At 65.4% G+C, this 922,746-nt stretch carries 774 protein-coding genes, 6 tRNA genes, 3 rRNA genes, 37 pseudogenes and 1 riboswitch (1 of these 821 only partly in view); of the genes and pseudogenes, 406 read left to right on the forward strand and 414 right to left on the reverse strand.

All coding sequences use genetic code 11. The features are described 5' to 3' along the window. The 5 genes from AC10V3_RS07560 to AC10V3_RS07580 all read left to right on the forward strand — a co-directional run. Positions 1-226: the final stretch of a tRNA dihydrouridine synthase gene (locus AC10V3_RS07560; protein ID WP_490923439.1), read on the forward strand. Its footprint begins 743 nt before the window's first position; only the last 226 of its 969 coding nucleotides appear in the window; the start codon falls outside the window, past its left edge; the stop codon is at positions 224-226. 135 nt (positions 227-361) lie between these two features. After that, on the forward strand, positions 362-1,741 hold the full coding sequence (rimO, locus tag AC10V3_RS07565) for a 30S ribosomal protein S12 methylthiotransferase RimO (protein ID WP_022534505.1): 1,380 nt from the start codon (positions 362-364) through the stop codon (positions 1,739-1,741). A 95-nt stretch (positions 1,742-1,836) separates the two neighbouring features. Then, positions 1,837-3,021, forward strand: a complete 1,185-nt coding sequence (gene bktB / locus AC10V3_RS07570; RefSeq protein WP_022534506.1) for a beta-ketothiolase BktB — start codon at positions 1,837-1,839, stop codon at positions 3,019-3,021. 8 nt (positions 3,022-3,029) lie between these two features. Next, entirely contained in the window at positions 3,030-3,647 is a 618-nt protein-coding gene (locus AC10V3_RS07575; RefSeq protein WP_022534507.1) for a hypothetical protein, read from the forward strand. A gap of 151 nt (positions 3,648-3,798) precedes the next feature. Continuing rightward, complete coding sequence (locus AC10V3_RS07580; protein WP_041681334.1) at positions 3,799-5,022, forward strand: cystathionine beta-lyase; 1,224 nt, start codon at positions 3,799-3,801, stop codon at positions 5,020-5,022. On the opposite strand, the gene AC10V3_RS07585 is transcribed toward AC10V3_RS07580, so the two are convergent. From AC10V3_RS07585 to AC10V3_RS07625, 9 genes are all read right to left on the reverse strand, one after another. Then, the gene (locus tag AC10V3_RS07585) at positions 5,019-5,258 is read right to left on the reverse strand and encodes a DUF2789 domain-containing protein (protein WP_022534509.1); all 240 of its coding nucleotides are present in this window, start codon (positions 5,256-5,258) and stop codon (positions 5,019-5,021) included. The two genes, AC10V3_RS07580 and AC10V3_RS07585, sit on opposite strands and share 4 nt — an antisense overlap. Positions 5,259-5,376: 118 nt before the next feature. Next, positions 5,377-7,020, reverse strand: a complete 1,644-nt coding sequence (locus tag AC10V3_RS07590; RefSeq protein WP_490923441.1) for a PepSY-associated TM helix domain-containing protein — start codon at positions 7,018-7,020, stop codon at positions 5,377-5,379. A 10-nt stretch (positions 7,021-7,030) separates the two neighbouring features. After that, positions 7,031-7,351, reverse strand: coding sequence for a hypothetical protein (locus AC10V3_RS07595; RefSeq protein WP_022534511.1), 321 nt, complete (start codon positions 7,349-7,351; stop codon positions 7,031-7,033). Continuing rightward, complete coding sequence (locus AC10V3_RS07600; protein ID WP_022534512.1) at positions 7,348-7,635, reverse strand: hypothetical protein; 288 nt, start codon at positions 7,633-7,635, stop codon at positions 7,348-7,350. The genes AC10V3_RS07595 and AC10V3_RS07600 overlap by 4 nt, the downstream gene beginning before the upstream one ends. A gap of 195 nt (positions 7,636-7,830) precedes the next feature. Continuing rightward, positions 7,831-8,685 carry a phosphoserine phosphatase SerB gene (gene serB / locus AC10V3_RS07605; RefSeq protein ID WP_022534513.1) on the reverse strand — a complete coding sequence of 285 codons (855 nt, stop codon included), beginning with the start codon at positions 8,683-8,685 and terminating at the stop codon, positions 7,831-7,833. 107 nt (positions 8,686-8,792) lie between these two features. Beyond that, complete coding sequence (locus AC10V3_RS07610; protein WP_022534514.1) at positions 8,793-10,172, reverse strand: amidohydrolase; 1,380 nt, start codon at positions 10,170-10,172, stop codon at positions 8,793-8,795. Between the two features lie 131 nt (positions 10,173-10,303). Next, positions 10,304-11,518 (reverse strand): acetylornithine deacetylase, encoded by a 1,215-nt coding sequence (gene argE, locus AC10V3_RS07615; protein ID WP_022534515.1) that lies wholly within the window; start codon positions 11,516-11,518, stop codon positions 10,304-10,306. Between the two features lie 78 nt (positions 11,519-11,596). Continuing rightward, positions 11,597-15,046, reverse strand: a complete 3,450-nt coding sequence (gene mfd / locus AC10V3_RS07620; protein ID WP_022534516.1) for a transcription-repair coupling factor — start codon at positions 15,044-15,046, stop codon at positions 11,597-11,599. Positions 15,047-15,061: 15 nt separating this feature from the next. After that, complete coding sequence (locus AC10V3_RS07625) at positions 15,062-15,262, reverse strand: hypothetical protein (RefSeq protein WP_490923443.1); 201 nt, start codon at positions 15,260-15,262, stop codon at positions 15,062-15,064. Between AC10V3_RS07625 and ispD the strand changes: the two genes are divergently transcribed. Both ispD and ispF read left to right on the forward strand, forming a co-directional pair. Beyond that, positions 15,205-16,050, forward strand: coding sequence for a 2-C-methyl-D-erythritol 4-phosphate cytidylyltransferase (ispD, locus tag AC10V3_RS07630; RefSeq protein WP_454751798.1), 846 nt, complete (start codon positions 15,205-15,207; stop codon positions 16,048-16,050). The genes AC10V3_RS07625 and ispD overlap by 58 nt on opposite strands. 4 nt (positions 16,051-16,054) lie before the next feature. Then, on the forward strand, positions 16,055-16,564 hold the full coding sequence (ispF, locus tag AC10V3_RS07635; protein ID WP_022534518.1) for a 2-C-methyl-D-erythritol 2,4-cyclodiphosphate synthase: 510 nt from the start codon (positions 16,055-16,057) through the stop codon (positions 16,562-16,564). 7 nt (positions 16,565-16,571) lie between these two features. Here ispF and AC10V3_RS07640 read toward each other — a convergent pair whose 3' ends face one another. The 5 genes from AC10V3_RS07640 to ompR all read right to left on the reverse strand — a co-directional run bounded on the left by AC10V3_RS07640 (position 16,572) and on the right by ompR (position 20,971). Continuing rightward, on the reverse strand, positions 16,572-17,147 hold the full coding sequence (locus tag AC10V3_RS07640) for a GNAT family N-acetyltransferase (protein WP_022534519.1): 576 nt from the start codon (positions 17,145-17,147) through the stop codon (positions 16,572-16,574). Between the two features lie 194 nt (positions 17,148-17,341). Then, positions 17,342-17,863: a carboxymuconolactone decarboxylase family protein gene (locus AC10V3_RS07645; RefSeq protein ID WP_454751799.1), complete on the reverse strand. Its 522-nt coding sequence runs from the start codon at positions 17,861-17,863 to the stop codon at positions 17,342-17,344. Positions 17,864-17,969: 106 nt separating this feature from the next. Next, positions 17,970-18,518: a peroxiredoxin gene (locus AC10V3_RS07650; protein ID WP_022534521.1), complete on the reverse strand. Its 549-nt coding sequence runs from the start codon at positions 18,516-18,518 to the stop codon at positions 17,970-17,972. A 356-nt stretch (positions 18,519-18,874) separates the two neighbouring features. Then, a complete protein-coding gene (locus tag AC10V3_RS07655; RefSeq protein WP_022534522.1) occupies positions 18,875-20,224 on the reverse strand; it encodes an ATP-binding protein in 1,350 nt (449 codons plus the stop codon). Positions 20,225-20,248: 24 nt separating this feature from the next. After that, on the reverse strand, positions 20,249-20,971 hold the full coding sequence (gene ompR, locus AC10V3_RS07660; protein ID WP_010810107.1) for an osmolarity response regulator transcription factor OmpR: 723 nt from the start codon (positions 20,969-20,971) through the stop codon (positions 20,249-20,251). A gap of 312 nt (positions 20,972-21,283) precedes the next feature. Here ompR and AC10V3_RS07665 point away from each other — a divergent pair, with 312 nt between their 5' ends. Further along, complete coding sequence (locus AC10V3_RS07665; protein ID WP_022534523.1) at positions 21,284-21,625, forward strand: hypothetical protein; 342 nt, start codon at positions 21,284-21,286, stop codon at positions 21,623-21,625. A gap of 15 nt (positions 21,626-21,640) precedes the next feature. Here the strand turns inward: AC10V3_RS07665 and AC10V3_RS07670 are convergent, their stop codons facing one another. Together AC10V3_RS07670 and hpnD are read right to left on the reverse strand one after the other, a co-directional pair. After that, a complete protein-coding gene (locus AC10V3_RS07670; protein WP_022534524.1) occupies positions 21,641-22,903 on the reverse strand; it encodes a Zn-dependent hydrolase in 1,263 nt (420 codons plus the stop codon). 97 nt (positions 22,904-23,000) lie between these two features. Beyond that, on the reverse strand, positions 23,001-23,837 hold the full coding sequence (hpnD, locus tag AC10V3_RS07675) for a presqualene diphosphate synthase HpnD (RefSeq protein WP_041681336.1): 837 nt from the start codon (positions 23,835-23,837) through the stop codon (positions 23,001-23,003). Positions 23,838-24,153: 316 nt separating this feature from the next. Here hpnD and AC10V3_RS07680 point away from each other — a divergent pair, with 316 nt between their 5' ends. Together AC10V3_RS07680 and AC10V3_RS07685 are read left to right on the forward strand one after the other, a co-directional pair. Continuing rightward, complete coding sequence (locus AC10V3_RS07680) at positions 24,154-25,350, forward strand: efflux RND transporter periplasmic adaptor subunit (protein WP_022534526.1); 1,197 nt, start codon at positions 24,154-24,156, stop codon at positions 25,348-25,350. Between the two features lie 6 nt (positions 25,351-25,356). Next, entirely contained in the window at positions 25,357-28,470 is a 3,114-nt protein-coding gene (locus AC10V3_RS07685) for an efflux RND transporter permease subunit (RefSeq protein WP_022534527.1), read from the forward strand. Positions 28,471-28,473: 3 nt separating this feature from the next. Here AC10V3_RS07685 and AC10V3_RS07690 read toward each other — a convergent pair whose 3' ends face one another. The 17 genes from AC10V3_RS07690 to AC10V3_RS07770 all read right to left on the reverse strand — a co-directional run bounded on the left by AC10V3_RS07690 (position 28,474) and on the right by AC10V3_RS07770 (position 48,901). Then, on the reverse strand, positions 28,474-29,481 hold the full coding sequence (locus tag AC10V3_RS07690) for an NAD(P)H-dependent flavin oxidoreductase (protein ID WP_022534528.1): 1,008 nt from the start codon (positions 29,479-29,481) through the stop codon (positions 28,474-28,476). A gap of 11 nt (positions 29,482-29,492) precedes the next feature. Then, positions 29,493-30,287, reverse strand: a complete 795-nt coding sequence (locus tag AC10V3_RS07695) for a crotonase/enoyl-CoA hydratase family protein (protein WP_022534529.1) — start codon at positions 30,285-30,287, stop codon at positions 29,493-29,495. A 33-nt stretch (positions 30,288-30,320) separates the two neighbouring features. Then, complete coding sequence (locus AC10V3_RS07700; protein WP_022534530.1) at positions 30,321-31,313, reverse strand: acyl-CoA dehydrogenase family protein; 993 nt, start codon at positions 31,311-31,313, stop codon at positions 30,321-30,323. A gap of 27 nt (positions 31,314-31,340) precedes the next feature. Further along, positions 31,341-32,498 (reverse strand): acyl-CoA dehydrogenase family protein, encoded by a 1,158-nt coding sequence (locus AC10V3_RS07705; RefSeq protein WP_349604641.1) that lies wholly within the window; start codon positions 32,496-32,498, stop codon positions 31,341-31,343. Positions 32,499-32,577: 79 nt separating this feature from the next. Further along, complete coding sequence (locus tag AC10V3_RS07710) at positions 32,578-34,131, reverse strand: acyl-CoA synthetase (protein WP_349604638.1); 1,554 nt, start codon at positions 34,129-34,131, stop codon at positions 32,578-32,580. A 23-nt stretch (positions 34,132-34,154) separates the two neighbouring features. Beyond that, entirely contained in the window at positions 34,155-35,084 is a 930-nt protein-coding gene (locus AC10V3_RS07715; protein ID WP_349604635.1) for an SDR family oxidoreductase, read from the reverse strand. Positions 35,085-35,125: 41 nt separating this feature from the next. Then, positions 35,126-36,106: a Bug family tripartite tricarboxylate transporter substrate binding protein gene (locus AC10V3_RS07720; RefSeq protein WP_022534534.1), complete on the reverse strand. Its 981-nt coding sequence runs from the start codon at positions 36,104-36,106 to the stop codon at positions 35,126-35,128. Positions 36,107-36,174: 68 nt separating this feature from the next. Beyond that, positions 36,175-37,362 (reverse strand): lipid-transfer protein, encoded by a 1,188-nt coding sequence (locus tag AC10V3_RS07725; RefSeq protein ID WP_022534535.1) that lies wholly within the window; start codon positions 37,360-37,362, stop codon positions 36,175-36,177. Positions 37,363-37,396: 34 nt separating this feature from the next. Next, the gene (locus AC10V3_RS07730) at positions 37,397-38,536 is read right to left on the reverse strand and encodes an acyl-CoA dehydrogenase family protein (protein ID WP_022534536.1); all 1,140 of its coding nucleotides are present in this window, start codon (positions 38,534-38,536) and stop codon (positions 37,397-37,399) included. A gap of 110 nt (positions 38,537-38,646) precedes the next feature. Then, entirely contained in the window at positions 38,647-41,427 is a 2,781-nt protein-coding gene (locus tag AC10V3_RS07735; RefSeq protein ID WP_490923451.1) for a winged helix-turn-helix domain-containing protein, read from the reverse strand. Between the two features lie 158 nt (positions 41,428-41,585). Next, positions 41,586-41,996, reverse strand: coding sequence for a DUF3830 family protein (locus AC10V3_RS07740; protein WP_022534538.1), 411 nt, complete (start codon positions 41,994-41,996; stop codon positions 41,586-41,588). Positions 41,997-42,014: 18 nt separating this feature from the next. Next, the gene (locus tag AC10V3_RS07745; RefSeq protein WP_022534539.1) at positions 42,015-43,205 is read right to left on the reverse strand and encodes an amidase; all 1,191 of its coding nucleotides are present in this window, start codon (positions 43,203-43,205) and stop codon (positions 42,015-42,017) included. 34 nt (positions 43,206-43,239) lie between these two features. Next, a complete protein-coding gene (locus AC10V3_RS07750; protein ID WP_454751803.1) occupies positions 43,240-44,256 on the reverse strand; it encodes an ABC transporter ATP-binding protein in 1,017 nt (338 codons plus the stop codon). A 9-nt stretch (positions 44,257-44,265) separates the two neighbouring features. After that, the gene (locus tag AC10V3_RS07755; RefSeq protein ID WP_349604627.1) at positions 44,266-45,297 is read right to left on the reverse strand and encodes an ABC transporter ATP-binding protein; all 1,032 of its coding nucleotides are present in this window, start codon (positions 45,295-45,297) and stop codon (positions 44,266-44,268) included. 3 nt (positions 45,298-45,300) lie between these two features. Beyond that, on the reverse strand, positions 45,301-46,188 hold the full coding sequence (locus AC10V3_RS07760) for an ABC transporter permease (protein ID WP_022534542.1): 888 nt from the start codon (positions 46,186-46,188) through the stop codon (positions 45,301-45,303). A gap of 15 nt (positions 46,189-46,203) precedes the next feature. Beyond that, complete coding sequence (locus AC10V3_RS07765; protein WP_022534543.1) at positions 46,204-47,154, reverse strand: ABC transporter permease; 951 nt, start codon at positions 47,152-47,154, stop codon at positions 46,204-46,206. A gap of 124 nt (positions 47,155-47,278) precedes the next feature. Then, positions 47,279-48,901 (reverse strand): ABC transporter substrate-binding protein, encoded by a 1,623-nt coding sequence (locus tag AC10V3_RS07770; RefSeq protein ID WP_349604719.1) that lies wholly within the window; start codon positions 48,899-48,901, stop codon positions 47,279-47,281. 236 nt (positions 48,902-49,137) lie between these two features. Here AC10V3_RS07770 and AC10V3_RS07775 point away from each other — a divergent pair, with 236 nt between their 5' ends. Then, a complete protein-coding gene (locus AC10V3_RS07775; RefSeq protein ID WP_490923453.1) occupies positions 49,138-50,385 on the forward strand; it encodes a Zn-dependent hydrolase in 1,248 nt (415 codons plus the stop codon). 47 nt (positions 50,386-50,432) lie between these two features. Here AC10V3_RS07775 and AC10V3_RS07780 read toward each other — a convergent pair whose 3' ends face one another. The 3 genes from AC10V3_RS07780 to AC10V3_RS07790 form a co-directional block, all read right to left on the reverse strand. Continuing rightward, a complete protein-coding gene (locus AC10V3_RS07780; protein WP_022534546.1) occupies positions 50,433-50,780 on the reverse strand; it encodes a hypothetical protein in 348 nt (115 codons plus the stop codon). Positions 50,781-50,942: 162 nt separating this feature from the next. Continuing rightward, positions 50,943-51,749, reverse strand: a complete 807-nt coding sequence (locus AC10V3_RS07785) for an IclR family transcriptional regulator (RefSeq protein ID WP_349604621.1) — start codon at positions 51,747-51,749, stop codon at positions 50,943-50,945. 264 nt (positions 51,750-52,013) lie between these two features. Further along, positions 52,014-52,100, reverse strand: a tRNA-Leu gene (locus AC10V3_RS07790). Positions 52,101-52,364: 264 nt separating this feature from the next. On the opposite strand from AC10V3_RS07790, the gene AC10V3_RS07795 reads away from it, so the two are divergent. Next, complete coding sequence (locus AC10V3_RS07795; protein WP_490923455.1) at positions 52,365-52,745, forward strand: VanZ family protein; 381 nt, start codon at positions 52,365-52,367, stop codon at positions 52,743-52,745. Positions 52,746-52,757: 12 nt separating this feature from the next. On the opposite strand, the gene AC10V3_RS07800 is transcribed toward AC10V3_RS07795, so the two are convergent. Further along, positions 52,758-53,615, reverse strand: a complete 858-nt coding sequence (locus AC10V3_RS07800) for a 23S rRNA (adenine(2030)-N(6))-methyltransferase RlmJ (RefSeq protein ID WP_490923457.1) — start codon at positions 53,613-53,615, stop codon at positions 52,758-52,760. 151 nt (positions 53,616-53,766) lie between these two features. On the opposite strand from AC10V3_RS07800, the gene mnmC reads away from it, so the two are divergent. From mnmC to AC10V3_RS07840, 8 genes are all read left to right on the forward strand, one after another. Then, entirely contained in the window at positions 53,767-55,740 is a 1,974-nt protein-coding gene (mnmC, locus tag AC10V3_RS07805; protein ID WP_349604618.1) for a bifunctional tRNA (5-methylaminomethyl-2-thiouridine)(34)-methyltransferase MnmC2/FAD-dependent 5-carboxymethylaminomethyl-2-thiouridine(34) oxidoreductase MnmC1, read from the forward strand. A 220-nt stretch (positions 55,741-55,960) separates the two neighbouring features. Further along, complete coding sequence (gene tig, locus AC10V3_RS07810; RefSeq protein ID WP_490923459.1) at positions 55,961-57,316, forward strand: trigger factor; 1,356 nt, start codon at positions 55,961-55,963, stop codon at positions 57,314-57,316. 103 nt (positions 57,317-57,419) lie between these two features. Continuing rightward, positions 57,420-58,070: an ATP-dependent Clp endopeptidase proteolytic subunit ClpP gene (gene clpP / locus AC10V3_RS07815; RefSeq protein ID WP_022534552.1), complete on the forward strand. Its 651-nt coding sequence runs from the start codon at positions 57,420-57,422 to the stop codon at positions 58,068-58,070. Between the two features lie 267 nt (positions 58,071-58,337). Beyond that, positions 58,338-59,615, forward strand: coding sequence for an ATP-dependent Clp protease ATP-binding subunit ClpX (gene clpX / locus AC10V3_RS07820; RefSeq protein ID WP_022534553.1), 1,278 nt, complete (start codon positions 58,338-58,340; stop codon positions 59,613-59,615). A gap of 254 nt (positions 59,616-59,869) precedes the next feature. After that, positions 59,870-62,281 (forward strand): endopeptidase La, encoded by a 2,412-nt coding sequence (lon, locus tag AC10V3_RS07825; RefSeq protein WP_022534555.1) that lies wholly within the window; start codon positions 59,870-59,872, stop codon positions 62,279-62,281. A 196-nt stretch (positions 62,282-62,477) separates the two neighbouring features. Continuing rightward, a tRNA-Val gene (locus AC10V3_RS07830) sits at positions 62,478-62,553 on the forward strand. Between the two features lie 50 nt (positions 62,554-62,603). Further along, positions 62,604-62,680 (forward strand) — tRNA-Asp (locus AC10V3_RS07835). Positions 62,681-62,819: 139 nt separating this feature from the next. Further along, complete coding sequence (locus tag AC10V3_RS07840; protein WP_349604614.1) at positions 62,820-64,754, forward strand: SurA N-terminal domain-containing protein; 1,935 nt, start codon at positions 62,820-62,822, stop codon at positions 64,752-64,754. 79 nt (positions 64,755-64,833) lie between these two features. On the opposite strand, the gene AC10V3_RS07845 is transcribed toward AC10V3_RS07840, so the two are convergent. Further along, positions 64,834-65,484, reverse strand: a complete 651-nt coding sequence (locus AC10V3_RS07845; RefSeq protein WP_022534557.1) for an arylesterase — start codon at positions 65,482-65,484, stop codon at positions 64,834-64,836. On the opposite strand from AC10V3_RS07845, the gene AC10V3_RS07850 reads away from it, so the two are divergent. Further along, positions 65,483-66,181 (forward strand): ABC transporter ATP-binding protein, encoded by a 699-nt coding sequence (locus AC10V3_RS07850; RefSeq protein WP_022534558.1) that lies wholly within the window; start codon positions 65,483-65,485, stop codon positions 66,179-66,181. The two genes, AC10V3_RS07845 and AC10V3_RS07850, sit on opposite strands and share 2 nt — an antisense overlap. A gap of 15 nt (positions 66,182-66,196) precedes the next feature. Here AC10V3_RS07850 and pgi read toward each other — a convergent pair whose 3' ends face one another. The 8 genes from pgi to AC10V3_RS07890 all read right to left on the reverse strand — a co-directional run bounded on the left by pgi (position 66,197) and on the right by AC10V3_RS07890 (position 76,370). Next, entirely contained in the window at positions 66,197-67,840 is a 1,644-nt protein-coding gene (pgi, locus tag AC10V3_RS07855) for a glucose-6-phosphate isomerase (RefSeq protein WP_022534559.1), read from the reverse strand. A gap of 135 nt (positions 67,841-67,975) precedes the next feature. Continuing rightward, a complete protein-coding gene (locus tag AC10V3_RS07860; protein WP_022534560.1) occupies positions 67,976-68,941 on the reverse strand; it encodes a DMT family transporter in 966 nt (321 codons plus the stop codon). After that, positions 68,938-70,539 carry a bifunctional ADP-dependent NAD(P)H-hydrate dehydratase/NAD(P)H-hydrate epimerase gene (locus tag AC10V3_RS07865; protein WP_022534561.1) on the reverse strand — a complete coding sequence of 534 codons (1,602 nt, stop codon included), beginning with the start codon at positions 70,537-70,539 and terminating at the stop codon, positions 68,938-68,940. Before AC10V3_RS07865 ends, AC10V3_RS07860 begins: the two co-directional genes overlap by 4 nt. Positions 70,540-70,544: 5 nt before the next feature. Next, positions 70,545-71,843, reverse strand: coding sequence for a D-amino acid dehydrogenase (locus tag AC10V3_RS07870; RefSeq protein ID WP_022534562.1), 1,299 nt, complete (start codon positions 71,841-71,843; stop codon positions 70,545-70,547). A gap of 72 nt (positions 71,844-71,915) precedes the next feature. Then, positions 71,916-73,226 carry a TRAP transporter large permease gene (locus AC10V3_RS07875; RefSeq protein WP_022534563.1) on the reverse strand — a complete coding sequence of 437 codons (1,311 nt, stop codon included), beginning with the start codon at positions 73,224-73,226 and terminating at the stop codon, positions 71,916-71,918. Continuing rightward, complete coding sequence (locus tag AC10V3_RS07880; RefSeq protein ID WP_022534564.1) at positions 73,226-73,777, reverse strand: TRAP transporter small permease subunit; 552 nt, start codon at positions 73,775-73,777, stop codon at positions 73,226-73,228. Before AC10V3_RS07880 ends, AC10V3_RS07875 begins: the two co-directional genes overlap by 1 nt. 132 nt (positions 73,778-73,909) lie before the next feature. Further along, entirely contained in the window at positions 73,910-74,875 is a 966-nt protein-coding gene (locus tag AC10V3_RS07885; RefSeq protein WP_022534565.1) for a TRAP transporter substrate-binding protein, read from the reverse strand. Positions 74,876-75,005: 130 nt separating this feature from the next. Continuing rightward, on the reverse strand, positions 75,006-76,370 hold the full coding sequence (locus AC10V3_RS07890; RefSeq protein ID WP_041681002.1) for an amidase: 1,365 nt from the start codon (positions 76,368-76,370) through the stop codon (positions 75,006-75,008). Between the two features lie 267 nt (positions 76,371-76,637). On the opposite strand from AC10V3_RS07890, the gene AC10V3_RS07895 reads away from it, so the two are divergent. Together AC10V3_RS07895 and purL are read left to right on the forward strand one after the other, a co-directional pair. Next, the gene (locus tag AC10V3_RS07895) at positions 76,638-77,252 is read left to right on the forward strand and encodes a winged helix DNA-binding protein (protein ID WP_022534567.1); all 615 of its coding nucleotides are present in this window, start codon (positions 76,638-76,640) and stop codon (positions 77,250-77,252) included. A 189-nt stretch (positions 77,253-77,441) separates the two neighbouring features. Continuing rightward, positions 77,442-81,488: a phosphoribosylformylglycinamidine synthase gene (gene purL / locus AC10V3_RS07900; protein ID WP_022534568.1), complete on the forward strand. Its 4,047-nt coding sequence runs from the start codon at positions 77,442-77,444 to the stop codon at positions 81,486-81,488. A gap of 225 nt (positions 81,489-81,713) precedes the next feature. On the opposite strand, the gene AC10V3_RS07905 is transcribed toward purL, so the two are convergent. The 6 genes from AC10V3_RS07905 to AC10V3_RS07930 all read right to left on the reverse strand — a co-directional run bounded on the left by AC10V3_RS07905 (position 81,714) and on the right by AC10V3_RS07930 (position 85,874). Next, positions 81,714-82,013: a hypothetical protein gene (locus AC10V3_RS07905; RefSeq protein ID WP_041681003.1), complete on the reverse strand. Its 300-nt coding sequence runs from the start codon at positions 82,011-82,013 to the stop codon at positions 81,714-81,716. 43 nt (positions 82,014-82,056) lie between these two features. Next, positions 82,057-82,851, reverse strand: a complete 795-nt coding sequence (locus AC10V3_RS07910) for a peptidylprolyl isomerase (protein ID WP_022534570.1) — start codon at positions 82,849-82,851, stop codon at positions 82,057-82,059. A gap of 4 nt (positions 82,852-82,855) precedes the next feature. Next, positions 82,856-83,170: a BolA family protein gene (locus AC10V3_RS07915; RefSeq protein WP_022534571.1), complete on the reverse strand. Its 315-nt coding sequence runs from the start codon at positions 83,168-83,170 to the stop codon at positions 82,856-82,858. Positions 83,171-83,207: 37 nt separating this feature from the next. Next, positions 83,208-83,747 (reverse strand): septation protein A, encoded by a 540-nt coding sequence (locus AC10V3_RS07920; RefSeq protein ID WP_022534572.1) that lies wholly within the window; start codon positions 83,745-83,747, stop codon positions 83,208-83,210. A gap of 15 nt (positions 83,748-83,762) precedes the next feature. After that, positions 83,763-84,227, reverse strand: coding sequence for a peptide-methionine (R)-S-oxide reductase MsrB (gene msrB / locus AC10V3_RS07925; protein WP_022534573.1), 465 nt, complete (start codon positions 84,225-84,227; stop codon positions 83,763-83,765). 75 nt (positions 84,228-84,302) lie between these two features. Further along, complete coding sequence (locus AC10V3_RS07930; RefSeq protein WP_022534574.1) at positions 84,303-85,874, reverse strand: protein adenylyltransferase SelO; 1,572 nt, start codon at positions 85,872-85,874, stop codon at positions 84,303-84,305. A gap of 406 nt (positions 85,875-86,280) precedes the next feature. On the opposite strand from AC10V3_RS07930, the gene AC10V3_RS07935 reads away from it, so the two are divergent. The 6 genes from AC10V3_RS07935 (at position 86,281) to AC10V3_RS07960 (ending at position 93,230) form a co-directional block, all read left to right on the forward strand. Further along, positions 86,281-87,906, forward strand: a complete 1,626-nt coding sequence (locus AC10V3_RS07935; RefSeq protein WP_022534575.1) for a 3-(methylthio)propionyl-CoA ligase — start codon at positions 86,281-86,283, stop codon at positions 87,904-87,906. 141 nt (positions 87,907-88,047) lie between these two features. Further along, positions 88,048-89,298 carry a branched-chain amino acid ABC transporter substrate-binding protein gene (locus AC10V3_RS07940; protein WP_022534576.1) on the forward strand — a complete coding sequence of 417 codons (1,251 nt, stop codon included), beginning with the start codon at positions 88,048-88,050 and terminating at the stop codon, positions 89,296-89,298. A gap of 183 nt (positions 89,299-89,481) precedes the next feature. Further along, complete coding sequence (locus AC10V3_RS07945; RefSeq protein WP_041681004.1) at positions 89,482-90,429, forward strand: branched-chain amino acid ABC transporter permease; 948 nt, start codon at positions 89,482-89,484, stop codon at positions 90,427-90,429. Positions 90,430-90,433: 4 nt separating this feature from the next. Further along, positions 90,434-91,747, forward strand: a complete 1,314-nt coding sequence (locus AC10V3_RS07950) for a branched-chain amino acid ABC transporter permease (RefSeq protein ID WP_022534578.1) — start codon at positions 90,434-90,436, stop codon at positions 91,745-91,747. Further along, positions 91,744-92,517 (forward strand): ABC transporter ATP-binding protein, encoded by a 774-nt coding sequence (locus AC10V3_RS07955; RefSeq protein ID WP_022534579.1) that lies wholly within the window; start codon positions 91,744-91,746, stop codon positions 92,515-92,517. Before AC10V3_RS07950 ends, AC10V3_RS07955 begins: the two co-directional genes overlap by 4 nt. Further along, positions 92,517-93,230 carry an ABC transporter ATP-binding protein gene (locus tag AC10V3_RS07960; RefSeq protein WP_349604602.1) on the forward strand — a complete coding sequence of 238 codons (714 nt, stop codon included), beginning with the start codon at positions 92,517-92,519 and terminating at the stop codon, positions 93,228-93,230. The genes AC10V3_RS07955 and AC10V3_RS07960 overlap by 1 nt, the downstream gene beginning before the upstream one ends. Positions 93,231-93,298: 68 nt before the next feature. Here the strand turns inward: AC10V3_RS07960 and AC10V3_RS07965 are convergent, their stop codons facing one another. After that, the gene (locus tag AC10V3_RS07965; RefSeq protein ID WP_490923464.1) at positions 93,299-94,828 is read right to left on the reverse strand and encodes an amino acid permease; all 1,530 of its coding nucleotides are present in this window, start codon (positions 94,826-94,828) and stop codon (positions 93,299-93,301) included. Between the two features lie 501 nt (positions 94,829-95,329). Between AC10V3_RS07965 and AC10V3_RS07970 the strand changes: the two genes are divergently transcribed. From AC10V3_RS07970 to AC10V3_RS08020, 11 genes are all read left to right on the forward strand, one after another. Beyond that, positions 95,330-97,411, forward strand: coding sequence for a 3-hydroxyacyl-CoA dehydrogenase NAD-binding domain-containing protein (locus tag AC10V3_RS07970; protein WP_022534582.1), 2,082 nt, complete (start codon positions 95,330-95,332; stop codon positions 97,409-97,411). Between the two features lie 31 nt (positions 97,412-97,442). After that, the gene (gene pncA / locus AC10V3_RS07975; RefSeq protein ID WP_349604600.1) at positions 97,443-98,087 is read left to right on the forward strand and encodes a bifunctional nicotinamidase/pyrazinamidase; all 645 of its coding nucleotides are present in this window, start codon (positions 97,443-97,445) and stop codon (positions 98,085-98,087) included. A 47-nt stretch (positions 98,088-98,134) separates the two neighbouring features. After that, positions 98,135-99,313, forward strand: coding sequence for an acetyl-CoA C-acyltransferase (locus AC10V3_RS07980; RefSeq protein ID WP_022534584.1), 1,179 nt, complete (start codon positions 98,135-98,137; stop codon positions 99,311-99,313). A gap of 247 nt (positions 99,314-99,560) precedes the next feature. After that, on the forward strand, positions 99,561-101,423 hold the full coding sequence (locus tag AC10V3_RS07985) for an acyl-CoA dehydrogenase (RefSeq protein ID WP_349604598.1): 1,863 nt from the start codon (positions 99,561-99,563) through the stop codon (positions 101,421-101,423). Between the two features lie 47 nt (positions 101,424-101,470). Beyond that, positions 101,471-102,253 carry an SDR family oxidoreductase gene (locus tag AC10V3_RS07990; protein ID WP_022534586.1) on the forward strand — a complete coding sequence of 261 codons (783 nt, stop codon included), beginning with the start codon at positions 101,471-101,473 and terminating at the stop codon, positions 102,251-102,253. A gap of 110 nt (positions 102,254-102,363) precedes the next feature. Next, complete coding sequence (locus AC10V3_RS07995; protein WP_022534587.1) at positions 102,364-102,801, forward strand: PaaI family thioesterase; 438 nt, start codon at positions 102,364-102,366, stop codon at positions 102,799-102,801. A gap of 106 nt (positions 102,802-102,907) precedes the next feature. Beyond that, complete coding sequence (locus tag AC10V3_RS08000) at positions 102,908-103,918, forward strand: NADP-dependent oxidoreductase (RefSeq protein ID WP_022534588.1); 1,011 nt, start codon at positions 102,908-102,910, stop codon at positions 103,916-103,918. 91 nt (positions 103,919-104,009) lie between these two features. After that, positions 104,010-104,852, forward strand: a complete 843-nt coding sequence (locus AC10V3_RS08005) for a class II aldolase/adducin family protein (RefSeq protein WP_349604592.1) — start codon at positions 104,010-104,012, stop codon at positions 104,850-104,852. 94 nt (positions 104,853-104,946) lie between these two features. Beyond that, positions 104,947-105,882: a glutathione S-transferase family protein gene (locus AC10V3_RS08010; RefSeq protein ID WP_022534590.1), complete on the forward strand. Its 936-nt coding sequence runs from the start codon at positions 104,947-104,949 to the stop codon at positions 105,880-105,882. Positions 105,883-105,940: 58 nt separating this feature from the next. After that, positions 105,941-106,843, forward strand: a complete 903-nt coding sequence (locus tag AC10V3_RS08015) for an SDR family oxidoreductase (RefSeq protein WP_022534591.1) — start codon at positions 105,941-105,943, stop codon at positions 106,841-106,843. A 30-nt stretch (positions 106,844-106,873) separates the two neighbouring features. Next, a complete protein-coding gene (locus AC10V3_RS08020) occupies positions 106,874-107,815 on the forward strand; it encodes an alpha/beta fold hydrolase (protein WP_490923469.1) in 942 nt (313 codons plus the stop codon). Positions 107,816-108,018: 203 nt separating this feature from the next. Here AC10V3_RS08020 and AC10V3_RS08025 read toward each other — a convergent pair whose 3' ends face one another. Further along, positions 108,019-108,240, reverse strand: coding sequence for a hypothetical protein (locus AC10V3_RS08025; protein ID WP_490923470.1), 222 nt, complete (start codon positions 108,238-108,240; stop codon positions 108,019-108,021). A 71-nt stretch (positions 108,241-108,311) separates the two neighbouring features. Between AC10V3_RS08025 and AC10V3_RS08030 the strand changes: the two are divergent. Next, a pseudogene (locus AC10V3_RS08030) lies at positions 108,312-109,076 on the forward strand (porin); the annotation flags it as partial. A 41-nt stretch (positions 109,077-109,117) separates the two neighbouring features. Here AC10V3_RS08030 and AC10V3_RS08035 read toward each other — a convergent pair. Both AC10V3_RS08035 and AC10V3_RS08040 read right to left on the reverse strand, forming a co-directional pair. Beyond that, on the reverse strand, positions 109,118-109,639 hold the full coding sequence (locus AC10V3_RS08035; RefSeq protein ID WP_022534597.1) for an O-acetyl-ADP-ribose deacetylase: 522 nt from the start codon (positions 109,637-109,639) through the stop codon (positions 109,118-109,120). Between the two features lie 82 nt (positions 109,640-109,721). Continuing rightward, a complete protein-coding gene (locus AC10V3_RS08040; RefSeq protein ID WP_490923472.1) occupies positions 109,722-110,870 on the reverse strand; it encodes an iron-containing alcohol dehydrogenase in 1,149 nt (382 codons plus the stop codon). Positions 110,871-111,214: 344 nt separating this feature from the next. Between AC10V3_RS08040 and AC10V3_RS08045 the strand changes: the two genes are divergently transcribed. From AC10V3_RS08045 to AC10V3_RS08060, 4 genes are all read left to right on the forward strand, one after another. Next, the gene (locus AC10V3_RS08045) at positions 111,215-112,222 is read left to right on the forward strand and encodes an alpha/beta hydrolase (RefSeq protein ID WP_022534600.1); all 1,008 of its coding nucleotides are present in this window, start codon (positions 111,215-111,217) and stop codon (positions 112,220-112,222) included. 50 nt (positions 112,223-112,272) lie between these two features. Then, positions 112,273-113,256 (forward strand): tripartite tricarboxylate transporter substrate binding protein, encoded by a 984-nt coding sequence (locus AC10V3_RS08050; protein WP_022534601.1) that lies wholly within the window; start codon positions 112,273-112,275, stop codon positions 113,254-113,256. Between the two features lie 111 nt (positions 113,257-113,367). Next, entirely contained in the window at positions 113,368-113,805 is a 438-nt protein-coding gene (locus tag AC10V3_RS08055; RefSeq protein ID WP_022534602.1) for a YbgC/FadM family acyl-CoA thioesterase, read from the forward strand. 142 nt (positions 113,806-113,947) lie between these two features. After that, positions 113,948-114,316, forward strand: a complete 369-nt coding sequence (locus AC10V3_RS08060; protein WP_041681007.1) for an EF-hand domain-containing protein — start codon at positions 113,948-113,950, stop codon at positions 114,314-114,316. A gap of 101 nt (positions 114,317-114,417) precedes the next feature. On the opposite strand, the gene denD is transcribed toward AC10V3_RS08060, so the two are convergent. The 8 genes from denD to AC10V3_RS08100 all read right to left on the reverse strand — a co-directional run bounded on the left by denD (position 114,418) and on the right by AC10V3_RS08100 (position 121,668). Further along, on the reverse strand, positions 114,418-115,392 hold the full coding sequence (gene denD, locus AC10V3_RS08065; RefSeq protein ID WP_022534604.1) for a D-erythronate dehydrogenase: 975 nt from the start codon (positions 115,390-115,392) through the stop codon (positions 114,418-114,420). A 37-nt stretch (positions 115,393-115,429) separates the two neighbouring features. Further along, positions 115,430-116,212, reverse strand: a complete 783-nt coding sequence (gene otnI, locus AC10V3_RS08070; protein ID WP_022534605.1) for a 2-oxo-tetronate isomerase — start codon at positions 116,210-116,212, stop codon at positions 115,430-115,432. A 67-nt stretch (positions 116,213-116,279) separates the two neighbouring features. Next, positions 116,280-117,653 carry an MFS transporter gene (locus AC10V3_RS08075; RefSeq protein ID WP_022534606.1) on the reverse strand — a complete coding sequence of 458 codons (1,374 nt, stop codon included), beginning with the start codon at positions 117,651-117,653 and terminating at the stop codon, positions 116,280-116,282. Between the two features lie 136 nt (positions 117,654-117,789). After that, entirely contained in the window at positions 117,790-118,443 is a 654-nt protein-coding gene (otnC, locus tag AC10V3_RS08080; RefSeq protein ID WP_349604717.1) for a 3-oxo-tetronate 4-phosphate decarboxylase, read from the reverse strand. Positions 118,444-118,451: 8 nt separating this feature from the next. After that, positions 118,452-119,753: a 3-oxo-tetronate kinase gene (otnK, locus tag AC10V3_RS08085; protein WP_490923473.1), complete on the reverse strand. Its 1,302-nt coding sequence runs from the start codon at positions 119,751-119,753 to the stop codon at positions 118,452-118,454. Between the two features lie 14 nt (positions 119,754-119,767). Continuing rightward, a complete protein-coding gene (gene ltnD / locus AC10V3_RS08090; protein WP_349604583.1) occupies positions 119,768-120,661 on the reverse strand; it encodes an L-threonate dehydrogenase in 894 nt (297 codons plus the stop codon). A 52-nt stretch (positions 120,662-120,713) separates the two neighbouring features. Beyond that, entirely contained in the window at positions 120,714-121,466 is a 753-nt protein-coding gene (locus AC10V3_RS08095; RefSeq protein WP_041681008.1) for a FadR/GntR family transcriptional regulator, read from the reverse strand. Positions 121,467-121,479: 13 nt separating this feature from the next. Next, a complete protein-coding gene (locus AC10V3_RS08100; protein ID WP_490923474.1) occupies positions 121,480-121,668 on the reverse strand; it encodes a hypothetical protein in 189 nt (62 codons plus the stop codon). Here AC10V3_RS08100 and AC10V3_RS08105 point away from each other — a divergent pair. Continuing rightward, complete coding sequence (locus AC10V3_RS08105; protein ID WP_022534611.1) at positions 121,667-122,095, forward strand: GNAT family N-acetyltransferase; 429 nt, start codon at positions 121,667-121,669, stop codon at positions 122,093-122,095. The two genes, AC10V3_RS08100 and AC10V3_RS08105, sit on opposite strands and share 2 nt — an antisense overlap. Positions 122,096-122,109: 14 nt before the next feature. Here AC10V3_RS08105 and AC10V3_RS08110 read toward each other — a convergent pair whose 3' ends face one another. The 3 genes from AC10V3_RS08110 to ygfZ all read right to left on the reverse strand — a co-directional run bounded on the left by AC10V3_RS08110 (position 122,110) and on the right by ygfZ (position 124,349). Continuing rightward, the gene (locus AC10V3_RS08110) at positions 122,110-122,937 is read right to left on the reverse strand and encodes an NRDE family protein (RefSeq protein WP_349604580.1); all 828 of its coding nucleotides are present in this window, start codon (positions 122,935-122,937) and stop codon (positions 122,110-122,112) included. A gap of 76 nt (positions 122,938-123,013) precedes the next feature. Further along, entirely contained in the window at positions 123,014-123,304 is a 291-nt protein-coding gene (locus AC10V3_RS08115; protein WP_022534613.1) for a DUF4936 family protein, read from the reverse strand. Positions 123,305-123,320: 16 nt separating this feature from the next. Further along, complete coding sequence (gene ygfZ / locus AC10V3_RS08120) at positions 123,321-124,349, reverse strand: CAF17-like 4Fe-4S cluster assembly/insertion protein YgfZ (RefSeq protein WP_022534614.1); 1,029 nt, start codon at positions 124,347-124,349, stop codon at positions 123,321-123,323. A gap of 222 nt (positions 124,350-124,571) precedes the next feature. Between ygfZ and mltG the strand changes: the two genes are divergently transcribed. From mltG to AC10V3_RS08160, 8 genes are all read left to right on the forward strand, one after another. Then, complete coding sequence (mltG, locus tag AC10V3_RS08125; RefSeq protein ID WP_022534615.1) at positions 124,572-125,567, forward strand: endolytic transglycosylase MltG; 996 nt, start codon at positions 124,572-124,574, stop codon at positions 125,565-125,567. Between the two features lie 7 nt (positions 125,568-125,574). After that, complete coding sequence (tmk, locus tag AC10V3_RS08130; RefSeq protein ID WP_022534616.1) at positions 125,575-126,186, forward strand: dTMP kinase; 612 nt, start codon at positions 125,575-125,577, stop codon at positions 126,184-126,186. Positions 126,187-126,303: 117 nt separating this feature from the next. Further along, entirely contained in the window at positions 126,304-127,341 is a 1,038-nt protein-coding gene (locus AC10V3_RS08135; protein WP_022534617.1) for a DNA polymerase III subunit delta', read from the forward strand. Positions 127,342-127,407: 66 nt separating this feature from the next. Then, positions 127,408-127,800 (forward strand): PilZ domain-containing protein, encoded by a 393-nt coding sequence (locus AC10V3_RS08140; RefSeq protein WP_022534618.1) that lies wholly within the window; start codon positions 127,408-127,410, stop codon positions 127,798-127,800. 37 nt (positions 127,801-127,837) lie between these two features. Then, the gene (locus AC10V3_RS08145; protein WP_022534619.1) at positions 127,838-128,362 is read left to right on the forward strand and encodes a GNAT family N-acetyltransferase; all 525 of its coding nucleotides are present in this window, start codon (positions 127,838-127,840) and stop codon (positions 128,360-128,362) included. Positions 128,363-128,397: 35 nt separating this feature from the next. Then, positions 128,398-129,192, forward strand: coding sequence for a TatD family hydrolase (locus AC10V3_RS08150; protein ID WP_022534620.1), 795 nt, complete (start codon positions 128,398-128,400; stop codon positions 129,190-129,192). Beyond that, positions 129,185-129,952: an ankyrin repeat domain-containing protein gene (locus AC10V3_RS08155; protein ID WP_022534621.1), complete on the forward strand. Its 768-nt coding sequence runs from the start codon at positions 129,185-129,187 to the stop codon at positions 129,950-129,952. The genes AC10V3_RS08150 and AC10V3_RS08155 overlap by 8 nt, the downstream gene beginning before the upstream one ends. A 15-nt stretch (positions 129,953-129,967) precedes the next feature. Beyond that, entirely contained in the window at positions 129,968-130,357 is a 390-nt protein-coding gene (locus AC10V3_RS08160) for a YkvA family protein (RefSeq protein WP_022534622.1), read from the forward strand. Here the strand turns inward: AC10V3_RS08160 and egtB are convergent. Further along, positions 130,354-131,643 carry an ergothioneine biosynthesis protein EgtB gene (gene egtB / locus AC10V3_RS08165; RefSeq protein ID WP_022534623.1) on the reverse strand — a complete coding sequence of 430 codons (1,290 nt, stop codon included), beginning with the start codon at positions 131,641-131,643 and terminating at the stop codon, positions 130,354-130,356. The genes AC10V3_RS08160 and egtB overlap by 4 nt on opposite strands. A gap of 184 nt (positions 131,644-131,827) precedes the next feature. Then, positions 131,828-132,448, reverse strand: a complete 621-nt coding sequence (locus AC10V3_RS08170; protein ID WP_022534624.1) for an FMN-dependent NADH-azoreductase — start codon at positions 132,446-132,448, stop codon at positions 131,828-131,830. A 171-nt stretch (positions 132,449-132,619) separates the two neighbouring features. Here AC10V3_RS08170 and AC10V3_RS08175 point away from each other — a divergent pair, with 171 nt between their 5' ends. The 3 genes from AC10V3_RS08175 to AC10V3_RS08185 all read left to right on the forward strand — a co-directional run bounded on the left by AC10V3_RS08175 (position 132,620) and on the right by AC10V3_RS08185 (position 134,904). Then, positions 132,620-133,567: a LysR family transcriptional regulator gene (locus tag AC10V3_RS08175; protein WP_022534625.1), complete on the forward strand. Its 948-nt coding sequence runs from the start codon at positions 132,620-132,622 to the stop codon at positions 133,565-133,567. A gap of 223 nt (positions 133,568-133,790) precedes the next feature. Further along, positions 133,791-134,210, forward strand: a complete 420-nt coding sequence (locus AC10V3_RS08180; RefSeq protein ID WP_022534626.1) for a DoxX family protein — start codon at positions 133,791-133,793, stop codon at positions 134,208-134,210. A gap of 124 nt (positions 134,211-134,334) precedes the next feature. Further along, the gene (locus tag AC10V3_RS08185; RefSeq protein WP_022534627.1) at positions 134,335-134,904 is read left to right on the forward strand and encodes a DUF4136 domain-containing protein; all 570 of its coding nucleotides are present in this window, start codon (positions 134,335-134,337) and stop codon (positions 134,902-134,904) included. Positions 134,905-134,922: 18 nt separating this feature from the next. Here AC10V3_RS08185 and AC10V3_RS08190 read toward each other — a convergent pair. Next, positions 134,923-135,216: pseudogene (locus AC10V3_RS08190) on the reverse strand (EAL domain-containing protein); the annotation flags it as partial. Between the two features lie 190 nt (positions 135,217-135,406). Here AC10V3_RS08190 and AC10V3_RS08195 point away from each other — a divergent pair. Continuing rightward, a complete protein-coding gene (locus AC10V3_RS08195) occupies positions 135,407-138,967 on the forward strand; it encodes an FtsK/SpoIIIE family DNA translocase (protein ID WP_490923671.1) in 3,561 nt (1,186 codons plus the stop codon). 32 nt (positions 138,968-138,999) lie between these two features. After that, on the forward strand, positions 139,000-139,341 hold the full coding sequence (locus AC10V3_RS08200) for a cupin domain-containing protein (RefSeq protein WP_022534630.1): 342 nt from the start codon (positions 139,000-139,002) through the stop codon (positions 139,339-139,341). 12 nt (positions 139,342-139,353) lie between these two features. Here the strand turns inward: AC10V3_RS08200 and AC10V3_RS08205 are convergent, their stop codons facing one another. The 6 genes from AC10V3_RS08205 to AC10V3_RS08230 all read right to left on the reverse strand — a co-directional run bounded on the left by AC10V3_RS08205 (position 139,354) and on the right by AC10V3_RS08230 (position 146,484). Then, entirely contained in the window at positions 139,354-139,665 is a 312-nt protein-coding gene (locus AC10V3_RS08205) for a Zn-ribbon domain-containing OB-fold protein (RefSeq protein WP_022534631.1), read from the reverse strand. Further along, a complete protein-coding gene (locus AC10V3_RS08210) occupies positions 139,662-140,831 on the reverse strand; it encodes a thiolase family protein (RefSeq protein WP_022534632.1) in 1,170 nt (389 codons plus the stop codon). Before AC10V3_RS08210 ends, AC10V3_RS08205 begins: the two co-directional genes overlap by 4 nt. Positions 140,832-140,910: 79 nt before the next feature. After that, complete coding sequence (locus AC10V3_RS08215) at positions 140,911-142,533, reverse strand: ATP-dependent acyl-CoA ligase (protein ID WP_051369708.1); 1,623 nt, start codon at positions 142,531-142,533, stop codon at positions 140,911-140,913. Positions 142,534-142,592: 59 nt separating this feature from the next. Then, positions 142,593-143,711, reverse strand: coding sequence for a porin (locus AC10V3_RS08220; RefSeq protein WP_051369710.1), 1,119 nt, complete (start codon positions 143,709-143,711; stop codon positions 142,593-142,595). A gap of 337 nt (positions 143,712-144,048) precedes the next feature. Continuing rightward, a complete protein-coding gene (locus tag AC10V3_RS08225) occupies positions 144,049-145,008 on the reverse strand; it encodes a Bug family tripartite tricarboxylate transporter substrate binding protein (protein ID WP_022534635.1) in 960 nt (319 codons plus the stop codon). A 51-nt stretch (positions 145,009-145,059) separates the two neighbouring features. Beyond that, a complete protein-coding gene (locus tag AC10V3_RS08230; RefSeq protein WP_022534636.1) occupies positions 145,060-146,484 on the reverse strand; it encodes an amidohydrolase in 1,425 nt (474 codons plus the stop codon). 120 nt (positions 146,485-146,604) lie between these two features. On the opposite strand from AC10V3_RS08230, the gene AC10V3_RS08235 reads away from it, so the two are divergent. Next, the gene (locus AC10V3_RS08235) at positions 146,605-147,627 is read left to right on the forward strand and encodes a LysR family transcriptional regulator (RefSeq protein ID WP_349604563.1); all 1,023 of its coding nucleotides are present in this window, start codon (positions 146,605-146,607) and stop codon (positions 147,625-147,627) included. A gap of 84 nt (positions 147,628-147,711) precedes the next feature. Here AC10V3_RS08235 and AC10V3_RS08240 read toward each other — a convergent pair whose 3' ends face one another. The 5 genes from AC10V3_RS08240 to AC10V3_RS08260 form a co-directional block, all read right to left on the reverse strand. Then, entirely contained in the window at positions 147,712-149,106 is a 1,395-nt protein-coding gene (locus AC10V3_RS08240) for a hypothetical protein (protein ID WP_022534638.1), read from the reverse strand. A gap of 356 nt (positions 149,107-149,462) precedes the next feature. Further along, a complete protein-coding gene (locus AC10V3_RS08245; protein WP_022534639.1) occupies positions 149,463-150,059 on the reverse strand; it encodes a peroxidase-related enzyme in 597 nt (198 codons plus the stop codon). Beyond that, positions 150,056-150,592: a CMD domain protein gene (locus tag AC10V3_RS08250; RefSeq protein WP_041681348.1), complete on the reverse strand. Its 537-nt coding sequence runs from the start codon at positions 150,590-150,592 to the stop codon at positions 150,056-150,058. Before AC10V3_RS08250 ends, AC10V3_RS08245 begins: the two co-directional genes overlap by 4 nt. A 32-nt stretch (positions 150,593-150,624) precedes the next feature. After that, on the reverse strand, positions 150,625-152,094 hold the full coding sequence (locus AC10V3_RS08255; RefSeq protein ID WP_490923480.1) for an FAD-dependent oxidoreductase: 1,470 nt from the start codon (positions 152,092-152,094) through the stop codon (positions 150,625-150,627). Next, positions 152,087-153,097 carry a LysR family transcriptional regulator gene (locus AC10V3_RS08260; RefSeq protein ID WP_490923482.1) on the reverse strand — a complete coding sequence of 337 codons (1,011 nt, stop codon included), beginning with the start codon at positions 153,095-153,097 and terminating at the stop codon, positions 152,087-152,089. The genes AC10V3_RS08255 and AC10V3_RS08260 overlap by 8 nt, the downstream gene beginning before the upstream one ends. Positions 153,098-153,306: 209 nt before the next feature. Between AC10V3_RS08260 and AC10V3_RS08265 the strand changes: the two genes are divergently transcribed. After that, the gene (locus tag AC10V3_RS08265; RefSeq protein ID WP_041681009.1) at positions 153,307-154,791 is read left to right on the forward strand and encodes a glycine betaine ABC transporter substrate-binding protein; all 1,485 of its coding nucleotides are present in this window, start codon (positions 153,307-153,309) and stop codon (positions 154,789-154,791) included. On the opposite strand, the gene AC10V3_RS08270 is transcribed toward AC10V3_RS08265, so the two are convergent. Next, positions 154,788-156,206 (reverse strand): aminotransferase-like domain-containing protein, encoded by a 1,419-nt coding sequence (locus AC10V3_RS08270; RefSeq protein WP_022534644.1) that lies wholly within the window; start codon positions 156,204-156,206, stop codon positions 154,788-154,790. The two genes, AC10V3_RS08265 and AC10V3_RS08270, sit on opposite strands and share 4 nt — an antisense overlap. Positions 156,207-156,355: 149 nt before the next feature. On the opposite strand from AC10V3_RS08270, the gene AC10V3_RS08275 reads away from it, so the two are divergent. From AC10V3_RS08275 to AC10V3_RS08285, 3 genes are all read left to right on the forward strand, one after another. Beyond that, entirely contained in the window at positions 156,356-156,595 is a 240-nt protein-coding gene (locus tag AC10V3_RS08275; protein WP_490923483.1) for a DUF2970 domain-containing protein, read from the forward strand. A 141-nt stretch (positions 156,596-156,736) separates the two neighbouring features. After that, a complete protein-coding gene (locus tag AC10V3_RS08280; protein WP_490923672.1) occupies positions 156,737-157,987 on the forward strand; it encodes a cytochrome c in 1,251 nt (416 codons plus the stop codon). A 25-nt stretch (positions 157,988-158,012) separates the two neighbouring features. Beyond that, positions 158,013-159,857, forward strand: a complete 1,845-nt coding sequence (locus tag AC10V3_RS08285) for an NAD(P)/FAD-dependent oxidoreductase (RefSeq protein WP_022534647.1) — start codon at positions 158,013-158,015, stop codon at positions 159,855-159,857. 47 nt (positions 159,858-159,904) lie between these two features. On the opposite strand, the gene yihG is transcribed toward AC10V3_RS08285, so the two are convergent. Continuing rightward, the gene (gene yihG / locus AC10V3_RS08290; RefSeq protein ID WP_041681351.1) at positions 159,905-160,807 is read right to left on the reverse strand and encodes a 1-acylglycerol-3-phosphate O-acyltransferase, YihG family; all 903 of its coding nucleotides are present in this window, start codon (positions 160,805-160,807) and stop codon (positions 159,905-159,907) included. 1,235 nt (positions 160,808-162,042) lie between these two features. On the opposite strand from yihG, the gene oxlT reads away from it, so the two are divergent. The 4 genes from oxlT to AC10V3_RS08310 all read left to right on the forward strand — a co-directional run bounded on the left by oxlT (position 162,043) and on the right by AC10V3_RS08310 (position 166,023). After that, positions 162,043-163,362 (forward strand): oxalate/formate MFS antiporter, encoded by a 1,320-nt coding sequence (oxlT, locus tag AC10V3_RS08295; protein ID WP_022534650.1) that lies wholly within the window; start codon positions 162,043-162,045, stop codon positions 163,360-163,362. Between the two features lie 170 nt (positions 163,363-163,532). After that, entirely contained in the window at positions 163,533-163,805 is a 273-nt protein-coding gene (locus tag AC10V3_RS08300; RefSeq protein WP_022534651.1) for a hypothetical protein, read from the forward strand. A gap of 201 nt (positions 163,806-164,006) precedes the next feature. After that, complete coding sequence (locus AC10V3_RS08305) at positions 164,007-165,335, forward strand: TrkH family potassium uptake protein (protein ID WP_041681010.1); 1,329 nt, start codon at positions 164,007-164,009, stop codon at positions 165,333-165,335. Then, positions 165,325-166,023, forward strand: coding sequence for a potassium channel family protein (locus tag AC10V3_RS08310; protein ID WP_022534653.1), 699 nt, complete (start codon positions 165,325-165,327; stop codon positions 166,021-166,023). The genes AC10V3_RS08305 and AC10V3_RS08310 overlap by 11 nt, the downstream gene beginning before the upstream one ends. A 59-nt stretch (positions 166,024-166,082) precedes the next feature. On the opposite strand, the gene AC10V3_RS08315 is transcribed toward AC10V3_RS08310, so the two are convergent. From AC10V3_RS08315 to AC10V3_RS08330, 4 genes are read right to left on the reverse strand one after another with little or no spacing between them, the layout of a single operon-like run. Further along, positions 166,083-167,396 carry an NAD(P)/FAD-dependent oxidoreductase gene (locus tag AC10V3_RS08315; protein ID WP_490923486.1) on the reverse strand — a complete coding sequence of 438 codons (1,314 nt, stop codon included), beginning with the start codon at positions 167,394-167,396 and terminating at the stop codon, positions 166,083-166,085. Further along, complete coding sequence (locus AC10V3_RS08320; RefSeq protein WP_022534655.1) at positions 167,393-168,151, reverse strand: amino acid ABC transporter ATP-binding protein; 759 nt, start codon at positions 168,149-168,151, stop codon at positions 167,393-167,395. Before AC10V3_RS08320 ends, AC10V3_RS08315 begins: the two co-directional genes overlap by 4 nt. After that, the gene (locus AC10V3_RS08325) at positions 168,148-168,819 is read right to left on the reverse strand and encodes an amino acid ABC transporter permease (RefSeq protein ID WP_022534656.1); all 672 of its coding nucleotides are present in this window, start codon (positions 168,817-168,819) and stop codon (positions 168,148-168,150) included. The genes AC10V3_RS08320 and AC10V3_RS08325 overlap by 4 nt, the downstream gene beginning before the upstream one ends. Positions 168,820-168,824: 5 nt before the next feature. Further along, on the reverse strand, positions 168,825-169,598 hold the full coding sequence (locus tag AC10V3_RS08330) for an ABC transporter substrate-binding protein (RefSeq protein WP_349604553.1): 774 nt from the start codon (positions 169,596-169,598) through the stop codon (positions 168,825-168,827). Between the two features lie 177 nt (positions 169,599-169,775). Between AC10V3_RS08330 and AC10V3_RS08335 the strand changes: the two genes are divergently transcribed. Then, positions 169,776-170,576, forward strand: coding sequence for an IclR family transcriptional regulator (locus AC10V3_RS08335; RefSeq protein ID WP_490923488.1), 801 nt, complete (start codon positions 169,776-169,778; stop codon positions 170,574-170,576). Positions 170,577-170,853: 277 nt separating this feature from the next. Here the strand turns inward: AC10V3_RS08335 and AC10V3_RS08340 are convergent, their stop codons facing one another. Both AC10V3_RS08340 and AC10V3_RS08345 read right to left on the reverse strand, forming a co-directional pair. Beyond that, positions 170,854-171,585, reverse strand: a complete 732-nt coding sequence (locus AC10V3_RS08340; protein ID WP_490923490.1) for an enoyl-CoA hydratase/isomerase family protein — start codon at positions 171,583-171,585, stop codon at positions 170,854-170,856. Then, positions 171,582-172,805, reverse strand: coding sequence for a CaiB/BaiF CoA transferase family protein (locus tag AC10V3_RS08345; RefSeq protein ID WP_490923491.1), 1,224 nt, complete (start codon positions 172,803-172,805; stop codon positions 171,582-171,584). Before AC10V3_RS08345 ends, AC10V3_RS08340 begins: the two co-directional genes overlap by 4 nt. 82 nt (positions 172,806-172,887) lie before the next feature. On the opposite strand from AC10V3_RS08345, the gene betC reads away from it, so the two are divergent. The 5 genes from betC (at position 172,888) to AC10V3_RS08370 (ending at position 178,616) form a co-directional block, all read left to right on the forward strand. After that, entirely contained in the window at positions 172,888-174,411 is a 1,524-nt protein-coding gene (gene betC / locus AC10V3_RS08350; RefSeq protein ID WP_490923493.1) for a choline-sulfatase, read from the forward strand. Between the two features lie 13 nt (positions 174,412-174,424). Then, complete coding sequence (locus tag AC10V3_RS08355; RefSeq protein ID WP_490923495.1) at positions 174,425-175,924, forward strand: aldehyde dehydrogenase family protein; 1,500 nt, start codon at positions 174,425-174,427, stop codon at positions 175,922-175,924. Positions 175,925-175,948: 24 nt separating this feature from the next. Continuing rightward, positions 175,949-176,824, forward strand: coding sequence for a 3-hydroxyisobutyrate dehydrogenase (gene mmsB, locus AC10V3_RS08360; protein ID WP_022534664.1), 876 nt, complete (start codon positions 175,949-175,951; stop codon positions 176,822-176,824). A 38-nt stretch (positions 176,825-176,862) separates the two neighbouring features. Next, positions 176,863-177,834 (forward strand): Bug family tripartite tricarboxylate transporter substrate binding protein, encoded by a 972-nt coding sequence (locus tag AC10V3_RS08365; protein ID WP_022534665.1) that lies wholly within the window; start codon positions 176,863-176,865, stop codon positions 177,832-177,834. Between the two features lie 95 nt (positions 177,835-177,929). Next, on the forward strand, positions 177,930-178,616 hold the full coding sequence (locus tag AC10V3_RS08370) for a GntR family transcriptional regulator (protein WP_022534666.1): 687 nt from the start codon (positions 177,930-177,932) through the stop codon (positions 178,614-178,616). 29 nt (positions 178,617-178,645) lie between these two features. On the opposite strand, the gene AC10V3_RS08375 is transcribed toward AC10V3_RS08370, so the two are convergent. The 3 genes from AC10V3_RS08375 to AC10V3_RS08385 are packed head-to-tail and all read right to left on the reverse strand — an operon-like array spanning position 178,646 to position 181,902. Further along, on the reverse strand, positions 178,646-179,443 hold the full coding sequence (locus AC10V3_RS08375) for a class II aldolase/adducin family protein (protein ID WP_022534667.1): 798 nt from the start codon (positions 179,441-179,443) through the stop codon (positions 178,646-178,648). 15 nt (positions 179,444-179,458) lie between these two features. Beyond that, positions 179,459-180,469, reverse strand: coding sequence for a tripartite tricarboxylate transporter substrate-binding protein (locus tag AC10V3_RS08380; protein ID WP_490923498.1), 1,011 nt, complete (start codon positions 180,467-180,469; stop codon positions 179,459-179,461). Further along, a complete protein-coding gene (locus tag AC10V3_RS08385; protein ID WP_022534669.1) occupies positions 180,466-181,902 on the reverse strand; it encodes an amidase in 1,437 nt (478 codons plus the stop codon). The genes AC10V3_RS08380 and AC10V3_RS08385 overlap by 4 nt, the downstream gene beginning before the upstream one ends. Positions 181,903-182,020: 118 nt before the next feature. Between AC10V3_RS08385 and AC10V3_RS08390 the strand changes: the two genes are divergently transcribed. Then, the gene (locus tag AC10V3_RS08390; RefSeq protein ID WP_022534670.1) at positions 182,021-182,902 is read left to right on the forward strand and encodes a LysR family transcriptional regulator; all 882 of its coding nucleotides are present in this window, start codon (positions 182,021-182,023) and stop codon (positions 182,900-182,902) included. Positions 182,903-182,920: 18 nt separating this feature from the next. Here the strand turns inward: AC10V3_RS08390 and AC10V3_RS08395 are convergent, their stop codons facing one another. Together AC10V3_RS08395 and AC10V3_RS08400 are read right to left on the reverse strand one after the other, a co-directional pair. Continuing rightward, the gene (locus AC10V3_RS08395; RefSeq protein ID WP_022534671.1) at positions 182,921-183,559 is read right to left on the reverse strand and encodes a c-type cytochrome; all 639 of its coding nucleotides are present in this window, start codon (positions 183,557-183,559) and stop codon (positions 182,921-182,923) included. Between the two features lie 22 nt (positions 183,560-183,581). Continuing rightward, positions 183,582-185,312 carry a pyrroloquinoline quinone-dependent dehydrogenase gene (locus AC10V3_RS08400; protein ID WP_490923501.1) on the reverse strand — a complete coding sequence of 577 codons (1,731 nt, stop codon included), beginning with the start codon at positions 185,310-185,312 and terminating at the stop codon, positions 183,582-183,584. A gap of 351 nt (positions 185,313-185,663) precedes the next feature. On the opposite strand from AC10V3_RS08400, the gene AC10V3_RS08405 reads away from it, so the two are divergent. After that, positions 185,664-186,344, forward strand: a complete 681-nt coding sequence (locus tag AC10V3_RS08405) for an ankyrin repeat domain-containing protein (RefSeq protein ID WP_022534674.1) — start codon at positions 185,664-185,666, stop codon at positions 186,342-186,344. Between the two features lie 11 nt (positions 186,345-186,355). On the opposite strand, the gene AC10V3_RS08410 is transcribed toward AC10V3_RS08405, so the two are convergent. Both AC10V3_RS08410 and AC10V3_RS08415 read right to left on the reverse strand, forming a co-directional pair. Beyond that, positions 186,356-187,420: a YVTN family beta-propeller repeat protein gene (locus AC10V3_RS08410; protein ID WP_022534675.1), complete on the reverse strand. Its 1,065-nt coding sequence runs from the start codon at positions 187,418-187,420 to the stop codon at positions 186,356-186,358. A 36-nt stretch (positions 187,421-187,456) separates the two neighbouring features. Further along, a complete protein-coding gene (locus AC10V3_RS08415) occupies positions 187,457-189,778 on the reverse strand; it encodes a TonB-dependent receptor (protein ID WP_022534676.1) in 2,322 nt (773 codons plus the stop codon). Between the two features lie 215 nt (positions 189,779-189,993). Here AC10V3_RS08415 and AC10V3_RS08420 point away from each other — a divergent pair, with 215 nt between their 5' ends. Then, the gene (locus AC10V3_RS08420) at positions 189,994-190,755 is read left to right on the forward strand and encodes an NADPH-dependent F420 reductase (protein ID WP_454752574.1); all 762 of its coding nucleotides are present in this window, start codon (positions 189,994-189,996) and stop codon (positions 190,753-190,755) included. A 49-nt stretch (positions 190,756-190,804) separates the two neighbouring features. On the opposite strand, the gene AC10V3_RS08425 is transcribed toward AC10V3_RS08420, so the two are convergent. Both AC10V3_RS08425 and AC10V3_RS08430 read right to left on the reverse strand, forming a co-directional pair. Next, positions 190,805-191,758 carry a Bug family tripartite tricarboxylate transporter substrate binding protein gene (locus AC10V3_RS08425; RefSeq protein WP_041681014.1) on the reverse strand — a complete coding sequence of 318 codons (954 nt, stop codon included), beginning with the start codon at positions 191,756-191,758 and terminating at the stop codon, positions 190,805-190,807. Positions 191,759-191,838: 80 nt separating this feature from the next. Then, positions 191,839-193,266: an amidase gene (locus AC10V3_RS08430; protein ID WP_022534679.1), complete on the reverse strand. Its 1,428-nt coding sequence runs from the start codon at positions 193,264-193,266 to the stop codon at positions 191,839-191,841. Positions 193,267-193,515: 249 nt separating this feature from the next. On the opposite strand from AC10V3_RS08430, the gene poxR reads away from it, so the two are divergent. The 15 genes from poxR to dmpG all read left to right on the forward strand — a co-directional run bounded on the left by poxR (position 193,516) and on the right by dmpG (position 207,101). Next, a complete protein-coding gene (gene poxR / locus AC10V3_RS08435) occupies positions 193,516-195,237 on the forward strand; it encodes a phenol degradation transcriptional regulator PoxR (RefSeq protein ID WP_454751821.1) in 1,722 nt (573 codons plus the stop codon). A 500-nt stretch (positions 195,238-195,737) separates the two neighbouring features. Beyond that, on the forward strand, positions 195,738-195,962 hold the full coding sequence (locus tag AC10V3_RS08440) for a phenol hydroxylase subunit (RefSeq protein ID WP_490923503.1): 225 nt from the start codon (positions 195,738-195,740) through the stop codon (positions 195,960-195,962). Between the two features lie 69 nt (positions 195,963-196,031). Continuing rightward, positions 196,032-197,027 (forward strand): aromatic/alkene monooxygenase hydroxylase subunit beta, encoded by a 996-nt coding sequence (locus AC10V3_RS08445; protein ID WP_022534682.1) that lies wholly within the window; start codon positions 196,032-196,034, stop codon positions 197,025-197,027. Between the two features lie 25 nt (positions 197,028-197,052). Next, on the forward strand, positions 197,053-197,325 hold the full coding sequence (locus AC10V3_RS08450) for an MmoB/DmpM family protein (protein ID WP_022534683.1): 273 nt from the start codon (positions 197,053-197,055) through the stop codon (positions 197,323-197,325). Between the two features lie 33 nt (positions 197,326-197,358). Continuing rightward, the gene (locus AC10V3_RS08455) at positions 197,359-198,870 is read left to right on the forward strand and encodes an aromatic/alkene/methane monooxygenase hydroxylase/oxygenase subunit alpha (protein ID WP_454751822.1); all 1,512 of its coding nucleotides are present in this window, start codon (positions 197,359-197,361) and stop codon (positions 198,868-198,870) included. Between the two features lie 33 nt (positions 198,871-198,903). Then, positions 198,904-199,263 (forward strand): phenol hydroxylase subunit P4, encoded by a 360-nt coding sequence (locus AC10V3_RS08460; RefSeq protein WP_022534685.1) that lies wholly within the window; start codon positions 198,904-198,906, stop codon positions 199,261-199,263. A 36-nt stretch (positions 199,264-199,299) separates the two neighbouring features. Next, positions 199,300-200,367 (forward strand): NADH:ubiquinone reductase (Na(+)-transporting) subunit F, encoded by a 1,068-nt coding sequence (locus tag AC10V3_RS08465; protein ID WP_022534686.1) that lies wholly within the window; start codon positions 199,300-199,302, stop codon positions 200,365-200,367. A gap of 15 nt (positions 200,368-200,382) precedes the next feature. Beyond that, entirely contained in the window at positions 200,383-200,706 is a 324-nt protein-coding gene (locus AC10V3_RS08470; protein ID WP_454751823.1) for a 2Fe-2S iron-sulfur cluster binding domain-containing protein, read from the forward strand. Between the two features lie 43 nt (positions 200,707-200,749). Continuing rightward, entirely contained in the window at positions 200,750-201,685 is a 936-nt protein-coding gene (locus AC10V3_RS08475) for a catechol 2,3-dioxygenase (protein WP_022534688.1), read from the forward strand. A 70-nt stretch (positions 201,686-201,755) separates the two neighbouring features. Beyond that, positions 201,756-203,210, forward strand: coding sequence for a 2-hydroxymuconic semialdehyde dehydrogenase (locus tag AC10V3_RS08480; RefSeq protein WP_022534689.1), 1,455 nt, complete (start codon positions 201,756-201,758; stop codon positions 203,208-203,210). Between the two features lie 8 nt (positions 203,211-203,218). Further along, positions 203,219-204,001, forward strand: a complete 783-nt coding sequence (gene dmpE, locus AC10V3_RS08485) for a 2-oxopent-4-enoate hydratase (protein WP_041681356.1) — start codon at positions 203,219-203,221, stop codon at positions 203,999-204,001. A 34-nt stretch (positions 204,002-204,035) separates the two neighbouring features. Next, a complete protein-coding gene (dmpH, locus tag AC10V3_RS08490) occupies positions 204,036-204,824 on the forward strand; it encodes a 2-oxo-3-hexenedioate decarboxylase (protein WP_349604535.1) in 789 nt (262 codons plus the stop codon). Positions 204,825-204,844: 20 nt separating this feature from the next. Beyond that, positions 204,845-205,036, forward strand: a complete 192-nt coding sequence (gene thmT / locus AC10V3_RS08495; RefSeq protein ID WP_454751826.1) for a 2-hydroxymuconate tautomerase — start codon at positions 204,845-204,847, stop codon at positions 205,034-205,036. 32 nt (positions 205,037-205,068) lie between these two features. Beyond that, positions 205,069-206,013, forward strand: a complete 945-nt coding sequence (locus AC10V3_RS08500; protein ID WP_454751827.1) for an acetaldehyde dehydrogenase (acetylating) — start codon at positions 205,069-205,071, stop codon at positions 206,011-206,013. A 35-nt stretch (positions 206,014-206,048) separates the two neighbouring features. After that, complete coding sequence (dmpG, locus tag AC10V3_RS08505; RefSeq protein ID WP_454751828.1) at positions 206,049-207,101, forward strand: 4-hydroxy-2-oxovalerate aldolase; 1,053 nt, start codon at positions 206,049-206,051, stop codon at positions 207,099-207,101. Positions 207,102-207,259: 158 nt separating this feature from the next. Here dmpG and AC10V3_RS08510 read toward each other — a convergent pair whose 3' ends face one another. Further along, a complete protein-coding gene (locus AC10V3_RS08510) occupies positions 207,260-207,430 on the reverse strand; it encodes a hypothetical protein (protein WP_454751829.1) in 171 nt (56 codons plus the stop codon). Continuing rightward, positions 207,382-207,651: pseudogene (locus AC10V3_RS08515) on the reverse strand (acetoacetate--CoA ligase); the annotation flags it as partial. The pseudogene AC10V3_RS08515 and the gene AC10V3_RS08510, both read right to left, overlap by 49 nt. Here AC10V3_RS08515 and AC10V3_RS08520 point away from each other — a divergent pair. Continuing rightward, positions 207,625-208,407 (forward strand): annotated as a pseudogene (locus AC10V3_RS08520) (integrase core domain-containing protein); the annotation flags it as partial. The pseudogenes AC10V3_RS08515 and AC10V3_RS08520 sit on opposite strands and share 27 nt — an antisense overlap. Before the next feature lie 187 nt (positions 208,408-208,594). Continuing rightward, positions 208,595-209,044 carry a GDP-mannose mannosyl hydrolase gene (locus tag AC10V3_RS08525; protein ID WP_454752575.1) on the forward strand — a complete coding sequence of 150 codons (450 nt, stop codon included), beginning with the start codon at positions 208,595-208,597 and terminating at the stop codon, positions 209,042-209,044. Between the two features lie 82 nt (positions 209,045-209,126). Here AC10V3_RS08525 and galU read toward each other — a convergent pair whose 3' ends face one another. Beyond that, on the reverse strand, positions 209,127-210,122 hold the full coding sequence (galU, locus tag AC10V3_RS08530; protein ID WP_022534698.1) for a UTP--glucose-1-phosphate uridylyltransferase GalU: 996 nt from the start codon (positions 210,120-210,122) through the stop codon (positions 209,127-209,129). Positions 210,123-210,635: 513 nt separating this feature from the next. On the opposite strand from galU, the gene AC10V3_RS08535 reads away from it, so the two are divergent. Then, positions 210,636-213,050 (forward strand): hypothetical protein, encoded by a 2,415-nt coding sequence (locus tag AC10V3_RS08535; RefSeq protein WP_490923508.1) that lies wholly within the window; start codon positions 210,636-210,638, stop codon positions 213,048-213,050. 76 nt (positions 213,051-213,126) lie between these two features. Here the strand turns inward: AC10V3_RS08535 and AC10V3_RS08540 are convergent, their stop codons facing one another. The 4 genes from AC10V3_RS08540 to AC10V3_RS08555 form a co-directional block, all read right to left on the reverse strand. Continuing rightward, positions 213,127-214,299: an acyltransferase family protein gene (locus AC10V3_RS08540; protein WP_490923510.1), complete on the reverse strand. Its 1,173-nt coding sequence runs from the start codon at positions 214,297-214,299 to the stop codon at positions 213,127-213,129. A 10-nt stretch (positions 214,300-214,309) separates the two neighbouring features. Then, positions 214,310-214,963 carry an LbetaH domain-containing protein gene (locus AC10V3_RS08545; RefSeq protein WP_022534701.1) on the reverse strand — a complete coding sequence of 218 codons (654 nt, stop codon included), beginning with the start codon at positions 214,961-214,963 and terminating at the stop codon, positions 214,310-214,312. Between the two features lie 197 nt (positions 214,964-215,160). Further along, positions 215,161-216,309: an acyltransferase family protein gene (locus AC10V3_RS08550; RefSeq protein ID WP_022534702.1), complete on the reverse strand. Its 1,149-nt coding sequence runs from the start codon at positions 216,307-216,309 to the stop codon at positions 215,161-215,163. Between the two features lie 44 nt (positions 216,310-216,353). Then, positions 216,354-217,532 carry a glycosyltransferase family protein gene (locus AC10V3_RS08555; protein WP_022534703.1) on the reverse strand — a complete coding sequence of 393 codons (1,179 nt, stop codon included), beginning with the start codon at positions 217,530-217,532 and terminating at the stop codon, positions 216,354-216,356. 268 nt (positions 217,533-217,800) lie between these two features. On the opposite strand from AC10V3_RS08555, the gene AC10V3_RS08560 reads away from it, so the two are divergent. The 18 genes from AC10V3_RS08560 to AC10V3_RS08645 all read left to right on the forward strand — a co-directional run bounded on the left by AC10V3_RS08560 (position 217,801) and on the right by AC10V3_RS08645 (position 242,478). After that, complete coding sequence (locus tag AC10V3_RS08560) at positions 217,801-219,051, forward strand: oligosaccharide flippase family protein (RefSeq protein ID WP_022534704.1); 1,251 nt, start codon at positions 217,801-217,803, stop codon at positions 219,049-219,051. Next, positions 219,051-220,112: a glycosyltransferase family 4 protein gene (locus tag AC10V3_RS08565; protein ID WP_490923511.1), complete on the forward strand. Its 1,062-nt coding sequence runs from the start codon at positions 219,051-219,053 to the stop codon at positions 220,110-220,112. The genes AC10V3_RS08560 and AC10V3_RS08565 overlap by 1 nt, the downstream gene beginning before the upstream one ends. A 451-nt stretch (positions 220,113-220,563) precedes the next feature. Continuing rightward, the gene (locus AC10V3_RS08570; RefSeq protein WP_022534706.1) at positions 220,564-221,568 is read left to right on the forward strand and encodes a GlxA family transcriptional regulator; all 1,005 of its coding nucleotides are present in this window, start codon (positions 220,564-220,566) and stop codon (positions 221,566-221,568) included. A 126-nt stretch (positions 221,569-221,694) separates the two neighbouring features. Next, a complete protein-coding gene (locus tag AC10V3_RS08575; RefSeq protein ID WP_022534707.1) occupies positions 221,695-223,233 on the forward strand; it encodes a mannose-1-phosphate guanylyltransferase/mannose-6-phosphate isomerase in 1,539 nt (512 codons plus the stop codon). 84 nt (positions 223,234-223,317) lie between these two features. Beyond that, positions 223,318-224,697: an undecaprenyl-phosphate glucose phosphotransferase gene (locus AC10V3_RS08580; protein ID WP_490923512.1), complete on the forward strand. Its 1,380-nt coding sequence runs from the start codon at positions 223,318-223,320 to the stop codon at positions 224,695-224,697. A gap of 52 nt (positions 224,698-224,749) precedes the next feature. Beyond that, entirely contained in the window at positions 224,750-226,981 is a 2,232-nt protein-coding gene (locus tag AC10V3_RS08585) for a polysaccharide biosynthesis tyrosine autokinase (RefSeq protein ID WP_490923513.1), read from the forward strand. An 85-nt stretch (positions 226,982-227,066) separates the two neighbouring features. Further along, a complete protein-coding gene (gene gmd / locus AC10V3_RS08590; protein WP_022534710.1) occupies positions 227,067-228,185 on the forward strand; it encodes a GDP-mannose 4,6-dehydratase in 1,119 nt (372 codons plus the stop codon). A gap of 16 nt (positions 228,186-228,201) precedes the next feature. Continuing rightward, the gene (locus AC10V3_RS08595; RefSeq protein ID WP_454751834.1) at positions 228,202-229,146 is read left to right on the forward strand and encodes a GDP-L-fucose synthase family protein; all 945 of its coding nucleotides are present in this window, start codon (positions 228,202-228,204) and stop codon (positions 229,144-229,146) included. Between the two features lie 117 nt (positions 229,147-229,263). Next, positions 229,264-230,499, forward strand: a complete 1,236-nt coding sequence (locus tag AC10V3_RS08600) for a glycosyltransferase (protein WP_454751835.1) — start codon at positions 229,264-229,266, stop codon at positions 230,497-230,499. Beyond that, a complete protein-coding gene (locus AC10V3_RS08605) occupies positions 230,496-231,794 on the forward strand; it encodes a glycosyltransferase WbuB (RefSeq protein WP_022534713.1) in 1,299 nt (432 codons plus the stop codon). The genes AC10V3_RS08600 and AC10V3_RS08605 overlap by 4 nt, the downstream gene beginning before the upstream one ends. A gap of 155 nt (positions 231,795-231,949) precedes the next feature. Further along, entirely contained in the window at positions 231,950-233,182 is a 1,233-nt protein-coding gene (locus AC10V3_RS08610; protein ID WP_022534714.1) for an acyltransferase family protein, read from the forward strand. A 9-nt stretch (positions 233,183-233,191) separates the two neighbouring features. After that, positions 233,192-234,610, forward strand: a complete 1,419-nt coding sequence (locus AC10V3_RS08615) for a hypothetical protein (RefSeq protein ID WP_022534715.1) — start codon at positions 233,192-233,194, stop codon at positions 234,608-234,610. Then, the gene (locus AC10V3_RS08620; RefSeq protein ID WP_022534716.1) at positions 234,607-235,860 is read left to right on the forward strand and encodes a glycosyltransferase; all 1,254 of its coding nucleotides are present in this window, start codon (positions 234,607-234,609) and stop codon (positions 235,858-235,860) included. Before AC10V3_RS08615 ends, AC10V3_RS08620 begins: the two co-directional genes overlap by 4 nt. Before the next feature lie 95 nt (positions 235,861-235,955). Then, positions 235,956-237,665, forward strand: coding sequence for an FAD-dependent oxidoreductase (locus AC10V3_RS08625; protein ID WP_349604527.1), 1,710 nt, complete (start codon positions 235,956-235,958; stop codon positions 237,663-237,665). After that, positions 237,662-238,819 (forward strand): polysaccharide biosynthesis/export family protein, encoded by a 1,158-nt coding sequence (locus AC10V3_RS08630; RefSeq protein ID WP_022534718.1) that lies wholly within the window; start codon positions 237,662-237,664, stop codon positions 238,817-238,819. Before AC10V3_RS08625 ends, AC10V3_RS08630 begins: the two co-directional genes overlap by 4 nt. 112 nt (positions 238,820-238,931) lie before the next feature. Further along, positions 238,932-239,729, forward strand: coding sequence for a Crp/Fnr family transcriptional regulator (locus tag AC10V3_RS08635; protein WP_022534719.1), 798 nt, complete (start codon positions 238,932-238,934; stop codon positions 239,727-239,729). Next, positions 239,726-242,089, forward strand: a complete 2,364-nt coding sequence (locus AC10V3_RS08640; RefSeq protein ID WP_490923516.1) for a polysaccharide biosynthesis tyrosine autokinase — start codon at positions 239,726-239,728, stop codon at positions 242,087-242,089. Before AC10V3_RS08635 ends, AC10V3_RS08640 begins: the two co-directional genes overlap by 4 nt. Continuing rightward, complete coding sequence (locus tag AC10V3_RS08645; RefSeq protein WP_022534721.1) at positions 242,086-242,478, forward strand: VanZ family protein; 393 nt, start codon at positions 242,086-242,088, stop codon at positions 242,476-242,478. Before AC10V3_RS08640 ends, AC10V3_RS08645 begins: the two co-directional genes overlap by 4 nt. 72 nt (positions 242,479-242,550) lie before the next feature. Here the strand turns inward: AC10V3_RS08645 and AC10V3_RS08650 are convergent. After that, positions 242,551-243,408, reverse strand: a pseudogene (locus AC10V3_RS08650) (tyrosine-type recombinase/integrase); the annotation flags it as partial. A 153-nt stretch (positions 243,409-243,561) separates the two neighbouring features. On the opposite strand from AC10V3_RS08650, the pseudogene AC10V3_RS08655 reads away from it, so the two are divergent. Next, positions 243,562-244,498 (forward strand): annotated as a pseudogene (locus AC10V3_RS08655) (ISKra4-like element ISBte2 family transposase); the annotation flags it as partial. 405 nt (positions 244,499-244,903) lie between these two features. On the opposite strand, the pseudogene AC10V3_RS08660 reads toward AC10V3_RS08655, so the two are convergent. Continuing rightward, positions 244,904-245,321: pseudogene (locus AC10V3_RS08660) on the reverse strand (tyrosine-type recombinase/integrase); the annotation flags it as partial. Beyond that, positions 245,321-245,607: pseudogene (locus AC10V3_RS08665) on the reverse strand (ISKra4-like element ISBusp5 family transposase); the annotation flags it as partial. The pseudogenes AC10V3_RS08660 and AC10V3_RS08665, both read right to left, overlap by 1 nt. A 506-nt stretch (positions 245,608-246,113) precedes the next feature. Here AC10V3_RS08665 and AC10V3_RS08670 point away from each other — a divergent pair. Together AC10V3_RS08670 and AC10V3_RS08675 are read left to right on the forward strand one after the other, a co-directional pair. Next, positions 246,114-248,072 (forward strand): cytochrome-c peroxidase, encoded by a 1,959-nt coding sequence (locus tag AC10V3_RS08670; protein WP_022534724.1) that lies wholly within the window; start codon positions 246,114-246,116, stop codon positions 248,070-248,072. A 280-nt stretch (positions 248,073-248,352) separates the two neighbouring features. Continuing rightward, on the forward strand, positions 248,353-249,090 hold the full coding sequence (locus tag AC10V3_RS08675; RefSeq protein WP_490923518.1) for an amino acid ABC transporter ATP-binding protein: 738 nt from the start codon (positions 248,353-248,355) through the stop codon (positions 249,088-249,090). 183 nt (positions 249,091-249,273) lie between these two features. Here AC10V3_RS08675 and AC10V3_RS08680 read toward each other — a convergent pair whose 3' ends face one another. After that, positions 249,274-250,797, reverse strand: a complete 1,524-nt coding sequence (locus tag AC10V3_RS08680) for a flavin-containing monooxygenase (RefSeq protein ID WP_022534727.1) — start codon at positions 250,795-250,797, stop codon at positions 249,274-249,276. 185 nt (positions 250,798-250,982) lie between these two features. On the opposite strand from AC10V3_RS08680, the gene AC10V3_RS08685 reads away from it, so the two are divergent. Next, positions 250,983-251,420: a hypothetical protein gene (locus AC10V3_RS08685; RefSeq protein ID WP_349605087.1), complete on the forward strand. Its 438-nt coding sequence runs from the start codon at positions 250,983-250,985 to the stop codon at positions 251,418-251,420. Next, entirely contained in the window at positions 251,417-252,748 is a 1,332-nt protein-coding gene (locus AC10V3_RS08690; protein WP_022534729.1) for a GAF domain-containing protein, read from the forward strand. The genes AC10V3_RS08685 and AC10V3_RS08690 overlap by 4 nt, the downstream gene beginning before the upstream one ends. An 810-nt stretch (positions 252,749-253,558) precedes the next feature. Here the strand turns inward: AC10V3_RS08690 and AC10V3_RS08695 are convergent. Continuing rightward, positions 253,559-253,993 carry a hypothetical protein gene (locus AC10V3_RS08695; protein WP_454752718.1) on the reverse strand — a complete coding sequence of 145 codons (435 nt, stop codon included), beginning with the start codon at positions 253,991-253,993 and terminating at the stop codon, positions 253,559-253,561. On the opposite strand from AC10V3_RS08695, the gene AC10V3_RS08700 reads away from it, so the two are divergent. Both AC10V3_RS08700 and AC10V3_RS08705 read left to right on the forward strand, forming a co-directional pair. Next, positions 253,992-255,239, forward strand: coding sequence for an ISL3 family transposase (locus tag AC10V3_RS08700; protein ID WP_490923520.1), 1,248 nt, complete (start codon positions 253,992-253,994; stop codon positions 255,237-255,239). The two genes, AC10V3_RS08695 and AC10V3_RS08700, sit on opposite strands and share 2 nt — an antisense overlap. A 457-nt stretch (positions 255,240-255,696) precedes the next feature. Next, complete coding sequence (locus AC10V3_RS08705) at positions 255,697-256,059, forward strand: DUF3307 domain-containing protein (RefSeq protein WP_022534732.1); 363 nt, start codon at positions 255,697-255,699, stop codon at positions 256,057-256,059. A gap of 496 nt (positions 256,060-256,555) precedes the next feature. Here AC10V3_RS08705 and AC10V3_RS08710 read toward each other — a convergent pair. Together AC10V3_RS08710 and acs are read right to left on the reverse strand one after the other, a co-directional pair. After that, a pseudogene (locus AC10V3_RS08710) lies at positions 256,556-256,657 on the reverse strand (IS6 family transposase); the annotation flags it as partial. A 67-nt stretch (positions 256,658-256,724) separates the two neighbouring features. Continuing rightward, complete coding sequence (acs, locus tag AC10V3_RS08715) at positions 256,725-258,782, reverse strand: acetate--CoA ligase (RefSeq protein WP_022534733.1); 2,058 nt, start codon at positions 258,780-258,782, stop codon at positions 256,725-256,727. A gap of 205 nt (positions 258,783-258,987) precedes the next feature. On the opposite strand from acs, the gene AC10V3_RS08720 reads away from it, so the two are divergent. Further along, positions 258,988-259,416, forward strand: a complete 429-nt coding sequence (locus tag AC10V3_RS08720) for an ACT domain-containing protein (RefSeq protein WP_022534734.1) — start codon at positions 258,988-258,990, stop codon at positions 259,414-259,416. An 84-nt stretch (positions 259,417-259,500) separates the two neighbouring features. Here the strand turns inward: AC10V3_RS08720 and AC10V3_RS08725 are convergent, their stop codons facing one another. Then, positions 259,501-259,791, reverse strand: a complete 291-nt coding sequence (locus AC10V3_RS08725) for a hypothetical protein (RefSeq protein ID WP_454751839.1) — start codon at positions 259,789-259,791, stop codon at positions 259,501-259,503. A 154-nt stretch (positions 259,792-259,945) separates the two neighbouring features. On the opposite strand from AC10V3_RS08725, the gene AC10V3_RS08730 reads away from it, so the two are divergent. The 5 genes and pseudogenes from AC10V3_RS08730 to AC10V3_RS08750 all read left to right on the forward strand — a co-directional run bounded on the left by AC10V3_RS08730 (position 259,946) and on the right by AC10V3_RS08750 (position 263,065). Then, complete coding sequence (locus tag AC10V3_RS08730) at positions 259,946-260,263, forward strand: high-potential iron-sulfur protein (protein WP_022534735.1); 318 nt, start codon at positions 259,946-259,948, stop codon at positions 260,261-260,263. A 542-nt stretch (positions 260,264-260,805) separates the two neighbouring features. After that, positions 260,806-261,239, forward strand: a pseudogene (locus AC10V3_RS08735) (SPL family radical SAM protein); the annotation flags it as partial. Between the two features lie 440 nt (positions 261,240-261,679). After that, complete coding sequence (locus AC10V3_RS08740) at positions 261,680-261,922, forward strand: hypothetical protein (RefSeq protein WP_349605084.1); 243 nt, start codon at positions 261,680-261,682, stop codon at positions 261,920-261,922. A gap of 128 nt (positions 261,923-262,050) precedes the next feature. After that, positions 262,051-262,488: a universal stress protein gene (locus AC10V3_RS08745; RefSeq protein ID WP_490923522.1), complete on the forward strand. Its 438-nt coding sequence runs from the start codon at positions 262,051-262,053 to the stop codon at positions 262,486-262,488. Positions 262,489-262,639: 151 nt separating this feature from the next. Beyond that, the gene (locus tag AC10V3_RS08750) at positions 262,640-263,065 is read left to right on the forward strand and encodes an ACT domain-containing protein (RefSeq protein ID WP_022534738.1); all 426 of its coding nucleotides are present in this window, start codon (positions 262,640-262,642) and stop codon (positions 263,063-263,065) included. Between the two features lie 288 nt (positions 263,066-263,353). On the opposite strand, the gene AC10V3_RS08755 is transcribed toward AC10V3_RS08750, so the two are convergent. The 6 genes from AC10V3_RS08755 to AC10V3_RS08780 form a co-directional block, all read right to left on the reverse strand. Further along, positions 263,354-263,701, reverse strand: a complete 348-nt coding sequence (locus AC10V3_RS08755) for a YkgJ family cysteine cluster protein (protein WP_349605083.1) — start codon at positions 263,699-263,701, stop codon at positions 263,354-263,356. Positions 263,702-263,770: 69 nt separating this feature from the next. After that, positions 263,771-263,935: a hypothetical protein gene (locus AC10V3_RS08760; RefSeq protein ID WP_022534739.1), complete on the reverse strand. Its 165-nt coding sequence runs from the start codon at positions 263,933-263,935 to the stop codon at positions 263,771-263,773. Continuing rightward, positions 263,932-265,806, reverse strand: coding sequence for an RNA polymerase sigma factor RpoD (gene rpoD, locus AC10V3_RS08765; protein ID WP_349605082.1), 1,875 nt, complete (start codon positions 265,804-265,806; stop codon positions 263,932-263,934). Before rpoD (AC10V3_RS08765) ends, AC10V3_RS08760 begins: the two co-directional genes overlap by 4 nt. Positions 265,807-265,931: 125 nt before the next feature. Continuing rightward, entirely contained in the window at positions 265,932-267,098 is a 1,167-nt protein-coding gene (locus tag AC10V3_RS08770) for a DUF1275 domain-containing transporter (RefSeq protein ID WP_022534741.1), read from the reverse strand. A gap of 39 nt (positions 267,099-267,137) precedes the next feature. Next, positions 267,138-267,968, reverse strand: a complete 831-nt coding sequence (locus AC10V3_RS08775) for a fused MFS/spermidine synthase (RefSeq protein ID WP_022534742.1) — start codon at positions 267,966-267,968, stop codon at positions 267,138-267,140. Positions 267,969-267,981: 13 nt separating this feature from the next. Further along, the gene (locus AC10V3_RS08780) at positions 267,982-268,254 is read right to left on the reverse strand and encodes an HPr family phosphocarrier protein (RefSeq protein WP_022534743.1); all 273 of its coding nucleotides are present in this window, start codon (positions 268,252-268,254) and stop codon (positions 267,982-267,984) included. A gap of 184 nt (positions 268,255-268,438) precedes the next feature. On the opposite strand from AC10V3_RS08780, the gene AC10V3_RS08785 reads away from it, so the two are divergent. Beyond that, a complete protein-coding gene (locus AC10V3_RS08785) occupies positions 268,439-268,642 on the forward strand; it encodes a ribbon-helix-helix protein, CopG family (RefSeq protein WP_013959508.1) in 204 nt (67 codons plus the stop codon). 258 nt (positions 268,643-268,900) lie between these two features. On the opposite strand, the gene AC10V3_RS08790 is transcribed toward AC10V3_RS08785, so the two are convergent. Genes AC10V3_RS08790 through AC10V3_RS08820 form a run of 7 tightly spaced genes read right to left on the reverse strand, consistent with a single transcriptional unit; the run spans position 268,901 to position 276,373 of the window. Next, positions 268,901-269,434: an NADH-quinone oxidoreductase subunit B family protein gene (locus AC10V3_RS08790; protein ID WP_022534745.1), complete on the reverse strand. Its 534-nt coding sequence runs from the start codon at positions 269,432-269,434 to the stop codon at positions 268,901-268,903. Beyond that, positions 269,434-270,984 (reverse strand): hydrogenase large subunit, encoded by a 1,551-nt coding sequence (locus AC10V3_RS08795; RefSeq protein ID WP_022534746.1) that lies wholly within the window; start codon positions 270,982-270,984, stop codon positions 269,434-269,436. Before AC10V3_RS08795 ends, AC10V3_RS08790 begins: the two co-directional genes overlap by 1 nt. Before the next feature lie 4 nt (positions 270,985-270,988). Further along, positions 270,989-272,443: a hydrogenase 4 subunit F gene (locus AC10V3_RS08800; RefSeq protein WP_022534747.1), complete on the reverse strand. Its 1,455-nt coding sequence runs from the start codon at positions 272,441-272,443 to the stop codon at positions 270,989-270,991. A 1-nt stretch (position 272,444) separates the two neighbouring features. Further along, positions 272,445-273,104 carry a formate hydrogenlyase gene (locus AC10V3_RS08805; RefSeq protein ID WP_022534748.1) on the reverse strand — a complete coding sequence of 220 codons (660 nt, stop codon included), beginning with the start codon at positions 273,102-273,104 and terminating at the stop codon, positions 272,445-272,447. Positions 273,105-273,114: 10 nt separating this feature from the next. Then, a complete protein-coding gene (locus AC10V3_RS08810) occupies positions 273,115-274,062 on the reverse strand; it encodes a respiratory chain complex I subunit 1 family protein (protein WP_022534749.1) in 948 nt (315 codons plus the stop codon). A gap of 7 nt (positions 274,063-274,069) precedes the next feature. Continuing rightward, positions 274,070-276,094 (reverse strand): hydrogenase 4 subunit B, encoded by a 2,025-nt coding sequence (hyfB, locus tag AC10V3_RS08815; RefSeq protein WP_022534750.1) that lies wholly within the window; start codon positions 276,092-276,094, stop codon positions 274,070-274,072. A 3-nt stretch (positions 276,095-276,097) separates the two neighbouring features. Further along, on the reverse strand, positions 276,098-276,373 hold the full coding sequence (locus AC10V3_RS08820; protein WP_022534751.1) for a ribbon-helix-helix protein, CopG family: 276 nt from the start codon (positions 276,371-276,373) through the stop codon (positions 276,098-276,100). Positions 276,374-276,473: 100 nt separating this feature from the next. Here AC10V3_RS08820 and AC10V3_RS08825 point away from each other — a divergent pair. Then, a pseudogene (locus AC10V3_RS08825) lies at positions 276,474-276,704 on the forward strand (ATP-binding protein); the annotation flags it as partial. Positions 276,705-277,553: 849 nt separating this feature from the next. On the opposite strand, the gene AC10V3_RS08830 reads toward AC10V3_RS08825, so the two are convergent. Both AC10V3_RS08830 and AC10V3_RS08835 read right to left on the reverse strand, forming a co-directional pair. Continuing rightward, a complete protein-coding gene (locus AC10V3_RS08830) occupies positions 277,554-278,108 on the reverse strand; it encodes a hypothetical protein (protein ID WP_490923526.1) in 555 nt (184 codons plus the stop codon). A gap of 599 nt (positions 278,109-278,707) precedes the next feature. Beyond that, a protein-coding gene (locus tag AC10V3_RS08835) for an IS5 family transposase (RefSeq protein WP_374063797.1) occupies positions 278,708-279,458 on the reverse strand; the annotation gives its coding sequence in 2 pieces (ribosomal slippage) (positions 278,708-279,131 and positions 279,130-279,458; 753 coding nt in all). Between the two features lie 140 nt (positions 279,459-279,598). Between AC10V3_RS08835 and AC10V3_RS08840 the strand changes: the two genes are divergently transcribed. Together AC10V3_RS08840 and AC10V3_RS08845 are read left to right on the forward strand one after the other, a co-directional pair. Next, positions 279,599-279,772, forward strand: coding sequence for a hypothetical protein (locus AC10V3_RS08840; protein ID WP_349606056.1), 174 nt, complete (start codon positions 279,599-279,601; stop codon positions 279,770-279,772). Continuing rightward, entirely contained in the window at positions 279,769-281,418 is a 1,650-nt protein-coding gene (locus AC10V3_RS08845; RefSeq protein ID WP_454751897.1) for an MFS transporter, read from the forward strand. The genes AC10V3_RS08840 and AC10V3_RS08845 overlap by 4 nt, the downstream gene beginning before the upstream one ends. 467 nt (positions 281,419-281,885) lie before the next feature. On the opposite strand, the gene AC10V3_RS08850 is transcribed toward AC10V3_RS08845, so the two are convergent. From AC10V3_RS08850 to AC10V3_RS08865, 4 genes and pseudogenes are all read right to left on the reverse strand, one after another. Beyond that, the gene (locus AC10V3_RS08850) at positions 281,886-282,983 is read right to left on the reverse strand and encodes a branched-chain amino acid aminotransferase (protein WP_454751898.1); all 1,098 of its coding nucleotides are present in this window, start codon (positions 282,981-282,983) and stop codon (positions 281,886-281,888) included. Positions 282,984-283,460: 477 nt separating this feature from the next. Beyond that, positions 283,461-284,081 (reverse strand): hemerythrin domain-containing protein, encoded by a 621-nt coding sequence (locus AC10V3_RS08855; RefSeq protein WP_454751912.1) that lies wholly within the window; start codon positions 284,079-284,081, stop codon positions 283,461-283,463. Positions 284,082-284,223: 142 nt separating this feature from the next. Next, positions 284,224-284,431: pseudogene (locus AC10V3_RS08860) on the reverse strand (tyrosine-type recombinase/integrase); the annotation flags it as partial. Positions 284,432-284,748: 317 nt separating this feature from the next. Beyond that, positions 284,749-285,525, reverse strand: a complete 777-nt coding sequence (locus AC10V3_RS08865; RefSeq protein WP_022534856.1) for a GntR family transcriptional regulator — start codon at positions 285,523-285,525, stop codon at positions 284,749-284,751. A 383-nt stretch (positions 285,526-285,908) separates the two neighbouring features. Between AC10V3_RS08865 and AC10V3_RS08870 the strand changes: the two genes are divergently transcribed. The 12 genes and pseudogenes from AC10V3_RS08870 to AC10V3_RS08925 all read left to right on the forward strand — a co-directional run bounded on the left by AC10V3_RS08870 (position 285,909) and on the right by AC10V3_RS08925 (position 297,364). Continuing rightward, a complete protein-coding gene (locus AC10V3_RS08870) occupies positions 285,909-287,051 on the forward strand; it encodes an acyl-CoA dehydrogenase family protein (protein ID WP_490923528.1) in 1,143 nt (380 codons plus the stop codon). Further along, positions 287,048-288,535, forward strand: a complete 1,488-nt coding sequence (locus tag AC10V3_RS08875; RefSeq protein ID WP_022534858.1) for a class I adenylate-forming enzyme family protein — start codon at positions 287,048-287,050, stop codon at positions 288,533-288,535. Before AC10V3_RS08870 ends, AC10V3_RS08875 begins: the two co-directional genes overlap by 4 nt. A gap of 56 nt (positions 288,536-288,591) precedes the next feature. Next, complete coding sequence (locus tag AC10V3_RS08880) at positions 288,592-289,599, forward strand: 2-hydroxyacid dehydrogenase (RefSeq protein ID WP_454751903.1); 1,008 nt, start codon at positions 288,592-288,594, stop codon at positions 289,597-289,599. A gap of 31 nt (positions 289,600-289,630) precedes the next feature. After that, entirely contained in the window at positions 289,631-290,506 is an 876-nt protein-coding gene (locus tag AC10V3_RS08885) for an amidohydrolase family protein (RefSeq protein ID WP_454751904.1), read from the forward strand. Between the two features lie 10 nt (positions 290,507-290,516). Then, positions 290,517-291,181, forward strand: a pseudogene (locus AC10V3_RS08890) (RraA family protein). A gap of 47 nt (positions 291,182-291,228) precedes the next feature. Beyond that, positions 291,229-292,434 (forward strand): aminotransferase class I/II-fold pyridoxal phosphate-dependent enzyme, encoded by a 1,206-nt coding sequence (locus AC10V3_RS08895; RefSeq protein WP_490923531.1) that lies wholly within the window; start codon positions 291,229-291,231, stop codon positions 292,432-292,434. A gap of 28 nt (positions 292,435-292,462) precedes the next feature. Continuing rightward, positions 292,463-293,281, forward strand: a complete 819-nt coding sequence (locus AC10V3_RS08900) for an ABC transporter substrate-binding protein (RefSeq protein WP_454751906.1) — start codon at positions 292,463-292,465, stop codon at positions 293,279-293,281. Between the two features lie 27 nt (positions 293,282-293,308). Next, positions 293,309-294,007 carry an amino acid ABC transporter permease gene (locus AC10V3_RS08905; RefSeq protein WP_490923532.1) on the forward strand — a complete coding sequence of 233 codons (699 nt, stop codon included), beginning with the start codon at positions 293,309-293,311 and terminating at the stop codon, positions 294,005-294,007. A gap of 5 nt (positions 294,008-294,012) precedes the next feature. Then, complete coding sequence (locus AC10V3_RS08910) at positions 294,013-294,768, forward strand: amino acid ABC transporter permease (protein ID WP_022534865.1); 756 nt, start codon at positions 294,013-294,015, stop codon at positions 294,766-294,768. Positions 294,769-294,770: 2 nt separating this feature from the next. Beyond that, complete coding sequence (locus tag AC10V3_RS08915; protein WP_041681025.1) at positions 294,771-295,520, forward strand: amino acid ABC transporter ATP-binding protein; 750 nt, start codon at positions 294,771-294,773, stop codon at positions 295,518-295,520. 160 nt (positions 295,521-295,680) lie between these two features. Beyond that, positions 295,681-296,297, forward strand: a pseudogene (locus AC10V3_RS08920) (acyl-CoA dehydrogenase family protein). Between the two features lie 62 nt (positions 296,298-296,359). After that, positions 296,360-297,364, forward strand: a complete 1,005-nt coding sequence (locus AC10V3_RS08925; RefSeq protein ID WP_022534870.1) for a Bug family tripartite tricarboxylate transporter substrate binding protein — start codon at positions 296,360-296,362, stop codon at positions 297,362-297,364. Positions 297,365-298,519: 1,155 nt separating this feature from the next. Here the strand turns inward: AC10V3_RS08925 and AC10V3_RS08930 are convergent. After that, positions 298,520-300,094, reverse strand: a complete 1,575-nt coding sequence (locus AC10V3_RS08930) for a Fic family protein (protein WP_041681026.1) — start codon at positions 300,092-300,094, stop codon at positions 298,520-298,522. A 912-nt stretch (positions 300,095-301,006) separates the two neighbouring features. Here AC10V3_RS08930 and AC10V3_RS08935 point away from each other — a divergent pair. After that, on the forward strand, positions 301,007-301,936 hold the full coding sequence (locus tag AC10V3_RS08935) for a LysR substrate-binding domain-containing protein (RefSeq protein WP_022534874.1): 930 nt from the start codon (positions 301,007-301,009) through the stop codon (positions 301,934-301,936). An 81-nt stretch (positions 301,937-302,017) separates the two neighbouring features. On the opposite strand, the gene AC10V3_RS08940 is transcribed toward AC10V3_RS08935, so the two are convergent. Both AC10V3_RS08940 and AC10V3_RS08945 read right to left on the reverse strand, forming a co-directional pair. Next, positions 302,018-302,236, reverse strand: a complete 219-nt coding sequence (locus AC10V3_RS08940) for a hypothetical protein (RefSeq protein WP_349606048.1) — start codon at positions 302,234-302,236, stop codon at positions 302,018-302,020. Beyond that, positions 302,226-303,191, reverse strand: coding sequence for a LysR substrate-binding domain-containing protein (locus AC10V3_RS08945; RefSeq protein WP_022534875.1), 966 nt, complete (start codon positions 303,189-303,191; stop codon positions 302,226-302,228). Before AC10V3_RS08945 ends, AC10V3_RS08940 begins: the two co-directional genes overlap by 11 nt. Before the next feature lie 296 nt (positions 303,192-303,487). On the opposite strand from AC10V3_RS08945, the gene AC10V3_RS08950 reads away from it, so the two are divergent. The 4 genes from AC10V3_RS08950 (at position 303,488) to AC10V3_RS08965 (ending at position 308,028) form a co-directional block, all read left to right on the forward strand. Then, a complete protein-coding gene (locus tag AC10V3_RS08950) occupies positions 303,488-304,450 on the forward strand; it encodes a tripartite tricarboxylate transporter substrate binding protein (RefSeq protein WP_022534876.1) in 963 nt (320 codons plus the stop codon). A gap of 19 nt (positions 304,451-304,469) precedes the next feature. Further along, on the forward strand, positions 304,470-305,246 hold the full coding sequence (locus AC10V3_RS08955) for a hypothetical protein (protein WP_022534877.1): 777 nt from the start codon (positions 304,470-304,472) through the stop codon (positions 305,244-305,246). Between the two features lie 33 nt (positions 305,247-305,279). Then, positions 305,280-306,260 (forward strand): Bug family tripartite tricarboxylate transporter substrate binding protein, encoded by a 981-nt coding sequence (locus AC10V3_RS08960; protein WP_022534878.1) that lies wholly within the window; start codon positions 305,280-305,282, stop codon positions 306,258-306,260. Positions 306,261-306,333: 73 nt separating this feature from the next. Further along, entirely contained in the window at positions 306,334-308,028 is a 1,695-nt protein-coding gene (locus tag AC10V3_RS08965; protein WP_490923535.1) for a sigma-54 interaction domain-containing protein, read from the forward strand. A 43-nt stretch (positions 308,029-308,071) separates the two neighbouring features. Here the strand turns inward: AC10V3_RS08965 and AC10V3_RS08970 are convergent, their stop codons facing one another. Continuing rightward, the gene (locus AC10V3_RS08970; RefSeq protein ID WP_022534880.1) at positions 308,072-309,430 is read right to left on the reverse strand and encodes an MmgE/PrpD family protein; all 1,359 of its coding nucleotides are present in this window, start codon (positions 309,428-309,430) and stop codon (positions 308,072-308,074) included. Positions 309,431-309,665: 235 nt separating this feature from the next. Between AC10V3_RS08970 and AC10V3_RS08975 the strand changes: the two genes are divergently transcribed. The 8 genes from AC10V3_RS08975 to AC10V3_RS09010 all read left to right on the forward strand — a co-directional run bounded on the left by AC10V3_RS08975 (position 309,666) and on the right by AC10V3_RS09010 (position 317,639). Continuing rightward, positions 309,666-311,048, forward strand: coding sequence for an MmgE/PrpD family protein (locus tag AC10V3_RS08975; protein ID WP_022534881.1), 1,383 nt, complete (start codon positions 309,666-309,668; stop codon positions 311,046-311,048). Positions 311,049-311,050: 2 nt separating this feature from the next. Next, positions 311,051-312,409, forward strand: a complete 1,359-nt coding sequence (locus AC10V3_RS08980) for an MmgE/PrpD family protein (RefSeq protein ID WP_022534882.1) — start codon at positions 311,051-311,053, stop codon at positions 312,407-312,409. Positions 312,410-312,807: 398 nt separating this feature from the next. Then, the gene (locus AC10V3_RS08985) at positions 312,808-313,998 is read left to right on the forward strand and encodes an acyl-CoA dehydrogenase family protein (RefSeq protein WP_022534883.1); all 1,191 of its coding nucleotides are present in this window, start codon (positions 312,808-312,810) and stop codon (positions 313,996-313,998) included. 14 nt (positions 313,999-314,012) lie between these two features. After that, positions 314,013-314,489 carry a MaoC family dehydratase gene (locus AC10V3_RS08990; RefSeq protein ID WP_022534884.1) on the forward strand — a complete coding sequence of 159 codons (477 nt, stop codon included), beginning with the start codon at positions 314,013-314,015 and terminating at the stop codon, positions 314,487-314,489. A gap of 25 nt (positions 314,490-314,514) precedes the next feature. Beyond that, the gene (locus tag AC10V3_RS08995; RefSeq protein ID WP_041681028.1) at positions 314,515-314,928 is read left to right on the forward strand and encodes a Zn-ribbon domain-containing OB-fold protein; all 414 of its coding nucleotides are present in this window, start codon (positions 314,515-314,517) and stop codon (positions 314,926-314,928) included. Continuing rightward, complete coding sequence (locus AC10V3_RS09000; protein WP_022534886.1) at positions 314,925-316,103, forward strand: thiolase C-terminal domain-containing protein; 1,179 nt, start codon at positions 314,925-314,927, stop codon at positions 316,101-316,103. Before AC10V3_RS08995 ends, AC10V3_RS09000 begins: the two co-directional genes overlap by 4 nt. Positions 316,104-316,137: 34 nt before the next feature. Continuing rightward, the gene (locus tag AC10V3_RS09005) at positions 316,138-316,608 is read left to right on the forward strand and encodes a MaoC/PaaZ C-terminal domain-containing protein (RefSeq protein WP_022534887.1); all 471 of its coding nucleotides are present in this window, start codon (positions 316,138-316,140) and stop codon (positions 316,606-316,608) included. A gap of 146 nt (positions 316,609-316,754) precedes the next feature. Further along, a complete protein-coding gene (locus AC10V3_RS09010; protein ID WP_022534888.1) occupies positions 316,755-317,639 on the forward strand; it encodes an alpha/beta fold hydrolase in 885 nt (294 codons plus the stop codon). 139 nt (positions 317,640-317,778) lie between these two features. Here the strand turns inward: AC10V3_RS09010 and AC10V3_RS09015 are convergent, their stop codons facing one another. From AC10V3_RS09015 to AC10V3_RS09025, 3 genes are all read right to left on the reverse strand, one after another. Then, positions 317,779-318,612, reverse strand: a complete 834-nt coding sequence (locus AC10V3_RS09015) for an SDR family NAD(P)-dependent oxidoreductase (protein ID WP_349606042.1) — start codon at positions 318,610-318,612, stop codon at positions 317,779-317,781. Then, positions 318,609-319,871: a CaiB/BaiF CoA transferase family protein gene (locus AC10V3_RS09020; protein WP_349606041.1), complete on the reverse strand. Its 1,263-nt coding sequence runs from the start codon at positions 319,869-319,871 to the stop codon at positions 318,609-318,611. Before AC10V3_RS09020 ends, AC10V3_RS09015 begins: the two co-directional genes overlap by 4 nt. 169 nt (positions 319,872-320,040) lie before the next feature. Next, positions 320,041-321,135, reverse strand: a complete 1,095-nt coding sequence (locus tag AC10V3_RS09025) for a porin (protein WP_490923673.1) — start codon at positions 321,133-321,135, stop codon at positions 320,041-320,043. 214 nt (positions 321,136-321,349) lie between these two features. Between AC10V3_RS09025 and AC10V3_RS09030 the strand changes: the two genes are divergently transcribed. The 3 genes from AC10V3_RS09030 to AC10V3_RS09040 all read left to right on the forward strand — a co-directional run bounded on the left by AC10V3_RS09030 (position 321,350) and on the right by AC10V3_RS09040 (position 323,122). Next, positions 321,350-321,580 (forward strand): hypothetical protein, encoded by a 231-nt coding sequence (locus tag AC10V3_RS09030; RefSeq protein ID WP_349606038.1) that lies wholly within the window; start codon positions 321,350-321,352, stop codon positions 321,578-321,580. Positions 321,581-321,793: 213 nt separating this feature from the next. Continuing rightward, positions 321,794-322,759: a Bug family tripartite tricarboxylate transporter substrate binding protein gene (locus AC10V3_RS09035; RefSeq protein ID WP_022534892.1), complete on the forward strand. Its 966-nt coding sequence runs from the start codon at positions 321,794-321,796 to the stop codon at positions 322,757-322,759. A 144-nt stretch (positions 322,760-322,903) separates the two neighbouring features. Continuing rightward, on the forward strand, positions 322,904-323,122 hold the full coding sequence (locus AC10V3_RS09040; protein WP_022534893.1) for a type 2 periplasmic-binding domain-containing protein: 219 nt from the start codon (positions 322,904-322,906) through the stop codon (positions 323,120-323,122). 94 nt (positions 323,123-323,216) lie between these two features. Here AC10V3_RS09040 and AC10V3_RS09045 read toward each other — a convergent pair whose 3' ends face one another. The 12 genes and pseudogenes from AC10V3_RS09045 to AC10V3_RS09100 form a co-directional block, all read right to left on the reverse strand. Further along, the gene (locus tag AC10V3_RS09045) at positions 323,217-323,837 is read right to left on the reverse strand and encodes a hemerythrin domain-containing protein (RefSeq protein ID WP_490923540.1); all 621 of its coding nucleotides are present in this window, start codon (positions 323,835-323,837) and stop codon (positions 323,217-323,219) included. 142 nt (positions 323,838-323,979) lie between these two features. Continuing rightward, a pseudogene (locus AC10V3_RS09050) lies at positions 323,980-324,360 on the reverse strand (hypothetical protein); the annotation flags it as partial. A 144-nt stretch (positions 324,361-324,504) separates the two neighbouring features. After that, complete coding sequence (locus AC10V3_RS09055) at positions 324,505-324,885, reverse strand: VOC family protein (protein WP_022534896.1); 381 nt, start codon at positions 324,883-324,885, stop codon at positions 324,505-324,507. A 159-nt stretch (positions 324,886-325,044) separates the two neighbouring features. Further along, positions 325,045-325,884: pseudogene (gene fghA / locus AC10V3_RS09060) on the reverse strand (S-formylglutathione hydrolase); the annotation flags it as partial. Positions 325,885-325,894: 10 nt separating this feature from the next. After that, positions 325,895-327,001, reverse strand: coding sequence for an S-(hydroxymethyl)glutathione dehydrogenase/class III alcohol dehydrogenase (locus AC10V3_RS09065; RefSeq protein WP_454751915.1), 1,107 nt, complete (start codon positions 326,999-327,001; stop codon positions 325,895-325,897). A 35-nt stretch (positions 327,002-327,036) separates the two neighbouring features. Further along, positions 327,037-327,759 (reverse strand): enoyl-CoA hydratase/isomerase family protein, encoded by a 723-nt coding sequence (locus tag AC10V3_RS09070; protein WP_454751916.1) that lies wholly within the window; start codon positions 327,757-327,759, stop codon positions 327,037-327,039. Next, entirely contained in the window at positions 327,756-328,937 is a 1,182-nt protein-coding gene (locus AC10V3_RS09075; RefSeq protein ID WP_454752581.1) for a CaiB/BaiF CoA transferase family protein, read from the reverse strand. The genes AC10V3_RS09070 and AC10V3_RS09075 overlap by 4 nt, the downstream gene beginning before the upstream one ends. A gap of 71 nt (positions 328,938-329,008) precedes the next feature. Next, positions 329,009-330,412, reverse strand: coding sequence for a short-chain fatty acid transporter (locus AC10V3_RS09080; protein ID WP_454751917.1), 1,404 nt, complete (start codon positions 330,410-330,412; stop codon positions 329,009-329,011). A 65-nt stretch (positions 330,413-330,477) separates the two neighbouring features. After that, on the reverse strand, positions 330,478-331,587 hold the full coding sequence (locus tag AC10V3_RS09085; RefSeq protein WP_022534902.1) for a Rieske 2Fe-2S domain-containing protein: 1,110 nt from the start codon (positions 331,585-331,587) through the stop codon (positions 330,478-330,480). A gap of 51 nt (positions 331,588-331,638) precedes the next feature. Next, positions 331,639-332,649, reverse strand: coding sequence for a PDR/VanB family oxidoreductase (locus AC10V3_RS09090; protein ID WP_022534903.1), 1,011 nt, complete (start codon positions 332,647-332,649; stop codon positions 331,639-331,641). A gap of 200 nt (positions 332,650-332,849) precedes the next feature. Further along, complete coding sequence (locus AC10V3_RS09095; protein WP_022534904.1) at positions 332,850-333,731, reverse strand: LysR family transcriptional regulator; 882 nt, start codon at positions 333,729-333,731, stop codon at positions 332,850-332,852. A 145-nt stretch (positions 333,732-333,876) separates the two neighbouring features. After that, positions 333,877-334,387 (reverse strand): annotated as a pseudogene (locus AC10V3_RS09100) (tyrosine-type recombinase/integrase); the annotation flags it as partial. Positions 334,388-334,407: 20 nt separating this feature from the next. On the opposite strand from AC10V3_RS09100, the pseudogene AC10V3_RS09105 reads away from it, so the two are divergent. Next, positions 334,408-334,803, forward strand: a pseudogene (locus tag AC10V3_RS09105) (PDDEXK nuclease domain-containing protein); the annotation flags it as partial. On the opposite strand, the gene AC10V3_RS09110 reads toward AC10V3_RS09105, so the two are convergent. From AC10V3_RS09110 to AC10V3_RS09120, 3 genes are all read right to left on the reverse strand, one after another. Beyond that, positions 334,800-335,795 carry an SDR family NAD(P)-dependent oxidoreductase gene (locus tag AC10V3_RS09110; RefSeq protein ID WP_022534906.1) on the reverse strand — a complete coding sequence of 332 codons (996 nt, stop codon included), beginning with the start codon at positions 335,793-335,795 and terminating at the stop codon, positions 334,800-334,802. The pseudogene AC10V3_RS09105 and the gene AC10V3_RS09110 sit on opposite strands and share 4 nt — an antisense overlap. A 55-nt stretch (positions 335,796-335,850) precedes the next feature. Further along, complete coding sequence (locus AC10V3_RS09115; protein WP_013958850.1) at positions 335,851-336,261, reverse strand: SgcJ/EcaC family oxidoreductase; 411 nt, start codon at positions 336,259-336,261, stop codon at positions 335,851-335,853. Between the two features lie 210 nt (positions 336,262-336,471). After that, positions 336,472-337,146, reverse strand: a complete 675-nt coding sequence (locus AC10V3_RS09120) for an alpha/beta fold hydrolase (protein WP_041681400.1) — start codon at positions 337,144-337,146, stop codon at positions 336,472-336,474. A 209-nt stretch (positions 337,147-337,355) separates the two neighbouring features. Here AC10V3_RS09120 and AC10V3_RS09125 point away from each other — a divergent pair, with 209 nt between their 5' ends. After that, a complete protein-coding gene (locus tag AC10V3_RS09125; RefSeq protein ID WP_022534908.1) occupies positions 337,356-338,132 on the forward strand; it encodes an IclR family transcriptional regulator in 777 nt (258 codons plus the stop codon). Positions 338,133-338,174: 42 nt separating this feature from the next. Here the strand turns inward: AC10V3_RS09125 and AC10V3_RS09130 are convergent, their stop codons facing one another. Further along, the gene (locus AC10V3_RS09130) at positions 338,175-338,963 is read right to left on the reverse strand and encodes an IclR family transcriptional regulator (RefSeq protein ID WP_490923543.1); all 789 of its coding nucleotides are present in this window, start codon (positions 338,961-338,963) and stop codon (positions 338,175-338,177) included. Positions 338,964-339,085: 122 nt separating this feature from the next. On the opposite strand from AC10V3_RS09130, the gene AC10V3_RS09135 reads away from it, so the two are divergent. From AC10V3_RS09135 to AC10V3_RS09160, 6 genes are read left to right on the forward strand one after another with little or no spacing between them, the layout of a single operon-like run. Next, on the forward strand, positions 339,086-340,525 hold the full coding sequence (locus AC10V3_RS09135) for a carotenoid oxygenase family protein (RefSeq protein WP_022534910.1): 1,440 nt from the start codon (positions 339,086-339,088) through the stop codon (positions 340,523-340,525). Between the two features lie 3 nt (positions 340,526-340,528). Beyond that, positions 340,529-342,277, forward strand: a complete 1,749-nt coding sequence (locus tag AC10V3_RS09140) for a class I adenylate-forming enzyme family protein (RefSeq protein WP_022534911.1) — start codon at positions 340,529-340,531, stop codon at positions 342,275-342,277. Positions 342,278-342,322: 45 nt separating this feature from the next. Next, positions 342,323-343,798: a carotenoid oxygenase family protein gene (locus AC10V3_RS09145; protein WP_022534912.1), complete on the forward strand. Its 1,476-nt coding sequence runs from the start codon at positions 342,323-342,325 to the stop codon at positions 343,796-343,798. Positions 343,799-343,819: 21 nt separating this feature from the next. Continuing rightward, complete coding sequence (locus AC10V3_RS09150) at positions 343,820-345,061, forward strand: acetyl-CoA acetyltransferase (RefSeq protein ID WP_022534913.1); 1,242 nt, start codon at positions 343,820-343,822, stop codon at positions 345,059-345,061. Further along, positions 345,058-345,861, forward strand: coding sequence for an enoyl-CoA hydratase/isomerase family protein (locus tag AC10V3_RS09155; RefSeq protein WP_349606033.1), 804 nt, complete (start codon positions 345,058-345,060; stop codon positions 345,859-345,861). Before AC10V3_RS09150 ends, AC10V3_RS09155 begins: the two co-directional genes overlap by 4 nt. Before the next feature lie 56 nt (positions 345,862-345,917). Beyond that, entirely contained in the window at positions 345,918-346,721 is an 804-nt protein-coding gene (locus tag AC10V3_RS09160; RefSeq protein WP_022534917.1) for an SDR family NAD(P)-dependent oxidoreductase, read from the forward strand. Between the two features lie 36 nt (positions 346,722-346,757). Here AC10V3_RS09160 and AC10V3_RS09165 read toward each other — a convergent pair whose 3' ends face one another. Next, positions 346,758-346,988 carry a hypothetical protein gene (locus AC10V3_RS09165; protein ID WP_349606031.1) on the reverse strand — a complete coding sequence of 77 codons (231 nt, stop codon included), beginning with the start codon at positions 346,986-346,988 and terminating at the stop codon, positions 346,758-346,760. Here AC10V3_RS09165 and AC10V3_RS09170 point away from each other — a divergent pair. The 6 genes from AC10V3_RS09170 to AC10V3_RS09195 all read left to right on the forward strand — a co-directional run bounded on the left by AC10V3_RS09170 (position 346,981) and on the right by AC10V3_RS09195 (position 354,718). Beyond that, positions 346,981-347,961 (forward strand): Bug family tripartite tricarboxylate transporter substrate binding protein, encoded by a 981-nt coding sequence (locus tag AC10V3_RS09170; protein WP_022534918.1) that lies wholly within the window; start codon positions 346,981-346,983, stop codon positions 347,959-347,961. The genes AC10V3_RS09165 and AC10V3_RS09170 overlap by 8 nt on opposite strands. Positions 347,962-348,075: 114 nt before the next feature. After that, positions 348,076-349,053, forward strand: a complete 978-nt coding sequence (locus AC10V3_RS09175; protein ID WP_022534919.1) for a Bug family tripartite tricarboxylate transporter substrate binding protein — start codon at positions 348,076-348,078, stop codon at positions 349,051-349,053. A gap of 232 nt (positions 349,054-349,285) precedes the next feature. Then, a complete protein-coding gene (locus tag AC10V3_RS09180) occupies positions 349,286-350,359 on the forward strand; it encodes a porin (protein ID WP_051369727.1) in 1,074 nt (357 codons plus the stop codon). A gap of 356 nt (positions 350,360-350,715) precedes the next feature. Beyond that, on the forward strand, positions 350,716-352,194 hold the full coding sequence (gene ltrA / locus AC10V3_RS09185) for a group II intron reverse transcriptase/maturase (protein ID WP_022535554.1): 1,479 nt from the start codon (positions 350,716-350,718) through the stop codon (positions 352,192-352,194). 236 nt (positions 352,195-352,430) lie between these two features. Beyond that, the gene (locus AC10V3_RS09190) at positions 352,431-353,492 is read left to right on the forward strand and encodes a phosphotransferase family protein (protein WP_022534922.1); all 1,062 of its coding nucleotides are present in this window, start codon (positions 352,431-352,433) and stop codon (positions 353,490-353,492) included. A gap of 791 nt (positions 353,493-354,283) precedes the next feature. Next, positions 354,284-354,718 (forward strand): LysR substrate-binding domain-containing protein, encoded by a 435-nt coding sequence (locus AC10V3_RS09195; protein ID WP_349606930.1) that lies wholly within the window; start codon positions 354,284-354,286, stop codon positions 354,716-354,718. Between the two features lie 43 nt (positions 354,719-354,761). On the opposite strand, the gene AC10V3_RS09200 is transcribed toward AC10V3_RS09195, so the two are convergent. Beyond that, positions 354,762-356,195 carry an ISKra4 family transposase gene (locus AC10V3_RS09200; protein WP_022534924.1) on the reverse strand — a complete coding sequence of 478 codons (1,434 nt, stop codon included), beginning with the start codon at positions 356,193-356,195 and terminating at the stop codon, positions 354,762-354,764. A 585-nt stretch (positions 356,196-356,780) separates the two neighbouring features. On the opposite strand from AC10V3_RS09200, the gene AC10V3_RS09205 reads away from it, so the two are divergent. Then, positions 356,781-356,954 carry a DUF3861 family protein gene (locus AC10V3_RS09205; protein ID WP_349606932.1) on the forward strand — a complete coding sequence of 58 codons (174 nt, stop codon included), beginning with the start codon at positions 356,781-356,783 and terminating at the stop codon, positions 356,952-356,954. An 82-nt stretch (positions 356,955-357,036) separates the two neighbouring features. Further along, positions 357,037-358,023 carry a cyclase family protein gene (locus AC10V3_RS09210; protein WP_349606934.1) on the forward strand — a complete coding sequence of 329 codons (987 nt, stop codon included), beginning with the start codon at positions 357,037-357,039 and terminating at the stop codon, positions 358,021-358,023. A gap of 250 nt (positions 358,024-358,273) precedes the next feature. Here the strand turns inward: AC10V3_RS09210 and AC10V3_RS09215 are convergent, their stop codons facing one another. Beyond that, positions 358,274-359,170 carry a LysR family transcriptional regulator gene (locus AC10V3_RS09215; RefSeq protein ID WP_022534926.1) on the reverse strand — a complete coding sequence of 299 codons (897 nt, stop codon included), beginning with the start codon at positions 359,168-359,170 and terminating at the stop codon, positions 358,274-358,276. A 104-nt stretch (positions 359,171-359,274) separates the two neighbouring features. Here AC10V3_RS09215 and AC10V3_RS09220 point away from each other — a divergent pair, with 104 nt between their 5' ends. From AC10V3_RS09220 to AC10V3_RS09245, 6 genes are all read left to right on the forward strand, one after another. Further along, positions 359,275-360,276 (forward strand): Bug family tripartite tricarboxylate transporter substrate binding protein, encoded by a 1,002-nt coding sequence (locus AC10V3_RS09220; protein ID WP_454751920.1) that lies wholly within the window; start codon positions 359,275-359,277, stop codon positions 360,274-360,276. A 16-nt stretch (positions 360,277-360,292) separates the two neighbouring features. Further along, positions 360,293-361,339 (forward strand): alpha/beta hydrolase, encoded by a 1,047-nt coding sequence (locus tag AC10V3_RS09225; protein ID WP_041681032.1) that lies wholly within the window; start codon positions 360,293-360,295, stop codon positions 361,337-361,339. A 13-nt stretch (positions 361,340-361,352) separates the two neighbouring features. Beyond that, positions 361,353-362,078 (forward strand): RraA family protein, encoded by a 726-nt coding sequence (locus AC10V3_RS09230; protein WP_022534929.1) that lies wholly within the window; start codon positions 361,353-361,355, stop codon positions 362,076-362,078. A 10-nt stretch (positions 362,079-362,088) separates the two neighbouring features. Next, the gene (locus AC10V3_RS09235; protein ID WP_454751921.1) at positions 362,089-363,084 is read left to right on the forward strand and encodes a D-2-hydroxyacid dehydrogenase family protein; all 996 of its coding nucleotides are present in this window, start codon (positions 362,089-362,091) and stop codon (positions 363,082-363,084) included. Beyond that, positions 362,978-363,340 (forward strand): NIPSNAP family protein, encoded by a 363-nt coding sequence (locus tag AC10V3_RS09240; protein WP_454751922.1) that lies wholly within the window; start codon positions 362,978-362,980, stop codon positions 363,338-363,340. The genes AC10V3_RS09235 and AC10V3_RS09240 overlap by 107 nt, the downstream gene beginning before the upstream one ends. A 546-nt stretch (positions 363,341-363,886) precedes the next feature. Next, on the forward strand, positions 363,887-364,096 hold the full coding sequence (locus AC10V3_RS09245) for a tautomerase family protein (RefSeq protein ID WP_022534934.1): 210 nt from the start codon (positions 363,887-363,889) through the stop codon (positions 364,094-364,096). Positions 364,097-364,560: 464 nt separating this feature from the next. Here AC10V3_RS09245 and AC10V3_RS09250 read toward each other — a convergent pair whose 3' ends face one another. Further along, a complete protein-coding gene (locus AC10V3_RS09250) occupies positions 364,561-365,154 on the reverse strand; it encodes a hypothetical protein (RefSeq protein WP_041681034.1) in 594 nt (197 codons plus the stop codon). A 261-nt stretch (positions 365,155-365,415) separates the two neighbouring features. Here AC10V3_RS09250 and AC10V3_RS09255 point away from each other — a divergent pair, with 261 nt between their 5' ends. The 4 genes from AC10V3_RS09255 (at position 365,416) to AC10V3_RS09270 (ending at position 370,123) form a co-directional block, all read left to right on the forward strand. Further along, positions 365,416-366,489: a porin gene (locus tag AC10V3_RS09255; protein ID WP_022534937.1), complete on the forward strand. Its 1,074-nt coding sequence runs from the start codon at positions 365,416-365,418 to the stop codon at positions 366,487-366,489. 161 nt (positions 366,490-366,650) lie between these two features. Continuing rightward, positions 366,651-367,511 (forward strand): HTD2 family dehydratase, encoded by an 861-nt coding sequence (locus AC10V3_RS09260; protein ID WP_454751924.1) that lies wholly within the window; start codon positions 366,651-366,653, stop codon positions 367,509-367,511. Between the two features lie 21 nt (positions 367,512-367,532). Continuing rightward, a complete protein-coding gene (locus tag AC10V3_RS09265; protein ID WP_022534939.1) occupies positions 367,533-368,723 on the forward strand; it encodes a CaiB/BaiF CoA transferase family protein in 1,191 nt (396 codons plus the stop codon). Between the two features lie 53 nt (positions 368,724-368,776). Beyond that, a complete protein-coding gene (locus AC10V3_RS09270) occupies positions 368,777-370,123 on the forward strand; it encodes a class-II fumarase/aspartase family protein (protein ID WP_022534940.1) in 1,347 nt (448 codons plus the stop codon). Positions 370,124-370,418: 295 nt separating this feature from the next. On the opposite strand, the gene AC10V3_RS09275 is transcribed toward AC10V3_RS09270, so the two are convergent. Continuing rightward, positions 370,419-371,348, reverse strand: a complete 930-nt coding sequence (locus AC10V3_RS09275; protein ID WP_022534942.1) for a LysR family transcriptional regulator — start codon at positions 371,346-371,348, stop codon at positions 370,419-370,421. 145 nt (positions 371,349-371,493) lie between these two features. Here AC10V3_RS09275 and AC10V3_RS09280 point away from each other — a divergent pair, with 145 nt between their 5' ends. From AC10V3_RS09280 to AC10V3_RS09300, 5 genes are all read left to right on the forward strand, one after another. Beyond that, the gene (locus tag AC10V3_RS09280) at positions 371,494-372,465 is read left to right on the forward strand and encodes a Bug family tripartite tricarboxylate transporter substrate binding protein (RefSeq protein WP_022534943.1); all 972 of its coding nucleotides are present in this window, start codon (positions 371,494-371,496) and stop codon (positions 372,463-372,465) included. Between the two features lies 1 nt (position 372,466). Next, the gene (locus AC10V3_RS09285; RefSeq protein WP_022534944.1) at positions 372,467-374,497 is read left to right on the forward strand and encodes a 4-oxalomesaconate tautomerase; all 2,031 of its coding nucleotides are present in this window, start codon (positions 372,467-372,469) and stop codon (positions 374,495-374,497) included. A gap of 442 nt (positions 374,498-374,939) precedes the next feature. Next, positions 374,940-376,370 carry an FAD-dependent tricarballylate dehydrogenase TcuA gene (tcuA, locus tag AC10V3_RS09290; protein ID WP_349606944.1) on the forward strand — a complete coding sequence of 477 codons (1,431 nt, stop codon included), beginning with the start codon at positions 374,940-374,942 and terminating at the stop codon, positions 376,368-376,370. Further along, positions 376,354-377,565, forward strand: a complete 1,212-nt coding sequence (tcuB, locus tag AC10V3_RS09295; RefSeq protein ID WP_022534947.1) for a tricarballylate utilization 4Fe-4S protein TcuB — start codon at positions 376,354-376,356, stop codon at positions 377,563-377,565. The genes tcuA and tcuB overlap by 17 nt, the downstream gene beginning before the upstream one ends. Positions 377,566-377,629: 64 nt before the next feature. Further along, positions 377,630-378,610: a Bug family tripartite tricarboxylate transporter substrate binding protein gene (locus AC10V3_RS09300; RefSeq protein WP_022534948.1), complete on the forward strand. Its 981-nt coding sequence runs from the start codon at positions 377,630-377,632 to the stop codon at positions 378,608-378,610. Between the two features lie 97 nt (positions 378,611-378,707). Here the strand turns inward: AC10V3_RS09300 and AC10V3_RS09305 are convergent. After that, positions 378,708-378,974 (reverse strand): annotated as a pseudogene (locus AC10V3_RS09305) (LysR family transcriptional regulator); the annotation flags it as partial. Between AC10V3_RS09305 and AC10V3_RS09310 the strand changes: the two are divergent. Beyond that, positions 378,922-379,314: pseudogene (locus AC10V3_RS09310) on the forward strand (tripartite tricarboxylate transporter substrate-binding protein); the annotation flags it as partial. The pseudogenes AC10V3_RS09305 and AC10V3_RS09310 sit on opposite strands and share 53 nt — an antisense overlap. A 142-nt stretch (positions 379,315-379,456) precedes the next feature. Here the strand turns inward: AC10V3_RS09310 and AC10V3_RS09315 are convergent. Together AC10V3_RS09315 and AC10V3_RS09320 are read right to left on the reverse strand one after the other, a co-directional pair. Next, positions 379,457-380,629, reverse strand: coding sequence for a M20 aminoacylase family protein (locus tag AC10V3_RS09315; protein ID WP_490923548.1), 1,173 nt, complete (start codon positions 380,627-380,629; stop codon positions 379,457-379,459). A 56-nt stretch (positions 380,630-380,685) separates the two neighbouring features. Continuing rightward, a complete protein-coding gene (locus tag AC10V3_RS09320; protein WP_490923549.1) occupies positions 380,686-381,687 on the reverse strand; it encodes a tripartite tricarboxylate transporter substrate binding protein in 1,002 nt (333 codons plus the stop codon). Between the two features lie 145 nt (positions 381,688-381,832). Here AC10V3_RS09320 and AC10V3_RS09325 point away from each other — a divergent pair, with 145 nt between their 5' ends. The 7 genes and pseudogenes from AC10V3_RS09325 to AC10V3_RS09355 form a co-directional block, all read left to right on the forward strand. Further along, positions 381,833-382,732: a LysR family transcriptional regulator gene (locus AC10V3_RS09325; RefSeq protein ID WP_022534953.1), complete on the forward strand. Its 900-nt coding sequence runs from the start codon at positions 381,833-381,835 to the stop codon at positions 382,730-382,732. A 202-nt stretch (positions 382,733-382,934) separates the two neighbouring features. Next, a pseudogene (locus AC10V3_RS09330) lies at positions 382,935-383,093 on the forward strand (acyl-CoA synthetase); the annotation flags it as partial. An 11-nt stretch (positions 383,094-383,104) separates the two neighbouring features. Further along, positions 383,105-383,239 (forward strand): SDR family oxidoreductase, encoded by a 135-nt coding sequence (locus AC10V3_RS09335; protein WP_374063658.1) that lies wholly within the window; start codon positions 383,105-383,107, stop codon positions 383,237-383,239. Between the two features lie 23 nt (positions 383,240-383,262). Beyond that, on the forward strand, positions 383,263-383,880 hold the full coding sequence (locus AC10V3_RS09340) for a hypothetical protein (RefSeq protein ID WP_349606948.1): 618 nt from the start codon (positions 383,263-383,265) through the stop codon (positions 383,878-383,880). Between the two features lie 391 nt (positions 383,881-384,271). Continuing rightward, positions 384,272-385,339 (forward strand): porin, encoded by a 1,068-nt coding sequence (locus AC10V3_RS09345; RefSeq protein WP_022534956.1) that lies wholly within the window; start codon positions 384,272-384,274, stop codon positions 385,337-385,339. A gap of 374 nt (positions 385,340-385,713) precedes the next feature. Next, the gene (locus AC10V3_RS09350; RefSeq protein ID WP_022534957.1) at positions 385,714-386,184 is read left to right on the forward strand and encodes a plasmid fertility inhibition factor family protein; all 471 of its coding nucleotides are present in this window, start codon (positions 385,714-385,716) and stop codon (positions 386,182-386,184) included. 338 nt (positions 386,185-386,522) lie between these two features. Next, positions 386,523-386,929 (forward strand): annotated as a pseudogene (locus AC10V3_RS09355) (transposase); the annotation flags it as partial. A 243-nt stretch (positions 386,930-387,172) separates the two neighbouring features. On the opposite strand, the gene AC10V3_RS09360 reads toward AC10V3_RS09355, so the two are convergent. The 6 genes from AC10V3_RS09360 to AC10V3_RS09385 all read right to left on the reverse strand — a co-directional run bounded on the left by AC10V3_RS09360 (position 387,173) and on the right by AC10V3_RS09385 (position 393,841). Continuing rightward, positions 387,173-388,150 (reverse strand): NAD(P)H-dependent flavin oxidoreductase, encoded by a 978-nt coding sequence (locus AC10V3_RS09360; protein WP_022534959.1) that lies wholly within the window; start codon positions 388,148-388,150, stop codon positions 387,173-387,175. Between the two features lie 33 nt (positions 388,151-388,183). Then, positions 388,184-389,161: a Bug family tripartite tricarboxylate transporter substrate binding protein gene (locus AC10V3_RS09365; protein ID WP_022534960.1), complete on the reverse strand. Its 978-nt coding sequence runs from the start codon at positions 389,159-389,161 to the stop codon at positions 388,184-388,186. Between the two features lie 130 nt (positions 389,162-389,291). Beyond that, entirely contained in the window at positions 389,292-389,753 is a 462-nt protein-coding gene (locus AC10V3_RS09370; protein ID WP_011154309.1) for a MaoC family dehydratase, read from the reverse strand. A gap of 20 nt (positions 389,754-389,773) precedes the next feature. Then, on the reverse strand, positions 389,774-391,432 hold the full coding sequence (locus AC10V3_RS09375) for an AMP-binding protein (protein ID WP_454751925.1): 1,659 nt from the start codon (positions 391,430-391,432) through the stop codon (positions 389,774-389,776). A gap of 18 nt (positions 391,433-391,450) precedes the next feature. After that, positions 391,451-392,986 carry an acyl-CoA synthetase gene (locus AC10V3_RS09380; RefSeq protein ID WP_022534962.1) on the reverse strand — a complete coding sequence of 512 codons (1,536 nt, stop codon included), beginning with the start codon at positions 392,984-392,986 and terminating at the stop codon, positions 391,451-391,453. 27 nt (positions 392,987-393,013) lie between these two features. Continuing rightward, positions 393,014-393,841: a Bug family tripartite tricarboxylate transporter substrate binding protein gene (locus AC10V3_RS09385; RefSeq protein WP_349606953.1), complete on the reverse strand. Its 828-nt coding sequence runs from the start codon at positions 393,839-393,841 to the stop codon at positions 393,014-393,016. Positions 393,842-394,092: 251 nt separating this feature from the next. Here AC10V3_RS09385 and AC10V3_RS09390 point away from each other — a divergent pair, with 251 nt between their 5' ends. After that, entirely contained in the window at positions 394,093-395,019 is a 927-nt protein-coding gene (locus AC10V3_RS09390; protein WP_022534964.1) for a LysR family transcriptional regulator, read from the forward strand. A 383-nt stretch (positions 395,020-395,402) separates the two neighbouring features. On the opposite strand, the pseudogene AC10V3_RS09395 reads toward AC10V3_RS09390, so the two are convergent. From AC10V3_RS09395 to AC10V3_RS09405, 3 genes and pseudogenes are all read right to left on the reverse strand, one after another. Continuing rightward, positions 395,403-396,083: pseudogene (locus tag AC10V3_RS09395) on the reverse strand (tripartite tricarboxylate transporter substrate-binding protein); the annotation flags it as partial. Positions 396,084-396,217: 134 nt separating this feature from the next. Beyond that, the gene (locus AC10V3_RS09400; protein ID WP_349605742.1) at positions 396,218-397,228 is read right to left on the reverse strand and encodes an IS5 family transposase; all 1,011 of its coding nucleotides are present in this window, start codon (positions 397,226-397,228) and stop codon (positions 396,218-396,220) included. A gap of 120 nt (positions 397,229-397,348) precedes the next feature. Further along, positions 397,349-397,660 (reverse strand): annotated as a pseudogene (locus AC10V3_RS09405) (Bug family tripartite tricarboxylate transporter substrate binding protein); the annotation flags it as partial. Between the two features lie 746 nt (positions 397,661-398,406). Between AC10V3_RS09405 and AC10V3_RS09410 the strand changes: the two are divergent. Then, entirely contained in the window at positions 398,407-398,556 is a 150-nt protein-coding gene (locus AC10V3_RS09410; RefSeq protein WP_349606955.1) for a hypothetical protein, read from the forward strand. A gap of 29 nt (positions 398,557-398,585) precedes the next feature. On the opposite strand, the gene AC10V3_RS09415 is transcribed toward AC10V3_RS09410, so the two are convergent. The 4 genes from AC10V3_RS09415 to AC10V3_RS09430 form a co-directional block, all read right to left on the reverse strand. Beyond that, entirely contained in the window at positions 398,586-399,167 is a 582-nt protein-coding gene (locus AC10V3_RS09415) for a YceI family protein (RefSeq protein ID WP_022534966.1), read from the reverse strand. Between the two features lie 239 nt (positions 399,168-399,406). Continuing rightward, positions 399,407-399,823, reverse strand: coding sequence for a rubredoxin (locus tag AC10V3_RS09420; RefSeq protein WP_022534967.1), 417 nt, complete (start codon positions 399,821-399,823; stop codon positions 399,407-399,409). Between the two features lie 203 nt (positions 399,824-400,026). After that, the gene (locus AC10V3_RS09425; protein ID WP_022534968.1) at positions 400,027-400,728 is read right to left on the reverse strand and encodes an alpha/beta hydrolase; all 702 of its coding nucleotides are present in this window, start codon (positions 400,726-400,728) and stop codon (positions 400,027-400,029) included. A 40-nt stretch (positions 400,729-400,768) separates the two neighbouring features. Beyond that, positions 400,769-401,599 carry a dioxygenase family protein gene (locus AC10V3_RS09430; RefSeq protein WP_022534969.1) on the reverse strand — a complete coding sequence of 277 codons (831 nt, stop codon included), beginning with the start codon at positions 401,597-401,599 and terminating at the stop codon, positions 400,769-400,771. 87 nt (positions 401,600-401,686) lie between these two features. On the opposite strand from AC10V3_RS09430, the gene AC10V3_RS09435 reads away from it, so the two are divergent. The 6 genes from AC10V3_RS09435 to AC10V3_RS09460 all read left to right on the forward strand — a co-directional run bounded on the left by AC10V3_RS09435 (position 401,687) and on the right by AC10V3_RS09460 (position 410,772). Then, the gene (locus AC10V3_RS09435; RefSeq protein ID WP_022534970.1) at positions 401,687-402,601 is read left to right on the forward strand and encodes a LysR family transcriptional regulator; all 915 of its coding nucleotides are present in this window, start codon (positions 401,687-401,689) and stop codon (positions 402,599-402,601) included. Positions 402,602-403,245: 644 nt separating this feature from the next. After that, positions 403,246-404,607 carry an MFS transporter gene (locus AC10V3_RS09440; RefSeq protein WP_022534971.1) on the forward strand — a complete coding sequence of 454 codons (1,362 nt, stop codon included), beginning with the start codon at positions 403,246-403,248 and terminating at the stop codon, positions 404,605-404,607. A gap of 50 nt (positions 404,608-404,657) precedes the next feature. Then, entirely contained in the window at positions 404,658-406,136 is a 1,479-nt protein-coding gene (locus tag AC10V3_RS09445) for an aldehyde dehydrogenase (protein WP_022534972.1), read from the forward strand. A gap of 213 nt (positions 406,137-406,349) precedes the next feature. Then, positions 406,350-407,249: a LysR family transcriptional regulator gene (locus AC10V3_RS09450; RefSeq protein ID WP_022534973.1), complete on the forward strand. Its 900-nt coding sequence runs from the start codon at positions 406,350-406,352 to the stop codon at positions 407,247-407,249. Positions 407,250-407,429: 180 nt separating this feature from the next. Then, entirely contained in the window at positions 407,430-409,073 is a 1,644-nt protein-coding gene (locus AC10V3_RS09455) for an AMP-binding protein (protein ID WP_349607000.1), read from the forward strand. 85 nt (positions 409,074-409,158) lie between these two features. Further along, the gene (locus tag AC10V3_RS09460) at positions 409,159-410,772 is read left to right on the forward strand and encodes a GMC family oxidoreductase (protein WP_022534975.1); all 1,614 of its coding nucleotides are present in this window, start codon (positions 409,159-409,161) and stop codon (positions 410,770-410,772) included. Positions 410,773-411,027: 255 nt separating this feature from the next. Here the strand turns inward: AC10V3_RS09460 and AC10V3_RS09465 are convergent, their stop codons facing one another. Genes AC10V3_RS09465 through AC10V3_RS09510 form a run of 10 tightly spaced genes read right to left on the reverse strand, consistent with a single transcriptional unit; the run spans position 411,028 to position 421,125 of the window. Further along, complete coding sequence (locus AC10V3_RS09465) at positions 411,028-412,017, reverse strand: NADPH:quinone oxidoreductase family protein (protein WP_022534976.1); 990 nt, start codon at positions 412,015-412,017, stop codon at positions 411,028-411,030. Positions 412,018-412,029: 12 nt separating this feature from the next. Then, positions 412,030-413,142 (reverse strand): CaiB/BaiF CoA transferase family protein, encoded by a 1,113-nt coding sequence (locus AC10V3_RS09470; RefSeq protein ID WP_022534977.1) that lies wholly within the window; start codon positions 413,140-413,142, stop codon positions 412,030-412,032. Next, positions 413,139-413,804, reverse strand: coding sequence for a 3-hydroxyacyl-CoA dehydrogenase family protein (locus tag AC10V3_RS09475; RefSeq protein ID WP_022534978.1), 666 nt, complete (start codon positions 413,802-413,804; stop codon positions 413,139-413,141). Before AC10V3_RS09475 ends, AC10V3_RS09470 begins: the two co-directional genes overlap by 4 nt. A gap of 1 nt (position 413,805) precedes the next feature. Beyond that, complete coding sequence (locus AC10V3_RS09480; RefSeq protein ID WP_022534979.1) at positions 413,806-414,681, reverse strand: 3-hydroxyacyl-CoA dehydrogenase family protein; 876 nt, start codon at positions 414,679-414,681, stop codon at positions 413,806-413,808. Between the two features lie 9 nt (positions 414,682-414,690). After that, positions 414,691-415,857, reverse strand: coding sequence for an acyl-CoA dehydrogenase family protein (locus AC10V3_RS09485; protein ID WP_454751926.1), 1,167 nt, complete (start codon positions 415,855-415,857; stop codon positions 414,691-414,693). 24 nt (positions 415,858-415,881) lie between these two features. Next, complete coding sequence (locus AC10V3_RS09490; RefSeq protein WP_454751927.1) at positions 415,882-416,637, reverse strand: SDR family NAD(P)-dependent oxidoreductase; 756 nt, start codon at positions 416,635-416,637, stop codon at positions 415,882-415,884. Beyond that, on the reverse strand, positions 416,630-417,400 hold the full coding sequence (locus AC10V3_RS09495) for an enoyl-CoA hydratase/isomerase family protein (protein ID WP_454751928.1): 771 nt from the start codon (positions 417,398-417,400) through the stop codon (positions 416,630-416,632). The genes AC10V3_RS09490 and AC10V3_RS09495 overlap by 8 nt, the downstream gene beginning before the upstream one ends. 2 nt (positions 417,401-417,402) lie before the next feature. Beyond that, on the reverse strand, positions 417,403-419,085 hold the full coding sequence (locus AC10V3_RS09500; protein ID WP_490923558.1) for a class I adenylate-forming enzyme family protein: 1,683 nt from the start codon (positions 419,083-419,085) through the stop codon (positions 417,403-417,405). A 17-nt stretch (positions 419,086-419,102) separates the two neighbouring features. After that, a complete protein-coding gene (locus AC10V3_RS09505) occupies positions 419,103-419,882 on the reverse strand; it encodes an enoyl-CoA hydratase-related protein (protein WP_454751931.1) in 780 nt (259 codons plus the stop codon). A 13-nt stretch (positions 419,883-419,895) separates the two neighbouring features. Next, positions 419,896-421,125, reverse strand: a complete 1,230-nt coding sequence (locus AC10V3_RS09510; RefSeq protein ID WP_022534985.1) for a CaiB/BaiF CoA transferase family protein — start codon at positions 421,123-421,125, stop codon at positions 419,896-419,898. 473 nt (positions 421,126-421,598) lie between these two features. Between AC10V3_RS09510 and AC10V3_RS09515 the strand changes: the two genes are divergently transcribed. The 7 genes from AC10V3_RS09515 to AC10V3_RS09545 all read left to right on the forward strand — a co-directional run bounded on the left by AC10V3_RS09515 (position 421,599) and on the right by AC10V3_RS09545 (position 429,045). Further along, the gene (locus tag AC10V3_RS09515) at positions 421,599-422,567 is read left to right on the forward strand and encodes a Bug family tripartite tricarboxylate transporter substrate binding protein (RefSeq protein WP_022534986.1); all 969 of its coding nucleotides are present in this window, start codon (positions 421,599-421,601) and stop codon (positions 422,565-422,567) included. Between the two features lie 13 nt (positions 422,568-422,580). Beyond that, complete coding sequence (locus AC10V3_RS09520; RefSeq protein WP_454751933.1) at positions 422,581-423,903, forward strand: hypothetical protein; 1,323 nt, start codon at positions 422,581-422,583, stop codon at positions 423,901-423,903. Between the two features lie 2 nt (positions 423,904-423,905). Beyond that, positions 423,906-425,426: an FAD-dependent oxidoreductase gene (locus AC10V3_RS09525; protein WP_022534989.1), complete on the forward strand. Its 1,521-nt coding sequence runs from the start codon at positions 423,906-423,908 to the stop codon at positions 425,424-425,426. Between the two features lies 1 nt (position 425,427). After that, complete coding sequence (locus tag AC10V3_RS09530; RefSeq protein WP_022534990.1) at positions 425,428-426,129, forward strand: maleate cis-trans isomerase family protein; 702 nt, start codon at positions 425,428-425,430, stop codon at positions 426,127-426,129. Positions 426,130-426,266: 137 nt separating this feature from the next. Further along, positions 426,267-427,805: a 3-hydroxyacyl-CoA dehydrogenase gene (locus tag AC10V3_RS09535; protein WP_490923560.1), complete on the forward strand. Its 1,539-nt coding sequence runs from the start codon at positions 426,267-426,269 to the stop codon at positions 427,803-427,805. A gap of 9 nt (positions 427,806-427,814) precedes the next feature. Beyond that, entirely contained in the window at positions 427,815-428,441 is a 627-nt protein-coding gene (locus AC10V3_RS09540; RefSeq protein ID WP_454751935.1) for a hypothetical protein, read from the forward strand. Between the two features lie 379 nt (positions 428,442-428,820). Further along, on the forward strand, positions 428,821-429,045 hold the full coding sequence (locus AC10V3_RS09545) for a helix-turn-helix domain-containing protein (protein ID WP_022534993.1): 225 nt from the start codon (positions 428,821-428,823) through the stop codon (positions 429,043-429,045). A 257-nt stretch (positions 429,046-429,302) separates the two neighbouring features. Here the strand turns inward: AC10V3_RS09545 and bluB are convergent, their stop codons facing one another. Both bluB and AC10V3_RS09555 read right to left on the reverse strand, forming a co-directional pair. Further along, positions 429,303-429,977 (reverse strand): 5,6-dimethylbenzimidazole synthase, encoded by a 675-nt coding sequence (bluB, locus tag AC10V3_RS09550; protein ID WP_041681037.1) that lies wholly within the window; start codon positions 429,975-429,977, stop codon positions 429,303-429,305. 109 nt (positions 429,978-430,086) lie between these two features. Then, complete coding sequence (locus AC10V3_RS09555) at positions 430,087-431,358, reverse strand: tyrosine-type recombinase/integrase (protein WP_454751936.1); 1,272 nt, start codon at positions 431,356-431,358, stop codon at positions 430,087-430,089. 106 nt (positions 431,359-431,464) lie between these two features. Here AC10V3_RS09555 and AC10V3_RS09560 point away from each other — a divergent pair, with 106 nt between their 5' ends. From AC10V3_RS09560 to ybgF, 4 genes and pseudogenes are all read left to right on the forward strand, one after another. Continuing rightward, the gene (locus AC10V3_RS09560) at positions 431,465-432,640 is read left to right on the forward strand and encodes a DNA-binding protein (RefSeq protein ID WP_490923562.1); all 1,176 of its coding nucleotides are present in this window, start codon (positions 431,465-431,467) and stop codon (positions 432,638-432,640) included. Between the two features lie 163 nt (positions 432,641-432,803). After that, positions 432,804-433,994 (forward strand): annotated as a pseudogene (locus tag AC10V3_RS09565) (H-NS histone family protein). Between the two features lie 175 nt (positions 433,995-434,169). Beyond that, complete coding sequence (locus tag AC10V3_RS09570; protein WP_490923564.1) at positions 434,170-434,433, forward strand: H-NS histone family protein; 264 nt, start codon at positions 434,170-434,172, stop codon at positions 434,431-434,433. 77 nt (positions 434,434-434,510) lie between these two features. Further along, positions 434,511-435,269 carry a tol-pal system protein YbgF gene (ybgF, locus tag AC10V3_RS09575; protein ID WP_490923565.1) on the forward strand — a complete coding sequence of 253 codons (759 nt, stop codon included), beginning with the start codon at positions 434,511-434,513 and terminating at the stop codon, positions 435,267-435,269. 158 nt (positions 435,270-435,427) lie between these two features. Here ybgF and AC10V3_RS09580 read toward each other — a convergent pair whose 3' ends face one another. Further along, positions 435,428-435,658 (reverse strand): hypothetical protein, encoded by a 231-nt coding sequence (locus tag AC10V3_RS09580; RefSeq protein WP_490923567.1) that lies wholly within the window; start codon positions 435,656-435,658, stop codon positions 435,428-435,430. 544 nt (positions 435,659-436,202) lie between these two features. Here AC10V3_RS09580 and AC10V3_RS09585 point away from each other — a divergent pair. Further along, positions 436,203-436,994 (forward strand): tripartite tricarboxylate transporter substrate-binding protein, encoded by a 792-nt coding sequence (locus AC10V3_RS09585; protein ID WP_490923569.1) that lies wholly within the window; start codon positions 436,203-436,205, stop codon positions 436,992-436,994. Positions 436,995-437,176: 182 nt separating this feature from the next. Here AC10V3_RS09585 and AC10V3_RS09590 read toward each other — a convergent pair whose 3' ends face one another. Next, complete coding sequence (locus AC10V3_RS09590; protein ID WP_022538141.1) at positions 437,177-437,404, reverse strand: hypothetical protein; 228 nt, start codon at positions 437,402-437,404, stop codon at positions 437,177-437,179. Positions 437,405-437,493: 89 nt separating this feature from the next. On the opposite strand from AC10V3_RS09590, the pseudogene AC10V3_RS09595 reads away from it, so the two are divergent. The 3 genes and pseudogenes from AC10V3_RS09595 to AC10V3_RS09605 all read left to right on the forward strand — a co-directional run. After that, positions 437,494-437,619 (forward strand): annotated as a pseudogene (locus AC10V3_RS09595) (H-NS histone family protein); the annotation flags it as partial. Between the two features lie 173 nt (positions 437,620-437,792). Continuing rightward, positions 437,793-438,119, forward strand: coding sequence for a hypothetical protein (locus tag AC10V3_RS09600; protein ID WP_022538142.1), 327 nt, complete (start codon positions 437,793-437,795; stop codon positions 438,117-438,119). 390 nt (positions 438,120-438,509) lie between these two features. Further along, a complete protein-coding gene (locus tag AC10V3_RS09605; RefSeq protein ID WP_490923571.1) occupies positions 438,510-438,644 on the forward strand; it encodes a hypothetical protein in 135 nt (44 codons plus the stop codon). Between the two features lie 59 nt (positions 438,645-438,703). On the opposite strand, the gene AC10V3_RS09610 is transcribed toward AC10V3_RS09605, so the two are convergent. Genes AC10V3_RS09610 through AC10V3_RS09620 form a run of 3 tightly spaced genes read right to left on the reverse strand, consistent with a single transcriptional unit; the run spans position 438,704 to position 442,079 of the window. After that, positions 438,704-439,726 carry a porin gene (locus AC10V3_RS09610; protein WP_022538143.1) on the reverse strand — a complete coding sequence of 341 codons (1,023 nt, stop codon included), beginning with the start codon at positions 439,724-439,726 and terminating at the stop codon, positions 438,704-438,706. Between the two features lie 15 nt (positions 439,727-439,741). Then, complete coding sequence (locus AC10V3_RS09615) at positions 439,742-440,716, reverse strand: LysR family transcriptional regulator (protein WP_051369953.1); 975 nt, start codon at positions 440,714-440,716, stop codon at positions 439,742-439,744. A 25-nt stretch (positions 440,717-440,741) separates the two neighbouring features. Then, complete coding sequence (locus tag AC10V3_RS09620; protein WP_041681728.1) at positions 440,742-442,079, reverse strand: nucleobase:cation symporter-2 family protein; 1,338 nt, start codon at positions 442,077-442,079, stop codon at positions 440,742-440,744. Positions 442,080-442,514: 435 nt separating this feature from the next. Between AC10V3_RS09620 and AC10V3_RS09625 the strand changes: the two genes are divergently transcribed. The 6 genes from AC10V3_RS09625 (at position 442,515) to AC10V3_RS09650 (ending at position 448,135) form a co-directional block, all read left to right on the forward strand. Beyond that, positions 442,515-443,480: a PDR/VanB family oxidoreductase gene (locus AC10V3_RS09625; RefSeq protein WP_022538146.1), complete on the forward strand. Its 966-nt coding sequence runs from the start codon at positions 442,515-442,517 to the stop codon at positions 443,478-443,480. 33 nt (positions 443,481-443,513) lie between these two features. Continuing rightward, positions 443,514-444,593: an aromatic ring-hydroxylating dioxygenase subunit alpha gene (locus AC10V3_RS09630; protein ID WP_022538147.1), complete on the forward strand. Its 1,080-nt coding sequence runs from the start codon at positions 443,514-443,516 to the stop codon at positions 444,591-444,593. Next, entirely contained in the window at positions 444,578-445,573 is a 996-nt protein-coding gene (locus tag AC10V3_RS09635) for a hypothetical protein (RefSeq protein ID WP_022538148.1), read from the forward strand. Before AC10V3_RS09630 ends, AC10V3_RS09635 begins: the two co-directional genes overlap by 16 nt. Before the next feature lie 117 nt (positions 445,574-445,690). After that, on the forward strand, positions 445,691-446,797 hold the full coding sequence (locus AC10V3_RS09640) for an S-(hydroxymethyl)glutathione dehydrogenase/class III alcohol dehydrogenase (RefSeq protein ID WP_022538149.1): 1,107 nt from the start codon (positions 445,691-445,693) through the stop codon (positions 446,795-446,797). Between the two features lie 67 nt (positions 446,798-446,864). Next, a complete protein-coding gene (gene fghA / locus AC10V3_RS09645; protein ID WP_022538150.1) occupies positions 446,865-447,710 on the forward strand; it encodes an S-formylglutathione hydrolase in 846 nt (281 codons plus the stop codon). Between the two features lie 209 nt (positions 447,711-447,919). Continuing rightward, complete coding sequence (locus AC10V3_RS09650; protein WP_022538151.1) at positions 447,920-448,135, forward strand: hypothetical protein; 216 nt, start codon at positions 447,920-447,922, stop codon at positions 448,133-448,135. A 310-nt stretch (positions 448,136-448,445) separates the two neighbouring features. On the opposite strand, the gene AC10V3_RS09655 is transcribed toward AC10V3_RS09650, so the two are convergent. Continuing rightward, positions 448,446-449,348, reverse strand: coding sequence for a LysR family transcriptional regulator (locus AC10V3_RS09655; protein WP_022538152.1), 903 nt, complete (start codon positions 449,346-449,348; stop codon positions 448,446-448,448). Positions 449,349-449,473: 125 nt separating this feature from the next. On the opposite strand from AC10V3_RS09655, the gene speB reads away from it, so the two are divergent. The 4 genes from speB to AC10V3_RS09675 all read left to right on the forward strand — a co-directional run bounded on the left by speB (position 449,474) and on the right by AC10V3_RS09675 (position 454,897). After that, positions 449,474-450,451 carry an agmatinase gene (gene speB, locus AC10V3_RS09660; protein WP_022538153.1) on the forward strand — a complete coding sequence of 326 codons (978 nt, stop codon included), beginning with the start codon at positions 449,474-449,476 and terminating at the stop codon, positions 450,449-450,451. Between the two features lie 176 nt (positions 450,452-450,627). Continuing rightward, the gene (locus AC10V3_RS09665) at positions 450,628-451,704 is read left to right on the forward strand and encodes a branched-chain amino acid ABC transporter substrate-binding protein (protein ID WP_490923674.1); all 1,077 of its coding nucleotides are present in this window, start codon (positions 450,628-450,630) and stop codon (positions 451,702-451,704) included. Positions 451,705-451,958: 254 nt separating this feature from the next. Continuing rightward, positions 451,959-453,329 carry an MFS transporter gene (locus AC10V3_RS09670; RefSeq protein WP_022538155.1) on the forward strand — a complete coding sequence of 457 codons (1,371 nt, stop codon included), beginning with the start codon at positions 451,959-451,961 and terminating at the stop codon, positions 453,327-453,329. A 65-nt stretch (positions 453,330-453,394) separates the two neighbouring features. Continuing rightward, positions 453,395-453,494: riboswitch (glycine riboswitch) on the forward strand. A 149-nt stretch (positions 453,495-453,643) separates the two neighbouring features. After that, entirely contained in the window at positions 453,644-454,897 is a 1,254-nt protein-coding gene (locus AC10V3_RS09675; protein WP_022538156.1) for a D-amino acid dehydrogenase, read from the forward strand. 792 nt (positions 454,898-455,689) lie between these two features. On the opposite strand, the gene AC10V3_RS09680 is transcribed toward AC10V3_RS09675, so the two are convergent. Both AC10V3_RS09680 and AC10V3_RS09685 read right to left on the reverse strand, forming a co-directional pair. Beyond that, positions 455,690-455,986, reverse strand: coding sequence for a hypothetical protein (locus AC10V3_RS09680; RefSeq protein ID WP_490923575.1), 297 nt, complete (start codon positions 455,984-455,986; stop codon positions 455,690-455,692). Continuing rightward, on the reverse strand, positions 455,986-457,305 hold the full coding sequence (locus AC10V3_RS09685; protein WP_490923577.1) for a GNAT family N-acetyltransferase: 1,320 nt from the start codon (positions 457,303-457,305) through the stop codon (positions 455,986-455,988). Before AC10V3_RS09685 ends, AC10V3_RS09680 begins: the two co-directional genes overlap by 1 nt. A gap of 725 nt (positions 457,306-458,030) precedes the next feature. Here AC10V3_RS09685 and AC10V3_RS09690 point away from each other — a divergent pair. After that, the gene (locus AC10V3_RS09690) at positions 458,031-459,041 is read left to right on the forward strand and encodes an IS5 family transposase (RefSeq protein WP_349605742.1); all 1,011 of its coding nucleotides are present in this window, start codon (positions 458,031-458,033) and stop codon (positions 459,039-459,041) included. A 285-nt stretch (positions 459,042-459,326) separates the two neighbouring features. Here AC10V3_RS09690 and AC10V3_RS09695 read toward each other — a convergent pair. The 4 genes and pseudogenes from AC10V3_RS09695 to AC10V3_RS09710 all read right to left on the reverse strand — a co-directional run. Then, a pseudogene (locus AC10V3_RS09695) lies at positions 459,327-459,518 on the reverse strand (FAD-dependent oxidoreductase); the annotation flags it as partial. A gap of 105 nt (positions 459,519-459,623) precedes the next feature. Next, complete coding sequence (locus AC10V3_RS09700) at positions 459,624-460,715, reverse strand: porin (RefSeq protein WP_022538160.1); 1,092 nt, start codon at positions 460,713-460,715, stop codon at positions 459,624-459,626. A 110-nt stretch (positions 460,716-460,825) separates the two neighbouring features. Then, positions 460,826-461,812 carry a tripartite tricarboxylate transporter substrate binding protein gene (locus AC10V3_RS09705; protein ID WP_041681730.1) on the reverse strand — a complete coding sequence of 329 codons (987 nt, stop codon included), beginning with the start codon at positions 461,810-461,812 and terminating at the stop codon, positions 460,826-460,828. Between the two features lie 44 nt (positions 461,813-461,856). After that, positions 461,857-462,780, reverse strand: coding sequence for an alpha/beta fold hydrolase (locus AC10V3_RS09710; protein WP_022538162.1), 924 nt, complete (start codon positions 462,778-462,780; stop codon positions 461,857-461,859). Positions 462,781-463,005: 225 nt separating this feature from the next. Here AC10V3_RS09710 and AC10V3_RS09715 point away from each other — a divergent pair, with 225 nt between their 5' ends. Continuing rightward, positions 463,006-465,813 (forward strand): AAA family ATPase, encoded by a 2,808-nt coding sequence (locus tag AC10V3_RS09715; RefSeq protein WP_041681731.1) that lies wholly within the window; start codon positions 463,006-463,008, stop codon positions 465,811-465,813. Between the two features lie 41 nt (positions 465,814-465,854). Here the strand turns inward: AC10V3_RS09715 and AC10V3_RS09720 are convergent, their stop codons facing one another. Then, positions 465,855-467,210, reverse strand: coding sequence for an amidohydrolase family protein (locus AC10V3_RS09720; RefSeq protein WP_022538164.1), 1,356 nt, complete (start codon positions 467,208-467,210; stop codon positions 465,855-465,857). Between the two features lie 1,573 nt (positions 467,211-468,783). Here AC10V3_RS09720 and AC10V3_RS09725 point away from each other — a divergent pair. The 3 genes and pseudogenes from AC10V3_RS09725 to AC10V3_RS09735 form a co-directional block, all read left to right on the forward strand. Next, positions 468,784-469,026 carry an antitoxin gene (locus AC10V3_RS09725; protein ID WP_041681733.1) on the forward strand — a complete coding sequence of 81 codons (243 nt, stop codon included), beginning with the start codon at positions 468,784-468,786 and terminating at the stop codon, positions 469,024-469,026. Continuing rightward, positions 469,023-469,421, forward strand: coding sequence for a type II toxin-antitoxin system VapC family toxin (locus tag AC10V3_RS09730; RefSeq protein ID WP_022538166.1), 399 nt, complete (start codon positions 469,023-469,025; stop codon positions 469,419-469,421). Before AC10V3_RS09725 ends, AC10V3_RS09730 begins: the two co-directional genes overlap by 4 nt. A 103-nt stretch (positions 469,422-469,524) precedes the next feature. Next, a pseudogene (locus AC10V3_RS09735) lies at positions 469,525-469,602 on the forward strand (alkyl sulfatase dimerization domain-containing protein); the annotation flags it as partial. A 58-nt stretch (positions 469,603-469,660) separates the two neighbouring features. Here the strand turns inward: AC10V3_RS09735 and AC10V3_RS09740 are convergent. From AC10V3_RS09740 to AC10V3_RS09750, 3 genes and pseudogenes are all read right to left on the reverse strand, one after another. Continuing rightward, positions 469,661-469,771: pseudogene (locus AC10V3_RS09740) on the reverse strand (type II toxin-antitoxin system RelE/ParE family toxin); the annotation flags it as partial. A gap of 3 nt (positions 469,772-469,774) precedes the next feature. Next, complete coding sequence (locus tag AC10V3_RS09745; RefSeq protein ID WP_022538167.1) at positions 469,775-470,038, reverse strand: alkyl sulfatase C-terminal domain-containing protein; 264 nt, start codon at positions 470,036-470,038, stop codon at positions 469,775-469,777. Positions 470,039-470,122: 84 nt separating this feature from the next. Next, positions 470,123-470,386: a hypothetical protein gene (locus AC10V3_RS09750; RefSeq protein ID WP_490923581.1), complete on the reverse strand. Its 264-nt coding sequence runs from the start codon at positions 470,384-470,386 to the stop codon at positions 470,123-470,125. Between the two features lie 136 nt (positions 470,387-470,522). On the opposite strand from AC10V3_RS09750, the gene AC10V3_RS09755 reads away from it, so the two are divergent. Next, a complete protein-coding gene (locus AC10V3_RS09755) occupies positions 470,523-470,777 on the forward strand; it encodes a hypothetical protein (protein WP_022538169.1) in 255 nt (84 codons plus the stop codon). A 47-nt stretch (positions 470,778-470,824) separates the two neighbouring features. Here AC10V3_RS09755 and AC10V3_RS09760 read toward each other — a convergent pair whose 3' ends face one another. The 6 genes from AC10V3_RS09760 to AC10V3_RS09785 form a co-directional block, all read right to left on the reverse strand. After that, positions 470,825-471,763, reverse strand: a complete 939-nt coding sequence (locus AC10V3_RS09760; RefSeq protein ID WP_490923583.1) for a GSU2403 family nucleotidyltransferase fold protein — start codon at positions 471,761-471,763, stop codon at positions 470,825-470,827. Positions 471,764-472,673: 910 nt separating this feature from the next. After that, the gene (locus AC10V3_RS09765; protein ID WP_022535042.1) at positions 472,674-473,210 is read right to left on the reverse strand and encodes a lecithin retinol acyltransferase family protein; all 537 of its coding nucleotides are present in this window, start codon (positions 473,208-473,210) and stop codon (positions 472,674-472,676) included. A gap of 189 nt (positions 473,211-473,399) precedes the next feature. Continuing rightward, positions 473,400-473,855 carry a carboxymuconolactone decarboxylase family protein gene (locus tag AC10V3_RS09770; RefSeq protein ID WP_022535043.1) on the reverse strand — a complete coding sequence of 152 codons (456 nt, stop codon included), beginning with the start codon at positions 473,853-473,855 and terminating at the stop codon, positions 473,400-473,402. 81 nt (positions 473,856-473,936) lie between these two features. Beyond that, complete coding sequence (locus AC10V3_RS09775) at positions 473,937-474,239, reverse strand: hypothetical protein (RefSeq protein ID WP_490923585.1); 303 nt, start codon at positions 474,237-474,239, stop codon at positions 473,937-473,939. 444 nt (positions 474,240-474,683) lie between these two features. After that, entirely contained in the window at positions 474,684-475,478 is a 795-nt protein-coding gene (locus AC10V3_RS09780) for a type IV pili methyl-accepting chemotaxis transducer N-terminal domain-containing protein (RefSeq protein ID WP_022535044.1), read from the reverse strand. 13 nt (positions 475,479-475,491) lie between these two features. Continuing rightward, complete coding sequence (locus tag AC10V3_RS09785) at positions 475,492-476,172, reverse strand: type IV pili methyl-accepting chemotaxis transducer N-terminal domain-containing protein (protein WP_490923587.1); 681 nt, start codon at positions 476,170-476,172, stop codon at positions 475,492-475,494. A 457-nt stretch (positions 476,173-476,629) separates the two neighbouring features. Here AC10V3_RS09785 and AC10V3_RS09790 point away from each other — a divergent pair, with 457 nt between their 5' ends. After that, the gene (locus AC10V3_RS09790) at positions 476,630-476,881 is read left to right on the forward strand and encodes a hypothetical protein (protein ID WP_022535046.1); all 252 of its coding nucleotides are present in this window, start codon (positions 476,630-476,632) and stop codon (positions 476,879-476,881) included. Between the two features lie 138 nt (positions 476,882-477,019). Here AC10V3_RS09790 and AC10V3_RS09795 read toward each other — a convergent pair whose 3' ends face one another. Further along, complete coding sequence (locus tag AC10V3_RS09795) at positions 477,020-477,331, reverse strand: NAD(P)/FAD-dependent oxidoreductase (RefSeq protein ID WP_022535047.1); 312 nt, start codon at positions 477,329-477,331, stop codon at positions 477,020-477,022. A 16-nt stretch (positions 477,332-477,347) separates the two neighbouring features. On the opposite strand from AC10V3_RS09795, the gene AC10V3_RS09800 reads away from it, so the two are divergent. The 9 genes from AC10V3_RS09800 to AC10V3_RS09840 all read left to right on the forward strand — a co-directional run bounded on the left by AC10V3_RS09800 (position 477,348) and on the right by AC10V3_RS09840 (position 492,300). Then, positions 477,348-477,644: a sigma factor-like helix-turn-helix DNA-binding protein gene (locus AC10V3_RS09800; RefSeq protein ID WP_349607261.1), complete on the forward strand. Its 297-nt coding sequence runs from the start codon at positions 477,348-477,350 to the stop codon at positions 477,642-477,644. Between the two features lie 409 nt (positions 477,645-478,053). Further along, positions 478,054-478,866, forward strand: a complete 813-nt coding sequence (locus AC10V3_RS09805; RefSeq protein WP_022535049.1) for a phytanoyl-CoA dioxygenase family protein — start codon at positions 478,054-478,056, stop codon at positions 478,864-478,866. Between the two features lie 72 nt (positions 478,867-478,938). Next, a complete protein-coding gene (locus AC10V3_RS09810; RefSeq protein WP_022535050.1) occupies positions 478,939-479,430 on the forward strand; it encodes a hypothetical protein in 492 nt (163 codons plus the stop codon). Positions 479,431-479,457: 27 nt separating this feature from the next. Beyond that, entirely contained in the window at positions 479,458-480,168 is a 711-nt protein-coding gene (locus AC10V3_RS09815) for a hypothetical protein (protein WP_022535051.1), read from the forward strand. A gap of 8 nt (positions 480,169-480,176) precedes the next feature. Continuing rightward, a complete protein-coding gene (locus AC10V3_RS09820) occupies positions 480,177-481,232 on the forward strand; it encodes a hypothetical protein (protein ID WP_022535052.1) in 1,056 nt (351 codons plus the stop codon). A gap of 7 nt (positions 481,233-481,239) precedes the next feature. Continuing rightward, positions 481,240-489,321 (forward strand): RHS repeat domain-containing protein, encoded by an 8,082-nt coding sequence (locus AC10V3_RS09825; protein WP_490923591.1) that lies wholly within the window; start codon positions 481,240-481,242, stop codon positions 489,319-489,321. Then, positions 489,318-490,253 carry a hypothetical protein gene (locus AC10V3_RS09830; protein ID WP_022535054.1) on the forward strand — a complete coding sequence of 312 codons (936 nt, stop codon included), beginning with the start codon at positions 489,318-489,320 and terminating at the stop codon, positions 490,251-490,253. Before AC10V3_RS09825 ends, AC10V3_RS09830 begins: the two co-directional genes overlap by 4 nt. Positions 490,254-490,315: 62 nt before the next feature. Next, a complete protein-coding gene (locus AC10V3_RS09835) occupies positions 490,316-491,131 on the forward strand; it encodes an acyltransferase domain-containing protein (protein WP_041681049.1) in 816 nt (271 codons plus the stop codon). Continuing rightward, on the forward strand, positions 491,128-492,300 hold the full coding sequence (locus tag AC10V3_RS09840; RefSeq protein WP_490923593.1) for a cytochrome P450: 1,173 nt from the start codon (positions 491,128-491,130) through the stop codon (positions 492,298-492,300). Before AC10V3_RS09835 ends, AC10V3_RS09840 begins: the two co-directional genes overlap by 4 nt. Positions 492,301-492,327: 27 nt before the next feature. On the opposite strand, the gene AC10V3_RS09845 is transcribed toward AC10V3_RS09840, so the two are convergent. The 21 genes from AC10V3_RS09845 to AC10V3_RS09945 all read right to left on the reverse strand — a co-directional run bounded on the left by AC10V3_RS09845 (position 492,328) and on the right by AC10V3_RS09945 (position 522,051). After that, complete coding sequence (locus AC10V3_RS09845) at positions 492,328-493,104, reverse strand: FecR domain-containing protein (RefSeq protein WP_022535057.1); 777 nt, start codon at positions 493,102-493,104, stop codon at positions 492,328-492,330. Beyond that, positions 493,091-494,788 carry a CHASE2 domain-containing protein gene (locus tag AC10V3_RS09850; RefSeq protein ID WP_490923595.1) on the reverse strand — a complete coding sequence of 566 codons (1,698 nt, stop codon included), beginning with the start codon at positions 494,786-494,788 and terminating at the stop codon, positions 493,091-493,093. The genes AC10V3_RS09845 and AC10V3_RS09850 overlap by 14 nt, the downstream gene beginning before the upstream one ends. Positions 494,789-494,889: 101 nt before the next feature. Beyond that, positions 494,890-498,531, reverse strand: a complete 3,642-nt coding sequence (locus tag AC10V3_RS09855; RefSeq protein ID WP_454751941.1) for an eCIS core domain-containing protein — start codon at positions 498,529-498,531, stop codon at positions 494,890-494,892. 51 nt (positions 498,532-498,582) lie between these two features. Further along, on the reverse strand, positions 498,583-499,632 hold the full coding sequence (locus tag AC10V3_RS09860; RefSeq protein WP_022535060.1) for a helix-hairpin-helix domain-containing protein: 1,050 nt from the start codon (positions 499,630-499,632) through the stop codon (positions 498,583-498,585). Then, on the reverse strand, positions 499,625-503,194 hold the full coding sequence (locus AC10V3_RS09865) for a hypothetical protein (protein WP_490923597.1): 3,570 nt from the start codon (positions 503,192-503,194) through the stop codon (positions 499,625-499,627). The genes AC10V3_RS09860 and AC10V3_RS09865 overlap by 8 nt, the downstream gene beginning before the upstream one ends. 30 nt (positions 503,195-503,224) lie before the next feature. Continuing rightward, entirely contained in the window at positions 503,225-505,549 is a 2,325-nt protein-coding gene (locus tag AC10V3_RS09870) for a phage tail protein (RefSeq protein WP_490923599.1), read from the reverse strand. Next, positions 505,546-508,227, reverse strand: coding sequence for a hypothetical protein (locus tag AC10V3_RS09875; RefSeq protein WP_454751944.1), 2,682 nt, complete (start codon positions 508,225-508,227; stop codon positions 505,546-505,548). The genes AC10V3_RS09870 and AC10V3_RS09875 overlap by 4 nt, the downstream gene beginning before the upstream one ends. Positions 508,228-508,247: 20 nt before the next feature. Beyond that, positions 508,248-510,785: a putative baseplate assembly protein gene (locus AC10V3_RS09880; protein ID WP_490923600.1), complete on the reverse strand. Its 2,538-nt coding sequence runs from the start codon at positions 510,783-510,785 to the stop codon at positions 508,248-508,250. After that, positions 510,782-511,213, reverse strand: coding sequence for a GPW/gp25 family protein (locus AC10V3_RS09885; RefSeq protein WP_490923601.1), 432 nt, complete (start codon positions 511,211-511,213; stop codon positions 510,782-510,784). The genes AC10V3_RS09880 and AC10V3_RS09885 overlap by 4 nt, the downstream gene beginning before the upstream one ends. Before the next feature lie 2 nt (positions 511,214-511,215). Next, positions 511,216-511,545: a hypothetical protein gene (locus AC10V3_RS09890; RefSeq protein ID WP_022535066.1), complete on the reverse strand. Its 330-nt coding sequence runs from the start codon at positions 511,543-511,545 to the stop codon at positions 511,216-511,218. After that, on the reverse strand, positions 511,542-512,123 hold the full coding sequence (locus AC10V3_RS09895; RefSeq protein WP_022535067.1) for a phage baseplate assembly protein V: 582 nt from the start codon (positions 512,121-512,123) through the stop codon (positions 511,542-511,544). The genes AC10V3_RS09890 and AC10V3_RS09895 overlap by 4 nt, the downstream gene beginning before the upstream one ends. Beyond that, positions 512,123-513,268, reverse strand: a complete 1,146-nt coding sequence (locus AC10V3_RS09900) for a hypothetical protein (protein WP_349607245.1) — start codon at positions 513,266-513,268, stop codon at positions 512,123-512,125. Before AC10V3_RS09900 ends, AC10V3_RS09895 begins: the two co-directional genes overlap by 1 nt. A gap of 13 nt (positions 513,269-513,281) precedes the next feature. Then, positions 513,282-513,554 carry a hypothetical protein gene (locus AC10V3_RS09905; protein ID WP_022535069.1) on the reverse strand — a complete coding sequence of 91 codons (273 nt, stop codon included), beginning with the start codon at positions 513,552-513,554 and terminating at the stop codon, positions 513,282-513,284. A 25-nt stretch (positions 513,555-513,579) separates the two neighbouring features. Beyond that, entirely contained in the window at positions 513,580-514,245 is a 666-nt protein-coding gene (locus AC10V3_RS09910; RefSeq protein ID WP_022535070.1) for a hypothetical protein, read from the reverse strand. 2 nt (positions 514,246-514,247) lie between these two features. Beyond that, the gene (locus AC10V3_RS09915) at positions 514,248-514,541 is read right to left on the reverse strand and encodes a hypothetical protein (protein WP_022535071.1); all 294 of its coding nucleotides are present in this window, start codon (positions 514,539-514,541) and stop codon (positions 514,248-514,250) included. Continuing rightward, positions 514,538-516,730, reverse strand: a complete 2,193-nt coding sequence (locus AC10V3_RS09920) for an ATP-binding protein (protein ID WP_490923603.1) — start codon at positions 516,728-516,730, stop codon at positions 514,538-514,540. Before AC10V3_RS09920 ends, AC10V3_RS09915 begins: the two co-directional genes overlap by 4 nt. A 2-nt stretch (positions 516,731-516,732) precedes the next feature. Then, positions 516,733-517,914 (reverse strand): Pvc16 family protein, encoded by a 1,182-nt coding sequence (locus AC10V3_RS09925; protein WP_490923605.1) that lies wholly within the window; start codon positions 517,912-517,914, stop codon positions 516,733-516,735. A 3-nt stretch (positions 517,915-517,917) separates the two neighbouring features. Next, on the reverse strand, positions 517,918-518,712 hold the full coding sequence (locus AC10V3_RS09930; RefSeq protein WP_490923606.1) for a hypothetical protein: 795 nt from the start codon (positions 518,710-518,712) through the stop codon (positions 517,918-517,920). After that, positions 518,709-519,482 (reverse strand): hypothetical protein, encoded by a 774-nt coding sequence (locus AC10V3_RS09935; RefSeq protein ID WP_022535075.1) that lies wholly within the window; start codon positions 519,480-519,482, stop codon positions 518,709-518,711. The genes AC10V3_RS09930 and AC10V3_RS09935 overlap by 4 nt, the downstream gene beginning before the upstream one ends. Before the next feature lie 4 nt (positions 519,483-519,486). Then, positions 519,487-520,005: a phage tail protein gene (locus AC10V3_RS09940; protein ID WP_022535076.1), complete on the reverse strand. Its 519-nt coding sequence runs from the start codon at positions 520,003-520,005 to the stop codon at positions 519,487-519,489. 12 nt (positions 520,006-520,017) lie between these two features. Then, positions 520,018-522,051 carry a phage tail sheath C-terminal domain-containing protein gene (locus AC10V3_RS09945; protein ID WP_022535077.1) on the reverse strand — a complete coding sequence of 678 codons (2,034 nt, stop codon included), beginning with the start codon at positions 522,049-522,051 and terminating at the stop codon, positions 520,018-520,020. A gap of 286 nt (positions 522,052-522,337) precedes the next feature. Here AC10V3_RS09945 and AC10V3_RS09950 point away from each other — a divergent pair, with 286 nt between their 5' ends. The 5 genes from AC10V3_RS09950 (at position 522,338) to AC10V3_RS09970 (ending at position 531,952) form a co-directional block, all read left to right on the forward strand. Then, positions 522,338-523,855: a TIR domain-containing protein gene (locus tag AC10V3_RS09950; RefSeq protein ID WP_022535078.1), complete on the forward strand. Its 1,518-nt coding sequence runs from the start codon at positions 522,338-522,340 to the stop codon at positions 523,853-523,855. Between the two features lie 461 nt (positions 523,856-524,316). Next, entirely contained in the window at positions 524,317-525,075 is a 759-nt protein-coding gene (locus AC10V3_RS09955) for a DUF8812 domain-containing protein (RefSeq protein ID WP_022535079.1), read from the forward strand. Between the two features lie 90 nt (positions 525,076-525,165). Next, a complete protein-coding gene (locus AC10V3_RS09960; protein WP_022535080.1) occupies positions 525,166-528,348 on the forward strand; it encodes a CHAT domain-containing protein in 3,183 nt (1,060 codons plus the stop codon). 8 nt (positions 528,349-528,356) lie between these two features. Beyond that, on the forward strand, positions 528,357-531,377 hold the full coding sequence (locus tag AC10V3_RS09965) for a CHAT domain-containing protein (protein WP_490923609.1): 3,021 nt from the start codon (positions 528,357-528,359) through the stop codon (positions 531,375-531,377). Continuing rightward, positions 531,377-531,952, forward strand: coding sequence for a hypothetical protein (locus AC10V3_RS09970; RefSeq protein ID WP_041681052.1), 576 nt, complete (start codon positions 531,377-531,379; stop codon positions 531,950-531,952). Before AC10V3_RS09965 ends, AC10V3_RS09970 begins: the two co-directional genes overlap by 1 nt. 24 nt (positions 531,953-531,976) lie before the next feature. Here the strand turns inward: AC10V3_RS09970 and AC10V3_RS09975 are convergent, their stop codons facing one another. Beyond that, positions 531,977-532,771, reverse strand: coding sequence for a hypothetical protein (locus AC10V3_RS09975; protein ID WP_490923611.1), 795 nt, complete (start codon positions 532,769-532,771; stop codon positions 531,977-531,979). Between the two features lie 89 nt (positions 532,772-532,860). Here AC10V3_RS09975 and AC10V3_RS09980 point away from each other — a divergent pair, with 89 nt between their 5' ends. Next, positions 532,861-537,327, forward strand: a complete 4,467-nt coding sequence (locus AC10V3_RS09980; RefSeq protein WP_490923613.1) for an nSTAND1 domain-containing NTPase — start codon at positions 532,861-532,863, stop codon at positions 537,325-537,327. A gap of 21 nt (positions 537,328-537,348) precedes the next feature. Here the strand turns inward: AC10V3_RS09980 and AC10V3_RS09985 are convergent, their stop codons facing one another. Further along, complete coding sequence (locus AC10V3_RS09985) at positions 537,349-538,347, reverse strand: Bug family tripartite tricarboxylate transporter substrate binding protein (protein WP_490923614.1); 999 nt, start codon at positions 538,345-538,347, stop codon at positions 537,349-537,351. A 218-nt stretch (positions 538,348-538,565) separates the two neighbouring features. Between AC10V3_RS09985 and AC10V3_RS09990 the strand changes: the two genes are divergently transcribed. The 8 genes from AC10V3_RS09990 to AC10V3_RS10025 all read left to right on the forward strand — a co-directional run bounded on the left by AC10V3_RS09990 (position 538,566) and on the right by AC10V3_RS10025 (position 549,240). Next, on the forward strand, positions 538,566-539,372 hold the full coding sequence (locus tag AC10V3_RS09990; protein ID WP_022535086.1) for an IclR family transcriptional regulator: 807 nt from the start codon (positions 538,566-538,568) through the stop codon (positions 539,370-539,372). Positions 539,373-539,418: 46 nt separating this feature from the next. Then, positions 539,419-541,593 (forward strand): acetate--CoA ligase family protein, encoded by a 2,175-nt coding sequence (locus tag AC10V3_RS09995; RefSeq protein WP_022535087.1) that lies wholly within the window; start codon positions 539,419-539,421, stop codon positions 541,591-541,593. A gap of 93 nt (positions 541,594-541,686) precedes the next feature. Further along, complete coding sequence (locus AC10V3_RS10000; RefSeq protein WP_490923616.1) at positions 541,687-542,688, forward strand: Bug family tripartite tricarboxylate transporter substrate binding protein; 1,002 nt, start codon at positions 541,687-541,689, stop codon at positions 542,686-542,688. Between the two features lie 58 nt (positions 542,689-542,746). Then, the gene (locus tag AC10V3_RS10005) at positions 542,747-544,057 is read left to right on the forward strand and encodes a DUF1254 domain-containing protein (protein WP_349607234.1); all 1,311 of its coding nucleotides are present in this window, start codon (positions 542,747-542,749) and stop codon (positions 544,055-544,057) included. A gap of 11 nt (positions 544,058-544,068) precedes the next feature. Further along, complete coding sequence (locus tag AC10V3_RS10010) at positions 544,069-545,406, forward strand: DUF1254 domain-containing protein (protein WP_490923618.1); 1,338 nt, start codon at positions 544,069-544,071, stop codon at positions 545,404-545,406. 17 nt (positions 545,407-545,423) lie between these two features. Next, positions 545,424-546,410: a Bug family tripartite tricarboxylate transporter substrate binding protein gene (locus AC10V3_RS10015; protein ID WP_041681444.1), complete on the forward strand. Its 987-nt coding sequence runs from the start codon at positions 545,424-545,426 to the stop codon at positions 546,408-546,410. Positions 546,411-546,892: 482 nt separating this feature from the next. Further along, positions 546,893-548,140, forward strand: a complete 1,248-nt coding sequence (locus AC10V3_RS10020; protein WP_022535092.1) for a CaiB/BaiF CoA transferase family protein — start codon at positions 546,893-546,895, stop codon at positions 548,138-548,140. 122 nt (positions 548,141-548,262) lie between these two features. Continuing rightward, on the forward strand, positions 548,263-549,240 hold the full coding sequence (locus AC10V3_RS10025) for a Bug family tripartite tricarboxylate transporter substrate binding protein (RefSeq protein ID WP_022535093.1): 978 nt from the start codon (positions 548,263-548,265) through the stop codon (positions 549,238-549,240). A gap of 151 nt (positions 549,241-549,391) precedes the next feature. On the opposite strand, the gene fdhE is transcribed toward AC10V3_RS10025, so the two are convergent. From fdhE to fdnG, 4 genes are read right to left on the reverse strand one after another with little or no spacing between them, the layout of a single operon-like run. Further along, entirely contained in the window at positions 549,392-550,255 is an 864-nt protein-coding gene (gene fdhE / locus AC10V3_RS10030; protein ID WP_349607232.1) for a formate dehydrogenase accessory protein FdhE, read from the reverse strand. After that, entirely contained in the window at positions 550,252-550,926 is a 675-nt protein-coding gene (locus AC10V3_RS10035) for a formate dehydrogenase subunit gamma (RefSeq protein WP_022535095.1), read from the reverse strand. Before AC10V3_RS10035 ends, fdhE begins: the two co-directional genes overlap by 4 nt. A gap of 13 nt (positions 550,927-550,939) precedes the next feature. Further along, positions 550,940-551,839 carry a formate dehydrogenase subunit beta gene (fdxH, locus tag AC10V3_RS10040; RefSeq protein WP_022535096.1) on the reverse strand — a complete coding sequence of 300 codons (900 nt, stop codon included), beginning with the start codon at positions 551,837-551,839 and terminating at the stop codon, positions 550,940-550,942. Continuing rightward, the gene (gene fdnG, locus AC10V3_RS10045; protein ID WP_022535097.1) at positions 551,836-554,925 is read right to left on the reverse strand and encodes a formate dehydrogenase-N subunit alpha; all 3,090 of its coding nucleotides are present in this window, start codon (positions 554,923-554,925) and stop codon (positions 551,836-551,838) included. Before fdnG ends, fdxH begins: the two co-directional genes overlap by 4 nt. Positions 554,926-555,291: 366 nt before the next feature. Here fdnG and AC10V3_RS10050 point away from each other — a divergent pair, with 366 nt between their 5' ends. From AC10V3_RS10050 to AC10V3_RS10060, 3 genes are all read left to right on the forward strand, one after another. Next, positions 555,292-555,564, forward strand: a complete 273-nt coding sequence (locus tag AC10V3_RS10050) for a hypothetical protein (protein ID WP_349607230.1) — start codon at positions 555,292-555,294, stop codon at positions 555,562-555,564. Positions 555,565-555,784: 220 nt separating this feature from the next. Next, positions 555,785-558,151 carry a DNA polymerase II gene (locus AC10V3_RS10055; protein WP_454751956.1) on the forward strand — a complete coding sequence of 789 codons (2,367 nt, stop codon included), beginning with the start codon at positions 555,785-555,787 and terminating at the stop codon, positions 558,149-558,151. A gap of 123 nt (positions 558,152-558,274) precedes the next feature. Next, positions 558,275-559,435 (forward strand): hypothetical protein, encoded by a 1,161-nt coding sequence (locus tag AC10V3_RS10060; RefSeq protein WP_022535100.1) that lies wholly within the window; start codon positions 558,275-558,277, stop codon positions 559,433-559,435. 78 nt (positions 559,436-559,513) lie between these two features. On the opposite strand, the gene AC10V3_RS10065 is transcribed toward AC10V3_RS10060, so the two are convergent. Next, on the reverse strand, positions 559,514-561,529 hold the full coding sequence (locus AC10V3_RS10065) for an acyl CoA:acetate/3-ketoacid CoA transferase (protein ID WP_490923621.1): 2,016 nt from the start codon (positions 561,527-561,529) through the stop codon (positions 559,514-559,516). Positions 561,530-562,162: 633 nt separating this feature from the next. Between AC10V3_RS10065 and AC10V3_RS10070 the strand changes: the two genes are divergently transcribed. Then, entirely contained in the window at positions 562,163-565,537 is a 3,375-nt protein-coding gene (locus AC10V3_RS10070) for a bifunctional diguanylate cyclase/phosphodiesterase (protein WP_454751958.1), read from the forward strand. 67 nt (positions 565,538-565,604) lie between these two features. Further along, complete coding sequence (locus AC10V3_RS10075) at positions 565,605-566,171, forward strand: glycine-rich domain-containing protein (protein ID WP_490923622.1); 567 nt, start codon at positions 565,605-565,607, stop codon at positions 566,169-566,171. Here the strand turns inward: AC10V3_RS10075 and phaZ are convergent. Further along, positions 566,168-567,403 carry a polyhydroxyalkanoate depolymerase gene (gene phaZ / locus AC10V3_RS10080; protein ID WP_022535104.1) on the reverse strand — a complete coding sequence of 412 codons (1,236 nt, stop codon included), beginning with the start codon at positions 567,401-567,403 and terminating at the stop codon, positions 566,168-566,170. The two genes, AC10V3_RS10075 and phaZ, sit on opposite strands and share 4 nt — an antisense overlap. A gap of 334 nt (positions 567,404-567,737) precedes the next feature. Between phaZ and AC10V3_RS10085 the strand changes: the two genes are divergently transcribed. Then, positions 567,738-567,863, forward strand: a complete 126-nt coding sequence (locus AC10V3_RS10085; RefSeq protein WP_349607225.1) for a hypothetical protein — start codon at positions 567,738-567,740, stop codon at positions 567,861-567,863. 97 nt (positions 567,864-567,960) lie between these two features. Then, positions 567,961-568,539, forward strand: coding sequence for an elongation factor P (locus AC10V3_RS10090; protein WP_490923624.1), 579 nt, complete (start codon positions 567,961-567,963; stop codon positions 568,537-568,539). 31 nt (positions 568,540-568,570) lie between these two features. Here the strand turns inward: AC10V3_RS10090 and AC10V3_RS10095 are convergent, their stop codons facing one another. The 4 genes from AC10V3_RS10095 to AC10V3_RS10110 all read right to left on the reverse strand — a co-directional run bounded on the left by AC10V3_RS10095 (position 568,571) and on the right by AC10V3_RS10110 (position 573,357). After that, positions 568,571-569,554 (reverse strand): Bug family tripartite tricarboxylate transporter substrate binding protein, encoded by a 984-nt coding sequence (locus AC10V3_RS10095; protein WP_022535107.1) that lies wholly within the window; start codon positions 569,552-569,554, stop codon positions 568,571-568,573. A 116-nt stretch (positions 569,555-569,670) separates the two neighbouring features. Further along, positions 569,671-570,660, reverse strand: a complete 990-nt coding sequence (locus tag AC10V3_RS10100) for an FAD binding domain-containing protein (RefSeq protein ID WP_022535108.1) — start codon at positions 570,658-570,660, stop codon at positions 569,671-569,673. A gap of 1 nt (position 570,661) precedes the next feature. Further along, positions 570,662-571,147, reverse strand: coding sequence for a (2Fe-2S)-binding protein (locus AC10V3_RS10105; protein ID WP_022535109.1), 486 nt, complete (start codon positions 571,145-571,147; stop codon positions 570,662-570,664). A gap of 11 nt (positions 571,148-571,158) precedes the next feature. After that, entirely contained in the window at positions 571,159-573,357 is a 2,199-nt protein-coding gene (locus tag AC10V3_RS10110; RefSeq protein ID WP_490923626.1) for a xanthine dehydrogenase family protein molybdopterin-binding subunit, read from the reverse strand. Between the two features lie 134 nt (positions 573,358-573,491). Here AC10V3_RS10110 and AC10V3_RS10115 point away from each other — a divergent pair, with 134 nt between their 5' ends. Beyond that, entirely contained in the window at positions 573,492-574,679 is a 1,188-nt protein-coding gene (locus AC10V3_RS10115; protein WP_490923628.1) for a hypothetical protein, read from the forward strand. Between the two features lie 17 nt (positions 574,680-574,696). Here the strand turns inward: AC10V3_RS10115 and AC10V3_RS10120 are convergent, their stop codons facing one another. After that, entirely contained in the window at positions 574,697-576,727 is a 2,031-nt protein-coding gene (locus tag AC10V3_RS10120; protein WP_022535112.1) for a S8 family serine peptidase, read from the reverse strand. A gap of 305 nt (positions 576,728-577,032) precedes the next feature. Between AC10V3_RS10120 and AC10V3_RS10125 the strand changes: the two genes are divergently transcribed. Further along, positions 577,033-579,243 carry a penicillin-binding protein 1A gene (locus AC10V3_RS10125; RefSeq protein WP_022535113.1) on the forward strand — a complete coding sequence of 737 codons (2,211 nt, stop codon included), beginning with the start codon at positions 577,033-577,035 and terminating at the stop codon, positions 579,241-579,243. A 207-nt stretch (positions 579,244-579,450) separates the two neighbouring features. Here the strand turns inward: AC10V3_RS10125 and AC10V3_RS10130 are convergent, their stop codons facing one another. Further along, a complete protein-coding gene (locus AC10V3_RS10130; protein WP_022535115.1) occupies positions 579,451-579,891 on the reverse strand; it encodes a hypothetical protein in 441 nt (146 codons plus the stop codon). A gap of 157 nt (positions 579,892-580,048) precedes the next feature. Between AC10V3_RS10130 and AC10V3_RS10135 the strand changes: the two genes are divergently transcribed. Next, entirely contained in the window at positions 580,049-581,266 is a 1,218-nt protein-coding gene (locus AC10V3_RS10135; RefSeq protein WP_022535116.1) for a M48 family metalloprotease, read from the forward strand. Further along, entirely contained in the window at positions 581,263-586,809 is a 5,547-nt protein-coding gene (locus AC10V3_RS10140) for an AAA domain-containing protein (protein ID WP_490923629.1), read from the forward strand. The genes AC10V3_RS10135 and AC10V3_RS10140 overlap by 4 nt, the downstream gene beginning before the upstream one ends. A gap of 125 nt (positions 586,810-586,934) precedes the next feature. On the opposite strand, the gene yghX is transcribed toward AC10V3_RS10140, so the two are convergent. Next, positions 586,935-587,822: a YghX family hydrolase gene (gene yghX / locus AC10V3_RS10145; protein ID WP_022535118.1), complete on the reverse strand. Its 888-nt coding sequence runs from the start codon at positions 587,820-587,822 to the stop codon at positions 586,935-586,937. Between the two features lie 281 nt (positions 587,823-588,103). On the opposite strand from yghX, the gene AC10V3_RS10150 reads away from it, so the two are divergent. From AC10V3_RS10150 to AC10V3_RS10160, 3 genes are read left to right on the forward strand one after another with little or no spacing between them, the layout of a single operon-like run. Continuing rightward, positions 588,104-589,255: an efflux RND transporter periplasmic adaptor subunit gene (locus tag AC10V3_RS10150; RefSeq protein ID WP_022535120.1), complete on the forward strand. Its 1,152-nt coding sequence runs from the start codon at positions 588,104-588,106 to the stop codon at positions 589,253-589,255. Between the two features lie 27 nt (positions 589,256-589,282). Continuing rightward, positions 589,283-592,435, forward strand: a complete 3,153-nt coding sequence (locus tag AC10V3_RS10155; RefSeq protein WP_022535121.1) for an efflux RND transporter permease subunit — start codon at positions 589,283-589,285, stop codon at positions 592,433-592,435. Further along, complete coding sequence (locus AC10V3_RS10160; protein WP_022535122.1) at positions 592,432-593,895, forward strand: AdeC/AdeK/OprM family multidrug efflux complex outer membrane factor; 1,464 nt, start codon at positions 592,432-592,434, stop codon at positions 593,893-593,895. The genes AC10V3_RS10155 and AC10V3_RS10160 overlap by 4 nt, the downstream gene beginning before the upstream one ends. A gap of 197 nt (positions 593,896-594,092) precedes the next feature. On the opposite strand, the gene AC10V3_RS10165 is transcribed toward AC10V3_RS10160, so the two are convergent. Next, positions 594,093-594,728, reverse strand: coding sequence for a TetR/AcrR family transcriptional regulator (locus tag AC10V3_RS10165; RefSeq protein ID WP_022535123.1), 636 nt, complete (start codon positions 594,726-594,728; stop codon positions 594,093-594,095). 85 nt (positions 594,729-594,813) lie between these two features. Between AC10V3_RS10165 and AC10V3_RS10170 the strand changes: the two genes are divergently transcribed. From AC10V3_RS10170 to AC10V3_RS10185, 4 genes are all read left to right on the forward strand, one after another. Then, positions 594,814-596,385 (forward strand): flavin-containing monooxygenase, encoded by a 1,572-nt coding sequence (locus AC10V3_RS10170; RefSeq protein ID WP_022535124.1) that lies wholly within the window; start codon positions 594,814-594,816, stop codon positions 596,383-596,385. Further along, a complete protein-coding gene (locus tag AC10V3_RS10175) occupies positions 596,382-596,534 on the forward strand; it encodes a hypothetical protein (protein ID WP_022535125.1) in 153 nt (50 codons plus the stop codon). The genes AC10V3_RS10170 and AC10V3_RS10175 overlap by 4 nt, the downstream gene beginning before the upstream one ends. Then, on the forward strand, positions 596,512-597,237 hold the full coding sequence (locus tag AC10V3_RS10180) for a Coq4 family protein (RefSeq protein WP_022535126.1): 726 nt from the start codon (positions 596,512-596,514) through the stop codon (positions 597,235-597,237). Before AC10V3_RS10175 ends, AC10V3_RS10180 begins: the two co-directional genes overlap by 23 nt. Positions 597,238-597,519: 282 nt before the next feature. Beyond that, the gene (locus tag AC10V3_RS10185; protein ID WP_349607262.1) at positions 597,520-598,470 is read left to right on the forward strand and encodes a Bug family tripartite tricarboxylate transporter substrate binding protein; all 951 of its coding nucleotides are present in this window, start codon (positions 597,520-597,522) and stop codon (positions 598,468-598,470) included. A 94-nt stretch (positions 598,471-598,564) separates the two neighbouring features. Here the strand turns inward: AC10V3_RS10185 and AC10V3_RS10190 are convergent, their stop codons facing one another. The 3 genes from AC10V3_RS10190 to AC10V3_RS10200 all read right to left on the reverse strand — a co-directional run bounded on the left by AC10V3_RS10190 (position 598,565) and on the right by AC10V3_RS10200 (position 601,332). After that, positions 598,565-599,539, reverse strand: a complete 975-nt coding sequence (locus tag AC10V3_RS10190; protein WP_022535128.1) for a tripartite tricarboxylate transporter substrate binding protein — start codon at positions 599,537-599,539, stop codon at positions 598,565-598,567. An 83-nt stretch (positions 599,540-599,622) separates the two neighbouring features. Beyond that, on the reverse strand, positions 599,623-600,495 hold the full coding sequence (locus AC10V3_RS10195; protein ID WP_022535129.1) for an amidohydrolase family protein: 873 nt from the start codon (positions 600,493-600,495) through the stop codon (positions 599,623-599,625). 42 nt (positions 600,496-600,537) lie between these two features. Continuing rightward, a complete protein-coding gene (locus AC10V3_RS10200) occupies positions 600,538-601,332 on the reverse strand; it encodes a class II aldolase/adducin family protein (protein WP_051369744.1) in 795 nt (264 codons plus the stop codon). A gap of 205 nt (positions 601,333-601,537) precedes the next feature. On the opposite strand from AC10V3_RS10200, the gene gcvA reads away from it, so the two are divergent. Continuing rightward, positions 601,538-602,443 (forward strand): transcriptional regulator GcvA, encoded by a 906-nt coding sequence (gene gcvA, locus AC10V3_RS10205; RefSeq protein WP_022535131.1) that lies wholly within the window; start codon positions 601,538-601,540, stop codon positions 602,441-602,443. Here gcvA and AC10V3_RS10210 read toward each other — a convergent pair. From AC10V3_RS10210 to AC10V3_RS10235, 6 genes and pseudogenes are all read right to left on the reverse strand, one after another. Then, on the reverse strand, positions 602,415-603,404 hold the full coding sequence (locus AC10V3_RS10210; RefSeq protein ID WP_454751964.1) for a Bug family tripartite tricarboxylate transporter substrate binding protein: 990 nt from the start codon (positions 603,402-603,404) through the stop codon (positions 602,415-602,417). The genes gcvA and AC10V3_RS10210 overlap by 29 nt on opposite strands. Further along, a complete protein-coding gene (locus AC10V3_RS10215) occupies positions 603,401-603,697 on the reverse strand; it encodes a DUF3303 domain-containing protein (protein ID WP_022535133.1) in 297 nt (98 codons plus the stop codon). The genes AC10V3_RS10210 and AC10V3_RS10215 overlap by 4 nt, the downstream gene beginning before the upstream one ends. A gap of 242 nt (positions 603,698-603,939) precedes the next feature. After that, positions 603,940-605,421, reverse strand: a complete 1,482-nt coding sequence (locus AC10V3_RS10220; RefSeq protein ID WP_022535134.1) for an alpha-amylase family glycosyl hydrolase — start codon at positions 605,419-605,421, stop codon at positions 603,940-603,942. Between the two features lie 12 nt (positions 605,422-605,433). Beyond that, positions 605,434-608,235 carry an MGH1-like glycoside hydrolase domain-containing protein gene (locus tag AC10V3_RS10225; RefSeq protein ID WP_490923631.1) on the reverse strand — a complete coding sequence of 934 codons (2,802 nt, stop codon included), beginning with the start codon at positions 608,233-608,235 and terminating at the stop codon, positions 605,434-605,436. A gap of 326 nt (positions 608,236-608,561) precedes the next feature. Next, positions 608,562-608,867: pseudogene (locus tag AC10V3_RS10230) on the reverse strand (Crp/Fnr family transcriptional regulator); the annotation flags it as partial. A gap of 127 nt (positions 608,868-608,994) precedes the next feature. Then, positions 608,995-609,246 (reverse strand): DUF1488 family protein, encoded by a 252-nt coding sequence (locus AC10V3_RS10235; protein WP_022535137.1) that lies wholly within the window; start codon positions 609,244-609,246, stop codon positions 608,995-608,997. A 622-nt stretch (positions 609,247-609,868) separates the two neighbouring features. Between AC10V3_RS10235 and AC10V3_RS10240 the strand changes: the two genes are divergently transcribed. Both AC10V3_RS10240 and AC10V3_RS10245 read left to right on the forward strand, forming a co-directional pair. Continuing rightward, a complete protein-coding gene (locus AC10V3_RS10240; RefSeq protein ID WP_022535138.1) occupies positions 609,869-610,336 on the forward strand; it encodes a hypothetical protein in 468 nt (155 codons plus the stop codon). Positions 610,337-610,551: 215 nt separating this feature from the next. Continuing rightward, positions 610,552-610,860: an H-NS histone family protein gene (locus AC10V3_RS10245; protein ID WP_022535139.1), complete on the forward strand. Its 309-nt coding sequence runs from the start codon at positions 610,552-610,554 to the stop codon at positions 610,858-610,860. A gap of 513 nt (positions 610,861-611,373) precedes the next feature. Here the strand turns inward: AC10V3_RS10245 and AC10V3_RS10250 are convergent. From AC10V3_RS10250 to AC10V3_RS10270, 5 genes are all read right to left on the reverse strand, one after another. Next, positions 611,374-611,661 carry a GYD domain-containing protein gene (locus tag AC10V3_RS10250; RefSeq protein WP_022535141.1) on the reverse strand — a complete coding sequence of 96 codons (288 nt, stop codon included), beginning with the start codon at positions 611,659-611,661 and terminating at the stop codon, positions 611,374-611,376. A gap of 257 nt (positions 611,662-611,918) precedes the next feature. Continuing rightward, positions 611,919-612,938, reverse strand: coding sequence for a TGS domain-containing protein (locus AC10V3_RS10255; protein WP_490923634.1), 1,020 nt, complete (start codon positions 612,936-612,938; stop codon positions 611,919-611,921). A gap of 15 nt (positions 612,939-612,953) precedes the next feature. After that, positions 612,954-614,048, reverse strand: a complete 1,095-nt coding sequence (gene amrS, locus AC10V3_RS10260; protein ID WP_041681054.1) for an AmmeMemoRadiSam system radical SAM enzyme — start codon at positions 614,046-614,048, stop codon at positions 612,954-612,956. 126 nt (positions 614,049-614,174) lie between these two features. Further along, positions 614,175-615,572: an MFS transporter gene (locus tag AC10V3_RS10265; protein WP_490923636.1), complete on the reverse strand. Its 1,398-nt coding sequence runs from the start codon at positions 615,570-615,572 to the stop codon at positions 614,175-614,177. Then, positions 615,569-616,363, reverse strand: a complete 795-nt coding sequence (locus tag AC10V3_RS10270) for a hypothetical protein (RefSeq protein ID WP_022535145.1) — start codon at positions 616,361-616,363, stop codon at positions 615,569-615,571. Before AC10V3_RS10270 ends, AC10V3_RS10265 begins: the two co-directional genes overlap by 4 nt. A gap of 176 nt (positions 616,364-616,539) precedes the next feature. On the opposite strand from AC10V3_RS10270, the pseudogene AC10V3_RS10275 reads away from it, so the two are divergent. Further along, positions 616,540-617,298 (forward strand): annotated as a pseudogene (locus tag AC10V3_RS10275) (ISNCY family transposase); the annotation flags it as partial. A 41-nt stretch (positions 617,299-617,339) separates the two neighbouring features. On the opposite strand, the gene AC10V3_RS10280 reads toward AC10V3_RS10275, so the two are convergent. The 3 genes from AC10V3_RS10280 to AC10V3_RS10290 all read right to left on the reverse strand — a co-directional run bounded on the left by AC10V3_RS10280 (position 617,340) and on the right by AC10V3_RS10290 (position 620,627). Continuing rightward, the gene (locus AC10V3_RS10280) at positions 617,340-619,397 is read right to left on the reverse strand and encodes a recombinase family protein (RefSeq protein ID WP_022538600.1); all 2,058 of its coding nucleotides are present in this window, start codon (positions 619,395-619,397) and stop codon (positions 617,340-617,342) included. A gap of 286 nt (positions 619,398-619,683) precedes the next feature. Continuing rightward, positions 619,684-620,151: a helix-turn-helix domain-containing protein gene (locus AC10V3_RS10285; RefSeq protein ID WP_022538598.1), complete on the reverse strand. Its 468-nt coding sequence runs from the start codon at positions 620,149-620,151 to the stop codon at positions 619,684-619,686. A 170-nt stretch (positions 620,152-620,321) separates the two neighbouring features. Beyond that, positions 620,322-620,627, reverse strand: coding sequence for a DUF5372 family protein (locus AC10V3_RS10290; RefSeq protein WP_490923638.1), 306 nt, complete (start codon positions 620,625-620,627; stop codon positions 620,322-620,324). 38 nt (positions 620,628-620,665) lie between these two features. Here AC10V3_RS10290 and AC10V3_RS10295 point away from each other — a divergent pair. Together AC10V3_RS10295 and AC10V3_RS10300 are read left to right on the forward strand one after the other, a co-directional pair. Beyond that, positions 620,666-621,439 (forward strand): annotated as a pseudogene (locus tag AC10V3_RS10295) (transposase family protein); the annotation flags it as partial. Between the two features lie 164 nt (positions 621,440-621,603). Then, positions 621,604-621,945 (forward strand): helix-turn-helix domain-containing protein, encoded by a 342-nt coding sequence (locus AC10V3_RS10300; RefSeq protein WP_022535146.1) that lies wholly within the window; start codon positions 621,604-621,606, stop codon positions 621,943-621,945. Here the strand turns inward: AC10V3_RS10300 and AC10V3_RS10305 are convergent. From AC10V3_RS10305 to AC10V3_RS10335, 7 genes are all read right to left on the reverse strand, one after another. After that, positions 621,882-624,092 carry a xanthine dehydrogenase family protein molybdopterin-binding subunit gene (locus tag AC10V3_RS10305; RefSeq protein ID WP_022535147.1) on the reverse strand — a complete coding sequence of 737 codons (2,211 nt, stop codon included), beginning with the start codon at positions 624,090-624,092 and terminating at the stop codon, positions 621,882-621,884. The two genes, AC10V3_RS10300 and AC10V3_RS10305, sit on opposite strands and share 64 nt — an antisense overlap. A gap of 13 nt (positions 624,093-624,105) precedes the next feature. Then, positions 624,106-625,089, reverse strand: a complete 984-nt coding sequence (locus tag AC10V3_RS10310) for an FAD binding domain-containing protein (RefSeq protein WP_022535148.1) — start codon at positions 625,087-625,089, stop codon at positions 624,106-624,108. Beyond that, positions 625,089-625,757, reverse strand: a complete 669-nt coding sequence (locus AC10V3_RS10315; RefSeq protein WP_022535149.1) for a (2Fe-2S)-binding protein — start codon at positions 625,755-625,757, stop codon at positions 625,089-625,091. Before AC10V3_RS10315 ends, AC10V3_RS10310 begins: the two co-directional genes overlap by 1 nt. 541 nt (positions 625,758-626,298) lie before the next feature. Further along, positions 626,299-626,799 carry a nuclear transport factor 2 family protein gene (locus AC10V3_RS10320; protein ID WP_022535150.1) on the reverse strand — a complete coding sequence of 167 codons (501 nt, stop codon included), beginning with the start codon at positions 626,797-626,799 and terminating at the stop codon, positions 626,299-626,301. A gap of 110 nt (positions 626,800-626,909) precedes the next feature. Then, complete coding sequence (locus AC10V3_RS10325) at positions 626,910-627,224, reverse strand: hypothetical protein (RefSeq protein WP_022535151.1); 315 nt, start codon at positions 627,222-627,224, stop codon at positions 626,910-626,912. A gap of 214 nt (positions 627,225-627,438) precedes the next feature. Further along, a complete protein-coding gene (locus AC10V3_RS10330) occupies positions 627,439-628,464 on the reverse strand; it encodes an FUSC family protein (protein ID WP_490923640.1) in 1,026 nt (341 codons plus the stop codon). Positions 628,465-628,608: 144 nt separating this feature from the next. Then, positions 628,609-628,911, reverse strand: a complete 303-nt coding sequence (locus AC10V3_RS10335) for a hypothetical protein (protein ID WP_022535153.1) — start codon at positions 628,909-628,911, stop codon at positions 628,609-628,611. Positions 628,912-629,261: 350 nt separating this feature from the next. On the opposite strand from AC10V3_RS10335, the gene AC10V3_RS10340 reads away from it, so the two are divergent. Together AC10V3_RS10340 and AC10V3_RS10345 are read left to right on the forward strand one after the other, a co-directional pair. Continuing rightward, the gene (locus AC10V3_RS10340) at positions 629,262-629,555 is read left to right on the forward strand and encodes a hypothetical protein (protein WP_022535154.1); all 294 of its coding nucleotides are present in this window, start codon (positions 629,262-629,264) and stop codon (positions 629,553-629,555) included. Positions 629,556-629,637: 82 nt separating this feature from the next. Then, a complete protein-coding gene (locus tag AC10V3_RS10345; RefSeq protein WP_022535155.1) occupies positions 629,638-631,626 on the forward strand; it encodes a thioredoxin domain-containing protein in 1,989 nt (662 codons plus the stop codon). Positions 631,627-631,636: 10 nt separating this feature from the next. Here AC10V3_RS10345 and AC10V3_RS10350 read toward each other — a convergent pair whose 3' ends face one another. Then, positions 631,637-632,089, reverse strand: a complete 453-nt coding sequence (locus tag AC10V3_RS10350; protein ID WP_022535156.1) for a PA2169 family four-helix-bundle protein — start codon at positions 632,087-632,089, stop codon at positions 631,637-631,639. A gap of 213 nt (positions 632,090-632,302) precedes the next feature. After that, on the reverse strand, positions 632,303-636,193 hold the full coding sequence (locus AC10V3_RS10355; RefSeq protein ID WP_022535157.1) for an ATP-binding protein: 3,891 nt from the start codon (positions 636,191-636,193) through the stop codon (positions 632,303-632,305). A 258-nt stretch (positions 636,194-636,451) separates the two neighbouring features. On the opposite strand from AC10V3_RS10355, the gene AC10V3_RS10360 reads away from it, so the two are divergent. Further along, positions 636,452-637,825 carry a tetratricopeptide repeat protein gene (locus tag AC10V3_RS10360; RefSeq protein WP_022535158.1) on the forward strand — a complete coding sequence of 458 codons (1,374 nt, stop codon included), beginning with the start codon at positions 636,452-636,454 and terminating at the stop codon, positions 637,823-637,825. Between the two features lie 433 nt (positions 637,826-638,258). Here AC10V3_RS10360 and AC10V3_RS10365 read toward each other — a convergent pair whose 3' ends face one another. Next, positions 638,259-639,425, reverse strand: a complete 1,167-nt coding sequence (locus AC10V3_RS10365; RefSeq protein WP_454751971.1) for an MFS transporter — start codon at positions 639,423-639,425, stop codon at positions 638,259-638,261. Between the two features lie 109 nt (positions 639,426-639,534). On the opposite strand from AC10V3_RS10365, the gene AC10V3_RS10370 reads away from it, so the two are divergent. After that, positions 639,535-640,035 carry a winged helix-turn-helix transcriptional regulator gene (locus AC10V3_RS10370; RefSeq protein WP_022535162.1) on the forward strand — a complete coding sequence of 167 codons (501 nt, stop codon included), beginning with the start codon at positions 639,535-639,537 and terminating at the stop codon, positions 640,033-640,035. Positions 640,036-640,161: 126 nt separating this feature from the next. Here AC10V3_RS10370 and AC10V3_RS10375 read toward each other — a convergent pair whose 3' ends face one another. Further along, positions 640,162-640,623 (reverse strand): DUF6130 family protein, encoded by a 462-nt coding sequence (locus AC10V3_RS10375; protein ID WP_022535163.1) that lies wholly within the window; start codon positions 640,621-640,623, stop codon positions 640,162-640,164. 182 nt (positions 640,624-640,805) lie between these two features. Here AC10V3_RS10375 and pdxR point away from each other — a divergent pair, with 182 nt between their 5' ends. From pdxR to AC10V3_RS10390, 3 genes are all read left to right on the forward strand, one after another. Further along, the gene (gene pdxR / locus AC10V3_RS10380; RefSeq protein WP_349607205.1) at positions 640,806-642,227 is read left to right on the forward strand and encodes a MocR-like pyridoxine biosynthesis transcription factor PdxR; all 1,422 of its coding nucleotides are present in this window, start codon (positions 640,806-640,808) and stop codon (positions 642,225-642,227) included. A 111-nt stretch (positions 642,228-642,338) separates the two neighbouring features. After that, positions 642,339-642,791, forward strand: a complete 453-nt coding sequence (locus AC10V3_RS10385) for a carboxymuconolactone decarboxylase family protein (RefSeq protein ID WP_022535165.1) — start codon at positions 642,339-642,341, stop codon at positions 642,789-642,791. 70 nt (positions 642,792-642,861) lie between these two features. Then, the gene (locus AC10V3_RS10390; protein ID WP_022535166.1) at positions 642,862-643,182 is read left to right on the forward strand and encodes a DMT family transporter; all 321 of its coding nucleotides are present in this window, start codon (positions 642,862-642,864) and stop codon (positions 643,180-643,182) included. On the opposite strand, the gene AC10V3_RS10395 is transcribed toward AC10V3_RS10390, so the two are convergent. Together AC10V3_RS10395 and AC10V3_RS10400 are read right to left on the reverse strand one after the other, a co-directional pair. Next, positions 643,160-644,080: an ATP adenylyltransferase family protein gene (locus tag AC10V3_RS10395; RefSeq protein ID WP_022535167.1), complete on the reverse strand. Its 921-nt coding sequence runs from the start codon at positions 644,078-644,080 to the stop codon at positions 643,160-643,162. The two genes, AC10V3_RS10390 and AC10V3_RS10395, sit on opposite strands and share 23 nt — an antisense overlap. A 63-nt stretch (positions 644,081-644,143) precedes the next feature. After that, entirely contained in the window at positions 644,144-645,358 is a 1,215-nt protein-coding gene (locus AC10V3_RS10400) for an MFS transporter (RefSeq protein ID WP_490922185.1), read from the reverse strand. Positions 645,359-645,436: 78 nt separating this feature from the next. On the opposite strand from AC10V3_RS10400, the gene AC10V3_RS10405 reads away from it, so the two are divergent. The 4 genes and pseudogenes from AC10V3_RS10405 to AC10V3_RS10420 all read left to right on the forward strand — a co-directional run bounded on the left by AC10V3_RS10405 (position 645,437) and on the right by AC10V3_RS10420 (position 647,954). After that, positions 645,437-645,808, forward strand: a complete 372-nt coding sequence (locus AC10V3_RS10405; protein WP_022535169.1) for an ArsR/SmtB family transcription factor — start codon at positions 645,437-645,439, stop codon at positions 645,806-645,808. A 137-nt stretch (positions 645,809-645,945) separates the two neighbouring features. Beyond that, a complete protein-coding gene (locus AC10V3_RS10410; protein WP_022535170.1) occupies positions 645,946-646,314 on the forward strand; it encodes a VOC family protein in 369 nt (122 codons plus the stop codon). A 73-nt stretch (positions 646,315-646,387) separates the two neighbouring features. Next, positions 646,388-647,239 (forward strand): annotated as a pseudogene (locus tag AC10V3_RS10415) (MipA/OmpV family protein). Between the two features lie 211 nt (positions 647,240-647,450). Further along, positions 647,451-647,954, forward strand: coding sequence for a hypothetical protein (locus tag AC10V3_RS10420; RefSeq protein WP_022535172.1), 504 nt, complete (start codon positions 647,451-647,453; stop codon positions 647,952-647,954). Positions 647,955-648,030: 76 nt separating this feature from the next. On the opposite strand, the gene AC10V3_RS10425 is transcribed toward AC10V3_RS10420, so the two are convergent. Then, a complete protein-coding gene (locus AC10V3_RS10425; RefSeq protein WP_022535173.1) occupies positions 648,031-649,224 on the reverse strand; it encodes a patatin-like phospholipase family protein in 1,194 nt (397 codons plus the stop codon). 299 nt (positions 649,225-649,523) lie between these two features. Here AC10V3_RS10425 and AC10V3_RS10430 point away from each other — a divergent pair, with 299 nt between their 5' ends. After that, complete coding sequence (locus AC10V3_RS10430) at positions 649,524-650,156, forward strand: malonic semialdehyde reductase (protein ID WP_022535174.1); 633 nt, start codon at positions 649,524-649,526, stop codon at positions 650,154-650,156. A gap of 12 nt (positions 650,157-650,168) precedes the next feature. Here AC10V3_RS10430 and AC10V3_RS10435 read toward each other — a convergent pair whose 3' ends face one another. The 9 genes and pseudogenes from AC10V3_RS10435 to araD all read right to left on the reverse strand — a co-directional run bounded on the left by AC10V3_RS10435 (position 650,169) and on the right by araD (position 663,087). Next, positions 650,169-651,548, reverse strand: coding sequence for an FAD-containing oxidoreductase (locus tag AC10V3_RS10435; RefSeq protein WP_022535175.1), 1,380 nt, complete (start codon positions 651,546-651,548; stop codon positions 650,169-650,171). 153 nt (positions 651,549-651,701) lie between these two features. Next, positions 651,702-654,398, reverse strand: a complete 2,697-nt coding sequence (gene aceE / locus AC10V3_RS10440; protein ID WP_022535176.1) for a pyruvate dehydrogenase (acetyl-transferring), homodimeric type — start codon at positions 654,396-654,398, stop codon at positions 651,702-651,704. A 182-nt stretch (positions 654,399-654,580) separates the two neighbouring features. After that, a complete protein-coding gene (locus tag AC10V3_RS10445) occupies positions 654,581-655,792 on the reverse strand; it encodes an NAD(P)/FAD-dependent oxidoreductase (RefSeq protein ID WP_022535177.1) in 1,212 nt (403 codons plus the stop codon). 556 nt (positions 655,793-656,348) lie between these two features. After that, complete coding sequence (locus AC10V3_RS10450; protein ID WP_022535179.1) at positions 656,349-657,287, reverse strand: 2-hydroxyacid dehydrogenase; 939 nt, start codon at positions 657,285-657,287, stop codon at positions 656,349-656,351. A gap of 33 nt (positions 657,288-657,320) precedes the next feature. Further along, positions 657,321-658,322 (reverse strand): Bug family tripartite tricarboxylate transporter substrate binding protein, encoded by a 1,002-nt coding sequence (locus tag AC10V3_RS10455; RefSeq protein ID WP_022535180.1) that lies wholly within the window; start codon positions 658,320-658,322, stop codon positions 657,321-657,323. A 20-nt stretch (positions 658,323-658,342) separates the two neighbouring features. Beyond that, positions 658,343-659,347, reverse strand: coding sequence for a tripartite tricarboxylate transporter substrate binding protein (locus AC10V3_RS10460; protein WP_022535181.1), 1,005 nt, complete (start codon positions 659,345-659,347; stop codon positions 658,343-658,345). 170 nt (positions 659,348-659,517) lie between these two features. Next, positions 659,518-660,518: pseudogene (locus tag AC10V3_RS10465) on the reverse strand (Bug family tripartite tricarboxylate transporter substrate binding protein). Positions 660,519-660,594: 76 nt separating this feature from the next. Then, entirely contained in the window at positions 660,595-661,314 is a 720-nt protein-coding gene (locus AC10V3_RS10470; protein WP_022535183.1) for a ribonuclease activity regulator RraA, read from the reverse strand. A 33-nt stretch (positions 661,315-661,347) separates the two neighbouring features. Further along, positions 661,348-663,087 (reverse strand): L-arabinonate dehydratase, encoded by a 1,740-nt coding sequence (gene araD, locus AC10V3_RS10475; protein ID WP_022535184.1) that lies wholly within the window; start codon positions 663,085-663,087, stop codon positions 661,348-661,350. Positions 663,088-663,263: 176 nt separating this feature from the next. Here araD and AC10V3_RS10480 point away from each other — a divergent pair, with 176 nt between their 5' ends. Then, the gene (locus AC10V3_RS10480) at positions 663,264-663,965 is read left to right on the forward strand and encodes a GntR family transcriptional regulator (protein ID WP_349607194.1); all 702 of its coding nucleotides are present in this window, start codon (positions 663,264-663,266) and stop codon (positions 663,963-663,965) included. Positions 663,966-663,988: 23 nt separating this feature from the next. On the opposite strand, the gene AC10V3_RS10485 is transcribed toward AC10V3_RS10480, so the two are convergent. Then, positions 663,989-665,689, reverse strand: coding sequence for a thiamine pyrophosphate-binding protein (locus AC10V3_RS10485; protein ID WP_022535186.1), 1,701 nt, complete (start codon positions 665,687-665,689; stop codon positions 663,989-663,991). A gap of 181 nt (positions 665,690-665,870) precedes the next feature. Between AC10V3_RS10485 and AC10V3_RS10490 the strand changes: the two genes are divergently transcribed. From AC10V3_RS10490 to garL, 3 genes are read left to right on the forward strand one after another with little or no spacing between them, the layout of a single operon-like run. Then, complete coding sequence (locus AC10V3_RS10490) at positions 665,871-666,908, forward strand: Bug family tripartite tricarboxylate transporter substrate binding protein (protein WP_022535187.1); 1,038 nt, start codon at positions 665,871-665,873, stop codon at positions 666,906-666,908. Between the two features lie 37 nt (positions 666,909-666,945). Continuing rightward, the gene (locus tag AC10V3_RS10495; RefSeq protein ID WP_349607191.1) at positions 666,946-668,049 is read left to right on the forward strand and encodes a malate/lactate/ureidoglycolate dehydrogenase; all 1,104 of its coding nucleotides are present in this window, start codon (positions 666,946-666,948) and stop codon (positions 668,047-668,049) included. Positions 668,050-668,103: 54 nt separating this feature from the next. Further along, on the forward strand, positions 668,104-668,898 hold the full coding sequence (garL, locus tag AC10V3_RS10500) for a 2-dehydro-3-deoxyglucarate aldolase (protein WP_022535189.1): 795 nt from the start codon (positions 668,104-668,106) through the stop codon (positions 668,896-668,898). 16 nt (positions 668,899-668,914) lie between these two features. Here garL and AC10V3_RS10505 read toward each other — a convergent pair whose 3' ends face one another. Further along, positions 668,915-669,865 (reverse strand): LysR family transcriptional regulator, encoded by a 951-nt coding sequence (locus AC10V3_RS10505; RefSeq protein WP_041681056.1) that lies wholly within the window; start codon positions 669,863-669,865, stop codon positions 668,915-668,917. Positions 669,866-670,092: 227 nt separating this feature from the next. Here AC10V3_RS10505 and AC10V3_RS10510 point away from each other — a divergent pair, with 227 nt between their 5' ends. The 10 genes from AC10V3_RS10510 (at position 670,093) to AC10V3_RS10555 (ending at position 680,772) form a co-directional block, all read left to right on the forward strand. After that, entirely contained in the window at positions 670,093-670,476 is a 384-nt protein-coding gene (locus tag AC10V3_RS10510) for a nuclear transport factor 2 family protein (RefSeq protein WP_022535191.1), read from the forward strand. Positions 670,477-670,798: 322 nt separating this feature from the next. Beyond that, entirely contained in the window at positions 670,799-671,839 is a 1,041-nt protein-coding gene (locus AC10V3_RS10515; RefSeq protein ID WP_022535192.1) for an isocitrate/isopropylmalate dehydrogenase family protein, read from the forward strand. A 233-nt stretch (positions 671,840-672,072) separates the two neighbouring features. After that, the gene (locus AC10V3_RS10520) at positions 672,073-673,404 is read left to right on the forward strand and encodes a CitMHS family transporter (protein ID WP_022535193.1); all 1,332 of its coding nucleotides are present in this window, start codon (positions 672,073-672,075) and stop codon (positions 673,402-673,404) included. A gap of 235 nt (positions 673,405-673,639) precedes the next feature. Further along, entirely contained in the window at positions 673,640-674,521 is an 882-nt protein-coding gene (locus tag AC10V3_RS10525) for a GNAT family N-acetyltransferase (protein ID WP_022535194.1), read from the forward strand. Further along, positions 674,518-675,414, forward strand: coding sequence for an allantoinase PuuE (gene puuE / locus AC10V3_RS10530; RefSeq protein ID WP_022535195.1), 897 nt, complete (start codon positions 674,518-674,520; stop codon positions 675,412-675,414). The genes AC10V3_RS10525 and puuE overlap by 4 nt, the downstream gene beginning before the upstream one ends. A gap of 292 nt (positions 675,415-675,706) precedes the next feature. Beyond that, a complete protein-coding gene (locus AC10V3_RS10535; protein ID WP_490922189.1) occupies positions 675,707-676,141 on the forward strand; it encodes a YciI family protein in 435 nt (144 codons plus the stop codon). 205 nt (positions 676,142-676,346) lie between these two features. Beyond that, positions 676,347-677,414, forward strand: coding sequence for an extracellular catalytic domain type 2 short-chain-length polyhydroxyalkanoate depolymerase (locus AC10V3_RS10540; RefSeq protein WP_022535197.1), 1,068 nt, complete (start codon positions 676,347-676,349; stop codon positions 677,412-677,414). Between the two features lie 21 nt (positions 677,415-677,435). After that, on the forward strand, positions 677,436-677,930 hold the full coding sequence (locus AC10V3_RS10545) for a hypothetical protein (RefSeq protein ID WP_490922191.1): 495 nt from the start codon (positions 677,436-677,438) through the stop codon (positions 677,928-677,930). Positions 677,931-678,097: 167 nt separating this feature from the next. Further along, positions 678,098-679,957 carry a vWA domain-containing protein gene (locus tag AC10V3_RS10550; protein ID WP_022535199.1) on the forward strand — a complete coding sequence of 620 codons (1,860 nt, stop codon included), beginning with the start codon at positions 678,098-678,100 and terminating at the stop codon, positions 679,955-679,957. Further along, positions 679,954-680,772: a DUF5995 family protein gene (locus AC10V3_RS10555; protein ID WP_022535200.1), complete on the forward strand. Its 819-nt coding sequence runs from the start codon at positions 679,954-679,956 to the stop codon at positions 680,770-680,772. Before AC10V3_RS10550 ends, AC10V3_RS10555 begins: the two co-directional genes overlap by 4 nt. A 30-nt stretch (positions 680,773-680,802) precedes the next feature. Here AC10V3_RS10555 and AC10V3_RS10560 read toward each other — a convergent pair whose 3' ends face one another. Then, complete coding sequence (locus tag AC10V3_RS10560) at positions 680,803-681,276, reverse strand: group I truncated hemoglobin (RefSeq protein WP_041681057.1); 474 nt, start codon at positions 681,274-681,276, stop codon at positions 680,803-680,805. 537 nt (positions 681,277-681,813) lie between these two features. Here AC10V3_RS10560 and rpoD (AC10V3_RS10565) point away from each other — a divergent pair. From rpoD (AC10V3_RS10565) to AC10V3_RS10580, 4 genes are all read left to right on the forward strand, one after another. After that, positions 681,814-683,781: an RNA polymerase sigma factor RpoD gene (gene rpoD / locus AC10V3_RS10565; protein ID WP_022535202.1), complete on the forward strand. Its 1,968-nt coding sequence runs from the start codon at positions 681,814-681,816 to the stop codon at positions 683,779-683,781. Positions 683,782-684,032: 251 nt separating this feature from the next. Continuing rightward, entirely contained in the window at positions 684,033-684,614 is a 582-nt protein-coding gene (locus tag AC10V3_RS10570; RefSeq protein ID WP_022535203.1) for a DUF2760 domain-containing protein, read from the forward strand. Continuing rightward, positions 684,611-686,458: an Hsp70 family protein gene (locus AC10V3_RS10575; RefSeq protein WP_022535204.1), complete on the forward strand. Its 1,848-nt coding sequence runs from the start codon at positions 684,611-684,613 to the stop codon at positions 686,456-686,458. The genes AC10V3_RS10570 and AC10V3_RS10575 overlap by 4 nt, the downstream gene beginning before the upstream one ends. Further along, on the forward strand, positions 686,433-689,261 hold the full coding sequence (locus tag AC10V3_RS10580) for an Hsp70 family protein (protein ID WP_349607190.1): 2,829 nt from the start codon (positions 686,433-686,435) through the stop codon (positions 689,259-689,261). Before AC10V3_RS10575 ends, AC10V3_RS10580 begins: the two co-directional genes overlap by 26 nt. 121 nt (positions 689,262-689,382) lie before the next feature. On the opposite strand, the gene rrf is transcribed toward AC10V3_RS10580, so the two are convergent. From rrf to AC10V3_RS10595, 3 genes are all read right to left on the reverse strand, one after another. Then, a 5S ribosomal RNA gene (gene rrf, locus AC10V3_RS10585) occupies positions 689,383-689,496 on the reverse strand. 128 nt (positions 689,497-689,624) lie between these two features. After that, positions 689,625-692,503 (reverse strand): 23S ribosomal RNA (locus tag AC10V3_RS10590). 331 nt (positions 692,504-692,834) lie between these two features. Further along, positions 692,835-694,366, reverse strand: a 16S ribosomal RNA gene (locus AC10V3_RS10595). Together the 16S, 23S and 5S rRNA genes form the textbook arrangement of a ribosomal RNA operon. A 539-nt stretch (positions 694,367-694,905) precedes the next feature. On the opposite strand from AC10V3_RS10595, the gene AC10V3_RS10600 reads away from it, so the two are divergent. Both AC10V3_RS10600 and AC10V3_RS10605 read left to right on the forward strand, forming a co-directional pair. Continuing rightward, the gene (locus AC10V3_RS10600; RefSeq protein WP_022535206.1) at positions 694,906-695,679 is read left to right on the forward strand and encodes a protein-L-isoaspartate(D-aspartate) O-methyltransferase; all 774 of its coding nucleotides are present in this window, start codon (positions 694,906-694,908) and stop codon (positions 695,677-695,679) included. Between the two features lie 35 nt (positions 695,680-695,714). Then, a complete protein-coding gene (locus AC10V3_RS10605; protein ID WP_022535207.1) occupies positions 695,715-698,165 on the forward strand; it encodes a spermine/spermidine synthase domain-containing protein in 2,451 nt (816 codons plus the stop codon). Between the two features lie 35 nt (positions 698,166-698,200). Here the strand turns inward: AC10V3_RS10605 and AC10V3_RS10610 are convergent, their stop codons facing one another. Next, positions 698,201-698,671 carry an aldehyde dehydrogenase family protein gene (locus AC10V3_RS10610; RefSeq protein ID WP_022535208.1) on the reverse strand — a complete coding sequence of 157 codons (471 nt, stop codon included), beginning with the start codon at positions 698,669-698,671 and terminating at the stop codon, positions 698,201-698,203. A gap of 91 nt (positions 698,672-698,762) precedes the next feature. On the opposite strand from AC10V3_RS10610, the gene AC10V3_RS10615 reads away from it, so the two are divergent. Continuing rightward, on the forward strand, positions 698,763-698,918 hold the full coding sequence (locus tag AC10V3_RS10615; RefSeq protein WP_454751978.1) for a hypothetical protein: 156 nt from the start codon (positions 698,763-698,765) through the stop codon (positions 698,916-698,918). A 103-nt stretch (positions 698,919-699,021) separates the two neighbouring features. On the opposite strand, the gene AC10V3_RS10620 is transcribed toward AC10V3_RS10615, so the two are convergent. Then, entirely contained in the window at positions 699,022-699,609 is a 588-nt protein-coding gene (locus AC10V3_RS10620) for a helix-turn-helix transcriptional regulator (protein ID WP_022535210.1), read from the reverse strand. 647 nt (positions 699,610-700,256) lie between these two features. On the opposite strand from AC10V3_RS10620, the gene AC10V3_RS10625 reads away from it, so the two are divergent. Next, positions 700,257-701,480: a polysaccharide pyruvyl transferase family protein gene (locus AC10V3_RS10625; protein WP_454751979.1), complete on the forward strand. Its 1,224-nt coding sequence runs from the start codon at positions 700,257-700,259 to the stop codon at positions 701,478-701,480. On the opposite strand, the gene AC10V3_RS10630 is transcribed toward AC10V3_RS10625, so the two are convergent. Continuing rightward, positions 701,477-702,652 (reverse strand): M20 aminoacylase family protein, encoded by a 1,176-nt coding sequence (locus AC10V3_RS10630; RefSeq protein WP_490922194.1) that lies wholly within the window; start codon positions 702,650-702,652, stop codon positions 701,477-701,479. The genes AC10V3_RS10625 and AC10V3_RS10630 overlap by 4 nt on opposite strands. An 8-nt stretch (positions 702,653-702,660) precedes the next feature. After that, a complete protein-coding gene (locus AC10V3_RS10635; protein ID WP_490922196.1) occupies positions 702,661-703,548 on the reverse strand; it encodes a tripartite tricarboxylate transporter substrate binding protein in 888 nt (295 codons plus the stop codon). Between the two features lie 225 nt (positions 703,549-703,773). On the opposite strand from AC10V3_RS10635, the gene AC10V3_RS10640 reads away from it, so the two are divergent. Then, on the forward strand, positions 703,774-704,685 hold the full coding sequence (locus AC10V3_RS10640) for a LysR family transcriptional regulator (protein ID WP_022535214.1): 912 nt from the start codon (positions 703,774-703,776) through the stop codon (positions 704,683-704,685). Between the two features lie 82 nt (positions 704,686-704,767). Here the strand turns inward: AC10V3_RS10640 and AC10V3_RS10645 are convergent, their stop codons facing one another. The 4 genes from AC10V3_RS10645 to AC10V3_RS10660 form a co-directional block, all read right to left on the reverse strand. Beyond that, positions 704,768-706,054 carry a M20/M25/M40 family metallo-hydrolase gene (locus tag AC10V3_RS10645; protein ID WP_022535215.1) on the reverse strand — a complete coding sequence of 429 codons (1,287 nt, stop codon included), beginning with the start codon at positions 706,052-706,054 and terminating at the stop codon, positions 704,768-704,770. 176 nt (positions 706,055-706,230) lie between these two features. Beyond that, the gene (locus tag AC10V3_RS10650) at positions 706,231-706,554 is read right to left on the reverse strand and encodes a hypothetical protein (RefSeq protein ID WP_022535216.1); all 324 of its coding nucleotides are present in this window, start codon (positions 706,552-706,554) and stop codon (positions 706,231-706,233) included. 241 nt (positions 706,555-706,795) lie between these two features. After that, a complete protein-coding gene (locus tag AC10V3_RS10655) occupies positions 706,796-708,037 on the reverse strand; it encodes an NAD(P)/FAD-dependent oxidoreductase (protein WP_022535217.1) in 1,242 nt (413 codons plus the stop codon). A 221-nt stretch (positions 708,038-708,258) separates the two neighbouring features. Continuing rightward, on the reverse strand, positions 708,259-709,179 hold the full coding sequence (locus tag AC10V3_RS10660) for a LysR family transcriptional regulator (protein WP_041681058.1): 921 nt from the start codon (positions 709,177-709,179) through the stop codon (positions 708,259-708,261). Positions 709,180-709,345: 166 nt separating this feature from the next. Here AC10V3_RS10660 and AC10V3_RS10665 point away from each other — a divergent pair, with 166 nt between their 5' ends. The 6 genes from AC10V3_RS10665 to AC10V3_RS10690 all read left to right on the forward strand — a co-directional run bounded on the left by AC10V3_RS10665 (position 709,346) and on the right by AC10V3_RS10690 (position 718,594). Beyond that, positions 709,346-710,341 carry a Bug family tripartite tricarboxylate transporter substrate binding protein gene (locus AC10V3_RS10665; RefSeq protein ID WP_022535219.1) on the forward strand — a complete coding sequence of 332 codons (996 nt, stop codon included), beginning with the start codon at positions 709,346-709,348 and terminating at the stop codon, positions 710,339-710,341. A gap of 56 nt (positions 710,342-710,397) precedes the next feature. Next, complete coding sequence (locus AC10V3_RS10670) at positions 710,398-711,921, forward strand: amidase (RefSeq protein ID WP_022535220.1); 1,524 nt, start codon at positions 710,398-710,400, stop codon at positions 711,919-711,921. A gap of 152 nt (positions 711,922-712,073) precedes the next feature. Then, positions 712,074-713,261, forward strand: coding sequence for an iron-containing alcohol dehydrogenase (locus AC10V3_RS10675; RefSeq protein ID WP_022535221.1), 1,188 nt, complete (start codon positions 712,074-712,076; stop codon positions 713,259-713,261). Between the two features lie 108 nt (positions 713,262-713,369). Next, complete coding sequence (locus AC10V3_RS10680) at positions 713,370-714,293, forward strand: LysR family transcriptional regulator (protein ID WP_022535222.1); 924 nt, start codon at positions 713,370-713,372, stop codon at positions 714,291-714,293. 165 nt (positions 714,294-714,458) lie between these two features. Then, positions 714,459-717,929 carry an adenylate/guanylate cyclase domain-containing protein gene (locus AC10V3_RS10685; RefSeq protein WP_022535223.1) on the forward strand — a complete coding sequence of 1,157 codons (3,471 nt, stop codon included), beginning with the start codon at positions 714,459-714,461 and terminating at the stop codon, positions 717,927-717,929. Continuing rightward, a complete protein-coding gene (locus AC10V3_RS10690) occupies positions 717,926-718,594 on the forward strand; it encodes an HD domain-containing protein (RefSeq protein WP_022535224.1) in 669 nt (222 codons plus the stop codon). The genes AC10V3_RS10685 and AC10V3_RS10690 overlap by 4 nt, the downstream gene beginning before the upstream one ends. On the opposite strand, the gene AC10V3_RS10695 is transcribed toward AC10V3_RS10690, so the two are convergent. From AC10V3_RS10695 to AC10V3_RS10750, 12 genes are all read right to left on the reverse strand, one after another. Further along, the gene (locus AC10V3_RS10695) at positions 718,575-719,606 is read right to left on the reverse strand and encodes a patatin-like phospholipase family protein (RefSeq protein WP_022535225.1); all 1,032 of its coding nucleotides are present in this window, start codon (positions 719,604-719,606) and stop codon (positions 718,575-718,577) included. The two genes, AC10V3_RS10690 and AC10V3_RS10695, sit on opposite strands and share 20 nt — an antisense overlap. 182 nt (positions 719,607-719,788) lie before the next feature. Next, the gene (locus AC10V3_RS10700; RefSeq protein WP_022535226.1) at positions 719,789-720,616 is read right to left on the reverse strand and encodes a class I SAM-dependent methyltransferase; all 828 of its coding nucleotides are present in this window, start codon (positions 720,614-720,616) and stop codon (positions 719,789-719,791) included. A 95-nt stretch (positions 720,617-720,711) separates the two neighbouring features. Continuing rightward, positions 720,712-720,954 (reverse strand): hypothetical protein, encoded by a 243-nt coding sequence (locus AC10V3_RS10705; protein WP_022535227.1) that lies wholly within the window; start codon positions 720,952-720,954, stop codon positions 720,712-720,714. A 140-nt stretch (positions 720,955-721,094) separates the two neighbouring features. Further along, on the reverse strand, positions 721,095-721,439 hold the full coding sequence (locus AC10V3_RS10710) for a Na+/H+ antiporter subunit G (RefSeq protein ID WP_022535228.1): 345 nt from the start codon (positions 721,437-721,439) through the stop codon (positions 721,095-721,097). Between the two features lie 12 nt (positions 721,440-721,451). Next, positions 721,452-721,724 carry a K+/H+ antiporter subunit F gene (locus AC10V3_RS10715; protein ID WP_022535229.1) on the reverse strand — a complete coding sequence of 91 codons (273 nt, stop codon included), beginning with the start codon at positions 721,722-721,724 and terminating at the stop codon, positions 721,452-721,454. Beyond that, positions 721,709-722,212, reverse strand: a complete 504-nt coding sequence (locus tag AC10V3_RS10720; protein ID WP_022535230.1) for a Na+/H+ antiporter subunit E — start codon at positions 722,210-722,212, stop codon at positions 721,709-721,711. The genes AC10V3_RS10715 and AC10V3_RS10720 overlap by 16 nt, the downstream gene beginning before the upstream one ends. A 3-nt stretch (positions 722,213-722,215) precedes the next feature. Beyond that, positions 722,216-723,757 (reverse strand): monovalent cation/H+ antiporter subunit D, encoded by a 1,542-nt coding sequence (locus tag AC10V3_RS10725; protein WP_022535231.1) that lies wholly within the window; start codon positions 723,755-723,757, stop codon positions 722,216-722,218. Further along, a complete protein-coding gene (locus AC10V3_RS10730) occupies positions 723,754-724,122 on the reverse strand; it encodes a Na+/H+ antiporter subunit C (RefSeq protein WP_022535232.1) in 369 nt (122 codons plus the stop codon). Before AC10V3_RS10730 ends, AC10V3_RS10725 begins: the two co-directional genes overlap by 4 nt. Continuing rightward, positions 724,122-726,926, reverse strand: a complete 2,805-nt coding sequence (locus tag AC10V3_RS10735; protein WP_022535233.1) for a monovalent cation/H+ antiporter subunit A — start codon at positions 726,924-726,926, stop codon at positions 724,122-724,124. Before AC10V3_RS10735 ends, AC10V3_RS10730 begins: the two co-directional genes overlap by 1 nt. Positions 726,927-727,375: 449 nt before the next feature. After that, positions 727,376-728,854: an acyl-CoA-binding protein gene (locus tag AC10V3_RS10740; RefSeq protein WP_022535235.1), complete on the reverse strand. Its 1,479-nt coding sequence runs from the start codon at positions 728,852-728,854 to the stop codon at positions 727,376-727,378. After that, entirely contained in the window at positions 728,847-730,121 is a 1,275-nt protein-coding gene (locus AC10V3_RS10745; protein WP_022535236.1) for an MASE1 domain-containing protein, read from the reverse strand. Before AC10V3_RS10745 ends, AC10V3_RS10740 begins: the two co-directional genes overlap by 8 nt. 106 nt (positions 730,122-730,227) lie before the next feature. Next, complete coding sequence (locus tag AC10V3_RS10750; protein ID WP_022535237.1) at positions 730,228-731,043, reverse strand: IclR family transcriptional regulator; 816 nt, start codon at positions 731,041-731,043, stop codon at positions 730,228-730,230. 216 nt (positions 731,044-731,259) lie between these two features. On the opposite strand from AC10V3_RS10750, the gene AC10V3_RS10755 reads away from it, so the two are divergent. From AC10V3_RS10755 to AC10V3_RS10775, 5 genes are all read left to right on the forward strand, one after another. Continuing rightward, positions 731,260-732,438 (forward strand): thiolase family protein, encoded by a 1,179-nt coding sequence (locus tag AC10V3_RS10755; protein ID WP_022535238.1) that lies wholly within the window; start codon positions 731,260-731,262, stop codon positions 732,436-732,438. A gap of 88 nt (positions 732,439-732,526) precedes the next feature. Next, positions 732,527-733,291 (forward strand): SDR family NAD(P)-dependent oxidoreductase, encoded by a 765-nt coding sequence (locus tag AC10V3_RS10760; protein ID WP_022535239.1) that lies wholly within the window; start codon positions 732,527-732,529, stop codon positions 733,289-733,291. Between the two features lie 45 nt (positions 733,292-733,336). After that, the gene (locus AC10V3_RS10765; RefSeq protein ID WP_022535240.1) at positions 733,337-734,101 is read left to right on the forward strand and encodes a crotonase/enoyl-CoA hydratase family protein; all 765 of its coding nucleotides are present in this window, start codon (positions 733,337-733,339) and stop codon (positions 734,099-734,101) included. A gap of 394 nt (positions 734,102-734,495) precedes the next feature. Further along, on the forward strand, positions 734,496-735,665 hold the full coding sequence (locus AC10V3_RS10770) for an MFS transporter (protein WP_022535242.1): 1,170 nt from the start codon (positions 734,496-734,498) through the stop codon (positions 735,663-735,665). A 70-nt stretch (positions 735,666-735,735) separates the two neighbouring features. After that, positions 735,736-736,068, forward strand: a complete 333-nt coding sequence (locus AC10V3_RS10775) for a YnfA family protein (protein WP_022535243.1) — start codon at positions 735,736-735,738, stop codon at positions 736,066-736,068. Positions 736,069-736,395: 327 nt separating this feature from the next. On the opposite strand, the gene AC10V3_RS10780 is transcribed toward AC10V3_RS10775, so the two are convergent. Then, positions 736,396-737,376, reverse strand: a complete 981-nt coding sequence (locus tag AC10V3_RS10780) for an SDR family oxidoreductase (RefSeq protein WP_022535244.1) — start codon at positions 737,374-737,376, stop codon at positions 736,396-736,398. A 203-nt stretch (positions 737,377-737,579) separates the two neighbouring features. Between AC10V3_RS10780 and AC10V3_RS10785 the strand changes: the two genes are divergently transcribed. Then, positions 737,580-738,068 carry a hypothetical protein gene (locus tag AC10V3_RS10785; protein ID WP_022535245.1) on the forward strand — a complete coding sequence of 163 codons (489 nt, stop codon included), beginning with the start codon at positions 737,580-737,582 and terminating at the stop codon, positions 738,066-738,068. An 84-nt stretch (positions 738,069-738,152) separates the two neighbouring features. Beyond that, entirely contained in the window at positions 738,153-739,358 is a 1,206-nt protein-coding gene (gene purT / locus AC10V3_RS10790) for a formate-dependent phosphoribosylglycinamide formyltransferase (protein WP_022535246.1), read from the forward strand. Positions 739,359-739,361: 3 nt separating this feature from the next. Here the strand turns inward: purT and AC10V3_RS10795 are convergent, their stop codons facing one another. Further along, positions 739,362-740,690 carry a mechanosensitive ion channel family protein gene (locus AC10V3_RS10795; protein ID WP_022535247.1) on the reverse strand — a complete coding sequence of 443 codons (1,329 nt, stop codon included), beginning with the start codon at positions 740,688-740,690 and terminating at the stop codon, positions 739,362-739,364. A 124-nt stretch (positions 740,691-740,814) separates the two neighbouring features. Further along, positions 740,815-741,132, reverse strand: a complete 318-nt coding sequence (locus tag AC10V3_RS10800; RefSeq protein ID WP_022535248.1) for a DMT family transporter — start codon at positions 741,130-741,132, stop codon at positions 740,815-740,817. 120 nt (positions 741,133-741,252) lie between these two features. Between AC10V3_RS10800 and AC10V3_RS10805 the strand changes: the two genes are divergently transcribed. Continuing rightward, positions 741,253-742,161 carry a LysR family transcriptional regulator gene (locus AC10V3_RS10805; protein WP_022535249.1) on the forward strand — a complete coding sequence of 303 codons (909 nt, stop codon included), beginning with the start codon at positions 741,253-741,255 and terminating at the stop codon, positions 742,159-742,161. A gap of 12 nt (positions 742,162-742,173) precedes the next feature. On the opposite strand, the gene AC10V3_RS10810 is transcribed toward AC10V3_RS10805, so the two are convergent. After that, positions 742,174-743,391: an HD-GYP domain-containing protein gene (locus AC10V3_RS10810; protein WP_022535250.1), complete on the reverse strand. Its 1,218-nt coding sequence runs from the start codon at positions 743,389-743,391 to the stop codon at positions 742,174-742,176. 231 nt (positions 743,392-743,622) lie between these two features. On the opposite strand from AC10V3_RS10810, the gene AC10V3_RS10815 reads away from it, so the two are divergent. Beyond that, positions 743,623-743,916: a putative quinol monooxygenase gene (locus tag AC10V3_RS10815; RefSeq protein ID WP_022535251.1), complete on the forward strand. Its 294-nt coding sequence runs from the start codon at positions 743,623-743,625 to the stop codon at positions 743,914-743,916. Positions 743,917-744,064: 148 nt separating this feature from the next. Next, the gene (locus AC10V3_RS10820) at positions 744,065-745,066 is read left to right on the forward strand and encodes a cysteine synthase A (protein ID WP_022535252.1); all 1,002 of its coding nucleotides are present in this window, start codon (positions 744,065-744,067) and stop codon (positions 745,064-745,066) included. Positions 745,067-745,071: 5 nt separating this feature from the next. On the opposite strand, the gene prpR is transcribed toward AC10V3_RS10820, so the two are convergent. Next, positions 745,072-747,048 carry a propionate catabolism operon regulatory protein PrpR gene (gene prpR / locus AC10V3_RS10825; protein WP_022535253.1) on the reverse strand — a complete coding sequence of 659 codons (1,977 nt, stop codon included), beginning with the start codon at positions 747,046-747,048 and terminating at the stop codon, positions 745,072-745,074. Positions 747,049-747,331: 283 nt separating this feature from the next. On the opposite strand from prpR, the gene prpB reads away from it, so the two are divergent. The 6 genes from prpB to AC10V3_RS10855 all read left to right on the forward strand — a co-directional run bounded on the left by prpB (position 747,332) and on the right by AC10V3_RS10855 (position 756,395). Further along, complete coding sequence (gene prpB, locus AC10V3_RS10830; RefSeq protein WP_022535254.1) at positions 747,332-748,240, forward strand: methylisocitrate lyase; 909 nt, start codon at positions 747,332-747,334, stop codon at positions 748,238-748,240. A 90-nt stretch (positions 748,241-748,330) separates the two neighbouring features. Then, on the forward strand, positions 748,331-749,488 hold the full coding sequence (prpC, locus tag AC10V3_RS10835) for a bifunctional 2-methylcitrate synthase/citrate synthase (RefSeq protein ID WP_022535255.1): 1,158 nt from the start codon (positions 748,331-748,333) through the stop codon (positions 749,486-749,488). Between the two features lie 121 nt (positions 749,489-749,609). Further along, positions 749,610-752,237 (forward strand): Fe/S-dependent 2-methylisocitrate dehydratase AcnD, encoded by a 2,628-nt coding sequence (gene acnD, locus AC10V3_RS10840; RefSeq protein WP_022535256.1) that lies wholly within the window; start codon positions 749,610-749,612, stop codon positions 752,235-752,237. A 133-nt stretch (positions 752,238-752,370) separates the two neighbouring features. Beyond that, complete coding sequence (gene prpF, locus AC10V3_RS10845) at positions 752,371-753,561, forward strand: 2-methylaconitate cis-trans isomerase PrpF (RefSeq protein ID WP_454751985.1); 1,191 nt, start codon at positions 752,371-752,373, stop codon at positions 753,559-753,561. Between the two features lie 25 nt (positions 753,562-753,586). Next, positions 753,587-755,044, forward strand: a complete 1,458-nt coding sequence (locus AC10V3_RS10850; protein WP_454751986.1) for a bifunctional 2-methylcitrate dehydratase/aconitate hydratase — start codon at positions 753,587-753,589, stop codon at positions 755,042-755,044. A gap of 226 nt (positions 755,045-755,270) precedes the next feature. Further along, positions 755,271-756,395 carry an asparaginase gene (locus AC10V3_RS10855; RefSeq protein ID WP_022535259.1) on the forward strand — a complete coding sequence of 375 codons (1,125 nt, stop codon included), beginning with the start codon at positions 755,271-755,273 and terminating at the stop codon, positions 756,393-756,395. Between the two features lie 28 nt (positions 756,396-756,423). On the opposite strand, the gene AC10V3_RS10860 is transcribed toward AC10V3_RS10855, so the two are convergent. Continuing rightward, positions 756,424-757,389, reverse strand: a complete 966-nt coding sequence (locus tag AC10V3_RS10860; protein WP_490922204.1) for an AraC family transcriptional regulator — start codon at positions 757,387-757,389, stop codon at positions 756,424-756,426. Positions 757,390-757,532: 143 nt separating this feature from the next. Between AC10V3_RS10860 and AC10V3_RS10865 the strand changes: the two genes are divergently transcribed. Continuing rightward, a complete protein-coding gene (locus AC10V3_RS10865; protein ID WP_022535261.1) occupies positions 757,533-758,078 on the forward strand; it encodes a carboxymuconolactone decarboxylase family protein in 546 nt (181 codons plus the stop codon). 139 nt (positions 758,079-758,217) lie between these two features. Here AC10V3_RS10865 and AC10V3_RS10870 read toward each other — a convergent pair whose 3' ends face one another. Continuing rightward, the gene (locus AC10V3_RS10870; protein ID WP_490922205.1) at positions 758,218-758,688 is read right to left on the reverse strand and encodes a PaaI family thioesterase; all 471 of its coding nucleotides are present in this window, start codon (positions 758,686-758,688) and stop codon (positions 758,218-758,220) included. A 339-nt stretch (positions 758,689-759,027) separates the two neighbouring features. On the opposite strand from AC10V3_RS10870, the gene AC10V3_RS10875 reads away from it, so the two are divergent. Continuing rightward, positions 759,028-759,954 carry a transcriptional regulator GcvA gene (locus tag AC10V3_RS10875; protein WP_022535263.1) on the forward strand — a complete coding sequence of 309 codons (927 nt, stop codon included), beginning with the start codon at positions 759,028-759,030 and terminating at the stop codon, positions 759,952-759,954. A 66-nt stretch (positions 759,955-760,020) separates the two neighbouring features. On the opposite strand, the gene AC10V3_RS10880 is transcribed toward AC10V3_RS10875, so the two are convergent. From AC10V3_RS10880 to AC10V3_RS10900, 5 genes are all read right to left on the reverse strand, one after another. Further along, positions 760,021-760,431 (reverse strand): thioesterase family protein, encoded by a 411-nt coding sequence (locus AC10V3_RS10880; protein WP_022535264.1) that lies wholly within the window; start codon positions 760,429-760,431, stop codon positions 760,021-760,023. An 85-nt stretch (positions 760,432-760,516) separates the two neighbouring features. Next, positions 760,517-761,434 (reverse strand): amidohydrolase family protein, encoded by a 918-nt coding sequence (locus AC10V3_RS10885; RefSeq protein ID WP_490922206.1) that lies wholly within the window; start codon positions 761,432-761,434, stop codon positions 760,517-760,519. Between the two features lie 4 nt (positions 761,435-761,438). Continuing rightward, positions 761,439-762,419, reverse strand: a complete 981-nt coding sequence (locus AC10V3_RS10890; RefSeq protein WP_022535266.1) for a Bug family tripartite tricarboxylate transporter substrate binding protein — start codon at positions 762,417-762,419, stop codon at positions 761,439-761,441. A gap of 45 nt (positions 762,420-762,464) precedes the next feature. After that, positions 762,465-763,697 (reverse strand): CaiB/BaiF CoA transferase family protein, encoded by a 1,233-nt coding sequence (locus AC10V3_RS10895; protein ID WP_041681061.1) that lies wholly within the window; start codon positions 763,695-763,697, stop codon positions 762,465-762,467. 76 nt (positions 763,698-763,773) lie between these two features. Continuing rightward, positions 763,774-764,553 carry an enoyl-CoA hydratase-related protein gene (locus AC10V3_RS10900; protein ID WP_022535268.1) on the reverse strand — a complete coding sequence of 260 codons (780 nt, stop codon included), beginning with the start codon at positions 764,551-764,553 and terminating at the stop codon, positions 763,774-763,776. A 294-nt stretch (positions 764,554-764,847) separates the two neighbouring features. On the opposite strand from AC10V3_RS10900, the gene AC10V3_RS10905 reads away from it, so the two are divergent. The 10 genes from AC10V3_RS10905 (at position 764,848) to AC10V3_RS10950 (ending at position 774,219) form a co-directional block, all read left to right on the forward strand. Continuing rightward, positions 764,848-765,987, forward strand: a complete 1,140-nt coding sequence (locus tag AC10V3_RS10905; protein WP_490922207.1) for an iron-containing alcohol dehydrogenase — start codon at positions 764,848-764,850, stop codon at positions 765,985-765,987. A 44-nt stretch (positions 765,988-766,031) separates the two neighbouring features. Next, positions 766,032-766,997, forward strand: a complete 966-nt coding sequence (locus tag AC10V3_RS10910) for a Bug family tripartite tricarboxylate transporter substrate binding protein (protein ID WP_022535270.1) — start codon at positions 766,032-766,034, stop codon at positions 766,995-766,997. Position 766,998: 1 nt separating this feature from the next. Continuing rightward, entirely contained in the window at positions 766,999-768,189 is a 1,191-nt protein-coding gene (locus tag AC10V3_RS10915) for a fumarylacetoacetate hydrolase family protein (RefSeq protein ID WP_490922208.1), read from the forward strand. Positions 768,190-768,264: 75 nt separating this feature from the next. Beyond that, complete coding sequence (locus AC10V3_RS10920) at positions 768,265-769,245, forward strand: DctP family TRAP transporter solute-binding subunit (protein ID WP_022535272.1); 981 nt, start codon at positions 768,265-768,267, stop codon at positions 769,243-769,245. Positions 769,246-769,257: 12 nt separating this feature from the next. Beyond that, complete coding sequence (locus AC10V3_RS10925; protein WP_454751989.1) at positions 769,258-770,190, forward strand: amidohydrolase family protein; 933 nt, start codon at positions 769,258-769,260, stop codon at positions 770,188-770,190. A gap of 29 nt (positions 770,191-770,219) precedes the next feature. After that, entirely contained in the window at positions 770,220-770,720 is a 501-nt protein-coding gene (locus tag AC10V3_RS10930; protein WP_022535274.1) for a TRAP transporter small permease, read from the forward strand. 16 nt (positions 770,721-770,736) lie between these two features. Beyond that, positions 770,737-772,014 carry a TRAP transporter large permease gene (locus tag AC10V3_RS10935; RefSeq protein ID WP_490922210.1) on the forward strand — a complete coding sequence of 426 codons (1,278 nt, stop codon included), beginning with the start codon at positions 770,737-770,739 and terminating at the stop codon, positions 772,012-772,014. Between the two features lie 34 nt (positions 772,015-772,048). Further along, on the forward strand, positions 772,049-773,206 hold the full coding sequence (locus tag AC10V3_RS10940) for an alpha-hydroxy acid oxidase (RefSeq protein ID WP_022535276.1): 1,158 nt from the start codon (positions 772,049-772,051) through the stop codon (positions 773,204-773,206). 64 nt (positions 773,207-773,270) lie between these two features. Continuing rightward, positions 773,271-773,879 (forward strand): PPC domain-containing DNA-binding protein, encoded by a 609-nt coding sequence (locus AC10V3_RS10945; protein ID WP_022535277.1) that lies wholly within the window; start codon positions 773,271-773,273, stop codon positions 773,877-773,879. 88 nt (positions 773,880-773,967) lie between these two features. After that, positions 773,968-774,219 carry a DUF1289 domain-containing protein gene (locus AC10V3_RS10950; RefSeq protein ID WP_022535278.1) on the forward strand — a complete coding sequence of 84 codons (252 nt, stop codon included), beginning with the start codon at positions 773,968-773,970 and terminating at the stop codon, positions 774,217-774,219. Positions 774,220-774,234: 15 nt separating this feature from the next. Here AC10V3_RS10950 and AC10V3_RS10955 read toward each other — a convergent pair whose 3' ends face one another. From AC10V3_RS10955 to AC10V3_RS10970, 4 genes are all read right to left on the reverse strand, one after another. Further along, positions 774,235-774,954: an MOSC domain-containing protein gene (locus tag AC10V3_RS10955; RefSeq protein WP_022535279.1), complete on the reverse strand. Its 720-nt coding sequence runs from the start codon at positions 774,952-774,954 to the stop codon at positions 774,235-774,237. After that, positions 774,951-775,658 (reverse strand): glutamine amidotransferase, encoded by a 708-nt coding sequence (locus tag AC10V3_RS10960; RefSeq protein WP_022535280.1) that lies wholly within the window; start codon positions 775,656-775,658, stop codon positions 774,951-774,953. Before AC10V3_RS10960 ends, AC10V3_RS10955 begins: the two co-directional genes overlap by 4 nt. Positions 775,659-775,779: 121 nt before the next feature. Then, positions 775,780-778,242: a penicillin acylase family protein gene (locus AC10V3_RS10965; protein ID WP_022535281.1), complete on the reverse strand. Its 2,463-nt coding sequence runs from the start codon at positions 778,240-778,242 to the stop codon at positions 775,780-775,782. Between the two features lie 123 nt (positions 778,243-778,365). Next, complete coding sequence (locus AC10V3_RS10970; RefSeq protein ID WP_349607366.1) at positions 778,366-779,799, reverse strand: aldehyde dehydrogenase family protein; 1,434 nt, start codon at positions 779,797-779,799, stop codon at positions 778,366-778,368. Positions 779,800-780,003: 204 nt separating this feature from the next. Here AC10V3_RS10970 and AC10V3_RS10975 point away from each other — a divergent pair, with 204 nt between their 5' ends. From AC10V3_RS10975 to AC10V3_RS10985, 3 genes are all read left to right on the forward strand, one after another. Continuing rightward, positions 780,004-780,612 (forward strand): hypothetical protein, encoded by a 609-nt coding sequence (locus AC10V3_RS10975; RefSeq protein ID WP_349607364.1) that lies wholly within the window; start codon positions 780,004-780,006, stop codon positions 780,610-780,612. 64 nt (positions 780,613-780,676) lie between these two features. Then, complete coding sequence (locus AC10V3_RS10980) at positions 780,677-780,961, forward strand: hypothetical protein (protein ID WP_490922213.1); 285 nt, start codon at positions 780,677-780,679, stop codon at positions 780,959-780,961. 18 nt (positions 780,962-780,979) lie between these two features. Further along, positions 780,980-781,615 carry a 3'-5' exonuclease gene (locus AC10V3_RS10985; RefSeq protein WP_349607360.1) on the forward strand — a complete coding sequence of 212 codons (636 nt, stop codon included), beginning with the start codon at positions 780,980-780,982 and terminating at the stop codon, positions 781,613-781,615. Between the two features lie 351 nt (positions 781,616-781,966). On the opposite strand, the gene AC10V3_RS10990 is transcribed toward AC10V3_RS10985, so the two are convergent. The 7 genes from AC10V3_RS10990 to AC10V3_RS11020 form a co-directional block, all read right to left on the reverse strand. After that, positions 781,967-782,590 (reverse strand): PIN domain-containing protein, encoded by a 624-nt coding sequence (locus AC10V3_RS10990; RefSeq protein ID WP_349607358.1) that lies wholly within the window; start codon positions 782,588-782,590, stop codon positions 781,967-781,969. A gap of 320 nt (positions 782,591-782,910) precedes the next feature. Then, entirely contained in the window at positions 782,911-784,533 is a 1,623-nt protein-coding gene (locus AC10V3_RS10995) for an ABC-F family ATPase (protein ID WP_022535284.1), read from the reverse strand. A gap of 283 nt (positions 784,534-784,816) precedes the next feature. Then, the gene (ldcA, locus tag AC10V3_RS11000; protein WP_022535285.1) at positions 784,817-785,776 is read right to left on the reverse strand and encodes a muramoyltetrapeptide carboxypeptidase; all 960 of its coding nucleotides are present in this window, start codon (positions 785,774-785,776) and stop codon (positions 784,817-784,819) included. Beyond that, positions 785,773-786,375 (reverse strand): tRNA adenosine(34) deaminase TadA, encoded by a 603-nt coding sequence (tadA, locus tag AC10V3_RS11005; protein WP_022535286.1) that lies wholly within the window; start codon positions 786,373-786,375, stop codon positions 785,773-785,775. The genes ldcA and tadA overlap by 4 nt, the downstream gene beginning before the upstream one ends. Positions 786,376-786,384: 9 nt before the next feature. Then, a complete protein-coding gene (locus AC10V3_RS11010; protein ID WP_010809539.1) occupies positions 786,385-786,861 on the reverse strand; it encodes a 6-pyruvoyl trahydropterin synthase family protein in 477 nt (158 codons plus the stop codon). Between the two features lie 128 nt (positions 786,862-786,989). Continuing rightward, positions 786,990-787,625: a 7-carboxy-7-deazaguanine synthase gene (queE, locus tag AC10V3_RS11015; RefSeq protein ID WP_022535287.1), complete on the reverse strand. Its 636-nt coding sequence runs from the start codon at positions 787,623-787,625 to the stop codon at positions 786,990-786,992. Positions 787,626-787,911: 286 nt separating this feature from the next. Further along, entirely contained in the window at positions 787,912-788,838 is a 927-nt protein-coding gene (locus tag AC10V3_RS11020; RefSeq protein WP_022535288.1) for a LysR family transcriptional regulator, read from the reverse strand. Between the two features lie 105 nt (positions 788,839-788,943). On the opposite strand from AC10V3_RS11020, the gene AC10V3_RS11025 reads away from it, so the two are divergent. Then, positions 788,944-790,152, forward strand: a complete 1,209-nt coding sequence (locus AC10V3_RS11025; RefSeq protein ID WP_022535289.1) for an MFS transporter — start codon at positions 788,944-788,946, stop codon at positions 790,150-790,152. Positions 790,153-790,207: 55 nt separating this feature from the next. After that, entirely contained in the window at positions 790,208-791,008 is an 801-nt protein-coding gene (dkgB, locus tag AC10V3_RS11030; protein WP_490922215.1) for a 2,5-didehydrogluconate reductase DkgB, read from the forward strand. Between the two features lie 61 nt (positions 791,009-791,069). Here dkgB and AC10V3_RS11035 read toward each other — a convergent pair whose 3' ends face one another. Both AC10V3_RS11035 and AC10V3_RS11040 read right to left on the reverse strand, forming a co-directional pair. Beyond that, positions 791,070-791,576 carry a DUF1993 domain-containing protein gene (locus tag AC10V3_RS11035; RefSeq protein WP_022535291.1) on the reverse strand — a complete coding sequence of 169 codons (507 nt, stop codon included), beginning with the start codon at positions 791,574-791,576 and terminating at the stop codon, positions 791,070-791,072. A 103-nt stretch (positions 791,577-791,679) separates the two neighbouring features. Continuing rightward, positions 791,680-792,675 (reverse strand): LysR substrate-binding domain-containing protein, encoded by a 996-nt coding sequence (locus tag AC10V3_RS11040; protein ID WP_490922216.1) that lies wholly within the window; start codon positions 792,673-792,675, stop codon positions 791,680-791,682. 125 nt (positions 792,676-792,800) lie between these two features. On the opposite strand from AC10V3_RS11040, the gene AC10V3_RS11045 reads away from it, so the two are divergent. The 3 genes and pseudogenes from AC10V3_RS11045 (at position 792,801) to AC10V3_RS11055 (ending at position 795,752) form a co-directional block, all read left to right on the forward strand. Further along, positions 792,801-793,781: a Bug family tripartite tricarboxylate transporter substrate binding protein gene (locus AC10V3_RS11045; RefSeq protein WP_022535293.1), complete on the forward strand. Its 981-nt coding sequence runs from the start codon at positions 792,801-792,803 to the stop codon at positions 793,779-793,781. Between the two features lie 5 nt (positions 793,782-793,786). Next, positions 793,787-795,249, forward strand: a pseudogene (locus AC10V3_RS11050) (N-acyl-D-amino-acid deacylase family protein). A 101-nt stretch (positions 795,250-795,350) separates the two neighbouring features. Further along, positions 795,351-795,752, forward strand: coding sequence for a hypothetical protein (locus AC10V3_RS11055; RefSeq protein WP_022535294.1), 402 nt, complete (start codon positions 795,351-795,353; stop codon positions 795,750-795,752). 113 nt (positions 795,753-795,865) lie between these two features. Here AC10V3_RS11055 and AC10V3_RS11060 read toward each other — a convergent pair whose 3' ends face one another. Together AC10V3_RS11060 and AC10V3_RS11065 are read right to left on the reverse strand one after the other, a co-directional pair. Beyond that, positions 795,866-797,080, reverse strand: coding sequence for an L-dopachrome tautomerase-related protein (locus AC10V3_RS11060; protein ID WP_022535295.1), 1,215 nt, complete (start codon positions 797,078-797,080; stop codon positions 795,866-795,868). Positions 797,081-797,154: 74 nt separating this feature from the next. Then, a complete protein-coding gene (locus AC10V3_RS11065) occupies positions 797,155-797,949 on the reverse strand; it encodes an SDR family NAD(P)-dependent oxidoreductase (RefSeq protein WP_022535296.1) in 795 nt (264 codons plus the stop codon). A 189-nt stretch (positions 797,950-798,138) separates the two neighbouring features. Here AC10V3_RS11065 and AC10V3_RS11070 point away from each other — a divergent pair, with 189 nt between their 5' ends. After that, positions 798,139-799,035, forward strand: coding sequence for a LysR family transcriptional regulator (locus AC10V3_RS11070; RefSeq protein WP_022535297.1), 897 nt, complete (start codon positions 798,139-798,141; stop codon positions 799,033-799,035). 11 nt (positions 799,036-799,046) lie between these two features. Here the strand turns inward: AC10V3_RS11070 and AC10V3_RS11075 are convergent, their stop codons facing one another. From AC10V3_RS11075 to AC10V3_RS11120, 10 genes and pseudogenes are all read right to left on the reverse strand, one after another. Next, positions 799,047-799,745 (reverse strand): SDR family NAD(P)-dependent oxidoreductase, encoded by a 699-nt coding sequence (locus tag AC10V3_RS11075; RefSeq protein WP_022535298.1) that lies wholly within the window; start codon positions 799,743-799,745, stop codon positions 799,047-799,049. Positions 799,746-799,779: 34 nt separating this feature from the next. Further along, positions 799,780-800,496, reverse strand: a complete 717-nt coding sequence (locus AC10V3_RS11080; RefSeq protein WP_022535299.1) for an ABC transporter ATP-binding protein — start codon at positions 800,494-800,496, stop codon at positions 799,780-799,782. Then, complete coding sequence (locus tag AC10V3_RS11085; protein WP_022535300.1) at positions 800,477-801,211, reverse strand: ABC transporter ATP-binding protein; 735 nt, start codon at positions 801,209-801,211, stop codon at positions 800,477-800,479. The genes AC10V3_RS11080 and AC10V3_RS11085 overlap by 20 nt, the downstream gene beginning before the upstream one ends. 10 nt (positions 801,212-801,221) lie before the next feature. Next, on the reverse strand, positions 801,222-802,244 hold the full coding sequence (locus AC10V3_RS11090; protein WP_022535301.1) for a branched-chain amino acid ABC transporter permease: 1,023 nt from the start codon (positions 802,242-802,244) through the stop codon (positions 801,222-801,224). 15 nt (positions 802,245-802,259) lie between these two features. Beyond that, positions 802,260-803,144: a branched-chain amino acid ABC transporter permease gene (locus AC10V3_RS11095; protein WP_490922217.1), complete on the reverse strand. Its 885-nt coding sequence runs from the start codon at positions 803,142-803,144 to the stop codon at positions 802,260-802,262. An 84-nt stretch (positions 803,145-803,228) separates the two neighbouring features. Continuing rightward, complete coding sequence (locus AC10V3_RS11100) at positions 803,229-804,494, reverse strand: ABC transporter substrate-binding protein (RefSeq protein ID WP_022535303.1); 1,266 nt, start codon at positions 804,492-804,494, stop codon at positions 803,229-803,231. 94 nt (positions 804,495-804,588) lie between these two features. After that, positions 804,589-805,569 (reverse strand): transketolase family protein, encoded by a 981-nt coding sequence (locus tag AC10V3_RS11105; RefSeq protein ID WP_022535304.1) that lies wholly within the window; start codon positions 805,567-805,569, stop codon positions 804,589-804,591. 5 nt (positions 805,570-805,574) lie between these two features. Then, the gene (locus AC10V3_RS11110; RefSeq protein ID WP_349607397.1) at positions 805,575-806,387 is read right to left on the reverse strand and encodes a transketolase; all 813 of its coding nucleotides are present in this window, start codon (positions 806,385-806,387) and stop codon (positions 805,575-805,577) included. A 154-nt stretch (positions 806,388-806,541) separates the two neighbouring features. After that, positions 806,542-806,667: pseudogene (locus tag AC10V3_RS11115) on the reverse strand (aldehyde dehydrogenase family protein); the annotation flags it as partial. Between the two features lie 32 nt (positions 806,668-806,699). After that, positions 806,700-807,809, reverse strand: a complete 1,110-nt coding sequence (locus AC10V3_RS11120; RefSeq protein ID WP_349607337.1) for a glycerol dehydrogenase — start codon at positions 807,807-807,809, stop codon at positions 806,700-806,702. A gap of 135 nt (positions 807,810-807,944) precedes the next feature. Here AC10V3_RS11120 and AC10V3_RS11125 point away from each other — a divergent pair, with 135 nt between their 5' ends. Then, on the forward strand, positions 807,945-808,775 hold the full coding sequence (locus AC10V3_RS11125) for a shikimate dehydrogenase family protein (RefSeq protein ID WP_022535308.1): 831 nt from the start codon (positions 807,945-807,947) through the stop codon (positions 808,773-808,775). A gap of 81 nt (positions 808,776-808,856) precedes the next feature. Continuing rightward, positions 808,857-809,540, forward strand: a complete 684-nt coding sequence (locus AC10V3_RS11130; RefSeq protein WP_022535309.1) for a GntR family transcriptional regulator — start codon at positions 808,857-808,859, stop codon at positions 809,538-809,540. A 153-nt stretch (positions 809,541-809,693) separates the two neighbouring features. Here the strand turns inward: AC10V3_RS11130 and guaA are convergent, their stop codons facing one another. The 3 genes from guaA to guaB form a co-directional block, all read right to left on the reverse strand. Then, positions 809,694-811,313: a glutamine-hydrolyzing GMP synthase gene (gene guaA, locus AC10V3_RS11135; protein ID WP_022535310.1), complete on the reverse strand. Its 1,620-nt coding sequence runs from the start codon at positions 811,311-811,313 to the stop codon at positions 809,694-809,696. Further along, positions 811,288-811,899 carry a hypothetical protein gene (locus tag AC10V3_RS11140; protein WP_022535311.1) on the reverse strand — a complete coding sequence of 204 codons (612 nt, stop codon included), beginning with the start codon at positions 811,897-811,899 and terminating at the stop codon, positions 811,288-811,290. Before AC10V3_RS11140 ends, guaA begins: the two co-directional genes overlap by 26 nt. A 182-nt stretch (positions 811,900-812,081) precedes the next feature. Beyond that, positions 812,082-813,545 (reverse strand): IMP dehydrogenase, encoded by a 1,464-nt coding sequence (gene guaB / locus AC10V3_RS11145; protein WP_022535312.1) that lies wholly within the window; start codon positions 813,543-813,545, stop codon positions 812,082-812,084. A 138-nt stretch (positions 813,546-813,683) separates the two neighbouring features. Between guaB and AC10V3_RS11150 the strand changes: the two genes are divergently transcribed. Both AC10V3_RS11150 and AC10V3_RS11155 read left to right on the forward strand, forming a co-directional pair. Further along, the gene (locus AC10V3_RS11150; RefSeq protein ID WP_022535313.1) at positions 813,684-814,643 is read left to right on the forward strand and encodes a DMT family transporter; all 960 of its coding nucleotides are present in this window, start codon (positions 813,684-813,686) and stop codon (positions 814,641-814,643) included. A gap of 209 nt (positions 814,644-814,852) precedes the next feature. Then, a complete protein-coding gene (locus tag AC10V3_RS11155) occupies positions 814,853-815,380 on the forward strand; it encodes a DUF4124 domain-containing protein (RefSeq protein ID WP_022535314.1) in 528 nt (175 codons plus the stop codon). A gap of 64 nt (positions 815,381-815,444) precedes the next feature. On the opposite strand, the gene AC10V3_RS11160 is transcribed toward AC10V3_RS11155, so the two are convergent. Both AC10V3_RS11160 and AC10V3_RS11165 read right to left on the reverse strand, forming a co-directional pair. Next, on the reverse strand, positions 815,445-815,792 hold the full coding sequence (locus tag AC10V3_RS11160) for an RnfH family protein (protein ID WP_022535315.1): 348 nt from the start codon (positions 815,790-815,792) through the stop codon (positions 815,445-815,447). Further along, positions 815,779-816,216, reverse strand: a complete 438-nt coding sequence (locus AC10V3_RS11165; RefSeq protein ID WP_041681466.1) for a type II toxin-antitoxin system RatA family toxin — start codon at positions 816,214-816,216, stop codon at positions 815,779-815,781. The genes AC10V3_RS11160 and AC10V3_RS11165 overlap by 14 nt, the downstream gene beginning before the upstream one ends. Positions 816,217-816,393: 177 nt before the next feature. On the opposite strand from AC10V3_RS11165, the gene smpB reads away from it, so the two are divergent. Next, complete coding sequence (gene smpB, locus AC10V3_RS11170; RefSeq protein WP_022535317.1) at positions 816,394-816,846, forward strand: SsrA-binding protein SmpB; 453 nt, start codon at positions 816,394-816,396, stop codon at positions 816,844-816,846. Between the two features lie 50 nt (positions 816,847-816,896). Here the strand turns inward: smpB and AC10V3_RS11175 are convergent, their stop codons facing one another. The 3 genes from AC10V3_RS11175 to ppsA all read right to left on the reverse strand — a co-directional run bounded on the left by AC10V3_RS11175 (position 816,897) and on the right by ppsA (position 820,887). Then, positions 816,897-817,826 (reverse strand): SPFH domain-containing protein, encoded by a 930-nt coding sequence (locus AC10V3_RS11175; protein WP_022535318.1) that lies wholly within the window; start codon positions 817,824-817,826, stop codon positions 816,897-816,899. A 103-nt stretch (positions 817,827-817,929) separates the two neighbouring features. After that, on the reverse strand, positions 817,930-818,352 hold the full coding sequence (locus AC10V3_RS11180) for an NfeD family protein (RefSeq protein WP_022535319.1): 423 nt from the start codon (positions 818,350-818,352) through the stop codon (positions 817,930-817,932). Positions 818,353-818,502: 150 nt separating this feature from the next. Beyond that, positions 818,503-820,887 carry a phosphoenolpyruvate synthase gene (gene ppsA / locus AC10V3_RS11185; protein WP_022535320.1) on the reverse strand — a complete coding sequence of 795 codons (2,385 nt, stop codon included), beginning with the start codon at positions 820,885-820,887 and terminating at the stop codon, positions 818,503-818,505. Between the two features lie 449 nt (positions 820,888-821,336). Between ppsA and ppsR the strand changes: the two genes are divergently transcribed. Further along, positions 821,337-822,140 (forward strand): posphoenolpyruvate synthetase regulatory kinase/phosphorylase PpsR, encoded by an 804-nt coding sequence (ppsR, locus tag AC10V3_RS11190; RefSeq protein WP_010809585.1) that lies wholly within the window; start codon positions 821,337-821,339, stop codon positions 822,138-822,140. A 45-nt stretch (positions 822,141-822,185) separates the two neighbouring features. On the opposite strand, the gene AC10V3_RS11195 is transcribed toward ppsR, so the two are convergent. From AC10V3_RS11195 to rpsB, 16 genes are all read right to left on the reverse strand, one after another. Then, a complete protein-coding gene (locus tag AC10V3_RS11195) occupies positions 822,186-822,962 on the reverse strand; it encodes a TrmH family RNA methyltransferase (protein WP_041681063.1) in 777 nt (258 codons plus the stop codon). A gap of 25 nt (positions 822,963-822,987) precedes the next feature. Then, the gene (gene rnhB / locus AC10V3_RS11200) at positions 822,988-823,704 is read right to left on the reverse strand and encodes a ribonuclease HII (protein ID WP_022535322.1); all 717 of its coding nucleotides are present in this window, start codon (positions 823,702-823,704) and stop codon (positions 822,988-822,990) included. Further along, positions 823,704-824,912: a lipid-A-disaccharide synthase gene (gene lpxB / locus AC10V3_RS11205; protein WP_490922218.1), complete on the reverse strand. Its 1,209-nt coding sequence runs from the start codon at positions 824,910-824,912 to the stop codon at positions 823,704-823,706. The genes rnhB and lpxB overlap by 1 nt, the downstream gene beginning before the upstream one ends. A gap of 13 nt (positions 824,913-824,925) precedes the next feature. Continuing rightward, positions 824,926-825,729, reverse strand: a complete 804-nt coding sequence (gene lpxA, locus AC10V3_RS11210) for an acyl-ACP--UDP-N-acetylglucosamine O-acyltransferase (RefSeq protein WP_022535324.1) — start codon at positions 825,727-825,729, stop codon at positions 824,926-824,928. Between the two features lie 133 nt (positions 825,730-825,862). Then, positions 825,863-826,312, reverse strand: a complete 450-nt coding sequence (fabZ, locus tag AC10V3_RS11215) for a 3-hydroxyacyl-ACP dehydratase FabZ (RefSeq protein ID WP_022535325.1) — start codon at positions 826,310-826,312, stop codon at positions 825,863-825,865. A gap of 11 nt (positions 826,313-826,323) precedes the next feature. Further along, complete coding sequence (gene lpxD, locus AC10V3_RS11220; RefSeq protein ID WP_022535326.1) at positions 826,324-827,415, reverse strand: UDP-3-O-(3-hydroxymyristoyl)glucosamine N-acyltransferase; 1,092 nt, start codon at positions 827,413-827,415, stop codon at positions 826,324-826,326. A 55-nt stretch (positions 827,416-827,470) separates the two neighbouring features. Continuing rightward, on the reverse strand, positions 827,471-827,998 hold the full coding sequence (locus tag AC10V3_RS11225) for an OmpH/Skp family outer membrane protein (RefSeq protein ID WP_022535327.1): 528 nt from the start codon (positions 827,996-827,998) through the stop codon (positions 827,471-827,473). Positions 827,999-828,019: 21 nt separating this feature from the next. Beyond that, a complete protein-coding gene (gene bamA / locus AC10V3_RS11230) occupies positions 828,020-830,353 on the reverse strand; it encodes an outer membrane protein assembly factor BamA (protein ID WP_022535328.1) in 2,334 nt (777 codons plus the stop codon). A 100-nt stretch (positions 830,354-830,453) separates the two neighbouring features. Then, entirely contained in the window at positions 830,454-831,869 is a 1,416-nt protein-coding gene (gene rseP / locus AC10V3_RS11235; RefSeq protein WP_022535329.1) for an RIP metalloprotease RseP, read from the reverse strand. A 107-nt stretch (positions 831,870-831,976) separates the two neighbouring features. Then, entirely contained in the window at positions 831,977-833,158 is a 1,182-nt protein-coding gene (gene ispC, locus AC10V3_RS11240) for a 1-deoxy-D-xylulose-5-phosphate reductoisomerase (protein ID WP_490922219.1), read from the reverse strand. Between the two features lie 23 nt (positions 833,159-833,181). Continuing rightward, positions 833,182-834,003: a phosphatidate cytidylyltransferase gene (locus tag AC10V3_RS11245; protein WP_022535331.1), complete on the reverse strand. Its 822-nt coding sequence runs from the start codon at positions 834,001-834,003 to the stop codon at positions 833,182-833,184. A gap of 33 nt (positions 834,004-834,036) precedes the next feature. After that, positions 834,037-834,807, reverse strand: a complete 771-nt coding sequence (gene uppS / locus AC10V3_RS11250) for an undecaprenyl pyrophosphate synthase (protein WP_022535332.1) — start codon at positions 834,805-834,807, stop codon at positions 834,037-834,039. 46 nt (positions 834,808-834,853) lie between these two features. Continuing rightward, on the reverse strand, positions 834,854-835,414 hold the full coding sequence (gene frr / locus AC10V3_RS11255) for a ribosome recycling factor (RefSeq protein WP_022535333.1): 561 nt from the start codon (positions 835,412-835,414) through the stop codon (positions 834,854-834,856). Positions 835,415-835,524: 110 nt separating this feature from the next. Then, the gene (gene pyrH / locus AC10V3_RS11260; protein ID WP_010809599.1) at positions 835,525-836,235 is read right to left on the reverse strand and encodes a UMP kinase; all 711 of its coding nucleotides are present in this window, start codon (positions 836,233-836,235) and stop codon (positions 835,525-835,527) included. A 291-nt stretch (positions 836,236-836,526) separates the two neighbouring features. After that, the gene (tsf, locus tag AC10V3_RS11265) at positions 836,527-837,405 is read right to left on the reverse strand and encodes a translation elongation factor Ts (RefSeq protein ID WP_349607334.1); all 879 of its coding nucleotides are present in this window, start codon (positions 837,403-837,405) and stop codon (positions 836,527-836,529) included. A gap of 284 nt (positions 837,406-837,689) precedes the next feature. Continuing rightward, the gene (gene rpsB, locus AC10V3_RS11270; RefSeq protein WP_022535335.1) at positions 837,690-838,433 is read right to left on the reverse strand and encodes a 30S ribosomal protein S2; all 744 of its coding nucleotides are present in this window, start codon (positions 838,431-838,433) and stop codon (positions 837,690-837,692) included. Positions 838,434-838,780: 347 nt separating this feature from the next. Between rpsB and map the strand changes: the two genes are divergently transcribed. The 3 genes from map (at position 838,781) to AC10V3_RS11285 (ending at position 844,251) form a co-directional block, all read left to right on the forward strand. Then, complete coding sequence (gene map / locus AC10V3_RS11275; RefSeq protein WP_022535336.1) at positions 838,781-839,599, forward strand: type I methionyl aminopeptidase; 819 nt, start codon at positions 838,781-838,783, stop codon at positions 839,597-839,599. Between the two features lie 75 nt (positions 839,600-839,674). Continuing rightward, a complete protein-coding gene (locus tag AC10V3_RS11280) occupies positions 839,675-842,257 on the forward strand; it encodes a [protein-PII] uridylyltransferase (protein WP_349607333.1) in 2,583 nt (860 codons plus the stop codon). Positions 842,258-842,280: 23 nt separating this feature from the next. Next, on the forward strand, positions 842,281-844,251 hold the full coding sequence (locus AC10V3_RS11285) for a pseudouridine synthase (RefSeq protein WP_022535338.1): 1,971 nt from the start codon (positions 842,281-842,283) through the stop codon (positions 844,249-844,251). 129 nt (positions 844,252-844,380) lie between these two features. Here AC10V3_RS11285 and def read toward each other — a convergent pair whose 3' ends face one another. From def to smc, 4 genes are read right to left on the reverse strand one after another with little or no spacing between them, the layout of a single operon-like run. Then, positions 844,381-844,914, reverse strand: a complete 534-nt coding sequence (def, locus tag AC10V3_RS11290; protein ID WP_022535339.1) for a peptide deformylase — start codon at positions 844,912-844,914, stop codon at positions 844,381-844,383. A 15-nt stretch (positions 844,915-844,929) separates the two neighbouring features. Further along, a complete protein-coding gene (ligA, locus tag AC10V3_RS11295; RefSeq protein WP_022535340.1) occupies positions 844,930-847,059 on the reverse strand; it encodes an NAD-dependent DNA ligase LigA in 2,130 nt (709 codons plus the stop codon). 12 nt (positions 847,060-847,071) lie between these two features. After that, positions 847,072-848,406 (reverse strand): cell division protein ZipA C-terminal FtsZ-binding domain-containing protein, encoded by a 1,335-nt coding sequence (locus AC10V3_RS11300; protein ID WP_022535341.1) that lies wholly within the window; start codon positions 848,404-848,406, stop codon positions 847,072-847,074. Beyond that, the gene (gene smc / locus AC10V3_RS11305; RefSeq protein ID WP_022535342.1) at positions 848,403-851,918 is read right to left on the reverse strand and encodes a chromosome segregation protein SMC; all 3,516 of its coding nucleotides are present in this window, start codon (positions 851,916-851,918) and stop codon (positions 848,403-848,405) included. The genes AC10V3_RS11300 and smc overlap by 4 nt, the downstream gene beginning before the upstream one ends. Before the next feature lie 460 nt (positions 851,919-852,378). Between smc and AC10V3_RS11310 the strand changes: the two genes are divergently transcribed. Then, positions 852,379-853,206, forward strand: a complete 828-nt coding sequence (locus AC10V3_RS11310; protein WP_022535343.1) for a ferritin family protein — start codon at positions 852,379-852,381, stop codon at positions 853,204-853,206. Between the two features lie 15 nt (positions 853,207-853,221). Here AC10V3_RS11310 and panE read toward each other — a convergent pair whose 3' ends face one another. After that, the gene (panE, locus tag AC10V3_RS11315; RefSeq protein ID WP_022535344.1) at positions 853,222-854,151 is read right to left on the reverse strand and encodes a 2-dehydropantoate 2-reductase; all 930 of its coding nucleotides are present in this window, start codon (positions 854,149-854,151) and stop codon (positions 853,222-853,224) included. 332 nt (positions 854,152-854,483) lie between these two features. Between panE and AC10V3_RS11320 the strand changes: the two genes are divergently transcribed. The 11 genes from AC10V3_RS11320 (at position 854,484) to AC10V3_RS11370 (ending at position 866,151) form a co-directional block, all read left to right on the forward strand. Beyond that, positions 854,484-855,203 (forward strand): carboxypeptidase regulatory-like domain-containing protein, encoded by a 720-nt coding sequence (locus tag AC10V3_RS11320; RefSeq protein ID WP_022535345.1) that lies wholly within the window; start codon positions 854,484-854,486, stop codon positions 855,201-855,203. Between the two features lie 56 nt (positions 855,204-855,259). After that, positions 855,260-856,387 carry a metallophosphoesterase family protein gene (locus AC10V3_RS11325; RefSeq protein WP_022535346.1) on the forward strand — a complete coding sequence of 376 codons (1,128 nt, stop codon included), beginning with the start codon at positions 855,260-855,262 and terminating at the stop codon, positions 856,385-856,387. Positions 856,388-856,431: 44 nt separating this feature from the next. Continuing rightward, on the forward strand, positions 856,432-856,893 hold the full coding sequence (locus tag AC10V3_RS11330; RefSeq protein WP_490922225.1) for a hypothetical protein: 462 nt from the start codon (positions 856,432-856,434) through the stop codon (positions 856,891-856,893). A 40-nt stretch (positions 856,894-856,933) separates the two neighbouring features. Next, positions 856,934-858,364: a cbb3-type cytochrome c oxidase subunit I gene (locus AC10V3_RS11335; protein ID WP_022535348.1), complete on the forward strand. Its 1,431-nt coding sequence runs from the start codon at positions 856,934-856,936 to the stop codon at positions 858,362-858,364. Next, positions 858,361-860,076: a cbb3-type cytochrome c oxidase subunit II gene (locus AC10V3_RS11340; protein ID WP_022535349.1), complete on the forward strand. Its 1,716-nt coding sequence runs from the start codon at positions 858,361-858,363 to the stop codon at positions 860,074-860,076. The genes AC10V3_RS11335 and AC10V3_RS11340 overlap by 4 nt, the downstream gene beginning before the upstream one ends. 17 nt (positions 860,077-860,093) lie before the next feature. Next, on the forward strand, positions 860,094-860,270 hold the full coding sequence (gene ccoS, locus AC10V3_RS11345) for a cbb3-type cytochrome oxidase assembly protein CcoS (protein ID WP_022535350.1): 177 nt from the start codon (positions 860,094-860,096) through the stop codon (positions 860,268-860,270). Then, positions 860,263-860,472 (forward strand): hypothetical protein, encoded by a 210-nt coding sequence (locus tag AC10V3_RS11350; RefSeq protein WP_022535351.1) that lies wholly within the window; start codon positions 860,263-860,265, stop codon positions 860,470-860,472. The genes ccoS and AC10V3_RS11350 overlap by 8 nt, the downstream gene beginning before the upstream one ends. Positions 860,473-860,716: 244 nt before the next feature. Next, complete coding sequence (locus AC10V3_RS11355; protein ID WP_022535354.1) at positions 860,717-861,472, forward strand: sulfite exporter TauE/SafE family protein; 756 nt, start codon at positions 860,717-860,719, stop codon at positions 861,470-861,472. 11 nt (positions 861,473-861,483) lie between these two features. Then, complete coding sequence (locus tag AC10V3_RS11360) at positions 861,484-863,652, forward strand: heavy metal translocating P-type ATPase (RefSeq protein ID WP_022535355.1); 2,169 nt, start codon at positions 861,484-861,486, stop codon at positions 863,650-863,652. Continuing rightward, positions 863,649-864,236 (forward strand): SCO family protein, encoded by a 588-nt coding sequence (locus AC10V3_RS11365; protein WP_022535356.1) that lies wholly within the window; start codon positions 863,649-863,651, stop codon positions 864,234-864,236. The genes AC10V3_RS11360 and AC10V3_RS11365 overlap by 4 nt, the downstream gene beginning before the upstream one ends. A 175-nt stretch (positions 864,237-864,411) precedes the next feature. After that, entirely contained in the window at positions 864,412-866,151 is a 1,740-nt protein-coding gene (locus AC10V3_RS11370; RefSeq protein ID WP_490922228.1) for an IS1634 family transposase, read from the forward strand. A 70-nt stretch (positions 866,152-866,221) separates the two neighbouring features. Here the strand turns inward: AC10V3_RS11370 and AC10V3_RS11375 are convergent. Continuing rightward, a pseudogene (locus AC10V3_RS11375) lies at positions 866,222-867,189 on the reverse strand (DMT family transporter). 192 nt (positions 867,190-867,381) lie between these two features. On the opposite strand from AC10V3_RS11375, the gene dapC reads away from it, so the two are divergent. The 7 genes from dapC (at position 867,382) to AC10V3_RS11410 (ending at position 873,963) form a co-directional block, all read left to right on the forward strand. Further along, the gene (gene dapC, locus AC10V3_RS11380; protein WP_022535358.1) at positions 867,382-868,581 is read left to right on the forward strand and encodes a succinyldiaminopimelate transaminase; all 1,200 of its coding nucleotides are present in this window, start codon (positions 867,382-867,384) and stop codon (positions 868,579-868,581) included. Positions 868,582-868,647: 66 nt separating this feature from the next. Then, positions 868,648-869,475: a 2,3,4,5-tetrahydropyridine-2,6-dicarboxylate N-succinyltransferase gene (gene dapD, locus AC10V3_RS11385; protein ID WP_022535359.1), complete on the forward strand. Its 828-nt coding sequence runs from the start codon at positions 868,648-868,650 to the stop codon at positions 869,473-869,475. A gap of 99 nt (positions 869,476-869,574) precedes the next feature. After that, positions 869,575-869,958, forward strand: coding sequence for a hypothetical protein (locus AC10V3_RS11390; RefSeq protein ID WP_022535360.1), 384 nt, complete (start codon positions 869,575-869,577; stop codon positions 869,956-869,958). 43 nt (positions 869,959-870,001) lie between these two features. Beyond that, positions 870,002-870,349, forward strand: coding sequence for an ArsC family reductase (locus AC10V3_RS11395; protein ID WP_022535361.1), 348 nt, complete (start codon positions 870,002-870,004; stop codon positions 870,347-870,349). Between the two features lie 21 nt (positions 870,350-870,370). Continuing rightward, complete coding sequence (gene dapE, locus AC10V3_RS11400; protein WP_022535362.1) at positions 870,371-871,522, forward strand: succinyl-diaminopimelate desuccinylase; 1,152 nt, start codon at positions 870,371-870,373, stop codon at positions 871,520-871,522. A gap of 24 nt (positions 871,523-871,546) precedes the next feature. Next, entirely contained in the window at positions 871,547-872,440 is an 894-nt protein-coding gene (gene prmB, locus AC10V3_RS11405) for a 50S ribosomal protein L3 N(5)-glutamine methyltransferase (RefSeq protein ID WP_022535363.1), read from the forward strand. A gap of 263 nt (positions 872,441-872,703) precedes the next feature. After that, on the forward strand, positions 872,704-873,963 hold the full coding sequence (locus tag AC10V3_RS11410) for an MFS transporter (RefSeq protein ID WP_022535365.1): 1,260 nt from the start codon (positions 872,704-872,706) through the stop codon (positions 873,961-873,963). Between the two features lie 9 nt (positions 873,964-873,972). Here the strand turns inward: AC10V3_RS11410 and AC10V3_RS11415 are convergent, their stop codons facing one another. After that, on the reverse strand, positions 873,973-875,295 hold the full coding sequence (locus AC10V3_RS11415; RefSeq protein ID WP_022535366.1) for a HipA domain-containing protein: 1,323 nt from the start codon (positions 875,293-875,295) through the stop codon (positions 873,973-873,975). Beyond that, the gene (locus AC10V3_RS11420; RefSeq protein WP_022535367.1) at positions 875,288-875,608 is read right to left on the reverse strand and encodes a helix-turn-helix domain-containing protein; all 321 of its coding nucleotides are present in this window, start codon (positions 875,606-875,608) and stop codon (positions 875,288-875,290) included. The genes AC10V3_RS11415 and AC10V3_RS11420 overlap by 8 nt, the downstream gene beginning before the upstream one ends. Positions 875,609-875,952: 344 nt before the next feature. Between AC10V3_RS11420 and AC10V3_RS11425 the strand changes: the two genes are divergently transcribed. The 3 genes from AC10V3_RS11425 (at position 875,953) to AC10V3_RS11435 (ending at position 878,751) form a co-directional block, all read left to right on the forward strand. Continuing rightward, positions 875,953-876,951, forward strand: coding sequence for a tripartite tricarboxylate transporter substrate binding protein (locus AC10V3_RS11425; protein ID WP_022535368.1), 999 nt, complete (start codon positions 875,953-875,955; stop codon positions 876,949-876,951). Between the two features lie 64 nt (positions 876,952-877,015). Continuing rightward, positions 877,016-878,566 carry a class I adenylate-forming enzyme family protein gene (locus AC10V3_RS11430; RefSeq protein ID WP_022535369.1) on the forward strand — a complete coding sequence of 517 codons (1,551 nt, stop codon included), beginning with the start codon at positions 877,016-877,018 and terminating at the stop codon, positions 878,564-878,566. 108 nt (positions 878,567-878,674) lie between these two features. Continuing rightward, positions 878,675-878,751: transfer RNA gene (locus tag AC10V3_RS11435), tRNA-Val, on the forward strand. A 63-nt stretch (positions 878,752-878,814) separates the two neighbouring features. On the opposite strand, the gene AC10V3_RS11440 is transcribed toward AC10V3_RS11435, so the two are convergent. From AC10V3_RS11440 to AC10V3_RS11450, 3 genes are read right to left on the reverse strand one after another with little or no spacing between them, the layout of a single operon-like run. Next, positions 878,815-879,972: a CaiB/BaiF CoA transferase family protein gene (locus tag AC10V3_RS11440; RefSeq protein WP_022535370.1), complete on the reverse strand. Its 1,158-nt coding sequence runs from the start codon at positions 879,970-879,972 to the stop codon at positions 878,815-878,817. A gap of 15 nt (positions 879,973-879,987) precedes the next feature. Beyond that, positions 879,988-881,001, reverse strand: coding sequence for an NADPH:quinone oxidoreductase family protein (locus AC10V3_RS11445; RefSeq protein ID WP_022535371.1), 1,014 nt, complete (start codon positions 880,999-881,001; stop codon positions 879,988-879,990). 11 nt (positions 881,002-881,012) lie between these two features. Then, positions 881,013-882,023 (reverse strand): tripartite tricarboxylate transporter substrate binding protein, encoded by a 1,011-nt coding sequence (locus tag AC10V3_RS11450; RefSeq protein WP_022535372.1) that lies wholly within the window; start codon positions 882,021-882,023, stop codon positions 881,013-881,015. Positions 882,024-882,244: 221 nt separating this feature from the next. Between AC10V3_RS11450 and AC10V3_RS11455 the strand changes: the two genes are divergently transcribed. After that, a complete protein-coding gene (locus tag AC10V3_RS11455) occupies positions 882,245-883,144 on the forward strand; it encodes a LysR family transcriptional regulator (protein WP_022535373.1) in 900 nt (299 codons plus the stop codon). A 13-nt stretch (positions 883,145-883,157) separates the two neighbouring features. Here AC10V3_RS11455 and AC10V3_RS11460 read toward each other — a convergent pair whose 3' ends face one another. The 16 genes from AC10V3_RS11460 to AC10V3_RS11535 form a co-directional block, all read right to left on the reverse strand. After that, a complete protein-coding gene (locus AC10V3_RS11460; RefSeq protein ID WP_022535374.1) occupies positions 883,158-884,120 on the reverse strand; it encodes a phosphatidate cytidylyltransferase in 963 nt (320 codons plus the stop codon). Further along, a complete protein-coding gene (locus AC10V3_RS11465) occupies positions 884,117-884,743 on the reverse strand; it encodes a lysophospholipid acyltransferase family protein (RefSeq protein ID WP_022535375.1) in 627 nt (208 codons plus the stop codon). Before AC10V3_RS11465 ends, AC10V3_RS11460 begins: the two co-directional genes overlap by 4 nt. 4 nt (positions 884,744-884,747) lie before the next feature. Further along, positions 884,748-885,200 carry a hypothetical protein gene (locus tag AC10V3_RS11470; RefSeq protein ID WP_022535376.1) on the reverse strand — a complete coding sequence of 151 codons (453 nt, stop codon included), beginning with the start codon at positions 885,198-885,200 and terminating at the stop codon, positions 884,748-884,750. Continuing rightward, positions 885,190-886,569, reverse strand: coding sequence for a phosphatase PAP2/dual specificity phosphatase family protein (locus tag AC10V3_RS11475; RefSeq protein WP_022535377.1), 1,380 nt, complete (start codon positions 886,567-886,569; stop codon positions 885,190-885,192). Before AC10V3_RS11475 ends, AC10V3_RS11470 begins: the two co-directional genes overlap by 11 nt. Further along, entirely contained in the window at positions 886,566-888,335 is a 1,770-nt protein-coding gene (locus AC10V3_RS11480) for a bifunctional alpha/beta hydrolase/class I SAM-dependent methyltransferase (protein ID WP_022535378.1), read from the reverse strand. The genes AC10V3_RS11475 and AC10V3_RS11480 overlap by 4 nt, the downstream gene beginning before the upstream one ends. A gap of 4 nt (positions 888,336-888,339) precedes the next feature. Continuing rightward, positions 888,340-888,966, reverse strand: a complete 627-nt coding sequence (locus AC10V3_RS11485; protein ID WP_022535379.1) for a CDP-alcohol phosphatidyltransferase family protein — start codon at positions 888,964-888,966, stop codon at positions 888,340-888,342. 281 nt (positions 888,967-889,247) lie between these two features. Continuing rightward, positions 889,248-890,318, reverse strand: a complete 1,071-nt coding sequence (locus AC10V3_RS11490; RefSeq protein ID WP_022535380.1) for a M14 family metallopeptidase — start codon at positions 890,316-890,318, stop codon at positions 889,248-889,250. 73 nt (positions 890,319-890,391) lie between these two features. Next, complete coding sequence (locus tag AC10V3_RS11495) at positions 890,392-891,189, reverse strand: hypothetical protein (RefSeq protein ID WP_022535381.1); 798 nt, start codon at positions 891,187-891,189, stop codon at positions 890,392-890,394. Between the two features lie 85 nt (positions 891,190-891,274). Then, positions 891,275-892,105 carry a M55 family metallopeptidase gene (locus tag AC10V3_RS11500; RefSeq protein WP_022535382.1) on the reverse strand — a complete coding sequence of 277 codons (831 nt, stop codon included), beginning with the start codon at positions 892,103-892,105 and terminating at the stop codon, positions 891,275-891,277. Continuing rightward, positions 892,105-893,142 (reverse strand): DmpA family aminopeptidase, encoded by a 1,038-nt coding sequence (locus AC10V3_RS11505; RefSeq protein WP_349607317.1) that lies wholly within the window; start codon positions 893,140-893,142, stop codon positions 892,105-892,107. The genes AC10V3_RS11500 and AC10V3_RS11505 overlap by 1 nt, the downstream gene beginning before the upstream one ends. Before the next feature lie 4 nt (positions 893,143-893,146). Further along, entirely contained in the window at positions 893,147-894,061 is a 915-nt protein-coding gene (gsiD, locus tag AC10V3_RS11510; RefSeq protein WP_022535384.1) for a glutathione ABC transporter permease GsiD, read from the reverse strand. Positions 894,062-894,068: 7 nt separating this feature from the next. Beyond that, positions 894,069-894,989, reverse strand: coding sequence for a glutathione ABC transporter permease GsiC (gene gsiC / locus AC10V3_RS11515; RefSeq protein ID WP_022535385.1), 921 nt, complete (start codon positions 894,987-894,989; stop codon positions 894,069-894,071). A gap of 157 nt (positions 894,990-895,146) precedes the next feature. Next, entirely contained in the window at positions 895,147-896,703 is a 1,557-nt protein-coding gene (gsiB, locus tag AC10V3_RS11520; protein WP_349607316.1) for a glutathione ABC transporter substrate-binding protein GsiB, read from the reverse strand. Positions 896,704-896,731: 28 nt separating this feature from the next. After that, a complete protein-coding gene (locus AC10V3_RS11525) occupies positions 896,732-898,639 on the reverse strand; it encodes a dipeptide ABC transporter ATP-binding protein (RefSeq protein WP_022535387.1) in 1,908 nt (635 codons plus the stop codon). Between the two features lie 52 nt (positions 898,640-898,691). Next, positions 898,692-899,666, reverse strand: coding sequence for an isoaspartyl peptidase/L-asparaginase family protein (locus AC10V3_RS11530; protein WP_022535388.1), 975 nt, complete (start codon positions 899,664-899,666; stop codon positions 898,692-898,694). Between the two features lie 10 nt (positions 899,667-899,676). After that, complete coding sequence (locus AC10V3_RS11535; protein ID WP_349607315.1) at positions 899,677-900,666, reverse strand: MurR/RpiR family transcriptional regulator; 990 nt, start codon at positions 900,664-900,666, stop codon at positions 899,677-899,679. Between the two features lie 291 nt (positions 900,667-900,957). Between AC10V3_RS11535 and AC10V3_RS11540 the strand changes: the two genes are divergently transcribed. Then, positions 900,958-902,892, forward strand: a complete 1,935-nt coding sequence (locus AC10V3_RS11540) for an ATP-binding cassette domain-containing protein (protein ID WP_022535390.1) — start codon at positions 900,958-900,960, stop codon at positions 902,890-902,892. 150 nt (positions 902,893-903,042) lie between these two features. Here the strand turns inward: AC10V3_RS11540 and AC10V3_RS11545 are convergent, their stop codons facing one another. The 4 genes from AC10V3_RS11545 to alr form a co-directional block, all read right to left on the reverse strand. Next, complete coding sequence (locus AC10V3_RS11545; protein ID WP_022535391.1) at positions 903,043-903,528, reverse strand: disulfide bond formation protein B; 486 nt, start codon at positions 903,526-903,528, stop codon at positions 903,043-903,045. A gap of 144 nt (positions 903,529-903,672) precedes the next feature. After that, positions 903,673-904,239: a GNAT family N-acetyltransferase gene (locus tag AC10V3_RS11550; RefSeq protein WP_022535392.1), complete on the reverse strand. Its 567-nt coding sequence runs from the start codon at positions 904,237-904,239 to the stop codon at positions 903,673-903,675. Positions 904,240-904,241: 2 nt separating this feature from the next. Continuing rightward, positions 904,242-905,603: a DNA repair protein RadA gene (gene radA, locus AC10V3_RS11555; RefSeq protein ID WP_022535393.1), complete on the reverse strand. Its 1,362-nt coding sequence runs from the start codon at positions 905,601-905,603 to the stop codon at positions 904,242-904,244. A gap of 109 nt (positions 905,604-905,712) precedes the next feature. After that, positions 905,713-906,834: an alanine racemase gene (alr, locus tag AC10V3_RS11560; RefSeq protein WP_022535394.1), complete on the reverse strand. Its 1,122-nt coding sequence runs from the start codon at positions 906,832-906,834 to the stop codon at positions 905,713-905,715. Between the two features lie 579 nt (positions 906,835-907,413). Here alr and lplT point away from each other — a divergent pair. Further along, entirely contained in the window at positions 907,414-908,733 is a 1,320-nt protein-coding gene (gene lplT / locus AC10V3_RS11565) for a lysophospholipid transporter LplT (RefSeq protein WP_041681475.1), read from the forward strand. Between the two features lie 50 nt (positions 908,734-908,783). Here lplT and AC10V3_RS11570 read toward each other — a convergent pair whose 3' ends face one another. Genes AC10V3_RS11570 through tsaB form a run of 4 tightly spaced genes read right to left on the reverse strand, consistent with a single transcriptional unit; the run spans position 908,784 to position 912,115 of the window. After that, positions 908,784-909,917, reverse strand: a complete 1,134-nt coding sequence (locus AC10V3_RS11570; protein WP_349607314.1) for a DUF1853 family protein — start codon at positions 909,915-909,917, stop codon at positions 908,784-908,786. Further along, positions 909,892-910,809, reverse strand: coding sequence for a uracil-DNA glycosylase (locus tag AC10V3_RS11575; RefSeq protein ID WP_490922235.1), 918 nt, complete (start codon positions 910,807-910,809; stop codon positions 909,892-909,894). The genes AC10V3_RS11570 and AC10V3_RS11575 overlap by 26 nt, the downstream gene beginning before the upstream one ends. Further along, positions 910,806-911,366: a ribosomal protein S18-alanine N-acetyltransferase gene (gene rimI / locus AC10V3_RS11580; protein WP_490922236.1), complete on the reverse strand. Its 561-nt coding sequence runs from the start codon at positions 911,364-911,366 to the stop codon at positions 910,806-910,808. The genes AC10V3_RS11575 and rimI overlap by 4 nt, the downstream gene beginning before the upstream one ends. Continuing rightward, on the reverse strand, positions 911,363-912,115 hold the full coding sequence (gene tsaB, locus AC10V3_RS11585; RefSeq protein WP_349607311.1) for a tRNA (adenosine(37)-N6)-threonylcarbamoyltransferase complex dimerization subunit type 1 TsaB: 753 nt from the start codon (positions 912,113-912,115) through the stop codon (positions 911,363-911,365). The genes rimI and tsaB overlap by 4 nt, the downstream gene beginning before the upstream one ends. Before the next feature lie 128 nt (positions 912,116-912,243). On the opposite strand from tsaB, the gene AC10V3_RS11590 reads away from it, so the two are divergent. After that, positions 912,244-912,513 (forward strand): acyl-CoA-binding protein, encoded by a 270-nt coding sequence (locus tag AC10V3_RS11590; RefSeq protein ID WP_349607310.1) that lies wholly within the window; start codon positions 912,244-912,246, stop codon positions 912,511-912,513. Positions 912,514-912,594: 81 nt separating this feature from the next. Here the strand turns inward: AC10V3_RS11590 and AC10V3_RS11595 are convergent, their stop codons facing one another. Next, positions 912,595-914,076, reverse strand: a complete 1,482-nt coding sequence (locus tag AC10V3_RS11595) for a DHA2 family efflux MFS transporter permease subunit (RefSeq protein ID WP_349607309.1) — start codon at positions 914,074-914,076, stop codon at positions 912,595-912,597. Beyond that, positions 914,073-914,543 (reverse strand): SRPBCC family protein, encoded by a 471-nt coding sequence (locus tag AC10V3_RS11600; protein WP_022535402.1) that lies wholly within the window; start codon positions 914,541-914,543, stop codon positions 914,073-914,075. The genes AC10V3_RS11595 and AC10V3_RS11600 overlap by 4 nt, the downstream gene beginning before the upstream one ends. Positions 914,544-914,709: 166 nt before the next feature. On the opposite strand from AC10V3_RS11600, the gene AC10V3_RS11605 reads away from it, so the two are divergent. The 5 genes from AC10V3_RS11605 to AC10V3_RS11625 all read left to right on the forward strand — a co-directional run bounded on the left by AC10V3_RS11605 (position 914,710) and on the right by AC10V3_RS11625 (position 917,327). After that, the gene (locus AC10V3_RS11605; RefSeq protein ID WP_022535403.1) at positions 914,710-915,384 is read left to right on the forward strand and encodes an SGNH/GDSL hydrolase family protein; all 675 of its coding nucleotides are present in this window, start codon (positions 914,710-914,712) and stop codon (positions 915,382-915,384) included. A 119-nt stretch (positions 915,385-915,503) separates the two neighbouring features. Beyond that, positions 915,504-915,911 (forward strand): VOC family protein, encoded by a 408-nt coding sequence (locus AC10V3_RS11610; RefSeq protein WP_022535404.1) that lies wholly within the window; start codon positions 915,504-915,506, stop codon positions 915,909-915,911. A 69-nt stretch (positions 915,912-915,980) separates the two neighbouring features. After that, positions 915,981-916,106 carry a type II toxin-antitoxin system PemK/MazF family toxin gene (locus AC10V3_RS11615; RefSeq protein ID WP_490923676.1) on the forward strand — a complete coding sequence of 42 codons (126 nt, stop codon included), beginning with the start codon at positions 915,981-915,983 and terminating at the stop codon, positions 916,104-916,106. A 206-nt stretch (positions 916,107-916,312) separates the two neighbouring features. After that, the gene (locus AC10V3_RS11620) at positions 916,313-917,125 is read left to right on the forward strand and encodes a MetQ/NlpA family ABC transporter substrate-binding protein (protein WP_022535406.1); all 813 of its coding nucleotides are present in this window, start codon (positions 916,313-916,315) and stop codon (positions 917,123-917,125) included. Between the two features lie 115 nt (positions 917,126-917,240). Next, positions 917,241-917,327 (forward strand) — tRNA-Leu (locus AC10V3_RS11625). A gap of 64 nt (positions 917,328-917,391) precedes the next feature. Here the strand turns inward: AC10V3_RS11625 and AC10V3_RS11630 are convergent. Next, a complete protein-coding gene (locus AC10V3_RS11630) occupies positions 917,392-918,216 on the reverse strand; it encodes a substrate-binding domain-containing protein (protein ID WP_022535407.1) in 825 nt (274 codons plus the stop codon). A 120-nt stretch (positions 918,217-918,336) separates the two neighbouring features. Between AC10V3_RS11630 and AC10V3_RS11635 the strand changes: the two genes are divergently transcribed. Further along, positions 918,337-919,236 carry a LysR family transcriptional regulator gene (locus AC10V3_RS11635; RefSeq protein ID WP_041681477.1) on the forward strand — a complete coding sequence of 300 codons (900 nt, stop codon included), beginning with the start codon at positions 918,337-918,339 and terminating at the stop codon, positions 919,234-919,236. A gap of 62 nt (positions 919,237-919,298) precedes the next feature. Further along, positions 919,299-919,385: transfer RNA gene (locus AC10V3_RS11640), tRNA-Leu, on the forward strand. Positions 919,386-919,447: 62 nt separating this feature from the next. On the opposite strand, the gene AC10V3_RS11645 is transcribed toward AC10V3_RS11640, so the two are convergent. Beyond that, complete coding sequence (locus tag AC10V3_RS11645) at positions 919,448-919,666, reverse strand: DUF1484 family protein (RefSeq protein ID WP_022535409.1); 219 nt, start codon at positions 919,664-919,666, stop codon at positions 919,448-919,450. 354 nt (positions 919,667-920,020) lie between these two features. Between AC10V3_RS11645 and AC10V3_RS11650 the strand changes: the two genes are divergently transcribed. Together AC10V3_RS11650 and AC10V3_RS11655 are read left to right on the forward strand one after the other, a co-directional pair. Beyond that, on the forward strand, positions 920,021-921,571 hold the full coding sequence (locus AC10V3_RS11650; RefSeq protein ID WP_490922239.1) for a serine hydrolase: 1,551 nt from the start codon (positions 920,021-920,023) through the stop codon (positions 921,569-921,571). Between the two features lie 143 nt (positions 921,572-921,714). Then, the gene (locus tag AC10V3_RS11655; RefSeq protein ID WP_490922241.1) at positions 921,715-922,590 is read left to right on the forward strand and encodes a metal-dependent hydrolase; all 876 of its coding nucleotides are present in this window, start codon (positions 921,715-921,717) and stop codon (positions 922,588-922,590) included. The last annotated feature ends 156 nt before the right edge of the window (positions 922,591-922,746 follow it).

The following is a 922,746-nucleotide window of genomic DNA, read 5'->3' on the forward strand; positions in this document are numbered from 1 at the left end:
GGAATGGCCGCTCGTGCTGCGCCAGATCACTGCCTACCTGAAGAAGCTCCATGCCCGTATCGCCTCTTGCCACGAGCACGGGCGCGTCAAATTGTGGCTCAGCTATCTCAAACGCACATGGCCGCAGGCCGCCGAGCTACATGCCGCGATCCGGCGCATGCATGACTCCCTCGAGCTCCAGGGTGTGCTGGAAAGCCTGCCAGGGGCCGCTTCCGCGCGGGAATGATGCGGCGTTGCCGCCTTCTGCTTCCCCATGTGTGGAGTCAGGCGCCGAGAAATCATGGCGAACGGTTAAAATGTTTGATTGGCTTAAATCCTGGCGGCCATGTCCCGCCCGCTTGCCCCACATTCGGATTGCACTGTGAAAAACCCTTCAGAATCAACGACCCAGAAAGACCATAGTCCGCGTGTGGGATTCGTTTCGCTTGGCTGCCCCAAGGCCCTGGTCGACTCCGAGCAGATCATCACCCAGCTGCGCGCCGAGGGCTACGCCATCAGCGGCACCTATGACGGCGCCGACCTTGTCGTGGTCAACACCTGCGGCTTTATCGACGAGGCCGTGCAGGAGAGCCTGGATGCCATCGGCGAGGCACTGACCGAGAACGGCAAGGTCATCGTGACCGGCTGCCTGGGGGCCAAGAAGGATGCCGCGGGTCACGACATCGTGTCTTCGGTGCACCCGAAGGTGCTGGCCGTGACCGGCCCGCACGCGCTGGGCGAGGTAATGCAGGCGGTGCACACGCACCTGCCCAAGCCGCACGACCCGTTTACCGACCTGGTCCCCGCGGCCGGCATCAAGCTCACGCCCAAGCACTACGCCTACCTGAAGATCTCCGAGGGCTGCAACCACCGCTGCTCGTTCTGCATCATCCCGTCGATGCGCGGCGACCTGGTGTCGCGCCCGGTGGCGGAGGTCATGCTTGAGGCCGAGAACCTGTTCAAGGCCGGCGTCAAGGAACTGCTGGTGATCTCGCAGGACACCAGCGCCTACGGCGTAGACGTGAAGTACCGCACCGGCTTCTGGAACGGCCGCCCGCTCAAGACCCGCATGACTGAACTGGTGGCAGCTTTGGGCGAACTGGCGGCGCAGTACGGCGCCTGGGTGCGGCTGCACTATGTGTACCCGTACCCGCACGTCGACGAGATCATCCCGCTGATGTCGCAGGGCCACGTGCTGCCGTACCTGGATGTGCCGCTGCAGCATGCGCATCCGGACGTGCTCAAGCGCATGAAGCGCCCGGCCAATGCCGAGAAGACCATGGACCGCATCCGCGCCTGGCGCGAGATCTGCCCGGAGCTGACTATCCGCAGTACCTTTATCGCAGGCTTTCCCGGCGAGACCGAGGCCGAGTTCCAGACGCTGCTCGACTTTATCGCCGAGGCCGAGCTGGATCGCGTCGGCTGCTTTGCCTACTCTCCGGTTGAGGGCGCCACGGCCAACGACCTGCCGGGCGCGCTGCCCGACGAGGTGCGTGAGGAACGTCGTGCGCGCTTCATGGAAGTGGCCGAGGAAGTGTCGGCACGCCGCCTGCAGCGCAAGGTCGGCCAGACCCTGCGCGTGCTGGTGGACGAGCTCAACCAGGATGGCGGCATCGGCCGCTCCTCCGCCGATGCACCCGAGATCGACGGCCTGGTCTATATCGCGCCGCCGGAACGCACCTCGCAGCGCTATCGCGCCGGCGAATTCGTCGACGTGAAGATCACCGGTGCCGACGGGCACGACCTGTGGGGCGAAGTCTGAACCGAGCAGTCGAATAGGTAAAAGTACGGTCGTTCGATTCCTCCGGCGTCCCGCTATACTGTGCGGTGCAACATAACCCCCCCTGGAGACAAGTCATGACGCGTGAAGTCGTAGTGGTGAGCGGTGTTCGTACCGCGATCGGGACCTTTGGCGGCGGCCTGAAGGACGTGGCGCCGTCCGAACTGGGCGCGCTGGTGGTGCGCGAGGCGCTGGCCCGCGCCCAGGTGTCGGGCGACGACGTCGGCCATGTGGTGTTCGGCAACGTGATCCAGACCGAACCCCGCGACATGTACCTGGGCCGCGTCGCGGCCGTCAACGGCGGCGTGTCGACCAACGCACCCGCCCTGACCGTCAACCGCCTGTGCGGCTCGGGCCTGCAGGCCATCATCAGTGCCGCGCAGACCATCCTGCTGGGCGATACCGACGTGGCCATCGGCGGCGGTGCCGAGAGCATGAGCCGCGCGCCGTACCTGGCGCCGGCGGCCCGCTGGGGCGCCCGCATGGGCGATGCCGGCCTGGTCGACATGATGCTGGGCGCGCTGCACGATCCTTTCCACCGCATCCACATGGGCGTGACCGCCGAGAACGTCGCCAAGGAATACGACATCTCGCGCGCGCAGCAGGACGAGGCCGCGCTGGAGTCGCACCGCCGCGCCTCGGCCGCGATCAAGGCCGGCTATTTCAAGGACCAGATCGTCCCGGTGGTGACCAAGGGCCGCAAGGGCGATGTCACCTTCGACACTGACGAGCACGTGCGCCATGACGCCACCATGGACGACATGACCAAGCTGCGTCCGGTCTTCGTCAAGGAGAACGGCACGGTTACGGCCGGCAATGCCTCGGGCCTGAACGACGCCGCCGCCGCGGTGGTGATGATGGAGCGCGCCGAAGCCGAGCGCCGCGGCCTGAAGCCGCTGGCGCGCCTGGTGTCGTACGGCCATGCCGGCGTCGACCCCAAGACCATGGGCATCGGCCCGGTGCCGGCGACCAAGATCGCGCTGGAGCGTGCCGGCCTGCAGGTGTCGGACCTGGACGTGATCGAAGCCAATGAGGCCTTTGCCGCGCAGGCCTGCGCGGTGACCAAGGCGCTCGGCCTGGATCCGGCCAAGGTCAACCCGAACGGCTCGGGCATCTCGCTGGGCCACCCGATCGGCGCCACCGGTGCGCTGATTACGGTGAAGGCGCTGCACGAGCTGCAACGCGTGCAGGGCCGCTACGCGCTGGTGACGATGTGCATCGGCGGCGGGCAGGGCATTGCCGCCATCTTCGAACGGATCTGAGGTACGCCTTGCGCCTGGCTTTGCTGACAAAGACCATTCCGGCCCTGGCTGCCGTGTTCGCCCTGGCGGGTGCGGCGCAGGCGGCGCCTGACACCGAGTTGTCGACCGGTCCTGTGGGAACGGCGTCAGGCGGCGGGGAAGGCCTGGGCATCAACCAGGCCATCCGCGATGGCGAAGCCCGGCGCGGCGCTTCATTGTCCACCGGGGCGCCCAAACCGTTGGCGCCCCGTTCGGAATATTCATCGTTGCCGGTCTACGTTGGCAAGGTCGGCGACCAGCCGGTGCGGCTGCGCCTGGGCCCCAAGCCCGACGAGCGTGACAGCGTGCGCGGCGAATACACCGGCCGCGGCGCAGGTGTCCGGCTGCTGGCCGGCGAGTGGGAAAACGGTGCCTTCCTGATGGAAGAATCCGACGACGGCAAGCGCGTGTCGGGCAACTGGGAGGGCAATATCGACGCCAGCGGCGCCGTGCGCGGCACCTGGACCGACGCCTTTAACCCGGCCATCGTGCTGCCGTTCTTTATCCGGCCGCTGGGCGTGCTGGTGATTCCCCCGTTCGACATGACGCCCAACAGCGGCGTCACCTACGCGCCGCCGCCGCCGAAGTCCTCGATTTCCGGTTGGTAACCCTGCTTGCGGTGCGGGTCGCCACGATTGCCGGTGGCGCGGCCGGCATTTGCTGGTAAGCTCGAAGGCTCATCCCGTCTCATTGCTGACCGGCCCGCGCGAAGCCCTGGCGGTATTGCGCCGTCCGGACGGCACCAGCAAGGAATCCGCCGTGTCCGATTCGCCATCCGACAAGCCCGCGTCCCGCCCCCATTACCTGCAGACCGTCGCAGTCCAGCCCGAGCTGGAGATCGCGCCCGGCTTTGCCTCATTTTCTCCCGCCACGCACCGCGGCTCGACCGTAGTGTTCCGCAACCTGGCTGAACTGCGCGCGCAGGGCGATGGCGCCACCACGTACTGGCGCTACGGCCTGCACGCTACCCCGACCAGCGAGGCGCTGTGCCAACACCTGGCGCTGATCGAAGGCGCGCGCCACACGCTGCTGCAGCCGTCCGGGCTGGCGGCGATCTCGCTGGTGTACTTCGCGCTGCTCAAGAGCGGCGACGACGTGCTGGTGCCGCACAACGTCTATGGCCCGAATCGGGACCACGGCGAATGGCTGGCGCGCGACTTCGGCATAAGCGTGCGCTACTACGACCCGATGGACGGCGCCGGCTTCGCCGCGTTGATCCGCCCCAACACGCGCCTGATCTGGCTGGAGTCGCCGGGTTCGGTGACGATGGAAGTGCCCGATATCGTTGCCATGGTGGCCGCGGCCAAGGCGCGCGGCGTGCTGACCGCGATCGACAATACCTGGTCGGGCGGCGTCTATTTCCGTCCGTTCGACAAGGGCATCGATATCTCGGTGCAGGCGCTGACCAAATACCAGTCCGGCGGCAGCGACGTGCTGATGGGCTCGGTGCTGACGCGCGACGATGCACTGCACGACCGCCTCAGGCGCACCCGCATGCTGATGGGGTGGGGCGTGTCCGCCGACGACTGCCACCTGGTGCTGCGCGGGCTGCCGAGCATGCCGGTGCGTCTCGCCGCCCATGACCGCGCCGCGCGCGAGGTGGCCGAGTGGCTGTGCCAGCGGCCGGAGGTGGCGCGCGTGCTGCATCCCGCGCTGCCAGACTGCCCCGGGCATGCCAACTGGCGGCGCGATTTCACGGGCGCGAGCGGGCTGTTCGCGATCATCCTGCGCGCGCGCTACTCGCGCAAGCAGGTGGATGCCTTTGTCGAGGCGCTGCAGCTGTTCGCGATCGGCTGGTCCTGGGGCGGCGCCCACAGCCTGGCGGTGCCGTACCACGTGCCGACCATGCGCCCGGCGGGCACGTGGCCACCGGCCGGCTGGCAGGACACCGGCGAACTGGTGCGGCTTTATATCGGCCTGGAAGACACGCGCGACCTGATCGCCGACCTGCGCCAGGCGATGGAGACGCAGCTTGCCAGCTAGGTCGGTTGCCGCAGCGCCAGGTTGAGCTGGTCGACCACTTCGGCCCAGTCGGCGTCGTCGAGCAGCTCGTCGCTCAGGAGCGCGGACTGCGCGGGCGTCCAGAAGGGCGCTTCGGCCAGCTCGACATCATCGGGCAGCGGCGCGTGCGTGCCGATAAAGCTGCGGATGCTGGCCTCATCGGACGGCAGGCCGAGTTGGGCGAATAGTTCGGAAAACTGGTGGAAGGTCGATTCCATGGCAGTCGGGCTCTCTGTGGTGGGGCTCAGGTAGTGTAGGGCAGCGACCGGCTTGCCGCCGACCCAAAGACAAAACGGACGCCGCGGCGTCCGTTTTGCATTGCGGTGCTGGTGCGGCTCAGGGCGTGTCAGCCCTCGGCATCGCCTTGGCGGCGGCCTGGGTGGCCCGGGTGGCCTGTGCCGCGCGCGGCAGCGCCCATACCGACTCCGCGGGGCCGCTGCGCGCCCGGCGTTGCGTGGCACGCGCCAGCGCGACATAGCCCACCGCCAGCGCGATCGCGCCGATGTCGAAGCCGGCGATGATCCAGTGCCCGCTCAGGATCGCGTGCAGCAGGTGGTCGCCGGTCAGGATCGCATTCGACAGCGGCACGGTCAGTGAGGCCAGCGCGGCCACGCAAAGCAGTTCGACCGCGGCGCGCACCGGCGGGCGCAGCAGCGCCCGCGCACAGGCAAGGGCGAACACCGTGAAGTACGTGTAGCTGACCGCGCGCCCGGGCCACAGCAGCGCCGCCGGGAAGCACAGCGCCACGCCGATGCAGCAGCCGATGCAGACGCCCACCGTGGCCTGCGCCAGCAGGCGGTGCACGCGCGGCTGCTCGGCCTGGCGCAGCCTGCGGCGGGACTCGATCCACAACAGGTTGCCCGAATAGAACAGGAAGGCGCCCGCCAGCCCGGCCAGCAGGTAGACCAGGCGCACCGGCAGTTCGCCGAAGGTGCCGAAATGCAGTGCATAGAGTGCGCTGTGCAGCCCGTGGTTGCCGTCGCGTGCGCCCGCGGTCTGGTTGGCTGTCAGCTGGCCGGCGTTGGGCTCGCCGCTGGCGGCATGGATGCCGACCGAGCCCAGATTGCCCAGCGCCTGCGTGCTGGTGCCGCGCACTTCGACCACGGCGTTGGCGTCGCCGTAGCGCTGGAAACGGAACGACTCGGGGGTGAAGCGCTCGCCGCCGTGCTCGCGGGCGATCTTTACCAGCGCCTCGGTCGGCATAGTCGGCACTGCGCGGCCGGCCGCCGTGACTTCCGGCACCGCGGTGGTGTTGCGCGGCACCACCTCGAACAGGCGGCACTCGAAGGTCAGCGTGTTGAACACCATCATCAGCACCAGCGACAGGCAGAACAGCGCGCCGGTGATGGCAAAGATGAGGTGAAAGGGCAGGCTGAACAAGCCCAGCACATTGTGCGTGTCCATCCAGAAGCGCTTCAGGTTGCGTCCCGGGCGCACCGCGAACAGGTCCTTCTTCAGGCGCGGCAGGTGCAGCAGCACGCCCGATACCAGCGCCAGTCCGTACAGCACCGAGATCGCGCCCATGAAGTAGATGCCGCCCACCGGGATGCCGAGCGAGTAGTGCAGGCTGTTCAGGAAGGCCGACAGTTCGCCGATCACCTGGTCACGCGAGGTATCGCGCTGCATCGCGGCGTCGCCGGCCAGGCGCGCGTCGGTGGTCATCTGCCACTCGCCGGCCTTGTCCTGCCAGTAGGCCGAGATATTGGGCTCGCCCTCGGACGGCATGATCACGTAGGCGCTGGCGGCGGCCTCCGGATGGATCGTCACCAGCTTTTGCATAACGCGGTCGACCGCGGCCGGCTCGGCCTTGGCCTCGACCGGCACATTGCCCTTGAGCCGCGACGGCGACTGCCACACGTGCAGTTCGTGGTGGAAGACGGTGACAGCGCCGGCAAAGAAGGCGATAAACAGGGCCCAGCCGGCCATCAGGCCGACCCAGGTATGGAGTGTCTGGTACAGGCGCAGGGTTGCGGTTTTCATGACGGCGATCTCAGGTGGTGGGCAGGCCCTGCATGGCCTTCAGCGCCGCCGGTGCCATGCCGGCCAGCCGCAGCGCCCACAGCGTGCCGAAGCAGAGCAGGTTGGCGCCGCCCAGCCACAGCCATGCGGAGGCGCTGGAGCGGAACAGCAGGCTGCAGCTGATGATGGCGACCCACACCGGCAGGCAGGCCGCCACGGCAGCCACCAAGCCGGTTTCCCAGCCTCCCGGCAGCCACAGGATTGCAAGCGTGCACAGCGCCACCGCCAGCGGCAGCCCCAGCAGCGTGCCGGCCAGCCATTTGGTGCCGATTGTGGTCGGGACCGCGCTCATGCCCGTTGCCTCCGCGCCGCCTGGCGCCTGCGGTCGACATAGATGCCGACGAATGGCCATGCCGACAGGGCGCACGGCACTGTCGCCAGCGTGGCGGCAATGGCGACGGCCCAGCTGTCAGTGGTGCTCCACAGCCAGGTGCTCAGGATCACCAGCAGCAGGCCGAGCCAGCCCAATACGCGCGGTTGAGCGACCGCGCCGGTCGGCAGCAGGACCTGGTTGGGCGAGGCCAGGTACAGGCACGCCGCCGCTGCCAGCCCGAGGAGGGCGGCCAGAACTTGCATGGGGAAATGTCAGCGAATCAAAACATTAATGATAATGATTCGCATTTTGGCGCGCAAGCGGATTGTGGCGGGGCCTGGCGGAAACAGGGGTATTCGTCACATCGGGAGGGCAGCCGAGGTTGCGAATGGCTGACCGTGCCGCTTGCGCTCGGCGGCGTGGCGGCTCGCCCCGCGGGGCGAACCTTGCCCGATGGATCAGTGCGGGAACAGCGCCAGCAGGCCGTCCAGTCCAACGTGGTTGAAGGCGACGCTGGCCTGCGCGCGCACCACCGGCTTGGCACGGAAGGCCACCGACAGCCCGGCCACCGCCATCATCTTCAGGTCGTTGGAGCCGTCGCCCATGACGATGGCCTGGTCCGGCGTGGCGCCGATCTGCGCGCAGACTTCCTGCACGGTGCGGGCCTTGACGTCGGCATTGACGATCTCGCCGACCACGTTGCCGGTCAGCTTGCCGTCGACGATTTCCAGCGTATTGGCGCGGGTGAAGTCCAGCTTCAGCCGCGCCTTGAGCTGCTCGGTGAAATGCACGAAGCCGCCGGACACCAGCAGCGTGCGCAGGCCCAGCGCCTGCACGGTCTGCAGCATGCGCTCGGCGCCCGGGGACAGGCGCAGGCGTTCTTCATAAACGCGGTCCAGCACGCTGGCGTCCAGGCCCTTGAGCAGCGCCACGCGGCGGCGCAGGCTTTCGTTGAAGTCGGTGATCTCGCCGCGCATGGCGGCTTCGGTGATGGCCGAGACCTCGGCCTTGAGCCCGCAGAAGTCGGCGATCTCGTCGATGCACTCGATCGTGATCAGCGTCGAGTCCATGTCCATCGCCACCAGGCGGAAGTCCGACAGGCGGCGCCCGGCCGGCACCACTGCCCAGTCGATCGCGCGCGGGCCGCAGAAGTCATCCAGCGCATCGCGCAGCGCCGGCGTCAGCGGCGCGCAGTCCTCGGCGGCAGCCACGGTGTCGCTGCGCGGCACCAGTTCGGAGGCGCGGGCCAGCGTGCGGACGGTGTCGAGGTCGGCGGCGGAAAGCGGGGCGGTGCTCTGGAGGATCAGGGGCATGACAGAAGAGGATCGGGCGCTCGCCGCATGGCGGCGTGGCGGCAACGCGGGGCTGCAAGCGGAAAAATCGCTATTGTAGCCCCGCCGGCCCGCACCGGGCGAACCGCTCAGCGCTGCGCCATCACCATATAGTCCACTGTCAGGCTGGACAGCGCGCGCACGCCGTTGATCAGCGCCGGCTCGTCCACATAGAACTCGGGCGAGTGGTTGGACGGCGCCTTGTTCACATCCTGCCCCTTGGGCGTCACGCCGAGGTTGAAGAACAGCCCCGGCACCTTCTCCTGGTAGAACGAGAAGTCCTCGGAGGCGGTGGCCTTGGGTGTGATCATCCAGTTGCCGTCGCCGGCAACGCGCATCAGCGTTGGCGCCATCTTGTCGGTCAGCGCAGGCTGGTTGATGGTCGCGTTGTACAGCTCGACCACGCGGAAGTTGGCCTCGGCGCCGGCGCTGCTGGCAATGGCCTCGGTGGTGCGCTTCATGCGGGCATGGATGTCCTTCTTCATGCCTTCGTCATAGGTGCGCACCGTGCCCATCATCTCGACCTTTTCCGGCACGATGTTCATGCGGTTGCCGCCGTGGATGGTGCCCACGGTGATCACCGACGGCTCCAGCATGGCGTTGACCTGCCGGCTCTGGATGGTCTGCAGGCCCATCACGATCTGCGACGCGACCACGATCGGGTCGATCCCGCCCCACGGCCGCGCGCCGTGCGTCTGGCGGCCCTTGACGTCGATCCAGAACTGGTCCGCCGCGGCCATCGAGGCGCCGCTGCGCCAGCCCAACTTGCCGGATTCGATGCCGCTGGTGACGTGCAGCCCGAAGATGGCGTCGACCTTCGGGTTGTCCAGCACGCCCTCGGACACCATCTGCTTGGCGCCCCACGTGTTGGAGCCGTTGGGCTCGAAGTCCGCCGGGCTTTCCTCGGCGGGCTGGAAGATGAATTTCACCGTGCCCGGCAACTGGTCCCTCATGCCGGCCAGCACTTCTGCGGTCGCCATCAGGATTGCCACGTGCGTGTCATGGCCGCAGGCGTGCATCACGTCCACTTCCTTGCCCAGGTACTGGCCCTTGGCCTTGGACGCGAACGGTACGTCCACGCGTTCCTTGACCGGCAGCGCATCCATGTCGGCGCGCAGCGCCACCACCGGGCCCGGCTTGCCGCCCTTGAGCACGCCCACCACGCCGGTCTTGGCCACGCCCGTCTTCACTTCCATGCCGAGCTTGCGCAGGTGGTCGGCCACGAGCTTCGCGGTGCGGGTCTCGTAGTTGCCCAGTTCCGGGTGCTGGTGGATATCGCGGCGCCAGGCGATCAGCTGGGCTTCGACGGCTTTGGCGCGGGATTCGATCTGGGCGTGCAGGGTTTCGGCGCCGGCGGGCGTGGCTTGCGCCTGGGCCTGCGCGGTGTTGCAGAGCAGGCCGGTGGCGAGGGCCAGGCCAGCGAGGGCAAAGCGGGCGGTGGAACGGGATGCGGTGTGACGGACAGCCATGCAGGATCTCCTTCGTTGTTGTTGGTTTGATGCTGGCAGTGCAACGGCACGCCAGACTGCAGCGTGCCGGCAAAAGCTGTCGGTTTTTCCCCTCGCCCGCGGGAGAGGGGCGCAAGGCGGGGTCGATGAAGTCAGTCAGTCACGCGCAGGCTGTCGACCACCTTGTGCAGGAAGGCCTCGCACGCGGCCAGCTGGTCGAGCGCGACGAACTCGTCAGGCTTGTGCGCCTGCTGGATATCGCCGGGGCCGCACACCACGGCCGGAATGCCGGCGCGCTGGAACAGCCCGGCTTCGGTGCCGTAGGCCACCTTGTTGGTGTCACGGTCCGCAGTCAGCGCCCGCACCAGTTGCGTGATCGCTGCCTGCTCGGCCACGTCCAGCGACGGCGCGGCGGCGATCTTGCTCAGCGTCAGGTCGGCATCGGCATGCTCGGCCCGCATTTTCGGCAGCAGCACGTCATTGGCATACGCATGGACGCGCGCGTAGATCGCTTCCGGATCTACCCCAGGCAGGTTGCGGAACTCGAACACGAACTCGCACAGCGCCGGGATGGTGTTCAGCGCGATGCCGCCCTGGATGGTGCCGGTCTGCGCGGTGGTATAGGGCACGTCGAAGGCCTGGTCGTACGGACCGTTGGCCTTGAATTCATCCGCGATATCACGGATGAAGCAGATCAGGCGCGCGGCATATTCGATCGCATTGACGCCACGCGGCGTCAGCGACGAGTGCGCGGCCTGGCCCTTGACGCAGCAGCGATAGGCGTTGATGCCCTTGTGCGCGACGATCACGCGCATGCTGGTCGGTTCGCCGACGATGCAGCCACCGGGCGTCACGCCGCGGTTGCGCAGCTCGGCCAGCAAATAGGGCGCGCCCATGCACCCGATCTCTTCGTCGAAGGAAAGCGCGTAGTGCACCGGCTCGCGCAGCTTCGCGTCGAGGATGGCGGGCAGCAGCGACAGGCTGGTACCGATAAAACCTTTCATGTCGCAGGTGCCGCGGCCATACAGCTTGCCGTCGCGGATCACCGCCTTGAACGGGTCGGTGGTCCAGTCCTGCCCGTCCACCGGCACCACGTCGGTGTGGCCGGACAGCACGATGCCACCGTTGGTAGCGCCGTTGGCCGCAGGCACGGTGACGAACAGGTTGGCCTTGTCCTGCTGCGGGTTGTAGCTCAGATGTGGCTTCAGCCCCTTTGCCAGGAAATGATCGCGCACCGACTCGATCAGCCCCAGGTTGGAATGCCGGCTGGTGGTGTCGTACGCGACCAGCCGCTGGGTCCATTCGAGCGCGCTGCCGCGCTTGGCTTCGGAGGCGGTCTGGCGGGCGGGGGCGGCTTGAGCGTGCATGGGGGCGCTATCACTAACCTGTTAAGGATTTGATGCTACACCCGGGCGCTCGCAGAGTCCATGCGCCCGCCGCCATCCTTACGCGAGTTGCCGCAACGTATGCTTGATCGTCTGCGCGCGCACCGCCACGTCCGGCATCTTGGCCTCGATGCGCAGCTTGTCCTGCCCCGCCAGCTTGATATGGCGGTTCTTCTGCACCAGGTCGATGATGCGCATCGCATCCACCGGCGGATTCGGCACGAACTGCACGCTGATGGTGGCCTCGCCCGCATCGATCTTGCGCACGCCCAGCGGCGCGGCGGCGATGCGCAAGCGGTGCGTTTCCACCAGCGCCTGCGCCTGTGCCGGCAGGCGGCCGAAGCGGTCGATCAGCTCTTCCTGGATATCGTCCACGCGCTCGGCGGTCTCGCAGTTGGCCAGCCGCTTGTACAGCGACAGCCGCTCGTGCACGTCGGCGCAGTAGTCGTTGGGCAGCAGCGCCGGCGTGCCGAGGTTGATCTCGGTGGTGGCGGCCAGCGGCGCCATCAGGTCGGGCTCCTTGCCAGCCTTCAGCGCCTTGACCGCGGCGTTGAGCATGTCGGTGTAGAGCTGGAAGCCGATCTCGTGGATCTCGCCGGACTGCTTGTCGCCCAGCACTTCGCCGGCGCCACGGATCTCCAGGTCATGCATGGCCAGGTAGAAGCCGGAGCCCAGTTCTTCCATCTGCTGGATCGCTTCCAGCCGGCGCTGCGCCTGCTTGGTCAGGCCATCGACGTCATGCACCAGCAGGTAGGCATAGGCCTGGTGGTGCGAGCGCCCGACCCGCCCGCGCAGCTGGTGCAGCTGCGCCAGACCGAACTTGTCGGAGCGGTGGATCAGGATGGTGTTGGCGGTCGGCACGTCGATGCCGGTCTCGATGATGGTGGTGCACAGCAGGATGTTGTCGCGGCGCGAGACGAAGTCGCGCATCACGCGCTCCAGCTCGCGCTCGTGCATCTGGCCGTGCGCGACGGCAATGCGCGCCTCGGGCACCAGCTCGGTCAGCTTGGCGCGCTTGTTCTCGATGGTCTCGACCTCGTTGTGCAGGAAGTAGACCTGGCCACCGCGCTTGAGCTCGCGCAGGATGGCCTCGCGGATCACGCCGTCTTCCTCGCGCCGCACGAAGGTCTTGATCGCGAGCCGCTTCTGCGGCGCGGTCGCGATCACCGAGAAATCGCGCAGGCCTTCCAGCGCCATGCCCAGCGTGCGCGGGATCGGCGTGGCGGTCAGCGTCAGCACGTCGACCTCGGCGCGCAGCGACTTGAGCGCTTCCTTCTGGCGCACGCCGAAGCGATGTTCTTCGTCGATGATGACCAGCCCCAGGCGCTGGAACTTGACCTGGTCGGACAATATCTTGTGAGTGCCGATGACGATGTCGACGGTGCCTTCGTTGATCTGCTTGATGGCCGCGTCGATTTCCTTCTTGGTTTTGAAGCGCGACAGCTCGACGATGCGCACCGGCCATTCGGCAAAGCGGTCCGACAGCGTCTGGAAATGCTGCTCGGCCAGCAGCGTGGTCGGCGCCAGCATCGCCACCTGCTTGCCGCCGAGCACCGCGACAAAGGCGGCGCGCAGCGCCACCTCGGTCTTGCCGAAGCCGACGTCGCCGCACACCAGCCGGTCCATCGGCTTGCCCGAGGTCATGTCGGCGATCACCGCGGCGATCGCGGCGGCCTGGTCGGGAGTTTCCTCGAAGCCGAAGCTCTCGGCAAAGGTCTCATAGTCCTTGGGCGAGAGCGGGAAGGCAAAGCCCTCGCGCAAGGCGCGGCGCGCGTACAGGTTCAACAGCTCGGCCGCCGTGTCGCGGATCTGCTGCGCGGCCTTGCGCTTGGCCTTGTCCCACTGGCCCGAGCCCAGGTGGTGCAGCGGCGCGGTATCCGGGTCGGCGCCGGAGTAGCGCGAGATCACGTGCAGTTGATGCACCGGCACGTACAGCTTGCTGCCCTTGTCGTAATCCAGGTGCAGGAATTCTTCGTCGCCCTGGCCCATGTCCAGCGTGACCAGGCCCTGATAGCGGCCGATGCCGTGCTCGCTGTGCACCACCGGATCGCCTATCTTCAGCTCGGCCAGGTCGCGCACCATCGAGTCGACGGCGGTAGCTTGTTCCTGCTTGCGGCGACCGGCGCGGCGCGCGGTGCCGGCGTACAGCTCGGCCTCGGTGACAAATGCGAGTTGCGCTTGCGGCAGCGCGAAGCCGCTTTGCAGCGGCGCCACCGCAATCGAGAAATGCGCTTCGCCTGCGAGGAACGCGGCAAAGTCGTCCACCGGCTGCGGGCGCAGGCCGCTTTCGGCAAAGAGTTGTAGCAGGGTTTCGCGCCGGCCGGCGGAATCCGCGCACATCAGCACGCGCGTCTGCTTGTCGAGCAGCAGGGCTTCGAGGTTGACCAGCGGGTCGTCGGCGCGCCGGTTGACCGAGACATCGGGCAGCAGGGCGGAGAAGACCGGCTGGTCCGCCGAGGGCTCTGGCTGCAGCACCAGCCGCGCCATCGGCTTGGCGGCGACGAAGAACTGCTCCTCGGACAGGAACAGGTCCGCCGGCGGCAGCAGCGGGCGCTCGCGGTCGTGCCGCATGAAGTTGTAGCGCTGCGTGGTGTCGGCCCAGAAGCGGCGGACGGCTTCATCGACATTGCCGGCAAAGGCCAGTTGCGTGTCGGCGGGCAGGTAGTCGAATACCGTCGCGCTGTGCTCGAAGAACAGCGGCAGGTAGTACTCGATGCCGGCCGACGGGACGCCGTTGCCGATGTCCTTGTAGATCGTCGACTTGGTCGGGTCGCCCTCGAACACCTCGCGCCAGCGGCCGCGGAAGGCGGTGCGCGCGGCTTCGTCGAGCGGGAACTCGCGGCCCGGCAGCAGGCGCACTTCCTTGACCGGGTAGAGGCTGCGCTGCGTGTCGGGATCGAAGGCGCGGATGGTCTCGACCTCGTCGCCGAACAGGTCGATCCGGTACGGCAGCGCCGAGCCCATCGGGTACAGGTCGATCAGGCCGCCGCGCACGCTGTATTCGCCGGGACGCATCACCGCGCTGACGTGCTCGTAGCCGGCCAGCGTGAACTGGGCCTTGAGCGCCGCTTCGTCCAGCCGCTCGCCCTGCTTGAAGAAGAAGGTGTAGGCCGCCAGGAACGCGGGCGGGGCGAGCCGGTACAGCGCGGTGGTGGCCGGCACCAGCATCACGTCGCATTGCCCGGTCTGGATGTCGTGCAGCGTGGCCAGGCGCTCGGACACCAGGTCCTGGTGCGGCGAGAAGCTGTCGTACGGCAGGGTTTCCCAGTCGGGTAGCAGGCGCACGCGCAGTTCCGGCGCAAACCAGGGGATTTCCTCGGCCAGGCGCTGGGCGTCGACGGCGTGGGAGCACACCACCGCCAGCATTGGCACGCGCTCGCGGTGCTGCCGCGCGTAGGCGGCCAGCGCCAGTGCATCGGCCGAGCCGCGCAGGCCGGCGACGCTGTGGCGCAGGCCTGGCTTGACCAGCGGCAGGTTGACGAAGGGTAGGGTGGGCGTGGCGTCAGGCATGTCGGCAGCGTGCGTTCAAAACGACGACACCCCGCCGGCATTGCGGGCGGGGGTCGTGACAGGGTACGGCAAGGGTACAGCAGGCGCGGGGGCGCCACCCGTTGCACCTGCCGCGCAAGCTGGCGCGGCATGGCGACGGGCAAGGGCCGTATTATAGAATGCGCACCGGTTGCCCCGCTGGCCGCATTGGCCAGCAGGCGCCCGCGCCTCTTTCACTCCATGCCGATGCCGTGTCCGCTCGCCGCTTTGCCCTGATTCCCTGTGCCGGTACCGGCAGCCGCGCCGGCGGCGCCGTCCCCAAGCAATACCAGACCGTGGCCGGCCGGCCGATGATCTGGTACGCCCTGGCGGCATTCTCGGCGTGCGACGCCATCAGTGCCACCGCGCTGGTGCTGGCGCCCGACGACATGCCGCTGGAATCGCGCTTCGGTGCTGCCGCCTTTGCCGGGCTGCGCTTCGATACCGCCTTTGTCGGTGGCGATACGCGCCATGCCTCGGTGCTGGCGGGCCTGCATCACCTGGCCCAGCTCGGCGCGACCGACTCCGACTGGGTGCTGGTACACGACGCGGCGCGCCCGGGCCTGACCCCGGCGATGATCCACGCGCTGGTGCGCGCGGTGGAAAGCGACGGCGACGACGACCCGGATGCGGCCATCGGCGGCATCCTGGCGGTGCCGGTGCCCGATACGCTGAAACGCGCGCAGGGCGACGCCCGCATCGGCTCCACCGTGTCGCGTGAAGGGCTGTGGCAGGCGCAGACTCCGCAGATGTTCCGCCTGGGCGTGCTGCGACAGGCGCTGCAGGACGCGCTGGCGGCCGGTGCGGTGGTGACCGACGAAGCCAGCGCGATCGAGCGCCTGGGGCTGCATCCGCGGCTGGTCAACGGCTCGCTGCGCAATTTCAAGGTGACTTACCCGGAGGACTTCGCACTGGCCGAAGTGCTGCTGGGCGATGATGGCAAGGGCGCCGCGCCCTTGCCGCATACAATGCGTAAGGGAGCGTAATCGCATGATGCCTTTCGATATCCGGGTGGGACAGGGTTATGACGTCCACGCGCTGGTGCCCGGCCGCAAGCTGATCCTCGGCGGCGTGGAAATCCCGCACGACCGCGGCCTGCTGGGCCATTCCGATGCCGATGCACTGCTGCACGCGGTCACCGACGCGCTCTTCGGCGCGGCCGCGCTGGGCGATATCGGCCGCCATTTTCCCGACACCGACGCGCAGTTCGCCGGTGCCGACAGCCGCGTGTTGCTGCGCGAGGCGGCGCGCCGCGTGCGCGCGGCGGGCTATGAAATCGGCAACGTGGATGCCACCGTGATCGCACAGGCGCCCAAGCTGGCGCCGCATATCGGCGCGATGGTGGCCAACCTGGCTGAAGACCTCGGTCTGGCGCCGGGGCGCTGCAACGTCAAGGCCAAGACCAACGAGAAGCTTGGCTTCGAAGGGCGCCAGGAAGGCATCGTGGCGCAGGCCGCGGTACTGGTCTGGCGCGCTTCCGTGACCGGGGTGCAGGACTGAACTGCAGCTACGGACGCCCTGCGTCTGGCGCCGGGGCGTCTTCCGGCGTGATGGCGTAGGTGTAGTCGATCAGGCGCGCCATGGCGCCGGTGCGCGCGCCGGCCTCGGTGCGCTTGGTGAACCCCATCTGCTGGCACAGCCGGTTGGCCGAGGCCATTTCCGGCATGGTGCGCACCAGCAGCGTGGGCGAGCCGATATCGCGCGCGCGCTGAATGCAGATCTGCATCAGCGTGCGCCCCAGCCCCATGCCGCGCGCCTGCGGGCTGACCGACAGCAGCCGCGCTTCCGGCTGGGTCAGCGTGATGGTGCTGCCGTCCAGCGCCGGCAGCGTGGCGCCCGGGTGGCAGAACAGCACCGCGCCCATGATGCCGTGCTCGGTCTCGGCCACCCACCATTCCATGTCCGGGTTGCTGGTCGCCAGCACCGCCTGCATGCCACGCTGGAACGAGGCGCGGCAGTCTTCCATGATGTCCAGCTCATATTGCCCATAGGCTTGCTGCGTGACTGCGGCGATATCGCCCCAGTCGTGCACCGCCGCCAGGCGGTAATGGAAGCGGGGAGAAGTCGGTGAAGGCAAGGTCATGGCAGGTGTGCAGTGCGTGTCCTGCCTTGGATTGTAGGCCGATCGCCGCGCAAGTGCAGCGCTGGCGCCGCCACGGTTGCGGGATGGGAACAGCTGGCAATTCCCCACTGGGAAGCTGCCGGCTGCTGTGCTACGGGGCCGCGCAAGAGTATCGCAACGGCCCCGGGAGGGCGCGGGGGCGCTCTATAGACGGCTTACTGGGCTGCGATCACGTTGGCAGCCGCCACGATCACCGCGGCGATGCGGCCGACGTCGCGCAGCTGCTGCGCGGTCATGCCCTGTTCGTTCTTCAGCAGCTGGTAGTGCGATTTCACGCAGAAATGGCACTTGCCCACGATCGACGCGGCCAGCGCGTACATCTCGAACCGGCGCTTGTCCACGCCGCCATGCGTGGCATATGCGTTCATGCGCAGGCCGGCGGGCTGGGTGGCCAGGTCCGGATCGTCGGCCATTTCGACGTACGGGTACCAGGTGTTGTTCATGCCCATCAGCGCGGCCGCGGTCAGCGCACCGTTGGTTTCCTCGGGCGAGAGCACGCCGGCATTGCGGATGGCATCCACCAGCACCTTGCTCTGCGCCGCGAATGCCGCCGCCAGCGCCACGCCCACCGCATCGTTGCCTTCCAGCGAAGAGCGCGCGATGGTGCCGTCCACGTTCAGGCGGATGTCCTTGGCGTAATCGGGGATACAATTCTTAATCGTGCTAAGGAATTCCATTTATTTCTCCTATCGATCGGGGCTCAAAAAACCCGCGCAAGCGGGTTTTGGAGCGGAGAGCAGGGCCCTCCGCGGATCGCCACGGCGTCTGGCGACGGACAGCAGATTACAGCGTGGCGCCACCAACGGCACGGTTGCACGGGCACAGCTCGTCCGTTTGCAGGCCGTCCAGGATACGCAGGACTTCATCCGGGTTGCGGCCGACGTTCAGGTTGTTCACCGAAACGTGCTGGATCACGTTGTCCGGGTCGACGACGAAGGTCGCGCGCAGGGCAACGCCGGCAGCGTGGTCACGCACGCCCAGCTGGTCGATCAGCGAACCGGTCACGTCGGCGAATTGCCACTGGTTCAGCTTGTTCAGGTCCTTGTGTTCGCGGCGCCATGCCAGCTTGACGAATTCGTTGTCGGTCGAGCCGCCCAGCACGATCGCGTCGCGGTCGGCGAAGTCGCCGTTCAGCTTGGCGAAGGCAACGATTTCGGTCGGGCAGACGAAGGTGAAGTCCTTCGGGTAGAAGTAGATGATCTTCCACTTGCCTTCAAACGACTTTTCGGTGATGTCTTCGAAAGCCGACTGGCCGTTCTCTTCGTGATTGTTGAAACCCGGCTTGACACCGACGACGTGGAAGGCTTCGAGCTTGTCACCAACGGTCTTCATAGACTTCTCCTGATACGGTTGCGATGAGAGCGGTGCTGCGGTAGTGCCGGCGTGGGCACCGGCACTACATTTGCTGCAGTGCACCGCGACAAAACGTGATTATGCGTCATCATCCGGCACCGGGCTAATTGATATTCTCAAACAGCCCGATAGGCAAAGCATGTGACGCATAGAGCGAAGCCCGGCATGAGCAGCCGCGCGGCATCGGACGACTGGCGTCCGTGCGGAAGCGCAAGTATGCCATGTGCGATGGGCCCGCAAATGGCAACTTGGTGACGATTGCCGAGACTTCAACCCGACGCATTCACGCCGATGCTGGCAATGCGCCGCCGTATCCACCGCGGCGGCGCCGCAGGTCAGGCGCGCCGGAAGCAGGCGCTGACCACCAAGCCTGTCGCCGGCGCGGGCCGGTTGGCCAGCACCAGCCGCCCGCCGTTGCGCTGCATGATGCGGTTGACGATGGACATGCCCAGCCCCGCGCCCTTGGCCTCGCTGCGCGAACTGTCGAGGCGATAGAACGGCCGCGTCAGCAGCGACAGCTGGCCGTCGGGCACGCCATTGCCTTGGTCGGCCACGGTCAGCACGGCTTCCTTGTCGTCGACGCGGGTGGAGATCTCGACCACGGCCATGCCGCTTTGCTCGTCCTTGGCGTAGCGGCGCGCGTTCTCGACCAGGTTGTCGAGGATGCGCTGCACCTCCATGCGGTTTGCCACAGCCATTACCGGCTCGTTGGCGCGCACGTGCACGCGCACGTCGTCGTGCGCGGCATAGACGCCGACGGCATCGTGCACCAGCGCCGACAGGTCGACCGGCTCGACGGTTTCCAGCGGCGGCCGCGCGTAGTTGAGGAACTGGCCGATGATCGCGTCCATCTGCTCGATGTCGGCAATCATGGCGTCGCGCGTGGGGGTGTCCATCGGCGACATCTCGGTTTCCAGGCGCAGGCGCGTCAGCGGCGTGCGCAGGTCGTGCGAGATCCCGGCCAGCATCACCACGCGGTCGTCGTCGAGCTGGCGCAGGTCGCGCACCATCTGGTTGAAGCTGTGGTTGGCGAGCGCCACTTCGCTGGCGCCGCGCTCGGGCAGCGGCGGCGGGTCGCCACCGGCGCCGATGGCGCGCGCGGCGTTGGCCAGGCGCTTGAGCGGGTAGTTGACGCGCGCGGTGATAAAGGCCGCACCGATGATCGACAGCAGCAGCGCGGCAATACTCCACCACAGCCACTGGATGCCGGGCACGCGCTCGAAGCGCTCGGGGCTGATCGCCACCCAGTAGTCGTCGCCCTCGATCTCGAAGCTGACCCACACGCCGGGGATGTCGTTGACGGTGGTGGCCAGCACGGTGTCCTCGCCCAGCCGGCTGCGGATCTCCTGCTGTACCAGCGTGGTCAGGAAGGGGTTGGCGGTGGGCGCGGCGAAGTCGTCGTCCTTCTCGCGCGGATAGACCTTGATGCCTTCGTTCTGCACCAGGTCGAGCAGCAGGAAGCGGCGCCGCGCGGGGTCGGAATAGAGCAGCGCGGCCCGCGTGAGCTTGACCACGCTGACCACCTGCATGGCGATCTGCTGCGCGCGCGGGGCGCGTTCGAACAGCCGGTAGCTCTGGAACCAGATGCCCAGTGAAATCGCCAGCAACAGGGCGATAAGCATGAAGGTTCGCCAGAACAGCGAACCAAAGAACCGCGTTGCGGTTCTACCGATAACGGTCGCCACGATAGGAACAGCGGCCGTAATCGGTTATTTCACGCCATCGGGGATGAAGACGTAGCCAAGGCCCCAGACCGTCTGGATAAAACGCGGGTTGCTCGGGTCCGGCTCGATCAGCTTGCGCAGGCGCGAGATCTGCACGTCCAGGCTGCGGTCGAACACTTCATATTCACGGCCGCGCGCCATTTCCATCAGCTTCTCGCGCGACAGCGGCTGGCGCGGATGACGGGCGAACACCTTGAGCACCGAGAATTCGCCCGTGGTCAGCGTGATTTCTTCGTCGTTCTTGGTCAGCGTGCGCGTGGCCAGGTTCAGCACGAAGTCGCCGAAGGCGAAGGTCTCGGGCGTTTCCGACGGGGCGCCAGGCACTTCGGCCGGGCCCTTGCGGCGCAGTACGGCGTGGATGCGCGCAATCAGCTCGCGCGGGTTGAAGGGCTTGGGCAGGTAGTCGTCGGCGCCCATCTCCAGGCCGACGATACGGTCCACGTCCTCGCCCTTGGCGGTGAGCATGATGATCGGGGTCTGGTCATTGGCCCCGCGCAGCCGGCGGCAGATCGACAGGCCGTCTTCGCCCGGCATCATCAGGTCCAGCACCAGCAGGTCGAAACGCTCGCGCAGCCAGAGCTTGTTCATCGCGGTGGCGTTTTCCGCCACCAGCACGGTAAAACCCTGTTCGCCCAGATAGCGGCGCAGCAAATCGCGCAGACGCGGGTCATCGTCGACGACAAGAATCTTGTGGCTGGTATTTTCCATGGCGGTATCTTAGCGACTATCGCTTTCGCTCAAAATGGCTTAACAAAACGTTACATACTTTACCCCGCAGTATGCCAGTGTGCATCAATCGTGCGATTACACTGCGCAATCCGTCTTTTTGCGCACCATGCGCGCTGGATTTCCGCGCATTTGCACCGCATGATCCACTGCAATGACAAGGCTGCCACGCCTGCGCTGGCGCGATGCTTGCAGAGGGTCTAGCGCCAGACGGGTAAGGATCGGGGTACTGAATCCCCGGCTTCAGGCAGTCCATGACGACTGCGTTTCCCGAAGCCAAGACCGCCATTATCGATGAAAGTGAACCGAACCCGGCACGGGCATCCGCAGCATGGTATCGCCGGCGCATGCCTTGCGCTGGCGGCGGCCGCGCTGGCGCTCGTGGCCGCAGGGGCGGTGCATGCCCAATCGGCCGGCATGGCCAACCTCCTCAAGCGCCATCCCTCGGCCCAGGCCAGCGACCCCGGCAACAACCACCGCGAAGCGCGGGCCCGCGCCGAGCGCCATCGCGCCGAGCAGCGCGAGGCCGAGCGCCGCCGGGAAGAACGAGGCGGCTCGCGGCTGTCGCCGGACGAACGCCGCAAGCTGCGCAAGAACCTCTACGACTTCGGGCGCGACATCTACCAGGGCGGCTGAGCGCCGCCCGGGCTTTCAGCCGCGCGGCTGGAAGTGCCGCAGGAAATCGACGAACACCTCCGCCGCCAGTTGCGCATCCTCGGCCGTGATCGTCTCCAGCGGATTGTGGCTGATGCCGCCGTTGCCGCAGCGCACGAACAGCATGGCGATGTCCGTGATGCGCTGCATCATCATCGCGTCATGGCCCGCGCCGGAGGGCAGCTCGAAGGCCTGCAGCCCGCGCTTTTTTAGCACGGCGCCGAACTGGTCCATCAGCCAGCGCGCGCACGGGGCGTTGTTGACCGGCGGCACGCGTTCCACCTGCGCGGTCAGGCCGCGCCGCTGCGCGATCTGGTTGATGCCGGCCACGATATCGGCAATCGCTGCTTCGCGGATGCCGTCCTCGCCCGCGCGGATATCCATCGAGAAGGTGCAGGCCGCCGGGATCACGTTGCTTGAGCCGTCGGGCACCTGGAGCTGGCCGACCGTGCCCACCAGCGTGGGGGCCGCCGAGCAGCGCTGTTCGACCAGCAGGATCATTTCCGCCGCGCCCGCGGCAGCATCCTTGCGCATGCCCATCGGCGTGGTGCCGGCATGGCTGGCCAGTCCTTCCACCTTGACCTGGAAGCGGCTGCTGCCGGCGATCTGCGTGACCACGCCCAGCGGCAGGCCGTGGTGCAGCAGCACCGGGCCTTGTTCGATATGCACTTCCACAAAACCCAGCAGCGTGGCGGGATCGACCGCCGCCGCACGCAGGGCCGCCAGATCGCCCGCGCCGGGCAGCCCGGACGCTGCCAGCGCCTCGCGCAGCGTGATGCCCTCCGCGTCCTGGCGCTCCAGCAGCGCCGGATCGAAGCGGCCCGCCAGCACGCTGCTGGCGAGGAAGCTGGTCTTGAAGCGCAGCCCTTCCTCCTCGGCGAAGCCAACCACCTCGAAGTGGTAGGGCAGGCGGATGCCGGCTTGATTGAGCGCGCCGACCACCGCGACCGGCAGCAAAATGCCCAGGCGCCCGTCATAGCGCCCGCCATTGCGCACGGTATCGAAATGCGAGCCGGTCATCAGCACGCGTGCGTCCTGCACAGCCGGGTCAGCGGCATAGCGGCCGATCACGTTGCCGGTGGCGTCGATGCGCACCTGCATGCCGGCCGCTTCCATCCACTGTGCCAGCCGGGACTGCGCGGCACGGTGGGCCGGGGTCAGGTAGGCGCAGGTCAGGCCGCCTTCCATGTCGGAGAAGCGGGCGAGCTGGTCGGCACGGTCGAGGATGGACTGGCCGAGGGAAGCAGGGGGCTGGGTCATGGCGGTACGGCTTGGGACGGCCGGTTGAATCGGTTGAATCGGGAAGAGGGAACAACGGAGGCGCCAGCGCCCCCTGTCGCCCCCGGGGGCAGCCGCGTCAGCTGTTGCGGATCCACGTCTTCCACGCGATCCATAACTTGCGCATCGGCGTCAGCGCGATGCGCTGGTTCAGCACCTGGAACTGGCTGGCCTCGAGTTCGTCGAGCAGCGCGTGGTAGATCGCGCCCATCAGCAGGCCGGCGCGCTGGGCGCGGCGATCCTGCTTCGGCAGCAGCGCCAGGGCCTCGCGGTACAGCGCGCGGGCGCGGCCGGCGTGGTATTGCATCAGCGCGACGAAGCGCTCGGAATGCTGGCCCTTGAGGATATCGGAGGCCGGCACCTGGAACTGCTGCAGCGTATTGACCGGCAGGTAGATACGGCCGCGGCGGGCGTCTTCGCCCACGTCGCGCAGGATATTGACCAGTTGCAGCGACTGCCCGAGCTTCTCGGCAAAGACCAGCGTCTTCGGGTCGGTATAGCCGAATAGCCTCGCGCTGAGCGTGCCGACCACGCCAGCCACGCAATGGCAGTAGCGGTTCAGGCCGGCCTCGTCCAGGTAGCGGGTCTGGGTCAGGTCCATTTCCATGCCGTCCAGCACCTCGGACATCTCGGCATGGGGCAGGCCGGCACTGTGCACGTGCGGTTGCAGCGCCTTGGTCGCCGGGTGGGTGGGCTCGCCCTCGAACAGGCGGCGCACCTCGCCGCGCCACCAGTCCAGCTGCTGGTGGGCCAGGCCCGGGTCGTGGCTGTCGTCGACCACGTCATCGACCTCGCGGCACCAGGCGTACAGCGCGGTGATGGCGCGGCGGCGTTCGGCCGGCAGGAACAGGAAGCTGTAATAGAAACTCGAGCCGCTCTGGGCGACTTTCTCTTGGCAATACTGATCGGGCGTCACGCCGTTCTCGGTCTGAAGATATGGGGGGATGTTGGCAAAAGCGGGGCGCGCCAACGGCGCGCCGGATTGTAGCATCGCGGCATTTAACCACAGCTCGTCGGCCCCCAACGGCACCTGAAGCTTCATTCCAGCCATTTCGTCGCCTGCCGTTTGACGCACCCCTGCCGTCATCGCTATATTACTGACCGGCCAGTTATTTATTGTCCGCGCCGGCCCCCGCGGCCCTCCAGACTTCCTGGCATGTCCCGGCGCACGGATTCGTTGATACTGGGCTGTATTGTCTCGCCAGCTGTTCCATCCGACTTGTTGCTTACCGATGCCAGTGCTTTGCCAAGTGCCGGAAGTTGCGGCCGCAGATACTCCTGCCGTTCCAAGAACCCTGAGCCGGGCCGGCCGGCTGCTTGCCCTGCTTGCGGCCGCATCCGCGCTGGCGCTGGCCGGCTGCGGCAAGAAGACCGAGCCCGCGCCGGAAGTCCGCCCGGTGCGCCTGATGCAGCTCAGCCAGCACGGCGGCAAGACCGCCTTCGAGTTCTCCGGCGACGTGCGCCCGCGCGTGGAGTCCCGGCTGGGCTTCCGCGTCGGCGGCAAGATCGCGGCGCGGCTGGTCGACGTGGGTGCGACGGTGCGCAAGGGACAGCCGCTGGCGCGCCTGGACCCGACCGACCTGTCGCTGGCCGAGGCCGGTTCGCGCGCCCAGTATGAAGCGGCCCGGACCGACCGCGACCTGGCCGCCGCCGACCTGAAGCGCTACAACGACCTGTTCGCCAAGGGCTTTATCAGCGCCGCCGAGCAGCACCGGCGCAAAGCGACCTATGAGGCCACCGAGTCGCGCCTGCGGCAGGCCGAAGCCGGCCTGCGCAGCCAGTCCAACCAGACCGCCTATGCGGTGCTCCATGCCGACGCGGATGGCGTGGTCACGGCGATCGATGCCGAGGTCGGCCAGGTGGTCACCCCCGGCCAGCCGGTAGTGCGCGTGGCGCAGACCGCGGAGAAGGAAGTTGCCATCGGCCTGCCCGAAGACCAGGTCGACCAGCTGCGCGGCATCACCGACGTGACCATCCATACCTGGGCCGAGCCGCAGCGCACGCTGCCGGGCCGCGTGCGCGAGATCGCTGCCGCCGCGGACCCCGTTACCCGCACTTACGCCACCCGCGTGACCATTCCCAACCCGCCCGCCGACCTGAAGCTCGGCATGACGGCGGTGGTGACCTTCGTGCGCAATGGGGCCACCCCGGCCATCCGCGTGCCGCTGACCGCGCTGCTGCAGGAGCAGGGCCGCAACCAGGTGTGGGTCTTTGACGCCGCCGCCGGCACGGTCAAACCGGTGCCGGTGACGTTGGGCGAGGCCATCGGCAACGAGGTCGAGGTGCGCCAGGGGCTGGCACCCGGCCAGACCATCGTCACGGCCGGGGTCCACCTGCTGCGCCCGGGCCAGAAGGTGCGGCCGCTGCAGACCGTGACGCCGGCGTCCGCGCCCGCATCCGCGCTGGCCGCCAACCCGACGCAGGGTTGAGGCCGCATGGATCATTCGCGCTTCAATTTGTCGCGCTGGGCGCTCGAGCACCAGCCGCTGACCCGTTACCTGCTGGTGGTGCTGCTGCTTGGCGGCTTGCTGGCGTTCTTCCAGCTCGGGCAGGACGAGGACCCGCCCTTTACCTTCCGCGTGATGGTGGTGCAGGCCTTCTGGCCCGGCGCCACCGCCGAGCAGATCGCCGTCCAGGTCACCGACAAGATCGAGCGCCAACTGCAGGAAGTGCCCTACGCGGACAAGATCCGCAGCTTCTCCAAGCCGGGCGAGACCACCGTGATCTTCCAGCTCAAGGACACCTCGCCGGCCAAGGAGACCGCGCAGGTCTGGTACACCGTGCGCAAGAAGATCGGCGATATCCAGCAGACGCTGCCCGCCGGCGTGCGCGGGCCGTTCTTCAATGACGAGTTCGGCGATGTGTACGGCACCATCTACGCGCTCTCGGCCGACGGCTTCAACTACAAGGAACTGCGCGAGTACGCCGACCTGGTGCGCCAGGAACTGCTGCGCGTGCCGGCGGTGGCCAAGGTATCGCTGATCGGCCTGCAGGACGAGAAGGTCTATATCGAGTTCAACCAGGCGCGCTTCGCCCAGCTCGGGCTCGATATCAACGCCATCGCCGAGCAGATCTCGCAGCAGAACAACCTGACCGGCAGCGGCGTGCTGGTCACGCCGACCGACAACCTGCAGGTGCGCGTGTCCGGCCAGTTCGCCAGCGTGCAGGACCTGGAGAACCTGGTGCTGCGCGGGCCCAACGGCATCGCCAATATCCGCCTGGGCGACATCGCGCACGTCTACCGCGGCTATGTCGATCCAACCCAGACGCGCATGCGCTTCAACGGCAAGGACGTGATCGGGCTGGGCATCTCGATGCAGAAGGGCGGCGACATCATCCAGCTCGGCAAGGACCTGCGCGCCGCCTTCGACCGGATGCGCGGCCAGCTGCCGGTGGGCATCGAGATGGGCCAGGTGCAGGACCAGCCGGAAGCCGTCAAACGTTCGGTGGGCGAGTTCGTGCACGTGCTGATCGAGGCGGTGGTGATCGTGCTGGCGGTCAGCTTCGTCTCGCTGGGCCTGCACACCAAACCGCTGCGGCTGGACGTGCGCCCTGGCCTGGTGGTGGCGCTGACCATCCCGCTGGTGCTGGCGGTGACCTTCCTGTTCATGAATATCTTCGGCATCGGGCTGCACAAGATATCGCTCGGGGCGCTGATCGTGGCGCTGGGGCTGCTGGTGGACGACGCCATCATCGCAGTCGAAATGATGGTGCGCAAGCTTGAAGAGGGCTTCTCCAAGATGGAGGCGGCAACCTTCGCCTACACCTCGACCGCGATGCCGATGCTGACCGGCACGCTGATCACCGCGGCCGGCTTCCTGCCGGTAGGGCTGGCGCGCTCGACCGTGGGCGAGTACACCTTCGCGATCTTTGCCGTGACCGCGCTGGCGCTGGTGCTGTCGTGGCTGGCGGCGGTGTATTTCACGCCTTACCTCGGCTACCTGCTGCTCAAGACCCGCGCCCCGGGCGCGGGCGAGCACCATGAGGTCTTCGACACGCCGTTCTACGCGCGCTTCCGCCGGCTGGTGGACTGGTGCGTAACGTGGCGCAAGCTGGTGATCGCGATCACGCTGGTGGCCTTCGCGCTAGGCATCTATGCCTTCAAGTTCGTCGAGAAGCAGTTCTTCCCGGATTCCAGCCGGCCCGAGCTGATGGTGGAGATGTGGATGCCCGAAGGCACCAGCTTCGCCCAGATGGAGGCCGAGGCCAAGCGCTTCGAGCAGCTGATGCGCAAGGATCGCGAGGTCGAGAGCCTGACCACCTTCGTCGGCACCGGCGCGCCGCGCTTCTACCTGCCGCTGGACCAGATCTTCCCGCAGAGCAACGTGGCGCAGGTGATCGTGATGCCGGTCAGCACCGAGGTGCGCGACGCCTTGCGCCGCCGCATCATCACGCTGTTCGACACCGAATTCCCGTACCTGCGCGGCCGCGTCAAGCTGCTGCCCAACGGGCCGCCGGTGGCCTATCCGGTGCAGTTCCGCGTGATCGGGCCGGAGGCCGCCGCGGTGCGCCAGCTGGCCGACCAGGTCAAGGCGGTGATGCGCGCCAATCCCAATACCGTCGGCGTCAACGACAACTGGAACGAGAACGTCAAGATGCTGCGCCTGGAGATCGACCAGGACAAGGCGCGCGCGCTCGGCGTCACCACCAACGCGATCGCGCGCGTCACGCAGACCGTGCTGACCGGCGTGCCGGTGGGCCAGTACCGCGACGGCGACAAGCTGATCGACATCATGATGCGCACCCCGCGCAACGAGCGCGACGCGATCTCGGACCTGAACAATATGCTGGTGCCGACCAATAACGGCCGCATGGTGCCGCTGACACAGGTCGCGCGCGTGGCGCTGCGCTCCGAGCCCGGCGTGGTCTGGCGCGAGAACCGCGACTTCGGCGTCACCGTGCAGGCGGACGTGGTCGACGGCATCCAGGGTCCGACCGTGACCGCGCAGATCAACCCGCAGCTCGACAAGCTGCGCGCCCAGCTGCCGGCCGGCTACCGCATCACCGTGGCCGGTGCGGAAGAAGAAAGCGGCAAGGCGGGCGCGTCGATCGCGGTGCAGCTGCCGCTATGCATCTTCATTATCTTCACGCTGCTGATGCTGCAGCTGCACAGCTTCTCGCGCGCGACCATGGTGTTCCTGACCGGCCCGCTGGGGCTGATCGGCGCCGCCGCCACGCTGTTGCTGCTGCGCGCGCCGATGGGGTTTGTGGCGCAGCTGGGCATCACCGCGCTGCTGGGCATGATCATCCGCAACTCGGTGATCCTGGTCGACCAGATCGAGCAGGACATCAGCGCCGGCGTGCCGCCGTGGACCGCCATCGTGGAGGCTGCGGTGCGCCGCTTTCGCCCGATCATCCTGACCGCCGCCGCGGCGGTGCTGGCGATGATCCCGCTGTCGCGCTCGCTGTTCTGGGGGCCGATGGCGGTGGCAATCATGGGCGGGCTGATCATTGCCACCGTGCTGACGCTGCTGTTCCTGCCGGCGCTGTATGCGGCGTGGTTCCGGGTGAAGCGGCCGGAAGGCGGTGTATCGGCGCTGGCCGGCTAGATCTCAGTCCGTGCAACGGCGGCCGGAGAACGTCGCAGTGAAGGCCGCGGCCGCCTGCGACGCCTCCCGCATCAGCCCGGCCACGATCTGAGCGGCCGGCGCGATCGCGTCGCAGAAGCCGCCGGCCGGGCCCAGCGAGACGATGCCGGCGTCGACCTCGCCGTCGGCATAGACGCGCTGCCGCGTGCGCGACGACAGGATCAGGTCGCCAAATTCCGCATGGCTGCGCGCGCCGGCGGCTTCCAGGCGCTGCACTTCGCGCGCCGTGTCGTTGGCCAGCACGCGCCAGGTGTCGCCCAGCGTGCCGAGGATGGCGGTGGAGCAGTGCTGGTCGGATTCGACGATGCGCTGCTTCAGCGCCGCATGCGCGCGGATCTCGGCGGCAACCATGAAGCGGCTGCCCATCACCACGCCATCGGCGCCCATCGCCAGCGCGGCCGCGATCTGGCGGCCGTTGCCGATGCCGCCGCCCAGCAGCAGCGGCACGCGCAGCTTTGCCAGCGCAAAGGCGCCGTTGACAAAGGTCGGCAGCTGGTTGGCGCCCGGATGCCCGCCTTCCTCCATGCCGACCAGCGTGACCGCGTCCACGCCAAGCCGTTCGGCGCTCAGCGCATGCCGCACGCTCGGACACTTGTGGATCACGATGCCGCCGCGCTGGTGGATCGGCTCGACCAGCCCTTCCGGCGAGCCCCCCGCGGTCTCGAAGCAGCGCACGCCTTCGTCCAGCGCCACGTCGATCCACGCTTGCACATTGCGGTTGTGCTCCGGCCGGCGCGCCAGCGTGAGGTTGACGCCGAACGGTTTCCCGCCGGTCAGGTCGCGGCAGCGGCGCAGGTCATCGCGCAGCGCGCCCGGCGATTCGAACGAGCGCGCCGTGATAAAGCCCATCGCGCCGGCGTTGACCATGGCCGCGACGATGCGCGACTCGCCCAGGTGGTGCATGCCGCCCAGCAGGATCGGGTGGCGGATCGACAGCAGCTCGGTGATGCGGGTACGGAAAGCGGCTTGCATGCGGGTTGCCTTCAGCCCTTGAACACCGGCGGCCGCCTGGCGACGAAGGCATCCACCGCCTCGCGGTGGTCCGCGGTCTGGTGCGACAGCACCTGCAACGCGGCCGACAGCTCCAGCAAGGTGTCGAGCCGGCTGTGCATGCCTTCGCGCATCAGCCGCTTGGCCATGCGTACGGCGTGGGGTGGATTGGCGGCGATGGCATCGGCCAGGCCGCGCGCCGTGGCCAGCAGTTCGGCGGCCGGTACCACGCGCGAGACCAGGTTCCATTCCAGCGCCTGGCGCGCGTCGATGGCCTGGCCGGTAAAGGTCAGCTCGGCCGCGCGGGACAGGCCGATGACCCGCGGCAGCAGCCACGCGCCGCCGTCGCCGGGGATGATGCCGAGCTTGACAAAGCTCTCGGCGAACTTTGCTTGCTCGGAGGCGATGCGGATATCGCACATGCAGGCCAGGTCCAGGCCGGCGCCGATGGCCGGGCCGTTGACGGCGGCGATGACCGGCACTTCCAGGTTGAACAGCGCCAGCGGCAGCCGCTGGATGCCGCGCCGGTAGTCCTGGCGGATCTCGGTGCCCGGCACTTCGCCGCTGGCGTGCCGGGCCATGCCGGCCACATTGCCGCCGGAGCAGAAGGCGGTGCCGGCGCCGGTCAGGATCACGGCGCGCACGCTCGCATCGCCGTCGATGCGGTCGATCGCCGCGACGAATTCTTCGACGGCGGTGTTGCCGGTCAGCGGATTGCGCCGCTCCGGGTCGTTCATGGTCAGCGTGACGACGTGGCCGTCCTGCTCGTAGTTGAGGAAGGTGCTCATGATGGGTTCCAGGCGTTGGGTGGCGTGAGGGTGTCAGGCGCAGAGCGTCTCGCGCACGAAGTCGGTGACGGTGCTCCCTGGCTGTGCCAGCAGCGACTGGCCAAGGATCCGGTTCCAGTACGCCTCTGAGCCGTCCGCCATGCGCCATTCATGCAGGCGCCGGGTATAGAGCTGCAGGTCATATTCCTCGGTCACGCCGATGGCGCCGTGCAGCGCATGCGCGGTGGCGGCCACCAGCGGCACCGCCATGCTGGTGCGGGCCTTGGCGATGGCCGCCGGCATGCGGGCGGGGAGGGTGCGGTCGCCGGCGAAGGCCAATTCCGCCGCGATGCCCGCCGCCGCCACGTGCTGCGCCATCACGCTGAGCTGGTGCTGCACCGCCTGGAACTTGCCGATCGACTTGCCGAACTGGGCGCGGTCGTTGCAGTACTGCAGCGTCATGTCGAATACGCGCCCCATCGCGCCGGCGATGGCGGCCGCGTGGATGGCGGCGCTGAAGTCGCGCACGCGCTCGCCGTGGTCGCCCACCGGGCCGGGCAGGTCCTGCGCGGCCCAGCTCAGCGTGGCAACCAGGCTGCCGCGCACGCCGGTCGGCTGGCGTCGTGCCAGCCTGGCGTCGAGCAACAGCATGCCGCCCTCCACATTGGCCAGCACCCAGTCCGCCAGCGAGCCGAAGGGCAGCAGCGGCGCGGTGATGGTGCCGTCGGTGCCGCGCACGCACTGGCCGGCCAGCGTGATCATGCCGGCTGGCGATTGCGTGCCCGTGGGCGCCAGCAGCGCCCGTGCGGCGATGGTCTGCGCCGCCGGTACCGGCAGCGCATGCCGGCCGAAGGCCGTGAAGATGGGGCCGATGGCCGGCAGCGACAGGCCCGCGCCGCCCGCGGATTCCGGTGCCATCAGCTCCAGGAAGCCGGCGTCGGCCAGCGCCGGCCACAGCGTGCCGGGTGCCGCGCCGCCTTCGATGGTGCGCAGCGTGGCCGGCGTGGCGTGGTCGCGCAGGATGTCTTCGATTGCTTCGGTGAACATGATGTCCCTCTCACAGATTGGGTTCGGTCAGCGCAGGCCCAGACCGCGCGCGATCATGCCGCGCAAGACCTCGCGCGTGCCGCCGCGCAGCGAGAACGTGGGCGAGATCTGGCTCAGGAAAGCCACCGTGCGGTACAGCTCGGGATCCGGCGCCGTGCCGGGATCGGCGCTGATCACGGCTTCCAGCAGGGCAGGGATCGACTGCTCGAATTCCGTGCCCAGGTCCTTGACCAGTGCCGCTTCCACCACCGGGCTTTCTCCCTGTACCAGCCGCGCGGTTACCGCCAGCGACAGGCTGCGCAGCGCGGCCAGTTGCGCGACGAAGCTGCCCAGCAGCGCGGTATCAGTGTGGCCAGGCTGGCCGGCGCGCAGCGCCTGCACCCAGCGGTCCACCAGCACGATGCTGGAATAGAGCCGCTCCGGGCCGCTGCGCTCGAAGGCGAGTTCGGCGGTGACCTGCTCCCAGCCGCTGCCTTCCGCGCCGATCAACGCACCGTCCGGCAGGAAGACCTCGTCGAAGGTGACTTCCGAGAAATGCGCGTCGCCGGTCAGGTCCACGATCGGCCGCACCGTGACGCCGGGCGCGGACAGGTCGATGATGAACTGCGACAGTCCCTTCTGCCGCTCTTCCGGCACCCCGGAGGAGCGCACCAGCGCGATCATGTAGTGGCAGTGATGCGCGTTGGTGGTCCAGATCTTGCGCCCGCTCAGGCGCCAGCCGTCTTCGCAGCGCGTGGCGCGGGTGCGCACGCTGGCCAGGTCCGAGCCCGAATTGGGTTCGCTCATGCCGATGCAGAAGAAGGCGCTGCCGCTGCAGATGCGCGGCAGGTAGAAGTCCTTCTGCGCCGGCGTGCCGTACTTCAGGATCAGCGGGCCGCTCTGGCGGTCGGCAACCCAGTGCGCCGCCACCGGTGCGCCGGCGGCCAGCAGTTCTTCCACCAGCACGAAGCGGTGCCAGGCATCCATGCCGGCGCCGCCGTAGCCGGCCGGCAGCGTCACGCCGACCCAGCCGCGTTCGGCCAGCCGCCGGCTGAATGCCGCATCGAAGCCCAGCCAGGAACGCGCGCGGATATCGGCCGTCGCGGCGGGCAGGTTCTCGTCCAGAAAGCGCTTCACGTCAGCGCGAAAGGCTTCCGCGGCCGGCGGCAGCGCGGTCAGCCGGAAGGCGTCCAGCAGGTTGCTCACTTCTTGCTCCTTGTCGGCGGCAGGCAGGGGCGCATGCGCCGCGATTGGGTCCCTTCGGTGCGCGGTATCGGCCGCGCGCTCACTGCTGCTTCCAGTAGCGGTCGCGCAGCGACTGCTTGTAAAGCTTGCCGGTCGGCAGGCGCGGCATGGTGTCGATGAAGTCGATCGAGCGCGGCACCATGTAGCGGGCCACCTTGCCGCGCAGGTATTCGAGCAGGGTCTCGGCCAGTTCGGCGCAAGGCGCGATGCCGGCGGCCGGCTCGACAATCGCCTTGACCTCTTCACCCATCTCCGCATTGGGCACGCCGATCACCGCGGCGTCGCCGACGCTGGGGTGCACGACCAGCGCGTCCTCGATCGCCTGCGGGTAGATGTTGACCCCGCCGGAGATGATCATGAAGGCCTTGCGGTCCGTGAGGTACAGGTAGCCGTCTTCATCCAGCCGGCCGATATCGCCCACGGACGTCCAGGTTGGGTGGCGCGGGTGCTGGGCGGCGCGGGTCTTGTCCGCGTCCTTGTGGTAATGGAAGGGCAGCACCTCGCGCTCGAAGTACACCAGGCCGCTCTCGCCGCAGGGCAGCTCGTTGCCGTCGTCGTCGCAGATATGCAGCACGCCCACCAGCGCCTTGCCGACCGAACCCGGGTGCGCCAGCCATTCCTCGGTGTTGAGCGTGGCCACGCCGTTGCCTTCGGTGGCGGCGTAGTACTCGTGCACGATCGGCCCCCACCAGTCGATCATCTGCCGCTTGATGTCCTGCGGGCAGGGCGCGGCGGCGTGGATCGCCACGCGGTGGCTGGACAGGTCGAAGGCGGCGCGCTGCGCCGGCTCCAGCTTGAGCATGCGGATGAACATGGTCGGAACCCACTGGCTGTGGGTGACGCGGTAGCGTTCGATCAGGCGCAGCGCCTCGACCGGATCGAACTTCTCCATGAAGACCACCGTGCCGCCGCCGAACTGGGTCTCCAGCCCGTAGCCGAGCGGTGCGGTGTGGTACAGCGGCGCTGGCGACAGGTAGATGGTGTCGGCATCGAAACCATAGCGGACGAACTGCGCCCGGCGCGGCGAACCCGAGCCTTCGGTCACATAGCCCTGCGGCTGTGCGCGCACGATGCCCTTGGGCCGGCCGGTGGTGCCGGAGCTGTAGATCATGGTCGCGCCCATCCATTCCTCGGCCAGGCGCTCGGCCGGGTGCGCGGCGATGGCCTGCTCGTAGCTGTCCCAGCCGGGAATGGTGCCGTCCAGCATCAGCCGGCGGCGGCAGGTCGGCATCAGGTCCGTCAGCTGGGCAGCCAGCTCGCGCATCGCGTATGAGGTCACCACCACCTGCGCCTCGCTGTCCTCGATCAGGTAGGCGGCCTCGGGCGCGGTCAGGAAGCGGTTGACGGGCGTGATCAGCAGCCCGGAACGCAACGCAGCCCAGCACAGCTCGAAGCAGCGCATATTGTTCTCGAGCACCATCGCGATATGGTCGCCGCGGCGCAGGCCGAGCGCGTAAAGGTGCTGGGCAAAGCGGTTCGAGCGCTGGTCCAGCTCGCGGTAGCTCAGGGTCTCGCCAGTGGTGCCGTTGATGGCGGCGGGCTTGTCGGGGGTCAGGGCGGCATGGTCGCCCAGGTACTTGGGGGTCGGGTTCATGGCTCGGCTCGGTAGGTGCGGTCTCAGGCGGACGGGATTTCGCCCGAGGTGTCGGCGTTGGCCGCCGCCTGCCGGACCAGCGCCGGGATATGCCGGCCCAGCTCGGCGGCGTCCCAGCGTCCGGACTGCTCGATGCGCGGGCCGGCATGCCAGCCTTCGGCGACCGTGATGCGGCCGCCGCGCACGCCGAACACGCGCCCGGTCACCTCGCCGGATTCGACGCTGCCCAGCCACGCCACCAGCGGCGCCACGTTGCCGGCATCGAGCGGATCGAAGCCGGGCGCGGCACCGGCGCTGAACTCGGTGCGGCGCGTGGCGAAGATGTCCTCGGTCAGCCGGCTCATGGCGGTCGGGTAGATCGCGTTGACGGTGACGCCGTAACGGTCCAGTTCGCGCGCGGCGATCACCGACATCGCGGCGATGCCGGCCTTGGCCGCGCCGTAGTTGGACTGGCCGGGGTTGCAGTACAGGCCCGACGACGAACTGGTGTTGATCAGGCGCGCGGCGCGCTGGCGCCCGGCCTTGGATTCCTCGCGCCAGTAGGCGGCCGCGTGCCGCGACGGCGCGAAGGTGCCGCGCATGTGCACGCGGATGACGGCGTCCCAGTCTTCCTCGGTCATGTTGACCAGCGTGCGGTCGCGCAGGATGCCGGCATTGTTGACCAGCACGTCGAGGCCGCCGAAGGTATCGATGGCGGCGCGGATCATGCGCCCGGCGCCGGCCCAGTCGGCCACGTCGTCAAAGTTGGCGATGGCCTCGCCGCCGGCAGCGCGGATCTCGGCGACCACTTCCTGGGCCGGGCCGCTGGCGGCACCGCCGCCGTCGCCGCGCCCGCCCAGGTCGTTGACCACTACCTTGGCGCCCTGGCGGGCGAATTCCAGCGCGTACTCGCGCCCGATGCCGCGGCCGGCGCCGGTGATGAGGACGACGCGGTCCTTGCAAAGCTGTGACATGGTGAATCCTGTTCGGTTGGTAGTGCAGGGCAGCGCGGCGCTCAGCGCGTGCTGACGTCGTAGGTCTTGACCAGCTCGCCGTAGCGCACCCGTTCCGAGGCGATCATCGCGCTCATGCGCTTGCCCGGCTCGGCCAGCACTTCGGCATAGCCCGCGCGCGCGGCGAAACTGCGGAATTCCTGCGTGCGGAGCGCCTTCAGCAGCGCCGCCTCGAGCTTCTGCGCGACCGGCTCGGGCGTCTTGCTGCTGACACCGAACCCGATCCAGACCGACAGCTCGTAGTTAGGCACACCGCTCTCGTGCAGCGTCGGCACGTCGGGCAGGTCGGGGTGGCGCGTCCTGGTGGTCACGGCCAGCGGGCGCAGCTTGCCGGCGCGCAGCAGCGGCAGCGCGCCGCCGACGTCCAGCAAGGCCACGTCGAGCGCACCGCCCATCACGTCGGTCTGCACCTGCGCGGCGCCCTTGTACGGGATATGGTTCAGGTCGATGCCGGCCATCTGCTGCAGCTGCAGCGCGCCCAGGCGGTAGTGGTAGCTGTAGTTGGCGATGCTGAGCGCGTGAGGCTTCTTGCGCGCGGCGCTGACCACATCGGCAAAGCTCTTGTAGGGCGATTGGCTGCCGGTCACCAGCACGGCCGAGGCGCGGATCGCTGAGGCCAGCGGGCGGATCTCGCGCGGATCGTAGGGCAGCTTGTCATTGACCAGCGGGTTGATGACCATCGCGCTGGGCGAGATCATCAGGATGCTGTAGCCGTCGGCGGGCGCGTTGAGCAGGCTCTGCACGGCGATCACGGTGTCGCCGCCGGGACGGTTCTCGACCACGGCAGGCTGGCCCAGGTCCTTGCCGACCAGCTCGGCGACGACGCGGGTCACGGTGTCCGAGCCGCTGCCCTGCGTCAGCGGGACAATGAAGCGCAGCGGGCGCGAAGGGAAATTGTCGGCGGCGCCCACCGGCAGCGCCGGCAGCAGCAGCGAGCACGCCAGGCCGAGGCCCAGCACGCGGGAAAGGATGGAACGTTTCATAGCTGTCTCCTTGCGGGGCGCTGCCGCGTGCCGGGGTGCACGCGGCGTGCCTCGTCGTTTTTTTCTGGTCAGTTCTTGCCGTACAGCGTCACCACGCAGGCGCCGCCCAGGCCGAGGTTGTGCTGCAGGGCCAGCTTCACGTCCGGCACCTGGCGCTGCTCGGCGGTGCCGCGCAGCTGATGGGTGAGCTCGTAGCACTGCGCCAGTCCGGTAGCGCCCAGCGGATGGCCCTTGGAGAGCAGGCCGCCCGACGGGTTGACCACTACCTTGCCACCGTAGGTGTTGTCGCCGTCCCTCACGAACTTCTCGGCGCCGCCTTCGGGGCAGAAGCCGAGGGCCTCGTAGGAGATCACTTCGTTGTGGGCGAAGCAGTCGTGCAGTTCGCACACGTCGATATCCTCGGGGCCGATGCCGGCCTGCTCGTAGACCTTGTTGGCGGCGGCGCGCGTCATGTGCGTGCCGACATAGTTCAGCATCGAGGGCGGGTCGAACGAGGCGGGCGGATCGGTGGTGAGCGCCTGCGCCACGATCTGCACGTCGGTGCGCAGCCCGTGCTTGCTGGCGAAGCGCTCGGACACCAGGATCGCCGCGGCACCGCCGCAGGTCGGCGGGCAGGCCATCAGGCGCGTCATCACGCCCGGCAGCAGCTCGACGTCGTTCATTACGTCTTCGGTGCTGACGACCTTGCGGAACAGCGCCAGCGGGTTGTTGGCGGCGTGGCGGCTGGCCTTGGCGCGCACCGCGGCAAAGGTCTCCATGCTGGTGCCGTAGCGCTGCATGTGCTCGCGGCCGGCGCCGCCGAAGGTGCGCAGCGCCTGCGGCAGGTGTGCCATGTCGGCGGTCAGGCCGTGCATGATCGGTTGGAAGCGGGCGCGCGTGACGGGACGGTCATCCCAGTGCGACTTCAGCGCGCCGGCCTGCATCTGCTCGAAGCCCAGCGCCAGCACGCAGTCGGCATCGCCGCACTCGATCGCCTTGCGCGCCAGGTAGAGCGCGGTCGAGCCGGTCGAGCAGTTGTTGTTGACGTTGATGATGGGGATGCCGGTCATGCCGACTTCATACAGCGCGGTCTGCCCGCAGGTCGAATCGCCGTAGACGTAGCCGGCAAACGCCTGCTGCACGTGCTCGTAACCGATGCCGGCGTCGGCCAGCGCGCGGCGTGTGGCTTCGGCGCCCATTTCGGTGTAGCTCAGGCTCGCGCCGGGCTTGGCGAAAGGGATCATGCCGACGCCGGCAACCAGGACTTTCTCGCTCATGATGGTTCCTGAAGGAGGGGTAAGGAGGGTGGGTTCAGAGCTTGCGCGCGATCAGGTCGCGCAGCACTTCGCTGGTGCCGCCGAAGATGCGGGTCACGCGCATGTCGACAAAGGCGCGCGCGATCGGGTATTCGAGCATGTAGCCGTAGCCGCCGTGCAGCTGCACCATGTCGTCGATGCACTTCCACATGGTCTCAGTGGCGAACAGCTTGGCGATGGCAGCCTCCTGCAACGACAGCTTGCAGGTCATGTGCTTGCCGATGTAGTAGTCGACCATGGTGCGCACCGCCACCGCCTGCGCCTTGACGTCGGCCAGCTTGAACTTGGTGTTCTGGAAGTCCCACACGGTCTGGTTGAAGGCGCGGCGGTCCTTCACGTACTGCAGCGTCAGCTCGAGCTGGCGCTCCAGCTTGGCGGCGCAGTAGACGGCGATGATCAGGCGCTCCTGCGGCAGTTCTTCCATCAGATGGATGAAGCCGCCGTTCTCGTTGCCGATCAGGTTGCCGACCGGCACGCGCACGTTGTCGAAGAAGAGCTCGGCGGTATCGGCGGCGTGCTGGCCCACTTTCTCCAGCTTGCGTCCGCGGCGGAAGCCCGCGCGGTCGGCTTCCACCATGATCAGGCTCACGCCCTTGGCGCCCGCGGACGGATCGGTCTTGCAGACCACCACGACCATGTCGGCATTCAGGCCGTTGGAGATAAAGGTCTTGCTGCCGTTGATGACGAATTCGTCGCCGTCGCGCACGGCGGTGGTACGGATCGACTTCAGGTCGGAGCCGCTGCCGGGCTCGGTCATGGCGATGGCCAGGATCTTCTCGCCACGGCAGATCTCGGGCAGCCACTTGCGCTTCTGTTCCTCGGTGCCCAGGCGCACGATGTAGGGCGCGGTGATATCCGAGTGCACCGAGAAGCTCGGCCCGGAAATGCCGGAGCGGTGGTATTCCTCGGCCAGCACGGCGGAGTGGCCGAAATCGCCGCCTCCGCCGCCGTACTCCTCCGGCACGGTGACGCACAGCAGACCCTCGCGGCCGGCCTTGCGCCAGGTCTCGCGGTCGACCACGCCGGCCTGGTCCCAGGCCGCCTGGCGCGGCAGGCATTCACGCTCGAAGAAGCGGCGCGCCGTTTCCCTGAACATCTCGTGGTCTTCGCGGTAGACGGTGCGAATGATTTCCATCGATGGCTCCCGAATTGACTGGTGGACGGCAGCGGTGTCGCTGCCTCGATGGAACCAGTTTGGCGCGGGGCGCGCGGGAAGTCCCTACACCGGTGGTGTAGGGTGGGCAGTCATGGCGCGGGCGCGGGCTGGCGCGTTGCCCCGGCATCGCGCAGCCGGGCAACCGCTTCGTCCCGGCCGGCGACTTCGAGCTTGGCGTAGACGTTGCGCAGGTGCCACTTCACCGTGTCGAGCGACACATTGAGAATACGCGCGATCTTCTTGTTGGGCATGGCCTGGGCGAGCAGCCCCAGCACCTCCTGCTCGCGCTCGCTGAGGCTGGCGAGGCGGGCCGCTACTTCTGGCTGGGCCTCGGCGATAACGCGTGCGGCCGGCCCGGCGGCGTCGACCAGCCGCTGCGCGTAGAACGCCAGCACCGGGTCGAGGGTGTCGTCGCCGGCAAGTGCGGCCAGCATCGCCGGCACCTGGGGCGAGGCGTCGAGCAGGCTGCGTACCAGGCCGTGGCGGTGGCCGATGCGCAGCGCGTCGACCAGTTGGCGGCGGGCCGCGGCGGCGTCGCGGCGGCCGTGGTGCGCGAGCGCCATCAGCACGCGCACGCTGGCCACGCGCGACCAGCGCCCGCCGGCCTCGGACAGCGCCGCCAGCGGTTCCAGCCGCGACAGCGCCCCGTCGAAGTCGTTGTGGTGCAGGCACATGCCGATGCGTGCCAGGTCGGCGTGGACGCGCACTTCCCAGGCGGTGCTGCGCACCGCGCCGGCATGCCGGGCGGCCAGCGCTTCGAGCCGCAGCAGGGCGCCGTCGGCCCCATCGATATTGCCGTCTTCCAGCAGGCGGCGCGAGCGCTGGTACAGCGCGGCTGCGACCAGCCGGTCAGCACGGCGGCGCTGTCCGCAGCGCTCCAGACAATCCAGCAGGGCCAGCGCGCCGGCGCGGTCGCCCGCGAGCCAGCGGCTGCCGGACAGTGCCAGCAGCGCCCGCAGCACGGTGTCGGGGATGGAGATGCGCCCCAGCACGTCCATGCGCGCCTCCAGCAGGCTGGCCGCGGTGCCGACATCGTCAAGCTCATACAGGGTCTCGCCGAGCAACGCCGCCGCCATGCAGGCGACGCCGGCATACGCGGGTCCGCGCTGGTCGGCCTCGGTCAGCACTTCCTGGAACACGCGCTCGGCCACCAGCACCTTGCCTTCGACGGCGTGGGTCATGCCGCCCATGCAACGCCCGAGCAGCGTGCCGCGCGGGGCGCCGTCGCAGGGGGCGCCGTCTTCGATCACGCGCCGGGCCAGCTCGTATTCGCCGCGGAAGATGTGCATCCACGACAGGATGTTGCCGCGCCCGGTCAGGGTAAAGTCGTCGGCGCCGGCGGGTATGCGCTGCAGTTCGGGCAGCAGCATGGCCACGCCGTCGGAATCGTCGCGCTGCAGAGCGATGCTGCCGCGCAGCAGCGCCATGGCGTAGCGCTCGCGCGGACCCAGGCGCTCGGGCTGGGCCTGCATCCGCTGCAGGCTGTCATGCATGCCGTCGACGTCGCCCGCGTACATCTGCAGGTGGGCCTGCACCAGGAGCAGGCCGAAGCGGGCCCGAACCTGCTCGGCGGGAAGTTGCCGCATCAGCGCCGCAAGCTGGCTCAGTTCGCCGCGCGCCAGCAGGCTGTGCGCGCAGCCGTGCACCAGTTCCGCGGCCGCGTTGGCGTCACCTGCGAGCACGGCGTGCCGCACGGCTTCGTCGATATCGCCATGTGCACGGAACCACTGCCAGGCCGCCGCATGTATTGTCGCCAGTTCATCGTGCGGCAGCTTGTCCAGGCGGCCGAGCAGCACTTCGCGCAGCAGCGGGTGAAGCCGGTACCAGGTTTCGCCGTGGCGGGCATTGCCGACCTGCGCGATAAAGAGGTCATCGCTCGCCAGGTGCGTCAGCCGGGCGTTGATCTCCGCGGCCGCGTCGGGCCGGCCCAGCAGCGTCGCGCACAGCGCGCCACAGAAGCGGTGGCAGACCGCCATGCGGGTCAGCAGGTGCAGGTCGCCCACGTCCAGCCGAACCAGCACTTCGCGCTCGAAGTAGTGCGCAAAGGCCTGCGCGTCGCGCACCTCGACCGGGCGGTAGGCGCCGCCGCGCTTGCCCTTCAGGTCGATGGCAAAGAGCTGCAGCCCCGCAGCCCAGCCGTCGGTCAGTTCATGCAGGCGGCCGGCGTCATGCGCCTCGATGCGGCCAAGCTGGTCCTGCAGGAAGCGCGCCGACTCCTGCGCCGAGAAACGCAGGTCGGCCAGCCCGAAAGTGGACAGCAGCCCTTGCGAGCGCAGCCGCGCCAGCGACAGCGGCGGCGCGGTGTGCGATGCCAGCACCACATGGAGCTGCGGCGGCGCATAGTCGATCAGCCAGCGCAGCGCCAGCAGCGCGCCGGGATCGTCCAGGTGGTGGACGTCGTCCAGCATCAGCACCAATTCGCGCTTACGGGCGGCAATGGCGCGTACCAGTGTGATTACCCAGTGCTCCGCCGCGGACTGGTTGCCATCGCGCCCCATCAGCAGCCAGGCATCGCGCACGATGGCCGCGTCCACGGTCGCGAGGCTGGCCACCAGTCCGTTGAAGAACGCTGCCAGGTTGTTGTCCTCCGCCTCCAGCGACAGCCATGCCACGTCGAAATCGAGCTTCAGCAATGCCTGCCGCCACGCCACCAGCGTGCTTGTCTTGGCGCAGCCGGCGGGACCCTGGATCACCACGCAGCGCTGGCGGCGCGCTTCGGTCAGGCGCGCCAGCAGCGCCTCGCGCGGCATCAGCGGGCGGGCGCCGCGCGGTGGCACGAGCCGGGTCGGGGCGACGGTAGAAACGACGCTGTCGGAATGGGCGGGAGGTGCGGGGGATGTCGCTGCGGGGCGCGCTCCGGCGTGGGGCATGCTGGGTTCCTCAAGGGCAGCCGGCGCGGCGGGGCCGCGCCGATGCGTTGAGGGCATTGTAGGAGCGCCGCACGGGCTGGCGGCACGGGCCAGCGGCGGCCCCCCTGACGCGGGTGGGCCTGGCTCAGCGGCTTATCCGCCGCTGCGAGACGTCAGCGTCACGCGAGCGCGAATTCGATATCCTGCGCGCCTTCCCACAGCACCTTCGTTCCCAGCGCCCGCAGGTTTTCCTTGCCCTCGACCACGGTCAGGAAATGGTTGCCGGCCAGTTGTCCCATCTTGCTGGCAAAGCAGCAGCTGCCGTAGGCCAGGATGATCTCGGTCTCGCTGTAGCCGCCCGGGTAGAACAAGATGTCGCCGACGGACGGATGGCTGGTGTGGTTCTCGAAATCCACGCCGAGCCGGAACTCACCCAACGGGATCCAGCAGGCTTCTCCGCTCCAGCGCACGTGGATCAGCTTTTCGCGGTAGGGCAGGAGTTTGAGGAAGGCTTCGACGGTCTTTGGGGCGTCGGGGTTGGTCTCGGCGACAAAGTTGTAGCCGCCAGCGGTGATGCGGATGCGGGCCATATTCCGTCCTTGTTTGACTCACGCCTGTTTCGCCATGATAGCCTCGGCCAGCGCGACCAGGCTGCGGTCGCTGCCGGCGGGCCCGAGTAGCGAGATGCCGAGCGGGGCGCCGTCGCGGCCCGCCAGCGGCAGGCTCAGTTGCGGGAAGCCGGTCAGCGGCGTCAGGCACAGCGTGTGGGCGGCGAGGTTGCGGTAGGTCTCCAGCGACTCGATCGGCTCGGCGCGCAGCGGGGCGATATCAGGCATGGTCGGCAGCACCAGCACGCCGTCCTGGCCCAGCAGCCGGCCCAGGTACGCAGTGAAGTCGCGGCGCACGGCGCTGGCTTCTTCCAGTTGCGTGCGCGTGACGGCCTTGGAGAAGGCGAAGCGCGCCGCGACGTCGGCGCCAAGCTCCAGTCCATATTGCTCGATCAGTGCGCCGTCGCTCTGCCACGCCTCCCATCCCTGCACGTAGCGGAATGCCCACCACAGTTCGGACAGCGGCCGGTCGGCTGCCGTCACCGGCGACGCCTTGCCGAGCGCGGCCTCGATCCTTGCGATGGCCGGCTCCAGCGCCTCGCGCGCCTCGGGCGTCGGCTGGGTGAAGAGGTCGGTCGCAATCAGCAAGCGCGGCGTGGTTGGCAGCGGTGCCGGGTCGGCGCCGAACATCACGTTGGCCACGCGCGCGAAGGTGCCGATGTCGCCCGCGAAGAAGCCGCAGGTATCCAGGCTTTCGGACAGCGGCAGGCAGCGCTCCAGCGAAATGCGCCCGTGCGTGGGCCGGATGCCGAACAGGCCGCAGTGGCTGGCCGGTGCGCGCACCGAGCCGCCGGTGTCGGAGCCTAGCGCAAAGTCGCACAGCCCGTTGGACACGGCCGCGGCCGAGCCCGACGACGAGCCGCCGGTGATGCGATCCGGCGCTGCGCCGTTGACCGGGCGGCCGTAGTGGGCGTTCTGGCCGTTCATCGAGAAGGCCAGCTCGTCGGTGTGGGTCTTGCCGACGAAGGCGGCGCCGGCGTCCAGCAGCCGCCGCACGGCCGGCGCCGTGGTGGTCTTGATGCCTGAGCGCGCCAGCACGTGCGGGTTGCCGCCGCCGGTCGGGTAACCGGCCACGTCGAACAGGTCCTTGACGGCGAAGGTCAGGCCCTGCAACGGGCCGCTGGCGGCGTGCGGGACGGCGGCGCCGGGGTAGGGCATGAAGGCGCGGGCGGGATGGGTGGCAAGCGTCATGGATGAATCCTGGAAACGTTGGTGTTCAGCAGGCTTATGCCGCCGTGGCGACCGCCGGCTCAGTGGCCAGCACGCAGCTCACGCGATGGCCGTAGCCGACTATGACCGGTTGCGGCACCTCGGCCAGGCATGCCGGCCGCGCATGCGCGCAGCGCGGCGCGAAGGTGCAGCCGGGCGGCAGCGAGGCAAGGTCGGGCGGGGCGCCGCCGATGGTCTGCAACCGCTGGCCGCGCTCCATGCCATGCTGGCGGCTTTGCAGCAGCGCGATGGTGTACGGGTGGCGTGCCTCGCGCATGATGGTGCGGATCGGACCTTCCTCGACGATGCGCCCGCCGTACATCACGGCGACACGGTCGGCGATCTCCACCGCGGCGCCGATATCGTGGGTGACGAAGACGATGGACAGGCCCAGCTCGCGCTGCAGTTCGCGCAGGAGGATCAGCACCTGGATCTGCACGGTGGCGTCGAGCGCGGTGGTGGGCTCGTCGGCCAGCAGGATCTTGGGGCGCGCCGACAGCGCCAGCGCGATCATCGCGCGCTGGCGCATGCCGCCCGACATCTCGTGCGGATAGGTGACCAGGCGCCGTTCCGGGCTGGGGATGCGCACGGACTCGAGCGCCTTCAGTGCGCGCTCGCGCGCCTCGGCGGCTGAGACCTTGTCGTGGGTGCGGATGCACTCGACGATCTGCTGGCCGACGGTGTAGACGGGGTCCAGCGCCAGCAGCGGCTCCTGGAACACCATCGCCATGGTGCCTCCGCGCAGGCGCGACAGCGCGTGCTTGTCCAGCGACGTGACGTCGGCGCCGTCGACACGGACCTGGCCTTCCACGCGCGTGCGGCGCGGCGGGTGCAGGCGCATCAGCGCGCGCAGCGTGACGCTCTTGCCCGAGCCGGATTCGCCGATCAGGGCCACCGCCTCGCCGGCGCCGACGTCGAGCGAGACGCCGTTGACGGCACGGATGGTCTTGCCGCCGCCGGAGAAGGTGACGCGCAGGTCGCGGACCGAGATCATCGGCGCGCCGGGCGGGTTGTTTTGCGGGGTTGCGGACATGAGGGCTCCTCAGGGCGCGGTGGCCAGCAGGCAGGACACCGTATGTCCGGCGACCACGTCGGTCAGCTGCGGCTCGCGCCGCGCGCAGACGTCCTGCGCCATGGCGCAGCGCGGGTGGAAGCTGCAGCCGGACGGCGGGTTGATCGGGTTGGGCGGGTCGCCCGCCAGCGGCGCCACCTCGGTGCGGCGATCCGGGTCCATCGACGGCATGGAAGCCAGCAACGCGCGCGTGTACGGATGCGCCGGGCGGCGGTAGATGGTCTCGGTATCGCCGATCTCCACCACCTTGCCCAGGTACATCACCATCACCCGGTCGCACAGGTAGCGGATCACATTGAGGTCGTGGCTGATAAAGACATAGGTCAGGTCGAACTCCGCCTTCAGGTCGAGCAGCAGGTTCAGCACCTGCGCTTCCACCGACTTGTCGAGCGCCGACACCGCCTCATCCAGGATCACCAGCCGCGGGCGCAGCGCCAGCGCGCGGGCGATATTGACGCGCTGGCGCTGCCCGCCCGACAGCTCGTGCGGATAGCGCCCGGCAAAGCGCGCCGGCTCCAGCCCGACGCGCTGCAGCAGGTAGCGCGCGCGCTCGGTGGCCTCGCGCGCCGGCACGCCATGCACGCGCGGGGTGAAGGCAATCGATTCCTCGATGGTCAGGCGCGGGTTCAGCGACGAATAGCTGTCCTGGAACACCATCTGCACCTGGCTGCGGAACTGCTTCAGCGGCAACTGCGCCGAGCCCACGCCCTGCGCGTCGAAGATCAGTTCGCCGCTGTCCTGCCCGGTGAGCTGCATCAGCAAGCGCGCGGTGGTGGACTTGCCGCAGCCGGACTCGCCGACCACGCCAAGGGTCTCGCCCTTGAGCACGTCGAAGCTGACGCCGTCGACGGCGCGTACCGACGCGGCGCGCTTGCGCAGCCCCGGCACGCCGGACTTGATCGGGAAGTGCTTGACCAGCTGGTGGGCGATCACCAGTGGCTGGGCCGGGCCGCCGACGTCGCGGCCGGCCGGGGGAGGAGGGGCCTGCATCAGTGCTGGCATGGTTCAGTCCTTGATTTCCATGGCCGAGCGGATGCCGTCGGCCAGCAGGTTGAACGAGACCGAGGTCAGGAAGATCATTGCGCCGGGCAGGGCGGCGACCCAGGGCTGGGTGTAGATCGCCGTGCGCAGCGTATTGAGCATCAGGCCCCACTCCGGCTCGGGCGGCTTGACGCCGAGGCCGAGGAAGGACAGGCCCGAGGCCAGGATCATCGCCACCGAGATCAGGCTGGTGGCGTAGACAAAGATCGGCCCGAGCACGTTGTTGAGCACATGCGCGCGCACGATGGTCAGCGACGAGGCGCCCGAGGCGCGCGCGGCATCGACGAACTCGCGGTTGCGCACCTGGGTTGTGACGCTTTCCGCCACGCGCACGATCTGCGGGATAAAGACGATGGTCAGCGACAGCAGCGCGTTGCCCACGCCGGCGCCCAGCGTGCCCGACAGCGCGATCGCCAGCAGCACCGACGGGAACGCGTACAGGATGTCGGTGAGCCGCATGATCACGGTATTGGTCCATCCGCCGGCATAGCCGGCAACGATGCCCAGCGCGCTGCCGATGACAAAGGCCAGCAGCACCGGCGTAATGCCCATGAACAGCGACAGGCGCGCGCCCAGCATCAGCCGCGACAGCATGTCGCGCCCCAGCTCGTCGGTGCCCAGCGGAAAGTGCTCGGTGCCGATCGGCTTCAGTCGCTTGAGGATGGACGAGGCATAGGGGTCGGCCGGCATCAGCACCGGCGCGAACAGCGCCATCAGCACCAGCGCCAGGAGCACCAGCGCGGCCAGCATGGCGAGCTTGTTGCGCAGCAGGCGCCGGCCCACCGTGGCCCAGTAACCGGGCGAGCGCTGCACCGCGGCCGCGGCGGTCGAGTTGTCGAGCGTCATTTCCATGGCGGCTCCTTTGCGCTAGCTGCGCTGGATACGCGGGTCGAACAGCGTCTGGAGCGCGTCGACCAGCAGGTTGAGCAGCACGAAGAACACCGCCAGCACGAGGATGGTGCCCTGCAGCAGCGGGAAATCGCGCTGGAAGATGGCGGCGTTGAGCAGGAAGCCGGTGCCGGGCCAGGAGAACACGGTCTCGATCAGGATCGAGCCGCCCAGCAGGTAGCCGAGTTGCAGGCCCATCACCGACAGCGCGGTCGGCGCCACGTTCTTCACCACGTGGCGGAATACGGCCAGATCAGACAGGCCGCGCGCACGCAGGCCGACGATGAACTCGTTGGCGAGGATTTCCGCCACCAGCGCACGCACCGTGCGCGCGACGATGCCCATCGGGATCACCGACATGGTCACCGCCGGCAGCAGCATGTACTGCATATGCTCCCAGTCCCACGCCCAGTCGCCCGAGCCGCCCGGACCGGCGCCGGTCGCCGGCAGCCAGCCCAGCAACACCGAGAACGCGATCACCAGCACCATGCCGAGCCAGTAGTGCGGGATGCTGACGCCCAGCACCGACAGCAGCGACGCGGTGCGGTCTGCCACCGAATCGCGCAGGTAGCCGGCGACAAAGCCGAACAGGCAGCCGAAGCTGAAGCCGATCAGCGTGGCGACGGTCGCGAGCCGCAGCGAATTGACCACGGCGGCGCCAACCTCTGTCATGACCGGCCGGCTGGTGGCGATGGAAGTGCCCAGGTCTCCCTGCAGCGCACGGCTGAGCCAGTGTACGAATTGCTCAAGGAAGGGCTTGTCGAAGCCGTAGAGCGCGGAGAGCTGGCGGCGCAGTTCTTCCGAGGCATCGGGCGGCAGCACCGACACCAGCGGATCGCCCGGCGCGATATGGACCAGCGAGAAGCACAGCAGCGCCACCCCGAGCAGGATCGGGAGGGCATACAGGATGCGGCGGAACAGGTATTGCATGGGAGAGTCCGGCAAGTTGAGGCGTGCGCGCGCAACGCGCGGTCACGCCGGATCAGACATGGCGGGATTGCCGGGCCGCGCGGCGGCACAGGGCAGCCGCGCGGCGTCCGGGGAAATTGCGCGCTCAGTCCATCGACATCGTCGCGATATCGATAAACCAGCTTTGCGGCTGCACCACGCCCTTGACCTTCTTCGAGATCGCGCGCGGGCCGACGTCATGCGCGATCAGCACGAACGGCGACTCCTCAACGATGCGGGCATGCAGCCTGGCCAGCGCCGCGTCGCGCGATTTCTCGTCAAAGGACGTGCGCGCGTTCTCGATCAGCTTGTCGAACTCGGCATTGCCGAAATAGCCCCAGTTGTTGGAGACCGGCGGCTGCGTCTTGGTGCTGACGAAGCGCACCATGGCAAAGAACGGATCCATCGCCGCGAAGCTGACGTTGATGGCATTGGCGCCGTGCGCGCTGGCGTCCTTGGCGCCGACGCGCCAGTTGGTGAAGAGCGTGTTCCACTCGACCACGTCGAAGTCGACGTCGATAAAGCACTCCTTCAGGTTCTGCTGCACGTACTCGTTCATCGGCAGCGGCTGCATCTGGCCGGAGCCCGACGCCGACACCTGTACCTTGACCTTGACCGGCTTGCCGGCTGAGTAGCCCGCCTCCTGCATCAGCTTGCGCGCGGCGGCCGGGTCGTACTTGATGTCGAACTTGGGATTGCCCCACCACGGGTTGCCGGACTCGACGATGCCCTTGGCCTCGGCCATGTAGCCGCCCAGCAGCGTCTTCAGCCCGCTGCGGTTGACGCAGAGGTTGGCGGCCTGGCGCACGCGCTTGTCCAGCCACGGCGAGCCGGGCGTGAACGACAGCTGCCACGGCCACATATGCGGCTGCGCATTGGCGTAGACCTGGAAGCCGCGGCTCTTGATCTGGGCGATCGCATCAGGCGCCGGTGCCTCGATCCAGTCGACCTGGCCCGACAGCAGCGCGGCGGTGCGGGCGTTGGCCTCGGGCATCGGCACCATCACGACCTTGTCGATCTTCGGCACGCGCTTCGCGTCCCAGTATTGCGCATTGCGCACCACTTCCAGGCGCTCGCGCGGCACGAATCGGCTCATCCTGAACGGACCCGTGCCGGCGGCGTCGGCGGCAAAGGCCACCCACGCCTGCTTGGAGCGCTCGACCGGATCGGTGACCGAGGCCGGCACCGCGGCGAATTTCTTCTCCCACTGCGTGGGCGAAGCCATGAACAGGTTGGTCAGGTTGTAGGGCAGGAAGGAATCCGGCTCGGAGGTGACCAGCTCGACCGTGAGGTCGTCGATCTTCTTCGCGGTGCGCAGCGTCGGCATGCGCGAGGCGGTCACGCCGACCTGGCTGGGATCGAACTGTCTGGCGCTCTTGTCCAGCACCTTGCCGACGTTCCACACCACGGCATCGGCGTTGAACGGCGTGCCGTCGTGGAACTTGACGCCGGGGCGCAGCTTGAACACCCACTTGGTCTTGTCGGCGGCGTCGACCTTCCACTCGGTGGCCAGCCCGGGGATCAGCAGGCTGGGCCCATTGCCCCTGGACAGGTCCCACTGCGTGAGGCCGTCGTACATCGGGATGCCGGAGAAGCGGTTGCCCTCGAAGCCCTGGTCAGGCTGGCCGAGCGTGCGCGGGATGTCGGCCGCGGTCATGCCGATGCGCAGCACCTTGTCGGCGTGCGCGGCGCCGGGCAGCGCCAGCAGAGACAGCGCAGCGGCACTCATGACGGCGGCGGACTTGAGGCCGGACTTGTGACCGGACTTGAGGCCATTCGCGAGAGGGGACTGATCGTGGTGCACAGGCTTGCTCCTGGGTTGGCTTGAAGGGACGGATGTCTGCAAAGCAAGTCATGTGCCACTGCGATGACATCGGACGTGTGGATCGAAGCGGGAACCGGTGGTCTGCTTCTTGCTGAACGAGGTCCCATCTCCAACCGAGCAACCGACCCAACCGAGCCGACATGGACCTGCTACACCTTCCCCGCATCAATGGCGCCCGCCTGTGGCAATCGCTGATGGATCTCGCCGCCATCGGCGCCACGCCCAAGGGCGGCGTGTGCCGCATCGCGCTGACCGACGCCGACCGCAAGGGGCGCGACCTGGTCGTGCAGTGGTGCCGCGAGGCGGGGCTCGAGGTCCGCGTCGACGAGATTGGCAATGTGTTCGCGCGCCGCGCCGGCACCGACCCGCACGCGCGCGCGGTCGCCACCGGCAGCCATATCGACACGCAGCCCTCGGGCGGCAAGTTCGACGGCAACTTCGGCGTGCTCGCAGGCCTGGAGGTCATGCGCACGCTCAACGACCTGGGCATCGCCACGCGCGCGCCGCTGGAGGTTGCGTTCTGGACCAACGAGGAGGGCACGCGCTTCACGCCGGTGATGATGGGTTCGGGCGTGTTTGCGGGCGAGTTCGATGCAGAGTTCGCGCGTGCGCAGACTGATCTCGATGGCGTGAGCGTGGGCAGCGCGCTGGAAGCGATCAGCTATCGCGGCGCGCAGCCGGCGGGCGAGGTGCCGGGCGGCATGTTCGCGGCCTACTTCGAGGCCCATATCGAGCAGGGGCCGGTGCTGGAAGCCGCCGGCCTGCCGATCGGCGTGGTCTCAGGCGCGCTGGGGCAGCAATGGTACGACGTGATTGTGACTGGCATGGACGCGCACGCTGGCCCGACGCCGCTGGCGCTGCGCCACGACGCGATGCTGGCCGCGGCGCGCATGGTCGACGCCGTAAATCGGATCGCGCACGACGAGGCGCCGCACGGGCGCGGCACCGTGGGCTACCTGCAGGTCGCGCCAAACTCGCGCAACGTGATTCCGGGTCGGGTCGAGTTCTCGGTCGATTTCCGCAACCTGTTGCAGGCAGGACTGGATCGCATGCACGTGGCCATGCATGCCGCGTTCGAAGGCATCGCCGCGGCCGGCGGCGTGGAGGTCGGGATCCGCCAGGTGGTCAAGTTCGAGCCGTGTGCATTCGCGCCGGAATGCGTGGACAGCGTGCGGCGGGCGGCGGCGGCGCTCGGCCTGCCGCATATGGAAGTGGTCAGTGGCGCCGGGCACGACGCGGTCTACGTCGCCCGGCGCGCGCCGACCGGCATGATCTTCGTGCCATGCACGGACGGCATCAGCCACAACGAGCTGGAGGACGCGCTGCCCGAGCATATCGAGGCCGGCGCCAACGTGCTGCTGCAGGCGATGCTCGCGCACGCGCGCTAGCACGCCGGCCGCACGCGGCGGCGGCCGGCGTGGCCAGCCCACTGCGCCTAGTTGCAGATCGTGCCTGGCACCGGCTTGCCTGAATTCGTCATGCCCTGGCAGTTGTCGCCGATCACCAGGCTGGTGTCCGAAGCCGCGGCCGGCGAGAGCTTCAGCTTTCCTGCCACGGTGCAGCATCCGCGCGGCGGCGGAGGCGCCGGCGTTCGCTTGGTCGTCGGCAACGGGGATGGCCCGCCGGCTTCCGCTGTCTCTTCGGCGTCGGGAAAAACGCACTGCCCTTGCTGGCAGATCCGCTCCCCTTTGCACTGCATGTCGTACTGGCACCCGGCAGCTTGTGCGAACGACGACCAGCCAGCGGTCATCGTGGCTGCCAACAGCAAAGCAGGAAATTTCATATGCCCTCCGATCGGGGCTGAGGTCAGGACTGGCGCAGCATGCGCAAGCTCGCAGTGCCGCCCCATCTTCAGAATAGATCGCAGGAGCGGTCCGCGAAAGCCGCTGACACTAGGGTGTTCTACCACTCCTCCCGGCGCAGGCTGCCGGCGCGTCGGCTTGTCTCAGTGGGCAATGGAACGCGAGATCGCCCACGCGCATTCGACCACCAGCGGCGCCAGCTTTTTCTGTGCCTCGGCCATGGTCCAGCGGCTCGCCGGCGGCGACACGTGCACCGCGCCGACGGCCACGCCCTGGCTGTTGACGATGGGCGCGGCCAGACCCATGTCGCCGATAAAAAGTTCCTCCTCGTTGCAGGCATAGCCCAGCTGGCGGCAGGCCGCGACCCGCTCGAAAATCGCGTCTACGTCGGTCAACGTCGCGGGGGTGCGCGCCACGCGCGCCGACTGTTCCAGCATCGCCATGACCTGGCCGTCCGGCAGCGTACTCAGCCAGGCCCGGCCCGAGCTGGTGCAATACATCGGGATGCGCATGCCCACCGGCGTCAGCACCGGCATGTGCTTGGCGGTCATCAGCTGCGCCACGTAGACCATGTCCAGCCCTACCGGCTCGGTCAGGTTGGCGGTTTCGCCGCTGGCCGCGGCGAGCTGGGAGAGGTAGGGACTCGCCACCGGGATCAGCGCGTCGGCCGCCAGGTAGTTGTAGCCGATCTCCATCACCCGAGGCGTCAGCCGGAAGCGGCGCGTCTGCGGATGCTTGTCGACATAGCCCAGCGCCTCCAGCGTATGGACCGTGCGCTGCGCCGAACTCTTGTTCATGCCGGTAAGCGCGGCCAGTTCCGCCAGCGTCAGCGTGCGATGGACGCCGTTGAAGGCGCGCAGGACTTCGAGGCCTTTTTCCAGCGACTGGTTGAACAACGGGTTGTCGCGGTCGGGGGCGGGCGAGGGCAGTTGGCCAGGCTTGGATGGCATGGTTCGGCGGGAAACCGACCGCAGTCGGGGGTGAGGTCATGGCCAGGTGTGGCACCAACGCCGGGACGGCTGCACCACGATGGCTGGATATTGCACCAATATACGAACGTATCGAATATCGATATGTGCGACTGAATGATAGCGCGGGCGAAAACGGCGAGAAAGGATTGGGATGCTTCGGCTGGGATGGCCGGCATCTGCGCCCCGTGAGGCAGAGGTCGATGGCGATACGGGATGTGGTCAGTCCGCCACAGAAAGGGCGGGTGGTGCGAGGGAGGGGACTCGAACCCCTACACCATTTCTGGCGTCAGGACCTAAACCTGGTGCGTCTACCAATTTCGCCACCCTCGCGGTCCTTGCGGCGCAGCCCGGGCGGGCGGCCGCGATGCTCGTTGGCGCGCGCCGGACAGGAAAGCAAAAAAGGCGGCTGGAACTGCCCGCCTTTCATCTGTCCGCCGCTGCCGGCGCCCGGTGTCGAGTCGACCCATGCCTGCAGCGCAACGAGGCTGCGGATTGTAGCGCAAGGCGCCCCGGGAATCCAGCCCTGCCGGGAAGGCACGCGGGCGATATATATTGATGGGTCACCAATGGCGGCGCCGCGCCCACCCCATGCCCATGCCTTCGCTCCTTGTCCCGAACCTGACGGCTTTCCGCTGGCGCCTGCTCTTCTGGGCGTGCGCGGCGGCCGTGCTGGTGCTCTCGCTGATGCCGCCAACGCAGCCCCTGCCGACCACGGGCTGGGACAAGACCAACCATATGCTGGCGTTCGTGGTGCTGGCGGTGTTGGGACGGCGCGCCTATGCCGGCCATGATGGCCTGGCTGTGCTGCTGGCACTGGTGGCGTACGGCGGGTTGATCGAGGTGCTGCAGGGGCTGACCGCCTACCGCGAGGCGGACTGGCTGGACCTGCTGGCCGACAGTGTCGGCGCGGCTGCCGGGTGCGCGCTCGACTGGCTGGCGCGCAGCCGGGCGCGGCGCGGCCCCCTGGCGCGGTAGGCAAGGATCGCCTCAGCTCTCCTCGGCTTCCAGCGTGAACTTCGCGCCGCGGTCCTGGCCGAGCAGATCGACCAGCACCGGCATGGCCTGCTGCAGCGATTCCTTCAGGTGCCACGGCGGGTTGACGATAAACATGCCGCTGCCGTGCAGGCCGAGGCCGCCCTCGACCGGATGCCTGACGGTCAGCGCTACATGCAGCCAGCTCTTGAGCGGCAGGCTCTTCAGCTGCACCGGCAGCTGCAGCGATTCGCGCCGCTGCACCTGCGGGTACCAGACCGCGTAGACGCCGGTGGCAAAGCGCTCCAGCCCGTCGCGCACGGTCTGGACCGTGCGGGCGTAGTCCTGCTTGTCTTCGTAGGAAGGATCGACCAGCACCAGCGCGCGCCGCGGCGGCGGCGGCAGGATTGCCTTGATGCCGCCGAAGCCGTCGCCGTCATACAGCATCACGCGGCGGCCGGCACCGCGGAAGTTGTCGCGCAGCACCTGGATTTCGGTGCTGTGCAGCTCGAACAGCCGCAGGCGGTCCTGCTCGCGCAGCATCTGCCAGGCCAGCCAGGGCGAGCCGGGGTAGTGGCGCAGGTTGCCGTCCTGGTTCAGCGCGCGGACTTGCGCGAGGTATTCCTCCAGCATCGGCGGCAGCACGGTGCCGCTGGCCTCGGCCTGCCACAGGCGTGAGATGCCGGTTTCGAACTCGGCCTTCTTCTGCGCATAGGCATGGTCCAGCGCGTAGAGTCCGGCGCCGGCGTGCGTGTCGATGTACCAGAACGCCTTGTCCTTCTGCGTCAGGTGCTCCAGCAGCTGCACCACGACGGCGTGTTTGAGGACATCGGCATGGTTGCCGGCATGGAAGGCGTGACGGTAGCTGAGCATGGTGGAGCGGGGGCGCCATTACAGCGCAAAATCAGGGCGCAGGGCGGTGAGGTCTGCGGGAAGGCCGCTATGCTACCATCCGCCGCCAGGTAGTTGTCCGGCCCCTCCCACGCCCTGGCGAATCCGCTCGGGCATCTTGCTTCCGTATCCCATGCCGCGCGCACTCGAGCCCGCCGAGCCCATCCTGTCTGCCGAAGGCACCCCGTATTCCCCCCGCTACGACGACGTCTACCACAGTACCGAAGGCGGGCTGGCGCAGGCCGCCCATGTCTTCCTCGGCGGCAATGCGCTGCCGCAGGGGTGGGCAGGCAAGCACCAGTTCGTCATCGTCGAGACCGGCTTCGGCCAGGGGCTGAATTTCCTGGCGACCTGGCAGGCCTGGCGCGACGATGCGCAGCGCTGCGGCACGCTGCATTTCATCTCGATCGAAAAACACCCCTTTACCCGCGAGGGGCTGGCGCAGCTGCACGCCGGTCTCGACGGGCTGCAGCCGCTGGCGCAGGCGCTGCAGGCGCAATGGCCGTTGGCGCTGCCGGGGCTGCACCGGCTGGCCTTCGACGGCGGGCGGGTGGTGCTGACGCTGGCGCTGGGCGACGTGGAGCAGATGCTGCCGCGGCTGGTGGCAGGAGCCGATGCCTTCTACCTGGACGGCTTCTCGCCCGCGCGCAATGCCGACATGTGGTCGCCGGCAGTGTTTCGCGGCCTGGCACGGCTGGCGCGGCCCGGCGCATCGCTGGCCACGTACACGGCGGCCGGCTTCGTGCGGCGCGGGCTCAGGGAAGTGGGTTTCGAGGTCAGCAAGGCACCGGGCTTCGGCGGCAAGCGCGACATGACGGTGGCGCGGTTCCGTCCGCAATGGAAAGCGCGCCGCCACGCGCCGCCGCTGGCGGGCCAATGGCCGCAGCGGCATGCCATCGTGATCGGTGCGGGGCTTGCCGGCTGTGGCGTGACCGAGCGGCTGGCCGCACGCGGCTGGCACGTGACCTTGTTCGATGCCCACGGCGGGCCGGCGCGCCTGACCTCGGCGCATCGCGCCGCGGCCATGCATGCGCACCTGTCCGCGGACGACACCCTGCTGTCGCGGCTCTCCCGCGCCGGCAACCAATACGCGCTGCGCGCCTGGGCGGCGCTGGCCGAGGCCGGGCACCCGGTCGGCTGGCATGGCTGCGGCGTGCTGCAGATTGGCGAGGATGAAGCCGCCAGCGAGGCGCAGCGCGCCGCGCTGGCGGCGATGGGCCTGCCGGAGTCGTTCGTGCGCTGGATGGGAGCCGAAGAGGCCGCCGCGTCGCACCGGGCGGGCGTGCCGCGCGGTGGGTTGTGGTTCCCGGACGGCGGTTGGGTGGCGCCGCCCGACATCTGCGCCGCGCAGCTGGCACGCGCGGGCAATGCGGTAACAGCGCGCTTCGGCTGCCGCGTCGCCGCGATCGCGCGGGACGGCGAGCAGTGGCAGGCGAGGGCGGAAGACGGCAGCGTGCTGGCGTCGGCACCCGTGCTCGTGCTGGCCAGTGCGCACGAGGCGCAGCAACTGCTGCCCCGGCAGCACTGGACCATTCGCCGCGTGCGCGGCCAGTTGACCACGCTAGCGCCGGCACAGGTCGATGCGATCGGCGGCTGGCCGGACTGCGTGGTGACCGGAGCCGGCTACCTGCTGCCGCGTGCCGCCGACGGCACCGGCCGCGTCGGCTCCAGCTACGATGCCGACGAAGGCCCGCTGGTGGAGCGCCCGGAAGTCCACGCCGCCAACCTGGCGCGCCTGGCCGGGCTGCTGCCGCGGCAGGCGGACGCGGTGGCCGGCATCGATCCCGCAACGCTTGCCGGCTACGTGGGCGTGCGTACGGTATCGCACAACCGGCTGCCGCTGATCGGCCAGGTGCCCGACGAGGCAGCCGCGGTTGCACACGCCGCGTCGCTGCGCGGCGCGCACCTGCGCGACCTGCCGCGCATGCCGGGACTGTACGCGGCCCTTGCCTATGCGTCGCGCGGCCTCACCTGGTCCGCGCTGGGCGGCGAACTGCTGGCCAGCCAGATCGAGGGCGAGCCGCTGCCGCTGGAGTCCGACCTGGCCGATGCCGTGGATCCGGCACGCCTGCTGCTGCGTGCGCTGCGGCACGGGCAGGCGGGATAGTGGCAAGCCCTCCGGCAGTGCGGTTCCATGCCCGTTCCGGGTAAAAACTGCCGGAAGCGAATGAAAACCGTGCGATAATCCCCGTTTTCCGTTTGCGCGGAGCTTTCCGTGCGCCGGTGCCATGGCCTGGCCGAATCGCCAGTGCCGCAACACAGGCCGGTACGCGCGCAAGCAGTAGCACCTACGAACACAACTACATTTCTGGATTGGATCTACGACCATGTCGAACGTGATTGAGAACCTCGGCAAGCTGGACCGCAAGGTGACCCTGGCCATCCCCAAGGCCGAAGTGGAAAAGGAAAAGCAGGAGCGCCTGGTTCGCCTGTCGAAGACCGTGAAGATGTCGGGCTTCCGTCCGGGCAAGGTGCCGATGAAGATGGTCGAGAAGCAGTACGGCCAGCAGGTCGAATTCGAAGTGCGCTTCGACAAGGCCGCGCGCAAGTTCTTCGACCTCACCAAGGAGCAGGACGTCAAGGTTGCCGGCCAGCCCAAGTTCGAGGTCAAGACCGAAGGCGTGGGCGAGGACGAAGTCGCATTCGACGCCATGTTCGAGGTGTACCCGGAAGTGACCATCGGCGACCTGGCGGCTGCCAAGGTGACCCGCACCACCACTGAAATCACCGATGCCGAAGTCGACAAGACCATCGACATCCTGCGCAAGCAGCGCGTGCACTACCACACCCGCGGTGAAGCCGGCGAGCATGGCGACGGCGGTGCCGACGTCGCCGCCCAGAACGGCGACCGCGTTACGCTGGACTTCGTCGGCAAGATCGAAGGTGAAGAGTTCGCCGGCGGCAAGGCCGAAGACTTCCCGTTCGTGCTGGGTGAAGGCCGCATGCTGCCCGAGTTCGAGCAGGCCGCGCTGGGCCTGAAGGTCGGCGAAAGCAAGACCTTCCCGCTGGCCTTCCCGGAGGACTACCACGGCAAGGAAGTGGCCGGCAAGACCGCCGAGTTCACGGTGACCCTGAAGAAGATCGAGTGGGCCCACCTGCCGGAAGTCAACGAAGCCTTCGCCAAGTCGCTGGGCATCGCCGACGGCAGCGTCGAGAAGATGCGCGCCGACATCCGCGAAAACCTCGAGCGCGAAGTGAAGCGCCGCACGCATTCCATGCTGAAGGACCAGGTCATGGAAGCGCTGCTGAAGGCCAGCGAGCTGGACGTGCCCAAGGCCCTGATCGAGCAGGACCAGGAGCGCCTGGTCGAGATGGCCCGCCGCGACCTGGAACAGCGTGGCATGCCCAACGCCAAGGACATGCCGATCCCCGCTGAAATGTTCGCGCAGCAGGCCGAGCGCCGGGTCAAGCTGGGCCTGATCCTGGCCGAGATCGTCAAGGCCAACGGCCTGGAAGCCAAGGCTGACCAGATCAAGGCTGAGATCGAGGACTTCGCCAAGAGCTACGAAGACCCGAAGGAAGTCATGCGCTGGTACTACGGCGACCAGCAGCGTCTGGCCGAAATGGAAGCCTACGTGCTCGAAAACAACGTGGTAAATTTCGTGTGCGACAAGGCGAAGGTCACCGACAAGAAGGTGTCCTTCGAGGAACTCACCGCCGACGGCAACCAGCAACAAGCCTGAGGCCGGGGATGACCCGCCGTCCCGCGCTGCGGCGCGGGGGCGGGCCGGTTCCACCGAGTTTTACAATCGGGCCTGTCATTCGACGAATCCATGGAGAACCTGCATGACCCGCAATGATTTGCTTGACCGTCTCGCCACCACGCAGGCTTCGGCACTGGATACCCAGGGTCTCGGGCTGGTGCCGATGGTCGTCGAGCAGTCCGGCCGGGGCGAGCGCGCCTATGACATCTATTCGCGCCTGCTGAAGGAGCGCGTGGTGTTCATGGTGGGCGAGGTCAACGACCAGACCGCCAACCTGGTGGTGGCCCAGCTGCTGTTCCTCGAGAGCGAGAACCCCGACAAGGACGTGTCGCTTTACATCAACTCGCCGGGCGGTTCCGTATCGGCGGGGCTGGCGATCTACGACACCATGCAGTTCATCAAGCCCGACGTGTCCACGCTGTGCATGGGCATGGCGGCGAGCATGGGCGCCTTCCTGCTGGCGGCCGGTGCCAAGGGCAAGCGTTTCGCGCTGCCCAACTCGCGCATCATGATCCACCAGCCGCTGGGCGGCGCGCGCGGCCAGGCCTCGGATATCGAGATCCAGGCGCGCGAGATCCTGTACCTGCGCGAGCGGCTCAACACCATCCTGTCGGAAGTGACGGGCCAGCCGGTCGAGAAGATTGCCCGCGACACTGATCGCGACAACTTCATGAGCGGCGACCAGGCGGTGGACTACGGCCTGGTGGACAAGGTCATCGCCCGCCGCGGCTGATGCCGATGGCCGCCGGGACGCAAGCCGCGGCGGTCGCCACGGTATACCGGGCCAGCCGTTTCAAGCGGCCGGCCGGGCGCCGCAGCATTGCCCAAAATGGCGAAGGCTACACCGGAACGAGGCCTCGTGCCTCGTTTTTTGCTTTTGCCCCACAGCCGGGGGGAACCGCCGGTGGTGCCAATTGTTTTGGCGTATGATCCGTTTGAAGCGTATCGCCGAGGAGCCTGTCGCCCCGCGGTGTGCGCACTGCAAAAGTGACTGATTCCTATGGCGGACAAAAAAGGTTCATCCAGCGAAAAGCTTCTCTACTGCTCCTTCTGCGGCAAGAGCCAGCATGAGGTGAAGAAGCTGATCGCAGGCCCGTCGGTGTTCATATGCGACGAATGCATCGACCTGTGCAATGAGATCATTCGCGACGAGGCCACTGCATCCGAGAAAGACGGCGCCGCGGCCGCGCGCTCCGACCTCCCCACGCCCCATGAGATCCGGGAAAGCCTGGACCAGTATGTGATTGGCCAGGAACAGGCCAAGAAGATCCTGGCCGTCGCGGTCTACAACCACTACAAGCGCCTCAAGCACCTCGGCAAGAAGGACGATGTCGAGCTATCCAAGAGCAACATCCTGCTGATCGGGCCGACCGGCTCGGGCAAGACGCTGCTCGCGCAGACGCTGGCGCGCCTGCTCAACGTGCCGTTCGTGATCGCCGACGCGACCACGCTGACCGAAGCCGGCTACGTGGGCGAGGACGTCGAGAACATCATCCAGAAGCTGCTTCAGAACTGCAACTACGAGGTTGAGAAGGCGCAGCGCGGCATCGTGTACATCGATGAGATCGACAAGATCTCGCGCAAGTCCGACAACCCGTCGATCACCCGTGACGTGTCGGGCGAGGGCGTGCAGCAGGCGCTGCTCAAGCTGATCGAAGGCACGATGGCGTCGGTCCCGCCGCAAGGTGGCCGCAAGCACCCGAACCAGGACTTCCTGCAGGTCGACACGACCAACATCCTGTTTATCTGCGGCGGCGCGTTCGATGGCCTGGAAAAGGTCATCATGCAGCGTTCGGACAAGACCGGCATCGGCTTTGCCGCGCAGGTCAAGAGCAAGGAAGAGCGCGACGCCAGCGAAGTGCTGCCGCAGACCGAACCGGAAGACCTGATCAAGTTCGGCCTGATTCCCGAGCTGATCGGCCGCCTGCCGGTGGTCGCCACGCTCGCCAAGCTGGACGAGACCGCGCTGATGCAGATCCTGGTCGAGCCCAAGAATGCGCTGGTCAAGCAGTACCAGAAGCTGCTGGCGATGGAAGGGGTCGAGCTGGAAATCCGTCCCGGCGCGCTGTCGGCCATCGCCCGCAAGGCGATCCGCCGCAAGACCGGCGCCCGCGGCCTGCGTTCGATTCTCGAACAGTCGCTGATGGACGTCATGTACGACCTGCCTAATTACAAGGGCGTGCAGAAGGTGGTGATCGATGAAAATACGATCAACGGGGATGCACCACCGCTGCTGATGTACGAGGAGCAGCAGCCCAAAGTGGCAGGGTCCAACTGACGCGAGGCTGCCAGCGTGGTGAAGTGGTCAGGACCACACCGGCAGCAAGGCGGAAAGGCCGTTCGCGTAGAAGCGAGCGGCTTTTTTTTCTTTATTCGGCCGACGAGAAGGAGGAAACGCGGGTATGCTGTTTCAGAGGGGCCTGCAAGTGCAGGGAGCGGCATCTGCCTGCCTTGGCGAATCGATTGGCACGTATCTTGTAATCGATTCGGGCGGCCCAATTTACGCCTTAATAGACTGACTTGGGGAAAATGATGTCCGGAACACAACTCCTCCCGGCCGAGCCGATTCGCCTGCCACTGTTGCCGCTGCGCGACGTGGTGGTGTTTCCGCACATGGTGATCCCGCTGTTCGTGGGACGCCCGAAGTCCATCAAGGCGCTTGAGACTGCGATGGAGGCGGGCAAGAGCATCATGCTCGTGGCCCAGAAGACGGCGGCCAAAGATGAGCCGACCGCCGACGACCTGTATGAGGTCGGCTGCATCGCCAATATCCTGCAAATGCTGAAGCTGCCCGACGGTACCGTGAAGGTGCTGGTCGAGGGTACGCAGCGCGCGAACATCCGCGAGGTGAGCGAGGACGATTCGCACTTCATGTGCGAAGCCGTGCCCGTGCCGCCCGCACCTGGCGAAAGCGCCGAGACCGAGGCCCTGCGCCGCGCGATCGTGTCGCAGTTCGACCAGTACGTGAAGCTCAACAAGAAGATCCCGCCGGAGATCCTGACCTCGCTGTCGGGCATCGACGAGGCAGGCCGCCTGGCGGATACCATCGCCGCACACCTGCCGATCAAGCTCGAGCAGAAGCAGAAGATCCTGGAGATGGTCAATGTGACCGAACGCCTGGAAAGCCTGCTGTCGCAGCTCGAGGGCGAGATCGACATCCTTCAGGTCGAAAAGCGCATCCGTGGCCGCGTCAAGCGCCAGATGGAGAAGAGCCAGCGCGAGTACTACCTGAACGAGCAGGTCAAGGCCATCCAGAAGGAACTGGGCGAGGGCGAAGAAGGCGCCGACCTGGAAGAACTCGACAAGCGCATCAAGGCTGCGCGCATGCCGAAGGAAGCCAAGAAGAAGGCCGACGCCGAATTCAAGAAGCTCAAGCTGATGTCGCCGATGTCGGCCGAAGCCACCGTCGTGCGCAACTACATCGACACGCTGGTGAACTTGCCGTGGCGCAAGAAGAGCAAGGTCAACAACGACCTCGCCAACGCCGAGCGCGTGCTGGATGAAGACCACTACGGCCTGGAGAAGGTCAAGGAACGCATTCTCGAGTACCTCGCGGTGCAACAGCGCGTGGACAAGGTGAAGGCGCCGATCCTGTGCCTGGTCGGGCCTCCCGGCGTGGGCAAGACCTCGCTCGGCCAGTCGGTGGCACGCGCGACGAACCGCAAGTTCGTGCGCATGGCACTGGGTGGCGTGCGTGACGAGGCCGAGATCCGCGGCCACCGCCGTACCTATATCGGTTCGATGCCGGGCAAGATCCTGCAGAGCCTGTCCAAGGTCGGCGTGCGCAATCCGCTCTTCCTGCTCGACGAGATCGACAAGATGGGCATGGATTTCCGCGGCGATCCGTCGTCGGCGCTGCTCGAGGTGCTGGACCCGGAACAGAACCACACGTTCCAGGACCACTACATCGAAGTGGACTTCGACCTGTCCGACGTGATGTTCGTGGCGACGTCGAACTCGCTCAACATCCCGCCGCCGCTGCTCGACCGTATGGAAGTGATCCGCCTGTCGGGTTACACCGAGGACGAGAAGGTCAATATCGCGCAGCGCTACCTGCTGCCCAAGCAGATCAAGAACAACGGTCTGAAGGCAGGCGAGATCGAGGTTGCCGAAAGTGCGATCCGCGACATCATCCGCTACTACACGCGTGAAGCGGGGGTGCGTTCGCTGGAACGCGAGGTGTCCAAGATCGCGCGCAAGGTGGTCAAGCTGCTGCTGCTGAAGAAGGAGTCGGGCACGATCAAGGTCGATTCCGAGAACCTGGACAAATTCCTGGGCGTGCGCAAGTACGACTTCGGCCTGGCCGGCAAGGAAAACCAGGTGGGCCAGGTGACCGGGCTGGCGTGGACCGAGGTGGGCGGCGACCTGCTGACCATCGAAGCCGCGATCATGCCGGGCAAGGGCAACATCACGCGCACCGGTTCGCTGGGCGATGTGATGAAGGAGTCGGTCGAGGCCGCACGTTCGGTGGTGCGTTCGCGGGCACGTCGCCTGGGTATCACGGATGAGATGTTCGAGAAGCGCGACATCCACATCCACGTGCCCGAAGGCGCTACGCCCAAGGACGGGCCGTCGGCTGGCGGTGCCATGACCACGGCGCTGGTGTCGGTGCTGACCGGTATCCCGGTGCGTGCGGATGTCGCCATGACCGGCGAGATCACGCTGCGCGGCGAGGTGCTGCCGATCGGCGGGCTGAAGGAGAAGCTGCTGGCAGCCCACCGGGGCGGCATCAAGCTGGTGCTGATCCCGGAGGAAAACGTCAAGGATCTGGCCGAGATCCCCGACAACGTGAAGAACGCCATCGAGATCGTGCCGGTCCGCTGGATCGACAAGGTGCTGGAACTGGCGCTCGAGCGCAAGCCCGAGCCGTTGTCGGAAGAGGATGCCAAGCCCGCCGAAGTGGCGGACAAGGCCGCGGCCAAGGTCGAGCGACTGCATCATTGACGTAGTTCGCGGGTTTAGCCGCGTGAAATGAACGCCGCAGGGCAGCAATGCCCGGCGGCGTTTTTTTATGCGCACGGCCTTGGCAAACTGAAATCTCTTGTATTACACTTGCGCCCTCGCAACGCAAACCACGGCATCTGCCGCGAGGTGCGGAGCGACAAGCAACCTGCAGGCAGCCAGCCTGCGATGGTCGAGCGGGTGCTTAGCTCAGTTGGTAGAGCGGCGCCCTTACAAGGCGTAGGTCGGGGGTTCGAGCCCCTCAGCACCCACCACCGCTCCCCATCGCAAGCGCGGTACCACGCTGGCAGGAAGCACCGACAAAGGAGTGGTAGTTCAGTCGGTTAGAATACCGGCCTGTCACGCCGGGGGTCGCGGGTTCGAGTCCCGTCCACTCCGCCAAGTTTTTCGAAGCGCCCGCGTCAGCGGGCGTTTTCCATTGCACGCCATGTTTCCCGCCCTGCACAAAGGGCGCGCGCCCACCGGCTCCTGCTAGAATCGCGGAGTTTGTCCTTCGTGCCAATCCACTACCCGAATCCGCATGCTTGATTTCGTACGCAACAACCGGCGCCTGATGCTCTTGCTGCTGCTGGTGCTTGTTTTCCCGTCGTTCGTGTTCTTCGGCGTGGAGAGCTACTCGCGCTTCATGGACAGCTCGCACGACGCCGCCAAGGTCGATGGCCGCGCCATCAGCGTGCAGGAAATCGACAACGTGGTACGCGACCAGAGCGAGCGCGCGCGCCAGATCCTGGGTGCCAGCTATGACCCGCGCCAGTTCGAAGGCCCGGAGGCGCGCAAGGCGGTGCTGGAGCAGTTGATCCTGCAGCGCGTGATGGCCAGTGCAGTGGCGCGCGAGCACCTGACCGTGTCCGACGCCAAGCTGCTCGAAGAGATCAACAGCCTGCCGGCGATCGCGCAGCTGCCGCGCAAGGCGGATGGCAAGGTCGACGACAAGGCTTACCTGCAGCTGCTGCAGTCGCAAGGCATGTCGCCCGAGCAGTTCGATGCCCGCATGCGCTTCGAACTGGCCACGCAGCAACTGGGCGCGTCGATCGCCGCCACTGCCTTCGTGCCCAAGTCGCTGCTTGACCGCCTGATCGCTGTGCGCGACCAGCAGCGCGACGTGCAGATGCTGCTGTTCAAGCCGGCCAGCTACACCGCCAAGGTGCAGCCCGACGCGGCCGCGCTGAAAGCCTACTACGACAGCCACAAGGCGGAGTTCTCGGTGCCGGAGCAGGCCAAGGTGGAATACCTGGTGCTGTCGGGCGAGGCGCTGGCCGCAGCGCAGACGGTCACGCCGGAAGAGCTCAAGTCGTACTACGAAAGCAATATCGCGCGCTTCCGCACCGATGAGCAGCGCCGCGCCAGCCATATCCTGATCGTCGCGCCCAAGGATGCGCCTGCCGCCGAGCGCCAGGCTGCCAAGGACAAGGCAACCAAGCTGCTGGAAGAGTTGCGCAAGCATCCCGAGACCTTTGCCGACGTGGCCAGGAAGCAGTCGCAGGATCCGGGCTCGGCCGAGAAGGGCGGCGACCTGGGCTTCATGGGACACGGCGCGCTGGTCAAGCCGTTCGAGGACGCCATGTACGCGCTCAAGGACGGCCAGATCAGCGACGTCGTGGAAACCGACTACGGCTTCCACATCATCAAGCTGACCGGCATCAAGCCGTCGGAAACCAAGCCGCTGGATGCGGTGCGCCCGGAACTTGAAGCGGAGCTGCGCAAGCAGTTCGCCGACAAGAAGTTCGCCGAGCAGGCCGACGCCTTCGGCAACACCGTCTACGAACAGGCCGACAGCCTGAAGGCGGCCGCCGACAAGTTCAAGCTGTCCATCCAGACCGCCGACAACGTGACGCGCCAGCCCAACCCGGCACTGGGCGCGCAGAATCCGCTCAACAACGAGAAGGTGCTCAAGGCGCTGTTCGGCGACGACGCCATCAAGAACAAGCGCAACACCGAGGCCATCCAGGTCGCGCCCAATACGCTGGTGGCCGCGCGCATCGTCGAATACCGTCCGGCGACCGTGCGCAAATTCGAGGAAGTCGAAGCCAAGGTGCGTGAGGGCTATATCGCCCAGCAGGCTGCCGAGGCGGCACGCAAGGAAGGCGAAGCGCGGCTCGAGGCGCTGAAGAAGGCCGACAACGCCACCGGCTTCGGCGCGGTGCAGACCGTGGCGCGCGCCAAGGCCGAAGGCGTCCCGCCCAAGGCCGTGGAAGCGGTGATGCGTGCCGATGTGACCAAGCTGCCGGCGGTGGTGGGGGTCGACCTGGGTGCCGAGGGCTATGCGATCTACCGCATCACCAAGGTCAACCAGCCGGCGCAGGCCAACCCGGGGCAACGTCAGGCCGAAGCGCAGCAGCTGTCGCAGCTCGCCGGCCAGACCGACCTGCAGGCGTTCTATGAAAGCCTGAAGGCGCGCTCGAAGGTGGAGCTGCTGACGCCGGCTGGTAGTTCGCAGGCGCAGGGCGGCGAGTAAGCGCCGGCGCAACGCTGCAAGTAAAAACCCCTGCCGAAGCGGCAGGGGTTTTTACTTTTACAGGCACCGTCAGGGCCCCTTATTTCGTGCCGCTGCGCTTGAGCATCGGCTTGAGCTGCGGCCACACCGTCTCAAGCAGCGCCGGCTGCGCCGCGGCGGTCGGGTGGATGCGGTCGGGCTGGAACCAGTCCTGCCGGGTGATGACCTTGTCGAGGAAGAAAGGCACCAGCCGCACCTTGTATTCGCTGGCCAGCTTCGGGTACAGCGAGACGAACTTCTCCGTGTAATCCTGGCCATAGTTGGGCGGGATACGCATGCCAATCAGCAGCACGCCGGCGCCGGCCTTCTGCGCGGTGGTAACGATATTGCGCAGATTGGCTTCGGTGGTTTGCAGCGGCAGCCCGCGCAATGCGTCGTTGGCGCCGAGCTCTACCACCACGATCGCCGGGCGATGCCGCGACAGCAGCTCCGGCAGCCGCGTCTTGCCGCCGATGGTGGTCTCGCCGCTGATGCTGGCATTGACGACGTTATAATCGAAGCGCTCCTGCCGCAGCCGGTCCTGCAGGAGCGTGACCCAGCCCGTGCCGCGCGTGATGCCGTATTCGGCGGACAGGCTGTCGCCCAGCACCAGCAGCGCCGGTGCAGCGGCCTGGGCCGCCCCCGACATCGTCAGTGCCATGCAGCCTGCCAGCAGCAGCCTGCGCCATTTGCCTCGGATCCTTATATCCATGTCCTCTTCCATTCTCGCCGTCGAGTCTCTCGGAAAGACCGTTGCCGACACGACAGGTTCGCTGACGATTTTGCACGACGTGTCCTTTTCCGTCACGCCGGGCGAAACGCTCGCCATCGTGGGGGCATCCGGATCGGGCAAGTCGACGCTGCTCGGGCTGCTCGCGGGGCTGGACCTGCCCAGCGCCGGCACCGTGCACCTGCAGGGCCAGGACCTGTATGCGCTCGACGAGGACCAACGCGCGGCGCTGCGCGGCCGCCATGTCGGCTTCGTGTTCCAGTCGTTCCAGCTGGTCGCTCACCTGACCGCGCTGGAAAACGTAATGCTGCCGCTGGAGCTGCGCGGCGAAACCTCGCAGGTGCGCGAACGCGCGGTGGACATGCTGCAGCGCGTGGGCCTGGGCGCGCGGCTCGGGCACTACCCGCGCACGCTGTCGGGCGGCGAGCAGCAGCGCGTGGCGCTGGCGCGCGCGTTCGTGGCGCGCCCGGATATCCTGTTTGCCGACGAGCCGACCGGCAGCCTCGATACCGCCACCGGCGAAGCAGTGATCGCGCTGATGTTCGAGCTCAACCGCGATGCCGGCTCTACGCTGGTGCTGGTCACGCACGACCGCTCGGTGGCGGCGCGCTGCGCCCGTATCCTGACCATCGACGCGGGCCGCGTGGCCAGCGACGAATGGATGGGCGCGGAAGTCTAGCGGCCTGGCAGCGGTCTAGCTCGCCGCGCCGGCCTTCAGCACCGCGCGGGCGCGGTCGATCAGCGCCGAGGTCGATGCATCGTGCTGGCCCGTGCTGTCGCCGGTCAGCTCGGCCTCGATCGGGCGCGCCAGGATCTTGCCCAGCTCCACGCCCCACTGGTCGAACGAATTGATGTTCCAGACTACGCCCTGCACGAAGGTGCGGTGCTCGTACAGCGCAATCAGCGCGCCCAGCACATGCGGCGTCAGGTCTTCCATCAGCAGCATATTGCTGGGCCGGTTGCCGTCGAACACCATATGCGCGATGCGCACCTCATCGGTCAGGCCGGCGGCGCGCAACTCATCGGCGCTGCGCCCGCGCATCAGCGCCTCTGCCTGCGCGAAGCAGTTGGCCAGCAGCTTGGCATGATGGCCCGGCAGCCGGCGCGGCGGTACCAGCGGCGCGACGAAGTCCACCGGCACCACCTGCGAGCCCTGGTGGATCTGCTGGAAGTAGGCATGCTGGCCGTTGGTGCCGGCCGTGCCCCACACCACTGGCGAGGTATGGGTGCGCACGCGCTGCCCGTCGAGCTGCACCGATTTGCCGTTGCTCTCCATCTCCAGCTGCTGCAGGAACGCGGGAAACAGTTCCAGCGAGGTGGAGTAGGGCGCCATGCAACTGGTCGGCAGGTGCCAGAAATTGCGGTACCAGATGCCCAGCATGCCGAGGATCACCGGCATGTTGCGCTCCAGCGGCGCGGTGCGGAAGTGCTCGTCCATCGCGCGCCCGCCTGCCAGCAGGTCGGCAAAGGCATTGAAGCCCACCGCCAGCGTGATCGACAGGCCGACCGACGACCACAGCGAGAAGCGCCCGCCGATCCAGTCCCAGAACTCGAACATATTGGCCGGGTCGATGCCGAACTCGCGCACCGCGTCGGTATTGGTCGAGACCGCGACGAAGTGCTTCGCCAGATCGCCCTCGGCCACGCCGTTGGCAACGAACCAGGCGCGCGCGCTGCGCGCATTGGCCATGGTTTCCAGCGTAGTAAAGGTCTTGGAGCAGACGATCACCAGGGTGTGTTGCGCATCGAGCCGCACCAGCGTCTCGGCCAGGTCGGTGCCGTCCACATTGGAGACGAAGTGCATGCGCGGGCCGGCCTGGCCGTCGGCGTCGGACAGGTGGGACAGCGCGCGGCACACCATGCGCGGCCCCAGGTCGGAGCCGCCGATGCCGACATTGATGACGTCGGTGATGCGCTCGCCGGTGGCGCCTTTCCAGGCGCCGCTGCGCACGCGCTCGGAAAAGTCGCGCATGCGCACCAGCACCTTCTGGATCGCCGGCATGACCTGCTCGCCGTCGACCTTGTAGCCGGCGCCGGCGGTGGCGCGCAGTGCGACGTGCAGCGCTGCGCGATCCTCGGTGGTGTTGATGTGTTCGCCGGCGAACATCGCGTCACGACGCTTTGGCACGCCGGCTTCGGCGGCGAGCTGCACCAGCAGCCGCATGGTCTCAGGCGTGATGCGGTTCTTCGAGTAGTCGAGATAGAGCCCGGCGGCTTCCATCGAGAATTGCGCGACGCGTTGCGCGCCTTCTCCGTCGAACCAGTCGCGCATCTGTGCGTCGCGAAGGGTGTCGTGGTGCCGCAGCAGGGCATTCCAGGCGTGAAGGTCAGTGGGCATGCAGGGCGAGGAAGTTGCAGGAGCGCGAGTGCGCCCGGCGGCGCACCATTGAAAGTATATCGCTTACGCCGGCGCACTTTGGCTGACGGCGCACGCAAGTCGTTACCACATGCAACATAGCAGGCGGCATGCCAGCTAAGTATCGGACATTGTCTGACGGCGTGCGGCCCCGAGGCGACTGGCCACCGCACGCAGCACCGGCTCGCCGCCCGCGACGCACAGGCCACCCACGCAGATGATGGCGATACCGCCCGCGGTGGTCCAGTCTGGCAGTTGGCCGAAGGCCAGGTAGCCGATCACCGTGGCCGACACGATCTGCAGGTACAGGAAGGGGCTGAGGAACGACGCATCGGCGTACTGGAAGGCGCGGATGACGAAGTAGTGGCCCAGGGACCCGGTAATCCCCGCGGATAGCAGCAGCGCACATTGCAGCGGCGTGGGCCAGGCGCTGAACCAGAAGAACGGCACGATCAGCGTGGTCAGGCAGGCGCCGGTTACGCCGCTCTGGATCAGCGTGGTTATCGGCGCATCGTGCGCGGCGATGCGACGCGTCAGCATCTGCATTAGCGCGAACACCAGCGCCGATACCAGGCCCAGGCCCACGCCGAGCGGACTCAACTGGCCGCCCGGGCGCACGACCACCAGCATGCCGGCAAAGCCGACCACCACGCCGGTCCAGCGCATCCAGCGCGCATGGCGTCCGGGGCGTTCGCCCAGCAGCCACGGGGACAGCGCCACCACAAACAGCGGCGCGCAGAAGTTCAGCGCCGTGGCCTGCGCCAGCGGCATCAGCATCAGCACGCTGAAGAACACCAGCGTCGACACCAGCATCAGCCCGCCGCGCAGCCATTGCAGCCCGGGCTTCGCGGGGCGCCATTGGCGGCGCCAGCCGGCCGGGCCGAGCAGCAGGAAGATCGCGACCACATGGCCGACATAGCGCACCCATGCCACCGCCACCAGCGGCAGTCCTTGCTGTGTCAGGGTCTTGCTGGTGGCGTCGAGCAGGCTCAGGATCCATTGCCCGACCACCAGCAGCGCGATGCCGGTGAGCAGGTGACGCCGGTCGGCCGGATCGCGCAGCAGTGCCGCGCGCGCCGTCATGCGCCGGCTCCGGACAGCAACTGGTTGAATACGGATCGCGCCGGCATATACAGTTCGCTCGCGGTGACGCCGGCGGGGCCCGTGCCTTGCGCGACGAGCACATCGGCGGCGCGGCCGTGGATCCACACCGCCGCCTGCGCCGCGGCGAGCGGCGGCATGCCTTGTGCCAGCAGTGCGCCCAGCATGCCGGCCAGCACATCGCCGGTGCCGGCGCTGGCGAGCGCCGCGTTGCCGGTCGGGTTCAGCGTGCAAGGGCTGCCGTCAGGCGCGGCGATCACGGTGCCCGATCCTTTCAGCACCACCACGGCTTGCCACTGCGTCGCCAGCGCCGCGGCAGCAGCGGGCCGGTCGCGCTGTATCTCGGCAACGGGGGCGCCCATCAGTCGCGCGGCCTCCAGCGGGTGCGGCGTCATCACGCACGGTGCGCCGCCGGCGGCGAGCGCGCCCGCCAGCGCCGGATCGGCGGCCAGCAGGTTCAGCGCATCGGCATCGAGCACCAGCGGCACCGGAGCGCCTTGCAGCAGGCGCGCGAACTGCCGGTGCGCGTTGGCGTCCGTGCCCATGCCCGGGCCGATCACCAGCGCTGATATCGAGGACAGTGGCAATCCGTCCAGCGGATGCAGCATCAGCTCGGGATGCTGCGGATCGACCAGCGGCGCCGACTGCGCCAGAAAGCCGATATGCACCTTGCCCGCACCCAGGTACTGCGCCGCGCGCGCGCCCAGCAGCGGCGCCCCGGTCATGCCGAGATTGCCCCCAACGATCGCCAGCGAGCCATGTGTGCCTTTGTTGCTGGCATGGTGGCGCCGCGGCAGCGCGGCATCAAACAGGGCGGGGCCGTTGACCATGGCATCGGGCGCCTCGGCCAGCGGGGCGTTGTGCCCAATCCCGAGCCCGATCGGTGCGATATCCACCGCGCCCGCGCAGTCGCGCCCGTCCAGTGTCAGCAGGCCCGGCTTGGCGGCGATAAAGGTCAGCGTGCGCTGCGCGCGGATGGCGGGCGCACCGGCGCCGGTGTCGGCGAACAGCCCGCTGGGGATATCGAGCGCGAATACCGGCAAGGCACTGCGGTTGACCTGTTCGATCCACCACGCCATGGCGCCGCCAGCCGGCCGGTTCAGGCCGATGCCGAGCAGGCCGTCGACGAGTGCGGCGGTGTCCGCGGGCCAGTCAATGTCATGCGAGGTGTCCATGGTCGCCACCACGCGCACCGGCACGCCTGCTGCGCGCGCCTGCTGCCAGGCGATGGCGGCATCGGCCGGCAGGCGGTCGGGGTCGGCGGCCAGCCACAGCTGCACCGCGCGGCCGTCGCCGTGCAGCTGTGTGGCGGCCACCAGCGCATCGCCGCCGTTGTTGCCGGGGCCGGCCAGGAACAGCAGCGGTCCTGCCGGTGCGTGTTGCGCCAGCCATTGCGCCGCGGCAGTGCCGGCGCGGGACATCAGCGTGAAGGCGGGCAACTGCCCCAGCGCGGCGCTCTCGATGCGGCGGATGGCGGCCACATCGTAGAGGGCAATGGGGGAGGGTGAGGCCGCGTCAAGCGCGAACCAGCCGTCGCCATTGTCTTGCGGCGAGGCGGTGGAGGAGTCAGAGAGGCTCATGTTGGCTATCTGGCCGGCCCGAGCCCGTAGCGGTCCGGCAGCAGGCCTTCCATGTCGATGTCGGGGCCGCCGGAGGCAGCGGCACTGGCGGCGATCTGGTCAGCCACAATCTTGCCCGATCCGCAGCTCATCGCCCAGCCCGTCGAGCCATGGCCCAGGTTGAGGAACAGGCCGGGCACCGAGGTGGGCCCGATCAGCGGCGGCCCGTCCGGCAGCATCGGCCGCGCGCCGGCCCATTGGGTGGCTTCCTGGTAGTTGCCGGCCACCGGGAACCAGTCGCGCGCGACCTTGATCAGCGTGCGCAGCGCCGCGGGCCGCAGGTCCAGCCTGCGCGAGCCCAGTTCCGCCGTGCCCGCCACGCGCAGCCGGTTGCCCATGCGCGTGATCGCGATCTTGTACGACTCGTCCATCAGCGCGCCCAGCGGCGCCTGCAGCTCGTCGCGGACCATCACCGTCACCGAATAGCCCTTGACCGGATATAGCGGCACGCGCAGGCCCAGCGGATGCAGCAGCGCGGTGCTGTCGGCGCCGGCGGCGACCAGTATGCGGTCGCCGCTCAGCACGGGGGCGGCGCCATTCTTGCCGTCTGGCGACAGCTCGACCTGCAGCTTGCCGGCCTTGTCGGGCCGGATGCGCATCACCTGCGTGTCAAAACGGAAGGACACCCCCGCCGCCTCGGCATGCCGGTGCAGCGCGCGCACGAACATCGGGCAATTGCCCGACTCGTCTTCGGGCAGGTGCAGGCCGCCGGCCAGCGGCGTGTCGGCGGCGAGGCCCGGCTCGATGCGGCGGCATTCCTGCGCGCTCACCAGCCGGTGTGGGACGTTGTTCTCGCGCAGCAGCGCCACGGCGGGCGCGGCCAGGTCCAGGTCGCGCGCGCTGCGGAACAGTTGCAGGTAGCCCTGCGACTGCTCGTAGTCGATCTCCAGCTCGGTGCGCAGCCGGTGCAGGCAATCGCGGCTGTAGAAGGCCAGGCGCTGCATGCGCAGCTTGTTGGCGCGGTAGCGTTCCAGCTTGCATTCGCCCAGCCAGCGCGCGATCCAGCGCCACATGGCGGGATCCGCGGAAGGGCGGAACACCACCGGCGCCTCGCGGGCAAAGAGCGTGCGCAGGACCTTGCCGGGCATGCCCGGGGCGGCCCACGGCGTGACATAACCGGGCGCAATGACGCCGGCATTGCCAAAGCTGGTCTCCTGCGCAGGCGCGCCGCGGCGCTCCAGCACGGTCACGTCGAAACCGGCCTGCCGCAGGTACCAGGCGGAACAGACGCCGATCGCGCCGGCGCCGATGACGATCACATGCATCTGGCGGGTTGCCTCCACGTTGCCGCCGCGCCGGCAGTCGGTCGGACAGCGGTCCGGGCGGCCCGGCCTATGCTATTTGACTTCCTTCTGCATGACAATGTCCGGCAGCCAGGTGACCACGTTGGGCCAGATCGTGATGATGGCGATGGCCACCACCATCATCATGAAGAAGGGCAGCGATACCCGGGCGATGTAGTTGCTGTCCTTGCCCGTCATGCTCTGCAATACGAACAGGTTGAAGCCCACTGGCGGCGTCACCTCCGCGATCTCCACCAGCAGCACGATAAAGATGCCGAACCAGACGAGGTCAAAGCCGGCCGCCTGCACCATCGGCAGCACCGTCGCCGTGGTCAGCGCGATCATCGAGATGCCGTCCAGCGCGGTGCCCAGCACGATGTAGATCACCGTCAGCACCGCGATCAGTGCCCACGGCGACAGGTGCAGCGCCGCCACCCACTCGGCCAGCGCGCGCGGGATGCCGGTAAAGCTCATGGTCACCGACAGGAACGAGGTTGCGCCCAGCACGAACATGATCATCGCCGTCAGCCGCGTGGCCGACATCAGGCTGTCCCAGAACGCCGCGCGTGTCAGCGAGCCGCCCGCCCAGGCCAGCGCCAGCGACGCCACCACGCCGTAGGCGGCGGCCTCGGTGGCGGTGGAGTAGCCGCTGATCATGATCCAGGCGATAAAGGCGATCAGCACGATGCACGGCAGCAGCTGCCGGATCGACGCCAGCCGCGTGCGCCAGCCGAAGTGCTCCGAAGCCGGGGTCTTGTCCGGGTTGGCCAGCGCCCAGACCACGATATAGCCCGAGAACAGCACCATCAGCAGCAGACCCGGCAAGAAGCCGGCCAGGAACACGCGGATGATCGACACGTCCGCCGAGACCGCGTACACCACCATCGTGATGGACGGCGGGATCAGGATGCCCAGTGTGCCCGCGCAGGACAGCGAACCGAGCGTGATGCGCTCGTCGTAGCCGCGCCGCGTCAGTTCCGGCAGCGCCGACTTGGCAATCGTCGCGCAGGTGGCTGCCGACGACCCCGACACCGAGCCGAAGATGCCGCAGCCCAGGATGTTGACGTGCATCAGCCGCCCGGGCAGCCAGTTCAGCCACGGCGAGAGGCCGCTGAACATCTGCTCGCTCAGCTTGGTGCGGAACAGGATCTCGCCCATCCAGACAAAGAGCGGCAGCGAGGCCAGCGTGTAGGACGCGCTCGACGACCACCACGCATTGGCCAGGCTCACCAGCGCCTCGCGGTCGGAAAACACCACCAGGCCGACCCAGGAGGTGACCGCGATGGCCACCGGGATCCATGTGCCGATCGCGAGGAAGACGATCAGCACCACCAGCAGGACCAGCGCAACCAATACCGTGCTCATCAGACTGTCTCCCCGAAATCGCCGGCGGCGAGCTTGGCTTCCTGCGCCAGCTGGTAGCGCGGCTTGTGCCGGCGCACCACGCGCAGCCATTCATCGGCAACCGCCAGCAGGAAGCCGATGCAGCCCAGCACCGCGAAACTCTGCGGAATCCACAGCGGGATCACGATCTGGCCTTGCGAGACGTCTCCGATCTCCCAGCTCTGCCAGGCGAAGGTGCCCAGCGCCCAGGCCGCGTAGGCGGCGAACGCCACGCAGATGGAGAGCGACAGCACCTCCAGCGCCCAGCGCCGGCGCGGGCCGACCGCCTCCAGCAGCATCTCCACGCGCACGATGCCGCCGTGCTGGAAGGTCTGTCCGAGAATCAGGAAGGCCGAGGCGGCGCACAACCAGGCCACGAAATCGTCGCCGCCCTTGAACGTCACCGCGGTTTCGCGCGAGAGCGACATCAGCACCATGATCACGCAGACCGTGAGGATGCACAGCGCGGCGAGCGTGGCGAAGAGGTCGAGCAGGCGGTCAAGCCAGCGCTTGGGAAGAGGGGGAGTTGGCATGATGGGCAGCGGTTGGGAAAACAACAACGCGCAACGGCATCGGCCCCGCGCATAGGGCATGTGAGCGGGATCCCGGCGGCGCTTACAGACGCCGGGATCCCCCCTGCGCGGGCATGACGAGCCGCGGCGGCTTTACTTGCGATACGCGTCGAGAATGGCCTTGCCATCCTCGCCCGCACCCTTGGCCCAGTCATCCACCATGACCTTGCCCACCTTCTGCATGTCGGCCTTGAGCTGCGGCGAAGGCGGCTGCACCGTCATGCCGTTGCGCGACAGCGTCGCCAGGTATTCCTTGGTCTTCTGCTCCGAGACCTGCCAGCCGCGCTTCTCGGCATCGGCCACGGCCTTGAGCAGCGCGTCCTGGCTCGGCTTGTCCAGCGCGGCAAAGGCCTTCTTGCTGACCACCAGCATGTTCTTGGGCAGCCAGGCGTCAACGGTGTAGAAGTACTTCACGCTTTCCCAGACCTTGGTGTCGACCCCCGTCGCGCCCGACGACATGAAGGAGTTGACCGTGCCCGTGGCCAGCGCCTGCGCCAGGTCGGCGGCCTGGATGGTCACCGGCTGCGCGCTCACCAGCTCGGCGATGCGCGAGGTGGCAGGGTTGTACGCGCGCCACTTCAGGCCCTTCATGTCCGCGGCTGAATTGATCGGCTTGCTGGCATAGATGCCCTGCGGCGGCCAAGCCACCGCATACAGCAGCTTCAGGCCCTGCTTGTCGAGCACCTTCTCGGTGACCGGGCGCGACGCCTGCCACAGCTTGTAGGCATCGGTGTAGCTTGTGGCGAGGAACGGCACCGCATCGACGCCGAACACCGGGTTCTCGTTGGCCAGCAGGGACATCAGGATCTCGCCCATCTGGACCTGGCCGGTCTGCACGCCGCGCTTGATCTCATTGGCCTTGAGCAGCGACCCGTTGGGATGCAGCACGATCTTGAGCTTGCCGCCGGTGGCCTTGTCCACGTCGCTGGCCATCTGCTGCAGGTTCTCGGTGTGCAGGTTGCTGACCGGGTAACCGGTCGGCAGGTCCCACTTGGTATCCGCCTGTACCGTCATGGCGGCCAGCGCCAGGCCGGCCGCAACGATTGCCTTGACTCGCATCTCGATCTCTCCTGGTGTGCGCGCGGGGGCGCGGTTGTACAGCTTGTTGCGTACTACCTGGTGCCGCCTGCATGTCGGACTGCAGGCAGCGCAAGATCAACGGCGCGGATTCCTGAGCGACAGGCTCGGCTCAGTCGTCGCGCTGTGACGGTTGCACGATGCGTTCCAACGCAAGGGCCGTGCCCAGCACGTCGGCATCGCGCATCGGGCCGTGCGACAGCATCAGTCCCACCGGCAGCTCGTCCGGCGCGTGGCAGGGCAGCGAGATCGAGCAGCCGTCGAAGAAATTGAATGCCGAGGTGTTGCGCAACAGCAGGGCATTGACGCGGAAGAACTGCGCATCATCGGTGCGCAGCGGGGCGATCTCGGGCGCCACCATCGGCACGGTCGGGCAGGCCACGGCGTCGAAGCGGGCCAGGCGCGCCTCCATGCGGGCGATCCAGTCGAGGCGGGCACGGCCCAGGTCGATATAGTCGGCGGCGCTGATATTGGCGCCGCGGTCGATGCGCGAGGCTACGCGTGGGTCGTACAGCTCGCGGCGGGTGGCCAGCACATGGCGGTGGATGGCGTAGGCCTCGGCTGAGCTGAAGCCGCCTTGCGCGTTCAGGCCGGCCAGTTCGCCGAGTTCCGGCAGGTCGATGTGCTCCAGTTGCACGCCGGCTGCCGACAGGCGGCCCAGCGCGCGGTCGAAGGCGCGTGCGACCACCGGGTCGAGGTCGTCCAGCAGGTACTGGCGCGGGATCGCCAGCCGCATGGCGGTGGGGCTGGTGACGCGCGGGATCACGGCGCTGTCGGCGATCACGCTGTCGACGGCGACGCAGTCGCCGACCGTGCGCGCCATCGCGCAGGCGGTGTCGAGCGTGTACGACAGCGGAAACGCGCCGGTCAGCGGCACGCGCCGCGCGGTGGGCTTGAACCCGGTGATGCCGCACAGCGCCGCCGGGATGCGGATCGAGCCGCCGGTGTCGCTGCCGAGCGCGGCGACGGCCAGTCCCAGCGCCACCGATACCGCGGCACCGGACGACGAGCCCCCGGGAATGCGCGCCACCCCGTCAGTGCCGGCCGGGTTGACCGGCGTGCCGTAATGGGGGTTGATGCCTACGCCCGAGAACGCGAACTCCGTCATATTGGTGCGCCCGACGATGGCCGCCCCCGCCTGGCGCAGCCGCGCGACCACGGTGGCGTCGGCCGCGGCGGGCTGGGCATCCTGGCGCACCACCGATGCCGCGCGCGTGACCTCGCCGGCGATGTCGTACAAATCCTTCACCGAGACCGGCAGGCCCGCCAGCGCGTGCAGCGGCTTGCCGGCGCGGCTGGCGGCATCGGCGGCGCGCGCGACCTGCGCCGCGGCCTCGAAGGTGCTGTGCAGGAACACGGCTTCCGCGGCCGGGCCCACCGCCGCCGCGGCCGCCTGCTCGATGATCTGCGCACGGCTGGTGGCGCCCTCGCGCAGGCGGGTGTTCAGGGTGTCGAGGTCAGGCAGCATCGATGGCATGGGCGCAAGAACTGGTGAGAGGGCGGGGCGGCGGCAGCGTCGTTGCCGACGGTGCCTGCCGGCACGGGGGGCACGGGGAGGGCGGGGATGCGCATGCGCCGGGCGGGCCGTGCCCGACGTTCCTCCTCATGCTTTACCTGTATTTATTAGGTGTTCATGCTCATAATTCGCCAATAAACTGTCAAGCTAAAATTGCCGGGGCGCGCTCGGGGCTTATACCTAGCATCCGCTAGGGCCCGCGCCATCCCATCGAAAGGAGTCTTCCGCATGGCACGCAAGCCAGTCGAGACCGGCCACGCCGCCGCCGTGGCGGATCCTGTGGCCGATTCAGTGCCCGACCAGCCGGCGGCAAGGCCGGCGCCCGCGCTGTCGCGCGCGGCCGGCACCAATATCGTGTCGTCGTCCCACCTGGTATCGGTGCGCAGCCCCGAGTTGTCCGAGTTCGAGTTCGGGCTGAATACCGCCTACAACGCCTACAGCCGCTGGGTGGTGCGCTGCATGGGCGCCGCCGGGGTGCGCGACCTGACCTTCCTGGACGTGCTGGTGCTGCACCACGTCAACCACCGCGGCCGGCCCAAGCGGCTGGCCGATATCTGTTTCGTGCTGAACGTGGAGGACACCCACCTGGTGACCTATGCGCTCAAGAAGCTGCAGGGGCTGGGGCTGGTGGCCGGGGAGCGGGTTGGCAAGGAAGCGACTTACTCGACCACGCCGGCCGGCGCCGAGGCGTGCTCGCGCTACCGCGAGATCCGCGAGCAATGCCTGACCAGCAATTTCTCCGAGGGCAGCGACGAGAACGCCGAGATCGGCGAACTGGCCCGCCTGCTGCGGGTGCTGACCGGGCTGTACGAGCAGGCCGCACGCTCGGCCACGTCACTCTGAGCCATAAATGGCCGTATGTGACGCATAGGCGTTATCACGAATTGCCGTAACACGGCGCTGCGTTGTTGTCGCAGTGCAAAATCCGGGGCCCGGCAAGGTACAATAGCGGTTTCCCGCCAGCCGGCACCCCATGCAGCGGTGCCGGCCAAGCTGCAGCCCCTACCTCTTCGCCTCCCGACCGCTACGATCATGGCGCATTTCTCGTGCTTCCCCGGCGCTTTGGCGCTTTCCGCCTTCCGTCAGCAACGCCTGCTCACCGCTCTCCGGCAAATCGACGCCGATATCGAGTCGGTGCACGGCCAGTTCCTGCATTTTGTTGACGCGCAGACGCCGCTGTCGGCCGACGACCAGTCGCGCGTGGCGGCGCTGCTGACCTACGGCGCACCGTTCGCCGAGCAGCCCGAGGGCGATCGTTTTGTCGTGATTCCGCGCTTCGGCACGATCTCGCCGTGGGCCAGCAAGGCCACCGACATCGCCCATAACTGCGGCCTCACGCATATCCACCGCATCGAGCGCGGCATCGAGATCACGGTCATCTGCAAGAAGGGCCTGCTGCGCGGCCGCAAGACGCTGGACGCGGACACCCGCGCTGCCGTCGCCGCGCACCTGTTCGACCGCATGACCGAGACCGTGGTCGCCTCGCGCGAGGACGCCGCCGGCCTGTTCCAGGAACTGCCGGCCAAGCCGCTGCGCTTTATCGACATCTCGGCCGGGCGCAGCGCGCTGGCCGCGGCCAACGTCGAGATGGGCCTGGCGCTGTCCGAGGACGAGATCGACTACCTGGTCGACGCCTACGCCAAGCTGGAGCGCAACCCGACCGACGTCGAGCTGATGATGTTCGCGCAGGCCAACAGCGAGCACTGCCGCCACAAGATCTTCAACGCCACCTGGACCATCGACGGCGTGCAGCAGGACAAGTCGCTGTTCGCGATGATCCGCAATACGCACCAGCTCAATCCGCAGGGTTCGATCGTTGCCTATTCGGACAACTCGGCGGTGATGGAAGGCGACGTGGCCGAGCGCTGGTTCCCGCGCGGCGACGACCACAAGTACGGCCGCCACGAGGCGCTGACCCACACGCTGATGAAGGTGGAAACGCACAACCACCCGACCGCGATCTCGCCGTTCCCGGGCGCCTCCACCGGCGCCGGCGGTGAAATCCGCGACGAAGGCGCGACCGGCCGCGGTGCCAAGCCCAAGGCCGGCCTGACCGGCTTTACGGTGTCCAACCTGATGCTGCCCGAGGCCGTCGAGTCCTGGGAAAACGACCGCGACGCCGCCCAGCCGGTGGCGCACCGCAACCCCGACCACAAGCCCGGCGTGACCGGCAAGCCGGACCGCATTGCCTCGCCGCTGCAGATCATGATCGACGGCCCGCTCGGCGGCGCCGCCTTCAACAATGAATTCGGCCGCGCCAACCTGGGTGGCTACTTCCGCGTCTACGAGCAGAACGTCGGCGGCACCGTGCGCGGCTACCACAAGCCGATCATGATCGCGGGCGGCATCGGCAATATCGACGCCTCGCACACGCACAAGAACCCGCTGCCGGCCGGCACGCTGCTGATCCAGCTCGGCGGCCCGGGCATGCGCATCGGCATGGGCGGCGGCGCCGCCAGCTCGATGGCGACCGGCACCAACACCGCCGACCTGGACTTCGATTCGGTCCAGCGTGGCAACCCCGAGATGGAGCGCCGCGCGCAGGAAGTGATCAACGCCTGCTGGCAGCTCGGCGACGCCAACCCGATCCTGTCGATCCACGACGTCGGCGCCGGCGGCATCTCCAATGCCTTCCCGGAACTGGTGGACGGCGCCGACCGCGGCGCGCGCTTCGACCTGCGCCAGGTGCACCTGGAAGAGTCCGGCCTGTCGCCGGCTGAGATCTGGTGCAACGAGTCGCAGGAGCGCTACGTCCTGGCGATCGCGCCGGACAGCTTCCCGCAGTTCCAGGCCATGTGCCAGCGCGAGCGCTCGCCGTTCGCCGTGGTCGGCATCGCCACGGAAGAAAAGCAGCTGCAACTGGTCGACGCCAGTGTCGACGCCGCGCTCAAGGAGCACTACGCCGTCAACATGCCGATGGACGTGCTGCTGGGCAAGCCGCCGCGCATGCACCGCGACGTCAAGCGCGTGGAACAGGCGCTGCCGGCCGTGGATGTGACCGGCATCAGCCTGGAGCAGGCCGTGCGCGACGTGCTGCGTCACCCGACCGTGGCCAACAAGTCGTTCCTGATCAGCATCGGCGATCGCACCGTGGGCGGCATGAACGCGCGCGACCAGATGGTCGGCCCATGGCAGGTGCCTGTGGCCGACGTGTCGGTGACCACGCTCGATTACAAGGGCAACGCCGGCGAAGCCATGACCATGGGCGAGCGCACCCCGCTGGCCGTGATCGACGCCCCGGCCTCCGGCCGCATGGCGATCGGCGAAGCGCTGACCAACCTGGCGGCTGCACCGGTCAAGGACCTGGGCAAGGTCAAGCTGTCGGCCAACTGGATGGCAGCCTGTGGCGTGGAGGGTGAAGACGCCAAGCTGTATGACACCGTGCACGCCGTAGGCATGGAGCTGTGCCCGGCGCTGGGCATCAGCATCCCTGTCGGCAAGGATTCGCTGTCGATGCGCACCAAGTGGCAGGACGACGGCGTCAACAAGGAAGTGGTGGCGCCGGTGTCGCTGATCATCTCGGCCTTCGCCGCGGTGGACGATGTAAACCGCACACTGACGCCGCAACTGCGTACCGATGCGGGCGACACCGTGCTGATCGCTGTCGACCTTGGCCGCGGCAAGAACCGCATGGCCGGCAGCATCCTGGCGCAGGTCATGCAGCAGGTCGGCGACAGCGCCCCCGACGTCGACAATGCCGAGGACCTGAAGAACTTCTTCAACGTGATCCAGCGCCTGAACCGCGAAGGCAAGGTGCTGGCCTACCACGACCGTTCCGACGGCGGCTTCCTGGCCACGCTGGCCGAGATGGCCTTTGCCGGCCACTGCGGCGTTTCGCTCAATGTCGACATGCTGGCACTGGATCCGCAGCAGGAGCAGGACTTCGGCGACGCCAAGAACTGGGCACAGCAGATCGCCGAGCGCCGCAACGACCAGACCCTGCGCGCGCTGTTCTCGGAAGAGCTGGGCGCGGTGGTGCAGGTGCGCATGCAGGACCGCGACGCGGTCTTCGCGGTGCTGCGCGAGGCCGGCCTGTCGGCGTGCAGCCACGTGGTCGGCAAGCCCAATGCGACCGATCAGGTCGAGATCTATCGCGACGCCAAGAAGGTGTTCGGCGCCTCGCGCACCGACCTGCAGCGCAACTGGAGCGAGGTCAGCTGGCGCATCGCACGCCTGCGCGACAACCCGGCCTGCGCCGACAGCGAATACGACCGCCTGCTCGACGCCGCCGACCCCGGCATCAGCCCGGTGCTGACGTTCGATCCGGCCGAGGATATCGCCGCGCCGTTCATCGCCACCGGCGCCCGTCCGCGCGTGGCGATCCTGCGCGAGCAGGGCGTCAACTCGCAGATCGAGATGGCGTACAGCATGGATCGTGCGGGCTTCGATACGCACGACGTGCATATGAGCGACCTGATCGCCGGCCGTGCCAACCTGGCCGACTTCAGCGGCTTTGTTGCCTGCGGCGGCTTCAGTTACGGCGATGTGCTGGGTGCGGGCGAGGGCTGGGCCAAGACCATTCTGTTCAACGCGCAGATGGCCGAGCAGTTCGCGGCGTTCTTCAACCGCCAGGACACCTTTGCGCTGGGCGTTTGCAACGGCTGCCAGATGATGAGTAACCTTGCCCCGATCATCCCGGGCGCGGGTGCGTGGCCGAAGTTCACCCGGAACCAGTCGGAGCAATACGAAGCGCGCTACGTCACGGTGGAAGTGCAGTCGTCGCCGTCGATCTTCTTTGCCGGCATGGAAGGCAGCCGTATTCCGATCGTGGTTGCGCACGGCGAAGGGTTTGCGGACTTCTCGCAGCAGGGCAATATCGGCGAGGCCAACGTTGCGCTGCGCTTTGTCGACAACTACGGCGCGGTCACGCAGGCCTATCCGCTCAACCCGAACGGTTCGCCGGAGGGGATCACCTCGGTGACGACCTTCGACGGGCGCTTCACTGTGCTGATGCCGCACCCGGAGCGCGTGTTCCGTGCCGCGACCATGAGCTGGGCGCCGGATGCGTGGAAGCAGGTTGCCGATGGCGGCAGCCCGTGGATGCGGATGTTCCGGAATGCGCGGAAGTGGGTGGGGTAAGGGCGCCCCGGGCGGTTGGACGGGATGAGCTGAAGGCCTGTCCCACGCTTAGCGCAGCTTAGTCAGGAGGCCACCGGCAGTGCTGGTGGCTTTCTGTTTGTCGTGGATGCGGGGTGTCTGCGGTTTGCCCCTGGTATCTGCTCGACGGCGCGCGCGGCTGGTTACAGCAGCGACCCGCTGTGGAACCATCTACCCGCTCCAAGCCGCAGCAGGGGCGCCACCCATTCATCCCAAAATCGGCGCCATCAACCGCGAACTCCACGACGCATACGCATAAGTCAGCATCCGCCCCGCATCAAAACCGGGAGACGGCCTGATCTCGCCGCGAACCTCCTTGTACGCCACGACGGCGTGCAGGATCTTCTCGGGAGCGTAGCGGTCACGCAGCGGGAGGTGGGGATGGAGCCGGCGCCAGCCAGGGGCGGCGCCGTCCAGGGACGCCCAGGCCAGTGCGCAATAGCACATGCCCCGGGACGAGAGATGCCACAGTTGCCAGTATCCGGCGGTCGTCTCCACGCGCTGCATCCTTCAACAGTGCAGACCGGCGGGGGGGCCGACCGGTCCGTGCTTACTGAATCTTGGCCTTGTCCTTCAGCGACTTCATCATGGCCTGGAACTGCTCACGCTGCCAGTTCTGGTCGCCCATCAGCATCTGGGTCAGTTGCGGCTTGACCTCTTCGAACGACGGGATCTTGGCTTCGCGCACGTCCACCAGCTCGATGATGTGCCAGCCGAACTGGGTCTTGACCGGGGTCTCGGTCATCTGGCCCTTCTTCAGGCCGGTCATGGCCGCCGAGAACTCCGGCACGTAGCTGCTGCTGTTGGCCCAGTCCAGGTCGCCGCCGTTGGCCGCCGAGCCCGGGTCCTTGGAAGCGGCCTTGGCCTGGTCCTCGAACTTTGCGCCGCCCTTGATCTTGGCGATGATGGCCTTGGCGTCGGCTTCCTTCTCCACCAGGATATGGCGGGCGTGGTATTCCTTGCCGTTGCCGAACTGCGACTTGATCTTTTCGTACTGCTTGCGCAGCTCGGCGTCGCTGGCGCCGTGGGTCTTCACGTAGTCTTCGAACACCGCGCCGGCCAGCACGTTCAGGCGGGCCTGTTCCAGTTGTTCCTGCACATCGTCGCGCTGGGTCAGGCCGCGCTTGTTGGCTTCCTGCACAAGCAGTTCGCGGTCGATCAGCATGTTGCGGGCCCGCGAGCGCAGCTCCGCATTGTCGGGCTGGCCGGTGCCGGCGATCAACTTGTCCAGCTTAGCCGACGGAATGGCTTTGCCATTCACGACGGCGGCATTCTGGGCGATGGCCGGCAGGCTGCCGGCAGCAAGCACAGCCGCCAGGCTGAACGAGAGGACGGTGGTCTTCATGGAATCAGGTCTGAGAGTTGCTGGAAGATGCGCGTGATTGAGCGCGCGTTTGGTACTCTTGGTCGGTGAACGCAGTCACGGCCAGTGCGTGGATCTGCGCGGGGAACAGACCGCGCAGCGCATCATACACCATGCGGTGTCGCGCAACCCGGTTGTGACCTGCAAAGCGCTCGCTGACGATTGTCACGTCGTAGTGTCCGCCGCCAGAGGCGGCGCCGGCGTGTCCGGCGTGCAAGGCGCTGTCATCGCGCACGGCCAGGTGGCTGGGGGCGAGCGCATCGCGCAGCATCGCCTCGATAGTGGCGGGATCGGCTGCCATCAATGGATTCCTTCTGATTCTGGGGTGGACAGGGACGTCAGTCCTTGCTGTTCTCGGGCATATGGCGCGACAGCCAGACGCTTTGCGCGACGATAAACACCAGCATCAGCCCCATGCTGCCGAACAGCTTGAAATTGACCCAGACGTCAGTCGAGAACTGGTACGCCACGTACAGGTTGAGCACGCCCATGGCGGCGAAGAAGCCCGCCCAGGCGGCATTCAGCCGCGCCCACACCGAATCGGGCAGGCTCACCTGCTTTTCCATCATGGCGCGGATCAGGTTCTTGCGCCAGCCGATCACCGAGCCCATCAGCGCCGCGGCGAACATCCAGTACAGCACGGTCGGCTTCCACTTGATAAAGGTCTCGTTGTGCAGCACCAGCGTGGCGCCGCCGAAGACCGCGATGATCAGCAGGCTGACCCACTGCATCGGCTCCACCTTGCGGTGGCGGAACCAGACCCAGCCGATCTGCACCACCGTCGCGGCGATGGCCACGGCGGTGGCGGTGTAGATGTCTGCCAGCTTGAAGGCAACAAAAAACAGGATGACCGGGAACAGGTCGAACAGGAATTTCATGCGGTACCAGGTTATTCAGCGCTGCGGATCGCGCTGGGGATCGTTACCGCTGCCGGCCCCGTGGGCATCATCCGCCTCACGTTGCGCCGGGTCGCGATCGTCGAATTTTAGCGCAGCCGAGTTGATGCAATAGCGCAGGCCGGTCGGCGCCGGGCCATCTTCGAACACGTGGCCCAGGTGGCTGCCGCATTCCTTGCACCTTACCTCGATCCGGACCATGCCGTGGGTGTGGTCGGTATGTTCGGCAATGACCTCGCCGTTGATCGGCCGAAAATAGCTGGGCCAGCCGCAGCCGGCATCGAACTTGGTGGCGGACTCGAACAGCGGCGTGCCGCAGCCGACGCACTTGTAGATGCCGCGGTCCCAATGGTCCCAGTAGCGGCCGGTGAAGGGGCGCTCGGTGGCCGCCTCGCGCGTGACGCGGTACTCGATGTCGGAGAGTTGTTCACGCCACTCGGCGTCGGTCTTGGTGGTGGTCATGGTCGGGTCTTCCTCGGTTTTTACGTGCTTTGCGCGAACCTTACACCGGCTGGCGCCAAAGTGCAGGCGCGGGGCTCACGACGAGCAGCTGACTTCCAGCCCCGACGCCCAGTCCGGCGGCAGCGCCGCGTAGTGTTCCGCTTCCGGCTGTTCGTCGAACGGGCGCGACAGTACGGCCAGCAGGCGGTCCACTTCACTGAAGTCCTTCTCGCGTGCGTGCCGGATCGCGGTTTCGGCCAGGTGGTTGCGCAGCACGTATTTGGGGTTGACTGCCAGCATTTCCAGTTCGCGCGCGGCATCGTGCGACTGGTCGGCGCGCAGGCGCACGCGGTAGTCGGCCACCCAGGTGTCAAAGGCGGCGCGATCCAGGAACAGGTCGCGCACCGGCGCGTCGCGCGAGGCATCGGTCGACGAGATACCGCACAGCTTGCGCCAGAACAGCGTGTAGTCCACGCGCTGGCCGTGCAGCAGCTGGAACAGGCTGGTCAGCAGCGGCTCGTCGGTTTTGTCATCGCCGCCGGCGGGCGGGCGCAGGCCCAGCTTGGCGCGGTAGTGGCGGAAGAAGGCGGCGGCGTAGCGGTCGCGGAACGGGTCAAGCGCGGCGCGCGCGGCTTCCACGGCGGCGTCGCGCGCGCTTTCCTTGTCGGACTCTTCCTGCGAGAGCCACAGCGGCATCAGCGCCTGCGCCAGGCAATGCAGGTTCCAGAACGCAATCTGTGGCTGCTGGCTGTAGGCGTAGCGGCCCTGCGTGTCGGAGTGGTTGCAGATATGGTTGGCGTCGAACGCGTCGAGGAAGCCGAACGGGCCGTAGTCGATGGTCAGGCCCAGTATCGACATGTTGTCGGTGTTCATTACGCCGTGGCAGAAGCCCACTGCCTGCCAGTGCGCGATCAGGTCGGCGGTGCGCAGAGACACCTCGCGCAGCAGTGCCTGGTAGGGCTGGGCATCGTCGCGGCAGGCCGGCATGAAGTTGTCGATGACAAAGTCCGCGAGCTGGCGCAGCGCAGCTACGTCGCCGTGCGCGGCGAAATGCTCGAAGTGCCCGAAGCGGATAAAGGTCGGCGACAGCCGCGTCACCACCGCGGAGGTTTCGATGGTTTCACGGCGCACCGGCGCGTCCGAGCCGACGATGGAGAGCGCGCGCGTGGTCGGCACGCCGAGCGCGGCCATGGCCTCCGAGCACAGGTACTCACGGATCGAAGAGCGCAGCACCGCGCGGCCGTCGGCCATGCGCGAATAGGGCGTCAGCCCGGCGCCCTTGACCTGGATCTCCCAGGGGCCGGTATCGGTCTCGGCCTGCGCCAGCCGGATCGCGCGGCCATCGCCGAGCTGGCCGGCCCAAACGCCGAACTGGTGGCCGGAATAGACCGTGGCGATGGGGTCGGCCCACTCCGGCAGCTGGTTGCCGACAAAGGTCTCGATAAAGGCCTGCTCAATGCCGATGTCGGCATCCCAGCCCAGCAACGCGGCCGCGGCCGGCGCCACGCTCACCAGGTAAGGCGAGGGCAGCGGCGAGGGAGGCAGGCGCGTGAAGAACTTTTCGCCAAGTGCAGCAAAGCCAGGCGAGGTGCGGAAGGGAACGGACAGCGGAACGGACGCCGTGGCGCGCGAGGGTTGTGGAGCGAAGGACTGGGGCGTGTCTGGCATCGCGTAGTGGCGCGGGGGCGCTAGGGGCGGTGTGCATCGCGTGGCCCGGAAGCGGTGCTGCAGGCCGCTTGCAGGGCAGTGCAGCGCCGCATGCCGAGGTCACGGAAATGCGATTGTGGCTAGGGAAAACGACATGTTGAGGTGCAACATGCCACGCAGTATTGTACGTCCTCAATGGTTCTCGACTGACGAGACCGCCACGCACCGCACGGTTATTCCCCCTCCTTTAGTGCGCACATAAATCCGGTGCATGGACATTCGCAGAATTGCGGCCCCGATGACCACGACAGTACGGCAGTGCACAACAGAATCACGTTGACGCTGATTCGATGCACGGGAACAATCGCCAAAAAATAGTACGGTTGTTCGTTTTCAGGCGAAAACCAGACTTTCAGGAGACAGGTACATGGCATTGATGGGTCAAATGATGAGCGCTCCGCTGCTCATTTCCTCCATGATCAAGCACGCCGCCCGTTACTACGGGAGCACCGAGATCGTTTCGCGGCGCACGGAGGGCGACCTACATCGCTACACGTACCGTGACTGCGAACTGCGCGCGCGCAAGCTGGCGCAGGCGCTCGGCGCACTGGGCGTGAAGCAGGGCGAGCGGGTCGGCACGATGGCCTGGAACGGCTATCGCCACCTCGAGATCTACTATGGCGTGTCCGGCATGGGCGCCGTCTGCCATACCGTCAACCCGCGCCTGTTCCCCGAGCAGATCGCCTATATCGTCAACCACGCGGAAGACAGCTACATCTTCTTCGACCTGACCTTCCTGCCGCTGGTGGAAGGCGTGGCGCCGCATTGCCCCAACGTCAAGGGCTGGGTGGCGATGACCGACCGCGCGCATATGCCGGCGGAATCGAAGGTGCCGCTGCTGTGCTATGAGGAGTTGATCGACGCCCAGGACGGCAACTACGAATGGCCACAGTTCGACGAGAACATGGCGTCGAGCCTGTGCTACACCTCCGGTACCACTGGCAACCCCAAGGGCGCGCTGTACTCGCACCGCTCGACGGTACTGCACTCCTATGCGTCGGCCATGCCCGACGCGCTGGGCTGCTCCGCCAGCGACGTGATCCTGCCCGTGGTGCCGATGTTCCACGTCAATGCCTGGGGCCTGCCGTACTCGGTGCCGCTGGTCGGCGCCAAGCTGGTGCTGCCGGGTGCCAAGCTGGATGGCGCTTCACTCTATGAACTGTTCGAGCAGGAGAAGGTGACCTTCTCCGCCGGCGTGCCGACCGTCTGGCTCGGCCTGCTGCAATACGTGCAGTCGAACAAGCTGAAGTTCTCCACCTTCCGCCGCACCGTAATCGGCGGCTCGGCCGCGCCGCCGGCGATGATCCGCGCGCTCGAGGCGCTGGACGTCGAGGTGATCCACGCCTGGGGCATGACCGAGATGTCGCCGCTGGGCACGTCGTGCAAGCTGCTGGCCAAACATGCGGAGCTGTCCGACGCCGACCGCCACAAGATCCAGGAGAAGCAGGGCCGCGTGATCTTCGGCGTCGACATGAAGATCGTCGACGGAGAGGGCAAGGAACTGCCGTGGGACGGCAAGGCCTTCGGCGACCTGATGGTGCGCGGGCCCTGGATCATCGAGCGCTACTTCCGCAACGACGCCAACCCGCTGGTCGACGGCTGGTTCCCGACCGGCGACGTCGCCACCATCGACCCCGATGGCTTCATGCAGATCACCGACCGCAGCAAGGACGTGATCAAGTCCGGCGGCGAGTGGATTTCGTCGATCGATATCGAGAACGTCGCCGCCGCGCACCCCGCGGTGCATATGGCGGCGTGCATCTCGGCCTACCACCCCAAGTGGGACGAGCGTCCGCTGCTGGTGGTGGTGAAGAAGCCCGGCGCCGAGGTCAGCCGCGAGGAACTGCTGCAGTTCTTCGAAGGCAAGGTCGCCAAGTGGTGGATCCCGGACGACGTGGCCTTTGTCACCGAGATCCCGCTGACCGCCACCGGCAAGATGCAGAAGCTCAAGCTGCGCGAACAGTTCAAGGACTACAAGCTGCCGTCCGCCTGAGGCCGGCACGCCAGGCCAACCGGTGCGCCGTGCCAGCTTGCGGCACGGCGTGTTCGGGGCGGACCGGGCGCGCGACGGGAGGAGTGCGCCCGGCCTGCCGCAATCAACGACAAGCCAACGACAAGAGTGAAGGAGACAGGTATGACCAAGATGCGTCCGCTGGTGGCTGGTGTGGCCGTGTTCGCCGCAATGGGTTCTGCGCTGGTTTCGGGGTCTGCACTCGCGGATACGGTGAAGATCGCCTTCATCGATCCGCTTTCGGGGCTGATGGCCCCCGTTGGCCAGAACCAGCTCAAGAGCTGGCAGTACGTGGCCGACGTAGCCAACCAGAAGGGTTGGGCCGGCACGCACAAGTTCGAGGTGGTGGGCTTCGACAACAAGCTGTCGCCGCAGGAAAGCCTGACCATCCTGAAGCAGGCGGTCGACCAGGGCATCCGCTATGTCGTGCAGGGCAACGGCTCGTCGGTCGGGCTGGCGCTGCAGGATGCGGTGGCCAAGCACAACGAGCGCAACCCGGGCAAGGAAATCGTCTACCTGAACTACGCCGCAGTGGACCCGGACATGACCAATGCCAAGTGCAACTACTGGCATTTCCGGCTCGACGCCAACTCCGACATGAAGATGGAGGCGCTGACCACCTTCCTGGCCAAGGATCCCAACGTCAAGAAGGTCTACCTGATCAACCAGAACTACTCGTTCGGGCACCAGGTGGCCAAGGCCGCCAAGGACTACCTGAAGCGCAAGCGCCCGGATATCCAGATCGTGGGTGAAGACCTGCACCCGCTGGCACAGGTGAAGGACTTTGCGCCGTACGCGGCCAAGATCAAGGCCTCGGGCGCCGATACCGTGATCACCGGCAACTGGGGCAGCGACCTGGCGCTGCTGATCAAGGCGGGCAAGGACGCCGGCCTGACCACCAACTATTACACGTACTACGCCGGCACCACCGGCGTGCCCACGGCGATGGGCGCGGCCGGCGCCGAGCACGTCAAGTACGTTGGCTACTTCAACGCCAACAACAAGGGCTTCAAGGGCTCGGACGTCATCGAAGGCTTCAAGAAGAAGTACAACGATGACTTTTACGTGGTCGCTTCCTATACCGGCATCGCCATGCTGTCCAAAGCGATCAAGGACAGCGGCTCGACCGATCCGGTCAAGGTCGCCAAGGCGCTGGAAGGCATCAAGGTCGACAGCATGAATGGCACGGTCGAGATGCGCAACACCGACCACCAGGCCCAGCAGCCGCTGGTGGTTGCCACCTGGTCCAAGGTCGATGGCAAGGAAGTCAAGTACGACCAGGAGAACACCGGCTACGGCTGGAAGACCAACGCGCTGATGGACCAGTACGTGTCCGCCCAGCCCACGTCCTGCCAGATGAAGCGGCCGGGCTGATCCTGTCCCGTGGCGGGCCGGCCACGCTGACAAAGTGGCCGCCCGATCCAGCATACTTTCGGTCTGAAATCGGGGAGCGTCCGGGGCGTCATGCGCCCCCGGAGGGGGACGCTTACCCTTAATCCAACCGGACGGATGCCGGCGCGCCCCCACGCACGCCGGCGCCAGCTTGAAGGACACGCTGTGGAATTCTTCGTCATCTCACTGCTGAACGGCATCAGCTACGGGCTGCTGCTGTTCATGCTGTCGTCGGGCCTCACCCTGATCTTCAGCATGATGGGCGTGCTCAATTTCGCCCACGCCAGCTTCTACATGCTGGGCGCCTACTTTGCCTACACCATCGCCAGCAAGATCGGCTTCTGGCCGGCGCTGATCTTCGCGCCGCTGCTGGTCGCCGGCGCGGGCGCGCTGGTGGAGCGCTTCGGCCTGCGCACGGTGCACAAGTACGGTCACGTGGCCGAGTTGCTGTTCACCTTCGGCCTGGCCTACTTGATCGAGGAGGGCGTCAAGCTGGTGTGGGGCCTGGCCGCGGTGCCGTACCGCATCCCGGCGGAGCTGGACGGGCCGCTGTTCACGGTGTTCACCTCGTCCTTCCCCAAGTACCGCGCCTTCATGATGCTGGTATCGCTGAGCATGCTGGTGGCGATTTACCTGGTGCTGACGCGCACCCGCATCGGGCTGGTGATCCAGGCCGCGCTGACGCACCCGGAAATGGTCGAGGCGCTCGGCCACAACGTGCCGCGCGTCTTCATGATGGTGTTCGGCGGTGGCGCCGCGCTGGCCGGGCTGGCGGGGGTGATCGGCGGCAATGCCTTCGTCACCGAGCCGTCGATGGCCGCGGCGGTGGGCTCGATCGTGTTCGTGGTGGCGGTGGTGGGCGGCATGGGCTCACTGGTGGGGGCGTTCATCGCATCGATCCTGATCGGTGTGCTGCAGACCTTTGCCGTCACCATCGACGCGTCGCTCGCGGGGCTGCTGACCAGTCTGGGGCTGGCGGTCAGCGACGCCACGCCGTTCTATTCCTTGTGGAAGCTCACGGTGGCCCAGGTGGCGCCGGTGCTGCCGTACCTGCTGCTGGTGGTGATGCTGATCTTCCGCCCGCGTGGACTGATGGGAACCCGGGAGAGCTGACACCATGGAGCAAGCGATGCAACAACGCCGCGAGCCGGTGGTCACCGGCCGCACCATGCGCTACCGCCCGCTGAACCTGGCGCGCTGGATGATCTGGAGCCTGACCGTGCTGGTCATGCTGGTGCTGCCGCTGGTCTTTACCGGGGGCTTCGCCATCACGCTGATGTCGCAGATGGGCATCATGATCATTTTCGCGCTGTCGTACAACATGCTGCTCGGGCAGACCGGCATGCTGTCGTTCGGCCATGCGGTGTATTCCGGCCTGGGTGCCTTTATCGCCGTGCACGTGCTGAACATGGTCGGCGCCGGCAAGGTATGGCTGCCGGTGTCGATGCTGCCGCTGGTCGGGGGGCTGGCCGGCGCGTTCTTCGGCGTGATCTTTGGCTATGTCACCACCAAGAAGGCCGGCACCACCTTCGCCATGATCACCATGGGCATCGGCGAGATGGTGTTCGCGAGCTCGCTGATGTTCCCCGAGTTCTTCGGCGGCGAGGGCGGCATCTCCACCAACCGGGTGGTCGGCGACCCCTTCCTGGGCCTCACCTTCGGGCCGGGCCGCCAGGTCTACTACCTGATCGCGGTGTGGTGCGTGGCATCGATGGTGGCGATGTACGCGTGGACGCAGACGCCGCTGGGCCGCATCGCCAACGCCGTGCGCGACAACCCCGAGCGGGTCGAGTTCATCGGCTACAACACCCAGCGCGTGCGCTACCTGGTGCTGATCCTGTCGGCATTCTTCGCCGGCATCTCCGGCGCGCTGGCGGCGATCAACTTCGAGATCGTCTCGGCCGAGAACGTCAGCGCGGTGCGTTCCGGCGGCGTGCTGCTGGCGGTGTTTATCGGCGGCGCGGGCGTGTTCTTCGGGCCCATCATCGGCGCGGTGGTGTTCGTGCTGTTCGCGGTGGCGCTGTCGGACCTGACCAAGGCCTGGCTGCTCTACCTGGGGCTGTTCTTTGTGCTGATGGTGATGTTCGTGCCGGGCGGGCTGGCCAGCCTGCTGTTGATGCAGCTGCCGCTGCTGGGCAAGGGCAAGCTCAAGCGCATGCTGCCGTCGTACGCCCGTGCCGGCGCCGCCGGTGTGGTGCTGCTGCTGGCCATGATTCTCACGGTCGAGCTGGTCTACAAGGTTCAGGTCGACAGCGCCAATGGCACCGCCATGAAGCTGTTCGGCATCGGTTTCGATGCCGCGATGTGGATGCCATGGGCGGTGGCGGCGGTGCTGTGGGCCGCCGGGCTGGCCGCATGGCGGCTGGCGGTGCGCGGCGCGCGGGCTGAGTGGGACAAGGTGCAGGCAGAAATCGCGGGAGGCAGGGCATGACGGCGGCGCTGGAACTGACCGATGTACGCAAGAAGTTCGGCCAGACGGAGATCATCCGCGGCGTGAACCTGAACATTGCCAAGGGCGAGCGCCACGCGCTGATCGGGCCGAACGGGGCGGGCAAGTCCACCACCTTCAACCTGATCTCCGGCCGCTTTGCGCCGACCAGCGGCACGGTGCGGCTGAACGGCGAGGAGATCGGCGGGCTGCAGCCCTTCGTGATCAACCGCATGGGGCTGTCGCGCAGCTTCCAGATCACCAATATCTTCCACCGGCTGTCGGTGTTCGAGAACCTGCGCTGCGCGGTGCTGTGGTCGCTCGGCTACAAGTACTCGTTCTGGCACAGGCTGACGGGCCTGCGCGATGCGCGCGAGCGCGCCGAGGAAGTGCTGGAGCTGATCGGCATGCAGCACCGCCGCGATTCGCAGGCCGGCTTGCTGACCTACGCCGAGCAGCGCGCGCTGGAGATCGGCATCACCATCGCCGGCGGCGCCGAGGTGATCCTGCTGGACGAGCCCACCGCGGGCATGAGCCGCTCCGAGTCCGACCATGCGGTCGAGCTGATCCGCAAGGTCACCGTGGGCAAGACGCTGGTGATGGTGGAGCACGACATGAGCGTGGTGTTCGGCCTGGCCGACCGGATCTCGGTGCTGGTCTACGGCGAGGTGATCGCCACCGACACGCCGCAGGCGATCCGTAACAACCGCAAGGTCAAGGAAGCCTACCTGGGCACCACGCTGGACGAAGACACCACCGAAGGAGCGCACTGATGGGCAAGCGCATGCTGGACGTCACGGGCCTGCACGCCTACTACGGCAAGAGCCATATCCTGCACGGGGTGGATGCCCATATCGACGAAGGCGAGATCGTCGCGCTGCTGGGCCGCAACGGGGTGGGGCGCTCGACCATGGCCAAGGCCATCCTGGGGATGGTCAAGGCCGAGGGCTCGGTGAAGTTTCGCGACGAGGAGATCCTGGGGCGGCGCACCTTCGAGATCGCGCACCTGGGGATCGGCTATGTGCCGGAGAACCGGGATATCTTCCCGACGCTGACGGTGCGGCAGAACCTGTTGCTGGGCGAGAAGCGCAACCCGCGGCAGGCCAAGCCGCGCTGGTCGGTGGAGGACATGTTCAATATGTTCCCGCGGTTGAAAGAGCGGGAAAACACCTCGGCCGGCGTGCTGTCAGGCGGCGAGCAGCAGATGCTGACGCTGTGCCGCACGCTGATGGGCGACCCCGACCTGATCCTGATCGACGAGCCGACCGAAGGGCTCGCGCCGATGATCGTGACGCTGGTGGGCGATTACCTGAAGACGCTGAAGGAGCGTGGGGTGTCGGTGTTGCTGATCGAGCAGAAGCTGGCGATTGCGCTGGATATCTCGCAGCGGGTCTATGTGATGGGACACGGGCATATCGTGTTCGAGGGGACGCCCGCGGAGTTGAAGGCGAATTCGCAGGTGCGGAAGGAGTGGCTGGAGGTTTGAGCCGACCAGACCCAATGCAAACGGCCCGCGCATTTGCGCGGGCCGTTTGGCTTAAGGCGGGAAACGGCTCAGGCCGCCAGCTTTTCCCGGGCCTCGACCTGAGGCTTCGGCAACTCGAACGGCATATCCTCGTAATCGATCATCCGAGTCTTCTTCACGACCCGATATCCCCACCACAGCGCCAGGAACGCCGGCACGCCGATATAGGTCGCAACGATCTCCGGCCAGCGGTTCGGGATATCCGCGAACGCCTGGTAGTTCTGCCCGGCCACGATCACCACGCACAGCACCCCGGCAAAGATCGGCCCGAACGGATACAGCGGCGACCGGTACGCCAGCATGCTGACGTCATACCCCTGATGCACCAGCCCGCGGCGGAAGCGGTAGTGGCTGACGGCAATTCCGAGCCACGCAAAGAAGCCCGTCATGGCCGAGGTATTGAGCAGCCACAGGTACACCGCCTTGTCCCCGAACAGCGAACTGAAGAAACACAGCGCGCCCACGCCAGTGGTGAGCAGCAGCGCATTGAACGGCACGCCATTCACCGTCAGCTTGCCAAAGGCCCGCGGCGCGCGGCCGCTGACCGCCAGGCCATAGAGGATCCGGGTGGACACATACATGCTCGAGGTACCGGCCGACAGCAGCGCGGTCAGCACCACGGCATTCATCAGGCCCGCCGCAAAGGCCAGCCCGGCGTGGCGGAACACTAGCGCGAACGGGCTCACGCCGACGTCGGTGACGTCATTGCGCAGCAGGCTGGGATCGGTATAGGGAATCAGCACCCCGATGATCAGGATGGCAATCACATAGAACAGCAGGATGCGCCAGAAGGTCTGCCGGATCGCGCGCGGGATGGTCTTGGCCGGGTTTTCCGCCTCCCCGGCGGCCACGCCAACGGTTTCCGTGCCCTGGAACGAGAACCCCGCAATCATCGCCACCCCGAACATGGCCGGGATGCCGCCGACAAAGGGCGCGTCGCCGAGCGTGAAGTTGTGCCAGCCCGATTGCGGCCCGCCCTTCATGATGCCGAAGATCATCAGCAGGCCCACGCCCAGGAACACCACCACGGTTACCACCTTGATCAGCGCGAACCAGTACTCGGCCTCGCCGAAGCCGCGCACCGAGAAGGCATTGAGCACGAACATCAGCAGCAGGAAGGCCGCGCTCCAGACCACCCCTGGCACATGAGGGAACCAGTACTGCATCACCAGTTGCGCCGCGGTCAGCTCCACGGCGATGGTCACCGCCAGGCTGAACCAGTAGTTCCAGCCCAGCGCGAAGCCGAAGCCCTCATCGACATAGAGCGCGCTGTAGGTGACGAAGGAGCCAGCCACCGGCATATGGACGGCGAGCTCGCCCAGGCTGGTCATCAGGCAGTAAACCATCAGGCCGAGCAGCACATACATCAGCAGCGCGCCGCCGGGCCCGGCCTGTGCGATCGAGGCGCCCGAGGCGACGAACAGCCCCGTGCCCACGGCGCCGCCGATGGCGATCATGGTCAGGTGGCGGGCCTTGAGCTTGCGCTTGAGGTCGTCATGCTCTACCACCGGGTGCTGGTGCTGGTGCTCGTGCGGGTGTGAATGTGAATGGGAAGACATCAGGGTCGCTGGAACTTCCGCCGGCCCGGCGTCTTGTGGAGGCCTGGGCGGCAAAAAACGAAAAGCCGCGAGTCTACCGCGTCTTTTTCAGCGAGTCGTCCGACCGGGCCAAATAAAAGTCCGATACTGAGTTTAGAACCGGCCCTCGGTTGGTCTCGCATGTGCTGTAATCGGCATTCATTCGGACGCGGCAGCGCGAATTTTCCGGCTAATGGGGCGCCCGTCATGCATCCCGGTAAGGGCCACAATTCACGCCGTTCATGCAATAGGAAAACCGCCAAAATTAAAATTGAACGACCGTGCTATTTTGTGTATGCTTGTTTCGCCCAACAGCCTGAAGGCGTTGATGGGCGCGGGAATGCGGCAAGTCGGGCGGAGGGTTTACCCTCCCGCGGTGCCAGCCACCCGGGCAGCAAACGGCCATTACAGGCCGTGCAGGAGCGGTAAAAAATGAATTCGAGAATTCGAATCCCGAGACAACTTCTGAACAAAGGAACCAGCATGACAGCGCAGTATCAGGTTCAGGACGGCGTAGCCGTCATCACGCTCGACAATCCCCCTGTCAACGGCCTGGGTCACAGCACCCGGCTTGGCATCGTCGAAGGCATGACCCGCGCGCTGGACGATGCCGCCGTCAAGGCGATCGTCATCACCGGCGCTGGCAAGGCATTCTCGGGCGGCGCCGACATCCGTGAATTCAATACGCCCAAGGCCATGCAGGAGCCGACGCTGCACTCGGTGATCCGCGTGCTGGAAGCATCGTCCAAGCCGGTGGTGGCTGCGGTGCACTCGGTCGCCATGGGTGGCGGCCTGGAGCTGGCGCTGGGCTGTAACTACCGCGTGGCGTCCAAGGGCGCGCAGATCGCGCTGCCGGAAGTGAAGCTGGGCCTGCTGCCCGGCGCCGGCGGCACGCAGCGCCTGCCGCGCGTGATCGGCCTGGAGGCCGCGGCCAACATGATCGTGTCGGGCACCCCGGTGCTGTCCGAGAAGTTCGCCGGCACCAAGCTGTTCGACGAGATCGTCGACGGTGATGTGCTGCCAGCAGCGGTCAAGTTTGCGCAGAACGTTGGCGCCGCCACCGGCCCGCACCCGAAGGTGCGCGACCTGAAGGTGCGCCACGAGAACCCCGAAGGCTACCTGGGCTTTGCCCGCAACACCGTTGCCGCGATGGCCAAGAACTTCCCGGCGCCGCTGAAGTGCCTGGAAGCGGTGGCCGGCTCGCTCAAGCCGTTCGAGCAAGGCCTGAAGGAAGAGCGCGAGGGCTTCCTGTTCCTGGTCACCACGCCGGAATCGCGCGCGCTGCGCCACGCCTTCTTCGGCGAGCGTGCCGCCAGCAAGATCCCCGACGTGCCTGAAGGCACCGCGACCCGCAAGATCGAGAAGATCGCCGTGATCGGCGCCGGCACCATGGGTGGCGGCATCAGCATGAACTTCCTGAACGCCGGCATCCCGGTCACCATGCTGGAAACCAAGCAGGAAGCGCTGGACCGCGGCGTGGCCACGATCCGCAAGAACTACGAGAACAGCGCCAAGAAGGGCAAGCTCACGCAAGAGAAGGTCGAGCAGCGCATGGGCCTGCTGAGCACCACGCTGTCCTATGACGACCTCAAGGACGCCGACCTCATCATCGAGGCCGTGTTCGAGGAAATGGGCGTCAAGGAGACCGTGTTCAAGAAGCTGGATGAAGTCGCCAAGCAAGGCGCGATCCTGGCCTCGAATACCTCCACGCTCGACGTCAACAAGATCGCTTCGTTTACCAAGCGTCCGCAGGACGTGGTCGGCATGCACTTCTTCAGCCCGGCCAACGTGATGAAGCTGCTGGAAGTGGTGCGCGGCGAGAAGACCGGCAAGGATGTGCTGGCCACGGTCATGCAGATCGGCAAGAAGATCAAGAAGACCGCGGTGGTGTCGGGCGTGTGCGACGGCTTTATCGGCAACCGCATGATCGAGCAGTACAGCCGCCAGGCCGGCTACCTGCTGGACGAAGGCGCGCTGCCCGAGCAGGTCGACAAGGCCATCGAGAAGTTCGGCTTTGCCATGGGCCCGTTCCGCATGGGCGACCTGGCTGGCAACGACATCGGCTGGGCCATCCGCAAGCGCCGCGCGGTGGACAAGCCGGACATCCAGTATTCCAAGACCGCCGACCTGCTGTGCGAAATGGGCCGCTTCGGCCAGAAGACCGGCGCGGGCTGGTACGACTACAAGGCGGGCGACCGCAAGCCGTACCCGAACCAGCAGGTCAACGACATGATCGTGCAGCACTCGAAGGACCTGGGTATCACGCGCCGCAAGATCTCTGACGAAGAGATCGTCGAGCGCCTGGTGTTCGCACTGGTCAACGAAGGCGCCAAGATCCTGGAGGAAGGCATTGCTTCCAAGGCTTCGGATATCGACATGGTGTACCTGACCGGCTACGGCTTCCCGCTGTTCCGCGGCGGCCCGATGCTGTACGCGGACCAGGTCGGCCTGTACAACGTGGCGCTGGCAATGAAGCGCTACGCCAAGGGCTACCACGGTGAAGCCTGGCAGGTCGCGCCGCTGCTGCAGAAGCTGGCGGACGAAGGCAAGGGTTTCAACGGCTAATACGGCCACGAGGGTTCAGCCAGGAGCGGCCATGAACACGACCATCGGACCGGACGATTGCCTGCTGGTGATCGACGTGCAGAACGACTTCATGCCGGGCGGCGCGCTTGCCGTGCTCAATGGCGATGAGGTGGTGCCCGTCATCAACCGGCTGGCGCGCGCGTTCGGGCACGTGGTGCTGACGCAGGACTGGCATCCGGCCGCGCACGTCTCGTTCGCGGCCAATCATGCCGGCACGCAGCCGTTCCAGTCGCTCACGCTGCCGTACGGGCCGCAGGTGCTGTGGCCGGTGCATTGCGTGCAGGACACGCCGGGCGCCGCGCTGCATGCGGGCCTTCACGTGCCGCACGCGCGGTTGCTGATCCGCAAGGGCCACCATGCCGACGTGGACAGCTACTCCGCCTTCCTGGAGGCGGACCGCACCACGCGCACCGGGCTGGCCGGCTACCTGCGCGAGCATGGCGTCAGGCGCGTGTTCTGCGCCGGGCTGGCGACGGACTACTGCGTGGCATGGAGCGCGCTCGATGCGCGCGCCGCGGGCTTCGAGGCCGCGGTGATCGAGGATGCCTGCCGCGCCATCGACCTGGAAGGGTCGCTGGCGCAGGCGTGGCAGGACCTCGGCGCCGCCGGCGTCGCCCGTGTCATGTCCGCGGATGTGCTCAAGGGCCAGGGCTGAACCGAACCACCGAACTGAAAGACACAAGAGATTCCGAGGAGCAAGACATGAACGAAGCAGTCATCGTATCCACCGCACGGACCGCACTGGCCAAGAGCTGGAAGGGTGCCTTCAACATGACCCACGGCGCCACGCTGGGTGGTCACGCCGTTCAGCACGCCATCGCCCGCGCCAAAATCGACGCCGCCGAAGTGGAAGACGTGCTGATGGGCTGTGCCAACCCGGAAGGCGCCACCGGCGCCAATATCGCGCGCCAGATCGCACTGCGCGCCGGCTGCCCGGTCACCGTGCCTGGCGCCACCGTCAACCGCTTCTGCTCGTCCGGCCTGCAGACCATCGCCATGGCCGCGCAGCGCGTGATCGCCGATGAGGGCGATATCTTCGTCGCCGGCGGCGTGGAGAGCATCTCCTGCGTGCAGCAGGAGATGAACCGCCACATGATCCAGGAAAGCTGGCTGGTCAAGAACAAGCCGGAAATCTACTGGAACATGCTCCAGACCGCCGAGACCGTGGCCAAGCGCTACAACATCGCGAAGGAGCGCCAGGACGAATACGGCGTGCGCAGCCAGCAACGCGCCGCCGCCGCCCAGGAAGCCGGCAAGTTCAAGGACGAGATCGTGCCGATGACGGTGCTCGCCGGTGTGGCCGACAAGTCCACCGGCCAGCTGGTGACGAAGGAAGTCACCATCTCCGCCGACGAAGGCATCCGCGCCGACACCACGCTGGAAGGCGTGGCCAAGATCCGCAGCGCGGTGCCGGGTGGCGTGATCACCGCCGGCAATGCCTCGCAGTTCTCCGACGGCGCTTCGGCAGCCGTGGTGATGAACGCGCGCGTGGCCGAGGCCAGGGGCCTGCAGCCGCTGGGTGTGTTCCGCGGCTTTGCCGTGGCGGGCTGCGAGCCGGATGAGATGGGCATCGGTCCCGTCTTCGCGGTGCCAAAGCTGCTGAAGAAGGCCGGCCTGAAGGTCGAGGACATCGGCCTGTGGGAGCTGAACGAAGCCTTCGCCGTGCAGGTGCTGTACTGCGCCGACAAGCTGGGCATCCCGATGGATCGCCTCAACGTCAACGGCGGCGCCATCGCAGTGGGCCACCCGTACGGCGTGTCGGGTGCTCGCCTGGTCGGCCATGCGCTGATCGAAGGCAAGCGCCGCGGCGTCAAGTATGTGGTCGTGACCATGTGCATCGGCGGCGGCCAGGGCGCGGCTGGATTGTTCGAAGTCCTGTAACTGCCGACAAAGCCGGCACGCTGCCGGTTTGCTCCCCCGCCCGCTTGCGGGAGAGGGGCAGGGGGTGAGGGCAGGCGGTGGCATACCGCCGGCCTGTACTTCGTAGTACCGTCCGGCCCTCACCCCAACCCTCTCCCGCATGCGGGAGAGGGAGCACCCATGCGGTGCGATTCAAAGCCCTGGCGGTTCGCACAAGAAGGCAACAAGAATTCACGGCGCACCACGCAGTGCGCCGCATGGAGACACCATGTCGATGATCCTTTCCCGCCGCGACCTGAACTTCGTGCTGTACGAATGGCTCAAGGTCGACGAGCTGACCCGCATCCCGCGCTATGCCGACCACTCGCGCGAGACCTTCGATGCAGCGCTGGACACCTGCGAGAAGATCGCCACCGACCTGTTCGCGCCGCACAACAAGAAGAACGACCAGCAAGAACCGCATTTCGACGGCGAGACCGTCAGCATCATCCCCGAAGTCAGCACCGCACTGAAGGCCTTCTGCGATGCCGGGCTGATGGCCGCGGGCCAGGACTATGAGCTGGGCGGCATGCAGCTGCCGGTGGTGGTGGAGAAGGCCGGCTTCGCTTATTTCAAGGGCGCCAACGTCGGCACCAGTTCCTACCCCTTCCTGACCATCGGCAACGCCAACCTGTTGCTGACGCACGGCACGCCGGCGCAGGTCGAGACCTTCGTCAAGCCGGAGATGGAAGGGCGCTTCTTCGGCACCATGTGCCTGTCGGAGCCGCAGGCCGGGTCGTCGCTGTCCGACATCACCACGCGCGCCGAGTACGAGGGCGATTCGCCGCTGGGCCAGCAATATCGCCTGCGCGGCAACAAGATGTGGATTTCCGCCGGCGAGCACGAGCTGTCGGACAACATCGTCCACCTGGTGCTGGCCAAGATCCCCGGCCCGGACGGCAAGCTGATCCCGGGCGTGAAGGGTATCTCGCTGTTCATCGTGCCCAAGTACCTGGTCAACGAGGACGGCTCGCTCGGCGAGCACAACGACGTGGTGCTGGCCGGCCTCAACCACAAGATGGGCTACCGCGGCACCACCAACTGCCTGCTCAACTTCGGCGAAGGCATGAAGTACAAGCCGGGCGGCAAGGCCGGCGCGATCGGCTACCTGGTGGGCGAGCCGCACAAGGGCCTGGCCTGCATGTTCCACATGATGAACGAGGCGCGCATCGGCGTCGGCCTGGGCGCGGTGATGCTGGGCTATACCGGCTACCTGCATGCGCTCGACTACGCGCGCAACCGCCCGCAGGGCCGCCCGGTCGGCCCCGGCGGCAAGGACGCGGCCAGCCCGCAGGTCAGGCTGGTCGAGCACGCCGATATCCGGCGCATGCTGCTGGCGCAGAAGAGCTACGTCGAAGGCGGCCTGGCGCTGAACCTGTACTGCGCGCAGCTGGTCGACGAGGAAGAAGCGGCCGCCGCCGCCGGTGACGAGACCACGCACGCGCGCCTCGCGCTGCTGCTCGACATCCTGACGCCGATCGCCAAGAGCTGGCCGTCGCAATGGTGCCTGGAGGCCAACAACCTGGCGATCCAGGTGCACGGCGGCTATGGCTATACGCGCGAGTACAACGTCGAGCAGTTCTACCGCGACAACCGCCTGAACCCGATCCACGAAGGCACCCACGGCATCCAGGGCCTGGACCTGCTGGGCCGCAAGGTGGTGATGAAGGATGGCGCGGCGTTCAAGCTGCTGGGCGACCGTGTGCAGGACACGATCAAGCGAGCGCTGTCCGCCGACGATGCCGAACTGGCGCAGCAGGCGCGCGCGCTCGGCGCCGCCACCACGCGCCTGGCCGAGGTCACGCAGACGCTGTGGAGCGCGGGTGACCCGAACGTGACGCTGGCCAATGCATCCATCTACCTGGAGGCCTTCGGGCACGTGGTGGTGGCGTGGATCTGGCTGGAGCAGGCGCTGGTGGCACAGGCCGGGCTGAAGCAGGCGGGCGGCAAGGAAGACGAGGATTTCTATCGCGGCAAGCTGGCCGCCGCGGCCTACTTCTTCCGCTGGGAACTGCCCAAGGTCGGACCGCAGCTGGACCTGCTCGAAACGCTCGACCGTACCACGCTGGATATGCAGGACGCGTGGTTTTGAACGGCCCTCGCCCCATCCCCAAAGACAAGAGAACGAAGGAAGACAACATGCGCACCATCCAGCAACTGTTTGACCTGAAGGGCAAGACCGCACTGATCACCGGCGGTTCGCGCGGGCTCGGCCTGCAGATCGCCGAGGCACTGGGGGAGCAGGGCGCCCGCGTGGTGCTGTCGGCGCGCAAGGCCGACGAACTGCAGGCGGCCCAGGCGCACCTGAAGTCGCTCGGCATCGAGGCCGACTGGATCGCCGCCGACGGCTCGCAGGAGTCGGAGATTGCGCGGCTGGCTGACGAAGCTATCGCCAAGCTGGGCCACGTCGACATCCTGGTCAACAACGCCGGCGCCACCTGGGGCGCCCCCGCCGAAGACCATCCGGTCGAGGCCTGGGACAAGGTGATGAACCTGAACATCCGCGGCCTGTTCCTGCTGAGCCAGCGCATCGGCAAGCTGTCGATGATCCCGCGCCGCTACGGCCGCATCATCAACGTGGCGTCGATCGCCGGGCTGGCCGGCAACCCGCCGGGCACGATGGAAACCATCGCCTACAACACCTCCAAGGGCGCGGTGGTCAACTTCACGCGCACGCTGGCGGCCGAGTGGGGCGAGCACAACATCACCGTCAACGCGCTGGCGCCGGGCTTCTTTCCGTCCAAGATGACCAAGGGCTCGCTCGAGCGCCTGGGCGTCGAGGCCATGTGCGCCGGCGTGCCGCTGCATCGCCTGGGTGACGATGAAGACCTGAAGGGCGCCGCGCTGCTGTTCGCCAGCGATGCCGGCAAGCACATTACCGGGCAGATCCTGGCGGTCGACGGCGGCGTCAGCGCGGTCTGAGCGGGGCAATCCGGCGCCGCGGCTTGGCGGAACGCCGGATTGCGCTCAAACTTGGGGCCGGCGCGAGGCGGCTGCCTCGCAGGTACTCATTTTCCGGACTTGCATTAGCCATGAACCAGTTCAAAGGGCCCCTGACCCATATCCCCTTCCTCGCCGACCTCGGCGTGACCTGCAGCCTGGCTGAAGGCGGGTGCAGCGAGATCGCGCTGCCGATCCTCAAGCGTCACGAGAACAGCTGGGACATGGCGCACGGCGGCGTGATCATGACGCTGCTCGACGTGGCCATGGCCGTGGCCGGCCGCAGTGCCGACGCGGACGGGCGCGGCGTGGTCACCATCGAGATGAAGACCAGCTTTATGGCGCCCGGGCGCGGCACGCTGACCGCGCGCGGCACCACCGTGCATCGCACCACCACCATGGTGTTCTGCGAAGGCGAGATCGTCGACGCCGACGGCAAGACCGTGGCGCGCGCGTCGGGCACCTTCAAGTACATCCGGCGCATGCCGCCGCAGCGTCCGGGCGAGACCGATACCGGCGCCGACGGCTGAGCGCCGGCAAGACGAAAGTACGCGGGGCGGCGCTGCCGCCCCCCCGCCTTGCAGTATCCAGGCAGTTTCCATGCTGTTTCCACATTCCTAATGGAAGGAACCGATCATGTCCAATACGTTCAAGCGCATCGTCCTGGCCTCGCGTCCCGAGGGCGCGGTAACGCCGGCCAATTTCCGGCTGGAAGAAGTGCCCGTGCCGCAGATCGCCGACGGCCAGGTGCTGGTGCGCAACCACTACCTGTCGCTGGATCCGTATATGCGCGGCCGCATGAACGACAGCAAGTCCTACGCCGCGCCGCAGCCGCTCAATGAAGTGATGATCGGCGGCACCGTGGGCGAGGTGGTGGAAAGCAAGAACAGCAAGTTCAAGCCGGGCGACAAGGTGGTCGGCATGTTCGGCTGGCAGGAAATGGGCGTCAGCGACGGCACCGGCCTGCAGCAGGTCGATACCACGCATATCCCGCTGTCGGCCTACCTGGGTTCGGTCGGCATGCCGGGTGTGACCGCCTGGTACGGGCTGAACAAGATCATCATGCCCAAGCCGGGCAAGACCATCGCCGTGAGCGCCGCATCGGGCGCGGTTGGCAGCGTGGTCGGGCAGCTCGCCAAGCTGGCCGGCTGCCGCGCGGTCGGTTTTGCAGGCGGCAAGGACAAATGCGATTACGTAGTCAACGAGCTGGGCTTCGATGCCTGCATCGACTACAAGGCGGCGAAGGATCCCAAGGAGCTCTACACGATGCTCAAGGAGGCCACGCCCGACGGCATTGACGGCTATTTCGAGAACGTCGGCGGCGATATCCTGGATGCCGTGTTGATGCGCATGAACGCCTTCGGCCGCATCGCCATGTGCGGCATGATCGCGGGCTATGACGGCCAGCCGGTGCCGCTGAAGAACCCGCAGTTGATCCTGGTGTCGCGCCTGACCATCGAGGGCTTTATCGTGTCGGAGCACATGGAGGTCTGGCCGCAGGCGCTGAAGGAACTGGGCACCGCCGTCGCGCAGGGCAAGCTCAAGTTCCGCGAGAGCATTGCCGAAGGGCTGGCCAGCGCGCCGGAGGCCTTTATCGGCTTGCTCAAGGGCAAGAACTTCGGCAAGCAACTGGTCAAGCTGGCCTGAGCGGTTTGAGTGAAGGGCCGGCGGCGCGCCTGCGGGCGTGCTGCCGGCCACGCAGTTCATGACAACGCAGGCAGAACAAGAGGAGACACCCATGAACGCCCCGCAAGTCACTGAGCGCGCCGACGAGATCGGCGCCGGCCTGTCCGAAGAGGTCAAGGCCCGCTACCGCAACCTGCCGCGCCCGCCGCAATTCGCCACCGCCGCCGAGGAGCGCCTGCACCGCAAGCAGCGCCTGGCCGCGGCCTTCCGCTTGTTCTCGAAGTTCGGTTTCGACGAGGGCGTTGCCGGCCATATCACCGCGCGCGACCCGGAATTCACCGACACCTTCTGGGTCAATCCCTTCGGCGTGCATTTCAGCCAGGTCAAGGTGTCGAACCTGATCCGCTGCGATCACCACGGCGACGTGGTGGAGGGCGATTACCCGGTCAACGCCGCGGCCTTCGCCATTCATTCGCGCGTGCACCAGACCCGCCCCGACGCGGTGGCTGCGGCGCACTCGCACAGCACCTATGGCCGCGCCTGGTCCACGCTGGGCCGCCCGCTCGATCCGCTGACGCAGGACGTGTGCGCGTTCTACAACGACCATGCGCTCTATGACGACTTCGGCGGCGTGGTGGTGGAGCTGGACGAAGGCCAGCGCATCGCCAACGCGCTTGGCCAGAACAAGGCCGCGATCCTGCAGAACCACGGCCTGCTGACGGTCGGCAAGACCGTGGACGAGGCGGCGTGGTGGTTTATCACGATGGAGCGTTCGTGCCAGGTGCAGCTGCTGGCCGAAGCCGCCGCCGCGCCTACGCAGGCACCGCTGAAGATGATCTCCGACGCGGCCGCGCGCCAGTCTTATTCGATCGTCGGCACGGCGCAGGCGGGCTGGTTCCAGTTCCAGCCGCTGTACGCCCGCATCGTCAAGGAACAGCCCGACCTGCTGGACTGAGCTGACATCGCCCGGGCCAGAAGGAGTTGCCGCAACACGGCCGCCGACGCGCGGCCCTCCACGCAATTGTTCCACACACAGGGAGCTGGATCGCATGGCCGACATCATTCTTCACCAGTACGCGACCTCGCCGTTCTCGGAAAAAATCCGCCTGCTGCTGGGCGCCAAGGCGCTGGCGTGGCAGGCCGTGGAAATCCCCGCCATCCTGCCCAAACCCGACCTGTTGGCGCTGACCGGCGGCTACCGCCGCACGCCGGTGATGCAGATTGGCGCTGACATCTATTGCGACACCGCGCTGATCTGCGAGGTGCTGGACGCGCTGGCGCCCACGCCGGCGCTGTTTCCGCCGGAACAGGCCGCCGCGGCGCGGCTGGCGGCCGCGTGGTTCGATACCGCGTTGTTCACCGCGTCGGTGACCTATGTGTTCCAGCCGGCCGGCGTCGCCAGCATGCTGGGGCACCTGTCACCGGCACAGATCCAGGCTTTCACCGCCGACCGCAAGGCCATGCGCGGCGATACCAATGCGCTGCGCATGCCGCTGGCCGAGGCGAGCGCGCTGCTGCACGAGACCTTCAGCCTCCTGGAAACGCAGTTCGCGGCCGGCATCGCGCATGTGGCCGGGCCGGCGCTGTCGGTGGCGGACTTCTCGCTGTACCACAACCTCTGGTTTATCCGCCGCGCGGGCGCGCTGGCGCAGTTGCTCGAGGCGTATCCGCGGCTGCAGGCCTGGTATGCGCGCATGAACACCTTCGGCCACGGCCGCCCGCACGTGATCGACAGCGAGGACGCCATTGCCGCGGCCCGCAGCGCCGACCCGGTGGCGCTGGAGCAAGGCGTGGTTGCCGATGGCGGGCTGGAGGCGGGCGACCCCGTCACTGTCACGCCCACCGACTACGCGCGCGACCCGGTAGCCGGCGTGCTGCTGTCCCTGACGGCGATCCGCGTCACGCTGCGCCGCCAGGACACGCGCGCGGGCGCGCTCAACGTGCATTTCCCGCGGCAGGGCTACCAGGTGCGGCGTGCCGCCTGAGCGCGCGCCGCGCACCGCCCGCCGTTCCCACCACGATTCACGCGACAGGAAAGACGACATGAAGGATTTCTCCAACAAGGTGGCCGTGATCACCGGCGGCGCCTCGGGCTTTGGCAAGGAGTTCGCACGCATCGGCGCCGACCTCGGCATGAAGCTGGTGCTGGCCGACGTACAGGAAGACGCGCTGGACACCACCGTGGCCGAGTTCAAGGCGCGCAACGTGCCGGTGATCGGCCTGCGCACCGACGTGTCCCGCGCCGACCAGGTGCAGGCGCTGGCCGATGCCGCGATCGAGGCCTTCGGCGAGGTCAACCTGCTGTTCAACAACGCCGGCGTGGGTGCGGGCGGCTTGATCTGGGAGAACTCCGAGAAGGACTGGGAGTGGGTGATGGGCGTCAACCTCTACGGCGTGGTGCACGGCGTGCGCATCTTCACGCCGCTGATGCTGGCCGCCGCGGATAAAGATCCGTCGTATCAGGGCCATATCGTCAACACGGCATCCATGGCGGGCTTGCTCAATCCGCCGGCGATGGGCGTGTACAACGTGTCCAAGCACGCGGTGGTGTCGCTGTCGGAAACGCTGTACCAGGACCTCGGGCTGGTCACGGAGCAGGTGCGCTGCTCGGTGCTGTGCCCGTACTTCGTGCCCACCGGCATCAACCAGTCGCAACGCAACCGGCCCGCCGACCTGGCCAACCAGGCGCCGCCGACGCGCTCGCAGCTGGTGTCGCAGGCGCTGTCGGACAAGGCCGTCGGCTCCGGCAAGGTCACCGCGGCCGAGGTCGCGCAGAAGACCTTCGATGCCATCCGCGAAGAAAGCTTCTATATTTATTCCCACCCCCAGGCGCTGGCACCCGTGCGCCAGCGCTTCGAGGACATCGTCGGGCAGCGCAATCCCGGCGATCCGTTTGCCGACAAGCCCGAGGTCCGCGCGGGCCTGGTGGCCGCGTTGCGCGGCTGAATGCAACGCGACCAACGAGGAGGACCGCATATGGAGAACGCCATGGCCGCACCCGCCGCCGTGATCCGCCACCTGCAATACGCCAGCCTGCCCAACGGCAGCCGACTGCACTATGCCAGCGCGGGCGAGCGGGGCAAGCCATTGATGCTGTTCGTGCATGGCTTCCCTGAGTTCTGGTTTGAATGGGAAGCGCAGCTGGCCGAATTCGGGCGCACGCATTTTGCCGTGGCACCCGACCTGCGCGGCTATAACCTGTCGAGCAAGCCTGCCGCGGTCGAGGCCTACAAGCCGCGCCATATCGTCGAAGACCTGGTGCAGTTCGTCAGTGCCCTGGGCTATGACCAGGCCGTGGTGGTGGCGCATGACTGGGGCGGCGCGATCTGCTGGAACCTGGCGATCCAGTTCCCGCAACTGGTGCGGCAGCTTGTCATCGTCAATTCGCCGCATCCCTACCTGTTCGCCAAGGCGCTGGCCACGGATCCGGAGCAGCAGGCCGCTTCCGCCTACATGAACTGGCTGCGCAAGCCGGGCGCGGAAAAGGCACTGGCGGCCAACGACTTCGCGCTGCTGGACCGGATGCTGGCCGATGCCGACGGCAAACCTGCCGCATGGTTCACCGACGAGACGCGGGCGAGGTACCACGCCGCCTGGTCCCAGCCCGGTGAGGACGGCGTCCATCCGCTTGCCGGCGGCGTCAATTTCTACCGCGCCTCGCCGATGCATCCGCCAGGCGAGGGCGAGCCGCCGCCCGACATTTCGCGCCTGGACCCGGCCGCCTTCGTCATCAAGGTGCCCACGCTGGTGATCTGGGGCGAGCGCGACCGCGCGCTGCCCAAGTCGCTGCTGGACGGGCTGGGCGAGTTTGTGCCCGACTTGCGCGTGGAACGCATTCCAGAGGGCAGCCATTGGGTGATCCACGAACAGCCGGAGCGGGTCAACCTGTTAATCCGGAGCGCGCTGCCGGCTACGTAAGACCTCCGCCAACCGCTACAGCCCCGCCTTGATGGCGGGGCTTTTTGTTGCCTGCCGCAGGGCGGACAGGTGCGATTTGCGTCCCATGCATACCCCATACGCACGCGATGCGCAGGTGGCGTAACGTCAACCCAAGGGCGCGCACATCTGCCCAAAGACGTCTGAAGCATTTACTGAATAATCAGTACGAGACCGGTTCTTTATTAAGGGGCTGGCTTCCGTCTAAGCATCCGGTAGATGCCGACGCGGTTGCCGTAGTCGCGCAGCGTGAAATGGCGCAGGTCCGGATACGGCATGGTCATGTTGCCCGGCGCCACCACCGGCCTGCCCGTCGGGTTCAGCGGGAAGAACTGCAGGCTCACGTTCACCCACAGCGCCAGCTTCCTGCCGCCCGGCCATCGGACCGGCGCGCGGCTTGCCAGCATCGGCTGCGTGCCTTCGACCGCTATGGCGTGCGCCCGACCTTTGCCGTCAATACGCGGCTGGCGCAGCGGTATCCAACCCCGGCGACATGGATAACCTGAACAACTCCAACCGCGTCAACAACGCGATCAAGTACCGCAGCCAGAACTACGGTGGCTTCAGCTTTGGCGGGGTCTACAGCCTGGGCGGCGTGGCCGGGTAGCCGGCGCGTAACCAGATATGGTCGCTGGGTGCCGGCTACGGCAGTGGCCCGCTGCAGCTTGGCATCGGTTACCTGAACGTAAAGAACCCCAACACGTCGTTCTACGGCACCGGCGTCACCGCCAATACCACCGGCTCGGCACCGCTGAACACGCTGACCAATATCGGCTCGCCGGTGCTGTCGGGCTATGCGTCGGCGCGGTCGGAGGAAGTGTTTGCCGCGGGCGCGGCCTACAGCTTCGGCGCTGCCACGGTGGGCACCACATACTCGAACACACGCTTCAAGGATGTGGGCGATTTGTCGTCCGGCCCGAATCCCTTTGGCAACCGCGGCACCGCCACCTTCAACAACGTGGATTTGAGCTTCAAGTACCAGCGGACGCCGGCCCTGCTGACGGGCGTGGCGGCCGATTACGCGAAGGGCAGCGGCATCCATGACGCGAGCTACCGTCAGTTCGTGTTGGGTGCGGACTACAACCTGTCAAAGCGCACCGACGCCTACCTGATGGCGATCTACCAGAAGGCATCGGGGACCGATTCCACCGGCCGCAGCGCGGTGGCCGCGATCAACGGCGTGCGCGCGTCGGCCGGTGACAGCCAGACGGTGTTCCGGGTGGGCCTGCGCCACAAGTTCTGACGCAGCAGGGAGTGGCCGCGGGGCAGACCCCGCGGACCGCTTCAGGTCAGACGCTCGCGGTATAGCCGGTAGTTCTCGTCGTCGAAGCAGACGAAGGTCACCTGCTCGATCTCGGGCGTCACGGCCAGCGCCTCGCGTACGGCCGCGATGGCGACATCCGCCGCGCGCTCGCGCGGGAAGCCATAGATGCCGGTGCTGATATTGGGGAAGGCCAGCCTGCGCAGGTGATGCTGCGCCGCCAGCCGGATGCTGTTGCGGTAGGCGTTGGCGAGCTGTTCGTCCTCGCCCTGGCCACCGCCGTGCCAGACCGGCCCGACCGCGTGGATCACGTACGGTGCGGGCAGGCGCCCGCCGGTGGTGATCACCGCCTCGCCGGTGGGGCAGCCGCCTTGCGCGTCGCGGATCGCGCGGCAGGCCTCCATGATGGCGGGGCCGCCGGCCCCGTGGATGGCGCCGTCGACCCCGCCGCCGCCCAGCAGCCCGCTGTTGGCCGCGTTGACGATGGCATCGACTTCCATCCGGGTGATGTCGCCATGGACTACCTGCAAGTGCTCGCCGGTCATGTTGTCTCCTGCTCAGTGGAGGGAGGGCCGCCGGCCGGTCCGGCTCAATTGACCGGCCGGCGGGTATGCGCTGCGTAGGGCACTACATGGATTGCTCAAGCATACGCCGATAATCCTCGGCGCTGGCCTCTTTCGGATTGGTCTTGTGGCAGTGGTCGACCAGCGCGCCCGCAATCACCTTGTCGAACATGTCTTCGGTGACGCCCATCTGGCGCAGCCCGGTCGGCAGACCCAGGCGCGCGGTCATGTCGTGCACGGCCTGCGCGAGATCGGCATCCTCGGCCAGGTGCATGGCGCGGCGCAGGCGCGCATAGCGGTGGTCGCGCACCACAGTGAGCGCGTCGGCGTTGAAGCGCAGCACCGCGGGCATCACCACCGCATTGAGCGTGCCGTGATGCAGGCCGGTGCGGCCGTCGATCTTCAGCCCACCGAGCGGGTGCGACAGCGAATGCACGCAGCCCAGCCCCTTCTGGAACGCCATCGCGCCCTGCATCGACGCGCTCATCATGTTCAGCCGCGCCTCGCGGTCCTGGCCGTCGCGGGTGGCGCGCTCGATATGGGCCCAGGCGCGCTCCAGGCCATCCAGCGCGATACCGTCGGCGGGCGGGTTGAAGGCGGGCGCGAGGAAGGTCTCGACGCAATGCGCGATCGCGTCCATGCCGGTGGCGGCGGTCAGGCCCGCGGGCAGCCCCAGCGTCAGTTCGGGGTCGCAGACGGCGGACTTGGGCAGCAGGTGCCAGGAATGGAAGCCCAGCTTGCGGCCGTCGTCGAGGATGATGATGGCGCCGCGCGCCACTTCGCTGCCGGTGCCGGAGGTGGTGGGCACGGCGATCAGTGGCGCGGCCTGGTCGGTGATCTTGGCGCTGCCGCCTTCGATGGTGGCGTAGGTGGTCAGCTCGCCCGGATGCGTGGCCAGGATGGCGATGCCCTTGGCCAGGTCGATCGACGATCCGCCGCCCACCGCCACCAGCCCGTCGCAGCCGGATTCCCGATACTGCGCCGCGGCCTTGCGCACCATGGCCTCGGTCGGGTTCGACGGGGTTTCGTCGAACACAGCGACGTCAAGGCCCTGCATCGCATCGATGGCGCGCTGGGCCACGCCGGCGGCGACCACGCCCTTGTCGGTCACCAGCAGCGGGCGGCAGATGCCGATGCGCTCGCATTCGGACTTGAGCAGGTTTACCGCGCCGAAATCCAGGTGGATGTGGGTCAGATAGTAGATAAACGCCATGTCTGCTTGTCTCCTGTTGTTATCTGTCGCGAATCTGCCAGCAAAGCTGCCCGGATGGGAAGCTGGCCAGGCGCGCTGCCTTGCGTTTCAATGGAGTTTCGAGTGAGTTTCAGTAGCCCTCCGGCGCGCATCAGCCGATCATCGCGCAAAAACTCGCCGCGTGGCAGACTGGCTCGGGGTTTTCGGGGTTATCTCGTACTGCCGGGACCCTGGAACATCTGGCATCATACTAAAATCGAACGACCGTTCACAATTCGAACTTCTCCCGATGCGGGCGGCGCGCAACGCACCTTTTAAGCACCTTTGCCCGCCGCCGGTCCCGGGTCTCGAAACCACTGATCTTCATGTCCGCCGTCCCGTCCTCCGTCCCTGCCACGCCCGGCATGCCATCCAGCCCGCTCGACCCGCAGATCGCGGCGCTGCTGGAGCTGATCGCGCGCGCCAGGCGGCCGCCGATCCATGCGATGGACCCGGAAGACGCCAAGATCGCTTACGAGAAGAGCGCGCCGATCCTCGACATCAACCCGCCGGCGGTGCACGCGGTGGAAGACCTGCACGTGTGCGCGCGCGACGGCCATGGCATCCCGGTACGGCTGTACGCGCCGCGTGAGGCGAGCTGGGCCGAGCCGCTGCCGCTGCTCGTGTATTTCCACGGCGGCGGCTTCACGGTGGGCAGCGTCAATTCGCACGATGCGCTGTGCCGGCTGCTGTGCGGCCAGGCCGATTGCATGGTGCTGTCGGTGGACTACCGGCTCGGGCCGCAATGGCGCTTCCCGACCGCGGCCAACGATGCCTTCGACGTGCTGCACTGGGTCTTCGAGGAAGCCGCACGGCTGGGCGCCGACCCGGCACGCATCGCGCTTGGCGGCGACAGCGCCGGCGGCACGCTGGCCGCGGCCTGCGCGGTCGAGGCACGCAATACCGGCCTGGCGCCGGTGCTGCAGCTGTTGATCTATCCCGGTACCTGCGCGCGCCAGGACACGCCGTCGCACCGCGCACTGGCCGAGGGCTACCTGCTGACGGCGGAGATGATCCGCTGGTTCTTTGCCCAATACCTGGACCAGGACGCCAGCCGCGACGACTGGCGCTTCGCGCCGCTGGACGGCGGTGGCAGCGGCGCGGACGTGGGCGGCGTGTGCCCGGCCTGGATCGCCGTGGCCGGCTACGACCCGCTGCATGACGAGGGCGTCGCCTACGCCGACAAGCTGCTCGGAGCGGGCGTGGCCGCCACGCTGGCGGATTACCCCGGCATGATCCACGATTTCTTCAAACTGGGCCGGTTCGTGCCGGCGGTGGCGCAGGCGCATGCCGACGCCGTCGCCGCGCTGCGCGCCGCGTTCGGCCACCCTTAAAAACCAATAAATTTTCAGCAGTAACTCGCAGCACAAGGAGACATAGTCAAATGCAACGCCGCCACTTCCTCGCCCGCGCGGGCCTCGTCGCCGCTACCGCGGCCATGGGCCTTGCCGCCATGCCTGCCCAGGCCCAGGCCGACAAGTTCCCGCAGCGCCCGATCCGCCTCCTGATCGGCTACACCGCCGGCGGCTCCACCGATATCCCGTTCCGCGTGCTGGCCGACAACGCCTCCAAGATCCTCGGCCAGCCGGTGATCGTCGAGAACAAGCCGGGCGCGGGCGGCGTGCTGCCCGCGCAGATGATGCAGTCGACCGCACCGGACGGCTACACGCTGGCGCAGGTCGCGATGCCGGTCTACCGCCTGCCGTACACCACCAAGATCAACTGGGACCCGGTCAAGGACCTGAGCTACATCATCAACCTGGCCGGCTACTCGTTCGGCCTGGTGGTGCCGGCCGATTCGCCGATCAAGACCATGCAGGAGTACATCGCCTACGCCAAGGCCAACCCGGGCAAGCTCACCTACGGCTCGCCGGGCTCGATGACGACGCTGCACCTGACCATGGAAGAGCTGGCGCTGAAGCAGGGCGTGCAGTTCTCGCACATCCCCTACAAGGGCAACGCGGAGTCGATGCAGGCGTTGCTGGGCGGCCACGTGATGTCGGTGGCCGACACGCCGGCATGGGCGCCGTACGTGGAGCAGGGCAAGCTGCGCCTGCTGTCGACCTGGGGCGAGAAGCGCTCGGCGCGCTTCCCCAACGTGCCGACGCTGAAGGAGCTGGGCATCGGCATCGTGCAGACCTCGCCGTTCGGCCTGGTGGCGCCCAAGGGCACCGATCCCAAGATCGTGCAGAAGCTGCATGACGCCTTCAAGAAGGCGATGGAAATGCCCAACTACCGCGAATCGCTGGCCAAGTTCGACATGGAGCCGTACTACATGAACAGCCAGCAGTATGCGCAGTTCGCTGCCGAGACCGTCAAGAAGGAAAAGGCGATCATCGAGAAGCTGGGGCTGGCCAAGCCACAGTAAGCCTGACGCCGTTTCCGTTCACCCAGGCCGCTGCGCCTGCCGGCCCCGCCGGCGGGCCGGCGGCCTGATTGCTTTGCCAAGCCAGGAACAACAAACAAGGAGACCACGCCAATGGCCAAAGAGGAATTCCGCCACAGCATGCCGCTGCGCGTGCGCTGGGCCGAAGTCGATCCGCAGTCGATCGTCTTCAACGCGCACTACCTGACCTATTGCGATATCTGCGTGACCGAGTACTGGCGCGCGCTGGGGATCCGCTATCCCGAAGACGTGCTGCACGCACATGGCGTGGATATCTTCGTGGTCAAGTCCACGCTGGAATACCACGCTTCGGCGCGCTTTGACGATGTGCTGGATATCCGCGGGCGCATGGCTCGGCTGGGGCGGTCCAGCATGTTGTTCCGGGTGGAGATGTATCGCGGTAACGAGCACCTGATTACCGGGGAGATCGTCTATGTGTGTGCGGATCCGGCTACACAGAAGTCGGCCGCGATCCCGGGGCAGGTAAGGGAGATTATTGAAGGGTATGAGGTGGTGAGGCCGGCGGTGTGACGCGACCTGTGACACAAAGATGTTGGTAAGTACTGAGCGCTTGCCTAGAATCGGTGTGAGCCAGTGCTCACAGAGGATCTTCGCTGCCGAAGCATTCTTTGCAAGAAGGCAATGTCGAATCACAAATCATGAGGAGACGGCAATGACCGTGCGTAAGCTGCATGCAGTCGGCTTGACAGTGATGATGGCGCTCGCTTTTACAGGGGCGAGCGCCCAGCAGAAACCGGAATCAACAGCCCAACCCGGCGCAGAATCCACCCAGATTCCGCCAGCGCCATCGACTACCGCCGAAGTCAAGGCCAGAATCGCCGAGCGTTTCAAGACTGCCGATACCAACCACGACGGGAAGCTAAGCCGCGAAGAAGCCCAGGCAGGCGCGCCGGTAGTTTACAAGCACTTTGACAAGATCGATGTCAAGAAGTCGGGTTACGTCACCGAACGTCAAGTCGGTGCGTACTGGACATCGAAGTCCAAGGCACAGCAACAGAAAGAGGATCCCATCTGGAACTGACGTCTGCTCCTCTGCTTGGTCCGATCCCCTTTCCCGCGCGCGGAAAAGGGGGCCGGCCTGCGGGAGATGCCGGCGTGTCGCAATAAGGACGCCGGCCTGGCTTACTTGCTCAGCCCGGCATCCTCCATATAGGCCCGAATCACCTCATCGAAGCTCGCATCGCTCTGGAACCCCAGCGACTGCGCACGCTCCGCATTCCACGCCGCCGGCCACGTGCCGACGATCTTCTCGACACGTTCCTCACGCTCCCACGTGACGCGATCCGCCACCGCATCGCCTGCCACGCGGCGCAGCGCATCGACCATGCCAGCCGCCGTGACCGACAACCCCGGCAGGTTGACCACGCGGCGATTACCCAGCCGCTCGCCAGCCAGCTCGATGCCATTGACCAGCGCCGCCACTGCCGCACGCGGCGACAGCAGCCACAGCGGCGTTTCCGGTGCCACCGGGCAGTTGGCAGCGACGCCTGACAGCGGCTCACGGATGATGCCGCTGGCGAACGACGAGGCTGCCGCATTGGGCTTACCCGGACGCACGCTGATGGTCGGCAGGCGCAGCACGCGCCCGTCGACAAAGCCGCGGCGGCTGTAGTCCGACAGCAGCAACTCGCCGATGGCCTTCTGCACGCCGTACGACGATTGCGGGTTCAGCGCGGTGTCGTCCTGCACCACCGGCGGCAATTCGCCGCCGTAAACCGCGACCGAGCTGGTGAACAGCACGCGTGGCTGGTGGCCCAGTTCGCGGCAGGTTTCGAGCAGCGCGCGCGAGGCGTCCAGGTTGACGCGCATGCCCAGGTCGAAGTCGGCCTCGGCCTGGCCGCTGACCACGGCCGCCAGGTGAAACACGGCGCCGGTGTCCTTGTCGATGGCCTGGCGCAGCACGGCCGGGTCGGACAGGTCGCCCGTCACCACGCGCACGCGCGCATCGTCCAGACCTTGCGGCGCCACCACGTCGAGCAGCGTCAGTTGGTCGATGGCGACGGGCTGGCCGTCCAGGTTCAGGGTGCCGCGTTGCAGCAGCAGCCGGGCGAGTTGCAGGCCAAGGAAGCCGGCGCCGCCGGTAATCAGTACGTTCATGGCAGGAGAGATTCGTTCTTTGGGTTTGCGCGAAGGATCAGCGGCCGAGGTAAGGCTTGAGCCAGCCCAGGCCCTCGGAAGTGCCGGCGCGGGGGCGATATTCGCAGCCGATCCAGCCGTCATAGCCGAGCCCGTCGATGACCTCGAACAGGTAGGGGTAGTTCAGCTCGCCCAGGTCCGGTTCATGGCGGTCGGGCACGCCGGCGATCTGGATATGGCCGATGCCGGGCATGTCGCGCTTCAGTTTCATCGCGATATCGCCCTCGACGATCTGGCAGTGGTAGCAGTCGAACTGCACCTTCAGGTTGGCCGCGCCGATCTCCTTGCAGATCGCCTGCGCGTCGTCCTGGCGGTTCAGGAAGTAGCCCGGCATGTCGCGCGTGTTGATCGGTTCGAGCACGATGGTGACGCCCTGCGCCGCGGCGGCCTTGGCGGCAAAGGCGACGTTCTCGAGGTAGGCGGCGCGGTGGCGGGCGCGGTCGGCAGCGGCCGGCACCAGTCCCGCCATCACATGCACGCGGTCATTGCCGATCACGCCGGCGTATTCCAGCGCGCGGCCGACGGCGTCGCGGAACTCCGCCTCGCGACCCGGCAGCGCGGCCAGGCCGCGCTCACCGGCTGCCCAGTCGCCCGGCGGGGCGTTGAACAGCGCCTGCGTGAGACCGTTCGCGTCCAGGCGCGCGCGCAGCTCGGTGGCGGCGTGCTCGTACGGGAACAGGTACTCCACCGCCCGGAAGCCGTCCGCCGCGGCTGCGGCGAAGCGGTCCAGGAAAGCGTGCTCGTTGTACATCATCGAGAGGTTTGCGGCGAAGCGCGGCATGGGAACTCCAAAGCGGTAGTACGGAACCGGCCCGATCGAGGCCAGCTCGAAAGCGGGCCGGCCAGGATCAACGGTTGACCAGTTTAGCGGGCGTCAGCCACACCAGCACGGCGCCGACGACCAGGATCGCGGACAGCACGTACATGGGCAGCTGCGTACTGTGTGTCATGTCCTTCAGCGCGCCGACCATGTACGGCGACACGAAACCGGCCAGGTTGCCGACCGAATTCACCACGGCAATACCAGAAGCGGCGGCAATGCCCGACAGGAACGAGGTCGGCAGCGACCAAAACAGAGGCGCGCAGGTCAGCACTCCGGCAGCGGCCAGCGACAGTGCGGCGATGGCCACCGTTGTATTGTTGGTGAACGAGGCAGCAATGGCAAAGCCCAAGGCACCCATCAGCGCCGGCACGATCAGGTGCCAGCGGCGCTCGCGGCGTGCGTCGGCGCTGTGGCCCAGGATGTTCATCACGACCACGGCGCAGATAAACGGGATCGCCGACAGCAGGCCGATGTTCAGGTTTCCGGTCACGCCGCTGGCCTTCACCAGCGTCGGCATCCAGAAGGTCAGCGCGTACTGGCCGGTGACGAAGCAGAAGTAGATCAGGCACATCCACCACACGCGGCGGTCGGAGAACACCGCGCCCAGCGAGTGGCCATGGGCCTTGCCGGCGGCGGTGGCGGCGTTATGGGCGTTGCGCTGGTCTTCCTCGATATTGCGCTTGAGCACGCGCTTTTCATCGGCGTCGAGCCACGGCGCCTTGTCGATGCCGTCGCGCAGCACGAAGATCGTCACCACGCCGATCACAAACGCGGGCAGCGCCTCGATCAGGAACATCCATTGCCAGCCGCGCATATCGTGCACGCCGTTGAAGGCATCCATGATCCAGCCCGACAGCGGGTTGCCGAACATGCCCGCGATGGGGATGCCCGACATGAACAGCGCGATCATCTTGCCGCGGCGGTTGGCCGGGAACCAGTAGGTCAGGTACAGGATCACGCCAGGGTAGAAGCCCGCTTCGGCCAGGCCGAGCAGGAAGCGCATCACGTAGAACTGGGTCGGCGTCTTCACGAACAGGAACAGCGCCGAGATGATGCCCCACGTAATCATGATGCGCGCGATCCAGATGCGCGCGCCGATGCGGTGCATCAGCAGATTGCTGGGCACCTCGAACAGGAAGTAGCCGATAAAGAACAGGCCGGCGCCGAGGCCGAACACGGTTTCGGAGAAGGCCAGGTCCTGCCCCATCTGCAGCTTGGCGAAGCCGACGTTGACGCGGTCGAGGTAGGCGACCACGTAGCACAGCATCAGGAACGGCATGACGCGCCAGAACACCTTGCTGTAGGCGCGCTTTTCGATCTGGGCTTCGGTGTCCAGCCGGGCGTTGCCGCCCAGGCTGTCATAGGCAGGCACGCTGGCCGCCGGTTGGTTTGGATTCACGGTGGTCTCCGGGTATGTGGTGGGTCTGGTCTAGTAATGCGGCGGCGCGCGGAATGCAGGCATGCGCGTCCCCCGCGCGGTGGCCGCAAGGCAACCGCGCCGGGTGAAGCCGTCGTTTATCGGGGAAAAGCGGTTGTTACCAGCGCGCCTGGAAGGCGTCGCGCAACTCAGCCAGTGCGCCGTCGGGCAGCGCCGCGCGGGCGGCGAAGCCCGGCGCGTCTTTCATCATCATCCATAGCTTGGCGGTCTCCTCCAGTTCTTCCAGCGCGAACGCGGCGCGCGAGACGCTGGACTCCCACACCACCGGGCCGAGCCGCTCCAGCAGCACGCCGCGCACCTGCGCGGCCAGCGTGGCCACGCGCGCGGCCACCGCCGGGTCGCCGGGTCGATGGTAGGGAATCAGCGGGATATGGCCGACCTTCATCACGTAGTACGGCGTGAGCGGCGGCAGTACGTCGTCCGGTTGCCAGACACCGGCCAGCGTCAGGGCCACGAGGTGCGTCGAGTGCGTATGCACCACGGCGTGCGCCCCGGGGTTGTTGTCATAGATCGCGCGATGCAGCGTGAGCGTCTTGGAGGGCTTGTCGCCCGACACCCAGCTGCCGTCGGTGGCCACCTTGGCGACCGCGGCCGGGTCCAGCATGCCCAGGCACGCGTCGGTGGGCGTGATCAGCCAGCCGTCATCGAGCCGTGCGCTGATATTGCCGGCCGAGCCGACGGTATAGCCGCGCTGGTAGAGGCTGGCGCCGATGCGGCAGATCTCTTCGCGCAGCTTGCTTTCCGTGCTCACTACTGTGTTCATTGAGCGCCTCCGAGCTGACGCAGCGCTTCGTCAAAGAAGTCCGGGCCGCCGAAGTTGCCCGACTTGAGCGCCAGCGCCAGCGGCGTCGCGCCCAGCGTGACCGTGGCCGGCACGCCCGGCGCGATCTGCGCGCCGATGCGCAGCGCGCGCACGCCCAGCGCCTGCACCACCGCGCCCGAGGTCTCGCCACCGGCGACGACGAAGCGGCGCGTGCCACGTGCCAGCAGCCCGGCGGCAACCGTGGCCAGGCACTGCTCGACCAGGTGGCCGGCGCGCTCGACGCCCAGCTCGGCCTGCACGGCCTTGACCTCATCAGGGCTGGAGGTCGCGTAGACCAGCACAGGTTCGTCATGACTTTCGGCAAAGTCCAGCGCCACGTCGGCAACGGCCTCGCCGCGCGCCAGCGCGAGCGGGTCGATGCGCAGCGCGGGGCGGCCTTGCTCCAGCCAGCGAGCTACCTGCCCGTTGGTCGCGCGCGAGGCGCTACCGGCTAGCACCACGCCCGGGCCGTCGATGGCCGGGACTGCGTCGGCGTCGCCGCGCTGCGGCAGCAGGCCGGCGCGGCGGAAGTTCTCGGGCAGGCCCAGCGCGATGCCGGAGCCGCCGGTAATCAGCGGCAGGTTGGCGCAGGCCTCGCCCAGCGTGAACAGGTCCGCGTCGGACACCGCATCGGCAATCGCCATGCGCACGCCGTCTGCGCGCAGCGCGGCGATGCGCTCTGCGCTCGCCTGCGCGCCACGCGCCACGGCGTCGTAGCGCAGCAGGCCGACCTTGTTCTTGCTCTGGCGCTGCAGCACGCGCACCAGGTTGGCGTCGGTCATCGGCGTCAGCGGATGGTGCTCCATGCCCGATTCATTCAGCAGCACATCGCCCACGAACAGGTGACCACGGAAGATGGTGCGGCCGTTCTCGGGAAAGGCTGGGCAGGCGATCGTGAAATCGCTGTCCAGCGCGGCCAGCAGCGCGTCGGTCACCGGGCCGATATTGCCGACGTCGGTCGAATCGAAGGTCGAGCAGTACTTGAACACGAACTGGCGGCAGCCCTGCGCGCGCAGCCACTGCAGCGCGGCCAGCGACTGCGCCACGGCCTCCACGGCGGGGATGGTGCGGGATTTGAGCGCCACCACCAGCGCATCGGCTTCGCCGATATCCTGCACCGCGCCCACGTCGGGCAGGCCGATGGTCTGCACGGTGCGCATGCCGTTGCGCACCAGCGTGTTGGCGAGGTCGGTGGCGCCGGTGAAATCGTCGGCGATGCAGCCCAGCAGCGGGCGATGGGCGAGGGTGCCTGCGGTCATCTTCGTTTCCCCTCTTACCCGGCCTTGCCCGGCAGTTCGATGCCCGGGAAGATCTTGATCACGGCCGAATCGTCCTCGCCGCCGTGGCCGGCGGTGGAAGCCATCATGAACATCTGGTGCGCGGCCGCCGACAGCGGCAGCGGAAATTTGCTGTTGCGCGCGGTGTCGAGCACCATGCCCAGGTCCTTGACGAAGATGTCGACCGCGGACAGCGGCGTGTAGTCGCCCTTCAGGATATGGGGCACGCGGTTCTCGAACATCCACGAGTTGCCTGCGCTGTGCGTGATCACGTCATAGAGCGCATCCGGGTCCACGCCTTCGCGCAGGCCCAGCGCCATGGCCTCGGCGGCCGCGGCGATATGCACGCCGGCCAGCAGCTGGTTGATGATCTTGACCTTGGAGCCCGCGCCATGCGCGGCGCCCAGACGGTACACCTTGCCGGCGATGGCGGCCAGCACGTCCTCGGCCAGCGAGTAGGCCTCGGCCGGGCCGGAGGTCATCATGGTCATTTCGCCGCTGGCGGCGCGGGCGGCGCCGCCGGAGACCGGCGCGTCCAGCATCAGCAGGCCTTGTTCGGCGAGGCGGCGGCCCAGCGTCTCGGCAAAGCCCGGCGGCACCGTGGCGCTGGCTATCACCAACGTGCCAGGCTTCATCGCGGCGGCGGCACCGTTGGCGCCGAACAGCACGGCCTCGGTCTGCTGCGCGTTGACCACCAGCGTCAGCACCACCTCGCAGCGGCTGCCCAGTTCGGCGGGCGAGGCGCACGGCACGCCGCCCGCATCGGCGAAGCGCTGCAGCACTTCGGGCCGCAGGTCGCAGGCATGCACGTTAAAGCCGGCACGCAGCAACGACTGCGCGACACCGTAGCCCATGGCACCAAGGCCGATGACGCCGATATTCCTGGACATAGGGGGACTCCTGAATCAGATACGGGAAATGCGTTGGATGGTGTTGGCCGCGTCAGTTGGACGCGCCGCGGGCGCCGGCTTCATCGCCGGCCTCGCCGTTTTCATCGGCGCCCAGCTGGGCCAGCCGGCGCGCGGCGTTGAACATATGGTTCTGCGCGGCATTGCGCGCGGCCAGCGGATCGCCGGCGCGGATCGCCGCGACGATGGCCTGGTGTTCTTCGCGCACCTGGCGCGAGAAGTCGGCGCGGCGCGCCTCGTTGGTGCGGGTCACGCGCGTGGCGGCTTCCAGGTACTGGCTGAGGAATTCCAGCGTTTTCAGGAAGTAGGGGTTGCCGGTGGCCCCCGCGATGGCGCGGTGGAAGGCCACGTCAGCGGCCACGCCGTCGCCGCCTTGCTCGACTTCCTCGTCGAGGCGCGCCAGCGCGGCGTCGATGGCCGCCATCGACGCATCGGTGCGGCGCATGGCGGCCTGCGCGGCCACCTCGGCCTCGATCGCGCGGCGCAGCTCGACGATCTGCAGCACCGATTCCAGCGTGCCGGTATCGGTATAGTCGATGCGCAGCGGCCGGATGCCGGCCTGCAGCGTGACGAATACGCCGCTGCCCTGGCGCGACTCGACCACGCCTTCATACTTGAGCCGGGAGATCGCCTCGCGCACCACGGTGCGGCTGACCCCGAATTCCTCCGACAGCACCGCCTCGGTCGGCAGCTTGTCGCCGCGGGCAAAGGCGCCGCCCTGGATCTTGTCCAGCAATTGTTCGGCGACGTTGTCGGTCAGGGCGCGGGCAGGGACTTTCTGGAACACGGAAGTCTCCGGGTCATTGGGTAATAAGGTCATCATACAAATTTGCTAAGAGGATGCCTCCCCGGGCAAACCCTAGTCTGGTGCGCGAAATGCCGTCTTTGATCCACTTTGGTGCGATATGCGCGACCCGCAGCACTGGCGTATCATTGGCGCCCGCCCGGATTCGGGCGCTGCCATTCAACCAGCCTGATTGCACCGCCATGCCAGTCACCGTCCTGATCTGCCCCTGGTCCGAAGCCCGCGAACGCGCGCGCGCCATCCGCTACACCGTTTTCGTCGAGGAGCAGGGCGTGCCGGTGGAGCTGGAATGGGATGAATGGGACGAGCCGAGCTGGCATGCGCTGGCGCTGGCCGAGGACGGCACGCCGGTCGCCACCGGGCGGCTGCTGCCCGACGGCCATATCGGCCGCATGGCCGTGCTGGCAAGCGCGCGCGGCACCGGCGTCGGTGCGCTGGTCTTGAAAGCGCTGATGGAGCAGGCGGAGCAGCTCGGCTATCCGGAACTGGTGCTCAACGCCCAGACCCACGCCGCGCCGTTCTATGCGCGCGTGGGCTTTGCGCAGGTCGGGGAGGAATTCGAAGAGGCCGGCATCCCGCATATCGAGATGCGCAAGCGGCTGGCGGACTGAGGTCCGCCAGGCAATCAGCGCGGCGCCTGCACGATGCCGGTGTCGCGCGACAGGTTCAGCGTGCCGTGGTAAGTGACGTCGCCCGCGCGCCCGCCGGCGTCGAAGCTGCGCTCGCTCAGGTCGAAGCGGCCGTCGTGGCGCACGCGCAGCACCGTGCTGGCACGCGTGCCATACATCGGCGAGCGGATAAACGCGGACGACAGCAGCTTTTCCCATTCCGGCGCAACGCCCGTCGACGGCAGCTCGAAATCCGCCGCCTGCCGTTCGTCGGCCAGCATCTTCAGATAAGGCTCGGCGCTGGCATTGGCCTGGCCGCTGTCGGCCGCCAGTACCTCGGCCAGCGCGCCCACGCGGCTGCGCACCTTGGGCCAGGGCGTGTCGAGCAAGGCATTGGACAGGCCGTACAGGCCCGGGCGCAGCCGTTGCGGTTGGCGCGAGGCCGAGCGATTGCTGTACCACCAGAGTTCGCGCAGGTCGCTGGCCAGCAGGTTGAAGCCGTTATAGCAGCCGTCTTCGCCGGCCAGCCCGTCGAGGTAGTCGAACGGGGCCTCATGGCCGCGCAGGAAGCCGGCCACCAGCTCGCCGCGCGAACGGGCATCGGTGCGTTTCTCGGACGGGGCGCGGTAGTTGGTCAGCGCGGCAAAGCGGCCGTCGGCATTGACGCCCATCCAGGTGCCGGGCTCGCCGATGACTTCCGCCAGGTCGCGCCCGGCCAGCACGTGCGGCGCTTCCTGCCACCAGTGCGCGGCCGCCGCGGGGCGGGCATAGAATTCATCGCGGTTGCCGGCGACGACCAGGGCATAGTCCGGGTGGGATTGCCAGGCAACCAGGATCAGACACATCGCTTTGCTTCCTTTACCGCCGGGGCGCTGCTGCGCAATATCCCGGCGTACTTCGCATCATCGGCAGCCCGGACGCCTACAGCACGTCCAGGTCGATAAAGTGTTCGGCCCGCCGCTCGCCGTCCACCCACTGGTCCAGCCCGCTCTGGCGCCACAGGCCTTCCAGCGTGGCATCGAAGGCGGGCGGCACGTCGGCGTAGCACTCCATCCAGGTCTGCACGCCGGCGCGGGTTTCGGGCCTGCGCATCAGCGTACCACCAATTCCGGTAGCCTCGGCAACCGTCTCCATCCAGCGGTGCCAGTGCGGCAACGCCTCGGTGGCGACGGCCTCGGGCACGTGAAAATAGACGTACAGATGGTCACTCATGGCAGGTCCTGTCGGTTCAGCCGGCGGCCTGGGCGGCTTCGCCGAGCGGTACTTCGTAAGGCAAGACGGCGGTCGCCAGCGCGGCGCCTTCGGCACTGCCCAGGCGCAGCGCCGACGTTGCGGCACCGACGGCCGCGTCGATCTTCAGCTCGGCCAGTCCGGCCCAGCCGCCTTGCGGCGCGGGCGCGGCGTTGACGATCATGCCGCACGGCTGGCCCGGGTCTTCCGGCCTGAAAATCTCGGCCGCGGGTGCCGGCACCTCGCCTTCGCCCTGCACCAGCCACATGCGGCGCTTGAGCGTGCCGCGGTACTGGCTGCGTGCCACCACCTCCTGGCCGGGATAGCAGCCCTTGCGGAAATTGACGCCGCCCACCAGCTCGTAGTTGATCATTTGCGGCACGAACTGCTCCTGCGTGGCCGCGACGATGCGGGGCAGGCCGGACTGCACTTCGAGCCAGTCCCAGAACGACGACGGGGCGCTTTGCAGCGTGGCCGTCAGCGCGGCGCGCACGGCCTCGGCCTTGTCGGCCGGCAGCACGATTTGCCAGCGCGGCTGGCCGGCGGCATCGGGCAGGCGGATCACGGACGTACCGTCGGCGCTAACTGCAGAGAAGGCCGCATCCGGCACAGGCAGGCCAGCGGCTTCCAGCGCCTTGGCGGCGCCGGTCCCGGCAACCCCGAGGATCGCGCTGGCCGGGGTGATATCGCTAAGCTTGGCCTTGGAGCGCAGCACGAACATCGACAGGCGCTTCTGCACCGCCGGCTGGATATCGGCCGACAGCTGCAGCACGATGCCTTCGGCATCACGCCACATCAGGAATGTGGCGAGCAGGCGACCCTTGGGCGAGCAGTAGCCGGCCAGGCGTGCGGCGCCCGGCTTCAGGTCTTCGACCGCATTGGTCAGCTGGGTATGCAGGAAGCTGGCGGCATCGTCGCCGGCTACGCGGATCAACCCGAGCCCGGCGGGGGCGCAGACGATTCCGCCTGCCTGCAGGGCATCATGGCTGGCGGCGAGTTCCGGGGCTTGGGCATTCATCACTGGCATTGCGTGGCAATCGTCGAGGCAAAACGGGAGAGGGAAGGCACCGGTCGTGCAGGCTTCACGGCGTATTCGGCGCGGCGCCGGAGCCGCTGCACAGGGTCGGTGCGAGGCTGCCGGTTATTATATGGGGCTATGAGATTTTCGGCCGGCGCCAGCAGTACGTGACGTTAAGCGGCGGTGCGCAAGCCCACCGATGCCCGGTCAGCCGCCCCCAACTCCTGATACATGAAACGTTTCTTCCTTCGCCTGGGATTTGCCGTGCTGGTGTTTGCGCTGGCAGCCGTCGGCGCGTTCGCGTGGTGGGCCAATCAGCCGCTAACCCTTAAAAACTCGCCGGTGGAAGTGGTGATCAAGCCCAATTCCAGTGTCGCCAGCGTCGGCCGGCAGATCCAGCGCGGCGGCGTCGGCATGGACCCGCGGCTGTTCATGCTGCTGGTGCGCCTGACCGGGCACGGCCCGGACCTGAAGGCCGGCGGCTATGAATTCGAGACCGGCGCCACGCCGCTGTCGATCATCGGCAAGCTGGCGCGCGGCGAGGTCACGCACTATGTGGTCACCGTGATCGAGGGGTGGGAATTCCGCAAGATGCGGGCTGCCGTTGACGCCAACCCGGCACTGCGGCACGACACCCAGGGCATGTCCGAGGCGGAGCTGATGAAGGCGATCGGTGCGGCCGAGGCCTCGCCCGAGGGACTGTTCTTCCCAGACACCTACCTGTTCGCGCGCGGCAGCAGCGATATCGAACTGTACAAGCACGCCTACCGCGCCATGCAGCGCCGCCTGAACGAAGCCTGGAACGCGCGCGCGCCCGACCTGCCCTACAAGACCCCGTATGAGGCGCTGGTGATGGCATCGATCGTCGAGAAGGAAACCGGCCAGGCCGCCGAGCGCCCGATGATCGCCGCCGTATTTCTCAACCGGCTGCGCAAGAACATGATGCTGCAGACCGACCCGACCGTGATCTACGGCCTGGGCGAGCGCTTCGACGGCGACCTGCGCAAGCGCGACCTGCAGACCGACACCCCGTACAATACATACACCCGCACCGGCCTGCCGCCCACGCCGATCGCACTGCCGGGGCTGGCCTCGCTGGCGGCGGCCACCGCGCCGGCGCCGTCCGACGCGCTGTACTTCGTCGCCCGCGGCGACGGCAGCAGCCATTTCTCCAACTCGCTTCCCGAACACAACCGCGCGGTCGACAAGTACCAGCGCGGCAAATAGGCATTCCATGCGCGGAAAATTCATCACTTTCGAAGGCATCGACGGCGCCGGCAAGAGCACCCATATCGACTGGGTCGCCGGCCGCCTGCGCGCGCGCAGCGGCGTCCCCGGCGTGGTCACCACCCGCGAGCCGGGCGGCACGCCGCTGGGCGAGGACCTGCGCCAGATCCTGCTGCACCGCAAGATGCACCTGGAAACCGAGGCGCTGCTGATGTTCGCCGCCCGGCGCGAGCACATCGCCGAGGTCATCGCGCCCGCGCTGGAGCGGGGCGACTGGGTGATCTCCGACCGCTTCACCGACGCCACCTTCGCGTACCAGGGCGGGGGCAGGGGCTTGTCGACGCAGCGGCTCGAAGTGCTGGAGGACTGGGTGCAGGACGGCCTGCAGCCGGACCTGACGCTGCTGTTCGACGTGCCGCTGGAAACCGCCAGCGAACGGCTTGCCGGTGCGCGCTCGCCGGACAAGTTCGAGGCCGAATCCCGCGCTTTCTTCCAGCGCACCCGCGACGAGTACCTGCGCCGGGCCGCGCAGTCGCCGCAGCGCTTCCGCGTGATAGACGCCACCCGCAGCATTGAAGAGATTCGCGAAGAACTCGAAGCTATCATTGCAACGCTTTGATTTTGTGCCGATATACGTGGGCCGTGATATCTCCGCGATCCGCACTGATGCGAAATCCGCAACACGGCTCGTATCTCAGGTAAAGCCTTAAATTTTGCTTCTAACCCACTGATTCGCATGCTCTATCCCTGGCAGAAGGAAGACTGGCAACGGCTCGGCGCGCTGCGCGAACGGTTGCCGCATGCCTTGCTGATCCATGGCCAGCAAGGCATCGGCAAGCGCGACCTGGCGCTGCATTTCGCGCAGGGTCTGCTGTGCGAGGCGCCGCTGCCCGATGGCCAGCCCTGCGCCCAGTGCGCCGCCTGCCACTGGTTCAGCCAGGGCAACCACCCGGATTTCACCGTGGTGCGGCCCGAGGCGCTGGACGCGTCGGCCGAGCCCGAGACCGACGAGGGCGGCAAGAAGAAGGCGCCCAGCAAGATCATCCGCATGGAGCAGGTGCGCGCGCTGATCGAGGCCGTGGGCGTGGGCACGCACCGCGCCGGGCTGCGCGTGGTGGTGGTGTACCCGCTCGATGCGCTGCAGGCCGAGGGCGCCAACGCGCTGCTCAAGACGCTGGAAGAGCCGCCGTCGTCTACTGTGTTCCTGCTGGTGACCGACCGGCTCGACCGCATCCTGCCGACCATCCTGTCGCGCTGCCGCCAGTTCTCGGCCCAGCGCCCGACGCCGGAGGCCGCGCTGGCCTGGCTGCGCGGGCAGGGCGTGGCGGATGCCGAAGCCCAACTGGCCCAGGCCGGCGGCTCGCCGCTGACCGCGCTGCACGCGGCCGAGGCCGAGGAGCAGCCGCTGCAGCGCTGGCTGGTCGGCCAGCTGGGCGCGGGCGCGGCCTTTGACGCCTCCGCTGCGGCCGAGCAACTGCAGAAGCTGCCGGTGCCCGCCGTGCTTGGCATCCTGCAGCGCTGGACGTACGATCTGCTGAAGCTGCGCCTGGATGGCGGCGAGGGCACCGCGCCGCCGTCTTTGCCACATTCCTTGCCGCGTTATTTCCCCAAGGAGCGTGCCGCGCTGGCGCGCTGCGCCGGGGCCACCGACGCGCACCGACTTCAGGCCTATGCGACGCGGCTGACCGCGCATCGACGCAGCGAAAACCATCCGCTGGCGGCACGCCTGGTGATGGAGGCGGTATTCCTGGAGTACCGCCAGCTGTTCCGGTAGCGCAGCAAGGTTTCAGAACAAAGCCATAACAATAAGCAGCACCGATAGTCATTCAGGGGGTCAACCATGAACACAGCAGTTGCCGGCGCATCGCCGGAAGCGCCTACCGGCAGCGGGGCGGCCTCGCGCCCCAATGTCCTGTCCCTATCGATCAAGGACCAGGCCGGGCTGTATGCGGCCTACATGCCGTTCCTGGCGCGCGGCGGCATCTTCGTCCCGTCAAACCGGCCGTTCCGGCTGGGCGAGCAGGTGTTCCTGGTACTGTCGCTGCTGGACCGGCCGCAGAAATACCAGATCGCGGGCCATGTGGCCTGGATCACCCCGGCGGGCACGCCGATGAAGACCCCCGGCGTCGGCGTGCATTTCCCCGACGACGACAACGGGCGCAACCTGCGCCGCGCGGTGGAGGAGATTCTGGGCAAGACGCTGGAGTCCGGGCGCCCCACGCAAACCTTATGAACGTTGCGAAGTTGTTGTCGCAACCTATTGATTTTCAATGAATTCATCGGAATTTTCCCTGCGTATTGCCGAGCCCCGCGACCTGCCGGGCATCGTCGCCATCTATAACAGCACCGTGCCGTCGCGCATGGTCACCGCCGATACCGAGCCGGTCACCGTGGCCTCGCGCCAGGCCTGGTTCGACGCGCACCAGCCCGGGCGCCGGCCGCTATGGGTTTGCGAGGACGCCGACGGCCAGATGGCCGGCTGGATGAGCTTCTCTGACTTCTACGGCCGCCCGGCCTATGGCGGCACCGCCGAGGTGTCGATCTACCTGGACACGCAGCGCCGCGGGCAGGGGCTGGGCCGCTACCTGCTGCAGCAGGCCATCGACCATGCGCCCCAGGTCGGCGTGAACACGCTGCTCGGCTTTATCTTCGGCCACAATGCGCCCAGCCTCGGGCTGTTTGAGGCGATGGGCTTCACGCGCTGGGGCGACCTGCCGCGCGTGGCCGTGCTCGACGGCGTCGAGCGCGACCTGATCATCCTCGGTCGTCGCGTGGCCGGCGCCCGGCAGGCCTGAACCGGGCCTGCGCGCCCCCGCATAAGAGATTTCCCATGTTTGTTGATTCCCACTGCCATATCGATTTCCCCGAGCTGGCTGCGCGGCTGCCGGAGCTGCTGGAGAACATGCGCGCCAACCAGGTCACGCATGCGCTGTGCATTTCCGTCACGCTGGAAGACTTCCCGCGCGTGCTGGCGCTGGCCGAGCAGCATCCCAACCTGTACGCGTCGGTCGGTGTCCACCCGGACTACGAGGAAGGCGAGGACCCGACGCTCGAGCGCCTGGTAGAACTGTCCGCCCACCCGCGCGTGGTCGGCACCGGCGAAACCGGGCTGGACTACTACCGCCTGAACGGGCGCAGCATCGCCGAAATGGAATGGCAGCGAGAGCGCTTCCGCACCCATATCCGCGCGGCGAAGCAGACCGGCAAGCCGCTGATCATCCATACCCGCTCATCGGCCGACGACACGCTGCGCCTGATGCGCGAAGAGAACGCGCGCGAAGCCGGTGGCGTGATGCACTGCTTTACCGAGACCTGGGACGTCGCCCGCCAGGCGCTGGACGAGGGCTTTCATATCTCGTTCTCCGGCATCGTCACCTTCAAGAGCGCGGCCGACCTGCAGGAAACCGCGCGCAAGGTGCCGCTGGAGCGCATGCTGATCGAGACCGATTCGCCCTACCTGGCGCCGGTGCCGTACCGCGGCAAGACCAACGAACCGGCCTGGGTGCGCCATGTGGGCGAGTTTATCGCTCAGCTGCGCGGGGTGCCGGTGGAGCAGGTAGCCGAGCAGACTACCGAAAACTTTTTCAATCTATTCAGGCATATCGACAGGAATTCTCATGTTTGACATGAAATTTGTCCGCCGTGCCGCCGGCGCCGTGGTGCTGGCCGCGGCCACGCTGGCGCAGGCCGCGCCCGCCGACGACATGCGCAAGGCCGTCGAGTTCGACGACGCCAACACCGTAAAGAAGCTGCTCGCCAAAGGCGTCGATCCCAACCTGGTGGACAGCCGCGGCAACCCGGCGCTGGTGCTGGCGCTGCGCGAGAAATCGCTGAAGGTGGCCACGGTGCTGATCCGCGCCAAGGACATCGACTTCGACAAGGCCAACCCGGCCGGCGAGACGCCGCTGATGATGGCGGCGCTGCAGGGCCAGCTTGACATGGTCAAGCTGATGGTCGACGAGATGGAGGCCGAGATCAACAAGACCGGCTGGACGCCACTGCACTACGCGGCCACCAACGGCCACAACAACGTGGTCAAGTACCTGGTCGAACATGCCGCCTATATCGATGCCGAAAGCCCCAACGGCACCACGCCGCTGATGATGGCTGCGCGCGCCGGCCATATCGAGACCGTCAAGCTGCTGCTGGACGAGGGCGCCGACATGCGCCTGAAGAACCAGCAGGGCATGACCGTGATCGACTTTGCCGAGCGCTACAACCAGGCCGAGATCGCCAAGGGTCTGAAGGACCGCTGGCAGAAGCTGTATCCGCAGACGCCGATCGTGGCGGCGCCGCCGCTGAAGGCGCCCACCGGCGAGCCGGGCGGGCAGCGGCCCGCGGCCCAGCAACCCGCGGCGCAGCAGCCCAAGACCAAGGGCTGGTAAGCGCGGAGCGCGGCGATGGCCGTCGGCGCACGCCTGCGCCAGTGGGCGCGCCGGCTCAAGGCGAACCTGCTGACGCTGTGGTTCTGCAGCCGCCACCCCGGCACGCCGTGGGGCGCGCGACTGCTGGCCGCGCTGGTTGCGGCCTATGCCTTCAGCCCGATCGACCTGATCCCGGACTTCATCCCGGTGCTGGGCTATGTCGATGACGTGCTGCTGGTGCCGCTGGGCATCTGGCTGACGCTGCGGATGATTCCGCCTGCGGTGAAGGATGAATGCCGTGGCCGGGCCGAGGCGTGGCAGGCCACGCAGGCAAAACGGCCGCGCAATCGCGCGGCCGCCGTGCTCATCGTGCTGGTGTGGGTAGTGCTGGCGTGGCTGGCGTGGCGCTGGCTGGCGCGGGCCTAGACATCGTCCGCCAGCCGCACCCCGGTGAACTGCCAGCGCTGGTGCGGATAGAAGAAGTTGCGGTACGTCGCCCGGATATGCGATTCCGGCGTGACGCACGACCCGCCTCGCAGCACCATCTGGCCGCTCATGAACTTGCCGTTGTACTCGCCCACCGCGCCGGCCCTCGGGCGGAAGCCCGGATATGGCAGGAACGCGCTGCCGGTCCATTCCCACACATCGCCGAACATCTGGCGCAGCACGCCCGAGGTGTTCTGCCGGTCCGGCAGCGGCCGCAGCGCGCGCCCCTCGACGAAATTCCCCGTCGCCGGCAGGCTGCGCGCCGCGTGCTCCCATTCCGCCTCGGTCGGCAGCCGGCGTTCGGCCCAGCGCGCAAAAGCCTCTGCCTCGTAGAAGCTGACATGCGTCACCGGGCTGTCCGGGTCGACCGGATGCATGCCGCGCAGCGTCATCTGCCACCACGTGCCCTCGCGCGCCTCCCAGTAGAGCGGGGCCTGAATGCCTTGCTCGCATACCCAGCGCCAGCCGTCCGACAGCCACAGGCCCGCGGTCTGGTAGCCGCCGTCCTCGATAAACTCGAACCATTGCCGGTTGCTGACCGGATGCGAACACAGCAGGAACGGCTGCAGGTAGACCTTGTGGCGCGGCCCTTCGCAGTCAAAGGCAAAGTCCTCGCCGCCATGGCCGATCTCGACCACGCCGCCGTCAAAGCCGATCCAGTCGGGCGCGGGCCGCGGGTCGGCGATCACCGGCGCGGTCAGCTCCGGCGCGAGGGCGGGGCGCAGCGGATTCTGCGCGAACAGGTGCAGGATGTCGGTCAGCAGCAGCTCCTGGTGCTGCTGTTCGTGCTGGAGGCCGAGCGTGATCAGCGCGGCTTCGTCGTCGGTCTGGGCCTTGCCCAGCAGCGACATCATCGATTCGTCCACACCCTCGCGGTAGGCCAGCACCTCGTCCAGCGAGGGGCGGCTGAGCAGCCCGCGCTGCGGGCGCGGGTGGCGCTGGCCGACGGCCTCGTAGTAGGAGTTGAACAGGTAGCGGTAGTCCGGGTCCACCGGCTCGTAATCGGGGATGCGCGCGGCCAGCACGAATTCCTCGAAGAACCAGGTGGTGTGCGCGAGATGCCATTTTGCCGGGCTGGCGTCGTCCATCGACTGCACGGTGGCATCGGCATCGGACAGGTCGGCCACCATGGCTTCGGTGGCGGCGCGTACATGGCGATACTGCGAAAGCAGGGCGGGTTCGTGCGGGGGATGGACGGCGGCGGCGGGCAACAGGGCTGAAGTCATGCGGGCTCCCGGAGATGGATCGGTCGATGACTGCAGGCGGCCTGCCAGCCCGGGCTTGCGCCCTGCGCCAGCGCGCCGCCCATGGCACGCGGGGCGCCGTAGCGCCCCGATCCATCATAGACCTGATCTGTCCCCGGGGCGAGCCGGCGCCGTCCTACAGCGCCTGGCTCCCACCGTCGGCGCCTCAGGCAGCCAGGCGGCTGGCGTCGTTCAGCGCCGCGATCTCGGTGCGGGCGCTGGCCAGGCCGGCTTCGCGGAACTGCGGACCCATGGCCAGGCCGTGGGCGCGCACGTAGGTGATGTCGGTGATGCCGAGGAAGCGGAACACCACGTCGACGGTCTTCTCGTGCAGGTCCAGTTCATTGGCATCCTGGCGCACGCCGCCACGCGACGACACCACGATCACGCGCTTGCCGCCGGCCAGGCCCACCGGGCCGTTCTCGGTGTACGTGAAGGTGCGGCCGGCCTGCGCAATGCGGTCGATCCAGGCCTTGAGCTGGCTCGGGATGCTGAAGTTGTACTGCGGCACGCCCACCACCAGCACGTCGGCGGCCAGGAACTCGGCCAGCCATTGCTCGGTGCGCTGCAGCTCGGCTTCCTGCACGGCGTTCAGGCCGTCCTTGGGGCCGCCCAGCACGGGCAGCAGGTTGCCCGACAGGTGGGCCGGCGCGTCCGTGTCCAGGTCGCGCACGGTCACGGTGGCGCCCGGGTTGGCGGCGACCAGGTCGGCCACCACGCTGGCGGTCAGGGTGCGCGAAACGGAGTTGTCGCCGAGGACGCTGGAATCGATCTGCAGGATGTTCATGTCTTTCTCCACAAGGTGCGGTTGCGATGGAAGAAAGATACTGGCTGCCCATTGGTATCGGTAGTGAGGCAAAATGCAAAGGATTGTTCTACCGATGCAACGCCAATCTGGCGGCTATTCCGGCCATTCTCCTGCCAGATAAGCCCTGCGCGGTGATCCTGGAGCCTTTCCATGCAAGACCTCAACGACCTGTCCCTGTTCGCCCAGGTGGTCGAACACGGCAGCTTTTCCGCCGCCAGCCGCGCCACCGGCGTGCCCAAGTCGCGGCTGAGCCGGCGCATTGCCCAGCTCGAGCGCGACCTGGGTGTGCAGTTGTTGCGCCGGACCACACGCCAGGTGCGCGTAACGCCGCTCGGCGAGTCCTTCTACGAACGCTGCCGCGCCATGCTCAAGGAGGCCGAGGCCGCCCGCGAAGTCATCGAGCAGGCGCGCGAGCAGCCCGGCGGCGACCTGCGGGTGAGCTGCCCGGTTGGCGTCGCCCAGAACCTGCTGGCGCCGGCCATCGGCCTGTTCATGCGCGCCAACCCGGCGGTGCGGATCGAACTGGAAGCCACCAACCGGCGCGTGGACGTGATCGGCGAGGGCTTCGACCTGGCGCTGCGTGTGCGCGACGTGATGGAAGACTCCAGCCTGGTGGTGCGCACCTTCGGCGAAAGCCAGGTGATGCTGGTGGCGAGCCCCGCGCTGCTCGACAGCATCGGCCGGCCGCGCACCGCCCAGGCGCTGGATGGCATGCCGGGCGTGGGTCAGAAGCCGCACGACGGCAAGCATGTCTGGACGCTGCGCAGCAAGACCGGCGAATCGGTCCAGATCGCCTACGACCCGCGCCTGATTACCGATGAATTTGCGCTGCTGCGCGAGGCGGCCATCGCCGGCGTCGGCGTCGCGATGCTGCCGCGCATGTATTGCCGCGAGGCGCTGGAGAACGGCGAGCTGGAGCTGGTGCTGCCGCAGTACGAGATGCCGGTCGGCACGCTGCACGCGGTGTTCCCGTCGCGCAAGGGCGTGACGCCGGCCACCCGGCGCTTCCTCGATTTTCTCGGCGAGGTCCTGCCCGAGTGTGTGCAAAAGGTCGGCATGCATGAGCCACGGCAGCCGGCGATGCACCGGGTGGTGTAGCGCGGCGCACAGCGTGGCTGGCAACGTTGAGGCTGGCAAGTGGTGGGTCCGCCGCATCCTGGTGAAGCCATCGTTCATCCTTGCGGCTTTACCTTCACGCCGGCTCGCACTAAGGTACATGGGGCGGACCCTGCGCGTGAGGGTAAAGGCGCATGGCTGTGGCCGGCACCGGCCCGGCTTGTCCGCCCTGGATTTCGGCATTTAACTCGGCAAGGAGAATGGCATGGGTGGCTCTCAGGGTTCCCAGGACTTGGGCAAGGCGCTGCTGCGCATCGTGCTTGGCGTGCTGATCCTGTTGCACGGGATCGCCAAGCTGACTGGCGCCTCCGGCATCGGCTTCGTGGCGAAGGTGGTCGCGAACGCCGGGCTGCCGGAGTGGGTCGCCTATGGTGTCTATATTGGGGAAGTGGTGGCGCCGATCCTGCTGATCATCGGGTTGTGGAGCCGGCTGGCGGCGGTGATCGTCGCCCTCAACATGCTGTTCGCGCTGGGGCTGGTGCACAGCAAGCAGTTCGGCATGCTGTCCGATACCGGCGGCTGGGCGCTGGAACTGCAGGGCATGTACCTGGGCGCGGCGCTGGCGGTGGCCCTGCTGGGTGCCGGCCGCCTCAGCGTGGGTGGTCTCAACGGCAAGCTGAACTAGTCCGGCGGCTTGCCGGAGTCCACGGTGCCGCGGCGCGTCCCGGCGCCGCTGGCGATGGCGGACTGAAGAAGACGGACTGCAAGGGCTGCGCCCACGCGCGGGTGCGGCCTCACGGAGGTGTATCGTGAAATCCTTCCGGCTGTTGTGCCCTGCGGTGGCCGTGGCGGCACTGACCCTGGCAGGCTGTGCCAGCGTGCCCGACATCAAGACCGACTACAGCCGCACCACCAACTTCAGCGCGTACCGCAGCTTCGGCTTTGTCGACAATCCCGGCACCGACCGGCAGGGCTACGAAAGCCTGACCACCCAGTACCTGAAGTCCGCCGTGCGTCGTGAGATGGACGCGCGCGGCTACCGCTACGCACCGCAGTCGCCCGACCTGCTGGTCAACTTCAACACGCAACTGCAGGAGAAGGTGCAGGTCAGCCCGTCACCGGCGCCGATGATGGGGTACTACGGCTACCGCGGCGGTCTGTACGCGCCCTGGCCGGGCTACGGCTTCTACAACGACGTCTACACCTACACCGAAGGCACGCTCAATATCGACCTGGTCGACCGCAGGGAAAAGAAGCTGGTGTGGGAAGGCGTGGCAGTGGGCAGCGTCGATGCGCGCGACCAGGCCAACGCGCAGCAGCGTATCGACAAGGTGGTGGCGCAGATCTTCGCCAAGTACCCGTTCCGCGCCGGGCAGTAGCGACGGGCTTGCTACCGGCTAGGCCGGCGGCACCGCGCGGTCGATGGCATCGGCGACGAAGGCATCCACCGGCTTGGGCGCCGACCACAGGTAGCCCTGGCCAAGGGCGCAGCGCAGCGCCACCAGCGCGCTGCGCTGCGCGTCGGTCTCGACGCCTTCGGCCACGCATTCGAGCCCCAGGTCCAGGGCCATGCCGATCATGCTGCGGCAGATGGCGGCGCGCGGCCCGGGGCGGTCGATTTCGGCGGCGAAGGAGCGGTCCAGTTTCAGTTGTGTGAAGGGCAGGTCCGCCAGCAGCTTGAGCGTCGGGATGCGGGATTTGCCGCATGGTAGCGCCGCACGGCGGAGAGAACCATCAACTGGCGCAGAGTTTGCCATGCTGCCCCGTGGAAAACGCGCAGCAGATGCACGGCGTTACGAATATTTGCGCTTTCCGACCCAATGGCGCCCTGCCATAACCGCTACAATCGCTGCCCGTAGTTTTGAACATGGCATGTCGATAATGGGTTTTGGCTGGTTCGGATTCTCGACCTTCTGGGTAGTGCCGCTGATCTGGCGGCTGGTCTCGCGTTTGCTTGCCGGCGAGCGCCGGCTCGCGGGGCCGGGCTCGCTGCGCGTGTGGCTTGGCACGCTGGCGGTGCTGTGCGCCAGCGCCAGCCTGGAAGCGCTCACCGGCGGCGCCGAACCGGAATCGAGCGCCGGGGGCTCGGCCGGCCGCGCGCTGGCCGGCCTGATGGGCAACCTGTTCGGCTGGACCGGTGCGCTGCTGCTGATGCTGGGCGTGCTGGCGCTGGCCGCGCCGATGGTGTTCGGCGAGACCTGGCGCAATCTGTTCTCGCGCAAGCCGCGCCGCGCGCCGGCTGCCGATGCCGCGCCGGACGAAGCGCCGGCCGTGTTCGCCGCCACGCAACCGCTGCGCGAGACCGAGCGCCGGGATGCCACCGTAGTCGGCAATGCCGGCTGGGCTGCTCCGACCCCGCGCCACCGCAGCTTCGAAGCCGTGTCCGCACGCCGCCAGCCTGCCTGGCAGCCGCCGCGCCGCACGCGCGAATCCCCGCCGCAGCCGGGCGAGATCTGGCTGCACCATGCCGATTCTCCCGGGGCGGTGAAGCCGGCGCGCGCGTCGTCGCCGGTGCCGCCTGTGCAGCCCGCGCCGGCACCGGCACCGCGCCCCGCGCCGCCGGCGGCGCGCAAGCCTGTCAATACCGCCACGCCGGCACCCGCGGCGGCGTCGCGGCCGGCGCAAGCGCTGCGCGCGACTGTCGTCAGCAGCCCGTTCCGCCAGCCGCGGCCGCTGGATCGTGCGGCGATCACGACGCTGCCGGAGGCTGCCGGCAAGACGGCTACGGCGACCGTTGCAGCGGCTGCCGTAGCGGCACCGGCTGCGGGGGCATCCGCCGCGCCTGCGCCGGTTGCGGCCACCGTGGCTGCGACCGAGCCGGTGGCCGCCCCGGCACCGTCTGTTGCTATTAATGAAGCCGAGGCGCCGATGGCGGCCGAGGCGAGTGCCATCGCAGCGCCGGCCCAGCCCGGTTCCGCAGTGGGCGCGGTGGACGCTGCGGCTGAAGCGGACGATGCGCCGGACGCCATCGCCGACGAGGCCGATGAAGTCACGCTGGCCGCCATCCGCCAGGAAGCGCTGGACCTGCTGGCCGAACTGCAGGCCTTGTCGCGCAAGTCGGCAGTGCTCCAGCCTGTTCCGATGCCGGAAGCTGCGATCGAGCCGGAGACAATCGCCGCCACCACGGAGACGGCTGCCGATATTCCCGCCGATCCGGAACTTGCCGCGCCCGACAGCATCGCTCCGCAAGCGCAAGCGCAAGCGCAAGCGCAAGCGCAAGCGCAAGCGCAAGCGGAAGCGGAAGCGGAAGCGGAAGCGGAAGCGGAAGCGGAAGCGGAAGCCGAAGCCGAAGCCGAAGCCGAAGCCGAAGCCGAAGCCGAAGCCGAAGCCGAAGCCGAAGCCGAAGCGGAAGCCGAAGCCGACGCGGAAGCCGAAGCCGAAGCGGAAGCTGACGTCCAGCTGGAGGCGGTCCAGGCCGACTCAGCCACCATTGCGGACGACCTCGCCGAAGCCCTCGAGGCCGAGCTTGAAATCACCGGTGCCGAGGCCGTTGCGCAAGCGGTGGCCACCACGGCGATGGCGGAGGAGGGGAGTGCGCCGGAGCCCTTCGAGGAGCCGGCAGCGTCCGACAGCGACACCGAAGCGCTGATGGATGCCAACGGACTGGTCGAAGAGGACGCCGATATCGTCGCGGAAACCACGGCGCCTGTCGAAGCTGCTGAATCCGTCGAAGCCGTCGAAACAGTGGAAGCTGCCGAAGTAACCTCGGAAGCCGTGGAAGCCGTGGAAGCCGTGGAAGCCGTGGAAGCCGTGGAAGCCGTGGAAACGGTCGAAACGGTCGAAACGGTCGAAGACACCGAACCCCCGGCCAACCTCCCGCCGCCGGTTCCGGCAGCCAAGCCCCGTATCGTGCTGCCCGCCGTGGTCGGCCGCACCGTGCCGCTGGCCACCGCCCAGCCCACCGCAGTTCCCGCGTCGGCCCCGGTTCCACCGGTACCGCCAGCACCGCGCCCGGTCGTCGACTACCGCCTACCGCCCTTCGACCTGCTCGAAAGCGAGGTCGACAGCGCCGAGCAGGTCTCGGAAGAACGCCTGCGCGAAACCGGCGAACTGATCGCCCAGCGGCTGGCCGAGTTCAAGGTGCCCGTCGCCGTGGTCGGCGCCGGCGCCGGCCCGGTCATCACGCGCTTCGAGGTCGAACCCGCCATGGGCGTGCGCGGCGCGCAGGTGGTCGGGCTGATGAAGGACCTGGCACGCGCGCTGGGCGTGACCTCGATCCGCGTGGTCGAGACCATTCCCGGCAAGACCTGCATGGGGTTGGAGCTGCCTAATGCGCGCCGGCAGATGATCCGCCTGTCCGAGATCGTCAACGCCGCCTCGTTCCAGGCGCACCATTCGCGGCTGGTGCTGGCGATGGGCAAGGACATCACTGGCAACCCGGTCGTCACTGACCTGGCGCGCGCACCGCACCTGCTGGTTGCCGGCACCACCGGTTCGGGCAAGTCGGTGGCGGTCAATGCCATGATCCTGTCGATGCTGTACAAGGCCACGCCGGAAGACGTGCGCATGATCATGATCGACCCCAAGATGCTCGAGCTGTCGGTCTACGAAGGCATTCCCCACCTGCTGGCGCCGGTGGTCACCGACATGAAGCAGGCCGCGCACGCGCTCAACTGGTGCGTCGGCGAGATGGAGAAGCGCTACAAGCTGATGTCCGCGCTGGGCGTGCGCAACCTCGCCGGCTACAACCAGAAGATCCGCGCCGCCGAGGCCGCGGAGCAGAAGGTGCCCAACCCGTTCTCGCTGACCCCGGACGCACCCGAGCCGCTGTCGCGTCTGCCGATGATCGTGGTGGTGATCGACGAGCTGGCCGACCTGATGATGGTCGCCGGCAAGAAAATCGAAGAACTGATCGCGCGCCTGGCACAGAAGGCGCGCGCCGCCGGCATCCACCTGATCCTGGCCACGCAGCGCCCGTCGGTGGACGTGATCACCGGCCTGATCAAGGCCAATATCCCGACGCGGGTGGCGTTCCAGGTTTCGTCCAAGATCGATTCGCGCACCATCCTCGACCAGATGGGCGCGGAGAGTTTGCTCGGCCAGGGCGACATGCTGTTCCTGCCGCCGGGCACCGGCTACCCGCAGCGCGTGCATGGCGCCTTTGTCGCCGACGACGAAGTGCACCGCGTGGTCGAGCACTGGAAGCAGTTCGGCGAGCCGGATTACGATGAAGCCATCCTCGCCGGCGACCCGGCCGAGGCCAGCGGCGCCGACCTGTTCGGCGACGGCGGCGGCGATGGCGAGGCCGACCCGCTCTACGACGAGGCCGCCAGCTTTGTGCTGACCAGCCGCCGCGCCTCGATCTCGGCGGTGCAGCGCCAGCTGCGCATCGGCTACAACCGTGCGGCGCGGCTGATCGAACAGATGGAAGTCGCGGGGCTGGTGTCGCCGATGGGCCGCAACGGCGCGCGCGATGTGCTGGCGCCGGGGCCGGGCGACTGAGGTCCCCGCGCCACGACCTTCGGGAGGCACGGATGAAGCCTGAGCATGGAAACCTGCTGGCAGATGTGCCGGCGAATGCGGCAGAGGAGATTTTCCAGCCGCTGCTGGCGCGCCCCGGCCTGAAGATCGAGCGCATCGTCTCCAACGGCCAGAGCAGCCCTGAGGGGTTTTGGTACGACAGTGCGGACGATGAGTGGGTGCTGCTGGTCAGCGGCAGCGCCGCGCTGGAACTGGAAGGCCAGCCAGGGCTGCATATGATGCAGCCTGGCGACTGGCTGCACTTGCCCGCGCATTGCCGGCATCGCGTGGCGTGGACCGATGCGACGGGGCCGACGGTTTGGCTGGCGGTGCATCACGGGGGCGTCGACAGCTAGCCATGCTGTGCGTCAATGCGCTGATCCGGCATGTCCGAGAACGCGCATCGCGTCGTCCAATTCCAGCCGGACCATGGCGCCCGCACGCATGGCTTCATCGAGACGGGCAATCACCACCGGCCCGGCCGTCGACCTGACCGTGGCCAAGTGCACGTCTTCACCGCACTGCGCGCCGACGCGATGGCGCACAACCGTTGTTTCCTCGATCGTGCCCCCTTCCGCGACCTGCTCTTCCCAGTCCGACGCGCCGCAGTGCGGGCAGAAATAGCGCGCGGGAAATAGCACCGCGTCGCATTGCCGGCAATGAAAAACGATAAGGTTCATCTCGATTCCTGGTCCACCCGCTCGAGTACCACGGCGTTCGCGCACATGCCGTAGCGATATTCGACCATGCCATAGCCGCTCACGGCCGCAAGGCGCGCGCCAGCCACCTGCCGTGCGCCGGCTTGCGCGTGCAACTGGGTAAGCGCTTCGACCAATCCATGCATGCCCCCGGCGGCGCCCGCCTGGCCGGCGGACAACTGGCCACCAGACGTATTCACCGGCAAATCATGCGAGGCGATGCGTGCAATCAGGCCACGCAGATCCCCGTCTGGCGCAAAGCCGAGATCGGCCAATTGCACCAGCGCCATGACCGGGTAATCGTCATACACCGACACCAGATCCATGTCCTGCGGACCGGCGCCGGCCTGCCGCCACAGATCGTCCGCCAGCGCGACCAGCCCGGTCTGTAGCCCGTCACCGGTCTGATGATCGAGGTTATAGCGGCATTGCAGCGCCCGCACGCGTACGGCAATGCCCGCGCGGCGCGCCAGATCGGCTCGGGCCACGACCACCGCATTCGCGCCGCAGACCACGGGCACGCAATCGAAACGGCCCAGCGGATCCGCAATCATGGGTGCGGAAAGGTATTCGTCGAGCGTCAGCGGCGTGCGATATACCGCGCCTGGATTTCGCGCCGCCCAGGCGCGCTGCGCCACGCACAAGGTGCCGTAGTCGTGCCTCGTCAATCCGTGACGACGCGCATGCCGTTGGGTCAGCATGGCGAACACGCTATTCGGCCCCCCGTGTTCGAGAGGCCTCAGATACGTCCTAGTCGTCAGGTTGTAGTGCTCGATCAGTTGCTTGAAGTCGGCCGGCGTAAAGCGATCGCCACTCAGCAGTACGATCACGGATGCGTCGCCGCACTGTATCGCTCGCACGGCGTGCTGCAACAGATTGATGGCGCTGGCGCCACCATGGCAGTCGTCCATGGACCAGCGGGGACTGAGGCCAAGCCGCCAGGCCATATCGATCGCATGATCGGGAGCCAGTGTGAATGAGGCCACGCCGAGCCCGTCAACCTCGCTCGAGGTGAATCCTGACTGGACGAGCGCGGCACTGAACGCCTGCGCCAGCAGGTCTGCGGTGCTCTCCTCCGCTGCTTGGCGGCGGTATGGCACCTCCACGCCGGCGGCCAGCACCACGTTGTCATAATCGCTAATCGTCATTCGATGAGTTTGTTGCGTCGCTGACTGGTCCGGGCGTCCATAGCGCTCATAAGATTCGAGCGCACACCACCCACTGAATTCATGAGCGCTTGAGCCGGTATCCTGAAGCATCCAGGTCCCAGGTCTGTTCGGTTACGCCGCGCTCACGCAATTTGTACTTCTGAATCTTGCCGTTTTCGGTTTTTGGCAGGTCAGGCGTGAATTCCAGATACCTCGGCACCGCAAAATAGGGTAACCGCGGTTCACAGAACTGGATCAACGCCATCGGATCGATCTGCGCATCACGGCGCAGTACGACCATCGCCATCACCTCATCTTCCGCCAGCGCGGAGCGCACCGCGAATACCGCGGCAGTCTCGACCGCGGGATGGCTGAGAATGACCTGCTCCACCTCGTACGACGAAATGTTCTCGCCGCGGCGACGAATGGCGTCTTTTTGCCGGTCCACGAATCGGAAGTAGCCATCCGCTTCGCGCACCACGCGGTCGCCCGTGTGAAACCAAAGGTTGCGCCACGCGTCTACCGTCTTTTCCGGCATGCCGAAATATCCGGTGGCGAACGCGAACGGTTGCTCGGCGCGCAGAATCAGTTCGCCCGGCTCGCCGTGCGGTACCTGCTGGTCATTGTCATTCACCACGCGCGCCTCGAACCCGGCGACAACCTGGCCCATATAGCCCGCGCGTTGCTGCTGAATGCCGCCGCCAATCGCGAAATTGGTTTCGGTAGATCCATAGCCATCGAGTAGACGAATGCCGGAGCGTGCCGTGAAGTCTTCCTGAAATTTCCCTGGCACGCCGGGCGCCAGCGCAATGCGTACGGTATGGGCGCGCTCGGCCGCCGCAATCGGGCGCCCCAGCAGAATCGGAACCATGGCGCCGAGCACGAAAGTCACCGTTGCCCGCGTTTCTACCAGGCTATCGAAGAAACGGCTGGCGGAAAACCGACGGTCCGCCACCAGCGTGGCGTCATGGATCAATGCCTGATAGAAGCTGTTCAGCGCATTGGTATGGAACAGCGGCAGGCAGGTGTAAAGGACATCCCCTGCCGTCACACCGAGATGATGCCCCGTATAGTGGGCCCACCAATAGAACTGGGCGTGCGGGCAAATCACGCCCTTCGACAGCCCGGAAGTGCCCGAGGTGTACAGGATGGCCAGTGGGTCGCCATCCGTCAACGCAGCAGGAGGGACCGCGGTGCCGAGCGGCGGCATTGGTATGGGTTCCCACTGCGACGGCAGCGGAGCGTCGGCCGACACCTCGCCAATCAACCAGATCCGTTCGAGCGCGAGACCAGGGGCGTCCAGCGCCGTGACTGCGCCGACCAGATGGGATTCCGCTACCAGCAGGCGCGCACCGGAATTCCGCAGAATGTGTTCGAGTTGCAGACCCCGTGAGGCGGTGTTGACAGGCACCACGACCGCGCCCAGCCAGGCACAGCCGAGCACGACCTCCATGAATTCGACGCGGTTGGAACATAACAAAGCCACGCGGTCGCCGCGCGTGATTCCCTGGTCGGCAAGACTGCCCGCCCGCCGCGCTGCAATCGTACAGGCGTCGTTGCCCGTCCACTGCGTCGTGCGATCCGAGAAGAGGGGCGCGTCGCCGTTACGCGCCGCCCGTGCGGCCAGCAGGGCAGGCAACGTGTACCCGGTCGCACCATCAGGTATGGAATCGAGTGAAACATCTGTAGATTGAATCTGCATTCTCATCTGCGCGAACTCTATCGATTTTTGATAACTTTGATTGGAAACCTGGCGCAGCATCAGAAGCGCATGCGGATCCCCGTGGCAACGATGCTGACATCGTCACCGGGCTGACTCAAGGCAACCCCGGCGAGCGAGCCGATTGCGTTCTTCTGGTTCAGCACATAGCCAAGGCGGGCATACAAGGCCGTGGTCTTCGACATGTTGTAGTCGTAGCCCAGCCCAATCGCGAGCGAGTCGCCACTGGCCTTGCCTGCCACGTTGCGATAGACCGCGGAGAACTTGATGACACCGGGCCCCGTTGGAACGCTGAGACCGACCATATGACTGGTCGCAATGAAGTATCCGGCGCGGTCAGGGTTCGTCATGTTGAACTCGTAAGTGGCGTTGGTACCGCCAGGGAAGGAATACATCCCGCCGGCACCCAACCACCTGTTCCTCACCGAGGACACGGTCGCGGTGGGATCCGTATTGATGATGTTATAAAACACCCCGAGGTAGAGCGGGCCACTTGCGTACTCAAGTTGAGCCCCGTGGAAGCTGGATTCGGGATAGCCTGGCGTGGTGACGCCGCGCGGCGCATGCAGATATTCGAACTGGAAGCCGCCGAGGATCGGGGTGGTGTAGGAAATGGCGTCGCTGATGCGGGAATCGCCGATGGTGGCACCCCTTCCCAGATCGGAACTCAAGCTGACCAGCGATGCAAGGGGGGAGAAAGCTCCCACGCCCAGGAACGGATCAATCGCGATCGACAGCTGGGTTGGATACTGGCGTCCCAGCTTGATTCTTCCCCACTGCCTGGAAATCAGTGAAATGTTGGCTTCGCGATTGAAAAGACTGGATTCACCCTCTGCGGTGGTAGCGCCTGCGCTCCCATTTTTCAACTTGAGCCCGCTCTCCAGGTTGAAAGCCACGGACAGTCCGTTACCCAGATGTTCAACACCAAGCAGCCCGAAGCGCGAGGTCGCGCCTGCGCCGCTCTCTGACTGCAGCAGGCGATTGCTCCCCGCACGCGAATACTGGATGCCGGCATCGGCGACACCATAGAGGCTGAGTCCGCCTGATCCCGGCATCGGATCGGGTTTCAGGATTTGGAAAGATTCTGCCGCGGATACGGCAGTTGCTAAGCAAACTGGAAATGCAGCCAGATATCTGGGTATCTGCTTGATCAAAGACACGTCTTCCTCCGGTTTTTATTATCTGAATCTTGAGCAGGCCGCGACCACATCGCGCCCGGCGTGCAGCTGTTAATCTACGAATGCCTGAGTTAGAAGTCCCACGCGGCCGGTGGCGGTGGAATGCCTCGGAGAGTCGGGAATTTGTGAAGGTGCGAGTTCGCTTCGACGACTGTCCGCAGCAATGCATTGCTGCGGATCACAGCCGGCAACAGAGTCGCATTCGTCCCGGAAACCCGGGAGCGAATGAATCTTGGCCCGCAACTGCGGAATAGGGCCTCGCTTCCGCTATTCGGGTAACCTGGATCGCATCAATATTCGAGACAGCTGATCGGTGGCCTCAGTTGCTGACAATAGACTTGTACCGCTGCGTCTCCATCTTGATCAGCTCGAGGGCGTCTTCGTCGTCACGCGCAGGAACGCCGATCGCATCGTCAAGGTGTCGACGGAACTGCGGGCTGTGTAGCGCGCTTTGCAGCGTCGACTTCAGCTTCCCGACCACGGGAGCGGGGAGGTTCTTCGGGCCGGCGAGAACAAACCAGCCCGTCACATCGTAGCCCTTCAGCAAGGGGTGCTCGGCTACCGTAGGAACGTTCGGGAATTTGGCGGACCTCTCCTTTGTGGTCACTGCGATGGGTACGACCTTACCCGCATCAATCAGAGCCTTCGCCGATGCGATTCCCATCACGCCAACCTCGAGGTTGTTTCCCGCGAGATCAGTACCCAACGGCGCGACGCCACGATATGGAACGTGGGTCATACGGGTATTGGTTCTTTGCATCAGGGACTCCATCGCATAGTGCAGCATCGAGCCGATCCCCGACGTGCCATAACTCAGCGCGCCAGGCGCGCTCCTCATGCGCTTGATGAGGTCGTCGGTCGTCCGGATACCACTTTTCGGGGAGGCCAGGATCATCGCACCCTGATGCTCCACTACGCCGATATAGGTGAAGTCCTTTGACCCGTCATACGCCTGCTGCGGATTGAACAACCTGGTCGCGACCAGCTCGTTGGTGGAACCAAGCAGCAGCGTGTAGCCGTCCGGCGCGGCGCGTGCCACCTTTTGCGCGGCAATCGCTCCGGTGGCGCCACCGATATTCTCGACAACAACAGTTGCCCCAAGCGAGGTGGAAAGGGCTTGCGCCAGCGCTCTGGCGGCAACATCGGAAGAGCCACCCGGGGGATACCCCACGACGAGCGAGATGGGCTTGGCCGGATATGCACTTTGTGCTTGCACAATGCCACAAAATGAACAAATTCCCAGCATTGCGATGGTGTTAAGAATCGTCTTGAGCTTCATCGGCTTCTCGTGAAATGATCAGAAAGTCTCGGCTTGCGTTCACTGGCTGGACTAGCCGCGTGCGGGGGGAGGCATGACCTCGGGCGGGATCGGGCACTCATAGGGACGCTGGCCTCTCTTGCGTTCTAGTTCCTGCCTGGCTTCGCGCAAGGTGTCAGGCGTTCCGGCAAGATCGATGGCCGTTGCGGCCAACGTTTTCGCTGCCAGCAGCATCCCCTTGTGAGCAAGGGATAGCTTGCCCTGGGCCACCATTTGCCATGAATGAAAGCCGGTTCCCCACGCATAGCAGGCGGTCAGGCATTGTGTTGTCGGAACGACCCAGCTGACATCGCCGACATCCGTCGACCCGGTGACGGGGCGTTTGATGTCGGGGTGATAGGGAAGGACTTCGGTAATGATGGGTCTGGGATCGCGCAAGGCAGCGGCAAAATGACGCGAGCTGTTGGCCAGGTCATCCGCATTCACCGTGTTCTGTATTTTGGCTGCAAAGTCGGTTTCGCTTGCATTGACTTCCAGTCCGCCAAGCGCCCGCATGTTGCGATCCAGGATCGCATCGAACGTGTCATTGTGGAGGATGTTCGAGCAGGCCTTATCGAAGATGATTTCCAGGCGCGTGCCCGTCATCAATGCGGCACCTGCGGCAATATCCTTGACGCGTTTGAAGAGATCGATCGCTTCTTCGCTGCGCGGGGCACGGATCGTGTAAAGAACCTCGGCAAGGACTGGGATGACATTAGTGGATACTCCCCCCGAGTTGATGTAGGCAAAATGCACGCGCGCCTCGTCAGGCATGTGCTCGCGGAGATAGTTGACTCCGATGTTCATCAGTTCCGCCGCGTCAAGCGCGCTTCGCCCCAGGTGCGGAGCCAATGCCGCATGTGACGACTTTCCGTGGAAACGGAAATAGGCCTGCACATTGGCGAGGGTGGCATTCATGAACACGGAGTTGGCGACGGACGGGTGCCAGCTCAGGGCCACGTCCAGGTCATCGAACAGGCCGTCGCGGGCCATGAAGGTCTTGCCGGCGGCTGCCTCCTCGGCCGGGCACCCGTAGAAGCGGACCGTGGCGTCGATGTTGTTTGCTGCAAAGTAGTCCCTCGCGACCACCGCAGCCAGGTGGGCCGCAGACCCAAGGAGATGGTGACCGCAGCCATGACCGTTACTCGTGGCCGCGCCCGCGGCGGGCATGCAGGTGAGCGCGCCGCTTTCCTGACTCAGCCCGGCAAGTGCATCGTACTCCCCGAGAAAGCCGATCACGGGCCCTCCCGAGCCGGCTTCGGCGACGAAGGCCGTTGGCATGTGTGCCACGCCTCGATTGACCTTGAAGCCCGCCTCCTCGATCAGCGAGGCGTGCAACTCGGCTGAGCGAAACTCCGCATAGCGCATTTCGGCCAGCGACCATATTTCGTTGGCCAGGGAGATGTATCGGTCCTGCTTCGCTTCGACGAGGTCCACGACACTTGCTATATGCTTCATATACGTTCCAGGTGATCTACGCGGCGCGTGCCACGGCTCGAAGGGGATGCATCCTTGGGCGATGCAATATCACCGGGCAAAGCATATTTGGTCGGGCGGGGGTTCGGTAGGCAGCTATTTGTGTCGCCGTTCACCATTGGTTGCCCTGGCTCTCAACCCAATTTTTTGCTCGAAATGAAGCTTCATCAACTCCGCGCACTTGTGGCGATCGCCGACAGCGGAAGCATCCGGAATGCGGCCAGGGCCACCTCCCACTCACCGGCCGCCATCACCAAAGCGGTCCGTGAACTGGAAGACGAAGTCGGGGTGACCTTGATCATTCGCGAGACGACGGGCATCACCTTGACCCAGGCCGGGCACGTCCTGCTGGAACATGCGCGTCTCACTGTGGGTGTGCTGGCGCGCGCCCGGCAGGAAATGGACGTCTTTGCCGGAAAGCGGAAAGGGACCCTGGCGGTTGGTATCCCGGCCTGGCTGGGCATGACCTTGCTTGGCGAAATCGCCGGCCGCTTCCAGCTGCAGATGCCGGACACCCGGCTCGAGTTCTTCGAGAGCCTGCTTACGGTAACGGTGCCAAAGCTTCGCGATGGCACGCTTGACCTCTCGATAGGGCGAATGTACTTGTCCCAGTCGGAGGAGTTCGCCCAACTGCCGCTCTTCTCGACCGGATACGCCGTGGTGGCGCGAGCTGGCCATCCACTGGCCGAGTGCCGGACGCTACAGGACCTTAAAGGAGCCACCTGGATTCTGAATCGTGATTTCGCGGGGGAATCCGATGGCGTGGTCGAGAGCGCATTCAGCGACTATTGCGCCCGTTACTCTCCCCGCATCCATATCTCGCACTCAAGCGTGATAGCCACGAACCTGATCGCCAGCACGGACTTTCTCAGCCTCATGCCCTGGCCATTGGCGGAATTATTGTTGGCAAAAGACGGGCTTTGCGTGTTGCCGATCAGGGATGCGCTGCCAGATGCCAGGATCAGCATCACGCATCGGCGTGCAGTGCCATTGGGCGCGGCGGCCAAGTGTTTTATCGACGCAACCATGGCTGTGATACGGGAGTCAGCCAACTCGACAGATCCCGCCAAACGACGCTTCTTTCGCGCGATTGAGTGTCTGCTCGATGATGGCAAGTCGAAATGACATGAAGGGCCACGCACGGAGCAGGCAGTCGCCCGGGCGGACAGGCGGCTTGCTTAAGGGTTCGCTTCGCCTTTGGCCCGTTGCTCAGTAAATGTTCTCCACGCGGTCTTGTTGCCCGCGGATTTCCTCGGGACTGAGCACGATATAGCCCAGGGATTTCAGCAGCTGCACGGCCTCCAGTTCCGCATCCAGGTACACCGGCCGCTCGGGGCGGCGCGCGCTCGGCGCGGTCGGCGGCAAGGCGGTGCGGGCGTGTGGAGCGGGTGCTGCCTTGCCATCCGGCCACCTGGCAGTCAGGATGCGGCAATGCTCCAGGTTGGGCTTCCAGGATACGTCGACGGCGGCATTGAACCTCGCGGTGCAAAGCCGCAGCCGCTTCAGCGCCTTCAGCCAGTTGACGAAGGTGTCGCGCTGTGAGGACTGGTAACCCTTCAGGAGGGTATTGAGATGGTCCTGCGCAGTGCCCCCGTCGGTGGCGTGATCCTCTTCGAGTAACGAAATCTCAAGCGCCACGCGCTGGCGTCCGTCCTGATCGTAGATCGCACATTCGCCGTCGAGCACGCCTTCGTGCAGCAATTCGCACAGCAGTGCCCAGGTTCTTGGATTCTTGTCGAGCCGGCCTTCGAGGGTTGGGTCCAGCTGGCCGAGAATGTCAGGAATGGGGCGATTCTTGTCCGACTGGACGGCCAATGCGAAAGCCAGCGCGTTGTCCGATGGCCGCTCGCCGCGTGCCAGCATCTGCAGGGACGCTTCCGTAAGTTCGCGGATTTCCGCGGCGGTATCCACCGCATGCATCCATGCATAGTCATCCAGACTTGCGCACAACTTGCGCGCGGGCCGGGCCAGCTGGCCAGCCAGCCTCTGGACAAAACTTGTGCAGACAGCGCAGCGACATTCCAGGCGGCCAGCATGCAGGAACCCGGCGTACAAGCGCTCCTGATGCCCGCAGTGCGCGCATTCGACTGAAAAACCGCCTTGCCGCGCCGGCCGCTGCGTCGCGAGCAGCCCATCGACCTGGAAGTGCGCCGGTCCGTCGCAGCATGGACAGATCCATTGCAGCTTGTGCGCGCCGTCGCGAGGTGCCACCGTCCGGTCAAACTGGCGCTCGATGGCGCTGCTCGGAATGCCCTGCGACCGCCCTAGTACATCTGCCGAGTAGCGCCAATAGCAATAGGAGTGGGCGGCCGCGGCCGCCTCCGGGGCCAGGCGCTGCAACGCTGGCAGAAGTTGGGTATTGCGCCGGATCTCGTTCTGCATCGAATCGACCAGCGCCACGCCGCCGGGCATCGCTGCCTCGAGTGCGGCGCGGCTCTGTTCGACGAAATCCGGCACATGGGCCTGGCGGATGAAGTCCTCGTTCTCCAGCCAGAACAAATGCCCGGGGAGCGCTTCCAGTGACTCGATGCCATCCCGGACTTCCGACATGCCCGGGCAGGCGAGAAACGTGAAGGGTCTGCTAAACAGGAAAGCATTTGTCATGTTTTGTCAGCGGGGTATCCCCGCCCACGAGCCTGCAAACGCCCCGCGTGCGATAGTCTCACCCCGTGACTGTGGCAAAGCCGATCGCGCGGAGCGCGCATGCCTGATGGCGCGGTCCGCTTTTGGGGACTTCCCCCTTCTTTTTTTGAAGCTGGCAGATTTGTACCTGCCGCATGGGACAGCATAGGCGACACTGCCGCTTCCTGACAAAGGAATCGAGAACCACTCTCACAATGAGAAATCTCCCCCGATGCCTGCAAACTTCGCGCCGGAAGGGAAATCCTCATGGACGCAACAGCACAGCAGGCAGGCAGCCTTGATGGGCTGCCTGCTCCCGCTGTAGCCGTGTCACATGCTTATGCGCCTGTCTCCTGCGGAAACACCGGCTCCCCCAGATTCAGCATCAACCGGTTCGCCCACGCAAAAATGGCAACCGAGTGGATCAGATCCAGGATCTCCCCATCCGTCACGCCCGCCTCGCGCAGCGGCTTGAGCTGTTCGGCAGTGACCTCGGCCGGCCGCTCCGTCAGTTCGATCGAGAACCGGGCGATCGCCTGCTCGCGTGCCGTGGTGCCGGCGGTGCGCGGGTTTTCGAACACCTCCCGGATTACGTCATTGCGCTTGGCCAGCTGCTCGAAGCGCTGCGCATGGACCGACGCGCAATACACGCAGCCGTTGATGCGCGACACCACCGTGGTCGCCAGCTCGCGCTCGGCGCGTGGCATGCCGCCGGGGGCATACATGATGGCGTTGAAAGCGGTGGAGCGCTGGCGCAGGATCTCGGGCTGGTGGACCAGGAAGCGGTAGTAGTCCTGGACCTTGGCCTTGGGGTGGCTTTCTTCGAGCACGGCGATCTGCTCGGGCGTGGCCTGGTCGAGTTCGACCACGTCGAGCCAGGCTTTCCAGTCCAGCACTTCGTTGGTGAAACCGTGGGATTTGATGATCTCGCTCATGCCTGGGCTCCGGCGGCGGTGTCGTTCAGGGATTTCAGCGCATCCAGGCCGGCCACCAGCCGGACCTGGTACGACAGGAAGGCGATCAGCTGCGCCAGCGTGACCACGGCCGGCGTACTCAGGCCTGCGGCGGGCAGCGCCTGCAGCGCGGCCTGGTCGCCTTCGACGGGCTTTTCGATCAGCGTGCGGGTGAAGGCCAGCATGGCGCGCAGGCGCGCATCGGCGATATCTTCGGCCTGGCCTTCGGCTGCGATGCGGATGTGGCCGGCATCGGCTGCGCTCTGTTCGAGCCGCGCGCGGTAGTGCGCCGCCAGCGCCGGCGAAGGCGTCAGGCGCGCCGCATACAGCGCGACCAGCAGGCGCTCGGCCAGCGACAGGCCGGGCAGGGCAGGGTCGAACAGCGCGTCATAGCTGCCTTGCGTGGCGGCCACGACCTTGTCGCGCTGGTGGCGCAGCGCGTGCGTGGCGCCGCCCGGCGCAAGGCCGGTGAGCTGGTCGATCAGGTCGACCGCGGAGGCGGGGGGCTGGGTCATCGGAATCTCTTCGTTCAGGTCGGGTGTCAGGTTCAAACCTTGGCGGCGGTGCGCTGCGCCGGCGGCCGGGCCGGCGTCCATTCGTCGCCAAAGACTTCGGGCTCGGCAAAGTCCTGCAGCGCGGTGTAGTGCAGTTCGACGTCTTCCTGGTACAGCAGCGCGGCAATGCCCTGGCCGAGCCGGCGCGCGCCGTCGCTGATGGCGGGGATGTCGCCCGACACGGTGCCGTGCGACAGCGCTGCCGGATAGCAGAAGCAGTGGATGCGCGTGAGGCCCGGGCAGGCGCCTGGGGTCTTCTCCCGGAATTCAAAGGCTTCGCCGAGGTCGGGCGAGTCGGACAGCTCGCGGTCCTCCTGTCCATGCGGCGGCGTGTAGCGGTCGCGCCAGTAGCGGATATGCGGGGCGAAGGCAGCAAACTCCGCCCGCGTTTCCAGCGCGATGCGGAAGCCCGTCGAGAAGATCAGGAAATCGAGTTCGAAGGTGCCCTGCGGCGTCTGTACATACAGCACGTCGCCTTGCGCGTCGATCGATTCCAGCCCGGCACCGAAGTTGAAGTACGCATTGGCATGGCGCGACACGCGCAGCGTGCTGCCGCGTGGCGGCGGCACCTGCTGCGTGTTGATGTAATTGCGCAGCCGCCATTTCCATGCGTCGGGCAGCCCGGAATGGCCGTGCGTCAGGCCCGGGTTGCCGGCGCCCTTGCTCTTGTTGACGCGCGGGATGTCCTGGCGACGCACCAGCATTTCGACGCTGGCGGCACCGGCTTCCAGCGCAGTCGCGGCGCTGTCCATGGCCGAGGCACCGGCACCCACCACGCCCACGCGCTTGCCGCGCAGCGTGGCGTAATCCATCTCGTCGGACGAGTGCGCCCACAGGTGGCGCGGCAGCTGGTCGGCCACCGGCGGCACGTAGGCGCCGCCCAGGCCGTCGCGGCCGGTGGCCAGCACCACGCGGCGCGCCAGCACGGTCTGCGGGCCGTCCGGGGTCTGCATCGACAGCGCCACCAGCCCGTCGGCGCGCGGCACGATCTGCTCGACTTGGTGGTCGTTGCGGATATCCAGCGCCAGGACCTGCCGGTACCAGCGCAGGTAGTCCATCCACTGCAGCCGCGGGATCTTGTCCAGCGCCTGCCACGCGGCCTCGCCGAACTGCGCTTCGAACCAGGCGCGGAAGGTCAGCGCCGGCAGCCCCAGCGCGGGGCCGGTGAGCTGCTTGGGCGAGCGCAGCGTGTCCATGCGCGCGGTGGTGGCCCACGGGCCTTCGAAGCCTTGCGGGGCGCGGTCGAAGGCGCGCACGCGGATGCCCAGCTGCGTCAGCGTGGCGCAGGCCGCGAGCCCCGCCATGCCGCCGCCGATGATGGCGACGTCGAGCACGTCGTGTCCGTCGTGGGTGCGCGGCATGGTCCAGGCCTTGGCCGGCAGTTCCAGCCAGGACAGGTCCTGGCGCAGGCGCGCTTCGAGCGCGGCCAGGCCAGCAAGGGTGGGAGCGGGTTGGTCAGTCATGGCTTGAGGGTCCGGCATCTTGTGAGAGCGTTTCGGCGTCGGCGCTGGCGTCGCCATAGAGCGATTGCAGCAGCGCACCGTGTTCGGCTGGCGCGCGCCGCACCAGGTCGGGCAGCAGTGCGGCAGCGGCGTCGGCCACCGCCTGCACCAGTCCCAGCACCGCGGTGCTGGCGGGGCGCGCCTGCGGCGTGATCACGCCGAAGTAAAAGGGAATATCGGCATCGATCGGCCGCACGGCGATATCGGCCAGCGGCAGGCCGCGCGCGGTCACCGGCTCCAGCACCGCGATACCTAGCCCGGCGCGCACCAGCGTCAGCGCGCTGATCGAGGTGTTGGTGTCGATCACGCCAGCCGCTGGCACGCCTGCGCCGGCCAGCGCGCGGTCCACGCGCCGGCGCAGGCGGTAAGGGTTCTGCATGGTGACGATGCGGCGCGCGCCGCAGTCGTGCAGGGCGATGGACGCCTGCGCGGCGAGGGGATCGTCGGCGCGGACAGCCGCCACGCAGGCAGACTGGCCGATCCAGTGCACGATCACGCCGCGGTGCTCCAGCGGCAGGCTGTTCAGGCCGATCTCGGCGGCGCCGGTCAGCACCGCGTGCACCACCTGTTCCGGCGACACGCTCTGCACCTCGACGCGTTCGGGCGTGCACAGCCCGCGTTCGAAGGCGAGCGCCAGCGCGGGCGGCAACAGCCCGGCGGCAAGCGCCGGCGTGGCGGCTATCCGCAAAGGGCGGCCTTCACCGCGCGCCAGTGCCGCGGCCCGCGTGCGGATCTGCTGCATGCCGGCCAGCGTCTGCTCGACCTCGTCATAGAGCAGGAAGCCCTGTTCGGTCGGGCTTACGCGGGGGCCGCTGCGAGTGAACAGCGCAAAGCCCAGCTCGGCCTCCAGCTCCTGGATCAACCGCGTGATCGCCGGTTGCGAACGGCCGAGCAGGCGCCCGGCGGCGGTGACGCTGCCGGTGGTCACGACTGCGGCGAAGGCTTCCAGTTGCCGGATTTCCATGGCGGAGGTTGATGTATGCGTAATTCGGATTCTGATGCCTTAATCATGCAGTTGGCAAATACTATTTAGGGATAAGACCATGCGGCAGCTATGATGTAGCGATGCCGGGCGCACACCGGCTCACCATCGGGACAGACGATTTGGCTTGGATCCGTGGCAGTCGGCGTATCGGAAAGGCAGGGCGAACGCTGTGGCAGCTTGGGGCGTGGGTGCTGGCTGGAGCACTCGCAGCCGCCACGCCTGCGCAGGCGGCGGATGCTTTGCGCGTCGGCTCCAAGCGCTTTACCGAGTCCTACATCCTTGGCGAACTGCTGACGCAGGCGGCAGGCCCGCCCGGCATCGCCCAGCACCTGCCGGGCCTGGGCAACACCGCGATCGTGTTCGAAGCGCTGAAGGCCGGCAGCATCGACCTGTATCCCGACTACACCGGCACGCTCGCCGCGGAAATCCTGAAGCTGCCGCACGGCGCCGGGCTCGACGCCATCCAGAAGGCACTGGCGCCAATGGGATTGGGCGCGGCGATCCGGCTAGGCTTCGAGAACACCTACGCGCTTGCCGTCTCCGACAGCCGCGCGCCCGGCAGCCTGCACCGGCTCAGCGACCTGGCCGCGCAGCCGCAGCTCAGGCTCGGCCTGTCGCACGAGTTCCTCGGCCGCGCCGACGGCTGGCCGGGGCTGGCCAGCCGCTACGGCCTGCCGCAGCGCCCGGTCGGGCTGGACCACGGCGTCGCCTATGAAGCGCTGGCAGCGGGGCAGGTCGATGCGATCGACATCTATTCCACCGACGCCAAGATCCGCAAGTACCAGCTGCGCGTGCTGGAGGACGACCGGCACTACTTCCCGCGCTATGACGCCGTGGTGGTGTACCGGCTGGACGTGCCACAGCGCTTCCCGCAGGCGTGGCAGGCGCTGCAGCGGCTGGCTGGCCGCGTCGGCGCCGACGACATGATCGCCATGAATGCGGCTGCCGAGATCGACGCCCAGCCGTTCGATGCGATTGCGCGCGCGTTTCTCGCCGGCACACAAGCGCAGCAAGCAGGGCATGGCAATGACGCGCCGCGCAGCCGGCTGTGGTCGGCGCTGTTCGGCCCGGACACCACGCGCCTCGCCCGGCGCCATGTCGGCCTGGTGGCGGGCGCGGTCGGTGCGGCGACGCTGGTCGGCGTGCCGCTGGGCATCGTTGCGGCGAGACGGCGCCGCACCGGGCAAGTGGTGCTGGGCGCGGTCAGCGTGCTGCAGACCGTGCCGTCGCTGGCGCTGCTGGCCATGCTGATCCCGCTGCTGGGCCGCATCGGCGTGTGGCCGGCCATGGTCGCGCTGTTCCTCTATGCCTTGCTGCCGATCGTGCGCAATACCAGCACCGGGCTGGAACAGGTACCGCAGGGCATGCGCGATGCGGCGCGCGCGCTAGGCCTGCGCGGCGGCCAGGTGCTGCGCTACGTGGAACTGCCGCTGGCGCTGCCGGTGCTGCTGGCCGGCGTCAAGACCGCGGCCATCATCAGCGTGGGCACGGCGACGATCGCGGCCTTTGTCGGCGCGGGCGGCTTTGGCGAGCGCATCGCCACCGGCCTGGCGCTCAACGACGCCACGCTGCTGCTGGCCGGCGCGATCCCGGCCGCGGTGCTGGCGCTGGTGGTGCAGGCAGGATTCGAGACGCTCGAATGGGCGCTGCGCCGCCGGCGCGACGCGCGCTAGCCTTGCCCTTGCTGCGCGATCAGCCGCCCGAGCGTGGCGACGGCGGCCTCCGCCTCCTCGTCCCACAAGTGCCCATAGTTGAGCCGGATGCAGTTGCGATACCCCTGCCGCGCCGAGAAGATCGGCCCCGGCGCAATGCCGATGCCGGCCTCCAGCGCGGCATGGTGCAATGCCAGCGCATCGAATCCCGCCGCGAACTCGACCCACAGGAAGTAGCCGCCCTCCGGCCGCGACACGCGCACGTCTTCCGGGAAATGCTGGCCGATGGCATCGATCATGCGCCCCTGCTGCATCTCCAGCACGTGGCGCAGCTTGCGCAGGTGCTTGTCGTAGCCGCCATGCTGCAGGTACTCGGCCAGTGCCACCTGCGTGGGCACGCCGGCCGACAGCGTGGTCATCAGCTTGAGCCGCTGGATCGCCTCGCCGAAGCGGCCCGGCGCCACCCAGCCGATGCGGAAGCCCGGCGCCAGCGTCTTCGAGAACGAGCTGCAATGCATCACCAGCCCCTGTGTATCGAAGGCCTTGGCCGGCAACGGACAGCGGTTGCCAAAGTAGAGTTCGCCATAAACATCGTCTTCGATCAGCGGTACCTGGTGCCGCGCCAGCAGCGCCACCAGCGCCTTCTTCTTGTCTTCCGACATGCTGGCGCCCAGCGGATTCTGGAACTGCGTCATAAACCAGCACGCCTTGACCGGATGCCGCGCCAGCGCCGCGTCCAGCGCGCCCAGGTCGATGCCCTCGGCCGGGTCGACCGGGATCTCCACGGCCTTGAGGCGCAGCCGCTCCAGCGCCTGCAGCGAGGCATAGAAGCCGGGCGATTCGATCGCGACCACGTCACCTGGCTGGGTCACGGCCATCAGGCACAGGTTCAGCGCCTCGAGCGCGCCGTTGGTGACGACCAGGTCCTCGGCCGGCTGCGGTGCGCCCGCGCCGAGGTAGCGCAGCGCAATCTGCCGGCGCAGCGCGGTATTGCCCGGCGGCAGGTCGTTGACCGAATGCCACGGGTCGAGCGCGCGGCCCGCACGCGCCAGCGACTTGCCCAGCCGCTCCCACGGAAACAGCTCGGGCGAGGGGAAGGCCGAGCCGAACTGCACCAGCTTGCGGTCGCGCGCGGCTTCCAGCACCGAGAACACCAGCTTGGAGATATCCACCTGCGTCGATACCTGGCGCGAGGGCCGTACCTGCGGCTGCGGCAGCTCGCGCCGTGCCGGCCCCGCCACGTAGTAGCCGGAGCGTTCGCGCGCCCGCACCAGCCCGCGTTCTTCCAGCCGGTAGTAGGCCTGGAACGCGGTGGAGGGGCTGACGCCGTACTGCGCCACGGTCTTGCGGATCGACGGCAGGCGCGTGCCCGGCGGCAGGCTGCCGTTGCGGATATCGGCGGCCAGGGTTTCGGCGAGGGCTTCGTACCGTTTCATCGGGGGCAGGCAGGGGAGCAGGGTGGTGTCATTATCGCCGGCTCCCGGCAAACTGATATGTAAATTTTTCAGGTATCTGATGCTGTTATGACTGACGCAGGCGGCTCATAATCCGCTCTTGTATCCACAGGCTTTATCCAGGAGATGCCATGAGTCAGTTAAGGCTGTTGCGAACCGTGCTGTGGGGTTTTTTCGGCCTGCGCAAGGGGCAGGAGCACCAGCGCGACCTGGAGAACCTGCGCCCGGTGCCGCTGATCCTGACCGGCGCAGCCGTGGCCGCCGTGCTGGTGGCATGCCTGGTGCTGCTGGCCAACTGGGCCGTGTCCAGCGCAACAGCGCAGGTGCCTGCCCATACTTTCGCCATTACACCCGCGATTGCACTGGCCTGATTGGCCGGGTTTGTGCCAGCATGGATAAACAACCCACCCGATAATAAGCTGACCGTCCCCATGTTTCGCCCCACCGGGCGGCATCGCGCCGCCGCATCGTTGCCGGCGCGCCTGCTGCCCTGGCTGTGGCTGGCGCTGGCTATGCTGGTGCCGCTGCTGTCCGCGCCGCGCCTGGCGCTGGCCGCCGCCGGCGCCGACGCGCAGCAGATCGAGCGCGGCCGCTACCTGGCCCGCATCGCCAACTGTGCCGCCTGCCATACGCGCGAAGGCGGCAAGCCGTTCGCCGGCGGGCTGCCGATCCGCACCGCGGTCGGCACCATCCACTCGACCAACATCACGCCGGATGCGGCCAGCGGCATCGGCGCCTACACGCTGCCCGAATTCGACCGTGCGCTGCGCAAGGGCGTGGCGCGGGACGGCAAGCGGCTGTACCCGGCCATGCCGTACCCGTCGTATGCACGCATGCGCGCCGAAGACGTGGCGGCGCTCTACGCCTACCTGCGCGCCGAGGTGGCGCCGGTCGCGCAGCGCAACCCGGCGCCTGAAATGCGCTGGCCGTTCGGCGTGCGCGGGCTGCTGTCCGTGTGGAACGTGCTGTTCCTCGACGACGACCCGGTCCGCACCGACCCGGCACGCGGCGAGGCCTGGAACCGCGGCGCCTACCTGGTGCAGGCGGTGGCCCACTGCGGCGCCTGCCACACGCCGCGCGGCCCGCTCTTTGCCGAGAAGGGCCTGGACGAGCGCAGCCGCCACTTCCTGGCCGGTGCCAGTGTGGAAGGCTGGTCCGCCACCAACCTGACCGGCGACCAGCTCACCGGCCTGGGCGCATGGTCGCGCGCCGATATCGCCGAGTTCCTGCGCACCGGGCGCAATGGGCACGCGACCTCGTTCGGGCCGATGTCGACGGTGATCTCCACCGCCACGCAGTACATGAGCCCGGCCGACCTCGAAGCCGTGGCCGCCTACCTCAAGTCGATCCCCGGCGCACGCGGCGAGGACAAGCCGTTCCGGCCCGATCCCGCCACCGCGCAGCAGCTGCACCAGGGCCGCTTCGACCAGCTCGGCGCGCGCCAGTATGCGGTGTTCTGCATGCCGTGCCACGGCGCCGACGGCAAGGGCTTTGCGCGCGTGTTCCCGCCGCTGGCCGGCAACCCGACCGTGGCCGATCCGGACCCCGCCTCGCTGGTGAACCTGCTGCTCGACGGCGCCGTGACTGCACGCGTGGGCACCGCACCGGCGGACTACCACATGCCCGGCTACGGCTGGACCCTGGACGACCAGGAGCTGGCCAACGTGCTGACCTTTATCCGCGCCGGCTGGGGCAACCGCGCCGCGCCGGTGCGGGAAGCCGAGGTGGCGGCGCGGCGCAAGGCGCTCGCCGGGCACCGCTGAGCCGAAGCCTTTCGATGAGCACCCGATGACGATCACGCGCAGAGACTTCCTCAACGGCACCGCCCTGACCATCGCCGCGGGGCTCGCCCCCGTGCAACTGCTGCACGCGCAGCAGGCCGGGGGCGGGGCGGTGTATCCGCCGGCGCTGACCGGGCTGCGCGGCAACCACGCGGGCACCTTTACGCTGGCCCACAGCCTGGCGCGCGAAGGCGCGAAATATCCCGTGGTACTGGCGCGCGAAGCCTACGACCTGGTAGTGGTCGGCGGCGGCCTCAGCGGGCTGGCCGCGGCGTGGTTCTACCGGCGCCGCTTCGGCGCCAACCGCCGCATCCTGATCCTGGACAACCACGACGACTTCGGTGGCCATGCCAAGCGCAATGAGTTCACGGTGCGCGGCAAGCGGCTGGTGACCTATGGCGGCAGCGCGGAGATGCCGCCCAGTGCCGCCACCGACGCCGCGGTGCGCGAACTGCTGGCGGGGGTGGGGCTCGACGCCGCGCGCCTGCCCGGCCCACCGCCCGCGGACCCGTATGCCGCGCTCGGCATGGGCCGCGCCGTGTTCTTCGATGCCGAGCATTTTGGCCGCGACCAGTGGGTGCCGGGCGATCCCTTCGGCGAGCTGATCGATACGCGCAGCGGACAACGGCCGGGCAGTCCCGAGGCCGCGGCGCTGATGCGCTTTCTCGACAACACGCCGCTCCCCGCCGCGGACCGTGCCGCGCTGGCGCGGCTGGCAGCCGGCACCACCGACTACCTGCCGGGCGTTTCCGCGACCGAGCGCGCCACCGCACTGCGCACGCTGCGCTACAGCGCCTTCCTGCGCGACAAGGCCGGCATCGGCCTGGCCGGCCAGCGCTTCCTGCGCAGCCGCAGCAACGATGCCTATGCGCTCGATGCCGATGGCATTTCCGTCACCGATGCGATCGCAATCGGGCTGCCGGCCGGCGCCAACATGCCCGCGCCGGCGGGCAATGCGCGGCTCGGCAAGTCGCCGGCATCGCGCCTGTGGTTCCCGGACGGCAACGCTTCGCTGGCGCGGCTGCTGGTGCAGAAACTGATCCCGGGCGTGGCGTCGCTCGCCAGGCCGGCCGATGTGGCCACGGCCGCGTTCGACTACAGCCGGCTGGACCGCGACGGCGCGCCGGTGCGCCTGCGCCTGAACAGCACCGCGATCGCGGTCGAGCCCGACGGCAATATCACGCGGGTGACCTACGGCTTCAGCGGCAACCTGCATCGCGTCGAGGCGCGCCATGTGGTGCTGGCCGGCTACAACATGATGATCCCGTACCTGCTGCCGTCGCTGCCGGCGGCGCAGAAGGCCGTGCTGCACGACGAAGCCAAGGCGCCGCTGGTCTACACCAAGGTGGCGCTGGACCACTGGCAGTCCTTCGCCACGCTGCGCACGCGCCGCATCCACGCACCGGCCATGGCCTATACCGACCTGTGGCTGGAACCGCCGGCGGGCGACCAGCCATCCGACCCGGCGGTGCTGCACATGCTCTACGTGCCTACCGTACCCGACAGCGGCATGCGCGCGCGCGACCGCTTCCGCGCCGGCCGCGCCTTCCTGCTCGGCACGCCGTTCGACGCGCTCGAGCGCGAGATCCGCGCGCAGCTCGACCGCATGCTCGGGCATGCCGGCTTTGCGTCGAAGGACGTGATCCGCGGCATCACCGTCAACCGCTGGGCGCACGGCTACAGCTACATGCCGGACAGCCTGGCGGGCGAGAACGTCGCGCCCGATGCGGTGTGGCCCGGCCTGGCCGGCGTGGGCAATATCAGCATCGCCAACAGCGACAATGCCGGCAGCCCGTCGGTGACGGCAGCGGTCGCGCAGGGGAAACGGGCAGTGGCCCGGTTGCCCGGGTAGGCAACGGCTGCCCGCGCAGGGCGTTCGCGCTGCGCCGGCGGGAGCGGTCAGTCAGCGCGCGGGGCGACCAGCGCCTCGATCTCGGCGTCCTTGGCGTCCCACTGCTGTGCCAGCCAGTGATGGAATTCGGTCCGGAAGGCCTTGTCGCTGCCGTAATCGGCTTCGCAGAATGACGGCGGCACTGGCAATTGCCGCATGCGCACCAGCACCGGGCCGGCGCGCCCGCAGGCGAGGTCCCAGAAGCTCGGCGCGCCTTCCGGGTAGGCGATGGTGACGTCGATCATCGAGCGGAACCTGTTCCCCATCGCATTCAGCGCCACCGCCAGCCCGCCGGCCTTGGGCTTGAGCAGGTGGCGATACGGCGACGCCTGCGCCTCGCGCTTGGCCTCGGTAAAGCGGGTCCCTTCGGCAAACACCATCACGCTGGTCGGCACCAATGAAAACTTCGCGCACGCGCGCCGCGCGGTTTCCTGGTCCTGCCGCCGCAGCGCCGGATTGCGCCGCAGCTGCGCCTTGCCATGGCGCTTCATGAACGGGAAATCCAGCGCCCACCACGCCAGGCCGATCACCGGCACATAGATCAGCTGGTGCTTCAGGAAAAACTTCAGCAGCGGAATGCGCCGGTTCAGCGACCGCTGCAGCACGAAGATATCGGCCCATGACTGGTGGTTGCAGTTCACCAGGTACCAGTCGGCATAGCGCAGTCCGTCATTGCCCTGAACATCCCAGGGCTCGCGCTGGATCCACGCAAACCAGCCGGCATTGCAGGAAATCCATGCGGTGGCGATCCCGTTCAGCAGCGGATCGATGCGGCGCCGGACCGCCGCGAACGGCAGCGCCAGCTTCAGCAACGCCAGAGCGAACAGCAGCAGGCACCAGAACAAGGTGCTGGCGATCAGCAGCGTCCAGCTCACGACGCCGGTGATCCAGGCCAGGCGGCCGTGCGGCATGAAGGCCCGGCGGCGCCGGCGCAAGGCCACCGTCGGTTCGTCGATCTTCGGTTCAGGGGTACCGGGGGCGCGGGAGGGCGAGGAAGGAATGGTGGTCATGGGTGCCAGTTTGCGGGCCGCGATTGGATCAGGGCTTGCGCATGGTCAAGGCGGGCGGTGTTGGGTGGGGTCTGTGGAAACCCCGACTCCCTTCAGCAGCCCGATCGTCATCAGAAGGAATCTCGCAAGAAAATCGGTCAACAGGCGGACTCGCGTGGGTAACCGGTCCCGGCTGGGGAAAACAGCCGGGAGCGGGGGCGCAATGCACTGTCCACTATGGCAACGATTGTACGAGATCGCAGCGCCAACAATCATCGGGCACATCCTGGCCGGCCAGAGACCGACGCCGGCGCCGCAACGGATGCCTTCGTGCGCGGCATTCCGGCAATTACATCATGCCGTGACATAACGAAGCCACGCAGTGAAACGAAGTGTGCCGTAAATGCCTGTCCATTACAAAAACGTAATGAGGGAATCCGCTTTCCCTCATTGCAAAAATGTAATGAATGGGCCGTCTGCCCTCATTACGAAAATGTAATGAGGGAACCCGCACGCTGAGGGCTTGTTTCTATTTATTAACATTGAAAACTCGCCTATAACATGCAGTACATGTTGCGGCCGATGTCCCGCATCATGACTCAGCCCGTGGAGCGACTCCGCGGGCTTTTTTTTGGCCGCAATAATGATGCGATACCCATGTGAGCGCATATTTGCTTCGCTCATGAATCGAGTCGGGGAAAACCCTGCGATTCAGCTCCAGTTGAAGCCACCGCCTTTTCCCGTCGATTCAGCAGGAATGCTCATTTATTAACGAGATATATGCGGGAAGCGGGGGAAAGCCTGGAATTTTCGCCCGCCAACCCATGCTGGTAGCGGCTTTGGCGTGGGGAATGATACGCAGCCAATGTGAATCTCCGGTTCCCATCTGGCGCGGTAATAAATCTGGTGAAAACCCTGCCATTCCTTTCGCTTGAACTTACTTGATATATCACATACTGTGTATCCAATCGCCACTCTTGATTTTTAGAGGCAGGTGAGGGCGGAGACGCCAGTCCGGCGTCGCATTAAAAGGCAACAAATGCCAATGACCAGGAGACATAAAATGCCAGCAGCCATATCCAAGCTGGGGCGCAGCGCGTCCGCATACCCGTCCGCACTCTCGGATCAGCCAAATCAGACGATTCAAGGAGCGCGCCATGAGTAATCCGTCGGCAGCATTTCGCCCCAATCCCCAGGTCCCCGAAGCCGCCCGGTGGACCCAGCTGCTCGTTGGCGTCGTTTGCATGATCGCCACCGCCAATATCCAGTACGCCTGGACCTTATTCGTCCCGGAAATCCAGGATACCTATGGCTGGTCGCGCGCAAGCATCCAGATCGCCTTCACGGTGTTCGTGCTGGTCCAGACCTGGCTCGCGCCGATCGAGGGCTACTTCATCGACAAGTTCGGCCCGCGGCTGATGGTCGCCTTCGGTGCGCTGTTCATTGGCGCAGCGTGGTGCATCAATTCGCAGGCCACCACCCTGATGGGCTTCTATGTCGGCGCGGCAGTCGGCGGTCTCGGCGTGGGCTCGATTTATGCGACCTGCATCAACAACGCGCTCAAGTGGTTCCCGGACCGGCGCGGCCTCGCGGTTGGCCTGACCGCCGGCGGTTACGGCGCGGGCTCCGCGGCGACGATCCTGCCCATCGCGGCCATGATCGAGTCGCAGGGCTTCCAGCACACCTTCCTGTTCTTCGGGCTGCTGCAAGGCTCCCTCGCGTTTATCGCCGCGTGGTTCCTGCGCTCGCCCAAGGCGCATGAGGTGAAGGCGTCGCAGAAGCTGGTCCAGGCCACGCGTGACTACACGCTCAAGGAAGCGATGTGCACCAAGCTGTTCTGGCTGATGCTGGTGATGTTCATCCTGGTGGTCACCGGCGGCATGATGGCCGTTGCCCAGCTCGGTGTCATCGCCAAGGACCTCGGCGTCAAGGAATTCAAGGTCGACCTGCACTTCTTCGTGATGGCCGCCTTGCCGCTGGCGCTGATGCTCGACCGCATCATGAACGGCATCTCGCGTCCGCTGTTCGGCTGGATCTCGGACAATATCGGGCGCGAGAAGACCATGGTCATCGCCTTTACGCTGGAAGGGATCGGCATCATTGCGCTCGGCTACTTTGGCAGCAACCCGTATGCGTTCCTGATCCTGTCAGGGGTGGTGTTCCTGGCCTGGGGCGAAGTCTACTCGCTGTTCTCGGCCCTGGCCGGCGACGCCTTCGGTACCAAGCACATCGGCAAGATCTACGGCGTGCTCTACACCGCCAAGGGTATCGGCGCACTGTTCGTTCCGATCGGCAACCTGATGATGGAGGCGACCGGTACCTGGTCGACGGTCCTCTACACGGTGGCGTGCATGGACCTGACCGCAGCCTTCCTGGCGATCATGGTGCTGCGGCCAGTGCTGGCGAATCACGTCGCAACGTCCAGGAGCCTCTTCTCGAAGGAAAAGGCGGCGGCTAGCACGCAGGTACCTGCCTGACGCGCTTTACGCAAGCCTTCGGAAACAAGCCGGGCGGGCTCCTTCGGGAGCCCTTTTTTGCGTGCGTGCGGGAGTAGTATCGGGACGTACGGCGTACAGTCTGACCGGTTGACGACGTGCGCCGGATTCGAGGAATCCAGGTTCTCCGAAACGACTGTCAGGAGCAGGCTATGGACGACGACCTCAATGCGATGAGCCGGGATCAGCTCGCCGAGGAAGTGCGCAAACTGCGCGCCGGCATACGCCGGCACCGGGATGCTTCCGGCCATGATTTGTGCTGGCATCACCCCGATCTGTGGGCGTTGCTGCCGGACACGAGCAGCCAGGTTCCGGTCGTTCCCGACTGGCCGCAGTTCATGCGCGGCTGCGTGAAGTATCGGGAGTCGCTGGACGCGCAATGCCCGCAGGCACCGCGCAGTCGGCGGGAGTTTGGGGAAGGCTAGCGATGCCGCATCGGCGCGGGGCAAGCCGGCAGAAGCGGCGGGACGTTGAGACGCATGCTCTACATGAGCCTCCGGCACCGCGCCCCTTGAACCTGCCTCGGCCATCGACGGCCTGGCCGGCGGGGAGTGGGGCTTCAGCGGACGCCGAACGGCTCGTCTGGAAACATGGATTTGTGCCAGACTTCGGGACACAATTCCGGCATGAGAGCAGCTCTGCATCCAGCCCGCGCCGTCGCCATGGGGTTCCTGCTGGCCATCGTGGCGGGCAGTGCACTGCTGATGTTGCCATGGGCCCGGATCGGCGATGGGAGCGTGCCGTGGCTGACCGCCTTCTTCACCTCGGTCTCGGCGGTCTGCGTGACCGGCCTGGTAGTCGTGGATACCGGAACGTACTGGTCCGGCTTCGGCCAGGTAGTCATCATGGTGCTGTTCCAGCTTGGCGGCTTTGGCATGATGACCGCGTCCACGCTGCTTGGCCTGATGGTCAATCGTTCGCTGCGATTGCGGACCAAGCTGCTCACCCAGGTCGAGACCCACGCGATCGGTCTGGGCGATGTGGTCGGCGTAGCCAAGCTGGTACTGGTGGTGACGTTCGCTGTCGAACTGGCCCTCACGGCATGGCTGACGTCGAGGCTGCATTTCACCTATGGCATTCCGTGGCGCGAGGCCGCATGGGACGGCGTGTTTCACGCGATCTCCGCCTACAACAATGCCGGCTTCTCGACGCACCCGGACAACCTCATGCGTTATGCGGCCGACCAGTGGATCCTGGCGCCGGTGATGGTGGCGGCCGTCGTCGGTGGCATCGGATTTCCCGTGCTGCACGACTTGCGCAACAAGACCTTTAGTCCACGCCGATGGTCCCTGCATAGCAAGCTCACCCTGGCGACCACGGCGGTGCTGTTCGTGGTGGGCTTTATTGGCCTGCTATTGTTCGAATGGAGCAATGCACTCACCATCGGCGCGATGCCGTCGGGCCAGAAGCTCTGGTCCGCGGCGTTTGCCTCGGTCTCGGCCCGCACCGTCGGCTTCAACTCGTTCGACATCAGCGCACTGACCCATGAAAGCATGGCGCTGCATTACTTCCTGATGTTCGTCGGCGGCGGCAGTGCGAGTACCGCTGGCGGCGTCAAAGTCGGCACGATCGCCATCCTGGCATTGCTGGTGATTGCCGAGATCCGCGGGCGCGGCGACAGCGAGGCGTTCGGGCGGCGGGTCAGCAGTTCGGCGCAGCGACAGGCGATCACGGTATTGGTGCTGGGAAGCGCTTTGACTACGCTAGGGACATTGGCCATCCTGTTCGTCACCGAGTTCCCGACCGATCAAGTCATCTTCGAGGTCATTGCGGCCTTCGGCTCGGCTGGCTTGTCGACCGGCATCACGGCGGACCTGCCGGCTTCCGGCCAGCTTATTCTGGCCGGGCTCATGTATGCCGGCCGGGTCGGCACCATCACGCTCGCGGTTTCCCTGGCAATGGGCGAACATCGCACGCCATACCGCTATCCCGAGGAGCACCCAATTGTTGGCTAGATTATTTACCGAACAGTTCGCCTTCTCCGCAGGCGACAGCATCGTCGTGATCGGGCTTGGGCGTTTTGGCAGTTCCGTGGCGCAATCGCTCATGCGCCTGGGACACGATGTCATGGGCATCGACAGGGATGCCGAACTGGTGCAGCGCTGGTCGAATGTATTGACCTGCGCGGTTCAGGCCGACTCGACCGATGTGAACGTGATGCGCCAGCTCGGCGTGGCCGATTTCTCTCACGCCATTGTCGGCATTGGCACGGATATGTCGTCCAGCCTGATGACCTTGATGACGCTGACCGAACTCGAGATCAAGGATATCTGGGTCAAGGCCTTTACCGCCGAGCATGGGCAGATCGCGCAACGCATCGGTGCGCACCACGTCGTCTTCCCGGAAGCAGACATGGGAGCGCGGGTTGCACACCTGATTACAGGCAAGATGATCGATTTCATCGAATTCGAAGATGGCTTTGCCATCGCCAGGATCCATGCGCCGGCATCCACCCACAACAAGACGCTGTTGGAGTCCAGGGTACGTGAGCATTTCGGCGTCACGGTGGTTGGCATCAAGCGTGCCAACGAAGAATTCGAGCACGCGACAGCCACCACCATGGTCCAGCCGAAAGACCTGTTGGTCGTCTCCGGGCCGACCCGCAAGATCGAGCGCTTCGCGGGCAGTTCAGATAAGGGGTAGCTGCGCTACGGTCTTTCAGCGTGCATGGGGGCGACAAAAGCTCTGGGTGGACAGTGCGATCAGCCAAACTTGTCGAGCAAACTGTACCAGGCGACCCCGGCGGCGATATAGAAGCGCTGCAGGCCATGCAGCGGAATCGGCGCCAGCGGCGAAACCGGGTAGGGGAATGGCGCGCCATTCGCCGTCAGCCTGGCCGCCAGATGCTTGCCGAAGCTCGTGCACAGCGCGATGCCCCGTCCGTTGCACCCCACCGCCATCGTCACGCCGGGGGCCGGTTCGTGGATATGCGGCATGAAGTCGCGGGTGACGGCGATGCGGCCCGCCCAGCGGTACTCATATTCCAGTGGCCCCAACTGCGGGAACAGCAGCGCCAGAGAACGCTCCAGATGCGCAAAATCCTGCGGCTGGCGTGGATCGGCAAAGAAGCCGCGCCCCCCCATCAGCAGCCGCCCGGCGCGGTCCTTGCGGAAGTAAAGCAGCAGGCGTTGCGAGGTCGACGCCGTCTCGCCGCGCGCAAGGATGGCCCGGGCATTCTCGCCTTCGAGCGGGCGCGTGGCCACGATAAAGCTGTTGGCGCTGAGCAGCGTCTGCTGCAGGCCGGGCCAGAGCGGACCGGTATAGCCGTTGGTGGCAATCACCACGCGGTCGGCAGTGACGGTCGCGCCCGTCGCAATGTTCGCCACCCACTTCGCACCTTGCCGCACCAGCGCCGTGACGCCGCTGCCGCCATGGATGGCGGCTCCCGCGTGCTGTGCCGCCCGGACCAGTCCGCGCACGTAGGCCAGCGGCTGGATGGCACCTGCGCGGCCATCGAGCCAACCGCCTGCGAACGCCTGCGTCCCGACGCGCCGCGCCACTTCCGCCTGGTCGAGCATTTCGACAGGCGCGCCACGACGTTGCCACTGACGCGCTCGTGCGTGCATGGCCGGCACGGCCTTGGGCGAATAGGAGAGCTGCAGCCAGCCGCTGCGCACCGGCTGGCAGTCAATGCCGTGGCGGGCGATCAGGTCGAAGACCAGGTCGGCGGAGCGCGAAACGGCGTCGATCAGGGGTTCGGCGCGCGCGCCGCCAAGCATCCGGACCAGCTCGTCCGGATCGTGCTTCAGCGTGGGATTGACTTGCCCGCCGTTGCGCCCCGATGCACCCCAGCCAGGCTCATTGGCTTCGACCACGCACACCTGGGCCCCGGCTTCGGCGAGGTGCAACGCCGTCGACAGGCCGGTGTAGCCGCCGCCGATCACAAGCACATCGACCGTCCTCGAATCCCGCAACGGGGGTGTGGCGGGGGCCGGCGGGGCGGTGGCGGCCCACAGCGACGGCGGCAGCGGGGCGGCGCAGCCTGGCTGCCCCGGCGCGAACTGAGTGAGGGTCATAACGCGAGGTCTCCCGTTGCCTCGGCCGGCTTGTGCAGCACGCGGCGCAGAAAGTCCTGGGTGCGCGGCTGGCGGGGCGCGCCCAGTACCTGCGCGGAGGGGCCTTCTTCGACGATGGTGCCGCTGTGCAGGAAGCAGACGCGGTCGGCGACCTCCCGCGCAAAGCCCATTTCATGCGTGACCACGATCATGGTCATGCCTTCGCGCGCGAGGTCGCGCATGACCTCGAGTACGTCGCCGACCAGTTCAGGGTCGAGGGCCGAGGTCGGCTCATCGAACAACATGGCCTCGGGCTTCATTGCCAGCGCGCGGGCGATCGCCACGCGCTGCTGCTGGCCGCCGGAGAGTTGTGCCGGGTGCGCCTGTGCCTTTGCCGCCAGCCCGACCTTGTCGAGCAGGCTCATCGCATCGGCGCGGGCTTTGTCGCGGCTCTCGCCTCTCACGTAGACCGGGCCTTCCATCACGTTTTCAAGCACAGTGCGATGCGGGAACAGGTTGAAGCGCTGGAACACCATGCCCATGCGGCTGCGCAGCCGATGGATGTCCTTGCTGTCCCGGTCCACGCGCTCCCCGAACGCGCGGATCTCGCCGCCGTCATAGGATTCCAGCCCGTTGATGCAGCGCAGGACGGTGGATTTGCCGGAGCCGGACGGGCCGATCAGGCAGACCACCTCGCCTTTGCTGACATGCAGGCTGACGCCGCGCAGCACGTGGTGATTGCCGAAGTGCTTCTGCAGGTTCTGGATGTCGATCATGCCTTCTTCCTCCCGGCACCGAAGCGCTGCTCCAGGCGGCGCAGGCCATAGACCAGCGGCAGGCTCATCAGCAGGTAGAGCAGGGCCACCAGCGTGTAGACCGTCATGTTCTGGAACGTCGACGACGCGATCAGCTGGCCCGCGCGCGTCATCTCCGCCACGGTGATGGTGGAAACGAGCGACGAGTCCTTGAGCATCATCACCAGCGTATTGCCATAGGGCGGCAGCGCGATGCGGAAGGCCTGCGGCAGGATCACGCGGCGCATGATGAGCGGTCCGCGCATGCCCATCGCCTGGGCCGCCTCGCGTTGGCCGGGATCGACGGCCTCGATGCCCGCGCGGAAGTTCTCGGCCTGGTAGGCGGAGTAGGCAATGCCAAGCCCGATCACACCCGCCTGGAAGGCGGTGAGTTGGATACCCGCCTCCGGCAGCACGAAGTAGATATAGAAAAGCTGGACGATGATCGGCAGGCCGCGGATCACATTGATCGCCGCCGCCGCCCCGTTGGAGAGCACGCTGACGGGAGACAGCTTCATCAGCGCCAGCCCCAGCCCGATGACACTGCTGAGCAGGAACGACAGCACGGTCACCTGTACCGTGACCACCGCGCCCTGAAGCAGGATCGGCAGGAACTCGCGCGCGTGGTTGAGGAACGTTGCGCCGTCCATGGCTGTTACAGCCCCCATTTCTGGACGATCTTCGCCAGCGTGCCGTCGGCCTTGATCTGCGCGATGGCCTTGTTGACCTTTGCCAGCGTTTCGGCGTCACCCTTGCGAACCACCAGGCAGACGTCGCCCACATTCACCGGCTTGTAGCTCGTGACGAGCTTGACGCCCGGAAACGCGTGCTGGCGCAACTGGTAGGCGATCAGCGGCTGGTCGCCCAGGCCTGCCTTGATGCGGCCAAGCGACAGGTCGCGCGTCATGTCCGCGATCGAGTCGTAGCTGCGCACTTCCTTGAAGATGCCCTTCTTGTTGAGCATGTCGAGGAACACCGTGCCGACCTGCGCGCCGACGGTCTCGCCCTTGAGCTCATCCAGCGTGGTGTAGGCCTTGTTGTCCTCGCTCTTGACGATCAGCCCCTCGCCGTAGGAGTAGACCGGCTCGCTGAAATCCACCACTTGCTGCCGCGCGGGCGTCTTGAGCATCGCCGCCGAGATGATGTCGATCTTGCTGGAGGTCAGCGAAGGAATCAGTGCCGCGAACGCGGTTTGCTGCACATTGACGTTGAAGCCGCCAGCCTTGCCCACGGCGGTTACCGTGTCGACCATCATGCCCTGGATGCTGTTGGTCTTCACATCGAGGAATGTAAACGGCACGCCTGTGGCCGTCGCGCCCACGTTGTAGGTTGGTGCACCTCCCTGGGCCCAGGCGAACGAAGCGGTCGAAAGGGTGCCGGCCACGCACAGAACCAGTGCGGCGCGGCGGGAAATGGTGGCGATAGACATGGGAACACTCCTAGCTTGGGGGTCAGGGGGCGCGCCAAGGTGCGCGTTTCGCGGTTTACGCAACCTGCATGCCAATATTCGATCTGCATCGATCAATAAGTAATAGATAAAAACCACTAGTTGCTTCATATGAATCGATATGCGATTCTTATGACGCCAACCCTGAGGTCTACAGTGATGCAAGACTCACATCCCCCGGTCGAAGAAGCGGCCAGCCTGCTGTTCAACCAGTCGCTGGAAAAAGGGCTGGCCGTGCTGGCCGCCTTCAGCGCCGTGCGGCGCACCATGAGCATCGGCGAGGTTGCCGAGGCGGCTGGCATCAACAAGAGTTCCGCACAGCGCATGGTTTTCACCCTGGAGCACCTGGGCTACCTGCGCAAACATCCCAAGACACGGCGCTACCAGTTGACGCCGCGGGTGATGAGGATCGGATTCAATTACCTGGCCGCCGATCCGCTGATCGACGTGGCCAATCCATTCCTGTCGGAACTGACCAAGCTGACGACGGAAACCACCTGCCTGACGGAGCCAGACCAGGCGGACATGGTGTACGTCGCACGCTTTGTCAGCGCCCAGTTCGTGCCGGTGCACATGCCGATTGGCAGCCGCATCCCCATGTATTGCACCGGCTCCGGCCGCGCCTACCTGAGCGCTTTGCCGGAAGGCGAGGCGCTGACGCTGATCGAGCGCTCGGAACGCGTCGCGCACACGCCGTATACACGCACGGATATCGCGGAAATCGTGGCGACGCTGCGTGAAGCGCGCCAGCGGGGCTATGCGGTAAATAGCGAGGAACTGTTTCTCGGAGACATGACGATTGCCGCGCCGGTGATCGGCGGCAACGGACGGCCGGTGGGTGCCATCCATGTGGTGGCGCCCACCGGCCGCTGGTCGTTGGAAGAGGCGCAGGTCAGGCTGGCGCCGCCGTTGCTGCAATGTGCGCGTGCCATCAGCAGTTCCGTGCGTGCGCTGGGCTGAGCCTGGTGCGGGTGGGCGCAGGGGGGTGCTGTCAGCGTCTCGATGAGGAAGGGATTGAGCAGGGATAGTCCGTATAGCCGCGCGTGTCGCCGCCATAGAAGGTCTTCGGCAGCGAACTCCTCGTGGACGGCGGTATGTGCTCCGTGTGAGTTTCGAAGATATCCCGGGCGACAGGACGGGGGCGTCTTGTCGCCACCGGGGTAACCCCAGGCACCTGCTGCGGGACCAATTGAAACACCCATCATGCGACAACTGGCAGCGCATGCTGCGTGGCCGTCTACCTGGCCGCGAGCTCGGCAAGGCGTCGCGCAGTCTCTTCTGAGCGCAGGGAGGCTTCATAGGCCGACCTGCCGATGGTTTCGTTCCATTCACCGCCGGCAATCGCATCGATGTGCCGCTTCATGGAACGAACAGCGGCCGGGTCGCAACGCCCAATGCATTCGGCATACATGTCGATGGCAGCGGGGAGGTCCTCGCGGCGGACAAGGTCAGTGAGAAAGCCGACCCGGAGCAATTCCTCGCTTTCGAGCGTCATGGACGTCAGGAAGATCTTCTTGGCTGCCGGAGAGCCCAGGCGCGAGACGAAGCGCCGCAGACCCCCTGGGTAGTAGTGCAGCCCAAACTTCGCGGCGGGCATGAACAGCTTGCAACCGTGAACGCCGATCCGGAAATCGCAGGCCAACGCGAGGTCGGTGCCACCACCGTAGACGCTGCCGTTCATCGCGCATAAAGTCGGGAGCTCGAGGGCTTCCAGGGCGTCGATCATGTCTTCGAGCGAGCGGTCCAGGCGGGTGCCGATCTGGCTCAGGGTATAGCCCGAACAGAAGGTCTTCTCGCCTTCGCCCGTCAGCACGAGCAGCCGCAAGGTCGGGTCGCGCCTCACTTGTTCCACGAGCCGCAGCAGGACCCCGATATCGTCGGGGTCAAGCCGATTGTGCTCGGAAGGGCGCCGAAGTGTGATCGTCGCCGTCCCGCCGGCGATTTCAAGGTTAGGGTTTGCGGATTTCATGGCTTGGGGTCGTGGCCGTGTTGCAGGATGATGCCTTCGCGCGCCAGTGCTTCCAGGTCGGACGTGGGGAATCCATGTTCCCGAAGGACGTCAAACGTGTGCTCGCCGAGCATGGGCGGCGCGCGGCGAATGGATTCCCCATGGCGGCCGTCGAAGGCGATCGGGCTGCCGACTTGCCGGATGCAACCCAGCTCTGCGTGCTGGACTTGCTCCACAAGCCGGGAGTGAATGACCTGCTCGTCAGCGAAGACGTCCGCGACGTTGTAGATCGGGCCAGCTGGAATATCTGCCGCCAGCAGCCGTTGCGTCCACTCCTTGCGGCTGTGCGCATTCAGCCTGGCCTCGATCACCTCCTTGAGCTCGGCGCGCCGCTCGATCCGCGCTGCATTCGTCGCGTAGCGCGGATCATCGATCAGCTCTTGCAATCCAAGCACCTCGCAGAGGCGCTTCCACATCTCGGCTGTCGCCGGTGCGATGTTCAATGGCCCATCCGCGGTCTGGAATACCCCATACGGCGCAATCACAGGGTGCGTATTCCCGGCAAGACCGGGAATCTCCCCCAGGCTCAGGTAACGCTGGGCCTGTACGCTCATGAGTCCGACGAGTCCCGCCAACAGTGAGGTTTCCACCCGCCGACCGCGCCCGGTTGCATGGCGCTGCACTACGGCAGCCAGGATGCCGATGGCACACCACATCCCGGCAGTCTGGTCGCCGATTGCCACACCCACCCTGACCGGTCCCGATTCCGGCATGCCCGTCACGCTCATGAGTCCGGAGTACCCCTGGGCAATCTGGTCGAACCCGGGACGTTGACTCGCTGGTCCCGTACGGCCGAAACCGGTGACGCTCGCATAGATGAGCCGAGGGTTCGCTTCGGCAAGCGCCTCGTACCCAAGACCCATGGATTCCATGGCGCCGGCGCGAAAGTTCTCCACGATCACGTCGTACTGGCCGGCGAGATCGCGCAGCAGGTCAAGCGCGCGAGGATCGCGGAAGTTGACGGCGATCCCGCGCTTGTTGCGGTTGCCGCTCAGGTAGTAAGCGCTGGTGCCGCGGTCGAAAGGCCCCCAGTGGCGGATCATGTCCCCGCCCGCGGGCTCGACCTTGATCACGTCGGCGCCCAGGTCGCCCAGGACCATCGTGCAGAAGGGGCCCGCAAGCGCCCTGGTGAGGTCCAGGACACGTATCCCCGAAAGTGGCAAGGATGTTGGGTCGGTCACGCGTTCTCCTCTTGTCAGATCGTATTTCCTACTCTATGTTGTATACAACGGAAATGCAACCGTTGTGCAAAAAAGGAGACTCATGCGCAAGCCCAACATTCTTTTCATCATGGCCGACCAACTCTCGGCACCGGTTTTGCCCTTCCACGGCAACACCGTCGTGAAGGCGCCTCACCTCCAGGCGCTCGCCGAACGGTCCGCAGTCTTTGACAACGCCTACTGCAACTTTCCCTTGTGCGCACCTGCCAGGTTCTCGCTGCTTGCAGGCCAGTTCGCCACGCGCATCGGCGCGTTCGACAACGCGTGCGAGTTCCAGGCTGCCACGCCCACGCTGCCTTATTACCTTGCGCAGCAGGGCTACAAGACCATCCTCGGCGGGAAGATGCACTTCGTCGGCCCTGACCAGAAGCACGGCTTCGAGGAGCGCCTTACCACCGACATCTACCCGGCGGACTTCGGCTGGGCAGCGGACTGGGCGGAGGGCGAGTTCAGCTTCTACTCACCTGGGCACAACCTGAGTACCGTGGATGAAAGCGGCTCTTGCTTCCGCAGCCTGCAACTCGATTACGACGAGGAGGTCGAGGCGAAGGCGATCCAGCGTCTGTACGACCTCGCGAGGGAAGACGAGCAGCCGTTCTTCATGTGCGTTTCCTATACGCACCCCCATCCGCCGTATCACATCCTGCCCGAGTACCTGGATCGTTACTCGCCTGAGGAGATCAACCTGCCTGTCGTCGGCGACATGCCGATGCAGGAGCGCGACAAGCTCAGCCAGTGGGTGCAGTATTCCCACGGGCTGGACAAGCAAGGGGCGACCGACGAACAGGTGCGGCGTGCGCGCCACGCCTACTATGCGATGGTGAGCTACGTCGACGACAAAGTGGGCCGTCTTCTGGAGACGCTCAAGCGCGCGGGCTTCGCGGACAACACCATCGTCGTGTTCACTTCCGATCATGGCGACATGCTGGGCGAGCGCGGCATGTGGTTCAAGCGGGTGTTCTTCGACTGGTCGGCCAAGGTTCCGCTGCTCGTCTACGACCCGCGCAAGCGCGAACCCCGGCGAATCGCGGAGCCGGTTTCCCACGTGGACCTGCTCCCCACATTGCTGGATCTTGCGATGGATGGCCAAACGCCGGCCTGGGTCGAGCCGATCGACGGACGCAGCCTCGTGCCGCTGGTCGCAACGGACGATGACGACGGCGAGGCGGAAGCGTTCGTCGAGTACACCGCCGAGGGCGTCACGGGTCCATGCTGCATGCTGCGCCGTGGCCGATACAAGTACGTGTACACCCATGGCCATCCAGACCTGCTTTTCGACATGGAGGCCGACCCGAACGAGCTGGTGAACATCGCGCAAGAGCAGCCGCAGGTGCTTGCCGAGTTCAAGGCACGCGTGCTCTCCCGATGGGATCCCGCTGCAATCACGCAGCAGGTGCTTGCCAGCCAGGCACGCCGCAAATTTATCAACTCGCTGCCCGAGGGCATTCAGCCCGCCTGGGACTACCAGGCGGCCACGGACGACACACGCCGGTTTGTGCGCCGGGGCAGCGCTCGCGTGATAAAGGTAAAGAAGCGCTGGCCGGCAGTGGCGCCCGTCGCCAAGTGAAAGGAGGCCGATAATGACGCACAACAAGCTCACGGCGGACATCGATCCGCACCGTCTGGCTCGCGCGATAAGCGGCTACAACCTGATCGGCGGCGGCCTGGTGGGGGCGCGCTCGGGAAACACTTTCCCGGTAGCCAACCCTGCAACCGGACGCGAGATCGGGCACGCGGCTGAAAGCGACGCAAGCGACGTCGACCGCGCAGTGCGTGCGGCGGCCCAGGCGCAGCCCGCGTGGGCCGCGATGCCGGCTCGCAAGCGTGGCGCGCTGCTGGCCGACTGCGCGCGCCTGATTGGCGAGCACGTGGAGGAACTGGGCCGGCTGGTGGCGCTCGAAACCGGCAAGGCCCTGCGCACCGAGAGCCGGGTCGAAGCCTCCGTCGTTGCCGACGCTTTGCAGTTCTACGGCGGCCTGGCTTCGGAACTCAAGGGCGAAACCGTGCCGTTCAGCCCGGACATGCTGACACTCACGCAGCGCGAACCGATCGGGGTGGTGGGCGTCATCATTCCCTGGAATGCCCCCATGATGCTGATGGCGCTGAAGATCGCCCCGGCGCTGGTGGCCGGCAACACGGTCGTCGTGAAATCGGCCGAAGAGGCGCCGCTGGCGGTCCTGAGGCTCTGCCAGATCATGAACCAGGCGCTGCCCGCCGGGGTGCTGAACATCGTCTCGGGCTTCGGCCCCGAATGCGGGGCGCCCCTCGTCGCGCACCCCGCGGTCGGCAAGGTGACGTTCACCGGCTCCGTCGAAACCGGAAGAATCGTGGCGCGCACGGCCGGAGAGAAGCTCATCCCCGTCACGCTGGAACTCGGCGGTAAGAGCCCGATGATCGTGATGGACGACGCCGACATCGCGAAGGCCGTCGCCGGCGCGGTGAGCGGCATGCGCTTCACCCGCCAGGGACAGAGCTGCACGGCCGCCAGCCGCATTTTCGTGCACGAGAAGGTGCACGAAGAATTCGTCGCCTTGCTCAAGGAGCGAGTTGACGCGCTGAAGATGGGTGACCCGCTGGATGAAGCGACGGACATCGGCACGGTCATCTCGCGCACCCAGCTCGACAAGATTCTCGGCTACATCAAAAGCGGTCGGGCCGAGCCTCATTCCCGGGCGCTCGAATGCTCCCAGTTGCCTGCGGATGAGTCGCTTCGGGAAGGCCTGTTCGTCAGGCCGGTCATCTTTACCGGCCTGGACAACACATCCCGGCTGGCGCGCGAAGAAATCTTCGGACCCGTGACGTGCGTGATCCGCTTCTCAAGTTACGAAGAAGCCGTGGCACAGGCCAACGACAGCGACTACGGACTGGCTGCAACCATCTGGACGCAGAACCTGAAGACCGCGCTGGATGCCACCCGACGCCTGCAGGCAGGCTTCGTGCAGGTGAACCAGAACATCGTGGTCCAGCCTGGATTGTCCTACGGGGGCGTGAAGCAATCCGGCCTTGGCCGCGAGGCGTCGTTGGAGGCAATGCTGGACCACTTCACGCACAAGAAGACCGTGATCTTCAACATGAACTAAGACGCTCGTTACGAGGAGACAAGAATGGCTGCGATCGGTTTCATCGGGTTGGGCAATATGGGATTTCCTATGGCGTGCCGACTGAAGGAGGCAGGGCATGAGGTTCGCTGCTTCGATCTCAACGCGAGCTCGATGGAGCGCGCATTGCATGCGGGCCTCGGGCCGCGGGCTTCGGTTGAGGAAACGGTATCCGGGGCGGAGGTTGTCATCACCATGCTGCCCAGCGGTCGGCATGTGCTGGACGTGCTCACGGCAGACACGCTGCCGCTCGCGCCTGGAGCGCTTGTGATCGATTGCTCGACGATCGATGTCGCGTCCTGCGCTGTCTTCCACGAAACGCTGCGCAAGAAGGGGTTGGTCACGCTTGACGCTCCCGTTTCCGGCGGCGTAAGCGGCGCGGCGGCGGGGTCGCTCACGTTCATGGTCGGAGGCACTGAATCAGCCTTCGCGCGTGCCCTCGAACTGCTGCGCGCGATGGGCAAGAACATCTTCCATGCAGGCGCGGCGGGCGCCGGCCAGGCGGCAAAGATCTGCAACAACATGCTGGCAGGCATTTCCATGGTGGCCGTCTCCGAGGCCCTGCATCTGGCCAAGCGACTGGGGCTGGATCCACGGAGGTTCTACGAGATTGCGTCGACGTCTTCCGGCCAATGCTGGGCGCTCACGAGCTATGCGCCTGAGCCCGGCCTGGTGGCGTCCGCGCCGGCCAATCGTGGGTACGAAGGCGGCTTCGCTTCCGAGCTGATGTTGAAGGACTTGCGGCTGGCGGAGCAGGCTGCGGTTGCGAGCCAGTCGCCGGCCTTGCTGGGCGCGGCGGCCGCCTCCGTCTACGCGATGCATTGCGCCGCCGGGCGTGGCCGGCTCGACTTTTCCTCCATCATCAAGATGCTCGGCGCATAAGCTGCCCGCAGCAAAATCAAGCAGCAAGGAGACCAACCATGGCAATCGTCCGACGCGTATTCCAGGTGGCTGTTGTCGCTGTTCTGTTCGTCAGCGGCGCAGCCTTCGCGCAGAAGGAAACGGGTAAATTGATTGTGGGTTACCCCTCGGGCCAGTCTGTCGACGTGGTCGCCCGGATCCTGGCCAACCGCCTCGGTCCGGCGATCGGGCGGTTGCTGATCGTGGAGAACATGCCGGGGCAGTCCGGCAGCCTGGCGCTGGCAGCGGTTGCGCGCATGCCCGCAGACGGCAGCGTGATGACGCTGTCGGCCTCGGCGGCCCTGGCTGGCAATCCTTCCCTGTATCGGAACCTGCGTTACGACACGGCTCGAGATTTCGAGCCGATCGGCCTGGTCTACGATGCGCCGCTGCTGCTGATGGTTAATAGCGCGCTTCCCATTCACTCGCTGAAGGAGCTGATTGCCTACGCGAAGGCGAACGCGGGAAAGGTCAACTATTCGTCCCCCGGCAACGGTTCGGTGTCCCATCTTGCGATGTCGGAGCTCCTGCGGCGAACCGGCATGGAAATGACGCATGTCCCCTATGCCGGTTCCGCCAAGTCGCTGACCGACCTTGCGGCAGGTGAGGTGCAGGTAGCCTTCGATGCCTTTGCGGGCGCGCAGCCCTACCTCGCCAGCGGCAAGGTGCGTGCCATTGCGGTGAGTTCCCGGGAGCGCCTGACCGCACTGCCGTCCGTACCGACAGTCGCCGAGAGCGGCCTGGGCATGGAAGACTTCGACGTGGTCCCGTGGGTGGGTCTGCTCGCGCCCGCCGGCACCCCGAAACCTGTCGTGGACAGGGTGAGCGCCGAGCTCGCCAGGATCGTCCAGTCTCCCGAACTGTCCCAACGGATCGCCGCCTTGGGCGGCCGCCCGCGCAGCAGCACTGCGGCGGAATTCAGGACCTTCCTGCGCGGCGAAATGGGACGGTGGGCGGACGTCGTCAAGGCGTCCGGCGCTCGCCTGGAGTGATGGCCCTTCACCTCCTCGTGCTGCGGGTCCCGGTCATGGCTGGCCGGTACCTGCCTGTCCGTTGAAGCGCGTCACATCTTCTGTATACTGTCTGAATGAGCACAGCAAAATCGAGCGCATTGCGAAAACGGGATCCACAGCCGCTGTCCGTGGAGCAGGTCAGCGAGCGGATTCGCTCCGCCATCCTGCGCGGAGACTTGCGGCCAGGCGCAAAACTGACAGAGCAGGATCTTGCGGCGGAATTCGAAGTGAGCCGCACGCCCATCCGGGAGGCTATCCGCCAACTCGAGACCGAGCGGCTCGTCACCCGGACGCCGTTCGTCGGTGTCACGGTGAGGCAGCTGACGCCAGAAGATGTGCTTGAGCTGCTGGACATCCGCGAGGTGCTCGAGGGTCTGGTGGCACGTCTGGCGACGCGGCATATGGATGCCGCGCACCTGCAGAAGCTGAATAAGTTGTTCCAGCAACTGACTGCCTGCGCAAAGAAGGGGGATGTCCCCGGCTATCTTGACCACGCGCTGGCGTTTCGCCGTGTGCTCGTCGAATGCTGCCGCAGCGACACGCTGGCTGAGTACGTCCTCGACATCGAGAACCAGTTGCGCCTGATGGGCAATCGAACCGCCATGCTGCCGGGCCGCATGGAAGCCGCGATCGAGGAACACGAGAAGTTGCTGGATGCCATCGCTCGCGGCGATGGCGCTGCGGCGGAGCAGTTGAACCGGGAGCGCATCCAGCATATCCGCGACGCGGTTGCGAAGTCGATTACCTTCTCGATCTTCTAGACCGCAGCTGCAGCCGCCAAGGCAGACTCTCAAGTGCGGTACGAGGTACCGCGCTCCCGCTCGAGCTTGCGCAAGAGGCCAGGCCATTCGACCTTGCCAACCTCCAGGAAGCCGCCAGGACCGAGCATCTTGCGCCCCTGAGCGCGGGTATGCTGGATGGTGGCCTCGGACAATGCCTGAAGGGGCACGCCAGCGGCCTGGCCATCAATCTGGTACTGACATGCCGTCTCCAGGCGCAGCATCCAGCAGAACGCCTCACCCACACTGCGGCCAACCGTGAGCGCACCGTGGTTGCGCAGGATCAGAACGCGGCCTTCCGGGCCGAGGTCGCGCACCAGTCGCTGCCGTTCGTCCTCATCGAGCGCCGCGCCCTCGTAGTCGTGGTAGCCGAGAAAGTCCAGCATGACGCAGGCCTTCTGGCTGAGAGGCCGCAGCCCCATGGCCTGCATCGCGACAGCGTTGTTGGCGCGCGTGTGGCTGTGCATGACGCATAGCAGATCAGACTGCGACATGTGAATGGCGCTGTGGATGATGAAGCCGGCGGGGTTGAGCAGCGACGGATCGCCCTCCACGACGCGGCCGGCCAGGTCCACCTTGAGCAGAGCCGAAGCCGTCATCTCGTCGAAAAGCGTGCCCAGCGGGTTGACCAGGAAATGGTGTTCGGGCCCGGGCAGCAGGACCGAGATGTGCGTCGACGCGAGGTCGGACATTCCATAGAGGTCGGTGAGCTGATAGCACGCTGCGAGGTCGCAGCGCAGCCGCCACTCGGCCGGATCCATGCCGTCGGGCATCGCGGGGAAAGCTAGCTGGGCGGTATCGCTTCTCATGTCTTTGTCTCCTTACTATGGCTTTGGTGGTCTGCGTGACGTCCAGGCATCGGGATTCCGCAACGCGAGCGGACGCCAGAACTCGCGCTCGGCGTGCAGCGTGCGGGCCACGGTCGCGCCAGGCAGACCCGTTGCTTCCAGACCGACACGCGACAACAAGACTTTCATCTGCGGTTTGTGCATGGCGGCGACGAACGTCCGCTCCAACCGTTGCACTACATCCGGGGGCGTTCCCGCAGGCACAAAGGCGCTGTACGACGCATTCGCGTGATCGAATGCGCCGATGCCAGCCTCGCGCACGGTCGGCACATCGGGAAGGCCCGCGTTTCGATGGGTGCCAGAGACGGCCAGGATGCGAATCTTTCCTGCGCGATAAAGCTCCAGCTGGCTGGCCAGGGCGTCTGTGGCTAGCGGAACGTGCCCGCCCACGAGGTCCGTCACAAGCGGCGCGCCTCCTTTGTAGGCCACCGGCCTGAGAGGGACGCCTACCGTTTGCCCCATGCCGAGGATGGCGAAATGCAGTGTCCCGCCCAGCGAGGTGAGGCCGATATTGCCCTGCGCAGGGTTCGCACGGACCCAGCTCACGTACTCCTGCAGCGTCTTGTAGGGGCGATCCGCGCCCGCCGATATCACCGTGGGGACTTCTGCAAGCTGAGCCACGGCAATGAAGTCGCGATCGACGTCATAATCAAGCCGTCGGTAGGTCATCGGGAAGATGACCAGCGGCGCATTCGATGAAAGCAGCACAGTCCGGCCGTCCGGCTGCGACCGTTTCACGGCGTCGATGGAGATGCGTGTCGATGCGCCCGGCCTGTTTTCCACGATCACCGTGCCCATGCCTGCCAAGCGCAGCTGGTCTGCCAGCGCGCGCGCGAGGGTGTCCAGCGCCCCCCCGGGCGGGAAGCCGACAACAAGCCGCAAGGGCGTTGCGTTCGTCGCAGAGGCTTGCGCGCAGGCCGGGTTCGCTGCCAGGGCGGCCAGGGCGGCCACCGAGCCAACCGCAAGCAAACGGCGTATCGATTTCATCTTGCCACCTCCACATCTGGCCAGCGGGACAAGAGATCCTGGGAAGCCTCGAACAGCGCAGCCGCGCCGAGAAGGTCGGACTCCCCGCGCAGACGACCCACCAACTGCAACCCGATGGGCAGTCCGTCACGGCCAAAGCCGCAAGGCAGGGTGATGGCGGGGTGGCCGGTCAGGTTGAACGGCATGGTCCAGGGGAACCAGTTGGATCGCACCTCGTCGTACAGCCGGCCATCGATCTCTATCTGCCCGAACAGATCCTGGTCAATCGGCAGCGCAGTGCGCGCAATGGTGGGAACGGCGATGAAGTCGTGGTCACGCAGCAGCGCCTGCACGTGCCGGAACAGCCGGGTGCGTTCGAAGTTGGCCCGTTGGTAGTCGACCGCACTGTAGTCATTGGCAAGGGCCAGCTGCTGCAACAGCGAAGGGCTGAGCCGGTCAGGCTGCTCCCGGGCCATCTGACCGAAGCGCGCTCGCCATACGGTGTGGTTGATGGTTCGCCAGAGCGGCTCGATGTTGAAGCCCGAGCCAGGCATTTCTGCGAGCTCCGCACCCAGGTCCTGCAACCGCTCCAGGGCAGAGGCGAAACACGCGGCCACATCTGCCGCGAGCGGTCGGCCTGGCGGCGCGCTTGCGAACAGGATCCGCTTATGCCGCAGGTCAGTGACAGACCGCATTTCACCGAGGTAATCGGTGGCCTGTACGCCGGCAGACCACGGGTCCGACGCGTCTTCGCCGGCCATTGCCTGGAGCATCAAGGCAGTGTCGGCCACCGTGCGCGAGATAGGGGTGACGTAGGTGAGGTTGCCGAAGGCATCCTCCACTTGAGAATGCGGCACCAACCCGATGCTTTGCTTCAGGCCAACGACACCATTGCAGGCCGCCGGAATGCGGGTGGAACCGCCCCCGTCTGTGGCGATGCCTATCGGGGCGAGGCCGGTCGCTACTGCCACCGCCGCGCCGCCGCTGGAGCCACCGCTGGTGCGGTCAGGGTGCCAGGCATTGCCAGTGCGTCCAAACAGAGGGGCATCGGTCAGGCACTTCGCGCCGAATTCCGATGTGGTCGTTTTCCCGATGAGGATGGCTCCCTGGCGGCGTAGCCGGGCGGTGGCTACCGCGTCCTCGGTCGGAACGTTGTCCGCGAACAGCAGCGAGCCGAAGGTCGTACGCACTCCCTGCGTGTTCACCAGGTCCTTGCATGCGTAAGGAATGCCATGCAGCAATCCTGCAGGCTCCCCGCGCATGAGCGCTTGCTCTGCGGCCCGTGCCTCGCGCATGGCCTCGTCCGGGCACAGCGTGATGAAGCAGTTGAGGTTCGATTGAAGCCGGGTGGCACGGTCCAGCACGGCACGCGTCACTTCGACCGGGGAAATCTCGCGGGCGGTTATCGCTTCGCGAAGCCGCACCGCAGGCAAAAAGCAAAGTTCCTCATTCATCCGAAACACCCTGGGAGATTCCGGCTCAAGTGACCGGCGACGAATCAAAGTTGACACGCACCTCCCCACCCGGTCCAATACTCGTTCACAATCAGGCCATATGGGAATCGTATGACTTATGGACCTTAAGAGCCTGCGTTATTTCGTTGCCGTAGCCGAGGCCCGCAGCGTGGGCAAGGCCGCCGAGCGCCTGCATATGGCGCAACCGCCGCTGTCCGTCCAGATTCGCAACCTCGAGGCACAACTCGGCACGGCGCTCTTTGTGCGCGAATCCACCGGAATGCGACTGACAGACGCGGGAAGCGCGCTCTTCGCCCGCGCGCGCGAAGCGCTGGCGTTGGCTCACGAGGGGTTCGAGGCTGCACGCGCCGTAGGGTCGGGGCGGCGCGGGCGGCTGTCTGTCGGCTACATGTTTTCGCTCGGCTACGCTGTACTGCCGAAGCTCGTGCCGCAGTTGCGCCGCACACTCCCGGACGTCGAACTGCAGTTCGTCGAGATGAGCACCGCGACGTATGAAGCGCAAATCGTTGACCACAAGGTAACACTTGGTTTGTGCATGCCACCGATTCAGCGGCCGGACCTGTCCACGACGATCGTGGGCATGCAACCGCTACGGCTGGCCTTGCCTGCACGTGCGCAGCTCGCACGGCTTTCGTCGGTACCGGTGGCACGGCTGCAGGGGCAGAGGCTGATTGCGCTGCCCACACTGAAAGAGGGCGCAGACACTTCGATGGTTGCGGCTTTGCTGCGGCGCCACCAGGTCACCATGCAAATCGTCGAACGGGTGGAAACGGTTCACGCAGCACTGGCTCTGGTGCTTGCAGGCGAGGGGTATGCGATCGTGCCCGCGTGCGCGGAAATCGGCCGGCCTCCGGGTGTAGTGTTCCGAAAGCTCAGGGAGGTCACAGAGGGGTTCGAGGTGGCCGTCTGCCGGCGCCGCGATCTGGAAAGCCCTTTCATCGAGCCGTTCATCGCGGCGGCGCGGCACGCGCTTCGATGACCGCTATGCATCGGCGGATCAATTCAGGCTGGTTATGTAGTTGGCGAGATTCCTGATATCGTCATCACTCAGGTTGCGCGACACGCTCGTCATATTCCCCGCGTCATTCGTACGCCGGCTGGCCCGGAAATCCTCCAGCTGCTTGACGATATACGCGTACTGCTGCCCGGCTACCCGCGGTATTTCGTTCTGCCCGGCGAATCCGCCCAGGTGGCACATCGTGCAAAGCACTTCCTCCGATTTGCTGCGTCCGGCCGCGACACGCGCTGCATCGACCTTGTAGGTCGAAGCCATCGGCTTCTGCGCGGCAAAGTAATCGGACAGGTCCAGCATGTCTTCTTTTGACAACGGCGTGGCCATGGGCGACATGGCAGGGTCGTTGCGCCGTCCTTCCTTGAAGTCACGTAACTGCAGGTAGAGGTAGCGCGCAGTCTGTCCCGCCAGTTGCGGATAGGCAGGATCGGTGGAATTGCCCTGCGGGCCGTGGCAGGCAACGCATACCTGTGCCTTGGCCTGCCCGGCGGCCGCATCGGCGCGGGCATTGCCGCTTGCGGCCGACAGTGCCAGCAGGGCACACACAACGGCGAGCACCGTGGCGGGCACCACGGCGCGCCGCGCCGCGGAATGGCGGCGCGGACGGATCGGGGTGTCCGGCATGCTCGGCTCCCTTGCCACGAGCCTATGGCAACGCAAAGACAAAGATGCTGTTGCCGCGCTTGAAGTCCAGCTGGGTGTTGCCGCCGGCCGCGACGGCAATGTACTGCTTGCCGCCGACGGTATAGGACACTGGCGGTGAATTGACGCCGGCTCCGCACTGGAACTGCCACAGCATCTTGCCGTTGGCCGCATCAAACGCCTTGAACAGGCCGTTGCCTTCGCCAGTGAAGACCAGCCCGCCGGCCGTAGCCAGCACGCCGCCGATCAGCGGCTGCTCGGTCTTGTAGTCCCATGCCACCTTGCCGCTATCGATATTGACCGCCGAGAGCTTGCCCCACTGCTGCTCGCCCGGGATGACTTTGAAGGCGCCGCCCAGCCAAAGCTTGCCGCCCGGGTAGGGCACGTCTTCCACCTGGTAGGTCATCGGCTGATGCAGGTTGGCGGCATAGGCAAGCCGCATCCTGGGGTTGAACGCCATCGGCGACCATTCCACGCCGCCGTTTGCGCCCGGCAGCATGCGCGCGCCTTGTGGGGTGGGCAGGGCCCACATGTTCTCCTGCGGGATCATCGCCTGCGAATAGCGGATCAGGCGGCCGTCGCGGCGGTCGTGCACATAGACGTGCCCGGTCTTGCCGCCGTGGATGACGCCCGGGATCATCTGGCCTTTTTCATCGCGCACGTCGACCAGGATCGCCGGGCTGGCTGCATCCAGGTCCCACACGTCATGGGCGATATATTGCGAGTGCCACTTGTAGGCGCCGGTGTTCAGGTCGACCGCGACCAGCGAATCGGTGTACAGGTTGTCTCCGGGACGGATCGCGCCGTACAGGTCCGGGGACGGATTACCCACCAGGAAGATCGCCAGCTTGTTGGCACGGTCGACGGCCGGGGCCATCCACACACCGCCACCAAGTGTCTTGTAGAAGTCGCCGCCCTTGTCGGCCAGCATCTTCTTCTCTGCGGCGATGTCGCGCTTCATGTCGCGCCCGGTGGCGTCCTTGGTGGCCCATACGCCTTCATGGCCCTTCTCGGGGATGGTGTGGAAGGTCCACAGCAGCTTGCCGTCGGTGGCGCTGTACGCCTTGACGAAGCCGCGGATGCCGTACTCGCCGCCATTGGTGCCGATCAGGATCTTGTCGTCGACGACCACCGGCGCCATGGTCTCGGAGTAGCCGAGTTCGGGGTCCGCGATCTGCGTTTCCCACAGCAACTTGCCGGTCCTGGCGTCAAGCGCGACCAGCTTGGCGTCGAGCGTGCCCATGTAGAGACGATCGCCACTGATTGCGACGCCACGGTTGTTGGGCCCACAGCAGAACGTGGTGACCGGTCCCATCTTGTGCTTGTAGTGCCAGAACTCCTTGCCCGTCACTGCGTCGATGGCATAGACGTGGTTGTAGGAAGTCGTCAGGAACATGACCCCGTTGACGACGATCGGCGCGGTCTCCATGGACTCCATCACTGCCGTCTGGAAGACGAAGGCGGGCCGCAGCCTGGCGACGTTCTTTGTGTTGATCTGCGCCGCCGGGTAGAAGCGCGTCTGCACGTACGACCCGTTGGAGTGCAGCCAGTCGTTGTCATTGGTGCCCGCGGCATCGAGCTGCGCCTGCGTGACCGGCCGCAGTGCACTGGACATCGGCGCACCGGGCGTAGTCGCACCGCCCTGGATTTCCTCGGCGCCGAGCGCGGCGGAAGCAGTGAAGGCAAGGACCAGCAGGGGGAGGGCGTGCCTGGAGAGGCGAGGGACTGAGAGCATGGGGCGCTCCTTATTCGAGTCTTGTCGACCTGGCCGCTTGGGTGAGCGAAACGCACAAGTCGATGCGCATCGTTGCGACGCAAAGCAGGTCCTGCCGCGCGTCGAAGTGGCCCGAGGTGAAGTGCAGTATAGGCAAGAACCCAAGCAAAACAACCAGCACACCAGGCGCGGTTTGCAGGCTGCGGGGGCACCGTTGAAGCGGTGCGTTGCAGCATGAAAAGGCGGCTTGAATTTGTGCTTCGCGCGCACCAAACTTAGCGGGCGGGCCAGCAGAGGCGGCCGGGAACGGCCTTGCAGTGCGGTACCCGTCTTGCGCAACGCGACGCGCCGGTTGTCATCGGAGGGGCCGAAATGAATCGTCATCTGCGGAGGATTTCAGTAGCGTGCCTGTGCGCGCTCGGCCTGCTCGCAGGCAAGGCAGCTGCAGAAGGCGACATCAGCGTGAACGCGCGGCTGCTTGCTTCGGCGCGCGCCGGGGATGAGGCCGGCGTGCGCAGTGCGCTGGCACAGGGCGCTGCGGTGGACTCGCGCAACCGTATCGGCGACACGCCGTTGCTGACTGCCTCCAAGCGCGGCCTGAGCGGCATGGCGCGCGCGCTGGTCGAACACGGCGCCAATGTCAGCCAGCCGAACCTGCAAGGCGTGACGCCGCTGATGGCGGCTGCTTTTGGTGGCTACCAGGAGATCACCGCGATGCTGCTGGCGCGTCATGCCGAGCTGAACGCCACCGACCGCGTCAGCAAGACCGCCATGATCTACGCAGCGGGAGAGGGTCGCACGGTGGTGGTGAAGCAGTTGCTCGATGCCGGCATCGATATCAACGCGCGCTATGCACATGGCCTGACGGCGCTGATGTGGGCGGCCGGCTACGACAAGAATGATGTCGTGCAACTGCTGCTCGCGCGTGGCGCCGATGCCTCGCTGCGGGATGATCGCGGGCTGACTGCGCGCGAGATTGCCGAGCAGGCAGGCGCGAAGAACGTGATAGCTACCCTGGCGCGCAGCCAGACCGCGGCGGCGCCGGTGAAGTAGCGCCGCTCCGCTCACGGCGAATCGATCGAACCCACGCTCTTCGGATAGGTCACGATGCCCCAGCTTAGCGGCAGTCCGTCGAATTGCCGCACCGGCTGGTAGGTGCTTGCGTCGAAGACAAACACCGCATTGGAGCGCCCGCACGCCACCAGCAGCCGCGCATCGTCCGGCGTGAAGCTGAAATGCCAGCAGCGCTTGCCTACCGCGATGTCGGCCAACGACGCGAAGGTCTGCGCATCGAACACCTGCAGGGTATCGGCGCGCGCTGCGGCGACGAACAGCCGCGCGCCGGCGCGATCGAACGCCACCCCGTAGGGACCGGTGCGCGTCGGCACGGTGCGCTGCACGCGGAAGTCCGTGGCGTCGAGCACGACGAAGGCATTGGCCAGTTCCAGCGTCACCACGTAGCGCTTGCCGTCCGGGCTCGCTTTTATCCCGCGCGGGCGCGAGCCAGCCGGCATCGGCAGCAGCTTCACTTGCCTGCCGCTGGCCTTCTCATAGACCGTGACGGTGTCGTCGCCTTCGTTGGTGACCAGCATCAGCTTGCCATCGCGCGAGAACTCGATGCCTTCGGTTTCCAGGCCGCTGCGGATCGTCCGGCTCACGCGCCAGTCCTTTAGGTCGATCACGGCGATCTCCGCCGGCAGGGGCTTGTCGTCATTGCCTTTGGTCTTTGCGGATGGTGGCGGCGCGGCTCCGGGCGGGCCGGAGCGCTCGCCCGGTTCGTAAGTGACGAAGGCCTGGTTGCCGGCCACGCGCACGAACTCCGGGTTCTGTCCGATCGGCACGCGTCGAAGCACCTGGCCCGTGGCAATGTCGATCACCGACAGGTCGCCCGTGTCCTTGTTGGCCGCCAGCAGGTATTTGCCATCGGCGGTCACGCCCAGTCCGCGCGGCCCCTTGCCCCCGACCGGGAGGGTGGCCACGGCTTCGAGCCGGTCCAGGTCGATGACGGTAATGCCACCGCCTTCGGTCGATACGTAGGCCTGCGCTGCGTTGGCTGCAGCGGGACACGCCAGCGCCAGTAAGGCAGCGGCCAGCCGGTGCCGCGTACGGCAGGGAAGTTGCGAAGGCATGGCGTCTCCTCGTTGCTTGGATGGTTGGCGGCCCGCTCAGCGTCCGTCCCATTCATAGCGCACGCCGACCAGGAACAGCCGGGGCGCGCCGGGTGCGACAAAGCGCTCGATGGGTACGGCCGCGCCCGGTTGCAGCAGCGTGCCGCCCGGGAACAGGTTGTAGCCCACCTGTCCGTAGGTCTCGTAGCGGCGGTCGAACAGGTTGTCGATGCGCCCATAGAGCTGCCAGCGCGGTGAGAACTGCCAGCTGGCGCGCAGGTTCAGCAGCAGGTAGCCAGCGGTGCGGGCGAGACCGGGGTCCTGCGCGCTGAGCGCGCCATCCTCGTTGCCCGCGACCGGACGCGAGGACGACACGATCACGTCGCCTCCCACGTTGACGCTGGCGGTCGCGCGCCAGTCGGCCCCGAGCTTGAAGCTGTGCAGCGGAATGCCTGCCATGCGCGTGCCCGGATGCACCGCCACCGGTGCGGCGAACGGTGTTTGCAGCTGGCCGTCCGCCTGGTAGGTTGCCTGCGTGTAGCTGTAACCCGCGCGCAGCGTCAACCGGTTCAGCCGCTGGCGCAAGCCGAACTCCAGGCCCTGGTTGCGCGTCTTCGGAAAGTTCGAGAAATACCCCAGCGGACTGAACGGCGAGCGCTGGAAGATGATGTCGTCGGTGTTGTCGCTGCGGTACAGCGCCAGGGTCAGCTCCGCGGCATCGGTCGGCTGCCAGCGTCCGCCCAGCTCCACGGTGCGCGTGACCACCTGGCGCAGGAACGGATCGGCCTGCAGGCCGGTCGGCAGCTGGCAGGCATTGGCCGGGTCCGCGCAACCCAGCTCGATCGCCGTGGGCATGCGCGTGCCTTGCGAGGCGGAGCCGAAGATCGTCAGGCTGTCGAACAGCAGGTGCGATGCCCCCACCGACGGGTTGAGCCGCGAGAACGTGAAGCGTTCGTCCGATTGCGTGGGCGCGCCCAGCACAGTATGCCGGCGGCCGTCGTTCCAGCGGGCGGCCAGCGTCAGGAAGGTGTGGGGAAGCAGGCGGATGGTGTCAGTGGCGTACAGCCCTACGGTGCTGTCGTGGCCGTCCAGCGCGGCGTTGGTGACCACCGGCGCGCCGGGATCGCCCAGCGCAGTGCGCGCAGCATCGAAGCTGGCCAGCTGCGTAGTCTGCGTGTAGCGCGACTGGTTCAGGTCCAGCGCGGCACCCAGTGCGAAGCGGTGCGTCTCGCCATCGTGCGACCACTGCGCCGACACGCCATAGGTGGTCTCGCGCACGGTGGAAGCATTGAGTACGGCATTGGCGGGCGCGTCATCCCGCTCGCAGTCATCAGTGCCGGCGGCACCCTGGCAATCAAGCAGGGTGTCGAGGTAATCATCGTGGATATCGCCGCCGTTGGCACGCGAGCGGGTGTGCCGCACATAAGCGGTCAGCTGCAGCTGGTCTTGCGCATTGAACTGGTGTGCGCCATTGAGCGTCAGCTGCAGCGACTTGACGCGCGTGACGTCCGGTGCGGTGTAGATAGCGCGCCGGTCGGGGCCGTAGATGCTGTCCGGCGTCAGGCCGTTGCCCGACAGCCGGCTGTTGCTGCCGAGCAGGCTGAGGCTCCATTGCGTGGCGCTGGTCGAGCGGCCCAGCTTGAAGAAGAGGTTGCCGAGATCGCTGTCGGAGCGGTCGCGCCAGCCGTCCTCGCGCCAGCCGGTGCCGGCAAAGTAAGCGTGCCAGCCGTCGCCCAGCGAGTTGCCCGCGCTGGCATCGAGCCGCGCGCGGCCGTAGCTGCCGATGCTGAGGTCGGCCTCCACGCCCTGGTGCGTTTCGCCGGACTTGGTGACCAGCGCGAGCGCGCCGCCCAGCGTGTTGAGCCCGTAGAGCGGGTTGCTGCCGGGCACCAGCGTCACCGTGCTGATGGCGGCTTCCGGAATGCCGGCCCAGTTGATGACATCGCCCAGTGCCGCGTTCTGGCGCACGCCGTCGAGGTACAGCGACAGCCCTTGTGCGGAACCCAGCGTGGGCGAGAGCCGGTAGCCGCGATAGAGGATGTCCTGCGCGAACGGATTGCCCTGCGCGTCATTGACCACGATCCCGTTCATGTTCTCCGCCAGGAAGGACGAGAGATTGGCGGATTTTGCACGTTCCAGGTCGCCATCGGTGGCAGTCTGGACGTTGGCGGGAAAAGCCTGTCGCTCGATGGTGAAGCCGGGCAACGGCGTCGGGGCCACGACGGTGACCTCTTGCAGGTTGTGGACCTGGTCCGCCTGGCCGCCCGCGTCAGTCTGGCTGGCTTGCTGCGCTGCGACAGGCGTAGCCGCCGCCAGCGCAATGACGACCATGCCCGGCGCATGCCGGGACGGGCGGGTGCGGCGTCGGGCGTGGGCCATGGGGTTCCCCTCTCGCGCCGCATCGCGCGGGCGGCTGTGATGGAGATTTCTTGGCGTGGCGCAAATGCTACCTAATCTAGTCCAGCGTGCAGGCGGTGCCAAGGGCGATTGCCCGGTTCGCCATTTTTTCGCCTAGAGTTTCTTGGGCGGCCACTGTGCAGCAGGAGATCTTGCGTACCGGCCGCAGGGCCAGGCAGTCATCCCAGGAGCGCGCGATGCAAGAGCCGGTAGTTGTCATCGATCCCGAACGCCGCCGGATGCTGCGGGCGGGGGCACTGGCCATCCTGACGCTGAGCCTTCCGCCGTCGACCGGCTGCGCTCAGCGAACCGCCGCTGCCGGGAACGCGGGGCCGGCGCGCATCGGAGTGATCGGCTCCGGGCGCATCGGCGGGACCGTCGGCGGGCTCTGGGTCAAGGCGGGGCACCCGGTCCTGTTCTCGTCGCGGCATCCTGAATCGCTCAAGCCGCTGGTCGACGGCCTTGGCCCGCTGGCGCGGGCGGGCACGGTCGCTGAGGCAATCGCCTTTGCCGATGTGCTGTTCCTCGCCACCCCTTATGGCGCTTTGCCGCAACTCAGCCAGGAGAATGCCGGGGCGTGGTCAGGCAAGATCGTGCTGGATGCCACCAATGCCATTGCCCAGCGCGACGGCGCCATTGCCGATGAAGCCCAGCGCAACGGCATTGGCATCACCACGGCAAAATACCTGCGCGGCGCGCGCGTGGTGCGGGCATTCAATTTCATGGGGGCGACCAACTTCGCCAATGAACATCACCGGCCCGGCGGCCTGATTGCCGTGCCGATCGCCGGCGACGACCAGACGGCGCTGCAGGTGGCGGCGCAACTGGTGCGCGACGCGGGGTTTGAACCGGTGGTGGTGGGCCCGCTCGCCAGCGCAGACAAATTCGCGCCGGGCGGGCCCTTGTTCCGTCAGATTGGCACTGCCGAAGAATTTCGCAGGAAGATGAGCGGGCAATAGCCGCCGGGAGGGTTGCTTGCCGGGTCAGGGCCGGCGGTGGCCTGCGGACTCAGTCTTCCGCTACGAAGCCTGTCGCCTCGACGATCGGCTTCCACGCGGCCCGCTCTACCTGGATGCGTCGCCGTGCATCCTGGCCGGATCGTGCCACTACCTCGAGGCCGAGGGCTTCCAGCTTTGCCGCAGTTGCGGCGTTGCCGGAGGCGGCGATGAACATCTTCTCGACCTTGGCCAGCACGTCGGGCTGGGTGCCCGCGGGTACAAACACACCGTACCAGCTGGTGGCATAGTCATACTGGTTGAACCCCTGTTCCTTCATGGTCGGCACGTCCGGCAGAGCCTTGGCGCGCCGCGTGCCGCTCACGCCGAGAAACTGCAGCTTGCCGCCCTTGTAGAGCGGCATCATGCTGGCGACCGCGTCCCAGCCGATCGACACGTTGCCGCTGATCACATCCACCAGCATCGGCGCCGCACCACGGTAAGCAGCCGGCGTGATCGAAATGCCTGCGGACTTGCCCAGCGCCACCGTGCCAAGGTGGCCCGCACTGCCAATCGTCGCCAGGCCCAGGCTGGCTCCACCGGGGTTGCGCTTCGCCCAGTCGACGTACTCCTTCATGTTGCGGTAGGGCTGCTGCGGGCCTGCTGCGACGGCGGTTGGAACGTCAGTCAGCACCGCGGCAGGTATCAGATCCTTGTCGGCATCGTAGCCCAGCTTCTTGTAGGTCAGCGGGAAGATCGTGAACAGTGGCGACGGGCCGATGAATACCGTCCTGCCGTCCGGCTTTGCCCGCTTCACATAGTCAAGCGCCAGCCGCGCCGACGCGCCAGGCCGGTTTTCTACGACCACGGTGCCGTGGCCATCCTGGCGCAGTTGCTCGGCGTATAGCCGGGCCAGGCTGTCGGCAGCGCCGCCTGGCGCGTAGCCGACGATGATGTGCATCGGCTCGGCATCGGCTGCCCGGGCAGGGGTGGACATGGCGACGGCGGCTGCGGCAATCGTGGTCACGGCAAGCAGGCCTCGCGCAAGGCGGAGAGTGGGGATCATGTCAGCGAAAGCAGGAATGAGAGGAGAAAAAAAGCGCGTACTCAGGGCAAGGCTGGCCATTGCGCGCGGAAATCATGCACGGACTCGAATAGCGCCGCTGCGCGCAGCAATGCCGCGTCCTGGCGGAACTGTCCTACCAGTTGCAGGCCGATGGGCAGGCCGTCCTGGCCAAAACCGCACGGCAGGCTGATGGCCGGGTGTCCGGTCATGTTGAATGGCATGGTCCATGGAAACCAATGGGCCCGCACATCTTCATAGGACTGTCCGTCGATCTCGATCCGGCCGAACAGGTCCTGGTCCAGCGGCAGTGCTGTGCGCGTCAGCGTCGGCATGGCGAGCAGGTCGGCACGCGCCAACAGCGCCTGCACCCGCAGGAATAGCTGTGAGCGCTCGAACATGGCCTGCTGGTACTCCACGCCGCTAATATGGGCGGCGGATTCCACCTGTCTCACGAAGGTGGGGCTCAGCAGATCGGCATGCTTCTCGACGATGGGTGCGAAGCGGGTGCGCCAGACCGTATGGTTGATGGCGCGCCAGATCGGCTCCACGTCGAAACCCTCGCCGGAGAATGGCTCCAGCTGCGCCCCCAAGGCGCGCAAGCGTTCCAGGCTGGCCTCGAATGCCGTCGCCACATCCGCCGATACCGGCCGCCCTGGTGGTGCCAGGCAATACAGAACGCGCCGCCCGCGCAAATCGCCCTGCGGCTGCGCAGCGGCGATGTAGTCCGGCACTGGCACGCCGATCGACCACGGATCGCAAGCATGCTCGCCTGCCATTGCCTGCATCATCAAGCCGGTATCGGCCACTGTCCGCGTGGTCGGCGTGACATAGGTCTGGTTGCCGAAGAGATCTTGCGCCTGGCTATGCGGGATCACGCCCTGGCTTTGCTTGATGCCCACCACCCCGTTGCACGCGGCCGGTATGCGAGTCGAGCCGCCGCCGTCCGTCGCCACGGCTAGCGGCGCGATGCCGCTGGCCACCGCCACCGCCGCGCCCCCACTCGACCCGCCGCTGGTTCGGTCCGGATGCCATGCATTGCGAGTGCGGCCGAATAGCGGAGAATCCGTCAGGCATTTCGACCCGAACTCCGGCGTGGTGGTCTTGCCGATCAGGATTGCGCCCTGGGCTAACAGGCGCGCGACCGACACGGCATCTTCTGCCGGCACGTTCTCGCGCATCGGCTGTGCGCCGAAGCTTGTCCGTATGCCGCGTGTATTGACGATGTCCTTGACGGTGAATGGGATACCGTGCAGCAGGCCCAATGATCGTCCCGCCATGACATCCTGCTCAGCCGTGCGAGCTGCCGCCATGGCCTCGTCGGTGCACAGCGTGATAAAGCAGTTCAATGTCGGCTGCAAGCGTTCTGCGCGAGCCAGCACCGCTTCAGTCAGCGCCACCGGCGAGACTTCCTTGCGGCGGATGCGAAGCTGCAATTCTGCAGCGGAAAGAAAACAAAGCGCTTCGCTCATGAGGCGCGTCTCCTTGCGCGCGGTCCGGTACATGGCCGGCCATTGTGAGGTAATTTCAGATATTAACGCGGCGGGCGAAGGGGCGGGGAGAATTAGCCGCACGGCCTTCGCCGGGGCGCATACGGGGGGCGCTGCCGGACGACAGCAGGGGAGTCCCACTAGAGGGTTGTCCTCCCCATGGCACATAATGTGCATACCATGCGGCCAAAAGACAAACGAGCGGAACACCCGCCGCCACAAGGGGAGACAATGAGCAGTACAACCGACAAGTTCTCGGCCACCATGCGCGATGGCCTGGCCGATCTCGCCCGCCGCCTGCGCTTTGCAATGGAGGAAGGCGCGATCTGGCTGGACGAGCAGCGCATGATCCTGATCCACACCGCCACCCTCGGCGCGCTGCGCAAGGAGCTGGTGGACACCATGGGCATGGAGCGTGCTCGCGGCCTGTTCATGCGCATGGGCTTCCATTCCGGCATGCGCGATGCCGAGATCGCCAGGAAGCTGCGCGGCGGCCACAGCGATTTCGGCCAGCTGGAGATCGGGCCTTGCCTGCACACCATCGAAGGGGTGGTACGGGTCACGCCGGTCAAGGTCGACATCGATATCGCCCGCGGCATCTACGATGGCGAATTCCTGTGGGAAGACTCGTTCGAGGGCGACGTCCACCGCCAGCTGTTCGGCATCGTCGACGAACCGGCCTGCTGGATGCAGATCGGCTATGCCACCGGCTATACCTCGGCGCTGATGGGCCGCACCATCCTCTATCGCGAGGTCGAGTGCATTGCCTGCGGGCACGCCCACTGCCGCATCGTCGGCAAGCCGGTGGAGGCGTGGGAAGACGGCCAGCAGGTCCTGGCGCAATACCAGCCCGATCCGGTGATCGAGACCATCCTGGCATTGCAGAGCGAAGTCGAGCACCTGCGCGCACTGCAGGGCAGCCCCGCCACGCCGGCCGACCTGGTCGGCAACTCGCCCGGCTTCCGCGCCGCGTGGGGGCTGCTGCAACGCGCCGCGGCCAGCAACGTGACCGTGCTGCTGCTGGGCGAGACCGGCGTGGGCAAGGAGCGCTTCGCGCAGGCGCTGCACAGCGTCAGCGGGCGCGCCGACAAGCCCTTTGTCGCGGTCAACTGTGCCGCGATCCCGGACGAGCTGATCGAGTCCGAACTGTTCGGCGTGGAGAAGGGCGCCTTCACCGGCGCGAACCAGTCGCGCCCCGGCCGCTTCGAGCGCGCCCACGGCGGCACCCTGTTCCTGGACGAACTGGGCGAGCTCTCGGCCTCGGCGCAGTCCAAGCTGCTGCGCGTGCTGCAGGAAGGCGAGGTCGAGCGCGTGGGCGGCACCGGCTCGCGCAAGGTCGATGTGCGGCTGGTGGCTGCCACCAACGTCGACTTGGCCGAAGCCGTCAAGGCCGGCACCTTCCGCAAGGACCTTTACTACCGGCTCAACGTCTACCCCGTCACCATCCCGCCGCTGCGCGAGCGGCTCGACGATATCCGCGCGCTGGCCGAGCGCTTCGTGGCCCGCTACAGCGCGCGCCACGGCAAGCGCATCGTCGGCATCACCGACCGCGCGCTGGCCGAGCTGCGCCACTATGACTGGCCCGGCAACGTGCGCGAACTGGAGAACGTGATCGAGCGCGGCGTGATCCTGGCCAGCCAGGGCGGGCAGATTTGCGCCGAGCACCTGTTCCTGCCCGGCACCGCGACACCGCCGGTGGACACCGCGCCGCGGCTCGGCGCCGGCGGCACGCTGCCTGAGCTGCGCGAGGCGGCGGTGCATGCCTTGCTCGACCAGATGTCCGAGCAGCAGCTGGCCCTGGGCGATGTGGAGACCGTGCTGATGGAGGCGGCGATGCAGCGTGCCAACGGGAACATGAGCCAGGCGGCGCGGCTGCTGGGGATCACGCGGCCGCAGCTGGCGTACCGGTGGAAGATACGCAGTACGCGGGGCGGAAACGGCCACGGCAACTGAGGCCGCTGAGCAGCGTCGCTCATAGTTGGTTTGCGCCCTCTCACCGCTTGCGGGAGAGGGCGCTTGCATCTGACTGTTCGCGTTCCGTCGCGCTTCCCGGCCGCCATGATGGCCTGTTCCCCTGGCTTCACCATTTGATGCACTGCTAATCACCCAGGCATCCACGCGCCGCAGCGCAATGCTGCAACGCGCCAGCCAGTTTCCCTTGCCAGATCAAGCCCCTGCATCCTCGCCGGCACGCCTTGCTGTTGCGTCGCGGGACACTCGCGCAGCGCCGCCCCGGCTACCCGCAAACGCCCGCCCGGCGCGGCTTTTGATCATTTGATCAAGCCCCGCGCGCAGCTTCATCAAATCATCGACGCCGCCGGCCCGCCGCCTTCCGGGTTAACGCCGACACCGAGCCCCGCCGCTTCCCCGCAACCCTTGTCCCATCGCGCTTTGCGCCCGCTGGCACGCTCTTCGCAATAAGGGCTGCAACCAGCCAGGCAAAGGAGCGCGCCATGAACACCCCGTCGTCGGTACCCCTGTTCGAAGCCACGCCCCGCTACGTGCGGGTGGAGGGCCGCACGCCCGAGGGGTTCGTGCAGTTCGCCTTCAGCGTGGCCGACCCCGAGCTCAACGTCGAACTGATCATGCCCCAGCCGATGTTTGAAGCCTTCTGCTGCGTCAACCGCGTGCGCTTCCTGCCGCCGCTGGCAGACGCGTCCCAGGAATCCGGGTGCTGAGCCCGCCCAACGCAAGCCGCCGCATCAAAAGCCACCGCATCACAAGAGAAGGACACAGGAGACCAAGCGATGCAAGTCGATATCAAGACCCAGCAGATCCAGCCGCTGCGCCAGACCTACGGCCACGTTGCGCGCCGTTTCGGCGACAAGCCGGCGTCGCGCTACCAGGAGGCGACCTATGACGTGCAGTCGGAGGTGAATTTCCACTACCGCCCGACCTGGGACCCCGGCTTCGAGCTGTACGACAAGCGCCGCACCGCGGTCGTCATGCAGGATTGGTACGCGCTGAAGGACCCGCGCCAGTACTACTACGGCGCTTACGTGACCACGCGCGGGCGCCAGCAGGATGCTGCCGAGAAGAACTTTGCCTTTGTCGAGAAGCGCGGCCTGCTGCAGGCGCTGCCGGCTGAATGGCAGGAGCGCCTGGCCGCGGGGCTGCTGCCGCTGCGCCATGTGGAGTGGGGCGCCAACATGAACAACTTCTACTGCGCCGACTACGGCTGGGGCACGGCGATCACGCAGGCCTGTACCTACTGCGCGATGGACCGCCTTGGCATTGCACAGTACCTGTCGCGCATCGGCATGCTGCTTGACGGCAATACCGGCGTGGCGCTGGAGCGCGCCAAGGTGGCCTGGCTGGAGGGCGCTGCCTGGCAGCCGCTTCGCCGCTTTGTCGAGCACAGCTTCGTGATCGATGACTGGTTCGAGACCTTCGTCGCCCAGAACCTGGTGCTCGACGGGCTGCTCTACCCGCTCATCTACCAGCACGCCGATGCGGCGATCGTGCGCGCCTGTGGCACCGGCCTGGCCGTGCTGACCGAGTTCATGAACGACTGGCGCGACGAGCACGCGCGCTGGGTCGATGCGGTGATCCAGGCGGCCGCCGCCGAGTCCGAGGCTAACCGCGTGCTGCTGTCCGGCTGGGCGCGTGCCGCCACGGCGGAAGTGGCCGAGGCGCTGGTGCCCGTTGCCAGCGTGCTGACCAGCGAAGACGGCGCGCAGATGGTCGCGCTGTGCCGCGAACAGTTTGAAGTCCGGCTGCGCAAGCTCGGCCTTGCCGCCTGACCAGCCCGCCATCCGGAGACACGCCATGCAAGCCAACGTCTACATCGCCCTGCAGAACAACGACGACACCCGCCCGATCATCGACGCCATCACTGAAGCCAACCCGCACGCGGTGGTCTCGCAGTTCCCGGCCATGGTCAAGATCGACGCCCCCGGCCACCTGACCATCGTGCGCGAGCGCGTCGCCGACAAGCTCGGCCGCGACTGGGACCTGCAAGAGATCCACCTGAACCTGATCTCGCTGTGCGGGAACATCGACGAGGACGAAGACGCCTTCACCCTGCGCTGGAACGCCTGATCCGGCGGCGCCACAGAACACTACGGAGACATCATGGACGCACGCAAGAAGCTCAACCTGCGCGAGAAGTACGCCTCGATGACGCGGGACCTGTCCTGGGAAACCACCTATGAGCCGATGGACAAGGTCTTTCCCTTCGACAAGTACGAAGGCATCCGCATCCACGACTGGGACAAATGGGAAGACCCGTTCCGCATGACCATGGATGCGTACTGGAAATACCAGTCGGAGAAGGAGCGCAAGCTGTACGCGATCATCGACTCGTTCGTGCAGAACAACGGCCACCTGAACGTGTCCGACCCGCGCTACCTGAACGCGCTGCGGCTGTTCCTGACCGGCGTGACGCCGCTGGAATATGCCGCGCACCGCGGCTACGCGCACCTGGGCCGGCACTTCCGCGGCGCCGGCGCGCGCGTGGCGGCGCAGATGCAGTCGATCGACGAGCTGCGCCACGCCCAGACCCAGCTGCATACGCTGTCGGTCTATAACAAGTATTTCCACGGCTTTGGCGAATGGCGCCATATGCATGACCGGGTCTGGTACCTGTCCGTGCCCAAGTCGTACTTCGAAGACGCAATGAGCGCCGGGCCGTTCGAGTTCATCACGGCGATCTCGTTCTCGTTCGAATACGTGCTGACCAACCTGCTGTTCATGCCGTTCATGTCCGGTGCGGCCTACAACGGCGACATGGCGACCGTGACTTTCGGCTTCTCCGCGCAATCGGATGAGTCGCGCCACATGACGCTCGGGCTGGAAGTGGTCAAGTTCCTGTGCGAGCAGGACCCCGGCAATATCCCCATCCTGCAGAAGTGGCTGGACAAGTGGTTCTGGCGCGGCTTCCGCCTGCTGACGCTGGTCGGGATGATGATGGACTACATGCTGCCCAAGCGCGTGATGTCGTGGGGCGAGGCGTGGGAGATGTATTTTGAGCAGGCCGGCGGTGCGCTGTTCAAGGACCTGGAGCGTTACGGCCTGCGCATGCCCAAGTACCACGACGTGGCCACCAAGACCAAGGACCGCATTACGCACGAAGCCTGGGGCACCTTCTACAACTACGCCGCCGCGGCCGGCTTCCATACCTGGGTGCCGAAGGAAGACGAGATGGCGTGGCTGGCCGAGAAGTACCCGCAGACCTTCGATCGCTACTACAAGCCGCGGCTGGACCACTGGCAGGAGCGCCAGCAGGCCGGCGAGCGCTTCTACAACGCCACGCTGCCGATGCTGTGCCAGACCTGCCAGATCCCGATGGTGTTCTCCGAGCCGGACGACCCCACCCAGACCTGCTATCGCGAAAGCAGCTACCACGGCATGAAGTTCCATTTCTGCTCGGACGGCTGCAAGGACATCTTCGACGTCGAGCCCGCCAAGTACGCGCAGGCGTGGCTGCCGGTGCACCAGATCTACCAGGGCAACTGCGGCGGCGCCTCGCTGGACGACGTGCTCAAGTGGTACCGCCTGAATCCCGGCGCGGACAACCTCGACTTCGAGGGTTCGCAGGACCAGCGCAACTGGAACGCCTGGAAGGGCATCACCCCTGCCGCCTGACGCGCAGGCCATCAGAGAGACAAGGAGACAACCATGCCAGTCGTATCCATCGGCGACTATGCATTCGAGGCGGCCGACCGCGAATCCGTGTTCCACGGCAACCGCCTGCTCTACATCGGCTGGGACGGCCACCTGCTGTTCTGCGCGCCGCACTGCTTCCCGTTCCCGCCGTCGATGCCGCTGCGCGCGGTGGTGGAGGACGTGCTCCCCGGCGTCTACGGCTATCACCCGGACTTTGCCCGCATCGACTGGCAAAAGGTGGAGTGGCTGCGCGGCGGCCAGCCCTGGCAGCCCGACCTGGACCGCTCGCTGGAAGAGAACGGCCTGGGCCACAAGACCGTGATCCGCTTCCGCACGCCGGGCCTTGACGGCATCGGCGGAAGCCGCAGCTGAGCGCAGCGCAGCGCGCAACACCGGAAGGAGACCGAGATGTATTCGCTGACGATTGAACCGATCGGCCAGACCATCCCCATCGCGCCGGGGCAGACCGTGCTGGACGCCTGCCTGCGCAACGGCGTGTGGCTGCCGCACGCCTGCTGCCACGGCCTGTGCGCTACCTGCAAGGTGCAGGTGGTGGACGGCGAGGTCGACCAGGGCGAGGCCTCCAGCTTCGCGCTGATGGACTTCGAGCGCGACAACGGCCAGTGCCTGGCCTGCTGCGCCACCGCGCAGTCAGACCTGGTGATCGAAGCCGATATCGAGGAAGACGCCGACGCCGAGGGCCTGCCGCTGGACGACTATTGCGCGGAGGTGGTGGAGACGCGTGCGCTCACGCCGACCATCCTCGGCATCTGGCTCAAGCCCAGGGACGGCAAGCGCGCCGCGTTCCAGGCCGGGCAGTACCTGAACCTGATGGTGCCCGGCTGCGACCAGCCGCGCGCGTTCTCGCTGGCCAACCGGCCGGGCGAAGAGCTGGTGGAACTGCACGTGCGTCGCGTGGAAGGCGGCCCAGCCACCGCCTGGCTGCACGAACAGCTGGCGGTGGGCAACAAGCTGCGCTTCTCCGCCCCGTACGGGCGCTTCTTCGTGCGCAAGTCGGCGCAGGTGCCGATGCTGTTCCTGGCGGGCGGCTCGGGCCTGTCCAGCCCGCGCGCGATGATCCTGGACCTGCTGGCCGCCGGTGAAACGCTGCCGATCACGCTGGTCCAGGGCGCGCGCAACCGCGGCGAGCTGTATTACGACGACGAGTTCCACGCGCTGGCGCAGGCCCATCCCAACTTCCGCTACGTGCCGGCGCTGTCGGACGAACCCGCCGACAGCGGCTGGAACGGCGCGCGCGGCTACGTGCACGACGTGCTGCACCAGCTCTACGCGCAGGACGGCAGCGCCGACTTCCGCGGCCACAAGGCCTACCTGTGCGGCCCGCCGCCGATGATCGAGGCCTGCATCCGCACGCTGATGCAGGGGCGCCTGTTCGAGGCGGACATCCATACCGAGAAGTTCCTGTCGGCCGGTGACGCGCAGAACAGTGCGCGCAGTCCGCTGTTCAAGATCTGAGCAAGGAGGCCATGCATGCATACCGTCGAGATCGCCGGCAGCGGGCAGCGCTACGCCTGCGCGCCGGAGCAGAACCTGTTGCGGGCCATGGAAGTGCTGGGCCAGCGTGGCATTCCCGCCGGCTGCCGCGGTGGCGGCTGCGGCGTGTGCAAGGTACGCATTGAGGCCGGGCACTACCACGTGGGGAAGATGAGCCGGGCCTGCCTGTCCGAAGCGGAACAGCGCGACGGGCTGGTGCTGGCGTGCAAGACCTATCCCGACAGCGATATCCGGCTGCGCCCGGTGGCGCTGCTGCAGCGCTGCCTGGAGCGGTACGCGGCCAGGCGCGTGCAAGCATGAACCCGCATGACCACGCAGTAAAGACACACACAAGGAGACAGACATGGCATTGACAGGCGTATTGCGCCCGGGGCACGTGGCCCTGCGCGTGCTGGAGCTGGAGCCGGCGGTGAAGCACTACACCGAGGTACTCGGCCTGATCGAGACCGCCCGCGACGAACAGGGCCGGGTGTTCCTGAAGGCGTGGGACGAGCACGACCACCACAGCGTGGTGCTGCGCGAGGCCGACAGCCCGGGCATGGACTACATGGGCTTCCGCGTCGACAGCGGCCGCACGCTGGAGCGTCTGGCGCAGGAGGTCGAGCAATCCGGGCTGGCAACGGCCTACCAGTGGATCGCCGCGGGCGAGCATCCGCACACCGGCGTGCGTTTCCGCTTCACCATCCCCACCGGCCACGCCATCGAGCTGTTCGCCGAGAAGGACAAGCCCGGCTGCAAGACCGGCGACCTGAACCCGGACCCCTGGCCGGACGACCTGCGCGGCATGGCACCCAGCCGCTTTGACCACTGCCTGCTGTATGGCGACGATGTCGACGGCACGGTCAAGCTGTTCCGCGAGGTGCTGGGCTTCTCGATGGCCGAGCAGGTGGTGGCTGGCCCGGATGGCGAGATGCTGATCGGCGCCTTCCTGACGTGCTCGAACAAGGCGCACGACATCGCCTTTATCCGCCATCCGGAGAAGAACCGCTTCCACCATGCGTCGTTCCTGCTCGACAACTGGAGCGAGGTGCTGAAGGCGGCTGACATCATCTCCAAGAAGGATGTGTCGCTCGATATCGGGCCGACCCGTCACGGCATTACGCGCGGGGCGACGATTTATTTCTTCGATCCTTCAGGGAACCGCAACGAGGTGTTCTCCGGTGGCTATATCCACTATCCGGACAAGCCGACGATAACGTGGACGGACAACGAGTTGGGCAGGGCGATCTTCTATCACGACCGCAAGCTGAACGAGGCGTTCCTGAATGTGCTGACCTGAACGGAGCCCTTGGTTTGCTCCCCTCTCCCCGCAAGCGGGAGAGGGGACACTTCCACACAAGAGAACCAACATGAAAGACTTCAAGAACTTCATCAATGGCGAGTGGGTCGGCACCGCACGCACCTTCGAGAACCGCAACCCCGCCGACAACACCCTGATCGGCCACGTGCACGAAGCCGGCCAGGCCGAAGTCGATGCCGCCGTGCAGGCCGCGCGCAACGCCTTGCATGGCCCGTGGGGCCGCATGACGGTGGCGCAGCGCGTGGAGCTGCTGCACGCCGTCGCCGACGGCATCAACCGCCGCTTCGACGAGTTCGTGCAGGCCGAGATCGCCGACACCGGCAAGCCCTACGTCCTCGCCAGCCATATCGACATCCCGCGCGGCGCGGCCAATTTCAAGGTCTTTGCCGACCTGATCCGGAACGTGCCGACCGAGAGCTTCGCCATGGACACGCCGGACGGCGGCAAGGCCATCAACTACGCGGTGCGCAGCCCGCGCGGCGTGATCGGCGTGGTGTGCCCGTGGAACCTGCCGCTGCTGCTGATGACATGGAAGGTCGGGCCGGCGCTGGCATGCGGCAATACCGTGGTAGTCAAGCCGTCAGAGGAAACGCCCGCCACCGCCACGCTGCTGGGCGAGGTGATGAACGAGGCCGGCGTGCCGCCGGGCGTCTACAACGTCGTACACGGCTTCGGGCCGGACTCTGCCGGCGCCTTCCTGACCGGCCACCCGCAAGTCAACGGCATCACCTTCACGGGCGAGACCCGCACCGGCGAGGCCATCATGAAGGCAGCCGCCAATGGCGTGCGGCCGGTGTCGTTCGAACTGGGCGGCAAGAACGCCGGCATCGTGTTTGCCGATGCGGATTTCGACAAGGCCGTGGCCGGCATCACGCGCTCGGCATTCGAGAACAGCGGACAGGTCTGCCTTGGGACGGAGCGTGTCTACGTGCAGCGCCCGATCTTCGAGCGCTTTGTCGCCGCGCTGAAGGCGAAGGCCGAAGGCCTGAAGCTCGGGCGGCCGACCGACGATGGCGTCAACATGGGCCCGCTGGTCTCGCACGAGCATCGCGACAAGGTGCTGTCCTACTATCGCAAGGCCGCCGAAGCCGGCGCCACGGTCGTGACCGGCGGCGGCGTGCCGCAGATGCCGGGCGTGCTCGCCGAAGGCGCCTGGGTGCAGCCGACCATCTGGACCGGCCTGCCGGAGAGCGCGGCAGTGATCCGCGAAGAAATCTTCGGGCCGTGCTGCCATATCGCCCCGTTCGACACTGAAGAAGAAGTCATTGAACTGGCCAACGATACCCCATACGGCCTGGCGGCCACCGTCTGGACCAGCGACCTTGGCACCGCGCACCGCATGGGCAGCGCGCTGGAGGTCGGCATCTGCTGGATCAATGCCTGGTTCCTGCGCGACCTGCGCACGGCCTTCGGCGGCGCCAGGCAGTCCGGCATCGGCCGCGAAGGCGGCGTCCATTCGCTGGAGTTCTACACCGAACTGCGCAACGTCTGCGTCAAACTGTGAGTCCCATCATGCATAGCGAACTGATCCGCGAAATCGGCGCCAGCCTGCACCAGGCGCTTGCCACCCGGCACCCGCTGGCGCCGCTGACCGACTCCTGGCCCGACCTGACCATCGACGACGCCTACCGTATCCAGCTGGCCATGGTGCAGCACCGGCTCGACGCCGGCGAGCGCGTGGTCGGCAAGAAGATCGGCGTCACCAGCCGGGTGGTGATGGACATGCTCAACGTGCGCCAGCCTGACTTTGGCCACCTGCTGTCCGGCATGGTCTACCCGGACGGTGCCGCCATCGCCGCCGACACGCTGATCGCACCCAAGGCCGAGGGCGAGATCGCCTTCGTGCTGAAGGACGACCTCGAAGGCCCGGGGGTGACCAATGCCGACGTGCTGCGCGCGACCGCCTATGTGCTGCCGTGCTTCGAGATCGTCGACTCGCGCATCCGCGACTGGAAGATCCGCATCCAGGACACGGTGGCTGACAACGCGTCCTCCGGCGTCTTCGTGCTGGGCGACGCCGCGGTCGATGCGCGCAGCGTGGACCTGGGGACCGTCGGCATGACGCTGGAGAAAAACGGCGAGATCGTCGCCACCGGTGCCGGCGCCGCCGCACTGGGGCATCCCGTCAACGCGGTCGCATGGCTGGCCAACACGCTGGGAAGGCTGGGCATCGGCCTGAAGCGCGGCGAAGTGATCCTGTCCGGCTCGCTGGCCGCGATGGTGCCGGTGGCCGCCGGCGACCAGCTGCGCATCAGCCTGGGCGACATCGGCTCGGCCGGCGTGCGCTTCGTCTGATCACCTTTTATCGATTATCCGTGCAGGACAAGCCATGAACCTGACCCAAGAGACCATCGCCAGCCTTGCCGAGTTGCTGGAGAACGCCGAGCTGCAGCGCGAGGCGGTACCCAAGATCACCGATGACCACCCCGACATGGACTGGGACGACGCCTATGCGATCCAGGACGCCATCCGCGCGCGCAAGGAAGGACGCGGCACCCGCATCGCCGGCCTCAAGATGGGCCTGACCTCGTTCGCCAAGATGCGCCAGATGGGCGTGAGCGAACCGGTGTACGGCTTCCTGACCGACTACGGCGCGTGCATGGATGGCGCCGCCATCGATACCGGCACGCTGATCCATCCCAAGATCGAGGCCGAGATCGCCTTTGTGCTGAAGGCGCCGCTGAAGGGGCCGGGCTGCCATATCGGCGATGTGCTGGCCGCGACCGACTTCGTCGTGCCGGCGGTAGAGGTGATCGACTCGCGCTACGAGAACTTCCGCTTCGACCTGAAGAGCGTGATTGCCGACAACACCTCGTCGGCCCGCTTTGTCGTCGGCGGCAGCCATCGCAGCGCGCAAGGACTCGACCTGAAGAACCTCGGCGTGGTGCTGGAGAAGAACGGCGAGGTGGTTGCCACCGCCGCGGGCGCGGCAGTGCTGGGCCATCCGGCCAACAGCGTTGCGATGCTGGCCAACATGCTTGGCGCACGCGGGCGCGAGCTGCCGGCCGGCACTTTCATCATGACCGGCGGCGTGACCGAGGCGATTGCGGTAGCGGCCGGCGACAACATCACCGTCAGGTACCAGCACCTCGGCACCGTGTCGATGCGCTTCCTCTGAGCGGACCCGGGAGACACACCATGCCAATCATGCAGGTTTTCCTGATCGAAGGCCGTACCGAAGAACAGAAGGCGCGCCTGATCCGCGCGCTGACCGATGCCGCGGTGGAAGCGGTCGGCGCGCCGGTGGAAACCGTGCGCGTGCTGATCACCGAAGTGCCGAAGACGCAGTTCGGCATCGGCGGCAGGACGGCCAGGGAACTGGGCCGCTGACGCGGCAAGACAACCACGACAAGGACAGCGACATGGACATGAAAGCAAGCGCCCGGCACAAGGTGGCCATCATCGGCTCCGGCAATATCGGCACCGACCTGATGATCAAGGTGATGCGGCACGGACGGAACCTGCAGATGGGGGCCATGGTCGGCATCGATCCGGCTTCAGACGGTCTGGCCCGCGCGGCGCGCCTGGGGGTGCCGACCACGGCAGGGGGCATTGAAGGGCTGGTCGGCATGCCGGGCTTTGGCGACATCCGCATCGCCTTCGACGCCACCTCCGCCGGCGCCCACGCGCACCACAACCGCGTGCTGCAGCAGCATGGGGTGCGGGTGATCGATCTCACGCCGGCCTCGATCGGTCCGCATGTGGTGCCGGTGGTCAACCTCGACCAGCACCTGGCTGCGCCCAATATCAACATGGTGACGTGCGGCGGCCAGGCCACCATCCCGATGGTGGCGGCGGTGTCGCGCGTGGCGAAGGTGCACTACGCCGAGATCGTGGCATCGATTTCCAGCAAGTCGGCGGGGCCGGGGACGCGTGCCAATATCGACGAGTTCACCGAAACCACCAGCCAGGCGCTGTGCTCGGTCGGCGGCGCCGCGCGCGGCAAGGCCATCATCGTGCTCAACCCGGCCGAGCCGCCGCTGATGATGCGCGATACCGTCTTCACGCTGTCCGAGGATGCCGATCCCGCCGAGATCGAAGCCAGCGTCGAAGCGATGGTGCAGGCCGTACAGGCCTATGTGCCCGGCTACCGGCTCAAGCAGCGCGTGCAGTTCGAGCGAATCGACTTGTCCGCGCCGCTGAACATCCCCGGCCTGGGGCCGATGAGCGGTCTCAAGACCTCGATCTTCCTCGAGGTGGAGGGCGCCGCCCACTACCTGCCGGCCTATGCCGGTAACCTCGACATCATGACCAGCGCGGCGCTGGCCTGCGCCGAGCGCCTCGCCGAAACCCGGCTGGCCGCATGAAGACCGCACCACGCACCGAACGCAGGGAGCCTGATATGACCGCAAACTCCGCAAAGAAGCTCTATATCTCCGATGTGACGCTGCGCGACGGCAGCCACGCCATCCGCCACCAGTACAGCCTGGACCAGGTACGCCGCATCGCCGCGGCGCTCGATGCCGCCCGCGTGGATTCCATTGAAGTGGCGCATGGCGACGGCTTGTCCGGCTCCAGCTTCAACTATGGCTTCGGCGCCCACACCGACCTGGAATGGATCGCCGCCGTCGCCGAGACCGTGCGCCATGCGCGCGTCGCCACGCTGCTCCTGCCTGGCGTCGGCACCGTGCACGACCTGCGGGCCGCCTACGATGCGGGCGCTCGCGTGGTGCGCGTGGCCACCCACTGCACCGAGGCCGACGTTTCGCGCCAGCATATCGAATTCGCGCGCGAACTCGGCATGGATACCGTCGGCTTCCTGATGATGAGCCACATGACCCCGCCCGCGGCGCTGGCGCAGCAGGCCAAGCTGATGGAGAGCTACGGCGCGCAGTGCGTGTATGTGGTCGACTCGGGCGGCGCGCTCAGCATGCAGGACGTGCGCGACCGCTTCCGCGCGTTCAAGGACGTGCTCAGGCCCGAGACGGCCACCGGCATGCACGCCCACCACAACCTCAGCCTGGGCGTGGCCAATTCCATCGTCGCGGTGGAGGAGGGCTGCGATCGCGTGGACGCCAGCCTTGCCGGGATGGGCGCCGGTGCCGGCAACGCGCCGCTGGAAGTGTTCATCGCTGCGGCCGAGCGGCTGGGCTGGAACCATGCCTGCGATCTCTATACGCTGATGGATGCGGCGGACGATATCGTCCGTCCGCTGCAGGACCGCCCGGTACGCGTGGATCGCGAAACGCTGGCGCTGGGCTACGCCGGGGTGTATTCCAGCTTCCTGCGGCATGCGGAGACCGCTGCGGCGCGGTATGGGCTGGGGACGGTCGATATCCTGGTCGAATTGGGCAAGCGCGGGATGGTGGGAGGACAGGAGGACATGATCGTGGATGTGGCGCTGGATTTGCTGGCGCGGCGGGCGCAACCGGCAGGCTCGACTGCCGTGGCGTAGAAGCGATTCCTGGATCAGGCGAGGGGTCCGGGTTTCGCTTCTTGCGCTGCGCACAGCGCCGGTGCGGGATTTGCAGGACCGCACCGGCCAGTTCAACACGGCCGGTAGCGATCTTCGCCGAGCCGGGAACGGGCGCGACAGGGACTCACCATTGAAAGCTATCTTGTGCCGCCACCATGGTCGGTGATAAACGAAGCGTTTTCGAGCGTCTTCGCGTACTCGATAAAGAAGTCCAGGCTGCGCGGATTTCGCATGGTGTCCGGGTTGGCGACCTTGCCTAGCTCGGCGCCCAGCAGCATGAACCGCCGTAGGAAGTGAAACGTATCCAATCGCCTTGACGCCACACACCTGGGTACATGTCGAAGTAACTATCGCGGTAACGGCTTCCGTCCGGGTCGTTCCAGAAATAAAGCGGCATGGACGGCATTGGCTGGGTGATCACCAGTTCGCCCACCTCATCGACAACAGCTTGTCCCGCCTCATTGAATGCAAAGGCCGCGACGCCCAGTTCAGGGCACTGGATTTCGTTGGCTGTTGTGCAGACGCAGGGCCGAAGTACAGTCCCGATGATCGACCCTACATCGAACGCTTCTTCGGGACCATTGCGAGCAGACTGTCTTCCAGATTGCCTGGCTATACGGGTTCGCATCCCCGTGATTTGCGGCGCGCGCTGGCTGATCCGAAGGGAAAGCTACGCTTGTTTGTGTCGTTTGACGAGTTGGAGGAGTTGGTCGAATACGCTATCGCGAGCTACAACGGTACGCCGCATGCCAGCCTGAACAATGTCACGCCACTTGAGGCGATGGAGTATTTTATTCGGGGCAAGGAACAGTTGGTGACATGGCTGCCCGAACATCGGCGCCGCACGCTGTGCCTGATGCAATCGGCCAGGCGTTGCACAGTGCGCGCATACCTCGACCGGGGCGTTCGACCGCACATCAATTTGTATGGCGTGCGCTACACAAGCAGCGTCCTCGCCTGCAGCACGGATCTGATCGGCAAGAGCCTGCCTATCTATCTGAATGCCGATGATCTTCGCTGTGTCCGTGCGTTTCAACCTGACGGCGTTGAGTTGGGGCTCTTGGAGGCGCAAGGGGGCTGGGGCGTGATACGGCACAACCTGAAACTACGCCAGCAAATCAATCAGGAGAAGGAAGACAAGAAGCGGTCGCGTGGGCGAGTCGAGGCGGATCCCATCGCAGACTACGTCGACGGAAAGCTGGCGCAGGCAAAGAAGACACGGAAGGCTGCATCCGATTTGGCGGAGGCAAAGCGGATCTTGTCGTCCGCGCCGACGGCGCGAACTCGTAGAACGAACTTTCCTTTGTTCTACGACTGGTGAACGAGGCGCATTACATAGCAATGTCCATGCGGTGCTCGCGTGGCGCGAATTCAGGCGGCCGTGGGAAGGGTTTCGGCGTCTCGCGCCGGGTAGATGCCCGCAGGCAGTGCCGTACACTGTGGCGATGACCAGACCCGCTGACACCTCTGCCATGCTGAGCCAGGACGACTTCCTTTACGTGATACACGCCGCGCCGCTGGTGGCCATCGACCTGGTGGTCTCCGAACCGGGCGGGCGCATCCTGTTGGGCCGGCGCAAGAACCGGCCGGCACAGGGCACGTGGTTCGTGCCGGGAGGCCGTATCCGCAAGGACGAGCATCTGGACGACGCCTTCCAGCGCATCGCGGCCGACGAGCTGGGTCTCGACCTGCGGCGGCGAGCGGCGCGTATGCTGGGCGCCTTCGAGCATTTTTATCCGGACAACTTTGCCGGCGCGCCGGGCATCGGCACGCACTATGTGGTGCTGGCGTATGAGGTGCAGGTGCCCAGCATGGCGCTCGCCGCGCCGCAGGAGCAGCACAACGCGTACCGCTGGATGACGCCTGTCGAGATCCTCCGCAACGACGACCTGCACGAGAACACGCGGGCCTACTTCCGCTAACCAAGAAAAAGCCCGCGCAAAAGGCGCGGGCCAAATGCCTTGCACGCCGCGGCAGCCGGCGGGGGCCCGGCTGCCAGGCACACTAGGCATCCGCGGCAGCCAGCGCATCATTGGCCATCGACGCTTTGGCGCGCGCTGATTCGGGCTCAGGTTGCGCAGCGGCGGCGCCGTCAGACGCCGGCAGCGTGGCCAGGAGTGCCGGCAGCGCCAGCGCGTGCTCGGTGCGCAGATATTGCTGGAAGGGCTCGCCCACCTCGGAGTGGCGAAGCGCGAACTCCACCGTCGCCATCAGGTAGCCCAGCTTGCTCCCGCAGTCGAAGCGGCGGCCGTGATAGCGGTAGGCCAGCACCTGTTCCTCGGCAAGCAGCACCTGGATCGCATCGGTCAGCTGCAGTTCGCCGCCGGCGCCAGGGGTGAGGGTCTGCAGGTAGTCGAGGATGCGCGGTGTGAACACATAGCGGCCGACCACGCCGAGCCGCGAGGGTGCGTTCTCCGGCGCCGGCTTCTCGACGATGCCGGACATCTTCATCAGGCGCTCGTCCCAAGGCTTGCCGGCGACCACGCCATAGGCGCGCGAGTCTTCCGGCGCGATCTCTTCCACGCCCACCACCGAGCTGTGGTAGTGGTCGAACACGCGGATCATCTGGCTCAGCACCGGCGTGGGTGCATCGAGCAGGTCGTCGGCCAGGATCACCGCGAACGGTTCGCCGCCGACCAGCTTGCTGGCGCAGCGCACGGCATGGCCCAGCCCCAGCGGCTCGGCCTGGCGCACGTAGAAGCAGTCGACATGCGACGGCTTGATGTTGCGCACCACGTCGAGCAGTTGCTGCTTGCCGCGCGCCATCAGTTCGGCCTCGATCTCGCACGATTTGTCGAAATGATCTTCGATGGCGCGCTTGCTGCGCCCGGTGACAAAGATCAGCTCGGTGATGCCGGCCGCGACTGCTTCTTCCACGGCGTACTGGATCAGCGGCTTGTCCACCACCGTCAGCATCTCTTTCGGGCTGGCCTTGGTGGCCGGTAGGAATCGCGTGCCGAGACCGGCCACCGGGAACACGGCTTTCTTGACCTTGAGCATGACGTTGTCCTGTCTTTGGTTGGAACGCTGGGGTCCGGCGGTGCCGCTATGGGGCGTGCAGCGCAACCGGTACTTGCAGCGTATGGCGCGCGGCGGGTGGCGTTTTGCCAACAGTTCGCCAATTTCGGCCACCGCCGCCATTGGCGCCGCGGCGCTTTGCGGTCCGGGCCGCATTGGTGGGCGCGCTGCGCTCATCGGCTTCGGCGCGTTAGTCGCACTCGTCGGCTGGAGGTAGGGTTTTGGCCGATTGATCCGGCAGGCCCTGCCTAAGCTTCCGAAACCGGCCGGACAGTGCCGGAGCGGCGGTCGTGCACGCCGCCGACCCGCGCCCGCGCCACCACTCCCTGTCCGGTGGACCCCGGCACACCTCGCCGGTGCCAAGGCGGCATCCCGGACCATGCCGGCATCCATCGCCGCCAGCCCGCGGCGGTGCTGCTGCCGCACGCACCCGCCACGCACCGACTCAGGGACCAACCTCAGGGACCAACCTCAGGGACCAACGATGGAGAAGCCATGACGATCTGTTCCAGCCCCAAGGCAAGCGCGGCGGCCGTACCGTGCCTGCGCACCGTTTTCGCCAGCCTGTGCCTGTGGTGTTCCCTGCTGTTTGCGCTGTCCGGCTGCGGCAGCGGCGGTGGCGACGGGGGCGGCGGCGCGCGCCTGGCCGTCGAGGCCTCGGACGCCTGGACCCTGTGCGCGACCGAGAACAAGACCTGCGTATTCAGCGGCACCCACCAGGTCAAGTACGGCACCGAGACCCAGTATGTGATCAAGTCCTTTACCGGCGGCACGCCCTGTGACAACGGCGTCTTCGGCGACCCTGCGCCGGGCGCGGCCAAGAGTTGCTGGTACGACGCCGGCGCGACGTCTGCGGCGGACAACAGCTGGGTCGCGTGCGGCAACGAGAACAGCTTCTGCAGCTTTAACGGCACGCGCGTGGTCAAGTACGGCACCACGACCCAGTACGTTACTAAGACCTTCTCCGACGGCGTGGGCTGCAACAACGGCGTGTTCGGCGATCCTGCCCCCGGCGCCGCCAAGGGCTGCTGGTATGCAAACACCGCCGCCGAGCCGGCAGCGCCCACGCCCAGTGCCGGCAGTCCCACGCGCGCGGTGCTCAGCTGCAACAAGCCTGGCACCAGCGTGGCAGCCGGCGGTGCGGGCGATGCCATCGAGGCCGACTTTGCTGGCGGCGACGGTACCCGCATGGCGGCGGCGGGCGCGGCCTTCCAGCTTCGCATCACCACCCGCACTGGTGCCGACGTCGTCGTGAACTGGCAGATCGCGGACACCTGGGGCACGGTGCGCGCGCAGGGCAGCTTCCCGGCCGCGGCCGGGGCGCGTACCACCACGCTGGACTGCATGTCGGCGCTGGCCGGCTATTTCGCCATCTCGGCCAGCCTGGGCTCGGCGCCGTCAGGGCTGCGCGCGCGTGGCACGCGCCCGGACGGCATCGCGACCTTTGGCGTACTGCCTGACATGTCACCGGTACTGCCGGCGGCCACCTTTGCACGCCAGGACCTGCGCCGTTTCGGCGGGCAGGGCGCGGCCTACCTGCTGCCGGGCCAGGCCTGCTGCACCGGCGACGGCTACCGACCGCTCTACACCACGCTGGGGCTGAGCTGGGTCAATGACAACCGCAACTGGTACAAGATGGAGCCGAACGGCCCGAATACCTTCTCGGCGGAGGCGGACCAGCTCGCGCCGTTCTTCAAGCCCGGCGACCTGATGCGCCTGATCCAGCTCGACGGCATCCCGGCGTGGGCCAGCCCCACCGGTGCGGCCACCCACAGCTATGCGCCCAAGTCGCTGGCCGACTACCAGAACTACATGGGGCGCGTCGGCCAGGAGTCGGACCGGATCCGCAAGCAGTACTTCCCGGCGCAGGCGGCCAACTATTACCAGGTGACCTGGGAGCCCGACTATGCCGGCGGCCTGCCCTGGCTGGATACGGATGCCAACCTGGTGGCGATGTACCGGGCGACGTGGCAGGGCATCCACGGCACCGATCCGTCAGCGGTGGTAATGGGCATCACCAATGCGATGGTGCGCGAGAACAGCAAATGGCTGAACCGGCTGGTACCGCAGGGACTGGCGCCTTACCTGGACGGCGTCAGCGTGCATGGCTACTACGACATCGGCACCTCGCCGTCGCATCCGCCGGAACGGCTGGTGGGCGACAGCGACGCCGCGGCGGCCGCCAACGCGCTGCCGGCCTCGATGCGTGAGCTGCGCCACGCGGTCGCCAGCCAGCTCAAGCGCGGTGCCCGGCTGTTTGTCACCGAGACCGGCATCAGCTACGACATCGGCACCAGCTATGGTCCGGCCTATCCCACGCCCAACGCGCTGTACGGGCATGGCGCGGTGGTGGCGCGCACGCACCTGATCCTGCTGGGTGAGGGCGCCGACGTGACCTTTGTGTTCTATGCCAGCGACACGCCCGAGGCCGGGGGCCAGGCCGGCTACGGCCTGTTCTTCGACCTGGAGAACGCGCATGGCGGCTACGGGCCGGCGCAGATCAGCCCCAAGCCGGCGGCCATGGCGGTGGCGGCGATGACGCGCCTGATCGATGGCACCAATACCCTGGGGCCCCTGACGGACCTGCCCGCCGGCGCCTATGGCTATGCGTTCCAACGGCTGGGCGGCGGCAAGGTCGTGACCGCACTGTGGGCGCACAGCAATGCGAGCTGGAACGCGGCGGCGGGCTTCAGCACCACCTTCGGCATTCCGTACAGCCTGCAGGTCGATGCGCCGGGCACCAGCGGCCAGGTCTCTGTGCTCGACATGATGGGCAACCCCATCTCGGTGCCTTACACCAACGGCGCGGTCAACCTGCAACTGACCGGAACGCCGATCTACGTGGTGTCCGTCAATGCGGCCGTGATCCAGTCGCGCACGACCGCTCCTGAAGGCTACGTACCGCAGTAGCCGACCCCAGCGCCGGCCGGCACGCAACGATGTCGGGCCCGGCGCCATCTCTGCCCCAGTCGATACCGTCATGCGCTCAGGCAGCCGGCCGCTTGCCAGGCAGCGCTGCAGCGCCTTCCACCGCGCCGGCATCGGCATCCGTCACGCGGCGCTGCCGCGACGGGAACAGCGCGTCGCGCAGCCGCAGGCAGGGAAACTCGATCGCGCGCGTGGTCAGGAAGCCGATCCCGGCCGCCAGCCCGAACTGCAGCACCAGCGCCGCGACCCACACCAGCGGCACCGGCACGCCAAAGGCCAGGGCCTTGCGGATAAAGAAGTCACCCGGCGCCAGCGCCAGCGAGTGCCACAGGTAGATGCCGTACGAGTAGACGCCGGTCCATGCCACCGCACGATAAAGGCGCGCATTGCTCAGTGCGGCGGAGTACTCCAGCACCAGCACGATCAGCGCGACGAAGCCGATGGCCTGGATCGTGTAGCCCACGCTTTCCTCGGCGCCCAGCGCCTTCTGCAACCAGCCCAGCCACGCCACCAGGCCCAATACCAGCGCCAGCAGCAGCGGCATGTTGCGCGCCAGGCGCCGGTACACATCGGGCAGCATCCAGTAGACCGTGGCCAGCATCACGCCGATCAGCAGGCTGTCGATGCGGTACTGGGTGTAGAACGCGGCCGCGTGCAGGTCGCCCGCCGCCACCACCGCGCAGCGTGCCGCCAGCACCGCGGCGCATAGCGCGCCTAGCGTCCACAGGATGGCGCGCGCGCTGGCGCGCCAGCGGCCCAGGAACAGCAGCAGCGCGGGCAGCAGCAGGTAGAAGTGTTCTTCCACCGCCAGGCTCCAGGTCTGCGCGATCGACGAGCCCAGGTAGTTCTGCAGGTGCGTCAGGTTCTGGTACAGGAAGGTGCCGGGCGGGTGGCGGCCCACCAGCACGTGGAACAGGATCAGCGCGTAGTACGCCGGCCAGATCTTGAAGATGCGCCGGATGATGAAGCGGCCCGCATCGACCTGCCCGCCCTGCGCGTACTGCCGCAGCAGCAGGCCGCCGACGAGGAAGCCGCTGAGCGTGAAGAACAGGTTCACGCCTTCGCGGCCGTATTGCTTGAACGGGTATTCGATCACGGCCAGCAGCGGGTAGCCAGTGGTGACGGTGTGGAAATGCATCCCCATCACCATGATGATCGCCACGCCGCGCACGAAGTCGAGTTCGATCGAACGGCCGCGTTCGGCGCTGATCGTCTGTGCCAGATCGCGCATGACAGTCTCCTTAGGGCGCGTTGCCTGCGTTGGGTGCGTTGTGTCCGGGGCTGGTGCCGTCGAACCGGTTGCGGATAAAGCGGCAAGGATTGCCACCGTAGATGCCTCCGGGTGCGAGCGAGCGGTGCACCACCGACATCGGCGTGACCACCGCGGAGCGCCCGATGGTGACGCCCTTCTGCACGATGCAGCGCGAGGTGACCCACGCGCCGTCTTCGATCACGATCGGCGCGACCTGCAGGTCCATGTTGCTGTCGACCGCGTGCGACCCGGTGGTGAGGAAGCTGCCCTGCGATATGCAGACGTGCGAGCCGATACGGATGCGGTCCTGGTTGTACAGCCAGACATCGACGCCGAACCAGCAGGCATCGCCGACTTCCAGGTTCCAGGGGTATTTGACGCGGATCGGATGCATCAGCCGGCAGCCGCGGCCGATGTGCGCGCCGAACATCCGCAGCAGCCCTACACGCAGCGCGGAAAACGGCACCAGCTTGTTGTTGATGAGCGCGGCCTCCAGCACGAACCACAGCGCTTCGACCAGCCGGCCGCGCCGGCGCGCGTAATTGCCCTTGCCGGCCTGGTCCAGCGCGATCACGCGGCCGTCGTCGCCTGGGCGCCTCAGGCCAGCGCCTTCCGGCCGGTGCGCCAATGCATCGCCTTCCATGTTCGACCTCCCGTTCTTGTGCCGCCGGATCGAGTTGTCCGGCGTGCGGCTGTCTCGCTGCCTGATCTTGTGTTCCCGTTAGGAAAATTATTGATCGTCAATCGGCGCGCAACGCGCCTTGCGGCGCGTTTGGCAAGCACGGCGTAGCTTTTGGCGGACGCGTACTAGTGCACTGCGCGCGAGCCTTGCACCGACCGCTATGGCAGCGGGTGTTGCATGCCGCGCGCCGGTGTTGCCGCGACGCTGGCGCGGTGGTCCGGGAAGACCGCGTCGCGCAGCCGCAGGAACGGGAATTCCACCGCGCGCGTGGTCAGGTAGCCGGCGCAGATGGCAATGGCGAACTGGAGCACCACTGCCATTGCCCAGGTCGTCACCGGCGGCACGCCGTATGCGAGCGCGGTGTTGATGAAGATCTTGCCGGGCTCGCGCGCGATGGTATGCCACAGGTAGATGCCATAGGAGTACAGGCCCACCCACGCCACCCAGCGGTACGGGAGCGTATCGCGCAGCCGGCCCGAGTGCTCCAGCACCAGCACGATCAGCGCGCTGAAGCCGATCGACTGGATGGTGAAACCGATGCTTTCCTCGACCATGATCTCGTCCTGCAGGAATACCAGCCATACTAGCAGCGCGGCCACGGCCAGCATCAGCCAGGCCCGCCGCGTCGCCAGCTTGCGGTAGTGGCCGGGCAGCAGCCAGTACAGGATCGCCAGCATCACGCCGAACAGCAGGCTGTCGACGCGGTAGTGCGTGTAGACGTAGGCCGCCTGGATCTCGCCGGCGCTCACCGCCGCGCTGCGCGCGGCCAGCACCAGCAGGCAGGCGGCGCAGAGCAGGCACAGCAGCGTGCGCGGCCCCAGGCGCAAGCGCGCGGCCAGCAGCAGCGCCGGTGGCAGCAGCAGGTAGAAGTGCTCTTCCACCGCCAGGCTCCACGTCTGCGCGATGCTCGAACCCAGGTAGTTCTGCAGGTGCACCACGTTCTGCAGCAGGAAGCTGTCGCGCGGATGCCGGCCGACGATGGCATGGAACAGGATCAGCGCGTAATAGGCGGGCCAGATCTTGAACATGCGGCGGATGATGAAGCGACGCGCGTCGATGGTGCCGCGCTCGGCCAGCTCGCGCATCAGCACCCCGCCGACCAGGAAGCCGCTCAGCGTGAAGAACAGGGTCACGCCTTCGCGACCGAAGGTCTTCAGCGGGTATTCCAGCAACCAGACCAGGGTGCTGCCGGTATTGACGGTATGGAAGTGGATCCCCATCACGGCAATGATGGCCATGCCGCGAATGAAGTCAAGTTCGCGCAGGCGCGCAGACGCGGGCGCTCCCGCCGCGTGTGGAAGTGGCATCGTCAGCTCCTCGGATCAGGGCGGCCCGCGCGGGGGCGCCGCGGCTATGCCGCCGCACGGCGCAGCGTCAGTTTGAATTCGGCGACGGTGTGGCGCGCCAGCAGGTGCGCATGCGAGCCGGTGCCCCCGGCGCGGGGCAAGGGCGGCTGCACGAGCTGGTCCAGTGCGCCGTGGATGGCCCCGACCGACAGGTCGTCCATGACCGGGCCCAGGTCGCGGCCGCAGCAGAACCAGCCGATCAGGCCGTCGGCCGTGGCCAGCACCGGCTTGCCGAAGCGGTAGGCCTGCACCAGCACCCCGCTCATGCCGTAGTGGCCCTGGTAGCCGAGCCACACCGCGTCGCAGGCGGAGAACAGGTCGGCTTCCTGCGCCTCGGGGATAAAGCGGTCCAGCACCAGCGGCGGCGGCGACAGGCTGGCGGTCGCTGCCGGCAACCACGCGCGGACTTCCTCGTCCTGTACGCCGGCCACCACCAGCCGCGGCGCGCCGGTACGCGTGGCGAGGGCGTAGACCAGTTCGCGGATGCCCTTGCGCGCGGTGATGGCGCCGTAGACCAGCAGCACCGGGCCGCTATCCGGCCCCAGCCCCAGGCGCGCGCGCGCCGCCGACTGCGTGGCCGGCGTCATGTCGGGGCCGGGATCGGCAAGATACGCCAGTGCCGCGCCGCTGCGGTTGCCATGCCATGCGGGCAGGGTGGGGTCGATCGAGAGCAGCGTCTTCAGCCCCGGCGTGCGCAGTGCGCGGCGGAACAGCAGCGTCTTGAGCGCATTGACCAGTGGCTGGCGCGGCGCGCGCACGCCCACGCGATGGTGGTGGAAGCCGGCGCGCATGGTGATGCCGAGCCACGGCGTGGCGCCAAACGGCGAGCGCAGCAGCGGCAGCGCCCACAGGAAGTAGTCCGCGTAGGGCACTAGCACCAGCCCGGCACGGTGCGCGGCGCAGGCCTGCCGGTACAGGTGCCGGAAGATACGCCAGTAGCGCACGTAGGCGACGCGCCCCGCGCCCCTTCCCGCATCGGCCGGCAGCGGCAGCGCCATCACCGCGCAGCCGGGATGGCGGCCGGCCTGCAGCGCGTGTGCCAGCGGATGGCCGAGGTTGGCTTCGTCGGTCACCACCACGCAATGACGCCCGGCTTCGGCAAAGGCCTGCAGCGCCCATTCCACGTAGCGCCAGCGGTGGCCGGAGAAGTCGGGTTCGATGATGAAGAGGCTGGCGTCGGGCATTCTCATTCCCTGGTTGACGGCTGCGGGCGGCTGCGTTTGCCGTGTGCCGGTGTGCGCGTGTCGACGACGATATGGCAACACTAGCAGCGCGCTGCCGTCGGCAACCGCCATTCTGCAGAGCGCCCGCTGGCGGAAGAAGGCGTTCGGCGCGCGCCTGTCCGATAGGCGCTAGACGATGGCGGAACGCCGCGGCGGCGCCGGGTTCTAGTGGAGTCCGGTGCATGCCGTTGCCGCCCGCGCGATCGGCTCGGCACAAGGACGAGGCTCCATGATCAAGACCCTGAAATTCGTGGCGGCGCTGCCCCGCCGGCGGCCCGCCGCCAGTTCTGCCGTGTGGGTGCTGGCCCAGCAGGCGCTGGTGCGCGGCATGGTCGCGGTCAAGTTCCTGGTGGTGGGGCGCCTGCTGGGTCCTGAGGCGCTCGGGGTCGTCGGCGTGGCGCTGCTGGCGGTGGCAATCGCCGAGGCGCTCAGCGACACCGGCCTGCCGCAGGCGGTGATCCAGGGCCAGCGCGCGCCGGCGCCCGCCGAACTGGGCGCGGTGTGGTCGGCGCTGGCCTGCCGCGGTGCGCTGGTTGCCTTGCTGCTGCTGGGACTGGCGCCGCTGCTCGAAGCGCAGTTCCACCTGGCCGGCGCGCTGCCGCTGTTGCAGCTCGCGGCCGCGTTGCCGTTGCTGCGCGGGGTGGCCTCGCCCGCCTACTATGTGGTCACGCGCGAGCGCGACTTCCGGCGGGTGGCCGTATTGGAGAGCGTCGTTGCCGTGGCCGACTGTGCCATCAGCGTCGGGTGCGCACTGGGCGGCGCCGGCGCCTACAGCGTAGTGATCGGCCTGCTTGCCGCCGAGACGCTGAAAAGCGCGCTGACCTGGGCCACCATGCGCCCGCGCCCGCCGCTGCAGCTGCGCTGGACCGGCATCGGCCATTTCCTCGGCTTCAGCCGCTGGATCTGGGCCGCCAGCGTGGTCAACCTGCTGCTCAACCAGTTCGACAAGGTGATGGTCGGCAAGCTGCTGGGACCGGCGCAGCTGGGTGCCTACCAGATGTCGTCCAAGCTGGCGCAGATGCTGCTGGCCGACGCCGGCATCGCCATGTCGCAATACCTGTTCCCCACCTTCGCCGCGCACCACCGGCAACAGGACGGCGCCGCCGCGCGCCTGCTGCGCCGGCTGCTGGGGCTGGGCGCGGCGGCGCTGGTGCTGGCGGTGGCCGCGCTGAACCTGGCGGCGGCGCCGCTGTTCCTGCTGCTGCTCGGCCCCGGCTGGCTGGAGGCGGTGCCGCTGTTTCGGGTGTTCACGCTGAACATGGCCATCGGCGCGCTGATCGCGCTGCTGGTGGCCTACCTGCGTGCCATCGGCAAACCGCGCGTAGCCACGCATGCCTCGGTGGTGCAGGTGGGCGTGCTGCTGGTTTGCGTGCCGCCGGCCACGCACTGGTGGGGCGCCACCGGCATTGCCTGGTCCATGACCGTGGGACTGGCCAGCGCCATGGCATGGATGCTGACCAAAGCTTTGAGGAGCAAGTGATGCGCATTCTTCATCTGGTGCTGTCGCCGCGCATGTCGGGCGCGGAGATCCTGGTGCGTGACCTCGCGCTGTACCAGCAGCACGGCGGCGAGGCCGTGGCGGTGGCGGCGCTGATGCCCGCCCACGATGACTTCGCGCCGCTGCGGGCGCAACTGGCCGCGGCGGGGGTGGCCTGCAGCTTTCCGAAGCGCGCGCTGCGCCCGTTGGCGCGGCTGTGGTATCTGCACGGCGTGATGCGCCGCTGGCGGCCAGACATCGTCTTCGCGCACGCCACCATCCCGGCCTTCTATGCGCGCGCGCTGCCAACGCGCGTGCCGGTGGTGTACGTGATGCACTCCGCGGTCAACGACTTCCAGCGCGACCTGTTCCGCTGGACCGAACGCCTGCTGTCGCGGCGCGCCCGTGCGGTGGTGGGCGTGGCGCAAAGCAACGTGCGCGACTACCTTGCCGAGGTCGGCACGCATCCGCGCCTGACGGTGATCCCCAATGGTGTTGATACCAGCCGCTTCGGGCTGCCGGCCACCGCGCCGTCGGGCGCCGCACCCTTGCTGCTGCAGATCGGTCGCTACGACGCGGTCAAGAACCAGCTCCGCACCGTGCGCGCGTTCCAGGCCACGCTGCAGCAGGTGCCGCAGGCCCGGCTGGCGTTGTACGGCGTGATCGAGGACGCGGTGTACTACTGCAAGGTGCGCGCCCTCGTTGCAGCGCTGGGGCTGACCGACAAGGTCAGCATCAACGGCCCGTGCGACGATGTGCCCGCGCTGCTGGCGCAGGCCTCGGTGTTCGCGATGCCCTCCGCGTCGGAGGCGCACAGCATCGCTTTCCTGGAAGCCCTGGCCAGCGGCATCCCGGTGGTGGCGAGCGCGATCCCGGCGTTTGCATTCGCCGAAGGGCACGATGCGGTTCAACTGGTCGACTGCGCGGATTCCGCGGCCTATGCGCAGGCGCTGGTCCGTGCCCTGGCGCAGCCACGGGCGCGGCGGCCGCTGGAGGGGCTGACGCTGCACGACACGGCGCGGCGCTACCAGGCGATTGCGCACGAAGTGCTAGGCGTGGCGTGAAGGGAATACAAGTGACCCGGCCGGCACGGATGCACCAGATTCTCAAAGCGTTTCGTTGATTTGGGGCACAGCCGGGCAAGCGTTGCTTTTGTGCAAAACACAAGCGCGTTTGCCCTCACTTGGCGAATTAAGAATGCACCAGATCACGTCTTAGTGTTATTTATATCACGTTCGAATTGGTGCGTTTATGTTGCGATGCAACGTAACGACTATATTGGTTTTGAAGGCGCGGCAACGCGGATTATGCGAACCAGGGAGTCGCGTGTTGCATAAATAAAAACCGTTATACAACAGTGGCTTGCAGCAGGTAAGCGAAGGCGCTCAATACCCTTCCGCCAAGACATCGCAAGAATCGGACAGGCTGGAAATAACCGAAATTGTTATGTCTATGGTGCGATGCAATGCAAACGGTTTCGCGCCAGAAGAAAACCAACGAGGTATTGGGGGAATCATGCCGTACGCCCACATCGAGCCACCCGCATCCAGTGTTTATTCCACGACACTCACCACCGACCCATCACGCGCCAGCGCGCGTCGCATTGGCATCCTGCTTTATGAGGGATTTTCCTTATTCGGGGCCGGCCTGGTTGCCGAGCTGTTTCAGACCGCCAACGAGATCGCCGCACCCGCTGGCGGCAGCCGCCGCATTACCTATGACGTGCGCTTCCTGTCGGTCGAAGGCGGCAGCGTGACCTGCTCGGCGGCGGTGCGGGTCTGGACCGACAGCCTCGAGCCGCGCCGACCTGCCGGACTCGACATGCTCTTCATTGCCGGCGGCGAAGGCGCCCGTGCCGCGGCCAGCGACACGCGCCTGCTGTGCTGGCTGCGCGCCGCCTGCTCCACCACCGACAGCGTGCGCCCGATCGCCGAAGGCCGCGCCGTGCTGGCGGCCGCCGGCGTGATCCAGCCCTCCGAACCGCCGCGCCGCTCGCACCTGCCGCTGATGGCATCGAACGACGACACCGAACTGCGCCTGGAATCGATGAAAGGCGCGCTGGCAGTGATCCGGCGCGACCTGGGCGTGGACGTGGCACGCGCGGTAGTCGAACGCGTGCTGCCGGCCTGGACCGACCAGCTGCTGCCGCGCCTGGCCGATGCCGGCCTGACCAGTGCAGCCGACAAGATCCGCGCGGCCGCGCGCTGGCTGCAGCAGAACTGCGAACACGACGTCTCGATTGCCGACGCCGCCGAGGTGGCGACTATGAGCGAGCGCAACTTCCTGCGCCGCTTCAAGCTGGAGATGGGCGCCACCCCTTCCGACTTTCTGCTGCAGGCGCGGCTTGAGACTGCCTGCGGCCTGCTGGCCGAGACCGAGTTGCCGGTCGACAAGGTGGCGCGCCGCTCCGGCATGGGCAACGGCGATCGCCTGGCCAAGATCTTCCGCAAGCGGCTGTCGCTGTCACCGACCGAATTCCGCCAGCGTCACAAGGCATACAAGGCCGCCACCGACAGCTGAGGCCGCGCGCCGCCACGGAGCACCACGTAACCCGATTGCAGTGAAACGTTCCGCGAGGCATCGCGGCGGGCGCAGCTCGCCCGCGCCAGGCCGCGCGCCAGGTTGTCGAGATTGGAGGGCTTGACCATGTTGAAGACGACGCAGGTGGAGACGGGCACGGTGGCGGCCGCGCAGGCCGGCGGCCAGGAAGAGAATGACGGCACCCGTCCGCGGCCGCAGCGGCTGCGGCTGGCGCCGGTGGTGCTGGCCGGCGGCGCCGGCACGCGCCTGTGGCCGCTGTCGCGCGAGCACTATCCCAAGCAGCTGATCGATCTGGTCGGCACCGACTCGCTGCTGCAGGCGACATTGCGCCGCCTGTCCGGCTTCAACGCCCAGCGCGAGGTGGTGCCCGAAGCCATCATCACCTGCGGCGAGGAACACCGCTTCAGCACTGCCGAGCAACTGGCCAAGGCCGGTGTCGAGGCGCGCCTGGTGGTCGAGCCCGCGCGGCGCAATACCGCGCCCGCGCTGACCGTGGCCGCATGGCTGGCGCAGGGCAAGGGAGAAGACGTAATCCTGGTGGTGATGCCGGCCGACCACGCCATCCTGGACGGCGCCGCTTTCCATCACGCGATCGCGCTTGCGGCGGAGCACGCCGAGCGCGGCGCGATAGTAACCCTGGGCGTGCCGCCGACCCGGCCCGAGACCGGCTACGGCTACATCCGGCTGGGCGAGGCGCTGGGCGATGGCGCCCACGGTATCGCGCGCTTTGTCGAGAAGCCGGCGCTGGAACTGGCGGCGCAGTATGTGCAGAGCGGCCAGTACTGGTGGAACAGCGGCATCTTCGTGGTCCGCGCCACGGTCTGGCTGCAGGCGCTGCAGGCGCTGCAGCCTGCGATCTACGAGGCCTGCATGGCCGCCGTGATCGGCGGCAAGCTGCAGCCGCCTTACTTCCGCCCGGACGGCAAGTCGTTCCTGCAGTGCCCCTCGGATTCGATCGACTACGCGGTGATGGAGCGCCTCGACCAGCCTGACGCGCCCTGTCACGGGGTAGTGGTGCCGCTGACCGCCGGCTGGTCGGACCTGGGTTCGTGGGAGGCGGTATGGGATGCCACCGAGAAAGACGTCGACGGCAACGCGGCCCGCGGGCGCGTGATGTTTGAAGGCGCCAGCGCCAGCTATGCCTACTCTGACGGGCGCCTGGTGGCCTGCGTTGGCACCAGCAACATTGTCGTGGTCGAGACCGCCGACGCGGTGCTGGTGGCCGAGCGCTCGCACGTGCAGGACGTCAAGAGCCTGGTCGAGCGGATCAAGGCGCAACGCGCGCCGGAGGCAGAGGACCACCGCAAGGTGCGCCGCCCGTGGGGCTTTTATGACTCGATCGACCACGGCGAGCGCTTCCAGGTCAAGCGCATCGTGGTGGCGCCCGGCGCGCGGCTATCGCTGCAGCTTCACCACCACCGCGCCGAGCACTGGGTCGTGGTCAGCGGCACCGCGCGCGTCACGCGCGGCGACGAGAGCTTCCTGCTGGCCGAGAACCAGTCCGCCTATATCCCGCTGGGTGTGGCGCACCGGCTGGAGAACCCCGGCAAGCTGCCGCTGGAAATCATCGAGATCCAGTCCGGCGGCTACCTGGGCGAAGACGACATCGTGCGCATGGACGACAACTACGGGCGCTGCGGATAGGCGCAGAAACGCGGCGGCGGCCAGAAAGGAGCGGGCACGCCGCGCAGTGGGCAGGTTTGGGCAGACGGGGCAGGAGGACGGGAAATGGTCAAGCTTGAAGGATTGCTGGCGCGCATGCTTGATGTGGCGCTGGTGCTGGCCGGTGCGCTGCTGGCGGCACAGTTTCGCTTTGACGCGATCGGGCAGGGCGCCCTGTTCGAGCTTTTCATCGCCCTATCGGCGGCGTCCACGCTGGCGCTGTTCCCGGCCTTCGGCATCTATGAGTCATGGCGCGGGCGCTCCAAGCTGGGGCTGGCCGGGCAGGTGGCGCTTGCCTGGCTGCTGGTTCAGCTCTTTGGCGTGATGGTGATGTTCTCAGTGCACCGGCTCGACCTGGTGTCGCGGCTGTGGTTTGCCTACTGGACCGCCAGTACCGGCGCGCTGATGATCGTGTCGCGGTTGCTCGCCCATATGGTGCTGGGCCATATGCGCAGCGCCGGCATGAACCTGCACCAGGTGGCGGTGGTCGGCAGCGGCGCGCATTGCAATGCTGTGATCCGGCGCGTGGCCGCGTCGCCGGCCTCGGGCTTCCGCGTGGCGGCGGCGTTCAACGTGATGCCGGGTGCCGGCGGCTTGAATGCGCGCGTGCCGATCTTTGAGGACCGCGCGGCCTTTGCCCACTACGTGCGCACGCAGAAGATCCATGAGCTGTGGCTGGCGCTGCCGCTGTCGCAGGAACGCGAGATCCTGGAGTTCGTCGCGGCCTTCCGTGATGAGCTGATCAATATCCGCTTCGTGCCGGACCTGCGCACGGTGGCGCTGTTCGATGGCGGGATGATCGACCTGATCGGCATGCATGCGATCAACCTGGCAGCGTCGCCGCTGTCGCCCACCGCGCTGGCGCAGAAGGAGATCTTCGACCGGTTCTTCGCCGCGGCGGCGCTGCTCGGGCTGGCACCGCTGCTGGCGGCGATCGCGATCGCGGTCAAGCTGTCGTCGCGCGGACCGGTCCTGTTCACGCAGTTGCGCAAGGGCGCGGACGGGCGCGTATTCCGCATCTACAAGTTCCGCTCGATGTGCGTGCACACCGAGCACGCCGGGAAACTGACGCAGGTCACGCGCGGCGATCCGCGCGTCACCCGCGTCGGCGCCTTCCTGCGCCGCACCAGCCTGGACGAGCTGCCGCAGTTCTTCAACGTGCTGCGCGGCGACATGTCTGTCGTCGGCCCGCGCCCGCACGCACTGGAGCACGACGACCACTACGGCAAGCTGGTATCCGGCTATATCCAGCGCTACCGCATCAAGCCCGGCATTACCGGCTGGGCGCAGGTGAACGGCTACCGCGGCGAGACCGATCGCATCGAGAAGATGGAGGGCCGCATCGCCTACGACCTGTACTACCTCGTCAACTGGTCCTTCTGGCTGGACATGCGGATCATCGCGGCCACTGTCTTCAAGGGCCTGTTCCACAGCAACGCGTATTGAACCGAGGGCATTCGCCAGCGCCGCGCGCGGGCGGAAAGGGATGCGTGACACCATGCCAAACCTGCTAGAGACCCAGTATGTCGAGGCGCCGGCGGCGCCCGAGCTGCGGCTGTCCGACTACCTGGTCACGGTGCTGGAGAACTGGCGCATGATCGGCGCGATCACGCTGCTGGCGCTGGCCGGCGGTTCGATCTACGCGATGATCGCCAAGCCGGTGTATCGCGCCGACGCGCTGATCCAGGTGGAAGACAGCAAGGGCGACGCCAACGCTAACAACCAGAACTCGCTGCAGTCGCTGTCGTCGATCTTCGATTCCAAGTCTTCCACGGCCGCCGAGATCGAGCTGATCCGCTCGCGCCTGGTGGTGGAAGACGCGGTGCGCACGCTGCACCTGGATATCGGGGCGCGACCGCGCTACCTGCCCGTGATCGGCGGCTGGCTGGCAGGCCGTTACACCGGCAAGACCCCCGCGCCGCCGCGCTTCGGGCTGCCGCAGTACGCGTGGGGCGGCGAGTCGATCAAGATGTCGCTGTTCGAAACCCCGGCCAAGTACTACAAGAAGCCGTTCGTGCTGACCGTCGAGGACGAGCGCACCTACAGCCTGCGCGATCCCGATGGCGCGCTCGTGCTCAACGGCCGCGTCGGCGAAGAGACCGGCGGGGCCAGCACGCTGGGCCCGGTACGCGTGCGCATCGACCACCTGGTCGGGCGGCCGGGCACGCAGTTCGAGCTGACGCGCGCGTCCACCCTGGCTACGGTGGAGTCGGTGCAGCGCGCGCTGGCGGTGGGCGAGACCACGCTGCAGTCTGGCATCATCCGCGCCAGCCTGGAAGGCCCCGACAGCAAGCTGACCGCCGAGATCGTCAACACCGTCGCGCGCCAGTTCGTGCAGCAGGACATCGGGCGGCGTTCGGCCGAGGCCGAGCACACGCTGGCTTTCCTTGAGCAGCAGCTGCCGGTGCTGCGCAAGGAACTGGACCAGGCCGAGGAGCGCTACAACTCGTTCCGCAACAAGCTGGGCACCGTCAACCTGGGCGAGGAAAGCCGCCTGCTGCTGCAGCAGATCGTCGACAACAAGAACCGGCTGCTGACCATGGAGGCGCAGCTTGCCGAATACAACACGCGCTACACGGAGAACAATCCGGCGGTGGTGTCGCTCAAGGCGCAGATCGCCACGCTGACCGCGCAGCAGAACGCCCTGCGGCGCAGCGTCTCGCTGCTGCCCGATACCGAGCAGACCGCGCTGCGGCTGATGCGCGACGTGCGCGTCGATACCGAGCTCTACACCAGCCTGCTCAACAACGCGCAGCAGCTGCGCGTGGTCAAGGCGGGCCAGGTCGGCAGCGTGCGCGTGGTCGACTTTGCCGCGCCCGCCGACGAGCCGGTGCGCCCGCAGCGGGCCATGCTGGTGTTGATCAGCGCGGGGCTGGGGATGCTCGCGGCGATCTTGCTGGCGCTGCTGAAGAAGGCGCTGTACGGCGGCATGGAGCACCCCGAGGACATCGAGCGCCTGACCGGCGTGCCGGTGTGCGCGGTGGTGCCGCGCAGCCGCATGCAACTGCGCCTGCAGCGCGAGTTGAGCCACGGCCGCGTCGGCCGCGGCCCTCGCCTGCTGGCGGCGCGCGCGCCGGACGACGTCGCTGTGGAGGGCGTGCGCGGCCTGCGCACCACGCTGCAGTACGCGCTGCGCGACGCCAGCAACAACGTGGTGATGCTGACCGGTTCGCGCCAGGACGCGGGCAAGTCCTTCCTGTCGGTCAACCTGGCCGCGCTGGTGGCGGCGGGGCAGCGGCGCGTGCTGATGATCGACGCCGACATGCGCCGCGGCGCGGTCCATGCGCACTTCGGCCTGCGCCACCAGCCCGGCCTGGCCGATGCGCTGATGGGCGAGAATTTCGATGCCGTGGTGACGCGCGACGTGCTGCCGGGGCTAGACGTGATGCCACGCGGCACGGTGCCGCCGGACCCGGCCGAGCTGCTGATGAGCGAGCGCTTCCGCATGTTGCTCGACCATTTTTCGCACCGCTACGACATGGTGATCATCGACACCCCGCCGGTGCTCGAGGTCACCGACGCCACGCTGCTGGGACGCTACGCCGGCATCACGCTGCTGGTGGTGCGCCACGGCCGCCACCCCCCCGGCGAGATCGGCGAGACCGTGCGGCGGCTCGCCAGCGGCGGCGTGGCGCTGCGCGGTGTGCTGCTGACCGATGTGCCCAAGCCGCCGCTGCGGCTGGGCACCGGCTACTCCGGCTACTACACCAGCGTCGAGGGCATCAAATGAGACGGCGACCGCCGCCGCGCATAGCGCCCATCAGGCATCAGGCATCAGTCATAAAAGGCAATCCACCACGGCAGGGAGAACGGGAATGAAACGCAAGGTCGCACTGATCACTGGCATCACCGGGCAGGATGGCTCCTACCTGGCTGAATCGCTGCTTGACAAGGGGTACGAGGTGCACGGCATCAAGCGCCGCACGTCGCTGTTCAACACGGACCGCATCGACCACCTCTACCGCGAGCGGCATGAGCAGGACCTGCGCTTCTTCCTGCACTACGGCGATCTCACCGACGCCACCAGCGTGCTGCGTGTGATCCAGCGCGTGGAGCCGGACGAGATCTACAACCTGGCCGCGCAGAGCCACGTGGCGGTGTCGTTCGAAGAGCCGGAGTACACCGCCAACGCCGACGGCCTGGGCGCGCTGCGCATCCTGGAGGCGATCCGCATCCTCGGCATGGAACGCAAGACGCGCTTCTACCAGGCTTCTACCTCCGAGCTGTACGGGCTGGTGCAGGAGGTGCCGCAGAAAGAGACCACGCCGTTCTACCCGCGCAGCCCGTACGCGGTGGCCAAGCTCTACGCCTACTGGATCACCGTCAACTACCGCGAGGCCTACGGCATCTACGCCTGCAACGGCATCCTCTTCAACCATGAATCGCCGGTGCGCGGCGAGACCTTCGTCACGCGCAAGATCACCCGCGCCATCGCCCGCATCGCGGTCGGGCTGCAGGACGAGCTTTACCTGGGCAACCTGTCGTCGCTGCGCGACTGGGGCCACGCGCGCGATTACGTGGAGATGCAGTGGCTGATGCTGCAGCAGGAGCAGCCCGAGGACTTCGTCATTGCCACCGGCGAGCAGTACAGCGTGCGCGAGTTCGTGCAGTACGCCGCCGCCGAGCTGGGCGTGACCATCCGCTTCGAGGGCGAGGGCGTCGACGAGGTCGGCATTGTCGAACGGGTGCATGGCAAGGAAACCAGGCTGACGCCGGGCAAGGTGATCGTGCGCGTCGATCCGACGTATTTCCGCCCGACGGAAGTCGAGACGCTGCTGGGCGATCCCACCCGCGCGCGCGAAAGGCTGGGCTGGAAGCCGACCACGCCGTTCTCGTCGCTGGTCAAGGAGATGGTGCGCGCCGACTTCCAGATCGCGCGGCGCGACGCGCTGGTCACGCTGGCTGGCTTCAAGACGCTGGAACACCACGAGTGAAGGAGCGGCGCTCACCATGGACAAGCAGACAAGGATTTACGTCGCGGGCCATCGCGGCATGGTGGGTTCGGCACTGGTGCGCCAGCTGCGCGCGGCGGGCTACGAGCGCCTGCTGACGCCGGCGCGCGACCAGCTGGACCTGACCGACCAGGCCGCGGTGCGCCGCTTCTTCGCGCGGCAGCAGGTGGACGTGGTGCTGCTGGCGGCGGCGCGCGTGGGTGGCATCGTCGCCAACGCGATGCGCCCGGCTTCCTTCCTCTACGAGAACCTGGCGATCGAGACCAACGTGATCCAGGCCGCGTTCGAGGGCGGCGTGCAGCGGCTGGTGTTCTTCGGCTCGTCCTGCATCTATCCGCGCGACTGCGCCCAGCCGATCCGCGAGGACTACCTGCTGGGCGGGCCGCTGGAGCCGACCAACGAGGCCTACGCCATCGCCAAGATTGCTGGGATGAAGCTGTGCGAGGCCTGCAACCGGCAATACGGCACGCGCTACCTGTCGGTGATGCCGACCAACCTGTACGGGCCCAACGACAACTACGACCTGACCAGCAGCCACGTGCTGCCGGCGCTGATCCGCAAGGCGCATACCGCCGTCAGCGAGCGCGCCGGCACGATGACGGTGTGGGGCACCGGCACGCCGCGGCGCGAATTCCTGCACGTCGACGACCTGGCCGCGGCCACGCTGTTCCTGCTGCAACAGGACGTGGATGGCGGCGTGTTCAACGTCGGCACCGGCACGGACATCCCGATCGGCGAGCTGGCCGCCATGGTGTGCCGCGTCGCGGGATTTGACGGCGAACTGGTGTTCGACACCAGCAAGCCCGACGGCACGCCGCGCAAGCTGCTCGACGTATCGCGGCTGGCCGGCATGGGCTGGCAGGCGTCGATCGGGCTGGAAGCGGGCCTGGCGCGTACCTGGCGCGAGTTCGCGGCGGCACAGCAGGCAAGCGCGATGGCGTGACCGGCGCGATCAGGCAACAGGGAACAGGCAACAGGGAACAGGCAACAGGGAACAGGCAACCGGCAACAGAAAAAAGGCAAGACACAACAGGCAGTACGAAACCAGGGGGTAGTCGTCATGTCAGGCTCAGTCACCATCTTCCACAACGTTGTCTGGTCGCGCCACAAGGGCCAGGTCTTCTCGGCGCTGCACCAGCTGCACGGGCAGGGGCCGATCCGCTATACCGTCGTGCAGATCGCCGAGACCGAGCACATGCGGCTCGGGTTTTCCGAGGTCGACTACAGCGCGCACCAATACCCGATGCGCCAGCTCTTCAAGGGCTGCTACGAGGACGTGCCGCGCTGGAAGATGACGTTGCGGCTGGTGGGCGAGGTGCTGCGCTCGGACAGCCGGGTGGTGGTGCTGCCGGGCTACCACCTGCCGGAATTCTGGGCGATGCTGTTCGCCTGCATCGTCACCGGCAAGCGGCGCGCGGTGTTCTGCGATTCCACTGGCCGCGACCGCCCGCGGCGCTTGCTGACCTCGCTGCCCAAGCGGCTGTTCTTCGCGCTGTGCCAGGGCTACTTCGGCTTTGGTGAGCGCAGCCGCGAATACCTGGAGTCGCTCGGCGCGCGGCGCGAGCGCATCTTCATCCCCTGCCAGGCGGCAGCGCTGCCGGCCGGCTACACGCCCGAGCAGGCGCTGGCACGGCGGATGCTGGCGCGTGCGCCGAAGGCGACTACGCCAGACGCCCCGGCGCCAGAGCCGCAGACGCCGGTGTTCCTCTATGTGGGGCGGCTGTCGGAAGGGAAGGGGCTGGACACCCTGCTCGAAGCCTTTGCCGGCCTGCTGCCGGCCATGCCGGCCGCCACGCTGCGGCTGGCGGGCAGCGGCCCGATGGCCGAGCGCCTGCCCGAGCGCATCGACGCGCTCGGGCTCGACGGCGCCGTGATGCTGCTGGGCAGCGTCAACGGCGCGGCGCTCGAGGCCGAATACGACCGCGCCACCTGCCTGGTGCTGCCGAGCTACAGCGAGCCCTGGGGCTTGGTGGTCAACGAAGCGCTGGCGCACGGCTGCCCGGCGGTGGTCAGCGATAACTGCGGCTGCGTGCCGGAGCTGGTGCGCGAGGGCGAGACCGGCCTGGCGGTGCCGGCGCGTGACGCGGCAGCGCTGCAGGCCGCGCTGGGCAAGGCCGTGCAGCTGTTCGCCGATACCCGCGCCACCGCGCAGCGCTGCATCGACCTGATCGGCCGCTTCGATCCCGCGGCGGCCGCCACCCATATCGACCGCGGCTGCGCCAGCCTGCTGCGCGGCAAGGCGCGTACCGCGCCGCATCCCGTCGCCGAAGCCGAAGTCCACCGGAGCAGTCGATGAAAATCCTTATCTGCGGGCAGAACTACGCGCCCGAACTGACCGGCACCGGCAAGTACACCGCCGAGATGGCCGAGGCCCTGGCTGCCGCCGGGCACGAGGTACGGGTGGTGTGCGGCCCCCCGTACTACCCGGCGTGGCGGGTGGAGGACGGCTACTCGGCCTGGCGCTACCGCCGCGAGCAGCGCGCCGGCGTACGCGTGCAGCGCGTGCCGCTGTGGGTGCCGCGGCGCCCGGGCGGGCTCAATCGCCTGCTGCACCTGGGCAGTTTTGCGCTGGCGGCGCTGCCCGCGCTGCTGGGGCAGTGCTGGTGGCGACCGGACGTGGTGATGGTGATCGCGCCGGGGCTGATGAGCGCGCCCGGTGGCTGGCTGCTGGCGCGGCTGACCGGCGCGGCAGCCTGGCTGCACCTGCAGGACTACGAGGTCGATGCCGCCTTCGAACTCGGCCTGCTGCGCGGCGCCCGCGCGCGCCGTGCGGCGCTGGGGGTGGAGCGCGCGCTGCTGCGCAGCTTCGATGTGGTCTCGACCATCTCCGAGAAGATGACGCAGGCCGCCGTGCGCAAGGGCGTGGCGCCGGCGCGCGTGGTGCTGCTACCGAACTGGGTCGATGCCGACGCGATCCACCCGCTCGACCGGCCCAGCGCGTATCGCGAAGCGCTCGGCATCGCGCCGCACCAGAAGGTGGTGCTGTACGCCGGCAACATGGGTGCCAAGCAAGGCCTGGACGTGTTGATGTGCGCGGCGGCGGCGCTGGCCGGCCAGCCCGACATCGTGTTCGTGTTCTGCGGCAATGGCCCGGCCCGCGCCGAGCTGGAGCTGCACTGCGCCGGCCTGGAAAACTGCCGCTTCCTGCCGCTGCAGCCGACCGAACGCCTCAATGAACTGCTGAACCTGGCGGACATCCACGTGCTGCCGCAGCGCGGCGGTGCCGCCGACCTGGTGATGCCGTCCAAGCTGACCGGCATGCTGGCCAGCGGGCGCGCCATCGTGGCCATGGCCGAGGGCGGGACCGAGCTGTTCGCCGCGCTCGGCGGCCGCGGCCTGGCCGTGCCGCCGGAGGACGCCGAGGCGCTGGCGCACGCCATCCGCCGGCTCGCGGGCGATGCCGCGCAACGCGCCGAACTCGGCGCCGCCGCGCGCGCTTACGCAGTCAGCACGCTGGCCGCGCCGGTGGTGCTGGGGCGGCTCGAAGCGCGGCTGCGCGCGCTTGTCGCAGGCGGAACGGCTGCCGAGGCGGAACCCGTGCCCCGCGCCGAACTGCCGCCCGCCGCGCTGCGGGCCGAGGAGGCGGAGTAAGCCATGGCCAAGTCCAAGTCCAAGTCCAAGCTACGCCCGCGCGCCGAACGCCGCCGCCACCGCTGTCCGGGGGGATGCGAGCCCTATAAGCCATGGCCCCGCTGCCTGCGCCGTGCGCCGGCCGGTTGCCTGTTTTCCACCGGAGGAGAGCACTCATGCCAGCCATCGAGCCGGCCGCGCCGCGTGCGCCCCGCCTGACGCCGGCCGCCGGACGCGCCCCGCGCGCCGTGCCGGCCGGCACGGCGCACGGCGGCAACCTGCCGGCGCTGACCAGCATCCGCTTCCTGGCCGCGCTGACGGTGGTGCTGTGCCACTTCAGCCAGATCGGGCTGCTGGCGGTGCCGGCGTGGTTCGTCGCCGCGGCCGACGGCGGGCGCCCGGCGGTGTCGCTGTTCTTTGTGCTGTCGGGCTTTGTGCTCGCCTACAACTATCGCGACAAGCTTGGCGGCAACGGCGTGCGCGCCTTCTATGCGGCCCGCGTCGCGCGCATCTGGCCGGTGCTGCTGCTGTCGCTGCTGCCGGCGCTGGCGGTGACGGCATGGCTGCTGCACGCAGGCGATGCCACGCTGCTGCGCGAGTGGTACGGGCTGGCGCGGCCGGACCTGCCGATGCTGGCGGCAAGCCTGCTGTGCCAGGTGCTGGCGCTGACCGCGTGGCTGCCGTTCGCCGGGCTGAACCAGCCCTGGAACGGGCCGGCGTGGAGCATCTCCTGCGAGGCCTTCTTCTATGCCTTGTTCCCGGCGCTGCTGGCCTGGGCCGCCGCGCGCGGGAGCCTGGCGCTGCTGCGCTGGTGCGCGCTGCTGTGGCTGCTGCAGGGCGCATGGATCGCGCTGGTCGATGCCGCCACGCCGCCGTCGCGCTCGGGTTTCCTGATCGCGCAGTTCCCGCTGACGCACCTGTTCGAGTTCGTGCTGGGCGTGTGCGCGGCGCAATGGCATGCGCGCATGCCGCTCGCCGCCGCCGCGCGCCACCGCTTTGGCATCGTGCTGACGGGTGTCTCAGTGGCGATTCTCGCCGCGCTGGCGTTCTCGTCGCCGGGGCGCTGGCCGGCCTTCTATCTGCAGGCGCCGGCGTTCGGCGCGCTGATCCTCGGGCTTGCGCTGCTGCAGCGGCCCGTGCTCGGCCTGCTGCACCGGCGCTGGCTGGTGGTGCTAGGCGAGGCCAGCTTCTCGCTGTACCTGCTGCATGTGCCGCTGGGCCGCCTGGCGTGGCTGGCCGGCTGGCCGCGCGCGTACGGGTGGCTGGCGCTGGCTGCCGCGGTGGCGCTGAGCGTGCTGGTCTTCCGCGCTTATGAAGATCCGATGCGCAGCTGGCTGCGGCGGCGCCTGGCACCGGCCGTGCCGGCGCCGGCGGGCGCGGCGCTGCCGGCCAGCGCGGTACGGGGCTAGGAGGCGACCATGCGCAACCGCTTCACCACCATCTGGATCTGGCTGGCGCTGTGCCCGCTGGCGGTCGATTTCAAGAGCGTCGACGAGAACGGCAGCCGCATCACGCAGATCCTGCTGACGCTGCCGGCCATCGCCGCCACCGTCGTGCTGGCCATGATCGCGCCGCGCTTTGCCGGCGGCAGCCAGCTGCGCACGGCGATCACCATCGCGCTGATGCTGACGGTGCCCGGCAGCCTGGTGCCGCAGCTGCTGCAGGGCAATGACTTCGGCAATTACCTGCGCGTGCTGCTGCCGTTCATGCTGACGCTGTTCGGCTTCCTGGCTGCCTGCCGCCCATGGCAGCAGGACCGGCTCGTGCAGATCGAAAAAGCCATGTTCACCGGCATGGTGATTTCGCTGCTGTTCAGCTTTGCCTACGGTATGGCCATCGGCGGCGGGCTGGAGACGGTGCGCTTCCGCATTGTCTCGGTGGTGTTCCTGGCGCTGCAGGGGCTGCTGCTGCACGAGTTCGTGATCGCGCGGCGCTTTTCGAAGCTGACCGTGCTGCTGTTCCTGCTGTCGGTGGCGATCGAGCTGCTGAGCGTGACGCGCAGCCTGCTGGTCGGCACCGCCATGCTGTTCTGCCTGGCGACGTGGCTGGGCGCGCCGTCGCTGCGCCAGCTGCTCAAGTCGGTGGCGCGCGCGCTGGTGATTACGGTGGCGCTGATCGGCGGCACCGTGGTGATCGGCTCGGCGCTGTTCCCCAGCGTGGCCGCGCACTGGGAGCAACGCATCTCGGCCGCCAAGGCAACGGCATCGGGCATCGATCCCACCACCGCGACGCGGCTGGCGGAAATCAAGGACCAGCTCGACCAGGTCACCGCCAGCACGGTCTCGTTGCTGCTGGGCAAGGGCTTCGGCCACAACTACCGCTACTCGCCCGACTACCTTACGGCGCTGTCGGGACAGATGAGCGAGAAGGAGTTCTACGCCATCAACGAATGGGCCGCGGGCCACAACTTCTGGGTCTACCAGCTCTTTGCCGGCGGGCTGATGTTCGGCCTGGCGCTGCCGTTCGCGGTGTTGTTCGCGCTGTGGCGCGGCGCATTGATCTACCGGCGCTGGCGCCGCGATGCGCCGGCCGCGCCTTACCTGCCGGTGCTGGGGCGCGCGCTGATGGTGCTGGCGGCGCTGCCGGCCACGTCGATCGGCGGCAACCCGCTGGGCCCGCGCTATGCCGGGCTGCTGTACGGCGTGGCGCTGGGGCTGCTGGTGGGTTCGTGCATGCGCCTGCAGCGCCTGACGATCCGCCGGGTGTTGCCGGCTGCTACGCGTCCGCCGGTCACTCGGCCGGGCGCACCGCAGCCGCCACGGCTGCCGGTCTTGTCTCCTGCCCGCGCGTCCGCCCCGGCGGCGCCGCGGCTCACCCTGCAAGGATCCCGCGCATGAAGATCCTGCAACTGCTGCCATCGCTCGATCCCCGCCAGGGCGGGCCCGCCGAGTGCGTGCGCCAGAGCGCCGTCGCGCTGGCCGCGCAGGGCCATCGGGTCGAGGTGCTGACGCTCGATGCACCCGATGCGCCGTGGCTGCGCGACGCCGGCCTGCCGGTGCATGCGCTCGGGCCCGCGCGCGGCGGCTACCGCTACTGCCCGGCGCTGCTGCCGTGGCTGCGCGAACACGCGCAGGGCTTTGACGCGGTCATCGTCAACGGGCTGTGGCAGCACCACGGTTTTGCTGCCTGGCAGGCGCTGCGCGACAGCGGCGTGCCGTATTTCGTGTTCCCGCACGGCATGCTCGACCCGTGGTTCCGTCGCGCTTACCCGCTCAAGCACCTGAAGAAGTGGCTGTACTGGCCCTGGGCGGAATACCGCGTGCTGCGCGACGCGCGCGCGGTGCTGTTCACCGCGGAAGAAGAACGCCGGCGCGCACGCGAATCCTTCTGGCTGTATCGCGCCAACGAACGCGTGGTCAGCTTCGGCACCAGCGCGCCGCCGCCGGCGCATGCGGCCGACGGCGGCAGCCTGGCCGAGCGCTTCCTGGCCGCCCATCCCGCGCTCCGCGGCAAGCGCCTGGTGCTGTTCCTCGGTCGCATCCACCCGAAAAAAGGCTGCGACCTGCTGATCGAGGCCTTCGCGCGGGAAGCCGCGCAGGTGCCCGCCGCGCACCTCGTGATCGCCGGGCCTGACAGCGCCGGCTGGGGCAGCGCGCTGCGCGAACTGGCCGCCGCGCGCGGAATCGCGGACCGCATCAGCTGGCCCGGCATGTTGCGCGACGAGATGAAGTGGGGCGCGTTCCGCGCCAGCGAAGTGTTCGCGCTGTCGTCGCACCAGGAAAACTTTGGCATCGCTGTCGCCGAGGCGCTGGGCTGCGGGCTGCCGGGCCTGCTGTCGACGGAGGTGAACATCTGGCGCGAAGTGGTGCAGGGCGGCGCGGGCATGGGCGCGGCGGACACCGTCGACGGCACGGCCGGGATGCTGCGCGGCTGGTTCGCGCTGACGCCGGCCGAGCGTGCGCGTATGCGCGCGCGTGCGCAGGCGGTATTTGCGCGGCACTTCACCGTGGAAGCGATGGCGGCGGATCTGCTGCGCGTGGTGCAGGAGGGCGCCGCGCACGCGGCAGGCGCCCAGGGCAGCGGCATGCCGCGTCCGGCCGGACTGGCGACAAGCCTGCTGGCGCAAGGGGTCGAAGAAAAACGGTAAGGGGGCTGGCGCAGGAACCTGATGGACTGGACGGGGGCTCGCGCACGCCCGCTTTTGGGGGTGCAGGACGGCAAGGGCAAATGGGGAGCGACGCTATGTTTGTCGATGCAAGGCAAGTCGAACAAAACACGACAATACGCACCACGGTGTGCATCGTGGGCGCGGGGGTGGCGGGCATCACGCTGGCGCTGCAGATGCAGCGCATGGGCATCGATGCCTGCGTGCTGGAAAGCGGCGGCTACAAGCCGGACGAAGACACGCGGGACCTGTACCGGGGCGAAAACGCAGGGCTGCCCTATACCTTCGCCGACGGCTGCCGCAGCCGCTACCTGGGCGGCAGCAGCAACTGCTGGGGCGGCTGGTGCCGGCCGCTGGACCCCTGGGACCTGGAGCGCCGCGACTGGGTGCCGCACAGCGGCTGGCCGTTCGGGCTGGACGAGCTCAGGCCTTACTACGCGCGCACCCATGAGCTGCTGCGGCTGGGGCCGGACAACTTCGAGCCGGCGTGGTGGGAGCAGGCCATCGGCCGCGCCGACGTGAAGCGCCTGCCGCTCAGTGGCCACAGCATCCGCGACACCATCTCGCAATTCAGCCCGCCGGCTCGCTTCGGCAAGCTGTACCGCGAGATGCTTGCCGCCGCCTCGCGGGTCAAGGTGTTCCTCTACGCCAACGTGACCGCCATCGAGACCGATGCCGGCGCCGGCGCGGTCACTCACTTGTCGGTGGCGACGCTCAGCGGCAAGCGCTTCCGCGTGGTGGCGCAGCGCTTCGTGCTGGCCGCCGGCGGCATCGAGAACGCACGGCTGATGCTGGCCTCGAACCGCACCAGCCAGGCGGGGCTGGGCAATGCCCACGACCTGGTCGGGCGCTACTTCATGGACCATCCGCGGCTGATTTCGGGTTGGGTGCATTTCAGCAAGGCGTGGTCGCGCAACAAGCTCTACGACATCAAGTACCACTACCAGAACCCCGCGGTCAGCGCGCATGGCACGCGCATCTCTTCGCAGTTCGCGCTGCGCCCGGAAGTGCTGGCGCGCGAGCGGCTGCTCAATGCGCGGGTCTGGTTCTTCTCGATGTTCTACGGCGAGGGCAGCGCCGGCGCCGAGGCGCTGATCCGCGCCAAGCAGGCGATGCTGCGCAAGGACCAGCCGGGCTACCGGCTCGGCCGCGACCTGCTGACCATGGCCACGCACCCGGTCGATACCGTCGGCTTCGGCCTGACGCGGCTGCTGCAGCCGCGCGCGCTGATCGCGGGCGTGCGCATGCAGGCTATCGTCGAGGCCGCGCCCGATCCCGACAGCCGCGTGACACTGTCGGCGCAGCGCGACCGGCTCGGCATGCCGCGCGTGCGCGTCGACTGGCGGGTCGGCAGCCTGGTGCAGCGCACGTTCGACCGCACCTTTGCGCTGCTGGCTGAAGAACTGGAGCGCACCGGCGTGGCCCGCGTCACGCTCGACCCGCCCACCGAAGGGCAGCCGTGGCCGACTTCGCTGGAAGGGACCTGGCACCACATGGGCACCACGCGCATGCATGACTCGCCCAGGCAGGGCGTGGTCGACCGCAACTGCCGCGTGCACGGCATCGGCAACCTGTATGTGGCCGGCAGCTCGGTGTTCCCGACCGTGGGCGCCAACTTTCCGACCATCACCATTGCCGCGCTGGCGCTGCGGCTGAGCGAGCACCTGGCGCGCACGCTGGACGACACCGCGCGCGCGGCCGGCGTGGCGCCGGCAGCGAACGCGCAGGCGCACGCCGAAGCGCAGGCGGTGGCGGCGCCGGATGCATTCGAAGGAGAACCCTCATGAGCTATCGGATCGTGATCGCAGGCTTGCTCGCGGGCGCGCTGTCGGCGTGCTCGTGGGCGCCGGGTCCGGCGCTGGACGGTAGCCGGCTGGACGACAACCTGCGGGCCAAGACCGGCACGCAGACTTACCCGGTGCGGCTCGTCACCGCCGAGGTGATCCGCGCCCAGATCGATGCCGTGCTGGCATCGAACAGCCAGGTATCGCCGGCGCGCGGCGCGGACCTGCGCACCAGCATCGAACGCTACGAGTACCTGGTGGGCCCGCAGGACGTGCTGGGCGTGACGGTGCTGTTCAATCCGCAGCTCAGTTCGACCGCGCCGGCCGCGCCCGCCGCCGCCCAGATGCTGCCGACCGAGGCGGCGCAGCCGCAGGTGCCGCTGGACCAGAACGGTTTTCGCGTCTCGCGCAACGGTGAGCTGTACTATCCGCCGGTGGGCGTGCTCAAGGTCGGCGGGCGCAGCATCGAGGACGTGCGCAGGATGATCTCGCGCGGGCTGGAGCGCGACCTGCGCGATCCCCGCGTGGACGTGCGCGTGATCGCCTACCGGCACGGGCGCGTCGACGTGACCGGGATGGTGCGCAACCCCGGCTCGATCCCGGTCACAGATGTGCCGCTGACCATGATCAACGCGGTCGCGCGCACCGGCGGCACCATGCCCGAGGCCGATGTGCAGAAGGTGCGGCTGACACGCGGCAACGATGTCTATGAACTGGACCTCGAAGCCCTGATCGACCGCCGCAACGGCTACAGCGACTTCCTGCTGCAGGCGGGCGACATCGTCAACGTGCCCGACCGGCTCGGCAGCCGCATCTTCATCCTGGGCGAAGTGGTCAAGCCAACCTCGCTGCTGATGAACCGCGGCCGCCTGACGCTGGCCGATGCGCTGGCCGGCGTCAATAGCATCGACGTGCGCTATGCCGACCCGCGCCAGGTCTTCATCATCCGCGGCATGCGCGACAGCCCGACCACGCCTGAGGTGTTCCGCCTCGACATGAGCCAGGTCGATGCGCTGCTGCTGTCGACGCAGTTCCGGCTCGAGCCGCTCGACGTGGTCTATGTCGGCACCTCGGATGCGGTGCGCTTCAACCGCGTGCTGGAGCAGATCACGCCGACCATCCAGACGCTGTTCTTCACCAAGGAGCTGTCGCGCTGACTGACTGGCAGGACCGGAACAACAAAACCGCGGGCGCGCGCAGGAAGCATGCAGAACGCGCGCAGCGCCGCGGATCGAGGAAATCATCGTCGCAGCAGAACGGGGAGCCGACATGGAGAGCCAATTTTCGCGGCCGGAGTTCAACTACGTGCTGGCCGCGCTGTTGCAGGAAGACTGCTATCCGCTGGCGCAGCAGCTTGAGCTGGTCAGGCTGCGCGCCGGCCAGATGCTGAGCGAAATGGGCCAGCGCATCCACCACGTGCATTTCCCGACGACGGCGGTGGTGTCGATGCTGGCCGTGTCCGAGTCCGGCGCGGCCATCGAGGTGGCGGTGGCGGGCAAGGAGGGGCTGATCGGCATGCCGGTCCTGACCGGCGGCGATTCCATGCCTTATCGGGTGGAAGTGCGTTGCACCGGGCTGGCCTACCGCATCCCGGCCACGGCGATGCGCGATGCGTTCATGCAATCCGCCGCGATACGCAGTGCCAGCCTGCTTTATGTTCAGGCGCTGCTGACGCAGGTGGCGCAGGTCGCGGTCTGCAACCGGCATCACTCGCTGCACGATCAGGTGTGCCGCTGGCTGCTGCTGACGCTGGAGCGCATGCATTCGCGCGAGTTGCTGATCACGCAGCAAGGCATCGCCGACCGGCTTGGCGTGCGGCGCGAGGGCGTGGCCGCGGCCATCGGCCGCATGCAGGACCTCGGGCTGCTCCTGACCAGCCGCGGCCGCATCGCGTTGCTCGACCGTCCCAGGCTGGAAGCGATGGGCTGCGAATGCTACCGCGTGATCAAGCGCGAATACGCCCGCTTGCTGCCGCCCCCGGCTGGGCATGCCGCTGCCTTCGCGGCAGCGGCCGGTCCGCGGCCATGCCATGCCGATCACGGCGTCCCGCTGAGGAGTTGCGTATGAACGCCCATGTCCATGACGCGCACGCCGGCATGCCGTCAACACGCGGCCAGGCGCCGCTGCGCGAGCATGCCGGCTGGATCGCGCTTGCCACGGTGGCGGCCGCGCTGGCCGGTGCGCTCTACGCGTGGTCGCTGCCGCCGCGCTACCAGGCCGACGTGCTGATCGGCGCGCCACGCGGCGAGCCGATGCCGTGGCAGGCACAGCGGCCGGGCGGGCCGGGCGGGCAGAATGCAACGGTGCTCGATACCGGCGTGCTTGCCAGCCGGACGGTGCTGGCGCCGGTAGTGCATGAGCACGGGCTCGATCTCGAAGCGGCGCCGCGGCATGTGCCGCTGCTCGCCACGCTGTGGTCTTGGCTCGTGCAGCCAGGCGGCGACGGGCTGCTGCCGGCGCCGCTGCCGATATTGGCGGCATACGGCTGGGGCGGCGAGCGCGTGGCCGTCGACACGCTGGCGGTGCCCCAGGCGCTGGTCGACCACCCGCTGCGCCTGGTGGCGCTGGGCGGCCAGCGTTTCCGGCTGGAGACGCCCGGCGGGCAAGCGCTGCTGGAGGGCGAGGCGGGTACGCCGGCGCACGGCCGCGAGGTCTCGCTGCGGCTGTCCGCGCTGGTGGCGCGCCCCGGCACTCAGTTCACGCTGGTGCGGCGCGACAGCGCCGCGGCGGTGGCTGCGCTCGCCGGTGCCCTGCGCATCGAGCCGGCGCGCCCGGCCACGTGGCAGCCCGGCGAACCATTCGGCGACGCGATCCGCATCGGCTGGCGCGACACCGATCCGCAACGCGCCAGTGCCGTGGTCAACGCAATCGCCGCTTCGTACGCCCACACGCTGGCGCAGCAACGCCAGGAGCAGGCCGGGCGCACGCTTGACTTCATCACTGGCGAGCTGCCGCGCGTGCGGGCCGAGCTGGAGCTGGCCGAAAGCGCGCTGGCCCGCCACCGTGCGCGCGCGGGCTCATTGCTGCCCAGCCAGGATGCGCAGTCCTACCTGCACGGCAGCATCGAATACCAGCGGCAGATCTCTTCACTGCGGCTCGACCGCGCGCGGCTGTTGCGGCACTACACGCCGGAGAACCAAGAGGTGCGCGCGATCGACGACCAGATCGAGCAGCTGCGCAACGACCGCCGCAGCCTCGACGGCCGGCTGCAGGGGCTGTCCGAGGCCGAGCGCGACCAGGTCTCGCTGACGCGCGACGTCAAGGTGGCCGAAGACGCCTACATGTCGCTGCGCGGCCAGGCGCAGCGGCTGGCGCTGGCGCGCGCCGACGCCGGCGGCGAGGCACTGCTGCTCGACGCGGCCACGCCGTCGGTGGTCCCCGCGGGGCCGCCGCGCGCGCTGCTTACCGCGGCGGCGGGCGCGGCGGGACTGCTGCTGGCACTCGCCGGGGCCATGCTGCGGGAGCGCCGCGCCGCGCAACTGGCCTCGGCCGGCACCGTCGAAGCCGGGCTGGCGCTGCCGGTGATCTGCGAGGTGATGTTCAGTAGCGAGCAGCGCCAGCTCGGGCAGCGCGCGCGCGCGCCGGGCAGCACGGTGGAGCTGGCTGCCGGCGAGGGCGCGGTCGTGGCGAGGGTGCAGGGCGGTATCAGTGACGCCGGCTGCGCCGGCCATGACCAGTACCTGCTGGCCCGCCAGCATCCGGACGCGCTGGCGGTGGAAGGGCTGCGCATACTGCGCGCCGCCTTGCAGCTCGGCCTGGCGCCGCGCGGCCGGCGCATTGTCGCGCTGACCAGTGCCCGCGCGGGCGAGGGCAAGACCTTTACCGCGGCTAACCTGGCGGTAGTGGCCGCCGATGCCGGCCTGCGCGTGCTGCTGGTCGACGCCGACCTGCGGCGCGGCGCGCTGGTCGGCCACTTCGGCATCGACGGCGGCCCCGGCCTTGCCGATGTGCTGGCCGGCAACGTGAGCCTGCGCGATGCAGCGCGGCGCACCGCGGTGTCCGACCTGTGGCTGTTGGGCGCCGGCACGCTGCCCTCCAACCCCTCCGAGCTGCTCAGCCAGCCGCGCCTGCGCGAGATGCTGGCCGAGGCCGAGTCGCGCTTCGACCTGGTGCTGGTCGACACGCCCCCGGTGCTGGCCGTGGCTGACGCCATGCTGGTCTGCCACCTGGCCGGCGCGACGCTGCTGCTGATGCGCGCGCTGGAAACGCCGCAGGCACTGGCGGCGCAGGCGCTGAGCCAGCTCGGGCGTGGCGGGGCGGTGGTGGTCGGCGGCGTCATCAACGGCGTGTCGCCGCGCCATGACAAGGCGCGACTGGCCGATACGCGCGCGCTGCTGCGCGGCAGCGCCGGCCGCCCGCATGTGCCGGCGCTGCCTGTCTGGCAGAACAGCGGTCGCGTCGTGGAGTTGGAGGGAAAGCGTCGATGAGACATCGCCTGGCGTGGTGCGCCACTGGCTTGCTGGTGCTGGTGCTGCTAGTCGGCACGCAAATCCCCGGACGCATGCGAGACCTGCTCGAGCGCGGCCTGCACGCGCCGTTTCCGCTGTCGTCGCTGGCGCATTTCCTGCTGTTTATCGGCATGGCTTGGCTGTTGGCCTCGCGACCGATCGCCTGGCCGGTGCGGCATAGCGGCGCCGCGCTGCTTTGCCTGGCGCTGCTGACCGAGGGGCTGCAGGTCTTTGCCGTCAACCGCCATCCGCGCTGGCTCGATGTCGGCATCGACATGGCGGGCTTCCTGGTTGGCTCGCTGATCGTGGTGTGGATGGGGGGGCGGCGTGTGTTGCCTTCCGGCGCCGGCTCGGAGCCCGCGGGCTGAAGCGGTGTGTGCCGCGCACGTCGGATGCAATGGCTCCGCCACTTTGTCAGAGTGGTCGGCGTACGTTCCGAATCAGGGGGTTTCCTTGATGGAGGCGCTCCAGCCGATTCGATGCCGATCCTGCGTGGCCTCGTGCCGGGCATCCTCTTCGCTGTGCAGGTAGGCACTGGTGGTAGCAATCGAGGCATGGCCAAAGTTGTCCCGCACAAAACGCAGGTCGACCTGCTGGTCGGTCATGTGTGAGCCGGCGGTGTGGCGCAGCCAGTGGGCCGAGGCGCTGGCCAGCACTGCGGCCTGACCCTCCCACTCGGACCCGCGCGCCCGCAGGCGCCTGGCCGCCATGCCGAATACTTCCTTCAAAATCAGGTGCAGCGCCCCGCGCGACAGGGGCTTGTCGCGCCCCGTCTCACGGCCGATGATGGGTAGCACCAGGGGGCGCGTCTCCCCAGGCTGCGGGGTAGGCGCCAGGCCGTGGGCGCGGCGGTAGCGCGCCAGTTCGGCGATCAGCTCGTCGGAGGCCGGCACCAGCCGACTCTTGTTGCCCTTGCCGGTGACCTCCATCCACCAGCGCTCCACACCCGAGCCGTCGCGCCGACAGAAGAACGCCCCCATGGGGGTGCCCGTCACCTCGGCGGCCCGCAGCCCGCCCAGGTAGAGCACCGTCAGCACCCAGCGGCAGCGCGCGGCATGCAGACGCTCGCGCTCGGTGTCCACCCGCATCGCCTCGACGGTTTCCTTGACGGTCGCCCACAGCTCGTGACTCAGGTAGCGCGTGATCCGTGGCCGGCTGGGGGCGCGTCGGCGCCGGGCCAGCGCGAGCGGGTTGCCGGCCAGGTAGCCGGCTTCGGTCAGCCAGGCGAAGAGCGCGTTCAGGATCACCATCGCGTGGCGCACGCTGGCGGGCGACAGCGGCCCCGCAAACGGGCGCCAGTCGTAGAACAAAGCCATTCTGTCACTCCGGAATCTGGCTGGAACCCGCGCCGTATATAGAAGTCCAGCCGGTGAGTGGGACGTTAAAAACCTTGGGGTTCGAAGGGCAGGGCACCTAGGATTCCGGCAAATCGCGTCCGCCGGAGACCCAAAATGAAAATCACCATCCGCGCTGAGGTCACCACGGATTATGGCGAAATCGCCACATTTGAGGTCTGCAAGATTGACCGCCCTTATCGCGAACTTGAACCGGCGAAAGTCGGCCTGTCGCTGGCTGAAGGGAAAGACGTACTGCACGAGCTGCAGAAGATAATGGTGGCAATGCAGGCTGAAGAAGTCTGCATGCTGCGACGATTTTGCACTCGCTGTCACAGTTTCCTCGACCTCAAAGATCGACGGATTCGCAAGGTAGACACAGTTTTTGGTACCGTGCCGTTTCGCAGTGCTCGGATTATTTGCTGTCCGTGCGGAACACCCCTCCCATTGGAGTTCCCGTATAGCCCAATGACGGAGTACGTCCCGGAGCGGGCGACCAGTGAGTTGCTCGCGCTTGAAGCCAAGCTGTCGGCCCAGATGCCTTATCGGCAGGTCGAAACGGAAAAAGCTGCTCGACGTGTGTTGATTTCACGCATCGACAAACTTCGCTGGTGCTTCTGGCATGCCCAGCTTGAGAAGGCCAAAAATCGGATGCAGGGCATCCTGACGATCTGTCGGGTGATCGTGCCTGAAACGCCTGGCGTTGCCGACAGCCTCGCGCAGCTGGACTACCGGGCCCGAGAGCTTGTTGCATATGTCGATGCGAATGGTGGGGCGACGATCAATTACGGAGCACGACATCGTCAAGACAAGCCCATCTCAACTGCGCGGGCCGAATCTGCGGTCAATCAGGTGCTGAACCAACGCATGTGCAAGCGTCAACAAATGCGCTGGTCGCCGAACGGTGTCCATTTGCTTGCCCAGGTCCGTTGTGCCGTGATCAACGGTGACCTCGTCGAGAGACTCGCTAGGTATGAGCCACCAACAGAACCGAGGTCAAGGGAAGTCGTTGAGTTCTTGGAGCAACTCGGGCTCTCGCAGTTTAAACCCCAAGGTTTTTAACGCTCCCGCCGAAAGCCGACTAGGGCACTGAGAAGGCTTTGCCTAGGGCGGACCGGTGGACGGTGTTCCGGGGGGGCTTCGAAATTTTCGTTACCGGCATGTCTGCGAAGTCACGTGGCTAGGCAATTTCGCAGGCGGTGTCTGCGGAATGTGGTCGACGGACCAAGAGGCGCCGCGCCGGAACCTCCTCGAAAGATCAGTGATCGTCGCTTGAGCAAGGCTTGCCCATGCCGTGCGGTTCTGGCCTGCCTTGCTCAAACTCGACAATGCGGCGACCGATTTCCCTGTCGTGGCAGTCATCAGCGCGTCCGGTGGCTTCCAGCGGGGCGACGATGTCGCCGTGGATGCTGCCATAGCCGGCACTGCCCGGAATAGCGCGAACGAGATCTGCGTTGAATCACGGTTCTTCCTTCTTCGGGGGGCCCCAACCGATTCGATGCCGCTCCTGCGTGGCTTCATGGCGGGCATCCTCTTCGCTATGCAGGTAGCCGCTAGTCGTTGACAGCGAGCTATGCCCGAAGTTGTCGCGCACAAAGCGCAGGTCGACCTGCCGATCCGTCATGTGGGAGCCAGCGGTGTGGCGCAGCCAGTGCGCCGAGGCGCTGGCCAGCACCGCTGGCCTGACCCTCCCACTTGGACGCGCGCGCGCAGGCGCGCCGCGGCCATGTCAAATACCTCCTTCAGCACCAGAGCAGCGCCCCGGGTGACAGGGCCTGATCGCGACCCGGCTCACGGCCGATCACCGGCAGCACCAGCGGGCGCGTTTCCTCAGACTGCGGGCTAGGCGGCAGTCCGGGGGCGCGGTAGCGCACCAGTAATAGACCTGACCGAGTGTGGTCTTCAGCTCGGCGCAATGACCATCGTGCAGGCGACGGTGTACGCCGCATGCCTTGCATGCTCTCTGCGACGGGCAAGAGCGATCGAGTTGCTCGACAATAAATTCCCCCGGGATGCAATTGATCAGTGACTTTACTTCGGCCAAGGACAATCCGACGTCCCCGAGGCGTGACTTCCGGCGAGGCGGTGAAACCGCATTACCTTGATCCGCTTGACCGCGATTCCTTCGCCGTCGTCGAACTCGAGAACGATCGTGTCTCGCAGGGCGGCTCCCCGTCTCATTGTTGCGAAGACGATACACCACGGCAGGACCCTTTTTGGTCAGGCAACTGACCTGCTCGACGCTCTGGTGCCTTGGCGTGACCGGCAATGTCTGTGCGGTAGCGCACATAGACGGCTCACGTTGGACCCTGTCGCAGCCAAATATGGTCGGAAGTGGTATCTGCAGGTCCTCCTGCAAGGCAGCAGCCAACGCGTGAGGGGGCCGAGAGCAGTTCTGGCGCGGGGCGATGCCTTGGCGACGGGAACCACGACAACCCCGCTCAAACTCATGTGGTGCAGCGCCTACGGTCCAGGTGGAAGATATGCCCAACAACCCCCACGCTCTTGATACCAACCCCGATCCGACGCAGCCGCGCTCCCGCGCTCATGCGCCCGGGCCCGGTGATTGCCTGCCGTCACGCATCGACGGCGCCCGCTCCTCGTCCCCGGGCGCGGGAAAATTGCGCCGCCAAAGGCAACGCGGTCAGGCACCGCTTAAGGCGATGCTCATGGTCGCCATCCTGATGGCGACACCAGTTCTGATGTGGCGCTTACTGCAGGCGCAAGTGGTAGATCCACTGGCGGGGCTGAAGTCGCTCAAGACCGCTGTGGTTCCCGGTCCGCCTGCCGAAGTTCTCGATCAGTTCGTCAAGGACAAGGCGGCCGCCATCCAGCTCGGCAAGGCGCTGTTCTGGGACATGAAAGTGGGCAGCGACAACAAGACCGCCTGCGCAAGTTGCCACTTCCATGCCGGTGTCGACAACCGCATCACGAACCAGCTCTCTCCAGGCCTGCTGGGCGGCGATAAGACCTTCCAGCTGGGCCGGCCTAACTACACCCTGAAGCCGGAAGACTTTGCGTTCACCAAGCACGTGGACGTGAACCAGGCGCAGCCGCAACTCTCGAACGTCAATGAGGTTTCTGGCTCGCAGGGGGTATTCACCCGCAACTTCGTTGAATTCGGCACGGGCAAGACAGGCGATGTCTGCGCCACGGTTTCCGACGACATCTTCCACGGCGGTACAGGCTTCAACATCAACGGCGTCAACACGCGGCAAGTGACCGGACGCAATACGCCGTCCGTGATCAATGCGGTATTCAATTTCCGCAACTTCTGGGATGGGCGCGCCAACAACATGTACAACGGCGGCGATCCGTTTGGCATGAGGAATCCCAATGCCCTTGTGTGGAAGCACGAGGGTGGCGTGCTCAGGCAAATCCAGGTGGCCATTCCAGGCGCCTCCCTGGCGTCGCAGAGTGACGGGCCGCCCCTGAGCGCGGTCGAGATGAGTTGCGCGGGCCGGTCATTCATGAAGCTCGGCAAGAAGCTGCTTGGCCAGCGGCCGTTGGCCGGCCAGACCATCGCTGCGGACGACAGCGTACTTGGCCCCTTGGAGTTACTGCGCAACAACGATCAGCTACCGACTTACTCTGAGCTGGTCAAGAAGGCATTCCGCCCCGAGTATTGGAACTCACCGACACTGATGCGCATGTCGGCTGCGGATGAGGCGAAAACCGGCTCGATGGATTTGCTGCCCGCCCGCCCGTTCAAGCGCAGCAACGAGAAGTTCGAGGTAAGCCAGATGGAGGCCAACTTCGCGCTCTTCTTCGGCCTCGCGGTTCAGCTTTACGAGTCTACCTTGATTGCCAACGATACGCCGGTCGACCGTTACCTCGACGGCCAGACCGGAGCCTTGAATGAGCAGCAGTTACGCGGCGCCAGGATCTTCACCGGGGCCGGGCGTTGCAGCCGCTGTCACTCGGGTGCTGAACTCACTGCCGCCTCATTCTCCAGCGTGACCGCGCAGCGGCTCAGGCGGATGCCAATGGGAGATGGGCTGGAAGCTGTTTATGACAACGGCTTCTACAACATCGGCGTGCAACCGACCGCAGAGGATCTCGGCGTCGGCGGCATCGATCCGTTCGGCAATCCGTTCTCCGAAACGCGGATGGCGCAGCAGGGCAAGACCCAGTTGCTGGGCAACGGCTTCGATACCACCAAGGAGACGGCAGTCGGCGAGACCCAGCGTGTGGCGGTTGACGGTGCCTTCAAGACACCAAGTCTGCGCAATCTGGAGTTTACCGGCCCGTATTTCCATAACGGCGGAAAATCTACCCTGATGCAGGTGGTGGACTTCTATAACCGTGGCGGGGATTTTGCGGACGTCAACAGGGCGAATCTGGATCGGGGCATTGCGCCGCTCGGCCTGACGGAGTCGGACAAGCAAGACCTGGTGGCTTTCATGCTTGCCCTGAGTGATGACCGCGTGCGCTATCGCAAAGCGCCGTTCGATCACCCCTCGCTCTGCTTCCCCCAGGGGCATAAGGTCAGCTCTTCCGGAGCCTTGCTGCAGGACGGAAGCACCGGGAACGGCGTGGACAACACGGAATGCATTAGCGCGGTGGGAGCGGGGGGCGCGAGCACCGGCCTTAAGCCGTTCCTCAACCTCGATCCGTTCCAGCGTTAGTGGATGAGTCAGCGGCGATTCGCGCAGCGCGGGTCCCGCTGACTCCTTACTGCCCTGGTGCGGTGGCCAACTGGTTGGTCTCGGCCGCCATGATGAAGTCGTTCTCGTTCAGAGCCTTGATCGTCTTGATTTGTCAGGAAATCGTGGCCCGCGCCAACCAAAACTAATATGGGAGTGGCCAAAAGCAGGGGGAAAATCCGTCAGGAAAGGAGTCATTGTCTTGAGACTACCGGAGATCCCCCATGCACATCTCGATCCAATCATGCATTGAAGGGGAGGGGTGTACAATCTCGTCGATGTCGAGGGCCTGCATAAGCAGTATGGCGACAACGAAGTCCTGAAGGGCATCGACTTGCAGATCGGCCGGCGTGAGGTCGTCTGCATCATCGGCCGCAGCGGCTCCGGCAAGAGCACGCTGCTGCGCTGCCTGAACGGGCTCGAGGCTTTCCAGCAAGGCAAGCTGTCGATCGACGGCCAGGTGCTGCGTCACGGCGACGCGAAGGCGATGCGCGATCTGCGACAAAGCGTCGGCATGATTTTCCAGAATTTCAACCTGTTCCCACACCTGACCGCAGGCCAGAACGTGATGCTCGCGCCCACGCTGTTCAAGGACGTGCCGAAGGTGGATGCGCGCCGGCGCGCGCAGGCACTGCTGCAGCGCGTCGGCCTCGGTGAGAAGTTCGACAGCTACCCCGACCAGCTCAGTGGCGGACAGCAGCAGCGCGTGGCGATCGCCCGCGCGCTGGCGATGGACCCGGCCGTGCTGCTCTGCGACGAAGTCACTTCCGCGCTGGACCCGGAGCTGGTGGGAGAGGTGCTGAGTGTGGTCGAGTCTATCGCCGCCGAAGGCATGACGCTGATCATGGTCACGCACGAGATGAACTTTGCGCGCAAGGTCAGCGACCGCATCGTCTTCATGCACCAGGGCAAGGTGCACGAGACCGGCACCCCTGGTCAGGTGTTCGGCGACCCACGGACGCCAGAACTGCGGCAGTTCCTGTCGGCCATGCACGGCTGATTCGCGGCGCAGCTGCCGGAACTGCTAAACACCGGTGTGATCGAAGGCTTTCGTCGTCGAAGTCGAGGCCCGCCGTCTCCGGAGCGCTACGATGAACCAGGTGGCGATCGCCGCGTCGGGCCCCTCGCGGCCCGGACGCGCAGCGTGCGTGGGCGACTGGAATGGCTGGCGACGCGAGGCGGTTCAGGCGACGACGGCTTCCCGGCTGCCGATCAAGCTGCGCAACCGCAGCTCCTCCGGCGTAAACTCCGGGCCGCGTATTGCCCCGAATGCCTGAGCGGCTGCCAGCGCCCGGGTCGGCGCGTCGTTCAGGCGGTCTGGGCCTTGCAAGCGGAACGAGACCGGCGACAGGGGGCCGAACAACAGCGCGCGTTCGAGCTCGGACCAGCGCGCCAGATCGGGCTCCACGCCGATCTGGCGCGCCAGCGAAACCGCAAGATCATGTAGCACTGGCTGCTGCCCGCGCTGCCGCATCGCCCGGGACGCTGCCAGCCCCTGCGCCATCTGGGTCGGCGACGGCATGGGTGTCAGGCCGGCCAGCGTGTAGGCAATCCAACGGGCCTGCAGTTCGAGCACCGGCAGATAGGGGCCGACCAGGTTGTAGAGGCCGACGAAGGCCAGTCCCCGGAGGTCCGGATGAAAGGTATGGGCGTGCAAGTCTAGCCCCCTGCCGTCGTAGTTCAGCGTCCGTGCAATGTCTGGCGCCAGCCACGGCACCGACAGTCCATAGCCGGTCCCGAAGAGAATCGCATCGGGCGTCGCGACAGTGCCGTCGGTAAAGCGCACGGTGCCTCCTTCGATGCGGTCGATCCAGGGGCGCACGGTAACCCGGCCTTCGGCCACAGCCGGCAGGAAACCCTGTGACTGGGAGATGCCCGCCGCGAATACATTGGCATCGGGCACCGGCGCCCCAAACTGGTCGGGCGCGCCGCCGGCCCGAAGCGCGGCCGCCTTCAGACCCTCCGCTAGCGCCTCGGCCGGAAGCACCTCGCCTGCCAGCGCTGCAGCGCGGTGGAACAGCACATGTTCGGCCGGCACGCCTGCAATCAGCTTAGGGACAATATAACGCTGGCGGCGGTAGGCTGCTGTGACGTTTGCTCCGCCAAAAGCGAGATCAGAGGCGATTTCCAGGGCGCTGATCGAACAGCCGGCCACCAGCACAGAACGGCCTCGGTAAGGCTCAGCACCCTTGTAACGCGCGGTATGTGCGATGCCGAGCGCGCCGGTAAAGTTCGCCATGCTAGGAATGTCAGGCAGAAGCGGCACGGCTTGCGCGCCCGTGGCCACGATCACTTGGCTGAAGCTCTCTTCGTGCATTCTGCCCGCACTGCGCGAACGTAGCCGCCAGCAGCTGCCCTCCGCGGCCTCGAGGTGCTCGACACGCGTGCCGAAGCGGATGCAGCGCAGTAAATCGAAGCGGGCTGCATAGCGCTCCAGGTAGGCAAGCATCTGGTCCTGGCGCGGATACGTCGCGACATCTTCGCCATGCTCCAGGTCGGAGAAGGCCGACATGACTCGGCTGGTGTTTGTGCGCATCCCGGGCCAGGTCGCGCTGGCCGCGCTGCACGAGTTCCATTGACCGCCGAGCCGGTCGCCGGCCTCGAGCAGGATCGGCTCGAAGCCGTGCTGCAGCAGCCAGCGAGCCGAGACCAAGCCGCCCGGGCCGGCGCCGATGATGGCAACCTGCCTGCCTTTCGGATGTTGCATGGTGGGACTATCCTTTTGTGGATGGTCCCAACGTTATAATCTGCCACACAAAATAGCGTCGCTAAAAGGTTGCTAAGTGGCTGGCCGTACTTCCTAAGTTGTTCCTAACCGTTTACGAAGCGAAGACAATCCGGGCCAATATGCGGCTATCAGACGAGATCCTGGACTTTATCGCGAGCCCTGTGATGATCATCGTCGGCACGCGAGACCAGGCCAACCGGCCCTCGATCGCTCGCGCGGTCGGTGCTCGCGCCATCAACGAGGAAATCGTCGAGGTCATCGTGTCCGCCTGGCAATGGCCGGAAGCGATGGACAACGTAGCCGCCAACGGGCAGGCCGCCGTCACCTTTGCGCGCCCCGCGGACTATGTCTCCTATCAATTGAAAGGCTCCGCCCAACTCCGCGCAGTCGATTCCTCAGACCTGGAGCTTTCCCGGCGCTACCGGGCCGACATCTATGCTTTGTTCGGCGGCCTCGGACTGCGGCCCGAACTGGTCTCACCGTGGCTCGCGGATCGGGAGCTGACGGTCGCACGGCTGCACGTGCGAGAGGCCTACATCCAGACCCCCGGGCCAAAGGCAGGCACCGCTGCGGGCTCGCCCACCGAAAGGGGTGCGCGATGATGCTACTGCGCGACCTCGACGACTGCTTCGAAGGCGTGATCCCCTCGATCATCGCCACAACTGCGGCCGACGGCACGCCCAATATCTCCTACCTGTCGCATGTGGTGATGGTGGACGACGCGCATATCGCCATCTCCAACCAGTTCTTCGCCAAGACCGCCGCCAATATCCGCGCCAATCCGCATGCCTCCCTGCTGCTGGTCAGCGCCCGCCACGGCGGTCAGTACAAGCTGGATATCACCTGGGTTTCATCCCGCGACGAAGGGCCGCTGTTCAAGCGCGTGGCAGACCAATTGCGGGCCAGCAGCGCCCAAGTCGGCATGGCTGGCATCATGCGCCTCAAGGCCATCGACGTGTTCCGCGTCGATGGCATCGAACCTGTGGTTTCCCCCGCGGGGACGGATCATGCAGGCGACGCATCGCCGGCGCCCGATCTTGCCGTCCTCGGCCAGGTAATGAAAACCATCAGCGCACAAAGCGATACGGAAGCCGTAATGGGTGCAGTGCTCGATGGCTGCGCACAATTGGGATTCCCGCATGCCATCGTGCTGCAGAGCGACCCTATCCGACGCCTGCTTACCACCGTGGTCAGCCGCGGCTACGGTCGCTCCGGCGCCGGTTCCGAAGTGGCATTCGACGAGGGACTAATTGGCATCGCCGCCGTCACCCGGCGCCCGGTGAAAGTCAATGACCTGAGCCGGATTCGGCGGCTGGGCGACGCGATCGAAGCCACCAGCCCCGCCGACGAAAACCGCACCCGCATCATCGTGCTGCCCAGCCTGCCCGACGCCATGAGTCAGATGGCCGTCCCCATGCTGGCCCAAGACACGTTGCGCGGCGTGTTGTTTGTGGAAAGCCCGGAGCGGATCGCCTTTCGCACGGCACATGAAACGACACTTGAAATGATCGCCAGCCAGTGCGCACTGGCTCTGGCGCTCTGCGAAGCGCTGGTCCCGGACGCCCGCCCGTCAGCGCTCCGGATGGTGCCCGGACAGCCAGGTGATCGCGTCATCCACGTGACGCACCACCCTGTTGACGATAGTGTCTTCATCGACAACGCCTACGTCATCAAAGGCGTCGCGGGACGCCTGCTGGCCTATATGCTGGGCGTCTACATCAACGAAGGCCGGAACGCCTTCAGCAACCGCGAGATCCGACTGGCGGAGGCGCTGCGGCTACCAGAGATCAAGGACAACCTCGAAACGCGGATGCTGCTGCTTCGGCGGCGGTTGGGGGAGAAGAATCTTCCCGTGCAGTTAATTCATGCGGGGCGGGGGCAGGTCCGGTTGGTTGTGGATGGGGTGCCAGTGCTTATGAGGGCTGGGTGAGTGGCGAAAGACTGATACGGTTCTTGCACCGTCCATGAAATAGACCCGATGCGAGTTTTCGGCTGCATCGGGCAAGAAGGCCGGCGAGGACCAGCTCGCCGGGTGGTAGTCAAAAAATGTAATTGATGCCGACATTGAATGCTGAATTGCCGGCGCCTGGGTTGCCGACATCGTTCGCATTCCACACGCGGTAGAAGCCGCTGGTAGCCGTATTCCCGATGCACATATCCGATGGTAGCCTGCTGGATATCGTTGTTAGCTGCCGTACGATCGTTCTTGTGGATGTACGACAGGATCACGCGTCCTGCCCCGACCGGTGCCATTTCGCCGACCAACACATCTTCCGATTTGTAGTTGGGTGTACCGGGCACGATAGCGCCGCGGTTGATGATGTAGTTGACGTAGCTGGTCGCCATCCCGAAGTTGTACTTGGCGCCGATGAAATACTCCCGGGCATTCTTCCCGGGCCGTACGCATCCTTGGCATCGGCGTAGGCAACCCGCCCCATGAAATCGCCCCCGGTGTATCCCAGAGAAGCGCCGATCTGGAGGAGTCGCGTGGCGCTGTGATCAGCACAGGCGTAACGCCCGGATGCTTGTGTGTGATGCAAAACCGGGTTTGACGGCGGAGGCCGGCGAAGTTGTCACCTGAGAAGTGCATTCCCGCTGGTGCCGTGGCCCTGAAATAGATCGTTGCGCCCTTCGCCGGGCCTGCTGCCTATACCCTGAGCTTAGGGGCATCGACCAGGATCAGCTGGGCTTCAACGAATTTTGGCTCGTCAGCGGAATCTGTGGGTGAATCGAGGCGCGGTCAGGCGTTCGGCGACCGATTCAGATAGTGGTAGAGCTTTCGGCAGGTTGCATCAAACGAATTTTGCTCGGACTCGGAGATACGTGGCCAGATGAGGGGGCCGCCGTCCTCCTCGATGAGGTTGTGCAAGAGGGTCACCACGGGCATGGCAAGCGCGTCGGGATCCTCGTAGCGTCGCCGGATCATTTCGCCGCCGAGCATCCAGAGGTGATCGCGGTGGCGAAGAAGTGTCTTGCGTGCGTATCCCAGGGTCAGCAGATGCTCGAGGAAAGGCGTGAATATGGCCACGATTGCTTGTCCGGGCGGGATATCCCTGTCTTCGACGCGCCACGATGCAGGCCATTCCTGCAGGTCGGGCACATATCGCACCAGTGTGTCTGGATCCTGCGCGACAATAGCCGGTTTGCCCTTGCCGCTCGCGGCCTTGCTAGCCATGTTGCTGACCCGCCTGCTCAATGCCTGCCATCATGTTCCCGGTTTTGTTTATGAAGGTGCGCGGCTGTGCGAGCTCACCCAGTCCATCGAAATCGACGTACGTCCGCGCAAGGGCTCAAAGGCGATCTGCTCATGCTGTAGTCGGCCCGCCCGGGGCTACGACACGCTCGCACAGCGCAGGTTCGAGTTTATCCCGGTGTGGGGCTTTGCGGTGTTTCTGCTCTATGCCATGCGCCGCGTCGACTGCCGCGATTGCGGCGTGAAGGTTGAAGAGGTGCCGTGGGCCAGCGGCAAGCACACGTTGACGAAGGCATACATGCTGTTCCTGGCGCAATGGGCTCGCAAGCTGTCCTGGAAAGAAACGGCACGAAGCTTCCGGACCAGCTGGGAGAAGGTCTTCAATGCAGTGGAATGGGTGGTGCAGTGGGGACTGGCCCATCGTGAGCTGGGCACGATCCGCGCCTTTGGGGTCGACGAGATCCAGTATGGCCGTGGACACCAGTACCTCACGCTGGTCTACCAGATCGAGGCCGGCTGCACGCGGCTGCTCTGGGTCGGGCAGGAGCGCACGAAGGAAAGCTTCGCACGATTCTTCGCCATGATCGGCGAACGGCTATGCGAAAGCGTCGAGTTTGTCTGCTCCGACATGTGGCAGCCCTACCTCGACATGGTTGCAAAGCACTGCCCCAACGCACTGAACATCCTCGACCGTTTCCACATCGTGGCGAAGATGAACAAGGCGATCGACGAGGTCCGTGCTGACGAAGCCCGCCGCATGACCCGCGACGGCTATGAACCGGTGCTCAAGAAGACCCGCTGGTGCCTGCTCAAGCGGCAGGAAAACCTCACCGGCAAACAGCGGCTGCGCCTGCGTGAGCTGTTGCAGTACAACCTGCGTACCGTGCGCGCCTGGCTGCTCAAGGAGGAATTCCAGCAGCTCTGGGAATACGTCTCGCCGGTCTGGGCCGAAAGATTCCTTGATCAGTGGTGCACCCGGGTCATGCGCTCACGCATCGAGCCGATGAAGAAGTTCGCCCGTACCGTGCGCGTGCACCGGCAACTGATCCTCAACTACTTCCGCGCACGCGGGCAGTTCTCCAGCGGCATCGTTGAGGGCTTGAACAACAAGGCCAAAGTCACCATGCGAAAAGCCTATGGTTTCAAGACCTTCAAAGCGACGGAAATCGCGCTATATCATGCACTTGGCAAACTCCCTGAGCCGCCGACAACCCACACTTTTTACTGACGAACCCGAATTTTGGAGGCTTTGATCGTGTTCTTGCCGCACGACTGGCTTGCAGATGCTGCGCCCGTTTCGCATCGGCCCGGGCGCGGTTGTTACCGCGACCGGACAGCGCCGGAGGCAGGCGCAGGCGCTCCGGCGGCATGGGCAGCGGGGCGACGGGGGCGGGAGCAGGCGGTTGAGTGGGATGCGGGTCCGCTATTTTAACGTTGAGGGGCAGACCTGGGACAGGTAGGGGGAGAGGCCGGCGTGGTTGCAACGCGCGGTCAATGCCGGGCAGAATGTGGAGTTTTTTCCGGGTCGAAAGGCCGGCGTAGCGCGACGCATATTGCTGCCGGAAACGATTTCTGTGGCAGCTCTGGTGGCCTTATTCTTTACTGTTCATTGATAATGAAAAGCCAGAGCGCGGTGCCATCGCTGATGGGCGCGGTCTGGCGTGACTTTGGGTGGAGAGCTGGCCATGGCGTTGCTGCTGCTATTCGCACTGTTCACCAAGCATCTCGTGTGCGACTTCCTGTGGCAGCCGAGCTGGATGCTGGCCGGCAAGGGCGACTTCCGGAGCCCAGGTGGCTATGCCCACGCGGGGCTACATGGCCTGTGTACCGCTGTGCTGCTCGGCGGCTTCGGTGTGGCCCATTGGCTCTGGCTGGGGATCTTCGACGCCGTCGTCCACTACATGGTTGACCGCTGGAAGGTGCGCCTTGGCCGACGCGCCAAATTGACGCCGAACTTGCCGCAGTTCTGGTGGGCATTTGGCGTGGACCAGTACGCGCATGTGCTGACCTACCTCGCCGTGGTCTGGCTCGCTGGGAGGCTGAGCTGATTCGTCGGCTTCCTGTCCGCCGGTAGCTGCATGAGGGTGGCGACGTACGTGTCAGCCGCTGCCCAGCCGCGGCCAAGGGTTAGAGGTAAGCGGCAGTCGGGAAGGGATGTTGGCGTTGACTGCAGAATGATTGGGCGTGCAAGGACCTACCGTGTGCGTACCAATTTCTGCGAAGCAGCCGAGGTACGGTGACCGTCAAGGACGGCCTTGGGTGGCAGTCAGCGCGCGCGGTGTTAGCGTGCAGTTCGGCGACCGGCTCGCCGGCGGCCGGCAAATACTATTCGAACACACATGGAATCCAAGACTGCGCGACTCACCGTGTTGATCGATCCAGTAAGAAGAATGCCTTCGAGACGCTGTCGTGCTCGCTGTTTGGCACCAGTGAGGCTTCTCGAAACTGGGCGGCACCATGATGGGGTGGGGGCAGTTGGGCGGCTACGATTCGAAGCTAACCCTGAGAGGAAGCCGCCGTGGCCATCACGCAGAGCGACGGTCAATCGCGCAGGCTCAGATTGAACCGGAAGTACCAGCGCACCGCGCTGCTTATGACCGCGGCGGGAAAGCGATGGCCGTGATAAAGCGAGCTTGTCTTCTTCAGAGCTCCATCCTACGCGACCGAGCCGGCCACCTGACACTGCCGTCGGACATTGACCGCCGCAGCCGTCCTATGTCGCCAGCTCCCTGATCCTCTCGACGACCTCCGGATTGGCAAGCGTGGACACGTCGCCAGGCTCCTGCTGGTTGGAGATCGCCGCCAGCACGCGGCGCATGATCTTGCCCGAGCGTGTCTTGGGCATGTCGGGAACAATCACGACCCGATGCGGACGCGCAATCGCGCCGATCTGGGATACCACCGAGGCCGAGATCTTGTTCGCGATCTTCGCGGATGGCGACAGTCCCGGCTTGAGCGACACATAGAGATCAGGCACCTTGCCCTTGACCTCGTCGGCCACCGGCACCACCGCCGCCTCGGCAACCTCGGGGACCAGCAGTGCGGCCGATTCGATCTCCTTGGTGCCGAGGCGATGGCCGGAAACGTTGATCACGTCATCGATGCGGCCAAGGATGCGAAAGTAGCCGTCCGCCGCCAGCATTGCGCCATCGCCCGCCATATACGGCCAGTCGCGCCAGTCCTTGCTGTCGGGATTCTTGCAATAGCGCGCATAGTACTGGCGCACGTAGCGGTCCGGATCCTTCCAGACGGTCTGGAATATGCCCGGCCAGGGATTGCGGATGCAGATATTGCCCGCCTTGCCCGAGCCGGCCGGGACCTCCTTGCCTTCCTCGTCAAAGATCACCGGATGAATGCCCGGGATCCCCGGACCCGTGCTGCCGGGCTTCATCGGGTGGATGCCCGGCAGCGTGCTGCAGAGGAAGCCGCCATTCTCGGTTTGCCACCAGGTGTCCACGATGACCGCCTCGCCCTTGCCGACTTCACGGTGGTACCACTTCCAGACTTCGGGCTCGATCGGCTCGCCCACCGTGGTCATGTGCTTGAAATGGTAGTTGTACTTCGCCGGCTCGTCGGGCCCGTTGCGCCGCAGCGCGCGGATGGCGGTGGGCGAGGTGTGGAAGATATTGACGCCAAGGCTTTCCGCAATACGCCAGGGCCGGCCGGCGTCGGGCCAGGCCGGCACGCCCTCGTAGACGACAGACGAGGCGGCGAGCGCGAGCGGGCCATAGACGATGTAGGAATGCCCGGTGATCCAGCCAATATCGGCCATGCACCAGTAGACGTCCTCGGGGTGGATATCCTGGATGTACTTCGAGGTCCACGCCACGTAGGACAGATAGCCGCCGGTGGAATGCTGGCAGCCCTTGGGCCGGCCTGTGGTGCCGCTCGTGTACATCAGGAACAGCGGTGCCTCCGCCGGCATCGGCTCGGGCTCGACACGCCTGCCGCGGAACCCGGCGAGCACGTCATTGAGAATGACATCGCGGCCCTTCACCAGTATGGCAGCACTGGAATACTTGCCCGGGTAGCGCTGCCAGATCAGGACCTTCTCGACCTGCTGACCGGCGCTGGCGGCCTCTGCCACGGCGATGTCGGCCTTTTCCTTGTGATCGAGCAATTCACCGCCGCGGTGATAGGCGTCCATGGTGATCAGCAGCCGGCTCTCGGAGTCCGCGATGCGCTCGGCGCAGGCCTTGCCGCTGAAGCCGCTGAATACCTGTGAATGAATCACGCCGATGCGCGCGCATGCGAGCATGGTGATGGGCAGTTCGGCCACCATGGGCATATGCAGCGTGACGCGGTCGCCGGCCTTCAGGCCGCAGAACTCGCGCAGCAGGGCGGCCAGTTCATTGACGCGAACAAAGAGCTCCTGGTAGGTGAGGTGATGCACCGCCTCATGCTCCGGCTCGGGCACGAAATGAATCGCGGTCTTGTTCCTGTATGCAGCGAGGTGGCGATCCACGCAGTTGTGGCAGGCGTTGAGCCTGCCGCCGACGAACCAGCGCCAGAAAGGCGGGTCGCTAGTATCCACGGTCGTTTCCCAGTATTTGTACCAATCCAGCAGGTCTGCGAATTCCTTGAAGCACTCGGGGAAACGATCCAGGGAGAAGCGTTCGAAAATGCGCGGGTCGGTCAGATTGGCCTGCGCAATAAACTGGCCGGCCGGCGGGACATAGTTCTCCTCGGGCCAATGAACCGCGATTTCGGCCTCGGACACATCGGCCGATTCCTGCTGTGCAGCGTGGCGTGGCGATTTGCCTTCAGACATGACGATTCCCCTTCACTTTCCCTGGCATCCATCCAGGTAGTGTCGGTACCACTATCCTGCGATAGCTGCCTAAAACGACGAGTCCATATTAAGTCCGGGCACGGGGAGTTGCCAGGAAATCGGCCTGCCGCTGCCCGCGGAGCCCAGAGCTTGCCTGCCGGCCGCCATGCGCTAGATTCCTAGTAGGGGCACTGGAGAATGAGTAATGGCCAACGAACTTCTTGTGGAACGCGTGGACGTGTGGGCGGCAACCATACCGGACCGGCCCGGCGGCCTCGCGGAGGTACTGGAGACCTTGCGCGATGCCGGCGCGGACCTGCAATTCGCGATTGCGCGCCGCACGCCGGAGGACCCGGGCAAGGGTATCGTGTTCGTGACACCGCTGCAAAATGACAGGGAAATCCGTGCAGCTGCCCAGGTCGGCTTCAATGTCACGCACAGCCTGCATTCGGTGCGTATCATGGGCGGGGACCGGCCCGGAATGGCGGCGGAGTTGACCCGCAAGCTTGCGGAAGGCGGAATCAACCTGCGCGGATTCTCTGCCTCCGTCATCGGGGTACAGTTTGTCGCGTACGTGTCGGTGGACTCGCTCGACGATGCGAACAAGGCAATGGCGATCCTAGGCAAGGGCTGAAGCTTGTCGCGGGGCGAAACACAGGCGATCACAAGCCATCACAAGGAGAGTGACATGCAGGTCAGCGGTGAGCGCGCGCTGCGCCTAGTCGAGCGTGCGGCAGCGCCTGGATAGCGACGACAGGTCGAGAATGTAGTACTTGAGAATCCACGAAGGCACAATCAGCAGCGGTTCGCGCCACCCTGCCGGGGTCTGGGGGCATACTGGATCGGTCCTCCCCTGCGACGAAATTGGCGCCGCCCGTCCTGGCCGCAGCGTGCAGTGCTTCGGGATTTCGACCCATTGCCGGGCAGCAAAATTGACGATGGCCTCATGAAGGACCCACCAGAAGTTGCTTGGCGACAGTGACACTATATCGTTCTGGCACGAGGCCACCGCGGGCCTGCCCAGTGTCTCGCCGCATCTAGATCCGGCGCCGCTGTCGCCATCCAGAGATAGTTGAAAACTGCACTACCTTCAATAGACCATTCCGCAGCGGCGCATTCATCACTCAAGTTGCAATGGTTTCTATTGACAGGGAGGTCCGGCAATGAACACTCGACGAACATTCCTGAAAGGCGTATCGGGGGTTGTGGTGGCCGCAGTGGCTAGCATCGGCACCCCGACGCAGGCGCAAGCCGGGAAGCTGGATGAGAACGACCCGCAAGCGTTTTCGCTTGGATATAAGCACGACACTACCACCAAGGTCGACAAAGCCAAGTTTCCAAAACACGAGGCAAGCCAGAAGTGCAGCAACTGCCAATTGTTTCAAGGAAAAGCCAGCGACGCGTGGGGACCATGCCCCATCTTCGGCGGCAAGCAGGTTGCGGCAAATGGTTGGTGCAACTCTTATGTGAAAAAGGCCTGAGAAATCTACGATGCGTGACCTTCAGGCCCGCCCCCGAGCGCGGGCTGTGGTGCGTGAGCCCATGCTTCTCCACCAGGGACTGCGCAAGCTTGCGGCGAAGCGGTGGGCAAGGCCCGCCGCTTCGCCGTCCGCGCGGGAAGCGGTCTGATTGCGTCGACGGGAGCAACCTGGGTCGTCGCGCTGATCCGCCTAGCCCCAGAACTGCCGCACAGGCGCGGCATCTCTGCTCTTGAGCAATGCGACGGGCCGCATACAGTGCGATCTGACATGGCTGGCCTGCAGGAGGATAGCCCCTCGACTTCGCGACCATCATGATGCATCTGGACACCAAGCCGTAGGGCCCATCACCCGTTGGAGTTGGCTGCCCTTGGTGCATGGGTACAAGGCGACCCTGATTGCGCTCTTGGCTATCTGCCCGGCAGACCCAATCTTGGCGCCATCTGCAAGACGGCGGCAGGCCGAGGCATGAGAGGTGGTCCGCCTAAAGCCAAGGAGATGCCCGACATGCTGCAAACGAGGGCGAACCCGGACGGTGCAACCCGACAGAGACCACGGCGGGGATACCGGTAGAGGTGAGCGTTGCGCCGGTCATTCCGTTCGTCAAGGAGCCGGATCTGGAGCGGCTACTGGCGGCCGCCCGCGAAGCCGGCGCTTCTACGCGAACTACATCGGTCTGCGATTGCCCTGGGAAGTGCGCACGCTGTTTGAAGAATGGCTGCGGGCCCATTTCCCGGATCGGGCCGAGCGCGTGATGAACCGTGTACGCGAGATGCGCGGCGGCAAGGACTACGATGCCAGCTTCGCGACGCGCATGCGGGGTACAGGGGTCTGGGCGGACCTGATGCGCCAGCGCTTCTACAAGGCTGCCGACCGGCTCGGCTTTCGCTACAACCGGTTTGAACTGGATACTTCCCGATTCCGGGCGCCGCCGAGAGGGCCGCGGTCCACGGACGATACACAAGGCTCCTTGTTCTGAACAGGCGCCGCTGTCAATTGGTCGCCGATCATCCTGCTTGCCTGATCCAGTGCGGCTTTCGCGTTCGCAGGGGGAAGTCCTGACGACAGCGCCAGCCTGACTGCAATGGCCGCCAGGCGTCCTTCTTCATAGGTAGGCATGCCGATCTGTGCTCCTTCGCGTCGCCGGGGTCATGGCCTGGCCGCGCACGCGGCCGCCGCGGGTCGGGCGACCCTCTCACAGTATGGGCGATTTCCGCGCAGGCAGAGCCACTGATTGCAGCAGCCTTGTGTAAGCGCAAGTGCCATGGGGATAAGAATTTCCAGAGACGGTCGGCGTCTCGTCGGGACGGGCGCCGCAAAGAAATCGACGAAGGCGCGGGTCTTTGCCTGTACCAAGGTGAGCGAATCACTTCGCCATTGTCCGCGCGGAGGGTCGCAGTGGCCGCTTGGCAACCGGCCGTGGCGGCCACCAGCAGCCTGTTCGAGACGATGCAGCAAGTAGCGAAGCCAAGCCATCGAGGTCGGAGAAAACAATCTGAATATCGTGGCCACCGCAGCATCGAACACGGCGCAGCAAGCGACCGCGCAGGCCGCACGCAACCACCAAGCGATAGCGCGCACGTCAGCGGCGATGTCGTCTTGGCGATTGCTGATCGCGTCGGGCTTGTGACCGATTATGTGACGCCTTCGCAATTGACGTGAGGCTTTCCCACCTATACTCCATTAGGTGACGGGTATTTTGTACCCATCGATGATGCCTTCGCTCGGCCAGGGCGCGCCTTGTGCTCCCACTTGCAGACGCAGGGCTGCAACCAAGCAAGGAGGGCAATATGTTCAAGCATCTTCTGCTGGCGGTCGATGGCTCTTCATTGGCCGAAGCGGCCTTCCACAACGCGCTCGTATTGGCGCGCGAAATGAACGCCCGTGCCACGGCGGTGCGAGTCTGCCCGAATTTCCACGTGCTGACCTATCAGGCGGAAATGCTGACCGACACCCGCGAGGAGTACATCAAGGCGGCGTTGGAGGAGGCGACGCGATACCTGCATGGCATTGCACAGGAGGCTGGTGCGGCCGGTGTACCTTGTGAAACGAGCTATGTGGTCAATGACCACCCCTACGAGGCCATCATAAAAACGGCCGAGGACAGAGGCTGCGACCTGATCGTGATGGCCTCGCATGGACGGCGCGGTGTACAAGGCTTGCTGCTCGGCAGCGAGACGTTGAAGGTGCTGACCCATAGCAAGATCCCCGTGCTGGTCTACCGCTAAAGCGATGGCATCGAGACACGTTCGCCGTTCCCTGCAAGAGGACGGCTGCTCGCTGAGCATCCATCCAATGGATGGTGTGCCACGGCTGGATGACGAGCCGATACGGAGAGCGGCCTCTTGCACCGAACGAGTAGGGCTAGGAGAAACGACGATGGAACTGCTCGTGGAACAAGTTGAAGTCTGGGTGGCGAGCATCCCGGACAAGCCGGGCGGCCTGGCCGCGATCTTGACGACCCTGCGCGATGTGGGGGCCGACCTGCAATTCATCATTGCACGGCGCAGTCCAGACAGGCCTGGCGAAGGCGTCGTGTTTGTCACACCGCTGCAGGGGGATCGGGAAATGGTGGCGGCGGCCGTGGCAGGATTCGATATCGCGCAGAAGCAGCACTGTGTTCGCATCCTGGGCAGCAATCGGCCGGGGCTTGCCGTTGCAATGACCGAGGACCTAGCCGAAGCGGGGATCAACCTCCGTGGCTTTTCAGCGGCGGTGATCGGTACGCAATTTGTCGCGTACGTGGCCGTTGACTCGCAGGCAGAGGCGGACCGGGCAGCGGACGTCCTCAAAGCCGTTGTTTGAAGGAGCGCGTTCACACATGATGCGCTCGCGATAGATATCGAAAGGCGTCGCGTGCCCGGTTTGCTCGACGTGCACAACGCCTCGGATTCGATTGGCGAATGCACCCGCGCGATAGACCATACTCTCGCCCGATCTCATCCAGCGCCTAATTGGTCTGGAGCCCGAGGCCCAGATACCACCGGCATTGCCGGCCGCCAGCATTGGCTCTGCTGCGCAAGGCGGGCGGCCTTACGATAGCGCATCGCCTGCGCCCCGTTGTTGCCTACCGCCTGTGGCCTCTTACCTCAGTCAGACCAGCACGTGACGTGTCTCTAGAAAGAAGCGCTGAATCTCTTGTTCAATGTCCGGATCGATCATTTTGTCCGGCCGGTTTCCGTTCGGGCAGGCAAGCCTTGGGGTCGTTCCAAACAAGCGACAAATCAACGGGCGCTCCGAATACACGCTGCATCCCTTGGTATCAAGATGAGGGCAACTTAGGTTTGCCAGCGCAGTTTCGTGCTCGGCATCGCTCTTGACCGGAAGCCTCGACATTTCCTCCGTTGAGGTTGTCACAGGACCACAACAGTCATGACATCCGGGGGTGCACGCGAATGTGGGAATTCGTGAGCGAAGAAATCTGATCTTTTGACAATTCATTGGTGTAGAAATCAGACAGTCGGTCAGGAGCGAGCCGAGGTCGCGAAAGGTTGCGCGCTACGAGTTCAACTACCGTTCCCCCGGTGATAGTCCGAGGAATTCCGACGCCTCTTGCATGGCGCTCTCGGCCAGTTCACGGGCTTCCTTGCCTCCGCCGGGCGTCACCAGGCCGACCAGTGCTGCGTACAGCAAGTGGATCAGGTCCACGGCACGGTGATACTGTTCGTCACTCATGTTTTTCTCTCTACGAAGCCATCGAGCCGAGCCGTCATCTCAGGTTTGCGCAACTTTCGCAATGCCTGGGATTCCAGCTGGCGGATGCGCTCGCGCGTCAGGCCGAACTGCGCGCCAATTTCATCCAGCGTGTAGTCGGTCTGCAGCCCTACGCCAAAGCGCATGCGCAAGATCTTCGCCTCGCGCGGGGTCAGCCTTGCCAGGGCGGCTTCCATTTCCTGCTGGAGTGCCACTTGGGCCGCCGCGTCGACTGGGGATATCGCGCCCTCGTCAGCCAAGGTATCCCCCAGTAGGGCATCCCCGCTTTCCCCCAATGGGGTCTCCAGCGAGATCGGCTGCTTGACGACATTCAGGATGGATTTGATCTGTTTCTCGCTCATCGCCAAACGCGCAGCCAACATCGACGGCGTTGGCATGGCGCCGGTGTCCCTGAAAATCTCGCGTGAATGGCGATTGATCTTGCCAATGGCCTCCACAAGATGCATCGGTATACGAATGGAGGGCGCCTTGTCGGCGATGGCACGTATGACCGCCTGCCGAACCCACCAGGTGGCGTAGGTTGAGAACTTGTAGCCGCGCCGGTAATCGAATTTGTCTACGGCGCGCATGAGTCCAATATTTCCCTCTTGGATGAGATCCGGCAACGGCAAGCCCCGATTCTGGTATTTCTTGGCGATGGAGACCACCAGTCGGAGGTTGGCCCCGATCATCTCGGACCGGGCTTGCAGGGCTTTCGTCTTCGCCTTCGCGACTCGTTTGGCGGTTTCCCGCAGATCTCCCAACGGCATCGCGGCGCGGGCCTCCAGGGCACGCAACTGTTGCTGAAGCGCTCGCACTTCAGGCGTCCATCTGATCAGGTGAGCGCGGATGGCGGGGTGCTCGGCCGCGAGCGCTTTCATCCAGTCTAGATTTGCGGCCTGATCTCTGAATCCTTCTAGAAACACTTCGCGCGTGATGCCACATTGGTCGATCAGGATCTCGGCGACGTGGTGCTCCGTTTGACGAACCTCCCCGATCAACGCTTCAAGGATCTGCGTGAGCTCCGCAATGGCGGGCGGGCTAAAGCGGAATGCCGCAAGCTCAGATTGGAGGGTGGCCAGCCCCCTGACATATTGGATGGGGTCGAGTTTTGGGCAGCGAGCGACACTGGCAAACGCATCGGCCTGGCGCCGGATCGCTGCAAACCTTTCAAAGGCAATGCCCCGCCAGCGCAGTGATTCACTTTCAGAAGACGTCGTCGGCACCGGATCGCCATCGTCGAGCCCTGCGTCGTCATTCTCCAGCTCCGCATCGGTCTGCACCTGCGCTTCTGGTAGCAGGCTACCGCCTGCCTCGGCTTGCGGCTCCACAATGTGGTCGACCAGATCATCAAATGCCATCTCATTGCAGGCGACCCGGTCGGCCATCGCCAGGAGTTCGGAAACCACGACTGGGCAAGCCACCATCGCCGCCATCATTTCCGCCAATGCGTCTTTGATCCGCCGGGCGATGGCCACCTCCTCCTCGCGCGTCAGAAGAGGGATCGCACCGATCTCGCGCAGGTACATCTGCGTGGGATCCGTCGTGCGAGTCAAGCGACCGTCGCTCTGCGTGATGGCCGCGGCGGCTTCCTCTGCGACATCCTCTTCATTTGCGGATGGTGCGGCATCCTGGGTCAGCCATGCTGGAGCTTCCGCTGGCGCTCGGTCGACGACCTCGATGCCGAGATCGGCCAGCATCGCCAGCGTCCGGTCGATGGCACCTGATGTTTCGTCGCAATCGGGTAGCTGATCGCTCAGCTCACCACGCGTCAGAAAACCGCGTTCTTTGCCAAGGGCGATTAGCGCAAGCAGGTTCGTACGTAGGTTCTCGCTCATTTCATGCGCGCTCACGCGCGATCCAGTGCCTCGCTCCCGCCTGAGGCGTTCGCAACGCGCATCATTTCTGCTCCCGGCGTCAGCCAGCCCGCGACTTGCTGTGGAACTGGCCGATGGCTGTGCCTGATCGGGCCGTCCTATCATTTGCCTCCCCGCCCGGGCAGATGTTGCACGAGCCAGATCAATGCCGACACCGCGGCAATGGCCCAGAGCGTCACGATCACCAGCGCCGCGACGTGGCTGACGGGGCGGCTGGCGGATGCCGCGGCCGCAGCCGCAGCGCGATGTTCGCGCATCACCTCAACCGGAATCCATCGTATTGCTAGCAACAAGCCGAGAGGCACCACCACCACGTCATCCAGATAGCCGAGCACTGGAATGAAATCCGGAATCAGGTCAATGGGCGACAAGGCATAGGCGGCGACCAGCAAGGCTAGCGCTTTCGCATACCATGGCGTGCGGGGATCTTGCGCGGCTAGCCACACCGCGTGCGCATCTTCTTTGACTGCGCGAGCCCAACGCCGGGAGCGTGCGGCCAAATGAGGCAGAAGGTCCCATCGCCACAAGTGCAGACGCACATCGTCGAGCACAGGGACTGCCGCGAGGGCGAGCAGCAGGGTTGCCAGCACAAGCGTGGCGCTGAACCCGACGTGCTTGAACCCCAAGGCGCCAATGACGCCGCCGACGAAGAACAATGCGACGAGCGTGATGAGTACCCGCAGTTTGTGCCGATTGGCGAGCACAGGTGGCTTGCTCGAGTCGGCTCTGGACAAGTTCCAATAAAACAGCTTGCCCAGTTCTATGCCGATGTCCGTGACCATGCCGGTCACGTGCGTGGTGCGGATCTCGGCGTTCGACAGCTTGGTGACCATGGCATTTTGTAAGCCCATGATGAAACAGAGCACCATGACCGTTGCCGGCACGAACAGCCATTCATGGTGCTCGAGATTGCTTCCAAGCAGGCCAAAACACACCAACAGCGCGGCTTCCAGCATGAGCGGCAATGCGTATTCGCTATGCAGGTGCTCGCGCCGACCCCAGTTAATCAGCACCGCTGAGCACGCGGCGCCCGCCAGAAATGACAGCAGCGCCCCCAGCCCGTCCAGCATCAGCCAGAAACTGCCAAGCGCCAGGTTGTCAGCCATGGCGGACACGATCCCCGACATGTGCGAGGTGTACTGCTGCACGGCGAGGAAGCCGCCTGCGTTGGTCGCTCCGGCAACAAAGGCCAGGTAGCAGGCCAGTTGCCGATTGCTGTCGGGACTGCGCTCCTTCCCGGTCAGCTTACGCAAGTACAGGATTGGCATGGTTGCGTTGGTCAGGAGACTTGCGCGGAAGGGGGCTTGTCAATACCGGACCTGCTGCCTTGCCAGCTTGGGCCAGGCGGCACGATCCGATGCAAGACGCTCGCCGCGTTTCAGACGGTGAGCGGCTGCAGTCAGGTTCAGCGAATGCGCCGTTTCCAGGATGCGCGCCCGCGCCATCAGTGCTTCCAGAGCGGGCAGCTTGTGTGCCCCTTTCCAGGCGAACAGTGTGTAGTTAGCACTGTCTTCGGAAAGAGAAATCGACATTGATTTGCCGAACACGGCGCTGACTTCCTCCAGATAGAACGGGATATCGGGATCGCTTTCGAGAAAATTCGCGACCAGCACACCGGTATCGGCCAGGCGTGCATGACAGGCGGCATAAAAGTCCGCGGTGCCTAGCTGTACCGGCATCCCGTCGGCCAGGAAGCCGTCCACCAGGATGACGTCTGGACGCGCATTCTGTGTCGCGACATATTCGGCGCCATCCGCGCAAACCACCTCGAGTCGTTCGTCGTCCGGCGGGATCTGGAACTGCTCGCGCAAGGCGATGACCGCCGGATTGATTTCAATTGCCACAACCTTGGTGTTGGGTAGATGCCGGTAGCAGTATTTGGCAAGTGAACCGCCACCCAAGCCGATCATCGAGATTCTGGTTGGAGTCGGGTGCAACAGCAGGAAGCCCATCATCGTTCTGGTGTAACCCAGCACGAGCTTGTCGGGATCCTTGCGAGACATGAAGCTTTGGGTGGCCAGTGCGTCGAAATGCAGCGACAGCGCGTGCTGGGTTTCCAACACCTGGGGCGTACCGTCGCTGCTCGCCTCGGCCAGGAATTTCAGATAGGCCTCGAACGAGGAGCGGTCCGCGTGCATCTGTTCGTTTCCATTAGAGAGACTTGGGGAGCGCATCCCCCCTCAACAAGGCCGCGATGGTAACGACAGCGGCGGCCTCGTCCACGCCGTCCGCCTGGATGCGTATATGCGTCCCCGCCGGAGCGGACAGCCGCATGACCTCCATCACGTTCTTGGCGTTTGCGACCCAGGGGCCGCTGGTGAGCAGGATCTCGCACTCAAACTGATTGGCCGTGAACGCCAGTCGCGCGGAATTCCGTGCCTGAAGCCCATCCTTTGCGGCCACCTCTATGGTCACTTCTACCACTGTGCCCTCAACGAAAAAAGTGAACCAAAAGGCTCATCCATATTTGGTGCCGCGTGTGCGTGCTTGGCATGCAGTTTTGCTTACGCTCCGGCATCACGACAGTTCATGTCGGCGGGATACGTGGTAAGCCTTGCAATTGTATATAATGATAATGTTATTATCATACCATGACACTCGAGAACGCATGGAATCCAAGACCGCTCGCCTGACCGTATTGATCGACCCGGAGAAGAAGAAGGCGTTTGAGGCGCTCTGTGCCGCCCAGGACCAGACGCCATCTCAGATTGTTCGCCAGATGATCCGCGACTATCTGCAGCAGTACGAGGTGGACTACGCCACCAAACCGAAGATCGGCGCGCCTGGTTTGGCGGCGAAGGAACGTGGGTGATACGTAGTAGGAAAGGGCTAGTTGCCCTGGCGTTCGCACGCGGTCCGCTTCACATGGCGCGACGCGCGTTAGGCAGTCGTGCTATTAGATGGCCCCAGTTCTCAAGGACATAGTCGAGGTGCCGCTGTGGCAGTGCAGGCGATGCTTTGCGGCGGGGCATTCTGCTCAGGTTGCCAAGCGGTGTCGACGATTGTGGGCTGGGTCAAACTTGGCGAATTGCAGGGCATCGCTTACAAGGCTCCCTGGCGAGCAACATCCCTAGCGCCGTGCAGGATTGGTCTGCCGCTGCCGCTGCCGCACGGCGCTCAGAATCCCGCGGATGATCTCTAATGGCGGCGGTGGACAGCCTGGCACGGTTACGTCCACCGGGATCACGTTGGCGACACGACCGCAGCTTGCATAGCTCTCCCCAAAGATACCGCCGGTGCAGCCACAGTCGCCTACCGCCACCACCAGTTTCGGCTCCGGGGTTGCCGCATAGGTACGCCGCAGGGCCTCTTCCATATGACGCGAGACGGGTCCGGTCACCAGCAGCATGTCGGCATGGCGCGGGCTGGCGACGAACTTGATGCCCAGGCCTTCGATGTTGTAGTAAGGATTGCCGAGTGCGTGGATCTCCAACTCGCAGCCATTGCACGAGCCTGCGTCGACCTGCCGGATCGTCAGCGCCTGGCCGAGAATGTCGAGCAGTTCCCGGTGAATGCGCTGGGTGGCCGCCTCGTCCGCTGCGCTGGGCGGAGCAGGCTCAGTCACGATGCCGGTACGGGCGATCTGCCTGAGGATTTGCCACATCAGAGGTCGTGCCCCGAATAGCTGAGGTTGAAGGATTTGTTGATCAGCGGGAAGTCCGGCACGATGTTGCCGATGATGGCGTGTTCGAGCACCGGCCAGTTCTGCCACGACGGGTCGTGGCAGTGGCAGCGGAGGATGCTGCCGTCATCGGCAAGTTCGAGCGCGACGAGGACTTCGCCACGCCAGCCCTCCACCCATCCTGCCCCGATGGCGGCACCGCTGGGCGCTTGCGGCACGATTCGCGCGGCGCCGTCAGGCAGGCCTGCACAGATGGCACGGATCAGTCGCAGCGACTCCAACACCTCATCGAATCGCACCGCCACGCGGGCGGCGACATCGCCGCCGCGGTGCGTGGCCATTTTCACGGCGAGGCAATCGTAGGGCAGCCAGGCATGGTCGCAGCGCAGGTCCGCCGCGTGACCGCTGGCACGTCCGGCCAGTCCGGTAAGCCCAAGCTGTGCGGCAAGCCGTGGCGTGACGCGGCCCGCCCCAAGAAAGCGGTCCTGCAGGCCCGCATGCTCGTCGTACACCGCACGCAGCACGCGTACTTCCCGCTCGATGTGGTCGCACTGCTGACGCAGGCGCTCAAGCATGGCTGGCGTCAGGTCGCGCGCAACGCCGCCCGGCACCACGGCGTCCATCATCAGCCGGTGTCCGAAAGCCTCTCCGGACAGCCGCTGCCAGTCTTCGCGCAAGCGCGAGAATTGCGCCAGGCCGAAGGCCAGTCCGGCGTCATTGCCCAGCGCCCCTAAGTCACCCAGATGATTGGCTACGCGCTCGCGCTCGAGCATCAGGGCGCGAAGCCAGTTTGCCCGGGGCGGAGGCGCGCAGCCCCAGGCTGACTCCAGGGCCATGCAATAGGCCCAGGCAAAAGCCACGGTGGAATCGCCCGAGACCCGGCCGGCCAGCCGGTAGCCCTCGAGCGGCGGCAGTTCGGTGAAACGCCGCTCGATGCCCTTGTGCGTGTAGCCCAGGTGTTCTTCCAGCCGCAGCACCTTCTCGCCGACCACGGAAAAGCGGAAGTGGCCGGGTTCGATGATGCCGGCATGCACCGGGCCGACGGCGATCTCGTGCACCCCGTCGCCCTCCACACGCACGAAAGGATAGTCGGCAGGTAGTTTGCCGGCCGTGGCCGCACCCGCCTGCGCGCCGCTTTGCAGCGGCCGCGCCCCTGGCGGCCAGCGGCCGTGGTCCAGCCAGGGCCGGGCATCGCGGTTGCCCTGCACGGCGATACCCACCAGGTCGGTCATGGCACGCTGCATCCGGCCCGCGCATGGGAATATGCCGGCCAGATCCGGCACCGCGGGTGCGATACCATCAAGCCGCAGTTCGAGCCATATCAGTCCCCGCGGCGTGGCGTACGTCACGCATGCCGTCAACGTACCGCCGACGGCACCCCGGTCGATGCCCCACAGCGCAACGAGGCGCCCGCCCGCGTCCGCCACCGCACGGGCCGTGGCGGACCAGCCGTCTGGCCCAACCTGGCCGTGCCAGACTGGCAGCGGCGCGGACAGCCGCTCCAGGTCGAGGCCGGGATCGGACAGTGTCATCGGTTCAGCTCCCCAGCATTGCGGCTGCCTGCCGGTACCAAGTGTCGAGATAGGGCGGAATATAGAGGCCCAGCATCAGCCCCAACGCGAGGTGCGTGAACACCGGGACCAGCGCTGGCGGATGCGCTAGGGGCTTGAGCGTGGTGTCGCCGAAGACCATCGGTTGCACCCGGCTGAACACCGCGGCGAACGCCAACCCGAGTGCGAGCAGCAGGAAGGGCGTGGCCCACGGCTGCTCGCGCATGGCGGTCGTGACGATCAGGAACTCGCTGGCAAAGACCCCGAACGGCGGCATGCCCAGGATGGCGAGCGCCCCCAACATCAGACCCCAGCCGACCGTGGGACTGACACGGATCAGCCCGCGGATGTCGTCCATGACTTGCGTGCCCGCCTTCTGCGCGGCGTGGCCGACGGCGAAGAAGATTGCCGACTTGACCAGCGAATGCACCGTCATGTGCAGCAGGCCGGCATAGCTGGCGATCGGCCCGCCCATGCCGAAGGCGAAGGTCATCATGCCCATGTGCTCGATCGACGAATACGCGAACATGCGCTTGATGTCGCGCTGCCGGATCAGGAAGAAGACAGCCGCGACCACCGATAGCAGGCCGAACCCCATCATCAGGCGGCCGGTGAGCTGATTGCCCAGCGCCGCATCGGTCAGCACCTTGCAGCGCAGCACGGCATATAGCGCCACGTTGAGCAGCAGGCCGGAGAGCACGGCGGACACCGGGGTCGGCCCCTCGGCGTGGGCATCGGGCAGCCAGTTATGCAGCGGGACCAGGCCGACCTTAGTGCCATAGCCGATAAACAGGAAGGCGAACGCCAGCGTGATGATGTTGGGATCGAGCTGGCGCTTGACCGCGTCCAGGTTGGTCCACAGCAGCGCGCCACCCTCCGGGCCGATGACCTGTTCGGCGGCCATGTACAGCAGCACCGTGCCGAACAGCGCCTGGGCAATCCCCACCCCGCACAGGATGAAGTACTTCCATGCCGCTTCGAGGCTAGCGGCGGTGCGGTAGACGCTGACCAGCAGCACCGTGGTCAGCGTGGCGGCCTCCATCGCAACCCACACGATACCCATATTGTTGGTCGTCAGCGCCAGCAGCATGGTGAAGGTGAAGAGCTGGTACATGCTGTGGTACAGGCGCAGCCGCGGCGGCGTCATCTTGCCATGATCGTGCTCCACCTGCATGTACGGCCGCGAGAAAATCGAGGTGGTCAGGCCCACGAACGCGGTCAGCGCAACCAGAAAGACGTTCAGGGCATCGATGTAGAACTCCCGGTCCCACGCCAGCATCGGACCATCGGCGACGATTTGCGCCGTCAGCACGCAGGCCGCGAGGAATGTGCCCAGGCTGAAGGCGACGTTGATGTCGCGTGCGCGCTCGCGATGTCCCGTCAGCGCCAGCACCAGCCCACCGGCGAGCGGAAATCCGAGCAGAAAGGCCAGCGCGGTCAACTCAATCCTCCTTCAGCTTCTCAAGGTGACGGATGTCCAGGCTGTCGAACTGCTCGCGGATCTGGAACATAAACACACCCAGGATCAGCACGCCGATCAGCACATCCAGCGCTATGCCTAACTCGACCACCATCGGCATGCCATAGGTCGCTGCGGTGGCGGCGAAGAAGAGGCCATTCTCCATCGCCAGGAAGCCGATGACCTGTGGCACCGCCTTGGAGCGCGTGATCATCATCAGGAAGGACAACAGCACGCAGGCCAGCGCGATGCCCAGCGTGCCGCTGGCGAGCTTCAGCGACAGCCGCGAGATCGGCATGGTGAGGTTGAACGCGAAGATCACCACCAGGATGCCGATCAGCATGGTGGTGGGGATGTTGATCAGCGTCTCAACGTCCCAGCGAATCTGGAGACGATCGATAACGCGGTGCAGCAGATAGGGGATGAGCAACACCTTGAGTATCAGGGTCAGGCCGGCCGACAGGTAAAGGTGCGGCTGGCCCGTCACGTAGCCGACGACGGCGGTGGCCAACGCCAGGGTCGCCCCCTGCAGCGTGAACAGGTGGATCAGCGACAGGATTCGTCGCTGCGAGATCATGGCGAAGGCGAGGATCAGTAGCACCGCGCCAAGTAGGTTGACAAACTGGGTCAGGAGCGCAGTCATTGCCGTGTTCTCAGTGAGCCAGCAGCAAGTGGACCAGCATCCCGATCACAGCCAGCAGAAAGGCGGTGGCCAGGAACTCCGGCACACGGAAGATGCGCATCTTGGCGCTTGCCGTCTCCAGCGCCGCCAGCAGGACCCCACCCACGATGAGCTTGAGCAGCAGCGCGGGCAGCGCCAGCAGCATGGCCAGGGGAGCGTGCGCTTCGGCAACGCCCCAGGGAAAGAACAGCGCCAGGCCGATGCAGGAATAGGCGAACAGCTTGAGGCTCGCCGCCCATTCAAGGAGTGCCAGATGCCGGCCCGAGTATTCGAGAATCAGCGCCTCGTGGATCATCGTCAGCTCGAGGTGAGTGGCGGGATTGTCGACCGGTATTCGGGCATTCTCGGCCAGAGATACCATGGTGAACGCAACGCCGGCAAACGCCAGGCCCGGGTAGATGGCCAGGTCCCGGTGGGCGATCGTCTCGACAATGGTGGTGAGCGAGGTCGACTTGGAGATCAGCGAGGCGGAGAACAGCACCATCAGCAGCGCTGGTTCCGCCAGGAAGCCGATCAGCATCTCGCGCCGCGCGCCCAGCGTTCCAAAGGCGGTGCCAACGTCCATCGCTGCCAGCGAGATGAAGACCCGCGCCAGCGCGAACAGGCCGACCAGGGCGATCGCGTCGGCGGCCGGTGCCAGTGGCAGGTCCGTGGAAACGGTAGGGATGATAGAGCAAGCGAGCGCCATGCAGCCGAACACCACATAGGGCGTGGCGCGGAACAGCGGCGACGCATTATCTGCGACCACCGATTCCTTGTTGAATAGTTTGTGCAGCATTCGATACGGTTGCCAGAGGCTGGGCGCCGACTTGTTCTGCAGCCAGGCCCGCCACTGGTTGACCCAGCCGATCAGTAGTGGCGCCAACGCGATCGAGATCACAATCTCGAGTAGCTGTGACAGGATTCCGGTCAGGTTCATGCAACCCTCATCGCATCACGGCCAGTAGCGTGGCGGCCAGGGTCACGAAGCTGTACAGCAGGTATGCCGAGATGCGTCCCTGTTGCATCAGGCCGATCAGCCGGGCCAGATACGACGCCAGATCGATCACGGGGACATACATCCAGCGCCAGAAATGATCCGCCACTGTGACCTGGTAGTGCGGCTGCTCATCGAATGGCGATGGCAGGTCGCGGCGCATCAGGAAAAACGGTTCAAAGATCTGGCGGATCGGCTGACCGAAACCCTCGGCGGTGTCCTGCATGCGCGCGGTGCCCCATGGGAAGCCGCAAGCCCAGGGCGGGCTGCGGCGAAGCCGACCGTGGTAGAAGCGGCGCACCAGCAGGTAGGCGAGGGCAACGCTGGCCAGAATGCCGAGCAGGAAAATGACCGGCCCATAGCTGGCCTGGGCCAGGCCATTGGGCGCCAGCAGCCAGCCGCTGGCGGCGGTCCGGGCGCCGAGTCCGCTTGCCACCAGTTGCTGCGTCACCGGATCGATCAACTGCACGAATTGGGTCGGCAGCAAGCCAAGCGCGATACAGCCCAGCGCGAGCCACAGCATGCCCGCGCGCTCCCAGCGGCCGGCGTCGTGCGCGTCGGCCAGCTTGAGCTCACGGGGCTGGCCGAGGAAGATCACACCGAAGAACTTGACCATGGTGTAGCCGGCCAGTGCCGCCACCAGCGCGATCAGCGCGGCGACCACCGGGATCAGCATGGTCAGTATCGGCTCCGGAAGACCCGGCGTGAACAGGAAGCTTTGCAGCAGTAGCCACTCCGAGACGAAACCGCCGAGCGGCGGCAGCCCCGCGCTGGCCAGTACGCCCAGTAGCGTAAGCCAGCCCACCCATGGCATATAACGAATCAATCCGCCCAGCTTGCCCAGGCTTCTCTGCTCGGTGGCATGCAACACGCTTCCGGTCCCCAGAAAGAGCAGACTTTTGAAGAACGCATGGCTGGCGACATGGTAGAGCGCAGCCGTCAGGGCCAGGGCGGCCATTGGCTTCATGCCGTAGGCCGAAAACAGCAAGGTCAGGCCCATGGCAACGAAGAGCAGGCCCATGTTCTCGATCGACGAATAAGCCAGAAGCCGCTTCATGTCGGTTTGTACCGCGGCAAAGACCACGCCGAACAGCGCCGTGGCCAATCCAATGGCCAGCAGCAATCCGCCCCACCACCACAGACGCACCTGCAGCAGGTCGAAGGACACGCGCAGCAGGCCGTAGATGGCAGTGTTGAGCATGACGCCGCTCATCATTGCCGATACCGGTGACGGCGCTGCCGGATGCGCCTCCGGCAGCCAGACGTGCAGAGGCAGGACGCCGGCCTTGGCGCCAAATCCGAACAGGGCGAGCAGGAAACCGACGGAGGCCCAGAACGGCGTCAGCGCCTGGGCTCGCATGTTGGCAAACGTATAGTCGCCGGTGTTGGCCTGCAGCACGCCAAAACACAGCAGGATGGCGATCGCCCCGATGCGCGCCATCGTGATGTAGAGATAGCCGGCGGCGCGCACTTCGGCGATGCGGTGGTTGGCGGTCACCAAGAAGAACGATGACAGCGCCATGGTTTCCCACATCACCATAAAAGAGTATGCGTCGTCAGCCAGGATCACCCCCGCCATGCTGGCAAGGAACAAGTGGTATTCAAGACAAAGCAGGCCCGGCGGCGTGCCTTCCCCCTTGCGGAAGTAGCCAGCCGCAAACGTCGAGATGCCGGCCGCTGCTCCCCCCATTGCCATCAGGAAGTAGGCTGACAGGCTGTCGAGCCGGACGTGGAACGGCAGCGCGGGCAGGCCAACGGGCAGCACGGCAGCCTCGGGCGTGCCGAAGACGGCGTGGAGCGCCAGACCGAAAAGCGCCAGCCCTAGTAGTCCCCCGATGGGGAATAGCACTTGGGATACCAAAGCAAGCCGATGCAGCGCCAGGACCCCAGTCACGCCGACAAGCAGCCAGGCCCCAACCACAATCAGCATCCAGTCGAGATGAAGCCATTGCGTGAGAGGGGGCACGCTGCTCATGGGTCAGGCTCCGCGACGGGTTGCACGGCGCTTGGCGGGAGGTGCCGCGCCGCGCCGCGACGGCGCGCCCACCGGTGACCTCTCATTGCCGATGGCTTCCGCTTTGTCCGTGTCCACGCCGCTGGGGGCATACTGGACGCCATGTTGGGCCAGGTAGTCGCGGATAAGACGCCGTATCACCTGCGATGCGGTCAGATCCTGCTGTGCACAAAGGCGCTCGAAGGCAGCCTTTTTGTTGGGATCGATGAGCAGCGTAAGCCGAGCGGTCTTTTGCTCCATGGGAGCCTCAAGATGGCAATACGATGATTACATGAATCACATCATAGATGATGGCCATGCGAATCCAAAGGGCTAGACGCTACCATTCCTTGACCACCGCTTGACGGCGGATCCGACCGATGCTGGTGGCAACTACCGTATTGCCACGCCTGCAATCGAAACCTTCTATGAATTTGTTGCTCGATGTCTACGCTACCGGGTCATGGGAGCATTGATCTATGGTCCTTCCCGCATCGGCAAGACCAGGGCCATCGAATACGTGCGGTTGCTGCTGGCGCGCGGTCACCCGAAGATGACGAGCTACCGCGCGCAATGTGAACACAAGCCGCGGCAACGAGTACCAGTCGGGTAGCCCCCACCGGACCGATCGCCTTGAGTCGTTCGAGGTCGGCGATGCGTTTCTGTACGGGTTCCGGCAATTGTTCAATCAATTCTTTTTCGAGCTCGGTAAATTGCTGCTCGGCCAGGGCCAGGCGACGGCACTCCTTGGTTAGTCGCGCGTGCAGTTCTGGCGGCAAGGGCGCGCCGTCGTGGCAGCGAAACTCGCCCATCGCGAGACGCGTTGTGACGTCGCCATTGACGTCCTGCCAGCAGCCCACCGTGCGCAACAATTTGCGTATCCGGTCGCGGTGCTGCATCGTTTCCTTTTGTAGCTCGCCTCGGTCCCGTACAAGATGGCGTTGCGCTTCGGCTTCGATGCTTGGCACCCGTATCACACGCATACGGTCGTATTCGCCGCGCAACCAGGCACGCAGGCACATCAGGAGCCGGATCACGTCGAGCCGGTCGGTCTTGGCTCGCCTTGCGTGCCGCTCCACGGGGATGCTGGCCGGGTCGCAGATCAGGGGCTCATAGCCGAGCTTCGCCAGGGCCCGCGCTATCCAGAAACCGTCCTGTCCTGCTTCGTACAGTACGACCGTGCGCACACCAGGCGCGAGGCCCCATCTTGACTTGACCTTCTCGATTTGCTGCACGGCCTGCTGCAAGCGACATGCCGCAGAATTGGCCGATACCGTGTGGATTGCCGGCTTTTCGCGTTTGCCATCATGCAGGCCGATCTTCCAGGATCCGCTCGATAGCTCCAGGGCCACAGCCAAAAATTCGCCTGCGGGCGTAAAATATTCGATACGGGTCGGTCGCATGATGTGGTCCTCCAAAGTAACTTACTTGCACCTTCACTTTAGGACCACTCTGCGAATTTGCCGACCCGTGTACATACATAGGATCTAGTTCCCAAACATGAACCCCTTGCTTCCAGCAATGGAGGCCACCATAGTTTCACGTAAGATGATGCCGCGCCTGCATGGCTTCGTGGCGTGCATCCTCCTCGCTGTGAGGATAGCCGTCTCGTCGTCGATAGCGAGGGTGTGCCCGAAGTTGTCGCGCACAATGCGCAGGTCTCCACCTGCTGGTAGGTCATGTGCGAACCAGCGGTGTGGCGCAGCCAGTGTGCCGAGGAACTGGCCAGCCCCGCGGCTTGCGCCTCCCATTCCGGCCCGCTGCCCCGCAGACGCTCGGCTGCAAAGCCGTACACCTCTTTGAGGATCAGGTGCAGCGCGCTGCGTGACAGCGCTTTGTCGCCGCTGCCAATCACCGGCAGCACCAGCGAACGTTTCCCCCCACTGCGGGCCAGGCGACAACGCGTGCGCGCGGCGGTAGCGCGCCAGTCGGCAATCAGCTCGTCGGTCGTCGGCACCAGCCGGGTTTTGTTGCCCTTGCCGGTCACTTTCTGCACTACACGCCCGAAAAGAAAGACCCCCTCTGGACCCGCTCGGTCAGTCGCAGCGACATTGACCTAGTGGTGGGGGCCCTGTTCAATGTGCCGGGGCCGATGACAGGCGCGGCCTTCGCGATGATGAACCCGGTGGGCACGCTGCAGAAGTACACGCAGGGCGTGTTGCGCTCGCTCGGGGACGACGAGGCGCTGCGCGGCTTCCTGCGCATGGAGAAATGGCTGTACGACCAGCCTGACTACCCCGGGGAAGGCCGCACGGCAGGGGCTGGAGGATCTGTACCAGGACAACAAGCTGGTGCGCGGCGAGCTCGAGCTTGGCAATCAGCGCGTGGATCTTCACAACGTTCGCGCGCCGGTCCTCAACATCTACGCTACCGACGACATGTGGTTGCCCCGGCGGCCGCGCGCTGGCGGGCGTCGTCGGCACGCGGTACTATACGGAAAATGAGGTGCCTGGCGGCAACGGCATCTTTCGTCGGCGGCAAGGCCCAGACGATCCTCGCACCCACGATCGGCCAATGACTCAGGCAGCGCGATGACTTGTGAGGACGTTTAATCTCGCTAGTCAGGCGGACGGATTTCCTAGGGTGTGTTGACATTTAGACGAGCCAGATGAGCGCGGAGGCCAGGGCAACGAAGGAAGCAAAGCGCTCGGAGAGCTTGTCGTATCGCGTGGCGATGCGTCGAAACTGTTTGATGCGGGCGAAGAAGCGCTCGACCAGATTGCGGGACCGATAGAGATGCTTTTCCAATGGACGTTGTACAAGCCGGTTCGCCCGACTCGGGATGACAGCCTGGACATCGAACTTGTGCAGATGCTCGATGAGCGCATCGGTATCGTAGGCCTTGTCGGCGGCAACACTGCCCGGGCACAAACTGCCCAGCAAAGGCAACGCCTCGGGGCTGTCGCCCGCCTGTCCGCCGGTCAAGCGAAATCTCGCCAACATGCCCAGTCCGTCAACCAGTGCATGAATCTTCGTGCTCAGGCCACCGCGCGATCGCCCGAGCGCCTGGTCACCTTTTTTTGGGCGCGCCAGCGGCATGCTGATGGGCGCGCACAATGGTGCTGTCGATGAAGACTTCCTCGAAATCCGCGTCACCTGCCAGCGTTGCAAATACTTTATGCCATACCTCGGCACGCGACCACCGAGCGAATCGCTGGTACACACTGTTCCAGTTGCCAAATTCTTCCGGCAGGTCTCGCCACGGGCTGCCGGTACGGGCAATCCACAGTACGGCCTCCACGAACTCCCGATTGTCGGCGGCGGTTCGTCCCCGATCCCCGGCCTTACCGGGTAGCAGCAGCGCGATGCGCTCGTACTGGTCGTCTCGCAACAGCCTTCTTGCCATCCCTGCCTCGCCCAAAAGACAGGATGTAAACATATTTCGATCGAAGTTAACACCCCTTCGTGCCTCGGCCTTGCCTAATGTCAACACACCCTAGGAAACCTGAAACTCGCTTCCCGGTGAGCACGTGGGGAGCACTCGCGTTGAGCGAGCAGAATGCCGGTTCCGACGTGGCCAGCATGTTCTTCGAGGACTGCGAAGTTCCCGAAGTGAACGCGCTGGGGGGCATTGGGAATGGGGAGAAAGTGCTGATGAGCGGGGGACAGGAGGAAGTGCTGCACTATGGTGTGCGGGGTCACTCAATAGTTGAAGCATGACAAACTCTCTTGCGGTTTGGCTACGTAATCTGCTCCAGGCATCGCCGCTGCGTGAACCTTCCTTTCGGCTCTTCTATTTCGGGTCGGTCGGCACGGCACTGGGCTATACGATGCAGGCGACCGTTGCGTCGTGGCTTATGGCGACGCTAACTCCTTCAGCGTTCATGGTGGCGCTGGTCCAAACGGCGAGCACGGTACCCACCCTGCTTTTCGGTCTGATCGCGGGTTCCTTGGCAGACATCGTCGAGCGCAGAAAGGTGATCCTGGTCGCGCAGGTGACGATGCTGGCCATCGTCACCATCCTCGGTGCTGCAGCTCTTGCCGGGATCGTCAATCCCGTTGCGCTGCTCGTCCTGACTTTCCTCTTCGGCTGCGGCTTCACCTTCTACCTTCCTGCGCAGCAGGCGAGCATTAACGAGTTCGTGACGCGGGACCAGCTTCCCGCGGCCGTGGCACTGAGCGCCGTCGCATTCAACTCGGCGCGCGCAACCGGCCCGGCGCTCGCCGGCGCCATCGCCGCGTGGCTCAGCCCAGGCAGTGCGTTATTGGCCAGCGCGCTGTTCTTCACGGCAATGATCGCCGCCGTACGCAGATGGAAGCACCGTGAGCATAGCCTGCCGGGTGTACCGGAGCGTCTGCTGACGGGCGTTCTCAGCGGCGTTCGATTCGCGCGGCACTCTTCCGCCATGCGAGCATTGATCATTCGCAACCTGACCTTCTGCATCTTCGCAAGTGCGTTCTGGGCATTGTTGCCGGTGATCGCTCGCGATCTGTTAAGCCTGGGAGCAGAAGGCTTCGGCTTGCTGTCGGCTGGATTCGGCACTGGCGCGATTGTCGGCGCCTGGTCGATTCCAAGGCAGCTCAAGCGATTCAGTCTGAGCAGCATCGTCTTGTATGCGACTGCGGCTTGGGTCGTGGCGATAGGAGTTCTTGCCTTCGCGCATGTCATCGCCGTTGCAATCGCCGGCGCCTTCGTCGCCGGTGTCGCTTGGGTCTGCGTCCTTGCCGGTGTTTCGGCAGGGATTCAGAGTTCGGCACCGCCATGGGTGCGGGCTCGGGCGGTTTCGATGAATCTGGTCGCCAGCCAGGCGAGTCTGGCGATCGGCAGCGCTCTATGGGGATGGCTCGCTTCGGAGGCTGGAATCCGGATGGCCCTTGCTGCATCCGCCGTGGGGTTGCTCGTCTTCTATCTGCTTACCTCCCGATTCCGCGCTGAGATGGGTGCAGAGGCAGATGTGATGCTGCGAAGTCACGCGCCGGATCTGGTCATCGCTGTCGAGCCGCTGCCCACCGACGGTCCGGTATTGATCCAGGTCGAGTACCGGATCGATCGACAGCACCTGAAGGCGTTTCTCCGGGCGATCGAAGCGGTCGGACCGACGCGGCGGCGCAATGGTGCGACCAGCTGGCGGGTCTTTCTCGATCTCGAAGAACAAGACCGCGTCGTCGAACGCTACGTCGTCGCATCATGGGCCGACTACCTGCGTCACAGGGCGCGCATGACCTTGGCCGACATCCAGCTGCAGGACAGCGCAAGGCAATTCCAGCGCGAGGGCGTTCCGATCCGCATCTCCCGATTGATAGGCGTCGACGCGGATGCTGCTTTCCTGGACCCTGTCGATCAAACGGAGTCAATTGTGAGGTGAGGGGGGCATTGCCGCTGGACTGCGAGCATGGCCAGGGAGAGTCGACAAAGTCTGCGGCGGTGTGGATCCCTCGCTCTTCGGCGGCGAGAACGCGGGTTTGGGGGCGGTGTCTTCGCACCAAAGGGGACACCCCCTGCAGTTGCGCAGCAGCTTGCCGGCGCGATCCGGCAGGTCGTGTCCCAGCCTGAGTTCAAGACTTCGCTGGCCATACAGGCGGCGTCGCCTAGCCTCGCCGATGCAGACCAGATCCGACGCCCGCAAGCCGCCCAGATAGAGCACGGTCAGCACCGAGCGACAGTGGGTCGCGTGTAGGCGTTCCCGCGCCATCTTGGTCGGCATTGCGCGCTTCGCTCCATCGCAACACCTTGCTATTGACAGCGCCCGTCAGGCGCGGTCTTGCTGGTGTCCTCGCTGCCGGGGCTGCCGGGCCGGCCCTGACCCGGTCAACCCGGGGCAGGGCGCCGGGCTCAGGCGACGTAGTGGACCCAGCCGAGGGTGTCTGGCTCCTTGCCGCGCTGGATGCCGGTCAGCAGCGTGCGGAGGCGGCGGGTGACTTCGCCTTCGCCGCCGTTGCCGATCGTGAATTCACCACCGACATGGCGTACGTTGCCGATGGCGGTCACCACGGCGGCGGTGCCGCAGGCGAACGTTTCCTTGACGCGACCGCTGTTGGCATCAGCCTGCCATGCGTCGAACGCGTACGGGGTTTCCGACACCTTGATGCCTTCACGGCGGGCCAGTTCGATGATGGATGCGCGCGTGATGCCGGGCAGGATCGTGCCGGACAGCGGCGGCGTGAGCAGCGAGCCGTCGTCCATGACGAAAAACACGTTCATGCCGCCTAGTTCCTCGATCCAGCGGTGTTCAGCGGCGTCAAGGAAGACCACCTGGTCGCAGCCTTTCTGCGATGCCTCGGTCTGCGCGATCAGGCTGGCTGCATAGTTGCCGCCGCACTTCGCTGCGCCGGTGCCGCCAGGCGCAGCGCGCGTGTACTGGTCCGACACCCACACCGTGACTGCCGACTTGCCGCCCTTGAAGTACGGGCCGACCGGGCAGGCGATCACGCAGAACACATACTCGGCCGCGGCGCGCACGCCCAGGAAGGTCTCCGAAGCAAACATAAACGGGCGCAGGTACAGGCTGCCGTCGCCGCCGCCCGGGATCCAGTCGCGGTCGATGTCTACGAGCGCTTCGACGGCGCGGAGGAAATCGGCTTCCGGCAGGTCGGCCATTGACATGCGGGCGGCGGAGGCGCGGAAGCGCTTGGCGTTTTCCTGCGGGCGGAACAGCGAGATCTTGCCGTCAGCGCCGCGATAGGCCTTCATGCCTTCGAAGATTTCCTGCGCATAGTGCAGGACGGCGCAGGCCGGGTCGATCTGGAACGGACGGCGCGCTTCCACCTTGGCGTCATGCCAGCCGCGCCCCTCGGTCCAGCGGATTGTGACCATGTGGTCGGTGAACACGCGTCCGAAGGTGGGGTCGACCAGCGCGGCCGCGATCTTGTCGGCCGGCGTGGGGTTGGGGTGACGCTCCACAGTGAACTGCAATTGTTTGTCGGCGCTCATGTTTCTGTGTTTCTTCGTCTTCGGCTAGTGATTCCAGATGTTCGATGCAATACATGCAAGACAGTCCCGGGATAAAAGGAGACAAGTGGCGGTAAGGCCGAACGCTTCCCTCCCATCCGGTGCATGGGCTGAAGTGTAACTCGATGGTGCGGTGCAGTATCGATCGACCGGTTAGGACGGATGGCAGAAGCCAAACCGCCAGGTTTTTAACGCTCCCGGGTCGAAGTGGCACATTTATACGCGAAGTAGTGACAGTTTTATTTTTGTCTACGGCTTGGCAGCCAAGACACGCCATTGACCGGCGAAGCCCTGCAGCGCTTCATCGCGCGCACGTGATCGACCTACCAGGCCATGACCAGGACGGTAGGGCTCAAAATGGAATGATGGCCGCGCTGAAGCCGGGCTTGCTCATGGCGCGTACCGGTCCCGGCATAAGCTCTGGGCCGAGGTCCGGCAGTGCCGCGAAACGACCGACGTTCAGTGCATGGACGCGTTCGCTTCGCTGTCGATCTGCTTGCGCAAGGTCGCGAAGCGCTTCTCCACATTGGCGCCAAATAGGGGATCGGCACTGGCCCAATCGATCGCTGCGACCTCCGCCCAGTCCGCTTCGGTCAGGAACCGGGCGGCACGCGGCATGACCTGTTTCTCCTCGGTGGACAGATGGTTGCGGTAGTACACCAGGTACATGGCCGCGGCCGCTTCCAGTGCCGCTCGCGAAGTGACCACTTCGCTCTGGGCTTCGCGCAGCCGATTGAGCAATTCCGCGCCGACCGTGGCGATCACGCGATGTTCCTGCAGTAACCGGCTAATGATGATCCGTGTGCCGGGATCCCGTTCCACGAGCAGCGCGTAGGCAACATCCTCGCGGGGATGGTGCACGCAATCGCCATAGTTGCGCATGTAATGGATGATCGTGGCCATCAGGCCGTAGTCTGGCTGCTCGCCCTGATGGAAAGTGCTGACCTGCTGTTCTAGCAGGTCGAGCAGTGAGGCGAAATGGACATGGTCGGTATGCCAGGCGGCAAGCGGTGACGGGCTGGGGGAGGAAAGCGCGTCGGAAGGTGAAGTCGGCAGCGAGGTGACGAGCGGGGTGGCCATGGCGCCCTCCTGGGAAGCTGGGCAAGCAGATCGTTGAGTCCGATGCGAATTGGGACTCGCGGGGCTCTCATTGACACAGTAGTTGCCCTGCACGATTTGCGTCTGACGCAGATCAAAGCGGCGCCACCTTTCAGGATCATGTGCAGCGGGCCGCGTGCAGCCTTTCCCGGCCTATCTCAGTCCGCATCGCCGTGACAGTGTCTTTGTCCGTCTCAGGCAGGTCGTGGCTCAGATAGCGGGTGATGCGCGCCTGGGTCGGGGCGCGCCGGCGGCGGGCGAGGGCGGCGGGTTGCGGCCAGGTAGCCCGCCTCGGTCAACCAGGCGAACAGGGCGTTCAGGATCCGCAACGCAGCGTGCCTCCGTTGCCCGCATGTACCCAAGGTGCTACCGGTGATTCATGAGCGGTGGGGTTCGAAGCGCGTTCAGGATCACCATGGCCCGGCGCACGCTACCGGGCGGAAGTGGCCCCCGGCAAACGGGCGCCATTCAGGATGGCGGGGAGACGACGGCCGCTCCCCGCGCCCTCGCCACACAAAGTGCGGGAGACCCAGCATCTACGCTTACCGAGCAAAAGGGGGCCTGCTGATACCACGTTCCCACCGTCCGATCCTCGGACCACAGAAGTGCGCTGAAGGGCGTTCCGTCGCTCAATGATCCGAGAAGCAGCCTAATTACTCAAGTGCAGGGTTGTTTGGTATTTATATAGGAGCCCATTATAAAAACCGTCGGCATAGAGGATCAATTCGCCGGAACCATTGCGGAACCAGCGTTGGATACGAAGGCCAGGAGTACCGTTCTTGACCTGCAGCGCACGAGCCAGATGTCCCTTTATATTGAATGCACTGACAGTCTGCTGGATGTCGGACGGACGATCGCCAAATTGTTGCCCAATCTGATCGATAAAGATGACAACGGGGGAGATCCGATTGAGGTGGAGATCTTGAGCGACGCCCGAGTACATGGGATGAATCCATAAATGGCTAAGCATCGCCGGCGCCTCCTTGTTACCGCTTGTCCAGCGTAGGACTTCAAGGTGCCGCCAGTGTTGTCCAACGGCGCAACCAATGGTGCTAGCCAGTGTCGGATCAGCAGCGATATCGGCGCTTGCGGTGATCATCTGCTGACCGCCTTCGGCGAGCTGAACAAGATCACCTAGCGACGTCAGCCTTATGGTCTGCTGGTCTTCGGTTCTGTCTGCGATTACGCGCGTTCCGATCGGCCTCTGCTTTCGAACATATCCTCGGTCCTGCAGCGCGCTTAGTGCAGAGCGAACTGTGAAACGGCTAACTCCGAACATCGCGCATAGGGCCTCCTCTGTGGGCAGGAGAGAATCCACCGGATATCGGCCTCTGCGGATATCGGCGAGGAGCGACTGCGCCAGCAACAGATGTTTGGGCGGGCGGGATCCCAGATTGTCCAGGCTGGAATGTGGCGTGGGACTCATCACTGATGCTCCTCGCCCGGACGAGCGTTCGCTACCAACCTGATCGCCAGGGCGGTCCTTTGGCGGTAGTGCGACCGAGCCGCGCCGCCGAAGCCGTGCTCGAGGTCACGCCCGTCCCTGCTTGATACATGTGCTGGTATAGAAGGCCGGGCGCGCGGGTAGGTCATGCTGTGTTGAATATGTTTCACGGTCGTCGCGTTAGCGAATGTTGAGGTAAGCGTCCGGGGAGTCGAAGTGGCCTCCGTCGGGATGGTCACCAGTTTCGTTCGTCGCCGAACGAAAGGCGATGTTAGCGTTAACCACAGTCTTGACGCCACATACGCTTCTTCCTATCATGGTCCGGACAATCAGATGATAACCGAAACCACCTACGAGACACAGCAATGAATCTGGAACTACGTCTGAAAGACCCGGCCTGGGCTTCTTCCGCAATCGAGAACATTCGGGAATTTGCTGGGGTCATCCATGGCGACATGATCAAGGCAGCACGTGAGGGCGTGTTTCCTCGCCACGCGTTCAATGAACTCGGGCGGCGAGGCCTTCTCGGAATGCTTACCCCACGGGAGTACGGGGGGGTGGGTTTCGGTGTGCCTGAGTACTGCCTGGTGGAGGAGGAATTGGGCCGCTACGGCCTGGTAAGTGGGCAGACGCAGGCCCAAGGCGAACGCTGGCTGAACGACTGGGGAACACCGGAGCAGAAGTCGAAGTACCTCCCGGGACTCGCTAACGGGAGCATCCTGTTTTCTGAATCGATATCCGAACCATCCGCCGCCTCATCCTTGAAGAATCTCCAGACCACCGCCAGGCGTGAAGGTGGCGGGTGGGTCATTAGCGGAGAGAAGTGCCACATCAATATGGGTGTCGAGAGTGACCTCACGCTCGTCTACGCGATGGCTCCGGAAGGGCTGACGGCATTTCTAGTAGATACGGATCAGCCTGGTGTTCGGCGCGAACATACCCATCCCATTGGACTTCGCTATTCGCCAACAGCGAACATGTACTTTGATGATGTTCGCGTTGGAGACGGCGCGATCCTTGGCGAGGTAGGCAAAGGCCTTGCAACCTTTGTGTCTACCTTCAATGTGAGCCGGCTAGGGAACGCGTCCACGCTGATTGGTATAGCGCGGCGTGCTCTTGCCGAAGCCTCGAGATATGCGGTTACCCGCCCGGTCGGGTCCGCTGTCGTCGCAGACTTTCAGGGGAACCAATGGACGATTGCGGAATGCTATGCGGAGATCCACGCCGCGGTTTTGGCTCGTGATCACGCAGCCAACCTCGCACAACAAGGTCACGAGCACGCGATGCAAACAAGTGTCGCGAAGCATCTCGCGATCAAGGCCGCCGAGCGAGTTGTGAGCGACGTCTACGCCTTGATCGGTGGATATGGTTTGTATGAGGAGCAAAACTTCGGCCAGTACATGCTCGACGTGAAACTGCTGCGCGTGGCCGGTGGATCGAGTGAAATCCTCAAGAATCACGTCGCAAAATGCATCCTGAAGGATGCTCAACTGATGGGGCTGGCATGAACAATCTGACCGAGCTGATCGAGGTTGCAGCCCTCGATCGTCCCGACGCATCCTTCGGTACCTGTTCACAAAGCGACTCGTTGCATCGATTTGTTGAGCGGGCTCGAACAGTCGCGGCTCAGTTTCGCGATGCCGGCTTCCGGCGAGGAGACCTCGTAGCTTTCGTCGGTCCTAATAGCGCGGGGTACCTTGTTACGTGGATGGCAGCCCAGTTCGTGGGGCTGCAGACGGCATTGATTAACCCGTCATATCCCGATGAATTGCTTGGCGCGATGCTCGACAATCTGGGCGCGCGTGCCATCTTCTGGCTGGGCCGCAGTCCAGGAGGGTTGGTTGACAGGACTGAAGCACAGTTGGATTTGACGGGAGCATGGCAAGGTGAAGTTTCCGTGCAAAGGCCCCTCCTTTCCCGCGTCGGCCTGGTGTCCGATAGCGATGGACGCTGCGCAGATCCCGCCGACGTAGCTGCTTATATCCATACTTCGGGAACGACCGGACTGCCGAAATTCTGCGCGCTTAGTCATGGCTATTTCATTCGGTTGGGCCGCTTTATTGCCGATTCGCATGGGCTCTCACGTTACGACAGGGTCCTCTCGCCATTGCCGATGTTCCACATCAATCCGATGGGGTATGGCGTCGTGGGTTCGCTCACGGCGCGAGCGTCGTTGCTTTCGATGGACCGCTTCCAAGCGCAAGATTTCTGGTCGCTGGTCAAGTCGCACCACATTACCGCGATGATATTGCATCAGCCGCCGGCAAATCTGTTGATGGCCAAAACGACGCGAGCAGAAGCACAAGGTCACCAGATCAGAATAGCCTTCGGGTGCGTGCCGGATTTTCTTGAAAAATTTGATATCCCGATCGGTGTGACGGGGTATGGATCAACGGAAGCTGGCGGCCTTTGCCATACGCGCGTCGTACGTCCGGACGACGCCGAATTTCCGCCGGAAGGTCCGTCTAGCATGGCAGGCCAGCCCCGCTCAGACGTCGAATATCGCATAGCCGACGACGGCGAAATCCGGGTGCGTGGGTTGCATCATCAGACCTTGTTCTCAGGGTATCTACGAGATGGAGAGGTACTGGCGCAGACCGACGCCGAAGGATGGTTCAGGACAGGAGATCGTGGGCGTCAAGACTCGTGTGGAAATCTCATCTTTATTGAGCGAATGAGTGATTCAATTCGCGTTAATGGCGAGTATGTCCCGATCGGATTTGTTGAGGAGCGGTTGAAGCGGGTCTCGTCTCTCGGCGAGTTCGCACTTTGGCGGATGGATTCCCCGGCGCGTGGACACGAGGTCGTGCTCTACACGACTGCGCATCATGTCCTCGAGTCCGAAGTGCATGCGGCGCTATTTGATTTGCCGAAATACATGCACCCCACGCGGCTCATTCGAATTGAGAAGCTTCCGCTGGACACCGGAGTCGGTAAGGTACAGCGGAGATTGCTCAATGACCAACCGCGATTCAGTGAAGTTGAGCTTTGAAAAGCCAAACGTCAATCGAGCAATCTCTTGAGATGTGAAACCAAAGGAAGCTGCCAATGTTACGCGTGGTATTGACAGGAGAGTATGGGAAAGTTTTTCTTGACCCGGTGAAACATGCCGTAGGCCAGGAGAATGCTGTAGACCTCTGGCTGCCATCCGAGGGTGCTGAGCGGATGGTGGAGATCGCAAGGGAAGCTGAAGTGATTGTCGCGTCGGCCGAGTGGGTACTCCACGAGAAACGAACGCTGGTGAAACGAACGCTCCAGAATGCCAAGAAACTCAAGCTGATACTGGTGCCATTTTCCGGAATGGATTGGCTCGATCGGGCATGGTTGCCTGCGGGCTCAGTGGTCTGCAACACGAATGTTGGCATCGACCCAATTACGGAGTACGTGATGCTCGCGATGCTGCAGTCGGCCATACCCCTGCAGGAGATGGACAGCGAGTTGCGCGCAGCTCGCTGGGGGTGGGGAGGTGCCTCGGTGCTTGGCCGCAAACATCATGAGCTTCAGGGGCGCACCATCGGACTGGTGGGGTACGGTCGCATTGGTCACCGCGTAGCGGAGTTAAGCAAGGCTTTCAGAATGCGAGTCATTGCTGTCAGCCGCAACCCGGGGATCGATCACAGTCTCGAGTGGTACAAGGGGACCGATAGTCTCGACGATCTTCTGGCGCAAAGTGACTATGTTCTTTTGTCCGTACCCGGAGGGTCAGAGACACAAGGATTGATCGGTGCGGCACAACTGGCGTGCATGAAAGCAGACGCAGTCCTGATCAATATCGCGCGAGGATCTGTCGTTGACGAAGATGCGCTGTACGAGGCATTGCGTGAGAAGCGAATCCGGGGCGCTGTGATCGACACCTGGTACCGCTATCCGGAGGCGGGCGAGAAGATTTGCCCACCGGCGACGCGGCCATTCGCTGACCTCGACAACGTCGTCATGACTCCACATGCGGCGGGCTGGACGGAGGAACTCGAAGCTCGTCGAATCAGCGCTATTGTTGCCAACGTAAAGCGATTTATGTCTGGCGATGCACTCTTCGACATTTACCTGCGCGCATGAGCAGGCCAATCTTACGGTACGAGATTTGAGTATGTCCATCGTGGAACAGGAAAGTCTGCCGCCGCCCGAGTCCTATACGACGCCCGCTTTCGTCGTGCCGAGTGGGGCATGGGATTGCCATTCACACGTGACGCCGCGCGGGAACTGGGCGCTCGTCTCTGACGCTAGCTATCTCCCTGCACCGGCTCCACCGGAGAAGCATAGAAAGATGAGGGCAGCGCTAGGCCTTCAACGAGGCGCTGTTATCCAGGCGAGCGTCTTTGGCACGGATAACACTGGCGTGATCGACGCACTTACTGATGAACCCGGCAACCTACGCGGTGTGGTAGTTGCGGGTCAGTCGATTGATGACGCGGAAATCGAACGCCTGCATGGTATCGGCGTGCGCGGGATGCGCTTTATCACCAATGGTCTCGGTGGCACCGTAGGAACGCAAGCGATGGTCGCGCTTGCGCCTCGCATTGCCGAGTTCGGTTGGCATGCGGAAGTACTTCCTGGTCCAACACAATGGCCCGAATTGCTGCCTGTATTGGAAGCGTTGCCGTGCAAAATCGTCATTGATCATATGGGTGGTTTGCCCCCAGAGTTCGGAGTAAATCATCCGACAACCCTGGCTATCCGAAAATTACTCGTTGAGCGAGGAGCATGGGTCAAGTTGATCGGCTATCGCTTGTCGGACGACCTTATGGATAGTCGTGTCATTGAACGCGCCCACGTCTTCTATGGTGATGCGCCGGGGCAGATGATTTGGGGAACGGACTGGCCACATGTAGGTATAAAGAAGCCGGTGGATGCTGGCCTGCTCCTCAATGCTTTCGCACGCTGGTTCGACAACGACGCGGACGTGATGCATCGCGTGCTGGCAATGAATCCGGCGTGCTTGTTCGATCAGTATGATTCAAACTGAGGCCTTGGCGATGACTGCTGCTGGCTTTGCTATCCACCCTACGCCGACCCCGGCCCCTGCTGACCTGCTGGACGCTCTTCGGCGAGTGCCCACGCCGCACATCAGCGACAACCTGCAGCGCTTGACTGGAATCGTTTGTCTGCGCCCATTCCATCGGGGTGCCAAGCTGGTTGGGACAGCTTTGACGGTCAAGACCCGCCCCGGCGACAACCTTCTGATCTACAAGGCCCTCATGAGCGCCTCTCCAGGACACGTGCTCGTGGTTGATGGAGGAGAAGAGACGAGCAATGCCCTCGTAGGGGAGCTCATTGCTCTACGCCCAGCAGCGCGGCTGCACTGGGATCGTGCTCGATGGCGCCGTGCGCGATGTAGCGGCGTTTCGTGATGCCGATTTCCCCTGCTGCGCACGGGAGGGCGATTCATCGAGGGCCCTACAAGACTGGTCCTGGCGCAATTAACGTTCCTGTCTGTGTGGGCGGGCAAGTCGTGACGCCAGGCGACATCGTGGTTGGCGATGAGGACGGCCTCGTCACCTTTGCTCCATCCGAAGTCTCGCGCCTTCTTCAGGCGATCGACCGAACCACTCAGATCGAGGAGGCCATCAGGGCCGAAATCGCCAACGGAATGGTGGAGCAATCGTGGCTCGCCAAGGCACTTGGTCCTCACGGTCTTTGATCCAACGCATCACTCAACTCACGTCCGCTTCGTATCCGGAGGACTTCATGGAAACCTTGCTGGCCCACCGCCTTGACGGCGTCAAGCCTTCGCCAAGCATGGCGGCCAAGACGCGTGTCGATGCGTTGCGCGCTGCAGGTCGGAGCATCGTCGACTTTACCATCGGCGAGCCCGACTTCTTGACACCGAAGCACATCATGGACAGCGGCATTGCCGCCTTGCTATCGGGACAGACGCGTTACACGTCGCCCAGCGGAACGCTCGCTCTGCGGCAGGCAATCGTCAAAAAATTCCGTCGAGAGAACACGCTGGAATTCAAGCCCGAGAACATCGTTGTCGGGAATGGTGCAAAACACATCATCTACAACGCCTTCGCAGCTACCTTGAATGAGGGAGACGAAGTCGTGGTGCCTGCACCGTACTGGGTTTCGTATCCAGACATGGTAGCGCTCCATGGGGGCAAGGCCGTCGTCGTATCCAGTGATGCAAGCCACGGATTCAAGCTGACGCCGGAGGCTCTGGAATCAGCTCTATCTCCTCGAACGAAGTGGCTAGTGCTGAACACACCCAACAACCCGACCGGAGCGGTATACACAGCCAGCGAACTGGTCGCGTTAGGTGCCGTACTGCAGCGGCATTCTCATGTCTGGCTGATGACCGATGAGATCTATGAGCATTTCGTCTATGGCGATGTAAAGCATGCTTCTTTGCTCCAGATGGTTCCGGAACTGGCAGAGCGGACGCTGATCATCAATGGCGTTTCCAAAGCCTATGCCATGACGGGCTGGCGTATCGGCTACGGTGCAGGCCCAACGCCGCTGGTGCAAGCAATTGCGATGTTGCTGTCACAGAGCACATCGTGTCCGAATGCCATGGCCCAGGCGGCGGCCGTGGAGGCACTCAATGGGCCGCAGCAATGCGTTGCAGATGCGGTGGCAATCTACGGCCAGCGCAGGGATCTCATTGTGGAGCTCCTGAGAAAGGTCCCTGGTGTCGACTGCGTGTTGCCAGACGGTGCATTCTACGTCTTCCCCAGTGTGGCTGGACTTATGGGGCGGGTGACGCCTGGTGGAGGCGTTCTTTCCTCCGATGTCGACGTCATGCGCTACTTTTTGGAGCACGCAAGTCTGGCAGTGATCGATGGAACTTCCTACGGGATGCCAGAACATCTTCGCATCTCCTTTGCCACTTCCTTCGAGTTGATTGAGCAAGGTTGCAACTTCCTTCGGGATGCTGTGAACGACCTCTCCTGAGCATCACCCATCGTCTAGAGAAGACACCATGAAGACTTCTGTTCTGACTCTCGTTGCCAGTGCCGCCCTGATGCTGCTGGGCAATCCCGCACGCGCGGACCAACTCGCTGACATCAAATCGAAGGGCGTGTTCGTCTGTGGGACGCTCGGTACCGCCGAGCCCTTCAGCTTCTCCAATACGCAAACCCGCGAGGTTGCGGGCTACGACGTGGACATCTGCAGGGCGTTGGCAAAGTCCCTCGGTGCGAAGCTTGAGTTGAAGCTCATTTCCGTGGCAGCACGGATCCCCGAACTTCAACAAGGTCGTGTTGACGTGGTCATTGCCAGCCTGGGGTGGACCGCCGAACGCGCTGAGCAGATTGCCTTCAGCGACCAGTATTTTGTGAGCGAGCAGAAGATGGCGGCTCGCAAGGACAGCGGATACAAATCCCTCCGGGATTTGTCAGGAAAGCGCGTCAGCGCTCTCAAAGGCTCCAGTTCGGAGATGCTTGTGCGCAAGGCAGTCCCCGGGGCAACGACCATTACCTTCCAGGATCCACCGAGCGCCTTTCTCGCGATGCTGCAAGGGAAAGTAGATGCCTTTGCCATTGGGGAACTCTACCTCGAGAAGTATCGCCTGCAATCTGAAAGTACCGTCCCCATCGTGAAGCTCGAGCCATCACTGGCGTCTGAACCGTGGGGAATCGGCATGCGCAAAAGCGAACCGGGCTTGATCAAGCACGTGAACGCCGTGCTGCAGGCGATGGAGAAATCGGGAGAGGCGCAGCAGATCTTCGACAAGTGGCTGGGTAGCCAGACCATCTACAAGATGAAGCGCAGCTTCAAGATTGAGCCGATCAAAGGCTGATCCACATACTGCAACAGGAAACTGACCGTGGATCACAAGCTCGACTTTTCAGTGTTGCTGCGAGGTGACTATCCGAAATGGATCCTTGACGGCGTCGTCACCATGTTTGAACTCACGCTGGCGGCGTGGTTGCTCGCGATGGCCTTGGGGACCATGCTTGCCGTGGCACGCATGAGCAACATCCGAATAGCAAAGATTGCGGTAGCGATCTATGTTGAGTATCACCAGAACGTGCCCATGCTGGTCCAGGTTTTCCTTTGGTACTTCGGCATCCCCGCGCTTTTTCCGCTGCCGTGGCAGCAGTGGATCAATACACATAACAGCGCATTCGTGTTGGCTTTCATTGCAGGGGGGCTGTGCATGGCAGCCTATGTCTCCGAAGGGTTGCGCGGGGGGATACGATCCATTCCAAAGTCTCAGTTGGAGGCCGCTCGCGCCATTGGCCTTTCCTATCTTCAGGCGGCGCGTCTCATCGTTATCCCTCAGGCACTGCGGATTGCACTGCCTACCCTGGTGAGTTACACGGTACTGCTGTTCAAAAACACCAGCGTGGCCATGGCAATTGGGGTTGCGGAGCTGACTTATGCAACCCGTGAAATTGAGAGCCAGTCGTTCAGGACCGTGGAAATTTACCTGCTATCAACTGTGATCTATCTTGGATTTTCCTTGGTGATCCTGAAAGCAGGAACGTATCTTGAAGTTCGCTATCGGATTCGAGCGAGGTAGGATCTGTGGATAACATTCTTCTCATCTTGCGCGACTATGGGACTTTGCTTCTCGTAGGTCAGTACCCCAATGGGCCACTCGGGGGATTGGCGGTCACATTGCTTCTTTCCTTGCTTGGATTGACGCTTGCCTTTCCGATTGGCGTAGTGATCGCACTCGCACGCCTCAGTCCCTTTCGCTGGCTGCGCTGGCCTGCGATTGCGCTGGTCTATGTCGCGCGCGGCGTACCGCTGCTGATGTTCATTTTCTGGGTGTACTTCTTCGTCCCCTTGCTCATTGGTCGCACGGTCACTGGCTTCACGACCATGGTGGTGACACTTGTGATCTACCAAGCGGCCTACCTGTCCGAGATTGTGCGATCCGGTATTGAGGGCTTGCCCAGGGGGCAAACCGAAGCAGCGCGTGCCGTGGGGCTGAGCTACATCCAGACCATGAGCAAGGTAATCCTCCCCCAGGCTCTGTACAACATGATTCCAGCCTTGGTCAGCCAGTTCGTTTCAACTGTCAAGGAAACCTCGCTTGGGTATGTGATCAGCGTGAACGAAGTCACCTTTGCGGCGACGCAGATCAACAGTTCGCTCATGACGCAGCCATTCCAGGTGTACTTCATCCTTGCTGGCATTTACTTCTGTCTCTGCTTCTCACTGACGCAACTGGCGCGCTTCCTTGAGCGCCGAATCACAACTCGACGCGAAGGAAGCCGCCAGTCCGTGGTGGCTGTTGTATCACCCTCTACCACCACTACGGAGACAGCCGCGTGAACATGAATTTCAGCAAAAAGCCTCTCATTACCTTCAAGGACGTCAGCAAGTGGTACGGGGAGTATCGCGCGCTAAGCAGCATCAGCGCTGATGTCCACCAAGGTGAAGTCGTTGTCGTGTGTGGGCCATCAGGTTCAGGGAAATCCACGCTGATTCGAACCGCGAACCGTCTGGAGGAGATCCAAAGTGGAACAATTCATTTCGACGGCAAAGACGTCCATGCGTCAACGGTCGATATCAACAAGTTTCGCAGCCAGGTTGGTTTCGTATTCCAGAGCTTTAACTTGTTTCCGCATCTTTCCGTTGCCCAGAACATCATGCTCGGGCCGGTCAATGTACGTAAGCAACGACGCGCAGAGGCGAGAACCCGTGCTCTCGAATTGCTCGATCGTGTCGGCCTAGTATCGAAGGTCGACGCATTTCCTGGACAACTTTCGGGAGGCCAGCAGCAGCGTGTAGCAATTGCGCGGGCATTGGCGATGGATCCCCCCGTCATGCTGTTTGACGAACCGACCAGTGCCTTGGATCCTGAGATGGTTGGGGAGGTGTTGCAGGTGATGAAGTCACTGGCGCGCGATGGCATGACGATGATGTGTGTCACACACGAAATGAATTTTGCCCGGGAGGTTGCGGACCGGGTGTGGTTCATGGATCAGGGGAGTTTGGTCGAGGTCGGAGTACCGGACGAGTTTTTCTCGAAACCTACTAGCGAGCGAGCGCGCAAGTTCCTTTCTGACCTGCGTACTCACTAGGGTCTGTTTACATTTGTAGGAATCTTGTGATTACCCACATCACGCCGCTGTCGCTGCGCCGTCATGCGCCGACGCTGGGCGAACACACCGCCGAGGTCTTGCAGGAACTGGGCATCGCGCAGGGCGCCAGCCAACGATAACGAATCATGAAGACACAGTCATGAACTTTGAACTGGCCGAAGAACACCGGATGCTCAAGGAACTGTTCGCGCGCTTTGTGCGCGAACAGTTGATCCCGCTGGAACCTGCCGTGCTGGCGCGCGAAGCCGAAGGCGGGCAGAGGACGCTGCTGCCGGAAGAGCATGCGAGGCTCGACGCGATGTCGCGTGAACTGGGCCTGTGGGGCCTGGATGCCCCCACCGGGATGGGCGGCGCCGACCTGCCGACGGTGGCAATGGTGGGCGTCCACGAAGAACTGGGCAAGACCATCACGCCCTACGAACTGCCGCCCGACTCGCCCAACCTGCGCATGCTGATGTTGACCGCCAGCGAGGCCCAGCGTGAGCGCTATCTGGCGCCGTACGCGCGCGGCGAGACCGCCGCATCGACGCGGGCGATGAAGCACGCACGCAGGTATCGATGATCAAGGTGTTCGCCACCGAAATGGCCTGGGACGTGATCGACCATGCCATGCAGACCTTTGGTGCGATGGGCATGACCAAGGAGCTGCCGCTGCAGCAGATGGCCAACGAGACGCGCCTGATGCGCATCTACGAAGGGCCCAGCGAAGTGCACCGCTGGGTGATTGCACGCGACCTGCTCGGCCTGCGCCGTTAAGTCATCTTTGATCCCTTGCACCGGCGGGAACACGCCGGGCTTTCCACTTTCAGGAGACAATCATGCAACAGGCTTTCCGTTCCCGCCGCCGCTTCCTTGGATTGGCCGCGGCCGCGCTGGCGGCCATCGGCGCGGCTACGCCGCTGGCGACGCCCGCCGCCGAATCTGCCGATGCTTTTCCCGCCCGCCCGATACGGTTCATCGTACCCTTCCCTTCCGGCAGCGGCACCGATACCACCGCGCGTATGTTCGCCAAGAAGATCGGCGAGCTGACCGGCCAAGGCGTGGTAGTCGAGAACAAGCCCGGCGGCAACGGCTTTATCGGCGTGCGGACCGCGCTGAACGCGCCGCCTGACGGCTATACGGTTTTTATCGGCAGCAATTCCACGCTGTCGACCAACGCCGCCACCTTTCGCAAGCTGCCGTATGACCCGTTGACGGACTTCGCGCCAATCTCGCTGCTGTCGCGCGGGCCCTGCGTGATCATCGTGCCGGCCAACTCGCCCTACCGCACGCTGTCGGAGCTGCTGGAAGACGCCCGTAAGCGCCCCGGCGCGCTCAACTACGGCTCTGGCTCGATCTCCTACACGATCTACTCGGAGTGGCTCAACGAGCTGGCCCGCACCAAGACCACCGCCGTGCCGTACAAGGGCGCGGGCGATGTCATCAACGGCGTGATGGCGGCCAATGTCGACTTCGCCGTGGTGGACGCCAGCGGCGCCATCGAACTGGTCCGTGGCGGCAAGCTCCGCGCGCTGGCCTTCACCGCGCCGCAGCGCTCGCCGCTGCTGCCGGACGTGCCCTCCATCGCCGAAGCCGGCCTGCCGGACTTCCTGGCCCACAATTGGGTGGCCGCGGCGGTCCCGGCAAAGACCCCGCCGGCGGTGGTGAAGCGGCTGCATGACCTGTTCGCGCAGGCCGGCAATGCCCCCGACGTGCGCGACTACTACACGCGCCTGTCGGCCGAGCTGATCCTGTCGTCGCCGGCCGAGATGCGGCAATACCAGAAAGACGAGATCCAGCGCTGGAAGCGGCTGGCGACGGTGGCAAAGATCCCGCTGCAGTAGCAGTGCCCTGCACGGGTCGCACGAATGACGATCTTCAACACCAGGCGAAGCCGTTACACCGAAGTTTAAATGCAATTAATCGCCAAGATTTACCTGCAACCGTCAATCGCTGGCTGGTATGAGGTCGCTCCCTCGGTATAGAAGGCATTCAATCCCGTTTCGGATTATAATTTCACCATCATGAAATAACCTGTCAGCGCATGCGCCCTGGCTCGAGCAGGCAGTGGCCCCATGCGGTTGAGGTAGGCAAGGACGCGGTGTGGGAACCGCATGCCTAGCCGGAATGCTGACATCGAGAGTGACATTGCAACGCCGGCCGTGGCCGTGTTGTGCTGGCAGCCAAAAGCAGTTCGGCAAACTAGTGGTAGCCCAGAAGGCTGCGCTCGGCCAGCGGCACACGAAGGCAAACAGGCTCTGAGTGCGTAAGCGAAGCCACGGGTTTTGCCACGCTGTAGTGACCGCGGTACGGCTCGCAGATCAAGGACCTAGCCCTGCACATCGTCGTCAATGATCGTGCAAACCCCTTGTTCGTCATCGACGTCCTGAGCCTCAAAAAGGCTGTCGAGCGCGACAAGGTCAAGGTTCAGGTTCTGCAAGCGCAGAAGGCGGGCCCTGATCGCGGGGCTCATCAAGTCGGCGGATGATGAGGATCGCGCGAACGAGCGGGAAGGGCTGGTGGCGATCGCGGCGCCTAAGGCGGCCCCTCAGGCGCGAGAGTCGTTTGCCGATGAGTTCGTGAAGCTGGCGAAGCTCAGGAAGGACGGGGCGCTCTCTGAGCAGGAGTTCACGGAACTGAAGGCGGAGTTGATCCGCAGGGCGAAGCCTGCCACTGTGTAGTCCCCGTCTCCGCCGTCCCTGACGCCACCTTCGCGCTGGCGTTTCTCATTTGGGTTTGGGCAAACCCAGCGGCTTCCCTGGCCGCCGACGGAAAAAATGCTCGGGATAGGGTGTTCGCCATGCCGAACGTCAGGCAATCACGCTGACTATCTCCGCGGCGGCCCGGTCTCGGATTTGCTCAATGATGTCAGCGAACTGGGCGTTCACGGGGTGCCCATTGCATCAGGTTTTGTCGAGTCAGCCGTCAACCAAGTGGTCAGCGAGCGGTTCGTCAAACGGCAGCAGATGGACTGGCGGCCTCATTATGCAAACGCGCTGTTAAGGCAGCTCATTTGTTGGGGATCCGCCATCGAAATTCTTGAAGGCGGTTTTCAGAACACCGACCAGATCTGCCACGATCTCCGCATTTTCGAGAATAGGGAACTCCTTTCGGAGCTTGTTCGAGACTGCACCCTGGTTGTCCCTGACCGAGCGGATGATCCGATCGATATCGGCGTCAGGACCGTCGATGATGTCCTTCACCATCCGCCGAGCGGTCGTCCACTCCTGCAGAATCCCGGCCTCCGTCCTCATCTCCTGCCTGATGGTCCTGTCGATGACATCGGCCATATACTCTACCTGCACAGTCAGGTCAGGGTAACGCCATGCCAGCAATGCCGCGTCGTACCCTGCGAACTCAAAGTTCGACTGGACGCCATCCGGATACAGCCGGCGGGTTGGCGCGAACTCACAGAGGTTGCCATACATGGCCATTAATGGCTTGGAGAAGCGTTCGAGGATGTGGTCGTAGCGCGCAATGTTCTGCGGTTTTTCAGTGATGACAGCCGAAATCGGTAGGATGAAGGGCCGCGGGACGGCGCCATCTCTTCGCAGGACGTCGTTGACGATGAAGCGGTGGATGCGGCCATTGCCGTCGGCCAGCGGGTGGATGAACACGAACGCGAACGCGGCGGTGCCGGCGCGAACCACAGATGATTGCCCGGTTGTGCGCTCCAGAAAGACCTCGAGCCCGCGCAGCATCTCTCGCAGCCGATCCCAATGGGGGGCGACATAGTGGACGATATGCTCAAACCGATGCGTTTCGCCGACGAATACGGGCGAGGCGCGCAGCCCAAAGCGGGAAATGGTACTGCGCTCGCTCACGATCTCTCGCTGCAACTCGGCTAGCGTGTCAGGGGACAGTAGCGCGGGGTATTCACCGATTCTGCGTTCCATGACTGCCGCGAATCGACGAATTCGGTCCATCTGATCCTGCTCGTGCTCGATCGCAAACGACGATTTGGATTCCTTGATAGTCAGCCAGACGGCACTGCGCATCAATACGTTGCCCCCGAACTCCGCATTGAGCTCATCGAGCCGGGCCGCGCAGTCGTAATGCTGTGCCGCCCTGACTTCCGGGGTCCGCCGAACCAGCGGGCAGAAATCTCGATTGCCGGGCAGGTTGTCTCGCACGCGCCAACGTGCATTTCGAGTTGGCGCCGTTGTGGCAAAGTAGGTCTCAGGGTCGATCGCGTCGACGTAGTTGCCCCCGGTCACGGCCTCGACGCCGGCGATCTGCCGGCCGGTTAGCCACTCATACAGAAATCCAACCCGTCTGGCATACTGCCCGGTACGCTCACTATTCAGCCATGCTGCCAACTCCGCCTGTGGGAGCACATCAAAGAGTCGCGCCAGGAATTCGAGATGGACGCCCTCTTGTCGGAGTGCGTAAGTCAGGTGGGCCTGCAGCGTGGGCGCCTGGCGAGAACCAGCGGGGTAGGTCTCAAGCGTTCTGCCATCGGTTACCACGGAGCGCCGAGCAGCGCCGATCTCGCTGGTGATCTGAAAATCCTGTACTGGGGTGACGTCATAGTGATCTGAGAGCCACTTATATCCCATCCATTCTGTCGTCAAGGTGTGCTCCAGTCGTTTAATCTGGCTGGCAGACGTTTAAAAATTCCACGAATTCTTGATTATCGTTTAAACGCCACTTCCCTGCTGCCATTTTTACCTTGTCCGTGGGGATTGACGCCTAGCAGTGTCGCACGCCATCTGCTCGACCCGACCGGGGCACTCCCAGGAGCGCACCATGGTCTGGGCGACCCGCATTCGAGCAACGGGATGTCAATGACCAGGCGGCAAGGGGCGTCGATCTCGAGCACGCCTTGCATATGATGGACGGGCTGGGTTTGACGATGCTGGTCTTTTCCAAGGCGCATGCGCCTTGGTTCGAAGAGGCTGTGCGGCCCATGCGTCCAAGACCGGCGAGCTGGCAGGGTGGGATTAGCCTCCTTTGCGAGACTGCCATCCTGGCATAGTGGTCAGCATCGGCATCAAAGTTGGGAGTCACCGATGTGCTAAGCCAGCCGGGTCTGACTTAGCAGAGGTGAGACAAAATGCTGCGTGGGTTACCGCGCCCGAAGAGCAGTCAGCCCCAGCACCAAAACCAGAGGGTTTCTGGATATGATCGCACGCCGGAAGGGGTGACAATCCATTGCTGGATGCAGCTGTCACTTCAATTGCTCCAGAAGCCGGAACAGACAGGCTAGCAGCTGACGTCGCGTGCTTAAAAGCCACGTTCTTTATTACTTCCATGAATATGTGTCAGTTCCGGCTTTATCCCGGCACGCCCCCTAATGGGTTCAGCACGCTGTGGTGGGCTGCTGCTGATCTGCAGGCTCTCGCGATGAAAAGCACCGTAGTTGACCAACGTATGCGCCTTGTTCCTGTGATACCTGGAGACTTTCTCCCGGTTCCGCATCTCTGAACCTGGCGGCGGTCAAAATCGAAAAACCCCTATTGATTGTGCTAGGAACACGCGCACATATGGAACTCAGACACCTGCGCTATTTCATCGCGGCGGCCGAAGAGGAGCACTTCGGCCGGGCGTCCGAACGGTTGCACGTTACCCGCCCCGCCATCTCCCAGATCATCGCCGACCTAGAGGCCGAACTTGGCACCCTCCTGTTCGAGCGGCAGGCCCATCGCGTAACGCTGACTGCGGCGGGAAAGGCACTGTTGCCGCCGCTTCAGGCGATCATGGGCGACCTCAATCAGGCCATTGCGATGGCCAGGCGCGTGGGCGAGGGCAAGTCCGGCGCGCTGAACATCGGCTATGGCTCGCTCACGCTCATGCATCCGCTGTTTCGGACTGCCGTGAAGGCGTTCCATGAGCGCTGCCCCGACATCACGCTCTCGTTGCTCGAGATCCCGAGTTCGGAACAGCAGCGGGCGCTGGCCGAAGGCCGTATCCACGCCGGCTTCATGCATTTCCGTTCTCGTTCGCCGGCGCTGCGCGAGGTCAAGCAGGGGAATGCGCTTGCGCAAGACGCAGCGGTGCTCGAGCGCCTCAAGATCCAGACGGAGGGTCTCGGCCTGGTCGTGCCACATGACCACCGCCTGGCCGGACGTCAGTCCGTTCCATTGGCCGAATTGTCCGAGGAGGCCTGGGTGGTGGTGCCCCAGTCGACCGTCAGCTTCGGCTACGGGCCCCTGTTCGCGCTGTGCCAGAAGGCCGGCTTTGAGCCGCGCATCGTGCAGGAAGTGACCTCCATTACGAGCTTGCTCAATCTGGTATCGGTGGGTGTCGGGATCGGCCTGTGCGTGACCGGGCCGGGGCTGGCGTTTCCTCCGAGCCTGTCCGTTCTGCGGATCGAAGGCATCAACTACCCGATCAACTTCGCGTTGAGCTGGGTCAAAGGGCGCATGGAGCCTGTTCTCGAGCGCTTTGTACAGACGGTGAAGGAACTGTTGTAACGGGATCTCCCTCATTTTTCCCGGGCTGGGATAAGTGGCATGAACCGGCATTGGGGCGATGTGGATCTGTTCCGGTAGTCGTCAAGGGCCCATCGGCGATGGTGGGAACACGCACCAGGAGCCGTCGGCATGCCGGAAGAAGAACAGCGAGATCCCGCCGGAGGCACCGGCCACGTCGACTTGGACACAACCGGTGCAATGGCTGGGCGGGCGTATGCGCGTCACGCGCGCGGGCGCCTTCGTGTCGAGGCCGACCCATTTCTCGAGCAGTCCCCGCAGGGTCGTTGATTCAGTCTTCATTGCCAGCTGCGTTGAGATTAGCGGAGGGCGCGGAGAGTTCCTTGACGACCTCGATGAACTGCTGCAGAACGGGCTCGGTACGCCCCTTCAGCCAACTGAGTTGAAAGTTGGTCCGGTAATTGACGTCGGTAAGCCTGATGACGGTGAGGCCGGAGGGGTAGGTAAAGTCTTTCCCGAGCACAGCCAGGCCGATGCCGACCCCCACGGAGATCAGATTCATCTGCGAAGCAATGGAGTGGACTTCCTGGACGACCTGCGGCTGGAATCCAGCCTCCTGGCACAACGCGAACAGCGGACCGTAGCCGGGGCTGACGCTCGATCTCGGAACCACGACGAATCGCTCCCTGGCGAGCTGGCTCAGCGAGATGGCCCTTTTCTTCGCGAGCGGATGGTCGGTGGGCACCACGACGCCAAGGCCGCCAGTCTGGATCACGTAGCGTTCGAGCGAAGCTTCGCCTTCCGGCTGCGCACTGCCTCTTCGCTGCTTGCGGTGTCCGTCATCGGGGCAGAAATGCATGAAGCCCACCTGGATCTTTCCGTCGAGCACCGCCTTGACCTGGTCTGACGTCGGCATTTCGACCAGCGTAAGCGCGACATTGGGGTGGTATTCGAGAAATCGCTTGATCGCGGCACGGAGCAAAGGGTGATAGAGGCTCAACGAGCCATAGCCGATGCACAGCTCCCCGACCTTGCCTTCGCCGACCTGTTTCGCCAGCGTTATCGCCTGGCTGAGGTCGCACATCATGCTCTGCAGCCTAGGCAGGAGCGCGAGGCCGGCGGCGGTTAGCTTTACCTTGTGAGCCTGGCGTTCGAACAGCTCGACCCCAAGTTCGTCCTCCAGGTCCGCGATGATCTGCGAGACGGCCGGACGGGTGACGAACAGGCGGTCCGAGGCACGGCCGAAATGCTCTTCTTCCGCCGCAGCAATGAAATAGCGCAGATGTCTGAGTTCCATGGAAGGAGATGGTATCGGGTGAAACAGGCGCCTCCCACAGAAGGGAAGCCTGGATCCAGTTTGGCTACCGACGCGGCTGGAGTCGAGTCGTGTTTTCAACCCGTCTGGTAAGCGGAGCTAACCAGCAACTTCGTCTGCAGCGTCAGCGGAACTTACTCGACGAGGGCCTAAAGCCGACTGGACGACCGGCTGCGCCGACATCAAACTCTCATTCATCGCGTCGTCTTCGCAACGGACCCGAACGGTAGACACGAATTCTTGCGAGCCTTCCGTGGACCGGAATACCAATGAGAGACATGAAGAATCGCCGTCATTTCCTGAGAGACCTTTCCGGCTGCATGCTTGCGGCAGCCGCCTTTGCCGCGCAGGCGCAGAACGGAGCGTTTCCCGCCAAGCCGATACGCCTGATCGTCTCTACCTCGGCCGGCGGCATGACCGACATGCTGGCCCGTCTGTATGCGGACAGCCTGTCAAGGACGCTGAAACAACCGGTCGTGGTGGAGAACATGCCGGGTGCCAGTACCATGCTCGCCTCGCGCTACGTCGCAAGGCAGGCGGCCGACGGCTATACGTTGCTCGTCGCGGCCAACACCATCGCGACGCTTCCGCAAGTGGAAAAGAATGCTGGCTATGCCATGAAGGATTTCACCGGCATCGGCGAGCTCGCGCGCTCGCCGTCCCTGCTCGTGGTCGGTGGGTCTTCGAAGATGCGGACGATTCCGGAACTCGTCGCGGCGGCCAGAAAGAATCCCGGTGCGATCACCTATGCGTACACGGGCCGCGGGACGACATCGCACATGACGGCGGAACTGTTCGCGCAGGACGCAGGGGTCAGCTTCAACGGCATCGCGTACAAGGGGATATCGCTCGCCGTGCCTGACGTCCTGGCAGGGCGTGTCGAATTCCTGATGGGCCCTTCGACCGCGACGGAAGAACTGATCAGGAGCGGGAGAATGCGCGCGCTCGCGATTACGTCTGGCTCGCGCTCGTCGGCATTTCCCGAGGTTCCGACCTTCAAGGAGCTCGGATATCCAGACGCCACGTACTACCTGTTCTTCGGCATCTTTGCGCCCGCCGGCATTCCCGATGGCGTGCGCAAGACCGTCGCGGACGGCATCGAATTGGCCAAGAAGGACGCGAAGTTTATTGCGCGGCTACAGCACATGGGCATGGAGGTCTCCAATGTGAGGACGCCGCAGCAGTTCAACGCATTCGTGCAGGACGAGGAAGCGAAATCGGTAAGTCTCCTGAAACGGTGAGCCGGCTCAGGATGCCGCCATGCCAACACCGGTCAGTGATTGCTGTGCGAACCTTCGACGCGTGTGTCATGCCTCGCGGGAAAATCATCCCGGGCAGGTGATGTTGAGCGGCCTTGGCACCGGGATCGCCCGCATCGGGAATCTTCAATTCCCGTTTCCAATCAGGATAGACGTCGAGACCGGAGCATGCGAGTTGTTGATGCGACGTTTTACCAGGACGCTGCGTAGCGGACAGGCTCGTGTGGTGCCGCCTCTGGAAGAACTTTCGCTGACCTTGCTGCATCGCGCCACGCTGACGCTGGCAATCGTTCCCCAATCTGAGACCTGTGCCCTGCCATCCGGTCGATGCCGCGGCAACGAGTCGTTGCACTTAGAGGCGGACGACCTGCGGCAGCGAAGGCCCGCAACCGCGGGAATAGCCTTGGCCGTGTTCACCGCCCCGCACCACGACTGGGGGCTTTCGTCGGCGGCGGCGTGGCTCGGCATGCCCGACCGCAGGTGGCTCTCGCGCAAGCTTCTGCAGGAGTGTTCGAGCCTTCGCCAATTGGTCAGGACGCAACGCCTCTCGCGCTTTCTGTTCGACCTGCTGTCTTCGGCGCCGCTGTGTTCTGCCGCGCGCTACGGATTCGCGGACCAGTGTGGTCTGGAGAATGCGGTGTATGACCAGTTTGGCATCTCGGTCGCGGCGCTCTCCAGGCTTTCATCCGTCGGACACGAGGGAAGCGTGGTTAGTTTCGCTTACCGTGTGGCGGAGAAAATCGAACTCGACGCATCGGAGTGCCATGCCCTAGCATGACATCCACATAAGAGAAAACAGGAGACAAACGAGATGAACAGGCGTCAATTTGTCCGGGTTGCCGGCGGCGTGTCGTTGGCGGTCGTGGGTGGCGGAGCGAGCGCGAAATCGACGCTTTATCCCGCCAAGCCCATCCGCCTGGTCGTCAGTAGCGTGGCCGGCGCTTTGCTGGACTCCGCCAGCCGCCTGTATGCCGACCGGATGTCCCAATACCTGAAGCAGCCGGTGGTGGTGGAGAACATGCCGGGCGCCAGTTCGATGCTGGGCGCCCGCTATGTCGCCCGGGCCGCGGCGGATGGCTATACCCTGCTCGCGTTCGCCAATACCGTGGTCACGATGCCTCATCTGGTCAAAGGTGCCGGTTACGATTTCGACAAAGACTTCATTGCCGTCGGGGAAATGGCGCGTTCGCCGGGGCTGCTCGTGGTCGGAGGGCGGTCGCCGTTCAGGACGCTGGCGGATCTTGTCAAGGCCGCGAAGAGTAAACCAGGGGAGGTCACATTCGGTTCCGCGGGGCAAGGCAGCACGTCGCACCTGCCGGTGGAATTGTTCGTGAAAAGCGCCGGCATTCGTCTGACGCATGTTCCCTACAAGGGGGTCGCTGCTGTCGTCCCCGACGTGATCTCCGGGCGTGTGACCTGCATGATGGGGACCGGGACCTCGCTGGTTGGCTCGATCCAGGCGGGCTCGCTGCGGGCCCTTGCCATCTCCTCCGATACCCGATCCGCCAAATTCCCCAACGTTCCTACCTTCAATGAACTGGGCTATCCGGAAGCCACATACAGCATCTTCGTCGGGCTCGCCGCGCCGGCCGGAATTCCCGAGACCGTGCGGGCCAGGCTGGCGGATGCCATGGAGGCTGCCCGTTCCGATGAAACGCTGCGAGCCCGCCTCGCGGCGCTGGATCAGGAGATCTCCGAAGTCCGGACACCGGCGAAATTTCAGGAGTTCCTGCTGGCGGAGGAAAGACGGACCATCAAGTTGATCAAGGACGCCAATATCCAGCCGGAATGACATGGCGAAGCGCGGTCTGGCAAGTCGACCGGCGGCCCGGCCGGTGCTGAAGCGACCCCTCACGGTGTAGAAGATGAAGCGTGAACCAGAAGGAATTCTCGTCCTGGACGAGCATGGGAGTCCCACGTTTTCGAGCGGCCTGGGCCAGGACGCGCGGATCTCGCAATCGCTGTGCCGGCTCTGGCAGAACCGTACGCGGGTGCCCCTCAGGCGCCTGTTGGCCCTGACGGATCTGGACCGTCCGATGACGGTCGCGACCATCCCCACGCGGGATGCCGCTTGCTTTCTGGTCTTCGATGCGCAAGAGGCGGACGAATTCAGCGAATTCCTGGCCAGTGTCGACTCGGCGGAGGACATCCTCCGTCATTTCATCACCGATCCCTACAAGGCGATGGTGGTCGTCGACGCGGACGGAAAGATCAGCTATATGAGTCCGGTCCATGAGCGCTTCTTCGGCCTGCGCCACGGCGAAGCGATCGGCAAGCATGTGACAGCCGTGGTCGAGAATACGAGGCTGCACGAGGTCGTCGCGACCGGGAAGGGGCAGGTCGCTCAATTGCAGGAGATGAACGGCGTCACGCGTATCGTCTCACGGCTGCCCGTGCTCGATCGCAGGAAGCGCGTGGTTGCGGCGATCGGGCAGGTGATGTTCAAGGGGCCGGAGTCCATCCGGCGACTGACCGGCGAGCTGGCCCAGGCGAAGCAGGAACTGGACTTCTATCGGCGCGAACTCTCCGGCATCCGTAACCGGACGTACGGGCTGGAGCAGATCGTTGGCAGCAGCGACTCGGTGCGCAAGCTCAAGGACGACATTCTGCGTCTGGCACCGCTCGACGTGCCGTTGTTGCTGGCAGGTGAAAGCGGGACCGGCAAGGAAATGGTCGCTCATGCCATCCATATGCTGAGTCCGCGCAACGACAAGCCGCTGGTCCTGGTCAACGCTGCGGCGATGCCGCCGAATCTCGTCGAGAGCGAGCTGTTTGGCTACGAGCCGGGCGCCTTCACCGGAGCGGACCGGAAGGGCAGAAATGGCAAGTTCGAGGCCGCCGATACCGGCACGCTGTTCCTGGACGAGATCGGCGACATGCCGGTCGACATGCAGGTCAAGCTCCTGCGCGTGCTCCAGGACGGCAGGTTCGAGCGGATCGGCGGCGACCGTGCGCGGCACTCGGACTTCCGGCTTATCTCGGCCAGCAACCGCGACTTCAGGTCCATGATCGCCGACTCGAGCTTTCGGCTGGACCTGTTCTATCGCATCAGCGCGGTCACCTTGCGCCTGCCTCCCCTGCGCGAGCGCCTCGAGGATATCCCCGAGCTTGCGGATACCTTCCTGGAGGCATTTTCCGTGCGACACGGCACGCCGAAGAAATCCATCTCGGAGTCTGCCATCGGCTTTCTGCAGTCTCGCGCGTGGCCGGGCAACATCCGCCAGCTCCAGCATGCGATCGAGCGGGCGGCGATCTTCTGTGACAAGCCCATGCTCTCCATCAAGGACTTCGGCACGCTCGACGGTATCGACCGGCCGCTAAACAGCCTTCAGGCCGGTGGCTCAACGTCCGGCACCGAAGCTGGCAGCGGCGAGATCCGCGAGGCCACGGAGCGGGTGGCAACCGAGATGATCCTCGCGGCGATGCAGCGCACGGGCGGAAACAAGACGCGCGTCGCGGAGCAACTGGGCATCTCGCGCTCCTACCTCTACAAGCGACTCAGCATGATGGAGCCCGCGCGCAACGGTGAGTCGGCGTCGCGCCAGGCCGGCATCAAATGACGTGCCCCCGGGGCGGCCGGGCTATCGGCCACTCCGGGACCCCTCAGGCGAGCAGTTGCAGCACGGACGAGAACGGCCTGCCATCGCGCAGTCCGTGGACCGCCGCGATGAGTGCATCCGCATCGACGCGCGAGCGGCCGAAATCCAGACAATCCAGCACCTTGTCGCGCAGTTGCGCGGCCGACATGCGCTTCTCCGGGCTGCCGCCGACGTGCTCGGTACTGATCGCCAGCCGCTCGCCATTGGAGAGTTCCACGTCAAATGCGACCGGCACCATGCCCAGGAATGGCAGCCCCTCGTCCGCTTCGATCGTGATGCGCTCGCCTGCGAAGGCGCCCACGCGCTCGTCGCGGATCGCCGTCGCGGTGAAATCGCCGATCCGTACGGCGCCGCGTTCGAGGCCGACTGCCACGGTGTAGGCGATACTGAACTGCGCATCGACGACGCCGGCCGAGCGGTGGTCGAACTTACGCCCCACCATGTTCACGGCCTGGCTGCTCACGCGGATCTGGATATGCCTGACATCGCCGAGGCGCAAGCCCTGCGCGTGCAATTGCAGCGCCAGGTCGATCGGCGCGTGGGTGAAGCGGCACGCCGGATAGGGCTTCAGGCTCAGGTCCACCGGCAGATCGCAGCGCTCGATGTCCGCGCGGACAGCGTCGAAGTCGAACTTGCCGTCCTGGTACAGATTGACGAAGCCGGCCTTGCCTTCAAAGACGTTGCGCGGCCCGTCGATGCCAGCCTGGGCGAGCGCTGCGGACATGACCACGTTCTTTACCATCTGCGCCGGCTGGAAACGCTTGGCGAGGCTGCCGTCGACAATGGATTGCAGGCTGCCGGCGGTTTGCGTGAGCTGGTGGCCGAGCGCATTCACGGTGGTCTCGGCATCCCAGCGCCGCAGTCGCGCGATCGCAAGCACGGCACCGACCGAGCCGCTGATCACGCTGTAGTTCCAGCCGCGCGAGCCCTTGGGGCCGCCGGCACGGCCAATGCGCATCGCGCCGTCGACGCCGACGGCCAGCGCGGTGAGAAAGTCGCGGCCGTCGCAGCAGGCGCGGGCTTCCTCGACATCGGCGATCAGCCCAGGCAGCACCATGCCGTTGGCGTGCAGCGGCACCTTGTCGTCGGTGTCGTCATAGTCGAGAGCGTGCATGCTGACTGCGTTGAGGAACGCGGCGAAGGGCGCGCTGGTGCGGCCGAAGCCGCCCCAGACCGAGCACTCGCCGGTGCCCCAGTGCGCGAGCGCGCCGCGCGCCTCGGCCAATCCGGGAGCGTGCACGCCAGCCAGGGCGCAGGCGAGGCTGTCGACGAGGCCGTCGACGGTGGCGTCGACAACTTCGTCGCGGAGTTTGTCGTATTCGCGGCTGATGGCATTCGAGGCGAGCAGATAGGCGATATCCATGGTGGCATAGGTCAGGTTGGAACGCGTCGAGTATCGGTCGGCGGAACGCGGGGAGCCAGTCGCTTTTGTTCGCTGCCAGCGTAAGTCGGCCTTACGTTGTGCGATGGCCCGACGGTGCGGGTCGTGCTGGTTAGATTTCGCTACGCTCGCTCAAATTAATCTGACTCGACATGCCGCGGCGCGGCCTTTGACAATACGAGAACACCACCCGTTGCCTTTCCCGGAGATCTTCTCGATGACACAAGCCGCCGACCTTTCCCGCGATTTCGCCAACTCTATCGCGAACGCCCGCTATGGCAATCTGCCGCCCGAAGCCGTGGAGGGTGCGAAGAAGAGCATCCTGGATACGCTCGGCGTGATTCTGGCGGCGACCGGGGTGGAGCCGGCGGTAAAGGGGGTGAACGCGATGGTGCGCGAGGCCGGCGGCGCGGAGCAGAGTACGCTGCTCGGTTTCGGGGGGCGAGCACCGGCGGTCTGGGCGGCCTTCCACAACGGAGCGATGGCGCATTGCCTTGACTTCGACGACCACGCTCCCGAAGGCCACCACCCCAGCAGTTCGATCGTGCCCGCTGCGTTGGCGTTGGCGGAGCGCGCCGGTGGTATCTCGGGGCGCGACCTCATCGCCGCGGTCGCCGCCGGCCAGGACATGTTCCTGCGCATGCGCCGCAACGTCGCCAACCGGCAGGACTGGCATCTGACGACGGTGATCGGCGTCTATTCCGCGACGGCGACCGCGGCCCACGTGCTGGGGCTCAAGCCGGAGCAGATCGTCAGCGCGTTCGGCATTGCGGGTATGCAGTGCTGCGGCACGATGGAGCTGGCTTATGGCGTTGGCAGCGACCTTCGTGGCATGTATGCGGGGTTTACGACCAAAGGTGCCGTGCTCGCCGCGCTGATGGCGGAACAGGGTGTGAGCGGCGTCAAGAGCATGTTCGAGGGCAAGGCCGGGTTCTTCAATGTGTACTTCCGCGGGGAATACGACCGCGAGAAGATGCTGCAGGGCCTGGGCGAGACGTACGACGGCGGGTCGATTCTCTACAAGCCGTGGCCGTCCTGCGGCGCTTCGCACGGCTTTATCCATGCCACGCTGACGCTGATGAAGGAGCACAAGCTCACCATCGGCGATATCGAGCAGATCCGCGTGAACGTCGGCGACTTCCAGAAGCAGCTGTGCGAGCCGATCGAGAGCCGCCGGCGCCCGGCTACGCCGGCGGATGCCAAGTTCAGCATCCCCTACTGTGTGGCCGTCGCCGCGACCAAGGGGCAGGTGAAGGTGGCCGATTTCTTCGGCGACGCACTGAACGACCCGCACGTGCTGGCGGCAGCGCAGAAGGTCGTGCCGGTGGTCGACGACAGTTTCAACTGGAAGAGCATGCTTCCCAAGGGCCGGCTCGACATCGTCACGCGTGACGGCCGCACGCTGTCGCGGGTAGGTGAGAACGTCCCTGGCGACGAGGAATGTCCGATGAGCTGGGAGTACCTCTACGAAAAATTCCGCGACAGCGCCGCGCTGGCGGCGGTAGCGCCTTCAGCCGAGGGGATCCGCAAGGCCCAGGAAATGGTGCGGCATCTGGAGGCACTGGACGATGCCACCGAAGTGCTTCGCGTGTTGGCTTGACCATGGACGCAACCACGCTTCGCATCGCACGCTATGTGGCGGCGGCTGATTTCGACAAGCTGCCGGAAAGCGCCATACACGAATGCCAACGCCGCGTCATCGACAGCGTGGCGTGCGCGGCCGCCGCTCATGGCGAGCCGTTCTGCGCCACTATGCGGACGTTCGCCGCGCGCTACGCCGGAACGCCCGGCGCGCGAATCTGGGGGGCCGGCGCGCGCACCTCGATCGAAATGGCGGCATTCGCCAACGGCACGATGCTGCGCTACCTGGACTACAGCGACACGCATCTCGGCAGGAGCAACGGGCACCCGAGCGACATGATCGGTGGGCTCATCGCGGTGGCCGAAGCCTTCGGGCTGAGCGGCAAGGACCTTGTCACCGCGATCGTCGTCGCCTACGAGGTCTATTGCGGCCTGTGTGACGGCGCGGCGCTCGCTGCGCGCGGCATCGACCAGGGAACGTGCGCGGCGGCGGGTGCCGCCGCAGGTGCGGCGCGGCTGCTGGGCCTCGGCGAAAAGCAGGCCGGCGAGGCGCTGTCGATAGCGCTGTCCTCCGCTCTCCAGCTCTACAACGTGCGCACCGGCGATCTGTCCGACTGGAAGGGTTGCGCCGGTCCGAACGGCGCGCGCAACGGCGTCTTCGCCGCGCTGCTGGCGCGCGAAGGTGTATCCGGTCCTACCGCGGTCGTGGAGGGCAAGGGCGGCATGCGGGACGTCGTCGGTGAACTTGACTGGCAGGTCGGAGCGGGCGGGCCGCCGCGCATCGTCGGCACACACCTCAAGCTCCACCCCGTCTGCTATCACGGCCAGGCGGCCGTCGACGCGGCGCTGGCCTTACGAGATAGGGTGTCCATCACGGACATCGCGTCGATCGAAGTCGAAACTTACGAGGCGGCCTTCCGCGCGATGGGTGCCGACCCGACCCGCTGGGCCCCAACCAATCGCGAAACCGCCGATCACAGCCTGCCCTATGCGATTGCCGTGGCCTTGCTGAACGGCCGGCTGACTTCTGCCGACTACGAGCAGGAGCGGCTCGGCGATGCGGGGACGAGACGCTTGATGGAATGCATTGGGGTCTGCAGCTCCCCCAAACTCACCCTGGAATTCCCGGCGCACTCGCGCAGTCGCATCACGATCCGTGACAAGGGTGGTGCCACGTACAGCTACTTGCAGACCGACCCCAAGGGCAGCGCAGCGAATCCGCTCACCGACGCTGAGCTGGAGTCGAAGTTCATCGATCTGTACGGTCCGTGGGGCAATCCGTCGAAAGCCCGTCGGTTGTTGGACATGCTGTGGTCGGTCGAGCGTCTCGGCAGCGTTGCGCTGCTGGTCGATGCCCTCTGCGAGACGGCGGTCCCATAGGCGTACGGCGTTGCCGCGCTTCCCGCCGTGACCAGGGATATGGCGACGGACGCTGCCTGAGCGCGAGTGGCGCGCGCGTGCCCACGCGGCCTTCCACTGTCCGCGCTCGCCACGCCTGCCGCCGCATGACCCGGCGGCCGGCGTGAATCCCATCTCCAAATTCGCCCCTTCCCGGCTGTCCCATCCGCACGGCCGGATAGCGTTCGCCTTGCTCCATGCACCCGCGTTCATCATCAAAGCTCCCGCGAGGCAGGTAGCTGTCCTTATCGGATTCGCGCGCGACCCGGCGTTAGGAAAAGTTACCGTGGTCGGCAAAAAAAGCGACTCGACTATTGTTCCCGCCAACTCGAAACTTGACCTCACAGCATGAGCGCTGCAGTCAAACCAAGGAAACCAACATGTCCGCTATCCCGACCTCCTTTGAACAGAACTCCTCCCACGGCGTCACGCTGGATGACGTGCTCCAGGCCACGCAAGCCGTCACGCGGAACTTCGGCGACGAGTACTTCGCCAAGCTCGACAAGGAAGAGGCATTCCCGCACGACTACATCAAGGCGCTGATGGATGCCAAGCTGCATACGGTGATGATTCCCGAGCAGTACGGCGGCATGGGACTCGGCCTGCGCGAAGCGTGCGTCATCGTCGAGGAAATGCACCGCTCGGGCGGCGTCGGCTCCATGATCCACGGCCAGATGTTCATGATGGGCATTCTTGCCCGCCACGGCACGGACGAGCAGAAGCGCAAGATTCTCGAGGAAGTGTGCGCGGGCCGCACGCGTCTGCAGTCCTTCTCGCTGACCGAGCCGAACGCGGGCACCGATACCGCGAAGCTGCAGACCAAGGCGTGGCGCGAGGGCAATGAATGGGTCATCAAGGGGCAGAAGCTCTGGACCTCGCGCTTTGACTACACCGACGCGTTCATGGTGTTCGCGCGCACCAGCGCGCCGAAGGACCCGGCCAAGCCGCACCAGGGAATCTCGGCCTTCCTGGTCGACAAGCGCCAGGTCGATCCCAGGCAGTACACCAGCCGCAAGATCGACGTGATGTTCAACCATCACACCTTCGAAGTCTTCTACGACAATATGCGCGTGCCCGAGACTTCGCTGATCGGCGAGGAGGGTAAGGGCTTCAAGTACCTGCTCGACGGTCTGAACGCCGAGCGCATCATCATTGCTTCCGAGGCGATTGGCGACGGCCGCTGGTTCGTGGACAAGGCGGTCAACTACGCCAAGGAGCGCGTGCTGTTCGGCAAGCCGATCGGCGCCAACCAGGGCGTGCAGTTTCCCATCGCGCTTGGCTACGCGCATCTGGAAGCGGCGGACGCTTTGCGCTGGAAGGCGGCAGAGAAATTCGACCGCCGCGAGTCGTGTGGCGGCGAAGCCAACATTGCCAAGATGCTCGCCTCAGACGCCTCGTGGGAACTCGCCAACGTCTGCATGCAGACGCACGGCGGATTCGGCCTGGCCCGCGAATACCACATCGAGCGGCGCTTCCGCGACACCCGCGTGTTCCAGATCGCACCGATCTCACCAAACATGGTCCTGAACTACGTCAGCCAGCACGTTCTCGGCCTGCCGCGTTCCTACTAAGCCAGGAGAGCAAGATGAACGAAGGACTCTATTTCGAGGACTACACGGCGGACTGGACCTACGAGTCCAAGGGGGTGCCCGTCACCGAGGAAGGTATCGCCGGATTCGTCGACCTGCACCGGTTCCATACGCCGACCTTCATGGACCGAAGCTATGTCGAATCGACCAGGGAGTATGGCGCGCGCATGGCACCCGGCCTGCACGTACTCAGCCTGGCAGAGGGCGCGATCCTGCAGGCGGGGCTGACGCGGCGCCGCGGCATCTTCCTGATGGAACTGACGCCGAAGTTCGTGAAGCCCGTCTTCGCTGGCGACGCGATCAAGGTTCACGTGCGGTTGGAGTCCAGGCGCCTGACCAGCAAGCCGGACCGGGGCGTGGTCACGACTGCGCACGAGGTGAAGAACCAACGGGGCGAGATCGTGATGACGTATGACTCGACGCGGATGATCCGCACCCGCGCCTACGTCGAGACGGCCGCCACCGCGAACTGACAACAGGAGAACGTCCGTGCAAGCAATGTTACCGAAGCCGGTGGCCAACGCCGACTCGCAGACCTACTGGAACGCCGCCCGCGAGCGGCGTCTCATGATCCGCAAGTGCAATGCCTGCGGTCAGCTCCACTTCATGCCACGGTACTTGTGCCCGGCGTGCTGGTCCGACAACCTCGCCTGGATTGATGCCAGCGGCACCGGGCATGTGCATAGCTTCAGCGTGATCCGGCGTGCCTCGGATCCGGCTTTTGCCTCACTTGTGCCCTACGTGATAGCGCTGATCGAGCTTGACGAGGGTGTGCGCATGATGGCCAACATCCTCGGCGACGACGCCCTTGACGTCGCGATAGGGGACCCGGTGAAGCTCACGTTCGAGGATCGCGGCGACGGCGCCATGCTCCCCCAGTATGAACGGATTGCCGCGCGGAGCATGCGATGAAGAAGCCTGCATCCCTGAAGAACAAGGTCGCAATCGTCGGTGTCGGCGAATCCGAGATCGGGCGTGTGCCGCATATGTCGGGGCTCGGTCTGAACGCGCAGGCCGCCAGGCGCGCGCTCGACGACGCCGGACTGAAGGTGTCCGACATCGATGGATTGCTGACGGCCTATTCGTTCACCGAGCCGTACTTCATGCTCGGCTCGGTGCTGTGCGAGTACCTGGGCTTGAAGCCTCATTTCAATGCCTCGATGGTGGTCGGTGGCGGAAGTCCGGCGGTCATGCTCAAGCATGCCGCAGACGCAATCGCCGCCGGCCAGGCCGAGACCATCCTGGTCTGCGCCGGCGAGAACCGAGCGACCGGACAGTCGCGAGACGCCACCGTCAGCACGTTGCTCGCGGTGGGACATCCTTACTTTGAGCAGCCCTACGGCGGCTCGATTCCGGGCTACTACGCGATGATCGCCCGGCGGCACATGCACGTGTATGGCACGACGCGGGAACAAATGGCCCAGGTCGCCGTGCAGGCACGCAAGCATGCGCTGCTGCATCCGAACGCACATATGAAGAAGGCGATAGAACTGGAGGAGGTCCTGGACGCGAAGCCGATTGCCGATCCACTAGGCATGCTCGATTGCTGCCTGATCTCCGATGCGGGTGGCGCGTTTATCGTCACCTCGGCCGAGCGTGCGCGTGACCTCAAGTGCAAGCCGGTGTATCTGCAGGGCATTGGCGAATACCACACGCATGAGCACCTGATGTGCGCGCCCAGCCTGACCGAGTTCGGCGCCACGGAATCCGGGCGGATCGCATATGACATGGCAGGGCTCGGGCCGGGCGACATCGATGTCGCGCAGCTGTATGACTGCTTCACGATTGTGCCGATCCTCGAGCTGGAGGAACTGGGCTTCGTGAAGGCCGGAGAGGGCGGCGCGTTCTTCGCGGAGGGGCATGCGGGCCTTGGCGGCAAGCTGCCGGTCAACACGCACGGAGGCATGCTGTCGCATGCGCACGCTGGCGCCGCGGGCGGGTTGTTCGGCATCGTCGAAGCGGTGCGCCAGCTGCGCGGCGGCCTGGGCGCGCGCCAGGTGAATGGCGCCGAAGTCGCACTCGTCCACAACGAGGGCGGCATCCTGTCCTCGCATTGCACCGTCATTCTCGCCAACGACCGGGGCTGAGGCCCTGGTCCCGACAAATTAATAAAGGATTGCCATGACCATTGCTTCCACGCCGCGCGGCAAGTATTTTGAAGACTTCGAGGTCGGACAGGAGTTCATCAGCCCGGCACGTACGATCACGCTCACGGACATCGTCAACTTCGCTTGCCTGTCAGGTGACTTCAACGAAGTCCACACGAACTTTGAATACTGCAAGACCACTTCCTTCGGCGAACCCATTGCCCACGGCCCGCTGGTGTATGCCGTGATGGCTGGCCTGCAATATGCGAGCGGGATCAACGACGGCACGTTGCTTGCCTTGCTGCAGAATGACCTATGGCGGATGCTGTTGCCGGTCAAGCACGGCGACACCATCCGCGCTCGCGTCAGCGTGCTCGAGAAGAAGGAGACGAGCAGGCCGGATCGCGGCGTGGTCGTGGTCCGGCGAGAAGTCATCAAGCAGGACGAAAGCGTCGCGCAGGAGATGCGGACGACCTTCCTGTACCGTCGTCGGCCCAAAGCCTGACGGCTGCCAATCTACCATTCCGGCCTGCAGCCCGATGCGGGATACCGGCTTGTTGGGCTCCGCTGCAACGCTGCACCGGGGCCCGCGTGCCTGGCTCGACCGGCTCCGCTCGCAGCGGCGCGTTGGCTGCCATGATCATCACAGCAATGAAACCCTACACCCGACTTCCCGGCACTCCGGTGCCCCTGCACAAATGGGCCGGCGACGGCGGACTCCGGCTTGCCGGCGATTCATGGGGCGATCCGCAGGGACCGCTGGTGCTGTTGCTCCACGGGGTGGGACAGACGCGGCATGCGTGGCGCGCGACGGGCAGGATGCTGGGTGCTGCCGGCTACCACGCGGTGGCGTTTGACGCGCGCGGCCACGGTGACTCGGACTGGGCAGCGGATGGCGATTACTCCCGCGACGCCATGATTCGTGACTTGAAGAGCCTCGTCGCGGTACTTGGAAAGCGGCCAGCGCTGGTAGGCGCGTCGATGGGCGGCGCCACCAGCCTGATCGGCGTTGGTGAAGGGCGCATCGATGCCAGCGCACTGATCCTCGTGGACATTGCACCGCGCACGGAGTCTTCCGGCGTGGCGAAGGTAAAGTCTTTTATGCGCGGCACGAGCGAAGGCTTTGGTACGCTCGAGGAAGCCGCCGATGCCATTCACGCTTATCGCCCGCGCGCCCAGGGGGCACGGGTACCAAACGGACTCGCCAAGAACCTCCGGCTGGCTACGGACGGCAGATACCATTGGCACTGGGATCCCCGGCTTATGGAAAGGGAGCGCGAAAGCGACGAACGACGCATCGAGGCGGCGCGCCACCTCGAACTGCCGACGCTGCTGGTGCGCGGTGGCCGGTCGGACGTCGTCAGCGAGGAGGGGGCACGCGACTTCCTGTGTCTGTGTCCGCGAGCGGAGTTCGTGAACATCGCCGGAGCCGGCCACATGGTCTCGGGCGATCGCAACGACGTCTTCGGGCATGCGGCGCTCACGTTCCTGCGGCGTGCCGTGCCGCCCGCCAGCCAGGCAGTACCAAAGGCGTGAACGGCGCGCCGTTGGAAACCGGAGGGCGTGCAGATACCTGGGAACGCGGATGAAGGCCTGCGTTGCGCGTACTCATGGTTTCGCTGCTGAATTCCTCGCGAGCGGCAGGTCTGCCGCCCTCGAGGATCGACTCCTTGCATCAGGAGTAAGTTGCCCCGCCAGTCGCGCTCAGCGTCGCTCCGGTGATGTGACTCGCGGCACCCGACACGAGGAAAGTAGCCACCGACGCAATCTCATAGGGCTTCGCGAGGCCAAACGGCGCCTGCGAAGCGATCTTGTCGAACACCTTCTGCCGGATCGCCGTGAGTTCGCCGCCGGCAAATCGTTCATACACGGGCGTGTCCTCGACCAGCGTGACGCAAAGGGTATTGACGCGCACCTGCGAGCGTGAGAGCTCCTTTGCCATGACCTTGGCGGCCATGATGAGCCCGCCGGAGTGGATGGCCACCGTCGTCTGTCCGGGCGTCGGAAAGCGACCGCCTTCGGACGTGACGAACAGAATGGACCCGCTCCCGCGTTCGGTCATGTGCGGCACGACCGCATGTACCGGGTTGAGCTTGATGCGAACCGTCCTGGCGACCTGGTCCGCGATGGCGTTCGGCTCGACCTGGCCGATCACGCCTTGTGCGGCGGGCGGAGCGCCGGCGCTGGCTACGAGGATGTCCACCTTGCCGAACGCGTCGACCACGTGATTGGCCAGACCCATTGCCTGTCCGGCGTCCTCGATGTCGGCCGCAACAAAGGCACCTTGTCCGCCCGATGACTGGATGGATTCGATCAAGGCCGCGCCGGCGGCCTGGTTGCGGCCGGTCGCGACGACGAACACGCCTTCCTGTGCCAGTCGGATCGCGATGGCCTTGCCCAATCCAGCCGTCGCGCCTGTGACGATGGCGACCTTTTTCTGCTGGTTATCCGCTCGTTGTGTCATATCGGCCTTTTGATAAGTGGTTGCATGCCTGCCGACAAGAATCATCTAGAGGATTCACTGGAGGCACGGGATGACTTCGCAGCCCCGAAGGCGCCCGCCGATTCCAGCCGCGCAATCTCAGCGGAACAGAGGCCGAGTTCCTTTTCCAGCACCGCAACGCGATGCTCGCCAAGTCGCGGCAGGCGCAATTGTTCCTGCCCGGTGCGGAAGCGGGACGGATCGGCCGGCAGGCGAAGGGTGCCGCCCAGGCCGTCGTCGACTTCCTGCAGCGCGCCACGCTGGCGCAGATACTCGTCATTGAGCACCTCGTTCATGCTGAGCACTGCCGCAACGGGGACATCGGCCTCGTTCAGCTTTGTTGTGATCTCCGCGCGCGTATGTGCGCGGGTAAAAGTCTCCGTGATGGCATTTACCTCGTCGTGGCGCTTCGCGCGCTCAACGTAAGTCGCGTAGCGATCGTCGGTTCCCAGCTCGGGACGTCCCATCGCAACGCAAAGGCGGCGCCAGAAATCGTCGCGATTGACGCCGATGTTGATGAAGCCGTCCGATGCGGGGAACGCGCCGTATGGCACGCCGTGAAAATCGTTGGAGCCGGCGAACGCGGACAGGGCGGCGTCGGCAATCTGCACACGTGCCAGTGCCACCGAAACCATGGGAAGCGTGCATTCGATCAGGCCAAGGTCGAGGATTCGGCCCATGCCGTGACGCTCCTGATTGCGCAACGCCAGCAGAATCGCCCCATGCGCGGTCATGCCGGCGAGGATGTCGCCGAGCGCGAACCCGCACCAAACGGGATTGCCAGCATGGTCGCGTGTCAGACCGGTGGCACCGGTCATGGCTTCGGCCACGAGGGCGAGGCCGGCACGATCTGCAAATTCGCCAGCATCCTCCATCCCGAATCCCGAAATGCAGGCGATCACGAGCCGTGGATAGCGCTTATGCAGAGTCTCCGGATGAATGCCAAGTCGCTCCAGCGCTGCGGCGCGCATATTGGTGATGAGCACGTTTGCGGATTCCAGCAGGCAGTGCACGACCTTCAATCCTTCAGCGTTCTTCAGATCGAGCGCAATGCTTTGCTTGCCCCGGTTGAGTGCGCCGTAATGGGCCGAGACGGTGTGACCGTGCGCGTCCTCGCGCAGAGGAGCGCGCGATCGGGACAGTTCGCCGCCGGGGGGCTCCACCTTGATCACCTGTGCACCTTCTTCGGCGAGGAGTTGGCCGCAATACGGGCCAGCGATGAGATGCGTCAGCTCGATGACCTTGATGCCTTGCAGCGGCGGTGGCATGGATTTATCGTGGTTCATGTCTGGGACCTGGAAAGAAAGGGGTAAGGGCAGTTTCGTGGCTGCCCAGTTTGGTGTCGAGTTGGAAATCTTGGGGGGATTGGTAAGACGCGCTAACCGCCCGGAGCGCAGAGGCGGGGCTGCGGACGGCGGTCAAGCGAGAGCTGACGGCATTGCGCCGCCAGCCCGGTCAGAACTTGTGGCGCAAACCGATGACGGTGCCGAACTGGTTGGCCCCGCCCATGACCGTGCCGAAGCCAACGCTGCCCGCGCCGAGGCCGAGAGACGACCCGTTGCGGTTCTTCGTATAGCCAATCGTGAGGTAGGCGTCGGTGCGCTTTGAGAAAGCGTAGTCAGCCGATGCCACGAAAAGCCAGGGATCGGCGTTGGTACCTGCGAAGTCCTGGTAGTAAGCCCCGGCATTGAGCGTCAGCGACGCTACCGCCTGCCAACGCGCCCCGGCCCACCAGAGATTGGAGCGTTGGGTTGCCTGACCAACGGGTGCTCCTGGAAACAGTGCGCCGTCGTACGCCTTCGCCCAACGGTAGCCCGTATAGATCGTGACGCTTCCGACGGAGTAGGTTCCGGCAACGACCGCCCGCCGCGTGGTTGCGTCCGGCGTGGAGGTCGTGGTGCCGGTGTTGATTTCGTCATACGCCGTAGCGAGGCTAAAGCCTCCGGAAGAGTAGGTCAGATTGCCGCCGAACTCGCGTCCGATCTTTGCTTCCCCCGGGATTTCGCTCCCATTGACCCTGGTGCTGTCCGAACCAAAGCTGTACATCGCCGATGCCTTGAGACCGCCGAACTGACCAACATATTTGGCAGTGTTATCGGCGCGCGATGCCAGCGCGATGTCCTGCACAAGCAAGGAGTATCTCGGAGCGAGACCGATTGGGTCGATCTCCCCTGCGATATCGAAGAGTGGGTTGTTTTGCCTGCCCAGCAGAAATGTTCCCCACCGTCCCCGCAGGCCCACATATGCGCTCCGCCCGAAAAGTCGTCCCCCTTGCGCGGAGCGCGCAGTATCGGATTCGAAGCCACTTTCGAGGACAAACAGAGCCTTCAGGTTGCTGCCCAGGTCCTCAATGCCGCGCAGCCCCCAACGTGAGCCCGAGAGGTTACCTGGCGTCATGCGAACGACGTCATGTCCGCCATTGGGCTGATGGTTGGCGTACTCAATGCCAGCATCTACCACACCATATAGCGTAATGTTGGATTGACCGTAGGCAGCGGAAGAGCAGATCACTGCGGTGGATACGGCCGACAGCTTCAGTCGGGACATCATTCTTTCTCCTGTGTTTATGTGGCTTATCGTCTCGACGAGGAATATTTCATTCCGTTTTGATTCGGCATATGCGTTCTGCATGGCGACTCGGAGGCCCGTCGATGTCATCATCACGCCGCGGCATCAGGTGTCTGCGAGACACGTACACCGATGTGCCAGGCGTCAGCCTGCGAAAGTTCCTTCAGCCGGCGCAGTGGCTTCAACAGCAAGTGCCATGCCTGAGATTGATCAAGACAGAGTGGGAGGCTGCGATTCGGCCATGCGCAGCGTGGCTCCGGATGAAGGCGCGCTTGCGCTGCCTGCTGATGCGATGTCGAAGCGGTGTCTTTCCTGTGTTTATGAAAGACGGATTGTTGGTGTGGGCGACAGTAAGGCCGCAATGTCAGATTGGCTTATTCATGGCAAGCGCGCTTCCGTGTCGCCCTTGCACAGCGAACAAAAATGATCGCCTAAACGGTGGACGCCCCCGTCAGAGGTTTGACGGTTAGCGCAGCTTACAGGCTGGGCTAGAAAAGACGACGCGACAAAGGTTAGCCCTATCGCCAAGAATCAATAAAACGCAACTGACCCGAAACGCTGGATTGCGTTCGCGATTGGCGCCAATACCACCAGCTATGCTGGAGATCACCGCGAGTGATCCTTCGTAAAGGAATATCCGATGCGACTATCAATCTCTGGCCCGATGCTGCTGGCCTCGCTGATTGCCTTGCCCATTGCTGGAGCGAATGCGAAGGAGGAGGGGCGCCCTCCGCTAAGGCTTGTCGTGCCATACGCGGCCGGAGGCACGACTGACTACGTCGCCCGGCTTCTGCAGAAGCCGCTTGGCGAACTATTGAACCAGCCGGTCATCGTGGAAAACAAGCCTGGCGCGGCCGGGGCGATCGGTACGGACTACGTTGCGAAGGCTTCGGCTGATGGAAACACCATCCTGTTCGGCAACCAGGGACCGAACGCGATCGTTCCATCCCTGAGAAGAACGCCTTACGATGCGCTGCGGGACCTTCAACCGCTAACGACAATCGCCTTCATGCCATTGGTATTGATGGTATCGGCAGAGAAGGGTCCCAAAACGCTAAAGGCTTTTATGGAGCAAGCGCGTCAGCCGGATGCTAGCGTCAACTACGGTTCATCAGGGATTGGCTCGCTTGCGCACCTGACGGGAGTCGAGTTTTCCCGCCTCGGCAAGCTTGACATGACGCACATTCCTTATCAGGGCGGATCGCTGGTCGCCAGAGGCTTGCTTCAGGGAGACATCCAGTGCAGCTTCGTGAGCGCGATTGAATCTGTAGCACTGGTGCAATCGGGAAAGATGCGATTCCTCGGCGTAGCGGCACGCCAGCGCATGGCCTCGCTACCCGAGGTCCCGGCGATTGCCGAAGATTTGCCGAGATTTGAAAGCGTCTTGTGGTTTGCGGCGTTCGCGCCCAGAGGCACCAGCGACGTCGATGCGAGGCGGCTTCGCGGCGCCCTGGTCAAGGCGGTAGAGCGTCCGGAGTTCCGCAAGTACCTTGCGGACCATCACGCGGAAGCCAGGGCCAGTACACCGGAAGAACTGACGCAGCTTATCCGGAAGGACATGGCGCATTGGGGCGGCGTGGCCCGTACGGCCAAGATTCCCATGTAATGCCGGAGGAGGTCGAATCCTTTCCGGAGTTATTTCCCGACGCAACGGACGCTGACGTAAATCGAAGCAATCTACACTTCACGGCTACCGACGTGGGCGGACGAACGCATATCCGACCCGATCTGCGGCAACCTGGCCGTCAATATGCTGCTGGGCCCCGCGGGGCTGCCTGCCGACATCGTCAACAGCCTCGCCACGCTGGTGCGGCAGTCGGTCACGGAATCGGAGGCCGTCAGGAATGTGCGGGAGCAGCTTGGCAGCCAAGACACGCCATTGACCGGCGAAGCCCTGCAGCGCTTCATCGCGCGCACGGGGTCGATCTATCAGGCCATGATCAGGACGGTAGGGCTCAAAATGGAATGATGGCCGCGCTGAAACCGGGCGCGCTCATGGCGGGCACCGGTCCACGGCAAAAGTTCTGGGCCGAGGCCCGGCAGTGCCGCGAAACGACCGACGTTCAGTGCATGGACGCGTTCGCTTCGCTGTCGATCTGCTTGCGCAAGGTTGCAAAGCGCTTCTCCACATTGGCGCCAAATAGGGGATCGGCACTGGCCCAATCGATCGCGGCGACCTCCGCCCAGTCCGCTTCGGTCAGGAACCGGGCGGCACGCGACATGACCTGTTTCTCCTCGGTGGACAGATGGTTACGGTAGTACACCAGGTACATGGCCGCGGCCGCTTCCAGTGCCGTTCGCGAAGTGACCACTTCGCTCTGGGCTTCGCGCAGGCGATTGAGCAATTCCGCGCCGACCGTGGCGATCACGCGATGTTCCTGCAGTAACCGGCTGATGATGATCCGTGTGCCGGGATCCCGTTCCACGAGCAGCGCGTAGGCAACATCCTCGCGGGGATGGTGCACGCAATCGCCATAGTTGCGCATGTAATGGATGATCGTGGCCATCAGGCCGTAGTCTGGCTGCTCGCCCTGATGGAAAGTGCTGACCTGCTGTTCTAGCAGGTCGAGCAGTGAGGCGAAATGGACATGGTCGGTATGCCAGGCGGCAAGCGGTGACGGGCTGGGGGAGGAAAGCGCGTCGGAAGGTGAAGTCGGCAGCGAGGTGACGAGCGGGGTGGCCATGGCGCCCTCCTGGGAAGCTGGGCAAGCAGATCGTTGAGTCCGATGCGAATTGGGACTCGCGGGGCTCTCATTGACACAGTAGTTGCCCTGCACGATTTGCGTCTGACGCAGATCAAAGCGGCGCCACCTTTCAGGATCATGTGCAGCGGGCCGCGTGCAGCCTTTCCCGGCCTATCTCAGTCCGCATCGCCGTGACGGTGTCTTTGTCCGTCTCAGGCAGGTCGTGGCTCGGATAGCGGGTGATGCGCGCCTGGGTCGGGGCGCGCCGGCGGCGGGCGAGGGCGAGCGGGTTGCCGGCCAGGTAGCCCGCCTCGGTCACCCAGGCGAACAGGGCGTTCAGGATCCGCAACGCAGCGTGCCTCCGTTGCCCGCATGTACCCAGGGTGCTACCGGTGATTCATGAGCGGTGGGGTTCGAACAGCGCGTTCAGGATCACCATGGCCTGGCGCACGCTACCGGGCGATAGCGGCCCGGCAAACGGGCGCCAGTCAGGATGGCTGGGAGACGACGGCCGCTCCCCGCTACAAGATCCTCCACGCCAGCGAGGCTTGTCACACAAAGTGCGGAAGACCCAATTTACATCGCCGCTCCGTGGCGACCAAAGACAGACGGCAAAGCCCACTCATCGCTCTGAACGTACCGCTCAGAGCGATGACACACTTATAGGTTACGCTGGATCGAAACAATAGGTACAAATCTTGTTGCCATCGGGGTCCCGCACATATGCCGCGTATGAGGTGGGGGTGAAGTTCCGGGGACCTGGCGCACCTTCATCCCGGGCGCCCAGGCTGATTGCGGCTTCATGGAAGGCATGGACCGCTGAGCGATTGGGGGCGGAAAAGCTAATGGTCCCACCGTTGGCATACGTGGATGGCAGGCCGTTCCCCGGCTTGGTGACCATGAATTCCGGGCTGTCTACACCCCATAGCGAGGCCGTGTCCAGATTCATGACGCGGCTGATGCCAAGTGCACCGAGAACGCCATCATAGAATGCGCGAGCACGCTCCAGGTCGTTGGTGCCTACAACAATATGGGAAAAGATTGCCATGTTCAAACTCCTTTGTGGGTAGAAAAAGAGTGGACACAATGCGCTATCAAGCATCAGTTGCCGCGCATTGGTCGGGTGTCGCTAAGCCGGCATCAACGTGTCCCGAAGTTGAGCATTCCAACTAGCAGCGCTGGTCAACAACGGGCGGCGGCATCCATTCAGGATGCTTCCATGGAAACGTACGTGATCCTCGATGAATGAAGCGATGAAGTAATAGCCATGGTCGTAGCCTTCATGTCGCCGGAGAATGAGTAACTGACCAATAGCGGCACAAGCCTCTGCAAACGCGTCGGGGAGAAGTTGTTCGTGGAGAAATTGATCCGATAGTCCTTGATCAATCAGGATTCCGTCCACGAAGGGAGGGTGAATCTGCTTCAGCATCAGCGAGGTGGCATCATGATCCGCCCAAACGCTTTTGGTATCGCCGAGGTAGCCGGTGAAAGCCTTCTGGCCCCACGGGCAGCGCGAGGGCGCGGCGATCGGCGCAAACGCGGACACCGAACAGAAGCGCTGCGGATGGCGCTGTGCCAGCACCAGCGCGCCGTGCCCGCCCATGGAATGCCCGAAGATGCCGACGCGGCTGGCATCGCCAGGCAGCGCAGTGGTGACCAGCCCGAACAACTCCTCCGCAACGTAGCTCTCCATGCGCCAGTGGTTGCTCCAAGGCGCCTCGGTGGCGTCGAGGTAGAAGCCGGCACCCACGCCGAAGTCCCAAGCATCGGCCTCACCCGGCACACCCGCGCCGCGCGGGCTGGTGTCGGGCGCCACCAGCATCAGCCCGTGCTCGGCGGCAAAGCGCTGCGCGCCGGCCTTGATCATGACAGTCTCTTCGGTGCAGGTCAGCCCGGCCAGGTAGAACAGCACCGGCACCTTGGCGCCGCCCTGCGCCTGCGGCGGCAGAAACACCGAGAATTTCATCGGCAAGCCGATGATGGCGGAGTCATGCCGGTAGAAGCGCTGCACACCGCCGTGGCAGCCGTGTTGCGAGATCAGTTCCATGGCGAGCGCCTCAGTACAGCACCACCGAGCGGATCGACTCGCCGCGCTTCATCAGGTCGAAGCCTTCGTTGATGCGCTCCAGCGGCAGCGTGTGCGTGATCAAGTCGTCGATATTGAGCTTGCCTTCCATGTACCAGTCGACGATCTTCGGCACGTCGGTGCGGCCGCGCGCGCCGCCGAAGGCCGAGCCCTTCCACTCGCGCCCGGTCACCAGCTGGAATGGGCGCGTCGAGATCTCGGCGCCGGCCTCGGCCACGCCGATGATGATCGACTTGCCCCAGCCCTTGTGGCAGCACTCCAGCGCCTGGCGCATGACCTGCGTGTTGCCGATGCATTCGAATGAGTAGTCCGCGCCGCCGTCGGTCAGCTGGATGATGTGGTCGACGACGTTCTCCACTTCCTTCGGGTTGACGAAATGTGTCATGCCGAACTTGCGCGCCATCGCCTCGCGCGCCGGGTTCAGGTCCACGCCGATGATCTTGTCGGCGCCGACCATCCTGGCCGCCTGGATCACGTTCAGGCCGATACCGCCCAGGCCGAACACGACCACGTTGGCGCCGGCTTCCACCTTGGCGGTGAACAGCACCGCGCCCACGCCGGTGGTCACGCCGCAGCCGATGTAGCAGACCTTGTCGAAGGGCGCATCCGGGCGGATCTTGGCCAGCGCGATCTCCGGCACCACGATGTGGTTGGCGAAGGTCGAGGTACCCATGTAGTGGAAGATCGGCTTGCCGTCGATCGAGAAGCGCGAGGTGCCGTCCGGCATCAGGCCCTTGCCCTGCGTGGCGCGGATCGCCTGGCACAGGTTGGTCTTGCGCGACAGGCAGAACTTGCACTGGCGACATTCCGGCGTGTACAGGGGAATCACATGGTCGCCCGGCTTCAGCGAGGTCACGCCGGGGCCGACGTCGGTGACGATGCCGGCGCCTTCATGCCCCAGGATCGCCGGAAAGATGCCTTCCGGATCGGCGCCTGACAGCGTGTAGTAATCGGTATGGCAGATGCCGGTGGCCTTCATTTCCACCAGCACTTCCCCGGCGCGCGGACCGTCCAGGTCCACGTCTTCGATGGTCAGCGGGGCACCGGCTTCCCAGGCGATTGCAGCTTTCGTCTTCATAGTAGGCGCGTCTATAGTGTCAAAGTGAGTAAGGTCTATCGGCCGAGGTATTGCTCGATGCGTTGCCGCAGCCCGGGTTCCGCTGCGGACCGAACCAATGCCGCCATGTCGACATCCGCTGTCGGTGGATGTACCGCGGCGTAAAGGCTCTCCTGCGCCCGTGGGGAAAGCATGGTGGCGTCCTTGAGGTCACGCGCGAAGAGAGCAGTCCAGTCATCCTGCTCGGTCACGCGGGAGACCAGATCAATCTGGTTCGCTTCATCGGCGGGAATTTCACGAACAGTCTGCAGGATTTCGCGCGCCCGTTCGTTGCCGACAAGCGCGGCGAAGCGGCGCGTTCCAAGCACCAGATCAAACAAGAGACCGGGCATGCGGAATTTTGTGTCTGACGTGGCATAGCGCCGCTTGCATGCCGCGAACAGATCGACCCCGGCTCCGAAGTTCCTCCCGTGTGCGTACGCTACCGTCATACAGGGCGAGTACGCGATCAATTGCAGCAGCGTTTCGATCCTGACCAGGCGAAGGAGAAGGCTCGCGTCTGTTTCCTGGTCGAGACTGCCGAGGTCAAAGCCTGCGCAGAAGTTGCGCCCCATGCCACGAAAGGCGATGAGCCTGACAGCGTCATCGGTGTGGGCCTGTCGGATCGCCTGGATCAATGCTTCGACAAGTTCTGGAGACAAGGCATTCAGCTTGTCGGGCCGATTCAGCGTGAGCGTAACGGAATCACCGTCCCGATTCACGATCAGATTCTCATTCATTGCACGAACTCCTCATTGGATTCTTGGCTTGCGCCAAGGATTTCCATGTTGTGCTCCCCTAATGCCGGGGGAGCACTGCGGATCGGCAGGTTGTTTCCGGACAGGCGAATCGGCGAGGCAAAGGTACGAGTCTCCACACCATTGGGCAGCGTGAGGAGCTGGACCCATTGCATGTGTTTCACCTGTTCGTCGGCTAGCACGTCGGAGTAGTTGTTGATCGGCGCGCATGGCACCCCGGCAGCCCTGAATCGCATGAGCCAGGTCTCCGCGTCCTCCCGAATGAACTCGGTTTCCAGCAGCTCGCGCAGTTCAACCTGATGCTTGGCCCGAAGCGCCGGACTAGTGAAGCGGCTGTCGACCAACATCTCGTCGCGCGCCATGACGCCACATACCGCGCGCCACAGCGCATTGTTGCCGGCTGCCATGCCAAAGTAGCCATCGCGGCAGGCGAAGACCTGATACGGCGCATTGCGCGGGTGGGCGCTTCCCAGCTTGACCGGATCGCGGCCACTGCCGAAGAATTCGGAAGTCTGCAGGGCAGCAATGCCAAGCGTGGCACCGAGCATTGAGATATCAACGTGCGTGCCCTTGCAGGTTGCGCTTGCCTGTTGTAGCGCGCAGACCGCGGAAAACGCGGCGTAGAGCCCGGCGGAAAAATCGGCGATCGGCACGCCGCACTTTACGGGCGGACCGCCTGCCTCGCCTGTCACGCTCATGATGCCGCTCATGGCCTGCAGGGTCAGGTCGAAGCCGCCTTCGCTGGCCCGTGGGCCAGTCTGGCCGTAGGCGGAAATTGAACAGTAGACCAGTTGCGGATTTCTTTCACGTACGGCCTCGTAACCCAGGCCCAGCCGATCCATGACGCCGGGCCGGTTGTTTTCAATCAGGATATCTGCTGTGTCTATCAGATCAAGGGCCCTCGCCAAATCCTCAGTTTTCTTTAGATCTAGTGTGACCGACCGCTTGTTCCGATTCAGAGAGGCGAAGTTTTCGCTGTAGCCGGCCGAGATGGGCGGCCAACTCCGCAACGTATCCCCGGTTTCCGGATGTTCAATCTTGATGACGTCAGCCCCCATGTCCGCCAACAACATGGCGCAGTAGGGGCCCGCAGCCACATTGCAGATCTCGATTACCCGGACGCCTTGCAGGGGGAGGGCGTGTTGTATTGGATTGGTCATCGTGAGTGCCTGGAATTGATTGGAAAGTGGGGCCGGCGGAAGCAGGGGTGATTCCGCCGGGAGACCATCGGTCATGCGCTGATGTGCGGCACGACCAGCAGGTACAGCAAGCCGAAGAATGTTCCCGCGGTGATGAAGCTGACCAGCGTGAATCCCAGCACCCGCTGCACGCCAACGCCAGCGATTGCAACGACGGGAATGGCCCAGAAGGGTTGCAGCAGACTGCCGGCTAGCTCACCCGCTGCTACGGCCATCGAGGTGCCTGCCAGGGTTGAGCCAAGCTGTTGTGCTGCAGGAATCGTGAAGGGGCCCTGCACGGCCCAGTGACCACCGCCGCTGGGGATGAAGATGGTGATGATGATGGAGCCAAGATAGCTCCAAAACGGTAGCGTATCGGTGGACGCGAAGCGGATGAACGATGCCGAGGCAACTTCTGCCAGGCCGGTTGCATGCATGATTCCCATGATGCCCCCGTAAAAGGGATACTGCAGCAGCATGGGCCCGGTCACCTTCGCCGCTTCCGTCACCGCATGGACGTAGGCGCCGGCGCTTCCGTGCAGGCATAGCCCGGCGAGCAGGAAGATGAAGATGACTGTATTAATGTCCAGGTGAATGCCGGTCGCGCTCCATTGCTGCACTAGGTACGCTGCACCAGCCACGACGAACAACAGTGCGCACAGCCGGGACCTTTCAAGCAGACCCGCCAGGCAATCGCGCCGCTTGGGAGTGGCGACAGCGGCTTCGCTGGCCTCGATCGCCTTCGGATCTGCAGCAATCGTGTCGCTCTCCGATGGGCGCATCATCATGAACACCAGCGGCAGCAGCAGTGTGGCGATGAGCCCGGCCACGAGATTCCAACCGGAGAAAACCGTATCCGCCAACGGTACTACTGCGCGGGTGTGTTGCTCGACGATGTTGAGGGGGTTCCCCGGCGTTGCGATGGACAGAGCGATCGAACTGGACATGCCGGTGAAGGCCCAGAGAACCCACGCCGTGTAGCCAGCCGCCACGAGCCACGCGAAGTCTACGCGAACCCGCTTGGCAACTTCCTTGGCCAGCATCGCCCCGACCACCAGGCCGAATCCCCAGTTAAGGAACGTGGCGAAGGCACCCACGATTGAGACCAGCGCGACCGCTGACAGGGGGCCGGTAGCGAGCATGGTGAGACGTTGCAAGCCGCGCCGGATGACTGGAGCACTGGCCAGGGCGTAGCCCGTGACCAGCACCAGCACCATCTGGAAGGCAAAGGTGAAAATTCCAAAAATGCCTTTGTACCAACCGGACAGAATGTTGCTGACTGAGCCGCCGGGGGCAAAGACGGCTGCACAGGCCGCCGTCATCGCCGTCAGCAAGATCACGATCACGAACGGATCGGGCATCAGGCGTTCAAACAGATAAACGCATGATGCGATTGCGCGCTGCATCCATGTCTTTTGTGACAGGGGCCCGGACAGGGCGATTTCCTGTGCATCCATGATTTGTCTCCTCACCAGAGGGTTGCGGGCCCGTATCGGGCCTCTGTAGTCGGTGGCGCTATGCCCTACGCGGCGGCTTCGGCGGGCTGGGGATGGATGGGGATGATGGCTTTCTCGTCCTGGCGCTCTTGTCGCTGCATGGCCATCAGAATCTGTCGGGCGCGGCGCAGGGCCTTGTCCGTTTTCAGGAAGAGTTCGGAGTAGTCGTCGTCGGGATAGTCAAACATCTTCTGCTGCCGCTCCAGCGCCCATTGATCCTGGGCGACGACTTCCGGAAACATTTCGGCCACTTTGTGGGCGGTGAGAATGCTGGTGTCGCTCAGCGTCGTATGCCCCTTCGTGCAGGAGACATTCCAGCGCCACACCAGATTGGCCTCATCGACCGGGTAATGCAGGTGCAGGAGCGTGTAGCCGCGTTCCATCGCGGTCCCCAGTTGACCTTCAGGCGCGACGTGCATTTCGACGCGGGTCAGGCCCGGACTCACCATGCAGTGAGTATGCAGGCGCTCGACTTCATCGTAGTGGAACCACTCACGCAGGTATGGCGGCTGCTCGTAGCCGTGCACATGGCGGATGGTCTTGACATAGTCGTAGCCCCCGGCGTTACCCTCTTCGAGCTGTACGGGAATCAGGCTGTTCGCCTTGTCTCCGATGTTGCCGTCATGCAGGGGATAGAAATGGGTGATGTCGAGCAGGTTCTCGATCAGCAGTAGATAGTTGGCTGGAACTTCCAGTGGTTGCGGCGAGCCAACGGCATCCTTGTCCGGGGAGATGACTTCCGGTGTGCGAGGTGGTTCGATGCCAGACGCGGCCTTCTGATCGCCAGGCCAGACCCAGACGACGCCGTCCGTTTCCCGCACTGGAATGACATGCAGGCGCGCCTGCGGCGGGATCTTGCCAGGCTGGGATGGGATCTCTACGCACTGTCCGGTCGCGTCATAGCAGAGACCGTGGTACGCACATTCGAGACGGCCATCGTCGAGCAGCTTGCTCTGGGAGAGAGGGAAGCGCTTGTGACAGCAACGATCGTCAAACGCGACCACTTCGCCACCGTCGGTACGCCACATGACGATGGGCTTGCCGGCAATCTTGAACCCCTTCAGCTCATGGGCCGGAAACTCCCGCGAGAAACCGATGGGGTACCAGCAATTCTTCACAAACTCGAACTTGCTCATCTCTGTTGTCTCCTCGTCTTTTGGGGGATGCAGAACCCAGCAATTGCTGACCTATAGGTCAAGGGTCAAGGTTGTGCTCTTGGCACGGCAGCAGCAGATCATGACGAACTCCTGCTGGTCGTCTTCGTCGAGTACGCTGTCGCTATGGATCGGTTCACCATCCAGATAGCGCGTCATGCAGGTGCCGCAATAGCCTTCTTCGCAGGACACATCGACGTCGACGGCGTTTTCCCGCAGGATCTGGACAATGGTCTTGCCAGGCGGCACGGTGAAGGTCTTGCCACAGCGGGCGAGGCACACCTCGAACGGGATTTCCGCCGCAGCGGGGGTTGCGCTGGTGCCCGATGAAGGGGCTGAGAAGCGCTCGCAATGTCTGGTGCCTGGCGCCCAGTGCGTGGAACTGGCGTCGACGGCGTCCATGAAACGCGAGGGGCCGCAGTAGTAGAGATGCGCACCAGCCGGCTGTTCGCGCAGGACAGCGCTCAGATCGAGGCCGTTTGCGGGATTACCGTCGTCATGGTGGACCACGGCAATGCCGGCCTGTACGAGCAGCCTGAGTTCCTCGAGGAAAGCAGTGCGTTCTGGGGAGCGCGTGCAGTAATACAGTTGGAACGTGTCGCCCCGCGCCAGCGCGGCGTTCATCATGGATCGGATGGGGGTAATGCCGATACCACCCGCTACAAAAACGTGGCGTGAGGTTTCTGCGAGCGGAAAGTGATTGCGGGGCGCCGAAATCAGCAGGTGATCGCCGGCGGTAAGTTGGTGCATTCCGACCGAGCCGCCACGGCCGGCGGGATCCCTCAACACCGCGACGACGTAACGGCTGGCATCGAGTGGATCGCTGCAGATGGAGTACTGCCGGATCAGGCCCGACGGAAGATGAACGTCGACATGGGCGCCGGCTGAAAAGGCCGGCAACGGCATGCCAGTCGGGTCTACCAACTCGAATGCGCGGATGTCGTCAGCGAGCTCGCTGATGGAACGGATGGAAACGGGGAACTTGCCAGTTGCCATTGGCCGTGAACGGGTGGCGGCAGGCGGTCTTTCGACGATGAGGTCCATCGCGGTCTCCTGTAGGCTTGCCCACCGGCCGAGCGTGGCGGTAAGGTCGTCTGTGATTTGATCCAAGCCTAGAAGTCGCGATTGTTTAATTCAAACGATATATTTTTACCGAATCACATCGGAATTATTGATGTTTACGGGTCAGGGCTGCGTCTGCGCACGGGCGCCCGGGGATGTGACGCCGACGACCTTCCGATGCGTTACTTTTGGAACTCACTGACGCTTTGTGCGAGTTCGGCGATCGCGCTAGGAAGGGAGTAGGTGTGCTCGGGGGACACGGCCGCGACAAACTCGACCGGATCGAAGGGGTTGCGAACCTCAATGATTTCCAGCAAACCATCGCCGAGTTGGCGCTGGTAGTTAGGAACTGGGAGATAGGTCACGCCCATTCCTGCTATTGCCAGGGATGCTGCGACGCCCATGCTCTTGCAGCGCGCCAGGTAGCGGCAATGCGCGTGATCGCGCAGGAACCAGGCATCGATGGCCGCGCTGTGGAATGACTGTGGCTTCAGCCCAATGATTGGATACTGCGCCAGTTCCGCGGGCGAATGAATGTGCCGGGCTGCCAGGCCTGGACTTGCCATCCAGGCGAAATCGACTGTCCCGAGAGAAATGGCCGAGACGTCATGCGTGTGGGTATGCCCAGGTGCCAAGACGAGGTCGAGTTCGCCTTGCGCAAGCGCATTCATCAGATCGCTCGTCAGAGCCTCGTCGATCTCCAAGCGTACTTGCGGATACTCTTTCGCGATCCTCTTGATTAGGGCTGGCAGCCAAGAGATGGAGACAACTTCCGCGACACCAATTCGGATGGTGCCGCTCACGGAATCGGGCGCAGCAACGCGATGGGATAACTCCGAGGAAAGATTCAGAATACGCGTCGCATAGTCGAAGACTTCACGCCCACGCGGAGTCAGCCGGGCCTTACGCTGAGTTCGGTCAAAAAGTTCGACGCCCAAGCTACGCTCCAACTCACGCAGCCTCATTGAGACTGTCGATTGCGTTGCACATAGCCGCTCTGCCGCGGCGGCGAATCCGTCAAGCTGGACTATCCAATAGAAGGTCTCAAGCTGCTGTAGCGTCATGTTTTTCGTGGGTTTGTTCCCATTGAGTTCCTCAAAGCATATACGGACCGGTTGCTGCCAGTCACCAGACCGAGCTACTAAAACGCAGAACTCGCAGCTACGGTGCAGTCAAAATTTCATGTTCATGAAATAACCCATCATCCTTCTATTTCTCAGTGCCCCAGTCGATCCGGTGCCGCGCCTGTGTGGCTTCATGCCGCGCATCCTCCTCGCTGTGCAGGTAGCCGCTCGTCGTCGACAGCGAGCTGTGCCCAAAGCTGTCGCACACAAAGCGCAGGTCGACCTGCTGGTCGGTTATGTACGAACCGGCGGTGTGGCGCAGCCAGTGCGCCGAGGCGCTCGCCAGCACCGCGGCTTGCGCCTCCCACTCTGGCCCCCGCGCCCGCAAGCGCTCCGCGGCTAGGCCAAACACCTTTTTCAGGATCAGGTGCAGCGCGCCGCGTGACAGCGGTTTCTCGTGACCCTCGCTTCCAATCACCGGTAGCACCAGCGGACGCGTCTCCCCGAACTGCGGGGTAGGCGGCAACGCGTGGGCGCGGCGGTAGCGCGCCAGTTCGGCAATCAACTCGTCGGTCGCCGGCACCAGCCGGGTGTTGTTGCCTTTGCCGGCCACCTCCAGCCACCAGCCGCTCGATGCCCTGGGCATCCGTAGAACAAAGTTTCCTTTGTTCTACGCTTGGAGGCAGCGCTGGTCGAACACATAACTCGTTTCCTACTCGAGCTCGGGGCCGGCTTCGCCTATGTCGGCCGACAGGTTCACCTCGAAGAGGTGGCGATGATTTCTACCTTGATCTGCTGTTCTACCACCTCAAGCTGCGCTGCTATATCGTCATTGAACTGAAGACTGGCGCCTTTAAGCCCGAGTATGCAGGTCGGATCAGTTTCTACCTGTCGGCGGTTGAGGACTTGATGAAAACCGAGGCCGACCATCCTACCATCGTGGCTGCTGTTATGCCAGGAACACAACCGGCTGGTGGTCGAGTACGCGCTGAGCGGCATGGGGAATCCGATAGGCGTAGCCCAGTACCAGTTCATTGCGGAACTGAACTGGACTTCCTCTACGACGGCTTAGACTTCTACCGAATTCACTGACGCCAAGTTCACAGTTTCATAATCGCCGCGCGGAAGCACCAGCGATTCGAGTTTGGCCACCACATCGGACGGTGTCGCAGTGGACTTAGGTGTATGTGCGTAGATATGCGGGCGCCGCTCCTTGCGATCGAACCAGATCGCCTCGGGGCGTACCTGCTCCGGCCGGCGGCTAGCCAACCAGACGATGGTGTCGGCGCCCTTCTGATGGTCGCGCAGCACGGATTTGAGGATGGCGACGAAGCGCGGCATCGAGCGGTTGACGCTGGCGGTATTGACCCAACCGGGGTGCATCGCATAGAAGCACTTGCCGGTGTCGGCGAAGGCCGCACGCCAATGCGTCATGAGCATCATCTGCGCGCGCTTAGCAAGGCCGTAGGCGCGCACGCCGAGATAGCCGGGGCCGGTGATATTGAGATCGTCGACCACCATCGCGTGGTTGTACATGCCGCCCGACGCCACCTCGATCACGGTGGCATCGTCGCGCAGCATCTTGCGTCCCAGCAATTCGCGCAACAGCAGATAGTGGCCGAGAACGTTTGTGGCAAACGAGGTCTCGAGCCCCTCTCGGGTGATGATCTGGTCCCGCTTCTGGATGCCCACATTGTTGACCGCCACATCGATGCGCACCCCGCGCTGCTCCAGGCGGTCAACCAGCGCCCAGACGTCAGCCTGCAGTGAGAAGTCCGCTGTCTCGATCTGTACCGCTTCCGGTCGCGTCACCGAGGCGGCGAACGCCTTCAGCTTGGCGGTGTCTCGCGCCACGCAGATGACGATAGCGCCGGCCGCCACGGCTTGCCGAGCAGCGGAGGCGCCGATCCCTTCCGAGCCACCAGTGACCAGCCAGGTTTGCCCGCGGAAATCCGGGTTGATCCGGCGCCAGAACATGCGGCGCGCGTGATAGCCGATCGCACTGTAGCTCGCCGTGAAGCGGCAATAGAACGCGATGATCTTCTTGAGTGGGGTCTTGGCCATGATACTGGAACTGATAGTTGAGCTGGAATGCGTTGTGCGGTGCCGCGGATCAGCCTTACGCGTGAGGATCGGCGCTCAGGCCGAGGGCCTTCAGCAGCGTCGGACGGTCGTAGTACTCCCGCCACAGCGAGATCAGCGCGCCGTCGAACTCGAGGATGCCGACCGTCGGAACCGAACGGCCAACGCCGTCAATGATGATTTCGTCGATCCGCTCCACGATGAGCGCCTCGTCGGCAGTACCCATGCGCTGGATATGCAGCTTGACATGCTTGTTAGGCTTCGCCGCTTTCTCGATGCGCTCTAGGAATGCTTGCCGCCCCACGCAAGGGTCCAGCATCACCGAATGCAGCACGCCGTCCGGGGCGAACAGGCTGGCGCACTTTTGCCAATCCTTTGCTTCCCAGGCTTGTGTCATTTCCCTAAAGACATCTTTCTTCTGTTCTGCGGAAAGTGTGGATGCGACCATCTGGATTCCTCTTTTCGTTATCGGTTGAATTGCCGGCTGTCGTCCCTGACTGGCCGCTGGTCCTGCGTGGTCTCGCGCCCGCGCATTCTGCTGCTAATGAATGCTGCTAGCCCCGCGGGTGAGGGTCTTTGCAGTTGAATTACAGCGCTTGCTGTGCTGTCTATCCAGATCAATCTGGAAAATATCTCGTATGTCGAGAAAACGGCGGCACTACGCGGTGCTTCGCTCCCGCAGCAACTCCCTTAAAGCACTGGCAACTGCTGAGGGTTGTTCGAGCGGCGCCATATGTCCCGCCCGCTCGATCCAGGTCAGGCTGGCGCTCGGTATCTGCGCGGCAATTTCCGCCGACAACGCAGGCGGTACGACGCGATCTGCGCGTCCGCAGATGGCGGCGACTGGCATTTGCGCCGCAAGCAACGCAGCACGCGTATCGCGCCGGGACATGATGGCGCGGATCTGGCGCGCGAAGACGTCGGGACCAAGCGTTTCGAACATCGTGCGCAGCGCTTGGGCCGGGACGCTGTCCCCGGCATGCGCGGGATGGAGATTAAGCGCAAGCAGTTTGTGTGTCAGCGCTGAGAAATCCGTCTGGATTGCGTCGAGCAGCGTCTTGCGGCCGGCCGTCTGTTCTGGACTCTCGGGCCGCATGGACGTACCGAGCAGCGCGAGGTGGGACACGCGCGATGGCGCCTGCGCCACGATTTCCTGCGCGACGTAGCCTCCCATCGAAAAGCCGGCCAGCGCGAAGCGCCCTTGCTGCTGCGCCAGCACGCTCTGCGCCATCTCGGCAATGCTGGTCTGCCAGCTCAGATCCGCAACGCTGATGTCCGCCACGTCGGTGAGTTCGGCGGCGACCAGGTCCCACACGCTGGCGGTGTTCATCATGCCCGGCAGCAGCCATAGTCTGATGCGATTCAATGCAGCCTCCGTTCGACTAGAGTGGGGCGTCGCGCGTTGTTCCCTGCTTGCCATGACAGCGCGTTCACCGAATCACCATCATCCCGATGGTTAGTGCCAGCGACCGACAGCCCCGTTTGTCGCGATTACAAGGGACGGACTTTCGGCATACAAGCGGAATTTGCTATATTTGCTCAATGGATGAGAAAAATACTGCTTTGTCCCCCGTAGCGGGCACGCAAAGTGCCGCCAGGGCCTTGTCGCTGTTGCGGCATGTTGGCGCCAACCATGGCTCCGGCATCCGGCTGCGCGATCTGATCGCGGTGTCAGGGCTTGATCGCTCGACCACGCATCGTTTGCTGACGTGTCTGATCGAAGAGGGCTTCGTCGAGCGCATCGGTACCACGAAGCTCTACCGGCTCGGAATCGAAGCTCTGCAATGGGGGTTCTCGTCCGCTGGGCTGTCTAGCGTAAGCGATCGTTTTCGCCCGGTGATGCAGCGGCTGGCTCGCCAGACCGGTGACACGGTATTCCTGCTCGTGCGCAGCGGCGATTTCGCCGTTTGCCTGTGCAGAGAGGAGGGCGATTATCCGGTCAAGGCTTTCATCGTGCAGGTCGGCGTTCGGCGCCTGCTCGCCACTAGCGCAGTGGGTGTTTCCATCATGGCCATGCTGCCCGATGAAGAGATTGCACAAATGCTCGCAAGAAATGGCAAGGAGTACAGCCGGCTCGGTATCAGCGCAAGCCAGCTGCGCCAGCTGATCGCACGCGCACGAAAGCTCGGTTACTCGGAGTCGGCGGATCCACATGTCGAAATGAGCGGTGTAGGATGCGCGTTCGCGCTGACCCGCAACAGCTATGCAGGGATTAGTATCGCGGCGATCAACTCGAGGATGCCGGCGAAGCGTCGCGCGGAACTGGGCGAGTTGCTGGTGCAAGAAGTCGGCCCGTTTGGTTGGCGCGGCGAGGGATAATAGACTGCTTATACGGCAAGGCGCGGCTGGCCCCGCCTGGTCTCACATCAGCTGACGGGCCAAAGTTTGCAATTTCGGCCCGATCTCTTCCAGCAGCCAGGATCGGTTCAGTGGACGTCCCTGGAACGCGCAGTTTAGCGCCGCGGGCTCACCGCGATCAATCCGGCCGAGTGGCACGGCCACCGCCTGCACATCGGGAAAGATTTCGCCGACCGACACGCAGGCCCCCCAGCGCGAATACTCGGCCATGTTGCGGCGTAACTCCGCCTGGTGCCGCTGCCACTCCTCCGGCGCGCGGACCCGCAACTGGTTCATCAAGGCCTCGCGCTCTGATGGCGCGCATGACATCAGGTAGGCTCGCCCGATCGCGGTCCCGGCGAGGGACTGCCGCGTCCCCACATCCAGCGGATAAACCTTGTGGTGGTGCGAGCGGATTGCCTCGATATAGACGACGCTGAGGCGGTCCCGGATACCGATCGACACCGAGCCTCCCGTGCTTTCGGCAAGTTCGAGCAGGTAGGGTCGTGCGCGCCGGCGGATCGTGAACAATTCCAGCAGCGGGTAGCTCAGCGAGAGCACCGCACTTCCGAGCCGGTATTTGCCGTGAGGCTCGTCCTGGGCCAGATAGCCCATTGCCACCAAGGTGTAGGTCAGTCGCGAAATGGTCGCCACCGGCAGCTCCAGGCGGCGCGAGAGATCCTTGTTACCCAGTACCGGCTCCTCAGGCGTAAAGCAGCGCAACAGAGCGATCCCGCGCGCCAGCGTCGTGGCGAATTGGCGGTCTCCCTCGTATTCGAGCAGGTCGAGCGGTACGCGGCGCGGAACGGACATGAACAGGGTATTTATGACATATCGAAACAACCATCAGTATATCAAAAATGCTGTCGGTGTTTCCCGAGCTCACTCCCTAGACTGACGCCATCGATCTTCACAGCGCAACGGAGGCACTCAGTATGCAAGACGATCTGCCCGTCCTCGACAATCCCGCCCTGAGCGGCAACAACGCGGGCATCCAGCAGGAAGACTCTTTTGACGAGTTGCCCGTGATCGGCTGTGTGCCGGCGGATCTGAATGGGCTGTATGTGCGCAACGGACCCAACAACTACTTTCCACCTGACTGGCGCTATCACGCCTACGACGGCGACGGCATGCTGCATGCGGTGCGCTTCCGCAACGGCAGGGTGAGCTACCGCAACCGATGGATCGCCACCAGCGCGCTGCAGGAAGAGAAGGCCGCGGGGCGCGCGCTGTGGAAGGGACTAAAGGAACCGCTGCGCGCGGACCGGCCCGACGAGCCGCTCAAGAACACCTCCAACACCGATGTGAAGTACCACGCGGGCCGGCTGATTACCATGTGGTATCGCTCTGGTATGCCGTACGCGGTCGATCCCGACAGTCTGCAGACCATTGGTCCCGCCGATTTCAGCGGGGCCGTTACACGGATCTCGGCGCATTCCAAACCGGACGAGCACACCGGCGAGCTGATGTTCTTCGACTATGGCTTGACGCGGCCGTTTATGGAATACGGCGTGATCGGACGGGATCGAAAGGTCGTGTACCGCACCGAAATCCCGCTCGACGCGCCAAGTCTTCCGCACGACATGGCCATCACCGAGCACTACAGCATTCTGCACGACTTCCCGTTGCGGCCAGACGCCGAGGCGCTGCGCGCGGGACGCTACAAGCTGCGCTTCGATGTCAGCGAACCGTCGCGCTTTGCAGTGATTCCGCGCCATGGCCACGCAGATGAGATTCGCTGGTTCAGCGCCAAGCCAACGTACATGCTGCACGTTGTCAATGCATGGGAAGACGGTGACGAGATCGTGATGATCGGCACGCCGTACCGCATCCACGCAGGCCCCGACGGTCAGCCGGACGCGCGCAGGCTGGAGCGGACCATCCATTTGCGGCAGCGCGACTTCCTGCTCTACCAGTGGCGCTTCAATCTGAAGACAGGCGAGACGCGCGAAGGCCCGATCGATGACGTGCTCAACACGGAATTCCCCGTCATCAACAGCACGTACCAGGGGCGCAGGAATCGCTGGTCGTACAACGTAGTGTTTCCGCATGGCGGCCACGAAGAGCCCCGCTTCCCGGGGCTGGTCAAGTATGACCTCGATACCGGCGGCTATGTCGCATACAGCGCCGGCCCGCGCCATTTCTACAACGAGCCCGGCTTCGCGCCGCGCGACAACAGCATGGCCGAAGACGACGGCTACTTGGTCTGCTTTGTCTGGAACCCTGTTGATGCCCGCTCGGAAATTCAGGTGTTTGATTGCAGGGGCGCGAACCTTGCCCAAGGACCCGTTGCGCGCGTGCTGTTGCCACGCCGCGTCCCCAACGGTTTTCACGCCACCTTTGTCAGTCAAGCGACGCTTAATCGTTGGAAGTAAATCATGATCTTGGTATCCAGGGACAAAATCGAAGACTATGTCGCGCGCGGATGGTGGGGCGAGCGGACGCTTGGCGCAATGTTCGTCGAGACCGCGGTGCGGCAGCCTACCGCCTTCGCAGTCGCCGATCCACCTAACCGGTCTGCGCTGTGGGGCAAGGCGGCGCAACAGTGGACGTGGGGCGAACTCCTCGAGCAAGTCGGCCGCTACACCGCTTGGCTGCACCGGCAAGGTTTGCGCAAGGACGACATCATTGTGCTGCAGCTCCCGAATTGCGTTGAGCTGCACGCGCTATACATTGCTTGTGCCATCTCCGGCGTCATCGTGTCGCCTGTGCCGATGCAGTACCGCTGGCATGAGCTGTCCCACGTGCTGAGCATCACCGGCGCGAGGTTCGCCATCACGACGCAGCGCGTCGGTTCCTTCCACGCGGCCGAGCAGTGGGCCGCCTACATGACGCAATGCGCCGCGCTGGAGCAAGTCTGGTGCTATCGGGACGGTTCGGACGACGCCTTGCCGCCCGCCATCGGCGACCTTGACGCCGCGCTAACGGCTACCACTGGGTGGAACGCGGCGGCGCTATGCGCGCACATGGAGGCGATTGGCCTGACGGCCCATGACGTCTTCACCATCTGCTGGACCTCCGGCACCGAAGCCCGCTCCAAGGGGGTGCCGCGCAACCACAACGAGTGGTTGGTGGTCGGTCAATCGGTGGTGGAGGCCGGCCGCCTGCAGCCCGGCAACCAGCTGCTGATTCCTTTCCCCTTCGTCAACATGGCGGGAGTCTCGACCAGCCTCGTGGCGTGGCTGCTGATCGGCGGCGGCTTGCATCATCATCACCCGTTCGACATCGAGGTATTTCTCACGCAGTTGCGAACCAGCCTGATCGACTATACGGTGGCTGCCCCGGCCGTGCTGAGCCGCCTGCTCAAGGAGCCGGAACGTCTCAGCGAAGTCGACCTGCAGCGCCTGAAACGCATCGGTTCGGGCGGCGGCCCGCTGGCGGACTGGCTGGTGGCGCAGTTCGCGCAGCGCTTCAACGTCGAAATCGTCAATTACTTCGGCTCGAATGAAGGCGCGGCACTGTCGTCGACGCCGGAGGACATCCCCGACCGCAGCCAGCGCGCGCTGTACTTTCCGCGCATGGGAGTGCCCGGTTACACCTGGTCGCACTCCAATGCAAAGCGTATCCGCACCCGCCTCGTTGATCCCGATACCGGCGCGGAGATCGATGTGCCGGGCCACGTCGGCGAACTCCGCTTCCAGGGACCAGCGATCTTCAGCGGCTATTTCAACGCCCCTGAGCTGTCGGCGCGCGCGTTCGACGAGCAAGGCTACTACCGCACCGGAGACCTGTTCGAAATCGCTGGAAATCGTCATCAGTTCTATCGCTTCGCAGGGCGCCACAAGGACATCGTGATCCGCGGTGGCATGAATATTTCGTCGGAGGAAGTCGAGAACCTGCTGCTCGGCCACCCCGATGTCCGGGAGGTGGCGGTAATCGGCAGCCCCGATCCGATACTGGGCGAGCGTGTCTGCGCGGTAGTAGTGCCGCAACCAGACGCCACCGTCACGTTGCCTGCGCTGGTGGCGCATTTGCGCGCGGAAGGTGTCGCAGCCTTCAAGCTGCCGGAGCAATTGCTGATCACGGCCGAGCTCCCACGCAACCCGGTCGGCAAGGTGCTCAAGCGGGAGTTGCGCCAGTTGCTGGCGAGCGTAAGTCAGAACACGAGTGCGGCGGTGCAGGGGTAGCACTGAATCGCCCGCATCGATCAAATTTCATATAGCGAGTCAACCATGCATGTCGAAGTCGTCGGAGAAATCCACCCTACGCTAGCGCTCGAAGGGCATCCCTACACTTCCGGGCCGTTCACCCCTAACTATCGCGAAGTCAATGCCGTTGACCTCGAGGTCGAAGGGACGATCCCGGCACGCCTCAATGGCGTCTATCTGCGCAACACGCAGAACCCGGTGCACCAGCCGCTCGGCAAGTTCCATCCTTTTGATGGTGACGCAATGTTGCACTTGATGAGCTTTCAAAACGGGCGCTGCGAATACCGCAACCGCTTCGTCCGCACCAAGGCGTTCCAGCAGGAGCAACAAGCCGGGCGGGCGCTGTATGCCGGCCTGATCGACAAGCCGAGCTTGTCGGAGCTGCCGGGCTGGGGCGCGCGCGGCGGGCTGCGCGACAGCGCCGCGACCGACGTCATCGTCCATGCCGGCAAAGCGCTCGCGATGTTCTATCAATGCGGCGAACCGTACCGGTTGGATGCACGTACCCTGGAATTGGAGGGGGTCGATGCCTGGGGCGCCGACGTGTTGCGGGACTGCGGCCTCTCCGCCCATGCCAAAGTCGATCCTCGCACCGGCGATCTGCTCTTTTTCAACTACAGCAAGGACGCCCCGTACATGCATTACGGCGAGGTCGACCGGCAAAACCGGCTGGTGCACTACGTGCCGGTGCCGCTGCCGGGCCCACGGCTTCCGCACGACATGGCGTTCACCGAACATTTCGCCATCCTGAATGACTTTCCGCTGCATTGGGACGAGAATCTGCTGCCGCAAGGCAAGCACAAGCTCAGCTACTACCCCGACAAGCCGTCGCGCTTTGCCATCGTGCCGCGCCGCGGGGCCGCCTCGGCGCAGATCCGCTGGTTCGAGGCGAGCCCGACCTACGTGCTGCATTGGCTCAATGCCTGGGAAGACGGTGACGAGGTGGTGCTGCACGGCTATCACCAGAAGACGCCCATGCCGAAGGCCGGCTACGACAACACCGGCAACACCATGGGGCCGGACCGGTATGGCCCGACGCTGTACGAATGGCGCTTCAACCTGCGCACCGGCGCTACGCGCGAACGCCGCCTGGACGAGCGCTATCTCGAATTCGGCATGGTCAACATGGAGTACTGGGGCAAGCCGTATCGTTACTCGTACAACATGCTTGCGCATCCCGGAGCATTCCTGTTCGACGGCATCCTGCGCTATGACCACACCACCGGCGAGTCGCAACAGTATCTGTTCGGCGAAGGCCGCTTCGGCAGCGAATCGCCGATGGCGCCGTGTCACGACGCGCAGGGTGAGGACGATGGCTATGTGGTCAGTTTCGTCACCGACATGAACACCGAGCGTTCCGAATGCCTGGTGCTGGACGCCCGCGATCTCGCCGCCGGGCCGGTCGCGCGCATTTTCCTTCCCCATCGCGTCAGCAGCGGCACGCATGCGTGCTGGGCCGATGCGAGGGACATCCAGTCCGATTGGGCTGGCTTGCTGTGAACCCCCAACCGAGCCATTGACATGAGCCAATCCGCATACATCCTCGGCGGCTACCAGACCGACTTCGCCAAGGTCTGGTCCCGCCATGGACAGGACATCTCCGACATCATCCGCGACACCACGCTCGGCACCCTCGACGCCTGCGCGCTCGATGCAGCGCAGATCGAGAGCATCCACGTCGGCAACGCGTTCGGTGAACTGCAACGCCAGCAGGCGCATCTCGGCGCGATGGTGGCGCAAGTGGTGCCGGAACTGTGGGGCGTACCGGCCATGCGCCATGAGGGCGCCTGCGCGTCGTCGTCGCTGGCAGTACTGACGGCGATGGCGGAGCTCGAAGCCGGGCGCTATGATTGCGTGCTGGTGGTAGGCGCCGAGGAGTTTAAAAACATCTCGGGCCACGAAGCCTCAAAAAATCAGAATTCCGCCGCGTGGCAAGGTCGCGAAGAGATCGAATGTACCTTCATGTGGCCCGCGGCATTTGGGCGCATCGCGCACGAGTATGAGCGCCGCTTCGGCTTGGACCGAAAATACCTGAATCGCATTGCCGAGATTAACTACGGTAATGCTCGCCGCAATCCATTGGCGCAGACCCGCAACTGGCAGTTCAACGCCGACAGTTTCACCGACAACGACGAAGCCAACCCGCTGATCGAGCCGGGCACGCGCCGCCAGGACTGCGGCCAGGTGACCGACGGCGGCTGCGGCATTGTACTGGCCTCGCCGCGCTTCGCGCAGGAGTATGCGTGCCGGCGCGGCACATCGGTCGACCAACTGCCGCGTATCGCAGGGTGGGGACACCGCACCGCCGGCCTGCGCTTGCAGGACAAGTTGGAGCGCAGCCGTGACCAGGCCTATGTATTCCCGCACCTGCGCCACGCCATCGAGGATGCCTGGCGACGGGCCAATGTGACGGGTATTGAGGCGATCGACGGGGTCGAGACCCATGACTGCTTCACCACCACCGAGTACGTGGCGCTGGATCACCTCGGCCTGACGCCGCCGGGGCAGAGCTGGCAAGCCGTGGAAGACGGCAGCATTGAACCGGGCGGACGGTGCCCCGTCAATATGAGCGGCGGTTTGATTGGGTGTGGGCACCCGGTGGGCGCCACCGGCGCGCGCATGTTGTTGGATGCCGCGCGCCAGGTGACCGGCACGGCAGGGGAGGCGCAAATCGAAGGCGCAAAGCGGCTCCAGACGCTGAATATCGGCGGGTCGTGCGCCACCGTGGCCAGCTTTGTGGTGGAGCGGGAGGGGGAAGCGTGAAGCCGCTCACTGAGATCGGTGCCGATACGAAGGCCACCATGCCGGTGCTGGCATGGCGGGATGGGAGCCTTGCGCATATCCGCTTCAACCGGCCGGCGGCGCGCAACGCCGTCGACCTTGCGCTAGCGCGGGCCTTCCGCCTTGCCTGCGAAGACCTCGCGGCCGCCACCGATGTGCGTGCACTGATCCTGAGCGGCGAAGGGCGGGCCTTCCTGTCCGGCGGCGATCTGCAGGCGATGACCTCGGCGCATGGCAGCCCGGCCGAGATTGTCGACGAAATGCACGGCGCGCTTGCCGTGATGGAGCGTCTCGAATTCCCGAAGGTAGCCGCCGTACACGGCGCGGTGGCGGGCGGTGCCATCGGCGTGATGCTGGCCGCGGACCTGATCGTCGCCGCGGCGGATACGCGCTTCAATGTCGCCGCCGCGCTGGTCGGCGCGAGCCCCGAGTGCGGCACCACCTGGCGCCTGCCACGCGCCGTGGGGCTGCGTCGCGCCCTGGAGCTTGCGCTGTTGTGCGAGCCGCTGTCCGCGCCAGACGCATGCGCTGCCGGCCTGATCAACCGCGTGGTGGCACCGGCGGAGCTGATGGCTGAGGCCGAGGGGATCGCGCGTCGCCTGGCAGCCGGTCCGCCGCTGGCGCTGGCGCTGACCCGGCGCTTGCTGCTCGATGCCGGCCAGCGCGATCTGACGGCCCAGCTGCGCGCCGAGGCCGAAAGCTTCGCGCTATGTGCCGCGAGCGCGGACTTCACCGAAGGCGTGACGGCGATGCTGCAGAAGAGGCAGGCTAACTTTGGCTGACATCAATCGGATCGAGCGGACTGCTGTTCCGCTCGGTAAAAGAGTCGGGCGACAACATGAACAGTGAATTGCAGGACACACACAGCGCTGCAGCCGTCGCGCCATCGCAGCGCTTCCGGCTGGATGGGCGCGTGGTGCTGGTCACCGGTGCATCGAGCGGACTCGGCAAGCACTTTGCATCTGTGCTGGCGGAGGCCGGCGCGCGTGTCGCGCTCGCCGCGCGTCGCGTGGACAAGCTGCAACCGATCGTCGAAGTGATCTCGCAGGCGGGCGGAACGGCGTGCGCATTGGCGCTCGATGTGACCGACGCGAAAAGCATCCAGGCCTGCTTCGACGCGATACCGTGGGGTACTCCGCAGGTGGTCGTCAACAATGCCGGGGTCGCGCTGACCGGGCCGGCGCTAGAGCAGACCGAGGCGGATTTCGATGCGGTGGTCGACACTAATTTGAAAGGGTGCTGGCTGGTCGCCTGCGAAGCCGGGCGGCGCATGACGAATGCCGGCGGCGGCAGCATTGTTAATATCGCCTCGATTCTTGGCGCCAGGGTGACGGCGGGCGTTGCACCGTATGCCATCTCGAAAGCTGGCGTGATCCAGGCGACCAAGGCACTGGCGCTGGAACTGGCGCGGCACCGGATCCGGGTCAATGCGCTACTCCCCGGCTACGTGATGACCGAGATGAACGAAGACTTCCTGCGCAGCGAGGCCGGCGAGAAGCTGCGCCTGCGCATTCCCGGCCGGCGTTTCTGCCAGCTGACCGACATGGACGGGCCGCTTCTGCTGCTGGCATCGGATGCTGGCGCGGCAATGACCGGGACGACGCTGGTGGTGGATGGCGGACATCTGGTGAGTCCGTTATGAATGCCGATCTGCTGGCCCCGTGCCGCCGCTTCGATTTTAACGCGCGAGCAGAGCAAGGTGGTGCGGAATGCCCTTGAGGTCCGCTGCCCTCCATGCCGACGAGGAAAATCCCACGATGTGAGCTGTTCTTTCGAAGCTATTTTCCACCGCCTGCGTTGTGCGCTCTAATTCTGCAATGAAGGAAAGCTGGCACTGCAGGCTCCACCATTCCAGACCATAAGAAAGGCGGCCATGACAGCCGTCTACAGGAGACAAGAGCATGTCCACGAAAACCCGCCGATCGTTTCTCGCGTTCGCTGCCCAGGCCGCGTGCCTCGCTTCGCTCGGCAACCCGGTGTGGGCTCAGTCGAAGCCGGTGGCCCGGATCGTCGTCCCGTTCGCGCCCGGCGGCGGCGGCGACGTGCTGGGCCGCCTGCTGGCGGAGAAGCTTTCCGTCGAGCTGGGGCAGACCGTCATCGTCGAGAACCGGCCGGGAGGCAGCGCCACGATTGCCACCGACGTGGTGGCCAAGTCGGCGCCGGATGGCAATACGATCCTGCTGACGGTGCCGCTGCTGGTGCAGACGCCATCGCTGTTCAAGAAGCTGCCATATGACCCGATCGCAGACCTGACGCCGGTCATTGACGTGGTCACCTCGCCGCTATGGGTGGCGGTCAGTACCTCGCGGACCTCAGCGCGCACCGTCAAGGAGTTCGTGGCGGACGTCAAGGCGCATCCGGGCAAGCATAGCTTCGCCTCGCTCGGCAACGGCTCCTCCGCACATGTGCTCGGCTCGCAGTTCAACGCAGTGGCCGGGCTGGACATGATCCACGTGCCCTACAAAGGCTCTGCCCCGGCGAGCGTGGCGCTGGTCGCGGGCGAGGTGTCACTCACGATTCTGGATATCGTCACGCTGAAGCCGCAACTGGCATCGGGCAAGATCCGCCTTCTGGCGGTCACTGGCGGCAAGCGGTCGCCGTTGACGCCCGAGGTGCCGACGCTGGCTGAGCAAGGCTATCCGGGCTTCGATCTGCCGACGTGGGCCGGGCTGTTCGTCCCCAGCAAGACCTCGCCAGAGATCGTCCGCAAGCTGCACGCGGCGACCGTGAAGGTTCTCCATCAGCCTGATGTCGTATCACGCCTCGGCAGCCTTGGCTACATGCCCGGCGGGCAGTCCCAGGAATCGTTCGCCAAGGGAGTCGGCGCCGAAAAAGTGCGCTGGGCCGAGCTGATTGGGAAGGCCGGGATTCAACCGGACTGATCTGCCGCTGCCGGCCCCGGTGGGGCCGTTCAGTCGCAACCATGCTGTGACATTTGCCACTGCGCATACGCGCAGAGCCCCCTTTTTTTCTTCCGAATTTGTCGAGGTGATCCAATGACGTGGATTTCATTCCCCCGCCGGCGTGCCCTGATGGCGATGCTGGTTCTGCTGTGCGGCCCGGTTGCGGCCCAATCGTACCCCGACAAGCCAGTGCGGGTCGTAGTGCCGTTCCCCGCCGGTGGCGGTACCGATGTGGTCGCGCGCATCGCCGGTTCGGCGCTGCAGGTCAATATGAAGCAGGCCATTGTGGTCGACAACCGGCCCGGCGCAAGCGGCGTGATCGGCAGCGACTATGTCGCCAAGGCCCAGCCTGACGGCTATACGTTACTGTTCACGATTCCGATCCTGCTGCAGACTGCCAGCGCGATGCCGAAGATCCCGTATGACCCGCTGCGCGATTTCGTTCCCGTGACCACCCTGGTTAGCGCGCCGCTGTGGCTGGCAGTCAGCACCAGCCGCGTAAAGGCCACCGATTTCGCAGCATTCACCAGCGAGGCGAAAGCCACCACCAAAAAGTGGGAATACTCGTCGTTCGGCAACGCCTCGTCGTCGCACTTGTACGGCCACGCATTGAACCAGGCGCTAAGTGCCGGCATGCTCCACGTCCCCTACAAAGGCGGCAGTGCCGCGGTGCAAGCGCTGGCGAACGGGGAGGTCGCCGCGATGTGGACCGATTACCCGTCTGTGCGTCCCTATGTCGTATCCGGGAAGGTGCGCATCATCGCCTCCTCTGGCGCCAAGCGAAGCCGCCTGACGCCCGATGTCCCCACGCTGTCGGAACTTGGCTTGCCGGGTTTCGAAGCGCTCGGCTGGGGCGCCTTCTTCGCCCCCGCGGGAACGCCCCCGGAGGTCGTCAAGCGCTTGCAGACCGAGATTTCGGCGGTGACGCGCAATCCGGACGTCGTCAGGAAATTTGCCGACCTGGGCTACGAGCCCGGGGGCAAGCCGCAGCCGGAATTCGCCGCCGATGTCCGCGCCGATCAGGCACGCTGGTCCGCCTTGATCAAGGCGGCCGACATTCGGCTGGACTGAGCCTTCGAGAAGGGCGGCCCATTTGTTGCCTCGGTATGGGCCGGGGCTAACACTGCGTAAGGAGGGGCGGCGCGTTATCTCATATTTCTGAATTGAATCATCAGAAACGTTCTTCTGATGAGCAGGCAGGTAGGCAGGTAGGCAGGTAGGCAGGTAGGCAGGAAGAATAAATTGCCGCCGGGAAATGGGGAATTCCCGCAGGGTGTGCATCACATCGATAAGGAGGAGTGTTTTGAACAAGATTGGACGGGTTCGGTTTCTGGCATCGGTTATGGCGATGGGTGCAACGGGTATGTCGGCGCCGGTCGTATTCGCGCAATCCAGTGTTACGATTTACGGCGTGGCCGATACCTATCTGGAGTACAGCAGCAACAATCGTTCTGCAGTTGCGGGAGATAACAGCGCCAAGTCGGCGGTCAAGCTCACCTCTGCCGGCTTGTCCGGCCCGCGTTGGGGCTTGCGCGGCGTGGAAGATCTGGGTGGCGGCATGAAGGCCCTGTTCGTGCTGGAGAGCGGCTTCAATATCGACACCGGTACGATGGCCGACACCTCGCGCTTGTTTAACCGGCAATCCTTTGTCGGCATGGAATCGCCCTATGGACGGCTAACGTTTGGCAGGCAATACACGACGTTTTTTGACATCCTGGCCAACTTTACGCCGCTCTACTACTCGGGCACCTACGAACCGTTCTCGGTGCTGCTCGGGCCCTTGCGCGTCGATAACGCGGTCAAGTACCGCATCGCCCTCGGCGCGCTGACGGCGCAGGCTCACTACGCGTTCGGCGAACAGCCTGGCTCGATTCAGGCCAGCGCATCCTGGGGCGGCGGCGTCAGCTATGGGTCGGGGCCGTTTGCGGTCTCGGCGATCTATGACCAGGGCAATGGCCCCGACACCGCCGCCGGCATCGCCAAGTCGCGCAAGGCAGCAGTGGCCGGCACCTACACGCAGGGACCGATCCGGCTCTCGGCCGGCTACCGCTGGGGCAAGGACGTCGCCGCAAACGGTGCTACCTCGTCGCGCGACAATATGTATTGGGCCGGCATCGGCTATCAGATCGCCACGCCATTCGGGCTGACGCTCGCCTACTACTACGACGACATCAAGTCGAAGGCAGGCGTCGCCAACCCGGCCAATCCGCAACAGTACGTGTTGCAGGGAATCTACTCATTATCCAAGCGCACCGACGTCTATGGCGTGGCCGCCTACGCAAAAAACTCTGCGCTCAACTTCGCTTCGCTGCAGACGCTCGCACCGGGGAAAACCAACCAAACCGGGGTTGCGCTGGGGATTCGGCACAAGTTCTGAGTGCGCCGGGAGACCGGTAAGGAGTAGGTGGTGAAAGTCCACTGCGATGAAGGAATAGCGAACCACATCGGCCCCGAGCCGTGCGCAGGCCACCGTGAGGTGGTCAGCGAAGCGTCGGTAGGGGAACGTGCGGGCCAGCCATCGAGCCGCGATAGTTGTGTTGTTCCGGGTGCCGACGCGGTTCAGAACGCGGAAGGCAACATGAAGGGGCGCGTGAACGCGAGTGCCTCGACGACCCGGCGTGGTCCAAGACCCTGGCACGCACGGACGCTCTTTGCGCGGGAACCGGGAGATCTCTCGTCTGGCCAGTCGCAGCATGGCCTGGTCCGCATCGGGAAGGCGAGGAGCCGTAGCCGATGATGAACGGACGGGAGAAGTCAGACTCCGCCGTACTAGCGAGGAAGCCTGCGAACAATGCCGGGAAATCGGCTGCGGAGTGGGTGGAGCGAAGGGCGGGGACCAAGGGGAACATGGGTCAGTCCAACACGTGCCGGGCGCAGAACCGGGCAAGCGTGCCACAGGGGCTGGAACGTGTACGGCGAGCTGCAAGGCAGCGGAAGAAGGAGCGGTTCACTGCGTTGCTGCATCACGTCACTGCCGACCGGCTTCGGGAGTCGTTTTATGCGCTCAAACGCAACGCGGCTCCGGGAGTGGATGGCATGACGTGGAGGTACTACGAGGCAGGACTGGAGGAGCATCTCCAGCGTCTGCACACGCAAGTACTCAGCGGAGCGTATCGGGCGCTACCCGTTCGGCGGCAGTACATACCAAAGCCGGACGGCAAACAGCGTCCATTGGGGATTGCCGCACTGGAAGACAAAATCGTCCAGCGCGCGGTGGTTGGAGTGCTAAATGCGATCTACGAGGAAGACTTCCTCGGTTTCTCGTACGGGTTCCGACCCGGACGCAGTCAGCATGATGCGTTGGACGCGTTGGCAACGGCCATCATCCGCACCCCGGTGAACTGGATCCTAGACGCCGACATCCGGAGCTTCTTCGACTCGGTCAGTCAGGACTGGCTGGTTCGGTTCATGGAGCATCGGATCGGCGACGAGCGCGTCATTCGCCTTGTGCGGAAATGGCTCAAGGCGGGCGTTCTGGAGAATGGGGAACTGAGCGTCAGTGAAACCGGTACACCGCAGGGTTCGGTGGCTTCGCCACTGTTCGCGAACGTGTATATGCACTACGTGTTTGATCTCTGGGCCAACCGGTGGCGACGGCGGGAAGCTAAAGGCAACGTCATCATTCTGCGGTACGCGGATGATGTTGTGGTTGGCTTCGAGCACGAAGCTGACGCGCGGCGCTTCTGGGACGCGATGCGACAGAGGCTGGAGGAGTTCTCGCTTGCGCTTCACCCGGACAAGACGAGGCTACTGGAGTTTGGCCGCAACGCAGCGGCCAACCGCCAGAGTCGAGGCCTTGGCCGGCCGGAGACCTTCGCCTTCCTGGGCTTCATCTTTATCTGCGGACGATCGCGTCGCGGTGCCTTCCAGTTGCAGAGGAAGACTCGCGGTGATCGCATGCGGGCGAAGCTCAGGCAGATCAAGGAGGACCTGCGACGGCGCATGCACGACCCGATTCCTGCGCAAGGAAAATGGCTTGGGCAGGTGGTGCGCGGATACTTCGCGTACCACGCGGTACCAACGAACTCGCGAGCGCTCAGCGCGTTCCGTTACCACGTTGTTGACCTCTGGCGGCGTGCGCTCAGGCGCCGCAGCCAAAAGGATCATATGACGTGGACGCGGGTCGAGCGGATCGCGGATGCCTGGCTCCCGCAGCCTCGAATCCTTCATCCATGGCCGGACCGGCGCTTTGCCGTCAAACACCCGAGGTAGGAGCCGTATGCCCGAATCGGGCTCGTACGGATCTGTGCGGGGGGTGCTCAGTAATGGGCATTCCTACCGCGATGATAAGGGCGCTGGTCTCGGCACGCAAGATGTGTAGACCCTGAGTGGAGGCATATGGCCGGGAGTGGCCGTATGCCTTCGAATCTATGACGGCTCGATCGCAGTTAACAAATGGACGCTAGCGAAGATGATGAAGCGTAACGCTTTCGACGCCGAGGACAAACATGACTAACAGGCATGATTTCGCCGGCACGGTGCCGGTGCGCGAGCAGCATCAGTTCGACCAGACGGCCCTGGAGCGCTGGATGGAACAGAATGTGGCGGGCTATGCGGGGCCGCTCACGATCGACCAGTTCAAGGGCGGGCAGTCTAACCCCACATACCGCCTGACCACGCCTGGCCGCAGCTATGTGCTGCGGCGCAAACCGCGCGGCGCCTTGCTGAAGGGCGCCCATGCGGTGGAGCGCGAAGCGCGCGTGATGGCGGCGCTCGGCCAAGCGGATTTTCCGGTGCCGTATATTCACGGGCTTTGCACCGACAATTCGGTAATTGGCAGCTGGTTCTTCGTCATGAATATGATCGAAGGCCGGATCTTCTGGGATGCCAGCTTTTCCGATGTGTCACGGCATGACCGGGCGGCGTACATGGACGCGATGAACGCGACGCTGGCCCGGTTGCATACAATAGATCCCGCTTCGATCGGTCTAAGCGATTACGGCAAGCCTGGCGGTTACGTGGCTCGCCAGGTGGCGCGCTGGTCGGCCCAGTACCTGAGCGACGAACTGGCCGGTCGGCATCCCGCGATGGATCTGCTCGCCAACTGGTTGCCTCGGCATCTGCCAGCCGCCGATGAGGTTGCCATTGCCCATGGCGACTTCCGGGCCGACAACGTGATTTTTCATCCCACCGAGCCCCGGGTGCTGGCGGTGCTGGACTGGGAACTGTCGACCCTCGGTGATCCACTTGCCGACTTTGCCTACCATGTAATGATGTTCCGCATGCCGCCTGATATCCTGGGTGGCATCTCGGGGCTGGACTTGGCAGGCTTGGAATTGCCGGACGAGGCTGCGTATGTCGACGCCTATTGCAGGCGTACAGGCCGCGATGGTATCCCGAACCTCGATTTCTACATCGCCTTCAACATGTTCCGCTTCGCCGCGATCCTGCATGGCATCAAGGGCAGAGTTGCGCGCGGCACGGCGTCCAATGCCGAGGCGCATGCCATGGGCGAACGCTTTGCGCGCGTGGCCGAGTTGGCTTGGGCGCAGGCGCAGCGGGTAGGTTGAGAGCTGGACCGGGATTTCGCGTTAGCTCTTTTGCGGCGCGCATCGGTGGTCGCGACCCGGCTGCCCGGCCGCATCGACGCATATGTACCGGCCCGAAAGGCGGCCCATGCGTCTTTCATGGGCGGGGTACGGTTGAGGGATCCATAATTTTGACTTCCAGGCCACATTTTTGACGACGGCCAAACACCGTAGCTTCGAAGCACACACACTGCGGCACTGAAATTTTGCGAGTATTGCCCGTCCAGGTCATATATTCGACAGGCGGGGTAAGGTGCTTGCGCGAGGGGCTGCAGCATGTGGCCATGATTGAGCAAACCGTCGGCGGCTCATCGTCATCAAGGAGTTGGACAAGAGGTTCAAGAAAAAGGAGCGGCCAAGCGGCAGTAATGTCAGGCAGGTGGATCTGGCGCGGCCTGGTTGCCGGTGCCAGTTTTGGTTACGATCGCCTACCTTGCTTCAACACTACGGCAGCATCTATCCGATTTTCAGAACCGTTCCGACTTCATACCGAATCTAAGCATCGACACCGAGCTGATGCTCGTTTGCGGCCGCTCGGCATCTCGCCGGGACGGCCGTTCTTTTTTGTGCGAATGGAATGAAAGGCGCCGCGCGCCGGCGGCGCAGTTTGCTGACAAACGGTTGAGGAGTGGCCGAATGTCAGCGCAGGAGTGCAGAATTCAGGTACCAGCGCGCTGGCCGCCGGCCGCCCCCCAAATGAAGGACCGCTTCCCGGGCGATGGGAGAGGGGTGTGGGTGACGGCCGGAGCGTCGACGAAGAGCCGCGCCTCGGTATGCAAGTGCCTGCCCTCACCCCTGTCCCTCTAGTGCTTTCCACCGCATTGAGCAATCCGCTGGCCGAGAGCAATGGCGTCGATTTTATCGATACGCTGGACTATGACGTCATCGGCCTGCCGGAAGCCAGCGCGATCCACAACTTCCTCAAGCGCGCTGGGGCGAACCTGCAGCGCGAACCGCGTTGGCGCGTCCAGGTCAGCAACTTCGAGACCGCGTGCCGGATGGTCGAGGCAAATGTCGGTGTCGGCGTTCTGCCCGAGAGCACCGCCGCGCGCCACGCCCATACGATGGCGCTGCGCATCGTCAAGCTCAACGACGAATGGGCCGAGCGCAAGCTGCAGATCTGCGTGGCCGAACTCGGCGCCTTGCCACTGTTTGCGCGCAAGCTGGTCGACCTGTTGGTCGAGGACGGCCTCGGGCGCCAGGACTGACGGCGCCCCCTCAGCCGCTAGCCGCTACTGTTGCCGGAAGCCGTTAAAAAGCCCGGGACGGTCGCTGCCAGGGCCAAGACACACGTCGCTGGCCAATCCATGGGAAATCTCGTTGAGCGAGTTCGTGAAATTCCTGGTTCAAGAGCGCGACGCGCACTTGCACGACGCGGTGTGCCCCGGTACGACTCCAACGCATATGTTGGCTCTTACACATGCGGCGACCAATGATTCGATTGATAGATGACTCGACGAAGCCAGTCGCGATTCGTCGGCCAACACGCTGCCGGGCACGATAGTCGATTAGCGACTCAAGGTTGCTATTGAGGTAGCTGATCAAAGCTATAAGCTTGCAATGTGCTTGTCTTGCTTGGCGTCTCGCGTTTGGGTCGAGTCGTTCGCGCAGCTCAAGCAGGCAACACAGCTCCTTAGCGAGCTTCTGCCAACGAAACGTTTGTCCGGTCCAGACGAAGCTGCGAAAGCGAACAAACAAATCCCAAAGCTCGAACGCTGACCCGTTAGCCGTAAGGCGTCCATACGCCAGAGGAGCGATAGCTTGATCTACATATCGCATCATTCGACCGATGTGCGCCCAGTCGAGTACCCATTCGGTATCGAACGGAAGGTCGTCAGCAACGCCGGCAAGATCCAGGGCGCCGTCAGTCACGACGCAGACCTCATTAGGATCGTCGTACCCGCTGTCCACGAGGAATTTTGTCATTTCCTCCTGCAATCGCTTGGTGCGTGGCATGGCGGAAGCCCAGACCCGTGGTTGGCTGCCAGGCTGGCCTAACGCCGCAACCACGACGGCTATCGATGATGACGTCTTCCTTGCGCGATTGTCTTTGCCTGTTCCCTTGCCATTATTTCGCGCTCGCCTAACATAGCCGACATCAATCCCTAGCTCAGCAATTGGACTTTCCTCCTTGCACCATCGCCGCACGGGCAATGCGTCCTGTAGGGATTTGCCGACGGCCATTGTGTGATTGCGGATCGTCACGTGACTATCGCGTCCGGAGGTAGGTAACAAAAGGTCCATGACCTGCTTGGCCTGCCGGTAGGGCATCGTGGCGCCGAGTTCAGCATGCAGCCATCGTAGCTCGCTCGTGCTTGCCTCCTTAACGTAGTTCTTAAGCGGCGACACATACCTGGATCGGTCCGCACCACACTTGCATGCTTTCCATCGATCGCGGCAGTAGTAGACCTTGCCCAGGGTGGTCTTCAATTCGGAGGAATGCCCGTCATGCACACGACGGAGCGCGCCGCAGGCTTTACAAGCTCGCTGCAACGCGCAGTAGCGATCGATCTGCTCTACGACAAATTCCTGCTGAACGCTATTGACTAATGATTTGCCTTCTGCAAGGGACAAGCCGACGTCGCCGGGTTCGCCGGAGTCGGCGCGGTGGAACCGCATCAACTCAACCCGTTTGACCGCGGTGGCTTCGCCATCATCGAACTCGAGAACGATCGTGCATCGCATGTCGACTCCCCGCCTCTTTGATATCGAGACGATACTCCGATGCATGGCGGCATCCCAGGGTTTTTAACGGCTTCCTGCAACACCGCCGCCGATCAACTGTTGATCCCAGTGCGTGTCCGATGTTGCCCCCTGGCCGAGGGCCAGTCGATTCGCTGCCGATCGCCTCCGGAGCATCGCCTTCCGCAGCGTCAAGGCCCAACAAGGAGCAAGGTGCTGTTGAGTGGTCAAATTCATAAGATATTTTACTGAGTGTAGTAGAAATAACTGTTTGCCATATTAATGAATTCGCTCTTTAATTTGCAAAAAGCACGACAAGCAAAACTGGAACAACCGCATCAACCGTCGTGAGCCCCCGATCAAATCGATGGGAAGGGCCCCGGTCACAGGCTAAAACTGTATGACCATCTTCTTTCTCTCCTCCAAAACGGCATGAAAGATATCGGTTGTGAATTTTCAATAAAAACCTGAAGTGGCTTGCATGAGGCAGCATCGCTATCGAATAACTGTCGAGCATCTCACCGATGCAAATGGGCAGCCACCAACCAGGCAAGCCACCTATCTTTCAAAGTCTGAAATCACGCCGATATGCTTGGCATCGTCGAAGAAATTCGAGCACGCGGAGGCTTCGAGACACAGACAGCCACCTCCTTTGCAGTCTGTTTGAAATTATTTGGAGAGGTGATTCTGAAGCATCGCGGACACCCACTGTTCACGGAGTTTGCACCACACTTTCAAAAATTCATGCAAAAAATCAAGTAAGAGACATAAAACCTTTCTCAACGCGCACGGTGATTCCCACGCCTTATATAAATAATCTTCCAATCAATCTTCCGTCACACTCATGAATAGACTACACACCATCATCGCCCTTGGCTTGGCTGCATCCGGAGCTATCATGCTTGCCGGTTGTGGCGCTTCCCATGCGCAAGCAAGCGCGGAAGAGGCGGAGGAGACTCGGTTCATCGATCTTACATACCCCATCCCGACCTTCGAGCCCTTGCCTGGGAAGCCCACCGAAGCCGATCTGACGAAGCCGCTGGGTGAAAGCAAACCGATCCCGAGCTTCTTTCCTCAGGCTGTCTTCGTGCCAAGCGTCAACCCCATGGACAGTGGCCATTTCTATCGGGGCATACTCCGGATCGCCGAGCATCATGGGACGCACATCGATGCTCCGTCTCACTACGTGAACACCCAGGCAACCCTTGAAGCTGGCGCGGTCAAGCCCAAGTTTCAGAATGAGCTTACGCTGAAGGATCTCACCGGATCTATCGTATTCATTGACATCAGCAAGCGGATTCAACAGGAGCTGGACAAGAATGGCGGAGTTCCAAGCCCCGATAGAAGGAGGACCGACTTCTCTGAAAACTCCGGCAACAATGTCACAGTTTCCGACATCGACGCTGTTGCAGGTCAGATCAAGAATAATTCGTGGATTGTGGTCAATAGTGGTTGGGGAAAGTTCTTCAACGACCAAAACCTGGACACTTCTCCATTTGTGAATGGTTGGAACTTCCCCGGTGTTAGCAAGGCGGCGCTGGATCGATTGATTGAAATCGAAAACCAAAATGGCATCCGAGTAAACGGAATAGCAACAGACAATCTCGGCATCGACAGCGGCGAGACGGAGCGTGGCGAAGGCGATCAATGGAATCACTCCTACCACTCCCACGTCAGAGGATTGCAGCGCGGCTGGAAGTTTGTCGAAAATATTGCAAATTTGGATGAACTGGCCGCGCATAAAGCCAAAAAGTGCACGTTGATTATTGGGGCGCTGCCAATCGAAGGAGGAAGTGGCAGCCCGTCGCGCGTTATGGCTGCGTGCAATTAATCTATTTTTTGTCATGATCTGCCAGCGGATACCAATGTCCGCTGGCAATCTGCATTTTTGTACCTTCTTTTCGACAGGCGCTCTATTCACGAAATATAGTAGGCGCTCCCAGTCGGAGTCGAAATCTTACGCGCAACCGGTTGGCGACGATGCTCTCGCATCATTGAGGTGAAGCCTGGGCATAAGACAGTCGACACCCCTCAAGTGGTTGTGCGGTTCAATCACGCTGCGTGCCCGTCAGCATTGGGCGTCAGGACTCTGTATGTACGCACCGTACAAGATGCTCCGCAAACGCATTGGCCGCCGGCGACAACGCGACGCCGGCTCGATGCACCATCAGCACGTCGCGTTCGATCACAGGCTTTTCCAGCCGCTTCCATGCGACGCTGGCATTACCCAACAGCTCTGAGGCGTGTGCGGGCACGATGGCGACGCCAAGTCCAGCTTTCACTAGAGCAATTAACGTGCCACTGTAGGTTGCTTCCAGCGCGGGCTCGAACGGCAACTCCCCTGCAACGAATCCAGCCTGCGTCAGCTCCCTGAAAACACTTCCGCTGCGCAAAGTCAGCAGTGGAAAACCTTTGAGATCCTGCCATGTCAGCCGCCCCAGGCGCGCCAGCGCATGGCGCCGAGGAAAAACAGCCACAAGCGGTTCTGAGAAGAGCAGAACGCTGGACAGGTCGTCCTCCGTTCGTCGGAACGTGCCGATGCCCAAATCCGCTATGCCAGAGCGGACGTTCGGCAGAACCTGATCCGTCAAGGAGTCCAGCACGAGTGCATCGACGCCTGGGTGCTCGCTGCGGAATGTCGCAAGGATCTTCGGCAGCAAGGTGCTCGACAGGATCAGCGGCGCGGCGATGACGACGCGACCGCGTTGCAGCGCCAAGAGCTTGTCGACGTTGCCTACAGCGTGTTCCAGTTCGCTGAGGATGCGTTGCGCACTCGCGAAGAACTCCTGCCCCACCGCTGTGGGACTAGTGCGGCGGGTGGTGCGGTCAATGAGCTGTGTTCCCAATGCGGTCTCCAGGTCACGAACCAGTTGGCTGAGCGCCGATTGCGTCAAGTGCATCGCGTTCCCCGCAGCAGTAAAGCTCCCTTTTTGCACGACGAGCACAAAGGCACGCAGCTGTCGGATGGTCACATTCATAAGCAATGTCGCTGAATTAATTAGAAATAACTGTTTGCATTATGAATCAAATCGCTCTGTAATGCACTAAAACACAACCTATTAAAGCCAACACGGAGACCTCAATGAAGAGACGAACCTTTACTGCGGCACTGACAACTGCCGCATTCGCATGGAAGCCACTCGTGGCCGGCGCCCAAACGGCGTCGCCGAGTTCGGGACAAGCTTGGCCTACCAAGCCCATCACCTATGTCGTGCCGTTCACGCCCGGTGGAACAACCGACATCGTCGGACGCGCGATCAGCACGGGGCTCTCGAAGACCCTTGGTCAGCCGATGATCGTGGACAATAAGCCGGGTGCTGCCGGTGCGATCGCTGCTCGTCTCGTTGCGAAGGCTCATCCTGATGGCTACACGTTGCTTGGCGGAACGATCAGCACTCACGCCATTAATCCGGGGCTCTACAAAGACCTGGGCTACGACCCGCTCAAGGACTTTGAGCCCATCACGCTGGTTGGGATGGTCCCCAATGCGTTGTACGTCAATGCACAACTGCCGGTTCGCTCGGTACAGGACCTCATCGCACTGATCAGGAAGGATCCGGCCATGCGCACGTTCGCGTCTCCGGGTGTGGGGTCGTCCACGCATCTGGCGGGCGAGCTTTTCGCCGATCTGATCGGCGTGCCGCTTACGCATGTGCCCTACCGGGGGCAGCCAGAGGCATTGCAGGACGTGGCGGGCGGCCGGGTCGCGTTTCTGTTCGATCAGTTGACTGCCGGTGTCCCACTCGTCAACGCGGGCAAGCTCAGGCTGCTTGCCGTGACGACGCCCAAGCGTACTGCCGCAGCGCCAGACACGCCGACGATGGAGGAAGCCGGCGTCAAGGGCTTTCAGGTAGCGGCCTGGCAGGCCGTGTATGCGCCCAAAGGCACTCCCAAAGTGATTCTCGACCGTCTGAACACGGAGATCGTCAAGCTACTCAAGACCCCCGAAGTTCGCGACAGGCTCGGTGCAAGTTCCGGCATCGAAGTGGTCGGCAGCTCGCCTCAAGAACTGACACAGTTCATGCAAAGCGAGATCAGGCGCTGGGCCGAACTCATCAAGAAGGCCAATGTGCAGATCAATTAGACCGGGGGAGAGATTCATGAAATGCTCAATAGGAATACTGGCCATGTCGGTCGCGGTGCTTGCCGGTTGTGCAGGAGCGCCGCGTGGGCAGGAGGACGCCATCGCGCTCAAGAGCGTGCGCGGCTACCACATCGGCGGCGAACGCAAGACGCTGAGCGGCCTGCCGGTCAAGGAGATCCGTACCAATCCACAGGCGCCGATCCGCAAATCCGATCCGAATGGCGACTACCAAGTCGGGCAGTTATACGTGCAGCAGTTCACGCTCGCGTCGCCGCGCGCCAAGGTGCCGCTGCTGCTGTGGCACGGCGGTGGGCTCTCCGGCGTGACGTGGGAGACCACGCCCGACGGACGCTCCGGCTGGCACGAGTATTTCATGCAAGCGGGCTACGACACCTTCGTCTCCGATGCCGTGGAGCGTGGCCGTGCTTCGTGGGCGCGCTATCCGGAGATCAATCCCAGCGAACCCGAGCACCGCACCATCGACCAGGCCTGGGACATCTTCCGCTTCGGCCCTGCCGGTGGGTACTCGGCGAACGTCGGCAAGCAGAAAACCTACCCGGGTGTGCAGTTCCCGGTGGCGCAGATCGACCAGTTCACCAAGCAATTCGTCGCGCGCTGGAGCAGCAGCGATGCGTGGATCCAGAAAGCCTACGACGAGCTGGTGCAGCGGGTGTGCCCCTGCGTGATCATGGGCCATAGCCAGGCCGGCCAGTTCGTGTACACGGCGGCGCAGCATGCGCCGGACAAGGTCAAGGCAGTGGTGCTGATCGAACCGGTGTCCGCTATCGACCCAGCCAAGGAAGACCCGGCCCGCGTCAAGCACATCCCGCATCTGACCGTGTGGGGCGACTACGTGTCTGAGAGCGCACTGTGGACGCGGTCCCGCAACACGGTCGAGACATACACCAACGCCATCCGCAACGCAGGCGGCACGGCCGACACGATCGATCTGCCCACACTGGGCATCCGCGGCAACAGCCACATGGTAATGATGGACCGCAACAGCGACGACGTGGCCCGGCTGGTGCGCAACTGGATGGTCAAGCAAGGACTTGAGAACTGAGGAAGGACTGTTTATGAGCGACAAAAAACTGACAGGAAAAATTGCCCGCGAACGCATCGGGCTGATGGAGGTGCCGCGCCCGCCTGAAGGGCTGGTCGAGCGCTTCAAGGCGCTCGGCGATGCGAGCAGCGTCGTCTCGGACATCCTGGACGAGCTGGGCATCACGGGGGCGCAGGGGGCTTCGCAGTTCGTTCCCACGATCGCGGGCGCGTGCATCGTCGGCCCGGCTTTGACGGTGCGCAACATCATGCTGCGCGAGCACCCTTATGAGTCGGCTCGTAAGCATGCGAACCGCATGGCCGAGTTCGAGGCGCACAACCTCGCCTTGCCGGGCGACGTGGTTGTCATTGATGGCGTGACCGGCGTCTCCAACATGGGCGGCATCTCAGCCCAGACAGGAAAGCGGCAAGGTGAGGCAGGCGCCATCGTCAGCGGCGCGATCCGCGACATTGGGCACTCTAGAAGCGTGGGCTACCCGCTCTGGGCGACGGAGATTTCGCCGGTCACGGGCAAGTGGCGCATCGAAACCGTCGAGATCAACGGCGACGTGGAGATCGGCGGCATTCGGGTCTCTCCGGGCGACATCGTGCTGGCTGACGACACGGGCGTGTGCTTCATCCCGCGCGCAAGGGCCGAAGAAGTGCTCGTGCTGGCGGAGAAGAAGGCCGCCGCCGAGGCCCGCAAATGCAAGCTCATTGAGGAAGGCTGCCCCGTGGCCGACCTGCCATCCAACGCCTGAGGATATTTCCATGAAGATCGCTATTCTCGATGACTATGCGGACATCGTCCGCCATCTGGACTGCTTCCGGAGCCTGCAAGGGCACGAAGTTTCCATTCTCAACGAGCACATCGCCGACCTCGACGCGCTGACCCGGCGCGTGCAGGAAGCAGATGCGCTGGTGCTGCTGCGCGAGCGCACGGTGATCGACGAGGCGTTGCTGAGCCGGTTGCCGGGGCTCAAGCTCATCAGTCAGAACGGACACGTGCCGCACATCGACCTGGATGCTTGCACCCGGCATGGCGTGGCTGTGTGCTCCGCGCTCACGTCGCGCCCTTCCTATGCGGCGGCTGAACTGACCTGGGGGCTCATCATTGCCGCCATGCGCCATATCCCCTTCGAGGCCCATGCGTTGAAGAACGGAACCTGGCAATCATCCATCGGGCGCGGGCTGCGCGGGCGCACCCTGGGCATCATGGGCTATGGGCGCATCGGTAAGGTCATTGCCAACTACGCCAAAGCCTTCGAGATGAAAGTGCTGGTGTGGGACCGCTACCTCGACCAGGCCATCAAGGACGGACACGCTGTTGCCGCAAGCCGCGAGGCGTTCTTTGCCGAATCCGACGTGCTGACGCTGCACGTGCGGCTGAACGACGAGACGCGGGGCTTCGTGACCCCCGAAGACCTCGCGCGGATGAAGCCCACCGCGCTCCTGGTCAACACGAGCCGGGCTGAGCTGATCGCCCCTGGCGTGCTGGCCGCGGCGCTGAAGGCTGGCCACCCCGGCATGGCCGCCGTCGACGTGTTCGAGAACGAACCGGTCACCGGCGCCGCCGACCCGCTGCTGTCGTTGCCGAATGCGCTTTGCACGCCTCACATTGGTTACGTGGAAATCGACAACCACGAGATCGCCTACGGCAATGCGTTCAAGCAGGTGCTGGCCTTTGACGCAGGCTCGCCGATCAACGTTCACAATCCGGAGGCCGTCCAGGGGATGCCGTTCGAGGCAGCCCAGGTGGCCCACTGATTGCCATGATCGTCGAGAACGCCTCTACACGATCAAGCCCGAGCACATGAAGGAATACCTCTCGCTCTACGAGCGGGAGGGCGCACCGATTCAGACGCAAGTCCTGCACTTGCTCGGACACTCTTCGCCGGACACGGGCGTGCTGCATCAAGTCATCCACCTGTGGGCCTACGACAGCATGGAAGACCGAGCCCGCAAGCGCGCTCAGCTGCGTGATGCGCCGGGATGGAAGGAGTACGCAGCCAAGGTCAGTTGAAGCCGGTTTTGGGGCTATTATAATAATCCCGGCGCCACCAATACCGACCGGGTCAAGAATGCGCTGGAAACCGAATCCAGGCTTACTGGAAAGTCCGAGGCTGAACTGCTAAAGGCGAACGAGGATCGGATCCCGCTCGGCAGGTACGCCCGCCCGGAAGAAGTTGCGCCTATTCCTCGCGTCGAATTGCGCAAGCTACGTGACTGCGGCGTTGGTCACCATGGATGGTGCTCTGAATCCGATGGTGGTGTGAGCGCAAGCAAGTTTGTCGAGGGCGCGCGGGTATGCAACTGGGAGTCGGTCCGCCTCGTGGCTCGGTATGGTTCTCGGCCTGCGTCACGTCTTCTGAAACGATGCTACGAAAAAAGTCGCGAGCGCTTGTTCGCGGCGCAACAAGGCCCAAAGGGTGAGCGCGTGAGCGTGGGGGCTACGCGCTACGATCGAGATCGCCCCCCCAACATATGAGCGGTCCAAGACTGGTGGCAATCCAGAAATGATGCACCAGGGCCGGTCACATTTTCATTCCATTTCACTTGGAGAACCGTAATGCCGATCATTCAAATTACCATGGTCAAAGGTCGTCCCGATGAGCTCGTCAAGCATTGCATCAAAGGCATCGCGAATACAGTTCACGAGACCCTCGGGGTACCGCTTGAAAGCGTACGCGTCATTGCGTGCGAAGTGCCAGCCACGCACTGGGCTGCGGGGGATGTGACCAAGGATGAGCAGCGTGCGCAAAAGGGCGCTCCGCAATAGACACTGTCTTCGGCGTGTTCCCTGCCATCGCAGAGTGCTAGGAGAAGGGAAAGCGAATACCTTGCCGGTATCTTTCCCGCTGCCGCGAGAAGACAAAAAGACGAGAGACTGACGAGGGATGAATGGCGGCAGCAGGCCACCGCCACGGTCTACGTGGAGACCTGCCCTCGGGTTGCCGTCCGCAGGAGGATTCAGGTGCGAGGGACCAGCTTCTTTGGTCCCTCATCCTTCAGTCCTACGCGCTTGTGCTGCTATGCGAATCCGAGAGGAAATCGCAGCGCGAACTGGGCTTCACAGTGGCATTTGGCTTTGACCCATTATGTGAGTTCGTCGTGCTTTGGGATCCAGACATCTTCGTGCGAGAGGAGGAGTTTGTCGAGCTGCGCTGCCATCAGCGGACGGCCACGGAAATTGCCGTATGAAGACCTGCTACTAGCGTGAACGGGCCCCGACGTAGCTGCTCGTCACAGCCGCTCAAGTAGCCCCTTGGCTTGCCACAAGTCAGCGGTGTCGAAGCCTTCCGTGAAGGAGCCGCGAATTTCGGCAAGCATCTGCCGCGCTGCCGTCTTGCCCTGTCGTTGCCAAAGCCGAGCCAAGCTCAGCGCCGCTCGCAGCTCCAGCGACTTGGCACGTTGGTGGCGCGCCACTGCGATGGCTTTGTGAAAACACACTTCCGCCGTGTCGTCGCCCGTGGATCCATCGGTCCGAGCGCTTGGCTCATGAACCAGCAGTTCACCTTTGAGTCGATGCAGCTCCGCTTCGTAGTAGCGTTCCCCGGTTCTGTTCAGCATGGCCATTGCCTCGACCAGCGTATTCTGGCCTGCCTCGGCTTGCCCCGCGTTCCCATAGGTTTCGGCCAGCAGGGCCAGAAAGTATGACCTTCCGAGTTGTGCGCCCGTGGCCTGATAGGCGGTCAGGCCACGACGTATTAGGGCAATTCCTTCCTCGCCATGTCCGAGCGAGGCCAGCGCCCGGCCCTGAAAGATAGTTCCCCACGCCAGGTGAAGCGGAAACCCCTGCTCGGTCGAAAGCGTGACGGTCGCCTCGGCGCAGTCCATGGCCAGTTGCGCCTCATGCCGCACCTGATGTAGCTCGGTGGTAACGGCCGGCGCTGGCGAAGCCGGCCAACCCTCATGATGGGCACCATCTGCTTCTACACGTAAGACATCTGATGTTGATGCGTAAACCGCATCAATTCATCGAAACATTGCAATTCCCATTTTCCGTTGATCCCTACAAACTGGCTTCGAGTCGCCATCCGTCGTTTGCGCGGCCGCAAGGGCGGGGCGAAATACCAAAACAAGCCATGGGGAGATTGAATGAATATCAAGCTGGCGCGGGGGAACCGGGTAAACAGGAAGCTGGCGGCGGGAGCCGTCCTTGGTTTCGTCATCACTGGTGCCGTTCAGGCGCAGACCTCGTCCGGGGTCAACCTGTACGGCATTATCGATACCACGGTCCGCTATTCGAACAATAATGCGGGCGACAACAACTTGGCCGAATTGACCGACGGGTACTTCAACGGCTCGCGCTGGGGCATGCGCGGCAACGAGGCGCTCGGGGGCGGTCTGTCCGCCATTTTTAATCTGGAAAGCGGCTTTGATCCGACGACTGGGATATCGTCGCAGGGTACCGCAACGGCAAACTACGGTCAGCAAAGCACGGGCGGACAGGGACGCTTGTTCGGTCGGCAGGCCTGGGTGGGGCTGAACCACGACACCCTCGGCAAAATGACCTTTGGCCGGCAGTTCACCACGGCCTACGATGCCACGTCGCGTTTCCAGCCGAATGGGCATCCGAATCTGGACGCCGTTACTATCCTCAACGGCTATACGGGGCCGCGCCAGGACAACATGGCCAAGTACTTTGGGCAATGGGGCGCGCTATCGGCGGGCGCGCACTATACCTTTGGCGAGGTGGCCGGCCATATGAAGCGCAGCTCCAGTTATGGCGTCTCGCTGGGCTATAAGCAGGGTCCAGTGGACCTCGGTGGCTTCTGGCAGCAGGCCAATGCGCTGACGACGCCCGAGGCGAGAAAGGTGTGGGGCCTGGGCGGCAACTACCAGTGGGGGATAGTCAAGCTGACCTTCGGCTATCTGAACAATCGATTCGACGTGAGTCCAACCCGCAATGACGTATTTACCGGTGGCTTCGCGGTGTCGGCCACGCCGGCCCTTACGCTCTCGGTGGCGTCGCACTACGACCGGCAGCGCAATGCCTCCGGCAGCCGCATCATGGTGACCGGCGTCGCCGACTACAACCTTTCGAAGCGCACGGACATCTACGCCGAGGTTGATTTTAACCGCATCAACGGTGGCTACGCGCTGCCCGCATTCATGGGCGTCAAGGGTAGCAAAGTAGGCGGCGGTATTGGATTGCGACACCGCTTCTGAGTGACGCGAGCCGTCGCGCTGGCGGATGGGCTTGCCGACCCGGCGATTCAATGCGCATCCTGCATCAATACATCATAACTAGGCAATTCCCTCCGCCGGCGCGCGCACTCACAATCTGGTGTAAGCATGGCCGGGCAAGCACATAAAGCAAGGAGTCATCAGTGGAAGAACAGGCAATCGACCCTAAGACATGGATCGGACGCAGCGAGCAGCGGGAGGATACGGTTACCGCCGCACCGGTCGCGGCGCTGCGGGCAACGCTGGATTATCCGGCGGCAGCGCAACTGGCGGGCACCCCACTGCCGCCACTGTGGCATTGGCTCTACTTCTTGCCCATGCATCGCCAGAGCGAGATCGGGCCGGACGGCCATGCCAGGCGCGGGGGGTTCCTGCCTCCCGTGCCGCTGCCGCGACGGATGTGGGCCGGGGGCCAGTTCGAGTTCCGCGCTCCTCTACGGGTGGGCGACCGAATCCTGCGGACCTCGACGATCGATGACGTCTCCAGCAAGGAGGGGCGGACTGGCAAACTGGTGTTCGTCAAGGTCCGTCACGAGGTGTGCGCGGAAGGGGCTGCGGAACCGGCCTTGGTGGAGTTCCACGACATCGTCTACCGCGAAGCACAGCAATCAGGCGATGTGCCGGCCCCGCCCCAGGCCGCGCTGGCGGAAGCAGCGTGGCAGCGCCAGATCGTGCCGGACGATGTCCTGCTGTTCCGCTATTCGGCGCTGACCTTCAATGGGCACCGTATCCACTATGACCGCCGCTACGTGACCGAGGTCGAGGGCTACCCTGGGCTGATCGTCCATGGCCCGTTGATCGCCACGCTGCTGCTGGATCTGCTGCGGCGAGAGTTGCCCCAGGCCGACGTGGCGAGCTTTCGCTTCCGCGCGGTACGCCCGACCTTCGACCTGCATCCGTTCCAGGTCAGCGGGCAACCGCAGGCGGACGGCAAGACTATTCGCTTGTGGGCGTCCGATCATGAGGGCTGGTTGACCATGGACGCCACCGCGGTTCTTCGCTGATTTGCCTTACGGGAAAGGATGATGCAACCCCTCAAAGACCTGACTGTCGTCACCTTCGAACACGCTATCGCGGCGCCGTTCGCCACGCGCCAGCTTGCCGACCTCGGTGCGCGTGTCATCAAGATCGAGCGGCCGGGCGTCGGCGACTTCGCTCGCGGGTACGACGAACGCGTTCGCGGCATGGCGTCGCATTTCGTCTGGACCAATCGCTCGAAGGAAAGCCTGACGCTCGACGTCAAGCATCCGGCAGCAGCGGGCGTACTAACGCGCCTGATCGAGGAGAAGGCGGACGTGGTGGTGCAGAACCTCGCGCCGGGCGCGGCAGCGCGTCTTGGACTAGGCTACGACAGGCTCTCCGTGGTCAAGCCCGAATTGATCGTCTGCGACATCTCGGGCTATGGCGACGATCCTGAGCATCCCGGGCCGTACCGCGACAAGAAGGCCTATGACCTCCTGGTCCAGAGCGAAGCTGGCTTCGTGTCGGTGACGGGAACGCCGGAAGTGCCCTGCAAGGCTGGCCCTTCGATCGCCGATATTGCCGCCGGCATGTACGCCTACACCAACATCCTGGCTGCGCTGCTGCAGCGCAGCCAGACCGGACGTGGCCAGCGCATTGACATCTCGATGTTCGAGTCGCTGACGGAATGGAACTCTTATCCCCTCTACTACGCATTCGACGGCGCGGCGCCGCCGCCGCGGACCGGTGCAAGCCACGCGACCATCTATCCGTACGGGCCTTTTCCGGCTGGAGACGGCGTCACAGTGATGTTGGGGCTGCAGAACGAGCGGGAGTGGGCGAGCTTCTGCCGGAAAGTGCTCCAGCGGCCCGAACTCATCGAAGACCCGCGCTTTAGCTCAAATTCCAAACGCGTGGCCGAACGCACGGCGTTGCGGCAGATCATCGTGGATGCCTTTGCATCCCTGACTGGTACGCAAGTGGTGGAGCGACTGGAGTTGGCGCAGACCGCGAATGCCCAGGTCAACGACATGCAGGGCGTCTGGGAGCACCCGCAACTCAGGGCGCGCGGCCGCTGGACCGAAGTTGACTCGCCCAAGGGTGCACTGCCAGCACTATTGCCGCCGGGTACATGGAACGAAGGGCCGCGCATGGACCCGATACCGGCACTGGGCCAGCACACCGACGCTATTCTCGCGGAGCTTGGATATGGGCCCCACGAAATCGCGGCGATGCACGCGGACAGCGTTGTGTGACAGTCGCCTGGCGGGCGACGATACATCTGACATTGACGGAGAGGTAAAACACTATGGCTTCCACCATCATCGACTCGCGCATCTTTGGCGACATGTTCAGCGACGTGCGCATGCGCGAGGTGTGGTCCGACGAAAACCGAACCGCGAAGTACCTGGACATTGAACGTGCGCTGGCAAAGGTGCAGGGTGAGCTTGGCATCATCCCGAAGGAAGCGGCCGACGAGATCGTCCGGAACTGTGAGCTCTCGCAGATAGACTGGGTGAAGCTCAAGGCCAAGACCGAGCAGATCGGTTATCCGATCATTGCGGTGGTCAACCAGATCAATGAAAACTGCCGGGACGGACTCGGCGAGTTCTGCCACTGGGGCGCCACTACCCAGGACATTACCGACACCGCGGCAGTGTTGCAGATGCGCGAGGGGCTCGCACTTATCGAATCGGATCTCGACGAGATCGCCGACGCGCTCGCAACGCTGGCGAAGAAGTATCGCGACACGCCGGTGATTGGCCGGTCCAACCTGCAGCAGGCCACGCCCATTACCTTTGGCTATAAGATGGCCAGCATTCTCGCCGGGATCGATCGCCATCGCGAGCGGCTGCAGCAACTTAAGCCGCGTGTGCTGATGGGGGAGTTTGGTGGGGCGTCAGGTACGTTGTCCTCGCTGCAGACGGGCGCCATGGAAACACAGGCGGAGCTGATGAAGGAGCTGGGGCTGGCGCAACCGCTGATTTCCTGGCACACGGTGCGCGATACTATCGCCGAAGTCGGGGCCTTTCTCGGACTCGTCGGCGGCTCCCTCGGCAAGATCGCCATGGACGTAAAGCTGATGATGCAGACGGAGGTCGCGGAGGTGTTCGAGCCATTCGCGCCGGGGCGCGGCTCTTCGTCAACCATGCCGCAGAAGCGCAATCCGATCTCGTGTCTGTACATCCACGCCAACATCTCGGTGGCGCGACAGCACGCGGCTGCCCTGATGGACGCCATGGTCGCCGACCACGAGCGTTCCACCGGGCCGTGGGAGATCGAATGGGTATCGCTGCCAGAGATCTTCTGCCTGATTTCCGGCGCCTTGAAGCAGGCGAAGTTCGTGTTGCAGGGATTGGAGGTCGACGCCGATCGCATGCGGGCAAATATAGACATCACGCACGGGCTGGTGATGTCCGAGGCGGTAATGATGGGTCTCGGGCCGTACATTGGCCGCGAGTACGCGCATGATCTCGTCTATGACCTTTGCCGCGAGGCCATCACCGGCAACCGGCAGCTGATCGACATTCTCGCGGCCCATCCCGAAATCAGCCGCCACGTGTCGCGCAACCAACTCGAGGCGATGTGCGATCCAAGCAACAATTTGGGGCAAGCCGGTGTGATGGTCGACCGGGTGCTGTCGAGCCGGCGCTAGGTTGCTACCCTTGGAGGTGCGGCCCGCCCAGGAAGGCGTGGTGGCGCTGGCGCTTACGACCGGCTATTCCTTCAAGACGGCCGTGCGATCTACCTGGCGTCGGTGCGCATTATCCAGCCTGAGCCCTTCACTGAACTGGCGCCAGCGAGAATTGATGCCGCTGACGCGGACCGGCAGCGGATCGGACACGCTGGTCGCCACGCTGACTGCCATCTCTTAGCCGAAGCGGTCGAGCAGAGTTTGCCGAAAACGGGACTCGGGGCCAGCCCCGCGGCAAACTGCAGCATCGCCACCGTTACCCGCCGCGCCGGCGGCCGCCAGCTTTGCGACGCCCTGACTTTATCTCGCTAAGGAAGTCGTATAACTGCTGCGCTGCAGGCGTCAGGGAGCGGCTCTTGCGACGTATCAGCCCGATCTTGCGCGTAACGACAGGGTCGGTCAGCGGAACGCTAACGAGCAGGGGGTGGTCCGGGCCCGGCATGGCGATTGATGGCACCGCGGCGATGCCAAGGCCGGCTTCCACTAAGCCCAGAGTCGTGGTGACGTGCTGGGTCTCATAGATGCTCTGCGGCAATCCTGACACGTTGGACAGCGCCTGATCCAGGAGCAGGCGGTTGCCGGAGGCCTTGCTGACCGAGATGTAGTCATATTCGGCGAGGTCTGCCCAAGTCACGTGCCGCCGCTTCGCGATCGGATGATCGCGGCGGCAGGCTGCGACGAACCGTTCCTCCAGCAAAGGGCTGAACTCGATATCCGGCTCCTGTCCCCCCACGAAGTTGATCCCGAAGTCCGCTTCGCTGCGCGACACCGCTGACAGCACCTCGTTCGCGCTGGCATCCAGGATTTTGACTCGGATCTTTGGATACTGCGCGTGGTAGCGCGAGATGACCTGCGACAGGAAGTAATAGACCGTGGACGGTACGCAAGCAATGGTCACTTCTCCCATGCGAGTGGTCGTCACGCCCCGTATGCCAAGCAGCGTCTCGTCCAGTTGGTCGAGTATCTCCTTCACCTTCCGGTCGAACTCCCGACCGACAGTCGTCAAACTCACACGCCGGGTGGTGCGGTCCAGTAAGCGCACACCCAGCGCCTCTTCAAGCTTGTCGATGCGTCGGCTGAAGGCGGGCTGGGACACATTGAGGGAGGCGGCCGCCTTGCGGAAACTGTTCAGTTCGGCCACCGCGCGAAATGCCTGCAGATCGTTGAGGTTGAAGTTGATGGTCATCGGTGTTTTCTCCGTGCATTGTCACTGATGCTCAGTGTGCATCAATTGATCCTAAAAACTCAATTCACTAAATAGCGGGAAACGACGACCATGCGTATGCGGCCGGGCAGGCCGACGACAGAACGACATTAGACGGAGCAGACAGATGCAATCAACCAAGCGACTTTTCCTCGGCAGCCTTGTCATCGCGGCGGCGCTCGGGAGTACTGGCGCCCTGGGGGCCTACCCGGAAAAGCGAATCACACTGGTCGTGCCCACTGCGGCGGGAGGCGCCAACGACGCCATGGCGCGCGTGGTCGGCCAGGCCATGTCGTCGATCCTCAAGCAAACAATCGTGGTGGACAACAAGGCGGGAGCCAACGGGGCAATTGCAAGCGAGTTCGTGATGCGCGCACCCCCCGATGGTTACACGCTGCTGCTCGGCTACGTGGCCACGCACGCGATGAATCCCGCGCTGCAGACGCTACGCTATGACCCGGTCAAGGATTTCGTGCCGGTCGGCATGGTCGGTTCTTCGGCAACCGTGATGGTGGTCAATCCAAGTCTGAAGGCGACCGACGCAAAGACGGTGGTGGCGTTGCTCAAGGCGGCACCGGGGAAGCTCAGCTACGCCTCTGCCGGCAATGGGACAGCCCCTCACTTTGCGGCCGAAATGTTCAAGCTCTCCACCGGCACAAACATGCTTCATGTGCCCTATAAGGGATCAGCTCCCGCGATCAACGACACGGTTGCCGGACAGACCCAAGTGATGTTTCCGAGTCTTTTTACCGCGTTGCCGCAGTTGAAGAACGGCAAGCTGAAGGCCGTTGGCATCGCGGGCAGCAGGCGCTCGGCGCTGATGCCGGACCTGCCGACCTTGAAGGAACAAGGTATCAACGATGTCGACGTCTCACAGTGGTACGCCATCTTTGCACCGGCCAACACGCCGGCGCCAGTCGTCGAGGCGCTGAACAAGGCGCTCAATCAGGCGCTTGCCGACAAGAACGTGGCGCAGCGCCTGGAAGGCCAGGGCGCGGAAGTTACGGCCATGACAACTAGCCAAATGCGCACCTTCATGCAGCAGGAGCAGGTCAAGTGGAAATCGGTGGTTCACGCGGCAAAGCTGAAGGCGGACTGAGATGAGCAAGACCATACCTTGCGTGCTGATGCGCGCCGGCACCTCACGCGGGCCGTTCTTCCTGCGGGAATGGCTACCGGAAGGCGACGAGGCGCGCGACCAGGCGCTGATTGGCGCCATCGGCGCATCGGACCCGCTGCAACTCGATGGCGTCGGCGGTGGCAGTACGCTCAACAGCAAGGTCGCGATCGTGTCGCGATCCACGCAACCCGGGTGTGACCTGGACTACCTGTTCGCGCAGGTCGGGGTCGGCAACTGCTCGGTGGACACGCGGCCGAACTGCGGCAATATGCTGTCCGGCGTTGCCCCTTTCGCCATCGAGCAGGGGCTAATCCCTGCCCAGCATGGATCCACCCGCGTGCGCGTTCACAACGTCAATACCGGCGCCAGGATCGACGTGACGGTACGTACGCCGGGAGGCCGGATCAGCTACGACGGCGACACCCGGATCGATGGCGTCGCCGGCACCGGGGCGCCGATCTTGCTCGACTTCCTCGACGCGTGGGGCGCCGTGACCGGCAAGGTTTTCCCCACTGGCAACCGCATCGACCTGATCAATGGCATCGAGGTGACCTGCATCGACGCGGCCATGCCCCTGATGATTGTTCGGGCGCGCGACCTTGGAGTCAGTGGGCGCGAGGCACCGGCCACACTTGACAATGACGCCGCGTTGCTCGAGCGCTTGGAGGCGCTGCGGTTGCGGGCCGGACAGATGATGGGACTCGGCGATGTTTCCGAGAGCGTCATTCCAAAGCCCGTGCTGGTCAGTCCCGGCGACTCGCCGGATAGCATCACGTCGCGCTACTTCACGCCGCGCAAATGCCATGCGTCTCATGCCGTCACGGGCGCCATCGGCGTGGCCAGCGCATTCGCATTGCCGGGCACGGTGGCGAGTGAATGCCGTCGGCAGCCCGGTCGCCACGCATTGGTGGTCTTACATCCAGCGGGACGGATCGAGGTGGAGGTTGAACTGGAAGGTGAGGGCGAAGAGGCGATTGTGACCCGTGCAGCACTCGTTCGCACGGCCCGCAAGATCATGGACGGCCAGCTTCACCTGCCAGACTATGTTTTCTCGCGACCAGAGCAGGTAGGTGAGGCAACTCAGGTATCGCGACCAAAACCCCTTCGGATCATCGTGCCCACGCGCGCCGGCGGTGGCAACGATGCGGTGGCGCACCTCATCGGCGCGCGGCTTGGGCGACTGCTGGGGCAGGAGGTGGTCATAGACAACCGTGCCGGCGCCAACGGCGGGATAGCCTGTGAGTATGTGGCACGAGCGCTTCCAGATGGACAGACCCTGTTGCTCGGCTATGTCGGAACCCACGCGATGAATCCCGCGCTCCAGGAAGTCGCGTACGATCCCGTCGGCAGCTTCGCACCGATAGGGCTGATCGGATCGTCGCCGATACTGCTGGTAGGAAATCCCGCGCAGACGCCGGCCGACCTGTACACACTGATCGCCAGCCTGAAGCATGCGCCACGAAGCCTCAGATATGCTTCCGCGGGCGACGGGACGCCGCCGCACTTCGCTGCCGAGTTGTTCCAGTTGGCCACCGGCACGTCGATGCGCGGTATCACATTCGAGGGGGCCGCACCCGCGATCGCATCGACCATCGATGGACGATCCCAGCTCATGTTCTCCAGTCTCCTTACCGCTTATCGGCCGCTGCGCGCGGGCCAGTTGCATGCACTGGCGGTCGCCGCTCCACAACGCCTTCCCGGCCTGCCAGAGGTGCCGACGCTTGCGGAAGTCGGCGTCGCGGGGATGGAAATGGCGCAGTGGTACGCTCTATTCGCGCCTGCAGAGACTCCCGCTACGAAGGTGGATGAACTGAACCACGCTTTGGGTGAAGTTCTGAAGGATCCGGAGGTTAAAGCAGGCTTCGAGAGCTATGGCGCGGTACCCGAGCCTGGCCGCCCTGAACTGCTTGCCGCACGCGTGGAGGCTGAGTTGGCACGCTGGCGGCGCGTCGTTCGGGAATCGTCCTTGGCCCCGTCGCCGAACGGCGCTGAGCCATTGCAGCAGTTTTAAGAGCCGTGCTGATGCGCATGCGCGCGTGGTCGACCCGGCCGATAAGTGTTTCGGCCGGCAGTACAACGTCACTGGCATTTTCTAATCACATCTTTCCTCGACATGTAACCATGAACGCCGCTCAGTCAGATGGCACCCGCTCGTTTGAAGGAATTCCGATGGACCGAGATACTTCGCCTTCAGTGCCACCTTCCGGTGGGGCGTTGCCAGTTGTAGTCAAGCTTCTCCTCCAGCAGGCTGAGGACGATGATCTCCGGAACGTCGCCTTACTCGGATACAACTGACGCTCCGAACAGATGCGGCAAGAACGTCGCCCCTCTCACCCGCCAACTTCGACCACCGCCGCCCCGACCCTTCACAAAAACTGAACACGTCTTAATCACCGTCATCTTTCGTCGCCGCCGGGCTTTGCTTACAGTCGAGCCCACAAGGAGATTCCCCCATGAAAGATGTGCTGGTGATCGGCGGCGGCAATGCCGCGCTGTGCGCCGCGTTGATGGCGCGCGAGGCGGGTGCCTCGGTGCTGCTGCTGGAGGGCTCGCCGCGCGAATGGCGCGGCGGCAATTCGCAACACACCCGCAACCTGCGCTGCATGCACGAGGCCCCGCAGGATGTGCTGGTCGACGCCTACCCGGAAGAGGAATACTGGCAGGACCTGCTGAAGGTGACGGGTGGCATCACCAACGAGTATCTGGCGCGCATGACAATCCGTGCATCGTCGCGTTGCCGAGGCTGGATGCGCCGTCATGGCGTCCATTTTCAGCCGCCGCTGTCTGGCGCGCTGCATGTGGCCCGCACCAATGCCTTCTTCATGGGCGGCGGCAAGGCACTCGTCAACGTCTATTTCCGCAGTGCCGAGACACTTGGTGTCGAGATCCGCTACGACACCCCGGTTGTTGCCATTGAGCGCGACGGCGACCGTTTCGTCGCGGCCGTGACCGCTACCGGCGAACGCATCGAGGCCAGGAGCTGCGTGCTGGGCGCCGGCGGTTTCGAGTCGAACCGGGATTGGCTGCGCGAAGCCTGGGGCCAGAATGAACGCGGCGAGTGGCCGTCGGACAACTTCCTGATCCGGGGCACGCGCTTCAACCAGGGCGTGCTGCTGCGCCATATGATCGACGCAGGCGCCGACGCGATCGGCGATCCGACCCAGGCCCATATGGTGGCCATCGACGCACGCGCACCGCTCTATGACGGCGGCATCTGCACGCGGATCGACTGTGTTTCGCTCGGCGTGGTCGTCAATCGCGACGGGGAACGCTTCTACGATGAGGGCGAGGACTTCTGGCCCAAGCGATATGCTATCTGGGGCCGTCTGGTAGCGCAGCAGCCGGGGCAGATCGGTTTCTCGATCATCGACCAGAAGGCCATCGGCCGCTTCATGCCGCCGGTCTTCCCGGGCACGACCGCCGATACGCTCGACGAACTGGCGCGCAAGCTCGGCGTGCCGGAAGCCGCCTTCGTGCGAACCGTGGAAGCCTTCAACGCCAAGTGCCGGCCCGGCACGTTCGACCACACGGTGCTGGACGATTGCGCCACCGAGGGCATCGCACCGGCCAAGACGCACTGGGCGCGGCCGCTCGACACGCCGCCCTACATCGGCTACGCGCTGCGCCCCGGCGTGACCTTCACTTACCTGGGCCTCAAGGTCAACGAGCGGGCGCAGGTCCACTTCGATGGCCGGCCGAGCCCGAACCTGTTCGTTGCCGGCGAAATGATGGCCGGCAACGTGCTGGGTAAGGGCTATACCGCCGGCGTCGGCATGGCGATCGGCACGGCTTTTGGCCGCATCGCAGGCGTGAGCGCCGCGCGTGCCTGCGGTTTCCGACATCTCGATTTCGACATGGAGCAGCCCAATGCCATCGCTCGCTGAGCTGGTCGATCAGGCTCGTGCCGACGCGCAAGGCGTGGGCGGCACAGACCGACGCGTGATTCCGATTCATCCCGTATTGCCGCTGACGGCTGCCGAGGGCGAAGTCGCGCGCATCCTGCAGATCTGCAATGCCTGCCGCTATTGCGAAGGCTTCTGCGCGGTTTTCCCCGCCATGACGCGGCGGCTCGAGTTTGGCCGTGCCGATGTGCACTATATGGCCAACCTCTGCCACAACTGCGGGGCCTGCCTGCATGCCTGCCAGTACGCGCCGCCGCACGAGTTCGCCGTCAACATCCCGGCAGCGATGGCGGAAGTCCGTGGCCAGACCTACCAGGACTATGCGTGGCCGCTAGCGCTCGGCAAGCTGTACCGGCGCAATGGCCTCGCCTTGTCGCTGGCCCTTGCGCTCAGCCTGACACTGTTCCTGCTGATGGCTGTGGCGCTTAACGGTACGCTGTGGGGTGGTCCTGCCACCGGAAATTTCTATGCGCTGTTCCCGCATAACCTGCTGGTGTCGATGTTTGCGCCGGTGTTCGGGTTCGTTGTGCTTGCGCTGGCAATGGGGGTGCGCAGGTTCTGGCGCGAAGTCACCCCCGCGACCAGCGGTGCGCCAGTGAGCGCGCCGGCGGCGGCGGAGGCCGGTTCCGCCGTACTGCGGCTGAAATACCTGGACGGCGGTCACGGTGCCGGCTGCAACAATGCCGACGATGGCTTCACGCTTTCGCGCCGACGTTTCCATCACCTGACGTTCTACGGCTTCCTGCTGTGCTTTGCCGCAACTGCCGTGGCGACGATCTATCACTATGCCTTCGGCTGGCACGCGCCATACGAATTACCGAGCCTGCCCAAGGTGCTCGGTGCCGTCGGCGGCGTCAGCCTCGCGATCGGCACCGCAGGTCTCGGCTGGCTCAACCTGCAACGTCACTGCTTGCACCTGGCCCACGGCCAGCGGCCGATGGACCTCGGCTTCATCGCCTTGCTGTTCCTGACCGCCACCAGCGGCCTGGCGCTGTGGCTGGGCCGCGGCACGCCGGCGATGGCCATCCTGCTATGCCTGCACCTAGGGGCGGTGATGGCGCTATTCGCCACCCTGCCTTACGGCAAGTTTGCCCACGGCGTTTTTCGCAGTGCCGCGCTGCTGCGCCATGCGGTCGAGAAACGCCGGCCGAACCCGGTCGGGCTCGGGGCGGACTGATCGCCCGGCCGGCCATTGGCCAATTCTCACGCCCTTCCAGAATGACAATACGGAGACCGATTCGATGAACCGTCGACTGATCTTGCGCGCTACCTCGTTGGCAGCGCTCTGTTTTCCCCTTTCATCGGGCATTGCGCAAGCGCAGCCCATCGCCGGCGGCAAGCCGGTCACGCTGGTGGTCGGCTTTGCGGCCGGCGGCGCCGCCGATGCCGCCGCGCGGCTGATCGCCAAGAAGCTGGCGGACAACCTCGGCCAGCCGGTAGTCGTCGACAACCGTGGCGGTGCTGGCGGCAATATCGCCCACCAGCTGGTGGCCCGCGGTCCGGCAGACGGCAGCATGCTGCTGTTCGGCTCGATCGGGCCGCTGACCATCGCGCCACACCTGATGACGCTGCCCTACGATCCGTTCAAGGACCTGGCCCCCGTATCGGGCGGCGTGAACTTTCCCAATATGCTGGTGGTGCACAAGGGCGCCGGCGTGAAGAACCTGGCCGAGTTCGTCGCGCTGGCGAAGAAGAAGCCCGGTGCCGTGGACTACGCGTCCACCGGCGCTGGCTCCGCATCCCATCTGGCGGGCGAACTGTTCAACCAGCGTGCTGGCATCGAGATGGTCCATATTCCGTACAAGGGCGGTGCACCAGCACTGCAGGATTTGCTTGGCCAGCGTGTGACGTCGTACTTTGCGGCACCGCCGACTGCGATGCCGCAGGTCGAGGCCGGCAAGCTGGTGCCGCTGGCCACTACCGGCCCGGTGCGACCGGCCTACCTGCCGAACGTCCCCACCGTGGCGGAATCCGGCTACCCCGGCTTCGAGGCGCTGAACTGGTATGCCTTCGTGGCCCCGGGAAAGACGCCGGGGTCCGTCCTCGATCGCTGGAATCAGGAGATCGTCAAGGTGCTGAACGACGCGGAGGTGAAAGACGCCCTGAACAAGCATGGCCTGACTCCGCAGCCGACCACGCGGCCGGAACTGCTTGCCTTCATGAAGAAGGAAAGTGCAAAGTGGAGCGCGATTGTCAAGGAGCGAAAGATCACGGTTGATTGAGCCTGGGGATCGAACCGTCGCATCGCGTCGTGCAGATGCGGCTGGTGGCGGATCATGCTGGTCAGGCTGATGGCGGCATTGCGGCACCATCTCGATCTCACTCCTTGTGGAGCGTCGCACCGAACCACGCACCGTCGCGCACCAGGCTGCGCGCGGTATCGGCCAGCACGACCCGCGCCGCCAGCGCCGCAGGCGACAGTTCGTCGTCGGAAAGGCTGGCCAGCATGTTGTGCCGTCCAACCTGGGCGTCGACTACCAGCGAGCGGACCAGCGTCGGATCATTGAGGCGCGCGGTCGCTGCGCCCGGCTGGATGGTGGCACCGAAGCCGGCGCGCACCGCATCCATCGGCAAGAGCGTGAAGCCGCAGGTGGTCGTCGAAAACTATGGCGGCGGCACCGGGGTAATCGGCGCCAACAAGGTGCTGGCCGCGCCGGCCGACGGGTATACCTTCTTCCACGGCTCGATCAACGAGGTGTTCCTGTCCCCGTTACTGAATCCGGCAGCCCGCTATAAGCCCGAGGACTTGATGCTGGCGGCCCCCATCAGCGACGCCAATATCTTGCTACTCGTGCGCAACTGCCTGCCGGCCGACACGCTGGACAAATTCCTCGAACTGGCGAAGCAGAATAAGAGCAAGCCGCTGACCTACGCAACGGTCGGCATCGACTCGATCTATCACCTTATCGGCGACGCCCTCGGCGCGCATTGCCATCAGGCGCGTCATGTTCACCGACGGCGCCTAGTCGCGTACCACATTGATCAAGCGTGGTGGGCGCTTGGACGAGGTCAAGGATTTCACCTTGACCTTTTTGTTTCCGGCGCGCGTCACGGCAGTTGCGCAAGCTTCAGTCCGTCAGGAAACGCTGCGCCAGCAGGGTCCAGTAGGCCGCGCCGATGGCGATGTTGTCGTCGTTGAAGTCGTAGCCCGGGTTGTGCACCATGCAGGCGCCCGCGCTGTCGCCGTCGCCATTGCCGATCAGCAGGTAGCTGCCCGGGCAGCGCTCCAGCATGAAGGCGAAGTCCTCGCTGCCCGGCAGCGCCGGACCTTGCAGCACGACACCGTCCGCTCCCAGCAGTTCGAGCGCCGTGCGGCGCGCGAATTCGGTCTCCTGCGCCGTATTGACGAGCACCGCGTAGCCCTGCCGGTAGTCGATCTCCGCGCGCACGCCATAGCTTTCCGCCTGCGCCTGCACCAGGGCCTTGATGCGCCGCTCCAGCGTGGCGCGCACTTCCCGGTCCAGCGCGCGTACGCTGATCTCCAGCGTGGCCTCCTGCGGAATCACGTTGTTGGCGCGGCCGGCGTGCATGGCGCCGACGGTTACCACTGCCATCTGCAGAGGATCGACGTTGCGCGCGACCACGGTCTGCAGGGCTAGCACGATGCCGGCCGCCGCCACCAGCGGATCGGCCGCGCGGTGGGGCAGGGCGCCGTGGCCGCCCACGCCCCGCAGGGTGACGGTCGCGTAGTCCGACGAGGCCATCGTCGGCCCCTCGCGCAGCACCAGCTTGCCCTGCGGCATGCCCGGCATATTGTGCATGGCGAACACGGCGTCGCAGGGGTACTTCTCGAACAGTCCTTCCTCGATCATGCGCAGGGCGCCGCCCAGGCCTTCCTCCGCAGGCTGGAAGATCAGGTGGAGCGTGCCCGAGAACTCCCCCGCCCGCGCCAGGTATTCGGCGGCGCACAGCAGCATGGCGGTATGGCCGTCGTGTCCGCAGGCATGCATCACGCCGGCGTGGCGGCTGGCATAGGGCAGCCCGTTCGCCTCGTCAATCGGCAGGGCATCCATGTCGGCCCGCAGGCCAAGCCGGCGCTTGCCGTTGCCGCGCCGCAGCGTGCCGACCACGCCGGTGCCGCTGCCGCGCTCGACTTCGTAGCCCCATTCCACAAGGCATTTCGCGACGGCGTCGCTGGTGCGATGCTCCTGGAAGCCGAGCTCGGGATGCTGATGGAGATCGCGCCGCAACGCGATGAACTTGTCTGCGCCCGCGCGCAGCGATTCCAGGACGGCATGCATGGGGTTTCCCTTTTTTTGTCGGGTGAGGGCCGTGATGCGTGAGGTGCGTCGGCGCGTTACTGGGGCTGAAGCCCAATGGCCTTGGCCAGGCCGCGATAGCGTGCGGTTTCGCTCTCATAGAAACGGGCCGCTTCCTGCAGCGACATCGGTGCGGCCACCAGTTGCATCTGGGTTTCCAGGCCCGCGCGCACGGCGGGATCCTGGAGCACGTTGCCGAGCGCCTGGTTCAGGCGCTGGACCACGTCGGGCGGCGTTCCCTTCTTGACCATGACGCCAGTCCAGATGGTGAAGGCGAAGTTCTTGAGCAGCTTGCCTTCGCTGATGGTCGGCTCATTGGGCAGCAGCGCGGGACGGTTGGCGCCCACGGTGGCCAGCAGCTTCAGCCGCCCCTGCTGCGCCATGGCGCCGAGCGCGGCATTGAAGGGCACGATGGCGAAGTCCAGCTGGCCACCACCGATGTCCTGGACCAATGGCGCCGCGCCCTTGTATGGCACGTGGGTCATCCTGGTGCCGGTGAGCTGCTGCATGTGTTCGACCAGGATGTGGTACAGGGAGCCCACTCCCACGCTGCCGTAGGACAAGGGCCTGTCCTTGCGGCTGCGCGCCAGCGTGATCAGTTCGTCGGAGGAATTGGCCTCCAGGTCCTTGCGCGCAACCAGCGCCAACACCGCGGTGGAGATGGGCTGCACCAACTGGAAGTCTTCGGCCTGCAGCTTAACCGCGGCGTTTGCCAGCGGGGAAAGAATGACCTCGTTGGGTGAACCCTGAAACACGTAGTAGCCGTCGCCCGGGGCGGACGGTACCTTCTGCGCGGCGATGGCGCCGCTGACGCCGCCCAGGTTTTCCACCAGCACGGTTTGGCCGAGCTGCTTGCCGATGGGCTGGCTCAGCACCCGGGCGATCGCGTCAGAAGCGCCGCCGGCGGGGTAGGGAACCATCAGCGCGATCGGCTTGGCCGGATAGGGTCCGGGTCCGCTCGCGGCAGCGCAAGCGGCGCCGGCCAGCGAGGCGGTGAGCAGGCCGGCCAGCAGGCGGCACAGGCGTCGTGTGAGGTACATCGTTGTCTCCTGTTGAAGGTGCCAGGTCTTGTGCTTGCCCCGGTCGGGGACGCATGGCTGCGAGCCATGTTAGGAAGGCCGTCCCGCGATGTCCAATGCATCATTTTTTGCATTATCATTACAAAATTGCATACGAGACGGCCGCATGAACCTGATTCAGCTCAAGCATCTGATTGCGCTGGCCGAAACCGGCTCTTTCAGCCAAGCTGCGGCGCGGCTGCACCTGACGCAACCGGCCCTCAGCCGCAGCATCCAGGCGCTGGAATCGGAGCTGGGCATGTCCCTGGTGGACCGCATCGGCAAGCGCAACGAGTTGACGCCGTTCGGGCAACTGGCGCTGGAGAGAGCGCGGCGAATCGCTTTCGAGGCCGGCGAGCTGAAGCAGAGTGCGCGCGACCTGCAAGCCGGGGAGGCGGGCATGCTGCGCATCGGGTTCGGGTCGGGGCCGGGCGCCATGCTGATGACGCCCTTCCTGGTCCATATGGGCAGGCACCATCCGAAGGTCCGACTCACCATCTCCCGCGGCGCCACCAATCTGCAGCTGCAGCAGTTGCGCGGCCGCGCACTGGACGGCATCGTGATCGACCTGCGCTCGCTGGTGCCGGGCTCCGATCTGAACGTGGAACGGCTGCCGGACCTGCGTGCCGGCTTCATCTGCCGCAGCGGCCATCCGTTGCACCAGCTGGCGTGCGTGCGCTTCGAAGATCTGCTGGCCTATCCGATCGCTTCAAGCCCGCTGTCGGACGAGGTGGCGCGCATCCTGGTCGCCCACTTCGGGCCGCGCGCACATCCGGATGAAATGGTCACGTTGCGCTGCGAGGAAATCGCCAGCCTGGTGGAAGCGGCCCGGAAGACCGATGCCGTCTTCCTCGGCATCATCGCGGCCGCGCGCGAGCCAATTGCGAGGGGGGAGCTGGCGGAACTGGTGCTGACGCCGCCCCTGCATACCAACGCGCAGTTCGCCCTGATCACCTTGCAGGGGCGGACCGAGACGCCCGCAATGCAGACGCTGCGGACGTTCATGGCACAGAGGATGCGGGAGTAGCGGCGCCGGCGGGCTCGGGGATCCACGTCTGCGCGACCGCGGCTGCGCCCGGTCCGGCTCCGTTCGAACTGCCCCGGCGGCCGTCCCCTGTGTGGGCAAGATCGAGGAACAATTCCCGCGCCGGAACAGGTCGGTGGCACGCACGATCGGTGTGGAACTGACATCGACCTCGATTACCCCCATGGGCGCGTCCAGCTTCAAATGGCTCGTCGGCGGCGGTGAGCGTACGCCGGAAGAGCGCATCCGGGAATTCTCCGGCCTGTTCACGAACGCGCGATATGTGGATGCCTATGGCCTGACGGAGACGTGTTCAGGCGACACGATGATGGAAGCCGGGCGGGAGACTGACAAGATCGGCTCGGGGCAGAAGAAGTGGCAAAGGCTGTCTTGTTCCTGGCCTCCGACTGGGCCGCGGCCATCACCGGGGTGAATCTGCCGGTGGATGCGGGATACCTTGTGGCACGATCCTGGGCTAGCTATGGCGGTTTGCGTCGGGCGACCGCCTAGACAAGCCACCGGCTGCCCACGGAATGCAACTGAATAACATCCGGCTGCCGTTCGATGTTGATGTCCACTGCCGCAGTGGAGGCTGCTGGTTGCGCGGCGCGATGGGTAGTGTCGCATTGAAGGCGGGGGAAAGTGCGCGGGTGAGCGCGTATCGGCGCTTTGACCTGTACACCATGTCGCATAGCCTCATAGCAGCCAGTGATGCCATACATTTTGACGTCATGGCTTCGAGGCGTCCCATCCGGGACGAGAGCGGTGATCACTCGCCGCGCAACTGGGCGCACGATCCGGCGAAACCCCTTACCTTGAAACTTGCGCGGGCAGTCTTTGGAGAACCGAATGCGCCTTGGAGTCGGGCGCATGCCGCAAGGATGCTCGATCTTTCACTGCGAGACCTCAGTGCGTGGATGCTCAGAGAGGGGGCAGCACTGACAAGCTTGGTTTGCGAGCAGCGTCTGATGCGAGCATTGATCGAGGTCTCGCAAGGCAAGGGCCAACATGGCAGGTATGGCTTTGTATCGCGCGAGCGCCGTGATACCGCCTTCTTTGAACGCTTCGGTGTATGCGTGGAACAGGCTGCCGTGATCGGCCGAGTCGGTACGGTGAGTTGGTCCGGTGACTTGGTCCTGGAACCCGGTTGACGCGGGTCGGTGGCAGGGCCGTCGGTCTTTATCGACGGTCAGGCGCAATCGTGCCCCGGCATGCCCGACGGTCTCGTCGGTGATGCAACTGCCAAGCGTTTATAACCGGGAGGGGACAGGTTTGGGGCAGACCGACACAAATTCGTCAAAAATCTGTCACTCACGTCAGAGAGATATCGGCGCGCCCCGGCGATGGAGTTTAGCTGCCGGACGTGCACATATTGTTCTTGATTTTGAAATGATTGTGCGAATCTCTGCATAATTGTTGACTCATTGCTGTCACATTCCTGTCGCACTATCTGGCGGCCGCGTCGGTGGGTGGTTTCGGCTCGCATGCAAGCCGTGACGCCACCGGCTGGACCCTCCGCCAAATAAGAACCTGGAATTGACAGTGAAAAAAGCTCTCTTCGCAGTAGCAGCCGCAGCTTGCGCCATGTCTGGCTCTGCCTTTGCCCAATCGTCGTCCAATGTGACGCTCTATGGCATCGCTGATGCCGGCATCAGTTTCCAAAACCACGTCAATGGTGGCGCAAATGGCAGTGGCTCTGTCGTTGGTGTGACTTCCGGGGGCCTCTCAGGTTCACGCTGGGGTCTGCGCGGGGTCGAGGACCTCGGCAGCAACCTGAAGGGCGTCTTCGTGCTGGAAAGCGGCTTCGATATCGATAGCGGCAAATCCGCGCAGGGTGGCCGGCTCTTCGGTCGCCAGGCCTACGTTGGCCTGCAGGGCAATTTCGGTGCCGTCACCCTCGGCCGACAGCAAAATTCGCTGTATGACCTGTTCGGAGCCTATGACCCGATGGCGGCGGGCCCGATGTACTCCCTGAATTCGGTCGACAATCAATTTAACGGTCGCGCCGACAACGCTATCAAGTACACCGGTAAGTTCGGCGGCTTGACGGCAACCGGCTTCTATAGCTTCGGCCGCGACGTGAACTCCGGCCTCGGCGGCGAAGTGCCGGGCCACTTCCAGGTCGGCAAGAACTTTGGTGGTGGTTTGGCCTACGCGAACGGGCCGTTCTCGGTGGGCGTCGCGTACGACCAGTTCCAGGGCAGCACCCTGGCTTCCGCGGACCTCGCCGCAAAACGTGCTGCGATTGGTACGTCGTATGCCTTCGGCGCTGCCAAGGTGTTTGGCGGCTACCGCTGGATGCGTGACGAAGTCACGACTGGCACGGCCCGTCACGACAACCTGTACTGGCTCGGCGCGAACTACAAGTTCACTCCCGCCTTTACCCTGACCGGCGCGGCTTACTACACCGACGCCCGCACCGACAGCAAAGATTCGTGGATGTTCGTGCTGAACGCTGACTACGCCTTGTCCAAGCGTACTGACGCGTACCTGCTGCTTGGCTATGTTAACAACAAGGGCAATGCAACCTTCGGTGTGACCAGTACGCCCAATACGATGCCAGGCCAAAACCAGACCGGCGCAATGCTCGGCATGCGACATCGCTTCTAACTTCCTGCCCGCAGGACGAGGCGCGCCCCCTGGCGTGCCCACGACAGTCTCATATCGACCTTGGCTTTCACTGTTAAGGGCGTTTGGCCGGCACAAGTGTCGGCCATTTTTTTCGTACGTCGCTCGCTGTCAACCGGTCCAGATGGGTTTCCCACGCGGCGGAACTGGGGCAGCCGGGCAGCGACGGAGCTTCGACGGGGGCAACTCATGCCGCGCCGCGAAGCCATCCGCTTTAGTGATCGGCGAGTTCACACAGGCGCGGCGCTAACGCATAATGCTTGGTCATACGAATTTCATTGCAGCGCTGTTCCAACCGCGCCGCATCGAATCCGGACCCGACGAGGCTTCGGAGAGAACAAGAAATCGGAGTCGCCTTGCCAACAGATCAGGTGCAGCGCAGTTCTGACGGGAACTGGATCGTTCCTATCCCCGGTCATAGTCCCTATTCATTCACCCGCATGAAATGCGGCTTCGACGCCCCCGACTCGCGTCATAAGGTGGTCTTGATCGACCTGAAGAAGCTGCTTGCTTGCGCAGATCGCGATAAAACGGACTATGTCCTCCAGGCTGCGCAGTACTGGCATGCGGGCAAGGTGCGCGGCATTCGCGAGTTCCTGGCACCCGGGCAGGAGCGGATTCCGGAAATTCCCTATGTAACGTTCACAACCCGGCGCTGCCGTACGTTAGCCGGATTGATTGGCTTTGCCCGCGAAGGTGTGGTGTCGTTTCGAAACGGCCAGCATCGCGCCCGCTATCTGGCCTTTGCGGGCGCAGGCGGCCTGCCGGTCGAGGTCCATGAAACTGAGGCGGATCTGCTCGAGCGTTTTTGCGGTTGGGGTCGTTAGCAAACGTCTGAACGCTTGACGGGCGCGGAAAGGGAAGAGTCTCTGCCTGGTTGTCGATCGAACACGGCGACCAGCGCTGCATGAAATCAGCGGCTGTCCTGGTCGAAGGGGTTCCAGCCGATCGTCCGGGAATCCTGGGCCAACGGCGCCGATCAGTCACGCAGGCAGAGGGGCGCGAACGGATCAGGCAGCCATCGCTTCCGGCTTGGCGCTCGCGCCTTCCAGCGAAAAGCCGCTATAGCGCTTCCAGCGCTGACTTCGTGATGATGTCCTTGTATTGCTTGCCGCCACCCAGATATACGAGGAAGACTCGCGGCTTGCCAGGGACGTTGGCACCCCTGGTGCACACGGTGCGGGGCACGGCGGGCAACGTCAACGACGTGGTTGAGGCCAACAGCCTGCTGCATGGCGACGAAACCGACGCGTTTGGCAATGCGGGCTATCAAGGCGTGGACAAGCGTCCGGACGCGCGGGCGGGCGTGAACTGGCACGCGGCGATGAAGCCCGGCAAACGTCGCGTCCCGGACCAAAGCAAACCGCTTGGCGCGCTCGTCAATCAGGTCGAGCGAATCAAGGCGGGCATCCGGGCCAAGGTCGAGCATCCGTTCCGGGTCATCAAGCGGCAGTTCGGCTACACCAGGGTCCGCTTTCGAGGGAGAGGAAGAACACCGCGCAACTCATGACCTTGTTCGCGCTGTCCAGCTTGTGGATGGCGCGCGGCAAACTGCTGGCTGCTCGAGCATGAGCGCGGTTCGGGCTCATGCTGATGCCTCGCGCGCAGCCCGCGAATGCTGCTCCGCGCGTGCCAGACAGCTTCGCTCTGGGCTGATAGGTTGGCGTCGTGGCGCATTTAGTTTCCCGTTAAATGGCCAAGCATACTCGATTCGCGTTTGTGCAGAGCATCCTTAGATCCAACGGTACCGAGAAAGTCGGATACCGCAGTCACAGTGATTGCACTTGTGTTGCGCGATGCCCTTTTGTCTTGGGATCAGGGCAATCGTGCAATACGATCGCGCGCAGCAACGTACTCCCGACTAAGCCGTCTCACGATCTCGGAGGTGGTAGGAATGTCATGGATCTGCGCCACGCCATGCCCGGCGCCCCAGATATCCTTCCAAGCTTTTGGCTTGGAGCGACCATCCGCAAAGCTCATCTTGGATTTCTCGCCTTCTCTCAGATTGTCGGGATCCAACCCAATACGCTCGATGCTTTCGCGGACGTAGTTTCCGTGCACACCGGAAAATAGGTTGCTATAGACGATGTCAGACGCGCCGGCCTTGATCAGCGATTGCTTGTAGTCCTGGCTCGCATTGGCTTCCTCGCTGGCGATGAAGCGCGTACCGATGTAGGCAAAGTCAGCGCCCATGGCCTGCGCCGCAAGAATTGCATCGCCGGTGGCGATAGCGCCGGACAGCGCGATGGGACCGTGGAAGCGACGACGGACCTCACCTACCAAAGCCATCGGCGACAGAGTTCCAGCATGTCCACCGGCACCGGCAGCGACAAGAATCAGCCCATCAACACCAGCTTCCAACGCTTTCTCTGCATGGCGCAGATTGACCACATCATGGAAGATAATGCCGCCATAGGAATGGACGGCTTCGACGATCTCCCGCACCGGCGCCCGCAGTGAGGTGATGAAGATTGGCACGCGATGGCGCACGCACGTTGCTACGTCTTGTTCCAGCCGCACATTGGAAGTGTGGGCAATCTGGTTGACCGCGAGCGGCCCGACAATCGCGCCGGGATTGGCCGCCCGAAAGGTGTCGAGCTCCTCCCTCATCAGCGTCAGCCATTCATCGAGTAATTCCGGCTGACGCGCATTCAATGCGGGAAACGAACCGACGATGCCGGCCTTGCATTGGGCTAGCACCAATTCCGGATAGCTCACCGTGAACATTGGCGACGAGATCACTGGCAAGGTCAGGTTCTGCAGGATGGGAGGCAGATGGGGGGCGGTAGCCATGATGGTGGTTCCCTTGAGTTGATTAAGTTCGGCTCAATCGAGCGACACACCGGAAAGTTTCACGCGTTCGCTCTGGATTTTTCGGTCTTGTGCCAGAAAATCCTTGAAGGCCGCTGGTGTGGAGCCTACCGCGACATAGGAGAACGCATCGATATACTTTCTCCGGAAGTCTGGAGACTGGACGATGCGGCTGACGTCAGAGGAAATCTTCTCCACTAGCGCGGTCGGCGTGCCATGCGGCGCCACAAGGCCGATATTGAAGACCGCATTGATCTCCTTGATCCCTAACTCCTTGAAGGTGGGCACATCGGGCAGCGCCGCCGAGCGCGTGTCCGCCGAGACGGCGAGGGCCTTGAGCGCGCCGGACTTGACGTGCTGCTCGATCACCGAGACGCCGAGCACGGCGGCATCGATCTGCCCTGAGATCACTTCTGGGATCAGTGGCGCGGCACCCTTGTAAGGGACGTGTACCATGGTCAGGTTCTCGTTATGCGTGAACATCGCCATGGGTAGGTGCGCGATGCCGCCGGCGCCAGAGGAGCCGTAGGTCATCGGCTTGCTTGCCGAAACCTTCTTCGCGAGCGCGATGAACTCCTTGAGTGAATTGGCGGGCGAGGTCTTCGGCACGAAGAACACCAACGGTAGTGCCACGAGTCGCGAGACCTCGGCAAAGTCCTTGTCTGGGCTGTACGGCAGCTTTTTGTACAGGAATTGGTTCATGGTTAGCGCAGCTTCCGTGCCAGCAAACAGCGTGTAGCCGTCCGGCGCGCTCTTGGCGACGAACTCGGCGCCGATGATTTCATTGGCGCCAGGCTTGTTCAGCACCACCACCGGCTGCTTCCACGCATCGGCAAGCCGTGGCGTGAGCCCTCGCACGAAGCTGTCCACCGGCCCGCCGGCCGAGTACGGCACGACGATGGTCACCGGCTTGCTCGGGAAGCTCTGTGCCGCCGCGGTGCCGGCAACCGTTAGGGCGACCAGCATGCCGGTCAGTCTGATAAGGGATTGCATGGTGTCTCCTGGTGTTCGTCTGGGGTTGCAATGCGCTACCGCGCGGGCGGCCGCGGACAGGGGCCCCGATTCTGCGATCGGATACCCCGCTGAAATTGATAATGGGAAAAAGCGGCGATGTGGCGCGCGTTCAGGCGGCCTGGGCGTCGCGCTTGAGCACCAGCACGTCGGTCGTGCCGTCCTGGATCACGCCACCGGTCTGGTCGATTAACTGCAGTCGCCGGTTCACGCGCCCTACGCGCTTGCTGGTGCCGGCCTCTGTTTCCAGGATCTCCATCCTGAGCCGCAGCGTCTGGCCTACGAAAATCGGGGCCGCGAAGGTCCAGTTCTGCAGCGACATCATGGCCACGGCTGATTTGTCAAAGACGCCGAGTTGATGCAGCATGCCGGTGGCCAGTGCGATGCCTAGCGCACCGTGGACCACACGCTGTCCGAAGCGCGTGCCCCTGGCGAATTCCGCGTCGGCATGGATCGGATTCCAGTCTCCAGACAACATTGAGAACATCGTCAGGTCGGTCTCGGTGATGGTGCGGCCAGTGCTCTCGAACACCTGCCCGCGAAGGAAATCCTCGAAATATAGCGTAGTCGGCATGAAATTTTTCCGGAGGGGGTTCACGCGCCGGCGGCCGGGACAAGTTCCGCCAGCCGCGCCAGTGCCAGGTCGCGCAGCCTGTTGCGCTGGATCTTCACGCCGTTGGAGCTCAGCGTGACCGGATAGGCATCGACGAACCAGACACGCGCGGGCACTTTGAACGGCGCTACTTGGGCGCGCATCTGGGCCATGACATCGGCCTCGGCTAGCCGGGCGCCGTCAGTGAGGATCAGAAAAGCGACCACGCGGGTCTGCCCATCGATTTCCACGGCGACCACTTGCGCATCGGCGACACCCTCGAAGCGCTTGAGCACGGCCTCGATTTCGACCGGGTTGACCAGGAACCCGCCCAGGCGAATCGCATCGCCCATGCGCGTTTCATACACGAAAGTGCCGTCGGCGCGTAGATGGCCAAGGTCACCGGTTCGGAAATAGCCGTCGGGACGTACCGCTTCAGCGGTTGCGTCCTGATCGTGGTCATACCCCAGGAACAAGCTCGGTGCGCTGATCTCAATCTCGCCGGACTGTCCAGCCGGCAGCAACGCCCCCGTCTGGACATCACGGATGCGCACGGTGGCCTCGCCCCGTGCCACCGGGAGGCCGCCTCCTTCGATGCGCGCCTGCACCGGCAGCGTCATCGGCTGGCAGGAAAACAATGCCAGGACTTCGCTCGATCCGTACAGCCCTGCGAGTGGAATGCCCCGTGCGCAAGCCTCGCGGGCATATTCGGAGAAGCTTGAAGTAAATGCACCGAAGCCGAATAGCCGCGCGGCCGGAAATGGCCGGTTCGCCGGTGCCGTGTCCAGGATGCGGCGATACATCTCATCGCTGCCGAATGTGTGCGTAACACGCTGGTCAGCCAGCAGCCTGGCGGCCTGAGGCCCGTCAAACGTGTCGAGCAGTACCACGGGCGCGCCCCCCGCGAACGCCGCCAGCACGCCATTCAGCCCGAATACGCCGCAGAATGGCAGCATGGCCAGCATGACCGCACCATCCGCATCCATGCCATAAGCGTGTGCACAACGCCAAGCATGATCGACGAGCGTGTGTTGGGGGTGCATCACCAGCTTGGGGCCTTTGGTGGTACCCGAGGTTGTGAACAAAATGGCGCAGGCATTGGGATCGGATTCATCCAGCCCTTGCACCGGCTCGCGCATATGCAAATCGAAAGGCACTACCGGGCGGCCCAACAGACGGGCGGGCGTTGCCGGACTGGCATCCACCACCGCGATGGCTTGCAGCGCGGGCAGCGAGGCGGGATCCACGGCATCGAGAATCCCGGCGAAGTCGACCTTTCGGAAGCCTGGTTGCAGCACCAGCAGGCAGGCGCCGCTCTTTTCGATGAGGTAGCTCACCTCTTCACTACGATAGCGCGTGTTGACCGACACCAGCGTCGCGCCGACGCGCGCCAGCGCAAAGAACAGCGCCAGCCATTCGATGCGATTGACGAGCCACACACCTACCCGGTCTCCCTTGCCGATACCCTGGGCGTCCAACCAAGCGACTGTGTGACGGCACAGCAGATCGAACTCCGCATGGGTGATGGCACGCTCACCCTCTATGAATGCCACCGCATCCGGGTGTTCTGCCAGGTGCGAATCGATCAGGCTCCACAGATTCGTCCTCATGCGGCCTCCCGTATTGCTGCATTCGCAGCGTGTTGATTGTTGTTCATCCATACACTTGCTGCCGCTTGTTCAGATCCTGCGCCCGGCATGCTGCCAGTAGCCATCGCGCAGCTTGCGCTTGTGGATCTTTCCGCTTTCCTGGCGCGGCAGTTCGGTGCGCAGTTCGATCACCTTCGGCACCTTGTAAGCGGCGAGCCGGTCTTTCAGCCACGCACGCATTCCCTCCGGATCCAGTTGCGCGCAGTCGGCAGGCTGTACCACTGCCACGACCATTTCGCCAAACTCTTCATGGGGCACGCCAAACGCCGCGCAGTCCGCCACACCCGGCATGCCGGACAGCGCGTTTTCGATTTCGGCCGGGTAGATGTTCACACCGCCGGAGATCACCATGTCGCTCTTACGGTCGCAGATGAACAGGAAGCCGTCGGCATCCACGTAGCCCATGTCGCCTACGCACGCCAGTCCTTCGCAATCCATCGCGGCGCGCGCCTCAGGGCGATTGTGGTAGGTAAAGTCCGCATAAGCAGGCTGGCGCACATGGATGTTGCCAACCTCTCCTGTGCCGAGGCGGCAGCCCGCGTCGCTGTAGATGCGCACCTCGGCCTCGCTCACAGGCCGGCCGACCGACCCGGGCTTGCGGATGGCGTCCGCGGACGAAATCACGGTGATCATGCCCATTTCGCTGCACGCATACGATTCGTTGATCACTGGCCCCCACCAATCGATCATGGCCTGCTTGATGGCAACGGCAAAGGGCGCGCCTGTACAGGCGACGAAGCGCACGGACGACAGGTCGTAGCGGTTGCGTACGTGTTGCGGCAATGCCAGCAGGCGTACGCACATGGTGGGCACCAGGTACAGGTGCGTGATGCGATGGCGCTCGATGGCGCGTAGCGTGGCTTCGGCATCGAAGCGGGGATCCAGCACGACCAGCCCGGTCGCCAGCATGGCCTGCATACCGTAGAGATTGGGGGCGCCGTGGTACAGCGGCGCGGACAGGTACACGCGCGCATCCGCGGAAAAATCGAACACGGCCTTGACGGTATCGCGCAGCAGGCGCGGCTGCTCTGGATGCAGGCCCTGCGCGAGGCGCCGCACGCCTTTTGGACGTCCAGTAGTGCCGGAGGTATAGGCGAAGCGTCCGCGCGGCCGGTGCGACGGACCGCTGTACGCCGCCTGTGCGCTGCGCCATGCTTCATAGCGAAGGACGTCTGCCGGCACTTCGCCGGTAACGCGCGAAGTGGGATAAGCCTGCAAGGCCAACGGTTCTGGCGTGACCGCCAGTACGCGCACCCCTTCCGGGATCGCGGCACGCAATGTTGCTAACAGGTCCGCCTCGATGAACAGGACACAGGCACCGCTGTCCTGCAGGATATAGCCCAGCTCATCCACGGTGAACCGCCAGTCCACCGGACAGTGATACGCGCCGACGCGGTTGCATGCCAGCGTGATCTCGAACAGCGCGGGCGCGTTGCGAAGCACGATGGCCACGACATCGTCCTCTCCCACGCCCAGGGCAGCCAGGCCGCCGGCAACCTGCGCGGCGCGGCGTTCGATCTCAGCGCCGTCGAACCGGGCTTCGCCATATTGCAGTGAGGCAACCATCAACTCTCTCCTTTGCGGTACGTGCAGTTATTCGGGCTGCAGCCCGGCGTCCTTCACTAGGCGGCCATGGACCGCCAGTTGGTGTTTGATCAGACGGCCGAACGCTTCAGGTGACGAGGGCGTCAAAGGAAAGCCCAGCCGGTCCATTTGTTCGCGTACCTTCGGATTGTTCATCGCGGCAACGAATGCTTGGTTCAGACGGGTCACGACGTCCTTGGGCATGCCCGCCGGTCCGACCAGACCTGCCCACGGCATGATCTCCAGATCCTGCATGCCGGCCTCGCGCAGGGTCGGCACATCAGGAAGCAGGCTGTTGCGCTGGGCATTGATGGATACCAGCGCGCGCAGTTTGCCCTCGCGCAGATAGGGCGCGCCGATGGTCGTACCGATCATGGCCTGGGTGCGGCCGGCGATCAGATCCAGCATGGCCGGCGGCTCGCCCTTGTAGGGCACCTGGGTCAGCTCAATGCCAGTGAGTGTCTTGAAGTGCGAGAACGCGACCACGCCGGTGTTGTTGCCGGTGCCGTAACTCAGCTTGCCGGGATTGGCCTTGGCGTAGGCAAGGAACTCTTTCAGGTTGCTGGCCGGGACGGCAGGGTTCACGTACAGGAAAAAGCCGAAGCGGCCGACATCGGCGATGGGCGTGAAATCGGTCAGCACGTCGTAGGGCGGCTTCTTGCGCAGCGCCGGCACCAACGACAGGTTGCCCGACGTGGCGAGCAGCAAACGGTAGCCGTCCGGTGTCGCCCGGGCCACCTCCTGCGCGGCCACTTGCCCTTCCGCGCCTGGCTTGTTGTCGATCACGATGGGCTGGCCAAGCTGGGCCGATGCCGCCTGGCCGACCACGCGGGCCACTGTATCCGTAGTTGCGCCGGCGGGAAAAGGCACCACTAGCGTGATGGGCCTGACGGGATACTCGGCCTGCGCATTCGTTGCGATTGTCGCACTACAAAGCAGTAGCGCGGGTATGATCCGCTTCATGTCTCCTCCGCCTTTTTAACAAGCAAACTGGGCTTTGGGAGAGTATTGCATCCACATTTCAGGCAGGTAAGCCTGCGCTTGCGCACAGGTGCGTTGCGCGCAGCACACCAATCGCCGCTCAAACTATGGAACTCGACGCTTACTTGTTTTTCGCCACGGTTGTGGAATCTGGCAGCTTTATGAATGCGTCGCTCAAGCTTGGCATTGACCGCTCCAATGTCAGCCGGCGTATCCGTAAGCTGGAGCGCGATGTGGAGGCGCAGCTCGTACGGCGGAGCACGCGCCGCATGAGTCTGACGGAAATAGGCGAGGCGTTTTACGCGCAATGCGCCGTCATCCGCGCCGAGGTAGAGCGCGCGGACGAACTACTGCATACCTTCGGCACTTCCATCCGCGGTCCATTGCGTGTGAGTTGTCCACCGGCGGTCGGCCGACTGTACTTGACCGCTATGTTTGCCGAGTTCTGCAATCTGTATCCCAAGGTATCGCTGTCGGTGAGCTTCAAAGGCGGTGCCGTGGACCTGATGGAAAATGATCTCGACTTGGCTTTGCGGGTCACCAATGACCCCGGCGAACATTGTGTGGCGCGTGCACTCGGGCCGATCGAATGGATGCTATGCGCGAATCCCGAGTATTTGGAGCGGCATGGTCGACCGGTCACGCCGGAAGATTTGGCGTCTCATACCTGCCTTGGCGTGCGCACACGTGTGGGGCTTGAATATGTGCGAGAAGGCAGTGACCTCGTGCACAGGGTTTCCATCCAACCGCATTTGGAGTGCTCGGACTATGGTTTCCTCGGCGAAATGGCTGCGGCAAAGCTTGGCATCGGCTTGCTGCCTTCGTATGTCGCAGTAGAACATCTGCAAAGCGGTAGGTTGGAAACCGTCCTAAACGAATACAGGCTAACCCGTTCGCCTGGCGGCACACTGTACGCGATCACGCTCCCTAACCGATACACGCCGCCGCAGTTGCGTGCATTTATTGACTTTCTGAAATGCAAATTCGAGCAGGGCTTGCCTTGGGGAAAGGACCTGATACGAACAGGGGCATAGCCCCCGCGAGTGCAAGGCGCAGCTGGAAGCCGCTATTGCATTCGAGTCTGGGCGAAAGGGGGCCGCTGAAAGCCTGAACAGTCAGCGCGGAGCGAAGCATGCTCGTCGTAGCGGCGAGTTTGTATCTGCGTTGGAGGCGCAGAAGAGGCGAGACGCTGTCCAAACGGGGGTCGAGGCCAAGAGCAAGCAGGAGGAGCGCCCCTGATCACTGGAGTAGGAAGACTAGCCAGCTGAAGGGGCCGGCCAGCTTCGACTCGACGTTGGTCGCGTTCGATCTTCGCGTTGCTTTGAGCTGCCGCCTTGTTGCGGATTTGCCGGTGCGCCAGATGTGCAGTTATTTCGGTTATGCCTCGCTCCAAGAGGCTCAGCGGTCGATTGCAGGCTTATTGCAGCGGGATGCCGGTGTCCTTGACCACGCGTGCCCAACGCTCGCGCTCACTCTTGATGAAGTTTCCGAAATGCGTGGGCGTATCGCCGCCGGGCACGCCGCCCAGATCAGCCAGGCGTGATTTGACCTCGGGCTCGGCGAGGATGATAGCCACGGTCCTCTGCAGCCGGTCGATCACGGCCGGAGGCGTGCCTGCCGGGGCCACCAGGCCAAACCACGCAGTCACCTGGAAGTCCTCCAAACCGGCCTCCTTCATGGTAGGCACGTCTGGCAGCTCAGGGACGCGGCTCGCGCTGGTCACGGCCAGAGCACGCAATTTGCCCGACTGGATATGAGGCAGGGAGCTGGGGAGATTATCCACCATCATGGTTACCTGGCCAGCGACTAAGTCGGCCACGGCCGGCGCCGCGCCCTTGTAGGGCACATGGATAATGTCAGTACCGGTGCGTTTGCGGAACAACTCGCCAGACAAATGGACCGACTGGCCAGTGCCGGACGAGGCGAAGGAAAGCTTGCCGGGCTGGGCCTTGGCCAGCGCTACCAGCTGGGCCACTGTACGCGCCGGCACGTTAGCATTGACCACAAGAATGTTGGGTACCGACACCACCATGCTGACCGGCGCAAAGTCCTCCGCGCGATAAGGTAGTTGCCGGTACAAGCTATAGGGAATTGCTGATCAATAGCAGCGGCGCTGGAGGTCGACGGATGTTTGGTGCCTGATTTTCACCATGCGGAAGAAGAGAGAGATCTGAGCCTCATTTCGCGCCGCATGCCCCTCATCTCGTGCCCTTTCGGGCTCGATTTGCTTGTTCAAGACGGATTGCTCCCCTGAAACGCCAGCAACGGCTTTTTGGCGATCACCAGATTTGCGAGACCGAACAGGCTGAACATCTGTGCGGTGTTCTTGGCCAAGCCCTTGTAGCGGGTCTTCTTGTGACCAAACAAGTTCTTCACCACGTGAAAGGGATGTTCCACCCGCGCCCGAATCTGGGCCTTCTTGCGCTCCACTGCCTTCGTCAGGTCCTTCCACCGACCTGCCGGCATCTTTTCAACCTTGCTGCGCTTTGCCGCTACGTGCCAGCTTATGTCAGCGCGGATCGTCCCTTGCCCTTGGGCTTGTTTGATCTCATCCCTGCGCTCCACACCTGTGTAACCCGCATCAAGATGCACTTGGCTTTCCTCGCCATGCAGCAGGTGATGGGTGTGAGCGATATCGCTTTCGTTAGCCGCCGTCGTGTGTAAGCTGTGCACCAGTCCCGAGTCGGCGTCGGCGCCGACGTGCGCCTTCATCCCAAAATGCCACTCGTTTCCCTTCTTCGTCTGGTGCATTTCCGGATCGCGCGACTTGTCCTTATTCTTGGTCGAACTCGGTGCCGCGATCAGCGTGGCATCGACCATCGTGCCCTCTCGCATCAGCAGCCCCCGCTCACTGAGCACGGCCTTGACCTCATCGAACATCGCGGCAGTCAACTCGTGCTTCTCGAGCAACCGGCGAAACTTGAGCAGCGTAGTCGCATCCGGCGCCGACTCTTGCGACAGATCCACACCCACGAATTGACGCAACGCCTGGCTGTCGTAGAGGGCGTCTTCCACGGCTTCGTCACTGAGACTGAACCACTGTTGCAGACAGTACATCCGCAACATCCTCTCCACGCCAATCGGCTGCCGCCCAACACGGCCGCTCGTCGGATACAGCGGCTCAATCAACGCGGTCCACCGTGCCCACGGCACGATCCGATCCATCTCACCGAGAAACTTCTCGCGCCGTGTCACGCGCTTCTTCTTCGCGAACTCAACATCGGCAAAGCTCGTTTGTTTCATCCTTGTCTTTGTTTTCAACGCCTTCACCTTCAACGCGCCATGCTTTCCGTCAGATGACCTGTGGGTGAATTGATCAGCATTTCCATAGTTGATCGCATTGGGTCCGATATTGCCCATCATCAGGGTATAGCCGTCGGGGGCAGATTGCTTGAGCGCCTGCGCGCCAATGATGCCGGCGCCTCCGGCACGGTTTTCTACCACTACTGGCTGGCCCAGGAGTTCGGCCATGCGTTTGCCAACCAGACGCGACGCGATATCCGTTGTACCTCCCGCTGCCGCAGGCACAATCAGGCGGATCGGCTTGTCGGGGTATGCCGCCAGCGCGGCGCCAGGGACGGCCAATGCCGCCACGCCAACGGCCCCCGTCATCCCGGTTGTCACCAATACCAGCCTGGCGATTGCCAGCCGCAGTCTTTCAAGGCCTTGCTTCATCGTCGTCTCCCTAGTTGATCACGCCAAGGCGTGCGCCCGCTATTTGCTGGATTGGTTCCAAAGGCGCGGCAAATACGGTAAGCCCACGGCGGTGACATTGGAATTCACCATTCACAAACGAGGCCTTCGACTTGACGAAACGCATGATCCCGGCAGCAACGAGCCTGCCGACCCCTTTTCCGTTCCGAGATGTGCGTGGGCGAAACGCTGGAGCATTGCCCCGTGATGCTCGGCTTCAGTGCCTTGGGGATGGCCAAATGCGGGGTGAATGTTGTGGCACGGCGAGACGAAACGCTGCTTCGAGAGGCTAGAGTTGCTGCGACGGGACACAGGTTGGGTTGGCGCTCGCAATCCACTAGGGCCGCGTGATCCATTATCTGCGCTGTTGCTCTCGCTATCTCGCGAACTATCAGCAGCGGGGGGCTCAGGGCTGTCCATTTCAAGCACGGGAGCAGAGTCGGTGGTCGACTATGTCATTGGCCAACGCATGAAAAGGAACGGGCGCATGCGATGGGCGATTACTGGAGCCAAAGGACTACTGCAGGTTTGATGTGCTGTTCTCAACGGCGAGGCAATATGCAATTTCAGGTGGTGGTATCCCTCGGCCGGAAGATCGTGCCATATGCGATTGTGGACTGTACGGTATAAACAGCGCTCCGCGTTTGGCCACTTTCAAGCTCGGGGTCTACGAAAACTGCGACTGATTGCTCCGCCTTGGCTATCTGCTGCGCGCTGGAGTATCGTGTTTGTCCGATGCACAGGAGGCGCGCGAGATGCGAGGCTGGCAAAGCACCTATTTGGGCGCGCGCGAGGTGCCGCGTGAACTCAGCTGTTTCGAATTGCAGACGTTCTTCAAGCGCTTCACCTCACGTGTACCGCCACGTCAACGTGACTGAACCAGTCAGGCTGGTCGGCGGCCCAAGCATCAATCGGCCTTCACACCTTCCACTTGGATGGCCAGCTTCACTTCCTGCTTGAAACCATACTGCTCACCGTAGTTCACGCCAAAGTCGGCGCGACTGAAGGTGCCGGTCGCATCGGCGCCGCAGGCTTCACGCTTGAGCATCGGGTGCTGAATGCATTTGAAGTCATGGATGGCCAGCTTGACGGGCTTGGACACGCCGTGGAGCGTGAGGATGCCGTCGACTTCGGTCGGCACGTCACCCTTGAACTTCGAGAACTTGCCCTTGTAGCTGGCTTCCGGGAACTTGGCGACATCGAGCATTTCGGCGCTCTTGACATGCTCGTTCAGCTTTGCATTGCCGAAGTCGATCGATGCCGGGTCGATTTTGACGTCGATCGAGCCCGCCCTCGCTGCGCGATCCAGGATCACAACGCCGCTGGTCTTGTCAAACTTGCCACGCCAGATTGAAAGACCGCCCATGTGATCCGCTTCAAAGCTCGGATACGTATGGGTCGGGTCGAGATTGTAGGTCACAGTGTTAGCTGATGCCACGCCAACAGCGGAAAAGGCCGCGATCGCGGCAAAGACGGTACGCAAGTTCATGGGGAGCAAACAAACCTCAGTAAACGAATAAGAGAAGGCAGGATGTCTTTTTCTGACATTCTGACGCCAACGCTCGTCGGGCGTCTGGTGTATTGATTATTGGGTGTGCAGCACCGTCGGCGGAAGCCTCTCGTTCACGAGTGTATTCAAAAAATTTGAATGCCCTCACGCGCCGGCAATGCGGAACTGTTGCTCACCGCCCCCCGTTATCAGCCCAAGCGTCCCCGCTGCTCTAACCCTCAAAACTCCACCATCGCAAAATCGTCTTTCCCCACATCGCACTCCGGGCAGCGCCAATCAGCAGGAATGTCTTCCCAGCGCGTGCCCGGCGCGATGCCGTCTTCAGGCCAGCCGTCGGCTTCGTCATAGACCCAGCCGCAGATGATGCAGACCCATTGCTTGAACTCGTTGCTGGAGGCCTCCACTGCAGCGGGGGTGGCAGTAACGGACTTGGTCACGGTGCCTTCCGGCTCTTCCAGACTAAACACCAGCGGCGACGACTGCGTCTGCTCCCTGTTTCCCATTCGTGCCTGCAGTTGCGTGAGCAGGGCTTGTGCTTCATCGGTGGTCAGGTCGATCCAATAAGGATCGCCGGCGCCGTCGTTCAAGCGTTTCGGGGAAAACTGGATTTCTACTGCGGTGCCTTTTTTATACATGCGACAGGGACGATGGAATCTGGTGTCTGCCGGCGGCTGCGGTGGGCCGCGCCGGCACAGTGGGCGAAGCGGAAGCACCGCGCGGCGGCTCAGCCGTGCATCTCAGTACGACGGAGGCGAGCAGGCCAAGCACGGCGACCAGACCCAAAGTCGAGGGGCGAGAGGTTGGTGTGGGGTTAGCCTGAGGCGGTGGGTTGCGTCGATCAGGCCAGCGCGAGCGGGCCGGCCAGCCATAGCGCGAAGTCGCTGACGACTTGCTGGTTCAGCGTGTGTCCGATCGGATAGCGGCGGTTCTGGTTTGGCACGCCCAGCGCAGTCAGCCACTCTTTGGCGCGCTCGGCCCAGGCCACTGGCAGCTTGTCGTCGAACTCGCCGTGGGCGATCAGCGCCGACAGCTTGGACAGTGCCTCGCGCGGCCCGAGATGCGGTTCGATCTCGGGCAGGATACGGCCGCTCAGCACTGCGAAGCCCGCTACCTCTTGCGGCGTGGTTAGCGACACGCTGGCGCTGAGGATGCCGCCCTGGCTGAAACCGGCGATCACCGTGGGCACGCGCTGCGCTGCAGTGTTGGCATCCTGCGCATGGAAGCTGCGCACCAGCGTGATCAGTTGCTGCCGGCTGCGCTCGGCCTGCGCCGCGTTGATGGCCGGCGCGCCGCCCTGGAAGCTGACTTCGAAGAAGCCATGCTGGCGCGGGCCGAAGGTCAGCGGGCCTTGCACCAGCGCTACCTGCACGCGCGGGTCGATGTAGCTCGCCACGGGAGCGAGGTCGGTCTCGTTGCTACCGACGCCGTGCAGCAGCAGTAGACGCCCATCTGGGACGCCATCCGTGTCGCGCAGGCGATAGCGCAGGCCGGAGGCAGCATCCTGCTGCAGCGGGCCGATGTCTTGTGGGGTGGTGTTCATCTCAAATCCTGTGTTCAAGGCTTGGGGACGGAGTTTTTGCTCAGGCCGCCGCGCTCGCGCCGATCGCATACGACTCCATCGACAGTACGCCATAGGTGATGCCGCCGTCGATCACCTGCAGCGGCTCGCCCGCGCTGGCCGCGCCCACGGCCATCAGCAGCGGCAGGAAGTGCTCGTCGCTTGGGTGTGCGCGCAGGGCATGCGGCGCGAGGCTGCGGTAGTTGATCAGCGGCTGCACGTTACCGTGCTGCGTGGCGGCCTGCACCGCGCCGCGCACCCAGCGGGTGAACTCGGCCACATAGGGCGCCTCGCCGCCGCCGTGGACGCGGAACTCGTTGAGGTTGTGCGTCATGCTGCCGGAGCCGACGATCAGCAGGCCCTCGTCGCGCAGCGGCGCGAGCGCGCGGCCCAGCGCCAGTGCGCCGGCAGGGTCCAGCGGATGCGGCAGTGGCACCTGGAACACCGGCACGTGCGCATCGGGTAGCAGGTGGTGCAGCGGCACCCAGGCGCCGTGGTCCAATCCGCGCTGCGGGTCCAGCCGCGTGGGGAAGCCGGATTCCGTCAGCAGTTCGGCCGTGCGCGCGGCCAGGGCCGGATGGCCGGCCACCGGGTATTGCAGCTCATACAGCGCGCGCGGGAAGCCGCCGAAATCGTGGATGGTATCGGGCTGCGCGTTGGTGCTCACGCGTACTTCATGCGGCGTCATCCAGTGCGGCGACACCACCAGCACTGCTTTCGCGGGCGGCAGCGTGCGACCCAATTCAGTGAGCTGCGGGCCGGCCATGCCGGGCTCGATGGCGAAGGTGGGCGCGCCGTGCGAGATGAACAGCACGGGTAGGGTGGTGCGAGTGGCGGTGGCGGTAGCGGACAAACGCAGTCTATTGGTTTCGCATTCGCTGATAAACTGCCTATCCTGTGATTAATCGTCCCGATAATCGAGACAATCAGCAAGAACGTGATGGATAGAGCCCTGGAAATGACTGTCTTCACCGCCGTGGTCGATGCGGGCAGCTTCGTCGGCGCAGTGGAGGGGCTGCGCATGTCCAAGGCGGCGGTGTCGCGCCATGTGGATGCGCTGGAGCAGCGCCTGGGCGTACGGTTGCTCCAGCGCACCACGCGCCGGCTGTCGTTGACCGAGGAGGGACGCATCTTCTACCAGCGCGCCAAGGAAGTGCTGGGGGCGCTGGACGATGCCGAGTCCGAGGTCAGCTCGCGCACACTAGAGCCCAGCGGACTGGTGCGCATCAACGTGCCGCTGACCTTCGGCATCCTGCACCTCGCGCCGCTGTGGGCCGCGTTCATGGAGGCACATCCGCAAGTGGACCTCGACATCACGTTGAACGACCGCGTGGTCGATCTCGTTGACGAAGGCTATGACCTCGCCGTGCGCATCGGCGACATGCCCAGTTCCGCCCTGATCAGCCGCAAGCTGGTCAGCACGCGCGTGCTGCTGTGCGCCACGCCGCGCTATCTGGAACGGCACGGCACGCCGCTGCATCCGCACGACCTCGCGCAGCACCGCGTGCTGGCCTACACCAACTGGTCCGATCGCGACGAATGGCATTTCGACGGCCCGCACGGGAAGGTCAGCGTGCGCACGCGTGCGCGCGTGCACACCAACAACGGCGACACCTGCCGCGCCATCGCGCTCGGTCACGGCGGCGTCATGCTGCAGCCCAGCTTCATGCTGCACGAGGACTTGCGTAGCGGCGCGCTGGTAGAGCTGATGCCCGATTTTCGCGCCGCCGAGATCGGCGTGTACGCCGTCTATCCCACGCGCAAGCAGCTGGCGCTGAAGGTACGGCGCCTGGTGGATTATCTGGTGGAGGCTTTTAAGGACGTGTCGTGGGAGCCGGCGGCCCCAACGCGCTGAGCAGCGCCACGGCCGCAGGTCGACACCACAACGGATACGAAGGATGCGGGGCCACACCGGCGCAGGCAAGCATGGGTTGCCGGCCAGTCCATCGTGATCACCGGCGTATCGCTGACCTGACCCGCCGCGATGCCAGCGGGCCAGCGCGCCACCAGCGGCACGCGGATGCCGCAGGCGGGGACGAGCTGGCCGCGTCTTCGGGCTGCACGCGGCATCCTGAATTTACGCTGGCGCTGGCGGGAAACGAAGGGCACGGCCTCGGCGCGCACCAATGGCCCTGCTCAATCTCTTGTCCGCCCCGCCAGTCAACGTTGGCCTGTTGCGCAGGTTGGGAATGAGGCGAAAGCCGCACTTGCGAACGCCTGGCGCCTCCTTTGTTTTGGATTGCGATCCCTCTGGGCTGGCCATCAAAAATGTCCATGCTTCCAGGCAGCGGTCTCCCTATCCGGTCAGTTCGACCGGGCTAAACCGGTCTTTTAGAAAAGCTTGATTGTCCGTTGCGCCACAAGTCCATTAGATTGGACCGAGCCGCCATTTCGGTGAATCAAACAGAAGAGAGACCATTCAGGAGACAACCGCCATGAATTGTGGACCCGTAGGTGACTTTGGCAGTGCAGGCGTTGCAGCGTCCAGGGAGGCGATCCATGGCAGCCACTGACGCGCGCGCGGGGGTGAATCCCGACCAGGTAATCCAGAAGTGCGCGCGGCGCATTGTGCCACTCGCCCTCTTCGGTTTCTTCCTTTGCTATCTCGATCGCTCCAACGTCGGCATGGCATCGCTGACCATGAATGCCGACCTGGGTATCACGCCAGCAATGTATGGGTGGGGTGTCGGCTTGTTTTTCTGGGGCTATTGCCTGTTTGAGGTGCCTAGCAACATTGCGCTGGCCCGGTTCGGCGCCCGGGTATGGATCGCGCGCATCATGGTGATGTGGGGTGCCGCCTCGCTGGCGATGGCCTGGGTCTGGAGTCCTGAAAGTTATTATGTGCTGCGCTTTCTGCTCGGCGTGGCCGAAGCGGGGTTTGTCCCTGGCGTGATCTATTATTTCCGGCTGTGGTTCCCGGAGCGGTACAACAACCGAATGATCGGTTTGTTCCTGTTGGCCAACCCCCTGTCGGCATTGATCGGCAACCCTCTCTCCGGGCTCCTGTTGCAAATGGACGGCATATTGGGAATGAAGGGATGGCAGTGGCTCTTCATTATTGAAAGCGTGCCGACCATTCTGTTCGGCATCGTGATCTTCTTGCTGTTGCCGAACTCCCCGCGTGCAGTCAACTGGCTGGCGCCGGCGGAAAAGGAATGGCTCGAGAACACGCTGGAGCGGGAGCGTATCGCCCGTCAGGGCATCAAGAGTGAATCCGTCGCCGGTGTCCTGCTGAGTGCGCGGATCTGGGTGCTTAGCTCGATCTATCTGGGGATCGTCATCGGCATCTACGGCGTTGGGTTCTTCCTGCCGCAGATCGTGAAGGAGTTCGGCCTGTCCACGGCATCGGTCGGATTCGTCAGTGCGATTCCGTCATTGTTCGGCGCCATTGCCATGGTGTTGTGGTCGCGGCATTCGGACAAGACCGGCGAACGGGCCGGACACACCGCCATTGGCTGCGCGCTGACGATGTTCGGACTGGCGCTGGCAGCCTATGCGCCGACACCGATGATCTCCATGATCGGGCTCACGCTCACCTCGATGGGGACGCTGGCTGGGATGGTGACCTTCTGGTCGATGCCTAACGCGCTGATCTCTGGCGGGCAGGCCGCGGCGGCCTTTGGACTGATTAATACGATCGGGTCCTTCGGCGGGGTGGTCGGCCCGAACATCATGGGTTACCTGCGCGGCAGCACCGGCGACTTCCGAAGCGGACTTCTCGGGCTTGCAGCGTGCCAGATCGTCGGCATCGCGGTGGCGTTGTACTTCCGCACGGCCGTCAACGCCGCGAGGGCGTCGCAAGGTCGAACCAGCACATTCGCGACGCCGCAGCATGGCCTCGGCAGCAGGGCCGGCGAATGAACGATTGCCATCCAAGCCAGCAAAGCTGGACCTACAAGAATGAGGATCAAATGAAACGCTATCAGTTGTTCATCGACGGCCGTTATGTCGATCCGGTGAAGGGAGAGTGGTTCGATACGGTCAACCCATATACCGGCGAGGCCTGGGCGCGCATCCCTCGAGGCACGAAGGAGGACGTCGATATCGCGGTTGCGGCCGCGTCGCGGGCTTTAAAGGAAGGAGCGTGGGCGACGATGACACCCACGGCGCGGGGCAAACTGATGCGCCGTCTCGGCGACCTGGTCCTGGAGAACGCGCAGCGCCTGGCGGAGACCGAAGTACGGGACAATGGCAAGCTGATGAGTGAGATGCTGGGCCAGCTTCGGTCCCAGCCTGAGTGGTGGTGGTACTTCAGCGGCCTGGCCGACAAGATTGAGGGCTCGGTCGTACCCCTTGACAAGTCCGATGCCTTTGCCTTTACCACGCACGAGCCGGTTGGCGTGGTGGCAGCCTTGACCGCCTGGAACTCGCCTTTGCTGTTTGTGGCGATGAAGTGCGCGCCTGCTTTGGCGGCCGGCTGCACAGTGGTCCTGAAGCCCTCCGAATTCGCTTCGGCGAGCACGCTGGAGTTCATGGAACTGACGCAGCAGGCAGGCTTCCCGGAAGGGGTGTTCAACGTCGTCACCGGCTTGGGTGCGGAAACCGGCGCCGCCTTGGCTGAGCACCCGGACGTCGCCAAGATCAGCTTTACCGGATCGGACGCCACGGGGGCCAAAGTCTATGCCGCGGCTGCAAAGTCGATGAAGCGGGTATCACTAGAACTGGGCGGTAAGTCACCCAACATTGTGTTCGAGGACTGTGATGTCGCTCAGGCCATCGCCGGTGCGGTGTCCGGAATTTTTGCGGCGACGGGTCAGACTTGTGTCGCCGGTTCCCGATTGCTGGTGCAGAACAGCATCAAGGACCGCTTCGTCGACCAGCTTGTCAGCATGGTTGCATCGGCACGCGTCGGCGACCCCAGCGCGCCGGAGACGAATATTGGTCCTGTCGCAACGCCGGACCAGTATCAGAAGGTGTTGCGGTACATCGACATCGCCAGGTCAGAAGGCGCCCGCTGCGTATTTGGCGGGGAACCTGTCTGGGATCTCCCTGGTGGCCAGTTCGTGCAGCCCACCATTTTTGTCGATGTGACGAATGACATGCGCATCGCGCAGGAGGAGGTCTTCGGCCCTGTGCTGTCCGTCATCGGGTTCGATGACGAAGCCGACGCAGTGCGGATCGCCAATGACGTGATTTACGGGCTTGCAGCCGGAGTGTGGACTAAAGATATTTCCAGGGCACTGCGTATGTCCAAGGCGCTGAAGGCTGGCACAGTCTGGATCAATACCTATCGGGGGATGAGTTTTAACTTGCCGTTCGGCGGGATGAAGCAATCCGGGCTAGGCCGTGAGAACGGTATCGAATCGGTTCGAGAGTTTCTGGAGACCAAGAGTGTCTGGGTCTCCACTGCTACAACTGCGCCGGTCAATCCGTTCATTCTGCGGCTTTGAGGTGGCGTCTGGCGCGCGCGGGGCGCTACCCCGGAAACCGGATTCCGGTCCGGCTTTTGCGGCATGCCGTCCTGCGTATTGCCAGCGGCTGAAGGGGGGACGGGGGCGGGGTCTATACTACATACTTGAGAGCCAGCGCCAAGGCTCCGTTACAGGCTGTGCCCAAACGCGATACGGGCACGGCAATCCCTTCTCACGCTTGCAGGTGCCTCAATGTCCAACGTTCCGCGCTTCGACCTGGTCGACCTCAGACTCTTCGTGGCGGTCGCAGAGGGCAACAGTCTCACCCGAGGCGCTGAGCGGGCGTTTCTGTCGGTGGCTGCGGCCAGCCTACGCATCAAGGGCCTGGAGGAAGGGTTGGGCGCGCAGCTTCTCTATCGAAACAAGCGCGGCGTATCGCCCACGCGGGCTGGTGAAGTGTTCGCGGAGCACGCGCGGCGCGTGCTTGCCGAGGTGGAGCAACTGCAGAGCAGCATCCAGCCATTCTCGCAGGGCGTGCGCGGCCATGTGCGCCTGTTCGCCAATGCCACGGCCATATGCGAGTTCTTGCCGGCGGTGCTGGCGCGTTTCTTCGAGACCCATTCCGCCATCACGGTCGATCTTCAGGAGCGCCTGAGCGCAGAGATCGTCCGAGCCGTGCTCGAAGGCATTGCCGATATCGGCGTCATCTCCGCACGCGTGGCCGCGGACGGGCTCGAGACGCTACCCTACAAGAAGGACCGCATGGTCCTGGCCGTTCCGGAAGGCCACCCATTGGCGGAGGTGCAGTTCATTCACTTCGCCGACACGCTTGATCATGAATTCATCAGCCTGGATTCACACAGCGCGACGTATTCCTATCTGCAGCAGGAGGTGCTGCAGCTTGGCCGCAGCATGCATCAGCGCATCCAAGTCGGCAGCTACGATGCGATGTGCCGCATGGTCGAGGCCGGCGTAGGCATTGGGGTGTTGCCCGAAATGGCGGCAAGCCGGCACGCCCGGTCCACGCGGATCAAGATCGTGCAGTTGCTCGACGACTGGGCCACCCGCGAGTTGCGCATCTGCGTGCGCAAGCAGAGCGAGTTGCCTGTATTCGCGCGGGAACTCATCGAATTTATCCTGCAGAACGACTGAACCAGTCGGGCCACACAAAGGTATTTTCGACGGGCCTAAAGCAGTCGTTTGTGAATCTCAAATTGCCGCCTTCGGCAGCGGCCACCAAACTATGACCTCGCGATAGAGGACGACAGCAATCGATACGGCTGTCTGACTCAACGTGCCCGGCCACGGCCTGGACGGGGGACTGGTGAGGTGATGCCGATGAAAACCCTGACTTATGTAAGTGAACAGTGCGCCCGGCGCTACCGATCTGCCGGCTGGTGGGAGGGGCGCACGCTTCTCGATGATTTCAATGCCGCAGTCGCGCGCCGCCCCTCGGCCACGGCTGTGGTCGGCCCGGACGGCCGGCGCATGAGCTTCGCCGAGCTCGATGAAGAGTCGCGGCGCGTGGCCGCAAGCTTCATGGCGATGGGGCTCGAACAGGGCGACGTGGTCTCGGTACAGCTACCGAACTGGATCGAATTCGTTACGGTGCATCTGGCTGCCACCCGCTTGGGCGCGGTGACGGCACCACTGCTTACCAGCTACCGCGAGCACGAGCTCTCCTACATCCTGCAGGTCTCGCGAACCTCGATCGCCGTCATTCCTGGCCACTACCGCGACTTTGATTTCCCTGCGATGTATGCCGGCCTCTGGCAACAGTTGCCGGAACTGAAGCAGGTGGTGGTCGTCAGCGGTGAAGCCCTGCCTTCGATGCGGACCTACGCCGAATCCCGCGCGTCGCCAGCGGCTGCTTTGCCAGCGAGGGAGGTGCGCGGTGACGCCGTGGCCGCCCTCATCTTTACCTCGGGAACTGAGGCCAGGCCCAAGGCCGTGATCCACAGCCACGACACAATGATGTACGGCACACGCACCATGCCGAAGCTGCTCGGGCTTACGCACGAGGACGTGGTATGGGCGCCAACCCCGCTGGGGCACGCAACCGGCTTCTTGTGGGGCATGCGGCTCGCCCTGACGCTGGGATGCAAGCTGGTGCTGCAGGATGCCTGGGATGCGGAGGATGCGCTGCGGTTGATCGAGGCCGAGCGCTGCACCTTCACGCTCGCGGCGACGCCTTTCGTGAAGATGCTCCTCGACAGTCCATCCGCCGGCCAGTGTGATAGCGCTTCATTACGCATGTTTGGCTGCGCAGGTGCACCGATTCCGCGCAGCCTCGGCCTGGAGGTCGAGGAAAAGCTTGGCTGCCGGCTGATTGGCATGTGGGGCATGTCGGAATGCTTCGTGGGCAGCGCGTCGCTGGCCACCGATCCGGAGGAAAAGCACTGGGGCACCGATGGGCGCGCCATGCCGGGCAGTGAACTGGCGATCTTCGACGAGACGCGCACACGCATGTTGCCGCCAGGGGAAATTGGCGAACTTGCAACGCGTGGGCCACACGTGGCGCTGGGCTACTTTGACGACCCACAGCGCACGGCGCAGGCCTTCTCGCCTGAAGGCTGGCTGTTTACCGGCGATCTGGCGACGCTGGACGCCGAGGGATATATGCGAATCGTCGGCCGCAAGAAGGACATCATCAATCGCGGCGGGCTGAAGATCAGTGCGCGGGAAGTCGAGGATTTCCTCCTGCAGCACCCATTGGTAAAGGAAGCCGTGGTGGTAGCCGTGCCGGATGCGCGCCTGGGTGAGAAAAGCTGCGCCTGTATCGTGCCTGACGGCCCGCGTGAGCCGACGCTGGCCGAACTGGTGCAGTTCCTGGAGGCACGTGGCATTGCCAGGTACAAGCTGCCCGAATCACTCGCCGTACTGGCGCGGCTGCCGATGACACCCAGTGGCAAGATTCAGAAATTCGCGCTGCGCGACGCCGTGATCAACGGCGGCTGCGCGGTGGAGACCATCTGAACGGACTGCACGCGTCCAGCTTCGCTCGTCCCACTACTAAATATTGGCGCGCTTGCCGCCCGTACTCGTGCTATAGGAGACAAAATTGAAACGAGATAACTACGATTATGTGATCGTCGGCGCCGGCTCTGCCGGTTGCACGCTCGCGTACCGGCTTTCGGAGAATCCCAATGTCCGCATCCTTGTGCTGGAGGCGGGCGGCTGGGATACACATCCGTTCCTGCATATCCCGCTTGCGTGGCCACATGTATTTTTTAACCGCATGAGCGACTGGATGTATTTTTCCGAGCCGGACGCCACGATCGCCAACCGGCGGCTCGATTGCGCGAGAGGCAAGGTCGTGGGGGGCTGCTCGACGGTGAATGGCATGACCTACATGCGCGGGCATCCGGGCGACTATGACAATTGGGCAAAGACACCAGGACTGGAGGCATGGGCCTATGACCGCGTGCTTCCCTATTTCCGCCGCACGGAGTCGTGGGAGGGCGGGGCGGACGCTTATCGCGGAGGTACCGGTCCGCTGACCACCCGCTATTCCCGCTTTGATGATCCGATATCAGAGAATTTTGTCGCCGCCGGCGTCGAGGCGGGCTACGCCTTTACGAAGGACTTCAATGGCGCCGAACCGGAAGGGTTCGCGGCATGGCAATCGACCATCCGTGACGGTCGCCGTTGCAGTGCGGCCGTCGCCTTTCTGAAGCCGGCGCTCAAGCGAGACAATGTCAAGCTCCAGACAAAAGCCCATACCACACGCATCGTGATGGAGGGCACAAAGGCGGTAGGGGTTGAGTATATTCAGGGAGGGCGATCACAGATCGCATATGCCGACAAGGAGGTCATCGTCGCTGCGGGTGCGATCAACTCGCCGCAGCTCCTGAACTTGTCCGGCATCGGTGATCCCTCCGAGCTCAAGGCGTTTGGCATCAAGACCGTTGTTGAACTACCCGGCGTGGGCAAGAACCTTCACGACCATATATCGGTCGGCGTCTCCTTTGCGCGCAAAGAGCGCAGCCCACTGCATCGCGCGATGCGCGCCGATCGCATCGTGCGCGAGTTGGGCAAGGCCTATTTTCGTGGCGAGGGCATCGCCACTGACCTTCCTTCCGGCGGCCTGGCTCACATCAAGAGTTCGCCCGACGAAACTCTGCCTGATATCGAACTCCTGACAGCCGCCGCGCCGAGCAACGCCGGGCCATACTTTCCGCCGTTCGTGCGCAGCTATACCGATGGCTTCATGATCCGGGCCGCCGTGCTTCGACCGGAAAGCCGCGGGCAGGTGCGCCTCGCCTCGGCAAGCCCGGATGTTGCGCCAATCATTGCGCAGAACTTCCTTGCCACGGATCGGGACCGCAAGGCCCTCAGAGCCGGCGTCAGGATGGCTCGCGATGTCGGACGCCAGAAATCGCTGGCGAAGATCGTCGACCGCGAAATCGCGCCGTCGGGCTATAGCGATGCCGAAATCGATGCGCATATCGGAGCGGCCGCGATCAGCGTTCACCATCCGGTGGGGACATGCAAGATGGGAAGCACGGACGACAGGATGGCCGTCGTCGATGCCGAACTGAGGGTGTTCGGTGTGCAGAATCTTCGCGTCGTGGACGCATCCATCATGCCCACGATTGTCGGCGGGGGCACAAATGCGCCCACCATCATGATCGCCGAGAAGGCTTCTGACCTGATCCTTGCTTCACACCGCTAAGACGCTGGCCCTGCCGGCCGTGGCGCCTTCCTGGATTCTGGCAAGAACGGCAAGCCAGGGCCAAGGAGGGCGCCGAGCCTGACGCCGGGGACACCCGGTGCTGTAGCACTCTCACCGCGCCACAAAAAATCCCCTTGCCTCGGAACGTAGGGCGGCTCGCCGCCCGTTAATACTGGCTTTGGTTCGCCATTCCAGCCACCAAATGCGATGCGGCCGTGGGAGATCCCCACGGCCGCATTGCCGAGACCACCAGGTTTAGTCCAGCGTCAAGACATATTTGCCGGATACCTGGCCGGAAGCGAGCTTAGCCAACGCCTGACCGGCGTGCGCCAGCGGCAAGGTGCCGGCGATCTTCGGCTTCAGCGCGCCTTGCTCATACAGCCGGAAGATTTCTTGTTGCACAGCCAGCACCTTCTCGGGTTGGCGCTCGCGGTAATCGCTCCATTGCAGCCCGCTGACAGCGATGTTCTTGACGAGAAGATAGTTGACCTTGACCTCGGGAATCCGTCCTGCCGCGAAGCCAATGACCACGGCCCGGCCGCACCATGCCATCGCGCGCAGCGCGGCATCGAACACGTCGCCGCCTAGGGTATCGAGCAGGACATCCACACCGTGTCCGGCCGTGGCGATGCGTACCTGGTCGCGCAGCGATTCGCGCAAGTCCGGGGCAGCGAGGTCGATCACCGCATCCGCGCCCAGTTGTCTTGCGGTGTCCACATGCTCGGCGCCGCTGACTCCGGCCAGCGCGATACCGCCCAGGCCCTTTACGATCTGGATCGCCGCCGAGCCGACGCCGCCGGCGGCACCGGTGACGAGGACTGTCTCGCCTTGGCGGAACCCACCGCGTTCCATCAGCGCGAAGTAAGCGGTCTGGTACACCAGGCCCATCGCGGCTGCGTCCTCGAACGACATGGCATCCGGGATGCGGAAGCACGATGCGGCATCGACGCTGACGAGCTCGGCGTAGCCACCGTACTCCAGCTGCGCTACCACGCGGTCGCCGGGCCGGAACCCGGTCACGTCAGCGCCGACCGCCAACACCACGCCGGCGGCATCCTTTCCCGGCGCGAACGGCCGTTGCGGAAGGATCTGATATTTTCCCTGCACGACCAGGACATCGGGATAGTTGACGGCGGCTGCACGCACGCCAATCAGTACATCGCTTTTGCCGAGCCGGGGATCGGGCAAATCGCCGACGGTGACGGATTCAGGAGCCGTAAATTCCTCTATGACAATAGCTTTCATAATCGATGGACCTCAGCGATCAAAACGTTGATTGTGCGCACCAAGCGCCGGCGCAGGCGCTACGCGCTCCGTGCCGCGGAAGGCGGCGTCCACGGGGACCGGCAGTGCCGGCATGGTCGCGCCGGCCACCGTGGTGACGGTGCGATCGAACAAACCTCGCTCCTGGAAGTGAGGGTCATGACGGGCCTCCTGCAGGCTCACCACCCGGCTCGTGCAGACGTCCTGCCCGGCAAAGCGGTCTTCCCAGTAGGCCACAGGATGTTTCGCAATGGCGGCGGCAACCGTGTCGACCGCTTGCGCCGGTGGCAACGCCGCCAGCGCGCCGGCATCGAGCCCAACCAGCGCCACGAAGTTGCCCCAGAACTTGTCTTCCAGCGGCGCCGCTGCCAGGAAGGCCCCATCGGCGGTGCGGTAGATCTGGTAGCGCGGCGTACCGCCCGTGACCAGTTCCGATGCCGTTCCGGGCCAGGATCCGAGCGCGCCGTTGCCAAGTCCCCAGTATTGGAAGGTAAAGAGGTTGTCCGCCATGGCCACGTCCAGGTGGACACCCTTGCCGGTCTGGTCGCGCTGACGCAGGGCGAGGAGGATGTTGATCATTGCCGGATAGGTGCCCCCGGCGATGTCCGCAATCAGGGCGGGCGGCAAGACCGGCGCACCATCGTTGCCCGCGGTCAGCGACAGCATGCCGGCCGCGGCCACGTAGTTGAGGTCATGCGCGGCTTCCGATGCGCGCGGGCCGCGCTGGCCGAAGCCGGTAATCGAGCAGTAGATCAGACGCGGGTTGATTTCGGCGAGCGCGGCATAGCCGAGTCCGAGACGAGCCATCACGCCGGGACGGAACTGTTCGATCAGCACATCGGCCTCACCAATCAGCGGCGTGAGTTGCGCCAAGGCTTCAGGCGACTTCAGGTCGATTGCGACGGACTGCTTGCCACGATTGAGCAGCACGAAGTTCGCGCTGTCGTCATCCACTTTCGGCGCATAGGAGCGCATCTCGTCGCCACGATCGGGACGTTCGAGCTTGATGACCTCGGCACCGGCTTCCGCAAGCAGCAACGAGCACAGTGGTCCGGGCAATAGCGTGCTGAAATCCAGCACCTTCACGCCGGCTAGCGGTTGTGTCATGGCTTGCCCCTGGATGCGTGCTCGGATCGGAGGGCGGCCACGCGCGCGCGCCGAGCCGGCGCGTAGGGTTCCTGTCCCAGCGCCTCGTAGAGCGCCTGCGTGACCCGGAAGTGGTGGGCGAGACCGGTGCGCTCCAGCAGCGAAATCGGTCCTTCGGGATAGCCAAGACCCAGGCACAGGGTCTTGTCCAGATCGTCCGCGTGCGCGAGCTTTTCATCCAGGCGCCGCAGGGCCGCGTTGAAGTAGGGACGGATGAGCCGGTCGACGATTCGGCCCGGGAAGTCATTGCAGACCGCAACGACCAGCCCGGCCGCCTGGAAGGCAGCCTTGGCTGCCGCCACGGCGGCGGGAAGGGTGCCCGGTTGCTTCACCAGTTCGATCAACGGACTTGGATCGGCGTCGCCGAGCCGGAAGCGGGCAAATCCGACCACGTTGGAGCCCTCAAGGCCACGGCTTTCGCCGGTGTAAATGCCGAGGCATTCCGTGCCCAGTTCGATGGCAACGAATGTACGGTACTCATGTCGGACACCGTCTGTGTAGGCCTTACCTGCATTGGCCCCAAGATAAATGACGCCTTCGGCGTCCTGCGATGCCGATTCGAGGAACGGGTGGGGCGAGGGAAAAGACCGGCTGCTGCCGGCTTGAACGATTTCATAGCGCATATCAGGCTCCAAACATCTTGGTGTCGCCATAGGTGTGGAATCCCACGCCTGTCTTCTTGCCGAGGCGGTTTGCGGCGATCATGCGACGCACCAGCGGCGGGCAGGCCGCGCGCGGCTCATGGGTCACGCCATGGAGGGCTTCGCACAGCAGCTTCTGCGTGTCCATCCCGACCAGGTCGAGCAACTCGAGCGGGCCCATCGGATAGCCGAGCGCGCTCTTGATGGCCAGGTCAATATCGGCTGGCTCGGCCACGCCTTGCTCGACCAATCTGATGGCATCGTTGTTGAACGGGATCAGGAAGTAGTTGAGGATGAAGCCCGGGGTGTCCTGCGTGGTGACCGGCTTCTGGCCCATCGCCTCCGCGAATGCCCACGCCTGCCGGAACGTGTCGTCCGATGTGGCTAGTCCCGGCGACATCTCGATCAGCTTCATCAATTGCGCCGGAAGGCAGAAGTGCATGCCGACAAAACGGTCCGGCCGTCCCGAGCCGCCGGCGATCTCGGTGATCGAGATCGTCGAGGTGTTCGACGCGAAGATCGTGCCCTCTGGGCAGACCTCATTGAGTTGGTGGAACAACTGGTGCTTGACCGAAAGATCCTCGAAGATGGCTTCGATGACGATGTTGCAGCTGGCGAGGCCGGCCAGCTCGGTGGTGCCTTGCCAGCGCTCCATCGCCGCGGCCGCGGCGCCTGCCGGCAGCTTTCCGCGTTCTTCGGATTTCCTCAGGAACGCCTCGGTCTGGCCGCGGGCGCGGTCCAGCGCTTGCTGCCGCGTGTCGAACACGATGGTCCGGAAGCCCGCGCGCGCCGCAACGATCGCAATACCCGCGCCCATGGTGCCGGCGCCCGCGACGCCGACGGTTTGAATGATTGTCACATCTATCTCCTATTTCTTGAGGAAGCTGCGCCCGATCAACTGACGATGGACCTGGTTGGTTCCCTCCCAAATCTGGGTGATCTTTGCGTCGCGCATCAGCCGTTCGACGCGGCAGTCATTGCAGTAGCCGTAGCCGCCAAACAACTGCACCGCATCGGTGGTGATGCGCATGGCGGCATCCGTGGCACGTTGCTTCAGCATCGAGGCTTCGATGCCGAAGTCCCGATCGCCGGCGTCTACCATCTCGCCTACCCGCCACAGCCACGATTCGCAAAGCGCGAGTTCCGTCGCCATGTCGGCGAGCATGAACTGGATGCCCTGGAACTCCAGGATCCGCTTGCCCGACTGGCGCCGCTCGTTGATGTAGTCCACGGCATCATCGAAGGCGGCCCGTGCGATCCCAAGCGCGTGTGCCGCGACGCTTGGGCGTGAACGGTTCAGCGATCCGAACAGGATCTGCAGGCCGTCACCGGGATTGCCGATCAGGTTGGCGCGCGGCACCCGGCAATTGTCGAACGCCAGGCTTGCTGTGCTTGATGCCCGCGTTCCCATCTTGTGCTCGGTGCCGAGGACACGTAGGCCTTCCGTGCCTTTTTCGAGGATCAGTACAGAGATTGCCGCTTTCGGGTCGCTGATGCCTGACCATTTCCCGAACACCAAGTACAGGTCCGCCACGTCGCCATTGGTAATGAAGGTCTTTCCACCGTTGATGACGATGTCATCGCCATCGGGTGTAAAGGTGGTGCGCATGCCGGTGGCGTCCGATCCGGCAGATGGCTCGGTGATGGCCAGCGACGCCAGTCCGCCGTCCGCGATGCGCGGCAGCAGGCGCTGCTTCTGCGCCTCGCTGCCGAATTCGATCAGTGGTTTGATCGCGTGGAAGTTTGTCGCCCAGATAATGCCGGTGGACGCACAGGCTTTCGAGATCTCGCGTACACAAGCCAGGTAACTGAGGAAGGAGAGTTGCGCTCCGCCGTAGCTTTCCGGGATAAACATCGTATTCAGGCCAACTTCGTTGATGGCCTTGACGTTCTCCCAGGGAAACGCGGCCGAGCGGTCATGCTCGGCCGCACGCGGCGCGATCTGGCTGTTGCAGAGTTCCTTGACGCTGTCGAGCAGCATCGTTTCCTCGGAAGACAGCGGCAGGCGCGCGTCCAACCGTTCCAGCATGTTCATGGTCATTCTCCGATCTCGCCCCGGCTACAGGGCCATGCCCTGGCCACCGTCGACGTAGAGCGTTTCGCCTGTCAGGAAGCGGCCAGGAAGTTGGAACAGCTTGGCGGCGAGATGGCCGATATCGCGGGATTGTCCGGGGCCGCCAACGGGGATCCGCTTCTTCAGGAACGCGTGCAGCGCGCCCTCGTTAAGTTCGTCACGATTGAGGTCTGTTTCGATATAGCCCGGCGCGACGTTGATCACCTGGATGCCATCACGCGCCCACTCCACGGCCAGGCAGCGCGAAATCGCGCCGACCGCGGCCTTTGACGCGCAATACGCCGCATTGCCACGCACGCCGAGCTTGTCGTAGAACGACCCGATGTTGACGATCAGTGCGGCTCCCGCTTCCCGCAGATAGGGATAGGCCACCTGGCTGGCGAGCAGCACCGACGAAGCGTTGGTTTGCATCACTCTTTCAAAGTCCGCAATGGGAAAGGTTGCCGACGGACCCTGCAGGTGAACGCCCGCGTTGTTGACAAGACCGATCACCGGCTTGCCGAACAGCCCGGGCACGGCCGCAACTGCAGCCTCGATCGACGCGCGCTCAGTGATGTCGCAACGCAGGGCGGCGAGCCGCTGCTGGCAGTCTGCATCCAGTCCGTTGGCATCAGGCAACTCGCCGGAACGCGAAAGACAGGCGACGTGCAGGCCGGAACGCGCCAGTTCGATGGAGATCGAGGCGCCGATACCGCGGCTGCCCCCAGTGACAATGACAGTGCCTTCTTTGAGCTCAGGCATCCTTGAACTCCGGTGAACGCTTCTCAATGAATGCGCGCATGCCTTCGACCGAATCGGCCGTCTGATAGGCAAGGGTGGAGAGGTCGGCTTCGATCTCGAGCCCCTGGTCAAGTGTGGTTTCCGCCCCACGTAAGACCGCTTCGCGGGCAAACTGGGACGCGCAACGGCTGTACCCGACGAAATCGGCCATGAATGCCTTGCCCAGTTCAGCAGGGTCGCCATCGGCTACCACGCGGTTTACAAGGCCCCAGCGTTCTGCTTCGATCGCATCGACCGTGCGGCCTGACATCACCATTTCCAGTGCCCGGGCTTCGCCAATGAGGCGCGGCAGGCGCTGCGTGCCGCCATAGCCCGGGATGAGACCGAGCTTGACTTCCGGCAGCCCCATTCGCGCATTGATGGTGGCGATGCGGAAGCTGCATGCCATGGCAAGCTCAAGCCCTCCACCAAAGGCGTATCCATGCAGGACCGCCACCGATGGGATGGGCAATCTGGCCAGCTTGTCAAAAGTCCGCTGACCGAACTGGGCACCGAGTCGCTGCTCCATTAGGCTGCGGTTCATCAATTCCTTGATGTCGGCTCCCGCGCAAAAAGCCTTTGGCCCGGCACCGGTCACGATCAGCACGCGCGCATCCGAGGCGCGTATCTGATCGAGGGTGTACGACAGGGCCTCGATCATAGTGAACTGCAAGGCGTTACGCGCGTCAGGCCGATTAAGGGTGAGGATGGCGTAGGGGCCGTCAAACTTGATTTCAATCGACATGGTCAGGCTCCTGCAGTGGCGCGCGTGCGGTAACGAACAGCCGCTGGCTTCAGCTCGCCTCGCATGGTCATCTCGACCAGATCGCGCTTGAGAATCTTGCCGCTGGGCGTCAGGGGGAACTGATCCAGGCTGAGGAAGAATTCCGGCATGTCGTATTTTGACAAGCCACATTCGGCCAGATGGGCCAGCATGTCATCCGGGTCCAGTTCCAGTCCGGCGCGAAGCACCACCGAAAGGCAGACCTTTTCGCCGAGGCGCTCGTCCTGCACCGCATACGCCGCGGCACGCTCCACGACCGGATGCCGCATGGCCAGTTCCTCGATCCGCGCCGGATGGATGTTGTGCCCCCCACGGATGATCAGGTCCTTCTTGCGGCCGACAATCACGATGCAACCGTTCTCGTCTATCATGCCAAGATCGCCACTCATGAACCAACCGTGACGGTTGAATGATGTCTCAGTGGCCACCTGGTTGCCGAAGTAGCCGAGCATCAGCAGCCCGCCGCGTCCGCCGATCTCGCCGACTTCGCCAATCTCGGCTTCGACGTCGGGGTTGTCCCGGTTCCACAGCCGTACCTCATAACCGCGACAGGCACGGCCGCATGTCGACACGATCGTATCGGCGCTATCGGACGGGATGGTGTAGTTGTGCGAGCCGTTCTCTGTCATGCCGTAGACGTTCTGCGGCGTGACGCCCAGGCTCAAGAATCTCTGCGCGACTTCCTGCGGAATGGCAGCGCCTGCCATGTAGAAGGTGCTAACCTCGCCCAGCGACGATACGTTGCCATCTCGCATGGCCTGCAGGATGTCCATGGCGTGGGTCGGAACGCCCATCACGTATGTGGCACCGGTTTCAAGAATCCGGTCCAGCGCCTGCTTCCCGGCGCGGAGATTGGTCATGACCAGCTCTGCGCCGGATACCAGTACCTGCTCAAGCGCGACGGTTCCGATGTGGTGGCTCATCGGGCTGAGGGTCAGCAACGTGGTGTCGGCGGTCTGTCGCCAGTCGTCGACTAGCGCCCGTCCGTTGGCCAGCAGCGTGTTGTCGCTGTGCATGACGCCTTTGGGCTGCCCCGTGGTACCGGACGTAAAGGCCAGGTACACGATCTTGTCGGGGTTCAGATCGGCGTGCGCGCCCGCTAGCGGTGCCTGACGGCCTGGAAATGACAGCGCACCTGCCGCAGTGGCATCGTCCTCCTTCTTTGCATTGGAGAGGGCGTAGATCGCGCGTAGCGTGGGGATGTCGTTCACGCGCGAGAAGACCGAACTCTGGCTTGCGTCCGCGCCGTAGCCCGCCATGGCAAACAAGGCGCGACATTGGATGCGGTTAAGCAGTGTGCAGATCTCGTCGACCGTGTAGTTCTGGTGCAGCGACGGGCAACAAACGTAGCCATTGCGGGAGCATGCGAGGAACACGATGCTGGCCTGCACGACATTGGGCAGCCAGATTCCCACGCGGTCACCGGATTTCAACCCCTGGCAGTGGAGGGCCTCGGCGACGCTGTCGGCCCAGTCGACAACCTCTCGCCAGGTGAGGCGGACATCGTCGTCGCGCAGCGCGTAGGCAGTGGGCCGCTCGCGCGCGTGGCGGCGGGCAAGCGTGTAGAGAGTTTCCTGCTGCCAGATCCCGGACAGGTAGTAGTCTCGCGCATGCTGCGGATTATGCAGTGTCAGGATGTTTTGCATGATGATCACCGGGGGCATCAATGGCCGAACTTCGATGGGTCCGGCTTGCGGCGCTCGGCAAAGGAAGCAGCGAGTTCGTCATGTTCGCTGGAATCCAGATAGCCACGCAGCAGCAGGTCATGCGCCATGCGGGATAGGCCGCTGACGCCGCCGTGGCGGGCGTTGAAGGCGCTTTTCAGCGAGGCCAGTGCGAAGGCACCGCGTTCGGCAACTTCGAGGGCATATTCCCGCGTGGCAGCCGCCAACTGGTCGTCGGGGACCACGCGGTTGATCAAGCCAATTCCCAGCGCCTCGCGCGCGGTGATCTTGGGATTGCAGTACCAGATGTCCTTTGCGCGCTTCTTTCCGACCAGGTCTTCCAGGTACCAGGTGCCATAGCCGGCATCGAAGCTGCCCACCATCGGGCCGACCTGGCGGAAGACCGCGGATTCCTTGGCGATGGTCAGGTCGCAAACCACCTGCAGCACGTTGCCCCCGCCCACGGCGAAGCCGTTCACCGAGGCAATCACCGGCTTTTGCAGCCGATCGATGCTTTCATACATCTCCAGCGTCGGCAGCACGCCGGCATAGAGCGTCGTGTCCTGCATGCCGCCCTTGCGACCGCCGGTGCAGAAGAACTTGTCGCCCGCACCTGTGATCACGATGACACGAGTCCGCGTCTCGCGCCGGATCTCATTGATGCAATCACGGATCTCATGGCACATGGTCTCGGTGAACATGTTGCCGTCCTGGGGGCGATTCAGCGTGATGGTGCCGACCGGACCGTCTTCCTTATATAGGATTTCGGAATAGGGCATTTTTGTCTCCTGGTTAGACGATTTCTGAGTCGATGAGGCCCGCGACGCAAGTCGCGGACATGGATAGTTCTTCCCTGAGAATGTGTTCGGTGTCTTGCCCCAGCGCCGGCGGCGGCGTACGGAAGACCGCGCTGGCGCCGTCGAAGCGAATCCCCAGGCCTACCTGGGGAACCAGGCCTGCCGAGCCCTGGGCGGCGAAGAACATGCCGTCCTCGCGCAGCGGGTTGTCGTTGGCCAGCTGATCGATGCTGTTGATCGGACCGGACGGAATCCGATGCTGTGCAAACAGCGACAACCAGTGCTGGCGCGGCTGCGTGGCCAGCAGTTCGGTGATGACCTGAACGATGGCGTGGCGCGCTGTGCGCCGTTCGGCATTGGTCGCGAATTGCGGTTGCTGGCCGTAGTCCGGGCGGCCCACCGCGGCCCAGAAGCGCTGCCAGATCGCATCGTTGCCAAGCCCGAGCGTAATCGGGTAGTCCGCGGTATCGAACACCTGATAGATGGCGATGACCGAATCGGTTCCCCCTGAGCGGTTGGGCGGCTCTCCCGAGCCGAGGTAAGGCACAATCCGCGGTGACATGAAGCGGGCCATGGTTGCCACCATGGAAATGTCGATCTGTTTGCCAGCGCCGGTGCGGGCGCGTTCGAACAGGGCGGCCAGCGTAGCCATGGCGATATCTTGCCCAGCGAGCAGATCGGCAGCGGGAGTCCCTACCTTCTGCGCAGGGCGATCCGCCTCGCCGGTCAGATGCATCACACCAGAGTAGCCTTCGGCAATCAGGTCATAGCACGGCAGTTCTGCTCGATCTCCCTGCAAGCCGAAGCCCGTCACCGACACATGGATCAGCCGTGGGTTGAGGCCGCTCAGTGTGGTGTAGTCGAGGCCGAGCTTGTCCTGTACGCGCTGAGAAGTGTTCATTACCACCACGTCGACGCTGCGCACCAGATCGTGCGCCACGCGCCGACCCTCCGGCCGCGTCAGGTCGATGGTCATGCTGCGCTTGTTTCGATTCATGCTCAGGAACCAAAGCGACTCGCCATCGAGGAACGGCGGACCCCAGCTGCGCGTGTCATCGCCGCCGTGGCGCTTCTCTACCTTGATCACATCCGCGCCCAGGTCGGCTAGCAGCAACGTGCCGTACGGGCCAGCCACCGAGGTTGTGAAATCCAGCACGCGGATGCCCTGCAGGCACGAGAGGCCGGCACTTGGGGCTTGGAATGGAAGTGTCTTGAGTGTGTCCATTTCGGATTGGAGCAATGCAAGGGGGCCTCCATACTGCAAGGCAAGGTATCAAGTGCCCAGCGGCTGGCGGGCGACGATCACCGGATCGTGCATGCCATGAATGGGCCGGAGCGGGTGTTCGAAGTGTGTCCGCTCCGGCGGATCGCGGCAATTTGACATTGGTTAAGCAGTGCTTTTAGCCGACCAAAAACAAGGCTCGGTTTGAGGCCTTGCTACCGGGAGCGCGTGCAGCCGTGTGTAGGGGATCTGGGCATCTGGCGTATGTGCGGCTTACGCTTTGCTTTGGATAGCTAAAAGCACCGCTTTGCTAATCTCAAATTGCCGCCTTCAGGGGACCAGCGCAAACTATCGTCAAGTCGCCACCCAGGTGGCTCTCGCGTTGCGCCAGGCAGTTCCGTTATCCGCCTGCCTGTACTCGAAAGAATTTGCACAAGGAAACGGGCTGCATGCGCGCCCGAACTAAGGAGACGACGGTGCGTAAGATTTTTCAGGTTTTCGCAGCAAGCCTGGCCTTGCTGGCGCTCAGCCCGGCACTACAGGCCCAGGGCTACCCCCAGAAGCCTATCCGGTGGATCGTTCCATGGCCGGCTGGCGGCGGCGCCGATATCGTGGCACGACTGATGAGCACCAAGTTGGGCGAGGTTCTGGGACAGCCCGTCATCGTCGACAACCGTGCCGGTGCTGCAGGCAATATCGGCGCCCAGGTTGCCGCACAGTCCGCGCCGGATGGATACACCATCGTCTTTGCGTACTCCGGCACGCACGCCGTGAATCCGCATCTCTATAAGAAGATGTCATTCAAGGAAAGCGACTTTGTGCCGGTCATCCTGCTCACGTCGGTACCGCAGGTGTTGGTGGTCAACTCCACCGTGTCAGCAAAAAATGTGAAGGAGTTGGTTGCCATTGCCAAAGCCCGGCCGGGCTCCATCAACTACGCGTCCAGCGGCAACGGGTCGATCAATCACCTGGCCGGTGAGATGTTCGCGCGCATGGCTGACATCCAGCTGCTCCATGTGCCATACAAAGGCGGCGGGCCGGCATCCACCGCGCTTCTGGCGGGTGAGGTGAACATGATTTTCGGTGAGCCGGGAACGGTGATACCGCTGATCAAGCAGGGGAGAGTGCACGCGCTTGCCGTATCAAGCCGAAAGCGAGCCACCAGTCTCCCTGACGTGCCGACCATTGCGGAGGCCGGCCTTCCTGGCTACGACGTCACCTCGTGGAACGGCGTGCTTGCGCCCGCAGGCACGCCCGCGGAAATCATCATCCGCCTGAACCAGGCCTTCAATCGCGTCTTGGCTATGCCTGAAGTTCGCCAGGCAATGCTGGAACGAGGCTACGAACCGGTGGGCGGAGAGCCCGGCCAGTTTGGCAAGCACATTCAGCAAGAGCTTGCGAAATGGGGCCCAATCGTCAAGCGCATCGGCCTGCAGATCGACTGAGGGTGCCAAAGCCATGATCTTCATGAGTCAGAGCGGGCTGACAGACCTCGGCCGCAAGGCCGAATGGGACCGCTGGTACGAGGAGCATCTGCGCATCATGGTCACGGTTCCCGGGATCCACTCGGCGCAGCGCTTCGAGACCAACCATCCTGATTGGCCGCCATCGTTGGCGATGTACACGGTTGCGTCGGCCGCTGTCTTTGAAGACCGCTATTACCAACAGGTCAGAGGCATGGGCGGCTGGCTTCCACTGATCGACAAGCGCTTCTATCGTCGAACGCTGTTTGACGGATTGCAGCAGGCCCCGTTGGTCAAGCAGGCCGCGGTGTTGGTAGTGACGGACCAGGAGCAACACCGGGGAGTCCTGCAAGGGCTTCGATTCCTGTGGCTGGACGCCGTTGGCCTGGACCAGGCGACGCCATGCCGCGGCATAGCCGTGGTTGCCTGTGACAGCGCCCAGTCCTTGGAGGGCGTCGTGACGTCGCTGTCTACCAGCCCTCGACACCACAGTACACAGCACAGGCGAAACGCCAATGCCAATGAGCGGGAGCTCCGGCAGATTCTCGTGTGGTTGCGATGCAGGCGAACGCCTGCAACGGACCGTAGCACTCCACCCGAAGGGAAGAGAAACATGTTGAAAACACCTGTCATGCTGACTATCTGGACCGACATCGCGCCACAGGATCGCGACGAATGTGACAGGTGGTATATCGAGAAGCACATTGCCGAGCGCATGGGTGTGCCGGGGTGGCTAAGGGCGCGGCGCTTCACTGCGGCCACGCCAGACACAAATCCCCAAACCTTGGCCCTTTACGAGATCGCCAGCGTTGAGGACCTGCTGTCTGATCATTACCTGTCGCTGCAGCGCAATGTGGATGCACAGGACCAACGGATGCGTGCGGCGTTCCGCAATGTCGCGCGGGCCTCGCTGCTGCTGACCCACAGCATCGGTCCTGGCGACGGCGGCGTGCTTGTATCCGCGCGCTTCTGCGCACCACAGGACGCACATGATCGCGCCTGTGCACGCAAGCTGCTCGTCGAAAGCGTGATGCCGCGCTTGGCCAGCATGACAGGTGTGACAGGCGTGCACTTGCTTACCGCATCACAGGAACTTCGGGCGCGCCAGGACCTGCATCGGAAGTCCGGCGCCGACGACGCGCCGGTCGACTGGGTCCTGTTGCTGGAGGCCACGGAGGAAGACCGGGCAGATGCGGCCTGTCATCAGTTGCTGGAGGACAAGAACGCTGCCGAGGTCGGCCTCGGTGATGCCGTCACAGGCACCTACCGTCTGATGTACGCGGCCACGAACACCGCATCGATCGGGCAAGGGATTTGAAAATGACAACGAAAATGGTCACTGACGTACTGGTCATCGGAGCAGGAGGGGCCGGTCTGGCCGCCGCCTACGAAGCCGCGAAGATCGGGCGTAATGTGGTGATACTGGAGAAGAACCCACAGCCCGGCGGCTCCACGTCCTGGTCTGTCGGCTCCGTCACGGCAACCAACACGCCGCATCAACGCAGCGCGGGCATCCAGGACAGTGCCGACGCGCACTTCGAGGACCTGGCGCTGCACGCTGGCGCACTGGCTCCGCGCGACAACCTGAAATTGCGGCGGATTCTGGTCGACCACAGCAGCGACATGCTGCAGTGGCTGATCAACTTGGGCGTGGTGTTTGTCGGGCCTCAGGAGGAACCTCCGCATCGTGTGGCACGTATGCACAACGTGGTGCCCAATTCCAAATCCTTTGCTTACCACCTGACCCGGCACTGCAAGGCCATGGGGGTGGATATCCTGGTGAACACCCGTACAAGTGGCTTCATTGTCGAGGACGGCCGTGTGATCGGTGTCCAGGCCGAAGGGCCTGACGGTCGCAAGCGTCGAATCGTCGCCCGGCATGGCGTTGTCCTGGCCTCTGGTGACTACAGCGGTGCGGAGGATCTCAAGCGCAGTCTGGCGTCAGAGGCGGTCGTTCCGGTCGAGCCGGTCAACCCGACGGCGACCGGCGACGGCCATCGCATGGCGCTGGCAATCGGCGCCCGCATCATCAACGGCGACATCGTCCGCGGGCCAATCATGCGATTTATCCCGCCTACCCGACGCAATCTCGTGCAGCGGCTGCCTCCGGCCAGCGCTATCGCCCGGCCCATCGCCTGGGCCATGAAGCATCTTCCCCAGAAGGTGCTACGGCCCTTCCTGATGAGTTTCCTGACCACCGCGCTGGGTCCTTCGCCGGATCTGCTGCGCCAGGGCGGCATTCTGATCAACCAGCAGGGACGTCGCTTCACCGATGAACTGGGAGCGCCCGCAGCCGATGTCGCGCGCCAGCCCAACAAGGTCGCATGGATCGTCATGGACGAGGCGATGGCCAGCAAGTTCAAGCAGTGGCCATTCTTTGTCTCGACCGCTCCGGGCGTGGCCTACGCGTATTTGAAGGACTACGAGCGCAACCGGCCGGACATATTCCACCGCGCCAGCACCCTGGAAGGCCTGGCCGACAGTATGGGGGTGCCTGCAACTGCGCTGCGTGATGCTGTCAAGAACTACAACGCCTCGCCGGAGAGAGGTGGCCGGCCAGCATTAAATACAGGGCCCTACTACGCGCTGGGTCCCATCAAGAGCTACGTGGTGTTCACCGACGGGGGCCTGCTCGTGAGCGAGCGGCTGGAAGTGCTGGACGGCAACGACGCACCTATCCCGGGGCTGTACGCCGCCGGATCGGCCGGGCAGGGCGGGCTACTGCTCGAAGGTCATGGACACCATCTCGGCTGGGCTTTCGTGTCGGGCCGAATTGCGGGGCGCAATGCAGCATCCTCGCCAGCAACCACTACTGTTTCATCCACTCCAGTGAGTATCTGAAATGAGCCGAATCGGTCTGTTCGTACCGTCGTCCAACACCACCGTCGAACCGGAGTTCTATCGCGCGCTGCCGCCGCATGTCACCCTGCATGTGGCGAGGCTGTACCTGACGCAGATCGCGACGGACTCCATTGAGAACGTCGTGCGTGATATTGAAACCCAGGCTCGCAACCTGAGCAGCGCGGATGTCGACGTTTTGGTGCTTGGCGCAACGGCTCCAAGTTTTCTCAAAGGATTGGGCTATGACCGCGAGGTCACCCGGCGCATCGAAGAGGCTTCGGGAAAGCCAGCCACCACGACCTCCACGGCGTTGGTGGACGCCTTGCACCATATGGGCATAGCCCGGGTCGCACTGGGTGCTGCCTATGACGATCGCGTAAACGGCATTGCCAAAGGCTTTTTGGAGGCAAGCGGCTTCGAAGTTGTCCATGCCAAAGGTCTCGGCCTTGTCGACAACCTGGTCGTCGGACGTCTGGAGGCCAGCAGCGCGCGAGACCTGGCACGCGAAATCGACAGGCCGGAGGCTCAGGCTATCGTTCTGGCCTGCACCAACTGGAAGACGATGGACGTACTCGCGGAATTGGAGCAGGAGCTGGGCAAGCCGGTCATCTCCACCACGCAGGTCAGCATTTGGGCCGCGTTGCGGATGATTGGCGAGAAGGAGGCCATCGAAGGGTACGGATCCCTGCTGCGCACAATGTAAATGCGATTTTTGGCCGGATAGCCGCGCCGCGTTGGCGTGGGCGGCCGTCCCCCGTCGCCTTCTGCGAGCCGGCCTCACCTGAATGCCTTCGACGTCCCCCTCGAATCGTTGCCGCAACGCCTTCCTCAAAAACACCAATGAACGCATCTTCCACCCCCGACTCCGGAATCCATGTCTTGGGCATCGTGGGCACCGGCGCCATGGGCCGCGGCATCGCGCAGATTGCCGCCCAGGCTGGCCTGACCGTCAACCTGTACGACGCCAACCCGCAAGCTGTGGCCGCCGCCCGCCAGCACCTGCAGGACACGCTGGCCAAGCTCGCCGACAAGGGCAAGATCAGCGCAGCCGATGCCGAGGCCACGCTGGCCCGCGTCAAGCCCTGCGGCGCGGTCGAAGACCTGGCTGGCTGCGACATGGTGCTGGAAGCCATCGTCGAGAAGCTGGAGGTCAAGCGCGACCTGATCGCAAGGCTCGAAGCCGTGCTGCGTGAAGACGCCATCATTGCCTCGAACACGTCTTCGCTGTCGATCACCGCGATCGCCGTGGGTGCCAAGCACCCAGGCCGGATCGCCGGCTACCACTTCTTCAACCCCGTGCCGCTGATGAAGGTGGTCGAGGTCATCGACGGCCTGTCGGGCAACCCGGCGGTGGGCGACGCGCTGATGGCGCTGTCGCGCCGCATGGGCCATACGCCGGTGCGCTGCAAGGACATGCCGGGCTTTATCGTCAATCATGCCGGCCGCGGCATGAATATCGAAGGCCTGAAGGTGGCGCAGGAAGGCGTGGCCGAGTTTGCCGACATCGACAACATCATGCGCGAGCAGGCCGGTTTCCGCATGGGGCCGTTCGAGCTGATGGACCTGACTGGGCTGGACGTGTCGCACCCGGTGATGGAATCGATCTACAACCAGTTCTACCAGGAACCGCGCTACCGTCCCTCGCCGATCACGGCGATCCGCTCGGTCGGCGGACTGGTCGGCCGCAAGGCTGGCGCCGGTTTCTATTCCTACGCCGATGGCCAGAAGCAGGTGCCCGCCGCTGCCGTGGTGCCTAGCGCCTGCCTGTCGAGCGTCTGGGTCAGCCACGAGAGCGAGCGCGGCCACGCGATGGTGACCAAGCTGCTGGGCGCGCTGGGCGTGACCCCGGAAGGCGGCAACAAGCCGTCGGCCGACGCGCTGATCATCGTCACGCCGCTGGGCCTGGACGCCACCACCAGCGCGCTGCAACAGGGCCTGGACCCGGCCCGCACCGTCGCCATCGACACGCTGCTGCCGTTCGAGGCCACCAAGCGCCGCACGCTGATGACCACGCCGGCCACCAGCGCCGCTGCGCGTGACGCCGCGCACGGCCTCTTTGCCAGCGACGGCGTGCCGGTCACGCTGATCCGCGACTCGGCCGGCTTTGTCGCGCAGCGCGTGCTCTGCTGCATCATCAATATCGCCAGCGATATCGCGCAGCAGCGCATCGCCACGCCGGCCGACATTGACCTCGCCGTCAACCTGGGCCTGGGCTACCCCAAGGGCCCGTTGGCGCTCGGCGACGCGGTCTGCCCGCAGCTGGTGCTGGAGACCCTGCGCAATATGGAAGCGCTGACCGGCGACATGCGCTACCGCCCGAGCCCGTGGCTGTGGCGCCGTGCTGGTCTCGGCATGTCGCTCTTGATGGACGAGGCTTGATACGCCGCCTTGGCACCGATGACCAAGTACGCAGTGCAGCCAGAGGCCGCTCTCCGTTCGATCATCCTCCAATCGCCAGCGTACGCGCGTGTCCATCTGCGCGGACTGCGCTTTCCGTTCCCCGTGGCTGCAGAGGTCATCGAAGGCGATTGTGAGCTAAACGTGCCGGGTCAGATGCGGGCAAACCAGGACAGTGTGTTGCACTCGATCCGGCCGCTCGAATCGCCACGCCTTGTGCTGGCGGAGCGGGCCCGCGTAGCGTTCCGCCAGCTACCCGGCCAGCCGGTGCAGTCTGATGCAAGAGAGCGTCCACACAAGCCGATCGCATGCATCGTGGCGCTCGCCGTGTTCCAGTCACCGCAAAAGCCGTGGCGGCTCGCAACGGCCTCGCGAGAGCTCCGCATCGATCACCCCGGGCGACTGTCCCGAACGTTGATGAGTGAAGGCGAAAGCTTCGTCGACCTGGTGGCGACGCAGCGCCTGATGCGCGCGCTGTTCGACCTGGCTGAAGGGGACTGCCAAGCCGCGAGGGCCGGATTCTATGGCTTCCCGGATCGCGCTCGGCTTGAAGATGCAATTTTTGATCGCTTCGGGGTGGACCCTTCATTGCTGCATCGCCTACTGAACATCCGCTAGCAAAGTCGAGCAACCTGCCATTGACGGCCAGTAGCGACGACTTGGCGGCCGACCGCCTTGCTACTGGTCCTCGTGCCGAGGGAGTCCGTCGGAGGAGCCGCGCAAACCAGCCCGCCTTCCGGAACAGCAGAACGCACAGAACAGAGATGACGCCTGTCACGAGAGTCGCAGAGCATGCAGCCGTCTCCCTCGGAATATGACAGCCGTCAGGGATAGATAATTTCACCATCATGAAATAACCTGGCCAGCAGACTCCGTGCTGACTTGACTGGGCCTCCATGCCACGACCGCTCCCTATCTGACTCCTTTTTCGCGGGCGACAATTCACACCATTCACCAGTTGGGCGACCGCATTCGAGCAACCCGCGCAGGGGAAGGGATGCCCATTGAGCAGGCAGCGAGGCATTGCGGGATCTCCATCGGCATGCTGTCCAAGCTGGAGAACGGCAAGGGCGTCAATCTCGAGCACGCCCTGCGTGTGATGGACGGACTAGGTTTGACGATGCTGGTCGTTCCCAAGGCGCATGCGCCTTTGCTCGAACAGGCAGCGGCCCAGATCGGCGAGGATGCGACCAGGGAACAGCATGCCTGGCGGGACGAGTAGTGCCGCGATCAGGATGGGCGTTATTCTCGGATACGGTCCTCGATCGGTGCGGAAATGCCATTGGCTTGGCGTGCGGATGTGCCTTCCGCTTTGCTGAGGGGTATCGTCCCGATTCGGCTTGGTGACGACGGCTTCGACGGTTTGGGTCGCGCCGTTGGCGTACGCCTCGCTTACAGTTGCTGCGCACGTTTTGCATCCTCCGGTCGGACGTGCCCGGTCTCCAGGCCGGCCAGATCCCTAAGACCACAATTGCCGGATCAATAATCAGCCCAGGCGATTGGGGGGCTGGGGTTGGTCCAGCCATTCTCGAACACCATCTCGTCCAGGGATTGCCGTCTGGCCCAGCCTTCCTGTTCCAGCATCGGCTTCTCATAGAAGGTTTCGACCTGGCCGAGGCACAGCACAGCCACTGGCCGGGCACCGGGCGGCAGCCGCAGCAGTCGGCCAAGCTGTTCAGGGTCGAACAAGGAAACCCAGCCCACGCCGATTCCTTCCGCGCGCGCAGCAAGCCAGAGGTTCTGGATGGCGCAGGCCACCGAAGCGAGGTCCATGTCCGGCATGGTGCGCCGACCGAAGATATGCCGCTCACGTCCATCCATCAGCGCTGCCACCAGGACTTCCCCGCAGTCCAGGACGCCCTCCACCTTGAGTCGCATGAACTCGTCCTGGCGTTCGCCCAGGGCGAACGCGGTGCGCTGGCGTTCGGCATCGACCAGAGCCTGGACCTGCGTTCTCAGGCTCCTGTCAGTGATGCGGATGAAGCGCCAGGGTTGCATGAAGCCGACGCTGGGGCCGAGATGCGCCGCGTGCAACAAGCGTTCTAGCAATGCAGGATCGAGCGGGTCCGGCCGAAAGTGGCGCATGTCGCGACGCTCCCGGATGACGCGATAGACGGCGGCAATTTCACTGTCGCTGTAGCAATAAGGGTTCATGGCTTGATTAACGCGGCGGTGGCGCTTGGGCTGGAGGGAAAGTAGCAATGGAGGTTTGCCGTGACGATCGATAGCTTTGCCCTGTGCGTTTTGCCGATGCTGGCTCATCCTAGGACTTGCTGGTCCAACCGATGCGGTGCCGCTCTTGGGTGGCCTGATGCCGCGCATCCTCTTCGCTGTGCAGGTAGCCGCTGGTGGTGGCGATCGAGGCATGGCCAAAATTGTCCCGCACAAAGCGCAGGTCGACCTGCTGGTCGGTCATGTGTGAGCCGGCGGTGTGGCGCAGCCAGTGGGCCGAGGCGCTGGCCAGGACATCGGCCTGCGCCTTCCATTCGGGCCCGCGCGACCGCAGGCGCCCGGCCGCCATGCCGAACACCTCCTTCAAAATCAGGTGCAGCGCCCCGCGCGACAGGGCCTTGTCGCGACCCGTCTCACGGCCGATGACGGGCAGCAGCAGCGGGCGCGTTTCCCCAGGCTGCGGGGTCGGCGCCAGGCCGTGGGCGCGGCGGTAGCGCGCCAGTTCGGCGATCAGCTCGTCGGAGGCCGGCACCAGCCGGGTCTTGTTGCCCTTGCCGGTGACCTCCAGCCACCAGCGCTCCACGCCCGAGCCGTCGCGCCGACAGAAGAACGCCCCCATGGGGGTGCCCGTCACCTCGGCGGCCCGCAGCCCGCCCAGGTAGAGCACCGTCAGCACCCAGCGGCAGCGCGCGGCATGCAGGCGCTCGCGCTCGGTGTCCACCGGCATCGCCTCGACCGTTTCCTTGACGGTCGCCCACAGCTCGTGACTCAGGTAGCGCGTGATCCGTGGCCGGCTGGGGGCACGCCGGCGCCGGGCCAGCGCGAGCGGGTTGCCGGCCAGGTAGCCGGCCTCGGTCAGCCAGGCGAAGAGCGCATTCAGGATCACCATCGCGTGGCGCACGCTGGCGGGCGACAGCGGCCCCGCAAACGGACGCCAGTCGGGGTGGTTGCGCGCGAGCTTCTTGCTGCCGGCCAGGACCCAGCGCGCGGCCGGCTGCGGGTCGGCCAGGAAGCGTTCATAAACGAGCAGGTCTTCGTGCGTCAGTGAAGACAGTGGCTTGCCGAGTTGCAGCACGGCCCACAGGATCAGTCGCTCGACCTCGCGGCGGTAGGCGGAGAGCGTCGCCGCGCTGTCGGCATAGCGCGCCAGCCAGGCGGTGACGGCGGCCAGGTCGTCGGTCGCGGCAATGCGGGTGGCCGTGGCCGGTGCGCGGTTGCTGCCGTCGCGCCCGGACAGCGCCGGCGGCAGCCGCAGCTGCTCCAGCGGCGTGGGCAGGGCGGCGAGGGGGCCGGGCGTCGGCGGGGAGGGCGGATGGGCGGGCGATTCCAAGGTGGGGTCAGCGTCCGGGGCAGGTGATGCCATCATTATAGACATAAGCGCAGTTATGTCTAAAGTATTCCTTTAAAAATTGGCTTTGCTACGTATTACGGTGTAATATTTATCATCACTTTTTTGCTTTTTTCTCCCCATGCCCGCTGCCGACCTGGATCTGACCGACGCCGCGCTACAAGCGGATCTCACCGAGCTGCGCAGCCGCTTCCCCGAGACCCGCGCGCTCTACCGCGAGGTCTGCGGCCTGCTGTTCTTCCGCTACGGCGTCACGCCCACCGCCAACAAGCTCTACAGCCTGGTGCGCAAGGGCAGCATGGGCACGCCCGCCGAGGTGCTGCAGGCGTTCTGGCAGGAGTTGCGCGGGCGCACGCGCGTCACCATCGACCATCCCGACTTGCCGGAGGCATTGAAGGACATTGCGGCCGGGGCGGTGCAGACCATCTGGCAGGCGGCCAACGAGGCCGCCACCGGCGAGCTGGCCACGCTGCGCGCCGAGGCCCGCCATGCGGCCAGCGTCGCCGAGGCCGAGCGCGATGCCGCGCACGCCGAGACCGCGCTTGCGCGCGAGGAAGCCGCGGCGCTCGTCGCGCAACTGGACGCCGCGCGCCAAACCATCGAGGAGGTTCAGGCGACGCTGGCCGCGGAGCGGCAGGCGCACGCGGCGACCCAGGCGCGGCTGGAAGCGGGGCGGGCGGAGCTGGACGCCGCCGGCCGGCAGCTGGCGGAACTGCGCACCCAATTCTCGACGGAGCTGGAACGGGCGCGCGAGGCGGTGACGCTCGCGCAGGAACGCGCCGAAGCCAGCGAGCGGCGCAGCTTGCGCGAACTGGACCACGAGCGCACCGCGCGTCAGAAGAGCGAGCGCACCGCCGAAGAGTTGCGTACGGAACTGGCGGCGGCACGCAGCGAGGCGCGCGATGCCGCGGTGGCGCAGGCGGAGGGTCGCGCGAAGCTGGAAGCGCAGGCCGCGGCCCTGGCTGATCGGCTCGCGGCCACCGAGCAGGCGCAGCGCAAGGCGGCGAGCGACCTGGAGGCCGTACAGGCGGAACTCGCGGCGGCACAGCGTCGGGCCGAGCGGGGCGAAGCGGAAGCGGCGCTCGCGCGCCAGCTGCTGGCCACCTTGCGCGTCGCGCCGCCCGAACGCGACGGCGGTGGCAGTGGTGGAAGGCGGCGCAAGGCCGGCAGTCCGCCGGCGACCGCGCCGGAAGACCACGGGAAAGAGCCGGGCAGCGAGCAGGGGGCGGCGGCGCTGCCTGACAATCAGGACGATGGCAACGCCAGCAGTGACGGCAGCGATGACAGCAAAGACTGAGCGGGCGGACGCGATCCGCCGGATCCAGGCGCAGATGGACGACTACGGGCAATCCCCCAACCTTGCATCACATAAACGCCGATGGGTAAGTTCGAACGACACGCAAGAGACAAGGTCTCACCGTCCATGGGATTAGGAAGCGTCTGCACGTGCAGTGACTTCAATGAAGGAGAACGAATTGGCCCCAGAGCAAGTGGTTGAACCCGTTGTCGCGAGCAATGCGACGGACGGACTTGGTCAGATGGAGCTTCCCATCGCTGAGGCGATGAGCGACGCGGCTCCCGTCATTGGTGAAGCCAGTGATGCGTGCGTCGGTAGTGGCAGCGTTGACACTCAGACCCGACGCTTGGACTTCTGGTCCACAAGCCGGGATAGCGGCCCGACGGCGACCGTGTCATATCGGCGCCGGCGGCCTTACACAGCCCCGGACGCTTCAACGGAAGACGTGGCACCGGAAGAATCGATGGAAGCCACCGCCTCGGAAGCGTTGACTGAATCTGATGCGCCGGAAGCGCCCATTGAAGCCATGCCCTCGGAAGCGACCACTGAAGCCGTGGCCGAAGCTCCAGTTGAAGTCCTGGCCACGGACGAACCGACGGAAGCTGCCGCCCAGGACGAACTGGCCGAAACGGCCGCCCCGGTAGCACCGCTTTACGCCTTAGCTCCGGAAGCTGCGCCTGAAGCGATGCAGGCCCCGAAGCGCGGTCGGAAGCCGAAAGCGCTCACCGAAACTGCCGCTGCGGAAGCTGCGCCGGAAGAGACGCGGGCCCCGAAGCGCGGTCGGAAGCCGAAAGCGCTCACCGAAACCGCCGCTCCGGAAGCTGCGCCGGAAGAGAGGCGGACCCCGAAGCGCGGTCGGAAGCCGAAAATCCTAGCTCAAGTTGCCGCTCCGGAAGTCACGACTCAAGAGACCCCAACCCGGAAGCGCGGGCCGAAGCAGATAGCACTGCCTGGAGTGGAGGCTGCCCCGGAAGCGCCGACTCAGAAGACGCAAACCCGGAAGCCGCGACAGGAGCAAAAAGCGCCTACCGCAACTCAAAGCCCGTCCCAATCCTCACTGCTCGCTCAACTGGCATCTGTCAATGCGCAACTTGAGCAGTTGCGAGCCACGGAAGTGCCAAAGGTCGTGGAGGAAATTCAGCAGTTGATGCAGGAGTACGACCTCAGCATTGAGGACATTGCGGACAAGCCCAGTGTTGCGCCCGCTGCCCGCGCTGTTCCGACCAAGACGAAGGCCGCGCTGCGCCCGAGGTACCGCAATCCCAAGACGGGCTAGACCTGGTCGGGGCGCGGTAGGGCTCCCGCGTGGATTGGCAAGAAGCCCGAGCGTTTCCTAATCGATCTCTTGTACTGAACGACAGGTTGGCGGGCGCGGCCGGTCCGCCCCCCTTCTGACTAGCAAACTCGGCAGGCCGGAAGTTCGGCGGCCACTGCGTAGGAAGACCAAGGGGAAGAGCTGTGCAACGAGCAGGGGGCGGCGGCGCTGCCTGGCAATCAGGACGAAGGCAACGACAGCAGTGACGGCAGCGATGACAGCAACGACTGAGCGGGCGGACGCGATCCGCTGGATCCAGGCGCAGATGGACGACTACGGGCTCACCTTGGAAGACCTCGACGCGGCGGGGTGCTTCGCGCCGCCGCCGCCGCTGCTTCCACCGCCCGCACCACCGGCGCCGGTGGTCTGCTACCGCAATGCGGAAGGGCTGACCTGGGACGGGCAGGGCGAGATGCCGTCGTGGCTCAAGCGGGCCGTCAATGCGGGGCAGAGCGTCGAGTTTTTCCGGGTTGGATAGAGCCGCCGATGCATTCGGCCCGCTGTCCAACGGCGATGTGACCAGGGCTAACCGACACAACCCACGACGACCCATTTATGAAAGTACGCGTTTTTACCCTGTTGTGGCTCGCCGCCATGGCGAGCGGCGGTATGCTGCCACCCACGCAGGCACACGCCGGCGTGTTCGACGATGAGCAGGCGCGCAAAACGGTCATCAACCTGCGCGACCAGTTCAACAGCTTCCAGGCGACGGCTACCCAGCGCATTGAGCAGAACAGCCGCACCACACTCGACCTGCAGAACCAGCTCGAAGGCCTACGCCAGGAAGTCGCGCGACTACGCGGCCAGAACGAAGTGCTGCAGAACACGGTGGCGACGCTGCAGAAGCAGCAGAAGGACTATTACGCCGACCTGGATGCGCGCCTGAAGAAGTTCGAGCCGCAGCACGCTTCGGTCGAAGACCACCAAGGCACGTCGCAGCCGGGCGAGAAGCCCGAATACGACGCCGCGCTCAAGCATTTCCAGACGGGCGATTTCAAGAGCGCCGGGAATTCGTTCTCGTCGTTTATCAAGAAATATCCGCAGAGCCCCTACCTGCCGCTGGCGCAGTACTGGCTCGGCAACTCGCTCTACGCGCAGCGCGACTACAAGGGGTCCACCTGGGTGCTGCAGAAAATGATCCATGCCAACCCGACGCATCCCAAGGTGCCGGACGCCATGATCGCGGTGGCCAATAATCAGCTCGACTCCGGCCAGAAGGATGCCGCGCGCAAAACGCTGGAACAGGTGGTGACCAAGTATCCAGGTACCGAAGGCGCGCGTGCGGCGAACAACCGGTTGAAGACGCTGAAGTAAGTGCGGGTCAGTTCGCGCTGGCCGTTGAGGCCGGCGCCCGGAACGTGGTGCCCTGGTAGTGGCGGTCGCCCTTGGTCTGCAGGAAATAGCACTTCTTATCACTATGGCGACAATTTCCGGAAAACCTGTACGCCGGGACTTCCGCCCCGGCGACCGGCTTAGATGCGCGTGATGGGCAATCCGCCGGTAACGGCCGCGATCACACTGTCGGATAGCACATTAACCGTCATTTGCACGCCCACGATGGGGTCATCGTGGTGCTGCGCGACCCCCTGCGCCTTCGCCCAGGCGAACGCGAACGCTTGGTCGACGGTCATCGCGGCCGGCGTTTGCAGAGGTTGGAGGGTCACGTCGATACCGCGCTCGACCGGCCGGAGGCACATCAGCACCTCAACGGCATGCGGGGGGCTTTCGTGCCGATGCAGGGGTCATCGTACTTTCCGTGAAAAAAATGGCGGTAGCGGACCGCAAACCCGCCTGTAGCAAGGCCTTCCGGCGCAATAAATCACGCGCCGCCGGAGTATTTGTAATCTCTTGATAGAAAAGCATTTTTCTGTGCATACCGCCAGAAAATGCACGGAAAGTACGATGACCCCGACAAGGTCCTCATTTGCCTCCGAAGATTGGCTAACGCGGCCCGGATCGCCGAGCGGCGGGCAGATGCCCCTCGGTTCAGCACGCGGCCGCAAATCAGCATCCAGACAACCGATAGGAAAGCAAACATGTTGAGCGAAGCAAATCGAATTGGACGGCGGTGTGTCATTCGCGGCCTGGCAGGGATAGGCGCGTGGCTGGCAGTGGGCCTTTGCGCAACGCAGTCTGCCCACGCCGAGGCGCCGGCTCGCTTTATCGTGCCCTTCCCGGCTGGTGGGGCCGCTGACGCCATGGCACGTGTGCTCGTGGAAAAGCTCAGAGACGAGCTAAAACAGACTGGTGATCGTGGAGAACCGCCCTGGTGCTAGCACGCGCGTGGCGGCGGAAGTGTTGAAGCAGGCGGCACCAGACGGGAATACGGTGCTGATGACCTTACACGACACGATGGTGATAGCGCCCCTTGTCTACAACAATCTTCGCTATGACCCCGACAAGGACTTCGCACCCATCACCGAAGTGGCTGCCCTCAACTATGGGCTGGCGGTTAGCGCAAGCTCGCCATATCGGAACTTGGCTGAATACGTCAAGGCGGCAAAAACCGACCGGAACGTGGCAACAGTCGGCGTGTCGGGACTTGGCTCGGCTCTGCACTTTGTTGCAATCGAGTTCACGCGACGCTCGGGGGCCGATATCTCCATCGTGCCGTTCCAGGGTGGCCCAGCGATGGTGACCAACTTGGTCGGCAATCAGATCGGTTCGGCGGTCGATGGGCTCGGCGTGTTTGTAGAGCAGCATCGAGCGAACAAGGTCCGTGTCCTGGCTGTGTCGGGCAAACAGCGAAGCAGCCAGCTTCCCGATGTTCCAACCTTCAGCGAACAGGGATACTCCTCGCTGGTTGTTGGCTCGGGCTATGCCCTCTATGCGCCAGCCGGTACCCCGCCAGCGAAGGTGTCACGCTGGAACGCAGCAATGCGCAAGGTCTTGGCCATGCCGGATGTCAAAAGTCGAATTCAGAACATTGGATACGAGCCCCTGCCCGGTTCGACACCGGCGGAGGTCACTCAGCAACAGAGGCGGTTGGTGGAATACTGGGCTCCCATCGTCCAATCCGTGGGCTTCAAAGGTGACTGAGACTGCGAGGAAACGTGGCAGGTGATGCGCCGTGTCGCGCCGTGGACAATGCGTCAAAGCTGGCCAATGACCGGGTCCCGCAGCGGCGGAACTGCCTGGAATGCTGGTTCCGGTGCTCCCGCATTCCACCTCTGTCCTTCAACTCCGGGGACATCACGGCGGCGGCGGGGCGGGGGACATGGTCACTGAGCTGTGTCGCCTCGTTTCTTGAACGCCGCCACCACTCTTTCGTTCAGGCCCAACCGGTAGAGTGTCGCGCCCACTTGGATCAACAAGGCCCGTTCTTTCCCCGCGATCGCTGGATCGGCCAACAGCACCGCCAAGCCGGCAATCGCGTCGTCGACCTCCAATTCCGTCGCGTCATCCAGCGCAAGCCGCTCGAAATCTCGTATCACGTCATCTGGGTCCATCGTGGCTCCATGTTGCTTCTTGCGCCAGTCTAGCCGACGACGCGGTCGTTCGTGACCGTGCGGATCGGATCTGCTGAATTCAGGCCCAGATGGCCGACTACGGGTAGACGCTGGAGGACCTGGAAGCGGCGTGGTGCTTCGAGCCGTCCCCGCCCCCGCCACCTCCTGCAGTGTGCTACCGCAACGCCGAGGGGCTAAGGTGGGGACGGACGGGGCGCGATCTGTCTGGCCGCTGCGGGCGGTCAATTTTTGTCGCGTGGCCCAGGCGTTCTGTCACCGTGACTTCTGCTATCACCTGCAAGTCCTGCTGTCGCGGGATTTACAGGCGTGCGGTGGCTGCTAAGCTGCCTTACCTCAAACCTTTAACGAACCATATAGGGAGCCACACTTGAAATCGAAGACGATTATCGCCCTCACGCTGCTCGCACTCTCCGCCGCCTCCACTGCCTCGTACGGCCGGGGCGCCGGCGGCAACTCCGCAGGCGGCCACCAAGGCTACAACGCGTACGGCTCGCCCTACAGCAACTCCATGGGCACCACCGCCACCACGGGCAACCATAGCGTTAGCGGCTACGTGCGCGACAACGGCACCTACGTGCAGCCGCACACGCAAACGAACCCGAACGCCACGCGCAACGACAACTACTCAACGCGCGGCAACGTGAACCCGTACACAGGCGTGCCCGGCACGAAGCCGCGCGACGGCCAGTACTAATCGCGCCAGCGTGAATTGGGAGGGCTCTGGGAAGAGGCCGGGTGTCATTCCGCTTTAGTGAAAGGATAGGCGCACCCGCGTCCCGGCAAGAAAGTCGTCTTCGCGCTTCAGAACAAGAAGACGCTAGCCCGTCGGCAAAGGGCAGCCCATTCGCTTGCGAAGCCGGCGCGCTTCCGGGGCGATGGGGCGCGTCAGCGAGACGGCTGAGTCAGGGGCGACGGGCATGTTGATTCCTGGGGTGAAGCGCCTCTCGTGCCCTGTCCGGACGACTGTGATAGACGCCCCTGGCGTCGGTGGCGACGTGGTGCTTAAAACCGGATCGCGCGCGATCGGTGAGTCCGGTCCTGATTTTGGCCCGCCCCGACCGCTCCAATTGAAGAGGAGCCGATAATGACGCTCGATAAATCGATGCGGTTCGCTGCACGCAGCTTGGGCCGGCAAGATCGCGTGCAGGTGATCCCCTACCACCGTGCTTTGGCAGCCTGTTTGAACATAACGCCAGATCAGAGAAATTTTGATGGTTGAGGGCTGGTCATGTTGAATGGGGAAGGGCGGCCGCCGATCGGGCGCCCGCCAGCACGCAATCAGAACCTGTGACGGATCCCCAAGCCGAAGCTATTGCCAGTGGCCAATCCGCTTACCTTGTCGTACATGTAGTTGATGTAGACATCGGTGCGCTTGGAGAGAAAATAGTCGTAGCCGATTGAAGCTGTATTCCTTCGTTGGGTTTCCGTCCCGGTAAAGCTACGGGCTGTGTGCGCCCACGCGATCAAGACTTTCCCCGCCCCGACCGGCGTCGAAGCGCTGAGCGAGTAGGTGTTATCCCGCAATGTGTTGTTGCTGTTCGCGTACTGATACTGTGCAAACAGCTTGGTCACGGCGAAGTCATACGAGATGCCAGCTTGAATTGCCTTCTGTGTCGTTGCGCCGTTGTTAAACAAAGGAGCGATGGCGACATACTGGGCCGCCAGTGTGGCGCTGAATTTCCCGCCGGCGTACGTAATGTTGGCTCCATAGTTGCCCTGTCCGGAATGTCCCGGCGACTCGCCGAGTGCGTATATGACATTGCCCGTGAGCCCGCCCCACGATGGGGTTGTGTACAACACAGAGTTGCTCCATGCGGTGTCGCCCTGGATCGAAGGCTTGCCAAGGCCCGACGCAATGAACGTATGCAACATCATCGGCGAGAAAGTGAAGGAGTCGCGGAATGCATTGAAACTCAATGTCGAAACGAAATATGGATTTGCGTTTCGACCCAGTGCGATCTTGCCGAAGCCGCCGTCTAACCCGACATAGGCACCACGAGCAAACAGCGGATCGCCGGTAAAGCGGCCTGAAGCCCCAGAGTCCACTCGGAGATAGCTCTCCAGGGCAAAGAATGCTCCCATACCGGCACCGAGATCCTCACGGCCCCGCAAGCCAAAATAGGACGTCGTCATGCCGCCGTTATTGAGCACTGAGGTATGTGCCGGTGCACCGCTGTTCTTAAGCGAGCCCAGGAAAACGTCAGTCAGTCCATACAATGTCACGGCACTTTGGGCATGAGCTCCGAAAATTTGGAACGCAAGCGCCCCTGCCGCCGCAGCGGCATATTGAGTCCTTCGCATTTTGTCTCCGATTATTTAGGGGGTCGTTGGCGCCGCAGCCGCGGCACGACTCGATCCACTTTGAGTCCGGTGAAATCCGGTGATGGCTTCCGCGACGGCTTCCCTGAGCAGCCGGCACGCGATCGACCGATGGGTCCGGTCATGCCACAGCAGATAGAAGCGCATCGGCGGGAAGGGCAGCGGCGCGGGCACGACCGTCAGCGGCAGCGCCGCCGCATGCGCTTCCGCGAAGCGCCGACTGGTGGTGAAGATCAGATCCGACTGTGTCAGCAGGTCCGGTACGTTATTGAAGTAAGGAAGGACTACCTTGACGTGACGACGCAGTCCCAGTTGGGCCAAATATGCGTCGATCACGCCAAGCTGATTGACGTTGAATGGCAACAAACCAAGATGGTCGCAGGCGAGGTAGTCAGCCTGGCTGAAATCTGACCGTCTGAGGACGGGGTGGCCCTGACGCATGAGGCACACAATCTCGTCTTCAAACAGCGGAAGAAGATGCAGATGCTCCGGAGGCGATCCCCAGTTCCCGACGACGAGATCGAGCGCACCACTCTCGAGCGCTTCCAGGTAATCGAAATCCATCGTCAGCGAATGCACCTCTACTGACGCGCTTGGCATGCTCCGCAGGATTCGAGCGATGACGGTCGGGATGAAGCGCGAACTTACATAATCCAATGACCCAAAATGAAACGTTCGGTTGATCTCTGCAGGTCCCGAAACCGCCGGGGGCACGCAAAGTCCGTCCAGCTCTTCCAGCGCGCCGCGCATGCGGTCGTAGAGCGAGACCATCCGTTCAGTCGGAACCATGCTGTTTCGCCCGCGGACGAACAGCGGATCCTCGAAGATGTTTCGTAGCCTGGACAGTCCGGCGCTCACCGTGGATTGTGGAAGATTTAGACGCCCGGCGGCGCGGGATACGCTCTTTTCTTCCATTACAGCTACCAGCAAACGGAGCAGGAAGCCGTCCAGTTGATCGCTTGAGTGCTTCATATCATTCAACGCCGGGTTCCATTCTTCAGATCACCAGGGCAGCCTGTTCCGCGCTTTTTCTGGGTTTTCGATTGAACAGTGCGTTTAGCACGATGGCTGTAAGACATCCCGTGGTAATACCGCTGTGCAGGAATATCCGCAGCGTCCCATCGACCTGCTCGTAGAAACCAGGGACTGCAACCGTGATCAGGCCGACCCCGAGGCTTGCGGCGATGATGATGGTGTTGTTGCCGTTGGCGAGATCGACCTTGGCGAGAATCCGCAAGCCCGTCGTTGCAATCATGCTGAACATCACCAGGCCAGCCCCGCCAAGTACCGCGAGCGGCATGGAGGCGAAGAGTGCAGCCAGCTTTGGAAAGAGTCCTAGACCAAGCAGCAGCACGCCCGTTGTGGCCACCACCCACCGACTACGCACGCCCGACATCGCGACAAGGCCCACGTTGGCGTTGTAGGCACAATAGGGAAAGGTGTTCAGCAAGCCGCCAATGACCGTCGACAGCCCATCCGCACGCAGTCCGCGCGCGATTGCCTTGTCATCGATCTCCTTGTCCACCATCTCGCCCACCGCAAAGAAGTCCGCAGTGACTTCGGTCAGGATCACCAGCATGGCGACGCACATCAGCACAATCGAAATTGGATCGAAGACTGGCATGCCAAAAGCGAGCGGCCGGATTACTGCAAGCCACGGCTCATTGCTGAGGCTGGAAAAATCTGCCTTACCGATTGCGATGGCAAGGGCTGTTCCCGTAAGGAGGCCGACCAGCACCGCAGCATTGCGAAGCAGTCCGCGGCCGAGCCCGAAGACCAGCAGCACGGTAACCAGCGATACGCCGGCCAGCATCAGGTTCACTGGGGAGCCGAAGTCTGGCGATTTGGGAGAGCCACCGGCGGACCAGCGCACTGCGACCGGCAGCAGCGACAAGCCGATCAGCAGGATCGTCGTACCCATGACGACCGGCGGAAAAAAGCGCCTGACCCTGCCAAAGAAGGGGGCAACAAGCATGCAGAAGATGCCTGCAGCAATGGTGGCGCCATACACCGCCGGCATGCCATGTTCTTTCCCGATCAGGATCATCGGCGTCACTGCGACAAAGCTGCACCCCTGGATCAACGGAAGCCGGATGCCGAACTTCCAAAAGCCGACCGATTGAATCAAGGTCGCGATCCCGCACGCGAACAAATCGGCATTGATCAACATCACAAGCTGATCGTGGGACAGGCCGATGGCGTTGCCCACGACAATCGGGATGGAAACCGCCGCGGCATACATGACTAACAGATGCTGTAAAGCCAGCACCAGATTCTTGCCGGGCGGTAGCCAGGCATCGACCGGATGTACGCGGTCGGTTTGGGGGGCGTTCATAGTCTCACTCCAGAAAAATGGATGGGAAGTCTCTTGCTTCCTCGTTCGGATGAAGTTGCATCTGTGTGCCTGCATATTGGTCATTCCGCCACTTCGAGGCAAGCTCGCGGCGCAACTGGTGCAGTGCACCATAAAAAGCAGCATAGATGCCCTTGTCTACCCTTAACACCAAGCGAGGTATGGCAATTTGTCCGAAGCGATGAAATGTGCAGACGCGGAAATGCTCCTCAGTATTGGCTTTATTGATTTCCTAAGTTGGCGTTTTCGGTAGCCAACCGGTCAGCCGCGCCGGATATCCGATTTCTCGCTACTCACTATCGTTCCGGGTGGGATGCCTCTCGCGACTTGGGCTCATAGACTCTCCTCATCGTTGATCTGACGATGAAGCGGGCAGCGGGGCGGTTACCGCCGGCGGCCCAGTATGGAGACAGACAAATGAGTGGTGACAAGTTATCTCTGGCCGTGGCAGCCATCCGCAGCATCACGACCGAAGTGAAAGAGTTCACGTTTCGCAATGCCAACGGCGTAAGCCTTCCCTCCTATTCTCCCGGCGCCCATCTGCGCTTCACGCTGGAGGCTGGCAGCACGCGTCACGATCGTTGCTATTCGCTTCTGGACGCTGGCAACAGTTCCAACCTCTATCGCATTGCCGTACATCGTTCCCGCCAAAGTCGTGGTGGTTCGGCGTTCCTGTGCGAACAGGTCGCTGTTGGCGATGTGCTTGAGTGCACGGCGCCCCGCAACGATTTCCCGCTGTCCAAGGATGCAGATCATCACGTGCTGATTGCCGGAGGCATCGGAATTACCCCGATCCTTGCCATGGCGAAGGCACTGCACGGCGCTGGCAGTTCCTACGAACTGCACTACGTCGCCCGCAGGGCGGAAGCGATGCCGTATTGCGATGATGTTGTTTCCCGGTTCGGGCCGCTTGCTCGACTCTATTTCGACCATGGAGAGCCGGCCCGGGGGATGCCAATTAGCGACATCATCGGCGTGCCCGAAAAAGGCCGGCATCTCTATGTCTGCGGTCCGCAGGCGATGATCGATGCAACGCTCGGATTTGCTTCAGAACGCGGGTGGGAGCGGGATGCAGTGCATTTTGAATTGTTCGCCAACGCCCCGCGTGAAGATGACGAACAGATTGAACTGCAACTGGCAAGAAGCCAGCGCACCGTCCGTGTCGCGCCGACGGAAAGCCTGCTGGACGCCTTGCTGCGCGATGGACTGGATCTGCTTTATGACTGCCGTCGTGGTGAATGCGGCGTCTGTGCTGTCAACGTAATTGACGGCATTCCTGACCACCGCGATTACGCGTTGAGCGATGCGCAGAAGGCGGCCAATGGAACGATCTGCCTGTGCGTCTCGCGCGCCAAGACTGCCACGCTGAAACTCGACCTCTAGTCGGCAACCAAAAAATGCAATAAAGGAGCCAACATGAAATGGATTAGAAATCGGTGGTACGCCGCTGCCCTGAGCAACGAGCTCGGCAGTACGATGATCTCGCGCCGATTGTTCGATGAAAACGTGGTGCTATTCCGCGATGCCGACGGCCACCCGGCCATGCTCAGCGATCGTTGCCCACACAAGGGCGCACCGCTTTCACGGGGAAAGCTATGCGCTGGCGTTATCAGCTGCCCATATCACGGCCTGCAGTTCGACGGCGACGGAAAGTGTGTCCACATCCCCAGCCAGAGCAATATCCCGCCAACCGCGCGGCTGAAGGCATACCCCTGCATCGAGCGCTACGGCATTGCCTGGTTCTGGCCTGGGGATCCGGACCTTGCAGACCCCGCCGTGCTATTGGACATCCCGAACTATGGCGCGCCAGGCTGGGATGCCTTTCATGGTCCTCACACCCTGTTCCCTGCCAGTATTGAAAATATTCTCGACAACCTTGTCGACCCTGCCCACACGACTTTCGTGCATCAAGGCACCATTGGCGGCGCAGATGCGAGCGAGGTGCCACTGACGGTCGAACAGCGCGATTCCCGGATTACTGTCGGTCGCTGGATCGAACAGTCAGAGCCGGTACCCGTCATGCAACGCTATGGAGGCTTCCAGGGCCGTGTGGACCGCTGGCAGTTCTACCACCTTTATGCGCCAAATATCTCGCTTGTCGACATGGGAGCCGTCGACGCCGGCGGCGCACGCGATGAAGACAGCCTGAACCGACAGTACCGCACGCTTTCTTATGCGGCGCTGACGCCAGAAGGCGACCACACCACGCACTATTTCTGGTTCGTCCTGCGCACCTTTGCCCTTGGCAACGAAGACGTAACAAAGGAGATGCGCCAGGCGTACATCATCACGTTCGACGAAGATCGCGCATTGCTTGGGGCGATTCAGGCGAATACTGGGGACATGCTCGGCAATCCCCTTCGACTTGCCATCGATAACGCATCGATCCGCTTGCGCCGACTCCTTGATCGGCTCCTGGAGCAAGACCAAAGCCCTGTTACCGATTCCCCTTCCAACAACATCGCGATTGTGGAGAATTCATGCGCGAACTCCTGATTGGCTGCAATGGCCGCAGCGCCCAGCACGCCCCTGGCAATGCACCATCGATTGACCAGCAGTTCCGCATGGTGAAGGCCGCCGGCGTGTTCGATTTCTTCGACCGGTTGCCTCAACCCGGACAGGAAGCAGAGTATCTACGTGCTTCGGATAAGCACGGCCTACCGATCCTTACCGGGCTTTGGACCTATACGGCCGGAAGAGATGAGGCATTGCTGCTGCAGAACCTGCGGCTCGCAAAAAGTGCAGGCAGTCACTGCCACAACATCATGCTGTACGATGCGCACGCTGACGGCCATTCGCTCAACGACGACGAAGTCGTTGCATTCTATTGCTTTGCATTTGAGGAAGCGGCCCGTCTGAATATCGAGATCACATTCGAAGTACACATCTACATGTGGTCCGAAGACTTCCGCAGGGTGCTTGCGGTCGCGCAGAAGGTTCGGGAGCGTGGCATGCAGTTCAATTTTCTGCTGGACCATAGCCACGTGCTGCTCAAGCTTGAATCCCCTGCGGAGCAGGATCGGTCCGGTGTCCGCCAGGATGTGGAGGCGGGCGAGCTCATCCTCGATCCGTTCGAGCCGGGCAATATTCTCGATGCCTGGATTGCGGAAAACATGACCCTATGGCATTCGGTCCGGCCTGTGGCGCCGAACGGGCCAGTGAACAAGTGGGCCAGTCACCCGGATGGACAGCCCGGTCGGGCGTGCCAGTACCCCTTTCTGAAGCCGCGTCCGGGCGAGTGGCATAGCGAATGGTTTGCTTACAAGCTTGAACCTTCGAAGGAGGTTGTACGCAAAGTGTTTGCGGCCCACTTCCGCAACGCTGACAGCCGCCTGCGCTATGTCACGACCGAGATCATCGATATGCCCGACTATGGCGAAGGCGCCAAGTATTCCTTGTTCGAGCATAGCGTAGCGCTGGCAGAGTGGTTGCGGGCCGAGATGGGCAACGCGAAGTCGGCATCCAAGTTGCTGTAGCAGCGGGCCACACCGCGGTGCCGCTTGCAATGATCGCGCATGCTGCATCGGTACTCCACAAGCGATCATGATCCGGGCGAAACTGCGCTCTGGACGCTAATCAGGAGATGAATTGGTATGAAGACGAAAGCTGCCGTCGCATGGAAAGCGGGCGAGGCATTGACGATCGAGACGGTCGAACTGGCCGGTCCACGCGAGGGCGAGGTGCTGGTGGAACTGAAGGCCACCGGCATCTGCCACACCGATTACTACACGCTGTCCGGGGCGGACCCGGAAGGCCTTTTCCCGGCCATTCTCGGGCATGAAGGCGCAGGCGTCGTCGCCGAGGTAGGGCGGGGCGTCACGGCGCTGAAGCCCGGCGATCACGTGATCCCGCTCTACACCCCGGAATGCCGGCAGTGCAAGTTCTGCCTGTCGCAGAAGACAAACCTGTGCCAGGCAATTCGTGCGACACAAGGCAAGGGTCTGATGCCTGATGGGACTTCGCGCTTCTCGCTCGACGGGCGGCCACTATTCCACTACATGGGAACGTCGACTTTCGCCAACCATATCGTGGTGCCGGAGATCGCGTTGGCCAAGATCCGTCCGGACGCCCCGTTCGACAAGGTCTGCTATATCGGCTGTGGCGTGACGACCGGTGTGGGCGCCGTGCTGTTCACGGCGAAAGTGGAAGCCGGAGCGAACGTGGTGGTGTTCGGCCTCGGTGGCATTGGCCTGAACGTGATACAGGCGGCGAAGATGGTCGGCGCCAACAAGATCATCGGCGTGGACCTCAATCCCGGGCGGGAAGCGATGGCACGCAAGTTCGGCATGACCGATTTCGTCAATCCGAAAGATGTTGGCAACGTGGTCGACCATATCATCCAGCTAACCGATGGCGGGGCGGATTACTCGTTCGAATGCATCGGCAATACGCAGGTCATGCGCCAGGCGCTCGAGTGCTGCCACAAAGGCTGGGGCAAATCGATCGTCATTGGCGTGGCCGAGGCAGGCGCCGAGATCTCTACCCGTCCGTTCCAACTGGTGACGGGGCGCGAGTGGAAGGGCTCGGCCTTCGGTGGCGCCCGCGGACGGACCGATGTACCCAAGATCGTCGACTGGTATATGGAGGGAAAGCTGAATATTGACGATCTGATCACCCACGCGCTGCCTCTAGAACGCATCAACGAGGGATTCGATCTCATGAAGCGCGGCGAGTCTATTCGCTCCGTCGTGTTGTACTGAACGTACTGGCTTGGCGGGCGGTGGTCTCCTGCGTCTCCCGTGGACCGCCCGTCTTTTTTATCGAGAAATGGAAACACTGACCAAACATCGCTGCCATGGCGGCAGCCAGGGTTACTACAGCCACCCCTCAGAGGTGATCGGCCTTCCCATGCGGCTGTCCGTCTACCTTCCTCCACAGGCCGAAACCAAGCGGGTGCCAGCTTTGATTTACCTGGCCGGGCTGACCTGCAATGAAGAAACCTTCATGATCAAGAGCGGAGCCCAGCGCCTGGCCGCAGAGTTGGGTCTTGCTTTGGTTGCCCCGGACACTAGTCCGCGCGGCGCGGGCGTCGAGGGAGAGGAATGCGATTGGGATCTGGGCACGGGGGCCAGCTTCTACCTGGATGCCACACAAGAACCTTGGTCGCGCCACTACCGAATGGCCAGCTACATCGTCGAAGAACTCCCCCGAGTGCTGGCAGCGCAGTTCCCGATTGATGTCGGCAGCGTTGGCCTGTTCGGGCATTCGATGGGAGGACATGGCGCGTTGACCCTGGGACTGAAGAATCCGAGAATCTTCCGATCCTTGTCCGCGTTCTCGCCCATCTGCGCGCCTGCGCTTGTGCCATGGGGGCAGAAGGCGTTCGCGGCTTACTTGGGTGAAGATGAGTCGGCATGGCGATTGCACGACGCTTGCGAACTTGTCCGAGCTCAACAGGTCCCGTATCCCGCCACGATCCTTGTGGATCAAGGACTTACGGACATCTTCCTTGAAGAACAGCTACGCCCAGAGCTATTGGAAGCCACGTGTGCTGCCACAGGTCAGCCACTGATAATGCGGCGGCACGCAGGATACGATCACGGCTACTACTTCGTCGCGACGTTCATTGCTGACCATCTGCATCATCATGCATGGGTGCTGGGACGTGGATGAAGCCGTCCGAGGGTCAGGCGATGCCCAGGAGGCAGTGTGATTGTGTGCCTGATATCCCAGAACTGGCTTAAGGGCTCCTCATTGCGCTACAGATGGTTTCTGTCTCGCTGCGAGAGGTTGTCGATTGATCCCCAGTTATACGCGATCTGGCAAAGCCAATGTACGGTGATATTCATGCGCCCAGGTACGCTTAAGGAGGCTCTGCACAATTGGCCGGCGGCAAGCACCTGCGCGATATGCTGCTGCGTCTGCACGGGATGGCGCATACAGTCATCAACGGCGCGGGGATGACTGTCGCAACCGACGAGGAAAGTCTGCCGGAATTGGCGTTCGACACGCTATCCGAAGTGCTGCGAATCGTCACGATGCTGCAAGGCTGGCTCCGTCAGATCGAGCCGTTGGAGCAGTTGACACCACGTAACTAATCGCATAAAGGCGGCGTTCTTTATTACTTTTGGTGCTAAGTGTCATTTCCGGCTTTATCCCGGCATGACCCCAACTTCGAAGCTGAACGCGTAGCGAAAGCCTTTTGCGTCTATTGCATTCGTCTCTCGTGCCGCGCTTCGCGCGACAACGCTCTCATGTCTGTGGCTTGCATGCAATCAACATGATGGCATCGCCAAAAAACTCAGGTTCATTCATACCGGATCAATAGTGGCAGTTCTAATCTGAGGCCCCTTCCGCCAGCGTACGGAGCCCGGCATTGATTATCGATGCGAGCCCGGACGTTACCCGTTACCTCTCCTTCTTCGCGGCCTCTGCAAGGTGATCGATCAGCGCCAGCACGGTCCGCGTTTCGCGCGCGCCCCGCCGCGTGATGATCTTGAAATCGAGATGCGTGGTGTAGCGCTCTGGCGCAAGGCGGCGCAACAGGCCGGGTGCCACCCACGCATCCGCATAGTGCGGCGGCAGAAAGCCAATGTAGTTCCCGGACAGGATCAGCATAGCGCGCCCTTCAACGTTATCCACCATCGCTGCAGCCTCCTGCATCCCGAGCAGGTCAAGCTCCTGCCGCCCGAGGTAGCCGCGCGTAGCTAGGTTGGCGCCGGCAACCTGCTCCGCCAGCCCCTTCTGACCAATATGGGAGAAAAGCGGATGCGGCGATGCGCAGTAAAGTCCTTGCTCCTCCCGATAGAGCACGCGGTAGTCCAGACCCGCTACCGGGTCTGGAAACGGCCCAACCGCCAAATGGAGGCTGCCATCCAGCACTCGCTGTTCGAGGCGGTTGGGCGAGTCGATCTCGATATGTAACTGCACCTTCGGCGCGGCCTGGCCGAAGCTGCGGATCGCGGCCAGTTGAGGAGCCCCACGGTCGGTAAGCGTGGCCTCTATCAGCCCAAGGCGAAGCACTCCGTGGAGTTCTTTGCGGATGGTCCCCGCTTCCATCTGGAAGGTATCCACTGCCGCGAGCAGTCGCTGGGCCGCAGCGTGCATTTGCAGGCCCTCCTCGGTCAGGCGAAACCCGCTGCGCCCGCGCTCGCACAAGCGCACGCCCAGTCGTGTCTCGAGTTGCGTCATATGCTCGCTGATGCTGGACGCGCCAATGCCCAGCAGCGATTGCGCCGCGGCAAAGCCACCGCATCCCACGATCGTTTCGAAGATTCTCAGTAGCTTGAGGTCCACATCGCGGAGTTTCACGTTCCCACCTTTAGTTCGGATTTTATCGAACTGAAGTTCTAAACATTCTGATTGTACCGGACCATGCCGTTGTCCAGAATGGACTCGTCCCCACCGCATCAACGAAGAAAGGATTGGTGAACGCGATGTCTGAAAATCAATATGAGAAGGGCCGGCTCGACCTCCCATTCGTCGGTATCTGCACGTTCGGCAAATCGCCGCTCTGCCTTGACTGGGACGCCATCGACGCCGACGTGGCCGTCATCGGTGCGCCGTTCGACTGTGGCACCCAATGGCGGGCCGGCGCGCGCTTTGGCCCGCGCTCGATCCGCGAGGCGTCCACGCTGTTCTCGTTCGGCCATAGTGGTGCCTATGACTTCGAGGACGACGTTGTGTACATGCCGGCCAGTGAGGTCAGGATGGTCGACATTGGCGACGCCGATATGGTGCATACCAATACCGAGAAAAGCCATGCCAACATTGAATACGGGGTGCGCAAGATCCTGAAGGCCGGCGCGCTGCCCGTGGTGCTAGGCGGGGACCATTCGATCAATATCCCCTGCATCGCGGCCTTCGAAGGTCAGGAGCCGTTCCACGTGGTCCATATCGACGCCCATCTGGACTTTGTCGACGAGCGGCATGGCGTGCGTCATGGTCACGGCAACCCCTTGCGCCGCGCTGCGGAGAAGAGCGTGGTCAGCGGCATGACCCAGATCGGTATCCGCAATGTGTCCTCTACCGCACGCGAGGGATATGCCCAGGCACGCGAGATGGGGTCGGACATCATCTCGGTGCGCCAGCTTCGCAAGCTCGGCATCCAGGGTGTGCTGGACCGCATCCCGAAGGGCGTACGCTATTACCTGACCATCGACATCGACGGGTTCGACGTCTCCATCGCGCCTGGCACGGGTACCCCGAGCCATGGCGGGCTGACTTACTACGAGGGTCTGGAATTGTTCGCTGGCCTGGCCGAGCAAGGCGAAGTGGTGGGGATGGACCTGGTAGAAGTCGCTCCCGACTATGACCATACGGGATCCACCGCCATCCTCGCCGCGCAGCTTTTGCTCAACACGATCGGCCGGGTGATGCACCAGCGCAAGCTCAAGCGCGCCGCTGCACGCTGAGCGCGAAACGGGCCGCGTCGTCATCAAGCATGCCGTCGTCTTTACATGGCCACGCAGCGCGCCATTCACCGGCGTCGCGCGAGTTGGCAAAAAGGGGAGCCGCAATGTTTCGTCAATTTCGTTTCTACGTGGGCCTGGCCGCCGCCGTGCTGGCGTGCCCGTTGCCGTCCTTCGTCATGGCTGCGGAGCAGCAAGTCGTCAAGGTCGGCCTGACCGGCCCACTGTCCGGCCCGCAAGCCGCCATCGGCAAGGACAATGAAAACGGCCTGCGCATGGCCATCGATCAACTGAATGCGCAAGGCCTTGTCGTCAACGGCAAAGCCGTGCGCTTTAGCCTGGTCTCCGAGGACGACGCTGCGGATCCGCGCACCGGCATGTCGGTTGCCCAGCGCCTGGTGGACGGGAACGTGAAGGTGGTGTTCGGGCCGTTTAACTCGGGCGTCGCCATCCCGATCTCCCGCCTGCTGGACCAGGCCGGGGTAGTGATGGCAACGGTTGCTTCGAACCCGGCAGTCACCCAGGCCGGGCACACTTATGTCTTCCGAATTTCGGCCAATGACAGCCAGCTTGGCAAGCGCATGGGCGAGTTTGCTTCGGTCAAACTGCGCGCCAAGCGTTTCGCGGTCATCGACGACCGGACCGCTTACGGCCAGGGTGTGGCGGACGAGTTCGTCAAGGCAGCCAGGGCGCAAGGCATCGAGATCGTCGCCCGCGAATACACCTCGGACAAGGCCGTAGACTTCGTCCCGATTCTGACCCGAATACGCGGCATGAAGGTGGACGGCATCTTCTATGGTGGCTACTACTCGCAGGCCGGACCCCTGCGCAGCCAGATGAAGCGGCTCGCCATGGCCGACGCCTATCTGCTCGGTGGCGATGCGATGTGCAATATCGAACTGGCCAGGCTGGGGGGCGATGCCGTGGACGAGCACGTGTACTGCCCGCAGGGCGGTCCCGTGCTCGAGAACACCGGCCCGGGGCGCCAGTTCAAGAGCGACTACAGGAAGCGCTACAACACGGATCCGCTCACTTACAGCGCGTCTATCTATGACGGCCTCAGGTTGGTAGCCCAGGCGATGAAAGCAGCCAACTCGGTCGAGCCGGCGCAGTACCGCGCAGCGCTGGCGGGTATCGATATGCAGGGCGTGGCCGGCCGATACCGCTTCGACCCCAACCGCGACCTGCGGGATTCGCCGATCACCATCTACACCTACCGCAACAGCGCCCTGGTGCCATTGCCGCAGGACAGGTAGCGCCAGTTGGCTAGCCTGCCTCGCCGGCAGGCGCGACATAGCCGTGGCATCGGGATTTCGTTTTCTTGTCGAAGGATCGGCGATCCGCTGTATCGCTGCGCCTTCTTACCCTGCATTAGGAGTTCAACACCCCGTATTACCCGCAGAGCAGATCCACAAGACACACCACAAGACTGGTCGCCGGTTGCATGCGGCAAAAGCCCATGCCTGGATAGACATAGCGCGATCAGGACAAAATAATTCGGAGACAGAGTATGAGCAACACGAAATCCTTGCGCGGCACGGAACTGCTGCCAAGCGGCAATCGCCCGGGACACCCAGCGAGCCAGGCCCGCAGCAGCGCCGTGGAAGCCGACACCAGGCAGGTACTGCGCCGCGCTACCGCAGCGGGCTTTATCGGCACCTTCATCGAGTGGTTCGACTACGCCGCCTACGGCTTTCTTGCGACCGTCATTGCGGTAGTGTTCTTTCCCAAGAGCGACCCGACCACCAGCCTGATGGCGACCTATGCCGTATTCGCGCTGTCCTTCGTCGTGCGTCCGATCGGAGGGGTGATCTGGGGGCATTTCGGCGACAAGTTCGGCCGGCGCAATACGTTGTCGCTGTCGATCATGATCATGTCCTGCTCGACCTTCCTGATCGCTTTCCTGCCGACTTATGGGCAGGTGGGCCTGTGGGCGCCGGTACTGCTGCTTGTCATTCGGCTGGTCCAGGGCTTCTCGGCTTCAGGCGAATACGCCGGCGCCTCGGCGTTTCTTGCCGAATATGCACCGAACCGCAAGCGCGGGCTCTACACCAGTGTCATTCCCGCCGCGGAAGCCGCCGGCCTGCTGTTCGCATCGCTGTTCGTCGCCGGGCTGCATACGGTGCTGACCTCCGGACAGTTGCTCGAATGGGGCTGGCGCGTGCCGTTCCTGTTGGCCGCCCCTTTTGGGCTGGTTGGCCGTTACATCCGGCTTCAACTTGAAGATACGCCGAAGTTCGTCGCGATGGAGCAAGCCAATCATGCACCGCAGGCGCCGCTGCGCGAGTTGCTCACCTCGCATCGCCGCACCATGCTGATCGGCTTCGGCGTGACCTGCCTGAACGCCGTCGGCTTTTACTTGCTGCTCAGCTATATGCCTGTGTACCTGTCAAAGGAACTCGGCATGAGTGACTCGGTTTCCTTCCTGGTGTCTACCGTATCGCTGGCTAGCTATGTGGTGATGATTTTCGTGATGGGCTTTCTTTCCGACCGGTTCGGGCGGAAGACGATGCTGGTTTCCGCCTGCATCCTGTTTGCGCTCTTCACGGTGCCGCTGTTCCATTCGCTGTCGAGCGCCAGCATCGTCGGCATCTTGCTGATTCAGGTGGCACTGGGTGCCTTCCTCACCATCAACGACGGCACGCTGCCGTGCTTCCTGTCGGAGAGTTTTCCGACCCGTGTGCGATATAGCGGCTTTGCACTGTGTTTTAACAGCGCGAACGCCTTGTTCGGCGGCACCGCCCCCCTGGTTGCGACCTGGCTGATCAGCGCCACGGGCAATAAGCTCGCGCCAGCCTGGTACCTGGTCGGGGCCGCGGTGGTGTCGCTGATTGCCATCCTGGCCAGCCGTACGCCCTCGGGCGGTGCGTTGCCGGACTGAGCAAGCAAGGGGCGCAGCTTGACGCATAAGCTGTGATCCCGGGCAGCCCGGCCGCTAAGCGGCTACAAGACGACGCAGGAGAGACCGGGGATGGTGCGTGCCATCCCCGGCGCCGACGGAGCAACCGCCCCGGAAACTCTCAGGCAAAAGGACTGTGGCGTCGATTCAAGAATCTGGAGAGTGGCGTTGCAAGCAATGCCCACCGAAGGGGACGGCACCGGTCACCGGCCGATGCCAAAACTCTCAGGTACCGGGACAGATGGGGTAGGAAGCCGAGGATTCGGCCATCGCTTTCCCTGACAGAGGACCCTGCCATGTCTCAAATTGTGATTATAGGCGCCGGCATTACCGGCGTCACCACTGCCTACACGCTGTCGAAACTCGGATACGAGGTGACAGTCGTCGACCGCCATCTTTATCCTGCCATGGAGACATCGCTCGCCAATGGCGGCCAGCTCTCCGCGTGCAACGCGGAAGTCTGGAACAGCGCGGGAACGATACTCAAAGGGCTGAAGTGGATGCTGAAGCGCAACGCGCCGCTGCTGGTGAACCCGAAGCCGTCGTGGCACAAATACTCATGGATGGGCGAGTTTGTGTCGAACATCGCCCATTATCGGGAGAACACCATCGAAACGACGAAGTTGGCCATTGCCGCCCGCCAGCATCTCTTTGCCATGGCCGAGCAGGAGAATATCCAGTTCGATCTGGAGCGGCGCGGCATCCTGCACTTCTATCATGACAAGGCCGCTTTCGAGGCTGCGGGCAGGACGAACGCGCTACTCGTGGCAGGGGGACTGGAACGCTTTACAGTGTCACCGCAGGAGATCAAGGAAATCGAACCAACGTTGCAGGGCGAATACTTCGGCGGATACTTCACGCCATCCGATTCGACCGGGGATATCCATAAGTTCACGCGCGGCTTGGCGCTCGCTTGCGAGCGGCGCGGCGTGCGCTTCCTGCAGGGCATGGACGTGCGAACCATCGACCTATCCGCCAGCGTCGTGCGTATCGGCCTGCAGGCGTTGGACAGCGCGACGTCGCCATCGGCAAACGCTAGCGCGGCGTACGAGATCGCCGGCGACGCACTGGTGGTTTGTGCGGGCGTGGGCAGCCGACATATAGCCGGCATGCTCGGCGACAGGATCAACGTCTATCCGGTCAAGGGGTACTCCATTACGGTGCACCTGGACGATGCAGACAGCGTGGCGAACGCGCCGTGGGTCAGCCTGCTCGACGAAAGCGCAAAGATCGTGACGAGCCGACTCGGCAACGACAGGTTCCGCGTGGCAGGTACCGCCGAATTCAATGGACAAAACCGTGACATCCGAGCCGATCGCATCGAGCCTCTCGTGTCATGGACGCGTCGCAACTTCCGAATCAATACCTCCCGCGTAGTCCCCTGGGCGGGGCTTCGCCCGATGATGCCGGACATGATGCCGCGCGTATCAAAAGGCAGGGCGCCAAGGGTGTTCTACAACACCGGCCATGGCCATCTTGGATGGACGTTGTCTGCTGCAACAGCGGCAACGATCGGCACGACTATCGCCGAGAGCTATCCCGTTGGGTAGGAGGCAGTCGGACAGCAAGACAAGTGACGCCCGCGTTCGTAGGCCCTCTGAATATGGTGCAGACCTGGCGAACGGGAGCGAGAACGTACTAAGTAGGGGGGGCAAGGCAGGTATCTCGTTCCGGGTAGGAGCGAGCTTCGCATGTCGGCGCCGGGGATTCATCTACTGCGCGTGCGTCGACTGGCGGCCCCTTGCTGGGGACCGGACAATGCTGCAACTCCCTATCGTCCTGTCGCCAGAGATGCCCGCCGCGGCCAATGTCCCCAAAGGCCGACAATGCGCCCGACATGATGCGTGCACGAAGGCGCGTTACTTGGGCGGAGCGGACGTTCGAATGTCCGCGTGAAGTAGTGGGCGAGCGTCGGTAAATGCCCTTCTCGGCCGTCAGCCCACAGGAAAGCCGCATCTCGCTGACCTTGCGCCAGTTCTAGAAGCCGTTGGCTGGTGCCGGGAGCAAGAGCTTCCTTTGAGAAGGCGGCACGGCGTTTCGATAGAAGCGGGGACTGCTGCTCCTCGCTGCGGCCGCACAATAGTGAGCCCGCAAGGGCGGCAGTGCGTCCCATAACGGTTTGCCACGCGCGGCCTTTCCTAGCGAACGTGCTCCCCGTCGCGGCTAATGGCGATGGACTAGACGGTGCTGGCTAGCTCGGCTGGCCACGGCTACGCACAGACGCCAGAACCTCCTTGAGGTGGTTTCTTTCTTCCTCCTCCTCACGTTCCTTTGCTCCGTCAGAGTTGTTCCATGCGCCAGGACTTTCAGAATCGAAGAACACTAGGCGGTCAACGCTACCTTCAAACAACTCGACAGCTCGCCTGATAGTGTCGGCATTCTTTTTGCGTACAGAGACGGCCAGCGCCCGTGGCTTTTGTAGCAGAACTTGATGATCGTGCTTCCCGTTTCTGCTGCCAATTCTTGTCGGTCACTAGTCCTTTAATGACAATCTTTTGTAACTGGGCTTGATAATCGTCGCTGGCGGTAAATCCGAGGGAGTGGGCTTCGGCGCGCATAAGCGATTGCGAAGCTGGAAACCCCAAACGGATGAGGACGATGGCATCGGAAGGAATTTGCTCATTAAGTTTGCTCAACATCAGCCGCGCGCAGTCAGTTGCAGCAGGGATCGTTCCTCGATGGCCACCATCGCAATGATGGTTTTCTGGTCAATCGTGTGGCGCCAGGTCAAGTAGCCGACAATGCCGTCGTCACTTCGTGCAACGTGGCGCCGGCTCGTCTGCCGGGAGCTGTCTACCGTTGCCCATTCCGCCAATTGTTGTGACGGGGGGACGTTCCATTTAGACAGCATGGCCCTGATGTCTGTGTCGTCAGCGGGCTGGGCTTCGTTAAATACTAAGACCCGATCAGGTTTGGTTCCAAATGCTGTGATTTCGACGGGGTGTGGCTCTTGAAGAGTGAACGCCGATGGGGATAGAACATCAATTCCATATTTGTCTCGAAGATCGGCTGCGGCGTCCAAGATGGTTGCATCACTCGTTACCAGGCCCTCCAGCCCATGGGAGATCGCGGTTGCCAGATGCTTTAGATCCGACCTGTCGTTAGGAGTCAGTGCGTTGCGTTGGCTTCTTTCGCGAAATACGAGTGCTTCAAGTTCCGTGATGAGCTGTTTGGAGCCATCATCAAGTACTTGGTATGCTGGCAAGATCGATGCAAAGTCTTGCATAGGGTCGGTCTTTCCGGGAGGGCAAGACCTTGCCAGTTCGTTGCGAATTTCGGAGCTGATCGCTAGGCTACATACTTGCATTCGCTCCGCGCGAAGCAGGTTGACGACATCGTTGCGTCGCTGTCTTCGAGGTCCCAGATCGAACAAGACGTTCATATCCAGGAGATAAGTAGGCTTGCCAGTTCCTGCAGCGAAATTGAGACCAAGTGGATTCATTGAACTGATCCCGCTCACACCGAAGAGTTGTGGTGAGGCTAGTTCATGGTTCCGTACCACGATCATGCGCCGCCGCTTACCGCGGCCTCCTCCGGGCTCAATGCGCTGAACATGGAAATTCTGTGCTTCCCAAAACAGATTCGATTCGGACAAATCTTCCGCCACACGCGCTTCAATCGAGACGTACTGGAGATCTGTCAGATGGCGTTTGAGTCTTTCAACAAGTCTTTCACCTAACCCCAATCCGCGGAAGTCTGGGGCGACAAAAACCTGGAGTATCTTTGCCCTTGGCTGTCGAAGGTCAAGGAGTATGTGTCCCGCGTACTGACGCTCGTCGCCGTTCTCGTTTGCCGCAACAAAGAGGTTTCCTTTGGTCGCGTACTCTAGATAGACTGAACTTGGGAAAAAACCGAGCGCATCTTTGGCTGAATCGGCCGCGCTTCTAACACTCTCAACGAATGGAACGACATCCTGTCGTTGAGTCAGTATCGATACACCCTTCTGCAAGTGGTCCATGACCCTTGTGGTGTTTGAGTTGTCGCCGCGTGGAGTGTACCGGCACTAGCGATCACAATTACCAAAGCAAGGAACAGTTCCTCGATCGAGCCGTTGGTGTGAGGAACCGGAGTTCGTCGGACTGCGTTTTCCCAAAAATCAATGACTTAACAGTTAATTCCGTCGCCGCTCAGCTGTCTTATAACCGGAATTAGCTGGACTGCCATGACGAGAAGCGCGAATTAGCTGGACTGGGCCGCAGACGCTTTTCGCCCACGCTCCCCCCTCGCCAGCAATGTGGTGGACATAAGTCAATCGTCCGCAGCCAGGCGCGTCCAACGGTCTGGCGCCTCAGGGTCGGCCGCTGTTAGCAACAGCGTCTCTCCGCATTGCCGGCAGCGATACGCGAAGGAGTTTTCGCCACTTGTGGTGCGCAGCGTTGCCGACTTTACCAACTTTGGATGCGGCGGAAAATAGCCGGGCCGGTCTAGTTGCGACAGGCAAAGGGCGCACAGAGACATTTTTTCAGCCAGCACGAATTTCTTGTTTGCTTTAGTTTGGAAAGCAGTCAGCCTCGGGTACACAACCGAGGTAGGCGGAGGCATCGCATAACTGTGGTTCTCTGGTGGCTGAGGCGAGGCTAAATTAGTGAACATCGTTAAGGAAATGCTGATCAATTCACCCACAGGTCATCTGACGGAAAGCATGGCGCGTTGAAGGTGAAGGCGTTGAAAACAAAGACAAGGATGAAACAAACGAGCTTTGCCGATGTTGAGTTCGCGAAGAAGAAGCGCGTGACACGGCGCGAGAAGTTTCTCGGTGAGATGGATCGGATCGTGCCGTGGGCACGGTGGACCGCGTTGATTGAGCCGCTGTATCCGACGAGCGGCCGTGTTGGGCGGCAGCCGATTGGCGTGGAGAGGATGTTGCGGATGTACTGTCTGCAACAGTGGTTCAGTCTCAGTGACGAAGCCGTGGAAGACGCCCTCTACGACAGCCAGGCGTTGCGTCAATTCGTGGGTGTGGATCTGTCGCAAGAGTCGGCGCCGGATGCGACTACGCTGCTCAAGTTTCGCCGGTTGCTCGAGAAGCACGAGTTGACTGCCGCGATGTTCGATGAGGTCAAGGCCGTGCTCAGTGAGCGGGGGCTGCTGATGCGAGAGGGCACGATGGTCGATGCCACGCTGATCGCGGCACCGAGTTCGACCAAGAATAAGGACAAGTCGCGCGATCCGGAAATGCACCAGACGAAGAAGGGAAACGAGTGGCATTTTGGGATGAAGGCGCACGTCGGCGCCGACGCCGACTCGGGACTGGTGCACAGCTTACACACGACGGCGGCTAACGAAAGCGATATCGCTCACACCCATCACCTGCTGCATGGCGAGGAAAGCCAAGTGCATCTTGATGCGGGTTACACAGGTGTGGAGCGCAGGGATGAGATCAAACAAGCCCAAGGGCAAGGGACGATCCGCGCTGACATAAGCTGGCACGTAGCGGCAAAGCGCAGCAAGGTTGAAAAGATGCCGGCAGGTCGGTGGAAGGACCTGACGAAGGCAGTGGAGCGCAAGAAGGCCCAGATTCGGGCGCGGGTGGAACATCCCTTTCACGTGGTGAAGAACTTGTTTGGTCACAAGAAGACCCGCTACAAGGGCTTGGCCAAGAACACCGCACAGATGTTCAGCCTGTTCGGTCTCGCAAATCTGGTGATCGCCAAAAAGCCGTTGCTGGCGTTTCAGGGGAGCAATCCGTCTTGAACAAGCAAATCGAGCCCGAAAGGGCACGAGATGAGGGGCATGCGGCGCGAAATGAGGCTCAGATCTCTCTCTTCTTCCGCATGGTGAAAATCAGGCACCAAACATCCGTCGACCTCCAGCGCCGCTGCTATTGATCAGCAATTCCTTAAACCTCCGCGGCGATTACTGTCGTTTCGACTTGCAAACCTTCCGTAGCTAGTACGGCATCAACGGTAGTGCTGGCCGGGGATGACGCGAGCGGTGCGCCCGCGGCCTGAGAGCTGTGAGACGGTGCGCGTGGGCGCTGTCGCGCTTTGCGGCGCGGTCCAGGAACTCCTCGGGGGAGCCGAGTTCGATGCCGGTTTGCATGCCCTCGCGCGGCTTCTTCTCTTGGGAAGGATGGACGCCCGCACGGACGATGCCCCAGACGTTGCAATCGCAGTCAATCCCGTATTCGTTCAGCTTTCCTTCCACGTTTTCGACGCCTTCATCGTAGAAGCGCCCGATGGGGCCATGGGAATGAGTCTCGACCCGCAGAAGTATCGCGCGGCAGCAGGCCGGCGGTGGCTGTTGCCAGCCGCCACGCTGCCTTGCGAACCTCTCCTAGAAAGTGTGCTTGATGCCGGTCATGATACCGAACTGGTTGGCGCTCGGTTTCGGATTGGAACCGACGGAACCGCCGCTGACTGACATGGCGAGCTGGCCGCCGTTGTCGATGTAGCCTGCAGTGGCGTATACCGAAGTGCGCTTGCTGAAGCTGTACATGCCGCGTATCGCGAACAGCAGAGACTTGTTGTCGCTGCCGCGATACTTCAGGTAGTACATTTGGCCGGCCAGGTTGATCGCCGGGGTGATTTCATGGGACACGCCTGCATAGTACAAGTCACTGATGCGGGTCGGGCTGCCCTCGTTGTCGCGGCGGATCCAACCGGCGCCCAGCTTGGTGCGTTCGAGGATCATGTAGCCGCCCACCGAGAGGCGGTCATCGGTCAGGTTGCTGTTGGTCAGGCCCCCGAACGCGCCGGGCCCGCCGCGCAGCGAGTCGTATGCCGTGTGCACGCCCCACCAGTTGGTGGCGTACTGCACCAGTGCCGACCACTCGCGGCAGGCCTTCTTGTCGGCGGGGCTTTCGCCAGCGCAGTTGGTGCCGGCCGGGCTCGGGCCCACATTGACCGAGTCGCGGCCGAAGCTGTACGTGCCGCCGACAGTCAGACCACCGAAGGTGCCCTTGTATGCCACGGAGTTGTCAGCCCGCGTGTTGGGCAGGTAGTTGTCGAGCGAGCCCGAGCCATACACGTTCGGGCCCAGGATGTCGCTGTCCAGCGTGGCCCAGAACAGCATGGTGTACTGGCGTCCGAACGAAACCTGGCCATACTGATTGCTCACGCCGACCATCGCCTGCCGCCCAAACAGGCGGCCGCCCTGGTTCGAAGTACCAGAGTCCGGCGAAAAGCCCGACTCCAGCCAGAAGATACTCTTCAGGCCGCCGCCCAGGTCTTCTGCTCCGCGCAGGCCCCAGCGCGAGGGGACGGTCGCGGTGTTGTTGGGCATGCGCACGAGGCCATCGCCATTGGCGCCGACATTGCTCACGTACTCGACGCCGGTATCCACCACGCCGTAGAGCGTGACTGACTGGGCCAAGGCCAGCAGGGGGGTGACCGCGAGCAGGCCCGCAGCCATTCGTGCAAGTTTCATCTACTATCTCCTCCTTCGTTCCGTATTCTTTTAATGGTTCTGGCTCGATTGGGCGCGACTGAGGCTTAGTCGGTTGCGAATTCGAACGTGCAGACTCTTCTGGCAGCCGGTCAATCGACGCGGATCGCGAACTGTCCGGCCAGCGCCTTGAAGCGGGCATCGTCCTGTACGATCTGGCGCCCGAGGACCGCGCCGGCTCCCCCAACGGGCACGACACCCAACAGCGCCAGGCGCTCTTTCACATCGTTCATCTTGAGGATGTCATTGACATGCCGATTCAGCGTGTTGGCGATTTCCGGCGGCAGGTTTTTGGGACCTAGCAGGCCGAGCCAGGCGGCGACTTCGACGTCCTTGTAGCCTTGCTCGATCAGCGTCGGAAGCTTGGCCACGACTTCCAGCGTTGAACGCTGACGAGACAGCGTGGCCAGACCTAGCAGCTTGCCGCTTGCGATGTGGCCCGCCGCCGCCCCCGGTGTCGCATAGCCGAAGGTCACATGCCCGCCCAACACGTCGTTCACCATCGGCGCGACTCCCTTGTATGGCGTGTGAACGATCGCGATGCCTGCCGCATGGTTGAACATTTCGCCGCCGAAATGCATCGGCGATCCGTTGCCGGGACTACCATAGGTCATTGCGCGCCCCGCCTTGGCCTGAGCCACCAGATCGGGCACGCTTCGGATGCCGGATTTAGTGGCCGTAATGAGCACCAACGGGATATCGCCGACCATCGCGATAGGCGTGAAGTCTTTGACAGGATCGTACGCTGCGCTTGCAGATACTTTGAGGACGTGTTGCAGCACAGGCAGGGCACTGGGAGAAAACAGCAATGTGTGGCCATCGGCCGCCGCCTTGGCTACGAACGCGTTGCCGATGGCGCCTCCCGCACCCGGACGGTTTTCCACCACGACCGGTTGACCCAGCCGCGCGGTCAACTTCTCGGCGAGGATGCGGGCGACTGCGTCCGTGTCGCCGCCTGCGGGGTAGGCGACGACAAGCGTGACAGGACGCGACGGATACGCTTGGGCAAAACAGCTGGATGCCAGGGCGAACAGCAAGGCGGCGCAGGCCGCCAAGCGAGAAATAATTGGGCTTTTCATGATGAATGGTGTGCAAGTCGACATTGGGTCCAACTGACGAGGTCTTAAAGGCTGCGAGGAGCGATTGCCTGCCGTTCAACTTGACGCAGGAAATCTGCGATTGCGTCGCGAACGAGGTCGGGCTGATCGAGCATTGCAAAGTGACACGAGTCCGCGATCAATCGGACTTCGCAACGCGTCGCGCCGGCCATCATTCTTTCGTAGAACGCCAGCATTTCCTGCTCGGGCAAGTCTTGCTTGTAGGAGTGCACCGCAGCCAGCACGAGCACGGGCATGCGCAGACCCGCCAGTCCGGGGCGCAGACCTTGCGGAAGCGTTTCGAGGACGTATGACTCGGTCGCCGCTGGACAGCTCGACGCGGCAAGCTCGGCGAGTTGTCCGCCTTTCGCAGGCTGAGTTGTGCGCGCGAGGATGAAATTGCGCATGGCCGATCCAAAGGCCACCGCATCTTCGTTGCGGCCCAGTAGCGTGGCAACTTTGTCGGCCATCCCCGCTCGCTGTTGCCGCGGTGCCTCCGCCGCGGTGGCGAAGACCGGAAAGCCATCGACCGCGACAATGCCGCCAAAGCTGTCCGGGTGAGCCATCGCGACGTGGAACGCAGTGAAAGCGCCCGAACTGTGGCCGACCAGGATCGGCCGCAAAAGATTTTCCTCTTGAACCAGGGACTTCAAGTCGTTGCTCACGCGCTCGATCAACGGACCGGCCGGTGCAGCCCTTCCGTCGAAGCCGGGCATGGTCACCGCATACACGCGGTGCGCCGGAGCGAAGCGCGGGGCGATCTCGTCCCAGGCCCAGGCGCCGGCGGCCATACCAGGAATGAAGATCAGCGCTGCGCCGTGCCCGGCGCGATACTCGATTTCGAGGCTACCGACCTGGAAGACGGCGTCCGGCCTGGGACGCAGGGCTTTCCAATCCTGCGCATAGAGCGGAGGCGGAGAGGGGGCGAATGGAGAGTCAAGGGTGTTCATTGTCTATGTGATGAAGTATGAGCTTGTCACGCTAGAATGGACTCGCCATACTGGGGAGCCGGCCGTGCCGGCAGGCGTGACCAATACTAGGAAGCGCCGCGCCGATAGGTGTGACCAATTGGTGACGAAGGCATGCCGGGGCCCCTGTGCGGCGGGCGCTTTGACGACAATGCTTGCACCCCGGGGCCGGCGGCCCGCATAGACTTTATTGGAGCGCGGGCGCGCATGAAGCAATTTGGAAACTACCAACTCGACCCTGACAACCGCTGCGTCTGGCTGCGTGGGAAACGGGTGGCGCTGACGCCCAAGGCGTTCTCGCTGCTCAGTCTGTTTGTGGAACGCAGCGGCCAAGTCATTGGCCACAACGAACTGCTCGATGGTGTGTGGCGGCATCAGGTCGTCCAGCCCGAGGTGCTGAAAAAGTACGTGATGGAGCTGCGGCGCGCCCTGTGCCACGACGGTCCGGGCGCGCCGCAGATCGATAACATCCCGCGTGTGGGCTATCTGTTCACCGCCCCCACCGCGCCACAGGATGCCGTGGATGCGGCCCATGCGGCGGCATCGCTGCTGATCGGCCGCGACGACTCTTTGGCCACGCTACGAGACGCCCTGGCGCGAGCGCGCGTGGGAACGCCGGGTATCGTCCTCGTCTGCGGCGAGGCGGGCGTCGGAAAAAGCGCGCTCCTGCGGGCATTCTTCGAGGAGTCGCGCCGGATGGAGGGCACACTTTGCGCCTGGAGTTGTTGTACTGAGCAAAACGAGAGCGACGCGCTGCTTCCGTTCCTGGACATGGTGCAGCAACTGTGGAGCGACGCTCATTCCGCGCCGCGGGCACCGGTGGCGGCTGCTGACCCGGGCTCCGGAATTCCGCTGAAGCTCACCCTGGCGAGCCGCCTCGGGTACCTCGCGGGGTACCAAACAATCGTCCTGTTTATCGACGACGTACATTGGGCCGACCCTTCTTCGGTGGAACTCCTGGCCCATCTCAGCGCACAGGCGCAACCCAGGAAGTTGCTCGTGGTGTGTGCCTATCGCGCTTCCGAACTCCAGCGTCTGCGGCATCCTTTCCACGAGCTGCAATTGCAGCTGCGCGCGCATGGCCATAGTCTGGATTGCCGGCTCGATGCGCTGGCACCCACCGCGATGCGCACTTATATCAACCTGCTCATGCCGCGCAACAGCTTCGCTCCGGCGTTCTACGACCTGGTCGCGGCCAAGACGGAGGGCAACCCTCTTTTCCTCAACGATCTCATCGCGTATCTGCGCGAGCATCGCCACCTTCGGGAAGTGGACGGCTATTGGTCCCACCCGGCAGACCTGGATGGCTTGCGCGACCTCGTGCCTGCATCGTCCACGAGTATGGTCGATCTCAAGGTGCGGCTGCTGGACGAAGACGATCGGCATCTGCTGCTCGCGGCCAGCCTGCAGGGTAGCCAGTTCGACACATTGGTCGTTGCACGGGCCATGCAGAAGGACGCGGTGATCGTCGAGGAACGCATGGTGTCGCTTGCAAACCTGCATGCCTTGATCGCGCCGGTCGCGGAGGTGGCTTTTCCCGCAGGCAGCGTCTCATTGCGCTTCATGTTTTCGCATGCACTGTACCGGGACGCGCTGCTCCGGCTGCATGGGCCCGCGCGCCGCGCCCTCGTTGCCCGCCATGTCGCCGAAGCAATGGAATGGGCCTACGCCGCGGGTGCCCACGACATGCACTCCCAGATCGCCGCACTGTACCTGCTGGCCCGCGACCATCAGCGCGCTGCCCAGAACTTTTTGTCAGCCGCGCGCGCGAACGCGGCGCTGTTCGCCAACCGGGAGGCGTTCGACCTCGCGCAGCGGGGACTGGAGGCGCTGCGCCATTCACCCGTGACGCAGGGCCTGGAGCCCCTTGAGACCGATCTGCAGCTCCTCGTTGGCGCAACGCAATCGACCCTGGTCGACTGGCCCAACGCCATGGCCGACGCAGCTTACCGGCGCGCAGAGGAGCTTTCACGTGCGTCGCGCGATCGCCGGGCCATGATCGGCTCCCTGTATGGCGCCTGGAACGGCTTGCGCATCCGCGGCGACCTCGTTGGGGCACAGCCGCTGGCGCGCCGACTGCTCGAAGCCGTCACCGAGGAATGCGGCTGGTCGGAGTTGCTCGCACGGCAAAGCAATGCCATGACCGATCTGTTCATGGGGCGGTACCACAGCGCGCTGCGGCATGGGCGCGCTGGCCTCCGTTCGTCGTCGCCGGACCTCGATCGCGAAATCGTAGAGCAGTTCCAACGCTCGGCAGTGGCGTCGCTTTACAGCACGAGCGCCTTGGCCGCTTGGTCGATGGGCTGGACGTGTTATGCGGCCTCGTGGAGCCAGCGGGGGTTGGACGTGTCGCTGGCGCTGCAGCACCCGGCCAGCATCGCAAGCTCCCTGGGATTCTGTGCGTTCCTGAGCGCGCTGCGCGACTTGCCTGCAGAGACCTTGGCGATCAAAGCCAGGTTCGACGACTTGCGCGACGATGAGGCGCTGAGCAATTGGCGCGCCATCTTCCGCTGCCTGGCTGGCTGGTCGCGATATCGCCTGGATGGCGAGTCGCAGGGCATCACGGAAATGACCGCTGGGCTTGACGACCTCGAACGCACGGGCGTCCGGCTTGGCCGAACGTACTTGCAATGCCTGCTGGCGCAGGCCCTCTTGAATGTCCGTTCCACACAGGAGGCCATGGCGCTTGCGCGGCAGGCACTGCAGGCTTCGCACCGCAGCGGTGACGTGCATGGCGCGCCCGAGCTCGCGCGCGTATTGGCGGAAGCCCATGCACAACGGGGCGAATGGCCTGATGCACAGTTGCGTTACCAAGAGGCGATCGATCTGACGAGCCATCAAGGCGCCCTGGTATTTCAGGCTCGAGCCTTGGAATCCGCTGCGCGGTTGCCGCATTCCCTGGACCATGCTGCCGCTTGGCAGACCCGTAGACCCTGCATCGAGCGCCGACTGCGTACCAAGCACCAAAAGGAGTCCACGCATGCGCAACAGCCCCTCGCCCGAACGGCGGGCTGAGCGACGGGCCGCGCCGGCGACCGCCCGCAGAGCGGTGGAGGTCAGCGGGCCGCGGCTTGGCTTCGGCGCCACCAGGCCGCGCCGGCGGATATGACCTGGTGTTTGAGGTCCGCGACGTCGCAGTTCGTCAGCACCCGGTCCCTCAGGACCCACTTGCCATCGATCATCACGCTGTGCACGTCCGCGCGGGAGCCTGAATACACGAGCGAACGTACGACATCGCGGCCCGGATAGTTCCACTCCAGTCCGCCGTTGTCCACAACGACAAGGTCCGCGCGCTTGCCAACTTCCAGGGAGCCGATCTCGTCCTCCCAAAGCATGGCACGCGCCGCTTCGATGGTCGCCATGTCCAGCGCCTTCGATGCACCGATGAGGTCCGGCCGACGGTGTGATTCGCGGTGGCCGGTCGCGCAGACGAACATCTGGCGGAACATGTCCAGCGTTCCGGAGCCAAAGTTGGTGTCGGATCCGATGGCGACGGTGACGCCCTCGTCCATCAGCTGTGGAATCCGCCCAAGTGTCATGATGCCCCACGCTCCCGTCAGCGCGGCAATCGGGCAATGCGCCACCTTGAGGCCGCTGTTCACCACGGTGGGAATCTCGTCGTCGTCCAGGAATCCCATGTGCACAGCGCAGACATTCGGTCCCAACAGTCCAAGATCCCGGTAGCGGTCCAGCGAGCGCTTTCCGAAGAGCGCCAGCGAGGCTTCGCGCTCGAAGGCCGCAGTGGCCGCATGGGTGTGCACGCCGACCTGCTTGACCCGGGCCAAGGCTGCGATTTCGCGGATCAGATCGTCCGAGGCCGTGATCGGCATGCGGATGCCGAACCAGGCGCGCAGCCGCCCTTCGTAGCGCCCGTGCCAGCGCTCGACCACCTGCGTAGCAGCGTCCAGCGCTTGCGACGTGGTTTCCAGCATCATGCTTGCCTTACCTTGAGGGTTCATATCGCGGGTAGACCGGTTCACGATGCCCCGGATGCCGATGTCCCCTGCTGCGCGTGCAATCGCATCGGGCATGTAGCCGCCGGCATCGTTGAAGCAGGTCACGCCACTGCGGATCATCTCTGCGAAGGTGGCCAGCGCGCCAACGTAGGCCTCCTCTTCGGAAATGTGCTGTTCAAACGGATAGAACACGCGGGTGAGAAGGTCCCCGATCTCCAGGTCGTCACCATGGCCGCCCACCAGGTAGTTGTAGGGATGATGGTGGGCGTCGATCAGGCCCGGCATCACAATCTTGCCTTGTGCATCGAACTGCTGTGCCTGGGGATGTTCCCGCGCCAGTTGCCCCGACTCGCCCATTGCGGCGATCTGTCCCCGCTCGACGAGAATGGCGCCATTCTCTAGAACGCGATGCTCGGCGTCTACCGTCACGATGTGTGCATTGATGATGAGAGGCATGAAAGGAAGTTGCGTGGTTAGTTCGCGATGAGCCTAAGTTCATGCGCCATGCGGTGTCGTGACCAAAGCGTGACGGTCCGGTGGCGCATGCCGCAGCCCCATGCTTATGCCGGTTTGATACTAGCCCCGAGCCGGCGCACTGCGAGGATCGCCGTCGGCAATGCGCTCGGCGAATGCGGCACCATGCGCGCCAAATTGGGGCTAACTCCACTCCCGCTCGAGGCCAATGAGTCACCTAGAATGCGCGCATAGCTTCGGATCCTTCGGCCAGCAACCTCCATGGGCTGGACGGGCGAAGATTTGCGCCAGTCTCTCATTCGGGGACAGCGCTACGGCGAAGCAATTTCCACGGGGCAACGGGCTGACGCTGAGCGCATTCGCCTTGGGGCATCGCACTCTGGCTCAAGAAATCCCTGTCGCGCATGTTACGGAAAAAACCTGCAATTATCATTGACAATGTAGGACTCATCGACCTGGCGTGGGTTGCGTCGGTAGGATTTATGCGCCGGAGAGATGCCGTGCTGACCTTCCGTAGGTCACGGCAAAAGTATCTCTGTGTCTCGCTTCGCAATTCGAACAACCTGCCGAGTGGGCGAGAACTATGTCCGTCATCCTGAGCAACTGCCCCCACATCAGCTGCACGGGAATCCAGCTAATTTCGGATTTCCAGTCCAGCGAAAGCGCGCGTAGTCCAGCTTGAGGCGAGTTAAACCAACGGCCCAGAAACACAATTGATAGACCAGCTTAGGGGGCTTTGACGTCCCACACCGGCTAGCGATTGCTGTAGCAGTGGCGCAAACAGGCGGCGAAATCCGGTACGTCTGTACTCCGGAGGCCAAGCGTCTGAAATGAGGTGACCGCTACCAAGGTCGAAATCGACATGACCGACGTAATCGCGCGAGGCAATGAACTGAGAACGGCCGGCTACTGCCATTGCGTTGCCGGCATTGCTGGGCAGTAACACTGCTCCCGGGCGACAGGGCACGATAACGGGGCCTTCTCGAGTGGCGTGCCGACACGGCAGGCCGAAGTTTAAGGGGTGGTCAGTGACTACCCGAGGTAACCTTCTGCCATCGCTGTCGCAATGGGCGCCAGGGAAGACTTCGTCGCGGCCATTCGGACCGTCAAGCGGACAAGGCGTGTGTGGCGTGGCCCAGTAGGGGCGGCTCGGTAGGGAACGTGATCGTTTTTGTGGACATGCTCATTCGCAGCGCAATGCGATCTCACGCAACGTGGGCTCCGCTTTGCTGGGGGCGAAACGGGGCCTGTGTCAAGCCTGCAACTGCGTAGCACCGTCGCACAATATCCTGGCGTAGTGTCGCTGCCAATTCACCTTCCGCTATCCGGTGTGATTTCCAGATGGGCTCGACAACACCCGACGCCTATCCCACAGCGCCACCGCCATGGCGCATCTCTTACGCGAGAGCAGGTCGCAGTGGAGATGGCTTTTGAATCACACGCACTCTTAAAGTGCCAAAGGGTCTACGCAAGGGCATGCGCGCCAGAGCGGTTGAATCGGTGGCTGCAGTCGTATATTATATCTATGTTTTGTAGATACAAAGCGAGGATGGAAATGGAATTCGCCAAAATCTTCCGCCATGGCGGCTCGCAGGCCGTACGGCTGCCCAAGGACTTCCGGTTTGACAGTGCGGAAGTTCGGATCCGTCGGCACGGGGCTGCGGTGATCCTGGAACCTGTCCCGCAAGACTGGGCATGGCTGACGCCGCTGATCGGACCGGTTGATGCCGATTTCGAGTCGGCAGCGGTCACCCAACCTGCTGGACAGGAGCGTCCTGGACTGGATGTGTTCGAATGAAATATCTGCTCGATGCCAACGCAGTGATTGCAATGCTCAAGGGAGAGCCAACCATGCTAGAACGACTGCGTGCGCATCTGCCGTCCGATTTCGGGCTGCCGTCAATCGTTGCCCATGAGCTATTCTATGGTGCCTACAAGAGTCAGCGGGCGGCTGCGAACCTGGCACGCATCGAAGCGTTGCAGTTCGAGGTAGTACCGTTTGATGCCGAGGACGCTCAGCATGCCGGAGAGATTCGCGCGCAGCTGGCGGCCGTGGGTACGCCGATTGGCCCTTATGACGTCTTGATTGCAGGGCAGGCGAGGGCGCGTAACCTGATTCTCGTGACGCATAATATCCGAGAATTCGCCCGCGTCGCGCAACTGACGGTCGAGGATTGGCATACCGGTCACTGACTGTACCTAAATCGCCGCTGCTCGCGTGACTTTTGCACCGGCTGTCGGCCTGGGCAAACTCGGTACGCTGCGCCACAATTCGAGAGCGGTCTATCAACGGTACATGGTTTGGTATGACGCCAATCCATCGGACCTGAACGACCTGCCGCCGGAAATGGCCGCGAAGAAGTATGTGAATTACATGAGTGGCGAGGCAGCGATCCTGCGGCGCGCCAAGGCCGATTGGGACAAGGGCGACCGATCCGCCTTTTTGCGATGCCGTAGTACACGCGATAGCCGGCGCCCACGTCGACACGCAACTCCCAAACGCCATCTCTGCAAAACTTGTGATCGCCAAAGTTGCCCTGCTCGGCTCAAGCAGCGAACGACGGCACGGATTCTGGCATACAGCGGTACCGCCTTCTGCGTCCCATCATCTTTCCCGCAGCCTTCGGGCCGTTCAGGCGCACTGAAAGGTAGTCGAACAGAATTTCAGGCGGCATAGCCTTGATCGTGTGCAGCCTGCCAACGTCGGTACCGCCGGCCTTTGGCCGGCCCCTGCGCAATTCATAATGTTCAGTTGCGCCTTGGCAGATGTCCTCGACTGAGGGCAGGCCCAGAGGCGCGTATTTGAACATTAACGCCCGATCTCCGAAAACGCTAGGAACTTCGTTGTAGGCAGGGGTACATGACCCAGGGCTGGTGTGGGGCCGGCCCGCCCCTCAGTCAACTGTCGGCGAGCGGTCGGCGGGAATGGGGACAAAGTCGAAATGGGCGGCTGCATACAGTGCATTGCACGCCCAGACTTCTTCGCCGTCCTTGTAGAAGGTGACCCACTTGCCGTCGCTGATGCAATGGGCGCCGGGAAACACCTCATCATGGCCGTTGCCACCGTCCAGCGGGAAGGGGGCGTGGGGCACGGCCCAGTATTGGCCGTTCGGTAAGGCTTCGATCGATTTCCGGGACATTCTTTTCAGCACCGCCATGCGGTTTCATGTAACGCACGACCTCGCCGCCGCGGCGAAACGGACTGTGTCAATCCTCCAAAGGCGTTACACCGTGGCGAGACGGCCTCGTGTAGGCTCAATGCCAATCCCCTCATGTTTGTACAGTAATTTCGCCATGGCGCAGTACCTCTCCATTGCCGTTCGAGCGTTCGGCGTCGGCGCCATCATTGTGATCATCGCCGTTGTCTCGCGGCAGGTCTATCTGCAGGCCGCCGCAGATGATGCCTTTGCCGGCGCTGACCAGAAACCCGCAGCTACGATGATGATGCGGTGTGAGGCGATGCACAGCCGCCTGCAAAATCGGCATATTGCCGAAGACGCGGCGAATGCTGACGAGGTGCTGCCGCGTGCGCGGTGTCTGGAGTCCTGAATTTCCGAATTCGTGGCGAGGGCCCATCGAGCAGACGGGCCGCTTCGCTAAACTCCGAGCTGGAAGCGATTGGCGAGTTCTTCGACGATCGATGCCTGTAGTCTGTCGCGGGAAACCTTGAGTGGATCGCGATCGGCGGTCGATGCCATCCAACGCCTGAAGTCGACAAACGCGGTTGGACTGATAGTTGTCATCCGAGCCATCCGTCCGGTCACGGAAACGATGGGCGCCGAGAATGGAGGCGACCCCAGCAGGACATTTGCGCGTCGCGCCTGGACTGTCCAGAGGTCGTCTTCATCGTCGGTCAATTGAAGCGGGTGGGGGTCAAGATCTGCGGCCGCACGGCGCAGGATGTCCACCTCAAAACCCTTTGCGTTCACTGCCGTAAAGAGTTGGTCATCCCGAATCTCGAATGTGCTATCTACCTTGCGTAGAACATCCAGCATCGAGAGGTCCAGATTCTTCATTCGGGAGGCAAACAGGAGGCGTTTCCGCGTATCCCAAAGGAGATCGACGTCGCGAGTTGCGAGCGCGCGTTCTTGCAAGCGAACTCCGGCCGCGGCTTCATATGCGAATAAGGCATGTGTCCCAATGACGATGAAGTGTTCGGCGATATTGAGCCGAGTCATCACGTGAAGGATGGCCACGAGGATGTCTGGCGCCCGGCCGACGCGCACCGCGCGATTCAGGCGCCGATGTCGGTCAAGCTCGTCAGTGAGTGTCTTAAGCCTGGTTTCGGCGGCTTCTTTACGCGTGATGAACCGCGAGTACAGGTCCTCGGTCTTTTCGGAGCGCGCCCCAAGACTTTTCTGTTTGTTGTCGACGCCGGTCCTAATGAGGTACTCGCGGCCCTTTGTGGTTCGCCAGAGCATGCCACCGCGGACTTCTGCGGCCTTGGCACGCGTAGATTCCCACGCTTCGAACACCGCTTTAGCGTCGATATACTGGCGCAGCGCGTCCTCGTCCAACTCGATCCACGGATCCATGTCGTTTCAGTATAAAATAGCCATATGCATATTTTATACTGAAACATCTTGGATGTGGTTCAGGCGGCGCCTGCATTAGTCCGCTCGCGCGCTTGCAACGCCCATGGCGGAAGGAGCACGCAGAGGTAGCGCCAAATCTGCGGGCATTCTAAGTAGGCTCAAGCGGACTCCTGGCACCCTCAACAAAGGCTTGCGAATCGCCAGTGCAGTCGTCCGGATCGGAGTTATCGTTCTTCGGCAGGTCGGCCAACCAGCTCCCCAAGGTCCTGAGCTGTCGCTACCAGTCTTCCTTCGACCGGTCTATTGTGCCGAGCCGTGGCTGATACCCAGCTCACCCTACCCGCCGGCACTCGCATTTTGTGCTATATACGACACATTACAGAATCTCGGTGGCGAAGCCGTTGCTGCACCAAGCGCCGCTCTGACGAGCGCCAGATAGCGTTTCCCTCCGGAACCACTTCGACTTCTTTAGACATTATTGCCGGATATGTCGCGCAACCGGACCGCCGGCCCCGCCCACCTCTGCTGCCAGCGACGCGCTTCACCGGCCAGGATGAGGCCGAGCAGCGTGGTGCCGCAGCCGGTAAGGGTGGCGCTGCCCGGTCGTCTCTTGCCGACCCTTCTGAGTCGTTCGCGCACGGCTCAGCGTGCGACCGCAACCTGGGCCAAAGCAGTCGCTCGCAGCGCCCCACTTGCCCCGCAGTTCAGGCAAGGGGTGCCTTCTTGCTGCGCCTGCGCTAGCGACTGGCGAGTAGGCATGCATCGGAGATATGTGTGACCTCGACGGGGTGATCGAATTGAGGGCCGCCAGGCATCCGGGTTTAGTGATGACGGCGCGAAGCCCGAGATCGTGATGCACCATCCCCTTGGCCGAGGGCACATGTGCGCACCACCTGCTCCACGAGCTCAACTACATCGGAGCGCAGCGCAACCGTCCCGCCTCCGGACTTTCGCCGCCAAACGCTGCAGCGGTATTCCACCAATCTGGAAGCATGCAGGCGATCAGGCGTAGTCCGCTTAGCGGATGAACCATGCAATGCTGCACTTGTTCGCTGCGGCTCTCGCCGTACAGGCACCACATGCAGAAGTGTTCGCAGTTGTTGGTGAACAGGCAATATCGGTCCTCGCCCAGGCGGGAGCGGGCGCGCCGGACAGCGTCGGTCGCGCTGTACCGCGCCATTGGCGAAGGCAGCACGATGATGCCCTGATCGTCGGCGAATGCTTCCAATGTCAGCGCTTCGACCGGTCCTCGTTGCTGCCGATGCCAGTAGCCCGCGTAGTGAACCACCATGCCGTCACCGACATAGATGCCGTGATGAGCGTAGCATTTGCGCGGAGAGATGAGATGCGCACCGAGCGGTGGCTCTGGATCTGGCGCTCGGAATGCGCAGGTTGCCACGTCGGCCGCTGGCTGGACCAGCTTTGCAATTTCACCCGTGGAAGTCATTTCAATCTCTCTGATTCTGGCTGGAGTCTGCGACGTCCGCTAACGGCATAGGGCATGCCAAGGACACTGATTGCGAACCTCGAGGCTCCCGAGTTGCACGGAAGAGATGGAATGCGACTGCTTCCTTCTCCAACCAGGCGGCAGCGAAATGCAGGGGCCAGGAAGCTGGCCTCTGTTCACAATGGCTGGTTAGGCCTTGCCCAAGTCTTCGACCAGCGGGGAGCGGCGGAAGCTGATTGCGAGGCGATTGAGTGCATTCATCAGGCTGATCGCCATCGTCAGGTCAGCGAGTTCCTTTTCGCTGAAGACTGCTGCGGCCGCGCGGAAGGCGTCATCAGGGACATAAGTTTTAGAGACGCGCGTCACAGATTCAGCCCATGCAAGCGCTGCCTTTTCGCGGTCACTGAAGAGAGCGCCTGCTTCCTGCCAGACTCGCACGAGCGCGAGCTTTCCGATCGACACGCCTTTCTTCACCAGGTCGCGCGTGTGCATGTCCAGGCAGTACTTGCAGCCATTGATCTGGCTTACGCGCAGATAGACCAGCTCCACGAGAACATCATCAAGTCCGGACTGCAGGATGTATCCGTAGACACTGCCGAACGCCTTTACGCCGCCCGGAGACACTTTTGTATAGTCCAGCCTCATTTCGAACTCCTTTCGCAAGTCGTCAGTTCCTTGTCGTCGCTATCCACGACAAACACGGCCAGCAGTTTGGCGGGCACCTGCTTACGCGAGCCAAGGCAGCGATTTGCTCGGCGCCCCCGAAGCCTTGCTTGCCTCATTCGCAGTGCCCGTGTCACTGGTGTAACCCGGCAGAGCAGACACTCCCCTCATGTCTTGACCTGCGAGCAGTTTGTCCTTCGTGCTGTTGATGTGGCTCAGTGGCGCCGATCTACCTTTCAGGTCGTGGCCGGCCGTCAGCGGACGACTTGTTACCCACGCCGATTCGGTCGCTGACGCCCACGCGGTAACGCCAGCGGACAGGATCGCAGTGGCGCAAAGTGCGCTAATCAATCGGATCTGATTCATGATGAACTTCCTTCGTTTATAACTACGATCCACACAGTCGTAGTAACGATAGTAGATCTTGCATCGAAGTGCAAGTCATGAGCGCAGGTCGGCGGGTGGCAGGCGACAGGAGAAACCTTGCGTGTGAAATCTACGACTCATAAAATCGCAGTTTTGCACGCGTATGAAAAGGTCGCGCGCCCGGTCTGCTACCGCAACGCCGAGGGGCTCAAGATCCGTCCTTATGCTCTGCAGCACATGATTGCGAATCCCGGCCGACTCTCGAGTGGAGCCGGAGGGGTGCGCGAGCAGGTGGCTATCGCGCTGCAGTGAACGGAGGCCGTCCTAGCCTCACTCAAGAAGGCACAACGCGAGACATCCACAGGCAGGCGGAGTGCGCGCGGTAGTCCGCACTGGTCGTGTCTCCTGCATGCGAGCGGCCTGAAAGTCCGTGACAGCAGCAGGCTACTTGAGCGTGAGCTCGTACATGCCAGTGACGTCGTCCATCACCTGAAGAATTCGCTCGCTGGTCGTGGCAATGTTTCTCAACTGCTCCGCTCGACTGACGCCAGTTTGACTGAGCGCCTCTTTAAAGAACAGCCACTGAGAACCGGCAAGCTGCAGTTCGCCTCGGATTGCTGCAGTGTTTTGTGGTGCCGAGGTCAGCAGTTCCTGCGCGGCGCCGAATTCGGTGGTAGCCGTGTCCAGCTCCTGTGTCATCTGGGGGGAGGTGATACCCCAGGCGCGTAACATGCTGATCTTGGCGATTCTCTGCGAGAGCATTCGCTGGCGGCCGGCAACGTTGATCAGCTTTGCCGTAGTGGTGCCGGAGAATCTCTCCAGCTGTACGGTACCCTGTTGTGCAAGCTTCAGTACCTCCTCGCTCATCCTGGCGATTGTCTTCCCGTTCTCGAGATTCGGTTCGCTGCTGGACAGCAACTGCTTATAGGAAATCCACGCCTGCTCGAGTCTCGCGTAGGTGTCCTTGATCTCCGACGTAGGCGCGTACGCCTGCAGATCCTTGAGTTGCTTGTCGAAGAGCGCGACTGACTGCTCCAGGATCCGCCTGGCTCGTTCGACTTCAACACCGAGGCCAGCCTGGCAATAGGCCTTGGCCATGCGCTGGGACAGCATGCGCTGGCGGCCCGCTTTGTTGATGGCCGAGTTAATGGTCAGTGTTTCGGCCGATGCGGTTCCGGCCAAGGCAAGCGCCAGGACGCTGCAGACGAGCAGGCAAGCGACACTGAGGTAACGTTTCAAGGCAGTCTCCGCATCAGTGTCCGACGGAATTCTTCTGCGCGCCGTTCGAGCCAACGACGTGGCGGATCAACTGATCCATTTCCTTGATGATGCCCGCCAGCACTTCCGTGATCACCGAGAACTCCTTGCCGTACTGCCCGGCCCGCGCCGCCGAGACGCGCCCATTCATTGCGACGATGTTCGCCTGCATCGAAATACTGCTGAGGCGCTCGACGAGGTCGGTCTGGCGCTTGCGAACCGTGACTTCGCAACGGTGCATTTCCTCCTGATAGGCCTGCGTAACGGTCTGCAGCAGTTCAAGCATTGGTGTGGCCTGCGTGACCAGCGCATCGAGCGCTGAGGCACGCAGGCTGGTGTCGGCTGTCGGTGCGTCTATTGCTGTCCTGACCTGGCCAATGAATTCGCGGATACGTGCATCGGCCCGTGCATTGCCAAAGTACAACTGCTGCAGGGGACCGGAGAATACGCCGGGCAACCGCTCATTGCCCTTCACGAGATCCGAATGCGCCGACTCGAACATCGCCAGGCACCTCCGGACGATATCGAGCGCCGCAGGATCGCCGCGCGAAGCGAGCAGCATATGAAGGACGATCCGTTGCGACAGCATGCGCTGCCTTCCGGACAAGTTGATCAACGTACCGGTGGTCTCGGCCGACACTTCGGCCTGGGGTAGCGGGGTAGAGGAAGCGTTCATGCCATGCCTTGCAGGGGAGTGTTGACGCAGACGCGCGCCGCGCTGACTGGAAAATCAAGCGCCCGATGCCAGAGCAGACCGGTTCCCGGCAGGCGGTCATTTCCCTTCGCGGCGCCGTTGCACCGTACGCCTTCTTCGGAACGTGTCATCGCGACGTGTCAATTTGTTTCAAGGCCGTTGGCCTGTGTGCCCCAAACGCAATATGTGTGCCATACCTCACGCAAGTCGCGGAGGGGCTGAGACGCAGGGAGCAAAGGGCCCAGCGCACTAGTCTGGTGCCTGATGGTGCATAACGATGCGTGCGCTGGGAGAAGTTCTGCAAGGGCGGCGAGGCGACTTCGCTAGAATAGGCACTTCGATCGTGTTTCCACACGAGTGTCTGGATTGCGGCGGGTCAGAGGATCGCAGCGATGCCCTGGCGATCGGCTGTTGTCCCGTGCCCTCATATGAAGTTGAAATGACAAAGACGAAAATCTCGATCATGGCATTCGTGCTTGCCGCCGTCAGTTCGTTGGCGCATGCGAGCCTGGCCACGGATGCTCGGGCGTTCAAGAATGGCGTCAAGACAGCAGGAAAGCAGACCGGGCATGCTGTGCGCGATGCCGCGCACGCGGTGGGCCGTGGTGCGAAGGGTGCCGGCCACACCGTGGCTGGCGCAACAAGGAACGGCTATCACGCGACGAAAAGGGCGGTGACAGGGCACGAATAGAGGTCGCGACCCGCTAACGAGCCTTGGGCCGGATACGCAACGGCATCACACCGCCGCGCTGTCAGCTCGGGCGCGCCATTTCCTGGGTCACCTCGGATTTTTTCCGCACGCCACGCAGCATCTCGCCTACGATGCCTGTTACGCCCGAACCCGCGAGAGCCTGAACGCGTGGTGCCCGACCGTGGGCGCGATGCCCTGCACCAGCTGGGCCAGCAACTCGCCGGCGGCGGGGCCAGTGCCAAATCCGTGGCCGCTGAACCCCATGCCAATGAAGAAGCCGGGAAGGGAGTCCACTGCCGAGATGACTGGCAGGGCGTCGGGGGTGACATCCATCATGCCGCCCCAGGCCTGGACCACCTGGGCGCCTCCGAAGACGGGGAACGCCCGCTGCAGTTGACGGAGCGCGGCGAATACGGAGTTGGTGTTGGGTCCGGGGTCGCCTGAAGCCACGGCCGAACGCGGTCAGGTGCGCGAGCTCTTGCAGGCTGCGGTCGAAATGTTGCCGGCAATCGACCGCTGCGTTTTCATGCTTCGGGCCGTCGAAGACATGAGCGTGGAGGAAACGGCTTATTGCCTTGGCGTAAGCGGTGACGTGGTCAAGACGCGCTTCCTCCGGGCCCGCACAATGCTGCGCGAATCCCTGGCTGAAGAGGTAAATCCCTATCTGCAAAGCACGTTCAGTGTTGCGGGCCCACGCTGCGACGCGGTGGTCAATCACGTGCTCGCCGCCCTTCGCGTGCGCGGGCTCTTCCGTCCGCATTGACGACCATTCGCCGCGAGAAGTTTCACGGGACCGGCACCGGGCGGAACAGTTTCGACCATCGGAAAAAGCGCGCAGTCGGCCGATGCCGCCGAAAGTGTAGAAGGTGCGGAAAAGCTGACGTGAGCAACTTCTAATTGCTTGCCGGTCCGCACCATCTAGCATTCTGAGAACGCCCGTGCTCGGTGCACCGGATCCTGATCCTGACGCGGACAATTGCGGATTCTTTTTCTCCTTTTCGGCGCACTGTTTCATCGATGTAACGAAGTAACACCGCCGCAGATCTGATCTTGAAAGCCGTACGTTGCGCTTTGTTTTTGGCGCCATATAGTGACTCTGCCTGGCGAGATCAGCGTCTTCTTGACGCCCTGATTGCCGGACCAGTCAACCCAGGGTACCGTGGGAGCGCGACATGAGACGTGTATTCAAATCGGCAGAGCATAACGAAACGTTCCTCGACGAGGGGGCCGTTCTCGCGCAACTCCTGACTGAAGAGGAAGTGCGTGCATTGCAGCGCTTTTATTGGAATGAGGCGCCATCCTCGGAACTTGGGTTTCATGCGACGATGTTCAGTGACGATGCGGAATATCGCGCGCGCGTCGACGCAAAGATAAAAGAATATCTCGCTCCGCGTCTCGCAATGTTTCTCGATGACTATCGCTGTGTTGTCGGAAATTTTGTCGTTAAGGAGCATAGCCGTTCGGGAACCGAGGTTTCCCTGCATCAGGACTGGACCTTTGTCGATGAGCGCTTGATGCGCTCGGTCAATGTCTGGTGTCCTCTCATCGACACCGACGCCTCGAACGGCGGGCAATCGATCTTCAAAGGCAGCCACCGCATCGTCGACGTTCTGCGTGGGCCCTATTTTCCGAACCCCTTCGTGACGCTTGCCGAGACGATCGTGGAAAAGTATCTGATGGACGTTCCACTGCGCGCGGGACAGGCGATTATCTACGATCACGCGCTGGTCCATGCTACGCCACCGAACCGGAGCCGGCAGACGCGCGTCGCGGCGAACATGGTGCTGGTTCCCAGCGAGGCGCAACTGCTTCACTGCTATCTCGAGCAAGGCGCCCCACGCGCCAGGCCAGAGCTGTTCGCCGTCGACGACGAGTTTTTCCTTCACAACAAGATCGGCGATCGGCCAGGCGGACGCTTCCTCGGTTATGTCGATAACGCCATTCCGGCCATCGCCCTCGAACAGTTGCCGCTCGTCCCGGCGTGACGCAGTCCAGCCGGCTGTCGCACCCGGCTCACGGGCAAATATCCCAACGTTGCGACAAAGGAGTCGTACGCAATGACTAACGAGCAAATGGAAAATTTCCTCGCCATCGGCGAGCAGTTGGGGCATAGCCGATCCCACCTCCTGGCGCGCGGTTCACAGACTTCAACGGTAACGGTGACAAATATCGAGCAGCTCCGCGCCCTGGTGCGTCCGCGCAACCCGCAACATTTGCAGGACCGCGAAGCCGATATCAGCCAGCGTTCTGCGGGGAGGCCAAGGACGCTTGCGGAACACATCGAATCGTACCTGTACGGCCAGGGCGAGCTTTCCACCTCGCATGTGAACGCGGCGAACGCCGGACTGCCGGTGAACGTGCGCCTTGTGTCCGATGGACTCTTTACGATGCCGCACGGCGAAACCGTGATCGGACCCAGCGCCGATCCCACCGTCTGGAATTACGGAACGTTGAATTTCTACAGCGATTCCGTTCTGACGGTGAAGAACACGTACTTCACCCTTAACGTGCAGAACCTGGTGATGCAATACGTGGACCCCAAACAGTAGCCAGCACGGATTGAACGGGAGACTCATATGCCTACCTATGGAATCGGAATCATGGGCGCGGTTCAGAATCCGCCGCCCAAGCCCGCGAAACAACCCCAGGGAAATACGCCGCCGCAGGCAAAGGAAGGAAAGTGTGTCTGGGGTGATTCGCATTGCATGCAAGACGGGCAGAACGGCGGCGATGGTGCAATGGGCAACGCTGGAACGAACGGTACCAACGGCGTCCAGGGCCTTGGCGCGCTTACCGCGCAACTCAATATCACTACCCTGACAGGTTTCCTCGTCGTGGCGTCGCAAGGCGGTCCCGGGCAGGATGGCGGTCCGGGAGGGGATGGCGCCGATGGCGGAAATGGTGGTCAGGGCGGTAACGGACCCTCGTGCCAGGCCATCGGCTGTAGCGCGGGCAACGGTGGAAACGGGGCCAACGGCGCCGCCGGCGGGAATGGTGGCAACGGTGGCAATGGCGGCAACGCGCAGAAAGTCACAATCAACATCCCGTTGGCCGGGGGCGGCACGATTTCCACCAATCCGGTGGCCGGTATTGTCGGGCAAGGTGGTATCGGCGGCCTTGGAGGCAACGTCGGTGCGGGCGGCGAGCCAGGAACGCACGGGTACGGCGGGCACGACGGGAAGCGGGGTTCGCCGGGCACAACAGCGGGCGCGCGCGGAAATCCGGGCAATCCGGGCACCACGATGGGCAACATTGGCATCATTGCCATTGTGCCGCCTCGCAGCTGACTGCCGTCATGCCGGTGCTGGGTGCGATCCCGATGGCGCCTTACACGGACCGCATGTTTCGTGGGCTGTTCGGCGCCGTGGCATCACTTCTACCGGAGGGGGCAGTACATGCGCGCCAGGTCGCGGAGATCCTGCTCCATCATCCTCGGGTCGATGCCGAAGCGGCGCACCCGCGCTCCGATCTTAACGTCAACGGCTCGCCGCTTCAGTTGCTGTTGTCGGCCAGGCCGGCACGTTGGGAAGCCCGTCTTATCGCAGATCCGGCGTTCTATGAAGCGGATCCGCTGGTCCGTTGGCAAAAGAGCCTGGCGGCGCTGGAGGCAACGCTCCGCGCGACCGGCGCTGAAGGACTACGAGAACTGGTTCGACTGACGGTGGCGGCTGTCATACCGCAGGATGAGCCGGCGCTCCGCCAGTACCCGACCGGCATGATCCGCCTCGCTGCGGGACTCACTTCGCGCGGCGCCGCAGTCTATATGGGGGCGCCGCATCGGGTGGACCGCTGGGACGTGGCACGGAGATGGGCCGCTTGCGTGCTCGGCTCGGCGGATCCGGCACATGCGCTGATCGGTCGGCTTGAGCCGAATGCGGCAGTCTTCGGCATGGGTGTGGAAGGGGTGAGCCTGCCGCACGCGCGGGCGAAGCTGTACTGGCGCTTGCGGAAGTCCGTCCCGATCGACGCGTTCGACATGCCTTGGCTTGCCAGCCCGGCGATGACCCGCTTTCTCGCCGCGGTACTTGGCGACGGGAGCATACCCCTGAACGCGCTCACGTTCTCCGCTGCGTTTGACGTCGCGGATGGCACGCTGACGGATGTAAAGGCCGATGTGTGCGTCGCGAACGCAGGTCTCGGCCTGCGCGATGCGCTGCATTGTGTCAACGAGCAAGCCGCACTGCTCGGCCTGTCGCCTCGGCCGCTCGACCGATGCAGTGAAGTTCTCGAGCAACATCACGTCGATATCGGCTGTCTGGGGCTGGGTAGCGACAGTCGCGGCACGCACCGCCTCAATATTTACCTGCACCAGCGATACCCGGCCCCCAGGATTCCTCGAACTGACAGGTAGTGACGCCATGAGCATCGAAACATCAGCCAATCCCATCGGCGTCGAGGAAGAATCGACCGTCCCGGAGCTACGGACGTTCCAGACGCTCGATAGTTCGATCGGACGCATTTCCGAGAACGTCAATCTGTTTCGCGGCGACGTGACCCTTTCGCTGGCATTGCTTACGCTCGCGAATCGAGGCGGACTGGAGGTGGATGTCAGCCTGAACTACCAGAGCGACATTCTTTGGGAGGTCAGTACATGGAATCTCGAAAGTCCGACGTCCATCGTTGGCCTGGGCTGGCAGCTGCCCTACGAGATGATTCAGCTCGACATCCATAACTCGGTCTCGCCATTCGACGACGCGTACTACCTCAGCAGCACTGACGGATCGCAAAGCCAGCTCCGTCTGACGTCGCAGACGGTCGATGTGTGGACCTTCGAAGCGGAAGATTTCGACTTCTCGACCATTGTTTACTATCCGAAGAAGGAGATCTGGAAGATCACGGATGCGTCCGGCCTCACTCGCATCTATGGTGCTGACGTTTCCGCGGGCGATAGTCCGGCAGCGTTGCGCAATGCGATCAAGTGGGGCGGGGTGGACGGCAACTGGACAGACAGCAGCGTCCAGCTGGGGCAAAGCAATTTCCCGATCAGCTGGAATCTTGCCCGTGTGCGCAATCAATGGGGTGACGAGATCCAGTTCACCTACTCGCAGTTTCCCGACGATGCGATCCAGATCGGCGGCCCCGGCGGGAACTACTTCACTCGCGCCTCCTATCTGACCAGGATCACCGATCCCGCGGGACGCATCGTCACGTTCAACTACGCGGCCAAGACCTACAACGACACGATCCGCGAATACGAGGCGCCTCACGTCAGTCCCAACCCGGCGGGACCTTTCGCGTTCCAGGACCGCTATGAAACACGGTTCCTCGACAGCATCGACGTCAGCCAGAAGACCGCGGGTGTCGTGCGTGACCTGTTTGCGATTCGCCTTGCCTACCTTGTTGAGAATCTCGCCGATCCGGCGACACCGGGGGACAAGCGCTACCTGTACAAGCGGTATCTCGCTGGCATTACCACGGTGAATGCCGATGGCAAGATCCTGCCCGGTTTGCAGTTCACGTATTACGACGGCTCCCACGCGGCGGGGGACAATGCGGCGGTCCATCGTGGCGCGATCGAGAGCATCACTTTTCCAGATGGCGGCGTTGCGACCTACAAGTACACCTGGCAGCCGGTGAGCAGCACCTCGCTCGACTGCACCATGCAGAGTTCGGACCCGAACTGGATAGCGGGCGTCCCGCGCTTCTGGTTCGCGCCGGACTATCTGGTCATCACTTACTACGACGAAGTCAATTCAAACAAGCTGACCGTTGCCGTCTACGACTGGAACGGTCAGTGGCTGGTCTCCAAGCCCGTCGTCACGAATCTTCCCTACAGCCTCGACCTGGATTCGCTTCAGGTCGTTCTGCAGCAGGAGAATTTCACGGTGTCGTACCGCCTGACTGGCGCCGGCACGAACGGCGTACTTCAGACCTACGCCGTACGCCGCGCCTTCGGCCAGTACGGGCGATGGGAAGCCGTGCAGTTGACGATGCCGGATCTGCTCGCGCCCGATGCGTCGTATCAGGTGGTCACCGGCAATGGATTCGTTGTCGCCGCCGCCATGGGTGTCTCGGAGCTCTATCGGTACACCTGGAATCCGCGCTCGAAGCAGTGGGTGTCCAATCCGCTATATATCTCCACGGTACTCGCCGGCGAATGGACGCTCGGCGCGGCGAACAACTTCTTCACGGTCTGCCAGTATCAGCCCGGCGCACCGCTATCGTTGTCGTTCTACTACTACGACGTGGCGACGCTCGCATGGAACGACAATCTTCCTCCGCTCGACAGTCTTCCAACCTATGTCTGGCAGAAGGACCTGCCGAAGCTCTCGTGGAGCCTTTCCGATACCTTTGCGACTGCCACGTTCATCACGAGTGCGAACTCCGTTCAGGAGACCTTCAACTACGAAGTCCGCATCTATCCGTGGGACATCCGTTTTCAGGCTTTGCCGTCACCGAATCCGATCGTCGGCACGAATATTCCAGCGAGCACGCTGGAGCCGGTTGCGGTTTCGCTGGCCGACGGCAGCATGATTGGCAATGTGGGCAATCTGCGCCGGTTTGACGGCATCAGCTGGAATTCGGGCACGCTCGGGCAATTCGGTTCTGGCACGGACGTTGCGCAGTTTGCGTTTGGGGACGATCTGGCGGTCGGCATCAGCTCGGTCCGGGGCGTAATCGGCGTTTACAACTCCTACCAGGGCACGTTCACTCAAGTCTCGGTCGCCGCGGGATCAGGCGGGCCGGCTGCGCCGACCATCAACGCACCCTATGTGACGGTGCGCAACCTGATCTATCAGCAGATGCCAACCGGCGACCTCAGGCTGCTGAATGAGCAACTGCCGCTGGATGCCGTGTCGATCTCGAATCAGGCGCCGCTGTTTCTCGCCTATGGGCGGGCCGACGGCAGTTCGTTCGTGTGGACGATGAAGAACGGCGTGCTGGCTGCGAATCCTGTACAGGTGCAAGGCAGCATCTTCCCGAGCAACGATGGGGCGGGTACGGACCTGACCGGAGCCTTTGCCTTCGCCACGTTCACCGGCGTGTCATTCAACTCGCCCAGCAGCATTACGCTGCACCGGGTGTTGTTCCAGTCGTATCGCGGGCCGATGTACAGCTTCGTGGTGTCGTCGGTCGAAGTGACCGATGGCATGGGTGTCACATCGGGGTCCGTATTCGATTACAACACCCCGGGGGCAACCGGAACAGTCAGTCCCTATGGCCTGTCGACACAGTTTTCCTGCGTGAAGGCGGCGATGGGCACGACGCAGGCAGGCACCGCTCCGTTTGGCTATTCGATATACCGCTACTTCGACGGCATGAGTCCGCATCCGGATTCGGATGCCACCCTGTATTCGATGCTGAACGGCCTGCTGCGGGAAGTCGACGGCTACGACAGTCGGGGCAATCAGGTGGCGCGTACCTGCAGAAGCTGGGACGTCGTCCGGACCGCCGTCAACGCTGCGACAGGAGCGACCGTCAATCTCATCGGCGGTTACGTACGGATGCGTCAGTCGATGGAAACCATTTTCGACGTCAATCCGATGTCATTGCCGGCGCAGCCGCCGCTGGATGTACCCACGACGCTCATCTATAACGACGCAAACGGCCAGCCGCGCACGAAGCAGACCCAATACTACGACGGGACGCTGGGCCAGCTTGTCCAGGTTCAGGAGAGCTACACGTTTGCCTATGAGAAGTATCCGGCGCTGGCCGCGCCGGAAGTCAATCAGATTGCACCGTCGGTCCTCAAGACCGTCACCGTCGGCAACACGGTGACGCAGATCGAAGCGACGACGTGGAGTACTGCGAATCCGGGTTCGACCTGGGCGCCCTACCGGCGGTACCGCGCATTATCGGCCAGCGCGACCTTCACGCCGGACAACTGGAACAACACCACCGACCCCGATCCCCTCGCATGGCGCAGGATGTGGCAGATCACCGCCCGAGACAGGCGGGGAGTGATTGCAGAATACATCGCGGCAGACGGGCGCTCCAACTCGGTGATCACCGATACCTCGCAGGAGCTGGTGCTCGCGGTGGCGGGCAACGCGAGCGTCACGAAACAGCAGGTTCTCTCTCTGGGATTCGAGGTCTATGAGGACTTGACCGGGTGGACGCTGGCAGGTAGCGCATCCAATCTGCCAGGCGCGATCCAGGCCGACGATTCGTTCACAGGATCCCGCGCCCTGGTCATGGGCGGGTCGGGTGTCGCCAACTCTTCGCCGCTGGCACGGACCCTGACCGTCACGGAAGCCGTGGGCCGTCAATATGTCCTCACCTGCTGGTTCAAGACGCCAGCCGGATTTGGAGAGCTTCCGGGTGTCGCCAACTGGACCATTACCGGCACGGCAGCGGGAACCGTGACGGCAGATGTCCCCGACACGGAAGGCGCATGGCAAGCGTTCTGCGTGCTGTTCGATCTGGCGGCCAATGTTTCGCCACAGAGCATCGCGCTGACGCTGACCAATACCAAAGCGGCAGCAGTCAAAGTCGACGATCTGCGCTTCTCGCCATCCCGCGCCGGATTTACAGCGAATGTCTATAGCCCGTCGTGGCTCGTGACGACAGCGTCCATGGAGAGCTCCAGCCGGACGACCCGAACCGTGCGTGGCGACTTTGAGGAGCTGCTTGCCTATGTTGACGCCGAGGAATCGATCGGCACGATCACGGATTCCTATCTCTCGCGCAGGGGAAACCTCGGCAGGTTCTCGGCCGTGGATCCGAACGCCAGGCTGACGATTACGCCGCGTGAGTTTGCCTTCTATCAGAGCTTCAACATCGGAGATATTTTCGAAGGGGACTGGAGCAGCACCGCGCAAGCCAAATGGGCAACGGGAAGCGGGAAGCTGATCCACAGCGCCGGCGCACGCGACAGCATCTCCTATACCGGCTATCCGGAAGCGGCGGCAGGCATCAATGCCTTCGGCGCTTCGATACGGGGAACGCCGTCAGGCGCGGTGACGGCTGCCACCGGAATCGAAATTAGCGCAGGGTTCCAGATTGCGTGGAGTCCGCAAGCGGCTGGGTGGACGTTGACGGATAGCGCGTCGAACACCACGGTGACGGCGAGCGTTCGCACCTTGCTCGATGTGTCGTTTGCCACGTACGCCGCCAATCTGAACGCCAGCGTGCTGCCAACTGATTTCCCGTCGCTTTTCTCGGCTGCCGGATTGCCGCTTGCACCGCTGTCCACCGTCACGGCGGTCGCGGCCAATGCCCAATGGCGCGTCAGTGACTCCGCGAGCGCGCTGATCTATTACCTGGTGCGTTCGCCATCGGACAACACGAAGATTCAGGTCGTGGCGTTTCCGCGGCAGTGGACCGTGGTGGTGGTGGACAAGAATATTGCGTTCTTCGCCGATGGCGGTCGCGTGTTGAGTTATCGCGCCCCGACCGCGCCGGAGCGCAGCTTCACGCTGTTCGCGACAGACGCGATTGGCTTCGATAACGCGCTCTTTTTCGCGGGTCACGAGGTGCAGCTCAGCTACCTGGATGGTGATGCCCGGGTCCGGCAGGAACTGGTCGTCTCGGGCACGCAGACGGCGCCAAACCAGTGGACCGCGAAGGCCACGATCTACGATGCGCTGGGACGCGACGCCATCCATACCCAGGGCGCGACGCTGACGCCGACTGCAGCGACCTGGGGCGGCTACGAAGCGGACCTTGCCAGCTTCGACTGGCCGTCGATGAGGATCACCGGGCTGGTGAAGACGGACAACCCGCAGTCCGGCGACTATCCATACTGGCGCACGCGCTACGAAGACTCTCCGCTCGGACGCAAGGCGGAACTGGGCCTGCCCGGAAATGACTATGCGATCAATCCGGGCAACGTGCCCGCGCATACGGCGCGCTTCTATTACGGGCTAAACAACGGCACGCTGGGATACGCAGCGGGAAAATACACGCACGCCACGACGGTCGACCCGAATGGCACGACAGGCGTCGAGTTGACGGACGAACGACAGTCGACCGTCGCGAAGGCGGTGCTGACGAATCCGGGGGCCGCCAATCCGCAGTGGAACGCCACCAAGCAACAATTCGATGCATTCGCCAATCTCGTCACCGCCACCAGTCCGATGGGGTGGAGCGATACCTTCACCTACGACTATCTCGGCAATGCAATCACAGCCAACCGGGCCAATGAAGGCCAGACGCGGTCGATGTATGACTCGGCGGGGCGCCTGCGATTCCAGATGGATGCACGGGGAGCGGCAGCATCTTCTCCCTATATCAAGTACTGGAAATACGATGCGCTCTCGCGCGTCTTCGAGGAAGGATGCAGCATACAGACGTGGCCCGGTACGCTGCCACAGCACGTAAACGACCAGGGCTTTCCGGCGGCGACACCGTCCAACCAGTATGGGTACGACTTCGAAGTCAACGAGGGGAATTCACCTGCGTCGATGATCGCCGCTGGCAAACTGACGCAGATCGTCAGCGCCAATGAAGTGGCCGTGCCGGGGACGACAGATCCATTCTCGGCGACGGAATGCCTCTATTACGATATCTGGGCGGAGGTCATCCAGCATTCGATTTCGTTTGCCGGCAACGCGACCCCCTACATAACGAACTACTCGTTCAATTATCAAGGCGAAGTCATCGAGATTGCGTATCCGGGTCCAACCGCGATGGCGGTGCAGTATGAGCTGGATTCGATCGGGCGTGTCGCGTCGATCGGCGTCGATGGCAACCGGTGCGTCGCGTACACCTACGACCAGAACGGAAAGGCCGCCACGGAAACGATGTTTTCTTCCGCTGGTCAGCAAGTGGGGGCAACGCGAGCGCTGGAGTATGCGCCACCGGGATGGCTGTCAGACACCGCCGGCACGGCGTTCACGGAGACAACGGTTTATGCACCGGCGAACGAAGGGGCGCCCGGATACTTCGATGGCTCGCCGACCCAGATCATCACCGCACCGCGCGGTTCCCGCGGTCAAATCACGGCCAGCTACACCTACGATCCACAGGGACGTGTTCAATCGGCGCAGTTCAATGCAGGTACGGCAAACTCCTTCAACTACGACGCGAATGGCAATATCAAGCAGGTCGGGGCGGCCACCAACTCCTATCTGAGCGCGACGAAAGACCTGGTGCAGTCGACGCAGGCGCCTGGAAGCCAGCGGACGTACCGGTACGATCCCGCCGGCGAACTGAACGCCCGCATCTCCAGCGATACCCCGGCCGTCGGTCTTGCGCTCTCGTGGGATGGCTTCCGCGGCCTCCCGCTGCAAGCGGTGGTTGGCCCGGCTGGCACGCAATCGACCGTGAATGTCCGATATGGCCATCGCGGACGCCGTGTGCTGAAGACGGTCGCAGTGAACGGGAATGCGGCGAGCACGCTCTACTACCTGCGCGGTGCAGGCGACGATGCGCTGGTCGAAGTCAGTTCGTCGGGGGCAGTTAATCAGTATGTCGTGGGACCCGCCGGGCTGGTTCACTTCCGGCAGGACGGCACGGAGTTTTTTGTATCGAGGGACCGGCTCGGCTCGGTTCGAGCGGTGCTGGATCCGTCGGCTAATCTTGTCACCGGACGCGACTACCTGCCGTATGGATTGGACAATGGCGCCGCCCTCGGCACCAATCCGGACATCCTGCGCTATCGGTATCTGGCCCGCGAACTGGAGGAGACTGGACTCTATGACTTCCGCGCCCGACTGTATGACGCGCTGCAGGCGCGGTTCATGTCGCCCGATCCGCAGCGGCAGTACCTCAGCCCCTACCTCTATGCGGGCAACAATCCCTTGCTGCTGTCGGACCCGAACGGTAGCTTCGCGTTTATACCGCTGATACTGGCTTTCCTCGCGGAGGCTGCGGAAATCATCGAGGCGATGACGGTGATCGGTGCCGGCGTCGGGCTCGTGACCGGTGTCGTGCAGGGCGCGGAAGCCATCGCGCAGAACGATCTCAGTGGCGCGGAAGCAGCGGGGGTATTCTTTGGCTCCGTGGTGCTCAGTACCATCGGTGGCGGCCTGAGCGGTGGCGCGGGGGCGGTGACGGGTGCACTGGTTGAGGGCGTCACGCTGGCCTCGGCCGCGGCGATCGCCGCGGGCGTCGTGACACAGGCCGCGCTTGCCTCCGCCCAGTCGGCCGCGCAAGCGGCACTGGTGGGTGACGATCCTGGCGACGCAGCCTGGAAAAACGCTATCGCCGGCGGAACATCGTTCCTTGCCGGCAGCCTGGTGACCGCGGGTGTCAGCACCGCGCTTGAACGAGCCGCTTTCGCGGCAACCTGGAAGGGGACCACCAAGAGCGTGATCACCGGGGCGACGTCCGGGGCGGCGGGGGGCGTGGTCGGCAGCAGCGTGACATCGGCGCTCAACGATGCGGATGCCAACGTCGCACTCTCCGACGTGTTGCAGGGCATTGCCTTTGGCGTACTGGGAGGCGTCTTTCCGGAAGTGGTCGCCTACAAGCTTGAAAAGCGGAACTTCCTTATCCAGCAACGGACACAGGCCGCACAACGGCTGGAGTCCAACATCGACCTCTACCCATTATGATCAGCGCCTGCGAGGCTGCCATCGACAGTGGCGTCGCCTTCCTGCGCGGACGGCAGCGCGAGTGGGGCGAGTTTGCCTGCCACAAGTTCACCAATGCGCAATTGCGCGGGGAGGGTCGCCTCGATTCCTCGCCGTTCGCCACGACGCTGGTGCTGCACGCGTTGAGCTTCGTCAGGCACGCCTCGATTGATGAGATGCGATCGAAGGCGATCGGCTTCCTGCTCGATGAACGGGAAGAGCCGGGCGTCTGGCGCTACTGGTCCTCCCGTAACGGCGCACCCATCGACCCCGATCTCGATGACACCTGCTGCGCTTCCTTTGCACTGAGGCAGGCGGGCGTCGACGCGCAAGGGCTGACGTCCAATGTCCGCTGCATTCTTGACAACCGCCATGGCAGCGGCCTGTTCAAGACGTGGCTGCGCAACGCCGACGCCGACAACGATGTCGACGGCGCGGTGAATGCGAATGTCCTGCTGTATCTCGGCGAACGTCAGGAGACGATGGCGGCGCGCGATATCGTCATCGAAGCCATCCTTGCGGATCGCGAAGATGAGGCATCGTGGTACTACACCAGCCCCTTGGCCCTCTACTACATGGTGTCCAGGGCATGCTTCCACGGCGTGACGGGCTTCCGCACATGCCGTGATGCGGTGATTGAAAAGACAAGGGTCTACGCGCGCGGTGCCTCCCAACAGCCGATGTCCGTAGCGCTTGCACTCTGCATCCTGGCGAACTACGGCGTGCCGGACGGGGGTATCGCGGCAGGTATCGGATTGCTCCTCCAGCAGCAAGACAAAAAGGGCGCATGGGCGAGATCGGCATTCTACAGAGGGCCTGAACCACCGGTAGCGCATTCGGTCTGGTGGGGCTCGGAAGAACTCAGCACGGCGCTGTGCGTCGAGGCGCTTGCACGCTCGGCGGTGGCACGATGACACGCACGGTGATTGCGTTCTCGGGATGCACGCCAATTCGGCGGGAGCCGATGCGATCCCTGATGCAACGCGAAGCGCGCTTCGCCGAAACGCTCGCGCGGTGCGATTCGATTCTCGTGGAAGAAGCCGGTTGGAGCATGCGGAAACTGTGGGAGCGGGATGGCGAAGTGACTGACCTGCCGAGAAATTTTCCGCTGATGGTCGCTTTCCAGATCGGCCTGTTTGAATTGCTGGTGCATCACGGTATCCGGCCCGATGCGGTGATCGGCATGAGTTGCGGCGAGGTATCCGCTGCCTATGCCACGGGCGCGATCGGACTTCGCGACGCGCTGCGAATCGCCGTGCATGGCGGGAAGTCGATGGAGCCCGTGGCCACGCAATGCCGCATGGCCCTGGTCTGGCTGCCTGCCGCAGCGTGTCGCGCAATGACGGATCGAATCAGCATCGCGGCGATCATGGCGCCGGAACTCACGGTTATCTCCGGTTTGAAAGAGGACGTGATGTCTGTCAGTCATCGATTGGCGGAAAGACGTGTACCTGTCCATCCTCTTCCCCTGCCATGGGGCGTTCACACGCCGCTGCTACCGCAGCGGCATCCGCCGTTCGAGGCATCTGTAGGGAAACTCGCCCCCGGTCCCGCACGATGCCAGGCGTTTTCGACTTCGGGGGGAGATTGGACGTCATTTGATTTCGATGCCGCACGATGGTGGCGCATGTTTCGGGCGCCGGTGCTGTTCGCACCCGGAATTCGCGCGTTCGCCGAGCGAGGAATCACGACATTCATAGAAGCGGGGCCGTCTTCGACGCTCGATTCGCTGTTGCCGCGATTGGGGGCATCGGCGGTTTCATTCACGGATGCGTTGGCGGTGGGCTCATGATGACGGCGCAATCGCTTCGCACATTGCCCGCTCCTTACCGGGAGTACGCCAGGCTGCGGCGAGAGATGCCGGTCTTCCATGATGCTGAAGCCGACGTCTGGATCGTCAGCCGGTTTGATGATGTGCGGACCGTGCTGCGGGAACATCGGCATTTCAGCTCCTGTGTTCTCGGTCAGGACAGTTTTGAGATCCGGTCGCCAGCAGACGGCTCTATCCTGCCGAATGATGAGACGCTCCTGGCATCCGATCCCCCTCGGCATGATGCATTGCGAATGCACGTCGGACGGCTGTTTGCACCGAACCGGATTGCGGCGTGCGAGGCGGCTGCTTGTCGTGAACTGGATTGCGTTGTCGGGAAGCTTGTGCAGGGCGATCGATTCGAGATAGTGCAGGATGTCTGCAAACCGGTTGTCGCTGCCGTGATGGCCTCGGTCTTCGGCCTCGACACGCGCTGGCGTGCATGCGTCGCACAATGGCTGCAAGTCAGCGGCCAGTGCAATGCGCGTTCCCGGCCCGCATCGCTCAAGGCAAGGTTTGACGCCATGCTCGACGAGATATGGCGCGCCGCGGTGCATTGTCCCGATGCCGGCCTGGGTACTTTCATGGCGGCCTGTCACCGTGGCGAAGTCGATGCTCGGCACGTACTGGACCTGACGGTTACGCTGTTGAAAGGCGGGGCGGATACGACGACTTACCTGGTCGGAAATGTTCTGGCGCTGCTGGCGGAGCAACCCTGCCTGGTGTCCGACATACGCCGCGATGCGGCGTTGATTCCCGCGCTGATCGAGGCATCGCTGCGGCGTGATTCGCCGGTGCAGCTGACGGTCCGGGTGACGACTGCCGAGGTTGAGCTGGCCGGACACCGCATTCCCGCAAACTCGCGCGTGATGCTGTTGCTCGGTTCCGCCAATCGCGACGAGGCAGTGTTCGGAAGCGAGGACGAAATTCATCTTGACCGGAGGGCGAAGTCCCATCTCGCCTTCGGGGCGGGTCCGCATCGATGCCCGGGCGTGGCGCTGGCAAGGATGCAGGGCAGGGTGATTGTTCAGGCGCTGATGACACGGCTACCCGCTTTCAGGTTGGTGCCGGAGAATGCCCGGGAGGTTGAGCTCAGAGCCCTGCGTGGCTTCGATCGCATGGACGCGGAATTCCTGGCTTTGCCGCAGTAAGCCCTTACTGCGACACAACCCCTCTCACTATCGTCCCACGGCTGCCGGCGGTCTCGTCGACGTGCCGCCGGCCGGTTCATACTGCGGCTTTCCCACAGAGCCTGAATCTGTCCGCGATCCCGGGCCAGGCCACAAATTGATGCTGAAGCCGACCGGCGCTGGACGCGGCTTCCACAGCCGCTGCTCGGCTTCGTCGGCCCAGCGCGACAGGACACGTGCGTCCACGCGCTGCGGCGCAGGCGGAGCGCGATTTCCTGTGGCTGAAAGCGCAAGGTTCTCTGTGAGCGCAACGGGCAACCATGCTCCACTGACACCCGGTGCACAGAGCACCCGACCTTGACGAACATAGACGGTGACGGCCCCGGGTGCCGCCGTCTGATAGCCGCCAATCCGGCGCACGCCGTATTCCGTGCCCTCTACTGATGCCGACACCTCGTTGGTCACCACTTGGCCGCCACCCTCCTTGAGTATGCTCTTGATCCTGGCAAAGAGTTCGCCAACAAACAGCGTGATGGAACCCAGCTGCACTCGCGTTGCGCGATTGAGCATGACAGCGCTGCCATCGTCATAGTCGATGACCGCCTGGCCGCCAGCCGTGTCGATGCTGTCACCAGCGTAGACCTCCATGCCTGGCGTATTGGCGATCTTCCCTTGGCCCGGGCGTTCTACGGTGACTTCCGGATCGGCATAGAGCAGTATCCCGGTCCGCGGCAGTCCCAGGGCACAACCGGCAAGCAGGCTGACGGACAGCACGGTTGTGACGATAACAACAAGCGTGTTGGGACGCTGATCAGTTCCGGTCATGAGACCACCTCCGTTCCAGTGCCGCCAACGCCCACCAGGTCGCGACGAAGGCGGCGAGGTGATACAGGCTGTCCATCAGCAAGCGGAGCTTGCCATACAGCAACACCATGATGGCCAGGTAGGCGAGGCACGCCGCGGGCAGGACAAGCCAGTCAAGCCGCCGCGATTTGCCCACGCGCCACAGGCGATATGCAATGGCAGCGACGATCATCACGACCGACAACATCCATTGCACAAGGAATCCCACAGGCGTCACGATCGCGCCGGTCATGATGGCATTCACCGCATCGGCCTGGATCTCGAAGCCATAGCGCTCGGGCCCTTCCGGATCCAGGCGTGTTTGAAGCAGATCGAGCGAGTGCTCCGCGCCGACGACAATCACCTTGCCTCGCCACGTTCCGGCCGGGATCGGGGGATTTGCGAGCAAAGCCTCTGCGCGCACTCGCCTGCGCGGATCGCGCAGGCGTTCGCGATGTGACATGGGGAAATAGAAGCGCGCCATGACGGCATCAACCGGCTCGGCAGGGCACTCCTTGTCCGGGCGGTCGGATACCTCGCGCACTGAGAAGGGGACGGCTTTCTCGGCGTCGCCCACGCTCCACTGCAGCCACCTCTCCGAGGCAGGAATAGGTTCGATGCTCACTGCGCCATGGACGGCGTACAGTGCAAACGACCCGTAAACGCGCTTTCCCACCTGCATGGCGAGTGTGCCGAGGACGACCTTGTCGAGTTTCTGCCCGATACAGGTAAGCCCGAGCGCGGCGCCGGCATCGCCGAGTCCCGGAAGTGTGACCGGACTCCCGTCGGGGGCGAGCGCGTTGAAGCCAAACACCACCCGCGTGCCACGCTCACGCGCGGCACGCACGGCTCCGATCAGTGCGGCATCGGCAGGGCTTGCATCTTCCAACGTGATATCGAAGGCGATTGCTTTGACCTTCTGCTCCGTTGCCATGGCGATCAGGCGCGCGTACGCGGCGCGGCGTTCGGTGGCGAGGCGCCTCGTTTCGCCGGGGAGCGGCGCGATGCCAACGAGTAACAGGTCGTCCGAAAGCGCCGGCTCAAACAACACGTCGCCCACGAGCATGGTCCAGCTTGCGGTCCGCGTATCCAGGCCAAGCAGATCAAACAGGCTGACCCAGCCGAGACCGAGCACCGCCGCGCCGATTGCCACGGTCAGACCCACGCTTGCCTTGAGAAGGCGGAGCTTTTGCTTGACACGACTGAGGAAGTTGACCAGGCCGTCACCTTCCACCGCAACGGCAATTGCGGCAATGTCCCGATCGCGGGTGTCGCGCATCAGCGGCATCGTCTGCAAACGCGCGAACTGCGTGAGGTCGGCGGGCAATTCGCTGGCCGGGGGGAGTTGCACCCCGTCGATCAGGATGGGGATGACGCGCTTGTTCTGGCGGAGCGCCTCGGTCACTTCCCACCGGACGAAGTCGCTATTGGCATTCTCCGCCCGCTGCCTGAGTATGGTGAGCCATGCAGGGCCGACAACGGCCAGCACCACATCGTATTCCCTGAGTCTCTCCGACAGGATCCTCTGCCAGTCGGCGCCTGCGGGTATGTCCTGGACGTCGAGGAACACATGGTCCCGAGGAAACAAGTCAGCGAGGCGAATGCGCAGGAGCTCGCTCGTTGCGGAGCTATCCTCGCGCCGGTAGCTGATGAAAATATCAGGCATGGGGCGCGAGCCGGCTCACGCCGCAGCCCTTCGGCAGAGAGAGTGACGGCGTCACTCCCAGGAGCGCTGCGACGCCGTTCGTCCAGGACCACGCATTACGATCAGCAAGGCTTGTCATCGAAGCTGCCCTTGGTACCCCCGATCAGTTTCGGTTCCTGGAAGGTTTTCCACTCGGCAGGCAGCGAGCTCTTGTACGGGGGCAGGTGTCCACGAGCCTCGCGAGCGTGCAGGGCATCGCCTCGCGCAAGGAATTCCGCCTGAAAGAAGCGCATGAACGCCGCGTTTTCCTGCAAGGCGATCTCGAATATCGCCTGCCGCGACAGCAGGGAATCGCGTAGCTCGGGATGAGCGGCCGCCAGCCGCCGGAGTTCCATCAGCCTGGCGCGTATGCGCCGTGCCAGCCGGTCCTTGAGGGCCTGCACCTGGTTGAAGCAGTCGACCATGTGGTGCATCTCGTGGTTGAACGTATCGCCGCCGGGGGCTTCGCTGGGCGTGAACATCACGAATGCCACAGGGAAGGTAGTGACCGACAGCGCCACCGGCGATTGGAACCTCACGCCGCCCAACTGCTGGCTGGTGAACTGCGGCGTGGCGCGGAACGTGAACTCGTTGCGTGAGAACAGCCGCACACAGCCTTCAGTGCGCATCGTCGGGTCGACGCAGACCTGGTCGATGTTGACACCCGACACGGTGAAGTTGTAGCAGTACCGCTCCCGCTCCATGCTTACCTGCACATCGGGCCAGAACCCCGGGTCATAGTCGCCAGGATTGGTGCGCAACTGTTCCGCGCTGCGCTCCAGTTCCTGCTCTTCCCGTATCCGTGCCAGCAAGCCGATGCCATGTGACGGGGCAAAGGGGTTGGCGTCCCCCTGACTGGCGCGGCGGCGGCTGAAGGACGGCAGGGGGCGCAGCGCGGTCGGGATGCCCGCGCTGATGTCCGGCACGCCTGGTGCGGCCACCAGGTCGGGCCGCAGCCGAATGGTGAATTCCCGCCCCAGCTGCTCTCGTCCACCTTCGCCTACGCCTACGCGCTCATCGGCCGGCCCGGTCTCCTCGACCGTGGTGGCATGGCGGGCTGGCGTGTCCAGGATCAGGCGGCCGGAATTCCGATCGAAGCGCACCCGTACCATCAGCGGCCCGTCCAGGTGCAAGGCGATGCGCAAAGGCTCCAGTTCATCGGCTGCCTCACGCACGCGGCGGCGGATCTCTTCCAGGTCGGCCGCATTGGCGACGCTGCCGCGTGGGACCGGCGGCGACACACGCACCAGTCGCCAGGACGGGGGCATCTCGGCCGGTGTGGGGCCGGCGAGTTGCATCGGCGAGGCGTCGGTCAGCGGCGTGGTATCGATGTCGGACGCATAGCTGGCCTTGGCGCGGGTGCCGATCATGCCCAGGTCCATCGAGAATGTCACCTTGTGGCCCCGGATGAAATGCGTGGAGAAGCGATCCAGCGGCGCATCATCGCGGCGTGCGGCCACCCAGGTGTTGAAGGTGGTGCGCACCGTAGCCTGGGCCAGGTCGTTGCCCTGCTGGCGCAAATCCGTTCCCGGCGGCACCCGGCCACGCCGGCTGAAGTCGAGCAGCGTGAACGCCATCGAGGCGGCAGGAGAGTCCGACAGCCCGATCGTGGCCTGGCCGCTGCTGTCCAGCGTCGCCACCGTGGGCGGCATGAACCACGGTGGGGGTGCCAGGCCCCGCGGGGGACCGTCGCGTATCGGCGTGGGCACGGCAAGGTGGACAGCATCGCCGCTGACGTAGGTCACGACGGTCTCGTCTGCCACGATGGTTTGCAGGTAGCCAACCTGGTAGCGTGGGAACTGCGAGGCATCGCCGCTTGCCTGCACCGTTGCGTCAAGACGGAAGGCCCCCCGTGGCGAAGCGATCCGCACGACGTTCTGATCCGGGTCGACCTGCGCCTGGATCGGCGCGGCGCCACCTTCGGTGCGGCTGTCAGTGATGGCGAAGGTCAGCGGCACGGCGGGATGCGCCGGCTGGCGTTGCGGATCGATCGGGCCGGGCAAGGGCTGGTCAGGGCACCCGGTCGGGATATTGGCCAGCGGATCGCCCGTAGGCCGGCTCCACCAGGGCCGTGCCGGATCGACCATCTGGCTTGGGTCGAGCGGGTTGGGCGTACCAGGCGTCTCGCAGGGCGGAATGCCCGCCTGCTCGACGAAGAACAGCGCGGCCTGATGCAGGATTCCTGTGTTGCCCACCGGAACATTCAGGCTGTCATGGACGAAGTGATGGAAGCCGAGGTCGAGGATGCGTGCCATGGCGCATAGCACGGGGTCGCTCGATTCGGTGAACACGCCCGAGCCCAGCCAGATTTCGCGCAAGCCCTTGGGCACCGCCTGGCCCATGCGGTTCGGCTTGACGTCGTTGGGTGCCTCCCCTTGGAGCTTGATGGTCAGCCGGCTCACCATCTCGGCGGCATTGGGCATGCGGCCACAGGTCCAGCGCGACAGGTAGGCATCCGCGCCCAGCCGGTAATCACGCGCGGTGATCCGGGCCACGGCGCGGTCCACGATCGCGCGCGGCGTGGCCGGTGCGGGACCGCTTGGCGTGACCTGTCCGGCCGGCGCATAGGCCCCCACCAGCACAGTCTGGTTGTCGGCCGGATTGGGTCCGAAATCCGAGGTTTCACCCTGCGCCGCCAGTTCGATCTGCTGCGAAGGCACGCCCGCGTTCTGCAGTTCGCGCGCCGCCCGCTTCGCGCGATGACAGGACAGGTTGAGGTTGTAGCCGGCCTTGCCCACGGTGCTGGCATATCCATGCACCTTGAAGATGGAGTCGGCGCGCTGGCTGCGGGCGAAGCTGCGCAGGTTGTCGCTCTGCGCCTGGTCCTTGAAGACATCGGAGTCCAGGCAGAACTGGAAGTGCATACCGGCGATGCTTTCGGCGCTGGACGGGCAGGGCGGGTCCGGCTGCAGGTTGCCCAGGCCCGTCGGCACGGGCGGGCAGGCCGGTTCGCCGGTGCGCTCGCCGAACTCCGGTGGCGGCGTGGTCAGCGTGGTGGAGGGCTCGACCTGGCCGACATCGATATCGTCGTCGCTTTCACCCTCCATCTCGCCCTGCTGGCGTTGCACGATGTTCCTGCGCGCCACGCCGGCGCCCGCCGCGGACTGCTGCACCACATGGGTCAGTTCGTGGGCAAGCAGGTGCTGCCCCGCTGTGGTGCGCGGCGCGTACTGGCCACTGCCGAACACGATATCGCGGCCAACCGTGTAGGCCCTGGCGTTCACCTCGCGCGCCGAGCGATTGGCGGCGGCGTCGGCATGCACCCGTACCGTGGCAAAGTCCTGCCCGAAGCGCGGCTCGAAGAAGGCGCGCGCGCGGGCATCGAGCGCATGGCCGTGGGATCGCAGGACTTCGGCGACGCTTGCCGGCGCGTCCGCAGGCATGTTTAAGGCCCGACCGGCAGGCTTCCTTTGCACCTTCGCGTCGTCCTCGTCGATCTCCACGCCGCACCGTTCGCACTTGCGCTGCACGCTTGCGGCAGCTGGCCGGATGTTGCCCCGGGCAGGCTCCATGCGCATGACCCGATGCGCCATCTGGTCCGCCTCGCGCTCAAACACATCATCGGTGGGTCCGATCGTCAGGCCAGCAGCCTTTGCCTTGCAGCGCGGGCAGGAGCCGCCGCAGGCGCAGGCGGCCTTGCGCTGCAGCAGCGAGGCTGGCGCCTGGTGCGGCACCGGCACAGGTGCCGGCGCCGGCGCGGGTTTCCGCGTCGGTTGCCGGGACATTGCCGGCTTTGGTGCTGGATTTTGGCGGGCTGGCGCGAACATGAGCAGCACCTATGGCTTGTCGCTCCTTGTCTTCTTCCGCCGAGCTGCGGAAGGGGCAGGAGCGGTTTCAGGCCCGGTGCGCGCCACGGAGAAATCCGCCGGCACGATGCTTCTCGCCTGATCCAGCAGTTTCGCCGCCACGGCGCGGTCGCCGACAATCTCGGCCAGCCTGGCCGGGTCGGCTTCGAGGATGCCTTCGACGTCGACAATGCCACCTTTGTCGAGTCGCTTGCGCGTGGTGGCATCGATCTCGAGCTTGTCCAGTGGTGTCCTGGGTGCTGAGGAGGCGGGGGGCGTTGGCGCCGGTCCTGCTCCTGCTCCTGGTGCTGGTGCTGGTGTTGGCGCCGGCGCAGCGACCGGGGGCGGCATGGTGCACACGCCACCATCGCGCGCGCCCAGTACGATGATGCGGAAGTCGACCTGGCCAAGCACAGGATGCAACGGTACTGCCTCGACCTGCAGGGTCTTCTGCGCGGCATCCAGCACATGGATGCGTGCATTCAATTGCGCAGCAGTAGCGGCCCGGGTCGTCGGCTTCGCGTCCGTTTCCCCGGCGGCCGCCATGTTGACGGTAGTCCCGGTGCCATTCCGCTGCCCGCCCTGGTAGCGCAGCAGGAAATAGCCTTGCGCGTCGGTGCAGCCAAAGCCGATTTCGCGGATCCAGTTGCCCTTGTCGTCGTAGAGGGCAACAGTCAGGTCAGGCAAGCCCTTGCCCTGCCGGTCCCGCACGAAGCCGTGGAATACATAGCCGTCCTGGTCCACGGCCGGCACACCGGTGCCGGCGCGGGTCTGTTCGAAGCCGATGTCGCGCAGCAGTCCTGCGTTGCTCCTGATTCGGTCGGCCAGCGCGCCCACCCGCGGATTGTCGCTGCCGTACTTGAGTGCCAGCCGCCGCTGCTCGCGCGCGTAGCCGCTGGCGCGGGTGGTGCGCACGGTCTGCAGGCCGGCGAAGGCGGCAGCGCGCTGCGGGTCGAGGCTGGCGATCTGGCCTTCCAGCGATTTCTCCACCGTCTCGTCCGGGATGCCGCTGGCATCGCAGCTACGTGTGTTGTCAGCCATTGCTGATGACTCCAGTGGTCTTGCCGAAATTGGTCAGGATCCGCCCGTTGCCTTCGCACAGGCCGGTACCCAGCGGATCGACCAGCACGGTATTCGGACCACCCTGCAGGTAGGCGGGGAAGAAGGCGCGCGCCAGTATGCAGTGCGTGGTCTGGTTGAAGGTGGTGGCGTTGAGCATGCCCAGCGTCACCGCGGAGAATTTCGCGCGCAGCAGCGACTCCTTGAGCCGGTTGTTGCAGGCCCGCAGCGAAAAGCCGAACAGGAGCGCATGCACCAGCACCACGTCGTCGAGCAGGTTGCAGTCGCACTGGTTGTCGGCAAAGGCAACGTCGTCGAGGCTGAAAACGGCGATCGAAGACAGCGACAACGTGGCACCGGTCTCGACCAGGTCCAGCAGGCACTGGTTGTCCGCGAACAGCACATTGCCGCCGGCCAGGTAGGCGCCCAGCCGCTCGTCGTCCAGTCCCGGCCGCGCGGAGAAGCCGGTGGTGGCCAGTGCCCCCTTTGCAATCGAGGAGAAGGCGAGGAACTGCAGGTACAGCTCGGCCGACATGCCGAGGTTCAGGATCGCCACCGTGGCCGCTGCGAAGGTCGCCCCCGCGCCGCGCACTATCGCATGGCTGGTCAGCTGGTTGCCGTGCACCGACACGGGTCCCAGCGCCGTCACACTGAGCGCCTGGCCCAACGGCGCGCTGACGATATTGCCGTGCATGGTGAGCGCTGGTTCGCCGCTCTGGACCGGCAGCACCTGCGCGCCCACGCGCACCGGCATCACCGGCGCGACCGCATAGACGATATTGACGCCACCGCGCCGGCCGATCCTGGCGGCAGCGCTGCTGGCGACGCTGGTGGTCGTGTTGGTGGTTACATTGCCCGGAGCGGCTCTGGCGCCGTTGCCTGCAATGTGGTTGCGCGATATCTCCAGCCCCTGCGCATGCAGCACGAAAATGCCGCAGACCGGCTCCAGGTGGCTGGGGCCATTGTCGTCGATCACGTTGTCGCGAATGACAAGCCGCTCGACGTCGGCCAGCGCGATGCCGCCATAGCCCATGCTGTCGATCATCGCCTCCGGGATCTCGGACAGCGGACGCCGCAGGCAGCCGCGGATGTCGTTGCCGGCGATGGCCAGTCCCTCCACCGTGACGAACTCGTCGGCCTCGGCCAGGTTGAAGAAGCCGGCCACGCCGATGCCGTTCATGCCCATCTGGTGGATGCGGTTGTCAGCGATCTCGATCTCGCTCAGCGTACCGGCCGAGGCCACCCGCACCCGGCCTTCGCCGATGTCCACCGGGATGGCCACCAGCACGCTGCTGGCCGGCATCCTGGGATCGCAGGGGTCGACGGGGCGCGGGCGCGGCCAGCGTATCGGCGGCACCGGCTCGTTGCGGTCGTCGATAAAGATCAGGCTGCCGAGCGTGATGCCATTGCCCGCGCCGCCGCGGATCAGGTTGCCGGCAATGCGCACCCGGTCCGAGGTGCCGCCGATCTGCAGGCCGCCCCGGCTCAGCGATCCGGGCGCGAAAGCCATGGCCGCCATGGCCGCCGTGGCAGCCGTGGCAGCCGTGGCAGCCGTGACGGCCGTCGCCGCCGGCAACTCCGCTGTCAGCACCGGCTCATCGGTTCTGGGCTGGCCAGCCGCAACCTCGATCCGGTTGCGTTCGATCAGCATGTCATCGCCCAATGCGAACACGGCCGGGTCCAGGCAGGCACTGTCGCGCATGCGGATCCGGCACCCGCTCAGCATGAGCTGGCGCGCATTGAGCACGCGGATGGCGCTGGCGGCAGCGGCGCTGACGTCGAGTTCCTGCAGGATCACGCCGACCAGCGCATCTGGCACCGGCTGGTCGCGCCCGAAATTCGGATCACCGCCTTCCAGCACCAGTCCCGGCCCGCGTTCATGCGCCAGCACGGCAAGCGAATCGATGCGGATGTTCTGTCCGCCGCGCACGTGGAACACGGGCGGCGCGCTGTCCGCCTCGCCGCGCGGCGGGGCACCATGGACACGGCTGCGCGCGCCGCAGCCGGTCACGGTGACATTGCGGCGGCGAACGATCTCGATGCTCTCGGTGAAATCGCCGGGCAGCACGCAGACCTGGCCGCCTTCGGCCGGCAGCGCGTTGATTGCCTGCTGGATCGACTCAAAGTCGCCGAAGCTGCGCCGCCCGTCGCCGACGCGATAGGTGCAGCAGGTCTGCAGCCGGGTAAGGGGGCGAAAGCGCTGGCGGCAGTCCTCGATACTGCCCGAGATCGTGGTATTGCGGCGCCCGGTCCAGTTGATCTCGGCCAGCGCGGCGCGGTGGCGGACCACGCCGGTCGGGGGTGCATCATCGATCAACACCGCCGGATTGGGAATTTCGCCGGCACGTACGCTGAAGGTCCAGTAGTCGCCGGGCTGGAAGTTCCCGGCGGCTGGCGTGTCGAAGGCCAGCCGGATGCCATCGCGCAACTCGACCGGATTGGCGGCGTTGGTGAAATCGGCAATATCGCGTAGCCCGTTCCACAGCCGGAAGAAAACCGGTTCGGTGGTTGCGGGCAGGGCGCCATACACCGGGGGCACCGCCAGTTCGAGATCGTGGTCGGTATTGAGGGTCGCGGTGCTCGCGTAGACGACGCTCCATGCACCATCCAGCTCGTCATATTGCAGCGCTTCCAGGTACCAGTTGGCCAGGCCGGCGTTGACAATGGCGGCGCGGCCGGCGTCGATCACCACGCGCGGCGGGTTCAGCGTGGCGTCGAAGCGGCCGCGTCCGGCCAGTCCGCCGTTCCACTGGCTCCATTTGAAGCGCGCCGGGGCACCCGTCGCGCCTTGCGCGATCTCGATGCGATAGAGGTTGTGCTCGAAGCCAAGGTAGCCACCTCCGCCCACCACCGGGCAATCACCCGGAATCGCCGTGACGGGGGCCAGCGTCACGCTGAGCCGGCCCTTGCGGGCAGGGTCGTCGCGCAGTCGCCCGGCGATCGATGCGCAGTCCTCGCCTTCGGCCAGCCGCAGCAGGCGGAAGCGCACATTGACAAAGGCGCGCTCTGCCGTATCGGGGCCGCCCAACGCCGGCTCGATCAGCCGTTCCGGATACTGGAAGCCGTGCAATGCTTCCTCGGAAACCTCGACGATGACCGCGTCGCGAACGCCATCGTCGATCTGGTCGGGCGTTGGCAGCGGGTCGGCCAGCGGTGGTCCGTAGTAGCGGACCCGCCGCTCGAGAGGCGCATCAGGGGCGGCCGCCGCGCCGGGCAACCGTGTCAGGATGCCATCGACCCACGCGCGTCCCGGCCTGACGGTGACATGCACTTCGCCATCCTCGACGAAGGACGAGGTGACGGCGAAACTCTGAGGTTCTGCCGCAGGCACCGCGCACACGCCTTCGCCGATGATGTCGCGGCCGGCCTGGCCGTGCCATGACAGCGCAAGCAGCTGGCCCTCGGTCAGGTCGGCGTCATCCATCACGCGGCCTTGCTGGTGCAGCACGCCCTCGATATTGCGCAGCGGCCCCTGCGCGGGCGCGCTCACGCCGCGCTCATGCTCGTGAGGGTCGAAATAGAGAGCAGAGAAGTCGCCTTGCATGGCAGCCCCGTTCAGTTTGCAGTCATTTTTCTAGGTCACCGGCAGCAGCAGCGGCCGCACGCCGATGGGCATGAATTCCCGCAACCTCACCTGCAGATTGGTCCATTTGTGCGCCTCGAAGAGAAAGCCGAACGCACCCATCGCATCGTCGCCGGGCCCGAGGGTGCGGATGCGCGCATCGGATTCGCGCGCAATCTGCGCATAGCCGGGATCGTTGAACCTGCGCGACGTGAAGACCAGCCGCGCGTCGCGCCCATCCAGGCAGAAGTGGTTGGGCGGCAACCGGTCGCCGTCGCCGCTGAACCAGCTCCATTTGATGCAGCCATGCTGGTTGTCCAGCACGGCGAAACGCTGCGAGAAGATCCCGCCGAGCCCGCCGACCGCGCTGGTGCGCACCGCGCCGAAGCAGGTCAGTCCGTCAAACTGCAATGGCGCGCCCCAGTTGTTGGCGGCATCGGTGGCGGCGGCGATCGCGAAGACGGTGTCGGGCGCATCATCGTCACGCGGCGAGGCATCGACAATGCAGTGCTGCAGGTCGAGCCGGTAGCGGTCGTCGATGGCGAGGCTGCCGCAAATGCTGTCGGCGATCACGATGTCAGGCGTCGGCGCGAACGCGAGCACATCGTCGGGGTCGGCAAAGCCATAACCGTTGGCCAGCCGCATGGCGGCCCTGCGTGGCGCCTGGCTGCCATCGCGCAGCGCATGACCACCCGGTGCCAGGGTGCAGCCGACAATTTCGAGCCGCGCGAGCGCCGCGCGGCCGATCAACGGGCCATCGGCCGGGAACGGCGCCGCTTCGTCGGCGGCCAGGTACAGCCCTTCGAGCCGGACTGCAGGAGCGACCGTGGTCGCTGCAGCGGCGGCCACCGGCCGGAATCCCAGGGGCTGCGCCAGCAGCACGACCGGGCGCTGGCCGCCGGCAGCACGGATCGTCAGGGATCTCGCCAGCCGCAACGAGAGCCCGCCGTCGACGCTGGTGCCGCCAAGTGCCGCCAGGTCGATGCGATGCACATGGCTGTCGCTGATCTCGATCACCACGGGGCGCGTCACGGTGTCGAGCCCGTCAAGCGCGTCCTGCAGCGAGATGCCTCCGCTGACCGCGCCCACCGTCCGCAATTCGACACTGTCATCAGCCGGGAACACCCGGGACACGGGATGCGCGCCCACCGGCCCGACCGCGCCGTAGGTAAAGCTTGCGTAGATACCGGGAACCCCCTGGGGCGTGATCAGCAGGTCGGCCTGGGCCGTGCTACCCATGCCGATCATCACGCGCCCCAGGTCGGGATCGATCACGATCTCGCCATGACGCAACGGCCGACGCAGCCCGCTTTCCCAGGCGCACAGGTTGTCACCGCGGAAGAGCCATTGCCACGCAGTCTGCGGCGGCGGCGGAATCAGCAGAGGCGCAAGCGATTGCGGCAGGAACAGATGCAGGCCCGCATCGCCGAGATCGAAGCCGGTGGGGGGACTCGCAGCCTCGTTGAAAAAGTCCACCGCCACGTAGGCCTGTGGCCTGGCGCCGGGGGAGCCCGTCGTCAGGCGTGCGTCGGCCATCGGGCCGGGCACTGCGTCCGCCTCGGTCAGCGGGGCGATGATGCCGCCCGATGTGTTTTGCCGCAGGAACCCCGGGCGGCTGGTGTTGAACAGCCGCACCGGCAGGTCCAGCGGATGCAGGTCGAAGCGCAGCGCGAAGCGGGCCAGCCCGGCTGGCTGGGGCCCAAGGTCGCCGACGCCCTTGGCCAGGGGCTGCGCGGGCTGCAGCCGGTAGGCGGCCAGGCGCCACAGGAACACCGCCAGGTTTGGCAGGTTGACATGGCGGGTGTCGCTGAAGGCGGGCTTGACGTCGGCACTGTATGCGAAGGGATCGAAAGGCGTGCCCAGCAGCGCCAGCGTGGCCGGGTCACGCAGCGCAGCGGTGCCGCCGCGATCCGGCCGCTGGTGGTTCAGGTGCTGCGCCCAGCCGAGGTTCTCGCGCAGCTCGACGGCGCGACAGGCCCAGGCGGTAAGGTTGACCGCAAGCCGTTCCACGGCGCCCAGCGTGCCCTTGCGCCGGCGCAACGCGATGGTGTCGGCGACGTCCGCGCGCAGCGTCCGCGGCTCGCCCTTTAGGTGGCTGGTGCCCAGCAGGTCGGCCAGGTAAGGAATGACCCAGTCGTCACAGGTGTCGATGAACAGGTCCTCGTACAACTGGGCAATGTTCCCGTGCAAGGCCCCGAACGCGCCTTCGACCGCGCCCAGGTAGGCACGCAGCGGGTCCGGCGGCGACTGCTCGGTGTCGCGGCTGCGGTAGATTTCCGGCAGCCGGTCGAACAGCGGCACGCGCGGCATGGTGGACCGATCGCCTGGATCACTCATTCGCACTCTCCGCTGACGGGTTCGGCCGCGACGCCCAGCGTCAGGTGTGTGCCGGCCAGTTGCAGCAGTTCGGCTGGCGCACAACCGAGCCTGGCGGCCAGCGGGCGCGGAGCTGGGGGCAAGGGCTGCGTGACCGGAGCCGTCGCGGCGGCGGCGCCGGCCGGCGTCGGAAAGCGGCCGAACGCGGCCACCTTGCACCACAGTACGCCGTGCACATTCTGCACGCGGCCCTCGACACGGCTGGCATATTCGCCATCGCCCAGACGGCGCGCATGCAGGCCGAACAGCCCGGTACGCTCGTTTGCGGTATCGCCCGCCAGCCCCAGCGCGGCTCGCAGCGAGTCTTCCACCACTTCGCGCCGCAAGCGCGGATCGCAGGCATAGACCAGGTCAAGGAACACGTGGCGCAGCCTGGCCTGCTCGATCACCAGCGCGAAGCGATCCGGGCCGCGGCAGCGCTGGGCCTTGACGATGGCGGCGCGCACGGTGCTGAACTCCGCCTCGCGCCCGGCTGCCAGCAGGACGCGCAGGATCACGGCCGGCACCCCGGCATGCAGGTCCCATGAGGCCGTGGCGGTGACCACGCCCGGAATCGACAGTGTCTCCGTTTCATAGTCGCGCAGGCTGACCAGCCGGCCCAGGCTTTGCACCTTTCCCGGTGCCGCCTCCCGGGCCTTTTCCAGGTCCTCCGGGTCGGCGCCGCCTGAGACGATGCCGGCCAGCGCAAGCTTGTCGAAGCCTGGCGGCCGCTCGCTCGCGGTCGGGGTGGCGCCGGCCTTGAGGGCGCCGCGCGCACCGGTGCCGCTGCGATAGATGGCGCGCACATTCTTGACGCCCGAAGGCAGCCGCGCCCCGGTCTCGCCGTCCCCGAACTGCACGAAGCTGCGCTGCTGCGCGTCTTCGCGAACGATGTAGACCGTATCGGCGGGCCCACGCCCGAACAGGGAATCGACCCGCGTCCACAGCCGGTCATTGACCCAGACCTGCAGTTCGGGCAGTTGCGGCGGCGTGGCGCCCGCTTCCAGCAGATACGTCAGGGGCGCCTTCGGCAAGGGGAAAGTCTGGAAGCGTTGGCGGCTGTCGCCATTGCCAAGGAAGGCCTCGCGTTCGGTCTTGCCCTGCGAGGCGTCGGCGAGATTGCCGAACACCGTCACGGTGGGTTTGGTCTCGTCGAAGTCGGCCCGCGTGAATGGCGCTGGCGCGCGGTCAAAGCTCAGCGGCCACAGGCGCGGCGGGTCCGGGTCGAGCGCGGGGAAATCGTCCGGTGCGTCGAGGCAGACCAGGTCGAGGCCGCGGCCATCCGCATGGGACAGTGACAGGCGTCGCCCGGCCAGCGCCCGCGCTTGCGCCGCGGTGCCATAGAAGCGCAGCGCCCGGGTGCCGCTGCCGAACGCCGTGGCAAGCGGATCGGACACGGGGCGCAGGCCCAGCACCGGACTGGTGACTTCGTGGATGCGCCAGTCGCGCACGTCAGACAGCGGCCATGGCGACATCACCTGCCTGACCAGCGGTGCGTCCAGCGTCAGCACGGTGGTGGGTCCGTTGAGATTGCCGAAGCCCAGCGCCCCCGCGCGCAGCGTGCGCAGCATGCGCGCGACGCACAGCGCGAAGCGCGTGCCGGAGGCGGTCGCCGCCACGCGGGTCTGCACAATCAGGCGGGTGCCAGGCACCAGGTCGCTGACTTCCACGTCGAGCGGCACATCGGCTGGCGCCAGCGGGAAGGAGGCACTGCTGTTGGTGCAGTCGTGGCTGGCATCGACATGGCGGTCGAACGAAGTTGCCGAGATGCGCGTGCCCGTGACGGCCCCGCCGGGACCGGTGGTGGGCGTCGCGATCTGTGGCGGGGCGCTATGCCCGAAATGGCGGAACGAACGGCCGATGCGGTATGCCGTAACCGGGGCATCCCAGGCTTCGTCCAGCCCGCCGTCGAGATCGACCAGCACGCGGTCAAGCAGGCGCGTGACCTTGGAGATCTTGACCAGCTGCGCTGCCTTCTGTGCCGACAGCGTCGAGCCGGCGCTGGTCCAGCCAGGCTCGGGGGGCAACAGCAGCAGCCTGTCGCCCGGCTTGAGCTCGAACGCGCCCAGGCTGATGCTGTCGCCCGCACCCGCTACGCTGGCCAGTTCGAGGCGGCGCGTGCCGGCCGGCAGCGTGGCGGCATAGCGCCGCGGCCGGTACAGATGGAAGCGGCCCAGATGTGGCCAGGCGGTGAGTTCGGCATCCGTTTCAAAATCCGCCGGGGTGGGGTTACCGGCCAGGTCGGCCTTGACCGCGAAGCCGGCGCGGATCGTCACCGGCGCTTCGCCGCGTACCTCGAAGGCCAGTGTGGCGCGCCCGCCGATGCCTGGAGCCAGCCTGTAGCCGGTCAGGCGCACCAGCTCCGCCACGCTTTCGCGCCAGGCAGCCGTGCGCAGGAAGGCCTCGTTGGCGTAGTGCTCCTGGTAGAAGGTCAGGATATCGCCCAGGATGGCTGCGCCCTGCAGCAGCGCGATAGCCGGATCATCGGCATCGCGGTGTGTCCATCCCGCGAGCGCGGGGGCGGCGTCGATGGCCCGGATCATGGCCTCGGCGAAGTCATCGTAGCGGCCGATGCGATAGGCAATGCGCGGCAGCCCCGGGCGGTTCTGCACGCGGCGCGGGAAGATGAAGGGATCGGTGATCAGGGGATCGCAGGGCATCTCGCGCTCCGGTGGCCCGCCTATTGCCGCCCGCCCTGCACCTCGAAGCGGATCAGGCCGCGTTCGAGGTGGTCGGGGTCGTTGCTCAGCAGCACGACTTCATCGAAGCCCATTTCCAGCACCGCGGTGCCTGGTGCGCCCGGGGTGGGTGCGTTGAAGCGCTTCATGGCGATGCTGACCACATGGCGGATGCCGGCCACCCGCTGGATCCGGCCTTCGATGGCGCTGCGGTGCAGGGCCTGGCCAAAGGTCCACTGGTCCGGGTGGAAGAAGCCCGGGCGGCCGTCAGCGGTCCAGCCGTCCGAGAATTCCTGCTCCAGCACAAAGCGCAGGTCCTCGCGCCAGTAGCCGGGTTCGGCGCAGACGGTGACGCGCACGTCGAGCGGGACATAGCGGGGAGGGCGCAGTTCGAGGTCCTCGCCAATCAGCCGTACCGCTTCCAGGTGTGCCGCCACATCCGCGCGCAGCCGATCGTCAAGGGTTCCGCCGGAGGCCACCGTGCCGGCGGGGTCGATCACCACCCGCACGGTGCGCCAGCTGCCGGTCCACGCATAACGTGCCACCGCGCGCGAAACGCCCGGGACCTCCTCTGCGCGGCCTACATAGTCCGCCAACGTGACGGCACGCAGCTGGCGCGCGCGGTAAGCCTCGGGGGCATTGCGGCGGACCTTCTCCACCGGCTCCGGGTCACGTCCGTCGGTCACGTCGAAGGGGTTCCAGGCCGCGGTCACGGCGCCGCCGAGCGTGCCCGCCAGTTCCTGCACGAAGGTGAGCTGGCCGGCGCCGACATTGCCCGAGACACCTCCGCCGACCTGGTAGCCGGCTTCGACGACGGCGCCCGCCGGCAGCAGCCGCCCGTTGCGGCCATTGCCGAAACGCAGCGTGCTGCGGCGTCTTTCATCGGTCTCGACCATGAAGTGATCGCCCTGTTCGGGGGAGTCGTCGCTATGCACCAGGCTTTCGACTTCATCCCACGCATCGGTCGTGCCATCCGTGGTCGTGACCTCGACACGCAGGGTGGACCGTGCTGGAATTTCGCCCTCGGCCCGCCCTGGCACGCCGTAGGCGGCGGCCGGCAGGTAGGCCAGCGCCCCCTCGTCGGGCAAGGCGGCCAGGATCCAGTCGTGGTCATCGCCATGCCGGTTCATCCTGTGGTAGTGGCGATGCTTGAGCGTGGCCGAATCGCCGGGCAGGGTTGTGCCCGCGTCGTGGAAACGCACCGTGATCGGACGACCCTCGTAGACCGGCAGCAGGTTGCCGAAGAACAGCGAGATGTCGGGCACCGCGACCCCATCGCAGAAGGTGGTGAAGCTGTAGTCGAAGCGCAGTGCGTCCTCGTCGCGCCAGCGCAGCCGCACCAGCCAGGTCTGCATCACCGGGTCGAACAGCGTGTCGGCGGCATCGTTGCCGGCGCGCAGCCGCAGCCACTGACGCTTGCGCGGATTGCGGCCCGGCGGCGCTCCTGTCAGCGGATTGCGCATCTCCGCGATGGCGAGGTCGCGCCAGGCGCCGGTGCGGACCAGATCACGCAGCGCCTCGGCCTGCGCCTGCGTGGCCAGGCCGCCCACGGGCACCAGGTCGGCCTCGGTGCTGCCCGCGCGCAGCGCCGGCTGCGCGTCGCGCCAGGTGTGCAGGCGCAGGCGGTTCAGCAGCGGATCCAGGCGCTGGCGCGCCGCCTCCGGCAGGTAACTCTGGCGGCTGGCGAACGAGATGGTGCCGGCCACGACCGGGCTGGGGCCGGTGCTGACGATTAGTTCCTGGTCATCCAGCGTGAAGGGTGCCTGGCCTGCGGCAATGTCGAGCGCCAGCCAGGTACTGGCCTGGTTGCCTTCGTGCAGGTGGTAATCCATCAGGCGCGCATGGCGCGCCAGCGACACGCGCTTGCGCACCGTGGCAAGGTACGCCTCGGCCATCACGCGGTCCTGGTAGTCGGACAGTTCGTCGGCGGCAGCGGCGAAGAGGTCGATCAGCACCTGATCGAGGTCCGCTTCGCTGGTGCTGTTCCAGCCGGGCACGCGCTGCGCCATCGTCGTCAGCAGCGTGTGGCGGAACGAGTCATAGTCCTTGGCAAGGTAGTCGATCGCCGGGCCGGGCGACAGCGGACGGCCCTCCTGCGGCGGCGCGCAGTCATTGGTGAAGCAGCCGGGCCGGAACTTGAAGCCGAGGCTGCTGAAGAAAGGATCGATGCGGCTGGCGTCCCACACCAGTTCGAGCGTATAGGTGGAATAGTCGCCTACCGGCTCCACCCGCAGCCCCAGCCGCGTGTTGTCGATGCCCGTCACCGCCGTGACCCTGACCTGCCCCTCGGCGGGGCCGCCCCGCACGCGTGTGCCGCCGCGCACACGGAAGATCTGGCCGGCGCGCGCGGGCTCTGCAGCGATCTCGGCGAGAATGTCGGCGAGGTGCAGGTCATTGAAGAACCGCAGGTCGAGATCGGCCTGGGCCGGCTGCGGGCCTGCCGCCAGGGCGACCAGCGCCAGGCGCATGCCGTTCAGGCCGTGCGCCTGGAGCACATCGGCGCGGTCGTCGGCGTTGTCCTGGTGGATCACCGTGGTCATAGCCCGGTCCTCTGGAACCTGATCACGCGCGAATCCGGACTGCCGGCGGGCCGGTACTTGACCGTCACCTCCAGCCCGCCGGTCAGCGCATCGAGCAGCAGCTCGGGCTGCGTGCCGGGCACCGCTGCCTCGTCGCCGAAGCGCACGTCGATCAGTTCGACCACCACCCGGTGGCCAAGCCAGCGCGACAGCGCCTGCGTGATGCTCGACTTCACCACGCCGCGCAGCACATCGGAAGCGGGCTCGAACACCAGCGTGCGCACGCCTCCCCCGAACTCCGGCAGGAACAGCCGTTCTCCCGGCCCGGTCAGCAGCAGTTGCAGCACCTCGTCGCGAACGTGCTCGGCATCGCTGCCCGGCGCGGCGGTGCGGCCGTCGTCGCCGATGCGGAAAGGGAAGGCCAGATGGCGGCCATTGGAAAGTGCCATGATCAGACTCCGAACGCCCGTGCCTGCACCTGCACCACGATGGCCGGCCCTTGCGGCACCTGCGCCGCGTTCAGGCACAGGCCAACGCTGTTCTGCAGCAGCACGGGCACGTTGCGCACCTTGGTCTGCACGGCGGCGGTGACCCACCGGATCGTCAGGCAGGGCGTGTACACGCCGCCGGGCGCGAAGGTACAGCCGACGATGGGGTGCACGTCGGTCTGCAACAGCGCGGGGCAACCATCGATCAGCGCCTCGGTGTTGCTGGTGATCAGCACTGCCTGGCCTGCGTGCGGGCACATCACAGTGCTGGTGCTGGTCAGGATGGGAATCATGGCGGCACTCCGAACGCCATCGCGCCGTTGACCAGGCTGACCCCTGCCAGCCCGATCTTGATCTGCCCGTTGTTCAGCGAGATATTGGTTGCGCTGATGGTGATCTCGCATGCGCCGCAGCTCAGCACGATCTCGCTGCCGGTCAGCCTGATCTCAGGGCCACCGGTGCTGCCGTGGACCAGTTTCAGCTCGTCGCCCTCGTCATCGAGGATCACCTTGTGACCATGGGAGGACACAATCACGCGCACCTTCGCGCCCTGGGGGGCGGGGCGCTGGCCGCTGGCCCACCAGGCGCCGGACCAGATCGGACTGTCCAGGCGTCCAGCCTCGAACTCGATCCATACGCCCGAACCCACTTCGGGCAGCATCACCATGCCGTGACCGTCACCACCGAACGGCGACACCGGCAGCGCCCACCCGGTGTCCTGGCCGTGCAGCACGCTGTCCACCCGGGCCTTGATCCGGCACAGGTTCTCGGGGTCGTCGACGCTGGTGACGATGCCGCGGTACTTGCCGAAATAGCTGGTCCCCGTGCGCTCGACCAGGCCCTCGATAATGGATTCCGTGACATCGATCATCAGAAGATCTCCACACTGGCTGACACCGACAGCGTCAGGCCGCCGCCGAGCGCCTCGGCGACCTGAGCGCCCGATACCTCGGTGAGCGAATCGGACTTGGCTTCGAGCCGCTGGGTATGCACTGACGGCGTGATGCGGTGGACCACCTTGGTGATCAGGTAATCGCCGCTGTAGGGCGTTGCGCCGGCATCGACGCGCACCTTCAGATATGGCGCCAGCAGTGCGCCATAACAGCCGGGCACGGCCTCTCCGCTCAGGTGATAGACATAGCCATTGCGCCGGGCTTGCGCGATCGCCACCGCGGCAGGGTCGTCACGCGCGCTGTCCGGCCCCGGCAGCAGGCGGCGCGGGGCCAGGTCGACCGGTGTCGCCGGCAGCTGGCGCATCAGGCCCAGATCGGCGGCGCTGGTCTCGAACGTGGTGACGCCCTGGTCGTCCACCCGCAATACCCTGGCCTGCGTGATCTCGCCACCGTCGGGATCCTGGCTGATGCTGGCGTTGGCCAGCGTGCGGCGATCACCCAGCATCAGCAGTGGCGGCAGGTCGGCGGCGTCAGCCGGGTCCGGCAGGAAGCAGCCGATGCTGGCGCCGCGCTCACTGCCCGGCAGCACATAAGCATGGCGGTCATTGAGCCGGGCCAGCTCGCGCAGGAACTGCAGCACCGTACCCCGTCGCACGGTGGTTTCCGGCGTAGCGCTGGTGCCTTCAATCCGTGTGTCGCGGATCGCGTCGAAGCGGCGGAACAGTTCGTCGGCCAGGTCGCTGTGCCGGCGATGCTCGAAGGGCGGCTCGACTTCCTCGTCACGGTGGAGCAGGGCGCTGTCGTCGCGCACCACCATGGTCGCCGCGCTGCGGCCCGGCTGCCCGTCCAGGCTGGCGTCGAGGTTGACGAGGGGGCCATCGATCAATGGCGCGAAGCGGCCGTTGCCGATATCGAGCTCGATGCGCACGCGCGAGAATGGCGCGACCTTCTCGCCCGGCCAGTGCAGCCACCGGCCCCTTTCATCCAGGCACAGGGCCATGCGCAGATGGGCTTCCCAGAACGCGTCCATTTCCTGCGTGACCTCGATCTCTTCGATGCGCGCCAGCTCCTCCTCGCTCGCAGCGCGGTCACCGAACCAGATGCGCAGGCGCGGATCGCCCATGGCTGCCTCCCGCTCAGGTCGCCGGCACGTCGAGCTGGTCGCCGGGATTGGCTACCAGCGTGCGGCTGTCCAACGCGGTATTGGCATCGGCCACATGCCAGTGCTGCGTGGCATCGCCGGACTGCGACTGGGCGATCAGGTCGAGCCGGTCGCTGGCCTGCACCGTGCGGGGCTCGCCGGTGACAGGCGTCAGCCGCCGCAGCCGCAGCGCAACCACGGTTTCTCCGGTCGAGGTGGTGGTCGTGACGGTGGCGACCTTGGCGTAACGGGAATTGGCCAGGAACATGGTCTTGCCCTCAGTGGCGCTTGCCTTACAGCGGTATCAGATCGACGACCTGGTCGGCGGTATTGACGAGGTTGGCGATCGCCTGCGCCTCGCGCGCGATCGTGGTGTATTCCAGCGCGCCCTTTCCCAGCGCGTCATCCGAGCAGTCGTCGATCTCGATCACGCTGAGTTGCAGGTCGACTTCGGCGCGCAGGGGGTTCAACACGGCGTCGTACTCCAGTTCCGCGATCGTCATCGCGTCGATGGTGACTGGCACGACCCGCGTCAGGCCCCAGATGAACAGGATGCGCGGATACTTCTCGCGCGGGATCGGTTGCGCAGGCGCGTCGGCCGCCCCGCCCAGGCCCAGTGCATCGCCGATGGCGTCGAGCGCCTTGCCGAGCAGGCCGGCAACCTTGGCACCAGGCAGCACCATCTTCTCCAGTGCGCACAGTTGCGGGCCGATGCCGAACATCCTGGCCACCGCCTTGTCCTCGTCGAGCAGGTTGGCGGCGCTGAAGTGCGCCTTGAAGGAGATCTTCTCGAAGGTCCGCTCGCCGGCCTGGCTGGTCTCGCGCCGCGACACGCCGCTGGGGCGTGGGGGAATCTGCAGGCTGCGCGACAGCGATTCCGGATTGAACTGGAAGATCACAACGTTCGGTATCGGGCCGAGCAACTGGGTGCCATATTCGATCAGGGCGCCGCGCAGCATGGTCATTCTCCGTGGCCGGTGCTGGCGGCGATCCGTTGCGCCATGCGCGCCGCGAGCGTGGCGGCGTCGGGCGCGGCCTCCAGGCCGATGCGGCCGGCTTCGATACGGGTCGTCCCGGGGCGAGCGCCGACCGGCACCGGGTGCAGCGCCAGCGCCTGTGCCAGCGCCTGCTCCAACGCGTGGGGCAGCAGGCGGGCCGCCTCCCCGGCGGTAAGCGCGGAAACGCCGCGCAGGTCGAGTTCGAGGCGGTCGATATGCAGGCGCCGCGGCGGGCGCGCCTTCCTGTCCGTGGTCATCGCAGGCTCCTTTCCGCTGCCACCAGCGGCGCATAGGGTCCGTACTGATCGAGGCTGCTGGCGCGCTCCAGCTTGTCGTACTCGCGCTGCACGGCGCGGATCACGGCCGGCATGGTCAGGGTCCTGGGCGCGCCCTCGGCGGCGCTCTGCAGGCAGGCATGAAACACAATGGCGCGGATATGCCCGCCGGCAAGGGCGAAGCGGCGCATCAGGAAATCGAAGTCAAGCGCGCTCGCATCCACGCCGGGCGGAATCACGCTGCGCCAGATGCGCAACCGTTCCTCGGGCCCCGGCAGTGGAAATTCGACGGCGAAGCGCAGCCGCCGCAGGAAAGCCTCGTCGAGGTCCTTGCGGCGATTGGTGGCGAGAATGGCCAGGCCCTTGAAACGTTCCATGCGCTCCAGCAGGTAGCTGATCTCCAGGTTGGCAAAGCGGTCATGCGCATCCCTGACCTCGGTGCGCCGGCCGAACAGCGCGTCGGCTTCGTCGAAGAAGAGCATGACGTCCGAGGTGTCGGCGGCATCAAACAGCCTGCGCAGGTTCTTCTCGGTCTCGCCAATGTATTTGTTGACCACCTGGGACAGGTCGATCCGGTACAACGGAAGTTCCAGCGTCTTTGCCAGCGCCTCGGCGCACATCGTCTTGCCGGTGCCGGGCGGGCCTGAGAACAGCACGGCCAGCCCGCCGTCGTTCCAGGCTCTTGCCGTTCCCCACTCGTAGTGGACGCGGGTCAGGTTGCGCATCGCCACAACGATCTCGTCGATCTGGCGTGCCTGCGCCGGCGGCAGCATCAGCTCGCCGAGGTCGAAGCGAGGCACCACGGGCTGGGCCAGCGTGCCCATGTCGAGATCGGCGCGCGCTGCGGCAAACAGCGCTTCGCTGGTCGGCGCATGGCCCAGCGACGCCAACTCGGCGCCGACCCGGGCAATGCCACCGTGCTCGTAGCGGAAGCGCCGTGCCACTTCCGCCAGCGCAGGATGCCGGGCCATCGATGGCACCGCGGCGCGCCAGTACGCAAGCCGTTCGGCATAGGAGGAGGGCGGCAACGTGACGGTGGGCAGCACTTCAGCGCCGCGGTCCAGCATCGCAGCCAGTGTTGCCACCAGCCCCGTCCCCGCGGTCGTAGCGGCTTCAGCCTGATCCTGCAGGCCAATAAACACGGTCAGCGGCAGGCTGGAGAGCGGCGTGGAATCGGCCACCGCTTCATGGCCCGGCACGGCGTCGCCGGCCACGCCCAGCCATTTGCCTGGCAGATACAGGGCATGGCCGCGCAGCCATGCCACGGTCAGCAACTGTGGCAGATGCTCGCGCGCGCATCCGGGTGCCGGCCGCACGGTGGCGATATCCAACGTGGCGGTGCAGGCGGCCAGCCATTGCGCGAGCGGTGCCCCGGCGGCACCGGCCAGCGGCACGATGCGCAGGCGGTGCGACGAGGACGGTGTCCGCAATGTCGCCGACACGCGGGCGGCCAGCATCCCCGCCGCTGCAGGCGGCGCCAGCGCGTCGAAGCATTCGAGCGCATCGGGCAGGGCGCCGGCTGGAAACAGAAGCTCTCGCGCCACCAGCGGCGCGACGGTCATCGGCGCCTGCCAGAGCGCGTGCCCGGGCCCGGCCACCAGTGCCAGCAGGCCGTGGCGGGCCAGCACATGCCCGGGGCCAAGTTCGCGAACCACCGCGTCCGGCTCGTCCCACAGCCTCTGCGCCAGCGCCAGTGTCGGGTCGCCACGCTGCGCATCGCCATTGCAGGTCGCGATCACGTGCGAGCTGGCGCTGTCGAGGCAGGGCAGCAGCGCCAGGGCCAGCAGGAAGCACTCCACGGGCTGCAGCCGCAGGGTCTCGGTTACCCAGCCAAATGAGCCACGGGCACAGGCGGATGGAAGCGGTGGCGGCAGCGCAATGCGTTCGCTCAGGTAGCGCGCCGTGACGTCGTTGTCGAAGAACTCGCGCTTCTTGCGCGCATAACGTGCCAGGTCAAGGGCAACGAGCGTACGGTCGGCGAAGTCAGGCCGTGCCGCCGCCTCTTCGCCAACTGCCTGCTGCAGCCCCTGCTCGCCCCACAGCCAGCAGATTTCACGGCGCAGGCGCAGCGTCACCTGGCGCAGCCAATAGCGGGCGAGCGCATCGCCGCCTTGCGCGCCGGGAATGAAGGCGACGGGTTCGAGCCATTCCTCGACGGGAAGCCGGTCCATGGTCAGGGCACCGTCACCAGGGGGCTGGCTTTCGCCTGCTGGCTGTTTACGCACAGGATCACGCGGTAGTCGCCAGCGGATATGCCGGTGATCGCACCGGAGATGGTCAGGGTCTGCTGGTCGGGCGCACTGGCAAACGTGTCGAAGCTGCGTACCGTGACACCGTCGGCCGGACGGTAAAGCGAAACGACGATGTCGTCGGTCTGGTTGCCCAGCAGCAGGCCAGTCAGCGTCAGGTCTCCTCCGGCGATCGCGGCGTCTTCCAGTGTCGGCAGCAGGCGCACGGGCAGCAGGTTGCCGGAACGGGTGCGCGTGGCCGACAGCCGGCGCCGTGCGACCAGCGGCAGCTCGCCCGCCGATAGCGACGTGCCGGCGGCGATGGGTCCCTGCGGATTGCCACCCGGATCGCCCTCGGCGGTGACGCGCAGCCGGTCAGGCAACCGTTGCACCGGCGTGAGCACGATATTGCCCAGCACGATTTCCAGGTCGTCGCCGGTAAGCTCGTCGCCGAACAGCTCGATCGTCTCTCCGGCTTCGAAAGCGCCGGGCTCGATGCGCGCCAGGCGGGGCCCGAGCGTGGGCAGCACGGTGATGGCGATGCCGTCCTCGCCGATTACCGTCTGCGGCGCGGTCCGGTAGTCGATGCCCACCAGCAGCGAGTTGCGTGGCGGATGGCTCGGTACGATCATGACCGGCCGCATCTGGAAGGCAGCGGACAGGCGGTAGCGCTCGTCGGTGCCTTGCATGACCTTGGACAGCAGTTCCACGCCGGATTCATCGAATGTCAGCTTGAGCGGCTCCGGGTTGGCTTGAAGGGCGAGCCGCACGTCGGGCGCCACCAGCGGGTCGAGGCGCAGGTAGTTCAGCTCCTGCAAGGCCGCCATGCCCTGGCCAAGCATTTCGTGCGCGGCTGCGCTGTCGCTCTCCTCGCGGTCATCGAAGGCGGTCAGCAGGTACTTCAGCACCAGCCACAGCGGCGGCGGCTCGCCTTCGTGCAGGGACTGGTTGCGCAGCGTCGCATCGAAGGCGGCTTCATAGAGGAAGAGGTTCAGCTTGGCGGTGGTATTTGTCTCGGCGGCCAGCTCTGGCTTGCCGACGCTGACTTCGAAGCTGCGGCGGATCAGGTGGTCCCGCAGCAGGCGGGTCACCGCGCCGATCGCCCTGCCGGTGTCAGCCAGCGCCATGGCTCAAATCCTGCGCAGGGCGCGCCGCGACAGGCCGGAACGAAGGGCCGGCGCGGGGGGTTGCTGCGGCGCAGCCGGGCTGGCCGGCGCGACGGGCGGCGGGGCGTCCACACGCAGGTGAATCGCGCCGATCGAGACGGCCACCGTGTCGGGCGCGGCCGCCGCTACCGGCGGCTCGGCCCATTCCGGTTCGGGCCGCAACCACGCTGCATTGCTGTCACCTGGTACGGAAAGGGGCATTGCGGGCGCGGCTTCCGGCAGGTTGGCGCTGGCCTCTTCCATGTACGCGCTTGTCTGTGTGGCACCGCGTAGCGCTTGCGCCCCGGATGCCCGGGCGGGCGCGGACTCCTCCGGCTCCGCGCTGGAGATCCAGCGCAGCGCGGCCGCGATCATTGCCTGCGCCGTCGGAGGCGTGCCGGCGCGCGCAGCTTCAGGCGCAGCGGCCAATGCCGTGGGCGACGCCTCGCGTTCTGGGGCGGTGGGGACCAGGCCTGCCGCGGATGCTGGCACCGGCGGTGTTGGCAAGTCGACGCGCTGCCGTGGCATCTCACCGGGCATGCCCGCCGCAATTGACCTGGCCTCCGTCAGGGGCTGGCTGGCGGCCGCCGCGGCGGGCCGGGCCGTGGACTTCGGCTCGTCCACCAGTTGTACCGGCCCGTCGGCGCCCGGCGCGGCATCGGGGCCAGCATCGTCCGGGCCTGCCTCGGCGAGCGTCGCAGTGACGGGCCGTGCCGGTGATTCGCCCGACCCGACGTGAATCCCGCCGGCTTGCATCAGCGCGCCAAAGTAGTCGCTCATGGCGTATCCCCAATCCAGTCCAGGTAGCGCTTGCGGCGTGCTGGCGGTACCGCCAGCACCTCGCGCTCGCTCCAGCCAAAGTGCGTGGCCAGCAGGTGGATTTCGCGCAGCAGCGCAGTCTGACAGCGGCGCAGCCGCGCCAGCACGATCTGCTCCAGGTCGACACGCACCTCATTGCTCTCGCCGCACACCGGGCAGTGGCAGGCGACTGTGAACGCCACCAGCGGATCCAGCGCCGCCAGCGTCTCCGCGAGTTCCGCTTCATCGTCGATGGTTATCTCGCCTTCGACGATCAGGCTGTCGAGCATTGCCCTGACGGCGGCCTGGCGCGTGCCTGCGGGGCAGGCCTGCCGCCACGCCCGCAGGTCGGCGCCACGGGGGCGTCGCACGGAAACCGCTCGGTGGTGGGCGTCATCGCCCAGCGTCAGCCGCACGACATCTTCTGCCGGGACCTGGGCCATCAACATGGCCAGCGGCAGCTCGAATTCGAACCGTTCGGCGCATGCGCTGCTGCCGCAGGCGGCCTGCAGTTCGAGCCGGTCGGTCGCCTCCGTCGTCGCCAGCACGCGCAGCAGCGCGCCGATGCGCGCGCTCACCGGTTGTGCCCACCAGTAACGGGCATCGCGCGGGGCGGCGCACGACGCCAGCAAGGTCGTCACCAGCGCCTGGCGGTCGTCGGTGCCAAAATCTACATCCAGATCATCGGCGCCGCCGAACGCACGCCAGCCGGCGCGCCGCCTGTGCTGCGCGAGCCGCTGCGGCGTGGCCATGAGTTCAAGCTCCCGTGACCGGCTCGGCCGGTTCGGTCACATCCAGGTCGCGCTCCCAGCCTTCGTTTTCGAGCTTCAGGGTCTGGATCAGTACCGCGTTGGCATTGGCGTCGAGGTCGGCCACCGCCTGGAACTCCGAGACCCAGCAGCGGTATACCTTGTAGGCGAGGACCACCTGCCCGGTCTCGTTCATGATCTCGATCAGCACGTCTTTGCGGAAGTCCTTCAGGCTGACCTCGGCGCCGAGCCCGCCGCCGACATGCCAGATCTTGTTGGCCCAGTTCTCGAACTCCGGGTCGTGGGTGACACCGCGTTCCAGCGTCAGCGCCTCGTACTTGGTGCGTCCGGGCGACTTGCGCGAGGTGGACGGGTCCCCGCCTTCGCGGTGCTCGACCACTTCCGTGCTGCGCTTGAGCGCGCCGATCTTGCTGACGCCGGCGACATAGCGCCCGTCCCACTTGATGCGGAATTTGAAGTTCTTGTACGGATCGAAGCGGTGGGTATTGACGGAAAACTGTGCCATGATCCGACTCCCTTACGGTTCCAGCGCGCCGGCGATCTGCTGGATCGTGATGACGACGAACTCCGCGGGCTTCAGCGGGGCGAACCCGACTTCGATATTGACGATGCCGCGGTTGCGATCGTCCTGCGTCGTGGTTTCCTTGTCACACCTGACGTAATACGCCTCCTGCCGCGTCATTCCCTGGAACGCCCCCTGGCGGAACAGCCCGTTCATGAACACGCCTACATTGAGGCGGATCTGCGCCCACAGCGGCTCGTCATTGGGTTCGAACACGACCCACTTCGTGCCGCGGAACAGCGACTCCTCAATGAACAGCGCCAAGCGCACGATAGGGATGTACTTCCATTCGCTGGCGAGCTGGTCGGCGCCGTCCAGCGTACGAGCGCCCCAGCAGAGGTTGCCGTACACCGGGAAGGTCCGCAGGCAGTTCGCCGCCAGTGGATTGAGCACGCCGTTCTGCAGGTCGGTCAGCTGATAGGCCAGCGCCTGCACGTTCTGCAGGCGGGCATCGGTACCGGCGGGGGCTTTCCATACGCCGCGGCTGGCGTCCGTGCGCGCATAAAGCCCGGCGATGGTGCCCGACGCGGCGATGCTCCTGAGCCGGTTGTTGTTGGCGGGGTCGGGCGCGAACGTACGCGGGAAATAGACCGCCGCGTTCTTGTTGCGCAGGCCGTCGTTGTCGGCGAGCCAGGTCTGCATGGCTTCCAGGGTGGCGGTGGTCTCGGGGATGTCGATCAGCAGGAAGCCGCGCCGCGCGGCGATATAGGTGGTCGCTTCGCTGTACAGCGCGGACATCTCGTTCGGCGCCAGGTCAGCGGCGCGAGGAATGCAGAGGATGTTGACCAGGTCGACATCCTCCAGCGCGTACAGCCCGGTCTTGGTCAACGCCTCGCCAGTCAGCGCGGGCCCCTCGACCGGCGCAATGCCGTCCTGTCCTCCGGCGAGCTGGTGTTGCTGTATGTTGGGGTTTAGGCCGGCGGGGAAGCCGAGGTCGCCCGAGGCGGGCCCCACCACGTCGAGCGTGGCCCCCGCCAGGTAGGTGGGGCTGGTGCGTCCGCCCTGTACCAGGAAGCGGAATGGCGCGCTGGCGCTGCCGTTGCCGCGCAAGACCACGGTGGCGCCGGCCAGCACGGCGCGCTCCGAGTCCGCTGTCACCGCAGGCAACAGCGCGGTGGCGCGGATGGCGGCTTCGACGAAGGGGCGCACGGCCTGGTATGTGGTGGGCGTGGCGCCGCCGTAGTCCAGCGTGGCGGTGTGCGACACGCGAACCACGGCCGGGGAAACATCGCCATTGACGGTGACCGTGAAGGTATCCCCATCGTCGGGGATGTCGGGCGCGCCTGCCGCCAGCTCGTTGCCGAGCGTGCCGGTCGCGGCCGGTCGCGTCAGCGGGTCGGGCAGGTCCGCCATATCGGCCGATCCGTCCAGCACGCGCCGATCCAGCTGCACGATGCGCGAGCCCGCATTGACCACCGCCAGCGCGAAGTTCGGACTGGCGCTGTCCATCGTCAGGTTGCGAAAGGTTTCGCTGCGCAGCAGTCGGCGCACGCCGTTCTGGAGCACGACCTCGCTGACGTGCAGGTTGAAGGTGTTGGCCGGGTCGCTGGTCTCGTAGTCGATATCGAGCATCACCGCGTTGCCCCAACTGCCGGGATTGACCGCGACGGCACCGCGGATCTGCCGGCCGGCCAGCACGCGGAACATCGGATCGCCGCTGCCCGCGGGCCCGTCGGTGACCACTGCCCGTGCTTCCACGGCATTTTCGGTTGCCGTGGCGCTGCCGGTGGTACCGACTCGCACCACCCAGCATTCGCTGCCGCCGTTCTGGAAGAACTGCTTGATGCCATAGCTGGCGGGGCTGTCGATATGGATGCCGCCGAACTCGCGCTCGAAGTCGGCATACGACAGGCACTGCACCGCCTCGTCGAGGGGACCTCGCGGGAACCAGTCGATGAACGCGGCAATGGATGTCGCCACGCCGGTGATGGTCCGTACGCCGCTGGACTTTTCCTGGATGTACACACCGGGGTAGCTGACCGTTACCATAGCCTCTCTCCTGGAGCCCGTCTCGGCCCTGTCTAAGATAGTGGTAGCGCTCGCCCGGTGAATTGAATTTAATTTTCTTCTGATCAAGACGCGGGTGAAAACGTATCATCCGCGAAACTCGCTCGATCGGCTCGTCAATTGCCGCTTGCGGGGAACCGCATCCTGGTATTAGTTGGTCCTGTGACATGCCGAAAGCCCGCGTGAGGCGCTGTTGGGAATCGCCATCCCGGACTGAAAGCCGTTCGACTCTGGCCTCGACTCGCGAATTTCCCCCGAGGAGATGGGCGTGCGTGCAATCTTCATCAGCTATCGCCGGGATGATGCCGAGGGCCAGGCCGGGCGCCTGTTTGACGATCTCACCGAACATTTTGGTGACGACGCAGTGTTCATGGACGTCGCTGGCATCGAGCCCGGCCGCGACTTTCGCAGTGTGATTGACCAACACGTCGCCTCTTGCGGTGTTCTGCTTTCGATTATTGGCAAGAGCTGGCTTACGACTTGCGACGAATCGGGCGCGCGGCGGCTCGATGATCCGGCAGATTTTGTCCGCCTTGAAACGGCATCGGCACTTCGGCGTGACATTCCGGTCATACCCGTTCTGGTGCATGGCGCGACGATGCCCCGTGCAGAGGACTTGCCCGAGGACATGAGAGAGTTGGCGTTTCGCAACGGCGTCGAGCTAACGCACGCACGTTGGGAATCTGACGTTCAGCTACTCGTGAAGGCTCTGCGTCCCTATGTGCAGTCGAAGCAGTTGCCGACAAGGCAGGATCGCGAGACCACGCCGCCGGCGCGGTCCGCGCTGGCGCCCGGTACCCGTATGGTCCTGGCAGGCGTCGGAGCAGGACTGGTGTTGGCGGCCGGCAGCTATTTGTGGCATCAGCGCTCTGTCAATGAGGCATTAGCGCCCGAACCGCAGCACGGGGAGCGCACCAGTCATCCTGTCCCGGCTCGTGCTCCTGCCAATGCTCCTGGTACCGCGCCGGTGACCGCCCCGGACTCAGTACGTCCGCCTTCGCCCCAGAGTCCCCGTGAGCCGCGTTTCGCAACCATCTGGCAAATCGCGCAGGGCCAGGCCTGGGAGGCCCGGCACGGGCTGACGTCAGAAGAGCTTCAGCACGAACTGGACACGCTTGCTGGCCAGGGATATCGGCTTGTGGATCTGAGCGGCTACGCTGTCGGAGGGCAGGAACGCTACGCCGCGATCTGGCAAAAGGGATCGGGTCCTCCCCGGGAAGCGCGGCATGGCTTGACTGCGAATCGATACCAGCAAGAGTTTGACCGCCTGGTCGCTCAAGGATATCGCCCTGTCCATGTCAGTGGCTACGCTGTCGGTGACCAGGTTCGCTTTTCAGCCATCTGGGAAAAGGACGCGGGCGTCGCGTGGGTTGCACGACATGACTTGACGCCAGGTCAGTTTCAGCGCCAGTTCGAGCGGTTCACCACAGATGGCTATCGGCTCGTCGATGTCAGTGGGTACGTGCGTGAGGGGCAGGATCGCTACGCCGCTATCTGGGAGAAGAGGCCTGGCCCCGACTGGGAAACGCATCACGGCATGTCGCCGGAACTCTACAAGCAGGAATATGACCGGCTGGCCCGGCAGGGATATCGTCCCGTACGGATCAGCGCGTGGGGTGCCGGGAATACGACACATTACGCCGCTATCTGGGAGAAAGGGGAAGGATCCAAATGGGCCGCTGAACATAGCGTGCCGTCAGGGCAGTATCAGGCGGCATTCACTTCAATGAAGCGGGCGGGCTATCAACTCATGAGCGTCACCGGCTATCAGCCAGGCATTGAGTAGCAGGTGCGGGCACATTCTCGCCAATGTGGCGAAAACAAATTAAATCCTGAGGTCAATAAAAGTGAAAGTGTTACATAAATGAAATTTTGTGTGAGCGGACGCATTTGCATCTTGATGGTTGCCTTTTTGCTAATAAAGTAAATAGATCCATCTTTTCGGGGCATCTGGCGAGACCCTTGATAGGTCAGACAAAGGGAAGCAGGGATGCCGATATTCGGATGGATCGACCCTGAGAGGTCATAGAGTCTCCTGCGAGGAGACCAGACAGCGAGTCTCTGTTCTTGTCCACCGTCTTGGGGGATCGGTGGGCAAGGCGCCACGAAGCAGGCCGCCATGGCCGGCTTGCGGCCGACCGGCGCACCCTGATGTCATTCCCCAGTACCGACGGACCTTCTGGACGGCTGCGTTGACGCCATCCTCAGCAAGGGAAGTCAGATGGACTGCCTACAAGGGGATCGCACATGTCTTCCTTCGACGAACTGCTCGCTGAAACGATTAGCACTCCGGGGCTGCTCGGGGCTTCTGACATGTCGCAGGATGAGGAACGCAAGCTCTTCGAGAGCGAGAATCCGCCCCCGGAGACCTCGATGCTGCTCGGTACGGCCATCGTCTCCACTCGCGCAATGGACATGATCGTCGCGTTCGAGGTGAGCAGCGAAGCCGCCTACACCCGGTTGTATCGCCATCCGGTATGGCCACACGGCAAGTCAGGCGTCACGATCGGCATCGGCTACGACATCGGCTACGTGACCGCGGACGTGCTGGCGACCGACTGGACCGGCGCGATCGGCGATCCTGCCGTCGGCACGCTGAAGCTCGCATGCGGAAAAACCGGCGAGGCTGCCCACCAGATCCTGCCGCAGATGAAGTCGGTAGACGTGCCGTTCACCGCCGCGGACGCGGTATTCAAGAAAACCGTCATGCCGCGCTTCATCGGCCGGACACTCGCGGCGCTGCCGCCTGCCGCGGAGAACCTGACGCCCGATTGCCTGGGCGCGCTGGTGTCGCTGACCTATAACCGGGGAGCTTCCTTCAACGCCGCCGGGGATCGCTACCAGGAGATGCGCGCCATCCGTGACGATATTCAGGCGGGACGCCTTGCCGACATCCCGGCGCAGATCCGTGCGATGAAGCGCCTGTGGGCGGGCAAGCCGGAGATGGCGGGCCTGCTGCGACGGCGCGACCTGGAAGCCCTGTTGTTCGAGCAGGGACTGGCCTGAACCACCGCCGCAGGCTGGTGCCTGCGCGCCAACGGGGACAGAGCGTGCGCCGGGGCGCTGGGCAACCCGGCCGGTGAGAGGGAGGCTGCCATGCCGATTCGCCAGATAGCCGGTACTGATATCGAGTATTTCCTGGTGCTGTTCGACGAGGAGGGACGCGAACGGCCGGAGCCTGACGGCTCGCTGCTCAGCGCCGCCATTTGCCAGCGGCTCTCCGACCCCGGCGTGCCGGTGACCGACGTATTCGTCTGCAGTCATGGCTGGCAGGGCGACGTGCCTGCCGCCATTGCCCAGTACGACAACTGGATCCGCGCCATGGCCGCCTCCGAGGCTGATCTGGCTGTGATGCAGGTCAACCACGCGGGCTTCAACCCCCTGGTGATCGGCATTCACTGGCCCAGCCTGCCGTGGGGCATGGAGACGGTACCCGCGGAAGGGGCGGCCGTGCTGTCTGCCGGACACGATGCTGACGTCAACGCCCTGGCCGCGCAACTCGGCGAGAACGCGCGCGAGACCATCGCGAAAATCTTCGCCTATGCGGAGACGGCCAGCAGCACCGCGCTGACGGCCGCCATCGAGGATGATTTCGCGGCACTCTTCCAGCTTTCCGGCCTGCGGACCGGCAGTGCAAACGGGCGTCCGGGTGCGGACCAGGACGGCTTCGATGCGCAGGCCATCGTCGCGCAGGCTGAAGGGAGCGACGCTGGCGATGCGGCGAGGAATGTGCAAGTACTGGGCTTCGGCAGCCGGGCAAAGGATGCCATTCTGGCCCCGCTGCGCCAACTCTCCTTCTGGAAGATGAAGGATCGCGCGCGCCGCTTCGGCGAAACCGGCGCACATGGGTTGCTGATCGCCATGCAGGAAGCGGCTCCCAAGGCGCGCTTCCACCTGATGGGTCACAGCTTCGGCTGCATCGTCGTGTCCGGAACGGTGGCTGGCGAGTCGGGTGGTGCCGCGCTGCGGCGCCCGGTGGAATCTCTTTTCCTTGTCCAGGGCGCGCTTTCGTTATGGTCCTATGCCGACGATGTTCCTTATGCGCCAGGTACCCCAGGCTACTTCCGGCGTATCGTTGCAAACGGCATGGTGCGTGGGCCGATCCTGACCACGCGTTCAAGGCACGACACGGCGGTCGCCAAGTTCTATCCGCTGGGCGCTGGCGCCAAAGGACAGTTCCTGCTTGGCGACGACTTGCCGAAGTACGGCGGCATTGGCGCATTTGGCATCCAGGGGAGTACCGGCATCGTCGACATGCCGATGGCGGCCAGCGACTTGCCCTACGACTTCAGTGAAGGCAGCGTCTTTAACCTTGAGGCAAGCAACGTCATCTGCAACGGCGGTGGCGCGGCCGGCGCGCACAACGATATCGCGCATCCCGCTGTCGCGCATGCTTTCTGGGCCGCGGCGATACAGGGATCAGCCCGGCCCTCAGTGCTGGCGCCTGAGTGGGGAACAGCTTTCGAGCCCTCCACACCCCCGACAGGATTCGGCGTCGGCACGGGGACGCCTGGAGGCACGGGTACCGGGACAGGCACGGGGACTTCGCGAGGTGTCACGCCGGCGCCGTCTGTCCCGCCCGCGGACGGTCGAGGCCTTCTGGGCATCGACGAGGAGCTTCCCGCACCGCCAGCACCGGACCAGCAGCAGGCACCCGCCCCGGCCGAAGAGTCGGGGCCACCGCGCTGGATCCACGCTGAGTTCGAGGGACTCGCACCGGAGGCGCCGGTGGTGCAGGGCCAGTGGTACACACTTGCCTTTGACCTGGATGTCGTCCGGCGTGAAGCTGCACTTGTGATCGCGGATGTACCACTGCCAGAAAGCGGCCTGTTCGCGCCGGAAGCCAGGGACGTCGTGTTGACGGTGCAGTTGGACACCGATGACTTCGAGACGTCAGGCCACACCAGCCAGATGCGCGTGCCCCGCGTGGGCAAGGGCTTCACCAAAGCCCGTTTCGACGTGTCGCCACGGAAGAGCGGGCCATGCAAGCTCAAGGCAACCATCCTTAAGGATGGCCAGTTCATCCAGCAGATGGACCTGACGATCCTTGTGGGCGTGCCGGGTGCGCCCACTGAGGTCAAAACGCGCGGACGCGCGCTGAGCGGAGTCGCCGTGCTGCAGCCGCGCGATCTGAGCCTGCAGATCTATCCGGGCAGCGCCGGCAGCTACGAGTGCGTGGTGTGCGGCCCTGTGGCCACCCGGGTGCGGCTGCCGATCAATGCCGGCTTGATTGACAGCTATATCAACAGCGCCCGTGCGGAACTGATGAAGGTAGTGATGCACCAGGACCCTGCTGGCCGCTACGTGTTCCAGCGCGACATCGACATCGCCCCCGACGCGCAGGAAAAAGCCCTGCAGATCATGGCCCGGGCTGGCGCGCTGCTGATGCTCAAGCTCTTCGAAGGTGCGGGCGCGGGAGACGACGCCAGGGCGGTTGGCAGGGCCTTGCGCCAGTTGAGCACCAATCCGGACGTCCGCCTCAGGATCCAGGTTGTCGCCGAGACGCTGCCGATTCCCTGGCCACTGCTCTACATGGGAGACGTGAGCGGCGCAGCGCCGCTGGACTGGAACAATTTCCTTGGCATGCGTCACATCATCGAGCAGATTCCGCTGCAGAACCCGATGGCCGTGATGGCACCGGAAATCCCCAGCACCCCGGACCTGAAGGTCAGCCTGAACTTCAATGCGGGCATCGATGCGGCGATGGGCGTGGACTTCGTCCAGTCCCAGCGTAGCTTTTGGAAGGACCGCGCGGGCATCGCCGTGACAGACCGCGCCACGCCGACCGATTTTATCGGCGCGCTCAACAACCGGGACACGCCGGACCAGATTCTCTACCTGTACTGCCACGCGGTATCGCGGGGTCTGACGGAGGCTGGAGGACCCGGCGCATCGAGCCTGGCGCTGACTGACGAACTGATCAGCCTTAACGACCTCGATCTCACCGCGCCTCGCGCCGTGCGGCTGGGCGGCCAGCCGCTGGTCTTCATCAACGCGTGCGAATCTGCCGAGATGTCGCCAACGTTCTACGACGGCTTCGCACCCTACTTCATGGACAAGGGCGCGCGCGGCGTCATCGGCACGGAATGCAAGACGCCAGCCCTGTTCGCCAGGGCGTGGGCAGATCGATTCTTCGAGCGCTTCCTGCACGGCGAACCGCTGGGCGAAGTCGTGCTCGGCCTGCGGCAGGAGTTCCTCAAGGCGCATGGCAACCCGCTGGGGCTGCTGTACGCGGTGCACTGCGATGCCGACACTGTCATCCGGCCGGCGCTGAACTGAGCCCTTCCATGAAGCCACAAGATGGCGGCACGCGGGCCGTCCCGGCCCAGCTCGCCAACTCAGGCGATACCGGGCCAAAGCCCGACGGCGGGTTGACACGGGGCGCGACGCTCGGACAGAAACGCGCCGCCGGCGCGGCGGCCACCAGCGTGTCCGCCTTGCGTGTCGACGTTGTCAACGGCAACCTGAAATTCTTCGATGCCCCCGTGCTGGTGGGCCACTATCGCGGTAGCGCGCTGATGGGTACCGAGGCCGTCATGGACTGGCTGATCGGCAATGCCATGTCGACCTCGATGCGGCTGGGGCGCTATCCGCAGGAACTGAAGACGCAGCAGGTCTTCGTCAATACCAGCGCGGACAGGATCAACCCCCTGCGCGACGTGCCGCGTCCCAAGGGCATTGTCGTAGCCGGTCTCGGCGACGAGGGGCATCTGCGCGCCAGCGGGCTGGCCGAGACGGTGCGGCTCGGCGTCATCGCCTGGGCACAGCATCTGACTGAAGCCGCGCGCCCTCCGGGCGAGTCGGTGCCCTGGCCGGCTTCATTCTCGCTCGCCGCGACGCTGGTTGGCAGCGGCGGCACCGGGATGTCGCCCGGCCAGGCTGCGCGCTCGGTGGCCGAAGGAGTGCGTGAGGCCAACCGCCTGCTGGCTTCCGCGGGCTGGCCTGTGGTGGAGTGCCTGAGCCTGGTCGAGCTGTACCTGGACCGGGCCGCGGAGGCGTGGCGGGCACTGCAGCTGCTGGTCCAGGCCTGTCCGGGGCGCTTTGTCATCAAGCCCTTTATCCGCAGTAGCCCAGGTGCGCTGCTGCGGCCGCTGGATTCCAGCTATCGGGGCGCGGACTTCGACCTGATCACGGCGACCACGCAGGTCGACGTCCGAGGCGCTTCCTCCATCATCTATACGCTTGATACCCGGCGTGCACGTACCGAGGTGCGTGCCGTGGCGGCGCAGGGCCGCCTCCTGCGCGAACTGGTAAGCGTGGCGTCGTCGAATACCTGCAACGACGACAGTGTCGGACGTACGCTGTTCAAGTTGCTGGTTCCGGTCGAAGTGCGGCCGTTTCTTGCCGGCGCCAGCGAAATGCAGATCGAGCTGGACCCCGGAACCGCCGGTATTCCGTGGGAGATGCTCGACAGCGGGCGCGATACCGACGCCGGCGAGAACGCCGACTACAAGCCGTGGGCGATCCGCGCCAAGCTGTTGCGCAAGCTGCGCACGCAAGAGTTCCGCCGGCAGGTGGAAGACGCCGGGCGGCGCGCGCCGATCCTCGTGATCGGTGATCCGTGCACGGACGACAAGCGCTATCCGCTGCTGCCCGGCGCGAGGCGAGAGGCGCGTGCGGTGTCGGCGCTCTTGTCAAGGCGGCTCGGCGCCGACCGTCAGGTAAAACTCCTTGCGGCGGCCAACGACATCGACCGCGGGCCAGACAGTCGACAGGTCGTGGCGACGCTACTCGACGGCGACTGGGGCATCGTTCACATTGCAGGCCACGGCCAGGCGGCCAGCGACGAGGCGGCGGCAGCGGACAACGGGGCAGGGCGGGCAGGTGGCGTCGTCCTTTCCAACGGGACTTTCCTCGGGCCAGAGGAACTCGCGAGGATGCAGCGCGTGCCTGAACTGGTGTTCATCAACTGCTGCCATCTTGCGAAGACGGATACGGCAAACCTGCTGGGTACCTGCCCGACGCCATCCTTTCATCGGCCGGATTTCGCCGCCAGCGTGGCCGAAGCCCTCATCAAGCTCGGCGTGCGCTGCGTGGTGGCCGCAGGTTGGGCCGTCGATGATGCGGCGGCCGAGATATTTGCCACCGCGTTCTATCGCGCCCTGCTGGACGGCCAGCGCTTCCTCGATGCGGTCGCGATTGCCAGGGAGGCGGCGTACAAGTTGCCCAGCAATACCTGGGCAGCCTATCAGTGCTACGGCGACCCGGACTGGTGCCTCCCGGGCTGGATGGACGTAGGCCCGGGCGGCGCCCGGGCGGCCAGCGAGGCGCCAGAGGAAGAGAAGCAGCGCTTCGCAGCAGCCTATGCCGGCATCGCGTCGCCGCAGGGACTGCTCCTTGCCCTCGAGATGATCCAGATGGAATTGCGCGTGAGCGGGGCCAATGTGGAGCAGTCCGCCAGGCGCCTGCGCTATCTGCACGATACGTTTGGCGACCCGGAGCGCAACTGGGCACGCATGGGCGCAGTGGCCGAAGCGTTTGCAACGGCCTGGCGGGAGGCCGGCTTGCTCGAGGAAGCCGCCGCCTGGTATCAGGCCGCCTTTAAGGCGGCGGACGGTAAGGCGACCCTGCAGTCCGCCGAGCAGCTGGCGAACGTGCAGGTGCGGCTGGCATGGCAGCGCCTGCGCGCCGTCGCTGCCACTGCCGGCGCAGACGTCGCCGCGCTGCAACCTGCCGTCGACGCTTCCAGGGAACTGCTGCTTGCAACCATGGGGCAGCTGGCACAGCTGCTCGCGCTGCACAGGTCGATGGAGCGGCTCGCGCTGTGCGGCTCGGCCAGCAAGCGGCTGGCGATGGTCGAGCGCCTGGCCGGCCGCCGCGATGCCGAAATGGCCGCCATTGGTGAAACCGTGCGGTGGTACCGGGAAGCCGAGGCGGCCGCCATGGCGCACGGCGCTCGCAACGCCTACTACCCGGCCATTAATCGCTGCGCGGCGGAGCTTGTCGCGCACTGGACAGCGGGAACGGAGGGTGATTACGCGGGCGACTGGGAAGGGTTGGCGACGGCATCGCCGGAGCGGAACCATGCCGAGCCGGACTTCTGGAGCCGGTCGGCCTTGAGCGAGTTGTGGGTTTACCAGTGCGCCGCGCGGCGCACCCTGTCAGATGACTTGTCGTCGATCCTCGCGGACCTGGGCAAGCTGCACAGGAGCCTGCCGGCCATCAACAACTGGCGTACCGTGCGCGACCAGGCCGACTTCGTCCTGCCGGTCTACCAGCGGCATGCCGACGCGGCAGAGCGGGCCGCAGCCGAATCGCTGTTGCAATGCCTGGAGCGCTGGGCGGACCCCGCCCCGGCGGGCCATTGATGAGCGCCGTGCCTCCCGCCTTGCCTGCCGTGGTGGCCCTGGCGGGCCGACGCATCGATGCCGCGGGTGCGCAGCCGGCGCGTTTTCCACCAGCAAACGTGGAGCGCGTCGCGGAGCGCATCGCCGCCGGCTTCCGGCTGGTGGGGGCGGCCGCGCTGGTGTGCTCGGCGGCCTGCGGCGCGGACCTCATTGCGCTCGACGTGGCGGCAAAGCAGGGGCTGCGCCGCCGCATCGTGCTGCCGTTCGAGGCAAGCCGCTTTGTCGAGACCTCGGTGCGCGACCGTCAGGGCGATTGGAGCGCGGCTTTCTGGCGGCATGTCGGTGCCGCGGAGCGGGAGGGCGATCTGGTCGTGCTGCAGCCTTCCGGCGAAGACGACCAGGATTACCGGATGGCCAACACCAGGATCCTGGTCGAGGCTCAGGCGCTCGCACGAGCGTTCGCCCCGGCAAAGCCATCGCTGCACGCGTTCGCTGTCTGGGATGGACAGCCACGCCCCGGCGCGGACGCGACCATGGCATTCGTGGAGCTGGCCACGCTGTCGCACTTCCACATCGTGACCATTCCTTCGCTATAGGAGCAGGGCGGCAACTTGCGCTTGCTAGAGATCGGGGAGCTGGCTGATGAACGACTTGCTATGCTGCGCGACGCGGTTGCCAAGCTCTGGCTCCAGCGCGTCGAGGATGCCGACATTGATCTCGGCCCTGGAGTCGTAATGCGTGAACTCCACATCATTGCTGCTCGCCTTGAAGAAGAGCACCTGCGTGACCGCCGAGCCTGCCTTCAGCGCGAAGGCCATCATGGATACGACGAAGCGTCCGTCGGCGGCCTCCTCCGCCAGCGCCACCTGGAAGCTGGACACGCTGGAAGCACTTGTCTCGCGGCTGAAGATGGTGATCCACGGCTTGCTCTTGTCCATGCTGGCCAAGCCGTCGAGGGTGGTCTGGACCAGCGCGAGCGCGCCGGGGGCACCCGGGCCGAGCAGCAGCGCCGCCACGGACATGACGGCCTTGTGCGTCTCGAACCTGTCGCTGCCCTCGACATAGCGGGTGGCCGTCGTGCTTTCGATCAGCCAGCCGATATTGGCCAGCACCCGCACGTACTCCTTGTACCAGGCTTCGACGTTGTCCGGATCGCCTGCGGTGCGCCTTGCAACCAGTTGCGCCAACAGCAGCGAGTTTGCCACCGCAGTGCGGCGCGCGGCCGGCACTCCCCTGGAAAAGGTCAGGACGCCAGAACCTATCACGACGGCCTGGTCCTTGTTTTCATCGAACTGCGGCGTGTCGCCGTCCAGCAGCATCGGATCGCGCGAGTGATCCACCGGGGGAAGTTCCGCGTCAAGCAAGAACGTCTTGGCGCTGTCGATCGTGACGTCTGGCATGGGGATCTCCGGCAAGTTGAGAGGTTCGTTCATTCTAGGTCGGCAGCAGGGATTCGCCACCATTGGCGACCTCGTGGCAAGAAGCCTGGTATTGGGAGCAGGAAATGACCTCAATATTCATTAGCCACAGCAGCGCCGACAACATGGCGGCGGCTGATATGAAAGCGTGGCTGGAAGCGCAGGGCCACGCTTCGCTGTTCCTGGATTTCGACCCGGAGGCCGGAATCAAGGGCGGCGCCGGATGGGAGCAGACGCTTTATCAGAACCTGCGCCAGTCGCAGGCGGTGATCGCGTTACTGACTCCGAACTGGCTGGCCTCCAAATGGTGTTTTGCCGAGCTGGTACAGGCACGGGAGCGCGGCAAAGCGATTTTCCCGGTCAAGGTGCAAGCCTGCGATGCAAGCGGCATCTTCAGCGATATCCAGCACATCGATCTGACGGCCCAGCCGGAGGAAGGCTATAAGCGACTCAGGATCGGCCTCCTGGAAAGGGGGCTCGATCCGTTGGATGTTTTCGACTGGGACCCCAGACGGCCACCTTATCCGGGGCTCCTGGCATTCGAGGAACAGGACGCGGCCATCTTCTTTGGGCGTGGCGAGGACATTCTCAAGACGCTCGAAACCCTGGATGCGCTACGCCGTCAGGGCAGCGAGGCAGCGCGATTCGTGCTCTTGCTCGGCGCATCGGGCAGCGGAAAGTCGTCGCTGGCAAGGGCGGGCGTCATCCCCCGGCTCAGGAAGAAGCCTGCCGAATGGCTTGCAACCCCGCCTTTCCGGCCCCAGGTCGAACCGCTCGACGAGTTGGCCGTAGCGCTGGCCGCGAGCTTCGATGCCCAGGGGACGCCGCGCGACTGGAGAACGATTCGAACCGAGCTGCACACGGCGGCGGCACAAATTCCCCCGGATGGCCAGGCACTGCTCGGCTTTGCCCGGGATCTGGCGATTGCCGCCAAACGTCAGGAAGCGACGGTATTGCTGACCATCGACCAGGCCGAAGAGCTGTTTGGCTACACGCCAGCGGAGGCAGCCACGCGTTTTCTCCGGCTCCTACGTGCCGGGCTGGAGATCGGCGACCGGCGGCTGATGGCAATCGCCACGCTGCGCTCGGACTTTCTCGGCGATTTCCAGAACCACCCGGCGCTGCAGGACAACGACTATCCACATCATTTCCGCTATCGGGCCGTTCCCATTGACCCAATGCCGCTGCGAAGCTTCCCGGAGATCATCCGGGGGCCAGCCCGGTTAGCCGGATTGCAACTTGCCGATGGCCTGGTAGAGGCCATGGTGAGTGATACCGGTACCCGCGATGCGCTGCCCCTGCTGGCCTTCACGCTGAGGAGACTCTACGAGCGCAGCGGCGGCAGCGGCCGCCTGGCGCTGGACGAATATGAACGTCTCGGCCGCTTGGAAGGGGCGGTCCGGGAAGAGGCAGAACGAATCATCGCAGAGACAAAGCCCGCCCCGGACGAACTTGACGCGCTACACGCCGCCTTTGTGCCAACGATGGTGCGGATCAATGCCGAGGGCGCCTATTCGCGCCGGCGTGCCCTGGTCGACGATCTGCCACGCCGCGTCCTGGCGCTGCTGCGGCGATTCATAGACGCGCGTCTCCTGGTCACCGACCGCGATTCCCAGGGCCGGGAGACCAGCGAAGTTGCGCACGAGGCGCTGTTGCGTACCTGGCCCCAGCTGAGCAACTGGCTGATGGAGGATCGGGACAAGCTGCGTACGCTGGAAAGCCTGCAACGTGCCGCGGAAGAGTGGGACCAGGGAGGGCGACGTGGCGATCTCCTGGTCCACCGCGAGGGCCGCCTGAGCGATGCCGAGGCGCTGCTGACGAACTCGCGTTTCACCATGCCGGAAGCGTCCGTGGAACGGGCTTACCTCAACGCCTGTAGCGCGGCGCAACGTGCCCGTGACGCGGCCGAGAAGGAGGAGCAGGAACGGCGGATCAGGGACGCCGAGCGGATCGCGGCGGAGCAAACGAAGGCGGCGGAGGCGCAGAGGCGAGCAGCAAGGATTTCCCGCATGTTTACCTTCGTTGCTTTGGGCTTGCTTTCAGTCGCGACTGTCGCCGCTGTGGTGGCGACATGGCAATACCGTGAGGCGACAGCCGCCAACAAGAGGGTAGGCGAAGTGCAACAGCTCGCCCGGCATACCAGCGATATCGGAACGAACCCGCAGCGTAGCCTGCTCCTGAGCGCGCAGGCCGCCTCCCTGAGCAAGGATAGCCCGGACGGAACATTGCTTGCCATCGATGGCCTCCGACACCAACTACGGGCGACCGGCGGCCGCCCGTTGGGAGGGCACGGAAAGTCGTCCCGCGTTGCCGCCTTTTCGCTCGACCGGCACTGGCTCGCCACCGGGAGCGACGACGGCGCCATTCGACTTTGGGATCTCAATACTGTCGATCCGACGAGCCGCTCATTCCTGCTCGACGGACATAAGGGCGCCGTTCACGGCCTGGCATTCAGCCCCGACGGCCGATGGCTGGTCAGCGGAGCTGCCGATGGCTCGGTTCGACTCTGGCGTTTGACGGCGGAAGGGGCAAAAGCTGGTCCGATATTTGGCGGTGGCCAGTATGGTGCCATTCACGCTGTGGCGATCAGCCCGAACGGTGAGTGGCTGGTGATCGGCACACAGAGCGGCAATATCTGCATCTGGAAGATGTCCGTCGAAGGGCCGCTGGAAACACCCTGCGACGCCTGGAAGGATGAAGTTCCCGTCATGAATGTTGTGTTCAGTCCCAAGGGACGCTGGCTCGCGACCAGCTGCACGGGTGGGTGCAAAGCGTTCGGGGCCCCGGTTCGCCTGTGGGACCTGTCGGCTGGCTTTCCCGATCAGGAACCCAGGCGCCTTTCCCATGCAACGGAACTACATGAGGACTCCCTCCTGGCCATTGCCTTCAACGGCGACGAGACACGCCTGGCGGTTGCCTATGGCTATGCCGTGGAGGTTTGGGATCTGACACAGGAGAACCCGCCGCAGGTTGTCGTGGGGCGGTATGGTGGCAGTGGCGGGTGGATCGGCACTGTGGGCCTAAGCCCTGACAACAGGTGGCTGGCGATCGGGAGCGGCAGTGGGGCGGCCGTCATGCTGTGGGACCTGACGGGAACGCGCAAGGAGCCGGTTGCCCTGAAGGGGCATAGTGCCGCAGTCAATTCCGTCGTATTCAGCGATGATGGGCGGTGGCTTGCGACGGGCGGACAGGACGCAACGGCGCGCCTGTGGGATCTGGCTGACTTGACGATACCCTCCACGATCCTGCGCGGCCAGGAACTGCCCGTGAAGCATGTCATGTTTAGCCCTGGCGCAGAGCCGCGCCACCTTGTCACCCTAGGGGAAGATGCAAGTGCACGGCTATGGAGTATCCCCGATGCCATTGCGGACCCGCTCGTGCTGCGGGGCAAGGTCAAACCTTCCATCGTCGGGATGGCTGTCAGTCCGGACGGCAACTGGATCGCAGCTTCGAGTCAGGAGGACAAGAAACTCGTGCTCTGGTCCACCAGGGATCCTCGTCAACCGGCCCGTGAACTGCCCTTGCCCGGTGCCTCGCACGCCATCGCATTCAGCCCGGATGGGCGCTGGCTGGCGGCCAAAAGCCAGGATCAGGGGGTGATCAGCCTCTGGCGCCTGACGGAGCTCTCCAGGAAGCCGCTGGTTCTCGTTGAGCAACAGTGGGGAGACGTGAGGACGCTGGTGTTCAGCCCAGACAGCCGGTGGCTGGTGAGCGGGACGTGGCAAGGTGGTATCGTGAATATCTGGGACGTCTCCACCGATAGTCCTTCCCTGGAGCCACGCCATCGTTGCAGCCAGGGCGAGCCGGTGCGGGAGCCAGCGTTCAGCGCGGACGGGCGCTATCTGGCAACGGCCGCCCACGGTACCAACGCGCGTATATGGGACCTGGCCTCTCCCAATCCCTGCGCGAGCCCGCGTCTGCTCCCGCATGGAGACGTTGTGTACCAGGTCGTGTTCAGCCCCGACTCGCGATGGGCTGCAACGGCAAGTATGGATACCAAGGGGCGGCTTTGGGATCTCAGCGCCGGTCCCGAACCCAAATTGGTATCGGTACTGACGTTTTCGGATCGCGTTCTGGAAGCAACCTTTAGCCCCGATGGCCATTGGGTAGCCTTTGGCTCTTGGGACAGGACGCTCAAGCTGCTCGACCTGACAAAATCCGGAACATCGAAGCCGATTGAACTCACCGGGCACGCAGGGAGAATCTTGTCGGCGTCATTTAGTCCGGACAGCAAGTGGTTGGCCGCGGGCGGCGAAGATCGAACGACCCGTCTCTGGGATCCAACGAATCCGAGTGCGGCGCCCGTCGTGCTGCGAGGGCATGAAGCGACTGTGGCCCATATTGGCTTCACGAAGGACAGTCGCTGGGTCATTACGGGTGCTTACGACGGGACAGTAAGACTGTGGCGGCTGACATTACCTGACCTCGTGGGTATCGCCTGCCAGACCGCAGGGCGAGACCTCACCCCCGAGGAGGCCGAGGCGTTCCTGGGAGAGCGTGCCAGGAGGTCCTGTACCGATCGCCAGGCAATGCAGCCGTTGAGTGCGAAGTAGCGGTCCGGAGCCTTGCCGTTCTCAGTCCAGCGTCACCCCGGTATCGGCGGTCAGCTTCATCACCACCGGCAGGTACGCCTTGTAGCCGCTTTCGGCTTCGGCAGGCAGATTGCCGATGGGCTCGGCGCCCATGTCCTCGATGCGCTGCGAGAACTCCGGGCTTTTCACCAGCGCGCTGACCTCGCGGCCCAGGCGGTCGATGATGGGCTGGGGCGTCCTGGCCGGGGCCATCAGGGTGATCGGTCCGGTAAGGCGGTAAGCCTCGTCGGGATAGCCGGCCTCGGCAAAGGTGGGCACGTTGGGCAGCGCCCTGGCGCGATGCGAGCCGGCAACCGCCAGGGGCCTTAGCCGGCCGCCGGCGAAGTGCTGCTGCAGGGCGGTGATCGAACCCACCGTGACATTAATCTGGCCGGCCAGCAGGTCGGTCACCATCGGGCCCTCGCCACGGTAGGGCACGTGGAGAATGTCCACCCCATACGTCTTGGCCATGTAGGTCTGGATGGTGTGCGGCTGGGTGCCGGGTCCCCAGGAACCCATGCGCAGCTTCCCGGGTTCCTTTTTCGCATAGGCGATCAAGTCACTCACGGTCCTGACCGGCACGGCGGTGTTGACCGCCAGCACGGTGCGCGCGGTGGCCACGTCGGAAATCGGGCGCAGGTCGGTGCGCGGGTCGTAGGGCAGTTTCTTGTACAGGGCCAGGTTGGCGGTGATCGGGCCAGGGATGGTCAGCAGCAGCGTGTAGCCGTCGGGCGGCGACTTGGCCGCCTGGTCGGTGCCGATGATGCCGCCCGCGCCGCCCTTGTTCTCCACCACCAGGGTCTGGCCCAGGCGCTTGCCCAGGCCGTCTGCCAGCGCGCGCGCCAGGGTGTCGGTCAGGCCACCGGCCGGGTAGGCCACGATCAGGCGCACCGGCTTGCTCGGGTAGCTGCCCTGGGCCCGTGCGCCAAGCGGCAGCACGCACAGGGCCGCCGCCGTGAACAGGACGGCACGCCGCCCGCCTGACATGCTGCGGATTTTCATGTTCTGTCTCCTGGAAAAAGGTGGAATCAGCCCGGGATGGTCCATGACCCCGTTCAGGTTTCCCGCTCCGGTTTCGAATCTCTGTTCGATGCCACAGAACATAGGGGTGGCCCGCAAGGCAGGTCAAGGCGATGGCCTATATTTCCAATATGTGGAAATTGATTCCGCTTTTTGACACAGGATGGACAGCTGTCCAGACTGGATAAACGGGAGACGCCATGAACATTCCAGTCGAACAATTCATCGCCGAGCGCCGCCGCGAGGACCCGTCCTTCGGCGGCCTGCTGGCCAAGGGCTTTGCCTTGCTGCGCTGCTTCATCGATGAGCCGCGTCCCCAGGGCAACGGCGAGCTGGCGCAGCGCCTGCAGCTGCCGCGCGCCACGGTGTCGCGCATCTGCCGCACGCTGTTCGAGCTGGGCTACCTGGACTGGGACCCCAAGCTCGACAAGTACTTCGTCAGCGCCCAGGTGCTCGCACTGGGCTATCCCTACCTGACCGGGCTGCAGGTGCGACACGTGGCCCGGCCGCTGATGCAGGCCCTGGCCGACCGGATCGAGGGCGCCGTGTCGATGGGGGTGGCGCACCGGCTTGACGTGACCTACCTGCAGTCCTGCACCCACAACGAGGGCACGCCGGCGCGGCCCGGAACCGGTGCCGTGCGCTCGGTGCTCAGCACGGCCATGGGCCGGGCCTACCTGTGCACTTTGTCGAAGGCCCAGTTTGAAAGCCTGATGGCGGCCGCCCGCGAGGAGCGGCCCGAGGAATATGCAGCGTTCTACGACACGCTCTGCCATAACGTGGCGCATTACCCCAAGCGCGGCTTCGCGCTCAACGAGGGCGACGCAGGTATCGGCGTGCACGGCGTGGGTGTCTATTCGCGCATCCACTACCTGAATCGCCCGCTGCTGTTCAATTGCGCGCTGTCCGGCTCCCAGGTGAAGCGCGGAATGATGGAAAAGAAGGTGGCGCCGCTGCTGATGGAGATGGTCCGCTCCATCGAGGCCGCCACTGGCCTGCGGCAATAGCGGGCGCAGGCCACCCCTGCAACGGACAGGACCCGGAGACTTCCACATGGTTGACCTGAATTCCCTGCTGTACCCGCGTTCGATCGCGGTGGTCGGTGCTTCCACCCAGCCGGACAAAGTGGGCGGCATGCCCATCCGGCTGCTGCGCGAACTCGGCTACGAGGGGCGCCTCTATCCGGTCAACCCGTCCGCTGGCGAAGTACAGGGCCTGCGCGCCTACGGTTCGCTGTCAGACATCGGCGAACCCGTGGATCTGGCTATCGTGGCGGTACCGGCCAGCGCCAGCCAGGACGTGATGGCGCAGCTGGCCGGCAACGGCACGCGGGCAGCGGTGGTCTTCACCTCGGGCTTCGCCGAGGCGGGGGAGGCGGGCGTGCGCATGCAGGACATGCTGGCCCGGAGCGCGCAGGAGGCCGGCGTGACGCTGCTTGGGCCCAACTGCCTGGGCGCGATGAACCTGCGCGAGCGCATGTTCGCCACGTTCTCGCCGATCCCGCTCAGCGGCGTGCCGCCGGTCGGCGAAGTGGGCCTGGTCAGCCAGAGCGGCGCCTTCGGGGCCTATGCATACGCCCTGGCGCGCGAAGCGGGCCTGGGCCTGAGCCACTGGGTCACCACCGGCAACGAGGCCGGGTTGCAGGTGGCCGACGTGATCGCATGGCTGGCCAATGACCCGAACACGCGCGTGATCCTCGCCTACATCGAAGGCTGCCGCGACGGCGCGCGCCTGCGCCAGGCGCTGGACGCCGCGCGTGCGGCCGGCAAGCCGGTCGTGATCACCAAGGTCGGGACCACGGCCGCCGGGGCGCGCTCGGCGCAGTCGCACACGGCCAGCCTGACCGGGGAAGATGCGGTGTACCAGGCGGTGTTCGACGCCTACGGCGTGCACCGGGCCCATACGCTGGAGGCGTTCTTTCGGCTGGGCTATGTGTTGTCCAGAGGGCGGCGGCCCGCGCTCTGGCATTGTCCGGACGGCCTCGATGCCAGTGCCGTCACACCGCTCGCGGTCGTCACTGTCTCCGGTGGCGTGGGCATCATGATGGCTGATCGCGCCGAAGAACTGGGTCTGCCGCTGCCGCCCATGCCGGAAGCGGAAGCCGAGGCATTACAAACGGCCATCCCGTTCGCCAGCACCGCCAACCCGATCGACGTGACGGGGCAGGTGGTGGCCCAGCCGCGCGTCTTCATGGACGCTATCGCGGGCGTGGCGCGAAGCGGCGCCTACGGCTGCGTTGCCGCATTCCTGGCCGGGGGCGCCAATGCCCCGCGGCTCTGGCCGGAGCTGCAGCAGACTGTGGCCACGCTGAGCGAAGATCCGAAGGCTGCGCCGCTACTGCTGGCAGGCATCGTCGATGACGATAAACGCGCATGGCTGGAGGCCCGCGGTTGCCTGGTGTTCCGGGAGCCAGCCCATGCGGTGGAAGCCACAGCCACGCTGGCGCGCGCAGCGGCCATGGAAGGCGCCAGCGGAGCCAAGACGCCACAGCTGCCGCCATCTTTCCTGAACGCAGACCTGTTGCGCGATCTCCCGCCTGGTGCCACGGCGCTTTCCGAACATGAGGCCATGCGGCTGCTCGCGGACGTCGAGGTGCCAGTGGCCCCGCACGGACTGGCCCAGGACGCGAATGAGGCGGTGCGAATCGCCGAACGCCTTGGCTATCCCGTGGCGGTCAAGCTGTGCTCGCGCGAGATCCTGCACAAGAGCGATGTGGGCGGCGTGGCCCTCAACCTGGCTGACGCGCAGGCGGTGCGAGACGCTTTTGCCCGGATGGAAGGGGCCGTGGCACGTGCGCGCGCGGAAAACGGCGCCCCGGTGCCTTTCGAAGGCGTTCTGGTGGCCCGCATGGTGCGCGGCTGGGGCGAGGTGATGGTGGGCGTGCGCCGCGACCCGGTGTTCGGGCTGGTGGCACTGGTGGGCATCGGCGGCACGGCCGTCGAGATCTTCCGCCAGACCGCCTGCGGGCTGGCGCCGCTGACGCGTGAACGGGCCCGCGCCATGCTGGCCGAAAGCCGGGTCGCCGCGCTATGCCAAGGGCATCGTGGAAATCCGGCGTTGGACCTGGACGCCGCCGCGCAGGTGCTGGCCAGCGTGTCGCAGCTGGCCGCGAACCTGGGACCGCGGCTGGACACGCTTGAAATCAATCCCTTCATCGTCACCACGCAGGGGCTGGTGGCCGCCGACGCGGTCGTCACGCTCCGCCCGGCCGGTATCAGCGCCCCGTAGTTACGCAGTGCTGCGCGGTGGACAGGATGCCTGCACAGACGGGCACCGCCACCGCGGCAAGACGCAGTACACCAATCAAGACAGGAGACAAGCATGCAATTGCAGACGCACTTGCCGGCGCGGCGCATGGCGCTGCGTGGACTGGGCGCGCTCGCCGTGACGGCGCTGTGCGCGGTCCCGCCGGCCGCGCACGCCGGTCCGTATCCCGACAAGCCGATTCGCCTGGTCGTACCGTTCCCGCCGGGCGGCGGCACCGACGTGGTCGGCAGGCTGCTGGCCGCCGGCCTGTCGAAGGAACTGGGGACGACCGTGGTGGTGGACAACGTGGCTGGTGCCACCGGCACCATTGGTTCAGCCCAGGTCGCGCGCGCCGCGCCGGACGGCTACACCCTGGTGCTGGGGATTTCCGCCACGCATGCGATTGCGCCGGCGATCTTCCCGAAGCTGCCTTATGTCCCGTTGCGCGACTTCGTGCCCGTCAGCCGCCTCTTCTATGGCGGCAATGTGCTTGTCGCCGGTCCTGCCTTCGCCGGCCGCGACCTGCCAGCGCTGATTGCTGCGGCGAAGCGTCCCGGCGCGGATCTGACCTACGGCTCCTGGGGCAACGGCTCGGGCGGGCACCTGGCCGGGGAGAGTCTCAACGTGTCCAGCGGCGTCCACCTGCGTCACATTCCGTACAAGGGCGTCAGCCCGATGCTGACCGACGTGATGGGCGGCACGCTGCCGGTGGCCATGTCCGACCTGGCCGGCACGCTGCCGCTGATCCGCGGCGGAAAGGTGAGGGCGCTGGCCGTCAGCGGCTCCGAGCGCTCACCCGCATTGCCCGACGTGCCGACGTTCAAGGAAGCCGGCGTGGCGTTCGGCGTGGACAGCTGGTTCGCCCTGTTCGCGCCCGCGCGGACGCCGCCTGACATCGTCGACAAGCTCGAGCGCGCCACGGTCGCCGCCATGCGCGACCCTGCCATCAAGGCGCAGGCCGATGCGCTCGGCATGCGCTATGCCCCCCAGCCGCGCGGCGCCTTCGCCGCGCAAATGCGCGCCGACGTGGCCGCCTGGGCCGCGCTGGTCAAGTCGAGCGGAGCGGCGCAGGAATGAACCGCTACGCCTGCCAGCTTTCCCTGATTTCGCTGCCTTCCCATTCCCGGAGCCCTGCATGAACCATCCCGCGCCAGAATTTTTCGCTGCCCCCGTCTACAGCTCCAGCCAGGAAGCGCTGGTAGCCGCCGCCGCGGTGCCGCTCGTGATCTACGGCTATCCGCTGCTCGAAACACTGCGCACCTGCCGCTTGCAGACCGCCGTCAGCGAAGCCACGGGCTATGGCCGGGCGCCGGTCAATACGCTGTCGGCGAGCGAGCGCCAATGGACGCATGAAGATCGCGACATCGTCACGCCCGCCAACGACCTGCTCTATTTCTGCGGCTGGGTGAACCTGGCGGACGGGCCGGTCACCCTGCGCGTGCCACCGCTGCCGCAGCGTGACCGGTACTACGTGGTGGAATTGCTCGACGCGCACACGAACAACTTCGAAAACCTGGGGCCGCGCAATGTGCCGGCCGAAGGCGGCACAGTGACACTGGTCGGTCCCGGCCAGACGGCCGCCGGCACCCACGTGGTGACCTGTCCGACCTCGCTGGTCTGGCTGCTGGGCCGAGTGCTGGTGCAGGGCCCGGATGACCTGGGCGCGGTCCATGCCTTCGAGCGTGGCTTTGCGCTCGACGCGCCGGGCAGGGCGCTGCCGCGCTGCGTCAGTGCCTGGCACGAGACCGGCAACGACGGCCTGGACTTCTTCCAGAACCTGTTCAACGCGCTGCGCGAATTCCCGCCCGCCGAACGGGAACTGGGCGCCTTCACGCTGCTGCGCAAGGCGGGTTTGAAACCGGAAGACGAGGTGGAGGTCGCATCCCTGCGCCCGGATATCCGCGCCGGCCTGGAAAATGCCTATCGCCAGGCCATGCAGCTGATCGAGGCGCATACGCGCAGCCAGGGCCGCAAAAGCTGGGGCTACAGCCTGAAGCTGGGCGTCTATGGCGACGACTGGCTGCAGCGCGCCTGCACCGCGATGAAGGGCCTCGGCGCGCTGCGTGCCGACGAGGCCATCTATGCGATGGCGGACTTCGATGCCGACGGCGAGCCGCTGAACGGCGCGCACGCGTACGAGCTGCGCTTCCCTCCCGGCATGCTGCCGCCCGCGCAGGCCTTCTGGTCGGTCTCCCTGTACGGCGAAGACCGCTTCTTCAGCGCCAACGAGATCGGCCGCTACGCGGTGGGCGATCGCACGCCTGGCCTGAGCATGGAGCCCGATGGTGGCCTGGTCATTCCCATTTCCCACCGGCGGCCGGCCCAGCCCGAGAACTGGCTGCCGGCACCCGCGGGCCCGTTCTACCTGATCCTGCGCCTGTACCACCCCGCGCCTACCTTCATCGAGGGGCAGTACCGCATCCCGGCCGTGCGCCGCGTTTCCTGAGGGCGAGCCCGATGACCCGATCCCAAGCCGATTCCCGCAGCCTCGCTCTGGCCCGCGATGCCGTGCTGTACACCCTGCCGCTTTACGAGATGGCGCGCATGCGCGCCGCCACCTGTCCGCGCCGCCGGCGCGAAGGAGCCTTTGCCGACGAGCGGCCCGATGGCACCCTGCGCTGGGTCAATCATTTCATCCACACGCGCCAGCTGCTCGGGCCGCAGCACCGGCAGGTGGTCACGCCCAACAACGACACGCTCTACAGCAATGCCTGGCTCGACCTGTCGCAGGGACCGCTGCTGCTTGAGGTGCCGGACAGCGCCGGCCGCTACTACGTGCTCGGCCTGCTCGATTTCTACACCAACCCCTTTGGGTATATCGGCAGCCGTACCACCGGCACGCAAGCCGGACGCTACCTGTTGCATGGCCCGGACTGGCAGGGCGAGCTGCCGCCTGGCGCCACTGCCATTGCCTGCCCGACCCATGCGGTGTGGCTGCTGGGCCGGCTGCTGGTGGATGGCCCGGACGACCTGCCCGCGGTGCACGCGTTGCAGGACCGCATCCGGCTGACGCTGCCGGACGGGGGCGATGCCGTACGCGCCTGCGACGTGGGCATGCAGCCGGGCGAGGAGCTGGGGGCGTCGCTGGAGCACGTGCAGCGCTACGCTGAAGTGGTGAACCGCGCGTTGCGCGAGAATCCGCCGCCAGCCGCCGAGGCAGCGACCGTGCAGGACTTTGCCGCGCTCGGCCTTGGCGCAGCGTGCGCGGGCACGCCGCTGGACGCATCGCAGGTGGAGCATCTAGCCGGTGCATTGGAGCAGGTCCTCGCCGAGCTGGCCAGGCCGATGCCTTCCGAACTGGGTGGGGGCTGGACGCTGCCGGTCGAGATCGGGGCTTCGTTCGGGTCGCGCTATGCCGAGCGGGCGCAGGTGGCGCGCAACTATATCGGCGCGCTGGGCATGGAAGAGGCCATGTACATCGTCGCCGACTGTGACGCGCAGGGCCGTCCACTCGACGGTCGCCAGCCGCACGAGCTGGTGTTTCCGTCCGGCCAGCTGCCCGAAGCGGGCGCGTTCTGGTCCCTGACCATGTACGACAAGGGCGACTGCATGCTGGTGGATAACCCGATCGGCCGCTATTCGCTGGGCGACCGTTCGCCGAGCCTGCGCCATGAGCCGGACGGCAGCCTGCGCCTGTATCTGGGCGCCGCGCCGCCGCGCGATCCGGGGCGCCACGGCAACTGGCTGCCCGCGCCCGCCGGCCCCTTCTACGTGGCCTTGCGGCTCTACGTGCCAGGCGAGGCGCATCTGGGCAAAACCTTCTCCTATCCGAGCATCCACGCCGCGGAGGCATGATGACTGCAGCCAACACGATGTCACGCAGGGCCATGCTCGGACGTGTGCCGGGCCTTCTGTTGCTGGCCGCGGCACCTGCCCTTGTGCCGCTGGCCGCGCGGGCTCAGGGGTACCCGGGTCGGACCGTGCGGGTGATTTCCCCTTATGGCCCCGGCGGTTCCAACGACACCTCGGCCCGTCTGCTGGCAGAAGCGCTGAGCCGCAAGTACGGCCAGCCGTTCGTGGTCGAGAACAAGCCGGGCGCCGGCACCCGCGTCGCCAACGAAACGCTGGCGCGTGCCGCCCCCGACGGCTATACCCTGCTGTGGGCCGCGGCGCCGCTTGCCATCAACACGGCGGCGGGCCTGCCGCAGCAATACGACATCCACAAGGATTTCGTTGCGGTGGGCCCGCGCGTGATCGGCCCGGTCTTCCTGATCGTCAAGGCGGATTCCCCGGTACGCTCGGTGGCGGATTTCGTGCGGATGGCGCGGGCGAAGGCGGAGGGTGTCACCTTTGCCTCGCCGGGGGCGGGCTCGGGGCCACATCTCACGGCGGAACTGTTCGCCGTACAGGCGAAGTTCAAGGCCCTGAACGTGCATTACCGCGGCGACGCGACGGCCTACACCGAGTTGCTCGCCGGCCGCGTGGACGCCACGCTTACCGCCATCACGTCGGCGCTGCCCTTTATCAAGGCGGGCCAGTTGCGGGTGCTTGCGGTGGCGTCGGAGCAGCGCACGCCGGTCTATCCGGATGCGCCCACCTTCGCCGGGCAGGGCTATCCCGGTGTGACCGGCTACGGCTGGTTCGGCCTGATGGCACCGGCCGGCACGCCCGCCGCCATCGTGCGCCAGCTCAACCACGACGCCAGCGCCGTGCTGGCCGGCGCCGACGTCCGCAACAAGCTGGCGGCGCTGGGTCTGCAGCCCGAGCCGGGAGACAGCCCCGCCTTTGCGCAGTTCATCGATGCGGAAGTGCGCAAATGGGCCGCCGTGATCAGGACCAGTGGCCTGGTCCTGGAGTAGCGGGCATCTGGAGCAGCGCGCCTGCCAGCCGCAAGGTATCAGGCCAGGAGATCCTGGAGCACTGCATCTACCCGATGATCGACGAGGCTGGCAGCCTCCGAAAAGCAGGGCAAGGTGACGCACACGTCTAATATCGACGTTAACCTGGTCAATGGCTACGGCTGGCCGGTGTGGCGTTGAATGCCTGGGCGCACCGCGCCTCGACTGGCGCCCGGGACTCGCTGTCAAATTTTATTGAACATTTTGTCAATGTGAATGGGGATTGTATAGCGTATTTATCCAAGCAAGAATGCTGGGCTGACCGCGCTGGGGACCAACCTACGCCCGAGGCAGCTTCCGGTGCCGACATTCGCGAATCCGGCACGCCGCACCCAGGGTGCTGCGCTGCGGCAACCCTACCGCCATCGCGTGGCGCCAGCCCGACATAGGCTACGATTTTCCAGAGACGGCCCGTGCCTCGAAACAGCCCAAGGAGACAGATAATGCAGACGCCCGACCAATCCCAAGGCATCGACTTCCCGCTTGAGGGCGTGCGCGTACTCGACCTGTCGCGTGTATTTGCGGGACCGCTGTGTGGCCAGGTCCTGGCCGATTTCGGGGCTGAGGTGGTCAAGGTGGAACACCCCGGCCGCGGCGACGACACGCGCGACTGGGGCATGCGCATCGGCAAGACCGAGACGACCTACTACAACAGCATGAACCGCAACAAGCGGTCCATCACGCTGGATCTGCAGAGCAAGGAAGGCGTGCAGATTGTCTACGACCTGCTGCCGCAGTTCGACGTGGTCATCCACAATTTCAAGACCGGCGGGGCCGAGAAGCTGGGCCTTGGCTACGAACAGCTCAAGGCGATCAAGCCCGACCTGATCTACTGCGCGGTGTCCGGCTACAACAGCAGCGGCCCCGAGGCCAAGCGTCCCGGCTACGACCTGGTGATCCAGGGAGAGGCCGGACTCATGGCGCTCAACGGCGAAGCCGACACGCCGCCGCTGAAGTTCGGCGTGGCGGTGGTGGACCTGATGACCGGCATGTACGCCGCACAGGCCGTGCTGGCTGCCTTGTTCCGCCGCGAGCGCAAGGGCAAGGGCCAGCTGATCGAGATGGCGCTGTACGACTGCGGGCTGATGGTCACCGGCTATTACGGCCTGGACGCCATGCTGCTCGGGCGCGACCCCGCACGCTATGGCAATGCCCATCCGTCCATCGTGCCCTATGGCATGTTCGAGGGCGCCGATGGCCCGCTGATCATCGCCGTGGGCAACAACAGCCAGTTCGACAAGTTCTGCCGCCAGGTCATCGAGCGTCCGGACATCGTCGAGGACCCCCGCTATGCCACCAATGTGGAGCGCGCCAGGAACCGCGAGACGTTGACCCCGTTGATTACGGGCCTGATCCGCGGCTTTGCGCGCGACCTGCTGCTCGAGCGCATGACGGCCTGCGGCATTCCCTGCGGCAAGGTGGCGGGACTGCACGAGGCATTGACCAGCGAGCGGACCCGCGAGGGCGGCCTGCTGCGCGAGATGCCCCATCCCGTAGCAGGCAGCACGCATGTGTTCGCGCCGCCTTACCGCCTGGATGGCCAGCGCCTGCCGATCCGCAACGCGCCGCCGACGCTGGGCGAGGGCACGCGGGCGGTACTGCAGAACCTGCTGCAGATGAGCGATGACCAGCTGCAGGAACTGCAGGCCCGCGGCGTGCTGACGCTGCCCGAGGCACCGCAGCAGGCCTGAGCATTCGCGCCGCGCGGACACATATGGACGTCCGCGCAACCCCGCCCGGCAAGGGGGGCTTGGGTTCCCTTGCACTGATTCAACCTGGAACAACAAACGTGCGCACTCGAAATTTCACCCGTATGGTCCACTCCCGGCGTCGTGCCATTCTGGCCCTGGCCGCAGTGCCGCTGCTGGTCGGCAGCGCTTTCGCGCAATCCTGGCCCAGCAAGCCGATCAAGCTTGTCGTGCCGTTCCCGCCGGGTGGGCCTACGGATACGGCGTCGCGCATCGTCGGCCAGAAGCTGGCCGAGCGCCTCAAGCAGCCGGTGGTGGTGGAGAACCGCGCCGGTGCATCGGGTTCCATCGCTGCCGCCCAGGTGGCCAAGAGCGCGCCCGACGGCTACACGCTGATGATGCTGGCCACGCCCACGCTGCTGGCGCCGTACCTGTACAAGAAGGCGGGCTACGACACGACCAAGGACTTCACGCCCGTCGCCACCGTCTATGACCTGCCGATCGTGGTGGTGGTCAACCCGACGCTGCTGCCCAACGTGACGGACTTGCCCAAGCTGATCGCACAGGCCAAGGCCCAGCCGGGCAAGCTCAACTACACCAGCTCCGGCGCGGGCAGCTTCGGCCACCTGAGCATGGAACTGCTCAAGCAGATGGGCGGCTTCGAGATGCAGCATGTGCCTTACAAGGGCGGCGTGCCCGCGATCAGCGACACCATCGGTGGCCAGGTCCCCATCATGTACGCTGACCTCGTCGCCGCGCTGCCGCACATCCAGGCAGGCAAGCTGCGTGCCATCGCCGTCGGCTCGCCGCAGCGCGTCAGCATGCTGCCCGACGTCAAGACCATTGCCGAGCAAGGATTCAAGGGCTACGACGCCGTTTCCTGGGGCGGCCTGCTGGCGCCGCCGGGCACACCCAAAGAGGTGGTGGACCGCGTCGCCGGCGAAGTCGGCAAGATCCTGGCCGACAAGGATGTCCAGGACAAGTTGCTGAAGGCCGGTGCCATTGCCAACTTCCAGGCGCCGGCGCAGATGGGCCAGCGCATCCAGCAGGACTATGCCAAGTGGGGCAAGGTGATCCGCGAGAAAGGCATCGCAGTCGAGTAAGCGCCAGCAAGCCGGGCACGCTGCAACGGCGTGCTCGCTGCACACCATCCCGGGCGATCAGCGACGGCAAGCAGTTGTCACTGGCTACGGGCCGACATCCGTGGACTAGTGGGATGGCATTCAACAGGCACGGGTCAAAGCGGGCAGCGCCTCATCCCGGCAGAGCGAAGGGATTAAACCCGGTACGTTGATAGCCCTCCGCCGTCACGGCATCGTCCAGGGTCAGGGTGGCAAGGTCATCGGCCACGGCCTCGGCTTGCGGGTCGCGTTCCAGTGAGATGACCTTCAGATAACCGTGGCACACGCCGCAGCTTTCGGCGCGCACCGTGGCTTCGGCGGTGTCGAAGCTGAGATAGTCAAGGTCCGAGGCCGCGCCACAGTTGGTGCATTTCGCCCGCACCATGTGCCACTCGCTCTCGCACAGCGCGCAATGCAGATAGCGCATGCCCTGGCGATCCCCGATCAGGATCAGGCTTGCCACGGGGGCAGTGCCGCAGACCGGGCAAGACGCGTGCTCGGCCGGGCCGCTGCCGGGCACGGGCGCCGCCCGCGCGGCGCTGGCACATTGCAGCGAGAGCGCAGCCCAAAGGAAGGGCGCGATTGCCGCCGGAACCACGTCAAAACGGCCCTCGGCCAGCGCCTGGGCGGCGGCAAGGCGCTCATCCGCAGGGAGGTCGCGCAGCGCCGCAAGATGCGGGGCGACCGGGGCGGGAACATCGTGCGCAAGCCGCTCAATCAACCGATCAAGCAGGGAACCCCAATGCCCCTCCTGCGGGATGGCTCTGGCGTCTATCTGCCCGGACCCACTGGCCTCTGGCAGAAGGGACGCCTGCACCTCGGCCACGCGGGCGGCCAAACGCAGGTAATCGGCAAGATCGTGCCCTTCGGCCAGCGCGCGCAGGCGCGCGGCCCGGCGGCTGTAAAGCCCGGCAAGGTCTGGCTGGATCAGCGGTGCGAAATGCCGCGATGCCTCGTCCGATGGCAGCGCCCCCCGCGTCGTCGGATGCTGGCTCATGCCCCGTGCTCCTTGGCTTCCGCCGCTTTCGCCGCTTTCGCAGCTTGCGTTTTCAACTCGCCATACCAGCGGTCATGGTGCTGCCTGGCCCAAGCGCGCGAGACGTAGCCCGTAACCATGCCCGTGATCGAGCCACGGACCCAGATCGCCAGATAGATGTGACCCACGATCAGCAGGATCAACCCGATCCCCGCGACGGAATGGGCTAGGATCGCCAGACGGAGCATGGGAATGGGGAAATACTCGGCGAAATAGGCGCGCCACATGATCAACCCGGATATCAGCAGGGCCAGTATCGAAGCCATGATGAGCCAGAACAGCACCTTCTGGCCGGCGTTGTACTTGCCGATCTGCAGCGGTTCGCCGCCATGCTTGTTCAGGAGCACTTCCTTGGCGCGGCGGAACCAGATCGCGTCGGTGCGCGCGGGCAGGTTGTAGCCCACGAAGCGCACGAACATGTAGCAAAGCCCGGCGAAAACCGCGATGCCGAGGAAGGGGTGGAGCACCCGCGCCATCTGCGGCGTGCCAAGGAAGCCGCTCATCCAACTCACCGTCGGGAAGAACCACGAAATTCCCGAAACCGCCGCGAGGAAGAAGCAGAACACGATCGCCCAGTGACACAGCCGATCGGCGAATTTCGTGCGCAATATCATCTCGTTCCTGGTCGCCATTTCCGGTCTCTGCTTATGCCGCGCCGTCAGTCGGGGCGTCGTGATCGTCGTGATCGACGGTTTCGGTGGTGTTGGGGCCGACCGCCATGAAATGCGCCGCCATGCCCACGACCGCCGCCGCGCCGGCGAAAGCGGCGACGGGTTGCAAACCATCCTTCCAGCCCGAGACGAGCGTGCTGATCTCCGGGTCCTTCGGCAAGCCTGCGTAACGCTTCGGGTCGTCGGCATGTTGCAGCACATACATCACGTGGGTGCCGCCGACCCCCGCCGGGTCATACAGGCCGGCCCTGGCATAGCCGCGCTCGTTCAACTCGGCCACCCGCTCGGCGGCGAGGGATTGCATCTCAGCCTTCGAGCCGAAGGCGATGGCGCCGGTCGGGCAGGTCTTGACGCAGGCAGGCTCCTGCCCGACCGAGACGCGGTCCGAGCAGAGCGTGCACTTGTAGGCCTTGTTGTCCTTCTTGGAAATGCGCGGCACGTCGAAGGGGCAGCCCGCGACGCAATAGCCGCAGCCGATGCACAGGTCGGACTGGAAGTCGACGATGCCGTTCGCATATTGCACGATGGCGCCGGGCGCCGGGCAGGCTTTCAGGCAGCCAGGATCCTCGCAATGCATGCAGCCGTCCTTGCGGATCAGCCATTCCAGCTTGCCCGCCTGGTCCTCATGCTCGGTGAAGCGCATCAGGGTCCAGGTGTTGGGCGACAGATCGCGCGGATTGTCATAGACGCCGACATTCTCTTCCACGTCGCCGCGCAGGTCGTTCCATTCGTTGCAGGCGACCTGGCACGCCTTGCAGCCGATGCAGGTCGACACGTCGATCAGCTTGGCCACTTCCATCTGATGGTCGCGGATTCGAGGGGCGGGTGTCAGCTCGGACGAGGCCGAGCGACGGATGATGTTCTGCGAGTTCATGCTTGTGCTCCCGCCATTTTTTCAATGTTCACGAGGAATGCCTTGAATTCCGGGGTTTGCGAATTGGCGTCGCCGACGCCCGGCGCAAGCGTGTTGGCGAGATAGCCTTTGCGGGTCGCCCCCTCGAAGCCCCAATGGCAGGGGATTCCGATCTGCTCGACCGCCTGCCCGGCCACCTGAAGCGTGCGCATGCGCTTGGTCACCACGGCCTTGGCAGTGATATGGCCGCGCTTCGTCGTGATCTTCACCGTGTCGCCATGGGCGATGCCTTTGTCCGAGGCCAGCTTCTCGCCGATCTCGACGAATTGCTCGGGCTGAAGCATGGCGTTCAGATGCGAGTGCTTGGTCCAGTGGCGGAACAGTTCCGTCACCGAATAGGTCGTGGCGACATAGGGGAACTCGGTGCGGTTGCCCATCCGCTGCGCATCGTTCTGGAAGATGCGGGCGGTCGGGTTGTGGTTTACCTTTTCGTGCAGCGGGTTGTTTGCGATCGGGCTCTCGACCGGCTCGTAATGCTCGGGGAAGGGGCCGTCGTTCATGCCGCCGACCGAGAACAGGCGCCCCACGCCTTCGGGCAGCATGATGAAGGGTCCGACGGGTGTGCCGGGCGCCGCAGTGAGCGGAAAGTCGGGCACGTCCGCGCCCACCCATTTTTCGCCGTTCCAATGCAGGATCTGGCGCTTGGGGTCCCAGGGGTTCCCCATCTCGTCCATCGAGGCGCGGTTATAGAGGATGCGGCGGTTCGCAGGCCAGGACCAGGCCCAGCCCGGCGTGTTGCCGAGGCCGGTGTCGGTGTTGTCGCGCCTGGCCATCTGGTTGCCCGCCTCGGTCCAGGATCCGGTGAAGATCCAGCAGTAGCTTGAGGTCGTGCCGTCGTCGCGCAGCTGCGCGAACGAATCCAGAAGCTGGCCCTTGCGCAGGATCTTTTTCCCGGTCTCGTCGAACACGTCTGCCAACGCGTAGCCGTTGGCTTCCTTGGCCATTTCCTCGGGATGGGGGCTGCAGGGATCGTGATAGGTCTTCTCGTCCCAGGTCATGTGCAACACCTGTTCAGGGCAGGCGCCGCCATCCTTTTCGTAAAGCCGCCGCAGCTCCATCATGATGCCGCCGAGGATGGCCGGATCATGCCGCGCCTCGCCCGGCGGCTGCTGGCCCGCGTAGTGCCATTGCAGCCAACGGCCCGAATTCACGACGGTCCCGTCTTCCTCGGCAAAGCAGCTCGACGGCAGCCGGAAGACCTCGGTCATGATCTCTTCGGTCTTGACGTCGTTGAACTTGCCCTCGTTGCGCCAGAAGTTCGAGGTCTCGGTCACCAGCGGGTCGATGACCACGAGGAACTTGAGTTTCGACAGCGCGGCCGAGGACTTGTTCTTGTCAGGCATCGCCGCCAGCGGGTTGAACCCCTGGACGACATAGCCGTTGACCTTGCCCTCGTACATCAGGTCGAAATAAGCCAGCATGTCGTAGCTGCGATCCCATTTCGGCAGCAGGTCAAAGGCCCAGTTGTTTTCCGCCGTGGCATGTTCGCCGAACAGGTTCTTCTGCAGTGAGACGAAGAACTTGGGCAGGTTCTTCCAGTAGTTCACCTGATCGGGCACCACGGCTTTCGGCGTGGCATCGGCCAGGAATTGCTTCAGCGTCTGCTGCCTGTCGGTGGGCAGGTCCATGTAGCCCGGCAGCCGCACCGACAGAAGACCAAGGTCGGTATAGCCTTGGATGTTGGAATGTCCGCGCAGCGCATTCACGCCGCCCCCGGACATGCCGATATTGCCCAGCAGCAGCTGGATCATCGCCGCGCCGCGGATGATCTGCGCGCCACCGGTGTGGTGCGTCCAGCCGAGCGCGTAAAGCCAGGTCAGCGTCTTGTCCTTCGCCGAACACGAGCCGACGATCTCGGCGATCTGCAGGAAGTCGGCCTTCCTGACGCCGGTCGTCTCCTCGACCTTCTCGGGCGTGTAGCGTGAGACGTGCTTTTTCAGCAGGCTCAGCACGCAGCGCGGGTGGCGCATCGAGGGATCGCGTTTCGCGTTCCCCACCTGGTCGAGTTCATAGGTCCAGGAGGATTTGTCGTAGGCGTGTTTCTCGGGATTGAAACCCGAGAACAGCCCTTCGTCGAATCCGAAATCCTCGCGCACGATCAGGGACGCGTTGGTGTAAGCGCGCACATAGTCGTGCTGGATCTTGTCGTTCTGCAGAAGCCAGTTGACCATGCCCATCAGGAAGGCCGCGTCCGACCCCGCCCGGATCGGCGAGAAGATATCGGCAACCGCAGCTGTGCGGTTGAAGCGCGGATCGATGACGATGACCTTGGCCTTGTTCTTGATCTTGGCCTCGATCACCCATTTGAAGCCGACCGGATGGGCCTCGGCCGGGTTGCCGCCCATGACGACGACGACATTGGCGTTCTTGATGTCCACCCAGTGGTTCGTCATCGCGCCGCGGCCGAAGGACGGCCCCAGCGCCGAAACCGTTGGCCCGTGACACAGGCGAGCCTGGCAGTCCAGACCCAGCATGCCCAGGGAGCGGGCGAACTTGAAGTCGAGAACCCCGGTTTCGTTGGAGGCCGCCGACGAGGCGAGCATGCCCGAACTCAGCCAGCGGTTCACCAACTGGCCCTTCTCGTTGCGCGCGATGAAGTTCTTGTCGCGGTCGTCCTTCAGCAGGCGGGCGATGCGCTTCGTCGCATCGTCCCAACTGATGCGCACCCACTCCCTCGACCCCGGCGCGCGGTATTCCGGGTACAGCAACCGGTTTTTCGAATGGACGATGTCCAGCAGCCCCGCGCCCTTGGGACAGAGCGAACCACGGCTGACCGGGTGATCGGGATCACCCTCGATGTGGAAGATGCGGGGTTTCGCGTTCCTGGCGCCGTCACCCAGCGAATACATCAGGAGGCCGCACCCGACCGAGCAATAGGTGCAATTGTTTCGCGTCTCTTTCGCACGCAGCAGCTTGTAGGGGCGCACGCCGGCCGGAGCCTGTGCCCAAGCGGTACCCATGCCCAAGGCCGAGGCCGAGGCGGCAACAGACCCGACGCCAAGAATCTTGAGGAACTGCCGACGTCCGATATTGGTGGGCTTAGTCATCGTGGTCTCATCGTCATTTCTTCTTCCGCCCATCCCGGCTACCAGGGTTGGGGGTCTCCGCTATCTTTTGAATGTCTGATAAGGCTTGCTGACGCGTGTGCCGAAGCCTCTGCGTGGTGTTCCGCCCAAAGATATCCGCCTGCCCACTTAAGGTAAATTCAGCGATTCTTTGCCCACCTATAAGTGATCCCTTAAGTGACGGCTTTCTGACGAAGCGTCGACCACCGCGGCATAGGCGAGTCGGCAACTAGCCAACGCCATCCGCTTCCCGGTGTTGGTCCGGACCAGACAGAAGAGGTCAATCCGCCAATGCTGGTGCCCCAGCATGCTCCTGCGACGGATGGCATGCTCCCTGCTGAACAGGGCATGAGCACCGCACTCGCGGCGCTCGCCATGAACCTTCAGGAGACCATCATGAGCAAGCTGAAAGTCGCGGACCTGTGCCGCGAAGATCCATTGGAGCGGGGCGCCGCCCACGCGATCGTTGGGGGCATTGGCCAAATCAGGGTCGGCGAACCTACCGGGTGGCCGCGTTGGCAAGCGTGGTTGCCCCCGGATTTAGGGTGGCCCGGCAAGCTTCCGATCGATCTTGGCGGCTACAAACCACCCTTAAAGGAACTGGATCCGAGATATCAGTGATCCCGCTGGCGGCAGACTTGTCTCTGCATCAGCTCAACACTCGCCTTGCCTCCGTCGCAAAAAAAGCGGCCAGGCACTGCGCGCGGCGCGCCACGTTTCCAAGGGCATCCCTGAAACAGACGTATCTCGCCGCGCCTAAACCGGACTATCGTCCGGACCAGTCCCGATCACCCCCATCTCCGCTAAAATCGACCACAAGCGGTTCTCCAAGGTTTATAGCGTGGCACTTCAGCGGGGTTTCATCCTGACCCGACACTGGCGCGATACGCCGGCTGGCACCGAGGTCGAGGTCTGGCTGGCTACCGATGACGGGCCGCGCCGGCTGCGCCTGTCCTGCCAGCCGTCCATTGCATTTATTCCCGAAGCACAGCGTGAGCGTGCCGAGGCGCTGCTGCGCCACGAGCGCGATGTCGAGCTGCGCCCGCTCAAGCTTCAGGATTTCCAGCGCAGGCCCGTACTGGGCCTGTACTGCCAGCAGCATCGGCAACTGATCCAGCTCGGCCGCTCTCTGCGCGATGCCGGCGTGGATGTCTACGAAGCCGATATCCGTCCGCCCGAGCGCTACCTGATGGAGCGCTTCATCACCGCCCCGGTCTGGTTCGACGGTGAGCCGGATGCCAGCGGCGTGCTGCGCAATGCCCAGATGAAGCCCGCGGTGGACTACCGTCCCACGCTACGTCTGGTCTCGCTCGATATTGAAACCAACGCGTTCGGCGAACTCTATTCGATTGCGCTCGAGGGCTGCGGCCAGCGCCAGGTCTACATGTTGGGCCAGGCGCCGCAGACGCCCGTCGACGTCGATTTCTCGCTCGAATACTGCGCAACACGGCCCGGGTTGCTGGAAAAGTTGAACCAGTGGCTGGCCGATCACGACCCCGACGCGATCATTGGCTGGAACCTGATCCAGTTCGACCTGCGCGTATTGCACGAGCATGCACGCCAGTTCCAGATTCCGCTGCGCCTCGGCCGGGGCGGTGCCGAAATGGAATGGCGCGAGCACAACGCCCAGCAGCACTATTTCGCCAGCGCACCAGGCCGGTTGATCATCGACGGCATCGAGGCGCTGCGTTCCGCCACGTGGAGCTTCCCGTCGTTCAGCCTCGAATCGGTGGCCCAGACGCTGCTCGGCGAAGGCAAGGCGATCGACAACCCGTACGACCGCATGGACGCCATCGACCGCCTGTTCGAGCAGGACAAGCTGGCGTTGGCCCGCTATAACCTGCGCGATTGCGAACTGGTGACGCGGATTTTCGAGAAAACCGAGCTGTTGCCATTCCTGCTGGAGCGTGCCACGGTCACGGGCCTGCCGGCCGACCGCAGCGGCGGTTCGGTGGCTGCCTTCACGCATCTCTACATGCCGCTGATGCACCGCCAGGGTTATGTCGCGCCCAACCTCGGCGAAAAGGCACCGGAGGCCAGCCCTGGCGGCTTCGTCATGGATTCGCGGCCGGGGCTGTACGAATCGGTGCTCGTGCTGGACTACAAGAGCCTCTATCCGTCGATCATCCGTACCTTTCTGATCGACCCGATCGGCCTGGTCGAGGGCCTGGCGCATCCCGACGATGCCGATTCGGTGCCTGGCTTCCGCGGTGCCCGGTTTTCCAGGACGAAGCACTGCCTGCCGGCGATCGTCGCCAAGGTCTGGCAAGGACGTGAGGCCGCCAAGCGTGACCGGAACAAGCCGCTCGCTCAAGCGCTCAAGATCATCATGAACGCGTTCTACGGCGTGCTCGGGTCCAGCGGTTGCCGGTTTTTCGATCCGCGACTGGCGTCGTCGATCACAATGCGCGGGCACGAGATCATGCGGCAGACCCGGGCGCTGATCGAGGCCCGCGGCTACGAGGTGATCTATGGCGACACGGATTCCACGTTCGTCTGGCTGCGCCGCGCCCGGACGGAAGCCGATGCGGACCAGATCGGCCGCAGCCTCGTCGCGTACGTCACGGACTGGTGGCGCGACCACCTCTGGCAGGCTTATGGCCTGGGAAGCGCGCTCGAACTCCAGTTCGAAACCCACTTTCGGCGCTTCCTGATGCCGACGATCCGCGGCACGGACCTCGGCAGCAAGAAGCGCTATGCCGGTCAGGTCGAACGGCCTGATGGGAAGGTCGAGATGGTGTTCAAGGGTCTCGAGACGGTGCGCACAGACTGGTCGCCGCTTGCCCAGCGGTTCCAGCAGACCCTCTACGAGAAAATCTTCAACCGCGAGCCGTACGAAGATTATGTGAGGGACATCGTGCGTCGCACGCTGGCCGGCGAGCTCGACGAGCAACTGGTTTTCCGCAAGCGGCTGCGCCGCAAACTCGATGAATACCAGCGCAACGTGCCGCCGCACGTCCGCGCCGCCCGCATCGCCGATGCCTATAACGAGCGCCAGGGGCGCCCGCGCCAGTATCAGCACGGCGGCTGGATCAGCTATGTGATGACGGTGGCAGGGCCGGAGCCACTCGAAACCCGATCGGCGCCGATCGACTACAGCCATTACGTCACCAGGCAGCTCCAGCCGATTGCCGATGCGATCCTGCCGTTCCTGGACGACGATTTCGAGACGCTGTTATCTGGCCAGATGGCGCTGTTTCCGCAATAGCAGCGGTAGGGCCAGCTTGCTGGAGTGCCGTGATGTGCCTTATCAGGCATTTATCCTTATTTATTTGCAAAGGGTAATTTATCAAGATAGGATAAATGCTGATAATCGCACCCGGAAGTCACTATGTCCGAGCCGTCCGCCGCCTCCGAACGTTACACCTTTCGCCGCCCCGTGTTGGCGGCAAGCTTCTGCGCAGCCTTGGCCGGGGAGGGAATCCAGGATGCCCGCTCGGGCCTGTTCCTCGCGGCGCCGCGCCGGGTAGGGAAGTCCACGTTCCTGCGCGAGGACCTCACGCCGGCCGCCGGGCAGCGCGGCTGGGTCACCGTGTACGTCGATTTGTGGTCGAACAAGGCGCACGATCCGGGCGAGCTGATCGCCGACGCCATCAAGCACAAGATTGCCGATCACGACGGTGTCGTGAGCAAAGCCGCAAAGGCTGTCGGCCTCACCAAGATCACGGTCATGGGCACCCTCGGGTTGGACCTCACCGCTACGGGATTGCCAGCGGGCGTCTCGCTCACGCAGGCCCTTGAGGCGCTGCGCAAGGGCGCCCGGAAACCGGTTCTCCTGATCGTTGATGAAGCGCAGCATGCCCTGACCACAGAGAAGGGCGTGGAGGCGATGTTCGGCCTGAAGGCGGCGCGCGACGCGATGAACGTTTCGGGCAAGGCCCCGGACCTCATGCTGGTCTTCACCGGCTCAAGCCGGGACAAACTCGCGCACCTGGTCATGAATTCGCGCATGCCGTTCTACGGCTCCCAGGTGACGCCGTTCCCGCTGCTTGATCGAAACTTTACCGACGAGTTTACCAAGAGCGTGAACCGGGCGCTCGCCGCGGGCAATCAGCTTGAGCCGGAGGCCGTCTACGAAGCCTTCGTGATGGTCGGGCACCGCCCGGAGATGCTTCGCCACCTGATTGGCACGATCGCACTGGCGAACGAATCGCCAAACCTCAGTACCCGGCTCAAGGATGACGCGACGCTCGTCCAGGAGCGCTTGTGGCATGACGTCGAAAGCGACTTCACCTCGCTGTCGCCACTTCAGCAGGCGGTGGTGCGTGTCATGGCCGGCAAGGATGGCCAGTTCTCTCCCTTCGGAGAGAGCGCCATGTCCGCGTACAAGGCCCTTGTGCCGGAGCATGTGAGCGTCAGCGCCGGGACGGTGCAAAATGCGATTGACACCCTTCGTGAGCGCGAGATCGTATGGAAGGAGTCGCGAGGCTCGTACGAGATCGAAGACCAGGCGTGGCTGAGTTGGCTCCGCGCCAAAGGCCTGACGTCCTGAAGAACGCGGTAACGAGGCCGCGTCGACTGGAGCCTGCAGGCCAGCCTGCACGCAGCAAGCGCCCGTGGCGCAGCCAGCCTAGTCGCTGCGGGGCTGGTCCCGCAGGCTCGCTTTCGCTTCTGCCTCGGTCTCGTAGACATAGGGCGCGAGGCCGCACCGGGCGAGCGTGTCGCCGAGCTTGGCGCGCATGAAGGCGCTGGTGGTAAAGCGGGTCACGCCGATGTAGTAGCGTGCCACCATGTCCGAGATCATCTCGACATAGGCATCTTCCACGCTCCGGTCGAGCACGAAGCCCTCGTAGTTGACCACGGTGTAGACCCTGTGGCCCAACGGCTCGCAGATCCGGATGACCTCCTTGCGGATCGCCTCGACGTCTTCCTGGCGCTTCACTTCGAGCTGCTCGAAATTCAGGAACAGGATGTTCTTCTCTTCGTCGTAGTTGAAGCGCGCCTCCAGCGGCAGGCGCAGCACGTCGGCACGCAGTCCCATCGGCTCGGGGCGGAAGATCCGTTCGTCCATCAGCACCGGCGAGCGCACGATCGGGACGAAGTCCATCTTGGCGAGAATGTCGCGCTCCAGGTCGACGCCGGGCGCAATCTCGATGAGTTCCATGCCCTGCGCGCCCAGTTCGAACACGCAGCGCTCCGTGATATAGAGCACGGGCTTCTGCGACGCGGCCGCGTACGGCCCGGAGAAGGTGCGATGCTCCACTTCCTGGACGAATTTCCTGGCCGTGCCGTCGCGGTGGATATGGAGCTTGCCGTCGGTCACCGAGAACTCGCCGCCGCCCGCCATGAAGGTGCCGACGAACACGGCCTTCTTCGCATTCTGGCTGATGTTGATAAAGCCGCCGGCACCCGCCAGCCGTGGCCCGAACCGGGAGACATTCAGGTTGCCCATGCGATCGGCCTGCGCCAGGCCGAGGAAGGCGATGTCGAGCCCGCCGCCGTCGTAGAAATCGAACTGGTAGGGCTGGTCGATGATCGCGTCGGGGTTGGTCGCCGCGCCGAAGTTCAGCCCGCCGGCAGGGATGCCGCCGATCACGCCCGGCTCGGTCGAGAGCGTCACGAGGTCGAGGATCCGTTCCTCGTTGGCGACGCTGGCGATGCCCTCGGGCATGCCGATGCCGAGATTCACCACGCTGTTGGGCTGGAGTTCCATCGCGGCGCGCCGGGCGATCACCTTGCGTTCGCTCATCGCCATCGGCGCCACGCTGCTCGCCGGGACGCGGACCTCGCCCGAGAACGCCGGATTGTACGGCGTGGCAAAGGTCTGCAAGTGGTTCTCCGGTTGCGCCAGCACCACGCAGTCCACCAGCACGCCGGGAATCTTGACCTGGCGGGGATTGAGCGAGCCGCGTTCGGCGATGCGCTCCACCTGCACGATCACCATCCCGCCGCAGTTGTGCGCGGCCATGGCGATGGCAAGGGCTTCCAGCGTCAGCGCCTCGCGCTCCATGGTGATGTTGCCGTCCGGATCGGCCGTGGTGCCGCGCACGATGGCGACGTTGATGGGGAAGGCCTTGTAGAACAGATAGTCCTGGCCGCCGATTTGCATCAGCTCGACCAGGTCCTCGGTAGTGCGTTCGTTCAGCTTGCCGCCGCCAAAACGCGGATCGACGAAAGTGCCCAGTCCGACCCGCGACAGGTGGCCCGGCTTGCCGGCCGCGATATCGCGGAACAGGTGGGTGATCACGCCCTGCGGCAGGTTGTAGGCTTCGATCTGGTTGCCGACCGCGAGCTGCTGGAGCTTCGGTACCAGCCCCCAGTGCCCGCCGATCACGCGCTTCACCAGGCCGGGCAACGCGAAATGGTTCAGGCCCCGCTCCTTGCCGTCTCCCTGACCGGCGGCATAGACCAGGGTCAGGTTGCCGGGCTTCGACAGGCTGACGGGCGTGTCGTCGTCGTGCGACAGGCAGATCTCCTCGACGGCCATGGCAATCTCTTCCGCGAAGCCGATGCCGACGAAGCCGCCCGTCGCCACGGTATCGCCATCCCGGATCAGGCGCACGGCTTCGCGCGCCGAGACCAGCTTGCCGTTCTCGCGCGTGTGAATCGCTGGCAATGGACGGTGTGTACTGTCTTGCGTGTTCATTTGGATATTTGGATCAATAGATGCCGGTCGGTAGTAGAAGGATTGACGAAGCCGACCATCTTGTCCATGAACACGCTGATGAGCATTGGCGGCACCAGCCCCGGGTCGGTGACTATGACGCCAACGACGCTTCGCCCGAGCAGAGTAACCGCATGGTAGGCGATCTTTCCCGCAGAACCACACCTTTCCCGGCAGCGCAGGCGTACTGGCGGAAGCCGTAGCAGGTAACGCGCCCGTTATTCACCATGAGCCCGTTCCGGCCGCTCAGGACGTCATTCCGCCGGCCTCGAAAACCGCGGCAAGTGCCAGATCCTCGACGACAGGTGTCACGGTCAGCTTCATCCTGTCGTTCCACGCGTACGCGAATTCAGTGAGCGTCTTGCCGGAGGTCGGCGAGCACTCTGGCGGGGAGGCTGCGGGCGCCGGCCGCCTTCAAATTGACACCCCACTTAAGTTGGGTGTTTGCGCCGCGATAATTAGCGCCCGTCATCCCCCGGTTGCTATAGATTGTTAAGACATATAAAACGGCCAGTTTCGAAGAGCAACGACGGCCAATAAGTGCATTTTTCGCATCAGTCGAGGGCGGCCGCCGCTCAGCCGCATGGCCGCCATCGACATCCGGGGGAAACAATCTTGCGCCAGACGCTTGCGCGCATGCTGCGCCCGCTTGGACGCCTTGGGTCGCGCACCATCACGGCGGGCACCTTGCTGCTTGGCGTGCTGACGACGGCCGTCGTCTATGTGTTCTGCACCAATCTGCTGGAAGAGGATATCCGCCTGCGTTTTGAGAACGATACCGGCGACGTCATCCAGCAGATCGATACACGGATCCGGCTTTATACCGACGTACTGGTGACCATGCAGGCGCTGTTCGGCGCCAGCGACCATGTCTCGCGGGGTGAGTTTCGCGATTTCGTCAGCGGGCTGAACCTGCCGCAGCGCTATCCCGGTTTCCAGACGCTGAACTACGCGCCCTATGTGCCGGCGGCCGAGATCGACGCCTTTGTCGCCCGGCAGCGGAGCGATCCGATCCTGCGCGAGGCAGGCGTGACGTTCAGCGTCCGCCCCCCGGGACAGCGGCCCGGCCACTTCGTGCTGACCTATGTCGAGCCGCTCGACATCAACCTGGCGTCGATCGGTATCGACATGGGCGCCGAGCCACGCCGCCTGGCCGCGCTCGAACGGGCGCGCGATACCGGGCAGTCGGTCAGCAGCGGCCGCCTGATCTTCAGCGAGGCAAAGAACCCGCATGTGGGCATCGCCCTGCGCCTGCCGGTGTACCGCAAGGTGCCGGACCTGGACACCGTGGAAGCGCGCCGACGCGCCTATGTCGGATCGGTCGGTGCGGGGATCCGGGTGGACGATCTGCTGAAAGACCTGGTCAGCAACGAGAATCTGCGCCGGATCCGGTTCCGCGTGCATGACGCCGGAGACTTCGCACAGGCGCCGGCTCCCCCCTCGGCCGCCAACCTGCTCTATGACAGTGTGACCGGACTGGTCGCCCGGGGACGCAGCCGGGGCGCAGGCGGCAGCGCCGTCCACGCCAGTGCCGCGCATGGCGCGCCGGCACTGGCGGACGACCAGACGGGCGCGGGCCAGCATGACCTGGTCAAGAGCGCGGTGCGGGATTTCGGCGGGCGGCGCTGGGTGATCGAATTCGCCGCCGATGCCGGGGCAATCGGTGGTCCCCAGCGCTACCTGCCGACGCTGGTGGTGATTTCCGGCCTGATCATCAGCGTGCTGCTGGGCTGGCTGGCCTACGCGTTGTCGAGTTCGCGGGCGCGCGCCGTCGCCGTGGCCGACCAGATGACGCACAGCCTGCGCGAGAGCCAGGCGGCGCTCGCCGAGGCGCAGCAGATTGCCCACCTGGGCGACTGGCGCATCGATCTGGGCAAGGACATCGCGCACTTTTCCCGGGAAATGGCGCACCTGCTAGGCTGGCGCGGCGACAAACCGACTCCTGACGTGTTGTTCCAGGCGATCGACGCCGGCCATCGCGCCGTGCTGCGGGAAAGGATGCGGGCAGCCTTGCAGGATCGCCAGCCGTTCGAGTTCGAGTGCCCCTACCGGTCGCAGCGCGGACGCCGGGGCTGGCTGCACCTGATTGGCCACGCGCATGGGCTTGCGGACAGCGCCGTGCTGCGGGGAACCGCGCAGGACATCAGCCAGCGCAAGTCTGCCGAGCAGGCCAGGGCGCAGGAACACCAGATTGCCCTGCACCTGGCCACCGCCACCAGCGAAATCGAGGTGCTGGAGGAGATTGTCCACACGTTGCTCGGCGGCATGGACTGGGAGGCAGGTGCCTTCTGGCCGAATGACGACAGCCAGGGACTGAAGCTGCCGCCGGTCTACCTGGCACGCGTCAAGGCGCTGGAGCCCTGGCTCGCTGAGCGCCCCGCATGGCCGGCCGGTGCTGTGCTCTTGCAGGCGCCACAATGGTATGCAAACCGGAACGCGATGGCCCGGCACGCGCAAGCGGGATGGCTCGACGCGGGCGGCATCCGGACGGTGTTCGCGTTCCCGCTGAGCAGGGGCCACGTGACGCTCGGCGTGGTCGAACTCTATTCCCGTGGCAAGCGCAGCGCTGATACGCACGCGCTCGCGATGGCGAGCGGTATTGCCAATCAGACCGGGCACTTCCTGCTGAGGCGCCAGGCCGAGGAGGACCTGCGCTTCATCGCCAATCACGATGCCCTTACCGGCCTGCCCAACCGGCTGATGTTCAAGGCCGAGTTCGAGAAGGCGCTGAACCGTGCCCGCGCCAGCGCCCAGGCCTTGCATGTCATTTTTGTCGACCTGGATGAATTCAAGGTCGTGAACGACACGATCGGCCACAATGCCGGCGACACCGTGCTGCGCGAGATGGCCGACCGGTTGCGCGAGAGCCTGGACGGCGTGGAACTGATCACCCGCTTCGGTGGCGACGAATTCGTCGTGCTGCTGGACCCCAAGGGCGACTCGACGATCCTGGGCCGGATCATTGCGAAGATCCAGGCTGCGCTCGCGCCCGGCTTCGTCGTCAATGAATCGGAACTGCGGATGACGGCAAGCATCGGCATCAGTTCCTTCCCCGAGGACGGCAACGATTGGCAGACCCTGCTCAAGCATGCCGACCTGGCCATGTACGGTGCCAAGCAGCTCGGCAAGAACGGCTACCAGTTCTACTGCCGCGGCATGAGCGCATCCCTGCAGCGGCGCATCGACATGGAGTCTCACCTGCACCGCGCGCTCGAGCAGGACGAATTCATCCTCTACTACCAGCCGCGCATTGCGCTCGCGTCGGGAGCGTGCACGGCGGTCGAGGCACTGATCCGCTGGCGCCACCCGGAACTCGGCATGGTCATGCCCGGAGATTTCATTCCCTTCGCGGAGCAGAGCGGCGCCATTGTCGAGATAGGCGCGTGGGCCCTGCGCGAAGCGTGCCGCCAGAATGCCGCATGGCTCGCCCAGGGGCTGCCGCCGGTGCGTGTTTCAGTCAATCTTTCGGCTCGGCAGTTCGCCGACAAGTCGCTCAGGCTGACCATCATCGATGCCCTGCGGCAAGCCGGCCTGCCTGGCAACCTGCTGGAGCTTGAACTCACCGAGAGCATGGTCATGCGCGATGCCGAACAGGCTTCCAGCTGGCTCTCGCGCCTGAAGCGCACGGGCGTTCGACTGGCTATCGACGACTTCGGCACCGGCTACTCCTCGCTTGCCTACCTGAGCCGCTTTCCGATCGATACGGTCAAGATCGACAGCAGCTTCGTCCGCTACATACCGGAAAGCCGCAGCGACACGCAGATTACCAGCGCGGTGATCGGACTCGGCCACCGGCTCGGCCTGGAAGTCGTCGCCGAAGGCGTGGAGAAGGAGGCGCAACTCGAATTCCTGCGCAGCGAAGGCTGCGACGAAGTGCAGGGCTACTACTTCAGCCATCCGCTGCCGCCGGCGAAGATCACCGCCTTCCTGGCCAGCCGCATGGAGAACGGCCCAGCTTTCGAGCATGGGCCGCAACCAATGCGCGCCTGACTGCCGCCGGTCCGGCGCGTGCTTATGCAGTCCAATATCAAGCCGTCCAATAACAGGGAGCTAAATCATGCAGGACCGTTCTGTTGAAATCATGTGGCAGGCCATCGAAGCCCTCGACTTTTCAAGGATGAAGGCCAAGCTACTGCACCAGAAGCATGCGCATTGGTCGCCGGAATCGCTGGAGCAGGCGGAGAGCGGCTACCGGCAGTTCCTCAAGCTGGCTGCGAAGTATCCGGACACACCCGCCGTCCCCAGCGAGCAGGTGGATGCCTTCTGGCATGCCCACATCCTGGATACCAGGCGCTATGCCAGCGATTGCGAACGCATTTTCGGGTATGTCCTCCACCACGATCCCTACGTTGGCATCGACGGCCCGCAGGATGAGGCCCGCCTGCTGGAAATGGCCGCCGCGAGCGATGCGCTGAGCCTGCGCGAATTCGGCAGCCCGCTGACCTCTGCCGCATATTGCGCTCGGGCAGCAGCCGAGGATCCCGCGTACTGCGCGCGCATGGCCAAGGCCGAGGATCCCGCGTACTGCGCACGCATGGCCAAGGCCGAGGATCCCGCGTATTGCGCACGCATGGCCAGGGCCGAGGATGCCGCGTACTGCGCACGCATGGCCAAGGCACACTAGGCAAATTGCCGGATCTGGTCCCGGACGACGGGACCAATGGCGGTACGCCAGCGTGGGCCCAGGAACAGATCGTAATGACCACACTGGCGTGCCGTGATGTGCCGCTTGTGGCATGGGGCAATGCCTGGACACAAATCGTGCGCGGCGTGGGTCTGGCCACGGCCGGCAATGTCATCCAGTTCGCCTTCGATAGTGAGCAATGCAGTGGTGTGGATGTCCTGCGGGCGCACCGGTTGGCCTCGCACGCGCCAGTCGCCGAGGGCCAGCCGAAATTCCTGAAACACGATCCGGATGGTGTCCAGATAGAACTCGGCTGCCATATCAAGGACCGCGTTATAGGCATCGCACGCGCGCCGGCACGTATCGGCACCGGCGCTGTCACCCCAAACGAGCTCGAGATAGTAGTCCCACTGCGAAGCAACCAGACGGTCGGGCTGCGTCGCCACTAAACCGGCATATTGCAGGAAACTCGGATACACCTTTCGGCCGGCACCGGGGTAGCGATCTGGCACTGCGTAAATCAGGTTCTGTTGAAACCATTCGAGCGACCGGTGCGCCGCGAGCCTGTTGACCGCGGTGGGGCTACGGCGGGCATCGATCGGGCCGCCCACCAGGATCAGGCTCCGGGGCGTTGGCTCACCGCCGCTAGCCAACAGGGAAATGGCCGCCAGCGCGGGCACGGTGGATTGACAGATCGCAAGCACGTGCAGGCGCTCGGTGCCGATCAGGCGGATAAACGCTTGCAGCAGCGCCACATTCTCATCCAGGTCGAACTGCCCGTCCGCTAACGGCACACGGCGGGCATCGATCCAATCGGTCACGTACACCTCATGGTCCGGCAGCAACGTTGTAACGATTTCCCGTAGCATGACGGCGTGGTGACCAGCGAGCGGGGCGCAGAGCAGCACCGCCGGCCTCTCCTTGGCGACGGAGCAATCAGCTGCGGGCTCGGCCGCGAAGCGCAGCAGGCGGCAGAATGGGCTGTCGAGTACAAGCTGCTCGACCACTGGTGTGGTGCGGCCCTCCTGTTCGACCGCCGTAATGTTGAACTCGGTCTTCTCGCAGGCTTCGCCGAGCCGGTAGAGGAATTCGTAGCCTGCGGCAAAGTACGGCGCACCCGGAAGGCCGGCCAACGGACTGTCAGGGTTGCCGAAGGCGTGCGCGGCGCCTGCGGCCCAGATGGTCAGCGGATGCAAGAGCGCTCGCTGATATTCGAGGAACTGGTAGAGCATTGGAGCTCCAGGGAACGGGCCGGATAATCCAGCCATCGCCGACAGAGGTGGCGGAAGCCGATACTAGATCCACGCGAGGAATGCCCCAGACCCCATCACGGGCATCCTTGCCACGGCGCCACGGCCGCGTGTCACCGACGTTACAGTGATTATGCGGTCCTTTCCAGCCAGATTTTTACTATAGGGCAGGCACGAAGCGCGGCAAGTTCCGTGAACGGCGGCTTGAAACGTCGAACTGTGCCGACGCGCACGGAGGCCGGCGCCCGTGCGCCGTAGAAAGAGCACATTAGAGGCGTCGAAGGCCTGGGCGAGCAAGAGGGCTGGAGGCCAGGCAATGACCGACAAGCAAGGCAAAGGCGCGGAAATGCCGTGGCTGGCGCTGGCGTACATCGTCTTCGTTGTGGTGTTTGCGTTTGGCGGCATCAGCATTTGCAGCTTCGCCGCGCCGGGTGGATACTGAAGCATCTCCATGAGAATCTTCAGCCTCGCCACGAGGGCCGGGCTCGGCAACAGTGCCAGGCTGAAGCTGTTACCTCGCGACGGGCAGAGGCACGCAAATGACTGAAGCTTCCGGATTGAAAGCGGGCATGGTCATTTTGCTCGACGGCGAACTCCACAGTGTGGCCAGCGCGGAGCACCATGCTGGCGGCGGACAACAGGCCGGCGCGCTGTTCGCCAGGCTCAAGCACTTGAAGACAGGTCACATCAAAGCGCTACGCCTGCACCTGAGCGACAGGCTCGAGGATGTTGTGCTCGAGCACAAGGAGATGGAATACCTGTATACGGACGGCGTCGCGTTTTACTTCATGAATCCGGACACGTTCGACCAGATCAGTCTCCCCATTGAAGCCATCGGCGCCTACGAAAAGTACCTTCAGCCCAATATGCGGATTCCGGTGCAGCTTTACGAGGGCGAGCCGGTCAATATCGCATTTCCCACGCAGGTCGAGCTCGCGGTCGTTTCCACGCCGCCGGGGTTGCGCGAGCATGAATCGTCCACCTTCAAGAGCGCCACGCTTGACAACGGCATGGAGGTCCTTGTTCCCCAGTTCATCAAGGAGGGCGACACCGTGAGGATCGATACCACCACAGGAAAATACCTGGAGCGCGTCAGGCGGGAAGCCAGAAGGCCCTGAGTATCGTAACCTTCATGCCGCCGCGCCAGTACTACCCGTCGATCTTGTACCCGATATCCTTGATGAACTGCCCCCAGCGCACATAGTCGCTCTTGACCTGCGACGCAAAGGCGTCCGGTGTGATCGCCTTCGGCGGCAGCACGCCCACGCCGGCCAGGCGCTTGTGATAGGCGGGATCAACCAGCACTTTCTGCACCGCCGCCGACACGGCGTCGGTGGTCGCCTTGGGCATGCCCTTGGGGCCGAACAGCGCAAAATAGCCGCTGAGTTGTTCCATCTCGGCAAAGCCGAGTTCGCGGAACGTGGGGGCATTGGGGGCGAGGTCTGACCGCTCCGGAATCGTGGTGGCGAGCACTTTGGTCTTGCCCGACTGGTAGAGCGGCACGCCGGTGGTCAGGCCATCGATCATCAGCGGCACCACGCCGCCCACGAGGTCCTGCGTGGCCGGTGCGGACCCCTTGTACAGCACCGGTTCGAGGTTGGTGCCGGCCAGGCGGTTGAACAGCAGCGGCCCGAAGTGCGACGACGTGCCCGGCCCGTAGGAGGCCGAATGGATCGGCTTGCCCGGATTGGCCTTGGAATAGGCGATCAGTTCCTTCAGGGTGGAGTAGGGCGCATCCTTGTTGGCAGCCATCAGGACCGGCGCGCGGCCGATCTCGGCCAGTGCGGTGAGGTCGTTGATCGGGTCGTACGGCACGCGGTTGATATGCGCGCCGGACGTGGCCGACGAGCCCAGCGTGACCAGCAGCGTATGCCCGTCAGGCTTGGCGCGAATGACATCCTGGGTGGCCGGCACCGTGGCGCCGCCGGGCTTGTTCTCGACCACGACGGATTGCCCGCTGGCGCGGCCCAGGTAGTCGGCGAACAGCCGCGCCACCACATCGGTGCCGCCGCCGGGCGGATAGGCAACCACCAGGCGGATCGGGCGGCCGGGCCATTCTTGTGCCCATGCCTGCGGCGCGATGGCCGCTGCGGCCGATGCGCTGACTGCGGTGAGGAACTTGCGCCGGTCCATGCACTGTCTCCTTTGCGCGCGCAGCGCTGTGGGTGTGATTGCAACCAGTAGCATAGTAGGGGGTGTTTCCGGGGAATTCACCCCGGGTTTTCCAGACGACCGCGCAGGCGCGCAGGTCACAACGCCGCCGCCTCCCGCAACGCGCGCTCCACCGCCCGCATGGCAATCGCGCGCTTGGCCGCGTCCGCGCTTTTCGGCGGGATCGCCAGCATGGCGGCCACCAGCGCCTCAGGGAACTCAGGCTTGTCATGACGCTTGCCCTGGATGGCAGCCTCCACCGACGCCAGCCGCCACGGCCGGTGGGCCACGCCGCCCAGCGCGATGGCGGCGCGCTTGATGGTCTTGCCTTGCAGCGTCACCGCCGCCGCCACGGACACCAGCGCTGACTGGTAGGCGGCGCGGTCGCGCACCTTCAGGTAAACGCTGTGGCGCGCCAGCGCGCCGCGCGGCACGATGATCCGCACCAGCAATTCATTCGCCTTCATGTTGTGGTCGCGCTGGGGCGTGGTGCCGGGCGTGCGCAGGAAATCCTGCGCCGCCAGCACGCGCTCGCCGCCGGGGCCGCGCACCACGATCTGTGCGTCCAGCGCGGCCAGCGCGACCGCCAGGTCGGACGGATGGGTGGCGATGCAGCGGCTGCTGCGGCCGAACAGCGCGAAGGCACGCGTGGCGCCGGCCAGCAGCGCGGCGCAGCCGGAGCCGGGTGTGCGCTTGTTGCAGGGGACGTCGATGGTGCCGTTGCGGAAGTAGGCGCAGCGGGTGCGCTGCAGCAGGTTGCCGCCCACGGTGCCGGCGTTGCGGATCTGCGCAGAGCCGATCTGTTCGAGTGCCTGGGCGATGGCCGGGAATTCGCGCACGACATCGGCGTCGGCGGCTACGTCGCTGATGCGCGCCAGGGCGCCGATGACCAGTGCCGTGCCGGTCATCGACACCTGGCTCAGTTCGGCGATGCCGCTGAGGTCAACCAGCGTGCCGGGCGCGCAGATGCCTTCGCGCATCAGGTTGAGCAATTCGACGCCGCCGGCGATGCACATCGTGTCGGCGCTGCCGATGGCAGTGAGGGCGTCGGCGACGCTGGTGGCGCGCACGAAGGCGAATTCGCGCATGTCAGCCACCTCCGCCCGGATGGTCGCGGGCGTAGTCGAGCACCGCTTCGACAATGTTGGGATAGGCGCCGCAGCGGCACAGGTTGCCGCTCATCCAGGCGCGCACCTCGTCCGCCGATCCGGCATGGCCCTCGGCCACGCAGGCCAGCGCGGACATCACCTGGCCGGCGGTGCAGTAGCCGCACTGCAGGGCGTCGTGATCGAGAAAGGCGCGCTGCAGGGCGTGCAGCTTCCTGGCTGAGGGCGCCAGGTCCTCGATGGTGCGCACGGCGTGGCCGTGCGCCATCACGGCCAGCATCATGCAGCCGAGCACGCGCCGGCCGTCGACGTGGACCGTGCAGCTGCCGCACTCGCCCCGGTTGCAGCCGACCTTGGTGCCGGTCAGGCCGAGCGCGTCGCGCAGGGTATCGGCCAGCGTGGCGCGGGTGTCGACGGTCAGGTCGCGGGCGGTGCCGTTGACGGTCAGGTGGATGGCGGTAGTCGGCATGCTCGGCTTCGTCAGGGCAGCAGGGTGTCGAGCTGGATCGGCAGCCGGCGCACGCGCACGCCGGTGGCGTGGTACACAGCGTTGGCAATGGCGGCGGCAATGCCGACGATGCCCAGCTCGCCCACGCCTTTGCTGCCGAGCGGGTTGGCCTTGTCGTCAACCTCTTTCACCAGGATCACGTCGATGGCCGGCACGTCGGCACAGGTCGGCACCAGGTACGACAGCAGGCTGGCGTTGACGAAACCGCCCGCCACCGGATCGGAGACCGACTCTTCCAGCAGCGCCATGCCGATGCCGCCGACGATGCCGCCGGCGAGCTGGCTGCGCACCAGCAACGGGTTCACGACCTGCCCGACGCCAAAGGCGCTGACCACGCGGCTCACGCGCGGGACGGGCACGTCCGTATCGACCACCACCTCAACGAAATGCGCGCCGAAGGACAGCATCGGCCCCGGCGCCGTGGTTGGCGGGGCGGCGTTGGCACTGGCGTCGAGCGCAGCGCCGCCGGCGGCCACGATGGCGTCGAAGCCGACACCCTGTGCAGGCGATGCCGTGAGGAAGACGCGGCCGCCGCCGGTGGCCATCGCGTCGACCGGCTTGCCCGTGAGCCCGGTGCCCGGCTGCGCGGCGGCAGCGGCGAGCAGCTTGCCACGCAGGTCGCGGCTGGCCGCCAGCACCGCGGAGCCGACGCTGGCGAGCGTGCGCGAGCCGCCCGACACGGTGGTGCGGGGCAGGGCGGTGTCGCCGATCTCGACCTTGACGTGGTCCAGGTCGGTGCCCACGGCGTCCGTGGCGATCTGGGCCAGTGCGGTGCAAATGCCGCCGCCCATCTCGTGCGTGCCGCTCCTGACGGTCAGCATGCCGGTGGCGTCCATCGATACGCTGGCGGAAGCGGGCGAGCGGTTGACGGGATACGCCGCGCTGGCCATGCCCCAGCCGATGCGCTGGCCCTGCGCGTCGCGCATCGAACCGGGCACGGGCTGGCGCGCGGCCCAGCCGAATTTCTGGCTGGCCCGCTCGTAGCACTTGCGCAGGCTGTTCGAGGTCCATGCCACGCCCGAGACCGGGTCGGTGGTGGCGAAGTTCTTGAGCCGCAGCGCGACCGGGTCCATGCCGAGCGCCACGGCCAGCTCGTCCATCGCGCTTTCCAGCGCAAAGAAGCCGGTGGCTTCGCCGGGCGCGCGCATGGTGGTGGGCGTGGGCAGGTCGAGCCGCACCAGCGAGCGGCTGACCTGCCCCGACGGGCAGGCATAGATCATGCGCGTGCGCGAGGTGGCCGGCTCGAAGAAATTGTCGTTCATCGAGGTTGTGGTCTTGGCACTGTGCGTCAGCGCCTTGAGCGTGCCGTCGCTGCTGGCGCGCAGCGTCAGCTGCTGCTCGGTGTGCGGACGGTGGCCGACCATCGAGAACATCTGCGCGCGCGTGAGCGCCAGCACCACCGGCCTGCCGACCCGCTGCGCGGCCACGGCCGCCAGCAGCACGTGCGGCCAGGTCAGCCGCTTGGCGCCGAACGAGCCGCCGACGAACTTCGACACCACGCGCACCTTCGCCACGGGCAGGCCAAAGCAGGCGGCCACCATCGCCTGCTCGCCGCGCATCCATTGCGAGCCGTCGTGCAGCGTGAGCGTGCCGCCCTGCCATGCGGCAACGACGGCGGTGCGCTCCATCGGATTGTGGTGCTCGAAGGGCGTGACGTAGGTCTGGTCGACCAGCACATCCGCTGCAGCGGGCGCGACCGCGGCGGGCGTTGCCGCGGCCCAGCGGAAGTTATGCATCGGCGAGGCGGCGGGGCGCGCGACAAGCTGCGCGGCGGGGATGACCGTGGCCGGCTTGGGCGCGTAGCGCACGGTGAGACTGTCAGCGGCAAACTCCGCGGCCTCGCGGCTGGTGGCGACGACCACGGCGATGGCCTGGCCGAGATGGGCGACCTTGTCGTCCTGCAGCGGCAGGCGGCGCTGGCCGGCTGCGGCGGGGAAGGGGTCAGGAACCTGGAAGCGGCGGCAGTCGGCGGCGGTGATGACGTCGAGCACGCCAGGCACGGCGCGGGCCGCGCTGTCGTCGATGGACAAGACGCGCCCTTTCGCAATCGTGCTGGCGCGGATGACGGCATGCGCCGCATCGGCGGGGGCGGCATCGGCGGCATACTTCGCCAGCCCGGTCACCTTGGCGTGGCCGTCGATGCGCGGTACGGATTTCCCGACTGACGGCATGGTCGGCCCTCCTCCCACATCGCAAGAACTCTAGTACATGAATCCCGGCCCTTCAATGACATGTGGTTGATGTCTGACCTGCAGCGAACTAGGCTAGGTACGCAAAGAAGCGCGCGGCGCGCAAAGGGGGGACCATGAGCGAGGCACTGGATTTCCGCAAGTCGCTGGCGCGCCAGCTGCTGTCGTCCGGCATGACCGAAGCCGATTTCGACAACCATCCCACCGTGGCGACCACGCTTGCCGCGGCGCCCGGGCTGGCGGCGCACCCCACCATTGCGTTCCCGGCCACGCTGCGGCCGATACCGGTGCCGATCGATCCCATGCCCGCGCTGGACGCTGCGCTGCCGCGTGCCGACGTGGTGGTCATCACCTGGACCGTGGACGAGACCATGGCGTTGTGCGATGTCATGACGCCGGGGTTCTCGCGCGACCACTGGTATCGCTATGCCCGCAACTTCGACCAGTACCTGCCGAAGATCCGTGCCGGCGCCCCGGCGCGCGGCGTGATGCGGCTGGCCAGCTATTTCCCGGTGCGGATCGGTACGAAGAAGGTGCTGTGCATGAAGTCGGAGCTGCACCTGAACCAGGATGGCATCACCAGGCCGCCGGCGGGCAGCGCGCACAAGGCATCGCTGCCGGTGAGGGACCTGTTCCACCAGATCCTGGACGAGACGCGGGCCAAGCTGATCATCACCACCGGCACGGCGGGCGCGGTCTTTGCCGAGCACGACCTTGGCGACGTGGTGGTCACGCGCGGCGCCAAGTTCCGCTGCAAGCGGGAGTTTCGCGACAGCCCGTTCAACGACAAGACCTACAAGTCGGAATGGACCGTCAAGACCAAGCACTTCGCCAAGGCGTTGGCGCTGATGGGCGCGTTCAGGCATGAGCTGGCCGAGCCCGAGTTCCTGCCGCCTACCGTCAACTACGCGCCGCTGCACAACATCCCCAGGCCGATCCGCGAGAACAATCCCGATATCAAGCTGGACGGGCGCGACATGCCCGCGTTCCACCCGATCCTGACCACCGACTTCTTTGAGTTCGGCACCTCGCTCAACCACCTTGAAGAGATCGGCTCCGCCGTGGAAATGGGCGACGCGGTGCTGGGGCTGGTGGTGCAGGAACGCGCCGCCGCGGGCAAGTCCACGCCGCGCTGGCTGGTGGTGCGCAATTGTTCCGACCCGCAGATCAACGGCAGGCTGCGCAGCAAGCCTGCCAGGCAAAGCCTGCAGGCGATGTGGGCGGTCTACTACTACCAGGGTTTCGGCTACTGGACTAGCATGAACAGCGCACTGGCCTGCTGGGCGATCATCGCGGCGAACTGACCTGCCCCGTGCCGGCCTTAGCCGCCGACACGGATCACCAGTGCGTAGCTCTGCGGATCCAGCGCCACCGAGTGCGCCACCACGGCAACGGTTGCGGTGCCCGCCGGGATCTGGTTCCAGTCCACCTGCTCGACGTTGTTGACGCGATCGAACCCGGCCGCGCCGCGCGTCATGTTGCCGTGCCATTCACGCGTGCCGGCCTTGACGATCAGGTCCAGGTCGCTCTGCAGCCCTTCGCCGGGCGGGTCGGTCCACACCAGCGTAACCTTCAACCGGCGCGCATCGGTCGGGATCGCGACCAGGTACTCCTCGCGCTCGCCGGTATCGAGGCGGGCGTCTTCATCGAAGAACTGCAGCGTTTCGTTCTCGGCGTAGGGACCGACAACGGCCTGCAGGTCCACGCGGCCGAAGCCCTGGGCGTTGTTCGGCACCACGCCGGCCTCGGACGGTGTGTACTGGCCCGCCAGCTGGCGGGCGCCGTTGATCAGCAGCGCTTTGAGCAGGGCAGCGCTGGGCTTGCGCAGCTGGTGGTGCACGCGCAGGAACTGCCGCGTGACGGCGACGCAGCCGGCCACCAGCGGCGTGGCCATGCTGGTGCCGCCGTCGAACATGTAGAGTGGATCGCCCGACAGGCCCCAGCCTTCGGAGCGCGTCGCGCGCGAGCGCGCGGACAGGATGTAGGTGCCAGGTGCCACCAGGTCCGGCTTCAGGCGCAGGTCGAGCGTGGGGCCGCGGCTGCTGAAGGCCACCATCCCGTCGGGATTGCTGGCGAGCCGGTCTGAGCGGATCGGGCTGGCGCGGAAATCCGCCGGCCAGCCCCTGCCGTACGTCATCCTCATGGTCGGGCGCAGGCTCTCGCTGGCGCCGATGGTCAGGCAGTTCTTGGCGGTGCCCGGTGGCGGCAGCGAGGAGGGATCGACCTGCCCGTTGGCGTCGCGGTCCTTGCCGGCATTGCCGGCAGCAAAGCAGATCAGCATGTCGCGGTGGCGGTAGACGAATTCATCCACCTCCTGCGCCTGCTGGTCATAGGCGCCGAAGTTGCCCAGGCTGCACCACGAGTTGGAATGCACGCGCGCCTTGTGGGTCTTGTAGGGCGGCCCGAACAGGTCATTCAGGTTGTCGGGCAAACCGCCAAGGCCGGCGTTGCGATCCAGCACCGATTGCAGCACCAGCCTGGCGCCGGGCGCGGCGCCGCAGACGGCGCCATCGGTGACGGACACGCCGTCGCCCAGTACCGAGCCGGCGACATGCGTGCCGTGGCCGTCGGGGTCGTCCTTGCGGCCCGGACGGCCCAGGGCGTAGAGCGCCTTGACGCGGCCCTTGAATGCGGGATGCACGTCGGTGGTCGAGCCTTTGTCGAAGCCGGTATCGGCCACCGCGACGACTTCACCGTCGCCGCGCAGGGCGTTGCGCTCGGCCGCCGCCGGGGCGCGCAGGATGGTGCGGGCAACGTTGTTGGCCAGGCGGCGGGAGAAGACCTCCTCGATATGGCGCACGGCATCGAGCGCGGCCACGTCGGCGAGGCGGCGGCGTTTCAGGGTCAGGCGCAGCTTCTGCCCCGTGGCAATGACGTCCGCGGGCTCCACGTGCGCCGCTGCGGCGACGTCCTTGGCCGCCTGCGCCGGCCTGGCGTTCCGGTGCAGCACCACGTCCACGGTCACGCGGGAGCTGTCCAGCTCCGGCGGCTGCACCAGCGCGGCCGCCGCGACGGCCACGCCGCCGGGCTGGGGCGCCAGGCGCCGCAGCGACGGCGACAGCTTGACCACCTGCGGATACTGATCGGCCCAGTCCACGAACGGCAGCGCCCGCACCTTGGCCAGGCTCGTCTTGGGGTAGTAGCACACCAGCCCGCCGCCGGGCACGGCCTCCAGGATGCTGGCGCCCGCGCGAGCGAGCTGCTGCTTCTGCCTGGCATCGAGCGGAGCCGCCGGCACCACGATGATGTAGTTCGTGGCGCCGGCGTCCGCGTTGTCCAGTGAGACAGCGGCCAGCGCGGCGCGCGGCGCGGACGTGTCGATGGCGATGCCGTTGATCGTGATCGAAGCCATGGCGGAATCCTCCGGAGGCAGCGCCGTGCCGCCGCTTTTTATCGGTTCTCAGCCTGTTCTAGACGGAAAGCCGAGCCCCCGTGATGAAAATTTTCTCGGACCGGTTGAAATGACAGTGTGTTGTGGCGCAGGCGGCGCAAAGGCGGGCAGGGGGGAAGGACGCGATTGCCGCAGGCAGCGAACGTTGCCCGTACGAAACAAATGTAATCGATTGTTAATGCCGCGCGCCGCAGCCCTGCTTTGGCAAAAGAAGCGTCCTTCCGCTTTGATACGATCCCGCTCTTTCCGCCAAGCGTCCCGCCACCGTGAATCGCCGCTATGTATCGTTGTTTCGTGAGTATTGCGCGCGGTGGCTCATCCGCATCCAACCGCTGGCCGCTGCCAGCATCACGATAGCCAGACGCGTCTTCAATGGCGCGCTCCACCGCCTTCGCCACCCGACGCGACGCGGCATCATGCTGACGCTCGCCGCATTGCCGGCGCTGTTTCTGCTGTACGTGCTTGCGCTCGTGCCCTTTACGCCTGGCATCGGCGACATCCGCAAAGCCCGCATCGATCGGCCCGCGCTGATCGTGTCGGCCGACGGCAGGGTGCTCGACGAATTCAAACCGGTTAATCGCGAGTGGGTGTCGCTCGGGCAGATCTCGCCGTACATGGTGGATGCACTGGTCGCAACCGAAGATCGCCGCTTTTACGAGCATTACGGCATCGACTGGCTGCGTATCGCGTCGGCCGCGTTGCAAACGTTCTCCGGCGACCGACAGGGTGGTTCGACGATCACGCAGCAGCTCGCGCGCAACCTGTATCCCGACGAAATCGGCCGCGCGCCGACCCTCGCGCGCAAACTCAGGGAAGCGATCACGGCGCTCAAGATCGAAGCCGTGTACAGCAAGGATCAGATCCTTGAGACGTACCTGAACAATGTGCCGTTCCTGTACAACGCCTACGGCGTGGAAATGGCCGCACGCACCTACTTCGGCAAATCGGCCCATCAGCTCGACATTCTCGAAAGCGCGACACTCGTTGGCATGCTGAAGGCCAACAGCACCTACAACCCTGTGCTCAATCCCGAGCGCGCATTGCAGCGGCGAAACACAGTGCTCGGGCAGATGAACAAGTACGGGAAGCTCAAGCCCGATGCCTACACCTGGTTGAGGCGACAACCGCTCAACGTCGATTTCGCGTTGCAGAGCACACCACGAAGCGCGGCGCCGCATTTTTCCGCGCAACTGCGCAAGTGGCTGATCGCATGGGCCGAGCGCAACGGCTACAACATCTATGCCGACGGGCTTGTCGTGCGCACAACCATAGATTACCGTCTGCAGACAATGGCGGTGCAGGCGATGGACTGGCAGGCGAGCCAGTTGCAATGGATCGCGAACGGGGCATGGAACGAACGCACTGGCTGTTGGCCGGGCAACGACCTGTTCCAGACATTCATCCGGCAAACGCCTGACTATCGTGCAGCACGCGATGCTGGTCAATCGGATCGGGCGGCCCTCAGGAAGCTCGGCACGAACCCAGCTTTCGTCCGCGCACTCTGCCGGAGCAAGACTCAGGTCCAGGCGGGTTTTGTCGCGATCGATCCGCGCAACGGCGATATCAAGGCATGGGTCGGTAGTCGCGATTTCGGTGACGCACCGTTCGATCACGTGCAGCAGGCCCGGCGTCAGCCGGGCTCGACATTCAAGCCGTTCGTCTACGGGGCGGCGTTCGCGGACGGCGCGCGGCCGAGCGATACGATCGTAGACCGGAACGTCGCCATTCCACTGACCGGCCAGGCGATCTGGCGGCCTACCGACGCGGCGCCGCCCACCGACCGACCGATGACGCTGCGCGACGCGCTAGTGTATTCGCGCAACCGCGTCACCGCTCAGCTCATGCAAAAGGAACGCCCCGAGAAGGTCGCACGGCTCGCGCGCGCGATGGGCGTGCGCGACAGTACCCTCGAAGCGGTGCCGTCGCTCGCGCTCGGCACGAGCCCGGTCACGCTCAAGGAAATGGTATCAGCGTACAGCACGATCGCGAACCGCGGTGCCTATGTCGAACCGCGCATGGTCACTCGCATCGAGGATCACGACGGCAAGGTGCTCGCCGAATTTGCGAGCGCATCGCCGGAACAGGCACTGCCCGCCGACGCCGCGCAAACGCTCGTCGATGTGATGCGCGACGTCGTTATCCGGGGCACCGGTGCAGGCATCCGGACGCGCTTCGGGATTCGCGCCGACGTGGCCGGCAAGACGGGCACCACGCAGGACAACGCGGATGGCTGGTTCATCCTGATGCATCCGCAACTGGTCGCGGGCGCGTGGGTGGGTTTTGACGATGGACGTGTGACGCTCGGCAACTACTGGGGGCAGGGCGCGCATAGCGCCCTGCCGATGGTGGGCGCGTTCTACGATATGGCGCTGCGCGCGCGAGTGATCGATCCGGATGCGCGGTTCAGCCCTGAGACCCGGGCTCCTCGCAAGGTCCCTGCGCAACAGCATCGGCGCTTCCTGTTCTGGAGGTACTGATGTCGTCGCTGGCGGATACGACATTCGCTAAGCGCCGATCCATGTTTTAAAGGCATCGCCGGCCCAGGGCCATCATTGTCGTTTTCGGCTCCAATGGCGATGGCCGCCCGGCAGCGGCGGCGGCCGTCCGGAATCCGCCGCGCAACGCGGTCAAGAGCGCGATGGGACAGATGCCCAAATGACGGGCGCCATCGCGCGTCGCCTCGCTCAGTCGTCGTGACGATGCTTCTTGTGGCCCTTGTGCTTGCCGCGATTGCCGTTCTTGTGGTCATCGGCATAGTTGTTGCGCGACACATTGCCGCCCAGCGCCGAACCCGCTGCACCGCCGGCCGCGGCACCGACAATGCCGCCGGTTCGGCCGCCCAGGGCATTGCCGGCCGCCGCGCCGGCGCCACCGCCCAGCGCGCCACCCACGATGGCGCCGGTTCGTTCCTTCTTGTTGGCAGTCACCGCGCCGCCCGCACCGCCGCCCACCGCACCGCCGACCACGGCACCCGTGCTGCCGCCCAGTGCGCCACCGAGGGCCGCGCCCGCGGCACCGCCCAGACCGCCTCCCGCAGCGTTCTTCAGGTCATCGGCCAGCGCCGGTGTGGTCGCAGCGGTCAGCAGCAGGGTCAGGCACAGCGTACGAAGTGGTTGTCGAGTCATGTTCTTCCTCAAATAGGGGATGGTTGGCGATCAGCCGATGCGGGAGTTTACACCGAGCGGCAAGCGGGTCCGTCTGTCCGGGAGGCTTTGGCGGACGATCCCCTGGCCGATCGTCCCCCTGTAGAATCCGCTACCACGCAACCCTGGAACGTCCCGCATGGACTCTCACGCCCCGGATCGCGGCGCGCTGGTGCCGCTGGCCTATCACGCAACGGTGGTCGACTACCTGCGTCGCCACGAGCCCGAGGTTTGGCGCTGGGCCGGCGCCCGCGCGACCGGCGCCGATCACCGCGAGGCATTGCGCTCGATGCTGCTGCGCGACACCTACCGCATCGAGGCGGACGCGCATGCCGACGTGCACGCGGCGCTGGCCGAGGCGATGGCGCGGCTCGGCATCGACGCGCGCGCGACGCTCTACCAGTCCCCTGGCCAGGACATGAACGCCTCGCTGGTCTACGTGCCCGGCGAGGTCCACATCGTCCTGCAGGGGCCGCTGCTGGAACGGCTGTCGCCGCCGGAGCTGCTGGCGGTGCTCGGCCACGAGCTGGCCCACTACCTGCTGTGGTCGCGCGACGACGGCCAGTTCCTGGTGGCCGACCGCATCCTGAACGACGCGCTGGCCGCGCCCGGCGCCAGCGCCAGCCATCGCGAGACCTGGCGCCGCTACGCGCTGCACACCGAGCTGTTCGCCGACCGCGGCGGCGCCGTGGCCGCCGGCGCGGTGGCGCCGGCCGTGTCGACACTGGTCAAGGTGCAGACCGGCATGGGCAGCGTGGACGCGGCCGCCTACCTGCGCCAGGCGGCCGAGATCGAATCCCACGAAGCGGGCGCGAGCGCCGCCCACAGCCATCCCGAAACCTTCATCCGAGCCCGCGCGCTGGCGCTGTGGTGGGAGGGTGCGGCCGATCTCGATCCGTGGATCGAAACCCGCCTGCATGGCCCGCTGGCGCTGGAGAAGCTGGACTTGCCGGGGCAGGTCCGGCTGCAGGCGCTGACGCGCGGCTTCCTCGCCCACTTCCTCGCCGGCACGGCGCTGGCGAGCGAGTCGGTGCTCGCGCAGGTGCGGATGATGTTCCCCGACTGGCGCGACGACGAATCGGCGATCGGGCCCGAAGGGTTGGGGCAGGACGTGGCCGACGACAGCGTGCGCGGCTACCTCAACGCGCTGATGATGGACCTGGCGCTCGCCGACCCCGACCAGCAGGACGCGGCGTTGCTGCGCGCCGGCCAGGTGGCGCAGGCGCTCGGCAGCCTGGAAGCGCTGCAAGGCAACCTGCGCCGCGACGCCGGCTTCGGCAAGCGCGAGCTGGACCGCTACCATCGCCAACTGCAGCGCCAACCCCACCGCCAACTGGCCAGGGAGGGCCGGGCATGACTGACAGCACGACCCACGGCACGAACACGATCCCCGGTACGACCAACAGCGTCGAGCCGCGCACGCTGCGCGCGCTGATCGACGCACAGGCGGGTGCGGCGCTGCCCACCGACGACGTCCTGGTGCTGGTGCTGCCGCTGTTCGCGCAGGTCGCCGCGCTGCACGCGCAGGGCAGGGTGGCCCCGCTCGATCCCGACAGCATCCTGGTGGACGAGGATGGCGCACTGCGCCTGCGCCGGCCCGATGGCGAGGCGCCCGTTATGGACATCGGCGCGGTGCATCGCGTGCAGCCGCATCCGGCCTCGGGCCTGAACATTGTCGGCGCGCTGCAGCTTGGCCACGCCGACGACGGACAGCGCGACCAGACCGACCTGGCGCTGCAGCTTGACGCAACGGCGCCCGTCGAGCGCCCGGTCTACCTGCCCGGCCTGGCCAGCTGGGAACGGCTCGTTGGCCACCACGACGAGATCGGCGACGTCTTCCTGCTCGGCATGGTGCTCGCGAGCCTGGCCTGCGGTCTGGATTTCACTGACGAGGACGACCTGCGCAGCTTCGTGGCGCATCGCCGCAACCTGTTCCTGTTGCACGAGCGGTTGCATCCGATCGTCGCGGCGGTGATCGTCGAGATGACCGAGATCAACCGCCACGACCGCGCGACCGATGTCGCCGCGCAGGCGACCCGGCTGCGCACGTGGCGCGAGCAGCCGCTGGGCCTGGACGTGGAGCGTGTGCTGGCCGGCACGGCCGGCGCGACGCCGCGCCGCGCCGCCGTGCTCACGCACCTGCGCGACCGCCTGTTCGATCTCTCGCGGCGCAACCGCCTGCTGCACTTCCGTCCGACCGCGGCCAGCGTCAACGTCACCGTGGCCAGCGTGCCGCTGATGCTGCAGATCGAAAGCGTGCGGCCCGAGCACATCTGCACCTGGGGCGGACCGTTCGCCGCCGACCTGGTGGCGGGCAAGCCGGTGTCGCTGCAGCAATGGCTGCGCTTCGACGACCAGCCATACCTGCCGGCGTCACTGGACCGCCTGATCGCCGAGACCCGCCGCGACCGCGCCGAATACGGCTTCAGCAACCTGCGTCTGGTGGTGGCGTTCCTGCGCTGGCACAACCTGAAGGAGGCGCCGGACGAGCGCATCGTCACGCCGCTGCTATGGCTGCCGGTGGAGCTGGTCAAACGCAAGGGCGTGCGCGACCAGTACGTGATCCAGTGCGCGGGCGGCGAGGCCGAGTTCAACCCGGTGCTGCGCCACTACCTGAGCCAGCTGTACGACATCCGCCTGGACGAGACCGTGGATCTGGGCAAGACCTCGCTCGAGGAGATCCATGCCGACATCCTTGCGCAGATTCGCCGCTCCGAGCCCTCGGTGGAGCTGCGCCTGGTTGACAAGGCCGCGGTGCGGCTCGTGCGGCAGAAGGCGCTGCAGCGGATGCAGCAGTTCCAGCGCCGCAGGCCGGGAACGGCTGCCGCGCGCACCGGCGGCTGGCTGCCGCCGTACAGCTATGCGCGGGACGACTACCGGCCGCTGGGACGCGCGCTGTTCGAGCATTGGGTGCGGCCGAGCGAGCTGCCGCAGCGCTTCGAGGCGGGGGCCGCACCGGGAGCCACAGCGGGCGCCGGTCCGCGCCAGCCACACATGAGCGGCCCCGTCACCGCGCAAAGCGAAGAGCGCCAGGGCTACGTGCTCGAGGAGTCCGAGGGCCACCGTTATGCCTGGGACCTGGACCTGACGCAGGTGACGCTCGCCAACTTCAACTACCGCAAGATGTCGCTGGTGCGCGACTACGCGCAGTTGCTGGACGAGCCCGGCGCCAATCCGGCGTTCGACCACGTGTTCTCGATCGATCCGCGCGACGTGGAGACGGCAGCGCCCGCGCCGCTCGCACCGGCCGAGCAATGGAACGTGGTGGCGGCCGACGCGACGCAGAACGCCGCGGTCGGCCTCGCGCGCAGCCAGCGCAGCTTCATCATCCAGGGCCCGCCGGGCACGGGCAAGTCGCAGACCATCACGAACCTGATCGCCGACTACGCCGGACGCGGCAAGCGCGTGCTGTTCGTCTGCGAGAAGCGCGCCGCGCTCGACGTGGTGTTCCATCGGCTCAAGCAAAGCGGGCTGGACTCGCTGTGCTGCCTGATCCACGATTCGCAGACCGACAAGAAGGCCTTCATCGCCGACCTGCGCGCCTGCTACGAGCAGTGGATCGCGCAGCCGCACGACGGCGACGCGCTGGCGGCGCGCCGCACGCAGGTGGCCGAGGCGCTGGCCGCGCACCAGCAGCGTATCGACGCGTTCGAGTCGGCGATGGCCGCCGCGCCCGAGGCGCTCGGCGACAGCGTGCGTGCGCTGCTGCGCCGCGTCACCGCGCTGCCTGCCGTGCCGGACGCCGGGCCCGCCATGCGCGAGCGCCTGCCGGCGCTGGCCGCATGGGACCGTCAGCGCGATCTCGCGCACCGCGTGCACCGCGCGATGCGCGAGCGCTTCGGTCTCGACAGCCTGGCCGCGCATCCGTTCGCGCGCTTGTCCCCGCAGCTGCTGGCCGACGAGCGCGCGTATGGCCGCGCCGAGCAGCTTTGCCATGACACCGAGGCGCTGTTCGATGCGCTCGACCCGCTGCTGGACAGTACCGCGAGCCTGACCGGCCAGGACACCGCGCTGGAACAGGCACGCGCGATTGCCGCCGACAGCCAGTGGCTGCTCGACACGGGCCTCGCCGCACACCTGGACCTGCTCGATCCGGCCTCGCCGGCGCAAGGCGCGCTGCGCGAGGTCCGCGCGGACCTGGAGACGCGCGCGCAGGTACTCGCCGACGCGCTAGCCGCAACGTCGAACTGGCAAGACAAGCTGAGCCCCGGCGATACCGAATCGGCGCTGGCGCTCGCCCGGCAGCTGGAGCCGTCGTTCGCGCGCTGGCTGCAGCCCGCCTGGTGGCGGCTGCGCGGCGAACTGAAGCGCCGCTATGACTTCGGCAAGCACGCCGTCCATCCGGGCTACGGCAAGGTGCTTGAAACGCTGGCCGCCGAGCACGCCGCGAGCGCGGCGCTGGCGGCGGCCGATGCCGACAGCCGCCGGCGCTACGGCGTGAGCGAGATGCAGGCCTTCCTGCGCGCGCTCGGCGAACTCGAGCAGCGCCTGCAGTCGGGCGCAGGCCCGCGCGAACTGGTCGCGCATTTGCGCCAGGCCGTCGATCCGGTTGCGGCGGCACGCGCCGAGGCCGGTGCGCGCGAGGCGCTGGAGAAGCTCGCGCAGCGTGTGCGCGAGGGGCTGATGCTGGCCGCCGACGCGCGCCTCGGCGACATCGCCGAACTGCTGCGCGACCTGCGTGAGGCGCTGGATGACTTGCCAGACCTGTTGCCGCTCTTGCGCGCGGTGCATGCGGGCGACCCCGCCTGCGCCGCCACGCTGCAATGGCTCGATCACGCACCGGCGGAACTGGAGGCACTGGTGGCCGACGAGGCGCTACGGCGTCTCGCGCGCGAGAACCCGGTGCTGGCGCGCTTCGGCGGCGCGGCGCTGGCGCAGGCCGCGCGCGCCGTGGCGCAGGGGCAGCGCGAGCTGCTCGCGCTGAACGCCCAAGTGGTGCGCGCCATGCGGCACGAGCAGTTCGCCGAGCACGTGCGCGTGTCCTCGCTGTCGGCCACGATGCTGGACGCCGACGGCAAGGCGTTCAAGAAACAATACGCAACGGGCCGCCGCGAACTGGAGCATGAGTTCGGCAAGAGCATGCGCCACCGCTCGATCCGCGATCTCTCCGACGACGAGACCGGCATCGTCATCAACGATCTCAAGCCGATCTGGCTGATGAGTCCGCTGTCGGTGTCCGACACGCTGCCGCTGTCGCCGGACCTGTTCGACGTGGTGATCTTCGACGAGGCCAGCCAGATTCCGACCGAGGAGGCCGTGCCCGCGCTGAGCCGCGCAAGCCAGGTGGTGGTGGTCGGCGACGAGATGCAGCTGCCGCCGACGAGCTTCTTCACGGCCGGCGGCGCCGAGGGCGGCGACGAGATCGTCGTGGAAGAAGAGGGCGAACGCATCGCGATCAACCTCGATTCGGACAGCCTGCTGAACCAGGCCGCGCGCAACCTGCCCGCTACGCTGCTGGCGTGGCATTACCGCAGCCGTCATGAGTCGCTGATCAGCTTTTCCAACGCCGCCTTCTACGACGGGCGCCTCGTCACCATCCCCGACCGTTTGCTGGAACAGGCCGAGGACGAGGCCGAGCCATTGCGCTCGGACCAGGCGGATGCCGGCATCGCGGGCGCGGAGGCGCTGCTGGCGCGGCCGGTCAGCTTCCACCGGCTGGCCGACGGCATCTACGCGGACCGCCGCAATGCGCCGGAGGCGAGCTACATCGCCCGGACCGTGCGCGAGTTGCTGCGCCGCGAGACCGGGCTGAGCCTCGGCATCGTGGCATTTTCCGAGGCGCAGCAGGGCGCCATCGAGTCGGCGCTCGAGGTGCTGGCTGCCGAGGACGCGGACTTTGCGATGCGCCTCGAGCGCGAGTACGTGCGCGAGGATGACGATCAGTTCAACGGCCTGTTCGTCAAGAACCTGGAGAACGTCCAGGGCGACGAGCGCGACGTCATCATCCTGAGCATCTGCTACGCGCCCGGGCCGGACGGCAAGATGCTGATGAACTTCGGCCCGATCAACCAGCGCGGCGGCGAGAAGCGCCTGAACGTGATCTTCAGCCGCGCGCGTCATCGGATGGCGGTGGTATCGACGATCCAGGCCGAGGCGATCACCAACGTGCACAACGACGGCGCGGCCGCGCTGCGCGCCTTCCTGCAGTTCGCGCAGGCCAGCGCGCGCGGCCAGTTCGAGCGCGCCCAGTCGGTGCTCGGTGCGCTGACCCCGGGCGCGCGCGACGCCTTCACGCGCGAGGCCACGCCGGACAGCATCCGCGACGCACTGGCCGAGGCGCTGCGTGCGCGCGGCCACCAGGTGCACGCCAACGTCGGCCGCTCGCAGTTCCGCTGCGACCTGGCTATCGCCGATCCGTCGGGTCAAGGCTACGCGCTGGCAATCCTGCTCGATACGCCGTCCGAGGCGGTGACGGACACCGCCGAGCGCTATGTGTTCCGCCCCGGCATCCTGCGCAGCTTCGGCTGGCGGGTGCTGGACATCCCCGGCAAGGACTGGCTCGACGATCGGGACGCAGTGCTGGCCCGCATCGAGGCCATGCTGGCCGATGGCGAGGATCGCGCGTTGGACGTCGAGATCGAGATGTCGGCGCCGTTGACGATGCCGGCCGCGGTGCAGGGCGCGACGTCCACGGCTGAGGCGTCAACGGAAGCCCGGACGGATGCGGCGACGGCATCGGCTGCGCAAGCTGAGCTTGTGCGGATGCTGCGCTTCGAGCAGGGCACGTCGCGCAAATTCTGGCGCGCCAGCGTGCGCGGGGCGGAGCTCTCCGTCACCTACGGCCGCATCGGCAGTGCAGGACAGACCGGCGTGAAGGCGTTCGACAGCGCCGAGCGGGCCCGGCGTGAAATGGACAAGCTGGTGGCGGAGAAACTGCGCAAGGGCTACGTGGAGGCGTAGCACCTGGGCAGGCGGCCGTCACGCTGATCCTATCGAACGTAACGGTCCTTCCACGAAAAATGCCTGGTGCCTTCCGGCATGGCCGGGTGTCTTTGCTCATGCCGTTCGTCGCGGAGCCCCTTTGGTCAGACCAGGTAGCGCCGGAACCAGGCGATAGTCCGGTCCCACGCCAGCCTGGCGGCTGCCTCGTCGTAGCGTGGCGTGGAGTCATTGTGAAAGCCGTGGTGGGTGCCTCGGTAGATGTGTGCCTCGTAGGTCTTGCCGTTGGCTTTCAGCGCCGCCTCGTAGGCAGGCCACGTGGCATTGACGTTCGGATCGGTCTCGGCAAAGTGCAATAGCAACGGTGCCTTGATGCGTGGAACGTCCTCGGCCTTGGCCTGGCGGCCGTAGAACGGCACCGCCGCAGCCAGTTCCGGGTAGGCCATCGCCGCGGCATTGCAGACGCCACCGCCATAGCAGAAGCCGGTGATGCCGACTTTGCCTGTGGTGAGGTTGCCGGCCCGAAGGTATTCAATGGCTGCAAAAAAATCGTCCATGAGCTTCTGCGGGTTGACCTGCTGCTGCAGCACCCGGCCCCTGTCGTCATTGCCTGGATAGCCGCCGACCGAGCTCAGGCCGTCCGGCGCCAGCGCTACGAAACCGGCCTTGGCCACACGTCGCGCGACGTCCTCGACATAGGGATTGAGGCCCCGGTTCTCGTGTACCACGACCACACCGGGCACCGGCTTGGCCACCCTGGTGGGGCGCACCAGATAGCCGCGCACCTCTCCATGGCCGTTCGGGGAGGGATAGCGGATGTACTCGGCAAGGATGTCCGGATCAGTGAACGCGATTTGCTGGGCCAGCGCATAGTCGGGGCTCAGTGAAGCGAGGATAGCGGTGGCGGTCAGGCTTCCAACGGCGAATTTCGCCGCGCGGTCGAGAAAGTCGCGCCGGCTGAGCCGGCCATGCACGTAACCGTCGTAGAGCTCAAGCAGTTCGGGATGGAATTCCTTGGCGGTCAGACGACTCATGCGGTTCTCCTTTTACGAAGGCTTCACGGCCGTGCTGGCGGGCGCCGCTGGGAGCCGCTGGCAGCCCTCGTGGGTGTTTGAAAGTTTTTGAAATATGGGTAGCCGATAATCGGCCGAACCATTTCTTCGAGTCGCGATAGACTTCTCGACTACGTCTGCAACTGGCGCTGGCGCAAGGCGGGCATGGCGCTTGCTTTGGCTCGCTGTTCCGCTCTGGCGCTGGTCAACCGGTTTGCCGGTGACATTTTGACTCGGCCTTGATTCTTACGCAGGAAATCGTAATGCAACGATCACGCGGCTGCAGCGCCTGGGTTCCGGTCACGCTGGCCATCGCCATGTCAATGCTTGCCGGATGCAGCGGCAAGAAAGAGGCCGCAGCCCCGCCGCCACCGCAAGTGAGCGTGGTCACGCTCAAGACCGAGCCACTGACGCTGGATACTGAGCTGCCGGGGCGCACCACGGCGTTCCGCATTGCCGAAGTCAGGCCGCAGGTGGACGGCATCATCCTGCGCCGCCTGTTCAAGGAGGGCAGCGACGTCACGCAGGGCCAGCAGCTCTACCAGATCGACCCGTCCACCTACGAGGCCACCTACAAGAGCGCGAGGGCGACGCTGGAATCCGCCCGCCTGCTGGCAGAGCGGTACGGGCGTCTGGTCGGTGACGAGGCGGTCAGCAAGCAGCAGCACGACGAGGCCAGGGCCGCCTGGCTGCAGGCGCAGGCTGCGGTGGACCGCGCCCAGATCAACCTGCGCTATACCAAGGTGCTGTCACCGATTTCCGGGCGTATCGGGCGCTCGAATGTGACGGAAGGTGCGCTGGTCACCAACGGCCAGGCTACCGCGCTGTCGGTGGTGCAGCAGCTTGACCCGATCTACGTCGACGTGACGCAGCCCTCTGCCTCCCTGCTGCGGCTGCGGCGCGAGCTGGCCAATGGTGCGCTGCAAAGTGCCGGCGCCAACGCTGCCCAGGTCAGCCTGGTGCTCGAAGACGGTACCCGCTATCCCGAAACCGGCCGCCTGGAGTTCTCCGAAGTGGCCGTGGACCAGGGCACCGGCTCGGTGACGCTGCGCGCAGTGTTTCCCAACCCGCGCCATGAGCTGCTGCCGGGCATGTTCGTCCATGCCCGCCTGCGTGAAGGCGTGAAGACCAATGCCTTGCTCGTGCCCCAGCAGGGTGTGACGCGCGACCTCAAGGGCCAGGCCACGGCGCTGGTGGTCAATGCCAGGGACGAGGTGGAACTGCGCCAGATCCGCACCGACCGCGCCGTTGGCGACAAGTGGCTGGTTTCCGACGGCCTCGGGGCGGGCGACCGCGTCATCGTGGAAGGCCTGCAGTTCGTGCGGCCCGGGGCGAAAGTGCGCGTAGCCCAGGCCGGGACCGCCGCAGGCGCCCCGGTGGCCGCCGCGTCTGCCCCGTCCGCGGCCAAGCCCTGAGCGCACTGCCAGGGCGAGGGAGTATCCATGTCCAATTTCTTTATCGATCGGCCCATCTTCGCGTGGGTGATCGCCCTGGTCATCATGCTGGCCGGCGTGCTGTCGATCCGCGCGCTGCCCATCAGCCAGTATCCGGCCATCGCGCCGCCCACCATCGCCATCTCGGTCAACTACCCCGGTGCCTCCGCCGAGACGGTGCAGGACACCGTGGTGCAGGTGATCGAGCAGCAGCTCAACGGCCTGGACCGCCTGCGCTACATCTCCTCGGAAAGCAACGCCGACGGCAACATGACGATCACGGTGACCTTCGAGCAAGGCACCAATCCGGATATTGCCCAGGTGCAGGTGCAGAACAAGCTGGCCCTTGCGCAGCCCCTGTTGCCGCAGGAAGTGCAGCAGCAAGGCATCCGCGTGACCAAGTCGGTGCGCAACTTCCTGGTCATCGTGGGCCTGATTTCCACTGACCCCAAGGTCACGCGGGAAGACCTGTCGAACTACATCGTTTCGAGTATCCAGGACCCGCTTTCGCGCACCTACGGGGTGGGCGACTTCCAGGTGTTCGGCGCGCAGTACGCCATGCGGGTGTGGATCGACCCGGCCCGGCTCAACAGCTACCAGCTCACGCCGCTGGACGTGAGCAGCGCCATCAGGGCGCAGAACGTCCAGGTGGCCTCCGGCCAGCTTGGCGGCCTGCCGGCGGTGCGGGGCCAGCAACTCAATGCCAGCGTGATCGGCAAGACCCGGCTGCAGACCAGCGAGCAGTTCGGCAACATCCTGCTCAAGGTCAACCCCGACGGCTCGCAGGTGCGCCTGAAGGACGTGGCGGAGGTGGGCCTGGGCGGGCAGGACTACAACATCAACGCGCAATACAACGGCCAGGCGGCCTCGGGCATTGCCGTGCGGCTGGCCGCCGGGGCCAACGCGCTGGAAACCGTGCGCGCCATCCGCAAGACGCTGGACGGGCTGGAGCCTTTCTTCCCGCCCGGGATGAAGGTGGTCTACCCGTATGACACCTCGCCGGTGATCTCGGGCTCCATCCACGAAGTGGTCAAGACGCTGATGGAAGCCATCGTGCTGGTGTTCCTGGTGATGTACCTGTTCCTGCAGAACGTCCGCGCCACGCTGATCCCCACCATCGCCGTGCCGGTGGTGCTGCTCGGCACCTTCGGCGTGCTGGCCGCGTTCGGGTACACCATCAACACGCTGACCATGTTCGGCATGGTGCTGGCCATCGGGCTGCTGGTGGATGACGCCATTGTCGTGGTGGAGAACGTCGAACGCGTGATGGCCGAGGAGGGCCTGCCGCCTAAGGAAGCCGCGCGGCGCTCCATGGGTCAGATCCAGGGCGCGCTGGTGGGCATTGCGCTGGTGCTGTCGGCGGTGTTCCTGCCGATGGCGTTCTTCGGCGGCTCAACCGGCGTGATCTACCGGCAGTTCTCCATCACCATTGTCTCGTCCATGGTGCTGTCGGTGCTGGTCGCGCTGATACTGACGCCGGCCCTGTGCGCCACCATGCTCCAGCCCATCGAAAAGGGCGATCATGGCGAGAACAAGGGCGGTTTCTTCGGCTGGTTCAACCGCAAGTTCATCGCGACCACCCAGGGCTACGAGCGCAGCGTGTCAGGCATCCTGAAGCGCCGCCTGCCCTTCCTGCTGATCTACGTGGCCATCGTGGTGGCGATGGGCTTCCTGTTCACCCGCATCCCCACGTCGTTCCTGCCGGAAGAAGACCAGGGGGTGCTGTACGCCCAGGTGCAGACGCCGGCCGGCGCCACGGCCGAGCGCACGCAGAAGGTGCTCGACCAGATGCGCGATTACCTGCTGAAGGAAGAGGGCGGCGTGGTGGAGTCGCTGTTTACTGTCAACGGCTTCAACTTTGCCGGCCGCGGCCAGAACTCGGGCCTGGCCTTCATCCTGCTTAAGCCATGGGCGCAGCGCAGCGGGGAGAGCACCAGCGTGTTCGACCTGGCCGCGCGCGCGCAGCGCAAGTTCATGAGCTTCCGCGATTCGATGTCGTTCGCGTTCGCTCCGCCCGCGGTGCAGGAACTGGGCAATGCCACCGGCTTTGACCTCTACCTGCAGGACCAGGCCGGCATTGGCCACGTGGCGCTGATGGACGCGCGCGACAAGTTCCTGGCGCTGGCCTCGCAAAGCCCGGTGCTGCAGCGCGTGCGCCCCAATGGCCTGAATGACCAGCCGCAGTACCAGCTGGTGATCGACGATGAAAAGGCGCGCGCGCTTGGCGTCTCGCTGGGTGACATCAACAGCACGGTGTCGATCGCCTGGGGTTCCAGCTATGTCAACGACTTCATCGACCGCGGCCGGGTCAAGCGCGTCTACGTGCAGGGCCGCCCGGACTCGCGGATGAACCCGGACGATATCGACAAGTGGTTCGTGCGCAACGACAAGGGCGAGATGGTGCCGTTCTCGGCCTTTGCCGACGGCAAGTGGGCCTATGGCTCGCCCAAGCTGCAGCGCTACAACGGCGTGCCGGCGGTGCAAATGCTGGGGGAGCCCGCGCCCGGGCGCAGTTCCGGCGAGGCCATGAAGGCGATCGAGGAGATCATGAAGCAGATGCCGCCGGGCGTGGGCTATGCCTGGACCGGCCTGTCCTATGAGGAGCGGCTGTCGGGCGCGCAGGCGCCGGCGCTCTATGCGCTCTCGCTGCTGGTGGTGTTCCTGTGCCTGGCCGCGCTGTACGAAAGTTGGTCGATTCCGTTCTCCGTGATGCTGGTGGTGCCACTCGGCGTGATCGGCGCACTGCTTGCCACGCTGGGGCGTGGCTTGTCCAATGACGTGTTCTTCCAGGTGGGCCTGCTGACCACCATCGGCCTGTCCGCGAAGAACGCCATCCTGATCGTGGAATTCGCCAAGAGCGAGTACGAACAGGGCAAGGACCTGGTCGAGGCCGCCGTGGAGGCGTGCCGCTTGCGCCTGCGCCCCATCGTGATGACCTCGCTGGCCTTCATGCTCGGCGTGTTTCCGCTGGCCGTGTCCACTGGCGCCGGTGCGGGCAGCCAGCATGCCATCGGTACCGGCGTGATCGGCGGCATGATCACTGCCACGGTGCTGGCGATCTTCTGGGTGCCGCTGTTCTTTGTCGTCGTCACCTCGCTGTTCGGGCGCAAGCGCAGGCCGAAGCCCCATGACGCCTCCCTGGAAAAAGGCGCGCTCGAATGAAGAAGACCTTGCTCTGCGCTGCCGCCATGGCCATGCTGGCCGGCTGCAGCCTGATTCCCAAGTACGAGCGGCCGGCCTCGCCGGTGGAGGCAGCCTACCCGCAGGGCCCGGCCTACCTGCCAGCCGATGCCGACGCCGAAGCCGGCCAGGTGCCCGCGGTCGAGCTGGGCTGGCGCGAATTCTTTGCCGATCCGCGGCTGCGCCGTCTCATCGAACTGGCGCTGGAGAACAACCGTGACCTGCGCGTGGCCGCCCTCAACGTGGAGGCGTTCGGTGCACAGTACCGCATCCAGCGCGCCGACCTGTTTCCTGCCGTCGGCGCCGCCGCACTGGGCACGCGCCAGCGCATTCCCGCCGACCTGTCCACCACCGGACAGCGGATGATCGGCAGCCAGTACGGCGTGTCGGTGGGCACCACGGCGTGGGAAATCGACCTGTTCGGCCGCCTGCGCAGCCTTAGCGAATCCGCGCTCGAGCAGTATTTCGCCAGCGACGAGGCACGCCGCAGCGCCCAGATCTCGCTGGTGGCGAGCGTTGCCAGCGCCTACCTGACCCAGCGCGCCGATGAAGCCCTGCTGCAGGTCACCCGTGAAACGCTGGCCAATTACGAGCGCAGTTATGGCCTGACCCGGCGCAGCTACGAGGAAGGGATCGCTTCCCGGCTGGACCTGCGCCAGGCGCAGACCGCCGTGGAAACCGCACGCGCGAGTCTCGCACGTTATACCCGGCTGGTAGCCCAGGACCAGAATGCCCTGGTGCTGCTGCTCGGCACGTCCCTGCCCGCGGACCTGCCGGAAGGCCTGCCGCTGGAGCAGAAGCTGTTTGCCGATGTCCCGGCCGGGCTGCCCTCAGACCTGCTGCAGAACCGCCCGGACGTGCTCGCTGCCGAGCACCGGCTGCGCTCCGCCAACGCCGATATCGGCGCCGCGCGTGCGGCGTTCTTCCCCAGTATCAGCCTGACCGCATCGGCAGGCACCGCCAGCAGGCAGCTTTCGGGCCTGTTCGGGGCCGGCTCCGGCACGTGGCTGTTCCAGCCGCAGATCAACCTGCCGCTGTTTACCGCCGGCAGCCTGCGGGCGAGCCTGGACTTTGCCGCCATCCAGAAGGATGTCAACGTCGCCCAGTACGAGCGTACGGTGCAGACCGCCTTCCGCGAGGTGGCCGACGGGCTGGCGGCACGCGGCACGTACACCAGCCAGCTCCAGGCCCAGGTCCGCTTCGTGGAAGCCGCCCAGGACGCCTATGGTCTGGCCGACCGGCGCTATCGCACGGGTGTCGACAGCTACCTTGCCGTGCTGGACGCGCAGCGCTCGCTGTACAACGCACAGCAACTGCTGATCGAAGCCCGGCTCGAACAGCTGACCAGTGAAGTCAACCTGTACAAGGCCCTGGGCGGCGGCTGGCACGACCAGACCGGCAAGGCCGGCGATGCGCCCGCGGCAGGCGCCGGACCAGCCTGACGCGCAAGCCGGGCGGGCAGCGTGCGCCGTCGCGCGCACCGCTGCCCGTCCAGGGCTCCGTGCCGGCGACATCTTTCGGCCTTTCGAATGAGGGGAGGGCGAACCAATCTGCGCGCGATTCGAATCGCGCCATCTCGATCGAGGCAGGAGAATGTATCGGGGTTTCGGGCAGTAGCTTGACCCCGACCGCGCGGGCCTTAAGCCGGCCGACACATCAGCACAAGCGCCAGTTGCAATGCGGTACGGGCCACGGTGTCGACATCGGGCGCATAACCGTTACGAATCCAGTACAGCGCGACATGGACGATCCCGCCGGCCACGCCGGCGCTCAGCATCGGATCGAACTCCCGGCCCTCCCGTCCACCAGCCAATAACGTCCGCGCCAGCAGTGCACCAAACTCGCTAAGCGAAATGGCCAGCGCTTCATCTACAAGCTTGCTGACGCCGCGGATTTCGACCAGGAAGACCCTCGCCGCGCGAGGCTCGCATTGCAGCGCACCAAAGTAAGCCCGTAGCATCGCCAAAGCGCGCTGTTCCCCACTTTCGCCGTTTTCCTCGCCTGCCCGCGCCAGAGTGTGCAGCAATTTGCGCGTCACGGTTTCGTACGACGCCAGCAAAAGCGCCTCGCTATTGGCAAACGACTCATAGAAATAGCGCTCAGTCAGTCCGGCGGCTTCGCACACGGCCTTGACCGTGGCGTTCTGGTAGCCACGCTCTCCGTAGACCTGGACAGCCGCGGCAATCAGCTGGCTGCGGCGCTGGGCGCGTCGTTCTTCGGCTTCGGCGCCGCGATAGCGGCGAGCGGGGGAAAGCTCGGTCGTCATGGGGGCCATTATGACATTCCCTATTGCCAGATGAATTTTGACAACCTATCTTGTCAGAAACGCCGCTCATCCGCACTCGTCCGGATTTCTCATCATGACCGCCCCCCATTCTGATGACGCAGTCCTTGATGTTCTGATCGTAGGCGCCGGCCTGTCCGGGATCGGTGCCGCGCGGCACCTGCAGGAACGCTGCGCCGGCAAGCGCTACGCCATCCTCGAAGCCCGCCAGGCGCTGGGCGGCACCTGGGACCTGTTCCGCTACCCGGGCATCCGTTCGGATTCGGACATGTACACGCTCGGCTACCGTTTCAAGCCGTGGCAGGGGGCCAAGGCCATCGCCGACGGACCCTCGATCCTTGCCTACATCCGCCAGACGGCCGAAGAAGCCGGCATCACGCCACACATACGCTTCGGCCACAAGGTGCTCACCGTCGCCTGGGATAGCAGCAGCGCCTGCTGGACCGTGGAAGCGGAGCGCACCCAGGACGGCAGCCGCGTGCGCCTGCGGGCCCGCTTCCTGTACGTTTGCGCCGGCTATTACCGCTATGCCGAAGGCCACCGCCCCACGTTTCCCGGCGAAGAAACCTTCAGGGGCCGCATGGTACATCCGCAGTTCTGGGACGAATCGCTCGACTACGCCGGCAAGCGCGTGGTGGTGATCGGCAGCGGCGCCACGGCGGTGACGCTGGTGCCCGCCATGGCGAAAAGCGCGGCCCACGTGACCATGCTGCAGCGCTCGCCCACCTATATCGTCACGCGCCCCGGCGAAGACGCCATCGCCAACAGATTGCGACGCGTCTTGCCTGAAAAGCTGGCCTACACGGTGACGCGTTGGAAGAACGTGCTGCTTGGCATGAGTTTCTTCCAGTTGGCGCGCCGCCGCCCCGAGCGGGTCAAGCAGCGGCTGATCGCGATGGCCGCCGCGCAGCTTGCACCTGGCTTCGATGTGGATACCCATTTCACGCCCCGCTATATGCCCTGGGATCAGCGCCTGTGCCTGGTGCCGGACGGCGACCTGTTCCGCGAAATCCGCGACGGGCGCGCGGCGATCGTCACCGACACGATCGAACGCTTCAACGCCGAGGGTATCGTTCTGCGCAGCGGCAAGATGCTGCCCGCGGACATCGTGGTGGTCGCCACCGGGCTGAAGCTGAACATGCTCGGCGACATCGCGGTCAGCGTGGACGGCCAACCACGCCGGCCGGCCGAATCGATGGCCTACAAGGGCATGATGCTCAGCGAGGTGCCCAATCTGGTGCTGGCCTTCGGCTACACCAATGCGTCATGGACGCTCAAGGCGGACCTCACCGCCGAGTACGTCTGCCGGCTGCTGCGCTACATGGACCGTCACAAGCACCGCATCGCCATGCCGCGCCGGGCTGCCGACGTGCAGCCCGTGCCGTTCCTGGACTTCACCTCGGGCTACGTGCAACGCGCGGCCAGCGTGCTGCCGAAGCAGGGCAACCGCAAGCCGTGGCGCGTGCATCAGAACTATCTGAAAGACATGCTCACGATCCGGTACGGGCGCATCGTCGATGGCGTGCTGCAGTTCGACACACCGCTGCCGGGCACGCAGGCGCCGACGCTAAAGCAGGACGACACCCGGCGCAGCCAGCGGGATAACAGCACGCAGCCGGCGGGGGTAAGCAGCGAGGTGCAGCCATGACCATCGGACTCGCCGTCGTCGCAGGGTTGCTCGCCGTATTGCTTGTCACCGGCATCCTGCTCTTCCTCCACACCTGGCGCACTCGCATCCGCCTCACCCCGCAAATTTGTTACCGGAGCCCACCCCATGGCGACTTCAATCGGTTCTAGTCCGTACAAGCAGGATGTGCTGACAGCGTTCAAGGCTATTCGCAGGCTACTGGCAGACAGCAATGACACGGAGCAGGTGTTCCGCATCATGCGAGCGCTCAATGGCCCGTCCATGCCGCGGAATTTCAGCCGGCTGCTGAGCAAGCCAGACGGCCGGCGCATGGTGTATCAGCGCATTGAACTGGCGGAGCGTCTCGCCGATCCGGACTATGTGTCCCGGTTCGCGCCGGGAACGGTGGGTGCGGCCTATCGCGAGTTCATCGAAAGGACCGGCTACAGCGCGGACGGGCTGGCCAGGATATCGAACCTGGATCAGGAGCCGGTCGTCGAAGACGCCTATCTGTGGTTCGGCCGGCGTACGCGCGACATCCACGATATCTGGCATGTACTCACGGGGTACCGGGCTGACGAGAGCCTGGGCGAAGCCGCGCTGGTGGCATTCAGCTATGCGCAAACCGGCGGTAGGGGATGGGCCTTTATCGCAGTCGCGGCCTCCATGAAAAGCCTGCGCGTATCCCGCAGCCTGGGCTTCGCGAGGGCGGTGCTGGAGGGCTACCGAATAGGCCGACGCGCGGCTTGGCTGCTTGGTGAGGATTATGAAAAGTTGCTACATGAGCCGATCGAAGCGGCCCGCCTGCGACTGGGCATTGCGCAGCCGGTGCGTTACCTTGCCTGCAACCCGGTGCAGGACTGGACGTCGTGACGCTCTTGGCATTCCCCCGGCACCCGGCCCGACGATCGGAGCGTAGCAATGTGCCACCTACCCGTCTCTCCGCGAGGGGCTGGAGCGGTTATCGCACATTGCATTGTTGGGACAGCTGTTTTTCAGGGTCGGCCTGAGGGCGCTGCATATGTGCGTCCGGCATAATCAAGCGCCCCGTTCATACCGATACGGAATTTCCGTCACGCGCGGGCGCACACTGAAACCAAGGGCAGGAGACGTAGTTTGAGCATCAACATTCGCGCATCGCGCACCGTACGACTGATGGCTGTCGCCATCGCTGGCCTGGCCGTCGGCCACTCCGCCGCCATGGCCGCCGATGCCTGGCCGACCAAACCGATCAAGGTCATCGTTCCCTATACGCCCGGCGGCTCGACCGACACAGTTTCGCGCGTCGTGTTCGAGAAGGTCGCGCAAAGCATCGGGCAGCCCATCATCATCGAGAACAAGCCCGGTGCGAACAGCACGCTGGGTGTGGGCGTCGCGGCGCGCTCCGCGCCGGATGGCTATACCTTCGTGTCGGTGCTGGCGGCCTACAGCGCGAACATGTCGCTGTACTCGAAGCTCAGCTACAAGCCGTCGGACCTGGTACCGGTGGCCGAGATGGCGGAACTGCCGTTGTTCCTGTTCGCCAGCAAGAAGTTGCCGGTCAAGACGGTTGGTGAACTGGTCGCATACGGCAAGAAGCACCCCGACACACTGACCTTCGGCTCGAGCGGTGTTGGCAGCTCCGCGCACCTGACTGGTGAGCGCCTGGCGATGGAGTCCAAGGTCAAGATGACCCACATTCCGTACAACGGCAGCGCGCCGATTCTGCCGGCGCTGGTGTCGGGCGAGGTCTCCGTGGCGTTCGATCCGTTGCTGGTGCCGATGCCGCACGTGAAGTCTGGCAAGATCAACGTGCTCGCCGTGGCGTCGGCCAAGCGCTGGCCAGGTGAACCGAACATCCCGACCATGGAAGAGTCGGGTTTCCCGGGCTTTGTCATGAGCTCGTGGACGGGCCTGCTGGCACCCGCCGGCACGCCGGCTCCGGTCGTCGATCGCATGGCCAAGGAAATCGCCGCGGCAACCCGCAGCCCGGACGTTGCCAAGAAGCTGACTGAGCTGGGCTTCGTGCCGGTGGGAGGCACCTCAGAGGAGTTCCGCAAGCTGATCGACCGTGACATCACCCGCTATGGGCAGATCGTGAAGGCGGGCAAGATCACCCTCGACTGAGTATGGCAAAGGCGCCCCGGCGCGCCGAAACTCGCCTTTCTGGTTTCTGGAACCGAGCCCCGGGAGTGGGCTCCCCATTGGGGGAGCGCAGCGATCAGCCTCCGGTGGGCTCGGCCTGAGCGATTGCGCGATACTTGTTGACCGCTCCGCGCAGGTAGTCGCCGAAGGCCTGCGGCGACTCGCTCGGCTTGACCTCGATGCCCTGCGCCGCCAGCTGATCGCGTACCGCGGGTCGCGCCAGCGCCTTGGCGATGGCTGCGTGCAGGCGGGACACGATCGGGGCAGGCGTGCCGGCGGGCGCCAGGATCGCGTTGAAGGTGGCATCCTCATACCCCGGCAGCCCGGCCTCTGCCACCGTCGGGACATCGGGGAGCAGGGCCGAGCGCGTGGGCGTCGTGACCGCCAGCGCGCGCAGCTTTTTCGCCTGCACGTACCGCCCCGACGTGCTGACCTGGTCGAACATCGTCATCACCTGACCGCCCACCACGTCCATCAGCGCCTGGCCATTGCCCTTGTACGAAACACTCAGCATCTTGATGCCCGCCTGCCGACTGAAAAGCTCTGCCGCGATGTAGCCGGTGGAGCCGATGCCGGACGATGCGAACGAGACCTGGCCGGGGTGGGCCCTGGCCCGGTCGATCAGTTCCTTGACGGTGCGCTGGGGCACGGAAGGATGCGCGACCAGCACCATGGGGATCTGGCAGATCTGCGTCACCGGCGCGAAGTCCTTGATCGGATCGTAGCGGGCATCCGGCACGAAGGCCGGGGCCGATGCGAAGGTATTGGCGACCGCCAGCAGGGTGTAGCCGTCGGGCTGGGCGTGCGCGACCTCGCGCGTGCCGATCAGGCCGCTGGCGCTGGGCTTGTTTTCTACAATGACCGGCTGCCCCAGGTCTTCGGACAGGCCCTTGGCAATCAGCCGGGAAACCAGGTCGACGGTACCGCCCGGTGCCAGGGGCACCACGATGCGTATCGGTTTGGCCGGATAGGTCTCGCTCGCCTGGGCCGGACTGGCCGCAAAGGCGACGCCGATGGCCAGGGCCGCCAGCACGCGGGGGATGTTGTTCATGATCTTTGTCTCCTGTTTATCGTGTTGCGCGATAGCGGTACTTCACGCATATCCGGGAGGTCTGATGCCTCCGCGGTCAAACTTCAGAATCCATATAGCCGCGCCGGGTTGTCCACCAGGAGCTTGTGGGCGCGCTCCGTGGTCCCGGCCCATTCGAGGCAGCGCAGCAGCGCCCGTGCGTTGTCCTCGTCTCGAAACGGCGTGATGCCAGCGACGGACAGTGGTCGGCCCGCGGCCGACCCGGGGTGCGGCCAGTCGGTGCCCCACAGCACGCGATCGGGATTGGCGTCGATCAGGGCACGCGCGAGCGCGGCCACGTCAGCGTAGTCGGGCGCCCGAGAGATGCGGTAGGCGGCCGACAGCTTCACGTATACGCGCCCGGACGCGAGGGCCGCGAGCAAGGTGTCGAAGCCGGCTTGCGACGGCCCCAGCTCTGCTTGCGCGCGGCCGAAATGATCGACGACCAGCGGCGCGGGCAAGTCGGACAATACGTCGGATAGCGCCGACAAGGTGGCGAGGTTGGTGTAGGTCTGCACATGCCACCCCAGCGGCGCCACGCGCTTCGCGGCGCTCAGCAACCTGCGCCGCGCCACCTCGGCATCATGCTCGCCGGCAGTCTCCAGGTTAACGCGCACACCGCGCACACCCGCGCGGTGCATGGCGGTCAGGGCATCTCCGGACGTGGTCTCGTCGATGACCGCCACGCCGCGGCCCGCGCCGCCGAGCTGCGCCAGCGCATCCAGCAGGCAAGTATTGTCCGCACCGTACGGACTGGGCTGGACGATGACGGTACGGTCGATGCCCAGGCTGCGGTGCAGCGCGAGCAGGGCGTCGAGCGGCGCATCCGCGGGCGTATACGTGCGCGCGGCATCGAAGCGGTAGGCTGACGCGGGGCCGAACACGTGTACGTGGCAATCGCATATGCCCGCGGTGGGTCTGGCGACGACATCAGTCATGCGAGAGTCTCCGGAATTGGTAAGGGGAGGGCGGCAAAAGCGTCAGCTGGCATAGGAGGGATAGCCACCCGGCTCGGCGTCCAGCAAGCGCAGCATGGCGTGCCACTCGAGTTCGCCATAAGGCCGGCGCGTGCCGGGCTGGTACAGGTGTGCCGCGCCGTCCAGGATCTCGTCGGCGGGCACCAGCACCTGGTCCAGGCCGGCCGCCATCGCGTCTACCTGGGCCCGGCACGCCATCTCCAGCTGATACATCAGGTTGAATGCCTGCGGCACAGAGCTTCCGCACACGAGCAGGCCATGGTTGCGCAGGATCATGGCATTGTGCGGACCCAGATCGGCCACCAGCCGCGCCTGCTCGGCCAGGTCCACCGCGGGCCCTTCGAACTCGTGATAGCCGAGATGGCCGTGGAACCGCGAGGCGGTCTGCGTAACGGGCAGCAGGCCGCAGCGCATGGCCGACACCGCCATCCCGGCGCGCGTATGCGTATGGATGACGCAATGCACGTCGGGACGCGCGCGGTGGATGCAGCCGTGGATCACGTAACCGGACTTGTTGATGCTGTAGTCGGTGTCCGGCTTGCGGCACACGGTGCCGTCGAAGTCGATCTCGACCAGGTTGGACGCCGTGATCTCCTTGTACAGCAGCCCGTACAGATTGATCAGCAGCCTGCCTTCCCGGCCGGGAATCCGTGCCGTGATGTGGTTGTAGATCATGTCGGTCATGCTGTAGCGGTCCATCAGCCGATAGCACGCCGCCAGTGCTTTCCGCGCCTGCCATTCCCCTTCGTCCACCTCGTCCTGCAACGAGGGAAAATTGGTCCCATATCGCATATTCATCCGTACGCCCCTATGCTGGCATAATAAAAACTAATAATTGCAACCTTGGCTGCGCTTCCCCCGGAACGTGCGTCAGCCCCACGTTTGTAACGATAATATGGAGTCTCCGCTTTGAAGGCCATCGAGAAAATTTCACCATCGCATCGATAAAGCTAATGGCTCTGCCTTTTCCGGCCATCGCCGGACATCCCTGCACAAACCTGCCATGAACCCGCAACTTCCTCCCCTCAATCCGCTGCGCGTGTTCGAAAGCGCGGCGCGGCACCTCAGCTTTACCAGCGCCGCGCAGGAACTGCACATCACGCAGGGCGCGGTCAGCCACCAGATCAAGGCACTGGAAAGCTGGCTCGGTTTTGATCTGTTCGAGCGGGGCTCGCGGCGCCTGCGCCTGACCCGCGGCGGCGAGCTTTATGCCGCGGCGCTCGGCGGCGCGTTTGCGGAGATCGTGCGGGCCACCCAGGAGCTGGTCTCCACGGGCTCAAAGCAGGTGCTGACCGTGCGCGGCCACACCACGCTGTTCGTGCGCTGGCTCATTCCGCTGCTGCCTGCCTTTCAGTCCGACCATCCTGACATCAACGTGAAGCTGACCTCCAGCGTCGAAGGCGTGGACTTCAAGCGCGACAATGTCGATGTGGGCATCGTCTACGGCGACGGGCCCTGGGAAGGGCTGCGCAACGATCTGCTGTTCAGCGACGAACTCACGCCCATCATGGCGCCCGAACTCGCCGCCCGGCTACCCAGTCCGTGCACCACCGAGGCGCTGCTGGAACTGCCGCTGCTGCACTCCAACCGGCGGCCGCAACACTGGCCCGACTGGATTCGCGCGGCCGGCGCGGAACGGGGTCCGGCGGTGGGCGACATGTACTACGAAGATCTCAGCGTCATCTATCAATGCGCCACCGAAGGCCTGGGGGTGGCGCTGGGCCAACTCCGCTACCTGGAGAAGGACCTGGCGCAGGGCAGGCTGGTGGCGCCACATCCACTGGTGTTGCGGCGATCGCGCGGCTACCACCTGGTCTGCCCCGCGGCGCGTGCCGACGACGGCAAGATCGCCTGCTTCCGAAACTGGCTGCTGGCGCGGGCTAAGGCGCCCGTATGTTTTGCTCCTTGATGATCTTGCCCCATTTGCGGCTTTCGGCCCGGATCAGTTCACCGAACTGCTCCGGCGTGGTGGCGGCTGGAACCGCGCCCATGCCAGCCAATTGCTTGCGCACGGCCGGTTGGTCGAGCACCTGGTGCACATCGGCGCTCAGTTTCCGGATGCGCTCGGGTGGCGTGCCGGCCGGTGCAACCAGGCCGAACCAGTTGGCGAAGTCGTATCCTGGCACGCCGGCCTCGGACAGCGTGGGGACGTCGGGCAGCAAGGGGGAGCGACTGCCGGCCAGCACCGCCAGCGCACGCAGCTTGCCAGCCTTTACGTACGGCAGAGCCTGGACCAGGCTGTCGAAGGTGAGCGACACCTGGTTGCCGAGCAGGTCGTTAAAGCTGGGGCCGCTGCCCTTGTAAGGAATGTGCGCCAGCTTCACGCCGGCCATGTCGTTGAAGAGTTCGCCGGCCAGATGCGGCGCGCCCCCCACGCCTGAGGAGGAAAAGGTGATCTGGTCAGGCTTGTTCCTGGCCAGCGCGATCAGCTCCTTCACGTTCTTCGCGGGCAAGCCGGGATTTGCCACCAGTACGAAATTCACCTGCACCACATTCGAGACCGGCGCGAGATCCTTGAGCGGATCCACGCTCATCGGATACAAGTGCGGATTGATCGATAGATTGCCGAGCGTCGCCAGGAAGATCGTGTAGCCATCAGGCGCAGCCCGGGCCGCGATCTCGGTACCGATCACGCCGCCGGCGCCGCCGCGGTTGTCGACGATGACCTGCTGGCCCCAAAGACTGGTCAGCCGCTCCGCGATCACGCGCGCCACGATATCCGTGCCGCCCCCGGCAGGAAAGGCCACGATCATGCGCACTGGCTTGTCGGGAAAAGACTCCGCGCTCACGCCGAGGGCACAAGCCGCGACGGCCAGGGCCAGCACCGCCCGGCCCAGCCCGGGCAGGCGGCGCCGGCGTAGCGGCATCATGGCTGCCCTCCATTCCGGGTCGCCAGGAAAGCCTTCGCTGTATCCTCGTCCAGCAAGGGATAGACGTCGAAATGGGCCGGAATAATGTCCGCCCATTCGTTCATCAAGCGGTGCAGCGTCGCGTTCGAGTCGACGTCGAACAGCGCGACGGCGCCGCGCCCGACCCGCGCATGCACCGAGCGGGCCAGTCCGGCATCGAGCAAGGGACGCATCCAGTCCCAGTAGTGGCTGCGCGAGTCGACCAGCGTGGAGGGGCGCTCCGGACGGGGAGTACTGATGACGAGAAATAGCATGGGGGGTGTCTCCTGCCTATGATTACGAAAGTATGGAGGCGAGACACCCGCGGTACAGGCGATCTATTGGGAATTCTCATAGCCGCCTGGCCAGACCAGCGCATGGAACCGCTGCGGCGTTCGCCCTTTGGTTTTCAGCATGGTAGGGCGCGCGCGGGCTTTTTTACAGCGACGATATCTCACAATCTCATTAGAAAAAATAATTCGAAACCTGGGCCAGCATGAGCGGCCAACAGTCCCTGTCAATCCATCCCTTGCACGTCAAAAACATGAAAGCCCCAGGGTGGCATGTCCAGGAAAAGACCGCGGGCGCGCAGGTCATCGCCCGGTCGATCATAGACAGCCGGGCTGAGCCGGTCCTGAAGTCGTACGGTCCGCTCCCCCAGTTCCGTGAAGGGAGTTCGCATGAAGCATTGGCTCTGCTGCGGCGAGTAGTTCACGGCCACGAACATCCACTCGTGAGGAGCCCCTACCCAACGGAACGCAATGAAGTTGTCCGACGTCTTGTTGTCGCCCCAGGCGGGGACGCATTCCAGCAAGGACCAGTTGCCATCGCGAAGCAGCGGTTGGCGCATCACGGCAAGCAGTCGGGCATAGAACTGCGCGAGCGCTCCGTCCACCGCTTCGTCCGGGGCGCGGACCAGATGCGGCGAGATACGTGTGCGCCGGCCTGCGAACTGCCCCTGGTGGAAGAAGCGCAAGCCCGGCGAGAGGAAGGTCAGCACCGCGGCAGCCGCATGGATTTCGGGTGCAAAGGTCGATGCGGCGCGCGGCTCGTCATGATTCTCCAGAAAGCGCGCCAGCTTGTCCTGATAGTCCAGGTCCGCGCCCAGGTGCTCGCGCACGGGGCGGGCGCGCTGTTCGCGCAAGCGGTCGTACAAGCGCTTGTCATAGGTGTAGTCGAAGCCCTGCTGCTGCAGCGTCCATTCCATATCCCAGTAAACCTCGGCCATGAACAGGAAGCCGGGATGCTGGCGTCGCACCGACGCCGTCGCCTTCAGCCAGAACAGGTCGGGCCGGATGCCCCAGGTGCGCTCGAACACCTCGGGCAATACCAGCATGGCCATGTCGCAGCGCACGCCGTCGCACTGGCCGGCGATGCGCTCCAGTTCGGCAATCATCGCTTGCTGCAATTGCGGATTGCCGTAGTTGAGCTGCAGCGTGTCGGGCCAGCCGTCGAAGTAGGGGTCCCTGCCGTAGGCAAGCAGCAGCGGTCCGTTCTTCGTCGCCACGCGGCAATAGTTGCGGGGCGAACGCGCCAGATCCTCCTCGCTGCCATGGACGAAAAAGTCCGGATGCTCGTCGGCCCACGCGTGATCCGGGGCCATGTGGTTCGGCACGAAATCGAGCATCAGGCGCAGCCCGCGCTGGCGCGCGCGCGTGCGCAGGCGCGCCAGCGCTTCATCGCCACCGAGGTCCCGGTGCACGGTGTAACTGGTAATCGCGAAGCCGGAGCCAGCGATATCCTCCTCGCGCAGGTCGGGCAGTGTTTGCTCGAACTCGTGCCGCCACGCGGCGTTGCTGCGCGAGATGCGCTGCGCGGCAGGTCCCGTCTGCCAAACGCTCAGCAACCAGAGCCAGTCGAAGCCCATCTCCACCAGATGGTCCAGTTCGGTATCGGCGATGTCATCCAGCGTGGCCACATGGCCGAGCGATAGCGACAGCTCGGTCAACCGGACCCGCGTGTTGAGTTGGTACAGCGCCGGATAGCGAGGTGTCAGCACAGCCGTCAATCCCTAGCTGGCCTTCTCGGGATTGACAGGATTGCCGGGGGTCGCAGACTCCGGGCCCGTGTGCGAGGCGCTCAGCGCGCGTAAGGCCGCTACCTCCGCACCCGGCCTGAGCAGTATGTCCTTGGACAGCACGGAATTCGCCTGGATAATACGCGCGACGCAGCCGGTCCAGCCGGTCTGGTGGCTCGCGCCGATCCCGGCACCGGTGTCGCCGTGGAAATATTCATAAAACAGCACCAGGTCGCGCCAGTGTGGGTCGTCGCGGAACTTGCCCGCCGCGCCATACACCGGTCGGCGACCATCGCCGTCGCGCAGGAAGATCCGGATCAAGCGTTCGCCTAATTCCTTGGCCACTTCGAGCAACGTCATCATCTGCCCCGAGCCGGTTGGACACTCAACCTTGAGGTCCTCGCCGAAATAGGCGTACAGGCGTATCAGCGCGGTGTACAGCAGGAAGTTGATCGGCATCCATACCGGCCCGCGCCAGTTGGAATTGCCGCCGAACATGCCGGTATCGGAATCGCCCGGCACATAGGCCACGCGATGCTCCTGGCCCGCGTGGTGAAAGACATAGGGGTGTTCGAGGTGGAAGCGCGACAGCGCGCGAATGCCATGCGGGCCGAAGAACTCGTCCTCGTCCAGCATGCGCGCCAGGATGCGGCGCAGCTTCTGCTCGCCAACGATCGCCAGCATGCGGCGATTGGCTACGCCGGGCTTTGGAGGCAAATGCATGTTGGCGGCAAGCTCGGGGTGGCGACTCAGAAACAGTCCCGCACGCTCACGGAACTTCGGCAGCTTCACGAGGATGTCCTCTTCGAACACGGCCACGGCGGCCAGTGGCAGCAGCCCGACGATGGAGCGCACCTTGAGTCGCGTGGCGCTGCCGTCCGGGAAACGCAATACATCGTAGAAAAAGCCATCCTCCTCATCCCACATTTCGTCGTTCCGCTCACCGACGCGGTCCAGCGCGCCGGCAATGAACACCGTGTGCTGGAAGAATTTCTCGACGAACTCCTCGTAGAGCGGCTCCTGCAACGCGAGCTCGACCGCGATGCGCAGCATTTGCTCGCTGAAGAACACCATCCACGCCGTCCCGTCGGCCTGATCCAGGTACCCGCCAGTGGGCAGTGGCGATGAACGGTCGAACACCCCGATATTGTCGAGCCCGAGAAAGCCGCCCTCGAAGACATTGGCGCCGGCGCGGTCCTTGCGATTGACCCACCAGGTGAAATTGACCAGCAGTTTGGAGAAGGCGTACTTGAGGAACTCGACATCGCCGCTGCCACCGCGGCGCTCCTTGTCGAACAAGTAGAGCTGCATCGTCGCCCAGGCGTGCACGGGCGGGTTGACATCGCCGAAGTTCCACTCGTAAGCAGGGAGCTGGCCGTTCGGATGCAGGTAGTCGTTGCGCAGCATCAGGTCGAGCTGTTGCTTGGCGAAGTCGGGATCGACCATGCCCAGCGGAATCATGTGGAATGCCAGGTCCCACGCGGCGTACCAGGGATACTCCCATTTGTCCGGCATCGAGATGATGTCGTCGTTGAACATGTGCGACCATTCGCTGTTGCGCACCCGCCTGCGTTCCGGTTGCGGCAAGTGGGCACCCGCGCCGTGCTCGTCGAGCCAGATGTCGAGGTCATAGTAGAAGTACTGCTTGGTCCAGAGCATGCCGGCCAGCGCCTGGCGCATGACGCTCACACGGTCCGGGTCGTCGCGAATCGCGAGCGGTGTGATCGACGCGTAGAAGGCATCGGCCTCCTCCAGCCTGGCGGCGAACACCGCGTCGAAGCCATGGAAGGGCGCGGACGCCGCCCCCGGCGCCTGGGTCGTCAACCGCAACCGCACGACTTGTGACTCACCACCGCCGATGTTGAGCTGATAGTGGGGCGCTGCCTTGGTTCCCTGCTGCGCGGGATTCACCGCCGCGGCATCGCCGTGCACGATGAAGTTGTGGATGCCGTCCTTCACGTAGGGCGACGCGTTGCCCGTGCCGAACAGCCGGGTGTTGTTGGTCTCATTCTCGGTGAAGAGCAGCGGCACGTCGGCGTCGCAGTAGAGGTAATACTCGCCCAGCGATTCCTGAAACAACGGGTCGCTGTGACGCGCGCGGACCGCCGCCTGCCCGGAGGCATCGACGCGCTCGAGGATCGGCTTCGAACCGCCCCACGGCTGCGACCACGTGTTGCGGAACCACAGGGTCGGCAACAGGTGCATCGGCGCCGCGTCCGGACCGCGGTTGAAGACGCTGATTCGCACCAGCACGTCCTCAGGCGCCGCCTTCGCGTATTCGACAAAGACATCAAAATACCGGTTGTCGTCAAACACGCCGGTGTCCAGCAACTCGTACTCGGCCTCATGCTTGCCGCGGCTGCGGTTGGTCTGGACGAGGTCACTGTAGGGATAGGCGGCCTGCGGATACTTGTACAGATACTTCATGTACGAGTGCGTCGGCGTGGAATCGAGATAGAAGTAGTACTCTTTCACGTCCTCGCCATGATTGCCCTCGCCGTTGGCCAGGCCGAAGGCGCGCTCCTTCAGGATCGGATCGCGCCCATTCCACAGGGCCAGCGCGAAGCACAATACCTGGTGGTCGTCGCTGATACCGCCGAGGCCGTCCTCGCCCCAGCGGTAGGCGCGCGAGCGGGCCTGGTCATGGGTGAAGTAGTTCCAGGCGTCGCCGTTGTCGCTGTAGTCCTCGCGCACCGTCCCCCATTGCCGCTCGCTGAGGTAGGGCCCCCATTTTTTCCAGGCCGCGCGGCCCGCCTGCGCTTCGTCGAGGCGGTTCTTCTCTGCTTCATTGCTCATGGCGCGATCTCCTTCTGGCCGGCGATGCCGGGCGCCTGGATCGGAATGGGGGCGGGCGTGAAAAAAGCTTAGGCGCCGGGATCGCGGTATCGGGTGCCGTCCGGCAAAAAAATAGCCCGCACAAGGGGCGGGCTACGGGAAATGCCGAGAGGGGTCAAGTCACGACCTTCCAATTTCTGTTCGGATGTGATGCGCCGGACACGCCTATATGGGGCGTCCGCGGACCTGATTCGGTTGCGGCAGTTTCCAACTGAGGCCAATGGCTCGCTATCGGCACGTTTGTAATGCTGGCGCTAAGCATCAGGCCGGCGTCCCAAATATTAATTTTCCAAGCCAATCCGGTCGAGTACAGCAATATGCCCATGGCTGTAGCGGATCAGGCCCGCGGCCTGGAGCTTCAAGGCGGCCTCGGTCACGCCGGAGCGCCGCACCCCGAGCATGTTGGCAATGAGTTCCTGCGTCATCGTCAACTCGCTGGAGGGCAGCCGGTCGATGCTCAGCAGCAGCCATCGGCACAGTTGCTGGTCGATGGAGTGATGGCGATTGCATACCGCGGTTTGCACCATCTGCGTAATGAGCGCCTGCGTGTAGCGGAGCAACAGGCGCTGCAGAGATCCGCCCCATACGAACTCCTGCTAGTACGCGAGTGCTATGCGGTCGTGAAGCGAGAATTCGATCGCTTGCTGCCTGACCTGTCGGCGCCTTGAGGTGCAAAGGTTGGGGCACCTGGCACGCCGTTCTGCCTGCCAGCCGCCGCCACTACGAAATGGTGTATGTATTGCGCGCGCCCGGCGTGTATATATCTTGTGCCAGCAGCAATATCTGGTCGCGATGGAGGTCGAATGTGGCCAGAAGGGAAGCCTCTTCGGAAGCCCTCTCCTGGCTAAGCGAAAGAAGGATATTGTCAGAGACCTGGAATGCGACTTCGCGGGCGTTGTCGTAGCCCCAGAAACATACACAGTGCCGCGCCGCATCGTAGCTGCGGCTGGGATTGGGGAAATTCAGTGCCATGGTGGACTCCTACGATCCAGTGTTGGCACGTCGGGCGCTCCTTGACTACGGCTCTTGACTACAGGTACTCGCACGGTGGTGCCAACCCCAGTATGCGCCTTTTCTTGAATCAAAGCGGGTTTCGACCACACCATGCGCCGGACAGCCATTTAGCGCGTTGTGCGGAAGTTGCGCCTGGTGAGATGCGGCTGAATGCGCCTTGTCGTGATGCTGTTGCCTGGTCGTAGTCGAGATGCCCGCAGTTGATGGAGACCGCCTTGTCCGCCACAGCCGGGTACGGCACCGTACCGACAGAAACCAGGCGCATGCCCATCCTTATTGCAGATGTCGATGCCCCAAAGAGTTGAGACGATGGGAACGGACCCATTTGCGTCGACCGATAACGAGTGCTGATGATCCTTGGAAATGAGGCAATTTTCAGTTGCGGTGGGATTGTCCTCGGCGGGTCGGACACGTGGCCTGGTTGTACCACTCCAGCGAGTCCCGTAGACCAGCAGGCTAAGCGCTCCCATGTAGCTATTGCGATAACTCGACGTATGCACTGCCATATAGTCGTCTTCAAATCGCTGACACCTGGCTCCAGCGGTTATACTCCGCACTCCACAACTAAAGGATAATCAACATGGTCGCAGCAACCAAAGCAACTTCTCAGAAAAGCGCAGTCACCAAGAAAAAGCCTGCCGCAAAGCAGATGGCTGTGCCGACGAAGAAGGCCAGCGTGCTCGCACGTGAAGCCCAGGCAGCGAAGAAGAGCTTGCTAAAACTGCGCGCCGACACGAAGAAGGCGATCGAAGCGGCAAAGCGTGAGGTCGCCCAGGCAGTGGAAGCCGCAAAGGCCGCGCTACGTTTTGAGAAGCAAGCCGCAAAGGACAAGATTGCGGCGAAGAAGGCCAAGGCTGCCGGCGCAAGGAAGGCAACGGGCAACAAAGCCGCCGCCACGAAGGCGGCCCCGAAGAAAGCCGCTTCCACTAAGGCCGCCGCGAAAACTGCCCTGAAGAAGACGGCGGTGAAATCGGCAACGACGAAACGGGCTCCGGCGAAGAAAGTGGTTCTGAAGGGAACTGTAGCGACGCCTGAAGTTTCGTCCTGATCTTGGCCTCGGCCGGTACGCCAACCGGTCGATTGACGGAAGCGGGGCGCACAGGTTGCGCCCCCAGGCCAATGCGAGACCAAGCCATACGTCAACAAAACAGTAATCCGATTTGAATCTCCGCCACCGTCCGAGCGCTAGAAAAACGAATACCTTGCCGACCTACTTTGGAATGCGTATAGGTCTATCGTGACCTAAAGATTGGAGGCGAAGATATGGCAACCTATAAAGAACTCATTGCTCAAAAGCAAGCTCTGGAAGCACAGATCGAAGCGGCGCGCGCAACCGAGGTAGCAAGCGTGATCGACCAGATTCGCGGCCTGATGGCCCAGTATGGTCTCTCGCCGGAAGACGTGGCGCCGCGGCGCCGTCGGGGCCATCCTGCAGGTGCCGCTTCCACGAACAAGGATCCGCTGCCACCGAAGTATATGGATCCCAAGACCGGGAAGACCTGGTCGGGCCGAGGCCGGGCGCCTTCGTGGCTTGGCAAACGACCCGAGCGTTTCCTCATTCCGCAGGAATGACCCTTAGCAAGCACGCCATGACACGCTGCGAACCGATCGACCGTCGCAAAGGGGACGCAAACTAAAGGGTACTTTTCTTGCGCCGCCGTGAGCGTGCGCGGCGTCGGCACGTCGACCGAAACGGCTCAATGGCGGCGCCCGCGACGCGAGCGGTCAACGTCGCCGTGTATGCCGCCAATAAAAAAGCACCTTCTACAGGTGCTCAGCGCTTCCAGCCACGGGCGAGTCCGAACCGGGTCAGCAACTTATGATCCGGTTCGGGCCTGCAGGCATATTCGGCCTGCACGATCACGCTTCATCCAGGGAACCATGATCGTTTCACTGACCTACCTTCGCTTTGCTAAAGCGTGTCTCAGTCAGCACTTGAATTATAGGGCAGCCGACGATTAGGTCAACCAGAATCCGGCTGTGCCGCCGCGCGGGCAGCTGCACGCCTGTGCTGTACATGCGGCGGTGAGATGCAGCATCAAGCCGGTGAATTTCATTGCCTCGAGCCTGATCCATCGATCTCCGTTACAGGGCCGCGATGAACTCGTCCCAAGGCGTCGCTTGCAGCGTCTCGGTCGCGGCGTGTCCATAGGCTCGGATGATCAACGCTGCCCGCTCGAGTTGCTTCAGATCGTCCGACTCAACAATGTCCACGACGTCAAAGCGCCCGAGTGTCAGATAGCTGTCCTTCCAGGTGACGGCAGGGCATTCCGTCTTGATTTTCTCGGCCACCGTGGCGGCGAGTTTCTTCAGGTCCTTGGGATCCGTGAACGCGTCAGGAGCGAGACGGCTGAGGATGACGTATGTAGTCATGGCATACCTCCGTGCAAGAAATTGCTCCGCAATCCGGCACGGCAGTCATATGGGAGCAACCGGCCGCGCGTTTAGCAGAAGCGTTGCGGCGCGTCTGCCATCGCCATTCGCCTGCTTCCATCGGCCGCAAGCGACGTTGCATTGCCTCAAGCACGAGCACGCGAAAGACGATCTTTCAGTTTAGGTCATCGTCGCTCGCCTCCTGCGATGTGTCCCCGCACCCCGCACCCCGCGGGCCGGGTCGGTCAGCGATGCGCCTACGCATGCAGTTCCACCACGTCTGCATCGGCTACCGGGTGATCGGCGCCCACCTGCTGGCCGCTGAACTTGCCACTCCCCCAAATGCGGGCGAACTTGAACGTACGCGCGAGATCCGGATGCACCCGCAGGGCGACATCCAGCACGGTGTCGCCGCGACGCATCGTAAAGGGCCGATTCTGGTCGACGGGTTTCCCGGGTGCCTTGGTGTAGACACGCACGATGCCCAGCGCCTTGAAAAGGAACGGCCCGATCTCGGCCAGCCCTCGTCCGCGGGTTGCCGAGGTTACGAGCGCCGGAAAGCGTACACCGAGCAGGTCTTCGAGCACGGCCGCGTCTTCCGAGTTGGCGAGATCGGTCTTGTTGGCCAGCAGCAGCGTAGGGAGGTGAACACTGAACGGGTCAGCCGCCGCCAGTTCCGGCGTCGCCCCGGGGCTGTCGGCCTCACCCGGCCAGCGCTCCGACAGGATGATCTTTGCCTCGGCGAGCCGCCGCAGAATCTGCGCCAATTGTTCTGTACAGTCTGGCGCGCTCAGATCGACCACGAGCAGCACGCCGTCTGTCACCCGCAGTATGTCGGTGAGCCCGGGTTGCATGAATTCGGCTGATACAGGTGGCAGATCCACCAGCTGAAAAGCAATGTCCTCGAACGGCAACATGGCGGGAATCGGCAACTGGGTCGGGTGAGGGTAGGGCCCGACCTCGCTGCTCGATCCTGTCAGCCTCGCGTGCAGGCTGGATTTTCCCGCGCCGGGCGGGCCGATCAAACAGAGCTGGGCCGCGCCTTCGGGATGCACCGCATGTGAGGGCCCTCTGTGAGCCGCCTTCCCGTGGCCCGCGGATTCCTGGGTGAGTTCCCTGATCCGCGACTTGATATCGGCTTGCAGACGCTCCGTTCCCTTGTGTTTCGGGATGACACGAAGCATCTCCTTCAGGCATTCGAGCTGCTCGCGCGGCTGGCGTGCCAGCCGATAGGCTTGTTCGGCCTGCTTGTACTCGGGAGTGAGGTTTGCTGGCATGGGGCCGTCTTCGGCCTACATTCCGATGTGTACAGGAATCCGCCGCCGCCCGAACTGACGCTCGAAAGGCCCGAAGCAACCTGCAACCGGCGCAAAACAGTCGGGGCAGGTTCCGGTGGGCGTGAGGCGATAGCTTTCGATGGCATGCCAGTCGCGCACGATTAGCGGTGCGTGGCAGGCGGGGCAGTAGGTGGTTGCGCCTGCAATGTCGTGGACGTTGCCGGTGTACACGTAATGCAGTCCCTCCTTGATCGCGAGCTTGCGGGCACGCGCAAGTGTAGAGAACGGCGTCGGCGGCACGTCGCGCATCTTGTAGTCGGGATGAAATCCCGTAAAGTGCAGCGGGATGTCGGTGCCCAGTTCCCTCGCGATCCACTGGGCCTCTGCGCGGATCTCCTCATCGCTGTCGTTCTTGCCCGGAATCAGCAGCGTTGTGATCTCGAGCCAGACTTTCGTTTCGTGCTTCAGATACAGGAGCGTATCCAGCACCGGCTGCAAATGCGCGCCGGTGAATGCAACATAGAATGCGTCGGTAAAGCCTTTCAGATCGACGTTGGCCGCGTCCATCCTGCTATAGAAATCGCGTCGTGCCTGCGTGCCCATATACCCGGCGGTCACCGCCACCGCCAGGATGCCCAGTTCGTGGCAGGCATCGGCTACGTCCATGGCGTACTCGGCGAAAATCACCGGGTCGTTGTAGGTAAAAGCCACGCTCTTGCAGTCATGGGCCGCCGCCGATTCGGCAATGGCTTCGGGCATGGCCGCTGCGGCCAGGGTCTCCATCTCACGTGATTTGCTGATGTCCCAGTTCTGGCAGAACTTGCAGGCCAGGTTGCAGCCTGCCGTGCCGAACGACAGGACGGCGCTGCCCGGGTAGAAGTGGTTGAGCGGTTTCTTCTCGATCGGGTCGATGCAGAAGCCCGATGAGCGGCCATAGGCGGTCAGCAGCATCCGGTCGCCAAGCCGCTGGCGCACGAAGCAGGCGCCGCGCTGCTCGTCATGCAGGCGGCAGTGGCGCGGACACAGGTCGCACTGCATGCGTCCGTCGTCCAGGAAATGCCAGTAGCGACCGGGATAAGTTCCCGGAGAGGGCTTTTCGATTGCCGTCATGGCATATCCCTCCTGAAGCGCGTTTTCGGACAGGTAACGCGCAGCAGCCTGGGCATTGAGCCAACGCCAGAGTCTTGGCGTCTGGAAGCGGAAAAAGCGATCCAACCGCAAAAGGGCAATTTTATTCTAGTCTGCAAGCGGGTCCGGCAGTGGCGAGCCGCAGCCGGTCTCCAGCCCCACCTTTCGCTCTGCGCGCAAGGCAGCCCGCCGGCCCCGCACGGTGTTGACCCCGCACAGCAGGCCCAGCCCGACGACGAAGTAGCTGCCGGTGACCAACAGCGCCTGCCGGTGATCGCCGCCCGTCAGCCAGCTTGCCATGCCATAGGTCAGCGGCCCGGCGATCGAGGCCAGCTTGACCGCCAGGCCCCAGAGCCCGAAGAACTCGGCCGCGCGCGAGGGCGGAGCCAGCAGCCCCACCATGGCCCGTCCGGCGGACTGGGCGGCGCCCAGGCACAGGCCGGCCACATTGGCGGCCAGCCAGAACAGCGGCGCTTCGCGCGCGGCGTGCGCCAGCAGGATGGTCAGGATCCAGCCCAGCAGCGTCAGGGCAATGGCGCGCACGTGGCCGATGCGGTCCTGCACAGGGCCGAACAGGAAGGCGCCGGCCGCCGCCGTCAGGTTGACCACCAGCACCAGGGTCAGGGTCTGCTGCATAGTGAAGCCCATGGCCTGGTTGGCGTAGATGGCGGTCAGCGTGATCACCGCCTGGATTCCGGCCTGGTAGAAGAGGGTGCACAGCAGGAAGCGGCGCAGGTCCCGGAACTGGCGCAGGTGGCCGAGGCGTTGCCATACCCTGGCCCAGGCCATGCCAATGGCCTGCTCGCCAGCCGGCGCGGCCGCGGCGACCTGCGCTGCGCCGCGGTCGCGCAGCAGCAGGAACGTCGGCAGGCTCGCCAGGGCAAAGATGGCCGCCGTGATCAGCATGGTGACGGGCACGAACTGGCTGGCGACGTCGCCGCGTGCGGTGGCCCAGTTGACATAGAGCAGGCATATGCCCAGCGTGGCCAGGCCACCGATATAGCCAAGGCTCCAGCCCCAGCCCGATACCCTGCCCAGGGCGCGGGTGGTGGAGAGCGACGGCAGGAAGGCGGCGATCAGGTTTTCGCCGCTGCCGAAGAAGAAGTTGGACAGGACCACGCACAGGATGGCCAGGCCAAGGGTGCCGGGCTGCGCAAAATAGAGCAGGGCGGTGAACACCACGCAACCCGTCGTCGTCACGGCAAGCAGTGGCTTCTTGGCTGCGCGCAGGTCGGCGTAGGCGCCGACTAGCGGCGCGCTGAGCACCACCAGCGCATAGGAGAGGGAAAGTGCCGCGGTCCAGGCCAGCGTGGCCCAGGGAGCATTGCCGGCCACCACGGCGACGAAGTAGGCATTGAACAGCGCGGTGATGACCACCGTGGTGTAGCCCGAATTGGCAAAGTCATACATGGCCCATGCCCACACTTCGCGCGGCCGTACGTCGGCGCCCAGGGCAGAGGGCACGCGGGGCTCGAGAGCGTGGCCACGCGGTTGGGGCACGGTCATGTTCCATCCTCAACGGTGTGACGCCGCTTCAGCCGAAGCAGGACGCCGTAGACGGCCAGCGCCGCGAACACGTGCTTGAGCGTGTGCCCGCTGACCAGCCCCGTCAGCGCCGCGATCTGGTGGTCCAGCACATCGCAGACCAGGGCCAGCACATAGCAGCCGGTGATTGCCAGCACATCCCGGTCGCCAGTGTATCGCGGCGCATAGAGGCAGAGCAGCAGCGGCACCACCAGCATGGCCCATGCCTGAACCAGGAGATAAGGGCGCAGGTCTCCGATGCCGCGGGCTTCGCTCCAAGCCCAGTAGCCGACGCTGGCCGGCCCGGCGATCAGCAGCAGCGGCAGCAGCCGCAAGCCGGCCTTCAGGCTGGCCCGCTCGCACAGGTTGGCGGCCAGCCAGGACATCAGCGCAAGCGCCAGCGGGGCCCTGTCCCACACCAGTCGCTGGTTGTCTGGTGCGAGGTGGTAGTAGCCGGAGCCCAGGCCAACGAGGAAGACGGCGAAGAAAAGCAGCCGGTAAGGCCAGGCCTCGGCTGGCGCGATGAAGGCGCGGCTGGCAGCCGTGGTGCCCAGATAGCGCAGGCCGGCCGCGCCCGCGAGCAGGAACAGCAGATTGGAGCCGATGTCGAGGCAGTGAGGCGTGCCGAAGCAGACGTAAGGGTCGGCATAACGATGGTATTGCGGCGGCTGCGCGATGCGCGGCAGCAGCCAGGTCGCGGTGGCCATGGCCGCTACCAGCAGCCAGACTGCGGCGGCCCTGGCGGCAGGGCTGGCTTGTCGGCAGGCGCGCATGATGGCTTTCTTTTGCTTGTGGGAGACTCGTTTCAACGATTTAACATAATATACATTATGCGTCTTTTGTTTGTTGGACCCAATTAGTAATGTCACCTCTGAGCCAAATACAAATGTCACCCACCGACTCTAGCGGCCTATCCTAACCGGCTTTCCTTGGCAAACGGGAGCCGGTCATGCATGGGCAAGGAACGATCACCATGAGCATGCGCGAACTGGACCGGCTCCAGGTCATTCAAGCGGTGTCCGATGGACAGTTGGCACGCTGGCGGGCGGCTGAACGCCTGGGCATCAGCGCACGCCATGTCCGGCGGCTCGTGCTGCGTTTGCAGGAAGACGGGCCCAGTGGCCTGAGCTCCCGCAAGCGCGGCCGTGACAGCAACCGCCAGCTGCCGCCGGGTTTGGAATCCCGCGTCCGCGGCCTGATCCGCGACAGCTACGCCGACTTCGGCCCGACCCTGGCCGCCGAGAAGCTGCGCGAGCGCCATGGCATCGACCTGGCCACGGAAACGGTACGCCGGATCATGGTCGATGCCGGCTTCTGGGTGCCACGGAAGCTGCGCCCGCCCAAGGTGCACCAGCCGCGCAATCGCCGCGCCTGCCTGGGCGAGCTGGTGCAGATCGATGGCAGCGACCATGCCTGGTTCGAGGACCGGGCGCCGGCCTGCACGTTGCTGGTCTATGTCGATGACGCGACCGGCCAACTGATGCAGTTGCTGTTCGTGCCATCGGAATCCACACCAGCGTACTTCACCGCCACGCGCGCCTATGTCGAGCGCCACGGCAAGCCGCTGGCGTTCTATTCCGACAAGGCCGGCATCTTCCGTGTCAACGCCAGGGATGCCGCCGAAGGCCGCGGCTACACCCAGTTCGGGCGCGCGCTGTTCGAACTGAACATCGACATCCTGTGCGCCAATTCGAGCCCGGCCAAGGGCTATGCTTCACAATGCACCTCATGGGTCGAGTGGGATGATGTTTACGCGGCGACTGCGTGTTTACCGCGGGTTTTGCATTGATGGCGATACTTCACTGGCGCATCCGCGCCAGGTTGTTCGAAGAGACACTGCCCCTTGTCATCGTAGCGGTGCGCCACGAGCAGGCCGGCACGGCGCCATATCTTGACGGTAGTCGGTGTGACATCGAGGCACTTTGCAATCTCGTCCAGCGTGAGCAAACCACGCGCGCGCAGCCTGTCGTAGCGACTTCGCAGATCGTAGGAGAGCCGAATCCGGGTGACCATTGCGTGGTGAAACGGTTTGCCCTGACCTGACGTGAGTCCCTGGCGATTGAGCAGCTCTGCCGCTTCACCGTCGGTGTGGTCTTCCAGAAGCCGGTCGATCTCAGCGACGACGGCTGGCGGGGTCTGCCGCAACATCCACGCGGGCTTGGATAGTGGCACGTGCAAGGTGTGCGTTGCACCGCCGTTAAAGCGTATCTGAGCGCTGACGTCCGTGCCTTTTAGCAGGGTCACGTCGGTGATGAGTAGGCGTGCCATGCGCTTGCGCTCACGATCTGGCGTGTGGGGATCGTTCCACAGGCGAGGAAAGTCCTTCGCAAGTGCCATGATGCTTGTGCGCTGTGCGTCGTCAACTCCGGCGCGATCAGCTTCGCGCTGCTTCTCGTAGCGTTCCTGGGCCTCACTGAGAGCGCGGAGCGCATGGTTCCATTCCGCTTCCAGCGAGTCCGCAACCAATCGATGTTCCGGATCGACTTGCATGTAACGACGGCGCGCCAGATCGGTCTCGTAGCGCGCTCGCTCGACCTCTTGACGGCGTAGTCTGTCGCTCTCCTCGGTACGGCTCTCAAGCTCGTTCTGCACGGCCAGAGCGACCTCAAGCGTTACCGGCGTGACCAACTCCACGAGCAACCGGCCAATTGCATCGTCAAGCTCACCACCATGGACACTCTGGCACACAGGGTGCGCGTGCTGAATGCCCCGGCGCTGGCACATGTAATCCGGCACCCTGCGCGTGCCTTGGATGTGATAGCGCACGGTCATTCGCTCGCCGCATTTGGCACAGATCGCCAAGCCTTGCAGCAGCGCCGGCCCCTCGCGAGGTGCCCCTCTCTCACGGTCGAGGCCAAGTGCGTGGGCATTGTCGCGTAGGATTTGAACGTTCTGTTCGAACTCCTCCCAGCTCACGTAAGCCTCGTGCGCATCGCGAATCAGCGCCGTCCACTCCTCGGGCGGCAGTCGCAGGCAGACGTTCTGACCATCGGGATGCTTGCGTTGCCGCGTGCGCCCAAAGCAGAATGCACCAGCATAGCGCGGATGATGGAGGGCCCACAGCACGCGTGAGTGTTCGAGCTCGGTCCACAGCACATCGCCTTTGCGCTCTCCGCGGTGAATCCGGCGCGGGAACTGAAGACCCTGGTCACGAAAGGCCTTGACGGTCGCAGTGGCTGAGCCCGTGCGACGAAACGTGCGGAAGAGCTGACGAACACTCTCCTGGATACGTGCATCCGGGTCCAGGCGCACACGCCCCTCGGTGTCGTAGACAAAGCCGATCGGCAGCCGCATCTCGAGTTCTCCGCGGCGCGCCTTGTTGAGGATGCCACCGCGTAGCCGTGCCCGCATGACGTGCAACTCTGCCTCGCTCATCGTGCCTTTCAGGCCGAGCAGCAACCGATCATTGAAATGCGCAGGGTCGTAAATTCCATCTTCGTCAAGAATTAGGGAGTCGGCGAGTGCACAGATCTCCAATAGCCGATGCCAGTCGGTTGAGTTGCGCGCCAGCCGCGACACCTCCAGACCCATCACGATCCCGGCCCGTCCCAGGCTCACCTCGGTGACGAGGCGCTGGAAGCCCTCGCGCTCGACCGCCGATGCACCGGATAAGCCGAGGTCCGAGTCGATGACCACAACTTGATCGTTGCGCCATCCGAGCGCGATGGCGCGCTGTCGCAGATCATACTGGCGCTTGGTACTCTCAGTATTCTCGAACATCTGCCGCAACGAGGACTGCCTCACGTACAGATAGGCGTTCCTCTTGAGGTGTCTTGCCTGTACTTTCGAGTGGGTCTCTGCAGTCATCTCATCCCCTCTAGCGCTGTCGCGATCGCCATGGTTGCCACGATGTCAACCAGATTCTGTTCGATACCTACAGGCAGACTCAGCCCGCTCGTCGCGACTACAGGCACCGGACGAGGCGAGCAGTCTTCGGCCGCACACTTCATCCAGGCGGCCATCCCCTTGAACATGACGAGTGCGCGACCGCGCATCATCGTGTGGCCGCGTCCGCCCAACTCGACGACGTCTTTTCGCAACGCCTCGTAGTATCTGGTCAGCGCATGAACATCGAGCGCTGCAGTGGGGACTTTTATGGCCGTTTTTTTTTCGATCGCGCCAGGGCGCGTTCTACGGTGCGTCGATGCACTGTCAAACCGAAGCGTTCTGCAATCCGCTCGACAAGAACTTGAGCATCGAGACCGTCCTCCGCGGCACGTGCTTCTTCGATGAAGCGCATCACGTCGTCGGTGATCTTGTGTGGTCCGTGAGGACCTCGCTTGTCTGGCAGCAGCCCGACCAGGCCCTCTCGATCGAAGTCGGCCTGCGCCTTGTAGAACGTCGGTCGGCTGACCCCAAAGTGCGCGGCGGCATCGGCGATGGCCTGACCATCGACACGTACGCGACGCAGCATTTCGTAGCGGGCCTGTACCAGATCGCGCGGGTCGAAGAAATCGCCGGCGATAAAAGCGGGATCATCGATGCCCTGCGAGTGAGGATTCACCGTGCCGCTCTCTTCGAGCGCTGCAAGCTTGGGGTCGGATTTTCGGATGCGGGTCATATGTAATCTAAATTATGCCCACGTATTGCCGATGTCAAGGATTTTATACGGACAAAGAATAGCAGTGCCCCCGTAACCTCCCTGCTCTATGCCCGCCCTTGAATCATGCGCCCATGGAGAGGTATAGGCACGGATACTAAAACGGCATAAATATCTTTACATCAACGGCATCATTCCCTTGACATCTTGCGCTTGCGCGCTCGCGGCCCTCCAGATCTCTTAGCCTCCCGCTGTCGGGCAATCAGCGCAACAAGTTGCAACAGGTCCTCGACCCGGAAATGCGATCGTCCGGCCGACGTTACCTCGAATGCGTTTGGCGCCGCTGCGCTCGTCCAGGTCGCCGGCATGCGCCTGAGGTTGCCCATTTCGTCGTAGAAATAGACGCGGTCCTCTCCCCACGCATTGCGCCATTCCAGCAGCGCGAATTCTCGCCCGTAAAGCGGATGGAAGGGATGGGTAACCCGGAAGGATTGCATCCCACCGGTCAGATCACGTGTAGTTGACTGCTTTTGAGAAGGGCCGGGTCGAGCGGATGAACGGTACGTTGCAGGACCGCCTGGTCAAGGAGCTGCGGCTGCGCGGGATCAGCGCGATGGCCGCGGCCAACGCCTTCGTTCCGCATTTCATCGCCGACTTCAACGCCCGCTTTGCCAAGGTGCCGAAGCGCGATTTCGATGCGCACCGGCCGCTGCGTGGCGACGAGGACCTGGCGCGCATCTTCAGCTGGCGCGAGTGGCGCAAGGTGTCGGCCAGCCTCACGCTGCAATACGACAAGGTGATGTATCTGCTTGAGGACCGGCCCGAGCACCGGCGCCTGATCCACCGCTACCTCGAGGTCGCCGAGTATCCGGACGGGCGCATCGAGCTGTGGGCCGATGGCACTGCCCTGCCCTACACCACCTATGACCGGCTCGCTGAGATCGACCAGGGCGCGATCGTCGAGCACAAGCGGCTGGGACACATGCTTGACCTCGCGGCGCAGGTGCAGGCGCTGCGCGACAGCCGCCAGCAAGCCGGGCCCTCGCGCACGCTGGCCGGCGCGCCACCGCGCCCGCACCAGCCGGCGCCGAACACCAAGCGACAGCGGCTGATCAACCGGCTCGATCTGGAACGCGCGATCGCTGCGGCCCCGCTCCATCAGAAGGCGGACCTTTTACCGTTGCCGAGAGCGATGCCACCGCCCCACCCTGAGCCAGCCTCGGTCGCGTCAGGCCAGCACCACCGCCCCACCGCAACCCAGCAAAAGGCGCCAACCCCGCACAAAAAGCACGCTCGCTCCGACATTTGAATTTAGCTGGCGTTACGACCTTTCAAAACCGGCTGGACATTGTTTCTGTAGCGGCTAAGCGGTAATGTCCGGTTCTGGCTAAGTTCAAATGTCCGAGTTTGGCAGGCGTAAGCTTGACGGCTTCCAGCGCGCGGGAGCCCGTCATGCCAGCAGGAGCCATTACCATGACGATACGGCAGATCGACCGGCTCAAGGTCGTTCAAGCGCTGGCCGACGGCTATCTCAAGACCGGGATTGCCGCCTCCAGGCTGGGACTGAGCGCCCGCCAGACCCTGCGCCTGCTGCGGCGCTACCAACAGCACGGCGCTGCCGGCTTGCTGAATCGCCACCAGGGTCAGCCGGCCAACAACCGGACCCCACCGGGCCTTGCGGCGCGAGCGCTCGGGCTGATCCGCGACAGCTATGCCGACTTCGGCCCGACCCTGGCCGCCGAGAAGCTGGCTCATGCCATCAGCTTCTCCTTCGTGATGGGAAGATCCCGTATCCGCTTGCCAGTGGCGTGGTAGACGGCGTTTGCGACGGCCGCGGCAAAGCCGGTAATGCCAATTTCGCCTATGCCACGCGCGCCGAATTCATTGAATTCGAGGTCAGGATGGTTGAGCAGGATCACGTCGATCTCCGGCTGGTCCGCATGCACCGGGACCGCATACTCGGCGTAGTTGTTGTTCCCCGGCATGCCGTCGCGTTCGTCATACTCGGTGGCTTCGAACAAGGCCATCCCGACGCCCATCACGATCGCGCCTTCTACCTGGTTACGGGCAGTGACCGGGTTGATGACCCGCCCCACATCGATCGCACTCACGACCCTGGCCACGCGCAACCGCGAAATGCCGGGGTCCCAGCGCACTTCCACGAAGTGTGCGCCGAAGGACATGAACGACAGCTTGTCGACCGGCGCGCCGCCGGTACGGGCGAAGCCCTCAGCGCTGGCAAATCGCTGGGCATTGAGGACCGAGGCGTAGTCGACAGCGCGCTTGCCGTCGGTCAGGCGGCCATTCTGCATCTTCAGCGTTTCAGGCTTGGCCCCGGCGAAGGCCGCGCCCTCCTGCGTCGCGAAGGTGCGCAGCTGGCCGATCGCGTTGCGCGTGGCTTCGGCCACGGCGGGCAGCACGCTGGCCGTGGCCCATGACCCGCCGGCTACCGGCGCCGCGGGAAAGGCCGAATCGCCCAGCTTGACGTCGATCTTTTCGAATGGCAGCCCGGTCAGCTCGCTGACCGTTTGCGCGACGATCGTGTACATACCGGTGCCGATATCCTGGATCGCGCTGGTCACGGATGCGGTGCCATCGCTGCGCAAGTGGACGCGGGCCTCGGCTGGCGTGCGCCAGGCGTCCCAGTTGCACACCGCCACGCCGTAGCCGACGATCTCGGTGCCAGCCTTCATCGAACCCGGACGCGGATCGCGCCGGTCCCAGCCGAACTTGCGGCTGCCCTGCTCGATGGCCTCGCGCAGATGGTTGCTCGACCACGGAAGGTTGAGGCTTTCGTCGCGTGTGGACAGGTTGGCAAGCCGGAACTGCAGGGGGTCCATGCGGCAGGCCAGCGCCAGTTCGTCGATGGCGGATTCGAGCGCGAACAGGCCCGGCGCGGCGCCCGGGGCACGCATCGACGTCGGCGCGCCCCGGTGCACATCGGTCGTGTGGTGGCTCACCATGACGTTCGGGCACGAATACACACTCTGCGTCATCCCGCCACAGTTCTCGACGTACTGCTCAATGAACGAGGTGGTGTTGACCGATTCATGCCGGATCGACGTGATCTTGCCATCGGCCCCGGCCGACAGGCGCACGCGCTGGCGCGTTTCGGGCCGATGGCCGGTGGTCGTGAACATGTAGGCGCGCGGCACCTCAAGCTTTACTGGCCGGCCGGTCATTCGCGCCGCCGCGCTGGCCGCGACGGAGTGCGGCCACAGGAACAGCTTGGAGCCGAATCCGGAGCCGATGAATGGCGCGTCGACAGTGACGCGTTCGGGCGTGAGGCCGAAGATCTGCGCGATGGTATTGCGATGGACGGTGGCGCCCTGCGTGGCTTCGTAAAGGTGCAGGTCGCCGCCCTCCCACCACGCCAGCGTGGCATGCATTTCCATCGGGTTGTGGGTTTCGACCGGGGTGCGGTAGATGGCGTCGACCTTCACGGCCGACTGGTCGAAGGCTGGCGCCGGTGTGCCGCGTGAGTGCCCTCGCCCACCATCGCGCAGGCCGTTCGCCTTGATGCCATGTTCGAGGTCCGTGACAGGCTTCGTGCGGGCGTACGACACCTTGACGCGGTAGGCGGCCTCGCGGGCGTGCTCGAACGTGTCGGCCAGGACCAGCGCCACCATCTGGCCGCCGTAGTGGACCGTGTTGTCCTCGAATGGCAGCCGGTGCTCGTCGGTGATCGACGCGGTCAGGATCGTCGCGCCCGAGATCGGGCTTTTCGGGATCCGGTAGAGGCGCGGGAAGTTGCCGTTGTGCAGGATGTCGACCATGCCGGGGACGCGGCGCGCCTCGGCGATGTCGATGCCGGTGATGCGGCCGCTCGCCACGGTGCTGTATACCCCGTACGCGTGCAGCATTCCGGGCAGCGAGCGATCGGCCGTATAGAGGGCGGTGCCGGTCACCTTGAGCCGGCCATCGATGCGGCGCGGCGACGCGCCGATAGCAGTGTTGTTCACGCGAGAACTCCCTTCAGGCCGTGACAAGTGACAGGTTTCGCATGACGGCCTGCTGGCCGAGCATGAGCTTGAAGCCGTTCTGTCCGTATGACTGCGCGCCAGCCATCGCCGTGGCGGCTGCCTCGCGGATCAATGCCTCCGAAACCGGTTTGCCGCGCATCACGGCTTCCGCGTTGGCCGCGCGCCACGGCTTGGTCGTGACGCCACCGAGCGCGATACGGATATCCCGCACGGTTTTCCCGTCAAGCGCGATCACGACGGCACTCGAGGCCAGCGCGAACTGGTACGAACCGCGGTCGCGCAGCTTCACGTAAGCCGAGCGGCTGCCGGGCATCGGCGCATCGAGCGTGATATGGGTGATCATCTCGTCGGCTTCCAGTGCGTGTTCCTTCCACGGCGTGTCGCCGGGCAGCAGGTGGAAATCCGCAAACGGAATGTCGCGCTTGCCTTTGGGCCCCTGCACGTGGATCGTCGCGCCAATGGCCACCATGGCCACGCACATGTCGGACGGGTGCGCGGCGATGCAGTGCGGACTGCCGCCGAGCACCGCGTGCACATTGCGATTGAGGCCTTCGATGGCGGCGCAGCCCGAGCCCGGGCTGCGCTTGTTGCACGGCGAGACCCCGTCACGAAAGTAGCCGCACCGCACCCGCTGCATCACGTTGCCGGCGGTCGTGGCCTTGTTGCGCAGCTGTGTGCTCGCACCGGACAGCAGTGCCTGGGACAGCGAGGGGTAATGCTTGCGGATATGGTCGTGCCGGGCCAGGTCGGTGTTGCTGACCATGGCACCGATCCGCACCCGGCCGTCGCCGAGCGGTTCGATCTGGTCGAGCTTGAGCTTGTGGATGTCCACCACGCGGGCGGGCTGCATGATGTCGAGCTTCATCAGGTCCAGCAGCGTCGTGCCGCCGGCCAGGTAGACCGTGTCGCTGCCCCGCGCGTGCAACGTGATCGCCTGCTCGACATCGGCGGCGCGCGCAAATTCGAAGTTCCGCATCAGACGTTCCTCCGGATCTTGCCGCGCGCGTCCTGGATGGCCACCACGATGTTCTTGTAAGCGCCGCAGCGGCAGATGTTGCCGCTCATCGCTTCCCGCACCGCGGCGTCGTCGGCCGCAATCCGCTTGTCCTGCAGGATGCCGACCGCGCTCATCATCTGCCCTGCCGTGCAGTACCCGCACTGGTAGGCGTCGTGATCCCAGAACGCCTGCTGCACGGGGTGCAGCTTGCCATCGCGCGACAGCCCTTCGATGGTCGTGATCTCGTCGCCATCATGCATGACCGTCACCGACAGGCATGAATTGACCGTGACACCGTTCACGATCAGCGTGCACGCGCCGCACTGGCCGTGGTCACATCCCTTCTTCGTCCCGGTCAGATGGAGCTGGTCGCGCAGCGTGTCGAGCAGGATCGCATTGGCCGCCACCGTCAGGCGGTGCGTGGTGCCGTTGACCTTGAGCGTGACGGGATATCCCGCGCTGGCACCGGCTTGCGCGGGCACTTGCGGCGCAGACTGGCCGGATGCCGCAGGGACCCAGGCCGCGCCCGCGATGCCCACGCCGGAGGTGCAAGCGGATTGCAGGAATTGCCGGCGCGAGAGCGTGTCTGCATCGCCATCAAGCGCGATGCTAGGGCCTGCCGAGGGCGCTGTGGTGTGGTCTTCCATGTTCTTTCTCCGTGTCGGAGCGTGGGGAACGCTGGGGTGGCGGCACCGCAAAAAAGGGGCTTGCCTCGCCCATCGGCACGCCTACATTGCAGGTTTGTCATCTTCGCGTGCGCGCAGCGCGGCCAGCGACAAACTTGAACGGTAACGGCAAGGCTGTGAAACATGTGCGGCGCGCTCTAACTTTATTCACAACTTTGGCTTTTTCAAGGACCCGCTGACAGGCGTCGGACAAGCGCAAATGTCTTGCTTTGTCTTATTGCCTCCTCGAAGAAACCAGGCACCAGAATGAAGCACTGCAAAATGCCTTCAAGTCTTGCTCGCCTTTCGTCCGTGGGGTGATCGGGAATCGCTCAATCGCCAGACAGCGTTCGCGCCATGGCTGGTCCTGCCATGTATGGTTGTAGCTGGATCGCTCGCTGACAAACGATTTTTCTGCCCGCGTCGCTTGCGTTTTTCTCAAGCGTTGGAAGGGGAGGAGCGCCCTTCCCCGCTCCTCCCGGATGTCATCGTTACACCCTGCGGCTTGCGCAACACGGCATGCTCAATTTGCAGGATTCGGTGTCACCCGTCGCCAGAATGCATCGAACGCAATGCTGTCGAAGAACGCGTACGCACGGACGATGCGACCGTCCTGCATCTGCAGGATCCAGGCGTAGGAATTGGCATAGCGCTGGCCATCCCGAGCGGTGCCACTGGCGTCGAAATGTGCGATCACCGTGTCCCCTTCTGCGTACAGCCGATGCACCGTGGGCACCAGTCGCGTCTGCATGCGCGCGTTGAAAGGACGGATTACCTCTACCAGGAAGGCATCCCGGCCTGGATAAGTCCGGGATGCCAGTGAATTGCCGGTGATGGTCCAGCGGACGTTGTCGGCGAGAAGATCATAGGGGCTGCCGGTGCCGTCACGCCAGGCATCGAAACTACGCGCGACCAGCGCGCGGTTGCGGTCTTCCTCCGGTGTCGCGGCGCTGGCCATCAGGTGCCACGTGCCGCTGGCGAGCAGCGCGGCGAACAGGAAAAAACGGGCGATGCGCCTGGACATGATTCAACTCCTCAGGGAATTGCCAAAGCGGAGCCTCCGAGCCTGCCGGCAGTCGTAGCGGCATAGGAGACCCCGCTCACGGCGGCCGGGATCGGGGATAGGTGCGCGGGTCAGGCGCCTTCCGTGAACACGTCGCGGCGGCCGTTGTGCGCGCCATCGCTGAAGACATCGCGGCCGCCGATGCGGGCACCATCCACGAACGGATTGCGGTTGCCGGTGCGCGCGCCGTCGACATACGGGTTGCGGGGGCCGTTGCGGGCGCCGTCGGTAAAGGCATCGACCGAGCGGGCCGGCGAGGACGACACGCCGGCAGTGCCCATGCCGGCAACGAGCGAACCGGCATGGGCACTGCCGGCGGCCAGGGTGGCGCCAACGGCCAGGGTCACGGAAGCAACGGCAATCACGCGGGAGAAATGGGCAATCATGGTCAACTCCTGAGGGTACGGAAAATGGATGCTTGGGGCGGCTTGCGTTCAGTCAGTTGGAGCGCGTCGCCGTTGGAATCCACTCTAGAAGTCCGCCGCGGATAGCACTAGGGCGAGGAATGGGGATTGACTCGAAACCAATGGTTGATAACCCAGCGGTGCAGTGGAGGAAGGGAGGAAGCCAACGCCAACAGCTCAGGGCCTTCGGTCCGCCCTATCGGGCGACGTACGGAAATCCATACTGTTCGCTCAGCCGGTCTAGCCGTGTGCGTATGCGGTCCAGCTCGCCGGCCAGCTGCCGCGCCATGATCGGAAGCGGCCCCGGCTCCGGGTTCGCCGCGCCCGCCGGCGGAGCCGGAGGCAAGGCCGGCGTTGGCAATGGCGCCTGGCCGGCTTCGAGCGCGTCGGCCATTGCCAGCAATGCGGCATCGATGCCCGGGTCGTCGCCCTCGCGAAGGCCAGCCTCCTGTTCGATCGTGGCCATGAGTTCCAGCGCGCTGATACACACGCGAGCGCCATGCTGGATTTCTTCCAGGTCGGCGGCCGGCACACCGGTCTCCTTGGCCACTGAGGGAATCAGCCCGCGCAGCGGGATCAGCTTTGCGCCCAGGTCCAGCATTGTCGTCCGCAGCTCCGCGGCGTCGGCGAAGCCGTACTGCATCCTTGTGTGGGCCGACATACTGGCCCGCAACAGCCCGGCAAGCCGGATGCGCCATGAATACGAGGCATAGGCCGGCAACGCAAACGAAAATACCAGCGCAATCGCGGTACCGATGAACACGTCAACGGTGCGCCAGAACGCATCATGGATGTTCTGTTCGCCATGGCCCGCGGTAATCACCGCCGTGATCGCTGCAAGCAGCGCGATATAGCCACCCTTGCCGATGGCGTGGTAGGCGCAATAGCCGCAGACCAAGGCCAACAGCGCATACGTCAGCAACGGCGCGCCAAAGTATGACTGCTGCACGATCAGCGCGAAACCAACCAGTGCCCCGATCAACGTACCGAGCCCACGTTCGGCGGCGCGGCGCCGGATGTTGCCGTGGTGCTGGAGCCCACCGATGACTACCAGCACGGTGATGGTGGCCCACTCCCCATGCGGGATTTCGATGCCGGTGGTCAGGGCAATCGACACCAGCAACGCGAGCGCGACGCGCGTGGCGTGGAACAGTCTGGCCTGCCGGAAACGCCGGTTCGAGTCGAACAGCACATCGGTGGTCTTGCGCAGGATATCGAGCATGGTTGCGTTGCGTCGGGGGCATGGCGTGCGTTCCCGCGCGACAGCCGGCAAGCCGCTGGCGCATGCTTGACTGTTCTGATAACGGGTGCAGCCAGGAGTATTCAAGACTGCACCCGTCGCGGGCGCAAGCGGACGACAAAACCCCTAGATGTCGGGGGCAACCAGAAGCCCACTTTTCACGGTGTGGATCATCGCAAGGCGGTCTTCGACTGCCTTGCGCAGGACTTCGCGGCCCCTGAACGGATCCGTCAGGAAACCGGCGTACTGGCTTGCCCGAATCTGCACCTTGAGACTCATCGTCGTCGATCCGCTCTCCGGCCATGTCACCAGGAACGCCGGATGGCTGTCTGCGCACTCAACGAAAGCAGTGTCAGGGGACGGAAAACAGGAGTCAGCCCCCTGGGCAAGGAACTGGAGATCCTTGTCCTTGAACTCGTAGGTTGCCATTTCTTTCTCCCATCGCTCGGAAGATCGTGGCGTGAAAGTCATTATTGCGGGCAGCCGCCGCATCTGCTCATTCCAATGGTAGTGCAGGCGGTACTCGCCTGGAGCAACACTGAAGCGATCAATCAGATCGTGAGCGGCACGGGGCGCAGCTTTGATGAAGGGCGGCCCAGGGATCGGGCGTCCCGCTGGTGACCTGCCGACCGGACTGTAACTTGAATTGTCCCGGGCGGTTTTTTTTGCCACAGTCACCTTAACCGATCGTTGTCTCTGTTCGGCAAGCCGTCCGGGAACGCAAAAGTGGACGGATCGGACCAGCGCCGTACCTGATCCGAATGGAAACAAGGAGTTGCATGCGCGCTCGCTCACGCCCCTCCAACGCCCGCTACCGCTGGCTGTGGCAGCTCTCGGCCGCAGGTTGGGGGCACTGCGGCCTGGCCTATGTCAGCGGCACACTGCTTGCACCGCGCTGGTGGCCTGCAAGGGAGGCCATGCCCCTGCGGGACCGATACTCTTCGCGGCGCACGGCGCTGGTGCTGTACACCTTTGCCTATCGTGGCGGTGGGGCGCCCGCCGGCACCATGCCACCGCGCGATGGCTTTTCCTGGCGGTACCAGTATTGGGCGAATGGGGCTGGAGTGGCCTGATGCTGGAAACCAGCGACGCACTTGCCGGGCGTCTTGTTCTGCGCCGCCACAGTTGTCCCACCGGCCCAGGCTGGAGATCACGATGACCAACCGGCTCGCCACAGAAACCTCCCCTTACCTCCGGCAACACGCGGAGAATCCGGTCGACTGGCATCCCTGGTGCGAAGAGGCGTTTCGCCGCGCGCGCGACGACGACAAGCCGGTTCTGCTTTCGGTCGGCTACGCCACATGCCATTGGTGCCATGTCATGGCGCACGAATCCTTCGAGAATCCCCGGATCGCCGGCCTGATGAACGAGCGCTTTGTCAGCATCAAGGTTGACCGGCAGGAACGTCCCGACCTCGACGACATTTACCAGAAGGTCCCCCAGATGATGGGACAAGGCGGCGGCTGGCCACTCACGGTGTTCCTGACGCCGCAAGGAGAGCCTTTCTACGGCGGCACCTACTTTCCTCCGGATGACCGCTACGGCCGCCCTGGTTTCGAGCGTGTGCTGCTGAGCCTGAGCGAAGCCTGGAGGCATCGCCGGCAGGAACTGCGCGACACCATCGAGCAGTTTCGCAAGGGGTTCCGGCAGCTCGAAGACGCGGCCCTGAGCCGTGAAGCCGCGGATGTCGAGGACCTGCCCGCGCAGACCGCCCTCGCCCTCGCGCGCAATACGGATCCGACGCATGGCGGGTTGGGCGGAGCGCCCAAGTTTCCCAACGCAAGCGCCTACGACCTCGTGCTGCGCATCTATCAACGGACTGGTGAACCCGCACTGCTTGGAGCACTGGAGCGCACGCTCGACGGCATGGCGGCCGGCGGCATCCATGATCAGATTGGCGGTGGGTTCGCCCGCTACAGTGTCGACGAACGCTGGGCCGTGCCCCACTTCGAAAAGATGCTTTACGACAACGGCCAGCTAGTCACGCTCTACGCCAACGCCTATCGCCTGACCGGAAAGCAAGCCTGGCGCCGTGTATTCGAGGGAGCTATCGCGTACATCCTGCGGGACATGACGCACCCCGACGGCAGCTTCTATGCTGGCGAAGATGCCGACAGTGAAGGCGAGGAAGGCCGCTTTTATGTCTGGACAGCGGCCGAGGTGAAGGCAGTCCTGGGCGAATCCGAGGGGGCCCTGGCGTGTCGTGCCTACGGCGTGACCGACGGCGGGAACTTTGAATCCGGCAGATCGGTGCTCCACCGTGCGGTCACGCTGACCCCGCTGGAGGAGGCGCGGCTCGAAGGCTGGCGCGAGCGGCTGCTGGCAGCACGCGCCCGGCGCGTGCGCCCCAGCCGCGACGACAACATTCTCACCGGCTGGAACGGTCTCATGATCCAGGGGCTCTGCGCGGCTTACCAGGCGACGGGCAACCCCGCGCACCTCGCCGCCGCGAGGCGGGCCGCCAGCTTCATCCAGGACAAGCTCACCATGCCAGACGGCGGCGTGTACCGGTGCTGGAAGGACGGCACAGTCAAGGTGCCAGGGTTCCTGGAAGACTATGCCTTCCTGGCCAACGCCCTGATCGACCTCTACGAATCCTGCTTCGACAGGCGATACCTGGATCGCGCAGCCGAACTCGTGGCGCTGATCATCGATAAATTCTGGGACGACGGGCTGTATTTCACGCCCCACGATGGCGAGCAACTGGTGCACAGGCCTCGCGCGCCATATGACGGCGCATCGCCGTCAGGCATTTCAGCCAGCGTGTTCGCCTTCCTGCGCCTGCACGAACTCACCGGCCAGGATCGCTATCGTGACCTCGCCGAGCACGAATTGCAGCGCTACCGGCCTGCCGCCACCGCGGCCCCGGCCGGCTTCGTGCACCTCCTGGCCGCCTGGGACTTCGTGCAGCGCGGCGCGTTCGGGATCATTCTTGCCGGCGATAAGGCGGCTGCCGCCCCATTGGTGGAAAGCGTTCACCGCACCTACCTTCCGGCACGCGTCCTGGCATTCGCCGAAGACGTTCCCGTCGGCCAGGGGCGGCTCCCGGTCGACGGCCGGCCGGCAGCCTACGTGTGCCGACATCGCACCTGTACCGCACCGGTAACCAGTGGCCAGGCGCTCCTTGAACGCTGCGTGGGGTGACTGTGCGCCCTTAGTGAATCTGCATGCCGCGCATGGCATGAATCCGCTCATGATGCTGCTTCAACGCATCATACTGGCGCTGAAGCGCTGCGCTGGCCTCTGGTGGCAGCGGCTTCATCATGACGGACTGATACTCACGCCTGGCAGCATCTTCCTCGTGCTCGCACATCCCCAGCACGGCGTCGTCATTGTTTGGCTGCAGCATGTGGCGGAACGCCATCCAACCGCGGAACAGCGTGCCATTCATGCTACCCCGGTCAGCCGGCTGGCCGCCCATTGCACTGACCAGGGACTGCAGTTCCCTCACCGACGCCCGGTAGGAATCCGCGGTACTGGTCAGAATGTCGCGGAGCTGCGCATCGCGCACTTCACTGGCACCGCTCATGCAGGCCAGTTCGCTGTCCTTGCCAGCCTCGATCAGCTGGTTCAGCGCCAGGACAGTTTGCTGCTGGTTGTCGCCCATGGAATTCTCCCAACATGTACAGGCGTCGGAGACGCCGTCAACATGAATCGGCCGGTTCGCGCCGGGCCCCAGCTGCCTGCTCGTTCACAGCGTTCACAGGCAAGGCGTGACTCCATGATAGGAGATGCCCGAACCCTGGCGGGAAGGTGTCCGGCTCGCTACAGGCGTTAGCTGCGGGAGCAGGAATTTCGATCAGGAAGGGCCTGATGCGCCTTATTCGATGCGCGATGCCGCTTCCAACCGCTCCAGTGCCGCAGCAATGGCACCCAGTGACTCATTCAGACCGGCCGCCTGTGCCTCGTCCCTGAGCAGCCGCAACCGGGCGCAAAGCGCGGGCGTGCTCCCGCCCCCCTCTTCCCGTCCGGCGTAGATCAGGGCGCGGCCCCTGCGGATCAGGAAGTCTCCCCAGGGAAACGGCTCATGCTGCATGTAGTCCTGTAGCGCCGCCAGGTAGCGTTCGGCTTCCTGCCACCGGCGCGCGGCCAGTGAAACTTCGATTGCAGCTTCGAGCAGGTCGACGTGGCAATGGCTCACGCAGCCCTGGGCCAGAATGGCCTCGCCCTGGCGCAGGGCATCGAGCTGCTTGTCCGGATCGCGCGTGGTGCGCGCAAGGAATGCCAGCACGGTTGGCCCTGAATACCGCACGCCGCTGGCGTGGCTCAGCTGCAGCGCCTCGTCGAGCAGGGACTCTGCCTCCTGCACCTGGCCGAGCGCGCCGATGGCCAGGCCAAGCCGCGCCAGCACTTCAGCCTCGAAGCGCCGGGCCCCCAACCGGCGCGTCAGCGCCAGTGCCAGCCGCGCGTGCGCTTCGGCACGCAGCCAGTCGCCGGCGAGCTGCGCGGTCGATGTCATCACGTCGTAGGCCAGCATTTCGCTGCGCGCATCGTTGATGCGCCGCGCCAGGCGCAGCCCTTCGTCGCAACTGGCCTGCGCGGCCGCAAGCTGGTTGCGGAACAGTTCCACCGCGCCCACCATCGACAGGTTGGCACATTCGATGCGGATGAAGCCGTGCACCCGCGCCAGCTCGACGCAGCGGACAAAATGCGCATGCGCGGTCAGCATGCGGCCCTGCTGGTAGTACGCGTCACCGAGGCCACCGAGAGCTCGCGCCTCGCCCAGCACCGAACCGGCCGCCCTAGCATGGCCGAGGGCGCGCTGGTGGGCGGCGAGACACGCGTCCATGTCGCCCATCGGGAAATAGAGATTGCCGCGCAGCGATTCGATCTCGGCCAGCCGCTCGGGCTGGCCAAGGGCAGCGGCAGCCTGCTCCGCCTCGCGCAGCGCCGCCAGGGCTTCGTCATAGCGGTCGAGCAGGCGCAAGGCGGCCGCCGTGCCGAGCCACACCCGTGCCCGCTGTGCCGCATCGGTCGCCAGCAATTGCGCTTGCCGAAAGGCCTGCAGGGATTCCGTCGGCAGGCCCAGGTCAAGTGCCAGCTCGCCGTGCAGGCAGGCAAGCGTGTGCCTGCAGGTGTCGTCGCTATCCAGGCGCTGCGCACGCTCGACCAGGCGCAGCGCGCGCTCGCCGCGGAAGTGTGCTGCCTCATGGCGCGCCGCGGATGCATAGGCCTCAGGCGCACGTGGATCGCCTGCGGCATCCAGGTGCTCGGCCACCAGCGCCGGGTCCCGCCCTTCGTACCAGGCGGCCGCGCGCCGGTGCAGATTCTGTCGCCGCGACTTGAGCAGCGAGGCGTACACCGCCTCATGGATCAGCGCGTGCATGAACAAGTAGTCTTCGCCTTCCGGCCGGGCCATGGCCTCCTGCACCAGGCGCTCGCAAGCGTACGCGGGATCCTCGATCAAATGCCGCAGCGCGGCCGGGCCAAAGCGCTGGCCCAGTACGGCAGCGGCCTGCAGCGCCTGCCGGTCGGCGGCACCGAACCGGTCCAGCCGCGCCAGCACGATGCTCTGCAGCGTCCCGGGCAACTCGTCCGCGCCCGCCTCCGCGCCGCGCAGCAACTGGTCGAGAAACAGTGGATTCCCCTCGGCCCGGCGAATACAGGAAGCGGCCACGGCAGGATCGACCTGCCGATGGCAGGCTGCCAGTTCGTGCGCCTCGGTATCGTCGAGCGGCCCGAGGTCGATGGTGGTCAGCGACGCGCCCTGGCTGGTCGCCCGCCAGGCCGCATCGAGCGGGTCGTGCTCCGGGCGTACGGTCAGCACCAGGATCAGCGCGTGGCTGCGGGTTGCCGCCGCCAGCTGCGCCAGGCAATCGAGCACCGTGCGCTCGGCCCAGTGGACGTCCTCAACCACGATCAGCTGCGCCCGCGCGGCACTGCGGCGGGTGGCCAGTGTCGCCATCAATCGCTGTGCGCCGCGTTGCCGGCTGGCGGCGTCCATCGCGGCCAGTGCGGCGGCCTGCTCCGCGGACTGGGGCAGCTCTAACATGTCGCGAGCGAACACAAGGTCGTCTTCGCCGAGTTGCAGGGCTGCGAGCGCTTGCTCGATTGCCGCGCCTGTCGCTTCTTCGGCGCCGCAGCCATCCGCCTCCGCACGAGGCGCGGCGCCAAGCAGACTGCGCGCGAGCATGCGCAAGGGATCGCCGCCGCTGCCGGCGCCGAAGTCGAGCACAAGCGCCCGGTGTGCCTCCAGGCCATGCTCGCGCGCCAGCGCGACGAAGCGGTCGGCGAGCCGGCTCTTGCCGATGCCCGCCTCGCCGCGGATCAGCACGACCCGGCCATGGCCGGACCGCAGGCAGCTGTCGGCAACGCCGGCGAGCTGGGCCAGCTCCGCTTGCCGCCCGACAAAGGCGTGCTGCGCCGGTGCCTGTTCCACGCCGAGGAAGCGCCGCACGCGCCAGAGCGGAATCGGCTCGGCCACGCCGGGGAGCACGGCCTGTGCCACGCAGTCGGCTTCGAGGCGTCCGGGCAGCGCCTGGTAGACCCGGTTAGACACCATGGTTGCGCCAGGCTCGACGCGCTCCATCGCCTGCAAGGCCACGCCAACCGGCCCGCCGGTCAGCGTCATGCCGCTGTCGCCGCGGGCCGCCAGCACTTGGCCGCTGGCCAGGCCTACGCGCGCCAGCAGCCTGGCGTTGGCGGATTGCGCCAGCCGCGCCAGACCGGCATGCAGCGCCCCGGCGGTGTGCAGGGCGCGCTCGGCGTCATTCCCATGCGCCACCGGAACGCCAAACACGATGGTCAGCCGGGTGCCGATTTCATCGGTGATATGGCCGCCGCAGGCGCTGGCCAATGCCCTGGCCTGCTGGCGCCAACGGGCAAGGGCCTCGTGCAATGGCTCGGGTTCCAGGCCAGCGCTGCTATCGTCCAGGCTGGCTACCAGGACCACTGCGTGGCGCAGCTGCGGCTCGGAAGCCATTGCGGCCGAGGCAGGTGGCACCACGGCACCGTCGTCAGCGGCCGGCATGCCAGCCACCGGCTCGCGGCGGGCCCGCAGCATTGCCTGGTACAGCGCCTCGGTCTCGGGCTCAGGCGATACCCCGAGTTCGCGTTGCAACGCCGCCCGACACAAGCGGTACTGCTTGAGCGCCAGCGCCTGCCGGCCCTGGCGTTCATACAGCCGGATCAGCGTCCGGTGCACGCTTTCCTGCAACGGATCGAGGGCAAGAAGCCGGGTGGCAGTGGCGATGGCCCGCTCCGTCTCGCCAGCCTGCTCGTGGTGCGCCAGCGACCTGGCCATGGCCGCCAACGCCACGCCGCGCAGACGCTCGCGTTCGATCGCCAGCCAGTGGTCGAACGCCGGCGCGGCGGCATGAAAGCCCTCCAGCAAGTCACCCCGGTACAGCGCCGCGGCGCGCTCCAGCGACGCGGGCGTGGCTTCACGGGCACACTGCTCGAACTCGCACACGTCGACCTCGATTTCGCCGAGCGTCACGCAGTCGGCTTCCGCCAGCACCACGTGCTGGCCAGCTTCTTCCAGTGCGCGCCGCGCCGCGCTGAGTGCCTGGCGCAGGCTGCTGCGCGCCTGTTCGGTATTGCTTTCGGCCCAGCACAGTGCGGCCAGCTTGTCGCGCGGCTGGGCACGCCCTTGCGCCAGCGCGAGATAGGCCAGCACGGCGCGCGCCTTGCGGGCAGAAAGCGAAATCGGCGTTCCGTCTGCAGAACTCAGCTGGAAGCCGCCGAACAGGTCAAGACGGGCGCGGGCCATGATAGGGAAACCTGAAAGCCCATCATTTATAGGCGACGGCACGGGCCCGTGCGCGCCTCGGCAGCACAAAGATACGAAGCCGGTACTTCCTGGCCTGCCGCAATTTTCACGCTTCTTTCACGCTGGATTGCCGCGCCCGTTCACGCCGGCTACCTAGCATGACGACAACCCCGGCCCGCGTGGCATCTGTCAAAGCAGGCGAACAGGGGGCCGCCATCGAGGCAAGCGCTGCCTCAGTCACACTGGAAGGATTGCGTCATGACACATACTGACTCGCGGGGTGTTTCGGTCTCGAGCACCAACACCAACTCGCTGGAGCGCTTCGAAGCCGCCCTGGAATTGCTGCATGGGTACTATGGCGACCCGCTTACGGTGATCGACCATGCCCTGGCCGAAGATCCGGGCTTCGTGATGGGCCATGCCATGCGCGCGGGGATGATGATCACAGCTGGCGACGGCACCGTGGAGCCGATGCTCAGGCAGAGCGTCGAGGCAGGCGAAGCGCTGTGCGCCAGCGCCAACGAGCGCGAGCGCCGGCATATCGCGGCGGCACGCGTCTGGCTGGATGGCCACTTCGCACGCTCGATCCAGCTATACGGTGACATCGTGGTCGACTATCCGCGCGACAGCCTGGCGCTGCAGATCGCCCATATCGGGGACTTCCTGCTCGGGCAGTCCACCCTGCTGCGCGACCGCATCGCCCAGGTGCTGCCCCACTGGAATACGCGCGTACCCGGCTTCGGCTATGTCCTTGGCATGCATGCGTTCGGCCTGGAGGAAACGCACTTGTACGAGCAAGCGGAGGAACGCGGACGCTTTGCACTGGAACTGAACCCGCGCGATCCCTGGGCGATTCATGCAGTCGCCCATGTGATGGAAATGCAGGGCCGCCAGGACGAAGGCATCGACTGGCTGAGCGGGCGCGCTGCCGACTGGTCCCAGGACAATATGATGGCCGTGCACAACTGGTGGCACCTGGCGCTGTTCCATCTCGAACTCGGCCATACCAGGCAGGTGCTGGACATCTACGACGCGCACATCCGCGAGAACCACTCGTCGGTGGCGCTGGAGCTGATCGATGCCTGCGCCATGCTGTGGCGCCTGCACCTGCGCGGCATCGACGTGGGCGAGCGCTGGAATGAACTGGCCGGCACCTGGCAGGCGCGCGGCGCCGAAGGCTACTACGCCTTCAACGACACCCATGCTGCCATGTCCTATCTCTGCGCGGGGCGCGACAGCGCCCTGTCCGGCCTGCTTGCCAGCATGCGCGCAGCGGCAGGAGGCAGCGACACAAACGCCATGATGACCCGCGAGGTCGGCCTGCCGGTGACCGAGGCCCTGGTCTCCTTCTCGCGGCGAGACTACGACCACGCCATCGGGTTGCTGCTGCCGGTGCGCCAGATCGCGCATCGGTTCGGCGGCAGCCACGCCCAGCGCGATCTCATCAACCTGACGCTGATCGAGGCGGCGTTGCGAGGCCAACGCGCCAACCTGGCCTGCGCGCTGGCGGCCGAGCGCATGGAGCTCAAGCCGATTAACCCCAGCCTCAGCAAGCTGGCGCAGCGCGCCTCAGCGCTCCAGCGCGAAGCGACGGACGGCCCGGGGGATGCGGCCGCGGTGAAGGTGGCGTGAGCGGCAAGTAGCGGGGTACCCATGGCAGATACAGGGCGTTGTACGGTGTGGCGCCCTGAATCACCTAAGCTTTGAGGCATGACTCTCAAAGCGGCTCCCATGCACTGCACCCTCCTCCCTCGGCCTGGCCGCGCCTTGCGCTGCGTGTTGGCCGAGTGCACCGTCATCGCCCTGCTGGCCGCGGCCATGGCGGGATGCGAGGCGCCCCCGCGGGATACCTCGGCAACGCCTGCGCCGCCCCGCGTGCCCATCGCGCCCGGTGACGACGTGTACCCTGCCCCGACCTCCGTGCGCGACACTCGCGCCCGTCCGGCGCCCGCTCCCTAGCTGGGCGCATTTTTGGCTGCGCCGGCGCGGGCGACCTGGATCGCCTGCATCAACGCAGCGATCCAACAGAGAGCATCATGTAGTAGATGAACGCGGAAGCCGTCGGCTACGATGCATGCGCGACATGGCCGCGAGGTGCGATCCGTTGCTGTGCCCATTCGGCGGCTAGCAGGGAGGCGGCGATGAGTGCGGCCCCGACGAGGCCAAGCGCATGTCGGTCCAGCCAGGTGAGCGCTGCGGCTCCGATGACGCCGGACATCGAGACTCCGATGTAGACCGCAGCAGAGTTCAGCCCCAGCAACAGGGGTGACGCAGCCGGCGACAGGCTGATCAGCCGATGCTGTTGCGGTACCAGTAGCCCCCAGCCGCACAGGCCCCAGACGATGATCGCCGGGATCGCTGTTGCAAGCGATGCGGATGTCCACGGCATCAGGGCGAAGTCAATCGCTGCGATCGCAATTGCGGTATTAATGATGCGCCGGCTGCCGAATCGGTCTGTCAGCCGGCCCGCCGCGAGATTGCCGACAGTGGCGGCAACACCCCACAGCAGCAGCATCCCGGCCAGGACTTGCGAGTCGCCGCCGGTTGCGCGCTCAAAGCTCACTCCGACATACGTGTAGACCACGAAAAGCCCCGAGTACGCGAGCCAGGTGGTCAGCAGTGTCAACAGGATGCGGGCGTCAGCGAGCGGCGCCAGGCGGCGCGCCAGGCTGAGGGCCGGGGGCGAAGCAATGTCTGGAAGCAGCCGCCAGACGCCAACGCCGGCGACCGCGCCTACGCCAGCGACGAACCACATCGTGGCTCGCCAGTCGAGCCAACCGCCGAGGTAGGTGCCAAAGGGTGCACCCAGCGCCGTAGCGCTGGACAGGCCGGCAATGATGATCGCCAGCGCACGACCGCGCTGCTCGGAAGGCACCAGCGACGCCCCGGCGGCGGTCGCCGTGGGACTGTACATCGCGGCACCCAGGCCAGCCAACAGACGGCTCGCGAGCACGAGCCCAATGCTCTGCGCGAGTGCTGTTATCACGTTGCCAAGGACAAACACGGCCAGGCCCGCAAGAAGTAGTCGTTTGCGCGGCCAATGCGCCGCTGCCGCAGCAAGGACGGGTGACAGCAACGCATAACTTAGCGCATAGAGCGTCACCATCTGTCCGGCAAGTGCCACCGATACGTCGAGCGAACCAGCCACCTGCGGCAGGATGCCGGCGACGACGAAGCTGTCCGTGCCTATGGCGAACATGCCGCCGGCCAATACGATGAGACGTCGATCCACGGTGAATTTCCTTCTTGGCCCATGCGGGCAAAAGTTGCGTGACGAAACTATTCGGCGCAAGATAGCATGGCAAGTTGCGTGACGCAACTTATGTGAATAGAATGCGGCCATGTACCGTAAATCCTTTGACGGAATGAACTGTTCCATCGCCCGCGCACTCGAGCAGGTAGGCGAGTGGTGGAGCCTGCTGATCGTTCGCGAATGCACCCTGGGCACCACGCGCTTTGACGACTTTCAGCGTCGGTTGGGCATTGCGAGGAACGTGCTGACGGCTCGTTTGAACACACTGATCGAGCACGGCGTGCTGGAAAAGGTGCCCCTGGAGGACGCCGAACGGCGCCAGGAGTACCGGCTGACCCCGAAGGGCGAGGCGCTGTACCCTGTGCTGGTGGCGCTACTGCAGTGGGGCGATCAGTGGTGCGAGCACGACGCGCCCATTCGCCTGGTTGAGCATCAGTCCGGAAAACCCATCGATCCCGTTGGCCCTCGTGGGGATCGAGGCAAGCTGCTCACCTTCCGCGACATTCGACTGGAACCTGGACCTGGCGCGACAGCGGCTACGGTGCAATCAGTTGGCACTCGGAATCGCGCGATCCTGGGCGAGGAGTAACCTCTCCCGCTGACGGCCGGCTCCTTGACGGAGCCGCCACAGGCATCGGTGCGGACATTGCTGCCGTGGCCGTGAACATCTTGCCGCAGGCCTATGCCGCGTCTCCCGGATGAGAACGCACAGGCCTCAATGCTGGTGGGGTTTTGACGTCTTCAGGTCTGGGACGGTGACGGAAACTGTCTCGCTGGCAAGAATCTTGTGATTGGGATCGGCAAGCTCGAGCCGAAGCTTGTGCGCGCCAGGCGTCAATCCAACCAGGATGATCGGATCTTCGCTGGTGTGTGCCCAGGTTCCGTGCCAGTCGTCAACCGTCACATGGAGGTGCCCGATACGCGGCGACACTTCGACAGCGGTCTTGCCGAATACCGGCATGACGCGGAAGTTCTCTGTCCGGAACTGAATGATAACGACGCCTCGAGCCAGCGGCGCAGCCAGCGGCGGATATGCAATGAGTTTCGGCGCCGGTTCCGATTCGAGCGGCAGGATCGCCGGGGGACGGCCGGTATCCGGGGCGTTCTGCGCGAAGGCAGCAACGCAGAAAGCAGCGCCGGCAGCGGCGACCGACAAGTGCCTGAAGAGGGATCGCATGGTTTTTTCCTTTCGCGGCGAGGCTGGCCAAGGGGCGCAAGGCCGCTGACACTTCGCTTGTAGGTACAGAGTAGTAGCTAGAGACCAAACGCGGACTTTGGCTATGCCGCTTGCCGATCAGGGCAGTCGCGTCCGTATCCACCGATATCGAATTCATAACGATGCTCGCAGCTGACTAGTCCATGACCACAGCGAAGCCCAGCCCCATCTCGCGATTGGACCCGACGGCGGCCACCCCACGCTACCGACAGATCTACGATCGGTTTCGCGACGCCATTGCCAACGGCGTATTGAAGCCGGGCGACCGAATTCCTTCTGCAAGAGCCCTGACCAAGGAGTTGGGATTGGCCAGGGGGACTATCGACGCGGCCTATTCCTTGCTGGCTGCCGAGGGATACATTCAAGCCCGCGGCCAGGCAGGCACCATCGTGGCGCCCGATCTCAAGCCGCGCGTGCCGATTGCAGGCCCGCGCCGCCCGCCCGACAGCCGGGCCGGTTCAACGAGCTTTCGTCCAGATTCGATCTTGCCGTTCCAGATGGGATTGCCTGCGCTGGACGCATTTCCCCGCAAGGTCTGGGCCCGCCTGGGCGCGCGCTGCGCGCGCGCGATGCAACCATCGGATATGGTTCATCCCCCCGTGTACGGCGTGCCGCAACTGCGTTCCCAAATCGCAGCCTATCTGCAGGTTTCGCGTGGCATCAGTTGCTCGCCGGCTCAGATTTTCGTGACCTCGGGATATCGTCACACCATGGAGTTGATTGCGCATGCGCTCTTGAAGGCTGGAGATCGCGTCTGGCTGGAGAACCCCGGATACCCACCCACGCGGGAGCTACTGGGACATATGCATATCAAAGCGGTCCCGGTGCCAGTGGACCAGGATGGCATGGTCGTCGCGGATGGAATCAAGTTGGCACCACGAGCACATGCCGCGGTAGTCACGCCGGCCCACCAGAGCCCGCTGTGCGTATCATTGTCTCTTCCCCGGCGCTGGGCACTGCTGGACTGGGCCGAGCGAAGCAAGGCATGGATTATCGAGGACGACTACGATGGCGAATACCGCTATGTCAGCCGCCCGCTTCCTGCGTTGAAGAGCCTGGATCGCGAGGGCCGGGTACTCTACGCGGGCACATTCAGCAAAGTGCTTTTTCCTGGCATCCGGCTTGCCTATCTGGTCGTGCCGGAAGCGCTGGTCGAACGGTTCGAACAGATCAGCCAGGCCTTGACAGGCGGAAGTCCCGCGCTTACCCAGGCGATCGTCACAGCCTTTATCGCGGAAGGCCATTTCGCTCGACATATCCAAAAGATGCGGAAGCTTTATGCCGAGCGTCGGGACGCCACCGCCGCAGGCCTGGGGAGCGTTCTTGGCGAACATATGCGAATCGATTCACAGCCCGGTGGCATGCACCTGATCTTGCGGCTGCAAGGCAAGCTGTCAGACCGCCGGCTCGTTGCGCGCATGCGGGAAGCGGGACTGTATGCGGAAGCATTGACGGATTGGACGATAGGTCGTGACGACGCATCGGCCTTGCTTCTCAACTTCACCAACATCGATTCCCGGAAGACCGCGGAAGGCCTGGCAAAGCGTATCCTGGCCCTGATATGACCGGTCCGCCGAGTATTCATGGCCTAGTGAGGAGCATGGATCTTGGACCTTCCCGGATAGGCCAAGGTACACCAAGATGAAGTCCTTCATCAACCACTTCAAGGACACATCATGGCCCATCGCATCGACTACACCAAGGCATCTCCCGAGGGGTACAAGGCTTTCGGCGGCGTGTATGTCACGCTTCAGAAGAACGACCTGCAAAAGGAACTGGTCGATCTCGTGTATCTGCGGGTCTCGCAGATCAACGGCTGCGCATTCTGCATCGATATGCACTCGCGCGACCTGCTCAAATCCGGCCTTGCGGTGGAAAAGCTCGTTCTTGTGCCCGTATGGCGCGACGCCGGCGAAGTCTTCAGTGCTCGCGAACGGGTCGCGCTGCGTTGGGCGGAATCCGTGACTCGCGTGGCCGACACGGGCATTCCCGATGCAGACTACCAGGCCGCGGCAGCCGAGTTCAGCGACAAGGAACTCGCCGACCTGACCTATGCCATTGGCCTGATGAACGCATTCAATCGCTTCGGCGTTGCGTTCCGATCGAGGCCGGCCGCCATCAAGGCCTGATAAGCCAGGAAGCGGGCGCCTCTCATAGCGCTCGCTTTTTCGAACTCATGGTTGAATGGATCTGTCACTCATGGCATGGACATTACTCAGCTTGGCCGGCGTTCTCGAAATCGCATTCGCGTTCTTTATGAAGTCGTCGTTCGGCTTTACACGACTGATACCTGCTGTGCTCACTGTCGCTACTGGCCTGGCCAGCGTCATTCTGCTTTCCATCTCGCTTCGCACCCTGCCAGTAGGGACCGGCTACGCGGTCTGGACCGGCATTGGGGCAGCTGGTACGGCGATTGTGGGAATAGCCTTCCTGGGGGACTCTGGCTCGCTGATGAGGATCCTCTGCATTGTCTTCATCCTGGCTGGCGTTATTGGGCTCAAGCTGGTCTCAGCAAACTGAGACCATTCTTCGGCGCTGCTGCAGCGCGCCGGAGGAAATTCATCGGTCCAAGGCCCTCAATGGCCCGCATCTGCGCCTCATCCCGGACAAACAACGAGCCGGCGAACGCCAGGCCATTGACCGAGATGCCTTCAACGCATTCCGTGGATCTCGGCACCAGCAGCAGCCCTGTGGACATGACCAGCAGGTTGTAAGGTGCCGACTGGCGCAGTCCGCCATCGACATCGACCGCCTTCACGCCAACCGCATCGAGCAGTGCGCGGTAGCGCTCGCACGCCGTGCATGCCATCTCGTGCACGGGCGCCGCAAACAGATCCAGCGGCGCGAACGCATGCGCAAATCCCAGGCCGGGGACGGCGCCGAGGATGCCGGCGCTCCGCGCCGACTCCAGCAAGGGGCCAATCGGCAGCGCCGGGCCACCCTCGGCGAACGGCAGCGGCACGATCTGCAAGTGCTTGTGGACCTGGCTCGCTCCCGCGGCTGCCCCACTGTTGTAGAAGCCCAGGCTTCCGAACTCCGCCATGCAAACCAGCAGCGCGGCAAAGTCCGCCACGGTCAGCAATGATTCCTGCAGTTCGAAGCGGCGGGTGACGATGAGCAGGTGATGCTCGATGACATTGAACTTGTTGAGCAAGGCCACATGGGTATCGGAGATATCCGCGACAAACAGTTCGGGGTCATAGGGCAGGAATGGATTGCCCCCGGCACTGCCCGCCCTGCGTGCCTTGTCCTTGTGAGCCAGGCTCGACACCTGGCGGACGAGAAACCGCACGCCGCCGTCCTCGATCGCCGTCTGGACGGTTTCGATCGGGCACAACGCCCCGCTCTGCAGGGCGTGTGCCGTCTGTCGCACGATGGCCGGCCACAGCGTGCCGGGCTGAAGGTGTGGATGGTGCATGGTCCGCTAGGGCTCCCACTCCAGCATAGGCTTGCAACAGACAACAAACTCACACGCCTGGAATCAGGCACTCCCCTGCCCGGCCCGGCGCACTGCCCAGGCACCTCCGGCCAGTGCGGCGACGGCCAGCACCAGTGCAAACAGCATCGCGCCCGATGCCAGCCCCACGGCGTCGATCAGGTACCCCGTCGCCACGGGCAGCAGACCCGCCGGGATATAGCCGCCGATGTTGAGCACTGCATTGGACTGCGCGCGATGGCTGTCAGGCATCTGCAGGCCGATCAGGGTCAGGCCTCCCAGTTGGCCGAGCCCCTGGCCGGCCCCGGCGAGCAACGCTGCGGCGATCAGCGCTGGCACCAGCGAGGCGTGGATGGCCAGCGCCAGGCTAGCCATCGCCAGCACTGTGGCCGACGCGCTGCCGGCAAAGATTCGCGCCACCGGCCATTGCCGTACGGCAAGCTGCACGCCGACAGCAGTGAAAAACATCGCGCAGGCCATGCCGCCTGCCAGCAAGGGACTGCGCACTTCGAGCAGCCGTGCCAGGAGCGACGGCCCGAGTGCCAGCACGAACGAGGTTGCGGTGATGCCCGGGCCGAAGGTGGCGATGCCGTACCAGACCTGGCGCCGGTTGCCGACGGGCACGTGCGGGAGTTGCAGACTAAGGGAGCGAGCCGCCCGTGTGCTCCGTCCGGGCAGGCGCAGGGCTGCGATCAGCGCACTGACCAGCACCAGCGCCTCGACTGCAAAGATGGGCAGCACCGGTTGCGCCAGCGCCTGGGCCAATCCACCCGCCAACAGCGGCCCCAGGCCGGCACCGAGCACCATCGCGATGGAGGCCAGCAGCGCCGCCCGGCGCTTGTGCTCGGCGCCGCCGGCATCGACCACCGCCGCCATGCCGGCTGAAACGATCACGCCCACGGCCACGCCGGCCAGCAGCCGGCCCACGGCGAGCATGCCGATCGAGGTGGCGCTGGCGAACAGTCCGCAGGCAACCAGCGCGGCGACCAGGCCGGGAATCATTACCGGCTTGCGCCCGTAATGGTCTGATAACTGCCCCGCTACCAGCAGCGTCCCCAGTAATCCGGCGATGTAGAGCGCAAAGATGACGGTCAGCATGCCAGAGGAAAAGCCCAGCTGCTCCTGCCAATGCACGTAGAGCGGTGTGGTCGAGTTCGACAGCATGAACACGGCAGTGACCAGCCAGGCGGCCGTCCACATGCGTGCCGGTGGGGAGGCAATGGCGGGGTTGGCGACGCTGGCAGTAGAGGTAACGGACATGACGACACTCCTGTACGAGATTTGTCGAACTATAGAGCAGTTCGAGAAATCTCGTACAGGTGCTATAGTGAGTGCACCATGAGAACCACCGCCACCGGCACGCCAGCCAATCTCCCGCCACCGCTCGAGGAACCCGCCGTTGAAGACCTGCGGCTGGAAGTTATCCTGGGCGCACTGGCCGATCCTCTGCGCCTCACCATCGTGTACAAACTGATGCGGGAGTCGGATGCCTACGACCACCCCTGCGGATGGTTCGGTTTCGACCGGCCAAAATCGTCTCTGACCCACCATTTCAAAGCCTTGCGCGAAGCCGGGGTGATCCGCCAGCGGCAATATGGCCTGGAACGGCGCAGCCGGCTGCGCCGCGAGGATCTGGAAGCGCGTTTCCCTGGCTTGCTGGACTTGGTGGAAAACTGGCAGCCGCCGGAACGAAGCGCCAAGCGCGCGTAGCGACAACAAGGAATCCGGCGCGCCGAAATCCATGTACCCTGCGAGGGTGGCGTGTGAGCCCCAGCGCGCCGGCCGGTTGGCCTTTCCCGGCCGGGTCACACGCCGGTCCTTGCACACATCCACCCGGAGACTGCGGCATGGCCATCCAGCTCAACCACACCATCGTCTTTTCTCATGACAAGAAGGTGTCCGCCGACTTCCTCTGCGAGATCCTCGGACGCCCCGCGGCCGTGCCGTTCGGGCCGTTTCTTGCCGTACGGCTGGACAACGACGTCACCCTGGATTTCATGGACGCGGAAGGCGATGTTGCCCTGCAGCACTACGCCTTCCTGATCAGCGACGCCGAATTCGAGCAAAGCTTCGCCCGAATCCGCGCACGCAAGCTGATGTATTGGGCGGACCCGTATCGCCGCCGCCCCGGCGAGGTCAGCACGGACGATGGCGGCCGCAGAATCTATTTCGAGGACCCGAGCAAGCATTTTTTCGAGATCTTCACGAAGGGATAAGACGCATGCGCATCGAGGGCAAGAGGCGGCGCGACGACCGCCACGGGCTTCGACATTCCGCCCCCGAGGCGATATGAGGTTCCGCAAGCGCTGCGGTGCCTTGGCGGTCGCGGCCGCGGCGTTCACGACGACGGGGGCGGCGCAGGATTTCGATGACATCGAGCGGCCGTTATGGGAAGCCGGCCTTGGCGTCGGGGGCATCACGTTGCCGCACTATCGCGGATCGGACGAACGCGCCAACCTCCTGTTCCCGGTGCCCTACTTTATCTACCGGGGCGAACATTTCCGCGCGGACCGCAATGGCGTACGCGGCAAGCTGTTCGATAGCGACCGGGTCTAACTCAACGTGAGCCTCGGCATCTCGCTACCCGTGAAGAGCCGGAACGACCAGGTCCGCAGCGGCATGCCCGACCTGAAGACCGCGGTGGAAATCGGCCCTTCGCTGGCAATCACGCTGTGGCATTCCGCTGCCGACCGCGCCCGCCTCGATCTGCGGCTGCCGGTACGGCTGGCCGTGACTGTGGAATCGTCGCCAAAGGCGATCGGCTGGATCTTCTCGCCGAACCTGAACCTGGACGTCGCCAACGTGGGCGGCTTCGCCGGCTGGAATCTGGGGCTCACGGCGGGGCCGATCTTTTCGACCGCGCATTACAACCGGTACTTCTACTCCGTCGAAGAGCAATTCGCGACCGCGGCACGCCCGGCCTACGAGGCGCATGGCGGATACTCGGGCAGCATGGCGCTGGCTTCGCTGTCCAAGCGCTTCCGCCATATCTGGTTTGGCGCCTTCGTCCGCTACGACCGGCTGGACGGTGCGACATTCGAGAGCAGCCCGCTGGTCCGGCGCAACGACGCGCTCGCTGCGGGACTGGCGCTGAGCTGGGTCTTTGGCGAATCGGCGACGCGCGTGCCGAGCCGGGAATAGCGTAGCTCCAAGAGTGTTGGTTTTTGCTGGTGGCGCATACGCCGCGAGTTTGTATTCGCCCAACATTTGCTCCGTCCATCGAACGAATTTTGGCTCATGACGGGTCTGCAACGGCACCTTTGCCGTCAGCATCCAGTGGCACAGCTTCTGCGTATAGGAGAAAGGACGCCCGCTGCGTTCTTCCTTCCTCACCGCAAATCGGAGTACCACCATGACTCGCCAGTTCGCTAACACGGTTTTCGCCATCGCCACCATTGCAGCCGCATGCGTCGCCAGCATTGCCCAAGCTGCCACACCACGCGACAACACCATCCGTATGGACATGCGCGACGTGTACAGCGACGGCGCACGGGCCAGCCGCTTCGATGCTTTCAGCGAAGGTGGCCACGCCATTGCACCCGCCGGCGACGAGCGCTCCCTGTCGGGCCTGGACCGCAGCGGTGTATCGGCCGATCCCGCGCGCAAGTTCGACGTCTACACTGACGGGGCTCTCGCCGGCATGGACCGCAGCGGCGTATCGGCCGATCCCGCGCGCAAGTTCGACGTCTACACTGACGGGGCTCTCGCCGGCATGGACCGCAGCGGCGTATCGGCCGATCCCGCGCGCAAGTTCGACGTCTACACCGACGGTGCCGTGGCCGGCATGGACCGCAGCGGCGTATCGGCCGATCCCGCACGCAGGTTCGACGTCTACACCGACGGCGCCTTGGCCTGAACCCGCGCTTGCCAAGCCCCGGCTTTACGGCTGTGTTGAGGCCGGGGGGATGCACGCGACGGCCGAACCGGCCCGGCTATTTCGCGACCCCTGAATGGGAAGGCTGCGATGCATCCGGCATCTCCGCGCTGATCCGATGCACGGCAATCCCCTCTATCGGATCCAGTGGCTCGCGCCAGGGGGCACGCTCCAGTGCATATTGCGTGTCCTTGTACCCGGCCCTCCAGCGGCGCTCGATCCCACACGTGGAGAAGTCGATATCGCGGTGCATGTCGTAGCCGTCGAGTTGCGGCGCATCGAGCTCGACCACGTGCATGGTCGTCCCACACCCCCAACCTAGCAGTTCCTGCACGGCGGCCTGCCCGCGTTCGCCTTCCGGAATATGCTTGCCCAGTTCGCGGATCACATGCCGCAGGCGGTGGATCTGCCGCTGCCGCTCCAGATGGGATTCCGCCCGGCTGGAATACTGGATGTCCCGCAGCCGGCTCATTACCTCCCAGATGGAATTGGGCTCCGGACCGCTGGTGGGCCAAAGCTGCACCGCGAAGATCAGCGAGCTGAGGCGCGGGCGGTCATCGAGAATCGCTTCGAGCGGAGTGTTCGAATAGATGCCGCCGTCCCAGTATGGCTCGCCTTCGACCTGTACCGGGGGGAAGCCAGGTGGGAACGCTGCGGAAGCCATCACGTGATCGACGTTCAGCGGCGCGTCACGGTTGGTGAAGTAACGCATGCGGCCGCTGCGGACACTGACCGTGCCGACCGTCAGCCGTGCGTGCCTGGTGTTCAGGTAGTCGAAGTCGACCAGTTTCGCCAGGGTCGCGCGCAGCGGCGAAGTCGAGTAGAACGCCGCCTTGGCGAGGCCGACAGTGGCCTGTACGCCCCCCCACCAGACATCGGGGCTTGGGGTGAAGAACGAGGGAATGCCCCGGGTTGTGACCGCCAGCACCCGCATCCAGTCCTCGAATGGGCGAAAGCTGCCGCTCCCGGCGGCGCCGCGATAGGCAACGCCATCCCAGAACTGCTTGAGCCGGGAGAGCCGCCGCTCTGGTGGATTGCCCGCGATGATGGCCCCGTTGATCGCCCCGATCGAGGTGCCGATCACCCACGCCGGCTCGAGCCCCGCCTCATGCAAGGCCTGGTAGACGCCCACCTGGTAGGCACCAAGCGCACCGCCACCTTGCAGAACCAGCACGACCTGGCCCGGTAGCTCTGTGCGCGGCGCTTCAGCTTGCGCGGGCGCGGAGCGTGGTGCTTTTTTCTTCTCGCCCATTGTTCCCCCTTCTTGTCGTGGCACAGGGACGCTGACTGTTCGCTAGTATCGCCCCACGTATCAGGGTCGGCAATTGCCGCTTCGGCCGACCGCAGCGCGTTTGGGCCGGCGCCTGAGTGGCCTTTCGGATACCGGAGCCCCTGCCCGCGCGCCAGCACATGCCGATGGCGGGGGCAAGCCTTGCGGGTAGATGCAGAATCCGACAGCGCGGCGGTGCACTGCGCTGCCTATGCTAGACAGAAGCGGCATCGACCCGGCCGGGTAGCCGCGCGGTCCAATCCCGTTTCAAGGAGATGACGATGAGCAAGCGCTTGAGTGAGGAAGGCATCGATCTGCTGTTTCGCGAGGCACGCACACACAGCGCGTGGCTGAACCAGCCCGTGAGCGACGAGACCCTGCGGCAGCTCTATGACTTGATGAAATGGGGGCCGACCAGCGCCAACTGCTCTCCCGCGCGCATTCTGTTCCTGCGTACCCCCGAGGCCAAACAGCGCCTGTTGCCCGCGCTGGCGCCAGGCAATGCGGAGAAGACCATGGCCGCACCGGTCACCGCCATCATTGCCTATGACATCAAGTTCTACGAACTCCTGCCCAAGCTGTTTCCGCATGCGGACGCACGCTCCTGGTTCGCCGATACCCCGGAGCTCGCGCTGGCTACCGCGAGGCGAAACAGTTCCCTGCAGGGCGCGTACTTCATCATTGCCGCCCGCTCGGTGGGGCTCGACTGCGGGCCGATGTCCGGCTTCGACAATGCCAAGGTCGATCACGAATTCTTTCCCGCGGACCCGAAGGACAATGCCTTTCAGCTCGAACATTTCCCGGACAGCCACGTGAAATCGAACTTCCTGTGCAATCTGGGCTATGGCGACCCTGCCAAGCTGTTTCCGCGCGGCCCCCGCCTGGAATTCGACGAGGCGTGCAAGCTGCTCTGAAGGAGGTAGTACTCAGGCCTGTAGCCGCAACTCCTGCAGCAGCGTCGGCACCAGCTCGGACACCGTGGGATGGATGTGCATCGCGCGGCTGATGGTGGTATAGGGTGCCTTGGCATACATGATGTCGAGCAGTGAGTGAATCACCTCGTCGCCGGTCACGCCAAGGATCGCGGCACCCAGGATCATCCGGGTATCCGCGTCGACCACCATCTTCATGAAGCCCTGGCTCTCGCCCTTCTCCACTGCGCGCCCGACGCGGCTCATGGGGCGAGTGCCGACCAGCAGCTTGCGTCCGGATTGCCGGGCTTCTGCTTCGGTCATGCCGATGCGGCCGAGCGGAGGGTCGATGAACATGGCATAGGCTGCGATGCGGTCCGTCACCTTGCGGGGGTCATTGTCGAGGAGATTGGCAGCGACGATCTCATAGTCGTTGTACGACGTATGCGTGAACGCACCGCGGCCGTTGCAATCGCCAAGCGCCCAGATGCCGGGGACGTTGGTGCGCAACTGTTCGTCCACCTTGATATAGCCGCGTTCGTCGGTCTCGATCCCGGCCTTGTCGAGGCCCAGGTCCTCCGTGTTGGGCACGCGCCCAACCGCCAGCAGCAGGTGCGAGCCGTGGACGTCGCGCGCCCCGCTCGCACAATCCAGCCCGACGGCAATGTGATCGCCTTCCCTGCGTGCGCTCAGGCAGTTGGCATCGAGCCGGATTTCGACCCCCTCGCCTTCCAGGATCTCCCGCACTGCTTGCGACACATCCTCGTCTTCGCGCTGGACCAGGCGCGGGCCTTTTTCGACGACGGTCACCCTGGCCCCAAAACGCCGGTACATCTGGCCAAACTCGAGGCCAATGTAGCTGCCGCCAATGACGATCAGGTGGTCCGGCAGGAAATCCACCTCCATCATGCTCGAGTTGGTGAAGTACCGTACCTGATCCAGCCCGGGCATGGGCGGGACCAGGGCCCGGCCGCCGACGTTCACGAAAATCTGGTCGGCCTCCAGCAGCTCGCCGTTGACCCGAACACTGTGCGCGCTCTCGAAGCGGGCGTGACCGTGGTAGACCGTGCCGTTCCCCAGGCCGCGCATCCACTGTTCCACACCGCTGCTGGAATGGCCGGAGATTTCGTCCTTGCGTGCCTTTACTTGCTTCATGTCGACGGCGACCGGCCCGCCGATCACCACGCCGTACTCGGCGGCCCGTCGCGCCAGCTGGGCTGCATACGCGCTCGCGATCAGGGTTTTGGTGGGAATGCAGCCAGTGTTCACGCAAGTGCCGCCAAAACGCGCGCGCTCGATGACAGCCACTTTCATGCCCGCGCCAGCCAGCCGCGCGGCCAGTGCGGGGCCGGCTTGTCCGGTGCCGATGATGATCGCGTCGAATCCTTGAGCCATCACGATTCTCCTTGCCCTTGTACCGTGGTCGCTGCAGCAAAGCCACAAACAACTTTAGGTGAAATGAGCAATGAGGGGGCGTCAAGGGTTCATGCACCCCCCTCGGAGATTCCAACCGATCACACATCCAGGCCGGAAGTGCCCGCGCGGCGCTCACGCATACAGCGGATTCGGCTTGGCCGGGTCGATCCCATACTTGCGGATCGCCTCGGTCACGCGGGCCGCGGGAATCACTCCCTCGTCGGCAAGTGCCTTCAGCGCGGCAATCGTGACCCAGTAGCGGTCCACCTCGAAGAAGTGGCGCAGGGCCTCACGGGTATCGGAGCGGCCGAAACCGTCGGTACCCAGCACGACATAGCGCTGCGGCACATAGGCACGGATCTGCTCCGCCAGCGCACGCACGTAGTCGGTTGCCACAATCACCGGGCCTTTCGCATCCTGAAGCAGGCGTGTCACGTGCGGCACGCGGCGCGGCGCTTCGGGGTGCAGCAGGTGTTCGCGCTCGGCGGCCTGGCCGTCGCGAGCCAGTTCGGTCAGGCCCGGAACACCCCACAGGTCGGCGGCCACGCCCCAGTCCTTGTGCAGCAGGTCGGCGGCGGCAATCACCTCGTTGAAGATCGTGCCGGCGCCCATCAGTTGCACGCGCGGAGCGGCATCGTCGGCATCGGCCTTGCGGAACGCGTACATGCCCTTGAGGATGTCCGTCGCGACCGTGTCCCCGGCCGGCATGGCCGGCTGGGCATAGTTCTCGTTCATGACCGTGAGGTAGTAGTAAACGTCTTCCTGCTCGGCCACCATTCGACGCAAGCCGTCCTGCACGATCACGGCCAGCTCGTACGCGAAGGCGGAATCGTAGCTGATGCAATTCGGCACGGACGACGCCCACAACAGGGAATGACCGTCCTCGTGCTGCAGGCCCTCGCCGTTGATCGTCGTGCGTCCCGCGATGCCGCCCAACAGGAAGCCACGGGCGCGCATGTCGCCGGCAGCCCAGGCGAGGTCACCCACGCGCTGGAAGCCAAACATCGAATAGAAGATGTAGAACGGCACCATGGTCTCGCCATGCGTCGAGTACGACGTGGCTGCGGCGATCCAGTCAGCCATGCCGCCAGCTTCGTTGATGCCTTCCTGCAGGATCTGGCCGGTTGCCGACTCTTTGTAAAACGTCAGCGTATCGGCGTCCTGCGGCACGTAGTTCTGGCCGTCCTGGTTCCAGATGCCGATCTGGCGGAACAGGCCCTCCATGCCGAACGTGCGTGATTCGTCCGGCACGATCGGGACAATACGCCTGCCAAGCACCTTGTCCTTGAGCAACGTGCCCAGGATGCGCACGAAGGCCATCGTGGTCGACATGCCCCGCCCTTCCGGCGTGCCCTGCAGCAGAGTGTCGAACGCTGACAGCGCCGGCACGGGCAGCGACTCGGCCTTCTGGCGCCGCGCCGGCAGATATCCACCGAGCGCCTCACGCCGTGCCCGCATGTAGGCCAGTTCCTTCGATCCCTCCGGGAAGCTGACATAAGGGACATCCTCGATCTGGTCATCGGCGATGGGCAGCGCGTACTTGTCCCGGAGGGCCCGCAGCGCATCCACCTGCACCTTCTTCTGCTGGTGGTTCACGTTGGCAGCCTGGCCCTGCTCCCCCATCCCGTAGCCCTTGATCGTCTTGGCGAGGATCACGGTCGGGCTGTCGCCGCCTCGCGCGGCTTCCGCGAACGCTGCATAGACTTTCTCGGGATCGTGACCGCCCCGGTTCAGGTTCCAGAGCTCATCATCGGTGTAGTCGGCCACCAGCGCCTTCAACTCAGGCGTATTGAAGAAGTGCTCGCGCAGGTAGGCGCCCGACTTCGAGCGGTAGGTCTGGTATTCGCCGTCGACCACTTCCATCATGCGTCGGGTCAGCGCGCCAGTCTTGTCGCGCGCGAGCAAGGCATCCCAGCGGTCGCCCCACAACACCTTGATCACCCGCCAGCCGGCGCCCAGGAAGATCGACTCCAGTTCCTGCACGATCTTGCCGTTGCCGCGCACCGGGCCATCCAGCCGCTGCAGGTTGGCATTGATCACGAAGACGAGATTGCCCAGTCGCTCGCGTCCGGCCATGCCGATGGCGCCCAGCGATTCCGGCTCATCCATCTCGCCGTCGCCCAGGAACACCCAGACCTTGCGGTCGTCGGTCTTTGCGATGCCGCGGGCCTGCAGGTACTTCATGAAGCGGGCCTGGTAGATCGCCATCAGCGGCCCCAATCCCATCGAGACGGTGGGGAACTGCCAGAAGTCGGGCATCAGCCAGGGATGGGGGTAGGAGGACAGCCCCTCGCCGCCCACTTCACGGCGGAATTTGTCGAGGTGCTTTTCGGTCAGCCGGCCCAGCAGGAAGGCACGGGCGTAGATTCCCGGCGAAACGTGGCCCTGCACGAAGACGAGGTCGCCGCCATGATCGGCGGTGGGCGCGCGCCAGAAGTGGTTGAAGCCCACATCGTAGAGCGTGGCGGCCGATGCGAACGAGGCAATATGCCCGCCGACGTTCGAGGTCTTGCCAGCCCGCACCACCATCGCCATCGCGTTCCAGCGCGTGTAGGCCCGGATGCGGTGCTCGGTTTCGGCATCGCCCGGCATACGCGGTTGCCGGTCGACGGCAATGGTGTTGACGTAGGGCGTACCCGCGGCATGCGGCTGCGATTGCCCGCGCAGACGCGCATGGGCAATCTGCCGCTCGATAAGGTAGTGGGCGCGCTGCGGGCCGACGTTGTCGATGACCCCTTCGATCGCCTCCAGCCATTCCGCGGTTTCTCGCGGATCGTCGTCGCGGGCGTCGGCGGTCGACTCAATCTCGGAATTTTGCGTTGCGTACATGGGAGTCTCTCTCGGGTGGTTGTATGGCCTGGAACTGAGTATAGACTATAACTACGACTTTTCAAGTCGTAGTTAAGCCGTGCATCTCGGCTACGAAACCAGTTCAACGGCAAGCTCACGACGGAAGCAAAAGCAAAGAGGGCGATCCAGTGGATCGCCCTCTTTCACTATTGCTCGCGCGGTCAGGCCACGACGATGCGACGGGGGTCGGCCAAAGCCAGTGCTTCGGCACGGTCAGCACTTGGCGGATAGATCCACTCGGTGTTGATCTGCGTCTTCAGTGCCTTGGCTTCCGCGCCCACCAGCTTCACCTGGCGATCCCAGCCCTCGGTATAGACCGCGCCCCACGGACCCAGGTCCAGACACGTCACGTACTTCGGCTGGCTGTAGGGAAGCTGCGCTTCACCCAGGAGGTCCGCTGCCACGTTGTGACCTGCGGACCGGCCCAGATTCATGGCGTGCTGGCAAGACATCATCGTGACGTTGCCTTCGTCATCGGTGGCGGCACGGGCGACATCACCGGTGGCGTAGACCGTATCCAGGCCCTTGACCTTCAGGTTGCGATCGACATGAAGGCGGCCGAAGTTGTCGCGCTCCGCCGGGATCTGGGCCGTGAGCGTGCTGGCGCGAGCGCCCGCGGTCCAGATGACGGTGGCGGACTCGATGCGCTCGCCGTTCTCGAGCGTGACGCCATTCGCATCCACAGCCGCGACACCGGAGCCCAGCTTCCACGTCACACCGAGTTCGCTCAGTGCCTGCGTGATTACCGGACGCGGGCCGGCACCCAGATCGGGACCGACTTCATTGTTGCGCTCGACCATGATCACGTTCACGGCCGCGCCATTGCCAAACACCTCGCGCAGACGGGCAGGCAGTTCCGCAGCAGTCTCGATACCCGTAAAACCGGCACCGGCGACCACCACCGTGTTGCGCGCTGCGCTTTCGGGGCGGCTGGCCAGGCTCTCGATATGGGCCTCAAGCTGCGCGGCATCCGCCACCTGGTCGACATTGAACGCGTGCTGGTCAAGACCCGGGATCTGCGGCCGGAACAGGCGGCTGCCGGTAGCGAGGACCAGGCGGTCATAGCCAAGCTTGCGGCGCGACGTATCCACGCCCACGCCCGCCAGTTCGACTTCCTGGCTTGCCACATCGATGCGTTCCACGACACCCTGGATGAACTTGATGCCAACAGCCTTGAAGATCTCCTGCAGCGGAGCTTTCATGCCCGCCGGGTTTTGCTCGTAGAGCCGCGGACGAACATGCAGTTCGGGCTCCGGCGCTACCAGCGCGATCTCCACGTCAGTGCGCCCCACTTCATCCAGCAGGCGGGCCGAAGCCAGTGCGCTCCAGAAGCCGGCAAAGCCGGCGCCGATAACAAGAATGCGTTTGGACATGTTTCATGCTCCTGAATAATCTTCGGTTTCATCTGACCAGACAGGGTCCACGCCTGGCGTAGCGGCCTGATCAGCTCGACGCCAGCCTACGACTGCGCGCCTTAACTACGATTGTATGAGTCGTAGTTAAGATAACGCAAGAATTTTTTCAATGACTCGTTCAAAACCGAAGGGGTCTCGCGCAACGGCTTGCGCTCGCGCGAGCGATCGACTATGTTTACTACGACTGTACAAGTCGTAGTTATAGAGCGAAAAAGGAGCACATCATGAAACAGATCGGATGGGTTGGCACCCTTAGCGCGGTTGCCCTGGTGGCCACAGGCGTTGCTGCCTGGGCGGCGGGGTCCGGGTCGGAGTGGGCAGTGCACGGCACGCCCCACTCGTTAGTGGCAGGCCAGGACTTGACAGGGGTCTCCGCCCCGCCCGGCCGCACCAATGGCACGGCCGACGAAGGCGAGGCGAGCAAAGCGTCGGGGCCGCCGTATAAGTCGCTGCCTCAGCAGGCCCGGGGTGGCGCATCCCAGACTGGAATCGCCACAAGCTGAGCGGCGTCCCGCTAGATCGCCGACTTTTTCACCGCACCCGTAGCAAAGAATGCCTGCAGGTTCTCGAACACCAGTTCGGCCATCGCCTGGCGTGTCTCATGCGTGGCGCTGGCGACATGCGGGAGCAGCACGACGTTGTCCAGTTCGAACAGCGCCTCGGGCACGTGCGGCTCATCCTCGAACACATCCAGTCCGGCCCCGGCGATGCGCTGGTGAACCAGCGCATCGACGAGTGCGGCCTCGTCCACCACGGTGCCGCGCGCGATATTGATCAGGAAGCCTTGCGGACCCAGTGCGTCGAGGACGGCGGCGGAAACCAGGTGGCGCGTCGACGGGCCGCCGGCGGTGGCGATGACGAGGTAGTCGGCCCAGCGCGCCAGGTTCTCCAGCGACGGCTCGTAGGAGTAAGGCGCATCGTCGGAGCGGTTGCGGCTGTGATAGCGGACCTCCATGTCGAAGCCGGCTGAGCGGTGCGCGATCACGCGCCCGATGCGGCCCATGCCGATGATGCCGAGCCGCTTGCCGCTCACGCGCGTGGCCAGCGGAAACTGCCCCTTGGGCCATTCGCCCCGGCGCACGAAGCGGTCCGCGGCACTGATCTTGCGCGATACGTCCATCAGCAGCGCAAAGGCGGTATCGGCGACGCAGTCGTTCAGGACATCCGGCGTATAGCCCACGGCGATGCCGCGGCCGCGTGCGGTGTCGAGGTCGAGCTTGTCCAGGCCCACGCCGAAGCTGGAGATCACGCGCAGCGACGGCAAGGCGGCCAGCAGCACGGCGTCGGCACCTATCGCGGCGCGCGTGGTCAGGGCCACGAACTCGCTGCCCTGGCGGGCGAGGAAGCCGGCGGGGTCGGTCTCGGTCCAGAACGGATGGACGTCGTAGTGTTCGGCGAGACGCGCTTCGATGGCTTCCGGCAGGCGGCCGTGCTGCAGCAGGCGGGGTTTCATGCGATGAGTCCTTTGAAGAGAGAGTCGTGCGCGTCAGTCGGCGCGCAGCTTATTGTCGACAATGATTTTTGCGTAGCGCTTGCGGTCGGTGGCGATCAGCTCGCCGAACTGCTGTGGGGTGCTGCCCACGGGGATCGCGCCCTGCTCTACCAGTTGCTGGCGGACTTCAGGCACCGCCACCACCTGTTTCACGCCCGCGGCGATCTTCTCGACGATATCCTTTGGCGTGCCAGCCGGCGCGAGCAGGCCTACCCACGAGCCGGATTCCGCGCCGGAGATCCCGGCCTCCTGCAGCGTCGGCACATTGGGCAACGCCGGCGAGCGCACCTTTCCCGTCACCGCAAGCGCACGCAGCTTGCCCGCCTTGATGTGCCCCGCGGTCTCCAGCACCGAGGCGAACAGCATGTCGACGTTGCCGGCCATCAGGTCGGTCATGGCGGCGCCGCCGCCCTTGTAGGGCACGTGCAGCATGTCGGTGCCGGTGGCGGCCTTGAAGATCTCGCCCGACAAGTGCGGCGAGCCGCCGGTGCCTGAGCTGGCGAACGACAACTTGCCCGGCTGCGCCTTGGCCAGCGCCACCAGGTCCTTCGCGGTCTTGGCGGCCAGCTTGGGCGTGACCACCAGCACGAATGGCAGCTCGGCCATCTCAGTCACCGGCACCAGGCCATTGGGGTCATAGGAGAGCTTGGTGTACAGCGTGGGGTTGATCGACTGCGTGCCGACATTGCCCGCCACCAGTGTGTAGCCATCCGGCCTGGCGCGCGCCGCCAGCTCCAGGCCGACATTGCCGGCCGCGCCCGGGCGATTGTCGACCAGCACCGGCTGCCCCCATAGCTGCGACAGGCGCTGCGTGACCAGCCGCGTGGCGATATCTGTGCCGCCGCCCGGCGTGAACGGCAGGATGATCGTGACCGGCCGTGCCGGCCAGGCGGTGGCCTGTGCGTGCGCGGTGGGCGCCAGCAGTGGTGCGGCGGCGAGGCAAAGGGCCAGCAGCACGCGGCGCCGGCCGCCGTTGGCTCGATGTTGATGTGGCATGGCTGTGTCTCCCTGTCGCGTCATTCCGGCTGGATGCCGGCGTCCTTGGCCACCTTGGCCCACTTGACCATCTCGGTCTGGATAAAGCCGGCGAACTGCGCGGGGCTGCCACCCGCGGGCTCGATGCCGGCCGCCAGCAGGCGTTCGCGCACGTCCGGCGCGGCCAGGGCCTGGCTGATGGCGGCATTGAGCTTGTCGATCACGGCCTTGGGCGTGCCGGCCGGTGCGAGGACGCCGCCCCAGGTGCTGGTGTCATAGCCCGGCAGGCCGGCTTCCGCCATGGTCGGCACCTGCGGTGCGATCGCCGCGTGCTTGGTCGTGGTGACGGCGAGCGCCTTGACCTTGCCGGCTTTCACCTGCGGGCTGATCGCGGCTACGGTGTCAAACATCAGCGAGACGCGCCCGCTGGTCAGGTCCGGATGCGCCAGCGTGCTGCCCTTGTAGGGCACGTGGACCATGTCGATGCCGGCCATGCTCTTGAACAGTTCGCCGGAGAAATGCGGCGCCCCGCCCGATCCGCTCGACGCGAACGACAGCTCGCCGGGATGGGCCTTGCCATAGGCGATCAGTTCCTTGACCGACTTCACGGGGACCGACGGCGAGACCACCAGCATCAGCGGCACGACGTGCGTCAGCGCGACCGGCTCGAAGCTCTTGACCGTATCGAACGGCAGCTTGCGCACCATGCTCGGATTGATGGCGTGGCTGCTGGCCACGAGCGCCAGCGTGTAGCCGTCCGGGGGAGCCTTCGCCACCAGGTCGGTGCCGACGATGCCGGTCGCGCCGCTGCGGTTGTCGACGACTACCGACTGGCCCCAGGCCGCGGTCAGCTTCTGGCCGACCAGCCGCGCCACCAGGTCGATGGCACCGCCCGGCGAGGCGGGCACGACGATGGTGATCGGTTTGCTGGGATAGCTCTGGGCGCGGGCGCCAGTGGGCGTTAGCGCGAGGAACAGCGCTGTCGCTGCGAGGCCGGCGGCAAGGCGGGAGTATTTTGGTGCGATGGAACGAACGGTGGTATTCATGGTGTCTCCTGCCTGAGAATTTATTTGGCGAACGTCGGATGGCCGCTGGCGTTTTGCCCCTCTCCCGGAAGCGGGAGAGGGAGCACCCAATCGCTGATTCAAGACCTTGCGGCTACGGGACAGCTTGGTCAGCAATCCGGGGGCGGTCTCATGCCCCCTTCCATGCCCGCTTAGTCGACCCGCGCCCCGGACTTCTTCACCAGCGCTGCCCAGCGCGGATCTCCTTATCCATCAGCGCCGACAACTCGGCGGGCGTGCTGCCGACAACTTCCATGCCAAGTTGCTGCGTCAGCCGTTGCTGCACCGCGGGCTGCTTCAGCGCACGCACGACTTCGGCGTTGAGCCGCTGCACCACCTCCTTGGGCGTACCGCGCGGCGCGTACAACGCCTGCCAGGAAACCATCTCGAAGCCGCTGACGCCCGCTTCGGCCATGGTCGGCACCTTGGGCAGCAGCGCGGAGCGCTTGGGCGAAGTCACCGCGAGCGGACGCAGCTTGCCGGCCTTGATCATCGCCTCGCCCGCGGTCAGCTGGTCGAACAGGAAAGGCACGAGCCCGGCAGCCACGTCCTGCACGGCTTGCGGGCTACCCTTGTATGGCACGTGCGTCATCGGGACTTGGATCAAGTCCGCAAACAGTTCGCCGGCCAGGTGAGTCGACGTGCCCGCACCGGATGAGGCGAAACTGAGGCCGTTCTTCTTCTTCGCGTAGGCGATCAGTTCCTGCACGTTGTTGACCGGCAGCTCCGCATTCACCATCAGCACGTTCGGCACATAGCCGACCAGGCTGACCGGCTCGAAATCCTTGACCGGGTCGTATGACAGGTTCTTGTACAGGCTGGCGTTGATGGCGTGGGTGCTGATGGTGCCGCCGAAGAGCGTATAGCCATCGGGCTTGGCGCGCGCCACATAGCCCGCGCCCACGGCGCCGGCCGCGCCGGGCCGGTTCTCCACCACCACCGGCTGCCCAAGGGCGCGCGAGACTTCCTGGCCGATGGTGCGCGCGACGATGTCGGTCGAGCCCCCGGCCGCGAACGGCACCACCCAGGTGATCGGGCGCGACGGCCATTTGTCCTCGGCATGTGCCGGTGCGCACACGGCGCCGATGCTGAGTGCCAGGCACGCGGCCACGGTGCGGGCGCCGCGCGTCGCGAGCGCAATACGTTGCTTCATTCCTTGTCTCCTGCCATGGCCGGTCATCGCCGGCCAGTCTGTGTAGTCGTTGGCGTGGGCCGGCGTCAGTACCGGCTTAGCGGCCCGTGGCCTTGCGCCAGGCCGCGAAATCTTCGCGGGCCTGTTCGGTGGTGGGCGGATACAGCCCGATGATGGAGCGGCCCTTGTTCACTTCCTCGGTGACGAAATCCTCGAACGCGGTCATCTCCACCGCCTCGGCGGCGATCTCTTCGGCGAGGTGAGCCGGGATGATGATCACGCCCTCGCCGTCGCCAACCACCACGTCTCTGGGGAACACGGCCACGTCACCGCAGCCGATCGGCACATTGAATTCCAGCGCCTGGTGCAGCGTGAGGTTGGTCGGCGCCGACGGGCGGTTGTGATAGGCGGGCATGGCCAACCGGGCGATCTCGGGCGAATCGCGGAAGCCGCCGTCGGTGACGATGCCCGCGCCACCACGCTGCATCAGGCGCGTGACCAGGATCGAGCCTGCCGAGGCCGCGCGTGCGTCCTTGCGGCTGTCGATCACCAGCACCGCGCCCGGCGGGCATTGCTCGATGGCCTGCCGCTGCGGATGCGCGGGATCCTGGAACACGGTAATGGGGTTGAGGTCCTCGCGCGCCGGGATGTAGCGCAACGTGAAGGCCTCGCCCACCATGTTGCCGCCCTCGGGATTGAGCGGGCGCACGTCCTGGATGAACTGGTTGCGCAGGCCGCGCTTGAACAACGCGGTGCACAGCGTGGCGGTGCTGACGGTCTTGAGCTGCTCACGTACGGAGGGGCTGAGTTGGGTCATGGTGGTCCTTGCCGGGCGGCCGCGCGGGCCGGGTCAGTAGATGCTCGGCTCGCCGGTGGGCGCGCCGAAGTCGGTTTGCAGGAAGTCGAAATCGCAGCCTTCGTTGGCCTGGCGGATATGCTGGGAGAACATCCAGCCATAGCCGCGCTCGAAACGCGGCGGCGGCGGCGTCCATTGCGCACGGCGGCGCGCCAGCTCTTCGTCGGACACTTCCAGGAGGATGCTGCGCTGCTCGATGTCGACCGAGATCAGGTCGCCGGTTTGCACCAGGGCGAACGGCCCGCCGACATACGATTCCGGCGAGACGTGCAGGATGCAGGCGCCGTAGCTGGTGCCGCTCATGCGCGCATCGGACATGCGCAGCATGTCGCGCACGCCCTGCTTCACCAACTTCTTCGGGATCGGCAGCATGCCCCACTCCGGCATGCCGGGGCCGCCTTGCGGGCCGGCGTTGCGCAGGATCAGCACATGGTCAGCGGTGACGTCGAGGTCGTCGCGCTCCACCGCTTCCTTCATCGACGGATAGTCATCGAACACCAGCGCCGGCCCGGTGTGCTTGAAAAACCGTTTCTCGCAGGCGCTGGGCTTGATCACGCAGCCGTCCGGCGCGATGTTGCCCTTGAGCACGGCCAGCGCGCCTTCCTGGTAGAGCGCGTTCTCCGGCGTGCGGATGACGTCGTCGTTGTAGACCTCGGCCCCGGCGATGGACTCGCCCAGCGTGCGGCCGGTGATGGTCAGCGCGTCGAGGTGCAGGCGGTCGCTGATGCGGTTCATCAGCGCCGGCAGGCCGCCCGCGTAGAAGAAGTCTTCCATCAGGTATTTGTCGCCGCTGGGCCGGATGTTGGCGATCACCGGCACGCGCCGGCTGGCGGCATCGAAGTCCTCCAGGCCGATGTCATGGCCGGCGCGCCGCGCCATGGCAATGACATGGATGATCGCGTTGGTGGAACAGCCCATCGCCATGGCCACGGCGATGGCGTTCTCGTACGACTGCCGCGACTGGATGCGCTGCGGCGTCAGGTCCTCCCACACCATGTCGACGATGCGGCGGCCGGCCTCGGAACACATGCGGATGTGATTGGCATCGGCGGCCGGGATCGAGGACGCGCCGGGCAGTGTCATGCCGATCGATTCGGCGATGGCCGTCATGGTGCTGGCCGTGCCCATCGTCATGCAGGTGCCGTGGCTGCGCGCGATGCCGCCTTCGATGCCGATCCACGCCGCCTCGCTGATATTGCCGGCGCGGCGCTCGTCCCAGTACTTCCAGGCGTCCGAGCCGGAGCCCAGCACCTTGCCCTTGTAGTTGCCGCGCAGCATCGGGCCGGCCGGCACGAAGATGGCCGGCACGCCCGCGCTGGTGGCGCCCATTAGCAGGCCCGGCGTGGTCTTGTCGCAGCCGCCCATCAGCACCGCACCGTCGATGGGATGGGAGCGGATCAGCTCTTCGGTCTCCATCGCCAGGAAGTTGCGATAGAGCATGGTGGTCGGCTTGACCGAGCTTTCCGACAGCGAGATGGCCGGCAGTTCGATGGGGAAGCCACCCGCCTGCAGGACGCCGCGCTTGACGTCGTCGACGCGCTGCTTGAAGTGGGCGTGGCAGGGATTGATATCCGACCACGTATTGATGATGGCGATGAGCGGCTTGCCCATCCACTCGCCCGGCGAGTAGCCCATCTGCATGATGCGGGACCGATGGCCCGATGAGCGGAGGTCATCGGGGGCGAACCAGCGCGCGCTGCGCAGCGCGTCCGGTGTCTTCTTGCGAGCCGTCATGTGTCTCTTCCACCTTTGTCATATGGCCTGCCGCACACGGCCGGGCCTTGATGAAAAACATTAAAGCACTAATATATTAGTACGTCAATGTGAGTGGATTCCCTTAGAATCCCACCATTCGGGACGTCCCGGGACCGTCAGTGTGACGGTTCAGGCGCCCATCTCAGTTTCCTGCCATGCGCGCCGCACTCCCTTCATCGCCCGCCCAGTTCCAGTTCGACCGCACACGCCATGCTGCCCCGCAGGTGTTCGAGCACCTGCGCGACCAGATCCTCTCGATGGCCCTGCCACCCGGCACCATCCTGTCGCGCCCGGAACTGGCCGAGCAATACGGGACCAGCCAGACCCCGGTCCGCGACGCGCTGATCCGCCTCGGCGAAGAAGGCCTGGTCGACATCTTTCCGCAGCACGCCACGGTGGTCAGCCCGATCAACGTCGCCCTGGCCACGCAGGCGCATTTCCTGCGCCGCTCGGTCGAGCTCGAAATCGTGCGCACGCTGGCGCTGCAGGCCGATCCGGTGCTGGTCGAACGCCTGCGCGCCACGGTCGCGCGGCAGCGCATGATGCTGGAGCTGCAGGACCTCGACGAATTCAGCGTCACCGACCAGGCCTTCCATCGCGAACTCTATGACGCGGCGAAGGTGCCGGACCTGTGGGGCCTGGTGCGCCGCCAAAGCGGCCACCTGGACCGGCTGCGCCGCCTGCACCTGCCCATTCCCGGCAAGGCGCTGGCCGTGCTGCGCGACCACGACGCCATCGTCGACGCGATCGCATCCGCCGATCCGGCGCGCGCCGAGGCCGCGCTGCGCGCGCACCTGTCCGGCACGCTGGCCAACATCGACGACATCCGCGCGCGGTTTTCTGACTATTTCCGCTAAGGCAGCCTCGACGCCGGGCCGCGTCACTGATCCACCCACATCGCCGGCGTGATCTGGCGCGGATCGGTCACCAGTTCGATCAGCGCCGGCGTGCCGGCGGCGTTGGCACGCTCGAAGGCCCCGGCAAACGCATCGGCATGCTCGACACGCTCGGCCCAGGCGCCGCAGGCCCGCGCCATGGCCACGAAATCGGGATTGCGGATGCCGGTGCCGCTGACGCGCCCCGGATAGCGCTTCTCCTGGTGCATGCGGATGGTGCCGTACATGCCGTTGTTGACCAGCACGACGATGACGTTGGCCCCCGCCTCCGCCGCGGTCGCCAGTTCCTGCGGATACATCAGGAAGCAGCCGTCGCCGGCAAAGCAGACCACGGTCTGCTCCGGATTTCTCAGCTTGGCCGCGATGGCTGCCGGCAGGCCGTAGCCCATGGCGCCGCAGGTAGAGGCCAGCTCGGTGCGCGGCTGCCGGTAGGCGAAGAAGCGGTGCAGCCAGACGGTGTAGTTGCCAGCGCCGTTGCTCAGGATGGCGTCGTCGGGCAGCGTCTGGTCGAGGTGCTGCATCACCTTGTTCAGGTTGACACCGCGCAGTTGCGCGTTCGGCGCCACCGGCGTCGCAAAGGCGACGTGGTCGGCGCGCGCGGCGCGGGTCCATTGCGCCCAGCGCGGCGATTCCGGCGCGCCCAGCGCGGCGAGCATGCGCGTGCCGGGCACGATGCCGGCCTGGATCGCCAGCTCGGCCTGGTACACGCGGCCCAGCTCGGCGCTGTCGGCATGGACATGCACCAGGCGCTGGCGCGGGCGCGGCGGCTCCAGCAACTGGTAGCCGTCGGTCGCGATGTCGCCCAGGCGGGTGCCGAACGCGAGGATCAGGTCGGCATCGCGCACGCGCTGGGCCAGGCGCGGGTTGACGCCCAGGCTCAGGTGGCCGGCATAGTGTTCATCGCGGTTGTCGAAGACGTCCTGACGGCGGAAGGCGCAGGCCACCGGCAAGTTCCATGCCTTGATGAAGGCGGCAAAGTCCTCGGCCGCTTGAGCGGTCCAGCCCGCGCCGCCGGCGATCACCAGCGGGCGTTCGGCGCCGGCCAGCGCGGCGCGCAGCGACTGGGCATCTTCCTGCGACGGCGAGGCCGTGACCGGCTGGTACGGTGCCGCATCGGCGCATTCGCACAGGCCGTCGAGCACGTCCTCGGGCAGCGCCAGCACCACCGGGCCAGGCCGGCCCGAGGTCGCGCACTGGAAGGCCCTGGCGACCAGTTCCGGGATGCGCGCGGGATCGTCGATCTGCGCCACCCACTTGGCCATGCCGCCGAACATCGCTACGTAATCCACTTCCTGGAACGCCTCGCGCCCCACGTGCTGGCGCGCGATCTGGCCGACGAACAGGATCATCGGCGTCGAATCCTGCGCGGCAATATGCACCCCGATGCTGGCGTGGGTGGCGCCCGGGCCTCGGGTCACGAAGCAGATGCCGGGGCGGCCGGTCAGCTTGCCGTCGGCCTCGGCCATGTTTGCCGCCGCACCCTCATGCTTGCAGACCACCAGGTCGATGGCGGGCTGGTCGTGCAGTGCATCCAGCACGTCGAGGAAGCTCTCGCCCGGCACGCAGTAGATGCGATCGGCGCCATGCAGGCACAACGCGTCCACCAGCACGCGGCCGCCGGTGCGCTGGATTGGCGTCTGGGGTACGGATGAATGGGCGGGGGAAAAGGCGGATTGAGGCGTCATGGCGGGTCAGCAGATTCGGGTGGGGATGCACAGGGCAGATTGTTGCCTTGCCCCCGCCGCCACTGCCCGCGTCTTCCTGCATGCCTGCTATGCAGAAAACGCAAGGCTCGACCCGCTGCCAGCTAGTAGATTGCTGGCAGGCCGCAAGGCGGCCCCCACAAGAAAATCAGGAGACAACCCCATGCCAGACCTCACCTGCCGGCAGGACGCCTGCCTTACGCGACGGATTGCCCCGCGCCTGGCCCCGCATCTGGCCTTAGCATCGCTCGCCGCGCTGGCCATCGCGGCCCTGCCCGCCAAGCCGGCGCGGGCGCAGGACGGCTGGCCGGCCAAGCCCATCACCTATATCGTGCCGTTCGCGGCCGGCGGCTCCACCGACGTGCTCGGCCGCCTGATCGGCCAGCGGCTGTCGCAAGCGCTCGGCCAGCCCGTGGTGATCGAGAACCGTGCCGGCGCCGGCGGCAATATCGGCACCGACTATGTCGCCAAGGCGGCGCCGGATGGATACACGCTGGTCGGCGGGACCATCAGTTCCCATGCGATCAACGTCAGCCTGTACCCGAAGATGCCGTATGACCCGGTGAAGAACTTCCAGCCGGTGGCGCTGATCGGCACCCTGCCCAACGTGCTGGTGGTCAATGCCAGCAGCCCGTGGAAATCGGTGCAGGACGTGATCGCCGCGGCCAAGGCGCGCCCGGCCGGGGTCAGCTTTGGCTCCTCCGGCAACGGCACCTCGCAGCACCTGTCCGGCGAGCTGTTTGCCTCGATGGCCGGCCTGAAGCTGCTGCATGTGCCGTTCAAGGGCAGCAGCCCCGCCGTCCAGGCCCTGCTCGGCAACCAGGTCGACATGGTGTTCGAGAACAGCATCGCGGCCATGCCGCTGATCCAGGCCGGCAAGCTGCGCGCGCTGGCCAGCACCGGGCCGCGCCGTGCCCCGGAGCTGCCCGATGTGCCGACCGTGGCCGAGAGCGGCCTGAAGGGCTATGAGATAGTGTCGTGGCAGGCGATCTTCGCGCCGGCCGGCACGCCGATGCCGATCGTCAACCGGCTCTCCGCCGAGATCGGCAAGATCATCCACGAGCCCGAGGTGCGCAACCGCCTGGTGAACATGGGCATCGAGCCGTCCGGCGCGGGCCCCGCCGAGCTGTCCGCGTTCCAGAAGGCCGAGGTGGCCAAATGGGGCAAGCTGGTCAAGAGCGCCGGCATCCGCGTGGAGTAGGCACCCGATCCCTTCATGCCAGACCATCACTGAACACATGAGCGAACACCATATCCCTACCGCAGCGCTGCACCGCTGGGTCAACGATCTCTGGCTCGCGGCCGGTTCGGACGCCCGGGAAGCGCGCCTCACGGCCGACCATCTGGTCGGCGCCAACCTGAGTGGCCACGATTCCCACGGCGTGGGCATGATCCCCAAGTACGTGCTGTCGTGGCAGGCCGACGAGCTGCAGCTGAACCGCAACGTCAGCGTGCTGCACGATGCCGGCAGCATGCTCAGCCTCGACGCTAACCGCGGCATGGGCCAGGCTGTCACCGAGGAAGCCATGGCGCTGGCCATCGAGCGCGCCAGGGCGCACGGGGTTTGCGTGATGGGGTTGCGGCAGTCGCACCATCTCGGGCGGGTCGGGCATTGGGCCGAACAGGCGTGCGCGGCCGGCATGATCTCGATCCACTTCGTCAACGTGCTGTCCAAGCCCATCGTCGCCCCGCACGGTGGTAGTGAGGCGCGCTTCGGCACCAACCCCTTCACGGTCGGCGTGCCGGTGGCCGGCGCGCCGCCGCTGGTGCTCGACTTCGCCACCAGTGCGATCGCGCTGGGCAAGGTGCGGGTGGCCAACAACAAGGGCGTCGACGTGCCGGCCGGCTGCCTGCTCGATGCGGATGGCGTGCCGACCACGAGGCCCGGGGTGATGTTTCCCGGCGAGGGCGAGGCGCAGGGCGCGCTGCAGGCGTTCGGCGGCGAGTCCGGCGGCCATAAGGGCTACGCGCTGGCGGTCATGTGCGAACTGCTCGGCGCCGCCGTCACGGGCGGCCACACCATCCGCCCCGAGACGCTGACCCATCGCCACGCGGTGTGGAACAACATGCTGGCGATCGTGTTCGACCCTGGGCGGCTGGGCACCAGCACCAGCTTCGGCGATGAGGTCCAGGCCTTCGCCGACTGGGTGCGGTCATCGCGTCGGCTGGCAGGCCATGACGGCATCGCCCTGCCCGGTGAGCCCGAACGGCAGCGCCGGCGCGAACGTGCCGAGACCATCCCGGTGGACAGCGGCACGCTCGCCCAGCTCGATGACGCCGCGGCACGCGTGCAATCCGCACGCGGCACCTCGCCCGGGCCGCTGTCGCGCCTGGCTGCCTAGTTCACCCGACTATCAATCCTCTCCTTGCCTGTCCCGACAAAAGGAAAAGACTCCATGCCCACGGCCTCCCAACCTCGCCCGCCGTACTCGCCGCTGCCCAATGCCTTCCGCGCCGCCGTGCTGTCACAGCAGCGCCAGATCGGCTTCTGGTGCTCGCTGGCCAGCCCGGTCACCGCCGAGATCATCGGCCTGGCCGGCTTCGACTGGCTGCTGCTCGATACCGAGCATGCCCCCAACGATCCGCTGACGCTGCTACCGCAGCTGATGGCGCTGAAGGACAGCGCCAGCGCTCCCGTGGTCAGGCCGCCCTGGAACGACCCCATACTGCTCAAGCGCCTGCTCGACCTGGGCTTCTATAACTTCCTGATTCCGTTCGTGGAGAGCGCCGAACAGGCGCGCCAGGCGGTGTCCGCAACGCGCTATCCGCCGCTGGGCACGCGCGGCGTCTCGATGACGCAGCGAAGCAACCGCTATGGCACCGTGCCCGGCTACTTCGACCAGATCAATGACAACCTCTGCGTGCTGGTCCAGATCGAGAGCCGCAAGGGCGTTGATGCCGCCGAGGAGATCTGCGCGGTCGAAGGCGTCGATGGCATCTTCATCGGGCCGAACGACCTGGCCGCGGCATGCGGCCACCTGGGTAATCCCAACCACCCCGAGGTGCAGGCCGAGATCGCACGCATCTTCGCGGCCGCGCGGCGGGCTGGCAAGGCGGTCGGCACGCTGACGCCCGTGGAAGCCGACGCACGGCGCTACCTGGACATGGGGGCCAGCTTCGTCGCCGTGGGGCTGGACCACGTGCTGCTGCGCCAGGCCACGCAGGCGCTGCGCGAGCGCTTCACTGACTGACGAGCGGAAAGCGCGCTCAGACCAGCCGCGCGCCCGGCCACGCCCCCGACATCACGGTATTGCGGACCGACTGGCGCACGGTCTGCATGATGTCCCACAGCTCCGGCAGCGGCGGCCGGTTGCGGGCGGTGGCCAGCGCCACCTGCCGCGTCACCACCGGCTCGACCAGCCTGGCGCAGCGCAGCCGCCCCTGGGCCACGCGGTCCGCCACCGCGGCAAAGGGCAGCAGCGTGGCGCCGCAGCCGTCTTCCACCAGCCGCATCGAGACGGTATTCGACGCATCGCACTCCATCGCCAGCTGCAACGACTTGCCCGCGCGCGCAACTAGGTTCTCGGCCAGCACGCGCAGGCCGTGGCCGGTGCTCGGCAGGATCAGCGGCACCTCGTCCAGGCTGGCGCAGCGGAAGCTCGGCCCGATATGGCCCCATGACGTCGGCGTGACCAGCGTCAGGTCTTCCTCCAGCAGCACGTCGACCTTGAGCGCGCCGTGCTGGTCCGGCAGGTAGATCAGCGCGACGTCGATTTCGCCGGCGGCCAGCCATCCCAGCAGCGGGCTGGCGAGCCCTTCGACAAAGCGCACGCGGGTCGCGGGAAAGCGCTGCTTGACGGCGGTGCCGATGCTGGCGAACGCGGTATTGGCGATGGTCGGCTGCGCCGCGATGATCAGCTGCGCCGGGCCTTGCGCGGTCGACGCCCGGATCGCCTCGCGCGCCTCGGCGAGGGTGGCCGAGACTTGCCGCGCATAGCCGAGCAGGGTCTGGCCCGACTCGGTCAGGATCATGCCGCGGCCGGTGCGATGGAACAGCCGGGTATCGAGATTGGCCTCCAGCCGGGCGATCTGCCGGCTGACGGTGGACTGGTCGGCGCCCTGCTCGAGCGCGGCGCGGGAGATGCTGCCCGTGCTGGCTACGCACACAAAGCAGGCCAGGTCTTCAGAATTCAATGGAGCAGGAGCATTCGCGCTCATGGGTTGCGCATTCCGGGCAGCGTGTTGGTGAGGGACCGGATTGTGTCAGGCGTCCGCACGCGCGGACGCACGCCCTCGTACCGGCTGTCGTGCCAGGCCGATTTTAACCGTGCGGCGCGGGTGAGTGCGCTGAGGCAGCAACCGTGCGCCGGCTTGAACACGACTTGGTTTGGCACTAACTTGGATTCACATCCGGGGGGATCCGCGTTGCCGAAGCAGGAGCAGACATGGTCACCGCACTTTCCGTCGTCAAGGCCGCCTACGACGCCTTCGGGCGCGGCGATGTCGCGGCTATTCTCGATCTTGTTGCCGACAAGGTCGACTGGAAGTTGTTGGGGCCGCCCGCCATTCCCTACGCCGGGCAGCGCAATAACAAGGATGAGGTGGCGCGTTTCTTCGCCGAGGTTCAGCAAGCGGACGACACGCAACTCTTCGAGCCGCGCGAGTTTATCGAGGCTGGCGAACACGTGACCGTCCTGGGCTTCGAACGGGCCATGGCACGCCAGGAAGGGAAGCTGGTGGAAACCGAGTGGATCCACGTCTTCACGGTGCGCGAGGGCAAGATTACCCGCTGGCGTGGCTGCTACGATACCGCTGCGCGCTTTCTGTGAGTTCGATCACCCGCTGCCCAGACCTGCCCACCTCGCCCGAATCAGCGGATCTCCTCCGCTCGCAGCCCTCGCGCCGGAGCGGACGATGCATCGTTGCGGACAGTGCTATTCGACGTCCTCAGCGTAAACCCCAATGACATAGCCGGCACTTTGACAGTTTGCTGACAGCCTTCCCCGCCTAGAATCGGGCCCCTGGTTAGCCGGCCCGGCGACGCATGTCGGAATCCGAAGCCGGCGGCCTCCCCAAGCACGAGAAACAGGGCCTTGCTGCCCCGGCCCATTGGCTGGCCAGCGAAACGCTCACTTCACGACAGGAAAGCAAATGGAAAACGGTGCACGCGAACAGATCCCCGCCACGCTGATCCCCGGCGACGGTATCGGTCCCGAAGTGGTGGACGCCACCGTCAGGGTGCTGGATGCACTTGGCGCCCCGTTTGCCTGGGATGTCCGGCAGGCGGGCATGGCAGGCGTCGAATACAGCGGCGATCCCATGCCGGAAGACACGCTGGACAGCATCCGCCGCACCGGCCTCGCCCTCAAGGGGCCCCTGACAACGCCGGTGGGCGGCGGCTTCCGCTCGGTCAATGTGCGCCTGCGCGAGGCGTTCAACCTCTATGCCAATGTGCGCCCCGCCCGCACGCTGGTGCCGGGCCGCTTCGAGAATATCGACCTGGTGCTGGTGCGCGAGAACGTCGGCGGCTTCTATGTCGCGCATGACTACTACATCCCGGTTGGCGACGACCCGCATGCGGTGGCAGTGTCCACGGGCACCAATACGCGCGACGCCTGCCGGCGCATTGCGCGCTTCGCCTTCGAGTACGCCGTCAGGAACGGCCGCAAGAAGATTACGGTGGTGCACAAGGCCAATATCCTGAAGGCGCTCACTGGCATCTTCCTGGAAGCGGCGCGTGAAGTCGCCGGGGACTACGCCGGCCGCGTGGACATGGACGACATCATTGTCGACGCCTGCGCCATGCAGCTGGTGCTCAACCCGTGGCGCTTCGACATGCTGCTCTGTACCAACCTGTTCGGCGACATCCTGTCGGACCAGATCGCCGGCCTGGTGGGCGGGCTTGGCATGGCACCGGGCGCCAACATCGGCGACGACGCTGCGATCTTCGAGGCGGTGCACGGCTCGGCGCCCGACATCGCCGGCAAGGGCATTGCGAACCCGATCTCGCTGATGCTGGCCGCCGGCCTGATGCTCGACCACGTGGGCCGCCAGGACCTGGCCGCGCGGCTGCGCTCGGCCATCGAGCTGACGCTCAGCCAGGACCAGGTCAAGACCGGCGACCTCCACGGCACGGCCTCCACGCTGCAGTTTGCCGACGCGGTAGCGAAACGCATCGTTTCCGGCAGCTGACCCCCGCCGGGCAGCAGGCGACGCCCGCTGCCCGGCGCCGCAGTCTTGTCGGCGCGGCCCGCACGGGCAAGCGCGCAAGACTGCCACACCTCCGCGGTCTTTCTGTACCGCTGGCACGCCCTGCCGTGCCGGCGGGACCGACCACGCCCCTGACCCCGTGCGCCAGACCGACGCACGCACCCGCCCGCAAGCGCCCCCACGTGGACTGAGCGGCAAGAGAGATACAGAAGAAGATGTTGACCCTGCTCGCCTACTCGATGGTGATCGTGTTCATGGCACTGATCATGACCAAGCGACTTTCCGCCATGGTGGCGCTGATACTCGTTCCCATTGCGTTCGGCGCGATCGGCGGCTTCGGGCCGGAACTGGGGCCGATGATGCTGGACGGCGTCAAGAAGCTGGCGCCGACCGGCGTGATGCTGATGTTCGCCATCCTGTATTTCGGCCTGATGATCGATGCCGGCCTGTTCGATCCGGTGGTGCGCGTGATCCTGAAGGTGGTGGGCGGCGATCCGGTCAAGATCATCGTCGGCACCTTCGTGCTGGCCGTGCTCGTGTCGCTCGACGGCGACGGCTCGACGACCTACATGATCACCTGCGCCGCCATGCTCCCGCTCTACAAGCGGCTGGGCATCAGCCGGCTGGTACTCGCCTGCGTGATCATGATGGCGGGCGGGCTGATGAACATCCTGCCCTGGGGCGGCCCGACCGCACGTGCGGCCAGCGCACTGGGCGTCGACGTGGGCTCGATCTTCGTGCCGATGATCCTGCCGATGGTCGTCACCGGCATGTGGGGCCTGTTCGTGGCATTCCTGCTGGGCCGCCGCGAACGCAACCGGCTCGGCACCGTCGCGCTGATGAGCGCCGGGTCTGGCCATGCCGGTCATTCGGACCATGCCGCGCCGGAGATCGCTGTCGGCGATCCCCAGATCGCCCGGCCCAGGCTGCTGTGGTTCAACTTCCTGCTGACCATCGGCCTGATGGCGCTGCTGATCCTCGGCACATTCCCGCTGCCTGCGCTGTTCATCGTGGCTTGCGCGATCGCGCTGATGGTCAACTACCCGAGCCTGCACGAGCAGAAGGAGCGGATCGGCGCGCATGCGGCCAACGTCGTGCCGGTCGTATCGCTGATCTTTGCCGCCGGCATCTTCGTCGGCATCCTGTCGGGCACCAAGATGGTCGACGCGATCGCAAACAGCGTCATCAGCGCCGTGCCCGACTGGATGGGTCCCTACATGGCCCTCGTGACCGGTGTGCTGAGCATTCCGTTCACGTTCTTTATCTCGAACGACGCGTTCTACTTCGGCATCCTGCCGATCCTTGCCAAGGCCGCCGCCGTCTATGGCATCGGGGCCGCCGAGATCGGACGTGCCTCGCTGATCGGCCAGCAGGTTCACCTGCTGAGCCCGTTGGTCGCGTCGACCTATTTGCTGGTCGGCCTCGCCGAAGTCGAGTTTGGCGACCACCAACGCTATACCCTGCTCTGGGCCCTGTCGGCGGCGTTTGTGATGATGCTGGCCACCGTTGCCTTCGGCGTGATCCCCGTCATCGGGCATGCGGCCTGAGCGACACCTCGCATGCACAACACCATCCGAACCTGCATTCGACCTGGACAACTGGGGGAGCTACGATGGTGGTCTGGGCAGCTATAGTCTGTCGGTGACCAGTGGCGTGCTGACTTCCACCCAACCGGGCGGCGCGATCTCTTGATCGCAACAGGGTTCGGCACGTCAAGCTGATCCAATCGTCCCCGACGCCGGCGAGCATGGCAGGCCCCCATGTGGGCCAAAGGAGAGTGCGATGTCAGACGACCTTGTCATTCGGAAAATGACGCGTGCCGAGTTGGACCAACTGGTCGGCTGGGCGGCAAGCGAAGGGTGGAATCCCGGTCTGCACGACGCGGAACTGTTCTGGGCCACGGACCCCGATGCTTTTATCGCGGCGGACCTTGATGGAGAACTGATTGGCGGCGGGGCCATCACGTCTTACGACGGGGAATTCGGCTTCATGGGTTTCTTTATCGTCCGCCCGGAGTTTCGCGGTCGGGGGCTAGGCAACGAGCTGTGGCATGCCCGCCGGGACCGACTCATTGCCCGCCTGCGGCCCGGCGCAAGCATCGGACTGGATGGCGTATTCGCGATGCAGGATTACTATGCCAAGGGAGGCTTCGTCTTCTCACATCGCAATCTGCGCTTTCGTGCCGAGATCCCGGATACCCTGGCCCGGCCACCCGAGCCGCCGTCAGAGCATGAAGGCATCGTCCCGCTGGGTGAGGTGGCGTTCGAGCAGTTGCTTGAATACGATCGGACCTGCTTTCCCGCTGCACGCGCTGCTTTCCTGCGAGGCTGGATCCGGCAGGCCGATGCGCTTGCGCTGGGGTTCATGCGCCATGGCAAGCTGAGCGGATATGGTGTGGTGCGTCGCTGTGGAGACGGCTGCAAGGTAGGACCGTTGTTTGCCGATGATGCCGAGGCAGCGGAAGTACTCTACGCGCGCCTGGCAGCTTTCGCGGCGGGTGGTCCCCTGTTTCTCGATGTACCGGAGAATCACCCGGCCGCCATGGCGCTTGCGCATCGGCACGGCATGACGGAAGTCTTCGGCTGCGCGCGCATGTATCTTGGGCCGGAGCCGGGCCTCGTGCTCGCGCGGATCTTCGGCATCACGACCTTCGAGCTCGGATGATGCCAGGACGCGACCTGACCGGCTATGGAAGCTCCCCGCCCCATCCGCACTGGCCTGATGCCGCGCGTGTGGCGCTACAGTTTGCGCTGAACATCGAGGAAGGGGCGGAATCCTGCATTCTCAACGGCGATGCCCGCTCCGAATCGTACCTGCACGAACTGCCCGGCCGGCCGTCGCGCGAGGCAGAGCGCGACTGGAGTGTCGAGAGCATGTATGAGTACGGTGCGCGCGCGGGCGTCTGGCGCCTGCTGGACCTGTTCGGCGAGCGTGGCCTGCCACTGACCGCTTTTGCTGTGGGTCGCGCGCTCGAGCTCAATCCGCAGATCGGGCAAGCGCTCAGCGCCGCGGGACACGAAGTGGCTGGGCATGGCTACCGCTGGTTTGACTATCGGGACGTGCCGGAAGACGAGGAGCGTCACCATATCCGCCTGACGATCGAGGCAATCGAGCGGATCTGCGGCAGGCGCCCGGTGGGGTGGTACACGGGCCGCGTCAGCCACAATACGCGGCGCCTGATCCATGAAGAAGGCGGTTTCCTATACAGCTCTGATGCCTACAATGATGACCTGCCCTACTGGCTGTGCGGATCGCCGCCGCAGCTCGTGATTCCGTATACGCTCGTCAACAACGACGCACGCTATCTGCTGCCTGATGGCTTTGCATCAGGGGAGGATTTCTACCGTACGCTTCGGGACGCGTTCGACCAGCTCTGGCACGAGGGTGCGCAAAGACCAAAGATGATGAGCGTCGGACTGCATGCCCGCATCAGCGGCCATCCCGCGCGTGCCACGGCGCTTGCGCGTTTTCTTGACTACGTGCGGGGTCATGATGCCGTGTGGATCTGCCGGCGGGAAGACATCGCCAGGCACTGGATTGCGGAGCACCCTGCCTAGAGTCCAGGGGGAAAGCGCGTTGGCCGATCGCCGCGGCACGTCGGCCGCTGCGCCGGGGCGCACCAGTCCTTACACAGTGTCACGTCGGAAGGTGCCCTGGAAATGGCCCAGGGAGCAATGTGGAAGGACCCTAACCTGCCCTACTATCATCGAGCGCGCCACGCGCGGCCGTTTGAAGGTGCTGTCGATTTCAACTATCCTGATCTGTTCCTGGTGCCAGCGTTCACCGCCGTCGCGGCTGCCCCGGCTTCGAGGCTGTGTGGCTCCAACCATTCCTTCAAGGAGGAAGACGATGCGTGTCATGGTGATGGTGAAGGCTACGAGCGATTCAGAAGCTGGCAAGATGCCAGGCACGGAGTTGCTCGCGGCCATGGGCAACTTCAATGAAGAGCTCGTCAAGGCCGGCGTGATGCTCGCTGGCGAGGGCTTGCACCCGAGCGTGAAGGGAAAACGCGTACGCTTCTCGGGCGAACAGCGGACCGTGATCGACGGGCCGTTCCCGCAGACCAACGAACTCGTCGCGGGGTTCTGGCTATGGCAAGTCAAGTCAATGGACGAGGCTGTCGAATGGGTCAGGCGCTGCCCCAACCCCATGGAAGGCGAATCCGAAATCGAAATCCGCCCGCTGTTCGAAACCGAGGACTTCGGCGCTGAACTCACGCCCGAACTGCGTGCGCAGGAAGAGCGACTGCGCGCTGAGGTCGAAGGCGCGAACAAACCGCGCTGACGCGAGCTCCCTGCCGCAACAGCAGTGGATTCCCCTATCGCACGAAAGTACGCGAAGAGCGGTACCCGCTTCGGCAGCGGGTGCCCTCGATATGCGCTTGCCGGACCCATCGCCGCGTCGCCGGCCGTCATCAAATTCACATAAAACGGGCGGATAGTCGTCTCGATCACCGGGCAATGCCGACGGTCAACATGCGAGAGAGACTATGGTGGGCGATATCCATTCCGAAGTCGTACAACTGGGCGCGTACAAGGTCGAGAAAGGCAGGAGTTCCGTCTCCGGCCTGTCGTCCGGCGCCTTCATGACGGTGCAGCTGCATCTGGCGCATTCGTCGAGCTTTGCCGGGGCCGGCGTGATCGCCGGCGGCCCCTACCGCTGCGCCGAGTCGTTCCGCGCCGCCGCACCGGTGCCGGAGGACGCCTACGAACTGAACGCCCTGCATCTGTGCATGAATCCGCTGGTGCCGCAGACCACCCCGGATGCGCAGCACCTGGCGCGGCTGGCGCGCCAGACCGCCGAGGCCGGCGAGATCGATGCCATTTCCCATCTTGGCGGGCACCGCGTCTATATCTTCACCGGCAGCAAGGACAGCGTGGTGTATTCCTCCGTGGTCGCGCGCACCCGGGAATTCTACGAATTGCTCGGCGTCGGATCCGGCGACATCGCCTACGACGACAGCGTGCCGGCGGGCCATTCCATCATCACCGACAACGCCGAGGATTCTCCGCTCGGCACCAATCAGCCGCCCTATATCAATAACGGCGGGTTCATCCAGTCCCACAGCATCCTGCGCCATATCTACGGCGACCTGAACCCGCCCTCGGAGCGCCTGGGCGGGCGTCTGCTGCGCTTCGACCAGACCGAATTCTTCGGCAACGAGCCGCGGGCCAGCATGAGCCGCTTCGGCTATGCCTACGTGCCCAAGGCGGTGGAAGAAGGCGCCCAGGCGCGCGTCCATATCGCCTTGCACGGCTGCAAGCAGGGCTACAACTATATCGACTTCACCTTCGGCCAGTCCGACTTCGCCAGCCAGCCGCCTTATGGCAACCGGTATATCACCACGACCGGCTACAACGAGATCGCGGACAGCAACAACATCATCGTGCTCTATCCGCAGGCCGAGGGCACCGACAACAGCACGACGCAGAACCCGGACGGCTGCTGGGACTGGTGGGGCTATTCCAACCCGCATCCCACGCGGCCCGACTACTATTCGCGCAATGCCATCCAGATCAAGGCCATCCACGGCATGCTGAGCCGTCTCGGCGGCTGATCCCTTTCACGGAGGATGACCATGAACGACACCACGCAGATGCTCCCGGCCACGCTACAGCTGGACGTTTCGACGCTGGAGGGTGCGAAAACCGTACAGCACGCCATGGCGGCAGCCCATCCGGCTGCCTTGCAGCAGGCGCTGACACTGCATGCCCTGCTGGGCGGATGGGCCACGCGCGCCGTCGGCAACGGCGTTGCTGCCGCTAGCCTAGGCCCGTTCGCCGTCAGCCCGCAGACCTGGACCGAACTGTTCCAGCTGCAGGCGGCGGTGGTCAGGCGCCTGCACGAGCAGCAACAGCAGAACCTGCTGGGCTGGGCCGGCTGGCTGCAGGAGCGTGCCCGGCTCAGGCGGGCCAACACGATGTCCAAGCTGATGGAGCAGGAATTCGACCTGCTGGCCCGCTTCGTTCTGCTGCTGAGCGACCAGGCAGTGGATTTCGTGACGCTGCAGGAGAACGTCGAGGTCAACACCGGCTACTGGCTCGGCCAGAAGGCCGCCGCGGCCGCGGCGTAGGGCGGGGGCAAATGAGATCTGCACGATCTTTACTTCAGTACAAGGGATAGACGGAAAAGCAACAGCCGGCCGCACGAAGCCTGCCCGACGCACTATAACTAACTGGGGTTCGATCGCATGCCCCTGTCCGTCGCGCAAGCGCTATTCGTCCGAACAGGAGCACTGGCATGGCCAAGCAGCTCGCTATCCTGATCGATGCCTCCGGCTCGATGTTTCACTCCGCCGGCAACGGCTCGTCCAAGGACAAGATTGTCGAAGCCTCGGAATCGGTGCAGTACATCATCGATGAGATCAACAACAAGACATCAACCTCCGGCGAGACCTGGGCGGTTTCGTTCTGGTACTTCGCCACGCAGACCAACGGGCTGATCGGGCAAGGGAATTTCCCGGTGGGAGACACCACGATCTGGAAGGACCTGGTCAGCGCCATCGAAAACCAGCCATCGGTCCAGGGCGCAGTCGGCAGCATGACGGATATCTTCCATGCCGTGCGGACCGTCGCCGACTTCATGGTCGCCAATCCGCCGCCGCTGTTTCCCGCCGTGTACAAGAAGAAGATCGTGTTGTTCACCGACGGCAACCAGACGATCGAGCATGACGACCGGCTGACCAAGGGCGGCTATGAATTCGAACAGGGCATCGACTTTGCCGTGCTGCTGGCCGGCAACGGCATCGCCCTCAATGCGCAGGGTATCGGTTCGGATCTGCTCAACGCGACGCTGACCGACCTGGTCGCGGAGGCGGAGCCTTTCGGCAGTACCACCAAGACGATCAGCACCACGCCGGCGTATGCGGCAGACACTTCGGCGGCGCTGATGACCAACTCGATGAAGGTCGTCAACAACAACGGCATCCTGCCGTTGCGTCCGCTGACGCGGCCGGCATCGAAACTGCTGTGGGAACAGTTCAGCCTGCCGACACTGGCGCCCGAAGGCAGCGACGAACGGGCGCGCCGGCGCGTCAACGAGGAGCATTTCGAAGTCGATGTCGATGACATCTCGCAGGAGCTGCTGCTGGGCCTGACCTGGCATCATCCCGGACGGCCCTCGATCGAAACCACCTCACCCTCCGGCACATTGTTCCGCCATGGCCTGAACGGCGCCTTTGAAATCGGCGTGGGATGGATGACCGCGCTGCACGTCCCTACCCCCGAGCCCGGCACGTGGCGCGTGCGCGTTGCCGGAGATCCGCAGTTCCGGCCGTTGCGCATGAACCTGATGGCCCGCTCGGTCAGCCCGGAGTTCGATATCCTGCTGCGGGTCGATCCCTTCCAGCTCAATCCGCAGGACACCAGCGTGGTGACCGCGACACCGATGTTCAACGGCAAGACCGCGGCCGGCAAGTTCGAAGCCGTGCTGAGCGACTTCACGGGCCGCTCGTGGCCGATGGAGCCGCAACAGGATGGCACCCTTGCCGCCAAGGCGGACTTCCCGGTGCCCGGCGTGGCGCCGCTGCGCGTCGAGCTGAAGGGAATGCTCGAGGGCAAGCGCAAGGTTTCACGCCTGGAGTTCACTTCGGTCCAGGTGGGGCGCCCGCGCGACCCGCGCCTCACCGTCGAGCCCGACCGCTACCGGCCGGGCCGGCGCTACAAGATCATGGTCACGATCAGCGATGCGGCCTTCACCGCAGCGACCCAGATCGCCTTCGGCGCGGGCATCGAGGTCCGTCGCTTCACGGTGCTGAGCCCGATCGAAGCGGTCGCCGAGATCACCGTCGCCAGCGATGCCTTCCCCGGCGCGCGCGAGGTGCTGACCTACCAGCCCGACGCCGAGACCCTGGGCGGGATCGTGGTCGAGAAGCTGCCGGGGACTGGGCTGCCCTTGCTGACGGGCTTCGTCAAGGCCTTGCGCTTCGACGCCCGCGGGCGGCTGGTCGCCGCCGTGCTGGACGAGGATCGCGAGGTTCCGGTGCAGCGCCACGACGAACGCCTGCGGCGTCTGCTCGAGAAGGCGCGCGACCAAAACCTGGCGGTCTCGATCGCACTCGATGACCATGGCGGCCTTGGCAAAGTCACGGTAGGCGAATGAGCGCCCTGCTCGATCCGGTGCCTCCGGCGGACGGCGCGGAAGTCCTCGCGCGCTTCGATGCCATCCTCGCCTGGGCGCGGCAGCACCGCAGCCGGCTCGGCTATTTCGCCGCCCTCTACCGCGGCGTCACGCTGCGCGCCCGCAGCGCGCTGGCGGCCGGGGCCTTCGAGCAACCGCAGGCGGCCGAGCGGCTGGTGGTGCTGTTCGCCAACCGCTACTTCGAAGCGCTGGCGGGACACCTGGGCGGCGCGCCGGTCAGCCGCTCATGGCAGATTGCCTTCGACGCCGCCGGGCGCTGGCGGCCGACCGTATCGCAACACCTGTTGCTCGGCATCAATGCGCATATCAACCTGGATCTGGGCATTGCGGCGGCCCGCACGCTGGACGAGTACCCGCTGCCGCGGGCGGATTTCGACGGGGTCAATGACCTGCTGCTGCAGATGGTCGACGAGGTCCAGGACCGGCTCGCCGGCGTCTGGCCGCTGCTGCGACTGGTCGACAGGCTGGCCGGCAGCCTGGACGAACGACTGATCGGCGCGGCGCTGGTGCAGACGCGGTCCGCGGCCTGGGACTTTGCCCAGGCATTGCGCGCAAGCGGCAGCAGCGAAAGCGCGCTGATCGAACGGCAGGACCGCCAAGTGGCGGAGATCGGGCGCCACATCGCCGCGCCCGGACCGCAGCTAGGGCTGGCGCTGGCTGCCGTGCGGATGGGCGAATTGCGCGGCATTGTCACCATCATCGATTTGCTGGATACCGAGATTGCGCGCGCCCGCGCCGCCGTCGAAGCCAGGGTCGCCGGGCAGCCGACTACCTAGCCAGTAGCGATCAGCCGAGACCCAGCAGGATCATCGCGAGACGATATCCTTCCGCATTGGCCCCAGCATGTCGAGCAACTCCTTTTGCTCCTGTGCTGGCACCTTGAACTTGTTGAGCGACTTCACCAGGTCTTCCACCAGCGCATCAAACTCGCCATTGGTGATGCCCATGCCGGCATGGGCGGTCCGCATGTCACGCCCCTTGTAAGTGCATGGCCCCCCTGCGCCAGCGCAAATCTGCTCAACCAGCCTCGTCTTGAGACGCGGAATATTGGCATTGGCGAACTTCGGACTGATACGCGTGTCGGCGGCAACATTCCCAACGAAGTCGTCGACTACGGCCGTAATCGCTGGGCTACCGCCAAGCCGTTCGTATAACGAAGACATGGCCGGCTTCGACACATCCGATGGCGCGGCCCGCTTCGACGTGTCCGGCATCGCGCAACCGCCGAGTCCCATCAAGCCCACCACCAGGACACCGGACAGAAAAGGTGAAATGCGCATGGTCGACTCCTCTCGTGCGATTCGGGTAGCGGACGAATTGCCGTTACGGTCTGGAACCGCGGATCCCCCGCGCGGTGAATCCAACTTAGTGCCAAACCAGGGCGCGATCAAGCCAGCGCAGGGCATGCCTCCGTGGAAGTTCTAACCCAATGGGGTTACCGCGGTGCCGCAAGGATCAATGGCTGGCTGATCTGCTGCGAGCATCCCCGGCCCGCTTGCCAGTACCGTGTACCCTGAAGTGACTCCAACGAAGTGCCGAAAACAACGCTTGCGAAAGCACATTCTTGGCTTCACATCGCGCCCGATGGCCACACAAAACCACTCTTTAATCACCTGTAATTCCTCATTGCGGCTCGACGAAAGCGCGCATCGGCAGCAATGGCTGTAAAATACGCGCCCCGATTCAAATGGCTGCGGTGCCCGATTTCGGCCCCGCGCCACACCGATACCCCTCACGGACCTTGACAGCAGGTCGGATAGCGCACGCAATCGTGCGCACTGCTGTCGAAACGCGATTCAAGAAGGAAATAGCTGTAAATGACAAGCGGCGCACAACGAACGGCAGCCAAATCAGGCGATGCAGGAGCAGTCAAGGTCCCTGGCGACACTAGCGCAGGGGCCTCGGCGCAGCCTGATCCCTCGACCGAGGCCACCGAGCGCAGTCAGCAATTGCGCGCCCTGATCCAGCTGGGCAGGCAGCGCGGGTATCTGACTCACGCGGATATCAGCGACCATCTGCCGGAGAACTTCACGGACACGGCTGCGATGGAGAGCATCATCAGCACGTTCGCCGAGATGGGCGTGAAGATCTATGAGCAGACGCCGGATGCCGAGACGCTGCTCCTGAGCGATGGCGCGGTGGTGGCCTCCGACGAACAAGCCGATGAAGAGGCCGAGGTAGCGCTTTCTACCGTGGACTCCGAGTTCGGCCGGACTACCGACCCTGTCCGTATGTACATGCGCGAAATGAGCTCGGCAACGCTGCTCACGCGCAAGCAGGAAGTCGAGCTCGCCAAGCGGATCGAAGACGGCCTGAACAATATGGTCCATGCCATCTCGGCCTGCCCGTCCACCATCGAGACGATTCTCGAGCTGTCGGGCCGGGTCGCCAGCAATGAAATCGGCATCGACGAGCTGGTCGATGGCTTGAGCGACGAGAGTATTCCCGAACCAGCCGCGGCGGCGGGAGCTGACGATACGGACGACAGCGGCGATAGCTCCGACGAGGACGATGATGGCGCTGAAGACAGCACCGACGAAGCGTCGACCCAGCAGAGCGCCGAAGCCGACCTCGCCCAGCTTCGCGACGAATGCTTGAAGCGGTTTGCGCGCGTTACCGAGCAATTTGAGCTGATGCGCAAGGAAGCCGCAAATGGCACGAGTTCGGCAGCGTTCGTGTCGGCAAGGGATGCGGTGCGCGATGAATTGCGCACGATTCGCTTCACCGCGAAGACCATCGAGCGCCTGTGCGCCAGCGTCCAGGCGATGGTCGACGAGGTTCGCACGGTCGAGCGCCAGGTGGTTCAGCTGCTGGTCGAGCGGTGCGGAATGGAGCGTGAGGAGGTCGTTGCCCGCTTCCCGGGCAATGAAACCAACCTCGACTGGGGGAAGGATCTTGCCGCGCAATCCCGTCCGTACAGTGCGGCGGTCGCGCGGGCTCTGCCAGACCTCGAGGCGCATCAGCAAAAGCTGATCGACATTCAGGCCCGGGCTGCACTGCCGCTGCCCGAACTGAAGACGGTCAACCGCAAGATGCTGGCTGCCGAACGGCAGATGCGGCAAGCCAAGCATGAGATGACGCAGGCCAACCTGCGGCTGGTGATCTCGATTGCCAAGAAGTACACCAACCGCGGGATGCAGTTCCTGGATCTTATCCAGGAAGGCAACATCGGCCTGATGAAGGCGGTGGACAAGTTCGAATATCGCCGCGGCTGGAAATTCTCCACCTATGCGACGTGGTGGGTCCGCCAGGCTGTCACGCGGGCGATCGCCGATCAGGCCCGGACCATCCGCGTCCCGGTGCATATGATCGAGCAGATCAACAAGCTCAATCGCCTGTCGCGCGAGATCATGCAGCAGACCGGCAAGGAAGCCGATCCTGCCGTGCTTGCCGAGCGCATGGAAATCCCGGAAGAGAAGGTCCGCGCGATCATGAAGATTGCGAAAGAGCCGGTTTCGATGGAAACGCCGGTTGGCGAGGACGGCGATACCAGCCTGGGCGACATGATTGCCGACTCGGACACGGCCACCCCCGCCGACGCCGCATTGCAGGCGGGTCTGCGTGCCGTCGTGCGCGAGATGCTCGATGAGCTCACGCCCCGTGAAGCCAAGGTGCTGCGGATGCGCTTTGGCATCGATATGTCTACCGACTACACGCTGGAAGAAGTCGGCAAGCAGTTCGATGTCACACGGGAGCGGATTCGACAGATCGAAAGCAAGGCGATGAAAAAGCTGCGGCATCCCAGCCGCGCGGATCAGTTGATCACCTACCTGCGGGACGCTTGATTCTTGCTGGTCGCGCCCCCCGGGCGCGACCGCCCTCGGCATGCGCTCGTGCCAGCCAGTCGCAAGTTGTCGGGCTGACACATTTGTTAGTGCAAAATCCGAAGCTGACAGGCCCGACCGGCCAGGAACAAAGCGGCCGACGCCCGGTTTGCGCCCCGGATTCCGCATCGCATGGCCCTGCGGGCCCCATCTGTTATCCGGCATAGCAAGGGGACAGCTCGTCCTGCAACAATGCACACAGGAGCTCTTCCATGACTGACTCGAACCTATCTTTTTTCGGCAGGGTCTCGCTTGCCGTGGGCACCTTCTTCACCATCCTGGGCAACCGCGAAATCGCAGCCGGCGTAAAGCGCCTCCGTGACGGCGAGGGATTTGCCCCGGCGGCACCGGTATCGGCACCCGCACCGGCCCCAGCCCCCGTAGCGGAAGCTGTCGCACCCGCGCTGAAAGAAGCGAGCCCGGTGGCGGCCCTGCAGCTGCTGGGACTGCTCCAGCGCGACGCACGTTTCGTCGACTTCGTCGAGGAAGACATCGCGGGCTATTCCGACACGGAGATCGGTGCCGCCGCCCGCCTGGTGCACGATGGCTGCCGCGCAGTGCTGCGCGAGCATTTCACCATCCGGCCGGTGCGCGAGGAAAGCGAGGGCAGCCGGGTGACGCTGGCCGACGGCTTCGACCCGAGCGCCATCCGCCTGACCGGCAACGTGGTAGGCAGCGCGCCGTTCCATGGCAGCATCAGCCACCGCGGCTGGAAGGTCGAGGAAGTCCGCCTGCCCCGTCTGGCCGAACGCCATGACGCCACCGTGATTGCCCCCGCCGAGGTAGAGCTATGAGCGAAGCACGTTATTCCATCGGCATTGACCTGGGTACCACCCACAGCGCCGTTTCCTATGTGGACCTGACCGCCAGCGATGGCGAGAAGACCAGCCAGCGCGTCCTGCCCATCGCGCAGTTGACCGCGCCGGGGGCCATCGAAGATCTCGACCTGCTGCCCTCCTTCCTGTACCTGCCGCACGCCAGCGAACTCGCCCCGGGCGACCTTGGGCTGCCGTGGAACGCCGAGCGCGACTTCGCGGTGGGCGAGCTGGCGCGCAGCCGCGGCGCGGCCACGCCGATCCGCCTGGTGTCGAGCGCGAAGAGCTGGCTTTGCCATCCCGGCGTCGACCGCCGCTCGCCGATCCTGCCCAACGACGCGCCGCCTGAAGTCCCGCGCGTTTCGCCGCTCGAGGCTTCCGTGCGCTATCTCACGCATCTGCGTGAAGCCTGGGACCAGGCCCACCCCGAAGCGCCGTTTGGCGAGCAGGACGTCACCGTGACGATTCCCGCCTCCTTCGACCCGGCTGCACGGGAACTGACGGCCGAGGCGGCCGCCGCGGCCGGGTATGCCCGCATGACCCTGCTCGAGGAACCCCAGGCCGCGCTATACAGCTGGATCCAGAAAAGCGATGGCCACTGGCGCAAGCAGGTAAAGGTCGGCGACATCATTCTGGTCGTGGATGTCGGGGGCGGCACCACCGACCTTTCGCTGATCGCCGTCATCGAACGCGAAGGCAATCTTGAACTGCACCGTGTCGCCGTGGGCGACCATATCCTGCTCGGCGGCGACAACATGGACCTGGCGCTTGCCCACGTGGTGGCGCGCAAGCTGGCGGCCCAGGGCACGCAGGCGGATCCGTGGCAACTGCGCGCGCTGACCTATGCCTGCCGCGCGGCCAAGGAAACGCTGCTCACCGACCCGGAGACCGATACCGTGCCCCTGGTTGTGCCGAGCCGGGGCTCCAAGCTCATCGGCGGCTCGATCCGCACGGACCTGACCCGCACCGAACTGACCCAGACCATCCTGGAAGGGTTTTTCCCGCAAGTGGAGGCCTCGGCCCGTCCGGTGAGCCGGGCACGCGCCGGCCTGACGCAGCTCGGCCTGCCCTATGCGCAGGACGCGGCCATCACGCGGCATCTGGCCGCGTTCCTGGGCCGCCAGGTGGCGGCGCTGGCCGAACTTGAAGGCTTTCAAGGCACGCAGCCGGAAGCCGCGACCTTCCTCCACCCGACCGCAGTCCTCTTCAATGGCGGCGTGTTCAAGTCGGGCCTGCTGGTGGACCGCATCCTGCAGGCACTCAATGGCTGGCTCGCCGCGGAAGGCGCCGCACCGGCACGCCTGCTTGACGGCGCCGAGCTGGACCTGGCGGTGGCACGCGGCGCCGCCTATTACGGCTACGTTCGGCGCGGCCAGGGGGTGCGGATTCGTGGCGGCACAGCGCGGTCCTACTATATTGCCGTGGAGTCGTCGATGCCTGCCGTGCCTGGCTTCGAGCCACCGATACAAGCCTTGTGTGTGGCGCCGTTCGGCATGGAGGAAGGGACCGAGGCCGCGCTGCCGCCACAGGAATTCGGCCTGGTAGTGGGCGAGCCCGTGCACTTCCGCTTCTTCGGCTCGTCGGTGCGCCGCCAGGACCAGGTCGGCACCCTGCTCGATTTCTGGGGGCCGGAGGAATTGCAGGAGCTCGAGGAAATCCAGGCGACCCTGCCAGCCGAAGGGCGAACGGCAGGCGAAGTGGTACCGGTCAGGCTGCATGCGCGCGTGACCGAGGCCGGCACGCTGGAACTCGAGGCCGTGCCCCGCGGCAACGGCGAGCGCTGGAAGGTCGAGTTCGATGTGCGCGGCAACGCCGATGCCTGAACCAGCGACCCGGCCGACGATGAAGCAATATGTCGTCGGCATCGACCTCGGCACCAGCAATACGGTGGTCGCCTATGCAAAGGCCGGGTCCGACGATATCCGCGTCTTCGATATCGATCAGCTGGTCAGCCCGGGTGAGGTCGCAGCCCGTCCCCTGCTGCCCTCGGTGCGTTACCACGCGGCGCCGGGCGAGCTCAGCGGCGATGACCTGCAGTTGCCCTGGCAATCCGCCGCCAGCGCCGCCGCGCGCCGGACCGTGTTCGGCCGCCTTGCGGCCACGCTCGGCGCGCAGGTGCCCGGCAGGCTCGTGGCCAGCGCAAAAAGCTGGCTGTCGCACGCTTCGGTCGACCGGACCGCGGCCATCCTGCCCTGGGGCGGACACGACGAGGTCGACAAGATCTCGCCAGTCGTCGCCAGCGCCAGCTACCTGGGCTACGTGTGTGCGGCATGGAACCACCGGTTTCCCGATGCGCCGCTCGAAGCGCAAGACGTGGTGCTCACCGTGCCCGCCTCCTTTGACGAAGGCGCGCGCGCGCTGACGCTGGAGGCGGCGCGCCTGGCCGGGCTGCCCGCCCTGCGCCTGCTCGAAGAGCCGCAAGCCGCGCTCTACGACTGGCTGTTCCATCATCGCCGGACGCTGGACGCGGACCTGGCGCAAACACGCCTGGTGCTGATCTGCGACGTGGGCGGCGGCACCACTGACCTCACCCTGATCCGGGTGGAAATGCAGGACGGGCAGCCGCAGCTGACCCGCATCGGCGTGGGCAACCACCTGATGCTCGGCGGCGACAACATGGATCTGGCACTGGCGCATCTTGTCGAAGCGCGTCTCGGGCCAGGGGGCGCCGCACAGGCGCGGCTGTCGGCGGCCAGCCTGTCCCAACTCGTCGCGCGCTGCCGCGCCGCCAAGGAACAACTGCTCAGCGCGCAGGCACCGGACTCGGTCACGGTGACGCTGCTGGGCGCGGGCTCCAGGCTGATCGGCGGCGCACGCTCGGTGGAAGTGACGCGGCAGGAGGTTGAACAGCTCGTCGTCGACGGCTTCTTCCCCAAGGTGCCGTCCGGCGAGAGGCCGGGGCGCGCACGGGGCGCCATTGTCGAGTTTGGCCTGCCGTATGCGGCCGACCCGGGCGTTACCCGGCACGTTGCGGCCTTCCTGGGCCAGCACGCCGCGCAGTCGCGAGCGGCGCTGGATGCACAGCAGGCGCAGGCCGGTTCCCTGCCGATGCCCGACACGCTGCTCCTCAACGGCGGCGTGTTCCGGGCCGAAGCCCTGGCGGATCGCATCGCTGACACGCTAGGCACGTGGCGCGGAGCGCCGCTGCATGTCCTGCACAACGACGATCCCGACGTCGCCGTTGCGCGCGGCGCGGTGGCGTATGCGCGGGCGCGTACCGGCCAGGCCCCGCGCATCGGCGGCGGCTCGCCGCGCAGCTACTTTCTGGTTCTCGACGATGGCGCATCGGCGCAGCAAGGAATCTGCCTGCTGCCACGGGGCACTGAAGAAGGCCACGAGATCCACCTCAGCGATCGTACCTTCGCCTTGCGGCTCGGGCATCCGGTGCAATTCCACCTGGTTTCCTCCGTCGCCGACACGGCCTATCAACCGGGTCAACTGACCGATCTGTCGACGGGCGATTTCATTCGCCTGCCGCCGATCGCGACCGTGGTGCAGCCGCGCGGCGCCAGCGGCCCCCGGGAAACGCCGGTGCAGATCACCACCTCGCTGACCGAGGTCGGTACGCTCGAGGTCCACTGCATCAACATTGCGGATGCCTCGCAACGATGGCGCCTCGAATTCCAGCTGCGCGGCAACGACGCCCAGGCGGCGGCGCCCGCGACGGATACGGCACACCCTTCCCTGCGACAAGCTCTCGAGGCGATCGACCGCACCTTTGGCGCCCGCTCGCAGGACGTCGGTCCCAAGGAGGTCAAGCGGCTGCGTGCGCAACTTGAGCAGCTGCTGGGCGCGCGCGAGCAGTGGGACAGCGCCCTGCTGCGCGAGCTGTTCGGCGCATTCTGGGAGCGCTCGAAGCGGCGGCGCCGCACTGCCGACCATGAACGCCTGTGGCTGAACCTGGCCGGCTATTGCGTGCGCCCGGGATTCGGCTACCCGCTCGACGAATGGCGCGTCGAGCAACTCTGGTCGCTGTACGACCAGGGCATCCAGTATGTCAACGAAAGCCAGAACTGGTCGGAGTGGTGGACGCTGTGGCGGCGCGCGGCAGGCGGCCTGGACGAGAGCGCGCAACTGCGCCTGCTGGAAGAGATGGCCTTCTACCTGCAGCCACCCGGCAGCACCCGCTACAAGAAGCCCGCCGGGCCCGCCAGGTCTGGATATGCCGATATGGTGCGCCTTGCCGGCTCCCTGGAGCGCATCACCACCGAATCCAAGATCGAGCTCGCCGAATGGCTGCTGGCACGTCTGCGCAAGCCTTCGGAGAACAGTCAGGGCTGGTGGGCCGTGGGCCGCATCGGGGCGCGCCGGCCATTCTATGGCAGCGCGCACAGCGTTGTGCCAGCCGATATCGCCGCGCAATGGGTGGAGACGATTCTTGCGCTCGACTGGAAAAAGGTCGAGCCGGCCGCGTTCGCCGCCGTGCAGATCGCGCGCATGACCGGCGATCGCAGCAGGGACCTGCCTGACGAGATTCGGTCGGCTGTCGTGCGACGGCTCGAAGCCGCCAACGCGCCGCAGAGCTGGATCGCCATGGTGCGCGAGGCCGTGGAACTCGATGCAGCCGACGAAGGCCGGGTATTTGGGGAGGCGCTGCCCGCCGGCCTCAAACTGATCGCGGTGTAAAACCAGAACGGATTACTGACAGCGGCGTTCTGAGTCTTGGCGACTCAGGCCCGTCTGGATTGAACCGCCAAAGACAAAACCCCTCGCAGCATCAGCTGTCGAGGGGTTTTGCGGTATAAGAGCCTGGCGATGACCTACTTTCACACGGGTAATCCGCACTATCATCGGCGCGGAGTCGTTTCACGGACCTGTTCGGGATGGGAAGGGGTGGTTCCAACTCGCTATGGTCACCAGGCATAAGGGGTTGCAACGCTGGGGTTGAGGCCAACGCTGCGAATAGGGATGTAGTTGGGGTTGTGCGTCTTGTGTCAACTGTTTCGGCACAGTCGCGATCACACACACCAGGTAAAACACACTGGTTATAGGATCAAGCCTTACGGGCAATTAGTACTGGTTAGCTTAACGCATTACTGCGCTTCCACACCCAGCCTATCAACGTCCTGGTCTCGAACGACCCTTCAAGGAGGTCAAGCCTCCAGGGAATCCTCATCTTCAGGCGAGTTTCCCGCTTAGATGCTTTCAGCGGTTATCTCTTCCGTACATAGCTACCCTGCGATGCCTCTGGCGAGACAACAGGTACACCAGCGGTACGTCCACTCCGGTCCTCTCGTACTAGGAGCAGCCCCCGTCAAGATTCCAACGCCCACGGCAGATAGGGACCAAACTGTCTCACGACGTTTTAAACCCAGCTCACGTACCTCTTTAAATGGCGAACAGCCATACCCTTGGGACCGGCTACAGCCCCAGGATGAGATGAGCCGACATCGAGGTGCCAAACACCGCCGTCGATATGAACTCTTGGGCGGTATCAGCCTGTTATCCCCAGAGTACCTTTTATCCGTTGAGCGATGGCCCTTCCATTCAGAACCACCGGATCACTATGTCCTGCTTTCGCACCTGCTCGACTTGTCGGTCTCGCAGTTAAGCACGCTTTTGCCATTGCACTTTAGGTACGATGTCCGACCGTACCAAGCGTACCTTCGAACTCCTCCGTTACACTTTGGGAGGAGACCGCCCCAGTCAAACTGCCTACCATGCACTGTCCCCGACCCGGATTCACGGGCCAAGGTTAGAACCTCAAACAAACCAGGGTGGTATTTCAAGGACGGCTCCACGTGAACTAGCGTCCACGCTTCAAAGCCTCCCACCTATCCTACACAGATCGGTTCAAAGTCCAATGCAAAGCTACAGTAAAGGTTCATGGGGTCTTTCCGTCTAGCCGCGGGGAGATTGCATCATCACAAACACTTCAACTTCGCTGAGTCTCGGGAGGAGACAGTGTGGCCATCGTTACGCCATTCGTGCAGGTCGGAACTTACCCGACAAGGAATTTCGCTACCTTAGGACCGTTATAGTTACGGCCGCCGTTTACCGGGACTTCAATCAAGAGCTTGCACCCCATCATTTAATCTTCCGGCACCGGGCAGGCGTCACACCCTATACGTCCACTTTCGTGTTTGCAGAGTGCTGTGTTTTTATTAAACAGTCGCAGCCACCATTTTATTGCAACCCCGTCACCCTTCTGGCGCAGGCCAGTCAAGCTACCAGGGCGTACCTTATCCCGAAGTTACGGTACCAATTTGCCGAGTTCCTTCTCCCGAGTTCTCTCAAGCGCCTTAGAATACTCATCTCGCCCACCTGTGTCGGTTTGCGGTACGGTCTCGTATGACTGAAGCTTAGAGGCTTTTCTTGGAACCACTTCCAATTGCTTCGCAGCACTAGGCCGCTCGCCCCGCATCCTTGAATTCCGCGCCCGGATTTGCCTGAGCGCCTTCTCCAATGCAGGGACCGGGACTTCCAACACCCGGACAACCTTCCGCGATCCGTCCCCCCATCGCATCATACGACGGTGCAGGAATATTAACCTGCTTCCCATCAGCTACGCATCTCTGCCTCGCCTTAGGGGCCGACTCACCCTACGCCGATGAACGTTGCGTAGGAAACCTTGGGCTTACGGCGAGGGGGCCTTTCACCCCCTTTATCGCTACTCATGTCAGCATTCGCACTTCTGATACCTCCAGCATCCTTTACAAGACACCTTCACAGGCTTACAGAACGCTCTCCTACCACGCACTTGCGTGCGTCCGCAGCTTCGGTGACTGGCTTAGCCCCGTTACATCTTCCGCGCAGGACGACTCGATCAGTGAGCTATTACGCTTTCTTTAAAGGGTGGCTGCTTCTAAGCCAACCTCCTGACTGTTTTAGCCTTCCCACTTCGTTTCCCACTTAGCCAATCTTGGGGACCTTAGCTGGCGGTCTGGGTTGTTTCCCTCTTGACACCGGACGTTAGCACCCGATGTCTGTCTCCCGTGATTGCACTCTTCGGTATTCGGAGTTTGCTATGGCGGGGTAATCAGCAATAGACCCCCCAACCATGACAGTGCTCTACCCCCGAAGGTGACACACGAGGCACTACCTAAATAGTTTTCGGAGAGAACCAGCTATTTCCAGATTTGTTTAGCCTTTCACCCCTATCCACAGCTCATCCCCTAACTTTTCAACGTTAGTGGGTTCGGTCCTCCAGTACGTGTTACCGCACCTTCAACCTGGCCATGGATAGATCATCTGGTTTCGGGTCTACACCCAGCGACTCAACGCCCTGTTCGGACTCGCTTTCGCTACGCCTTCCCTAATCGGTTAAGCTTGCCACTGAATGTAAGTCGCTGACCCATTATACAAAAGGTACGCCGTCACCCCCGAAAGGGCTCCGACTGTTTGTATGCATGCGGTTTCAGGATCTATTTCACTCCCCTCCCGGGGTTCTTTTCGCCTTTCCCTCACGGTACTGGTTCACTATCGGTCGATCACGAGTATTTAGCCTTGGAGGATGGTCCCCCCATCTTCAGACAGGATTTCACGTGTCCCGCCCTACTTGTCGTACACCTAGTTCCACAACGCTGTTTTCGCATACAGGGCTATCACCTGCTAGGGCCGGGCTTTCCATCCCGTTCTGCTAACAATGCTGCTAAAGAGTACAAGGCTGTTCCCATTTCGTTCGCCACTACTTTGGGAATCTCGGTTGATTTCTGTTCCTGCAGCTACTTAGATGTTTCAGTTCGCCGCGTTCGCTTCCCACACCTATGAATTCAGTGTGGGATGACCCATACGGGCCGGGTTTCCCCATTCGGACATCTCCGGATCAAAGCTTGTTTGCCAGCTCCCCGAAGCTTTTCGCAGGCTACCGCGTCCTTCATCGCCTGTGATCGCCAAGGCATCCACCACATGCACTTGTTCGCTTGACCCTATAACGAGTGTGTCTCGATCGCTCGAAGACCTCGCTACAGGATGAGTTCTCGCATTTGTGCCGTATTCCAAGTCATCTTTCGATCACTTAAATACATTTTGGTTGATACAATCACAACCCGGTATCGCGTTGGTACTGCAGCGTCTCATCAACGCTCGCGCGACACCTTTACTACATCCCATATTGTTAAAGAACAGCCGATCGTTAGATCGCTTGGCAATGCCAAATGGAAGCACTCGTTCGCCGAGTGCTTCCATTTGGCCAACCAGCCTGGCCTTAACCACAAACTACCGATAAGTGTGAACGCTCAACTTCGGATGCACGCTCTGAAAGGAGGTGATCCAGCCGCACCTTCCGATACGGCTACCTTGTTACGACTTCACCCCAGTCATGAACCCTGCCGTGGTAATCGCCCTCCTTGCGGTTAGGCTAACTACTTCTGGCAAAACCCACTCCCATGGTGTGACGGGCGGTGTGTACAAGACCCGGGAACGTATTCACCGCGGCATGCTGATCCGCGATTACTAGCGATTCCAGCTTCACGTAGTCGAGTTGCAGACTACGATCCGGACTACGATGCGTTTTCTGGGATTGGCTCCCCCTCGCGGGTTGGCAACCCTCTGTACGCACCATTGTATGACGTGTGAAGCCCTACCCATAAGGGCCATGAGGACTTGACGTCATCCCCACCTTCCTCCGGTTTGTCACCGGCAGTCTCTCTAGAGTGCTCTTGCGTAGCAACTAAAGACAAGGGTTGCGCTCGTTGCGGGACTTAACCCAACATCTCACGACACGAGCTGACGACAGCCATGCAGCACCTGTGTCCACTTTCCCTTTCGGGCACCTAATGCATCTCTGCTTCGTTAGTGGCATGTCAAGGGTAGGTAAGGTTTTTCGCGTTGCATCGAATTAATCCACATCATCCACCGCTTGTGCGGGTCCCCGTCAATTCCTTTGAGTTTTAATCTTGCGACCGTACTCCCCAGGCGGTCAACTTCACGCGTTAGCTACGTTACTGAAGAAATGAATCCCCAACAACTAGTTGACATCGTTTAGGGCGTGGACTACCAGGGTATCTAATCCTGTTTGCTCCCCACGCTTTCGTGCATGAGCGTCAGTGACGTCCCAGGGGGCTGCCTTCGCCATCGGTATTCCTCCACATCTCTACGCATTTCACTGCTACACGTGGAATTCTACCCCCCTCTGACATACTCTAGCCTTGCAGTCACAAGCGCCATTCCCAAGTTAAGCTCGGGGATTTCACGCCTGTCTTACAAAACCGCCTGCGCACGCTTTACGCCCAGTAATTCCGATTAACGCTCGCACCCTACGTATTACCGCGGCTGCTGGCACGTAGTTAGCCGGTGCTTATTCTTCCGGTACCGTCATCGACCCGGGGTATTATCCCAGGCCATTTCTTTCCGGACAAAAGTGCTTTACAACCCGAAGGCCTTCTTCACACACGCGGCATTGCTGGATCAGGGTTGCCCCCATTGTCCAAAATTCCCCACTGCTGCCTCCCGTAGGAGTCTGGGCCGTGTCTCAGTCCCAGTGTGGCTGATCGTCCTCTCAGACCAGCTACTGATCGTCGCCTTGGTAGGCTCTTACCCCACCAACTAGCTAATCAGACATCGGCCGCTCCTGTAGCGCGAGGCCTTGCGGTCCCCCGCTTTCACCCTCAGGTCGTATGCGGTATTAGCTAATCTTTCGACTAGTTATCCCCCACTACAGGGCACGTTCCGATGTATTACTCACCCGTTCGCCACTCGCCACCAGGCCGAAGCCCGTGCTGCCGTTCGACTTGCATGTGTAAGGCATGCCGCCAGCGTTCAATCTGAGCCAGGATCAAACTCTTCAGTTCAATCTCTGTGTGGACCCTCGCGGGCCCTCGCTCTTTCGAGCGGTCGCTCACTCTCAGAAAACTGACTGACCAGATCCGAAGATCCAGTCACGTTTTGCTGTGCGAGCACTTTATAACTTGCAAGCTAAAAGACCGAAGTCTTCCGCATCCGTTATCAAGCGCCCACACTTATCGGTGTTTGTTTGTTAAAGAGCCTGTCGCGATTCGCTTTGCTTGTCGCGTCGCTGCTTTGTCAGCAGCGAAGAAGAGAGATCTTAAAGAGTTTTCTGCGATAAAGCAACTGTTTTCGAGAAACTTCTTTTTCTTCGGTAAGGGCTGCTTACCCAAGTAAATCCCTGCAACCATTTTCCCCCACCTGACTTGCAGCTCTGCTTGTGCGGCGGGAGGGGGCGAATACTAATGCCTTGATGCCGGACTTGCAAGTTTTTTTCTGAACGGGCTTGCAAGAGCCTCTTTTGTCACTTAGGTGCGCAAGGCCTTGCCGCGGGAATCGAATGGGCGGAGTCGGCGTGTTACGTGGGGTGCTTTCGTGACCTACGATGACGGTAAGCACTTGGCCTGCCCCACCCGTGACGCAGTCAGCACCCCTTCTCCTTATCCCGATCGCCAGCCTGGCCCTTGCCTGGCTCTGCTCGACCGCTGCCGCCGCCGACGCCCTGGCCCCACAGCGCGCCGAGATGGTCAAGGAGATCGCCGTGGTCGCTGCAGCCGCCGGGGCCCAGAGCGGCAGGCATGCGCTCGACCCGCGCGTGATGGCGGTGATGGGGCAAGTGCCTCGCCACGAGTTTGTGCCGGACCAGCAGAAGTTGTACGCCTATGAGAACCGGCCGCTGCCCATCGGCCATGGCCAGACGATTTCGCAGCCCTATATCGTTGCCCTGATGACAGACCTGATGATGGTCAAGCCTGGCGACGCCGTGCTCGAGATCGGCACCGGCTCGGGCTATCAGGCGGCGGTGCTGGCGGGGCTGGCGCGCGCGGTGTACACGATCGAGATCATCGAACCGCTGGGGCGGCAGGCCTGCGACCGCCTGAAGCGGCTGGCCTACCGGCAGGTAGCGTGCAAGGTGGGCGACGGCTACTACGGCTGGGACGAGCACGCGCCCTATGACGCCATCATCGTCACCGCGGCGGCCAGCCATGTGCCGCCACCGCTGATCCGGCAACTGAAGCCGGGCGGCCGGATGGTGATCCCGGTGGGCGCGCAGTTCCTGACGCAGTATTTGCTGCTGGTCGAGAAGTCCGGGGACGGCAGCGTTTCCACCAGGCAGATCCTGCCGGTCAGGTTCGTGCCGCTGGTTGGCAAGCATTAAGGCATCGCGGCACATCGGCCGTGCCAGCCTGCGCCATGCCACGACCGCCACTACTCGCCCTGGCCTTGCTCTCTGCCGCCGCGCTTGGCTATGAAATCCTGCTGATGCGGCTGCTCTCCATCATCCAGTGGCATCACTTCGCTTACATGATGATCAGCGTGGCGCTGCTGGGCTACGGGGCGGCGGGTGCGCTGGTGGCACTGGCGCAGCGAACGCTGATCCGCCATTTCATGCCGGCTTTCGCTGGCGGCGCCCTGCTGTTCGGCGTTGGCGCGATGGCCTGCTTCGCGCTCGCCCAGCACGTAGCGTTCAATCCTTTGGAAATCCTGTGGGAGTCGTCACAGCCGCTGCGCTTGCTGCTGCTCTACCTGCTGCTGTTCGTGCCGTTCTTTTGCGCCGCCACGAGTGTCTGCCTGTGTTTTTCCCGCTTCAACGAGCAGGTTCACCGCATCTACAGCTTCGACATCCTTGGCGCCGGGCTGGGCTGCCTGGGCATCATCGTGGCGCTGTTCGTGCTGAGCCCGGTCGATGCACTGCGGCTGGTCAGCACGGCGGGCATGGCGGCGGCCGCACTGGCAAGCGTTGAATGCCGCTGGCATCGGCCCTGGCTGCCGGCGCTGCTGCTGTCGGTGGCAATCGTGCCGGCCGGCGTGCCAGGCGACTGGATTGCGCTGCGGCCGTCCGAGTACAAGGAGCTGAGCCAGACCCTGCGCATCGGCAACGCGCGCGTGGTGGCGGAACGGTCGAGTCCCCTCGGCTTGGTCACGGTGGTGGAGAGCCCCTCGATCCCGTTGCGGCACGCGCCCGGGCTGAGCCTCAATGCAAGCCTGGAGCCTCCGCCGCAACTGGCCGTGTTTACCGATGGCGACGGGCTCAGCGCGCTCAGCCGCTATGACGGCCGGCGTGAACCGCTTGCCTACCTGGGCGACCTCACCTCTGCCCTGCCCTATCACCTCCTGCGAGGCCCCAAGGTGCTGGTCCTGGGCAGCGGTGCGGGGGCGGACGTCTTGCAGGCAATCTATCACCGGGCCAGCGCGGTCGATGCCGTGGAGCTGAATCCGCAGGTGATCGAACTGGTGCAGGGCCGCTTCGCTGCGTTCTCCGGCAAGCCGTACAGTGCGCCCGGCGTGCGTGTCTTTGCCGGCGAGGCGCGCGGATTCCTGGCGGCCAGCACGGAACGCTACGACCTCATCCAGGTGGCCCTGCTGGATTCCTTCAGCACTTCGTCGGCGGGACTGTATGCGCTCTCCGAGAGCTATCTCTACACCGTGGAAGCCTTCCAGGGCTACCTGCGCCATCTTCGGCCCGGCGGCCTGCTGGCGATCACGCGCTGGGTCACGCTGCCACCCCGTGACATGCCCAAACTGCTCGCTACCGCCGTGGCGGCCATGGAAGGCGCGGGCGTGCCGGAGCCGTCGCGGCGGCTGGCGCTGGTCCGTGGCTGGAAGACGGCCACGCTGGTCGTCAAGAACGGGGAGTTCGATGCGGCGGACCTTGCCGCCCTGCGCGACTTCTGCCGCACGCGCTCGTTCGACGTCGAATACTATCCCGGCATCCAGCCCGATCAGGCGAATCGCTACAACGTGCTGGACAAGCCCTACTTCTACGACGCCACACAGGCCTTGCTCGGCCCCAATCGCGACCAGTTCCTGTCCCGCTATAAATTCGACGTGCGGCCAGCTACCGATGACAGGCCGTACTTCTTCCATTTCTTCAAATGGCGCACGCTGCCTGAACTGCTGTCGCTGAAGGCGCAGGGCGGCCTGCCCTTGCTGGAATGGGGCTATCCGGTGCTGGTGGCAACGCTGCTGCAAGCCACCGCCGCGGCATTGCTGCTGATCGTGGTCCCGCTCCGGATCCTGCGGCGCCGCCCTGGCCCGCAGCCCGCCAGGGGGCCTGGCGGCAATGGCGCAGCGGTGCACCAGCCGCCCGAATGGCGATTCGGCTTCTACTTCCTGGCGGTCGGCCTTGGCTTCATGTTCGTGGAGATCGCCTTCATCCAGAAATTCATCCTGTTCCTGAGCCACCCGCTCTATGCGGTCGCGGTTGTGCTGTGCGCCTTTCTCTGCTTTGCGGGATTGGGGAGCCGGTATTCCCAGCGCATGCCTGCCCGCGGCGGCGATCACCGCGGCAGGCGGCAGGCGGCGCTGGCCGTCAGCGGCATCTGCGTGGCCTCGCTGGTCTACCTTGTGGCGCTGCCGACGGTCTTCCGGCTCCTGATCGCGTTACCGGATCCGGCCAGGATTGCCATCTCGGTGCTGCTGATCGCCCCGCTGGCGTTCCTGATGGGAATGCCGTTCCCGCTCGGTCTGGCGCGTGTGGCAGCCCACGACGAAACGCTGGTGCCCTGGGCATGGGGCATCAACGCCTGCGCCTCGGTGGTGGCGGCGGTGCTTGCCACGCTGGTCGCGATCCATGTCGGATTCACCGCGGTGGTACTGGTGGCCCTGCTCCTGTACGCTGCCGCCGCGCTTGCCTGCCCATGAATCGCGGGCCGAGGTGAGGCGCCATCCCAATGACGCTACAGGCGAATGATCACGGATTTCAGCTGCGTGTAGTGCGCGAGCGCCTCCACGCCCTGCTCGCGCCCGTAGCCGCTTTGCTTGAAGCCGCCGCATGGCGTTTGCACAAAACCGCCGCTGTACTCGTTCACGACAATGCGACCGGCCTCCAGCGCGCCGGCGACGCGATGGACACGACCGATATCGCGGCTCCAGATGCCGGCCGCCAGCCCATAGTCGGAGTCGTTGGCGATGCGGATGGCGTCCGCCTCGTCCTCGAACTTGATGACACAAAGCACCGGCCCGAAGATCTCCTCGCGCGCGATCTCCATGTCATGGCTCACGCCCAGGTAGACGGTCGGTTCGATGAACCAGCCCTTCCCCATCTCCGGGCCCTGTGCCACACGCCCCCCAATGGCCGGTACGAGCCCGACACGGCGGGCCGAGTCGAAGCTTTCCTGGACCTTCTCAAACTGGGCCCGGGTCGTCATCGGGCCATAGTTGATGACTTCGCCGCGTCATGGCCGAGCAGTTCCCCTCGGAGGTGCGCGCGACCGGCGTGGCGCTGCCTATGCTATCTCGGTGACATTGTTCGGTGGCACGTTGCCGTACATCATGACCTCGATGTCGAAGGCGGGATTGTCGGAGTACAGCTGGGTCTATGTCGCCGCGGTCTGCGCGGTGGGGTTCCTGGTGTATGCCTTCATGCCGGAAACGAAGGGGAAAGCCCTGGACTAGACCAGACAATGCCGCGGCGCCGGACCGGGCCGCGGCTAGCGTGCCCCGTCGCGGACCCCGGGAAGCGCATCGCAAGTCTATGGTCGGGCCCTCGCTACTACGGCTAATCCCTGGTCAGGTTTTCCAGCCACAGGCTCATTAGCCCGGCACGGCCCCTGACGCCGAACTTCCGGAAGATGCCGGTCACATAAGAATGGGTCGTGGAAACGGCCAGGCCGAGCCGCTGGGCAATCTGCTTTTCCGAGGCGTCGGTCAACAGCAGCCGCAAGACTTTCTGCTCGTGGGGCGCCAACGGAACGGAAGACAGCGCCAGCCCGAGGTCAAGCACGCTTTTTTTCCTCAGCGCCGTGATATCGCGCGCCACCCCGACGCGCAGCCGCTCCGACTGGAGCCATCCGGCCGACCACATGATATGGACGGCGCTGCCGTCCTTGTGGCGATAGCGGTTTTCAAAACCGACCCGCTTCTTCCCGGACATGACCTGCTTGGCCTCGATGATGGTCCTGTCCCGGTCCGCCGCCATGACCAGATCGATGATGAATTCGCCCGTCATATCCCTCGGCACATAGCCAAATATGCCTTCGCAGGCGGCGCTGACATACTGGATGCGGCCGCTCGTATCGACCAGGAACACGGCGTCCAGCAAATGGTCCGCGACTTCAGTGATGTCTTTTCCGATCTCGATACTCATGGCAGGCCGAGAAAATCCCGATGCTGGTGAATTGAATGGACACGTCGACCGGATGCAACCGAACGCGACCGGGGCAAAGTGAAGACTAGACCACTCTCCAGCGCATGTACAGCAATGGCATCGGTAGCACTGTTTCCGGCTTGCAACGCCGCAAAACCATCCCCAGTCGCCGCCAATGCCCGCGCGCCTTCAAGAGCACCCTGCTGATTAGCAGGGTATTACCTTTTGCGCCATTTCGATAGGATCTTGGCCATCATTTGCCCGCTGCTTCGATCACACAACAAAGGCCCCGCCCGGGGCTTCCAAATCCGTAGCCAACGCGAGTTGGGGCAAATGATCGAAATGCCTCCACATTGCCTGCCTCTTGCAAGGGAGGGGTCGTCGAGGTCAGGAAGGGGAGCGGCCCGGCCCGCTGACAGAGGTGGCAGTGCGGCCTCTGTCAGCGGGGACCGCGCAACGCCGCCGCGAGACCCAGTGGCCAGCACCTTCGACGCACGCCTGGTCCTCCCACTTTTTCCGTAACGGCTCTTCGCCGCTGCTCAAGACGCGCAAATCAGTGCGAGAATTTCCGGAGGCCGCAATACCCGGCAAGCCAGCCCCCTCAGATCCAACACACTGCCAATGCCAGCCTTGCAGCTGAAGGAAGCATGAGCGCCGCTGAGAATGCTTCGCGAACCGCCGACTGTCCCGCTATCCTGTTCGGCGCCTTTGACCGCCATAACTTTGGCGACCTGCTGCTGCCTCATGTCATCGCACGCCTGATCGCCCGGCCCGACCTCCGTTACGGCGGCCTGGCCGAACGCAATCTGACAGCCCTGGGGGGCCATCGCGTGCATGCAATGGAGCGACTGGCGGCCAGCCTCGGCAACGCCGCCGTCGATATCATTCATGTCGGAGGCGAAACCCTGACCTGCAATGCGTGGGAAGCGGCCGTGATGCTGCTGCCACCCGAGCGGGCTCGCGACGTCGTGGCGCAGCTCGATGCACGGCCGCTGGAGCGGGCCGCCTGGGCGCGCGAGGTGCTGGGGATGCCGGACCTCGCCCCCTATCTGCTGCCGGCCGGCATCTTTGCCAAGGCGGGGCGAGTGATTTACCACGGCGTAGGCGGCATCGCGCTTGAACAGGTTGAGCCAGCCATGCGCGACGAGGTGGTGGCCAAGCTCAAATCGGGCACTTGCGTTGGCGTCAGGGAGCAGCAGACCCGGGCCATGCTGGCGGCCAATGGCATTGACTGCCGCCTGGAACCCGACCCGGCCGTGATGGTGGCCGAGCTGTTCGGCGATCGCATCCGGCAACGCGCCCGCCATGGCGAGCTCGCGGGGGTGGTCTCGCGCTTTCCGCGTGGATATCTCGCGGTGCAGTTCAGTGCCGACTTTGGCGATGATGAAACGCTTGCGCAGCTTGCCTCCCAGCTTGAACGTGTGTCCCGGGCCAGAGACCTCGGCGTGGTGCTGTTCCGCGCCGGCGCGGCGCCCTGGCACGATGCCCTGGGCTGCTACCGGCGCCTCGCGGCACGACTGCGAGACACTCCCATCGCAGTGTTTGGCTCGCTCAACCTGTGGGATATCTGCGCGCTGATCGCGCACAGCCGCGGTTTCGCCGGCAGCAGCCTGCATGGCAGCATCGTTGCGGGCGCGTTCGCCCTGCCCCGGTTGGGCGTGCTGCGGCCCGGGCAGGCGCTTGCGCAGAGCAAGCAGGCTGCCTTTGCCGCGACCTGGGGCTCGGCCGGAGCGCCGGCGGCGGTGCCCGTGCAGGAGCTTGCCGCCGGCATGGACATCGCCTTGGCAACCGGGACTGCGCAGCGCGAAGACCTGGCCCGGGGATTGGCCAAGGCCTTTCGGGACAGCTTCAGCGCGGTCCGCGACAGCTAAGCCACCAGGAAACGCTCGCATAAAAGGGCCCAATATGCCGCGCCCACAGGAATGTTTCCGTCATTGAAGTCGTAAGCAGGATTGTGCACGCTGCAGCCTCCTGCCTTGCCTGCTTCGCCATTGCCAATCCACAGATAGCAGCCAGGCACCGACTCCAGCATGAACGCAAAATCCTCACTGGCGGCAATGGGCGACGCTTGGCCATTGACATGTTCTGGACCCAGCAGTTCTAGCGCGACCTGATGCGCAAATTCCGTCTCAGCCCTTGTGTTCACAAGTACCGGGTAGCCACGCTGATAATCGACCTGCGCTTTCACGCCATAGCTTTGCGCCTGTGCGGATACCAGGTCTTTGATGCGCTGTTCGAGCAGTTCACGCACGCTGCGGTCCAATGCGCGCACACTCAGCCTCAGCACGGCGTGCGCGGGAATGATATTGGCGACGGTACCGGCCTGGAACGCCCCTACGGTAATGACAGCCGTTTTCAACGGATCGACATTGCGCGCCACAATCGTCTGCAAGCCCATCACGATCGCTGCGCCTGCCACGACAGGATCGACGGCGTCGTGGGGAATCGCCCCATGTCCGCCGACGCCTTCCAGCGTGATGGTCACGTTGTCAGCGGAAGCCTGGGCGGGTCCGTCGCGCAGCAGCAATCGGCCCGCGCGCGTGCCGGGTACGTTGTGCATGGCAAAGACGGCATCGCAAGGATACTTTTCGAACAGCCCGTCCTCCATCATCTTCTTTGCGCCGCCCAGCCCTTCCTCGGCCGGCTGGAAGATGAGGTTCAAGGTGCCGCTGAAACTACCGTGCCGGGCCAGGTACCTTGCCGCGCAAAGGAGCATGGCCGTATGGCCATCATGCCCGCAGGCGTGCATCACACCCGGATGGCAGCTGGCATAGGGCAGCCCCGTGACCTCGCTCATCGGCAGGGCATCCATGTCGGCCCGGATGCCGAGGCGCCGCTTGCCTGTGCCGCGCCGCAGGCGGCCGACGACACCCGTCGTGCCCAGGCCACGCTCGACCTCATAGCCCCATTCGCCAAGCAGGCTAGCCACGATTTCGCTGGTGCGATGCTCTTCGAAGCCGAGTTCAGGATGCCGGTGCAGGTCGTGCCGGACTGCGACGAATTCGTCTGCGCTGTGCTTCAGCGCGGCCAGGATGGGATGCATGCGCGTCCTTACTGCGGTTGCAGGCCAATGGCACGGGCAATGCCGCGGTACTGTTCGATGCTTTGGTGGTACGCCTTCTGGCTCTCCGCCAGCGACACTGGCCTGGATGCCGGCAGGTTCGCCGCGTCAAGGCTGGCGCGCACGGCGGGATCCGCCAGCGTCTGCGCAATGGCTTTGTGCAGCGCTTGCACGACCGGCTCTGCGGTGTCCTTTTTCACGAATACGCCGGCCCAGGTCGCGTAATTGAAGCCCCGCAGTGCCTTGCTCTCATTCACGCTGGGCACCGATTTCACGGCATCCAGGCGCGTCGGAGATAGCACGGCCAGCATCCTGACCTGACCGCTACGCATGCGTTCAATGTCGGGCTTGCCAAACGGCGAGATAAAAATGTCGATGATCCCGCCCACGAGGTCCTGGATGACCGGCGCACCGCCCTTGTAGGGGACGTGTGTCATCGGTACGCCGATGGTCTGGGACATATGTGCCCCGAGCAGGTGATACAGCGAGCCGACACCCACGCTCGCATACGTCAGCGGCTTGCCAGCCTTGGCTGCCTGCGCGGCATAGGCGGCCAGTTCGTCGACATCCTTTACCGGCAGATCCCTGCGCACCAGGATCGCAAGATCGACAGCGCCGACCATATGCACCAGCCGGAAATCCTCGCTCCTGAATTTGATTGCCGCATTGGCCAGCGGGGTAGTAATGAGCTCGCCAGGCCCTGCCTGCAATAGCAAATGGCCGTCGGCCGGTGCGTGCAGGACCTTCTGGGCGGCAATTGCTCCACCAGCTCCCCCAAGGTTCTCGACAATGACCGGCTGCCCGAACTGCCGGGAGAGCGGCGCGTTCAGGTTCCGCGCAACCACGTCGGAGAGGCCGCCCGCCGGGAAAGGCACCATCAGCGTTACCGGCCTGTCAGGAAAGCCGTGGGCCGGCGCCAGGCCGGTAAAAAGCAGTCCTGCAACCATGCCGCCCAGCCAGCGGCGGCCAACATTCTTGAATCGGGTCATGGCTGTCTCCTCAGTGCGTGTTTTTGTGGAATCGGATCGTAAAACGCCATCGACGATGTGTCCAATGCATTACTAGTCTAAACTTTATTCAAAAATCTCATACCAAAGTGCGTAATGCATCTCAAACATCTTAAGCATCTGCTGATGGTGGCGGATATGGCGTCCTTCAGCCAGGCGGCGCAACGCCTGCACCTGACCCAGTCCGCGCTGAGCCGGAGCATCCAGACGCTGGAGGACGAACTGGGAGGCCGTCTGATCGACCGGCACGGCAAGCGCAATGTGCTGACGCCATTGGGGGAGCTGATTGCAAACCGGGCCCGGCGTATCGTGTTCGAGGAAGCCGAGCTGCACCGCAGCGTCGAACTATTCCACCATCACAACCTGGGAGCCATCCGCGTCGGCCTGGGCGCGGGGCCGGGCGCCGTGCTGGCGACGCCGTTTCTCCGATACATGGCCAGGCACCATCCCGGCATACAGGTCAGCGTGTCGCTTGGCACTTCCGATGCGCTGATGATCCAGCTGCGTCAGCGTTCGCTTGATGCCGTCATCGTGGAAGTGAGCAGCGTGGCGCCAGCCACGGACCTTCGCCACGAACTGCTTAACGCGTTGCAAGGTCGTTTTATCTGCCGCACAGGACATCCGCTTCTGCAACAGGCCGCCGGCGGCAACGCCATAACGTTCGACGATGTCATGCGATATCCGCTGGCTTCCGCCCCACTCAGCACGGAAGTCGCACGCAGCCTGGTGAAGCGCTTCGGGCCGCGAGCCGATCCGGAGCATTGCCTGAGCCTCAGGTGCGAGAATGTCCGGAGCCTGGTCGAAGCTGTGCTGGATTCCGACGCGATCCTGTTCAGCATCGTCGCGGCGGTGCGTGCGGAATTTGCCGAAGGGAAACTATGCGAGCTGGTCACCACGCCGGCGGTCGACGACGGGCCACGCTATGCCTTTTTCACGCTTGCAGGGCGCACTGAGGCGCCAAGCATGGAGTTGTTCCGCAGATTCGTGGATGAGCATTTGCGGGACTAGTGCCACCTTTCGCCGGCTCCGGAATAGAGGTTGGAAACTGGTGGCACAAGTCCCTCGAAAGGAAGGGCTATCGCCCTTCCTCTCACCGCCCGGTCTTCTCCTGCGACACATCCATGATCATCCGCGTCAACAGGTACAGCCTCGGCGTGACCGAGTTCAGGTCGACATACTCGGCATCGTTGGAGTGGGCGCCGAACCCGCGCAGCCCGAAGCGTTCGATCACCGGCGCTTTGGTGGCCGCAGCGGCAAAGGCCGCGTCAGTGCCACCGCCCTCCGCGGTGTCATGGACCTGGAGCGTTTCGCCGATCTCGGCATAGACGCCCTGCGCATGCGCGGCGAGCTTGCGTGCCGCGTCGGTTACCTCGAGCGGCGGACGGCGGCGCTCGAATTTCACTTCCACCTTGGTGTCGGGAATCAGCTGCTTGCGGATGCGTTCCTGCAGCGTTTTCTCAAGGCTATCGTAGTCAGCGGTGCGCAGCACGCGTACGTCTGCCTGCGCGCTAGCGGTGGCCGGGATCACGTTGCGATTGGTGCCGGACGAGGAGACGGTCCAGTTGACCTTGAGGCCGGTGGCCGGATTGGACAGGTCGCGCATCTGCAGGACCTGGTGCGACAGTTCATAGAGCGCATTGCGGCCCTGCTCCGGCGCACTGCCCGCGTGCGACGCCTTGCCCTGCACCGTGAGATAGATCGAGCCGATGCCGCTGGTCGCCAGCGACAGGCGGTCGCCGTTGACGCGGCTGGCCTCGCACGAGAACACGGCATCCTGCTGCGCGCCCAGCCGGCTCAGCACGGCGCGCGCACCGGGCGAGCTGATTTCCTCGTCGCCGTTGATCAGCACCGTCAGCGTGCCGTAGTCCTTGAACTTCATCTTCTGCAGGATGGCGATGGTGTGCAGGATCACGGCCACGCCGTTCTTGTCGTCGGCGATGCCCAGCCCGTAGGCGCGGTCACCCTCGATGCGGAAGGGCTGCTGGGCCAGCATGCCACGCAGGTACACGGTGTCCATATGGGCGATCAGCATGACGTTGCGCTTGCCGCTGCCCTTGAACTGCGCCATCACCATCTTGCCCACCTGCTTGGGCGTGTCTTCCATCCGGTAGATTTCGGCGGGCTCGACCAGCTTGGCTTCGGTGGCGCCCAGTGCCGCCAGCCGGTCGCGGATCAGCGTGGCGATGCGGTCCAGCCCTTCGATGTCCTTGCTGCCGGACTCGATCGACACCAGGTCTTTCAGGGTCGCGATGAGTGCAGGCTTCTCCTGTTGCGCGAGCTGGTGAACCGGTTCGACCGGGGCGGCAGCCGCGGTACCGGCAAGCGTGGCGCAGGCGATGAACAGACTGGTGGCGCTAAGGGAGATACGGCGAGGCATGGACAAGGTCTCCGGGGGTTGCGGGTTGTGGAGGGGGAATGCCGGGGCTTTGAACAATGCCCCCAACGCGGCTGATGCTGCACTCCGCGAGCATAGCGCGTCGGCGGGTGACGCGCTATGGCAGGCGCCGCAGCCAAGGGGACGCCTGTTGCTCCCCCGCGTCGAACAGCCTTACCTCACAACGGCCCCGGAAGCGCCTTCAGACCGACCCACAGCACACCGATGACGACATTGACCGGCACGCTGAGCGCGCAGGGCACGTAGAACAGCGCAGACAGCCCTGGCGCGCATAGCATCAGTTCGACCGCGCCACCCAGTGCGTAGAAGAACAGGCCGCACCAGAGCCACCGTCGCATATAAGTCAGCAGCCAGTGCGCGTGCGCCTGGTTGAAACGCCAGGCAACCGAGCGCTCGAGCAGGTTGCCGCGGCTGGCGTCCCGGAACAGCCAGCCGAAAAAGAAGTAGCGATACAGCATGGTGCGAAAGGCAAGCTCTTGCATGATGACTCCTTCAGCCGCGCCAGCCTGCAGTACTCCAGGCCTATGTCAAAAGCGTTGCCGGAACTTGCTGTGCCAGAAGCGTCACCGTGGGGCGCTGCAGGCAAGATACCGGCTCAACAAGCTCCAGCGTATCAAGGAATCGCCCTGTCCGAAGCCCCTCCGCGCCATCTGCGCCCTCTGCGCTCGTCATCCTGTCCGCTTGCATGCAGCAACCGATGCCAGGCGACGGCCTGATCCCGTCTCAGCCCCCGAAGCGGATCGGGTCGTACGGCAAAGCATCGATATAGGGCACCTCCTCGTCTATCAGTTCGGCGAGCAGTCGCGCCGTGGCCGGGCCCAGCGTGAAGCCCTGGTGCGCATGCCCGAAGTTGAACCACAAACCGGGATGGCGCGGCGCCCTGCCCACGATGGGGCGCATGTCCGCGACGCAAGGTCTGGCCCCCAGCCACGGCGTAGCTTCGACCGGTTCGCCAAGCCGCACCAGTTCGCTGGCGTAGCGTTCGGCCCGCAGCAACTGGACGGGCGTCGCCGGCGCTTCGTGGTGCGCGAATTCGGCACCCGTGGTCAGGCGCAGGCCGCGCTTCATGGGCGCCAGCATCAGGCCGTTCTCGGCATCGAGCAGCGGCAGTTTCGGCATCGGATCGGCTGCGTAGTGGCGGTGGTATCCGCGCTTCACGAACAGCGGAAAACGGTAGCCGAGCGGCCGGGTCAAAGCCGGAGCCCAAGGCCCGAGCGCGATCACCGCATGGGCCGCCGTGAGCGGCCCGTCGTCGGTGGCCACGGTCCAGCCGGTGCCCGTTTGCTTCAGCGTGGTGGCATCGCCCCGGCGGATGGTGCCGCCCTCGTTTTCGAAGTACGTGGCGTAGCGGTTCACCAACTCGCCGGGGTCGGCGATGGTCCAGGGGTCGCGCCAGTGGATCGCGCCGGCCATGGACCCGTGCAGCGCCGGCTCGGTGGCGGCAAGCCCTGCGCTGTCGAGAATCCGGCAATCGAGTCCGTGCAGCCGCGCCACCTCGGTGGCATTGCGCGCCGCCTGCTCGAACGGCAAGTTGCGACGATAACCCTGCAGCCATCCCGACCGGCTCACGAGGTCCTGGGCGCCGGCCAGCGTGAGCAGGCGTTCATGCTCGGTGAGGCAGTGGCGGATCAGTGCGCTATAGGCCGTCACCGTCCCGGCATACCGCGCGGGCGCCGATTCGCGCCAGTAGCGCGCCAGCGTCGGCAGCAGGCTCGCCAGCGCCAGCGGGTGGTAGTGGACATCGTTGCCCTGGCGGGTAATCACGCGCAGCACGGCCATCCACTCGCGCGGAAAGGCATAGGGCTGCACCGCTTCGCGCTGGATGATGCCGGCGTTGCCATACGAGGTTTCCCTGCCGGGTGCCTGCCGGTCGACCAGCACGACCGCGTGGCCGCGCTGGCGCAGCGCCAGCGCCGTGCAGACGCCGACCATGCCGGCGCCGAGTACCAGGATCTCCTTGGTCATGCCTGTATTCTGCCTTTTAAGAGAGGGTCGAAGCGACGACCGGGATTTCAAGTCAAGCCGGCATGCGGGTTTGCGGGAGCGGCACGTGTGCGGTCGGGTCATGGCAAGCAACAGGTCGGGGAAGGCAACGGCATCCCATGCCTGATTCTGCATTGCCGGATGGGCCGGACGGAACATGCGGTGCGAGCAATTAATTGAACGCATGATTGCCGATCTGGCAATCATGCCTCGCCAATCTGCGTAATGGCCGCGGCCAGGTGCTGGACGAAAGCCCGCCCCGCGGGTGGCAGGTTGCGCCGGGCCAGGGTCTGGATCTCGACATAGCGCTCGTTCATCTCCCGGTCGCGCAAGGGCACGGCGGCGATGGTGCCCGCCTTCAGCTGGCTCCGTACCGAAAGCTCCCCGTAGAAGGTAATCACGCCGCCCCCTGCTGCCGCGAATCCGAGCAAGGAATTCAGCTGGTTGCTGGAAAACACGGTCTGGTAGCTCAATCCCTGGCGGCTGCAACCTGTGTCGAGCAACTGCCGCAGCGAACTGTCCTTGGGCGGCAACGCCAGCGGATGGGCGACGACCTGGGACAAGGAAAGCTGGCGCTGGCCCGCCAGCGGATGATCCGGGGACATGACCGCCAGCACGGGCGCCGGATGGCGCAGCTCCACCTCGATATCCAGTTCCGGAAGCCCGCTCAGCGTGATGCCGACGTCAGCTTCACCGTCGCGGATGCGCTTGGCAATGTCGCCCTGCGGGCAGACGTCCAGGTCGAAGCGGATGCCGCCGTACTTCTCGCGGAAGCTCGCCGCCAGCGTCGGAATGAAATCGTGCGCCAGGCCCTCCACGCTCGCCAGTCGGACCTGCCCCACGCGCAGGCCGCGCAGCGCCTGGATATCCCCCGTGACGCGCTCGATGTCCTGCTGCGCCCGCTTGGCATGGGCAGCCAGCAACTCTCCCGCCGCATTGGGGACGAGGCCCCGCGCCCGCCTGTCGAACAACAAGGTGTCGAGCTCGCTTTCCAGCTTGGCGATCTGCCGGCTGACCGCCGACGGCGCCACATTGAGCTTCTGGGCGGCGTCCTTGACCGAGCCGGTGCGCACGACCTCGAGGAAGTAGCGGACAGCGGTTTCCTGCAGGATGCGGTAGGACATGGTGGCTTGGGCAGGGACAAGGGGCGACAAGGTCGATTCTATTGATTGCCGATTCGGCAATCAAGACTTCGAAACATTGCTACGATCTCACTCCGGATCGGTCGTACGATGGTGTCACGCGCCCTGCTATGCAACGCGTCGTCCTGCCACCTGCCGGAGCACCAATATGCGATCCCCCACCCACCGCGTCTTGTTCGTCCTGACGGCCTGCGGCCTCGCCGCCGGAACTGCTCTGGCGCCGGCCGTTACCGCCGCGCAAGGCAGCTATCCATCCAAGCCGATCCAGCTGATCCTGCCGTTTCCGCCAGGCGGCGCCACCGATGTGGTCGGCCGCGTGATCGCCAGGAAAATGGGCGAACGCCTTGGCCAGACCGTGGTGGTTGAGAACCGTCCCGGCGCCGGCACCGTCGTCGCGGCCAGCTATGTGGCCAAGTCGGCACCGGACGGCTACACCCTGATGGCGACGTCGGGCACCACGTTCACGGTCAATCCCGCGGTCTACGCGCGGCTGCCCTATGACCCGCAGAAGAACTTCGATCCGATCGGCCAGATCGGCTCGACCGGCCTGATCCTGCTGGCGAACCGCGATGTGCCCGTGAACAACCTCAAGGAGTTTGTCACCGCGGCCAAGGCCGAGCCTGGCAAATACTCGTACGGCTCGTTCGGCGCCGGCACCACGGCCCATTTCGCCGCGGAGCAGTTGCTGAACCTCACCGGCACCAAGCTGCTGCATGTGCCCTATAAGGGTAGCGCCCCCGCCATGACCGACCTGATCGGCGGCCAGATCCCGTTCAGCGTGGACACCGTGGCCGCGGCCCTCCCGCAGCTCAAGGCCGGCAAGATCAAGGCCATCGCGGTCACCACAGCGAAGCGCTCGTCGCTGTTGCCCAATGTGCCGACCGTCGCCGAAAGCGGCTATCCCGGCATGGACGCCAGCACCTGGATCGCGCTGGTCGCGCCGCATGGCGTGCCGCCGGAAGTCAAGGCGAAGCTGGAAAAGGCGCTGGCCGAATCCGTCGCCGATCCGGCCACGCGCAAGCAGCTGACCGACAACGGCATCGAGCCCTCCTACGCGCCCGGCAAGCAAGTCAGCACCATGATCGAAAAGGAAATCCCGCAGATGCGGGCCATTGCGCAACGCGCAAATATCAAGCTCGACTGACCTTCAGACGCGGGCCATTGGCGCCGGGACGGCGCGGCTCCGGAGACACCAATTTCATGAACGCCCAAGACAACCTGACCTCGGCTTCCGCGGTCGAACTCCGCCGCCTGATCGGCACCGGGGAGATCTCGCCGGTTGAACTGCTCGACGCCTGCATCGCCCGCATCGAGACCTACAACCCGCTCATCAACGCGATCACCGCCACCTGCTTCGAGCGCGCACGCGAAGAAGCGCGGCGCGCCGAGCAGGCGGTGCTGCGCCGCGAACCGCTGGGCCTGCTGCATGGCCTGCCGCTGGGGGTCAAGGACCTGGAGGCCACCGAGGGCCTGCTGACCACCTATGGCTCGCCGCTGTACCGCGGCCATGTACCCACCCAGGACAACGTGCTGGTGTCGCGGCTGCGGGCGGCCGGCGCCATCGTGGTCGGCAAGACCAATATCCCGGAAATGGGCGCCGGCGCGAACTCCCGCAATGCCGTCTGGGGCGCGACCGGCAACCCCTTCAACCCGAACCTCAACGCCGGCGGGTCCTCCGGCGGCTCGGCCGCCGCACTGGCCGCGGATTTCCTGCCGGTTTGCACGGGTTCTGATACCGGTGGCTCGCTGCGCATTCCCGCGGCCAAATGTGGCGTGGTCGGCTTCCGGCCCTCGCCGGGCGTGGTCCCGAACTCGCGCAAGCTGTTGGGATGGACGCCGATCTCGGTGGTCGGCCCGATGGGCCGCACGGTCGCCGATGCCTGCCTGCAGCTCGCGGCTTCGGCGGGTGTATCGGTCACCGATCCCTTGAGCTATGCGGTGGATGCCGCCGCCTTCGCCTCCCCGGCGCCCTTGGACCTGTCATCGTTGCGGGTCGGCTGGACCGAGGACTTCGGCTGCTGCGCCGTGGACGAAGGCATCCGCCGGGTGTTCCGCGGCAAGATCGCCGCGATGCAGCATCTGTTCAAGCGTTGCGACGAGGTGAGCTTCGATCTTGGCGATGTGCATCGCTGCTTCGACGTGCTGCGCGCGGAGAGCTTTGTCGCCGGCATGCACGAGGCCTACCAGCGCGACCCCGCCAGCCTGGGGCCGAACACGCGCGCCAATTACGAGATGGGCGCGAAGATGTCGCTGGTGGACAGCGCATGGGCGCAGGCGGAGCAGAACCGCATCCTGCAGCGCTTCCAGCAGGCCTACCAGGATTACGACCTGATCCTGTCGCCGACCACGCCGGTCTCGCCGTTCCCGTGGACGCGCCTGTTCGCGGAGACCATCAACGGGGAAAAGCAGGAGAACTACTACCGCTGGCTGGCATTGACCTATGTCGTGACTTTGACCACGCACCCGGCCATCTCGCTCCCGTGCGGCACCGATGAGCTCGGCATGCCGTTCGGCCTGCAGGTGACCGGCCGCTTCCGCGCCGACGCGCAAACGCTGGGCGCGGCGCAAGCGATGGAAACGGCCTTTGCCGGCTCGGCGGCGTTGCGCCGTCCGGTGCCTGACCTGGCCTCGCTCAAGCCGGCCACGCCGGCGCTACGTTCCATTGTCACGGCGCCGCCGGTCTTCAACGCAGGGGCGCATCGGGAGGGCGTTTCCGCGGTATAGCCTGGCTCGGGGGCCGCAACGCAGTCCTACCATCGTGGTTCGCGATGGCAGGCTCTCGAACCACTGTTTTTCAGCCGGCTTGCCGCCGGTCATCATTTGGCCGTCCCCCAGTACCGCCCGCGTTCGCGCGGCAAAGCACAAAGGAATGCCAAATGGAGACTGTCGAACAGAGGCCCGGTCGTTACCGGTTCACGGGCCACGAGCGTGTGCTGCACAACGTATCGGCCCCAGCCGCCCTGCCCGGCGTCCTGTCGCTGCTTGGCTACAGCCGCGTGTTCATCGTGTGCTCCCGGTCGATACACACGAAGACCACCTTCATTGACCAGCTGAAGGCCCGCCTGGGCGGCCAGATCGTCGGCCTGACCGACGACGTCGGCGAGCATTCGCCATTGTCCAATGTGCTGAAGGCGGCCCGCGCCGCCCGCGATGCGCGCGCGGATGTCCTGCTCTCTGTGGGCGGTGGCTCCGTCATGGACATGTGCAAGGCGATGCAGCTTTGCATCTCAGAGGGCGCCTACGACCGGGAAAGCATGCTGGCGCTGCAATTCGTGTTGTCCGAGGACGGCACGGAAATGCTGACCACATCGCACGCACCGGCGGCGATTCGCCAGATCGCGATTCCGACGACGCTGGCCACCTCGGAATGGACACCGGTCAGTACGCCTGTCGATGACGAAACCCGGCTCAAGGCACGCTTCGTGGTGCCGGATGGCTCGCCACAGGCGATCCTCTACGACCCTGTCCTGCTCCAGCAGACCCCAACGCGCCTGCTCATGTCGACCGGCATCCGCGGGCTCGATCACGCTATCAATACGGCCTGCTCTTCCGCCACCCATCCGTTTGCCAGCCTGCTTGCGGAGAAGGCGATCCAGCTCTATATGCAGAACCTGCCGAAACTGCGCGACACGACGCAGCGGGATCCCTTCACGCAGTGCCAGCTCGCCACCTGGTACACGGGCATGGGCCAGATGTCCGTGCCCCACGGATTCAGCCATTGGATGGTCCATATCATCGGGCCTTATGGCGGCATCGCGCACAGCGATGCGGCATGCGTGCTGATGCTGGCACAGGCGAAATGGCTCGAAGGCACGGCCACGTCGCAGCATGACCGCCTGCGCGCTGCCCTCGGACAACCCGGGCGGCCGTTCCATGACATCCTGCGCGATTTGCTCGTGGAACTGGGCATGCCGACCACGCTCGGTGACCTTGGACTCGCCAGGGCCAAGGTCGAGAGCATGATCGGCCCGGCGCTGGAGCATCCGATGGTGACGCGCAACAACCTTCGGCCGATCACGACCGAGGCTGACCTGAGGGCTGTCCTTGAGCTGGCCTGGCAATGACAATTGTCGCGCAGCACGGATTGTGCCGTCGCATCGGACGATGGCACAATCCGCTTGCCCCCATGCCTGGGGCCGGGATGCCGGCTCCGGTCCTGATTTCTTCCTGCCATGAGGATCGATCCGGTTTCGCTCAGGCTGTTCCTTGCGGTGTCCGAGCTCGGCACGATCGCGGCCGCCGCTGAGCGCGAGCACATCGCCGCCTCCGCCGTCAGCAAGCGCATCAGCGATCTCGAGGCGCTGCTGCGCACGCAATTGCTGGAGCGCAGCAACAAGGGCATCTTCCCCACGCCGGCGGGCATCGCGCTGCAGAACCTGTCGCGCGGCATCGTCAACGACCTCGACAATGTCGCGACGAAGATGCAAGAGTACGCCAGCGGCACGCGCGGCCTGGTCCGCATCTATGCCAACGTTTCCTCCATCGCCCAGTTTCTGCCAGCCGACCTGCAGGGCTTTATCGAGAAGTATCCCGACGTACAGCTGCAACTCGAGGAGCGGATCAGCACCGCGATCCTGCGCGGCGTGGCAGAGAACGCCGCCGACATCGGCTGCTATGCCGAGGTGGGCGGGCACCAGCATGACGTCATCACCCTGCCGTACCGGGAGGACCAGCTCGTCGTGGTCGTGCCAAAGGGAAGCCCGCTCGGTCGGCGCAAGAAGCTGAACACAGCGGAACTGCTGGGGCACCACCTGATCGGCTTGCAGACCGGCAGCTATATCAATCTGCAGCTGCAGCGCATCGCCGGCGAGCTCGGGGTGCCGGTGAAGTTCCGCATGCAGGTCAACAGCTATGACGCGGTATGCCTGATGGTGGAGTCCAATATGGGCATCGGCATTCTGCCCGTCAGCCTTGCCAGGCGCTATGCCAGGACACTGGGCATTCGCGCCATCGGCCTCGATGCACCATGGGCACAGCGCAGGCTCAACCTGTGCATTCGCTCCTACGATGGTCTTCCCGTGGCGGCCCGGTTGCTGGTGGACCACCTGTGCCCGGCGGCGCGGTCGATCGCCGCCGCCACGCGATCCACCGCCTAGTCGACTGTCGCCCTGGCGGTCAGGCGCCCGGGTACCGCCAACGCCGCAAACAGGCGCACCCCGCCTTGCCGCCGCCGCACTGCCGGAATCCTTGCCACCCCAGCCGATTGTGCATCTAATAGGTGAGAGTAACGCCGACGTGACCAATGCTCGCCAGGAGCCGAAATGCGCTGCACAAGTTGCGGTTTCGCGAACCTCGCAGGCGCCAACTTCTGTGAGGAATGCGGGGCCCGGCTTGTCCGCGTCTGCCCGCAGTGCGGCGAGGAGGCCACTCACGCCGCCAAGTTCTGCCGTGCGTGCGGCTTTGCACTGGCCGACGCGCCTGCCGCTGCTCCATCCTCGAAACCGCCCGCCCCCCCAGTCCCGGCACCCGTTCACTACACGCCACCCCACCTCGCCGAACGCATCCTGGCCGAGAAGGCGGCCATGGAAGCCCGCGGCGAAGCCGCCGGCGAACGCAAGACCATCACCGCGCTGTTCGCCGACATGGCCGGCTCGACCGCACTCACCCAGGACCTGGACCCCGAGGACACGCGCCGCCTGATCGACCCCGTTGTCACGCTGATGATGGAGGCCGTCCACCACTATGAAGGCTACGTGGCCAAGTTCCTGGGCGACGGCATCCTGGCGCTGTTCGGCGCCCCCATCGCCCACGAAGACCATGCCTTGCGCGCGCTGTACGCGGCGCTGCGGATGCAGGATGCGATGCATCGGCACAGCGACCGGGTGCGGCTCGAGCAAGGCATCCCGCTGCAGATCCGGATCGGCATCCATACCGGCGAGGTGGTGGTGCGCTCGATCCGCAAGGATGACCTGCATACCGATTACGATCCGGTCGGGCACACCATCCATATCGCCTCGCGCATGGAAGGGATCGCCACGCCCGCGTCGATCCTGGTGAGCGAATCGACCCACAAGCTGACCGAAGGCTACTTCGAGTTCACGGCGCTGGGCACCACGCATGTCAAGGGCGTGCGGGAGCCGCTGGCGGTGTATGAGGTGGTCGGCCTCGGGGCCTTGCGCACGCGCCTCCAGGTGGCGGCGCATCGTGGCCTGGCCCGTTTCGTCGGGCGCCTCGCGGAACTGGAGCATCTGCACGATGCGCTCGAGCAAGCCAAGGCGGGCAACGGACGCATCGTCGCGGTGGTCGGCGAGGCCGGCGTGGGCAAGTCCCGCCTGTTCCACGAGTTCAAGGTCAGGTCACAGCAAGGCTGCCTGGCGCTGGAGACCTTCTCGGTGTCGCACGGCAAGGCCTTTGCCTACCTGCCGCTGATCGAGCTGCTGAAGAACTATTTCCAGATCACGGCCCAGGACGGCGACCGCAGCTGCCGCGAGAAGGTGACCGGCAGGCTGCTGACGCTCGATCGTTCGCTGGAAGACCACCTGCCCTACCTGCTCTACCTGATGGGGACGGTAGAGTCCGGCTCGCCATTGCCGACCATGGACCCGGCCATCCGGCGCCAGCGGACCTTCGATGCCATCGCCCGCCTGCTGGTCCGGGAGAGCCTCAACCAGCCGCTGCAGGTGATCTTTGAAGACCTGCAATGGCTGGACGGTGAGACCGAAGCCTTCCTCAACATGCTGATCGAGCATGTGCCGGGCGCGCGCATCGTGCTGCTGGTCAATTACCGGCCGGAGTATGTCCATCACTGGGACGGTGGCGAGCACTACTCGCAATTGCAGTTGCAACCGCTGGGACCGGCCGAGGCACAGGGACTGCTGACCGCGCTGCTCGGCGACGACCACAGCCTGGTGCCGCTGAAGCGGCTGATCCTCGACAAGACCGAAGGCAACCCGTTCTTCATGGAAGAAGTGGTGCAGACCCTGGTCGAGGAAGGGGCGCTGCTCGGCCCGCCCGGTTGCTACCGCATCGAGGAGGCACCCGCCCTGCTCCATATCCCGACCACCGTGCAGGGTGTGCTGGCCGCGCGTATCGACCGGCTGCCGCTGGCCCAGAAGGAACTGCTGCAGACGCTGGCCGTGATCGGCAAGGAATTCCCGCTGAGCCTGATCCTGCGCGTCAGCAGCCTGGAGGAAGCCAGGCTGCGCCCGCTGCTGGCCGACCTGCAGGCGGCGGATTTCATCTACGAGCGCCCGGCGTTCCCGGAGGTCGAGTACGCGTTCAAGCATGCCCTGACCCAGGAGGTCGCCGGCAACTCGCTGCTCAGCGAGCAGCGCAGCGCGCTGCATGAAAGCACCGCGCAGGCCATCGAGACCATCTTCCACGGCCGCCTCAAGGACTACTGCAGCGAGCTGGCGCACCACTACAGCCACAGCGGCAATATCCCCAAGGCGGTCGAATACCTGCACTGCGCCGGCCAGCAGGCGCTGCAGCGCTCGGCGCAGGCTGAGGCAATCCTGCACCTGAGCACGGCGGTCGAACTGCTCAAGCGGCAGCCCGACAATGCCGAACGCGCGCGCCTGGAGCTGACGCTGCTGCTCGCGCTCGGGCCGGCGCTGATGGCCTCGCGCGGCCAGGCCTCGGCGGAAGTGGAAGCCAATTACCGGCGCGCGCTGGCATTGTGCGAGCAAGGCAAGCAGACGCCGTATATGTTCTCGGCGCAGTTGGGCCTGTGGGCGTTCTACCAGCTGCGCGCGCAGTACCAGGTCTCGCTGCCCCTGGGCAAGCGGTTGCTCGGCCTGGCGCTGAAGTCGCAGAAGCCCAAGCAGCTTGCCGAGGGCCATCGCGTGCTGGGCGCCACGCTGTTCCGCCTCGGCAAGCTCGATGCCGCGCGCATGCATATGGAGCAGGTGCTCGCCGTGCAGCACCCTGACGAGCAAGGGTACGACTTCCTGATGGGCTACGGCCGCGACCCGGCCGTCCACGCGACCAGCACGCTGAGCTGGATCCTGTGGTACCTCGGCCATCCGGACCAGTCCCACGAGACCAGCCAGCGGGCGCTGGTCATGGCCCGCGCGCGCCCGGATGTCTACAACCTTGCGCTCTGCCTGGTGTTTGCCGCTGAGTTGCACCAGTGCCGGCGCGAGCCGCAACTGACCCGCGAGTACGCCGAGGCGGCCATCGCGATTTCCGGGGAGCAGGGATTCCCGATCTACCTGGCGTGGGGCCACGTGCTGCAGGGCTGGGCGCTGGCCCGGTTGGGAAGCCACCAGGAGGGCATCGCACTGATTCACCAGGGCCTTGCCGCCTACGAGGCCACCGGTGCGGCACTGGGCGTGCCGAACCTGCTGGCGCTGCTTGCCGATGCCTGTGGCAATGCGTGCCAGACCGCGGCCGCGCTGGACGCGCTTGCCCGGGCACAAGCGCTGGTGCAAGAGACTGGCGAGCGGCTCGATGAAGCCACCCTGCACCGACTCAGGGGAGACATGCTGCTGCAGCAGCAGGCCAAACGCCCCGGCCAGGCCGCCTCTTGCGATGAGGCCGAAGCCTGCTTCCACCGGGCCATCGCGGTCGCCCGCGAACAGGGTGCCAGGCCGCTGGAGCTGCAGGCTACGCTGAGCCTGGCCCGCCTGTGGCAGCAACAAGGCAAGGCCGACGCGGCGCGCCAGGTGCTGGCACAGATCTACGCCAGCTTCAGTGAGGGCACCGATACCGCGGACTGGCAACAGGCGCAGGCGCTGCTCGCAGCGCTTGCCGGCAAGGACGCCAATGCCCCAGGGCCTGCGCGCGCATGACACCCATCCAAGCCCGCCACCTGGAAGACCGCTTTCTCGCCCTGTGGACGCGTTCGGGAGGCGCGCGCGCGCGCGCAGCCTTTGCCGACCTGGCCCGCTACTACGCCGAGCCGACCCGCCACTACCACACCCTCGACCACGTGCGCCGCTGCCTGCGCGACTTCGACTGGGCGCACAGCGCGATCCCCGCTGCCGACGTCGACGCCGTCGAGCTGGCGCTGTGGTGCCACGATGTCATCTATGTGCCCGGCGCGACCGACAACGAGCAACGCAGCGCCGAGTGGATCCGTCACTGGTCGGCGAGCGGCATTGCGGCCGCGGAGCGTATCGCCGGCCTGATCCTGGAAACCACGCACGCCGATATCCCGGCGAGCGTGGCCGGCCGCTTCACCGCTGATATCGACCTGGCGGCACTGGGAAGCAGTCGCGCCCGCTTCCGCCAGAACGGCATCTGCCTGCGGGCCGAGCGCACCGACCTGGATGACGCGGCTTACGACGCCGCCGAGCGGACCTTCCTGCGCGCGTTGCTGGACAGCCCCCGCATCTACCATACCGACCTGTTCCACGCGCGCTACGAAGACCCGGCGCGCGACAACCTGGCGTGGCGGCTGGCGCAGCCGGGTCCGCCGCAGGCAGCGGCCCCGTTTACAGGAATTCCCCGCTGATATCGATGCTGGAGCGCTGGCCGACGCTGTCGTAGTGCTGCTCCAGCCACCTGCCTGCCTCCGCCCTCCCCTGGTCGCGCAGGTAGCAAAGGAAGTTCCAGTCGGCGTTGTACTTGGTCGAGACGCCCAGCGCCGCCATGGTCTCGTCGGACCGGATCGAGTGGATCCACATCTCCTTCATCTCTTTGCCATCGAGCTTGCCCTGCCGGATCAGCGAGGTCACGAAGGCAATGGCGCGCATCTCCCGCATCAGCGATGAGTTGAAGCTGACCTCGTTGACACGGTTGAGGATTTCCGCGGCCGTGCGCGGCACGCCGCGACGCACGATCGGGTTGATATGGACGATCACGACATCGCGGGTCTGGCAGTGGTAGATCAGCGGATAGATCGCCGGGTTGCCGACGTAGCCGCCGTCCCAGTAGTGCTGGCCATCGATGCTGACCGCCTGGAACAGCGTCGGCACGCAGGCCGACGCCAGTACTGCGTCGATGCTCAGCTCTTCCGGCGGAAAGATGCGTATCCGCCCCGTCTCGATATTGGTGGCGCACAGGTACAGCTGGATCGGGCAATGCTCGCGCAGGGCCGCGAAGTCGACGTGGCTGCCCAGCACATCGCGCAGCGGATTCAGGTTGTTGGGATTGAACTGATATGGCGACAGGATGCGCAGCGCGATGTCGGCCATTGCATACAACGGGGAATGATTCAGGCCCAGGGTATGGCTGCCCCTCATCCATGGCATCCAGCGCAACGGGCTGTACCGCAGCGCGGAGCGCGCGATGGCGAGCCAGAAGTCATGCAGGGCCTCGCGCGCGCCGTCGCTGCCGCCCTGCAACAGCCCGTACGCGAGCACGGTACCGTTCATGGCACCGGCGCTGGTCGCGCTCACGCCCTCGATTGCCAGCCGGCCATCCTCCAGCAGCCGGTCGAGCACGCCCCAGGTAAAGGCGCCATGCATGCCGCCGCCCTGCAGGGCAAGCGCCACGGCTTTCTGTTCTGCGGGCTCCCGCTCCATACGATTTCCCTTCTCTTGCCATTGCCAGGCCCAGGTATCTTATGGATCGCTGGCAGGTACGCATTGGCCTGCGGCGGCACCGCGTGCGCTGTTCCGCCTTGATCAAGTGTAGGGAAAGAACCCGCTCGTGGTCAGCACGGCAATGGCCGCATAGACAGCTGCCGCACGTCCCTGGCAACGCTTCAGCTGGTGGAGGCGGCCACAACGACCACATGCGCCTGCATCGGACCGGCCACGATCCCGGTGCCGTAGGCCTGGATCAGCGCCTGTTCGCAGTGATCGGTGGCGCGCGATACAGCGTCCGGCCCGCGCGCTTCCAGGTCAGCGCGTAGCGGCGTGCCCTGGCAGAACGCCACCGCGGTGATGCGGGCCGAAGCGGCCTGGCTGGTGGCGGTGACCGTCTCGAACACCGGCGGCGCCTTAAAGCCGCCCTGGCGCAGGTCCTGCTCGATGGTGGCCTGGCTGTGGTAGCCGTGGGGCACGCGCACCATGAATTCGGGCGGCGACTCGGGAAACAGCGCGGCGAGTGCCGCCGTGATATCGCGGGCGAAGGCGTTGCACTCGATCCGGTCCCAGACATTGAAGACCAGCGTCCCGCCCGGCACCAGCACGCGGCGGGCCTCGGCAAAGGCCCTGGCCTTGTCCGGGAAGAACATCACGCCGAACTGGCAGGCCACCAGGTCGAAGCTGGCATCGTCGAACGGCAGCGCCATGGCGTCGGCTTCGCGCCAGATCACAGGGTGGCCGGTGCCAACCGCTTGCGCGCGGGCCAGCATCGGCGGGTTCACGTCGGTGGCGACGATCAAGGCATCCGCCGGCAGCCGCCGCGCCAGTTCCCGCGTCACCACGCCGGTGCCCGCGGCCAGTTCCAGCACGCGGCGCGGTTCCAGCGCGGCAATGCGCGCCGCCAGGTCGGCAGCATATGGCGCAAAGATCATGGGCACCATCAAGGTCTCATAGATGTCCGGGATCGGCCCCGCGAAGACCTTGTCGGATTGCTGCATGCCCATGGGATCCCCTTGCCACGGCGTGAAATGCCGGTGTCGCGTGATTGGGTGTAGGACAGATTGCGATGAATGTAAACGGAAGGCCCGGCCGGCATTGGTTATGGCCGGGGGGCGGTTCCCTGCAGCTGTTCGCTCGCCAGAGTCAGTATGCGCAGCGTCTCGTCGAACACCGGCAGCGATTCATCGCGCCCCGGCGCGTCCGCCGGCAAGGCGTCGCGGTCGGCGGTGACGCCGCGGATCATCTGGTCGATAAAGCCGGGGCGCGTTGCCTCGGTGCGCTGCAGCAGCATATGCAGCAGGTAGACGCAGGCGCCAAGGCGCGGATCTTGCGAGGATGGCATGGGTTCGTCTCCTGTGGATGGCTTCCAGGTAGCCGGGATGCAGTATGGCGCCGGCGCTTGCAGAAAGTACAGGACCAAGGCAGTGCGATGATCCGTATCGGCATCTCCGGCCGCTGACCGGCTGACCAAGAATCATCCTGCTACTCCTTGATCCGCGGCAGCCAGCCGCTGCCCCGCGTACGCGGATCCACCGGCAACTGGCGCTGCAGCGCGGCCTTGGCCAGCAAATGCGCGCTGATCGGCGCGGTCAGGAACAGGAACGCAATCACCAGCAGCTCATGCAGGCTGGCATCGCCGCGAAAGCTGAAATACGCCACCGAGGCCAGCACCACGCCGCCCACACCGAGCGTGGTCGACTTGGTCGGCCCGTGCAGCCGCATAAAGAAGTCCGGCAGCCGGAACAGCCCGATGGCCCCGACCAGCATGAACCCGCTGCCAACCAGCAGCAGCGCGCAAACAATGAATTCCGCAACGGGGTGCAGCATCTCCCGGCCCTCCTAGTATTCGATGATGTCGCCGCGCTGCAGGTACTTGGACAGCGCCACGGTGCCGACAAAGCCCATCACCGCGATCAGCAGCGCCGCCTCGAAGAACATCGCCGACTCCAGGCGGATGCCGAGCAGCACGATCAGCGCGATCGCGTTGATATTGAGCGTATCCAGCGCCACGATGCGGTCCGGCAGGCTGGGCCCGCGCAGCAGGCGCGCCAGCGTCAGCAGGAAGGCCAGGCCCAGGAGCACCAGGCACACCGGGATCACGATGGCAAGCATTGGAAGATCTCCTTCAACGGGGTTTCATAGCGCGACTTGATGCGTTCGACCAGTGCGGCCTCTTCTTCCAGGTCGAGCACGTGGACCAGCAGCGCGCGGCGATCGTCACTCAGTTCCGCGCAAAGCGTGCCGGGGCTCAGCGAGACGATGCTGATCAGCGCGGTGGTGGCAAGCTCATGCTCGTCGTCCAGCGGCACCACGATGAAGGCCGGCCGCAGGCGCGCGGTGCGGCCCAGCACCAGGATCGCCACTTCCACGTTGGCCATCACGATATCGATCAGCACATGGATGCTGAGCCGCAGGATCAGGTCGGGACGCGACAGGCGGAACGCACCCAGCACCAGCCAGCGGTCGGCCAGCCGGCCGATGGCCCAGCCCAGCAACGCGCCCAGCAGCCAGTGCCCGGGGGCGATGCTGTTGGACAGCATCAGCCAGATGACCAGCAGGATCAGGCTCAGCCAGGGATGGGGCAGCAGGCGGCGCAGCATGGCCTACCTCCCCTGCCCGGGCAGCACCGCCCGCAGGTAGGCGCTACGGTCCAGCAGCTGCGCGGCGGCATCCGCCACGTACTCGCTGGCCGGCCGCGCCCCTACCGTCAGCACCACGTTGCCCGCCAGCAGCAGCGCGCAGCAGGCGAGCTTGCGCGGATCCGGCCGCACCCGGCCACGCGTCGCGGCGGGATGGTCTTCATCGAGATACTCGTCGCCTTCCGGCACGCCTCTGGCCTCATGCGGCAACCGCCACAGCAGCCGCGTGCCGGTGCGCGACACGGCGATCAGCAGCAGCAGGCTCGATACCAGCACCGCGGGCCACAGCGCCGGCATCCACGGCGTCGGTGTGGCACGCAGGATCATGGCCTTGCCGAGAAAGCCCGACAGCGGCGGCAGCCCCACCGCCGCCACCACGCCGACCATGTACAGCAGCCCAGCCAGCCGCGAGGCGCTGACGAGCGCGCCGTCCTCGCGCGGCTGCTCCGGCTCCAGCGCATCGGCCAGCAGGAACAAGCCGGCGGTGCACAGCGTGGTGCTGAGCAGGTAGTACATCGCCCCCGCCCAGCCGGCCTGGGTCTGCATCGCCACGCAGGCCGACAGCAGGCCGACCGACGCCACCACCAGGTAGCTGGTCATCGCGCGCAGCGACCTGGCGGCCAACGCCCCGATCGCGCCGATGGCCAGCGTCACTAGCGCCAGCGGGAAGACCCAGTCATGCAGGAACGGCCCCAGCAGCCCCTGTGGCCCGCCAAAGATCAGCGCGTCGCAGCGCAGCATGGCGTAGATGCCGACCTTGGTCATGATGGCGAACAGCGCCGCCACCGGACCGGTGGCGCTGGCATACGCGCGCGGCAGCCAGAAATACAGCGGGAACAGCGCGGCCTTGAGCGCGAACACCAGCATCAGCATCGCGCCTGCCGCCACCGCCAGCGGCAGGTCCTGCGGCGGCAGGCCCGCCAGGCGCAGGCCAAGGTGCGCCATGTTGAGCGTGCCGGACAACCCGTACAACACGCCGATGGCCACCAGGAAGAACGAGGACGCCACCAGGTTCAGGATCACGTAATGCAAGCCGGCACCGATGCGCGCGCGTCCCGCGCCGTGCACCAGCAGCGCGTAGGACGCGATCAGCAGGATTTCAAAGAAAACGAACAGGTTGAACAGGTCGCCGGCGAGGAAGGCGCCGTTCAGCCCCATCAGCTGGAACTGGAACAGCGCATGAAAATGCCGGCCCCGGCGCGCCGTGCCGTCCCCTGCGGCCGCGAGCGCGACGACGGCCAGCACCGCGGTCAGCAACAGCATCATCGCGCCGGTGCGGTCGAGCTGCAGCACGATGCCGAACGGCGCGGGCCAGTTGCCGGCCTCATAGACCGCGATCTCACCGGTGGCCGCCTGGCGCACCAGCGTGACCGCCAGCGGCACCAGCAGCAGCGTCGCCAGCCCGCACACGATCCGCTGCGCGCGCGGGTGCTGGGCCGGCATCGCGGTCAGCAACGCGCCGGCCAGCATGGGCACCACGATGGGCAGCAGCACGGCGTGGTTCATGGCCGCGGCTCCTGCTTGTCGCCCACCTCGTCCTGTGATTCCGGCCGGCTGGCAGCGTCGACGTGATCGCTGCCGGTCAGTCCCAGCGAGCGCAGCGCCAGCACCACGGCAAACGCCGTCATGCCGAAGGCGATCACGATGGCGGTCAGCACCAGCGCCTGCGGCAGCGGATCGGCATAGCTGGCGCCAGGCACGATCACCGGCGGCCGCCCGATCGACAAGCGCCCCATGCCGAGCAGAAACAGGCTGACCGCATACGACAGTAGCGTCAGCCCCAGCACCACGGGGAATACGCGCTCGCGCAGCAGCAGGTAGATGCCGCAGGCGGTCAGGATGCCGATCGTGATGGCGTAGAGGGCGGCCATCAGGCGTCCTCCTCGGCCCGCGCCGGCGGCAGGTTGCGCACGCCCAGGTGCGAGACGATTACCAGCGTGGTGCCGGTCACGGTGCAGAAGACGCCGAGGTCGAAAATCATCGCGGTCGCCAGCTCCACCTCGCCGATGCCTGGTATGTGGAAATGCCCGAACGCCGTGGTCAGGAACGGATAGCCGAAGGCCAGGCTGCCCAGCCCGGTCAGCCCCGCCAGCAGGATGCCGCCGCCGGCGATGGCGCGATAGTCCGGTGCGATGCGCGCCTCGGTCCAGCGCACCCCGTTGGCCACGTATTGCAGCAACAGCGCCACCGACGTGATCAGCGCGGCGACAAAGCCGCCGCCCGGCAGGTTGTGGCCGCGCAGCAGGATAAAGACCGCCACCAGCAAAGTCAGCGGCAGCATCAGCCGCGCCAGCATCGCCAGCAGCAGCGGATGCGCCTGGCTGGTCCATGGCAGGCCGTCGGGCGCGGCCGACGGCGTGGGCAGCCGCATGCCCCTGAGCAGCGCCTGCACCGCCAGCCCGGCGATCAGCAGCACGCAGATCTCGCCCATGGTGTCAAAGCCGCGGAAATCGACCAGCAGCACGTTGACCACGTTGTGCCCGCCGCCGCCGGGCACGGCTTGCTCGATATAGAAGGCGGAAACCGGGTCGTACGGCCGCGTCATCACGGCATAGGCGGCCACCGCCAGCAAGGTGCCGCCACCCAGCGCCAGCACCACGTCGCGCACGCGGCGGGGATGGTCCTGGCGCTCCGGCGTTTCGCGCGGCAGGTAGAAAAGTGCCAGCACCAGCAGCAGGACGGTCACCACCTCCACGGAGATCTGCGTCAGCGCCAGGTCCGGCGCCGAGAAACGCAGGAACACCAGCGACACCATCAGCCCACACCCGCTCACCAGCACCAGCGCCAGCATGCGCTGCCCGTGCGCGGCCACTACCGCCACGGCCAGCAAGGCAAGCAGCGCCAGCGCGGCGGCGCCCATCGGGTCCAGCGCGCCGGCGGGGACGCTGCCGGCCAGGGCCTCCAGGTCGGCCAGGAAATACGCCGGCACGGCCAGCAGCGCCAGCAGCATCCAGCCGATATAAGCCTGCAGCGAGCCGCTTTCCAGCCAGCGCGTGACGGCCCTGGCAAAGCGTTCCAGCCTGCGCATGCCGCTTTCAAAGGTGCGGCGCGCGTTCAGGTGCTCGATGCCCTGCTGCCAGCGGCGCAGCGCATCGCGGCGCAGGAAGAACAGCGCCGCGCCGCCCGCCATCGACATCAGGCTCATCGCCAGCGGCAGGTTGACGCCGTGCCACAGGTTCAGGCTGTACGGCGGCAACGGCGCGCGCAGCGTGGCCAGCGAGGCCGCCGCAAGCAGGTTGCCCACGGTATGGGCCGGCACCAGCCCCACCACCAGGCAGATCACCACCAGCAGTTCCACCGGCACTTTCATGAAGCGCGGCGGTTCGTGCGGCGGGTAGTTGGGCACGTCGGGGCGCAGGCCGCCGAAGAACACGCCGTAGATAAAGCGCAGCGAATACGCCATCGTCAGCGCGCCGGCCAGCGTGGCGGCAGCGGGGATGACCCAGTTGAATTCGCCCAGCAGGCCCTGCGCCAGCGTTTCGCCGAAGAACATTTCCTTGCTCAGGAAGCCATTGAACAGCGGCACGCCCGCCATCGACAGCGATGCCACGATGGCCAGCACCGCGGTATGCGGCATGTAGCGCGCCAGCCCGTGCAGCCGGTCTAGGTCGCGCGTGCCGGTTTCATGGTCGATGATGCCCGCGGCCATGAACAGCGACGCCTTGAACACCGCGTGGTTGATGATGTGGAAGATCGCCGCCACCGTGCTGAGCTGGGTATCGAGCCCGAACAGCAGCGTGATCAGCCCCAGGTGGCTGATGGTGGAATATGCCAGCAACCCCTTCAGGTCGCGCTGCAGCAACGCCATGCCGGCGCCGAAGATCAGCGTGGCGAGGCCGGTCATGCTGACCAGGTAGAACCAACCGTTGGTGCCGTCCAGCACCGGGTACAGCCGCGCCAGCAGGAACACCCCGGCCTTGACCATGGTGGCCGAGTGCAGGTAGGCCGAGACCGGGGTGGGCGCGGCCATCGCCTGCGGCAGCCAGAAGCTGAACGGGAACTGCGCGGACTTGGTGAACACCGCCAGCAGGATCAGCACCAGCATCGGCGTGTAGAGGGGATGGCGCTGCACCTTGCCCGCCTGCGCCAGCACCTCGGACAGCTCGAAGCTGCCGCAGATATGGCCCAGCAGCAGCACCCCGGCCAGCAGCGCAAGCCCGCCGCCGCCAGTGACGGCCAGCGACATGCGCGCGCCCTGGCGGGCATCGGCGCGCCATGACCAGAAGCCGATCAGCAGGAACGACATGATGCTGGTCAGCTCCCAGAACACCACCAGCAACAGCAGGTTGGCGGCCAGCACCACGCCCAGCATCGCTGCCATGAACACCAGCAGCAGGCAGAAGAAGCGCACCGCGGATTCATTGCGCGCCAGGTAGTAGCGCGCGTAGAGGATCACCAGCAGCCCGACGCCGATGACCAGCAGCGCGAACAGGTAGGCCAGGCCGTCCAGGCGCAGCGACAGGTCCAGCCCCAGCGCGGGCAGCCATTCCATGCGCCAGCCCAGCGCATGGCCGGGATTGTCGAAGACCGCGCCGCGCAGGCGCAGCAACAGCACCAGCGCGGCCAGCGGAAATCCCACGATCACCGGCGCTATCAGCCGCGGCGCGCGCACGCCGATCGCCCACGTCAGCGCCGCGGCAACGACAGGCAGCGCGATCAGCAGCACCAGCACCATCGCCGCGGCCTCAAGGGCGACCGGGGGTGGGCCCGGCCGGCGCACGCATGGCGGCGCCCCGGCGGGCCGGCGTTTCTTTCCAGGCAACAACAGCGACGGCAACGGCGGTCATCGGCAAAGTCCTGTGGGGGCGAGCGTACCCCCTACTGTCCGGATTCTGGGGGCATCGCGCAAGTCGTGTGTGAAATTTTGCCTGCAGCGCGAAAAAAATCATCGCCCTGCAAAAGAAACTGAAGACGCGCCGCTCCCCATGCTGCGCAGCAGTGTCGACGCGTACTACGCTTCGGGGACGATGGTTCCCGGGAAGAAGATGAAGCGGCCGTGGTTCCCTGCAATCGCAGCTTCCAGGCGCTGTCGCACCAGACCGCGGACCACCGCGAAGCGGAGCAGGCGTTCCTCGAGAAGCGCGCCCCGGTGTTCACCGGCCACTGAGGGCCGTCAGGCGAACTTCAGGCGGACTGGGCCTCCGCCGACTTGAGCTGGTTGACCAGCGCCACGTAGTCGCGCATGGCCTGCTCGCGCGCAAGCCCGCGGCGCGCGGCCCAGGCGTCGTACTTGGCGCGGCCGACCACGTCCATCATGCCAGGCCGCTCGCCGCTGACGTCGCCGACGCTGCCCTGCTTGTAGAGCGCGTACAGCGCCAGCAGCGTGTCGTTGTCGGGGGCCTGGCGCAGCGTCTTCGACAGCGCCACGGCGGCCTCGAAGGCCTTTTCGGCAGGGCTCGGGCCCTGCACCGCCGGCGCGCCGCCGAAATGCGCGTCTTCGAGCGCGATCTCGTCCGGGAACCAGCGCCCTTCCAGCAGCTTGCCGTCGCGCAGCGCAAATGCCAGCACGCCCTGCGAGGCCAGCGCGCCGCTGCGCAGCGTTGCCGGCACCACCGCCATGCCGGTATTGAGCACCGGCGCGCCGAAGGCCGTGAACGCGAGCCCGCCATCGGCCCATGCCCGCAGCCGCGCCAGGCCGCGCTCGCCACGATAAACGCCGGTGGTGCGGTTGGCGCCCGGCTGGAACCACGCGAAATCGCCCTTGCCGCGCGCATACAGCGACGTGAAATCGCCCTGCTCCAGGTCGGAGCGCGCGGCGCCGAGCAGTTCGCCCATCTGTGCCGGGCTCATGCGCGCATCGTCGCTGGCCATGCCCAGCGACGTGCCGACGCTGGCCTCGAAGAACTCCAGCACGTGCCTCGCCACCAGCTCGCGGTCGTTGTCGACGCACACCATGTGGTAGCTGTCTTCCAGCACCAGCATGCGCGCCTGCCCGGCTCGCTTGCCCTGCCCGATCTGCTCGACCAGGTAGTTGGCCGAGCGCAGGCTGGTCAGCTCGTCCAGCCGCGCATGCACCACCAGCGTCGGGCAGGTGATGCGCTGCAGGCCCTTGCGCACGAAGCCGCGCAGCCGGTCCACCTCGCGGATGCAGGCGAGCGGCACCCACTGGTAGTGGAAGTTCTCGCCGCGCGCGAACTTGGCCTTGACGATCTCGCGCAACTGCTCGTTCTTGATGCCGTAGGGTTCTTCCTCTTCCACCTTCATCCGGTTCGGCACGCCCGGCACCTGGTAGAGCAGCGCGCGCAGGCCGCGATACCACGGCGTGGCCCAGCCGTCGATATAGACCGGCGGCGCCAGCGCCACCAGCCGGCCCTTGCTGTGCTGCTCGCGCTTGACGGTTTCCACCGCCAGCAGCGCGCCCATGCACATGCCCATCACATGCAGGGTCTCATGCTGGTCGACGATCTCGCGGTATTTGGTGCGCACCGCTTCAAGCCAGTCTTCGGCGCGCACGCCGCACAGGTCTTCCGGCCGCGAGCCATGGCCGGGCAGCGTCAGCGAATGCGTGACGAAGCCGGCGCGCTTCAGGCGCTTGTGCATCGAGCCCAGGTCATACTGCGTGCCGCCCAGGCCGTGGATCAGGAACACGCCCGGCTCAGCCATGCGCGGGCTCCGGCGTGGCCCGCCGCAGCAGTGCGGCCACCTGCTCGACCTTGCCGTCGGCGCCGCGGATGCCGGCCAGGCGTTCGTGCACGCGCAGCCGGCCGCTGTCGGGCAGCGTCACCGCGTATTCCTGCACGCTGTCGGGCGCGTCACCGCGCGCCACCGCCGACCAGGTGGCCTGCACCAGCCCGCGCTCGGCGGCATCGACGCGGTCCAGCCATTCATCGACGCTGTTGACGTGGCGGATGGTGGCGCCGAGCAACTCGGCCGCGCCTTCACTCCAGGTGGCGCGCCCGGTCACGGCATCATACTCGACGCTGGCCACGCCCACGGCCTGCAGCGTGCGTGCATAGCGCAGGCGCCAGGCGCGGGCTTCCTCCAGCGCCGCGCGGCGTCCTTCGGACAGCGCCCGTCCCAGCAGCATCACCAGCGCCCAGACGATGACGAAGCCCTGCACCTCGACCACGGCCTCGCCGGGAAAGCCTTCGATAATATTGAACGGGCCCGCGCCGCGCGCGGTGCGGTAGATGATAAGCAGGCAGCCCAGCAGCGTGGCGATGGCACCGCCGCGCGGGCCCCACAGCAGCGCGGTGGCCAGCAGGAACGGCATCGGCACGTAGGCCAGCGTGGGCGCGAGCCCGCCGAAGCGCTGCGTGGCATGGTCCGAGAACACCGCCAGCACCGCCACGATAAAGATGATGAAGGCCAGCCCGCCGGCCAGGAACTGCTGCATCGGCATGCCGCCAGAGCGGCGCACGCGAAAACCGCGGAAGGCCACGGCCACGGGCGCGACCAGCAGCAGCCCCGCCGCCGTGGAGAAGAACCAGGCGCGCCACTCGACCGGCAGGTCCAGCCCCGGCCGCTGCCAGCGCCACAACTCCACCGCCAGCGTCGCGCCCAGCGCCGACCCCACCAGCGCGCCGGCGATCAGCAGGGTGGCCCCGAGCGGGCTCTGCGGGTCGCGCCGGCCATAGGTGGCGATCCATGCCGCCGTGCCCAGGCTGACCACTTCGATCAGGCCGAAGGCCACGGCGCCGGGCAGTTTCAGCGCATGCGCAGCCATGCCCCAACCCGCCAGCGTGATGCCCGCCCCCACCAGCACCGCCGGCCACGACCAGCGCGCGCAAACCAGCAACGCGGCAAGCGTGACGCCGCTGCCCAGCCACACCGGCACGGCCTCGGTCGCGGCCTGCGCCAGCATCTGTGACACGATCCCGGCGGCCAGCACCAGCACGCCGACCGTCACTGCCAAGCGGATCTGCTGCATGGATTCCCCTCCCATGGCACGTGTGACTCAGGATAGTTGCCGCGCCATGGAGGGACAAGGTAAGTCACCCGGCGCCATCCGGCGCCAGGGGAGATCCGAGGGCGCCCTAGCCTGCCACGCCCAGCGCGCCCTCGACATTGCGCACCAGGCTGACCAGGCGCGGACCGACGTCGTCTTCCATCTGCTTGCTCTGCTGGCTGAACACCGGCACCGAAGCGGCAAAGATCCACGCCTCGCCGTCTCGGCGCGTGCGCATCGGCACCGCAATGGATTCCACCTCGCGGTGCAGGTCGCGGTGACCGCGGCAGAAGCCGAGCTGGTCCAGGTCGAGCGCAGCGTCGGCCAGCCGCTCGCGCAGCCAGTCGCCGCGCTGCGGCTCGGTGGCCGCCAGTTGCTCGACATAGGCCTCGCGCTCGGCCTCGCTCATCATCAGCAGGTAGCTGCGACCGGACGCGGTGCGCGAGACCGACACCCGCGTGCCCGCCTCCGGCCGGAACACATGGCTGCCCACGCCCTGGGCGATTTCCACATAGGTCAGCGTGTTGCCATAGCCGACGATCAGCTCGACCTGCCCGGCGATATGGTCGGCCAGTTCCTGCATCTGCGGGCGCGCCAGCTGGCGCACGGTCATCCGCGCCAGCGCCGGCGCGGCCAGGTTGACCAGGCCCACCCCCGCCACGTAGCGCGACAGTCGCTCGGAATAGCGCAGCAGGCCCAGCTCGCACAGCGTGTCCAGCAGTCGGAACAGCGTTGGCTTGGCCAGGCCGGTGCGCTCCATCAGCTCGCGGCTGCTGAGCTCCTGCACCGTCGGCGAGAAGCAGTTGAGGATGGAGATGCCGCGCGCCAGTGCGCTGACGAGGCGTGCCTCGCCGTCGGAATCGGCGGGCGTCGGGGTCACGGAAGCTTGTGGTGCATTAGCCATATTAGAGCCTTCGGCCTGAATTTTTTGATACCAGCGTCTCAAAACCCGGATGTTGCCCTTCGTTTTTTCCGAAGTCAAATGCTGTTTTTTGAGTTTACATGGCAGCTTTCCGAAGCCAGAATTCCGATTCATCGTATTGGACGATCACTTTTCGGTACGGACGTCTCAATATCCCAGCAACGACTCGCAACGCTCAGCTTTTTCAGGAGACACCTCATGCAACAAGCCGTCATCGTCGACGCCATCCGCAGCCCGATGGGCCGTTCCAAGCCGGGATCGGCCTTTACCGAACTGCATGCCACCGAGCTTCTGGCGCAGGTGCTCAAGGGTCTGGTCGAGCGCAACAACCTGGATCCGGGTCTGGTCGATGACGTGATCACCGGTTGCGTCACCCAGGCCGGCGAACAGTCGGCTGGCCCGGGCCGGGTGGCCTGGCTGGCAGCCGGCTTCCCCGACCACGTGCCCGCCACCACCATCGACCGCAAGTGCGGCTCCAGCCAGCAGGCGGTGCACTTCGCCGCGCAGGGCATCATGGCGGGCGCCTATGACATCGTCATTGCCTGCGGCATCGAGTCTATGAGCCGCGTGCCGATGGGCTCGGCACGCATCGGCCAGAATCCCTACGGGCCGTCGATGGAGGCACGCTACGCGCCCGGCCTCGTGTCGCAGGGCGTGGCGGCCGAACTGGTGGCGGCCAAATATGAGCTGTCGCGCCAGCAGATGGACAGCTATTCGGCGCGCTCGCACGAGCTGGCCGCGGCCGCGCGAGAAAGCGGCGCCTTCCGCCGTGAAATCCTGCCGATCAGCACGCCGAACGGGATCATCGACCAGGACGAGACCATCCGTCCGGGCACCTCGGTGGAGAAGCTCGGCACGCTGCAGGCCTCGTTCCGCAGCGAGGAACTGGGCGCGCGCTTCCCGCAGATCGGCTGGAACGTGACCGCGGGCAATGCCTCGCAGATCAGTGACGGCGCCGCGGCGATGCTGCTGATGAGCGAATCGGCCGCGCAGCGCCTGGGCCTGAAGCCGCGCGCGCGCTTTGTCGCGTTCGACGTCTGCGGCGACGATCCGGTGATGATGCTCACGGCACCGATCCCCGCCAGCCAGCGCGCGATCAAGAAGAGCGGCCTCAAGCTCGACCAGATCGACCACTACGAGATCAACGAAGCCTTTGCCTGCGTGCCGCTGGCCTGGCAGCGCGCGCTCGGCGCCGATCCGGCGCGCCTGAACCCGCGCGGCGGCGCGATCGCGCTGGGGCATCCGCTGGGCGCCTCGGGCGTGCGGCTGATGACCACCATGCTGCATGCGCTGGAAGACAGCGGCCAGCGCTACGGCCTGCAGTCGATGTGCGAAGCCGGCGGCATGGCCAACGCCACCATCATCGAGCGCCTGTAAGCGCCCCCTCGTCTTGCAGATTCCCGCGCGATTGACGCCGCGGGAATCGCCCATTTCTCAGCAAAGCATCCGTTCAAGGAGACACACCATGAAACTCGAAAACATGTCCGCCGTCGTGACCGGCGGCGCTTCCGGCCTGGGCCTGGCCTGCGCGCGACGCCTGGTGGAACGCGGCGTCGGCGTGGTCATCGCCGACCTGAACGAAGAGCGTGGCAACGCGGTGGTGGACGAGTTCGGCGGCAAGGTCCGCTTCGTCAAGGCCGACGTCTGTGACACCGACCAGATGAACGCGGTCTACGACGCCGCCGAAGCCATCGCCCCGCTGCGCGCGCTGATCCACTGCGCCGGCCTGGGCGCGCCGGTGCGCGTGGTCGAGAAGGACGGCCAGCCGGGATCGCTGGAGAAGTACGAAGCGGTGGTGCGAATCAACCTGATCGGCACCTTCAACGCGCTGCGCCTGGGTGCCGCGCGCATGGCAAAGAACGAACTGGTCGACGGCGAACGCGGCGCGTGCGTGCTGACCGCTTCGGTGGCCGCCTATGAAGGGCAGATCGGCCAGATCCCTTACAGCTCGGCCAAGGCCGGCATCGTCGGCATGACGCTGGTAGCCGCGCGCGACCTGGCGCAGCGCGCGATCCGCGTGTGCACGATCGCTCCGGGGCTGTTCGACACGCCCCTTCTGGCGAAGCTGCCGGAGAACGTGCGCGCCTCGCTCGGCGCCATGGTGCCGCATCCGCCGCGGCTGGGCGCGCCGGATGAGTACGCCTCCACCGCGCTGCACATCCTGGAGAACCCGATGCTCAACGGCGAGACCATCCGCCTGGACGGCGCCATCCGCATGGCGCCGCGCTGATCCGGCACGCGCATCGATTTCGCATCCGCATACAAGGAACGAAAAATGAGCGACACGCTGCAACTTGAAACCCGTGGCAATACGCTGCTGATCACGATGAACCGGCCCCAGGCGCGCAATGCCATGGACTTCGAGACCGCGACCGCGCTGGCGGCCGCGATCGACCAGCTGGAAAGCCGTGACGACCTGAGCGTGGCCATCCTGACCGGCGCGGGCGGCACCTTCTGCTCCGGCATGGACCTGAAGGGCTTTCTCGAAGGCAAGCGCCCCAGCCTGCCCGGCCGCGGCTTTGGCGGCCTGACCGAGAAACCGCCGCGCAAGGTGCTGATCGCCGCAGTGGAAGGCTATGCACTGGCCGGCGGCTTCGAGCTGGCACTGGCGTGCGACCTGATCGTGTCGTCGAAGGCGGCCAGGTTCGGCCTGCCTGAAGTCAAGCGCGGGCTGGTGGCCGGCGCCGGCGGGCTGATGCGCCTGCCGCGCCGCGTGCCGTACCACATCGCCATGGAATACGCGCTGACCGGCAATATGCTGGGCGCCGAGCAGGCCCACGCCTACGGCCTGGTCAACCGCCTGACCGAACCGGGCCTGGCACTGGCAGGCGCGCTGGCGCTGGCCGACGAGATCGGCGCCAACGGCCCGCTGGCGGTCGCGGTCAGCAAGCAGATCGTGGCCGAGTCCGCCGACTGGAGCGCGGAGGAAATGTTCGAGCGCCAGCGCCCGCTGCTGGCGCCGGTATTCACCTCGGCCGATGCCCGCGAAGGTGCGGCCGCGTTCGCCGAGAAGCGCAAGCCGGTGTGGACGGGCAAGTAATGCGCCCGCACGACATCGCTTGACCGAAGGCACGGATGTAGCGCCCTCCGCCTCCGGACGGCCGGCCGCAAGCCGGCCGTTTGCATTGGGTCCGGCCGACGGCCAGGCCCGCGGGGGCCTGTCGTGGCGCTGCACGCCCCCACGGCTTCAGCAAAGCGGAAGGCGGCCCGGCGCAAAGCCAAATTGACACGGCGCGGCCCGCGGCATACCCTCGCCCTACTCTTCGGTATATTCAGCACTCGCTTAATACGGCGCGAGTGGCCGGGGGTTCACAAGAAGAACAACAACGATAACAACGACAACACCGAGACGAAGCATCTTGTCCTCCTCCATTCCAACCTCCCGCCTCGACAGCCTGCGCCCGGCCCTGCCCATCCTGCTCGGCGCCTCCGTGATGCTCAGCCTGGCCATGGGCCTGCGCCAGAGCCTGGGCATCTTCATGCCGCCGCTGACGCGCGACATCGGCATCTCGGTCTCGGATTTCACCGTGGCCATTGCCGTGCAGAACCTGGCCTGGGGACTGCTGCAGCCGCTGGCCGGGGCGTGGGCCACGCGCATCGGCTTCCGGCCGCTGATGCTGGCGGGATCGGTGCTGTATGTGATCGGGCTGGTGCTGCTGGCGACCGCGCACGGCATGGTCGGCGTGACGCTGGGTGCGGGCGTGGCGATCGGCGCGTCGATGGCCTGCACCGGCAGCGCGCTGGCGATGGCGGTGGCGGCACGGCCGGTGCCGGCGGCACTGCGCAGCACGGTGCTGGGGCTGGTGTCCGGGGCCGGATCGCTGGGGGCGCTGCTGGCCGCGCCGATCGGGCAGATGGTGACGCAGTCGTATGGATGGCGCGCCGGGCTGGCGGCTTTCGTGCTGCTGGCGCTGGTGATGCTGCCGGCCGCATGGTTTGCCGGGCGCGTTGACCGGCTGACGCTGAACCTACCGACCGGCGTCGGCCAGGACAACGCGCGCCAGGCGCTGGGCACCGCGCTGCGGCATGCGCCGTTTGTGGTGATGGCCCTGGCGTATTTTGTCTGCGGCATGCAGCTAGTGTTCCTGACCACGCATCTGCCGTCGTATCTCGATATCTGCGGCATGGACCCGATGCTCAGCGCCAAGGCGCTGGGCGTGATCGGCGGCTTCAACGTGCTGGGCAGCATCTTCTTCGGCTGGGCCGGCGGGCGCTTCAACAAGCTGATGCTGCTGGGCGGCATCTATACCATCCGCTCGCTGGCGCTGACGTGGTACTTCTCGTCGGCGCCCACGCCGGAAAGCACGCTGGTGTTCGCCGCCGTGATGGGCTTCCTGTGGCTGGGCGTGGCGCCGCTGGTATCGGGCTGGATCGCCGAGACCTTCGGCCTGCGCTGGCAGGCCATGCTGGGCGGCGTGGCGTTCTTCAGCCATCAGATCGGCAGCTTTATCGGCGCCTTTGGCGGCGGGCTCGTCTATGACGCGCTCGGCTCGTACACGGTCGCATGGCAGGCCGGCGTGGCGCTGGGGCTGGCGGCGGGGCTGGCGCAGATCGCCTTTGCCGTGGCCACGCAACGGCGCCCGCCGCTGATGGCCACGTCCTGAACGCGCGGCGCCATGTCAGAATCGGGGTTCCCGCACTGGAGCCCCTTTTTCATTCCGCCACCATCACGACTTGGAACTGCTTCGCATCGCCCTGCTTTTTGCCGTGACGGCCGTTGCCGAGATCGTCGGCTGCTACCTGCCGTGGCTGGTCCTGCGGCAAGGCAAGAGCCTGTGGCTGCTGGTGCCGGCGGCGCTGTCGCTCGGGCTGTTTGCATGGCTATTGACACTGCATCCGGCCGCGGCGGGCCGCACCTATGCCGCCTATGGCGGCATGTATATCGCGGTGGCGCTGCTGTGGCTGCGTTTTGTCGACGGCGTGGTGCTGACGCGCTGGGACGTGGCCGGTGCCGCCATCGCGCTAGCCGGCATGGCGGTGATCGCGCTACAGCCGGCAGGCCGCTGAGCACGGCCAGCGATCAGTGCCAGGCGCTGCCGACCCGGATGTATAACGTGTTCCGGCCCTTGCTGTGGGCCACGCCGAGATAAGCGTCTTGCACAAAAACACCCCGGCCGCGGCCTGAAAGTGGCCTCGCACCCGAATGAGGGATGCCTGCCTGCCGGACGCCGCCTAGCATGGATAACGAGTGGTCCTTGGATCCTCAGGCCTTTTCCCGCCCGCGCTCGCGCGGGCGCTTTCTTGGTTGCCGGTTCGCTGTGGCGAAGGGCGCCGCGGCATTGCCGGCGGGCGGTAAGAAACTCCCTGCTTTGTAAATCTGGCGGCACGTGCCGGTCAGTGCTCCCCCTTGCGCCAGTGCCACAGCGCCAGCCCCGCCAGCGCACCCGCCACAAGCGCGCCGGCGATACACCACTGCCGCGTGTGTCGCGGCGATCCCCATTCTCCGCCGATGGACATGTGCCCCAGCGAGGCATGGAACAGGTTGCCGTCCGACACCGGCGTATCGTGCGCGCCGCTGAAATGCCGGTGCGCGACCTGGCCGGAAACGCGCTGCACCAGGCCCGGCGCCACCAGGTTGGCCGCTCGGGCCAGCCTGGCTACCATCCCGACTGTAGTGGAATGCGAGCCGGGGGCCGCCACGGCGCGCAGCACCGCCCGCGCCACCGAGTTGGCATCGACCAGGGGCCGCGGCGGACGCAGCGCCTTGCCGGTGTAGTTGGCGCTGTGGCGCATGCCCGGCGTGTCGGCGGTGGACGGGAAGATGTCGCAGATGCGGATCCGCGGCCATCCCACCAGTTCGGCGCGCAAGGCCTCGGAGAAGCCGCGCAGTCCGAACTTGCTTGCGGTATACGACACGCCGTAGGGCGATGGCGCCCAGGCGCCCAACGACACGATATTCACCAGCACGCCCTCGCCGGCCGCCTTGAAGAACGGCAGCACCGCATGCGCGCCATGCAGGTAGCCCAGCAGGTTGATGCGCACAACCTGTTCGTGCGCAGACACGGGCGTTTCCTCGAACAGACCGAATGCGCCGACGCCGGCATTGTTGACCCAGACATCGATGCCGCCATCGCCGAACTCCGCCGCACGCTCGGCCAAGCGGTGCATGGCCGCCGGCTGCGTGACATCACCGGGAACCGCCAGCGCTTTCGCGCCCAGTTCGCGGCAGGCCGCGGCGGCGCGCGCCAGCGGCGCTTCACCGCGGGCGCACAGGACCACGCGTGCATGGCATTTGGCAAAGGCGAGTGCAGTGGCCAGGCCGATGCCGCTGGAAGCGCCGGTGATGACAACGGTAAGCGGTCGGGTCGGGGGCATGGCGGGCCTCTCACGGAAGTGGAACAGAGGTGGGATGCAGGCTGAAGGTATCGCCGGCTGCGCAGCATGTTCCGTTCCAGCGCCGCGGCGCTGGAACACAACTTGCCTGTTGCCATGCAATACCGCGCGAGCCCCGGCACCCCTGGCGCCAGAGGCGCGCGCTTCGACCATGCAACCAAGCTTAGACCCAAGGAGGCCCCGTCATGCCCTCGACCGAACAGGAAATCCTGGTCTGCGGCCCGGACGACGGCCGCTGGCACCTGGAGATACGCATTGGCAGAGGCGCGCCGCAGCGGCTCGCCGGCGACTTCGATTCGCCCGAGATGGCCATCGCCGGTGCGCACCAGGTCTATCCGTCGCTCCCCGTGCGCATTGCCGATACCTCCGGCGCGCCGGCGCCATCGGCGCGCCAGCACCAGGGCTCACTGACCGACTACCACTACGGCGGCCACAGCGTGACGCAGGACGAAAAAGTGGCCGGACGCGCCCATCCCTCCAGCGAGACGTCGCAGCCGCCGCCGGGCCCCCATCCGTACCAGCCGACGGACCTGGGCAACCTGCCGCCCGGCACGCCTCGCCACGGCATGTACGGGGTCGCCTCCACCCCTGAAGAGGCCCAAGCCGCAGACGAGAAAGACGCCGCGGCGCGGCGCGCCACGCCCGCCGCCCCCGACCCCAACGGCAAGCGCTGATCCGGGCGCCCTCCCCGGCGGCGCCACGGGCGGCGGGCAACACGTACAATCTCGGTTTTCCCTACCGCCCCACCGCCCGCCGCCATGACCACCCTCGGAACCCCGCTCTCCCCCTCCGCCACCAAAGTGATGCTGCTCGGCTCCGGCGAACTGGGCAAGGAAGTGCTGATCGCACTGCAGCGCCTGGGCGTGGAAACCATCGCCGTCGACCGCTATGACAACGCGCCCGGCCAGCAGGTGGCGCACCACGCGCGCACCATCGCCATGAGCGACCCCGACCAGCTCAAGGCGCTGATCGAGGCCGAGAAGCCCCACCTGGTCGTGCCCGAGATCGAGGCCATCGCCACACCCATGCTGGAGACGCTGGAAGCCGCCGGTACCGTGCGGGTGATCCCCACCGCCCGCGCCGCGCGCCTGACCATGGACCGCGAAGGCATCCGCCGCCTGGCCGCGGAATCGCTCGGCCTGCCGACCAGCCCGTACAAGTTCTGCGACTCGCTGGACGAACTGCAGGCCGCCATCGACGGCGGCATCGGCTACCCGTGCGTGGTCAAGCCGGTGATGAGCAGCTCCGGCAAAGGCCAGAGCAAGATCGACTCCCCCGACTGCGTCAAGGCCGCGTGGGACTACGCCATGGCCGGCGGCCGCGTCAGCCACGGCCGCGTGATCGTGGAAGGCTTTATCGATTTCGATTACGAGATCACGCTGCTGACCGTGCGCGCGATGGGCGCCAGCGGCCAGGTGGAAACGCAGTTCTGCGCACCGATCGGCCACGTGCAGGTCAGCGGGGACTATGTCGAAAGCTGGCAGCCGCAGCCGATGCATCCCGCCGCGCTGGAAACGGCGCAGCGCATCGCGCAGGCCGTCACGTCAGACCTCGGCGGCATGGGCCTGTTCGGCGTGGAGCTGTTCGTCAAGGGCGAGCAGGTCTGGTTCAGCGAAGTCAGCCCGCGCCCCCACGACACCGGCATGGTGACCATGGCCACGCAATGGCAGAACGAGTTCGAGCTGCACGCGCGCGCCATACTGGGCCTGCCGGTCGACACCACGCTGCGCAGCCCCGGCGCCAGCGCCGTGATCTACGGCGGCGTGGATGCCCAGGGCGTGGTCTTCGATGGCGTGGACCAGGCGCTGAGCGTGCCGCAGACCGAGGTGCGCCTGTTCGGCAAGCCGGAGAGCTTCATCAAGCGGCGCATGGGCGTGGCGCTGGCGTATGCGGACGATGTCGACACCGCCCGCACCCGTGCCAAGGAAGCCGCCAGCCGCGTGCGTCCGCGCGCGGTCGGCTGAAAATCAGGCGGGATGGTTGCCAGCGGCGGCATGACCCGGCGCATGCTGCACCGCGGCCTGCGCTGCCACCAATTGCGCCGCGGCCAGCACCGGCGCCACGCGTGCGCCGCTCAGGTCCGCCCCTGACGGCGCCTGGTACAGCCGCAGCCCCAGCTCGGGCAGGATTGCGAGCAGGTGGTCGAACACATCGCCCTGGATGCGTTCATAGTCCATCCACGCAGTGAGCGCGGTAAAGCAGTAGATCTCCACCGGGATACCCTGCGAGTCGGGCTCCATCATGCGCACGTTCAGCAGCAGGTCGTGGTGGATCTCAGGATGCGCCTTCAGGTAGGCAATGCCGTAGGCGCGGAAGGTGCCGATATTGGTCAGCCGGCGCCGGTTGACGGGGTCGCTGCCCGCGGCGATCAGCAGGCGGTTGGCCTCGTCGACCTCGGCCTGCTTTTCCTCCAGGTAGTCGTGCAGCAGCCGGAAGCGCATCAGCGCGTGCACCTCCTGGTCCTCCAGGAAACGCACGCTGCCGGCATCCAGCCGCAGCGTACGCTTGATGCGCCGGGCGCCGGACTCGAACATCTGGCGGTAGTTGCGGTAGCTCTCGGAGAACAGCTTGTAGGTCGGCACGGTGGTCACGGTGTTGTCCCAGTTCTGCACCTTGACCGTATGCAGCGCGATGTCCTTGACGTAGCCGTCGGCATTGCACTGCGGCATCTCGATCCAGTCGCCGATGCGCAGCATGTCGTTCGACGTCAGCTGCGTACTCGCCACCAGCGACAGCAGCGTGTCCTTGAACACCAGCAGCAGCACGGCGGACAACGCACCCAGGCCTGACAGCATCCATAGCGGCGAGCGGTTGATCAGGATCGACAGCACCAGCACCGCGCATACCAGCCCCAGGCCCAGCCGGCCCACCTGGATATAGCCCTTGATCGAGCGCGTCTGCGCCTCCCGCGTGTTGGCGTAGACATCCTGCCACGCCCCCAGCATCCCGCTCAGCATCAGGAAGAAGCTGATCCACAGGCCGGCGTGCGCCAGGCGCTCGATCGCCACCGCATAGCGGCCCATGTACGGCACTTCGCCGATGCCGATGGTGATGACCGCGAACCCCACAGCGTAGCCAAAGCGCCGGTTGGCGCGATGGCGCGTCAGCGCCTTGCTCCAGGGCGCCTTGCCCCATACCGCCAGCATGTGATGCCCCACGCGCGAGATCACATGGCCGAATAGCCATTGCGCCAGCACTGCAATCAGCACCAGTACCAGCAGGGATAGCGCAAGCTGGGCCCACGGATGGGCCGGAATACGTTGCTGGAACAGCTCCAGCGGGGCATCGAAATTCATAAAGGGGGCGACGGAGGCTGGTCAACCGGCCGGATAGCAAAGTGTAAGTGTACAAAACGTGTCCGACACACCGTGAATCCGGGTAGTGCCTGGCCATTTTCCTACGTCGCCCCGTCCCGTTGGCTCACGCCGGCAGCAACTTCAGACCACCGATCCCGATGAAGATCAGCGCGATCAGCAGAAGCCGCATCGGCGCAGCGCTCTCGCCCAGGAACAGGATGCCCACCAGCGTCACCCCGATCGCCCCGATCCCCGTCCACACCGCGTAGGCCGTCCCCACCGGCAAGTGCCGCAGCGCCGCGCTGAGCAGGAAAATGCTGGCCAGCGCCGCCCCGATCCCCAACGCCGTCGGACCGGGCCGCGTCCCCCCGTCGGTATGTTTAAGGGCCAGCGCCATCACGATCTCGATCAGGCCCGCCAGGCCCAGCAGCATCCACGCCATCGTCATTTCCTTTCGTCCGGTTCGCCGCCCGCCGCGCCTATTGCCGGGGCTGCCCTGGGCACTGTAGGCTGTGCGAATCGGCACAGAAACTGGCGGTTTTTGCAAAGGAGTTATGCAAACATGCAGGAAGCAGACTGGGACGACCTCAAGTATTTCCTCGCCGTTGGCCAGTCCGGTTCCCTCGCCGGGGCGGCGCGGGCGCTGCATGTCAATCATTCCACCGTGCTGCGCCGCCTGGCGCGGCTGGAAGAGGTCCTCGGAACCCTGCTGTTCGAGCGCCATCCCACCGGCTATGCGATGACTGCAGCCGGCGAAGCGCTGGCACATCGGCTTGCGGGAGTCGGCGAACAGATCGATGCTGCGCAAAGGCAGTTGTCGGGGCTTGATAGCCAGTTGAGCGGACCGTTGCGGGTGACGACCACTGACACGCTGCTGAGTGGGTTACTGATGCCGCTGTTTGCCGAGTTTCGGGCCATGCATCCGCGGATCCAGTTGCAGATCGTGGTCAATAACAGTTTCTTGAGCCTGAGCCGGCGGGAAGCAGACGTGGCGATACGGCCGGCGAATGCGGTGCCGGAGTTTCTGGTTGGCAGGCAGGTTGGTTTGCTCCAGACCGCGCCATACGCTTCACGTGAATACCTGAAGCAAACGCAGCAGAAGCCGGCGCGACGGGGAACGGTAGCGTCGGACTGGGGACGCTACGACTGGGTAGTGCCAGACGATGCACTGGCACACCTGGCGCAGGCACGCTGGACCATGGAACACGTGCCGGAATCGCGCCGCCTGGTCAGCGCCGACAGCCTCATGGCAATGGCCCAGGCGGTACGGCACGGTATGGGAGCCGGCATGCTGCTATGCCTGCTGGCCGAGGGCGATACGCAACTGGTCCGGCTGGCTCCGCCGGAGCCGGCACTCGACACGACCCTGTGGATCCTGACCCACCCGGACCTGCGCCACAGCGCCCGGGTGCGGGCCTTCAACGATTTCCTCTACGAAAGACTGCGCGCCTCGCCGTGGCTGCAGCGATGAGAACCTAAAACGCTACGACAGCGTGGTGTACATCGCCATCAACTGCTCATCCGAATACCCCCACTCCGCCGCATTCTCAAACGCCACCACTGTCTCATCGCTGTGGCGCAGGTCGATCAGTTCGGTAGGCACCGGCCTGGACTGCGACACCGAATAAAACGCCATCACCCGCGGCCGCAACGGGTCCGCCTCGTTCTGCGCGCACACCACGGCCAGCCGGTTGGAGCGCAGCCGCAGCACGGTGCCAAGCGGATAGATGCCAACAGTGCGGCTAAAGGCCTTGAATACGCGCCGGTCGAACAGCGTGTCGACGCGCACGGCCATGTATTCCATCGCGCGCGCCGGCGACCATTCCTTGTGGCCCGGGCGCGCGGAGGTCAGCGAATCGTAGGCGTCGCAGATCGCCGCGATCTTGGCGTGCACGCTGAGCTCGTGCCCGACCAGTCCGAAGGGATAGCCACGGCCATCCACGCGCTCGTGGTGGTGGACGCAGACATCGAGCGGGATGTTGGAATACAGGCGCGCCTCGTTCAGGATGCGGTAGCCGGCTGACGGGTGGCGGCGGTAGGCCTCCTCCTCCTCGGCCGTGCGAGCGGTGGCCTTGAGCAGCACGGCTTCGGGCAGCGTCAGCTTGCCGATGTCGTGCACCAGCCCGGCCAGGCCGAGTTCGCGCACTTCTTCGTCGGGCAGGCCGAGCGTGCGGCCGACGGCGATCATCAGTGCACAGACGGCAAAGGCGTGCAGGTAGTTGTAGTCGTCGCGGGCCTTGAGACGCGCCAGCGCCAGCAGTGCCTGCCCGTGACGGGACAGTGAGCGCGAGGCGGAATCGACCAGCAGCAGCGCGCCGTCGACCTCCAGCGCCCGGCCCATGCGCACGGCGGCGAACATCGAACCGACCACGCTCTTGCCGGATTGCAGCAGCTCGCGCGCGCGGCCGATTTCCCCTTCCAGCGACGCGGCGGGCTGTGGCGGGGTTGCGGGCAAGGGCTCAGGAATGGTGCCCCCGACCGGCGCGACCGGCGCGTCGGCCGCCTCGGGCGGCGGCAGGCTGCGGCCCTTCAGGATATCGATCCAGACTTCCTGGACGCCGGCGGACCGGATCTGCCGGATCTGGTCTTCATGGCTGACCAGGAATTTTGCCCGCCAGAACGGATGGTTGATCCATGGGCCGCCGAGCCTGGCGACAAACATTCCCACCTGCAATTGTTCCGACCGGATGCGCCTGAGCATGCTAGACCCCCTCGAAAATTGGTTTTCTTCTTGTCGGAACGGATTAACGGCAGCCCTGGGCGCGCCTTGAGCCCCTCTTTTGGGGGGGGAGAACTGTGCCGCGGGGCCTTGTCAAGCGGCGCGCGAATGTCCGGACGGTGTTCTCGGGCATTGCAGGCGCCAGCAATGCCCGCGCTACAATGGCTGGCCCAGTGCTCACCAGACGCCCCAGCCAGTCGCCCCCGTTCACCCATGTCCGGAACGTACACGCTAGTCGGCATCGCCCGCGCCAAGTCCCATCGCCGTGAGGCGCTGGTGTCCCAGCTCACCTCGCTGCGCTCGCGCGGGCTGACCGAGCCCGGCTGCCTGGACTACCACGTCGGGCAGGACGCCGAAGACGCGCAGGTCTTCGTGATCTACATGGTCTGGGATTCCAAGCGCGCGCTCGAATCGCACCTGAACCGGCCGTATATGCGCGATTTCCACGCCTCGCGCCGGGATTTCGTCGAGGGCGACTTCAGTTTTCGCTGGCTCAACGCCGCCTGACGGCGCTCCGCCCTTTCCCCAGGCGCCATGCGCGCCACCCCGGCCGGCCCGGCTGGCCCGGATTTCGCTCCTCCGGCCGCTTGTCATTCGCGCCGCCCCGGTCTATCACACAGATTGACGCCCGGAAGGGCCCCGGCGGGAGTGCATCATGGAAGTCAGGGATGGATTTGCCGGCACCATCGGCCACACGCCGTTGATCCGACTGGCCGGGGTGAGCGAGGAAACCGGCTGCGACATCTACGGCAAGGCGGAATTCCTGAATCCCGGCGGCTCGGTCAAGGATCGCGCGGCGCTGTATATCATCCGCGACGCCGAGCGGCGCGGACTACTGAAGCCGGGCGGCACGGTGATCGAAGGCACCGCCGGCAATACCGGCATCGGCCTGGCCCACCTGTGCGCGGCGCGCGGCTACCGTTGCATCGTGGTGATCCCCGACACCCAGTCGCCCGAGAAAATGGAGCGGCTGCGCATGCTGGGCGCCGAGGTCCGCCCGGTCCCGGCCAAGCCCTATGCCGACCCCGGCAACTACCAGAAGATCGCCGGCCGGCTGGCCGAGGAGACCGACAACGCAATCTGGGCCAACCAGTTCGACAACCTGGCCAACCGCCAGGCCCACTACGAAACCACCGGCCCCGAGATCTGGCACGCCACCACCGGGCGCATCGACGCCTTTACCTGCTCCACCGGCACCGGCGGCTCGCTCGCCGGCATTGCCCGTTACCTGAAGGAACACAAGCCCGGCGTGCGCATCGTGCTGGCCGACCCGCAAGGCAGCGCCCTCTATCACTTCGTCAAGCACCGCGAACTCAAGGCCGAGGGCAGTTCGATCACCGAGGGCATCGGCACCAGCCGCGTCACCGCCAACCTGCAGGACACGCCCATCGACGATGCGGTGCGGATCGACGACCAGACCTGCGTTGACATGGTCTATCGGATGCTGCGCGAGGAAGGCTTGTTCCTGGGCGGGTCGTCAGGGATCAACGTGGGCGCCGCAGTGGCGCTGGCGCGCGAGATGGGGCCCGGGCATACCATCGTCACGCTGTTGTGCGACCGGGGCGACTTGTATATCGGCCGCTTGTTCAACGAAGCCTGGCTGGCCAGCAAGGGGTTGCAGCCGATCCCGTTCCGGCGCGTCGGTCCTGTGGTGTAGCCGCGCTAGGCGGCCTTGAGCCGCCGCCACAGCGTGGTCGGGCTGATGCCGAGGATATGGCAGGCGGCGGTGCGGTCGCCGCCGCACTCGGCCAGCACGCGACGGATATGATCGACCTCGCTGGATTGCTTGACGCCGGCCAGCGAGCGGCCCGGGGTGCGGGCGGGACCGGTTCGGGCGGCAGGCCCGGCTGGCGCATCCGGCAGCTCCTGCCCGCCGTCCCCGCCGAACAGCTCCGGCGCCGCAGCCTGCAACTCACGCAGCAGCGCATCGGCTTCCAGCTTGCGCCCGGCCACCAGCACGGCAATCCGTTCGGTCACGTTCTCCAGCTCGCGGATATTGCCGGGCCAGCCGTAGCGCGCCAGCCGGGCGCGGGCCGCGGCGGGCAGGCGCTGGGGACGCTCCATCCCCAAGCGGTCCTGTGCGCGCCGATACAGCAGTTCGGCCAGCTCGGGCAGGTCTTCGGTGCGCTCGCGCAGCGGCGGCATTTCGATGCGCAGGATATTGAGGCGGTAGTACAGGTCCTGGCGGAAGGTGCCGTCGCGCACCAGCGCCACCAGGTCGCGGTGGGTGGCGGCGATCACGCGTACGTTGACCGGCACCGCATCCAGGCCGCCGATCGGGAGTACCTGCTTTTCCTGCAGCACGCGCAACAGGCGCGTCTGCAGCGCGGAGGGCATGTCGCCAACTTCATCGAGGAACAGCGTGCCGTTGTGGGCCGATTCGAACAGGCCGGCCTTGCCGCCACGGCGCGCGCCGGTGAAGGCGCCCTCTTCGTAGCCGAACAGTTCGCTTTCCAGCAGCGCTTCCGGGAAGGCCGCGCAATTGACCGCGACGAACGGGAAGGCGCGGCGCGGGCTGGCATCGTGCATGCCCTGCGCCAGCACTTCCTTGCCGGTGCCGCTCTCGCCGCCGATCAGCACGGTCGAGTCCACCGCGGCATAGCGCCGCGCCAGCTCGCGCAACTCGGTCATGGCATCGGAGGTGCCGGCCAGGTCGTCCAGGCTGTAGCGCACGCCCGCCGGCCGCGCGCGGCTGCGCGAGCGCAGGTTGCGGTCCACGCGCTGGATCGCGCTGGCGTCCTGGATGGTCAGCACCGCGCCGGTGGTGCCGGCCTCGCTCACGATAGGGATGCGGTTGACCACCACCATCTTGTCGCCGAGCTTGTGGATCGCTTCCAGCTCCTTGTCGCCGCTCTGCATCACGCCTTCTAGCGCCAGGCTGGGGGCCAGCGTCTGCAGCTTGCGGCCCACCGCAGCAGCGGCCGAGGTGCCGAGGAAGCGCTCCATCGCCGGGTTGAACGACTGGATCCGTCCTTCCGCGTCGACCGCCGCCACGCCCTCGTTCAGGTGCACCAGGATGGTGTTGACGTAGTCGCGCCGGGTGGCCTCGATGCGACGCAGGCGCGCGGCCTCGATCGCGTCCTCCAGCGCCATGCGCACCGAGTTGCCCGAGTACAGGAACACGCCGGTGAGGCCGTACCGATCCGCCAGGTCGGTCACCAGGCCGGGGCCGACCACGACCTGGATGCCCTCCTGCTTCAGCGCCTTGACGCGCGCCACCGCGTCATCCTCGGTCAGGTAGGTGTAGGCCGGGATCGACAGGGAGAAGGCGCGCACGAACTCGTCGACCTCCGCATACGTCGAGGCATGCGTCACCAGCGCGACCCGCGGGGAGATGCGCCGCGCGGTGGCCAGCGCACTCATTACGTCGAAGCCGGTCACCTTGACCAGCACCACCGGCACGTCCACGTGCTGGCGCAGGTAGGCGCCGTTGGAGCCACCGGCCACCACCACGTCGAGGCGCCCTTCGCGGGCTTCGCGCGCTACCGCGCTGGCGGCAGCTTCGTAGCCCTTGCCGAGGATGCGGAATTCCGCGCGGGCGGCATAGGACGGGATCAGGTCGGCGAAGGCGCGCGCCAGGCGGCTGATGCCGATGGCCCAGATGCGCGGGCGGGCGGATGTGGAGGCGGGAGGGCTCATGGTGCGATGCGGCGTGTGAAGCGTGGTGAAACGCGTGGCGAACAGGCGTACAGTGCTGGCACATTGTCCGCCACCCCGGGCCGGATTTCAACTTTGAAATCCACATTTGCGGCCGTGAAATGCAAATGTGGCTAAATCATGGCATGCGACAATGCGGCAAGTTTGGCACCATGCCCGCCAGCCCAGTACTGGCAAGGGCTGGAGAGATTTCATGGCAGCCGGCGCAAAGGCTGGCACACCCCTTGCGATATTGGCTCGTCCTGTTCACCCAACGCATACGCCAATGACCTACTCCGCTTCCGACCTCGCGCGCTCCGCTGGCGCCCGTTTCCGCCAGGCGCTTGCCGACGAGCATCCGCTGCAGGTGGTCGGCACCATCAACGCCAACCACGCCCTGCTGGCCAAGCGTGCCGGCTACCGTGCCATCTACCTGTCGGGTGGCGGCGTCGCCGCCGGCTCGCTGGGGCTGCCCGACCTGGGCATCTCCAACCTGGACGACGTGCTGACCGACATCCGCCGCATCACCGACGTGTGCGACACGCCGCTGCTGGTGGACGTTGATACCGGCTTCGGCGCCTCGGCTTTCAACGTGGCCCGCACCACCAAGTCGCTGATCAAGTTCGGCGCCGCGGCCATGCATATCGAGGACCAGGTCGGCGCCAAGCGCTGCGGCCACCGCCCGAACAAGGAAATCGTCACGCAGGGTGAAATGGTCGACCGCATCAAGGCCGCCGTCGACGCCCGCACCGACGAGAACTTTGTCATCATGGCCCGCACCGACGCGCTCGCCGTGGAAGGCCTGGACAAGGCCATCGAGCGCGCCGTGGCGTGCGTGGAAGCCGGCGCCGACGCCATCTTCCCGGAAGCCATGACCGACCTCGGCATGTACCGCAAGTTTGTCGACGCGGTGAAGGTGCCGGTGCTGGCCAATATCACTGAATTCGGCGCCACGCCACTGTTCACCACAGATGAACTCGGCGGCGCCGGGGTGTCGATGGTGCTGTACCCGCTGTCGGCCTTCCGCGCCATGAACAAGGCGGCAGAAAATGTGTACGCGGCCATCCGCCGCGACGGCACGCAGAAGAACGTGGTCGATACCATGCAGACCCGCTCGGAGCTCTACGAGAGCATCGGCTACCACGACTTCGAGCAAAAGCTCGACGCCCTGTTCGCGCAAGGCAAGGGCAAGTAAGACAAGACAGACACAGGCACGGCCGGGCATGCTCCGGCCGTTTGGCCGGAACCGGCCAACAACATACAGGCATCACACAAGGAGACCCAGATGTCCGAAGCGCAACCGCTCGCCGCTCCCAAGCCCAAGAAATCCGTCGCCCTGTCGGGCGTGACCGCCGGCAATACCGCGCTGTGCACGGTCGGCCGTACCGGCAACGACCTGCACTACCGCGGCTACGACATCCTCGATATCGCCGACACCTGCGAGTTCGAGGAAATCGCCCACCTGCTGGTGCACGGCAAGCTGCCGACCAAGGCTGAACTGGCCGCCTACAAGGCCAAGCTCAAGTCCCTGCGCGGCCTGCCCGCCAACGTCAAGGCCGCGCTGGAATGGGTCCCCGCCAGCGCCCACCCGATGGACGTGATGCGCACCGGCGTGTCGGTGCTCGGCACCGTGCTGCCGGAGAAGGAAGACCACAACACCCCGGGCGCGCGCGATATCGCCGACCGCCTGATGGCCAGCTTCGGCTCGATGCTGCTGTACTGGTACCACTACAGCCACAACGGCCGCCGCATCGAGGTGGAAACCGACGATGACTCCATCGGCGCACACTTCCTGCACCTGCTGCACGGCGAGAAGCCGTCGGAGCTGTGGGAGCGCGCCATGCACACGTCGATGATCCTGTACGCGGAGCACGAGTTCAACGCCTCGACCTTCGCCGCGCGCGTGGTCGCCGGCACGGGCTCGGACATGTACTCGGCCATCTGCGGTGCGATCGGCGCGCTGCGCGGGCCCAAGCATGGCGGCGCCAACGAAGTGGCTTTCGAGATCCAGAAGCGCTACGACAACCCGGATGAAGCGCAGGCCGACATCACCCGCCGCGTCGAGAACAAGGAAGTCGTGATCGGCTTCGGCCACCCGGTGTACACCATCAGCGACCCGCGCAACCAGGTGATCAAGGAAGTGGCCCGGAAGCTGTCGAAGGATGCCGGCTCGATGAAGATGTTCGATATTGCCGAGCGCCTGGAAACGGTGATGGGGGACATCAAGAAGATGTTCCCGAACCTGGACTGGTTCAGCGCGGTGAGCTACCACATGATGGGCGTGCCGACGGCGATGTTCACGCCGCTGTTCGTGATTGCGCGTACCTCGGGCTGGGCCGCGCACATCATCGAGCAGCGCATCGACAACAAGATCATTCGTCCGAGCGCCAACTACACCGGTCCGGAGGACCTGAAGTTCGTGCCGATCAAGGATCGCAAGTAAGACCGGCTGCCGGTTTGCTCCGCGTCGGGTTGCATTGATCCGAGCCTGCGGGCAAGGGGGTAGTTGGTCGCTGACACCGGGCCACTACCCCTTTTTCATACCAATATTGATTCCCTACACCATGAATTCTGCAAACCGCAAACCGCTACCGGGCACCAAGCTGGATTACTTCGACGCGCGCGCCGCGGTCGAGGCCATCCAGCCGGGTGCCTACGACAAGCTGCCGTACACGTCGCGCGTGCTGGCAGAAAACCTGGTGCGCCGCTGCGACCCGGCCACGCTGACCGATTCGCTGAAGCAACTGATCGAGCGCAAGCGCGAGCTGGACTTCCCGTGGTTCCCCGCGCGCGTGGTCTGCCACGACATCCTGGGCCAGACCGCGCTGGTCGACCTGGCCGGCCTGCGCGACGCCATTGCCGACCAGGGCGGCGACCCCGCCAAGGTCAATCCCGTGGTGCCGGTGCAGCTGATCGTCGACCACTCGCTGGCGGTGGAATGCGGCGGCTTCGATCCCGATGCCTTCGCCAAGAACCGAGCCATCGAAGACCGGCGCAACGAAGACCGTTTCCATTTCATCGACTGGACCAAGAAGGCGTTCAAGAACGTCGATGTGATCCCGCCGGGCAATGGCATCATGCACCAGATCAACCTGGAGAAGATGTCGCCGGTGATCCACGCCGAAGTGAATGGTAACGGCCGCGGCGTGGCCTACCCCGATACCTGCGTCGGCACCGACAGCCACACCCCGCACGTGGATGCGCTGGGCGTCATCGCCATCGGCGTGGGCGGCCTGGAAGCCGAAAACGTGATGCTCGGCCGCGCCTCGTGGATGCGCCTGCCGGATATCGTCGGCGTGGAGCTGACCGGCAAGCGCCAGCCCGGCATCACCGCCACCGACATCGTGCTGGCCCTGACCGAATTCCTGCGCAAGGAAAAAGTGGTCGGCGCCTACCTGGAGTTCCGCGGCGAAGGCGCCTCGAGCCTGACGCTCGGCGACCGCGCCACCATCTCCAACATGGCCCCCGAATACGGCGCCACCGCGGCGATGTTCTTTATCGACGAGCAGACCATCGAATACCTGCGCCTGACCGGCCGAACCGACGAGCAGCTCAAGCTGGTCGAGACGTATGCCAAGACTGCAGGGCTGTGGGCGGATTCGCTGAAGAACGCCGAGTACGAGCGCGTGCTGAAGTTCGACCTGTCGAGCGTGGTGCGCAACATGGCCGGCCCGTCCAACCCGCACAAGCGCCTGCCGACCTCCGCCCTGGCCGAGCGCGGCATCGCCGTGGACCTGGACAAGGCCCGCGCGCAGGAAGCCGAAGGTCTGATGCCGGACGGCGCGGTGATCATCGCCGCCATCACCAGCTGCACCAACACCAGCAACCCGCGCAACGTGATCGCCGCCGCCCTACTGGCGCGCAACGCCAATGCGCGTGGCCTGGCGCGCAAGCCGTGGGTCAAGTCGTCGCTGGCGCCCGGCTCCAAGGCCGTCGAGCTGTACCTGGAAGAAGCCAGGCTGCTGCCGGACCTGGAAAAGCTCGGCTTCGGCATCGTGGCCTTTGCCTGCACCACGTGCAACGGCATGTCCGGCGCGCTGGATCCCAAGATCCAGCAAGAGATCATCGACCGCGACCTGTACGCCACGGCTGTGCTGTCCGGCAACCGCAACTTCGACGGCCGCATCCACCCGTACGCCAAGCAGGCCTTCCTGGCCTCGCCGCCGCTGGTGGTCGCCTACGCCATCGCCGGCACCATCCGCTTCGACATCGAGAAGGACGTGCTGGGCACGGACCAGGACGGCAAGCCGGTGTACCTGAAGGACATCTGGCCGACTGACGAAGAGATCGACGCGATCGTCAAGCAAAGCGTGAAGCCCGAGCAGTTCCGCAAGGTCTACGAACCGATGTTCGCGCTGACCGCGGAAACCGGCGAGAGCGCCGCGCCGCTGTACGACTGGCGCCCGCAGAGCACCTACATCCGCCGCCCGCCCTACTGGGAAGGCGCGCTGGCCGGCGAGCGCACGCTCCAGGGCCTGCGTCCGCTGGCGGTGCTGGGCGACAACATCACCACCGACCACCTGTCGCCGTCCAACGCGATCCTGCTCGACAGCGCTGCCGGCGAATACCTGGCCAAGATGGGCCTGCCGGAAGAGGACTTCAACTCGTACGCGACTCACCGCGGCGACCACCTGACCGCGCAGCGCGCCACCTTCGCCAACCCGACGCTGATCAATGAAATGGCCGTGATCGACGGCCAGGTCAAGAAGGGTTCGCTGGCGCGCATCGAGCCGGAAGGCAAGGTCGTGCGCATGTGGGAAGCGATCGAGACCTACATGGACCGCAAGCAGCCGCTGATCATCATCGCCGGCGCGGACTATGGCCAGGGCTCGTCGCGCGACTGGGCCGCCAAGGGCGTGCGCCTGGCCGGCGTGGAAGTCATCGTCGCCGAGGGCTTCGAGCGCATCCACCGCACCAACCTGATCGGCATGGGTGTTCTGCCGCTGGAGTTCAAGGCGGGCGTGAACCGGCTGACGCTGGGGCTGGATGGCACGGAGACCTATGACGTGATCGGCGAACGCCAGCCGCGTGCGACGCTGACGCTGGTGGTCCATCGCAAGAACGGCGAGCGTGTGGAAGTGCCGGTGACGTGCCGCCTGGACAGCGATGAGGAAGTGTCGATTTACGAGGCCGGTGGCGTGCTGCAGAGGTTTGCGCAAGACTTCCTGGAGTCGACGAAGGCTGCCGCGTAAGCAGAAGCCGATGGTTTTCTCCCCTCTCCCGCTTGCGGGAGAGGGGAGAAAACAAGCGCCGCGCTTTGCTTCTCCCAGGATTGATTCCTAAGCTGTGACAAGGCCCCCTGGCCTAACCCGGACAAAGATTCCCATGGCCCACGTACCCCAGATCAAAATCCCCGCCACCTACATCCGTGGCGGCACCAGCAAAGGCGTGTTCTTCCGTCTGCAGGACCTGCCCGAGACCGCGCAGGTCCCCGGCCCGGCCCGCGACGCGCTGCTGATGCGCGTGATCGGCAGCCCCGACCCCTACGGCAAGCAGATCGACGGCATGGGCGGTGCCACCTCCAGCACCAGCAAGACCGTGATCGTGTCGAAGAGCACGCGCCCCGACCACGATGTCGACTACCTGTTCGGCCAGGTTTCGATCGACCAGTCCTTTGTCGACTGGAGCGGCAACTGCGGCAACCTGTCTGCCGCGGTCGGCCCGTTCGCCATCAGCGCGGGCCTGGTCGATCCCGGCCGCGTGCCGCAGAACGGCGTCGCGATCGTACGCATCTGGCAGGCCAATATCGGCAAGACCATCGTCGGCCATGTGCCCATCACCAATGGCGAAGTCCAGGAAACTGGTGATTTCGAGCTGGACGGCGTGACCTTCCCGGCCGCCGAAGTGCAGCTCGAATTCATGGACCCGGCCGCCGAGGAAGAAGGTGCCGGCGGCGCGATGCTCCCGACCGGCAACGTGGTCGACGACCTGGAAGTGCCGGGCGTGGGCACACTCAAGGCAACGATGATCAACGCCGGCATCCCGACCATTTTCGTCAACGCGGAGAGCATCGGCTACACCGGCACCGAGCTGCAGGACGCCATCAACAGCGACACCAAGGCGCTGGCGATGTTCGAGACGATCCGTGCCTACGGTGCGCTGCGCATGGGCCTGATCAAGGACGTGGACGAGGCCGCCAAGCGCCAGCACACGCCCAAGGTCGCCTTTGTGGCCAAGCCGGTGGACTACGTCGCTTCCAGCGGCAAGAAGGTCGCTGCGGCTGATGTCGACCTGCTGGTGCGCGCGCTGTCGATGGGCAAGCTGCACCACGCCATGATGGGCACGGCAGCGGTGGCGATCGGCACCGCTGCGGCGATCCCCGGCACGCTGGTCAACCTGGCCGCCGGCGGTGGCGAGCGCAGCGCGGTGCGTTTCGGGCATCCGTCCGGTACGCTGCGCGTGGGCGCCGAGGCGCAGCAGGTGGATGGCGAATGGGTGGTGAAGAAGGCCATCATGAGCCGCAGCGCGCGCGTACTGATGGAAGGCTGGGTGCGTGTGCCCGGCGACGCGTTCTGATCTAAGCCACCTCGCGAGGCTGCTCATGTCTGCTACTGACACGCCGTCCGCCAAACGCCCCGATCCGGACCAGGTACTGGTCGACATCGTCGACTATGTCACGCGCTACGAGATCAAGAGCGGCCTCGCCTACGATACCGCCCGCAACTGTTTGATCGACACGCTCGGTTGCGGGCTCGAAGCCCTGTCCTATCCGGCCTGCACCAAGCTGCTCGGCCCCATCGTCCCCGGCACGATCGTGCCCAACGGTGCGCGCGTGCCCGGCACCCAGTTCCAGCTCGATCCGGTCCAGGCCGCGTTCAACATCGGCACGATAATCCGCTGGCTGGATTTCAACGACACCTGGCTGGCGGCCGAATGGGGCCATCCATCGGACAATCTCGGCGGCATCCTCGCCACCGCCGACTGGATCTCGCGCAACAACATCGCCGCCGGCCGCAAGCCGCTGACGATGAAGGCGGTGCTGACGGCCATGATCAAGGCGCATGAGATCCAGGGCTGCATCGCGCTGGAGAACTCGTTCAACAAGGTCGGGCTCGACCATGTGGTGCTGGTCAAGGTGGCCTCGACTGCCGTGGTCGCGCAGATGCTGGGGCTGACGCGCGACGAGATCATCAACGCCTTATCGCTGGCATGGGTGGACGGGCAAAGCTTGCGAACCTATCGCCATGCGCCCAACACCGGCAGCCGCAAGAGCTGGGCCGCCGGCGACGCCACCAGCCGCGCGGTGCGTCTGGCGCTGATCGCGCGCACCGGCGAGATGGGCTATCCGTCGGTGCTGACGGCGAAGACCTGGGGCTTCTATGACGTGCTGTTCAAGGGGCAGCCGTTCAAGTTCCAGCGGCCTTACGGCTCGTACGTGATGGAGAACATCCTGTTCAAGATCTCGTTCCCGGCCGAGTTCCATGCGCAGACCGCGGTGGAAGCCGCCATGCGCCTGCATGGCTCGCTGGCGCTGGCGGGGCGCAGTGCCGCCGATATCGCCGCGATCACCATCCGCACCCATGAGGCGTGCCTGCGCATCATCGACAAGAAAGGGCCCCTCAATAATCCCGCCGACCGCGACCACTGCATCCAGTACATGGTGGCGGTGCCACTGCTGTTCGGCCGGCTGACTGCCGCCGATTACGAGGACAACGTCGCCGCCGACCCGCGCATCGACGTGTTGCGCGACAAGATCACGTGCGTCGAGGACCCGGCGCTGACGCGCGACTACCACGATCCCGACAAGCGCTCGATCGCCAATGCGCTGACCGTGACGCTGAACGACGGCACCGTGCTTGACGAGGTGCTGGTCGAATACCCGCTCGGCCACAAGCGCCGTCGCGCGGAAGGTATCCCGCTGCTGGTGGGGAAATTCCGCAGCAACCTGGCGCGGCGTTTTCCGCCGAAGCAGCAAGAGGCCATCCTGGCCGTATCGCTCGACCAGGCCAGGCTGGAAGGGGTGACGGTCAATGAGTACCTCGATATGTATGCAATTTGAGTTATCACTCAGGCACCTTCATGCCGAATTGGCATAACCATTCCGCCGAGCCTCCCGCGCCAAATTCTCCTAACGTATAGTCTCAGCCGCTGCCCGTCCGAGGCCTGGAACACAGGCCCGTCGCGAGTTGCCATCGACTGTACACGGACGACACCGTTCCACCCAAAAGGTATGTCGTGTCGCTCCTATACGTGCCTACACGTTCGTATATATACCGAGGAGAATCATGAGACATTTCGCCCGCGCCACCACGCTGGCCGCTGCCCTGCTGTCGGCCAGCCTGTTCACCGGCACCGCCCACGCGCAGCTCGCCCCCGCCGCACAGCCCGCCCCAGCCCCCGCTACGGCACCGGCTGAAGCCCGCAAGGCCAATATCGTCATCATCGGCACCGGCGGCACCATCGCCGGCGCCGGTGCCGCAGCCACCAACACCGCGGCCTACCAGTCGGCCGTGGTGCCGGTCGACAAGATCATCGCCTCGGTGCCGGAGATCTCGAAGGTCGCCAACGTCAAGGGCGAGCAGATCTTCCAGATCGGCTCGGAGAGCTTCAACAACGAACGCCTGCTCAAGCTGGGCAAGCGCGTGTCGGAACTGCTCAAGCAGCCCGACGTGGACGCCATCGTCATCACGCACGGCACCGACACCATCGAGGAAACCGCGTACTTCCTGAACCTGACGCTTAAGAGCGACAAGCCGGTAGTAGTGGTGGGCTCGATGCGCCCGGGCACCGCGCTGGGCGCCGACGGTGCGCTCAACCTGTATGACGCCGTGCTGGTCGCTTCCAACCCGACCTCCAAGGGCAAGGGCACGCTGGTGGTGCTGAATGACGAAATCCACACCGGCCGCGACGTCACCAAGAGCAACACCTTCAAGACCGAGACTTTCCGCTCGCCGTTCGGCCCGCTGGGCTATGTGGTGGAAGGCCGCTCGCAGTACTACCGCCTGCCTGCGCGTCCGCACACCGTGCAGACCGAGTGGGACATCGACAAGATCGACAAGCTGCCGGAAGTGGCCGTGGTCTATGCCTACGGCAACGTCAACCCGGCCAGCATCGACGCCGCCGTGAAGAGCGGCGCCAAGGCCATCATCTACGCCGCCACCGGCAACGGCAGCGTCGGCGAGTACATGGTCGAGCCGCTCAAGGCCGCACGTGCCAAGGGCGTGCAGATCGTGCGCGCGTCGCGTGCCGGCAGCGGCGTGGTGATCCGCAACGCCGAGCAGCCGGACGACAAGTACGACTGGATCGTCACCGACGACCAGCTGCCGCAGAAGGCCCGTATCCTGATGGCGCTGGCGCTGACCAAGACCAACGACAGCAAGGCGCTACAGCAGGTCTTCTGGAAGTACTGATGATGTCGTGGAGCGGGCGGTCTCGCCGCTAAACGCTCCTGCCCTCTCCCCCGGCCCCTCTCCCGCTTGCGGGAGAGGGAAGCAAACCGGCGGCTGTATCGGCCAGCGGCAGTTCCCTGGCCTGCCCTGCTTCTGTCCCCTCCTCCTCCCGCTCCAGCCATTGCCGCGGCGATTCGCCCAGCCGTGCGCTGAACGCCCGCGACAGCGCCGACGCATTGGCATAGCCCAGCTCCAGCGCCACCGACTTGACCGGCCGCCCGAGCCGCAATTGGGCCTGCGCCAGTGACAGCCGCCAGTCGGTCAGGTAATCGGCCGGCGGCTGGCCCACGATGCGCCGGAACGCGGCGGCAAACGCGCTGCGCGACATGCCCGCGCGCTCGGCCATGCGGGGCAGGTCCCACGCCGCGCCCGGATCCTCATGCAGCGCCACCAGCGCGCGCGCCAGGCGCGGGTCCGACAGCCCGGCGATCAGGCCGGCCTGGATGCCGGCTTCTTCGTGATAGTCGATCAGCCAGCGCAGCAGCTGGATCAGCACGACTTCGAACAGCCGGTCGGCCAGCAGGCGGTGGCCGCAGCGCACCTGGCCGGCTTCTGCGAACAGTAGCGACAGCGCCTGCTCCAGGCCCGCCACGCGTGCCAGCGGCAAGGCGATCAGGGGCGGCAGCGCGCGCACCACGGGGTTGCGCGCGCCACCGTCGAAATCGAGCGCAGCGCAAATGAAATCCGATCCTTCCTCTGGCGGGTTGTGGAACATGTGGTGGATCGGGCGCGGATAGAACAGCAGCGTCGGCTCACCGAATCGCAGTGTCGCGGGGAGTCCGGAACCAGGCGTGTGCCGCAGTTCCAGCTCGCCGCGCCGAAGGACGTGCAGGAAACCGCGGCCCGGCTGTGCCGCGAACTGCGTCAGGCCGCACAGCGGGCCCTGGTGGAACAGGTGGGCGCGGGCGCGGAAGCGCTCCAGCAAGGCGGAAAGGCGGTCTACCGGCTGAGGCATGGCGATTGGGTCACTTTAACTAGCTGGACGAATCGATATGTTTTCAGGATGAAACGTATCTCATAGTACGCCATGGACGACCATACTGAATTCCAAGGCGATCGCAACGCCTTTTCCCTTCCACCAAGACCAAGGAGTCCACCATGTCCCGCGTTCCTCTCGTCAATCCCGCCAATGCCTCGGGCGACAGCAAGGCCCTGCTGAGCGAGATCCACGGCGCGTTTGGCGCCACCCCCAATATGTTCCGTGCCGTGGCCAATTCCCCCGCCGCGCTGCGCAGCATGTGGGGCGCCTTCGGCGCGCTCGGCGGCGGCGTACTGGGCGCGGCCCTGGGCGAAAAGATCGCCGTGGCCGTGGCCGACCGCAACCATTGCGAATACTGCCTGGCGGCCCACACCGCGCTCGGCCAGAAGGCCGGCGCGACCGCCCAGGAAATGTCGGAGGCGCAGGCCGGCCGAGCGCAGGATCCGCAGACGGCCGCGGCACTGTCGTTCGCGCTCAAGCTGGTCAACGACCGCGGCCAGGTCAGCGATGCCGATGTGGCGCAACTGCGCGAGGCCGGCTTCAACGACGAGCAGATCGTCGAGATTCTGGCGCACGTGGCGCTGAACCTGTTCACCAACTACGTGAACGTGGCCTTCGCCGTGCCAGTCGATTTCCCGAGAATCAAGCTGCGCACAGCTGCCTGACGGTTTGGATCAAGCCTCACGCCCGGCAGCCTGCAGGCCGGGGCCCGCGAGCGTCCGTCATCAGCCTGGCCTAAAGTTACGGCGGTTAATTGCGTTTTCATATTAGGAAACGGGCGCGCCGCCGCGCCCGCCACCACAATCAGAACATCGCGCTGCTCATCAACGCCTTGGCGACCAGGACGCCCTCATCGGGCGCTTCTGCGTACACCGATACATCGGTCACCACCTGGCGTCGGCCTCGCCGCACCACGGTCGCCACGGCGCGCAACGCCGCTCCTTGCGCCGGCGCCAGGTACTGGATCGACAGCGAACTGGTGGCCATGCCCTTCATTTCATCGCCATTGGCGCCCGATGCCGCCGCAGCCGCCCCGGCGATGTCGATCAGCGTGGCGATCACCCCGCCGTGAACGATGCTGCCGTAGGTCACGTTGGTCGGCAGGAACGGCATCTCCAGCTCGACATGCTCCGGCGCCAGGCTGGCCAGCCGTACGCCCAGCGCGCGGGCGACTGGCGAGCTCATCAGCACGGTGTCGACCATGGTGCGCATGCGCGGATCGACGCTCGCGTCGCGCTCTTGCTGGCGGGAAAGGCTGGCGATGGTTTGCGGCATGGATGTCTCCTGGTTGGAATGGGCAGGCAATGACCGCAGCATATCGAGCGACGAAGATCGGCTCAATTACGTCGCACGTAGTCGAGCGGCGATCGCATCGGCCTAAGCGCGGCGAGCGCCACATCGTCGAGGGTGGACGCAGCGCACCAATATCCCCGATGACACCAAGCGGCGAGACCGGGAACATGGATTCCCCTACACGGGGACAGCCCCCTATTCACACGCCATGGCACGGATGCTATCGTGCTCCGGCCTGCCGATGAGACCACACCAAGCATGCCGGCAAGGCGTCCACAGGAATGCGAGTGAAACGTTGCCACTCTGCGGTAACCCCCCAATATGTCGAGACAGATTCCTCCACTTAACCCGCTGAGGGCCTTCGAAGTGGCGGCCCGGCATCTGAGCTTTACGCGGGCTGCCGAGGAATTGTTCGTCACGCCATCGGCAGTCAGCCACCAGATCAAGGCGCTGGAAGAAAGCCTGGGCGTACAGCTATTCATCCGCGAGGCCAAGGCGCTGGTGCTGACGCCGGCCGGCACGGCCTACCTGCCCAGCGTCCAGCTGGCGTTCAAGCAGCTCGCCGATGCCACGCACCGTCTGCACAGCAAGGATCGCCCGGCGCTGAAGGTCAATATGCCGCCCACGTTCGCGGTCAAATGGCTGATCCCGCGCATGGACCGCTTCATGAAGGCGCACCCGGATATCGACCTGAAGGTGTCGACGTCGAACCACCGCATCGATTTCGAGCGCGATGATTTCGATATGGCGATCCGCTACGGCCGCGGCGACTATCCCGGGCTGCATAGCGAGCTGTGCCTGGCGGTGGAAGTGATCCCGGTCTGCAGCCCGGCGCTGCTGCAGGGCCCACAGCCGCTCGAAACGCCGTCGGACCTGAAGCACCATACGCTGCTGCACGACGACAGCACTTACACGGACGTCAGCAACCCGGACTGGGCGATGTGGCTGGAGCACGCCGGCGTCACCGATGTCGATGCCAGCCGCGGCCCGTCGTTCTGGCCGAGCCATCTGGTCATCAACGCCGCGCTCAGCGGCCTGGGGGTGGCGCTGGTCAAGAAGAACTGGATCGAGCAGGACCTGGCCGAAGGCCGGCTAGTGCGCCTGTTCGAATCGATCCGGCTGCCGGTGGAGTTCTCTTACTTCGTGGTGTTCCCGAAGGAGCGGCTGGAAGACCGCCGCATCCGCAGCTTCACCGACTGGATCCGCGCGGAAGTGGCGGCGGACCAGCAGCAGCCGACCCCCGCCTGAAGACAGCGCGGGCGCAGCCCGCGTGTCACACCTCCCTGCCCCACTCGGCAGGCATGCCGCGCAACGTTATGCGGCGCCCTGCATCGATGCCGTCTTCTTCTGCACGCGTGCGCGCAGCCGCTCGATATCGACCACGAAGCGGCGATGCGTGCCGCTGCATACCGTCTCCGCCGCATCTTCGGCAGTCACGCTGAACGTGACACTGCGCCCGTCGATGGCAGTCACCTCCGCGCTGATGCGCACTTCCCCGCCAAGCGGCGTGGCCCCGCTGTGCTGCACCGAGACCTCCGCGCCGACCGAGCTTTCGCCATCTTCGAGATAGCCTTGCAGGAAGTCCAGGCAGGTCTGCTCGATATCGCGCACCAGTTCCGGCGTGGCGTAGATGCGCAGGCTTTCGCCGAGAAAATCGATGGTGCGCTGGCGGTCGACCGTCAGCGTGCGCGAGCAGGTCGCGCCGGGTTGCAATCCGTTCTTCATCAGGGATTCCTTTGATGGTTGCGGACGAAGCCATCCAACCCGGCGCGATGTGCGCGGGCCGGTGGCATATCCATGTGTTGTGTGACTACAGGCGATAGATGCGCTGGGCGTTGTCGTGCCACAGCGCGCGCTGCTGTTCCGGCGAACAGTTAGCGATGGCGGCGCGGAAGCCGGCCACGATGGTGTCGTAGCTGGCCACCAGGCTGTCCACCGGATAGTTGCTGGCGAACATGCAGCGCTCGGCGCCAAAGATGGCGATGGCGTCGCGGATCACGGGTACGTTGTCGGCCTGCGTCCACGGCTTGCCCGGCAAACCCAGGCCCGAGATCTTCAAGGCGACATTGGGTTGTTCGGCCAGCTCGGCCATCGCGGCGCGCCAGCCGGCCAGCCCCGCCTCGCTGCGATCAGCCGGCAGCCCAGTATGGTTCAAGATCAGCTGCGTGTCCGGAAAATCCCGCGCCAGCGCCGCCGCCTGGCCCAGGTTCCACCACGGCGCCTGCAGGTCGAAGGACATGCCATGGCCCGCCAGTAAGGCGTAGCCGCGCCGCCAGCGCTCGTCGTCCATCGAGCCCGGCAGCCCGCGCCGCGCGTCCTCGCGCCGCGCCGCGGTCACTGGCTTGTTGCGGATGCCGCGCATCCTGGCGTAGGCGGCATGGCCGGCCAACACTTCCCCGACATCGCCGCGGTCAAGCTGGGCGTGGCCGACGATCACCGTTGGCCTCCCCGTCCGCGCGGCGAGCTGCGTCAGCCATGCAGTCTCATCGACAGGATTGGCGCGCGCCCACTCTGCCTCGACGTGCACCGTCTTGACGGGCGCGCAACCGGCCGTGTCGCGGGCGAGATCCTCCGGCAGGTAATTCCGGCGCAGCGCCGAGTAGTCGCCATAGCGGAAGTTCGGCACCGTTTCGTCCTGCAGCCACGGATACGGATTGCGGCCGAGGTCCCAGAAATGCTGGTGCGCATCGATAAAGGGCTCGACGGGCGCCGCTTGTTCGTCGCGCATGGGCCTACTCCTTGACGGAGATGCGGGTAGCGAGCTGCTTGAACTGCGCCGACTCCTTCACCATGGCGGCCTGCAGTGTCACATCGTCGGCATAGGTATCGGTGCTGAAATGCAGCTTCTCCAGCGTCTGGCGCATCACCGGCTCCTGCACGGACTTTGCAATGGCGGTCTTCAGTACCGCGATCACCTCGGGCGGCGTGCCCTTGGGCGCCGAGATGCCGCGCCAGATCCCCATCGACAGGTCGATATTGCGCTCCTTCAGCGTCGGCACGTTCTCGAAGCCGCTGACGCGCTTGTCGGCCATCACGGCCAGCACCTTGAGCTTGCCCGCGGCCACGTGCGTGAAGACCTCTGCCGTGCTGACCGTGACTGCATCGATATGTCCGCCCAACAGCGCAAGCGTGGCGGGAGCGCCGCCGGCATAGGGGATATGGTTGAACTTCGCGCCGGTCTTGTCCGCCAGCGCGGCGGCAGCCATATGCCACGCCGAACCCTGCCCTGCATTCCCCACGCGGATGTTGGCATCCGGCTTGCGCGCATCAGCAACGAACTGCTCGATCGTGGTCCACGGCGCGTCGGCGCGCACCGCTACAGCAGCGGGATCGGCGTTCAGGCGTGCGATGGGGATCAGGTCCTGGTAGGTGAACTTGGCCAGCCCAAGGTAATTGAGGAAGGTCAACTCGCTGGACGACAGCACCAGCTTGTAGCCGTCTGGCTTGGCGTGGACCACTTCGCCCAACCCCACTGCACCAGTGGCGCCCGGCTTGTTGATCACCACGATCGGCTGCGGCAGGTGCTTGGCCGCCGCCGCGGACAGCGCGCGCGCCACCACGTCGGCGCCGCCGCCGGCCTGCCACGGCACGATCAGTTCGATGCGCCGGCTGGGGTAGGTTTCCGCACTCGCTGTGGCCGTACCGCCCAGCAGCCCTAGCACCACGGCCGCCGGCATCGCCCAGCGCCGCAATAGCGAACGTGACATCTGCATGGTTGTCTCCTGTCTCTTATCGGTATAGATGATCCCGCGGTGCGCTCAGGCGGCGCCGCGTTCCAGTTCTTGCGAGCGCACCGGGGCGCCGAACGCACCCTGCGCACGCAGCCGCACGACGGTGGCCGGATCGAAGCCGAACTCGCCCAGCACCTCGTCGGTATGCTGCCCCAGCAACGGCGCCGGATAGCGCACCTGCTGCGGCGTGCCGCTCAGCTTGACGGGGAACCCCAGCGCCTTGACCCGTCCTTCCACCGGGTGGTCGATCTCCAGCACCATGTCGCGCGCGACCGCTTGTTCGCTGGACAGCGCTTCGTCGTAGGTGAAGATCGGTGCCGCCGGCACGCCGGCCGCGAGCAACGCGTCGACCCATTCCGCCGCCGGCTTGCGCGCGAATTCTGCCTCAATTTCAGGGATCAGCGCGGCGCGGTTGCGGATGCGCGCCGCATTGTCGGTAAAGCGCGGATCGGCGAGCAGGTCCGGCCGCTCGATCACATCGCACAGCGCGGCCCACAGCTTGGGATTGGCCGCGCCGATGACAAAGTGCCGGTCCGCCGCTTGCACCGCCTGGTACGGCGCGCTCATCCGGTTGGCGCTGCCGATCGGCACCGGCACTTCGCCCGTGCCCCAGTACTCCGCCGACTCCCACACCGACAGGCCGAGCGCCGTCTCGAACAGCGAGGCATCCACATACTGCCCCTGGCCGGTGTGCTCGCGCCCCATCAGCGCGCTGAGGACGCCATAGGCGGTGAACAGCCCCGCGCCCAGGTCGGCGATCGGCACGCTGGCCTTGACCGGCGGCGCGTCCGGATGGCCCATCACGCTCATCACGCCCGACATGGCCTGGGCGATCAGGTCCAGCCCCGGGCGCCGCGACCACGGCCCGGTCTGGCCGAAGCCGGAGATGCTGGCATAGACCAGGCGGGGATTGATCTCGCGCAGCACCGCGTAGTCGATCTTCAGGCGCGCGGCCACGCCAGGCCGGTTGTTCTCCACCAGCACGTCGGCGCCGCGCACCAGTTCATAGAACGCTTCCAGCCCGGCGGGGTTCTTCAGGTCGATCTCGACGCTGCGCTTATTGCGGTTCAGCGCCAGGAAGCCGCCACTGTCATCGCCCTTGAGCCGGAAGCCCATCGACTTGCGGGTCTGGTCGCCGGCACCGGGGGTCTCGACCTTGATGACGTCGGCGCCCATGTCGCCCAGCAGCATGCAGCAGAACGGACCCGCCATGATCTGGCTGACGTCCAGGACCTTGATTTTCGATAACGGCAAATTCATGGATACCACCTGAAGTTCGGGCGGCCGCACAGGGTGGCGCCGCCGCGGTATTAGAAAAAACGGGAGTCGGGTGCTTTCAGCGGCCCACGAACTGCGGCCTGGTCTTGTCGATAAAGGCGCGGTGGCCGATGCGGAAGTCCTCGGTGTCGAAGCACGCATAGGACTCGGCATGCTCTTCCGGACGCAGCGGCGTGGGGTCCAGCAGCCGGCGCACGAACTGCTTGTGCCAGCGCGCTACCAGCGGCGCCCCCGCTGCAATGCGGCGTGCCGCCGCGTAGGCTTCGTCGGGCACCGCCTCATCCGCCACCACGCGGTTGACGAGGCGCTTTTCCAGTGCCTCCGCGGCATCGAACACCCGTCCCTCCAGCACGATCTCCAGCGCCGTCGCCGGCCCCGCCAGCGCCACCAGCCCGCCCAGCTCGCCATACGACATCACCAGCCCGAGCCGGTTGACCGGCACGCCAAAGCGGCTCGACTTGCCGCAGATGCGCAGGTCGCACATCGATGCGATTTCCAGGCCGCCGCCAACGCACGCCCCCTGGATCAGCGCAACGGTCGGGTGCCGGCATTCGGCGATGGCGCGCATGGTGGCATTGGTGATCTCGCCGTACTGCTGCGCCTGCGCGGCGTTGGCGCGCATGGTGTCGAACTCGGCGATATCGGCGCCCGCGGCAAAGGCCTTGTCGCCGGCGCCGCGCAGCACCACGCAGCGCAGCGTGTCGTCGGCGGACAGGCTCTGGATGGCCCCGGTCAGCCCCTGCCACATGGACAGGTCCATGGCGTTGAGCTTGTCCGGGTTGTTCAGCGTGATGGTGGCGACCTGGGCGTCGCGCTCGATCAGGATCGGTTGTCTCATGGTTGTCGTTGGTTTGGTGGAGGCCCGGCAACTCCGGGCTGGGTCCGGAATCCGGCTGGTCAGCGCAAGTCTAGGGCCGGCGCCGCGCGCGTCAAAACGAGAAAATCTCAGCGGCGCTTCAAGAAAAACTAGGCGCACGGTGCTGTGAGATTTTCTTGGGCTGCCTTCAAGTAAATCCACGTTGTGACTGACGGGGCTTGTTCCTAGACTTCGTCACCAATGCAGCCGGCAGGACCGCCAGTCAGCACCTCGGGCAGTCGGGCAGGCAGCGCACCCCACATGCATGGAGACAAGATGGCCCTCATCAATTACATCACCCAGATCCAGATCGACTTCGGCGCCATCGGGCTGCTGGCGCAGGAATGCGAACGCATCGGCATCACGCGCCCGCTGGTGGTCACCGACGCCGGCGTCAAGGCGGCGGGCATCGTCCAGCGCGTGCTGGAGCAGCTGCGCCCTGGCTGCGAAGCCGTGATCTACGACGGCACGCCGTCCAACCCGACCGAAGCCGCCATGCGCGACGCCGTGCGTCTTTATGGCGAGTACCGCTGCGACGGCATCATTGCGGTGGGCGGCGGCTCGCCCATCGACCTGGCCAAGGGCGTGGCGGTGTGCGCCACGCACGAGGGCCCGCTGCGCCAGTTCGCCGCGATCGAAGGCGGCGTGGCGCGCATCACGGCCGCCACCGCGCCGGTGATCGCCATCCCTACCACCGCTGGCACCGGCAGCGAGGTCGGCCGCGGCGCGGTGCTGATCCTCGACGACGGCCGCAAGGTCGGCGTGCTCTCGCCTTACCTGGTGCCGCGCGTGGCGATCTGCGATCCCGAGCTGACCATCGGCCTGCCGCCGATGCTGACCGCGGCCACCGGCATGGATGCCATCGCGCATTGCCTGGAAACCTTCATGGCGCCGGCCTTCAACCCGCCCGCCGACGGCATCGCGCTGGATGGCCTGCGCCGCGCCTGGCTGCATATCGAGCGCGCCCGCCGCGATCCGCAGGACCGTGACGCACGGCTGGCAATGATGAGCGCATCGATGCAGGGCGCGCTGGCGTTCCAGAAGGGCCTGGGCTGCGTGCACAGCCTGAGCCACGCGCTCGGCGGACTGATGCCGACGCTGCACCACGGCACGCTGAACGCGGTGCTGCTGCCGGAGGTGATCCGCTTCAACGCGCACGCGCCGTCGATGCAGGCAGACGACAAGCTGGCCCGCATCGCGCAGGCGATGGGGCTGCCCGATGCCGACGCCATCGGACCGGCGATCAGCGACATGAGCCGCCGCCTGGGCCTGCCGTCGGGGCTGCGCGAGATGGGCGTGGATCCGGCGCTGTTCCCGCGCGCGATTGACTATGCGCTGGCGGACCACTGCCACAAGACCAACCCGCGCGAGGCCAGCGCCGAAGACTACCTGGCGATGCTGCAGGATTCGCTGTAAGCCAAGCCCGCCTCACGACAACAACAAAACAAAGGAGACCAAGCATGCAACGTCGCACCTTCCTGTGCGCCAGCGCGGCCGCACTGGCTGCCCCGCTGGCGCGGGCAGCCTCGCCGCTGCCGGCCGGACCGATTCGGATCATCGTGGGCTTTCCGCCAGGTGGCGGCACCGATGTGATGGCCCGCGTGATCGCGCAGCATCTGTCGACGCTGTGGCAGGTGTCGGTGATCGTCGAGAACCGCCCCGGCGCCGCCGGCGTGGTCGCGGCGGAATACACCGCGCGGCAGGCGCCCGACGGCACCGCGCTGCTGATGACCAATATCAGCAACCACGCCATCGCGCCCAGCCTGTATCCCAAGCTCGGCTATTCGGTCGAGAAGGACTTCACGCCGATCATGCTGGTCGGGGTCACGCCCAACCTGTTGATCTGCAACACCGGCGGGCGGGCGCGTTCGGTTGCCGACGTGGTCGCGCTGTGCCGCAGCCAGCCCGGCAAGATCACCTTCGGCTCGTCCGGCGCGGGCGCGGCACAGCATCTGGCGCTGGAGATGTTCAAGCTGCGTGCCGGCGTGGATGCGCTGCACGTGCCCTATCGCGGCTCGGCGCCGATGCTGACGGACTTGATCGGCGGCCAGATCGATTTCAGCTTCGAGACCATGACCTCGGCCACGCCGCAGATCCAGGGCGGCAAGGTGGTGGCGATCGCGCAGACGCGCCCGCGCCGCGCGGCCAGCTATCCCAAGGTGCCGACGCTGGCCGAGTCCGGCTTCCCCGGTTTCGATGCCGGCACGTGGTACGGGTTGGTCGGCCCCGCCGGCCTGCCGGCGCCAATGGTCGAGCGCATGAATGCGGACATGAACAAGGTGCTGGCGATGCCGGATGTCGCCAGCAAGCTGGCCGGCTTCGGCGCCGAGGACGGCGGCGGCACGGCGGCGCGCTTTGCGCAGTTCATCGCCACGGAGCGCGTCAAGTGGGCGCGCGTGGTCAAGGACGCCAACGTCAAGGTGTGACATGAATCGACGCATCACGATTGAGGAAACCCTGCCCCGCGACGCGGAGCGCACCCTGCTGGTCGGGCGTGCCTGGCTGCCTGGCCCGAACGGCGGCCCCGCCACGGTTGTCGTGCGCGGCGCGGAGCTGTTCGACATCAGCACCACCGCGCCCACCATCGCCGGACTGCTCACGCTGCCAGACTGCGCCGAACGCGTGCGCAATGCCACCGGGCCTTCGCTGGGGCCGCTGCAGGACTGGCTCGACGCGACTTGTGCGCATGGCCCGGACCCTGCGCACCGCCACCTGCTGGCGCCGAACGACCTGCAGGTGGTCAAGGCCGCCGGCGTGACCTTCGCCGCCAGCCTGGTCGAGCGCGTGATCGAGGAGCGGGCACGCGGCGATGCGGCCAGCGCCGCGGCCGTGCGCGAGAGCGTCAGCGCCACCGTCGGCCCGGGCTTTGCGTCGGTGCGCCCGGGTTCGCCCGAAGCCATGCGCATCAAGGAAGTGCTGGTCGCGCAGGGGCTGTGGTCGCAATACCTGGAAGTCGGCATCGGCCCGGACGCCGAGATCTTTACCAAGGCGGCGCCGCTGTCGTCGGTGGGGACCGGCGTCGACGTCGGCCTGCACCCGCAATCAACCTGGAACAACCCCGAGCCGGAGGTCGTGCTGGCGGTATCCCCGCGCGGTGAGATCGTCGGCGCGGCGCTCGGCAACGATGTCAACCTGCGCGACTTCGAGGGCCGCAGCGCGCTGCTGCTGGGCAAGGCCAAGGACAACAACGCGTCGTGCGGCATCGGCCCGTGGATCCGGCTGTGCGATGCACATTTCGGCATCGACGAGATCGCCCGCACCGAGATCGCCCTGACCATCGAAGGCGAGGATGGCTTCGTGCTGCACGGCGCCAGCGCCATGACCCAGATCAGCCGCTCGCCGCAGGAGCTGGTGGCGCACGCGATGGGCGCGCACCACCAGTACCCCGACGGCATGATGCTGTTCTGCGGCACGCTGTTCGCGCCGGTGCAGGATCGCGACGCGCCGGGCGCCGGCTTCACCCACCATCCGGGCGACCGCGTCAGCATTTCCGCGGCACACCTCGGCGGGCTGGTCAACTGGGTCGGCAACAGCAACGAACTGCCGCCGTGGACCTTCGGCATCGGCGCATTGATGGCCAACCTGGCCCGGCGTGGCCTGCTGCATCCCCCTCCCTGATCCTTACTTGCCCCGCACGGGGCAGCACAGAGCCCGGCACACCCGACCGGGCCGCATGACAACCCAGGAGACACCATGAAACACGTTATCCCGCATATCGTGCTGGCAGCGCTATTGTCCGTCGCCGGCGTGGCCGCCGCGCAGGCACCCGTCAAGCTGCGCTTTGCCCATACCGTTCCGGAATCCGATTCGCAGCACCAGGCCGCGCTCGCCTTCAGCAAGAAGGTCAAGGAGCGCACCCAGGGCGGGGTCGAGATCCAGGTTTTCGCCAACAGCCAGCTCGGCAACGACACCACGCTGGTCACAGGCGTGCGCAGCGGCACCATCGACATCGGTGCTACCGGCAATCCCTTTGTCACCGGGCTGGCGCCGCGCCTGAACGTGCTGGACCTGCCCTACCAGTTCGAGGATGGTCCGTCGGCCTACAAGGTACTGGACGGCCCGGTCGGCCGCTCGCTGCTGGATGAGCTGGGCGCGCACCGCATCAAGGGCCTGGCCTTCTGGGAGATCGGCTTCCGCAGCCTCGGCAACAACAAGCGGCCGATCAACAAGGCCGAGGACATCCGCGGCCTGAAGATCCGCACCACGCCCAACCCGTCGCATATCAAGGCCTTCCAGCTGCTGGGCGCGAGCCCGCAGCCGATGCCGTTCGCCGAGGTTTTCGGCGCACTGGAATCCGGCGCGGTCGACGGCCAGGAGAACCCGCCCACGCTGATGGTGTCATCCAAGATGTACGAGGTGCAGAAGTACGTCTCGATGACGCGCCACGCCTATACCGCGCTGGTGGTGCTGATGAACAAGGCGAAATTCGATTCACTCAAGCCTGAGTACCAGAAGGTGCTGCTGGAAGAAGCCGCGGCCGCTGCCACCTACCAGCGCAAGCTCAATGCCGACAACGAAGCCGCCGCGATCGCTACGTTGCGCGCCAAGGGCGTGCAGGTCAACGAGCATCCCGACAACGCCGGCATCCGCAAGGTGGTGCGCGAGGAAACGCGCCAGCTGTTCGTGCAGAAGAACGGCGACGCCGTGCTGCGCGCCATGGACGCCCAGCGGTAGGAGAACCACGCCATGCCCGCCATGCCCACCGCCATCATCGATGCCCACCACCACCTGTGGCGGCTCGGCCCGGCGCGCCATCCCTGGCTGCAGGAAGGGTACGACCCTGCCGCCTTCTTTCTCGGCGACTACGCCACGCTGCGGCAGGACTTCGATCCGCGAGACTACCTGCGGCAGTGGGATGGGCTGCACCTGGCCGCCAGCGTGCATGTCGAAGCCGAACGGCACGCCGACGAGTCGGTGGCCGAGACCGCGTGGCTGCATCAGGTCCACGCTCGCCACGGCTTTCCCAATGCGGTGGTGGCGCATGCCGATTTCAACAGCGACACGCTGGCGGCGCAGCTGCGCGCGCACCAGGCCTTTCCTCTGGTGCGGGGCGTAAGGTGCAAGCCGCGCACCAGCCGCACCCCCGATGGCAGCGTGCGCGGGCAGCCCGGCACGCTGCAGGACCCGCGCTGGCTGGCCGGTCTGCAGCGGCTGGCCGAGCATGGCCTGGCGTGGGACCTGCGCGTGCCGTGGTGGCACCTTGAGGAAGCCGCGGAGGCGATCGCGGCCGTGCCGGGGCTCGCCGTGGTGGTCGAGCACACCGGCCTGCCATGGGACCGCTCGGAAGCGGGCCTGGCCGCCTGGCGTCGCGGACTTGCGGCGCTGGTCAGCCTGCCCAGCGTGCACCTGAAGCTGTCCGAGTTCGGCCTGCCCGGCACCGGGTGGGACCGCGCCGGCAATGTCGGCGTGATCCGCCAGGCGCTGGAGATCTTCGGCTGGCAGCGCTGCATGTTCGCCAGCAACCTGCCGGTCTCCGGCCTGCGCGCGTCGCTGCACGAAATCGTCAATACCGTGGCCGCCGGGCTGGAAGGCCTGCCCGACGCCGCCGCGCAAGCGGTGTGGCACGACAACGCCATGCGCTTTTACCGGATCGAGGCGCCCGCAGCCAGCCTGCGCTGACGCCCCCGTCCAACCAGGAGTTCCCAATCATGAACCGCATTACGCTCCGCCTGGCCCAGGGCGCCATGGTTGCCATGATGGCCACCATGATCGTGCTGGTCTTCGGCAACGTGGTCCTGCGCTACGTCTTCAATTCCGGCATTGCCTTCTCCGAAGAAGCCTCGCGCTTTGTCTTCATGTGGCTGACGCTGACCGGCGCGCTGCTGGTGATGCACGACAAGGCCCACCTCGGCATGTCCACCGTGGTCTCGCGCCTGGGCGAAAACGGCCAGCGCGCCTGCCGCCTGCTAGCCGATGCCGGCGCGCTGGGCTGCTGCCTGCTGCTGGCGCACGGCGCCTGGCAACTGGTAACGATCGGCATGGACGACCGTGCCCCCGTCACCGGCGTGCCGCTGGGCGTGGTCTATGCCTGCCTGCTGGTATGCAGCGTCGGCATGGCGGCGATGCTGCTGCACGGGTTGTGGCGGCTGGTCAGCGGCCGCATGCCGCAGCACGAACTGGTGCCGCAGTCCGGCGCCACCGGCGAATAAGCGCAAGGAATCCATCATGACCATCTTTGTCTTTGTCGGCTCGCTGCTGGGCGCGATGTCGCTCGGCATGCCCATCGCCTTTGCGCTGCTCGCTTCCGGTGTCGCGCTGATGCTGCACCTGGGCAATTTCGATACGCAGATCCTCGCGCAGAACATGCTGGAGGGCGTCAACAACTATCCGCTGATGGCGGTGCCGTTCTTCATGCTCGCCGGCGAGCTGATGAACGCCGGCGGGCTGTCGCAACGCATCGTGCGCGTGGCCGACGCGGCGGTCGGGCATGTGCGCGGCGGGCTGGGCTACGTGGCGATCATCGCGGCCACGGTGGTGGCCAGCATCTCCGGCTCGGCCGTTGCCGATACCGCCGCCGTCGCCGCGCTGCTGATCCCGATGATGCGCAACGCAGGCTACAACGTGCCGCGCGCCGCGGGGCTGATCGCCGCGGGCGGCATTATCGCGCCGGTGATCCCGCCGTCGATCGCCATCGTCGTGTTCGGCGTGGTGGCGCAGGTGTCGATCACCAAGCTGTTCCTGGCCGGCATCGCGCCCGGCGCCATGATGGCGCTGACGCTCGCCGTGACCTGGCACTTCTGCGCGCGCAAGGAGAAGCTGGCGTCGGTGGAGCCGTTCAGTGCGCGCCGCCTCGCCAAGGCCGCGCTCGATGGCGTGTGGGCGCTGGTGCTGCCGGTGGTGATCATCGGCGGCATGAAGATCGGCGCCTTCACGCCGACCGAGGCCGCCGTGGTGGCGGTGGTCTACGCCATCGTCGTCGGCCGCTTCGTCTACGGCGAGCTGAAGCTGCGTGCCCTGCCCGGGCTGATCGTCACCGCGGCCAAGACCTCCAGCACGGTGCTGTTCCTGGTGGCGTGCGCGCTGGTCTCGGCATGGCTGATCACCATCGCCAATATCCCGGCGCAGGTGACCGACCTGCTCGAGCCCTTCATCGACAACAAGATCCTGCTGATGTTCGTCATCATGATCCTGGTGATCGTGGTGGGCACCGCGCTCGACCTGATGCCGACGGTGCTGATCATGACGCCGATCCTGATGCCCGTGATCACCAAGGCCGGCATCGATCCGGTGTACTTCGGCGTGATGTTCGTGCTCAACAACGCCATCGGCCTGCTGACGCCGCCAGTCGGCACGGTCCTCAACGTGGTGGCCGGCACTTCGCGCTGCAGCCTGGACAGCGTGATCGGCGGGGTCTGGCCCTTCCTGCTGAGCCTGACAGCGCTGATGTTCCTGTTCGTGCTGTTCCCGCAGTTGATCCTCGTGCCGGCCGCGTGGCTGCACTGAGCCGCCACGCCGTTCCTTATCCACACAACACACCATGTCGTCCATCAACGAGATCGAGGACCTGCGCCGGCTCGCCCGGCAGCGCGTGCCGCGCATGTTCTATGAGTACGCCGACTCCGGTTCGTGGACCGAATCCACCTACCGCGCCAACCAGCATGCGTTCGGCCGCATCCTGCTGCGCCAGCGCGTGGCCGTGGATATCGGCGAGCGCCGCATTGCCACGCAGATGCTGGGCCAGGAGGTGGCCATGCCGGTGGCGATCGCCCCCACCGGGCTGGCCGGCATGCAGCATGCCGACGGCGAGATCCTGGCCGCCCGCGCCGCGCGCGATTTCGGGGTGCCGTTCACGCTGTCGACCGTCAGCATCTGCTCGATCGAAGACGTGGCCGAGGCCACCGGCGGGCATCCGTTCTGGTTCCAGCTCTACGTGATGCGCGACCGCGCCTTCGTCGAGCGGCTGATGGACCGCGCCCGCGCCGCCGGCTGCCCGGCGCTGGTGCTGACGCTGGACCTGCCGGTCAGCGCGCAGCGCCACAAGGACCTGCGCAACGGCCTGTCGGCGCCGCCGCGGCTGACGCCGTGGAACCTGCTCAACATGATGGGCAAGCCGCGCTGGTGCCTGGGCATGCTGGGCACGCGCCGGCGCACCTTCGGCAACATCATCGGGCATGTGCAGGGCGTCGACGACATGAGCTCGCTGGCCGACTGGTCCAGCCGCCAGTATGACCCGACGCTGAACTGGGACGACGTGGCATGGATCCGCCGCCGCTGGCCCGGCAAGCTGGTGCTCAAGGGCATCCAGGACGTCGCGGATGCGCGCCTGGCGTGCCAGTCGGGAGCGGATGCGCTGATCGTGTCGAACCACGGCGGGCGCCAGCTCGACGGCGCGCCGGCATCGATCCGCGCGCTGCCCGCCATCGCCGAGGCCGTGGGCGACCGCATCGAAGTCCATATGGACGGCGGCATCCGCTCCGGGCAGGACGTGCTCAAGGCGGTCGCGCTCGGCGCCAGGGGCGTCTATATCGGCCGCTCGATGCTGTATGGCCTGGGCGCCATGGGCCAGGCTGGCGTGACGCGCGCGCTGGAGATCATCCGCAAGGAACTGGATCTGACCATGGCCTTCTGCGGCCACACCGACATCCGCGCGGTCGGCAAGGACATCCTGCTGTCGCCACATCCGCCCGCTTCGTAATCCTCGTAGTCCGCTTGTCGTAGCCACAAACCCAACCACAAACAAACCCGTCAGGAGACAACCAATGATCTTTCGCACAACCCTGCGCGCCCGCCAGGCGCTCGCCATGCTCGCAGCCGGCACCGCCTTCGGCGCCGCCGCCCTGATGCCCGCGCCCGCCGCGGCGCAGCAGGCCCCGTCCGCCGAATGCAAGGCGGCACTGGACGCCCGCGCCCAGAACACCAACTATCCGCGCGACAGCGTGCCGCGCTACATCAAGACGCCCACCGGCTACCTGCTGGTGCTGCGCATGGGCGACAACGTCTTCGAGCAGATCGAAGCCTTCGCCATCTGCGAGAAGGTGCCAAGCGCCAGCCTGTCCGCCATCGGCTTCGCCAATGTCACATTCGGCTTCTGGGATGCGGGGAAGAAGCAGTTCAACCCGCGCACCTTCCGCAATGTCGAGATGGCCAGCATCGTCGGCAGCCTGGCATGGAAGGAAGGCAAACCCTCGATCCATGCGCATGGCGTTGCGGGAGACAGCAGCTTCGATACCTACGGCGGCCATATCCTGTCGATGGAAGTCGGCACGGGATCGCTGGAAGTGACGGTGACGACATATCCGCAGCAACTGGAACGCGGCATCGACCCGAAGATCGGCGCCAACGTGCTGGGATTGCGCGATAGCCACTAAGAGGAGACGGGATTGAGGGGTGGGCCGATGGCGGTCGGCCCCACCCCGTATAATGAGCCCCCGTTTCACCCCGACCTCATCCGCCACCATGCCGCAGTTCCCCGAATCCGCCCCGTTCCGCCCTGAACCGGACACCGGCTCCACGGATTCCACGCTGTCCGAGGGCCCGGACAGCCCCTGCATCGGCATCTGCTCGACGCTGTTCGATGAAATCTGCCAGGGCTGCGGCCGCACCGCGGCCGAGGTCAGCAACTGGGTGTTCTTCAGCGATGAAGAGAAGCAGGTGGTGTGGGAGCGCATCACCCGCGAAGGCACTGCCAAGCGGTTCCGGCAGGGCTGATACGCCTGGCGGCGGTCAGCCGCCCGCGAGCCGCTTTTCCATGTCTTCGACTTCGCGCCGTTCCAGGCGCTGCCGGGCCAGCTTGCGCCAGCTTTCCGCCAGCACGGTGAGGTCCGCCATCTGCGCAAGCGCTGTGTAGTCCAGCCGGTCGACATACAGCACCTGCAGCAGCCGCAGCAGTGGCCATTGCGGATGCGGGCGCGCCACCAGTGCAAGCGTATCGCCCGCCGCGACTTCACCCTCTTCGAGCACGCGGTAGTACCAGCCCGTGCGCAGGCTCTGCTGCACCGCGCGCGACATGCCCGGGGAGCCGAAGCGATGGTTGAGCTTGAAGCAAGGCTGGCGTGCCTGCGAGACCTCGACCAGTGCGGTGCCCAGGCGGAAGCGATCACCGATGCAAACCTCGGCCTCGGTCAGCCCTTGCGTGCTGAGATTCTCGCCGAAGGCGCCGGCCGCGTCGAGTACGCCGATCCCCGTTGCGCCCTGTGCGCCCAGTTGCTCGCGCCACGCCGGGTAATGGTCGAAGGCATAGTGGTGGATCGCCTTCTCGGGCCCGCCGTGATGGCGCGGATCGCCCTGCTCGTCGCCGGCCAGCCCCAGCGTGCCCACGCGCACGGGGGCGGCTGTGGCGTGCTTGTCGATGCCGCTGGGCACAGCCTTGGGTCCTAACGGGCGTACCTGCCCGACCAGCACCGCGTCGATGACGGCTTGCACAGGTGCGGCGGGCAGGCTCATAGCCCGGCGTCCTGCAGCCAGCGCGCGAACATGCGCTCGCCTGCCGCGGCCACGGTGGCGCCGACTTGCGCAGTGCGCGCGCGGATGATACGGGGGTCGATCCCGGCCTTGCCCAGCTCGACAGTATGGCCGATCAGCCAGGCCTCGATATCGCGCGGGATTACCTCCGGATGGAATTGCAGCGCCAGCACCTGGTTGCCAATCGCATAGGCCTGGTGCTGCACCGCGGCCGTGGAGGCCAGCAGTTGCGCGCCGGGCGGCAGGTCGAATGTATCGCCATGCCAGTGCAGCACTTGCCAGTTGGCGGCGGCCAGTTCGGCCAGCGCCGAGTCCTCGCCGGCTGGCGTGGGCATTATCGGCGCCCAGCCGATCTCGCGCGTGCCCGGGTAGACCCGCGAGCCGGCGGCACGCGCGATCAGCTGCGCGCCCAGGCAAACCCCGATCATCTTGCCGCCGGCAGCCAGGCGCTGGCGGATCAGGTCGATCTCGGCCTCCAGCCACGGATAGGCATCGGTCTCGTAGACGCCAATCGGGCCGCCGAGGATCAGCAGCAGGTCGGCCGGATCGTCTGCGATCGGCTGCAGGTCGTCGACGCCGGCCTGGAACACCCGCAGCGTATGGCCGCGCGCGCGCAACGCCTTGCCGATGACGCCGGCATGCTCGAAAGCAAGGTGCTGGATCACATGGGTGGTACGCGTGGCCATCAGGGGCTCCTGCCAGTCGAGAGGGGCCCTCATGGTAGCGTCAATAGCCACGCCCCATGATGACCATGGCAGGATATCGCCTATTTCCGAGGGATCCCGGCATCGCATGCCCCACGGTGCGTCATTTCGCCGCGGCCGGCTCCAGTACCAGCGTGTCCGCCTTGCCCTCCCCTTGCGTTGCCGCCACGGGCGGGATGGTCACGTACTCCACCGCCGCCCACTTGCCGGTCCAGTCCCGGTAACGCGGCAGCAGCGCATTGCCCGACTGCCCGGTGGAATCCATGAAGCGCGATCCCTGCAAGTCAGCCAGGTCATAGAGCGCACGTACGCTGGCGGCATGGGTATTCTCGAACGGCGCCTTGTCGTCGCGCAGGTTGTGGCGGCCGACATTGACCGTATACGTGTCACCGCCGGTCCGCACGCGCAGGTTGAACAGCGGCGACAGGTACGCGACCTTGCCGAACGCCTTGTGCTCGGAGCGGGCCGTATGCGCTTCGCCCCAGTGCCAGCGACTGGGATCGTCGCCATAGCGGCGCGACAGGTCCGCCATGGCCTGGGCCCAGGCATCGGCAATGGCGTCGTGGCAGCTTTCCGTCGGGCGCGTATGCGGGCGGTCGCACCAGAACGCGCCCAGCTTGCCCGGATCGCGCAGGATGTTCAGCATCGGCTGCTGCACGTTGCGCTGGTCCCACAGGCGGACAAAGATCGGCTCGCCTACCTTTTCCTCGAACAGCCGCCGCGACAGCTCGCGCAGCCACGCCGTGACCACCAGTGGCTCGGCGCGATCGGCGTCCATGGTGCCGTCCCACTTGCGCAGCGCGTCCAGCAGCGCGCGCTCGCGCCCCGGCCGAGCGGTGTCGTGGCTGACCGGCGCGGCCAGCAGCAGCGGCAAGGCATCGCGCACGGCCAGCGAGACCACGTCTTTCTGGATCGTAGCGAAACTGTCCAGCGTGTGTTTGGGCGTCGCCGACAGCAGCGCGTGGATCCGGTCATAGCGGTACGGCACCGTCCATTCGCTGGTGATGAAGTACGGATAGTCCGGCGGCACGATGCGCTGGTTAGCCGTCACGATCACGCCTTCCGGCGGGTTGTAGCGCTGCGGCAGCGATTCGAACGGGATAAAGCCAGCCCAGTCGTAGCGCGCATCCCAGCCCGGCGCGGGAGCCAGGCCCTTGAGGTCGTTGTCGGCGCGGCGCAGCGGCACCCGGCCCGGTGCAAAGAAGCCGATATTGCCGTCGACATCGGCATAGACGATGTTCTGCTGTGGCGAGTGGAAGTCGCGCAACGCGGCGGTAAAGCTGGCCCAGTCGCGCGCCTCGTTCATCTTGAGGCCGGCCAGGAAGGTGCGGTCGTCCGGGCGCAGCGCCGTCCACTGGAACGCCACCACGTAGTGCGCGCCGAGCGGGCCGGCCGCCGCGGCCAGCGGCTCGGCCACATCGGAGACCACCGGCCCGTGGCGGGTGCCGCGGACCTTCAGCGTCACGTCCGGGGCGCCCTTGACGCGGATGGTCTCGGTACGGGTCTCGAACGCGGCCCAGCCGTCCGGGGTCTGGTACTGGGATTCGTTGCCGGGCCGCAGCCGCTCGATAAACAGGTCTTGCACGTCCGGCGCGGTATTGGTCAGTCCCCACGCGATGCGGTCGTTATGCCCGAGCACCACCACCGGGATGCCGGGCAGCGTGGCGCCGGCCACGTCCAGCCCCGGCGCCGTCATGCGCGCGAAGTACCACAGCGCCGGCGCCTGCAAACCCAGGTGCGGGTCGTTGGCCAGCATCGGCTTGCCCGACTGCGTATGGGTGCCGGACACGACCCAGTTGTTCGAGCCCATGCCTTCGACATAACCCGGCGGGGCCTTGTCGCCGACGCTGGCCATGGCATTCGCCAGCGGCGCCAGTTGCTGGTACAGGTGGCCGTAGTCCATGGTGCGCACCGGCTGCTCGCCCGGATACGGCGCCAGCAGTTCGCTGATGCGGGCCACCGGCAGCACCTGCGCCAGGCGCATGCGCAGCGTCTCCTGGACCCAGTTGCCGCCCAGGTCCCAGGCCATCATGGTTTGCCAGCCCAGCGTATCGACCGGCTCCCAATGCTCGGGCTGCGCGCGCAGCAGCAGGAACTCGGGCGGCAGCGGGCCCTTGCGGTGATCGATCCAGGCGTTCACGCCGTCGGCATAGGCCTGCAGCGCGGCGCGCGTCTCGGGCGGGGTCTGGGCGAGGATGGCCTCGGCGTTGCGCCGCACGCCCAGCGTGCGCAGGAACCTGTCGTTATCGAGCGCGGACGGGCCCAGGATCTCGGCCAGCCGGCCGGCCACCACGCGCTTGTTCATCTGCATCTGCCACAGCCGGTCCTGCGCGTGCACATAGCCCAGCGCAAACCAGGCGTCTGCCTTGCTGGCGGCGCGGATATGCGGCACGCCGTGGCTGTCGCGCACGATCGTCACCTTGTCGCGCAAACCCGGCAGGGCCTCGGTTCCTGACGCAGGCGGCTGCGCCGCATGGCGATACCAGACCAGCGCCCCCCCGGCACCGGCCACCGCCACCACCAGCAGCACTGCCAACAGCCTGGCCAGCCGACCGAACCAACGCATCGTTGCTCCCCTTTTATCCTTGTTGTTGTGTTGTCAGCGTTGCTGCAGCAGCGCGATTATCCGCGCGAAAAAATGCCCGGACCAGCCGGGCATTTCCCAAGCTTCACAGAAACCCATAAGCCGTCAGGCCGCCGGCTTCTTCAACTGCAGCGACTTGTACTCGAGGAACTCTTCGAGCCCGTACTTGCCCGCCTCGCGCCCGTTGCCCGACTGCTTGTAGCCGCCGAACGGCGCCTGCATGTTGAACGGGCCGCCGTTGATATCGACCTGGCCGGTGCGGATGCGGCGCGCCACGCGGATGGCGCGCGCCTCGTCGCCAGACCACACGCCACCGCCCAGCCCGTAGATGCTGTCATTGGCAATGCGCACCGCATCTTCCTCGCTGTCATAGCAGATGATCGACAGCACCGGCCCGAAGATCTCTTCCTGCGCCACCGTCGCACGCGGCTCCACGTTGCCGAGCACGGTCGGCTTGACGAAGAAACCCTTGTCCAGCCCCTCCGGGGTCTCCGGGCCGCCTGCCACCAGTTCCGCACCCTCTTCCAGGCCGCGGCGGATATAGCTGGTCACGCGGTCCTTCTGCACCGCGGAGATCAGCGGGCCCAGCTTGCTGGTTTCCTGCAGCGGGTCGCCCACGGTAAAGCCTGCGACCACCTTCTGCGCGATCGCCTTCACTTCTTCATAGCGGGCGCGCGGCACCAGCATGCGGGTATGTGCCGAGCAGGTCTGGCCGGAGTTCAGGAAGCAGGCATTGATGGTGCCCTTGACCGCCGACGGCAGGTCGGCATCGTCCAGGATCACCGAGGCCGACTTGCCGCCCAGTTCCAGCGCCACGCGCTTGACCGTCTGCGCGGCCAGCTCGGACACGCGCTTGCCGGCGCGGGTGGAACCGGTGAACGACACCATATCGACTTCCGGATGGCTGGCCAGCACCTCTCCCACCACCGGCCCGTAGCCGGCCACCAGGTTGAACACGCCCGGCGGCAGGCCGGCAGCTTCGATCACCTCGGCCAGCACGAAGGCATTGAGCGGCGCCACTTCAGAGGGCTTGAGCACCACGGTGCAGCCCGCGGCCAGCGCCGGGGCCACTTTCAGCGTGATCTGGTTGAGCGGGAAATTCCACGGCGTAATGGCCGCCACCACACCCACCGGCTCGCGCACCACCAGCGAGTTGCCGACTTCCTCCTCGAAGCGGAAACCGTCCAGCAGCTTGGCGGCCTGGCCCCAGTTATAGACCGGGCCGCCCACCTGGATCGCGCGCGCCAGCTTGATCGGCATGCCGACTTCGCCGGCAATGATTTGGGCAAGCTCTTCGCTGCGGTCCTTCAGCCCTTCGGCGATCTTGGCGATATAGCCGGCGCGCACCGCCGGCGGCGTGGCCGACCAGCTGTCAAAGGCGGCACGGGCGGCTTGGATGGCGTCCTCGGCGTCGCGCGGCGAGCCTTCCGGGATGGTGCCCATCACCGCCTCGGTGGCGGAGTGGATGACGTCGATCTTGCCGTTGCCGTGGGGCGTGACCCACTTGCCGTTAATAAAGAATTTGTCTCGTTGTTGCATGGCCACAGTTCTCGGTTTGTTGAATTGGCGATTGCAATTTTTTGTTACTTTTATGGTGCACGCACATTGTAGAGCGGAATCGGGGCTATGTTTTTTGCCCCCGCCGGAACCGGCGCAAACCCGCTCTGCATAAGGTGGCGATAATCGGCCGCACCCTCTGACGGGATGCTCGCACGGACGGCCGGCAAAACAGGGGAGCGAGACATGGTCGATCCGATCTACCGCAAGACGGAGGCGGGGCAGGACGAGATCAAAACGCGCGCGCGCAAGCTGGACCACAAGCTGCGCGCACTGCTGCTGATGGTCAACGGGGAACGGCGCGGGCAGGCGTTGCTGGCGCAGGTGGCGGGCATGGGCGTCGGGCCCGATGCGATGGACGAACTGCTGCTACAGGGCCTGGTCGAGGCAGTGCCGGAGCCGGCACACGTTGCGCCGGCGGCGATGCATGCGCCGGTCCGCACTGCAGCGTCCACGGCCGACACCAACCTCTTCTCCGTGTATGCCATGCGGCACGCGCCGGCGGACGAAGCTACCGGAAGTGCCGATGCGCAGCAATCCGCCCCAGCACACTCGGCCTCGGAAATCGAGGCCTTCCAGCGTATCTATCACTTCTATACCGATGTCATCGGCCAGCATCTCGGCCTGCGCGGCTACATGCTGCAAGTGAAGGTCGAGAAGGCGACGGACCTGCCCGCGCTGCTGGCACTGCGCGAGCCGCTGCACGCTGCGCTGCTCAAGGCCAAGGGCGAGATCACCGCGCACGCGATCACCGGCCAGCTCGACCTGATCGCAGAAGTCATTGCCGCCGGCTGAGCGGCCCTCGCAAGCGCACCCAAAGCAAAAAGCCGCCCGGAGGCGAAGGGTCGAATGTGTGGCTATGGACAAGACCCTCCATGCCGAGCGGATCTCAGCCAGTGGGAGCAAGGTGACCTACACCGAATCCATTGATGACTTGCCGAATGGCACATGCATCGAGCTCGCCAATGAGTGGTTCCTGGTGTGGGGTGATCAGCTGCTGCGCTGGTCCTTTGACAGGTACCAGGATGCGCAAGCCAGACCGAAGGGACTGCAAGTGACCGTTCTCACGCCACGCTCGACAGTAGCGGTGCTGCGAGCCGGATATGTGCCTGAGTTGCATCCGACGGCAGAGCTTGGGCTGTGACAAACAAGAGGAAGCAGCATGCAAACCGTTGCGGTTCTGGATTTTGAGACGACCGGACTGTCGCCGAGTCAAGGTGACCGAGCCACGGAAATTGCTGTCATTCTCTTGCGTGACGGGCAAATCGTCGACCGCTATCAAAGCTTGATGAACGCTGGAAGACGCATCCCCTCTCACGTCGTGAACTTGACCGGGATCACTAACGAGATGATTGCATCGGCACCCGCCGCATCTAGGGTGATGCGTGAGGCGGCCCAGTTCGTTGGTGGTCATCCAGTGGTGGCTCACAACGCCGGCTTCGACCGAAGGTTTTGGGAAGCTGAGCTTGCGATCCTGGGCATTACAGCCAATCAGTCTTTTGCATGTACGATGCTCGCCTCAAGGCGTATCTACCCGCACGCCCACAATCACAGGTTGTCGACACTGGTGGATATGCTGCGATTGCCCAAGTCCGGGCGAGCACACCGGGCCATGGCCGACGCTGAGATGACCAGTCACCTGTGGCACCGGCTGCAATATGATATCGCTCAGACTTACGGTCTGAGTCGGGTCGATTACAACCTCATCGCCCGAGTACAGACCACAAGCAGCGCTAGAGTTCCGGCGCTCCTGCGCTCGCTAGCTTTAACCCGTGTGCCCGCTGCAAAGCCTTCTTAGCAGCAGCGAGTGGTTCGGCGCCCATATCTACGTTCCGAACCAGTTCGATCACGATTGACTTGCCTTCACGAAGGGCGATGCCGAGGTCCTTGTGAATCTGACGGAACCCCTTTCCGTTCCGAGCAGGACGACCGACCCGCATCCGCCTCAGGTTGTCGTCATAGTTACCAAATGGGCCAATGGCACCGTCCCGGCTCATCCCGAACGTAGATGATCTGCATCTCTGAGTTGACACCGTCTGCCACTCCGATCTGAAACAGCAGCGGAAGCGATGGATCCACGGACCCGGCACGCAGTTCGAAGCCGAGACTGCTGTATTTTCTCTCTGTCATGAGGCAGTAATGTCCTTGCCTAGAAGTAATAAGTGATGGCATTACCGGCCTCGGAGACGAGCTTGCGGCGGAACATATCGTTAATCAGCAACGTCAACTCGGCCTTCGGCAGCTTGTTGCCGAACAGGGTACTGACATGCTTTGTTAGCGTGTCCCTCTTTCGGGGCCGCTTGCTCTTCTGCAGCTTAGAGAGATTCGCCTTCACACGATCAAGCTCGGCGCTGGAGGGAGGCGACGCTTTTGGTACTGGTCGCTGGGACTGCCCGGTTGGAGTGGCAGGAGTCCCGTGGATCTCCCCGACAGCAGCAACCCGTTTGCAGGGCACGCCGAGTGAGCCGATGTGCTTGACCAGCGGGTCATAGCCCGTGTCCTTGGCCAGGATTACGAACTCGCTGGCTTCCCGACGCTCAAGGACCCGGCCAATATGGAATGCAATGTGGAAGTCCAGAGCGTTCTTACCCGAGCCCGAGACCCGATGCCACTGGACCCGTGACCCCAGATCCTGCAACCGGGTCGTCAGATCAAGCGAAGCGCTCTTCTGATTTGCGCCGCAGAAGATGGCGATCCGGTAGTCCGGCGGGATGAGTTGAACGTCGATTGTCTGGACATTCTCGAAATCCACCAGCAACAGCGGCTGCGTCATGTGACCCCTGCTTGTTCTTTTCCTTGTTCGGACGATTCTAGCCGATGCCGCTATGAAGGTGCCGAGGATTACCAGAGCGCCCCAGTGGAAGGCGGTGGACCGGGGCATGGTCAATGGTGCGAGGCAGGTGTTCTGGCCCAAAGTTCCCGACAGACCTGTGCTGGCGACTGTCCCAAGCGTCCTCCACTTGGGTACAATCAGGGCACATCAGGAATGGGACAACTCCCGTTCGCCCTTCGCTGCGAAATGCACCAAGGAACAAAAAAGGCCACCCGAAGGCAGCCCTAATTGTTTTCTGAGCAATCGGCGGAATCGGGCGTTCAGCCGTCGATACCCTGCGACTGCAGGTACTCGTCATACGTACCCAGGTAGTCGGTCAACGTACCGTCGGTACGGATTTCGATCACGCGCGTAGCCAGCCCGGTGACGAACTCACGGTCGTGCGAGACGAAGATCAGCGTGCCCGGGAACTTGTCCAGCGCGATCTGCAGCGATTCGATCGACTCCATGTCCATGTGGTTGGTCGGCTCGTCCATGGCCAGCACGTTGTGGCGGCCCAGCATCAGCTTGCCCCAGATCATGCGGCCCTTCTCGCCACCGGACAGCACCTTGACCGACTTCTTGATGTCGTCGGCCGAGAACAGCAGCCGGCCCAGCGTGCCGCGCAGCGAGGTCTCGTCGTCGCCGGCCTGCGTCCACTGGCTCATCCAGTCCATCAGGACGCTGTTGTCGGTGAATTCCTCATAGGTGTCCTGCGGCATGTAACCGACGTTGGCGTTCTCGGCCCACTTGACCGTGCCGCGGTCGACTTCCACGCCGCGCTGCACCCCGGTCTGCACCGCGCCGTTGAGCAGGCTGCGCAGCAGCGTGGTCTTGCCCGCGCCGTTCTCGCCAATGATCGCCACGCGCTCGCCGGCCTGGATCGCCAGCGACAGGCCGTTGATGATCTTGCGGTCGTAGGTCTTGGTGATGTTTTCCACCTCGACCGCGAGGTTGTGCAGCTTCTTCTCGAACTCGAAGCGGATAAACGGGTTCTGGCGCGACGACGGCTTGATGTCCTCGACCTTGATCTTCTCGATCTGCTTCGCGCGCGAGGTGGCCTGGCGCGCCTTGGACTTGTTGGCCGAGAAGCGGCGCACGAAGTCCTGCAGCTCGCTGATGCGCTCCTTGGCGCGCGCGTTGGCGGCCACCTGGCGCTCGCGGGCCTGCATCGACGCTTCCATGTAGTCGTCGTAGTTGCCCGGGTAGACCTTGAGCGTGCCGTAATCCATGTCGGCCATGTGGGTGCAGACCGAGTTCAGGAAGTGGCGATCGTGGGAAATGATGATCATGGTGGAATTGCGCTCGTTGAGCACCGTTTCCAGCCAGCGGATCGTGTTGATGTCCAGGTTGTTGGTCGGTTCGTCCAGCAGCAGCACGTCCGGGTTCGAGAACAGTGCCTGCGCCAGCAGCACGCGCAGCTTCCAGCCCGGGGCGACGTCGCTCATCGTGCCCTGGTGCTGGCTGGTGGGGATGCCCACGCCCAGCAGCAGCTCGCCGGCGCGCGACTCGGCGGTGTAGCCGTCGTACTCGGCGTACTTGGCCTCCAGGTCGGCGGCCTTCATGTAGTCTTCGTCGGTCGCTTCCGGGTTGGCGTAGATGGCGTCGCGCTCCTGCGCCGCGGCCCACATCTCGGTGTGGCCCATCATCACCACGTCCAGCACGCGCATGTCTTCATAGGCAAACTGGTCCTGGCGCAGCTTGCCCAGGCGGATTCCCGGCTCCAGCATGACGTTGCCCGACGACGGCTCGAGGTCGCTGCCGAGGATCTTCATGAAGGTGGACTTGCCGCAGCCGTTCGCGCCGATCAGGCCGTAGCGGTTGCCCTCGCCGAACTTGACCGAGATATTCTCGAACAACGGCTTGGGGCCGAACTGCATGGTGATGTTTGCGGTAGAAAGCACGTCTGGAACCTTGTCTGGAGAATGTGGCGCCGCGGCACTGGCCACGTCGCGCAGGTTTTTTGCACCGGGGGTGCACCCCATGCCGTTCAGGGGCCGGCCTTGCCACGGAGGCATCGCGCCGGCCGGAGCATTCCGCGGCCATGGCTGGCGATGCGGCACCGGCCGCGCCCGGTTCTTGAGAGAACCCGGCAGGAAGTCAGGAAATAACCGGGCATTCTACCATCCTGATGCAATCCTTGCACCCCGATGGCAGCCTGGAGGGCTGGCCTGCGCGCGCCGGCGCTCAGGCCAGCGACGGCAGCACCGGATAGCCGGAAAACGCCATCGAGAACCCGTCTGCACGTGCGGCCACCCGCACCTGGGCACCAACCGGCAGCGTCAGCTTGCGCGCGCAGTGCCCGAAAGGCAGCCCGGTTAGCACCGGCACCGGCAGCTGCTCGCGCAGGTACGCCACCACGGCGTCCATGTCATAGCCGTTGTCGTAGTCAGTAACGCGGTAGTTGGAAAAATCGCCCAGCACGATGGCGCGCTGCGTGCCCAGCACGCCAGCCTGCTGCAGCTGGACCAGCATGCGTTCAACCCGGTAAGGCGGCTCGTTGATGTCTTCCAGGAACAGCACCCCACCCTCGACCCGCGGCATGAACGGCGTGCCCAGCAGACTGCACAGCATGGCCAGGTTGCCGCCCCACAGCGTGCCGGCCACCTCGCCGCTGAAGGCCTGGCCGCCGGACTGGGGCGCCGCTACGTCGACCTGGTAGGCCGGATCGCGCAGGATGCCCTCGAAATGCTCCCACATATACGGATCGACACTGTCCGCGCCAAAGTCCGCCAGCAGCATGGGGCCGGAAAAGGTGACGCCGCCGGTCGCTGCCAGGTAAGCCAACTGGAATGCAGTGAAGTCGCTGTGGCCGACGATGGGCGTGGCGCTGGCGCGCGCCTGTTCGGCGATGCGTGCAAAGTCCACTTGCGCCAGCAGCCGCGCGATGCCGTAGCCGCCGCGCACCGCCAGCGTCAGCTCATGCGGCACGCCGGTGCCGATGGCGTGCAGGTCGGCCAGCCGCTCCGCGTCGGTGCCGCCGAAGCGCAGGTAGCGCCGGGCCAGCACATCCGGGTTGGTGGTGTGGTAGCCATGCTGCTTGAGCCAGGCAACGCCGCGCGCGGCGATGGCAACGTCGTGCGGATACCCGGACGAGGCGATCAGTCGGACTTCGGTATGCGGCGGCCTGTTGTTCGGCGTACTCATGCGTCGGTGGCGTTGTTCTGGTCGGGATGGGTTGGGCAGGCGCAGCCCGCTTCAGTTCCGGCATTGCGTGCCGCCTTCTGGGCGCGGCGCCGGGCGCCGAAGAAATCCTTCAGCATCTGCCCGCAGGGTTCGGCCAGCACGCCGCCGGTGATGGTGGTCTGGTGGTTGAGCTGCGCCTGCTCGAACAGGTTGACCACGCTGCCGGCGGCGCCGGTCTTGGGATCGGTGGCACCAAAGACTACGTGGCGCAGCCGCGCGTGCAGGATCGCGCCGCTGCACATCGCGCACGGTTCCAGCGTCACGTACAGCTCGCATTCGGGCATGCGGTAGTTGCCGATCACCTGCGCGGCGGCGCGCAGCGCCTGCATCTCGGCATGCGCGGACGGGTCGACCGAGCGGATCGGCAGGTTGTGGCCGCGCGCGATGATGGTGTCGTTCCAGACCACCACCGCGCCCACCGGTACTTCACCGGCGGCTTCGGCCAGGCGGGCTTCTTCCAGGGCGGCGCGCATGTAGTGCGCGTCGCGCGCGGCCGCCTCGGCGGGATCGTCGGGCAACGCGGGCAGCGCGCGCATGGGCAGCGGCGGCGTCTCTGGCATCGTCCCCGCTCAGTCCTGTGCCGGCAGCACCGCCGGCGCGCTCACCTCGGCCCAGCAGTTGGGGGTCTCGAACAGCACCAGCCTGGTGAGCTGCAGGTGGTGGCCGAAGCAGTCCTTGAACACCGGCGCCAGGATGTCGAAGGCGACCTGGGCCAGGTTCTCGACCGTCGGGATCGCGTCCAGCACCACGGTCTTGTGCCCTTCCATCGATTGCAGGAAGTTCAGCAGCGCGGTGTCGCCGCGATAGATCAGGAAGGCGTGGTCCCACTTGTTGACCAGGTGCTCGTTGGCGAGCGCCTTGATGTCGCCGAAGTCCAGGATCATGCCGTCATCCGACGCGCCCTCGCGATGCAGGACTTCGCCCGACAGCGTCAGGTCCAGCCGATAGCGGTGGCCGTGGATGTTGCGGCACTGGCCGCAGTGGTTCGGGATGCGGTGGCCGGAATCGAATTCCAGCCGGCGAGTGATGGAAACTTGTTTGCTCATGGATAGCGGCGCCGTACTGGCCGCCTGCGTTGGTGCGGACGCCGCGCGTGCGTCCGAAGCCTGTATTGTGTACGTTTTGCCGCCCTGGGGCGACCCTGCCAGTGGATATGCCCCGCGCTATGCGGGGCTCAGCGGATGCCCAGCAGCTTGTGCGTCTGCAGCGACAGCCGCCAGCGCGGATGGCGCTGGCAGAAGTCCACCGCGGCGGCGGTATTTTCCCTCTGCAGCGGGCCGTCCATGGGCTGTACCAGGAAATGGCGGAAATCAAGCTGCTCGTATGCGGCAAAGTCCTGGCCGGCCTGCGGGATCACGACCTTGAGCTCGTCGCCACGCCTGACCACCAGCTCCGAGCCCATCTTCGGGCTCACGCAGACCCAGTCGATGCCGGGCGGCACGACCATGGTGCCGTTGGTCTCGATGGCGATCTCGAAGCCCTGCGCGTGCAGCGCGTCGATCAGCGGCGCATCGAGCTGCAGCAGCGGCTCGCCGCCCGTGCACACCACCAGCGGCTTGCCACCCATGCCCTGCGGCCATTCCGAGGCGACCACCGCGGCCAGTTCCTCCGCACTGCGGTACTTGCCGCCGCGCGTGCCATCGGTGCCGACGAAATCCGTATCGCAGAACTGGCACACCGCGCTGGCGCGATCTTCTTCGCGGCCGCTCCACAGGTTGCAGCCGGCAAAGCGGCAGAACACCGCGGCGCGGCCGGCGTTGGCGCCTTCGCCCTGCAGCGTATAGAAGATTTCCTTGACGGCGTAAGTCATGCGTGGGGGTCTCTCTCGGACCGTTCTGGACCGTAAACGAGCAATCGGCAGCCTTCGGGCTGGCCGGGGGGTCAGTAAGTGTTAGGCAAGGCCGGGTGCCAGAAATCAAGAATCTGAGCTTGGGCTCCTGGAGCGGACCGCCTGGGCGGTGCCGCATCGCTGGCAGCGCGGGGCGGTGTGCACCGGGTTTCCCGTGCAGGCTCCGGGCACTGCCGGAGGAACCGCCTGTGGCCTGTCGCAGGCTGCGTCCGGCCGGTCCGGACGTAACGTAAGTATACCAGAGGGGTCAGGGTTTTCGCTTAGCCGGCACCGGCGCGCGGCCCGCCTCCCCAGCCAGGTTGGCGGCCAGGAAATCCAGGAAGCAGCCGATCCGCGCCGACAGCTGCGTGTTGAGGTAATACACCGCGTGGATCGATTGCCGCACCTCCACGGTCTGCTCCACCAGCACCTGCACCAGGTCGCCGGCGCGCCGGTCGGCCTCGGTCATGAAATCCGCCAGGCACACCAGCCCCTGGCCGGCCAGCGCGAGGTGGCGCAGGGTCTCGCCGCTGGAGGCGGCCAGATGCGGCCGGATCGGCAATTCCGAGCCTTCTTCGGTCCGCAAGGGCCAGCGGTTGAGCCCTTCCGGCTGTGTGAAGCCCAGCAGCGAGTGCCCCGCCAGGTCGGCCACGCTGCGCGGCCGGCCGCGCGCCTTCAGGTAGGCCGGGCTGGCCAGCACCCGCAGGCGCGAGGTGCCGAGTGCACGCGCGTGCAGCGTGGAATCGCGCAGCGCGCCGATGCGGATGGCAACGTCGGTGCGGTGCTCGATCAGGTCGATGATCTGGTCGTTGGTGTTCAGTTCCAGCTCGATGTCGGGATAAAGCCGCCGGAATTCGCCAACCAGCGGCACCACCGCGTGCAGCATAAAGGGCGAAGCCGCGTTGACGCGCAGCTTGCCCGCCGGGCGCTGGCGGCGCAGCGCCATCTGCTCCTCGGCCAGGTCGGCGGCGGCCAGGATGCCGCGCGCGTGCGCCAGCATCGCGGCGCCCTCTTCCGTCAGTTCCAGCCGGCGCGTGGTCCGGCGCAACAGCGTGGTTTCCAGCTTGTCTTCGAGCCGGCTCAGCGCCCGGCTGATGCCGGACACGGTCTGGCCGAGCTGCTCGGCGGCGGCCGTGATCGAACCGGTATCGACCACGGCAACGAAGGCGGCGAGTTCTTCGAGCGTCAGCTTCATTCTTGAATTCTAGTCAAATATCTTCTGCAGATCACCCGGTTTTTCTGCAAAAGCATCCGAGGCACACTCCGCTCATTCCCTCATTCCCCAAAGCGGAGGCGCCCCATGCCCATTGCCTTGTTCGCGCTGACCATCAGCGCCTTTGCCATCGGCACGACCGAGTTCGTGATCGTTGGCCTGATTCCCACCATTGCCGCCGACCTGAATGTCTCGCTGCCCTCGGCGGGGCTGCTGGTCAGCCTGTACGCGCTCGGCGTGGCCATCGGCGCACCCGTGCTGACTGCCCTGACCGGCCGCCTGCCGCGCAAGCTGCTGTTGCTGTCGCTGATGGCGCTGTTCACGCTCGGCAACCTGCTGGCGTGGAAGGCGCCCGGCTATGAATCGCTGGTGCTGGCGCGCGTGCTGACCGGCCTGGCGCATGGCGTGTTCTTCTCGATCGGCTCGACCATCGCCACCGGCCTGGTGCCGCGCGAGAAGGCGGCGAGCGCCATCGCCATCATGTTCACCGGCCTGACCGTGGCGCTGGTGACCGGCGTGCCGTTGGGCACGTTTATCGGCCAGCACTTCGGCTGGCGCGAGACCTTCCTGGCCGTGTCGGCGCTGGGCATGGTCGCCTTTGTCGGCAGCCTGCTGTTCGTGCCGCGCTCGATTGCCCATACGCCGCCGGCCTCGCTGCTGCAGCAGGCCCGCGTGCTGGCCGAGCCGCGCCTGCTGCTGGTCTACGCTAAGACCGCGATCGGCTACGGCGGCTCGTTTATCCCGTTCACTTTCCTCGCCCCGATCCTGCAGGACGTGTCCGGCTTTGACGCCGGCGCGGTCGGCCTGGTGATGCTGGTATATGGTGTTTCGGTCGCCGCGGGCAATATCTGGGGTGGCCGCCTGGCCGACCGCCACGGCCCGATCCCGGCGCTGAAGCTGGTATTCCTGCTGCTGGCCGTGGTGCTGTTCGTACTGACCTTCACCGCGCCGCACCGCTGGCTGGTAGTGGCAACCGTGCTGGCCTGGGGCGCCGTGGCATTCGGCAACGTGCCGGGCCTGCAGGTCTACGTGGTCAAGCAGGCCGAGCGCTTTACGCCTGACGCCGTGGACGTGGCCTCGGGGCTGAATATCGCGGCCTTCAACCTGGGCATTGCCGGCGCTGCCTGGGCCGGCGGGTTGATCGTGACCCACCTGGGCCTGATGCAGACGCCGTGGATCGGCGCGCTGGTGGTCCTGGTGGCGCTGGCCCTCACCGAACTGAGCGGCCGCCTGGACCGCGCCGCGGGCTTCGATGCCCGCAGTGGCGGCATGCCGGCCGGCGCCATGACGCACTGAGCCTCACCCTGTACTGAAACTTCCCGAACACACCCTGCAAGCTAAGGAGAACACCATGCAGATTCCCGCCATCGGCCTCGGCACTTTCCGACTCAAGGGCCAGCAGGTCATCGATTCCGTGCGCACCGGCCTGGAACTGGGCTACCACCATATCGACACCGCCCAGATCTATGACAACGAGGCCGACGTCGGCCAGGCCATCGCCGCCAGCGGCGTGCCGCGCAAGGAGCTCTTTGTCACCACCAAGATCTGGACCGAAGCGCTCGCCCGCGACAAGCTGCGCGCCAGCCTGGAGACCAGCCTGGAAAAGCTGCGCCTGGACCAGGTCGACCTGACGCTGATCCACTGGCCCTCGCCCGGCGATGCGATCCCGGTGCAGGAATACATGGAGGCGCTGGTCGAAGCGCGTGCCGCGGGCCTGACGCGCGCGATCGGCGTGTCGAACTTCACCATCGCGCATCTGCAACAGGCCATCGACGCGGTCGGCGCCGACCAGATCGCCACGCAGCAGGTCGAGATGCACCCGTTCCTGCAGAACCGCAAGCTGGCCGACTTCACGCGTTCGCAGGGCATCCACATCACCGCCTACATGCCGCTGGCCTATGGCAAGGTGATGCAGGACCCGGTGCTGCAGCGAATTGCGCAGGCCCACGATGCGTCGCCCGCGCAGGTGGCGCTGGCCTGGCTGCTGCAGCAGGGCTATGCGGTGATCCCGTCGTCGACGAAGCGCGCCAACCTGGAAGGCAACCTGGCGGCGGCGTCGCTGCGCCTGTCTGAAGAAGAGATGGCAGCCATTGCCGGGCTGGACCGCGGCGAGCGGTTGGCCAACCCGGACTTTGCGCCGGAGTGGGACTGAACGCAGGGGACTGAACGCCGTCCCACGATGCAACGAGCCGGGCCTTGCGCCCGGCTTTTTCTTACTTGAGCCCCAGGAAGTCGCGCTTGCCGATCTGCACACCCTTGTGGCGCAGGATGTCGTAGGCGGTGGTCACGTGGAAATAGAAGTTGGGCAACGCAAAGCCCAGCAGGTAGGACTTGCCGTCGAACGTTATCGGCCCCTGGCGCAGCTTCAGCTCGATCGCGCGCTGCTCGCTGCCTTCCAACTGCTCAGGCGTGATCTGCTCCAGGAATACGATGGTGCGGGCAATGCGGTCCTGCAGTTCGGTAAAGGTGGTTTCCGTATCGGCGAACGACGGCACCTCGATGCCCGCCAGGCGCGCGGCGCAGCCCTTGGCGGCGTCGCTGGCGCGCTGCACCTGTGCCGGCAGCGCATCCATGTCGGCGATCAGCCGGGTCTGGATCAGGTCGGCCGGGTCCATGCCCTGCGCCTGGGCGTGGGCGGCGCCCTTGTCCAGGATCGCGGCGAGGTTGCCGAGCGCGCGGATAAACACGGGGATCGAAACGTCGTACATCGAGAGTGCCATGGGGGTCTCCTGTGCAGGTCTTGGCTGGGTTTTTCGTTGTTGTCGCGGCCGTCGGGCCGTACCGCTGCCGCGAGCATAGACCGGATCGGAAATTGCTGCCGGATTACCCCTGGGCGCATGCGTCATGTGGCGCTGCATCTCGCAGCACCTCCCCGACCGATGTGAGGAAACGACGCCCTGCCAGCGGCAACGGGACCAGGCTGGAATGGGTCGCCCAGATCTCCAGCCCCACTTCCGGCGACACCGTGCGTACTGCCAGGGCCGGGCGCATCGCGGGCGTCACGCTCCACGCATCCACCAGCGCCGGACCCAACCCTTGCTGCACGAACGCGCAGGCGGTGACCGAGGAATGTACTTCAATGGCGGGCGCGCAATGCACGGCCCGCTCTCCGAAAAATCTGGCCACGGCCCGTCCCAGCGGCGTGCCTTGCGGATACCCGATCCATGCCGTGCCGGCGAAATCTTCCGGCGTCAGCACCGCGCGCCCGGCAAGCGGATGGTCCTGCGGCAGGATGCACACGAGAGGCTGGCGGCCCAGCCGCGTCGACGCCACCGAGGCATGTCCGGCCGGCACCATCGACACGCCGACATCGGCCCTGCCGCTCAGGAAACAGCCGACCAGTTCATCGAAGGTGACACTGCGGTAGTCGATGCGCGTGGGCACGCCACCGGCGCGCAGATGCGCCAGCGCGCGCGGGACAAGCTGTTGCGCGAACGCCGCGCTGGCCACCACGCGCAAGGTGCCGGCGCCCTCGCGGCGCAGCGCGGTGGCAAGGGCATTGACCCGGCGCACGCCGCCATAGACCTGTTCGACTTCAGCGTGAAGGCGACGCGCCTCAGGCGTCGGCAGCAACTTGCCGCGCGCCCGCTCGAACAACGGATAGCCGAGCCGGCTTTCGGTCAGCGCCAGCACGCGGCTGACCGCGGGCTGCGACACATGCAGCATCCTCCCCGCACCACTGACCGAGCCGGCCTGCATGATGGCCTGGAACACCTCGATCTGGCGCAGGTTCAGCGGCCTGCCGCAGCGCGCAGCGTCGCTTTCTGCCTCTGGTTCGCCTTCGCGCGCGCGTGCGTCGGATCGCCCCTGCTCTCTCATGCCAAGCCTCCGAAGAATCTCCACATCGATAACGCTCGATTATGGCCTCAGCACAGGATTCGATGACGGGATTGCGAGGGCCCGATGCTAGTCTGGCTCGCATCTCACGCACTTGAGGAGTCAGCATGCTTCGCACGTTAGCCATCGGGTTTGCCACATCCGTCATCGCCATCGCCACGCCCTGTGCAGCCGCACCGTCGCAGCCCTGGACCGACAAGCCGGTGACCTTCGTCGTGCCGTCCGCGGCCGGCGGCTCGCCCGACGTGTTGTCGCGCCTGGTGGTCAACCAGGCCTCGCGCGAGAGCGGCGTCACCATGGTGATCGACAACCGGCCCGGGGCCGCCGGCAACCTCGGCATCGCGGCGATCCGCCGCGGCGCGCCGGACGGCACCACCATCGGCTTCGGCAATATCAACACGCTGGCGGTCAACCGCTCGCTGTTCCGCAAGTTGCCCTACGACGTCGACCGCGACCTGGTGCCGGTGATCCACCTGTTCAGCCTGTACAACGTGCTGATCGTGCCGGTCAACTCGCCGCTGCACAGCGTGCAGGATCTGGTCGCCCGCGCGCATGCGCAGCCGGGGCGGCTGTCGTATGGCGCCTCGGGCGTCGGCACGACCGGCCATATGGGCGGCGAGCTGTTCAAGTCGATGGTCAAGGCCGATATCGCCTTCATTCCTTACAACGGCGGCCCCGCCGCGTTGCAGGACCTGATGGGCGGGCGGCTCGACTTCATGTTCAGCAATACCTCCGAAGCGATGCCGCTGATCCGCGGCGGCAAGGTGCGCGCGCTCGCGGTCAGCAGCCTGAAGCGCCTGGCGTTGTTGCCAGAGGTACCGACCTTAGACGAATCCGGGCTCAAGGGCTATGAGACGGTGGCATGGGGTGGCGTGGTGGCGCCACGCGGCACGCCGGCGGCGGTGGTCGACAAGATCAACGCAGCACTGCAAGGCGCGCTGCAGGCGCCGGACGTGCGCAAGGGCCTGGCGGCGCTCGGCGCCGAGCCGGCCGGCGGCACGCCCGCGCAGTTCCGGCACCTGATCGATGCCGAAACCGCGAAATGGCGCGAGCTGATCGCCACGGCCCATATCGACAAGCTGGACTGAGCGGCATGCGCATGCAACCCGCCAGGTCCGCTCCCATCGATGCCGAGCTGGTGCTGACCGATGCGCTGCTGGTGGACGGCACCGGTGTACCGCCGGTGCGCGGCCACCTGGCCATCGGCGGCGGGCGCATCGCCGCGCTCGGCGATTTTCCCGTCGCGCCCGGCACGCCGACCCGCTGCGCTGCCGGCCGCGTGCTGGCGCCGGGGTTTATCGACTCGCACACCCACGACGACGGCTACCTGCTGGTACATCCGGAGATGAAGCCGCGCGTCTCGCAGGGTGTCACCACCTTGGTCACCGGCAACTGCGGCATCAGCGTGGCGCCGCTGGTGGGCACCGCGCTCCCGCAGCCGCTCGACCTGCTGGGCTCGCAGATGCTGTTCCCCTTCACGTCGTTCGGAGCGTGGCTGCAGGCGTTGCGCGATGCGCCCGCCGCGGTCAACGTGGTGCCCCTGGTCGGCGATACCACGCTGCGCGTGGCGGTGATGCCTGACGTCAGCCGCCCCGCCAACGACGGCGAGCGCGCGCGCATGCGCGCGATGGTCGGCGAGGCGATGGACGCGGGCGCGTTCGGCCTGTCCACCGGTACGTTCTATCCGCCCGCAGCCGCCGCGCCCACGCAAGAGATCATCGACATCGGCCAGCCGCTGCTGGGCTGCGGCGCCATCTACGCCACCCATCTGCGCGATGAAGCCGACCACATCGTGCCGGCCATGCACGAGGCGCTGGCGATCGGGCGCGCACTGGATGCGCGCGTGGTGTTCTCGCACCACAAGGTCGCGGGCCAGCGCAACCACGGCCGCACGCGCGAAACGCTGGCGCTGATCGACCACGCCGCGGCCATGCAGCCGGTGTGCCTCGACTGCCATCCGTATCCCGCCACCTCGACCATGCTGCGCCTGGATCGCGTACGGCTGGCCAGCCGCACGCTGGTCACGTGGTCGGAGGGATACCCGGATGCCACCGGGCGCGATTTTGCCGAGGTCATGGCCGAACTTGGCCTGGATGACGACGCCACCATCGCCCGGCTGTCACCCGCGGGGGCGATCTACTTCCTGATGGACGAGGGCGATATCCGCCGCATCTACACACACCGCTGGCGATGGTCGGCTCCGACGGCCTGCCCTTCGACCGCCATCCGCATCCGCGCCAGTGGGGCACCTTCCCGCGCGTGCTGCGCGCGCTGGTGCGCGAGGAGAAGCTGCTGACGCTGCCCGCGGCGATCCACAAGATGACCGGGTTGCCCGCGCAACAGTACCGCCTGCGCGAACACGGGCTGCTGCGCGAAGGCTTCCATGCCGACCTGGTCTTATTCGATCCGGACACCATCAGCGACCTCGCCACCTTTTCGCATCCGGTGCAGGCGAGCTGCGGCATCGAAGGCGTCTGGGTTAACGGTGAGCAGGCGTGGGATGGCACGCGGACCGGCAAGGCGCGGCCGGGCCGCGTGCTGCTTGCGGAGGCCTAGCGGCGACGAGTGTTGCGGCGGGCGCGCCGGAAGCCGGTGACCTGATTTAAGATATCCGGCCATCGCCCCGGACATCAGGCGGCCTCCCGGCCGCGCCCCACATGAACGCGCCGTTCCCCCTTCGCACGGAATGCCCGCCCGGCGCCTGCATCTGCGGGCGCGAAGCGCTGCTGAGTGATCCGAACGCCGACCTGCGCGTGCTGCGGCTCACGCGGCCCGAGGAAAAGCGGCTGGTCGAGCGGCTGGAGAGCCTGACCAGCCTGGCCGAGCTGCGCCGGATGGAGGGCCTGATGCAGGCGCAACTGGGCATCGTACTGACCATCACCCCCAGCGCACGCGGTGTGCGGACGGTGCGCGGCATCAATATCCAGGTGCAGGAACAGCCCGGGCTGTGCCGCAAGATCCGCCAATCGATCCCCGCCGCGATCCGCCGCAGCATGGAACAGCATCCCGAGATCGCCTATGCGCTCGTGGATGCGCATGACCTGCTGGGCGGGATCTGAGAGCCCCTCAGATCACCTGGAGTGTTCTTCTTACGACAATTTTGACCCGCCCAGGCGGGCAGCAGGCGGCCTAGCCGTCAATGCTACGGATGCGGCATCGCTTGCGTCCGCATTCAGTCGACCTTGACTTGCTTGTTTCGCAACGGCATGCGCCAGAGCTCGTAGCGCTCCTCCCCCGCCTTGACCGCGCCGGCAAAGTGCTGGTTCAGGTTGCTGACCGTAAACACCAGGAAGCCGTCGGGATGGATCGCTGGCGTATCCGGCCAGAGCACGCCCTCGTCGGCGGCGGCCAGCGACATCTGCCGGCTGCGCGGGTCGTACTTGGCGATGCCATTGCGCGTGACATCCGTGATGTAGAGGTTGCCCCTTGCGTCAGTAACGATCCCGTCGGTATTTCCGCCCACGTCGCCGATGTCGCGCACAGCCGCCGCGACCGTCGCGTGGCTTGCGCCGGCATCGCGCAGCACCCGCGTGGGAATGGTGTAGGCGTGAGTGCCCGTGGTCACGGCCCAGTACAGCGTGCCGGCGTCCGGCGACAGCGCGATGCCATTGATGCCCAGTTGCAGTGGCTTGCCCGGCCAGACCTCGACGCCATGCGAGACTACCTTGGCACCGGGCTCGGGCAGCAGGCTGGAGTGCCGGTCCAGCACGCGCCGCGCCTTGCCGGAGGCAAGATCCACCACGATCAGGCCGGCCTTGTTGTCCGGCGCGCTGCGCAGGCCGCTGTCGGAGATGTAGGCAATCTTGCGGCGCTCGTCGACGACGATATCGTTGAGGAAGCTGCCGTTGCGATCGGCCACGCCATCCAGTGCGATGCGCCGGACCGTGCGGCCGGTGCGCAGGTCGTACACCATCACCTTCTGCCCGCCTGCCGGCGCTCCGGCCTCGCCCGCGACAAAGCCCATGTCCAGCGCCCACAGCCAGCCGTTGCGGCGGTCGATGTGGAAGCCGAGCACGTTGCGCAGATGGCTGTCCGGCGCACCGGCAACGGCGTTGCCTTCCACCGAGGGGAAGGCAGACAGCCGGGCTGGCCCGCTCTGTGGGCCCGTATCGAGGAGGCTCAGCGTAGCCGGCGCGCCGGCCGAGACCAGCCGCGGCGTGCTGACGAAGGCCCGGCCCTGTGCGTCGAAATGGATGCCGGCAATCGGCGCGCTGGCCGAGCCGGCAAATGGCGGTGGGGTTGCGCCCGGCCGGGACGCCTCCCAGCTGACGCCCGCATAGCTGCGCCAGCGTTCGAGCGGTGCCTGTCCGGCGGCACCGGCAAAGTCAGGGAAGACGGAGAACGAGGCCAGCATCAGGGCTGCCAGCCTGGAAATACGAAGGAACATGGCGGTTTCAGAAAAGGATATCTGGATAGAGCGTCGCAGGCGGGTCAGGCCGCGCGGCCGCGGCCTGCGCTGCATCAGAGGATCGAGCGGAAGCTGCCGCCTTCGACGCGCACCGCGGCGCCGTTGGAAGCGGCCCCGAGCGGGCTCGCCAGCAGCGCCACCATGGCGGCGATCTCGTCGGCCTCGATCATGCGTGCGATCAGCGAGCTGGGACGATAGGTTGCGAAGAAGTTCGCTTCGATTTCGGCAGCGCTCATGCCCGCGCGCGGCGCGGTCTGGCGCAGGTATTCGACGATGCCGTCGGAGCGGGTCGCGGCCGGCAGCACGCTGTTGACGGTGACGCCGGTCCCCTTGGTCAGCTCAGCCATGCCGCGCGACACCGCAAGTTGCGCCGACTTGGTGACGCCGTAGTGCACCATGTCCGGCGGCGTGAAGGCGCCGACCTCGCTGGAAATGAAGATCACCCGGCCCCAGTTCTTCTCCAGCATGCGCGGGAAGTAATGGCGCGACAGGCGCACCCCGGACATCACGTTGACGTCGAACATGCGCAACCAGTCTTCGTCGGTGATCTCGGCGAAGGGTTTGGCTTCGTAGTAGCCCAGGTTGTTGACCAGGATGTCGGTGTGCGGCTGCGCGCCCGCCAGCGCGGCCACACCGCTTGCGTCGCCAAGGTCCGCGACGATTGCGGTCACGCTGGCCTCGGACGCGGCGGCGGCAATGTCCGCCACCGCGGCATCAAGCTTGTCGCGATGGCGGCCGGTGATGGTGACCGCGACGCCTTCACGCGCGAGCGTGCGGGCGATGGCCAGGCCGATACCGGCCGTGGCGCCGGTGACGATGGCGGTCTTGCCTTGAAGTTGCAGGTCCATTGAGTTCCTCGGGATGTGGCCGCCTTGCGCCTGCGCAACGGCGCGCGCACGGCTGGCATGAATGGAAGGGATTCAGGGCTCGGATGGCAGCGTTGGTGCCGTTGCCCTGCCCACGTTCCGTACTTTATTACCCGCATCACTGGCGATAAACTGGCGCACCAGGAATTCATTTGTTCTTCGGAGGACAAAATGGCACGCCGCTTCGATCACCTCGGTGACGTGGAAGCCTTTCTCGCGGTGATCGAGCATGGCTCGTTCACGGCCGGGGCCGTGGCGCTGTCGACCACGCCCTCGGTGCTCAGCCGCGCCATTGCCCGGCTGGAGGCGCGACTCGGCAGCCAGCTGCTGCGCCGGACCACGCGCCGCATCGGCCTGACCGATCCGGGGCGGCTGTACCTTGAGCAGGCGCGCGCAGCCTTTACGCTGCTCGACGAGGCCGAGCGCGACATCCAGGGACAGGAAGGCGAGCTGTCGGGACGGGTGCGCATGAGCGTTCCCACCACCTATGGCCACTACCGGCTGCCGCCACTGCTGGCGCGCTTTGCCCGGCTGTACCCGCGCGTGCAGGTCGAGCTGAACATCACCAACCGCAATGTCGACCTGGTCGCCGAGGGCTTTGACCTCGCCATCCGCCTCGGCCACCTGCCCGACAGCGGCCTGGTGGCGCGCAGGCTGGAAGACGCGGCGCTGTGCCTGGTCGCGGCACCCGACTACCTGCAGCGCGAAGGCACGCCGCAGACGCTGGACGACCTGCGCCACCATGTCTGCCTGCCCTTCGTGCTGCCGCGCACCGGCCGCATCGCGCCGTGGGTGTTCCGCGACGGCGACCACGACATCGACTGGCTGACAACATCCGCCATCGCGGTGTCCGACGATGTGCTCGGCGTGGTGTCGCTGGCCGAGCAAGGCGTGGGCATCTGCCAGAGCTATGACTTCATCGTGCGCGACCGGATCGAACGCAGGCGCCTGGTCGAGCTGCTTCCGCAGCTGCGCGGCCGCTCGCGCCCCTTCTCGGTCATCTACGCGCCGCACCGGCGCCAGTCGGCGGCGGCGCGGGCGATGATCGAGCTGCTCACGGCAGGGTAAGTGCGCCCGGATCAGGCGATGCCGAAGCCGCCGTCGACCGGCAGGATCACGCCGGTCACATAGGCCGCATCCTCGGCGCACAGGAAGCGCACCACGCGCGCCACGTCGCGCGGCGTGCCCCAGCGCTGCATCGGGATGCGCGCCATGATCGCCACGCTGCGCTCGGGGTTGTCGAGCGCGCCCGAGGACAGCCGCGTGCGGATCCAGCCGGGCGCGACCGCGTTGACGCGGATCCCCTGCGGCGCCAGCGCAGCCGCATAGGCCCGCGTCAGCCCCAGCACGCCGGCCTTGCTGGCGGTATAGGCCGGATTGTTGGGCGAGCCGAAGTAGCTCCACATCGACGCGACGTTGACGACCGCGCCACGCGCCTCGGCAAGGCGCTCCTGCACCACGCTGATCATCGACTGCGAACCGTTCAGGTTTACGTCGACCACCTTGCGAAAGCCCTCCGGCGAGAACTCCCTGCGTTCATGCAGGATGATGCCCGCCGCATTGACGAGCACCGACACCGACTCCAGATCCGCGAGGGCTTCGCGCATGGCGTCGGTCGCCATGACATCGCCGCGCCGGAATTCCAGCGCGGGCGGCAGGTCCTCGTCGGCATCGATGCCCAGGCACACGACGCGCATGCCGTCTTCTGCAAACACCTCGGCTATCGCCCGACCGATACCGGTGCCGCCGCCCGTTACCACTGCAATCCGTTGACTCATACTGCCTCACTCCTTGTTGAAGAAACGGGGGGCGCTACACGCCCAGGTAGGTTGCGCGCAGGTGCGGGTTGGCAAGCAGCTCCTTGCCCGGTCCGGACAGCGCGATGGTGCCGCTCTCGATGACGTAGCCGTAGTCGGCCATGTCCAGCACCTGGTTGACGTTCTGCTCGATCACCAGGATGGCCATGTCGCGCTCGCGCAACTGGCGGATGCTGTCGAAGAGCCGGTCGACCATGATCGGCGCCAGCCCCAGCGACGGCTCGTCCAGCGCCAGCACGCGCGGCAGCGCCATCAGTGCGCGGCCGACCGCCAGCATCTGCTGCTGGCCGCCCGACAGCGTCGAGGCCGCCAAGTGCTGGCGCTCCTCCAGGATCGGGAACAGCGCGAACACTTCGCGCAGCGTCTGCGCGCGCCGCTGGCGCGCGCGCCGGTTGCTGGCGCCGATCAGCAGGTTCTCCAGGATCGACATGCCGAGGAAGAGCTGCTTGCCCTCCGGCGACTGCACAAAGCCCTCCAGCACCACGCGGTGCGGCGCCTGGGCATCGAGCTCGCGCCCGTCCATGCGCACCGCGCCGCGCTTGCGCCGCACCAGCCCCGACACGGTGCGCAGGAAGGTGGTCTTGCCGGCGCCGTTGGCGCCGATCAGCGCGGTGATGGAGCCGGGCGCCAGCGACAGGTTGATGCCGCGCAGCACCTGTTGCTCGCCATAGCCGGACCACAGGTCCTCCACTTCAAATATTGCTGCTGGCATAGCCATCTCCGAAATAGGCGTTGAGGACCTGGGGCATGCGGACCACGTCGGCAGGCACGCCGTCCGCGATCAGCCGCCCTTGCTCCATCACGATCACGCGGTCCGACAGGCCCATGATCACCTTCATCACGTGCTCGACGATCAGCACCGTCACGCCGGTGTCGCGGATCTTGCGCACCAGTTCGACCATCTCGCCCGCCTCGCTGGGCGTGGCGCCGGCCACCACTTCGTCCATCAGCAGCAGGCGCGGGCGCGTGGCCAGCGCCCGGCCCAGTTCGAGCTTGCGTTTGTCGAAGGCGGTCAGGTCGCTGGCGTCGGTATCGGCGCGCGCGGCCAGCCCCAGGAACTCCAGGCAGGCATAGGCCTCGTCGCGCACGCGCGCCCGCGCGCGGCTGCGCGAGAAGCCGCCGACCATGATGTTCTCCAGCGCACTGAGCCCGCCGAAGGGCTTGGACAGCTGGAAGGTGCGCGCGATGCCGCTGGCGCAGATCTGGTTCGGACGCCGCCCGCGGATCTGCTGGCCGCCGAACAGGATGTCGCCTTCGTCGGCCTGGATCGCGCCGGCGATCAGGTTGAAGGCTGTGGTCTTGCCGGCGCCGTTGGGACCGAGCAGCCCCAGGATTTCGCCCTTGCCCACTGAGAAAGACAGCTTGCTGACGGCCTGCAGGCCGCCGAAGCGCTTCGAGATCGATTTCACTTCGAGAATGCGTTCCATGGATCCTCCTTCAGGCGTCCTTGGCGACGACGGCCTTGGCCGGGGCATGCGGTGCGCGCCGGTAGCGCAGCAGCCGTTCGAGCGGGCCGATGATGCCCTTGGGGAAATACAGCACCGCCGCCATCAGGATCAGGCCGTAGATCACCAGGTGCAGGCCGAGGAATTTGCCGGCGAACCAGGCGCGGGCGAGTTCGGCGATGGGGTGCAGCACGAAGGCGCCCAGCACCGGGCCGATGATGGTGCCCTGGCCGCCGACGATGGCCATGATGGCGGCGTCGATCGACAGGTCCAGCCCCATGTTCCGCTCCGGGTTGATATAGCGGAAGAACTGGGCATAGAAAGCGCCGCCCAGCCCGGTCATGAACGCGCTGATGGCCAGCGCGATGATCGGGTAGCGCGTGGTGCTGACGCCTACCGCCTGCGCGGCGGCCTCGTCGCCGCGGATCGCCTTCAGGTAGTAGCCCAGGCGCGAGCGCTCCAGCGCCAACGTGGCCAGCAGCATCGCCACCAGCATGGCAAAGATGATGTAGTAGTACGGCACCTTGCCGTCGAACTGGAACGCCAGCCAGCCTGCCTGCGATGGCGGAATGACAAGGCCCTGCGCGCCCTTGAGCGGAATGCCGAGGAACTCGTCGGTGTTCTCGATCCAGATGCGCACGATCTCGGCAAAGGCGATGGTGGTCAGCGTGAAGTACGGCCCCTTGAGTTTGAAGGTGGGATAGCCGATGCACACCGACAGCAGCGCCGCGGCCACCCCGCCGGCAAACATGCCGAGCCACGGCGACACGCCCAGCTGGGTGAACAGCAGCACGGTGACATAGCCGGCGCCGCCAGCGAACACAGAGTGCCCCAGCGACAGCTGCCCCACATAGCCGCAGACAAAATTCCACGCCGACGCCATGTAGGCGAAGTAGAGGATCATGATCAGCGAATGGAGCGCGTAGCTGTCCTGCACGAACAGCGGCAACACCCCGGCAATGGCCATCAGCGGTATCCCGATCACGGCATTGATATTGGTCCTGGACACGGTCATGGATATGGCCCTCCCCTACTTACGGCCGAGCAGCCCGTTGGGGCGGAACAGCAACACGATGATGAACAGGCAGAACGAGAATACCGACGCGGAAGTCGCCGTGACGAACTGCGAGGCGACCGACTCGAACACGCCCAGCACCAGGCCGCCGAGCAACGAGCCCGGGATCGAGCCGATGCCGCCCAGCACCACCACCAGGAAGGACTTGATGCCGAAGCCCAGGCCGGTGGTCGGCGATACCGACAGGACCGGCACCAGCAGCGCGCCGAAGAGCCCGAGGATACCGGCGCCGATGCCGAAGGTGACGTTGTAGACCTGGCCTACGTTGATGCCCGACAGCGCCGCGGCGTCGCGATTCTGCGCGGTGGCACGGATCTGGCGGCCGGTGTCGGTGTAGCGCAGCCAGTACGACAGGCCGGCGGCGACCGCCACCGCCGCCACGCAAGCGATCAGCCGCGGCACGTTGACCGGAAGCGACGCCACGTCGATCGAGCCGCTGAGCGCATCGGTGGTGACTGTGCGCACGTCGGGGCCGAAGGCCATCAGGATGCCGTTGTCGATCACCAGGAACACGCCGGTGGTCAGGAGCAAGGCGCCAAGCGGCTCGACCACCATGGTGGCCTCGCGCCGGAACAGCGGCGCGATCACCACCGCATGGGTGAAGTAGCCGAGCAGGAACAGCAGCGGCACGGTGAACAGCACGGTCAGGTAAGGATGCAGGCCGAATACCGACCAGATCAGGTAGCTCAGGTACATGGCGAGCATCAGGAAGGAGCCATGCGCGAAGTTGATCACCCTCAGCACGCCGAAGATGAGGCTGAGGCCAAGCGCGATGCCACCGTAGATGCCGCCCAGCAGCACGCCGTTGACCACGGCGTAGGCCAGAATGGTTGGGTCCATGTCACTATCTCGATAATCACGGGCAGCGCCCGCGTTGCGATACACCCGGCCCGGCACGGCGTGCCGGGCCGTCCTGCCGGACGCTCAGCGCGCGCCGGGTGCCGGCAGCGGCCACACCGGCGTCACCCCTGCCAGCCGGTTCGATGCCGGCCAGATGGTGCGGCGCTCGCCGTTCTGGTTCTGCGAGATCACGCCGTGGGCAAAGGTGTTCTGGCCCTGCGCGTCGAACTTGATGCGCTGGTAGCCGGTGATCAGCGCGGGGCCGCTGCTGATGTCGGTCCTGGCCAGGGCGTCGCGCACTTTCTCGCGCTCGACCGAGGCGGCGCGCTCCAGCGCATCCTTGACCACGTAGACGTTGGACACGCCCTGTGCGCCATAGGAATTGATGCCATAGCCGAGGACCGTCTTGAACTTCGCATCGGCGGCGACCATGGCCGGATCCTTGGCGGCGCGCATGATGTCGACCTGGAAGTCGTCCTGCACGAACATGTTCTCGACCGCCTTGGGCGATACCGCCTTGTAGAAGTTTGGATCCTCCGAGCCGCCGCCGACCGAGTGGATGCCATAGGGCACGTACACGCGGCTTTCGGCAAGCTGGCGCGTGAAGAGGATGTGGTCCGGCGTGTAGGCTACGACGATCAGCGCATCGGGCTTGGCGCTGCGAATCTTGAGCAGTTGCGCCGACAGGTCGGTCTGGTTGGGCGGATACGACTCATCGAGCGAGATGGCGTAGCCGCGCTCCTTCGCCAGCTTCTTGACGTTGGCGGCGTGCGAGCGGCCCCAGTCGGTGCCCTCGTAGAACAGGCCGATACTCTTCGGGCCCTTGCCGGTCTCCTTTTTCAGCAGGTCGAGCGCGTCGATCTGCTCGCGCGCGTCGTAGATGGCCTTGTTGTTGGGCCGGAACACATACTTGAAGCCACGCTCGGTGATCTCGTCCTTGACCGCACCGGTGACCAGCCAGGGCACCTTGTAGCGCTCGGCGACCTCGGTGGCCGGGAAAGTCACCGCGCTGTTGTACGCGCCGACGATCAGCGTGACGCTCTCGCGCTGGATCAGGCGCTCGGTTTCCGCCACGCCGACATCGGGCTTGGACTGGCTGTCGGCGAACACCAGTTTCAGGCGCGCGCCGCCCAGCGCCTTGATGCCGCCCGCCGCGTTGATCTGCTCAGCGGCGATTTCCGCGCCGAGCTTGGTCTGGTTGCCGATGGTGGCGGCGCCGCCCGACAGCGGCAGCACGAAGCCGATCGGGATTTCCTTGACTTGCGCGACGGCGTTGCCGCCCGCCAGCGCCAGCAGCAAGGCCGCGGCGCCGATAAAGCGGCGGCGGGACGAAAGTTGGTGGGTATGCATGAGTGTCTCCTGGTCCGGTCCGGGCACGACGGCCCGGTGCAACTCTGTGTTGCTTCTGTCATCCGGCGCGGGCACGCAGCCCGCGCCTAGCAGGTCAGGCGGCCATCACCTGCTGCGCCAGTTCGCCGATGCCAGAGGCATCGAGCTTGTAGTGCGCGTACAGGTGGGTCGGTGGCGCGATCAGGCTGTATTCGTCGAGGATGCCGTGGCGCACCAGCCGCGTGCCCGCGCCGGCATCGGCCAGCACCTCGGCCACCGCGCCGCCCAGGCCGCCCAGCACGTTGTGCTCTTCCACCGTCATGATCGTTTTGGAGCGCGCTGCCGCGCGCAGCACCGCCTCGCGGTCGAGCGGCTTGACGGTGGCCATGTCGATCATGCCGACCGAGCGGCCCGCTGCATTCAGGCGCTTTGCCGCTTCCAGCGCCGGATGCACGGTCGAACCGGTCGCGATCAGCGTCAGCTCTTCGCCCTGCAGGTGCTCGATCGCCTTGCCGAATTCGAAGGTGATGCCTTCGTCGTAGACGGCGGGCTCGCGGCCGCGGCCGATGCGGAAATAGATCGGCCGGGCATGGTCCTTCGATGCATGGATCGCCGCGCGCAACTGCGGGCCGTCGGCCGGTGCGACCACGGTCAGGTCCGCGATCGAGCGCATGATGGCCAGGTCCTCGGTGGCATGGTGCGACGTGCCGTAGAAGCCCAGCGAGATGCCGGCGTGATGGCCGATCAAGCGCACCGGCAGCGCGCAATAGGCCACGTCCATGCGGATCTGCTCGCAGCACAGCAGCGCGAGGAACGAGGCAAAGGTGGCGACGAAGGGCGTGTAGCCAGCGGTCGCCATGCCAGCCGCGGCCGTCACCATGTTCTGCTCGGAAATGCCGAACTGGATATAGCGGTCCGGATACCGTTGGGCAAAGCGACTCAGTCCGTTCGAATACTGCAGGTCGGCGGAGCCGGCGAGCACCGGCGCGCCCGCTTCGACCAGATCGATCAGGCCGTCGGACAGGTAGCTGAGGCCGGGTGTGATCGCGTTCAGGCCGCGGTATTGCCAGGAGTCCTTGGAGAGTGGCTGGTTCATTGCGGTCAGTCCTTTGCGAGAATTTCTTCGATGGCGCGCTGCGCGTCGTCCGGGGCCAGGTAGCCCAGGTGCCAGCCCGGCTCGGTCTCCATGTAGGAAACGCCCTTGCCCTTGACGGTCTTGGCGATCACGCACACGGGCTGCGTGCGTGCGGTGTCGGCACGCAGCCGGCGCAGCAGCGCGGTCAGCGCCGCCACATCGTGGCCGTCGACGGTATGCACTTCCCAGCCGAACGCCTTCCACTTGGCGTCGAGCGGCTCGATGCCCATCACCTCGTCGACCGCGCCGTCGAGCTGGTAGCCGTTGCGGTCGACGATGGCGATCAGCCGGCCGGTGCGATGGTGCGCGGCCGACATCGCCGCCTCCCACACCTGCCCCTCCTGCATCTCGCCGTCGCCCAGCATCACGAAGGTGGTGAAGTCCTGGCCCGCATGCCGGCCCGCGAGCGCCATGCCCAGCCCGGCGGACAGCGCATGCCCGATCGAGCCCGAGCTGAAATCGATGCCGGGCACCTTGCGCATGTCGGGGTGGTCCCCCAGCGGGCTGCCCAGCCGGGTGTAGTCATCCAGCCATTCCCTGGGAAAGAAGCCGAGGTCGGCCAGGATCGGGAACAGCCCCACCGCGGCGTGGCCCTTGCCCATCAGGAAGCGGTCGCGCCCGGGCCAGGCCGGCTCGCCGCGCCGCAGCTTCATCACGTCGTAGTAGATCGCGGCGAAGGTCTCGGCCGCGGAGAACACCGAGGTGTAGTGGCCGGTCTTGGCGATCTCGATCAGGCGGATCGTCTCCAGGCGCACGAAGGTGGCGCGCTCCCTGAGCATCGCCACCTGTTCGACGCTGGGCGCGAACGGGTCGGCGGCGGTACTGACGAGCGCAGGTGCTACAGGCTGGTTCATCTCACATCTCCATTTTTTTGATGCATCATATATCCTCGTAATGTGCAAAAGCATGAGCGGCTGGCAGCCATGGCGGCCGTCAGATGCCGCCCAAGCAGAGGTACTTCAGTTCCAGGTAGTCTTCGATGCCGTGGCGCGCACCCTCGCGCCCGAGCCCGGATTCCTTGCTGCCGCCGAAGGGCGCCATGGCGGTCGAGATCAGGCCGCGCGTGCGCAGCAATTCAGCATCGCGCAGTTTCATGATGCCTCCGCTGGTTGCAGCATTTGCAGCGCGCGCGCATTCACCGCGCGCATCGCCGCGACCAGGTCGTCGGCGTCCAGCTCGCGCATGAAGTTGCGGATATGGGGCGCAGCCAGCGAGAGCTCGGCGGCATGGCGCAGCTCGTCCTGGGTCGCATCGGGCAGTCCCAGGTCGGCGAGGCACAAGGGCAAGCCAATGCGGCGGTACAGCGCTTCGACCTCGATGCGCACCGAGTCGTCGCGCCGTTCCAGTTCCAGCTGCACCAGCAGGCCAAAGGCCACCTGCAGCCCGTGCGGCGCGTGACTGGCTTCGCGCAGCGCCGACAGCCCGCGCGTCAGCGCATGCGCGATCGACAAGCCGCCGCTCTCGAAGCCGAGGCCCGACATCAGGATGGTGGCCTCCACCACGCGCTCGAACGCGGGCGTGGGCGCGCCGGTACCGGCGGCGGCCAGCGCATCTTCCGCGTCCGCCATCAGCACCGCGTGACAGGCACGCGCCAGCGCTGCGGCCGACAGCAACGGGCGCGTGCCGAACATATTGCGCCCCGCCGGCGCACACGCGCATTGCTCGGCCTCGAACGATTTCGAGATGGCGTCGCCGATGCCCGCCAGCAACATCGATGCGGGCGCCTGGGCGATCAGCGCGGTGTCAGCAATCACGCTGCTGGGGCTATATGGCAGGTGCCGCACGGCCAGCAGGCGGTGCGCCTCGTCATACAGCACATAGTTCTTGCTGGTCGGCGCGTCGTTGGACGCGACCGTGGGCACGGTGATCACCGGCACGCCGAAGTGGTCGGCCAGTGCCTTGCCCGCATCGATGCTGCGCCCGCCGCCAGCGGCTATCACCAGGTCGGGCCGTGCCGGGCCGGCCTCGTCGGCCAGGCGCGCCACCAGGCCGGGCGTCAACGCTTCGTCGAAGCTGGCGCGGCGCGTCGCCACGCCAGCCTGTTCGCACTGGCGCGCCAGCCGCTCGCCGACCATGTCCATCACCATGCGGTCGGCCACCAGCAAGGCATCGCTGCCCACGCGCGCGGCATGCTCTCCCAGCACCTCGATGGCTCCCGCGCCCTGGACGTAGCGCCCGGGCGATCCAAATACTGCTTGCACGTTGTCTCCTCTCGCTGTCACGCGGCGCTCGCCGCTTTGCCGTACATGATATAGGATATATCCTACATCATCGCCGTAAGCAGACAAGCAACTTTTTTTTGCGTACTAACCCCGATGCCAGTCCAGGAGACACTCATGCAGCCAGCCGATCTTCAGCCCCGCGCCGCCATCAACGGCCATACCCGCGTCATCGTGATCCTCGCCTACCCCACCCACCACGTGCGCACGCCGTCATTCTTCAATGCCTATATGGCCGAGTCCGGCACCAACGCGGTCCTGGTGCCCTGGCAGATCGCGCCCGCGCAGTTGGCCGAGGCAGTACGCGGCCTGCGCGAGGTCGAGAACCTGGCGGGCCTGATCATCACCGTGCCGCATAAGCAGGCGATGGCAGGCCTTTGCGATGAACTGGAAGGGATTGCCGCAGACCTGGAGGTCTGCAACGTGGTGCGGCGCACGGCCGATGGCCGCTTCATTGGCGCGATGTACGACGGCATTGGCTTTGTCGAAGGGATGCGCCGCAACCAGATCGACCCGGCAGGCAAGCGCACCCTGCTGCTCGGCGCCGGCGGAGCTGCCACGGCAGTGGCCGCCGCGCTGCTCGATGCCGGCGTGGCGCAGCTGACCGTGGTGAACCGTACGCGCGAAAAGGCGGAGGACCTGGCGGCGCTGCTTAAGGCGCGCCGACCGGGTGCCGCAGTGCAGGCCGCCGCCAGTCCGGATGGCGACTGGGAACTGGTCGTCAACGGCACCTCGCTGGGCCTGAAGGCGGACGACCCGCTACCGCTCGACCCCGCCCTGCTGCGCCCCGGCACCATCGTCGCCGAGGTCATCATGCAGCCGGCCGAGACCGCCCTGCTGGTGGCGGCACGGGCGCGCGGCTGCCGCGTGCATCGCGGCGAGCACATGGTTACCGCGCAGATCCGGCTACTGGCCGACTACCTGCTTGGCGAGGGGCGCGAACAATAGCGCGCCACACCGGAACGGGTGCAATCCGAGAGGGCACATCATATATGATGTGTCCATATATCGACGGTTGAGGCAGGACCCATGAAAGAGCTCGCGCGGGTGGAGAAAAGCAATCTCTCTTCCCGAGTCTATGAACAGATCCGCTCCGCACTGATGAGCGGCAAGTACGTGCCCGGCGAACGTCTGCGCGTGGCCGATCTCGCGCAATCGCTGGGCACCAGTTCGACGCCGGTGCGCGAGGCGATCTTCCGGCTGGTCAGCGAACAGGCGCTGACCATGACTGCCGCCACCTCGATCACCGTACCCGAACTGGATCCCGACACCGTCGCGGAAATCCAGTTGATGCGCACGCTGCTGGAAGGTGCCGCTGCCGAGGCCGCCGCGCTGCGCATCACGCCGCAGGAAATCGCGCGGCTGCGCAAGACGCACGAAGCCTTTATCAAGGCCGTCGCGGTCAGCCCGCGCGAGGCCGCGGCGCAGAACCGCAAGTTTCATTTCGAGCTGATGGCGGCATCGCGGCTGACCAACCTGTATGCGGTGGTCGAAAGCATGTGGGTGCGCATGGGTCCGCTGCTGCACATCTTCCATACCGAACTGCGCGCCAGCCGCGAAAGCCTGGACTCGCATCCGCACTACCGGGTGCTCGACGGACTGGAGCGCCATGACCCGGCCACCGCCTCGCAGGCGATCCGCGATGACATTCAGTGGGGCAAGACGGTGTTGCTGGAATGGATGGCGATGCGTGAAGAGCGCGAGTCCGCCTGAACCGACCCGGCTGGTCGGCGCCGGATCCGGCGCCAGGAAGCGTAGTGCTTGTCTTGCTGCCGGGCACCTGGCACCGGCTGGCATGTGCCAGCGACCTTTCAGTCGCTGGCACAGGAGGCTACAGGACCCTGCCGGGCCCTGCCTGAGCCGGATTTACTCCCACTCAATCGTCGCCGGCGGCTTCCCCGACACGTCATACACAACCCGATTCAGCCCACGCACTTCATTGATGATCCGGTTCGAACAACGCCCCAGCAGCGCATACGGCAGGTGCGCCCAGTGCGCCGTCATGAAGTCGGTGGTCTGCACCGCGCGCAGCGCGACGACGTAGTCGTAGGTACGGCCATCGCCCATCACGCCGACTGACTTCACCGGCAGGAACACCGCAAACGCCTGGCTGGTCAGGTCATACCAGCTCTTGCCGACCTGGGCCGGCTCGCACAGGCCCGCGGCGGCGTCCTGTTCGGTGGCGATGGTCTTGCGCAGCTCTTCGATGAAGATAGCATCGGCGCGGCGCAGCAGCTCGGCGTATTCACGCTTGACCTCGCCCAGGATACGCACGCCCAGGCCCGGGCCCGGGAACGGGTGGCGGTAGACCATTTCCGGCGGCAAGCCCAGCTCCACGCCGAGCTCGCGCACTTCGTCCTTGAACAGGTCGCGCAGCGGCTCGAGCAGCTTCAGGCCCAGCGTTTCCGGCAGGCCGCCCACGTTGTGGTGGCTCTTGATGGTGGTGGCCTTCTTGGTCTTGGTGCCGCCCGATTCCACCACGTCCGGATAGATCGTGCCCTGCGCCAGCCACTTGGCGTTGGTCAACTTCTTGGCCTCGGCCTGGAACACTTCGACGAACTCGCGGCCGATGATCTTGCGCTTCTGCTCGGGATCGGTCACGCCGGCGAGGTGGCCGAGGAATTGTTCGGAGGCGTCGATATGCACGACCTTGGCGTGCAGGCGGCCGGCGAACATCTCCATCACCATCTTGCCTTCGTCCTGGCGCAGCAGGCCGTGGTCGACGAAGACGCAGGTGAGCTGGTCGCCGATGGCGCGGTGGATCAGCGCAGCGGCCACGGACGAATCGACGCCGCCCGACAGGCCCAGGATCACTTCCTCGTCGCCCACTTGCTCGCGGATCTTGGCGACGGCTTCCTCGATGTGGTCGCGCATGACCCAGTCAGGCTGGCAGCCGGCGATGCCGAGCACGAAGCGCTCCAGCATCTGGCGGCCCTTGACGGTGTGCGTGACCTCGGGGTGGAACTGCACGGCGTAGTAGTGACGCGCCTCGTCGGCCATGCCGGCGATCGGGCAGCTCGGCGTCGAGGCCATCAGCTTGAAACCCGGCGGCAGGCCGGTGACCTTGTCGCCGTGGCTCATCCAGACCTTGAGCATGCCGTGGCCTTCCGGCGTGCGGAAATCCTCGACGTCCTTGAGCAGCGCGGTATGGCCGTGGGCGCGCATCTCGGCGTAGCCGAATTCGCGCTGGTCGCTCCACTCGACCTTGCCGCCCAGTTGAACGGCCATGGTCTGCATGCCGTAGCAGATACCCAGCACCGGCACGCCCAGGTCCCACACCGCCTGCGGCGCGCGCAGCTGGTGGTCTTCATAGGTGCTGGCGTGGCTGCCCGACAAGATGATGGCCTTGGGGGCGTACTCGCGCACGAAGTCGTCGGAGACGTCGTTGGGGTGGATTTCGCAGTAGACGTGCGCCTCGCGGACGCGGCGGGCGATCAGCTGCGTGACCTGCGAGCCGAAATCAAGAATGAGGATTTTGTCGTGCATGATGGGCCGATGGCGTGTCTTCCGTTGCGGGCTCGGTCACGACTTCCGTGCCGGGGCCATAGCCCGGCGGCGGTGTGATGACCGGCTCGCGCCGGTATTCTGGGGTATTCGTGTGGCGCGCCGCGGGGGCGACGCCGGGTTCCTTCCTGGTTTCCTGTTCCTGCAGTGCGCGTTCCATCTTCAGTTGCCGTTCGCGCTCGCGCACGCGCCTTGCCGCGGGAATCTGCACCACGGCAAAAAACGCCAGCACCACGGCGATGGTAGGCAGCCAGATCTTGCCGGCGCCTTCCAGCGGCAGCTCCAGGAACACCATCCAGCCGATGATCAGCAATGCGCTGGCCAGGTTCACATAGCCGGCCGTGCGCGCCACCGGCACCGTCAGCTGGCCGTTGAACGCGGCCTGCCACAGCAGCACGGACAGCCCAACCAGGGCCACGCCCAGCAACTGCCCGAACAGGGCCGGCTGCGGCTGCGGCAACTGCAGTGCCGCATACAGCGTGGTGAACGGGGACATCAACAGCAGGATGCCCAGCAGCAAATCCACCAGGGCATCGAAAAACAGCACGGCTCGCAGCAATACCTTCATTGGCGCTCCTCGTCTTGGGCCCGGCCGAGGGTGCGGCTGGCGTCAAGACAACGCCGGCATGGCGTGGCCAGGGCCGGATGGGATTCCGGTCTGGCGAAGGCCGCGCCAGCAGTGGCGCGCCCTCGCCCCGACGATCGTGCCGTTGCGCGCCGCCGCGAGGCGACGGGCGCAACCGCTGCGCGTCAGTCGATATGGTAGTTCGGCGCTTCCTTGGTGATCTGCACGTCGTGCACGTGCGATTCACGCATGCCGGCTGCCGTGATCTGGACGAACTGTGCGTTCTCATGCCAGTCGGCGATCGACTTGCTGCCGCAGTAGCCCATCGAGGAACGTACGCCACCGGTGAGCTGGTGGATGATCGCCATCACCGAGCCCTTGTAGGGGACGCGGCCTTCGATGCCTTCCGGCACCAGCTTGTCGACGTTGGCGGTGTTGTCTTCCTGGAAGTAGCGGTCAGCCGCGCCGTCCTTCATCGCGCCCACCGAACCCATGCCGCGGTAGCTCTTGAACGAGCGGCCCTGGTACAGGAACACCTCGCCCGGCGCCTCTTCGGTGCCGGAGAACATGCCGCCCATCATCACGGTGTGGGCGCCGGCCGCCAGGGCCTTGGCCACGTCGCCGGAGTAGCGCACGCCACCGTCAGCGATCAGCGGCACGCCGGTGCCCTTGAGCGCCTCGGCCACGTTGGAGACAGCCGTGATCTGCGGCACGCCCACGCCTGCCACGATACGGGTGGTGCAGATCGAGCCCGGGCCGATGCCGACCTTGACGCCGTCGGCGCCATGCTCGACCAGCGCGCGCGCGGCGTCGCCGGTGGCGATATTGCCGCCGATCACCTGCACCTGCGGGAAGTTCTGCTTGACCCAGCGCACGCGGTCCAGCACGCCCTGGCTGTGGCCGTGTGCCGTGTCAACCACAATCACATCGACGCCAGCCTTGACCAGCAGCTCGACGCGTTCGTCATTGTCCGGGCCCACGCCAACTGCGGCGCCTACACGCAGCTGGCCGTGGTCGTCCTTGCTGGCGAGCGGGTTGTCGACCGCCTTCTGGATGTCCTTCACCGTGATCAGGCCGCGCAGCTCGAAGGCCTGGTTGACCACCAGCACGCGCTCGAGGCGGTGGCGGTTCATCAGGCGCTTGGCTTCTTCCAGCGGCGCGCCTTCGGCCACGGTCACCAGCTTTTCGCGCGGGGTCATCTTGGCGCGCACCGGGGCGTCGAGTTCCTCCTCGAAGCGCAGGTCGCGGTTGGTGATGATGCCGACCACGGTCTTGCCTTCCAGCACCGGGAAGCCCGAAATGCCGTGCTGCTGAGACAGGGCGATCACATCGCGGATCTTGACGTCCGGCGAGATGGTGATCGGATCACGCAGCACACCCGACTCGTAGCGCTTCACGCGCGACACTTCGCGGGCCTGGTCGGCCGGCTTCAGGTTCTTGTGGACGATACCGATACCACCGGCCTGCGCCATGGAGATCGCCAGGCGAGCCTCCGTCACCGTGTCCATGGCAGCGGACACCAGCGGAATGTTCAGTTCGATCGAACGGGACAGGCGGGTACGAAGGGAAACATCCCGGGGGAGGACGGCCGAATAGGCCGGGACGAGCAGCACGTCATCGAATGTGAGTGCTTTCTGGACAAGACGCATAGCAAATCCTCTAGGCGCAAAAGCGAATTATACAGGAATGCGCGCTTTGCTGATGCACCGCAATGGGGTTCAGAACCCGTACGGGTTCTAGATGCCGTCTGCTATGCTCCTCGTCTTTTTACTCGGGCGAAGCGAAGTATGGGAATCGGCGTATTGTGCGGGCTGCTGGCAGGCGCTTTCTGGGGCATGGTGTTTATCGCCCCGAAACTGCTGCCCGTGTTTTCGCCGTGGGAACTCGCCATCGGCCGCTACCTGGCCTACGGGCTGGTCGCCTTCGTGGCCGCACTGCCGCTGATGAAGCGCATCGCCCGCAAGCTGACCGGCGCCGACTGCGTGGCGCTGCTGCGCCAGGCCTTTACCGGCAACCTGCTCTACTACGTGCTGCTGGCCTTCGGCGTGCAGCTGGCCGGGGTCGGCCCGACCTCACTGATCATCGGCATCCTGCCGATCTCCGTCACCATCATGGGCCGGCGCGACCAAGGCGCGGTGCCGTTGCCCCGGCTGGTATGGCCGCTGTTGGTGGTGGCCGCCGGCATCGCCTGCATCAATATTGACCTGTTTGGCGGGGGCCAGAGCGCCCATGCGGCCGCCGCCGGCGCGGCGGTGCGCCCGGTCTGGCAGAAGCTGGCCGGGGTCTGCTGCGCGGCCGGCGCGCTGGTCTGCTGGACGCTCTACGCCGTGGACAATGCGCGCTACCTGCAGCGCAACCCGCACTACAGCGGCAACGAATGGTCGGCGCTGTACGGGCTGTCGACCGGCGCGGTGTCGGCGGTTCTGGCCGTGATCGGCTGGCTGTTCGCGGGCGACACCCTGAGCGCGGGCGACGGCGGCCGCGACTGGCAGTGGTTCTGGATGGTCAACGCGGCGGTGGCGCTGGGCGCGTCGCTGATCGGCAACAACCTGTGGAATATCTCCAGCCGGCGCCTGCCCTTGACGCTGTCGGGCCAGATGATTGTGTTCGAGACGCTGTTCGCGCTGGCGTATGGCTTTGTCTTCGACCACCGCTGGCCGCGGCCGCTGGAAATCGCCGCCATTGTGTTGCTGATGATCGGCGTGGCCTGGTCAGTGCGCTTGCACGCCAGCGACAAGTCTGCGTAGACTAGCGAACGATGGCGCGGGGGTCACACGCGCCACGAAAAACAGCATCCAGAACAGCAGTACCCAGGGTCAAACCGGCGCTACGTCGATGACGGGCGCCAAGCCAGCGCCGCGGCTGTCCTGCCGCGGCATTGCCTCGCGCGCAGCCGGCGGCCCCGCAGTCCTTCAGCCGCACCAGTTACTTCCGAGCCACTTTCAGACGTCTCGCCATGAAACGATCGTCCGTGCTGTGCCTGCTTGCCGCCGCCATCACCGCCGCTCCCGTCCCCGCCCTCGCCTACTGGCAGTGGCGCGATGCCAACGGCCGCATGGTCTACAGCGATGTGCCGCCGTCGGCGGCCGCCGCCAGGATCCTGCGCGCCCCGGGCCGCGTTGCCGGCGAGTACCTGCCGGTGGAAGCCGCCGCTGCGGACAGCGCCAAGGCCCCTCAGGCGTCTCCGGCCCCTGCCAGGGCCTCGGCAAAACCGGTGGCGCCTCCCGCCCCTACGGCTGAAGAAGCCTTCCAGAAACGCCGCGAGGCGCGCCTGAAAGCCACCGCCGACGAAGCCCGCAAGGAAAGCGAGAGCGCCGAACGCGAGGCCCGTTGCGCCCAGCTGCGCAACTACGCCAGCGGCCTGCAGAATGGCATGCGCGCCGCCGTGGCTGGCCCGGACGGATCGCTGCAACACCTGAACAGCGAGCAGCGCCAGGCCGAGATGCTCAAGACCAGCACCAGCCTCGAGAAGAACTGCAACTGAGCGTGGAAAGCAAGGCGGGGCGCTTGAGCGCCCCGTCTTCCGCAGTCACCTGCTGATCCGCAGCTCAGCCATTCCCGCGCAGCCATTTCTGGCCTTCGCGCGCCCCGCCCTCGCGCTGCTTCTGCACGCGCTTGCGCCGAGCCTGTTTGGGGTCGGCCGTCAGCGGCCGGTAAACCTCGACGCGATCGCCCTCGCGCACCAAGGTTTCGGGCGTCTTGAGCTTACCGAAGATGCCAACACGCATGGTCGAAGGGTCCACCTCAGGGCAGGCCTGCTGCAGCCCGGAGCCAACGATGGCCGCCGCGATGGTGCTCCCGGCGGGCACATCGATCTCCTTCAGGAACACGCTGTCGGGCCGCGCATAGCAGACGGCGATATGCACGGTCGCCGCGCCGGTATCAGCTGGTGCCATAGACGACCTCGGCACGTTTGACGAAGGCATCGACAAAGGTGTTGGCGATCATGCTGAACACCGGACCGATCAGTTTTTCCAGCAGCAGGCTCGAAAACTCGTAGTGCAGGTGGAACTCGATCTTGCAGGCATCCTCGCGCAGCGGCGTGAAGCGCCACGCGCCGTTGAAGGTCTTGAACGGCCCGTCCGCGAAGGTCATATCGATGCGCGTCGGGCGCTCCTGCGTATTGCGGGTATGGAAGTACTGCTGGATCCCTTTGAAGTGGATATGGATCTTGGCGTCAAGCATGGTCTCGGTCTGCTCGAACACCTCCACGCCACCGCACCATGGCAGGAACTTGGGATAGTCCTCCACGCGCGTGACCAGGTCGTACATCTGCGCGGCGGAGTAGCCGAGCAGCACGGATTTATGGACGTCTGCCATGTAGTGGGAAATCTGGCTTCCGGCCATGCCGTGCGCAACGCGCGGCAGCATGAGCCGGTACCGGGGCTGGTTTGCTAAAATGCTGATTTTAGCCGACGCTGGCGTATGGCGGCACCTCGCCATGCGGCACTGCAGCGATCCGACCGGATTCCACTCATTGTTCGCCCACCCGCACGCATGACCATCGCAGACAACAAAAAGGCCTTTTTCGACTACTTCATCGAAGAGCGATATGAGGCCGGGATCGTGCTGGAAGGCTGGGAAGTCAAGGCGATCCGCGCCAACCGCGTGCAGATCAAGGAAGGCTACGTGGTGGTGCGCGACGCCGAGATGTTCCTGATCGGCGCCCATATCAGCCCGCTGCAGAGCGCCTCCACCCACGTCAATCCCGACCCGGTACGCACCCGCAAGCTGCTGCTCAAGGCCGACGAGATCAAGAAGCTGATCGGCAAGGTCGAGCAGCGCGGCTACACGCTGGTACCGCTGAACCTGCACTACACGCGCGGCCGCGTAAAGTGCGAGATCGGCCTGGCCAAGGGCAAGAAGCAGTTCGACAAGCGCGAGACCGAGAAGCAGCGCGACTGGCAGCGCGAGAAGGCCCGCATTCTGAAGGGCGGCACCAAGGAGTAAGTCCCGGCGCCGCGCTTGCTGCGGCGCGTCTCAGGCGCCCTGAGGCGCCCTCAGGCCGCCTTCTGCCCCTTCACGATCTGCAGCGCCGAAGCGATCATGCTGCTCATCTCGCCCATATTGCCCGGCACGATCAGCGTATTGCCCTGCTTGGCCAGGTTGCCGAAGGCCGCGACATATTCCTCGGCCACCTTCAGGTTGACCGCGTCCATGCCGCCCTCGGTGCGGATCGCATTGCCGATCTTCTGAATCGCCTGGGCGTTAGCCTCAGCTACCGCCAGGATCGCCGAAGCTTCCCCCTGCGCCCTGTTGATGGCCGCCTGCCGTTCCCCTTCGGACTTCTGGATCGCCGCTTCACGCGCGCCCGTGGCGAGGTTGATCTGCTCCTGGCGCTTGCCTTCCGAGGCGGCGATCAGCGCGCGCTTCTCCCGCTCGGCGGTGATCTGCGCCTGCATCGCGTGCAGGATTTCCTTGGGCGGGGTGAGGTCCTTGATCTCGTAGCGCAGCACCTTGACGCCCCAGTTGGCGGCGGCCTCGTCCAGCGCGTTGACCACGCTGTGGTTGATGAACGCGCGTTCCTCGAAGGTCTTGTCAAGCTCCAGCTTGCCGATCACCGAGCGCAGCGTGGTCTGCGACAGCTGCGTGATCGCCACCACGAAATTGCTCGAGCCGTAGGACGCCTTCATCGGGTCGGTGACCTGGAAGTACAGTACGCCATCGACTTGCAACTGCGTGTTGTCCTTGGTGATGCAGACCTGGCTGGGCACGTCCAGCGGGATTTCCTTGAGCACGTGCTTGTAGGCGACGCGGTCGACAAACGGCACCACGATCGACAGCCCCGGCGTCAGCGTCGCATGGTAGCGCCCCAGGCGCTCCAGCACCCAGGCGTGCTGCTGCGGCACGATCTTGATGCCCTTGGCAATCAGCACGATCACGGCGACGAGGACGATCAGCGGCAACAGGCCAAGCTGAAAAGCGAGCATGTAACAACCCTCCAGACAGGAAACATCGGTACGGAGCCGCCGGATGGCAGCAGGTGGATGGATCGCCACGCAGCAGCACCGCGCGGCGCAATGGAATACGGCTTCAGCGCGGAGACACGACCAGCGTGCTGCCGCGCACCGCGACGATGCGGTAGCGGCCCGGTGCGGCGGTGCAATCGGGCGCCAGCTCCACGGTCCAGTCGGCGCCGCGGTATGGCACGCGGGCGCGCCCGTTGGCATCCCAGGCGGGCACGTCGAGCTCCTGGCCGATATCGAGATTCACGTTGGGATCGACGGCGGCATTGCCGCGCCGCAGCTTGCCAAAGCGGGTGCGGCGCAGCCCGACGATCAGCACCGCCGCGACCAGGGCCGCGACCAGCGTCTGCGCGGCTGGCGACAGGCCGAGCAAGGCCCCGACGCCGCCGGCGGCGAGGCCCACCGCCACCATCAGCAGGTAGAACGTGCCGGTATTCATCTCGACGATCACCAGCACGACCGCTGCCACGAACCAGATGTAGTAAGCCATCCCAGCTCCCGTTGATCCCGAAAAGTAAAAACCCCGCAGCGCTTTCAGCGTCTGCGGGGCAGTAACAACACCTGACGCAGGGCCGGTGCCGGCCGGCTGCCCGAAGGCGCCGGCATATTGTCATTGAGCGCTATTGTGACGTCAAATGCCTCAGGAAGCCAGCTGGCGCCAGGTCTCGACCACCGAGTCCGGGTTCAGCGAGATCGACTTGATACCTTCCTTGGCCAGCCACGCGGCAAAATCCGGATGATCCGAAGGGCCCTGGCCGCAGATGCCGACGTACTTGTCCAGGCGGATGCACGCCTCGATGGCGCGCGACAGCATGAACCGCACTGCCGGGTCGCGTTCGTCGAAGTCCTTGGCCAGCAGTTCCATGCCCGAATCGCGATCCAGGCCCAGCGTCAGCTGGGTCAGGTCGTTCGAGCCGATCGAGAAGCCGTCGAAGTACTGCAGGAACTCTTCGGCGAGGATCGCGTTGGACGGCACTTCGCACATCATGATGATGCGCAGGCCGTTCTCGCCGCGCTTCAGGCCGTGCTTGGCCAGCAGCTCGATGACCTTCTCGGCCTGGCCCAGCGTACGCACGAACGGCACCATGATCTCGACGTTGGTCAGGCCCATTTCATCGCGCACGCGCTTCATGGCCTTGCATTCCATTTCGAACGCTTCGGCAAAGTCGTCGGCGATATAACGCGACGCGCCGCGGAAGCCCAGCATCGGGTTTTCCTCGTCCGGCTCGTAGCGCGAACCGCCGATCAGTTTCTTGTACTCGTTGGACTTGAAGTCCGACAGGCGCACGATCACGGATTTCGGATAGAACGCCGCGCCGATCGTCGCAATGCCCTCGGCCAGCTTGTCGACGTAGAACGCGCGCGGGCTGGCATGGCCACGAGCCACGCTTTCCACGGCCTTCTTCAGGTCGGCATCGACCTGCGGATAGTCGAGGATGGCCTTCGGGTGGACACCGATGTTGTTGTTGATGATGAATTCCAGGCGGGCCAGGCCGACGCCGCAGTTCGGGATCTGCGCGAAGTCGAACGCCAGCTGCGGATTGCCCACGTTCATCATCAGCTTGACGTCGATTTCCGGCATGTCGCCACGCTGGACTTCGGTCACTTCGGTTTCCAGCAGGCCGTCGTAGATGCGGCCTTCGTCGCCCTCGGCGCACGACACCGTCACCAGCGTGCCGTCCTTCAGCACGTCGGTGGCATCGCCGCAACCGACCACGGCCGGCACACCCAGTTCACGCGCGATGATGGCCGCGTGGCAGGTACGGCCGCCACGGTTGGTGACGATGGCCGAGGCACGCTTCATCACCGGTTCCCAATTGGGGTCGGTCATGTCGGCCACCAGCACGTCGCCGGGCTGCACGCGTTCCATCTCGGACGGGTCGTTGATGACGCGGACCGGGCCGGTGCCGATCTTCTGGCCGATGGCGCGGCCGCTGGTCAGCACGGGCGCGGTGCCCTTGAGCTTGAAGCGCAGTTCGGCCTTGCCGGCGGACTGGCTCTTCACCGTTTCCGGGCGGGCCTGCAGGATGTAGATCTTGCCGTCCTTGCCGTCCTTGCCCCACTCGATGTCCATCGGGCGGCCATAGTGCTTCTCGATGATCATCGCGTACCTGGACAGCTCGGTCACGTCCTCGTCGGTGATCGAGTAGCGGTTGCGCAGTTCGCCCGGCACGTCAACGGTCTTCACGCGACCGGGTTCGCCCGGCTTGGTGAATTCCATCTTGATCAGCTTGGAGCCGATCGAGCGGCGGATGATCGGGTACTTGCCAGCCTGCAGCGTCGGCTTGAAGACGTAGAACTCGTCCGGGTTGACCGCGCCCTGCACCACCGTTTCGCCCAGGCCATAGCTGGAGGTAATGAAGACCACGTCGGGGAAGCCGGATTCGGTGTCGATGGTGAACATCACGCCCGAGGCGGCCAGGTCCGAACGGACCATGCGCTGGATACCGGCGGATAGTGCCACCACGTCATGGGCAAAGCCCTTGTGCACGCGGTAGGAAATGGCGCGGTCGTTGTACAGCGAGGCGAACACGTGCTTGATCTTGTCGAGCACGTCGTCGATGCCGCTGACGTTCAGGTAGGACTCCTGCTGGCCGGCGAATGAGGCGTCGGGCAGGTCTTCGGCGGTGGCCGACGAACGCACGGCGAACGACGCTTCGGCGCCTTCGCGCTCGGACACGCGGGCATAGTACTCGCGGATCTCCTGTTCCAGGCGAGGCTGGAACGGCGCGGCAGCGACCCAGCCGCGGATCTCGGCACCGGCCTCGGCGAGCGCCTTGACGTCGTCGACGTCCAGCGCCTTGAGGCGCTGCGAGATGCGCTCGGTCAGGTTGTTGTGGGCGATGAAGTCGCGGAAGGCGAGCGCGGTGGTGGCAAAGCCGCCGGGAACCCGGACGCCGGCTTCCGCCAGCTGGGAGATCATCTCGCCCAGCGACGAATTCTTGCCGCCGACGATTTCCACGTCAGCCATGCGCAACTGCTCGAACGGCAGCACATAGGCGCCGTTATCTGCCTGGTTAGTCATGAGAGCCTCAAAACAAAGTAGAAAACCTGACGCGTAAGCCCGGTATGTTCTTGATGTTCTGTTCCCGGACCGATCGCTTGGCTAAGCAACCCCCTGGCAGCTGGGATTCTGCGCTGTGGGTCTCGTGCGCTGCGGCTCTCGACAGCGCTCATCTCGCAGCGCACATTGTCGACAATTCCGGCCCCGATCGTTGCAGCTGCGGGCGCCATGCGGAATTGCTTAGCGAAAAGATCGCCGCTATTCTACCGTGCTGCGCCGCACTTTTTTGCGGAAGATTGAATCTATTTATTGCGCAACCCATGTCCCAGCCAGAAGCGCCCGGTGCAGCGGTTTCCGGGTCCCAGCCTGGAACGCAGCCTGAATCCCCCTCCGCCACCGTGGCGGCGACTGCACCCGCAAGCGCGCCAGCCGGCGCTGCCCAGGGCGCTGATCGCCCGGCGGTGCGTACCGTGTTCATCGTCTCGGATGGCACCGGCATCACCGCGGAAACTTTCAGCCATTCGATCCTTGCCCAGTTCGAAATGCGCTTCCGCAAGGTGCGCATGCCTTTCGTCGACACCCCGGAAAAGGCACATATCGCCGTCGGCAAGATCAACGAGGCCTTCCACAACGAAGGCGTGCCGCCCATCGTCTTCACCACGCTGGTCAACCAGGAAGCGAACAAGGCACTGCGCCGCGCCAAGGCGATGATTCTGGACATGTTCCAGACCTTCATCGAGCCGCTGGAAAAGGAACTGGGCCTGAAGTCCACCCACGCCATCGGGCGCTTCCACCAGAATGCAGATACCGAGGCGTACAAGAACCGGATCGAGGCCATCAACTTCTCGCTGGCGCATGATGACGGTCAGTCACACAAGAACCTGGAAGAAGCGGATGTGATCCTGGTGGGCGTGTCGCGCAGCGGCAAGACACCGACCAGCCTCTACCTGGCGATGCAATACGGGCTGAAGGCAGCAAATTACCCGCTGATCCCGGACGATTTCGAGCGCGGCCGACTGCCCTCGGCGCTGTATGCGTTCAAGCCCAAGATCTTTGGGCTGTCCATCGACCCGCAGCGCCTGACAGAAATCCGCAACGAGCGCCGCCCTGGCAGCAAGTATGCGGCGCTGGAGAACTGCCGCTACGAGGTCAACGAGGCCGAGGCGATGATGCGGCGCGAAGGCATCAAATGGCTGTCGTCGACGCACAAGTCGATCGAGGAGATCGCGACCACGATCCTGCAGGAGATCAAGGTCGATCGCGACAACTATTAAAAAAGCGGCCGTCCGGGCCGCTTTTTTATTGTGTGCCTGGCCCGCTCAGCGCCGCTGCCGCACCGCCTCGAACAGGCAGATCGCCGTCGCAGCCGCCACGTTAAGCGATTCCAGCCCGCCGGGTTGCGGGATACCAACCTTGCGCGTGACGTGCTGCATCCACGCCTCGCTGACCCCCGCACCTTCATTGCCGACCACCCACGCCACCGGCCCGCGCAGGTCGGTATCGAACACCGCCGCATCGGCGTGCGACGAGGTAGCCATCACCGGCACCGCCAGCCGCGGCGCGAGCGCATCCACGGTGCAGTGCTCGACGATATTCAGGTGGAAGTTCGCGCCCATGCCGGCGCGTAGCGTCTTGACCGACCACGCAAAGGCACACCCGGTGGCCAGGAACGCGTGGCGGATGCCCGCCGCGGCGGCGCTGCGCAGGATCGAGCCGACATTGCCAGCATCCTGCACGCCGTCCAGGATCACGCAGTCCTCCTCGATCCGCGCCGGCAGGTGACCGGACGGCGTCTCGATCACCAGCATCAGGTCGATGCCGTTGACCACGCCGCTGATCTGCGTGAATAGCGCATCGGCCAGCACCACCACGCGCTCGGCCTGGACCAGCGCCAGCAGCGGCGCCACCTCGGCATGGTCGTAATGGCGCTCCGACACCACGCAGGTGACCGGCTGGCCGCGCGCGGCCACATAGGCCTGCGCCAGGTGCACGCCGTCGAGCAGCGACTGCCCGGCCTTGCGGCGCTGGTGCGTGGAAGTGGCCAGGGCCTTCAAATGCTTGAACAGCGCGTTGTCGCGCGAGGTGACGTGCTTCACGATGCAGAGATCAGGTAGGTGCGCTTCACTGCGCGACCGTGACCGAAACCGAGGCGGTGACCTGGGTAACTTCGGCCATCGCGGTCATGCCGGTGAACATGGGCCGCTGCTCCAGCGCCTCGCGCACGGGCGCAAACGAACGGCGGTGGTGCGGCGTGGCGCCGAACTCGGCCAGCGCGGCAAGGTGCTGCGGCGTGCCATAGCCGACGTGCGAATCGAAGCCGTACTGCGGATAGCGCTCGTGCAGCACCCTCAGCTCGCGGTCGCGCGCCACCTTGGCCAGGATCGACGCGGCCGAGATCGCCCTGACCAGAGCATCGCCCTTGACGATGGCTTCCACCGGGAACGGCACCTGCGGGCAGCGGTTGCCGTCGACCTGCACCAGGTCCGGCACGACGCCGCTGGCGGCCAGCCCCTGCACGGCACGCTGCATCGCCAGCATGCTGGCGTGCAGGATGTTGAGCGTGTCGATCTCCTCAACCGTCGCGAAGGCGATATGCCAGCCCAGCGCGCGTTCGCAGATCTTGTCGTAGAGTTGCTCGCGCTTGGCGGCGGTCAGGATCTTGGAGTCGGCCAGCCCGCGGATCGGACGCTTCGGGTCCAGCACCACGGCGGCGGCATAGACCGGCCCGGCCAGCGGTCCCCTGCCCGCTTCATCGACACCGCACAGGCGCTGCACGGCGGCAGCGGCCGGGGCAAGATCCAGCCCCATCTGCGGCGATTCAGCATTGCGTCGCGCCATCAGACGGTCCCCCGGCTGTGCATCAGGTCCACCACCACATCGGCGGCCCGTTGCGCGGTATTGCACTTGAGCGTCTCGTGCATGCGGGTGAAATGCTCGTAGAGAAAGGCGGTGTTGCCCTCGTCGTTGAGCTGCAGCAGCGTTTCGCGGGCCAGCGCCTCGGGCGTGGCATCGTCCTGCAGCAGTTCCGGCACGACGAAGCGCCCTGAAAGGATATTAGGCAATCCCACGTACGGCAGGTAACCCTGGCGCTTCATGATCTGCGCGGTCAGCCAGGGCACCTTGTAGGAGATCACCATCGGTTTCTTGTACAGCGCCGCTTCGAGCGTGGCGGTGCCGCTGGCCAGCAGCACCACGTCGGCGGCTTCCATGGCCTGGTGCGACTTGCCATCGACGATGGTCAGGCGGAGTTCGGGATACTGCGCGTGCAGTTCCTCGACGATGGCGCGCAGCGGCGCGCTGGCCGCCGGCAGCACGAACGCCAGATTCGGGTCCATGCGTTGCATGCGAGCCATCGCGGCAAAGAAGGTGGCGCCGAGGTTGCGCACCTCGGACTGGCGGCTGCCCGGCAGCACGGCGACCACGCGGTGCCCGGCAGGCAGGCCGAGTTCGGCGCGCGCCCCGGCGACGTCGGGCACCATCGGGATCACGTCAGCCAGCGGATGGCCCACGTAGGTGGCGGGGATGCCGGCCTTGGCGTAGATCTCGGGCTCGAACGGGAACAGGCACAGGATGTGATCCACCGCGCGCGCGATGGTGCGGATGCGCCCGCCGCGCCAGGCCCAGATCGACGGGCTGACAAAATGCACCACCGGGATGCCGGCGCGCCGCAGCGGCACTTCCAGCCCGAAATTGAAATCCGGGGCATCGACCCCGATAAAGCACAGCGGCGGATTGGCCAGCAGCCAGTCGCGCACGGCGCGGCGTGTGGCCAGGATCTCGCGCAGCGAGCCCAGCACCTCGACGTAGCCGTTGACCGACAGCGTTTCCATCGGCCAGCGCGAGGTAAAACCCTGCGCCATCATGCGCTTGCCGCCGATGCCGGAATACTCGACCGTGTCGCCAAGGCGGGCCTTGAGCCCGCCCATCATCAGCGATGCCAGCAGGTCGCCCGAGGCCTCTCCGGCCACCATGGCGATGGTGCCGCGTTTGCCTGCTACGCTCCCATTGCCCGTGGGCACGTCGCCCCGAATCGCGGCGTCGACCATGTCCGGTCCGGCCTCAGCGCACGATGCCGCGCTGGGTGGCGGCAAGGAATTCGACAAACGCACGCAGCGGTTCCGCGGTACCGGCATCGACCTGGCCCAGCAAGGCGGTGATCTCGTTACGTGCCTCGTCGAAGCTGAGGTCGGACTTGTAAAGCAGCTTGTAGGCCTGGCGCAGCGCACCGATCTGGCCCGCATCGAAGCCGCGGCGGCGCAGCCCCTCGACGTTGACGCCGTGCGGCGTGGCCTTGTTGCCACTCTTGTCGCTGGCGGCGATCACGAACGGCGGCACGTCCTGCACCAGCGCAGAAGCGCCACCCAGCATCGCATGGGCGCCGATGCGCACGAACTGGTGCACGCCGCTCATGCCGCCCAGGATCGCCCAGTCGCCCACTTCAACGTGGCCGGCGATCTGCGCGTTGCTGGAAAACACGGTGTTGTTGCCGACGATGCAGTCATGCGCGATATGCACGTAGGCCATGATCCAGTTGTCGTTGCCGATGCTGGTCAGGCCGCGGTCCTGCACCGTGCCGGTGTGGATCGTGGTGAATTCGCGGATGGTGTTGCGGTCGCCGATCTCGAGCCGCGTCGGCTCGTTGCGGTACTTCATGTCCTGCGGCACGCCGCCGACCGAAGCATAGGGACCGATCTGGTTGCCCTCGCCGATCGTGGTGTAGCCCTCGACCGTCGTATGCGAGCCGATCCGGGTGCCGCTGCCGATCCGCACATTGGCGCCGACGATAGAGAACGGCCCGACGGTCACGTCGGAAGCCAGTTCTGCCTTCGGGTCGACCAGTGCGGTGGGATGGATTTGCGTCATACGTCTGTCCTGTGGTGTGTCTGGTGAAGGATGGGCCCATGCCGGGGGGCAAAGGTTCCCGTCCTGGCCGCCCGCGCCCGTCAGAGCGGGCGCGGCGCGCGGCCTGCGGCGATGCCGCGGGCCGCTGGCGGCCTCACTCGGCCTGCTTCACGGTGCACATCAGCTCCGCCTCGCAGGCCACCTTGGCGTCCACCGTGGCGAACGCCTTGAATTTCCAGATGCCGCGGATATAGCGCTCGACCGTCACGTTCATGTGCAACTGGTCGCCCGGGTATACCACCTGCTTGAAGCGGGCGCCGTCGATGCCGACGAAGTAGTACAGCGAGCCTTCCTTGCGCTCCATCTCCGCACCGAAAGTCAGCAGGCCAGCGGACTGTGCCAGCGCCTCGAGGATCATCACCCCCGGCATCACCGGTTGCTCGGGGAAATGGCCCATGAAATAAGGCTCGTTGATGGTGACGTTCTTCAGCGTCTTGATGCGCTTGCCCGGCTCGAACTCCAGCACGCGGTCCACCATCAGGAACGGATAGCGATGCGGCAGCAGCTTAAGGATCTGGCGAATGTCGATGTCGGCTGCGGTCATGATGATTTCTCTTAGTCTTGTGAGGTTGGGGAACCGGCGGACTGGCCGCGCAGGCGACGTTCCAGCGCCACCACCCGTTCGCGCAGCTTGCTCAGGCCGCGCACGATGGCTGCGTTGCGTTCCCACTCGCCGTGCGGCAGGAACGGGAAGACGCTGGTGAAATGGCCCCCGGGCTTGGTAATGGATTTGGTGATCGAGGTGCCGCCGGACACTGTGGTGCGGTCGGCAATGCTCAGGTGGCCGGCAAAATTGGCCGCGCCCCCGATCACGCAGAAACGGCCGATGCGCGTGCTGCCCGATACCGCGGCGCACCCGGCAATGACCGTATGGGCCCCGACGCGCACGTTGTGTGCGATCTGGACCTGGTTGTCGATCTTGCAGCCTTCTTCGATCACGGTGTCGGCCATGGCGCCGCGGTCGATCGCGGTATTGGCGCCGACCTCCACGTCATCGCCCAGCACGGCGCGTCCCGTCTGCGGGATCTTCACGTATTCGACGCCGGTCGCGCTGATATCCGGCGCAAAGCCGAAGCCGTCCGCGCCAATCACCACGCCGCTGTGCAGGATCGCACGGGCACCGACCACGCATTGGTGGTAGACCGAAACATTGGCGTAGAGCAGCGAATCATCGCCGATCTCGGCATGCGCGCCGACATAGCTGTTGGCCAGGATGCGCACGCGCTCGCCCAGGCGTGCGCCGCGCTCGATCACCACGTTGGGGCCGATGTAGCAAGACGCCGGCACCACCGCATCCGGCGACACCGTCGCGCGCGGGTCGATGCCGACGCGCGTATCGGTATTGGCGGCGCGGTCGAAGCACTGCGCCACGCGGGCAAAGCAGACATAGGGATTGCGCGCCACCAGCCAGTTGCGGCCGTCGGCCCGGCCCTCGGCGCGGATGCGCTCGAGGTCGGACGCCGACACGATCACGGCGCCAGCCTTGGAGTCGAGCGCCTGCTGCAGGTAGAGCGGATTGGACAGGAACGAGAGCTCGGCCGGTCCGGCCTGATCCAGCGGAGCGAGGCCAACGATCGCCAGGTCGGGATCACCCACAACCTGCGCGCCGTTCTCGGTGGCGAGCTGACCCAGTGTGGGTGTCTGCATGGCGGTACTTCCTGAAAAAAACGAAAAGACGAAAGAACGTGAAAACCGGGGCGGCTTACCTGGCGCCGGCGTTCAGCGCCTTCATCACGTCGTCGGTGATGTCGATACGCGGGTTCACATAGACCGCTTCCTGCACGATCAGGTCGTACTTGCGCTGTTCGGCCAGCTGGCGGATCACGCGGTTGGCGCGCTCCAGCACCTGCGCCAGTTCTTCATTGCGGCGCTGGTTCAGGTCTTCGCGGAACTCGCGCTGCTTGCGCTGGAACTCGCGGTCGAGGTCGGCCACTTCACGCTGGCGGCGCTGGCGGTCGGCGTCGGCCAGCACGGTCGTGTCCTTGTCAAGCTTGTCGGCCATGCCCTTGATCTTCTGGGCCATGTCCTGCAGTTCGCGGTCGCGCTTGGAGAACTCCTGCTCCAGCTTGACCTGGGCCAGCTTGGCCGGCTGCGAGTCGCGCAGGATGCGTTCGGAATTGACGGCGGCAATGCGCGCCTCCTGGGCCATGGCCGGCGCCGCGGCGCAGATAGCCGCCGTGGCGAGCGCGGCGGCGCCCAGGGATTTGACCAGTTTGGATTTTGTATTCATGAAACAGATCCTTTATCAGAATCAGAATGCCGTGCCGATCTGGAACTGGAAGCGCTGGACCTTGTCGGTATCGTCGCGCTTGAGCGGGAAGCCCATGCTGATCTTCAGCGGGCCGATCGGCGACAGCCACGACATGCCGAAGCCGGTCGAGTACTTGAGGTCGCTGAAGCGCAGCGGCGCACCTTCCTGGTAGACGTTACCGAAGTCAAAGAACGTGAACAGGCGCAGCGTGCGGTCCACGCCCGAGCCAGGCAGCGGGAAGATGAATTCGATGTTGCCGATCATCTTGGAGGCACCGCCCACCGGGTTGCCGTTCTGGTCCTTCGGGCCCAGCGTGCTGGTCTGGTAGCCACGCACCGAGCCGATACCGCCGGCGTAGAAGTACTTGAACACCGGGAACGGCGTGTTGCCGTAGCCGTGGCCGTAGGCGACTTCACCGTTCAGTGCCAGCGTAAAGGCCTTCGAGATCGGATAGAAGTACTGCTGCTGCACGCTGGCACGGTAGTACTGCGTGTCACCGCCCGGCAGGCCGACTTCCAGGTTGGCCTGGGTGTATGGGCCCTTGGTCGGGACCAGTGCGCTGTCGCGGCGGTCACGTGCCCAGCCGATGGTGAACGGGAAATTGTTGATCCCGTCGCCCGAGCTCTTGCCGATCTTGCTGAGCCAGTCGGTGTACTGCGCCGGCGTGTTGACCGAGGTATAAACCTGGGTCCGTTCGTAGCCGATGCCGAAGAACACCGTATCGACTTCCGAGAACGGCACGCCGAACTTGAAGCCGCCGCCGGCGGACACGATCTTGTAGTCCTGGTCGCCGGTGTAGTACAGCGGGCGCGAGGTACGGTAGTAGATATCGGTCGAGCGGCTGATGCCGTCCACCGTGAAGTACGGGTCGTACTGCGTCAGCGCGATGGTACGGAACGACTTGGCGGTGTTCACGTCCAGGCCCAGGCTGGTACCGGAGCCGAACACGTTGTCCTGGCGCAGGCCGGCCTGCAGCACCAGCTTGTCGGTGGACGAGAAGCCCACGCCCAGGCTGATCTGGCCGGTCGGTTTTTCCGTCACGTTGACGTTCACATCGACCTGGTCGGGCGCGCCCGGCACGTCCTCGGTGGTGATGTTGGTGTCGGTGAAGTACCCGGTCCGGTTGATACGTGCCTGCGACTGCTGCAGCTTCTCGCTGTCGAACCACGAGCTTTCCATCTGGCGCATCTCGCGGCGCACCACTTCGTCGCGGGTCTTGCTGTTGCCCACCACGTTGACGCGGCGCACGTAGACGCGGCGGCCCGGGTCGACCATCAGCGTCAGCGCGACTTCACGCTTCTGCTGGTCGATGTTCGGCTGCGGATTGATGGTGGTGAAGGCGTAGCCGTAGGTGCCGAGCAGGTCGGTGATGGCCTTGGTGCTGGCGGTCAGCTTTTCGGACGAGAAGATGTCGCCCTTCTTCAGCTGCAGCAGCTTTTCCATTTCCTCCTGCTTGCCGAGCAGCTCGCCGGCCAGGCGGATGTCGGACACCTTGTACTGCTCGCCTTCCTTGATGTTCAGCGTCAGGTAGATGTCCTTCTTGTCCGGCGTGATCGACACCTGGGTCGATTCGATCGCGAACTCCAGGTAGCCGCGGTTCAGGTAGAACGAGCGCAGCGCTTCCAGGTCGGCGGTCAGCTTCTGCTTCGAGTACAGGTCGTTCTTGGTGTACCACGACAGCCAGTTCGGCGTGGACAGCTGCATCTCGTCGCGCAGCGTGCCTTCCTTGAAGGCCTTGTTGCCGACGATATTGATCTGGCGGATCTTGGCGACCGGCCCCTCTTCGACGTTGAACACCACCGAGACGCGGTTGCGGTCCACCGGCGTGATCGTGGTCTGCACGTCGGCGGCATAGTAGCCGCGCGCGACGTACTGGCGCTTGAGCTCTTGCTCGGCCTTGTCGATCAGTGCCTTGTCGTAGTAACGGGCTTCAGCCACGCCGACCGCGCGCAACGAACGGCGCAGCGTGTCCTTGTCGAATTCCTTGATGCCGACGAACTCGAGCTGCGAGATGGCCGGGCGCTCCTCGACCTGCACCACCAGCACGCCGTCTTCGGCGCGGATCTGCACGTCCTTGAAGAAGCCGGTATTGTAGAGGGCACGGATGGCATCGGCGCCCTTGTCGTCGGTGAAGGTTTCACCGACGCGCACAGGAAGGTAGCCAAACACGGTACCCGGCTCGACGCGTTGCAGGCCCTCAACGCGGATGTCCCTGACGACGAACGGATCGGCAGCCCAGCCCGCCGGGCTCCAGGCTGCAATAACGGCACTCGCCAGCAAGCCCAGCGAAATGCGCTTATGTCTGATCAATGTTGATCCCCTCTTTGATTCCATCCAGGATTGCGCTCCGATGCCTCGTTGGACTGCGCGTGACAATGGCGTCCCCGGCGACGGTGTCCGACGACACGACCGCCCCTCTTGCCGACACACGTTTCTAGCCGTTCGCCAGAAACATTCGGCTGACGTCATTGAACAAAGCGAGCGAAGTCAGGAGCAAGATGCAGGCGATGCCAACCTTCTGCAGCATTGCCTGCCAGTGGTCTGGGACGGGCCGGCCAGTCAAAAATTCCACGCAATAATACAGCAAATGCCCCCCGTCCAGAACCGGAATAGGTAACAAATTCAGTACCCCGAGGCTGACGCTGACCAGCGCCAGGAAGCTGATAAACGCCTGCAGGCCGAGGTTTGCGGCACGTCCCGCGTAATCCGCCACGGTCAGCGGACCGCTCAGGTTCTGCAGCGATGCCTGCCCCACCAGCATCTTGCCGAGCAGCTTCAGCGACAGCGCGCTGGTGTCCCAGACCTGGCCCACCGCGCGCGCCAGCGCCTGGTCCGGCCGGTAGCGCACGGTTTCCATTTCCACCGCCTGGCTGAGCGCCGCGCCGAGCTTGCCCGAGGGCGCGGGCGCATTCTTGCTTGGATCCGCGCTTGCCGTCTTCTCGCCATCGCGCGCCGGGGCGCTGTCCAGCGTCACCGGCACGTCCAGGCGCTTGCCGTCGCGCTCGATGCCCAGCGTCACGGTCTGGCCAGGCTGGCTGCGCACCGCCTTGATCAGCGCGCTGGCCTGCGTCAGCGGAGTGCCCTGCCAGGCCACCACGCGGTCGCCCTTCTTCAGGCCGGCGCGCTCGGCGGCGGAACCGGGCAGCACCTCGGTGATCGTCACCGGCCCGCCCTTCAGGTTCAGGCCGAGCGTGGCAAGCGGGTCCTGCTCGGGATTGCCGCCGGTATTGGGCAGGCGCGCCAGCGTGACGTCGCGCTCGGCGCCGTCGGGGCTGCGCACGCGCAGCACGGCGCGCGCATCGCCGAAGCCCTCGGCAAACACGGCCATGCGCAGGTCATTCCAGGAACGCACTGGTTCGGTATGGCCGTTGGCGGTCAGCGACAGCACCCGGTCGCCCTCACGCACGCCGGCCTGCGCCGCCGTGGTGCCGGCCGCGGGCGCGGCCACGATGGGCGCGGGCTCGCGCATGCCGCCGGCGAACAGCGCAAAGTACAGCACGATCGCCAGCAGGAAATTGGCCAGCGGCCCGGCCGCCACGATGATGAAGCGCTTGCCCACCGGCTGGCGGTTGAAGGCGCGCGGCAGGTCGATCGGATCGATGGGTGAGTCGCGCCCGGGATCGAACTCACGCTCGTCCAGCATCCTGACGTAGCCGCCCAGCGGGATCGCCGCCACCGTCCATTCGGTGCGGTCGCGGCTCTTCGAGATCCAGCGCAGCAGCGGCCGCCCGAAGCCGATGGAAAAGCGCAGCACCTTCACGCCGCAGGCACGGGCGGCGAGGTAGTGCCCCATTTCGTGCACATAGATCAGCACGCACAGGGCGACGATGAAAGCGAGTACGGTTTGCATGGCGTCGGGACGTCAGTAACGAGGGCTGGGCGGGCGCGCCGGGTCCGAGGGGGACCCGTGCCGCCGCACCCGCTATTGTCGCAGATGCGGCAGGCCAGCCCGCCGGATCAGCGGTTGGCAGCCGGCGGCGCCACGGTCGAGCGCGCCGCCTCGCGGGCGAGCCGGTCGGCGTCGAGCACTGCTTCGAGCGTATCTGCAGGGCCTTGAGGTGCAGCCTCAAGCACCTGCCTAACGATGCCCGCAATGTCCGTGAAGCGCACTTTGCCGCCAAGGAATGCCTCGACCGCCACTTCATTGGCAGCATTGAGCACCGCCGGCGCCACCCCGCCGGCACGCAGTGCGTCGAAGGCCAGGCCGAGGCACGGGAAGCGCTGCAGGTCCGGCTTTTCGAAATTCAGCCCTCCCGCCCGGGTCAGATCCAGCGGCGTCACGCCCGCGTCGATTCGCTCGGGATAGGCCAGGCCGTAGGCAATCGGCGTGCGCATGTCCGGGTTGCCGAGCTGCGCCAGCACCGAGCCGTCGTGATAGGCCACCATCGAATGCACGATGCTCTGCGGGTGGATCAGTACCTCGATGCGCTCGGCGGGCGCGCCGAACAGCCAGTGCGCCTCGATTACTTCGAGGCCCTTGTTCATCATGGTGGCGGAGTCGACCGAGATCTTGCGGCCCATGACCCAGTTGGGGTGGGCGCAGGCCTGGTCGGGCGAGATATCGTGCAGCGTGGCCGGGTCGCGCGTGCGGAACGGCCCGCCCGACGCGGTCAGCAGCACCCTGGCCACGCCGCGGCCGTAGCGCGGGTCGTCGGCCGGCAGGCACTGGAAGATGGCGTTGTGCTCGCTGTCGATCGGCAGCAGCGTGGCGCCGTGCTCGCGCACAGCATCCATGAAGATGCGGCCCGACATCACCAGCGCTTCCTTGTTGGCCAGCAGCACGCGCTTGGCAGCGCGCGCGGCGGCAAGCGTCGGGCGCAGGCCGGCGGCGCCGACGATCGCGGCCATCACGGCATCGGTCTGCGCGTCGGCGGCCACCGATTCCAGCTCGGCCTCGCCGTAGCTGACTTCGGTGCCGACACCGGCCTCGCGCAGCAGCACCTGCAGTTCGGCGGCCGCCTCGGCGGTCCCGACCACGGCGCGGGCCGGGCGGAATGCGATGCACTGGTCGGCCAGCTTGCGCACCTGACGGTGGGCGGTCAGCGCATGCACCGTGTAGCGGTCGGGGTGGCGCCTGATCACGTCCAGCGTGCTTTCGCCGATGGAACCGGTGGCGCCCAGGATGGTAATGCGCTGCATATCAGACCGCTTCAGAGAAGGCTTCAAAGAAAAATCAGCATCAGTGCCGCCAGCGGGAACACCGGCAGCAAGGCATCGATCCGGTCCAGCACGCCGCCGTGGCCGGGCAGCAGCCGGCTGCTGTCCTTCTTGCCGACCTGGCGCTTGAGCAGCGACTCAAACAGGTCGCCGACCACGCTCGCCGCGACCAGCAGCGTGGTCAGCACGGCCACATAGACAAGGCCGCCGCGGTCGCCCATCGCCGAGAACCACGTCGGCGCAAAGGCATGCGTGGCGGCCAGCGCCAGCCCGATCAGCAGTGCCAGCAGCCACCCGCCGATGGCGCCCTCCCAGGACTTGCCCGGGCTGATGCCGGGCGCGAGCTTGCGCCGGCCGATGGCCTTGCCGGTGAAATACGCACCGATATCCGCCGCCCACACCAGCACGGCCGCGGTCAGCAGCACGCCGATGCCGGCGCCGCGCAGGATCATGGTGGCATGGGCGAACGCGGGCAGCATCACCAGCCCGAGCACGGCGCCCAGCGCGGTGAAGGCCGGGGTCGCGGTGCGCACGCCGCGCGCCAGCAGAACCACGGCCACGCCCCAGCAGATCACGGCGGCTTCCAGCAGCCAGGTGGTGGCGTGGCGCAGCGGCAGGTCATGCCAGGTGATGGCCGCGATCAGGCAGGCCAGCGCATAGACATAGGGCCACGGCCCGCGCAGCCCGATCAGGCGGCCGAATTCCCAGCCGGCCAGCAGCACGATCAAGCCCACCAGCCCCGCAAGCCCCGCAGGCGGCGCCAGGAACAGGATCGGCAGGATCAGCAGCAACAGGCACAGGGCGGTGATGACGCGGGTGAGGAGCATGCGCTGCGGTCCCGGTGAAAGGTTGGAGTGGGCTCAGGCCGTGCCCGACAATCCCGGGGCGACCAGCTGCGCGCTGGTGCGGCCAAAACGGCGTTCGCGCTGGCGGTACGAGGCAAAGGCCTTGTCCAGTTCCGCGGCGTCGAAATCCGGCCAGTACACGTCGGTGAAATACAGTTCGGAATACGCGAGCTGCCACAACAGGAAGTTGCTGATGCGCTGTTCGCCGCCGGTGCGGATAAACAGGTCCGGCTCCGGCGCATAGGCCATGGCCAGGTGCGGCGCCAGCATGGATTCCTCGATCGCTTCCGGATCGAGCATGGGCGAGCGCGCCAGCATCTTGCGCATGGCCTGCAGCAGGTCCCAGCGCCCGCCATAGTTGGCGGCGATGGTCACGGTCAGGCCGGTATTGCCGGCGGTGCGCGCCTCGGCGTCCTTGATCAGCTGCTGGATGCGGGGGCTGAAGCGGCCCAGGTCGCCCACCACCCGCAGCCGGATGTTGTTGGCGTGCATCTTGACCACTTCGCGCCGCAGCGCCGTCATGAACAACCGCATCAGGAACGAGACTTCGTCCGCGGGGCGGCGCCAGTTCTCGGAGCTGAACGCGAACAGCGTCAGGTACTGCACGCCCCGGGCGGCGCTGGCTTCCACCACCGCGCGCACCGCGTCCAGCCCCCGGGTGTGCCCGGCAACGCGCGGCAGGTGCCGCTGGGTCGCCCAGCGACCGTTGCCGTCCATGATGATGGCAACGTGGCGGGGCACATAGGAGGTATCGGGTACGTCGAGCGTTGAACTGATGTGCTGCATGATGGCAGACGGTCTCTGACTGCCCCGGCAGGTGCCGGGACGGGCGTCAGACCGTCATGATCTCCTTCTCTTTCTCGGCGACCATCTTGTCGATCTCGGCCACGTACTTGTCGGTCAGCTTCTGCACTTCTTCCTGGCCGCGACGCTCGTCGTCCTCGGAAATGGTCTTGTCCTTGACCAGCTTCTTGAACTGCTCGTTGGCATCGCGGCGCAGGTTGCGCACGGCCACCTTGGCGCCTTCGGCCTCGCTCTTGACGACCTTGGTCAGCTCCTTGCGGCGCTCTTCGGTCAGTGCGGGCATCGGCACGCGGATCACTTCGCCCATGGTAGCCGGGTTCAGGCCCAGGTCGCAGTCACGGATGGCCTTCTCGACCGCGCCCACCATCTTCTTTTCCCAGGGCTGCACCGTGATAGTGCGAGCATCGGCCAGGCCGACGCTCGCGACCTGGCTGATCGGCACCATTGAGCCGTAGTAATCAACCTGAACGTGGTCGAGCAGGCCGGTGTGGGCACGGCCGGTGCGGATCTTGGCCAGATCGGCCTTGAAGGCCTCGATCGACCGCTGCATTTTCTGCTCGGCGCTCTTCTTTGTGTCGGCGACGCTCATTTTTACCTCCGGAAATCAAACAACCATGATCCCGCGGCCGGGACCGGAAAATGATTCATTCTACTCTTTGCCCGGCCGCGTACCACCATTGTGACGCGACCCGGCAGGGCTCAGACGTGCACCAGCGTACCTTCGTCCTCGCCCAGGATGATGCGCTTGAGCGCGCCCGGCTTGACGATCGAGAACACCCGGATCGGCAGCTTCTGGTCGCGGCACAGCGCGAAGGCGGTGGCGTCCATCACTTGCAGGTTGCGCGAGATGGCCTCGTCGAAGCTGATGGTGGTGTAGCGCGTGGCGCTCGGGTCCTTCTTGGGGTCGGCGGTGTAGACGCCGTCCACCTTGGTCGCCTTGAGCACGACCTCGGCACCGATTTCCGAGCCGCGCAGCGCGGCGGCGGTGTCGGTGGTGAAGAACGGGTTGCCGGTGCCGGCGGCGAAGATCACTACCTTGCCCTCTTCGAGCTGGCGGATCGCGCGCGGGCGGATATAGGGCTCGACCACCTGGTCCATGCGCAGCGCGGACTGCACGCGGCCTTCGATATTGGCGTGGCGCATCGCGTCCTGCAGCGCCAGCGCGTTCATCATGGTGGCCAGCATGCCCATGTAGTCGGCCGTGGCGCGGTCCATGCCGGCCGCACCGCCCGCGACACCGCGGAAGATGTTGCCGCCGCCGATCACCACCGCGACCTGCACGCCGAGCTTAACGATCTCGGCAATGTCGTTCACCATCGCTTCGATGGTGGAGCGGTTGATGCCGAAGGCATCGTCGCCCATCAGGGCTTCACCGGACAGTTTCAGAAGGACGCGCTTGTAGGCTGGCATGTTCACCTCGGACAGGAGCAAGTCGCTCGGTTGAGACGTTCTTGAGACGTATGTATTTGGCACCGGCGGCGCGGATCGGCGCGCCGCCAGCGGAAGAAAGCCGGTTTTCGAGGTGGCCCGTCCCGATGCAAACCAGGAAGGCAACCGCGAAAACTGACTGCTGCACTGCAACGCAGCCCGCGGGCGACGCTGCACTGCACACTACTTATGCAGAGGGGCACCTTGCGGCGCCCCTGCGGCATTATAGGCGCATGGACCACCCGCACCGGGCAGTCCACGGCGCCCCGGACATCAGCCCTTCTGGGCAGCAGCCACCTGGGCGGCCACTTCGGCAGCGAAGTCGTCCTGCTTCTTCTCGATGCCTTCGCCCACGACGTAGAGGGTAAAGCCCTTCACGGTCGTGTTGGCAGCCTTGAGCATCTGCTCGACGGTCTGCTTGTCGTTCTTCACGAACGGCTGGTTGAACAGCGACACTTCCTTCAGGTACTTCTGCACCGAACCCTCAACCATCTTGGCGACGATTTCGGCCGGCTTGCCCGATTCAGCAGCCTTCTGCTCGGCGATGCTGCGCTCCTTGGCGATCAGGTCGGCGGGGACCTGGTCAGCCGACAGCGATACCGGCTTCATGGCGGCCACGTGCATGGCCACGTCCTTGGCGGCGGCTTCGTCGCCGTCGAACTCGACCATCACGCCGATACGGGTGCCGTGCAGGTACGAAACCAGCTTGCCGCCGTTGGCGTAACGGACAAAGCGGCGGATCGTCAGGTTCTCGCCGATCTTGCCGATCAGGGCCGTGCGGGTGGCTTCAACGCTCACGCCGTCGAGTTCCAGCGCCGACAGGGCAGCCACGTCGGCCGGGTTCTGCTTGGCGATCAGTTCGGCAACCTTGGCCGAGAACGCCAGGAAGTCGTCGTTCTTGGAGACGAAATCGGTCTCGCAGTTCAGTTCGACCAGCACGCCGGTGGTGCCGTCGATGAACGAAGCGACCACGCCTTCGGCGGTCACGCGCGAGGCGGCCTTGCTGGCCTTGTTTCCCAGCTTGACGCGCAGCAGCTCTTCAGCCTTGTTCAGGTCGCCGTCGGCCTCGGTCAGGGCCTTCTTGCACTCCATCATCGGCGCGTCGGTCTTCGCGCGCAGTTCTGCAACCATGCTTGCGGTAATTGCCGCCATTTGTCACTCCTTGAATGGTTCGCGCCGGCTGCCGGCAGTCGCCCGCGGCACCCGGTCGGTGGGTCTACAGCACACCCGCGGCAGATACTGCCTGCGGCGGATGACAACAATTCAAATTTAAAAAAAGGGGGCGCCGGATGTGCCCCCTTCTTCTTGCCCTGCTGCCGGAGTACCCCGGCTTTTCGACCCGCGCGCGGCCCGTCGTTACGGGCGGCAAGCTTTGCTTGTCTGTCTGATGACGATGCGCGCTAGCGGTTCCTTTCCGGCAACGGGGCGGCGGGCAATCAGCCTTCCTGCACTTCGACGAATTCGTCGTCGCCGCGGGCGGCCTCGACCACTTCCTGCACCGCGTTGGCACGGCCTTCCAGGATCGCGTCAGCCACGCCGCGCACGTACAGGGCCACGGCCTTGCTCGAGTCGTCGTTGCCCGGGATCACGTAGTCGATGCCTTCCGGCGAGTGGTTGGTATCAACCACGCCAATCACGGGCACGCCCAGCTTGTTGGCTTCGGTCACGGCAATCTTGTGGTAGCCGACGTCGACCACGAAGATCGCGTCAGGCACGCCGCCCATGTCCTTGATGCCGCCGATCGACTTTTCCAGCTTGAGCATCTCGCGCTCGAACATCAGCGCTTCCTTCTTGCTCATGGTGTCCAGCGCGCCGGCTTCCTTGGCGGCTTCCATGTCCTTCAGGCGCTTGATCGAGATCTTGACCGTCTTGAAGTTGGTCAGCATGCCGCCGAGCCAGCGGGCATCGACGTAAGGCATGCCGGCGCGGCCAGCTTCTTCAGCCAGGATTTCGCGCGACTGGCGCTTGGTGCCCACGAAAAGAATGGTGCCGCGATTGGCTGCCAGCTGACGCACGTACTTCATTGCGTCCTGGAACATCGGCAGCGTCTTTTCGAGGTTGATGATGTGGATCTTGTTGCGATGGCCGAAGATGAAGGGGGCCATCTTCGGGTTCCAGAAGCGGGTCTGGTGGCCGAAGTGGCAACCGGCTTCCAGCATTTCGCGCATGGTAACGGACATGTGATTCTCCAAAGGGTTAGGTCTGAAGCCCGCCCCGACATTCCTGAAAAGGAACACCCCGGATAGGCGGGCCAGCGATTTCAAAACTGCGCAGCACGATGCTGCAAAATACTGACCTGGCGGTTGCAATGCCGCACCGCAACCAGATCAGCCCGCTATTGTAGCAACAAAAACGCACCCTGCTCAAGCCGCCCAAAACTCTGCCGCCTCGTGGCGATGCGCAAAACCTGCGGGAAAGCAGCCCGTTCACAAGCTGCGATCTGGCCCCGATGGTGCGATAATCCCACATTGATCTTTCGATTCCGGCGCGGCCAGTGGCCTCGCCTTCACTTTTTTGGCGACGCAGCATGAGCATTCACCTGAACTCCGCCGAAGACATCGCCCAGATGCGCGTGGCTTGCCGCCTTGCCTCCGAAGTCCTCGATTACATCACGCCCTTCGTCCAGCCGGGCGTCACCACCGGCGAGCTGGACCGCCTGTGCCACGCCTATATGCGTGACGTGCAAGGCACCGTGCCGGCACCGCTGAACTACGCGCCCCCGGGCTACCCGCCCTTCCCCGGCGCGATCTGCACCTCGGTCAACGATGTGATCTGCCACGGCATTCCGGGCGAGCGCGTGCTCAAGGCCGGCGACGCCATCAACCTGGATATCACCGTCATCACCAAGGAAGGCTACTACGGCGACACCAGCCGCATGTTCATCGTCGGCGAGGGTTCGATCCTGGCCAAGCGCCTGGCGCAGGTGACCTACGAGTGCATGTGGAAGGGCATCGCCCAGGTGCGCAATGGCGCACGCCTCGGCGATATCGGCCATGCCATCCAGGTGCACGCCGAAGCCGCCGGCTACAGCGTGGTGCGCGAGTACTGCGGCCACGGCATCGGCAAGAACTTCCATGAAGACCCGCAGATCCTGCACTACGGCCGCCCGGGCACCGGCACCGAGATCAAGGCCGGTATGATCTTCACGGTCGAGCCGATGATCAACGCCGGCAAGCGCGATATCCGCACCATGCCCGACCAGTGGACGGTGAAGACCCGCGACCGCAGCCTGTCGGCGCAGTGGGAGCACACCGTACTGGTGACGGAGACCGGCTACGAGGTGCTGACAGTCTCGGCCGGCACCCCGGCGCCGCCAGCCTTCATCACCGAATCCGTCGCGGCCTGAGGTCGCATCCGAGCCAGGGCGCCTGACGGCGCCCTTCTTTTTCCAGCCGTGCCCACGACCCATCCCGCCATCCCCATGGACACCACGCCGGAACTGCTGCTGGCCACGCGCGTGCGCGACCAGCTCAAAGCCGACAAGCAGGCACTGTTTGCCGACTTCAACCTCACCGCCAACGTCGGCGCGCTGATCACGCGGCTGCGCCGCGCCGTCGACGCCGCGCTGGTGGAGGCGTGGCGCGGGCTGGAGATGCCCGCCGGCGCAGCGCTGGTGGCGGTGGGCGGCTACGGCCGCGGCGAGCTGTTCCCGTACTCGGACGTCGACGTGCTGCTGTTGCTGCCGGGCGAGCCCGACCAGGACACCGCCTGCCGGCTGGAGCGTTTCATCGGCCTGTGCTGGGACCTCGGGCTGGAAATCGGCTCTTCGGTGCGCACGGTGGACGACTGCATCCGCGAATCGCGCCAGGACGTCACCATCCAGACCTCGCTGCTGGAAGCGCGGCTGGTGACCGGCAATCGCAAGCTGTTTGAGTCGCTGCGCACGCGCTACCAGGCCGACCTGGATCCCGCCGCGTTCTTCCAGGCCAAGCTGCTGGAAATGCGCCAGCGCCACGCCAAGTACCAGGACACGCCCTACTCGCTCGAGCCCAACTGCAAGGAAAGCCCCGGCGGCCTGCGCGACCTGCAGGTGATCCTGTGGATGACCAAGGCCGCGGGCCTGGGCGACAGCTGGAAGGAGCTGTTCGAGAGGGACCTGCTAACGCGCCGTGAAGCGCAGGAACTCGCGCGCAACGAGCGGCTGCTCAAGACCATCCGCGCGCGCCTGCACCTGGTGGCGGGCCGGCGCCAGGACGTGCTGGTGTTCGACCTGCAGACTGCGCTGGCGGAATCCTTCGGCTACCGCCAGAACGCCAACAAGCGCGCCAGCGAACAGCTGATGCGCCGCTTTTACTGGGCGGCCAAGGCGGTCACGCAGCTCAACAGCGTACTGCTGCTCAATATCGAAGCGATGCTGTTCCCGAGCGAGTCGCAGGTCACGCGCGTGCTCAACGAACGCTTTGTCGAGCGCCAGGGCATGCTGGAGATCACCAGCGACGACGTCTACGAGCGCGACCCGCACGCGATCCTGGAAACCTTCCTGCTGTATGAGCGCACGCCCGGCGTGAAAGGCCTGTCACCGCGCACGCTGCGTGGGCTGTACAACGCGCGCACCGTAATGACCGCGAGCTGGCGCAGGGATCCGGAGAACCGGCGCCTGTTCCTGGCCATCGTGCAGGAGCCGCAAGGCATCACCCATGCGCTGCGGCTGATGAACCAGACCAGCGTGCTGGGCCGCTACCTGATCAACTTCCGGCGCATCGTCGGCCAGATGCAGCACGACCTGTTCCACGTCTACACCGTGGACCAGCACATCCTGATGGTGGTGCGCAACATGCGCCGCTTCGCCATCGTCGAGCACACGCACGAGTTCCCGTTCTGCAGCCAGCTGATGGCGAGCTTCGACAAGCCGTGGGTGCTGTCGGTGGCGGCGCTGTTCCACGACATCGCAAAGGGCCGCGGCGGCGACCACTCCAAACTCGGCACGCTCGATGCGCGCCGCTTCTGCAAGCAGCACGGCATCGCCCGCGAAGACGCCGACCTGATCAGCTGGCTGGTCGAGCATCACCTGACCATGAGCCACGTGGCACAGAAGCAGGACCTGACCGATCCGGAAGTGGTGCACGCCTTTGCGCGCGTGGTCGGCAGCGAACGCTACCTGACCGCGCTCTACCTGCTGACCGTGGCCGACATCCGAGGCACCAGCCCCAAGGTGTGGAACGCCTGGAAGGGCAAGCTGCTGGAAGACCTGTACCGCATCACGCTGCGCGTGCTGGGCGGCGCCAGGGTCGATTCGCATTCGCTGTGGTCGCAGCGCAAGGAAGAAACCATCTCGGAGCTGCGCCTGAAGGCGTTCGACCCGGAGCTCGGCAAGAAGCTGTGGGCGCAACTCGACGTGGCCTTCTTCCTGCGCCATGATTCGCGCGATATCGCCTGGCTGACGCGCCATCTGTACGACAAGGTCGACAGCCCCACGCCGGTGGTCAAGGCGCGCATCTCCCCGGCCGGCGAAGGCCTGCAGGTGGCGGTCTACGTCAAGGACCAGCCCGACCTGTTCGCGCGCATCTGCGGCTATTTCGAGCGCAAGGCGTTCTCGATCCAGGACGCCAAGATCCACACCACGCGCCACGAGTACGCGCTCGATACCTTCCAGGTCACCGATCCCGGCATGGCCGGCGATGGGGGCAACTACCGCGACATCATCGCGCTGGTCGAGCACGAACTGTGCGAACGACTGCGCCAGCCGGGCCCGCTGCCCGACCCCACGCAGGGACGGCTGTCGCGCCAGTCGCGCAGCTTCCCGATCAAGCCGCGCGTGGACCTGCGCCCGGACGAGCGCGGCCAGTATTACCTGCTGTCGCTGTCCGCCAACGACCGCACCGGCCTGCTGTACGCCATCGCCCGCGTACTGGCACGGCATCGCGTGTCCGTGCATACGGCACGCATCAACACCCTGGGCGAACGCGTCGAAGACGTGTTCCTGGTCGACGGCAGCCGTCTTGCTGCCGACAACCGATTGCAGATTCAGCTTGAACAGGACTTGCTCGCCGCCCTCGCCATCTGAGGCGGGCGGGCAGCATCAACGATATGACCGACAGCAATTCGCCGAAGCGCAAGACGCTAGGCATCAAGGCCGCAGGCGACACCGGCACGGCCGCGCGCAAGAGCGGCACGCGCCCCGTGCGCGTGTCCGACCTGAACCGCAAGCGCGTACAGTCCGTGGCCGAGGGCATCAAGCGCGCCCAGCAGCGCACCGGCGGCAAGTCCAGCGGGCGCCCGGCACAGGGCGAATCGCAGGCCGGTGCCGGCGAGCCGCGCAAGCCGCGCGCGCCGCGCCTTGCTGACGGCGAACGGCAGGCGCGGCCGCGCCGCGCTGGCGATGACGAGAACCGTGCGCGCCGCTATGGCGACGATCGCGGCGAACCCCGCCCGCGCCGCTTCGAAGGTGGTGAATCGCGTCCGCCGCGCCGCTTTGGCGACGACGAGAATCGCCCACGCCGCTACGGCGACGATCGGGGCGAAGCGCGCCCGCGCCGCTTTGAAAGTGGTGAGTCGCGTCCGCCGCGCCGCGTTGAAGGCGGTGAGTCGCGTCCGCCGCGCCGCTTTGAAGGCGGTGAGTCGCGCCCGCCGCGCCGTTTCGGCGACGACGAAAACCGTCCGCGCCGCTACGGCGACGATCGTGGCGAAGCACGACCGCGCCGCTTCGAGGGCGGGGATTCGCGTCCGCCGCGCCGCTTTGGCGACGACGAGAACCGTCCGCGCCGTGCTGGCGACGATCGTGGCGAAGCGCGCCCGCGCCGCTTCGAGGGCGGGGAATCGCGCCCGCCGCGCCGTTTCGGCGACGACGAGAACCGTCCGCGCCGCGCTGGCGACGACCGGGGAGAGGCACGACCGCCGCGCCGCTTCGAAAGTGGCGATGCGCGTCCTCCACGCCGTTTTGAAGGTGGCGACGCGCGTCCTCCGCGCCGCTTTGAAGGTGCCGATTCGCGTCCGCGTCGCTTCGGTGATGACGACAACCGCCCGCGCCGCACTGGCGACGACCGGGGCGAGGCCCGCCCGCCGCGCCGCTTTGAAGGCGGCGATGCGCGCCCGCGCCGCTACGGCGACGACGACAACCGCGCCCGCCGCCCTGCCCCCACCGGCGAGCGCCGCAGCGAAGGCACGGCCCCCGCGCGGCGCTTCAGCGATGCCGCCGACCGCATCCGCACCGCCGGCACGCCTCGCCCGCAGGCCCCGGCACCGCGCGCGGAAAAGCCCGCGACCATCCGCGACGAATCCGTCCACGACGATGGCCTGGTACGCCTGTCCAAGCGCATGTCGGAACTGGGCCTGTGCTCGCGCCGCGAAGCCGACGAATGGATCCCGCGTGGCTGGGTGCTGGTCGACGGCAAGCCGGTGACCGAACTGGGCAGCCGCATCCGTCCAGACGCCGAGATCGAGATCATGCAGGAAGCCCGCTCCGAACAGGGCGAGCGCGTCACGGTACTGCTGAACAAGCCGGTGGGCTATGTCTCCGGCCAGGCCGAGGATGGCTACGAGCCAGCTGCGGTGTTGTTCACCGCCGAGAACCAGTGGGAAGGCGATCCTACGCGCAAACGCTTTGCCCCGTGGCAGCGCAAAAGCCTGGCGCCGGCGGGCCGTCTCGATATCGACTCGACCGGGCTGCTGGTGCTGACGCAGGACGGCCGCGTGGCGCGCGCGCTGATCGGCGAGGATTCGACCGTCGAGAAGGAATACTTGGTGCGGGTGGTGTGGCATTCGCCGCAGGGTGTGGTCGAACGCAATATCAGTGCGGAATTCCCTGCAGACGATCTCGAACTGCTGCGCCACGGGCTGTCGCTGGATGGCGTGCCGCTGAAGCCCGCCAAGGTGAGCTGGCAGAACGAGGAGCAGTTGCGCTTCGTGCTGCGCGAGGGACGCAAGCGCCAGATCCGGCGGATGTGCGAGCAGGTCGGGCTGGAGGTGGTTGGCCTGAAGCGCGTACGGATGGGGCGCGTGGTGCTGGGGGATCTGCCGCCGGGCAAGTGGAGGTTCCTGGGTCAGTTTGAGAAGTTTTGAGGGCTGAAGAAGTCCTCATGCAAAAGGGCGGCCATTGCGGCCGCCCTTTTTTTCGCCCTGCCGGTGTGCTCCCACTCCCGCTTGCGGGAGTGGGAGCACACAAGCGGTTGTATGAGGGCCGTCGGCCCGTCAGTCGTCGCTATTCGGCGGCAGCTCGGGGAACAATATCTCGGTAAACCCAAACCGCGTGAAATCCTTGATCCGCATCGGATAAAGAATCCCCTGCAGGTGATCGCATTCATGCTGCACCACCCGCGCATGGAAGCCGTCAGCCACGCGCTCGAGGCGGTTCCCCATCAGGTCATAGCCACTGTACTTCAGCCGCAAGTGCCGCGGCACCACACCCCGCAGCCCCGGCACCGACAGGCACCCTTCCCACCCGTCTTCCATTTCCTCCGACTGCATTTCCAGCAGCGGATTGATCAGCACCGTCTTGGGCACCGTCGGCGCATCCGGATAGCGCGGATTGCGATCGAAGCCGAAGATCACCACCTGCAGCCCTACACCGATCTGCGGTGCCGCCAGGCCCGCGCCATTCGCGTGGTCCATGGTGTCGAACATATCGTCGATCAGCGTACGCAACTCAGGCGTATTGAAGCGCTCCACCGGCCGCGCCACCTGCAGCAGGCGCGGATCGCCCATCTTGAGAATCTCGCGGATCATGGCAGTTTTCCCCGGTTAATTCTGTTTCGGCGCGGCGCCGACTTCCGCCAGCAAGGCCAGCATGCCGGCCTCGTCCAGCACCGGCACGCCCAGCGCCTCGGCCTTGTCCAGCTTGCTGCCGGCCTCGGCGCCGGCCACCACGTAGTCGGTCTTCTTGGAAACCGAACCCGCGACCTTGGCGCCCGCGGCCTCCAGCATTTCCTTGGCGTCCTCGCGCGACATATTGGGCAGTGTGCCGGTCAGCACGAAGGTCTTGCCTGACAGCGGCGCGGGGGCTTTGGCCACCGGCTCGCTTTCCGGCCAGTGTACGCCTGCGGCGCGCAGCTGTTCGATGACCTCGACGTTGTGCGGTTCGGCAAGGAAGTGCGCGATCGACTGCGCCACCACCGGGCCCACGTCGTTCACTTCCAGCAGCGCCGCCTCGTCGGCCGCCATCAGCGCGTCGAGCTTGCCGAAATGCTTGGCGAGATCCTTGGCCGTGGCCTCGCCCACATGGCGGATGCCAAGCGCGAAGATAAAGCGGTTCATGGTGGTCGCGCGCGACTTGTCGATCGCCGTCACCAGGTTGGCCGCGGACTTGTCGGCCATGCGTTCCAACGCCGCCAGCTTGGCCACGCCCAGCTTGTACAGGTCTGCCGGCGTGCGCACGATGCCCTGGTCGACCAGTTGCTCGACCAGCCTGTCGCCCAGGCCTTCGATATCCATCGCGCGCCGCTGCGCGAAATGCAGCAGCGACTGCTTGCGCTGCGCCGCACAGATCAGCCCGCCGGTGCAGCGGGCAATGGCCTCGTCTTCTAGCCGCTCGATATGCGAGCCGCATACCGGGCACGCGCTCGGCATCACGAAGGCGCGCGCGTCGTCGGGCCGACGCTCGGTCACCACGGCGACCACTTCCGGGATCACGTCGCCGGCGCGGCGCACGATCACGGTGTCGCCGATATGCACGTCCTTGCGGCGGATCTCGTCCTCGTTGTGCAGCGTGGCGTTGGTCACGGTCACGCCGCCGACAAAGACCGGCTGGAGCCGCGCCACCGGCGTGATCGCGCCGGTGCGCCCGACCTGCACCTCGATGTCCTCGACGATGGTGGTCATCTCCTGCGCCGGGAACTTGTGCGCCAGCGCAAAGCGCGGTGCGCGCGAGACAAAGCCCAGGCGTTCCTGCTCGGCCAGCGCATTGACCTTGTAGACCACGCCGTCGATGTCGTATGGCAGGTCGTCGCGGCGCTTGCCGATATCGCGATAGAACTCCAGCAGCCCTTGCGGGCCCTTCACCACCGCGCGCTCCTTGCACACCGGCAGGCCCAGCGCGGCAAAGCCGTCGAGCATGGCGCCATGCGTAAGGGGACGGTCGACGCCTTGCAGCTCGCCCAGCCCGTAGGCGAAGAATGACAGCGGCCGCTTGGCGCTGATGCGCGGATCGAGCTGGCGCAGGCTGCCGGCGGCGGCATTGCGCGGGTTGACGAAGGTCTTCTCGCCCGCTTCGGCCTGGCGCTCGTTGAGCTTGTCGAAGTCGCGGCGGTACATGAAGACCTCGCCGCGCACTTCCAGCACCGCAGGCGCCTGGCCGCGCAGCTTCAGCGGGATCGCCTTGATGGTACGCACGTTGACGGTGACGTCCTCGCCGGTCTCGCCGTCGCCGCGCGTGGCGGCCTGCACCAGCCGGCCGTCCTCGTAGCGCAGCGACATCGCCAGGCCGTCGAACTTCAGTTCGCAGTGGTACTCGACCGCGTCGGCGGCGCTGAACAGGTCCTGCTCGCCGGCCGCGGGCGCGCTGCGGCCCAGGCCTTGCGCGCAGCGGCGGTCGAAGTTCAGCACATCCTCGTCGTCGAAGCCGTTGTTCAGCGACAGCATCGGCACGCGGTGGCGTACCGCATTGAAGGCCGCCAGCGGCTCTCCGCCAACGCGCTGCGTCGGCGAATCGGGCGTCTGCAGCTCGGGATGTTCGAGCTCCAGCGCCTGCAGCTCGCTGAACAGCGCATCGTATTCCGCATCGGGAATGGTCGGCGCGTCCAGCACGTAGTACTGGTGGCTGTGGCGATCGATCTCATCGCGCAGCCAGGCCACGCGTTTGGCGGCGGCCTGGAGCGACAAGCCGCCGCCGGGCGCGGAGGCTTCCGCCTGCGCGCCGCGTTGTTTTGCGGTCATGGCAGGCTCCGGCTAGACGCTGAAAAGGCGCAGCGCCGCCGGGGATCCGGCCGGTATGCCACGCGCTTCCAGCTTGCCGTACAGCGTTTCAAGCTGGCTGAAGATGGCGACGAACGACGCCTCAGTCAGGGGCCGCATATTGTCGTCGACCAGCTGGGCGCCCATGCGCTGGGCCAGCGTGTGGCCGTACTCGCATACTGTCTTGAACGGCTTGGCGCCCTGGTCGGCCAGCGGCACGTCGAGCAGCAGCGTGATCTGGCGGCCGGCCTTGACGGTCAGGTCGTCGCGCAGGAAATTGGTATCGCCGAACTGCAGCGTGAACAGCGGACGCTGCACGCCCTCGGCATTGGCCTGGTAGCGGATAAAGCGGGTGCCGTCGCGCGACAGCACCAGCCCGTCCTGGGTGGCCACGTTCTGCACATAGGCGGCCGACCACGGCGCGCCGTCGGAGATCACGTTGACGCCGAGCTGCACGTCGCAGCCGGCGCCAAAGGCGTCGAGCTCGCGCGCGTTGGCCACGGTCTCGGTCATGTCGGGCAGGTCGGCGGAGGCGTCGAGCGACTCGGCCAGCGATTCGACGGCGGTGATGAACTCCGAGAACTCCAGCGCGTTGAGCGGGCCGCCGCGGTTGGCCAGCTGCACGCCGACCTGCAGGTCTTCGTACTGGTGGCCGGCGGTTACCGGCTCCCACGCATTGGCTTCGGCGCGCAGCCCCTCGATATGAACCTGCTTGGTGCCGGCGCGACGCAGCCGGCCGGTCAGCGGCAGGATGCGGTCGCCGGAAGCCTTGCGCTCCAGGTGCAGCGGCACGATGCAGTCGATCAGCGGATCGACCAGGGCCGGCGTGGGCTGGCCGTCGGGCACGGCGGACAACGGTGCGGGAGCGGGAGCCGGTGCAGGCACCGGGGCCGGTGCCACTTCCTGCCTCACTTCCTGCTTCACTTCGGGTTCCGCTTCGTCCGCGGCCGCATCGCGCTGCGGCATGCCGGCGGCGACTGCCACTTCCTCGGCAACAGCTTCGTCGGCATCGGCCGTACCGGCAGCCGCCGCGGCCGCGACGGCGGCCGTGGCCGCGTTGTTGGCATCGCTTGCCCGCGCGGACGAGGTCAGCGTCGGCTCGCGCCGCTCGGCCTGTTCAGCGCTGGCTTCATGCAGGCGCGCCGCGGTCTCGGGCGTGGTGCCCTGGCCGACCACCGGCTCGCGCATTGGCGGCAGGTCGTCTTCCGGGCCGAGTTCGCGCGGACGGCGTGCCTTGCGGATCTGCCACTGGTTGTAGCCGAACAGCAGCGCCAGGAAAACCAGTCCCGCGACGATCAGCGCGGTCTGCAAGTCCATGTTCAGGTTCATGCTGCCTCCGCCATCGAAACCGCCGCGTCCATATCCACGGCCACGATACGCGATACGCCCTGCTCCTGCATGGTCACGCCAATGAGTTGATGAGCCATTTCCATGGCGATCTTGTTATGTGAGATGAAAACGAATTGAGTCTTGTTCGACATGCGCGCCACCATATTGGCGTAGCGCTCGGTGTTGGCGTCGTCCAGCGGCGCGTCCACTTCGTCCAGCAGGCAGAACGGCGCCGGGTTGAGCTGGAACATGGCAAACACCAGCGCGATCGCGGTCAGCGCCTTCTCGCCGCCCGACAGCAGGTGGATGGTCGAGTTCTTCTTGCCCGGGGGCTGCGCCATCACCTGCACGCCGGCGTCGAGGATTTCTTCGCCGGTCATGATCAGGCGCGCCTGGCCGCCACCGAACAGCGACGGGAACAGCTCGCCGAAATGATGGTTGACCTGGTCGAAGGTGCCTTGCAGCAGCGCACGCGTTTCCTGGTCGATCTTGGCGATCGCGTCTTCCAGCGTGCTGATGGCGTCGTTCAGGTCGGCCGACTGCGCATCGAGGAAGGTCTTGCGCTCGCGCGCCGCCGCCAGCTCGTCGAGCGCGGCCATGTTGACCGGGCCGAGCGCGTTGATGGCGTTGTTGATGCGCGTGACCTCGCCCTGCAGGTACGACGGCTTCAGGTCGCCGGTCAGCTTGTCGGCCAGCGCGGCTTCGTCCACCTGGGCCGTAGTCAGTTGCTCGCTGAACTGCTCCTGGTTCAGGCGCGCGGCCTGTTCCTTGAGCTGCATTTCAGTGATGCGGTCGCGCAGCGGCTGCAGGCTGCGCTCGGCGGCCAGCCGTTGCTCGTCGTGCTGGCGCAGCTGTGCCGACAGCGCGTCCAGTTCGGTGCGCGCGATGGTGAGCTTTTCTTCCTTCTCGGCGCGCCGCTCCAGCGCTTCCTGCAGCCCGGTGTGCGCGGTCTGCTCGTTGATGGTCTCCAGCTCGGCGCGGGCGTTTTCCAGCGACTCGGCGATGCGTTCGGCCTGGTCTGCCGCGACCTGGATATTGCGGCGCAACTCGTCGATGCGGCTGGCCAGGTTGCGCTCGGCAAAGAGCGCTTCCTGCGCGGCACGCTCGAGGTCGCGCAGCTGGTGGCGCGCGCCGGACAGCTTGCTGTCCAGCGCCTCGAAGGCCATCTGCTGGTCTTCATGCGTGGCCTGCATCTCGGCCAGCGCGGCGTCATGCTGCTCGAAGCTGGCTTCGGATTCGGCGCGGATGGCGCGCTGTTCTTCGATCTGCGCGTGGATTTCGTCCAGCTCCTCGCGGATCTGGCCGCTGCGGGCGGAGTAGCGCTCCATCGCCTGCGACAGCTTGAGCACGTCCATCTGCAGCGCATGCACGCGGCGCGTAGCCTGCTCGGCGCGCGTGCGCGCCTCGCTCAGCGACTGGCTGGCCTGGGTGTAGGCGGCCTCGGCGCGCACGGCCTGGGTCTTGGCCTCGTCCGACAGCAGCACCTGCGCGCGCGCCTGCTTCTGCAGGTTCTCGATCTCCTGCTCGCGCGCCAGCATGCCGGACTGCTCGGAGTCGGCGGCGTAGATCTGGATGGCATTGCGGCCGACCAGGTGGCCTTCGGCCACGACGAACGACGCGCCGTCGGGCAGCGTGTTGCGCGCGGCCAGTGCCTGCGCCATGTCGCTGGCGACGTAGATATCGGCCAGCCAGTCCTGCATCACCGCGCGAATGCCCGGCTCGGTGATTTGCACCAGCGACATCAGCGGGCGCAGGCCCGCCGGCGTTTCCAGCGGACGGGCCGCGGGCGGCGGCGAGTAGAACGCCAGCTTGGCGGGCGGCGCGTCGGACAGGAAGGCCTTGACCCAGTCCAGGTTCGACACTTCCAGCGCGTTCAGCTTCTCGCGCAGCACCGATTCGAGCGCGTTCTCCCAGCCCGGCTCGATATGGACCTTCTTCCACAGGCGCGGCAGCTCGGCCAGGCCATGCTTGGCCAGCCACGGCTGCACCTTGCCGTCGGTCTGCACGTTTTCCTGCAGCTGGCGCAGCGCCTGCAGGCGCGCCTCCAGCGAGGCGATCGCGGCGGCTTCGCTGTGCACGCGCGCCTGCGCGGCACGGCGCTCTTCATCGAGGCGCGGCACGCTCTCTTCAGCATCGGCCAGCACGGCCTGCGCTTCCTCGACCAGCGCTTCCTGCTCGGCCAGTTCGGCGCGGGCCTGCTCCAGGCGGGTTTCGTCCGGGCGGTCCAGGCCTTTCTCTTCGGCTGACAGGCGATCGCGGCGCTGCTCGAGCTGCTGCAGCATCTGGTCGGCGCTGCGCTGCTGCGCGGCCTCCAGCTTCAGCGCCTGCTCGGCCTGCATGATGCCGGCGCGCTGCTCGTTGAGCAGCTGCTGCGCGTCGCGCCACTGCGCTTCCAGCGTCGGCAGCTCGTCGTTCTTGTGCGCCACGGCCTCCTGCGCCTCGACCGTGCGGCCTTCGGCCACGGCCAGGTTTTCCTCGGCCTGCGCCAGCTCGTCGGTGGCCTGCTCGGCCTTGCCCTGCCATTGCTCGCGCTGCGCGGTCAGCGCGGCGATCTGGGCCTGCACGCGGTTGCGCGATTCCACCACGTAGCGGATCTCGGCTTCGAGCTTGCTGACCTCGGCATTGGCTTCGTACAGCGCACCCTGCGCCGCGTGCATGCCGTCGGAGGCGGCGTAATGCGCGGCGCGCATGGTTTCGAGCTCGGCCTCGACGTGGCGCAGTTGCGCGGTCTGCGCTTCCAGGTCGATCTGGGCCTGCTCGATGGCGCGCTGGTGGCGTTCCTGCTCGGCCTGCGCCTCGCGCTTGCGCAGCAGCCACAGCAGGTGCTGCTTCTCTTCGCCGTCGGCCTGCAGCGTCTTGAAGCGCTGCGCGACTTCGGCCTGGCCTTCCAGCTTTTCAAGGTTGGAGCCGAGTTCGCGCAGGATGTCCTCCACGCGGGTCAGGTTCTCGCGCGTGTCGGACAGGCGGTTCTCGGTTTCGCGGCGGCGTTCCTTGTACTTGGACACGCCCGCGGCTTCTTCCAGGAAGATCCGCATGTCATCGGGCTTGGCCTCAATGATGCGCGAGATCATGCCCTGCCCGATGATGGCGTAGGCGCGCGGGCCCAGGCCCGTGCCCAGGAAGATGTCCTGGATGTCGCGCCGACGCACCGGCTGGTTGTTGATGTAGTAGGACGAGGTGCCGTCGCGGGTCAGCACGCGCTTGACCGCCACTTCGGCGTACTGGCTCCACTGGCCGGCGGCACGGCCCTCGGCGTTGTCGAAGACCAGTTCCACGCTGGCCCGGCCGGCCTGCTTGCGCGCGGTCGAGCCGTTGAAGATGACGTCCTGCATGGACTCGCCGCGCAATTCCGAGGCGCGTGACTCGCCCAGCACCCAGCGCACTGCGTCGATGATGTTGGATTTGCCGCAGCCGTTGGGACCGACGATGCCGACCAGTTGGCCCGGCACCTGGAAATTGGTGGGATCGACAAATGACTTGAAGCCCGCCAGCTTGATCGAGGATAGTCGCACGGTTTCTCGTGTGGTATCGGCCGCACTCGGTAACGGTATTGGGATCGCAACCGGTATCGGCCTGGTATCGGGGCTCTATAGCACTGTTCAGAAAGCCGGGCTGCGCGGGAGCCGGCGCGGCGTGACGCCGGCACCTCAAAATACCCCTCGGGCCCGAGAATTGGGGCTAATCATACCATCGCAAATGCCTTCGCCGGCCCGTTTGGCGGTCGCCCCGGCGTCATATCCCCCGGCGGATTTCCTTTGCTTTTCCGCCTCTTACAAGCGTTTCCGCAAGCACTTTGGCAGCCGCTCGCGGTCAGGTCAGCCGCGGCGCGGGCGCGCCTGCAGGGAAACTTATCAGGGTTTCTACCAGTCCCTGAACTGTTCGCGTGATTCCGGATACGCCCCGAGGACCGCGCACCCATGAACGTGCCCCCGAAAGCCCGGCCCACCCGGGAAACCCTAGGAGGAAGCAAGCATGAGTGAACCGTCGACGGCCACCCGGCCGTGGTCTGTCAGTGACATCAACTACCAGTTAATCGAAGTGGAACGGGTGCGCGGCGACCGCGACCTGTTCTATCTGCTCGTGTCGGCCTCGTTTATCGAAAGCGGCTCGGACACCTATGCCAGCAATCTCGCCACTTACTACGCCCGCGTGCCCGACGCCGCCGGCTGGCTTTCCGAGCACTGGGAAGCCGAGGAACTTCAGCACGGGCTGGCCCTGCGCCGCTATGTCGAGCACGTCTGGCCTGAATTCGACTGGGAGCGCGGCTACGAGCGCTTCTTCGCCGAGTACAGCAAGACCTGCTCGATCGACCAGTTCGAGCCGACCGAAGCGCTGGAGATGGCGGCCCGCTGCGTGGTGGAAACCGGTACCGCCGCTTACTACCGCGCGCTGGAGCAGGCCAGCGACGAGCCGGTGCTGCGCGACCTGACGCGGCGCATCGCCAACGACGAAGTGCGGCACTACAAGCACTTCTACCAGTTCTTCAACCGCTTCGTGGAAGCCGAGCGACTGGGCAAGCTGCGTGTATTCGGCGCGCTGGCGCGCCGGCTGCTGCAGATCAAGAACGAGGATGCCGCCATCGCACTGCGCAATGTGCTGCGCATGGAGCGCGGCGTCGAAGAAATCCCCGACCAGGAAGTGAAGGCGCTGAACACCCGCGTCAGCGCAGTGATCCGCAAGAACCTGCCGATCGAGATGACCGTGAAGATGCTGCTGCGCCCGCTACACCTGCACCGCGGCGTGGAGCGCGCGGTGCGCACGCCGCTGGTGGCGGTGGTATCGCGGGTAATGCTGCACTGACCGGATCTCCGGCTGTCAGCCGCCGCGCGCCTGCCGGGCCTCGTAGGCTTTCAGGTGGCTGTATGCGACTTGCAGCAGCGACAGCGGACTGCCCTGCTGCGGCGCCCCGCGCGCGATCAGGTCGCCGAGGATGTGGTCGGCTTCCGTCCGGGAGCGATTTTCGACGTCACGCAGCATCGAGGCGGTCAGCGGTGACGGCGTCAGCAGCATCTGGCCGGCGCGCGCGTCGAAATCCGGCGACATCGCGAAGCCGTTGCACTGCGCCACGGCGCGGCAGTCGGCCAGAAGTCCTTCAATGACGCGCCTGCCGTCCGGTGTGCCAAGGATGTCGCCGATGGCCGCACGCATCAGGCAAGTGCTGCCTGCCAGCGTGGCCAGGAAGACCCACTTCTCCCACATGCGCTGCATGATCTGGATGCTGGTCGAGGCATCGAAGCCGGCACCGCCAAGCGCCTCTGCAATCGCCTGCATGCGCGGCGACAAGCCGCCCTCCAGCTCACCAAAGGCCAGGCCGTGCGTGTCGTTGAGATGGACGATTTCACCTTCGGGATTCAGCGTGGCGGCGATCATGCAAAGACCGCCCAGCACCTTGTCGTTGCCGAACCGCTGCTTCAGCACATCGATGTGGCGCATGCCGTTCAGCAGCGGGACGATCGCTGTCGAATGGCCGACGGCAGGCGCCAACGATGCAATGGCCTCATCCAGGCTGTAGGCCTTGCAGCTCAGCAGGACCAGGTCGAAGGGTTGCGCAATCGCATTGGTGAGGACGGTCCTGACTTCGTTCAGGACGAGATCGCCGTGGGGACTCCTGATGACCAGCCCCTTGCTCTGCAGCGCCTGCGCACGGTGCGGCCTGACCAGGAACGTCACGTCGCGCCCGGCCGCGGCAAGCCGCCCGCCGAAATAACCGCCTACCGCCCCTGCGCCGACTATCAGAATTCGCATGGTTTCTCCCTCTGTTTGCGTGACGCCGCCAGTGCATCCTGCGCACGTTATGGACGGACTCTAGCAAGAATCCTTGCCAGACATTGAACCCCGCCGCCGCCATTTCGCCCGATGCACAACGCATGCACGGTAGTACACATCGTCAACCGGATGCGACTGGCTGCGTCCGCGACATCACGTGCTCCCGCACAAAATGTCCGTTGCGCTTTGCATTGAGCAGCCTGCGTACTATGCTTCAGCGACAACCAATAGTGTCCTGCTGCGCCTTGAATGTCCGGGGGGACTACAAAAAGAGAGAGCGCACCGCACAGCGCTCGGAGGCGGGAAACATCATGTGTTTCTTTCTTCGCAAAGCTTGCTGCACGCAACTGGCAGTGCTCAGCCTGCTCAGCGTTTCCGCCTTTGCCTATGAAGTCGCGCCGGTCAGCGGCGGCGGCAAGATCGAAGGCAAGGTCACCTTCCAGGGCACCGTCCCAATCCGCAAGATCATCCCCACCAAGGACCGCGAAGTCTGCGGCGGCCCGCGCGATGAACCACAGATCCGCGTGGGCGCCGGCAAGGGCGTCCAGGATGCCGTCGTGTACCTGAAGGAAGTGCCCAAAGGCAAGGCCTGGGGTGCGGCCGACAAGGTGCCGGTGCTCGACCAGGAACACTGCATTTTCAAGCCTGCCGTGCAGGTGATCCGGCCCGGCAAGCTTGAAGTGACCAGTTCTGATCCAGTGCTGCACAACACCCACGGCTTCTACGGACAGCGTACGGCATTCAACCTTGCGCTGCCGGACAAAGGGGTCAAGATCACGCGCGAACTGCCGCGGCCCGGACTGGTCCGGGTCGAGTGCGACGCGCACGGCTGGATGCTGGCCCACATCTATGTCGCCGACAGCCCGTACTACGCGCTGACCGGCGAAGACGGCAGCTTCCGCATCGACGACGTTCCACCCGGAAATTACACCGTGGTCGCCACGCAGCACTACACCGGCAACACCGAGACGCCAGTCACGGTAACCGGCGACCAGACCGCGAAACTCTTGATCGAACTCAAGAAGAAATAGAACGTTCAGTTTTGCCGCTGCATTTTCATCACCCCCCGGGGGCGGAGGACCGCCAGATGAACTCATTTGAACGCGAACGACGCGAGTTGCACCGGACCCTGACCGGTCCGGGCGATCGCCCGGAAGGCGCAGCAGTATGGACGCGCCGCACTTTCCTGCACCAGGCGCTGCTCAAAGGCGTGGCAGGTGCCGCCGCATGCGGGTTCTTCCCGCTGCTGAACACGCTTGACGTGGCCTACGGGCAGACCGGCCAGAGCTTCCGCTTCGCCTGGGTCTCCGACACGCACCTCTACCCCAGGGAGCTCAACTCCCGCTTCGTGGAAAAGACGGTGCGCGCCTTCAAGGAAGTGCAGGCGATGAACCCGCCGGCCGACTTCATGATCTTCGGCGGCGACCTGGCGCAGCTGGGCGACCCCGTCGAACTGCAGCTCGGCGCCGAACTGCTGAAGGAAGTGAAGATCCGCAAGGTCTTCATCCCGGGCGAGCACGACTGGTACCTCGACATGGGCTCGACCTGGAACAAGACCTTCGGCAACACGCCCTGGACCTTCGACCACAAAGGCGTGCGCGTGATCGGCCTGAACACGGTCACCGGCGCGCCGGACTTCTGGACCGCACGCAAGATGACGCCGAAAGAGCGCATGGGCCATATGGCCACGCTCGACGGCACGCTGGGCGGCGCATGGTCGGTGATCGGCGAAAAGCAGTTGCGCTGGCTCAATTCCACGCTGTCCAGCTGGCCGAAGAGCAGCCCCGTCATCCTGTTCACGCATACGCCCCTTTACGAGTACTACCCGCCGTGGAACTTCTGGATCCGCGACTGGCGCGAGGCGCACGAAATCCTCAAGCCCTACGCCAACGTCACCAATGTCCACGGCCATACGCACCAGGTGCTCTACAACGAGATCGGCAAGGTACGCTCGATCGGCATGCTGGCCACGTCGTGGCCATGGCCCTACGCGCCGGAAGGCGTGCCACTGCTGACCAAGCCGATGATTCGTGCCGATCCGGGCGATCACTTCGACGGCGTGGGCTGGAGCATCCTGACCATGACCCCGCAGGGACGGGTGGAGAACGAGTACAAGATGTGGCGCAAGACGGTCTTCGCCGATCAGCCGGCGGATTCCGGCACTGATGACAACCGCAACCAGGTCCTCAGCCCGCGCATCGCCGACCGGATCTAGACCGGCCAGCACCCCAGATCCGGCGCAGCAATGCGTGAGGAGACATGATGAAAAAAGACAAATGGCATGCCCGGGCCCTGACAGCGGGCGTGGCCGCGTTGCTGCTGCTCGGCTACGACAGCGACCGGCCGATGGCACACAAGGAACCCCACACGGCGGAACAGTTGAAAGCGTTTGAAGACGTTTTCATGGAACAGGTGAAGGTTGGCGACCTGCTGTTCCACGGCGACCCCGGTGCGCAGAAGCAGCTGAACGTCAAACTCTCGAACACCGGAGTGGCCTGCGCCATGTGCCACCCGTATGCGTCCGACAACCACCCGCATGAGTTTCCCAAGTTCCAGGAGCAGATGAACGAGTTCGCCACGCTGCGCGACATGATCAACTGGTGCATCGAGAAGCCCAACGAGGGGGAGAAGATCGATCCCAACGGGCCGGCCATGAAAGCGCTCGAGGCCTACATCTACTACTCGAACCGCAACAGCAAGCTCGACCCTGGCAGGCACTGAGCCGCTGGCCGGCTGACGGGAACAAAGGGAGCACAAGAATATGGCCGCCGCCCGCGCGACATCGGACCCATCCGAAGCATTTCCCGACCTGGATTCGCTGATCGACCGCGGGCTTATTCTCAAGTGGCTCTACTGGGGATTGTTCTGGCTGATGTTCACGCCCAGCATCGGCGTGACCATCTCCAGCCTGTTCAACTTCCCCGACTACCTGGGGACCTCGCAATACCTGACCTTCGGCCGCTTGCGGCCGATGCATGTCAACGGCGTGATCTTCGGCGCCTTCTCCACGCTGTTCATCGGCCTGTGCTACTACCTGCTGCCACGCCTGTGCGGCGTGCCGGTCTGGAAAGGCCGGTGGGGACACTGGCTGGTATGGGTGTGGAACCTGGGCCTGGTTGCAGGCATGGCGTCGCTGATGCTCGGCTACAACCAGGGCCTGGAAGCCGGCGAATTCCCGCTGCCGATCGACGCCATCATCTTCTTCGTGGTGACGGTCACCACCGTGCAGTTCCTGATGACCATCGCGCACCGGCGCGAGCCGCAGCTCTATGTGGCGGTGTGGTACCTGATCGGCGCCTTTGTCTGGACCGTGATGAACCTGGTGCTGGGCAGCTTTATCCTGCCCTACACCATCACCGGCATCAACAGCGCCGCCTTCCACGGCCTGTTCATCCACTACATCGTGGGGCTGTGGATCACGCCTGCCGGCTACGTGCTGATCTACTACTTCCTGCCGGCGAGCGTGCAGAACCCGGTCTACAGCCACAAGCTGTCGCTGGTGGGGTTCTGGTCGCTGGCGCTCTTCTATCCCTTCGTCGGCATCCACCACTATCTGTACAGCCCCATCGCCGACTGGGCCGAGACGCTGGCGATCATCACCTCGATGCTGCTGATCGTGCCGGTCTGGACGGTATTGCAGAATTTCTTCGGCACCATGATGGGCCGCTGGCACACCTTCACCCAGAACCTGACCGCTAAATTCCTGATCATGGGTTCGCTGATGTACCTGGCGGGGTGCTTCCAGGGCTCGACCGAGGCCCTGCGCGCGATCCAGCAGCCAACGCATTTCAGCGATTTCGTCATCTCGCACTCGCACCTGACGGTGTTCGGCACCTTCGTGGTGTGGGCCATCGGCGGCACGGTCTATGTGATACCCAGGCTGGTGGCGCGGCCGCTGTGGTCGCCGCGGCTCGGCAACTGGTCGTTCTGGCTGATCACCTTTGGCATCACCCTGATGGGACTGGACCTGACCATGGCCGGCCTGCAGCAGGGCTACATGCTGATGGCGGGCGTGGAATGGGTGGACTCGCTGGTGGCGATCCGGCCCTACTGGCTGGTGCGCACGACAGCCGGCATCTCGATGGACATCGGCATGTCGCTGCTGGTCTACAACCTGATGCGCACCGTGATGTCGGCCGAGCCCGCCACGGCACCGAGCGCCACGGGCGTCGTACGCGGAGCGTCCACATGACCCCGCGCCGCCCCGATGGCCGCTATGGCCTGCGTTTCTATGCGCTGATCGCCGGGTTCGGCTGCATCTCGCTGGCCGCCTTCGTGCAGGGCGTGCTGCCGATGCTGGAGCCGCAGTCGCGCACCGACAAGGTCACCCAGGTGGTGCGCACCGACCTGGGCGAACTCAAGTGGATGGAAGCGCGCGCCACCGACTACACGCCGCTGCAGCTGCGGGGCCGCGAAGTCTATACGCGCGAAGGCTGCTGGTACTGCCACTCGCAGTTCGTGCGCCCGGTCACCGGCGAGACCCGGCGCTGGGGCCCGGTCGCCCAGGCCGGCGAATACGCGTTCGACCTGCCGCACCTGTTCTCGACGCGGCGCATCGGCCCGGATCTCTCGCGCGTCGGCCTGAAGTTCAGCGATGCCTGGCACCTGGCACATTTCTGGGATCCGCGCATGTTGTCGCCCGACTCGATCATGCCGCGCTTCTCCGCGCTGTTTTCCGAGCCGCGCACCGCAAGGCTGGTGACCGACCAGCAAGGCCGCCGCACCATCGAGAACACGCCCGAGACCCGGCAGCTGTTCGATTTCGGCAGCAGCCAGACCATCACGCTGACGCCCAACCAGGCTGGCCTGCTCTACGTCCCGGAGCGCGGGAAGTACCCCGTGATCCTGACCCCCAACAAGGAATTCGCAGGCGAGACGGTGATCCTGATCGCCGACACGGAAGACCTGCGCGCGCTGGTGGCCTACCTGCAGAAGCTCGGCACCAACCGCGGCAAGTGGCGCGACCGCTTCGAACCGCAGCAGATGGAGGCCTCGCAGACGAGCATCCCGCGTTCGGAAGAATGGATCGCGCACGGCAAGAACGTGTATGAACGTCGCTGCCTTGGCTGCCATGGGGTCAAGGGCGACGGCAACGGGCCGGCCGCCGCGTTCATGCAGACGGACCGCCCACGCAACTTCACACTGGGCGTATTCAAGTTCCGGCTCACGCCGTCGGGCTCCATGCCGGACGACGGCGACCTGCTGCGCACCATCACCCGCGGCGTGCGCGGCACGGCGATGCCGAGCTGGCACGAACTGCCGGAAAAAGACCGGCTGGCCGTGATCCAGTACATCAAGTACGTGCTGGCGGCCGACCGCAGCAATCCCGACAAGCCCTATTTCTACTTCGTTGAAGAACCGCCGCTCGCGCCGATCTTTATCGGCGTGCCGCCCAAGCCCTCGGCCGAGCTCATCCAGCGCGGCAAGCGGGCCTGGGACAGCGCCAAATGCTGGGAATGCCACGGGCGCACCGGCAAGGGCGACGGCGAAAAAGCGGCCGGACTCGAGGACGATTTCGGCTTCCCGATCCCGCCGGCCAACCTGACCACCGGGCAGTTCAAGTCCGGGGCATCGGTGAAGGACATCTTCCGCACCGTGAGCACGGGGCTGTCCGGCACGCCGATGCCGTCGTTCAGCGACACGGTATCCGAGGACGACCGCTGGGCGCTGGCCTACTTCGTCCTGTCCCTGTCTGCCTACACCGATCCGCTGACCGGCCAGCCGCTGCCGATTCCGCCCGAGCAGAAAGCCGCGCTGAACGACCCCGACCTGCGCGCCGACGAATCGCGCCAGGCCTATCGTCCCCCGGGGGCCGACCAGCCGGGCCAGCCCGGCCAGCCAAGCACCTATGCCGGCGAGGCGTGGGCCAGGCGGCACGGTTTCGCATTTGCTGACGAGCGCTAGCCGGAGAGGGATCGATCATGGCTGAACTCACCTTTCTGCAATTCGTGGTGGCCTTCTTCATGAGCCTGGGCGCGGTCTGCGTGTTTATCTGGGCCGTGCTGTCGGGCCTGTTCGAAGACGTCGAGGCCATCAAGTACAAGGCCTACCGGGCCGAAGTCAACGATGAAGACGCGGAGGCATCCGGCCATGACTGACGAACGCGACAGCGCCCCCGCCGGGCAGGAGCCTCCCCACCACCAGCAGACCGAAGACTACGGCGGCGGCCATATCAAGGCGCGCCATGGCCGCATCAACGCCTGGCTGCTGGTGGTCTACCTGGTGCTGTTCGTGTGGGCGCTGTATTACGGCTACGCCTACTGGGGCGGGCTCGGGCCGGGCCTGGACCTGACGCGCTAACCCAAGAGTCCGCTACACCGACCGGAGCTCACCATGGTACCGAGACTGCTGCTGGCGCTGGCCCTGCTGAACCTGGCCTTCCTGTTCGGCGAACTTGCGCTGAACGTGCTCGGCTTGCAACTGTTATAAGCGGAGCCCGTCATGACCCTTGCCGAATCGATCGCCTTCTGGATCTTCGTCATCATGACGGTTGGCTTCTTTGCCTGGGTGGCCTATCTGGCAGCGCGCAAATAGCGGAGGCGCGATGAGCGATCTGTGGCTGGTGTTCCTGGCAGGCACCGCCGGCAGCATGCACTGCGTCGGCATGTGCGGTGGCTTTGCCTGTGGCCTGGGCCCCGCGCCCGGCGGACGCCTTGCCTCCTTGCTGCGGCACCTGAGCTACAACCTCGGCCGGATCGGCAGCTATGCCTTCCTCGGCACGCTGGCTGGCTATCTCGGCATGCTGCTGGTCGGCCATGCGGGTGAAGGCAGCGCGGCCAGCATGGTGCAGCGCGGACTGGCCATCCTGTCCGGGCTGCTGATGCTGCTGATCGGGCTGAACCTGGCCGGGCTCCTCGGCCGTGGCGGCCATGCGCTGGGCGGCGCGGGCGCGCAGTGGCTGGCGCAATCGCTGCGCACCTTGCTGCGCCAGCCCGGACCTGGCGCGCCGCTGGCATTTGGCGTGCTGAACGGCTTCCTCCCCTGCCCCCTGGTCTATGCCTTCGCCGCGCAGGCGGCCGCCAGCGGCACCGCGCTGGGCGGCCTGCAGATCATGGTCGCGTTCGGGCTCGGCACCTTGCCGACCATGCTGGCGATGGGCGGCCTCGGGCTCTGGTGGCGGGCGCGCCATCGGCCTGCCGGCATCCCGGTGCAGCCCGTCGTGGCCAGCTTCCTGCATGCGCCAGCGGCACGCCTGGGCTGGCGCATGCAGGGCGTGCGCGCCGCCGGCGCGTTCATCGTCCTGCTCGGACTGATCACGCTCGCGCGCGGCGTGGTGCCGATGAGCGCCCACCTGCATTAGCCAGGCCTCCTATGTCCACCGAAACCACGCACGCCTGCAGTCACTGCCAGTTGCCGGTCGGACGGCTGGGCCAGCAGCGCGAACTCGACGGCGCAACGCACTGGTTCTGCTGCTATGGCTGCTGCCTGGCCTATCAGGTGCACCATGGCGAGCACGAGGAACCGCAGGCTGCCGCCGCGCTGATCCGGCTCGGCGTCGGCGGGTTTCTCGCGATGAACGTCATGTTGTTCAGCTGGCTGCTCTACGCCGATGCGTTTACCGGCGACGAAGCGTGGCTGCGTGGCCCGGTTCACTGGTTGCTGTGGGCGCTGGCGACGCCGCTGGTGCTGCTGCTCGGGCGGCCATTTGCCGAGGGTGCGTGGCAGGCCGCGCGGCAGGGACGACTGTCCACCGACACCCTGGTCTGCATCGGCGTGCTCGCCGCCTACTGCTATTCGGGCTGGCAGGTGCTGCGCGGCTCGGACCTGGTCTATTTCGACACCGCCGCAATGGTGCTGCTGTTGTTTACGCTGGGCCGCCTGCTGGAAGCCCGGGTACGCGTGCGCACCGCACGCCGCCTCGCGCCGATGCTGGCGGCCGAGCGCGCAGAGGCGCGCGTGGTCGATGGCGGCACTGAAAACTGGCGCGCCGTCGTCGACATCCGGCCGGGCGAACTGGTGCGGATACTTCCCGGCGAACGCGTGCCAGTCGACGGCATCGTCGTGGATGGCCGCTCGGAGTGCGACGAAGCCGTCCTGACCGGGCAGAGCGAGCCGCAGTTCAAGCCGCCGGGCGCGCTGGTGCACGCCGGCAGCATCAACGGCAGCCGCCCGCTGCTGGTCCGTGCCACGGTGGCCGGCTCGCAGACCCGGTGGCAGCAGATCGGCCGGCAGGTGCGTGAAGCGCTGGCGCGCAAATCGCTGGCGGGCGACTCCGTCGACCGCATCATTGCCGTGTTCATCCCCGGCGTGCTGGCGCTGGCCGCGGCCAGCGCATGGTTCTGGGGCAGCCGGGCAGTCGCTCCGGCGCAGGCGGCGGATGCCGCGATGCTGGCCGGACTGGCCGTGCTGGTGGTGGCGTGCCCGTGCTCGCTGGGCCTGGCAGCACCGCTCACGCATGCATTGGCGATCGGACTGGCGGCACAACGCGGCATTCTCGTGCGCGGCGGCGACGTGCTGGAAAGGCTGGCACGGCTCAAGGGCATTGCCTTCGACAAGACCGGCACGCTGACGGCGGACACGCCACACCCCGTCGGCATGCAGACCGAAGGCGCCAGCCACGCTGAAGTCTTGCGCGTGGCGGCTGCACTGGCGCAGGCTTCGGACCATCCGGTAGCTCGCTCGATTGCCGCCATGGCGCGCGCTGCTGCAGCGTCCCCCTCAGCCTCCAACGAAGTCGAGGCCAATGCCGGCGAGGGCCTGTCCGGTCGATTCGACGGCATGGATTGCTCGCTGGGATCGCCCGCCTTTCTCGGCACGCTCGGGTGGCACGTGCCACCCGCCCTGCTCGCTACGGCGCCACTGGGATGCACGCTGGTACTGGTCGGCTGGGAGGGCCAGGCGCACGGACTGATCGCGCTGCGCACGCTGCCGATGCCGCATGTTGGCGACGTGATCGCCGAGATGCAGCGCCAGGGCCTGCGCACGCTGCTGCTGAGCGGCGACAATCCGCACGCGGTGGCGGCAATGGCCGGCGCGTTGAATATTGCTGCGTGGCAGGCCAGGCTGCTGCCGCAGGACAAGGTGCGTGCCCTGCGCGACTGGGCCGCCGGCACAGGGCCGGTCGCCATGGTCGGCGATGGCCTCAACGACGGCCCGGTGCTGGCGGCTGCCTCGGTCGGCATCGCGGTGGGCAATGCCTCCGACCTGGCGCGCGAAAGCGCGGACGTCGTGCTGCCGCACTCGGGCCTGGCCAGCCTCCCGTGGCTGTTGCAGCAAGCCCGCCAGGTGCGCCGTACGGTCCGGAGCAATCTGGCCTGGGCCTTCGGCTACAACGCGATCGCGCTGGCGCTGGCCGCCAGCGGGCTGCTGCAACCAGTGCTTGCTGCGGTGCTGATGGCTGGTTCCAGTGTGCTCGTGGCGATGCGCTCGTGGCGCGCCAGCGCAACTGCCGATGCGAATGCAGAAACCGCCGAGAGCGCAGGCGCCACGGCACCGGGCCATCCTGCTGCACTGCGATCAGGCCAGGGAGTTTCACCATGAGCCGATGGTTGGCCAGGCTGGCCGCCTGCCTCTTCGCCGTCTCGCTGCCGGGCCTTGCGCCGGCCACGCACAACGAGACCCAGCACACCGACCTGTCGTCGCGCGGCTGGCCGGTGAGCGATTTCAGCCTCACCGATCAGAATGGCCGCGCCTTCACCCAGGCGCAGCTGCAAGGCCGCTGGACCCTCGTGCTGTTGGGCGACACCCATTGCGGAGCGCCATGCGGCGCGGCGCTGACGGCCCTGACGGGGCTGTACCAGCGCATCAGCACCACGCAGAAGCTTGCCACCACGCAGGTGCTGTTCGTCTCGCTGGACCCGCAGCGCGATACCCCGGACGCACTACGGCGCTACCTTGCGCCGTACGACGCCCGCTTCATGGGTGCCACCGGCAGCCCGGAGACGCTGGCGCGAATGATCGATGATCTCGGCGCCAGACCGGGCGTGCCACCCGCCCCCAACGCGGCCTATCCCGGCTCGCTGATCCTGGTCGGGCCGGATGCCACGGTGCGCGGGCAGTTCCTGCCGCCGTTCGACGTGCCGTTGCTGACCGCCGCCTATCTGAAAGCACGCGTGCGCAAGTGACTCGAACGCCGTGCGCGGGAAGCCCTAGGCCGAAGTTTGAGGGCCCGAAACGCAGCTAAGCAAGAGATGGCGCGCCTTTGCGCTATTTTTTGTGCCGTAATTGTTCCCATGTAAAGCATCAATTTTTGACGATATTTATCTTGATTTTCAGGGTTCATTGACTATGCTTTAGCCCATGTATATCGAGACGGTCCCCAATCGAAATTCCCCACCCGCGATCCTCCTGCGTGAGGGCTATCGTGAGGGCGGCAAGGTCGTCAAACGCACCCTCGCCAATCTGTCGCACTGGGATCCGCAACTCATCGAACACTTCCGCATCTTGCTCAAGGGCGGCATCGCCGTTGAGTCACCCCAGGCGCTGATGAGCATCGAGCGGTCGCTGCCGCATGGCCATGTGGCAGCCGTGCTGGGCATCGCCCGGCGCTGCGGCCTGGCCAAGCTGCTTGACTCGGCGCCCGCTCCGGTGCGCTCACTGGTGCTGGCCTTGGTGGTGGCGCGCGTGTTGGCGCCGGGCTCCAAGCTCGCCACCTGGCGCATGTTGCAGCCGCAGTGTGCAACCCATTCGCTGTCGCAGGTGCTGGGACTTGGCGCGTTCGAGGTCGAGCGGCTCTACGCCGCGCTGGACTGGCTCGGCGAAGCGCAGCCGCGCATCGAACGCAGCCTCGCCCGCCAGCATCTGAGCGACGGCGTGCTGGTGCTCTATGACCTCACCTCGACGTGGGTCACCGGCCGGCACTGCGCGCTTGCCCGCTACGGCTACTCGCGCGACGGCAAACGCGATGACCCGCAGATCGTGTTTGGCTTGCTGTGCGCCGCCGATGGCTGTCCGGTGGCGGTCGAGGTGTTTGCCGGCAACACCGCCGATCCGGCCACGCTGGCGGCGCAGATCAGCAAGCTCAAGGAGCGCTTTGGCCTGTCTCAGGTGGTGTGGGTGGGCGATCGCGGCATGATTACCTCTGCGCGAATCGAGCAGGTGCTGCGCCCGGCCGGCATGGGCTGGATCACCGCGCTGCGCTCGCCGCAGATCGCCGAGTTGATCGAGGAGCGCGGCCCTTGGCAGCCCTCGCTGTTTGACGAGCGCGGCCTGATCGCATTGGACAGCGCGCGCTATCCGGGTGAGCGGCTGCTGGTCTGCCGCAACCCCGCGTTGGCCGAGGAGCGCGCCAGAAAGCGCGCCGAGCTGCTGGCGGCCACCGAAGTGGAACTGGCCGCGATCGCGCAGGCCACCGAGCGCACCCGCAATCGCCTGCGCGGCCAAGACAAGATTGGCTTGCGCGTGGGTCGCGTGATCGAGCGCTATCGGATGGCCAAGCACTTTGAGCTGGACATCACCGAGACGAGCTTTACGTTCACCCGCAAGCAAGAGCAGATCGATGCCGAGACCGCTCTCGATGGACTCTACGTACTGCGGACCAATGTGCCGAGTGAACGGCTATCCGACACCCAGACGGTCCTGGCCTACAAGAGCCTGGCGCAGGTCGAGCGCGCCTTCCGCTCGATGAAGACGGTCGATCTGCAGGTACGTCCGATCTATCACTTCAGCGAGTCGCGCGTGCGCGCGCACGTGTTTCTATGCACGCTGGCCTACTACGTCGAGTGGCATCTGCGCCAAGCGCTCAAGCCGCTGCTCCATGACGATGAGGACCTGGCAACGCTGCGTGATCAACGTGCCAATCCGGTCATGCCGACGCCGCGCTCGGAGGGGGCCGACGCCAAAGCCGCGCGCCACCGGACCGACGACGACCTGCCCGTGCATAGCCTGCAGACGCTGCTGCAGGACCTCGCCACGTTGACCTATAACATCACCTCGACCTCGGTCAACCCACAGACCAAGATCGTCATCACGACCCGTCCCACGCCGTTGCAGCGCAAAGCCTTTGCGCTGCTCGGCATCGACCCCGGCTGTTCCCAGTAGCCAACCCCTGCCGCTTGAAAATCTCTTGGCGCTTCAACAGGTTAGCTTGGTCTCCGAGCCAAACTTCGGCCTAGGCGGCCAGTTCGGCTTCAGGCACTGCCGAAGCTTGCGCCGGCCGGCTCCGGTGCACCAGCCCCGACAAGGCCCCCGCCGCCACGATGCACAGCCCGCCGGCCGCTTCCTTCCAGCTCAGCACCTCGGTCGCCAGCCACCACGCCGATACCGCCGCGATCACGATCTCGAACAGCATCAGCAGCGACACGCGGTTGGCCGGCAGCCGCTGCAGCCCGTACTGCACCACCGAGTTGCTGACCACCAGCACCGCCGCGAGGCCCAGCACCAGCATGACGGTGCTGACCTGCGCGCCCGCGGCGATCGTGACCGACGGGCCGTCCAGCAGCAGCGCGGCGGGCACACCCACCACCGTGCAGCCGAGGTAGACCACCACCGTGCGCACGCGGGCATCCATGTCAGGAAAGCGCTGGCCCGCGCGGCGCGACAGCACGTTGTTGACAGCAAAGCCCATGCCGCCGACCAGCCCGGACCACTCCGCAGCGGTACCCGGCAGCGGCACGCCGACCTCCGGCGCGTCCACAGCATCAGCCCCGCGCCAAACAAGGCCAGCGCCACCAGCGCCAGCCCCGCCGCCGACAGCCGCTCGCCCAGGAACAGCCGGGCGAACAGCGCGGTCCAGACCGGCGTCAGGTAGAACAGCAGCAGCACCCGCATCACATGGCCATTGACGCTGCCCCAGACGAAGCCGGCATTGGTCACGCCCGCGGCCAGTCCGATCGCGACGAACAGCCAGTGCGGGCGCAGGCCGGCCAGTTGCCGGCGGAACGCCAGCAGCGACACGATCGCCGCCACCGAACTCACCAGCGCCGCGGCGTGCATGCCACCCAGGCCCCAGCCCGCCAGCACGCGGTACGGGAACCAGGCGATGCCCCAGACCGAGGCGCCCAGCAGGATAGAAAGAGAAGCCTTGACCGCATGGCGGTCGGACGACGCATGCTGCGCCGCAACAGTATTTGTGCTCATGAGGGAATCTGTGGAGGCTAGCCGGGACGCCTGCCGTTCCTGCACAGGCTCGCCCCGGACGGCAACGGCGGCATCACCATGGCGTGATGCCCGCCATCCGTGCCCCCGCCGGCCGCGCGGGCCGGTCCGGCGCACGGAATCCCGCGCCGTTCCTCTATAATGCGTCGTTTTAACCGGCCCCGACCTTACAACGTGAATCCGCGCCTCGACCTGCTCCAGCCCTACCCGTTCGAGAAACTGCGGGTGCTCTTCGCGCAGGTGAAGCCTGCCGACAAGCCGGCCATCAGCTTTGGCATCGGCGAACCCAAGCATCCGACGCCCGAATTCATCAAGCAAGCGCTGGCCGAGTCACTGGCGGGGCTGGCGAATTATCCCACAACGGCCGGTTCCGACGCACTGCGACAGTGCATCGCCAGCTGGCTGGAACGCCGCTACGGCCTGCCCAAGGTCAGCCCCGCGACCGAAGTGCTCCCGGTGACCGGCTCGCGCGAAGCGCTGTTTGCATTTGCGCAGACCGTGGTCGACGGCACCAGGCCCGGCGCGCTGGTGATGTGCCCGAACCCGTTCTACCAGATCTACGAAGGCGGCGCGCTGCTGGCTGGCGCCACGCCCGTGTTCGCCAACAGCGACCCCGCGCGCAACTTTGCCCCGGCCTTCGACCGCATCGGCGACGAAGTCTGGCAAGAAGTGCAGCTGCTGTTCGTGTGCACCCCGGGCAACCCGACCGGCGCGGTGCTGTCGCTGGAAGACTGGAAGCAGCTGTTTGCGCTGTCCGACCGCTACGGCTTCGTGATCGCCTCGGACGAGTGCTACTCCGAGATCTATTTCGACGAAGGCCGCGCGCCGCTGGGTGCCCTGGAAGCCGCCCACAAGCTGGGCCGCGGCTTCGAACGGCTGGTGATGTTCTCCAGCCTGTCCAAGCGTTCCAACGTGCCGGGCCTGCGCTCGGGCTTTGTCGCCGGCGACGCCGCGCTGCTGAAGAAATTCCTGCTATACCGTACCTACCATGGCGGTGCGATGAACCCGGCGGTGCAGAGCGCCAGCATCGCCGCGTGGAACGATGAAAGCCATGTGCGCGAGAATCGCGCCGCCTACGTACGCAAGTTCAGCGAAGTGACGCCGATGCTGGCCGAAGTGCTGGACGTGGCGCTGCCCGACGCCGGCTTCTACCTGTGGGCCGATGTCTCGCGCACGGGCCTGAGCGATACCGAGTTCGCCGCGCGGCTGCTGGCCGAGCAGAACGTGACCGTGCTGCCCGGCAGCTACCTGGCGCGCGAGGCCGACGGCATCAACCCCGGCGCCAACCGCGTGCGCATGGCGCTGGTGGCCACGCCCGGGGAATGCCTGGAAGGCGCGCGCCGGATCGTGGAATTCTGCAAATCGCTGGGCTGACCCGCACTTTCCCGGGAGGGTATTTCGCCTTCTCCCGCCATCCAATCAACCACTGAAAATACGAACATGACGCAAGCACTGCAAGCCCTGATCGACCAGGCCTGGGAAGACCGCACCAGCCTGTCGCCCAAGTCCGCCCCCAACGATATCCGCGAGGCTGTCGCCAACGTAATCAGCCAGCTGGATGCCGGCACGCTGCGCGTGGCCGAGAAGCAAGGCAAGGACTGGATCGTCAACCAGTGGGTCAAGAAGGCCGTGCTGCTGTCGTTCCGCCTGGAAGACAACGCACCGATGAGCGCCGGCGGCTTTGCCCAGTTCTACGACAAGGTGCCGACCAAGTTCGCCAACTGGAGCGCCGACGACTTCGCCAAGGCTGGCTTCCGCGTGGTGCCGCCCGCCGTGGCCCGCCGCGGTTCGTTCATCGCCAAGAACGCCGTGCTGATGCCGTCGTACGTCAACATCGGCGCCTACGTCGATGAAGGCACCATGGTCGACACCTGGGCCACCGTCGGTTCGTGCGCGCAGATCGGCAAGAACGTCCACCTGTCGGGTGGCGTGGGCATCGGCGGCGTGCTGGAGCCGCTGCAGGCCAACCCGGTCATCATCGAAGACAACTGCTTTATCGGTGCGCGCTCGGAAGTGGTCGAAGGCGTGATCGTGGAAGAGAACTCGGTGATCTCGATGGGCGTGTACCTGGGCCAGTCGACCAAGATCTACGACCGCGAAACCGGCGAGATCCACTATGGCCGCGTGCCGGCCGGTTCGGTGGTGGTGGCGGGCAACCTGCCGTCCAAGGATGGCAAGTACAGCCTGTACTGCGCCGTGATCGTGAAGAAGGTCGACGCGCAGACCCGCGCCAAGACCAGCCTGAACGACCTGCTGCGCGGCGACTGATCGCACGCAAGGCGCAAGCCCTGCGGGCTGCGCCACCCGTCCCGGGGCCGTGCCCCGGGACTGCATTTCCCGTCGTCACCCCGCCTGGCCAGGCTGAACATGCCTTCCCTCCGCAAGCGACTCATGGCCCTGGATCCCACCACCGTCAGTACCGTGCTCTCCCTGTTGCCCACCATTCTCGAGCAGGCTAACAAGACCATCGAGAAGCTCAAGAAAAGCAAGCGCAAGGACGGCACGCCCGAAGGCGCGGTGGCCGACACGCGCGATCCCGCCGCCCGCATTGCCGAGCTGGAAGCGGCCGCCGTGCAGCAGGCCGAAGCCGTCAAGCTGCTGGCCGAGCAGCACGCCATCACCATCGAGGCACTGCGCAAGGAAGCCGCGCGGCTGGACCGCCGCCTGCGCCTGATGACCGCGGTGGCCATGGGCGGCGTGGCGCTTGGGTTGGGCGGCCTGGTGATTGCACTGAACCTGCTGTTCCGCTGATCCTGCCGCGAGGCAACACACCTGCATTCCATCAAGACTAGCCATGACCGTCCTGCTCTACGGCATTCCCAACTGCGATACCGTCAAGAAAGCCCGCACCTGGCTGGATGCCAACGGCGTGGCCTACAGCTTCCACGACTTCAAGAAGCAAGGGGTGGATGAAGCCATGCTGCGCGGCTGGCTCAAGCACGTGCCGCTGGCCACGCTGCTCAACCGCAAGGGCACCACCTGGCGCGCGCTGTCGGACGCCGACAAGGCCCGCGCCGAGCAGGAAGCCGGCGCGATCGCGCTGATGCAGCAAAGCCCGTCGCTGATCAAGCGCCCGGTGCTGGCCCACGATGGCAAGGTGATGGTCGGCTTCTCCGACGACCAGTACGCCAGCCAGTTCTGATTTCCCGATTTCCGCTGTCCCATGACTGCCACCCTTGCCCTGACCGAAGACCTGATCCGCCGCCGCTCCGTCACACCCGCCGACGAAGGCTGCCAGGCCATCCTGGAAACCCGCCTGAAGGCGCTCGGCTTCGACTGCGAAGCCCTCGTCAGCGGCCCTGACGATTTCCGCGTGACCAACCTGTGGGCGGTGAAGCGCGGCACGCAGGGCAAGGACGGCAAGCTGCTGGTGTTCGCCGGCCATACCGACGTGGTGCCGACCGGCCCGCTGGAGCAATGGCACTCGGATCCGTTCGAGCCGACCCACCGTGACGGCAAGCTGTATGGCCGGGGCGCCGCCGACATGAAGACCTCGATCGCCGGCTTCGTGGTGGCGGTGGAGGAATTCGTCAAGGCGCATCCCGCGCATGCCGGTTCGATCGGCTTCCTGATCACCAGCGACGAGGAAGGCCCGGCGCACGACGGCACCATCAAGGTGGTGGAAGCGCTGACCGCACGCGGCGAGCGCCTGGACTACTGCGTGATCGGCGAGCCGACCTCGGTCAACGCGCTCGGCGACATGGTCAAGAACGGCCGTCGCGGCTCGCTGTCGGGCAAGCTCACGGTCAAGGGCATTCAGTGCCATATCGCGTACCCGCACCTGGGCCGCAACCCGATCCATGAAGCCGCCCCGGCGCTGGCAGAGCTGGCCGCCGAGCTATGGGACCAGGGCAACGAATACTTTCCGCCCACCAGCTGGCAGATGTCGAACATCCACGGCGGCACTGGCGCCACCAACGTGATCCCGGGCCACGTCACCATCGACTTCAATTTCCGCTTCTCGACCGCCAGCACGCCGGAAGGCCTGAAGGCGCGCGTGCATGCGATCCTGGACCGCCACAGCCTCGAATACACGCTGGACTGGACCCTGGGCGGCGAGCCCTTCCTGACCCCGCGTGGCGAGTTGTCCGAGGCGCTGGCGTCCGCCATCCAGGCCGAGACCGGCTTCCAGACCGAGCTGTCGACCACCGGCGGCACCTCCGACGGCCGCTTTATCGCCAGGATCTGCCCGCAGGTGATCGAGTTCGGCCCGCCCAACGCCAGCATCCACAAGATCGACGAGCACGTCGAAGTGCGCTTTATCGAGCCACTGAAGAACGTCTACCGCGGCGTGCTGGAACGCCTGGTCGCCTGATTTTTTCGCCGAAAGACACCCTACATGGCAACGCCCTCCCCCCTGCGCACCGTGCGCGACCTGCTGCGTCTCGCAGTCTCGCGCTTTACCGCCGCGCGCCTGTCCTTCGGCCACGGCAGCGCCAATGCCTATGACGAAGCCGCCTACCTGGTGCTGCATACGCTGAACCTGCCGCTCGACACGCTCGATCCGTTCCTGGACGCGCGCCTGCTGCCGGAAGAAGTTGATGCCGTGCTGAAGGTCATTGACCGCCGCGTCAGCGAGCGCGTGCCGGCCGCCTACATCACGCACGAAGCCTTTATGCACGGCCTGCGCTTCTACGTGGACTCGCGCGTGATCGTGCCGCGCAGCTTTATCGGCGAACTGCTGCAGGACGGGCTGGAGCCGTGGGTGGGCGAGACCGAGCAGATCGGCCCCGTGCTGGAGCTGTGCACCGGCTCGGGCTGCCTGCCGATCGTCGCCGTGCATGTGTGGCCCAACGCCAGCATCGACGCCGTCGACATCTCGCCCGATGCACTCGCGGTGGCGCGGCGCAACGTGGCCGACTACAAGATGGACGACCGCATCCGGCTGTACCAGGGCGACCTGTACGCGCCGCTGCCGCATGGCGCGACCTACGATGTGATCCTGACCAACCCGCCGTATGTCAACGAAGCGTCGATGCAGGCGCTGCCGCCCGAGTACCTGGCCGAGCCGCGCATCGCGCTGGCTGGGGGTGACGATGGGATGGATGTGGTGCGGCGGATCATCGCCGGAGCCAAGGCGCACCTGAATCCGGGTGGTGTGCTGGTGGTGGAGATTGGGAATGAGCATGCCAATGTGGAAGCCGCCTTCCCTGAACTGGAGATCATCTGGCTGCCGGTCAGCGCGGGCGATGAGCAGGTGTTCTTGCTGACGTACGACGCATTGCCGGGGTAATCGGCATAGCGAACCGACTGTGTGCTCCCCTCTCCCGCGAGCGGGAGAGGGGAGCACACATCAGGATCTCAAGCGTCAGTGGACCTGTTCATCCCACGCGCAATGTGGGCGAACACCGGCCACCCCACGGCCATTAATCTCACGCAAGCTCTACACTCGCTGCAGATACCGTCGTCGGCCCGTGACTGCCCCGCCGGGCGTTCTCCTCCGACAACAACAGCGTCTTCGCCTCCGCACCCAGTGCCGTGGCAAACCCTGAAGCCGTGACCGCCAGCAACACCCCTCTCCCCGGTTCACCCGACGCCCTGCCCGCCCGGGCCGCGGCCACGCATGCCGTGCGCGGCATCGCCATGCTGACCTTCGCCTTCGCGCTCAGCCAGTTCTTCCGCTCCTGCCTGGCGGTCATGGCGCCCGAACTGCAGCATGACTTCGGCCTGTCGCCGGCGGGGTTCGGCGCGCTGTCGTCTTCGTTCTTCCTGGCCTTCGCCGTGGCGCAGATCCCGGTGGGCATCGCCTTCGACCGCTACGGCGTGGGCCGGCCCACCGCGCTGCTGCTGGCCGTGGGCGCGCTGTCGTCGATCGTATTCGTGCTGGCGCCCAACGGTACCGCCGCCACGCTGGCCCAGGTCGGCCTGGGGCTGGCCTGCGCGCCGGTGTTCATGGGGCTGCTACACTTCGCCTCCGAGCAGTTGTCCGAGCGCGATTACACCCGCGTGGTCAGCCGCTCCAACGCCATGGGCATGATCGGCGCGTTGTGCGCCACCGCACCGCTGGGCTGGGCGATCTCGCTGATCGGCTGGCGCCCGTCGATGGCGGTGTCGGCGCTTGGGATGGTGGCGGCCTGCTATGGCGTCTGGCGCTTCGTGCGCGACCAGGGCCATGCGGAGGCGCGCAGCGCATCGTGGCCGGCGATGCTGTCAGAGAGCGTGCAGCTCTTGCGGCTGGCGCCGCTGTGGACGCTGATCCCCCTGTGCGTGGCGATGGCCGCCGGCACCGCCTTCCGCAACGCCTGGAGCGGGCCCTATCTCGCCGACGTCTTCGGCCTGGGCTCGGCGCCGCGCGGCGTGGCGCTGACGTTGCTGAGCCTGGCCGGCTTCATGACCGCCTTCCTGTTGCCGGTGCTGGTCCGCCGCAGCACGCTCAAGTCCACCATCGTTGGCTGGTCGTGCTTTGCCATGTCGGGCGCGATCCTGCTGGCGCTGTGGCCCGCCACCGGCATCGGTTACGGCGTGGCGATGATGGCGCTGCTGTCGACCATCGGCATGCTGCATCCGCTGGTGATGGCGCAGGGCCGCGGCCTGATCCCGCCGTCGCGCCGCGGGCGCGGGCTGGGGCTGCTCAATACCTTCGTGTTCCTCGGGTCGGCGCTGACATCGTGGGCGTTCGGGCTGATCGCCAATGCGGGCCATGTGCGCGAGTGGCCGGTGGCGTCCACCTATTCGGCGATCTTCGTGTCGGCCGCTCTGCTGATCGCCGCGGCGCTGGTGCCATACCTTTTCAGTCCGCCGCATCCGACCAATTAGACCTGCGGATCAACCGGGCGACAGCACCCGCACCATGTCGGCAATGATGGTGAAGCGGATCACGCGCAGGCACGCCAGTTCGCCGGCAAACCCGCTGGTCAGCGTCGGGCGCTCGTGCGCCATGGCGGCATTCCGCTGCTCCGCCTGCTCGTAGAGTGCTTGCGCCGCTGGCCCGATGCCGCGCAGCATCGCATCCAGCCGCCGCTCGGCGGTCACCGTCGTCAGCCCCAGCGCGCGCCCCGCCTCCAGCACCAGCGCGCGCGAAAAATCGCCATAGAACTCGACACCCAGGACCGGCCACGCAAACCGGTGCACCTCGGGCCAGCCGGTCTTGCCATAGGTGCGGGTGGCGTAGGCCGCCTCGCTCAGCAGGTCGTAGAACGGCGCCAGCGCAATGCCCGCAGCGGACACCAGGAAGCTCAGGTTCTTAAGGTGCGCGTCCGAGTTGCCCACCAGGATATTGAACACCAGCCAGTCGAACAACCGCGCCCGCGCCACCGCCGGCGCGCGGCACAGCGCGGCCAGTTCCGTCAGCCGCTCGACGCTGCCCTGGTCGTACTTGAAGGTGCGCGGCAGGTTCAGCAGCTGGCACGCGTCGATCGCATGCAGCCGCTCCCACTGCCCCGTGGGCGCCAGGCGCCGGTCGAAGCGGTCGATCAGGTAGACCGGCGCCGGCACATAGCGCCGGTGCACCGGCGGCACGTCCAGCTTCAGCCGGGCCGCCAGCGACATCACGAACCATTCGTTGGCGACCGAATGCGGATAGAACTCCTGCATCTGGTGCGTCGGCTTCAGGATATGCGTCGACGGGGTATCCGCGCCGGGCTCGAACAACGCGCCGTCGCGCAGCACCACCGCCAGCTTGTGCTGGGCGCCCGCCAGCGACATGCGCTTGACCGCGCCATGCGTCAGCGGAACGCTGGGCAGGCTGTGGATGCGCGCATCGAGCGCCGCGTCGGTCAGGGGCCGCAGGTTCGGCACGGCGGCGGGCGTGCGCCCCGGCGGCAGCAGCGTCAGCGAGCCCGCCGACTCCGCGCCATAGTGCGCCAGCAGCGCAAAGGCGTCGGCCTCGTTGCGGATGCTGGCGTCGCGCGCCAGCAGTGCGCGCTGGCCATCCTCGGGCAGCAGGTTGTCGAAGTACCACTGCACCGGGCGCAGCGTGCTGCCATCGGCCAGCGGTGTGGCCTGCAGCGGCAAGGTGGGGCTCAGCGCGAAGGCGTGCGGGCTGCCGAGCCAGGCCGGGTCATAGCGGAACGACCAGACATCGTTGGCATCGCGCAGCTCACCGACCGGCGTGCCGTTGATGCTGGCGACCAGTACGCGCTCAGCCATGCTGGCCGGTCCCGCGTGCTGCCGCGCGGCGCTTGTTGCTGCGCGCCTGGCGCTGCCTGAGCTTGTCCCGCTCGGCGTCGACCAGCGGCGCCGCTGCGTCCGGCACATCGACCGTCACGCGCAGGCCCAGCCCTTCCAGTACCTGAAACAGCTTGCCCCACTGGATGCCCTCCGCGCCGTTCTCGACGCGGACCATGAAGTTTTCGCTGACGCCGATGGCGCCGGCGGCATCGTCCTGCCGCAGGCCCTGGGCCTTGCGGGCGGCGCGCACGAAGGCGCCGATATCGCTGGGGTCGTTGAGTGACAGTTGCACAAAAAATCTCCCTGATCGCAAAGACTTTAGTGCGTCCAATCCAGAAAATCAAGAAATCTCCTCGATCGCAAAGATTTTACCTTGCAACCGCAGCCCCAACGCTAAAATCTCCTCGTTTGCAAGGATTTTTGAGAAGGCCAGCTCTTCGGCAGAGCCGACGGGCACAACAATTCGGCCCGGCGCCGGTGTACCGCTTCACCTGCAAAAAGCCAGACTTATCGATTTAAGAATTCCGCCAGCGCGCTTACGCCTTTACCGTCTGTGTGACACCAGCGTCCCAGCCTATATCCGACAACAGGGGACCACGGCCGCACCGCGCGGCCGCATAACGAGGAGACAAGTTCATGGCATCCACCCTGCGCCCCGCCTGGGGCCGTCGCGCATGGCTGGCCGGCTTGCTGGCCACGGCCGCAGTCGCCGCCGTACCGTTTGGCGCGAAGGCCGAGACGTGGCCGTCACGCCCGATCCAGCTGCTGATCCCGTACCCCCCGGGCGGCAGTGCCGACCTGCTGGCGCGCCCGGTCGCGGCAAAGCTGCAGGAGCGGCTCGGCCAGCCGGTGGTGCTCGATTACCGTCCCGGTGCCGGCGGCACCATTGCCAGCCAGGCACTGGCACGAGCCAAGCCAGACGGCTACACGCTGATCATGGTGCTGGCCGCGCATGCCATCAATGCCAGCCTGTACCCCAAGCTGCCCTATGACACGCGCAAGGATTTCGCCCCGGTATCGCTGGTAGCCAACCTGCCGATGATCCTGGCGGGCAGCCCGTCGCTGCAGGCCACCAATGTGGCGGAGCTGATCGCGCAGGCCAAGGCCGCGCCCGGCAAGCTGACCTTCGCCTCGGCCGGCAACGGCAATACCGGCCACCTGGCGGGCGAGCTGTTCGATTCCGTGGCGGGCATCAAGATGACCCATGTCCCTTACAAGGGCAGCGCGCAGGTGGTGACGGCGATGCTGTCGGGCGAGGTCCAGCTGACTTTCGACAGCATCTCGACCACGCTGCCGCATGTGAAGAGCGGCAAGCTGCGCGCGCTGGCGGTCACCGGCAGCCAGCGCGCCGCGGTCGCGCCCGACGTGCCGACGCTGGCCGAAGCCGGCGTGCCGGGCATCAACATCACCGGCTGGTATGCCGTGCTGGCGCCGGCCGGCACGCCACAGCCCGTGATCGACCGCCTCAGCACCGAGATCGCCACGGTGCTGCGCCAGCCCGACCTGAAGGCCACGCTGGCGACCAACGGCTACGAGCCGGTGGGCTCCACGCCGGCAGCACTGCGCAGCCATATCGATGCCGAGATCAGCCGCTGGAGCAAGGTGGTCAAGGAGTCCGGCGCGCAGATCCAGTAAGTCCCCCGATTCGTCATTGCTCATCGGGCGCCGCCTGGCTGGCGCCCGCATTCTCTTGCTGAATATGACCCAACCTACCCCGCTCCAACGCCCCTTCACCACCATGTCCGCGCTTGTGCGCGAGCACGCCACGCAACGCCCCGCGCAGCGCGCGCTGATGCACGGCGAGCGCGTCATGGACTACGCTGGCCTAGACGCCGCGATGGACCGCATCGCCGCAGCGTTGGCACGCGACGGCGTGCGTCCCGGCGAGGCCATCGCGATCTGCGCGTCATCCTCGATCGAATATGCGGCGGTCTACCTGGGCGCGGTACGCGCTGGCGTGGTGGTGGCGCCGCTGGCCCCGTCGTCCACGGCGGAAAGCCTGGCCGGAATGGTCGCCGATTCAGGCGCGTGCATCCTGTTCACCGATGCCGCAGTGGCAGAAGCCCTGCAGCCCGTGCGCGACAAGCTGGCCGGCACGCCCGTGGTCACGCTCGACGGCAGCGATGCCGGGCAACCCTACGAGTCTTGGCTCGCCCCCGCCGGCACGCCAGTGACGGAGCCCGAGATCCGCCCGGAGATGCCGCTGAACATCATCTACTCGTCCGGCACTACCGGCCTGCCCAAGGGCATCGTGCAGTCGCACGGCATGCGCTGGGCGCACGTGTCGCGCGGCGCGGCCACCGGCTATGGCACGCACGCCGTGACGCTGCTGTCCACGCCGCTCTATTCGAACACCACGCTGGCCAGCTTCTTCCCAACCATCGGCCTGGGCGGCACGGCGATCCTGATGGCCAAGTTCGATGCCGGCCAGTACCTGGCACTGGCGCAACAGCATCGCGTCACGCATACCATGCTGGTGCCGGTGCAGTACCAGCGCCTGCTGGCGCATCCGGAGTTCGATCGCCACGACCTGTCGTCCTTCCAGCAGAAATTCTGTACCAGCGCGCCGTGCAGCCCGGCGCTGAAGGCCGATGTGCTGCGGCGCTGGCCGGGCGGGCTGACCGAGCTGTACGGCATGACCGAAGGCGGCGGCAGCTGCCTGCTGCATGCTCACCAGTTCCCGGACAAGCTGCACACTGTCGGCCGCCCCGCGCCTGGCGCCGACATCCGCATCATCGACGACGAGGGCAGCGAACTGCCGCCCGGCAGCGTCGGCGAAGTGGTCGGCCGCTCGGCAGCGATGATGAACGGCTACCACAACCAGCCCGAGAAGACCGCCGAGACCGAATGGCATGACGCGCAGGGCCAGCGCTTTATCCGCACCGGCGATATCGGCCGCTTCGACGACGACGGCTTCCTGGTGCTGCTCGATCGGAAGAAGGACATGATCATCACGGGCGGCTTCAACGTCTACCCGAGCGATCTCGAGGCCGTGGTGCGCGAGCATCCGGCGGTCGCGGAGGTATCGGTGGTGGGCGTGCCGTCGGAGCGCTGGGGCGAGACGCCGGTGGCCTTCGTCGCGTTGCGTGCGGGCGGCGGCGCCACCGCGCAAGACGTGCTGGCATGGGCCAACGAGCGCCTGGGCAAGACCCAGCGGCTGTCCGAACTGCACGAGGTCGACAGCCTGCCGCGCAGTGCGATCGGCAAGGTGCTCAAGCGCGAACTGCGTGACCGGCTGGTGCAGGCCTGAGCGCGCAGGAGTGACCGGACGAGACGCGCTTGGCAAAGCACAATCGAAGAAAGTTCGCGAGGGTGCTTGCGAAATTGCAAAGGCGTCTCTATAATTCGCGCCTTCGCTAGGCTCGTAGCTCAGCTGGTTAGAGCACCACCTTGACATGGTGGGGGTCGTTGGTTCGAGTCCAATCGAGCCTACCAACGCATAAAGGAAACGGACGGTACGCATCGCGCACCGTCCGTTTTTCTTTTGGCGCTCGCCTGTCAGGCGCCGATGCCGAACTCTGCCAGCACCGCTTCCGTGTGCTGCCCCAGCGCGGGCGCCTCGCCTGTCGGCGCCACAGCGCCAGCCATGCCCGGCAGGTTGGCCCACGGCACCGCGCCGATCCCCGCCAGCGGCAGCCGGCCGAATACCCCCGCCTTTGCGCATTGCGCGCTCTCCAGCAGGTCACGCGCATGGCCCACGCGCCCGAACAGCACGTCATGCTCGGTCAGCAGCGCCTCCCAATGCGCCAGCGGCTGCGCGGCCAGGGCCTGTGCGACGCGCTTGTTCAACTCCGCCGCGCGCGGCAAGCGGCCTGCACTGGTGCGCAGCTCCGCATCGTCGAGCCAGTCGCCGAAGCCCAGCAGCTTCGCCAGGCGCGCGAACATCGCATCATTGAGCATGCTCACATAGAGCCGGCCATCGGCCGCCTCGAACAGCCCGGTAGGCGCATTGGCAGCGGCCAGTTCCGCGTCGGGGAACATCGCATCGTCCACCATCAGGTAAGACTGCAGCGCCGCGCTGGTTTCCAGCAGCGACAGCCGCACATGCCGGCCCTTGCCGCTGCGTGCGGCCTTGAACAGCGCCGCCGCCGCATGCTGGGCCGCATAGAGACCGGTGCTCAGGTCGACCAGGTAGAAAGCGATGCGGCGCGGCTGGCCCGCGGCGTCGCGGTTCAGGTGCATCAGGCCACTGAAGGCCTGCATGGTGGTGTCGACCGCCGGCATCGATGCCATCGGACCGGCGTGGCCGTAGCCGGAGATCGAGACATAGACCAGCGCCGGGTTGCGCGCGGCCAGCGCTTCATAGCCCACGCCCATGCGCTCGGCCACGCCGGGCCGGAAGTTCTGGATCACCACGTCGGCCCGCTCCGCCAGCCTGGCGATGGCGGCGCGGCCGCTTTCGGTGCGCGCATCCAGCAGCACGCTTTCCTTGCCCGCATTGCAGGCCACCGCAATCGCGGTCTGCCCGGCGCGGATGCGCCCCATCTGCCGCGACCAGTCACCGCCCGGCGGCTCCACCTTGATCACGCGCGCGCCCTGCTGGCGCAGGATCAGCCCGCAATACGGGCCGGCTATGCCCTGGCTCAGGTCGAGCACGGTCAGGCCGTCCAGCATGGCGTCGTCGTTGTTGCCGGGTATCGCTTGTGCGTGCTGCATGTCGTCCTCCGCGTTTCAGATATCCAGCATGACCTTGCCGATGGCACGGCGCGACATCGTGGTGTCCACCGCCTCGAGCCAATCGCGCAGCGGGAAGTGCTGCAGCACCGGTGGTGCCAGTTCGCCGCTGGCCACCGTCTGCATGATCTGCGCGACCACCTGCTGCACCTGCGGCGCAAAGCGCTTGCGCTCGTCGGTCAGGCCCCAGCCGATGTAGTAGCCGTAGTTGAAGCCGATCAGCCACAGGTTCTTGACCAGCAGCAGGTTGGTCGGCACCTCCGGGATGCGCCCGCTGGCAAACCCGATCGACAGCAAACGCGCGCCCGGTGCCGTGCAGCGCAGCGAGGCATCGAACAGGTCGCCGCCCACCGGATCGAACACCACGTCCGCCCCGCCCGCCGGGCACAGCGCCTTGACCGATGCCACCAGCGTGGCCGCGTCGGACGGCAGCGCATGTGCCGCACCGTTGCGCAGCGCCGCCTCGCGCTTGGCCTCGGTGCTCGCGGTGGCGATCACGCGCGCGCCCATCAGGCGGCCCACCTGCACCGCCGCCGTGCCCAGCGCACCGCTGGCGCCGTGTACCAGCATGGTCTCGCCCGGCTGCAGCGCTGCGCGCCACGCCAGCGCGGCCCACACCGTGCCGTAGGTGACGGGCAGCGCAGCGGCGTGCGCCAGCTCCAGCCCATCAGGCACGGGATAGACCGTGTCGGCCGTGGTCACCACTTCCTCGGCAAAGCCGCCCCAGTCCAGCGCCGCGGCCACGCGCATGCCCGGACGCAGGCGCGTGACGTCGGGCGCCACTTCGATGATCTCGCCCGCCGCCTCGGTGCCGGGGGTGAACGGCAGCGGCGGCTTGCGCTGGTACTTGCCGGAGACGAACAGGCTCAGCGCAAAGCCCACGCCTGCATGCCGCACGCGGATGCGCACCTGCCCGGGAGCGAGCGGGCGGCGCGGGATGCGCTGCAGATCCAGTTCGCTCCAGTGGCACCAGCGGGAGCAGACCAGCCCCAGGTAATCGTCCTCTTGCATCGGTAATCCTGTCATTCCAGCGTGATGCCGACATCGCGGATGATGCGGCTCCATTTGTCGCGGTCGCTCTTCATTACCGCCGCGAAGCCCTCCGGCGTGCCGCCTACGGGCACCAGGTTGAGGTCCTGCATTTTCTTCGCGACTTCCGGCAGGCGCACGATGCGCGCGACCTCGCGCGACAGCGCCTCCACCCGCGCCCTCGGTACGCCGGCCGGGAACAGCAGCCCCATCCACGCATCCGGTTCGAAGCCCTGGTAGCCCGCCTCGCGGAAGGTCGGCACCTTGGGCAGCAGCGCCGAGCGCTCGGTGCCGGCGATCGCCACCGGCACCAGCTTGCCGCCCTGCAGCAGCGGCATCGCCGTACCGACCGCAATGAAGCCGATCTTCACGTGCCCGGCCGCCAGGTCGGTGGCCAGCGGCGCGCCGCCCTTGTAGGCGACGTGCTCCATCTGCAGGCCCGCCTCGCGCTTGAGCAGCTCGCCCAGGATATGGCCGGTGGTGCCGGCACCGTAGGAGCCATACGGATACTTGCCGGGGTTGGCCTTGAGCAGCGCCACCAGCTCCGGCAGCGTGCGCGCCGGGAAGTCCGGCGATACCGCCAGGATGGTCGACGAGATCGCCACCTCGCTGACCGGCGTGAAGTCGGCGATCGGATCGTAGCCGATGCGCGGGTACAGCGACGGGTTCTGCACGTGCGCGGTGAAGGTCAGCAGCGCGGTATAGCCGTCGCGCGCGGCGCGGGCCACGTACTTGGTGCCGGTAGTGGTCCCTGCGCCCGGCTTGTTGTCGACGATGACCGGCTGGCCCCAGCTCTTGGTCAGCTCCTGCCCGATCAGCCGCGCCACCGCATCGTTCACATTGCCGGCCACCGAGGGCACGACGATGGTCAGCGGGCGCGATGGATAGGGTTCGCTGTCATTGCCGGTGGACGTATCGGTGGCGGCGAAGCTGATGGTCGCGGTGGCGGCCAGCACTACGCTGAGCATGGCGGCGCGCAGCCGCTGCAGGCAAGGGGTCAACATTGGTTCGTCTCCGATTTGGCTCCCTTCTTTGATGACTGCCTGTGGTCGGCAGTACGCGAGGGATGCCAGCGCAGTCTAGGCCACCCACACGCCGCCGGCGATTCCCGCGCGGCGCGAGCCAAGTCCTCGCGGGCATGGCGCAGCGCCGCATCGGCGCCTGGCCTGAACGCCATGGCGCTGGCGCTACAATGGCCCGCTCCACTTCCGCGCCCGGTACGCCCATGCGATTCGAGGATCTTGCAGCCTTCCTGGTAGTCAGCGAGCACGGCAACCTGCACCGCGCCGCCGATACCCTCGGCATGACGCAGTCCGGCCTGTCCAAGACGCTGGCGCGGCTGGAGGGCGAGGCCGGCATGCCGCTGTTCGAGCGCACCCCGCGCGGGCTGGTGCTGACCAGCGTGGGCAAGACCCTGCTCGCGCATGCCCGCAAGATCTCGCTGGCGGCCACCGACCTGCGCAACGAGCTGGCCGAACAACGCCTGGCGCGCGCTGGCACGGTGCGGCTGGGGGCGATTCCCTACCTGGTGCCTTCGCTGCTGTCGCCGCTGCTGGCGCAGTTCTTCGTCAGCCGCCCGCTGGCGGTGTTCTCGATCGAGACTCACCTGAGTGCGCGTCTGATGGCGGTGCTGCAGAACGGCGATGCGGACCTGATCCTGGCCGCCCGCCCGGCGAGCGTGCCGGAGGACATCGACTGGCTGCCGCTGGGGCCACTGACCATGCAGATCGTCTGCCGCAGCGGCCATCCGCGCCAGGACCGCTTTCGCACGCTGGCCGACCTGACGGAGGAGCGCTGGGCGGTGCCGGCCAGTTCGCTCTACCTGCGGCAGTGGCTGGAAGAACGGTTCACTTCGGTCGGCCTGCCGCCGCCGCGCGTGGCGGTGGAAAGCACGGCCTCGCCGGTGGCCTTCGGCGAACTGCTGCGGCACTCGGACCTGCTCGGCATCATGCCGCCGCGCATCCTGAAGCAGGCCGAAGGCCAGGGCCTGCGGGCCATCAGCGGCCCGGGGATGTCGTGGCAGCACGAGCTGGCGGTGCTGTGGCGCGCCGGTGGCTACCTGTCGCCGATCTGCCAGGATTTCCGCGATGCGGTGGTGAAGTGGTGCGAAGAGACGGAGATCTGAGCGCGGCAAGGGCTCAGGGCACCCACCAGTAGCGGGTGATATGAAAGAACACCGGTGCGGCGAACACGACCGAGTCGAGCCGGTCGAGCATGCCGCCGTGGCCCTGGATCATGTGACCCCAGTCCTTGATGCCGCGGTCGCGCTTGATCGCCGACATCACCAGCCCGCCCAGGAAACCCATCAGCGCGATGACCAGCGCGATCGCCCCGGCCTGCCACGGCGAGAACGGCGTGATCCACCACAGCGCCGCACCCAGCGCGGTGGCGCTGGCCACGCCGCCGACAAACCCTTCGACTGTCTTGGACGGTGACAGCAGCGGCGCGATCTTGCGCTTGCCGCACAGCTTGCCCCACACGTACTGCAGCACGTCGCTGCCCTGCACCACGATCACCAGGAAGGCGATCAGCAGCAGATTGCGGCCCTCGAAGCCGGGGATCGGCAGCGTCAGCAGCGCCGGCACGTGCGAGATGCAGAACACGCAGATCATCACCGCCCACTGCACCCCGGCGCAGCGTTCCAGGAAGCGCGTGGTCTCGGACGACAGCGCCGCCAGGATCGGCAGGATCAGGAAGGCGTAGACCGGGATCAGGATCGAGAACATGCCGTACCAGCCGATATAGACCAGCACGTACTGCAGCGGCAGGAACACGAAGAACGCAGCGACAATGGCGCGATGGTCGCCGCGCCGCGTGGTGATGATGGTGACGAACTCGCGCAGTGCGAAGAACGACAGCAGGTAGAACAGCACGATCACCGCGGTGCGCCCGAGCGCGAAGGCCACGCCCATGACGCCGATCATCCACCACCAGGCGCCGACGCGCTGCGCCAGGTTGTCGATCACCGCGTGCTGGCCGCCGCCGGCCACGCGCCAGCGCAGCAGCGCGGTCACGGTCGAGGCCAGCATCAGCACGCCGAACAGGCCGCCGAACAGCAGCCAGGTTTCGTGGCTCCAATGGAGAGTCGGCATGGTCATCATTCCAGTTCCGGGGCGAGCGACAGCAGGCCATCGCGGCAGCGGGCAAGGAAGTCTTCCTTGGCCTCGCCGTCGGCCACCAGCACGGGCTGGCCGAAGGTCACGGTGCACAGTAGCGGCACCGGCACGACCTCGCCTTTGGGCATCACGCGGTTGAGATTGTCGATCCAGACCGGCACGAACTCCACCGCCGGGCAGGCGCGCGCCAGGTGGTAGATGCCGCTCTTGAACGGCAGCAGGCGCGCATCGGTGGTATTGCGCGTGCCTTCGGGAAACAGGATCAGCGAATCGCCACCTTCCAGCGCGCCCCGCATCAGCGCCACCGGGTCACTGCCAGGATCGCTATGGGTGCGGTCGATCAGCAGCGCGCGGAACACGTCGCGGCCGATAAAGCGCCGCAGCGGCGAGCAGTCCCAGTAGTCGGCGCCGGCCACCGGGCGTGTGCCCGTGCGCAGGTCAGGCGGCAGGCAGCCCCAGATCAGCACGAAGTCGCCGTGGCTGCTGTGGTTGGCAAAGTAGACGCGCTGCACCGCGGCCGGGATGCAGCCTTGCCAGTTGGCGCGCATGCCGGTCAGCAGTCGCGCAAAGACGATGATGGCGCGCGCGGTGGCGCGGGCAAGCCACATGGTGTTACCTCAGCATCAATATGAGCAAGGTGAGCGCGAGCTGGGCTGCGGCCAGCACGGCGCTGGCGCGCACCAGCCGCATGGCGCCGCGGGCGCGTTCGGGCAGCGGGCGGCCGGCGCGCTGCGTGGTGAGCCAGCCCAGCTCGATCAACGCGGTATCGAGCGCGGCCAGGTCGGGCGACCCGTAACGGCTGGCGGCCGCCACCAGCGCGTCGAAAAGGCGCCGGTCGATCGCCACGCGCAGCAGCAGCCATAATTGCGCCAGCGCCAGCAGCAACGGCGCGGCGGCCAGCGCGCGCGGCGCCTGTGCGGTCACCGCCAGCCAGGCCGTGGCCATGGCAAAAGCAAGCCCCGCCAGGCCGATCCACATCGCGCCTGACAATGCGCCGGCCACGGCATGGGCGATCCACGCGTCGGTATTGTCGCGGCGGATACTGTCGATGGGATCAGCGCGCATCGCCGGCCTCCGGCACAGGGGGATGGTCGAGCCAGCGCTGCAGCGCCTCGGCATGCTCGCGCCCGAGCACCACCGCCGGGCGGTGCGCGCGCAGCGCGGCCAATGCCGCGTCGGCATCGCGCAGCCCCTGCCGGCGCGCCAGCCATGCGGCCGCCACCAGCGCGCTGCGCGAGTAGCCGAGCGCGCAGCTCACCAGCACGCGACGGCCCTGTGCCTGCCAGGCTTCGAGCTGGGCCACGGCCTGCTCCAATTGCCCTGGCGTAGGCACGGTCAGGTCCAGCACCGGCACGCAGCGATAGGCCAGCGCGGCGTTGGTGGCTGCGCGCGGCAGTTCGGCGCTCAGGTCGAGCACGGCATCGGCGCCAAGCGTGCGCAGCTCGGCATCGGTCGGGAAGCGGCCGACCCAGACGCCATCGGCGATCGGGCTGGCCTGCGGCGCGCGCCGCGTCCACCAGCGGGAATTGAGGAAGGCGCCGAGCAGGTAAGGCGCAAGCACCCAGCACGCGGCGGGCGCCATCGCGCCATCGCCGGCCTTCTGGAACCAGCCCGGCGCTGCCAGCGCGTAGGCCCGCGCGACGCAGGCCAGCGCCAACACGCCCCACAGCAGCAGGAACGCCAGCGTCACGGATGTGCCCAGTGCCACCAGCGCGCACAGCAACGCCACCACCGCCCCGAGCGCGTAGCGGCGCGCCATCCGGCGCGTGCGCGCATCAGGCCCGCCCGCTGCGACCGCCGGCAGCTGCAGCGGGAACAGGTAGACGCACAGCCAGCCGACCAGCGCCCCGGTAGGCACGTCGATCAGGTGGTGCTGCCAGGTCGTCAGCACCGAAATGCCGATCAGCGCGAACCAGCCGTGCAGCAGCCAGCGCCAGCCGCCGCGCAGGACTGTCGCGAAGGCGACCCACAGGATCACCAGCAGGCTGATATGCAGCGACGGCGCCTGGTTGAACGGCAGGTCGAAGCCGCCCAGCAGCGTGAAGAGTTCGCCGGGCAGCCCGTCTGCGGGCGGCCGGGCAAAGGCAAAGCGCAGCGGGAAGGCGATAAAGCACGCCACCGAGACCAACTGCGCCATCAGCAGCCGCTTGACATGCGTCACCAGCGCCGCCCGCGTACGCCACAGGAAGAAGGAGATGCCGTACAGCAGGTCGATCGACCAGTACGGCACGATGGTCCACGGCAGGAACGGGATGTCCCCCTCCCATTCGAAGTAGACCGAAGGCACGTGCGCGCGCTGGCTCGCCAGCCAGTTGGCAAAGCCGTAGCTGGAGAAGAACAGCGCGCCGGCACCGGCCAGCAGCAGGCAGGCCAGCGCCCAGGGACGCTCGCCCGCGGACGAATCCGTCGCGGCGTCGGCGGGCAGCGTGCTCATGCGCCGCGCCTGCGCGCCAGGCTGACGGTGAAGATGCCCCACGGGTCGATGCGCTGGGTCACCTTGTCGAAGCCTGCCGCGCGCACCAGTTCGTCCATCTCGGCCTGCGAACGGCGGCGCATCACCCAGGCGGCGCCGGCTCGGTGGCTGGTCAGCGCGCGCGCGATGAACTCCAGCTGTGGGTGCCAGGGCTGGCCGGTGTAGACCAGGTAGCCGCCTGGCGGCACCGCACGCGCCAGGCCGTCGAGCGATCGGCGCACCGGCGCGTTCTCGGGGAACAGCTCGTACAGGCCGGAGACCACGGCCAGTGTCGGGGGCGGCGTCAGCTCGGCCAGGCTGTCGCCGTCGAAGGCGTCGCCCTGCTCGAAGCGGGCAATGCCGCCCAGGCCCTTGGCGGCAATCAACGCCCTGCCCCGCTCGACGTTCAGCGCGCTGTAGTCGCGCAACAGGATCGACTCGACTGCGGCTGCGCCGCCATCAAGCCCTGCCAGCGCCTCAAGTACGTAGCGCCCATGCCCGGCGGCGATATCGACCATCCGCACCGGCATGCCGGCCGCCTGCAAGCGCCGCACGGCGTCGGCGATCAGCGCCTCGGCGTGGACCTTGCGCTGGCGGATGCCGCGCCAGCCGATCGCATCCAGATATTGCCGATCCGCCAGCCGGCCCGGCTTGCCGCGGCCCGATGGCGTGTTGCGGTAAACATAATCGAGCGTCGAGCCCGAGTCGAAGCCGGTTTCATGGCCCAGCCGCACGCCGTCTGACAGCAGCCCGCCGAGCTTCAGGTTGGCCCGCGCCGCGCGCCAGTACCACGCGGCCAGCCCGGACGGCGCCGAGGCCAGCCGGTCCGACTCCTCGCGGAACGGGCCGATCTGGTCTGCATCGAGCATCGAGCGCGGTGCCGACGGCGTCTCGAACTCGCGCACGATAAAGCGCCGTGCGGCATCGACCGCCAGCTTGCGGTCACGCTCGCCCAGCGTGTCGTGGTAGAAGCCGTCGAGCACGATCCGTTCCTTGGTGCGCGAACCCAGCCGCTCGTAGAAACGGTCCTGCGGCCCGCGGTGCACGACCCAGTCGGCGCCCGAGATCAGCAGTTGCGTCGGCACCGTGATCGCTGCGGCATCGGCCACGATGCGTTCCGCGGTCTCATACAGGTCCAGTAGGATATTGACGGCGATCGGGCGCGTGATCAGCGGATCGCTGTCGTAGCTGGCGATGCGCTCCGGATCGTGCGTCAGGAATCTGGCCTTGACGTAGCTGTTGACGAAGAACTTGCCGCGCACGCGCTGCATCAGCTTCAGCCCGGGCCGTGCAAACGGCACGTAGAGCTTGACCTTGAACGCCGGCGAGGCCAGCACCAGCGCGCGGATCGGCGGCGCGTAGTCGTGCACCCAGGTGGACGCCAACACGGCGCCCACGCTCTGCGCGACCACGGCCATCCGTTCCAGCGGGATGCCATGGACCTCGGCGATATGCCCGGTGAAGGTCTGGATATCGCGCACCGAATCCGCCAGGCTGGGGCTGTAGCCGCGCTCGCCGGGCGAGCGCCCGTGGCCGCGCGCATCCCACGCGAAGATGTCGTAGCCCGGCAGGTTCAGCTCGTCGGCCAGGTGGGCGACGCGGCCGGAATGCTCGTGGCCGCGGTGGAACAGCACCACGGCGCCGCGCGCCGGGCCCTCCACCGCCGGCCAGTGCCGGTAGAACAGTGCCTGGCCATCGTGGGTCTGGAATTGCCGCTCCAGCGGCTGGCGGCTCGACAGTCGGTCCATGCGCTTACTCCGCGGTGCGGGCGCCGGCCTCGGCAACGCCGCGACGCACCCGGTTGGCAATGGTGAACAACGACAGCAGCGACAGCGCCAGCCACAGCCACGAGGCCACCGCGCCGAAGCCCAGCCCCAGGCCGGCCCACAGCGCGATCGCGCCGACCGCGAAGGCGCGGTCGCTCTTGCCCAGCGGGCCGTCGTAGCGGCGGCTGGCACCGGCCAGCGGGCCGATCAGGCCGGCGGCCTCGACCATCACCGCCAGCAGCGCGAAGGTGCCGACCTGCGCCAGCCCGAACGCCGGCAGCGCGGCCAGCGGCAGGATCAGCGCCAGGTCCGAGACGATATCGCCCAGTTCATTCAGGTAGGCGCCGAGCGCGCTCTGCTGGCCGTGCTCGCGCGCCAGCATGCCGTCGATGGCGTTGAGCGCCATGCGCAGGAACAGCCAGAGGGGAAACAGCAGGAACAGCGTGGGCGTCTCGGCCACCAGCATGCCCACCGCGGCCAGCACGCCGACGGCGAGCGAGCCTGCCGCCGCGGCCACGGTCACCTGGTTGGCGGTGGCACCGCGCTGGGCCAGGTCCTGCACCATCGGGCGCAGCAACGCCTGGAATCTGGGCTTGAGTTCGTAGAGCGTCATCGCGCCGGCCTCCCTGCCGGGGTGATGCCGGAAGCAGCGCCGCGCGCCAGGGGCAGCGGCGCATGGCACTGCGCCGTGGCCTGCCGGGACCCCTTCCGTGCTTATTCTTGGTTCTGCAATCGCTTGTCCTGCAATCGCCTGGCGACGGCTGTGTGCCTGGCTCAGCACTCCACCGTCAAAGGCGAAACATTATCAGAAGTGACATTAATGGTGAATCGAACATTTCCTGCCGCCGGGCGCTGGCGCACGCAACGCCCGGCGGGAGGCGGCCCTGGCTAGTATCAGGCCGCGGCGATCGCGCTGCGCACCGCGTCCGAGGTCTGCGCCACCACGCCGTCGCGCCAGTCGTCGGCATCGCCGTAGAACGCCTGCCACATCGCCTGGCGCACCAGCGCGCGCTGGTTCTCGTCAGCCTCCGGGTGGCGGTACAGCCAGTGGTCGCCCCGCAGCGCGTCGAGCACTTCGCCCACCGGCAGCGTGCCGAATTCCAGCGCGATGCCGGCATAGTCCACGCCCGGCAGCGTCTGCGGCACCGCCTGCCAGGCCAGCCCGGTCAGCGCCGCCGAGGTCGACGAACCATCGTAGATGGAGGTCACCCGCTCGCCCCAGATCGCGCGCGTGTGCGCGATCGACTCAGGCGTATCCGGGCCCATCTGGATGGGTTCGCCATAGCCCCGCGGACCCAGCCCGGTGTGCACGTCGATCCAGCGCAGCGCCTGGCGCCCGGCGCCGAAGCGCGACAGGATGCGGCACAGCGTGTAGTTGCTCCAGGTCGCCTTGGTGCCGCCGAAGAACATCCCGTCAGGGTCCTGGTACTGGCCGCCGCTGAGCGCGGCCTGGTACCAGGCCATGCCGCGCTCGGCCACGGCCTTCATCAGCTGCGCCTGTTCGGCGTCGGACGGCGGCCACTGCGGCGGCAGCAGCAACGGCGCGATCTCGGCATAGGGCGCGTTGTACGGCAGCGGCTGGGTGAAGTCCATGAAGTTGCGGTTCAGGTCGACGTTGTCTTCGTTGACCCGGCGCAGGTGGGAAAAGCCGTAGGGATTGACGGCATGCACCAGCAGCAGGCAGGTGTCACCGGTGGCGCAAGCGGCAAGCAGATCGGTATCGTGCAGCATCGTCACCTGCGCACCAGAGCCGGCAAAGCCCTCGGCGCCGTGGATGCCGGAGGTCACCATCAGGCAATGGGGAGCCTCGGGCGAGCCCGCCAGCGCCACGTCGATTGCCAGGTCCTCGCCGGCGCTGCCGCGGCGGGTGGGATGCGGGAATTGCGCCAGCCCGGCCCCGGCCGTGCGCGCGGCGTCGAGGAACTTCTGGCGGGCTTCGGCGTAGCTGCGCGAAAAATGGCTCATGTCGTGACCGGCGGAAGGCGATGCAGGCATTAGACGCCATTCGGCCGGGATTGCCAACTGCGGCCAACCGCGGCTAGAACAGCGGGTCGGAGCGGTCGCCGGGGCGGCTATCGGATCGGTTTTGGGACGGGGCCGCCGGCTCTGCGTCAGACCCTGGCCCCCAGATGCCCGGGGAGGTAAATGCCTGCGGATGCATCTCAATCCCGCCGGCGGCAAGCTGGCTGGCGGACAGTACCAGGTGGCGTGCCAGCCAGTCGTGCAGGCCGCGCAGGAAGCGGATGTTGCCAACGCTGTTGGAGGCGGCGATCAGCCGCTCCAGCTTCACGTGTGCGGTATAGACATCGAGCAGGTTGGTGGCGCGCAGCCGCGGCGGCGTGGTCCGGCTGCGCTCGATCGCCAGGATGCGGCGCACCTGCGGCGCGGCCAGGTCGCCGGTGCGCAGGTACTGTTCATAGACGGGGTCGAGCGCAGGGAAGCGCACGGTCGGCTGCACACGCGGCACCGAGGCCACCTTTTCCATGCGCAACACCAGGTAGCGGATCGCGGCGGCGCGCTCGGCAATTGCCGTTTCCGCCGCGCTGGGGCGGCGGCGCACGCCGGCAGGCACCGGGTCGGGCAAGTCGCTGCGCGGCACCACGTCGCGTTCGGTGTAGTCCGGCACCTGCAGCAGCAGGCCGGGATGGGGCACCGCAGCGCGGGCACAGTCTTCGCCGAACGGGTGCTCGTGCCCGGCGGCGTCCCGCAGGATATAGGCCTGCCCGGCCGCAAAGCCGTGGTGACGGCGGCTGTTGCCGCGCGCATGGCAGCGCGTGGCGGGGTCGACGAAGTCCTTGCGTACGGGGATCCAGCCCCCGTCGGTTGCCTGGGTCATGCGTGGGGTAAGGCCTTGGGTATTGCTCGAACCCGCCATTGTCGCCGATCCGCGGACTACCGCCGGCAAACTGCCCTGCCCGGCCTTACTTCAGCATGAACGACATCGCCGACAGACAGTTCAACATGCGGATTGCCGCCTGCACCGTATCGGCCTGGAAACACAGCGTGACGCCGTCGCGGCGCTCGAGCGCGGGCCACTGGCAGAACAGGTCCGCATGGGCTGGCGTGAGCGTCTGCAGCCGGCAGGTCACGGGCGTGCTCATGCGCAGGCACTCCGCTTGCGCACGATCACGCACCGCCTCGGCCGCGGCAGCCGCGATCGCTTCACGCGCCGCCGCCGGCGACAGCGTGGTGCCGCTGCCGAAGCCAGCTGCGGACTTGGTCTCGACATAGCGCACCCACGGCATCAGCGCATGGGTCTCCTGCACGAAGACATCGTCGCCGCTGGCCATCAGCACCGGCACCCCAAACTCGCCGGCGAGCGCGCCATACAGGCCGGCCTCGCCCACTTCCTTGCCGTTGAGCCAGACCCGCGCAAACGCGCTGCTGTTGATGGTATGTGCCAGCACGCCGCGGCTCTGCGCGCGGCCGTGGTAGCCGATCATCAGCACGCCGTCGGCGGCACCCTCTACGCCGCCCTCTACGCCCGTCATCATGCCGAGATAGCGCGGCTTGCCCAGCACCAGCCGCGCGCGCGGATCGATCTGGTCCGGCAGCAGGTTGCGGAAACCGCCGTGCGAGTCGTTGACCAGCACTTCGGTGGCCCCGCCGGCAAAGGCGCCGGCGACGGCGGCATTGGCCTCGCCGGTCATCCAGGCGCGGGCGCGTTCATATTCGCCGTTGCCGGGGCGGGTCTGTTCAGCGTGGAAGACGCCGGCCACGCCTTCGATATCGGTGGAAATCAGGATCTTCATCAGGCGGTCTTGCCCAGTTCAGGCATTACATCCAGCAGCGCGCGACGGCAATGGCCGTCGCGGCCTCGTACCGTCGCGGCGTGACAAAGCGCATGCAGGATGGCTTGCTCGACGCTGTCGGCCGCGGCGCGGAACAGTGGGTCGAGCCTGGTTTCGTGCAGCATGGAGACGGCCGGCATGGGCCGGTCGGCCTGGTGCGGCACGGTATAGGCGGTGGAGAATGCGAGCGCGATATCGCCCGAGCCGTGCCCGAACACCGAGCCGGTGCGGGCCAGCCCTGCCCCGGCGCGCAGCGACAGCCGGCGCAACTGGCGCGCGTCCAGCGGCGCGTCGGTGGCCAGGATCATGATGATCGAGCCCTTTTCCGGCTGCGCCGTGGTGTCGGCTTGCGCCAGCCGCTTCACGAGTTCCGGCCCGCGCAGCTGTCCGCCCACGGTCAGTGACTCCGGCGTGCCGAAATTGGCCAGCACCAGCGCGCCCACGCAATAGCCGTCCGCCATCCGCGACGCCGTGCCGATGCCGCCCTTGACGCCGAACGACGACATGCCGCGGCCGGCCCCGACCGCGCCCTGCGCGACGTCCTGGCCGGTGCCGGCGAGCGCGGCATCGTAGTGGCTGCCCTCCACTGCCATGCACTGGATATCGTTCAGGTAGCCGTCATTGCATTCGAACACCAGCGGATTGACAGTCGGCAGTGCGCGGCCAATTTCCGGGTTGGCGGCCACCGCCGCACGGATCTGCGCCTGCGCCACGGCGCCGACCGAGAAGGTGTTGGTGAGCGCAACCGGGGTTTCCAGCACGCCCAGCTCGTCCACCTGCACCAGCCCCACGCTCTTGCCAAAGCCGTTGAGCACGGTCGCCGCCGCCGGCACCTTGTCGCGATAGGGATCGCCGGCGTGCGGCCTGATCACGGTGACGCCGGTCTGCACGGCGTCCTGCGCCAGCGTGCAGTGGCCGACCGTCACGCCGGCCACATCGGCAATGCTGTCCAATGGACCTGCAGGCAGGCCGCCGATGCGCGGCATCGATAGGCTCATCGCTTTAGCGCCGGTCGATCTTGGGATCGAGCGCGTCGCGCAACCCATCGCCAAGCAGGTTGAACGCCAGCACGGTCAGGAAGATCGCCAGGCTCGGGAAGATCGCCACGTGCGGCGCGGTCACCATGTCGGCGCGCGCTTCGTTGAGCATCGCCCCCCATTCCGGCGTGGGCGGCTGCGCACCCAGGCCAAGGAACGACAGGCTGGCCGCGGTGATGATCGAGGTGCCGATACGCATCGAGAAATACACTACGATCGACGACACCGTGCCCGGCAAAATATGCCGCATCAGGATGGTCCAGTCCGACGCGCCGATGCTGCGCGCAGCCTCCACATAGGTCAGCCGCTTGAGCATCAGCGTATTGCCGCGCACCAGCCGCGCGAACGCCGGGATGCTGAAGATGGCCACGGCGAAAATCACGTTGGTCATGCCGTTGCCAAGGATCGCCACGATGCCGATCGCCAGCAGGATGCCCGGGAAGGCAAAGAGCACGTCTGAAATGCGCATCACGATGCGGTCCCACCAGCCCTCGTAGTAGCCCGCCAGCAGGCCCAGCACGGTGCCGATCAGCGCGCCGATGATCACCGACAGGAAGCCCGCCGCCAGCGAGATGCGCGCCCCGGCCAGGATGCGGCTGAAGATATCGCGCCCGAGCGAATCGACCCCCATCCAGTGCGCGGCCGACGGGCCGGCATTAAGCGCGTCGTAGTCGAAGAAGTTCTCCGGGTCGTACGGCACGATATGCGGCGCCACGATGGCAATCACCACCAGCACCAGCACGAACGCGCCGGCGCCCAGCGCCAGGTGTTGCTTGCGGAATTTGCGCCAGAACTCGGTCCAGGGCGTGCGCACGGCCTCCGGCACGGGGGCGGTGGCGGGTGCCGCTTCAGTTGCGGCGGGCGTGGAAAGCTCAGTCATGCCGGCCTCACTTGTAGCGGATGGTTGGGTTGATCACGGTGTAGAGCATGTCCACCACCAGGTTGATCAGGATGAATTCGAGCGAGAACAGCAGCACCTCGGCCTGGATCACCGGGTAGTCGCGCATCTCGACGGCATCGACCAGCAGGCGCCCCAGGCCCGGCCAGTTGAACACCTTTTCCACCACGATCGAGCCGCCCAGCAGGAAGCCGAACTGCAGGCCCATCATCGTCACCACCGGGATCATGGCGTTGCGCAGGCCGTGCTTGGCCACCACCAGCGTCTCGTGCACGCCCTTGGCGCGGGCGGTGCGGATGAAATCCTCTTGCAGCACCTCGACGAACGAGGCCCGCGTAAAACGCGCCATCACCGCGGCCACCGCCGCACCCAGCGTGATGGACGGCAACACGTAGTGCTTCCAGCTGTCGGCGCCGATCGACGGCAGCCAGCCCAGCTGCACCGAGAACACTTCCATCAGCAGCATGCCCAGCGCAAAGGCCGGGAACGAGATGCCCGACACCGCCAGCGTCATGCCGAGCCGGTCCGGCCAGCGGTTGCGCCACACGGCCGAGCCGATGCCGATCGCCATGCCGAACACCACCGCCCAGGCCATCGACGCCACCGTCAGCAGCAGCGTGGGCATGAAGCGGTCACCGATTTCCTCGCTCACCGGGCGCTTGGTGCGCAGCGAATGGCCGAACTCGCCGCGGACCGCATTGGAGAAGAAGTTGACGAACTGCTCGTGCATGGGCCGGTCCAGCCCAAGATCCTTGCGCACTAGTTCGACCGTGGCCGAGTCGGCCTCCGGGCCCGCCGCCAGCCGCGCGGGATCGCCCGGCAGCAGGTGGACGAACAGGAACACCAGCACTGCCACGATCAGCAGCGTGGGGATCACGCCCAGCACACGTTTGAGGAAATAATTCAGCATGACACACCAAGAGGAAAGGCCGCGGGCCGCCCGCCTGCGAACCCCGCGTCGCGGGCAGGCGGCCGTCTGTCGGCTTACTGCTTTACTGCTTACTGCTCTGGGATGGGATAGCGTGAATCGGGCGCCTGGGTACTGCCGGCGCCCGACCATCTACCCATTACTGCTTGATATCGATCTCGTCGAAATTGAACGAGCCGTCCGGCATTACGTAGGCACCGGTCAGCCGTTTGCTGCGTGCGAACAGCACCTTCTCGGTCACCAGGAAGGCCCACGGCGCATCCTTCCAGATGCGTTCCTGGGCGTCCTTGTACAGGCGCGCCTTTTCGCCACGATCGGTGGTGCGCAGCGCGCCGGCGATATCGGCATCGACCTGGTCGTTCTTGTAGTACGCGGTGTTCAGCAGCTTGGGCGGCATCGACTCGGAAGCCAGCAGCGGACGCAGCGCCCAGTCCGATTCACCGGTCGACGACGACCAGCCCACGTAGTAGATGCGCACGCCGGCGTCTTCCGGCTTCTGCACGCTCTCCACCTTCTCCACGCGCTGGCCGGCTTCGAGCGCCTGCACCGAGGCCTTGATGCCGACCTGCTGCAGCTGCTGCTGCACGAACTGGATCACCTTCTGCGCGGTGGTGTGGTTGTAGGCCGACCACAGCGTGGTCTCGAAGCCGTTCGGGTAGCCGGCCTCCTTCAGCAGCGCGCGCGCCTTGGCCGGGTCATACGGCCACGGGCCCAGCTTCTCCGCAAAGTCCACGCCCGGCGGCACCACGCCCTCGGACGGCACGGCGTAGCCGGCAAAGGCGACCTTGGCCAGCGCGTCCTTGTTGATCGCGTAGTTGATGGCCTGGCGCACCTTGGGGTCGTTGAACGGCTTCACCATCGTATTCAGGCTCAGGTAGCGCTGGATGATCGACGGCGCCGAGATCAGGTCCACCTTGGTGCTGTTCTTCAGCACCGCGGCCTGCTCGAACGGGATGCTGAAGGCAAAGTCCGCCTCGCCGGTCTGCATCACGGCGGCGCGCGTGTTGTTGTCGACCACCGGCTTCCAGGTGATGGTGTCGATCTTCGGGTAACCGGTCTTCCAGAAGCCGGCAAACTTCCTGCCCTTGAGGTGGTCAGGCTGCTTCCACTCGACGAACTCGAACGGGCCGGTGCCGACCGGGTGGAAGGCAATGTCCTTGCCGTACTTCTGCAGCGCCGCCGGCGAGATCATCACGGCCGACGGATGGGCCAGCACGTTGACGAAGGGCGAGAACGGCTCCTTCAGCGTGACCTTCACCGTGCTGCCGTCCACCACGTCGGTCTTCGCCACGCGGTTGAACAGCGTATATCGCTTGAGCTTGTTGGCAGGGTTGGTCACGCGGTCCAGGTTGGCCTTGACGGCGGCGGCGTCGAACGTGGTGCCATCGTGGAACTTGACGCCCTTCTTCAGCTTGATGGTGTAGGTCAGGCCATCCTTGCTGACGTCATAGCTCTCGGCCAGCACGTTGACCAGCTTCATGTCCTTGTCCAGGCCGAACAGCCCCTGGTAGAAGCTCTTGGACACGGCCTGCGATAGCGTGTCGTTCGAGTCGTACGGGTCGAGCGAGGTAAACGTGGAAGCGACGGCCATCACCGCGTCCTTGGCGGCAAAGGCGGACAGCGGCGCCAGCGCGCCCATCGCGCCGGCCGCAAGCAGCCCGGCCACCAGCCTGGGCGAAACCATCCGTGCAGACATCTCGATTCTCCTTGGATTTACTTCCGTTTCAGTAGGCGCCGCCAACGGCGTGCCGGGCAACAAAATGACCAATCCCGCTACCGCCAGGCACCGGCACCAGCGGCTGCACCACCGGTTCGTCGCCGACCACGCGGATCGGGCTGGGGATCTCGTCGTTCAGCGGCTCGCGCCGCAGGTGGCGCCGCGCCGGGTCGGCGATCGGCACCGCCGACATCAGCTTTTTTGTGTAGGGGTGCTGCGGGTTCTCGAAAATGGCGCGGCGCGGGCCGATCTCGACGATCTGGCCCAGGTACATCACCGCCACGCGGTGGCTCACGCGCTCCACCACCGCCATGTCGTGCGAGATAAACAGGAAGGCGATGCCAAGCTCGCGCTGCAGGTCCAGCATCAGGTTGACGATCTGCGCCTGGATCGACACGTCCAGCGCGGAGACCGATTCATCGGCCACCACCACCTTGGGGTTCAGCGCCAGCGCGCGCGCAATGCAGATGCGCTGGCGCTGGCCGCCGGAGAACTCGTGCGGATAGCGCGCCGCGTGCGAGGGGTCCAGCCCCACCTTGTCGAGCAGCCAGGCCACGCGCTGCTCGGCCTCCTTGCCGCTGGCGACCTTGTGCACCAGCAGCGGCTCCATGATCGAATAGCCCACCGGTACGCGCGGATCGAGCGAGGCGAACGGGTCCTGGAAGATGAACTGGATATTGCGGCGCAGGGTCTGCAGCGCTGGCCCCTCCATCTTGCTGATGTTTTGCCCGGCGAACTCGATCGTGCCGCTCTGGCTTTCCACCAGGCGCAGCAGCGAGCGGCCCGTGGTGGACTTGCCGCAGCCGGACTCTCCCACCAGCGCCAGCGTCTCGCCGGGATAGAGGTCGAAGCTGACCTTCTCGACCGCGTGCACGCGCCGCGTGACGCGGCCGAACAGGCCGCCGGGCACGTCGAAGCGTGTCACCAGGTCCTGCACGCGCAGGATCGGCGCGACGCCAGGCGTCACGGTGTCTTGTGGCGCGACCGGCTCGGCGTTGGCGCTGTCCAGGCGCAGCAGCGGGAACTTGGCCGGCAGGTCGGTGCCGCTCATCGCGCCCAGCCGCGGCACCGCCGACAGCAGCGCACGGGTGTACGGATGCGCCGGCGCGCGGAACACGTCCTCCGAACTGCCCTCTTCCACCTTTTCGCCGCGATACATCACCAGCACGCGGTCGGCCACCTCGGCCACCACGCCCATGTCGTGGGTGATAAAGACCACGCCCATATGCATCTCGGCCTGCAGCCCGCGGATCAGCTGCAGGATTTCGGCCTGGATGGTCACGTCCAGTGCCGTGGTCGGCTCGTCGGCGATCAGGAGCGCCGGCTTGCACGACAGCGCCATCGCGATCATCACGCGCTGGCGCATGCCGCCCGAGAGCTGGTGCGGATAGCGCTCCAGCACGCGGCGCGCCTCGGGGATGCGCACCAGCTCCAGCATGCGCAGCGCCTCGGCGCGCGCAGCGGCGCGGCTCTTGCCCTGGTGCAGCCGGATCGATTCGGCGATCTGCTCGCCCACCGCGAAGACCGGGTTGAGCGAGGTCATCGGCTCCTGGAAAATCATCGCCACGTCGGCGCCGCGCACGCTGCGCAGCGTGGCGTTGTCCGCGCGCACCAGGTCGAGCACCTCGCCGCCGCGCCGGCGCAGCGCCATGCTGCCGGAGACGATCTTGCCGCCGCCATGTTCGACCAGGCGCATCAGCGCCAGCGACGTGACCGACTTGCCCGAGCCCGACTCGCCCACCACCGCCAGCGTCTCGCCGCGGTCGACATGGAAAGACAGGTTGCGCACCGCCTCGACGGTGCGCTCGGACGTGGCAAAGCGCACGGTCAGCCCGTTCACCGAGACGACGCGCTCGGGCGGCAGTGCGATGCCGGATGCGGAAGCGTGCGATTGCGCAGGGGTAGTGGTGGCCACTGGAACTCCTTGTATTGCTGCTTGATGCTCGGACTTGCTGGTGCGGTGCAGGTCAGCCGTAGATCGACACGTTCGCCGCCTCGCCCACCCGGGCGAAACCGCGATACATGCCTTCGGTGTTGAACGGAAGCGTGACGTTGCCGGCGCGGTCCACCGCGATCAGGCCGCCGCGGCCGTTGATGGCGCGCAGTTTTTCCATCACCACGCGCCGGGCCGATTCCTCGAGCGACAGGCCGGCGTAGCGCATCTGCGCGGACACGTCGTAAGCGGCCACGGTGCGGATGAACATTTCGCCGGTGCCGGTCGCGGACACGGCCGCCACGTCATCGGCATAGCAGCCCGCGCCGATCACCGGCGTATCGCCAACGCGGCCCACGCGCTTGTTGGTCACGCCGCCGGTGGAAGTGGCCGCGGCCAGGTTGCCCTGGCTGTCGCAGGCGACCGCGCCGACGGTGCCGAACTTGCTGTCGGGATCGATCGGATCGGCCGGCCGGGCCTTGCCCTGCGCGGCCAGCGCGGCGGCGTCGTGGTCCAGCAGCGCCATGCCTGCGGTGCCGCGCGCGCGCTGCCACTGATCGTGGCGAGCCTGCGTGAAGTAGTAGTCCGGCGCCACCAGTTCCAGGCCCTGCGCTTCGGCAAACGCCTCGGCGCCGGCGCCGGCAAAGAGCACATGCTCGCTGCGATCCAGCACCGCGCGCGCGGCCAGCACCGGATTGCGCAGGCGCGTGACGCAGGCCACCGCGCCGGCATCGAGCGTGGCGCCGTCCATCACCGCGGCGTCCAGTTCAAAGGTGCCGGCATGGGTCAGCACGGCGCCCTTGCCCGCATTGAACAGCGGGCATTCTTCCAGCAGGCGCACGGCCTCGGTGACGGCGTCGAGCGCGCTGCCGCCATCGGCCAGGATGCGCTGCCCGGCTCGCAGCACGTGTTGCAGCGCCTCGGTGTATTCGCGTTCGCGTGCGGGGTCCATCGCGGCGCGGGTAATGGTGCCGGCGCCGCCGTGGATGGCAATGACTGCTTGATGCATGAGAGGGAGCTCAGGACTTCTGGGTGTGAGGGGAACGGCGGCGCGTAGCGCCGGCCTTGGCTTCGATGGGCTGTGCAGCGTCGTCGTGGTCGCGCTCGCTGCGATTGGCGCGGTCCGCACGCTGCGCGCGTTCGACGCCCGCGGCGCCATACAGCCACGGCAGCAGGAATTCGGTCATTTCGGCGGCGGCCTTGACCGGCCGCTCGGCCCGATGCGCCACCGCGCCGCACAGCGCTTCGATCAGCGCCAGCACGGTGGCATCGGAATTGGCGGAGAGCCGGTTGGCCGCCTGCGCGTACAGCGCGATATCGGCAATCGGCGCCAGCGGCGAGGTCGGCCCGTCGGTCAGCGCCAGCAACTGGCCGCCGTGCGCCTTGGCACGCTGGGCAAGCTCGACGGTGTCGGCGACATAGCGCGGGAAGGCGATCACGATCAGCAGGTCGCTCGGCTGCAGCTTGAACAACTGGCGCGCCGCATGCGAGGCGCCACCGGCGCCTGCCACGGAGGTCACCGTGCGGCAGTGCATTTCCAGCCCGTGCTGCAGCAGGCCGGCGAGGAAACCACTCGCGCCGAAACCCGCTACGTATACGCGCTGCGCCCCCAGGATCGCCGAGACCGCGCGCTCGCAGGCTGCAGCATCGATGCCGCGCCGCGTAGCTTCGGCATTGGCGGCGGCGTCTTCCAGCGAGGCGGCAAACACCTCGGCCGCGGTCGCGGGCCGCTCCAGTTCGCTGCGCAGCCGCTCCACCGGGGCCAGCGTGGCTTCATAGCCACGCACCAGTTCGGCCCGGAACTGCGGATAGCCGTCAAAGCCCAGCGCCCGCGCAAAGCGGTTGGCCGTAGCGACCGATACCTCCACTGCCGTCGCGAACTCGTCGATGCGCATCGTCGCCGCGCGGAACAGGTTCGCCAGCACGTATTCCGCCATGCGGCGGTGTGCCGGCGTCAGCGTCGGCAGGCTGCGCGCAATGCGGTCGGAGATGGAATGGCCGTTGGACATGCGGAAGGGTCAGGAAAAATTCGAAAAACGGTGATTTGTATCGTGTAAATGAATTTACACTCAACCCATACCCAAAGAAAATAGAGTTTTACCAGACCGAGGGTAATCCCTAGGCGCGCGGGCGCACCCGGCACCGCGCAGGTGCATGATCGGCACCGCGTCGGAACCGTTTTCACATCTGCGGGCATGGGCCCGCACCGGAAACGCTACAATGCCGGCCAGCGCAGCAAACCCGCCGCTGACCGCTTTTCTCTGCGTTTTTCCGTTCTTCTTTCAGACGCTTCCCCACTCGTGATCCGAATCGACCAGCTTGTCCTCCAGCGCGGCACCAAGGTGCTGTTCGACCACACCAGCGTGACGCTCAACCCGGGCGAGCGCGTTGGCCTTGTCGGCGCCAACGGCAGCGGCAAGTCGACGCTGTTCGCGCTGCTGCGTGGCGAACTGCATCCGGACGGGGGCGATGTCAGCGTGCCCACGCAGTGGCGCGTCGCACACGTGGCGCAGGAAACGCCGGCGGTGGACCGCAGCGCGGTGGACTACGTGATCGACGGCGACACGCGCCTGCGCGAGATCGAAGCCGCCATCGCCGCCGCACAGGGCACCGGCGACGGCAGCGCCGAGGGCGAGGCCCACGCCGAGTTTGCCGACGCCGACGGCTACACCGCCCCGGCGCGCGCCGAGGCGCTGCTGCTGGGCCTGGGGTTCACGCTGGCGCAGGTGACGCAGCCGGTGGCGTCGTTCTCCGGCGGCTGGCGCATGCGCCTGAACCTGGCGCAGGCGCTGATGTGCCCGTCCGATCTGCTGCTGCTCGACGAACCCACCAACCACCTGGACCTGGACGCCATCGTCTGGCTGGAAGACTGGCTGGCGCGCTATCCGGGCACGCTGGTGATGATTTCGCACGACCGCGAATTCCTCGACGCGATCTGCAACGTCACTGTGCATATCGAGAACCAGCAGTTGCGCCGCTACGGCGGCAACTACACGCTGTTCGAGACGCTGCGCCTGCAGCAGATGGCACAGCAACAGTCCGCCTACGTGCGCCAGCAGAAGGAAATCGCGCACCTGGAATCGTTTATCACGCGCTTCAAGGCCAAGGCGACCAAGGCGCGGCAGGCGCAGAGCCGGGTCAAGGCGCTGGAGAAGATGGAACGGCTGGCGCCGGTGCACGTCGCATCCGGCTTCGCCTTCGAGTTCCGCGAGCCCGACGCCGCGCCCAACCCGATGATGGTGCTCGACGGCGTCGACTGCGGCTATGCCGAGGCCGATCCGCCCGTCACCATCCTGCACAACCTGGCGCTGTCGATCCAGAACGGCCAGCGCATCGGCCTGCTGGGCGCCAACGGCCAGGGCAAGTCGACACTGGTCAAAACTCTGGCCGGCACGCAGGACCCACTCACCGGCAAGCTGCGCCTGGGCAAGGGCCTGCAGATCGGCTACTTCGCCCAGCACCAGCTGGAAACGCTGCGCGACCACGACTCGCCGCTGCAGCACCTGGCACGCCTGGCGCCTGACACCCGCGAGCAGGAACTGCGCGACTTCCTCGGCAGCTTCAACTTCCGCGGGGATATGGCGACCTCGCCGATCGAACCCTTCTCCGGCGGCGAGAAGGCGCGGCTGGCGCTGTCGCTGATCGTCTGGCAGAAGCCCAACCTGCTGCTGCTGGACGAACCGACCAACCACCTCGACCTGGACACCCGCGAAGCGCTGACGATGGCGCTGGCGCAGTTCGAAGGCACGCTGATTCTCGTCTCGCACGACCGGCATCTGCTGCGCGCTACCGCGGATCAGTTCATGCTGGTGGCCGATGGCACGATCAAGCCGTTTGATGGCGACCTGGACGACTATCGCGACTGGCTGCTGCAACAGGCCGCCGCCAAGCGCAATGCTGCGGTGGCCGCGCATCAGGCGGAGAACGGTGGCGATGCCGCTGCTACGGTCAACCGCAAGGATCAGCGCCGCGCTGAAGCGGATGAGCGCCAGCGGCTGTCGGCGCTGCGCAAGCCGTTGACCAAGGAGTTGGAGAAAGTCGAGAAACGCATGGCGGTGCTCCAGACGGCCAAGACGGAAATCGACCAGTTCATGGCCGATGAGACAAGCTATGCCGAAGCCAACAAGGCGAAGCTGATGGAGATGCTGAAGCGCCAGGGCGAGGTCAACGGCGAGTTGGAGACGCTGGAAGAGAAATGGCTGGAACTGCAGGAGCAGATTGAGCAGATTGCGTGAGGGGTCTGACGGGTCCGAGTCCCCTCCTTCGCATCCATCAATCGAAAGCTTTCAAACCGGCGCCTGTTTGCGAACAGTCAGCGTCAAGCCGCGCAGCAGAAAAAAACCGGCGCCTGTGGCGCCGGTTCTCTATTCCGCTGTCCGCGAAGTTCAACGGAAATTCTTCTCCCGCCGGATCAACCCCACCGCCAGCGTCAGCGTCAGGATAAACAGCCAGATCAGCGACCACGCCGGCACCGACAGCCCCAGCACCGGCGGCAGCGGCGCAGCGCAGAGGCCATCGGCATAAAACACCTGCGGCAGCACCTTGGCCGTCGGCAGCGCATTGACCCAGTTCTCCAGCGGATCGATGCCGCAGCTGGCCTTGGGGTTAAGTAGCAGTGCCACGTGGTAAACCGCCACCGCAATGCCGGCGATGCCCGACAACATGCCGAGCCCCTGCCACAGCGAGCGCGTGTTCTGCGCCACCACGGCCAGCAACGAGAAGATGCCGATGCCGATAAAGGCGAAGCGCTGCATCACGCAGAGCGGACAAGGCTGGTAGCCCTTTTCAAACTGGAGGTAGAGCGCAACGCCGACCAGGCCGAAGGAAACGAGGGCGATCAGCAGGAAATAGGCGCGTGAGTTGGCTTGCATAGATGGTGATCAGGTAATCCGGTAAACGGTGCCGTCAGTTCAGGGCGCGGCATTGCTGCGCATTATTACCGATTTTGCAGCGCCAGCCTTGGGCGTCACACTGGGGCCGCATCCCCTGCCCTGCGGCGGATTGACGCAGCGGTGCTAGGCTTCGGCCTCCTGCCACGCCGTGCGCGGCAGACGATACAGGCAATGCGGCCGCAACGGGTGGCTTGGTGGCAGTGCGGGATGCTCGAACACGAGTGCATCCTCGTGCATGCCGAGCCGCTCCATTACGGCACGCGAGCGGCGGTTGTCCAGCGCAGTGAAGGACACGATCTCATCCAGCCCCAGCCGGCCAAAGCCCCAGCCCAGCGCGCCGCACGCGGCCTCGGTGGCGTAACCGCTGCCCCACGCATGGCGTGCGAGGCGCCAGCCGATCTCCACGCACGGCGAAAACGGCAGTGCCGCCGCCGGCTCGTGCAGGCCGACAAACCCCAGGAAGCCACCGTCCATTTTGCGCTCAACCACCCAGAATCCCCAGCCCCGCGTCGCGATCAGGTCGCGGCAGCGGTCCGCCATCGCATCGCTTTCGGCGCGCGTCAGCGTGGCAGGGAAATAGCGCATCACCTCCGCGTCGGCATTGAGCGCGGCGAACGGCGCGTAGTCAGCATCGCGCCACTGGCGCAGCCGCAGGCGTTCGGTCTCGAAGGCAATACCGTCGCCGTCCATGCTCAATCCAGGTGCCGCACGCGGTCGATCGCCTGCTCGATGCGCTCCACCGCGATCACTTCGAGCCCGTCGATCTTCTGCTTGGGCGCGTTGGCCTTGGGGATCACGGCCAGCGTGAAACCCAGCTTGGCGGCCTCCTTCAGCCGGTCCTGCCCCCTCGGGCTCGGCCGGATTTCGCCCGCCAGCCCGACTTCGCCGAACACCACCAGCCCGCGCGGCAGCGGCTTGTTGCGCATCGACGAGTGGATCGACAGCAGCACCGCCAGGTCGGCGGCGGGCTCGGTGATCTTGACCCCGCCGACCGCGTTCAGGAACACGTCCTGGTCGAAGCAGGCGACACCCGCATGCCGGTGCAGCACCGCCAGCAGCAGCGCCAGACGGTTCTGCTCCAGCCCCACGGCCAGCCGGCGCGGGTTGGGCACATGCGCCGTATCGACCAGCGCCTGGACTTCCACCAGCAGCGGCCGCGTGCCCTCCTGCGTCACCAGCACGCACGAGCCCGGCACGGTCTCTTCATGTTGCGACAGGAACAGCGCCGACGGGTTGCTGATGCCGCGCAGCCCGCGCTCGGTCATCGCGAACACGCCCAGCTCGTTGACCGCGCCGAAGCGGTTCTTGAAAGCGCGGATCAGCCGGTGCGAGGAGTGGGTATCGCCCTCGAAGTACAGCACCGTGTCGACGATATGCTCCAGCACGCGCGGCCCGGCCAGGCTGCCTTCCTTGGTCACGTGGCCGACCAGGATGATGGTGATGCCGGTGCTCTTGGCGATGCGCGTCAGCTGCGCCGCGCATTCGCGCACCTGCGCGACCGAGCCCGGCGCGGAGGTCAGCGCCTCGGAATACAGGGTCTGGATCGAGTCGATCACCGCGACTTCGGGCTTCTCTACCTCCAGCGTGGCCTGGATCTTCTCGAGCTGGATTTCCGCCAGCAGCCCAAGCGACGGGCTTTCCACCCCCAGGCGCTGCGCGCGCAGCGCGATCTGCGCGCCGGATTCTTCGCCGCTGACATAGAGCACGCGGCGCTGCCCGGCCAGGTTGGCCAGTGCCTGCAGCAGCAGCGTGGACTTGCCGATGCCGGGGTCGCCGCCGATCAGCACCACCCCGCCCGACACCAGGCCGCCGCCCAGCACGCGGTCGAATTCATCGATGCCGCTGGAAAAGCGCGGCACGTCGGCCGCCTCGATCTCGGACAGCTTGCGCACCGTGGCCGACGCGGCCAGCGGCTGGAAGCGCTTGGTCGAGGCGGTCTCGGCCACCGTCTCCACCAGCGTGTTCCACTGCTGGCAATGCGGGCACTGGCCGGCCCAGCGCGGCGTGGTGCCGCCGCATTCGGTACAGGTATAGACAGTCTTGGTCTTGGCCAACGGATGTCCTTGCAGGAAAAAAGCGGGCCGGGCCCACAAGTGGCCCGGCCGGCAGATGGTAAGGCGGCGGGCCTGCGCCCGCGCTCGCGGCTTGTGCGGGACTGCGCGCTCAGGCCACCACGGGCGCTGCGCTGTCCGACGCCGTGATGGTCGCCACCGTGGTCGGCACGCGCGGCGCCAGTGCGCACATCAGCTCATAGCCGACCGTGCCGCTGGCCTGCGCCACTTCGTCGATCGGCAGGCCCTGCCCCCACAGCGTGACCGCGCTGCCCACCTTGGCCTTCGGGCACGGCGTCAGGTCCACGCACAGCATGTCCATCGACACGCGCCCCACCAGTTCGGTGCGCACGCCGTCGACCAGCACCGGCGCGCGCTGCTCGCCCCAGCCGGAGGCATGGCGCGGGTAGCCGTCGGCATAGCCGCAGGCGACCACGCCGATGCGCATCGGCCGCTCGGCAGTAAACAAGGAGCCATAGCCGACGCTGTCGCCCGGCTGCAGGTCCTGCACCGAGATCAGCTCGCTGTGCAGCGACATGGCCGGCTGCAGCCCGGTGCCGGCGATATCGGCGTCGCGCCCGGTCGGCGAAGCGCCGTACAGGATAATGCCGGGGCGCACCCAGGCCCGGTGCGCCTGCGGATGCCACAGCACCGCGGCCGAGTTCGACAGGCTGGCCTCGCCCGGCAGGTTGGCGGTGGCCGCGTCGAAGGCCTCGATCTGGTGGGCGACGCCTCGGGGACTATCCGCATCGGAAAAATGCGTCATATGGACGATACTGCCCACACAGGGCATCGAGCGGGCGCGTTCCCAGGCGGCACGGTACTGGGCCGGCTGGAAGCCCAGCCGGTTCATGCCGGTATTGAGCTTGAGCTGGATCGCCAGCGGCCCCCGGGGACGTGCGCTTTCCAGCATGCGCAGCTGCTCGTCGCAATGGATGGCGGTGGTCAGGCGGTATTGTTCGATCACGTCCACGTCCTGCGGCTGGAAGAATCCCTCCAGCAGCAGGATCGGGCCCTGCCAGCCGAGGTCGCGCAGCAGCACGGCTTCGTTCAGGTCGAGCAGGCCGAAGCCGTCGGCGCCGCGCAGCGCGGCAAACACACGGCGGATACCGTGGCCGTAGGCATTGGCCTTGACCACCGCCCAGATGCGCGAAGCGGGCGCGCTGCGGCGCACAATGTCGAGGTTGTTGGCCAGGGCGGGTTGGTGGATGACAGCGTGGATGGGTCTTGGCATGGAGTCACATCTCGGAAATAGGACGAGCGGGCGGGCGATCCAGTGGGCAACGCCGATGCGGGCAGCGCGGGCTGGCGGCACGGCGGCGGCTGGAAGGACGGCTCTGTCTCAGTGTCGATGGCGCAAACATCACCTGTCGGTGTGTGCAGCACGTTGGGGCAACCGGCGCGGGTCATCTCGCGCTAATGTGTTCCGGTCGCCATCTTGCCCGACCAGTGCACCAGATCAGGGAAGACCCGGTCGGCTCGGGGTGATCGCAGCCGTTATTTGAACACATTCAGAAGCCGTTGCCGGGGGTCCTTGGGGAATCGGCGCGGCAATTTGCTGTCAAAAAGGCGCCTTGCCGGGGTTCGGGAATGTCATGGTTTCGTGATATAAAGCCGGACGCTCCGGCCATGTTCTAAAAGCGAAGCATTTATGTCAATGACTGCCAGGCAAGCCGCACGTCGCCGCAGCAAAGTGCAACCGACACAATTCGACACGGCCGCGGTACAAGGTTCCCTGCAAACCATGGCCTCCCCGGCCGGCGCCAGCCTGGCCGAGCCGCACGGAGTGCGCGATGGAGAGAAAGTCGAGAGCATGAAGAAGGGTTTTTACACCATCATGGCCGCGCAGTTTTTTTCGTCGCTGGCCGACAACGCCTTACTGATCGCCGCCATCGCCCTTCTCACCGAATTGCATTCCCCGCAGTGGATGACTCCGCTGCTCAAGCTGTTCTTCGTTCTCTCCTACGTCATCCTCGCCGCGTTCGTGGGCGCCTTTGCAGACTCCATGCCCAAGGGGCGGGTGATGCTCATCACCAACGCCATCAAGGTGGTCGGGTGCGCGATCATGATGTTCGGGCTGCACCCCCTGCTGGCGTATGGCGTGGTGGGATTCGGCGCGGCGGCGTACTCGCCGGCCAAGTACGGCATCCTGACCGAGCTGCTGCCCCCCGAGAAGCTGGTGATGGCCAACGGCTGGATCGAGGGGCTGACGGTGGGCTCGATCATCCTGGGCACCGTGGTGGGCGGCGCGCTGATCTCGGTGCATATCTCCGACATCCTGCTGCGGCTGGACCTGCCCCTCATCAACACCGGCATCGACACGCCCGCCGAGGCCGCGATGGTGGTGATCATGCTGTTCTACGTGGTCGCCTCGGTCTTCAACCTGTTTATCCCCGACACCGGGGCGCGCTACCCTCAGCAGGAAAAGAACCCGATCAAGCTGATCGCCGAGTTCGGCGACTGCTTCCTGGCGCTGTGGCGCGACAAGCTCGGGCAGATCTCGCTGGCCGTGACCACGCTGTTCTGGGGCGTGGGCGCCACACTGCAGTTCATCGTACTGAAATGGGCGGAAAAGTCGCTCGGCCTGAACCTGTCGCAGGGCGCGCTGCTGCAGGCGGTGGTGGCAGTGGGCGTGGCCGTCGGCGCTATCCTTGCCGCCGCGCGCATCCCGCTGCGCAAGTCGCTCTCCGTGCTGCCCTTCGGTGTGGCGATGGGCGCGACCGTGATGATCATGGCCTTCTATACCAAGGACGCCATGCCCGAGGTCACGCTGCACATCCTGGGCATGCACATGCCGCTGTACATGTTCATCGCCTATGTGTTCCTGATGCTGGTGGGCGCGATGTCAGGCTACTTCGTGGTGCCGATGAACGCGCTGCTGCAGCATCGTGGGCACGTGCTGCTGTCGGCCGGCCACTCGATCGCAGTGCAGAACTTCAATGAGAACGTGTCGGTGCTGCTGATGCTGTGCCTGTACGCGCTGCTGATCAAGCTGAACGTGCCGATCGGCGTGGTGATCATCGCGCTGGGGCTGTTTATCTGCGTGACCATGCTGCTGGTGCTCAAGCTGCACAAATACAACATGCGTACGTTCAACTCGCTGGCGATGATCGGCGAGGACAAGCACCACTAAGCCTTCACCCTCGCTCGCCCCGCCTGCCGGCTGCACAGCCGGCGCGGGGATCAGGCCGCGTCGTCCGGCGCGGCCCGCGGCCCCGGCCGCAGCTCCTCCGCCGCCCGCGCCAGCGCCCTTTCCTCCCACCCCGGCGGCACCACGAAACCCCGCGAGCATTCGCGCCACCACCCCGGCGCCTGCGGTCCCGCCGGCTCCAGTTCGCATAGCATCACCGGCGCTTCGCGGCGCCAGCCGTGGTCATGGCGCGGATCGGCAAAGCGCTGCGCCAGAAAGGCGTGCAGCCCCTCGACCTCTTCCGTACCGGCATCCGTCACGAACGCCCCCGACAGCCAGCCCGAACGCGGCAACCGGCACCAGCGCGAGCCCGGCCGCGAAGCGGCACGCGCCATCCACCCGTCCAGCGACGACCACCAGCCGTGCAGGTGGTCGGGCGCGATGCCCAGCACGTCCAGCCCTGCCGGCACCTGCCCGTCGCGATAGAACAGCCAGCCCAGCAGGTAGACCTCGCTACGGTCGATCGCATGGCCCAGCAGCGCCTGCGCCTCGGGCGTGCGCCCGAGCGGCAGCTGGCGGTGCACCACGTGGCCGAGCTTGTCGCCGAGCCGGTCGACCAGGTTCGGGCCGACAAAGTCCTGCAACCGCGGCAGCGGCTCCGTGCCGGCCATCAGGTAGAACTTGGCCGCCATCTCCCAGTGGACCACCTCGCCGGAAGCCAGGTCGCGCCAGACGAAATCCAGCTCGCCCAGCGTGCGGATGCCCTGCCTTCCCGCGTGCCGCACCGGCACGTTGGCGGCCAGCAGCGACAGCCCTTGCATATGCCGCAGCGCGAAATGCAGCAGTCTTTCTGCATGGCGGCCCAGACGCAGGCTGCGGCTCGCAGGGTCATGGCTGGAATCGTCGGCGGAGAGCGGATGGCCGTCGGCCAGCTCGTCGATGGTGGCGGGCAACGCGGCGGGGTCGGCCGTCTCCAGCCAGCGCTGCCAGGCAGCCAGCGTGCCGCCGGGCCAGCGCGCCGGGGCCGCGCCCGGTACCGCCGCCAGCAGCGGCGGCGACAGCGTGGTCCAGGCCAGGTCGCGCGTACGCGCCGACGCGGCGCGTCGCCACAGCGGCGGACCCGACGGCAAATTGCCGTCGCCGCCGCGGTTCAGCGCGAGGTCAGGCCCCAGCTCCCGCACGGTCATGCACCTCGCGCGCCAGGCACAGGTCTTCCCAGGCGCGCGCCTTGTCGGTCAGGGTCCGCAGCAGGTAGGCCGGGTGGTAGGTCACCACCACCGGGATGCCTTCGTAGGTATGCACGGTGCCGCGCAGCTTGCCGATCGGCGTGGTCGAGCGCAGCAGCGACTGCGCCGCAAAGCGGCCCAGCACCACGATCACCTTGGGCTTCACCAGTGCGATCTGGCGGCGCAGGAAGGGCTCGCACTGCGCCACCTCGTCCGGCTCCGGGTTGCGGTTGCCCGGCGGGCGGCACTTGAGCACGTTGGCGATAAAGACATTGCGCCCGCGCGCCAATCCGAGCGCGCCGAGCATATTGTCAAGCAGCTTGCCGGCCTGGCCGACAAAGGGCTCGCCCTGCTGGTCCTCGTTCTCGCCGGGGGCTTCGCCGATCAGCATCCATTCGGCCTGGCGGTCGCCGACGCCGAACACGGTGTTGGTGCGCGTCTGGCACAGGCCGCAGGCGGTGCAGCCGGCGACCGCCGCTTCCAGCACGGGCCAGTCCATGGTGGCGATGTCCGCCTCGCGATCGACCTGCGCCGAGCCGGGCTCCGGCCCCGCCGGCACCAGCGAGGGCATCGCGGGCGCCCTGTCGATGGTGAGGGGCGCCTCGGCTGGCGGCGTCGGCGCGGCGGCCTGGGCCGGCGCGCCGACAGGCGCTTCGGCTACGGGCGGGGCTTCGGCAATCGAAACGGCCGGAGCGGCCAGAGCGGCCAGAGCGGCGCTGAGCGGCGCATCAACCGTGGCGACCTCGCCTGCCTCGGGCAGCGCCAGGGCCTGCGGCTCGCCGCCGGCGCGCTGGCGCAGCACCCACTCCGCGGGGATGCCCAGCACCTCCAGGAATTGCGCGCGGCGGCTCATGCGCGGCCCTCCGTGCCGTCATTGGCGGCGGCATCCTCCGGCCAGCTGCGGCGCAACACCAGCGCGTCTTCACGGGTGCGGCCCTCGGCCGGGTAATACCCCTTGCGGCGCCCGATCTCGAGAAACCCGGCGGCCTGGTACAACGCGATCGCGCCGGTATTGGACGGGCGCACTTCCAGCAGCATGGTGCGGATGCGGTGCGCGTGCGAGGTAGCCAGCACGATCGCCAGCATCAGCCGCCCCAGCCCCTGGCGCTGGCGCCGCGGCTCGACGGTGATGTTGAGCAGGTGCATCTCGTCGACCACCGGCATCAGCACGGCGTAGGCCACCAGCGTGCCGGCCGGGTCGCGCAGCGTCAGGCCGAGATGCCCGGCCTTGACCGAGTTCTCGAAATTGCCGCGCGTCCACGGATGGCTGTAGGCGCGTGCCTCGATGCCGGCCACGGCCTCCAGGTCCAGCGCGCTCATGCGGCCCAGCGCCCAGCCGTCCGGCAGCGGCGGCATGGCCGGTACTGCCGGCCACTCGTTGCGCTCTTCCAGCGGATAGGCGGCGCTCACGATGCGCTCCCGGCCTGGGCCGCGGCGCGTGCGGCGGCCACGGCTTCGCGTTCGGCGATGGTCTGGGCGACCTTGTCGCGCAGGTAGATCGGCATGGCTTGGTCGGCGTCGATGGCTTCACCGCGGGCCAGTGCGCGCAAGCCGATGGAGACCATCGGCTGCGCATGCGGCATCGCCTCCGGCAGCACGCGCGACGCGCGCGCCAGGCCCGCCAGCCGCTCGCCGAATACCGTCGAGGCATTGCCCGCGATCCAGAAATCGCCCTCGGGCAACGTTACCGTTTCCGGTGCGCCGACCCGCATCGGCGTGATTTCCGCCCATTCCCGCGCGGCGGCATCCCAGCGGAAGGCGCCGGAATAGGCCTCGTCCATGCGCGCATCCAGCGCCACCAGCACCGCGGTATTATCCGGCAGCGAAGCCTCGCGCGCGCGTTCGGCGCAGGCCATCAGGGTATTGACGGGAACCACCGGCAGGCCGGCCCCGAAGGCCAGGCCCTGCGCCACGCCGCAGGCCGTGCGCAGGCCGGTGAACGAGCCCGGGCCGGCGCCGAAGGCGATCGCGGCGCAATCGGCGAGCACGATGCCGGCCTCGGCCAGCACCTCGCCAGCGGCCGGCAGCACGCGTGCGGACGAGCGTGCGCCGGTGTGCTCATGGCGCACCAGGCACTCGATTCCGGCACCCGCGACGGCACGTCCGAGCGCGACCGAGCACCACTCCGTAGAAGTTTCAACAGCAAGAATCCAGGACATGGCGCGATTGTATCCGCTGGCGCCCGGAACCGAGGGCTTCTTCGGTTTTATACGCACGGTAGGGCACGCTGGCGCGGCTATCATCGGGCTGCACTTTTGCAATCCAGCCAGAACAAACGGAGGAAACCATGAGCGACCTGCAGGCACGCTTCGACCAGGCCCAGATCGACGTCAAGCAACTGAGCGAGCGCCCCAGTAACATGACCCTGCTGCGCCTGTACGCGCTGTTCAAGCAAGGTAGCGAAGGCGACGCCCACGGCGACAAGCCGGGCATGACCGACTTTGTCGGCCGCTACAAGTTCGAAGCCTGGGAAGCGCTGCGCGGCACCGCGCGCGAACCGGCGATGGAACAGTACATCGCGCTGGTGGAAGAGCTGCGCAGCGGCGCCGCCAACTGATCCGCACCCTGCCGCGGGGCGCCGGCATGGCGCTCCCGGCCACGCGATGGCACGGCGCTACCGTCCACTCCCCCGGCGGCTTCAGCCCGCCGGCACCGGCCTCGGCCGGATCCGCCACGCCGCGAACATCGCGCTGGCGATCACGACCCCAACCGCCAGGAAAGTTTCATCGAAGGCCCGGATGCGCGCCGCCTGCAACGCCGCATCGCCGGCCTGGCCCACCACCGCGCCGTGCTCCGCCAGCCGCCACTGCAGGCCCACGCCAGCCAGGCTCACGCCGATGGCCCCGCCCAGTTGCCGCAGGAAGTTGATGCAGCTCGAGCCCTGCGCGATCAGCGAGAAATCCACGCCGCGCATGGCCCCCAGCGTCAGCGACGGCAGGATGCAGCCCAGCCCGATCCGCCCCAGCACCGCCAGCGCCACCAGCACCAGGTATGGCGTGGTGCGCGAACCCAGCGCCATCAGCACGAACGACAAGGCCAGCAGCGCCAGCCCGAACGACACCTGCACGTGCGGCGCGATCCGATTCGTGAAGCGCCCCGCCAGCCCGATCGTCAGGGCCAGCGCCACGCCCGCCGGCAGCAGCACCAGGCCCGCGCGCGACGGCGTGTATTCCAGCGCCATCTGCATGTAGACCGGCAGCAGGTAGGTCGAGCCGAACAAGCCCGCGCCATAGATAAAGGCCACAACCGCCCCGGCCGCGAACTGCCGGTAGCTGTACAGCCGCAGGTTCATCAGTGGATAGGCGGCACGCAGCTGCCACAGCACGAAGGCCGCCAGCATCAGCACGCCGAAGCCCGCCAGCGCCAGGCCCGCGGGCACGCTCTCGCGCATCTGCACCACGCCGTTGAGCAGGCTGACCGTGGCGATGCCGGCCAACCCCAGTCCGCGCCAGTCCAGCGGCTCGCGCTCGCCGATCATGATCGAATCCACCGCCATGAAGCGGCGCGCCATGACCACGCCGATCAGCGTCAGCGGCACCACCACGAAGAAGATCGAACGCCAGCCGAACGCCTCCACCAGGAAGCCGCCCAGGCTCGGCCCCAACGCCGGCGCCAGCACCACGCCGAAGCCGAACGCGCTGATCGCCTTGCCTTGCTCGCGTTCCTCGAACGAGCGCAGGATCAGGATATTGGGCAACGGCTGCATGATGCCCGCCGCCACGCCTTCGGCCGCGCGCATCGCGATCATCACGCCATACGTTGGTGAGAACCCGCCAAAGAAGCCGCCCACGCCCAGCAACACCGACGCGCCGAGGAAGGTGCGGCGCAGCCCGTAGCGATTGAGCAGCCACGGCGTCAGCAGCATCGACAGCGTCATCGCGATCATGAAGCTGGCCGCGACCCATTGGGCGCGCTCCTGGCCCAGCGCGAAATGCTGGCTCAGGTCCGGGATGGCAACGTTGACGATGGTGGACGAGACGATCGACGAGATCGTGCCCAGCATCAGCGTCACCAGCACCAGCCAGCGCAGCCGATCCCCGTAGCGGGCACGCAGCGCCTGCCGCGTCGGTCCGCCCGGCGGCTGGCCGGAGCCCTCCGGCGTGACGGGGCCGCGGTTCACCCCAGCCGCCCGGTGTCGGCGATCTCGCGGATCTTGCGGACGGTGTCGATGTCGGCCTCGTGGTAGGCGGATTTGACGATCTCGGCATAGCGAGCGTCGCCGCTGGCATCGACCGCCGGCATGGTGGTGTCGTAGACAAAGCGAAGCAGCAGCGCGCCGGGGCCCGGGGTCTCGATCGCCATGGTCAGGGTGCCGCCGGCATGCTCGGCTGTGGCGGCGGTTTCATAGCGCACCTGCCGGCGCGGCTCGAATACCACGCGGTCATGGATCGAGGCCGCGCCGAAATGCAGCACGCGGTCGATCCAGTTGTCGCCACGGCCAACCACCTCGGCGCTGTCCAGGCCCAGCACGAACAGTTCGGGCGACTCGGCGCGCAGCACCAGCCCTTGCCACAGCTGGTCAGGCGTCAGCGGATCCAGTTGTGGGTTGCCTGGATCGTTGATCTCAACCAAGTGCTCGAAACGCAACTTCTTTCTCCCTGTCAGCAGTAAGTCGATATTATGAAGTCTCCGCGTGTTCGGAAGACCTTTTTGTCTGCGCGGTGCAACATTTCTGTCACAGCCCGCGGCGGTACTCTGAACGTCGCTCCCATTGCTGCTTATCGACCGCAATCCCGCCGACTGGAACCCCCTCATGCCCGCCGCGCCCTTGGCCGAAGCCGATCCCATCCAGGTCCTTGTCTACGCCGACTCGCTTTCATGGGGCATCGTGCCGGGCACCCGCCAGCGCCTGCCCTTCCCGGTGCGCTGGCCCGGCCGGCTGGAACTCGGCCTGAACGCCGACGGCGGCGCGCCCGTGCGCATCATCGAAGACTGCCTGAACGGCCGCCGCACGGTCTGGGACGATCCTTTCAAACCCGGGCGCAACGGCCTGCAAGGGCTCGCGCTGCGCATCGAGATCCACTCGCCGCTGGCGCTGGTGGTCCTGATGCTCGGTAACAACGATTTCCAGTCGATGCACCCGCACAACGCCTGGCACGCCGCCCAGGGCATCGGCGCGCTGGTGCATGCGATCCGCACCGCACCGATCGAACCCGGCATGCCGGTGCCGCCGGTGCTGGTGGTCACGCCGCCGCCGATCCGCACGCCGCGCGGCCCGCTGGCGCCCAAGTTCGCGGGCGGCGAGCACAAGTGGGCAGGCTTGCCGCAAGCCGTTGCAGAGGTTTGCGCGCAACTGGACTGCCCGCTGTTCGATGCGGGCACTTTGATTCAGAGCAGCGAGGTCGATGGTGTACACCTGGACGCCGACGCTCACCTGGCGCTGGGCGATGCGCTGTGCCCGGTCGTGCGCCGGTTGCTGGAGCGCTGACGCCGCCCTCCAGACACCCCGCCTGCCGGCCGGCTGAAACATCACTCCTGACAGGAATTGTCAGGAGGCCGGGCGCACAATGCGGCCGCCCTCACACAGAACGCCGTCAGGAGGCTGTCATGGAGTTGCTGATCAATATCGACGTCGACGACCTGTCGCGCGGCATCGGCTTTTACGAACAAGCGCTCGGCCTGAAGCTGAACCGCAAGCTGTTCGACGGTACCGTCGCCGAAATGGTCGGCGGCACTACGCCGATCTACCTGCTCGCCAAACCCGCGGGCACCCGCCCCACCACCCGCTCAGATACCCGGCGCGACTATCGCCGCCACTGGACGCCGGTCCACCTGGACTTTGTCGTGTCCAACCTCGAACAGGCTATCGAACGCGCGCTGGGAGCCGGCGCGGAGATCGAGGACTGGCCGCAGGATTACGAATGGGGGCGGCAGGCGACGCTGTCGGATCCGTTCGGGCACGGGCTTTGTTTTATTGAGTGGGCAGGGGAAGGATATGGCGCGGTGGCCGGCTGACGCGGCGCACCGGCTTTCGGACATATCGCCTGTCCAAGACCAGGCTCGGGTGTCACATTTCCATGCAGCATCGCGCTTGACCTAGACCAGGTACGGACCGTGGACAAGTCACGGCTGCTCAAGCGAGCCGGCGGCCTTAACGAAAAGACGATGCTGGAGGCCCTGCGCACCCTGCGCGAGGTGTTTGCGGACTGAGGCAAGGCGCAAAAGCATTTAATGCCAGGCTATCGGCGTCATTGGATTTTCATAAGCATATGAAAAAGAAATAGACGCCAGATTCCTTCCCGCTACGCAGTTTTGACGCAATTGCGTTAATCTGTGGCCTAGCCCGGGCAGGCGATCCCTGACCCGGCGCGCGAATGTCTCACTAGCCACATAGCCAAAAAATTTCCAGCACTCTTATGCGCAGCACGTCTCTCTTCAAGCGCCTGGCAGTTGCCGCGTCCGCCATCGGTTTTATCGCCGCTGGCAGCGCCTCGGCCCAGGAACAGACCATCCGCGTCGGCACCGTCAGCGGCCCGGATGCCGAAGTCTGGCAAGTCGTCCAGAAAGTGGCCAAGCGCAACGGCCTGAACGTCAAGGTCGTGGAGTTCAACGACTACGTGCAGCCCAACGCCGCGCTCGACGCCGGTGACCTGGACGCCAACAGCTTCCAGCACCAGCCCTACCTCGATAGCCAGGTCAAGCAGCGCGGCTACAAGATGACCAGCGTGGGCTACACCTATATCTCGCCGCTGGGCATCTATTCGAAGAACCTGAAGTCGGCAAAGGACCTGCCGCAAGGCGCCAAGGTCGCGGTGCCCAACGACCCGTCCAACGAGAACCGCGCCCTGCTGCTGCTCCAGTCGCAAGGCGTGATCAAGCTCAAGGCCGGCACCGGCACCAACGGTGCCAACGCCACCCCGCTGGACGTGGCCGAGAACCCAAGGAAGCTGAAGATCGTGGAACTGGACGCCGCCCAGCTTGCGCGCGCCCTGCCCGACGTCAGCGCCGCCGTCATCAACACCAACTACGCGCTCGCCGCCGGCCTGCAGCCGACCAAGGACGCCATCGGCCTGGAAGACCTGCGCAGCCCGTACGCCAACATCATCGTCGTGCGCACGCAGGACAAGGACAAGCCGTGGGTCAAGAAGCTGGTCGCCGCGTACCAGTCGGAAGACGTGCGCCAGTTCATGAAGGCCCAGTTCAAGGGCGCTATGGTGCCGTCGTTCTGATCGACGCCGGTACTGCCGGATTGCAGAGGATCGTGTTCCGGCAAGAATTCCTGCGTAAGCCCGCCAGAAGCGCTTGCAAATTCCGCCGCCTTCTGTAGAATGCGGCGCTCACCTTGCCCAGGTGGCGGAATTGGTAGACGCACTAGGTTCAGGTCCTAGCGGTGGCAACACTGTGGAGGTTCGAGTCCTCTCCTGGGCACCACGGTTTCATCGAGAAGCCCGCACGGAAGTGCGGGCTTTTTGTTTTTGCGGCAGCCCAGACAGGCTTACTGCTTCGAAGCCTGTCCGAGCGCAGGAGGCGCCGGTGGCGGCAGAGGCGTGGCGACCGGCTCCAACCCCGTTATTCGTACGATCGAGGCCGCCGCGGGGGACGCAAGGAACCGGACAAAGCGCGCAGCTGCCGCGGACTGCTTGCCCGCGACCATGCCGGCAGAGAAGAAGACCGATTGCTGCAACTCGGCCGGCAATGGCCCGACAAAATCCAGCTCCTTGAATGGCAGCAACTCGCTGACCTGCTGGAAGCCGATTTCCGCATCGCCGCGCGCCACTACGGCGCCGACACGCTCGCTGTAGATCTTGTGCGCCTTGTCCTTGATCTGGTCCGCGACGCCGAGCCGGCTGAACAATTCATTGGAAAGGTAGGTCCCGCTGGCACTGGCGGAATACGCAATCGATTTTGCGTTGAGCAAGGTCTGCCTCAGGCCTTCCACTGTGCTGATATCGGGCCTGGGCGTGCCTTTGCGGACCGACATGCCGATCAGCGACCGGGCCAGGTCCACCCTGCTCCCGGCCGCCACCTTCCCTTCGGATACCAGCTTCTCAAGGCCAGAGTCCGCAAGGATCACCACATCGAAAGTCTCGCCGCGAGCCAGCCGACTGGGAATGGAATCCGGCGCGTTACCCATCGACGCGCCATAGGCGGTGATGATCCGGTCCTGCGTCGCGGCTTCGTACAGCGGCACCAGTTGCTGGTACGCCGCCGTGAAGCCGCCCGAGGTAATGACGCGGATATCGTCTGCCCAGACCGGCCCCGCCAGCCATAGCAGGAAAACAAGCGAGGCCTTGCTGGCGGCCATGGCGGTCAGCTTCATAACGTCTCCATGTTGATTTATGCGGCCCGCCGACACATCCCAGACGCGGGAGCGGCGAGCATTGCAAGGGTATTCGGGCGCGACTATTCTGTGAATTGCAATGTTCTGATGATTTCATGCATGTCGCGCATTAATTTCGCCCTTGAGGATTTGCAGGCCTTTGTCGCCACTGCGGAAATGGGCAGTTTCCGGATCGCTGCCGAGACGCTGCATATCTCGCAGCCAGCGCTCAGCCGGAGAATCGACAAGCTGGAAAAGACGCTCGGCTCGCGCTTGCTGGAGCGGACCACCCGGCGCGTGGAACCGACCCACATCGGCAGGCAGTTCCTGGAGGAGGCCCGGGCTGCGCTGGACATTCTCGATGGCGCCGTGTTCCGGCTTGGTGACGAGGCCGCGCTCCGGCGCGGGCTGGTAACGGTGGCGGCGATACCGTCGGCTGCGGTGCACCTGCTGCCCGATGCCATCAGCGTATTCGCAGGTCGTCATCCGGGTGTACGCGTCCGCGTGATTGATGAAAGTGCAAACGCCGCACTGGCCAGCGTCCTGTCCGGAGAATCGGATTTTGGCCTCAACTTCATGGGCGCCCAGGAACCCAATATCGAATTCCTCACGGTCCGTACCGAGCCTTATTTGCTGGCGTTGCGACGTGACCACGCCTGGGCCGGACGCAAGTCTGTCGCATGGGAGGAGTTGGCCGGGCAGCGGATGGCCGGCGTCTCGAAGCAAAGCGGCAATCGCGCCCTGATTGAAAATGCCATCGCGCATCTTGAACGGCGTCCGACCATTTTTTACGAGGCCAACCACGTGGTCGGCGTATTGGCACTGGTTGAAGCCGGCCTCGGCATGGCAGTGCTGCCGGGCCTGGCGTTGCCGCCGGATCATCCGAGATTGTGCGCCATCCCGCTGGTTGAACCGACCGTGGACCGGGTGCTGGCGTTGATACGCCGTCGCGACCGGGCGCTGCAGCCTGCGGCTAAGGCGCTGTTTGAAATCCTTGCCACTGAAATGCCCGAGGCGTGACTGGTGGAAGCACCGCGCACTTGCAAAATCTGTCGCGCCCTGTAGAATGCGGCGCTCACCTTGCCCAGGTGGCGGAATTGGTAGACGCACTAGGTTCAGGTCCTAGCGGTGGCAACACTGTGGAGGTTCGAGTCCTCTCCTGGGCACCAAGGTTTTTGAAGCGAGAAGCCCGCACGGAAGTGCGGGCTTTTTGTTTTGCACCATCGGACTCTTAATCCGCAGGGCAAAGCTCGGACGTTGCCTGGTCCAACTGCGATTTGACCATCAACAGCAGGCAATGGACGTCATGGGTCGGCTCCGACCGTTCGCTCTCTTTTTCCAACAACGACAAAATAGCGCTCAACCCGGCGCTGACTCGCTCCAGGGATTCCACCGTTCCGGCCGGGACGATATTCAGGACGTCTGTGGTGTCATAGCTGCGCGTTTGCATAGCGTTTTTGCTCCGACTAGAGAAAACCCGCTAGCCCAATCGAAATCGAAGGGTGGCGGGCCTGACGACGGGGGTGACAATACCGGTGCAATAGCGGAGGAAACCGGCCAGCCATGCGGCTGCCCCGCCCGGCCCGCCGTGGAAACAGCTTGCTCGTGCGATTTTTTTTGCCTGATCCGCTACTGCGCTTGCGAGTTGTCACACCCGCTCACCGAGCCCCTCGGTGAGGCATGCAGTCTCTCGCTCCGGCAACGCAGCGTCGATAAGACCCTTCGCATTCGCCTCCCTCCGCCCTCATCGCCTACAGTAGTTCTATCCATGGGCGCGGCCGCGCCGCCTGTCGGGAGAACTGCCGTGGGCAAACTGCAAGAGCGTCGCCGATTCCTGCAAGCCGCGCTGGGCGGCCTGCTCTTCCCTGCCCTGCCCGCCTGCGGCGGCGATGACGCTGCGCCCACCCAGCCGCCCGATGCCATACCCGAATCCCAGATCACCGGGGCCATCGCCGAGCTCGACACGCTGGCCGCCAAACTGATGGCAAGCTCCAGCTTGCCCGGCATGGCCGTGGCCGTGGTACGCGGCGATCAAACCGTTTATGCCAAAGGCTTCGGCCGCCGGCTGGTCACCGATTCCGCGCCCGTCGACGCCGACACAGTGTTCCAGCTCGCCTCCGTCTCCAAGCCCATTGGCGCGACCGTGGTGGCGCGCCAGGTCGGCGGCGGCGGCATCAGCTGGGACACGCCGGTGCAGCAGCACCTGCCCTGGTTCGCCTTGTCCGAAGCGGAGGTCACCGAGGCCGTCACCATCGGCGACATGTACGCCCACCGCTCCGGCCTGCCCGACCACGCCGGGGACCGGCTCGAAGACATGGGCTACGACCGCCGCCAGGTGCTGACACGCCTGCGCTATCTGCCGCTCCATCCATTCCGCGCGGTCTACGACTACACCAACTTCGGCATGACGGCCGCGGCCGAGGCGGTGGCCACCGCCGCGGGCATCGACTGGGCGACACTGTCGGAACAGGCCATCTACCGGCCACTGGGCATGACCCGCACCAGTTCGCGCTACGCCGACTTCGCCGCGCGCGACAACCATGCCCTCGGCCACGTGCAGATCAACGGCAGCTGGGTGCAAGGCATGGGCTCCATGCCGGATGCGCAGTCGCCCGCGGGCGGTGTCAGCTCCTCCGTCAACGACATGGCCAAATGGCTGGCCATGCTGCTGGGCAACGGCGAATTCGCCGGCCGGCGCATCGTCGACGCCGCCGCGCTGGCGCCCGCCCTGACCCCGCAGATGCAAAGCAACCCGCCCGCCAACGGCCGCCCCGCCGGCCACTACGGCTATGGCTTCAATATCGGCACGACCGAACTCGGGCTGACTTCGCTCAACCACTCTGGCGCGTTCGTGGTGGGCGCGGCCACCAACTTCACCGCGGTGCCCTCGCTGGACCTGGCCATCGTGACACTGACCAACGGCTACCCCATCGGCATCCCCGAAACGCTCAACGCGCAGTTTTTCGACCTCGTGCAATACGGCGCCATCCGCCGCGACTGGGGCAAGATCTTCGCCGACGCCTTCGCGCCGCTGCTCGCACCGGAAGGCCGCCTGGTCGGCCAGCCAATCCCCGCCAACCCGCTGCCGCCGCGCGCCCTGTCGGCGTACACCGGCACCTACCAGAACGACTACTACGGCCCGCTGCAGGTGACCGACCAGGGTGGCACGCTGGTGATGACGCTCGGCGCGAAGCCGCTGACCCTGCCCCTGACCCATTGGGACGGAGATGTCTTTACTTTCACGCTCCACAATGAGAACGCGACCCTGGGCACGATCTCGCGGGCGGCATTCTCCAGCGAACGGGTGTGGCTGGAGTATTACGATCACGAAGGGCTTGGGGTGTTTGTGCGATGAGGCGAAGCGATTGATTTCACCCTGGCGCCCGCGGGTAGTGCCGAGTTGACACTGCTGGGACCCCTGCCGATACTGCACCTCGCCCCCTGCCCCCGTTGGGCTGGCACGGTTTGAGAGGTGACTCAGCTACCGGAAGGAAGACCATGATCAGACTCCGCTCAGTAGTACTCACCGCCGCCGTTGCCACGCTCGCCGCCTGCGGCACGCCGCCCCCGACGCCAACCGCGGTCACCCAGGCGCCCGGGCCCGCCACGCGTTCCGCCGCTGGCAAGACTGAAGTCCTGTGGCTCGGCCAGGCCGCCATCCGGATCACCACGCCCGGCGGCAAGGTCATCGCCATCGATCCGTGGCTGACCACCAATCCCAAGACGCCCGCCGGCTTCAAGCAACTGCAGGCACTGGGCAAGGTCGACCTCATCCTCGTTACACACGCCCACAACGACCACCTCGGCGACGCGCCCGCGCTGGCCCAGCTGAACAACGCTCCGATCTACAACGGCGGCGGCATGGGCCAGGCGCTCATCAGCCTGGGCATGGTGCCCGCGGCGCTGGTCCAGCGCTTCGGCAAGACCGGCACGGTGATGCCCTTCGGTCCGACCGGTCCCAAGATCACCGCGGTGCATGCCGAGCATTCCTCCGAACTGGTGCTGAAGAACCCCACCACCGGCAAGGACGAAACCCACTACGGCGGTGAGCCCGTGGGCTACATCATCGAGATGGAAAACGGATTCAGGATCTGGCACATGGGCGATACGGGGCTGTTCGGCGACATGCGATTGATCGGCGACCTCTACAAGCCTGACTTGGTGCTCATCCCCATCGGCGGGCACTTTACGATGGGGCCGCAGGATGCCGCGATCGCAGTGCGGGACATGATCCGGCCGAGGTTTGCGATTCCGATCCACTATCAGACGTCGCCGCAGTTGCAGGGGACACCGGCGGAGTTTACGGCGGCGCTGCGTAGCGGCGCGGCGACGCGAGTAATCGTGCCGCAGCCGGGGGAGAAGGTGGATTTCTGATTCAGGTGTGACGGCGCTGGCAAGCGCTGACGCAACTGCCCTCGGTCAGAAGTGATAGCTGAGGACGTTGTTGGCCTTCGCGACCAGCGGGCCAGTAGTGCTGCCGCTGATTGCGAATCATTTTCGCGTGCACTATGCTGAATCCTCCCACCGTAG

It is taken from the genome of Cupriavidus sp. PB-02 (assembly GCF_058252315.1).

Bases quoted from the DNA above. Each gene is read 5' to 3' on its own strand.
- AC10V3_RS08170 (WP_022534624.1), bottom strand. From the start codon at position 132,448: ATGAACATCCTGCAGATCGATTCCAGCGTCCTCGGCGACAACTCCGTT.
- AC10V3_RS09885 (WP_490923601.1), bottom strand. From the start codon at position 511,213: ATGGCACTTTCCAATGGCCGCCATCTGGCCTTCCCTTTCCGCATCGGC.
- AC10V3_RS09630 (WP_022538147.1), top strand. From the start codon at position 443,514: ATGAAATGGATTAGAAATCGGTGGTACGCCGCTGCCCTGAGCAACGAG.
- AC10V3_RS10700 (WP_022535226.1), bottom strand. From the start codon at position 720,616: ATGGGCATGCAGCAATCCGACAAGGTCTTCGCGGGGCCGATCCCGGAC.
- AC10V3_RS09610 (WP_022538143.1), bottom strand. From the start codon at position 439,726: ATGCGAAGGACTCAATATGCCGCTGCGGCGGCAGGGGCGCTTGCGTTC.
- AC10V3_RS08900 (WP_454751906.1), top strand. From the start codon at position 292,463: ATGAAGACTTCTGTTCTGACTCTCGTTGCCAGTGCCGCCCTGATGCTG.
- AC10V3_RS09450 (WP_022534973.1), top strand. From the start codon at position 406,350: ATGTCCAACGTTCCGCGCTTCGACCTGGTCGACCTCAGACTCTTCGTG.
- AC10V3_RS10875 (WP_022535263.1), top strand. From the start codon at position 759,028: ATGTCGAGACAGATTCCTCCACTTAACCCGCTGAGGGCCTTCGAAGTG.
- AC10V3_RS11655 (WP_490922241.1), top strand. From the start codon at position 921,715: ATGATCAGACTCCGCTCAGTAGTACTCACCGCCGCCGTTGCCACGCTC.
- AC10V3_RS10225 (WP_490923631.1), bottom strand. From the start codon at position 608,235: ATGAGCAATGAAGCAGAGAAGAACCGCCTCGACGAAGCGCAGGCGGGC.
- AC10V3_RS09730 (WP_022538166.1), top strand. From the start codon at position 469,023: ATGAAATATCTGCTCGATGCCAACGCAGTGATTGCAATGCTCAAGGGA.
- AC10V3_RS09215 (WP_022534926.1), bottom strand. From the start codon at position 359,170: ATGAATGTGACCATCCGACAGCTGCGTGCCTTTGTGCTCGTCGTGCAA.
- amrS (WP_041681054.1), bottom strand. From the start codon at position 614,048: ATGACGGCAATCGAAAAGCCCTCTCCGGGAACTTATCCCGGTCGCTAC.
- AC10V3_RS08610 (WP_022534714.1), top strand. From the start codon at position 231,950: ATGCCAGCCATCGAGCCGGCCGCGCCGCGTGCGCCCCGCCTGACGCCG.
- AC10V3_RS09265 (WP_022534939.1), top strand. From the start codon at position 367,533: ATGCAACCCCTCAAAGACCTGACTGTCGTCACCTTCGAACACGCTATC.
- guaB (WP_022535312.1), bottom strand. From the start codon at position 813,545: ATGCGTCTTGTCCAGAAAGCACTCACATTCGATGACGTGCTGCTCGTC.
- gsiB (WP_349607316.1), bottom strand. From the start codon at position 896,703: ATGTCTGCACGGATGGTTTCGCCCAGGCTGGTGGCCGGGCTGCTTGCG.
- AC10V3_RS11040 (WP_490922216.1), bottom strand. From the start codon at position 792,675: ATGAGAGAGCAGGGGCGATCCGACGCACGCGCGCGCGAAGGCGAACCA.
- yghX (WP_022535118.1), bottom strand. From the start codon at position 587,822: ATGAGTCGTCTGACCGCCAAGGAATTCCATCCCGAACTGCTTGAGCTC.
- pdxR (WP_349607205.1), top strand. From the start codon at position 640,806: ATGACCACAGCGAAGCCCAGCCCCATCTCGCGATTGGACCCGACGGCG.
- AC10V3_RS08140 (WP_022534618.1), top strand. From the start codon at position 127,408: ATGAACACAGCAGTTGCCGGCGCATCGCCGGAAGCGCCTACCGGCAGC.
- yihG (WP_041681351.1), bottom strand. From the start codon at position 160,807: ATGCCGCACGGCCGCCTGGCCTGGATCACCGGCGTCGTGAGCTGGACG.
- AC10V3_RS11070 (WP_022535297.1), top strand. From the start codon at position 798,139: ATGGCACGCCGCTTCGATCACCTCGGTGACGTGGAAGCCTTTCTCGCG.
- queE (WP_022535287.1), bottom strand. From the start codon at position 787,625: ATGACTTACGCCGTCAAGGAAATCTTCTATACGCTGCAGGGCGAAGGC.
- AC10V3_RS11440 (WP_022535370.1), bottom strand. From the start codon at position 879,972: ATGCAGCACGCACAAGCGATACCCGGCAACAACGACGACGCCATGCTG.
- AC10V3_RS08445 (WP_022534682.1), top strand. From the start codon at position 196,032: ATGCAAGTCGATATCAAGACCCAGCAGATCCAGCCGCTGCGCCAGACC.
- denD (WP_022534604.1), bottom strand. From the start codon at position 115,392: ATGAACGTACTGATTACCGGCGGCGCCGGCTTCCTTGGCCTGCAACTC.
- AC10V3_RS09850 (WP_490923595.1), bottom strand. From the start codon at position 494,788: ATGCCTGATATTTTCATCAGCTACCGGCGCGAGGATAGCTCCGCAACG.
- AC10V3_RS09115 (WP_013958850.1), bottom strand. From the start codon at position 336,261: ATGGTCGCATCCACACTTTCCGCAGAACAGAAGAAAGATGTCTTTAGG.
- AC10V3_RS08770 (WP_022534741.1), bottom strand. From the start codon at position 267,098: ATGCCAATCCTGTACTTGCGTAAGCTGACCGGGAAGGAGCGCAGTCCC.
- AC10V3_RS10005 (WP_349607234.1), top strand. From the start codon at position 542,747: ATGAACCATCCCGCGCCAGAATTTTTCGCTGCCCCCGTCTACAGCTCC.
- AC10V3_RS10460 (WP_022535181.1), bottom strand. From the start codon at position 659,347: ATGAATACCACCGTTCGTTCCATCGCACCAAAATACTCCCGCCTTGCC.
- AC10V3_RS10785 (WP_022535245.1), top strand. From the start codon at position 737,580: ATGCCCTCGACCGAACAGGAAATCCTGGTCTGCGGCCCGGACGACGGC.
- AC10V3_RS09915 (WP_022535071.1), bottom strand. From the start codon at position 514,541: ATGACCACGGACAGGAAGGCGCGCCCGCCGCGGCGCCTGCATATCGAC.
- AC10V3_RS09970 (WP_041681052.1), top strand. From the start codon at position 531,377: ATGAGCGCCGTGCCTCCCGCCTTGCCTGCCGTGGTGGCCCTGGCGGGC.
- AC10V3_RS10960 (WP_022535280.1), bottom strand. From the start codon at position 775,658: ATGGCCACGCGTACCACCCATGTGATCCAGCACCTTGCTTTCGAGCAT.
- AC10V3_RS08565 (WP_490923511.1), top strand. From the start codon at position 219,051: ATGCGCATTCTTCATCTGGTGCTGTCGCCGCGCATGTCGGGCGCGGAG.
- AC10V3_RS10410 (WP_022535170.1), top strand. From the start codon at position 645,946: ATGGCCATCCAGCTCAACCACACCATCGTCTTTTCTCATGACAAGAAG.
- AC10V3_RS10270 (WP_022535145.1), bottom strand. From the start codon at position 616,363: ATGCGCGCCTGCCGACAAGCCAGCCCTGCCGCCAGGGCCGCCGCAGTC.
- prmB (WP_022535363.1), top strand. From the start codon at position 871,547: ATGGCAACGCCCTCCCCCCTGCGCACCGTGCGCGACCTGCTGCGTCTC.
- AC10V3_RS09690 (WP_349605742.1), top strand. From the start codon at position 458,031: ATGAAACAAACGAGCTTTGCCGATGTTGAGTTCGCGAAGAAGAAGCGC.
- AC10V3_RS10065 (WP_490923621.1), bottom strand. From the start codon at position 561,529: ATGAACACGCAAGACAGTACACACCGTCCATTGCCAGCGATTCACACG.
- AC10V3_RS10315 (WP_022535149.1), bottom strand. From the start codon at position 625,757: ATGGAAGACCACACCACAGCGCCCTCGGCAGGCCCTAGCATCGCGCTT.
- AC10V3_RS09765 (WP_022535042.1), bottom strand. From the start codon at position 473,210: ATGACTTCCACGGGTGAAATTGCAAAGCTGGTCCAGCCAGCGGCCGAC.
- AC10V3_RS10955 (WP_022535279.1), bottom strand. From the start codon at position 774,954: ATGAGCCTGCCCGCCGCACCTGTGCAAGCCGTCATCGACGCGGTGCTG.
- AC10V3_RS10155 (WP_022535121.1), top strand. From the start codon at position 589,283: ATGTCCAATTTCTTTATCGATCGGCCCATCTTCGCGTGGGTGATCGCC.
- AC10V3_RS09235 (WP_454751921.1), top strand. From the start codon at position 362,089: ATGAAGATCGCTATTCTCGATGACTATGCGGACATCGTCCGCCATCTG.
- AC10V3_RS10090 (WP_490923624.1), top strand. From the start codon at position 567,961: ATGACTGAAGCTTCCGGATTGAAAGCGGGCATGGTCATTTTGCTCGAC.
- AC10V3_RS10335 (WP_022535153.1), bottom strand. From the start codon at position 628,911: ATGGCAACCTACGAGTTCAAGGACAAGGATCTCCAGTTCCTTGCCCAG.
- AC10V3_RS11065 (WP_022535296.1), bottom strand. From the start codon at position 797,949: ATGGACCTGCAACTTCAAGGCAAGACCGCCATCGTCACCGGCGCCACG.
- AC10V3_RS08145 (WP_022534619.1), top strand. From the start codon at position 127,838: ATGAATTCATCGGAATTTTCCCTGCGTATTGCCGAGCCCCGCGACCTG.
- clpX (WP_022534553.1), top strand. From the start codon at position 58,338: ATGGCGGACAAAAAAGGTTCATCCAGCGAAAAGCTTCTCTACTGCTCC.
- AC10V3_RS09805 (WP_022535049.1), top strand. From the start codon at position 478,054: ATGAGACGTGTATTCAAATCGGCAGAGCATAACGAAACGTTCCTCGAC.
- AC10V3_RS10130 (WP_022535115.1), bottom strand. From the start codon at position 579,891: ATGACTCGACAACCACTTCGTACGCTGTGCCTGACCCTGCTGCTGACC.
- AC10V3_RS08550 (WP_022534702.1), bottom strand. From the start codon at position 216,309: ATGCCACTTCCACACGCGGCGGGAGCGCCCGCGTCTGCGCGCCTGCGC.
- AC10V3_RS07990 (WP_022534586.1), top strand. From the start codon at position 101,471: ATGCGCACCATCCAGCAACTGTTTGACCTGAAGGGCAAGACCGCACTG.
- AC10V3_RS07895 (WP_022534567.1), top strand. From the start codon at position 76,638: ATGGCACGCAAGCCAGTCGAGACCGGCCACGCCGCCGCCGTGGCGGAT.
- AC10V3_RS07720 (WP_022534534.1), bottom strand. From the start codon at position 36,106: ATGAAACGTTCCATCCTTTCCCGCGTGCTGGGCCTCGGCCTGGCGTGC.
- AC10V3_RS09670 (WP_022538155.1), top strand. From the start codon at position 451,959: ATGAGCAACACGAAATCCTTGCGCGGCACGGAACTGCTGCCAAGCGGC.
- AC10V3_RS08180 (WP_022534626.1), top strand. From the start codon at position 133,791: ATGGGTGGCTCTCAGGGTTCCCAGGACTTGGGCAAGGCGCTGCTGCGC.
- AC10V3_RS09070 (WP_454751916.1), bottom strand. From the start codon at position 327,759: ATGAATGAGAATCTGATCGTGAATCGGGACGGTGATTCCGTTACGCTC.
- AC10V3_RS08040 (WP_490923472.1), bottom strand. From the start codon at position 110,870: ATGGCGTTTATCTACTATCTGACCCACATCCACCTGGATTTCGGCGCG.
- AC10V3_RS08060 (WP_041681007.1), top strand. From the start codon at position 113,948: ATGACCGTGCGTAAGCTGCATGCAGTCGGCTTGACAGTGATGATGGCG.
- AC10V3_RS07650 (WP_022534521.1), bottom strand. From the start codon at position 18,518: ATGAAGACCGTTGGTGACAAGCTCGAAGCCTTCCACGTCGTCGGTGTC.
- AC10V3_RS08275 (WP_490923483.1), top strand. From the start codon at position 156,356: ATGAGTCAGTTAAGGCTGTTGCGAACCGTGCTGTGGGGTTTTTTCGGC.
- AC10V3_RS11450 (WP_022535372.1), bottom strand. From the start codon at position 882,023: ATGTTGACCCCTTGCCTGCAGCGGCTGCGCGCCGCCATGCTCAGCGTA.
- fghA (WP_022538150.1), top strand. From the start codon at position 446,865: ATGGAAACACTGACCAAACATCGCTGCCATGGCGGCAGCCAGGGTTAC.
- AC10V3_RS11225 (WP_022535327.1), bottom strand. From the start codon at position 827,998: ATGAATACAAAATCCAAACTGGTCAAATCCCTGGGCGCCGCCGCGCTC.
- AC10V3_RS10385 (WP_022535165.1), top strand. From the start codon at position 642,339: ATGGCCCATCGCATCGACTACACCAAGGCATCTCCCGAGGGGTACAAG.
- AC10V3_RS08365 (WP_022534665.1), top strand. From the start codon at position 176,863: ATGGCAATCGTCCGACGCGTATTCCAGGTGGCTGTTGTCGCTGTTCTG.
- AC10V3_RS08785 (WP_013959508.1), top strand. From the start codon at position 268,439: ATGGAATCCAAGACCGCTCGCCTGACCGTATTGATCGACCCGGAGAAG.
- AC10V3_RS07960 (WP_349604602.1), top strand. From the start codon at position 92,517: ATGGGCAAGCGCATGCTGGACGTCACGGGCCTGCACGCCTACTACGGC.
- AC10V3_RS11425 (WP_022535368.1), top strand. From the start codon at position 875,953: ATGGCATCCACCCTGCGCCCCGCCTGGGGCCGTCGCGCATGGCTGGCC.
- AC10V3_RS08795 (WP_022534746.1), bottom strand. From the start codon at position 270,984: ATGACACTGTCCGATCCCGGCCTCGACCTGGAGCGGCTGTCCGCGCCG.
- AC10V3_RS08400 (WP_490923501.1), bottom strand. From the start codon at position 185,312: ATGCTCTCAGTCCCTCGCCTCTCCAGGCACGCCCTCCCCCTGCTGGTC.
- AC10V3_RS09110 (WP_022534906.1), bottom strand. From the start codon at position 335,795: ATGGCCAAGACCCCACTCAAGAAGATCATCGCGTTCTATTGCCGCTTC.
- AC10V3_RS10800 (WP_022535248.1), bottom strand. From the start codon at position 741,132: ATGGCGTGGATGCTGCTGGGCCTGGCGGGCCTGATCGAGATCGTGATG.
- AC10V3_RS08390 (WP_022534670.1), top strand. From the start codon at position 182,021: ATGGACCTTAAGAGCCTGCGTTATTTCGTTGCCGTAGCCGAGGCCCGC.
- AC10V3_RS08020 (WP_490923469.1), top strand. From the start codon at position 106,874: ATGGAGAACGCCATGGCCGCACCCGCCGCCGTGATCCGCCACCTGCAA.
- AC10V3_RS10520 (WP_022535193.1), top strand. From the start codon at position 672,073: ATGTTGACCCTGCTCGCCTACTCGATGGTGATCGTGTTCATGGCACTG.
- AC10V3_RS09005 (WP_022534887.1), top strand. From the start codon at position 316,138: ATGACCATTGCTTCCACGCCGCGCGGCAAGTATTTTGAAGACTTCGAG.
- AC10V3_RS07795 (WP_490923455.1), top strand. From the start codon at position 52,365: ATGCCTTCGCTCCTTGTCCCGAACCTGACGGCTTTCCGCTGGCGCCTG.
- AC10V3_RS07775 (WP_490923453.1), top strand. From the start codon at position 49,138: ATGGACCTGCTACACCTTCCCCGCATCAATGGCGCCCGCCTGTGGCAA.
- otnI (WP_022534605.1), bottom strand. From the start codon at position 116,212: ATGCCGCGCTTCGCCGCAAACCTCTCGATGATGTACAACGAGCACGCT.
- AC10V3_RS07845 (WP_022534557.1), bottom strand. From the start codon at position 65,484: ATGGATATAAGGATCCGAGGCAAATGGCGCAGGCTGCTGCTGGCAGGC.
- tsaB (WP_349607311.1), bottom strand. From the start codon at position 912,115: ATGTCCTGGATTCTTGCTGTTGAAACTTCTACGGAGTGGTGCTCGGTC.
- AC10V3_RS07710 (WP_349604638.1), bottom strand. From the start codon at position 34,131: ATGAACCCGACCCCCAAGTACCTGGGCGACCATGCCGCCCTGACCCCC.
- AC10V3_RS07745 (WP_022534539.1), bottom strand. From the start codon at position 43,205: ATGACGCTTGCCACCCATCCCGCCCGCGCCTTCATGCCCTACCCCGGC.
- AC10V3_RS11395 (WP_022535361.1), top strand. From the start codon at position 870,002: ATGACCGTCCTGCTCTACGGCATTCCCAACTGCGATACCGTCAAGAAA.
- AC10V3_RS11500 (WP_022535382.1), bottom strand. From the start codon at position 892,105: ATGAAGATCCTGATTTCCACCGATATCGAAGGCGTGGCCGGCGTCTTC.
- AC10V3_RS10110 (WP_490923626.1), bottom strand. From the start codon at position 573,357: ATGCCGTCAGTCGGGAAATCCGTACCGCGCATCGACGGCCACGCCAAG.
- AC10V3_RS11505 (WP_349607317.1), bottom strand. From the start codon at position 893,142: ATGAGCCTATCGATGCCGCGCATCGGCGGCCTGCCTGCAGGTCCATTG.
- AC10V3_RS10755 (WP_022535238.1), top strand. From the start codon at position 731,260: ATGCAACAAGCCGTCATCGTCGACGCCATCCGCAGCCCGATGGGCCGT.
- AC10V3_RS08045 (WP_022534600.1), top strand. From the start codon at position 111,215: ATGTCCGCCGTCCCGTCCTCCGTCCCTGCCACGCCCGGCATGCCATCC.
- AC10V3_RS09705 (WP_041681730.1), bottom strand. From the start codon at position 461,812: ATGAAAAGCCCAATTATTTCTCGCTTGGCGGCCTGCGCCGCCTTGCTG.
- pncA (WP_349604600.1), top strand. From the start codon at position 97,443: ATGAACACGACCATCGGACCGGACGATTGCCTGCTGGTGATCGACGTG.
- araD (WP_022535184.1), bottom strand. From the start codon at position 663,087: ATGACGGCTCGCAAGAAGACACCGGACGCGCTGCGCAGCGCGCGCTGG.
- AC10V3_RS08405 (WP_022534674.1), top strand. From the start codon at position 185,664: ATGAATCGTCATCTGCGGAGGATTTCAGTAGCGTGCCTGTGCGCGCTC.
- AC10V3_RS09455 (WP_349607000.1), top strand. From the start codon at position 407,430: ATGCCGATGAAAACCCTGACTTATGTAAGTGAACAGTGCGCCCGGCGC.
- AC10V3_RS08690 (WP_022534729.1), top strand. From the start codon at position 251,417: ATGATGCTACTGCGCGACCTCGACGACTGCTTCGAAGGCGTGATCCCC.
- AC10V3_RS10095 (WP_022535107.1), bottom strand. From the start codon at position 569,554: ATGGACCGGCGCAAGTTCCTCACCGCAGTCAGCGCATCGGCCGCAGCG.
- ppsA (WP_022535320.1), bottom strand. From the start codon at position 820,887: ATGACTAACCAGGCAGATAACGGCGCCTATGTGCTGCCGTTCGAGCAG.
- AC10V3_RS09790 (WP_022535046.1), top strand. From the start codon at position 476,630: ATGACAAAGACGAAAATCTCGATCATGGCATTCGTGCTTGCCGCCGTC.
- AC10V3_RS09340 (WP_349606948.1), top strand. From the start codon at position 383,263: ATGCAACTGAATAACATCCGGCTGCCGTTCGATGTTGATGTCCACTGC.
- dapE (WP_022535362.1), top strand. From the start codon at position 870,371: ATGACTGCCACCCTTGCCCTGACCGAAGACCTGATCCGCCGCCGCTCC.
- AC10V3_RS09750 (WP_490923581.1), bottom strand. From the start codon at position 470,386: ATGGCGGTGCTGAAAAGAATGTCCCGGAAATCGATCGAAGCCTTACCG.
- AC10V3_RS11460 (WP_022535374.1), bottom strand. From the start codon at position 884,120: ATGATGACCATGCCGACTCTCCATTGGAGCCACGAAACCTGGCTGCTG.
- AC10V3_RS08580 (WP_490923512.1), top strand. From the start codon at position 223,318: ATGGTCAAGCTTGAAGGATTGCTGGCGCGCATGCTTGATGTGGCGCTG.
- lpxD (WP_022535326.1), bottom strand. From the start codon at position 827,415: ATGCAGACACCCACACTGGGTCAGCTCGCCACCGAGAACGGCGCGCAG.
- AC10V3_RS10000 (WP_490923616.1), top strand. From the start codon at position 541,687: ATGCAATTGCAGACGCACTTGCCGGCGCGGCGCATGGCGCTGCGTGGA.
- AC10V3_RS07870 (WP_022534562.1), bottom strand. From the start codon at position 71,843: ATGCATGTGATCGTCATCGGCGCCGGCGCGATCGGCGTCTGTTCCGCC.
- AC10V3_RS08430 (WP_022534679.1), bottom strand. From the start codon at position 193,266: ATGAGCGAAGCGCTTTGTTTTCTTTCCGCTGCAGAATTGCAGCTTCGC.
- AC10V3_RS11355 (WP_022535354.1), top strand. From the start codon at position 860,717: ATGAGCGATCTGTGGCTGGTGTTCCTGGCAGGCACCGCCGGCAGCATG.
- ltrA (WP_022535554.1), top strand. From the start codon at position 350,716: ATGATGAACGGACGGGAGAAGTCAGACTCCGCCGTACTAGCGAGGAAG.
- AC10V3_RS11180 (WP_022535319.1), bottom strand. From the start codon at position 818,352: ATGGCTTACTACATCTGGTTCGTGGCAGCGGTCGTGCTGGTGATCGTC.
- AC10V3_RS08600 (WP_454751835.1), top strand. From the start codon at position 229,264: ATGTCAGGCTCAGTCACCATCTTCCACAACGTTGTCTGGTCGCGCCAC.
- AC10V3_RS10075 (WP_490923622.1), top strand. From the start codon at position 565,605: ATGCAGGACCGTTCTGTTGAAATCATGTGGCAGGCCATCGAAGCCCTC.
- AC10V3_RS10975 (WP_349607364.1), top strand. From the start codon at position 780,004: ATGGTCGATCCGATCTACCGCAAGACGGAGGCGGGGCAGGACGAGATC.
- AC10V3_RS10250 (WP_022535141.1), bottom strand. From the start codon at position 611,661: ATGACTACATACGTCATCCTCAGCCGTCTCGCTCCTGACGCGTTCACG.
- AC10V3_RS10150 (WP_022535120.1), top strand. From the start codon at position 588,104: ATGCAACGATCACGCGGCTGCAGCGCCTGGGTTCCGGTCACGCTGGCC.
- AC10V3_RS08750 (WP_022534738.1), top strand. From the start codon at position 262,640: ATGGAACTGCTCGTGGAACAAGTTGAAGTCTGGGTGGCGAGCATCCCG.
- AC10V3_RS09615 (WP_051369953.1), bottom strand. From the start codon at position 440,716: ATGAAGCACTCAAGCGATCAACTGGACGGCTTCCTGCTCCGTTTGCTG.
- AC10V3_RS10425 (WP_022535173.1), bottom strand. From the start codon at position 649,224: ATGGGCGAGAAGAAAAAAGCACCACGCTCCGCGCCCGCGCAAGCTGAA.
- AC10V3_RS10580 (WP_349607190.1), top strand. From the start codon at position 686,433: ATGTGCGCGGCAACGCCGATGCCTGAACCAGCGACCCGGCCGACGATG.
- AC10V3_RS07725 (WP_022534535.1), bottom strand. From the start codon at position 37,362: ATGAGCGAGAAAGTCCTGGTTGCCGGCGTCGGCATGATCCCTTTCGCC.
- AC10V3_RS09640 (WP_022538149.1), top strand. From the start codon at position 445,691: ATGAAGACGAAAGCTGCCGTCGCATGGAAAGCGGGCGAGGCATTGACG.
- AC10V3_RS11125 (WP_022535308.1), top strand. From the start codon at position 807,945: ATGCAGCCAGCCGATCTTCAGCCCCGCGCCGCCATCAACGGCCATACC.
- AC10V3_RS11495 (WP_022535381.1), bottom strand. From the start codon at position 891,189: ATGACCCAGGCAACCGACGGGGGCTGGATCCCCGTACGCAAGGACTTC.
- AC10V3_RS09035 (WP_022534892.1), top strand. From the start codon at position 321,794: ATGCGACTATCAATCTCTGGCCCGATGCTGCTGGCCTCGCTGATTGCC.
- galU (WP_022534698.1), bottom strand. From the start codon at position 210,122: ATGCTCAAGGTCAAGAAAGCCGTGTTCCCGGTGGCCGGTCTCGGCACG.
- ispF (WP_022534518.1), top strand. From the start codon at position 16,055: ATGATGCCTTTCGATATCCGGGTGGGACAGGGTTATGACGTCCACGCG.
- AC10V3_RS07700 (WP_022534530.1), bottom strand. From the start codon at position 31,313: ATGTTCACCGAAGCAATCGAAGACATCCTGCGCGACCACGCCACGCCG.
- AC10V3_RS08700 (WP_490923520.1), top strand. From the start codon at position 253,992: ATGTTGCTGACCCGCCTGCTCAATGCCTGCCATCATGTTCCCGGTTTT.
- AC10V3_RS09720 (WP_022538164.1), bottom strand. From the start codon at position 467,210: ATGCCTCTCATCATCAATGCACACATCGTGACGGTAGACGCCGAGCAT.
- AC10V3_RS10970 (WP_349607366.1), bottom strand. From the start codon at position 779,799: ATGCAACAACGAGACAAATTCTTTATTAACGGCAAGTGGGTCACGCCC.
- AC10V3_RS07670 (WP_022534524.1), bottom strand. From the start codon at position 22,903: ATGACCCAGCCCCCTGCTTCCCTCGGCCAGTCCATCCTCGACCGTGCC.
- AC10V3_RS09620 (WP_041681728.1), bottom strand. From the start codon at position 442,079: ATGAACGCCCCCCAAACCGACCGCGTACATCCGGTCGATGCCTGGCTA.
- AC10V3_RS09365 (WP_022534960.1), bottom strand. From the start codon at position 389,161: ATGCAATCCCTTATCAGACTGACCGGCATGCTGGTCGCCCTAACGGTT.
- AC10V3_RS11300 (WP_022535341.1), bottom strand. From the start codon at position 848,406: ATGAACCTGAACATGGACTTGCAGACCGCGCTGATCGTCGCGGGACTG.
- AC10V3_RS07665 (WP_022534523.1), top strand. From the start codon at position 21,284: ATGAAAGTGAACCGAACCCGGCACGGGCATCCGCAGCATGGTATCGCC.
- AC10V3_RS08420 (WP_454752574.1), top strand. From the start codon at position 189,994: ATGCAAGAGCCGGTAGTTGTCATCGATCCCGAACGCCGCCGGATGCTG.
- ispD (WP_454751798.1), top strand. From the start codon at position 15,205: ATGCGCACCGGTTGCCCCGCTGGCCGCATTGGCCAGCAGGCGCCCGCG.
- AC10V3_RS11465 (WP_022535375.1), bottom strand. From the start codon at position 884,743: ATGTGGCTTGCCCGCGCCACCGCGCGCGCCATCATCGTCTTTGCGCGA.
- AC10V3_RS09995 (WP_022535087.1), top strand. From the start codon at position 539,419: ATGGTTGACCTGAATTCCCTGCTGTACCCGCGTTCGATCGCGGTGGTC.
- AC10V3_RS08915 (WP_041681025.1), top strand. From the start codon at position 294,771: ATGAATTTCAGCAAAAAGCCTCTCATTACCTTCAAGGACGTCAGCAAG.
- AC10V3_RS09090 (WP_022534903.1), bottom strand. From the start codon at position 332,649: ATGGACCTCATCGTCGAAAGACCGCCTGCCGCCACCCGTTCACGGCCA.
- AC10V3_RS09525 (WP_022534989.1), top strand. From the start codon at position 423,906: ATGACAACGAAAATGGTCACTGACGTACTGGTCATCGGAGCAGGAGGG.
- AC10V3_RS10985 (WP_349607360.1), top strand. From the start codon at position 780,980: ATGCAAACCGTTGCGGTTCTGGATTTTGAGACGACCGGACTGTCGCCG.
- AC10V3_RS10720 (WP_022535230.1), bottom strand. From the start codon at position 722,212: ATGCTGCGCCGCCTGCTGCCCCATCCCTGGCTGAGCCTGATCCTGCTG.
- AC10V3_RS07865 (WP_022534561.1), bottom strand. From the start codon at position 70,539: ATGAGCCTCTCTGACTCCTCCACCGCCTCGCCGCAAGACAATGGCGAC.
- AC10V3_RS09680 (WP_490923575.1), bottom strand. From the start codon at position 455,986: ATGTTGAGCAAACTTAATGAGCAAATTCCTTCCGATGCCATCGTCCTC.
- AC10V3_RS09285 (WP_022534944.1), top strand. From the start codon at position 372,467: ATGAGCAAGACCATACCTTGCGTGCTGATGCGCGCCGGCACCTCACGC.
- AC10V3_RS10280 (WP_022538600.1), bottom strand. From the start codon at position 619,397: ATGACTGCAGAGACCCACTCGAAAGTACAGGCAAGACACCTCAAGAGG.
- AC10V3_RS10535 (WP_490922189.1), top strand. From the start codon at position 675,707: ATGCGTGTCATGGTGATGGTGAAGGCTACGAGCGATTCAGAAGCTGGC.
- smpB (WP_022535317.1), top strand. From the start codon at position 816,394: ATGACCATCGCAGACAACAAAAAGGCCTTTTTCGACTACTTCATCGAA.
- AC10V3_RS10430 (WP_022535174.1), top strand. From the start codon at position 649,524: ATGAGCAAGCGCTTGAGTGAGGAAGGCATCGATCTGCTGTTTCGCGAG.
- AC10V3_RS09725 (WP_041681733.1), top strand. From the start codon at position 468,784: ATGGAATTCGCCAAAATCTTCCGCCATGGCGGCTCGCAGGCCGTACGG.
- AC10V3_RS08370 (WP_022534666.1), top strand. From the start codon at position 177,930: ATGAGCACAGCAAAATCGAGCGCATTGCGAAAACGGGATCCACAGCCG.
- AC10V3_RS11635 (WP_041681477.1), top strand. From the start codon at position 918,337: ATGTCGCGCATTAATTTCGCCCTTGAGGATTTGCAGGCCTTTGTCGCC.
- AC10V3_RS08325 (WP_022534656.1), bottom strand. From the start codon at position 168,819: ATGGACGGCGCAACGTTCCTCAACCACGCGCGCGAGTTCCTGCCGATC.
- tsf (WP_349607334.1), bottom strand. From the start codon at position 837,405: ATGGCGGCAATTACCGCAAGCATGGTTGCAGAACTGCGCGCGAAGACC.
- AC10V3_RS07840 (WP_349604614.1), top strand. From the start codon at position 62,820: ATGCTTGATTTCGTACGCAACAACCGGCGCCTGATGCTCTTGCTGCTG.
- AC10V3_RS08050 (WP_022534601.1), top strand. From the start codon at position 112,273: ATGCAACGCCGCCACTTCCTCGCCCGCGCGGGCCTCGTCGCCGCTACC.
- AC10V3_RS07885 (WP_022534565.1), bottom strand. From the start codon at position 74,875: ATGCGAGTCAAGGCAATCGTTGCGGCCGGCCTGGCGCTGGCCGCCATG.
- AC10V3_RS10705 (WP_022535227.1), bottom strand. From the start codon at position 720,954: ATGCCATCCTCGCAAGATCCGCGCCTTGGCGCCTGCGTCTACCTGCTG.
- AC10V3_RS08635 (WP_022534719.1), top strand. From the start codon at position 238,932: ATGGAGAGCCAATTTTCGCGGCCGGAGTTCAACTACGTGCTGGCCGCG.
- AC10V3_RS09945 (WP_022535077.1), bottom strand. From the start codon at position 522,051: ATGGTAACGGTCAGCTACCCCGGTGTGTACATCCAGGAAAAGTCCAGC.
- AC10V3_RS09325 (WP_022534953.1), top strand. From the start codon at position 381,833: ATGAACCTGATTCAGCTCAAGCATCTGATTGCGCTGGCCGAAACCGGC.
- AC10V3_RS11100 (WP_022535303.1), bottom strand. From the start codon at position 804,494: ATGCATACCCACCAACTTTCGTCCCGCCGCCGCTTTATCGGCGCCGCG.
- AC10V3_RS10675 (WP_022535221.1), top strand. From the start codon at position 712,074: ATGGAGACTGTCGAACAGAGGCCCGGTCGTTACCGGTTCACGGGCCAC.
- AC10V3_RS11605 (WP_022535403.1), top strand. From the start codon at position 914,710: ATGCCCGCCGCGCCCTTGGCCGAAGCCGATCCCATCCAGGTCCTTGTC.
- AC10V3_RS09230 (WP_022534929.1), top strand. From the start codon at position 361,353: ATGAGCGACAAAAAACTGACAGGAAAAATTGCCCGCGAACGCATCGGG.
- AC10V3_RS11545 (WP_022535391.1), bottom strand. From the start codon at position 903,528: ATGCAAGCCAACTCACGCGCCTATTTCCTGCTGATCGCCCTCGTTTCC.
- AC10V3_RS08680 (WP_022534727.1), bottom strand. From the start codon at position 250,797: ATGCAACATCCGAAAGGCAGGCAGGTTGCCATCATCGGCGCCGGCCCG.
- AC10V3_RS10930 (WP_022535274.1), top strand. From the start codon at position 770,220: ATGAACCGCATTACGCTCCGCCTGGCCCAGGGCGCCATGGTTGCCATG.
- lon (WP_022534555.1), top strand. From the start codon at position 59,870: ATGTCCGGAACACAACTCCTCCCGGCCGAGCCGATTCGCCTGCCACTG.
- AC10V3_RS10925 (WP_454751989.1), top strand. From the start codon at position 769,258: ATGCCCGCCATGCCCACCGCCATCATCGATGCCCACCACCACCTGTGG.
- AC10V3_RS10245 (WP_022535139.1), top strand. From the start codon at position 610,552: ATGGCAACCTATAAAGAACTCATTGCTCAAAAGCAAGCTCTGGAAGCA.
- gsiC (WP_022535385.1), bottom strand. From the start codon at position 894,989: ATGCTGAATTATTTCCTCAAACGTGTGCTGGGCGTGATCCCCACGCTG.
- AC10V3_RS10325 (WP_022535151.1), bottom strand. From the start codon at position 627,224: ATGATTGCCCATTTCTCCCGCGTGATTGCCGTTGCTTCCGTGACCCTG.
- fdxH (WP_022535096.1), bottom strand. From the start codon at position 551,839: ATGAACTCGCAGAACATCATCCGTCGCTCGGCCTCGTCCGAGCTGACA.
- AC10V3_RS08480 (WP_022534689.1), top strand. From the start codon at position 201,756: ATGAAAGACTTCAAGAACTTCATCAATGGCGAGTGGGTCGGCACCGCA.
- AC10V3_RS08745 (WP_490923522.1), top strand. From the start codon at position 262,051: ATGTTCAAGCATCTTCTGCTGGCGGTCGATGGCTCTTCATTGGCCGAA.
- AC10V3_RS10770 (WP_022535242.1), top strand. From the start codon at position 734,496: ATGCTCAGCCTGGCCATGGGCCTGCGCCAGAGCCTGGGCATCTTCATG.
- dmpH (WP_349604535.1), top strand. From the start codon at position 204,036: ATGAACCTGACCCAAGAGACCATCGCCAGCCTTGCCGAGTTGCTGGAG.
- ccoS (WP_022535350.1), top strand. From the start codon at position 860,094: ATGGCTGAACTCACCTTTCTGCAATTCGTGGTGGCCTTCTTCATGAGC.
- AC10V3_RS08705 (WP_022534732.1), top strand. From the start codon at position 255,697: ATGGCGTTGCTGCTGCTATTCGCACTGTTCACCAAGCATCTCGTGTGC.
- AC10V3_RS07965 (WP_490923464.1), bottom strand. From the start codon at position 94,828: ATGTCTTCCCATTCACATTCACACCCGCACGAGCACCAGCACCAGCAC.
- AC10V3_RS09760 (WP_490923583.1), bottom strand. From the start codon at position 471,763: ATGGATCCGTGGATCGAGTTGGACGAGGACGCGCTGCGCCAGTATATC.
- prpB (WP_022535254.1), top strand. From the start codon at position 747,332: ATGACCTACTCCGCTTCCGACCTCGCGCGCTCCGCTGGCGCCCGTTTC.
- AC10V3_RS07955 (WP_022534579.1), top strand. From the start codon at position 91,744: ATGACGGCGGCGCTGGAACTGACCGATGTACGCAAGAAGTTCGGCCAG.
- AC10V3_RS09895 (WP_022535067.1), bottom strand. From the start codon at position 512,123: ATGATCGATGTCACGGAATCCATTATCGAGGGCCTGGTCGAGCGCACG.
- AC10V3_RS07880 (WP_022534564.1), bottom strand. From the start codon at position 73,777: ATGCCAACTCCCCCTCTTCCCAAGCGCTGGCTTGACCGCCTGCTCGAC.
- AC10V3_RS09400 (WP_349605742.1), bottom strand. From the start codon at position 397,228: ATGAAACAAACGAGCTTTGCCGATGTTGAGTTCGCGAAGAAGAAGCGC.
- AC10V3_RS08260 (WP_490923482.1), bottom strand. From the start codon at position 153,097: ATGGAAATCCGGCAACTGGAAGCCTTCGCCGCAGTCGTGACCACCGGC.
- AC10V3_RS08375 (WP_022534667.1), bottom strand. From the start codon at position 179,443: ATGAGAAGCGATACCGCCCAGCTAGCTTTCCCCGCGATGCCCGACGGC.
- AC10V3_RS08320 (WP_022534655.1), bottom strand. From the start codon at position 168,151: ATGATCGACATCCAGAACCTGCAGAAGCACTTCGGCAATCACCACGTG.
- AC10V3_RS09675 (WP_022538156.1), top strand. From the start codon at position 453,644: ATGTCTCAAATTGTGATTATAGGCGCCGGCATTACCGGCGTCACCACT.
- AC10V3_RS11085 (WP_022535300.1), bottom strand. From the start codon at position 801,211: ATGGAACGCATTCTCGAAGTGAAATCGATCTCGAAGCGCTTCGGCGGC.
- AC10V3_RS09440 (WP_022534971.1), top strand. From the start codon at position 403,246: ATGGCAGCCACTGACGCGCGCGCGGGGGTGAATCCCGACCAGGTAATC.
- AC10V3_RS08010 (WP_022534590.1), top strand. From the start codon at position 104,947: ATGGCCGACATCATTCTTCACCAGTACGCGACCTCGCCGTTCTCGGAA.
- AC10V3_RS11080 (WP_022535299.1), bottom strand. From the start codon at position 800,496: ATGCCAGCAGCAATATTTGAAGTGGAGGACCTGTGGTCCGGCTATGGC.
- AC10V3_RS09170 (WP_022534918.1), top strand. From the start codon at position 346,981: ATGTCCACGAAAACCCGCCGATCGTTTCTCGCGTTCGCTGCCCAGGCC.
- AC10V3_RS10730 (WP_022535232.1), bottom strand. From the start codon at position 724,122: ATGGCCGCCCTCTACGCCATCACGATCGGCATCCTGACCGCCTGCGGC.
- AC10V3_RS09160 (WP_022534917.1), top strand. From the start codon at position 345,918: ATGAACAGTGAATTGCAGGACACACACAGCGCTGCAGCCGTCGCGCCA.
- AC10V3_RS10710 (WP_022535228.1), bottom strand. From the start codon at position 721,439: ATGCTGCACCCCGTTGCGGAATTCATTGTTTGCGCGCTGCTGCTGGTT.
- AC10V3_RS10255 (WP_490923634.1), bottom strand. From the start codon at position 612,938: ATGCCAGCAAACCTCACTCCCGAGTACAAGCAGGCCGAACAAGCCTAT.
- AC10V3_RS11110 (WP_349607397.1), bottom strand. From the start codon at position 806,387: ATGCTCAGGGAGCGCGCCACCTTCGTGCGCCTGGAGACGATCCGCCTG.
- ldcA (WP_022535285.1), bottom strand. From the start codon at position 785,776: ATGAGTACGCCGAACAACAGGCCGCCGCATACCGAAGTCCGACTGATC.
- AC10V3_RS09755 (WP_022538169.1), top strand. From the start codon at position 470,523: ATGGCGCAGTACCTCTCCATTGCCGTTCGAGCGTTCGGCGTCGGCGCC.
- AC10V3_RS10690 (WP_022535224.1), top strand. From the start codon at position 717,926: ATGACACCCATCCAAGCCCGCCACCTGGAAGACCGCTTTCTCGCCCTG.
- AC10V3_RS09010 (WP_022534888.1), top strand. From the start codon at position 316,755: ATGAAACCCTACACCCGACTTCCCGGCACTCCGGTGCCCCTGCACAAA.
- AC10V3_RS08245 (WP_022534639.1), bottom strand. From the start codon at position 150,059: ATGAGCGAGATCATCAAATCCCACGGTTTCACCAACGAAGTGCTGGAC.
- AC10V3_RS08640 (WP_490923516.1), top strand. From the start codon at position 239,726: ATGAACGCCCATGTCCATGACGCGCACGCCGGCATGCCGTCAACACGC.
- AC10V3_RS10895 (WP_041681061.1), bottom strand. From the start codon at position 763,697: ATGAATTTGCCGTTATCGAAAATCAAGGTCCTGGACGTCAGCCAGATC.
- mmsB (WP_022534664.1), top strand. From the start codon at position 175,949: ATGGCTGCGATCGGTTTCATCGGGTTGGGCAATATGGGATTTCCTATG.
- AC10V3_RS09315 (WP_490923548.1), bottom strand. From the start codon at position 380,629: ATGCATGCCGTCCTGGAATCGCTGCGCGCGGGCGCAGACAAGTTCATC.
- AC10V3_RS09000 (WP_022534886.1), top strand. From the start codon at position 314,925: ATGAAGAAGCCTGCATCCCTGAAGAACAAGGTCGCAATCGTCGGTGTC.
- AC10V3_RS08135 (WP_022534617.1), top strand. From the start codon at position 126,304: ATGCTCTATCCCTGGCAGAAGGAAGACTGGCAACGGCTCGGCGCGCTG.
- AC10V3_RS08335 (WP_490923488.1), top strand. From the start codon at position 169,776: ATGCAAGACTCACATCCCCCGGTCGAAGAAGCGGCCAGCCTGCTGTTC.
- AC10V3_RS10390 (WP_022535166.1), top strand. From the start codon at position 642,862: ATGGCATGGACATTACTCAGCTTGGCCGGCGTTCTCGAAATCGCATTC.
- AC10V3_RS10345 (WP_022535155.1), top strand. From the start codon at position 629,638: ATGACCAACCGGCTCGCCACAGAAACCTCCCCTTACCTCCGGCAACAC.
- serB (WP_022534513.1), bottom strand. From the start codon at position 8,685: ATGCCCCTGATCCTCCAGAGCACCGCCCCGCTTTCCGCCGCCGACCTC.
- AC10V3_RS09205 (WP_349606932.1), top strand. From the start codon at position 356,781: ATGCTTGGCATCGTCGAAGAAATTCGAGCACGCGGAGGCTTCGAGACA.
- AC10V3_RS09845 (WP_022535057.1), bottom strand. From the start codon at position 493,104: ATGACCGGAACTGATCAGCGTCCCAACACGCTTGTTGTTATCGTCACA.
- AC10V3_RS10210 (WP_454751964.1), bottom strand. From the start codon at position 603,404: ATGATGCCGCTACGCCGGCGCCGCCTGCCCGGGCTGGGCCGGGCGGTG.
- AC10V3_RS09190 (WP_022534922.1), top strand. From the start codon at position 352,431: ATGACTAACAGGCATGATTTCGCCGGCACGGTGCCGGTGCGCGAGCAG.
- AC10V3_RS08595 (WP_454751834.1), top strand. From the start codon at position 228,202: ATGGACAAGCAGACAAGGATTTACGTCGCGGGCCATCGCGGCATGGTG.
- AC10V3_RS08955 (WP_022534877.1), top strand. From the start codon at position 304,470: ATGCCAACACCGGTCAGTGATTGCTGTGCGAACCTTCGACGCGTGTGT.
- AC10V3_RS11105 (WP_022535304.1), bottom strand. From the start codon at position 805,569: ATGAACCAGCCACTCTCCAAGGACTCCTGGCAATACCGCGGCCTGAAC.
- betC (WP_490923493.1), top strand. From the start codon at position 172,888: ATGCGCAAGCCCAACATTCTTTTCATCATGGCCGACCAACTCTCGGCA.
- AC10V3_RS09425 (WP_022534968.1), bottom strand. From the start codon at position 400,728: ATGAACACCACCCCACAAGACATCGGCCCGCTGCAGCAGGATGCTGCC.
- AC10V3_RS11470 (WP_022535376.1), bottom strand. From the start codon at position 885,200: ATGCGCGCTGATCCCATCGACAGTATCCGCCGCGACAATACCGACGCG.
- AC10V3_RS07765 (WP_022534543.1), bottom strand. From the start codon at position 47,154: ATGCAATACCTGTTCCGCCGCATCCTGTATGCCCTCCCGATCCTGCTC.
- AC10V3_RS10290 (WP_490923638.1), bottom strand. From the start codon at position 620,627: ATGCAATCCTTCCGGGTTACCCATCCCTTCCATCCGCTTTACGGGCGA.
- dmpG (WP_454751828.1), top strand. From the start codon at position 206,049: ATGACCGCAAACTCCGCAAAGAAGCTCTATATCTCCGATGTGACGCTG.
- AC10V3_RS08945 (WP_022534875.1), bottom strand. From the start codon at position 303,191: ATGGAACTCAGACATCTGCGCTATTTCATTGCTGCGGCGGAAGAAGAG.
- AC10V3_RS11165 (WP_041681466.1), bottom strand. From the start codon at position 816,216: ATGGCAGACGTCCATAAATCCGTGCTGCTCGGCTACTCCGCCGCGCAG.
- AC10V3_RS09590 (WP_022538141.1), bottom strand. From the start codon at position 437,404: ATGGACCCAGATGACGTGATACGAGATTTCGAGCGGCTTGCGCTGGAT.
- AC10V3_RS11010 (WP_010809539.1), bottom strand. From the start codon at position 786,861: ATGAGCAAACAAGTTTCCATCACTCGCCGGCTGGAATTCGATTCCGGC.
- AC10V3_RS08755 (WP_349605083.1), bottom strand. From the start codon at position 263,701: ATGAATTGTCAAAAGATCAGATTTCTTCGCTCACGAATTCCCACATTC.
- AC10V3_RS09195 (WP_349606930.1), top strand. From the start codon at position 354,284: ATGCAAGTGCCTGCCCTCACCCCTGTCCCTCTAGTGCTTTCCACCGCA.
- AC10V3_RS10450 (WP_022535179.1), bottom strand. From the start codon at position 657,287: ATGAAACCCCGCCTGCTGCAGCACGGCCGCCTGCCGGAAGCCATCGAA.
- AC10V3_RS09150 (WP_022534913.1), top strand. From the start codon at position 343,820: ATGAGCCAATCCGCATACATCCTCGGCGGCTACCAGACCGACTTCGCC.
- AC10V3_RS10115 (WP_490923628.1), top strand. From the start codon at position 573,492: ATGAGCGAGGCACTGGATTTCCGCAAGTCGCTGGCGCGCCAGCTGCTG.
- AC10V3_RS10470 (WP_022535183.1), bottom strand. From the start codon at position 661,314: ATGACCCAACTCAGCCCCTCCGTACGTGAGCAGCTCAAGACCGTCAGC.
- AC10V3_RS08995 (WP_041681028.1), top strand. From the start codon at position 314,515: ATGTTACCGAAGCCGGTGGCCAACGCCGACTCGCAGACCTACTGGAAC.
- uppS (WP_022535332.1), bottom strand. From the start codon at position 834,807: ATGCAGCACATCAGTTCAACGCTCGACGTACCCGATACCTCCTATGTG.
- rpoD (WP_022535202.1), top strand. From the start codon at position 681,814: ATGACAAGCGGCGCACAACGAACGGCAGCCAAATCAGGCGATGCAGGA.
- AC10V3_RS09715 (WP_041681731.1), top strand. From the start codon at position 463,006: ATGAAGCAATTTGGAAACTACCAACTCGACCCTGACAACCGCTGCGTC.
- AC10V3_RS08615 (WP_022534715.1), top strand. From the start codon at position 233,192: ATGCGCAACCGCTTCACCACCATCTGGATCTGGCTGGCGCTGTGCCCG.
- AC10V3_RS08280 (WP_490923672.1), top strand. From the start codon at position 156,737: ATGCTGGTGCCGCTGCTGTCCGCGCCGCGCCTGGCGCTGGCCGCCGCC.
- aceE (WP_022535176.1), bottom strand. From the start codon at position 654,398: ATGTACGCAACGCAAAATTCCGAGATTGAGTCGACCGCCGACGCCCGC.
- AC10V3_RS07585 (WP_022534509.1), bottom strand. From the start codon at position 5,258: ATGGAATCGACCTTCCACCAGTTTTCCGAACTATTCGCCCAACTCGGC.
- hyfB (WP_022534750.1), bottom strand. From the start codon at position 276,094: ATGAGCAGCGTGCCCCCTCTCACGCAATGGCTTCATCTCGACTGGATG.
- AC10V3_RS08730 (WP_022534735.1), top strand. From the start codon at position 259,946: ATGAACACTCGACGAACATTCCTGAAAGGCGTATCGGGGGTTGTGGTG.
- AC10V3_RS10510 (WP_022535191.1), top strand. From the start codon at position 670,093: ATGGTCACCGCACTTTCCGTCGTCAAGGCCGCCTACGACGCCTTCGGG.
- AC10V3_RS08850 (WP_454751898.1), bottom strand. From the start codon at position 282,983: ATGAGCGCCGACAAACAATTGCAGTTCACTGTGGAGCGTCACCCCAAC.
- AC10V3_RS08925 (WP_022534870.1), top strand. From the start codon at position 296,360: ATGCAACAGGCTTTCCGTTCCCGCCGCCGCTTCCTTGGATTGGCCGCG.
- AC10V3_RS10980 (WP_490922213.1), top strand. From the start codon at position 780,677: ATGGACAAGACCCTCCATGCCGAGCGGATCTCAGCCAGTGGGAGCAAG.
- AC10V3_RS08670 (WP_022534724.1), top strand. From the start codon at position 246,114: ATGGTCGCCATCCTGATGGCGACACCAGTTCTGATGTGGCGCTTACTG.
- AC10V3_RS11370 (WP_490922228.1), top strand. From the start codon at position 864,412: ATGTATATCGAGACGGTCCCCAATCGAAATTCCCCACCCGCGATCCTC.
- AC10V3_RS10420 (WP_022535172.1), top strand. From the start codon at position 647,451: ATGACTCGCCAGTTCGCTAACACGGTTTTCGCCATCGCCACCATTGCA.
- AC10V3_RS09045 (WP_490923540.1), bottom strand. From the start codon at position 323,837: ATGGCCACCCCGCTCGTCACCTCGCTGCCGACTTCACCTTCCGACGCG.
- AC10V3_RS10645 (WP_022535215.1), bottom strand. From the start codon at position 706,054: ATGCCTCGCCGTATCTCCCTTAGCGCCACCAGTCTGTTCATCGCCTGC.
- AC10V3_RS09605 (WP_490923571.1), top strand. From the start codon at position 438,510: ATGACGCTCGATAAATCGATGCGGTTCGCTGCACGCAGCTTGGGCCGG.
- AC10V3_RS11310 (WP_022535343.1), top strand. From the start codon at position 852,379: ATGAGTGAACCGTCGACGGCCACCCGGCCGTGGTCTGTCAGTGACATC.
- AC10V3_RS10285 (WP_022538598.1), bottom strand. From the start codon at position 620,151: ATGACCCGCATCCGAAAATCCGACCCCAAGCTTGCAGCGCTCGAAGAG.
- AC10V3_RS07875 (WP_022534563.1), bottom strand. From the start codon at position 73,226: ATGAGCACGGTATTGGTTGCGCTGGTCCTGCTGGTGGTGCTGATCGTC.
- AC10V3_RS11280 (WP_349607333.1), top strand. From the start codon at position 839,675: ATGGACACCACGCCGGAACTGCTGCTGGCCACGCGCGTGCGCGACCAG.
- AC10V3_RS10360 (WP_022535158.1), top strand. From the start codon at position 636,452: ATGACACATACTGACTCGCGGGGTGTTTCGGTCTCGAGCACCAACACC.
- AC10V3_RS08885 (WP_454751904.1), top strand. From the start codon at position 289,631: ATGTCCATCGTGGAACAGGAAAGTCTGCCGCCGCCCGAGTCCTATACG.
- AC10V3_RS08470 (WP_454751823.1), top strand. From the start codon at position 200,383: ATGCATACCGTCGAGATCGCCGGCAGCGGGCAGCGCTACGCCTGCGCG.
- AC10V3_RS10620 (WP_022535210.1), bottom strand. From the start codon at position 699,609: ATGAGTATCGAGATCGGAAAAGACATCACTGAAGTCGCGGACCATTTG.
- AC10V3_RS07680 (WP_022534526.1), top strand. From the start codon at position 24,154: ATGCCAGTGCTTTGCCAAGTGCCGGAAGTTGCGGCCGCAGATACTCCT.
- lpxB (WP_490922218.1), bottom strand. From the start codon at position 824,912: ATGGTCGACGCCGCGATTCGGGGCGACGTGCCCACGGGCAATGGGAGC.
- AC10V3_RS08330 (WP_349604553.1), bottom strand. From the start codon at position 169,598: ATGTCTATCGCCACCATTTCCCGCCGCGCCGCACTGGTTCTGTGCGTG.
- AC10V3_RS09865 (WP_490923597.1), bottom strand. From the start codon at position 503,194: ATGCAAGGCGACTTCTCTGCTCTCTATTTCGACCCTCACGAGCATGAG.
- AC10V3_RS08150 (WP_022534620.1), top strand. From the start codon at position 128,398: ATGTTTGTTGATTCCCACTGCCATATCGATTTCCCCGAGCTGGCTGCG.
- AC10V3_RS10630 (WP_490922194.1), bottom strand. From the start codon at position 702,652: ATGCATCCCATCCTGGCCGCGCTGAAGCACAGCGCAGACGAATTCGTC.
- AC10V3_RS11055 (WP_022535294.1), top strand. From the start codon at position 795,351: ATGAACGCGCCGTTCCCCCTTCGCACGGAATGCCCGCCCGGCGCCTGC.
- AC10V3_RS08985 (WP_022534883.1), top strand. From the start codon at position 312,808: ATGTCCGCTATCCCGACCTCCTTTGAACAGAACTCCTCCCACGGCGTC.
- AC10V3_RS11350 (WP_022535351.1), top strand. From the start codon at position 860,263: ATGACTGACGAACGCGACAGCGCCCCCGCCGGGCAGGAGCCTCCCCAC.
- AC10V3_RS10355 (WP_022535157.1), bottom strand. From the start codon at position 636,193: ATGGCCCGCGCCCGTCTTGACCTGTTCGGCGGCTTCCAGCTGAGTTCT.
- AC10V3_RS09500 (WP_490923558.1), bottom strand. From the start codon at position 419,085: ATGCAAAACATCCTGACACTGCATAATCCGCAGCATGCGCGAGACTAC.
- gsiD (WP_022535384.1), bottom strand. From the start codon at position 894,061: ATGACTGAGCTTTCCACGCCCGCCGCAACTGAAGCGGCACCCGCCACC.
- AC10V3_RS09810 (WP_022535050.1), top strand. From the start codon at position 478,939: ATGACTAACGAGCAAATGGAAAATTTCCTCGCCATCGGCGAGCAGTTG.
- AC10V3_RS08865 (WP_022534856.1), bottom strand. From the start codon at position 285,525: ATGAGTCCCACGCCACATTCCAGCCTGGACAATCTGGGATCCCGCCCG.
- AC10V3_RS09840 (WP_490923593.1), top strand. From the start codon at position 491,128: ATGATGACGGCGCAATCGCTTCGCACATTGCCCGCTCCTTACCGGGAG.
- AC10V3_RS11630 (WP_022535407.1), bottom strand. From the start codon at position 918,216: ATGAAGCTGACCGCCATGGCCGCCAGCAAGGCCTCGCTTGTTTTCCTG.
- fdhE (WP_349607232.1), bottom strand. From the start codon at position 550,255: ATGAGCCAGCATCCGACGACGCGGGGGGCGCTGCCATCGGACGAGGCA.
- AC10V3_RS10990 (WP_349607358.1), bottom strand. From the start codon at position 782,590: ATGACGCAGCCGCTGTTGCTGGTGGATTTCGAGAATGTCCAGACAATC.
- AC10V3_RS10735 (WP_022535233.1), bottom strand. From the start codon at position 726,926: ATGGTGCTGGTGCTGCTGATCGCGCTGCCTGTCGTTGCCGCGGCGCTG.
- AC10V3_RS09175 (WP_022534919.1), top strand. From the start codon at position 348,076: ATGACGTGGATTTCATTCCCCCGCCGGCGTGCCCTGATGGCGATGCTG.
- AC10V3_RS08845 (WP_454751897.1), top strand. From the start codon at position 279,769: ATGACAAACTCTCTTGCGGTTTGGCTACGTAATCTGCTCCAGGCATCG.
- AC10V3_RS09390 (WP_022534964.1), top strand. From the start codon at position 394,093: ATGGAACTCGACGCTTACTTGTTTTTCGCCACGGTTGTGGAATCTGGC.
- purL (WP_022534568.1), top strand. From the start codon at position 77,442: ATGGCGCATTTCTCGTGCTTCCCCGGCGCTTTGGCGCTTTCCGCCTTC.
- AC10V3_RS11490 (WP_022535380.1), bottom strand. From the start codon at position 890,318: ATGAGCCATTTTTCGCGCAGCTACGCCGAAGCCCGCCAGAAGTTCCTC.
- AC10V3_RS07645 (WP_454751799.1), bottom strand. From the start codon at position 17,863: ATGGAATTCCTTAGCACGATTAAGAATTGTATCCCCGATTACGCCAAG.
- AC10V3_RS07890 (WP_041681002.1), bottom strand. From the start codon at position 76,370: ATGCCATCGATGCTGCCTGACCTCGACACCCTGAACACCCGCCTGCGC.
- AC10V3_RS10650 (WP_022535216.1), bottom strand. From the start codon at position 706,554: ATGCAAGAGCTTGCCTTTCGCACCATGCTGTATCGCTACTTCTTTTTC.
- AC10V3_RS10485 (WP_022535186.1), bottom strand. From the start codon at position 665,689: ATGACGCCTCAATCCGCCTTTTCCCCCGCCCATTCATCCGTACCCCAG.
- panE (WP_022535344.1), bottom strand. From the start codon at position 854,151: ATGCGAATTCTGATAGTCGGCGCAGGGGCGGTAGGCGGTTATTTCGGC.
- AC10V3_RS08410 (WP_022534675.1), bottom strand. From the start codon at position 187,420: ATGCCTTCGCAACTTCCCTGCCGTACGCGGCACCGGCTGGCCGCTGCC.
- AC10V3_RS11340 (WP_022535349.1), top strand. From the start codon at position 858,361: ATGACCCCGCGCCGCCCCGATGGCCGCTATGGCCTGCGTTTCTATGCG.
- AC10V3_RS10940 (WP_022535276.1), top strand. From the start codon at position 772,049: ATGTCGTCCATCAACGAGATCGAGGACCTGCGCCGGCTCGCCCGGCAG.
- AC10V3_RS07730 (WP_022534536.1), bottom strand. From the start codon at position 38,536: ATGGAAATCATTCGCACCGTCTACCGCGAAGACCACGAGATGTTCAGG.
- AC10V3_RS09470 (WP_022534977.1), bottom strand. From the start codon at position 413,142: ATGACACAACCGCTAGCCGGCGTGAAGGTGCTGGATTTCAGCACGCTA.
- AC10V3_RS10945 (WP_022535277.1), top strand. From the start codon at position 773,271: ATGATCTTTCGCACAACCCTGCGCGCCCGCCAGGCGCTCGCCATGCTC.
- AC10V3_RS10140 (WP_490923629.1), top strand. From the start codon at position 581,263: ATGACTGACAGCACGACCCACGGCACGAACACGATCCCCGGTACGACC.
- AC10V3_RS07910 (WP_022534570.1), bottom strand. From the start codon at position 82,851: ATGAAGACCACCGTCCTCTCGTTCAGCCTGGCGGCTGTGCTTGCTGCC.
- tadA (WP_022535286.1), bottom strand. From the start codon at position 786,375: ATGCCAGAGACGCCGCCGCTGCCCATGCGCGCGCTGCCCGCGTTGCCC.
- AC10V3_RS08645 (WP_022534721.1), top strand. From the start codon at position 242,086: ATGAGACATCGCCTGGCGTGGTGCGCCACTGGCTTGCTGGTGCTGGTG.
- AC10V3_RS08625 (WP_349604527.1), top strand. From the start codon at position 235,956: ATGTTTGTCGATGCAAGGCAAGTCGAACAAAACACGACAATACGCACC.
- AC10V3_RS11130 (WP_022535309.1), top strand. From the start codon at position 808,857: ATGAAAGAGCTCGCGCGGGTGGAGAAAAGCAATCTCTCTTCCCGAGTC.
- AC10V3_RS09965 (WP_490923609.1), top strand. From the start codon at position 528,357: ATGAAGCCACAAGATGGCGGCACGCGGGCCGTCCCGGCCCAGCTCGCC.
- AC10V3_RS09055 (WP_022534896.1), bottom strand. From the start codon at position 324,885: ATGGCAATCTTTTCCCATATTGTTGTAGGCACCAACGACCTGGAGCGT.
- ltnD (WP_349604583.1), bottom strand. From the start codon at position 120,661: ATGTCCAGGAATATCGGCGTCATCGGCCTTGGTGCCATGGGCTACGGT.
- AC10V3_RS10625 (WP_454751979.1), top strand. From the start codon at position 700,257: ATGAGCGCCGCTGAGAATGCTTCGCGAACCGCCGACTGTCCCGCTATC.
- AC10V3_RS10915 (WP_490922208.1), top strand. From the start codon at position 766,999: ATGAATCGACGCATCACGATTGAGGAAACCCTGCCCCGCGACGCGGAG.
- AC10V3_RS09255 (WP_022534937.1), top strand. From the start codon at position 365,416: ATGAATATCAAGCTGGCGCGGGGGAACCGGGTAAACAGGAAGCTGGCG.
- AC10V3_RS08500 (WP_454751827.1), top strand. From the start codon at position 205,069: ATGGACATGAAAGCAAGCGCCCGGCACAAGGTGGCCATCATCGGCTCC.
- AC10V3_RS07695 (WP_022534529.1), bottom strand. From the start codon at position 30,287: ATGAGCACCTTCCTCAACTACGAGCAGGACGGCCACGTCGTCACGCTG.
- AC10V3_RS08475 (WP_022534688.1), top strand. From the start codon at position 200,750: ATGGCATTGACAGGCGTATTGCGCCCGGGGCACGTGGCCCTGCGCGTG.
- AC10V3_RS08960 (WP_022534878.1), top strand. From the start codon at position 305,280: ATGAACAGGCGTCAATTTGTCCGGGTTGCCGGCGGCGTGTCGTTGGCG.
- AC10V3_RS09900 (WP_349607245.1), bottom strand. From the start codon at position 513,268: ATGGGCGATCCGCGCCTGCGCATCTGGTTCGGTGACCGCGCTGCGAGC.
- AC10V3_RS08455 (WP_454751822.1), top strand. From the start codon at position 197,359: ATGGACGCACGCAAGAAGCTCAACCTGCGCGAGAAGTACGCCTCGATG.
- AC10V3_RS10890 (WP_022535266.1), bottom strand. From the start codon at position 762,419: ATGCAGATGTCACGTTCGCTATTGCGGCGCTGGGCGATGCCGGCGGCC.
- AC10V3_RS10050 (WP_349607230.1), top strand. From the start codon at position 555,292: ATGAGCACCGCACTCGCGGCGCTCGCCATGAACCTTCAGGAGACCATC.
- AC10V3_RS08980 (WP_022534882.1), top strand. From the start codon at position 311,051: ATGGACGCAACCACGCTTCGCATCGCACGCTATGTGGCGGCGGCTGAT.
- AC10V3_RS10370 (WP_022535162.1), top strand. From the start codon at position 639,535: ATGTACCGTAAATCCTTTGACGGAATGAACTGTTCCATCGCCCGCGCA.
- AC10V3_RS09125 (WP_022534908.1), top strand. From the start codon at position 337,356: ATGGATGAGAAAAATACTGCTTTGTCCCCCGTAGCGGGCACGCAAAGT.
- AC10V3_RS10870 (WP_490922205.1), bottom strand. From the start codon at position 758,688: ATGCCGCAAACCATCGCCAGCCTTTCCCGCCAGCAAGAGCGCGACGCG.
- AC10V3_RS09855 (WP_454751941.1), bottom strand. From the start codon at position 498,531: ATGTCCCGGCAACCGACGCGGAAACCCGCGCCGGCGCCGGCACCTGTG.
- AC10V3_RS11445 (WP_022535371.1), bottom strand. From the start codon at position 881,001: ATGCAAGAGGACGATTACCTGGGGCTGGTCTGCTCCCGCTGGTGCCAC.
- AC10V3_RS11570 (WP_349607314.1), bottom strand. From the start codon at position 909,917: ATGACCGTGCGGGAGCTGGGGCCTGACCTCGCGCTGAACCGCGGCGGC.
- AC10V3_RS10555 (WP_022535200.1), top strand. From the start codon at position 679,954: ATGAGCGCCCTGCTCGATCCGGTGCCTCCGGCGGACGGCGCGGAAGTC.
- AC10V3_RS07950 (WP_022534578.1), top strand. From the start codon at position 90,434: ATGGAGCAAGCGATGCAACAACGCCGCGAGCCGGTGGTCACCGGCCGC.
- AC10V3_RS07920 (WP_022534572.1), bottom strand. From the start codon at position 83,747: ATGAAATTCCTGTTCGACCTGTTCCCGGTCATCCTGTTTTTTGTTGCC.
- AC10V3_RS10815 (WP_022535251.1), top strand. From the start codon at position 743,623: ATGTCCGGAACGTACACGCTAGTCGGCATCGCCCGCGCCAAGTCCCAT.
- AC10V3_RS08760 (WP_022534739.1), bottom strand. From the start codon at position 263,935: ATGAGTGACGAACAGTATCACCGTGCCGTGGACCTGATCCACTTGCTG.
- AC10V3_RS09955 (WP_022535079.1), top strand. From the start codon at position 524,317: ATGTCTTCCTTCGACGAACTGCTCGCTGAAACGATTAGCACTCCGGGG.
- AC10V3_RS09910 (WP_022535070.1), bottom strand. From the start codon at position 514,245: ATGCTGCGCGGCGCCCTGATCGAATATGGCACCCAGTTGCTCGGCCCG.
- otnK (WP_490923473.1), bottom strand. From the start codon at position 119,753: ATGACCGCAGGCACCCTCGCCCATCGCCCGCTGCTGGGCTGCATCGCC.
- AC10V3_RS11140 (WP_022535311.1), bottom strand. From the start codon at position 811,899: ATGAAGGTATTGCTGCGAGCCGTGCTGTTTTTCGATGCCCTGGTGGAT.
- AC10V3_RS11175 (WP_022535318.1), bottom strand. From the start codon at position 817,826: ATGCTCGCTTTTCAGCTTGGCCTGTTGCCGCTGATCGTCCTCGTCGCC.
- rseP (WP_022535329.1), bottom strand. From the start codon at position 831,869: ATGCAAACCGTACTCGCTTTCATCGTCGCCCTGTGCGTGCTGATCTAT.
- dapD (WP_022535359.1), top strand. From the start codon at position 868,648: ATGACGCAAGCACTGCAAGCCCTGATCGACCAGGCCTGGGAAGACCGC.
- AC10V3_RS09085 (WP_022534902.1), bottom strand. From the start codon at position 331,587: ATGAGCAAGTTCGAGTTTGTGAAGAATTGCTGGTACCCCATCGGTTTC.
- AC10V3_RS09240 (WP_454751922.1), top strand. From the start codon at position 362,978: ATGCGTTCAAGCAGGTGCTGGCCTTTGACGCAGGCTCGCCGATCAACG.
- AC10V3_RS09570 (WP_490923564.1), top strand. From the start codon at position 434,170: ATGACAGCAACGACTGAGCGGGCGGACGCGATCCGCTGGATCCAGGCG.
- AC10V3_RS08440 (WP_490923503.1), top strand. From the start codon at position 195,738: ATGAACACCCCGTCGTCGGTACCCCTGTTCGAAGCCACGCCCCGCTAC.
- AC10V3_RS10965 (WP_022535281.1), bottom strand. From the start codon at position 778,242: ATGCGTTGGTTCGGTCGGCTGGCCAGGCTGTTGGCAGTGCTGCTGGTG.
- AC10V3_RS09025 (WP_490923673.1), bottom strand. From the start codon at position 321,135: ATGATGTCCCGACTGAAGCTGTCGGCCGTATCCACCGCAGTGATCTGC.
- AC10V3_RS11060 (WP_022535295.1), bottom strand. From the start codon at position 797,080: ATGTTCCTTCGTATTTCCAGGCTGGCAGCCCTGATGCTGGCCTCGTTC.
- AC10V3_RS11285 (WP_022535338.1), top strand. From the start codon at position 842,281: ATGACCGACAGCAATTCGCCGAAGCGCAAGACGCTAGGCATCAAGGCC.
- AC10V3_RS08540 (WP_490923510.1), bottom strand. From the start codon at position 214,299: ATGCGCGATCTGGCACAGACGATCAGCGCCGAACGCGGCCGTTCGATC.
- pyrH (WP_010809599.1), bottom strand. From the start codon at position 836,235: ATGCCAGCCTACAAGCGCGTCCTTCTGAAACTGTCCGGTGAAGCCCTG.
- AC10V3_RS10490 (WP_022535187.1), top strand. From the start codon at position 665,871: ATGCCAGACCTCACCTGCCGGCAGGACGCCTGCCTTACGCGACGGATT.
- AC10V3_RS08270 (WP_022534644.1), bottom strand. From the start codon at position 156,206: ATGAAACGGTACGAAGCCCTCGCCGAAACCCTGGCCGCCGATATCCGC.
- AC10V3_RS10680 (WP_022535222.1), top strand. From the start codon at position 713,370: ATGAGGATCGATCCGGTTTCGCTCAGGCTGTTCCTTGCGGTGTCCGAG.
- AC10V3_RS11020 (WP_022535288.1), bottom strand. From the start codon at position 788,838: ATGAAGCTGACGCTCGAAGAACTCGCCGCCTTCGTTGCCGTGGTCGAT.
- AC10V3_RS10105 (WP_022535109.1), bottom strand. From the start codon at position 571,147: ATGCCGACTACCGCCATCCACCTGACCGTCAACGGCACCGCCCGCGAC.
- argE (WP_022534515.1), bottom strand. From the start codon at position 11,518: ATGCACGCTCAAGCCGCCCCCGCCCGCCAGACCGCCTCCGAAGCCAAG.
- AC10V3_RS08255 (WP_490923480.1), bottom strand. From the start codon at position 152,094: ATGACTGACCAACCCGCTCCCACCCTTGCTGGCCTGGCCGCGCTCGAA.
- AC10V3_RS07595 (WP_022534511.1), bottom strand. From the start codon at position 7,351: ATGAGCGCGGTCCCGACCACAATCGGCACCAAATGGCTGGCCGGCACG.
- AC10V3_RS09880 (WP_490923600.1), bottom strand. From the start codon at position 510,785: ATGACCACGGTGATCCACCAGGACAACGCCGACGACCGCGCCGATGTG.
- AC10V3_RS09135 (WP_022534910.1), top strand. From the start codon at position 339,086: ATGCAAGACGATCTGCCCGTCCTCGACAATCCCGCCCTGAGCGGCAAC.
- AC10V3_RS08105 (WP_022534611.1), top strand. From the start codon at position 121,667: ATGCCAGTCACCGTCCTGATCTGCCCCTGGTCCGAAGCCCGCGAACGC.
- AC10V3_RS08975 (WP_022534881.1), top strand. From the start codon at position 309,666: ATGACACAAGCCGCCGACCTTTCCCGCGATTTCGCCAACTCTATCGCG.
- AC10V3_RS10685 (WP_022535223.1), top strand. From the start codon at position 714,459: ATGCGCTGCACAAGTTGCGGTTTCGCGAACCTCGCAGGCGCCAACTTC.
- AC10V3_RS09860 (WP_022535060.1), bottom strand. From the start codon at position 499,632: ATGGCTGACAACACACGTAGCTGCGATGCCAGCGGCATCCCGGACGAG.
- AC10V3_RS11575 (WP_490922235.1), bottom strand. From the start codon at position 910,809: ATGAGCCGCCGCGCGCAATTCCTGGAGGTGCTGGGCATCCCCGCGGAG.
- AC10V3_RS09820 (WP_022535052.1), top strand. From the start codon at position 480,177: ATGCCGGTGCTGGGTGCGATCCCGATGGCGCCTTACACGGACCGCATG.
- AC10V3_RS08155 (WP_022534621.1), top strand. From the start codon at position 129,185: ATGTTTGACATGAAATTTGTCCGCCGTGCCGCCGGCGCCGTGGTGCTG.
- AC10V3_RS09080 (WP_454751917.1), bottom strand. From the start codon at position 330,412: ATGGATGCACAGGAAATCGCCCTGTCCGGGCCCCTGTCACAAAAGACA.
- AC10V3_RS09225 (WP_041681032.1), top strand. From the start codon at position 360,293: ATGAAATGCTCAATAGGAATACTGGCCATGTCGGTCGCGGTGCTTGCC.
- AC10V3_RS08300 (WP_022534651.1), top strand. From the start codon at position 163,533: ATGGACGACGACCTCAATGCGATGAGCCGGGATCAGCTCGCCGAGGAA.
- AC10V3_RS09435 (WP_022534970.1), top strand. From the start codon at position 401,687: ATGGATAGAGCCCTGGAAATGACTGTCTTCACCGCCGTGGTCGATGCG.
- AC10V3_RS10200 (WP_051369744.1), bottom strand. From the start codon at position 601,332: ATGAATATGCGATATGGGACCAATTTTCCCTCGTTGCAGGACGAGGTG.
- AC10V3_RS10920 (WP_022535272.1), top strand. From the start codon at position 768,265: ATGAAACACGTTATCCCGCATATCGTGCTGGCAGCGCTATTGTCCGTC.
- AC10V3_RS08790 (WP_022534745.1), bottom strand. From the start codon at position 269,434: ATGTGGCAAATCCTCAGGCAGATCGCCCGTACCGGCATCGTGACTGAG.
- AC10V3_RS11480 (WP_022535378.1), bottom strand. From the start codon at position 888,335: ATGGACCGACTGTCGAGCCGCCAGCCGCTGGAGCGGCAATTCCAGACC.
- AC10V3_RS09510 (WP_022534985.1), bottom strand. From the start codon at position 421,125: ATGGACACACTCAAGACACTTCCATTCCAAGCCCCAAGTGCCGGCCTC.
- AC10V3_RS10455 (WP_022535180.1), bottom strand. From the start codon at position 658,322: ATGCCACATCAACATCGAGCCAACGGCGGCCGGCGCCGCGTGCTGCTG.
- AC10V3_RS08685 (WP_349605087.1), top strand. From the start codon at position 250,983: ATGATCATCGTCGGCACGCGAGACCAGGCCAACCGGCCCTCGATCGCT.
- AC10V3_RS07610 (WP_022534514.1), bottom strand. From the start codon at position 10,172: ATGGCTGTCCGTCACACCGCATCCCGTTCCACCGCCCGCTTTGCCCTC.
- AC10V3_RS08230 (WP_022534636.1), bottom strand. From the start codon at position 146,484: ATGAAGCATATAGCAAGTGTCGTGGACCTCGTCGAAGCGAAGCAGGAC.
- AC10V3_RS10905 (WP_490922207.1), top strand. From the start codon at position 764,848: ATGGCCCTCATCAATTACATCACCCAGATCCAGATCGACTTCGGCGCC.
- AC10V3_RS09665 (WP_490923674.1), top strand. From the start codon at position 450,628: ATGGCTGCGGAGCAGCAAGTCGTCAAGGTCGGCCTGACCGGCCCACTG.
- AC10V3_RS07690 (WP_022534528.1), bottom strand. From the start codon at position 29,481: ATGCAAGCCGCTTTCCGTACCCGCATCACCGAGCTGCTGTCGATCCGC.
- AC10V3_RS10170 (WP_022535124.1), top strand. From the start codon at position 594,814: ATGACCGCCCCCCATTCTGATGACGCAGTCCTTGATGTTCTGATCGTA.
- AC10V3_RS10900 (WP_022535268.1), bottom strand. From the start codon at position 764,553: ATGAGACAACCGATCCTGATCGAGCGCGACGCCCAGGTCGCCACCATC.
- AC10V3_RS08990 (WP_022534884.1), top strand. From the start codon at position 314,013: ATGAACGAAGGACTCTATTTCGAGGACTACACGGCGGACTGGACCTAC.
- def (WP_022535339.1), bottom strand. From the start codon at position 844,914: ATGATCCGCGAGATTCTCAAGATGGGCGATCCGCGCCTGCTGCAGGTG.
- AC10V3_RS10640 (WP_022535214.1), top strand. From the start codon at position 703,774: ATGCATCTCAAACATCTTAAGCATCTGCTGATGGTGGCGGATATGGCG.
- prpC (WP_022535255.1), top strand. From the start codon at position 748,331: ATGTCCGAAGCGCAACCGCTCGCCGCTCCCAAGCCCAAGAAATCCGTC.
- AC10V3_RS09075 (WP_454752581.1), bottom strand. From the start codon at position 328,937: ATGACCAATCCAATACAACACGCCCTCCCCCTGCAAGGCGTCCGGGTA.
- AC10V3_RS08720 (WP_022534734.1), top strand. From the start codon at position 258,988: ATGGCCAACGAACTTCTTGTGGAACGCGTGGACGTGTGGGCGGCAACC.
- AC10V3_RS10560 (WP_041681057.1), bottom strand. From the start codon at position 681,276: ATGCGCATTTCACCTTTTCTGTCCGGTGTCCTGGTGGTGGGCTTGATG.
- AC10V3_RS09250 (WP_041681034.1), bottom strand. From the start codon at position 365,154: ATGGACTGCGCCGAGGCGACCGTCACGCTTTCGACCGAGCAGGGGTTT.
- AC10V3_RS10550 (WP_022535199.1), top strand. From the start codon at position 678,098: ATGGCCAAGCAGCTCGCTATCCTGATCGATGCCTCCGGCTCGATGTTT.
- AC10V3_RS10540 (WP_022535197.1), top strand. From the start codon at position 676,347: ATGGTGGGCGATATCCATTCCGAAGTCGTACAACTGGGCGCGTACAAG.
- AC10V3_RS11150 (WP_022535313.1), top strand. From the start codon at position 813,684: ATGGGAATCGGCGTATTGTGCGGGCTGCTGGCAGGCGCTTTCTGGGGC.
- AC10V3_RS10935 (WP_490922210.1), top strand. From the start codon at position 770,737: ATGACCATCTTTGTCTTTGTCGGCTCGCTGCTGGGCGCGATGTCGCTC.
- AC10V3_RS11620 (WP_022535406.1), top strand. From the start codon at position 916,313: ATGCGCAGCACGTCTCTCTTCAAGCGCCTGGCAGTTGCCGCGTCCGCC.
- clpP (WP_022534552.1), top strand. From the start codon at position 57,420: ATGACCCGCAATGATTTGCTTGACCGTCTCGCCACCACGCAGGCTTCG.
- AC10V3_RS07850 (WP_022534558.1), top strand. From the start codon at position 65,483: ATGTCCTCTTCCATTCTCGCCGTCGAGTCTCTCGGAAAGACCGTTGCC.
- AC10V3_RS07590 (WP_490923441.1), bottom strand. From the start codon at position 7,020: ATGAAAACCGCAACCCTGCGCCTGTACCAGACACTCCATACCTGGGTC.
- AC10V3_RS07600 (WP_022534512.1), bottom strand. From the start codon at position 7,635: ATGCAAGTTCTGGCCGCCCTCCTCGGGCTGGCAGCGGCGGCGTGCCTG.
- bamA (WP_022535328.1), bottom strand. From the start codon at position 830,353: ATGGAATCAAAGAGGGGATCAACATTGATCAGACATAAGCGCATTTCG.
- AC10V3_RS09545 (WP_022534993.1), top strand. From the start codon at position 428,821: ATGCCCATTGAGCAGGCAGCGAGGCATTGCGGGATCTCCATCGGCATG.
- AC10V3_RS10635 (WP_490922196.1), bottom strand. From the start codon at position 703,548: ATGGTGCCTTTCCCGGCGGGCGGCCTCTCCGACGTGGTTGCGCGGAAC.
- AC10V3_RS09505 (WP_454751931.1), bottom strand. From the start codon at position 419,882: ATGCCCTATTCCGAAATCCTATATAAGGAAGACGGTCCGGTCGGCACC.
- AC10V3_RS08210 (WP_022534632.1), bottom strand. From the start codon at position 140,831: ATGACGATTAGCGATTATGACAACGTGGTGCTGGCCGCCGGCGTGGAG.
- AC10V3_RS09220 (WP_454751920.1), top strand. From the start codon at position 359,275: ATGAAGAGACGAACCTTTACTGCGGCACTGACAACTGCCGCATTCGCA.
- tig (WP_490923459.1), top strand. From the start codon at position 55,961: ATGTCGAACGTGATTGAGAACCTCGGCAAGCTGGACCGCAAGGTGACC.
- AC10V3_RS11155 (WP_022535314.1), top strand. From the start codon at position 814,853: ATGAAACGATCGTCCGTGCTGTGCCTGCTTGCCGCCGCCATCACCGCC.
- AC10V3_RS07930 (WP_022534574.1), bottom strand. From the start codon at position 85,874: ATGCCAGACACGCCCCAGTCCTTCGCTCCACAACCCTCGCGCGCCACG.
- oxlT (WP_022534650.1), top strand. From the start codon at position 162,043: ATGAGTAATCCGTCGGCAGCATTTCGCCCCAATCCCCAGGTCCCCGAA.
- AC10V3_RS10195 (WP_022535129.1), bottom strand. From the start codon at position 600,495: ATGACTGATGTCGTCGCCAGACCCACCGCGGGCATATGCGATTGCCAC.
- AC10V3_RS10865 (WP_022535261.1), top strand. From the start codon at position 757,533: ATGTCCCGCGTTCCTCTCGTCAATCCCGCCAATGCCTCGGGCGACAGC.
- AC10V3_RS08055 (WP_022534602.1), top strand. From the start codon at position 113,368: ATGGCCAAAGAGGAATTCCGCCACAGCATGCCGCTGCGCGTGCGCTGG.
- AC10V3_RS10175 (WP_022535125.1), top strand. From the start codon at position 596,382: ATGACCATCGGACTCGCCGTCGTCGCAGGGTTGCTCGCCGTATTGCTT.
- AC10V3_RS08775 (WP_022534742.1), bottom strand. From the start codon at position 267,968: ATGCACGCGGACCGCTCCTCGTTCGAGGCCTATCTGAAATTCCTGGCC.
- prpR (WP_022535253.1), bottom strand. From the start codon at position 747,048: ATGAGCCCTCCCGCCTCCACATCCGCCCGCCCGCGCATCTGGGCCATC.
- AC10V3_RS10020 (WP_022535092.1), top strand. From the start codon at position 546,893: ATGCAGACGCCCGACCAATCCCAAGGCATCGACTTCCCGCTTGAGGGC.
- AC10V3_RS09770 (WP_022535043.1), bottom strand. From the start codon at position 473,855: ATGAGGCTGGACTATACAAAAGTGTCTCCGGGCGGCGTAAAGGCGTTC.
- AC10V3_RS08695 (WP_454752718.1), bottom strand. From the start codon at position 253,993: ATGGCTAGCAAGGCCGCGAGCGGCAAGGGCAAACCGGCTATTGTCGCG.
- phaZ (WP_022535104.1), bottom strand. From the start codon at position 567,403: ATGCTCTACCAGTTCCTCGAATATCAGCGAGCGCTCTTGCATCCGCTG.
- AC10V3_RS11535 (WP_349607315.1), bottom strand. From the start codon at position 900,666: ATGTCCAACGGCCATTCCATCTCCGACCGCATTGCGCGCAGCCTGCCG.
- AC10V3_RS08935 (WP_022534874.1), top strand. From the start codon at position 301,007: ATGGAACTCAGACACCTGCGCTATTTCATCGCGGCGGCCGAAGAGGAG.
- AC10V3_RS08035 (WP_022534597.1), bottom strand. From the start codon at position 109,639: ATGACCGGCGAGCACTTGCAGGTAGTCCATGGCGACATCACCCGGATG.
- AC10V3_RS07750 (WP_454751803.1), bottom strand. From the start codon at position 44,256: ATGTCCGCAACCCCGCAAAACAACCCGCCCGGCGCGCCGATGATCTCG.
- AC10V3_RS08950 (WP_022534876.1), top strand. From the start codon at position 303,488: ATGAAGAATCGCCGTCATTTCCTGAGAGACCTTTCCGGCTGCATGCTT.
- AC10V3_RS11035 (WP_022535291.1), bottom strand. From the start codon at position 791,576: ATGGCACTCTCGATGTACGACGTTTCGATCCCCGTGTTTATCCGCGCG.
- AC10V3_RS10515 (WP_022535192.1), top strand. From the start codon at position 670,799: ATGGAAAACGGTGCACGCGAACAGATCCCCGCCACGCTGATCCCCGGC.
- AC10V3_RS10300 (WP_022535146.1), top strand. From the start codon at position 621,604: ATGACGATACGGCAGATCGACCGGCTCAAGGTCGTTCAAGCGCTGGCC.
- AC10V3_RS09065 (WP_454751915.1), bottom strand. From the start codon at position 327,001: ATGAAGACGAAAGCTGCAATCGCCTGGGAAGCCGGTGCCCCGCTGACC.
- AC10V3_RS08175 (WP_022534625.1), top strand. From the start codon at position 132,620: ATGCAAGACCTCAACGACCTGTCCCTGTTCGCCCAGGTGGTCGAACAC.
- dkgB (WP_490922215.1), top strand. From the start codon at position 790,208: ATGCAGATTCCCGCCATCGGCCTCGGCACTTTCCGACTCAAGGGCCAG.
- AC10V3_RS10605 (WP_022535207.1), top strand. From the start codon at position 695,715: ATGCCACGACCGCCACTACTCGCCCTGGCCTTGCTCTCTGCCGCCGCG.
- AC10V3_RS08115 (WP_022534613.1), bottom strand. From the start codon at position 123,304: ATGAGTGACCATCTGTACGTCTATTTTCACGTGCCCGAGGCCGTCGCC.
- gcvA (WP_022535131.1), top strand. From the start codon at position 601,538: ATGAACCCGCAACTTCCTCCCCTCAATCCGCTGCGCGTGTTCGAAAGC.
- AC10V3_RS09560 (WP_490923562.1), top strand. From the start codon at position 431,465: ATGCCCGCTGCCGACCTGGATCTGACCGACGCCGCGCTACAAGCGGAT.
- map (WP_022535336.1), top strand. From the start codon at position 838,781: ATGAGCATTCACCTGAACTCCGCCGAAGACATCGCCCAGATGCGCGTG.
- AC10V3_RS11455 (WP_022535373.1), top strand. From the start codon at position 882,245: ATGCGATTCGAGGATCTTGCAGCCTTCCTGGTAGTCAGCGAGCACGGC.
- AC10V3_RS09935 (WP_022535075.1), bottom strand. From the start codon at position 519,482: ATGGCCACGCCGCAGCGGCTCGCGCAGCACAGGCGGCGCGCCGGCTGG.
- AC10V3_RS10120 (WP_022535112.1), bottom strand. From the start codon at position 576,727: ATGGCTTCGATCACGATCAACGGCATCGCCATCGACACGTCCGCGCCG.
- AC10V3_RS09990 (WP_022535086.1), top strand. From the start codon at position 538,566: ATGAACATTCCAGTCGAACAATTCATCGCCGAGCGCCGCCGCGAGGAC.
- AC10V3_RS11160 (WP_022535315.1), bottom strand. From the start codon at position 815,792: ATGGCACCAGCTGATACCGGCGCGGCGACCGTGCATATCGCCGTCTGC.
- ygfZ (WP_022534614.1), bottom strand. From the start codon at position 124,349: ATGCCAGTGATGAATGCCCAAGCCCCGGAACTCGCCGCCAGCCATGAT.
- AC10V3_RS10060 (WP_022535100.1), top strand. From the start codon at position 558,275: ATGTCCGAGCCGTCCGCCGCCTCCGAACGTTACACCTTTCGCCGCCCC.
- AC10V3_RS08965 (WP_490923535.1), top strand. From the start codon at position 306,334: ATGAAGCGTGAACCAGAAGGAATTCTCGTCCTGGACGAGCATGGGAGT.
- AC10V3_RS09130 (WP_490923543.1), bottom strand. From the start codon at position 338,963: ATGTCCGTTCCGCGCCGCGTACCGCTCGACCTGCTCGAATACGAGGGA.
- AC10V3_RS07735 (WP_490923451.1), bottom strand. From the start codon at position 41,427: ATGCCCCACGCCGGAGCGCGCCCCGCAGCGACATCCCCCGCACCTCCC.
- AC10V3_RS11590 (WP_349607310.1), top strand. From the start codon at position 912,244: ATGAGCGACCTGCAGGCACGCTTCGACCAGGCCCAGATCGACGTCAAG.
- AC10V3_RS11025 (WP_022535289.1), top strand. From the start codon at position 788,944: ATGCCCATTGCCTTGTTCGCGCTGACCATCAGCGCCTTTGCCATCGGC.
- AC10V3_RS08355 (WP_490923495.1), top strand. From the start codon at position 174,425: ATGACGCACAACAAGCTCACGGCGGACATCGATCCGCACCGTCTGGCT.
- AC10V3_RS09245 (WP_022534934.1), top strand. From the start codon at position 363,887: ATGCCGATCATTCAAATTACCATGGTCAAAGGTCGTCCCGATGAGCTC.
- AC10V3_RS09015 (WP_349606042.1), bottom strand. From the start codon at position 318,612: ATGATTCTTGTCGGCAGGCATGCAACCACTTATCAAAAGGCCGATATG.
- AC10V3_RS10375 (WP_022535163.1), bottom strand. From the start codon at position 640,623: ATGCGATCCCTCTTCAGGCACTTGTCGGTCGCCGCTGCCGGCGCTGCT.
- ligA (WP_022535340.1), bottom strand. From the start codon at position 847,059: ATGACCGCAAAACAACGCGGCGCGCAGGCGGAAGCCTCCGCGCCCGGC.
- AC10V3_RS09380 (WP_022534962.1), bottom strand. From the start codon at position 392,986: ATGGTTGCCTCACTGCAATATGGCGAAGCCCGGTTCGACGGCGCTGAG.
- AC10V3_RS10215 (WP_022535133.1), bottom strand. From the start codon at position 603,697: ATGCTATTTCTCGTCATCAGTACTCCCCGTCCGGAGCGCCCCTCCACG.
- AC10V3_RS09555 (WP_454751936.1), bottom strand. From the start codon at position 431,358: ATGGCATCACCTGCCCCGGACGCTGACCCCACCTTGGAATCGCCCGCC.
- AC10V3_RS11390 (WP_022535360.1), top strand. From the start codon at position 869,575: ATGCCTTCCCTCCGCAAGCGACTCATGGCCCTGGATCCCACCACCGTC.
- AC10V3_RS09925 (WP_490923605.1), bottom strand. From the start codon at position 517,914: ATGGCGCTGGCTGACACCGGCAGGGCGATCGGCGCGGTGACCCGCCTG.
- AC10V3_RS10320 (WP_022535150.1), bottom strand. From the start codon at position 626,799: ATGTCCAGGCGCATCGCCCGTTTTTTCCTGTTCGCCGCGCTGCTCGCC.
- AC10V3_RS10180 (WP_022535126.1), top strand. From the start codon at position 596,512: ATGGCGACTTCAATCGGTTCTAGTCCGTACAAGCAGGATGTGCTGACA.
- AC10V3_RS08160 (WP_022534622.1), top strand. From the start codon at position 129,968: ATGGCCGTCGGCGCACGCCTGCGCCAGTGGGCGCGCCGGCTCAAGGCG.
- AC10V3_RS08585 (WP_490923513.1), top strand. From the start codon at position 224,750: ATGCCAAACCTGCTAGAGACCCAGTATGTCGAGGCGCCGGCGGCGCCC.
- AC10V3_RS07995 (WP_022534587.1), top strand. From the start codon at position 102,364: ATGAACCAGTTCAAAGGGCCCCTGACCCATATCCCCTTCCTCGCCGAC.
- egtB (WP_022534623.1), bottom strand. From the start codon at position 131,643: ATGACTTCAGCCCTGTTGCCCGCCGCCGCCGTCCATCCCCCGCACGAA.
- AC10V3_RS10655 (WP_022535217.1), bottom strand. From the start codon at position 708,037: ATGACCAAGGAGATCCTGGTACTCGGCGCCGGCATGGTCGGCGTCTGC.
- AC10V3_RS08855 (WP_454751912.1), bottom strand. From the start codon at position 284,081: ATGGCCACCCCGCTCGTCACCTCGCTGCCGACTTCACCTTCCGACGCG.
- AC10V3_RS07780 (WP_022534546.1), bottom strand. From the start codon at position 50,780: ATGAAATTTCCTGCTTTGCTGTTGGCAGCCACGATGACCGCTGGCTGG.
- AC10V3_RS11330 (WP_490922225.1), top strand. From the start codon at position 856,432: ATGATGAAAAAAGACAAATGGCATGCCCGGGCCCTGACAGCGGGCGTG.
- AC10V3_RS11090 (WP_022535301.1), bottom strand. From the start codon at position 802,244: ATGACCGTGTCCAGGACCAATATCAATGCCGTGATCGGGATACCGCTG.
- AC10V3_RS08870 (WP_490923528.1), top strand. From the start codon at position 285,909: ATGAATCTGGAACTACGTCTGAAAGACCCGGCCTGGGCTTCTTCCGCA.
- AC10V3_RS10850 (WP_454751986.1), top strand. From the start codon at position 753,587: ATGTCTGCTACTGACACGCCGTCCGCCAAACGCCCCGATCCGGACCAG.
- AC10V3_RS08005 (WP_349604592.1), top strand. From the start codon at position 104,010: ATGAACGCCCCGCAAGTCACTGAGCGCGCCGACGAGATCGGCGCCGGC.
- AC10V3_RS08880 (WP_454751903.1), top strand. From the start codon at position 288,592: ATGTTACGCGTGGTATTGACAGGAGAGTATGGGAAAGTTTTTCTTGAC.
- AC10V3_RS08250 (WP_041681348.1), bottom strand. From the start codon at position 150,592: ATGACCCAGCCCCCCGCCTCCGCGGTCGACCTGATCGACCAGCTCACC.
- AC10V3_RS08575 (WP_022534707.1), top strand. From the start codon at position 221,695: ATGTTGAAGACGACGCAGGTGGAGACGGGCACGGTGGCGGCCGCGCAG.
- rnhB (WP_022535322.1), bottom strand. From the start codon at position 823,704: ATGGCGCGACGCAATGCTGAATCGCCGCAGATGGGGCTGGATCTTGCC.
- AC10V3_RS10855 (WP_022535259.1), top strand. From the start codon at position 755,271: ATGAGACATTTCGCCCGCGCCACCACGCTGGCCGCTGCCCTGCTGTCG.
- rpsB (WP_022535335.1), bottom strand. From the start codon at position 838,433: ATGTCCGTTACCATGCGCGAAATGCTGGAAGCCGGTTGCCACTTCGGC.
- AC10V3_RS10265 (WP_490923636.1), bottom strand. From the start codon at position 615,572: ATGACCGTGCCCCAACCGCGTGGCCACGCTCTCGAGCCCCGCGTGCCC.
- tcuB (WP_022534947.1), top strand. From the start codon at position 376,354: ATGCCATCGCTCGCTGAGCTGGTCGATCAGGCTCGTGCCGACGCGCAA.
- AC10V3_RS10010 (WP_490923618.1), top strand. From the start codon at position 544,069: ATGACCCGATCCCAAGCCGATTCCCGCAGCCTCGCTCTGGCCCGCGAT.
- AC10V3_RS09710 (WP_022538162.1), bottom strand. From the start codon at position 462,780: ATGAACACCCTTGACTCTCCATTCGCCCCCTCTCCGCCTCCGCTCTAT.
- AC10V3_RS08205 (WP_022534631.1), bottom strand. From the start codon at position 139,665: ATGAACCTTATCGTTTTTCATTGCCGGCAATGCGACGCGGTGCTATTT.
- AC10V3_RS09980 (WP_490923613.1), top strand. From the start codon at position 532,861: ATGACCTCAATATTCATTAGCCACAGCAGCGCCGACAACATGGCGGCG.
- AC10V3_RS07755 (WP_349604627.1), bottom strand. From the start codon at position 45,297: ATGCCAGCACTGATGCAGGCCCCTCCTCCCCCGGCCGGCCGCGACGTC.
- AC10V3_RS09530 (WP_022534990.1), top strand. From the start codon at position 425,428: ATGAGCCGAATCGGTCTGTTCGTACCGTCGTCCAACACCACCGTCGAA.
- AC10V3_RS09275 (WP_022534942.1), bottom strand. From the start codon at position 371,348: ATGACCATCAACTTCAACCTCAACGATCTGCAGGCATTTCGCGCGGTG.
- tcuA (WP_349606944.1), top strand. From the start codon at position 374,940: ATGAAAGATGTGCTGGTGATCGGCGGCGGCAATGCCGCGCTGTGCGCC.
- AC10V3_RS09625 (WP_022538146.1), top strand. From the start codon at position 442,515: ATGAGTGGTGACAAGTTATCTCTGGCCGTGGCAGCCATCCGCAGCATC.
- AC10V3_RS10780 (WP_022535244.1), bottom strand. From the start codon at position 737,376: ATGCCCCCGACCCGACCGCTTACCGTTGTCATCACCGGCGCTTCCAGC.
- AC10V3_RS10725 (WP_022535231.1), bottom strand. From the start codon at position 723,757: ATGAACCACGCCGTGCTGCTGCCCATCGTGGTGCCCATGCTGGCCGGC.
- AC10V3_RS09875 (WP_454751944.1), bottom strand. From the start codon at position 508,227: ATGCCCTGCGATCCCCTGATCACCGATCCCTTCATCTTCCCGCGCCGC.
- AC10V3_RS09830 (WP_022535054.1), top strand. From the start codon at position 489,318: ATGATCAGCGCCTGCGAGGCTGCCATCGACAGTGGCGTCGCCTTCCTG.
- AC10V3_RS08285 (WP_022534647.1), top strand. From the start codon at position 158,013: ATGACGATCACGCGCAGAGACTTCCTCAACGGCACCGCCCTGACCATC.
- AC10V3_RS10135 (WP_022535116.1), top strand. From the start codon at position 580,049: ATGGACTCTCACGCCCCGGATCGCGGCGCGCTGGTGCCGCTGGCCTAT.
- AC10V3_RS07760 (WP_022534542.1), bottom strand. From the start codon at position 46,188: ATGGAAATGACGCTCGACAACTCGACCGCCGCGGCCGCGGTGCAGCGC.
- AC10V3_RS10570 (WP_022535203.1), top strand. From the start codon at position 684,033: ATGACTGACTCGAACCTATCTTTTTTCGGCAGGGTCTCGCTTGCCGTG.
- AC10V3_RS08620 (WP_022534716.1), top strand. From the start codon at position 234,607: ATGAAGATCCTGCAACTGCTGCCATCGCTCGATCCCCGCCAGGGCGGG.
- AC10V3_RS10340 (WP_022535154.1), top strand. From the start codon at position 629,262: ATGCGCGCTCGCTCACGCCCCTCCAACGCCCGCTACCGCTGGCTGTGG.
- AC10V3_RS09905 (WP_022535069.1), bottom strand. From the start codon at position 513,554: ATGTTCCTGGCCAATTCCCGTTACGCCAAGGTCGCCACCGTCACGACC.
- AC10V3_RS10715 (WP_022535229.1), bottom strand. From the start codon at position 721,724: ATGCTTGCCATCGTGATCCCGGTGTGCCTGGTGCTCCTGGGCCTGGCC.
- AC10V3_RS08525 (WP_454752575.1), top strand. From the start codon at position 208,595: ATGCTGAGCCAGGACGACTTCCTTTACGTGATACACGCCGCGCCGCTG.
- AC10V3_RS08215 (WP_051369708.1), bottom strand. From the start codon at position 142,533: ATGCAGATTCAATCTACAGATGTTTCACTCGATTCCATACCTGATGGT.
- AC10V3_RS10330 (WP_490923640.1), bottom strand. From the start codon at position 628,464: ATGCTCGATATCCTGCGCAAGACCACCGATGTGCTGTTCGACTCGAAC.
- tmk (WP_022534616.1), top strand. From the start codon at position 125,575: ATGCGCGGAAAATTCATCACTTTCGAAGGCATCGACGGCGCCGGCAAG.
- AC10V3_RS09475 (WP_022534978.1), bottom strand. From the start codon at position 413,804: ATGCGCTATGAAATCGTTCAAGCCGGCAGCAGCCGGTCTTTTCCCTCG.
- AC10V3_RS07860 (WP_022534560.1), bottom strand. From the start codon at position 68,941: ATGACGGCGCGCGCGGCACTGCTGCGCGATCCGGCCGACCGGCGTCAC.
- AC10V3_RS09360 (WP_022534959.1), bottom strand. From the start codon at position 388,150: ATGGCTACCGCCCCCCATCTGCCTCCCATCCTGCAGAACCTGACCTTG.
- AC10V3_RS08025 (WP_490923470.1), bottom strand. From the start codon at position 108,240: ATGCTGGCAAGCCGCGCGCCGGTCCGATGGCCGGGCGGCAGGAAGCTG.
- AC10V3_RS10760 (WP_022535239.1), top strand. From the start codon at position 732,527: ATGAAACTCGAAAACATGTCCGCCGTCGTGACCGGCGGCGCTTCCGGC.
- ispC (WP_490922219.1), bottom strand. From the start codon at position 833,158: ATGCAGCGCATTACCATCCTGGGCGCCACCGGTTCCATCGGCGAAAGC.
- AC10V3_RS08415 (WP_022534676.1), bottom strand. From the start codon at position 189,778: ATGGCCCACGCCCGACGCCGCACCCGCCCGTCCCGGCATGCGCCGGGC.
- AC10V3_RS09270 (WP_022534940.1), top strand. From the start codon at position 368,777: ATGGCTTCCACCATCATCGACTCGCGCATCTTTGGCGACATGTTCAGC.
- AC10V3_RS08555 (WP_022534703.1), bottom strand. From the start codon at position 217,532: ATGCCCGACGCCAGCCTCTTCATCATCGAACCCGACTTCTCCGGCCAC.
- AC10V3_RS10665 (WP_022535219.1), top strand. From the start codon at position 709,346: ATGCGATCCCCCACCCACCGCGTCTTGTTCGTCCTGACGGCCTGCGGC.
- AC10V3_RS10670 (WP_022535220.1), top strand. From the start codon at position 710,398: ATGAACGCCCAAGACAACCTGACCTCGGCTTCCGCGGTCGAACTCCGC.
- AC10V3_RS10600 (WP_022535206.1), top strand. From the start codon at position 694,906: ATGACGGTAAGCACTTGGCCTGCCCCACCCGTGACGCAGTCAGCACCC.
- AC10V3_RS09815 (WP_022535051.1), top strand. From the start codon at position 479,458: ATGCCTACCTATGGAATCGGAATCATGGGCGCGGTTCAGAATCCGCCG.
- AC10V3_RS07940 (WP_022534576.1), top strand. From the start codon at position 88,048: ATGACCAAGATGCGTCCGCTGGTGGCTGGTGTGGCCGTGTTCGCCGCA.
- AC10V3_RS10810 (WP_022535250.1), bottom strand. From the start codon at position 743,391: ATGCTCAGGCGCATCCGGTCGGAACAATTGCAGGTGGGAATGTTTGTC.
- AC10V3_RS11475 (WP_022535377.1), bottom strand. From the start codon at position 886,569: ATGAGCACGCTGCCCGCCGACGCCGCGACGGATTCGTCCGCGGGCGAG.
- AC10V3_RS08305 (WP_041681010.1), top strand. From the start codon at position 164,007: ATGAGAGCAGCTCTGCATCCAGCCCGCGCCGTCGCCATGGGGTTCCTG.
- AC10V3_RS08240 (WP_022534638.1), bottom strand. From the start codon at position 149,106: ATGACAAATGCTTTCCTGTTTAGCAGACCCTTCACGTTTCTCGCCTGC.
- fdnG (WP_022535097.1), bottom strand. From the start codon at position 554,925: ATGACTAAGCCCACCAATATCGGACGTCGGCAGTTCCTCAAGATTCTT.
- AC10V3_RS08340 (WP_490923490.1), bottom strand. From the start codon at position 171,585: ATGAAATCCGCAAACCCTAACCTTGAAATCGCCGGCGGGACGGCGACG.
- AC10V3_RS09420 (WP_022534967.1), bottom strand. From the start codon at position 399,823: ATGTATAAAAAAGGCACCGCAGTAGAAATCCAGTTTTCCCCGAAACGC.
- AC10V3_RS10750 (WP_022535237.1), bottom strand. From the start codon at position 731,043: ATGGCTAATGCACCACAAGCTTCCGTGACCCCGACGCCCGCCGATTCC.
- AC10V3_RS10185 (WP_349607262.1), top strand. From the start codon at position 597,520: ATGGCTGTCGCCATCGCTGGCCTGGCCGTCGGCCACTCCGCCGCCATG.
- poxR (WP_454751821.1), top strand. From the start codon at position 193,516: ATGAGCAGTACAACCGACAAGTTCTCGGCCACCATGCGCGATGGCCTG.
- AC10V3_RS07970 (WP_022534582.1), top strand. From the start codon at position 95,330: ATGACAGCGCAGTATCAGGTTCAGGACGGCGTAGCCGTCATCACGCTC.
- AC10V3_RS09835 (WP_041681049.1), top strand. From the start codon at position 490,316: ATGCAACGCGAAGCGCGCTTCGCCGAAACGCTCGCGCGGTGCGATTCG.
- garL (WP_022535189.1), top strand. From the start codon at position 668,104: ATGCCCACGGCCTCCCAACCTCGCCCGCCGTACTCGCCGCTGCCCAAT.
- AC10V3_RS09415 (WP_022534966.1), bottom strand. From the start codon at position 399,167: ATGAACTTGCGTACCGTCTTTGCCGCGATCGCGGCCTTTTCCGCTGTT.
- guaA (WP_022535310.1), bottom strand. From the start codon at position 811,313: ATGCACGACAAAATCCTCATTCTTGATTTCGGCTCGCAGGTCACGCAG.
- AC10V3_RS08015 (WP_022534591.1), top strand. From the start codon at position 105,941: ATGAAGGATTTCTCCAACAAGGTGGCCGTGATCACCGGCGGCGCCTCG.
- AC10V3_RS07800 (WP_490923457.1), bottom strand. From the start codon at position 53,615: ATGCTCAGCTACCGTCACGCCTTCCATGCCGGCAACCATGCCGATGTC.
- AC10V3_RS09960 (WP_022535080.1), top strand. From the start codon at position 525,166: ATGCCGATTCGCCAGATAGCCGGTACTGATATCGAGTATTTCCTGGTG.
- AC10V3_RS10950 (WP_022535278.1), top strand. From the start codon at position 773,968: ATGCCGCAGTTCCCCGAATCCGCCCCGTTCCGCCCTGAACCGGACACC.
- AC10V3_RS09280 (WP_022534943.1), top strand. From the start codon at position 371,494: ATGCAATCAACCAAGCGACTTTTCCTCGGCAGCCTTGTCATCGCGGCG.
- puuE (WP_022535195.1), top strand. From the start codon at position 674,518: ATGATGCCAGGACGCGACCTGACCGGCTATGGAAGCTCCCCGCCCCAT.
- AC10V3_RS07715 (WP_349604635.1), bottom strand. From the start codon at position 35,084: ATGTCACAGCTTTGCAAGGACCGCGTCGTCCTCATCACCGGCGCCGGC.
- AC10V3_RS07935 (WP_022534575.1), top strand. From the start codon at position 86,281: ATGGCATTGATGGGTCAAATGATGAGCGCTCCGCTGCTCATTTCCTCC.
- AC10V3_RS10695 (WP_022535225.1), bottom strand. From the start codon at position 719,606: ATGGAGCGGGAGCCCGCAGAACAGAAAGCCGTGGCGCTTGCCCTGCAG.
- AC10V3_RS10505 (WP_041681056.1), bottom strand. From the start codon at position 669,865: ATGAGCGCGAATGCTCCTGCTCCATTGAATTCTGAAGACCTGGCCTGC.
- AC10V3_RS08110 (WP_349604580.1), bottom strand. From the start codon at position 122,937: ATGTGTCTGATCCTGGTTGCCTGGCAATCCCACCCGGACTATGCCCTG.
- dmpE (WP_041681356.1), top strand. From the start codon at position 203,219: ATGCATAGCGAACTGATCCGCGAAATCGGCGCCAGCCTGCACCAGGCG.
- AC10V3_RS09485 (WP_454751926.1), bottom strand. From the start codon at position 415,857: ATGAACATGCTGGAACGGTTGGACGCGCGCCTGCCGCTGTCTTCCGAG.
- AC10V3_RS09745 (WP_022538167.1), bottom strand. From the start codon at position 470,038: ATGTTCAAATACGCGCCTCTGGGCCTGCCCTCAGTCGAGGACATCTGC.
- AC10V3_RS09300 (WP_022534948.1), top strand. From the start codon at position 377,630: ATGAACCGTCGACTGATCTTGCGCGCTACCTCGTTGGCAGCGCTCTGT.
- AC10V3_RS08970 (WP_022534880.1), bottom strand. From the start codon at position 309,430: ATGGATATCGCCTATCTGCTCGCCTCGAATGCCATCAGCCGCGAATAC.
- AC10V3_RS09825 (WP_490923591.1), top strand. From the start codon at position 481,240: ATGAGCATCGAAACATCAGCCAATCCCATCGGCGTCGAGGAAGAATCG.
- AC10V3_RS10525 (WP_022535194.1), top strand. From the start codon at position 673,640: ATGTCAGACGACCTTGTCATTCGGAAAATGACGCGTGCCGAGTTGGAC.
- AC10V3_RS10660 (WP_041681058.1), bottom strand. From the start codon at position 709,179: ATGTCCTACCGCATCCTGCAGGAAACCGCTGTCCGCTACTTCCTCGAG.
- AC10V3_RS09490 (WP_454751927.1), bottom strand. From the start codon at position 416,637: ATGCCTGAGCTCAAAGAAGGCACTGTCATTGTCACTGGGGGCAGCCGC.
- AC10V3_RS07980 (WP_022534584.1), top strand. From the start codon at position 98,135: ATGAACGAAGCAGTCATCGTATCCACCGCACGGACCGCACTGGCCAAG.
- AC10V3_RS11095 (WP_490922217.1), bottom strand. From the start codon at position 803,144: ATGGACCCAACCATTCTGGCCTACGCCGTGGTCAACGGCGTGCTGCTG.
- AC10V3_RS09140 (WP_022534911.1), top strand. From the start codon at position 340,529: ATGATCTTGGTATCCAGGGACAAAATCGAAGACTATGTCGCGCGCGGA.
- AC10V3_RS10745 (WP_022535236.1), bottom strand. From the start codon at position 730,121: ATGCAGCAGATCCGCTTGGCAGTGACGGTCGGCGTGCTGGTGCTGGCC.
- AC10V3_RS09030 (WP_349606038.1), top strand. From the start codon at position 321,350: ATGCCTGAGATTGATCAAGACAGAGTGGGAGGCTGCGATTCGGCCATG.
- AC10V3_RS11245 (WP_022535331.1), bottom strand. From the start codon at position 834,003: ATGCTCCTCACCCGCGTCATCACCGCCCTGTGCCTGTTGCTGCTGATC.
- AC10V3_RS09145 (WP_022534912.1), top strand. From the start codon at position 342,323: ATGCATGTCGAAGTCGTCGGAGAAATCCACCCTACGCTAGCGCTCGAA.
- AC10V3_RS10395 (WP_022535167.1), bottom strand. From the start codon at position 644,080: ATGCACCATCCACACCTTCAGCCCGGCACGCTGTGGCCGGCCATCGTG.
- AC10V3_RS10885 (WP_490922206.1), bottom strand. From the start codon at position 761,434: ATGCGCGACGAACAAGCGGCGCCCGTCGAGCCCTTTATCGATGCGCAC.
- AC10V3_RS11365 (WP_022535356.1), top strand. From the start codon at position 863,649: ATGAGCCGATGGTTGGCCAGGCTGGCCGCCTGCCTCTTCGCCGTCTCG.
- AC10V3_RS09700 (WP_022538160.1), bottom strand. From the start codon at position 460,715: ATGAAACTTGCACGAATGGCTGCGGGCCTGCTCGCGGTCACCCCCCTG.
- AC10V3_RS11530 (WP_022535388.1), bottom strand. From the start codon at position 899,666: ATGCATCAAGCAGTCATTGCCATCCACGGCGGCGCCGGCACCATTACC.
- AC10V3_RS09940 (WP_022535076.1), bottom strand. From the start codon at position 520,005: ATGGCACAGTTTTCCGTCAATACCCACCGCTTCGATCCGTACAAGAAC.
- AC10V3_RS09210 (WP_349606934.1), top strand. From the start codon at position 357,037: ATGAATAGACTACACACCATCATCGCCCTTGGCTTGGCTGCATCCGGA.
- speB (WP_022538153.1), top strand. From the start codon at position 449,474: ATGTCTGAAAATCAATATGAGAAGGGCCGGCTCGACCTCCCATTCGTC.
- AC10V3_RS10015 (WP_041681444.1), top strand. From the start codon at position 545,424: ATGTCACGCAGGGCCATGCTCGGACGTGTGCCGGGCCTTCTGTTGCTG.
- AC10V3_RS10480 (WP_349607194.1), top strand. From the start codon at position 663,264: ATGCGCGCCGCACTCCCTTCATCGCCCGCCCAGTTCCAGTTCGACCGC.
- AC10V3_RS10820 (WP_022535252.1), top strand. From the start codon at position 744,065: ATGGAAGTCAGGGATGGATTTGCCGGCACCATCGGCCACACGCCGTTG.
- AC10V3_RS10545 (WP_490922191.1), top strand. From the start codon at position 677,436: ATGAACGACACCACGCAGATGCTCCCGGCCACGCTACAGCTGGACGTT.
- AC10V3_RS08395 (WP_022534671.1), bottom strand. From the start codon at position 183,559: ATGCCGGACACCCCGATCCGTCCGCGCCGCCATTCCGCGGCGCGGCGC.
- AC10V3_RS10025 (WP_022535093.1), top strand. From the start codon at position 548,263: ATGGTCCACTCCCGGCGTCGTGCCATTCTGGCCCTGGCCGCAGTGCCG.
- AC10V3_RS08940 (WP_349606048.1), bottom strand. From the start codon at position 302,236: ATGAAGACTGAATCAACGACCCTGCGGGGACTGCTCGAGAAATGGGTC.
- AC10V3_RS09200 (WP_022534924.1), bottom strand. From the start codon at position 356,195: ATGCGATGCACGATCGTTCTCGAGTTCGATGATGGCGAAGCCACCGCG.
- AC10V3_RS10860 (WP_490922204.1), bottom strand. From the start codon at position 757,389: ATGCCTCAGCCGGTAGACCGCCTTTCCGCCTTGCTGGAGCGCTTCCGC.
- AC10V3_RS10740 (WP_022535235.1), bottom strand. From the start codon at position 728,854: ATGGCTGAGCCGGGCGTGTTCCTGATCCACGGCCTGGGCGGCACGCAG.
- AC10V3_RS08465 (WP_022534686.1), top strand. From the start codon at position 199,300: ATGTATTCGCTGACGATTGAACCGATCGGCCAGACCATCCCCATCGCG.
- AC10V3_RS09370 (WP_011154309.1), bottom strand. From the start codon at position 389,753: ATGCCGACTACGCTATATTTCGAGGATTTCCTTCGCGGGCAGGTGTTC.
- AC10V3_RS07915 (WP_022534571.1), bottom strand. From the start codon at position 83,170: ATGGCAGCCGATCCCGCCACTATCGAGGCGATGCTGCGCGATGCGCTC.
- AC10V3_RS09320 (WP_490923549.1), bottom strand. From the start codon at position 381,687: ATGTACCTCACACGACGCCTGTGCCGCCTGCTGGCCGGCCTGCTCACC.
- AC10V3_RS10190 (WP_022535128.1), bottom strand. From the start codon at position 599,539: ATGAACAACATCCCCCGCGTGCTGGCGGCCCTGGCCATCGGCGTCGCC.
- AC10V3_RS08535 (WP_490923508.1), top strand. From the start codon at position 210,636: ATGACGATCTGTTCCAGCCCCAAGGCAAGCGCGGCGGCCGTACCGTGC.
- AC10V3_RS10085 (WP_349607225.1), top strand. From the start codon at position 567,738: ATGACCGACAAGCAAGGCAAAGGCGCGGAAATGCCGTGGCTGGCGCTG.
- AC10V3_RS09120 (WP_041681400.1), bottom strand. From the start codon at position 337,146: ATGATGAACACCGCCAGCGTGTGGGACCTGGTCGCCGCCGAACTCACC.
- AC10V3_RS11045 (WP_022535293.1), top strand. From the start codon at position 792,801: ATGCTTCGCACGTTAGCCATCGGGTTTGCCACATCCGTCATCGCCATC.
- pgi (WP_022534559.1), bottom strand. From the start codon at position 67,840: ATGCCCACTGACCTTCACGCCTGGAATGCCCTGCTGCGGCACCACGAC.
- AC10V3_RS08875 (WP_022534858.1), top strand. From the start codon at position 287,048: ATGAACAATCTGACCGAGCTGATCGAGGTTGCAGCCCTCGATCGTCCC.
- AC10V3_RS08385 (WP_022534669.1), bottom strand. From the start codon at position 181,902: ATGAATGAGGAACTTTGCTTTTTGCCTGCGGTGCGGCTTCGCGAAGCG.
- ompR (WP_010810107.1), bottom strand. From the start codon at position 20,971: ATGGAAAATACCAGCCACAAGATTCTTGTCGTCGACGATGACCCGCGT.
- AC10V3_RS08810 (WP_022534749.1), bottom strand. From the start codon at position 274,062: ATGAACCTGACCGGAATCCTGTCACAGCTACTCGAGATTGTGATCTCG.
- AC10V3_RS11075 (WP_022535298.1), bottom strand. From the start codon at position 799,745: ATGAGTCAACGGATTGCAGTGGTAACGGGCGGCGGCACCGGTATCGGT.
- msrB (WP_022534573.1), bottom strand. From the start codon at position 84,227: ATGACCACCACCAAGACCGACGCCGAGTGGCGTGAACAACTCTCCGAC.
- AC10V3_RS09785 (WP_490923587.1), bottom strand. From the start codon at position 476,172: ATGAACGCTTCCTCTACCCCGCTACCCCAGGCCGAAGTGTCGGCCGAG.
- prpF (WP_454751985.1), top strand. From the start codon at position 752,371: ATGGCCCACGTACCCCAGATCAAAATCCCCGCCACCTACATCCGTGGC.
- AC10V3_RS11320 (WP_022535345.1), top strand. From the start codon at position 854,484: ATGTGTTTCTTTCTTCGCAAAGCTTGCTGCACGCAACTGGCAGTGCTC.
- AC10V3_RS09445 (WP_022534972.1), top strand. From the start codon at position 404,658: ATGAAACGCTATCAGTTGTTCATCGACGGCCGTTATGTCGATCCGGTG.
- AC10V3_RS08895 (WP_490923531.1), top strand. From the start codon at position 291,229: ATGGAAACCTTGCTGGCCCACCGCCTTGACGGCGTCAAGCCTTCGCCA.
- bktB (WP_022534506.1), top strand. From the start codon at position 1,837: ATGACGCGTGAAGTCGTAGTGGTGAGCGGTGTTCGTACCGCGATCGGG.
- AC10V3_RS10165 (WP_022535123.1), bottom strand. From the start codon at position 594,728: ATGGCCCCCATGACGACCGAGCTTTCCCCCGCTCGCCGCTATCGCGGC.
- AC10V3_RS08460 (WP_022534685.1), top strand. From the start codon at position 198,904: ATGCCAGTCGTATCCATCGGCGACTATGCATTCGAGGCGGCCGACCGC.
- AC10V3_RS09985 (WP_490923614.1), bottom strand. From the start codon at position 538,347: ATGAAAATCCGCAGCATGTCAGGCGGGCGGCGTGCCGTCCTGTTCACG.
- AC10V3_RS08605 (WP_022534713.1), top strand. From the start codon at position 230,496: ATGAAAATCCTTATCTGCGGGCAGAACTACGCGCCCGAACTGACCGGC.
- AC10V3_RS08380 (WP_490923498.1), bottom strand. From the start codon at position 180,469: ATGAAATCGATACGCCGTTTGCTTGCGGTTGGCTCGGTGGCCGCCCTG.
- AC10V3_RS11485 (WP_022535379.1), bottom strand. From the start codon at position 888,966: ATGACGCTCTACGAACTCAAGCCCAGATTCCAGGCGTTGCTGCGCCCG.
- mnmC (WP_349604618.1), top strand. From the start codon at position 53,767: ATGCCGCGCGCACTCGAGCCCGCCGAGCCCATCCTGTCTGCCGAAGGC.
- ybgF (WP_490923565.1), top strand. From the start codon at position 434,511: ATGAAAGTACGCGTTTTTACCCTGTTGTGGCTCGCCGCCATGGCGAGC.
- AC10V3_RS08630 (WP_022534718.1), top strand. From the start codon at position 237,662: ATGAGCTATCGGATCGTGATCGCAGGCTTGCTCGCGGGCGCGCTGTCG.
- AC10V3_RS10445 (WP_022535177.1), bottom strand. From the start codon at position 655,792: ATGTCCAAACGCATTCTTGTTATCGGCGCCGGCTTTGCCGGCTTCTGG.
- AC10V3_RS10910 (WP_022535270.1), top strand. From the start codon at position 766,032: ATGCAACGTCGCACCTTCCTGTGCGCCAGCGCGGCCGCACTGGCTGCC.
- AC10V3_RS11415 (WP_022535366.1), bottom strand. From the start codon at position 875,295: ATGGCTGAGCGCGTACTGGTCGCCAGCATCAACGGCACGCCGGTCGGT.
- AC10V3_RS10795 (WP_022535247.1), bottom strand. From the start codon at position 740,690: ATGAATTTCGATGCCCCGCTGGAGCTGTTCCAGCAACGTATTCCGGCC.
- AC10V3_RS11360 (WP_022535355.1), top strand. From the start codon at position 861,484: ATGTCCACCGAAACCACGCACGCCTGCAGTCACTGCCAGTTGCCGGTC.
- AC10V3_RS09870 (WP_490923599.1), bottom strand. From the start codon at position 505,549: ATGAGTGATCCAGGCGATCGGTCCACCATGCCGCGCGTGCCGCTGTTC.
- thmT (WP_454751826.1), top strand. From the start codon at position 204,845: ATGCCAATCATGCAGGTTTTCCTGATCGAAGGCCGTACCGAAGAACAG.
- AC10V3_RS07770 (WP_349604719.1), bottom strand. From the start codon at position 48,901: ATGAGTGCCGCTGCGCTGTCTCTGCTGGCGCTGCCCGGCGCCGCGCAC.
- AC10V3_RS10435 (WP_022535175.1), bottom strand. From the start codon at position 651,548: ATGGCTCAAGGATTCGACGCGATCATCATCGGCACCGGACAAGCCGGC.
- AC10V3_RS11610 (WP_022535404.1), top strand. From the start codon at position 915,504: ATGGAGTTGCTGATCAATATCGACGTCGACGACCTGTCGCGCGGCATC.
- AC10V3_RS11325 (WP_022535346.1), top strand. From the start codon at position 855,260: ATGAACTCATTTGAACGCGAACGACGCGAGTTGCACCGGACCCTGACC.
- AC10V3_RS08805 (WP_022534748.1), bottom strand. From the start codon at position 273,104: ATGACTGCGCTCCTGACCCAGTTTGTCAACCTACTTGGCGCGGTGCTA.
- AC10V3_RS10405 (WP_022535169.1), top strand. From the start codon at position 645,437: ATGAGAACCACCGCCACCGGCACGCCAGCCAATCTCCCGCCACCGCTC.
- AC10V3_RS11430 (WP_022535369.1), top strand. From the start codon at position 877,016: ATGACCCAACCTACCCCGCTCCAACGCCCCTTCACCACCATGTCCGCG.
- AC10V3_RS08225 (WP_022534635.1), bottom strand. From the start codon at position 145,008: ATGAAGCTCAAGACGATTCTTAACACCATCGCAATGCTGGGAATTTGT.
- AC10V3_RS09375 (WP_454751925.1), bottom strand. From the start codon at position 391,432: ATGGATGAACAACAATCAACACGCTGCGAATGCAGCAATACGGGAGGC.
- AC10V3_RS09930 (WP_490923606.1), bottom strand. From the start codon at position 518,712: ATGAGCGACTACTTTGGCGCGCTGATGCAAGCCGGCGGGATTCACGTC.
- lpxA (WP_022535324.1), bottom strand. From the start codon at position 825,729: ATGACGCAAATCCATCCCACCGCACTGGTCGACCCGAAGGCAGAACTG.
- purT (WP_022535246.1), top strand. From the start codon at position 738,153: ATGACCACCCTCGGAACCCCGCTCTCCCCCTCCGCCACCAAAGTGATG.
- alr (WP_022535394.1), bottom strand. From the start codon at position 906,834: ATGCCAAGACCCATCCACGCTGTCATCCACCAACCCGCCCTGGCCAAC.
- AC10V3_RS08545 (WP_022534701.1), bottom strand. From the start codon at position 214,963: ATGGAAGGCGATGCATTGGCGCACCGGCCGGAAGGCGCTGGCCTGAGG.
- AC10V3_RS10575 (WP_022535204.1), top strand. From the start codon at position 684,611: ATGAGCGAAGCACGTTATTCCATCGGCATTGACCTGGGTACCACCCAC.
- AC10V3_RS08195 (WP_490923671.1), top strand. From the start codon at position 135,407: ATGGGTTTTGGCTGGTTCGGATTCTCGACCTTCTGGGTAGTGCCGCTG.
- acs (WP_022534733.1), bottom strand. From the start codon at position 258,782: ATGTCTGAAGGCAAATCGCCACGCCACGCTGCACAGCAGGAATCGGCC.
- AC10V3_RS09535 (WP_490923560.1), top strand. From the start codon at position 426,267: ATGAACGCATCTTCCACCCCCGACTCCGGAATCCATGTCTTGGGCATC.
- AC10V3_RS09520 (WP_454751933.1), top strand. From the start codon at position 422,581: ATGATCTTCATGAGTCAGAGCGGGCTGACAGACCTCGGCCGCAAGGCC.
- acnD (WP_022535256.1), top strand. From the start codon at position 749,610: ATGAATTCTGCAAACCGCAAACCGCTACCGGGCACCAAGCTGGATTAC.
- AC10V3_RS11550 (WP_022535392.1), bottom strand. From the start codon at position 904,239: ATGGACGGCGACGGTATTGCCTTCGAGACCGAACGCCTGCGGCTGCGC.
- AC10V3_RS10765 (WP_022535240.1), top strand. From the start codon at position 733,337: ATGAGCGACACGCTGCAACTTGAAACCCGTGGCAATACGCTGCTGATC.
- AC10V3_RS10805 (WP_022535249.1), top strand. From the start codon at position 741,253: ATGCAGGAAGCAGACTGGGACGACCTCAAGTATTTCCTCGCCGTTGGC.
- AC10V3_RS10610 (WP_022535208.1), bottom strand. From the start codon at position 698,671: ATGACGACCCGGGCCCAGTTTGAGAAGGTCCAGGAAAGCTTCGACTCG.
- AC10V3_RS10350 (WP_022535156.1), bottom strand. From the start codon at position 632,089: ATGGGCGACAACCAGCAGCAAACTGTCCTGGCGCTGAACCAGCTGATC.
- AC10V3_RS09465 (WP_022534976.1), bottom strand. From the start codon at position 412,017: ATGAAAGCTATTGTCATAGAGGAATTTACGGCTCCTGAATCCGTCACC.
- AC10V3_RS09020 (WP_349606041.1), bottom strand. From the start codon at position 319,871: ATGAACCACGATAAATCCATGCCACCGCCGCTGCAAGGCATCAAGGTC.
- lplT (WP_041681475.1), top strand. From the start codon at position 907,414: ATGAAGAAGGGTTTTTACACCATCATGGCCGCGCAGTTTTTTTCGTCG.
- AC10V3_RS10880 (WP_022535264.1), bottom strand. From the start codon at position 760,431: ATGAAGAACGGATTGCAACCCGGCGCGACCTGCTCGCGCACGCTGACG.
- AC10V3_RS08000 (WP_022534588.1), top strand. From the start codon at position 102,908: ATGTCCAATACGTTCAAGCGCATCGTCCTGGCCTCGCGTCCCGAGGGC.
- AC10V3_RS09495 (WP_454751928.1), bottom strand. From the start codon at position 417,400: ATGTCGATTGAAATCAAGTTTGACGGCCCCTACGCCATCCTCACCCTT.
- AC10V3_RS10235 (WP_022535137.1), bottom strand. From the start codon at position 609,246: ATGGCACTGAATTTCCCCAATCCCAGCCGCAGCTACGATGCGGCGCGG.
- AC10V3_RS10495 (WP_349607191.1), top strand. From the start codon at position 666,946: ATGAGCGAACACCATATCCCTACCGCAGCGCTGCACCGCTGGGTCAAC.
- AC10V3_RS07640 (WP_022534519.1), bottom strand. From the start codon at position 17,147: ATGACCTTGCCTTCACCGACTTCTCCCCGCTTCCATTACCGCCTGGCG.
- AC10V3_RS08315 (WP_490923486.1), bottom strand. From the start codon at position 167,396: ATGACCCTCACTCAGTTCGCGCCGGGGCAGCCAGGCTGCGCCGCCCCG.
- AC10V3_RS09635 (WP_022538148.1), top strand. From the start codon at position 444,578: ATGCGCGAACTCCTGATTGGCTGCAATGGCCGCAGCGCCCAGCACGCC.
- AC10V3_RS09040 (WP_022534893.1), top strand. From the start codon at position 322,904: ATGCTGCTGGGCCCCGCGGGGCTGCCTGCCGACATCGTCAACAGCCTC.
- AC10V3_RS09095 (WP_022534904.1), bottom strand. From the start codon at position 333,731: ATGACGCTACAGCAGCTTGAGACCTTCTATTGGATAGTCCAGCTTGAC.
- AC10V3_RS10035 (WP_022535095.1), bottom strand. From the start codon at position 550,926: ATGGCGACCAGGAACGAGATGATATTGCGCACGAAATTCGCCGATCGG.
- AC10V3_RS11335 (WP_022535348.1), top strand. From the start codon at position 856,934: ATGGCCGCCGCCCGCGCGACATCGGACCCATCCGAAGCATTTCCCGAC.
- AC10V3_RS09775 (WP_490923585.1), bottom strand. From the start codon at position 474,239: ATGAATCAGATCCGATTGATTAGCGCACTTTGCGCCACTGCGATCCTG.
- AC10V3_RS08100 (WP_490923474.1), bottom strand. From the start codon at position 121,668: ATGGCGGTGCAATCAGGCTGGTTGAATGGCAGCGCCCGAATCCGGGCG.
- AC10V3_RS08450 (WP_022534683.1), top strand. From the start codon at position 197,053: ATGCAAGCCAACGTCTACATCGCCCTGCAGAACAACGACGACACCCGC.
- AC10V3_RS07685 (WP_022534527.1), top strand. From the start codon at position 25,357: ATGGATCATTCGCGCTTCAATTTGTCGCGCTGGGCGCTCGAGCACCAG.
- AC10V3_RS10240 (WP_022535138.1), top strand. From the start codon at position 609,869: ATGGTCGCAGCAACCAAAGCAACTTCTCAGAAAAGCGCAGTCACCAAG.
- AC10V3_RS08560 (WP_022534704.1), top strand. From the start codon at position 217,801: ATGATCAAGACCCTGAAATTCGTGGCGGCGCTGCCCCGCCGGCGGCCC.
- bluB (WP_041681037.1), bottom strand. From the start codon at position 429,977: ATGAACCCTTATTGCTACAGCGACAGTGAAATTGCCGCCGTCTATCGC.
- AC10V3_RS08200 (WP_022534630.1), top strand. From the start codon at position 139,000: ATGAAGCCTGAGCATGGAAACCTGCTGGCAGATGTGCCGGCGAATGCG.
- AC10V3_RS09685 (WP_490923577.1), bottom strand. From the start codon at position 457,305: ATGGACCACTTGCAGAAGGGTGTATCGATACTGACTCAACGACAGGAT.
- gmd (WP_022534710.1), top strand. From the start codon at position 227,067: ATGAAACGCAAGGTCGCACTGATCACTGGCATCACCGGGCAGGATGGC.
- fabZ (WP_022535325.1), bottom strand. From the start codon at position 826,312: ATGACCGCAGCCGACATCGACATTCGCCAGATCCTTAAGCTGCTGCCG.
- AC10V3_RS07905 (WP_041681003.1), bottom strand. From the start codon at position 82,013: ATGCAGCGCGTGGAGACGACCGCCGGATACTGGCAACTGTGGCATCTC.
- AC10V3_RS07740 (WP_022534538.1), bottom strand. From the start codon at position 41,996: ATGGCCCGCATCCGCATCACCGCTGGCGGCTACAACTTTGTCGCCGAG.
- frr (WP_022535333.1), bottom strand. From the start codon at position 835,414: ATGAGCGTCGCCGACACAAAGAAGAGCGCCGAGCAGAAAATGCAGCGG.
- AC10V3_RS10310 (WP_022535148.1), bottom strand. From the start codon at position 625,089: ATGCGGAACTTCGAATTTGCGCGCGCCGCCGATGTCGAGCAGGCGATC.
- AC10V3_RS10160 (WP_022535122.1), top strand. From the start codon at position 592,432: ATGAAGAAGACCTTGCTCTGCGCTGCCGCCATGGCCATGCTGGCCGGC.
- mfd (WP_022534516.1), bottom strand. From the start codon at position 15,046: ATGCCTGACGCCACGCCCACCCTACCCTTCGTCAACCTGCCGCTGGTC.
- AC10V3_RS07785 (WP_349604621.1), bottom strand. From the start codon at position 51,749: ATGCCATCCAAGCCTGGCCAACTGCCCTCGCCCGCCCCCGACCGCGAC.
- AC10V3_RS08570 (WP_022534706.1), top strand. From the start codon at position 220,564: ATGCCGTACGCCCACATCGAGCCACCCGCATCCAGTGTTTATTCCACG.
- AC10V3_RS07985 (WP_349604598.1), top strand. From the start codon at position 99,561: ATGTCGATGATCCTTTCCCGCCGCGACCTGAACTTCGTGCTGTACGAA.
- AC10V3_RS11645 (WP_022535409.1), bottom strand. From the start codon at position 919,666: ATGCAAACGCGCAGCTATGACACCACAGACGTCCTGAATATCGTCCCG.
- AC10V3_RS09890 (WP_022535066.1), bottom strand. From the start codon at position 511,545: ATGATTCCCATCCTGACCAGCACCAGCACTGTGATGTGCCCGCACGCA.
- AC10V3_RS10100 (WP_022535108.1), bottom strand. From the start codon at position 570,660: ATGCGCGAATTCGCCTTCGTGCGCGCCACCAGCGTCGCCGACGCCCTC.
- AC10V3_RS09920 (WP_490923603.1), bottom strand. From the start codon at position 516,730: ATGGACCGGCTTCCCGTCGAGGAATGGCTCGAACCCGTCGCCTTCATT.
- AC10V3_RS10400 (WP_490922185.1), bottom strand. From the start codon at position 645,358: ATGTCCGTTACCTCTACTGCCAGCGTCGCCAACCCCGCCATTGCCTCC.
- AC10V3_RS08820 (WP_022534751.1), bottom strand. From the start codon at position 276,373: ATGGAGCAAAAGACCGCTCGGCTTACGCTGCTCATCGATCCCAACAAA.
- mltG (WP_022534615.1), top strand. From the start codon at position 124,572: ATGAAACGTTTCTTCCTTCGCCTGGGATTTGCCGTGCTGGTGTTTGCG.